This is a genomic window from Curtobacterium sp. ZW137 (genome assembly GCF_003762905.1).
Classification (GTDB): domain Bacteria; phylum Actinomycetota; class Actinomycetes; order Actinomycetales; family Microbacteriaceae; genus Curtobacterium.
Map to the genome: position 1 here is coordinate 56,987 of NZ_RJKS01000003.1, position 701,685 is coordinate 758,671.

694 protein-coding genes, 7 tRNA genes and 4 pseudogenes (1 of these 705 running past the window's edge) are annotated in these 701,685 nt (G+C 70.9%); 329 read left to right on the forward strand and 376 right to left on the reverse strand.

The genetic code is table 11. The annotated features are described in order from the left end of the window. Window positions 1-277, forward strand: partial view of a glutathione peroxidase gene (locus EDF55_RS09800; protein ID WP_123654795.1) — the 3' portion only. It extends 212 nt beyond the left edge of the window; only the last 277 of its 489 coding nucleotides appear in the window; the start codon falls outside the window, past its left edge; it ends in the stop codon at window positions 275-277. 50 nt (window positions 278-327) lie between these two features. Further along, window positions 328-1,272, forward strand: coding sequence for a type I pantothenate kinase (gene coaA / locus EDF55_RS09805; RefSeq protein WP_123654796.1), 945 nt, complete (start codon window positions 328-330; stop codon window positions 1,270-1,272). Between the two features lie 222 nt (window positions 1,273-1,494). On the opposite strand, the gene glmM is transcribed toward coaA, so the two are convergent. The 10 genes from glmM to EDF55_RS09855 all read right to left on the reverse strand — a co-directional run bounded on the left by glmM (window position 1,495) and on the right by EDF55_RS09855 (window position 11,420). After that, on the reverse strand, window positions 1,495-2,868 hold the full coding sequence (gene glmM, locus EDF55_RS09810) for a phosphoglucosamine mutase (protein WP_123654797.1): 1,374 nt from the start codon (window positions 2,866-2,868) through the stop codon (window positions 1,495-1,497). Between the two features lie 22 nt (window positions 2,869-2,890). After that, window positions 2,891-3,376: a 30S ribosomal protein S9 gene (gene rpsI / locus EDF55_RS09815; RefSeq protein WP_123654798.1), complete on the reverse strand. Its 486-nt coding sequence runs from the start codon at window positions 3,374-3,376 to the stop codon at window positions 2,891-2,893. Between the two features lie 38 nt (window positions 3,377-3,414). After that, window positions 3,415-3,861, reverse strand: a complete 447-nt coding sequence (gene rplM, locus EDF55_RS09820; protein WP_071292521.1) for a 50S ribosomal protein L13 — start codon at window positions 3,859-3,861, stop codon at window positions 3,415-3,417. 332 nt (window positions 3,862-4,193) lie between these two features. Continuing rightward, the gene (locus EDF55_RS09825) at window positions 4,194-7,229 is read right to left on the reverse strand and encodes an ExeM/NucH family extracellular endonuclease (protein ID WP_123654799.1); all 3,036 of its coding nucleotides are present in this window, start codon (window positions 7,227-7,229) and stop codon (window positions 4,194-4,196) included. A gap of 95 nt (window positions 7,230-7,324) precedes the next feature. Continuing rightward, window positions 7,325-7,519 (reverse strand): hypothetical protein, encoded by a 195-nt coding sequence (locus EDF55_RS09830; protein ID WP_123654800.1) that lies wholly within the window; start codon window positions 7,517-7,519, stop codon window positions 7,325-7,327. Window positions 7,520-7,575: 56 nt separating this feature from the next. After that, a complete protein-coding gene (locus EDF55_RS09835; RefSeq protein WP_123654801.1) occupies window positions 7,576-8,286 on the reverse strand; it encodes a hypothetical protein in 711 nt (236 codons plus the stop codon). Further along, complete coding sequence (locus EDF55_RS09840; RefSeq protein WP_123654802.1) at window positions 8,283-9,158, reverse strand: ABC transporter ATP-binding protein; 876 nt, start codon at window positions 9,156-9,158, stop codon at window positions 8,283-8,285. The genes EDF55_RS09835 and EDF55_RS09840 overlap by 4 nt, the downstream gene beginning before the upstream one ends. Window positions 9,159-9,219: 61 nt before the next feature. Further along, window positions 9,220-9,648 (reverse strand): hypothetical protein, encoded by a 429-nt coding sequence (locus EDF55_RS09845; protein ID WP_123654803.1) that lies wholly within the window; start codon window positions 9,646-9,648, stop codon window positions 9,220-9,222. A gap of 126 nt (window positions 9,649-9,774) precedes the next feature. After that, window positions 9,775-10,521: an MBL fold metallo-hydrolase gene (locus EDF55_RS09850; protein ID WP_123654804.1), complete on the reverse strand. Its 747-nt coding sequence runs from the start codon at window positions 10,519-10,521 to the stop codon at window positions 9,775-9,777. Further along, window positions 10,518-11,420 (reverse strand): tRNA pseudouridine(38-40) synthase TruA, encoded by a 903-nt coding sequence (locus EDF55_RS09855; protein ID WP_123654805.1) that lies wholly within the window; start codon window positions 11,418-11,420, stop codon window positions 10,518-10,520. Before EDF55_RS09855 ends, EDF55_RS09850 begins: the two co-directional genes overlap by 4 nt. 90 nt (window positions 11,421-11,510) lie before the next feature. On the opposite strand from EDF55_RS09855, the gene EDF55_RS09860 reads away from it, so the two are divergent. Further along, window positions 11,511-12,503, forward strand: coding sequence for an ATP-binding cassette domain-containing protein (locus tag EDF55_RS09860; protein WP_123654806.1), 993 nt, complete (start codon window positions 11,511-11,513; stop codon window positions 12,501-12,503). Further along, entirely contained in the window at window positions 12,500-13,330 is an 831-nt protein-coding gene (locus tag EDF55_RS09865; protein WP_123654807.1) for an ABC transporter permease, read from the forward strand. Before EDF55_RS09860 ends, EDF55_RS09865 begins: the two co-directional genes overlap by 4 nt. A gap of 6 nt (window positions 13,331-13,336) precedes the next feature. Here EDF55_RS09865 and EDF55_RS09870 read toward each other — a convergent pair whose 3' ends face one another. The 8 genes from EDF55_RS09870 to infA all read right to left on the reverse strand — a co-directional run bounded on the left by EDF55_RS09870 (window position 13,337) and on the right by infA (window position 21,040). Next, complete coding sequence (locus EDF55_RS09870) at window positions 13,337-16,552, reverse strand: BTAD domain-containing putative transcriptional regulator (protein WP_123654808.1); 3,216 nt, start codon at window positions 16,550-16,552, stop codon at window positions 13,337-13,339. A 28-nt stretch (window positions 16,553-16,580) separates the two neighbouring features. Then, window positions 16,581-17,699: a hypothetical protein gene (locus tag EDF55_RS09875; RefSeq protein WP_123654809.1), complete on the reverse strand. Its 1,119-nt coding sequence runs from the start codon at window positions 17,697-17,699 to the stop codon at window positions 16,581-16,583. A gap of 124 nt (window positions 17,700-17,823) precedes the next feature. Further along, complete coding sequence (rplQ, locus tag EDF55_RS09880) at window positions 17,824-18,390, reverse strand: 50S ribosomal protein L17 (RefSeq protein ID WP_123654810.1); 567 nt, start codon at window positions 18,388-18,390, stop codon at window positions 17,824-17,826. Window positions 18,391-18,455: 65 nt separating this feature from the next. Beyond that, window positions 18,456-19,451, reverse strand: a complete 996-nt coding sequence (locus EDF55_RS09885) for a DNA-directed RNA polymerase subunit alpha (protein ID WP_056121453.1) — start codon at window positions 19,449-19,451, stop codon at window positions 18,456-18,458. Window positions 19,452-19,679: 228 nt separating this feature from the next. Further along, window positions 19,680-20,078, reverse strand: coding sequence for a 30S ribosomal protein S11 (gene rpsK, locus EDF55_RS09890; RefSeq protein WP_017885507.1), 399 nt, complete (start codon window positions 20,076-20,078; stop codon window positions 19,680-19,682). A gap of 9 nt (window positions 20,079-20,087) precedes the next feature. Beyond that, a complete protein-coding gene (gene rpsM / locus EDF55_RS09895; protein ID WP_071299484.1) occupies window positions 20,088-20,462 on the reverse strand; it encodes a 30S ribosomal protein S13 in 375 nt (124 codons plus the stop codon). A gap of 169 nt (window positions 20,463-20,631) precedes the next feature. Then, complete coding sequence (gene rpmJ, locus EDF55_RS09900) at window positions 20,632-20,748, reverse strand: 50S ribosomal protein L36 (RefSeq protein ID WP_071276701.1); 117 nt, start codon at window positions 20,746-20,748, stop codon at window positions 20,632-20,634. Between the two features lie 70 nt (window positions 20,749-20,818). Beyond that, window positions 20,819-21,040 (reverse strand): translation initiation factor IF-1, encoded by a 222-nt coding sequence (infA, locus tag EDF55_RS09905; RefSeq protein ID WP_017885509.1) that lies wholly within the window; start codon window positions 21,038-21,040, stop codon window positions 20,819-20,821. Window positions 21,041-21,303: 263 nt separating this feature from the next. Between infA and EDF55_RS09910 the strand changes: the two genes are divergently transcribed. Then, complete coding sequence (locus EDF55_RS09910; protein WP_123654811.1) at window positions 21,304-22,578, forward strand: LCP family protein; 1,275 nt, start codon at window positions 21,304-21,306, stop codon at window positions 22,576-22,578. A gap of 120 nt (window positions 22,579-22,698) precedes the next feature. Here EDF55_RS09910 and map read toward each other — a convergent pair whose 3' ends face one another. The 46 genes from map to EDF55_RS10135 all read right to left on the reverse strand — a co-directional run bounded on the left by map (window position 22,699) and on the right by EDF55_RS10135 (window position 58,821). Continuing rightward, entirely contained in the window at window positions 22,699-23,478 is a 780-nt protein-coding gene (gene map / locus EDF55_RS09915) for a type I methionyl aminopeptidase (RefSeq protein ID WP_243698228.1), read from the reverse strand. Window positions 23,479-23,537: 59 nt separating this feature from the next. Then, window positions 23,538-24,128, reverse strand: a complete 591-nt coding sequence (locus EDF55_RS09920) for an adenylate kinase (protein WP_123654813.1) — start codon at window positions 24,126-24,128, stop codon at window positions 23,538-23,540. Continuing rightward, on the reverse strand, window positions 24,125-25,447 hold the full coding sequence (secY, locus tag EDF55_RS09925) for a preprotein translocase subunit SecY (RefSeq protein ID WP_123654814.1): 1,323 nt from the start codon (window positions 25,445-25,447) through the stop codon (window positions 24,125-24,127). The genes EDF55_RS09920 and secY overlap by 4 nt, the downstream gene beginning before the upstream one ends. Window positions 25,448-25,623: 176 nt before the next feature. Then, window positions 25,624-26,088, reverse strand: a complete 465-nt coding sequence (rplO, locus tag EDF55_RS09930) for a 50S ribosomal protein L15 (protein WP_071299488.1) — start codon at window positions 26,086-26,088, stop codon at window positions 25,624-25,626. Next, window positions 26,085-26,270, reverse strand: a complete 186-nt coding sequence (gene rpmD / locus EDF55_RS09935) for a 50S ribosomal protein L30 (RefSeq protein WP_082517835.1) — start codon at window positions 26,268-26,270, stop codon at window positions 26,085-26,087. Before rpmD ends, rplO begins: the two co-directional genes overlap by 4 nt. Then, on the reverse strand, window positions 26,270-27,082 hold the full coding sequence (gene rpsE, locus EDF55_RS09940) for a 30S ribosomal protein S5 (RefSeq protein ID WP_123654815.1): 813 nt from the start codon (window positions 27,080-27,082) through the stop codon (window positions 26,270-26,272). The genes rpmD and rpsE overlap by 1 nt, the downstream gene beginning before the upstream one ends. After that, entirely contained in the window at window positions 27,079-27,450 is a 372-nt protein-coding gene (gene rplR, locus EDF55_RS09945) for a 50S ribosomal protein L18 (protein ID WP_123654816.1), read from the reverse strand. The genes rpsE and rplR overlap by 4 nt, the downstream gene beginning before the upstream one ends. Window positions 27,451-27,452: 2 nt before the next feature. Beyond that, window positions 27,453-27,989: a 50S ribosomal protein L6 gene (gene rplF, locus EDF55_RS09950; RefSeq protein WP_123654817.1), complete on the reverse strand. Its 537-nt coding sequence runs from the start codon at window positions 27,987-27,989 to the stop codon at window positions 27,453-27,455. 6 nt (window positions 27,990-27,995) lie between these two features. Continuing rightward, complete coding sequence (gene rpsH, locus EDF55_RS09955) at window positions 27,996-28,394, reverse strand: 30S ribosomal protein S8 (RefSeq protein ID WP_071276748.1); 399 nt, start codon at window positions 28,392-28,394, stop codon at window positions 27,996-27,998. Window positions 28,395-28,547: 153 nt separating this feature from the next. Further along, window positions 28,548-29,138 (reverse strand): 50S ribosomal protein L5, encoded by a 591-nt coding sequence (rplE, locus tag EDF55_RS09960; RefSeq protein WP_123654818.1) that lies wholly within the window; start codon window positions 29,136-29,138, stop codon window positions 28,548-28,550. After that, window positions 29,138-29,497, reverse strand: a complete 360-nt coding sequence (gene rplX, locus EDF55_RS09965) for a 50S ribosomal protein L24 (protein WP_123654819.1) — start codon at window positions 29,495-29,497, stop codon at window positions 29,138-29,140. The genes rplE and rplX overlap by 1 nt, the downstream gene beginning before the upstream one ends. 3 nt (window positions 29,498-29,500) lie before the next feature. After that, the gene (gene rplN / locus EDF55_RS09970; protein ID WP_017885523.1) at window positions 29,501-29,869 is read right to left on the reverse strand and encodes a 50S ribosomal protein L14; all 369 of its coding nucleotides are present in this window, start codon (window positions 29,867-29,869) and stop codon (window positions 29,501-29,503) included. Window positions 29,870-29,904: 35 nt separating this feature from the next. After that, complete coding sequence (gene rpsQ, locus EDF55_RS09975) at window positions 29,905-30,189, reverse strand: 30S ribosomal protein S17 (RefSeq protein ID WP_071276754.1); 285 nt, start codon at window positions 30,187-30,189, stop codon at window positions 29,905-29,907. Beyond that, a complete protein-coding gene (rpmC, locus tag EDF55_RS09980) occupies window positions 30,189-30,509 on the reverse strand; it encodes a 50S ribosomal protein L29 (RefSeq protein WP_123654820.1) in 321 nt (106 codons plus the stop codon). The genes rpsQ and rpmC overlap by 1 nt, the downstream gene beginning before the upstream one ends. Further along, the gene (rplP, locus tag EDF55_RS09985; protein ID WP_123654821.1) at window positions 30,509-30,928 is read right to left on the reverse strand and encodes a 50S ribosomal protein L16; all 420 of its coding nucleotides are present in this window, start codon (window positions 30,926-30,928) and stop codon (window positions 30,509-30,511) included. The genes rpmC and rplP overlap by 1 nt, the downstream gene beginning before the upstream one ends. A 2-nt stretch (window positions 30,929-30,930) precedes the next feature. Next, a complete protein-coding gene (rpsC, locus tag EDF55_RS09990) occupies window positions 30,931-31,746 on the reverse strand; it encodes a 30S ribosomal protein S3 (RefSeq protein ID WP_123654822.1) in 816 nt (271 codons plus the stop codon). Beyond that, window positions 31,746-32,141 carry a 50S ribosomal protein L22 gene (rplV, locus tag EDF55_RS09995; RefSeq protein ID WP_123654823.1) on the reverse strand — a complete coding sequence of 132 codons (396 nt, stop codon included), beginning with the start codon at window positions 32,139-32,141 and terminating at the stop codon, window positions 31,746-31,748. Before rplV ends, rpsC begins: the two co-directional genes overlap by 1 nt. Window positions 32,142-32,166: 25 nt before the next feature. Continuing rightward, entirely contained in the window at window positions 32,167-32,448 is a 282-nt protein-coding gene (gene rpsS / locus EDF55_RS10000) for a 30S ribosomal protein S19 (protein ID WP_071276761.1), read from the reverse strand. 11 nt (window positions 32,449-32,459) lie between these two features. Further along, window positions 32,460-33,299 (reverse strand): 50S ribosomal protein L2, encoded by an 840-nt coding sequence (rplB, locus tag EDF55_RS10005; protein WP_123654824.1) that lies wholly within the window; start codon window positions 33,297-33,299, stop codon window positions 32,460-32,462. 18 nt (window positions 33,300-33,317) lie between these two features. Further along, the gene (gene rplW, locus EDF55_RS10010; protein ID WP_056121415.1) at window positions 33,318-33,617 is read right to left on the reverse strand and encodes a 50S ribosomal protein L23; all 300 of its coding nucleotides are present in this window, start codon (window positions 33,615-33,617) and stop codon (window positions 33,318-33,320) included. Continuing rightward, on the reverse strand, window positions 33,614-34,273 hold the full coding sequence (gene rplD, locus EDF55_RS10015; protein WP_123654825.1) for a 50S ribosomal protein L4: 660 nt from the start codon (window positions 34,271-34,273) through the stop codon (window positions 33,614-33,616). The genes rplW and rplD overlap by 4 nt, the downstream gene beginning before the upstream one ends. A 2-nt stretch (window positions 34,274-34,275) precedes the next feature. Then, entirely contained in the window at window positions 34,276-34,932 is a 657-nt protein-coding gene (gene rplC, locus EDF55_RS10020; RefSeq protein WP_123654826.1) for a 50S ribosomal protein L3, read from the reverse strand. 13 nt (window positions 34,933-34,945) lie between these two features. Then, on the reverse strand, window positions 34,946-35,254 hold the full coding sequence (gene rpsJ / locus EDF55_RS10025) for a 30S ribosomal protein S10 (protein WP_017885534.1): 309 nt from the start codon (window positions 35,252-35,254) through the stop codon (window positions 34,946-34,948). A gap of 611 nt (window positions 35,255-35,865) precedes the next feature. Then, a complete protein-coding gene (locus tag EDF55_RS10030; RefSeq protein ID WP_123654827.1) occupies window positions 35,866-36,693 on the reverse strand; it encodes a DarT ssDNA thymidine ADP-ribosyltransferase family protein in 828 nt (275 codons plus the stop codon). Between the two features lie 91 nt (window positions 36,694-36,784). Further along, entirely contained in the window at window positions 36,785-37,762 is a 978-nt protein-coding gene (locus EDF55_RS10035; RefSeq protein ID WP_123654828.1) for a DNA topoisomerase IB, read from the reverse strand. A gap of 100 nt (window positions 37,763-37,862) precedes the next feature. Continuing rightward, window positions 37,863-38,171, reverse strand: a complete 309-nt coding sequence (locus EDF55_RS10040; protein ID WP_123654829.1) for a hypothetical protein — start codon at window positions 38,169-38,171, stop codon at window positions 37,863-37,865. A 59-nt stretch (window positions 38,172-38,230) separates the two neighbouring features. Further along, entirely contained in the window at window positions 38,231-38,356 is a 126-nt protein-coding gene (locus EDF55_RS19100; protein WP_260235885.1) for a hypothetical protein, read from the reverse strand. Next, complete coding sequence (locus tag EDF55_RS10045; protein WP_123654830.1) at window positions 38,353-38,550, reverse strand: hypothetical protein; 198 nt, start codon at window positions 38,548-38,550, stop codon at window positions 38,353-38,355. Before EDF55_RS10045 ends, EDF55_RS19100 begins: the two co-directional genes overlap by 4 nt. Window positions 38,551-38,819: 269 nt before the next feature. Then, window positions 38,820-40,007 carry an elongation factor Tu gene (tuf, locus tag EDF55_RS10050; protein WP_123654831.1) on the reverse strand — a complete coding sequence of 396 codons (1,188 nt, stop codon included), beginning with the start codon at window positions 40,005-40,007 and terminating at the stop codon, window positions 38,820-38,822. Window positions 40,008-40,163: 156 nt separating this feature from the next. Next, complete coding sequence (gene fusA, locus EDF55_RS10055; RefSeq protein ID WP_123654832.1) at window positions 40,164-42,281, reverse strand: elongation factor G; 2,118 nt, start codon at window positions 42,279-42,281, stop codon at window positions 40,164-40,166. Between the two features lie 87 nt (window positions 42,282-42,368). Next, window positions 42,369-42,839 (reverse strand): 30S ribosomal protein S7, encoded by a 471-nt coding sequence (gene rpsG / locus EDF55_RS10060; RefSeq protein ID WP_056121395.1) that lies wholly within the window; start codon window positions 42,837-42,839, stop codon window positions 42,369-42,371. Between the two features lie 5 nt (window positions 42,840-42,844). After that, window positions 42,845-43,213 (reverse strand): 30S ribosomal protein S12, encoded by a 369-nt coding sequence (rpsL, locus tag EDF55_RS10065; protein ID WP_058728453.1) that lies wholly within the window; start codon window positions 43,211-43,213, stop codon window positions 42,845-42,847. A gap of 292 nt (window positions 43,214-43,505) precedes the next feature. Continuing rightward, window positions 43,506-44,666, reverse strand: coding sequence for a hypothetical protein (locus tag EDF55_RS10070; protein WP_123654833.1), 1,161 nt, complete (start codon window positions 44,664-44,666; stop codon window positions 43,506-43,508). 49 nt (window positions 44,667-44,715) lie between these two features. Then, the gene (locus EDF55_RS10075; RefSeq protein ID WP_123654834.1) at window positions 44,716-45,162 is read right to left on the reverse strand and encodes a DUF6121 family protein; all 447 of its coding nucleotides are present in this window, start codon (window positions 45,160-45,162) and stop codon (window positions 44,716-44,718) included. A 129-nt stretch (window positions 45,163-45,291) separates the two neighbouring features. Then, a complete protein-coding gene (locus EDF55_RS10080) occupies window positions 45,292-45,690 on the reverse strand; it encodes a hypothetical protein (RefSeq protein ID WP_185017303.1) in 399 nt (132 codons plus the stop codon). Window positions 45,691-46,046: 356 nt separating this feature from the next. Continuing rightward, window positions 46,047-46,787 (reverse strand): hypothetical protein, encoded by a 741-nt coding sequence (locus EDF55_RS10085; protein WP_123654836.1) that lies wholly within the window; start codon window positions 46,785-46,787, stop codon window positions 46,047-46,049. Continuing rightward, window positions 46,784-47,272, reverse strand: a complete 489-nt coding sequence (locus EDF55_RS10090) for a hypothetical protein (protein WP_185017305.1) — start codon at window positions 47,270-47,272, stop codon at window positions 46,784-46,786. The genes EDF55_RS10085 and EDF55_RS10090 overlap by 4 nt, the downstream gene beginning before the upstream one ends. Before the next feature lie 239 nt (window positions 47,273-47,511). Continuing rightward, on the reverse strand, window positions 47,512-48,564 hold the full coding sequence (gene pilM, locus EDF55_RS10095; protein ID WP_260235933.1) for a type IV pilus assembly protein PilM: 1,053 nt from the start codon (window positions 48,562-48,564) through the stop codon (window positions 47,512-47,514). 70 nt (window positions 48,565-48,634) lie between these two features. Continuing rightward, entirely contained in the window at window positions 48,635-49,477 is an 843-nt protein-coding gene (locus tag EDF55_RS10100; protein ID WP_311317150.1) for an A24 family peptidase, read from the reverse strand. Further along, complete coding sequence (locus tag EDF55_RS10105; protein WP_123654840.1) at window positions 49,474-51,402, reverse strand: hypothetical protein; 1,929 nt, start codon at window positions 51,400-51,402, stop codon at window positions 49,474-49,476. The genes EDF55_RS10100 and EDF55_RS10105 overlap by 4 nt, the downstream gene beginning before the upstream one ends. Continuing rightward, on the reverse strand, window positions 51,399-52,106 hold the full coding sequence (locus tag EDF55_RS10110) for a type II secretion system protein J (RefSeq protein ID WP_123654841.1): 708 nt from the start codon (window positions 52,104-52,106) through the stop codon (window positions 51,399-51,401). Before EDF55_RS10110 ends, EDF55_RS10105 begins: the two co-directional genes overlap by 4 nt. Next, window positions 52,103-53,563, reverse strand: coding sequence for a hypothetical protein (locus EDF55_RS10115; RefSeq protein ID WP_123654842.1), 1,461 nt, complete (start codon window positions 53,561-53,563; stop codon window positions 52,103-52,105). Before EDF55_RS10115 ends, EDF55_RS10110 begins: the two co-directional genes overlap by 4 nt. Window positions 53,564-53,648: 85 nt before the next feature. Beyond that, the gene (locus EDF55_RS19180) at window positions 53,649-54,098 is read right to left on the reverse strand and encodes a type II secretion system protein (protein WP_123654843.1); all 450 of its coding nucleotides are present in this window, start codon (window positions 54,096-54,098) and stop codon (window positions 53,649-53,651) included. A gap of 189 nt (window positions 54,099-54,287) precedes the next feature. Next, window positions 54,288-55,511: a type II secretion system F family protein gene (locus EDF55_RS10125; protein WP_123654844.1), complete on the reverse strand. Its 1,224-nt coding sequence runs from the start codon at window positions 55,509-55,511 to the stop codon at window positions 54,288-54,290. Continuing rightward, window positions 55,511-57,133: a type IV pilus twitching motility protein PilT gene (locus EDF55_RS10130; RefSeq protein WP_123654845.1), complete on the reverse strand. Its 1,623-nt coding sequence runs from the start codon at window positions 57,131-57,133 to the stop codon at window positions 55,511-55,513. The genes EDF55_RS10125 and EDF55_RS10130 overlap by 1 nt, the downstream gene beginning before the upstream one ends. A gap of 17 nt (window positions 57,134-57,150) precedes the next feature. Further along, entirely contained in the window at window positions 57,151-58,821 is a 1,671-nt protein-coding gene (locus tag EDF55_RS10135; RefSeq protein WP_123654846.1) for a GspE/PulE family protein, read from the reverse strand. A gap of 233 nt (window positions 58,822-59,054) precedes the next feature. Here EDF55_RS10135 and EDF55_RS10140 point away from each other — a divergent pair, with 233 nt between their 5' ends. Together EDF55_RS10140 and EDF55_RS10145 are read left to right on the forward strand one after the other, a co-directional pair. Next, window positions 59,055-59,453: a VOC family protein gene (locus EDF55_RS10140; RefSeq protein WP_123654847.1), complete on the forward strand. Its 399-nt coding sequence runs from the start codon at window positions 59,055-59,057 to the stop codon at window positions 59,451-59,453. Between the two features lie 134 nt (window positions 59,454-59,587). Then, on the forward strand, window positions 59,588-60,739 hold the full coding sequence (locus tag EDF55_RS10145) for a hypothetical protein (RefSeq protein WP_123654848.1): 1,152 nt from the start codon (window positions 59,588-59,590) through the stop codon (window positions 60,737-60,739). Between the two features lie 72 nt (window positions 60,740-60,811). Here the strand turns inward: EDF55_RS10145 and EDF55_RS10150 are convergent, their stop codons facing one another. From EDF55_RS10150 to EDF55_RS10175, 6 genes are all read right to left on the reverse strand, one after another. Beyond that, window positions 60,812-64,693 carry a DNA-directed RNA polymerase subunit beta' gene (locus EDF55_RS10150; protein WP_123654849.1) on the reverse strand — a complete coding sequence of 1,294 codons (3,882 nt, stop codon included), beginning with the start codon at window positions 64,691-64,693 and terminating at the stop codon, window positions 60,812-60,814. 47 nt (window positions 64,694-64,740) lie between these two features. After that, window positions 64,741-68,229, reverse strand: coding sequence for a DNA-directed RNA polymerase subunit beta (rpoB, locus tag EDF55_RS10155; protein ID WP_123654850.1), 3,489 nt, complete (start codon window positions 68,227-68,229; stop codon window positions 64,741-64,743). A 347-nt stretch (window positions 68,230-68,576) separates the two neighbouring features. Continuing rightward, the gene (locus tag EDF55_RS10160) at window positions 68,577-69,194 is read right to left on the reverse strand and encodes a hypothetical protein (RefSeq protein WP_123654851.1); all 618 of its coding nucleotides are present in this window, start codon (window positions 69,192-69,194) and stop codon (window positions 68,577-68,579) included. A gap of 357 nt (window positions 69,195-69,551) precedes the next feature. Further along, a complete protein-coding gene (locus tag EDF55_RS10165; RefSeq protein WP_123654852.1) occupies window positions 69,552-70,187 on the reverse strand; it encodes a response regulator transcription factor in 636 nt (211 codons plus the stop codon). Then, complete coding sequence (locus EDF55_RS10170) at window positions 70,184-71,455, reverse strand: sensor histidine kinase (RefSeq protein ID WP_123654853.1); 1,272 nt, start codon at window positions 71,453-71,455, stop codon at window positions 70,184-70,186. The genes EDF55_RS10165 and EDF55_RS10170 overlap by 4 nt, the downstream gene beginning before the upstream one ends. After that, window positions 71,452-71,952: a hypothetical protein gene (locus EDF55_RS10175; protein WP_123654854.1), complete on the reverse strand. Its 501-nt coding sequence runs from the start codon at window positions 71,950-71,952 to the stop codon at window positions 71,452-71,454. Before EDF55_RS10175 ends, EDF55_RS10170 begins: the two co-directional genes overlap by 4 nt. Before the next feature lie 132 nt (window positions 71,953-72,084). On the opposite strand from EDF55_RS10175, the gene EDF55_RS10180 reads away from it, so the two are divergent. The 5 genes from EDF55_RS10180 (at window position 72,085) to EDF55_RS10200 (ending at window position 75,903) form a co-directional block, all read left to right on the forward strand. Next, a complete protein-coding gene (locus tag EDF55_RS10180; protein WP_123654855.1) occupies window positions 72,085-72,927 on the forward strand; it encodes a spermidine synthase in 843 nt (280 codons plus the stop codon). Window positions 72,928-73,010: 83 nt separating this feature from the next. After that, window positions 73,011-73,667, forward strand: a complete 657-nt coding sequence (locus EDF55_RS10185; protein WP_123654856.1) for a DUF4064 domain-containing protein — start codon at window positions 73,011-73,013, stop codon at window positions 73,665-73,667. A gap of 96 nt (window positions 73,668-73,763) precedes the next feature. Further along, a complete protein-coding gene (locus EDF55_RS10190; protein ID WP_123654857.1) occupies window positions 73,764-74,633 on the forward strand; it encodes a hypothetical protein in 870 nt (289 codons plus the stop codon). Continuing rightward, on the forward strand, window positions 74,630-75,133 hold the full coding sequence (locus tag EDF55_RS10195; protein WP_123654858.1) for a SprT-like domain-containing protein: 504 nt from the start codon (window positions 74,630-74,632) through the stop codon (window positions 75,131-75,133). The genes EDF55_RS10190 and EDF55_RS10195 overlap by 4 nt, the downstream gene beginning before the upstream one ends. A gap of 74 nt (window positions 75,134-75,207) precedes the next feature. Beyond that, window positions 75,208-75,903, forward strand: a complete 696-nt coding sequence (locus tag EDF55_RS10200) for a CGNR zinc finger domain-containing protein (protein ID WP_123654859.1) — start codon at window positions 75,208-75,210, stop codon at window positions 75,901-75,903. 87 nt (window positions 75,904-75,990) lie between these two features. On the opposite strand, the gene EDF55_RS10205 is transcribed toward EDF55_RS10200, so the two are convergent. Beyond that, window positions 75,991-76,554 (reverse strand): hypothetical protein, encoded by a 564-nt coding sequence (locus tag EDF55_RS10205; RefSeq protein WP_123654860.1) that lies wholly within the window; start codon window positions 76,552-76,554, stop codon window positions 75,991-75,993. Between the two features lie 123 nt (window positions 76,555-76,677). Here EDF55_RS10205 and EDF55_RS10210 point away from each other — a divergent pair, with 123 nt between their 5' ends. Continuing rightward, window positions 76,678-77,934, forward strand: a complete 1,257-nt coding sequence (locus tag EDF55_RS10210; protein ID WP_123654861.1) for an Nramp family divalent metal transporter — start codon at window positions 76,678-76,680, stop codon at window positions 77,932-77,934. A gap of 231 nt (window positions 77,935-78,165) precedes the next feature. On the opposite strand, the gene EDF55_RS10215 is transcribed toward EDF55_RS10210, so the two are convergent. Both EDF55_RS10215 and EDF55_RS10220 read right to left on the reverse strand, forming a co-directional pair. Continuing rightward, window positions 78,166-78,468, reverse strand: coding sequence for a DUF427 domain-containing protein (locus EDF55_RS10215; RefSeq protein ID WP_123654862.1), 303 nt, complete (start codon window positions 78,466-78,468; stop codon window positions 78,166-78,168). Window positions 78,469-78,514: 46 nt separating this feature from the next. Beyond that, complete coding sequence (locus EDF55_RS10220; RefSeq protein WP_123654863.1) at window positions 78,515-79,123, reverse strand: hypothetical protein; 609 nt, start codon at window positions 79,121-79,123, stop codon at window positions 78,515-78,517. A gap of 95 nt (window positions 79,124-79,218) precedes the next feature. On the opposite strand from EDF55_RS10220, the gene EDF55_RS10225 reads away from it, so the two are divergent. Next, complete coding sequence (locus tag EDF55_RS10225) at window positions 79,219-79,851, forward strand: GNAT family N-acetyltransferase (RefSeq protein ID WP_123654864.1); 633 nt, start codon at window positions 79,219-79,221, stop codon at window positions 79,849-79,851. 37 nt (window positions 79,852-79,888) lie between these two features. Here the strand turns inward: EDF55_RS10225 and EDF55_RS10230 are convergent, their stop codons facing one another. Further along, window positions 79,889-80,671, reverse strand: coding sequence for a carbonic anhydrase (locus EDF55_RS10230; RefSeq protein WP_185017307.1), 783 nt, complete (start codon window positions 80,669-80,671; stop codon window positions 79,889-79,891). A gap of 73 nt (window positions 80,672-80,744) precedes the next feature. Between EDF55_RS10230 and EDF55_RS10235 the strand changes: the two genes are divergently transcribed. From EDF55_RS10235 to EDF55_RS10245, 3 genes are all read left to right on the forward strand, one after another. Then, window positions 80,745-81,221: a hypothetical protein gene (locus tag EDF55_RS10235; RefSeq protein WP_123654866.1), complete on the forward strand. Its 477-nt coding sequence runs from the start codon at window positions 80,745-80,747 to the stop codon at window positions 81,219-81,221. 159 nt (window positions 81,222-81,380) lie between these two features. Next, window positions 81,381-81,950: a DUF1684 domain-containing protein gene (locus EDF55_RS10240; protein ID WP_123655419.1), complete on the forward strand. Its 570-nt coding sequence runs from the start codon at window positions 81,381-81,383 to the stop codon at window positions 81,948-81,950. Window positions 81,951-81,960: 10 nt separating this feature from the next. Continuing rightward, window positions 81,961-82,347: a GntR family transcriptional regulator gene (locus tag EDF55_RS10245; RefSeq protein WP_123654867.1), complete on the forward strand. Its 387-nt coding sequence runs from the start codon at window positions 81,961-81,963 to the stop codon at window positions 82,345-82,347. A 43-nt stretch (window positions 82,348-82,390) separates the two neighbouring features. On the opposite strand, the gene EDF55_RS10250 is transcribed toward EDF55_RS10245, so the two are convergent. Then, complete coding sequence (locus EDF55_RS10250) at window positions 82,391-83,257, reverse strand: endo alpha-1,4 polygalactosaminidase (protein ID WP_123654868.1); 867 nt, start codon at window positions 83,255-83,257, stop codon at window positions 82,391-82,393. Window positions 83,258-83,600: 343 nt separating this feature from the next. Here EDF55_RS10250 and EDF55_RS10255 point away from each other — a divergent pair, with 343 nt between their 5' ends. Together EDF55_RS10255 and EDF55_RS10260 are read left to right on the forward strand one after the other, a co-directional pair. Continuing rightward, entirely contained in the window at window positions 83,601-85,193 is a 1,593-nt protein-coding gene (locus EDF55_RS10255; RefSeq protein ID WP_123654869.1) for a DEAD/DEAH box helicase, read from the forward strand. 124 nt (window positions 85,194-85,317) lie between these two features. After that, a complete protein-coding gene (locus EDF55_RS10260) occupies window positions 85,318-85,518 on the forward strand; it encodes a CsbD family protein (RefSeq protein ID WP_123654870.1) in 201 nt (66 codons plus the stop codon). 223 nt (window positions 85,519-85,741) lie between these two features. Here the strand turns inward: EDF55_RS10260 and EDF55_RS10265 are convergent, their stop codons facing one another. Then, entirely contained in the window at window positions 85,742-86,284 is a 543-nt protein-coding gene (locus EDF55_RS10265; RefSeq protein WP_123654871.1) for an NUDIX hydrolase family protein, read from the reverse strand. An 85-nt stretch (window positions 86,285-86,369) separates the two neighbouring features. Here EDF55_RS10265 and EDF55_RS10270 point away from each other — a divergent pair, with 85 nt between their 5' ends. Next, window positions 86,370-86,987, forward strand: coding sequence for an alpha/beta hydrolase (locus tag EDF55_RS10270; protein WP_123654872.1), 618 nt, complete (start codon window positions 86,370-86,372; stop codon window positions 86,985-86,987). An 80-nt stretch (window positions 86,988-87,067) separates the two neighbouring features. Here EDF55_RS10270 and EDF55_RS10275 read toward each other — a convergent pair whose 3' ends face one another. Then, complete coding sequence (locus EDF55_RS10275) at window positions 87,068-87,751, reverse strand: PadR family transcriptional regulator (RefSeq protein WP_123654873.1); 684 nt, start codon at window positions 87,749-87,751, stop codon at window positions 87,068-87,070. Window positions 87,752-87,925: 174 nt separating this feature from the next. Between EDF55_RS10275 and EDF55_RS10280 the strand changes: the two genes are divergently transcribed. Then, on the forward strand, window positions 87,926-92,608 hold the full coding sequence (locus EDF55_RS10280) for an ATP-dependent helicase (RefSeq protein WP_123654874.1): 4,683 nt from the start codon (window positions 87,926-87,928) through the stop codon (window positions 92,606-92,608). Continuing rightward, window positions 92,601-93,380: a DNA-formamidopyrimidine glycosylase family protein gene (locus tag EDF55_RS10285; RefSeq protein ID WP_123654875.1), complete on the forward strand. Its 780-nt coding sequence runs from the start codon at window positions 92,601-92,603 to the stop codon at window positions 93,378-93,380. Before EDF55_RS10280 ends, EDF55_RS10285 begins: the two co-directional genes overlap by 8 nt. A gap of 57 nt (window positions 93,381-93,437) precedes the next feature. Here the strand turns inward: EDF55_RS10285 and EDF55_RS10290 are convergent, their stop codons facing one another. Next, entirely contained in the window at window positions 93,438-94,475 is a 1,038-nt protein-coding gene (locus tag EDF55_RS10290; protein ID WP_123654876.1) for an aldo/keto reductase, read from the reverse strand. 120 nt (window positions 94,476-94,595) lie between these two features. Between EDF55_RS10290 and EDF55_RS10295 the strand changes: the two genes are divergently transcribed. After that, window positions 94,596-95,141 (forward strand): TetR/AcrR family transcriptional regulator, encoded by a 546-nt coding sequence (locus tag EDF55_RS10295; protein WP_123654877.1) that lies wholly within the window; start codon window positions 94,596-94,598, stop codon window positions 95,139-95,141. Here EDF55_RS10295 and EDF55_RS10300 read toward each other — a convergent pair. After that, window positions 95,123-96,067 carry a LysR family transcriptional regulator ArgP gene (locus EDF55_RS10300; protein WP_123654878.1) on the reverse strand — a complete coding sequence of 315 codons (945 nt, stop codon included), beginning with the start codon at window positions 96,065-96,067 and terminating at the stop codon, window positions 95,123-95,125. The genes EDF55_RS10295 and EDF55_RS10300 overlap by 19 nt on opposite strands. A 68-nt stretch (window positions 96,068-96,135) precedes the next feature. On the opposite strand from EDF55_RS10300, the gene EDF55_RS10305 reads away from it, so the two are divergent. After that, window positions 96,136-97,074, forward strand: coding sequence for a LysE family transporter (locus EDF55_RS10305; protein WP_185017309.1), 939 nt, complete (start codon window positions 96,136-96,138; stop codon window positions 97,072-97,074). Between the two features lie 109 nt (window positions 97,075-97,183). On the opposite strand, the gene EDF55_RS10310 is transcribed toward EDF55_RS10305, so the two are convergent. From EDF55_RS10310 to EDF55_RS10330, 5 genes are all read right to left on the reverse strand, one after another. Continuing rightward, entirely contained in the window at window positions 97,184-98,659 is a 1,476-nt protein-coding gene (locus tag EDF55_RS10310) for an APC family permease (protein ID WP_123654880.1), read from the reverse strand. Window positions 98,660-98,789: 130 nt separating this feature from the next. Continuing rightward, entirely contained in the window at window positions 98,790-99,665 is an 876-nt protein-coding gene (locus EDF55_RS10315) for a hypothetical protein (protein WP_123654881.1), read from the reverse strand. A 12-nt stretch (window positions 99,666-99,677) separates the two neighbouring features. Next, window positions 99,678-100,487: an alpha/beta fold hydrolase gene (locus EDF55_RS10320; RefSeq protein ID WP_165931358.1), complete on the reverse strand. Its 810-nt coding sequence runs from the start codon at window positions 100,485-100,487 to the stop codon at window positions 99,678-99,680. Between the two features lie 151 nt (window positions 100,488-100,638). Then, window positions 100,639-101,151 (reverse strand): methylated-DNA--[protein]-cysteine S-methyltransferase, encoded by a 513-nt coding sequence (locus EDF55_RS10325; protein ID WP_123654883.1) that lies wholly within the window; start codon window positions 101,149-101,151, stop codon window positions 100,639-100,641. Then, window positions 101,148-102,698, reverse strand: a complete 1,551-nt coding sequence (locus EDF55_RS10330; RefSeq protein WP_123654884.1) for an AlkA N-terminal domain-containing protein — start codon at window positions 102,696-102,698, stop codon at window positions 101,148-101,150. Before EDF55_RS10330 ends, EDF55_RS10325 begins: the two co-directional genes overlap by 4 nt. 82 nt (window positions 102,699-102,780) lie before the next feature. Between EDF55_RS10330 and EDF55_RS10335 the strand changes: the two genes are divergently transcribed. Then, window positions 102,781-103,344 (forward strand): molybdenum cofactor biosysynthesis protein, encoded by a 564-nt coding sequence (locus EDF55_RS10335; RefSeq protein WP_123654885.1) that lies wholly within the window; start codon window positions 102,781-102,783, stop codon window positions 103,342-103,344. A 3-nt stretch (window positions 103,345-103,347) separates the two neighbouring features. Here EDF55_RS10335 and EDF55_RS10340 read toward each other — a convergent pair whose 3' ends face one another. From EDF55_RS10340 to folE, 5 genes are all read right to left on the reverse strand, one after another. Next, on the reverse strand, window positions 103,348-103,908 hold the full coding sequence (locus tag EDF55_RS10340) for a type 1 glutamine amidotransferase domain-containing protein (protein WP_123654886.1): 561 nt from the start codon (window positions 103,906-103,908) through the stop codon (window positions 103,348-103,350). A 122-nt stretch (window positions 103,909-104,030) separates the two neighbouring features. Then, entirely contained in the window at window positions 104,031-104,684 is a 654-nt protein-coding gene (locus EDF55_RS10345) for an HAD-IA family hydrolase (RefSeq protein ID WP_123654887.1), read from the reverse strand. 143 nt (window positions 104,685-104,827) lie between these two features. After that, window positions 104,828-105,619, reverse strand: a complete 792-nt coding sequence (locus EDF55_RS10350) for a pyrimidine reductase family protein (RefSeq protein WP_123654888.1) — start codon at window positions 105,617-105,619, stop codon at window positions 104,828-104,830. Continuing rightward, window positions 105,616-106,527 (reverse strand): dihydropteroate synthase, encoded by a 912-nt coding sequence (folP, locus tag EDF55_RS10355; protein ID WP_123654889.1) that lies wholly within the window; start codon window positions 106,525-106,527, stop codon window positions 105,616-105,618. Before folP (EDF55_RS10355) ends, EDF55_RS10350 begins: the two co-directional genes overlap by 4 nt. Further along, window positions 106,524-107,105, reverse strand: coding sequence for a GTP cyclohydrolase I (gene folE / locus EDF55_RS10360; protein WP_260235886.1), 582 nt, complete (start codon window positions 107,103-107,105; stop codon window positions 106,524-106,526). Before folE ends, folP (EDF55_RS10355) begins: the two co-directional genes overlap by 4 nt. A 55-nt stretch (window positions 107,106-107,160) precedes the next feature. Between folE and EDF55_RS10365 the strand changes: the two genes are divergently transcribed. After that, on the forward strand, window positions 107,161-108,633 hold the full coding sequence (locus EDF55_RS10365; RefSeq protein ID WP_123654891.1) for an NCS2 family permease: 1,473 nt from the start codon (window positions 107,161-107,163) through the stop codon (window positions 108,631-108,633). Window positions 108,634-108,831: 198 nt separating this feature from the next. Here EDF55_RS10365 and EDF55_RS10370 read toward each other — a convergent pair whose 3' ends face one another. Next, on the reverse strand, window positions 108,832-109,284 hold the full coding sequence (locus EDF55_RS10370) for a hypothetical protein (RefSeq protein ID WP_123654892.1): 453 nt from the start codon (window positions 109,282-109,284) through the stop codon (window positions 108,832-108,834). Window positions 109,285-109,383: 99 nt separating this feature from the next. Between EDF55_RS10370 and EDF55_RS10375 the strand changes: the two genes are divergently transcribed. Beyond that, on the forward strand, window positions 109,384-109,647 hold the full coding sequence (locus EDF55_RS10375; RefSeq protein ID WP_123654893.1) for a hypothetical protein: 264 nt from the start codon (window positions 109,384-109,386) through the stop codon (window positions 109,645-109,647). Window positions 109,648-109,671: 24 nt separating this feature from the next. Here the strand turns inward: EDF55_RS10375 and EDF55_RS10380 are convergent, their stop codons facing one another. Further along, the gene (locus tag EDF55_RS10380) at window positions 109,672-110,961 is read right to left on the reverse strand and encodes an MFS transporter (RefSeq protein WP_123654894.1); all 1,290 of its coding nucleotides are present in this window, start codon (window positions 110,959-110,961) and stop codon (window positions 109,672-109,674) included. Further along, complete coding sequence (locus EDF55_RS10385; protein ID WP_123654895.1) at window positions 110,946-111,518, reverse strand: transcriptional regulator; 573 nt, start codon at window positions 111,516-111,518, stop codon at window positions 110,946-110,948. The genes EDF55_RS10380 and EDF55_RS10385 overlap by 16 nt, the downstream gene beginning before the upstream one ends. 100 nt (window positions 111,519-111,618) lie before the next feature. On the opposite strand from EDF55_RS10385, the gene EDF55_RS10390 reads away from it, so the two are divergent. Continuing rightward, window positions 111,619-112,134: a DUF1697 domain-containing protein gene (locus EDF55_RS10390; protein ID WP_185017312.1), complete on the forward strand. Its 516-nt coding sequence runs from the start codon at window positions 111,619-111,621 to the stop codon at window positions 112,132-112,134. 209 nt (window positions 112,135-112,343) lie between these two features. Here the strand turns inward: EDF55_RS10390 and EDF55_RS10395 are convergent, their stop codons facing one another. Both EDF55_RS10395 and EDF55_RS10400 read right to left on the reverse strand, forming a co-directional pair. Then, a complete protein-coding gene (locus EDF55_RS10395; protein ID WP_123654896.1) occupies window positions 112,344-114,854 on the reverse strand; it encodes a glycoside hydrolase family 65 protein in 2,511 nt (836 codons plus the stop codon). 67 nt (window positions 114,855-114,921) lie between these two features. Further along, window positions 114,922-115,689, reverse strand: coding sequence for an HAD family phosphatase (locus EDF55_RS10400; protein WP_123654897.1), 768 nt, complete (start codon window positions 115,687-115,689; stop codon window positions 114,922-114,924). Between the two features lie 173 nt (window positions 115,690-115,862). Between EDF55_RS10400 and EDF55_RS10405 the strand changes: the two genes are divergently transcribed. Further along, window positions 115,863-117,233, forward strand: coding sequence for an APC family permease (locus tag EDF55_RS10405; RefSeq protein ID WP_123654898.1), 1,371 nt, complete (start codon window positions 115,863-115,865; stop codon window positions 117,231-117,233). Between the two features lie 10 nt (window positions 117,234-117,243). Beyond that, window positions 117,244-117,711 carry an NUDIX domain-containing protein gene (locus tag EDF55_RS10410; RefSeq protein ID WP_123654899.1) on the forward strand — a complete coding sequence of 156 codons (468 nt, stop codon included), beginning with the start codon at window positions 117,244-117,246 and terminating at the stop codon, window positions 117,709-117,711. On the opposite strand, the gene EDF55_RS10415 is transcribed toward EDF55_RS10410, so the two are convergent. From EDF55_RS10415 to hxlB, 4 genes are all read right to left on the reverse strand, one after another. Next, window positions 117,656-118,399 carry an alpha/beta hydrolase gene (locus EDF55_RS10415; RefSeq protein WP_123654900.1) on the reverse strand — a complete coding sequence of 248 codons (744 nt, stop codon included), beginning with the start codon at window positions 118,397-118,399 and terminating at the stop codon, window positions 117,656-117,658. The genes EDF55_RS10410 and EDF55_RS10415 overlap by 56 nt on opposite strands. After that, window positions 118,396-119,472 (reverse strand): bifunctional GNAT family N-acetyltransferase/class I SAM-dependent methyltransferase, encoded by a 1,077-nt coding sequence (locus EDF55_RS10420; protein WP_123654901.1) that lies wholly within the window; start codon window positions 119,470-119,472, stop codon window positions 118,396-118,398. The genes EDF55_RS10415 and EDF55_RS10420 overlap by 4 nt, the downstream gene beginning before the upstream one ends. 124 nt (window positions 119,473-119,596) lie before the next feature. Further along, window positions 119,597-120,235, reverse strand: coding sequence for a 3-hexulose-6-phosphate synthase (gene hxlA, locus EDF55_RS10425; RefSeq protein ID WP_123654902.1), 639 nt, complete (start codon window positions 120,233-120,235; stop codon window positions 119,597-119,599). Window positions 120,236-120,246: 11 nt separating this feature from the next. Beyond that, complete coding sequence (gene hxlB, locus EDF55_RS10430) at window positions 120,247-120,810, reverse strand: 6-phospho-3-hexuloisomerase (RefSeq protein ID WP_123654903.1); 564 nt, start codon at window positions 120,808-120,810, stop codon at window positions 120,247-120,249. 111 nt (window positions 120,811-120,921) lie between these two features. On the opposite strand from hxlB, the gene EDF55_RS10435 reads away from it, so the two are divergent. Next, entirely contained in the window at window positions 120,922-121,788 is an 867-nt protein-coding gene (locus tag EDF55_RS10435) for a LuxR C-terminal-related transcriptional regulator (protein WP_123654904.1), read from the forward strand. Here the strand turns inward: EDF55_RS10435 and EDF55_RS10440 are convergent. The 6 genes from EDF55_RS10440 to kdpF all read right to left on the reverse strand — a co-directional run bounded on the left by EDF55_RS10440 (window position 121,778) and on the right by kdpF (window position 129,727). Further along, window positions 121,778-122,464: a response regulator gene (locus tag EDF55_RS10440; RefSeq protein ID WP_123654905.1), complete on the reverse strand. Its 687-nt coding sequence runs from the start codon at window positions 122,462-122,464 to the stop codon at window positions 121,778-121,780. The genes EDF55_RS10435 and EDF55_RS10440 overlap by 11 nt on opposite strands. A 13-nt stretch (window positions 122,465-122,477) precedes the next feature. Continuing rightward, window positions 122,478-124,970: an ATP-binding protein gene (locus tag EDF55_RS10445; protein ID WP_123654906.1), complete on the reverse strand. Its 2,493-nt coding sequence runs from the start codon at window positions 124,968-124,970 to the stop codon at window positions 122,478-122,480. A 283-nt stretch (window positions 124,971-125,253) separates the two neighbouring features. Further along, window positions 125,254-125,859: a potassium-transporting ATPase subunit KdpC gene (kdpC, locus tag EDF55_RS10450; protein WP_123654907.1), complete on the reverse strand. Its 606-nt coding sequence runs from the start codon at window positions 125,857-125,859 to the stop codon at window positions 125,254-125,256. 3 nt (window positions 125,860-125,862) lie between these two features. Beyond that, window positions 125,863-127,959: a potassium-transporting ATPase subunit KdpB gene (kdpB, locus tag EDF55_RS10455; protein ID WP_123654908.1), complete on the reverse strand. Its 2,097-nt coding sequence runs from the start codon at window positions 127,957-127,959 to the stop codon at window positions 125,863-125,865. Beyond that, a complete protein-coding gene (gene kdpA / locus EDF55_RS10460; protein ID WP_123654909.1) occupies window positions 127,956-129,638 on the reverse strand; it encodes a potassium-transporting ATPase subunit KdpA in 1,683 nt (560 codons plus the stop codon). The genes kdpB and kdpA overlap by 4 nt, the downstream gene beginning before the upstream one ends. After that, a complete protein-coding gene (gene kdpF / locus EDF55_RS10465) occupies window positions 129,638-129,727 on the reverse strand; it encodes a K(+)-transporting ATPase subunit F (protein WP_123654910.1) in 90 nt (29 codons plus the stop codon). The genes kdpA and kdpF overlap by 1 nt, the downstream gene beginning before the upstream one ends. A 322-nt stretch (window positions 129,728-130,049) precedes the next feature. Between kdpF and EDF55_RS10470 the strand changes: the two genes are divergently transcribed. Continuing rightward, complete coding sequence (locus tag EDF55_RS10470; protein ID WP_185017314.1) at window positions 130,050-130,841, forward strand: Abi family protein; 792 nt, start codon at window positions 130,050-130,052, stop codon at window positions 130,839-130,841. Between the two features lie 5 nt (window positions 130,842-130,846). Here EDF55_RS10470 and EDF55_RS10475 read toward each other — a convergent pair whose 3' ends face one another. Continuing rightward, complete coding sequence (locus tag EDF55_RS10475) at window positions 130,847-131,812, reverse strand: YafY family protein (protein ID WP_123654912.1); 966 nt, start codon at window positions 131,810-131,812, stop codon at window positions 130,847-130,849. Window positions 131,813-131,874: 62 nt separating this feature from the next. On the opposite strand from EDF55_RS10475, the gene EDF55_RS10480 reads away from it, so the two are divergent. Next, window positions 131,875-132,300 carry a VOC family protein gene (locus EDF55_RS10480; RefSeq protein WP_123654913.1) on the forward strand — a complete coding sequence of 142 codons (426 nt, stop codon included), beginning with the start codon at window positions 131,875-131,877 and terminating at the stop codon, window positions 132,298-132,300. A gap of 7 nt (window positions 132,301-132,307) precedes the next feature. Here EDF55_RS10480 and EDF55_RS18815 read toward each other — a convergent pair whose 3' ends face one another. Beyond that, window positions 132,308-133,171, reverse strand: a complete 864-nt coding sequence (locus EDF55_RS18815) for a putative RNA methyltransferase (protein WP_185017316.1) — start codon at window positions 133,169-133,171, stop codon at window positions 132,308-132,310. Between the two features lie 35 nt (window positions 133,172-133,206). On the opposite strand from EDF55_RS18815, the gene EDF55_RS10490 reads away from it, so the two are divergent. From EDF55_RS10490 to EDF55_RS10500, 3 genes are all read left to right on the forward strand, one after another. Next, window positions 133,207-133,962, forward strand: a complete 756-nt coding sequence (locus tag EDF55_RS10490) for an SDR family NAD(P)-dependent oxidoreductase (protein WP_123654915.1) — start codon at window positions 133,207-133,209, stop codon at window positions 133,960-133,962. A 50-nt stretch (window positions 133,963-134,012) separates the two neighbouring features. Next, on the forward strand, window positions 134,013-134,615 hold the full coding sequence (locus EDF55_RS10495) for a CG0192-related protein (RefSeq protein WP_123654916.1): 603 nt from the start codon (window positions 134,013-134,015) through the stop codon (window positions 134,613-134,615). A gap of 77 nt (window positions 134,616-134,692) precedes the next feature. Then, window positions 134,693-135,619, forward strand: coding sequence for an aldo/keto reductase family oxidoreductase (locus EDF55_RS10500; RefSeq protein ID WP_123654917.1), 927 nt, complete (start codon window positions 134,693-134,695; stop codon window positions 135,617-135,619). Window positions 135,620-135,662: 43 nt separating this feature from the next. Here the strand turns inward: EDF55_RS10500 and EDF55_RS18820 are convergent, their stop codons facing one another. From EDF55_RS18820 to EDF55_RS10520, 5 genes are all read right to left on the reverse strand, one after another. Then, entirely contained in the window at window positions 135,663-135,815 is a 153-nt protein-coding gene (locus EDF55_RS18820; RefSeq protein WP_165931281.1) for a hypothetical protein, read from the reverse strand. A gap of 122 nt (window positions 135,816-135,937) precedes the next feature. Continuing rightward, window positions 135,938-136,501: a hypothetical protein gene (locus tag EDF55_RS10505; RefSeq protein WP_123654918.1), complete on the reverse strand. Its 564-nt coding sequence runs from the start codon at window positions 136,499-136,501 to the stop codon at window positions 135,938-135,940. Between the two features lie 51 nt (window positions 136,502-136,552). Beyond that, the gene (locus EDF55_RS10510) at window positions 136,553-137,407 is read right to left on the reverse strand and encodes a LamG domain-containing protein (protein WP_260233328.1); all 855 of its coding nucleotides are present in this window, start codon (window positions 137,405-137,407) and stop codon (window positions 136,553-136,555) included. Then, window positions 137,404-138,288, reverse strand: coding sequence for a S26 family signal peptidase (locus EDF55_RS10515; protein ID WP_123654920.1), 885 nt, complete (start codon window positions 138,286-138,288; stop codon window positions 137,404-137,406). The genes EDF55_RS10510 and EDF55_RS10515 overlap by 4 nt, the downstream gene beginning before the upstream one ends. A gap of 125 nt (window positions 138,289-138,413) precedes the next feature. Beyond that, window positions 138,414-139,067 carry a hypothetical protein gene (locus EDF55_RS10520; RefSeq protein ID WP_123654921.1) on the reverse strand — a complete coding sequence of 218 codons (654 nt, stop codon included), beginning with the start codon at window positions 139,065-139,067 and terminating at the stop codon, window positions 138,414-138,416. A 185-nt stretch (window positions 139,068-139,252) separates the two neighbouring features. Between EDF55_RS10520 and EDF55_RS10525 the strand changes: the two genes are divergently transcribed. After that, a complete protein-coding gene (locus EDF55_RS10525; protein ID WP_165931355.1) occupies window positions 139,253-139,723 on the forward strand; it encodes a MarR family winged helix-turn-helix transcriptional regulator in 471 nt (156 codons plus the stop codon). Between the two features lie 3 nt (window positions 139,724-139,726). On the opposite strand, the gene EDF55_RS10530 is transcribed toward EDF55_RS10525, so the two are convergent. The 12 genes from EDF55_RS10530 to EDF55_RS10585 all read right to left on the reverse strand — a co-directional run bounded on the left by EDF55_RS10530 (window position 139,727) and on the right by EDF55_RS10585 (window position 154,308). Further along, entirely contained in the window at window positions 139,727-139,933 is a 207-nt protein-coding gene (locus tag EDF55_RS10530) for a hypothetical protein (RefSeq protein ID WP_123654923.1), read from the reverse strand. Window positions 139,934-139,966: 33 nt separating this feature from the next. Continuing rightward, window positions 139,967-143,089, reverse strand: a complete 3,123-nt coding sequence (locus EDF55_RS10535; protein ID WP_260235887.1) for a GH92 family glycosyl hydrolase — start codon at window positions 143,087-143,089, stop codon at window positions 139,967-139,969. A 177-nt stretch (window positions 143,090-143,266) separates the two neighbouring features. After that, window positions 143,267-144,838 carry a serine/threonine-protein kinase gene (locus EDF55_RS10540; protein ID WP_123654924.1) on the reverse strand — a complete coding sequence of 524 codons (1,572 nt, stop codon included), beginning with the start codon at window positions 144,836-144,838 and terminating at the stop codon, window positions 143,267-143,269. A gap of 442 nt (window positions 144,839-145,280) precedes the next feature. Continuing rightward, window positions 145,281-146,087 (reverse strand): phosphatase PAP2 family protein, encoded by an 807-nt coding sequence (locus EDF55_RS10545; protein WP_123654925.1) that lies wholly within the window; start codon window positions 146,085-146,087, stop codon window positions 145,281-145,283. A gap of 47 nt (window positions 146,088-146,134) precedes the next feature. Beyond that, the gene (locus EDF55_RS10550; RefSeq protein WP_123654926.1) at window positions 146,135-147,820 is read right to left on the reverse strand and encodes a bifunctional 3'-5' exonuclease/DNA polymerase; all 1,686 of its coding nucleotides are present in this window, start codon (window positions 147,818-147,820) and stop codon (window positions 146,135-146,137) included. Between the two features lie 39 nt (window positions 147,821-147,859). Then, window positions 147,860-148,102 (reverse strand): hypothetical protein, encoded by a 243-nt coding sequence (locus EDF55_RS10555; protein WP_123654927.1) that lies wholly within the window; start codon window positions 148,100-148,102, stop codon window positions 147,860-147,862. Between the two features lie 34 nt (window positions 148,103-148,136). Next, window positions 148,137-148,931, reverse strand: coding sequence for a hypothetical protein (locus EDF55_RS10560; protein ID WP_123654928.1), 795 nt, complete (start codon window positions 148,929-148,931; stop codon window positions 148,137-148,139). Between the two features lie 10 nt (window positions 148,932-148,941). Further along, window positions 148,942-149,796, reverse strand: a complete 855-nt coding sequence (locus tag EDF55_RS10565; RefSeq protein WP_260233330.1) for a carbohydrate ABC transporter permease — start codon at window positions 149,794-149,796, stop codon at window positions 148,942-148,944. Next, entirely contained in the window at window positions 149,793-150,779 is a 987-nt protein-coding gene (locus tag EDF55_RS10570) for a carbohydrate ABC transporter permease (RefSeq protein ID WP_123654929.1), read from the reverse strand. Before EDF55_RS10570 ends, EDF55_RS10565 begins: the two co-directional genes overlap by 4 nt. Window positions 150,780-150,804: 25 nt before the next feature. Next, the gene (locus EDF55_RS10575; protein WP_123654930.1) at window positions 150,805-152,124 is read right to left on the reverse strand and encodes a sugar ABC transporter substrate-binding protein; all 1,320 of its coding nucleotides are present in this window, start codon (window positions 152,122-152,124) and stop codon (window positions 150,805-150,807) included. Window positions 152,125-152,147: 23 nt separating this feature from the next. After that, a complete protein-coding gene (locus EDF55_RS10580; protein WP_123654931.1) occupies window positions 152,148-153,353 on the reverse strand; it encodes a Gfo/Idh/MocA family protein in 1,206 nt (401 codons plus the stop codon). Between the two features lie 166 nt (window positions 153,354-153,519). After that, on the reverse strand, window positions 153,520-154,308 hold the full coding sequence (locus tag EDF55_RS10585) for a DeoR/GlpR family DNA-binding transcription regulator (RefSeq protein WP_165931354.1): 789 nt from the start codon (window positions 154,306-154,308) through the stop codon (window positions 153,520-153,522). A gap of 133 nt (window positions 154,309-154,441) precedes the next feature. Between EDF55_RS10585 and EDF55_RS10590 the strand changes: the two genes are divergently transcribed. The 5 genes from EDF55_RS10590 to EDF55_RS10610 are packed head-to-tail and all read left to right on the forward strand — an operon-like array spanning window position 154,442 to window position 159,123. Next, entirely contained in the window at window positions 154,442-155,320 is an 879-nt protein-coding gene (locus EDF55_RS10590) for an SIS domain-containing protein (protein ID WP_123654933.1), read from the forward strand. Then, the gene (locus tag EDF55_RS10595) at window positions 155,320-156,258 is read left to right on the forward strand and encodes an ROK family protein (protein WP_123654934.1); all 939 of its coding nucleotides are present in this window, start codon (window positions 155,320-155,322) and stop codon (window positions 156,256-156,258) included. The genes EDF55_RS10590 and EDF55_RS10595 overlap by 1 nt, the downstream gene beginning before the upstream one ends. After that, complete coding sequence (locus EDF55_RS10600; RefSeq protein WP_123654935.1) at window positions 156,255-157,367, forward strand: N-acetylglucosamine-6-phosphate deacetylase; 1,113 nt, start codon at window positions 156,255-156,257, stop codon at window positions 157,365-157,367. The genes EDF55_RS10595 and EDF55_RS10600 overlap by 4 nt, the downstream gene beginning before the upstream one ends. Continuing rightward, window positions 157,364-158,290, forward strand: a complete 927-nt coding sequence (locus tag EDF55_RS10605) for a 1-phosphofructokinase family hexose kinase (protein ID WP_123654936.1) — start codon at window positions 157,364-157,366, stop codon at window positions 158,288-158,290. The genes EDF55_RS10600 and EDF55_RS10605 overlap by 4 nt, the downstream gene beginning before the upstream one ends. Next, a complete protein-coding gene (locus tag EDF55_RS10610) occupies window positions 158,287-159,123 on the forward strand; it encodes a class II fructose-bisphosphate aldolase (RefSeq protein WP_185017318.1) in 837 nt (278 codons plus the stop codon). Before EDF55_RS10605 ends, EDF55_RS10610 begins: the two co-directional genes overlap by 4 nt. Window positions 159,124-159,189: 66 nt before the next feature. On the opposite strand, the gene EDF55_RS10615 is transcribed toward EDF55_RS10610, so the two are convergent. From EDF55_RS10615 to EDF55_RS10625, 3 genes are all read right to left on the reverse strand, one after another. Further along, window positions 159,190-161,487, reverse strand: coding sequence for a S8 family serine peptidase (locus tag EDF55_RS10615; protein ID WP_123654937.1), 2,298 nt, complete (start codon window positions 161,485-161,487; stop codon window positions 159,190-159,192). Window positions 161,488-161,666: 179 nt separating this feature from the next. Next, entirely contained in the window at window positions 161,667-163,046 is a 1,380-nt protein-coding gene (locus EDF55_RS10620) for an L-serine ammonia-lyase (RefSeq protein WP_123654938.1), read from the reverse strand. 257 nt (window positions 163,047-163,303) lie between these two features. Beyond that, on the reverse strand, window positions 163,304-164,230 hold the full coding sequence (locus EDF55_RS10625) for an NADP-dependent oxidoreductase (RefSeq protein WP_260235888.1): 927 nt from the start codon (window positions 164,228-164,230) through the stop codon (window positions 163,304-163,306). Window positions 164,231-164,312: 82 nt separating this feature from the next. On the opposite strand from EDF55_RS10625, the gene EDF55_RS10630 reads away from it, so the two are divergent. Then, complete coding sequence (locus EDF55_RS10630; RefSeq protein ID WP_123654939.1) at window positions 164,313-165,131, forward strand: shikimate 5-dehydrogenase; 819 nt, start codon at window positions 164,313-164,315, stop codon at window positions 165,129-165,131. Between the two features lie 61 nt (window positions 165,132-165,192). On the opposite strand, the gene EDF55_RS10635 is transcribed toward EDF55_RS10630, so the two are convergent. The 3 genes from EDF55_RS10635 to EDF55_RS10645 are packed head-to-tail and all read right to left on the reverse strand — an operon-like array spanning window position 165,193 to window position 167,817. After that, on the reverse strand, window positions 165,193-165,636 hold the full coding sequence (locus tag EDF55_RS10635) for an SRPBCC family protein (protein WP_123654940.1): 444 nt from the start codon (window positions 165,634-165,636) through the stop codon (window positions 165,193-165,195). 5 nt (window positions 165,637-165,641) lie between these two features. Beyond that, on the reverse strand, window positions 165,642-167,087 hold the full coding sequence (locus EDF55_RS10640) for an NAD(P)/FAD-dependent oxidoreductase (RefSeq protein WP_123654941.1): 1,446 nt from the start codon (window positions 167,085-167,087) through the stop codon (window positions 165,642-165,644). A gap of 52 nt (window positions 167,088-167,139) precedes the next feature. After that, window positions 167,140-167,817, reverse strand: a complete 678-nt coding sequence (locus tag EDF55_RS10645; protein WP_123654942.1) for a hypothetical protein — start codon at window positions 167,815-167,817, stop codon at window positions 167,140-167,142. 103 nt (window positions 167,818-167,920) lie between these two features. Between EDF55_RS10645 and EDF55_RS10650 the strand changes: the two genes are divergently transcribed. Beyond that, complete coding sequence (locus EDF55_RS10650) at window positions 167,921-168,196, forward strand: hypothetical protein (protein WP_123654943.1); 276 nt, start codon at window positions 167,921-167,923, stop codon at window positions 168,194-168,196. Between the two features lie 21 nt (window positions 168,197-168,217). Here EDF55_RS10650 and EDF55_RS10655 read toward each other — a convergent pair whose 3' ends face one another. The 3 genes from EDF55_RS10655 to EDF55_RS10665 are packed head-to-tail and all read right to left on the reverse strand — an operon-like array spanning window position 168,218 to window position 170,810. Beyond that, window positions 168,218-168,745, reverse strand: coding sequence for a GNAT family N-acetyltransferase (locus EDF55_RS10655; protein WP_185017320.1), 528 nt, complete (start codon window positions 168,743-168,745; stop codon window positions 168,218-168,220). A gap of 26 nt (window positions 168,746-168,771) precedes the next feature. Next, complete coding sequence (locus tag EDF55_RS10660; RefSeq protein ID WP_123654945.1) at window positions 168,772-170,049, reverse strand: ABC transporter permease; 1,278 nt, start codon at window positions 170,047-170,049, stop codon at window positions 168,772-168,774. Beyond that, window positions 170,046-170,810, reverse strand: a complete 765-nt coding sequence (locus EDF55_RS10665) for an ABC transporter ATP-binding protein (RefSeq protein WP_123654946.1) — start codon at window positions 170,808-170,810, stop codon at window positions 170,046-170,048. Before EDF55_RS10665 ends, EDF55_RS10660 begins: the two co-directional genes overlap by 4 nt. Window positions 170,811-170,890: 80 nt before the next feature. Between EDF55_RS10665 and EDF55_RS10670 the strand changes: the two genes are divergently transcribed. Further along, window positions 170,891-171,535 (forward strand): TetR/AcrR family transcriptional regulator, encoded by a 645-nt coding sequence (locus EDF55_RS10670; protein ID WP_123654947.1) that lies wholly within the window; start codon window positions 170,891-170,893, stop codon window positions 171,533-171,535. Here the strand turns inward: EDF55_RS10670 and EDF55_RS10675 are convergent. The 8 genes from EDF55_RS10675 to EDF55_RS10710 all read right to left on the reverse strand — a co-directional run bounded on the left by EDF55_RS10675 (window position 171,522) and on the right by EDF55_RS10710 (window position 178,491). Next, window positions 171,522-172,532 carry a glycine betaine ABC transporter substrate-binding protein gene (locus tag EDF55_RS10675; RefSeq protein WP_123654948.1) on the reverse strand — a complete coding sequence of 337 codons (1,011 nt, stop codon included), beginning with the start codon at window positions 172,530-172,532 and terminating at the stop codon, window positions 171,522-171,524. The genes EDF55_RS10670 and EDF55_RS10675 overlap by 14 nt on opposite strands. After that, window positions 172,529-173,296: an ABC transporter permease gene (locus EDF55_RS10680; RefSeq protein ID WP_185017323.1), complete on the reverse strand. Its 768-nt coding sequence runs from the start codon at window positions 173,294-173,296 to the stop codon at window positions 172,529-172,531. Before EDF55_RS10680 ends, EDF55_RS10675 begins: the two co-directional genes overlap by 4 nt. Beyond that, the gene (locus EDF55_RS10685) at window positions 173,289-174,575 is read right to left on the reverse strand and encodes an ABC transporter ATP-binding protein (protein ID WP_123654949.1); all 1,287 of its coding nucleotides are present in this window, start codon (window positions 174,573-174,575) and stop codon (window positions 173,289-173,291) included. Before EDF55_RS10685 ends, EDF55_RS10680 begins: the two co-directional genes overlap by 8 nt. Before the next feature lie 7 nt (window positions 174,576-174,582). After that, the gene (locus tag EDF55_RS10690; RefSeq protein WP_123654950.1) at window positions 174,583-175,233 is read right to left on the reverse strand and encodes an ABC transporter permease; all 651 of its coding nucleotides are present in this window, start codon (window positions 175,231-175,233) and stop codon (window positions 174,583-174,585) included. 208 nt (window positions 175,234-175,441) lie between these two features. After that, window positions 175,442-176,152 carry a DinB family protein gene (locus EDF55_RS10695; protein ID WP_123654951.1) on the reverse strand — a complete coding sequence of 237 codons (711 nt, stop codon included), beginning with the start codon at window positions 176,150-176,152 and terminating at the stop codon, window positions 175,442-175,444. After that, entirely contained in the window at window positions 176,149-176,760 is a 612-nt protein-coding gene (locus tag EDF55_RS10700; RefSeq protein WP_123654952.1) for a hypothetical protein, read from the reverse strand. Before EDF55_RS10700 ends, EDF55_RS10695 begins: the two co-directional genes overlap by 4 nt. A 59-nt stretch (window positions 176,761-176,819) precedes the next feature. After that, entirely contained in the window at window positions 176,820-177,695 is an 876-nt protein-coding gene (locus tag EDF55_RS10705; protein WP_123654953.1) for an aminoglycoside phosphotransferase family protein, read from the reverse strand. 136 nt (window positions 177,696-177,831) lie between these two features. Further along, window positions 177,832-178,491, reverse strand: coding sequence for a ScbR family autoregulator-binding transcription factor (locus EDF55_RS10710; protein WP_123654954.1), 660 nt, complete (start codon window positions 178,489-178,491; stop codon window positions 177,832-177,834). A gap of 94 nt (window positions 178,492-178,585) precedes the next feature. Here EDF55_RS10710 and EDF55_RS10715 point away from each other — a divergent pair, with 94 nt between their 5' ends. After that, window positions 178,586-179,047, forward strand: a complete 462-nt coding sequence (locus EDF55_RS10715) for a hypothetical protein (RefSeq protein WP_123654955.1) — start codon at window positions 178,586-178,588, stop codon at window positions 179,045-179,047. Here the strand turns inward: EDF55_RS10715 and EDF55_RS10720 are convergent. The 3 genes from EDF55_RS10720 to EDF55_RS10730 are packed head-to-tail and all read right to left on the reverse strand — an operon-like array spanning window position 179,001 to window position 182,052. Further along, window positions 179,001-180,182 (reverse strand): GAF domain-containing protein, encoded by a 1,182-nt coding sequence (locus EDF55_RS10720; RefSeq protein ID WP_123654956.1) that lies wholly within the window; start codon window positions 180,180-180,182, stop codon window positions 179,001-179,003. The two genes, EDF55_RS10715 and EDF55_RS10720, sit on opposite strands and share 47 nt — an antisense overlap. Then, on the reverse strand, window positions 180,179-180,931 hold the full coding sequence (locus tag EDF55_RS10725; protein WP_123654957.1) for a ThuA domain-containing protein: 753 nt from the start codon (window positions 180,929-180,931) through the stop codon (window positions 180,179-180,181). The genes EDF55_RS10720 and EDF55_RS10725 overlap by 4 nt, the downstream gene beginning before the upstream one ends. Then, window positions 180,928-182,052 carry a Gfo/Idh/MocA family protein gene (locus EDF55_RS10730; protein ID WP_123654958.1) on the reverse strand — a complete coding sequence of 375 codons (1,125 nt, stop codon included), beginning with the start codon at window positions 182,050-182,052 and terminating at the stop codon, window positions 180,928-180,930. The genes EDF55_RS10725 and EDF55_RS10730 overlap by 4 nt, the downstream gene beginning before the upstream one ends. A 204-nt stretch (window positions 182,053-182,256) precedes the next feature. Between EDF55_RS10730 and EDF55_RS10735 the strand changes: the two genes are divergently transcribed. Next, the gene (locus tag EDF55_RS10735; RefSeq protein WP_123654959.1) at window positions 182,257-182,712 is read left to right on the forward strand and encodes a DUF3817 domain-containing protein; all 456 of its coding nucleotides are present in this window, start codon (window positions 182,257-182,259) and stop codon (window positions 182,710-182,712) included. A gap of 209 nt (window positions 182,713-182,921) precedes the next feature. Here the strand turns inward: EDF55_RS10735 and EDF55_RS10740 are convergent, their stop codons facing one another. Next, window positions 182,922-185,132 carry an NADP-dependent isocitrate dehydrogenase gene (locus EDF55_RS10740; RefSeq protein ID WP_123654960.1) on the reverse strand — a complete coding sequence of 737 codons (2,211 nt, stop codon included), beginning with the start codon at window positions 185,130-185,132 and terminating at the stop codon, window positions 182,922-182,924. Between the two features lie 170 nt (window positions 185,133-185,302). Here EDF55_RS10740 and EDF55_RS10745 point away from each other — a divergent pair, with 170 nt between their 5' ends. Beyond that, window positions 185,303-185,668, forward strand: a complete 366-nt coding sequence (locus EDF55_RS10745; protein WP_123654961.1) for a hypothetical protein — start codon at window positions 185,303-185,305, stop codon at window positions 185,666-185,668. Window positions 185,669-185,696: 28 nt separating this feature from the next. Further along, a complete protein-coding gene (locus EDF55_RS10750) occupies window positions 185,697-187,394 on the forward strand; it encodes a sodium:proton antiporter (RefSeq protein WP_123654962.1) in 1,698 nt (565 codons plus the stop codon). Window positions 187,395-187,412: 18 nt separating this feature from the next. Here EDF55_RS10750 and EDF55_RS10755 read toward each other — a convergent pair whose 3' ends face one another. Beyond that, window positions 187,413-187,907 (reverse strand): hypothetical protein, encoded by a 495-nt coding sequence (locus tag EDF55_RS10755; protein WP_123654963.1) that lies wholly within the window; start codon window positions 187,905-187,907, stop codon window positions 187,413-187,415. Window positions 187,908-187,987: 80 nt separating this feature from the next. On the opposite strand from EDF55_RS10755, the gene EDF55_RS10760 reads away from it, so the two are divergent. The 6 genes from EDF55_RS10760 to EDF55_RS10785 all read left to right on the forward strand — a co-directional run bounded on the left by EDF55_RS10760 (window position 187,988) and on the right by EDF55_RS10785 (window position 193,389). Beyond that, complete coding sequence (locus EDF55_RS10760) at window positions 187,988-188,602, forward strand: TMEM175 family protein (protein ID WP_123654964.1); 615 nt, start codon at window positions 187,988-187,990, stop codon at window positions 188,600-188,602. 103 nt (window positions 188,603-188,705) lie between these two features. Continuing rightward, window positions 188,706-189,605: a M23 family metallopeptidase gene (locus EDF55_RS10765; protein WP_123654965.1), complete on the forward strand. Its 900-nt coding sequence runs from the start codon at window positions 188,706-188,708 to the stop codon at window positions 189,603-189,605. A 57-nt stretch (window positions 189,606-189,662) separates the two neighbouring features. Further along, complete coding sequence (locus EDF55_RS10770) at window positions 189,663-190,916, forward strand: hemolysin family protein (RefSeq protein WP_123654966.1); 1,254 nt, start codon at window positions 189,663-189,665, stop codon at window positions 190,914-190,916. Between the two features lie 102 nt (window positions 190,917-191,018). Then, window positions 191,019-191,924 carry a helix-turn-helix domain-containing protein gene (locus tag EDF55_RS10775; protein WP_185017325.1) on the forward strand — a complete coding sequence of 302 codons (906 nt, stop codon included), beginning with the start codon at window positions 191,019-191,021 and terminating at the stop codon, window positions 191,922-191,924. A 20-nt stretch (window positions 191,925-191,944) separates the two neighbouring features. Continuing rightward, window positions 191,945-192,718, forward strand: coding sequence for a class I SAM-dependent methyltransferase (locus EDF55_RS10780; protein WP_123654967.1), 774 nt, complete (start codon window positions 191,945-191,947; stop codon window positions 192,716-192,718). A 188-nt stretch (window positions 192,719-192,906) separates the two neighbouring features. Then, window positions 192,907-193,389, forward strand: a complete 483-nt coding sequence (locus EDF55_RS10785; RefSeq protein ID WP_123654968.1) for an FBP domain-containing protein — start codon at window positions 192,907-192,909, stop codon at window positions 193,387-193,389. 4 nt (window positions 193,390-193,393) lie between these two features. Here EDF55_RS10785 and EDF55_RS10790 read toward each other — a convergent pair whose 3' ends face one another. Next, a complete protein-coding gene (locus EDF55_RS10790) occupies window positions 193,394-194,380 on the reverse strand; it encodes an aldo/keto reductase (RefSeq protein WP_123654969.1) in 987 nt (328 codons plus the stop codon). 32 nt (window positions 194,381-194,412) lie between these two features. On the opposite strand from EDF55_RS10790, the gene EDF55_RS10795 reads away from it, so the two are divergent. Both EDF55_RS10795 and EDF55_RS10800 read left to right on the forward strand, forming a co-directional pair. Next, window positions 194,413-194,940, forward strand: a complete 528-nt coding sequence (locus EDF55_RS10795; protein ID WP_123654970.1) for a thioesterase family protein — start codon at window positions 194,413-194,415, stop codon at window positions 194,938-194,940. A gap of 9 nt (window positions 194,941-194,949) precedes the next feature. Next, window positions 194,950-196,524: an FAD-binding oxidoreductase gene (locus tag EDF55_RS10800; protein WP_123654971.1), complete on the forward strand. Its 1,575-nt coding sequence runs from the start codon at window positions 194,950-194,952 to the stop codon at window positions 196,522-196,524. A gap of 168 nt (window positions 196,525-196,692) precedes the next feature. Here the strand turns inward: EDF55_RS10800 and EDF55_RS10805 are convergent, their stop codons facing one another. After that, on the reverse strand, window positions 196,693-197,076 hold the full coding sequence (locus EDF55_RS10805) for a hypothetical protein (RefSeq protein ID WP_123654972.1): 384 nt from the start codon (window positions 197,074-197,076) through the stop codon (window positions 196,693-196,695). 75 nt (window positions 197,077-197,151) lie between these two features. Between EDF55_RS10805 and EDF55_RS10810 the strand changes: the two genes are divergently transcribed. Together EDF55_RS10810 and EDF55_RS10815 are read left to right on the forward strand one after the other, a co-directional pair. Beyond that, on the forward strand, window positions 197,152-197,736 hold the full coding sequence (locus tag EDF55_RS10810; RefSeq protein ID WP_123654973.1) for a YdeI family protein: 585 nt from the start codon (window positions 197,152-197,154) through the stop codon (window positions 197,734-197,736). A 34-nt stretch (window positions 197,737-197,770) separates the two neighbouring features. Next, complete coding sequence (locus EDF55_RS10815) at window positions 197,771-198,652, forward strand: aldo/keto reductase (RefSeq protein WP_123654974.1); 882 nt, start codon at window positions 197,771-197,773, stop codon at window positions 198,650-198,652. 47 nt (window positions 198,653-198,699) lie between these two features. Here EDF55_RS10815 and EDF55_RS10820 read toward each other — a convergent pair whose 3' ends face one another. Further along, window positions 198,700-198,900: a hypothetical protein gene (locus EDF55_RS10820; RefSeq protein WP_123654975.1), complete on the reverse strand. Its 201-nt coding sequence runs from the start codon at window positions 198,898-198,900 to the stop codon at window positions 198,700-198,702. A gap of 83 nt (window positions 198,901-198,983) precedes the next feature. Here EDF55_RS10820 and EDF55_RS10825 point away from each other — a divergent pair, with 83 nt between their 5' ends. Beyond that, window positions 198,984-199,529 carry a TetR family transcriptional regulator gene (locus EDF55_RS10825; protein ID WP_123654976.1) on the forward strand — a complete coding sequence of 182 codons (546 nt, stop codon included), beginning with the start codon at window positions 198,984-198,986 and terminating at the stop codon, window positions 199,527-199,529. 43 nt (window positions 199,530-199,572) lie between these two features. On the opposite strand, the gene EDF55_RS10830 is transcribed toward EDF55_RS10825, so the two are convergent. After that, window positions 199,573-200,595: an SDR family NAD(P)-dependent oxidoreductase gene (locus tag EDF55_RS10830; RefSeq protein WP_123654977.1), complete on the reverse strand. Its 1,023-nt coding sequence runs from the start codon at window positions 200,593-200,595 to the stop codon at window positions 199,573-199,575. Window positions 200,596-200,681: 86 nt separating this feature from the next. On the opposite strand from EDF55_RS10830, the gene EDF55_RS10835 reads away from it, so the two are divergent. Further along, window positions 200,682-201,668 carry an aldo/keto reductase gene (locus EDF55_RS10835; protein WP_123654978.1) on the forward strand — a complete coding sequence of 329 codons (987 nt, stop codon included), beginning with the start codon at window positions 200,682-200,684 and terminating at the stop codon, window positions 201,666-201,668. A 4-nt stretch (window positions 201,669-201,672) separates the two neighbouring features. Here the strand turns inward: EDF55_RS10835 and EDF55_RS10840 are convergent, their stop codons facing one another. Next, window positions 201,673-201,978: an EthD family reductase gene (locus tag EDF55_RS10840; protein ID WP_123654979.1), complete on the reverse strand. Its 306-nt coding sequence runs from the start codon at window positions 201,976-201,978 to the stop codon at window positions 201,673-201,675. A gap of 38 nt (window positions 201,979-202,016) precedes the next feature. Further along, complete coding sequence (locus EDF55_RS10845) at window positions 202,017-202,502, reverse strand: DUF4126 family protein (RefSeq protein ID WP_123654980.1); 486 nt, start codon at window positions 202,500-202,502, stop codon at window positions 202,017-202,019. A gap of 70 nt (window positions 202,503-202,572) precedes the next feature. Between EDF55_RS10845 and EDF55_RS10850 the strand changes: the two genes are divergently transcribed. Then, entirely contained in the window at window positions 202,573-203,103 is a 531-nt protein-coding gene (locus EDF55_RS10850; protein ID WP_123654981.1) for a hypothetical protein, read from the forward strand. 174 nt (window positions 203,104-203,277) lie between these two features. Further along, window positions 203,278-204,018, forward strand: a complete 741-nt coding sequence (locus EDF55_RS10855; protein WP_123654982.1) for an alpha/beta fold hydrolase — start codon at window positions 203,278-203,280, stop codon at window positions 204,016-204,018. Window positions 204,019-204,097: 79 nt separating this feature from the next. Here the strand turns inward: EDF55_RS10855 and EDF55_RS10860 are convergent, their stop codons facing one another. Further along, window positions 204,098-204,802 carry an SDR family oxidoreductase gene (locus EDF55_RS10860; protein WP_123654983.1) on the reverse strand — a complete coding sequence of 235 codons (705 nt, stop codon included), beginning with the start codon at window positions 204,800-204,802 and terminating at the stop codon, window positions 204,098-204,100. A gap of 78 nt (window positions 204,803-204,880) precedes the next feature. Here EDF55_RS10860 and EDF55_RS10865 point away from each other — a divergent pair, with 78 nt between their 5' ends. Then, entirely contained in the window at window positions 204,881-205,264 is a 384-nt protein-coding gene (locus EDF55_RS10865; protein WP_260235889.1) for a MerR family transcriptional regulator, read from the forward strand. Here the strand turns inward: EDF55_RS10865 and EDF55_RS10870 are convergent. The 5 genes from EDF55_RS10870 to EDF55_RS10890 all read right to left on the reverse strand — a co-directional run bounded on the left by EDF55_RS10870 (window position 205,221) and on the right by EDF55_RS10890 (window position 209,233). Then, complete coding sequence (locus tag EDF55_RS10870) at window positions 205,221-205,847, reverse strand: hypothetical protein (protein ID WP_123654984.1); 627 nt, start codon at window positions 205,845-205,847, stop codon at window positions 205,221-205,223. The genes EDF55_RS10865 and EDF55_RS10870 overlap by 44 nt on opposite strands. Further along, window positions 205,844-206,632 carry an endonuclease/exonuclease/phosphatase family protein gene (locus tag EDF55_RS10875; protein ID WP_123654985.1) on the reverse strand — a complete coding sequence of 263 codons (789 nt, stop codon included), beginning with the start codon at window positions 206,630-206,632 and terminating at the stop codon, window positions 205,844-205,846. The genes EDF55_RS10870 and EDF55_RS10875 overlap by 4 nt, the downstream gene beginning before the upstream one ends. 50 nt (window positions 206,633-206,682) lie before the next feature. Continuing rightward, complete coding sequence (locus EDF55_RS10880; RefSeq protein WP_123654986.1) at window positions 206,683-207,555, reverse strand: glycosyltransferase; 873 nt, start codon at window positions 207,553-207,555, stop codon at window positions 206,683-206,685. A gap of 39 nt (window positions 207,556-207,594) precedes the next feature. Next, window positions 207,595-207,915 (reverse strand): hypothetical protein, encoded by a 321-nt coding sequence (locus EDF55_RS10885; RefSeq protein ID WP_123654987.1) that lies wholly within the window; start codon window positions 207,913-207,915, stop codon window positions 207,595-207,597. Between the two features lie 67 nt (window positions 207,916-207,982). Beyond that, window positions 207,983-209,233 (reverse strand): FAD-dependent monooxygenase, encoded by a 1,251-nt coding sequence (locus EDF55_RS10890; RefSeq protein ID WP_123654988.1) that lies wholly within the window; start codon window positions 209,231-209,233, stop codon window positions 207,983-207,985. Window positions 209,234-209,390: 157 nt separating this feature from the next. On the opposite strand from EDF55_RS10890, the gene EDF55_RS10895 reads away from it, so the two are divergent. Beyond that, window positions 209,391-209,819 carry a MarR family winged helix-turn-helix transcriptional regulator gene (locus EDF55_RS10895; RefSeq protein WP_123654989.1) on the forward strand — a complete coding sequence of 143 codons (429 nt, stop codon included), beginning with the start codon at window positions 209,391-209,393 and terminating at the stop codon, window positions 209,817-209,819. 55 nt (window positions 209,820-209,874) lie between these two features. Here EDF55_RS10895 and EDF55_RS10900 read toward each other — a convergent pair whose 3' ends face one another. Genes EDF55_RS10900 through EDF55_RS10915 form a run of 4 tightly spaced genes read right to left on the reverse strand, consistent with a single transcriptional unit; the run spans window position 209,875 to window position 213,964 of the window. After that, complete coding sequence (locus tag EDF55_RS10900; protein ID WP_123654990.1) at window positions 209,875-210,645, reverse strand: GntR family transcriptional regulator; 771 nt, start codon at window positions 210,643-210,645, stop codon at window positions 209,875-209,877. A gap of 12 nt (window positions 210,646-210,657) precedes the next feature. Then, entirely contained in the window at window positions 210,658-211,569 is a 912-nt protein-coding gene (locus EDF55_RS10905) for a PfkB family carbohydrate kinase (RefSeq protein ID WP_260235890.1), read from the reverse strand. Then, on the reverse strand, window positions 211,566-212,534 hold the full coding sequence (locus EDF55_RS10910; RefSeq protein WP_185017327.1) for a nucleoside hydrolase: 969 nt from the start codon (window positions 212,532-212,534) through the stop codon (window positions 211,566-211,568). Before EDF55_RS10910 ends, EDF55_RS10905 begins: the two co-directional genes overlap by 4 nt. Continuing rightward, the gene (locus tag EDF55_RS10915) at window positions 212,531-213,964 is read right to left on the reverse strand and encodes an MFS transporter (protein WP_123654992.1); all 1,434 of its coding nucleotides are present in this window, start codon (window positions 213,962-213,964) and stop codon (window positions 212,531-212,533) included. The genes EDF55_RS10910 and EDF55_RS10915 overlap by 4 nt, the downstream gene beginning before the upstream one ends. 215 nt (window positions 213,965-214,179) lie before the next feature. On the opposite strand from EDF55_RS10915, the gene EDF55_RS10920 reads away from it, so the two are divergent. Beyond that, window positions 214,180-214,713, forward strand: coding sequence for a putative immunity protein (locus tag EDF55_RS10920; RefSeq protein WP_123654993.1), 534 nt, complete (start codon window positions 214,180-214,182; stop codon window positions 214,711-214,713). 79 nt (window positions 214,714-214,792) lie between these two features. Here the strand turns inward: EDF55_RS10920 and EDF55_RS10925 are convergent, their stop codons facing one another. Beyond that, window positions 214,793-215,359 (reverse strand): isochorismatase family protein, encoded by a 567-nt coding sequence (locus EDF55_RS10925; RefSeq protein WP_123654994.1) that lies wholly within the window; start codon window positions 215,357-215,359, stop codon window positions 214,793-214,795. A 75-nt stretch (window positions 215,360-215,434) separates the two neighbouring features. On the opposite strand from EDF55_RS10925, the gene EDF55_RS10930 reads away from it, so the two are divergent. Further along, window positions 215,435-215,896: a MarR family winged helix-turn-helix transcriptional regulator gene (locus EDF55_RS10930; protein WP_123654995.1), complete on the forward strand. Its 462-nt coding sequence runs from the start codon at window positions 215,435-215,437 to the stop codon at window positions 215,894-215,896. Window positions 215,897-215,976: 80 nt separating this feature from the next. Here the strand turns inward: EDF55_RS10930 and EDF55_RS10935 are convergent, their stop codons facing one another. After that, the gene (locus tag EDF55_RS10935) at window positions 215,977-216,168 is read right to left on the reverse strand and encodes a hypothetical protein (protein ID WP_123654996.1); all 192 of its coding nucleotides are present in this window, start codon (window positions 216,166-216,168) and stop codon (window positions 215,977-215,979) included. Between the two features lie 214 nt (window positions 216,169-216,382). Further along, entirely contained in the window at window positions 216,383-216,889 is a 507-nt protein-coding gene (locus EDF55_RS10940; protein ID WP_123654997.1) for a hypothetical protein, read from the reverse strand. 204 nt (window positions 216,890-217,093) lie between these two features. On the opposite strand from EDF55_RS10940, the gene EDF55_RS10945 reads away from it, so the two are divergent. Continuing rightward, entirely contained in the window at window positions 217,094-218,440 is a 1,347-nt protein-coding gene (locus EDF55_RS10945; protein WP_123654998.1) for a HEPN domain-containing protein, read from the forward strand. Window positions 218,441-218,721: 281 nt separating this feature from the next. Here the strand turns inward: EDF55_RS10945 and EDF55_RS10955 are convergent. From EDF55_RS10955 to EDF55_RS10970, 4 genes are all read right to left on the reverse strand, one after another. Further along, window positions 218,722-219,884, reverse strand: a protein-coding gene (locus EDF55_RS10955; RefSeq protein ID WP_260235891.1) for an IS3 family transposase whose coding sequence is annotated in 2 segments (ribosomal slippage) — window positions 218,722-219,602 and window positions 219,602-219,884 — 1,164 coding nt in all. Because the reading frame shifts where the segments join, the coding sequence is not laid out codon by codon here. 309 nt (window positions 219,885-220,193) lie between these two features. Continuing rightward, window positions 220,194-220,793, reverse strand: a complete 600-nt coding sequence (locus EDF55_RS10960) for a recombinase family protein (RefSeq protein WP_123654999.1) — start codon at window positions 220,791-220,793, stop codon at window positions 220,194-220,196. A gap of 393 nt (window positions 220,794-221,186) precedes the next feature. Further along, window positions 221,187-221,711, reverse strand: coding sequence for a hypothetical protein (locus EDF55_RS10965; protein ID WP_123655000.1), 525 nt, complete (start codon window positions 221,709-221,711; stop codon window positions 221,187-221,189). A gap of 254 nt (window positions 221,712-221,965) precedes the next feature. Next, a complete protein-coding gene (locus EDF55_RS10970; RefSeq protein ID WP_123655001.1) occupies window positions 221,966-226,369 on the reverse strand; it encodes an RHS repeat-associated core domain-containing protein in 4,404 nt (1,467 codons plus the stop codon). 694 nt (window positions 226,370-227,063) lie between these two features. On the opposite strand from EDF55_RS10970, the gene EDF55_RS10975 reads away from it, so the two are divergent. Then, window positions 227,064-227,558, forward strand: coding sequence for a GNAT family N-acetyltransferase (locus tag EDF55_RS10975; protein WP_221180744.1), 495 nt, complete (start codon window positions 227,064-227,066; stop codon window positions 227,556-227,558). Window positions 227,559-227,601: 43 nt separating this feature from the next. Here the strand turns inward: EDF55_RS10975 and EDF55_RS10980 are convergent, their stop codons facing one another. Further along, window positions 227,602-228,147 carry a TetR/AcrR family transcriptional regulator gene (locus EDF55_RS10980; RefSeq protein WP_123655002.1) on the reverse strand — a complete coding sequence of 182 codons (546 nt, stop codon included), beginning with the start codon at window positions 228,145-228,147 and terminating at the stop codon, window positions 227,602-227,604. A gap of 63 nt (window positions 228,148-228,210) precedes the next feature. Between EDF55_RS10980 and EDF55_RS10985 the strand changes: the two genes are divergently transcribed. Both EDF55_RS10985 and EDF55_RS10990 read left to right on the forward strand, forming a co-directional pair. After that, window positions 228,211-229,176, forward strand: coding sequence for an SDR family NAD(P)-dependent oxidoreductase (locus EDF55_RS10985; protein ID WP_123655003.1), 966 nt, complete (start codon window positions 228,211-228,213; stop codon window positions 229,174-229,176). 83 nt (window positions 229,177-229,259) lie between these two features. After that, a pseudogene (locus EDF55_RS10990) lies at window positions 229,260-230,441 on the forward strand (IS30 family transposase). Window positions 230,442-230,519: 78 nt separating this feature from the next. Here EDF55_RS10990 and EDF55_RS10995 read toward each other — a convergent pair. From EDF55_RS10995 to EDF55_RS11030, 8 genes are all read right to left on the reverse strand, one after another. Further along, window positions 230,520-231,044 (reverse strand): hypothetical protein, encoded by a 525-nt coding sequence (locus tag EDF55_RS10995; RefSeq protein ID WP_123655004.1) that lies wholly within the window; start codon window positions 231,042-231,044, stop codon window positions 230,520-230,522. A 79-nt stretch (window positions 231,045-231,123) separates the two neighbouring features. Beyond that, window positions 231,124-231,408, reverse strand: coding sequence for a hypothetical protein (locus EDF55_RS11000; protein WP_123655005.1), 285 nt, complete (start codon window positions 231,406-231,408; stop codon window positions 231,124-231,126). A 364-nt stretch (window positions 231,409-231,772) separates the two neighbouring features. Then, complete coding sequence (gene dnaB / locus EDF55_RS11005) at window positions 231,773-233,140, reverse strand: replicative DNA helicase (RefSeq protein WP_123655006.1); 1,368 nt, start codon at window positions 233,138-233,140, stop codon at window positions 231,773-231,775. Window positions 233,141-233,801: 661 nt separating this feature from the next. Further along, window positions 233,802-234,254, reverse strand: a complete 453-nt coding sequence (rplI, locus tag EDF55_RS11010) for a 50S ribosomal protein L9 (RefSeq protein WP_123655007.1) — start codon at window positions 234,252-234,254, stop codon at window positions 233,802-233,804. A gap of 14 nt (window positions 234,255-234,268) precedes the next feature. Continuing rightward, window positions 234,269-234,526 (reverse strand): 30S ribosomal protein S18, encoded by a 258-nt coding sequence (rpsR, locus tag EDF55_RS11015; protein WP_071278496.1) that lies wholly within the window; start codon window positions 234,524-234,526, stop codon window positions 234,269-234,271. A gap of 48 nt (window positions 234,527-234,574) precedes the next feature. Then, window positions 234,575-235,144 carry a single-stranded DNA-binding protein gene (locus EDF55_RS11020; protein WP_123655008.1) on the reverse strand — a complete coding sequence of 190 codons (570 nt, stop codon included), beginning with the start codon at window positions 235,142-235,144 and terminating at the stop codon, window positions 234,575-234,577. 3 nt (window positions 235,145-235,147) lie between these two features. After that, the gene (gene rpsF, locus EDF55_RS11025; RefSeq protein WP_123655009.1) at window positions 235,148-235,540 is read right to left on the reverse strand and encodes a 30S ribosomal protein S6; all 393 of its coding nucleotides are present in this window, start codon (window positions 235,538-235,540) and stop codon (window positions 235,148-235,150) included. Window positions 235,541-235,731: 191 nt separating this feature from the next. Continuing rightward, window positions 235,732-237,162 carry a CCA tRNA nucleotidyltransferase gene (locus tag EDF55_RS11030; protein WP_123655430.1) on the reverse strand — a complete coding sequence of 477 codons (1,431 nt, stop codon included), beginning with the start codon at window positions 237,160-237,162 and terminating at the stop codon, window positions 235,732-235,734. Window positions 237,163-237,284: 122 nt separating this feature from the next. On the opposite strand from EDF55_RS11030, the gene EDF55_RS18990 reads away from it, so the two are divergent. The 6 genes from EDF55_RS18990 (at window position 237,285) to EDF55_RS11060 (ending at window position 245,841) form a co-directional block, all read left to right on the forward strand. Continuing rightward, window positions 237,285-241,277 (forward strand): DUF6049 family protein, encoded by a 3,993-nt coding sequence (locus EDF55_RS18990; RefSeq protein ID WP_221180746.1) that lies wholly within the window; start codon window positions 237,285-237,287, stop codon window positions 241,275-241,277. A 93-nt stretch (window positions 241,278-241,370) separates the two neighbouring features. After that, complete coding sequence (gene trxB, locus EDF55_RS11040; protein ID WP_123655010.1) at window positions 241,371-242,357, forward strand: thioredoxin-disulfide reductase; 987 nt, start codon at window positions 241,371-241,373, stop codon at window positions 242,355-242,357. Between the two features lie 59 nt (window positions 242,358-242,416). After that, window positions 242,417-242,743, forward strand: coding sequence for a thioredoxin (gene trxA / locus EDF55_RS11045; protein WP_017887828.1), 327 nt, complete (start codon window positions 242,417-242,419; stop codon window positions 242,741-242,743). Window positions 242,744-242,912: 169 nt separating this feature from the next. Further along, window positions 242,913-244,217, forward strand: a complete 1,305-nt coding sequence (locus EDF55_RS11050) for a PLP-dependent aminotransferase family protein (RefSeq protein ID WP_123655011.1) — start codon at window positions 242,913-242,915, stop codon at window positions 244,215-244,217. A gap of 45 nt (window positions 244,218-244,262) precedes the next feature. Beyond that, window positions 244,263-245,225 carry a D-alanine--D-alanine ligase gene (locus tag EDF55_RS11055; RefSeq protein WP_123655012.1) on the forward strand — a complete coding sequence of 321 codons (963 nt, stop codon included), beginning with the start codon at window positions 244,263-244,265 and terminating at the stop codon, window positions 245,223-245,225. Window positions 245,226-245,286: 61 nt separating this feature from the next. Continuing rightward, window positions 245,287-245,841 carry a YdcF family protein gene (locus EDF55_RS11060; RefSeq protein WP_260233335.1) on the forward strand — a complete coding sequence of 185 codons (555 nt, stop codon included), beginning with the start codon at window positions 245,287-245,289 and terminating at the stop codon, window positions 245,839-245,841. A gap of 198 nt (window positions 245,842-246,039) precedes the next feature. Here EDF55_RS11060 and EDF55_RS19235 read toward each other — a convergent pair whose 3' ends face one another. The 10 genes from EDF55_RS19235 to rpmH all read right to left on the reverse strand — a co-directional run bounded on the left by EDF55_RS19235 (window position 246,040) and on the right by rpmH (window position 251,729). Then, window positions 246,040-246,156, reverse strand: a complete 117-nt coding sequence (locus tag EDF55_RS19235) for a hypothetical protein (protein WP_185017331.1) — start codon at window positions 246,154-246,156, stop codon at window positions 246,040-246,042. A 140-nt stretch (window positions 246,157-246,296) separates the two neighbouring features. Next, window positions 246,297-246,620 (reverse strand): hypothetical protein, encoded by a 324-nt coding sequence (locus EDF55_RS11070; RefSeq protein ID WP_123655014.1) that lies wholly within the window; start codon window positions 246,618-246,620, stop codon window positions 246,297-246,299. Window positions 246,621-246,662: 42 nt separating this feature from the next. Next, window positions 246,663-247,643, reverse strand: coding sequence for a ParB/RepB/Spo0J family partition protein (locus tag EDF55_RS11075; RefSeq protein ID WP_123655015.1), 981 nt, complete (start codon window positions 247,641-247,643; stop codon window positions 246,663-246,665). Beyond that, complete coding sequence (locus tag EDF55_RS11080) at window positions 247,643-248,536, reverse strand: ParA family protein (protein WP_311317151.1); 894 nt, start codon at window positions 248,534-248,536, stop codon at window positions 247,643-247,645. The genes EDF55_RS11075 and EDF55_RS11080 overlap by 1 nt, the downstream gene beginning before the upstream one ends. An 85-nt stretch (window positions 248,537-248,621) precedes the next feature. Next, window positions 248,622-249,299 carry a 16S rRNA (guanine(527)-N(7))-methyltransferase RsmG gene (rsmG, locus tag EDF55_RS11085; protein WP_123655017.1) on the reverse strand — a complete coding sequence of 226 codons (678 nt, stop codon included), beginning with the start codon at window positions 249,297-249,299 and terminating at the stop codon, window positions 248,622-248,624. Further along, window positions 249,296-249,796: a R3H domain-containing nucleic acid-binding protein gene (locus tag EDF55_RS11090; protein WP_123655018.1), complete on the reverse strand. Its 501-nt coding sequence runs from the start codon at window positions 249,794-249,796 to the stop codon at window positions 249,296-249,298. Before EDF55_RS11090 ends, rsmG begins: the two co-directional genes overlap by 4 nt. Next, a complete protein-coding gene (gene yidC, locus EDF55_RS11095) occupies window positions 249,797-250,765 on the reverse strand; it encodes a membrane protein insertase YidC (protein WP_123655019.1) in 969 nt (322 codons plus the stop codon). 8 nt (window positions 250,766-250,773) lie between these two features. Further along, window positions 250,774-251,154 carry a membrane protein insertion efficiency factor YidD gene (yidD, locus tag EDF55_RS11100; RefSeq protein ID WP_123655020.1) on the reverse strand — a complete coding sequence of 127 codons (381 nt, stop codon included), beginning with the start codon at window positions 251,152-251,154 and terminating at the stop codon, window positions 250,774-250,776. Further along, window positions 251,151-251,492, reverse strand: a complete 342-nt coding sequence (gene rnpA / locus EDF55_RS11105; RefSeq protein ID WP_123655021.1) for a ribonuclease P protein component — start codon at window positions 251,490-251,492, stop codon at window positions 251,151-251,153. Before rnpA ends, yidD begins: the two co-directional genes overlap by 4 nt. A gap of 99 nt (window positions 251,493-251,591) precedes the next feature. After that, window positions 251,592-251,729: a 50S ribosomal protein L34 gene (rpmH, locus tag EDF55_RS11110; protein ID WP_071299798.1), complete on the reverse strand. Its 138-nt coding sequence runs from the start codon at window positions 251,727-251,729 to the stop codon at window positions 251,592-251,594. 436 nt (window positions 251,730-252,165) lie between these two features. On the opposite strand from rpmH, the gene dnaA reads away from it, so the two are divergent. The 10 genes from dnaA (at window position 252,166) to EDF55_RS11160 (ending at window position 263,540) form a co-directional block, all read left to right on the forward strand. Next, window positions 252,166-253,620: a chromosomal replication initiator protein DnaA gene (dnaA, locus tag EDF55_RS11115; protein ID WP_123655022.1), complete on the forward strand. Its 1,455-nt coding sequence runs from the start codon at window positions 252,166-252,168 to the stop codon at window positions 253,618-253,620. Window positions 253,621-254,092: 472 nt separating this feature from the next. After that, on the forward strand, window positions 254,093-255,238 hold the full coding sequence (gene dnaN, locus EDF55_RS11120) for a DNA polymerase III subunit beta (protein WP_123655023.1): 1,146 nt from the start codon (window positions 254,093-254,095) through the stop codon (window positions 255,236-255,238). 69 nt (window positions 255,239-255,307) lie between these two features. Next, window positions 255,308-256,195, forward strand: a complete 888-nt coding sequence (gnd, locus tag EDF55_RS11125; RefSeq protein WP_123655024.1) for a phosphogluconate dehydrogenase (NAD(+)-dependent, decarboxylating) — start codon at window positions 255,308-255,310, stop codon at window positions 256,193-256,195. 31 nt (window positions 256,196-256,226) lie between these two features. Next, a complete protein-coding gene (recF, locus tag EDF55_RS11130) occupies window positions 256,227-257,462 on the forward strand; it encodes a DNA replication/repair protein RecF (RefSeq protein WP_123655025.1) in 1,236 nt (411 codons plus the stop codon). Continuing rightward, window positions 257,462-257,962 (forward strand): DUF721 domain-containing protein, encoded by a 501-nt coding sequence (locus tag EDF55_RS11135; protein WP_123655026.1) that lies wholly within the window; start codon window positions 257,462-257,464, stop codon window positions 257,960-257,962. The genes recF and EDF55_RS11135 overlap by 1 nt, the downstream gene beginning before the upstream one ends. 133 nt (window positions 257,963-258,095) lie before the next feature. Further along, window positions 258,096-260,096: a DNA topoisomerase (ATP-hydrolyzing) subunit B gene (gene gyrB / locus EDF55_RS11140; RefSeq protein WP_123655027.1), complete on the forward strand. Its 2,001-nt coding sequence runs from the start codon at window positions 258,096-258,098 to the stop codon at window positions 260,094-260,096. Between the two features lie 131 nt (window positions 260,097-260,227). Next, complete coding sequence (gene gyrA, locus EDF55_RS11145) at window positions 260,228-262,882, forward strand: DNA gyrase subunit A (protein WP_243698188.1); 2,655 nt, start codon at window positions 260,228-260,230, stop codon at window positions 262,880-262,882. Continuing rightward, window positions 262,875-263,282: a DUF3566 domain-containing protein gene (locus tag EDF55_RS11150; protein ID WP_022907014.1), complete on the forward strand. Its 408-nt coding sequence runs from the start codon at window positions 262,875-262,877 to the stop codon at window positions 263,280-263,282. Before gyrA ends, EDF55_RS11150 begins: the two co-directional genes overlap by 8 nt. Window positions 263,283-263,358: 76 nt before the next feature. Then, window positions 263,359-263,435, forward strand: a tRNA-Ile gene (locus tag EDF55_RS11155). 32 nt (window positions 263,436-263,467) lie between these two features. Next, window positions 263,468-263,540, forward strand: a tRNA-Ala gene (locus EDF55_RS11160). 553 nt (window positions 263,541-264,093) lie between these two features. Here the strand turns inward: EDF55_RS11160 and EDF55_RS11165 are convergent. After that, window positions 264,094-264,675, reverse strand: a complete 582-nt coding sequence (locus EDF55_RS11165) for a hypothetical protein (RefSeq protein ID WP_123655028.1) — start codon at window positions 264,673-264,675, stop codon at window positions 264,094-264,096. 117 nt (window positions 264,676-264,792) lie between these two features. Between EDF55_RS11165 and EDF55_RS11170 the strand changes: the two genes are divergently transcribed. Together EDF55_RS11170 and EDF55_RS11175 are read left to right on the forward strand one after the other, a co-directional pair. Beyond that, window positions 264,793-265,332, forward strand: a complete 540-nt coding sequence (locus EDF55_RS11170) for a peptidylprolyl isomerase (protein ID WP_123655029.1) — start codon at window positions 264,793-264,795, stop codon at window positions 265,330-265,332. Between the two features lie 149 nt (window positions 265,333-265,481). After that, the gene (locus EDF55_RS11175) at window positions 265,482-266,192 is read left to right on the forward strand and encodes a rhomboid family intramembrane serine protease (RefSeq protein ID WP_243698187.1); all 711 of its coding nucleotides are present in this window, start codon (window positions 265,482-265,484) and stop codon (window positions 266,190-266,192) included. Window positions 266,193-266,472: 280 nt separating this feature from the next. Here the strand turns inward: EDF55_RS11175 and EDF55_RS11180 are convergent, their stop codons facing one another. Beyond that, entirely contained in the window at window positions 266,473-266,727 is a 255-nt protein-coding gene (locus tag EDF55_RS11180) for a cell division protein CrgA (RefSeq protein ID WP_123655031.1), read from the reverse strand. Between the two features lie 82 nt (window positions 266,728-266,809). On the opposite strand from EDF55_RS11180, the gene EDF55_RS11185 reads away from it, so the two are divergent. Then, window positions 266,810-267,454, forward strand: a complete 645-nt coding sequence (locus tag EDF55_RS11185; RefSeq protein WP_123655032.1) for an aminodeoxychorismate/anthranilate synthase component II — start codon at window positions 266,810-266,812, stop codon at window positions 267,452-267,454. Between the two features lie 123 nt (window positions 267,455-267,577). Here the strand turns inward: EDF55_RS11185 and pknB are convergent, their stop codons facing one another. The 7 genes from pknB to EDF55_RS11220 form a co-directional block, all read right to left on the reverse strand. Next, window positions 267,578-269,401, reverse strand: coding sequence for a Stk1 family PASTA domain-containing Ser/Thr kinase (gene pknB, locus EDF55_RS11190; RefSeq protein WP_260233336.1), 1,824 nt, complete (start codon window positions 269,399-269,401; stop codon window positions 267,578-267,580). Window positions 269,402-269,525: 124 nt separating this feature from the next. After that, window positions 269,526-271,277: a serine/threonine-protein kinase gene (locus tag EDF55_RS11195; RefSeq protein WP_123655033.1), complete on the reverse strand. Its 1,752-nt coding sequence runs from the start codon at window positions 271,275-271,277 to the stop codon at window positions 269,526-269,528. Beyond that, a complete protein-coding gene (locus tag EDF55_RS11200; protein WP_123655034.1) occupies window positions 271,274-272,728 on the reverse strand; it encodes a penicillin-binding protein 2 in 1,455 nt (484 codons plus the stop codon). The genes EDF55_RS11195 and EDF55_RS11200 overlap by 4 nt, the downstream gene beginning before the upstream one ends. Continuing rightward, window positions 272,725-274,173 carry an FtsW/RodA/SpoVE family cell cycle protein gene (locus tag EDF55_RS11205; RefSeq protein ID WP_123655035.1) on the reverse strand — a complete coding sequence of 483 codons (1,449 nt, stop codon included), beginning with the start codon at window positions 274,171-274,173 and terminating at the stop codon, window positions 272,725-272,727. The genes EDF55_RS11200 and EDF55_RS11205 overlap by 4 nt, the downstream gene beginning before the upstream one ends. Further along, window positions 274,170-275,537 (reverse strand): Stp1/IreP family PP2C-type Ser/Thr phosphatase, encoded by a 1,368-nt coding sequence (locus EDF55_RS11210; RefSeq protein WP_123655036.1) that lies wholly within the window; start codon window positions 275,535-275,537, stop codon window positions 274,170-274,172. Before EDF55_RS11210 ends, EDF55_RS11205 begins: the two co-directional genes overlap by 4 nt. Before the next feature lie 6 nt (window positions 275,538-275,543). Then, entirely contained in the window at window positions 275,544-276,098 is a 555-nt protein-coding gene (locus EDF55_RS11215; RefSeq protein WP_123655037.1) for an FHA domain-containing protein, read from the reverse strand. Beyond that, window positions 276,095-276,775 (reverse strand): DUF3662 and FHA domain-containing protein, encoded by a 681-nt coding sequence (locus EDF55_RS11220; RefSeq protein WP_123655038.1) that lies wholly within the window; start codon window positions 276,773-276,775, stop codon window positions 276,095-276,097. Before EDF55_RS11220 ends, EDF55_RS11215 begins: the two co-directional genes overlap by 4 nt. 86 nt (window positions 276,776-276,861) lie before the next feature. On the opposite strand from EDF55_RS11220, the gene EDF55_RS11225 reads away from it, so the two are divergent. Both EDF55_RS11225 and EDF55_RS11230 read left to right on the forward strand, forming a co-directional pair. Further along, window positions 276,862-276,948: transfer RNA gene (locus EDF55_RS11225), tRNA-Leu, on the forward strand. Window positions 276,949-277,129: 181 nt separating this feature from the next. Then, window positions 277,130-278,113 (forward strand): NAD(P)-dependent oxidoreductase, encoded by a 984-nt coding sequence (locus EDF55_RS11230; protein WP_123655039.1) that lies wholly within the window; start codon window positions 277,130-277,132, stop codon window positions 278,111-278,113. A 6-nt stretch (window positions 278,114-278,119) separates the two neighbouring features. Here EDF55_RS11230 and EDF55_RS11235 read toward each other — a convergent pair whose 3' ends face one another. The 3 genes from EDF55_RS11235 to EDF55_RS11245 are packed head-to-tail and all read right to left on the reverse strand — an operon-like array spanning window position 278,120 to window position 281,526. Further along, window positions 278,120-279,310, reverse strand: coding sequence for a Fic family protein (locus EDF55_RS11235; RefSeq protein WP_123655040.1), 1,191 nt, complete (start codon window positions 279,308-279,310; stop codon window positions 278,120-278,122). A 43-nt stretch (window positions 279,311-279,353) separates the two neighbouring features. Further along, window positions 279,354-279,965 carry a TetR family transcriptional regulator C-terminal domain-containing protein gene (locus EDF55_RS11240; protein ID WP_123655041.1) on the reverse strand — a complete coding sequence of 204 codons (612 nt, stop codon included), beginning with the start codon at window positions 279,963-279,965 and terminating at the stop codon, window positions 279,354-279,356. A 46-nt stretch (window positions 279,966-280,011) separates the two neighbouring features. After that, window positions 280,012-281,526, reverse strand: a complete 1,515-nt coding sequence (locus EDF55_RS11245; RefSeq protein WP_123655042.1) for a PucR family transcriptional regulator — start codon at window positions 281,524-281,526, stop codon at window positions 280,012-280,014. A gap of 92 nt (window positions 281,527-281,618) precedes the next feature. Between EDF55_RS11245 and gabT the strand changes: the two genes are divergently transcribed. Genes gabT through EDF55_RS11260 form a run of 3 tightly spaced genes read left to right on the forward strand, consistent with a single transcriptional unit; the run spans window position 281,619 to window position 285,846 of the window. Further along, window positions 281,619-282,974, forward strand: a complete 1,356-nt coding sequence (gabT, locus tag EDF55_RS11250; RefSeq protein ID WP_123655043.1) for a 4-aminobutyrate--2-oxoglutarate transaminase — start codon at window positions 281,619-281,621, stop codon at window positions 282,972-282,974. Window positions 282,975-282,976: 2 nt separating this feature from the next. Further along, a complete protein-coding gene (locus EDF55_RS11255) occupies window positions 282,977-284,482 on the forward strand; it encodes an NAD-dependent succinate-semialdehyde dehydrogenase (protein WP_207909556.1) in 1,506 nt (501 codons plus the stop codon). Beyond that, a complete protein-coding gene (locus EDF55_RS11260; RefSeq protein WP_123655045.1) occupies window positions 284,479-285,846 on the forward strand; it encodes an NAD(P)/FAD-dependent oxidoreductase in 1,368 nt (455 codons plus the stop codon). The genes EDF55_RS11255 and EDF55_RS11260 overlap by 4 nt, the downstream gene beginning before the upstream one ends. A gap of 57 nt (window positions 285,847-285,903) precedes the next feature. Here the strand turns inward: EDF55_RS11260 and EDF55_RS11265 are convergent, their stop codons facing one another. Then, on the reverse strand, window positions 285,904-286,476 hold the full coding sequence (locus EDF55_RS11265) for a TetR/AcrR family transcriptional regulator (RefSeq protein ID WP_123655046.1): 573 nt from the start codon (window positions 286,474-286,476) through the stop codon (window positions 285,904-285,906). Window positions 286,477-286,552: 76 nt separating this feature from the next. On the opposite strand from EDF55_RS11265, the gene EDF55_RS11270 reads away from it, so the two are divergent. After that, entirely contained in the window at window positions 286,553-287,287 is a 735-nt protein-coding gene (locus EDF55_RS11270) for an SDR family NAD(P)-dependent oxidoreductase (RefSeq protein WP_123655047.1), read from the forward strand. Window positions 287,288-287,329: 42 nt separating this feature from the next. Continuing rightward, entirely contained in the window at window positions 287,330-287,488 is a 159-nt protein-coding gene (locus EDF55_RS18825; protein ID WP_165931350.1) for a hypothetical protein, read from the forward strand. A 17-nt stretch (window positions 287,489-287,505) separates the two neighbouring features. Here EDF55_RS18825 and EDF55_RS11275 read toward each other — a convergent pair whose 3' ends face one another. From EDF55_RS11275 to EDF55_RS11305, 7 genes are all read right to left on the reverse strand, one after another. Continuing rightward, window positions 287,506-288,894 carry an NAD-dependent succinate-semialdehyde dehydrogenase gene (locus EDF55_RS11275; protein ID WP_123655048.1) on the reverse strand — a complete coding sequence of 463 codons (1,389 nt, stop codon included), beginning with the start codon at window positions 288,892-288,894 and terminating at the stop codon, window positions 287,506-287,508. After that, window positions 288,891-290,318, reverse strand: coding sequence for an APC family permease (locus EDF55_RS11280; RefSeq protein ID WP_123655049.1), 1,428 nt, complete (start codon window positions 290,316-290,318; stop codon window positions 288,891-288,893). Before EDF55_RS11280 ends, EDF55_RS11275 begins: the two co-directional genes overlap by 4 nt. Before the next feature lie 179 nt (window positions 290,319-290,497). Further along, window positions 290,498-291,742 carry a type II toxin-antitoxin system HipA family toxin gene (locus tag EDF55_RS11285; protein ID WP_123655050.1) on the reverse strand — a complete coding sequence of 415 codons (1,245 nt, stop codon included), beginning with the start codon at window positions 291,740-291,742 and terminating at the stop codon, window positions 290,498-290,500. Further along, on the reverse strand, window positions 291,739-292,056 hold the full coding sequence (locus EDF55_RS11290) for a helix-turn-helix domain-containing protein (protein ID WP_123655051.1): 318 nt from the start codon (window positions 292,054-292,056) through the stop codon (window positions 291,739-291,741). Before EDF55_RS11290 ends, EDF55_RS11285 begins: the two co-directional genes overlap by 4 nt. A 55-nt stretch (window positions 292,057-292,111) precedes the next feature. Beyond that, entirely contained in the window at window positions 292,112-293,131 is a 1,020-nt protein-coding gene (locus EDF55_RS11295; RefSeq protein ID WP_123655052.1) for an agmatine/peptidylarginine deiminase, read from the reverse strand. Next, a complete protein-coding gene (locus EDF55_RS11300) occupies window positions 293,128-294,195 on the reverse strand; it encodes a nitrilase-related carbon-nitrogen hydrolase (protein WP_123655053.1) in 1,068 nt (355 codons plus the stop codon). The genes EDF55_RS11295 and EDF55_RS11300 overlap by 4 nt, the downstream gene beginning before the upstream one ends. Before the next feature lie 26 nt (window positions 294,196-294,221). Beyond that, window positions 294,222-295,091, reverse strand: a complete 870-nt coding sequence (locus EDF55_RS11305) for an aminoglycoside phosphotransferase family protein (RefSeq protein WP_123655054.1) — start codon at window positions 295,089-295,091, stop codon at window positions 294,222-294,224. 256 nt (window positions 295,092-295,347) lie between these two features. Between EDF55_RS11305 and EDF55_RS11310 the strand changes: the two genes are divergently transcribed. After that, entirely contained in the window at window positions 295,348-296,166 is an 819-nt protein-coding gene (locus EDF55_RS11310; protein WP_123655055.1) for an SDR family oxidoreductase, read from the forward strand. A 9-nt stretch (window positions 296,167-296,175) separates the two neighbouring features. On the opposite strand, the gene EDF55_RS11315 is transcribed toward EDF55_RS11310, so the two are convergent. The 5 genes from EDF55_RS11315 to EDF55_RS11335 all read right to left on the reverse strand — a co-directional run bounded on the left by EDF55_RS11315 (window position 296,176) and on the right by EDF55_RS11335 (window position 301,535). After that, window positions 296,176-296,829, reverse strand: a complete 654-nt coding sequence (locus EDF55_RS11315) for a hypothetical protein (RefSeq protein WP_260235892.1) — start codon at window positions 296,827-296,829, stop codon at window positions 296,176-296,178. Further along, on the reverse strand, window positions 296,826-298,145 hold the full coding sequence (locus EDF55_RS11320) for an NAD(P)/FAD-dependent oxidoreductase (protein ID WP_123655056.1): 1,320 nt from the start codon (window positions 298,143-298,145) through the stop codon (window positions 296,826-296,828). The genes EDF55_RS11315 and EDF55_RS11320 overlap by 4 nt, the downstream gene beginning before the upstream one ends. Window positions 298,146-298,246: 101 nt before the next feature. After that, window positions 298,247-299,611 (reverse strand): FAD-binding oxidoreductase, encoded by a 1,365-nt coding sequence (locus EDF55_RS11325; protein ID WP_123655057.1) that lies wholly within the window; start codon window positions 299,609-299,611, stop codon window positions 298,247-298,249. 2 nt (window positions 299,612-299,613) lie between these two features. Continuing rightward, complete coding sequence (locus tag EDF55_RS11330; RefSeq protein WP_123655058.1) at window positions 299,614-301,056, reverse strand: aspartate aminotransferase family protein; 1,443 nt, start codon at window positions 301,054-301,056, stop codon at window positions 299,614-299,616. After that, the gene (locus EDF55_RS11335) at window positions 301,053-301,535 is read right to left on the reverse strand and encodes an Lrp/AsnC family transcriptional regulator (protein ID WP_395867234.1); all 483 of its coding nucleotides are present in this window, start codon (window positions 301,533-301,535) and stop codon (window positions 301,053-301,055) included. Before EDF55_RS11335 ends, EDF55_RS11330 begins: the two co-directional genes overlap by 4 nt. A 113-nt stretch (window positions 301,536-301,648) precedes the next feature. On the opposite strand from EDF55_RS11335, the gene EDF55_RS11340 reads away from it, so the two are divergent. From EDF55_RS11340 to EDF55_RS11365, 6 genes are all read left to right on the forward strand, one after another. Then, the gene (locus EDF55_RS11340; RefSeq protein WP_123655060.1) at window positions 301,649-303,109 is read left to right on the forward strand and encodes a gamma-aminobutyraldehyde dehydrogenase; all 1,461 of its coding nucleotides are present in this window, start codon (window positions 301,649-301,651) and stop codon (window positions 303,107-303,109) included. 24 nt (window positions 303,110-303,133) lie between these two features. Continuing rightward, on the forward strand, window positions 303,134-304,324 hold the full coding sequence (locus EDF55_RS11345; protein ID WP_123655061.1) for an ABC transporter ATP-binding protein: 1,191 nt from the start codon (window positions 303,134-303,136) through the stop codon (window positions 304,322-304,324). Further along, a complete protein-coding gene (locus EDF55_RS11350; RefSeq protein ID WP_123655062.1) occupies window positions 304,321-305,529 on the forward strand; it encodes a PotD/PotF family extracellular solute-binding protein in 1,209 nt (402 codons plus the stop codon). Before EDF55_RS11345 ends, EDF55_RS11350 begins: the two co-directional genes overlap by 4 nt. Next, window positions 305,526-306,437, forward strand: coding sequence for an ABC transporter permease (locus EDF55_RS11355; protein ID WP_123655063.1), 912 nt, complete (start codon window positions 305,526-305,528; stop codon window positions 306,435-306,437). The genes EDF55_RS11350 and EDF55_RS11355 overlap by 4 nt, the downstream gene beginning before the upstream one ends. Then, window positions 306,434-307,300 carry an ABC transporter permease gene (locus EDF55_RS11360; protein ID WP_123655064.1) on the forward strand — a complete coding sequence of 289 codons (867 nt, stop codon included), beginning with the start codon at window positions 306,434-306,436 and terminating at the stop codon, window positions 307,298-307,300. The genes EDF55_RS11355 and EDF55_RS11360 overlap by 4 nt, the downstream gene beginning before the upstream one ends. Before the next feature lie 319 nt (window positions 307,301-307,619). After that, entirely contained in the window at window positions 307,620-308,483 is an 864-nt protein-coding gene (locus EDF55_RS11365) for an NUDIX hydrolase (RefSeq protein ID WP_221180747.1), read from the forward strand. On the opposite strand, the gene EDF55_RS11370 is transcribed toward EDF55_RS11365, so the two are convergent. Together EDF55_RS11370 and EDF55_RS11375 are read right to left on the reverse strand one after the other, a co-directional pair. Then, window positions 308,470-310,059 carry a GMC family oxidoreductase gene (locus tag EDF55_RS11370; RefSeq protein ID WP_221180748.1) on the reverse strand — a complete coding sequence of 530 codons (1,590 nt, stop codon included), beginning with the start codon at window positions 310,057-310,059 and terminating at the stop codon, window positions 308,470-308,472. The genes EDF55_RS11365 and EDF55_RS11370 overlap by 14 nt on opposite strands. Continuing rightward, window positions 310,056-311,405, reverse strand: a complete 1,350-nt coding sequence (locus tag EDF55_RS11375) for an alpha/beta hydrolase (RefSeq protein WP_123655065.1) — start codon at window positions 311,403-311,405, stop codon at window positions 310,056-310,058. Before EDF55_RS11375 ends, EDF55_RS11370 begins: the two co-directional genes overlap by 4 nt. An 89-nt stretch (window positions 311,406-311,494) precedes the next feature. On the opposite strand from EDF55_RS11375, the gene EDF55_RS11380 reads away from it, so the two are divergent. From EDF55_RS11380 to EDF55_RS11425, 10 genes are all read left to right on the forward strand, one after another. Continuing rightward, entirely contained in the window at window positions 311,495-314,044 is a 2,550-nt protein-coding gene (locus EDF55_RS11380; protein ID WP_123655066.1) for a carboxylate--amine ligase/circularly permuted type 2 ATP-grasp protein, read from the forward strand. Continuing rightward, entirely contained in the window at window positions 314,044-315,840 is a 1,797-nt protein-coding gene (locus EDF55_RS11385; protein ID WP_123655067.1) for an N-acetylglutaminylglutamine amidotransferase, read from the forward strand. The genes EDF55_RS11380 and EDF55_RS11385 overlap by 1 nt, the downstream gene beginning before the upstream one ends. Next, a complete protein-coding gene (locus EDF55_RS11390; RefSeq protein ID WP_260235893.1) occupies window positions 315,837-317,735 on the forward strand; it encodes a prolyl oligopeptidase family serine peptidase in 1,899 nt (632 codons plus the stop codon). Before EDF55_RS11385 ends, EDF55_RS11390 begins: the two co-directional genes overlap by 4 nt. 44 nt (window positions 317,736-317,779) lie before the next feature. Then, the gene (locus tag EDF55_RS11395) at window positions 317,780-318,496 is read left to right on the forward strand and encodes a GntR family transcriptional regulator (RefSeq protein WP_123655068.1); all 717 of its coding nucleotides are present in this window, start codon (window positions 317,780-317,782) and stop codon (window positions 318,494-318,496) included. Window positions 318,497-318,704: 208 nt separating this feature from the next. Further along, complete coding sequence (locus EDF55_RS11400) at window positions 318,705-319,724, forward strand: sugar phosphate isomerase/epimerase (protein ID WP_123655069.1); 1,020 nt, start codon at window positions 318,705-318,707, stop codon at window positions 319,722-319,724. Next, complete coding sequence (locus tag EDF55_RS11405; RefSeq protein ID WP_123655070.1) at window positions 319,721-320,674, forward strand: 3-hydroxyacyl-CoA dehydrogenase family protein; 954 nt, start codon at window positions 319,721-319,723, stop codon at window positions 320,672-320,674. The genes EDF55_RS11400 and EDF55_RS11405 overlap by 4 nt, the downstream gene beginning before the upstream one ends. A gap of 16 nt (window positions 320,675-320,690) precedes the next feature. Next, entirely contained in the window at window positions 320,691-321,452 is a 762-nt protein-coding gene (locus EDF55_RS11410; RefSeq protein WP_123655071.1) for an SDR family NAD(P)-dependent oxidoreductase, read from the forward strand. A 105-nt stretch (window positions 321,453-321,557) separates the two neighbouring features. Further along, window positions 321,558-322,946 carry an MFS transporter gene (locus EDF55_RS11415; protein WP_123655072.1) on the forward strand — a complete coding sequence of 463 codons (1,389 nt, stop codon included), beginning with the start codon at window positions 321,558-321,560 and terminating at the stop codon, window positions 322,944-322,946. Further along, window positions 322,943-324,646: a dihydroxyacetone kinase family protein gene (locus tag EDF55_RS11420; protein ID WP_123655073.1), complete on the forward strand. Its 1,704-nt coding sequence runs from the start codon at window positions 322,943-322,945 to the stop codon at window positions 324,644-324,646. Before EDF55_RS11415 ends, EDF55_RS11420 begins: the two co-directional genes overlap by 4 nt. After that, window positions 324,643-325,392, forward strand: coding sequence for a triose-phosphate isomerase family protein (locus EDF55_RS11425; protein WP_123655074.1), 750 nt, complete (start codon window positions 324,643-324,645; stop codon window positions 325,390-325,392). The genes EDF55_RS11420 and EDF55_RS11425 overlap by 4 nt, the downstream gene beginning before the upstream one ends. A gap of 3 nt (window positions 325,393-325,395) precedes the next feature. On the opposite strand, the gene EDF55_RS11430 is transcribed toward EDF55_RS11425, so the two are convergent. The 8 genes from EDF55_RS11430 to EDF55_RS11465 form a co-directional block, all read right to left on the reverse strand. Then, window positions 325,396-326,064: a response regulator transcription factor gene (locus EDF55_RS11430; protein WP_123655075.1), complete on the reverse strand. Its 669-nt coding sequence runs from the start codon at window positions 326,062-326,064 to the stop codon at window positions 325,396-325,398. A 29-nt stretch (window positions 326,065-326,093) separates the two neighbouring features. Further along, on the reverse strand, window positions 326,094-327,254 hold the full coding sequence (locus tag EDF55_RS11435; RefSeq protein ID WP_123655076.1) for a sensor histidine kinase: 1,161 nt from the start codon (window positions 327,252-327,254) through the stop codon (window positions 326,094-326,096). An 11-nt stretch (window positions 327,255-327,265) separates the two neighbouring features. Then, window positions 327,266-328,246, reverse strand: a complete 981-nt coding sequence (locus tag EDF55_RS11440) for a D-alanine--D-alanine ligase (protein ID WP_123655077.1) — start codon at window positions 328,244-328,246, stop codon at window positions 327,266-327,268. Next, the gene (gene alr / locus EDF55_RS11445; protein WP_123655078.1) at window positions 328,239-329,381 is read right to left on the reverse strand and encodes an alanine racemase; all 1,143 of its coding nucleotides are present in this window, start codon (window positions 329,379-329,381) and stop codon (window positions 328,239-328,241) included. The genes EDF55_RS11440 and alr overlap by 8 nt, the downstream gene beginning before the upstream one ends. After that, window positions 329,378-330,007 (reverse strand): M15 family metallopeptidase, encoded by a 630-nt coding sequence (locus EDF55_RS11450; protein WP_123655079.1) that lies wholly within the window; start codon window positions 330,005-330,007, stop codon window positions 329,378-329,380. The genes alr and EDF55_RS11450 overlap by 4 nt, the downstream gene beginning before the upstream one ends. A 109-nt stretch (window positions 330,008-330,116) precedes the next feature. Continuing rightward, entirely contained in the window at window positions 330,117-330,797 is a 681-nt protein-coding gene (locus EDF55_RS11455) for an SDR family NAD(P)-dependent oxidoreductase (protein WP_123655080.1), read from the reverse strand. A 140-nt stretch (window positions 330,798-330,937) separates the two neighbouring features. Continuing rightward, the gene (locus tag EDF55_RS11460) at window positions 330,938-331,597 is read right to left on the reverse strand and encodes a helix-turn-helix domain-containing protein (RefSeq protein ID WP_243698184.1); all 660 of its coding nucleotides are present in this window, start codon (window positions 331,595-331,597) and stop codon (window positions 330,938-330,940) included. Then, window positions 331,594-333,105, reverse strand: a complete 1,512-nt coding sequence (locus tag EDF55_RS11465) for an APC family permease (protein ID WP_123655081.1) — start codon at window positions 333,103-333,105, stop codon at window positions 331,594-331,596. The genes EDF55_RS11460 and EDF55_RS11465 overlap by 4 nt, the downstream gene beginning before the upstream one ends. Window positions 333,106-333,303: 198 nt before the next feature. Here EDF55_RS11465 and EDF55_RS11470 point away from each other — a divergent pair, with 198 nt between their 5' ends. From EDF55_RS11470 to EDF55_RS11495, 6 genes are all read left to right on the forward strand, one after another. Continuing rightward, window positions 333,304-334,800, forward strand: coding sequence for an APC family permease (locus tag EDF55_RS11470; protein WP_123655082.1), 1,497 nt, complete (start codon window positions 333,304-333,306; stop codon window positions 334,798-334,800). Window positions 334,801-334,850: 50 nt separating this feature from the next. Further along, window positions 334,851-336,815: a primary-amine oxidase gene (locus tag EDF55_RS11475; RefSeq protein WP_123655083.1), complete on the forward strand. Its 1,965-nt coding sequence runs from the start codon at window positions 334,851-334,853 to the stop codon at window positions 336,813-336,815. Between the two features lies 1 nt (window position 336,816). Then, window positions 336,817-337,431: a hypothetical protein gene (locus EDF55_RS11480; RefSeq protein WP_123655084.1), complete on the forward strand. Its 615-nt coding sequence runs from the start codon at window positions 336,817-336,819 to the stop codon at window positions 337,429-337,431. Between the two features lie 135 nt (window positions 337,432-337,566). After that, a complete protein-coding gene (locus EDF55_RS11485) occupies window positions 337,567-337,749 on the forward strand; it encodes a hypothetical protein (protein WP_123655085.1) in 183 nt (60 codons plus the stop codon). Between the two features lie 20 nt (window positions 337,750-337,769). Beyond that, window positions 337,770-338,309, forward strand: coding sequence for a MarR family winged helix-turn-helix transcriptional regulator (locus EDF55_RS11490; protein ID WP_123655086.1), 540 nt, complete (start codon window positions 337,770-337,772; stop codon window positions 338,307-338,309). A gap of 25 nt (window positions 338,310-338,334) precedes the next feature. After that, entirely contained in the window at window positions 338,335-338,940 is a 606-nt protein-coding gene (locus tag EDF55_RS11495; protein WP_123655087.1) for a TetR/AcrR family transcriptional regulator, read from the forward strand. 80 nt (window positions 338,941-339,020) lie between these two features. On the opposite strand, the gene EDF55_RS11500 is transcribed toward EDF55_RS11495, so the two are convergent. Further along, window positions 339,021-340,124, reverse strand: a complete 1,104-nt coding sequence (locus tag EDF55_RS11500) for a Gfo/Idh/MocA family protein (RefSeq protein WP_123655088.1) — start codon at window positions 340,122-340,124, stop codon at window positions 339,021-339,023. Continuing rightward, window positions 340,121-340,921 (reverse strand): sugar phosphate isomerase/epimerase, encoded by an 801-nt coding sequence (locus tag EDF55_RS11505; RefSeq protein WP_185017334.1) that lies wholly within the window; start codon window positions 340,919-340,921, stop codon window positions 340,121-340,123. Before EDF55_RS11505 ends, EDF55_RS11500 begins: the two co-directional genes overlap by 4 nt. Window positions 340,922-341,137: 216 nt before the next feature. Here EDF55_RS11505 and EDF55_RS11510 point away from each other — a divergent pair, with 216 nt between their 5' ends. The 4 genes from EDF55_RS11510 (at window position 341,138) to EDF55_RS11525 (ending at window position 345,777) form a co-directional block, all read left to right on the forward strand. Further along, entirely contained in the window at window positions 341,138-342,439 is a 1,302-nt protein-coding gene (locus tag EDF55_RS11510; RefSeq protein WP_123655089.1) for an MFS transporter, read from the forward strand. 14 nt (window positions 342,440-342,453) lie between these two features. Beyond that, window positions 342,454-343,662 (forward strand): MFS transporter, encoded by a 1,209-nt coding sequence (locus tag EDF55_RS11515; RefSeq protein ID WP_123655090.1) that lies wholly within the window; start codon window positions 342,454-342,456, stop codon window positions 343,660-343,662. A gap of 151 nt (window positions 343,663-343,813) precedes the next feature. Then, window positions 343,814-345,130 carry a carboxylesterase family protein gene (locus tag EDF55_RS11520; RefSeq protein WP_123655091.1) on the forward strand — a complete coding sequence of 439 codons (1,317 nt, stop codon included), beginning with the start codon at window positions 343,814-343,816 and terminating at the stop codon, window positions 345,128-345,130. Between the two features lie 59 nt (window positions 345,131-345,189). Next, complete coding sequence (locus EDF55_RS11525) at window positions 345,190-345,777, forward strand: hypothetical protein (protein WP_123655092.1); 588 nt, start codon at window positions 345,190-345,192, stop codon at window positions 345,775-345,777. Between the two features lie 38 nt (window positions 345,778-345,815). Here EDF55_RS11525 and EDF55_RS11530 read toward each other — a convergent pair whose 3' ends face one another. Beyond that, the gene (locus EDF55_RS11530) at window positions 345,816-346,436 is read right to left on the reverse strand and encodes a GNAT family N-acetyltransferase (protein WP_123655093.1); all 621 of its coding nucleotides are present in this window, start codon (window positions 346,434-346,436) and stop codon (window positions 345,816-345,818) included. Window positions 346,437-346,591: 155 nt separating this feature from the next. Here EDF55_RS11530 and EDF55_RS11535 point away from each other — a divergent pair, with 155 nt between their 5' ends. Beyond that, window positions 346,592-347,032 (forward strand): NUDIX hydrolase, encoded by a 441-nt coding sequence (locus EDF55_RS11535; RefSeq protein ID WP_123655094.1) that lies wholly within the window; start codon window positions 346,592-346,594, stop codon window positions 347,030-347,032. A gap of 4 nt (window positions 347,033-347,036) precedes the next feature. Here EDF55_RS11535 and EDF55_RS11540 read toward each other — a convergent pair whose 3' ends face one another. From EDF55_RS11540 to EDF55_RS11550, 3 genes are all read right to left on the reverse strand, one after another. After that, entirely contained in the window at window positions 347,037-347,723 is a 687-nt protein-coding gene (locus tag EDF55_RS11540) for a hypothetical protein (RefSeq protein WP_123655095.1), read from the reverse strand. After that, a complete protein-coding gene (locus EDF55_RS11545; RefSeq protein WP_123655096.1) occupies window positions 347,720-347,911 on the reverse strand; it encodes a hypothetical protein in 192 nt (63 codons plus the stop codon). Before EDF55_RS11545 ends, EDF55_RS11540 begins: the two co-directional genes overlap by 4 nt. 89 nt (window positions 347,912-348,000) lie before the next feature. Continuing rightward, the gene (locus EDF55_RS11550) at window positions 348,001-348,372 is read right to left on the reverse strand and encodes a VOC family protein (protein ID WP_123655097.1); all 372 of its coding nucleotides are present in this window, start codon (window positions 348,370-348,372) and stop codon (window positions 348,001-348,003) included. A 33-nt stretch (window positions 348,373-348,405) separates the two neighbouring features. Between EDF55_RS11550 and EDF55_RS11555 the strand changes: the two genes are divergently transcribed. Together EDF55_RS11555 and EDF55_RS11560 are read left to right on the forward strand one after the other, a co-directional pair. Beyond that, entirely contained in the window at window positions 348,406-349,044 is a 639-nt protein-coding gene (locus EDF55_RS11555) for a nucleoside/nucleotide kinase family protein (protein WP_123655098.1), read from the forward strand. 28 nt (window positions 349,045-349,072) lie between these two features. Beyond that, on the forward strand, window positions 349,073-349,906 hold the full coding sequence (locus EDF55_RS11560; protein ID WP_123655099.1) for an SDR family oxidoreductase: 834 nt from the start codon (window positions 349,073-349,075) through the stop codon (window positions 349,904-349,906). Between the two features lie 176 nt (window positions 349,907-350,082). Here the strand turns inward: EDF55_RS11560 and EDF55_RS11565 are convergent, their stop codons facing one another. The 4 genes from EDF55_RS11565 to EDF55_RS11580 form a co-directional block, all read right to left on the reverse strand. Continuing rightward, window positions 350,083-351,342: a CynX/NimT family MFS transporter gene (locus EDF55_RS11565; RefSeq protein ID WP_185017336.1), complete on the reverse strand. Its 1,260-nt coding sequence runs from the start codon at window positions 351,340-351,342 to the stop codon at window positions 350,083-350,085. Then, window positions 351,339-352,070 (reverse strand): HAD hydrolase-like protein, encoded by a 732-nt coding sequence (locus EDF55_RS11570; RefSeq protein ID WP_123655100.1) that lies wholly within the window; start codon window positions 352,068-352,070, stop codon window positions 351,339-351,341. The genes EDF55_RS11565 and EDF55_RS11570 overlap by 4 nt, the downstream gene beginning before the upstream one ends. Window positions 352,071-352,158: 88 nt before the next feature. Then, on the reverse strand, window positions 352,159-352,854 hold the full coding sequence (nucS, locus tag EDF55_RS11575) for an endonuclease NucS (RefSeq protein WP_123655101.1): 696 nt from the start codon (window positions 352,852-352,854) through the stop codon (window positions 352,159-352,161). Window positions 352,855-352,863: 9 nt separating this feature from the next. Then, window positions 352,864-354,198, reverse strand: coding sequence for an MFS transporter (locus EDF55_RS11580; protein WP_123655102.1), 1,335 nt, complete (start codon window positions 354,196-354,198; stop codon window positions 352,864-352,866). A 54-nt stretch (window positions 354,199-354,252) separates the two neighbouring features. Here EDF55_RS11580 and EDF55_RS11585 point away from each other — a divergent pair, with 54 nt between their 5' ends. After that, window positions 354,253-355,362 carry a substrate-binding domain-containing protein gene (locus EDF55_RS11585; protein ID WP_123655103.1) on the forward strand — a complete coding sequence of 370 codons (1,110 nt, stop codon included), beginning with the start codon at window positions 354,253-354,255 and terminating at the stop codon, window positions 355,360-355,362. Window positions 355,363-355,436: 74 nt separating this feature from the next. On the opposite strand, the gene EDF55_RS11590 is transcribed toward EDF55_RS11585, so the two are convergent. Continuing rightward, window positions 355,437-356,747 carry an MATE family efflux transporter gene (locus tag EDF55_RS11590; RefSeq protein ID WP_123655104.1) on the reverse strand — a complete coding sequence of 437 codons (1,311 nt, stop codon included), beginning with the start codon at window positions 356,745-356,747 and terminating at the stop codon, window positions 355,437-355,439. Window positions 356,748-356,817: 70 nt separating this feature from the next. Continuing rightward, window positions 356,818-358,161, reverse strand: coding sequence for a uracil-xanthine permease family protein (locus EDF55_RS11595; RefSeq protein ID WP_123655105.1), 1,344 nt, complete (start codon window positions 358,159-358,161; stop codon window positions 356,818-356,820). Between the two features lie 91 nt (window positions 358,162-358,252). On the opposite strand from EDF55_RS11595, the gene EDF55_RS11600 reads away from it, so the two are divergent. Together EDF55_RS11600 and EDF55_RS11605 are read left to right on the forward strand one after the other, a co-directional pair. Next, window positions 358,253-360,217 (forward strand): M13 family metallopeptidase, encoded by a 1,965-nt coding sequence (locus EDF55_RS11600; RefSeq protein WP_123655106.1) that lies wholly within the window; start codon window positions 358,253-358,255, stop codon window positions 360,215-360,217. Beyond that, window positions 360,217-361,155: a serine hydrolase gene (locus EDF55_RS11605; RefSeq protein ID WP_123655107.1), complete on the forward strand. Its 939-nt coding sequence runs from the start codon at window positions 360,217-360,219 to the stop codon at window positions 361,153-361,155. Before EDF55_RS11600 ends, EDF55_RS11605 begins: the two co-directional genes overlap by 1 nt. Before the next feature lie 287 nt (window positions 361,156-361,442). Here the strand turns inward: EDF55_RS11605 and EDF55_RS11610 are convergent, their stop codons facing one another. From EDF55_RS11610 to EDF55_RS11660, 11 genes are all read right to left on the reverse strand, one after another. Beyond that, window positions 361,443-361,634, reverse strand: coding sequence for a hypothetical protein (locus EDF55_RS11610; protein WP_123655108.1), 192 nt, complete (start codon window positions 361,632-361,634; stop codon window positions 361,443-361,445). A gap of 31 nt (window positions 361,635-361,665) precedes the next feature. Further along, window positions 361,666-362,088, reverse strand: coding sequence for an MFS transporter permease (locus EDF55_RS11615; protein WP_123655109.1), 423 nt, complete (start codon window positions 362,086-362,088; stop codon window positions 361,666-361,668). Next, on the reverse strand, window positions 362,085-362,573 hold the full coding sequence (locus tag EDF55_RS11620) for an Asp23/Gls24 family envelope stress response protein (RefSeq protein WP_123655110.1): 489 nt from the start codon (window positions 362,571-362,573) through the stop codon (window positions 362,085-362,087). The genes EDF55_RS11615 and EDF55_RS11620 overlap by 4 nt, the downstream gene beginning before the upstream one ends. 76 nt (window positions 362,574-362,649) lie before the next feature. Continuing rightward, entirely contained in the window at window positions 362,650-362,823 is a 174-nt protein-coding gene (locus tag EDF55_RS11625; protein ID WP_123655111.1) for a CsbD family protein, read from the reverse strand. Window positions 362,824-362,915: 92 nt separating this feature from the next. Continuing rightward, the gene (locus tag EDF55_RS11630) at window positions 362,916-363,479 is read right to left on the reverse strand and encodes a hypothetical protein (protein ID WP_123655112.1); all 564 of its coding nucleotides are present in this window, start codon (window positions 363,477-363,479) and stop codon (window positions 362,916-362,918) included. After that, window positions 363,476-364,066, reverse strand: coding sequence for a DUF6286 domain-containing protein (locus tag EDF55_RS11635; protein ID WP_123655113.1), 591 nt, complete (start codon window positions 364,064-364,066; stop codon window positions 363,476-363,478). The genes EDF55_RS11630 and EDF55_RS11635 overlap by 4 nt, the downstream gene beginning before the upstream one ends. Before the next feature lie 8 nt (window positions 364,067-364,074). Further along, on the reverse strand, window positions 364,075-364,389 hold the full coding sequence (locus tag EDF55_RS11640) for a hypothetical protein (protein ID WP_123655114.1): 315 nt from the start codon (window positions 364,387-364,389) through the stop codon (window positions 364,075-364,077). Further along, window positions 364,386-364,577 carry a DUF2273 domain-containing protein gene (locus tag EDF55_RS11645; RefSeq protein WP_123655115.1) on the reverse strand — a complete coding sequence of 64 codons (192 nt, stop codon included), beginning with the start codon at window positions 364,575-364,577 and terminating at the stop codon, window positions 364,386-364,388. Before EDF55_RS11645 ends, EDF55_RS11640 begins: the two co-directional genes overlap by 4 nt. Further along, on the reverse strand, window positions 364,574-365,041 hold the full coding sequence (locus EDF55_RS11650) for an Asp23/Gls24 family envelope stress response protein (protein WP_123655116.1): 468 nt from the start codon (window positions 365,039-365,041) through the stop codon (window positions 364,574-364,576). The genes EDF55_RS11645 and EDF55_RS11650 overlap by 4 nt, the downstream gene beginning before the upstream one ends. A gap of 160 nt (window positions 365,042-365,201) precedes the next feature. Beyond that, window positions 365,202-366,374: an AraC family transcriptional regulator gene (locus tag EDF55_RS11655; protein WP_123655117.1), complete on the reverse strand. Its 1,173-nt coding sequence runs from the start codon at window positions 366,372-366,374 to the stop codon at window positions 365,202-365,204. 31 nt (window positions 366,375-366,405) lie between these two features. After that, complete coding sequence (locus EDF55_RS11660) at window positions 366,406-367,065, reverse strand: DUF4232 domain-containing protein (RefSeq protein WP_123655118.1); 660 nt, start codon at window positions 367,063-367,065, stop codon at window positions 366,406-366,408. Between the two features lie 110 nt (window positions 367,066-367,175). On the opposite strand from EDF55_RS11660, the gene EDF55_RS11665 reads away from it, so the two are divergent. After that, window positions 367,176-367,472, forward strand: a complete 297-nt coding sequence (locus EDF55_RS11665) for a hypothetical protein (protein ID WP_123655119.1) — start codon at window positions 367,176-367,178, stop codon at window positions 367,470-367,472. 46 nt (window positions 367,473-367,518) lie between these two features. Here EDF55_RS11665 and EDF55_RS11670 read toward each other — a convergent pair whose 3' ends face one another. Together EDF55_RS11670 and EDF55_RS11675 are read right to left on the reverse strand one after the other, a co-directional pair. Beyond that, on the reverse strand, window positions 367,519-367,917 hold the full coding sequence (locus EDF55_RS11670; RefSeq protein WP_260233339.1) for an NUDIX domain-containing protein: 399 nt from the start codon (window positions 367,915-367,917) through the stop codon (window positions 367,519-367,521). 20 nt (window positions 367,918-367,937) lie between these two features. Then, window positions 367,938-369,254, reverse strand: a complete 1,317-nt coding sequence (locus tag EDF55_RS11675; RefSeq protein ID WP_123655121.1) for a glutamyl-tRNA reductase — start codon at window positions 369,252-369,254, stop codon at window positions 367,938-367,940. A 7-nt stretch (window positions 369,255-369,261) separates the two neighbouring features. Here EDF55_RS11675 and hemE point away from each other — a divergent pair, with 7 nt between their 5' ends. The 11 genes from hemE to hemL all read left to right on the forward strand — a co-directional run bounded on the left by hemE (window position 369,262) and on the right by hemL (window position 379,080). Then, complete coding sequence (hemE, locus tag EDF55_RS11680; RefSeq protein ID WP_123655440.1) at window positions 369,262-370,431, forward strand: uroporphyrinogen decarboxylase; 1,170 nt, start codon at window positions 369,262-369,264, stop codon at window positions 370,429-370,431. Then, window positions 370,428-371,744, forward strand: coding sequence for an NAD(P)/FAD-dependent oxidoreductase (locus tag EDF55_RS11685; RefSeq protein ID WP_123655122.1), 1,317 nt, complete (start codon window positions 370,428-370,430; stop codon window positions 371,742-371,744). Before hemE ends, EDF55_RS11685 begins: the two co-directional genes overlap by 4 nt. A gap of 96 nt (window positions 371,745-371,840) precedes the next feature. After that, window positions 371,841-372,095: a hypothetical protein gene (locus EDF55_RS11690; protein ID WP_123655123.1), complete on the forward strand. Its 255-nt coding sequence runs from the start codon at window positions 371,841-371,843 to the stop codon at window positions 372,093-372,095. Beyond that, entirely contained in the window at window positions 372,092-372,550 is a 459-nt protein-coding gene (locus tag EDF55_RS11695; RefSeq protein WP_123655124.1) for a phage holin family protein, read from the forward strand. Before EDF55_RS11690 ends, EDF55_RS11695 begins: the two co-directional genes overlap by 4 nt. Window positions 372,551-372,599: 49 nt before the next feature. Beyond that, a complete protein-coding gene (locus tag EDF55_RS11700; protein ID WP_123655125.1) occupies window positions 372,600-372,836 on the forward strand; it encodes a DUF3618 domain-containing protein in 237 nt (78 codons plus the stop codon). 69 nt (window positions 372,837-372,905) lie between these two features. Beyond that, window positions 372,906-373,664, forward strand: coding sequence for a hydrogen peroxide-dependent heme synthase (gene hemQ, locus EDF55_RS11705; protein WP_123655126.1), 759 nt, complete (start codon window positions 372,906-372,908; stop codon window positions 373,662-373,664). After that, window positions 373,661-374,896: a ferrochelatase gene (locus EDF55_RS11710; RefSeq protein ID WP_123655127.1), complete on the forward strand. Its 1,236-nt coding sequence runs from the start codon at window positions 373,661-373,663 to the stop codon at window positions 374,894-374,896. The genes hemQ and EDF55_RS11710 overlap by 4 nt, the downstream gene beginning before the upstream one ends. An 11-nt stretch (window positions 374,897-374,907) precedes the next feature. Further along, on the forward strand, window positions 374,908-375,867 hold the full coding sequence (gene hemC / locus EDF55_RS11715) for a hydroxymethylbilane synthase (RefSeq protein WP_243698181.1): 960 nt from the start codon (window positions 374,908-374,910) through the stop codon (window positions 375,865-375,867). A gap of 35 nt (window positions 375,868-375,902) precedes the next feature. After that, the gene (locus EDF55_RS11720; protein ID WP_260235937.1) at window positions 375,903-376,682 is read left to right on the forward strand and encodes a uroporphyrinogen-III synthase; all 780 of its coding nucleotides are present in this window, start codon (window positions 375,903-375,905) and stop codon (window positions 376,680-376,682) included. Next, a complete protein-coding gene (gene hemB / locus EDF55_RS11725; RefSeq protein ID WP_260235894.1) occupies window positions 376,679-377,734 on the forward strand; it encodes a porphobilinogen synthase in 1,056 nt (351 codons plus the stop codon). The genes EDF55_RS11720 and hemB overlap by 4 nt, the downstream gene beginning before the upstream one ends. Next, window positions 377,731-379,080 (forward strand): glutamate-1-semialdehyde 2,1-aminomutase, encoded by a 1,350-nt coding sequence (hemL, locus tag EDF55_RS11730; protein ID WP_123655130.1) that lies wholly within the window; start codon window positions 377,731-377,733, stop codon window positions 379,078-379,080. The genes hemB and hemL overlap by 4 nt, the downstream gene beginning before the upstream one ends. Window positions 379,081-379,126: 46 nt before the next feature. Here hemL and EDF55_RS11735 read toward each other — a convergent pair whose 3' ends face one another. From EDF55_RS11735 to EDF55_RS11755, 5 genes are all read right to left on the reverse strand, one after another. After that, window positions 379,127-379,912, reverse strand: a complete 786-nt coding sequence (locus EDF55_RS11735) for an ABC transporter ATP-binding protein (protein ID WP_123655131.1) — start codon at window positions 379,910-379,912, stop codon at window positions 379,127-379,129. Then, window positions 379,909-381,264: an FCD domain-containing protein gene (locus EDF55_RS11740; RefSeq protein WP_123655132.1), complete on the reverse strand. Its 1,356-nt coding sequence runs from the start codon at window positions 381,262-381,264 to the stop codon at window positions 379,909-379,911. The genes EDF55_RS11735 and EDF55_RS11740 overlap by 4 nt, the downstream gene beginning before the upstream one ends. 2 nt (window positions 381,265-381,266) lie before the next feature. Next, window positions 381,267-381,935 carry a GntR family transcriptional regulator gene (locus tag EDF55_RS11745; RefSeq protein ID WP_123655133.1) on the reverse strand — a complete coding sequence of 223 codons (669 nt, stop codon included), beginning with the start codon at window positions 381,933-381,935 and terminating at the stop codon, window positions 381,267-381,269. Window positions 381,936-382,023: 88 nt separating this feature from the next. Next, a complete protein-coding gene (locus EDF55_RS11750) occupies window positions 382,024-383,001 on the reverse strand; it encodes an acryloyl-CoA reductase (protein WP_123655134.1) in 978 nt (325 codons plus the stop codon). A gap of 70 nt (window positions 383,002-383,071) precedes the next feature. Then, window positions 383,072-384,100, reverse strand: a complete 1,029-nt coding sequence (locus EDF55_RS11755; RefSeq protein WP_123655135.1) for a 6-phosphofructokinase — start codon at window positions 384,098-384,100, stop codon at window positions 383,072-383,074. 74 nt (window positions 384,101-384,174) lie between these two features. Here EDF55_RS11755 and EDF55_RS11760 point away from each other — a divergent pair, with 74 nt between their 5' ends. Beyond that, the gene (locus EDF55_RS11760) at window positions 384,175-385,125 is read left to right on the forward strand and encodes a DNA-3-methyladenine glycosylase (RefSeq protein WP_123655136.1); all 951 of its coding nucleotides are present in this window, start codon (window positions 384,175-384,177) and stop codon (window positions 385,123-385,125) included. 5 nt (window positions 385,126-385,130) lie between these two features. Here EDF55_RS11760 and EDF55_RS11765 read toward each other — a convergent pair whose 3' ends face one another. After that, a complete protein-coding gene (locus tag EDF55_RS11765) occupies window positions 385,131-385,721 on the reverse strand; it encodes a hypothetical protein (RefSeq protein WP_123655137.1) in 591 nt (196 codons plus the stop codon). 140 nt (window positions 385,722-385,861) lie between these two features. On the opposite strand from EDF55_RS11765, the gene EDF55_RS11770 reads away from it, so the two are divergent. From EDF55_RS11770 to EDF55_RS11780, 3 genes are read left to right on the forward strand one after another with little or no spacing between them, the layout of a single operon-like run. After that, window positions 385,862-386,545, forward strand: a complete 684-nt coding sequence (locus tag EDF55_RS11770) for a YceI family protein (RefSeq protein WP_123655138.1) — start codon at window positions 385,862-385,864, stop codon at window positions 386,543-386,545. Beyond that, window positions 386,542-387,057, forward strand: a complete 516-nt coding sequence (locus tag EDF55_RS11775; RefSeq protein ID WP_123655139.1) for a sigma-70 family RNA polymerase sigma factor — start codon at window positions 386,542-386,544, stop codon at window positions 387,055-387,057. The genes EDF55_RS11770 and EDF55_RS11775 overlap by 4 nt, the downstream gene beginning before the upstream one ends. Next, window positions 387,054-387,788, forward strand: coding sequence for an anti-sigma factor (locus EDF55_RS11780; RefSeq protein ID WP_123655140.1), 735 nt, complete (start codon window positions 387,054-387,056; stop codon window positions 387,786-387,788). Before EDF55_RS11775 ends, EDF55_RS11780 begins: the two co-directional genes overlap by 4 nt. Before the next feature lie 31 nt (window positions 387,789-387,819). Here EDF55_RS11780 and EDF55_RS11785 read toward each other — a convergent pair whose 3' ends face one another. Beyond that, window positions 387,820-389,241 (reverse strand): amidohydrolase family protein, encoded by a 1,422-nt coding sequence (locus EDF55_RS11785; protein WP_123655141.1) that lies wholly within the window; start codon window positions 389,239-389,241, stop codon window positions 387,820-387,822. Between the two features lie 68 nt (window positions 389,242-389,309). Here EDF55_RS11785 and EDF55_RS11790 point away from each other — a divergent pair, with 68 nt between their 5' ends. Together EDF55_RS11790 and EDF55_RS11795 are read left to right on the forward strand one after the other, a co-directional pair. Further along, window positions 389,310-390,068, forward strand: coding sequence for an IclR family transcriptional regulator (locus EDF55_RS11790; RefSeq protein ID WP_221180749.1), 759 nt, complete (start codon window positions 389,310-389,312; stop codon window positions 390,066-390,068). A gap of 65 nt (window positions 390,069-390,133) precedes the next feature. Then, window positions 390,134-391,090, forward strand: coding sequence for an amidohydrolase family protein (locus EDF55_RS11795; RefSeq protein WP_123655142.1), 957 nt, complete (start codon window positions 390,134-390,136; stop codon window positions 391,088-391,090). A gap of 3 nt (window positions 391,091-391,093) precedes the next feature. Here EDF55_RS11795 and EDF55_RS11800 read toward each other — a convergent pair whose 3' ends face one another. Continuing rightward, window positions 391,094-391,561, reverse strand: coding sequence for a MarR family winged helix-turn-helix transcriptional regulator (locus tag EDF55_RS11800; RefSeq protein WP_165931347.1), 468 nt, complete (start codon window positions 391,559-391,561; stop codon window positions 391,094-391,096). 115 nt (window positions 391,562-391,676) lie between these two features. Between EDF55_RS11800 and EDF55_RS11805 the strand changes: the two genes are divergently transcribed. Beyond that, on the forward strand, window positions 391,677-395,234 hold the full coding sequence (locus EDF55_RS11805) for a bifunctional proline dehydrogenase/L-glutamate gamma-semialdehyde dehydrogenase (RefSeq protein WP_123655144.1): 3,558 nt from the start codon (window positions 391,677-391,679) through the stop codon (window positions 395,232-395,234). An 83-nt stretch (window positions 395,235-395,317) separates the two neighbouring features. Here EDF55_RS11805 and EDF55_RS11810 read toward each other — a convergent pair whose 3' ends face one another. From EDF55_RS11810 to EDF55_RS11830, 5 genes are all read right to left on the reverse strand, one after another. After that, on the reverse strand, window positions 395,318-395,959 hold the full coding sequence (locus EDF55_RS11810; protein WP_123655145.1) for a hypothetical protein: 642 nt from the start codon (window positions 395,957-395,959) through the stop codon (window positions 395,318-395,320). Between the two features lie 32 nt (window positions 395,960-395,991). Beyond that, a complete protein-coding gene (locus EDF55_RS11815; RefSeq protein ID WP_123655146.1) occupies window positions 395,992-396,189 on the reverse strand; it encodes a hypothetical protein in 198 nt (65 codons plus the stop codon). Window positions 396,190-396,441: 252 nt separating this feature from the next. Then, complete coding sequence (locus EDF55_RS11820) at window positions 396,442-397,002, reverse strand: dihydrofolate reductase family protein (RefSeq protein WP_123655147.1); 561 nt, start codon at window positions 397,000-397,002, stop codon at window positions 396,442-396,444. A gap of 32 nt (window positions 397,003-397,034) precedes the next feature. After that, window positions 397,035-397,382 carry a hypothetical protein gene (locus tag EDF55_RS11825; protein WP_123655148.1) on the reverse strand — a complete coding sequence of 116 codons (348 nt, stop codon included), beginning with the start codon at window positions 397,380-397,382 and terminating at the stop codon, window positions 397,035-397,037. Next, window positions 397,379-398,374 (reverse strand): SDR family oxidoreductase, encoded by a 996-nt coding sequence (locus EDF55_RS11830; protein WP_123655149.1) that lies wholly within the window; start codon window positions 398,372-398,374, stop codon window positions 397,379-397,381. Before EDF55_RS11830 ends, EDF55_RS11825 begins: the two co-directional genes overlap by 4 nt. A gap of 86 nt (window positions 398,375-398,460) precedes the next feature. On the opposite strand from EDF55_RS11830, the gene EDF55_RS11835 reads away from it, so the two are divergent. Beyond that, window positions 398,461-399,075, forward strand: a complete 615-nt coding sequence (locus EDF55_RS11835) for a hypothetical protein (RefSeq protein ID WP_123655150.1) — start codon at window positions 398,461-398,463, stop codon at window positions 399,073-399,075. Between the two features lie 36 nt (window positions 399,076-399,111). Here the strand turns inward: EDF55_RS11835 and EDF55_RS11840 are convergent, their stop codons facing one another. Genes EDF55_RS11840 through EDF55_RS11850 form a run of 3 tightly spaced genes read right to left on the reverse strand, consistent with a single transcriptional unit; the run spans window position 399,112 to window position 401,110 of the window. Beyond that, window positions 399,112-399,894: a YqjF family protein gene (locus tag EDF55_RS11840; protein WP_123655151.1), complete on the reverse strand. Its 783-nt coding sequence runs from the start codon at window positions 399,892-399,894 to the stop codon at window positions 399,112-399,114. Continuing rightward, window positions 399,891-400,721, reverse strand: coding sequence for a nitroreductase family protein (locus EDF55_RS11845; protein ID WP_123655152.1), 831 nt, complete (start codon window positions 400,719-400,721; stop codon window positions 399,891-399,893). Before EDF55_RS11845 ends, EDF55_RS11840 begins: the two co-directional genes overlap by 4 nt. Before the next feature lie 17 nt (window positions 400,722-400,738). After that, window positions 400,739-401,110 carry a hypothetical protein gene (locus tag EDF55_RS11850; protein WP_123655153.1) on the reverse strand — a complete coding sequence of 124 codons (372 nt, stop codon included), beginning with the start codon at window positions 401,108-401,110 and terminating at the stop codon, window positions 400,739-400,741. A gap of 62 nt (window positions 401,111-401,172) precedes the next feature. Here EDF55_RS11850 and EDF55_RS11855 point away from each other — a divergent pair, with 62 nt between their 5' ends. After that, window positions 401,173-401,958: a CPBP family intramembrane glutamic endopeptidase gene (locus EDF55_RS11855; protein ID WP_123655154.1), complete on the forward strand. Its 786-nt coding sequence runs from the start codon at window positions 401,173-401,175 to the stop codon at window positions 401,956-401,958. On the opposite strand, the gene EDF55_RS11860 is transcribed toward EDF55_RS11855, so the two are convergent. Continuing rightward, window positions 401,929-402,366: an Lrp/AsnC family transcriptional regulator gene (locus tag EDF55_RS11860; RefSeq protein ID WP_123655155.1), complete on the reverse strand. Its 438-nt coding sequence runs from the start codon at window positions 402,364-402,366 to the stop codon at window positions 401,929-401,931. The two genes, EDF55_RS11855 and EDF55_RS11860, sit on opposite strands and share 30 nt — an antisense overlap. A gap of 214 nt (window positions 402,367-402,580) precedes the next feature. On the opposite strand from EDF55_RS11860, the gene ddaH reads away from it, so the two are divergent. After that, window positions 402,581-403,486: a dimethylargininase gene (gene ddaH, locus EDF55_RS11865; RefSeq protein WP_221180750.1), complete on the forward strand. Its 906-nt coding sequence runs from the start codon at window positions 402,581-402,583 to the stop codon at window positions 403,484-403,486. Beyond that, window positions 403,486-404,727 (forward strand): ornithine--oxo-acid transaminase, encoded by a 1,242-nt coding sequence (rocD, locus tag EDF55_RS11870; protein WP_123655156.1) that lies wholly within the window; start codon window positions 403,486-403,488, stop codon window positions 404,725-404,727. The genes ddaH and rocD overlap by 1 nt, the downstream gene beginning before the upstream one ends. Window positions 404,728-404,887: 160 nt before the next feature. Here rocD and EDF55_RS11875 read toward each other — a convergent pair whose 3' ends face one another. Beyond that, complete coding sequence (locus tag EDF55_RS11875) at window positions 404,888-405,886, reverse strand: NAD-dependent epimerase/dehydratase family protein (RefSeq protein ID WP_123655157.1); 999 nt, start codon at window positions 405,884-405,886, stop codon at window positions 404,888-404,890. 79 nt (window positions 405,887-405,965) lie between these two features. Between EDF55_RS11875 and EDF55_RS11880 the strand changes: the two genes are divergently transcribed. Next, window positions 405,966-406,976: an aldo/keto reductase family protein gene (locus tag EDF55_RS11880; RefSeq protein ID WP_123655158.1), complete on the forward strand. Its 1,011-nt coding sequence runs from the start codon at window positions 405,966-405,968 to the stop codon at window positions 406,974-406,976. A gap of 170 nt (window positions 406,977-407,146) precedes the next feature. Here the strand turns inward: EDF55_RS11880 and EDF55_RS11885 are convergent. From EDF55_RS11885 to EDF55_RS11895, 3 genes are all read right to left on the reverse strand, one after another. Next, window positions 407,147-407,219 (reverse strand) — tRNA-Phe (locus EDF55_RS11885). Window position 407,220: 1 nt separating this feature from the next. After that, window positions 407,221-407,297 (reverse strand) — tRNA-Asp (locus EDF55_RS11890). 53 nt (window positions 407,298-407,350) lie between these two features. Next, a tRNA-Glu gene (locus EDF55_RS11895) sits at window positions 407,351-407,423 on the reverse strand. 301 nt (window positions 407,424-407,724) lie between these two features. Between EDF55_RS11895 and EDF55_RS11900 the strand changes: the two genes are divergently transcribed. Next, window positions 407,725-409,029 carry a M23 family metallopeptidase gene (locus tag EDF55_RS11900; protein ID WP_123655159.1) on the forward strand — a complete coding sequence of 435 codons (1,305 nt, stop codon included), beginning with the start codon at window positions 407,725-407,727 and terminating at the stop codon, window positions 409,027-409,029. A gap of 32 nt (window positions 409,030-409,061) precedes the next feature. After that, on the forward strand, window positions 409,062-410,519 hold the full coding sequence (locus EDF55_RS11905; RefSeq protein WP_123655160.1) for an NlpC/P60 family protein: 1,458 nt from the start codon (window positions 409,062-409,064) through the stop codon (window positions 410,517-410,519). Window positions 410,520-410,627: 108 nt separating this feature from the next. Here EDF55_RS11905 and EDF55_RS11910 read toward each other — a convergent pair whose 3' ends face one another. After that, the gene (locus EDF55_RS11910) at window positions 410,628-411,119 is read right to left on the reverse strand and encodes an inorganic diphosphatase (protein WP_070417329.1); all 492 of its coding nucleotides are present in this window, start codon (window positions 411,117-411,119) and stop codon (window positions 410,628-410,630) included. A 64-nt stretch (window positions 411,120-411,183) separates the two neighbouring features. On the opposite strand from EDF55_RS11910, the gene tilS reads away from it, so the two are divergent. From tilS to EDF55_RS11980, 16 genes are all read left to right on the forward strand, one after another. Next, window positions 411,184-412,203: a tRNA lysidine(34) synthetase TilS gene (gene tilS / locus EDF55_RS11915; protein WP_123655161.1), complete on the forward strand. Its 1,020-nt coding sequence runs from the start codon at window positions 411,184-411,186 to the stop codon at window positions 412,201-412,203. A gap of 19 nt (window positions 412,204-412,222) precedes the next feature. Continuing rightward, window positions 412,223-412,774: a hypoxanthine phosphoribosyltransferase gene (gene hpt, locus EDF55_RS11920; RefSeq protein WP_123655162.1), complete on the forward strand. Its 552-nt coding sequence runs from the start codon at window positions 412,223-412,225 to the stop codon at window positions 412,772-412,774. 115 nt (window positions 412,775-412,889) lie between these two features. Further along, window positions 412,890-414,878, forward strand: coding sequence for an ATP-dependent zinc metalloprotease FtsH (gene ftsH / locus EDF55_RS11925; RefSeq protein ID WP_123655163.1), 1,989 nt, complete (start codon window positions 412,890-412,892; stop codon window positions 414,876-414,878). A 6-nt stretch (window positions 414,879-414,884) separates the two neighbouring features. Continuing rightward, window positions 414,885-415,769: a dihydropteroate synthase gene (folP, locus tag EDF55_RS11930; RefSeq protein WP_123655164.1), complete on the forward strand. Its 885-nt coding sequence runs from the start codon at window positions 414,885-414,887 to the stop codon at window positions 415,767-415,769. Next, the gene (gene folB, locus EDF55_RS11935; RefSeq protein WP_123655165.1) at window positions 415,766-416,170 is read left to right on the forward strand and encodes a dihydroneopterin aldolase; all 405 of its coding nucleotides are present in this window, start codon (window positions 415,766-415,768) and stop codon (window positions 416,168-416,170) included. Before folP (EDF55_RS11930) ends, folB begins: the two co-directional genes overlap by 4 nt. After that, complete coding sequence (gene folK / locus EDF55_RS11940) at window positions 416,167-416,751, forward strand: 2-amino-4-hydroxy-6-hydroxymethyldihydropteridine diphosphokinase (RefSeq protein ID WP_123655166.1); 585 nt, start codon at window positions 416,167-416,169, stop codon at window positions 416,749-416,751. The genes folB and folK overlap by 4 nt, the downstream gene beginning before the upstream one ends. Then, window positions 416,748-417,227, forward strand: coding sequence for a DUF3180 domain-containing protein (locus EDF55_RS11945; protein WP_123655167.1), 480 nt, complete (start codon window positions 416,748-416,750; stop codon window positions 417,225-417,227). The genes folK and EDF55_RS11945 overlap by 4 nt, the downstream gene beginning before the upstream one ends. Before the next feature lie 18 nt (window positions 417,228-417,245). Next, window positions 417,246-417,767 (forward strand): PH domain-containing protein, encoded by a 522-nt coding sequence (locus EDF55_RS11950; RefSeq protein ID WP_123655168.1) that lies wholly within the window; start codon window positions 417,246-417,248, stop codon window positions 417,765-417,767. 9 nt (window positions 417,768-417,776) lie between these two features. Then, window positions 417,777-419,537: a PH domain-containing protein gene (locus EDF55_RS11955; protein ID WP_123655169.1), complete on the forward strand. Its 1,761-nt coding sequence runs from the start codon at window positions 417,777-417,779 to the stop codon at window positions 419,535-419,537. Further along, window positions 419,534-420,226: a Rossmann-like and DUF2520 domain-containing protein gene (locus EDF55_RS11960; protein ID WP_185017338.1), complete on the forward strand. Its 693-nt coding sequence runs from the start codon at window positions 419,534-419,536 to the stop codon at window positions 420,224-420,226. The genes EDF55_RS11955 and EDF55_RS11960 overlap by 4 nt, the downstream gene beginning before the upstream one ends. Continuing rightward, a complete protein-coding gene (locus EDF55_RS11965) occupies window positions 420,223-420,657 on the forward strand; it encodes a hypothetical protein (protein ID WP_123655171.1) in 435 nt (144 codons plus the stop codon). The genes EDF55_RS11960 and EDF55_RS11965 overlap by 4 nt, the downstream gene beginning before the upstream one ends. A 233-nt stretch (window positions 420,658-420,890) precedes the next feature. Continuing rightward, on the forward strand, window positions 420,891-422,420 hold the full coding sequence (gene lysS, locus EDF55_RS11970) for a lysine--tRNA ligase (RefSeq protein WP_123655172.1): 1,530 nt from the start codon (window positions 420,891-420,893) through the stop codon (window positions 422,418-422,420). A 28-nt stretch (window positions 422,421-422,448) separates the two neighbouring features. After that, a complete protein-coding gene (locus EDF55_RS11975; protein ID WP_123655173.1) occupies window positions 422,449-422,652 on the forward strand; it encodes a hypothetical protein in 204 nt (67 codons plus the stop codon). A 96-nt stretch (window positions 422,653-422,748) separates the two neighbouring features. Continuing rightward, entirely contained in the window at window positions 422,749-422,922 is a 174-nt protein-coding gene (locus EDF55_RS18830) for a hypothetical protein (protein WP_185017340.1), read from the forward strand. 52 nt (window positions 422,923-422,974) lie between these two features. Continuing rightward, window positions 422,975-423,106: a hypothetical protein gene (locus tag EDF55_RS19110; protein WP_260233343.1), complete on the forward strand. Its 132-nt coding sequence runs from the start codon at window positions 422,975-422,977 to the stop codon at window positions 423,104-423,106. 338 nt (window positions 423,107-423,444) lie between these two features. After that, a complete protein-coding gene (locus EDF55_RS11980) occupies window positions 423,445-424,506 on the forward strand; it encodes a sigma-70 family RNA polymerase sigma factor (protein ID WP_123655174.1) in 1,062 nt (353 codons plus the stop codon). Window positions 424,507-424,643: 137 nt separating this feature from the next. Here EDF55_RS11980 and EDF55_RS11985 read toward each other — a convergent pair whose 3' ends face one another. Next, window positions 424,644-425,576, reverse strand: a complete 933-nt coding sequence (locus tag EDF55_RS11985; RefSeq protein WP_123655175.1) for an NAD(+)/NADH kinase — start codon at window positions 425,574-425,576, stop codon at window positions 424,644-424,646. 71 nt (window positions 425,577-425,647) lie between these two features. On the opposite strand from EDF55_RS11985, the gene EDF55_RS11990 reads away from it, so the two are divergent. The 3 genes from EDF55_RS11990 (at window position 425,648) to EDF55_RS11995 (ending at window position 429,107) form a co-directional block, all read left to right on the forward strand. Next, window positions 425,648-426,127, forward strand: coding sequence for a Clp protease N-terminal domain-containing protein (locus EDF55_RS11990; RefSeq protein ID WP_185017342.1), 480 nt, complete (start codon window positions 425,648-425,650; stop codon window positions 426,125-426,127). A 126-nt stretch (window positions 426,128-426,253) separates the two neighbouring features. Next, the gene (locus tag EDF55_RS18835) at window positions 426,254-426,430 is read left to right on the forward strand and encodes a hypothetical protein (protein WP_185017344.1); all 177 of its coding nucleotides are present in this window, start codon (window positions 426,254-426,256) and stop codon (window positions 426,428-426,430) included. 154 nt (window positions 426,431-426,584) lie between these two features. Next, window positions 426,585-429,107, forward strand: coding sequence for an ATP-dependent Clp protease ATP-binding subunit (locus EDF55_RS11995; protein WP_123655177.1), 2,523 nt, complete (start codon window positions 426,585-426,587; stop codon window positions 429,105-429,107). Between the two features lie 71 nt (window positions 429,108-429,178). On the opposite strand, the gene EDF55_RS12000 is transcribed toward EDF55_RS11995, so the two are convergent. Continuing rightward, window positions 429,179-429,631, reverse strand: a complete 453-nt coding sequence (locus EDF55_RS12000; RefSeq protein ID WP_123655178.1) for an SRPBCC family protein — start codon at window positions 429,629-429,631, stop codon at window positions 429,179-429,181. Between the two features lie 73 nt (window positions 429,632-429,704). On the opposite strand from EDF55_RS12000, the gene EDF55_RS12005 reads away from it, so the two are divergent. Together EDF55_RS12005 and EDF55_RS12010 are read left to right on the forward strand one after the other, a co-directional pair. Continuing rightward, entirely contained in the window at window positions 429,705-430,247 is a 543-nt protein-coding gene (locus EDF55_RS12005; RefSeq protein ID WP_185017346.1) for an amino-acid N-acetyltransferase, read from the forward strand. Window positions 430,248-430,311: 64 nt separating this feature from the next. Continuing rightward, window positions 430,312-431,004 carry a hypothetical protein gene (locus EDF55_RS12010; RefSeq protein ID WP_123655179.1) on the forward strand — a complete coding sequence of 231 codons (693 nt, stop codon included), beginning with the start codon at window positions 430,312-430,314 and terminating at the stop codon, window positions 431,002-431,004. 76 nt (window positions 431,005-431,080) lie between these two features. Here the strand turns inward: EDF55_RS12010 and EDF55_RS12015 are convergent, their stop codons facing one another. After that, the gene (locus EDF55_RS12015) at window positions 431,081-431,518 is read right to left on the reverse strand and encodes a hypothetical protein (protein ID WP_123655180.1); all 438 of its coding nucleotides are present in this window, start codon (window positions 431,516-431,518) and stop codon (window positions 431,081-431,083) included. A gap of 116 nt (window positions 431,519-431,634) precedes the next feature. Next, complete coding sequence (locus EDF55_RS12020) at window positions 431,635-431,841, reverse strand: cold-shock protein (RefSeq protein WP_123655181.1); 207 nt, start codon at window positions 431,839-431,841, stop codon at window positions 431,635-431,637. 276 nt (window positions 431,842-432,117) lie between these two features. Between EDF55_RS12020 and EDF55_RS12025 the strand changes: the two genes are divergently transcribed. Continuing rightward, window positions 432,118-432,507, forward strand: a complete 390-nt coding sequence (locus EDF55_RS12025) for an SseB family protein (protein WP_123655182.1) — start codon at window positions 432,118-432,120, stop codon at window positions 432,505-432,507. A 49-nt stretch (window positions 432,508-432,556) separates the two neighbouring features. Here the strand turns inward: EDF55_RS12025 and radA are convergent, their stop codons facing one another. Both radA and EDF55_RS12035 read right to left on the reverse strand, forming a co-directional pair. Then, window positions 432,557-433,918 (reverse strand): DNA repair protein RadA, encoded by a 1,362-nt coding sequence (gene radA / locus EDF55_RS12030; RefSeq protein WP_123655183.1) that lies wholly within the window; start codon window positions 433,916-433,918, stop codon window positions 432,557-432,559. Window positions 433,919-433,927: 9 nt separating this feature from the next. Beyond that, a complete protein-coding gene (locus EDF55_RS12035) occupies window positions 433,928-434,908 on the reverse strand; it encodes an SGNH/GDSL hydrolase family protein (RefSeq protein ID WP_123655184.1) in 981 nt (326 codons plus the stop codon). A 143-nt stretch (window positions 434,909-435,051) separates the two neighbouring features. Here EDF55_RS12035 and EDF55_RS12040 point away from each other — a divergent pair. From EDF55_RS12040 to EDF55_RS12055, 5 genes and pseudogenes are all read left to right on the forward strand, one after another. Beyond that, window positions 435,052-435,141, forward strand: a tRNA-Ser gene (locus EDF55_RS12040). 534 nt (window positions 435,142-435,675) lie between these two features. Next, window positions 435,676-435,807 (forward strand): annotated as a pseudogene (locus EDF55_RS19115) (translation initiation factor IF-2 N-terminal domain-containing protein); the annotation flags it as partial. Window positions 435,808-435,930: 123 nt separating this feature from the next. After that, a complete protein-coding gene (locus EDF55_RS12045; protein ID WP_260235939.1) occupies window positions 435,931-437,466 on the forward strand; it encodes an ATP-binding protein in 1,536 nt (511 codons plus the stop codon). Further along, window positions 437,466-438,590, forward strand: a complete 1,125-nt coding sequence (locus EDF55_RS12050; protein WP_123655186.1) for a hypothetical protein — start codon at window positions 437,466-437,468, stop codon at window positions 438,588-438,590. The genes EDF55_RS12045 and EDF55_RS12050 overlap by 1 nt, the downstream gene beginning before the upstream one ends. Before the next feature lie 238 nt (window positions 438,591-438,828). Continuing rightward, on the forward strand, window positions 438,829-439,626 hold the full coding sequence (locus EDF55_RS12055) for a hypothetical protein (RefSeq protein WP_123655187.1): 798 nt from the start codon (window positions 438,829-438,831) through the stop codon (window positions 439,624-439,626). Between the two features lie 29 nt (window positions 439,627-439,655). Here the strand turns inward: EDF55_RS12055 and EDF55_RS12060 are convergent, their stop codons facing one another. From EDF55_RS12060 to EDF55_RS12095, 8 genes and pseudogenes are all read right to left on the reverse strand, one after another. Next, the gene (locus tag EDF55_RS12060) at window positions 439,656-440,816 is read right to left on the reverse strand and encodes a hypothetical protein (RefSeq protein WP_148079027.1); all 1,161 of its coding nucleotides are present in this window, start codon (window positions 440,814-440,816) and stop codon (window positions 439,656-439,658) included. A 32-nt stretch (window positions 440,817-440,848) separates the two neighbouring features. Further along, window positions 440,849-441,625: pseudogene (locus EDF55_RS12065) on the reverse strand (serine/threonine-protein kinase); the annotation flags it as partial. A 628-nt stretch (window positions 441,626-442,253) separates the two neighbouring features. Continuing rightward, window positions 442,254-442,946: a TetR/AcrR family transcriptional regulator gene (locus EDF55_RS12070; RefSeq protein WP_123655190.1), complete on the reverse strand. Its 693-nt coding sequence runs from the start codon at window positions 442,944-442,946 to the stop codon at window positions 442,254-442,256. Between the two features lie 23 nt (window positions 442,947-442,969). Then, entirely contained in the window at window positions 442,970-444,679 is a 1,710-nt protein-coding gene (gene atzF, locus EDF55_RS12075) for an allophanate hydrolase (protein ID WP_123655191.1), read from the reverse strand. Beyond that, on the reverse strand, window positions 444,676-448,344 hold the full coding sequence (gene uca / locus EDF55_RS12080) for an urea carboxylase (protein WP_185017348.1): 3,669 nt from the start codon (window positions 448,342-448,344) through the stop codon (window positions 444,676-444,678). The genes atzF and uca overlap by 4 nt, the downstream gene beginning before the upstream one ends. Beyond that, on the reverse strand, window positions 448,341-449,033 hold the full coding sequence (locus EDF55_RS12085) for an urea amidolyase associated protein UAAP2 (RefSeq protein WP_123655192.1): 693 nt from the start codon (window positions 449,031-449,033) through the stop codon (window positions 448,341-448,343). Before EDF55_RS12085 ends, uca begins: the two co-directional genes overlap by 4 nt. Further along, window positions 449,033-449,872 carry an urea amidolyase associated protein UAAP1 gene (locus EDF55_RS12090; protein WP_123655193.1) on the reverse strand — a complete coding sequence of 280 codons (840 nt, stop codon included), beginning with the start codon at window positions 449,870-449,872 and terminating at the stop codon, window positions 449,033-449,035. The genes EDF55_RS12085 and EDF55_RS12090 overlap by 1 nt, the downstream gene beginning before the upstream one ends. A gap of 45 nt (window positions 449,873-449,917) precedes the next feature. Then, window positions 449,918-451,504 (reverse strand): amino acid permease, encoded by a 1,587-nt coding sequence (locus tag EDF55_RS12095; RefSeq protein ID WP_123655194.1) that lies wholly within the window; start codon window positions 451,502-451,504, stop codon window positions 449,918-449,920. Between the two features lie 224 nt (window positions 451,505-451,728). On the opposite strand from EDF55_RS12095, the gene EDF55_RS12100 reads away from it, so the two are divergent. Both EDF55_RS12100 and EDF55_RS12105 read left to right on the forward strand, forming a co-directional pair. Further along, window positions 451,729-452,748 carry a phosphotriesterase gene (locus EDF55_RS12100; RefSeq protein WP_123655195.1) on the forward strand — a complete coding sequence of 340 codons (1,020 nt, stop codon included), beginning with the start codon at window positions 451,729-451,731 and terminating at the stop codon, window positions 452,746-452,748. Between the two features lie 44 nt (window positions 452,749-452,792). Beyond that, window positions 452,793-454,247 carry an aldehyde dehydrogenase gene (locus EDF55_RS12105; protein WP_123655196.1) on the forward strand — a complete coding sequence of 485 codons (1,455 nt, stop codon included), beginning with the start codon at window positions 452,793-452,795 and terminating at the stop codon, window positions 454,245-454,247. Window positions 454,248-454,301: 54 nt separating this feature from the next. Here the strand turns inward: EDF55_RS12105 and EDF55_RS12110 are convergent, their stop codons facing one another. Further along, a complete protein-coding gene (locus EDF55_RS12110) occupies window positions 454,302-455,480 on the reverse strand; it encodes an MFS transporter (protein WP_185017350.1) in 1,179 nt (392 codons plus the stop codon). After that, the gene (locus EDF55_RS12115; RefSeq protein ID WP_185017352.1) at window positions 455,477-455,983 is read right to left on the reverse strand and encodes a RidA family protein; all 507 of its coding nucleotides are present in this window, start codon (window positions 455,981-455,983) and stop codon (window positions 455,477-455,479) included. The genes EDF55_RS12110 and EDF55_RS12115 overlap by 4 nt, the downstream gene beginning before the upstream one ends. A gap of 100 nt (window positions 455,984-456,083) precedes the next feature. Between EDF55_RS12115 and EDF55_RS12120 the strand changes: the two genes are divergently transcribed. From EDF55_RS12120 to EDF55_RS12140, 5 genes are read left to right on the forward strand one after another with little or no spacing between them, the layout of a single operon-like run. Further along, window positions 456,084-457,325 (forward strand): aminotransferase class V-fold PLP-dependent enzyme, encoded by a 1,242-nt coding sequence (locus tag EDF55_RS12120; RefSeq protein ID WP_123655199.1) that lies wholly within the window; start codon window positions 456,084-456,086, stop codon window positions 457,323-457,325. Next, window positions 457,322-458,416 carry an FAD-dependent oxidoreductase gene (locus tag EDF55_RS12125; RefSeq protein WP_123655200.1) on the forward strand — a complete coding sequence of 365 codons (1,095 nt, stop codon included), beginning with the start codon at window positions 457,322-457,324 and terminating at the stop codon, window positions 458,414-458,416. The genes EDF55_RS12120 and EDF55_RS12125 overlap by 4 nt, the downstream gene beginning before the upstream one ends. Continuing rightward, entirely contained in the window at window positions 458,413-459,960 is a 1,548-nt protein-coding gene (locus EDF55_RS12130; protein ID WP_123655201.1) for a gamma-glutamyltransferase, read from the forward strand. The genes EDF55_RS12125 and EDF55_RS12130 overlap by 4 nt, the downstream gene beginning before the upstream one ends. 27 nt (window positions 459,961-459,987) lie before the next feature. Beyond that, window positions 459,988-462,000, forward strand: coding sequence for a primary-amine oxidase (locus EDF55_RS12135; RefSeq protein ID WP_123655202.1), 2,013 nt, complete (start codon window positions 459,988-459,990; stop codon window positions 461,998-462,000). After that, complete coding sequence (locus EDF55_RS12140; protein WP_123655203.1) at window positions 462,000-463,433, forward strand: amidase; 1,434 nt, start codon at window positions 462,000-462,002, stop codon at window positions 463,431-463,433. The genes EDF55_RS12135 and EDF55_RS12140 overlap by 1 nt, the downstream gene beginning before the upstream one ends. An 18-nt stretch (window positions 463,434-463,451) precedes the next feature. On the opposite strand, the gene EDF55_RS12145 is transcribed toward EDF55_RS12140, so the two are convergent. Continuing rightward, window positions 463,452-464,147 carry a GntR family transcriptional regulator gene (locus EDF55_RS12145; RefSeq protein WP_221180751.1) on the reverse strand — a complete coding sequence of 232 codons (696 nt, stop codon included), beginning with the start codon at window positions 464,145-464,147 and terminating at the stop codon, window positions 463,452-463,454. 110 nt (window positions 464,148-464,257) lie between these two features. Between EDF55_RS12145 and EDF55_RS12150 the strand changes: the two genes are divergently transcribed. The 10 genes from EDF55_RS12150 to EDF55_RS12195 all read left to right on the forward strand — a co-directional run bounded on the left by EDF55_RS12150 (window position 464,258) and on the right by EDF55_RS12195 (window position 475,011). Beyond that, the gene (locus EDF55_RS12150) at window positions 464,258-464,755 is read left to right on the forward strand and encodes a hypothetical protein (protein ID WP_123655204.1); all 498 of its coding nucleotides are present in this window, start codon (window positions 464,258-464,260) and stop codon (window positions 464,753-464,755) included. 147 nt (window positions 464,756-464,902) lie between these two features. Beyond that, on the forward strand, window positions 464,903-465,664 hold the full coding sequence (locus tag EDF55_RS12155; protein WP_123655205.1) for an amidohydrolase family protein: 762 nt from the start codon (window positions 464,903-464,905) through the stop codon (window positions 465,662-465,664). Then, on the forward strand, window positions 465,661-466,188 hold the full coding sequence (locus EDF55_RS12160; RefSeq protein ID WP_221180752.1) for a hypothetical protein: 528 nt from the start codon (window positions 465,661-465,663) through the stop codon (window positions 466,186-466,188). Before EDF55_RS12155 ends, EDF55_RS12160 begins: the two co-directional genes overlap by 4 nt. A gap of 111 nt (window positions 466,189-466,299) precedes the next feature. Then, the gene (locus EDF55_RS12165; protein ID WP_123655206.1) at window positions 466,300-466,905 is read left to right on the forward strand and encodes a cysteine hydrolase family protein; all 606 of its coding nucleotides are present in this window, start codon (window positions 466,300-466,302) and stop codon (window positions 466,903-466,905) included. After that, window positions 466,898-468,334, forward strand: coding sequence for an amidohydrolase (locus tag EDF55_RS12170; protein ID WP_123655207.1), 1,437 nt, complete (start codon window positions 466,898-466,900; stop codon window positions 468,332-468,334). Before EDF55_RS12165 ends, EDF55_RS12170 begins: the two co-directional genes overlap by 8 nt. Window positions 468,335-468,442: 108 nt before the next feature. Further along, the gene (locus tag EDF55_RS12175) at window positions 468,443-470,023 is read left to right on the forward strand and encodes an ABC transporter substrate-binding protein (protein ID WP_123655208.1); all 1,581 of its coding nucleotides are present in this window, start codon (window positions 468,443-468,445) and stop codon (window positions 470,021-470,023) included. Window positions 470,024-470,129: 106 nt separating this feature from the next. Beyond that, complete coding sequence (locus tag EDF55_RS12180) at window positions 470,130-471,182, forward strand: ABC transporter permease (RefSeq protein WP_123655209.1); 1,053 nt, start codon at window positions 470,130-470,132, stop codon at window positions 471,180-471,182. Then, a complete protein-coding gene (locus tag EDF55_RS12185) occupies window positions 471,175-472,902 on the forward strand; it encodes a dipeptide/oligopeptide/nickel ABC transporter permease/ATP-binding protein (RefSeq protein ID WP_260235895.1) in 1,728 nt (575 codons plus the stop codon). The genes EDF55_RS12180 and EDF55_RS12185 overlap by 8 nt, the downstream gene beginning before the upstream one ends. After that, window positions 472,899-473,711, forward strand: a complete 813-nt coding sequence (locus EDF55_RS12190; protein WP_260235896.1) for an ABC transporter ATP-binding protein — start codon at window positions 472,899-472,901, stop codon at window positions 473,709-473,711. The genes EDF55_RS12185 and EDF55_RS12190 overlap by 4 nt, the downstream gene beginning before the upstream one ends. A 22-nt stretch (window positions 473,712-473,733) precedes the next feature. Further along, on the forward strand, window positions 473,734-475,011 hold the full coding sequence (locus tag EDF55_RS12195) for an amidohydrolase family protein (RefSeq protein WP_123655210.1): 1,278 nt from the start codon (window positions 473,734-473,736) through the stop codon (window positions 475,009-475,011). Window positions 475,012-475,031: 20 nt separating this feature from the next. Here the strand turns inward: EDF55_RS12195 and EDF55_RS12200 are convergent, their stop codons facing one another. Then, the gene (locus EDF55_RS12200) at window positions 475,032-475,727 is read right to left on the reverse strand and encodes an alpha/beta fold hydrolase (protein ID WP_185017354.1); all 696 of its coding nucleotides are present in this window, start codon (window positions 475,725-475,727) and stop codon (window positions 475,032-475,034) included. Next, entirely contained in the window at window positions 475,724-476,374 is a 651-nt protein-coding gene (locus EDF55_RS12205) for a cyclase family protein (protein WP_123655212.1), read from the reverse strand. The genes EDF55_RS12200 and EDF55_RS12205 overlap by 4 nt, the downstream gene beginning before the upstream one ends. Before the next feature lie 75 nt (window positions 476,375-476,449). Here EDF55_RS12205 and EDF55_RS12210 point away from each other — a divergent pair, with 75 nt between their 5' ends. From EDF55_RS12210 to EDF55_RS12225, 4 genes are all read left to right on the forward strand, one after another. Beyond that, window positions 476,450-477,271, forward strand: a complete 822-nt coding sequence (locus tag EDF55_RS12210; RefSeq protein ID WP_123655213.1) for an N-acyl homoserine lactonase family protein — start codon at window positions 476,450-476,452, stop codon at window positions 477,269-477,271. 49 nt (window positions 477,272-477,320) lie between these two features. After that, on the forward strand, window positions 477,321-477,827 hold the full coding sequence (locus EDF55_RS12215) for an ATP-binding protein (protein WP_123655214.1): 507 nt from the start codon (window positions 477,321-477,323) through the stop codon (window positions 477,825-477,827). A gap of 29 nt (window positions 477,828-477,856) precedes the next feature. Then, window positions 477,857-478,480 (forward strand): hypothetical protein, encoded by a 624-nt coding sequence (locus EDF55_RS12220; RefSeq protein WP_123655215.1) that lies wholly within the window; start codon window positions 477,857-477,859, stop codon window positions 478,478-478,480. Window positions 478,481-478,556: 76 nt separating this feature from the next. Next, window positions 478,557-479,069 carry a hypothetical protein gene (locus EDF55_RS12225; RefSeq protein WP_123655216.1) on the forward strand — a complete coding sequence of 171 codons (513 nt, stop codon included), beginning with the start codon at window positions 478,557-478,559 and terminating at the stop codon, window positions 479,067-479,069. A gap of 8 nt (window positions 479,070-479,077) precedes the next feature. Here EDF55_RS12225 and EDF55_RS12230 read toward each other — a convergent pair whose 3' ends face one another. The 6 genes from EDF55_RS12230 to EDF55_RS12255 form a co-directional block, all read right to left on the reverse strand. Further along, on the reverse strand, window positions 479,078-479,749 hold the full coding sequence (locus EDF55_RS12230; RefSeq protein ID WP_123655217.1) for a bifunctional 2-polyprenyl-6-hydroxyphenol methylase/3-demethylubiquinol 3-O-methyltransferase UbiG: 672 nt from the start codon (window positions 479,747-479,749) through the stop codon (window positions 479,078-479,080). A 231-nt stretch (window positions 479,750-479,980) separates the two neighbouring features. Beyond that, window positions 479,981-481,030, reverse strand: coding sequence for a 2,3-butanediol dehydrogenase (locus EDF55_RS12235; RefSeq protein WP_123655218.1), 1,050 nt, complete (start codon window positions 481,028-481,030; stop codon window positions 479,981-479,983). Window positions 481,031-481,074: 44 nt separating this feature from the next. Next, complete coding sequence (locus EDF55_RS12240; protein WP_123655219.1) at window positions 481,075-481,860, reverse strand: SDR family NAD(P)-dependent oxidoreductase; 786 nt, start codon at window positions 481,858-481,860, stop codon at window positions 481,075-481,077. 80 nt (window positions 481,861-481,940) lie between these two features. After that, window positions 481,941-482,471 (reverse strand): TetR/AcrR family transcriptional regulator, encoded by a 531-nt coding sequence (locus EDF55_RS12245; protein ID WP_185017357.1) that lies wholly within the window; start codon window positions 482,469-482,471, stop codon window positions 481,941-481,943. Between the two features lie 92 nt (window positions 482,472-482,563). Then, window positions 482,564-484,615 carry a family 78 glycoside hydrolase catalytic domain gene (locus EDF55_RS12250; protein ID WP_123655221.1) on the reverse strand — a complete coding sequence of 684 codons (2,052 nt, stop codon included), beginning with the start codon at window positions 484,613-484,615 and terminating at the stop codon, window positions 482,564-482,566. Continuing rightward, the gene (locus EDF55_RS12255) at window positions 484,612-485,991 is read right to left on the reverse strand and encodes an MGH1-like glycoside hydrolase domain-containing protein (RefSeq protein WP_123655222.1); all 1,380 of its coding nucleotides are present in this window, start codon (window positions 485,989-485,991) and stop codon (window positions 484,612-484,614) included. The genes EDF55_RS12250 and EDF55_RS12255 overlap by 4 nt, the downstream gene beginning before the upstream one ends. A gap of 104 nt (window positions 485,992-486,095) precedes the next feature. On the opposite strand from EDF55_RS12255, the gene EDF55_RS12260 reads away from it, so the two are divergent. Genes EDF55_RS12260 through EDF55_RS12285 form a run of 6 tightly spaced genes read left to right on the forward strand, consistent with a single transcriptional unit; the run spans window position 486,096 to window position 493,977 of the window. Beyond that, the gene (locus tag EDF55_RS12260) at window positions 486,096-489,191 is read left to right on the forward strand and encodes a glycoside hydrolase family 38 C-terminal domain-containing protein (RefSeq protein WP_123655223.1); all 3,096 of its coding nucleotides are present in this window, start codon (window positions 486,096-486,098) and stop codon (window positions 489,189-489,191) included. Then, window positions 489,188-490,165 (forward strand): carbohydrate ABC transporter permease, encoded by a 978-nt coding sequence (locus EDF55_RS12265; protein ID WP_221180753.1) that lies wholly within the window; start codon window positions 489,188-489,190, stop codon window positions 490,163-490,165. The genes EDF55_RS12260 and EDF55_RS12265 overlap by 4 nt, the downstream gene beginning before the upstream one ends. Further along, the gene (locus EDF55_RS12270) at window positions 490,162-491,040 is read left to right on the forward strand and encodes a carbohydrate ABC transporter permease (RefSeq protein WP_123655224.1); all 879 of its coding nucleotides are present in this window, start codon (window positions 490,162-490,164) and stop codon (window positions 491,038-491,040) included. Before EDF55_RS12265 ends, EDF55_RS12270 begins: the two co-directional genes overlap by 4 nt. Window positions 491,041-491,099: 59 nt before the next feature. After that, window positions 491,100-492,407, forward strand: a complete 1,308-nt coding sequence (locus EDF55_RS12275) for an ABC transporter substrate-binding protein (RefSeq protein WP_123655225.1) — start codon at window positions 491,100-491,102, stop codon at window positions 492,405-492,407. Continuing rightward, the gene (locus tag EDF55_RS12280; protein ID WP_123655226.1) at window positions 492,404-493,354 is read left to right on the forward strand and encodes a glycoside hydrolase family 130 protein; all 951 of its coding nucleotides are present in this window, start codon (window positions 492,404-492,406) and stop codon (window positions 493,352-493,354) included. The genes EDF55_RS12275 and EDF55_RS12280 overlap by 4 nt, the downstream gene beginning before the upstream one ends. Then, a complete protein-coding gene (locus EDF55_RS12285) occupies window positions 493,351-493,977 on the forward strand; it encodes a GDSL-type esterase/lipase family protein (RefSeq protein WP_123655227.1) in 627 nt (208 codons plus the stop codon). Before EDF55_RS12280 ends, EDF55_RS12285 begins: the two co-directional genes overlap by 4 nt. 76 nt (window positions 493,978-494,053) lie before the next feature. Here the strand turns inward: EDF55_RS12285 and EDF55_RS12290 are convergent, their stop codons facing one another. The 3 genes from EDF55_RS12290 to EDF55_RS12300 all read right to left on the reverse strand — a co-directional run bounded on the left by EDF55_RS12290 (window position 494,054) and on the right by EDF55_RS12300 (window position 496,841). Next, entirely contained in the window at window positions 494,054-495,082 is a 1,029-nt protein-coding gene (locus EDF55_RS12290; protein WP_123655228.1) for a LacI family DNA-binding transcriptional regulator, read from the reverse strand. Between the two features lie 142 nt (window positions 495,083-495,224). Next, the gene (locus EDF55_RS12295; RefSeq protein ID WP_123655229.1) at window positions 495,225-496,085 is read right to left on the reverse strand and encodes an alpha/beta fold hydrolase; all 861 of its coding nucleotides are present in this window, start codon (window positions 496,083-496,085) and stop codon (window positions 495,225-495,227) included. A 153-nt stretch (window positions 496,086-496,238) separates the two neighbouring features. Then, window positions 496,239-496,841, reverse strand: a complete 603-nt coding sequence (locus EDF55_RS12300; protein WP_123655230.1) for a helix-turn-helix transcriptional regulator — start codon at window positions 496,839-496,841, stop codon at window positions 496,239-496,241. Window positions 496,842-496,926: 85 nt separating this feature from the next. Here EDF55_RS12300 and EDF55_RS12305 point away from each other — a divergent pair, with 85 nt between their 5' ends. Then, window positions 496,927-497,562 carry a mismatch-specific DNA-glycosylase gene (locus EDF55_RS12305; protein ID WP_123655231.1) on the forward strand — a complete coding sequence of 212 codons (636 nt, stop codon included), beginning with the start codon at window positions 496,927-496,929 and terminating at the stop codon, window positions 497,560-497,562. Window positions 497,563-497,574: 12 nt separating this feature from the next. On the opposite strand, the gene EDF55_RS12310 is transcribed toward EDF55_RS12305, so the two are convergent. Genes EDF55_RS12310 through EDF55_RS12325 form a run of 4 tightly spaced genes read right to left on the reverse strand, consistent with a single transcriptional unit; the run spans window position 497,575 to window position 501,697 of the window. Continuing rightward, window positions 497,575-498,399, reverse strand: coding sequence for a carbohydrate ABC transporter permease (locus tag EDF55_RS12310; RefSeq protein ID WP_123655232.1), 825 nt, complete (start codon window positions 498,397-498,399; stop codon window positions 497,575-497,577). After that, entirely contained in the window at window positions 498,396-499,352 is a 957-nt protein-coding gene (locus EDF55_RS12315; protein WP_123655233.1) for a carbohydrate ABC transporter permease, read from the reverse strand. The genes EDF55_RS12310 and EDF55_RS12315 overlap by 4 nt, the downstream gene beginning before the upstream one ends. 13 nt (window positions 499,353-499,365) lie before the next feature. Beyond that, window positions 499,366-500,724, reverse strand: a complete 1,359-nt coding sequence (locus tag EDF55_RS12320; protein WP_123655234.1) for an extracellular solute-binding protein — start codon at window positions 500,722-500,724, stop codon at window positions 499,366-499,368. A 34-nt stretch (window positions 500,725-500,758) separates the two neighbouring features. Continuing rightward, on the reverse strand, window positions 500,759-501,697 hold the full coding sequence (locus EDF55_RS12325) for a carbohydrate kinase family protein (RefSeq protein WP_123655235.1): 939 nt from the start codon (window positions 501,695-501,697) through the stop codon (window positions 500,759-500,761). A gap of 199 nt (window positions 501,698-501,896) precedes the next feature. Between EDF55_RS12325 and EDF55_RS12330 the strand changes: the two genes are divergently transcribed. Then, window positions 501,897-502,676, forward strand: coding sequence for a DeoR/GlpR family DNA-binding transcription regulator (locus EDF55_RS12330; RefSeq protein WP_123655236.1), 780 nt, complete (start codon window positions 501,897-501,899; stop codon window positions 502,674-502,676). Beyond that, the gene (locus tag EDF55_RS12335) at window positions 502,673-504,031 is read left to right on the forward strand and encodes a 6-phospho-beta-glucosidase (protein WP_123655237.1); all 1,359 of its coding nucleotides are present in this window, start codon (window positions 502,673-502,675) and stop codon (window positions 504,029-504,031) included. The genes EDF55_RS12330 and EDF55_RS12335 overlap by 4 nt, the downstream gene beginning before the upstream one ends. Before the next feature lie 22 nt (window positions 504,032-504,053). Here EDF55_RS12335 and EDF55_RS12340 read toward each other — a convergent pair whose 3' ends face one another. Together EDF55_RS12340 and EDF55_RS12345 are read right to left on the reverse strand one after the other, a co-directional pair. Next, the gene (locus EDF55_RS12340) at window positions 504,054-505,817 is read right to left on the reverse strand and encodes an amylo-alpha-1,6-glucosidase (protein ID WP_123655238.1); all 1,764 of its coding nucleotides are present in this window, start codon (window positions 505,815-505,817) and stop codon (window positions 504,054-504,056) included. After that, window positions 505,814-507,727, reverse strand: a complete 1,914-nt coding sequence (locus EDF55_RS12345) for a hypothetical protein (RefSeq protein ID WP_185017359.1) — start codon at window positions 507,725-507,727, stop codon at window positions 505,814-505,816. The genes EDF55_RS12340 and EDF55_RS12345 overlap by 4 nt, the downstream gene beginning before the upstream one ends. A 153-nt stretch (window positions 507,728-507,880) precedes the next feature. Here EDF55_RS12345 and EDF55_RS12350 point away from each other — a divergent pair, with 153 nt between their 5' ends. The 5 genes from EDF55_RS12350 (at window position 507,881) to EDF55_RS12370 (ending at window position 513,837) form a co-directional block, all read left to right on the forward strand. Next, window positions 507,881-509,215 (forward strand): sugar ABC transporter substrate-binding protein, encoded by a 1,335-nt coding sequence (locus tag EDF55_RS12350; RefSeq protein WP_123655239.1) that lies wholly within the window; start codon window positions 507,881-507,883, stop codon window positions 509,213-509,215. A 55-nt stretch (window positions 509,216-509,270) separates the two neighbouring features. Next, window positions 509,271-510,230, forward strand: a complete 960-nt coding sequence (locus tag EDF55_RS12355; protein WP_123655240.1) for a carbohydrate ABC transporter permease — start codon at window positions 509,271-509,273, stop codon at window positions 510,228-510,230. Continuing rightward, window positions 510,227-511,096 carry a carbohydrate ABC transporter permease gene (locus tag EDF55_RS12360; protein WP_123655241.1) on the forward strand — a complete coding sequence of 290 codons (870 nt, stop codon included), beginning with the start codon at window positions 510,227-510,229 and terminating at the stop codon, window positions 511,094-511,096. The genes EDF55_RS12355 and EDF55_RS12360 overlap by 4 nt, the downstream gene beginning before the upstream one ends. 41 nt (window positions 511,097-511,137) lie before the next feature. After that, window positions 511,138-512,202: a LacI family DNA-binding transcriptional regulator gene (locus EDF55_RS12365; protein ID WP_123655242.1), complete on the forward strand. Its 1,065-nt coding sequence runs from the start codon at window positions 511,138-511,140 to the stop codon at window positions 512,200-512,202. 183 nt (window positions 512,203-512,385) lie between these two features. Continuing rightward, window positions 512,386-513,837 (forward strand): sugar porter family MFS transporter, encoded by a 1,452-nt coding sequence (locus tag EDF55_RS12370; RefSeq protein ID WP_123655243.1) that lies wholly within the window; start codon window positions 512,386-512,388, stop codon window positions 513,835-513,837. Window positions 513,838-513,925: 88 nt separating this feature from the next. On the opposite strand, the gene EDF55_RS12375 is transcribed toward EDF55_RS12370, so the two are convergent. The 4 genes from EDF55_RS12375 to EDF55_RS12390 all read right to left on the reverse strand — a co-directional run bounded on the left by EDF55_RS12375 (window position 513,926) and on the right by EDF55_RS12390 (window position 517,830). Beyond that, window positions 513,926-514,477 carry a GNAT family N-acetyltransferase gene (locus tag EDF55_RS12375; protein ID WP_123655244.1) on the reverse strand — a complete coding sequence of 184 codons (552 nt, stop codon included), beginning with the start codon at window positions 514,475-514,477 and terminating at the stop codon, window positions 513,926-513,928. 77 nt (window positions 514,478-514,554) lie between these two features. Continuing rightward, window positions 514,555-515,805 (reverse strand): sugar ABC transporter permease, encoded by a 1,251-nt coding sequence (locus tag EDF55_RS12380; protein WP_123655245.1) that lies wholly within the window; start codon window positions 515,803-515,805, stop codon window positions 514,555-514,557. A 53-nt stretch (window positions 515,806-515,858) separates the two neighbouring features. Further along, complete coding sequence (locus EDF55_RS12385) at window positions 515,859-516,623, reverse strand: ATP-binding cassette domain-containing protein (RefSeq protein ID WP_243698218.1); 765 nt, start codon at window positions 516,621-516,623, stop codon at window positions 515,859-515,861. A gap of 97 nt (window positions 516,624-516,720) precedes the next feature. Then, window positions 516,721-517,830: a sugar ABC transporter substrate-binding protein gene (locus EDF55_RS12390; RefSeq protein WP_123655247.1), complete on the reverse strand. Its 1,110-nt coding sequence runs from the start codon at window positions 517,828-517,830 to the stop codon at window positions 516,721-516,723. A gap of 222 nt (window positions 517,831-518,052) precedes the next feature. On the opposite strand from EDF55_RS12390, the gene EDF55_RS12395 reads away from it, so the two are divergent. From EDF55_RS12395 to EDF55_RS12440, 10 genes are all read left to right on the forward strand, one after another. Further along, window positions 518,053-519,531 (forward strand): sugar porter family MFS transporter, encoded by a 1,479-nt coding sequence (locus EDF55_RS12395; protein ID WP_123655248.1) that lies wholly within the window; start codon window positions 518,053-518,055, stop codon window positions 519,529-519,531. A 21-nt stretch (window positions 519,532-519,552) separates the two neighbouring features. Beyond that, complete coding sequence (locus tag EDF55_RS12400; protein WP_185017361.1) at window positions 519,553-520,569, forward strand: LacI family DNA-binding transcriptional regulator; 1,017 nt, start codon at window positions 519,553-519,555, stop codon at window positions 520,567-520,569. 98 nt (window positions 520,570-520,667) lie between these two features. Beyond that, the gene (locus EDF55_RS12405; RefSeq protein WP_260235898.1) at window positions 520,668-521,891 is read left to right on the forward strand and encodes a Gfo/Idh/MocA family protein; all 1,224 of its coding nucleotides are present in this window, start codon (window positions 520,668-520,670) and stop codon (window positions 521,889-521,891) included. Continuing rightward, window positions 521,888-522,790 (forward strand): sugar phosphate isomerase/epimerase, encoded by a 903-nt coding sequence (locus EDF55_RS12410; RefSeq protein WP_123655250.1) that lies wholly within the window; start codon window positions 521,888-521,890, stop codon window positions 522,788-522,790. The genes EDF55_RS12405 and EDF55_RS12410 overlap by 4 nt, the downstream gene beginning before the upstream one ends. Beyond that, the gene (locus EDF55_RS12415) at window positions 522,787-523,845 is read left to right on the forward strand and encodes a Gfo/Idh/MocA family oxidoreductase (protein WP_123655251.1); all 1,059 of its coding nucleotides are present in this window, start codon (window positions 522,787-522,789) and stop codon (window positions 523,843-523,845) included. The genes EDF55_RS12410 and EDF55_RS12415 overlap by 4 nt, the downstream gene beginning before the upstream one ends. 35 nt (window positions 523,846-523,880) lie before the next feature. Beyond that, complete coding sequence (gene iolG / locus EDF55_RS12420) at window positions 523,881-524,891, forward strand: inositol 2-dehydrogenase (protein ID WP_123655252.1); 1,011 nt, start codon at window positions 523,881-523,883, stop codon at window positions 524,889-524,891. Then, the gene (locus EDF55_RS12425) at window positions 524,888-525,796 is read left to right on the forward strand and encodes a sugar phosphate isomerase/epimerase (RefSeq protein ID WP_123655253.1); all 909 of its coding nucleotides are present in this window, start codon (window positions 524,888-524,890) and stop codon (window positions 525,794-525,796) included. Before iolG ends, EDF55_RS12425 begins: the two co-directional genes overlap by 4 nt. Before the next feature lie 49 nt (window positions 525,797-525,845). Continuing rightward, a complete protein-coding gene (iolB, locus tag EDF55_RS12430) occupies window positions 525,846-526,685 on the forward strand; it encodes a 5-deoxy-glucuronate isomerase (RefSeq protein WP_185017363.1) in 840 nt (279 codons plus the stop codon). A 23-nt stretch (window positions 526,686-526,708) separates the two neighbouring features. Continuing rightward, window positions 526,709-528,625 carry a 3D-(3,5/4)-trihydroxycyclohexane-1,2-dione acylhydrolase (decyclizing) gene (iolD, locus tag EDF55_RS12435; protein WP_123655255.1) on the forward strand — a complete coding sequence of 639 codons (1,917 nt, stop codon included), beginning with the start codon at window positions 526,709-526,711 and terminating at the stop codon, window positions 528,623-528,625. After that, window positions 528,622-530,109 carry an NAD-dependent succinate-semialdehyde dehydrogenase gene (locus EDF55_RS12440; RefSeq protein ID WP_123655256.1) on the forward strand — a complete coding sequence of 496 codons (1,488 nt, stop codon included), beginning with the start codon at window positions 528,622-528,624 and terminating at the stop codon, window positions 530,107-530,109. The genes iolD and EDF55_RS12440 overlap by 4 nt, the downstream gene beginning before the upstream one ends. A gap of 34 nt (window positions 530,110-530,143) precedes the next feature. Here the strand turns inward: EDF55_RS12440 and EDF55_RS12445 are convergent, their stop codons facing one another. Next, window positions 530,144-530,911, reverse strand: a complete 768-nt coding sequence (locus tag EDF55_RS12445) for an IclR family transcriptional regulator (RefSeq protein WP_123655257.1) — start codon at window positions 530,909-530,911, stop codon at window positions 530,144-530,146. Next, the gene (locus EDF55_RS12450; RefSeq protein WP_123655258.1) at window positions 530,904-531,719 is read right to left on the reverse strand and encodes an IclR family transcriptional regulator; all 816 of its coding nucleotides are present in this window, start codon (window positions 531,717-531,719) and stop codon (window positions 530,904-530,906) included. Before EDF55_RS12450 ends, EDF55_RS12445 begins: the two co-directional genes overlap by 8 nt. A 106-nt stretch (window positions 531,720-531,825) precedes the next feature. Here EDF55_RS12450 and EDF55_RS12455 point away from each other — a divergent pair, with 106 nt between their 5' ends. From EDF55_RS12455 to EDF55_RS12470, 4 genes are read left to right on the forward strand one after another with little or no spacing between them, the layout of a single operon-like run. Further along, on the forward strand, window positions 531,826-532,716 hold the full coding sequence (locus tag EDF55_RS12455; protein WP_243698176.1) for a transketolase: 891 nt from the start codon (window positions 531,826-531,828) through the stop codon (window positions 532,714-532,716). Further along, window positions 532,713-533,663, forward strand: coding sequence for a transketolase family protein (locus tag EDF55_RS12460; protein WP_123655260.1), 951 nt, complete (start codon window positions 532,713-532,715; stop codon window positions 533,661-533,663). Before EDF55_RS12455 ends, EDF55_RS12460 begins: the two co-directional genes overlap by 4 nt. Further along, window positions 533,660-535,507: a phosphoenolpyruvate carboxykinase (GTP) gene (locus EDF55_RS12465; protein ID WP_123655261.1), complete on the forward strand. Its 1,848-nt coding sequence runs from the start codon at window positions 533,660-533,662 to the stop codon at window positions 535,505-535,507. The genes EDF55_RS12460 and EDF55_RS12465 overlap by 4 nt, the downstream gene beginning before the upstream one ends. After that, on the forward strand, window positions 535,504-536,970 hold the full coding sequence (locus tag EDF55_RS12470; RefSeq protein ID WP_185017365.1) for a glyceraldehyde-3-phosphate dehydrogenase: 1,467 nt from the start codon (window positions 535,504-535,506) through the stop codon (window positions 536,968-536,970). Before EDF55_RS12465 ends, EDF55_RS12470 begins: the two co-directional genes overlap by 4 nt. Before the next feature lie 144 nt (window positions 536,971-537,114). Here EDF55_RS12470 and EDF55_RS12475 read toward each other — a convergent pair whose 3' ends face one another. Both EDF55_RS12475 and EDF55_RS12480 read right to left on the reverse strand, forming a co-directional pair. Further along, on the reverse strand, window positions 537,115-538,368 hold the full coding sequence (locus EDF55_RS12475) for an MFS transporter (protein ID WP_123655262.1): 1,254 nt from the start codon (window positions 538,366-538,368) through the stop codon (window positions 537,115-537,117). Window positions 538,369-538,412: 44 nt separating this feature from the next. Continuing rightward, the gene (locus EDF55_RS12480; protein ID WP_123655263.1) at window positions 538,413-539,735 is read right to left on the reverse strand and encodes an aminotransferase class I/II-fold pyridoxal phosphate-dependent enzyme; all 1,323 of its coding nucleotides are present in this window, start codon (window positions 539,733-539,735) and stop codon (window positions 538,413-538,415) included. Between the two features lie 26 nt (window positions 539,736-539,761). On the opposite strand from EDF55_RS12480, the gene EDF55_RS12485 reads away from it, so the two are divergent. The 9 genes from EDF55_RS12485 to EDF55_RS12525 are packed head-to-tail and all read left to right on the forward strand — an operon-like array spanning window position 539,762 to window position 549,262. After that, window positions 539,762-540,433: an FMN-binding negative transcriptional regulator gene (locus EDF55_RS12485; RefSeq protein WP_185017369.1), complete on the forward strand. Its 672-nt coding sequence runs from the start codon at window positions 539,762-539,764 to the stop codon at window positions 540,431-540,433. Beyond that, window positions 540,433-542,004, forward strand: a complete 1,572-nt coding sequence (locus EDF55_RS12490; protein WP_123655265.1) for an amidohydrolase — start codon at window positions 540,433-540,435, stop codon at window positions 542,002-542,004. Before EDF55_RS12485 ends, EDF55_RS12490 begins: the two co-directional genes overlap by 1 nt. Next, a complete protein-coding gene (locus EDF55_RS12495; protein WP_123655266.1) occupies window positions 542,001-542,975 on the forward strand; it encodes an NAD(P)-dependent oxidoreductase in 975 nt (324 codons plus the stop codon). The genes EDF55_RS12490 and EDF55_RS12495 overlap by 4 nt, the downstream gene beginning before the upstream one ends. Next, window positions 542,972-543,925, forward strand: coding sequence for an ABC transporter permease (locus EDF55_RS12500; RefSeq protein WP_123655267.1), 954 nt, complete (start codon window positions 542,972-542,974; stop codon window positions 543,923-543,925). Before EDF55_RS12495 ends, EDF55_RS12500 begins: the two co-directional genes overlap by 4 nt. After that, the gene (locus EDF55_RS12505; protein ID WP_123655268.1) at window positions 543,922-544,929 is read left to right on the forward strand and encodes an ABC transporter permease; all 1,008 of its coding nucleotides are present in this window, start codon (window positions 543,922-543,924) and stop codon (window positions 544,927-544,929) included. Before EDF55_RS12500 ends, EDF55_RS12505 begins: the two co-directional genes overlap by 4 nt. Beyond that, on the forward strand, window positions 544,926-546,509 hold the full coding sequence (locus EDF55_RS12510) for an ABC transporter substrate-binding protein (RefSeq protein ID WP_123655269.1): 1,584 nt from the start codon (window positions 544,926-544,928) through the stop codon (window positions 546,507-546,509). Before EDF55_RS12505 ends, EDF55_RS12510 begins: the two co-directional genes overlap by 4 nt. Window positions 546,510-546,555: 46 nt before the next feature. After that, window positions 546,556-547,419, forward strand: coding sequence for an ABC transporter ATP-binding protein (locus EDF55_RS12515; protein WP_123655270.1), 864 nt, complete (start codon window positions 546,556-546,558; stop codon window positions 547,417-547,419). Then, on the forward strand, window positions 547,416-548,219 hold the full coding sequence (locus EDF55_RS12520; protein WP_123655271.1) for an ABC transporter ATP-binding protein: 804 nt from the start codon (window positions 547,416-547,418) through the stop codon (window positions 548,217-548,219). Before EDF55_RS12515 ends, EDF55_RS12520 begins: the two co-directional genes overlap by 4 nt. Window positions 548,220-548,227: 8 nt before the next feature. Further along, a complete protein-coding gene (locus EDF55_RS12525) occupies window positions 548,228-549,262 on the forward strand; it encodes a zinc-binding dehydrogenase (protein WP_123655272.1) in 1,035 nt (344 codons plus the stop codon). Here EDF55_RS12525 and EDF55_RS12530 read toward each other — a convergent pair. Then, a complete protein-coding gene (locus EDF55_RS12530) occupies window positions 549,246-549,899 on the reverse strand; it encodes a TetR/AcrR family transcriptional regulator (RefSeq protein WP_185017371.1) in 654 nt (217 codons plus the stop codon). The two genes, EDF55_RS12525 and EDF55_RS12530, sit on opposite strands and share 17 nt — an antisense overlap. Before the next feature lie 89 nt (window positions 549,900-549,988). Here EDF55_RS12530 and EDF55_RS12535 point away from each other — a divergent pair, with 89 nt between their 5' ends. Then, a complete protein-coding gene (locus tag EDF55_RS12535) occupies window positions 549,989-550,336 on the forward strand; it encodes a DoxX family protein (RefSeq protein WP_123655274.1) in 348 nt (115 codons plus the stop codon). 23 nt (window positions 550,337-550,359) lie between these two features. Here EDF55_RS12535 and EDF55_RS12540 read toward each other — a convergent pair whose 3' ends face one another. After that, window positions 550,360-550,926 carry a dihydrofolate reductase family protein gene (locus EDF55_RS12540; protein WP_123655275.1) on the reverse strand — a complete coding sequence of 189 codons (567 nt, stop codon included), beginning with the start codon at window positions 550,924-550,926 and terminating at the stop codon, window positions 550,360-550,362. A gap of 117 nt (window positions 550,927-551,043) precedes the next feature. On the opposite strand from EDF55_RS12540, the gene EDF55_RS12545 reads away from it, so the two are divergent. Beyond that, window positions 551,044-551,400 carry a VOC family protein gene (locus EDF55_RS12545; protein ID WP_123655276.1) on the forward strand — a complete coding sequence of 119 codons (357 nt, stop codon included), beginning with the start codon at window positions 551,044-551,046 and terminating at the stop codon, window positions 551,398-551,400. Between the two features lie 42 nt (window positions 551,401-551,442). Here the strand turns inward: EDF55_RS12545 and EDF55_RS12550 are convergent, their stop codons facing one another. Then, window positions 551,443-552,483 (reverse strand): carboxypeptidase-like regulatory domain-containing protein, encoded by a 1,041-nt coding sequence (locus EDF55_RS12550; protein WP_123655277.1) that lies wholly within the window; start codon window positions 552,481-552,483, stop codon window positions 551,443-551,445. A gap of 103 nt (window positions 552,484-552,586) precedes the next feature. Here EDF55_RS12550 and EDF55_RS12555 point away from each other — a divergent pair, with 103 nt between their 5' ends. From EDF55_RS12555 to EDF55_RS12570, 4 genes are all read left to right on the forward strand, one after another. Further along, window positions 552,587-553,888, forward strand: a complete 1,302-nt coding sequence (locus EDF55_RS12555; RefSeq protein WP_123655278.1) for a sensor histidine kinase — start codon at window positions 552,587-552,589, stop codon at window positions 553,886-553,888. After that, window positions 553,870-554,544: a response regulator transcription factor gene (locus EDF55_RS12560; RefSeq protein WP_123655279.1), complete on the forward strand. Its 675-nt coding sequence runs from the start codon at window positions 553,870-553,872 to the stop codon at window positions 554,542-554,544. The genes EDF55_RS12555 and EDF55_RS12560 overlap by 19 nt, the downstream gene beginning before the upstream one ends. Before the next feature lie 121 nt (window positions 554,545-554,665). Next, window positions 554,666-555,547: an ABC transporter ATP-binding protein gene (locus EDF55_RS12565; RefSeq protein WP_123655280.1), complete on the forward strand. Its 882-nt coding sequence runs from the start codon at window positions 554,666-554,668 to the stop codon at window positions 555,545-555,547. Then, a complete protein-coding gene (locus EDF55_RS12570) occupies window positions 555,544-556,617 on the forward strand; it encodes an ABC transporter permease (protein WP_123655281.1) in 1,074 nt (357 codons plus the stop codon). The genes EDF55_RS12565 and EDF55_RS12570 overlap by 4 nt, the downstream gene beginning before the upstream one ends. Here the strand turns inward: EDF55_RS12570 and EDF55_RS12575 are convergent. From EDF55_RS12575 to EDF55_RS12590, 4 genes are read right to left on the reverse strand one after another with little or no spacing between them, the layout of a single operon-like run. Next, window positions 556,589-557,683: a Gfo/Idh/MocA family protein gene (locus EDF55_RS12575; protein ID WP_123655282.1), complete on the reverse strand. Its 1,095-nt coding sequence runs from the start codon at window positions 557,681-557,683 to the stop codon at window positions 556,589-556,591. The two genes, EDF55_RS12570 and EDF55_RS12575, sit on opposite strands and share 29 nt — an antisense overlap. After that, complete coding sequence (locus tag EDF55_RS12580) at window positions 557,680-558,705, reverse strand: Gfo/Idh/MocA family protein (protein WP_123655283.1); 1,026 nt, start codon at window positions 558,703-558,705, stop codon at window positions 557,680-557,682. The genes EDF55_RS12575 and EDF55_RS12580 overlap by 4 nt, the downstream gene beginning before the upstream one ends. Continuing rightward, complete coding sequence (locus EDF55_RS12585) at window positions 558,705-559,688, reverse strand: ROK family protein (RefSeq protein ID WP_123655284.1); 984 nt, start codon at window positions 559,686-559,688, stop codon at window positions 558,705-558,707. Before EDF55_RS12585 ends, EDF55_RS12580 begins: the two co-directional genes overlap by 1 nt. Beyond that, entirely contained in the window at window positions 559,688-560,914 is a 1,227-nt protein-coding gene (locus EDF55_RS12590) for an ROK family protein (protein ID WP_123655285.1), read from the reverse strand. Before EDF55_RS12590 ends, EDF55_RS12585 begins: the two co-directional genes overlap by 1 nt. 137 nt (window positions 560,915-561,051) lie before the next feature. Between EDF55_RS12590 and EDF55_RS12595 the strand changes: the two genes are divergently transcribed. Genes EDF55_RS12595 through EDF55_RS12605 form a run of 3 tightly spaced genes read left to right on the forward strand, consistent with a single transcriptional unit; the run spans window position 561,052 to window position 564,273 of the window. After that, window positions 561,052-561,969, forward strand: a complete 918-nt coding sequence (locus tag EDF55_RS12595; RefSeq protein ID WP_123655286.1) for a carbohydrate ABC transporter permease — start codon at window positions 561,052-561,054, stop codon at window positions 561,967-561,969. Between the two features lie 9 nt (window positions 561,970-561,978). Next, window positions 561,979-562,908: a carbohydrate ABC transporter permease gene (locus EDF55_RS12600; RefSeq protein WP_123655287.1), complete on the forward strand. Its 930-nt coding sequence runs from the start codon at window positions 561,979-561,981 to the stop codon at window positions 562,906-562,908. 54 nt (window positions 562,909-562,962) lie between these two features. Beyond that, entirely contained in the window at window positions 562,963-564,273 is a 1,311-nt protein-coding gene (locus EDF55_RS12605; RefSeq protein ID WP_123655288.1) for an ABC transporter substrate-binding protein, read from the forward strand. Between the two features lie 119 nt (window positions 564,274-564,392). On the opposite strand, the gene EDF55_RS12610 is transcribed toward EDF55_RS12605, so the two are convergent. After that, a complete protein-coding gene (locus EDF55_RS12610) occupies window positions 564,393-564,719 on the reverse strand; it encodes a DUF952 domain-containing protein (RefSeq protein ID WP_123655289.1) in 327 nt (108 codons plus the stop codon). A gap of 57 nt (window positions 564,720-564,776) precedes the next feature. On the opposite strand from EDF55_RS12610, the gene EDF55_RS12615 reads away from it, so the two are divergent. Continuing rightward, on the forward strand, window positions 564,777-565,316 hold the full coding sequence (locus tag EDF55_RS12615; protein WP_123655290.1) for a TetR/AcrR family transcriptional regulator: 540 nt from the start codon (window positions 564,777-564,779) through the stop codon (window positions 565,314-565,316). 4 nt (window positions 565,317-565,320) lie between these two features. On the opposite strand, the gene EDF55_RS12620 is transcribed toward EDF55_RS12615, so the two are convergent. The 7 genes from EDF55_RS12620 to EDF55_RS12650 form a co-directional block, all read right to left on the reverse strand. Further along, window positions 565,321-566,535 carry a glycosyl transferase gene (locus tag EDF55_RS12620; RefSeq protein ID WP_123655291.1) on the reverse strand — a complete coding sequence of 405 codons (1,215 nt, stop codon included), beginning with the start codon at window positions 566,533-566,535 and terminating at the stop codon, window positions 565,321-565,323. Window positions 566,536-566,545: 10 nt separating this feature from the next. Beyond that, window positions 566,546-567,346, reverse strand: coding sequence for an HAD-IIB family hydrolase (locus tag EDF55_RS12625; protein ID WP_185017373.1), 801 nt, complete (start codon window positions 567,344-567,346; stop codon window positions 566,546-566,548). A gap of 142 nt (window positions 567,347-567,488) precedes the next feature. Then, window positions 567,489-568,916 carry an MATE family efflux transporter gene (locus EDF55_RS12630; RefSeq protein ID WP_123655293.1) on the reverse strand — a complete coding sequence of 476 codons (1,428 nt, stop codon included), beginning with the start codon at window positions 568,914-568,916 and terminating at the stop codon, window positions 567,489-567,491. Between the two features lie 108 nt (window positions 568,917-569,024). Continuing rightward, complete coding sequence (locus EDF55_RS12635) at window positions 569,025-569,468, reverse strand: MarR family winged helix-turn-helix transcriptional regulator (protein ID WP_207909549.1); 444 nt, start codon at window positions 569,466-569,468, stop codon at window positions 569,025-569,027. 105 nt (window positions 569,469-569,573) lie between these two features. Then, complete coding sequence (locus EDF55_RS12640; protein WP_123655294.1) at window positions 569,574-570,320, reverse strand: copper homeostasis protein CutC; 747 nt, start codon at window positions 570,318-570,320, stop codon at window positions 569,574-569,576. Further along, on the reverse strand, window positions 570,317-571,861 hold the full coding sequence (locus EDF55_RS12645) for a M81 family metallopeptidase (RefSeq protein ID WP_123655295.1): 1,545 nt from the start codon (window positions 571,859-571,861) through the stop codon (window positions 570,317-570,319). Before EDF55_RS12645 ends, EDF55_RS12640 begins: the two co-directional genes overlap by 4 nt. Continuing rightward, on the reverse strand, window positions 571,854-573,038 hold the full coding sequence (locus EDF55_RS12650) for an ROK family protein (protein ID WP_123655296.1): 1,185 nt from the start codon (window positions 573,036-573,038) through the stop codon (window positions 571,854-571,856). Before EDF55_RS12650 ends, EDF55_RS12645 begins: the two co-directional genes overlap by 8 nt. A 188-nt stretch (window positions 573,039-573,226) precedes the next feature. Here EDF55_RS12650 and EDF55_RS12655 point away from each other — a divergent pair, with 188 nt between their 5' ends. From EDF55_RS12655 to EDF55_RS12675, 5 genes are all read left to right on the forward strand, one after another. After that, complete coding sequence (locus EDF55_RS12655) at window positions 573,227-575,023, forward strand: peptide ABC transporter substrate-binding protein (RefSeq protein ID WP_123655297.1); 1,797 nt, start codon at window positions 573,227-573,229, stop codon at window positions 575,021-575,023. 86 nt (window positions 575,024-575,109) lie between these two features. Continuing rightward, on the forward strand, window positions 575,110-576,069 hold the full coding sequence (locus EDF55_RS12660) for an ABC transporter permease (protein ID WP_123655298.1): 960 nt from the start codon (window positions 575,110-575,112) through the stop codon (window positions 576,067-576,069). A 55-nt stretch (window positions 576,070-576,124) separates the two neighbouring features. Beyond that, complete coding sequence (locus EDF55_RS12665) at window positions 576,125-577,021, forward strand: ABC transporter permease (protein WP_123655299.1); 897 nt, start codon at window positions 576,125-576,127, stop codon at window positions 577,019-577,021. After that, complete coding sequence (locus EDF55_RS12670; protein ID WP_123655300.1) at window positions 577,018-578,715, forward strand: ABC transporter ATP-binding protein; 1,698 nt, start codon at window positions 577,018-577,020, stop codon at window positions 578,713-578,715. The genes EDF55_RS12665 and EDF55_RS12670 overlap by 4 nt, the downstream gene beginning before the upstream one ends. Then, window positions 578,712-579,635, forward strand: coding sequence for an ROK family protein (locus EDF55_RS12675; protein WP_185017375.1), 924 nt, complete (start codon window positions 578,712-578,714; stop codon window positions 579,633-579,635). Before EDF55_RS12670 ends, EDF55_RS12675 begins: the two co-directional genes overlap by 4 nt. Window positions 579,636-579,822: 187 nt before the next feature. On the opposite strand, the gene EDF55_RS12680 is transcribed toward EDF55_RS12675, so the two are convergent. Then, a complete protein-coding gene (locus EDF55_RS12680) occupies window positions 579,823-581,220 on the reverse strand; it encodes a GAF domain-containing serine/threonine-protein kinase (protein ID WP_123655301.1) in 1,398 nt (465 codons plus the stop codon). A 121-nt stretch (window positions 581,221-581,341) separates the two neighbouring features. Between EDF55_RS12680 and EDF55_RS12685 the strand changes: the two genes are divergently transcribed. Next, complete coding sequence (locus tag EDF55_RS12685) at window positions 581,342-582,229, forward strand: SDR family oxidoreductase (protein ID WP_123655302.1); 888 nt, start codon at window positions 581,342-581,344, stop codon at window positions 582,227-582,229. Window positions 582,230-582,261: 32 nt separating this feature from the next. Here the strand turns inward: EDF55_RS12685 and EDF55_RS12690 are convergent, their stop codons facing one another. Further along, window positions 582,262-583,116, reverse strand: a complete 855-nt coding sequence (locus tag EDF55_RS12690) for a helix-turn-helix transcriptional regulator (RefSeq protein ID WP_123655303.1) — start codon at window positions 583,114-583,116, stop codon at window positions 582,262-582,264. Between the two features lie 101 nt (window positions 583,117-583,217). Between EDF55_RS12690 and EDF55_RS12695 the strand changes: the two genes are divergently transcribed. Beyond that, on the forward strand, window positions 583,218-583,901 hold the full coding sequence (locus EDF55_RS12695) for an SDR family NAD(P)-dependent oxidoreductase (RefSeq protein ID WP_123655304.1): 684 nt from the start codon (window positions 583,218-583,220) through the stop codon (window positions 583,899-583,901). 47 nt (window positions 583,902-583,948) lie between these two features. Here the strand turns inward: EDF55_RS12695 and poxB are convergent, their stop codons facing one another. Further along, entirely contained in the window at window positions 583,949-585,673 is a 1,725-nt protein-coding gene (gene poxB / locus EDF55_RS12700; protein WP_123655305.1) for a ubiquinone-dependent pyruvate dehydrogenase, read from the reverse strand. 100 nt (window positions 585,674-585,773) lie between these two features. On the opposite strand from poxB, the gene EDF55_RS12705 reads away from it, so the two are divergent. After that, window positions 585,774-586,490: a phosphatase PAP2 family protein gene (locus EDF55_RS12705; protein ID WP_123655306.1), complete on the forward strand. Its 717-nt coding sequence runs from the start codon at window positions 585,774-585,776 to the stop codon at window positions 586,488-586,490. Between the two features lie 224 nt (window positions 586,491-586,714). On the opposite strand, the gene EDF55_RS12710 is transcribed toward EDF55_RS12705, so the two are convergent. Beyond that, window positions 586,715-587,965, reverse strand: a complete 1,251-nt coding sequence (locus tag EDF55_RS12710; protein ID WP_123655307.1) for a multidrug effflux MFS transporter — start codon at window positions 587,963-587,965, stop codon at window positions 586,715-586,717. Between the two features lie 47 nt (window positions 587,966-588,012). Here EDF55_RS12710 and EDF55_RS12715 point away from each other — a divergent pair, with 47 nt between their 5' ends. Further along, complete coding sequence (locus tag EDF55_RS12715; RefSeq protein WP_260235909.1) at window positions 588,013-588,450, forward strand: MarR family winged helix-turn-helix transcriptional regulator; 438 nt, start codon at window positions 588,013-588,015, stop codon at window positions 588,448-588,450. On the opposite strand, the gene soxR is transcribed toward EDF55_RS12715, so the two are convergent. Both soxR and EDF55_RS12725 read right to left on the reverse strand, forming a co-directional pair. Further along, a complete protein-coding gene (gene soxR, locus EDF55_RS12720) occupies window positions 588,447-588,932 on the reverse strand; it encodes a redox-sensitive transcriptional activator SoxR (RefSeq protein WP_123655308.1) in 486 nt (161 codons plus the stop codon). The genes EDF55_RS12715 and soxR overlap by 4 nt on opposite strands. 10 nt (window positions 588,933-588,942) lie before the next feature. Beyond that, window positions 588,943-589,407, reverse strand: a complete 465-nt coding sequence (locus tag EDF55_RS12725) for an iron chaperone (protein WP_123655309.1) — start codon at window positions 589,405-589,407, stop codon at window positions 588,943-588,945. A 98-nt stretch (window positions 589,408-589,505) separates the two neighbouring features. On the opposite strand from EDF55_RS12725, the gene mgrA reads away from it, so the two are divergent. Continuing rightward, a complete protein-coding gene (gene mgrA / locus EDF55_RS12730; protein WP_123655310.1) occupies window positions 589,506-590,549 on the forward strand; it encodes an L-glyceraldehyde 3-phosphate reductase in 1,044 nt (347 codons plus the stop codon). Between the two features lie 154 nt (window positions 590,550-590,703). Here mgrA and EDF55_RS12735 read toward each other — a convergent pair whose 3' ends face one another. Beyond that, window positions 590,704-591,735 (reverse strand): aldo/keto reductase, encoded by a 1,032-nt coding sequence (locus tag EDF55_RS12735; protein WP_123655311.1) that lies wholly within the window; start codon window positions 591,733-591,735, stop codon window positions 590,704-590,706. 192 nt (window positions 591,736-591,927) lie between these two features. Between EDF55_RS12735 and EDF55_RS12740 the strand changes: the two genes are divergently transcribed. The 8 genes from EDF55_RS12740 (at window position 591,928) to EDF55_RS12775 (ending at window position 601,562) form a co-directional block, all read left to right on the forward strand. After that, window positions 591,928-593,625, forward strand: a complete 1,698-nt coding sequence (locus EDF55_RS12740; protein WP_260235910.1) for an ABC transporter substrate-binding protein — start codon at window positions 591,928-591,930, stop codon at window positions 593,623-593,625. Further along, a complete protein-coding gene (locus EDF55_RS12745) occupies window positions 593,625-594,563 on the forward strand; it encodes an ABC transporter permease (protein ID WP_123655312.1) in 939 nt (312 codons plus the stop codon). Before EDF55_RS12740 ends, EDF55_RS12745 begins: the two co-directional genes overlap by 1 nt. After that, window positions 594,560-595,468: an ABC transporter permease gene (locus EDF55_RS18995; RefSeq protein ID WP_123655313.1), complete on the forward strand. Its 909-nt coding sequence runs from the start codon at window positions 594,560-594,562 to the stop codon at window positions 595,466-595,468. Before EDF55_RS12745 ends, EDF55_RS18995 begins: the two co-directional genes overlap by 4 nt. Beyond that, window positions 595,465-597,237, forward strand: coding sequence for an ABC transporter ATP-binding protein (locus tag EDF55_RS12755; protein ID WP_260235914.1), 1,773 nt, complete (start codon window positions 595,465-595,467; stop codon window positions 597,235-597,237). Before EDF55_RS18995 ends, EDF55_RS12755 begins: the two co-directional genes overlap by 4 nt. Continuing rightward, window positions 597,234-598,439, forward strand: coding sequence for an acyl-CoA dehydrogenase family protein (locus EDF55_RS12760; protein WP_123655315.1), 1,206 nt, complete (start codon window positions 597,234-597,236; stop codon window positions 598,437-598,439). Before EDF55_RS12755 ends, EDF55_RS12760 begins: the two co-directional genes overlap by 4 nt. Window positions 598,440-598,541: 102 nt before the next feature. After that, a complete protein-coding gene (locus EDF55_RS12765) occupies window positions 598,542-599,720 on the forward strand; it encodes a Fic family protein (protein WP_123655316.1) in 1,179 nt (392 codons plus the stop codon). Window positions 599,721-599,753: 33 nt separating this feature from the next. Beyond that, window positions 599,754-600,176, forward strand: a complete 423-nt coding sequence (locus EDF55_RS12770; protein ID WP_123655317.1) for a GNAT family N-acetyltransferase — start codon at window positions 599,754-599,756, stop codon at window positions 600,174-600,176. A gap of 171 nt (window positions 600,177-600,347) precedes the next feature. After that, a complete protein-coding gene (locus tag EDF55_RS12775; RefSeq protein ID WP_123655318.1) occupies window positions 600,348-601,562 on the forward strand; it encodes an MFS transporter in 1,215 nt (404 codons plus the stop codon). A 151-nt stretch (window positions 601,563-601,713) separates the two neighbouring features. Here EDF55_RS12775 and EDF55_RS18840 read toward each other — a convergent pair whose 3' ends face one another. The 11 genes from EDF55_RS18840 to EDF55_RS12825 all read right to left on the reverse strand — a co-directional run bounded on the left by EDF55_RS18840 (window position 601,714) and on the right by EDF55_RS12825 (window position 612,699). Continuing rightward, window positions 601,714-602,070: a monovalent cation/H(+) antiporter subunit G gene (locus EDF55_RS18840; protein ID WP_185017377.1), complete on the reverse strand. Its 357-nt coding sequence runs from the start codon at window positions 602,068-602,070 to the stop codon at window positions 601,714-601,716. Continuing rightward, window positions 602,067-602,396: a sodium:proton antiporter gene (locus EDF55_RS18845; RefSeq protein ID WP_165931314.1), complete on the reverse strand. Its 330-nt coding sequence runs from the start codon at window positions 602,394-602,396 to the stop codon at window positions 602,067-602,069. The genes EDF55_RS18840 and EDF55_RS18845 overlap by 4 nt, the downstream gene beginning before the upstream one ends. After that, window positions 602,393-602,977, reverse strand: a complete 585-nt coding sequence (locus EDF55_RS12785; RefSeq protein ID WP_165931313.1) for a Na+/H+ antiporter subunit E — start codon at window positions 602,975-602,977, stop codon at window positions 602,393-602,395. The genes EDF55_RS18845 and EDF55_RS12785 overlap by 4 nt, the downstream gene beginning before the upstream one ends. Next, window positions 602,974-604,626: a Na+/H+ antiporter subunit D gene (locus tag EDF55_RS12790; RefSeq protein WP_123655321.1), complete on the reverse strand. Its 1,653-nt coding sequence runs from the start codon at window positions 604,624-604,626 to the stop codon at window positions 602,974-602,976. The genes EDF55_RS12785 and EDF55_RS12790 overlap by 4 nt, the downstream gene beginning before the upstream one ends. After that, window positions 604,623-605,003, reverse strand: coding sequence for a Na(+)/H(+) antiporter subunit C (locus EDF55_RS12795; protein ID WP_123655322.1), 381 nt, complete (start codon window positions 605,001-605,003; stop codon window positions 604,623-604,625). The genes EDF55_RS12790 and EDF55_RS12795 overlap by 4 nt, the downstream gene beginning before the upstream one ends. Further along, the gene (locus EDF55_RS12800; RefSeq protein WP_123655323.1) at window positions 605,000-607,894 is read right to left on the reverse strand and encodes a Na+/H+ antiporter subunit A; all 2,895 of its coding nucleotides are present in this window, start codon (window positions 607,892-607,894) and stop codon (window positions 605,000-605,002) included. The genes EDF55_RS12795 and EDF55_RS12800 overlap by 4 nt, the downstream gene beginning before the upstream one ends. A 153-nt stretch (window positions 607,895-608,047) precedes the next feature. After that, complete coding sequence (locus tag EDF55_RS12805) at window positions 608,048-608,560, reverse strand: hypothetical protein (RefSeq protein ID WP_123655324.1); 513 nt, start codon at window positions 608,558-608,560, stop codon at window positions 608,048-608,050. A gap of 58 nt (window positions 608,561-608,618) precedes the next feature. Further along, entirely contained in the window at window positions 608,619-609,842 is a 1,224-nt protein-coding gene (locus EDF55_RS12810) for an ABC transporter permease (protein WP_123655325.1), read from the reverse strand. Then, window positions 609,839-610,525 (reverse strand): ABC transporter ATP-binding protein, encoded by a 687-nt coding sequence (locus tag EDF55_RS12815; protein WP_123655326.1) that lies wholly within the window; start codon window positions 610,523-610,525, stop codon window positions 609,839-609,841. Before EDF55_RS12815 ends, EDF55_RS12810 begins: the two co-directional genes overlap by 4 nt. Then, window positions 610,522-611,610 (reverse strand): efflux RND transporter periplasmic adaptor subunit, encoded by a 1,089-nt coding sequence (locus tag EDF55_RS12820; RefSeq protein ID WP_123655327.1) that lies wholly within the window; start codon window positions 611,608-611,610, stop codon window positions 610,522-610,524. The genes EDF55_RS12815 and EDF55_RS12820 overlap by 4 nt, the downstream gene beginning before the upstream one ends. A gap of 153 nt (window positions 611,611-611,763) precedes the next feature. Beyond that, the gene (locus EDF55_RS12825; protein WP_123655328.1) at window positions 611,764-612,699 is read right to left on the reverse strand and encodes a zinc-binding alcohol dehydrogenase family protein; all 936 of its coding nucleotides are present in this window, start codon (window positions 612,697-612,699) and stop codon (window positions 611,764-611,766) included. A 72-nt stretch (window positions 612,700-612,771) separates the two neighbouring features. Here EDF55_RS12825 and EDF55_RS12830 point away from each other — a divergent pair, with 72 nt between their 5' ends. Continuing rightward, the gene (locus EDF55_RS12830) at window positions 612,772-613,185 is read left to right on the forward strand and encodes a MarR family winged helix-turn-helix transcriptional regulator (RefSeq protein WP_123655329.1); all 414 of its coding nucleotides are present in this window, start codon (window positions 612,772-612,774) and stop codon (window positions 613,183-613,185) included. 78 nt (window positions 613,186-613,263) lie between these two features. On the opposite strand, the gene EDF55_RS12835 is transcribed toward EDF55_RS12830, so the two are convergent. After that, entirely contained in the window at window positions 613,264-614,013 is a 750-nt protein-coding gene (locus tag EDF55_RS12835; protein WP_123655330.1) for an SDR family NAD(P)-dependent oxidoreductase, read from the reverse strand. 55 nt (window positions 614,014-614,068) lie between these two features. On the opposite strand from EDF55_RS12835, the gene EDF55_RS12840 reads away from it, so the two are divergent. The 10 genes from EDF55_RS12840 to EDF55_RS12885 all read left to right on the forward strand — a co-directional run bounded on the left by EDF55_RS12840 (window position 614,069) and on the right by EDF55_RS12885 (window position 623,560). After that, window positions 614,069-614,815 carry an SDR family oxidoreductase gene (locus tag EDF55_RS12840; protein WP_123655331.1) on the forward strand — a complete coding sequence of 249 codons (747 nt, stop codon included), beginning with the start codon at window positions 614,069-614,071 and terminating at the stop codon, window positions 614,813-614,815. Continuing rightward, window positions 614,812-615,468, forward strand: coding sequence for a FadR/GntR family transcriptional regulator (locus EDF55_RS12845; protein WP_123655332.1), 657 nt, complete (start codon window positions 614,812-614,814; stop codon window positions 615,466-615,468). Before EDF55_RS12840 ends, EDF55_RS12845 begins: the two co-directional genes overlap by 4 nt. Before the next feature lie 74 nt (window positions 615,469-615,542). Further along, the gene (locus EDF55_RS12850) at window positions 615,543-616,208 is read left to right on the forward strand and encodes a response regulator transcription factor (RefSeq protein ID WP_123655333.1); all 666 of its coding nucleotides are present in this window, start codon (window positions 615,543-615,545) and stop codon (window positions 616,206-616,208) included. Continuing rightward, the gene (locus EDF55_RS12855) at window positions 616,205-617,254 is read left to right on the forward strand and encodes a HAMP domain-containing sensor histidine kinase (RefSeq protein ID WP_123655334.1); all 1,050 of its coding nucleotides are present in this window, start codon (window positions 616,205-616,207) and stop codon (window positions 617,252-617,254) included. The genes EDF55_RS12850 and EDF55_RS12855 overlap by 4 nt, the downstream gene beginning before the upstream one ends. 87 nt (window positions 617,255-617,341) lie before the next feature. Further along, the gene (locus tag EDF55_RS12860) at window positions 617,342-618,460 is read left to right on the forward strand and encodes a sorbosone dehydrogenase family protein (RefSeq protein WP_123655335.1); all 1,119 of its coding nucleotides are present in this window, start codon (window positions 617,342-617,344) and stop codon (window positions 618,458-618,460) included. A 21-nt stretch (window positions 618,461-618,481) separates the two neighbouring features. Beyond that, window positions 618,482-619,303 (forward strand): aldo/keto reductase, encoded by an 822-nt coding sequence (locus EDF55_RS12865; protein ID WP_123655336.1) that lies wholly within the window; start codon window positions 618,482-618,484, stop codon window positions 619,301-619,303. A 13-nt stretch (window positions 619,304-619,316) separates the two neighbouring features. Continuing rightward, a complete protein-coding gene (locus EDF55_RS12870) occupies window positions 619,317-620,252 on the forward strand; it encodes an SMP-30/gluconolactonase/LRE family protein (protein ID WP_185017379.1) in 936 nt (311 codons plus the stop codon). Between the two features lie 65 nt (window positions 620,253-620,317). Further along, the gene (locus EDF55_RS12875; protein WP_123655337.1) at window positions 620,318-621,445 is read left to right on the forward strand and encodes a glycosyltransferase; all 1,128 of its coding nucleotides are present in this window, start codon (window positions 620,318-620,320) and stop codon (window positions 621,443-621,445) included. 7 nt (window positions 621,446-621,452) lie between these two features. Next, window positions 621,453-622,604 (forward strand): 23S rRNA (uracil(747)-C(5))-methyltransferase RlmC, encoded by a 1,152-nt coding sequence (gene rlmC, locus EDF55_RS12880; protein WP_123655338.1) that lies wholly within the window; start codon window positions 621,453-621,455, stop codon window positions 622,602-622,604. Window positions 622,605-622,891: 287 nt separating this feature from the next. After that, entirely contained in the window at window positions 622,892-623,560 is a 669-nt protein-coding gene (locus tag EDF55_RS12885) for a transglycosylase family protein (RefSeq protein WP_123655339.1), read from the forward strand. A 74-nt stretch (window positions 623,561-623,634) separates the two neighbouring features. Here EDF55_RS12885 and EDF55_RS12890 read toward each other — a convergent pair whose 3' ends face one another. Beyond that, window positions 623,635-624,636, reverse strand: a complete 1,002-nt coding sequence (locus EDF55_RS12890) for an LCP family protein (RefSeq protein ID WP_123655340.1) — start codon at window positions 624,634-624,636, stop codon at window positions 623,635-623,637. Between the two features lie 77 nt (window positions 624,637-624,713). Next, on the reverse strand, window positions 624,714-625,112 hold the full coding sequence (locus EDF55_RS12895; protein ID WP_123655341.1) for a MarR family winged helix-turn-helix transcriptional regulator: 399 nt from the start codon (window positions 625,110-625,112) through the stop codon (window positions 624,714-624,716). 74 nt (window positions 625,113-625,186) lie between these two features. Here EDF55_RS12895 and EDF55_RS12900 point away from each other — a divergent pair, with 74 nt between their 5' ends. Together EDF55_RS12900 and EDF55_RS12905 are read left to right on the forward strand one after the other, a co-directional pair. Next, window positions 625,187-627,313 carry an efflux RND transporter permease subunit gene (locus EDF55_RS12900; RefSeq protein ID WP_123655342.1) on the forward strand — a complete coding sequence of 709 codons (2,127 nt, stop codon included), beginning with the start codon at window positions 625,187-625,189 and terminating at the stop codon, window positions 627,311-627,313. A 12-nt stretch (window positions 627,314-627,325) separates the two neighbouring features. Further along, window positions 627,326-627,976, forward strand: coding sequence for a GntR family transcriptional regulator (locus tag EDF55_RS12905; protein ID WP_123655343.1), 651 nt, complete (start codon window positions 627,326-627,328; stop codon window positions 627,974-627,976). 64 nt (window positions 627,977-628,040) lie between these two features. Here the strand turns inward: EDF55_RS12905 and EDF55_RS12910 are convergent, their stop codons facing one another. From EDF55_RS12910 to EDF55_RS12920, 3 genes are all read right to left on the reverse strand, one after another. Beyond that, window positions 628,041-628,817 (reverse strand): IclR family transcriptional regulator, encoded by a 777-nt coding sequence (locus EDF55_RS12910; RefSeq protein ID WP_123655344.1) that lies wholly within the window; start codon window positions 628,815-628,817, stop codon window positions 628,041-628,043. A 475-nt stretch (window positions 628,818-629,292) separates the two neighbouring features. After that, the gene (locus EDF55_RS12915; RefSeq protein ID WP_123655345.1) at window positions 629,293-630,762 is read right to left on the reverse strand and encodes a hypothetical protein; all 1,470 of its coding nucleotides are present in this window, start codon (window positions 630,760-630,762) and stop codon (window positions 629,293-629,295) included. Window positions 630,763-630,800: 38 nt separating this feature from the next. Continuing rightward, on the reverse strand, window positions 630,801-633,041 hold the full coding sequence (locus tag EDF55_RS12920) for an FAD-dependent oxidoreductase (RefSeq protein WP_123655346.1): 2,241 nt from the start codon (window positions 633,039-633,041) through the stop codon (window positions 630,801-630,803). 108 nt (window positions 633,042-633,149) lie between these two features. On the opposite strand from EDF55_RS12920, the gene EDF55_RS12925 reads away from it, so the two are divergent. The 3 genes from EDF55_RS12925 to EDF55_RS12935 all read left to right on the forward strand — a co-directional run bounded on the left by EDF55_RS12925 (window position 633,150) and on the right by EDF55_RS12935 (window position 636,922). After that, complete coding sequence (locus EDF55_RS12925) at window positions 633,150-634,505, forward strand: MFS transporter (protein ID WP_123655347.1); 1,356 nt, start codon at window positions 633,150-633,152, stop codon at window positions 634,503-634,505. A 127-nt stretch (window positions 634,506-634,632) separates the two neighbouring features. Continuing rightward, window positions 634,633-636,129 carry an LCP family protein gene (locus EDF55_RS12930; protein WP_123655348.1) on the forward strand — a complete coding sequence of 499 codons (1,497 nt, stop codon included), beginning with the start codon at window positions 634,633-634,635 and terminating at the stop codon, window positions 636,127-636,129. Window positions 636,130-636,139: 10 nt separating this feature from the next. Continuing rightward, window positions 636,140-636,922 (forward strand): endonuclease/exonuclease/phosphatase family protein, encoded by a 783-nt coding sequence (locus EDF55_RS12935; RefSeq protein ID WP_123655349.1) that lies wholly within the window; start codon window positions 636,140-636,142, stop codon window positions 636,920-636,922. Window positions 636,923-636,958: 36 nt separating this feature from the next. Here EDF55_RS12935 and EDF55_RS12940 read toward each other — a convergent pair whose 3' ends face one another. After that, window positions 636,959-637,672: a hypothetical protein gene (locus tag EDF55_RS12940; protein WP_123655350.1), complete on the reverse strand. Its 714-nt coding sequence runs from the start codon at window positions 637,670-637,672 to the stop codon at window positions 636,959-636,961. A gap of 122 nt (window positions 637,673-637,794) precedes the next feature. Between EDF55_RS12940 and EDF55_RS12945 the strand changes: the two genes are divergently transcribed. From EDF55_RS12945 to EDF55_RS12965, 5 genes are all read left to right on the forward strand, one after another. Then, window positions 637,795-638,517, forward strand: a complete 723-nt coding sequence (locus EDF55_RS12945; RefSeq protein ID WP_123655351.1) for a GntR family transcriptional regulator — start codon at window positions 637,795-637,797, stop codon at window positions 638,515-638,517. Next, window positions 638,514-639,512: an ADP-ribosylglycohydrolase family protein gene (locus EDF55_RS12950; RefSeq protein ID WP_123655352.1), complete on the forward strand. Its 999-nt coding sequence runs from the start codon at window positions 638,514-638,516 to the stop codon at window positions 639,510-639,512. The genes EDF55_RS12945 and EDF55_RS12950 overlap by 4 nt, the downstream gene beginning before the upstream one ends. Before the next feature lie 97 nt (window positions 639,513-639,609). Then, window positions 639,610-641,097 carry a cytosine permease gene (locus EDF55_RS12955; protein WP_123655353.1) on the forward strand — a complete coding sequence of 496 codons (1,488 nt, stop codon included), beginning with the start codon at window positions 639,610-639,612 and terminating at the stop codon, window positions 641,095-641,097. Further along, window positions 641,097-642,029, forward strand: a complete 933-nt coding sequence (locus EDF55_RS12960; protein WP_123655354.1) for a PfkB family carbohydrate kinase — start codon at window positions 641,097-641,099, stop codon at window positions 642,027-642,029. The genes EDF55_RS12955 and EDF55_RS12960 overlap by 1 nt, the downstream gene beginning before the upstream one ends. Before the next feature lie 100 nt (window positions 642,030-642,129). Continuing rightward, window positions 642,130-643,041 carry an SDR family oxidoreductase gene (locus EDF55_RS12965; RefSeq protein WP_123655355.1) on the forward strand — a complete coding sequence of 304 codons (912 nt, stop codon included), beginning with the start codon at window positions 642,130-642,132 and terminating at the stop codon, window positions 643,039-643,041. Window positions 643,042-643,074: 33 nt separating this feature from the next. On the opposite strand, the gene EDF55_RS12970 is transcribed toward EDF55_RS12965, so the two are convergent. The 4 genes from EDF55_RS12970 to EDF55_RS12985 are packed head-to-tail and all read right to left on the reverse strand — an operon-like array spanning window position 643,075 to window position 647,348. Next, complete coding sequence (locus tag EDF55_RS12970) at window positions 643,075-645,174, reverse strand: iron ABC transporter permease (protein ID WP_311317152.1); 2,100 nt, start codon at window positions 645,172-645,174, stop codon at window positions 643,075-643,077. A gap of 3 nt (window positions 645,175-645,177) precedes the next feature. Next, window positions 645,178-646,152, reverse strand: coding sequence for an iron-siderophore ABC transporter substrate-binding protein (locus EDF55_RS12975; RefSeq protein ID WP_123655356.1), 975 nt, complete (start codon window positions 646,150-646,152; stop codon window positions 645,178-645,180). Next, a complete protein-coding gene (locus tag EDF55_RS12980; protein WP_123655357.1) occupies window positions 646,149-646,976 on the reverse strand; it encodes an ABC transporter ATP-binding protein in 828 nt (275 codons plus the stop codon). Before EDF55_RS12980 ends, EDF55_RS12975 begins: the two co-directional genes overlap by 4 nt. A 51-nt stretch (window positions 646,977-647,027) precedes the next feature. Then, complete coding sequence (locus EDF55_RS12985) at window positions 647,028-647,348, reverse strand: hypothetical protein (protein ID WP_123655358.1); 321 nt, start codon at window positions 647,346-647,348, stop codon at window positions 647,028-647,030. A gap of 156 nt (window positions 647,349-647,504) precedes the next feature. Here EDF55_RS12985 and EDF55_RS12990 point away from each other — a divergent pair, with 156 nt between their 5' ends. Further along, on the forward strand, window positions 647,505-648,179 hold the full coding sequence (locus tag EDF55_RS12990) for a TetR/AcrR family transcriptional regulator (protein ID WP_123655359.1): 675 nt from the start codon (window positions 647,505-647,507) through the stop codon (window positions 648,177-648,179). A gap of 8 nt (window positions 648,180-648,187) precedes the next feature. Here EDF55_RS12990 and EDF55_RS12995 read toward each other — a convergent pair whose 3' ends face one another. Further along, window positions 648,188-649,705, reverse strand: a complete 1,518-nt coding sequence (locus EDF55_RS12995; RefSeq protein ID WP_123655360.1) for a threonine/serine exporter ThrE family protein — start codon at window positions 649,703-649,705, stop codon at window positions 648,188-648,190. A 70-nt stretch (window positions 649,706-649,775) separates the two neighbouring features. On the opposite strand from EDF55_RS12995, the gene EDF55_RS13000 reads away from it, so the two are divergent. Next, window positions 649,776-650,480 carry a hypothetical protein gene (locus tag EDF55_RS13000; RefSeq protein ID WP_123655361.1) on the forward strand — a complete coding sequence of 235 codons (705 nt, stop codon included), beginning with the start codon at window positions 649,776-649,778 and terminating at the stop codon, window positions 650,478-650,480. Here EDF55_RS13000 and EDF55_RS13005 read toward each other — a convergent pair. Then, window positions 650,458-650,715 carry a hypothetical protein gene (locus tag EDF55_RS13005; protein ID WP_123655362.1) on the reverse strand — a complete coding sequence of 86 codons (258 nt, stop codon included), beginning with the start codon at window positions 650,713-650,715 and terminating at the stop codon, window positions 650,458-650,460. The genes EDF55_RS13000 and EDF55_RS13005 overlap by 23 nt on opposite strands. 100 nt (window positions 650,716-650,815) lie before the next feature. Then, complete coding sequence (locus EDF55_RS13010; RefSeq protein WP_123655363.1) at window positions 650,816-651,256, reverse strand: OsmC family protein; 441 nt, start codon at window positions 651,254-651,256, stop codon at window positions 650,816-650,818. Window positions 651,257-651,376: 120 nt separating this feature from the next. On the opposite strand from EDF55_RS13010, the gene EDF55_RS13015 reads away from it, so the two are divergent. Then, window positions 651,377-651,958: a DUF805 domain-containing protein gene (locus EDF55_RS13015; RefSeq protein WP_123655364.1), complete on the forward strand. Its 582-nt coding sequence runs from the start codon at window positions 651,377-651,379 to the stop codon at window positions 651,956-651,958. A gap of 123 nt (window positions 651,959-652,081) precedes the next feature. Beyond that, window positions 652,082-653,125: an NAD(P)-dependent alcohol dehydrogenase gene (locus EDF55_RS13020; protein ID WP_123655365.1), complete on the forward strand. Its 1,044-nt coding sequence runs from the start codon at window positions 652,082-652,084 to the stop codon at window positions 653,123-653,125. A gap of 2 nt (window positions 653,126-653,127) precedes the next feature. Here the strand turns inward: EDF55_RS13020 and EDF55_RS13025 are convergent, their stop codons facing one another. After that, window positions 653,128-653,919 carry a sulfite exporter TauE/SafE family protein gene (locus EDF55_RS13025; protein ID WP_123655366.1) on the reverse strand — a complete coding sequence of 264 codons (792 nt, stop codon included), beginning with the start codon at window positions 653,917-653,919 and terminating at the stop codon, window positions 653,128-653,130. Between the two features lie 77 nt (window positions 653,920-653,996). Between EDF55_RS13025 and EDF55_RS13030 the strand changes: the two genes are divergently transcribed. Next, on the forward strand, window positions 653,997-654,767 hold the full coding sequence (locus EDF55_RS13030; protein WP_123655367.1) for a helix-turn-helix domain-containing protein: 771 nt from the start codon (window positions 653,997-653,999) through the stop codon (window positions 654,765-654,767). A gap of 6 nt (window positions 654,768-654,773) precedes the next feature. Here EDF55_RS13030 and EDF55_RS13035 read toward each other — a convergent pair whose 3' ends face one another. Genes EDF55_RS13035 through EDF55_RS13060 form a run of 6 tightly spaced genes read right to left on the reverse strand, consistent with a single transcriptional unit; the run spans window position 654,774 to window position 662,475 of the window. Then, window positions 654,774-655,475: a GntR family transcriptional regulator gene (locus tag EDF55_RS13035; RefSeq protein WP_243698172.1), complete on the reverse strand. Its 702-nt coding sequence runs from the start codon at window positions 655,473-655,475 to the stop codon at window positions 654,774-654,776. 31 nt (window positions 655,476-655,506) lie between these two features. Continuing rightward, window positions 655,507-657,123, reverse strand: coding sequence for an ABC transporter ATP-binding protein (locus EDF55_RS13040; RefSeq protein WP_123655368.1), 1,617 nt, complete (start codon window positions 657,121-657,123; stop codon window positions 655,507-655,509). Then, window positions 657,107-658,990, reverse strand: coding sequence for a gamma-glutamyltransferase family protein (locus EDF55_RS13045; RefSeq protein WP_123655369.1), 1,884 nt, complete (start codon window positions 658,988-658,990; stop codon window positions 657,107-657,109). The genes EDF55_RS13040 and EDF55_RS13045 overlap by 17 nt, the downstream gene beginning before the upstream one ends. A gap of 4 nt (window positions 658,991-658,994) precedes the next feature. After that, window positions 658,995-659,870: an ABC transporter permease gene (locus EDF55_RS13050; RefSeq protein WP_123655370.1), complete on the reverse strand. Its 876-nt coding sequence runs from the start codon at window positions 659,868-659,870 to the stop codon at window positions 658,995-658,997. Beyond that, the gene (locus EDF55_RS13055) at window positions 659,867-660,820 is read right to left on the reverse strand and encodes an ABC transporter permease (RefSeq protein ID WP_123655371.1); all 954 of its coding nucleotides are present in this window, start codon (window positions 660,818-660,820) and stop codon (window positions 659,867-659,869) included. The genes EDF55_RS13050 and EDF55_RS13055 overlap by 4 nt, the downstream gene beginning before the upstream one ends. Next, window positions 660,817-662,475 carry an ABC transporter substrate-binding protein gene (locus EDF55_RS13060; RefSeq protein ID WP_123655372.1) on the reverse strand — a complete coding sequence of 553 codons (1,659 nt, stop codon included), beginning with the start codon at window positions 662,473-662,475 and terminating at the stop codon, window positions 660,817-660,819. The genes EDF55_RS13055 and EDF55_RS13060 overlap by 4 nt, the downstream gene beginning before the upstream one ends. Before the next feature lie 268 nt (window positions 662,476-662,743). Here EDF55_RS13060 and EDF55_RS13065 point away from each other — a divergent pair, with 268 nt between their 5' ends. From EDF55_RS13065 to EDF55_RS13090, 6 genes are all read left to right on the forward strand, one after another. Further along, the gene (locus EDF55_RS13065) at window positions 662,744-663,937 is read left to right on the forward strand and encodes a peptidoglycan DD-metalloendopeptidase family protein (RefSeq protein WP_123655373.1); all 1,194 of its coding nucleotides are present in this window, start codon (window positions 662,744-662,746) and stop codon (window positions 663,935-663,937) included. Between the two features lie 324 nt (window positions 663,938-664,261). Beyond that, window positions 664,262-664,981, forward strand: coding sequence for an NYN domain-containing protein (locus EDF55_RS13070; protein ID WP_123655374.1), 720 nt, complete (start codon window positions 664,262-664,264; stop codon window positions 664,979-664,981). 165 nt (window positions 664,982-665,146) lie between these two features. Then, window positions 665,147-666,241 (forward strand): type I restriction endonuclease, encoded by a 1,095-nt coding sequence (locus EDF55_RS13075; protein ID WP_123655375.1) that lies wholly within the window; start codon window positions 665,147-665,149, stop codon window positions 666,239-666,241. 22 nt (window positions 666,242-666,263) lie between these two features. Next, entirely contained in the window at window positions 666,264-667,100 is an 837-nt protein-coding gene (locus tag EDF55_RS13080; RefSeq protein WP_123655376.1) for a sulfite exporter TauE/SafE family protein, read from the forward strand. Further along, window positions 667,097-667,723, forward strand: coding sequence for a DNA alkylation repair protein (locus EDF55_RS13085; RefSeq protein WP_185017381.1), 627 nt, complete (start codon window positions 667,097-667,099; stop codon window positions 667,721-667,723). Before EDF55_RS13080 ends, EDF55_RS13085 begins: the two co-directional genes overlap by 4 nt. 123 nt (window positions 667,724-667,846) lie before the next feature. Further along, window positions 667,847-668,434, forward strand: coding sequence for a hypothetical protein (locus tag EDF55_RS13090; protein WP_123655378.1), 588 nt, complete (start codon window positions 667,847-667,849; stop codon window positions 668,432-668,434). A gap of 30 nt (window positions 668,435-668,464) precedes the next feature. On the opposite strand, the gene EDF55_RS13095 is transcribed toward EDF55_RS13090, so the two are convergent. Continuing rightward, window positions 668,465-668,830 (reverse strand): nuclear transport factor 2 family protein, encoded by a 366-nt coding sequence (locus EDF55_RS13095; RefSeq protein WP_123655379.1) that lies wholly within the window; start codon window positions 668,828-668,830, stop codon window positions 668,465-668,467. Window positions 668,831-668,875: 45 nt separating this feature from the next. On the opposite strand from EDF55_RS13095, the gene EDF55_RS13100 reads away from it, so the two are divergent. The 5 genes from EDF55_RS13100 (at window position 668,876) to EDF55_RS13120 (ending at window position 673,176) form a co-directional block, all read left to right on the forward strand. After that, window positions 668,876-669,763 (forward strand): aminoglycoside phosphotransferase family protein, encoded by an 888-nt coding sequence (locus EDF55_RS13100; protein WP_123655380.1) that lies wholly within the window; start codon window positions 668,876-668,878, stop codon window positions 669,761-669,763. A 64-nt stretch (window positions 669,764-669,827) separates the two neighbouring features. Then, the gene (locus tag EDF55_RS13105; protein ID WP_123655381.1) at window positions 669,828-671,030 is read left to right on the forward strand and encodes a zinc-dependent alcohol dehydrogenase; all 1,203 of its coding nucleotides are present in this window, start codon (window positions 669,828-669,830) and stop codon (window positions 671,028-671,030) included. Further along, entirely contained in the window at window positions 671,027-672,055 is a 1,029-nt protein-coding gene (locus EDF55_RS13110; RefSeq protein WP_123655382.1) for an NAD-dependent epimerase/dehydratase family protein, read from the forward strand. The genes EDF55_RS13105 and EDF55_RS13110 overlap by 4 nt, the downstream gene beginning before the upstream one ends. A gap of 9 nt (window positions 672,056-672,064) precedes the next feature. Continuing rightward, window positions 672,065-672,469 carry a DUF6314 family protein gene (locus EDF55_RS13115; protein ID WP_123655383.1) on the forward strand — a complete coding sequence of 135 codons (405 nt, stop codon included), beginning with the start codon at window positions 672,065-672,067 and terminating at the stop codon, window positions 672,467-672,469. A 29-nt stretch (window positions 672,470-672,498) separates the two neighbouring features. Then, window positions 672,499-673,176 (forward strand): pentapeptide repeat-containing protein, encoded by a 678-nt coding sequence (locus tag EDF55_RS13120; RefSeq protein WP_123655384.1) that lies wholly within the window; start codon window positions 672,499-672,501, stop codon window positions 673,174-673,176. On the opposite strand, the gene EDF55_RS13125 is transcribed toward EDF55_RS13120, so the two are convergent. Continuing rightward, window positions 673,161-674,147 carry an NAD(P)/FAD-dependent oxidoreductase gene (locus tag EDF55_RS13125; protein ID WP_123655385.1) on the reverse strand — a complete coding sequence of 329 codons (987 nt, stop codon included), beginning with the start codon at window positions 674,145-674,147 and terminating at the stop codon, window positions 673,161-673,163. The two genes, EDF55_RS13120 and EDF55_RS13125, sit on opposite strands and share 16 nt — an antisense overlap. 57 nt (window positions 674,148-674,204) lie before the next feature. Between EDF55_RS13125 and EDF55_RS13130 the strand changes: the two genes are divergently transcribed. From EDF55_RS13130 to EDF55_RS13165, 8 genes are all read left to right on the forward strand, one after another. After that, window positions 674,205-674,822: a helix-turn-helix domain-containing protein gene (locus EDF55_RS13130; RefSeq protein ID WP_395870324.1), complete on the forward strand. Its 618-nt coding sequence runs from the start codon at window positions 674,205-674,207 to the stop codon at window positions 674,820-674,822. A gap of 111 nt (window positions 674,823-674,933) precedes the next feature. Then, window positions 674,934-675,716, forward strand: coding sequence for a hypothetical protein (locus tag EDF55_RS13135; RefSeq protein WP_123655387.1), 783 nt, complete (start codon window positions 674,934-674,936; stop codon window positions 675,714-675,716). Beyond that, window positions 675,713-676,156, forward strand: a complete 444-nt coding sequence (locus EDF55_RS13140; protein ID WP_123655388.1) for a phage holin family protein — start codon at window positions 675,713-675,715, stop codon at window positions 676,154-676,156. The genes EDF55_RS13135 and EDF55_RS13140 overlap by 4 nt, the downstream gene beginning before the upstream one ends. Beyond that, the gene (locus EDF55_RS13145; RefSeq protein ID WP_123655389.1) at window positions 676,153-676,725 is read left to right on the forward strand and encodes a DUF3618 domain-containing protein; all 573 of its coding nucleotides are present in this window, start codon (window positions 676,153-676,155) and stop codon (window positions 676,723-676,725) included. Before EDF55_RS13140 ends, EDF55_RS13145 begins: the two co-directional genes overlap by 4 nt. A 139-nt stretch (window positions 676,726-676,864) precedes the next feature. Continuing rightward, a complete protein-coding gene (locus tag EDF55_RS13150) occupies window positions 676,865-677,551 on the forward strand; it encodes an HAD family hydrolase (RefSeq protein WP_123655390.1) in 687 nt (228 codons plus the stop codon). A gap of 70 nt (window positions 677,552-677,621) precedes the next feature. After that, a complete protein-coding gene (locus EDF55_RS13155; protein ID WP_243698171.1) occupies window positions 677,622-678,104 on the forward strand; it encodes a GNAT family N-acetyltransferase in 483 nt (160 codons plus the stop codon). Window positions 678,105-678,160: 56 nt separating this feature from the next. Continuing rightward, the gene (locus EDF55_RS18850; protein WP_165931309.1) at window positions 678,161-678,781 is read left to right on the forward strand and encodes a TetR/AcrR family transcriptional regulator; all 621 of its coding nucleotides are present in this window, start codon (window positions 678,161-678,163) and stop codon (window positions 678,779-678,781) included. Then, window positions 678,778-680,469, forward strand: coding sequence for an MDR family MFS transporter (locus EDF55_RS13165; protein ID WP_123655391.1), 1,692 nt, complete (start codon window positions 678,778-678,780; stop codon window positions 680,467-680,469). The genes EDF55_RS18850 and EDF55_RS13165 overlap by 4 nt, the downstream gene beginning before the upstream one ends. Before the next feature lie 488 nt (window positions 680,470-680,957). Here the strand turns inward: EDF55_RS13165 and EDF55_RS13170 are convergent, their stop codons facing one another. Next, window positions 680,958-681,956 (reverse strand): LacI family DNA-binding transcriptional regulator, encoded by a 999-nt coding sequence (locus EDF55_RS13170; RefSeq protein WP_260235929.1) that lies wholly within the window; start codon window positions 681,954-681,956, stop codon window positions 680,958-680,960. A 163-nt stretch (window positions 681,957-682,119) separates the two neighbouring features. Here EDF55_RS13170 and EDF55_RS13175 point away from each other — a divergent pair, with 163 nt between their 5' ends. The 6 genes from EDF55_RS13175 to EDF55_RS13200 are packed head-to-tail and all read left to right on the forward strand — an operon-like array spanning window position 682,120 to window position 687,732. Beyond that, a complete protein-coding gene (locus EDF55_RS13175) occupies window positions 682,120-683,139 on the forward strand; it encodes a nucleoside hydrolase (RefSeq protein ID WP_123655392.1) in 1,020 nt (339 codons plus the stop codon). 5 nt (window positions 683,140-683,144) lie between these two features. After that, entirely contained in the window at window positions 683,145-684,575 is a 1,431-nt protein-coding gene (locus EDF55_RS13180; RefSeq protein WP_123655393.1) for an MFS transporter, read from the forward strand. Then, on the forward strand, window positions 684,572-685,432 hold the full coding sequence (locus EDF55_RS13185; RefSeq protein WP_123655394.1) for a ribokinase: 861 nt from the start codon (window positions 684,572-684,574) through the stop codon (window positions 685,430-685,432). The genes EDF55_RS13180 and EDF55_RS13185 overlap by 4 nt, the downstream gene beginning before the upstream one ends. A 30-nt stretch (window positions 685,433-685,462) precedes the next feature. Next, window positions 685,463-686,401, forward strand: coding sequence for a Ppx/GppA phosphatase family protein (locus EDF55_RS13190; RefSeq protein WP_123655395.1), 939 nt, complete (start codon window positions 685,463-685,465; stop codon window positions 686,399-686,401). 33 nt (window positions 686,402-686,434) lie between these two features. Then, window positions 686,435-687,133: a DUF998 domain-containing protein gene (locus EDF55_RS13195; RefSeq protein ID WP_123655396.1), complete on the forward strand. Its 699-nt coding sequence runs from the start codon at window positions 686,435-686,437 to the stop codon at window positions 687,131-687,133. Then, window positions 687,130-687,732, forward strand: coding sequence for a TetR/AcrR family transcriptional regulator (locus EDF55_RS13200; protein ID WP_123655397.1), 603 nt, complete (start codon window positions 687,130-687,132; stop codon window positions 687,730-687,732). Before EDF55_RS13195 ends, EDF55_RS13200 begins: the two co-directional genes overlap by 4 nt. 3 nt (window positions 687,733-687,735) lie before the next feature. Here the strand turns inward: EDF55_RS13200 and EDF55_RS13205 are convergent, their stop codons facing one another. Further along, window positions 687,736-688,341 carry an antibiotic biosynthesis monooxygenase gene (locus tag EDF55_RS13205; RefSeq protein WP_123655398.1) on the reverse strand — a complete coding sequence of 202 codons (606 nt, stop codon included), beginning with the start codon at window positions 688,339-688,341 and terminating at the stop codon, window positions 687,736-687,738. Window positions 688,342-688,400: 59 nt separating this feature from the next. Between EDF55_RS13205 and EDF55_RS13210 the strand changes: the two genes are divergently transcribed. Beyond that, a complete protein-coding gene (locus EDF55_RS13210; protein ID WP_123655399.1) occupies window positions 688,401-688,904 on the forward strand; it encodes a DUF6328 family protein in 504 nt (167 codons plus the stop codon). Here the strand turns inward: EDF55_RS13210 and EDF55_RS13215 are convergent. Next, window positions 688,901-689,893 (reverse strand): Ku protein, encoded by a 993-nt coding sequence (locus EDF55_RS13215; protein ID WP_123655400.1) that lies wholly within the window; start codon window positions 689,891-689,893, stop codon window positions 688,901-688,903. The two genes, EDF55_RS13210 and EDF55_RS13215, sit on opposite strands and share 4 nt — an antisense overlap. A 103-nt stretch (window positions 689,894-689,996) precedes the next feature. Here EDF55_RS13215 and EDF55_RS13220 point away from each other — a divergent pair, with 103 nt between their 5' ends. The 7 genes from EDF55_RS13220 (at window position 689,997) to EDF55_RS13245 (ending at window position 696,055) form a co-directional block, all read left to right on the forward strand. Beyond that, window positions 689,997-690,554, forward strand: coding sequence for a hypothetical protein (locus EDF55_RS13220; protein WP_123655401.1), 558 nt, complete (start codon window positions 689,997-689,999; stop codon window positions 690,552-690,554). Window positions 690,555-690,588: 34 nt separating this feature from the next. Beyond that, window positions 690,589-691,479: an SDR family oxidoreductase gene (locus EDF55_RS13225; RefSeq protein WP_123655402.1), complete on the forward strand. Its 891-nt coding sequence runs from the start codon at window positions 690,589-690,591 to the stop codon at window positions 691,477-691,479. Continuing rightward, window positions 691,476-694,040 carry an ATP-dependent DNA ligase gene (locus EDF55_RS13230; RefSeq protein ID WP_123655403.1) on the forward strand — a complete coding sequence of 855 codons (2,565 nt, stop codon included), beginning with the start codon at window positions 691,476-691,478 and terminating at the stop codon, window positions 694,038-694,040. Before EDF55_RS13225 ends, EDF55_RS13230 begins: the two co-directional genes overlap by 4 nt. A gap of 148 nt (window positions 694,041-694,188) precedes the next feature. After that, window positions 694,189-694,344, forward strand: a complete 156-nt coding sequence (locus EDF55_RS18855) for a hypothetical protein (RefSeq protein ID WP_165931305.1) — start codon at window positions 694,189-694,191, stop codon at window positions 694,342-694,344. Between the two features lie 81 nt (window positions 694,345-694,425). Then, the gene (locus EDF55_RS13235; RefSeq protein WP_395870332.1) at window positions 694,426-695,151 is read left to right on the forward strand and encodes an RNA polymerase sigma factor; all 726 of its coding nucleotides are present in this window, start codon (window positions 694,426-694,428) and stop codon (window positions 695,149-695,151) included. Beyond that, a complete protein-coding gene (locus EDF55_RS13240) occupies window positions 695,148-695,729 on the forward strand; it encodes a hypothetical protein (RefSeq protein WP_123655404.1) in 582 nt (193 codons plus the stop codon). The genes EDF55_RS13235 and EDF55_RS13240 overlap by 4 nt, the downstream gene beginning before the upstream one ends. Then, window positions 695,726-696,055, forward strand: a complete 330-nt coding sequence (locus EDF55_RS13245) for a hypothetical protein (protein ID WP_123655405.1) — start codon at window positions 695,726-695,728, stop codon at window positions 696,053-696,055. The genes EDF55_RS13240 and EDF55_RS13245 overlap by 4 nt, the downstream gene beginning before the upstream one ends. On the opposite strand, the gene EDF55_RS13250 is transcribed toward EDF55_RS13245, so the two are convergent. The 6 genes from EDF55_RS13250 to EDF55_RS13275 form a co-directional block, all read right to left on the reverse strand. Beyond that, complete coding sequence (locus EDF55_RS13250; RefSeq protein WP_123655406.1) at window positions 696,056-696,235, reverse strand: hypothetical protein; 180 nt, start codon at window positions 696,233-696,235, stop codon at window positions 696,056-696,058. Between the two features lie 10 nt (window positions 696,236-696,245). Further along, window positions 696,246-697,187, reverse strand: coding sequence for a sugar phosphate isomerase/epimerase (locus EDF55_RS13255; RefSeq protein WP_165931304.1), 942 nt, complete (start codon window positions 697,185-697,187; stop codon window positions 696,246-696,248). A gap of 173 nt (window positions 697,188-697,360) precedes the next feature. Further along, on the reverse strand, window positions 697,361-698,044 hold the full coding sequence (locus tag EDF55_RS13260; protein WP_221180754.1) for a fumarylacetoacetate hydrolase family protein: 684 nt from the start codon (window positions 698,042-698,044) through the stop codon (window positions 697,361-697,363). 26 nt (window positions 698,045-698,070) lie between these two features. Beyond that, window positions 698,071-698,286: a hypothetical protein gene (locus tag EDF55_RS13265; RefSeq protein ID WP_123655409.1), complete on the reverse strand. Its 216-nt coding sequence runs from the start codon at window positions 698,284-698,286 to the stop codon at window positions 698,071-698,073. After that, the gene (locus EDF55_RS13270; RefSeq protein ID WP_123655410.1) at window positions 698,273-698,614 is read right to left on the reverse strand and encodes a hypothetical protein; all 342 of its coding nucleotides are present in this window, start codon (window positions 698,612-698,614) and stop codon (window positions 698,273-698,275) included. The genes EDF55_RS13265 and EDF55_RS13270 overlap by 14 nt, the downstream gene beginning before the upstream one ends. Window positions 698,615-698,725: 111 nt before the next feature. Continuing rightward, on the reverse strand, window positions 698,726-701,188 hold the full coding sequence (locus tag EDF55_RS13275) for a phosphoketolase (RefSeq protein ID WP_123655411.1): 2,463 nt from the start codon (window positions 701,186-701,188) through the stop codon (window positions 698,726-698,728). A gap of 186 nt (window positions 701,189-701,374) precedes the next feature. Between EDF55_RS13275 and EDF55_RS13280 the strand changes: the two are divergent. Then, window positions 701,375-701,685 (forward strand): annotated as a pseudogene (locus EDF55_RS13280) (hypothetical protein); the annotation flags it as partial.

Genomic DNA, 701,685 nt, shown 5'->3' on the forward strand with positions numbered 1-701,685 from the left:
CGGTTCGTCGGAGGCCATCGACGAGTACTGCTCCACCACGTGGGGTGTGACGTTCCCGATGTCCGAGAAGGTGAAGGTGAACGGCGGCGGTGCGCACCCGCTCTACAAGGAGCTGAAGCAGACCCCGGACGCGACCGGCAAGGCCGGCCGGGTGATCTGGAACTTCGAGAAGTTCCTCGTCGCACCGGACGGCACCGTGTCCCGCTTCCGTCCGACGACGAAACCCGACGCACCCGAGGTGATCGCGGCCATCGAGGCGGCCCTGCCGACGACGTGACCGGCGCGCGCGACGCACCACGGGCCTCCCGTCTGGTTACGCTCGATCCCATGCCGATCCCGGAGACCGCCGTCGCGCACCCCACCCCCTTCGTGGAGATCCCGCGCGCGGAGTGGTCGCAGCTCGCCCCCAAGGAGCACCTCTCCCTCACCGAGACGGAGATCGTCCAGCTCCGCGGGCTCGGCGACCGCCTCGACATGCAGGAGGTGCAGGAGGTCTACCTCCCGCTCTCGCGACTCCTGACGCTGTACGCGGCGGGGGCGAAGCACCTGCACGCGGAGACGAGCCGGTTCCTCGGCGACCGAGCCGGACGCACCCCGTTCGTCATCGGTGTCGCGGGCTCCGTCGCCGTCGGCAAGTCCACCGTCGCCCGCCTGCTCCGCGAACTCACGAAGCGCTGGCCGGACACCCCACGTGTGGAACTCGTCACCACCGACGGCTTCCTGTACCCGAACGCCGAGCTCGAGCGCCGCGGGATCATGGACCGCAAGGGCTTCCCCGAGTCGTACGACCGCCGGTCCCTGCTGCGCTTCGTCAGCCAGGTCAAGAGCGGCGCGACCGAGGTGCGTGCGCCGTTCTACTCGCACCTGGTCTACGACATCGTGCCGGACGCCGAGATCGTCGTGCGCCAGCCCGACATCCTCATCGTCGAGGGCCTCAACGTGCTCGCGCCGCCGATGCACGGACGCCTGGCACTGTCCGACCTGTTCGACTTCACGATCTACGTCGACGCGAAGACCCGGGACATCGAGTCCTGGTACGTCGACCGCTTCCTGGCCCTGCAGGAAGAGGCGTTCTCCAGCCCCGACTCGTTCTTCCACCGGTTCGCGTCGCTCTCGCGTGAGGACGCCGTGGCGACCGCGACGCAGGTCTGGCGCGCGATCAACGAGCCGAACCTCGTCGAGAACGTGCTGCCGACCCGTTCCCGGGCGACCCTCGTGCTGAAGAAGGCCGCCGACCACAAGGTGTCGTCGGTCCTGCTCCGCAAGATCTAGCGCGCGCGGCGGACGCGCGGCGCGGCGCCCGCCGTCGCCCGTGGCCGCTGACCGGCGCCCGTGGCCGCGGTGCGGACCGGCGGCGCACAACGAAAACCCGCTCGAACCACGGACGGCCGTGGTGCGAACGGGTTTCGGTTGCTCAAGGACAGACGGCACTGCACGCGGCACGGCAGCGGCACCGCACTCGGCGGCACCACGCGGCGGCACCGCGCCGGCGCGCTACGCCGCGTCGAGCGCCAAGCGCTCCTCGACGACCGCCGCGAGCTCCTCGGCGACCCGCTGCGCGGTCTCCTGCGACGCGGCCTCGACCATCACGCGCACGACGGGCTCGGTGCCCGACGGACGCAGCAGCACGCGGCCGGTGTCGCCGAGCGACTCGGACGCCGCAGCGACGGCGTCCTGCACGCCCTGGTCAGCGAGTCCGTGCCGGTCGACACCGCGGACGTTCAGCAGCACCTGCGGGAACACCGTCATGCACGATGCGAGCTCCTCGAGGGACTTGCCCGTCCGCGCCATCTCGGCGACGAGGTGCAGGCCGGTGAGGATGCCGTCGCCCGTGGTGGCGTACTCCTGGAAGATGATGTGGCCGGACTGCTCGCCGCCGAGCGAGTACCCGCCCTCGTTCATCTTCTCCAGGACGTAGCGGTCGCCCACCCCGGCCTCGATCACGGTGATGCCCGCGTCGGACATCGCACGCTTGAGCCCGAGGTTCGACATCACCGTCGCGACGAGGGTGTCGGACACCAGGTGCCCGCGCTCCTTGAGCGACAGCGCGAGGATCGCCATGATCTGGTCGCCGTCGATCGCGTTGCCCGCGGCGTCGACCGCCAGGCAGCGGTCCGCGTCGCCGTCGTGCGCGATGCCGACGTCGGCGCCGGCTTCGAGCACCGCACGGGCGAGGTTGTCGATGTGCGTAGACCCGACACCGTCGTTGATGTTCCAGCCGTCCGGCTCGGCACCGATCAGGGTGACCTTCGCGCCGGCGTTGACGAACACCTCGGGCGAGACACCGGCGGCGGCACCGTTCGCGCAGTCGAGCACGACGTGGATGCCGTCGAGCCGGTGCGGCAGCGTGCCGAGCAGGTGCACGACGTAGCGGTCCTCAGCGTCGGCGAACCGGGTGATCCGGCCGACGCCGATGCCGGTGGGCGTGGGCGCAGACTGGTCGTGCATCGCGGCTTCGATGCGGTCCTCGACCTCGTCGGGCAGCTTCTTGCCGCCCGTCGCGAAGAACTTGATCCCGTTGTCCGGGGCCGGGTTGTGCGATGCGGAGATCATCACGCCGAAGTCGGCGTCGATGTCCGCGACCAGGAACGCGGCAGCGGGAGTGGGGATGACCCCGGCGTCGAGGACGTCGACGCCGGCGGAGGCGAGCCCGGCCGCGACCGCGGCACCCAGGAACTCACCGGAGACGCGCGGGTCGCGCGCCAGGACCGCGCGGGGGCGCGGTCGGCCGGACGCCCGACGGGCGTCCGCATGGTGTCCGTGCGTGAGCACGGCCGCGCTCGCCTGGGCAAGACCCAGTGCGAGCGCGGCCGTCAACTCGCCGTTGGCGAGGCCACGAACGCCGTCGGTACCGAACAGACGCGGCATTGCATCCTCCGCCGTCAGGCGATCAGCGCTTCGAGAACTGCGACGCCTTGCGGGCCTTCTTGAGACCGGCCTTCTTGCGCTCGATGACGCGAGCGTCACGGGTGAGGAAGCCAGCCTTCTTGAGGATCGCGCGGTTGTTCTCGCGGTCGATCTCGTTCAGCGTGCGCGCGATGGCGAGGCGGAGTGCGCCGGCCTGGCCGGAGGGGCCACCACCCGTGATGCGGGCGGTCACGTCGTAGGAGCCGAGGAGCTCGAGCACCTTGAACGGGTCGTTGATGAGCTGCTGGTGCAGCTTGTTCGGGAAGTAGTCCTCGAGCGAACGGCCGTTCACCACGAAGGTGCCGGAGCCCGGGACGAGGCGCACGCGGGCGATGGCCTCCTTGCGGCGCCCGACGGCACCGCCGGAGACGTTGAGGATCTGACGGGGAGCTGCCTCGGTAGCGGCGGGTGCGCTCTCCGTGGTGAAGCTCTCCGGGGTCTGGTCGAGGGAGTCAGCGATCTGAGCCATGAGTTTTCTCTAGTCCTTGGAAGTCGTCGTGGCCGCTGTTACTGCGAGACCTGGTCGAAGGTGTACGTCTTGGGCTGCTGCGCGGCGTGGGGGTGCTCGGCACCCGCGTACACCTTGAGCTTCTTGAGCTGCTCGCGGCCCAGCGTGTTCTTCGGGAGCATGCCGCGGATCGCCTTCTCGACGGCGCGGGTGGGGTGCTTCTCGAGCATCTCCGGGTAGGAGGTCGCCGTGAGGCCGCCCGGGTAACCCGAGTGGCGGTAGTAGACCTTCTTCGCGAGCTTGGAGCCGGTGAGGGCGACCTTGTCCGCGTTCACGATGATGACGTAGTCACCCATGTCCATGTGCTGGGCGAAGGTGGCCTTGTGCTTACCGCGGAGGAGCGCGGCGACGTGCGAGGCGAGACGGCCGAGGACGACGTCGGTCGCGTCGATGACGATCCAGTCGTGCTGGACGTCTGCCGGCTTCGGTGAGAACGTGCGAGTCACAGGAGTGCTGCTTTCGTGTCGAGGTGAGGAGTCCGTGAATCCCGCTCCGGTGGGGGTTCTGCGAGGCGGATGCCCGGCGAACGTCCCGGTGGAGGGCTCATCTGACTGTCTGGCGCACGTGGCGCGCAGACCAAGGTGAGAGCCTACCGGACGCGACTCACGTCGGTCAAACGCGGGTGCATGGGCGTGTGCTGGGGTCGACTGCGCAGACGTTGCGATGCACGGCCCGCCACGGGCCCTGTCCTGCGCACTCGTCGCGGTCGTGGACGCGACCAGCAGACGGACGGGAGGCCCGGTGCCAGCCGGCACCGAGCCTCCCGTCCGTCATCTGCCTACGCGGCGCGACGACGGCGCACGACGAGCACACCGGCTCCGGCTGCGAGCAGCAGCAGCGCGGCGGCGATGCCGCCACCGAGCTCCGCACCCGTGAAGGCGAGCGCGCCGACCGAGGCCGCACCCGTCGCCGGGTCGATCGTGACCCGCAGGGTCACCGTGCCCGTGGTCGGGCCGGTCACGACGATCGTGTGCGTCCCGGCCGAGACCGACGCGGGGATGGTCAGCCGGCCGGACAGGTCGCCGTCGGCGTCCGCGACCACCGTTCCGAGGAGGACCGGGTCCGAGTGCAGTTCGACACGGGTCCGCTCGTCGGCCGCGAAGCCCGAACCGGTCAGCGTGAAGGTGCCGCCGACGCGCAGGTCGCCCGAGACCGAGAGGCTCGCCGGCGACGTGCCGGGCTCCGACGGATCGGCGCCCGGGTCGGTCGGATCGGTCGGGTCGGTTCCCGGGTCGGTGCCCGGGTCGGTCGGGTCGGTCGGGTCGGTCGGGTCGGTCGAGCCGTCGGCCAGGTCGAAGCCGACCAGGATCGGGTCGTGGTCGCTCGCCCGGTACACGTCGTCCCTGTACAGGTTCGACGCGTTGTAGTTGAAGCGGCTGTACTCCAGGGCCACCGACTCGGTCGAGTTGATGTTCCAGATGTCCACGCCCGTCACGCTCGCCAGTGCGGCCGGGGATGCCAGCACGTGGTCGAGCGAACCGCTCAGCCCGCTGAAGACGTACGACCACTCCGAGGAGTCCAGCGCCGGACCGAGGTCCGTGTAGCCGGCGTCACCGAGGACGACCATCGGGTCCTCCTGGCTGTACGCGTTGAAGTCGCCCAGCATGAACACCTTGTCGGTGCCGTACTGCTGCTGCATCGTCGTCGAGAACGCGGCGAGCGCCGTGGCCTGCCGCACGCGGTCCGCGTTCGAGGCGCCCTGACCGTCGCCCTGGTCGGCGTTCTCGCCGGTGCCGGAGCCCTTCGACTTGAAGTGGTTCGCGATCACCAGGAACTCGTCGTCCGCGCTGCCGCCGACCGGACGGAAGGCGTCGGCGACGGGCTGCCGTGCGTTCGTGAACGCGTCGTCGAGCAGGATCGTCGACGCGCCCGTCGGCGCGACACGGGCCTGCTTGTAGATGAGCGCGAGGCGGATGACGTCCTCACTGGCGGGGACGACCGCGGGGGACTTCACGTACGCCCAGGTGTCCGTGCCGGTCGCGGCGTTCAGGGCACCGACGAGGGTGGCGACCGCGGCGTCCCGGTCCTCGCCGAAGCGGGCCGAGTTCTCGATCTCCTCGAGGGAGACGACGTCGGCGCCGAGGCCGTTGATCGCCGTGACGATCTTCGCCTGCTGGCGCTGGAAGTCCTCTTCCTCCGCGGCACCGCGGGCGTCGCAGCCGGAGTTCACGGTGACGGGGTCGCCCGCGCGGTCGGTGTAGTACGTGCAGCCGGTGAGCTGGTCGCCGGTGGTCGGGAAGTAGTTCAGCACGTTGAACCCGGCGAGCTTGAGGTCACCGCCGACGTCAGCGGGCTCCGCGGTGCGCACGTTCGAGAACGTGGCGGGCAGGTCGGTCGTCGCGGTGGCGCCGGTGATCGGTGCCGTGGGCTGGAAGGCCCAGCCGCCGTTGCGGTAGTCCAGGACCACGGGCTTCGTGAAGGTCGTGGCGGCGCCCACCGTGACCGGGGCGTCGTTCGTCAGCCACGGTACCGGGATGTTGCGGGCCGACTGGTCCGAGCCGTCGTACGGCAGGAAGTTCGTGCTCGCGCCGTCGTCGAGCGTGACCTTGCGGGCGGCGTTGTCCGCTTCGACGGCCTTCGCCGCGGCGCTCCCGGGGCGGGCGACCTCGGTCGGCTGGAGGAGCCGCTTCGTGCCGCTCGCCAGGACGACCTCGCCGTACTGGTTCGTCGTGTAGTTGTCGGCGACCGTGTAGTCGCCCTGCGGTGCGACGAGCATGCTCTCGAGGGACTCGCGCTGCGCATCGGTCGACGGGAACGCGACGGCGGCTGGCTGCGGCGCCGGCACGGCCCCCGCGAGCGTCGTCACGTCGGCGGCGCTCGTGACCGTGAGCTCGGTGAGGCCCTTGTACTCCGAGACCGCGCCGGTCAGCTCGAGGTGGTCACCCTCGTGCACCGAGGCGACGGTGGCGGGCGAGTACACGAAGACCGCGTCCGACGCCGTGTGCGCGGCGAGGTCGAGCGCGCCGCCGGTGCCCGGGGTCTGCACGGTGTAGCCGTTGAACCCACCGGTCGCGTACACCGCGGTGACGACGCCCGTCGTGACGACGTTCTTCCCGGCGTACGGCGAGGTGTCCGTCGTGCCCTGCAGCTGCCCGATGGTGACGGGCTCGGCGGGGCCGGCGGGCTCGGTCGGCTCCGTCGGGGTGGTCTCGATCGGCGTCGCGGTCTCGCCCGCGGCGTTCGTCGGCGTCAGCTCCTGCGTCTTCGTGAAGTCCGCCGCGTTGTCGTCGGTGTCGGTCGAGCCCGCGCGGACGAAGGCGTCCGGCACCGAGTTCGCGGTCCCGGCGACGGCGACGTTCGACTCGAACGTGGTCGCGGTGCCCCAGCCGAGCAGGTCGACGACACCCTCGGTGGTGTCCGTGACCGACCCTGCCGGGAGTGCCACCGCGGCGGTCTGGTCCGCGAGCACCAGCACCCCGCCGCCACCACCGGGGTTGAGGCCGAGCGTCGCGTCGGGCGTCGGCAGGTCGTAGCGGGCGTTCGCGCCGTTGCTGCCGAGCTGCACCAGGTACGTGCCGTGCGCCGGGACCGTGCCGCTCAGCGGCGCTGCCGAGACGTTCGAGCCGGTGGCCGGCGGACGGTACTGCAGGGACCACGTGCCGAGATCGACCGGGGCGTCGGTCGGGTTGCCGATCTCGACGAACTTCTGCGCGGAGAAGGCGCCGGCGCTGCCGCCCTTGACGTAGGCCTCCTGGATGACGAGGCCCGTGCCGGTGGTGTTCGCGCTGGCGGCGGTGACGGAGACGAGTGGTGCTGCGAGGAACGTCGCGGCGACCGTGGCGCACAGCAGAGTGCGTCCGACGTGCTGTTGCATGCTGACCTTCGGTTCGAGAGCGGGAAACCCTCAGACCGTACAGACCTGCAGAGTCGCTCAGGTTGCGGTCAGGTAAACCATTGCACTCGGCAACATCAGTCCTCCGACAGCAACCGCAGTGCCAGCACGCCGACCGTGATGACGTACCAGCCCACGAGGTTGCTCTTCTTCTTCGCGAGGACCAACGACAGCGCGGCCGCGCTCGCTGCGATCGCGAGCGCCACCCACCGCACAGAGGGTGCCTGGCCACTCACACCGATCGCGAACATCGCCACGGTGGCAATGGCCACGAGCGCAGCCTGCAGCGTACGACGAAGCGGCCCCCTCGTCTGGGCTCGATTTTCGCTCACGTCGATACCGCTCTCGTTCGAAACCAACCGACGACCACGGGGATGAGGACCCAGATGAGGCCCGAAGTGGCCGTCGGCACCGCTGGCGCCATCCCGGTCAGTCCGCTCTGCAGCGTGCTGAAGCGGACGTACTCGCTCCAAGGGCCGAGAAGAGTCAGGACGACGTCGAGCACGAGCACGAGCAGCACCACGCTCACGAGACCGAGAGCGAGAGACCGCACCGTTGCACCGATACCAAAGCCGAATGTCGCTGAGGAGAATGCCAGCGCGGCGACCTGGCCGATCGCACCCACGAGCGCGAAGGTCGAGATGCGACCGCCGATGAGGACAGCGGTGACCGTACAGGAGCCCGCAACCACGATCGTGAAGAGCACGAGCGCACCGGTGACGATTCCGCAAGCGGCACCGCGGGCCACATAGAGCCGGCCCCGGGTGTTCCCGCTGAGCACGCCGTCACGCTCTCCGCCCCGTGCCGCATCACCAACACCGATCACGACCCCGACGATCGACGATGTCAGAGCGGCTGGAAGCCCCGCCATCACGATGAGTTCCCCCACCTCGAACGACGGGACCCGCGTCACCGCGGAGACACCGAAAGCCCCGCAAGCGACGACGGTCGCGACGAGAACGCCGTAACCGACCCACGCGCCGACCGTGTCGATCTGCTTGCGCAGCTCAATTTGTACAGCTCGCGAAAAGGGCGTCATCGCCGCACCTCGGATTCGAATTCTGCGGAAGACACAGTGACGTAGAGGTCCTCGAGAGTCCTGGCCGCGGGAGCCGCCCGGAATACTTCAAGGCCGATCGACACGGCTAGCCGGATCACCTCGGGAGGCGGGGCATCCACATTGAGCGTCCGCGCTGTGGTCGTGACGCTGATGCAGCGCTCGGCGAGTGCTCTCGAGAGCACGCCCGGATCGTTCACCTCGATCCTGCAGGCCGTCTTGCCGACTCCATTGACCGGCTCGATCCATGCGATCACCCCCTGACTGACCACGATCGCGGTGTCGATCAGCGCCTCGAGCTCTCCGAGCAGATGACTCGAGACGATCACAGTGGCACCGTCACGCTTCAATGCAGCGATCACACCCCGCATCCACGCGATGCCGTTCGGGTCCAAGCCGTTCATCGGCTCGTCGAGGAGCACCAGGGACGGACTTCCGAGAAGCGCGACCCCGATCGACAACCGCATCTTCATCCCGAGAGACAGTGAACCGACCCGACGGCCGAGGGCAGAATGGAGTCCGACTCGCCGCGCAGCCTCGGGAACGACCGCTTTGTCGACGCCGACGTAGAGACTTCGCAGGGTCAACGTCTCTCTCACAGTGCGCCCCGAGTGCATGGGCACGTCGCTGAAAACCGCCCCAACGGGCTCCCCACGTTGCCATGGCGTCCCGCGCAGCGCGCCGGAGGTCACTGGCGTGAATCCGGCGATGACAGACAACAACGATGACTTGCCAGCGCCGTTCGGGCCGATCAGGCCGTACACGTGGCCAGGCAGCAGTTGCATCGACACCGCCCGCAGTCGCGGTCGTCCTCGTCCCCGCCCTCGAAGCCCGACGTTTGCGAGTTCGATCATCGATCGGCTCCCTTCCCAGGAGTCGGAGCGAGCCGGTCGCAGCCCGCTCCGACCCGTCCGATCAACCGAAGAAGTAGTTCCAGAGCTGGCTGAACAGCTCTTGCACGCTCATCTGACCGAGCGCGGTGATGCCGGCCCGGATCCAGCTGGCAAGCCCGTTCCACCACTTCTTGAACGCGTTCAGGCCGCTCTTCAGCGCACTCTTCATCGCTGGGATGATCGACGAGGCGTTGTTCTTGACCCAGTCGATGATCGGCTTGATCGGGATGCCGTCGGTCGATGCCCCGCCTTGTGCTGGAGCAACCACCCCTCCCGATGGGGAAAGCCGGCCCTTTACCGCCCCCACGTTCACGGACGCTCCCACCACGGTCGCGGTCGAGGTCGTGGTCATGGCAATCGGCTGCGCCGAAGCCGCAGATGCTCCCACCGAGCTGAGCATCGCACCAGCGACGATCGCCCCGATGATCCCTACAGATCTGATCTTGTTCATGCTGTCCCCTATCTCGTGTCGGCACCTTTGCCGCGAGAACAGACTGGCAGAACTGACGTTCAGTATTTCACCGTATGCACAACAGTTTACAGGATGGAAACATAGGGGGATGCTGTTCGGTCCGCATCAGGAACCCACCGGCAGCCACTCCCGCCCGACCCGGTGCACCGCGGGCCCGTGCCCCGGCAGCACGATCTCCGGGATCGGCAGCGCCCGCGCGGACTCGACCGCCACCGCTTGGTCCGCCGTGAAGAACGGCGTGATCATCCGCGGACGCGGCGTCCACGACCCCGGCTGCGTGTCGTGGTGGGACACGACCGCGTCCCCGGTGACGATCGCGTCGGCCGCCGGCAGCAGGTACGCGGTGGAACCGGCGGTGTGCCCGACGGCCGGGAACGGGGTGATCGCCCGCCCCTCGAAGTCCCGCGCGGTGAAGGCCCGCGCGGTCGGCACGGTGGTCGGCCGGAGCGCGTCGGAGCGGATCGCGCGCCCGAGCCAACGGAGCACCCGCGGCGACGCCAGGCGCCCACCGATCTCGGCCGGTGTGACCTGCTGTCGGTCCGGCCCGCGGACGTTCCCCAGCTCGTCGGCGTGTGCCAGCACCTCGACGTGCGGGTACTGCGCCAGGATCCCGGGGATGCCGCCGACGTGGTCGACGTGCCCGTGCGTGACGTACACGCGCCGCAGGTCGTCGAGGTCGTGCCCGGCGTAGCGGACGGTGTCGAGCACCAGGTCGCTGTCGGCCGGGTAGCCGGCGTCGATGAGGGCGACGCCGTCCTCTTCCGCGAGGACGACCCAGTTCGAGACGGGGCCCTCGACGAAGACCACCCCGGGAGCGACGGAGACGACGGACCGGGGTTCGCGGGAAGTCATCCCCCGACGGTATCGGAGCCGCCGTTCGAGGAGCGCCGGGCACGCGTCTGCACGGCCCGCGCGGCGAGCTCCTCGTCCGCCGGGTAGCCGACCTCGGTCAGGGTCAACCCCTTGGCCGGTGCGACCTTGAACGCGCTGGTCCGCTCCCCCGCCACGCGCAACGCTTCGAGACGGTCGGCCCCGAAGCGTCCCTCGCCGACGGCGATGGTCGCCCCCACCATCGCGCGCACCATGGAGTGACAGAAGGCATCGGCCTGGAGGCTCGCCACCAGCACGCCGTCCGGCTCGCGGTCCCAGCGGAACTCCTGGAGCGTCCGGATGGTCGTCGCCCCCTCGCGCGGCTTGCAGAACGCCGCGAAGTCGTGCAGCCCGAGCAGCGTCAGCGCACCGCGCTCCATCGCCGCCGGGTCGAGACGCCCCGGGTACCAGAGCGTGTGCCCCCGACGACGTGGATCGCGGGGGGCGTCGAGGTCCGCGACCCGGTACTGGTACCGCCGCCAGAGCGGGGAGAACCGGGCGTCGAACCCGTCGGGCGCCACTGATGCCCGGGTGACGACGACGTCCCCCTCGGGCCCGGCGAGCCCGTTCAGCCGCTTCACGAGCCCGTCGAGCGGGTCCCGCTGCGCCCCGTCCGCCGGCGTCCGGCGGGGACGGGACAGGGTCGCCCACTGCGCGGCGTCGAGGTCGAGGTGCGCCACCTGCCCGGTCGCGTGCACGCCCGCGTCGGTCCGCCCGGCCACGGTGAGCAGCGGCGGTGCGCCCCACCGGGTGAAGACGGTGGCGAGCGCGGTCTCGAGCGCGCCCTGGACGGTCCGCAGCCCGGGCTGCCTGGCCCACCCGGAGAACGCGGCCCCGTCGTACGCGACGTCCAGCCGGAGCCGCACGGTTCCTTCACTCACGCACCAACGGTACCGATGTCAGCGCCGCGTCAGTGCCGCGTGAGCGCCCCGCGGCACGATCGTCCTCGACATCGACGAAAGGACACGACGATGACCACGACACCACTCGCGGTGGAGGCCACCGGCCTCGTGAAGACCTTCGGGCAGAACCGCGCTGTGGACGGTGTCGACCTCCGTGTCGAGGCCGGCACCGTGTACGGCGTGCTCGGCCCGAACGGGGCCGGCAAGACGACCACGATCAGCATGCTCGCGACGCTCATGAAGCCGGACGCCGGCGAGGCCCGCATCTTCGGCCACGACGTCCGCCGCGAAGCGCAGGAGGTCCGCCGGCTCATCGGCGTCACCGGCCAGTACGCCAGCGTCGACGAGACGCTCAGCGCGACGGAGAACCTGGTGATCTTCTCCCGGCTCCTCGGGCTCTCCCGGGCGGAGTCGAAGCGGAAGTCCGCCGAGCTCCTGGAGCGCTTCGGCCTGACCGAGGCCGCGACCCGCCCCTTGAAGAACTTCTCCGGCGGCATGCGCCGACGCCTCGACCTGGCGGCGAGCCTCATCGCGCAGCCGCCGCTGATCTTCCTCGACGAGCCGACCACGGGCCTCGACCCGCGGACCCGTGCGCAGATGTGGGACACGATCCGGGAGCTCGTCGCGACCGGCTCGACCGTGCTGCTCACGACGCAGTACCTCGACGAGGCCGACCAGCTGGCCGACCGGATCGCCGTCATCGACCACGGCCGTGTGGTCGCGGAAGGCACCGGCGACGAGCTCAAGGCGTCGATCGGCACCGCCTCCCTGCAGCTCCGGCTGCAGGACGCGCTCCGCCTCGACGCGGCGCGCACGCTCGTCCGCCAGACGCTCGGCGTCGACGCGGTCGCGAGCCCGGAGGGCACCCGCCTGACGGCCCCGATGGCGGACCCGGACCGCGTCACCGACCTCCTCGTGTCGTTCCGCGACGCGGGCATCTCCCTCGCCGAGATGAGCGTGCAGAAGCCGACGCTCGACGAGGTCTTCCTCACCATCACGGGCGCCCCGGCCACGACCGACGACGCCGACACCACGCGCGAGCTCGAAGGGAGCAACGCATGACCACCATCGCCCCCACCCCGACCGCTGCGCCCCGCATCACCCCGCGCCCCGGCGTCGGTGGCACCGGACTCGGTGCCACGATCCGGCAGTCCTTCACGATGGCGTACCGCGGCCTGATCAAGGTCCGTCGCACGCCGGAGCAGCTGTTCGACGTCACCCTGATGCCGATCATCTTCACCGTGATGTTCACGTACATCTTCGGTGGCGCGATCTCTGGGAACGTGGCGGCCTACCTGCCGATCATCATCCCGGGCATCCTCGTCCAGACGAACATCACGTCGTCGATCGTCACCGGCGTCCAGCTCCGCGAGGACATGGACAAGGGCGTGTTCGACCGCTTCAAGTCGCTCCCGATCGCCCGGATCGCCCCGCTCGCCGGTGCGCTCCTCGCGGACACCGTCCGGTACGCCATCGCGACGACGATCACGTTCGTGGTCGGCATCATCATGGGACTCCGCCCGGCCGGTGGCGTCGGTTCGGTGGTCCTCGCCGGGCTCCTGGTGATCGTGGTCGCGTGGGCGATCAGCTGGATCTTCGCCTACTTCGGCGTGATCGCCCGGACCGCGTCGAGCGTCTCCGGCATCTCGAACATGGTGCTCTTCCCGCTGACGTTCCTCTCGAACGCCTTCGTCCCCGCTGACACCCTGCCCGACTGGCTGCGCTGGTTCTCCGAGGTCAACCCGATCTCGCACCTGATCACCGCGGTCCGCGAGCTCGTGAACCACGGCCAGGTGGGCGGCGACCTGTGGATCTCGCTCGTCGGTGCCGCCGTCGTGGTCGCGGTGTTCGCACCGCTCACGGTCCGCGCGTACATGCGGAAGGCGTGACGCCGCTCAGCGGCTGAAGCGCAGTTCCTCGAGCAGCAGGCGCGCCTGCGAGACGGCCTCGGCCCGGTCCCATCCGGCCGAGGCCGTTTCGGCGTCGAGGACCGTCCGGTCGCCGAGCACCTCGACCAGGAGCGGACGGATCCGGGCGTGCGCGAGCACCGCGAAGTCCTGCCGTGACCCGAAGCGGCTCGCCAGCCCCCAGCACCGTGCGGCCCGGTCGTGGTCGCCGAGCCGGGCCGCGGCGAGCGCCAGGCCCAGCAGGGCCGTCCCGATGACGGGCAGGTCCAGCCACCAGGGGTGCAGGCGCAGCATCACGAGTGCACCGACGCGCATGCGGCGCGCGATGGCGGACGTGGTGGCCACGGCCGGGAGGCCCGGCTCGGTTCCGTCGGATCGGCCCACCGTCGCCTCGTCCAGCGCCGCGAGCCGCGCGGCGCCCGCCATCAGCGTCCAGTGCGGCGTCTGCTTCCGGCGCGGCAGGACGAAGTCCCAGGCGTCCCCGTAGCGGGCGGCAGCAGCGTCGAGGTCGCCGAGACTCCGGCTGCACTCGGCGTCGATCGCGATCGCGAGGACCCCGATCTGCGCGGCGTCGCCGTCGAACCCGCCGCGGTTCGTGACGGGCTGGTTCCCGAGCTCGGCGGCGATGGAGCGGGCGAGTGTCACGTCCCCGGTCGCTGCGGCGCAGAGCCCGACGGTCCAGCCGATCTCGTACAGGTCGTCCTCGGCGCCGAAGACCTCGAGCCGCTCCCGCGCCAGGGCGGCTGCGGCGAGCGCATCGGTGTACCGGCCGGTCTGTGCGAGGAGCTGCGTCATCGTGACGGCGCCGGACCCCATCGCCCAGGCGTCGTCCACGGTGACCGCGAGGGTCTCGCCGCGCTCGGCGTACCGGAGCGCCAGGACGAACTCGCCGTCGTTCTCGGCGAGCGGCGCGCTGAGCATGTGCGCGAGGCACGCGACACCGTCGTCCGGGTCCTCGCGGTACCGGGCGAGGAGGGCCATCCCCTCCGCCGGCCGTCCGATGGTGAGGAGCAGCGCGGCCTGGGCGTCGAGCACCGGGAACCCGCTCCAGCCCGCACGCGTCACGTGCCGGAGCGTCGAGATGGCACGGACGGCGGTGCGTCGGTCGGAGAACGCCGACGACCCGCCGGTGAGCACGAGCCCGAGGATGGTGGCGGCACGGTCCTCCGCTGCCGGCGGCGCCTGCCGGAGCACGGTGACGACGTCCGCGGCGATCGCGACGACCTCGCCGTGCGCACCGCGGAGCGTCCAGTAGCCGCCGAGGGCCGAGAACACCTGCGCGACGGCGGGACGGTCCTCGGCCTGCAGACCCCAGCGGAGCAGGGTGACGAGGTTGTCGGCTTCGCGACCGACCTCTCTGAAGTACCGTCGCTGCGGCTCCCCGGTCGCGGCGAACATGTTCCGGGCGGCGGAGAAGTCGCGCCCCCACCGGATCATCGCGGCGCGGACCTCGTCCGTCCGGCCGCGTTCGTCGAGCCGGGCCGCGCCGAACTCCCGCACGGTCTCGAGCACGCGGTAGCGCACGGGGTCGCCCTCCCGCTCGACGAGCTGCACCAGGGACTGCTCGACCAGTTCGGCGAGGTCGTCGAGCGCGTCGTCCCGGCGCTCGTCCGCCGCGACGGCCTCCACCGCGTCGACGGCCAGTCCGTCCGGGAAGAGCGCCAGCCGGGTCAGCAGGTCCTGCGCGCCGTCGTCGAGGAGCCGCCAGCTCCACTCGATGACGGCCAGCAGCGTGCGGTGCCGCTCGGGGGCGGTGCGGTCGCCGCCGCGGAGCAGGGCGAACCGGTCGTCGAGCCGGCGTTCGATCTCCTCGGCGCTCATGCCGCGGATCCGGGCGGCGGCGAGCTCGATCGCGAGCGGGGTGCCGTCGAGCCGGGTGCAGATGCGCCGGACGGTGTCCACGGGGAGCACCGCGCCCGGTCGTGCTGCGCGGGCCCGCTCGGTGAACAGGCGGACTGCTGCCCCCTCGGCCTCGACGGGCAGCGGCGCGAGGGGCGCGACGACCTCGCCCGCGATGGCGAGCGGCGCACGCGAGGTCGTCAGGACCCGGAGCGCCGGCAGCACCGCGAGCAGGTCGGCGGTGAACGCGGCGACGTCCGCGACGAGGTGCTCGCAGTTGTCCAGCACCAGGACGGTCGGTTCGTCCCCGAGCGCCCGGACCACGCGGCCACGGAGGTCGGCGACGACGGCGTCCCGGAGCGCCCGGGCGGAGCGGACCTCGGCGATCCCGAGCAGGGCACCGAGTGCTGGGACGATGTCCTCTCCCGCGGCGAGCGGTGCGAGCTCGAGCACCACGACCCCGCGGTCCGCCGGCACCGACGCGGCGACCGCCTGCGCGAGGCGGGTCTTGCCGAGCCCACCCGCACCGAGGATCGTGACCAGCCGTTCCCGCGACAGGAGGTCCGCGACCGTGGTGACGTCGGCCTCCCGTCCGATCAACGCGTTCGGCGATGCCCGGAGGCCGATCCGGCGGACGGCCCCCGAGGCGGACGCGGATCGTCGGAGGAGCTCCGCGTTGAGGCGGACGAGGTCGGCGGAGGGGTCGGCGCCGAGCCCGTCGGTCAGGCGTTCCCGGTGCGCTGCGAACGCGGCGAGCGCTTCCGTGGTCCGGCCGGCCGCAGCGAGTGCGCGCATCGAGCCGGCGACGGCCACCTCGTCGAAGGGGTCCGCGTCCGCCTGCTCGCGCCACAGGTCGACGGCGGCGTCCGCGTCGCCCGAGGCGAGGAGCGCCGAGCCGAGCGCACGTCGGAGTCCGCGTCGTGCCGTCGCTGCCCGTTCGCCGAGCGCGGCGCCGAGGTCACCCTCGACGTCGGCACCCGGGTCGCCGCGCCAGAGCTCGAGCGCGGCGCGGACGTCGTCGTCCGCCGCACCACCCGTCCCGGCGACGCGTTCGGCCGCCGCCAGGTCGACGTCGTCCGGGCCGACCCCGAGCGCGTACCCGGTGCTCGTCGACACGACGAGGCCGTCCGCGGTGCTCCGTCGCAGCCGCGACACCAGGGTCTGCAGTGCGGCCCGTGAGCCCTTCGACTGCGCCTCGCCCCACAGCTCGTCGATGATCGCGTCGGTGGACATGGCGTGCCCGCGGGCCAGGACGAGGGCGGTGACGAACGCCCGTGCCAACGCTCCCGGGACGGGCGTCGGCGTGCCGGTCGGATCCGTGACCAGCACGGGTCCGAGGACGGCGATGCGGGGGTGTCCTGGCACGGGCCGAGTCTACGGGCGGAGGCCTCGTTCAGCGCCGCTGCCGACTGAACGCGGACGGACCGGTCGAGGTGTCGAGGTTCTCGGTCGCCCGGCGCTCCGACTCCACGATGCCGCGGAGCGACACGAGGGCGGCCGCCGTGACCGCGACGTGCGACGGGTTCTCCCGGCTCGCATCGAGTGCCCGTTCGACCTCCTCGATGGCCTCTTCGCCCGCGGTCTCCGGGCACTCGCCGCGGATCATGCAGGCGAGCTGCGTCATCGCCTTCGCCAGGGGCTCGGCGAAGGCCGGATCAGGGCGACCGACGCCCTCGGAGACCGGACCCGAGCGGGCGACGAGCTCGGTGAGGTCGGTCGTGTACCAGGCGACCCGTTCCAGGGCGCGGAAGCGGGCACCGTCCTGCTGGAGCCGCGCCCGTGAGCCCCGGAGTGCCCCGCGCGGGTTGATCTTGCGGCTCTCGTGCGCGATCGAGACCCGTGACCGGACGTCCGCGATCGCCCGGTCGAGACGGTCCTGCTGGCGGTCCCACGCCGGCTCGTCGCGCTTGCCCTCCCGCATGACCGCGGCGAGGCCGTCGAGGTGGTCGGCGAGGACGTCGTTCACCGCGTCGATCCGGTGCTCCGCGTCCCAGAAGTGCAGCGGCGGGAACACCAGGAAGTTCACGAGCAGCCCGACCACCACGCCGACGGCCATCTGCACGAGGTACCCGAGCGAGTAACCCTCGGCGTGCGCACCGCCCACCAGCAGCACGAACAGCGCCGCCGTGGACACCCACGAACTGCCCTCCCCGAGGATCCGGAACCCGCCGACGAGCACACCGACGCCGACCGCGAGGGCCACGGCGAGGATGCCCGGGTCCCCGACCCACATCGTGAACGCGGCGACGCCGATGCCGAGCGCGATGCCGACGAGCGTCTGGATCCCGCTCCGGAGCCCGGCGAACACCGTCGTCTGCATCGCGATGACGGCGCCGAGCGGGGCGTAGTAGGGGTAGTCGGACGCGACCCCGGGGACGTGGCGTGCGACGAACCACGCGAGCGCGGCGGCTCCGGCGGCCTTCGCGGCGTGGAGCAGGCGCGGCTGGGTGCCGGACGTCCGGCTCCATCGCCAGATCCTGGTCCCCACCCCCGCGACGTGTTCGAATCCCATGTGTCCTCCTGGTGTCGGCCCTCACCCGATGGGCCGACGCGTCACCCTACGGTGCGCCCGCTGACCGGACGCCAAACGGCCCCCGCAGCAGCGCTGCGAGGGCCGTTCGTGGTGGTGCGTGTGACTACTTGTCGTCCGACTTCTCGGCGGCGTCTTCCTCGACCTCGGCGGCAGCCTCGGTCTCGGTCTCCGACTCGACGGGAGCCGACTCCTCGGTGGTCTCGGTCTCCTCGACCGGGGCCTCCTCGGTGGTCTCCTCCGCGGCGGGCTCGGCGGCCGGCGCAGCAGCAGCCGGAGCCGAGTTGCGCGTGACGGGGGCCGGGGTGCCGGAAACGGGCTCGAGGACGAGCTCGATCGAGGCGAGCGGCGCGTTGTCACCCTTGCGGAAGCCGAGCTTCGTGATGCGGGTGTAGCCGCCCTGGCGGTCGGCCACCTGCGGCGCGATCTCCGTGAACAGCGTGTGCACGACGGTCTTGTCGCGGAGGGCCGCGATGACCCGACGACGAGCGTGCAGGTCGCCGCGCTTCGCGAACGTGATGAGACGCTCGGCGACCGGGCGGAGGCGCTTGGCCTTCGTCTCGGTGGTCGTGATGCGACCGTGCGTGAAGAGGGCGTTGGCGAGGTTGCTCAGGAGCAGGCGCTCGTGGGCGGGGCCGCCACCGAGGCGGGGGCCCTTGGTGGGCTTCGGCATGTCAGTTCTCCAGTGGTGAAAGAGTGGTGCGCGCCGTGACGACGCGCGTGCGCATCAGCGCGAGGTCAGTTGCTGGACTCGTCCTCGTCGTACCCGCTGTAGAAGTGGGCGCCGTCGAATCCGGGGACGGTGTCCTTGAGGGACAGGCCGAGCTCGGTGAGCTTGTCCTTGACCTCGTCCACCGACTTCTGACCGAAGTTGCGGATGTTCATGAGCTGCGTCTCCGAGAGGGCGACGAGCTCGGACACCGTGTTGATGCCCTCCCGCTTCAGGCAGTTGTAGCTGCGGACCGAGAGATCGAGGTCCTCGATCGGGGTCTGCAGCTCGTTCGAGAGCACTGCGTCGACCGGCGCGGGGCCGATCTCGATGCCCTCGGCCGCCGTGTTGAGCTCACGGGCGAGACCGAACAGCTCGACGAGCGTCCGACCAGCCGACGCGATGGCGTCGCGCGGCGTGATGGCCGGCTTCGACTCGACGTCGACGACCAGACGGTCGAAGTCCGTGCGCTCACCGGCACGCGTCGCCTCGACGCGGTAGGTGACCTTGAGGACCGGCGAGTAGATCGAGTCGATCGGGATCTGACCGGCCTCGCTGAACTCCGAGCGGTTCTGCGTCGCCGAGACGTAGCCGCGGCCACGCTCGATGGTGAGCTCGAGCTCGAAGCGCGCGGTGTCGTTCAGGGTCGCGATGACGAGGTCCGGGTTGTGGATCTCGACGCCGGCCGGCGCGGAGATGTCCGCGGCGGTGACCTGACCGGCACCCTGCTTGCGCAGGTACGCCGTGATGGGCTCGTCGTGCTCGCTGGAGACGACCAGGCTCTTGATGTTGAGGATGATCTCCGTGACGTCTTCCTTGACACCGGGAACGGTGCTGAATTCGTGGAGGACACCGTCGATGCGGATGCTGGTGACAGCCGCGCCGGGGATCGAGGAGAGGAGCGTGCGGCGCAGCGAGTTGCCGAGGGTGTAGCCGAAGCCAGGCTCGAGCGGCTCGATGACGAAGCGCGAGCGGTGCTCGGAGATCGACTCCTCGGTCAGGGTGGGGCGCTGTGCAATGAGCACTGTGGGATTCCTTTCGGCGAAGTGTCCGCTATATGACACTTGGCGGTACGACGGGGCCGACCGGGCCCCGACGGGTCTGTTGAGTTGTGATCACGCGCACCGAGGTGCGCGATCGAACGACCAGGAATGGCCGCCCCCGCTCGCTCCGGTCAGGGAACGCACTGTCCCGTGAGGGAAACGCACTGTTCCGTCAGGGAACGAGCGGGGAACGGCCGGTTGCTCCTCGCGTCAGACGCGACGGCGCTTGGGCGGGCGGCACCCGTTGTGCGCCTGCGGCGTGACGTCGTTGATCGAACCGACCTCGAGGCCAGCGGCCTGGAGGGAGCGGATCGCGGTCTCACGACCCGAACCCGGGCCCTTCACGAACACGTCGACCTTCTTGACGCCGTGCTCCTGCGCCTGACGCGCAGCGGACTCGGCGGCGAGCTGCGCCGCGAACGGCGTCGACTTGCGCGAGCCCTTGAAGCCGACGGCCCCGGAGGACGCCCAGCTGAGGACGGCACCCGACGGGTCGGTGATGCTGACGATCGTGTTGTTGAACGTGCTCTTGATGTGGGCCTGGCCCACGGCGACGTTCTTCTTCTCCTTGCGGCGCGGCTTGCGCGCGGCAGTCTTGGGGGTAGCCATGATGATCTCCTATCGGGCCTTCTTCTTGCCTGCCACGGTGCGCTTCGGGCCCTTGCGGGTACGCGCGTTGGTCTTGGTGCGCTGACCGCGCACCGGGAGACCACGACGGTGACGAAGACCCTCGTAGCTGCCGATCTCGACCTTGCGGCGGATGTCGGCTGCGACCTCGCGGCGGAGATCACCCTCGACCTTGTAGTTGCCCTCGATGTAGTCGCGGAGGGCGACGAGCTGGTCGTCGGTGAGGTCCTTGACGCGGATGTCACCGGAGATACCGGTGTCCGCGAGCGTCTTGACCGCGCGAGTGCGGCCGACGCCGTAGATGTACGTGAGTGCGATCTCCACGCGCTTCTCGCGCGGGATGTCGACGCCTGCTAGACGTGCCATGTGCTGGCTGCTCCTGTTGTCGATGGAGGTGTGGCGCAGTACCGGTGCTCGGGCCTCCGACCCGGGGTGTCCCCCGCTCGCGGACGAGCGGGATCTGGTACTGCGTTGTCGATGTTGAGTTGTGGTTCGTGCTCGAGCCGCCTGCGACGGCCCCGGTCACGCGCTGGGACTAGCCCTGGCGCTGCTTGTGACGCGGGTTGCTCTTGCAGATCACCATGACGCGGCCCTTGCGGCGGATGACACGGCAGTGCTCGCACATGGGCTTGACGCTGGGGTTGACCTTCATTGCTGATTCCTCGTGCTCGCTGGCTTCGTGCTCGGCGGGTTCGCCGAGTCGTTCCTTTCCAGCTCGCGGATCACTTGTAGCGGTAGACGATCCGGCCGCGGGTCAGGTCGTACGGGCTCAGCTCCACGATCACGCGGTCCTCTGGGAGGATGCGGATGTAGTGCTGGCGCATCTTCCCGGAGATGTGCGCGAGGACCTTGTGCCCATTGGTCAGCTCAACGCGGAACATCGCGTTGGGCAGAGCTTCGAGCACCGAGCCTTCGATCTCGATGACGCCGTCTTTCTTGGCCATAGCCTCACTGTCGCTTGGTTGGATTACCGGTGTGATCCCCGAGCCGGTCTGCGGGTCGGGCGCCACGCCCAGAAGGCATGGCACACCAAAGATCGATCTTATGGGATCCGCGCCCGATTGCCAAGTGCGCGCGCCGTGCCCCCTCCTCTGGGGTGTTCCTGAGGGGAGGGCCAGCGTTCCACAGTGGTTCCACGGCGCGCTCCTGGGGCCGCGCAGGACTCCGGCCCTACGGTGACAGTGCAGCCCCCCGAACGGAGACACCTGTGCCCGCCACCCGCAACCAGCGGACGATCGCCCGCCACGGCCGCCTCGCGCGCCGTCGGGGCTGGACCACACTCGTGTCCGTCGTCGCCTCCGCCCTCGCCGTCGTCCTCGTCAGCGGCACCAGCGTCGCCGCCATCGCCGGCGCCCAGCTCGCGACCGCACCGACCAGCGTCCAGCTCAGCACCGACGACCAGAGCACCGCGAAGACCGCCGACATCACGGCGATCAAGGGCGGCGCGAACATCCTGCTCATCGGCAGCGACACCCGCGTCGGCCAGTTCGACTCCGCGGACGACGTCGACGGCGCCCGCAACGACGTGACGATGCTCATCCACATCTCCGCGGACCACCAGCAGCTGACCGCGGTGAGCTTCCCGCGCGACCTGATGGTGCCGATCCCCGCGTGCACGAACCCGGAGACGGGGACCACCTACCCCGCCGCGTCCTCCGCGATGTTCAACACCGCGCTCGGCAACGGCGGCGTCTCGTGCGTCGTCGACACGGTCGAGAACCTCACCGGCCTGAGCATCCCGTACGCCAGCCTCATCACGTTCGACGGGGTCATCGAGATGTCGAACGCCCTCGGCGGCGTCGACGTCTGCGTGGCGAAGGCGATCGACGACACCTACACCGGCCTGCACCTCACCGCGGGCGAGCACACGCTCGAGGGCTCCGACGCCCTCGCGTTCCTCCGCACCCGGCACGGCGTCGGCGACGGCAGCGACCTCGCCCGGATCAGCTCCCAGCAGGTGTTCCTGTCGGCGCTGCTCCGCAAGGTCACCTCCGACGGCACGCTCTCGAACCCGATCACGCTCTACAAGCTCGCCGGAGCGGCGCTCAGCAACATGGTCCTCTCCGACGGGCTCGGCCAGGCGAAGACCCTCGTGGGCCTCGCCGGCATGCTCCGCGGGATGAGCACGTCGAGCATGCTCTTCGTGCAGTACCCGGTCGCGGACGACCCGGCGGACAGCGCCAGGGTGATCGTCGACCAGGACACCGCGCACGCGCTCAACGTCGCGCTCCAGACGGACGAGAAGACCACCCTGAGCGACTCGACCACCGGACGTGCGTCCGAGGAGAGCTCCAGCGGGACGTCGTCGAGCGCCTCACCGTCGGCCACGCCGTCGAGCGCAGCGTCCTCGTCCTCGTCCTCGTCGTCGTCGTCGTCGTCGTCGTCGAGCAGCACGAGCACGCCGAGTGCCTCCGCGACGCCGCTGCCGTCGTCGATCACCGGACAGAGCGCCGCAGAGGAGACCTGCTCCGTCGGCAACTGAGCCGGCGGGGCGGGCCCGCCCCGCGCCTCCCGTCCGATCGGGACGTGACCACCTGCGGACGCGACGGATCGGCTCGCGTCCGCAGTGCGGGACGACGAGCGGGCCGGGAGGCTCGTGGTGCTACGGGATCGGGACGGGCGTCACACCCAGCGGGGTCAGGTGCGCGGCGCCGCCGTCGGCGGCCGTCAGGACCCAGATCCCGTCCGCGTGCACCGCGACGCTGTGCTCCCAGTGCGCAGCATCCGAACCGTCGAGGGTGCGGACGGTCCAGTCGTCGTCGTCGGTCGAGCTGTCGATCGTGCCGGCGGTGACCATCGGCTCGATCGCGACCACGAGGCCCGGACGCACCGCCGGACCCGCGCCACGGATGCGGTAGTTGAAGACCGGGGGCTCCTCGTGCATGGACCGACCGATGCCGTGGCCGGTGAAGTCCTCGACGATGCCCCACTTGCCGGTCTCGTCGATGGCGTCCTCGACCGCGTCGCCGACCTCGTTGAGGTTCTTCGCCTTCGCGAGCGCCACGATGCCGTGCCAGAGCGACCGCTCGGTGGTGTCGCTGAGCCGCTGTCGGGCGGCCGACAGGGAGGCGTCGCCGCCCGGGACCACCGTCGTGAACGCGCTGTCGCCGTTCCAGCCGTCGACCTCCGCACCGGCGTCCACCGAGACGATGTCACCCGGCTGGAGCACCCGGTCCCCCGGGATGCCGTGCACGATCTCGTCGTTCACCGACACGCAGAGCGTGTGCCGGTACCCGGGGACCAGCTGGAAGTTCGGGATCCCGCCGCCGTCACGGATCGTCCGCTCGGCGATCGCGTCGAGCTCCCCCGTGGTGATGCCGGGCCGGATCGCCGCACGGACGGCGTCGAGCGCTGCCGCGGTCAGGAGCCCCGGGCGCACCATGGCGCGGAGCTCGTCCGGGGTCTTGTAGATCGAGGGCTTGCGGAACCGTGCCACGCGGGTCAGACGCCGGCGGTCAGCCCGCGCGACGCGAGCGCTGCCTGGATGCGGTCACCGACCTCGTCGATGGCGCCGAGGCCGTCGACCTCGACCACGAGCCCACGCTGCTGGTAGGCGTCGACGATCGGGGCGGTCTGCTCGGCGTAGACCTGCTGGCGACGACGGATCGTCTCCTCGTTGTCGTCGCTGCGGCCCTGCTGCTCAGCGCGCTTCAGGAGCCGCTCGACGAGCGCGTCCTGGTCGGCCACGAGCCGGATGACCGCATCGATCCCGGCGCCCTGCTCGGTCAGCAGCGCGTCGAGGTACTCGACCTGGCCGACCGTGCGGGGGTAGCCGTCCAGCAGGAAGCCGCTCTCGGCGTCCGGCTCTTCGAGGCGGGACTTCACGAGCTCGTTCGTCAGCGAGTCCGGGACGTAGTCACCCGCGTCCATGATCGCCTTCGCCTGGACCCCGAGCGGCGTGCCTTCCGACACGTTCTTCCGGAAGATGTCCCCGGTGGAGACGGCCGGGATGCCGAAGGACTCGGCGATGCGGCCGGCCTGGGTGCCCTTCCCGGCTCCGGGAGGTCCGACGATGATGAGACGTGCGCTCAACGGAGAAGCCCTTCGTAGTGACGTTGCTGCAGCTGCGAGTCGATCTGCTTCACGGTCTCGAGACCGACACCCACGATGATGAGGATGCTCGCGCCACCGAACGGGAAGTTCTGGTTCGCGCCGAACAGCGCCAGTGCTGCCAGCGGGATGAGCGCGATGAGACCGAGGTAGAGCGAGCCGGGCAACGTCACCCGGGTCAGGACGTAGTCGAGGTACTCGGCGGTGGGACGACCGGCACGGATGCCGGGGATGAACCCGCCGTACTTCTTCATGTTGTCGGCGACCTCTTCGGGGTTGAAGGTGATCGCGACGTAGAAGTAGGTGAACCCGACGATGAGCAGGAAGTACAGGACCATGTAGAACCAGTTGTCACCCGAGGTCAGGTTGTTCTGGATCCAGGTCACCCACGCGGCCGGCTCGGAGCCGTCGGAGGGCTGGTTGAACTGCGCGACCAGGGCCGGCAGGTACAGCAGCGACGAGGCGAAGATGACGGGCACGACGCCGGCCATGTTCACCTTGATCGGGATGTACGTGTTGTTGCCGCCGTAGGTCCGACGGCCGACCATGCGCTTGGCGTACTGCACGGGGATCCGCCGCTGCGACTGCTCGACGAAGACGACGGCCATCATGATGACCAGGCCGACCAGGATGACGAACAGGAAGAGCTCGAACGACTGCGACTGCTCGATCGCCCAGAGCGCGGACGGGAACTGCGCTGCGATGGACGTGAAGATGAGGAGCGACATGCCGTTGCCGATGCCGCGCTCGGTGACGAGCTCGCCCATCCACATGATGAGGCCGGTGCCGGCGGTCAGGGTGACGACCATGAGCATGATCGCGTACCAGCTGTCGTTCGAGATGATCGACGAGCAGGAGGAGCTGGCGTTCGTGCCGAAGAGCTGGCCGGAGCGGGCGACCGTGATCAGCGTCGTGGACTGCAGCACACCGAGCGCGATGGTGAGGTAGCGGGTGTACTGGGTCAGCTTGGCCTGACCGGTCTGACCCTCCTTGTAGAGGGCGTCGAAGTGCGGGATCACGACGCGCAGGAGCTGCACGATGATCGACGACGTGATGTACGGCATGATGCCGAGCGCGAAGACCGAGAGCTTCAGCAGCGCGCCGCCGGAGAACAGGTTGATCAGGTCGTAGAGACCGCCGGAGGACGAAGCGCTCGCGAGGCAGGTCTGCACCGCGGCGTAGTCGACGTACGGTGCCGGGATGTACGACCCGAGGCGGAACAGCGCGATGATCGCGAGGGTGAAGCCGATCTTCTTCCGAAGATCGGGGGTGCGCATGATGCGCGCGACCGCTCTGAACACGAGAACTCCGAACTTCTGGGGACCGGTCTTGCCGATCGTGCCGGGCGGATCCGCCCGTGGCCGGAAGCGCCGACCGCGTGGCCCGGCGTCCGTCGTCGAACCGACGGGGGGATCCGGGCCTCCATCAAGGAAACCGTAACGGCGGCCCGTGCGCAATGCACGGGCCGCCGACGGGACTACTCGGTGACGGTGCCGCCCGCAGCCACGATCTTGTCCTGGGCGGAGCCCGAGACCTTGTCGACCGTGACGGTGAGCTTCACGCTGATGTCACCCTGACCGAGAACCTTGACCTTCTCGTTCTTGCGGACGGCGCCCTTGGCGACCAGGTCCGCAACGGTGACGTCGCCACCGTTCGGGTACAGCTCCGCGAGCTTGTCCAGGTTCACGACCTGGTACTCGACGCGGAACGGGTTCTTGAACCCGCGGAGCTTCGGGGTGCGCATGTGCAGCGGCATCTGCCCACCCTCGAAGCCGACGCGGACCTGGTAACGGGCCTTCGTGCCCTTGGTACCGCGGCCCGCGGTCTTGCCCTTCGAGCCCTCACCGCGACCCACACGGGTGCGGTCCTTCTTCGAGCCAGCGGCCGGACGAAGGTGGTGCACCTTCAGGATCTGGACGCGCTCGTTCTTCTCGTCGCTCATGCGTCGACCTCCTCGACCTTCACGAGGTGCGCCACCGTCGCGATGTAGCCGCGGTTCTGGGAGTTGTCCTCACGCAGGACCGTACGGCCGATGCGCTTGAGACCCAGGCTGCGGAGCGTGTCGCGCTGGTACTGCTTCTCGCTGATGACTGACTTCGTCTGCGTGATCTTCAGCATGGCCATCAGGCACCTGCCTTCTCGCTCGCGGCGGCACGTGCGGCCGCCTCGGCACGGAGCAGGCGGGCCGGCACGACGTGGTCGATGTCGAGGCCACGACGTGCTGCGACGGCGCGGGGCTCCTCGAGCTGCTTGAGGGCCTCGACCGTGGCGTGCACGATGTTGATGGTGTTCGACGAACCGAGCGACTTGCTCAGGACGTCGTGGATGCCGGCGCACTCGAGCACGGCACGGACGGGACCACCGGCGATGACACCGGTACCCGGGCCGGCCGGACGCAGGAGGACGACACCGGCTGCGGCCTCACCCTGCACGGGGTGCGGGATGGTGTTGCCGACGCGCGGGACGCGGAAGAAGTTCTTCTTCGCCTCTTCGACACCCTTGGAGATCGCCGTGGGGACCTCCTTGGCCTTGCCGTAGCCGACACCGACCAGGCCGTTGCCGTCACCGACGACGACGAGCGCGGTGAAGCTGAAGCGACGACCACCCTTGACGACCTTCGAGACGCGGTTGATGGTCACCACGCGCTCGAGGAACTGGCTGTCGCCACCGCGGTTGTTGCGGTCACGGCCCTGCTGACGGTCACGACCGCCACCACGACGGCCACGGTTGTCGGCCGAGTCGCGGTTGTTGGACGCGGAGCCTGCAGCGGTCTCGACCGGACGCTCGGCGACGGGGGCAGCTGCCTCCGCCTCCTTGCCCTTCGGGGTCTCCTCGGCGCTGGTGGCCTCGGTGGTCTCGCTGGTCTCTTCGACGCTGGTCGTCTCCTCGACGGCCGGGGTCTCTTCGGCGTTGCTGTTGTTCGCGATGTCGCTCACAGGTTCAGCCCTCCTTCACGGGCACCATCGGCGATCGCGGCGACGCGACCGGCGTACTTGCTACCACCGCGGTCGAACACGACGGCTTCGACACCGGCGGTCTTCGCACGCTCGGCGAGGAGCTCGCCGACGCGACGCGCCTTGGCGGTCTTGTCGCCGTCGAACGAGCGGAGGTCTGCCTCCATCGTCGATGCGCTGGCGAGGGTGTGACCCTTCGAGTCGTCGATGACCTGCACGAACACGTGACGTGACGAGCGGGTGACGGCGAGACGGGGACGTGCCTCGGTGCCGGTGATCTTCTTGCGGAGACGGTTGTGGCGGCGGGCCTTGGCGGCCGCCTTGCTCTTGCCTCGAGTTCCGATAGCCATGATCACTTACCTGACTTTCCGGCCTTGCGGCGCACGTTCTCGCCGGCGTAGCGGACACCCTTGCCCTTGTAGGGCTCCGGCTTCCGCAGCTTCCGGATGTTGGCCGCGACCTCGCCGACGGCCTGCTTGTCGATGCCGTTGACGGTGACCTTGTTGTTGCCCTCGACGGCGAAGCTGATGCCCGCCGGCGGCTCGATCGTGATCGAGTGGGAGTAGCCGAGCGCGAACTCGAGGTTCGAGCCCTTCGCCTGGACGCGGTAACCGGTACCGACGACCTCGAGGCCCTTGGAGTAGCCCTGGGTGACGCCGATGATCTGGTTCGCGATGAGGGTCCGGGTCAGCCCGTGGAGCGAACGCGAGGTGCGCTCGTCGTCCGGACGGGTGACGAGGACCTGGTTCTCCTCGACGTTGGCCTGGATGGGCTCCGCGACGACGAGCGAGAGCTCGCCCTTCGGGCCCTTGACCGCGACGTTCTGACCGTCGATGGAGACGGTCACGCCCGCGGGGATGTCAATGGGAAGACGTCCGATTCGAGACATGTTCGATCACCAAACGTAGGCGAGGACTTCCCCACCCACGCCCTTCTGCTCGGCTTCGCGGTCGGTCAGGAGACCCGAGGAGGTCGACAGGATCGCCACACCGAGGCCACCGAGGACCTGGGGGATCTCCGTCGACTTCGCGTAGACCCGGAGACCGGGCTTCGACACGCGCTTGATGCCGGCGATCGAGCGCTCGCGCTCGGGGCCGTACTTGAGCTCGATGGTGAGGGTCTTGCCCACGCGGGCGTCCTCCACCTTCCACTCGCTGATGTAGCCCTCGCGCTTGAGGATGTCAGCGATGGTGGTCTTGAGCTTCGAGCTCGGAAGCGAGACGGCGTCGTGGTGCGCCGAGTTCGCGTTCCGCAATCTGGTCAGCATGTCTGCGACCGGATCGGTCATCGTCATGATGTGATTCCGTTTCTCACCTGGTTTCGACACCCGTTCCACGAATGCCGACCTGAGCGATCGAGTGACTCCAGGGCGATTCCCCGGAGTCCGTGTGTTCGTGCGGGCGGGCCGGAGGACTTGCATCCTCCGGCCCGCGTCGCTCGAAGTAGTTTAGACCGTCTGCTCGGCAGAGCGGAACGGGAAGCCCAGCTGCTTGAGCAGGGCACGTCCCTCGTCGTCCGTCTTCGCGGTGGTCACGACGGTGATGTCGAAGCCGCGGACACGGTCGATGCGGTCCTGGTCGATCTCGTGGAACATGCTCTGCTCCGTGAGACCGAACGTGTAGTTGCCGTTGCCGTCGAACTGGCGGTCGGAGAGACCACGGAAGTCGCGGATACGGGGGAGGGCGAGCGAGAGCAGGCGGTCCAGGAACTCCCACGCACGGTCACCGCGGAGGGTGACGTGTGCGCCGATGGCCTGGCCCTCACGCAGCTTGAACTGCGCGATGGACTTGCGGGCCATCGTGACCTGCGGCTTCTGACCCGTGATCGCGGTGAGGTCCTTGATGGCCCCGTCCATGATCTTCGAGTCGCGAGCTGCCTCGCCGACACCGGTGTTCACGACGACCTTCACCAGGCCGGGGACCTGGTTCACGTTGCCGTAGCCGAACTGCTCGGTCAGCGCTGCCTTGATCTCGTTCTTGTACTTCTGCTTGAGGCGCGGCTGAACTTTCTCAGCTGTCGCGGCAGTCGTGTCAGTCATCAGAGCTTCTCACCAGACTTCTTGGCGTAGCGGACGCGGACGGTCTTCTTGACGCCGTCCTTCTCCACCTCTTCGGTGCGGAAGCCGACGCGGGTCGGCTTCTTCGTCTTGGGGTCGACGAGCGCGACGTTCGACACGTGGATCGAAGCCTCGTGCTGCTCGATGCCGCCGGTCTTGGAACCACGCTGCGTCTGGCCGACGCGGACGTGCTTCGTGACGAAGTTCACACCCTCGACGACGACACGGTTCTTGCCCGTGATGACCTCGATGACCTTGCCCTGCTTGCCACGGTCGCCGCCACGCTCCTGCGTCGCGCCCGTGATGACCTGGACCAGGTCACCCTTCTTGATGTTCGCCATGGCTTACAGCACCTCCGGCGCGAGCGAGATGATCTTCATGAACTTCTTGTCACGAAGCTCGCGACCGACCGGACCGAAGATGCGCGTGCCGCGCGGGTCGCCGTCAGCCTTGAGGATCACTGCCGCGTTCTCGTCGAACTTGATGTAGGAGCCGTCCTGACGACGGGTCTCCTTCTTGGTGCGAACGATGACCGCCTTGACGACGTCACCCTTCTTCACGTTGCCGCCGGGGATGGCGTCCTTCACCGTGGCGACGATGACGTCACCGAGTCCGGCGTAGCGACGACCCGAGCCACCGAGAACGCGGATGGTCAAGATCTCCTTGGCACCCGTGTTGTCGGCGACCTTCAGGCGGGATTCCTGCTGAATCACTGCTGTCTCCTATTTCCGCAAGCGGGCCGCGAGGCCTACTTGGCCTTCTCGAGGATCTCGACCAGGCGCCAGCGCTTGGAGGCACTGAGGGGACGGGTCTCGCTGATCACGACGAGGTCGCCGACACCGGCCGAACCGGCCTCGTCGTGCGCCTTCACCTTGGAGGTGCGGCGGATGACCTTGCCGTAGAGGGCGTGCTTCACGCGGTCCTCGACCTCGACGACGATGGTCTTGTCCATCTTGTCGCTGGTCACGTAACCGCGGCGCGTCTTGCGGTAGCCGCGGGTGAGGGCGGCGGAGTCCTTCTCTTCGTTCGCCATCAGTTCTCCTCGGCGGTCTCGGCCTCGGTCGACTCAGCCGGCTTCTCGGCCTTCTTCGTCGACTTCTTGGCCTTGGTTGCGGTCTCGACGGGAGCGGGAGTGGCACGGATGCCGAGCTCGCGCTCGCGGAGGACGGTGTAGATCCGGGCGATGTCGCGCTTGACGGCACGGAGACGACCGTGGCTCTCCAGCTGGCCGGTGGCCGACTGGAAGCGGAGGTTGAAGAGCTCCTCCTTGGCCTTCTTCAGCTCGTCAGCGAGACGCTCGTTCTCGAACGTGTCGAGCTCCGTCGGACGGAGCTCCTTGGAACCGATCGCCATTATGCGTCGCCCTCCTCGCGCTTGATGATGCGTGCCTTGAGGGGCAGCTTGTGAATTGCACGGGTCAACGCCTCACGGGCGATGTCCTCGCTGACGCCGGAGAGCTCGAAGAGCACACGGCCGGGCTTGACGTTCGCGATCCACCACTCGGGCGAACCCTTACCGGAACCCATGCGGGTCTCAGCAGGCTTCTTGGTGAGCGGACGGTCCGGGTAGATGTTGATCCACACCTTGCCGCCACGCTTGATGTGACGTGTCATGGCGATACGAGCGGACTCGATCTGACGGTTGGTCACGTAAGCGGGCGTGAGGGCCTGGATGCCGTAGTCACCGAAGGAGACCTTGGTGCCACCGGTGGCCTGACCCGAGCGCTTCGGGTGGTGCTGCTTGCGGTGCTTGACTCGACGGGGGATAAGCATGGTTACGCCTCAACTCCTGCGCCGGCCGGCGCTTCCTGCGGGGCCTGCTGCTCACGGCCGCCGCGGTCGCCGCGGTCGCCGCCACGACGGTCACCGCGGTCATTGCGGTCGCCACGCGGGCCGCCACGACGCTCCGGGCGCGACGAACGCTGGTTCGCCTGCTCGCGAGCGAGCTCCTTGTTCGTGATGTCGCCCTTGTAGATCCAGACCTTCACACCGATGCGACCGAACGTCGTCCGGGCCTCGTAGAAGCCGTAGTCGATGTTGGCGCGGAGCGTGTGCAGGGGCACGCGGCCCTCGCGGTAGAACTCCGAGCGCGACATCTCGGCGCCGCCGAGACGGCCGGCGACCTGGATGCGGACACCCTTGGCACCGGCGCGCTGTGCACCCTGGAGGCCCTTGCGCATGGCGCGACGGAACGCGACACGAGCGGAGAGCTGCTCCGCGATGCCCTGCGCGACGAGCTGGGCTTCGGTCTCGGGGTTCTTGACCTCGAGGATGTTGAGCTGGATCTGCTTCTTGGTGAGCTTCTCGAGCTCACCGCGGATGCGCTCCGCCTCGGCGCCGCGGCGGCCGATGACGATGCCCGGACGCGCCGTGTGGATGTCCACGCGGACACGGTCACGGGTGCGCTCGAGCTCGATGCGGGCGACGCCGGCACGGTCGAGGGTCTTCTTCAGGTACTGACGCACCTTGATGTCCTCGGCCACGTAGTCGGCGTAACGCTGACCCGGCTTCGTGCTGTCGGTGAACCAGTGCGAGACGTGGTCCGTCGTGATCCCGAGACGGAAGCCGTACGGGTTGACCTTCTGGCCCATTACTTGCTCGCCTTCTTGCTCGTCGCGGCAGCAGCCTCGGCCTCGTCAGGGGTCGCGAGGACCACCGTGATGTGGCTGGTGCGCTTGTTGATCCGGAAGGCGCGGCCCTGGGCACGCGGCTGGAACCGCTTGAGGGTCGTGCCTTCGTCGACGAAGACGCGGCTCACGTAGAGGTCGCGCTCGTCCAGGAAGCTGTTCGTCGAGTCCGCCTTGACACGTGCGTTGGCGATCGCCGAGGCGACCAGCTTGTACACGGGCTCCGAAGCGCCCTGGGGGGCGAACTTCAGGATGGCGAGCGCCTCGTGGGCCTGCTTGCCGCGGATCAGCTCGATGACGCGACGGGCCTTCTGAGGCGTGACGCGGATGTGTCGCACGCGTGCGATCGACTCCACCATTTCGTTCCTCCTCTGCGTCGCCGCCTTAGCGGCGACGGCCCTTCTTGTCGTCCTTCACGTGACCGCGGAAGGTACGGGTCGGCGCGAACTCGCCGAGCTTGTGACCGACCATCGATTCGGTGACGAACACCGGGATGTGCTTGCGTCCGTCGTGCACCGCGATGGTGTGCCCGAGCATGTTCGGGACGATCATCGAGCGGCGCGACCACGTACGGATCACGTTCTTCGTGCTGGCCTCGTTCTGCGTGACGACCTTGCGGAGCAGGTGCTCGTCGACGAAGGGGCCCTTCTTCAGACTGCGTGGCATCTTCTGAACTCCTACTTGCGCTTCTTGCCGGCGTTACGGCGACGGACGATGAGCTTGTCGCTCGGCTTGTTCGGCTTGCGCGTGCGGCCCTCGGACTGGCCCCAGGGGCTGACCGGGTGACGTCCACCGGAGGTCTTGCCCTCACCACCACCGTGCGGGTGGTCGATCGGGTTCATCGCGACACCACGGACGGTCGGGCGGACGCCCTTCCAGCGCATGCGGCCGGCCTTGCCCCAGTTGATGTTCGACTGCTCGGCGTTGCCGACCTCGCCGATCGTGGCGCGGCAGCGGGCGTCGACGTTGCGGACTTCACCCGACGGCAGACGGAGCTGCGCGTAGGGGCCGTCCTTCGCGACGAGACGCACCGAGGAGCCGGCCGAACGCGCGAGCTTGGCGCCGCCACCGGGGCGGAGCTCGATCGCGTGGATGACCGTACCCACGGGGATGTTGCGGAGCGGCAGGTTGTTGCCGGGCTTGATGTCAGCACCGGGGCCCTGCTCGACGACGTCGCCCTGCTTGAGCTTGTTCGGGGCGATGATGTAGCGCTTGGTGCCGTCCACGAAGTGCAGGAGCGCGATGCGCGCCGTGCGGTTCGGGTCGTACTCGATGTGCGCGACCTTGGCGTCCACGCCGTCCTTGTCGTGACGACGGAAGTCGATCACGCGGTACTGGCGCTTGTGGCCACCACCGATGTGGCGGGTGGTGATGCGGCCCGAGCTGTTGCGGCCACCGGTCTTCGGCAGCGGACGAAGCAGGGACTTCTCCGGGGTCGAGCGGGTGATCTCGGCGAAGTCGGCGACCGAGGAGCCACGACGACCCGGGGTCGTCGGCTTGTAGTTACGAATAGCCATGATTTATCCCTCTGGTCCTCAGCCGACAGCCGTGAAGATGTCGATCGAACCGGACTTGAGCGTCACGATGGCACGCTTGGTGTCCTTGCGCTTGCCCAGACCGAACTTGGTGCGGCGGGTCTTGCCCGGACGGTTCAGCGTGTTGATGCCGGCGACCTTGACGTTGAAGATCTTCTCGATCGCGAGCTTGATCTCGGTCTTGTTCGCACGGGGGTCCACGATGAACGTGTACTTGCCCTGGTCGATGAGGCCGTAGCTCTTCTCCGACACGACCGGCGAGATGATGATGTCGCGCGGGTCCTTGTTGAAGCCGCTCATGCGGTGATCTCCTTCGCGGTCTTCGACGCGATGAAGGCGTCGAGGGCGCTCTTGCTGAAGACGATGGCGTCCGACACGAGGACGTCGTAGGCGTTCAGCTGGCCGTACGAGAGCGCGTGGACGTTCGGCAGGTTGCGGATCGACTTGAGCGTGAGCTCGTCGTCCGACTCGAGCACGACGAGCACGTTCTTGACGGGCGCGACCTTCTCGAGGAGCGTGCGGGCGGTCTTGGTCGACGGCACCTCGGCCGCGACGAAGCCCTCCACAGCGGAGATGCGGCCACCGCGGGCGCGGTCCGAGAGCGAGCCGAGCAGAGCCGCGGCGATCATCTTCTTCGGGGTGCGCTGCGAGTAGTCGCGCGGGGTCGGTCCGTGGACGACGCCACCGCCGGTGTGCTCCGGAGCACGGACGGAACCCTGACGGGCGCGGCCGGTGCCCTTCTGCTTGAACGGCTTGCGACCGGCACCGCGGACTTCGCCGCGGTTCTTGGTCTTGTGGGTGCCCTGACGCGAAGCGGCGCGCTGCGCGGTGACGACCTGGTGGATCAGCGGGACGTTGGTCTCGACGTCGAAGAGCTCGGCGGGGAGCTCGACGGTGCCGGACTTGACACCCGATGCGTCGAGGACGTCGATCGTGGTTGCGGTCGTGGTGGCCATGATCACTTACCCTTCACGGCGGTGCGGACGAAGACGGAGCGACCGCGAGCACCGGGGACGGCGCCCTTGACGAGCAGCAGACCCTTCTCGGCGTCGACGGCGTGCACCGTGAGGTTGAGGACGGTGACGCGCTCGCCACCCATGCGACCGGCCATACGCATGCCCTTGAAGACACGCGACGGGGTCGAGGAAGCACCGATCGAGCCGGGCTTGCGGTGGTTGCGGTGCGAACCGTGCGAGGCGGAGACGCCGGCGAAGCCGTGGCGCTTCATGACACCCGCGAAGCCCTTGCCCTTGCTCGTGCCGACGACGTCGACCTTCGCGCCGGCTTCGAACGTGGCGTCCACGGTGAGCTCCTGGCCCAGCGTGTACTCGCCGGCGTCCGACGTGCGGATCTCGGTGAGGGTGCGGCGCGGGGTGACCCCGGCGGCCTCGAAGTGGCCAGCGGCCGGCTTGTTCACCTTGCGCGGGTCGATCTGGCCGGCGGCGATCTGGATCGCCTCGTAGCCGTCACGCTCGACGTTGCGGATCTGGGTGACCACGTTCGGGCCGACCTCGATCACGGTGACGGGGATGAACTTGTTGTTCTCGTCCCACACCTGGGTCATCCCGAGCTTCTTGCCGAGGAGGCCCTTGACGGACTTGGTTGAATTCGCCATCAGTCAGCCCCCCTTACAGCTTGATCTCGATGTTGACGTCGGCCGGGAGGTCGAGACGCATGAGCGAGTCGACGGCCTTCGGCGTCGGGTCGACGATGTCGATGACCCGCTTGTGCGTGCGCTTCTCGAAGTGCTCGCGCGAGTCCTTGTACTTGTGAGGGGAACGGATCACTGCGATCACGTTCTTCTCGGTGGGGAGCGGCACCGGGCCGACCACGGTCGCACCGGCACGGGTCACCGTGTCGACGATCTTCCGGGCCGACGTGTCGATGACCTCGTGGTCGTACGACTTGAGCCGGATGCGGATCTTCTGTCCCGCCATGTGTTCTCTGTCCTCTCTGCGCCGCGCACCCTCGGGCCGCCTGACGCCGCCGGGTTCCGCCCTGTGCGGACCTGGCTGTTTGCGTGAATCACCGGACGCATCCGCTGGGGATGACCGCTGTTCTCCTGTCAACCGCGTGGGCGGGCATGCTGCTGGTGCTCACACCGGCCCACGTGGACGTGTCGCTTCCCACACACGCCGGCGGACCGGCGTGCTCCCTGGGATTCGAGCTGTTCTGCTGCCTGCGGCCCAACCCAGCCCTGCTGAACAAGGGGGTTGTGCACTGCCAGAGCAGTGATCCTTGCGGGCGCGGACGCCCGTGGAATTTCGGAACCGGACAAGTCTCCCATAGGCACAGCATCCGTGCAACCCGGGCGTGTCGCGCTTCACCGGGCGTGTCGGAACGGTGCCACTCCCCCGGTCTGCCGCGGATCCAGCGGCCTGGAGGCCCGGGTCGCGCCCGCCCCGGAACACGCCTCCGGAAGCCGCCCGGGACCACCGCCGGAAGCCGTCCGGAAGCCCGCCGCGGACCGGCCGGACCGCGAAACGGACACAGCACCACGCGATCGCGCGGTGCTGTGTCCGGAAGGTGGTGCGGTGACGACTGCGGGCTAGTCCTCGTCGTCGATCACCGGGGGCACGAACCACGGCGGGAAGACGGCGACGCGGGGAGCGTGACCGCCGTGCTCGGCGAGGATGTCCTTCACCGCGTGCCGGGCCCGGTCGTTCGGCACGCCGATGACCGCGACCGAGGTGAACGGGACGCTCGGGCCGGCGAGCACCTCGAGGCCATGCATCTCCGGGTCGGTCAGGTCGGTGCGGCGCAGCATGTTCGCGGACGCCTCGGGGCCGACGGCGAACCGGACGTCCTCGGCGTCGGCGTCGGTGTCCGACAAGATCACGGAGGCGCCGAACGCCGCCGTCGGGACGACGAGTACGACGTAGTCGGTGCCGCGGGTGTGCCGGGCGGCGTCCGACCAGCGCGTCTCGTCGAGCGCACCGCGGCGGACCTCGTCCCAGCGGGCCCCGTCGGGCGAGAGCGAGAACGGCACGTGCGCGGCGACGCTCGAACCGTCGGGAGCGGTCGCCGCTGCGCGGGACTCGCGGAGGGCCGGCGCGCTGATGTCGTACGACGGGGTGACCCGGTCGGACGCCAGGATCGCCTGGTCCGCGACGATGCCGTCGAAGTTGTCGATGTGGGTGACGTGGTGCGCCCGCAGCGTGCCGAACACCCGCGCGGCGGGCATCTCCGGCTCAGCGGTGCGCAGCGCGGTGGCCCGGGCACGTGCCGGGGAGCCGCCGGGGGTCGACCGGAGGGACGTGCTCACGCGGGTCCGCCGCGGTGCCGGGGTCTTGGGGACGTCCGGCAGCTCGCGCTGGCGCGGCGCGCAGATGTCGCAGAGTTCGGTGGGGAATCCGTGGATGCACTCGTCGGTCACGACTGGTGTGGGTCCTTCCGTGCCGCGTGGGGGTGGAACGGCACAAGGGTAAACGCTACGTCATCACGGCCGTTCTGCGGCACCGTCCAGCTCATTGGCGGTAGAGGAGCGCCCGGACCTCGGCCTCCGCGGCGTGCAGACGGGCCGGGTCGATGGTCTCGCCGTGCTCGTACGCGTCGAGCAGGCGTGGGTCGATGTAGCTCTGCCGGGCGACGGTGGGGGTGTTCCCGAGGACCTCGCTCGCGGCCTTCACCGCGTGCGAGACGGCCTGCTTGCGACGGCTCGCGGCGGACTGCGGGCCGGTCTCGGCGAGGTCGACCGCGGCGGCCACCGTGCCGTGCAGGGTCCGGAAGTCCTTCGCGGTGAACTCCTCACCCGCGCGCTCCTTCACGTAGGCGTTGATGTCCTCGGCGGAGAGCGGCTCCCACTCCGCGCCGCGGGACTCCCGGTACGACAGCAGCCGGGCGTTCGGGCCGCGCCGCTTCATGCCGACGACCACCCGGGCCAGGTCCGCGTCGTGGATCGACGACGACCACTCCTGCCCGCTCTTGCCGGGGAAGTCGAGCTCGATGTCGTCCCCGGACACGTGGGCGTGCGCGCAGAGCAGCGTGGACAGCCCGCGGCTGCCGTGCTCGGACGCGTACCGCTCGGACCCGACGCGCAGCGAGCCCTGGTCGAGCATCCGGAACGCGGCCGCGAGCGACCGGCGCTGGTCCGGCTCCGGTCGACGGAGGTCCTGCGTGACCATCCGACGCGCACCGGGGAGGGACTCGGCGAGGGCGAGCGCCCGGTCGTACTTGATCTTGTCCATCCGGTCACGCCAGGACGGGTGGTACATGTACTGCCGTCGCCCGGCCCCGTCGATCCCGGTCGCCAGGATGTGGCCGTTCTCGTACGGCGAGATCCAGACGTCGTCCCACGCGGGCGGGATGACGAAGTCCTCGAGGCGCTGCCGGACCTCGGGGTCGGTGACGGTGTTGCCGCCGGGGTCGCGGTACGTGAACCCGCGTCCGCTGCGGACCCGGTGGTAGCCACGACCGTTGGTCTTGGATCTGCGGAGACGTGTCACCTCTCCGAGGATGCACGCCCGGCCCTGGGCGCACGCACGTGACGGACGGGAGGCCCGGTACCGGCCGGCACCGGGCCTCCCGTCCGTCAGGTGGTCACCGTCACACGCGTCGGCGACGCAGCAGGAGCAGCACCAGTCCGGCCATCACCGCTGCCAGGGCGAGCAGGCCGCCCAGGCCGAGGCCGACGGCACCGGTGAACGCGAGCTCGCTCGCCGGCTTCGGCGCCGCGTGCACCGGGGCCGGGTCGCTCGCGCGGAGCGGGTCGCCCGCCGTCACCGTGCTGGGGTCGCTCGGGACGACCTGCGCCGTCGAGGACTGCACGGTCGCGACGTTGGTGATCCGGTCCGGTGCGTCCGCGGCCACGGTCGAGCCGGTGGTGCAGGTCGCGCCCCGGTCGTCGACGCTCACGAACGACAGGCCGGGGGCGCTGCGCGTCCGAGGGGCCGTCGTTTCGTCACCGTCACGTCCTAGGTCACCTGCGTGCCGGCGTCGGCTGAGGCCGCGCTCGTCCGGGTCTTCGTGATCGACAGGACGGCCTCGGTGGTGACATCCACCGTCGCGCCGTCAGGTGCCGTGGCACCCTGCGTCGTCACCGGGCGGCGGTCGCGGTGTTCCCGATCGACGATCCCGTGGCCGAAGCCAGCACGTGCACGACGATGCCGATCGTGTTCGGGTCCTCGGCGCCGACTGCGATGCCGTCGGTGCTGACCAGCATGAGGACGCCGTCCTCGTTCGACTCGAGCGTCCAGTGTGCCGTGGTGCCGTCGGTCAGGCCGACGGAGGACACCAGGGGGCAGAGTGTCCTGCGCCCGGACGCTCGGGGTCGTGCCGGCGCGGGCAGTCCGCGTCGCGCTGCGCGAGGTATCGGCCTCGTGCGTCGCGGCGTTGTCCGCCGTCACCGTGTTGGCCCGCGTCCCGGTCAGATCAGTCGGCGTCGCTACCGTGATGGTGAAGGACGTGGTCGACCCCGCCTGCACGTGGGGTCCAGGGCTCGGCACCAACACGAAAGCGGGGCCGGGCCCGAAGGCCCGACCCCGCTCGCGCAGGTAACGGAAGTTACTTGATGATCGTCTCGACGGTGCCGGCGCCGACCGTGCGGCCACCCTCACGGATGGCGAAACGCAGGCCCTCTTCCATGGCGATCGGCTGGATCAGTTCGACCGTCATCGAAACGGTGTCGCCGGGCATGACCATCTCGGTGCCCTCGGGCAGCGTGATGACGCCGGTGACGTCCGTGGTGCGGAAGTAGAACTGCGGGCGGTAGTTCGCGTAGAACGGGTTGTGACGGCCGCCCTCTTCCTTGTTCAGGATGTACGCGTTCGCCTTGAACTCGGTGTGCGGCGTGACCGAACCCGGCTTCACGACGACCTGACCGCGCTCCACGTCCTCACGCTTGAGGCCACGGATGAGCAGACCGGTGTTGTCACCCGCGACTGCCTTGTCGAGCAGCTTGCGGAACATCTCGATGCCCGTGACCGTGGTCTTCTGGGTCGGCTTGATGCCGACGATCTCCACCTCGGAGTTGAGGTCCAGCTCGCCGCGCTCGACGCGACCGGTGACGACGGTGCCACGACCGGTGATCGTGAAGACGTCCTCGATCGGCATGAGGAAGGGCTGGTCCGTGGCACGCACGGGGTCCGGCACGAACTCGTCGACCTGGGCCATGAGGTCCTGGACGGACTTGACCCACTTCTCGTCGCCCTCGAGCGCCTTGAGCGCCGAGACCTGCACGACGGGGGCGTCCTCGTCGAACTCCTGCGAGCCGAGGAGCTCACGGACCTCGAGCTCGACGAGCTCCAGGATCTCCTCGTCGTCCACCATGTCGGACTTGTTCAGTGCGACGACGATGTAGGGCACGCCGACCTGGCGGGCGAGCAGCACGTGCTCACGCGTCTGGGGCATGGGACCGTCGGTGGCGGCGACCACGAGGATCGCGCCGTCCATCTGGGCCGCACCGGTGATCATGTTCTTCACGTAGTCGGCGTGACCAGGAGCGTCGACGTGCGCGTAGTGGCGCTTCTCCGTCTGGTACTCGACGTGCGAGATGTTGATCGTGATGCCGCGCTGGCGCTCTTCGGGGGCGTTGTCGATCTGAGCGAAGTCACGGGCCTCGTTGAGGTCCGGGTACTGGTCGTGCAGAACCTTGGTGATCGCCGCCGTGAGCGTGGTCTTGCCGTGGTCGACGTGACCGATGGTTCCGATGTTGACGTGCGGCTTGGTGCGCTCGAACTTGGCCTTGGCCACTGTGGGTCCTCCTCAGGACTCGGATGCGACACCACCGGGAGCATCCCGATCCGGGGTGCTGCACCGTTGGTCCGCGGTGTGTGTGTCTTTACTTTACTTGGTGGCGAGGGGCCCGTCGCCGGGCTCCCCCGCCTGTGGAGAACACGCTCGGAAGCGTTATTCGCCCTTGGCCTTCGCGACGATCTCCTCGGCGACGTTCGACGGGACCTGGTTGTAGGTCTCGAAGGTCATCGAGTAGACGGCACGACCGGAGGTCTTCGAACGAAGGTCCCCGACGTAGCCGAACATCTCGGACAGCGGCACGCTCGCGCGGACCACCTTGACGCCCGAGGCGTCCTCCATCGCAGCGATGTTGCCACGACGGGAGCTGAGGTCACCGATCACGTCGCCCATGTACTCCTCGGGCGTGCGGACCTCGACGGCCATGATCGGCTCGAGGATGACCGGACCGGCCTTGCGGGCCGCTTCCTTGTACGCGATCGAGCCGGCGATCTTGAACGCCATCTCGGACGAGTCGACGTCGTGCGCCGCGCCGTCCTTGAGGGTCGCCTTCACGCCCACCGTCGGGTACCCGGCCAGGATGCCGACCTGCATGGCGTCCTGGATACCGGCGTCCACCGACGGGATGTACTCACGGGGCACGCGACCACCGGTGACGGCGTTCACGAACTCGTAGACCTTCTCGGAGGTGACCTCCATCGGCTCGAGCGCGATCTGCACCTTCGCGAACTGACCGGAACCACCGGTCTGCTTCTTGTGGGTGTAGTCGTAGCGCTCGACGACCTTGGTCAGGGTCTCGCGGTAGGCCACCTGCGGCTTGCCGACGTTGGCCTCGACCTTGAACTCACGCTTCATGCGGTCGACCAGGATGTCGAGGTGGAGCTCGCCCATGCCCTTGATCGTGGTCTGACCGGTCTCGGCGTTGAGCTCGACGCGGAACGTCGGGTCCTCTTCGGCGAGCTTCTGGATGGCCGTGGAGAGCTTCTCCTGGTCAGCCTTCGTCTTCGGCTCGATCGCGACCTCGATGACGGGCTCCGGGAAGGTCATCGACTCGAGGACGACCTGGTCCTGCGGGTCGCAGAGCGTGTCGCCGGTGGTCGTGTCCTTGAGGCCGATGACCGCGTAGATGTGACCAGCGGTGACGGCGTCGACCGGGTTCTCCTTGTTGGAGTGCATCTGGAAGATCTTGCCGATGCGCTCCTTCTTGCCCTTGGTCGAGTTGATGACCTGTGCACCGGACTCGATGTGGCCGGAGTACACGCGGACGTAGGTGAGGCGACCGAAGAACGGGTGCACCGCGACCTTGAACGCGAGCGCCGAGAAGGGCTCGGAGGCATCCGGCTTGCGGATGATCTCCTTCTCCTCGTCCTTGACGTCGTGACCGATCATCGGCGGGACGTCGAGCGGCGACGGCAGGTAGTCGATGACCGCGTCGAGCATCGGCTGGACACCACGGTTCTTGAACGCAGAACCGCAGAGGACCGGGTAGAGCTCGGAGTTGACGGTGAGCGAACGGATCGCGGCCTTGATCTCGGCGACCGAGAAGTCGGTGTCGCCCTCGAGGTAGCGCTCCATGAGCTCGTCGTTCGCCTCGGCCACGCGCTCGATGAGCTTCTCGCGGTACTCGGCGGCACGGTCGACGAGATCCGCGGGGATCTCCTCGATCTCGTACTTCGCGCCCATCTGGACGTCACCCTTCGCGTCGCCGCGCCAGGTGAGTGCACGCATCTCGACCAGGTCGACGACGCCCTCGAAGGAGGACTCCGCACCGATCGGGAGCTGCAGCACGAGGGGCTCGGCGCCGAGGCGCTTCACGATCGTGTCGACGGTGAAGTAGAAGTCCGCGCCGAGCTTGTCCATCTTGTTGACGAAGCAGATGCGCGGGACGTTGTACTTGTCCGCCTGACGCCACACGGTCTCCGACTGGGGCTCGACGCCCTCTTTCCCGTCGAACACGGCGACCGCACCGTCGAGGACGCGGAGCGAACGCTCCACCTCGACCGTGAAGTCCACGTGACCCGGGGTGTCGATGATGTTGATCTGGTTGTTGTCCCAGAAGCAGGTCGTCGCGGCCGACGTGATCGTGATGCCGCGTTCCTGCTCCTGCGCCATCCAGTCCATCGTGGCTGCGCCGTCGTGGACCTCACCGATCTTGTGCGTGATGCCCGTGTAGAACAGGATGCGCTCGGTCGTCGTGGTCTTGCCAGCATCGATGTGCGCCATGATGCCGATGTTGCGGACCTTGTTCAGGTCGGTGAGCACGTCCTGTGCCACAGGGTTCCTCCGGAAGAGTTGTAGGAGAGATGGCGTCCGTCAGGGCGCCGGGGTTCTTGACCGCCGGCGCCCGGACGATGCCGGTGACTACCAGCGGTAGTGCGCGAAGGCCTTGTTCGACTCGGCCATCTTGTGGGTGTCTTCACGACGCTTGACAGCGGCGCCGAGACCGTTGGACGCGTCCAGGATCTCGTTCATGAGGCGCTCGGTCATGGTCTTCTCGCGACGGGCCTTGGCGTACGAGGTCAGCCAGCGCAGGGCCAGCGTGTTCGCACGGTGCGGCTTGACCTCGACCGGGACCTGGTAGGTCGAGCCACCGACGCGGCGGCTGCGGACCTCGAGGGTCGGTCGGACGTTGTCGAGCGCCTTCTTGAGGGTGACGACGGCATCCTGCTGGTTCTTGGCGGTCACGCCTTCGAGTGCGTCGTAGACGATGCGCTCGGCGAGACCCTTCTTGCCGTCCAGGAGGATCTTGTTGACGAGCTGGCTGACGATCGGGGCGCCGTAGACGGGGTCTGCGACGACCGGGCGCTTGGGGGCCGGTCCCTTACGAGGCATCTAACTCAACCCTTCTTCGCGCCGTAGCGGCTACGCGCCTGCTTACGGTTCTTGACGGCCTGCGTGTCGAGGGCGCCACGGATGATCTTGTACCGCACACCGGGGAGGTCCTTCACACGACCGCCGCGGACGAGCACCATCGAGTGCTCCTGGAGGTTGTGACCCTCACCGGGGATGTAGGCCGTGACCTCGGTGCCGTTCGAGAGCTTGACACGAGCGACCTTGCGCAGTGCCGAGTTCGGCTTCTTCGGGGTGGTGGTGTAGACGCGGGTGCACACACCACGCTGCTGGGGGTTCGCCTTGAGTGCCGGCGCCTTGGTCTTGACGACCTTGGGCGTACGACCCTTGCGAACCAGCTGCTGAATAGTAGGCAACTGTTCTCCTGGTTCTTCGCTCGTGTTCTCTGTCCGACGCGGTCCGTCGGCATCCTCGCCCACGCAGACGGCCGCCGATGAGGGCGGGCCGTGGATTGGGGGCGGACAGTCCGGGCGTGGCCTCAGACCCGCCGGACTTTCAGGCGCGCCCGAGGGCGCACACCCAAGAGAGACTACCCGCGTCACCGTGCGAAATCAATCCCGGCCACCCCGCCCGGTGGGCGGCCCCGCGGGAGGGGTGTCGAGCCTCCAGGCCGGGGTCCGAGACGACCCCCGCCGGGCGTGCCCGGTGTCAGGAACCGGACTCCGTCGAGCCGTTGCCGATCGCCGAGACGAACGTCGCGCCGCTGTCCGAGAAGCCGGTGATGTAGCCGCTCGCGTTCACGTTGATCGGGCCGGCCTTCGCCGTCCCGGTGCCGGACGGGCCGGTGAAGTCCGCCGTGAACGTCGCCGAACCGTACGACGACGTCGAGACCATCCACCCCTTCGAGAGCCAGCCCGACACCTTCACCGTCGGGCGGGAGTCGAGCGTCCACTTCTGGTTCGTGTAGGTGTTCGCCGGGTTCTCGCCGTAGGCGTAGAAGCTGCAGCCGTCCGGCGTGGTCGAGGTGGACGCGATGCAGGCGTCGACCCAGGCATCCACTGCCTTCGTCGCGGCCTGTGCTCCGTCGTCCGTCAGGGTCGTCGTCAGCGAGACCGGCTCCGCGGCCGCACCGAAGCCCGTGACCTGCGCCGTCGTGGCATCTGCGGAGAACCACTTGCCGCCGTCGACCGCGACGTCGTACGTGCCGGGCAGTGCCCGCAGCGAGACCGCACCCGACGAGTTCGTGGTCGTCGATGCGCCGGCGACCTCGACCGCGGTCTTCGCCGGACCCTGGACCGCGACGTCGACCGTCCCGAGCTCCGGCGCCTGCAGGTCCCACTTCGGGAACACGCCCCAGTCCGTGCCGGTCTTGTCGAGCGTGAACGTCGCCGCGACCTGCTTGCCACCCTGCGTCAGGTACGCGCCCACCTTGGCGGTGTCGCCGTCGGTCTGCGTCGCGGTGATGCGGTACGAGGTGAACCGAGACTTCGCATTTGCATACGCAGCCTTGGTCAGGAGCACGTCGTCCTTGGTGTGGTCGATGCCCGCGTCGGTCAGGGCCGCGTTGACCCTGCCTACCTGCAGGTCGTCGAGGAACGCCTCGACCTGGTGCTCCGGCGCGTGGCGACTCGACTCCACCGAGTACCCGACCCCGCCCGCGATGGCCAGCAGTACCACGGCCGCACCGCCCGCGATGACGCCGACGAGCGCACCGCGACGCATCCGCCTGCGGGGACGGAGCGCGGCTGCCGTACTCGCCGGCGCGGGCGCAGGTGCGTCCTGCGTGCCGCTGATGTCCGCGACGCGCGGGACGGATCCCCATCCGTCAGGCAGCGCGATCGACTGCGTACTGGTCAGCCCCGTGTTCATGGATCCCCCGTAGTGTCACTGCCGCGCTGGTCCGCCGGCTTGAGGAATCCTACCGACGACCGCCGTCGCTGCTCCGGCTCGTGCGTCTCGTCTGGTGCCGCGCGAGCGTGATGCCCCCGACGACGCAGAGCAGGCCGATGACGACGGACCCAACCACGAACGGGCCGAGGGCGTAGCCCGCGGGGAACACCAGGAGCTCGGTGACGTCCTGCCTGATGAGCGCGTACCCCACCGACCCGACGCCGAGCATGGCGAGGTAACTCGTCGCAGCTGCAACCAGCCCCGTGACGCCGGGGTTGCCCGCGGGGACGCCGAACGCCGTCGCGAGGAACACCACCACCGCGCCGCCCAAGACCATCGCCGGCCCAAGGTACGGGGTGGCATCGGCCTGGGCGATGATCGCGATGTCCGCAAAGAGCGACTCGAACCCGCTCACGGCGATGACGAGCGCGATGAAGAGGATCGACGTCATCGTCGCCACCAACCACCGGGACATGCCTCGATCGTATCGCCGGTGGCGGTCGCCGTGGCGGCGGGGTCCGTGGTTCCCGCAGTGGACCGCGAGACTGACACAGCACCACGACGATGCGCGGTGCTGTGTCCGGTGCGTGGTTCTCCGACGAGGTCAGCTCCCGTGCTGCTCCTGCTGCGCGCGGTCGTCCCGTTCGTTGCGCTCGGCTCGGCGTTGCTCTTGAGCGGCGCTCACGAGGGCGATCGCTATCGCGGCTGTGATGACCGGGACGCTCTCCGTCATGGGGGCGGCGGGTGCGGTGGTCGCGGTGGTCGTCGGTTCGGCCTCTTCGCCCTCTTCGGCCTGGAGGCTCGGGGCCACCTCCGCCACGTCGGTCGCGTCCGGCTCGTGGTGCCGGACCGCGGGGCCGATCACGGGCAACACCGCGGTCGTGGCCGGCGGCTCCCTCGAGAGCTCGCGGTGCGTCTCGAGACCGGCCTGCTTCGCCGTGCGACGCGCCGTGACCATTCGGACCAGGACGACGATCGCGACGACGGCCCAGATGCCGTTCACTATGGTCGAGGGAATGGCGTGGTGCGCGGCGACATTGACCGCCACAGCGAGCCCGCCGACGAAGTTGAACAGCTGGTAGACCGGGCCGTTCGGGAGCTTCCCCGTAGAGAAGAGAATGTAACCAGCAAGGACGGTTACAGCTCCGAACCATCCGAGGAATTCTACGAATCCAGACAACACGCGCGGCTCCGGGCACGACGAGGAGCGACCGATTCGAGCCGGCCGTTCGAGGGGGGGTTGACGAGCCGCATAACGCGGCATCGGGAGCATCGTACGCACAGCGGAAGCCTCCAAGGAAGAGGCTTCGGCGTGGCGGCTTCTCCCCCAGTTGGCGGGGGTGGTGTGGAGGGGTGGGGTCAGCCGTTCCTGGGGGTTGCCGCCGGGCTGGCGGTCGACGTCGCTGACGCCTCCGCGAGGACGTAGATCGAACCGGACAGCGACCAGGCCTGATTGTCCATCGGGTTACCGTCCTCGGCGTCGCTCGTGGCTGCGATAGCACTGACGAGGAACAGTCGTTCCCCTTTCTGCACGGCCTTCGTGAACGCCAGTGCCTGGTCGTACGACCCCGTGACCGAGACGGTCACGGGGATGAGCGAGAAGTTCGCCCCGGTGATCGACGAGTCCGTGTGCGGTGCCGTCGCGCTGGGCGTCGCCGCTGTGGTCGGCATCCCGGCGGGGCTTGGAGCGCTCGTCGCAGACGCACTCGCGGTGGGTTCCCCTGCCGTCGACGACCCGGCCGCGTCGCTCGGTGGCGCGTACACGACCGCATCGTCGAGCGTGATGGAGGTGATCGTCACACCCACGTTCGTTGCATCGAAGTCGAGGGCCTTGAGGAAGGGCGTCGTGTCCGCGGTCTCGGGGACGGATGAGCGGAGACGCGCGAGGTCTGCCTTCGTCTGGTCGAGCTCGGTGTACGCCTTGGCCAGACGAGTCAGCTCCAGACGATTCGCTGCGTTCGTCGCGTCGATGTCCTGCTGCTGCGTGCTGTTGGCCGACGCCGCCGCGAGTTGCGGCTGAACCCCGAGGAACCAGCCGCCAGCCAGAACGCCGACTGCGACGACGAGGGCGATGATGAGGGAGAGCCTGTTCCGGTTCACTTGTCAGTGTCCTTCGTGTACTTGCCGTCGTAGGCCTTCTCGTCGAGGTCCAGTCCGATGGTCGCGGTGTAGTCCCCGGTGTCCTCCTTGAGCGCGATTGACGAGATCGAGGAATCCACGTATCCCGTGATCCCGGACAGCCGATCGGTCCAGTCCGGCACAGACGGGATGGTCGGGCTGATCACCGTGAACTGGAGGGTCGCGATGCGGGGCTTGTCGAGCGCCACCGTGGACTGCTCGAACGGGTGGGTGGCGTCCGCCGCCGAAATGGTCATACCGGAGATCTGCACACCGGTCGGCAGTGCGCTCGCGACACTCGAAAGAGTGCTGTCCCAGTCGATCTCCGTGCTGCCGGCGACTGCCTGCGCCGAACCGAGCAGGGTCGTGTCGCGCTCCGCGGAACGCACCTCGGCGTACTTCTGCTGCTGCGCGAGCAGGCTCGAAGTCTGGGACTGGGCCGACTGGAGCTGAGTGGCTGAATCCATCTGGTGTACGAATGCTCCGCCGGTGGCCAGGACCACGACAGCCCCGGCGACGACGACCCCGAGCCACGCCCGGCGCGCAATCGCACGCTCCCGACGTTCGACGTGTACTTCGCCCGGGAGGAGATCGACGCGCGGCTCCCGTCCCACGAACGAAGTCGACTGTGCCGATCGACTTCTGACCGCGCGGCCCTTGCGGGGAGCTTCCGGAATCGTCGGTGTGGGGCGCGCCTCGGTGCTGGTCATGCTGCGCTGCTCCCCACTGCGAGCCCGTAAGCGACCGCGATCGTGTCACCGTGTTCCGCGATGTCCTGCTCCTGGATGGATCGTGCAAGCACCGACTCGGCGAAGGCCGAGCCGATCTCAACCGGCAGATGCGTGCAGTCGGACAGTGCCTCACGCAGGCCCACGAGCCGTGCGCCGCCGCCGACGATCACGACCTTCGACACCGGCTCAGACGGGCGCGTGTTCACGAAGTAGCTGATCGTGTTCCGCAAGCTGGCCAGCAACTCGTTGACGGTGTCGTAGGTGACTGCGACGGCGCGGGCGTCGTCCGACGTGGCCGCACCCCGACCGATGCCGAAGTGTCGCTTGATCGCCTCTGCGTCATCGAACGAGATGTCGAGGCGCCCGGCCAGCGTGCGGGTGATGTCGTTGCCGCCAGTCGGGATGATGCGCACGAACTGCGGCACGCCGTTGGTCGCGACGACCACGCTCGTGGTGTCGGCGCCAAGCTGGACGAGTGCGGTCGTCCCTGCCGGTTCCTGGCGCCTCACGAGGACCCGGGTGAGGGCGAAGGGGATGAGATCCACGCCCACGGGGTTGAGGCCAGCGAGCTGCACTGCCTTCACGTTCGCGAGGACCGCGTCTTTGATCGCGGCGATGAGCAGTCCGTTCACGACGGGCCCGGTGACGCTCTCTCCCTCCGACGTCGGGTAGAAGTCGAGGATGGCATCGCCGACCGGCACGGGGAGCATGTCCTGCACCTGGAACGGGAGGCTCTCCCGAATCTGCGCAAGGGGGGCCTGCGGCACGGTGAGGTCTCGAGACAGGACCCGCTGGTTCCCCATCCCCAGCACGACGTTCCGCGAACGGAACTTACCGATGGACCAGAGCTTCTTGATGGCCCCTGCGACCGTGTTCGGCTCGAGTACCTCACCTCGGCTGACCGCAGCGTCAGGGGTCGGGACCTCGGCGAATCGGACGATGGTGGGCCGCGCACGATCCGCGTCAGCGACCTCGACCGCGCGGATCGATGATCCGGCGATGTCGAGGCCGACGATGGTCTTGCTCATTGTGCTGCTTTCGGTCAGGACGGTCGGGAGTCGGTGGGCAGCGTTCGGAGGGTGAAGACGCCAGCGCGGGTCACGCGAGGCCGAGTGAGCCGAGGTACGCGTCCCAGAGCGCGCGCCCGAACAGGATGCCGATCCAAGCTCCCGCGAGCATCGACGGCCCAAACGGGACGCCTCCACGCCACCGCACGCGGCCCGAGATCAGGAGTGCGATCGCGACAGTACCGCCGACGATGAAGGCCCCGAAAGCACCCACTGTGAGGGGTCCCCATCCGAGGTACGCGAGGACGAGGCCGAGTACCAGGGCGAGCTTGACGTCCCCGAGCCCCATACCGTTGGGGACCGCAACGGCCAACACGAGGTAGAAGAATCCGAGGCCGGCGGCTCCGATGAGACCGCGGACGAACGCTGCCCAGTCACCGCTGAGTGCCGATGCCACGAGGAAGAGCACCGCGAGCACTGTGGCCGATGAGTAGGTGATCGCGTTCGGGAGCCTGTGCGTGTCGATGTCGATCAGTGCCAACGCGACGCTGATGGCCATGAGGTACAGCAGGGCGAGGAACACCACAGCGCCGGACGCGCCGCGGCGAGCGTCCGGTCCGGCGAACAGCGAAGCAGAAGTCAGCCCCACCACCACGAACAGCACTCCGGTCGTGAGTTCGACGAGCGGGTACCGCACGGCGATCGGGGCCCCGCAGTCTCGACACTTGCCGCGGAGGAGGATCCAAGAGAGTACCGGCAGGTTGTCGCGCGCCCGGATCGCGTGCCCGCAGCGTGGGCACGCACTTGCTGGACGCACGACGGACAGGCCAGCGGGGATGCGGTACACGACGACGTTGAGGAAGGACCCGATCAACAGTCCGAAAACGCCCACCAGCGGAATGAGCGCGGGCAGCATCTCACGTACCGCGTTCATCGACAGGTCCCGGCAGTGGTCGCGCAGGACCCATCCGCGTTATAAGCCGCCTGCACCTCCACCTGTGTGGTGACGCCGTAGGACGTCGAGACGGGCTGGAGGAATTTCGGTGGCGCCGTCGTGAGGAGGCGCTGGTCGTAGACGTAGTTCTTCGAGAATCCGGTGCCACCAGTCGTGGCGACCGCGCCACGCCAGTTCTGTGCGATCGACCCGATCACCTTCAGGACGCCGAGCTGCGGGCCGATGTCGTAGTTCTGGTTCCAGAAGGTGCCGGCGTTGCTCGCTATCGCGGCGCTGATCGTGATCGAGGCGCCGGAGCTGCGGTTGAGGAGGCCGACCCCGGAGCTGTTGCACCGCGTGTAGTCCACGGTGTACCCACTCCACCACGAGTAGGTGGACGGGTACGACGTGCACTGCGCGGGGTTGTAGATCTCCACGGCGTTCTGGCCGACCAGCCCGAGGACGTCGCTCGAGGCGTCCTTGTAGGTGATGCTGCCCGTCACCCACACCGTGCCCGACGACGCGATCGTCATGGCGCCGGAGAACTGCCCGCTCACGAACACGTCGCCAGCCGAGCAGCTGTAGGCGTCCGACGCGGAGCCGGTCTGGTACGGCGAGCTGTTCGAGTTGCCGGTCCGACCACCGTTGATCCACTCGCTGGCCGCAGGGAAGCCCTGACCGTTGCTGAAGGTCTGGTTGTTCGTGGTGGTAGAAGTGCCGTTGGACTTCACCGTCACCGTGGTCGTGCAGTAGGTGTTGGTGTACTTCGACGGGTAGGTGCCGCTCGCCCAGGTGTTGACGTTGTTCGCCGCCGACGGGATGTCCTGGACGTACATCAGGTTCGACGGCAACGTCGCTATCGTCGCTCCGACCGAACTCTGCAGATCGGTCAGCGACCCACACAGGGACGCAGCCGCTGCCGTGTCGTCGCCAGCCGTCACCGCTCCGCTCGTGGCGTTGACCTTAATCTGTGTCGCCTTCGTCCACGGCGACCACACGGTCATCTTGCCGTTGCCGAGGAATGACACTCGGGTCGGACCCGTGTAGAGGCACCCCGGGCGCGACACCGACGTCGGCAGGTCCGTGCGCGTCTCCTGGGACATGTTGGAGTTGAGCGCTGGCAGCCCGAGGTACGGCACCGCGGTGGCGGCTCCGCCGTTGAACACCCCACTGCACGACCCGCCCGACGGCGACCGCACGGTGGTGTCGTGCTGCTCGACGGTGCCGTTGAAGGTAGTGCTGCAGGCCGCAGTGAAGACGTCGTTCGTCCTGACCGGGCCGTTGAGGACGTCGGAGCCAGCGAATTGCACGGCGTCGCAACGGCCGCTCACACCGCTCTGCCACTGGTACGCCGTCGTGCACGAACTGCCGGTGATCGACGGGTTGGACGACTCGTAGTTCGTGAAGTACAAGTAGTTGATGAAGCCGTCACCCTTGAGGTTGGCCACGAGCGATCGAACGCTGCCGCCGGACTTTCCGGAGACCCGCACTTTGAGAACGCCCTTCGACGAGTAGTTCGAGTTGTCGACCTCGTAGCGGTACCACTCGTCCGTCGAACCGACCACCTGCGCCCAGGTCGAGCCGCTGTTGGCGAAGGCCACGTTCTTCGCGATGTTGCTCGCTGGCGTCCCGGAGAAGTTCGAGCCGCTCGATTTGCTGAACTGCGCGTTGCTGTTGCCGTTGAGCGCGTACCCGTTGTCGTTCGAGATCTTCGCCTGGTAGTCAGCCAGACCCGCGTAGGCGGCAGCCATCGCGTTCTGGAAGTTCCGGTCGGTGGCAGCCTTCACCGCACCGGACGTAGAGACCGCCACCATGGTGGCCACGAGGAGCATCATGACCGTGCCGAAGATCACGACGTTCGCGAGCACCATCCCGCGGTCATCCTGCCGCGCGCGCTCGAGTAACGAGACGATGCGTCGGATCATGGGGTTCCCGTTTCGGTGGTCGTGCCGTACACGACGTTGAAGAGGTAGAGCGTGTTCTGCACGTGCGTGCTGCCGGGCACCCCCGCCGTTGCGGACCCAAGCTCGAGGTTCACACGGACCGCGCGCACCTTCGAGAGCTGCGCAGATGCGAGCGTCCCATCGGCTTGTGTGGTGAGCGCCTTGCCGTCCGCTCCGAGGTAGGTGAACAGCGGGTCCCCATCGCTCGTCGGCGATGCGATCGGGCCCCCGATCACGGCGCTGCGCGTCGGGGTCTGGCTCGTCCCGGGGAAGCTGTAGAAGCCGTTGACTGCCGAACCGTCCCACTGGTCCTGGACCAGGCGGTTCGATCCGTTGAGTGAGTACCGCAACTGCACGGGCTTGTCCGTGCTGTTGCCGTCGAGGTTGATGTACGCGTAGAAGGTGAGTTGCGTCAACCCCGCCTGCGTGACCGCAGAAGCATACGAACCGTCGACCTTCGGGAGGAGGGATGCCGCATGGACGTACCGGGTCATCGAGTTCAGCACGATCGATGCGTTCCGGGCATTGGCGTCCGACGTGGTGTTGGTCGAGCCGGCCCGCACGGTGGCAGCGAAGAACCCCCCGACGGCGACGACGATGATCATCGCCACACTCATCGCGACGAGCATCTCTGTGAGGCTGATGCCGGAGTCGTCACGGTGGAAGCGGCGGAGGACGGGCGTCATGACGTCTGTCCCCGCGGGTCGAGTGTCAGCGTGTTGTCGTAGTTGATGATGATGAGCGCGGTCTTCTGGTTCACGTTCCCAGGTGTGACCGGTTTCACGTTTGATGCGTTCGACACGATTTCGTTCTTCGACGTGGACCCGTAGCTCGTGCCCGAATACACGACCCACGTCCCGAACGGCAGGGCGATCGTTGCGGTGTCACCAGTGGTGACGGGAAACTTCATCGTCATGCCTGCGCTGCAGCCGGGGTCGCCAGCGCCGGGGATCGCCGACGAGATCGCCGTGATGTAGCGCCCTTTGACTCCGCTAATGGTCGCGACACCCATCATGACCGACGCGCTGGCGGGCTGCCCGGGACTGGTCGCCACCGCGGCAGGGCTCGCGCCGATCGCAGCGGACTGACTCGCTGTGGACCATGCCGCCGGATTAGGACTCTGACAGCTCGTGGCGGCGTTCGTGCTGTTCGAGTACGGCCCGGCGTAAACCGTGTAGCCGGAAGTGAAAGGGAACACCGGCAGCGATGGCCGCGACGCGGACGTGACGCGGAGCGACGAGCTCGTGACGTCCCACGGGGTGACGGTGTCCAGCCCCCCGGCAGGGCTCGAGAGCACCGTGCTCATGTTCGTCGGCAGCGTGGCGTTGTAGGTCGATGCGTACTGCAGCGTAAGCGTGCTCGCCGTGTCGTAGACGAACGGGACGGGGGAGCTGGCTCCCGCGGTGACCGTGATCGGGGTCTGGATCGACGGCTGCGACTGGGCGGTGTCGATCCCTCCGGTGGTCGTCGCAGTCACGGTGTAGTCACCGGGGATCACGTTCACGGCGTAGGAACAGCCCTGACTGTCGGTGGGTTGCGGCGCTGTCCCGAGGTTCTTGCCGGTTCCGTCGGCAACGGGGGTGATGGTGATCGCGACACCGGGGTTCGCCGCCCCGGATGCATCAACGGCAGAGATGATGACCGTGCCGTAGCCAGGGTCGGTGACCGCGTCGCTCGGCGCGATCGCGGAGCCCACCGAGGTGGAGCTGGTGCCACCGCGACCGTTGTTCCAGGTCACAGTCTCCACGACACTCTTGTATGCGAGTTTGCCGGTCGAGGTGCCACAAGCGCCGCTCGCGCCGTCACTCTGCACCCACGTGACGGCGCGGTCGATGTTGTACGTGACGCCGCCGAGCGTCTTCGTGTTGGCACTGCCGCTCTTGCTCGCGATGCTGAAGATTCCGCTCGTCGACGCCGCTGCGGTCTGACGGAGCTGGTCGATGTCCTGTGAGGCGAGAGCCACCGCGGTCTCACGCCCGCGGCTGTTCTGCGTCAGCTGCAGCGTGCTCGCGATCCCGTAGGCGATGCCCACGGACATGACCGCGAAGACGATCATGGCGACCATCACCTCGATGACCGTGAAGCCGACCTCCCCCTCTTCGCGCGTGCGGGGACGGAGTACGGCGGTGAGTCGCTGGATCATGGTCACCTCCTGTGGCCGGCTCGGGAGCTGAAAGGGGGCGTCGCGCCGTTGCGCGCGCCGCCCCCTCCCAGTTGGGCTGATCAGGTCAGCAGCCGCCGGTAGCGACGGCGGTCGACTCCGTGATGTGGAACGCGTTGCTCGCTGCGGACGTCTCCTGAATGCAGAAGGTCGTGGCAGTGGCAGTCGGCGCGGTCTTGTAGCCGAGACCAGTGGTGTTGTCGCTCTTCGTCAGGCCGTACTTGCCGAGCTCGGAGGTCGACGCCGAGAAGGTCTGGCCGACGGTCGTGCCGTCCGGGAGCTTGCCGTTCTCAGTCTGGTAGGCGATCACAGCGGTCTTCGCGTTGGCGAGGTCGCTCTTCGCGGCCGAGTCCTTCGCGTTGTTCTGGACGTTGAGGTACACCGGGATCGCGATCGCAGCGAGGATGCCGATGATGATGACGACGACGAGGAGTTCGATGAGCGTGAAGCCCTTCTCCTCTTCGGCCAGGAGACCCTTGCGGCGAGCGTCGAGCTTGCCCATGAGAGCGAAGTACATGGTTGTTTCCATTCAGTAGGAAATGTCAGGTGGAGTTCGGGGCTTTGCTCGCCGCCGGACATCAGGTTATTCGAGACCGATTGGGGGGGGTAATCCCGAGAACGGGGGCCAGTTCGCACCAAGACGCCCCCAGGAGCGGGGGCATCTGTGTACCAAACCACCCCAGCACGAGGGGTAGCGGCGGGCCACTTAGTGGATGAGCGATGTGATCTGGAAGATCGGCAAGTAAAGGGCGACGATCATGCCGCCCACGACGACACCGAGGAAGGCGATGAGAAGCGGCTCGATGAGCGAGGTCAGCGCCTCGGTGGTGGATTCCACTTCCGAATCGTAAAACACCGCAATCTTTTCGAGCATCATTTCGAGCGATCCCGCGTCCTCACCAACGGCGACCATCTGCGTCACCATGCTTGGAAACACCTTTTCTTGGGAAAGTGGCTCCGCAATTGATTGACCATGCCTAACACTTTCCGATACGCGGTCTAGCGCTTTCTGAACCACAAAGTTGTTGGAAACCTCGCCGACGATCTTCAATGCCTGAAGAATGGGAACGCCGGCGCCGATCATGTTCGAGAAGTTGCGGGCGAAGCGGGCGATGACGATCTTCTTCGTCAGCGCACCGAAGACCGGCAGTCGGAGCATGATCGGGTCGCGGAACCCGCGGAACGCATCGGTGTTCTTGTTCGCGCGGTACCAGAGCCAGCCGGCGATGAACGCGACCGCGAGGAGAGGGGCGAGCCACCGCATCGCGTGAGAAAGGTGGACGAGGATCATCGTCGGCAGCGGCAGCTGACCGCCGAGCGACGCGAACATGTTCTGGAAGATCGGCACGATGAAGAGCAGCATGATCACGACGGCCGCAAGCGACATCACGAGGACGACCACCGGGTAGGTCATCGCAGACTTGATGGTGGCGCGGAGCTTGTGCTCCTTCTCGAAGTTCGTGGCGATGGAGTCCATGGCCTGGTCGAGGAAGCCGCCCGTCTCACCCGCGCGGATCATGTTGATCATGATCGGCGGGAAGTCCACCGGGTACTTCGCAACGGCGTCGGAGAAGGACACCCCCTGCTCAACCTCGTCGCGGACCTTCGCCAGGATCGACTTCAGCTTCTTGCTCTCCGTCTGGTCGGCGAGGATCGTCAGCGCGCGGAGCAGAGAGAGTCCGGACGTGAGCATCGTCGAGGCCTGCCGAGCCATGATCGCCAGGTCCTTGAGGCCCACGCCCTTCTCGAACCCGGGGATCTTGATCTCTGCCTGCAGCCCCGTGCCGGCCTTCGCCTCGGAGATTGCGATAGGCGAGACCCCCATCGTGCGCAGGCGCTGGACGACTGCGCCCTCGGACGCGGCGTCGAGCCGCCCCTTGACGAGCTTGCCGCCACCGTCGCGGCCCCGGTAGTCGAACGCGAGTGACATCAGTGGCCTCCGGAGAACTTGTCGCCGAAGTCGATCCCGCTCGCGGCGATGGCCGCTGCGGACGAGTCGGACGGTGATTCGACGCGCTGCACGAGCCGGTCGAACCCTTCGTGGTCGTGGACCTTCTCCAGCGCCGCGGCCCGGGTGACGGTGCCGACGTTGACGAGTTCCGCGAGGTCCTGGTCCATGGTGTGCATGCCCGTGTCACGCCCAGCCTGCATGGCCGAGGTGATCTGGTACGTCTTGCCTTCGCGGATGAGGTTGCCGATCGCCGGCGTGGTCTTCATGATCTCGGTCGAGACGACGCGCCCTGCCCCGTTCGCCTTCGGGACGAGCGTCTGGCAGACGACTCCTTCGAGCGTGGCGGCGAGCTGCGTCCGGATCTGCCCCTGCTGGTGCGGCGGGAAGACGTCGATGACACGGTCGATCGTGCCCGGTGCGCTCTGCGTGTGCAGGGTCGCGAAGACCAGGTGGCCGGTCTCGGCGGCGGTCAGTGCGACGGAGATCGTCTCGAGGTCGCGGAGCTCACCGATGAGGATGACGTCGGGGTCCTGGCGCAGCACGTGCTTCAGGGCCTTCGCGAACGACTGCGTGTCCGCTCCGACCTCGCGCTGGTTGATGATCGCCTTCTTGTGGTCGTGCATGAACTCGATCGGGTCCTCGACCGTGACGATGTGGTCGGCACGGGTTTCGTTCACCAGGTCGATGAGCGCGGCGAGCGTGGTCGACTTGCCGGACCCGGTCGGTCCGGTGACGAGCACGAGTCCGCGCGGCAGCTTCGCGAACTCCCCCACGTGGGCGGGGATGCCGAGCTGCTTGAGCGTCTTGATCTTGGTGGGGATGATGCGGAAGGCCGCACCCCAGTTGCCGCGCTGCTGGTAGTAGTTCACGCGGAAGCGGTACTCCGGCGAGAGCGAGTACGCGAAGTCGAGTTCCTGCTCGTGGTCGAACTGGCCGGCCTGCTCGACGGTCATGAGCGTCTTCAGCGCGGCGATGACCTTGTTCCGCGCCCACGGTCCGCCGGGGACGGCGGGCCGGAGGGAGCCGTCGACGCGGACCGTCGGGGCGGCGTCGGCGGTCAGGTGCAGGTCGGAGCCGCCCTGGTAGACGACCTGGGCGAGCGCCGTCACGAGGTCGGGGTCGGCCACTTCACGCGCGTGCCGCGTGAACCCGATCTCTGGGACACCGGCGCCACCGGCGACGGGAGCAGGAGCGGCGTACGTCGGCACCGTCTGGAGGCTCGTGGTCGGCACCGCGGGCGCGACCGGCAGGTGCTCGGTCACCGCGTCGGCGTACCCGTAGCTGGCAGTGGACGGCGGGACCGCGGCGGGCGGGGTCGCGGGCGCCGCCAGCGGCTGCGCCACCGGCACGGCGACGGGCGCACCGGAGGGTGCCGGCCAGGCGGCGGTGTCGTCGCCGAGGTCGTACACGGGGACGGCGGGAGCGGGCGCGGGCGCTGCGGCGAACGGCGCAGCCCCGGCCGCAGGCACGGTCGGCTGCGCGCCGGTCTCGGCGAGCCGCGCGGCGCGGCGCGACCCGATCTCGTGGCCGGGACGGCCCGGGTGCCACCCGGCCACGGGCTCGTCGCCCGCAGCGGTGATGTCGTACACGGAGTCGGTCATCTCGTGCTCTCCTCGGCCTACGCCACCACGCGCAGGATCTCGTCGACGCTCGTCATGCCGAGCTTCACCTTCTCCCACCCGTCCTGACGGAGGGTGAGCATGCCCTGGTCCTGCGCGACGCGGCTGATCTCGGCGCTCGAGGCACGGGCGACGGCGAGCCGCTCGATCTCCTCGGACACGGTCATCACCTCGTGCAGGGCGATGCGCCCGCGGTACCCGGTGTTCGAGCACACGGCGCAGCCGATCGGGGCGAAGAACTCGGGGATCTCGGCATCGGCGCCGTCGACGAACCCGAGCGCCCGCAGCTGGGACGGCTCGTAGACGGCGGGCGCCTTGCAGCGGTCGCAGAGCTTCCGCGCGAGGCGCTGTGCGACGACGCAGTCCAGTGCGGACCCGACCAGGAACGGCTCGATGTCCATCTCCGTCAGGCGGGTGACCGCGGACGGGGCGTCGTTGGTGTGGAGGGTCGAGAGGACGAGGTGGCCGGTGAGCGACGCTTCGATCGCGATCTGCGCGGTCTCGTGGTCGCGGATCTCGCCGAGGAGCACGACGTCGGGGTCGGAGCGGAGGATGCTGCGGAGCGCCGAGGCGAAGGTCAGTCCGGCCTTCGGGTTCACCTGCACCTGGTTGATGCCGGCCATCCGGTACTCGACCGGGTCCTCGACGGTGATGACGTTGATCTCGGGCCGGGCGACGGCGTTCAGGGTCGTGTAGAGCGTGGTCGACTTGCCCGAGCCGGTCGGTCCGGTGACGAGGATCATGCCGTACGGCTTCGAGTAGGACCGCTGGTAGGCGGCGGCGTTCCGCTCCAGCAGGTTGAGGTCCCTGAGGGTCATCGACGTGTTCGTGTTGTCGAGGATCCGCATGACGACCTTCTCGCCCCACACGGTCGGCAGGGTCGCGACGCGGAGGTCGATCTGGCGGCCGCCGTGGCGCACCGACATGCGGCCGTCCTGCGGCTTCCGTCGCTCCGCGATGTCGATGTCGCTCATGATCTTCAGGCGGCTGATCACGCCGTTCTGGATGTTCTTCGGCGCCGGCGCCATCTCGTGCAGCACGCCGTCGATGCGGTACCGCACCCGGACCTCGTGCTCGCCGGGCTCGATGTGGATGTCGGACGCGTGGTCCTGGATGGCCTGCGAGACGAGCAGGTTCACGAAGCGGACGATCGGGACGTCGTCGAGCGACCCTTCCGAGATGTCCGCCTGCTGCTGCGCCGTCGCCGACGCTTCCTCTTCGAGCGATGAGGTCAGGTCGTTCAGCTCGTCGTCGGCGCGGAGGTAGCGGTCGAGCGCGCTGGCGAGGTCCCGTTCCTCGACCTGGAGGGGCTTGATCGCCCGGCCGGAGGCGGCGCGGGCGTCGTCGATCGCCAGGACGTTCGTCGGGTTCACCATGGCGAGGACGAGGACGTCGCCTTCGAACCCGACGCCGAGCACCCCGTGGCGGCGGCAGAGCGCTGCGGGCAGGATCGACACCGCGGTGCCGTCGACCGGGTAGTCGGTGAGCGGCACGGTCCTGGAGTTGTTCGAGGCCGCACGTGCGGTGATGAACTGCGCCTCGCTGACCACGCCCTGGCTCACCAGGGAGCGGATCGACCGCTCGTCGATCTCCTCGTCGCCGGTGAGCGAGTCGAGGTGCTCGATCGGGAGTGCTCCGTTGAGGATCAGGATCTCGGAGAGCGTCGCCATGGGCTCGGAGCCTCCTGGGTTGAGTGAACGCTGGCGTGGGGTGCGGGCGCTGCGCCGCTCGGGTTCGACGCCTGTCCACGCTATGTCCGGGACCGGCTGGCCCCGCAGTCCCAGAATGAGGGGGCGGAGGCCTCCTGGCGCACCCAGAACGGGGGCTGTGGACAACGGCTTCGGGATGCCTCCTGTGGAGAAAAAGTCTCGACGCGCGGCACGCCGCCGGGACATGATGAGTCATGGAGATCACGAGCGTGACCGTCGGGCTGCCCGTCACCGACCTCGAGGCGTCCTGCCTCTGGTACGGCGCGGTGTTCGAGCGCGTGGACCCCGACCTCGAACCGGCCGAGGGCGTCGCCGAGTACGAGATCGGCGGGATCTGGATCCAGCTCGTCGAGGACCCGGACGCCGAGGAGAACTCTGCCGTCGTCCGCTTCGGCGTCGACGACGTCGCCGCGCAGCACACCCGGATCGCCGCGCTCGGCATCGACGTCGGCCCGGTGGAGCGCGTCGAGGGTGCGATCGACTGGTTCGACGTCCACGACCCCGACGGCAACGTCCTGAGCCTGTACTCCCTGGCGGACGAGACGGGCCACGGATCGGACGGCCGGGACAGCGGTGCCGGCCGCGCGCTCTAGACGCGACCAGACGGCGGACGGGAGGCGCGGTGCGGGCCCGCACCGCGCCTCCCGTCGGTTCTGCGGTGCAGCAACTTCGTGAACGTCACGTTTCGGGTCTGGACGCGGCAGCCGCGCAGTGCCACGCTGTCGGCATGCAGAAGACACGTATTTCAGATGTGGTACAACGGCGGGTCACGGGCGGGTTCATCGTGCTGGCGCTCTCGCTCGGCTCCGTGGCACTCGCCGCGCCCGCGCAGGCCGCGGAGTTCTCCGCTCGGGTCGGAGCCATCGCGCACAACGCCGGCGACGTCGCGGTCACCGGGAACGGCGACCCGGGCGACCTCGTCGAGGTGACGCCGTCCGACGGCGCCCCGGTGCAGACCCGGGTGAAGCCGAACGGCTCCTGGCGGACCGTCGCGCACGTGGACGGTCCCGGCGACCACACGTTCCGCGTCACCGATTCGATCGGCTCACCGGCCCGGACCCTCGCCGCCACGACGCGCGACGTCAGCTACACGGGTCTCGTCGTGGTCCGCGAGAACTGGGAACGGTCCCTCCTGGTGCGCGGATCGGGCTTCGAGCCTCGCGCACACGTCGACCTCACCGTCGACGGTGTCCCACGAGGCACCACGACGGTCGATCGCGACGGCGCCTTCGCCCACCGGATCTCCGGCATGGCGTTCGGCCAGCACACGGTCACCACCAGCGAGCGCTTCGACGGCGCCGAGCAGCTCCGCATCAACTCCTCCGCACTCCTCGAGCCCTTCCCGGTCGTCGACGACGTCCGCGTCGACCCGGCCGGTCACCTCGTGCACCTGTCCGGTCGCGGGCCCGCCGGCACCGACATGCGCTTCGTCGACGAGTCCGGCGCCCCGTGGTCGTTGACGGACGGCACCGACTGGATCACGAACGCCGACGGGACCTGGACGGCTGATGTCGCATACCCGGGCGTCGGCACCCGCTTCATGGGCATCGTCGCCGAGGTGTACGACGACGGCAAGCTGGTCGGTTCCACGACCACCAGTGCGACGATCCCGTTGCCGGTGACGGCCGTGGTCACGAAGTACACCGCCAAGAAGCTGGTGCTCTCCGGCACCGCCGAACCCGGCGCCCGTCTGTCGTTCGTCGACGCCGACGGCACCCCGGTGACCGACGCCGACGGCAACCGCGTCGAACCGCCGGTCCCCGGGACCTCGAAGTGGACCGTCACGCTCGACCCGCGCCGGATGGCCGGCGGCACCGTGACCGCCACCGTCACCGGCGACGAGGGCGTGCACGGCAACGTCACCCTGACCTACCGCTGACGACCACACCCCAGAAACGGGGAAGGGCCCCGCATCCAATGGATGCGGGGCCCTTCCTTCGGATCACTCGGTTCAGTTGTACGTACCCGGCGTGAAGTCGTCCGACGAGAAGCTGTCGAAGTCGACGAAGCTCAGGTCGGCGTCCGAGAACGACGAGTCGTCCGCGAAGATGCGGTTGGGGTACCGCTCTGCCTTCGCTTCTTCCGTCGCGTTCACGTCCACGTCGCGGTACCGGCTGAGGCCCGTCCCGGCGGGGATGAGCTTCCCGATGATGACGTTCTCCTTGAGGCCGACGAGGTGGTCCTGCTTGCCCTCCATGGCCGCCTGCGTGAGCACGCGGGTGGTCTCCTGGAAGGACGCGGCGGACAGCCACGACTCGGTCGCGAGGGACGCCTTGGTGATGCCCATGACCTCCTGGCGAGCGGAAGCGGTCTTGCGACCCTCCTGCAGCGCCGCACGGTTGATCGCGTTGTAGCGCGACCGGTCGACGAGCTCACCGGGCAGCAGGTCCGTGTCGGCGTGGTCGACGACCGTCACCTTGCGGAGCATCTGACGGACGATGACCTCGATGTGCTTGTCGTGGATCGGCACGCCCTGCGAGCCGTACACGTCCTGCACACCGTTGACCAGGTGCTTCTGGACCTCACGGACACCCTTGACGCGAAGGACTTCCTTCGGGTCGACGGTGCCGGCGATGAACTGCTCGCCGAGCTCGACGTGCTGGTTGTCCTCGATGAGGAGGGTCGCACGCTTGAGCACCGGGTAGATGAACGGCTCGTCGCCGTTGTCCGGCGTGAGGATGATGCGACGGCCCTTGTCCGTGTCCTCGATGACGACGCGGCCGGGGGCCTCGGCGATCGGGGACGCGCCCTTGGGGGTACGAGCCTCGAAGAGCTCGGTGACACGGGGCAGACCCTGGGTGATGTCGTCGGCCGAGGCCGAACCACCCGTGTGGAAGGTACGCATCGTCAGCTGGGTACCGGGCTCACCGATGGACTGGGCGGCGATGATGCCGACCGCCTCGCCGATGTCGACGAGGTTGCCCGTGGCGAGCGAACGGCCGTAGCACTTCGCGCAGACACCGACGGCCGACTCGCAGGTCAGGACCGAGCGCACCTTGATGCTCTCGACACCGGCCGCGACCAGCTTGTCGATGAGGACGTCACCGACGTCCTCGCCTGCCTCGGCGACCACCGTGCCCTTCGCGTCCGTCGCCGCGGTGGCGAGGGTGCGCGAGTACACGGTGTTCTCGACGCGGGCGTCGCGGACGAGCTTGCCGTCGGCGTCGACCGTGGCGATCGGCAGTTCGAGACCACGCGTGGTGCCGCAGTCGTCCTCGCGGATGATGACGTCCTGCGACACGTCCACGAGACGACGGGTGAGGTACCCGGAGTCCGCGGTACGGAGCGCGGTGTCGGCAAGACCCTTACGAGCACCGTGGGTGGCGATGAAGTACTCCGCCACGGTCAGGCCCTCGCGGTACGAGTTGATGATCGGGCGGGCGATGATCTCGCCCTTCGGGTTGTTCACCAGACCACGCATACCGGCGATGTTGCGGACCTGCAGCCAGTTACCACGAGCACCCGAGGACACCATGCGGTTGATGGTGTTGTCGATCGGGAAGTTGTCGCGCATCTCCTGCGCGATCTCGTTGGTGGCCTCGGTCCAGATCTTGATCAGGTCGGCGCGACGTTCCGCGTCGGTGATCAGACCCTTGTCGAACTCACCCTGGACCTTGGCGGCCTGGATCTCGTAACCCGCGATGATCTCCTTCTTGCGAGGAGGCGTCACGACGTCGGAGAGCGCCACGGTCACACCGGAGCGCGTGCCCCAGTAGAAGCCCGCGTCCTTGATCCGGTCGAGCGCAGCGGCCGTCTCGGTCTTGGAGTAGCGCTCGGCGAGGTCGTTGACGATCGCGGAGAGGGTGCCCTTGTCGGTGACCCGCTGGACGAACGGGTAGTCCGCCGGCAGGGTCTCGTTGAAGAGCGCGCGACCGAGGGTGGTCTCGAGGAGGATCGACTGACCCACCTCGTAGCCCTCGGGGGCTTCACCCTCGGCGAAGTGGACACCCGACATGCGGATCTTCACCTGCGCGTTGAGGTGCAGCGTGTTCTGGTCCTTCGCCATGATCGCCTCGGCGACCGAGGAGAACGAACGGCCCTCACCGACGGCGCCCTCGCGGACGGTCGTCAGGTGGTGCAGACCGATGATCATGTCCTGTGCGGGCAGGGTCACCGGGCGGCCGTCGGACGGCTTCAGGATGTTGTTCGAGGCGAGCATCAGGATGCGGGCCTCGGCCTGGGCCTCGACCGACAGCGGCAGGTGCACGGCCATCTGGTCACCGTCGAAGTCCGCGTTGAACGCAGCACACACGAGCGGGTGGAGCTGGATGGCCTTGCCCTCGACGAGCTGCGGCTCGAACGCCTGGATGCCCAGACGGTGCAGCGTCGGCGCACGGTTCAGCAGGACGGGGCGCTCGCGGATGATCTCCTCGAGCACGTCCCACACCTGCGGACGCGAACGCTCGACCATGCGCTTGGCCGACTTGATGTTCTGCGCGTGCGACAGGTCGATGAGGCGCTTGATGACGAACGGCTTGAACAGCTCGAGGGCCATCTGCTTGGGCAGACCGCACTGGTGGAGCTTGAGCTGCGGGCCGACGATGATGACCGAACGACCCGAGTAGTCGACGCGCTTGCCGAGCAGGTTCTGGCGGAAACGACCCTGCTTGCCCTTGAGCATGTCGCTCAGGGACTTCAGGGCGCGGTTGCCGGTACCCGTGACGGGGCGACCACGACGACCGTTGTCGAACAGCGCGTCGACCGCTTCCTGCAGCATGCGCTTCTCGTTGTTCACGATGATCTCGGGGGCACCGAGGTCGAGCAGGCGGCGGAGGCGGTTGTTGCGGTTGATCACACGACGGTAGAGGTCGTTGAGGTCCGACGTGGCGAAACGGCCACCGTCGAGCTGCACCATCGGGCGGAGCTCCGGCGGGATGACCGGCACGACGTCGAGCACCATCGCTGCCGGCGAGTTGCCGGTGGCGAGGAAGGAGCTGACGACGCGCAGACGCTTGATCGCACGGATCTTCTTCTGGCCCTTGCCCTCGGCGATCTGCAGACGCAGTGCCTCGGCCTCGGCGGCCAGGTCGAAGGCCTCGAGCCGCAGCTTGATCGCCTCGGCGCCCATGTAGGCGTCGAAGTAGATCCCGAAGCGGTCCTGGAGCTCGTGGAAGACCGCGTCCTCGGGCTTGAGGTCGCCCACCTTGAGGTTGCGGAAGTCCTCCCACACACGCTCGAGACGGGTGATGTCCTCGTCGAAGGACTTGCGGACCTGGGACATCTCCTTCTCGGCGGTGTCCTTGGTGCGGCGCTTGATGTCGGCCTTGGCGCCCTCTTCCTCGAGCGCTGCGAGGTCGTCCTCGAGCTTCTTGAGGCGGTCGGCGATGATCGAGTCGCGCTGGTTCTCGAGGTTCTTGATCTCGAGGCGCATCTCGTTCTCGAGACCCGGCATGTCAGCGTGCCGGCCCTCTTCGTCGATGCTGATGATCATGTACGCGGCGAAGTAGATGACCTTCTCGAGGTCCTTCGGCGCCATGTCCAGCAGGTAGCCCAGGCGCGACGGGACGCCCTTGAAGTACCAGATGTGCGTGACGGGTGCGGCGAGCTCGATGTGGCCCATGCGCTCACGACGGACCGAGGACTTGGTGACCTCGACGCCGCAGCGCTCGCAGACGATGCCCTTGAAGCGGACACGCTTGTACTTGCCGCAGGCGCACTCCCAGTCGCGGGAAGGACCGAAGATCTGTTCGCCGAACAGACCGTCCTTCTCGGGCTTCAGGGTGCGGTAGTTGATGGTCTCCGGCTTCTTGACCTCGCCGTACGACCACTGGCGGATGTCTTCGGCCGTGGCGAGGCCGATCCGCAGTGCGTCAAAGGAAGTTGCTTCGAGCAATGTTCTTCTCTCTTGCTGAATTCGAAACGTTGTCGGGCGGGGCGGGATCAGATGTCGTCGACGGAGGACGACTCGAACCGCGAGGAGATGTTGATGCCGAGCTCTTCAGCGGCACGGAAGACCTCGTCGTCCGTGTCGCGGAGGCTGACCGCCTGGCCGTCGGCCGAGAGGACCTCGACGTTCAGGCAGAGCGACTGCATCTCCTTCATGAGGACCTTGAAGCTCTCCGGGATGCCGGGCTCCTGGATGTTCTCGCCCTTGACGATCGCCTCGTAGACCTTCACGCGGCCGAGGATGTCGTCGGACTTGATCGTCAGGAGCTCCTGGAGGGCGTACGCGGCGCCGTATGCCTCGAGCGCCCACACCTCCATCTCGCCGAAACGCTGTCCACCGAACTGCGCCTTACCACCCAGCGGCTGCTGCGTGATCATCGAGTACGGACCGGTCGAACGGGCGTGGATCTTGTCGTCGACCAGGTGGTGGAGCTTCAGGATGTACATGTAACCGACCGACACGGGCTCCGGGAACGGCTCGCCGGAGCGGCCGTCGAAGAGCTGGGCCTTGCCGGAGGAACCGATCAGGCGCTCGCCGTCACGGTTCGGGAGCGTCGAGTCGAGGAGGCCCTCGATCTCACGCTCGTAGGCGCCGTCGAACACCGGGGTCGCGACCTTGGTGCCGGGCTCCGCGCTGCGGGCGGCCTCGGGGAGAGCCGAAGCCCACTCCTGGATGCCATCGACGTTCCAGCCCTGCTTCGCGAGCCACCCGAGGTGGATCTCGAGGACCTGGCCGAAGTTCATGCGGCCGGGGACGCCGAGCGGGTTCAGCACGATGTCGACCGGGGTGCCGTCCGCAAGGAACGGCATGTCCTCGACCGGCAGGATCGTCGAGATGACGCCCTTGTTGCCGTGACGACCGGCGAGCTTGTCGCCAGCGGTGATCTTGCGCTTCTGGGCGATGTAGACGACCACGCGCTGGTTGACGCCCGAGCCGAGCTCGTCGTCGCCGTCCTGCGCGTCGAACACCTTGACGCCGATGATCGTGCCCTCTTCACCGTGGGGCACCTTCAGCGAGGTGTCGCGGACTTCGCGCGACTTCTCGTTGAAGATGGCGCGGAGGAGGCGCTCTTCGGCGCTCAGCTCGGTCTCGCCCTTCGGCGTGACCTTGCCGACGAGGATGTCGCCGGGGCGGACCTCGGCGCCGATGCGGATGATGCCGCGCTCGTCGAGGTCGGCCAGGAGGTCCGGGCTGACGTTCGGGAGGTCGCGGGTGATCTCTTCCTTGCCGAGCTTGGTGTCGCGGGCGTCGACCTCGTACTCCTCGATGTGGATCGAGGAGAGCGTGTCGTCCTTCACGAGGTTCTGCGACAGGATCATCGCGTCCTCGTAGTTGTAGCCCTCCCACGGCATGAACGCGACGAGGAGGTTCTTGCCGAGCGCGAGCTCGCCGTTCTCCGTCGCGGGGCCGTCGGCGATGACCTCGCCCTGCTCCACACGCTCACCGGCGCTGACGATCACGCGGTGGTTGTAGCTCGTGCCCTGGTTCGAGCGGTCGAACTTGCGGAGGTAGTAGGACTGCGTCCCGCCCTCGTCGAGCTGCAGGGTCACGGCGTCGGCCGAGACCTCGGAGACGACACCGGCCTTCTCGGCGATGACGACGTCGCCGGCGTCGATGGCGGTGTAGCCCTCCATGCCGGTGCCGACGAGCGGCGACTCGGAGCGGAGGAGCGGCACGGCCTGGCGCTGCATGTTCGCACCCATGAGGGCGCGGTTCGCGTCGTCGTGCTCGAGGAACGGGATGAGCGACGTCGCGACCGACACCATCTGGCGCGGGGAGACGTCCATGTAGTCGACCTCGCCGCGGGCGACGAGTTCGACCTCTCCGCCCTTCTTGCGGACGAGCACCTTGTCGTCGGCGAAGTGGAAGTCGGCCGTCAGCGGGGCGTTGGCCTGCGCGACGACGAACTCGTCTTCTTCCGAAGCGGTCAGGTAGTCGATGGTCTTCGTGACCTCGCCGTTGACGACGCGACGGTACGGGGTCTCGATGAAGCCGAACGAGTTGATCCGACCGAAGGACGCGAGCGAACCGATCAGGCCGATGTTCGGGCCTTCCGGGGTCTCGATCGGGCACATGCGGCCGTAGTGCGACGGGTGGACGTCGCGGACCTCGACGCCGGCACGCTCACGGGACAGACCACCCGGGCCGAGGGCCGAGAGACGACGCTTGTGCGTCAGGCCCGCGAGCGGGTTGTTCTGGTCCATGAACTGCGACAGCTGGGACGTCCCGAAGAACTCCTTGATCGCGGCGACGACGGGGCGCACGTTGATCAGGGTCTGCGGCGTGATCGCCTCGATGTCCTGCGTGGTCATGCGCTCGCGGACGACGCGCTCCATGCGGGACAGACCGGTGCGGACCTGGTTCTGGATGAGCTCACCGACGGCACGGATGCGGCGGTTGCCGAAGTGGTCGATGTCGTCCACGTCGAGGCGGAGCTGCACCGGCTCGCCGTCGCGGACGCCGTCGATCGTGGTGCGCTCGGCGTGCAGCGAGACCAGGTACTTGATCGTCGCGACGATGTCCTGCACCGAGAGCACGGAGTCGGACAGCGGCGCGTCGATGCCGAGCTTGCGGTCCAGCTTGTAACGACCCACCTTGGCGAGGTCGTAGCGCTTCGGGTTGAAGTAGAAGTTGTCGAGGAGCGCACGCGCGGCCTCGGCGGCGACCTGCTCGCCCGGACGCAGCTTGCGGTAGATGTCCTTGAGCGCCTCTTCCTTGGTGAGGATGGCGTCCTTCTCGAGGGTCGACTCGATGGAGGCGAAGCCCTGGAACTCGTCGAGGATCTCTTCGCTCGTCAGGCCGAGGGCCTTGAGGAAGACCGTGACCGACTGCTTGCGCTTGCGGTCGATGCGCACGCCCACCTGGTCGCGCTTGTCGATCTCGAACTCGAGCCATGCACCACGCGACGGGATCACGCGAGCGGAGTAGATGTCCTTGTCGGACGTCTTCTCCTGCTGGCGCTCGAAGTACACGCCCGGCGAGCGGACGAGCTGCGAGACGACGACACGCTCGGTGCCGTTGATGATGAACGTGCCGCGCTCGGTCATGAGCGGGAAGTCGCCCATGAAGACCGTCTGCGTCTTGATCTCACCGGTCATGTGGTTCATGAACTCGGCGTTGACGTACAGCGGAGCGGCGTAGGTCTTGCCGCGTTCCTTGCAGTCGTCGATGGAGTACTTCGGGTCCTCGAGCTCCGGGGACGTGAACGAGAGCTGCATCGTCTCGCCGAGGTCCTCGATCGGGGAGATCTCCTCGAAGATCTCCTCGAGACCGGAGTGCAGCGCGAGGTCGGTACGACCCTGCTCCTGCCCCTCGGCCAGTCGGGCCTTCCAGACGTCGTTGCCGACGAGCCAGTCGAAGCTCTCCGTCTGGAGAGCGAGCAGATCAGGAACCGTGAGGGTGTCCGTGATCTTGGCGAACGAGAGTCGCGAGTGGTTGCGACCGTTCTTGGGGTTGGTGGATGCGTTGGGCGCAGCAGCCAAGGGTGTGACCTCCGTAGGCCCCGTCGGGCCGGTACTGACGAGCAGCATGTAGGTGAGTGGATTGACGCTCGGCGCAACCCCGAGACACGCACGCACGCCTGTGTCACGAGGACGAAGGGCATGTGCGATGATCTGAGTGAGCGGCACCCGCCGACATATACGGGTCCGGCTTCACCAGGGCGTCGGAGTCGACCGCAATATGACGACACGCAGCCAGGGAGCGCGAACTGCCATCATAGGCAGCGGCCGCGCATGATGTCCAGTCCTGGCTTGACCAAATTCGTGGACGACGTGTATAAGCACCGTCCGGCCGCCGGTATTCCGCCGTGCGGGCCCCGGCCACCCGCCTAACCGAGGCGTTCGCGGTCGACCCGAGCCGAGCCTCCGGTCCGGTTCTCGAACCCCGCCAGCGCGCGGAACGCGTCCTCCGGACGACGGGTGCGCACGAAGGTGACCCGGCCACGGTCGTCGGTGAGCTCGATCCCGAGCCCCGGGGTCAGCATCAGGGCGCGGACCCCGCGGCCGAGCCGCAGGCCGATGCCGCCGTAGGTGCGCGCGTCGGCCTCGACGAGCCGGACGTCCGTGATCCGGTGACGCGGGATCCGGCGCGGCGGGAGCGGACGGAAGTGCAGGGTGACGTGCGTCGCGGTGACGGTGAAGCCGGACCGGGCGAGCAACAGGAGCAGCCCGACGACCATGCCGAGGACGCCCGGGACGATGAGGGCGACCTCCGGCGCTTCGCCCGGCCAGCCGAGGACCGCGCCGGTGAGTCCGCCGCCTGCGGCGAGGAGCACGCTCCCGACCACGCGCATCCAGGCGGGTGCGTGCTCGCGGTCCGCGTGGAACGGACGGGAGGGACGGGTCGCCACACGGGGTCGGCTCGCGTTCGTGCGCGTGCTGGCGCTGGCGCTGGCGCTGGCGCTGGCGAAACGGTGCGTCGGGATGCTCAGGGTGTCGGCGGACAAGGGTGACTCCTGCGGTTCGGGGCCGTTCGGATTCTGCACTCCGTATTTTACATAACGAACGACATGTGTTCAACGGTCGTTCGCGGTGGGGGCGCGACGACGGCGCGGGCGCGACGGCACGCGGGTGACGGCGGTGGGGGGCGCTCGTCACGGTCGGCCGGTGTGCGGACCCGCGGCGGGGTGGGGTCCCGGCGGGTCGACGCAACCGGCGCGACGACGGGTACCGACGGTACGTGACGTCCCTTGGCATCGACTGGCAGTCCATGTGTACGCATTCATCCGCATCGCCGTGCGGCGTCGGCACCGCTGGGCGCCGCCGTGCGGTCGAGCGCCGCGGTCGGGCGTCGCGGTCGGGCGTCAGCGCAGGACGAGGGCGACGGCCTCTGCGCGGGTTCGGACCCCGAGCTTCTGGAACAGCTGGTTCACGTACGACTTCACGGTCGGCACCGTCAGGAACAGCTCGGCGGCGATCTCCGGGTTCGTCCGGCCGTCCGCGATCCGCTCGAGCACGTCCGCCTCACGCGGGGTGAGCTCGGGGAAGCGGTCGCGCAGGCCCGTCGGTGCAGCGGGCGCCGGTGCCGTGAGCTGCGCGACGAGCCGGGCCCCGATCGCCGCGTCGAAGGTCGACTGCCCGGAGGCCACCGCCCGGATCGCGGTCGCGATCTCCACCCGGCCGGCGTCCTTCGTCAGGTAGCCGCGTGCCCCGGCCCGCAGCGCGGTCGTGATCGACTCGTCGTCGGCGAAGGTCGTCAGCACCAGCACCGCGACCCCCGGGTGCTGCTCGGTGATCCGGGCCGTCGCGGTCGGGCCGTCCACGACGGGCATCCTGAGGTCCATCAGCACCACGTCCGGCGCGTGCTCCGCCACGGCGGCGAGCGCCTCCGCTCCGTCGGCCGCCTCACCGACGACCTCCAGGTCGGGCACCAGCGACAGCACGGTCACCAGGCCGTCCCGGACGATCGCCTGGTCGTCGACGACCAGCACGCGGATCACCGATCACCGTCCACGCCGCGTGCGAGCTGCTCGCCGGCGACGGGCAGGTGCATCGCCACGACGAACTCGTCGTCGGATCGGTCGGCGTCGATCGTCGCGCCGTCCGAGAGTTCCGCGAACCGCTCCCGCATGCCGATGAGGCCGTGCCCGCCGCTGGACAGCGGGTTCGCGAGGACGACGTCCACGGCGTCGCCGTCCCGGATGACCGAGAGGGACACGGGGCAGCCGGGGGCGTGCCTGCGGGCGTTGCTGAGGGCCTCCCGGCTGGCCGCGACGACGGCGGTCCGGTGGGCGTCGTCGAGGTCGGCGAGGGTCAGGTCGCCCTGCGTGAGGACCTGTCCGCCGAAGGAGCGGTGCGCGGCGACGAGGGCGGGCAGGCCGGGTGCGCTTGGTGCGTCGTTCGTCTCGGGTGCGCCGTTCGCGTCGGGTGCTTCGTTCGTGTCGGGCGCATCCGGCCTGGAGGCTCGGGTCGGCTCCGGTGCGTCGGTCCCACCGGCACGGTGGTCGCGGGTGTCGTCGTCGTCGCGCAGGGCGTGGACCGCGCGTCGGGCCTCGGCCAGGCCGTCCGCCGCGAGGGTCCGGGCATCGGCTGCCCGGCGGGTGGCCTCGTCGACACGACCGGCTTCGAGGAGCGCCTCGACCGCGTCGAGCTGCAGCACGAGGCCGCCGAGCGAGTGCGCGAGGACGTCGTGGATGTCCCGGGCAGCGCGGGAGCGGTCGGCGAGGAGCTCCGCACGTGCCTGGTCCCGTTCCGCCTGCCGCGCCTGCGCCTCGGCGAACCGGAACTGCCGGCGGCTGAACCCGACCAGGACACCGAGCACCAGACCGCCGCAGGACGCCAGGACGAACAGGACGGCGGTGCCGGCCGCGGCGGCGGACACCGCGATCTCGACCAGGGCGACGAGCACGGCGACGGTGCCGCTCCACACGGGCAGCCGCGGGCTGGCCTGGAGCACCACGACGCCGACGATCACCGGCGCGAGCATGAGCGCATCGGTCGACACCACGACGGCGGCCCCGGCGACGACCATCACGGCGGCCGCGACGACGGTCGTCCACGGGGTCCGGAGGAACTCCCGGACCGCCCACGCGGCGAGCGCCACCGTCCCGATGACCCAGACCCACGCGGGCAGGTCCATCGCGACGCCGTTCTTCACGAACCAGAACCCGACGGCGACGATGCCGACCGCGCTGAGGCTCCACCCGAGACGCGACCGCGACCGGCCTCCGGAGAGGTCGGTCGGGTCGTCGCCGGACAGCAGGGTCACCGGACCATCATGCCGCTGGCGCGGTTCGGGATGCGCTGGTCGAGGACCAGGGCGCGGGCGGCCCGGTTGATCGCGAGCATCAGCAGCACCGCGCCCGTCGAGGTGAGGAGGTGCGCTCCCATGTGACCGCCGAGCACGTCGAGGCCCACGCGCACGGCGATGAGGACGAACCACAGTCCGGCTCCGAACCACCCCGTGCGGGACTGCAGCGTGCGGCCCTTCTGGTCGGGCGTCGACACGGTGCGGAACGTCGTGATGGATCCCATCGAGAGGCCCACGGCGACCGAGATGAGCGCCTCGATGCCGAGGAAGACGATGTCCGTGGTGGTGATCGTCGCCTTGGTCTGGGCCATCACGACCACGCCGATGATCGCCATGATGAGCGGCGTCCGCCAGATGCGGGCGGGGTCGAGGTACTGCCAGGTCGCCTGGCGGAACGCGAGGAACCCGACGAGGGCGAGCCCGATGACGATGTTCGCGAGGAGCTGGACCGACATGGTGGTGGACCTTCCGTGGTGTCCGGCGGGGCGGTTCCCGGCCGGTGATCCCATCGTGGTTCGGCGGCGTCCGCGGCCCCACCACCCACGGGTGGGGACGTGGGTGGTGATGCGGTGGTGTTCGATGGGGGCATGGCTGACGCGTTCGACGGATTCAAGCTCGGTGCGGGGTTCTCGGTCATCGAGCCGGACCGGCACCGCCCCGGGTCCTTCACGCTCGTCGTCGACGGGACGCCGCAGTCGCACGTCGACCTCGAGGACCCGACGCACCTGGCGTTCGAGTACATCCGGCGGATCGGGCACGCCATCGACCTGCTGCCGCCCGGACCGATCACCGCGGTGCACCTCGGTGCCGGCGCCCTGACGCTCCCCCGCTACGTGGCCGTCACCCGCCCGGGTTCCCGGCAGCAGGTGATCGAGCTCGAGCGGGACCTCGTCGACCAGGTGCGCGATGTCCTCCCCTTCCCCCGCGGGGCGTCCATCCGGGTGCGGTACGGCGACGCGCGAGAAGTCCTGTCGAAGCTCCCGCACGGGCTCCGGGGCACCGTGGACCTGGCGGTCGTCGACGTGTTCGGCGGCTCGCGGATCCCGGCCCACGTCACGAGCGTCGAGTTCTACCGTGAGGTCGCGGCCTTCCTGTCCCCGACCGGAATCGTCGCCGTGAACGTCGCCGACGGCGCCGGGCTCGCCTTCGCGCGCGGACAGGCGTCGACGCTGCAGTCGGTGCTGCCCTCGGTCGCCGCCGTCGCGGACACCGGGATGCTGAAGGGCCGGCGCTTCGGGAACATCGTGCTGCTCGGCTCCCCCACGGACCTGCCCGTGGCGGAGATGCCGCGCCGGTACTCCTCGGACCCGATGCCGGCGAAGGTCGTGCACGGCGCCGAGCTGCGGGCCTTCATCGCGGGGGCGCCGATCGTCACCGACGCCACGGCCGTCGCGTCGCCGGAGCCGAACCGCTCCGTCTTCGGCGCGTAGCCCGGGCACCGTCCGGGTGGCGCTGCCAGGATGGGTGCTGCACGACCGCGCAGGCGCGCGACCGACGAGACGAGGATGCCCTCATGACGAACGACGACCGGAGCAACGACGACCGGACGGCCGACGGCCAGGCACCGAGCTGGGGCGAACCGCAGCAGCCGGCGAACCAGGACGCGCCCCGCTACGGCGAGCGCATCACCCCCGCGTCGGCACCGCAGTACGGCGAACAGGCACCGCAGTACGGGCAGCAGCCCCAGCAGTACGGGCAGCCCCAGCAGTCCTCCGCCGCCGCACAGGCGTCCTCCGCCAGCCCCGCGTGGCAGAGCTACGACGAGCCGAAGGCGAAGAAGAAGACCGTCGGCGTCATCGCGTTCTTCGCCTCCGTCGTCGCACTCATCGTCGGCATCGTCGGCGGCTACCTGCTGGGCACCGCGCTCGGCGCCAGCGGTGCACTGCGCGACGTCATCGACAGCGGCGGCGCCTCGAGCGCCGACCAGCAGCAGCTCCAGGACTCGCTGATGAACGGCTCGAACGCCGGCCAGCTCGCAGCGGGTTCGGTGTTCATGTGGATCGGCACGCTCTTCGGACTGTGGGGCATCGTGCAGGGCATCGTCGCGATCGCCACGAAGCGTGGCCGCGGTTGGGGTGTCTTCGCGCTGATCCTCGGCGTCGTCGCCGCACTCGTCGCGTTCTCCGTCTACATCGGCATCGCTGTCTCCTCCTCCGGTGCGGCGTCCTGACGCAGGCACTCGGAGGCAGTCGGTCCGAGGACGACGTCACGTGATCGGCGTGTGGCACCAGCCGCTCCCGGGTGACCGCGGATACCCTCGACCCTGATGTCCCTCCCGCCCGACGACCGCCAGCACAACGACCGGGACGACCGCGCCCGGGAACCGCGTCACGCGGCTCCCGTCACCGCGGGCGTCAGCCCCGGCAGCACCTTCGCGCCGATCAGCCTGCGTCCCGCCGTCGACGTGCAGGTGATCCAGGACCGCCTCCGCGACCTCGGCCAGAGTCGCAGCACGGACGCGCTCGCCGAGCGGGCCGAGCTCCTGCGCCTGCTCGGACGGCTCGACGAGGCACTGGTCCTGGCGGAAGAGGTCTTCCGCCTGACGATGTTCACGGGTGAACGGGCCGACAAGGTCGCTGCCCGTGTCCGCCGAGCCCACGTCCTGCACGACCTCGGCCGCTACGAACGTGCCGCGACCGAAGCCGCACTGGCACGGGACACGGCGACCACCGAGGAGTGGCCGGAGCTCGAGGGTGCCGCCGCCGAGATCGAGGGCTGGTCCCTGTTCGAGCTCTCCCGGTTCGACGAGGCGCGTGAGGTCCTCGGCCGTTCCTACGAGGCGTTCCGCGCGGCCGGCGCACCTGCCGAACGCACGGACGCGCTCCGCACCGCGGTCGAGGCCGCCATGCGCGCCTCGATCGCCCGGCCGGCCGCCGCTCCCGAGCGTGACCGTGCCGACGGCGCACGGCGTGACGAGGCCCCCGCAGCCGAGGACCGTCCCCGCACCGCCCGCGAAGCCGCGATGCGTCGGGAGACCGACCCGGCCACCCGCGTCGCGGAGCCGGTCAAGGAGATCCCGCCCGTCCGCCGCCGGGTGCTCGGAGCGCCCGACGCGGCCCGCACCGAAGCGGACACCCTGTGGGGCAAGCTGACCGACCGAGCCGACCGGACCCGTCCCACCGACCGCGACCGGTGACCTCGCTCGACCTCGTCCGGTCACGGGCCGACGAACTCATGCGCACACACCTCGGCGCGGGCACGTGGGCGTTCGCCTTCGACCACGCCAAGACGCGCGCCGGGCAGTGCGACTTCGCGAAGCGGCGGATCACGGTGAGCCGGCACCTCGCGGCACGGTTCTCCGACGAGGACGTCGACCAGGTGCTCCTGCACGAGATCGCCCACGCGATGAGCGGTGCACGGGCCGGGCACGGGCCGAAGTGGCGGCGGACCGCGGCGTCGATCGGGTACACCGGCTCGCGGCTGCACGACGGGCCGATCGCCAGCGAGCTCGCACCGTGGGTCGGTGCGTGCCCGGCCGGACACGAGCACTACCGCTACCGCACGCCCACCAGGCCCCTGGCCTGCGCGAAGTGCTCCCGGCGCTTCGACGAGCGGAACCTCATCGCGTGGAGCCGCCGGACCGATCCCGCACCCTCCGGCCGGGGCGCGAAGCCGGGGACCATGGCTGGCGTGTGACCCGTCAGCCCGGCCCGATGCACCCCGTCGGATCCCGGCAGCACGACCCGCGTGTGACCCGTTAGCCTGGCCGGATGCACACGGGGCAGCACATCCGCACGGACTCGGGGTCGTCGTGGTTCTTCGACGCCGGTCGGATCGCCCTCGACTTCGCGCACACCGGCGGCTTCGCCGACGATCCCCACGGTGGGCGTCCGCGCGCGCAGCTCGGTGAGCTCCTGATGACCCCGGCAGACCTCGACGAGTGGCTCAGTGACCACACCGAACCGATCGACCTCGGTGCGACCGCCCGCGAACTGCAGGACGCCCGCGAGCTCCGCGCCGCGATCGGCCGGCTCGCCGTGGCCGCGGCACCGGCGCCCGCGTCGACGGCCGCGGAGCGCACCGCGGTGGCGGCGGGCCTGCGCGCCGGGACCGGCCGCACGCGCCCCGCGCCCGACGACATCGACACCGTCAACCTGTTCGCCGCCCTGCCGGACGTGCCCCCGAGCCTCCCGGGTGGCCGTCGTCGGGCCGGAGCGAACCGTGTGCGGCTCGCACAGGCGCTCTCGAGCGTCGCGCGCGACGCGGTCGCCCTCTTCACCGAAGTCGGGTTCGACGACGTCGAGGCCGACGGCCGCCCGACCCGGCTCAGCCGGTGCTCCGCGCCGGACTGCGGGCTGGTGTTCTACGACTCGTCCCGCGGTGGCACGCGCCGGTGGTGCGCGATGCAGCGGTGCGGGAACCGGGCGAAGGTCCGGGCGCACCGCGCCCGCCGCGCGGCCGCCTGAGCGAAGCGCTACCGCCTCACCGGCGCGCTGCCGGCAGGGGCAGCGCCCGCACCCGAGTCCACCGGAGCCGCACCCGCCCGCCCGCGCCTAGGACGAACGCCAGGTGATCGTCGAGTCACCCTCGGGCGCCTCGTCGACCGGCGCCGCACGCATGTAGCTGACGGCGTCGACGGTGCTGCCGGACGGTGCGAGCAGCACCGCGCAGACGTCCGCGGTCCCGTTCCCGGTGAGCGCCTCGGCGATGGCCTTCCGCTCGAACGGGCACGCATCCTGCAGGACGTCGTTCCGGTCGCTCGCGTCGAGTGACGGCCCCGCCTGCAGCCGGTCGTCCGCCCGGAGCCCCCAGGCGTCGTTCGTCAGGTCGCCGACGGCGTCGGTGTCGAACGTGCCGCTGACCCGCTGCACGGTGAAGTGCGCCAGGTACGCGTCGTCGCCCTTCGAGCTCAGCCCGAACTGGTCCATCGCGTCCGAGGTCACCCGTTCGACCTTCGTCGCCTGGATCGCCAGCTGGCCGTGGAACGCGGAGCCGTTGAGCTTCGTCGTCACCCGGTCGCCCATGTCGTGGCCACCCTGCGCGCACCCGGTGAGCGTCGCGGCGGCGGCGATGGCGAGCACGCCAGCGCCGATCTGTCGTCGTCTCGTCCCCTGCATGGTCGCCACGGTACGGACCCGGGCGCTTCCGAGCACATCGTCGACACAACCTCGCGTCAGCCGGGGACAGATCGCACCGAATTCCTGAATTCGGGACGCCGAATCCTCTGGCATGCTGGTGCCATGACCGACACCGCCACCCCGCGCCTCGCCCCCACCGGCGATGCTCCGCGGAAGCGCGCGGCGAGCCTGACGCTCCTCGGCCCCGCGTTCGTCGCCGCCATCGCGTACGTCGACCCCGGCAACGTGGCCGCGAACCTCACCGCCGGGGCGAAGTACGGCTACCTGCTGCTGTGGGTCCTGGTCGCCGCGAACGCCAGCGCCGTGGTGGTCCAGTACCTCTCCGCCAAGCTCGGGATCGTCACCGGGAAGTCCCTGCCGGAACTGCTCGGCATGCGGATGCGGCGCACACCCCGGCTGCTGTTCTGGGCGCAGGCGGAGGTCGTGGCCGCAGCGACCGACATCGCCGAGGTGATCGGCGGCGCGCTCGCCCTGCACCTGCTGTTCGGGCTGCCCCTCGTCGCGGGCGGGCTCATCACGGGCGTGGTGTCGATGGCGATCCTCGTGCTGCAGAACCGGCGGGGTGCTCGCACGTTCGAGGTCGTCGTCACCGCGATGCTCGCGATCCTGACGATCGGCTTCTGCGCGGGGCTGCTCTTCGCGCAGGTCTCCCCCGGCGAGCTCGTGTCGGGCCTGGTGCCGCGCTTCGAGGGCTCCGAGTCGGTGATGCTCGCGGCGTCGATGCTCGGCGCCACGGTGATGCCGCACGCGGTCTACCTGCACTCGGCGCTCGCACGGGACCGGCACGGAGACACCCCGGCCGGACCGGATCGGCGCCGGGTGCTCGTGATGACGCGGTGGGACGTGGCGCTCGCGCTCATCGTGGCCGGCGGGGTGAACGTCTGCATGCTCGTGCTCGCGGCGGCGACGCTGCCCGGTGTGCCGGGGACGGACTCCATCCCGGGAGCGCAGGCGGCGATCGCGACGCACGTCGGGCCGGTGGTGGGCGTGCTGTTCGCCGTCGGGCTGCTGGCGTCCGGACTGGCCTCCACGTCGGTGGGCTGCATGGCCGGCGCGGAGATCATGCACGGCCTGCTGCACGTGCGGGTGCCGCTGCTCGTGCGGCGCATCGTGACGCTCGTGCCGGCGATCGTGCTGCTCGCGCTGGACGCGGACGCCACGATGCTGCTCGTCGTGAGCCAGGTGGTGCTGAGCTTCGGGATCGCCTTCGCGATCATCCCGCTCGTGACCTACACGTCGCGGCGGAGCGTGATGGGCGCGGACGTCAACGCACTCGGGACCCGGGTGGTGGCGTGGGTGATCGCGACGGTCATCGTCGCGCTGAACGTCGCGCTGGTCGTGCTGACGCTCACGACCTGAGCGTCAGCACGCACCGCGCGCTCGCACGCCCCGCGGCGCGCGCGCAGGTCCCCTCGGCGCGTGCGATGCGATTCGGCGTCGCACAACCGAATCCGGCTCGCACCACGGGAATCCGCGGTTCGAGCCGGTCATGGTTGTGCGACGCCGGCAGGAACCGCACGACGTCACGAACGTCACGAACGCCACGACGCCACGAACGCGCGACGTCACGTGTGGGCGCGAGCGCACCGGCTACTCGACGACGCGGACGCCCTTCCAGAACGCGACGTAGCCGCTGTAGTCCTTGCCGACACGGTCGAACGACGACGGGATCGGCGTGGGGTACGACCACGCGGCATCGGTGAGCGTCTGCCCGTCCGCGGTCACCGTGAAGTACTGGGTGTCGCCCTTCCACGGGCAGTGGTACTGCGTGTCGGTCTCGGTGAAGTACTCGGTGTTCACGCTCGACGGCGGGAAGTACCAGTTGCCCTCGATCTTGATGAGGTCGTCCTCGGATGCCTCTGCGATGACGGTGTCGCCAGCGACTGCCTTCATGGTGCGCTCCTTCGTTGGTGGGCGGTCTGCCCTGCCGGTCGGAACGCTACGCGCGGGCGCTGTGTTCCCCGGGCCGGATCGTGACGAGCTCCGGCCCCACGGCGAGCGCCGCGTTGGCGCGCTCCGGGCCGAGCTCCCGTGCTGCCTCGGACGCGGTGACGAGGTGCTTCACGGCACGCCGGAGCCCGGTGTAGGCGGCGCAGGCGGCAGCTGCCTCGGGCGAGGAGTGGTCGATCCCGACGGCGGACAGCGCGTCGATGACGGCGCCGGCACCGAGCAGGTCCTCGACCGCGAAGTCGGGTGCGTCCGGCACGTCGGCGGACTCGCCTGCGGCTTCGGCCACGTCCTCGCCAGAGTGCGCGTGGTGCGTCCCGGCAGCGATGACCGCGACGACGCACCGGTCGCCACGATCGGCCTGGAGGCTCGTCACCCGTTCCGCGACCGCCGCCGCGTTGGCGAGGTGGCCCGCCACCACCTCCGCGCCCGCGGGGAGTTGCCGGGCGACGGCGCGGTGGTCGGCGGCGTGGTCGCCTCCGGCACCCGCGGGCAGCACGTCGACCCAGACGACGAGGTGCGCTCCGATCGCGACGCGGTGGGCTCCGGCGACGCCCCATCCGAAGCGGACCTGGTACTGCTGCTGGCCTCGTTCACGCACTCCGTCACGATAACCGCTGTGGAGGACCTGTCCCTTTCCACAGGGGGCCCGCTGACCGCCGATCGGCACTCGGACCGCCAGTACGATCGACTCCCATGGAGATCGCCCCCGCACCGACCCTGACCGGTGACCGCGTCACGCTCGAGCCCCTCGGCCACGAGCACGCGGACGACCTCCGGGTGGCGGTCGCGGACGGCGATCTGTGGCGCACCTGGTACTCCTCGATCCCGGCACCGGCGCAGGTCGACGCCGAGATCGACCGCCGTCTCGCGGAACAGGAAGCGGGCCGGATGGTGCCCTTCGCGGTGCGTGACCGGCCGACCGGGCGCGTGGTCGGCTCGACGACGTTCATGGCCATCGACACCGGGAACCGCCGGGTCGAGATCGGATCGACCTTCCTCGCGAAGTCGGCGCAGCGCTCCGGCATCAACACCGAGTCGAAGCTGCTGATGCTCTCGCAGGCGTTCGACGTCTGGCAGTGCATCGCGGTGGAGTTCCGGACGCACTGGCACAACCAGCAGTCGCGCGCGGCGATCGCCGGCCTCGGGGCGAAGCAGGACGGTGTCCTGCGGAGCCACCAGATCGGCCGGGACGGCACCCTCCGCGACACCGTGGTCTTCTCGATCACGGCGGCGGAGTGGCCGACGGTCCGGCTCTCCCTGGCCGAGCGGCTCCGACGTCACGACCGCGCCGAGGGCTCCCGCCGCCGTTCCGCCCGGCACGCCTGACACCGGCACGCCTGACCCCGACACGCCTGATCCCTCGTCAGCGCAGTTCGTGTTCGACCGTCCGGTCGCCGAGCGGCTGCACGGGGCGGGCGTTCTCGACGTGCGCGGCCTCGAGGTCAGCGAGCTGGTCGGCACCGAGCTCGACCGTGTCCTCGAGCACGATCCACTGCACGCCCTCGGTGCAGGGCGGCGTCGTGAGGGACCCGGAGTAGGCGTGGTGGGAGCGCCCCTCGGGCAGCATCGCCCCGATGTCGACGGTGCTCGCGCGGCCGGCGCCGGCGGTCGCTCCGGCGACGTAGCTGTCGTACGCCGCGTTGTGCGCACCCTGCTCGGCGAGGACACCCACCACCGTCAGGGCACCCTTCCCGTCGGCGTGCACGAAGTGGAACTCGGCGTCAGCGGCCTCCCCCCGGACGGTGTGCTCGGACCCGGCGTGGAAGTGCATCTGCACGAGGTGCAGGTCCTCGCCGCCGATCCGCGTCGTCGCGCCGTCGTCCGCCGTGAACTGCACGGTGTGGCCGTTGTCCGCGGTGAGGCCCTTCGCGGGCGCGCCGGCGACGAGGTCGAGCGGGGCACCCTTCGTCGGCGCCGGCAGGTCCACGGGCGACTGCTCGGTGCCGGTGGAGCACACGTCGTACTCGTCGGACAGCGCGCCCCAGTGTTCGGGTGACCCGGCACCGTCGTAGGACCATGCGGTCCCGGCGTCACCATCGTGCGCCGCATCCGCGGTGGGCGTGCCAGCGCACCCGGCGAGGACGAGCAGCACGGCGGGTGCTGCGAGGAGGGGGAATCGGCGGACGCTCAGGCTCGAAGGGGTCATGCTGTGCAGCGTCGCAGGCTTGATATGTGAAATACCTGCGGTCGAACCGCAGGCGAGGGGTAGCGTCCGCCGCATGCACGTCGGTCTCCGTCTCGTCCTCGATGCCCCGGTGGACGCCGTCCGCGACGCCCTGATGGCTCCGGCGGTGATGGTCGGGGTGACGAAGCCGTTCCTGGTGTACCGGTCGCTCGACCCGTCGGGCTTCCCCGACCGCTGGACGCCGGGCGAGCCGCACCCGATCGCGGCGAGCGCCTTCGGCGTGGTCCCGAGCGGGGCCAGTCACGTGGACATCGACCGCTACGAGGTGGACGGCGTCCCCGTGCAGCGCGACAACGGCGGCGGCACGAGCGGCCTCTTCGCCCGGATGGCGATGCGGCACCGGATGGCGGCGACGGAGCTCCCGGACGGCAGGACGCTGCTCGTCGACCGGCTCGACTACCGGATGACACCCGCGGTCCTCGGCGTCGCGCTCTGGCCGGGCATGTGGGTGATCTGGCAGTGGCGGGCGCTCCGGATGCGGCAGCAGTCGCCCACCTGGCCCCCGGCCTGACGGGGTGCGCCGGGCGGGACACGCACGATCGGGGCGAGATGAGCCTCCCGTCCGCCGCGCAGCGGGCGTAGCCTCGACCACGTGAGCCAGACGCGCCCCGAGGAGCCGACGACCGACGACCGTGTGCACCGCACGCTGGCGACCGTGGACTGGCGTCGGATGACGTTCGACCTCTACCGCCGTGTCCGGGCCACCCCCGACCCGGAGACCGCGCACGCGATGTGGCGCGAGACCCGCGACGCGATGTTCGCCGAGCACCCGGCCAGCCCCCTCCTCGACGAGGACGCCGTGGACTTCGAGGAGCTCCCGGTGCCCGCGTACGACCCGGACTGGCGCTTCCGTGCCCGCATCGAACCCGCCGAGGAACAGGTGCTCGACGTCGAGACCGGCACCGACGGCATCGTGCACTTCGACCGGCTCGGGGTCGTCAGCCTGCCGGGCATCGGCACCCTCGACGTGTGGTCGCACGGCGGCTACGCGGGCGGCGTGTTCGTCCCGGTGAAGGACGCCAGCGCCGGGAAGGCCCGCGGGACCTACGGCGGCGGTCGCTACCTGCTCGACACGATCAAGGGCGCGGACCTCGGCGGTGACGACGGGGAGATCGTGCTCGACTTCAACTTCGCGTACAACCCCTCGTGCGCGTACGACCCGGCGTGGGCGTGCCCGCTCGCGCCTCCGGGCAACACCGTGCCGGTGGCGATCCCCGTCGGCGAGCAGTACGACTTCTAGGGCGGACACGATGTCTTCCAAGACCGGCACCGGGACGACGACCGGACTCGTGGCGATCGACGCCGGTGGACGGATCCCGCCCTTCGAACAGGTGCGCTCGCAGATCGCGGCGCAGATCACGGCGGGCTACCTGGTCGACGGGCAGCGGCTGCCGAGCGTGCGCTCGCTCGCCGAGGAACTGGGACTCGCTGCCGGGACGGTCGCGAAGGCGTACACGGTGCTCGAGGAGACCGGGCTGGTGCACACCGCTCGTGGTGCCGGCACCCGTGTCGTGCGACCCGCGGCGGTGCCGGACGCCGTGGCCGACGCGGTCCGCTCCCTCATCGCCGAGGCGAAGGCGGCCGGGCTGTCCCCGGACCAGACCGCGACGGCCCTGCGGGACGCCTGGCCCGCGTAGCGGACCGGGCCGTCGCCGCGTCGCGGAGCGGTCCGGCGCCGTCTCAGCAGTGCTCGAAGACGTACGCCTCGCTCCCGCGGGCGACCAGGTCGCGGTCGCGCAGGATCGTCATCGCCGGTCGGCTGTCCGAGGCGCAGACATCGGACCACGAACCGTCGGAGTCGTCGGAGTACTCGACGTCGATCACCCGCTGCCCGTAGGCCTTCGTGTACGCACCGCACTCGTCGTACGTCATGCACTCCTCGGCCACGACGAAGTCGAAGCCGGTGTCGCGCTTGCCCGCCGATCCGAGCTGCGGGGTGTTCTTCTGCCCGGCCGCGAGCCCGTGCTCGTGCGCGACGTCCACCAGGGACTTCGCCAGCGCCAGGTTGCCCGCTCGCGTCAGCGCCCCGTGCGAGCGCGTCCACGAGTCCAGGTTGTCGAACTCGACCGCGTCGAACCCGCGGTCGCCGCACCGGGCGATCGACCGCGTCAGGACGTGCACGATCGAGGCCCGTGCGCTCGCGCTCGACGTGTCGAGGAGCATCTCGTCCGGCCAGCCCGGGTCCGACACGGGCTTCCCGTTGTCGTTCCGGAGGATCGCGTCCGGGTACCGCTCCTTCCACATGGCCGCGTCCTCGGGCTGTGTCTGGAACCCGTTGACGTAGCAGATCGAGTACCTGCCCGAGGCCGGGTGGGCGGTGCTGTCGCGCTCGACGATCGTCACGCCGTCCGCGGGTCGGTACGCGCCGCCGAGCTGGTAGTCGGGGATGCCCGAGGTCGGCAGGTTCGTGTAGCCGTGGCCGACGTCGCCGTCGGCGTCGCTCCCGGCATCGCTGCCCACGCCGCTGCCGGCGCCCGCTGCGCATCCGGACAGCAGCAGGGCGCCCACGACGAGCACGGAACCGAGGACGAGGGACCGAGCACGCATGCCCGTGATCCTCGCACGGAGTCGGCGCCCTTCCCCGTGGAGGGGTCCAACCGCTATGCTGGACGTACTCGAGGCGCCGATCGCCTCGTGCGTCGTACGGACGCCCCCGAAACCTCCCGGTCGATTTCGACCGATGCGTATCGCGCACCACCCTCCCCCCGGAACCCGTCCGGGTCGGGGAACCGGTGCCAGGCTCTCTGCTGCGGCGACAGTGCCCGCACCGCCGTGCCTGCTCCCGAGCAGGCTCGCCCGCTCCCAGGAGCGGACACCGGCCGCGGACATGCTCCCGCCCGCGCGCTGATCCGAGCGCGCACCACGGCCGGCAACGGCCCGAAAGGTCATGATGACCAACCTCACCGAAGACATCCGCTTCGCAGATCTCGGCGTTCCCGCCCCGATGGTCGACGTCCTCGTCGGCCAGGGCAAGGAGAACGCCTTCCCGATCCAGGCGGACACCCTCCCCGACTCCCTCAAGGGCAAGGACGTGCTCGGCCGCGGCCGCACCGGTTCCGGCAAGACCATCGCGTTCGCGATCCCCCTTGCCGCCCGCCTCGCCGCGAACCCGCGGAAGCGCCGCGCCGGTCGCCCCCGCGCCCTGGTCCTCGCACCGACCCGCGAGCTCGCGACCCAGATCGACGCGACGCTCGCCCCCCTCGCCAAGGCGATGGGCCTCACCACCACGACGATCTTCGGCGGCGTCTCGCAGGGCCGCCAGGTCGACGCGCTCCGCGGTGGCGTCGACGTCGTCGTCGCCTGCCCCGGTCGCCTCGCCGACCTCATGCAGCAGGGCCACGTGCAGCTCGACGCGATCGAGGTCACCGTCCTCGACGAGGCCGACCACATGGCCGACATGGGCTTCCTGCCCGGTGTCACGAAGATCATGCAGGCGACGCCGGAGCAGGGGCAGCGCCTCCTGTTCTCCGCCACGCTCGACAACGGCGTGGACAAGCTCGTCAAGAAGTTCCTGCACAACCCGGTCATGCACTCCGTCGACGACGAGTCCAGCCCCGTCGAGGCGATGACCCACCACGTGTTCGAGGTCGCCGACGCCGACGCGAAGAAGGACCTCGTCCGCACGCTCGCCTCGGGCACCGGTCGCCGCATCCTCTTCATGCGCACGAAGCACCACGCCAAGCGCCTCGCGAAGCAGCTCTCCTCGCAGGGCATCCCCGCGGTCGACCTGCAGGGCAACCTGTCGCAGGGCGCCCGTGAGCGCAACCTCGCGAAGTTCTCCGCCGGTGAGGCCCTGGTCCTCGTCGCGACCGATGTCGCCGCCCGTGGCGTGCACGTCGACAACGTCGAGCTCGTCGTGCACGTCGACCCGCCGACCGAGCACAAGGCGTACCTGCACCGTTCGGGCCGTACCGCCCGTGCCGGTTCGTCGGGTGACGTCGTCACGGTCGTCATGCCGGCCGAGCGTCGCGACGTCGCGCAGATGATGCGCAAGGCCGCGATCAAGGTCACGCCGCAGCAGGTCACGCCGAACTCGGCGCCGGTCGCGCAGCTCGTCGGCGAGATCGCGCCGATCCGCCACGTGGCCGAGGCCCCGGTCCAGCAGCAGCAGCCGCGTCGCCAGCAGTCCGCGTCGTCGTCCTCGTCCGACTCCACGGGCGGCCGCGGCCGTGCGCGTGGTCGCGGCGGCCGATCGGGAGGCTCGGCTCCGGCCGCGCAGTCCGGCTCGGCTCCGAGCGGCTCGGGTGCAGGGCGTCGCGGCGGTCGTACCGCCGAGGCCGGCGCCGCCTCGACCGGTGGGCAGCGCCGTTCCGGCGGCAGCCGTCGCGCTTCGAGCGACGGCGTCCGTGGCGGCTCGGCTCCGGTCTGGTCGTCCGACGGTGGCTACGCCGCCGGCCGCAGCTCCGGTTCGGAGTCCGGTGGCAACCGTCGCGGCGGTGGCGGCTCGCGTCGCGCCTCGCGTCCGGCCGGCTCCGCGCGCTGACCTGCCGCCCGGGCCAACCTTGACGCGCGCTGCGAGCGTGCGAACGTCGGCGGGTACCTTCTGGTGCACCGGAGGACGCGAGAGCGATCACCGGAGACCTGTCCGCAGACGGAAGGAATTGCCTATGGCTGGCATCGATGACATCAAGAACGCTGCCGAGAAGGCAGCCGGCAAGGCCAAGGAAGCTGCCGGGAACGTGACGAACAACGACCGTCTGAAGGCCGAAGGTCAGACCGACCAGGCCAAGGCCTCGGCCAAGCAGGGCGCGACTGACGTCAAGGACGCCGCTCACGGCGTCGCCGACAGCTTCAAGGACAACAAGTAAGACCCAAGTCGGCCGTCCAGGCCGCACTGCGAAGCCCCCGGGTCCCAGAGGGAACCGGGGGCTTCGTCGCGTTCGGGGCGCTGTGGCCGCTCGCGCGCCGTGGTGCCGGCCGGCGCGGCACAACGGAAACCGGCTCGCACCACGGACGATCGTGGTGCGAGCCGGTTTGCGTTGTGCGGGTCCGATTCGCGCCGGGCGGGCGCGGCGGGCGGGGCGGGCGGCGCTAGAGCAGGGCGCCGACGGAGGCGAGTCCGGCGCGCATGAGCGCTCCGCGGCCGCCCTCCATCTCCTCGGAGACGGCGACCGAGGCGGCTTCCATCGGGCTCATCCACGTGAGTTCGAGGGCGTCCTGGCGCGGCTCGCACGTCCCCGTGACCGGGACGACGTACGCCAGGGAGATCGCGTGCTGCCGCTCGTCGGTGTACACGGAGGCGCCGGGCAGCGGGAAGTACTCGGCCACCGTGAAGGGCGCCGGGTTCGAGGGCAGCTGCGGGAACGCCATCGGTCCGAGGTCCTTCTCGAGGTGCCGGAACAGCGCGGTGCGGATCGACTCGCCGAACATCACCCGACCGGAGACGAGCGTTCGGGCGATCGAGCCGCTCGGCGCGACGCGGAGCAGCACACCGACCTCGGTCACGACGCCGAGGCCGTCCGTGCGGACCGGGATCGCCTCGACGTAGCAGATCGGCAGGCGACGGCGGACCATCGCGAGCTCGTCGTCGGACAGCCAGCCGGAGTCGGGGTCAGGGGTGCGCAACGAGGCCATGCACCGTGTCTACCAGCCGCACGGGCGAACGTGGTGGAAGGGCGCGGGGTTGGGGATGGTTGATGCGTCAACTACTGTCGGCTGCATGATCGATGCCGACGTCGTCCGCTGGACCCGCCCCGAGGCCGACCGCGCCGGCACGCCGCTGCTCGTCGCGCTGCATGGGGTGGGGTCGAACGAGCAGGACCTCCTCGGGCTCGCGCCCGCGCTGCCGCCCGCATGGACCGTCGCATCGCTCCGGGCACCGATGCCGTGGGGCGGTGGGTTCAGCTGGTACCCGCTCGGGACGCCGGGGTCCCCCGCGCTCGAGCCGGTTGACACCAGCGTCGCCGGTGTCCTCGACTGGATCGACTCCGTCGGCGCCGATCACCCGCGCATCGGGCTCCTCGGGTTCTCCCAGGGCGGGTCGATGGCGTTGCAGCTGCTGCGGGCACGGCCGTCGGGCTTCGCGTTCGCGGTGTCGCTGTCCGGGTTCGTGGTGCCCGGCGTGACCGACTCGCGTGACGAGGCCGTCGCAGCCGTGCGGCCCCGCGTGTTCCTCGGCCACGGGGACCTCGACCCGGTCATCCCGGGCGAGGCGACCGCGAGGACGGCCGCGTGGGCAGCGGCGAACACCGACGTGACCGACCGCACCTACGAGGGGCTGCCGCACGCGGTGTCGGCGGCCGAGCTGGCGGACGTGGCCGCCTTCATCGGCGACTGACGCCCTGGGCGCGACCGGACGACGGACGGGAGGCACGGTGCCAGCTGGCACCGTGCCTCCCGTCCGTGTGGTGTTGCGCGCTAGTCGGCGAGGATCTGCAGCAGGTCCTTGCGGAGCTGGTCGACCTTGGCGGCTGCAGCCTTGGTCTGCTCCTCCGTCGCACTGGTCCGGTACATGTGCAGGACGCCCATGGTCTTCCGGAGCGACTCGATGAACTCGCGCTGTGCGTCCGGGACGCCCGGCGTGGACTCCCACGCCGCGGCGATCTCGTCCGCCTTGGACTCCGCCTCGGCCTTGCCGGCGTCGGTGAGCTCGAAGAGCGTCTTGCGGCCGTCACCGGTCGAGACGACGAGGTCTTCGTCGACGAGCTGCTGGAGCGTCGGGTAGACCGAGCCGGGGCTCGGCTTCCAGGCACCGCCGGTGCGCTCGGCGATCGTCTTGATGATCGCGTAGCCGTTCTGCGGTCCTTCGGCCAGGAGACCGAGGATCGCGAGGCGGACGTCACCGCGACGGCGACGCTCACGGCCGAAGCCGGGGCCGCCGAAGCCGGGTCCGAATCCCATGCCGGGGCCGAAGCCCCCGCGTCCGCCGAACCCGGGGCCGAAGCCGCCGCGTCCGCCGTGGTCACCGCGGTCGCGGCCGGGGAAGCCGCCGTGGTGCTGCCGCGCGCCGCCGAAGCGGGGACCGCGCGGTCCGAAGCCGCGCTGGTCGCGTCGGCCGTGGTCGTCGTTGCTGGTGTTGTCGTAGTCATCGATGGGGCGCATGATGACTCCTTCCTGAGATGGTGTTCGAAGTTGGCTCGCGATGTCCCGGAGGACTCGAACGAACTGTTCCGTTCGTATCGCGATGGGTTAACGATAGATCGGTAACTATCGGTTTGTCAACCATGTCCTCCGTTGGGCTCGTTGTCGGGGGTCGCGGGCAGGATGGGGCGGACCATGACGGACGTCCTCGAGCGCTTCTCCCCGGCCACCGCCGAGTGGTTCCGCGGCGCCTTCTCCGCTCCCACTGCGGCGCAGTCCGGCGCCTGGGACGCCATCTCGACCGGACGGCACGCGCTCGTGGTCGCACCGACCGGTTCCGGCAAGACGCTGGCCTCGTTCCTCTGGTCCATCGACCGGCTCATCAGCTCGACCGACCACCCACCCGCGAAGCAGCGGACGCGGGTGCTCTACGTCTCGCCGCTGAAGGCGCTCGGCGTCGACGTGGAACGCAACCTCCGGAGTCCGCTCGTCGGCATCACGCAGACCGCGCGCCGCCTGGGCCTCGAACCGCCGGACGTCACGGTCGGCGTCCGGAGTGGTGACACCCCGTCGTCCGACCGGCAGAAGCTGCTGCGGCTGCCGCCGGACATCCTCATCACGACGCCGGAGTCGCTCTACCTGATGCTCACGTCGCGAGCGCGGGAGACCCTCGTGAACGTCGACACCGTCATCATCGACGAGGTCCACGCGGTCGCGTCGACGAAGCGCGGGGCGCACCTCGCCGTGTCGCTCGAACGCCTCGACGACCTGCTCGAGAAGCCCGTGCAGCGCATCGGGCTGTCCGCGACCGTCCGCCCGGCGGAAGAAGTGGCGCGGTTCCTCGGTGGGCGTGCGCCGGTGGAGATCATCGCCCCGCCCGCACAGAAGACGTTCGACCTCCGCGTGGTCGTGCCCGTCGACGACATGTCCGAACTCGGCGCACCCCCGGTCGGGGCCGACGCGTCCGATGCGCCGTCGAACGGGTCGATCTGGCCGCACGTCGAAGAACGCGTGGTCGACCTCATCGAAGAACACCGGTCGACGATCGTGTTCGCGAACTCCCGGCGGTTGGCAGAACGGCTGACCGCCCGGCTCAACGAGATCCACGAGGAACGGGTGACGGCAGCCGCCGACTCGCTCGTCCCCGCCGGGGTGGTGCCGGCCGACGTCGGGCTGCCTTCGGCGCGGCCGCAGTCGCCCGCGCGGGCCTCGGCGCACGCCCCCGCGCCGTCTCGACCCCCCGCGGAGATGATCGGAGCATCGGGACAGACCGCCGGCTCCCTGCCCGTCCTGGCGCGGGCGCACCACGGGTCCGTCTCGAAGGACCAGCGCGCCATCATCGAGGACGACCTGAAGTCCGGACGCCTGCGGTGCGTCGTCGCGACGAGTTCGCTCGAGCTCGGCATCGACATGGGCGAGGTCGACCTCGTCGTCCAGGTCGAGGCACCGCCGTCCGTCGCCAGCGGGTTGCAGCGGGTCGGTCGCGCCGGGCACCAGGTCGGCGAGATCTCCCGCGGGGTGCTCTTCCCGAAGCACCGGGCCGACCTCGTGCACAGCGCCGTCACCGTCGAGCGCATGGTGTCCGGGCAGATCGAGTCGATCTCGGTCCCCGCGAACCCGCTCGACGTCCTCGCCCAGCACACCGTCGCTGCCGGCGCGGTCGACACCCTCGACGTCGAGCACTGGTTCGAGCTCGTCCGGCGGAGCGCGCCGTTCAGCGGGCTGCCCCGCTCGGCGTTCGAGGCAACGCTCGACCTCATCACCGGGCGCTACCCGAGCGACGAGTTCGCCGAGCTCCGCCCGCGTCTGGTGTGGGACCGGGTGCACGGCACCCTGACCGGCCGCCCGGGTGCGCAGCGGCTCGCGGTGACCAGCGGTGGGACCATCCCGGACCGCGGCATGTTCGGCGTGTTCATGGTCGGCGAGCGGGCGTCCCGTGTCGGTGAGCTCGACGAGGAGATGGTCTACGAGTCCCGCGTCGGGGACGTCTTCGCGCTCGGGGCCACCAGTTGGCGCATCGAGGAGATCACCCACGACCGGGTCATCGTCAGCCCGGCGTTCGGGCAGCCGGGCCGGGTGCCGTTCTGGAAGGGCGACGGCATCGGTCGGCCCGCCGAACTCGGCCGCGCCACGGGTGCGTTCATCAGGGAGGTCGAGGGCGCCTCCGACGCCGATGCCCGCGCACGGGTCGCCGCCGGTGGCCTGGACGAACGAGCGGTCACGAACCTGCTGACGTTCCTCCGCGAGCAGCGCGAGACCACCGGACACGTGCCGAACGACACCACGCTCGTCGTCGAGCGGTTCCGCGACGAGCTCGGCGACTGGCGGCTGATCCTGCACTCCCCGTACGGCATGCAGGTGCACGCGCCGTGGGCCCTCGCGGTCGCGGCACGACTGCGGGAACGGCACGGGATCGACGGAGACGCCATGGCCGCGGACGACGGCATCGTGGTGCGGATCCCCGAAACCGACGCCGAACCGCCCGGTGCGGACCTGTTCGTGTTCGAGCGGGACGACCTCGAAGCGCTCGTCACCGACGAGGTCGGCGGCTCCGCGCTGTTCGCCGCACGCTTCCGCGAGTGCGCGGCCCGTGCGCTCCTGCTCCCCCGGCGCGACCCGGGCCGGCGCTCCCCGCTCTGGCAGCAGCGGCAGCGTGCCTCGCAGCTGCTCGAGGTCGCGCAGAAGTACCCGAGCTTCCCGATCGTGCTCGAGACGGTGCGCGAAGTGCTGCAGGACGTGTACGACGTGCCGTCCCTGCTCGGCATCGCGGACGAGATCGCCCGACGGAAGATCCGGCTCGTCGAGACCGAGACCGAGCAGCCGTCCCCCTTCGCCCGGTCGCTGCTCTTCGGGTACGTCGCCGCCTTCATGTACGAGGGCGACTCCCCGCTCGCCGAGCGCCGTGCGGCCGCGCTCTCGCTCGACTCGACGCTCCTCGGGGAGCTGCTCGGCCGGGCCGAACTCCGGGAACTCCTCGACCCCGCCGTCATCGCCTCGACCGAACAGGACCTGCAGCGGCTCTCCCCCGACCGTCGTGCCCGGGACACCGAGGGACTGGTCGACGTGTTCCGGCTGGTCGGTGCGCTCGACCTCGACGAAGCCGTCGACCGCAGCTGGCTGGCTGACGCCACGGATCGCGATGCCGCACGCGACACGGTTCGGACGACGCTCGAGTCACTCGAACGCGACCGCCGGGTGCTGTCCTTCTCGCACGCCGGAGCGACCCGGTGGGCCGTGATCGAGGACGCCGCCCGACTTCGTGACGCCCTCGGGGTGCCGCTGCCGATCGGCGTGCCCACCGCGTTCATCGAGCCCGTCGCCGATCCCCTCGGCGACCTGGTCGGCCGGTACGCCCGGTCACACGGACCCTTCGCCGCGCAGGACGCCGCATCCCGGCTGGGCCTCGGCATCGCCGTCGTGCAGGACACCCTGCGCCGACTCGTCGCCGACCGTCGCCTGGTCGAGGGCGAGTTCCGCCCGGACCGCCAGGGCGCCGAGTGGTGCGACGCCGAGGTGCTCCGGCGCATCCGCACCCGGTCGCTCGCGGCACTCCGCCACGAGGTCGAACCGGTCTCGCCGGACACCCTCGCCCGCTTCCTGCCCGCGTGGCAGCACGTCACCGTGCCCGGCACCCGCGGCGGACTGCGCGGCATCGACGGCGTGCTGCAGGTCATCGACCAGCTCGCCGGTGTCGCACTGCCCGCCAGTGCCTGGGAGACGCTCGTGCTGCCCGCCCGGGTCTCCGACTACGCACCGAACATGCTCGACGAGCTCACCGCCACCGGGGAAGTCCTGTGGTCCGGCGGCGGCACGCTGCCCGGCAACGACGGCTGGGTCCGGCTGCACCTGGCCGACACCGCGCCGACCACCCTCGCGGAACCGGCGGGCGACGAGACCACCGAGCTCCAGCGGGACGTGCTCGGCGCCCTGGCCGGCGGCGGAGCGTACTTCTTCCGGCAGCTCGGCCAAGCCGTGGGCAGCACCGACGACCAGGCACTGACGACCGCGCTGTGGGACCTCGTGTGGGCCGGGCAGATCACCAACGACACCTTCGCACCGCTCCGGTCGATGCTCGGCGGCAAGGCCCGCTCGAGTGCGGCGCCCCGAACCCGCGCGTACCGCGGGCGTCGCCGTCCGACCCTCCCGACGCAGTCCGGTCCACCGAGCGTCGGCGGGCGGTGGTCGCTCCTGCCGCTGGCCGAGGCCGACGCCACGGTGCGGGCCGCCGCGACCGCGGAGCAGCTGCTCGAGCGGTACGGCATCGTCACCCGCGGCGCCGTGCAGGTCGAGGGCGTCCGGGGCGGCTTCGCCGGTGTGTACCGCGTGCTCGCCCGGTTCGAGGAATCCGGTCGTGCGCGCCGCGGGTACTTCATCGAAGGACTCGGAGCGGCGCAGTTCGCGACCTCGCCGACGATCGACCGGCTCCGGACCTACGCGCGGGACCTCGACGACGACGAGCGGGCGAACCCGGACCGCGCGAGAGAGGTCCTGACGCTCGCGGCGACGGACCCGGCGAACCCGTACGGGGCGGCGCTGCCGTGGCCGACGGACGCCGTCGACCCCGACGCACCTCCGGTCGAAGGGGCGAAGTCGCGGGGACACCGGCCCGGTCGCAAGGCCGGGGCGCTCGTCGTGCTCATCGACGGGGAGCTCGGGGTCTACGTCGAACGCGGCGGCAAGTCCGTGCTGACGTTCACCGAGGACCCCGCCGACCTCGCCGCCGCCGCGACCTCGATCGCCGCCACGGTTCGGAGCGGCCTCGGGAAGCTCTCCGTCGAACGGGTGAACGGCGTGTTCGTGCTCGAGTCCCCGTTCGGTGCAGCGCTGCGCGCCGCCGGGTTCACCGCGACGCCGCAGGGGGTGCGGCTGCGTGCCTGAGGGCGACACCGTCTACCGAGCCGCGCACCGGCTGCACACCGCACTGGCCGGCAAGGTCCTCACCCGGAGCGACTTCCGGGTGCCCGCTTTCGCGACGCTCGACCTCGTCGGACGCACCGTCGACGAGGTCGTCCCGCGCGGCAAGCACATCCTGCACCGCATCGGTGACCTCACCGTGCACTCGCACCTCAAGATGGAGGGGCGGTGGGACGTCTACGCCCCGGGTGACCGGTGGCGACGCCCCGCCCACCAGGCCCGCGCGGTCCTCGACGCGTCGGACGTGTCGACGGTCGGTTTCGCCCTCGGGGTCCTCGAGGTCGTCCCGCGCGACGAGGAGTCGGAGATCGTCGGGTACCTCGGTCCGGACCTGCTCGGGCCCGACTGGGATGCTTCCGTGGCCGAGGCGAACCTGACGGCGGACCCCGCGCGGCCGGTCGGGCTCGCGCTGCTCGACCAGCGCGTCCTCGCGGGGCTCGGGAACGTGTACCGGAACGAGCTCTGCTTCCTCCGCGGGGTGCTGCCGACGCGGCCGGTCGGCGAGGTCCAGGACATCCCGCGGATGATCGCCCTCGCCCACCGGCTGATCCTGGCGAACCGGGACCGCAGCGCCCGGGTGACCACGGGCGTCGACCGTCCGGGGTCCCGCTTCTGGGTCTACAACCGGCGGGGGAAGCCCTGCCTGCGGTGCCGGACGCCGATCCGGGCGGGCGAGCTCGGCGACTCCGAGCTCACCCTCCGCGACACGTACTGGTGCCCGCGCTGCCAGTCCTGACCGCCGCGCGCTGGCAGTGTGCGTACGTCAGGCAGGGGCAGGCGGAACGGCGTGCGGTCAGGCGGCGGCGGGGCGCTCGGCAGCCGGACGCCGGCGGAGCTCGGGGCGCAGGACCGCCGGCGGGTTGTACTGCTGGTCGAGGCGGCCGACGTCGGTGCCGGGCGGCACGATCGCGTCGATGCGGTCGAGCACCTCGTCGGAGAGCGCGACCTCGGAGCCGGCGAGCAGGTCGTCGAGCTGCTCCATCGACCGGGTGCCGATCAGCGCACTCGTGACGCCCGGGTGTGCGATCGCGAACGCCATCGCGAGGTGCGTCATCGGGATGCCCGTGTCCTCGGACAGTGCCACGACCTGCTCCACGGCGTCGATGCGGCGCTCGTCGGAGTTGTGCTGGAACATCCGGACGCGAGCGAGGTCACTGTCCTGCCCCTTCCGGAACCGCCCCGTGAGCATGCCGCCGGCGAGTGGGCTCCACACGAGCGTGCCCATGCCGTAGCGCTCAGCGGTCGGCAGGACCTCGCGCTCGATGCCGCGGTTCAGGATCGAGTAGGTCGGCTGCTCCGTGCGGAAGCGCTCGAGCCCTCGGCGCTCCGACGTCCACTGCGCCTCGACCTGCATCGACGCCGGGAAGTCCGAGCTGCCGATCGCGCGGACCTTGCCGCTCCGGACCAGGTCGGTCAGCGCGGAGAGCGTCTCCTCGACGTCGACCGTGTCGTCGGGGCGGTGCGCCTGGTAGAGGTCGATGTGGTCGGTCTGCAGTCGGCGGAGGGAGCCTTCGACCGCCTGCATGATCCATCGCCGGGAGTTGCCCTGCTGGTTCGGGTCGTCGCCCATCGGGCCGTGGAACTTGGTGGCGAGGACGACCTGGTCACGGCGGCCCTTGAGCGCCTTGCCCACGAGTTCCTCCGATCCGCCCTGCGAGTAGCGGTCCGCGGTGTCGATGAGGTTGATGCCCGCGTCGAGCGCACGGTGCACGATGCGGATGGAGTCCTGCTCGTCGCCGTTGCCGATGCGGCCGTCCGTGCCGAGCATCATGGCGCCGAGTGCGAAGGGGCTGACCTGGATCCCGGTGCGGCCGAGGGTGCGGTACTGCATGGTGGTGCCTCCTGTCGATGGCGTCCTGACCGTCGGTGCCGTATCGTGGACCGAACCGGAACGCCCTTCCGGAACTATACGGAAAGCCATTCCGTTTACGCAAGGAGCAAGGGAGAACCCGTGCGCGCCGACGCCCGACGCAACCTCGACGCGCTGACCGACGCCGCCAAGGCCGTGTTCGCGACCGACGGGGTCGACGCCCCCGCGAAGGTCATCGCCGATCGGGCCGGAGTCGGCGTGGGCACGCTCTACCGGCACTTCCCCCAGCGGTCCGACCTGGTCGTCGCAGTGTTCCAGCGCGCGGTCGACGCCTGCGCCGACGCCGCTCCCGAGCTCGCTGCGACCCACGCTCCAGACGAGGCGCTCGCGCTCTGGGTGCAGCGGTTCACCGAGTTCGTCGCGACGAAGCGGGGCCTCGCGTCGGCGCTGCACTCCGGGGACCCCGCCTTCCAGGCGCTGCCGGAGTACTTCCTCGGCAGGCTCGGCGACGCGCTCACCGGGCTCCTCGACACCGCCGCCGCGGCGGGCACCATCCGCCCGGACGTGGACGCCCGTCAGCTGCTGCACGCCGTCGCGGACCTCTGCCACGGCGCACCGACGCCCGAGCAGAGCCAGCTCATGGTCGGGCTCCTGGTCGACGGACTCCGCTACCGCGCGACGGTCTGACCCGCGCGCTGACCGATCGGGTGCAGCCGCTCGTCGGCCGTGGCGCGTACCGCGTCCGTCACCCGTTCCAAGAGCGGCGACGCGAGGTTCCAGCGCTGCCACCACAGCGCCACGTCGGCGCGACGCCCGGGGGTCAGCTCCACGAGCGAACCCTGCTCGAGGGCTCCGAGACACTGCGCCTCCGGCAGCAGCCCCCACCCGAAGCCGAGCGACACCGCCCGCGCGAAGTCCGCCGAAGTCGGGACGAAGTGCCGCGGACCCCGGGGAGCGTGCCCCACGACCCGTCGCAGGAACCCCTGCTGCAGGTCGTCGTCGTGGTCGTAGTCCACGAGCGGCACCCGGTCGAGCCGCTGCAGCATCCGGCGCTCCGTGTCCGCGCCGTCCAGGTAGCGAGCGACGAACGCCGGCGACGCCACCGCGCGGTACCGGTCGATGCCGAGCGGCACCGACGAACAGCCCTGTACCGGCTCCGACTCCGCCGTGACCGCGGCCATCACCGTGCCGGAGCGGAGGAGCTCGGCGGTGCGGTCCTGGTCTTCGCGGTGCAGGTCGAAGACCACCTCGGTGTCCGCGCGCACCAGCGCCAACGCATCGAGGAACCACGTGCCGAGTGAGTCCGCGTTCACCGCAAGCGGGATCGACGGGATGGACGACCGCGCGTCCCCGCCCTCGCCGAGTGCCCGTGCCGTCTCGTCGTCGAGCAGTCGGACCTGACGCGCGTGTCGGAGCACCACCGCCCCGGCGGCCGTCGGCTCGATCGGGACGGTCCGCTGCAGCAGGACCCGTCCGACGAGCTGCTCCATCGCCTTGATCCGCTGGGAGACGGCCGACGGGGTGATCGACAGCGCGCGGGCAGCGGCCTCGAACGTGCCGAGGTCGACCGCCGCGAGGATCGTCTCGAGGTGTTCGCGCTGTAGTCGGAGCATGAACTGAGCTTACGGCGCATCAGGAACGTGAGCTGTACTGCATCCGCGCCGACGCCTACCGTCGTCTCGTGACCGTCATCCTCCCCGTGCTCGCCGGCCTCGGCACCGGACTCGCCCTCATCGTGGCGATCGGTGTGCAGAACACGTACCTGCTCCGGCTCGCGGTGAGCGCACGTCTCCGGGTCGTGGCAGCCGCGGTGGTGGTGTGCGCGGTGTCCGACGCCGTGCTCATCATCGCCGGGGTGCTCGGCGTCGGGGCCGTCGTCGAGCGGTTCCCGGTCGCGCTCGTCGTGGTCCGGCTCGTGGGCGCTGCCTTCCTGCTGACGTACGGGGTGCTCGCGGCGCGGCGGGCATTGCGCCCGTCGGGCGATGCGATCCGGGTGGCAGCCGAGGACGACGGGGTCGCCGTGGGCACCTCGACGGACGGCGGGAACGCGGACGACGACGGGGTCGCGCCCCCGGGCGAACACCGCGCCCCGGTGCACGGGGGCGCGACGTCCGTGGCGGGGCGCGACGCGGCAGTGGACCCGGCCACGGTGGGAGCCGGGCCGGCGGGGCGCGACGCGGCAGTGGACCCGGCCACGGTGGGAGCCGGGCCGGCGCGGCGCGACGCGGCAGTGGACCCGGCCACGGTGGGAGCAGGGCCGGTGCGGACGACGCTCGCCCAGCCTCCAGGCCGAAGCGACCGCACAGGCCGGAGCGGAGTCGCCGCCCCCGCGATGCGCACGGCGGTCCTGACCATGCTCGTCTTCACGTGGGCGAACCCGCACGTGTACCTGGACACGCTCGTGTTCCTCGGGTCCGTCGCCAACCAGCAGGGCGCCGACGACCGCTGGTGGTGGACGCTCGGTGCCGTCGCGGCGAGCTGCCTGTGGTTCGGCGCGCTCGGGTTCGGCGGGCGGCTGCTCCGGCCGCTGTTCGCGAAGCCGCTCACCTGGCGCGTCTTCGACGGCTGCGTCGCCGTGATCATGCTCGCGTTCGGCGTCGCCTTGCTCATCGGCGCCTGACTCCGGCGGCGCTTCTTCGACAACCAAGAGCAGTTCGCACCACGGGATCACGTGGTGCGAACTGCTTTCAATTGTGCGAGGCCAAGACGCACCACGCGGCGGCGGATGCCTACTGCAGCCCGCGCCCCACCCGGCTGTTCCGGCGGCTGTACCCGAAGTAGATCGCGAAGCCGATGACCAGCCAGACGACGAAGCGCAGCCACGTCTCGACCTCGAGGTTCAGCATCAGCCAGAAGCACAGCACGGCGGACAGGATCGGGATCACCGGCGACCACGGCACCCGGAACGACCGCGGCGCGTCCGGCCGGGTCCGACGGAGCACGATGATCCCGATCGACACGAGCACGAACGCGGAGAGCGTCCCGATGTTGATCATGCCCTCGAGCTTGTCCACCGCGGTGAACCCGGCGAGCAGCGCCACGACGATGCCCGCGACGACCTGCACCCGGACGGGCGTCTGCGTCTTCGGGTTCGTCACCGAGAACCAGCGGGGCAGCAAGCCGTCGCGGCTCATCGAGAACACGATGCGGGACAGGCCGAGCAGCAGCACCATCACGACGGTGGTGAGGCCGATGAGCGACCCGATCGCGATGATCCCGGCGGCCCACGGCAGACCCACGAGGTCGAAGGCCGAGGCGAGGGAGGGCGCGTCCTCCTGCGCGAGCTGCTTGTAGGAGACCATGCCGGTGATCACGATGCTGACGCCGACGTAGAGCAGGGTGACGATGCCGAGCCCGATGAAGATGCCGCGCGGCAGCGTCTTCTGCGGGTTCTCGGTCTCCTCCGCGCTGGTCGCGACGACGTCGAAGCCGATGAACGCGAAGAAGACCAGCGATGCGGCGGCGAGCAGACCGAAGACGCCGTACTGCGCGGGCTCGGAGCCGGTGAACCAGGACACGAGTGACTGCGTCCAGACACTGCCCTCTGACCCCTTCGACGGCTGCGCGGCGGGGATGAACGGGGTGAAGTTCGCGGCCTTGACGAAGAAGGCGCCGACCACGATGACGAACACGACGATCGCGACCTTGATGATCGTGATGATCGCGGAGACGCGGGAGGACAGACGGGTCCCGAACGCGAGGAGCGCGGTGAAGATGCCGACGATGAGGACGGGTCCCCACGTGAAGCCGATCGGGCCGAGGGCGATCGTGCTCGGGAGCTTGACGCCGAAGACCTCGAACGCGGTGCTGAGGTAGATGCCCCAGTACTTCGCGATCACGGCACTGGCGGTGAGGGTCTCGAGGATGAGGTCCCAGCCGACGATCCACGCCAGCAGCTCGCCCATCGTGGCGTAGGTGAACGTGTACGCGGAGCCGGCGACCGGGATGGTGGAGGCGAACTCGGCGTAGCACATGATCGCCAGGCCGCACGTGACGGCGGCGAGCAGGAACGAGATGATCACGCCCGGGCCGGCGAAGTTCGCCGCGGCGTTCGCCCCCACCGAGAAGATCCCGGCGCCGACCGCGACCGCGATGCCCATCGCGGCGATGTCGAACGTCTTCAGGGAGCGCTTCAGCGAGCGTCCCTGTTCTTCCGAGTCGGCGAGGGAGGCCTCGATCGACTTCGTGCGGAGCTTCGTTGCCATGGGGTGGTTCCCGTCATCGGCTGGCGTGGGACCCCGGAAGGGTACTGGCGTACCACCCCGGTACGCAAAGCGTCCGCATGGACGGTCCGGTCTGCAGACGGCGGTGCAGAACCGGACGGGAGGCCCGGTGTCAGTCCGCCGCGCGTCGCCAGTCCGCCAGGTAGCGGGCTCCCGCCTCGTCGTGGATGACACCGTCGGGTGCGGTGAGCACCGGGTACGGCGTCGCCGGGACACCGTCCGACGGACGGACGTCCACGTGCGCCACGTCGTGCCCGTTCGCGTGCAGCCAGTCGGCCATCGCGTAGTCGCTCCGGGAGTCGCCCATCGTGCGCCAGGTCAGCGGCAGCTCGCCGTCCTCGGCGAGGAGCTCGAGGGAGCGCTCTGCACCCATGTCCTTGCCGCTGCGGTCGGACTCGACGTCGGTGGAGATGATCGTCGGGTCGATGCGCCACGCGACGGAACCGTCGGCAGCGGGCCGGACGTCGTCGAGCCGGCGGACGCCGAGACCGCGGCGCTGGAGTGCGGCCATCGCCCGCTCGTCGAACTCCGGCTGGCGGGCGAGGTAGGTGGCGTTCGGCACCTCGACGCGCTGCTCGACGGACACCATCGCGCGCTTGGTCTCGTCGAAGAACACCAGGTCGGCGTACTCGGCGCGCACGAGCTCGCGCATCTCGTCGGCGTAGTCGGTGGGGAGCGCGAGGTCCTCGGCGATCGCGATGTCGCTCATGCCGTCCTCGTACTGCGGGCCGATCGAGCACCAGACGGCGCCCTTCTCGCACACGGCGTGCACCCGGCCGCCGGGAGCCAGCCCGCCGGCGAGCAGCGGACGGACGACCTGTTCACGGATGAAGGCGTCGCTCCGGCCCGTGTTGAACACCACGGGGATGCCCTCTGCCGCGAGCGCGACGAGGTCCTCCACGATGCTCTGGATCGCGATGGTGCGGGAGACGGGACTGGCGATCGGGCCGTCGACGTCCAGCAGGAGTCCGAGTCGGGGTGCGCTCACCCGACCATCCTCTCAGTGCCGCGGGGTCCGGAGCGCGCCGAGCAGCCGTGCGAGGGTCGCAGCGTCGGGGATGTGCCCCTGGCCGTCGATCATCACGAGCTCGGAGCCGGGGATCGCCTCGGCGGTGGCCCGCGCGGCGAGCCGGAGCCACCGCGGGCTGGCGGTGCCGGAACCCACGACGACCGGCACCCCGACCGCGGCGAGCACCCGCTCCGGGATCGCGAGCCCGTTGAGCATCCGGACGTCGCGAGCGAGCACGTGCGCGTCGGCGAGCAGGGTGCGCCACAGGCGGGGACGGAGGCGGAACGCGCTCACCTGGCTCATCGGCAGCCCGAGCACCTGGGCCAGGAACGCCCGGACCGCTGCGGCGCGACGGCCGGCGGCGACCTGCTCGTCGAGGGTGTCCGCGAAGACGACGTCGTCGGCGTGCGGGTCGACGCTCGCGCGGTACGGCGGTTCCCACAGCACGGCCGCCTCAGCCGGGAGACCGGCGGCGAGCGCGTGCAGGACCACACCGGCACCGACGCAGACGGCCAGGACGGTGACCGGGCCGTCGACCTGGGCGACGACGGCGTCAAGGTCCTCGACCTCCCGCTCGATCGCCCACGGACCGGTGTCCCCGCTGTCCCCACGGCCGCGACGGTCGTAGGTGACCACACGGTGGTGATCGGCGAGGCCCTGGACCACGGCTTCCACGAACGGCGTGCCACGGTGGCCGAACGCACCACCGACCACGACGACCGCGGGGCCGTTGCCCGCGTCGGACACCGCGATGCGGGTGCCGTCGGCGGAGACGACCGTTCGGTCGGTGGAAGGGTGCATGTGATCCTCAGCGGTGGTTCGACGGCACTGCGTCGGGTCCTCGGGGAGGGGCCGTGCGGGTCGTCCTCCGAGTGTCGCAGCCCGGCGCGCTGCCGTCATCCCCCGCAACCAGGGGCAGACGACCCTGATCGGGGCAGGCGGACGGTGCCGATCAGACCAGCGCGGTCGTACCCACCGACTCCCGCTCGAGCAGGGAACGCTTCACGTCGAGCCCCCACGCGAAGCCGCCGAGCGACCCGTCGGAACGGAGCACGCGGTGGCAGGGCACGAACAGCGCCGGGGCGTTCCGGGCACACACGCTCGCCGCTGCCCGCACGGCGTCCGGCCGGCCCATCGCCGCCGCGAGCTCGGTGTAGGTCAGGGTGGACCCGGCGGGGATCTCCCGCAGCTGCAGCCACCCCGCTTCGAAGAGCTCGGTGCCGACCTGCCGCACGGGGACCTGCATCGCGTGCTCGATCTCCCCCGCGTAGAAGGCGTCGACGGCGTCCGCGGAGGACACGGGCCCCTCCATCACGGTGGACGGTCGGTGGCGCGCCGGTACCCGCGCCAGGATCCGGTCGAACGAGTCCGTCCAGCCGGACGCGAGCACCCGGCCCTGGTCGTCTTCGAGCACGGTGAACGCGCCGTCGGGGGTCTGGAGGGTGGAGATCACTGCATCGGTCATGGGGTGTCCTTCCGGGACGTCGTGGAAGCAGCACGCGCGGCTGCGGTCGCGCGGTCGACGATCGGCCGCCAGCAGTGCATCGTGAGGTAGCTCCGCCAGGGGGCCACCTGCTCCGACCATAGGGAGAGCTCGCGCGCCGAACCGGGCAGTCCGAGTTCCTGTGCACCGTTCCGCACGGCGAGGTCGCTGTGGAGGAACAAGTCCGGATGGTGCCGGACCCGCAGTGCCACGTAGTCCGCGGTCCACGGTCCGATCCCCCGCACGGCGAGGAGTCCGTTCCGGAGCTCGTCGAGGGACTGCCCGCCGTCGACGACGAGCGACCCGTCCGCCAGCGCGGACGCGACGCGGAGGATCGTCTGGATCCGGGCGGACGGCCCCCGGAGCACCGAACCGCCGCGCTCCGCGATGACGGCGGCGGACGGGAACAGGACACCGTCCGGGGCGATCGCCGTCGGCACGGCTGCACCGAGCGCTGCCACCAGCCGGGTCTGCGCCGTCCGGGCCGCGGCCACCGAGACCTGCTGCCCGATGAGCGTGCGGAACACCACCTCGTGCGCGTCCACCGCGCCCGGCAGCCGGATCCCGGGCACCCTCGTGACGGCGGGCACCAGGGTCGGGACCGATCCGAGCACCGTGTCCACCGCGACCGGATCGGCATCGAGGTCGAACAGCGCCCGCACCCGCGCCACGAGCGTCGGCAGGTCACTGAGGTCGGTCACCCGCACGACCAGGTCGATGCCGGTGCCCCGCCCGGCCCCGTCCGGGACCGCGGCCGATGCACTGAACCAACCGGGGCCTCCCGGCAGGTCGAGGAGCCGGCCGTAGGACCGGACCGTGCCGTCGTCGCCCCGCACCACCTGCTCCAGCCCGGCGAGCGCGTGCAGCGCGTGCCAGTCGAGGAGGCCCTGCGCGTCGAACGGCGCGCGGGCCGGCAGGTGCACGTGCAGGCCGCCGTCGAGGGTCGGCTGGATCCGCCGGCGGGCACGGAGCTCCGACGGGGTGACGGCGAAGACCTCGCGCACGGTGTCGTTGAACTGCCGGACGCTCGCGAACCCCGCGGCGAACGCGACGTCCGCGATCGGCAGGTCGGACGACGTCAGCAGCGTCCGTGCGGTCTGCGCCCGGTGCGCACGGCTCAGCGCCTTCGGTCCGGCCCCGAGCTCCTCCGTCATGATCCGACCGAGGTGCCGTTCGGAGTAGCCGACGCGTGCCGCGAGCCCGGGGACGCCTTCCCGCTCGACGACGCCATCGAGGACGAGGCGCATCGCGCGGCCGGCGACGTCTTCGCGGAGGTCCCACTCCGGGCTGCCGGGAGTGGCCTCCGGCAGGCAGCGCTTGCACGCGCGGTACCCGGCCAGGTGTGCGGCGGCGCTCGTCCGGTAGAAGGTCACACCCGTCGACCGGGGCGTGCGCGCCGGGCAGCTCGGGCGGCAGTAGATGCCGGTCGAGTGCACGGCGGTGACGAACTGGCCGTCGAACCGCGCGTCGCGCGACGCCGCGATGCGGTACCGCTCGTCGTGCAGTGCGTCGGTTCCCGTGGTGGTCATGCGGCAAGCCTGGCACGCGCCACCGTCATCGACTGGCGGAAATCGGACGGCGCAGCCGGGAGGCTCCGGTACCGTCGGGCACATGGGTTCCGGTGCCGAGACGGTCGCGTCCAGTGCCCTCGACCACGTCACCCAGGTCGAGGTCGCGACGCTCCTCGTCTCCCGGCGACACCGCTACGAGGGACGGCCCGCCGACGGCGCACTCCCCGCGGACGAGGAGGAACTGCGCGACCGGGTCAGCCTGCGCGCCGGCCTCGGGATCGTCGGCGACCGCTACTTCGCGTCCCGGGCACACGTGCACGCGTCCGTCACCGTGATCGGGCTCGAGGCGCTCGAGGACGTCGGACGGTCGCTCGGCGTCGCGCTGGACCCGGTCGCGACCCGTCGGAACGTGTTCCTGCGGGGCGTCGACGTCGAGGCGCTCCGGGGCGAGCCGTTCTCGCTCGACACCGGCGACGGCCCCGTGCTGTTCCGCGGGTACCGGCCGGCGAACCCCTGCGCCTGGATGGACCACGAGATCGCTCCCGGCGCGTTCCGGGCGATGCGCGGACGGGGCGGGGTGCGGTGCGACCCGGAGTCCGACGGCGTGCTCACCCTCGGCCCCGCGGTGCTCCGCACGGCCCGCCCCGTGCCCGTCGGTGTCTAGCGGCTAGACGCTCGCCGGTGCGAGCGCAGCCTGGATCGCGTCGACGAACGCCGGCAGGTCACCCGGGTTCCGCGACGTGATGATCGTGCTGCCGGTCTCGTCGACCTGGACCTCCTGGTCGACCCACTCGGCGCCCGCGTTCCGGATGTCGGTCTGCAGCGACGGGTAGGACGTGATCGTCCGACCGGTCAGCACGCCGGCCTCCACGAGGGTCCACGGGCCGTGACAGATCGCGGCGACGGGCTTGCCGGCGGCGACGAAGGCCTGCACGAGGTCGACCGCTGCGGTCTCCTGACGGATCGTGTCGGCGTTGATGGTGCCGCCGGGGACGACGAGTGCGTCGAAGTCGCCCGCCTGGACGTTCGCGAGCGTGGTGTCGGGATCGAGGGACTTGCCCGGGTCCTTGTCGCCGACGAGGGTCTGGACCGTGTCGGTCTCCTTCGCCGCGATCGTCACCGAGGCACCGCGCTTCCGAAGTTCTTCCGTCGGGACGATGATCTCGTCCTGCTCGACGCCGTAGTTGGTCGTGATGACGAGGACGTTCTTCCCGTCGAGGGCTGCCATGATCACTCCTTCCACGTGCCGGGGTCTCCGGCCGCACCGACCAGGGTGCTCGGTGGCGCTGGGCGTCGACTCAGCCGCTCGCTGGCGCACCGGGCGTCAGCCGCACAGCGGCGCTCCGGGCGTCAGCCGCGCAGCCGGAATGCCGACCCCTCGGCCGTCACCTCGATGCCGTCGAAGCCCCGCACCCGCGCGAGCCCGACCGTCACGTCCGCGTCGAGCTCCCCCACGACCACGGTCGTCGCACCGGAGGCGATCGCGGACTGCAGGCCGGCGGGGGCGTCCTCGAACGCGACGCAGTCCTCGGCCCGGAGACCGAGGAGCGCCGCGCCCCGGACGTACCCGTCGGGGTGCGGCTTGCCCTGCTCGACGTCCTCCGACGTGACGACCGACTCCGGCACGGTCACCCCGGCGGCGCGCATCCGGTTCAGGGCGAGGTCGCGCGGTGCGCTCGTGACGAGCGCGACGGGGACGCCGGCGTCGACCAGCCGGCCGAGGAACGCGGCGGCGCCGGGGATCTCGATGATGCCGTGGGTGTTCTCGACCTCGTCCGCGACGAGCTCGTCGGCCAGACGACGCTGTTCGGCGTACGGCAGGTCGGGCAGGAAGTGCTGCACGGTGTCGATCGTCTGGCGGCCGTGCGAGAACGCCAGGATCGTCGACGGGGCGATGTCGTGCTGCGCACCGAAGCGGCTCCACGCTCCCTCGACGACCGACGTCGAGTCGACGAGCGTCCCGTCCATGTCGAAGAGGACCCCGGACGCCACGATGTCGATCACGCGCCCGACCCTACCTGTCGGTGGATCCACGCCCGTGTGATCGCGCCCCGCCGCGAACACTGCGCCCGCGCATGTCGGGGCGCGATGTGCGTACGCGGGCGCAAAGCACCCAGAGCGACCGCGACCGCGGCAGATCAGCTGGATCAGGAGCGCCGGAGGTACCGCGTGAGCAGGACGTCGCCCTCGCCGCGGAGCACGTGCGCCAAGCGCATCCGGCGCAGCTCGGGCGAGGCGCCCCGGGCGATGCGCGGCCCCGCGCCGCCTTCGAGCGACGGGTCGACCGTCAGGCACAACTCGTCGACGAGGTCCGCCGCGATCAGCGAGCCGAGGAACGAGGGACCGCCCTCGCAGTGGATCCGCGCGAGCCCCCGGTCCACCAGCGCCGCCCGCACGAGCGCCACGTCCACACGGTCGTCCCCGCACGCGACCACGTCGGCGACCTCGGACAGGGCAGCGCGCCGGTCGGCAGGGGCTACGGACGAGGTCAGCACGAGCGGCCGCACCGGCGCCTCGGTGAAGACGTTCGACGTGGGGTCGAGCGACAGCGACCCGGACACGATGGCGAACACCGGGTGGTCGGGCATCCCGTGCGCCCGGCGCCACGCGACGTCGGACTCCCGCACCCGCATCGGCCCGTACCCCTCGTCGCGCACGGTTCCCGCGGCGACGAGCACCACGTCCGCGACCCGGCGCAGCAGGTCGAACACCCGCAGGTCGTCGGGGCCACCGATGCCGGCCGTGACACCGCCGGCCGATGCGGAGCCGTCGAGGGTGCTCACGAAGTTGACCCGCAACCAGCCGCCGGCCGACGCGGCGGAGTCGACCCGGGCCTCCAGGCCGTCGCCGACCTGCGCCGCACCGAACGGGACCGCACCGTAGAGCGCGATGAGGTCGTCGTCCGTCAGGTCCGCGATCGACGGCGGCAGCACGTTCACGTGTTGTGCCGCGCTTCCACCGGCACACGCCAGCCGAGCGTCGCCTCGACCATGCGCATGGCGTCCACGGACTCCGCGACGTCGTGCATCCGGACGATCCGCGCACCCAGCATCGCGCTCACCGTGGCGACCGCGAGCGAGCCCGCGAGACGAGCACCGCGGGGCCGGCCGAGCGACTCCCCCACGAAGTCCTTGTTCGACACCGCCGCGAGCACGGGGTACCCGAGCGCGACGACCTCGGGAAGTCGGCGGGTGAGCTCGAGCGTGTGCACGGTGTTCTTGTTGAGGTCGTGGCCGGGGTCGACGATGATCCGCGAGTCCGGGATGCCCGCGGCGAGCGCCCGGTCCACGCGCTCACGCAGGAACCCGACCACGGACGCGGTGACGTCGTCGTAGGACGGCGGGACGGGCAGCTGCTGGCGCGGCGGCGCCGTCGAGTGCGTGATGACGATCGTCGCGTCGGAGTCGGCGACGACCGATGCCATCCGCGGGTCGGAGAGCCCCGTCGTGTCGTTGATGACGCTGGCACCGGCGGCGATCGCTGCCGACGCGACCTCCGGGCGGAAGGTGTCGACGCTGATCGTGACGTCGGACTGTCCGGCGAGCTGGGCGACGACGGGGACGACGCGCTCGATCTCCTCGGACGTGGGGAGTTCGGGGCCCGGCGCGAACTTCACGCCGCCGATGTCGACCCAGTCGGCACCGAGTTCGGCGGCACGGACCGCTGCTGCGACGGCGCGGTCGAGCTCGAAGGTCGCGCCGCGGTCGTGGAAGGAGTCCGGGGTGCGGTTGACGATCGCCATCACGGCGATGCGGTGGTCGAAGTCGATCGTGCGGCGGCCGATGGTGCGGACCGGGCTCCGGAGGACGGGAACGACCCATCCGGGCGCGGCCGGCACCGCCGTCATGCGCCGGCGCCGATCAGGGCGATCGCCTCGGCACGCCCCGCCGTGTCGGCGAGCGTCCCGGTGGCGGCGACCGTGACGGTCGACGACGCGGTCTGGCGCTCCCCGCGGGTGGTGACGCACTGATGGCGGGCGTCGAGCACGGCGAGGACGCCCCGTGCCGCCAGGCCCTCCTGCACCGCGGCGACGATCTGCTCGCCGAGCCGTTCCTGCAGCTGCGGGCGGGACGCGAGCGCATCCACCACCCGCGACAGCGTGCCGAGCCCGATGAGCCGCTCGCCCGGTGCGTAGGCCAGGTGGGCGACGCCGGTGAAGGGCAGCAGGTGGTGTTCGCACACCGACCGGAAGCGGATGTCGCGCACGATCACCAGCTCGCCGCGCTCGTCGTCGTCGGTGGGCACGGTGCCGTCCCGGGCGATCGCGACGGCGTCGAGCTCGGTGCCGGAGAAGAACTCCGTGAACGCGTCGACGACCCGCTGCGGGGTGCGGTCGAGCTCCGGGCGGTCAGGGTCCTGCCCGAGTGCTGCGAGGAGCTCCCGCACGGCGGCCTCGGCGCGGGCACGGTCCAGGCGCGGGTTCACGTCCTCCATCCAACACCAGGCCACCGACGTTGCCAGGTTCCTTTAAACTTGGGCGGTGAGCGCCCCGCAGACAACCGAAACGACGCCCCGGAACCGAGTCGCCTCCGGCCTCGACCGCTTCTTCTCGATCACCCAGCGTGGTTCGAGCATCCCCCGCGAAGTCCGTGGTGGTCTCGTCTCCTTCGTGACCATGGCGTACATCGTCATCCTCAACCCGCTCATCCTCGGTGGCTTCAGCGCCGACCAGGCCGCGAAGGACGTCACCGGCGGCTGGCTCGAGAACGCCCAGGTCGCCGCGGCGACGGGACTCGTCGCCGGTCTCATGACGATCGCGATGGGGGTGATCGCGAACCTGCCGTTCGGCATCGCGGCCGGCCTCGGGATCAACTCGTTCCTCGCGGTCAGCGTCGTGCACCAGGTCACCTGGGCGGAGGCGATGGGCCTCGTCGTGATCAACGGTGTGATCATCGTGATCCTCGCGTTGACGGGGATCCGGACGATGATCTTCACCGCGGTGCCAGCGCAGCTGAAGGCCGCGATCACGGTCGGCATCGGCCTGTTCATCGCGTTCATCGGTCTGGTGGACTCCGGGTTCGTCCGCTCCTCGGGTCTCGCGTCGCCGCCGCTGCAGCTCGGCGAGGACGGCTCCGTCGGGGCGCTCCCCACGATCGTGTTCCTCATCGGCCTGGTGATCATCGGCACGCTCATGGCCCGCAAGGTCAAGGGTGCGCTGCTCATCGGCATCATCGCGACGACGGTCATCGCGATCATCCTGCAGGCGATCTTCCACGTGCCGACCTCGGTCGACTCCAAGACCGGGTGGAACCTCAACGCCCCCGGCCTGCCGAGCGCGCTGTTCGCCCTGCCGGACCTGTCGCTCGTCGGCCACTTCGACTTCGGTGCGTTCAGCCGCATCGGCCCGCTCGCCGCGTCGATGCTCGTCTTCACCCTCGTGTTCACGAACTTCTTCGACGCGATGGGCACGATGACCGGCCTGGCGAAGGCCGCCGGGGTCGCGAAGCCCGACGGCACCTTCCCCCGCCTCCGCTCGGCGCTCGTCGTCGAGGGTGCCGGCGCGATCGCCGGTGGTGGCGCATCGGTGTCGTCGAACACCGTCTTCATCGACTCGGCGGCGGGCATCGGCGAGGGCGCCCGGACCGGCATGGCGTCGGTCATCACGGGGCTGCTGTTCCTGGCGTCGATGTTCCTGACGCCGTTGACGCAGGTCGTCCCGCTCGAGGTCGCCGCCGCCGGGCTCGTCGTCGTCGGTGCGCTCATGGTGGCGCAGGTGAAGGACATCGAGTGGAGCGACTTCGGTTCGGCGCTCCCCGCGTTCCTGACGATCGTCGTGATGCCGCTGACGTACTCGATCGCGAACGGCATCGGCGCGGGCTTCATCAGCTGGGTGCTGATCAAGGCGCTGTCGGGCAAGGGTCGTGAGGTCTCGTGGCTGCTCTACGTGGTCGCCGCCGGCTTCCTGCTGTACTTCGCGCGCGGTCCGCTGGAGAGCGTGCTCGGCGTCGGCTGACGCGCGGCGGCGCGCGGCGGCGCGCTGGCGCACTGCGCGCTGCTGCGGCGGCGGCGGTTCACTTCGGCAGCGCACAACAGCAACCGGCTCGCACCACGGACGTCCGTGGTGCGAGCCGGTTCCCGTTGTGCGGGTCCGGTCCGCGCCACGGTGCAGTCGGCAGCCGCGGACGCGGCAGGGCGGACGGGAGGCGCGGTGTCAGTCCGGCAGGTCGGCCGGGGTCGCCTCGTGGTGGCGTCGGCCCCCGGTGCGCCGGTCCTCCTTCATGCCCGCCTCGAGCAGGTGGCGGCGGCCCGCGGCGAGGTCGTCCCGCGCGGTCCGTTCGAGCTCCTTGGCGAGGGCGTAGTAGCCGTCGTCGTAGTCCTCGACGATCTGGAACGTCCACCGCCCCTCGATGACGTTCCGCCCGATCAGCTCGGTGTCGATGCGGTCCGCGAGCTCGGTGTGCCCGGCCTCCCGGAGCTGTTCGACCGCGTCGCCGAGGTTCAGGTCGGCCATCCCGGTGAGCCGGTGGAAGCCGTAGAGCAGGCCACGCGCGTGCTCGATGACCTCGACCGCGGCGGACAGCGTCCCGAGCGCCTCGACGGTGGCGTCGGACACCCCTTCGGGAACCTGGTGCTGCTCGTCGGGGCCCTGTGCGTCGTTCGTCATGCCCCTCGTCTACACGACTGATCCGGGAACCGCTCCCCGGTTGCGACACCCTCGACGCCCGCCTACCATTCGAACACACGTTCGAACGAGGAGGACCCGATGATCGTCGTCGATGCAGCCGTCACGGTCTGGTGGCACCAGGGATCGCCGTCACGCATCGTGTGGCAGGGCCGTCGCTGGTGGGTGTCCGACGTACCCACCCGGCTCACCGTCACCCCCGCTGACCTGCCCACCGCCATCACCCACGCGCCCGAACGGACCGCCGGGTGGCGGTTCCAGGTCACGGCAGAAGACCGCGAGACCCTGGTCGTCGACATCGTCCCGGACGGCGACGGGTGGCGGGTCGCCCGCACCTGGTCGTGAACCCACCGCTCGGGCCGTGCACGTTCAGGCGGACGCGCGGGCCGGATCGGCCGGCGTCGGCGTCGGCGTCGGCGTCGGGCGCTCCATGAGCCGCCACGAACCGCCGAGCAACGGGGCGAGCGTGACCACGGTGTAGATCGCGGCGACGATGCCGAACGTCGCCGACACCCCGAGTCCGTCCGCGGCGACCCCGGCGAGCAGCCCACCGAGCGGGATCCCCGCCCACGACCCCGCGCCGAGCAGGCCGAACACCCGCGCCCGCATGTGCTCCGGGATCCGCTCGAGCTCGACCGCGCCGAGGATGGGGTTCAGCGCTCCGGCGGCGAGCCCGGACACCGCCGCCGCACCGAGCACCCACGGCAGGGCGAGCCCGAGCGCCGGTGCCACGAGCGACGGCCCGCCGGCGAGCACGAAGCACACGACGAACGTGATCCGCCGCGGGACCCGGTGCGCCACGTACCCGAACACCAGCGACCCGAGGAACGCCGCCCCACCGAAGGTCCCGGTCACGAAGCCGAGCGACTGCGCACCGCCGAGCCGTTCGTCCGCGTACAGGGGCAGCAGCGTCGTCGACCGTGCGGCGTCGAGCAGGTTCGTGACGAGCACCAACGCGATGATCAGCCGGAAGAAGGGATCCCGCACGCAGAACCGGAAGCCCTCGGCGATGTCCCGCCAGTACCCGGCTTCCGACACCACGATCGGCTCCGTGTCGCTCGTGTGGGCGCTCGGCACGGCCGGACGCACGAAGAGCGCCGTCAGCAGCGCCGCCCCGCCGAACGCCAGCGCCGTGCATGCGAGCGCCGGCATCGGACCGAGGACCGCGACGAGCACCCCGCCGACCGGTGCCCCGACGAGCACGGACAGCCGGGCCGACGCCTCGAAGTGCCCGACCGCCCGCTCGAGCGAGACACCGGCATCGGTCGCGAGTCCCGGCAGCAGCACCCGCCGTGCGGACTCCCCCGGCATGTCGAACAGCCCGCTGACGAAGACGAGCGCGAGCAGCGCCCAGAACGGCAGCCCGACGGTCCAGGCCAGCACCGGCATCGCGAGCAGCGTCACGCCGCTGATGAGGTCCGAACCGATGCTCGACCGGACGAACCCGATCCGCTCCACCAGCGCCCCGCCGAACGGACCACCGAGGACGATCGGGACCGTGGCCATGAACGCGGCGATCCCGACGTCGGTCGCCGATCCTCCGCGAGCGAGGACCGCGAAGGGCACGCTGACCGTCGTGACGACGTTGCCGATCCGCGAGACGACCTGGACGGCGAGCAGTGCCCGGAGTCGCCCGCGGGGGCTCAGACGCGCGGCCATCGGTACGCCTGCTGGAGCACGACGACCTGCTCGGACCCGTCCCCCTCGACGTGCTCGGCGCCCACGGCCCGCCACTTCTCGGCGAGCTGCCACATCTCGTCGCCGAGCTGTGCGAGCTCGGACACGGTCAGGCGCATCACCCGGTCGGAGCTGCTGCCGGCCGCCACCCACTCGCGCCCGTAGGTCGCCGCCCGGTCGATGTAGGCCTCGAAGTTGGCAGCGTACGTCCGGGCAACGGCACGGTCGAGCGCGCTCACCGCCAGTGCCCGCTCGGGGTCGTCGAGCGCGTCCTCGAGGTGCCACGACGACGACGCGTGCGCCGCCTGCCACCATCGTTCGCGACGGTCCGCCACCGGCACGTCCGCCGGCTCGATGAACCCGGCACCGGCGAGCTTGCCGCAGTGGTAGCTGATCGTGCCGGGTGCTTCGTCGATGAGCTCGCCGAGCATCGCCGCCGTCTGCGGTCCGTTGGCCCGGAGGAGCCCCAGGATCCGCAGCCGAGTCGGGTGTGCGAGCGCCCGCATCTGTGCCGGGTCGTCGATCCGTCCGTCGTCCATGCCGCCACGATAGGTCCACAAGACTCGTTGCGCAACACTTCTTGTGTACGTTCGCACCGGAGGCTCGCCTCGCGTCGGACGGTCGCGGTACGGTCACGGCATGGCCAGGTGGATCGCACTGCTGCGCGGCGTCAACGTCAACGGGATCACGATCAGGTCGGCCGAGCTCCGCGCGCTCTTCGAGGAGCGCGGGTACTCGGACGTCCGCACGGTCCTCGCCTCCGGGAACGTCGTCTTCGACAGCGACGCCACGAGCGCGACGCTCAAGGCCGACGTCGAGCAGGCACTCCGGGACCGCTTCGGGTACGACGCCTGGATCGTGCTGGTCCCGCACGACCGGCTCGCGGCGATCGTCGACGGGTTCCCGTTCGACTCCGCCCCGGACCGGCACGACTACGTCCTGTTCGGCTCCGACGAGGCAGCACTCGACGACCTGCTCGCGGACCTCGAGCTCGACCCGGCGGTCGAGCAGGTCGCCCGCGGCCACGGCGTCGTGTCCTGGTCCTGCCCGAAGGGATCCAGCACCGACACCGTGTTCGCCAAGCGCGCCGGAGCCGCCCGGTTCAAGCGCACGACGACCACCCGCAACGTGAACACGCTCCGGAAGCTGCTGTAGGACCGACGCTGCCGGAGCGCCGGCGCGCCCGCGCGCTGTGCGGTCGCCTCGTCCCCGGGACCGACCCGATGCGCGGCCGCACAACCGAAACCGGCCCGAACCACGGACGTCCGTGGCGCGAGCCGGTTTCCGTTGTGCGGCGCCGATCCGAGCTGCAGCCGCGCAGCCGCGCAGCCGCGCAGCCGCGCGCGCCGCGCAAGCGCCCCGCGCTACGCGGTCGTCTCGTCCACCTCGAGTTCGCGCTCGAGCGAGATCGTCGGGATCGACGCCGTGATGACGGAACCGTCCGCCCGCAGCGTGCCCTGGATGTCGCTCGTCGTCGGCGCGTGCCCGGACATGCGCGGTCCGTGGTGCGGGATCGGCACGACCGTCGGCTCCCCGGATTCGATGTCGTAGGGCTGGTTGTGCACCCAGGCCGTGAACCCGGAGCCGGTCTCGACGGTGAACGTCATCTGCTCCTGCTCGAGGTCGACACGCACCCGCGAACCGCGCACGGTCAGCCGGTACGACAGCCGCTCCCACTCCTTCGGCAGACGCGGGTTGAACGACATCTTGCCGCCGTGGTCGCGCATGCCGCCGAACCCGTTGACGAGCGCACCCCAGATCCCACCGGTCGAGGCGATGTGCACACCGTCGGTGGTGTTGCCGTGCAGGTCGGCCAGGTCGACGTAGAGCGCCGTGTTGAAGTACTGCTCGGCGAGCTCGTGGTACCCGACCTCGGCCGCCATGATCGACTGCACGACCGCGGACAGCGTCGAGTCGCCGGTGGTGAGCGCGTCGTAGTAGTCGAAGTCGCGGCGCTTCTCGGCCGGGGTGAACTCGTGCCCCTGCAGGAAGAGCGCGAGCACGACGTCCGCCTGCTTGAGCACCTGGAAGCGGTAGATCACCAGCGGGTGGTAGTGGAGCAGCAGCGGACGCTTGGACTCCGGCGTGTTCTCGAGGTCCCAGAGCTCCTTGTCCAGGAACTGGGCGTCCTGCGGGTGGATCCCACGGTGCGGGTCGAAGGGGATCTCCATCGACTCCGCCGCACGCTCCCAGTCCACGACCTCGGTCTCGCTGAGACCGGTCCGGCGGACCATCCGGGCGTACTCCTCGGGGTCGTCGACCGCGAGCTCACGCGTGGCGTTGACCGCGAACCACAGGTTCGCGCGCGCCATCACGTTCGTGTACATGTTGTCGTCGACGACCGTCGTGTACTCGTCCGGGCCGGTGACGCCGTCGATGTGGAACTTCTGGTCGCCGTTGGACCGCCAGAAGCCGAGGTCTTCCCACAGGCGGGCGGTCTCGACGAGGATGTCGATCGCCCCGCGCTTCAGGAACTCGGTGTCGCCGGACGCCCGCACGTACTGCATGAGCGCATGCGCGATGTCCGCGTCGATGTGGTACTGCGCGGTTCCGGCGGCGTAGTAGGCGCTCGACTCCTCGCCGTTGATGGTCCGCCAGGGGAACAGCGCGCCGTGCTGGTTCAGCTCACGGGCACGCGCACGTGCCGCGTCGAGCATGTTGTAGCGGAAGCGGAGCGCGTTCCGGGCGACGATCGGCGCCGTGTAGCTCAGGAACGGCAGGACGTAGATCTCCATGTCCCAGAAGTAGTGGCCGCCGTAGCCGGAACCGGTGACGCCCTTCGCCGCGATGCCGTGGCCGTCGGTGCGCGCCGTCGCCTGCGCGAGCATGAAGAGGTTCCAGCGCACCGCCTGCTGGATCTCCGGCTGCCCGGCGACCTCGACGTCGCTGCGCGACCAGTAGTCGTCCATCCACGTGCGCTGCTTGGCGAAGGTCTCCTCGACCGTCTCGGCACGTGCACGGTCCAGCGTGCGGTCGCAGCGGTCCGCGAGCTCTCGCGCCGGCACCCCGCGGGAGGTGTGGTAGACCACGTTCTTGGTCAGCCGGATCGGTCGGCCGGCCTTCGCCTGCACCCGGTAGACGTGCTTGGCGAGGTCGTCCTCGATGGAGGAGGACTCGTCCCACGTGTTGTCGGTCTCGATGCGGTGCTCGACGCCGACGCAGATCGTCATACCCGAGGTCGCCGCCTGGTACCCGAGGAGGGACCGGCTGCCGGAGTTCCGCTTCAGGCGGGGCTCGAGCACACGGTCGGTGAACGTCTCGGCCTTGCGCGGGTCGAACGCGTTCGCCGCCGCGCGCATGCCGGCGTGGTACTCGTCGACGACGTCCTGGCGGTTGAGGATCTGGCTCGACAGCAGGATCGACGCGTCGTGGTCGAGCATCGTCACCTCGTAGTCGATGACGGCGAGGTGCCGGTCGGTGAACGAGACGAGGCGGCGGGAGCGGATGAGCACCCCCTTGCCGGACGGCGTCGACCACTCGGTCTCCCGCAGCAGGTACCCGCCACGGAAGTCGAGTCGCCGGGTGTGCCGCAGGATGTCCGCCTCGGCGAGGACCAGCGGCTCGTCGTCGACGTACAGCCGGATGACCTTGGCGTCGGGCGCGTTGATGATCGTCTGCCCGGTCTTGGCGAACCCGAACGCGTCTTCGGCGTGCCGGATCGGCCAGGTCTCGTGGAAGCCGTTGATGTACGTGCCGTACTGCACGCCGCCGCGACCTTCGTCGAGGTTGCCGCGCAGGCCGAGGTAGCCGTTGCCGACCGCGAAGTTCGTCTCCGCGACGCCCTGCTGGTCGGGCGCGTACTCGGTCTCGACGAGTGCCCACTCGTCGACCGGGTACCGGACGCGGTCGAGGGGGTCCGAGGTGATGGGGTTCATGGGGCTCCGTGGGAAGGGAGAGCGGTCAGGAACGGCCTGGAGGCACGGATCGTGCCCGGCGGGTCGTCTACGTCGTCAGCGTGGCGGGCTGGGGGAGGTCGGGGACGAGGTCGGCGAGGTCCGTCACGACGACGTCCGCCCCGTTCGCGAGGAGGTCGTCGGCACCGGCGCCGCGGTCGACGCCGATCACGAGCCCGAAGGCACCGTTCCGGCCGGCGGCCACGCCACTCGTCGCGTCCTCGACGACGACGCACTCGGCGGCGGTCAGGCCGAAGCGGCTCGCCGCGTCGAGGTAGGTGTCCGGTGCGGGCTTGCCCGCGAGCCCGTCTTCCCGCGCGACGAGGCCGTCGACGATGACCGGGAAGCGTTCCAGGATCCCCGCGGTGCGGAGGACCTGCTTGGCGTTCGCGGAACTCGAGACGACCGCGACCGACAGGCCGGCGTCGGTGGCCGCCGTGAGGAAGCGCAACGAGCCCGGGTAGGCCTCGACGCCGTGCTCGGACAGCTCGGCGGTGAACTCGGCGTTCTTCCGGTTGCCGAGCCCGCACACCGTGTCGTCGTCGGGGCCGTCGTCCGGCGTGCCCTGCGGCAGGTCGATGCCACGCGAGTCGAGCAGCGAGCGGACGCCGTCGTAGCGGGGCTTGCCGTCGATGTACGCGAAGTAGTCCTGCTCCGTGTAGGGAGCGACACCGTGCGCAGCGAGGTACGGCGTGAACAGCCGGCTCCACGCGCGCATGTGGACGTCGGCGGTCGGCGTCAGGACCCCGTCGAGGTCGAAGAGCAGGGCACGGGCATCCGCGAGGCGCGCAGGAGCCCGACGGTCAGACGACGTCATGGACACACCTTCCAGGGAGTGGTGTCGTACGAGTGCTGCGCCCGAGTCTAGGACCGCTCCAGGCAGCGCGTCGCACCCCGACGCACCCCTGTGGAGAGTTCACCGGGAGGTCGGCCCGGCTGTGAGGACGTGCAGTCCACGACCGGTTCGCTCGTCGTGACGAAGGGGACACGATGACCACCGACACCACGGACCGGGCCGCTGACGCGCAGGGGTCCAAGCTCCGGCAGGCGATCACCGGGCCACTGCTCTACCTGTTCATCCTCGGGGACGTGCTGGGCGCGGGGATCTACGCCCTGATGGGCACGCTCTCCGGCGACGTCGGTGGGGCGCTCTGGGCACCGCTCGTGCTCGCGCTGCTGCTCGCGCTGCTGACCGCGGGCTCCTACGCCGAACTCGTCACGAAGTACCCGAAGGCCGGCGGTGCCGCGGTGTTCGCGGAGCGGGCCTACAAGGTGCCGATGGTGTCGTTCCTCGTCGGGTTCTGCATGCTCGCAGCGGGCGTCACGAGTGCGGCCGGCCTGTCGCTCGCGTTCGCCGGCGACTACCTCGGCACCTTCGTCGACCTGCCGCCGGTACCCGCCGCGATCGTCTTCCTCGCGCTCATCGCGTGCCTGAACGCGCGCGGGATCTCGGACTCCCTGAAGAGCAACGTGGTGATGACGATCATCGAGGTGTCCGGCCTGGTGATCGTGATCGTGGCGGTCGCCGTGATGATGGGCGGCGGGGGCGGCGACGTCGCGCGGATCGGCGAGTTCCCGTCCGGGGCGAACCCCGCGCTGGCCACGCTCAGCGCCGCGATCGTGGCGTACTACTCCTTCGTCGGCTTCGAGACCTCGGCGAACGTGGCCGAGGAGGTCCGCGAGCCCCGGAAGGTGTACCCGAGGGCACTCTTCGGCGCGCTCGCCACGGCCGGGGTCGTCTACGTCCTGGTCGGGTTGGCGAGCGCCATCGCCCTGCCTGCGTCGGAGCTCGGCGAGTCGTCCGGGCCGCTGCTCCAGGTGGTGGCGGCGACCGGTGTGCCGATCCCGGACTGGGTGTTCAGCCTGATCGCCCTGGTCGCCGTCGCGAACGGAGCGCTCCTGACGATGATCATGGCGAGCCGCGTGACCTACGGGATGGCCGAGCAGCGTCTGCTCCCGGTGGTGCTCGGCAAGGTGCTGCCGAACCGGAAGACCCCCTGGACCGCGATCGTCGCGACGACCGTCGTCGCGATGCTGCTCACGCTCGTCGGCGACGTCGGCACGCTCGCCGAGACCGTCGTGCTCCTGCTGCTGTTCGTGTTCATCAGCACGAACGTCGCGGTGCTCGTGCTCCGGCGCGACCACGTCGAGCACGACCACTTCCGGGTCTGGACGTTCGTGCCCGTGCTCGGCGTCGCGTCGTGCGTCCTGCTGCTCACCCAGCAGAGCGGTCAGGTCTGGCTCTACGCCGCGATGCTGCTCGCGGTCGGCGTGGTGCTGTACCTGGTCGCCCGGCTCACCGGGGGCCGGCGGAGCGGCGGCAGGCGGACCGACGACCGCCCGGGATCCCCCACGGCGTAGCGTCGTCCTCGTGCCAGAGACGATCCGGATCCGCGCCGTCGCAGTCGCCCTGCGCGGAGCCGACGTGCTGGTCGTCCGCCGTCACCGTGACGACCGTTCGTACGCCGTCCTGCCGGGCGGCGGGGTGGAGGCGGGCGAGACACCGCAGCAGGCGTGCGTCCGGGAACTCCACGAGGAGACCGGCCTGACGGGCGTGCCCGAGCAGCTCCTGCCGGTCGGGGTCGACCGCGACGCTCCGGCCGTGTACTTCCGTGTCCGGGTCGACGACGGCACCCCGGCCATGCCCGCAGACTCCCCGGAGGCGCAGCGGGTGACCGATCGGAACCGCTACGAGCCGGCGTGGGTACCGGTCGCCGACCTCGACCGCATCGGGCTCGTGCCCGACCGCGCCCGGAGGGCCGTCGGGCTCGCGGTCGAGGGGCTCAGCGGAGGCCGGCCGCCCGGATCCCCTCGACCCACCGCTCGACCGCAGCGCTGATCTGCGCGCGGGCGTCCGCCCGGGAGATCGTCGCGGTGCCGTCACCCGGCTGCGCGCCGTAGGCACCGAAGTCGGCGTGGTTCGAGCCCTGGATCTCGGTCATCGTCGCGTCCGCCGGCAGCTCGTGCCGCGCCGCGGCGACCTTCTCCGGCGTGGAGAGCCCGTCGCGCGACCCGGAGACGCTCAGCACGTCCAGGTCCGTCCCGGACAGGTCGTTCGCGCAGTAGCTCCCGAGGAGCAGCAGTCCGGCCACGCCCGGGTCGTCGGCCAGCTGGCACGCGCGGACCCCGCCGAGCGAGTGCCCGCCGACGGCCCAGGTCTGCACGGACGGGGCGTGCGCCTCGAACGTGGACAGGGGGCGGAGGTCGAAGAACGCGAGGTGCAGCGTCGGCTTCGTGATGACGACGGTCGTGCCGCTCGCGACCACCTGCCGGAACGTGGCCATGTAGGCGTACGGGTCGACCTTCGCGCCGGGGATGAACACGACCCCGACACCGTTCGCCGTGCCGGTCGGGGTCATCACGACCGAGTCGCCGGCGTCCCGCACGGCCACCCGGTCGTCCCGCCACACCTGCAGCGCTGCGGACCGGGTGCCTTGCATCACGATGTTCGCCCACACCAGGAACACGATCACGACGACGAGCAGCACCGCCACGATCCAGGCGGTCCAACGCAGTGCTCGGTTCATCGGGTCTCCTCCGGTCGTCGTGCGGTGACGGTCAGCCACCGTTCCTCGGCTCCTGGCGCGGTCGTCTCGCGGACGTCGACGTCGGTCCAGCCGGTCTCGGAGACCACCGACGCGAGCGCGTCGCCGGTCCAGTAGGTGAAGTGCCGGGGCCGGTCGAGCTTCCTGGTGCTCCAGTCCTCGCCGTCGCCGCGCTTCACGGTCGCGGCGAGCACGCCCCCGGGGACGACGGCCACGAACGCACGGCGGAGCACCCCGGGGAGTTCTTCGCGCCGGACGTGCAGCAGCACCGCGTTCGCGAAGACGGCGTCGTAGCCGCTGCCGAACACCCCGGTGCGGACGTCCAGCACCCGGGCGACGTGTCCGTCCTCGCGGAGCCGGTCGACGAAGGACCGGGCTCCGTCGGTCCGGTCCACGCGGAGCCCGGCGGCCTCCAGGGCGAGTGCGTCGCGTCCGGGGCCGGACCCGAGCTCGAGGACGCGTGCCCCCGGCGTGACGAGGCCGAGGAGATCGTCGACGAGCCCGGCTCGGTGCCCGTCGGTCCGGTCCGCGTAGCGATCGGCAGCGCGCTCGTAGGTGTCGAGGGTGCGGTCGGTGGCGAGGTCCCGGCGCATGACGACCTCGTGGCGGCCGGCCGGGAGCAGGTCACCGGGTTCGTCCGCGATCGTGAAGCCGTGGCGTTCGTACGTCCGCCGGGCGACGGTGTTGTCGGGCATCACCGAGAGTTCGAGCTCGGCGGCCCCGACGCGTGCGGCCCAGCGGACGATCGCGTCGATGAGCAGTCCGGCGACGCCGCGTCCGCGGGCAGCCGGGTCGACCCACATCGAGATGAGTTCGGCGCGGTCGCCGTCCCCCGGTGTCCCGCTCGCCATCCCCACCGCGCGGTCGCCGTCGAAGGCGACCAGGTCGAGCGCTCCCGGGATCGAGAGCCGTGTCCGCCAACGTTCCTCGGGCGCGTCGACCCAGTCGTGCAGCCGGGATCCGAACGCGTCGGGTGCATCGGCGAGTGCCGCCAGTCGTACCGGCCGCCACTCCCGCCAGTCGTCGGCGGTCAGGGCACGGAGCTCGATCGTCACGCCCCGACGCTATCCCGTCCGTGCCGGAGATGCGGTCGCGCGCGGTTGCGCCCCGGGACGACCACCGCGCCCCGCTGTGACGGGGCGCGGTGTTCGGAACGGGGCGCGAACCGACCGCCAGCGCTCAGGACGCGACGGTCTCCTGGATCGCCGCGCGGATCTCCGCAGCGGCCGCGCCGACGTCCGACGCGCTGTAGATCGCGCTGCCGGCGACGGCGATCGTCGCCCCGGCCGCCTGGACGTCGGCGACCGTGGCCGCCGAGACGCCACCGGCGACGGAGAACGGCACACCGGAGGCCTTGCCCGCATCGAGGAGGGTGGAGAACGTGAAGCCGTCCTCGGCCTGCTCGTCCAGCCCGGCGTGCATCTCGACGAACTCGGCGCCGAGTGCGATGACCTCACGGGCACGGCCGGCCTTGTCGGCGACCCCGATGAGGTCGACGACGACGCCCTTGCCGTGCTTCTGGGCGGCCTTCACCGCGCCGGCGATCGTGCTGTCCCCGGCGACACCGAGCACGGTGACGAGGTCGGCACCGGCGGCGAACGCGATGTCCGCCTCGAGCTCGCCGGCGTCCATCGTCTTGAGGTCGGCGAAGACGGTCTTGTCCGGGTGGGCTTCCTTGACCGCGGTGATCGCGGAGAGGCCGGCGCTCTTGATGAGCGGCGTGCCGAGCTCGAGGACGTCGACGTGCGGGGCGGCCGCGGCGGCGAGTTCGAGGGCGGCTTCGGTGGTCAGGGTGTCCATGGCGAACTGGAGCTGCATGAGGGTGCCTTTCATTCGAGGTTGGCGTGCCGGGGCCAGAGGTCGTCGGCGGACTGCCCGCCGCGGGCCCACAGGGTGTGGAAGAGTGCGTCGCCGAGCAGCGCGACGGCCTGCTCGAACAGGCTGCCGGCGTACTGCGCGGAGGCGGTGCCGGAGCGGTCGGTCTTCGTGGCCGCGGGGAGCACGATGGTGACCGCCGCGACCGCGGACAGCGGGGAGTCGGACGTGGTGGAGATCGCGACGACGGATGCGCCGACGTCCGTGGCGGTGCGTGCTGCCGCGACGATGCCGGCCGTCGTCCCCGAGCCGCTGGCGACGATCAGGACGTCGCCGGCGCGGATGGCCGGAGTCGTCACCTCGCCGACCACGTGCACGTCGAGCCCGAGGTGCATCAGGCGCATCGCGGTCATCCGGAGCGCGAGTCCGGAACGGCCGGCGCCGTGGACGAAGACGCGGTCGGCACCCTCGACCAGGTCGACCGCGCGGCCCGCATCGTCGTCGTCCACGCTCGCCGCGAGCGACCGGATCTCGTCGACGATCAGGCCGAACGACCGGGAGACCGAGAGTTCCTGCATGACGACGAGCCTGACGGGGACCGCGCCGGCCCGCCGCTACCCGCGACGGCGGGCGCCCCACCCGATCGGGTGGCCCCATCCACTCGGGCGGGGCAGGTAGGTTCGGCTGTCATGGACGGTGCAGCGGAAGACGGTCTGGAGGCCCGGCTCGGCCCCGCCAGTCGGCTCGCGGCCACGGAGCACGCCAGGACCGTGGCGGAGCAGGCCGACCGGCACGCGCTCACGCTCGAGTCCGTGCTCGCGGTGCTCCGCTCCCCGCGCGTCGGCGACGCCGCGGCCCGCGCCGAGGCGGTGGAGATCGCGTCGGCGGCGCTCGTCGAGCTCCGCACCGTGACGGACCGGCAGCGGAGCACCCTCCTCGAACCGGTCACGGGGGCGTTCTCGCGGCTCCGCGCCGACCTGCGCCCGCTCGTCCGGTTCGGGGACCTGGACGTGCAGTTCGTCGAGCCCCCGGCGACCGGGCGGGCACTCCCCGGTGACGTCGCGCACGCCGCCCGCGCGATCGTCCGGACCGCGGTGCTGGCGCTCGTCGACGCCGGCGACGCCCACCGCGTGCGGATCCAGTGGGACTGCGACGGCCGGAACCTCCTCATGCAGCTGCGCGACGACGGCGCCGGGACGCTCGATGCGCACGACGACGCCGTGCGGCCGATCGCCGAGCGGGTGGTCGCACTCGACGGACGCCTCGCGGTCGAGTCGACGCCCGCGTGGGGGTCCGTCCTCGACATCTCGCTGCCCCTGGACCCGGCACCGGGTGCGGTCGACCTGCCCGACGACGCCGACCTGACGCCGCGCGAGCAGGACGTGCTGCGGCTCCTCGCGACCGGTGTCGGCAACCGGGAGATCGCCGACGGGCTCGGCATCACCGTGAACACCGTGAAGTACCACGTGGCGAACCTGCTCCGGAAGCGCGGTGCCCGCACCCGTGCGGAGCTCGCCGCGCTCGGGGCGCTCGGGGCGCGGCCGGTCACGGGCTGAAGCGGTACCCCATCCCGGACTCGGTGACGATGTACCGCGGGGTCGACGGATCCGGTTCGAGCTTCCGGCGCAGCTGCGCGACGTAGAGCCGGAGGTACCCGGAGTCGTTGCCGTGCGACGGCCCCCACACCTCGGTGAGCAGCATCTCCCGCGTCATCAGCCGGTCCGGGTTGGCGACGAGGACCTCGAGCAGCCGCCACTCGGTCGGGGTCAGCCGGATCGCGGGACCCTCGGCCGGCAGGACCTGCTTGGCGACGAGGTCCACGACGAGGTCCCCGAACCGGACGGTCGGCGCGGTGTCCGCTGCTGCGGTGGCAGCGGCCTGTCGCCGCCCGAGCGCCCGGAGCCGCGCGAGCAGCTCGTCCATCTGGAACGGCTTCGTCACGTAGTCGTCCGCGCCGGCGTCCAGCGCGTCGACCTTGTCGGACGAGTCCGTCCGTCCGGAGAGCACCAGCACCGGGACCTGCGACCACGCGCGGATGCCCTCGAGCACACCGATGCCGTCGAGCCGCGGCATCCCGAGGTCGAGCAGCACGATGTCGGGGCGTTCGGTGATGACGGCGTCGATCGCGGCGCGGCCGTCCCGCGCGGTGACGACGTCGTACCCGCGCGCGGAGAGCGTCACCCCGAGGGCGCGGACGAGCTGGGGGTCGTCGTCGGCGATCAGGATCCTCATCGGTTCCGGGTCCTCATCGTGTCTGCACCCCGATGTGTCCGGCGATCGGCAACCGCACCACCATGGTGAGTCCGCCGCCGGGGGTGTCGTCGGCCTCGATGCTGCCACCCATCCCCTCGGTGAAGCCCCGAGCCAGCGCCAGCCCGAGCCCCAGTCCGGTGTCGTTGTCGGTGTCGCCGAGCCGCTGGAACGGCTGGAACACGTCGTTCCGCTGCGCCTCCGGGATCCCGGGCCCGTGGTCGACCACGCGGAGCTCGACCGCCCCGTCGAACGCGCTCGCCGCGACCCGCACACTCGTCCCCGACGGGGTGAACCGCACCGCGTTCGCGAGCAGGTTCACGAGGACGCGCTGGAGCAGCACCGGGTCGGCGAGAACCTGCGGCAGTTCGGCGGGCAGGTCGAGGTCGACGTCGTCCGGCCCGAGCTCCAGCTCGTCGAGCGCCGGCGCGACCACGGTCTCCAGCGGGAGGGCGACGGGGGTCGACGCGACCACCCCCGCCTGCACACGACTGACGTCCAGCAGGTCGCCGAGCAGCACCGCGAGACGGCCGAGGCTCTCGTCGGCGGTCGCGAGCAGGGCCTCCCGGTCGGTGTCGGACAGGGCGATGTCGCTGGCACGGAGGGTCTGCACGGCCGCCGATGCGGCCGCGATCGGCCGTCGGACGTCGTGGCCGACGGCTGCGAGGATCGCGCTCCGCACGCGGTCCGCCGCGGCGATCCGTTCCGCGTCGACCGCGGCGCGGGTCAGGTCGCGGTGCTCGACGGCCGCGTCGATCTGCTGTTCCACGACCCGCAGCAACCGGCGCTGGGTCGGGTCGTCCGCCGCACCGGCGAACTCCAGGACCGCTCCGGACGGGAGGCTCGTGGTGGCGTCCGGCGCCGCACCGAACGCTCCGGACGTGGCCGGCACCAGGTCCCCCTGCCGGACCCGCAGACCGGTGAAGCCGAACGCCTCACGCGTCCGGTCGACCAGCGCCTGCAGGGCGTCGTCACCTCGGAGGACGCTGCCGGCGATCCCGATGAGCAGCCCGGACTCGGCGGCCGCGCGCCGGGCGGCACGCGACCGACGGGCCGAGCGGTCCACGACGAAGCTCACGAGCACCGCACTGATGACGTACATCACGAGGGCGACCAGGTGCCAGGGCTGCTGGACCGTGACCCGGTGCAGCGGCTGCACGAAGAAGAAGTCGAGGCTCAGCCCGGACAGCACGGCCGCGAAGACCGCCGGCCACATCCCGCCGACGAGGGCGACGACGAGGACGAGGAGCTGGTAGGCGAGGACGTCCACCGTGATGGCGTCCGGGGTGTCCCCGATCGAGAGCAGCAGCGTCAGCAGGGGCCCGGCGACGAGCGCGAGGACGAACGCGGCGGTGATCCGGCCACGCGACAGGCTCCCGCCGAGCCGGGGCAGGGCGAACCCGCCGCCTGCTCGCTCGTGGGTGACCACGTGCACGTCGATGTCGCCGGACTCGCGGACGACGGTGTTGCCGATGCCCGGGCCGGTCAGGGCCGCGGCCGCACGGCTCCGACGACTCACGCCGACGACGATCTGCGTCGCGTCGATCGAGCGCGCGAACCGCACCAGGGTGCTCGGGACGTCGTCACCGACCACCTGGTGGTAGGTCCCACCGAGCTGCTCGAGGAGCGCCCGCTGCGCGCCGAGCGCACCCGGGTGCCGCTCGCGGAGGCCGTCGTTCGTCGTGACGTGCACCGCAGCGAGCTCGCCGCCGGACGACCGTGCCGCGATCCGGGCACCGCGGCGGAGGAGCGTCTCCCCCTCCGGCCCACCGGTGAGTGCGACGAGGACACGCTCACGCGCCTCCCACCGGTGCTCGATGCCGTGCTCGGCGCGGTAGCGCTTCAGGGCGTCGTCGACCTCGTCGGCGAGCCAGAGCAGGGCGATCTCGCGGAGCGCGGTGAGGTTGCCGAGGCGGAAGTAGTTCGACAGTGCCGCGTCGATCCGGGCCGCCGGGTACACGAGCCCGTCGGAGAGCCGCTCGCGGAGGGCTTGCGGCGACAGGTCGACCACCTCGATCTGGTCGGCGCCACGGACCACGGCGTCGGGCACGGTCTCGCGCTGGACGGTGCCGGTGATCTCACGGACGACGTCGCCGAGGGACTGCATGTGCTGGATGTTCACCGTCGAGATCACGTCGATCCCCGCGGCGAGCAGCGCCTCCACGTCCTGCCACCGCTTCTCGTGCGGGCCGCCGGGGGCGTTCGTGTGGGCGAGCTCGTCGACCAGGGCGACCTCGGGGTGCCGCGCGAGGACGGCGTCGAGGTCCAGGTCGTCGAGCTCGACCCCGCGGTGCGTCTCGGTGCGGCGGGGCACGGTCTCGAGGCCGTCCACGAGTGCGGCGGTGGCCGCTCTGCCGTGGGTCTCGACGACGGCGACGACCACGTCGCGGCCCTCGTCGCGGAGTCGGCGCCCCTCTTCGAGCATGGTGAAGGTCTTCCCGACGCCGGGTGCGGCACCGAGCAGCACCCGCAGCTTCCCTCGCTTCACGCGCTCATCCTCTCGCTTCTCCGGTGGTCGTGCCGGCGCTCGGGTCGCGCGGCGCCGCTCCGCTCGCGTGGCGCGGCGCCGCCCCCTGCGCTGCCCGCGCCGCCGTGCCCGGTTCCGATCGGCGGCGCACAACCGATTCCCGCTCGAACCACGGTCGTCCGTGGTTCGAGCGGGTTTCGGTTGTGCCGCGCCCAACCGCACCGCGGCCAACCGCACCGCGCCCACCCGCACTGCGGCCAACCGCACCGCGCCCAACCGCACCGCGGCAGGTTGCTCGGCTCCGTCACGCCGACAACGACGCGACGGCCAGGTTCAGCGACAGGACGTTCACCGCCGGAGCGCCGAGGACGCCGAGCTGGCGACCCTCGGTGTGCGACTCGACGAGCGCGCGCACGACGGACGACGACAGCCCGCGCGCCGATGCCACGCGGGACACCTGCTCGAGCGCGTACTCCGGGCTGATGTCGGGGTCGAGACCGGAGCCCGAAGCCGTCACCGCATCCGCGGGCACGTCGGCAGCCGGGACCCCGTCGGCCGCGGCGATCGCGGCCTTCCGGGCCTCGATCGCCTTCGTCAGGTCGGGGTTCGACGGGCCGAGGTTCGACCCCGACGAGGCGTTCGCGTCGTAGCCGTCCTCGCCCGCGGCGGACGGCCGGGACTGGAACCACCGGTCCGCCTGCTCGCCGGCGAAGGACTGCCCGATGAGCGAGGAACCGACGGGCTTGCCGTCCCGGGACACGATCGAGCCGTTCGCCTGGTCGTGGAACGCCGCCTGGCCGACGCCCCAGACTGCGACCGGGTACGCGATGCCGAGCACCACCGTCGCCAGGAGCATGAGCCGGATCGCGACGCCGGTGGAGCGGATGAAGGAACGAGAGCTGGTTGCCATGAGTCAGAACCCCGGGATGAGACCGACCACGAGGTCGATCAGTTTGATGCCGATGAAGGGGACGATCACGCCGCCGAGCCCGTAGACGAGCAGGTTGCGGCCGAGGATCGACGACGCCGACGCTGCGCGGTACCTGACGCCGCGCAGCGAGAGCGGGATGAGCGCCACGATGACGAGCGCGTTGAACACGACGGCCGACAGGATCGCGGACGACGGGCTGTGCAGGCCCATGACGTTGAGCGCGGCGAGGCCGGGGAACGCCAGCTGGAACATCGCCGGGATGATCGCGAAGTACTTCGCGACGTCGTTCGCGATCGAGAACGTGGTGAGTGCCCCGCGGGTGATGAGCAGCTGCTTCCCGATCCGGACGATGTCGATGAGCTTGGTCGGGTCGGAGTCGAGGTCGACCATGTTCCCGGCCTCCTTCGCCGCGGTCGTCCCGGTGTTCATCGCGACGCCGACGTCCGCCTGCGCCAGGGCGGGGGCGTCGTTCGTGCCGTCACCGGTCATCGCGACGAGGTTCCCGCCCTCCTGTTCCCGGCGGATCAGCGCGAGCTTGTCCTCCGGGGTGGCCTCGGCGAGGAAGTCGTCGACGCCGGCCTCCGCGGCGATCGCCTTCGCGGTGCGCGGGTTGTCACCGGTGATCATCACGGTCCGGATGCCCATGCTGCGGAGCTCGTCGAACCGCTCGGACAGGCCGTCCTTGACGACGTCCTTGAGGTGCACGACCCCGAGCAGCGCGACCTCGCCCGACGGGGCACGACGGGCGACGACGAGCGGCGTCCCGCCCTGGTCGGAGATCTCGGCGACCGTGGCGTCGATCGCCGCGATCACACCGGCATCGGGGGTTCCAGCCCAGCTGAGCACTGCGGCTGCGGCGCCCTTCCGGACCGATGACCCGTCGGGCAGGTCCATCCCCGACATCCGCGTCTGCGCGGTGAACGGCACCTCGACGGCACCGTCCGGCGCATCCACGGCGACCTCGGCGTCCGCCGCGAGCACGACGATCGAGCGACCTTCGGGGGTCCCGTCCGCGGCACTCGACAGCGCCGCGGCCGCCATCAGCTCCGGTTCGGAGACCCCGGGCACGGGCACCACACGGGATGCCCGTCGGTTGCCGTACGTGATGGTCCCGGTCTTGTCGAGGAGCAGCGTGGTGATGTCCCCGGCGGCCTCGACCGCACGACCGGACATCGCGAGGACGTTCCGCTGTACGAGGCGGTCCATCCCGGCGATGCCGATCGCCGACAGCAGGGCGCCGATGGTCGTCGGGATGAGGCAGACGAGCAGGGCGATGAGGACGGTGATGCTGACCGTCGCGCCGACCATCCCGGCGATCGGCTGCATCGTGAGGCAGACGATCACGAAGACGATCGACAGCGACGCGAGCAGGATGTTCAGCGCGATCTCGTTCGGCGTCTTCTGCCGTGCGGCGCCCTCGACGAGGCGGATCATCCGGTCGATGAAGGTCTCGCCCGGTGTCGAGGTGATGCGCACGATGATCCGGTCGGACAGCACGCGGGTGCCACCGGTGACCGCACTCCGGTCACCGCCCGACTCGCGGATCACCGGCGCGGACTCACCCGTCACGGCGGACTCGTCGACCGAGGCGATCCCGTCGATCACGTCGCCGTCGCCCGGGATCACCTCACCGGCGACCACGACCACCACGTCGCCCTTTGCGAGGTCGACGGACGCGATGTCCTCGGTCGCGTTCGCCGTGGCGGCCGGGTCGGCTGCGTCGTACCCGAGCACCCGTCGGGCGCTGGTCGTCGACCGGGTCTTCCGGAGCGTGTCCGCCTGGGCCTTGCCGCGGCCCTCGGCGACGGACTCCGCCAGGTTGGCGAAGACGACGGTCAGCCAGAGCCAGACCGCGATCGCGATGGTGAACGCCGAGGCGTCGACGAACGCGGCGGCCGTGGTCAGGGCTGCGCCCACCTCGACCAGGAACATGACCGGGTTCCGCCACATCAGTCGCGGATCGAGTTTCCGCAGTGCGCCCGGGAGGCCCGCCACCAGTTGACGGGGCCCGAAGGCGGACGAGCGGGTGGTCGGCTCCACCGCGGTGCGCGGTTCCGACTCGGAGGTCACGGTGGTCATGACAGTCCTTCTGCGAGGGGACCCAGTGCGAGCACCGGGAAGTAGGTGAGTGCGGTGACGATGACGGCGACACCGGCGAGGAGTCCGACGAAGAGCGGCCGGTGCGTGGGCAGCGTGCCGACGGTCGCGGGGACCCGGTCCTGCGCCGCGAGCGACCCGGCGAGCGCCAGCACGAACGCGATCGGCACGAAGCGGCCGAGCAGCATCGCGATGCCGAGCGCCGTGTTCATCCAGGTCGTGTTCGCGGTGAGGCCGCCGAACGCCGACCCGTTGTTGTTGCCGGCGCTGGTGAACGCGTAGAGCAGTTCGGACAGGCCGTGGTTGCCGGGGTTGAACACCGAGGTGCCGAGGACCTGCTCCCGGACGCCCGGGATCGCCAGGGACAACGCGGTCCCGAGCAGCACGACGGTGGGCGTCACGAGGATGTACAGCGCCGCGAAGGTCATCTCCCGCGCCCGGATCTTCTTGCCGAGGTACTCCGGCGTCCGGCCGACCAGCAGCCCGCCGATGAACACCGTGATCACGGCGAGGACGAGCATGCCGTAGAGACCGGACCCGACGCCGCCGGGGGTGACCTCGCCGAGCATCATGTTCAGGAGCGCCATCATCCCGCCGATCGGCGTGAAGCTGTCGAACATCCCGTTCACCGCACCCGTGGAGGTGGCGGTCGACGTGGTGCCGAACAGGGTGGTGCCGAGGATGCCGAAGCGGACCTCCTTGCCCTCCATCGCGGCACCAGCGGCGTGCGTGGCCGCGCCGCCCCCGGCGAGTTCGGCGATCGACATCGCGGCGAGGGACACGAGGAAGATCGCGCCCATCACGGCGAGGATCGCGTACCCCTGACGACGGTCGCCCACCATCCGGCCGAACGTGCGCGGCAGTGAGAACGGGATCGCGAGCATGAGGAAGACCTCGACGATGTTGGTCCACGCCGACGGGTTCTCGAACGGGTGCGCCGAGTTCGCGTTGAAGTAGCCACCGCCGTTCGTGCCGAGGAGCTTGATCGCCTCCTGCGACGCCACGAACCCGTCCGGGATGTGCTGCGTCCCGCCGGCCAGCGTCGCGACGTCGGTGCCGCTCCCCCACGACTGGACGACGCCGCCCGCGACGAGCACGATGGCGAAGACGAAGGACAGCGGCAGGAGCAGCCGGCCCGTGCCCCGGACGACGTCGACCCAGACGTTGCCGATCGTCGACGAGCGGCGACGGGCGAACCCGCGGACCAGTGCGATGGCCACCGCGAGGCCGACGGCGGCGGAGAGGAAGTTCTGCACCGCGAGGCCGGCGAGCTGCACCGAGTACCCGACCGTGGCCTCGGGCGAGTAGGACTGCCAGTTGGTGTTCGCCACGAAGGACGCCGCCGTGTTGAACGCGAGCGACCATCCGACGTCCGGCAGCCCGAGGTCCCCCGGCAGCACCGTCTGGATGCGCTGCAACAGGAACACCACGACGAGCCCGGCCGCGCTGAACAGCAGCACCCCGCGGAGGTACGCGCCGGACGACTGCTCCGCGTCGGGGTCGACCCCGATCAGCCGGTAGACGATCCGCTCGGCGCGGCCGTGGTGCGACGAGGTGAACACCCGTGCCATCCAGTCACCGAGCGGGCGGTGCACGACGACGAGCAGCAGGACGAGGACCGCGACCTGGGCGATGCCGGCCCAGGTCGCCGCGGCCCCCATCAGAACCGCTCCGGGCGCACGAGCGCCCAGACGAGGTAGACGACCGCGGCGACGCCGAGGACGGCGGCTGCGATGGTGATGCCGAGCACGTGGACTCCTGGAGGTTCTTCGGGTCCGCGGCAGGTGCCGTGGACGGCACCGTTCCTGGTGCCGATCCGATGGTGGATCCGGCACCGGGCCTCCAGGCCGCTCCTAACGCCCTCCTAACGCCGCCTCCCACGACGCATGCGCTCCCCTAACACTTGCCCCTGTCCCGACCCGCTGATATGTTGGCTGCAACGGTTCCCGCCAAGGCTCGACGCTCGCGTCTCCTCAAACGGGCGGGACTGCTCCGTCCTGTGCTGCTTCGGCAGCACAGGACGGATTCCTCCAACCGCTCATGTTGTTTCCTGCGCTGTAGTTGCTGCCGGCTTGCCCGAGATCGAACGAATCGACGATCTCGAAGGCGCCATCATCACGTTCACCAGCTCTCACCTCTCGCCCTGGCGCGTGACCCAGTTCCGCCGGGCGCTGCGGACAGTCGGACTCCCGCACTCCGATGGGGATGTCCACCGTGTCCATGAGTTCGACAGTGCGATCCGGTTTGCCCTGCTCATACGGATCGAGCGGATCGAACTCGCGCTCCGGGGCCAGATGGCATCGACATGTGCAACGAGGTTCGGACCGAGCTGGCACATCGACCCGCGCGCATTCCGACCGGGCGTCGACATCGAGGCGCTTCGTGCGCAGTTCACCGGCGCGCTCGACAGGAGCACAGACCGAGCCGCTCGACAGATCTGGTCGAGACGCGACCTCGATCAGATCTCGTTCGCCATGGTCTCCGAGCACCTGAGCCTCGGCGCGATCTCTCGCATCGCCGGGCTCCTCGATCCGCAGGTCTCCCGTGTTGTGGCGCAGACGTTCCAGCTCCCCGCACCGACGCTCCGCGCCACGCTGCAGCACGTCACGCACGTTCGGAACTGCTGTGCGCACCACACTCGGATCTGGGGCACGCGATTCGGCGTGCCGACGCCGAAGTACCGATCGCCAGCAACGCTGGTCGCACGCCTCGAAGGGGGGCAGCCGAGGTCCCCGTCCCGCTCGCTCGCGCTCATCAGCCACATGGCCGACAGCGTCTGCACCGACCCGGCACGCACGACGGCACTCGAGCTCCTCCTCGCTGATCACCGGGATCTCCTCGTCGGCCTGGGAACGACTCGGTGAGACCGTCACACGACGGCGGCCCGCAAGCGGTCCGCAACCACGGCGCAGGCATCGCGGAGCGCCGCCGGCCCGACGACCTCGAACGACGCGTCGAAGTCGGCGATCCGCGCGGCGAGCGCCGTCCACGACCAGGACCCGATCGTGAGCCGGCAGCGGTCGGCGCCGAGCTCCTCGAGCTCGGTGCCACCGTCGAGGTACGGCGCGATGGTCCGCGCGGCGACCTGCAGCTCGACGGTCCCGGTGCACGGCCACGCGTCCCGGACGTCCGAGCCCTTGAAGCGCGCGGCGACGAACGTGGCGGGGTCACCGCCGGGCACGTCACGCGGCGTGAAGCGGAGACCCGTCGGCGTCCGCGGGTGCATCCGGTCGATGCGGTAGGTCCGCCAGTCCTGCCGTTCGTCCACCCATGCGAGCAGGTACCACCGGCCGTTCCGGGCGACCACCGCGTGCGGCTCGACGCGACGCGGCGGCCGGTCGCCCGGATCGTCGCCGGCCCAGGCGGTGTCGAGGTCGAAGCGGAGCACCTGCCTGGTCCGCACGGCATCACTGACGGCGACGAGCACCTCCGGATCGACGGTCGTCGTCCCCGGCGTCGCGATGACGTCCACCGCGTCGATGCGGTGCCGGAGCCGTGCGGGCATCACCTGCCGGACCGCGGCGAGCGCCCGCGCCGCTGGTTCGGCGATGTCCGCACCCGATGCCGGGGCGACCGCCAACGCGAGGGCGATCGCGACCGCCTGCTCGTCGTCGAAGAGCAGCGGCGGGAGTTCCGCGCCGGCGGAGAGCCGGTAGCCGCCGGCCGGGCCCTTGAGCGCCTCGACCCGGTACCCCAGCTCACGGAGCCGGTCGACGTCGCGGCGGACGGTGCGGGGACTGACATCGAGGCGCTCGGCGAGGACGTCGCCCGGCCAGTCGCGACGGACCTGCAGCAGGGAGAGGAGCGCGAGCATGCGCGAGGACGGTCCGGACACGGATCCAGTATCCGTCGAGAAGCGGACATGATCTGACCGCTACCGTCGCCAGACTCGTTCCCATGACGATCACCACGACTCCCCACCTCAACTTCGACGGCAACGCCCGCGAGGCCCTCGACTTCTACGCGAAGGCCCTCGGCACCGAGCCAGCCACCATGACCTACGGCGCGATGGGCGCCACCGACGACCCCGCGTGGGCGGACCGCATCGTCTGGGGCCAGGTCCAGACGGCGAGCGGCATCCGCGTGATGGCGTTCGACGTGTGGCCCGGACAGCCCTACGACCAGGGCACGAACGCGTCCTACGTCTACCTCAGCGGCACCGACGCCGACGAGATCACGGCCGCGTGGGACGGACTCTCCGACGGGGCAGAGATCCGTCAGCCGTTCGGGCCGGCCGCGTGGTCACCGCTCGCCGGGCAGCTCCGCGACAAGTTCGGCGTGATCTGGGCACTCGACGTCGCCCCGGAGTCCACCGACCACTGACACGGGGTCACCGTGTCGGCACCCACGTCGACACGGTGACGGCGGCGGTCACCGTGGCCGGCGCGAACACCGCGTCGGGAGCGACGTGGTGGTGACTCGGCCCCATGTGCACGACGTCGTGGACGTCCTCGGCGGACAGGTCCATCGTCCACGTCAGGTCCTCCGACGACGACTGCACGAACGACGGCGTCAGGGAGTCGTGGAGCCGCCGCTCCTTCTCCGGGTCGACGCTGATCGTCGCCTCGGCGAGCTCCGCCAGGTGCCCCGCCCGCGGTGTCACGACCGCGAGCACCCCATCCTCGTGCAGCACCCGCGCGTACTCCCGCTGGTTCCGCGGGGCGAAGACGTCGAGGACGACGGCGGCAGCGCCGTCGACGATCGGCAACCGCTCCGTGACGTCACCGACCACGGCCCCGGCCCGGACGTGCACCCGAGCAGCCCGCCGGATGGCGACGGCCGACAGGTCCAACGCGACCCCGAGCCTCCCGGCCGGATCTGACGGGTCGGACGGGTCGGACGGGTCGGACGGATCGGACGGGTCGGACGCATCGAGCGCGTGTGCCAGGTAGGTCCCGGGGCCGGACCCGACGTCCAGGACGACCCCCGGTGCGTCGGCGGACGAGACCACCGCGGCGAGCGCCCGCTCGACCGGCGCGTAGTGCCCACGACCCAGGAACCGGATCCGCGCGTCGACCATCTCCGGGGTGTCCGCGGTCAGCGCGCGCCGCTTCGCCGGGAGGAGCGTCAGGTGCCCCTGCTTGGCCTCGTCGAACCGGTGCCCGTTCGCGCACCCGGCCTGCCCGACGCCGGTGCGACCGAGCGGCTCGCGGCACACGGGGCAGGCGAGCACGGGCAGCAGGTCGTCACGCACGCCGTCCAGCGTACGGGCGTCGGTAGCCTGGCCCGATGTCGCTCCAGCAGCTCTTCGGTCTCGACGGACGCACCGCACTCGTCACCGGCGGCAGTTCCGGCATCGGCCGTGCCATCGCGGGTGCGCTGGCGGACGCGGGAGCACGCGTCGTCATCGCTGCGCGGACCGCCGACACGATCACCGCAGCCGTCGACGAGATCCGCGCCGACGGCGGGTCGGCCGAGGGTGCCGTCGCGGACCTCGCCACCCGCGCCGGAGCCCATGCGCTCGCCGATGCCGTGGGCGACGTCGACGTCCTGGTGAACTCCGCGGGGATCAACCTCCGGCCGCCGATGCCGGACCTCGACGAGGCGACGTGGGACGCGACGATGGCGGTGAACCTCGACGCGCCGTTCGTCCTGGGGCAGCGTCTCGCTCCCGGGATGGCTCGTCGCGGGTACGGCCGTCTCATCGCGATCAGCTCCCAGCAGGCCCACCGTCCGTTCGCGGCCAGCGGCGCGTACGGGGTCTCCAAGGCCGGCCTGGAGGCCCTGGTCCGGTCCCAGGCGGAGGCCTGGTCCGCGCAGGGGGTCACCGCCAACGCCCTGGTCCCGGGGTTCGTGCAGACGCCGCTGAACCGACGGCTCAGCTCCGACCCCGCGACCGTGGAGCGGCTGGCGGCGCGGACCCTGGTCGGGCGGAACGGGCGGACGTCGGACTTCGCTGCTGCGGCGGTGTTCCTCGCCGGCCCGGGCTCGGCCTACGTCACCGGGCAGTCGATCGCGGTCGACGGCGGATTCTCCGTGCACTGACCCCGTGCTCCGCCCCCGCCGGGTCCTCGCCGTGGCGCTAGGTTCGCTGCATGGCACTCATCCACCGCGCCGAACTCCGTCCGTCCAAGGCCGAAGCGCTCGCCGCGTGGTTGCCGTCGCAGCCCTGGAGCGGCGTCGCACCCGGCGCGACCGTGGACGTCGTCGGGCGGTTCCGTTTCGACGACCCCGCGGGCGAGGTCGGTGTCGAGACGATGCTCGTCCGGGTGGGCGACGGCGCGGTGCTGCACGCGCCGCTGACCTACCGCGACGCGCCCCTCGCCGGTGCCACGGCGTTCCTGGTGACCGAGATGGACCACTCCGTCCTCGGCCGGCGCTGGGTCTACGACGCCGCCGGGGACCCGGTGTACGCCGACGTCCTGCGGCGCACGATCGCGACCGGTGGCCACGAGGCCGAGCTCGTCGGAGCGCCGGGCCTCGACGTACCGCCGTCGCACGGCTCGGCGCGGGGCAGTGGTTCCGCCGCGTCCTCCCCCGCCGTCACGACCGTCGCCCCGACGACCGAGGGCGCGCTCACGACCATCGGCGACCTCACGATCCTGCGCGTCGTCGGGACGCCGCTGCCCGCTGGCGAGACCCTGACCGCGACGTGGGCCGACGCCGGTCCGACCGTGCTGGCCGTCCTCCGCGCCTGAGCACCCTCCGCGCCGACCACCCGACGGGTACCGACAGGGCCTCGTTCGACCGCGTCCTGCCTGGCAGGATCGGGGGCGTGAAGACACTGGAGTTGCCACAGACGGACCTCACCGCATCCGACGTCATCGTCGGGCTGATGCGGATCAACGACATGAGCGACGAGGACATCCGTTCGCTCTACACGGCCTCGCGCGACGCGGGCGTGACCATGTTCGACCACGCCGCGATCTACGGCGGCTGGCACGGCTGCGAGGAGCGCTTCGGCGCCGCGGTCACGCTGTCCGCGTCGGAGCGCGCCGACATCCAGCTGCAGACGAAGGTCGGCATCCGCCAGGGGTACTTCGACTTCTCGTACGACCACATCATGTCCTCGGTCGAGGAGTCGCTGACGGCCCTCCGCACCGACTACATCGACGTCCTGCTGCTGCACCGCCCCGACGCACTCGTCGAGCCCGAGGAAGTGGCGAAGGCGTTCGACGAACTGCACGCCGCCGGCAAGGTGCACCACTTCGGCGTCTCGAACCACACCCCCGGGCAGGTCGAGCTGCTGAAGAAGTCGGTCACGCGTCCGCTCGCGTTCAACCAGGTGCAGCTGAGCATCACGCACGCGAACGTCATCACGCAGGGCCTCGCCGCGAACATGGGCGGCCTCGACCAGTCGATCGACCGCGACAACGACATCCTCAACTACTCGCGCCTGCACGACATCACGCCGCAGGCCTGGTCGCCGTTCCAGAAGGGCTTCTTCGACGGCGTCTTCCTCGGCGACCGCGAGCACTACGCCGAACTGAACGACGTGCTCGAGGAGCTGGCGTCGGCGCACGGGGTCACCCCGACGGGCATCGCCGTCGCGTGGATCACCCGGCACCCCGCGCACTTCCAGGTCGTCCTGGGCACGACGAACCCGCAGCGTGTGCGGGACTCGGCCGCCGGCTCGGACGTCGTGCTCACGCGCGAGGAGTGGTACCGCGTCCTGACGGCCGCGGGACACACCGTCCCCTGACCCGCTGCTGGCCGGGCAGGGTCGCTCCGGCGGCCCTGCCCGGTCAGTTCTCGGAGTCCAGCTCGCTGCGGGAGCAGCCGAACGCCTCGATCACCTCGTCCAGTTCGGTTCGTCTGCCATCGTCGGCCGCGAAGCGCAGGGCGACGAGAGCAACGTCGAGTGCGACCATGAGGTCGTTGCCCGTGTCCGTCACCATGCGAGACTCGTTGCCTTTCGGGCCGTGAAATGTCACACTGTCTGGAGTCGCCCCATCGCGGTGGGAGCGGAAGTGGTCCCTGGGAGATCCTGCGGTATAGCGGGGCCCGGGGATTCGCGCTTTCACCGGCGTTCCACGTGCGTGACGAGCTTCGTGCCCACGACGGCCCGGTACCGTTCCACGCATCGTCGGTCGGCGGCGATGATGCCGCACATCGCGTCGGCAGCCCAGAGCAGCGGCTCGGCCGCCCCGGGAATGTGCTCCACGCGGATGCCCGTGAGCAATCGACGCGCGCGAAGCGCGTCCAGGTGCTGACGGTCGAGCCGATCGGCGGGCCCGCGCGATTCCAGGACGACCCGGTCGACACCGACCGTCGTCAGTTCGAGGAGCAGGCGCTCGAACGCGATGCGGCGTCGGCGTTCGCTGCGCGCCAGCAGATCGAGAATGGCAACGACGCCGATGGACGACACGGGTTCGGCCGAGATCTCCTCGACGACGCGATCGCGGTGCCGGGAGTCACTCTCGGTCCAGTGCAGCTTCTTCGCCGACCTGGGCTTGAGCGCGAGCAGGACGTCGCGGAGGCCATCCTGCGCTTCGTCCGGCACGAGCACGGCAGCGAGGATGTACGCGCCGGGATCTCGCGCGTCACCTGGTTCGGATTCGTCGACGTACGCCGTCGGTGTCATTCTGGAACACTACCGGTCACTGATCCTCCCCTGCCGTTGTTGCCCGGCGGGTCAGCGGCTCGAGACGTAGTGGTTCGTGACCTGCGTCTGCGACAGCACGGTGCTGTACACCGCGGCGTAGCGCATCGAGCCGGTGAAGGAGTAGTTGTTCGCCGTGCCCGGCCACCCGGTCGTGGTGTCGTACCCGACCCGCCAGTACCCGGTGGCGTTCTCCGGCAGCGTGTACGCGGTGTTCGACGCGACCAGGACACCGTCGGCGTAGAGCCGCATCCCGGTGGCCGCGGACATCGTCGACACGACGTGGTGCCAGGCGCCGTCGTTGTACGACGCCGGTGAGGTCACGACCTGCACGGCGTTGTTGTACGCGCCGAACACGAGCTGGCCGCTGGTGTTCAGGTAGATCTGCCGGTCGTGCTGGCCGGACACCGCGACCTGGTTGCTGCCGAAGCCGATGAGGAGCCCGCCGGCGACGGTCGTCTTGAACCAGACCTCCTCGCTGAAGGTCGTCGGGTTCTTGACCGCGGTGGGCGTGGAGACGAACGACGTGCTGCCGTTGAGGACGTACGAGCTCCCCGGGTCGCGCGGGCACGCGTTCGGGCTCGGCGTCGCGGCGGTCATCGTGCCCTGGTAGGTGCCGTTCGCACCCTTGCCCGACCAGTCGACGGCGGTCTTCGCGCCCGTCGCCTCGCCGAGCTTGTAGGCGAAGACCGCTCCGGTCAGGTCGTCGTCGATCGCACCCGAGCAGGTGAAGTCCTTCGCGGTGCCAGCGGTGTTGCTGCTGTCGGTGACCTTCGCGCTGAAGGCCGAGCGGGTCGGCGCGAACTGGGCGAGCAGCACGACGGCGACGAGGGCCAGCACGAGGACCAGCGCGACGACCTTGCCGTCGCGGAGCCGGACGCCCCTCACGAGGGCCGCACCGTGTGGACGCGGCCGACCGCGAGGCACAGCACGAGGGGGATCAGGCATGCGGCGATGAGCAGCGCCCACCCGAGCGGGTCGAGGTCGATGTTCGACGTGAGCTGGTACTGGCCGTTCCGGGTGAGCTCGTGGACCACCACGCGGCCGACCTCACCGTCGACCAGGTGGACGCTGTTCCCACCGTGCGCGTCGACCCGCACCGGGAACATGCCGGAGGAGATGATCGTCGCCTCGACGGAGTGCGGGTGCGCGGTGTTCGTGATGGTCGTCACGTTCACGAACGGCTTGAGCACGAACGCCGCGTACGAGACCGTGAGCGCCGATCCGGCGATGCGGAGCGAGCTCCGGGTGACCCGGTCGCTGAAGGGACTCGTCAGCACCCAGATCAGGAGGGTGCCGATGAGCAGCAACGGGGCCGCCCGGAAGAGCCAGCCGAGGTGCGGGACGAGCAGGGCCGGTGCCCCGACGAGGTTCTCCTGCGTCAGCGTCCACGGGTCGGTCGCGCCGTTCACGTCGCCGCGGGTGTGGATCCCACCGTCGGCGTCGATGCTGATGACCCGGTGCGTGTACGTGGTGTCGGGGGCCTCGCTGACCCGGAACGAGACGATGTCGCCCACCTGGAGCGACGACGCCTGGACGGGGAGGTCGAGGACGAGCGTGCCGACCGGAGCCGCCTCGCCCATGGACGGCGTCTCGACGACGAACATCCGGCCACCGCTCGTGAGGAACAGTGCGGCGGCAGCGAGGAGCACCGCTGCGACGACGGCGACCGACCAGGCGAGGGTGACCTCGAACCGGCTGGCGGTCGGGGCGCCGAGGAGCGGGCGGGAGAGGGTGCCGGTCAGCGGGACGGCCGAGGTCTGGCTCATGGTCGTCCCTCCGGTTCGGATCGAGGTCGTGCGGGTGGGGTGGTGCTGGTGCTGGTGTCCCAGCGAGGAGGTGACACCTCGGCCGGCTCGGGCTCGGTCGAGGTGTCACCCGGGGGTGGAGCAGATCAGGCCGTGAAGGTCCAGGTCATCGGGACCGAGGCGGCGAGGCCCTGGTAGGTGTTGCCGGCCGAGGAGTCCAGCGTGACCGCGAAGTTGAACGGGACGCTCACACCGGCAGCCGGAGCGGCGGGCATCGTGAAGGCCGATGCTGCGGCGCCCTTGAAGCTGGCGAGCGTGCCGGAGAACACGGTGGTCGACCCGGAGGTGATGACCAGGTTCATCTTCGCGCAGAGGTCGGTCGCGGTGCCGTTCGCCGAGCCGTTGTTCGACTGGGTGCAGGTCGCACCCGGGGTGAGCGTGAAGGTGCTCGCAGCGGCGGTGCCGGTGTTCTTGATGCTGATCGCCGTGTTGACCGTGTTGCCCGGCGTCATCGTCGTGCTGCCACCGAACTTGTTGATCGTGGCGCAGGTCGCGGAGTTCGTCGAGACGGAGCCGCCGTCGGTGCTGAGGCAGGTCACCGATGCGTTGGCGTTCTGCTCCTGCATGACGAGCGTGCCGCTGGCGGCGGTGTTGCTGCTGTTGGTGATGCTCGCCGCGAACCCGGAGAGGGTGCCGGTGAGGGAGAGGGAGAGCAGGACGGCGGCGAAGATGCCCGCGATGAGCGCAACAGGCGCAAAGCGGAGGCGCTTCACCGGGGAGATGCGGTGCGGGTTCGACACGGGGTACCTCGATGATCAGGAGTGGATGGGGCGCCACCGGGATGGCGTTTCTTGCTTGATCATCAAGATAGCCAGTCATTCACATAACTGGAAGCGCAGCCATTGCCCCAGAGCGGGGGGCAGCCAGCGACCACGCCGGGAGTCCGTGCCATCCTTGCGACGGAACACGACAGGGAGAGGACCCGGTGGCAGGGACAGCAGAGGGTGACGCGGCGGAGCTGCTCGGGGCGCTCGACGCCGTCATCCGCGCGGAGCGGGGCCTCGCCGGGCAGCTCAGTGACCGCGCGGGGATCCACGAGACCGGCCTCCGCGCGCTCGCACAGATCAGCGACACCGGGTACGCGACGGCGACGGAGCTCTCCGGCTACCTCAGCCTGACGTCGGGCGCGGTGACGAACCTGGTCGACCGGCTCGCCGCCGCCGGCCTGGTCGAGCGTCGCCCGAACCCGTCGGACCGCCGGGGGTCCCTGATCCTGCTCAGCCCGGCGGGTGAAGCCGTGATCGCCGACGCGCGGGAGCGGTACGCCACGGTCCTGCGGGCCGTCCACGCCGCCACCGGGGTCGACCTGACCAGCGTGTTGAACGACGTCGCGACCGGGCTCCTCCAGCAGGGTGCTGCGATGGAGTCCGAAGAGGACGCCGCGGGGAACGCCTGAGCGCTACTCCGGGTTGCTCGGCGACGGGCTCGAGATCGGCGTGAGGAACAGCGACGGTGCCGCCGGGTCGGCAGCGGCGCCGCTGACCACCTCGACCTCGATGTCCAGGCCGCGTGCCGGGTCCTGATCGAGTTCGAGGCCGTTCTCGGCCACCTGGTCCTCGGGGATCGCGCGGCCCTGGGAGGGATCGAACGCGCTGCTCATCGACATGGGACGAGCATGCCCGCCGTCGATGAGCAGCGCCTATGAATCACCCCTGTCGGACGCGATGAGTTCGAGCTGCGTGAGCGTCACGGCGGACGTCGGGGTGAAGTCGAACGTGTCACCGCCCCCGGAGATTCGGAACACCCGTGTCTGCCCGGCCCACTCGAACACCGCGTCGGCGACCGTGACCACCGTCGATCCGAGCGCGACCTGCCACGAGTACGCCCCGGGCGCGGCGGCCGTCACCGTGTACAGCGAGGCCGACGCGATCGCGACCGGGAACGAGACCGTCGAGCCCGCGGCGAGCGCCGTCACGGTCCGGCCGGTGTCGTCTGCCAGCGGCGACGCCCCCACGGGGAGCACGTCGGTCGGGGTGTCCCGGTACCCGTGCACGTCCGAGGCCGAGACCGGCCGCGTGTCCGCTGCCCAGCCGGTGGGCGTCTCGGAGAGCTCGATGACGATCGTCGCCGCGCCGGCGACGACCGCGTGCGGGATGCTGATGGAGTTCCAGGGCGACCCGTCGACCGTGACGGAGGCGATGAACCGACCAGCGCCGGCGGTCTCGATGACCGTCACCGATCCTCCCGTCTGACGCAGCACCGCGCGACGGACCGACGGCGGCACGATCACGTAGGAACCACTGGCCGGTGCCAGCGGGTACAGGCCGATCGTCGCGAAGACGTACCAGGCGCTCATCTCGCCGTTGTCCTCGTCACCGGGGTAGCCCTGGCCGAGGTCCGACCCGACGAACAGGCGGTCGACGGATTCGCGGACGATCCGGTGTGCGTCGTCGTGGCGTCCGGTGAACATCGGGAAGAACGGGATGTGGTGCGCGGGCTGGTTCGAGAGCCCGAGCATGCCCATCCGCACGTCGCGGGCCTCGGTCATCTCGTGGATCGGGAAGCCGTAGTGTCCGGCACGGTCGGTCGCGCCGGTCTCCCGGGCGGCGAAGAACCGGTCGATCGCGGCGTCGAACCCGGTCGGCCCGCCGTGCAGGTCGACGATGCCGACGCCGTCGTGCGGCGCGGTGAACATCGTCCCCCAGGCGTTCGTCTCGGTGTAGTCACCGCCCCACTGGTCGGGGTCGTAGCCCTCGCCCTCGCGCCACCGCCCGTCGGGGGTCCGCCCGATGAAGAACCCGCGGCGCCGGTCGAACACGTTCCGGTACTGCAGGGACCGGCGGGCGAACCACTCGGCCTCTGCCGCGTACCGCTCGCGCGCCGCGGTGTCGGTGGTGCGATCAGCCAGGGCGGTGGCCATCACCGAGACGCTCCAGTCGTTGATCGCGGCGTCCAGGGTCCAGGACATCCCCTCGGCGGTGTCGGTGTCGACGTGGCCGCGGAAGGCGCCCGGGAGGCTCCCCTTGCGCCCGACACGCTCGTCCCGCGGCGGGACGGTCGCGTTCTTCACCGCGCTCCGGTACGCCTGCTCCAGGTCGAACCCGTCCACGCCCTTCGACACGAGGTCGCCGAACACGGTGTCGCTCGTGGTGCCCGTCATGCAGTCCTCGGCGCCGGGGGCGCTCCAGCGGGGGGTCCACCCGCCGTCGGAGAAGTGCTGGACGAAGCCCTGCGCGAGCTCGGCAGCGGTGTCCGGGGTGAGCAGTCCGAGGAGCGGCCACGCGGTGCGGTAGGTGTCCCAGAATCCGTTCGTGGTCGTCATCGCCCCGTCGACCGCCTCGGGACCGGGCTCGTCGCGGATCGGCTGCGCGAGGACGTCGCCGTACGGGGAGCGGTAGTGCGGCGTGCCGGTGAGCGCGGTCTCGCCGGCACGGTTCGGGTAGAGGAACAGGCGGTACAGGTCCGAGTAGATCGAGGTCAGCTGGTCCTCGGTCGCACCCTCGACCTCGAGCGTCGCGAGCTCGGCGGTCCAGAGCTCCTCGGCGCGGGCGCGCATGGCGTCGAAGGAGCCGGCGGCGTCGAGGTTCGCCCGGGCGTCCGCGAAGGAGACCGTCGAGATCCCGAGGAGCACGTCCGTGTCCCCCGCGACCGCGAACCACCCGCGGAGTTCCCCGTCCGCGGACGTCGTGTGGTCCTCGGTCACCCCGGGGACCCGCAGGTGCACGAAGTGCGGCGGCGTGCTGGGGCGGTCGTCGAGGTGCGCCTCCACCACCGCGGTGCCGTCCTCGATGCGCACGGTCGCGTCGAGGACCCGGCCGTGGTGGTCGAGGACGACGCTGCGGATGCCGGTGAACCGGAAGCCGAGGGCGAACTCCCCCGCGGTCATCTCCGCCGTGACGCCGTGCTCGAGCGCCACCCGGTAGCGGTGCGGGCCGTCGAGTTCCTCGTCGTGGTCGAACGCCAGCGCCCGGGCCACCCGGTCCGGGTCCGGCGACGCGAGCGGGGACGGCATCACCTGGAACACCCCGCGGTCCCCCATCCACGGCGACGGGATGTGGCTGGTCGCGAAGGCCTGGATCGCGGGCCGGTTGTCACGCGGACGGTTGTGCTCCTGGTACGCGTACGGCCACCGGTTGCTCGCGGCGTCGGTCATCGGCAGGCCGAACACGCCGCCGTGCGGGAGCCCGACGAGGGGCGCGTTGTTGCCGCGGGAGAACCGGGAGGACGCCTGGGTGCCGCGGGTGGTCCGCACGTGGTCCAGCGGGCGGGTCGCTGCGGGCCGCCGGGACGGTGCGATCCGGACGTCGTCGAGCCAGCCGCGGAGGGCCGTCAGGGTGCCCATGTCGTCGGCGGCGGCCGGCGTGGCGGAGCCGAGCCGGGCCTCCAGGCGGTCGACGACCCGACCCGCGAACGGCGCGAGGTCGACCTCACGCCGGTTCCACTGGTCCACCCACTGCTTGCGCGCGGCGTCCTGGGCGGCGGGGGTCAGCGCGTCGCCGTAGTGGTCGGTGGCGGAGTCGCTCAGCCGGGAGCCGTCGGTGAACAGCACGTCGAGGGTGAAGGCCGTGGCGTCCCAGAAGTGGTCGAGGTCCGCGACGTCCGGCTCGGTCCGGCCCGCCGGCAGGGTGCGCTCCGCGAACCAGACCCAGGACAGCCGGTCCCCCGACTCGATCGTCCGTCCCGAGAAGCCGGGAACGCTCGCGTCGACGGTGCCGGTGCCCTCCGGTCGTTCGACGAGGTACCCCTCGAGGGACGTGAAGCCGACATGGTTCCTGGCGGCGACGGCCGTCGTCGGGCCACCGCTCCGTTGCAGTTCTCGCACGCCCCCACCCTATTTGCTCCAACGGATGGACGAAACCCCGTGCTCGTCGGGACGTCGCCGACCGGGCGCTCGATCGAGTGCGCAGCAACGGGCCCCCACTGCTGCACCAGCTGCCGTTCGTGCGCAGTCGATCACCGTCGACGACGACCCGTTCCTCGTCCCGTCCGCCGGGTCGGGTCAGCCCTGGTTGTGACCCGGGGCGTTCTCCGAGTTGCCGGGACCCGTGTCCGCGGAGGTCGTGTCGGCGGAGGTCGAGTCGGCAGCGCCCGTGCCGGACGACGAGGTGTCCGCCGCACCGCTGTCGAGCGGTGTCTGGACCGGCAGCGTCGGCTCGACCGAGGGTTCCGGACCGTTCGACGGCTCCGCGGGCTGGGACGGCGCGGGCTCGACGGTCTGCGAGGGCTGCGGCGCGGTCGTCTGCGACGGCTGGGTGGGCTCGGACGGCTCGTCCTGGGGCTGTGAGGGCTCGTCGCTCGGCTGCTCGTCGACCGGCGCGGACGGCGAGGTCGAGCTCGACTCGGTCGGAGCCGGGGTCCCGCCGCCGTTGCCGAGCGCGAGCACCGCGACGACGATCCCGGCGAGCACGAGCACACCGACGATCACGAGCGTGATCACCAGGCCGCGCCGACGCTTCTTCGCAGGTGGCGCGTCCGACACCGGCGACGCGGCAACCGGGCCACCTCCGCCGCCGGTCGGCTCGCCGGTTCCGCGCTGGGTCCCCAGGATCGTGGTCGCCTGGTCGTCCGATCCGGAGGCCTGACTCGCCGGCATCACGCGGGTCGCGTCGTCATCGGGTCCGCGCACGGGCATCGCGCGCGTCGCCTCGTCGGCCTGCGCCGATCCCGGGGCGCCGAGCACGGCGGTGGCACCTGCGGCCCCGGCGGCCGCAGCCGCCGCGGTGAGCGTGCCGGGGCCTCCTGGCAGGAGCTGCGTCGCGGGCGCACCGTCGTCGTACGCCAGCGCGCGGAGTCGTTCGGCCGCTTCCGTGGCCGACGGCCGCTCGGCGGGGTCGGTCGCCGTCATCACGTGCAGGAGCACGCGCCAGGCCGTCGGCAGTGCCGGGTCGATCTCCGGCGAGCGGGTGAGCCGTGCGGTCGCGGACTCGACCGCGCTGCCGGGGAACGGCATCCGGCCGGTCAGGCACTCGAGGAGCACGAGACCGAGCGAGTACACGTCGGACTTCCCGCTGATGCCCTGCGCGGTGACCTGCTCCGGGGCGAGGTACGCGGCGGTCCCCATCACGGTGCCGGTCCCCGTGACCCGGGCGGCGTCGCGGAGGAGCGCGATCCCGAAGTCCGCGAGCTTCACGTGCGAGCCGTCCGCCTCGAGCAGGACGTTCGCCGGCTTCACGTCGCGGTGCACGATGCCCTGCGCGTGCACGGCGGCGAGGCCGTCCGCGACCTGCGCACCGACCCGAGCCGTGGTCGAGCGGTCGAGCGGTCCTTCACGGAGGCGGGTCGCGAGGTCACTGCCCGGGACGAGTTCCATGACGAGGTACGAGTCACCGTCGGCGTCGTCGAGCGCGGCGTCGTAGAGCGTCACGAGCGCCGGGCTGCGGAGGCCGGCGAGGACCTGGATCTCCGCCTCGGCGCGGGCGCGTTCCCCGTGGTCCACCGCCCCCATGCGGAACACCTTGACCGCCACTTCGCGTCCGAGTTGCTCGTCGACCGCGCGGTACACGGACGCCATGCCCCCGTGTCCGAGCGTTCCCGTGACGCGGTACCTGCCGCCGAAGACCCGTTCTTCCATGCCCGGCAACCTACCGGCACGACCTGACGGCCCCCGCGTGGACGGGGCGGCTCCGGTGTCCCCGGAGCCGCCCGCGGACCTACAGCAGCTGCAGGACCGCGCCCGCGAGGGTCACGATCGCCGTCACGAGCCCGAGGACCTCGAGCACGAGGACGGACGTCCTGCGGTTGCCGCACCGATGCCGGTGTTTCGCCATCGTCGGCCTCCCTTCCCAGGGCAGGAGACCGTGGTCCGAGCTCCCCTTCCGATGGTCCGGAGGGTCGCGTAGACTCGATCACCGTAGGCGGTTCGAGTTACTACGCAACTCAGACCACTGACCTCTTCACGAGGTGAGATCAGCCCCTGGTTGCCACCGGGGGCTTTTCTCGTGCTTCTTCGAGTCCGGCCGGGCTTCGCCTGGAGTCCCGGCCGACGTATCGATCCTTGCCTGGTCCGACCGTCGTCACGAAGGCCTGTGGATATCGCTCGCCCCGTCGCGGCGGAGGGCCGTGAGGTAGAGCCGGTGCGCCGTGATGACGAGGGCCAGCCAGGCGAGGCCGAGCGCCCACGCCGCCAGGACGTCGGTGAGCCAGTGGTGTCCGAGGAACACGCGGGAGAGCCCGACGGAGACGACGAACACGCTCCCGAGCACCACCGTCCACACCCGCGTCGCTCTGCGGGACTGCCGGAGGAGCAGCAGGTACACGATCGTGCCGACGATCACCGTCGCGTTCAGCGTGTGTCCCGACGGGAACGAGGGCGAGCGCTCGTACGGCGGCACCGCGTCTGCGAGCGGCGGTCGAGCGCGCCCGATGAGGTCCTTGCCCGCGACGGTCATCAGGAGCGAACCGGCACTCGCCGCGACGAGCAACACGAGGGGTGTCCAAGCGCGGCGCTGGATCGTGAAGCCGACGAGGAACCCGACGGCGACGATCGGCATCCCGACGGTGCCGGCGACGTTCGTCCACCACGTGACGACCGTGTCGAGTCCTGGCGTCCGCAACGACATGGCGAAGTCGAGGACCGGTCGGTCGAGGACCGCGACGTCGTCGGCCTCGCGCACCGCGTCGTAGACCTCGGAGGCGACCCACGTGCAGACGGCGGCGATCGCGATGCCGATCAGCAGTGTGACGAGGAGCAGCGGCAGCGCGCCGAACCGGTCACCGAGCCGCACCCACGCGGACGCCGACGCCCGGCCAGCTCGGGTCCGCCAGGTGGTCAGGTCGACGTCACCGACGGTGCGGTGGTCGCGGCGTGCTTCGTCGTCCATCCACCCAGCCTGCCCGGCGGCACCCGAACGCGAGCGCGGAGCGGGCTTCAGTCCTTCGCGCTGCCGTAGTCGTCGACGATGCCGACGGACAGCGGGAACGTGACGGGGAAGTCCCCGAAGAGGATGCGGCCGGCATCGGCAGCGGCGGCCTCGACCTGCTCGGCGACCCAGGCGGCGTCGGCCTCCGGGGTGTGCAGGACGATCTCGTCGTGCACGAAGAACACCAGGTGCGCGCCGTCCCGCACGGGGCCCCGGTACCGTGCGGCGAGTCGGGTCCGGAGCGACGCCATCCACGACAGCGCCCACTCAGCCGCGGTGCCCTGCACCACGAAGTTCCGCGTGAACCGCCCCCAGCTCCGGGCGCGCGACTCGACGGAGCGCTGCATGGCCGGGGTGCCCTCGACGGACCAGGCGAGGTTCTTCGCTTCGAACCAGGCCTGCTCGGGGACCGGCGAGGTCCGCCCGAGTCGTGTGGTCACCGGTTCGCCGCGCTCCCCCGCCCGCGCCGCGCGCTCGACGAGGTCCAGCGCCCGCGGGAAGGCCCGGGCCAGCCGCGGGACGAGCCGGCCGCCCTCACCCTGGGTCGCGCCGTACATCGCGCCGAGCATCGCGCCCTTCGCCTGCTGCCGGGTCTCGACGGCGCCGGAGGCGACGACGCCGTCGTACAGGTCGCGTCCGTTGCCGGCGGCGGCCATCGCGAGGTCGCCCGCCATCGCGGCGAGCACCCGCGGTTCGAGCTGTGCGGCATCGGCGACGACGAGCTTCCACCCGTCGTCGGCCACCACGGCGCTCCGGACGGCCTTCGGCAGCTGCATCGCGCCGCCGCCGTTCGCCGCCCACCGCCCGGTGACGACACCGCCGACGGCGTACTCCGGGTGGAACCGCCCGTCCTGCACCCACTCGTCGAGCCACGACCACCCGTTCGCGGTGAGCAGCCGGTAGAGCCGCTTGTACTCGAGCAGCGGTTCGATCGCGGGGTGCTCGAGTCGCTGCAGCTCCCACTTCCGGGTGCTGTCCACCACGAGTCCGGCGCGGCGCAGGGACCGCAGCACGTCGGCGGGCGAGTCCGGGTTCAGGGACGGGTCGTCGAGCCGGTCGCGGAGGACGTCGGCGATCTCCTCGAGTCGTCGGGGGCGTACGCCGTGGGGCACCCGTGGTCCGAGCGTGTCCGCGAGCAGGCGCTCGTGCACGTCGACGCGCCACGGGAGTCCGGCGAAGCGCATCTCGGCGGCGACGAGGGCGCCGGCGGACTCGGCGGCGAGCAGCAGCCGGAGCGCCCCGGGGTCGGTCGACCCGGCCACGGCAGCGAGTTGCGCACGGAGCCCGGCGACCGGTTCGGCGTCGTCGGCCGCCGGTGCCACGTCGAACAGTGCGTCGTCGAAGAGCTGCGCCTGGGTCGCACGCTGGAGGCGCTCCTGCGGTGCCGCGGCGTCCCACGACCCGGGCGGCGACGCCTGCAGGTCGGACCCACGCGCAGCCAGCGCGGAGCGGAGGATCCGGTGGCAGAGGCGCAGGTCGACGCACCGGGCGACTCGGCCGCCGGCGGCGAGCAGCGCCGGGTACCAGCGCGCGGTGTCGTCCCACACCCAGCGCACGCCCGCGGACTCGCGTTCCGCGACGAAGGCCGGGAGGCTCGACTCGCGGAGGTGGACCGGCTCACCGTCCGGGGTCCCCGCGTCGGTCAGCGGGGTCGCGAGGACGCCGCCGTCGACGCGGCTGAGGACGAGGTGCACGCAACGATCATGCCGTGCACCACCGTCCTCGCCGGACGTTCAGCGGTCGCGGCGGCTCGGGTCGGTCCCACCGGGTCGCACGGCAGCGGTGTCGGCGACGTCGATGCGGACGGTGCCGTCGGACTCCTCGTGCACCTCGACGCGGGGGTCCTCGTCGTGGGCGTCCGATCCCGACATCCGTCGGAGCGTGTCGTGCCGGCGCTCGTCGAACGTCATGTCGACGCCGTCGTCGAGGTGGTCGCGGTCCGGACCGTGCGGGTGCTTCGGTGTTGCTTCGCTCATGCCCGCGACGGTACGCGTCGGCGGGTGCACGGGCTCACCCGACCGGTGCCGTCCCGGTGCGCTCGGTCCAGTGCGCTCCGGCGTCCCACCGCGCGCGGACGGCGGCCTGGACGCGACCGCGCGGCGCGGTCGCGCGTGCGGTCGCCAGGTCGGTCCCGAAGACGAACTTCGCGGCGCTGTCGTCGCCCTCCGCCACGTCGTGGGAGCCGGGCGGGAGCAGCGTGAACCGCCGGGCGAAGCGCACGAGGTTCGCGTCGGGGCCGAGGACATCGGCCAGTCCGGGGTCGAGCGTCCACGACCGGCAGTTCCACACCGTCGCGGCGGCCTGCGGTGCGAGGCGGCGGAGGACGTCCGGGGCGGCGGCGAACGCCCGGTCGCAGGCGACCGGGTCGAGCGGCCCGGTCTCCGGGACGTGCACACCCCAGGCCGGCGTGCCGTCCGCCAGGTGCGCGCCGAGTTCGAACTGGAGGCGCCCGACGGCCACCACGCGTCCGGTCGCCACCGCGCAGAACCAGTCCAGGCCCGTGCCCCGGACCCCGTACCGGTCGCGTTTGCGCGCCACGTCCGCGATGCTCGCGTCCGCCTGCTCGGCGGTCAGCCCTCGGCTCCGGAGCCATCGGTGGGTGACGGGCAGGACGGCGGAGACCGCGGCGAACACCAGGTCGTCCCGCTCCCCCGGCGGTGCGTCGGCGACGGTCGCGGCGAGCGCCGCCGCGAGGTCCGTGACGGGCGCGGCGGGGTCCTGGAAGCGACCGATGGCGGCGGTGAGCAGCGCGACGGAGGCGGGTCGGGCCTCCAGGCCGGTCGTGTCCGCCACCGGTCCGCTCACGGTGCGTCCCTCACTTCAGCCCGGACGACGCGAGCCCGTCGATGACCCGGCGCTGCAGGACGATGAACATGATCAGCACCGGGGCCATCGCCATGAGGCTGGCGGCCATCAGCACCGGGTAGTCGATCGTCCGGTCACTCGACAGGGTCGCGAGCCCGGCGGCGAGGGGCATGTCCTCGGCACGGGTGGACACGACGAGCGGCCAGAGCAGCTCGTTCCAGGACCACAGCACGGTCGTGATCGCGAGGACGCTGATCGACGGACGGGCGAGGGGCAGCATGATCCGCCAGAACACCTGGAACGGGTTCGCACCGTCCATGCGCGCCGCCTCTTCGAGCTCCGGCGGCATGTTGAGGAACGCGGTCCGCATCAGGAACGTGCCGAACGCGCTGAACAGCCCCGGAGCGACGATCCCGGCGAGGGTGTCGAGCCACCCGAGTCCCTGCACGATCTGGTACTGAGAGATCAGGTAGACCTGCGACGGGACCAGCAGGATCGACAGCACGATCGCGAGCAGGACCGTCCGGCCACGGAACCGCATCCGGGCGAACGCGTACCCGGCGAGCGTGCAGAGGATGATCTGCGCGATCGTCCGGATGATCGTGACGTACACGGACGTGCCGAGCTGGCTGAGGAACGGCAGGCGCTCGAACACCTCGGTGAAGTTGTGCCACTGCAGCTGCCCCGGCCAGAACACCGGGGTGACGGACTGCACCTGCGCGTTCGTGGACAGCGACATGATGATCTGCCAGAGGAACGGGAACGCCATCGCGAACCCGCCGACGCCGAGGACGACGTGGATCCACCAGTGGCTGCCGCCGCGGCGACCTGGGCGCTTCCCGCTCCGGATCGTGGTGGTGGTCATGACTGCACCCACTTCTTCTGGACCCGGAACTGCACGAGCGTGACGATGCCGATGAGCACGAAGATCACCATGGCGATCGCCGCCGCGAAGCCCTTGTCGTTGTCGATGAACCCGGCGCTGTAGAAGTAGAAGACGAGGGACATCGTCTTCGGGATCACCGGGTTGGTGCTGCCGAGGATCGCGTAGAGCAGGTCGAACAGCTGGAAGCTCGAGATCGTCGTGACGATGACCACGAAGAAGATGCTCGGGGTCAGGAGCGGCACCGTGACGGAGCGGAACTGCCGCCACCGGCTCGCGCCGTCGAGCTCCGCTGCCTCGTAGAGCTCCGGCGGGATGTCCTTGAGACCGGCGCCGAGGATGATCATCGAGAAGCCGAGGGACGACCACAGGCCGACGAGACTGACGGCGACCAGCGCGAAGCCGGGGGTCGAGATCCAGTACGGCCCGTCGATGCCGAACCGCCCGAGGAACCAGTTCACGATGCCGTAGTCGCCGTTGAACATGATCCGCCAGACGAGGGCGATCGCGGCCGGCATCGCGACGTACGGCAGGAAGAACAGCACACGGTAGAACTGCGCGAACCGCAGACCGGGGGTGTTCAGCAGACTGGCGAGCCAGACCGCGATCGGGATCCCCACGAGGACGATCGCCGTGTAGATGACGGTGTTGAGCAGCGACTGGTAGAGCTGCGGGTCCGACAGCAGCCGGCCGTAGTTCGCCAGGCCGGAGAACGTCGCGCCGCCGAAGACGCCCCACGTGGTGAAGGAGTACCAGAAGGTCTGGATGATCGGCCAGATGTAGAACGTGCCGACGCCGATCAGGAGGGGCAGCACGAAGAGCCAGGGCCAGGCGCCGTCGGTGCGGGTCCGGCGGGGGTTCCGGTCGCCCCGCGGGGCGCCCCGCCCGGACGCGCGCTGCGTCCGGGCGGGGGTGGCGGCGACCGGGGTCGCCGCCGTGTCGGGATGCTCGGTGTTGATCGTCATCGGGTCTCTCCGCGACGCCGGGGCGTCACTGCTCCTTGCCGAGGGCGGAGTCCATCTTCTGGGCGAGCTCGGTCGCCACCTGGTCGACGGGGGTGGAGCCGTCGAACGCGCTCGGGAGCAGGTTCGTCTCGAGGGTGTTCCACGCGGCGGTGTTCTTCGACACGGGGAGCGGCTGGGCGTAGTCGACCGCGTCGAGGAAGACCTGCAGGTCCGCGTCGGGCATCGTCTTCGTGAAGGCGTCCTGCGTGCCGGTGTACGCCGGGATCACGGCGCCCATGTCGCCCTGCTGCTGCTGCGCGGTCTTGCCGGCGAGGTAGACCTGGAGCGCCTGTGCGGCGGCCTTGTGCTTCGAGTTGGCGGAGACGACGTTCGAGACGCCGTGGATGACCGTGGCCTGCTGCTTGCCCTTGGGCAGCGGGTAGACGACGACGTCCTTCTCCATGGCGGTGTCCGTCAGCGCGGAGCGGAACCAGCTGCCGCCCTGGTACATCGCGAGCTTGCCCGAGGTGAACCACTGGTCGGCGGTCGTGTCGGTGAGCTGCTTGATCGACGGCGACGCACCCGACTTGATGAGGTCGGTCCAGAACTGCAGGCCCGCTTCGGACGCCTTCGACGCGTACCCGGACTTCGTGCCCGCGGCGTTCACGACCGAGCCACCCGCCTGGAAGATCGTGTCGTAGTACGTGGTCTGGCCGTCCATGCCACCGGCGGCGCCGTACGCACCGTCGGCCTCGAGCTTCTCGGAGAGCTCGGCGCCGGTCTTCTGGAAGTCGGCCCAGGTCCAGTCCTTCGACGGCAGCGCGACCCCGGCCTTCTCGAACAGCGCCTTGTTCACCCAGACGCCGATCGTGTCGAAGTCCTTCGGGACGCCGTACTGGGTGCCGTCGTACGTGTAGAGCTTGTTCAGCGCGGACGAGTAGTTCGCCGGGTCGATGGCGCCCGCCTTGACCTCGCCGGTGATCGGCGCGATCTTGCCGTTGGCCGCGTAGAGCTGGAAGTTCGGGCCGTTCATCCAGAACAGGTCGGGGAGCGTGTCGCTCGAGCCCTGGGTCTGCAGCTTCGTCCAGTAGTTGGCGAACGGCGTCACGTCGACGTTGACCTTGATGTCCGGGTACTCCTCGTTGAAGCCCTTGATGTTCGCCTTGATCGCGGCGACCTGGTTCTCGTCCCAGACGGCGTAGTTCAGCGTCGCCTTGGTGTCCTTCGCGGCCTTGTCGTACGCGCTGCCGGAGCTCGTGGCGCCCGAGGACGTCGAGCAGCCGGCCAGCAGGACGGCCGCGCCGAGGGCGGCGACGGCACCGAGGAGGACGCGACGTGCTCCTCGGGCTGTGGTGTGTGCGGGCATCGGGGGGTCCTTTCGCACGGCCGTCAGCGGCTGACGGTCTGGGTGGGGTGGGTGAAGTGGGTGAGCGTCTCGTCCGGCAGCGCCGGGACGTCGATGGGGACGGAACCGTTCCGCAGCGAGCGGGTGGCCAGGGCGCCGGCGGCGACCGCGGCACGGGCCGCGATCGGCGACAGGGAGGTCGGTTCCCCGAGGGCGACGAGGCGCAGGAACTCGGTCATGGTGAGGAGGTCGGCGTCCGCGTGCCCGGACTCGACGCCGTCGATCGGGTACTCCCGGTCGCCCTGCACGTCCCAGCCCCGCCGGTGGTTCCAGACCTTGACCACGCCGCCGCCGGTGTCGCCGATGTTCTCCAGGCGCCCTTCGGTCCCGATGACGGTGTAGTTCCGCCAGTAGTCCGGCGTGAAGTGGCACTGCTCGTAGCTGGCCTGCACGCCGTTGTCGAGCGTCATCATCACCATCGAGACGTCCTCGACGTCGACGACGGGGTTGAGGCCGGTCTGCTCGAGCGGCGGCCAGTTGTCCAGCGAGAACCAGTCGCCCATCAGCTCGCCGGCGCGGTCACGGCGGTCGGTGACGTCGCCGTAGACCGACAGCGAGCCCATGCCGACGACGCGGCTGGTGTACCCGCCGGCCAGGGCGTGGATGACGTCGAGGTCATGGCTGGCCTTCTGCAGGAGCAGCGAGTTCACCTTCGTGCGGTCGGCGTGCCAGTCCTTGAAGTAGTAGTCGCCGCCGTTGCCGACGAAGTGCCGGCACCAGACGGCCTTGACCTCGCCGATCTCCCCGCGCTCCACGATCTCCCGCATCAGCCGGACGACTGCCGCGTGCCGGAAGTTGTGCCCGACGTACAGCGGGGTGCCGGTCTCGGCCGCGGTGTTCAGGACGGCGTCGGCGTCCTCGACGGTGATCGCGAGGGGCTTCTCGAGGTAGACGGCGATGCCCGCGCGGAGGAGGTCGATCGCGATCTCGGCGTGGGTCCAGTCGGGCGTCGTCACGATCGCGGCGTCCACCGCACCGACGAGGTCACGGTGGTGCTCCACGACCAGCGCGTCGGGGTACTCGGCGTGCCCACGTTCCCGCCCGTCGGCGGTGACGTCCGCGACGGCGGTGACCGACGCCCGCAGGTCGGGGTGTGAGGCGACCGCCTCGGCGACGTGCCGGGCGATGGCGGACCGTTGGCCCATCCCGATCACCGCGACGCGGAGGGGTTCGTTCGTGTCGACGCTCATCTCGCTCCCTTGCGTGATTGTGACGCCCATGATGCCGAATCGATCATGAATGCACAATAGGCGCTCACGGATCGCTCACGGAAGCGAGATGCAAGGGTTTTACACGCCGGTAACGTCCGCGGCGCGCAGACGAGCACCCGGCCGACCGGCGGGAGCCCGGTCCGGCTCAGTCGGCGACGACGAGCTCCACGCCGGCCGAGGCGAGGTCCGCGGCGAAGGCCGGCGGGACGGGCTGGTCCGTGACCAGCACGTCGATGCGGTCCAGCGGGCAGATGCGCGCGAACGTCGAGCGCTCGATCTTCGTCGAGTCCGCGACGACGATGACCCGACGGCCGACGGACGCGAAGTGGCGACTCACCTCGGCCTCTCCCTCGTGCATCGTGGTGGCGCCGTACTGGCCGGTGAGTCCGTCGACACCGAGGACGACGACGTCGAGCGCGAACTCGTCGAGCGTGTCGCGGACCAGCGGCCCCACGAGCTCGTACGACTGGCGGCGTGCGACGCCACCGGTCACCACGATCTTGACGTTCGCCCGCACGGACAGTTCGTACCCGATGTTCAGCGCGTTCGTCACGATGGTGACGCCGTACTCGCCGTCGGCGCGGATGAAGCGCTCGCTCTTGCCGAGCTCGCGCGCCACCTCGGTCGTGGTGGTGCCCCCGTTCAGGCCGACGGTCTCCCCCGGTCCGACGAGCGCGACCGCGGCACGGGCGATGGCGGTCTTCGCCTCGGCCTGCCGGGCGATCTTGTACTGCAGCGGCAGCTCGTACCCGGCCCCGAGCGCGGCGGCCCCGCCGTGGGTGCGGGTGACGAGCCGCTGGTCGGCGAGGGTCGCGAGGTCACGGCGAGCGGTCGCTGGGGAGATCCCGAGCATCTCGCCGATCTCGGAGATCGACACGTTGCCCCGTTCGCTCACGAGTTCGAGCAGGGCGTTGAGCCGCTGTTGCGGAGTCATGGAGGCCATCCTACGGGCGAGCTGTGCGCGGTCGTTGATCGGAAATGACGTTTTGCTCTCGCTTCGCGCACGATCGCTCGCTATGCTTCCGACCACATCGATCATCGGGATCGATCCGGACCGGAAGGCACCCATGACCGACACCTTCGTGAGCGAGGAGCTCGCGTCGCAGCCGGAGACCTGGCGCGCCGCCGCGGCGCTCCTCCCCTCCTTCGTCGACTCCCTCCCCCAGCCCGGCGAACGTGTCGCCGTCGTCGGCTGCGGGACCAGCTGGTTCATCGCGATGAGCTACGCCGTCGCCCGTGAGCAGGCCGGCCTCGGGGTCACGGACGCCTTCGCCGGGTCCGAGTACCCGACCGGGCGCGAGTACGACCGCGTCGTCACGATCAGCCGTTCCGGCACGACGACCGAGATCATCTCGCTCCTGTCCGAACTGCCGACGCAGCGCACCGTCCTGATCACCGCCGTGGCGGACAGCCCCGCGGCAGCCGTTGCCGACGCCGTCGTCGCGCTCCCCTTCGCCGACGAGCGCTCGGTCGTGCAGACCCGATTCGCCACCACCGCGCTCGCGCTCCTCCGCGCGTCCATCGGTGACGACGTCGACGCGCTGGCCGCCCAGGCCGAGACCGCCCTCGCGCTCCCCATCGACGACCTGCTCGGCGCCGAGCAGGTGTCCTTCGTCGGGCGTGGTGCCGCGGTCGGTCTCACCTACGAAGCCGCGCTGAAGACCCGCGAAGCCGCGCAGTTCTGGGCGGAGTCGTACCCGGCGATGGACTACCGGCACGGACCGATCGCGATCGCACAGCCCGGGCGCCTGGTGTGGTCGCTCGGTGCGGCCCCCGAGGGCCTCGCGGACGAGGTCGCGGCCACCGGTGCCCGGTTCGTCCACCACGACCTCGACCCGATCGCCGGGCTCGTCGTGGTGCACCGGTTCGCGGTCGCCCTGGCCGAAGCCCGCGGGCTCGACCCGGACCACCCGCGCTCGCTGACCCGGTCGGTCATCCTCACCTGATGCCCGGCAGCGGGGTCGTGCTCGGGGTCGACGTCGGCGGCACGGGCATCAAGGCCCGACTGACCGACGCCGTCGGCACCGTGCTCGCCGAGCAGCGGGTCCCGACCCCGCGGGACGATCCGGACGCCGAGCGGCTCGCGGCCACCGTTGCACGACTCGTGGTGGCCGCGCTCCGGACGACCGGAGGCGGCGCCGGCCCCGCCGACCAGTCACTCGATGCCGTCGGGGTGGTCGTGCCCGGCGTCGTCGACGAGTCCACCGGCCGATCCGTCCTCTCGGTGAACCTCGGCTGGCAGGACGTCCCCGTCCGCGACCGCCTGCGGGACGCCCTCGCAGCACAGGGCATCGACGTCCCCGTGGCGTTCGGCCACGACGTCCGCGCCGGTGCCCTCGCCGAGACCCGGTCCCCCGCACTCGCCGTCGGGTCCGTCGCCTTCGTGCCCGTCGGCACCGGGCTCGCGAGCGCGCTCGTCGTCGACGGTGCCCTGGTGTCCGGTGGCGGCTGGGCGGGAGAGGTCGGGCAGGTGCGCATCGCACACGGCCCGCACGCCGGGCTCCGGGTCGAGGAGATCGCCTCGGCGAGCGCCGTCGCCCGTCGCTCCGGAACGGACTCCGCGCACGCCGCGATGCTGCGGGTCCGCGACGGCGATCCCACTGCCGGAGCCGTCTGGGCGGAGTGCGTCGACGTCCTCGCCGACACCCTCGCCTGGATCACGGCCGTCGCCGGCTGCCACACGGTCGTCGTCGGCGGTGGGCTCGCCGAGTCGGGCGCGCTGCTGTTCGACCCGCTCCGTGTCGCCGTCGCCGAACGGCTCGTCGGACTGCGGGTGCCCGCCGTCGTGCCGGCCCGCCACGGTGACGCGGCCGGGGCCATCGGCGCCGGCCTCCTCGCACAGGACCTCCTCGCCACGCTCGCGACCGTCGGGGAGCACGCATGACCACGCTCGTCCGTGCTCCGCGCATCGTCACCCCGGACGCCGTGCTCGACGACGGGTGGCTGCTCGTCGGCGACGGGGTCGTCGTGGCACGTGGATCGGGCCGAGCGCCCGAGCACGCGGACGGGCCCTTCCGCGTGCACGAGGTCGCGGGCACCGTCGTCCCCGGCTTCGTCGACCTCCACGCGCACGGCGCACTCGGGCACGACTTCGCGACCTGTTCCGCCGAGGACGCCCGCGCGGTCGCCGCGCACCACGCCGCCCGCGGCACCACGTCCCTCGTCGCCTCGATCGCGACCGGCATCCCCGAGGACACGGTGGCCGCGCTCCGGCGGCTCCGCCCCCTCGTGGCCGACGGCGTCCTCGCCGGCCTCCACCTCGAGGGGCCGTGGCTCTCGCCCGCTCGCCGCGGAGCACACGCGCCGACGCTCCTGCACGCTCCCGGACCGGCCGAAGTCGGCGCGTACCTCGACGCCGCCCAGGGGGCGCTCCGGATCGTGACGCTCGCTCCCGAGCTCCCCGGCGCACCGGACGCGGTCGGGCGGCTGTCCGACGCGGGCGTCATCGTGGCGATCGGCCACACCGACGCCGACGCTGCGACGGTCGAGCGAGCGGTCGACGCCGGTGCCCGGCTCGTCACCCACGTCTTCAACGGCATGCCGCCGCTGCACCACCGGTCGCCCGGCCCGGTCGGCGTCGCGCTGACCGATCCCCGTCTGAGCGTCGAGGCCATCGTCGACGGCCACCACCTCGACCCCGTGACGGTCGACCTCGTGCGGCGGAGCGCGGCGGGCCGGATGGTCCTCGTGTCCGACGCGATGGCGGCCACCGGGTGTCCCGACGGCACCTACCGGATCGCCGGGTCCGACGTCGTGGTCGCGGACGGGGTCGCGATGCTCGCGGACGGGTCGTCGCTCGCCGGCAGCACGGGCGTCGTCGCGGACGGCTTCGCCCGCTTGCTCGACGCCGGTGCTCCGCTCACCGAGGCGGTCGATGCGTCCTCCGCCCACGCCGCCGCCCTGCTCGGCCTCCCGGTCCCCCTGGCGGTCGGCTCACGCGCCGACCTGTTCGTCGTCGGGGTCGGTCCGCTCCTCCCGGAGGTCCTCGCATGATCGTCGTCGTCACCCCGAACCCGGCCGTGGACGTCACCTACCGCGTCGACGAGCAGCGCATCGGCACGACCCAGCGCGTCCGGAGCGTCGAACGGCGCCCGGGCGGCAAGGGGCTCAACGTGGCCCGGGTGCTCGCTGCCGAGGGCGTGGCGACCCACTCGGTCCTCCCCCTCGGCGGAGCCTCGGGCACCTGGATGGCCGATGCCGTCGCGGCCCTCGGGCTGCCGGTGACCGTGGTGTCGGTCCCCGGTGAGACCCGGAGCACGATCACCGTCGTGGACGACCTCGCCCACCCGACGATGTTCGGCGAACCCGGGCCGGACGTGCCCGCCAGGACCTGGCTGCGTGTCGACGAAGCGGTGCGCGCCGCGGTGCACGCCGCGCCGGACGCCGATGCGCTGGTGATCGCGGGGTCGCTCCCCGTCGGCAGCCCGCCCGACGTGGTCGTCCCGTGGATCACCGACGCCCTCGCGGCCGGGGCACTGGTCGTCGCCGACCTCTCCGGACCCGCGCTGCTGGCAGCCGCCGACGCCGGCGCCACCATCTGCAAACCCAACCGCGACGAACTGGCGGAAGCGACCGGCCGCACGGACGAACGTGCCGGCGCGCTCGACCTCCTCCGCCGCGGGGCGGGCACCGTCGTGGTCTCCCGCGGTTCGGCGGGCATCGCAGCACACACCGTCGACGCCGTCGTCGAGGTCCCCGCCGTCCCGGGTGTCACCGGGAACCCCACGGGCGCCGGTGACGCCGCCACCGCCGGCCTCGTCCTCGCCCTGACCCGTGGCGCGGACATCGCCACAGCACTCCGCACCGCTGCCGCGTTCGGCGCCGCCGCGGTCCTGCGCCCGGTGGCCGGCGAGATCGACCACGACGCCGTCCACCGCTTCACCACCGACCTCGAGACGACCCGGAGCCACGCATGATCACCGACCTCGCCCTGACCGGACTGCTCGACTCGGCGCGCACGACCCGGAGCGGTGTCGGCGCGTTCAACGTCGTCCTCCTCGAGCACGCCGAGGCGATCGTGGACGGGGCCGTGCACGCCGGCCTGCCCGTGATCCTGCAGATCAGCGAGAACTGCGTGCGGTACCACGGCGGCCTCGCACCGATCACGGCGGCCACGCAGGCGATCGCCCGCGCCGCCGACGTCGAGGTCCTGGTGCACCTGGACCACATCGAGGACGTCGACCTCGTCGCCGAGGGCATCGCGCTCGGCGTCGACTCGATCATGTACGACGGGTCGCACCTCGACTACGACTCCAACGTCGCTGCGACGCGAACCCTCGCCGAGCGCTGCCACCGGGCCGGGATCGCGATCGAGGCCGAGCTCGGTGAGGTCGGCGGCAAGGACGGCGTCCACGCCCCCGGTGTCCGGACCGACCCGGCCGTCGCGGCGGCGTTCGTCGCGGCGACCGGCGTCGACGCGCTGGCCGTCGCGGTCGGGACCTCGCACGCGATGCAGACCCGTGAAGCCGCAGTGGACCGTGACCTCATCGGACGGCTGCACGCCGCGGTCCCCGTGCCGCTCGTCCTGCACGGGTCCTCCGGGTTGTCCGACGACGAACTGCGGGCCGCGGTGGCCGCCGGGATGACGAAGATCAACATCTCGACGCACCTGAACGGCCTGTTCACGCGGGCGCTCCGGGACGTCCTCGACGAGCGCCCCGACGTCGTGGACCCGCGGAAGTACGTGGCCGCGGGGCGGGACGCGATCGCCGCGGAGACGGCGCGGCTGCTCACACTGCTGGCAGCCTGACGGCGACGCGGTCCCGGCCGCGACGTCCCGGCTGCGACGTCCGGCCCGCGGCAGCGTGCGGGGGCGTCACCCCTTCGTCTTGGAGTGCCACCGCAGCGTCGTCCCCTGGTACAGCGTGACGTCGCCGTTCGTCTGCATCCGGAGCACCATGCCCTTGCCCCCGTACCGGGACGTCCCCGTCGACCACTTCGCCCGCCCGAACGCGTCGTAGAGCACCACGTTGCCGTCGGACTGGACGCGGAGCGAGCTGCCCCGACCGCCGGCGACGGTGAACACCGTCTTCGTCCCGATGACGATCCGGAGCGACCCGTCGTCGAGCACGACGAACCGCCGGTGCGCCGCGGTGTCCCGGATCTCCTGCCCGGGGACCAGGCTCGCTCCGGGGAGGAGCCGGTCGCGGGTCGCGGGCGCCTGCTGCCAGAGGACGGTGGAGCCCCGGACGAGCTGCACCACCCCGAGGTCCGTCACCTGCAGCCGCGGCGCACTGCCGGTCGAGGCCTTCCCGGCACGCCAGACGGTCGCACCCGTGGTGCTGCGGACGGCCAGCGTGCCGTTCGTCCCGACCACGAGCGACGCGCCCTTCGACGCCACGTTCGACGACCACACGGCACGTCCGCCGCCCCACTCGACGAGCTTCCCGTCGGCCTGCAGGTCGAGCCACCACAGCCCGTGCGGTGACCGGATGGACGTGCCGGACGGCACCGCGACCGCGGACCCGGTGATCCCGGTCGCGGTGGCCCCGGCAGCGGCGGCGGACCCGACGACCCGCCCACGGGTGCACCCGGCGGTCGGCAGGAGCGCGCCGAGCACGGACCACCTGGGCGTCCCCAGGCCGGTCGCCCGGTCGTGCCCCTTCGTCGCCGGGTACGTGCCGTTCGTCCCCCCGGTCACGTCGCGGAAGGCCGTGGGGTGTGCGTAGAGGGTCTGGTGGAGGTCTCCGACCCCGGAAGCGCAGCCGCGGGCGCTGAGCGCCGCCGCGAGCTGCCCGGCGACGACGGGTGACGCGAGACTCGTCCCACCGCCGAGCGCGAACCCGCGCGCGGCGCCGAGGTAGATCCCGGGACCGGTCGCGGGATCGGCCACGGACGCGATGTCGGGGACCAGGCGCTTCGTCCCGGAGACGCCGACACCGCTCTGCCATGCCGGGCGTGCGTACGCGGCCGACGTGCCGCCGCCGCTCGCGCCGTACGAGTTGCCCCAGGCCGTCTCGCTCGTCGCCGAGGACGTGGTCCGGAGCGAGGTGCCCCCGACCGCGACGACGGCGGGCGACGACGCCGGGTACGTGACCGACGTCACGACGGTCTTCGGTCCGGTCGGGCACTTCGCTCCGTCGTCACCGGATGCGGCGAAGACGGTCGCCCCGGCGGCGACGATGCGCGCGATCGCGTTGTCGAACGCGGCTCGGACACCGGGCGAGGTCAGCGACTCGCACGACCCCCACGAGACGCTGACGGCCACGATCCCGGCTCGACGGACGTCGTCGGCGATGCGGCTGTAGCTGTCGTAGAGCCCCTGGAACGAGTTCGGCGCGACGTACACGCGCTGGCGGGCGCCCGGTGCGGTCGCCAGCAGTGCCTCCTGGTCGAGTGCGACCTCGGACTCGCCGCCGGAACCGTCTGGTGCGTGCACGTCGGCCCCGTCGACGGAGACCTGGTCGAGCGCGGGGACCTCGCGCCCGACCGCCTTCGCGTAGGCGACGAGGTCGTTCCGGTCCCACCCGGAGAGCTGGACCGTCGCGACCGTCGTCCCCGCGCCGGCGTTCGCAGCACTCGACGAGGCGTACGCACGGGCCAGGTCTGCTGGGGCGTACCCGCCGGGCAGCGCGGCGTGTGCGGCGGCCGGGCGCGTGTCGAGCCCGAGCACGGCGGTGACCGCGCCGCCGAACGACGACGGCAGGACGGGTTCGGCGGACGGGTGCATGCCGTCGCCGCTCCCGAGCAGCCGGATCCCGAACAGCGCCTCGGCACGGGCGGCGGTGCCGGTCGCCTCGAGCTCCCAGGTGTCACGGTCGGTGACGGTGAACCCCGCAGCCGTCAACGCTGCGCGGACCGTCGCGCCGTGCGGTGCCTCGGGGGCGACCGCGGCGACGGCGTCGGCCCGATCCGCGGCGGTGTCGCCGGTGGTCGTGGTGGGCAGCGCTCGGAGCGCGGTCTGGTCCGTGGGCCGGAGCACGATGGTCAGGTCCACGGTCGCGTCGCCGGGCGTCCGTCCGGTGGCCGGGTCGGTCGGCGTCGGGACGGAAGCGAGAACCGCAGCGGTCGGGGACGGCACGGCAGGAGCGGCGGACGCCGGGGCGGTGAGACCGGCGGCGAGGGTCGCGGCGAGCGCGGTCGCCGTCACGAGGGCGAGGGGTCGGTGCAGCATCGGCGTCACTCCATGACTGGTGCGGCACCCGATCCGTGGGCGCCGGTCCACCCGCGTCGGAGTGGACGCGAGCACGGTAACCCGTCAGGGCACCGCGGCGCTCCCCCAGTTGTGAGGCGATGTACCCCGCCGAGTCCCCCTCGCGCGCGGGCAGGCGGACCGCTGGCCGTGGACCCCGGTCAGCAGAGGGGGACGTTCACCGCGAGACCGCCCATCGCGGTCTCCTTGTACTTGGTGGACATGTCGGCGCCGGTCTGCCGCATCGTCTCGACGACCTGGTCGAGCGACACGTGGTGCACCCCGTCTCCACGGAGGGCCATCCGTGCGGCGTTCACGGCCTTGTTCGCCGCGATCGCGTTCCGCTCGATGCACGGGATCTGCACGAGGCCGCCGATCGGGTCGCACGTCAGCCCGAGGTTGTGCTCCATCGCGATCTCGGCCGCGTTCTCGACCTGCTCGGGCGTCCCGCCGAGCAGTTCGGCGAGTCCGGCGGCGGCCATCGACGCCGCGGACCCCACTTCGCCCTGGCAGCCGACCTCGGCGCCGGAGATGGAGGCGCGCTCCTTGTAGATCGAGCCGATCGCGCCGGCGGTGAGCAGGAACCGCACGATCGCGTCGTCGCGGAGCTCAGGGGTGATCGCGGGGACGTAGGTCAGCGCGTAGTACAGGACTGCGGGGATGATCCCGGCGGCACCGTTGGTCGGGGCGGTGACGACCCGGCCGCCGGAGGCGTTCTCCTCGTTGACCGCCATCGCGGTGAGGTTCACCCACTCCATCGCGAAGAGGGGGTCGTGCCCGGGGTCGTCGCGCGTGAGCTGCTCGTACCAGTTCGCGGCACGGCGGCGGACGTCGAGGCCGCCCGGCAGCGTCCCGCCCCGTCGGATGCTCCGGTCGACCGAGGACTCCATCACGGCGTGGATGCCGAGGAGCCCGGAGCGGACCTCGTCGTCGGTGCGGGTCGCGGTCTCGTTCGCCAGGGCGATGCCGCTCACCGGCAGCCCGGACCGCGCGCAGGCGGCGAGGAGCTCGGCGCCGCTCGAGAACGGGTACGGCACGGCGTCGCCGACCGGGATGGCGGCGCTGGCCACGGCGGAGGTGTCCTCGCCGTCGCGGGCGATGAAGCCGCCGCCGACCGAGTAGTAGGTCTCGACGGCGAGCTCGGAGCCGCCGGCGTCGAAGGCGCGCAGCCGCATCGCGTTCGGGTGGCGCGGCAGCATCGTCAGGGGGTGCTGGACGATGTCCCGGAGCCGGAACGGGACGGTCTGCCCACCGGAGAGCCGGAGCGACCCCGTCGCTTCGAGGCCGTCGAGCGATGCGGTCATGGCGTCGGGGTCGACGCGCTCGGGCTGCTCCCCCGTCAGGCCGATCGCGACGGCGCCGAGCGTGCCGTGCCCCTGCCCGGTCGAGGCCAGCGAGCCGTACAGGTCGACGCGGATCGTGGTCAGGGGCAGCCCGGCGACACGGGATGCGAAGTCCGCGGCGGCGCGCATCGGTCCGACGGTGTGGGAACTCGACGGACCCACGCCGATGCTGAAGAGATCGAAGACGGAGACCGGCACGCCGCCACCCTAACCCGTCCGGACGGACGGACGGACGGAGGAGACGAACGAACGGACGAACCGACGAACCGACGAACCGACGAACCGCCGGACCGCCGGACGGACGAACCGCCGGACGGACGAACCGGACCTCAGCGGCGGTTGCCCTCCGAGGGCATCAGGATGAGTGAGTTCATGCGCATCACGCTACGCACGCCGGGCCCTTGGCAGAAGGTGGTCACCCTCCCGATCGAGGGTGGGGAGAACCCCACCGGCGCTCAGGGGACGAGCACGATCTTCCCGCGGGTGTGCCCCTGCTCCAGTTCCTCGTACGCGTCCTGCACGCGCTCGAGCGGGTACGTGCTCGCGACGGGGACCTCGATCGCCCCTTCGGCGACCATCGCGGCGAGCGCCCCGAGGATCTCCGGGTCGGCGGTGTCCGTGCTGCCGGATGCCTTCGCCCCGACCTCGGCCGCTGCCTCGAACGCGATGATCGTCTCGATGCGGTCCGCCGGGATCCCGAGGGCGATCCCGAGGTGCACGTACTCGGCGCCGTGCGTGTCGATGAGCGCGTCGATGCCGTTCGTCGCGAGCTCCTCGATGCGCTGCTGGAGCCCGTCGCCGTAGGCAACGGGGCGTGCACGCTTCGACGCGAGCCACTCGTGGTTCGCCTCGGACGCGACGGCGATCACGTCGACCCCCTCGTTCGTGAGGAGCTGTGTGACGAAGCCGCCAACACCCCCGGCGGCGCCGGAGACCACGACGGTCTCCCCCGGCCTCGGGTCGACGGCGCGCACCGCCGCTGCCGCCGTGGTCGCGACGATGTCGAGGCCGCCGGCGACGGTCCAGTCCAGCAGGCGCGGCTTCTGGACGACCTGCTCGGCGGGGACGGAGACGTACTCCGCCTGGCTCGAGCGCTCCCACGACCAGCCGATGACCTCTTCGCGCTCGTCGACACCGTCGACGCCCTCGCCGACGGCCACGACGATCCCGGCGAAGTCGGTGCCCTGCCCGGACGGCAGGTCACCGCCGAGGGTCCCCTGGCGGATCGCGGACTCCCCCGGGTTGATCCCGGCGGCACGGACGCGGACGAGCACCCGGCCCGGCTCGACCGTGGGGACGGGGACCTCGGCGACGTGGAGGACGCCGCGGTCACCCCACTCGTCGAAGCGGACGGCACGCATGGTCTCAGGAAGGTCAGTCATCACCCCAGACGGTACCCCTGCCAGGACGACGACCGAGTGTGGACCGCTCCAATACGTCGGGATCCCGTGCGAGACTGACCGGATGCCCATCCTCAACAAGGACATGCAGGTGTGCATGTCGCTCGCGGCCCGGCCGAGCAACATCGGCACCCGGTTCCACAACTTCCTCTACGACGAGCTCGGGCTGAACTTCCTCTACAAGGCGTTCACGACAACCGACCTCCCCGGCGCCGTCACCGGGATCCGAGCGCTCGGCATCCGCGGATGCTCGGTGTCGATGCCGTTCAAGGAGGCGATCATCCCGCTCGTCGACACCATCGAGGAGTCGGCCGCCGCGATCCAGTCCGTGAACACCGTCGTGAACGACGACGGTGTGCTCACCGCGTCGAACACCGACTACGAGGCCGTCGCCGCCCTCCTCGCCTCCCACGACGTGGATCCGGCCTCCCGCGTGCTGCTCCGCGGCTCCGGCGGCATGGCGAAGGCGGTCACGGCGGCGTTCCGCGGCGCGGGCTTCGACCACCTCACGGTGCTCGCCCGCAACGAGGACACCGGTCCGGCCCTCGCCGACCAGTACGGCTACGCGTGGGCGCGGTCGGAGCAGGACGCCGGCGACGTCGACCTGCTCGTCAACGTCACGCCGCTCGGCATGGACGGCGACCAGGCGGAGACCCTCGCCTTCGAGCAGGACCGTGTCGACGCGGCCCACACCGTCTTCGACGTCGTCGCGTTCCCCTCGGAGACACCGCTGGTCCGCGCGGGTCGCGCCGCGGACAAGCACGTCATCACGGGTGCCGAGGTGATCGCGCTGCAGGCAGCGCGGCAGTTCGAGCGGTACACGGGCGTCGCCCTCACCGAGGACCAGGTGACGCGCGCGAGCGAGTTCAGCCGCGCTGTGTAGGTGGCAGACAGGCGGACGGGAGGCCCGTGGCGGCGCCGCCACGGGCCTCCCGTCCGGCTCGTCAGGAGTTGCGGGCGCGACCCGTCGCGACCCAGCCGAGCCGGCGCAGCGTCTCGCGGTTCCGGATCCAGATGAGCGGCTGGATGACGAAGCCGGGCACCCAGGACCCCGGTCCGGCGACGGCGTTCTCGACGATCGTGACCTTGCACCCCTTGGCGTGCGGTTCGACGCTCAGCTCGACCCGGGCCTCCCCGATCGGCCACCCCTTCGGCTGGATCACCATGTGGCGCGGCGGGTCCCACTCGAGCGACGTCGTCTCGTCGTTGATGACCAGCGGCCAGACCCCGAACGAGTGGTGCAGGCGTGTGCCGACCTCGGGCCACCCGCGCTCCTCGTTCCGGAGACGGGACGCACCGACCACCCACGTCGTGTAGAGCCAGCCGTCCCCGAACACGTCGAAGACGTCCTCGGGCGTGCAGTGCAGGATCCGGACGTTCTTGGCCATGGTGTTCAGTCCTCCGGTGTGAGATCGACGTCTTCGGGGAGCCCGAAGGTGTGACGCAGGGAGCTCCGTGCGGCGTGCCACCCGGCCATGCCGTGCACGCCCGGGCCGGGTGCGGACGCCTCCGAGCAGAGGTACATCCCACCACCCATCCGCCACGGGTCGCCGGTCAGCAGGGGTCGCTTCACGAGCTGCCAGAAGCTCGCGGCGCCGGCGGCGATGTCCCCGCCGACGTAGTTCGGGTTGTACTCGCCCATCTGGACCGCGGTGCGCGAGCTCGTCGCGAGGACCGTGTCGCGGAACCCCGGGGCGAACCGCTCGATCTGCCGCGTGACGATCTCGGTGTGGTCGACGTCGGATCCCGCGGGGACGTGCGCGTACGCCCAGAAGACGTGCTTGCCCTCCGGGGCGCGACTCGGGTCGACCACGGTCGGTTCGGCGCCGAGGACGTACGGCCGCTCGGCGTGACGTCCGCGTGCGACATCGCCCTCGGCCGCGGCGATCTCCGCACGCGTCCCGCCGATGTGCACGGTGCCGGCCTTCCGGAGCTCGGCGTTCGTCCACGGCACCGGGTCGGACAGCGCGAAGTCGACCTTCGCCGCGGCGTTGCCGAACCGGAACCGCCGCAGCGCACCGCGCTTCGGCGACGGGATCTGCTTCCCGGCGATCCGCAGCATCCCGGGGACGCTCGTGTCGAAGAGCACCGCCTTGGCGGGTGTCAGGTCTGCGAGGGACCGGACCTCGCGTCCGGTCTCGATCGTGCCACCGTGCGCGACGAGGTCTGCGGCGAGCGCGTCGACGATCGCCTGGCTGCCGCCGATCGGCACCGGCCAGCCCCTGGCGTGGGCGTAGACACCGAGCGAGAGGGCTGCTGCGGCCGTCGCGAGTGAGGGCATGTGCTGGATGGAGTGCGCCGCGACCCCGGTGATCATCGCCGGTGCGACGTCCTGCCGGAAGCGGGCGTTCCAGGCACTGCTGCCCTGCTCCAGCGCACGCAGGCCGAACTGCAGGACGGTGAGCGGGTGCCGTGGGACGTGGAGCAGCGCGTCGGTCGCGAAGTCCGCCACCTGGTCGGCGTTCCGCGCGAGCGGGCCCATCAGGTTCCGGAACGCCGGCCCGTCCACGCCCAGCTCGGCAGCCGTGCGGTCGAGGTCCCGGTACGCGATGCCGGCACGCCCACCGTCGAGCGGGTGGCCGTACTGCACCTCGGGGAGCCGCAGTTCGATGCGGTCCTCGAGCCGGAAGCGCCGGAAGAACTCGGACTGCAGCGCCATCGGGTGCACGGCGGAGCACACGTCGTGCAGGAACCCGGGCAGCGTGAGCTCTGCGGTACGGGCCCCGCCGCCGATGGTGTCGTTGCGCTCGACCACCTCGACGGAGAGCCCGGCACGCGCCAACGTCACCGCGGCGGCGAGCCCGTTCGGTCCCGCCCCGACCACCACCGCATCGACCATGCACCGAGCCTACGAGGCGCGCGTGTGCGGACCCCCAGCCGCGGTGCCCGGGTCAGCTGCGGGTGGTGTCGGCGTCGGCGGCGTCCGTGCCGTCGTCGTCGGAGGCGCCGTCCGAGGCATCGTCGGTGTCCTCGATCGCGCTCGGACCGGAGCCGACTGGGTGCTCCGCGCGCAGGGCCGCGAAGTCCTCGTCGAGCATCTGCTGCACGCGGTCGTCCCGGCCGATCTCGTAGCCCTCGGTCGGGCGCTGCGCCCACCCCAGGCGGCCGACGACGGTCGTGCCGATGTCGTCCCACGCGCGGGCCCGCGCGGCGAGGACGATGCCGTCGACGAAGCCCTGGTCGTCACGGCGTCGGTCGAGCATCGTCGCGAGCTGCTCGTACTGGGCTTCGCGCGTGCGGAGCTTGACGTCGTCGCCGCGCCGGTAGTCGTGCTGGTGCTTCGAGCGGCCCTTCTGCTTGATCGCCTTCGACCGGATCTCCCGCATCCGCTGGGCGTCGCCGCGCTGCTCCTCGGCCATCCGGTGCAGTTCTTCGCGCGTCGCCTCGGCTGCGACCGCGTGGTCGAAGAACCCCTGGTCACGCAGGGAGTTCGTGATGATCCGGTTCGCGACGGCGATCACGACGGCCGCCTTCGAGATGAGGAAGCCCTCGTCCACCGCACGCTTGAGCTCGACCTGGCTGATGGGTCGCTCGGTGGAGTCCTTGCCACGCCGTCCGAACAGAGCCATGACGACGACGATACCGGCGGCGGGTGACCATCAGTCCGCAGGGGGACCCGGATCCCCACCGGGAGGGACGACTCGCCACGAGCGGGTCCGTAGCGTCGCAGGCATGGTCACGTACTCCGAATCCCCCAGGACCGGCCTCGGCACCGCGAGTCTCGTGCTCGGCATCTGCTCGCTGCTCGCGGGGTGGACGTTCTTCGCCCCGATCGTCGGGCTCTGCCTCGGGATCGCGTCCCGCGGCCGCGAACCGCTCGCGCGCGGCCGCGCCGGGTGGGGCATCCTGCTCAACGTCATCGCCCTCGCCGTCTGGATCGTGCTCGTCGCGCTGTTCGTCGGGTTCGGCACGTTCGCGGCGTGGCAGCACGCCACCCAGGGCTCCTGACGGCCGACCGGAGCGGTCGGGTCAGAGGACCCGGCCGTAGAGGGCGACGTCGACCCGCGCGGGCCCGAGCGGCAGTGCGCTCCGCAGGGTCCCCTCGTGCGTGAAGCCGAGCCGCTCGGCGAGCCCGCGGCTCCGCTCGTTGCCGACGGCCGTGCGGATCTCGACCCGTCTCGCGCCCCGCGCCCCGGCGACCGAGACGAGGACGGAGGCCGCCCGCCGGACGATGCCCCGTCCCTCCTGGCCGGCATCGATCCAGTAGCCGAGCGACGCCTGCCCGAGGTACGTGTCGAAGGCCAGTGACGCGGCACCGACGACGCGGTCGTCCACGCGGATGACGCACGGCAACGACCGGTCCATCGCGTACTGGGCGAGCATCCGTTCGGTGTGCAGGGACGTGTCCTCGAGCGTCTGCGACCCCCACGCCCACGGTTCGGCGGCACGGAGGCGGTCGAGGTTCGCGAGCACGAGGTCGTGCACCGCCTCGACGGTCGAGAGGTCCCGCAGCGTCAGCGTGCAGCCGTCGCCGAGGTCCCGCCCGAATGCCGTCACCGGTCCGACACTATGCACCTGCGGCGCTACTCGTACCGGAGTGCCTCGATCGGGTTCTGACGCGCTGCCCGTCGGGCGGGCAGCGTGCCCGCGAGGAAGGCGATCACCATCACCACGACGATGATCGTGATCACCGAGGACGGCGCGAACTGCAGGATGTGCAGCCCTGGCAGGTCCTTGAGCACGGTCCCGGCGAGGACGTTGGAGATACCCGTCCCGAGCGCGATCGCCACACCGGCGCCGATCGCACTGCCGAGGAAGCCGATGAACACGGCCTCGAGCGAGAACAGTGTGTAGACCTTGCCGCCGCCCATGCCCATCGCCTTCATCAGGCCGATCTCGCGGGTGCGCTCCTGCACGCTCATCAGGAGCGTGTTGATGATGCCGAACCCGGCCGCGATGAGCGCGATGACGGCGAAGGCGTTGAGCACGCCGACGATGCCGTTGATGACGGTCTGGAACTGCCCGAGCTGGTCCTGGATGGTCTGCCCGGTGTAGCCGTCCTTCGACAGGGCGCTCTTCACCGTGGACGCGGTCGCACCGTCGCTCAGGGTGGCCGAGGCGCTGGCGTACGAGGTGGCGATCGATGCCGGCTTGCCGGTCTCCTGCGCCTGCTGCATCGCGTCCGTCAGCGCGGAGTTCGCACCGGCGCTCCCGCCGAACAGCGACTCGTTCTGCACGCCCACCACGGTCGCGGTGAGGGTGTGCTCGGCGCCCTGGTAGTCGTCCACCGCGAAGGTGAGCTCCTTGCCGACGGCCGCCTTCGCGCTGCCGAGCCCGAGGTTCTTCAGGTAGTTCGTCGGCAGGATCACCTGGTTCGCGTCGGTGCTGTCGTCGAGCTGCTTGCCCGAGGCCAGGTCCGCCTTGAGTTCACCGGCATTGGCGGACAACGCGACGACGTACTTGCCCTCGCTGCCGTACTCGGCGTACTTCGGGCTGAGCGCGACCGCTGGCCGCACCGTGTCGATGCCCGTGACGTCCTTGATCTTGTCGACGTCGGACTGCGAGAGGTACCCGAAGGAGGCCGGCCCGCGGTCGACGCTCTGGGTGGAGGCATCCGGGTCGTACTTCGCGGGGCCGCTGTCCGTCGAGGAACTGTCGACCGTCTTCGTGATCGTCAGCGCCCCGGTGTCGCCGATCGACGCGACCTGGGTGTCGATGTAGTTGCCGACGCCGGTGCCGATGGCGGAGGTGAGAGTGATCGTGAAGGCACCGATGAAGATCGCGATGACCGTCAGCGTGGTGCGGAGCTTGGAGCGGAAGGTGTTGCCGACCGCGGTCTTCAGGAGGTCGAGGAAGTTCATGCGGAGTGCCTTCCGTGCTCGTGGGCACCCGGGGCGGGCGCATCGGCACCGCCGGACCCCCCGGACCCGCCGGATCCGCCGGACCCGCCGACGATGAGACCGTCGCGGACGTTGACGCTGCGGTCGCACCGTGCGGCCAGTTCCTCGTCGTGGGTGACGACGACGAGCGTGATCCCGCGCTCGCGCTGCAGCCCGAAGAGCATGTCCTCGACGACTTCACCGGTGTTCGTGTCGAGGTTGCCGGTGGGCTCGTCGGCGAAGATCACGCTCGGCTCCCCCACGAGCGCTCGCGCGATGACCACGCGCTGCTTCTGCCCGCCGGAGAGGTCGTTCGCGTCGTTCTTGGCCTTGTCCGCCAGCCCCAGGGCGTCGAGCGCGGCCATCCCCCGGCGCTTCCGCTCCGCACCAGAGATGCCCGCGATCTTCAGCGGCAGCACGACGTTGTCGAGCACGGAGGTCTTCGGCGTCAGGAAGAACTGCTGGAACACGAACCCGAAGGTGCTGTTCCGGGTGCGGTTCACCTGCCGGGCGCTGAGCGTCGCCGCGTCGGTGCCGTCCAGGAGGATCTCGCCCGAGGACGGCTTGTCGAGCAGCGCCAGCAGGTGCATGAGCGTCGACTTGCCGGATCCGGACTTGCCGACGATCGCCAGGCTCTCGCCCTGGTGCACCGCGAGCGACACTCCCTTCAGCGCATCGAACCGCGTGGAACCGCGGCCGTAGGTCCTCGTGAGGTCTCTGGCCTCGAGCACGGGAGTGGTCATGCGCCAACCGTACTGTCCGTTGCACGACTGAAAGTTTGCGTTTGCTGCAAACCAGATGACGTCCCGGTTACAGTCGTGCCATGCCCGACAGTGTCACCCCCGGCGAGATGGGTCTCCGCGACCGCAAGCGCATCGAGACCCGCACCCGCATCGCAGCAGCCGCGCGGGCCCTGGTGCTCGAACAGGACATCGACCGCACCACGATCGAGCAGATCGCCGCCCGCGCGGACATCTCGCCCCGGACGTTCTTCAACTACTTCGAGAGCAAGGAGGACGCGGTCCTCGGCCACACCGAGCTCGACCTGTCCCCGGAGACCCTCGGAGCCCACGTGCGCGCCGTCGCCGGGCGACCCGCGGCGCAGGCGGTCGTGGACCTGGCGTTCCTGGTGTTCGGCGACACGTTCGGCGACGAACGACACCGGCACGAGCGCAAGGAGCTCATCGTCCGGTTCCCCCAGCTCATGCGCCGCCAGGTGACCAGGATGACGACCGTCGCGGAGGCGATGACCGGCGCGGTGCGGACCGTCCTCGAGCGCGATCCCGCCTGGGGGCCGGAGGCAGCCACCCCGCAGGCCGCGGAGATGCTCCTCGGCATGGTGATGACCGCACTCCGGAGCGCCGCACGGCACGAGGGCACCGACCCCGAGGAGGTGCGCGTCCAGGTCGTCGCCCTGATGCGCGACACCGCGGCCCGGATCGCCGGAGTCGCCGTCATCCCCGCGTGACGAACCCTTCCTTGACCATCCAGTCGAACGCGACGTCGGCCGGCTCGCGCCCCTCGACGTCCACCTGCCGGTTCAGCTCCTGCAGGACCGCGTCGGTGAGCTTCGGCGAGATCTGGTCGTAGACGTCCTCGAGCTCCGGGTACTCGCTCAGCACGGAGCTGGAGAGCACCGGGGCGACGTTGTAGGCCGGGAAGAACCCCTCGTCGTCCTCGAGCACCTGCAGGCCGAGCGACTTGATGCGACCGTCGGTGGTGAAGACCTCACCGAAGTTGCACGTCCCGCGGTCGGTCGCCGTGTACACGGTGCCGGTGTCCAGGATGTCGACGTTCCCCTTCGGGATCGCGTTCGCACCGGACCCGCCGAGCTGGAGCCCGTACTTCGCGAGCATCGGCTTGAAGCCGTCGGCGCGGGAGTTGAACTCGGACTCGACGCAGAAGGTGCGCTGGTCGGCCGGCAGGTCCGCGATCTGGGACAGCTTCGTGATGCCGCCGAGCCCCTTGACCGCTTCCTTCCGCACGGCGAACGCATACGTGTTGTTCATCGGCGCCGGGTCGAGCCACGTGAGCCCGTTCTCGGCGTCCTCGTCCTTGACCGCCTGCCACTGCTCGGTCTTGTCCGGGATGCCCTCCTTGTGGCCCATGTAGGTCAGCCATGCAGTGCCTGTGTACTCGTACGTCATGTCCGCGTCGTGGCTCGTCATGAGCTGGCGGACGGCGACGCTGCCAGGGACGTTGGTCTCGTCGGTGACCTCGAACCCGGCGGCCTTCGCGGCGAGCACGGCGATCTTCCCGAGCACGAGCTGCTCGGTGAAGTTCTTCGAGGTGACGGTGATGTGCGCGCCGTCGGGCAGGTCGTCGATGCGCTTGATGGTGCCCGGTTCGGCCGCGGGGACGAACGAGGTCGCCGGTTGCAGGCCGCAGCCGGTGAGTGCGAGGGCCGCGGCGCCGGCGACGAGACCGGCGACGATGCGTCGGCGGGTTCGGGTTCGGGTCGTCATCGGAGTCCCTTCGGTCGTGCGACGGTCTCGACGATGCGGCCGATCCAGTCGATGGACAGCGCGAGGAGCGCGATGAGCAGGGCGCCGGAGACCAGCACCTTCGGCAGGAACAGGTTCACGCCCGTGGTGATCAGCAGGCCGAGACCGCCGGCGCCGATGAACGTCGCGAGGGCCGCGGAGCCGACCAGGAGCACCAGCGCGGTGCGGATGCCGGAGAGCATCACCGGGACGGCGAGGGGCAGTTCGACCCTGAGCAGGACCGCGAACGCGCTCATGCCCATGCCACGGCCGGCCTCGACGAGCCGGGAGTCCACGCTCTCGATGCCGATGATCGTGTTCCGCAGCACCGGCAGGATCGCGTAGAGGACCAGCGCGATGACGGCGGCCCAGAACGAGAAGCCCAGCCAGAACGCCAGGAGCACGACGAGGCCCACCGCGGGAGCGGCCTGGCCGAAGTTCGCGACCGCGAGGATGACCCCGCTGGCCCGGCGCAACGGCCCACGGGTCAGGACGATGCCGAGCGGGATGCCGATCACGAGCACGATGAGCGTCGACACGATGGTGAGCAGCACGTGCTGCCAGGTGAGCGCGAGCAGGTCAGCGGGGTTCAGCGTCGAACGCTCGGTCGCGGTGAGGTCGGCGGTGGCCAGCCAGATCGCGAAGGCGCCGAGCACGACCAGGATCGCGACGGGCTGGATGACCAGGGGTTTCCAGGACGCACTGCGCGCCGGGCGCACGCGCGGTTCGGTCACGACGTCAGTCATCGACGACCTCCGAACCACCGGCGGACGAACCACCGGCGCTCGACCCGGCGGACGGTGCCGCGCGGGTCGACGGCATGGTCTCGATCGGGTTCGTGTTCGTCCCGACCGGCGTGTACGCCTGCTCCTCGGCTGCGGCGGCGCGGGACCGGGTGATCGCGTCCATCACGGTCTCGACGGTGATGACCCCGCGGAACGCATCGCGACGCCCGGTGACCAGTGCGGCTCCGGCGCTCGAGACGAGCATGGTGTCGAGCGCGTCGTTCAGGGTCGCACCCTCACCGACGACGGGCAGGTTCGGCTCGATGCCCTCCGGGATCCGGTCGAGGCGTTCGAGCTGCCGGCGCGACGGCCAGCCGATCGGACGCTGCCGGCGGTCGACGACGACGGCGTGCCCGTGGCCGCCGGCCTCGCGCATCCGCTGGAGCACGGCCGCGGCCTGTTCCCCCGGCGAGCAGGTCACCGCGTCGACGACCTCGACGTCGCGGACCCGGTTCAGCGTCAGCTGCTTGAGGCCGGCGCCGGACCCGATGAAGTTCTCCACGAACTCGTTCGCGGGCTCGGCGAGGATCCGCTCCGGGGTGTCGTACTGCACGATGTGCGCACCCTCGGAGAAGATCACGATCCAGTCGCCGAGCTTCACGGCCTCGTCGAAGTCGTGCGTGACGATGACGATCGTCTTGTGCAGTTCCTCCTGGATGCGGAGGAGCTCGTCCTGCAGGCGCTGGCGGGTGATCGGGTCCACGGCGCCGAACGGCTCGTCCATGAGCAGGACGGGCGGGTCCGCGGCGAGCGCGCGGGCGACGCCGACACGCTGCTGCTGGCCGCCGGAGAGCTCACGGGGGAAGCGGTCGCGGTAGGTGTCCGGGTCGAGGGAGACCAGGTCGAGGAGCTCGTCGACGCGGGCGGCGATCTTGTCCTTGGACCAGCCGAGCATCTTCGGCACGATCGCGATGTTCGCGGCGACGGTCATGTGCGGGAAGAGCCCGCCGGCCTGGATGACGTAGCCCATCCGGCGGCGCAGCTCGTCGCCGTCGATCGCGGTGACGTCGTCGTCGCCGACCACGATGCGGCCCTCGGTGGGCTCGATCAGGCGGTTGATCATCTTCAGCGTCGTGGTCTTGCCGCAGCCCGACGGGCCGACGAGCATGACGATCTTGCCGGCCGGGATCTCGAGCGTGATGCCGTCCACGGCGGGCTTCGACGTTCCGGCGTACCGCTTCGTCACGGTGTCGAGCAGGATGCTGCGGCCGGTGACGTCGGCCGAGACGTCGTGGGACATGGGTGCGTCAGTGCTGGACACGGATACCTCGCGAGATGGTCAGACGGCCGAGGCCGAGGAGGAGCAGGTCGAGGACGAGGGCGAGCAGGACGACGCCCACGACCCCCACCACGACGGAGTTGAGCGAGTTGGCGCCGCCGAGTCGCGACAAGCCGGAGAAGATGAAGCCGCCGAGCCCCGGGCCGAGCGCGTACGCGGCGACCGCGGCGACGCCCATCACCATCTGGGCGGACACCCGCACCCCGGTGAGGATGATCGGCCACGCCATCGGCAGTTCGACCTGCCAGAGGGTGCGGAAGCGGCTCATCCCGATGCCCCTGGCCGACTCGACGACGGCGGGGGAGATCTCGGAGAGCCCGACGACCGCGTTCCGGAGGATCGGCAGGGCGGCGAAGAAGGTGACGGTCACGACGGACGGCACGACGCCGAACCCGAGCGGGACGAGCAGCAACCCGATCACGGCGAACGAGGGCAGCGTCAGACCGATGGTCGACACCTCGTTCGCGAGCGACCGGAGCCGCGGGCTGCGGTAGACGAGTGCTGCGAGCACCACCGCGATGACGGTGGCGAGCACGGTGCACTGGACGACCAGTGAGAAGTGCTGCCACGACGCGAACCAGATCTGGCTCCATCGCTCCGTGACGTAGTTGAAGAACACCGGTCGCTGGTTCCCCTCTGGTCGGCATTTCTGCCCACGGTTCGGGGCACGATCGCCGCCAAAGGTACGCAGCGCGTGCGCGATCCGTACAACCGAGATCCGCTCGGGGGCCGCTCACCTGCGCGGACGATCAGACGAAAAAGCCTGATCAGACGCCCACTACGGCTGCATACCTGGGAGAACGGTAACGATGCTGCGCGCGGACGCGCTACAGGCCGGCGCTCCGGAGGCCGGCCTGTTCGGCGATCGACATCAGGTGCTCACGCCACTCGACCCACTCGGCCGGGGTCTTCTCGGCGAGGTTGCCGTCGCCGTCGCCAGCCAGGCCGTCGAGCATCTCGCGGGCGATGTCGGCGTGCCCCGCGTGCCGGGCGGTCTCGTACGCCATGTGCACCAGGATGCGGTGCAGCGTGACGTCGCGGTGCCCCTCCGGCCACCACGGCACGACCCCGCGCGCGTCGAGCGGCAGCGCTGCGATCGTCGCGTCGGCGTGGGCGGCGCTCGCGTGGTGGAACGCGACGATGTCCGCCATCGTCTCGTCGAGGGACGCGTACATGTCGCGGTCGTCGTCGGAGTCGAGCCAGGCCGGTGGATCGGGGAGCGGCCGGTCGAACACCTGGCCGAAGTACTCCGACTGCACGGCGGCCACGTGCTTCACCAGCCCCAGGACGTTCGTCCCCGTCGGCGTCACCGGCCACCGCGCCTGCCGCTCGGCGAGCCCGTCGAGCTTCCCGAGCAGCGCGGCACGGTGCTTCTGCAGGTACCGCTGCAGCGTCGCCTTCACGTCGTCCTCGACGGTGACCGCCGACCCGCCCTCGTCGCTGAGGCGTGCGTTCCCGACCGCGGCGAGCGTCCCGCCGGGCGGGGCCGCCCGCACGATCGGGACGTCGTCGACAGCGGGTCCCGGCACGTCGTTCATGCGTTCGATCGTGCCACCACTCGCGCCCGGATGCGCTCCGACTCGGACACCGCGACCCGTTCGGCCGTGAGCAGCAGGGATGCGACGTCGGTCGACGTCCGCGACGGGGCGTCGTTCCAGCTCGTCAGGTCGCGCACGCGCCCCATCCGGACGTCGGGTGCCGGGCACCAGAGCACGGGTGCGCCCTCTTCCACGGCGAGCGCGTGCCAGACGACGTCGAGTGCGCGCTGCACCGGCTGCGAGTGGACGGCGTGCGGGCCGCCGGCCGCGTAGACCACGGCGCCGACGAGGCACGCGCCGACGAGCGGCCGGCCGGCGACGTCCATCGCGGCCGCGCTGGACGCCTTGCGCATCCGGCCCTTGTCGTCGACGTAGGCGAACCAGGCGTGCTGGATCCAGCCCTGCTCGATGACGCCGCGGGCTCCGGAGAGCAGCCGTTCGAGGTCGGCCAGCTCGTGCAGCTGCGCATCGGCCCGGCGGACCCTGGCGGCGGCCCGGCGCTCGGCGAGGCGGTCGAGGAGCCCTCGGAGACCGGATCGGGTGGACGGGGAGGAGGAGGGTGCGGCGTCGGTGTCGACGTCGTGCTGGACGCGGAACTCGAGGGTCATCAGGCCCCTCCGATCTTCACGTGCACGGATGGTGTGGAGAGACGATAACCCCGTTCCGCTCAGCCGTCGAGGGTGGCGTCGATCCCGCGTCGTGCGACCGTCCGGAACACGCTGTCCTCGCTCGTCGCGAGGGCGGAAGCGATGGACACGGCCCAGCCACGTGCCCTGGTCCAGGTGTCCTCGTCGACCGCGACGAGCGCGCGGAAGGTGCGCCGGGCCTCCCGGTCGAGCGTCAGCCAGGCGGTCGCGAGGTCGACGGCCGGGTCCCCTGCGGTGACGTCGCCGAAGTCGACGACCGCCGACAGGCGGTCTCCGCGCGGCCCGGGCTCGACGAGGACGTTGAACGGGTGCAGGTCGCCGTGCACCCAGACGGGAGGCCCGGCGTGGGCGGGAAGGTGGGCCGCGGTCCGCCAGAGCGCGGCCAGCTCGCCGGCACGGGGCACGTCCGCGGTCCGCAGGCGTTCCAGGACGGCGGCAGACCGGTCCCGCAGCGGGACGGCGCGGAACGGGTTCACCGGTGCGTCCGCCGGGGCGGGCACGTGCAGCAGCCCGAGGAACGCGGCGAGCCCCTCGGCGACCGCGACCCCGGCGGGTCGTCCACCGGCCGGGACACCGGGCAGCCACCGGACGACGCTCCAGGACCACGGGTACCCGAGCGCGGGACGGCCGATCCGGACCGGGTCGGGGACCGGGACGATCGGGGCGACCCGCCGGGCGATCTCGGGGAGCCACCGCTGCTCGTGTTCGACGAGGCGCGCTGCGGCCTCGCGGCGGGGGAGCCGGACGGCCAGTAGGTCCCCGAGCCGGAGGATCACGTTGTCCCACCCGTTCGCCACCACCTCGAGCGGGAGTGCTGCCAGGTCCGGGTGCTGGTCGGTGAGGAGGGCCCGGACGAGCGGCACGTCGACGGCGAACTCGGCAGCGGGGGTGGGCACCGGGACAGGCTAGTCCGACCGTGTGGTCCCGTGAACGGGGGTGGGCGGACGGAACCTACCGCTTGGTATCTTCATAGCGTCGGATGCACGGGTGCCATCGTGGGGGGACCCGTGACCCGCACCGCCGGTCGGAGCCTCAGGGAGCCCCGGCCGGTGCGATGATCCCGACGAGACGCGGGATCTCCGGCCGTACGGCATCGGTGACGATCGCCGCGAGGAGCACCGTCCAGAGGTCCCGCAGCCGTTCGAACAGGTCCGATCGGTCGGCGAGGACGTCCGACACCGTCTGCACCCCCGTGTACGCGGGGATGATCACACGCCCGAGCAGCTCCGGGTCCCAGCGCTCGTCCACCTGGCCCGCGGCGATGCCCTGCCGCATCAGGTCCGCGGTGACCGCCATCCAGTCCGTGTAGGGGTCCGACCGGGCGACCTCGCTCGTGGCCGCTTCGGTGGAGAGCCGGATGCCGGCGCTGACCGCGACCTCGGACACCATCTGCGTCGCGAGGCCCTGGGACATCCACATCATCGCCTCGAGCGGCGAGCTCGCCTTCGCCAGCGCTTCCGCCCCGTACCGCCGGGAGATCGCGTGTTGCTCGGCGATCACGGCGGCGGCGAGGTCGGCCTTCGAGGCGAAGTGGAAGTACAGCGCGCCCTTCGTGACGCCGGCGCGGTCCGCGACGCCGTCCATCGACGCACCGACGTACCCGCGCTCGTCGAACTCCCGTGCAGCGCCCTCGAGCACCGCGGTCCGGGTGAGGACCGCCCGCTGCTGTCGCGCGCGTCCGTCCTGGGCCATCCCGTGATCGTAGCGGCCGCGCCGATGCGGGACGCCCGCGTCCACCGGCCGCGTTCACCGGCGCCCGTCAGGCACCGTGCCCTACCGTTCCGGCATGGACGGATGGCGGAACCCGGGGCGCTGGGCGCGGACAGGACGGTGGCTCCTGCTGCCGATCATCGTGCTCGACTGGTTCACCCTCGTGCCGCAGGGCGCCTTCGTCGCGGCCTTCCTCGTCGCGGTCCTCGGACTCGTCGGCATCGCGGCGGCCCTGGTCGTGCGGATGCTCCGGGCGAGCCGCGGCGCGATGGCGGCACTCGGTGTCGTGATGCTCCTCGGCGGCCTCGCGGTCTTCGCGCTCGACCCGTTCCCCGGGTCCTTCCCGCTGATCGAGGCCTGGTGGCCGGACGCCGTCACGCAGCCACAGCACGTCGGCAGCGCCTACTGGCAGCTCGCGGGCCTCGGCATCGAGCTCTGCGGGTTCGGGCTGCTCGCGACGCTCCTCGTGGTCGCGCTGACCCGGCCGACACTCAGCGGTGGGTCGACTCCGGGGGGCGGCGCAGCACCACGACGGTGACGTCCGCGTCCGGGGCCGTCGGCAGCAGTGCACGGACCCGGTCGGCGAACGATCCGGCTCCGGCGGCACCGTCGTCGGCGGCCATCGTCGCGACGGCGTCGACGTCGGGGAGTCCCTCGAGTGCCAGGGTGCCCGCGGTGAACAGCACGAGCCGGTCACCCGGCGCGAGCGTCAGGGTGCCGTGCGTCCTGGACGTGCCGGTCGGCTGCAGCCCGATCGGCAGGTCGTGGGAGCGGAGCACCGCCGCGGTGCCGTCGGCGCGCACGTGGAGCGCCATGCCGTGACCGGCGTCCACCCACGTCACGATCCCCGTCGCCGGGTCGACGCGGGCGTGGAAGAGCGACCCGACGGCGTCCGCAGCGGTCAGGTCGGCGGCGATCTGGGCCTCCAGGGAGGGGCCGTCGGACCCCAGCGGGACGTCCGTGCGGGCGACGACGGCTGCCCGCATCGTCGACGCGAGGAGCGCCGCGGCCCGGCCGGCGGCCGAGATCGTGCCGATCGTCAGCCGGAGCGTGCCGTCCGCGGCGACCCGCCAGTCGAGGACGTCGCCGGAGTCCTGGCGTGCCGAGGACACCACGTCGAGGTCGTGTCCATCGACGTCCACGGGCTCCGGGGTGAGCCCGTCGAGGACCTTCCGCACCCGGTCACGGTCCATCGCGTGGCCGAGCTCGCGCTCCGCCCAGCGGGCCAGGTCACGGAGCAGCTCGACGTCCTCGGCGGTGAGCTCGCGCGGCCGTGCGTCCATGATGCAGAGCGTGCCGACGGCCGTGCCGTCCGCCATCGTCAGGGGAGCGCCCGCGTAGAAGCGGATGCCCGGTTCGCCGGTGACCGCGGCCAGCGAACTGAAGCGCGGGTCGAGCGTGGCGTCCGGGACGACCAGCGGCTCGTCCTGCAGGACCGTGGTCGAGCAGAACACCTGGCTCGCCGGGGCGCTGCCGCCCTGCTGCCAGCCCTGCGCGGACTGCGCGGTCGCCACGTCGTCGTGCACGAGGTTCAGGAAGCTGATCGGCACCCCGAACGCCTGCTGGGTCATCCGGGTGATGCGGTCGAACCGCTCTTCCGGACCGCTGCCGAGGATGCCGAGGGCCTCGACGACGGCGGTCCGGCGAGCGGACGTCTCTGCTGTAGAGCTCACGCGTCCTGTCTACCCCGAGCGGGGTCCAGGAACCAGTCCCGCGGGTGCTGGTCCGCCGTCAGCGCACGACGCGCCGACGTCGGGGCCGCCCACTCGGCGGCGTTCGCGAGGACCCGGCGGATGTCCGGGTGGTGGTACACCGGGTACTCCTGGTCGCCGGGGGAGAAGTAGAACACCTTCCCGAGGCCCCGGTGGTAGCCGACGCCGGAGCGGAACACCTCGCCACCCTCGAACGTCGAGAGGAAGACCTCTTCGTCGGGCCGCGGGATGTCGAAGTGCTCGCCGTACATCTCCTGGCGGTCGATGACGATCGGGTGCGGGACGCCCTTCGCGATCGGGTGCTCCGGGGCGATCGTCCAGACCAGCTCGCGCTCCCCGTCGTTCCGCCACTTCAGCGAGCACGTCGTGCCCATCAGCCGGGTGAACGGCTTCGAGTAGTGCCCGGAGTGCAGGACCACGAGGCCCATGCCGGACTGCACGGCGGTGACCACGCGGTCGACGACCTCGTCCGCGACCTCGCCGTGGGCGACGTGACCCCACCAGAACAGCACGTCCGTGGCGTCGAGGCGCTCCTGGGTCAGCCCGTGCTCCGGTTCCTGCAGGGTCGCCGTGCTGACGTCGGCATCCGGGTGGTGCTCCCGCAGCGCGTCGGCGACGACGGTGTGGATGCCGTTCGGGTAGTGCCCCAGCACGGTCTCGTCCCCGCGGGACTCGTGCACGTTCTCGTTCCAGACGACGATGTTGGTCACGCCTGCACCTCCATTTCGTGCCCGGCAGCCGCTGACGCGTAGATCGCGTCGACGACACGGCTCCGGTGCAGCGCGAACTCCCCGTGGTGGCCGTCGTGCAGGCCGCTCCGGATGGTCGCGATGAACTCCTCGATGACCCGCTGGTGGTGCCCGGCCGGCACCTGCACCCCGGGTCGCGTGACGGTCGGGACGCCCTGCTCGTCGGAGTACAGCGTCACCGTGCCCTCGGTCGCGTAGTCGCGGACGAACAGCCGTGCGCCGCCGGTCGAGCCGAGGAGCTCGACCTCGATGTCCTCGACGTCCTTCGAGTAGGACGCCCAGCTCGCCTGGAGCTGCAGGCTCGACCCGTCCTCGAACCGGAGGAGCGCGCTCGCGAAGTCCTCGACGTCGAAGGGCCGGCCGGTCGCGGCGGACACCGGCGTGCGGGCGCTGCCGCCACGGCCGGCGCTGCCGAGCTCGTTGTACGCGACCGCGCTCGCCGTGACGACCTTCGGCTCGCCCATCAGGTGCAGCGCGATGTCGAGGACGTGGGACCCGAGGTCGATGAGCGGGCCCCCGCCCGCGGTCTCCTTGTTCGCGAACCAGCTCTGGATGCCGGGGATCCCGGCGCGACGGAGCCAGCTCGCGCGGGCGTGGTAGACGTGGCCGAGCGGGTTCGGGCCGCCGTCGGCGTGCAGGTGGTTCGCGAGGAACTCGACGTCCGCGCGGCGCCGGTGGTTGTAGGCGACCTCGAGGACGCGGTCGTTCCGCACGGCGGCGTCGACCATCTCCTGGGCCTGGTCCCCGGTCGTGGCGAGGGGCTTCTCGCAGAAGACGTGCTTGCCGGACTCGAGCGCGGCCACCGCGATCGGGTGGTGCAGCGCGTTCGGGACGCCGATCGAGACGATGTCGAGGTCGTCCCGCGCCACCAGGTCCTGCCAGTCCGGGTACGTGTTCGGCACGTGCCGGGTCTCGGCGAGTTCGGCGAGCCGCGCGGTCTCCTGTCCTGCGAGCGCCACCACCTCGACCCCCGGCAGTGCCGTGTAGGCATCGAGGTGCGTGGTCCCGGCGAACCCGAGACCCACCACCCCGACGCGGAGCGTGCGTGTTGCATCCGTCGTCGTGTTCGTCGTCGTCGACATGACATCGACGCTACCGGAGGCTCGGGTCGAATCGATACGACCGTCGGCGTGTCACGGGTTCTCCGCCGGTCCGGCGGGGCCAGCGGAATCGCGCGTAGGTGGTCGAGTCGCGCGTCGGCAGCGGAATCGCGCGTAGGTGGTCGAATCGCGCGTAGGCAGCCCGAAGTTCCGACCTCCCATCCCGGGTCCGGGACCATGGAGCACATGACGCCTCGATCCCTGTTCCGCGCCCTGGCGGTCGCCGAACTCGTGACCTGGACGATGCTCCTCGTGGGCATGCTGCTGGAGTACGGCGCCGGCCTGGGGGACCTGCCGGTGCGCATCGGCGGCAGCGTGCACGGCTTCGTGTTCCTGGCGTACCTCGTCGTGACGACGGTCGTCGCGGTGAACCAGCGGTGGTCGTTCCGGACGACGCTCCTCGGCTGGGCGAGTGCGATCGTGCCCTACACGACGCTGCCGTTCGAGATCGGCGTCGCCCGCCGCCGCATGCTCGACGGGCCCTGGCGCCGATCGTCCTCGTCTGGGCGTCCGGGGCCGCTCGACCGCCTGCTCTTCGTCGTGGTCGCGCACCCGTTGGCCGCTGCACTGGTCGGTGTGGTGCTGGTCGTGCTCGTGTTCGTGGTGCTGCTGAGCGTCGGTCCGCCGGTGCCCTCCCGCTGACCGGTCGCGACACCCCGCTCAGGCCCGCCGAGTGGTCGGGATCCGTCGCCGTTCGCACCGGGGAGCGACAGGAAGTGACCGCTCGACGGACGTGAGCGGTGATTCGTGACCGGTGACGAGCGTCACGTGGCGGGGGCGGGCGCGACCACGGACGGACGGGAGGCCCGGTGCCAGCCGGCACCGGGCCTCCCGTCCGTGGGGTGGTGCGCCTACAGCGCGGCCAGCACCGCGTTCAGCGTCGCGGACGGGCGCATGATCGCGCTCGTCTTGGCGTCGTCGGGGCGGTAGTAGCCACCGATGTCGGCCGGGGAGCCCTGGACCGCGACGAGTTCGTCGACGATCGTGGCTTCCTGGGCGTCGAGCTGTCCGGCGATCTCCGCGAACGCCGCTGCGAGCTCGGTGTCCTCGGTCTGCGCCGCGAGCTCTTCGGCCCAGTACTTCGCGAGGAAGAAGTGGCTGCCGCGGTTGTCGATCGTGCCGAGCTTGCGACCGGGGGACTTGTCCTCCTCGAGGAAGGTCCCGGTGGCGCGGTCGAGCGTCTCGCCGAGGATCTTCGCGCGCTGGTTGCCCGTCACGCCTGCGAGGTGCTCGAGGGAGACCGCCAGTGCCAGGAACTCGCCGAGGCTGTCCCAGCGCAGGTAGTTCTGCTGCACGAGCTGCTGCACGTGCTTCGGCGCGGAACCACCGGCACCGGTCTCGAACAGGCCACCGCCACCGAGGAGCGGGACGACCGAGAGCATCTTCGCGGACGTGCCGAGCTCCATGATCGGGAACAGGTCGGTGAGGTAGTCGCGGAGCACGTTGCCCGTGACGGAGATGGTGTCCTCGCCGCGGCGGATGCGCTCGAGCGAGAAGGCCATCGCGTCGACCGGGGACAGCACCTCGATCTGCAGACCGTCGGTGTCGTGCTCGCCGAGGTAACGGTGGACGAGCTCGATGAGCGCAGCGTCGTGCGAGCGGCTCTCGTCGAGCCAGAAGACCGCGGGCGTCTCGGAGGCGCGGGCACGGGTGACGGCGAGCTTCACCCAGTCACGGATGGCGACGTCCTTGGTCTGGCAGGCACGCCAGATGTCGCCCTGGGCGACCTGGTGCTCGATGACGACGTCGCCGGCGGCGTTCGTCACACGGACCGTGCCGTCACCGGGGACCTCGAAGGTCTTGTCGTGGGAGCCGTACTCCTCGGCCTTCTGCGCCATGAGGCCGACGTTCGGCACCGAGCCCATGGTGGACGGGTCGAACGCACCGTTGGCCCGGCAGTCCTCGATGACGGCCTGGTAGATGCCGGCGTAGCTCGAGTCGGGGATCACGGCGATGGTGTCGTGCTCGTCGCCGTCCGGCCCCCACATGTGCCCGGAGGTGCGGATCATCGCCGGCATGGACGCGTCGACGATGACGTCGCTCGGCACGTGCAGGTTCGTGATGCCCTTGTCGGAGTCGACCATCGCGAGCTCGGGGCCCGCAGCGATGCCGTCCGTGAAGGCCTGCTTGATCTCCGCGCCGTTCGGCAGCGCGTCGAGTCCGGTGAGGATCGAGTTGAGGCCGTCGTTCGGGGTCAGCCCGGCAGCGGCGAGGTCGGCGCCGTAGCGGTCGAACACGTCGGGGAAGAAGGCCCGGATGACGTGGCCGAAGATGATCGGGTCGGAGACCTTCATCATCGTGGCCTTGAGGTGGACCGAGAACAGGATCCCCTCGTCCTGGGCGCGCTTGATCTGCGCGCGGAGGAACTGCTCGAGCGGCCCCACGTGCAGGACGGTGCCGTCGATGACCTCTCCCGCGAGGACCGGGATCGACTGCTTGAGCACCTGCTCGCTGCCGTCCGTCCCGACGAACGTGATCGTCAGGGTGTCGTCGGCCGGGGCGACCCAGGTCTTCTCGTTGGAGCGGAAGTCGTCGACGCCCATCGTGACGACGTTCGTCTTCGACTCCGGGCTCCACGCGCCCATGCGGTGCGGGTGCTTGCGGGCGTAGTTCTTCACCGAGAGCGGGGCACGGCGGTCGGAGTTGCCCTCGCGCAGGACCGGGTTCACGGCGCTGCCCTTGACCTTGTCGTAGCGGGCGCGGACGTCGCGCTCGGCGTCGGTGGTCGGCTCGTCCGGGTACTCCGGCAGGTCGTAGCCCTGCGACTGGAGTTCCTTGATGGCGGTCTTGAGCTGCGGGATCGATGCCGAGATGTTCGGCAGCTTGATGATGTTCGCCTCGGGGGTCTTCGCGAGGTCGCCCAGCTCGGCCAGTGCGTCGTCGAGTCGCTGCTCGTCGCTGAGCCGCTCGGGGAAGAGCGCGATGATCCGGCCGGAGAGGGAGATGTCCCGTGTCTCGACGTCGACACCGGCGGTGCCGGCGAACGCCTGGATGACGGGGAGGAAGGAGTGGGTGGCGAGGAACGGCGCCTCGTCCGTGAGCGTGTAGATGATCTTGGCCATGCTGGCGGGTACTCCCTTGTTCGCGCGTCGGTGCTTCCACGCTACTCGTGGTGAGTGATGTCTCGACATCAAGATACATTGCCGAGACGTCTCCCAGTCACCGTCCAGACGCCGCAATGGAGCGTCATAGCGAAGCGTCGTGCAATGGAGGTGTTCGAGAGGAGCACACCATGGCCACCGCACGACAACGCCCCGAGGACCACGGGTGGACCGCCGAGGACCTCCGCTCCGCGTACGCCTCCGACGGCTCCGGCCCGTACCGGTACGCCCCCGACGGCTCCGGCCCGTTCTCGTACGACCCGGACGGCAGCGGCCCGTGGCTGGTCGGGCCCGATCCGGTGCGCGGCATCGCCCGCTTCGCCCCGCGCAACCGCCGCTCCGCGACGCGCCTGCGGCGGATCGGTACCGCGATCGCCGCGGGCGCCCTCGCACTCACGCTGGTCGCCGGCAGTCTGGCGTTCGTGGCCGCCGAGGTCGCACCGCACCACGCGGTGAACGCCGCCGCACTCCACAGCCAGGGGCCCGAAGCGGACTAGATCCGCCGATCGGTGTCACGCTGGGGCGGTGACAGAACTCCTCGTCGTCGGCCTCGTCGCCATCCTGGTCATCGCGGGCGCCGCGGTGCTCGGGCCGCGGATCGGCATCGCCGCGCCCCTGGTGCTCGTCGCGGTCGGCATCGTCGCGAGCCTGGTCCCGTGGATCCCGAACGCCGAGATCGACCCCGAGTGGATCCTCGCCGGGGTCCTCCCACCGCTGCTGTACTCGTCGGCCGTGTCGATGCCGACGATGAACTTCCGACGGGAGTTCGGCGCGATCAGCGGCCTGTCGGTGGTGCTCGTCGTCGCGAGTTCCGTCGTGCTCGGCCTGTTCTTCGCCTGGGCGATCCCGGGCCTCGGGCTCGCGTGGGGGATCGCCCTCGGGGCCATCGTCAGCCCGACCGACGCCGTCGCGACCTCGATCGTGAAGCAGACCTCGGTGTCCCGGCGGGTCATCGCGATCCTCGACGGGGAGTCGCTGCTCAACGACGCCACCGCCCTCGTGCTCCTGCGCACCGCGATCGTCGCCGCCGCGGCGTCGTTCTCGTTCTGGGGTGCGGTGGGCGACTTCGCGTTCGCGGTCGCCGTCGCGGTCGCCATCGGACTCGTCATCGGGTGGCTGAACCTCCGCGTCCGCGCCCGCGTCCCGAACGCGACCGTCAACACGGCGCTGTCGTTCGCGGTGCCGTTCGCCGCGTCGATCCCGGCCGAGGCCCTGCACGCGTCCGGCCTCGTCGCCGCGGTCGTCGCCGGGCTCGTCACCGGGATCCGCGCCCCCAGGGTCCTGCCGCCGAGCCACCGCCTCTCCGACGCGCAGAACTGGGGCACCGTCGAGTTCGTGCTCGAGGGCGCGGTGTTCCTCGTGATGGGGCTCGAGCTCGCGTCGATCGTCACCGACGTGCAGCAGGACCACGCCGGCATCGGCCCCGCGCTCCTCATCGCGGTCGGCGCGCTCGTGCTGACGGTGCTCGTCCGGACTGCCTACGTGGTGCCGCTCCTCTTCGGCCTGTCGAAGAGTGCGAAGCGCGGTGCACGGATGCAGGAGCGACTGCAGGGGTTCCAGAACGCCGACACCCAGTCCACGAGTCAGGCGCTGCAGGACCACCGGTTCGGGAACCGCCCGCCGTCCGAGCGGGACCTCGAGCGCTTCGGCACCCGGGTGCGGCAGACGCTCGCGGACATCCAGTACTTCAGGAACGCGCCGCTCGGGTGGCGCGAGGGCACCGCCGTGGTCTGGGCGGGCATGCGCGGGGCGGTCACGGTCGCCGCCGCGCAGACGCTCCCCGACACCGCCCCGCAGAAGTCGCTGCTCGTCTTCATCGCGTTCGCGGTCGCCGGGCTCTCCCTGCTCGTCCAGGGCGGGACGATCGGCCCGCTGCTCCGCCGGATCAGTCCGCCGACGACCGACAGCACGGCGAAGGACACCGAGGAGCGCCAACGCCTGATGACCGTCATGCGGGACGCTGCGGAATCCGTCAACGCCACCGCCCCGGACGGGTTCACGCCGCGCACGCGCGAAGAACTCGAGGCGACGGACCCGGCGGAAATCCGTGCCTGGTTCGGGCGGGAGAAGGTGCGGCGGCTCCAGGTGCTCGACGCGCAGCGGTCGGCGCTCCTCGACGCCCGCGACGACGGCACGTTCGACGCCGAGGTGCTCGAGTCGGTCCTGCAGAACCTCGACGCCGAGCAGATCGCGCTCGAACTGCGCGGGGGCCCGACCGGCTGACGCGCGCGCCTGCGGTGCTCAGTGGCCGATCGTGATGCGGAACACCCGCACGCCGGCGGTCTGCAGCGCCGCGAGCCCGAGCCGCATCCGCAGGTTCCGGAACGGCCGCTTCAAGCCGGTCGGCGCCGCGGCGGCACCCATCTGGTGCAACACCTCGGTCGTCAGCGTGCGCTCCAGCTTCGGCGCGAGCCGGGTGGCACCGGACACGGTCACGACGATGCGGACCGCGTGCGGCGCGAGGAGCGGGCTGATCGTCTCCGCCGCCTCGTGCGCGCGGTGGAAGGCGGGGTCGTCGCCCGGGCGCCGGATCGCGATGACCGCGAGTTCGGCGTTGCCGGTCTCCGCGGGATCCGGCAGGTCGTCGACGCCGACCACCCGCAGCCGTGCGGCATCGACGCCGGCGCGTACCGCTGCGACGCGGAGCACCGGCAGGAGGTCCTGCGTGCCGGCCAGGACGACCTCGGCGTGCTGGAGGTCGATCGGTTCGTGGCGTTCCCGGGGCGTTCGGGCCATGAGGGGTCCTTCCGCTCGCTGCTCCTCGGACACTACTGATCTGCGGGCCGACACGCCCGCCAGCGCCCTAGGCTGGCGGCATGGCACGGATGCTGCGCACCGACCGGGGTCTCGACCGGCTGGTCAACTTCTCCGACGCGACCGTCGCGATCGCGATCACGCTGCTGCTCCTGCCGCTCGTCGACGTCGCCGACGACATCGAGCACGAGTCGCTCGGCAAGCTCCTGGGGGAGAACGTCGGGACGATCATCGCGTTCTTCGTCAGCTTCGTCGTGATCTCGCGCCTGTGGCTCTCCCACCACCGGCTGTTCGAGGCGACGCAGTCCTACTCGAACATCGTCCTGCGCGTGAACTTCGTCTGGCTGGCGAGCATCGCGTTCCTGCCGTTCTCGTCGAACCTCATCGCCCAGACGACCCACGACCGCGGCGTGAACGCGCTCTACATCGGGACGATCGCGATGGCGAGCCTGAGCATGACCGTGATGCAGTGGACGGTCTGGCGCGATCCGGCGCTCATCCGCGAGGACGGCCGCGCGATGCTCCACCCGGTGGACGGCACCGTGACGTTCATCGCGCTCGTGGTGGCCCTCGTCGGCGCGGTGCTCGTGCCGGGTGGCGGAGCGTACTGGCTGCTGCTGCTCGTCCCGGCCGGTTGGTTGTCGAACTGGCTGGAGCGTCGTCTCCACGACCGGTGACGCCGACCGGTGACACGACCGGTGACCCCGACCGCTGACGCGACAGGTGACGCCGACTGGGGGCTGTACAACCGGACAGGTTCGTGCAGAATGGTCTGCGGCCATGACGACACCACTCGACGCAGACCAGCAGCCCGACTCCCCGGTCGTGCACCACTCGCGTCGTGCTGCCCTCGCGGCGGAGCGGGCGGCGGCGGCAGCAGCAGCAGCAGCGAAGCGTCGGCGGCCCGTGCCGAAGCAGCCCGCGGCGAACAGCCCCGTGCTGACGAACACCGCGCGCACCGCCCGGACCGCGCGCACGTCGCGCACCGCGAAGGCCCCGACCACCACGAAGCAGCGCACCAGCCGCATCACACTCACCAGCGCGATCGCCGCGGTCGCGATGTTCGCCGCGTCCGCGATGCCGGCCCACGCGAGCGCCGGCACCTCGAGCGCCACCTCGACCCTCGCCCCGATCGTCCGCACGCAGGACTTCGCCGTGACCCAGGCGGTCGCCACGGCCACCACGACGCGCGACGGCTTCACGGTCGGCGGCAGCGGCGGCAGCACCCCCGGCGCCGAGGTCACGCTCGGCGGGGAGGTCCGCTCGCCGTTCCCGACCCAGGTCCGGATGAGCTCCGGCTTCGGCTACCGCACGGCCCCCTGCGCCGCGTGCTCGTCGCTGCACCAGGGCCTCGACTTCAACCCGGGCATGGGCGCCCCGATCGGTGCCGTCGCCGCGGGGACCGTGCGGGTCTCGGGGACGTACTTCTCCTACGGCAACGCCGTCGTCATCGACCACGTGGTCGACGGGCGCGAGGTCTCCACGCTGTACGGCCACATGATCCCCGGTTCGTCGCCGCTCAAGGTCGGCGACCGCGTCGAGGCCGGCGAGTTCGTCGGCAACGTCGGTTCCTCGGGTGTGTCCACGGGCGCGCACCTGCACCTCGAGGTGCTGATGGACGGCACGCTGCCGGTCGACCCCCGCGCGTGGATCGAGTCCCACACGGGCCGGTCGCTCTAGACGCTTCCCCAGGCGTTCCGGGCCGGTCACCCAGCGAACCTGTGCAGGATCACAGGTGTGGACACCTGGATCGCCTTCGGACTCGTCGTCGTCTTCGTGCTGGTCGGCGAGGTGTTCGCCGCCGCCGAGATCGCGCTCGTGTCCCTCCGCGAATCCCAGCTCCAGCAGCTCGAGCACCGGGGGAGCCGCGGTGCCCGGGTCGCCGCACTCGGCCGTGACCCGAACCGCTTCCTCTCCGCCGTGCAGATCGGCGTGACCGTCGCCGGCTTCTTCTCCGCCGCGTACGGTGCGTCCTCGATCGCACCGGACGTCGCACCGCTCTTCGTCGGGCTCGGTCTGGCGACCGGCACGGCGGGGACCGTCGCCCTGATCGCGATGACCCTGGTCATCGCCTACCTGTCGCTCGTGTTCGGCGAGCTGGTCCCGAAGCGCCTGGCACTGCAGCGCGCCGAGGGCTTCTCGATGCTCGTCGCGCCGACGCTCGACCGCTTCGCGAGCCTGATGCGCCCGGCGATCTGGGTGCTGTCGCGGAGCACGGACGCGGTCGTCCGGCTGCTCGGCGGGGACCCGGACGCCCGGAGCGAGTCGATGAGCACCGAGGAGCTCCGCGGGCTGGTGTCGGAGCACGACGCGATCGACGAGCAGGGGCGCCGCATCGCCCGCAGCGCGCTCGACGCCCAGGGCCGGATCCTCCGCGAGTCGATGCGCCCCTGGTACGACGTCGCGACCCTCCACGGCCGGCAGAGCATCGCGGAGGCCACCGACGCCGCACTCGACCTCGGCCACACGCGGTACGTCGTGACGGACGGCTCCCGCGACGAGGTCACCGGCTTCGTGCACCTCCGCGACCTGCTCCGGCCCGTCGATCCGGGCGCCGACGTCCGCACCATCAGCCGGCCGATCGTCGCGTTCCCGGAGACGAAGTCCCTGTCGAGCACGATCGCCGAGATGCGGACCGCGGGAACGCAGATCGCGCTGGTCGTCGACGAGTACGGCGGGAGCGCCGGCATGGTCACGCTGGAGGCCCTGCTCGAGGACCTCGTCGGTCCGATCCGCGACGAGTACGACGCCCCGGTCCGCGCGACCGGTGACGTGGACGGTGCCACGGTGCTCGAGGACCTCGTCGCGGACGGCGGGCCGGCACTGCCGGACGGGGACTACGAGACGGTCGGCGGCCTGGTGCAGGTGCACCTGGACCGCGTCCCCGAGGTCGGTGACGTCGTCGAGGTGGGGGACCACCGTCTCGAGGTGACCCGCATGGACGGTCACCGCGTCGCACGCGTCGCCATCAGGGAGACCGCGACCCGATGACGGACGGGAGGCCCGTGGCGACGCCGCCACGAGCCTCCCGTCCGGTGACGGGTTGCGGTGGTACCTGCCTCGGGCCAGGTGCCACGACGTAGCCTGTGGACCATGGGTATCGACGTGCGCAACGAGATCCGCGACTTCCTGTCCTCGCGGCGGGCGCGGATCACCCCCGAGCAGGCCGGCATGCCGTCCTTCGGCGGGGGAGTGCGCCGGGTTCCCGGGCTCCGTCGGCACGAGGTCGCGATGCTGGCCGGCGTCAGCGTCGACTACTACACGCGGCTCGAGCGCGGCACGCTGAAGGGCGTCTCGGACAGCGTGCTCGAGGGCCTCGCCGGAGCGCTGCAGCTCGACACGGACGAGCGCACGCACCTCTGGGACCTCGCCCGCCTGGCGAACTCCGGCGTGAAGATGATGCACAAGACCATGCCGACCCGGATCCGTCCCGGTGTGCAGCGGCTGCTCGACGCGATCACCGGTGCGCCCGCGTGGGTGCGGAACGAGCGCGGCGACGTCCTCGCCGCGAACGAGCTCGGCCGGGCCCTGTACGCACCGATGTTCGCCGGCCCCGGTCGCCCCGTGAACTCCGCACGCTTCACGTTCCTCGACCCCGCTGCGCGCTCGTTCTTCATCGACTGGCCGCAGACCGCCCGGGACTCCGTGGCGATCCTCCGCGCCGCCGCCGTCGCGAACCCCTGCGAGCCCGGCCTCGTGACGCTCGTCGGGGAGCTCTCCACCCGCAGCGAGGAGTTCCGCACGTGGTGGGCCGAGCACGACGTCCGGCTGCACCGCACCGGCAAGAAGCGGATCGCCCACCCCGTCGTCGGCGACCTCGAGCTCGACTACGAGGCACTCGACCTCGTCGCCGACCCCGGACTGACGATGTTCACGTACAGCGCCGAGCCCGGGTCGTCCTCCGAGCGTTCGCTCGCGCTCCTCGGGACGTGGGCCGCGACCGAGCGTGCGGAGCGTGTCGCCGCCCTGCGCGAAGCCGAGTCCGAGTCGGTCGACTGACCCCGCCGTAGGCTGACGGCGTGACGAGGACTGCGGACGGCTCAGCGGGGGACGCGGACTACGGCGCGATCGGCGCCGGGTACGGCCGCTACCGCCGCCCCGAGCCGTCCTTCGGCCGGGCGATCGCGAAGGAACTCGGCGACGCCCGCACGGTGCTCAACGTCGGTGCCGGTGCCGGTTCGTACGAACCCCGTGACCGGGACGTGACCGCCGTCGAGCCCTCGGAGTCGATGCGCGCCCAGCGTCCGCCGGAGCTCGCCCGGGCGATCGACGCCACCGCGGAGGACCTGCCCTTCGAGGACGACACGTTCGACGCCGCGATGACGACGTTCTCCGTGCACCAGTGGCAGGACGTCGAGCGCGGTCTCGCCGAGATGCGTCGGGTCACACGGGGCCCGGTCGTCGTGATGACCTGCGACCCCGAGCGCGTCCAGGACTACTGGCTCGCCGAGTACGCCCCCGACGTGATGGCCACCGAGGCCCGCCGCTACCCCGCGCTCGACCGGATCGCCGCGGCACTGGGCGGCGAGGTCACGACGACCCGGCTGCCCATCCCGTTCACGTGCGTCGACGGATTCTCCGAGGCGTACTACGGCCGGCCCGAGCGGCTGCTCGACCCCGAAGCGCGCCGGGCGAACTCGGCGTGGGCCTTCGTCGACGAGATGAGTGCCGCCCGCTCGGTCGCCGCACTCCGCACGGCGCTGGAGTCCGGCGCGTGGGACGACCGGCACGGTCCCCTGCGGGTGCAGCCCTCCTACGACGGGTCGCTCGTGCTCGTCACGGGTCGCCCTTGACAGACCCTCGTAGGCTGGTGTCGTGAGCAATCGTCCCGAGGAGGTCGTCGGCGCCCCAGCCGGCATCAGGGCCTGACGCCCCCGGCTGTGTCGTCCGACACGGCCGCACTCGTCGACCCATCCTCGGAAGAACCGCCCGGTGCGGCGCCGACCAGCGCCCCGGACGACATCACAGAACGGCTCACCCCATGCTGCCCATCAGCGAGACCACCATCCGCGCGTCCTTCGTCAACGCCTCCCGCAAGGAGACGAGCGACATCACGCTGCCCGCCGACTTCGACACGCTGTCCTTCGAGGACCTGGACTACTTCGGCTGGCGCGACCCGAAGATCGGTCGTCGCGCGTACGTCGTCGTGCCGACGCTCGACGGAGAACTCGTCGGGATCCTCTTCCGGCAGGCCGAGGCATCGCCGCGCTCCCGCGCACAGTGCACCTGGTGCCAGGACGTGAAGCTCCCGAACGACGTGGTGTTCTACAGCGCGAAGCGGTCCGGCAAGGCGGGACGGAACGGCAACACGGTCGGGACGCTCGTCTGCCAGGACTTCCAGTGCTCACGGAACGTCCGGCAGACCCCGCCGCTCGCGTACGAGGGCTTCGACGTGGAGGCGGCCCGCCTCCGGCGCATCGAGGACCTGCAGCTGCGAGCGGCGGGGTTCGCCGCCGACGTCTGAGCCGCTACCGCCCGATCGTCGACATGTCGGGGTAGCGGTCGCCGGTCGGGGCCGGCAGCGCCGACAGCCGCTCCACCTGCTCGGCGGAGAGGGTGAGGTCGGCCGCGCCGACGTTCTCCTCGAGGCGGCTGACGCGCTTCGTCCCGGGGATCGGGACGATGTCGTCGCCCTGGGCGAGGAGCCAGGCGAGCGCGACCTGCGCCGGCGTCCCACCGACCTCGTCCGCGACGTGCTTGACCTCGTCGACGATGCGCATGTTCGTGGCGAAGGCCTCTTCCTGGAACCGGGGGTTCGCCAGGCGGAAGTCGTCGGCGTCGAGGTCGGAGGGCTTCGTGATCGCACCGGTGAGGAACCCGCGGCCGAGCGGCGAATACGGCACCAGCCCGATGCCGAGCTCGCGGAGGGTGTCGAGCACCTCGCCCTCGGGGTCGCGCGTCCAGAGCGAGTACTCGCTCTGGAGCGCCGTGATCGGGTGGACGGCGTGCGCCTTCCGGATCGTCGCGGCACTCGCCTCGGAGAGCCCGATGTGGCGGATCTTGCCCTCCTGGACGAACTGGGCGAGCTGGCCGATGACGTCCTCGATGGGGACATCCGGGTCGACGCGGTGCTGGTAGTAGAGGTCGACGTGATCGGTCCCGAGGCGCTGGAGCGACCCTTCGAGCGCAATCCGCACGGACTCCGGTGACGAACTGATGCCGCGCTGGCTGCTCGGCGTGATCTCGTCGGCGGTGTGGGTGATCAGCCCGAACTTCGTGGCGATCACGACGTCGTCGCGGCGGTCGGCGAGGGCCCGGCGGAGGAGCTCCTCGTTCGTGTACGGCCCGTAGGCCTCTGCGGTGTCGAAGAGGGTGACGCCGAGGTCGATCGCACGGTGGATGGTGCGCACCGACTCGTCGTCGTCGGTGCCGGCGCCCGTGTAGAAGGCGCTCATCCCCATCGTGCCGAGGCCGATCGCTCCCACGTCGAGGTCGTTGAGCTTGCGTGTCTGCATGGTCCCCGGTCTACTCGTGCTGTGATCAGAGCGTGAACCTGTACTTCCGTCTGCTGCTCCTGCGCCTCCGCACGCGCCGCGCCTCGCGCCTGTCGCTCTGGGACGAGGCGCGGACGCCGTTCCGGGTGGTCCCGACGGACCTCGACCCGTTGCGGCACGTGAACAACGGGAAGTACCTCTCGATGCTCGACCTCGGGCGGATGGACCTGATGATCCGCTCCGGTTTCTGGCAGGAGCTGTCGGACCGCGGCTGGTACCCGGTAGTCGCCGCGCAGACGATCACGTACAAGCGGTCGCTGACGCTCGGGCAGCGGTTCGAACTCGTGACGCGGGTGCTCGGCGTGGACGAGCGATCGGCGTACATGGAGCAGACGTTCCTGCGGCGCGGCACCGTTGTGGCGCGGGCGGTCGTCCAGGCGCGCTTCCTCCGGGTCACCGGCGGCACGGTGTCGACCGAGGAGCTCCTCGACGTCTTCGGCGCTGCACCGGCGGACCTCGCACTGCCGGCGTGGGTGCACGACTGGGCCGCAGCCGTCCGGATCAGCTCCGCGACGGGGTAGACAGGTGCGGTGACGGAACCGCGCGAAGGCAGCACGAGCACCCCCAGCACGACCACCACCACGCGACGGGCGCTCATCGCCGGCGGCGTCGGACTCGGCATCGCCGGTGTGCTCGCCGCCTGCTCCGGGCCGTCCCCGACACCGACGCGGTCACCGTCCTCGACGCCCACCCCGTCTCGGACGCCGGGTCCGCCGCCGTCCACGACGACCGGGCCGACGACCTGGTCCGCCCTCGCCGCCGCGACGACGGGCACGCTCCTCCGCTCTGGCTCGCAGGGATGGGACGGTGCACGCGTCCTCCGGAACCCTCGCTACGACGACGCCGATCCGCAGGGGATCCTCCGCGTGGCGAACGCGGACGACGTCGCGGCAGGTCTGGCCTTCGCGCGGAACACGAACACCCCGGTGGCGCTCCGCTCCGGCGGTCACTCGTACACGGGCTGGTCGGCGGGCGGGGCCTCGGGCACGGACGTCCCGCGCTCGCTCGTGATCAGCACGGCGGCGCTCGACGGCATCGAGGTGTCCGGCGACTCGGTCACGATCGGCCCGGGCGCCGAGCTCGGTGACGTCTACGCGGCGCTCGCGAAGGCCGGCCGGGCGTTCGGGGCCGGATCCTGCCCGACCGTCGGCATCGGCGGACTCACGCTCGGCGGCGGTGTCGGCGTGCTCGTCCGCTCGTTCGGTCTGACGTGCGACCAACTCACGGGCGTCACGCTCGTGACGGCGGACGGCGCCGTGCACCGGGTCTCGTCCACGAGCGAACCGGACCTGTTCTGGGCCTGCCGCGGCGGGGGCGGCGGAACCGTGGGTGTCGTGACGTCGATGACGTTCCGGACCCAGCCCGCGCCTCCCGTCCTGCTCGTCACCATCGTCTTCCCCTGGACGGCCGCCGCGCGGGTGGTGCGCGCCTGGCAGGCGTGGGCGCCGAAGGCGGACCCGAAGCTCTGGTCGACCCTGAAGCTGCTCGGCGGTTCCCGGCACAGCACGCCGACCGTGACCATCACCGGGGTCTGGACCGGCGAGAAGTCAGGGGCAGACACCTCCGTCGACGGTTTCATCCAGTCGGTGGGAGTGACGCCGACGACACATACCGCGACTGACATGAGTTACGGGACGGCGATGGCGAAGCTCGGCGGGGGAGCGCAGCGCGTGTCCCAGTCGGCCACGTCCTCGATCGGATCGGCGGCACTGACCGATTCCCAGATCGACCTGCTCGTGCAGCACGCTGCGGCCGCGTCGCAGGTCTCGGGACTGACCGAGGGCGGGGTCGCGCTCGATGCCCTCGGCGGCGTCGTGTCGGACGTGGGGCGGACGGACAGTGCCTTCCCGTGGCGGTCAGCGCTCTGCACGGTGCAGTACACCGCGGCGTTCCGGGACGGAGCCGACCCGGCGCCGTTCGACGCGTACGTCCGGGGCTTCCGCAAGGCGATGACGCCCGCGTGGGGCCCCGGCGCCTACGCGAACTACTGCGACGCGGCGATCACGGACCCGTCCGCGTACTTCGACGTGAACACCTCGCGGCTGCACCGCATCGCGGAGCAGGTCGACCCCGGCGGGGTGTTCGCGCAGCCGCACTGGGTGTGAGCCGCGCCGCGTCCGTCCGCGTCCGCGTCCACGTCCGCGGTGCCGATCGGCTCCGCACAACCGAAACCGGCTCGCACCACGTGTTCCCGTGGTGCGAGCCGGTCTTGGTAGTGCCGCGGTGCGGGCGCCCGAGGGTGCGGGGGCCGCGAGCGCCGCGAGCGCGACGCGTCAGCGGCGGAAGTACGCGTTCGACGCGGGGAGGAACATCAGGATCGTGGCGATGATCACGGCGATGAGGCCGATCGTGCCGACGATGCTGAACGCGCTCACGACGCCGAGGACCTGCAGGATCGCCAGGACCAGCAGCACGATGCGCGCCCAGTTCCGGCCGTCGCGCATCCGGAACACGATGAACAGCTGGACCAGTGCGATCACGATGCCGATGACGCCGCCGATCACGACGGCGGTCGTGCCCATCGAGTCCGTTGCCTGCGAACCCGACGAGAACAGGCTCACGATGCCGCCGATGATGCCGATGAGGACCGTGATGAGCCAGAGGACGAACGAGATGGTGACCGATGTCGGACGGCCAGAAGCAGAAGTGCTGCTCATGATGAGTGTTCCCTTCGTGGCCCCTGTGGGCCGGTTGTGGGAGACGGTAGTCGTGGGAGTCCTACGATGTGCGCCATGGACATCGATCCCTTCGTCGTCGCCGACGCCGCCGCCTGGCGGGACTGGCTCGTCGCGCACGACGACGAGTCCGACGGGGTGTGGCTCGTCCTGGCGAAGAAGGGGACCACGGAACCGACCTCGGTGACCTACGCCGAAGCGCTCGACGAGGCGCTCTGCTCCGGGTGGATCGACGGGCAGAAGCGCTCCCTGGACGCCGCCACCTTCCTGCAGCGGTTCACCCCGCGGCGGAAGGCGTCCCTGTGGTCGGAGCGGAACATCGGCCTCGTCGCGACGCTCGTCGCGGACGGGCGGATGCGCGCCCGCGGCCAGGCAGAGGTGGACCGGGCGAAGGCCGACGGGCGCTGGGACCGGGCGTACGCGGGTGCCGCCGGGGCGACCGTGCCGGAGGACCTCCGGGCGGCGCTCGACGCGGCCCCCGCAGCCGCTGCCCTGTTCGACGAGCTCGACCGTACGAACCGGTACGCCGTGCTGTTCCGGATCACCTCCGCGCCGAGTGCGACCGCGCGGACGAACCGGCTCACCAAGCTCGTCGGGATGCTGGAGGGGGGCGAGACCCCGTACCCGCGACCTGCGCGCTGAGCGGGCTCGTCACCGCACGGCGTACACCGGACTGATGACGACTGGCACTGACACCACCACCCGTCCCGCTGACGCCTCCGGCACCTTCCGCATCGGCGGCGACCTCGAGGTCAACCGACTCGGCTACGGCACGATGCAGCTCACCGGACCCGGCGTGTGGGGTCCGCCGAAGGACCACGACGAGGCCATCCGTGTCCTCAAGCGCGCCGTCGAGCTCGGCGTCGACTTCTTCGACACGGCCGACAGTTACGGCCCGTACGTCGCCGAGGACCTGCTCCACGAGGCGCTGCACCCCTACGGCGACGACATCGTGATCGCGACGAAGGCCGGCCTGACCCGCACCGGCCCGAACGAGTGGCCGCCGGTGGGTCGCCCGGAGTACCTCCGCCAGGAAGCCGAGATGAGCCTCCGCCGCCTCGGGCTCGAGCGCATCGACCTGTTCCAGCTGCACCGCATCGACCCGAAGGTCCCGCTCGAGGACCAGGTCGGGGAGCTGGCGAAGCTCCAGGACGAGGGCAAGATCCGGCACATCGGGCTCTCCGAGGTGTCCGTCGACGAGGTGCAGGCGGCGCAGGAGATCGCCACGATCGTCTCCGTGCAGAACCTCTACAACCTGCAGAAGCGCGATGCCGAGGAGCTCCTCGACTGGTCCACCGACCAGGGCATCGCGTTCATCCCGTGGTTCCCGCTCGCCACCGGTGGGCTGACCGGGGAGGACTCGCCCCTGACCGACCTCGCGAAGCAGCACGACGCGACGCCCGCGCAGCTCGCCCTCGCGTGGTTGCTCAAGCGGTCGCCGGTCGTGCTGCCGATCCCCGGGACGTCGAGCGTCGCGCACCTGGAGGACAACCTCGCGGGTGCGAACGTCACGCTCTCCGACGAGGAGTTCGAGGAGCTGTCCCGGCTCGGGAACTGAGCGACGACGCCGCAGCGCCGGCATCAGCGGCGGCGTCAGCGCCGGCGTCAGCGGCGGCGGCGGAACAGGTCGGCGATCGCCCACGGGCCGGGCGCCAACCGCACCGCTGCCTCCGCGCGCACGCGCTCCTCCCGCTCGCGGTCTCGCGTGAGCTCGTGGATCTCGGTGCTCACCGCCCACCACGTCGCGATGCGCTGCCCGAACGACAGGCGAGTGCGCACGAGGTGCGTGCTCCTGTCGTCGTCCATCCCGCCACCGTAGGAGCGCACGGCGCCGGGAGGGAGGCACCGTCGGTACACCGACCAGCAGGACCCCCGACTACGATTCGAGCGTGACGGACGAGCCTCGGACCAAGCGCGCGGCGATCCTCGCGTCCGCCGGCCGGCTGTTCGTGGCAAACGGGTACGGCGGCACGTCGCTCCGCGACATCGGCCGCGACGCCGGGGCCGACGCCGCACTCGTCATCCACCACTTCGGCTCGAAGGACGGCCTGTTCGTCGCCGCGATGGCCGGTCGGCTGCCGCACTTCCCGCTCACCGAGGGCACGGTCGAGACGATCGGCGAGCGGTTCATCGGGTACCTGCTCGGCACCGAGCCGGAGGTCCGCTCGACCTTCCTGGCGCTCATCCACGCCAGCGACTCGGACGAGGTCGGCTCGGAGCTCCGGCGCCAGCACCTCCGGTCGGTCGTCGACCCGCTCCGTGAACGCATGAGCGGCCCGGACGCGGAGCTCCGCGCATCGCTCGCGGCCGCCACGGTCGGCGGTCTGCTCTACGCCCTGTGGGTGGTCGGCGACGAGACGCTGCTCGCCGCCGACCGGTCGGACCTGGTGCAACGCTACGGCCGCGTGGTGCAGGACCTCGTCACGCCCCGGTAGTCGACGCGGAACGACGCGCACAGCGGAACGACGCGCACCGACCTCACTGGACGGACCAGCCACCGTCCGACGCGAGCACCGCACCGTTGATGTTGACCCCGTCGTCGCTCAGCAGGAAGGTGATCGACGCCGCGAGTTGCTCGGCGGTCGCCAGCGACGGGATCGCCGCCTGGAACGGCCCGAGCCGCGCCGCCCCGACCTCCGACACGTGCGGCGGCATCGGGATCCCGGTCGCGACGCCGCCCGGGGCGACGGCGTTCACGCGGATGCCCTGCTGCGCGTACATGAACGCCGCGCTCTTCGTCAGCCCGACCACGCCGTGCTTGGACACCGTGTAGGCGTTCCCGGACGCGTTGCCGCGGAGCCCGGCCTCGGACGCGACGTTCACGATCGAGCCGGAGCCGGCCGCCAGCATCACGGGCAGCACCGCGCGGGAGAGCTTGAACGCCCCGGTGAGGTTCACCCCGATGACCCGGTCCCACATCGCGTCGCTGGTCTCGTGCAGGGGCGAGAAGTCGTCGTTGATCCCGGCGATGTTGGCGAGCGCGTCGATCCGGCCACCCGCAGCGGCGACGATCGCGTCGACGTCGTCCTGCTGGGTGATGTCACCGGTCACCGTGACGACCTCGCCGTCGAACGAGGTGGCGGACGCTGCCAGCGACGCCAGCCGCTCGGCGGACACGTCCACGGCGACGACGCGGCCCCCTTCCCGGAGGATGCGGGACGCCGTCGCACGACCGATCCCGGACGCGGCGCCGGTCACGACCACCGTCTTGCCGCCGAACCGGCCCGCGGTGACCTGTTCCTTCCACGCGCCGTCGTCGGACGGCTCCGGGATCTCGCCGCCGTTCGCGGCACGGACCAGGTCGTCGACCGCGGACTGCGGCATCTGCCCGTTCGACATCGCGACCATCTGCTGCAGGGGGAGCGTCCGCACCGGCGCGAGCATCTCCTCCCCGACGCCGGCCTGCGCGAGCAGCCCGCGGATGAGGTCACCGCCGACGGGATGGGCGAGCCACGTCCCGATGGTGGATCCGGCGGTGAGGGTGATGTCGTCGTTGCTCATGCCGGTCATTCAACACCGTTGAACGCTCCGGTTCAACAGTGTTGAACCAAGAAGCGGCACAGCGAACGCCGACTACCGTCATCGGCATGCAGCGTCGCACCCTCGGCCGTACCGGCCGTCAGTCCTCCGTCATCGGTCTCGGCACCTGGCAGTTCGGCGGTGACTGGGGTCCCGTCGCCGACGAGGACGCCTTCGCCGTGATGGACGCCTCAGCGGAGTCGGGCGTCACCCTCTTCGACACCGCCGACGTCTATGGCGACGGCCGCAGCGAGACCCTGATCGGCCGGTGGCTCCGCGCGAACCCGGACGCCGACGTCACGGTCCCGACCAAGATGGGCCGCCGCGTCGACCAGGTCCCCGCCAACTACGTCGCGGCGAACTTCCGCGAGTGGGTCGACCGGTCGCGGGCGAACCTGCAGCAGGACACGCTCGACCTCGTCCAGCTGCACTGCCCGCCGACGGCGGTCATCGCGGACGACGCCGTCTACGACGCACTCGACGCACTCGTCGACGACGGATCGGTCGCCGCCTACGGCGTCAGCGTCGAGACCGCGGACCAGGCGCTCTCCGCCATCGCCCGGCCGGGTGTGGCGAGCGTCCAGATCATCCTGAACGCGTTCCGGTTGAAGCCGCTGGACGCGGTCCTCCCCGCCGCCCGGGAGGCAGGGGTCGCCATCCTGGCGCGCGTCCCGTTGGCATCGGGGTTGCTCTCCGGCAAGTACACGACCGACACCGAGTTCGCCCCGCAGGACCACCGTTCCTACAACCGGCACGGCGAGGCGTTCGACCAGGGCGAGACCTTCAGCGGTGTGCCCTTCGAGGACGGCGTCCGCGCCGCCCAGGAGTTCGCGGCGTCACTGCCCGAGGGCGTCTCGGTCCCGCAGGCGGCGCTGGCGTGGGTCGTCGCCCAGGACGGTGTGACCGCGGCGATCCCCGGTGCCCGGAACGCCGAGCAGGCACGCTCGAACGCCGCCGCGGGTTCCCTCGGGCTCGACGCCCTGCCGGGGCTCGACGCCACCGTGCAGGACCTCTACGACCGCTGGTTCCGCGCCACCGTCCACCCCCGGTGGTGACGGGTCACTCCTCGACGTCGGTGAAGAGCCCGGTCACCTTCCCGCCGGCGGCGCCGATGAACGCGGGGAAGAAGGCGGCGCCCTCGGGGGAGGACGTCGCCGCCGAGGCCTCGTCGTAGCCGGCGAAGTACAGGTCGAGGGAGCGGTGCGCCGGGCGCGCGGTGCCGTCCTCCTTCGGCCAGACCTTGCCGGACTCCAGGCGCTGGAGTGCCGGCAGTGCCCGGGCGAGGTCGAGCAGCCCGGGGAGCTGGGCGTCGAACGCCTCGGTGTCGTCGAGGTCGTCCACGATGAGTTCGATCTTGGTCGTCATGCCCTCATCACACACCCGTTCGCCGGAACCCGCACGGCTCAGCGCGTGGTGAGCACCTTCGTCGTCCCCGCGATCACCGCGGCGTCCTCGGCGAGCGCCACCAGCGGGTCGCGCAGGCCCGTGGTCTTGCCGACGGCCTTCCGCGCGAGGTAGCCGGCGTAGCTGCCGACGATCGCCCCGACGGCGCCGAGCACGGCGCCCTCGACACGGCGGTCGCGCTTGCCGGTCGTCCCGATCGCCAGTCCGACGAACGCACCGGACGCGGCACGTCCGATCAGGCCCGCGGCGGCGATCCGGCTCGGCGTCACGGGGAGCTTGTCCCCGATGAGCTCGCCGATCGCTCCCGCCACCAGCAGGCCGCGGCCGAGCGGCGTGCGGAACGCCGGCCAGTCCTGCCAGGCGCCGGAGAGCTCCTTGCGGTCGCGGTTCAGCGCCAGCAGTGCGAGCGGGGTCGCGCTGCGGCCGCCGGACAGGATCCCGAGCAGCAGTGCCTTGGTCCCGGTGTGCTTCGTGTTCTTCGCCATGGGCCCGACGCTACCCACGCCAGCCTGGGACGGGCGGGGGCTCCGAGCGGACTGGTGTAGTCATGGTCCCGTGGGAGTGATCGACGAGGCAGGGCGGCTGCGGCTGCTCGGGAACGCGGTGGCCGGCGCGGCCTTCGCCGTGGTGCTCACCATGCTCGTCCTGTCCTCCTGGACCGCCGCGACCACGAGCGTGCTGGTGTCGGTCGGTGTCCCCGCCGCGGTGCTCGGCGCCGGGATCGGTGTCTTCCTGCTCCTGCGCTCCTGGCGCATCGACGGCGGGTACGAGCGGGCCAGCGCCGTCCAGCGGTGGATCTCCGACGGTCGAGTGCCCTCGGACGTCCCCGTGCAGGTGTGGGTGCCGCTGCTCGTCGCCCAGGCCGAACGGCAGCGCGCCGGCTGGGGGAAGATCGTGCTCGCCGTGTTCTGGACCGCGATGACCTGGTCGATGCGTGACGTGCACGGCACCCTCATCACCGTGCTGCTGTCCGGTCTCTGGGTCGGCCTCGCGCTCTGGGCTGCCGTCGTCGTGATCCCCCGGGCGCGCGTCGCCGCCGCGATCCTCCGCCGCGAAGCCGCGATCCCGGAGCCGACGACCGACTGAGCCGGGTCTGTTGCGCGCGCGGCTGCCGGAGTAGCCTCCGAACGTTCGATGAACCCTCATGACCGCGCGGTCGCCACGTGACGCCCGGCCTCTCCCGTGTCCCGTCGCCCGAGGGGACACGTCCTGCCGCCCAGCGGCGGCGCGCCCTGCGGGGCGGAACGTGAGGAAACACGCATGCCGAAACCGACCATCGTCCTCGTCCACGGCGCCTGGGCCGACGGGTCCAGCTGGGACCTCGTCACGGCTCCACTGCAGGAACAGGGCTACACCGTCCTCGTCCCGCCGAACCTGCTGCACGGCGTCGCGAGTGACGCCGAGTACATCTCGTCCTTCGTCGCGCAGCGCACGAGCGGACCGGTCGTCGTCGTGGGGCACTCCTACGGCGGCTTCGTGATCACGAATGCGACCTTCAGCGAGGACGTGAAGGCGCTCGTCTACGTCGACGCCTTCATCCCGGACGAGGGCGAGTTCGTCTTCCAGCTCCTCGGCGGTTCCGGGTCGGCGCTCGACGTGCCAGACCCGACGACCGTGCTCGACCTGATCGGGTACCCGACCGCTCCGGAGGGGGACCTCGAGGCCTTCCTCAAGCCGGAGACCGTGCACACGGCCTTCGCGCAGGACCTCCCCGAACAGGACCGGCTCCTGATCGCGGCCCGGCAGCGTCCGATCACGCTGAGCGCCAACACCGCGCCGTCCGGGCCGCCGTCGTGGCGGGACCGTCCGAGCTGGGCTGTCGTCGGGACCGAGGACCTGGTGATCCCCCCGGCGGTCCTCCGCTCGATGGCGGAACGCGCGGGGTCGACGATCACCGAGGTCGCCGCCTCGCACGTCTCGATGGTCTCCCACCCGGAGGTCGCGCTGGCGGCGATCCTCGCCGCGGCTGCGGCGTCGGAACCGGCGGGCGAGATGGCCTGACCGGCTCGGCCCGTCCCGGGGTGACCAGCGCCGGACGGGAGGCACGGTGCCGGCTGGCACCGTGCCTCCCGTCCGCTGCTCAGCCGGGCAACTGCGCGTAGAGGGCCGCGGGATCGGCCGCCAGTGATGCCTTCACCATGGCGCTCCAGTCGTCGACGACGACCTCGATCGCGTCGCGCTCGACGCCGTCGAGTGCTGCGCGGGCGGCCTCCGCCGGGTCGATCATCGGCCCCTCGTAGCCGGCCATGATGTCGGTGTCCGCCGCCCCGAGGTGCACGCCCTGGACGAGCACCCCCTTCGGCGCGAGTTCGAGCCGAACGGCGTTGGTCATGTTCCACTCCGCCGCCTTCGCCGCGGCGTAACCACCTGAGCCCGGGTAGGCGAACCACGAGAGCGCGGACAGGACGTTGACGATCGCGCCGCCGCCGTTGCGCTCGAGCACCGGGGCGAACGCCCGGACCATGTCGAGGTTCCCCCAGAAGTGTGTGTCCATCTCACGGCGCACGTTCTCCAGGTCATCCGTCAGCAACGAGGACTGCGTCGCGATCCCGGCGTTGTTCACGAGCAGGGTCACGTCACTCGCGTGCTCCGCGGCCGCCAGGACCGAGGAGTGGTCGGTGATGTCGAGGGGCAGCACCTCGACGCCCGCGATGTCGACGAGCTCGGGACGGCGAGCCGTGGCGTAGACCTTGGCCGCTCCGCGCTCGAGCAGCTGGGTGACGAAGCGGCGTCCGATGCCGCGGTTCGATCCGGTGACGAGTGCGACCGATCCGGCGATGTCCATGGGTTCCTCCCGTCGTCCGGGCGTCTCCCGGAGCGACGGAGGTACGCTAAGACCTCACATGGACGTCAGGGGCAAGTCGTGATCGACGAACGGATGCGCATCGGGGACCTCGCCGCCCGAGCGGGCGTGAGCGTGCGGTCGCTCCGGTACTACGAAGAACAGGGCCTGCTCGCCGCTGACCGCACCGCGTCGGGGCAGCGGACGTACGACGAGGCCGCGGTCGACCGGGTGCGACTGGTGCAGCAGCTCTACGCCGCCGGACTCCCGAGCCGGACGATCGCGCTGCTCATGCCGTGCGTGGACGCCGGGATCGCGACGGCGGAGAGCGCGGCGCTCCTCACCCGCGAACGCGACCGGATCTCGGCCCAGCTCCTCGAGCTCGAAGCCGCTCGGGACCGGCTCGACGAGGTCATCGCGATCAGCGAGCACCCGACCCCGGAGCACTGCCCCGCACTGCGGTGACCCGGCGGTCCGCCGCGCTCCACCGCACCAGGAAGCCGGAGGCGACCGCGCCGGCGGTGTCCGCCGCGAGGTCCCCGATCGTGTCGTCGTACCCGACGTAGATCGACGAGTCGAGGTGGGTGTGGCCGACCCACTCGCACATCTCCCACACGCCCCCGATCGCCAGCCCGGCGGTCCCCGCGAGGACCACCAGCGCGACGAGGGGCAACCGGCCGAGGTCCGGCAGGACACCGACGTCGGCGCCGATCACGACGACGAGGATGCTCAGGGCACCGATGAGCAGGAAGTGGATGAGCTTGTCCCAGCCGAACACCGTCGTGTACCACTCGAGGACGCTGCTCCAGCCGGCGACGAGCGCGAGCAGGCACAGCACGATGTCGAACCCGGGCCGCAGGCCGAGGACCCGGGGGACCACCACCCCGAGCAGCGAGAGCGCCATCACGGCGAACGCCACGGCGCCCCAGCCGATCGCGGCGACCGGGATGCTGATCAGCGTGAGGACACGGAGCGCGTCCGCGACGTACTCGGCGCCACGCGGGCGACGGAGGAAGGTCGGGCCGGCGGTGGTGACGATGCTCGTCACGGGGCCTCCCATCGGATGACGGCGTGCACGGGCAGGTGGTCGGAGGGCCAGACGTCCGCCGGGCGTCGGGTCGAGATCGCGACGCGGTCGACCGCGACGCGCGCATCACGCCCCTCCCGGACCAGGATCCGGTCGAGACGTGCGCCCTGCGGCTTCGGGGTCCGGTAGTTCGCGTACGTCCCGGCGCTCGACGGGCGGTCCTCGTCCGGCACGAGGTCCCAGGTGTCCCGGAGTCCTGCAGCCGTCAGGATCCGCGCCGACGCCGAACCCGCTCCGGCGTTCCAGTCGGCCATCGCCACCGTCGGCAGCCCCACGCCGTGCACGACCTCCCCGAAGAGCCGCGCCGAACGGACCTGCGCGAGCGGCGAGAACGGGTCGACGTGGGTGGCGACGGCGAGGAACCGGACACCGGTCACGCGGTCCTCGAGCTCGGTGAGCACCGCGATGCGCGGGAACGGCGCACCCCAGTCGCGGCTGCCGACGCGCTCCGGGTGCCGGGCGAGTGCGATCGTCCTCGTGTCCCCGACGCGGAGCCGGTCCCGGTCGACGAAGAACCCCACGCCCTCGGCGCCGCCCGACGGTCCGCGGCCGGAGACGGAGGCGTGCCAGCGCGACCCGAGGGCGGTCCGGAGGTGCTGCACCTGCTCGGGCACGGCCTCCTGGACGGCCAGCAGGTGGGGCGCTTCGGACCGGACCAGCGTGGCGATCGCGGGTGCCCGCCGGGGCCAGGCGTCCGGGTGGGCGCGCCGCAGGTGCGGGACCGGGCGTCGGACGTTGAGGGTCATGCAGTGGAGTGCGGGAGGCCCGACGGGGCCGACCACGGGGTCGTCCGACGTCACTGCGGCACCGGGGCCGGGGCCGGGGCCGGCCGATCGGTCGGGTCTGCGCGGTCGGTCCGGTCTGCGCGGTCCGTCCGGTCTGCGCGGTCAATCCGGTCTGCGTGCTCCACGCGCCGCACCACCGGCACCGGACGGGTCCCGATCAGGACCCGGCGCATGATCCGGGCGGGGGAGAACGCCCGCATCCCGGACCGCCACATCGTCCGCAGCGCCTTCTCCGTGCGCACCACCAGCCCGGACGCGTCCCGCACCGGCGCACCCGAGACCGACGCGACCAGACCCGTGTCGAGCACCGTCCGCCACGTCGGGTCGAACTGGATCGACAGGTCGACGTCGTCGTGCACCATCGCGTCGTCGCGGTGCACACGGTGCCGGACCGCGAGCCAGGCGCTCCGGCGCATGAGCATGTTCGAGCCGAAGAGCGGCGGCCTCGCCAGCGCCCCCGTCATCAGGAAGAAGTAGGCACGCATGTACGCGACGTCCCAGAACAGGCCGGCGATCGGACCGAGCCCGCGGAACCTGCCCGGGCCGGTCACCGCGGTGACGAGCGGGTCGTCGAACCAGCGGGTCGCCCTCGCCAGCCAGTCCGGGGGCAGCTCCGAGTCGGAGTCGACGCGGGCGATCACCGCACCCCGTGCCGCGTCGTAGCCGTGACCCGCAGCGGCGCCGATGCCACGACGCGGCTCGTGGAGCACCGTCGCGCCCGCCGCCAGGGCGACCTCGGCGCTGCCGTCCGTGCTGCCGTTGTCCACCACGACGACCTCGTCCGGCTGCCGTGTCTGCGCCGCCAGGGAGGCCAGGCACGCCGCGAGCTGCTCGGCGTCGTCGAGTACCGGGATGACGACGGACACGGTCGGCGGGGACTGCATGACTCCACCCAACCAAGGTGGTGCTGAGGGCCGGACCGCCTACGCGTCCGTCAGGTCGTCACGGGTGTTCGCGTGGATGGGCTCGCGGTGCCCGAACGTGCGCGCAGCGGCGCGGAGACGTTCGACGAATTCGCCGTTCTCCACCTCGAGCTCGTCTTCTTCGGCGTCCTCGATGACGACCTCGCTCGCAGGGCCGATGAGGATCTTCGTCGTGGTCATGGTGCCGTCGTGTGCCACCGCCGGGACCGCGACGGTGTCCGCGCGGTCGCCGCCCGCCAGGGCTGCCGCGTACTCGATGACGGCGTCGGCGACGTCGTCACTGGTGAGGATGATCGAACCGTCGTACTTGATGTGCTTCATCGGAGCTCCATCCGCCGCGCTTGCGCTGCTTGCCACTCCAGTGAAACGGAAGCGCGTGGAGGCACTTTCAGGTGCGGTCCTGCGACTCGAGGTGCGCGTAGTCGGGCAGGTCGATCGCGTCTGCGGGTGGTGTGGAGAACCGCTCTCCGAGGCGACCGACCAGCGGGGTGGCTCCGATCCGCACCGCCGCGCCGAACACGGCGATCCCGAGCCGCGACTTCGGGTTCGCGATGCGCGGCGTCCCGGGCGGCAGCTGCTGGGCCTGGGCGACGTACGGACGCATGATCCGCTCGTAGCCGCGGAACGCATCGCGGTGGTCGACGTGCGCGGCGAGTTCCCCGGCGAGCACGTACGCGCCGGTGAGCGAGAGGCTCGTGCCCATCCCGCTGACCGGCGACGCGCAGTACGCGGCGTCGCCCACCAGCGCCACGCGGCCGTCCCACCAGCGCGGAGCATGCACCTGGCCGATCGACTCGGCGTAGAGGTCGTCGGCGGCGTCGAACCCCGCGAGCACGCGGCGCGCTTCCCACCCGGCGTCCGCGAACGCCTCGTGCAGGTGTCGGCGCTGCGCGTCGAGGTCCCGCCGCTCGGACCCGGCGCGCTCCCGCTTCCGGTCCGTCACGATCGACATCGTCGCGCGGATCGTGCCGTGGGCGTCCGGACGCAGGGTGATCGAGCGTCCACCGGGGGCGTTGTACCAGCGCCACCAGTCGTCGTCGGCGTCCGTCCGGGGGATCGTGCCGAAGGTCGTCTCGAGGCCGAGCGAGCGGATCTCCGGCTCGTCACCGAAGACCAGGCGCCGGGTGCTCGAACCGATGCCGTCCGCGGCGATCACCAGGTCGAAGCGTTCGTCGGGGGCGTGCTCGAAGTGGACGGTCACACCCGCTGGGTCGCCGTTCCCGGCGTCGTGCTGCACGATCCCGGTGATCCGGTCGCCGTAGCGGTACTCGGTGTCCGTCTCCGTGCGGTCCACGAGCAGCTGTGCGAGGTCGCCGCGGAGGATCTCGAGCTCGGCCGTCGCGCCACCGGAGTCGGTCGTGCCGGCGGGGAACTCCGCGATCGTGGCACCACGGGGTCCGATGAAGCGCGTGCCGACCTCGCCGGTCGTCGCCGCCCGGATGTCGTCCTCGATGCCCATCCGGCGCGACACCTCGCGCCCGGCTCCGCGGACGTCGATGTTCTGCCCGCCGGTCCGGAGCGCCGGAGCGCGCTCGACGATCACCGTCGCGAAGCCGTAGCGGTGCAGCCAGTACGCCAGTGCGGGTCCGGCGATGCTCGCTCCGGAGATGAGGACGCGGCCGCGGTTCGTGCTGTGCATGTTGCCTCGGTTCTTGATTATCAACGAGATTGGCAATCTACACGATTAGGATGGGCGGGTGTCGACGCTTCCCCCCGCTGATCGCTCCGATCGCCGTGATCGCCGTGACCGCTCCGATCGCCGTGACCGGGAGTCTGCTCGTCGCGACGGCCGCGAGATGCCCGAGGACGACATCCGCGCCCGGGTCCAACAGGTCGCCGTTCGGCAGCAGCGGTTCGAGCGGCACCTCGCCCGAGCCCTCGACGTGGATGCGATGGGCCTCGAGGCCATGGACCACCTCATCACGAGCGGCCCCGCGACGCCGACCGAGCTCGCCCGACGCCTGGAGATCTCCACCGCGGCGATGACCCTCGTGCTCAACCGGCTCGAGGGCGCCGGGCACGTGCGGCGCGACCGGCACCCGAGCGACGGGCGGAAGCTCGTCGTCACCGCGGCGTCGAGCTCCTCGGACCGCGCGTACGAGCTCGTGCTGCCGATGATCGACGGGATCGAGGAACTCGTCGAGGGGATGGACGCGGCGGAGCGGGCGACGGTGCAGACGTTCCTGGACCGGCTGATCCGGATCTACGACGACGCGACGGACTGACCGCCGTTCTGGGGTGTCGTGCCGTGCTCGTGCTGTCCCCTAGGGTCGTCGCGACTCAGGGTGCGCCGTGCGTCACGGTGATCCGGGCCTCGCGCGGGTTCACCAGGGTCTTCGAGACGTAGAGCGGCCGACCCGCGAAGCGCAGGCTCCGCGTCAGGACGAGCACGGGCTCCTCGGCAGGGACACCGAGCCGGTGCCCGCGGGTCTCGCCCGGTGTGCCGATCGAGACCTCGGTGGTGCCGGGCCCCGGCACGATGCCGGCGTCGAACATCGCCGCGAGCATCGTCTGGTCGGGACGGCTCATCCGGATCAGCTCGCGGACCGGGGCGAACTCCCCGACCAGGGCATCATCGGGCGGCAGGTGCTCCTGCACGAGTCCGACGACCGTGTCGCCCCGACGGACGACGCTCTCGACGAACCAGGAGGGCGACGACTCCGCGATGCCGAGCGACTCCGCGGCGAACAGCCCCGTGCGGTCCTGCACGACCATCTCGGTCCGCTCGACGTCGCCGCCCTCGGGTACGAGCAGGCGCTCCGGGGCCTCGATCCGCTCGAGTCCGGCGACCGGCAGGCGCTCCGCGACGAAGCGTCCGATGCCCCGGCGGGAGCGGATGAAGCCGTCCTCCTCGAGGAAGATCAGCGCCTCGCGCACGACCGTCCGGGACACCCCGAGCAGCTCGACCAGCTCCGCCTCGGACGGCAGGAGGATGCCGGGCTGGATGGCGCCGCTGCGGATCGCGTCGCTGATGCGCATGTACGCGGCGACACGGAGCGGGACTCCTGCGTGCGCGGGGAGCGGGCCCCGGAGGACGTCGGCGGTCGTCATGTGCTCAGCCTGTCAGACCGTGGTCGGTGCGATGGTCGCGGCCCGGGCCGTGTACGACGCGAAGGGTTCCAGGGCGGGCTGGGACGCCTCGTCCGCCACGGCCGCGGCGCCGACGTGCGCGGCGACGGCGAGCGCGTCCTCCGCGGAGAGTCCGGCGGCGAACGCGATCGTGGCCGCCGCGGTGAAGGCGTCCCCGGCGCCCACCGTGTTCCGGACCTCCGCGCGGACCGACGGCACCCGGACCATGCGCCGCCCGTGCTCGAACACCGACGCCCCCGACGACCCTGCCGTGACCACCACGCGGCGGCACCGTGCGAGCTCCGGGAGTGCGGCCCACTCGAGCTCGTTGACGACGAGCAGGTCGGCCCGCTCCAGGGTGGCCGACGCGAGGTGACGGGCGGGCGCCGCGTTGATCGCGACGAAGGCGTCCGAGCGGGCGACGGCGTCCTCCACCACGGCAGGATCGACCTCGAGCTGGCAGAGGAGCACGTCGGTGTCGGGCATCGAGACGGGCACCGCGACCAGGTCGTTCGCGCCCGGGAACACCGCGATCGCGTTCTCGCCGGCACCGTCGACCGTGATCGCCGCGGTGCCCGTCGGTGCGGCCGGGGTCTGCAGGACGAGCTCCGTCCGGACACCGGCCAGCCGGAGCTGCTCGACCGAGAACGCACCGTCCGGATCCGCTCCGACCGCGCCGATCATCGTGACCGCAGCGCCGAGCCGTGCCGCCGCGACGGCCTGGTTCGCGCCCTTGCCGCCGAGGAACGTCCGCCGCTCGGTGGCCAGGACCGTCTCGCCCGGCGCGGGGAGCTCCGGCACGCGCAGCACCGAGTCCACGTTGATGCTGCCGAGGACGGTCAGCGACGGCAGCGCGGTCACGGGCAGTGCGGTCGCGGACAGTGCGGTCACGGGCAGTGCCGTCACGCCGGCACCGCGTCGAGCGCGAGGATCCGGTTCCGGATGACGTCGGCGGCAGCCGCGTCCGCCGCCACCACGACCCGCACCGCCGGGCCCTGCTCGACGGGCACGGTCCGGCCGTGCTCGGCGCCGTCCGTCACGACGTCGAGCGGGGTCTCGCGGACGGTCGGCGCCACCTCGCCCGCGGCGATCGCCGCCGCGAGGGGGTCGTGCAGCGGCGCGCGGCGAACGTGGTCGACCGTCTCGTAGAAGTCGATGTAGCGGTGCAGCATCGTCCCGAGCGCGACGCGCAGCGGATCGCCTGCCGCGATGAAGCGGTCACCGTCGGCGTCGTCGAACCGGTGCTGCCGGGTGACGTCGAGCGGCACCAGGACCAGGTCGAACCCGGCGGTCAGGACCCGGCGTGCGGCCTCGGCGTCGTTGTGGATGTTCGCCTCGGCAGTGGCTGACACGTTTCCGGGCTCCCAGACGGCTCCGCCCATGATCGTGAGCGTGCCGATCAGCTCCGGCAGGCGCGGCTCGAGCTCGAGCGCCACCGCGAGGTTCGTCAGCGGTCCGATCGCGAGCACGTCGAGCTTCCGGGTACCAGCGGCACCAGCACCAGCAGCAGCAGCAGCAGCGTGCGAGCGCGCCAGCCGCACCAGCAGCTCGGCGGCCGGGTCGTCAGCGGCTGCCACACCGGCGGGCAGGTCCACCCCACCGACACCGTTCACGCCGTGCACGTGCGGAGCACCCCCGCCGTACGCGCCGCCGAGCGGGTCGTGCGCACCGACCGCCACCGGCACCGAGCGGCCGACCATGCCGAGCAGCGCCGAGGTGTTCACCGCAGCGGTCGTGGAGTCGATGTTCCCGGAGACCGTGCCGATGCCGACCAGGTCCACGTGCGGGACGTCGAGCAGGTAGGCGAGTGCGAGGGCGTCGTCGACACCGGTGTCGCAGTCGAGGAAGAGCGGGATCGTCGGGGTGGTCATGCGGTTGCGGCTCCTTCGGGGCGGGCTCCGGCTGGCAGAGCGTTCGGGGTGGGACGGAGGACGAGCGCCGCGGCGAACGCGGCGGCGGTGAGGGCGACGGAGATCCAGAGCGCCAGGTGGTACCCCTCGGGCGTGCCAGCGCTGACCGCTGGCCCGACCAGGGCCACACCGGTGCCGGCGCCCAGTCCGAAGCATGCACCGTGGATCCCGGGCAGGGAACCCGGGGCGTCGGCGGGGGCGTTCAGCACCGAGAGGCCGTTCGCGGTCGCCTGGTACAGCCCGAGGTAGAAGACGCCCATCACGATGAGCAGCCCGAAGGCCACCCACTTGTCGAGGGCGAAGAACGCGAGCGCGACGGAGATCAGCAGGATCGCCCCGGTGGCCATGCGCAGCGACAGGACCCAGCCGATGCGCTGCGCGATCCACCCGGCGGCCGGCGCGGTGAGGAGCCCGGCGACGGCCGTCGGGGTGAGGAACAGCAGCCCCGACATCGCCGCGTTCAGGCCGAACCCGGAGCTTCCGTCCTGGCTGAGCACCACGATGGTGAAGTTCGTCGACGCGAACACCCCGGACAGCGTCAGGAACGTGCACATCAGCACGGGCCACGCGGTCCGAGCCCGGAGCGCCGGCACTGCGATCAGCGGCTGGGCGACGCGTCGCTCGACGAGGACGAACGCGACGGCCGCCAGCACCGCCACCGTGAGCCACACCAGCGTGCGCGCGTCACCGATGCCGCGCGACGGCACCTCGCTGACGAACTGGGAGAAGCCCACCAGGAACGCGCCGAGGATCGTCGCGCCGAGCCAGTCCATCCGTCGCGCCGCGCTCCGGCGGACCCGCGGCACGAACGCCAGCACCGACAGCGTCCCGAGCACCGCGACGACGAGGATCACGACGAACACCGCGCGCCACCCGAACGTGTCCGTGATCGCTCCGCCGATGTACCCGTCGAGGCCGCCGAGTCCGCCGTTCACCGCGGTGACGACCCCGACCGAGATGCCGAACTGCTTGGCCGTGAGCTCCTCGGACAGCACCAGGAACGCGATCGTCAGCGCCGCCGACGACGTCCCCTGCAGCACCCGGCCCGTGAGCAGGAGGGGGAGCGACGGTGCCGTCACCGTCAGCAGCGTCCCCACGAGCAGTGCGGCCATCGTCACCAGGAGCGCCCGGCGCCGACCGATCGTGTCCGACCAGCGCGACACCACCATGCCGAGCACCGAACCGGACAGGAAGAAGAGCGACTGCACCTGGGACACGACGCCGGCCGAGGCGTGCAGGTCGATGGCCATCGACGGGATGGCGGGGGTGAGCAGGCTCGCGTTCAGCTGGAACGCGAGCACGGCGACGATGAGCGATCCGACCAGCAGGGGGATGCGAGCGCCGGACAGGCGCTCGCGTTCCGCTTCGGGGCGGGTGGGGGCGACAGTCATGCGAACTCCTTCGTCCGGTTGTCGTACGTACCTGTAATATAGGTCCGTACTCTATGGTCCGGACACCCCGCTGGCAAGTGGGCCGACCCGATGGCCGGTTCCGGCCACGGAGCCGCCACGACCGGACGGGAGGCACGGGTCGGGCCCGCACCGAGCCTCCCGTCCGGTGGGTGGCAGCCCGCGCGCGGTCACGCTGGACGTGGGAAGGTGCAGGCATGCCATCCGCGCAGACCCTCACCGACGACGACCGCAGGGTCGTCGCCGCGTGGGCCGCTGACTGCGCGGAGCGCGTCCTGCCCCTGTTCGAAGCGGAGGCGCCGGACGACGACCGTGCACGGGACGGCATCCGACGCGCACGGTCGTTCGCGAGCGGAGCGCTCGGTGCGGCGGGCGAGATCCGTCGTCGCTTCACTGCGGGGCGTGCATCCGCAGCAGCGACCTCGCCGGCGGGGAAGGCGGCGGCGTGGGCGGCCGGTCAGGCCTCGGCAGTCGCGCACATGGGAGCGCACGCCCTCGGCGCTGCCACCTACGCGGCGAAGGCCGCGGAACTCGCGGACCCCGGTCGTGGCGGCGCTGCTGAGCTCGCCTGGCAGATGGAGCACATGAGCGAACCGGTGCGGGTGGCGCTCCGGCGGTTGCCCCCGCTCGGGGAGGACCCGTCCGGTCCGCTCGGTGCCGGGCTCCTGATGTCGGGGGTGCTCGGGGAGCACATCAGGGCGATCCAGGTGGCGCTCGACGGCGGCGGTTGACCCGCTTCTCGGCCCCTCGTGCTCCGGCTCGCCGCGCCCCGGCCCGCCGTGCCTCGGCCCGCCGCGCCGGGGAGGAGTCTCAGCGCGCGTCGAGCAGAGCGAGCACGTCGTCTGTCGTGCCGAGTTCCCCGATCTTCGGGAGCTGCAGCGAAACGGAAGCTTCGTGCGCCTCGGCGGCATCGGTCATGGCGTCGGTGACGAACGCGACGTCGTACCCGAGCTCATGGGCGGATCGTCCTGTGGACTCGACGCCGGAGGAGGTGGCGACCCCGACCAGGACGATCTGCGTGACGCCGAGGCTGCGGAGTCGGGCGTCGAGATCGGTCGAGCCGAACGCTCCGAGGGTGCGCTTCGTCACGGTGATGTCCGTGGGCTGCTGGTCGAGCTCGTCCAGCAGGCGGGTACCCGCTTCGGGGATCGTCTGCGATCCCGACAGGTTCATCGCCTTGGTGCGTTCCGTGCGGCCCGGCGCGGTAGCTACGACGTTGACCAGCACGACGGGGAGCCGGCGCGCGCGGAAGGCACGTGCGAGAGCAGCAGCGCGGGAGACGACCCCGTCGATCGGGTGCGCCGTCGGTTGGCCGAGGATCCCGGTCTGCAGGTCGATGACCACCAGGGCCGGCGTCGGGTCGAGTTCGATGCTCACGGGCTTCCTCCGAACAACTGTTGACTGAATCAACCATTTGTATCACTAATGATTAGCGGACGGTAGGATCGGCGCATGTCACGTGGCAACGGGAACCGCGCAGAGCCTCCACTTCCCCTTGCGTACCTGCTGAAGCAGGCGCACCTGCGTCTCGCTTCCCTCGCGGATGATGCACTCGCCGCGTCAGGCGTCGACCGGCGCGACTTCGGCGTCCTGCGGGCCCTCGCCGCGACCGGCCCGCTGACCCAGCAGCAACTCGGGAAAGAGGCGGGCGTCGATCCCGCGACCCTGGTGCGGATCATCGACGGGCTCGAGAGCAGAGGTCTCCTGACCCGGCGACCCGACGCCGCTGATCGCCGGCGGAACCTGATCGCGCTGACCGATGCGGGCGCCGAGTCCTGGGACAGTGCTCATGCCGCGTACTCCGAGGCTGAGCAGCGCTTCACTGCGTCCATGTCGAGCGGAGGCGCAGAGCGGTTGCGCCGGGAGCTCACTGTCTTGCTCGGGGTGGGTGTGGACGAAGCCCACTTGTCCTGACGTGAACAGCGTCTCGGTAGCCGATTGTTCAGCGGACCGGCAGGTCTTCAACCTCCGGAGAGGCGCCGCGTGCCGAGTCGCTAGGAGTGGTCTCCGCGCGTCGATGCCCGTGTGCCGGCCGCGATGAACAGCAGCCCGGGGACTATTAGGACTGCCGCGAAGATGATCTTCCCCGCAGCATCCGCGGGGCTGAAGATCATCTCTGCGGTTCCGAACAGGACGAAGAACAGCCCGAAGGCGATGGCGGTCTTCGGCTTCTTTGCTTTAAGCACTGGCGCAGATCCTTGCTCTGGGTTGGGTGGACTTCGCCCTCTGAGTCAACCAGTCCGACCCCCAAGCGGCGGCTGCCGCCTGTGAGACGGTCCGGCGGTGAGCCAGGTGATCAGCTGGCAGCTGCCGTCCCGCAAGGCGGTCGTCTATCGGAACACATGCCGGACGCCCTCCGGCCCTGGCGCACGCAGTCGCTTAGCCGATGCTGCAAGCGAGCTACCTCGCACCCCGTCGCGACCTTGGCTTCTTCCTTGGTTGGGCACCCCGGGCCTTCGATACCGGCTCGTTCGGTGCGGGTGACGGCTCAGTGTCCTTACCGGGCAGGAAGGCGAGGTCGGCGAGCAGGGCGATCGACGCCCCTGCGAGCAGCGTTCCGGTCACCCATACGATTCCAGACTGCAACCCGACCACCGGTTCGTTCCTCGAAACGGCTTGCACGCAGAAGAACACGCTCGGCACGTTCAACATCCCGATGATCCCGCAGAACTGACGAGACGCGTGGTTGTACCCGCTCCATTTAATCCGCTTCCGTGGAAAGTTGGCGAGCACACGCGCCTCGATCACGAGCAGCAGGATTCCGACTGGAAGTACCTGTGCCAACAGCCCCGCGCCGTCCACCGAGATTGATTCCCCCATGCGCGTCACGGTAGCGCAACAGGTGATCGCCTTGGGTGCAGGCCGTTGCCAGCATCGTCCAAGGGCGGAGGTGTCGAGCTTGTTCATGGCATCAGCGCAGTCCGGCTGTTCCGTCGGGCTCGGGGCTCGCCGCGCTCGGGATCATCGTGGTCGCCATCAAAGGCAAGCCCGACGAAGCCGCAGAGGTTCATCCGGTAGCCGATCTGCTGTCGAGACCGGGCTCGCCGCGCTGCTCCCAACCACATCGAGATCCCAGTCCGCAGCTCGGCGGAAGGGCCGTACATTCGGGGGATGACGAGTTCGTTGGATTCGAACACTTTGCCTGTGGGGGAGCGCCGCTTTGGCCGACTGGTTGGTGACATAGCGAGAGTTGGCGGCGGTGATGTCGTCCTGGAACGCACGAACGACGGCATCGTGTTGGAGGTGACATGGTCGTCACCTGATGATGGACCAGTTTCGCGTTGGTTCCGCGCTGAATCAGACGTATTCGACCTCATCGAGGATTCGAATCTCGGGACGCCTGCGACGGTGCGCGGTGTGCCGCGGCTGCTGCAGTTCCGTGACCGGATGGGGTTCGTCACACTCCTCGGCTGCCGTAAAGGCGGTTACAGCACCAGAAGCGGAGGGCCGGGCAGCGGACGTATACGCGTGCAGCACGCTGTCTTTGGCGGCCGCGAGGAGTGCGACTACACCGCCGCAGTCGCGCTCCGAACGACCGTGTCTCACCTCCGCAACTGGATTGGCGCCAGCGCTTGGACTACGTACGAATCGTCCGAAACGGCGTTGGAGTACCGACGGGAGCTGTCGGAGGATGTTGAGCTTGGACAATGGGGCGCCGTCGACATTGTGTTGCGGCCGCAGGCTCGTGTCGCTGAGCGAGAGGAAAGCGACCTCATCGAGCTCCGCACCGACCTCCTGGTTGAGACCCGCGCGCGGACACCAGTCCCATGGGAGCGTCACATTCGCGCACATACCGCACTGCGCGATCTCCTCGTCGTGTCGGGTTGGCACACGGAGGTAGGTTCGATTCACTCTGTGCAGCATCCCGCGGACGTACACGTGTATCGCGACGGCGACGAGCGCATGTTCTGGCGACCGGTGACCTCCTCTCAGGAGAAGACTGCCTTTCGACCCAAGCGTCGACGTCACCTCATTACCTATGAGGATCTCGGACCGGACGGGCTTCGTTGCTGGTTTGGAATCTGGGCTCGACTGCAGCGGGTCATCGATCCGATCGTGAGCAGCATCGATATGCGCAACGTCACCCCTGTCGCGCTGCTGGCGCAAGTGGGACCCGGTGTTGAGGCCTTGGGTTACGAGCTATCCCGGCGTGATGGGCTAAGTCGAAAAACGGCTGGCGGCGTGACTCTGGCGAGCCGTCTGGCCCGGATACTCGCCGATGTCGGCGACGTCCTCCCATTCGACGGGGCGGACTGGGCCCCGCGCCTGGTGCGCGCCTACAACGGGATCAAGCACGCAAACCGTGACATGCCCGACCTCCTGGATGTCCTGAACGCTGAACGGGAATGCGTCCTCGTCGTGCGGGCCTGGTGCGCTCTCCAGCTTGGGGTAGACCGTGCCGTACTTCGGGAGCGGATCCGCGAGGACGCTCAATCGCATCCATGGGTGCTGGACTAGGGCCAAGGTGCTTCAGTAAACGGTCGTTCAACGAACGCCCACGGTCGGAACAGCCCTGCTGCGTCCCTCGACAGCTCTGCTAGCGGATTCCGCTCTGTTCTCGGACGTCTGTGTCCGAGAACAGAGCGTAGCTGGCGGGTCAGCGGGTGGTATGAGTCTGTCGATCGATGCAGCGGTAGACGTTGGCGCGTCCTATGCCGAACAACTCCGCGAGTTCCGCGACCGAGTGTGTGCCTGCTTGATGAACTTGGGACTGCTGCAGGGTTGGTTGACTCGTTTGTTTAGGCCGCGAGTGCGACCTGTGGGTTGATGGTCGTCTCGTACTCGATCGGGGTCAACTTCCCCAGACCACGTTGGCGCCGTTTCCGGTGGTAGGTCGCTTCGATCCAGGTGATGATCGCGAGCCGGAGTTCCTCCCGGGTCGCCCAGCGTCTCCGGTTGAGGACGTTCTTCTGCAGGAGCGCGAAGAACGATTCCATCGCCGCGTTGTCCGCGCACGCGCCGACCCGCCCCATCGATCCGAGCAGCCCGGCGTCCGATAGCGCCCGGACGAACTTCTTCGAACGAAACTGGCTGCCCCGATCCGAATGGACCACCGTCCCTGACGGGCTCCGGCGGGAGATCGCCATCTGCAGAGCCGCGACGGCAAGCGAGGACCGCATCCGGTCACTGATCGAATAGCCGACGATGCGCCGCGAGCACGCGTCCTTGATAGCGCAGAGGTAGAGCTTGCCCTCACCGGTCGGGTGCTCCGTGATGTCCGTCAGCCAAAGCTTGTCGAGGTCTGGTGCCGTGAACGCACGCCGGACCCGGTCGTCGTGCACCGGCGGCCCGGCCTTGCGATTCAGGCCGCGCTTCTTCGCATGCAACGACCAGAGCCGCTGCTGCGAACACAGCCGCCACACCCGCCGTTCCGATGCCCGATGGCCGGCAGCATGAAGGTCATCGGCGATGAACCGGTATCCGAACGTCGGATCGTCGCGGTGCGCATCGATCGCTGCGTTGGTCAGGTGCGCGTCCGCCCAGTCGCGATCGGTCACCGGATCGGCACGCCACCGATAGAAGGCCTGCTTCGAAAAACCCAACACCCGGCAGGCCACCGCGACCGGGATCCGATCGTCGGCGAGTTCGAGGACCAGCGGGTAGATCATTTTGGGAGTTGCGACTGAGCGAAGTACGCGGCCGCCCGGCGGAGGATCTCGTTCTCCTGCTCAAGCAGCCGGATCCGCTTTTGGGCGTCCCGCAGCTCCGCCTGCTCCACCGGCCTCGCCGACGGCACCGCTACAACACTGATGCCGTCGTCGCGGTCCGCGAGCCGCAACCAGCGGGCCAGGCAGGACTCGGACACACCGAAGTCCTTCGCGACCTGCCGCACCGAAGTCTCGCCCTTCCGGGCGACCGCGATCACATCACGGCGGAACTCTTCCGGATACGCCTTCACCATGGCGCACATCCTTCCAGCAGGAGCCAACGCCCCTACCTCTCAGGAGTCAACCAAACCTGCAGCAGTCCCGTACTTGCTCATGACCGCGAACCACTTCCTTAGGCTTCGCCGAACGCGCTCTGCGACGGGCGGGAGATGCAGAGAAAGCTCACCACGCAGGGACGTGCGCTGTCCTCACCCAGTTCAGGCGAACCCCCTCGAAGTCGGATGGGTCTCTTCGCTATCTCAGCCCGGCCAGGAGAGCCCTGTCTACCCGACGCATCACAAACATACGATTCCGTTTGAGCAGCTTCGCTCCGTGTCGTCCTTCTAGCTTCGCTTCGTGTCGCCTTCTTGGAGCAGCCGGATGCGGCGGTACAGGGTTGCGCGGGACATGCCGAGGTCGCGGGCGACCTGGGATGCGGGCTCGCCAGCATCGAGGAGTCGGATCGCGGCGCGGATCTGGCTGTCCGTGAACACTGCACGGCGACCGCCGAGGTCCTGGCCGGCGGTACGGCGTTTGGTGACGGAGTCGCGGACTCGTTCGCGTTTGATCTCGAGTTCCATCTGCGCGAGCGCTGCCATGACGGAGAACACCATCGACCCCATCGGCGTTGCCGTGTCGACGTCGCCACCACCGAGGTTCAGCACACGAAGCCCCGCGTTCCGGGTGCGGAGCTGGGCAGCGAAGCTGAGCATGTCGATCGTGGATCTCCCGAGCCGGTCGAGGGTGGTGACGACCAACGTGTCACCGTCATGCAGCGCGTCAAGCGCACGGTCGAACGCCGGACGCGACGCCCTAGCCCCGGACACACCGTGGTCGATGTAGAGGTCATCTCGGCGGACACCCGCGGCGAGGAGATCCTGTTCTTGCCGGTCGGTGTCCTGCTGCCGCGTCGATACACGCGCGTACCCGATCAGCTTCACCACGACGCGGCATCTGTCTCGCAACCAACCCTCATGACAGCGATCATGACGGACGCTTGCGACACATAGTTGTGAGACTCGCCGTGCTACGGAATCTCGCGGAACTCGCGTGCGCGAGCACTGCGCCGACGAGACGTCTCGCAACCGTAGGGCCGAGAGACGCCATGAGAACAGCCCCCAACCCCGCCAGGCGGCCGTTGGCTTCTCATGCGTATTTACGCTGCCCTGCGGCGCTAGAGAGATCCGAGGGCTACTCGTTCACTCAGAGAATGCGCAAGTAAATAGGAATACGAGAACGACGTCGGCGACCAGGATCGCCATCCCTGACCAATAAGCAGAAGCGCCCGGGCCATGATGCACACTGCGCAAGTCGAGCTACCTCCCGGTCAGTTGACCTCAGCGTGTATTCGCATCGACGTCATCGGACTGGCCCCGATCACGCATCACCCAACCACGTAGAAGCAGAAAACCGATGACGACGACCAGGCCGATCAAATACACGAGGGCCACGGGACTGTCGTCCTCAGGTGCGTAGTTCGACCACCGAACACCAAAGAGTATCTGGAACAACGGGCCTAGCGTAGCCAAAACCCCACCCGGGATGAGGACCAAAAGCCATTCTTTGAGCCAGGCATGATCCCGCTGGCCTACCGTCAGGATCACGCCAGTGATTGCCACAATTGAAAGACCACCCCATAGCCACGAAGACCCAGACATTCTCCAACCATCATGCCGCAACCATGCATCAATCAGAGCGCGGGTACGTTCCCAAGCGTCGTTCTGCACATATCGTCCCGGTACGATCGGCAGCGGCCAACCGATGATGGCGAGGATGCCAGTTATCGCAGCTACTACACCAGCCACCCACCGGATGAACGGGCGATGATCGATCTTTTCAACATCGAATGAGTTGATACTCATGCCAACCACTCATTCAACTGCCCGGGAAATGCGTGTAGGACGTGCTCATTTTGGCTCTTCCGCTATCTGCGCTTAGCCCGCCACGAAACGATCACACCACAGATTACGTAGATGCCAAACAAGCCTGCGAGTGCACCCCATATTGCAACGCCTACGTCGGCGCGATTGGGTGAAAGCAATGTAACTATGCCGAGGACTAGGGCAAAGACGCCAATGATGGTGGGAATTAGCAGATTCCCCTTCATTCTGAACACTCAGAACACCTTCCCAGTCGTTACGTTCGACACGGCACTACCGACCGCATAGCATCCAGCTGTCGCAACTACCCCAACACCTCCAGTGGCGGCGGCTATGCCGAGTTCGCAGGCCGCTCCGGCAAGAGTACCGGTGATCAAGCCGACAGTTTCTGTGGCTGCAGCCTTGCTATTGCCTGTGGCGGCGTAGTAACCGATCTCGGTGAGGTCGCCGACCAAACCGGCTTTACCGAAAGCATCAGTGGCTGAGTCGAAAACATCCCGCCCACGGGGGTCGGACTTGTTGATTGGATCAGCGCCTGCGTAAGCGTATCGGTTGGCGTTGTTGGGGTCGAGGGGTGCGTCGAGGGTGTCGCGTTCGAGCCATCCGCCGGTGGCGTTGGACTGCCAGCGGTAGCCGAACTTGGTGAGCCCGGTGTCGGTGTTGCTGGAGCGGAGTCCGTTCTTGTACCCGTAGGGGTTCTGCTGCCACTGGGCACTCGTCCCGCCCGCGGTCACGTGCTCGGCACCGTACGGGTCGTAGGAGACGGTGTACGCCGTCTTGCCGGTGTCGGCGATGGACGCGGCGGGGTTCCCGATGCCGTCTAGGGCGTACATGCTGGTCGTCCCGTCCGTGGTCCGGAGATCCAACGCCTGCCCGGTGGTCGGGTCGCTGATGACCGCGGCCGTCCCGGTGCCCGCGATGGTGTGGTTCGCGATCACGGAAACACCGTTGCTGTCGGAGGTGCCATACGTGTAGTCGTACTCCGCTCCCCCGTCCGTGGCTTGGTGGAGCAGCTTGAGCATGTCGGCGCCGGCGTACTCGTACGTCGTCTGCACGCCGTCCTTCGTGGACGCGGTGAGCTGCTGGGCGCCATTGTAGGTGTACGTCTCACCCGGTGCGGCGGTCATGTTGCCGACACCGTCGTAGGAGTATCCGGTGGTGGTGATCTGCCCGACCGCGTTGAAGGACAGCTTCTGGTCGGACTTCACCGCACCGGTCGCGGCGTTCGTGGCTTTCGCTTCGGTGCGGTTGCCGGCGGAGTCGTACGTGTACGCCCAGTTCGTCGGGTCCACCCCGCCGGACTGAGTGATGCCCGTGAGCCGGTCGGTGGGGGTGGTGCCGTCGGCTGCGAGGTAGCCGTAGTTCGTTGCCTGCTTGCTGATGTTGTCGTAGGACCACTGCAGCTTGTCCCGGTCGTTCGCCGTCGACGCGGTGCAGGTCGGGGCCGTGGTGGTTGCCATGTAGCAGTAGTCGGTGTCGACCACGGCGGTAGGGTTGCTGCTGTCCGACCAGGCCTGCACCTTGGTGACCTTCCCGGACTTGTCGTAGGTCAGGGTCTGGTGCGCTGCCCACGTCGCGGGTTCAACGCCGGCGGTTGCGGTGCTGGCGGCGCCGAGCCAGGTGTCGGTACGGCGGCCCTGCTTGTCGGTGAGGTAGATCTGCTTCGCCGTGCCCGACCCGGTCGGGTAGGTCGTCGCGGTGAGGACCTCGGTCGGGTCGTACTCGTGGGTGACCGTGCCGGTCTGGTCCGTGACCTGCACGGTGTTCCCGGCGAGGTCGTACCCGTAGGAGACGGTGCCGCCGCCGGCGGTGTTCACCGTGGAGGTGAGCCGGTTCCGCTGGTCGTAGGTGTTCGTGACCGTCCCGGTTGCGGACGTCTGGGTGAGCTGGTTCCCGTCCGCGTCGTACGTGTTCGTCACCGTCGCCGTGCCGTCGTCGAACGCGGTCGTCAGGAGCCGGTCGTCGTTGTCGTACGTGTACGTGGTGACGCCGCCGTCACCGTCGGTGTGGTTCTTCACCCGGCCGAAGTCGTCGTAGGCGTACTTCTGCACCCCGAGGCTGGTGCCGGTGGGCGGGGTGATCGAGCCGAGCTGGTTGTTCGTGTCGTACGCGTAGACCGTCGGGTTGCCGCTGTTGCCCGGGGCGGTTGCGGTCTTCACCGCACCCCACGCGTAGTTGTCGGTGCCCTTCTTGTTGTACGTCAGCGTCGACGTCGCAGCAGGGTCACTGCCGGACTGTGACGACGTCGCGTTGCCGACACCGTCGTAGCCGATGCTGGTCGACGTCTTCGAGCTCGAGGTCACCTTCGACGGCAAGTACGCCGTCGCCGACCCCGAACCGTAGTCAGCAGTCGAGGACGACCCGGTGCCGGAGGTGGACTGGGTCAGCGACTGACTGCTGTTCTTCCCGTACGTGTTGGTCGTGGTCCCCGACCCGGCATCGCCGGCAGCGCCAGTGGTTGCTGTGGTGACACCATTGTTCGCGGAGTTGTAGGTCCTCGATCGCTCCCTACCTGCCGCGTCGACTGCCTTGGTGACCAGGTCGTTGCTGTCGAGCGTGTAGGTGGTGTGCTTCGCGTTGGCCACCGTCGCGGACTGGTCCGACCGCGGGTCGGCGACCTGTGTCGTCGTGTCGTTCGCGTACGAGAACCGCGTGATGGCGGCGCCAGGCGAGCCGGCAGTGGTGTTGCGCTGCTCGACCTTCGTGACCCGGTCCGAGGAGTCGTACGTGAACACGGTCACCCCGCCGGTGGGTGCGGTGATGGAGGTGAGATCCCCGTTCGTGTACGCGAACGTCGTCTTCTTCCCTGTCGCGTCCGTGTAGGTCGTGATGTCCCCGGCAGTGCTCTTGGCCCAGGACACGCTCCGGCTGCTCGAGCCGCTGACCTGCGAGAACGTCTGCGTGCCGTTGGCGTAGGAGGACTTCGCCGTCTTCGCCCCCGTCGCGCCAGCGGTGAAGACGATGGACGTCAACGCGTAACCGTCGGAGGTGTTGAAGCTGGTCTGGTTCCCGTTCCGATCCACGATCGAGGTCGGCTGCCCGGCGAGGTTGAAGTGAGTGACCGAGTTCGTCGTCCACCCCTTCAACGTGTACTCATGCGTCGAACCGCTGTCGACCCGGGTGAGCGTCTGCTGCAGGCCAGCCGGCGTCGTGAACGCCCCAGCGGATCCGGACGGCTTGAACTGCCACGCCGTTCCGGCAGCGTCCGTGTAAATCACCCCCGACGAGTTCGTCGTCAGATCTCCGGCGCCGGCGAGGGCGTACTGCCACCGGTTCGCGTCCATCGTGTTGCTGTTCGCCACGTTGGTTGCACGCGAGTTATACGCAGCACCAATCGTGGTGTTCTGTGTCACGCCCGGAAGGGACAGCGCGGTCGTGGTCACGAGGAGGTTCCCGGTTCCGACATCGACCGACGCGTTGGTCTGGTCCGTGATCGGGAACGGCAGCGTCGTCGCGGACGTCCGCTGTCCGGTCTGGTTCGTCGACGATGGTCCGCCGGGGAGGGAGTTGTAGGTGCCCTGCAAGTCGATGACGTAGTCCGTCTCCGTCGGGCCCATGTTCTTCACGCGGATCTTCCCGTCGGTGCCAACGGGAACGACGGCCGTGTTGGTTCGGATCGACGTGGCGTCGCTGTTGATCACGGACGCAGTGGGCTCGGTTCCGCCGTCGGCCCAGGCCTTCGCGTACGTGCCACGGCTGGAGTTGTTCACTGCGGTGAACGTCAACGCCACCGCGGACAGGCCCGCCGCGACCGAGGGCACCCCGTCGCGAGCTCCAGCGACCTGCACCGTGAACGACGCACCCGACGCGATGCTGCTCCCAGACCGCGTGTCGATCAGCCGACCGGCCTGCGGGGTGAAGCCACCACCAGGGTTCGAGGGCAGGAAGTACCCCTGCACATCAACCAGGATGTCCACCACACCCGCACCGGGTGCGGTGTCGATCGTCAACTGCCCGTTCGTCCCCAACGCCACCTGCGACGCCATCGCCGTGGGCAATGACTGCACCCCGGTGTAGTTCAACACTGCGGAGCTCTTCGCCTGCCCGGTCGGGGTGACGCGCACCCAACCCGCCTTGCCGTCGTTGCTGATCACGACGACCGACGCAGCAACCGCCGCCGCTCCGGCCGGGATCCCCGCCTTGCCCGTCACCTGGAACGTGATCGAGCCGCCACCAGCAACGGTCCCCTGGCGAACGCCGGTGCCATCACGGGTGTCCACCAAGCGAGCCGGCGGCATCGCGACCAGACCGCCGGCACCCACACCGTTCTGCGTGGACGTGTAGTACCCGGTCACTGTGATCGTGACGCTTTGCAACGCCGTCTCCGTCATGATCTGCAACGACCCGTCATCACCCACCGCCAGCAGCGCCGAGTTCGACACCGTGTTCGGGATGCCGGAGTTGTAGACCATCAGCAACGTCGACGGGTCGCCGCTCGACGGACGCCCGAACACCTGCCCCTGCGGGAAGTTCGCTTGATTGCCGACCGTGACCACCACGGTCACCGCGCCGACCCCCGACGACGGCAACCCGTCCACCCCAGCGATCTTGACGCTCTTGTAAGCACCCGCCGTTGTCGCCCCGCTGAACACGGTCGCGTTGTCCTGCACCGGCACGTACTGCCCGCCCGTCCCAGTCACCTCGGCGTGCGCGGGCTGCGGCGGCGAGACCACCGCCAACAGCGACCCCAGTAGCGCGACCAGCGCCACCACGGCGAGCACAACCCAGCGAGAACGAACAGACAACGGCGACGTCACGAACACGCGCAGAACCCCTCAAAACGGCCACGACCAGCTCTGCCGCCCCCATGACGGCACTGTCCAACCATCAAGGACGCTACGGAGCTTCCCTCAGGAGCGCGCCCCCAGATGTGGGGGTCGAAACGACGTCGCCTGAGCCGATAAGGGTTCCTTCTCCTGCCTGCCTATTCCTTAGGGCCGGCGCTTGCGCATGACGGTTTACAGAGAGATTCAGCGGCTATGACTTCCGATGCCGCACCGAGCACCTCCAACGCATGCCGCGAGCTTCGTCTCGCTACGACCCGCTTCCACCCAGACCGCGTCACGAGTCATACTTTGAGCGACTGCATCGTCGCGTCGAATGAACCGGTCCGGAAGCTGGAACCAGGCGCATACCGACGCTTGCGGTCCGGCCGTATAACGCACCTGAAACGAGATTCGTTCCGGACCACCTATGTGCGACGGGGCTGCTCACCGCCACGTATGTCGATTCGTCACAGCGACCTGAGGCAGCGATGCGACCCAGTCAAGGACCGGCTTGTAGGACACCCGGGCTGCTATCGACGAGTGCCGGCGTGATCGCTACGGTCGAGGGGTGGAAGCGCACAGCCCCATCTCGATTGCTATTCGGCCCGCAAAGGTTGTCGACGTAGAAGGCATTGCTGCCGTCCACGCCACCTCATGGCGAGAGACGTACGGGCGGTTCGTCGCGGATCCCGATACTGATCCGTGGTTCGACGTCGATCGGCGCATCGACATGTGGCGGGCGAACCTGGAGCAAGACGCCTTCGTGACCGTCGTCGCCGAGGACGCGTCGGGCATCATCGGATTCGCAGCGACGCAGGAGACACCTGAGCCTGACGCCGTCCGTCCAGAAGAACTCACGATGCTGTACGTGCTCGCGCGCGCTCACGGTGGCGGGGCGGGGCAAGCACTCTTGAACGCAGTGCTCGGCCAGCGCCCGGCATCTCTCTGGGTTGCTGCCGACAATCCTCGCGCGCACTCGTTCTACCGGCGGAACGGATTTGCCGCTGACGGAACCACGTCGAGCTTCGGGCCGATCGAGACCACGGTGCGATTGGTCCGCTGAGGGATCCTTCATTGGGCGTCGGAAGCCGATCGGCAAGAGGCGATCAGGTGAGGAGTTCGACCGCTACGCGAAGGCGTTCGAGGTACTCCTCGCGTGTGGCGACCTGATGGATCAACCCGACCGACACGCTGTTCAGGGTCTGCGCGACCACCACGCCGTTCCCCATCTCGACGCTCACGGCAGCCGTCAGGAGGACGGCGAACCGGGCCGGCGCTGCTCGGGCGGCATCATCGAGTAGATCCGGGTTGTCAGCGATGACGGTCGGCACATCGCGGACCATCGGACCGATGTACCTCCCTGCCCAGCGATCGAACGCGGCCACGAGCCGATCCGGGAACGGCCTCGCGTCGTCCGCGAGGATCTGCTCGACGGCGTCGAGATCTGACGACAGCACGTGCGACACGGCCTCGCGGAACAAGGCTTCCTTGGACTCGAACAGGAAGTACAGGCCCGGTCGCGAGATCCGCGCGGCCCTGGCGATCGCTTGCATCGACGCGCCTCGGTAGCCCACGCGAGCGAACGTCTCGAGCGCGGACTCCAACACCGAGCGTCGGCGGCTGTCTTCGGTTCGAGCAGCGGGAGTAGGCACGCGACAAGCCTACCGGCAACTCTACTTACTAGCCAATTACTGTCTAGTCTGTATAGTGACGACATGGCCTCCCCACTGATCACCACCCAGTTCACCGCGAGCAGCACCGCGGCTGACGTCGTCGAGGGGCTCGACCTCTCCGGGGTCCGTGCTGTCGTCACCGGGGCATCCTCCGGACTCGGAGTCGAGACTGCCCGAGCACTCGCAGGTGCCGGTGCCTCCGTGACGCTCGCAGTGCGAAACCCCGCCGCCGGCGCGAACGTCGCGGCCCTGATCGAGGCGTCGACGATGCGCAGCCCGGCCGTCGCCGGACTCGACCTTGCCGACGTCGGCTCCATCGCGGCCTTCGTCAACGCATGGGACGGGCCGCTGCACCTGTTGGTGAACAACGCTGGAGTCGTCACGGCCGGCCTCGAGCGCACCACGACCGGTCGAGAGCTCCAATTCGCCACAAACCACCTCGGACACCACGCACTCGCATCCGGCTTGCACCGGGCTCTCGCGGCAGGCGCCACGGAACGCGGCGAAGCCCGCGTCGTGGCACTCACCTCCACCGCGCACATGCGCGCTGGCCTCGACTTCGATGATCTCGACTTCGACCGCCGCCCCTACGACCCCCAGATCGCGTACGCGCAGTCAAAGACCGCGAACTCCCTCTTCGCGGTCGAAGCCACCCGAAAGTGGGCAGACGACGGCATCACCGCCAACGCCGTCAACCCCGGCGGAATCGCCACCGGACTGCAACGCAACTTCTCCGAGCAGCAGAAGGCATCCCTCGACGCGGCCCAAGCAGCAGGCCTGTTCACCTACAAGACCGTCAAACAGGGCGCCGCGACGACCATGGTCGCCGCCGTCTCGGATGAGTTCGCCCACACCGGCGGCCACTACCTCGACGACTGCCAGGAGGCATACACCGTGCCCGACGACGCAGCACTCGCGGACCACCCGCACGGCGTGAAGGCCTGGGCACTCGACCCCGCACTCGCGCAGCGACTCTGGACCGTCTCGGACGAGCTCCTCAGCCTCTGAACCTGCCGAACGAGCAGCGTCCCGATAACCGATCTTGGGTTCAGCCGGTCGTTGCAACACCACCGTGAATCGGAGTGCTGCAGATGGGATCCAGGCTGGAACACCGCGCTCGAGAGGCGCGGTTTTGGGAGCTGTTGAGACAGGGCCTCGGACGAACGGCGGCCTGTAATGCTGTCGGCGTGGACCGACGTCAGGGATACCGATGGGTCAAAGCAGCCGGCGGACGGAACCCGTTCGCCCACAAGCCCCGCTCGGACCGGTACCTGAGCCAGGAAGAGCGGCTCCAGATCGCGGACCTTCGTCTCAGCGGCGCGAGCGTGCGTGCGATCGCGAAAGCACTCGGTCGGGCACCATCCACGATCAGCCGAGAGCTGACAAGGAACGCCGCGGCTGGCGGCAGCTACCGGCCGTACTCCGCGGAGTAGCAATGCCGGGCACGAGCTCGGCGCCCGAAGCCGCGGAAGCTGGACCGGGTCGAGCTTGCTCTGCAGGTCGAGCTGCGGTTGGTGCGGAACTGGTCCCCGGAGCAGATCCGTGATGACCTGGCCAGGACGTTCCCTGACCGGCCGGAGATGCACGTGTCGCACGAGACGATCTACCAGTCCCTGTTCGTCCAGGGCCGCGGCCACCTGCGCGCTGACCTCCACAAACATCTCCGCACCGGCCGTGCGATCCGCCGGCACCGTGGTGAGCCGCGGCGGGCGTCGTGGTCGAAGATCCGCGACATGATCCTGATCAGCGAACGCCCCGCCGAAGCCGACGACCGGGCCGCTCCCGGCCATTGGGAAGGCGATCTGATCGTCGGCATCAACGCCAGGAGCGCGATCGGCACTCTCGTCGAGCGCACCACCCGGTACGTGATGCTGCTGCACCTGCCGAACGGGCACAGCGCCGACGCCGTCCGCGACGCGATGATCCCCACCATCCAGACCCTGCCGGACCACCTCCGCCGGTCGTTGACGTGGGACCAGGGCACCGAGCTTGCCCGACACAAGGACATCACCCTCGCCACGGACATCGCGATCTACTTCTGCGACCCCCACAAACCCTGGCAGCGCGGCTCAAACGAGAACACCAACGGCCTCCTCCGCCAGTACTTCCCGAAATCCACCGACCTCAGCATCCACACCCCGGAACGGCTCCTCGAAGTCGCTGCTGAACTCAACGGACGACCCCGCAAAACGCTCGACTACCGCACCCCGGCAAAAGCATTCGAGCAACTACTGTCAGACCCGAAACAACCACCCGTTGCAACGACCCCTTGAAACCGCCATAGGCTTACGAGACGCGTCGGGGCGACAGCTCGCACCTCTCCCTGGGAGGCCGCCCGCTGGCTCACCAAGTCAGTGAGCGAGCGTCCCCTGATCTTTGTCGCGTCGGGCCCTTCGTCTCACTGCCCGACGGAAGGCCATGAGTACGGCGCCGCACACAACCGTCGCAACGATGCCAATCGCCGTGCCGCCGGCCGACCCGCTTCCGTAGTTTGACCAAGGCAGCCCGAGAGCCCATTGCAGTGCAGGGCCCAGCACGAGTAACGCTCCGGCTGGCACGACGACGATGAGCAAGGCGCGGCGGCCGCTCCAAGCAGGATGAAGCAGAACGACCACGGCGGCCGCGGCGACGACGGCGAAAGCACCGTAGATCCACGATGCGCCAGACATCCGCCAGCCGTCGTGTGCGAACCAGTCGTGGACTCCTCGGATGGTCCGTGCCCAAGCATGCTGTCCTCGGCCATGTGTCGACGAGATGACAGGCAACGGCCACCCAATGATCGCGAGAACTCCTGCGATTGCGCTCGCGATTCCGAGCACGACCACACCAAAGCGCGACCCGGTTCTGGGCTCGACGTCGAAGTCGGAGATGCTCACGCCAAGGAGGCTATAGGGGGAGCAGCAGTCGTTCCTACCGGGCGCCGCCCGGTAGAGGATCGGCCATCGGGCATCGCGCTCACTCCTCGTCGGCGCACTCCGCTCGAAGGGCTCGCCTCCCTGCAATCCGCTGAAGAAGTTTCCGTAAGAAGACGAGCTCGATCGCCACCATCACCGCCAGGCCGAACAGGGCGAAAGCGATGCGCGCTGGGCTGAAGCCGCCGCTGAGCACGATCACCGGCAAGCCGACGAGCAACGCGGCCCCCGCAATGACGTTCCACCATGATGCGAGGAGCCCCGCGGGGGCGCGGTTCGTGAGTTCCGGGCGGTCAGTTGGATCGGTTCGATCCCACCAGGACGTCATGCGGGTACGCTACCCCGCCATCCATGAGTTATCAGAAGCCCGACCGCCGGTATAAGACCAGGCGGATGCTCATTCAGGAGCTCCCCGCACCTGCCCGATAGCCGGTCATCCAGTGGACCCCGGGTGCTTACGGGCGGCCCCGGACTCCCCCAGCCCTGCTCCGGGGCGAACCCCCTCTCACATAGGTGGTCCGCGAACTATCTCGATTCACGCACGCCATACGGACACCTCGCGACGCACGAAGACTTAGCCGACCCCTGGTCAACGTGACCCGTCTGTGCTGCCAAACAACGTGTCCATGTCCGTATTTCAGACACGTTGAGTGGCAGTCGGACAAGTTAGCTGGCGGGCGACACAAACACCCCTACTGCGGCATGTCGACGAACCGCGAGAACATCCCGTGGAACGCGACAGTGATGGTGTCCGTCGGCCCGTTGCGGTGCTTCGCCACGATGAGGTCCGCCTCACCCTGACGCGGGTTGTCCTTCTCGTACGCCGACTCGCGGTGCAGCAGGATCACCATGTCGGCGTCCTGCTCGATGGACCCCGACTCACGGAGGTCGGAGATCATCGGCTTCTTGTCCGCACGCTGCTCGGGACCACGGTTCAGCTGCGACAGGGCGATGACGGGGACCTGGAGCTCCTTCGCCATGAGCTTCAGCGCACGCGAGAACTCGGAGACCTCTTGCTGGCGGCTCTCCACCTTCTTGCCGGAGGTCATCAGCTGCAGGTAGTCGATGACCACGAGCTTGAGGTTGTGCTGCTGCTTGAGTCGACGGCACTTCGCGCGGATCTCGACGAGCGTCATGTTGGGGGAGTCGTCGATGAAGAACGGGGCGTCGTTGATCCGCCCGCGGGTCTGCGCGATCGTCGTCCAGTCGCGGGAGTCCACGGTGCCCTTGCGCATGTTCTGCAGCGGGACGCTGGTCTCGGCGGAGAGCAGACGCATCGCGATCTCGGCGCGCCCCATCTCGAGCGAGAAGAAGGCGGCGGTCTGGTTGTGCTTGACGGCTGCGGCGCGGCAGAGGTCGAGCGCCAGCGTGGACTTGCCGAGTGCGGGGCGGGCGGCGACGATGATGAGCTGCCCGGGGTGGAAGCCGTTGGTCAGGCCATCGAGCTGTGCGAACCCGGTCGGCACGCCGGTCATCTGCCCGTCGCGGCCCTTCGCGGCTTCGATCTCGTCGATCGCGGCGGAGATGGCTTCGGTCAGGGGGACGTAGTCCTCGGTCTGGACACCGCCGGCGACGTTGTAGACCTCGGCCTGGGCGCTGTTGACGAGGTCCGTGACCTCACCCTCCGACGCGTAGCCCATCTGCACGATGCGGGTCCCGGCGTCGACGAGCCGCCGGAGGACGGCCTTCTCGGCGACGATCGCGGCGTAGTACCCGGCGTTCGCGGCCGTGGGGACCATGCTCGTGACGCTGTGCAGGTACTCGGCGCCACCGGCACGGGACAGCAGGCCGGTCTTCGTCAGCTCGTCGGTGACGGCGATGACGTCGGTCGGCTCACCGTGGGAGTACAGCGAGAGGATCGCGTCGAAGATGACCTCGTGCTTGGGGATGTAGAAGTCCACGCCACGGGCGGTCTCGATGACGTCGGCGACGGCGTCCTTCGAGAGGAGCATCCCGCCGATCGTCGACTGCTCTGCCAAGAGGTCGTGCGGCGGGGTGCGCTCCATGCCACCGCGCTCCGCGTAGTCCTGCGGCGCCGGGTCCAGATGCGCGATCGACACACTTGCTCCTCTTGTTGGTCGTGCGGACACGAGCTCTCGCCCACACGGCTGTTCTACCCCGAGCGACCGACATCCCCGAGTCGCTGGGCCAAGCTACGGGGGGCAAGTTATCCCCAGCAAACGGGCCTGTGGATAACTCTGTGGACGAATCGCGGAACACGCCGGAAGTTCGTGTGGACAACTGTGGACAGGTGTGTGGAGAACCTTGCCACCGAACACACTTTCGACCACTTGATCTGGGCTTTTCGTTTCCACACTGTGTGTGGACAACTGGGCTTCAAGGTGCAGTTGAAGGTTCCCGACTTGACGTTTCCACTGTGTAAAACGACTTGACAAACGTACCCGCCGGGGACAGGGTTCCCGGCTGGCTCCCAGCCACCCCCGACCACGTGCAGGACGTAACCGGTCAGCCCAGCGCACCCCGAGCCTCCCGGCAGAAAACGGGGGAGAAGTAACCACCCAGCGCACGCGCGCAACCACGCTCCGGAGCCCACGGGGGCGCAGTGTGGGAGCTTCCGGACAGTGAGCCGCCCGGTGTCCGTCGCACGGTGTACGGAAGCTCGCACCGTGCCAGAAGCCCCTGGGTACAGCGAAAGGCGGGCCACCCCCTGAGGGGAGACCCGCCTTCCGACGGAACCGACGCTGTCGGACCGACGCAGCCTTACTTGGCGGCGACGACCTTGAGCGAGATCACTGCGGTGATGTCCTCGCGCAGACGCACGGTGGCCTCGTGGTCACCGACGGTCTTGATGGTCGCGGGGACCTCGACCTTGCGCTTGTCGAGCGAGCCGACGCCCTGGGCCTCGACGGCCGAGGCGACGTCCGCCGGACGGACGGAGCCGAACAGGCGACCGTCCTTGCCGGCCTTGACGGACAGCTGGATGGTGGCGTTCTCGAGCTTCATCTTGAGGTCCTGTGCCTCTTCGATGGTGGCGAGCTCGCGAGCGGCACGGCCGGCGCGGATCGACTCGACCTGCTTCTCGCCGCCCTTGGACCACGCGACAGCGAAGCCCTGGGGGACGAGGTAGTTGCGGGCGTAGCCGTTCTTGACGTCGACGACGTCACCGGCGGAACCGAGGCCGGAGACCTCGTGGGTGAGGATGAGCTTCGACATGGTGATCCTCCTGATCAGCGGCCGGAGCCGGCGTAGGGGAGGAGCGCCATTTCACGGGCGTTCTTCACGGCACGGGCGATGAGGCGCTGCTCCTGGACGGAGACGCCGGTGATGCGACGGGCGCGGATCTTTCCACGCTCCGAGATGAACTTGCGAAGGGTCGCAACGTCCTTGTAGTCGATGACACCGACCTTGATGGACTTCGCGGGAGCGGCGTTCTTGCCGCCCTTGCCGCGAGGCTTGCGGCGGTCGCCGCTGCTCTTTCCAGCCATTGTGTTTTTTCCTTAGAGAAGAAGAAGTTGTGTTCTACCGCGAACGGATCAGAACGGGGTCTCGTCGTCGTAGGTGCCACCGGGGGTCGACCACACGTCGTTCGACTGTGCTCCACCACCCTGCTGCTGGCCACCCTGCGGGGACCACGGCTCGTCGGAACGGCCACCACCAGCAGCGTTGCCGCCGCCGTTGTTGCCACCGAAGTTGCCGCCGCCCGAACCGCCGCCGACCTGTCCACGACCGCCGCCGCCACCCGCTGCACGGGTGACCTGCGCGGTCGCGTACCGGAGCGACGGGCCGATCTCGTCGACCTCGAGCTCGATGCTCGTACGCTGCTGGCCCTCACGGTCCTGGTACGAGCGCTGACGGAGACGACCCTGCGCGATGACGCGCGAGCCCTTCGTCAGCGACCCCGCGACGTGCTCGGCGAACTCGCGCCACACGCTCGCACGGAGGAACAGCGCGTCGCCGTCCTTCCACTCGTTCGCCTGACGGTCGAACGTGCGAGGGGTGGATGCGATGGTGAAGTTCGCCACAGCGAGCCCGTTCTGCGTGTAACGCAGCTCCGGGTCAGCAGTGAGGTTCCCCACCACCGTGATGACGGTTTCGCCGGCCATCGGTTACTCGGCGCTCGCGGTCGCGGCGGCCGGGGCAGCAGCAGCGTTGGCTGCCTTGCGCGCGGCACGGGCCTCGTCGCGCTGCTTCTGGGCGGCGACCTGCGCGATGCCCTCTTCGGCGCGGAGGACCTTGGTGCGGAGCACGGCCTCGGAGAGACCGAGCTGGCGGTCCAGCTCCTTGGCGGCGTCGGACGACGACGTGAAGTTCACGACGGCGTAGAGGCCTTCGTTCTTCTTGGCGATCTCGTAAGCGAGACGACGACGACCCCAGACATCCACGTTGTCGACGGTGCCACCGTCGTTGCGGATCACTGCGAGGAACTTGTCCAGGCTGGGAGCGACGGTGCGCTCGTCGAGCTCGGGGTCGAGGATCGCCATCAGTTCGTACTGGTGCATGCGGAACCCACCTCCTTTGGTCTTGGCGGCTCCGGGCGGTTCCCGGAACAGGAGGGTTGATGCATGTGTGCCGGCACGCAGGTGCGTTCGGCACAACCCGGCAAGCTTAGCCCACGGCCGGGAGGCACGCCACCGGCCTGTGGAGAACCGGCGTCCGCAGGGAGGCCGGGTCCAGTGCCCCGGTCACGGCGTCACGCGTCGCGCGCGGCCCACCACGCCCGCAGGCGCTCCTCGGCGAGGTCCGCCCCGAGCGGCCCCTCGTCCATCCGCGCCTCGAGCAGGAAGCGGTACGCCTCACCCACCGCACGCCCCGGCGGGATGTCGAGGATCCGCATGATGTCGTCACCCGTCAGGTCCGGGCGGATCGAGTCCAGTTCCTCCTGCTTGGAGAGGACGTCGATCCGGTCCTCCAGGTCGTCGTACGCGAACGCGAGCCGGTCGGCCTTCCGCCGGTTCCGCGTCGTGACGTCGGAGCGGGTGAGCTCGTGCAGGCGCTCGAGCTGGGGACCGGCGTCCCGGACGTAGCGGCGGACGGCCGAGTCGGTCCAGGCGCCGTCGGTGTACCCGAAGAAGCGGAGGTGCAGCTCGATCAGGCGGGCGACCGCGGCGATGGTGTCGTTGTCGAAGCGCAGCGCACGAAGCCGCTTCTTCGCGAGCTTGGACCCGACCAGGTCGTGGTGGTGGAAGCTCACCGCACCGCCGGGCTCGAGCTTCCGGGTCGCCGGCTTGCCGATGTCGTGCAGGAGCGCCGCGAGCCGCAGCACCGTGTCCGGGGCCTCGCCGGCGTGCCGCTCGTGCTCGTACCCGATCGCCTGGGTCAGCACGGTGAGCGAGTGCTCGTAGACGTCCTTGTGGTGGTGGTGCTCGTCGATCTCGAGGCACATCGCGGGGAGCTCGGGCAGGAACCGCTCGGCGAGCCCGGTGTCGACGAGGAGACGGAGCCCGGGCACGGGGTCGTCCGTGTTCAGGAGCTTGACGAGCTCGTCACGGACGCGTTCGGCGGAGACGATCTCGATCGAGTCGGCGAGCTCCGTCATCGCTGCCCGGACGTCGTCGGCGACCGTGAACCCGAGCTGCGCCGTGAACCGGGCGGCCCGCAGCATGCGCAGGGGGTCGTCGCGGAAGGAGACGGTCGCGGTCTGCGGCGTGCGGAGTCGTCCGGCCAGCAGGTCCTCGACGCCCCCGTGCACGTCGACGAGTTCTCGCGCGGGCAGCCGCAGTGCCATCGCGTTGACCGTGAAGTCGCGGCGCAGCAGGTCGTCCTCGATGGTGTCGCCGAACGCCACCTCGGGCTTCCGGGTCTCGCCGTCGTAGACGTCACTGCGGTACGTGGTGATCTCGACCTGCTCGCCCTCGATCCGGGCGGCGATCGTGCCGAACTGGCGCCCGATGTCCCAGGTGGCGCTCGCGATCGGCTCGACGATGCCGAGGACCACGTCCGGACGCGCGTCGGTGGTGAAGTCGAGGTCGGTCACCGGGCGACCGAGGAAGGCGTCGCGCACCGGACCGCCGACGAGCGCGAGTTCGTGCCCGGCATCCGCGAAGGCGCGGGCGAGGACGGCGACGGGCGCGGTGGCGGCGAGTGTGTCGAGACGTTCGACGGCCTGGGCAACGGACTGCATGACGGTCTCGATCATCCCAGATCGACGCCGTCGGTTCTCCACGACACCGTGGTCACGCCGGTCTCTCATGGTCCGGCCTCATACACTCGTCCGAGGTCTGCTCCGATCACGGACCCTCCAGCATGCACATTCTCCGCACCTCGCTCGCCGCCGCCGCGTCCGCCCTGGTCGCCCTCGGTCTCGTCGTCACGCCCGCGTCGGTCACCGCCGCGCAGGCCACGACCACCTCCTCCGCGACCACCCGTCTCGCGCACCCCGCCGCGTCCCAGGAAGGCAAGGCGTCGATCGAGATCGTGCCGTCCGGCCGCGGGATCCTGCAGCCGGACCAGGACCTCTCCCTCACGCTGACGGTCACGAACGACACCGACGCGGACCTGCCGGCCGGCAGCGCCGAGCTCGACATCTTCCGGCAGTACGCGGGCACCCGCGACGTCCTCAGCGACTGGCTCGCCGACACCAGCACGACCGGTTACCTCGGTGCCCCGATGGACACTGTGGACGTCCCGGCCGTCCCGGCGCACCGATCGGTCACGCTCGACGACGTCACCATCGTCTCGGGCAACGTGGCACTCGGCGGGTACACCTCCTTCGGTGCCCGACGCATCGCGGCGGACTACACGGCCGGTTCCACCTCCGCCGTGGACCGCTCGGCGATCACCTGGTACCCGGACTACGAGCAGACCCCGGTCGGCGTCTCCGTCGCGATGCCGATCACGATGCCCGCGAACGCCGACGGGGTGATCGGCGCGAAGGACCTCGCCGCCGCCACCTCCGTCGACGGCACCCTGACGCAGCAGCTCGACGCCGCCCAGGACCACAACGTGGCGCTCGGCATCGACCCGCGCATCATCGCCTCCATCCGGATCCTCGGCGAGAACGCGCCGTCCTCGGCGACCGCCTGGCTCGACCGACTGCAGCGGATGCGCAACGAGACCTTCGCGCTCTCCTACGCCGACGCCGACGTCACCGGTCTCCGCCAGGCGGGCGCTTCGGGCATCCTGTCGCCGATCTCCCTCGACCAGTACGTCAAGACGGAGAACTTCCCGGGCGCGACGACGCCGTCGCCCACCGCGACGAACACGCCGAGCGCGACGACCCCGGCAGCGACGCCGGACTCGAACCCGACGACGGACGCCCAGGGCGAGCCGGACGACGCCGTCCAGACGCTCCCCACCACGGCCTCGCTGCTCGACTTCCCGTACTCGATGTCGTCCATCGCGTGGCCTTCGGACGGCACCGTCGCGACCGACGACCTCGGCGCCCTGGCCACTGCCGGCACGAAGTCCACGATCGTCTCCAGCGGCAACACCTCCGCCGGTGCCGCCACGACGGTCACCGCGTCGGAGAAGATCGACGACCACCAGGTCCTCGTCTCCGACCAGGGCATGTCGACCCTGCTCCGCGACGCGGCGGCGGCGTCCACGCAGCGTGCCTGGTCCGGCGCGATGAGCGAGCTCACCGCGACCCTCGCCACGGCGTCCCGGCAGGGCGGGACGACCGGTCCGGTCCTCCTCACCCTCGGCCGTGACTGGCCGACGGACTCGGCGCGGCTCAGCCAGGCGCTCGACGCGTTGGAGAGCACCGCGTGGGTCTCCCCGTCCGATCTCTCCACCGCGGCGGCGGTCACCCCGGGGTCCCTCACGCTGAGCAGCTCCTCGGACAGCAAGGCGCGGCTCGACCAGCTCCGTCGCCTCGTGCAGTCCGAGCGCAACCTCACCGACTTCGCCTCCGCGATCGAGAACCCCGCCGACCTCACCGCACCGGCCCGCCTGACGACCCTCGCCGCGTCCTCGAACGCGTGGCGTGACGACGACGACGGCTTCGTCCATGCGGTCGATGCCCTGGTGGCCAAGTCCGCGAAGACCGTCTCGAGCGTCGGCATCCTCGACGGCAGCAGCATCACCCTGCTCGGCGACCGGTCGTCCCTGCCGATCTCGATCCGGAACCGCTCGGAGTACCCGGTCACGGTGTTCCTGACCGTGCAGCCGTCGAACTCGTTCCTCCGCATCGAGAAGAACGCCGTGAAGGTGACGGTCCAGGCCGACTCCTCCAGCCGCGTGACCTTCCCCGTGCAGTCCGTCGCGAACGGCAAGGTCGAGCTGACGATGTCGCTCACCAGCGCGACGGGCGTCCGGATCGCCGACCCCGCCACCGTCGAGATCAACGTGCAGGCGCAGTGGGAGACCTTCATCACCGCCGCCGCGGCGATCGCCGTCATCGCGATCTTCGGTCTCGGCATCTTCCGCAACGTCCGTCGCCGCATCCGGCGCCGCCGGAACGGCGAGCCGGAGGAAGAGGACGAGGACCCGAACCGCCTCTACGTGGAGACGCCTGCTGCGCAGGAGACCCCGCCGGGAGGCCCGGATCACCTCCCCGGGTCCGCCACCGCTCTCGCCGTGGCCGGGTCCAGTACCTCGCTCGCCCCCGCCCAGGAGCCCACCATCAGCACCACACAGCCCGAACCCGACGTCGACGCCGAGCCGGTCGTCGAACGGAGCCTCGGGCGAGCGAGCGCGATGCTCGCCGCCGGGACCATGCTCTCCCGCGTGCTCGGGTTCGCGAAGACCTTCGTCCTGGCGTTCGCCATCGGCCAGTACCAGAGCCCGTCCGCCGACGCCTTCGCCATCTCGAACCAGCTCCCGAACAACATCTACGCGCTCATCGCCGGCGGGCTCCTGTCGGCCGTGCTCATCCCGCAGATCGTCCGGTCGATGAAGCAGCACACCGACGGTGGGACGGCGTACGTCAACAAGATCGTGACGCTCGGCGGCTCGCTCTTCGTCGTCATCACGATCATCGCGACGTGCTTCGCGCCGTTGCTCGTGCGCATCTACAGCTCGCAGTCGACGACGGGCAAGGGGCTCTCGCCGGAGGCCTTCGACCTCGCGGTGCTCTTCGCGTTCTGGTGCCTCCCGCAGATCCTCTTCTACGCGATGTACTCGCTGCTCGGCGAGGTCCTCAACGCACGGCAGGTGTTCGGTCCCTTCACCTGGGCGCCGCTCATCAACAACGTGATCAGCATCGCCGGGCTCGTGGTCTTCATCGCCCTGTTCGGCGACCGCACCGTGAACTCGGCCGCAGACGACTGGACCCCGGTGAAGATCGCGGTCCTCGCCGGCAGCGCGTCGGTGGGCGTGCTCGCCCAGGCCGCCTTCCTGCCGTTCTTCTGGCGCCGCGCAGGGCTGACGTTCCGTCCCGACTTCCGGTGGCGCGGCGTCGGCCTGAAGTCGACCGGGACGGCCGCGGGGTGGCTCTTCGCGATGATCCTCGTCACCCAGCTGGCGGGCATCGTGCAGTCGCGCGTCGCGTCCCTCGGCAGTGGCAACGCCGGCAACGCGGTGCTGCAGAACGCCTGGCTCCTCTTCATGCTGCCGCACTCGATCATCACGGTGTCGATCGCGACCGCGTACTTCACCCGCATGAGCCACGATGCCGAACGCGGCGACCTGGACGCTGTCCGGCGGAACCTCTCACTGTCCCTGCGCATCGTCGGCCTGTTCACGGTCTTCGCCTCGATCGCACTGATGGTCGTGTCCGTGCCCTTCGGCCGCATGTTCGCCAACACGTTCGACGGTGCGCTCTCGATCGGGGCCGTGCTGCTCGCCTACATGCCCGGCCTGGTGCTGTTCAGCATGCTCTTCATCATCCAGCGCGTCTTCTGGGCGATGCACGACCACCGCACGCCGTTCCTGATGCAGCTCGTGCAGTCGGGCCTGTTCATCATCGGTGCCCTGGCCGTGACGACGCTCCCGAGCCACTCGATCGGCGTCGCGGTCGCCGCGTGCACCACCCTGGCCGGCTCGGCGCAGACGATCGTCGCGCTCGTGATCGTCAAGCGCCGACTGCACGGCATCGACGGCCCGAACGTGACCCGGTCGCACGTGCAGTTCATCATCGCGGCGCTCATCGCCGGGGTCGTCGGGCTCCTCGTGGCGAACTTCTTCGGCGCCTTCTCGGCGGACGGCTTCGCGATGTCCGACTTCACCGGTGCCCTCATCACGGTCGTGCTGTCCGGCGTGGCGATGGTGCTCGTCTACTTCGGGGCCCTCGTCGTCGCGAAGAACGGCGAGATCCGCGGCGCCGTCGACATGCTCAAGGCGCGCCTCGGCCGCTGACCCGCACGTCACCGCACGTTCCCGGGTGCTGCGGAATGGCACGCCGGTAGCATGTGTTGACCCGGTCAGAAGCAACGGAAGGGCACTGAAGGCATGCGCCAGCTCATCATCATCGGTTCCGGCCCGGCCGGGTTCACCGCCGGCATCTACGCCGCGCGGGCCCAGCTCAAGCCGCTCATCGTCGCGTCCAGCGTCGAGACGGGCGGCGAACTCACGAAGACGACCGAGGTCGAGAACTTCCCGGGCTTCGCGGAGGGCATCCAGGGCCCCGACCTCATGATCAAGATGCAGGAGCAGGCCGAGAAGTTCGGTGCTGAAGTCCTGTACGACGACGCGGTCTCCGTGGAGCTCACCGGCGACGTCAAGAAGGTCACGGTCGGCTCCGGCGAGACGTACGAAGCCCTCGCGGTCATCTACGCCACCGGCTCGGCCTACCGCCAGCTCGGCCTCGCCGACGAAGAGCGCCTGTCCGGCCACGGTGTGTCCTGGTGCGCGACCTGCGACGGCTTCTTCTTCCGCCAGAAGAACATCGCCGTCGTCGGCGGTGGCGACTCCGCGATGGAAGAAGCCACGTTCCTCACCCGCTTCGCGGACAAGGTCACGGTCATCCACCGCAAGGACACCCTCCGTGCGTCGAAGATCATGCAGGACCGCGCGATCAACGACCCGAAGATCGAGTTCGCCTGGAACAAGGAAGTGGTCGGGATCACCGGCGCCTCCGCGGTCGAGGGCGTCACGCTCAAGGACACCGTCACCGGCGAGACCTCGGAGCTCGCGCTCGACGGCCTGTTCATCGCGATCGGCAACGACCCGCGCGTGCACCTGGTCCACAAGCAGCTCCAGCTCGCTCCGGAAGGCACCATCGCCGTCGAGGGCCGTACCTCGAAGGCCGTCGGCGTCCCCGGTGTGTTCGTCGCCGGTGACGTGCTCGACCACACCTACCGTCAGGCGATCACCGCTGCCGGCTCGGGTGCGGTCGCCGCACTCGACGCCGAGAAGTTCCTCGCCGACCTCGACGACACCCTGACCAGCGCTGCCGAGGGCGAGACCCCGGCCGGGCCCGTCACCATCTCCGCGTAGGGAATGGTCCGGCGCCCGTCGCCGTTCCACCCACCGAACGACTTCTCGAAGGAGTACACATGTCCAACGCCAAGGCAGTCACCGACGCCACCTTCTCGGACGAGGTCCTGAAGTCCGACAAGACGATCCTCGTCGACTTCTGGGCAGAGTGGTGCGGCCCGTGTCGCGCCGTCTCGCCGATCCTCGACCAGATCGCCGAAGAGCACGCCGGCAAGATCGAGATCGTGAAGCTCAACGTCGACGACAACCCGCAGTCGGCCATGAACTACCAGATCACGTCGATCCCGGCGATGAAGGTCTTCAAGGGCGGCGAGGTCGTCAAGACCGTCATCGGCGCCAAGCCGAAGCCGGCCCTCGAAGCCGACCTCGCGGAGTTCCTCGCGTAGGCACCCGCTGCACCGACTCGAACGCCCCGTCCTCCATTCCATCGGAGGGCGGGGCGTTCGTCCGTCCGGGGACGGGGCCACCGGTTCCGGATCGGCCCTCGTCACCGTGCCCGGGTTTCCGGGACGGATGTCGTACTGTGGCTGGAATGCCGAGTGAACGGAGCCCTCGATGACCAACGGCAACAGTCTCGACCCCTGGTACGACTCCTACGCCCAGCGCACCGCCGGGCTGAGCGCCTCCGAGGTACGAGCGCTGTTCGCCGTCGCGTCGCGGCCCGAGGTGGTCTCGCTCGCCGGCGGCATGCCGTTCGTCTCCGCGCTCCCGCGTGAGCTCGTCACGGGCTCCCTGGACCGTGTGATGGCGGAGGACGCCGCGATGGCCCTGCAGTACGGCGGGGGACAGGGTCTGCGGGCCCTGCGCGAGCACATCGTCGACGTGATGTCCCTCGAGGGCATCCGTGCCAGCGCCGAGGACGTCGTGGTGACCACGGGCTCGCAGCACGCGCTCGACCTCGTCACGCGGCTGTTCATCGACCCGGGCGACGTCGTCCTGGCCGAGTCCCCGTCCTACGTCGGCGCCATCGGCGTGTTCCGGTCGTACCAGGCCGAGACCGTCCACGTGACGACCGACGAGCACGGTCTGGTGCCCGAGGCGCTGCGCGAGACGATCGCGAACCTGCGCGCCGCTGGCAAGCGGATGAAGTTCCTCTACACGATCCCGAACTTCCACAACCCCGCGGGCGTCACGATGAGCCGCGAGCGCCGCATCGAGGTGCTCGACATCTGCCGCTCGAACAACATCCTGGTGCTCGAGGACAACCCGTACGGGCTCCTCTGGTTCGACGAGCCGGCCCCCCAGGCCATCCGTTCCATCGACGACGAGGGTGTCGTGTACCTCGGCTCCTTCTCGAAGACCCTGGCGCCGGGCTTCCGGGTCGGGTGGGCCCTCGCGCCGCACGCCATCCGCGAGAAGCTCGTGCTCGCGAACGAGTCGGCCGTCCTCGCGCCGAACTCGTTCGGTCAGTACGTCGTCAACGCCTACCTCGACGCGGCGGACTGGCGTGGGCAGATCGACACGTTCCGCGGCATCTACGCCGAGCGCCGTGACGCGATGTTCCAGGCGCTGGGGGAGTTCCTGCCCGACCTGACCTGGACGCGGCCGAACGGCGGCTTCTTCGTCTGGCTGACCCTGCCGGAGTCCCTCGACTCGAAGGGCATGCTCCCGCGCGCCGTGAAGGAACTCGTCGCGTACACCCCGGGGACCGCGTTCTACGCGGACGGTCGGGGTGCCCAGCACATCCGCCTCTCGTTCTGTTACCCGACGCCCGAGCAGATCCGTGTCGGCGTCAAGCGCCTCGCGAACGTCGTCAACGACGAACTCGAGCTCATCGAGACGTTCGGTCCGAGCACCCGGCCGAACTCGGTGGTCCGCCAGACCTCCTCGGTCAGCGGACCGCCGCCGAACATCTCCTGATCAGCACTTTTCCTCGTCCCACCGCAGTACCGGAGGTCCCCACGCATGGCCGAGCTCACCCGTCGTCACGTGGTCGTCGTCGCGGGCGGCATCTCGCACGAGCGCGATGTCTCCCTGCGATCAGGGCGTCGGGTCGCCGACTCCCTGACCGGCTACGGCTGGCAGGTCGACCTCCGGGACGCCGACGCGACCCTGCTGCCGGCGCTGCGTGAATCCCGTCCGGACGTCGTGTGGCCCGCCCTGCACGGCGCCTCCGGTGAGGACGGTGCGCTCCGCGGCATCCTGGAGGCCGTCGACATCCCGTTCGTCGGCTCGCGTTCGACGTCGGCCCGGCTGGCATGGGACAAGCCGACGGCATCCGCATTGGTCGCCAGGACGGGGGTGCACACCCCTCGCTCGGTGACCCTCTCGCACGACGTCTTCCGCGAACTCGGGGCCGTCGGTGTCCTCGACAGCATCGCCGCCGAACACCCGGTCCCACTCGCCGTGAAGCCGGCGCGGGGCGGCAGCGCGCAGGGCGTGACCCTCGTCGAGGACACGAACGACCTGCCCCGGGCGATGGTCACCGCGTACACCTACTGCGACGACGTCGTGGTGGAGCAGCTCATCCGCGGGACGGAGGTCGCGGTCGGGATCATCGACACCGGCGACGGCCCGGTCGCGCTCGCTCCGGTCGAGATCGTGCCGCGGAACGGGTTCTACGGCTTCGAAGCGCGCTACAACGCGGGGGAGACGACCTTCTACACACCCGCCCGTCTGTCGGAGGAGCACGCGGCCGCGGCTGCTGCGGCGGCCGTGGCAGCGCACGAGGCGCTCGGACTCCGCCACATCTCCCGCGTGGACCTCATCATCGACGGGGCCGGGACTCCGTGGTTCCTCGAGGCGAACGTCCTCCCGGGCCTCACCGAGACCTCCCTCGTCCCGCAGGCACTGTCGGCATCCGGATTCGACCTCGGATGGACCTACGCCGAGCTCGCCGAGCAAGCCATCCGCGACGACCAAGCTTGATCTGCGCATGACCCCCCGCGGTGTTCCACGTGGAACACTGCGCGCAATCGCAGCGGTCGTTGTGGGAACGGGCTCCGTCCTGCTCTGGGCGGAGCTCGTGCACGCGCGAGCTCGTACCCGGCGGCTCGGCCCGACGCCGCGCGTCCGCTCAGGCCCCGGTGCGGTCGTGGTCCTCGGCTTCGCGAACCGCGGCATGCGGGCGAACGTCGTCAACCGATGGCGCGCGCGAATGGCCGTCCGGAGCGCGGGGACCAGTGACGCCGTGACGATCATCACCAGCGGAGGCCCCGTGCGGGGCGAGGCACCCGAAGCCTCGGTACTCGCGCAGTACCTCCGCGACGAGCTCGGCTGGACGGGGTCCTTGCTCCAGGAGACGGAGAGTCGTTCCACGTGGGACAACGTCCGGAACATCATCCCGATGATCGAGTCTGCGGAGTGGATCGTGTTCGCGTCGAACGGCCTCCACGCGGAGAAGGCCCGCGAGTACCTGCGCCGCCAGCGTCCTGATCTCGCGGACCGACTGGTGATCGGCGGCGAGTACCGCTTCGGCGAGATGATCCTCTTGAAGCCGTTGTTCGCCGTGGTGGGTCTTCGGAAGCTCCGGCACCTGCGCTGATCGTGCCAACGTCAACAGAGGCGATGTTCCACGTGGAACCAGGACCGGGCGAGTCCGTCAGCGCGTCACTACGGGGCGTAGAGACCGCTTCCCTCACGCAGACCCGAGATCGGCATGTTCACGCCGTCAGTCGCAGTACAAGGCCCCTGAGCAACGCCTGAGGGCGATTCATCGCCGCGGGCCGGTCAAGGACGCGCATCAGCGTCGGTCATAGGTCGAGACGACGAGCCCAGCCGACGTCCGGACGACGTCACGAAGGTCGAACGCGGTCTGCTGACCAGGCCCGAACAGCTGCCGACCGGATCCCAGGATCACCGGGTGCTGGATGAGGATGATCGTGTCGATGAGTCCCAGCGGCAGGAGTCACCGAACCAGCACTCCGCTGCCCATGACGACGAGGTTCCCCGGCTCGACGTCCTTGAGCCGACGGAGTTGCGCGGGGACGTCGCCGGAGATCAGCCGCGACCTCGGCCAAGGCAGCTGAGCGGTCGGGTCCCGCGAGACGACGAGTTTCTCGACGGTGTTGAACCGTCCTTGAACGGCCCACCGACGGCGTTCCAGTGCCCGACCACGTCCTCGTACGTCCGGCGGCCGAACAGCCACGAGAACGACGGCCCCATGGCCTGCCCCATGGCTGCGCCCAGAGCCCCGTCCGGCCCGGCATCGCCCAGGTCAGCCCAACCGCCGAGTGCGAAGCCGTCTCGGATGTCTTCGTCGGCCCTTCCCGGCGACTGCATGACCCCGTCGAGACTGACGTGGTTGATGACGACGATGCCCATGGCGCGCTCCTCGTGGATGTTCCACGTGGAACGTACGCCGGTTCAGCCGTTCACGTCCTCCGCGCCGAGCTCACCGAGGATGCGGTTGAGATCGGCCGCATTTGCGAAGTCGATCGTCACACGGCCCTTTCGCGCGCCCACAGCGATTCGCACTCGGGTGTTCAACCGATCGCCGAGCCGCTCGGCGACGTCGGCGAAGTGCGCGTCGCGCTTCGTCGGCTGCGCCGGAGCCCTCTTCGGCGATCCCTGCGCGAGCTGCTGTGCGGCGGCTTCTGACTGGCGGACGGAGAGGTCCTCGTTGACGATCTTCTCTGCGAGGTACTCCATCGCCTCGGCGTCGGGCGCGGCGAGGATCGCCCGAGCGTGGCCGGCGGACAGCACGCCAGCCGCGACTCGGCGCTGCACGGGGGAGGGCAGCCGCAGCAGTCGGATCGTGTTCGTGATCTGCGGACGCGACCGGCCGATGCGCTGACCGAGCTGCTCCTGGGTGATGCCGAAGTCGGCGAGCAACTGCTGGTACGCCGACGCTTCCTCGAGCGGGTTGAGCTGCGCGCGATGCAGGTTCTCCAGGAGCGCGTCCCGGAGCATGGCGTCATCGGGGGTTTCCTTGACGATCGCCGGGATCGTCGCCAGCCCCAGTTCCTTCGTCGCCCGGAGACGGCGCTCGCCCATGATGAGCTCGTACTGCGGCTCAGCACCGGAGGCTCCTTCGATGGGACGAACCACGATGGGCTGCAGGAGACCGATCTCGCGGATCGAGTGCACCAGCTCCTGCAACTCTTCTTCGCGGAATTCCTTGCGGGGCTGCTGCGCGTTCGGGACGATGTCGAGCGGGTTCAGGTTCGCGAGACGAGCTCCGGGAACAGCGACGAGCTCCTCAGCGGTGGCACCATCTGCCATCGGTGCCGACGCCGGGGTCCCTCCGGTGGGGAAGAACACGTCGACGGGACGGTCCTGCTGGTCGGATGCCGTGGGGATGAGGGCGCCGATGCCCCGGCCGAGTCCGGTCCGCTTGGGTGCCATCAGTGCTGTGCTCCTCGTGCTGCGATCTCGGCGGCCGCTTCCAGGTAGGAAAGCGATCCGGTGGAGTTGACGTCGTACGCCACGACGCTCTGCCCGTAGCTCGGCGCCTCACTCACCCGTACCGAGCGGGGGATCATGGCCTTCAGGACCTGGTCACCGAAGTGCTCTCGGACATCCGCTGCCACCTGGTTCGCCAGGTTGGTCCGTCCGTCGTACATGGTCAGGAGGATCGTCGAGACCCGCAGGTTCGGGTTCAGGTGCCGCTCGATGAGTTCGATGTTGCGCAGGAGCTGGCTGAGGCCCTCGAGCGCGTAGTACTCACACTGGATCGGGATCAGGACTTCCTGTGCAGCGACGAACGCGTTGATCGTCAGCAGACCCAGGGACGGCGGGCAGTCGATGAAGACGTAGTGGTACGGCTCGTCGAGCGAGGAGAGGTACTGATCGAGCGCGGTACGGAGGCGCTGCTCACGAGCGACGAGGGAGACCAGCTCGATCTCCGCGCCGGCGAGGTGGATCGTTGCCGGCACGCACCAGAGCGTGTCGGACTCGGGGGACTGCTGCACCGCATCGGCGATCGGAGCTTCATCGACGATCACGTCGTAGATGCTGGCGACCTCTGCTTGGTGATTCACGCCGAGCGCCGTTGAGGCATTGCCCTGCGGGTCGAGGTCGATGACCAGGACGCGGGCTCCACCGCGGGCGAGTGCCGCAGCGAGGTTCACGGTTGTCGTGGTCTTGCCGACGCCGCCCTTCTGGTTCGACACCGTCATGATCCGGGTCTTCGCCGGCAACGGGAACTGCTCCGAAGCGATCGCACGTCGTCGCCGATTGAGGTCGGCAATCTCGCGGGCGAGCGGTGTCGACGCGTCATAGTCGGTCGATGAACTCAACGAGTGCCTCTTCCCCGGTTCGATGTTTCACGTGGAACGCGGGGCGCTGCACACGATCCACGAGTGGTCTCAGCGCCGCGCGGCGTCAGTCAACTGTAGCCCGGAAGACGCGCGTGGTCTCCTCGACCACACCGACGCCCAGCTCGACGACTTCGACGTCAGACAGGCGCTTGCGGAGGATGACCTTGCGCGCTGCGGCCATCTCGTCGTCGACGCGCGCCCCCTTCATCAGGATGAGCTGACCTCCCGACCGCACGAGCGGCACGGTGATCGGGATCAGCTTCGAGAGGGCACTCACCGCGCGAGCCGTGACCTGGTCGAGCACCAGCGAGTCGGCGACGTCCTCGGCACGCCCACGGAGCACCGTGACGTTCGTCAGACCGAGTCGATCGGCTTCCGATGTGAGCCACTCGACCCGTCGCTCCATCGGTTCGATGAGCGTGAACGTGACGTCCGGACGGGCGATCGCCAGCACGAGGCCAGGCAGCCCCGCTCCGGAACCGACGTCACCAACGTGACCATCGGCCTCCAGGAGGGGAGCCAGCAGGGCAGAATTGAGGATGTGTCGCGTCCACAGGCGGGGCAGTTCGAGCGGGCCGATCAGGCCCAGCTCCTCACCGCGGCGCGCGAGCTCGTTCGTGAACGAACGCGCGACCTCGAGCCGGTCGCCGAAGAGCGTCGCAGCGGCAGCCGGCTCCGCTTCGAGCACCGGCGCCTCGGACGGCTCCGACGCGGCAGCCGCGTCGAGAGGAGCGTCCGTCATCGGGTGATGACCGTGTGACGGTCGCGACCCTCGCCCTCGGACTCCGAACGGAAGCCCTTCTCGGCGACCAGGTCGTGCACCAGCTTGCGCTCGTAGGACGACATCGGAGGCAGGGACGCCGTGGGGGAGCCGGCCTCGATCCGCTCGACGGCGGTGTCCACGAGCCGCTGCAGCTCGGACGCCCGGGCGTCCCGCGAACCGCCGACGTCGAGGATGAGCCGGCTGAACTCGCCGGTCTCGGCCTGGACGGCGATACGCGTCAGTTCCTGGAGCGCCGAGACCGTGTCCGGCTTCGCGAGCACCCGCAGTGCGTTGCCCTCGTCGGTCACCGAGAGGTACACGCGGCCCGCGCGCTCCTCGATCTCGATGTCGCCGTCGAGGTCGCAGATGTCGAGGAGTTCCTCGATGTAGTCCGCGGCGATGTCAGCCTCGTCGCGGGCGTCCTCGACCTCGGTGTCGGTGGTCTCCACGGCTGCGGCGGTGTCCTGCTCGGTCACTTACTTCTTCCCGTTCTTCTTCGAGCGCTGCTTGCCGACCGGCTGCGAACGCTGGGTCGTGACACGCACGGCTTCGATCTCCGCCGCACCGGCACCAGCGCCGGCCTCGGCCAGGACGCCCGCGGGGACGCCGCGACGCTGGGCCTTCTTCGCCAGACGGGCTTCGCGGGCAAGTGCCGCCTCGGAGCCGGGCGTCGGCATGCTGCGGATGACGAAGTACTGCTGCGCCATCGTCCAGAGGTTCGACGCGAGCCAGTAGAACATGACGCCGAGGGGGAACGAGAGACCCGAGATCACGAAGATCAGGGGGAGCACGTACAGCATCATCTTCTGCTGGCGGTACATCGGGGAGGCCTTGGTCTCCGGCGACATGTTCTTCGCGACGAGCTGCAGCTGCGTGATGAACTGCGACGCCGTCATCACGACGATCATGAAGCCGGCGATCGCGCGGACTTCCCAGCCGGAGGCGTTCGTGAAGGTCTCGTGCAGCGGGGCACCGAACAGGGCCGCATCGCCGAAGGACTTCGCGAGGTCGTTGGTCAGCAGGCCGATGCCCACCTTGTTGATCTGCGCTTCGTGCAGCACCGAGTACAGCGAGAAGAAGATCGGCATCTGCAGCAGCAGCGGCAGGCAGGAGCTCAGCGGGTTGGTGCCGGTCTCCTTGTAGAGCGCCATGGTCTCGCGGGACATCGCCTCTCGCGAGAACTGGTCCTTCTTGCCCTTGTACTTGTCCTGGATCTTCTTCAGCTGCGGCGCCACCTCGAGCATGCGTCGCTGCGACTTGATCTGCCGCACGAAGATCGGGATGAGCGCCGCGCGGACGACGAACGTCAGGAAGATGATCGACAGCACCCAGGTGATGCCCGCGGAGGGGTCCATCCCGATGCTCTCGAAGATCCAGTGGAAGCCGACGAGGATGGCCGAGACCACCCACTTGAGGGGCCAGAGGATCGTTCCGATGAGGTCCATGAGGACGGTCACGCCTTTCGAGTGCGCTGGGGGAGCAGGACCGGTCGGACGATGCCGGCCGGGGACTGCGACTGCTGCCGTGCCGGGGCGAGCACGAAGCCGAACCGGTTGACGTTGTAGGGGCGACGACGGTCAGGGACGTCGTCGATGCCGCCGGCCGCCCAGGGGTTGCAGCGGCCGATGCGCCAGGCGCCCATCGCGGTCCCGCGCACGACGCCGTACTGCTGGATCGCTTCGAGCGCATAGCGCGAGCACGAGGGGTGGTACCGGCAGACGTTGCCGTAGAGCGGGGAGATCACGGCGCGGTAGGCCCGGAGCACGACGACGCAGGCGTTGCGCGGGAGCAACGCCACGGTCCACAGGACCTGCACCAGGAGCGTCCGGTTCATGCTGCCTTCTCCACACCGCGCGCGAACGATCGCGAGACGTCTTCGAGCAGGGTAGGCCATGTGGCCTGCGCAGCGGCTGGCAGTGCGCGCACCACCACGTCGTACCCGGTGGGGTCCGTCGTCAGCAGCTCGTGGGCGATGCCCTTGAGCCGTCGTCGCACGAGGTTGCGGGTGACCGCGTTGCCGACCGTCTTCGCCACGATGAAGCCGAACCGTGTCGGCTCCGAGGGCCGGGAGACCACCGAGACGACGACGTTCGCCGTGGCGCTCCTGCGGCCACGACGGACGGTCACGCGGTAGTCGTTCCCGAGGACGATCCGGTTCACGCGCGCGAGCACGACGTCACCATGCTGCTCGCAGGCACACCGAAGCGCCGCGCGGCAGGACGGATCCCGCCGGCACGGCGCCGGATGCAGCTCGGATCGAGCGGCTCTTGATCAAGCAGAGAGCTCGGTGCGGCCCTTGGCGCGACGGGCGGCCAGGATCGCACGACCCGCACGCGTCCGCATGCGGAGACGGAAGCCGTGCTTCTTGGCACGGCGACGGTTGTTCGGCTGGAAGGTGCGCTTGCTCATGATCTTCTCCACACGGCTGCTCGACGCGAGCCGTCACGAATACGTTTGGTTGACGCAGGTGGGCGCGACCAAGGGGCCGCAGTCAACTTCTCAACGGTACGTGACGGAGCCGGAGAGGTCAAACCCCGGGCGGGACCGGGGGTTCTCCACATTGGGGACAACTTCCGTTCGGTGGGACCGGCCTCGGTCCTTTACAGTTGGTGGATCGAACCGCCCTCCGGCCCGGTACGACGGGGGAGTACCCCGTTCCAGCGGACCAGGGCGGTCGTGGACAAGACTGTGGACAACCCTGTGGGAAGCCCGCGGCACAACGGCGTCGACGAAGCCACCCGAGCCACGGACGACTCGCCGGGAACGGTGTCGCTGCGCCCGCCCGAGCGCCCGGAACGCCCCTGCCCACACACGGACGACACGAGACCCTGGAGACGAGCGCGACATGACGATGCCGGCCGACCCCGTCGAGGACCTCTGGTCTTCCGTCCTCGGACTCCTCGCGGACGACGACCGCATCACGCCGCAGCTGCACGGCTTCCTGAACCTCGTCGAGCCGAAGGGCGTCCTCGCCGGCACCCTCTACCTCGAGGTGCCGAACGACCTCACCCGCGGGATGCTCGAGCAGCGGATCCGTGTGCCCATCACCGAGGCCGTCTCGCGCATCGGCGACGACTCGGTGGCGAACTTCGCGATCACCGTGAACCCGGACATGGCATCGGAGCCCCGCGTCGAGCCGACGGTCCCCTCCTACGCGGAGCCGGTGCAGCAGGCGGTCGAGCAGAGTGCGGCGCCCCGTCAGTACATCGAGGCACCGTTCGTCCCGAGCCAGATCGACGCTCCGGGCACCAGCGGTCGCCCGGAGTCCCGGCTGAACCCGAAGTACAACTTCGACAACTTCGTCATCGGCGCCTCGAACCGGTTCGCCCACGCAGCTGCGGTCGCCGTGGCGGAAGCGCCGGCGAAGGCGTACAACCCGCTCTTCATCTACGGCGACTCCGGGCTCGGCAAGACCCACCTCCTGCACGCGATCGGCCACTACGCCGAGAGCCTCTACCCGGGGATCCGGGTGCGGTACGTGTCGAGCGAGGAGTTCACGAACGACTTCATCAACTCGATCGCGAACAACCGGTCGAACCAGTTCCAGCAGCGGTACCGCGACATCGACATCCTGCTGATCGACGACATCCAGTTCCTCCAGGGCAAGGACTCGACGCAGGAAGCCTTCTTCCACACGTTCAACACGTTGCACGACCACAACAAGCAGGTCGTCATCACCTCCGACGTCGCGCCGAAGCACCTCACCGGGTTCGAGGACCGGATGCGCAGCCGCTTCGAGTGGGGCCTGATCACCGACGTCCAGGCGCCCGACCTCGAGACGCGCATCGCGATCCTCCGCAAGAAGGCGCAGTCCGACCACCTGCAGGTGCCGGACGACATCCTCGAGTTCATGGCGTCGAAGGTGTCGAGCAACATCCGGGAGCTCGAGGGGACGCTCATCCGCGTCACCGCGTTCGCGAGCCTGAACCGGACGGCCGTGGACATGGCCCTCGTGCAGACGGTCCTCAAGGACCTGATCACGCTCGACGAGGACAACGTCATCGCGCCGACGGACATCATCAACCACACCGCGGAGTACTTCAAGCTCTCGGTCGACGACCTCTACGGCTCGTCCCGGTCGCAGGCGATCGCCACGGCCAGGCAGATCGCGATGTACCTCTGCCGTGAGCTGACGAGCCTCTCCCTGCCGAAGATCGGACAGCTGTTCGGCAACCGCGACCACACCACGGTGATGTACGCGAACAAGAAGATCGCGGAGCTCATGAAGGAGCGACGGTCCATCTACAACCAGGTGACCGAGCTGACGAGCCGCATCAAGCAGGACCGCCGGTACCGCTGAGCGCGTTGCGCTCGCGTCCGCCAGAACAAACGTTCTGACCGCCGGGAGGCTCGACTCACCACCGTGAGATCGGCCCACTTCGGCGCGCGTCCACCATCTGAGACGGTTCCATGCGGCGGAGTTCTCACAGTGTGGAAAGCCTGTGGATAACTGTGGAGGACACGCCGGACGGTTGTACACAGACGGGAGGGCCTCTGTGGAGACTGGGGATGGAAGTGGATAGATGAGTTTCATTCATCCCGAGAGCGCCAACAGGCCGCTCACAAGTCACACGGTTGTAGTTCCCTGTCGCTGAGCGGCATCCCCAGGGTTATCCACAGTGTGCACAGGCGTTAATACTCTTGTTCCTGTTTTTCTCTCTGGATCACTGGGCCAACCTTGTGGACGGCCGAATCACACGAAATCCGGGCTCGGCTCCGCTGTGCCACAATGGGGCGGCCGGACAGTCCAACGATCGACAGGGGTCCCAGCTGTGAAGTTCGAGGTCAACCGGGACGTCTTCTCCGAAGCCGTCTCCTTCGCGGTGAAGCTCCTCCCACAGCGAACGACCCTCCCGATCCTGTCGGGTGTCCTGATCCACGCAGAGGGCGACCGGCTCACCCTCTCCTCGTTCGACTACGAGGTGTCGGCGCAGACGTCGATCTCGGCGCAGATCGACGACGCGGGCACGGTCCTCGTCTCCGGTCGACTGCTGAACGACATCGCGAGCCGCCTGCCGAACGCCCCCGTGACGTTCTCCACGGAAGAGTCACGGATCACCGTCACCTGCGGCTCAGCGCACTTCACGCTGCTGAGCATGCCGGTCGAGGAGTACCCGACCCTCCCGGAGATCGGCGCACAGACCGGTGTCATCCCCGGCGACGCGTTCTCCGAAGCGGTGTCCCAGGTCGCCGTGGCCGCCAGTCGGGACGACGTCACCCCGGTGATCACCGGCGTCCAGCTCGAAGTCGGCGACAACGACCTCTCCCTGATCGCCACGGACCGCTACCGCGTCGCCGTCCGCACCATCGCGTGGGACTCCGGCCGCGTCGGCTCCGACCCGATGCACGCGCTCGTCCCGGCCCGCACCCTGCAGGAAGTGGGCCGCACGTTCGGCTCCGCCTCGACGGTGTCGGTGTCGATCAGCGGCACATCGGACCGCGAGCTCATCGCGTTCCAGGCCGACGACAAGACCGTGACGTCGCTGCTCATCAAGGGCAACTACCCGCCGGTCCGTCGGCTCTTCCCCGAGACCGTCCAAGACCACGCCGTGATCAACACGGCCGAGCTGGTCGAAGCGGTCCGACGGGTCTCCCTCGTCCTGGAGCGCGAAGCGGCGCTCCGGTTCTCCTTCACGGTCGACGGGCTCACGCTCGAAGCGATCGGTTCCGAACAAGCGCAGGCGTCAGAGTCGATCGATGCGTTGCTGACCGGTGAGGAAACGGTGGTCTCGCTGAAGCCCGCCTTCCTCCTGGACGGGTTGAACGCGGTGCACTCCGAGTTCGTCCGGATCTCCTTCACCAAGACGGAGAACCCCAACAAGCCGGGTCCGGTGCTCATCACCGGCCAGTCCTCGCGTGAGGAACCGGCGACGGACGGATACCGGTACCTGCTGCAGCCCAATCTCCTGCTGCGATAGCGCAACAGCCGAACACTGCGCTGACGCGCCACCCCTGCATCAGCGCGACGACGAACAGAAGAGGAAATCATGCACATCGGTCTTGTCGGCCTCGGTCGCATGGGCAACAACATGCGTGCCCGTCTCCGCAACGCAGGCATCGAGGTCACCGGGTACGACGCCAACCCCGCCGTCTCCGATGTCGCCAGCCTCGCCGACCTCGCGGCCGCGCTGCCCGAGGGCCAGAAGCTCGTGTGGGTCATGGTCCCGCACGGCAAGATCACCGACGACGTGATCACGGAGCTCGCCGGCGTCCTCGCCGAGGGTGACCTGGTCATCGACGGCGGCAACTCGAAGTGGCTCGACGACACCACGCACGCCGAGCAGCTCGGTGCGCGCGGCATCCGCTACATGGACGCCGGCGTCTCCGGTGGCGTCTGGGGCAAGGACAACGGCTACGGCCTCATGGTCGGCGGTGACGCCAAGGACGTCGAGTTCGCGATGCCGGTCTTCGACGCGCTCCGCCCCGAGGGCCCGCGCGAAGAGGGCTTCTCGCACGCCGGCCCGATCGGCGCCGGCCACTACGCGAAGATGGTCCACAACGGCATCGAGTACGCGATCATGCAGGCCTACGGTGAGGGCTACGAGCTCCTCGAGGCCAAGGACCTGATCACCGACGTCCCCGCCGTGTTCGCCGGATGGCAGCGCGGCACGGTCGTCCGCTCCTGGCTGCTCGACCTCATGGTGCTGGCCCTCAACGAAGACCCGAAGCTCGACGAGCTCGAGGGCTACGTCGAGGACTCGGGCGAAGGTCGCTGGACCCTCGAAGAGGGCATCGAGCTCGCCGTGCCGATGCCGGCGCTCTCCGCGTCGATCTTCGCGCGCTTCGTCTCGCGTCAGGGCAGCGCGTCCCCGACGATGAAGGCCGTCGCGGCGCTCCGCAACCAGTTCGGCGGCCACGCCGTCAAGAAGTCCTAGGACTTCCCGGGGAAACCCGGCCTCGGCCCGCGTGCACGTCGACCATCTCCAACTGACCGACTTCCGGAACTACCGGGAGGCGGACGTCGACCTCGTACGCGGGCCGAACCTCTTCGTCGGGCGGAACGGCCAGGGCAAGACGAACCTCGTCGAGTCCATCGCCTACCTGTCCACGCTCGGCTCCCACCGCGTCCCCACCGACGCGGCCCTCGTGCGACAGGGCTGCGACGCCGCGATCGTGCGGGCCCGGCTCGCCCACGACGACCGGAGCATCCTCGCCGAGGTGCAGATCAACCGGTCGGGGTCGAACCGGGCGCAGATCAACCGCGCCGCGATCAAGCCGCGCGAGCTCCCGCGGTACTGCACGAGCGTGCTCTTCGCGCCGGAGGACCTGGCGCTGGTCCGCGGCGAACCGGCCGGCCGCCGGCGGATGCTCGACGAGCTCCTCGTCCAGATCGCGCCGCGGATGCAGGGCGTCATCGCGGACTACGACCGCACGCTCCGGCAGCGGAACACCCTGCTGAAGTCCGCGCGGGCAACCGGCGCGAAGTCCGGATCGCTCGCGACGCTCGACGTGTGGGACGAACGACTCGTGGCGTTCGGCTCCGAGATCATCGCCGCGCGCGACCACCTCACCCGCCGACTCGCACCCTTCGTCGCCGAGGCGTACGCGACCGTCGCCGGAGAGCGGCACGAGGCCTCGATCACCGGTGTGCTGAGCGTGCGTGGCGGCGATCCCGAGGACGCCTCGGCGACGGACCCCGTGCTGGGGACACCAAATGAACCGGTTACCGTTCCCGCCGCGGCGGAGGCGTTCCGCGGAGCGCTCGAGCGACGTCGACGCGACGAACTCGATCGCGGGCTGACGCTCGCCGGGCCACACCGGGACGACGTCCTCTTCACCCTGAACGGGTTACCGGCCCGTGGATACGCCAGTCACGGCGAATCCTGGTCCTTCGCCCTGGCGATCCAGCTCGCGTCGGCGTCGATCCTCCGCGCCGAGTCGACCCTGGGCGACCCGATCATCATCCTCGACGACGTGTTCGCCGAACTCGACGAGTCCCGGCGCGAGCGTCTCGGGAACGCCGTGGCGGACTACGAGCAGGTCCTCATCACGGCGGCGGTGTTCGGCGACGTGCCCCCACAGCTGGCGGCCCACACCGTCCGGATCGAGTCCGGGACCATCGTGACGGACGAGGCGGAGCCGACCACGGCCTCCCGTCCGGACGACACCACGGCAGCGGACACGACGGAAGCCGGCGTCTGATGCCCCGCCCGTGGAAGCCCACCGAACCGAGCCGGGTCTACCAGCACCTCAAGGCGGTCTTCGGCGACCCGACGAAGCGCGGCGTCGACGCGCGCCGCCGCCGTGCCAAGGAGATCGACGCGGACACCGTGCCGTACGGGCGCGGCCGGGAACCGAAGGGCCTCGGCGACATCGTCGGTTCCCTCGCCGCCGAACTCGGCTGGACCGAGCCGCTCGCCCGCTCCGAGCTCTTCGTGGACTGGCCGAGCGTCGTCGGTGACGAGCTCGCCAAGCACTCCCAGCCGGTCACCATCGAGGACGGCGCACTGGTCATCCGGTGCGACTCGACGGCGTGGGCGACCCAGCTCCGGCTGATGCGCGCGAGCGTCACGACGACCATCGCGGAACGGCACCCGGAGGCGGGGGTCGAGTCGATCCGGGTTTCCGGCCCGGACGCCCCCACGTGGAAACGCGGTCTCAGGACGGTCCAGGGGCGCGGTCCTCGCGACACTTACGGTTGAGCCGACAAAACCATCCCCTCGTGGCGAAATCGGCCGTCCAGGGGCTGTTTTCGCCCTCGGAAGAGGGCCTCCTGCGATAGACTGGGCGGTGCAGTGCGCGGGTGTTCCGCGCGCAGGCAGGAGCACTCTCGACATGGCATCAGGATCTGAACAGGACCGACAGGACCCCCGCGGCAACCCCGCCGCAGAAGAACCGTCGTACGGCGCAGACCAGATCCAGGTGCTCGAAGGGCTCGAGGCAGTCCGCAAGCGCCCGGGCATGTACATCGGTTCCACCGGCCCCCGCGGTCTCCACCACCTGGTGCAGGAGATCGTCGACAACTCCGTGGACGAAGCCCTCGCCGGCTACTGCGACACCATCGACGTCACCATCCGCGAAGACGGCGGCGTCCGCGTGGTCGACAACGGCCGTGGCATCCCGGTCGGCATCCACGCTGCCGAAGGCGTCTCGACCGTCCAGGTCGTCCTGACCGTCCTGCACGCCGGCGGCAAGTTCGGCGGCGGTGCGTACGCGGTCTCCGGCGGTCTGCACGGCGTGGGTTCCTCCGTCGTGAACGCGCTGAGCTCGGAACTCGACGTCGAGGTCCGCCAGCAGGGCCACGTCTGGCGCCAGAGCTACACCGACGGTGTCCCCGTCGCGCCGCTCTCCCAGGACGAAGCGTCCGACGACCACGGCACCACGATCACCTTCTGGCCGAACGCCGAGATCTTCGAGACCGTCGTCTTCGACTACGAGACCCTCCGCGCCCGCTTCCAGCAGATGGCGTTCCTCAACAAGGGCCTCCGGATCAACCTCCGTGACGAGCGCACCCCCGACGAAGGCGAAGAGTCGCGCCACGACTCCTTCCGCTACGAGCGCGGGCTCGCCGACTACGTCGAGTACATCAACGCGCAGAAGAAGGCCGACCTGGTCCACCCGGACGTCATCGGCTTCGAGGCAGAGGACACCGAGCGCAAGATCGCGCTCGAGGTCGCGATGCAGTGGAACACCTCCTACCAGGAGAGCGTCCACACCTTCGCGAACACGATCAACACGCACGAGGGCGGCACCCACGAAGAAGGGTTCCGCGCCGCGCTCACCACGCTCGTGAACCGCTACGCGCGCGAAGCCAAGATCATCAAGGAGAAGGACGACAACCTCACGGGTGACGACATCCGTGAAGGGCTGACCGCCGTCATCTCCGTCAAGCTCGGCGAACCGCAGTTCGAAGGCCAGACGAAGACCAAGCTCGGCAACACCGAGGCAAAGTCGTTCGTCCAGCGCGTCGTCGGCACCGAGCTCACGCACTGGTTCGAGAGCAATCCGACGCAGGCCCGCGACGTCGTCCGCAAGGCGATCCAGGCATCGCAGGCCCGTCTCGCCGCCCGAAAGGCCCGCGAGACCACCCGGCGCAAGGGGCTGCTCGAGTCGGGCGGCATGCCCGGCAAGCTGAAGGACTGCCAGTCGAAGGACCCGACACTGTCGGAGATCTTCATGGTGGAGGGCGACTCGGCCGGCGGTTCCGCCGTGCAGGGCCGCAACCCGATGACCCAGGCCATCCTGCCCCTCCGCGGCAAGATCCTGAACGTCGAGAAGGCGCGCCTCGACCGTGCCCTCGCCAACCAGGAGATCCAGTCGATGATCACGGCGTTCGGCGCCGGCATCGGTGAGGACTTCGACCCGGACAAGGCCCGGTACCACAAGATCGTGCTGATGGCCGATGCCGACGTCGACGGTCAGCACATCACCACGCTGCTGCTCACGCTGCTCTTCCGCTACATGCGTCCGCTCATCGAGCGCGGGTACGTGTACCTCGCGCAGCCGCCGCTGTACCGCCTGAAGTGGTCCAACTCCGCGCACGAGTACGTCTTCAGCGACCGTGAGCGCGACGCCCTGCTGCAGGCGGGCATCGCCGCCGGCAAGCGCATCCCGAAGGACAACGGGATCCAGCGCTACAAGGGCCTCGGCGAGATGGACTACAAGGAGCTCTGGGACACCACGATGAACCCGGACACCCGCACCCTGCTCCAGGTCACGCTGGAAGACGCGGCGGCCGTCGACAGCGTCTTCGCCACCCTGATGGGTGAAGACGTCGACGCACGTCGCCAGTTCATCCAGCAGAACGCCAAGGACGTCCGGTTCCTGGACATCTGAGGTCCGACATCTGATCACCGGACAGGAGGCGCGGTGCCAGCCGCGTGCCCTCGTCCCGACCACCTGTGGTCGCGCCCACCGCGACGAACGTCACCACGGCCTCCAGGCCGTCAGAAAGGTACTGAAGCCACATGGCTGACGACAACGAGACGAACGACGACCAGCCCGAGATCGTGCACGGCGACAGCGGGGACATCGTCGTCTCCGGTGACCGCATCTCGCAGGTCGACCTGCAGCTCGAGATGCAGCGCTCCTACCTCGACTACGCGATGTCCGTCATCGTCGGTCGCGCGCTGCCCGAGGTCCGCGACGGCCTGAAGCCGGTCCACCGCCGCGTGCTCTACGCGATGTACGACGGCGGCTACCGCCCCGACCGCGCGTTCTCCAAGTGCTCGCGCGTCGTCGGCGACGTCATGGGGCAGTTCCACCCGCACGGTGACAGCGCGATCTACGACGCGCTCGTCCGCCTCGTGCAGCCGTGGTCGCTCCGCTACCCGCTCGCGCTCGGCCAGGGCAACTTCGGTTCCCCCGGCAACGACGGCGCCGCCGCCCCGCGGTACACCGAGACCAAGATGGCGCCGCTCGCCATGGAGATGGTCCGGGACATCGACGAGGAGACCGTCGACTTCCAGGACAACTACGACGGCCGCACGCAGGAACCCGCGATCCTGCCCGCCCGCTTCCCGAACCTGCTGGTCAACGGCTCGGTCGGCATCGCGGTCGGCATGGCGACGAACATCCCGCCGCACAACCTGCGGGAAGTGGCCGCCGGCGCGAAGTGGGCGCTCGAGCACCCGGACGCCACCCGCGAAGAACTCCTCGCCGCGCTCATGCAGCGCATCAAGGGACCGGACTTCCCGACCGGCGCGCAGATCCTCGGCGTCAAGGGCATCCAGGACGCCTACCGCACCGGTCGTGGCTCGATCACGATGCGTGCCGTCGTCAGCGTCGAGGAGATCCAGGGGCGCACCTGCCTCGTCGTCACCGAGCTGCCGTACCAGGTCAACCCGGACAACCTGGCGATCAAGATCGCCGAGCTCGTCAAGGACGGCCGTCTCGCCGGCGTCGCTGACATCCGCGACGAGACCTCCGGTCGCACCGGTCAGCGCCTCGTGATCGTGCTGAAGCGCGACGCGGTCGCCAAGGTCGTGCTGAACAACCTGTACAAGCACACGCAGCTGCAGGAGAACTTCGGCGCGAACATGCTCGCGATCGTCGACGGTGTCCCGCGCACCCTGGCACTCGACGGCTTCATCTCCGCGTGGGTCGACCACCAGATCGACGTCATCGTCCGCCGCACCCAGTACCGGCTGCGCGAGGCCGAGAAGCGCGCACACATCCTGCGCGGCTACCTGGCGGCGCTCGACGCCCTCGACGAGGTCATCGCGCTCATCCGCCGCTCGCCCGACGTCGAAGAAGCCCGCACCGGTCTGATGGACCTGCTGGCCGTCGACGAGATCCAGGCGCGCGCGATCCTCGAGCTCCAGCTCCGTCGTCTGGCCGCCCTCGAGCGACAGAAGATCCACGAGGAAGCGGAAGCCCTCGAGCTCAAGATCGCGGACTTCAACGACATCCTCGCGCGCCCGGAGCGCCAGCGCTCGATCATCGGCGAGGAGCTCGACGAGATCGTCGAGCGCTTCGGTGACGACCGCCGCAGCGAGATCATGTTCGGGTACGACGGCGACATGTCCATCGAGGACCTCATCCCCGAGGAAGAGGTCGTCGTCACCATCACCCGCGGTGGCTACGTCAAGCGCACCCGCAGCGACCAGTACCGCTCGCAGCACCGCGGTGGTCGTGGTGTCCGCGGCGCCCAGCTCCGCGCGGACGACGTCGTGGAGCACTTCTTCGTCACGACGACGCACCACTGGCTGCTGTTCCTCACCGACCAGGGCCGCGTCTACCGGGCGAAGGCGTACGAGCTGCAGGAAGCGGGGCGTGACGCCAAGGGCCAGCACTCCGCGAACCTCCTCGCCATGCAGCCGGACGAGCAGATCCAGCAGGTCCTCGACATCCGTGACTACGAGGCAGCGCAGTACCTCGTGCTCGCCACCGAGCACGGCCTCGTGAAGAAGACCGCGCTCACCGAGTACGACACGAACCGCACCGGCGGCATCATCGCGATCAACCTCCGCGACGGCGACAAGCTCCGCTCCGCGCTGCTCGTCGACGAGTCCGACGACCTGCTGCTCGTCTCGCGCCACGGGATGTCGCTCCGCTTCACCGCGACGAACGACACGCTCCGGCCGATGGGTCGTTCGACCTCCGGCGTGAAGGGCATGTCCTTCCGCGACGGCGACTCGCTGCTCGCAGCGCGGGTCGTCTCGGACGACGGGTTCGTCTGGGTGATGACCGAGGGCGGCTACGCGAAGCGCACCTCCGTCGACCAGTACCGCATCCAGGGACGCGGTGGTCTCGGCATCAAGGTGGCCAAGCTGGCCGCCGACCGAGGCGACCTTGTGGGTGCTCTCATCGTGGGCGAGGACGACGAGGTGCTCGTCGTGCTGCAATCGGGCAAGGTGGTAAGGTCTGCCGTGGCCGAGGTCCCCGCCAAGGGTCGTGACACGATGGGCGTCGTCTTCGCGAGGTTCGCGGAGAACGACCGGATCATCGCGGTGGCCCGGAACACAGAGCGGAACCTGGACGACCAGGACGACGCCGAGATCGAGCCCGCGGGCCCGGTGGAGACGGTCAGCCCTGCCGAAGCGGCCCCGGACTCCACTGATCCCACCGACACCGCGCCTGATGTAGACGAGGCCGGAGAGGACCAGTCAACCAATGAGTAGTGTCGCCGAGAAGCTCCAGAAGAAGGCGAAGCGTCCCGTCGGCACCCGCCAGGTCCGACTGCGGCTCGTGTACGTCGACTTCTGGTCGATGGTGAAGCTGAGCTTCCTCATCGCCCTGGCCGGCAGCATCGTGATCGTGGTCGCCACGGCACTGGTGTGGGTCATCCTGAACCAGACGGGGGTGTTCACCCAGATCGACGCCCTGCTGAAGGACGTCACCGGGCAGAACAACTACTCGATCATGGACCAGTTCTCACTGGGCCAGGTCCTCGGGTTCTCCGTCGTCGTGGGCATCCTCAACGTGGTCGTCGGCACCGTGCTCGGCGCCATCGTGAGTGTCCTCTACAACCTCAGTGTGCGGATCACGGGCGGCCTGCTCGTGGGCTTCACGAACAACTGACACACCCGGGCCGGGTGCGGCCTCCCGCTCGATTTCGTTCCGGCGAGATCGTACGGTAGGCTTTCATCCGGTCTGAGGGGCTATAGCTCAGGCGGTTAGAGCGCTTCGCTGATAACGAAGAGGTCCAAGGTTCAAGTCCTTGTAGCCCCACCACATCTCCCAGACATCCGTACCATGGGTGTCCCGGGGCCTTAGCTCAGTTGGTAGAGCGCCTGCTTTGCAAGCAGGATGTCAGGAGTTCGATTCTCCTAGGCTCCACTCCCTCGGCGCGAGCGGTGCTCCGCTCGTTCCTCGCTTCGCCGCTCTCGGTCGTCGTGCTCGTCTGCGCGCCGCCGCCCCTGCGGCGCGACGTCGTGACCTGCCGCTCGCGGTCATGCTCGTCTGCGCCTCTCACCGCCGTCTTGTCGGCCACGAGGTGCGTGCCGACCGTGGGCGCGGCTTTCGGGGGTGATGCGGCCGGACTGGAGGTCCGGGTCGGGCCCGCACCGTGCCTCCCGTCCAGCTCGTCCCGCGTCCCCCGCTCCCCCGCTCTGCACCGGTGAGATCGCAGTACTCGTCGGGCCGCGGATTCGGAGGCGACACGAAGTGCGATCTCGGCACCGCCGTGCGTGACGCGCCGGTTCCGCCGCCGGCGGCGGCGCCCCTGGCGCGCGCTCGGGCTCGGGCTCGGGCACCGGTGAGATCGCAGTACTCGTCGGACCGCGGGATCGGAGGCGACACGAAGTGCGATCTCGGCACACCGTGCGCTGCGCACCCCGGGGACGACGAAGGGCCCCGGCGTGTGCCGGGGCCCTTCGTACGAACCGGGAGGTCAGGCGGCGGACTTGTCCGCCGAGTCGGCGTCGTCGGCGACCCAGAGGTCGTCGTCGGCGCGGAGCGTCTGGTACGCGGCGTAGGCGGCACCGGCGACGGCGACCACCCCGACCACGATCAGCGCGACACCGCCGAAGCCGATGCCCTTCTTCTTCTGCGCGGCGGCGGGCACGTACTTGACGGCCGCCTTCTTCGCCTTCTTGCCCTTCTTCTGGGCGTCCTTCACGATCTTCTGGACCCGGGGGTCCTTCGCGAGGTCGACCACGCTCAGCACGGAGCCGGCCGTGGACACGAGTCCCGGCACGACCTCGGACTGGAAGCGGTGCGAGGCGTTCTGTGCTGCCGAGGTGGCAGCGTGCACACCCGTGGCGACAGCCGGGCGGATGCCGCTGTCGATCGCGTGCTGGACGCGGGGTGCGATGTCCTTGCGGGCAGCGTCGGCTGCGTTGGAGCGCGCCTCGGAGAGGATCGCGTTCGCGTGCTCGAGGACCTTGCGCTGCTCGCCGAGGAGCGAGGCGGTCTGGCCCTTGAGCTTCTTGATCTGCTTGCGACGCTTGCGCGGCAGTTCGATCGTCGTCATCTGGTACCTCCATCGGAACGGCGTGCGTCCCATCCTGCCACTGCACCACCTGACAGGTCACGGAGTCGCACCTGTGGGTACCGTCTGTACGCAGCGGACGCATGCGAGAATCGGAACATGTCTCTGCACACTGCTGTCGCAACGATCCACACCAACAAGGGCGACATCCGCGTCAACCTGTTCGGCAACCACGCTCCGAAGACCGTCAAGAACTTCGTCGACCTCGCGACGGGTCAGCAGGAGTGGACCCACCCGGGGACCGGCAAGGTCTCGACCGACAAGCTCTACGACGGTGTGGTCTTCCACCGCATCATCAAGGACTTCATGATCCAGGGCGGCGACCCGCTCGGCCAGGGCATCGGTGGCCCGGGCTACCGTTTCGACGACGAGATCTCGCCGGAGCTCACCTTCCAGAACCCGTACATCTTCGCGATGGCCAACGCGGGCATCCAGGGCGGCCGTGGCACCAACGGCTCGCAGTTCTTCATCACGACCGTCGCCACCCCGTGGCTCCAGGGCAAGCACACCATCTTCGGTGAGGTCGCCGACGACGAGTCCCGCAAGGTCGTCGACGCGATCGAGGGCGTGGCCACCGACGGCCGTGACAAGCCGCTCGAGGACGTCGTGATCAACAGCATCGACGTCGAGTCCGTCTGACCTCTGTGAGCGATCAGGCGTACAACCCGGCCAACTACTGCTACCGGCACCCGGACCGGCAGAGCTTCATCCTGTGCCAGCGGTGCGGGCGGACGATCTGCACCGAGTGCCAGACGCCGGCGGCGGTCGGGGTGCACTGCCCTGAGTGCGTGCGTGACCAGCGCATGCAGTTCGCTGCGAACCGCCGTGCGTCCGGGGCCCCGAGCGGGCTCACGGTCGCACGGCGGCGCTTCGCGATGCTCGACCAGAAGGCGACGGTCGTCATCGTCGCCGTCTCGGTGATCATCTGGCTGCTCGACCAGGTGTCGGGACGCTTCTTCACGCAGCTGTTCTTCTACAACGCCGCGTACCTGCCGACGCAGCCGTGGCGGATGGTCACGTCGCTGTTCGTGCACTCGGGGATCTTCCACATCGCCTTCAACATGTGGGCGGTGTGGATCTTCGGCCGGATGCTCGAGAACATGCTCGGGACGTGGCGGTTCCTCGCGCTGTACTTCCTCTCCGGGCTGGCCGGGTCGATGGCGGTGACGCTGATCTCCCCGGGGACCTCGGTCGTCGGGGCCTCCGGTGCGATCTTCGGGCTCTTCGCGGCGTTCTTCGTGCTGCAGCGGAGCCTCGGCGCCAACGCCGTGTCCCTGCTCGTGATCATGGGACTCAACCTCGTGATCGGGTTCCTGCCCGGCACGAACATCGCCTGGCAGGCCCACGTGGGCGGCATCGTCGCGGGCTTCGTGACCGGGTACGTCTTCGCCAAGACGCGGAACGTCCGGCAGCGCGGTCTGCAGATCACGCTGCTCGTCATCGAAGCCGTGGTCATCGTCGCCCTGACCTACGTCGGGTACGCGATCGCGGTGAACTGACGCGGACACACGCTGGACGCTCGAACGCCCCGTCACTCTTCGGAGTGGCGGGGCGTTCGTCGTCCTGTGGAGAACTCACTGAGTTACACGGGTGTGATTATCCCCATTGTGGACTGAGCTGTGGATAACTCCGGGGCGAGGGTGTGGAACGTCGTGTGGAGAACTCTCACTCCTGTGGAAAACGAGTGGAGAGCGTGCAGACGACGCGAGTCCCTGTGGAAAACGACGACGCCCGCCGCACCGTTCGGTGCAGCGGGCGTTCGAGGGGTCGAAGCGGTGGTCAGCGCCACCGGGTGGTCATGAGGAAGCCAACGAACATGATGCCGAAGCCGATGAGGATGTTCCACGAGTTCAGCGAGGGGACCGGAAGGGTGCCCTGCGAGATGTAGAAGACGATCACCCAGGCGAGGCCGATGAGCATGAAGCCGAACATGACCGGCTTGAACCACACGGGGTTGGGCGCATCGCCCGCCGTGTCGACCGAGTCGGCTCGGGTCTTCCGGGCGGGCTTGGTGCGGTCCTTGTCCTTGGCCATGGCCGGTATCCTACCGTGAACATGTGTGTGCACCGGCCCCACGGAGGCTGCACACGACCCCCACGAGTACGGTGAACCGACCATGACCAAGATCCTCGTCGTCGACAACTACGACAGCTTCGTCTACACGCTCAACGGCTACGTCCAGCAGCTCGGCGCGGACACCGACGTCGTCCGCAACGACGCCTTCCCTGAATCCGAGATCGCGGACCGCATCGCCGAGTACGACGGCGTCCTGCTCTCCCCCGGTCCGGGCACCCCCGCGGACGCCGGTGTCTCGATCGCCACGGTCCGTGCCGCGATCCAGGTCGACAAGCCCCTCCTCGGCGTCTGCCTCGGCCACCAGGCCATCGCCGAGGCCCTCGGTGCGACGGTCACGCACGCCGAAGAGCTGATGCACGGCAAGACGTCGCTGGTCGACCACGACGACAGCCCCCTCTTCACCGGGGTCCCCCACCCCTTCACCGCGACGCGGTACCACTCGCTCGCGATCGTCGAGGGCACCGTCCCCGACGAACTCACCGTCACTGCGCGCACCGCCGGCGGCGTCATCATGGGCGTCCAGCACGAAGGTGCCCCCGTGTACGGCGTGCAGTTCCACCCCGAGTCGGTCCTGACCGAGGGCGGCTACCGGATGGTCGGCAACTGGCTCGAGACCGCCGGTCTCGCCGGCGCAGCCGAGCGCGCTGCGGGCCTCGGCCCGCTCATCGCGGCCCGACGGGACTGACGCGCGTGCGGGCCACGGCCCGCGACGTCACCACCTGACGGCCTGGAGGCTCGTGGCGGGCCCGCACCGGGCCTCCCGGCTGGTGCATGGCCGGCCCCGGGGCCCAGCCGTCAGCGGTCGACGTCAGTTGCCGTCGGTGTTGCCGCTGTCCCCGCCGTCGTCGTTCCCGCCACCGTTGCCACCACTGTCGCCGTCGGACGGCGTGGACGTGGCCGGAGCGGTCGGCTGGTTGGACGCGGCGCAGTACGTGAGGGCAACCGTGCTGCCCTGTGCGACGTCACCGGCCGGCTTGTCCTGCTGCGTGACGGTGCCACCGACGCACGAGTAGGAGGGCTGCGGCGTCACCTTGAGCCCGAGCCCGGCCAGGGTCGAGTTCGCCGTGGCGAACGGCTGCTGCGTCACGTCGGGGAGCTGGACCATCCCGTTGGAGACGGTGAGGTTGATCACCGTGCCCTTGGTGTGCGTCGTGCCCGATGCCGGGTCGGAGCTCATGACCGTCCCTTCGGGGACGGACGGTGAGTAGTCGGTGTTGATCGCGCCGATCGTGAACCCAGCGGTTTCCAGGGCCTTCTGCGCGGCGTCCTGCGCCTGGTTCGCGACGTCGGGGACGGCGACCTGCTCCGGACCGAGGGACACCACGACCCGGATGTTCTGGGACCGGGCGACGTTCGTGCCCGACCCGGGTTCCGTCCGGATCACCGAGCCCTTGTCCACCTTGTCCGAGTTCTCGTCGACCCGGACCGCGACGAGGTCGCGCTTCTTGAGCGCGTTCTCGGCGGAGTCGTACGTGGCGCCGACGACGTTCGGGACGCTGACCGACGAGGACACCGGAGCCTGTCCGGGCTGGAGGTTCGCGACCCAGAAGATCACGCCGGCGATCACGGCGATGGTCAGGACGATGCCGACCCAGATCCATGCGACCGGGGGGCGGTTCTGCGTGCGCTGCGGACGGTGTTCCTGCGTGTCGTCGAGTTCTCGGAAGGCGACTTCCGGGTTGGACGTCGTGCGGGGGTTCACGCCGAAGAGCATCGTCGAGGCGTCGTTCGCGCTCTGGTGGAGCTTCTTCGTCGACGCGGGGACCTGTCCGGCCGCGGCCTGTTCGAGGTCACGGCGGAACTCGGCGGCGTTCTGGAAGCGGCGCGTGCGGTCCTTGACGAGGGCGTGCAGCGTGACGGCGTCGAGTGCGGGCGAGACAGCGGGGGTGATCGTCGACGGGGCGACGGGCTGCTCGCTGACGTGCTGGTAGGCGACGGCGACGGGCGAGTCCCCCAGGAACGGCGGACGTGCCGTCAGGAGCTCGAAGAGGACGATGCCGGTCGAGTACAGGTCGGTGCGGGCGTCGACGGTCTCGCCGCGGGCCTGTTCCGGGGAGAAGTAGGACGCGGTGCCGAGGATCGACGTGGTCTGCGCGACGGTGGCCGAGGTGTCGGTGATGGCCCGGGCGATGCCGAAGTCCATGACCTTGACCTGGCCGGTGTGCGTGACCATCACGTTGGCGGGCTTGATGTCGCGGTGCACGACACCGGCGCGGTGCGAGTACTCGAGCGCGGTGAGGATGCCGCTGGTGATGCGGACGGCTTCGTCCGGGTCGACCGGCCCCTCACCGATGATGTCGCTGAGCGGACGCCCCTCGACGTACTCCATGACGATGAAGGGGACCTGCACCTCGGCGCCGGACTGCTCCGTGACGGTTTCTTCGCCGGCGTCGTAGACGCGGACGATCGTCGGGTGCGCCATGCGCGCGGCCGCCTGGGCTTCCTGACGGAAGCGGGTGCGGAAGGCCGGGTCGTTCGCGAGGCTCGGCTTGAGCAGCTTCACCGCGACACGTCGTCCGAGCCGGGTGTCCTGCCCCACGTGCACGGTGGCCATGCCGCCACGACCGATGACGTCACCGATCTCGTAGCGATTTGCGAGGAGCGTGATCCCCGCGGTCACACCTTCTGGCACGTACTCCTCCGAATGTCCGTCGGGGGCAAGTGTACGACAGCGCACCCTGGTGAGACGCTGGCCGCGGGCCGCCCGGACGAACCGTTACCGGAACGGTGTGGACGGCCGCGCGGCCCGGTCGTGACTAGCCGTCCGAGCCCGAGTCGGTGCCGACGGTGGGGTCGGCGGTCGGGGTCGAGGTGGGCTGCTGCGCGTACGTGCCCGAGGCCGTGTCCGAGGACGCGGACTGCAGGTCACCGCAGTTCACGACGTAGCTGAGGCTGACGTCGCCCGGCTGGGCGGCGGTCACCTGGACGGCCGTGCCGCGCGTCGCACCGGAGCTGTTGCCGGACGAGTCGGTGCCGTTCGTGATCGTGTACGTGTACCCGGTCAGCTCGTAGCCGGCGGGGCACTGCGTGTAGGCGCTCCACGAGAACGTGACCTGCCCGCTGTCGGACACCGTGCCGGCCGTGGGCGACGCCGGGGTCTCCAGCGTGGGCTGCGCGGTGTAGGCGCGGAGCACGATCGCGGTGCCGACGGGCAGGCTGCCGGTCGGGCTGATCGACTGCACGGTGCCCTGCTTGTCCGAGCTCGGGGCGGCGTCGCCGTCCGCGATGCTCGTTTGGAACCCGAGCGCATCGAGCTCGGCCTTCGCCTGCTCGGCGTTCTTGCCCACGTAGTCGCTCTGGTTGACCGTGATCCGCGTCGTCTGGGTCGGCGTGGCGGACGGGGTCTGCGAACGGGTCTGCCGGGGCGTCGAGCTCTGGCTCGAGCTCGCCGACGGCTTCGGGTCGTCGTTGTCGTTCGTGAACGCGAAGGCGGCGATCACACCACCGGCGATGAGCACGACGGCCGCCGCGACCACCCACCAGATCCAGGCGCGCTTCTTCTTCGGGGTCTCGTCGTCGTCACCGGACGGCGAACCCGGGGTGCCCGGTCCGCCGACGCCTGCGCCACCGACCGTGCCACCGGCCTGGGTGCCGATGAGGGCCGTTGCGGCGTCGTTGCCCTGTGGCGGGTTGAACGCCACGGTCCCGGCGCCGCCGAGTGCGGGGACGGCCACGGTCGCCGCCGCGACGTCACCACGACGGAGGGCCTGCGCCGCACGGGCCAGGTTCGCCGCGGTGGCCGGTCGGTCGGCGGGCTTCTTCGCGATGCAGGACATCACGAGGGCCGCGACGGGCTCCGGGATGTCGCCCGGGAGTGCCGGCGGCTGCTCGTTGATGTGCGCCATCGCGATCGCGACCTGCGACTCTCCGGTGAACGGACGGCGTCCGGCCAGGCACTCGTACGCGACGATGCCGAGCGAGTAGATGTCCGTCGACGGCGACGCCGGGTGCCCGCTCGCCTGCTCGGGCGAGAGGTACTGCACGGTGCCCATGACCTGGCCGGTCGCGGTGAGCGGGACCTGGTCGGCGATCCGGGCGATGCCGAAGTCGGTGATCTTGACGCGGCCGTCCGGCGTGATCAGCAGGTTGCCCGGCTTGATGTCACGGTGGACCAGGCCGACGGCGTGCGCGGCCTGCAGGGCGTTGGCGGTCTGCGCGACGATGTCGAGGACCTTGTCGACCGGCAGGGTGTGCTCGCGCTCGATCATCGTCGAGAGGGCTTCGCCGGGGACGAGCTCCATCACGAGGTAGGCGCTGCCGTCTTCCTCGCCGTAGTCGAAGACGTTCGCGATGCCCTCGTGGTTGACGAGCGCGGCGTGGCGGGCCTCGGCGCGGAAGCGCTCGAGGAACCCGGGGTCGCCGAGGTACTCGTCCTTGAGGATCTTCAGGGCGACCGTGCGACCGATGACGAGGTCGGTGGCCTGCCACACCTCTCCCATGCCGCCGATGGCGACCCGGGACGAGAGTTGGTACCGCCCACCGAAGGTGAGTCCGCTGGTGGGTCTCATTTGTTCAGCACCGCCTCCATGACTTTCTTCGCGACCGGGGCCGCGACCGTGTTGCCGACACCGGACTGTCCGAGTCCGCCGCCGTTCCCGACGACGACCGCCACCGCGACCTCCGGGTCCTTCGCGGGCGCGAACCCGGTGAACCAGAGCGTGTAGGGATCGCCCGTGCCGTTCTCGGCCGTTCCCGTCTTCCCTGCGACGTCGACCCCGTCGATCTTCGCATTGGTGCCGGTCCCCGCGTTGACGACGCTCTGCATCGCCTCGGTCAGGTCGTCGGCGTCGTCGGACGAGATCGGGTCGCTGTACTGCTTCGGGGAGAAGGACTCCACCGTCTTCAGATCGCTCGTGGTGATCGAGTCGATGAGCGAGGGCTGCATGACCTTGCCACCGTTCGCGATCCCGGCCGAGATCATCGCGATCTGCAGCGGGGAGACGCGGACACTGGCCTGGCCGAACGAGCTCAGCATGAGCTGCGCGGTCGAGTCGACGGCCGGGTACTGGCTCGGGGTGGCCTTCATCGGCACCTCGATCGCATCGCCGAAGCCGTACTTGTCGGCCATCCGCTTGATCGTGTCGTACCCGAGCTTCTGTCCGAGCTCCGCGAACGGGATGTTGCAGGAGTTCTGGATCGCCACGCGGAGCTTGACCTCGTCGCCACCGCCGCAGCTGCCGCCCTCGGCATTGTTGATGTTCGTGCTCGTGCCGGGCAGGCGCAGGGTCGAGGGGTTCGGGAGCGTCGAGTCGAGGTTCCAGTCGCCGCTCTCGAGCGCGGCCGAGGCGACGACGAGCTTGAAGACGGACCCCGGCGTGTACAGGTCACCGCCGATGGCACGGTTCTGCAGCGGCTTCGACGCGTCCGACTCGAGCGCCTTGTACTGCGCGATGACGTCGGTGGTGTCGTGCGAGGTCAGCGAGTTCGGGTCGTAGCCCGGCTTCGACACCATCGCCAGGATCTTGCCCGTCTTCGGCGCGATCGCGACGACGGCGCCGGTGTTCGATCCGAGGGCGTCGTACGCGGCCTGCTGCACGTCGGGGTCGATCGTCAGGTTGACGTTGTCGCCCTGGACGTCCTGGCCGGTCAGGATCGAGTTGAGGTTCTGGAAGAACGAGTCGTCCGAGTTGCCGGACAGCACCGTATTCTCCGAGCTCTCGATGCCCGAGTTGCCCTGGCCGATCGTGAAGTAGCCGGTGACCGCGGAGTACAGGTCACCGTTCGCGTACTTGCGCTGGTACTTGTACTGGTCGTCGACGGCGGTGGACTCGGCGATCGGAGTGCCGTTCACCAGGATGGCACCGCGCTTGTTCGAGTAGCTGTCGAGGATCGTGCGGGAGTTCCGCGGGTCGGCGCGGAGCGCGTCGGCGGAGAAGAACTGGATCGAGGTCGTCGACACGAAGAGCGCGACGAACATGAGCACGACGATCGTGGAGACGCCGCGGAGCTGCCGTTTCATCGACGCTCCTTCCTGGTCCGCCCACGGGCGGCCTTCCGGTCGGCGGCACTCGGGCCACCGCGCTCGGAGAGGACACGCTGTTCCGCGGGGATGGAGTCGGTCAGCCGCAGCAGCATCGCCGCGATGATCCAGTTCGCCACCAGGGAGGAACCACCCGCGGCCATGAACGGGGTCGTCAGGCCGGTCACCGGGATGATCCGGGTGATGCCGCCGACGACGACGAAGACCTGCAGGGCGATCGTGAAGCCGAAGCCGATCCCGAGCAGCTTGCCGAAGTCGTCCTGCGCCATGAAGCCGACCCGGATGCCGCGGGAGACCAGCACGATGAAGAGCGCCAGGATCGCGAAGACGCCGATCAGGCCCAGTTCCTCACCGAGGGACGAGATGATGTAGTCCGCGTTCGCGACCGGGGTGATGTACGGGCGTCCCTGGCCGAGACCGGTGCCGGTGATCCCGCCGTTCGCGAAGCCGAAGAGGCCGTTCACGAGCTGGTAGCTCGCCTGCGTGTCGGCGTAGTACGTGGAGTTCGCGAACGGGTTGAGCCACTGCTCGAAGCGGCCGTGCACGTACTCGAGCGAGCTCGCCGCGACGAGCGCACCGCCGACGAACAGCACGAGCCCGATGAGGACCCAGCTGAGGCGGGCGGTCGCGACGTAGATCATCACGAGGAACAGGCCGAAGTACAGCAGCGCCGTGCCGAGGTCGCGCTGGAACACCAGCACGCTCATCGCGACGCCCCACACGATGAGGATCGGGCCGAGGTCACGGGCGCGCGGGAAGGTCATCCCGAGGAACTTCTTGCCGACGATCGACAGGCTGTCCCTGGCGGTCACGAGGTAGCCGGCGAAGAACAGCGCCATCGTGATCTTCGCGAGCTCACCGGGCTGGAACGAGAACGGGCCGAGCTTGATCCAGACGCGGGCGCCGCCGACGTTCAGGCCGATGCCCGGCAGCATCGGCAGGAGCAGCAGCACGATGGTCAGGAACATGAAGATGTACCGGTAGCGCTGCAGGAACCGGTGGTTCTTCACGAGGATGACGGTCAGGATCGCGAACACCATCGCCAGGAGCGTCCAGACGATCTGCTTCACGCCGATCGCGTCCCAGCCGGACAGGCCGTTGTGGACGTCGATGCGGTAGATCTCCGCGATCCCGATGCCGTTGAGCACCAGGGACACCGGCAGGACGAACGGGTCGGCGTTCTTCGCCACGATCCGCAACACGACGTGCATGACGAGCGCCAGACCGAGGATCGTCGAGCCGACCCAGAGCACCGACGTGTCGAAGATCTCGCCCTTGGTGCCGAGCTGCACGAGGACCATCGCGCCGGCGCAGATGCCGCACGCGATGACGAGCAGGAACAGTTCGAGGTTCCGGGCGCGCGCGGGTTCCCGGAGCTTGATCGTGATCGCCTGGGTGAAGGACTGCTGTGCGGTCGTGGTCATCGGCCACCGCCGGTCGGCGAGGAGGACGGCGTCGGCGTGCCCGAGCGGGTGGACGTGGGCGTCGGTGACGAGGACGCGCCGCCGTCACCGCCCGTGCCGCTCTGGTCCTGGCCGGTCTCGGCCGCCGTCCGGAGCCGGTCGACGATGTCCCGCGCGTCGGAGAGCGAGGCGGCGTTGATCGTCGAGCGCACGTTCTCCCGCGTGTACTCGGGCAGGTCGGACACCTCGATGCCGGAGTCCTCGTACACGTCGGAGAGCTGGATCGGGCCGATCTGCTGCTGGACGCCCTTGTAGATCGCGACCTGACCGCGGTCGGAGCCGACGTAGTAGTGGTCCTGGACGATGCGCCAGCCGAGGAACACCGCACCCACGAGGGCGGCGACCGCGAGCACGAGCGCGATCGTCCAGCTGATCCGGCGGCGCACCCGGCGTCGCCGGTCCTCGGCGATGAGCTCCGCGAAGTACTGGTCGCTCTCCGGCTCGAAGTGCGAGTCCTCGGGAGCGGTGGTGACCTTGAGCGGGTGCAGCAGGATCGTGGGGAGGCGGATCGGCTTGCGACCGGTCGACGCCTCGAAGGTGAGGGGCGCTGCGGCGGAACCGACCGTGGTGGCCGCGTCGTCGTCGTCCTCGGTCGGGGACGCGTCGGTGACGTCCATCGCGACGACCGTCACGTTGTCGGGCGCGCCGTGGTCGAGCGTCTCCTTGACGAGCCGCTGCGTGACCTGGTTCGCGTCCATGTTCGACGCGAGCGCGTGCCGGATGCGTTCTTCGGCCAGGTACGACGACAGACCGTCCGAGCAGAGCAACCAGCGGTCGCCCGGCTTGATGTCCATGATCGCGGTGTCGACCTCCGGTGCCGCGTCGACGTCGCCGAGCACGCGCATCAGCACGGAGCGGCGCGGGTGCACCGCGGCTTCTTCCGGGGTGATGCGGCCGCTGTCCACGAGCCGCTGCACGAAGGTGTGGTCCGAGGTGATCTGCTGCAGCTCGCCGTCGCGGAAGCGGTAGATGCGGGAGTCGCCGATGTGCGCGATCGCGAGCTGGTCGCCGACGCGGATCATCGCGCTGACGGTGGTGCCCATCCCGGTGAGCTCCTGGTGCTCGAACACCGTCTCGGTGATGAGCTGGTTCGCGGCGATGAGGGCGGACTGCAGCGCGAACTCGGCGTCGTGGGCCGACGGGAACTCGCGGTCGACTTCGCGGATGCGACGGATCGCGATCGCCGAGGCGACGTCGCCGCCGGCGTGGCCGCCCATGCCGTCCGCTACCGCGAACAGGTGCGCCCCGGCGTAGCCGGAGTCCTGGTTGTTCGCGCGGATGCGCCCCACGTGGGACACAGCGGCGCTCAGCGTGCGAGCCGTCATCCGGGGTTACCGCCGCAGCTCGAACGTCGTGGTCCCGATCGTGATCGGCGTGCGCTCTGCGACGGTCACGGGGGCGGTCACCTTCTGACCGTTGACGAACGTGCCGTTCGTTGACTCGAGGTCGATGACGACCCATCCCGACTGCTGGAGTTCCAGACGGGCGTGGTGGGTCGAGGTGTAGTCGTCACGGATGACGACGTTGCTCTCGCTGGAGCGGCCGACCGTGATCGGGCCGCGACCGAGCGGCATCTCCATGCCCTCGCGCGCGCCCTCGGTGATCACGAGACGGGTGGCGACGTCGCCGGCGGGCTGCTGCGCCCCCGCGGACGGACTCTGACTGATGATGTCGGTGAAGGCCCCGCCACCGCCTGCGGGTGCACCGGCTGCGGGGATCGTGGGGGTCGTCGGACCCGACGGCGCACCCTTCGGATCGGTGGGGATGGTGCGCACCCGCTGGCCGAACAGGTCGCTCCGGAGTGCGAACACGATCACGAAGACGAACAGCCACAGCACCGCGAGGAACGCGAAGCGCAGGACGAGCAGTGTCAGTCCTGTGGTCATCGCGCACCTCCGTCGTTCTCCGGGATCACCCGGAACACCATACGGGTACGACCGATCTCGATGGTGGAGTCCGGCTCCACGATCGCCTGCTGGAAGCGCTCACCGTTCAGCTTCGAGCCGTTCGTGGACCCCAGGTCGTTGGCCTGTGCGTGCTTGCCGTCCCACACGATCTCGACGTGCTTCCGGCTCGTCCCGGTGTCCGCGACGGTGATGTCGGCGTCCGTTCCACGACCGATCACGGTGCGTCCGCGCTGCAGTCGGTGGCGCTGGGAACCGATGTCGAGCACGGCGACCCATGCGACGTCCCGCTGCACAGTGGTGGAGTCCACCTGCAGGATCCCGGTCGACAGGGTGCCGTCCTGCTGCAGGCGGATCGTGACCGGTCCGGAGAACGAGTAGTTCTGGGCGACGGCGTGCTGCTGCACCATCTGCGTGAGTTCGTCGATGAGGGGTCGACCGACGTCGTTCATGCGCGTGAAGTCCGGTGGCGCCAGGCGCACGGTGAACTCGTTCGGCACCAGGATGCGGTCGCGTGAGACCACGGCCGCCTTCGTGTCGAGTTCTCGTCGGAGCGTGCTCGAGATCTCGACCGGCTGCACGCCGGAGCGGAAGGTCTTCGCGAACGCACCGTTGACGGCGCGCTCCAGCCCCCGCTCGAAGCTGTCCAGTAGGCCCATGGGTCTCCCACGTTCTCGGTCGTTGACCTCTGCATGGTAGTAGGTGGCAGCTGAGGCAGTCTGTGCATGGTAGTGTTTTCGGGCTGGCGCGAGTGGCGGAATTGGTAGACGCGCACGGTTCAGGTCCGTGTGCTGGAAACGGCGTGGGGGTTCAAGTCCCCCCTCGCGCACCAGTGCTTGTGAAACACCAGGCAAGAATGAGAAGGCCCCCGATCGAGAGATCGGGGGCCTTCGTCCTTTCCGGAGCGCGGGTGGTGGTGCGGCCAACAGGCGGACGGGAGGCCCGTGTCGGCCTGGCACCGCGCCTCCAGTCCGCCTCGGATCGCCACATCCGCACCGGCCTACGGTGGCCGCATGAGCAGCAGCAAGCGCGTCGTCGTCATCGGCGGTACCGGACACATCGGCACGTTCCTGGTCCCGCGACTCGTCCGTGCCGGACACGACGTCGTGAACATCAGCCGCGGATCCCGCCGGGCCTACGCCGACGCGCCCGAGTGGGAACGGGTCCGACAAGTCGTCGCCGACCGCGAGCAAGAGGACCGCGAGGGCACCTTCCCGGATCGTGTCGCGGCCCTGGACCCCGACGTCGTGGTCGATCTCGTCTGCTTCACGCTCGAGTCCGCGACGGCACTCGTCGAGCGGCTCCGCGGGAGCGACGTCCACCTGGTCCACTGCGGATCGATCTGGCGTGCGGGACCGAGCGAGGTGCTGCCGATCACCGAGGACACCATGACGGCACCGTTCGGCACCTACGGCATCGAGAAGGACCGCATCGCCCGGATGCTCAAGCAGGAAACCAGCGATGGGGGTGTCGCCACGACGTCACTGCACCCCGGGCACATCAGCGGACCGGGGTGGGCGCCGATCGGTCCGGTCGGCAACCTCGACCCGTCGGTGTGGCGGACGCTGTCGGCCGGCGAGCTGCTCGCGATCCCGGGGCTCGGCGCCGAGACGATGGCGCACGTGCACGCAGACGACGTCGCGCAGGCGTTCGAACTCGCGGTCGAGCACCGGGACGCCGCAGCCGGCGAGGACTTCTCGGTGGTCGCCGCCGACGCACTGAACGTCCGCGGGTACGCGGCGCTCGCGGCGTCGTGGTTCGGGCAGGAGGCCCGGCTGGAGTCCGTGTCGTGGGACCGGTTCCGGGAGACCACCGACCAGGACGCGGCGCAGGCGAGCTGGGAGCACCTGTCCCGCAGCCAGGTGTTCAGCATCGAGAAGGCGCGCCGGCTGCTCGGGTACGAGCCCCGGCACACCGCCGGGGAGACGGTCGAGGAAGCAGTCCGCTGGTTGGTCGAGCACGGCGAGCTCGAGGGCACGCGCCCGCTGAGCCTCTGACGGCGGTCAGGAGCGCGGGTGCTGCCGGCGACCGCTGCGGTCGGCGAAGGCATCGAGCGCGTCGATCACGTCGTCGTTGATCCAGATGCGGTTCCGTTGCTTCGAGTTGCCGAGTCGGAGCACCCCGAGGTCGACGAGCTGCGCGAGAGCGTTCAGCACCGCGGGACGGGTGGCGCCGATCCGCTCGATCGCGAGCCGCGAGTTGAGGACCGGATGTTCGATCGAGAACCGCGCGATCCGCCGGGCGGTGGCGTCGGCGCGGAGTTCCCGCATCGCGAAGTCCCACCGCGACTCGAGTTGGCGGAGATCGTCGGCGAGCACGGAGGCGTTCCGGAGTCCCGCGAGTGATGCCTCGGCCACCACGTCGACGACCTGGGACGCGTCCCCTCGTCGGTAGGCGTCGAGCGCCGCGAAGTAGGCTTCGAGATCGGTCAGGAGCCCGCTGCTGACCGGGACCGTCAGGTGCTGCAGCACGCGACCACGTCGGAGGATCGCCTGGACGAGCGCCCGCCCGGTCCTGCCGTTGCCGTCCGGGAACGGGTGGATGGTCTCGAACTGCGCGTGCGCGATCGCGGCCTGGACGAGTACGGGGACGTCGGTGCGGCGGATGAAGGACACCAGGTCGTCCATGGCGTCCGGCACCCTGGCGTGGTGCGGTGGGACGAACTCCGCGGTGTGGGGGAGTCGCCCGCCGATCCAGACCTGCTCGTCGCGGTACCGGCCGACCATCGACGGCGCGGTGTCGGCGAGGAGCTCGTGGTGCATCGCGATGATCGTGTCGTTGCTGATGTCGTCGGACAGCGCGATCGCGGCTTCCATGGCGCGGACGTTCCGGACGATCTGCGGTGCGTTCCCCTGGACCCGTTCGTCGATCTCGGCTTCCGAGATCGCTCGGGCACCCGCGGTGAGGTGCTCGATCTCGGAACTGGACGCTGACTCGCTGCGGAGGAGCACCGCGGAGAACGGGGCCGGGAAGTGCGCGTACGCCGCGTCGAAGCGGGTGATCGCTCCGGAGGCATCGGTCGCCTCGGCGAGGGACCGTGCGCTGATGGAGAGGTCGAGACCGGCGATCGCGGGCGTGACAGCGGCTCGGTACGGCGTGCTCCGCGTCTCGCGCTGGCCACGGGAGAGCAGGTCCGGGTTGTCGAGTCGGGGCAGCGTGTGCGCTTCCCACTCGACCGCGGTCGTCCCCGCCATCCTGCACCATCCTCGTCCGTTGGTGAAGGTTAGCGCAGATCCTTTACTGAATGCGCGCCGAGGTGAGGCCGACGGCGCCGGCGATCGTGGCGACGACGAGGTCCTCGCGTTCGGCACGTGAGCGGTAGTCGACGAGGGCGTAGCCGTTCGCCGCGTCGACGAGGGCGAACAGCAGCAGTGCGACGCGCTCCGGGTCGTCGGTGCGCATCGAGCCGTCCGCCACGCCGTCCGCCACGACCGAGTGGGCGAGCGCCTGCCAGTCGTCCATCACGGACCGTGCCGCGTCGGCGAGCTCCGGGTTGCCGCGGCCGATGCTCCAGGCGTCCGACCACACCGCGGCGACGTCGTCACGCGCCGGGTCGTTGATCGCGTGCAGCAGCGCGGCGAGCCGGGCGACGGGTGCTGGTTCGACGCCGACGACGGACGCCACCTCGGCGACCTCGGCCGTCGCGATCGACCGGAACGTGTCCGCGACGAGGGACTCCATCGACGGACGGTAGTGCGCGACGAGGGACGGCGCTACCCCGACCGCCGCGGCGACCGCGCGGAGCGTGACCCCGGCGAGGCCGTCGACGCGGGCGAGGGTCACCGCCGCAGCGTCGATCTGCGTCAGGCGTTCCGCGGCGCTGAGACGACGACGGGGCGAGGGGGGCACGGTGTCAGCCTAGGCAGCGGGTCGTGGATCACGCAGCGGGTACGGGTCACGCGGGCAGCGCGACGAACGCCGCCCAGACGTCCGCCCGGGTCGCGAAGAGCCCGAGGTCGCGGTCGAGCAGGCGGCCCGCGTGCTCGATGCGGGCGCGCGCGGTGTGTCGGTGGACGCCGAGGGCCTGCGCGGTGCGGTCGTACTCGCAGTTCTGCTCGAGCCACGTGCGGACGGTGCGGGTGAGGTCGGTTCCCGACGCCGCGTCGTGGTCGGTGAGGGGCGCGAGGAAGGCGCGGGCGATCTCGGACGCGCCGGTGTGGGCGAGGTGCGCCAGGACACCGTCCCGGGCGAGGTCGCCGAACTCCACGATGCCCGCCCGCCCCTCGCGGCTGCGGTCGAGCGCCTGCACCGCCTCGGCCCGTGCGCGCGCGAACGACGTGAAGGTCGCGCCGTCGGACAGGCCGGCGTGCAGTCCGTACTGCTCGGTGAGGCGCTCCACCGGTGTGGTGTCGTTCGCGCTCACGCAGAGGAACAGGGCGTCGTCGACGGCGAAGAAGAGCTGCCCGGGCGTCTCCTGGACCCAGAGTTCGAGCAGGTCCACGACGGAGTCGGTCCGGTCGTCGGCCACGTCGAGCGCGGCGACCCGGATCGGTTCGGCGGGCAGCGGCCCCCAGAGTTCCCGGGACGTCGTCTCGACCACCTCGGAATCGCCGAACGAGAGCATCGTCAGGAGCCCGGTGCGGAGCAGTCCCCGCGCGCGGGCGAGCTCGCGGTTCTGCTGGAGCGCGAGGCCGGCGAGGGCGATGACGGCCGTCACCACCTCGCGCCCGGCCTGGTCGAGCGAGCCGGTGGCGATCGCCAGGACCCCGTCCAGGTGCCCGCCGGCCCCGAGGGTCTGCAGCGTGAAGCCCCCGTGGGCGGTGCTCACCGGCAGGCTCGCCCGCTGTCCGCCGCGGAGCAGCCGCGCTCCCTCGGCCTGCAGCTGGTCGCGTTCGTCCGCCGGGATCCCGTCGGGCGGGAACTCGCGGTCCAGCCGACCCGAGACGTCGAGCAGGCCGACCCAGCACTCGAGCTGCCGCGAGAGCTCGGCCAGGGTGGCACCGAGACCGTCTGGCCGGAGCGCCGCGAGCGAGATGGCGCGCTGTGCGGCGAGGGCCCACCCGCTCCGGGCGTTCGCGTCCCGGGCCACCGTCTCGGCGTTCGCCTGCGCCACGGCGATGAAGGAGGTCTCGTACGGGACCTCGAAGAGCGGGAGGCCGTGCGCGCGACATGCGTCCACGAGCGCGTCCGGGGTGCCGGCCTGGACGACCTCGGTGCCGAAGCCCAGGGCGACGACGCCCTGGTCGGCGAGGCGTGCGACGTACGCGTCGATGCGCTCCGCCGACACCGCCGTGCCCGTGCCGAACTGGGTGCCGGTCGTCAGGAGTGCCTGACCGGCGGCGAGGAACGGCGTTGGGTCCGGCAGGTCGGAGCTGTGCAGCCACGAGATCGGCACGTCGGTCGGTCCGCCACCGAGGAGCCGGAGCCGCAGGTCGCGTCGGGAGAGCAGGGAATCCAGCGTCGCGGGCATGCGGGGAGCTTATCCGCCGTGGCGATCGGAGTACGGTCCGCTGTACACCGCGGACAGCACCTGCACCGACCCGAGGCTCCTACCATCGGCGCATGTCCTCCACCGCGCTCGCAACCACCACCACCGGCGGACCGGGTCTCCCACAGGAGCGCCGCCTGGTCACCGCGATCCCCGGCCCGCGCTCCCAGGAGCTGCTGGCCCGGAAGGCCGCCGCGGTGCCGAACGGCGTCGGCGTCGCCGTGCCGATCGCCGTCGCCGCAGCGGGTGGCGGGGTCGTCGTCGACGCGGACGGGAACTCGCTCATCGACCTCGGTTCCGGGATCGCCGTGACCTCCGTCGGGAACGCCCACCCCGGCGTCGTGGCAGCCGTCACCGCCCAGGTCGCCGCGTTCACCCACACGTGCTTCACCATCGCCGCCTACGACGGCTACGTCGACGTCGCCGAGGCCCTGAACCGCCTGACCCCCGGTGACCACGAGAAGCGCACCGCCCTGTTCAACTCCGGTGCCGAAGCCGTCGAGAACGCGGTGAAGATCGCGCGGAGCCACACCGGGAAGCAGGCCGTCGTGGTGTTCGACCACGCGTACCACGGCCGCACGAACCTGACGCTGGCGCTCACCGCGAAGAACCAGCCGTACAAGAGCGGCTTCGGTCCGTTCGCCCCCGAGGTCTACCGCGTCCCGATGTCGTACCCGTACCGCGACGGACTCACCGGCGCGGAGGCCGCGAAGCGCGCGATCAGCCAGATCGAGAAGCAGGTCGGCGCGGAGAACACCGCGGCGATCCTGCTGGAGCCGATCCAGGGCGAGGGCGGCTTCGTCGTCCCCGCGGACGGCTTCCTGTCCGCCCTCGCCGGATGGGCCGAGGCGAACGACGTGGTGTTCATCGCCGACGAGGTGCAGACCGGGTTCGCCCGCACCGGCGCCATGTTCGCCAGCGACCACGAGGGGGTCGTCCCGGACATCGTGACGACCGCGAAGGGCATCGCCGGCGGGCTCCCGCTGTCCGCGGTGACCGGCCGCGCCGAGATCATGGACTCGCCCCAGGTCGGCGGCATCGGCGGCACCTACGGCGGCAACCCGATCGCGTGCGCCGCGGCGCTGGCCGCCATCGACGCGTTCGAGCACGACGGTCTCGTCGAGCGTGCGCAGGAGATCGAGGGCATCGTCCTCGGCGCGCTCCGAGCCGCACAGGAGCACGACCCGCGAATCGGCGACGTCCGCGGTCGCGGAGCGATGATCGCGATGGAGCTCGTCGATCCGGGGACCGGCGATCCGGACCCCGGGCTGACCGGCCGCGTCGTCCGCTACGCCGCCGAGCACGGCGTCATCGCGCTCACCGCCGGCACGTACGGCAACGTCGTCCGGTTCCTCCCGCCGCTCGCCATCGACGACGCACTGCTCGCCGAGGGCCTGGGAATCGTGCTCGAGGGGCTGGCAGCATCATGACGATGACCGAGACGACCAGCACCGAGCACGACCTCCTCGCCCGCGTCCCCGACGGGCTGTTCATCGACGGGGCGTGGGGCCCCGCGAGCGACGGCGGCACGTTCACGGTCCAGGACCCGTCCACCGGCGCGGTCATCGCGACCGTGGCGAGTGCCACCGCCGAGGACGGCCTCCGCGCACTCGACGCCGCGGACCGTGCCCGTGCGGCGTGGGCAGCCACCCCGCCCCGGAAGCGCGGGGAGCTCCTCCGAGCCGCCTTCGACCTGCTGCAGGAACGCCGCGACGACTTCGCGCTCCTGATGACCCTGGAGATGGGCAAGCCGCTCGCCGAGGCGAACGGCGAGGTCACCTACGGCGGCGAGTTCCTCCGCTGGTTCGCGGAGGAAGCGGTCCGCATCGGTGGGTCCTACGGCACCAACCCCGAGGGCACCGGCCGGACCATCGTCTCGCACAAGCCCGTCGGCCCCGCCTACCTGATCACCCCGTGGAACTTCCCGCTCGCGATGGCGACCCGGAAGATCGCCCCGGCGCTGGCGGCCGGCTGCACCGTGGTCGTGAAGCCCGCCGAGCTCACCCCGCTGACCACGCTGCTGTTCGTGGACCTGCTCCGGGAGGTCGGCGTGCCCGACGGCGTCGTGAACGTCGTCCCGACGACGAACGCCGCGGCCGTCTCCGAGCCGGTGATCGCGGACCCGAGGCTCCGGAAGCTGTCGTTCACCGGCTCCACGCCCGTCGGCCGCACGCTCCTCGCCCAGGCGTCCGCGAACGTGCTCCGCACCAGCATGGAACTCGGCGGCAACGCCCCGTTCCTGGTCTTCGCCGACGCCGACCTCGACGAGGCCGTGGCCGGGGCGCTCGCCGCGAAGTTCCGGAACACCGGGCAGGCGTGCACCGCCGCGAACCGGTTCCTCGTGCACGAGGACGTCGCCGAGGCGTTCGCCGACCGGCTCGTGGCGGAGGTCGAGGCGATGACCGTGGGGCGGGGCACCGAGGAGGGCGTGGCCATCGGCCCGCTCATCGACGACCGCGCCGTGGCGAAGGCCGACCGGCTCGTCACCGACGCGGTCGCCCGTGGTGCCACCGTCCGCACCGGTGGACACGCGGTCGAGGGCCCGGGCACGTTCTACGCGCCGACGGTCGTCACCGACGTGCAGCCGGGCAGCGACATCCTCACCGACGAGATCTTCGGCCCGGTCCTGGCGATCAGCACGTTCACCACCGACGACGAGGCGATCACCCGCGCGAACGACACCGAGTACGGTCTGGTCGCGTACGCGTTCACGGAGGACCCCGCTCGCGGGCAGCGCCTGATGGAGCGCCTGGAGACCGGCATGCTCGGCCTCAACACCGGGGTCGTCTCGAACGCCTCCGCCCCGTTCGGCGGTGTGAAGCAGTCCGGGATGGGCCGCGAGGGCGGCGCGGAGGGCATCTCCGAGTACCTGGAGACCATGTACACGCTCACCCCGGACCCGTTCCGGCAGCGCACCACGACAGGAGACGCACGATGATCGAGAGAGACGTCGTCATCATCGGCGCCGGCGTCACCGGCCTGACCGCCGCGACCCGCCTGGTCGCCGAGGGCAAGACCGTCGCCGTGCTCGAGGCCCGTGACCGCGTCGGCGGCCGCACCTGGACGAACGACATCGAGGGCGTGACGCTCGAGATCGGCGGACAGTGGGTGTCGCCCGACCAGACGGCACTGCTCGAGACCCTCGACGAACTCGGCCTCGAGACGTACGACCGCTACCGCGAGGGGTCCAGCGTCTACATCGACGCCGACGGCACCCGGACCGAGTACACCGGCGACATCTTCCCGCTGCCCGAGGCGACGGCGAACGAGATCGAGCGCCTGGTGTCCGTCGTCGACGAGTACGTCGCCCGGGTGGACCCCGCAGCGCCCTGGGAGTCGCCCGACGCGAAGCGCCTCGACGAGACGAGTTTCCGCGACTGGCTGCACGCCCTGAGCCCGGACCGCGTCGCGACCGACAACGTCGAGCTGTTCATCGCCGGTGCGATGCTCACCAAGCCCGCGCACGCCTTCTCGGCACTGCAGGCGCTGCTCATGGCCGCCTCGGCCGGCAGCTTCACGAACCTGGTCGACGCCGACTTCATCCTCGACAAGCGTGTCGTCGGCGGGATGCAGCAGGTCTCGCTCCGTCTCGCCGAGCGGCTCGGCGACGACGTGCACCTGAACGCTCCCGTCCGGACGCTCCGGTGGACGGACGAGGGCGTCGTCGCGATCGCCGACGGCGGCATCGAGGTGCACGCCCGGCAGGCGCTCGTCGCGGTCCCGCCGCCGCTCTACACGCGGATCTCCTACGACCCGCCGCTGCCCCGACGCCAGCACCAGCTCCACCAGCACCTGTCGATGGGCTTCGTGATCAAGGTGCACGCCGTCTACGACCGGCCGTTCTGGCGGGACGCCGGGCTCTCGGGCACCGCGTTCAGCCCGTACGAGCTCGTGCACGAGGCGTACGACAACACCTCGCACGGCAAGGAGCAGGGCACGCTGGTCGGGTTCATCTCGGACGAGCACGCCGACGCGGTCTTCGCGCTGAGCGCCGAGGAGCGGAAGGCCCGGGTCCTGCAGTCGCTGGTGCACTACTACGGGCCGGAGGCCGCCGACCCCGTCGTGTACTACGAGAGCGACTGGGGCACGGAGGAGTGGACCCGGGGCGCGTACGCGGCGAGCTTCGACCTCGGCGGTCTGGCACGCTACGGGGCGGACCAGCGTGCGGCCGTCGGTCCGATCCGCTTCGCGTCGAGCGACCTGGCCGGTGCCGGCTACCAGCACGTCGACGGTGCGGTCCGGATCGGCCGTGAGGTCGCTTCGGAGATCCTGGCCGCCCTGCCGCAGCCCGCGACGCTCTAGTCGCCACCAGATCCGGACGGGAGGCTCGGTGCCAGCTGGCACCGAGCCTCCCGTCGATCAGACGAGCCGGCCCGCAGCCGACCTGGCGGCCGCCGCCCACGGACGTGTCGCGTCGGCCTGCGCGCTCGCCATCGCGCCGTCGTAGAGCAGGCACAGCTGCAGCGCCGTGCCCGTCGGGTCGTCGTGCCCCGCCTCGGTCAGGAGGCCCTCGAAGAGCTGGCGTACCCAGTCCCGGTGCGCCAGCGTCACCTCGTGCGTGGGGTGACCCTCGCCGTACTCGGCCTCGGCGTTGATGAACGGGCATCCGTGGTACCCCGGCAGGACGAACCACTCGCCGAGCATGTCGAACACCGCGAGCAGGCGATCACGGGCGGTCTCGCCGCGTGACGGCAGCTCTGCCGCAACGTGCTCCTGCCACGCCGTGCTGCGCCCCGTGAGGTAGCCGACGACGAGGTCGTCCTTCGTCCGGAAGTGCGTGTACAGGCTCGCCTTGGAGATGTCCGCCGCCGCGGCGATCTGGTCGACGCCCACCGCGTGGATGCCCTGTTCGTAGAACAGCCGGTCGGCGGTGGCGACCGCACGCTCGTACGCGGGGCGGCGACGGGTTCGGGGTGCGGTCTGCTCGGGCATGGTTTGACAATACCAAACAGATCGGTACAGTTACCAGCATCAAACCGAACCGATCTGTTCAGACAGGACATCCATCATGACCAAGACCGCTCTCATCACCGGCGCCACGAGTGGCATCGGCCGCGCGACCGCCGAGCTCCTCGCCGCCCGAGGACTCCACGTCGTCGTCTCCGGCCGCAACGCCGAACGCGGCGACGCCGTCGTCCAGGGGATCCGTGCCGCCGGTGGTTCGGCCGACTTCGTGGCAGCCGACCTCCGCGACGAGGCGAGCGCGAAGGAGCTCGCCGCACGCGCATCGGAGCTCGGCGGCGGCCACGTCGACGTCCTCGTGAACAGTGCCGGGATCTTCCCGTTCGGTCCCACCGCATCGACCACGACGGAGGGCTTCGACGACGTGTTCGACGTGAACGTCAAGGCGCCGTACTTCCTGGTCGCGGCCCTCGCGCCGGCGATGGCGGGACGCGGTGACGGTTCGATCGTCAACGTGACGACGATGGTCGCCGAGTTCGGTGCGGCCGGCATGGGCATCTACGGCGCGAGCAAGGCGGCGCTGGTGCTGCTGACGAAGTCCTGGGCCGCCGAGTTCGGACCCGCGGGCGTGCGCGTCAACGCTGTGAGCCCCGGCCCGACCCGGACCGAGGGCACCGCCGCGATGGGGGAGAGCCTCGACGCGCTCGCCGCAGCAGGTCCCGCCGGCCGTCCGGGGACGGCGACCGAGGTGGCCGAGGCGATCGTGTTCCTCGCCACGGACGCGGCGTCCTTCGTGCACGGCGCGGTCCTGCCGGTCGACGGCGGGCGCATCGCGGTCTGACGCTGTGCGCGCCTCCACGCCGGTCCGCGTACGGTGCGCGGCATGAGTGACACCACGCCGAACGGATCCAGCGACCCCACCGAGGAGCAGGAGCAGCGCACGGCCGACCTGCCGGACGGCTCGCCGTCCGGGCACGCCACCGAGGACCCGCACGAGGACAGCGACCACGACTCCGGCGGCGAGCCGGCCGACCCGCAGTAGTCCTCGTCCGTCGGCGGTCAGCCGATGCGGATGAGCTTCTTGTTGACGAACTCGTCGGCGCCCAGCGGTCCGAGCTCGCGCCCGAAACCGCTCGCCTTGACCCCACCGAAGGGCAGTTCGGGGCTGTCCGCGCCGACGAGGTTCACGTAGACCATGCCCGCTTCGATGCGGTCCGCGACCCGGAGCGCCTGGTCGGCATCGGTCGTGAACAGGTACGACCCGAGGCCGTACGGGGTGTCGTTCGCGAGCCGGATCGCGTCGTCCTCGTCGGCGACGCGGTAGACGGCCGCCACGGGCCCGAAGAACTCCTCGCGGTACGCGTCGTTGTCGGGGGAGACGTCCGTCAGCACCGTCGGCGTGAAGGCGTTGCCGGATCGCTCTCCACCGGTCACGACCGTGGCGCCCTGCTCCTTCGCGGCCGTCAGCTGCTCCTCGAGTCGGTCGGCCGCGGCCGGTGACGACAGCGGGCCGAGTTCCGCTCCCGGCGTCGTCGGGTCCGTCGGCGCCACCGCTGCCATCGCCTCGGTGAACTTCGACAGGAACCCGTCGTACAGGTGGTCCGCGACGAGGAAGCGCTTCGCGGCGTTGCAGACCTGGCCGTTGCCCTCGAGGCGGGTCGCGACGGCGGACTCGACGACGGCGTCGAGGTCGTCGGTCGAGAGCAGGATGAACGGGTCGGACCCGCCGAGCTCCAGCACCACCTTGGTGAGGTTGCGGCCGGCGATCTCGGCGACCGCCGCACCCGCGCGGGCCGATCCGGTGAGCGAGACGCCCTGGACACGCGGATCGGCGATGACGTCGGCGATCTGGTCGTTCGTGGCGAACACGTTCGTGTACGCGCCCTCGGGGAAGCCCGCGTCGGCGAAGATCCGCTCGATCGCCAGCGCCGATTCCGGGCACTGCGGTGCGTGCTTCAGCAGGACGGTGTTGCCGATGACCAGGTTCGGGCCGGCGAACCGGGCGATCTGGTAGGCCGGGAAGTTCCACGGCATGATGCCGAGCACCACGCCGATGGAGTCCTTGCGGATGAAGGCGCTGCCGTCTGAGCCGGGAGCCAGCGTGATCGGCTCGTCCGCCAGGAAGCCCTCCGCGTGGTCGGCGTAGTAGTCGTAGATGTCGGCGCAGAAGTCGATCTCACCGACGGCCTGGTCGATCGGCTTCGCCATCTCGCGGACGATCGTCGCTGCGAGCTCGTCACGTCGTTCCCGGTAGAGCTCGGCGACGCGGTGCAGCAGCGCGGCGCGGTCGGCCACGGTGCTGGTGCGCTCCCGGTGTGCGCGGTCGGCGGTGTCGATCGCGGCCCGCAGTCCGTCGTCGGTGATCGTCGGGAACGTGGCGAGCGTGGTCCCCGTCGTCGGGTCGGTGACGGCGTAGACGGTGTCGGTGCTGGTGCTCGTGTCGGTCATCGGGGCTCCTGTGCCTGTTCGTCGGTCAGCTGCTTGTTCACGCCGGTCACCGGCTGGTTCTCGTCGAAGCCCTTCGGCTGGACCCGGAAGCCCTTCGTGATCACCAGCAGGTACACGAAGCCGATCGCGGCCCAGACGCCACCGGCGATGAGGGCGTCGGCGTGCAGCTGTGACCAGAGAACACCGGTGAGCAGCATCGCGACACCGGGCAGCACGATGTAGGCGAAGCGGTCCCGGGCCGTGTGCCGTCGTCCCTGCCGGTACGCGAAGTGCACGATGACCGTCGCGTTCACGAACGTGAAGGCGATGAGGGCGCCGAAGTTGATGTACGACGAGATGGTGTCGAGGGAGAAGGTCATCGCGAGCAGCGTGACCGCGCCGACGATGATCACGTTCGGGATGGGCGTCCGGGTACGGGGGCTGACGTAGCCGAACACCCGCTTCGGCAGCACGTTGTTCCGGCCCATCACCAGGAGCATGCGGGCGACGCTCGCGTGCGAGGCGAGACCGGAGGCCAGTGCCGCGACGAACCCGGCAGCCACGAGGACGGCCTGGAACACCGGGCCGCCGACGATCCGGCCGATCTGGGGGAGCGGGTCGTCGGTGAACTCGCCGAACGGGGCGTTCGTCGGGAAGCGGAGCTGCGCGAAGTACGCGGACACCAGGAAGATCAGGCCGCCGATGAGCACGGTCATCAGGATCGCCTTCGGCATGATCCGGATCGACTTCGCCTCTTCCGTGTACATCGTCACCGCGTCGAAGCCGATGAACGAGAAACACACGACCGTGGCACCGGTGAGGAGGGCCGACATCGTCACCCCGTCGTGCACGAACGGCTCCGTGCTGGCGATCGTCCCCGCCCCGGCACCGTGGACGAGCTCGATCACGGTGAACACCACGAACGCGATCATCGCGAGGATCGCCCCGATGAGCAGCACCATGTTGAGGTTCGACGTGCCGCGCATCGACAGGCAGATCACCGTCGTGACGAAGACCGTGTAGACCACGACCGTCACCCAGGCCGGCAACGCGGGGAAGACCTGCTCGAGGTACAGCCGGATGATGAGTGCGTTCACCATCGGCAGCAGGAGGTAGTCCAGCAGCGACGCCCAGCCGACCATGAAGCCGGCGTTCGGGTGGATGGACTCCCGGACGTACGTGTACGCGGAGCCGGCGGCCGGGTAGACGCGGACCATCTTCCCGTAGCTCACCGCCGTCAGGAGCATGATCACCAGTGCGATCAGGTACGCGCTCGGGACCGCGCCGTTCGTCTCGCCGGACACGATCCCGAATGTGTCGAACACCACGGTCGGGGTCATGTAGCCGAGACCGAGGCCGACGATCGCCCAGAGACCGAGGCTCCGCTTCAGGGAGCCGCCGCGGGCGGGTGCCGTCGGTGCGGCGACCGCGATGGGTGATGCCATGGGAGTTCCCTCCTCGGCGCGAACGGGTGTCGCGGGGCCGGGGTCCGTGCGTCGTCGCGTGGACCGGTTGCAGAACCCTACCGACGGGCGAGCGTCGGGCGGAGTGGACGCGGTGTACTTCTGTGGCGGGCCAGGTGTACACCGCGTCAGGTGTCATCGGAGGGTTGTCACCGGAGGATTCAGTTCGCGGCGGCCCTGAGCGTGGCGAGCCCTTCGACGAACGAGTGCTCGAAACGCGTCAGATCTGACGAGCGCACGCCGTTCGCCGCAGCGACGTCGCGCCAACGGTCCAGCGCTCCGACGATGACGGTGAGCTCCGCTCTCGCCTGTGTTGGGGAGAGTCGGCACAACTCGGCGAACGCGATCAGCCCCTCGGCCTGGCTCCGCCCGTGATCCGTCCCGACGATCGTCGTCTGACGAGCAGCCGTGTCGGGATTCGGGTTCAGATCGAAGGCAGGGCTGAGCGCCCACCCGCCGCGATCGCGGAGGAACCCGTGGTTCCGGAGGTGGTCGTCGGTGTTGTTGAGGCCGACGCTGACGGCCGCCCTGCGGAACAGTTCGCGAGCGTCGCTGCTCGGCCGGCTGCTCATCTCGGGTAGCCGCTCGACGATGTCTCCGTAGTCCGAGGTCTGCCCATCCCGTTGCTCGAGCACGGTCATCGCGCTCAGGTAACCGATCCGACGACGCTTCGCGCGGTCGAAGCGCTCGAGCAGCAGGAGGTGGCGTCCGTCGACGCGAGAGAGGTGATGCGGCGCCACCGTGACGCCCGCGGCGCTGGCGAGGTCGAGGGCCGTGGCTTCCCATGCCATGACGTCCCAGGCGTCCGCGTGGTGCGGGAACTTCGCGATGAGCGCCCGACCGTCATCGCCGAGCACGGACGCCTTGGGACGTGCCCCTCCGAGCGACCCGGTCCCGGCGTCCAGCAAGGCCTTCACCGCCATGTAGTCCTCGGTGTCGCCACTGGCAACGTCCGCGGCACGGAGCAGCTCGGGGAGGTGCACCAGCTTCGGAACGTCATGACCGGGGTCGAGGAACGCGCCGCCCGCCTCTGTGCGGAAGCGCAGCGCTCCATGACGTGTGGCGTCACTGACGCGCAGGAGGTAGTCGACGTCATCAAGCGTCCGCGATGCTCGCGATTCCAGTCCAGCCCGCGCACGCTCCTGCTTCTGGATGAGATTGCGCCCCCAGCGATCCGGCGCCGAATCGCTGAAGGCGCCAGGGAGTCCGGGCGTGTACTGCGTGCCGGACGTGAGGCGGAACGCCGGGTCGACTGCGTACGACGTCGGCCGGGCGAGGTAGTCGGTCTCGTACTGGAAGGTCGTCCCCTGCAGCCGACCGCGGCTCCGCTGGAACTGCGCTCGTCCGACGAACACCGTGGTGTCGTCGAGTTCGATGTGCACTTCGACCTCGTCGCGACCCGTCATCGGATCCGCTTCCGGAGGAGCATGTCCGCCCTCGCCCTGCCGAGATCGGTGCGCAGCGGATCCAGCGCCTCGGTGAGGGTGTCGAGGATGCCGAGCGCGCGGGCGACACGGAGCACGATGTGGAAGCCGACGCTCGGATCACCGTGCTCGAGCTTCCGGAGGGTGTCTCGGGTGATGTCGGCGCGGTCCGCGACCTGCTCGGCCGTGAGTCCGAGGATCCTGCGCCAGCCTGCGAAGTCCGCGCCGATGTCCCGAGCGGACCGCGCGACCGCTGTGGGCAGTGCTCGCCCGGTGCTGCTCCTCGGTTCGTCCATGACGACCACAATACGCACTAACGGCATTAAAGACGAGTACCATCGTCATTGTTGGTCAAGAGGACTGGGGCTGCTGCTGGGTGATGCAGTGCAGGCCGCCCCCGCGTGCGAAGACCTCGCGGGCGTCGACCGACCGGATCTCACGGCCCGGGTACACGTCCGCCAGGATGCCCCGTGCGCGGTCGTTGGCCGCTGCCTCGGCGTCGCCGAAGGCACACGCGATGACCGCGCCGTTCACCACGACGTGGTTGACGTAGTTCCAGTCCACCGGGCCGTCGTCGTCGGTCAGCGTCGCCGGCGCCGGGATCTCGACGACGGTCGCGTCGGTGGCGACCTCGATGGCCCGCCGGACCTGCGGCATGACGACGTGGTCGGGGTGCGCGGCGTCCGGCTGCGCGTGCAGCAGGACGGTCGCCTCGTCCGTGAACGTCGCGATCATGTCCACGTGTCCGCGGGTCCCGAGGCCGTCGTAGTCCCGCGTGAGCCCCCGGGGGAGCCAGATCACGTCCGTCGCCCCGATCGTCCGCGCGAGCTCCTCCTCGACGCGGGCGCGGTCGGCATAGGGGTTCCGCCGCGGGTCGAGCTGCACGGTCTCCGTGACCATCACCCGTCCCCCGCCGTCGACGTGGATCGCCCCGCCCTCGTTCACCAGGAGCGACGGGATCCGCTCGACACCGGCGGCCCGTGCGACCGTCGCGGCGATCTCCGCGTCCCGGGTCCACGTCGCCCAGGCGTTGGCGCCCCAGCCGTTGAAGACCCAGTCGACGGCGCCGATCGCTCCGGTCTCGTCGTCCACGACGAAGGTCGGTCCGATGTCGCGCATCCAGAAGTCGTCGAGCGGGGCTTCGAGCACTTCGACGGCGCTCGAGAGCAGCCGCGCAGCGTCCGCACGGGCGACCGGGTCCACCACGATGGTGACCGGCTGGTACTCGCTGATCGTGTTCGCGGTCGCGGCCCATGCCTCGCGTGCCGCCTCGGCGCTCGCCGCGTCGTCACCGAGCGTGTGTCCGGGACGGGGGAACGCCATCCAGGTGCGTTCCTGCGGAGCAGTCTCCGCCGGCATCCGCCAGCTCACGACCGCACCGCCGTCGCCGTGTGGTCGGCGGTCGTCGCGGTGGCGGTCCCGTCCGTGGTCGGCTGGTCCGGTCGGGAGGCCAGGGTCGCCTCGACCGCGCCGTACCCGTCGCGGACGGGGTCGACCGCACCCACCAGTCCGTCGTACAGGTCGGGTCGCCTCGTCAGGTAGAAGGGGAAGAGCCGCAGCCACTCCGTCCGGGCGTCGAGGTCGAGGTCGGCGACCAGGACCACGCTCGCGTCGCGAGGGGCCTCGGCGAGGACCCGACCGAACGGGTCGGAGATGAACGACGAGCCGTAGAAGGTGATGTCGCCCTCGTCGCCCCACCGGTTCGGGACGACCATGAACTGGCCGGCCGTGATCCCGTTCGCCACGATGACGTGCCGCCAGATCGAGGCGGTGTCGAAGTCCGGGAACGTCGGTTCGGAGCCGATCGCCGTGGGGTAGGCGAGGACTTCGGACCCGGCGAGGCCGTAGGAGCGTGCGACCTCGGGGAACCACTCGTCCCAGCACGTCGGCAGTCCGACACGGGCACCGAGACCGGTCGGCTCGTACACCGGGAACGCATCGTCGTCGGCGCCCGGGCGGAAGTAGGTGTCCTCGTAGTACCCGGCGCTGATCGGGATGTGGGTCTTCCGGGTCCGGCCGACGAGCGTGCCGTCCGGGGCGACGAGGATCGCCGTGTTGTAGCCGCGGGGGTCGTCGGGCTGGTCGTCGTCCGCCGGGCGTTCGTAGAGCGAGGCGTGCACGAACAGGCCGTGCTGCCGCGCCTGGTCCCGGGCGAAGGTCATGGTGGGTCCGTCCGCGAGGTCCTCGGCGAGGTCCTTCGGCACGCCGCTCGCGGGGGTGTCGCCCGGGTACCGGAGCAGCGTCAGCTCGGGCAGGAACACCGCGCGGGCGCCGTTCGCCGCCGCTGCCGCGATGCCCTCCGCGAGCTGTCGGCGGTGCGCCTCGGGATCCTCGAGCCAGCGCATCTGCACCAGGGCGACACGGGTCGACCGGCGGGGTTCGCCGGTGTCCTCGTGGAGGGGGGAAGCGACCGGGGGAGCGATGACGACGTCCATGGCGCCATTGTTGACCACGCGATCAACTACCGCAAGGGGTCACCGTGGTCGAACGCTGCGAGGGCATCGGCCAGCATCCGGTGCCCCTGGTCCTCGAACCGCTCGTCGCCGACCGCGTACGCCCACACCGCGGTGCCGACGGCTTCGCGGAGCTGGAGCCAGCGCCAGGCCTCCGGGTCACGTGGGTCGTCACCGTAGCCGTCGAAGAAGGCCCGTTCGAGCGCCGGCTCGTGCTGCCAGTGCAGGACGGCGAGCCGTGTCAGGTCGAGGGCTCTCGGGCGCAGGGCGAAGCGCCCGAAGTCGATCATCCGCAGGCGGCCGTCGTCGACGATCCAGTTCCGGGGATGCCAGTCGCCGTGCGTCGGTACGAGGGTGACCGGGCCGGCGTCGAACGACTCCAGGTGGGCTCGCGCCCGCGCGGCGATGTCGTCCGGGATCCGGTGCTCCGACGCCAGCGCGTCCAGGGCCTTGCGGGACTCGCGGACCAGGAAGTCGTCGGACGGGGCCGCGTGCTGGTCGTGGAACCGGCGGAGGAGCGCGCCGGCCTGGCGGTGCACCTCCGGCGACGTCTCGTCGGGGCTCCCGAGGGCGAGGTGGCCGGGGACCCGGTCCAGCACGAGGACGCGGCGTTCCTCGTCGGCTGCCACGAGTGCCGCGGTGTCGCCGGTGCGCACGAAGGGGGCGGTCCACCGGCGGTGCGCGAGGAGCTCCCTCGGGAAGTGGGTGTTCTCCGGGCCGGCGGCCTTCACCGTGTACTCACCCGCTGTTCCCGCGACGTGCAGGACGACCGTGTCGAGGAGTCCCCACGAGTCGTTCGCCAGCACCCGTGCCCCTGGCACCGAGGCGCGGACGACCTCGACCTGCTCGTCGCTGAGACCTGTGCTCCCCCACCGCATCCCGAAAACCTACTCGCCTGCCCAACCGCGCCGATTGACGGGCCCCTGGTGTGCCGTATCGTTTTCCGCAAGAGCGTCGGGCTTGGACCGACGTGCATACCCCGGGAACCCCTCGCGCTGCGAGGGGTTCCTTGTTTCTGCGAGGCGCCCCGCATCGAAGCCGGAAGTGTCCGAAGGGCGCAGCCGTCACCCGGGCGTCCAGGTCGCACCGACCGGGGCGGCGTTGCCTGGTCGGCGTCAGATCTCAGGAGGACACATGAGCAAGACCTGGTTCATCACCGGCGCATCGAAGGGCTTCGGCCGCGAGTGGGCGGAGGCCGCCCTGGAACGCGGGGACTCCGTCGCCGGCACCGCCCGGAACACCGACGACGTGCAGGCCCTCGTCGAGCAGTACCCGGACACGTTCCTCGGACTCCAGCTCGACGTCACGGACCGTGCCGCCGACTTCGCCGCGGTGCAGCGGGCAGCTGAGCACTTCGGCTCGCTCGACGTCGTCGTCAACAACGCCGGCTACGGCCACTTCGGCATGATCGAGGAGCTCACCGAGGACGAGGTCCGCGGCCAGCTCGAGACGAACCTGTTCGGTGCGCTCTGGGTCACCCAGGCGGCGCTGCCGATCATGCGTGCCCAGGGCTCCGGGCACGTCATCCAGGTGTCGAGCATCGGCGGGATCAGTGCGTTCCCGACGGTCGGCGCCTACCACGCGTCGAAGTGGGCGCTCGAGGGCTTCTCGCAGTCGCTCTCGCAGGAGGTCGCCGGCTTCGGCATCTCGGTGACGCTGGTCGAGCCCGGCGGGTTCTCGACCGACTGGTCCGGCCCGTCGTCGAAGAAGAGCGAGGAGAACCCCGCCTACGCAGTGGTGCGGGAGGCCGCGTCGAAGCGTCCGTCGGCGGCGGACCCCGGCAAGCCCGAGGCCACCCGCTCCGCGATCCTCAAGGTCGTCGACGCCGAGCAGCCCCCGCTCCGGGTGTTCTTCGGCAAGGCGCCGCTCGGCATCGCCGAGAAGGACTACGAATCGCGTCTGGCGACGTGGCGCGAGTGGCAGCCGGTGTCGGAGGAGGCGCACGGCGCCTGACCTCGACGGTCAGGCGATGATGTTGACCGCGCGCGAGATGACCAGCGCCATCAGGATGAACCCGCCGACCGACTGGTAGGCCATGATCATCTTCGCGCGGACGGTCATCGGCATCGTGTCGGTCGGGCTGAACGCCACCATGTTGGTGAGCCCCACGTAGAGGTAGTCCAGGTACACCGGACGCCACGACGCCGTGCGCTCGTCGGTCTCCTGGGGGAACTGGAAGTCCGCCTCGTCCGACTTCCAGAGCCCGGGACGCCGCCGGGCCACGGGGCCGCCGCGGTCGAGCTCCCAGTAGACGAGCCCGAAGGCGATGATGCTGCTGACCCACACCTGCAGCGCGGTCAGGAGCACGGCGCCGCCGTCCGCGTGCCCGTTGAGGAGCACCATGACGGTGCGGATCACGGTGAGCTGGTTCGCGACGGTGAGCATGATCGCGAGGCCGAACGAGAGCCACCGTGACCAGGTCGTCTCGCGCGACAACCGCCGCGGGTTGAACACGATCAGCGGCACGAGGAGCAGGACGCCGAGCAGCGGGACGACCCACGACGGGAAGAACAGCACCTGGCTCGGCAGGAACAGGGCGAGCGCGAGGTTGACCAGGATCGCGGCGGCCACCGGGAAGCGGTGTTCGTGCTGGTGTCTGACCTTCGTCGGGCTCACGCGCCGAGTGTAGATGCCAGTTCCGCCGGCGTGACCTGCCTGCCGAGGATCCGCGACGCCGCACGGAGCCCCGAGTTCAGCGCCCCGTGCACCGTCGCGGGGTCGTCGCCCCACGTGGCCTCGCCGGCGAGCTGCACGCGCCCGGACGGTGTCCCGAGCAGGTCGTGGTCGTCGGTCGACGCGCCGACGTGCAGGTACGAGTACGCGCCGCGTGCGAAGGGGTCGGCGGCCCAGCGGGTGATGCGGAACGCCGTCGGGTCGGGGACGGCATCGCCGAACATGCGGCGGAGCGCGGTGACGCCCTCGGCCACGATCTCGTCGTCCGTCAGGGTCTCGATCCGCCGTGCGCCGGCACCGCCGAGCAGCGCAGCGAGCACGGGCTCCCCGGTCACCCGGGACATGTCGTACCAGGAGTGCCAGTCGACCCCGGCGGACCCCTGCTGCCGGATCACCCACGTGTCCCAGAACTGCTCGGGGAACCGCAGGAACACCTTGTCGTAGACGCCCATGCCGAGTCGGTCGAGCGCTCCGGCGGCCGGACCGGCCAACGGCGGGTCGAACACGACGTCACCGGCCCTGAGCACGCCGAGCGGCACGGTCACGACGACCTCGGCGGCGCAGAACTCCGAACCGTCGGTCGTGGTCACCTTGACCCGCTCGTCGTTCTGGTGGACCACGGCGACGACGGCGTCGGTGCGCACGTCGAGCCCGCCGGCCAATGCCGCGGCGTACTGCCCGTACCCGCCGGGGAAGACGACCTCGTCGCCGGGGACGTGCTCCTCCTCGAGCCCGTGGGCGTCGAGGTCGGTGACGGGGGCGCCGCAGAGGTCCTCGGACCGGTGGGCCATGTACTCCTGCACGCGCAGGGCGCGCGCGCCGGACCAGCCGAGCGACGCCAGCACGGTCGCGACGGCCTCGGCGTACGTGGTCCCCGGGGCGGCGTCCGCCACGATGGACTCCAGCAGCCCGTCGACGGTGTGCAGATCGGCCACGAACGCACCCGGGTCGGCCACCGGCGCTCCGGACGGGTCGTGCCAGGCGATCGGCCGCCCGTCGAACTGGAAGCTGCCGACGGTGAACTCGACGGTGTCGATCCCGAACGCGGACGCCAGGGACCACAGCGGGTTGCCGTCGATGCCGTGGATCCACGAGGCGCCGAGGTCGACGGGCACGCCGAGCGCGGGGTCCGTCCAGGTGCGACCACCGATGCGGTCTCGGGCCTCGAGCACGACGACGTCGCGGCCGGCGAGGGCCAGGGCACGCGCGGCGGCCAGCCCGGCGACGCCGGCTCCGACGACGATCACGTCGACGCCCATCAGCACAGCCCGCCCATCAGCACAGCCCGCCCATCAGCACAGCCCGCCCATCAGTACAGCCCGCCCATCAGCACAGCCCGCCCATCAGTACAGCCCACCCATCAGTGATCTCCGGTCAGTGGCGCCATCAGCCGGGCGGCGAGGCTCGCGCGCCCGGTCAGCCGTTCCTCGCGGTCGGCGAGGTCGGTGGCGACGAGTCCGGCGTTCGCCCCGAGGAACCGCAGCGGCTCCGGCTCCCAGTCGGGGGAGCGGTGCCCCACCCACGGCAGCGCGGTCAGCGGCGTCGAGACGCCCCGCACGAGGTCGGCGAGCGTCCGTCCGGCCAGGTTCGTCGTCGAGAGGCCGTCCCCGACGTACCCGCCGGCCGAGCCGACGGATCCGTCCCAGGTCACCGAGGCGCACCAGTCGCGCGGCACCCCGAGCGGCCCGCCCCAGGTGTGCGTGATCGGAGCGTCCGCCACCACCGGGAAGAGCTCGACGAGCGACCGGCGGAGGTGCTGGAAGACCCGGGGGACCCGGTCGTACCCGGGGGTGATCGAGGACCCCCAGTGGTACCGGGCGCCCCGCCCGCCGAACGCGAGCCGGTCGTCCGCGGTCCGCTGCCCGTAGACGAGCAGGTGCCGGTAGTCGGAGAAGGTCTGTCCGTGTTCGAGGCCGATGCGCTCCCACGCGGACGCCGGCAGCGGCGCGGTCGCGATCATCAGCGAGTACAGCGGCAGGATCCGCCGCTTCGTCTGCTCCAGCGACGCGCCGTACCCCTCGGTGGCGACGACGACCGCGCCGGCCGAGACGGTCCCGCGGGTGGTGACCACACGCCCTGGAGCCCACGACACGGCGGGCGTGTGCTCCGCGATGACGACGCCACGGGCCTCCAGTGCGGCTGCGAGCCCACGGACCAACGCGGCCGGCTGCACCCGCGCGCAGTCCGGGGTCCACGCCACACCGAGGGTGTCCGTCGCGTCACCGCGACGGCCGTCCCGGTACGTCATGTCGTCGCCCCAGTCGGACGACGACGCGACCTCCGCGCGGGCCGCGCGGTCCTGGACCTCGGAACGTGCGTAGAGGACGGTGCCGCCCTTGACGTAGTCGCAGTCGATGTCGGCCTCGGCCGCTGCGCGACCGACCTCGTCGACGGTGTCGCGCATGGCCGCGCGCATGGCGAGCGCGGCCTCGCGGCCGTCGTGCTGCGCGATGGACTCCGCGGACCGCGGGAAGAGCGCCGAGCACCAGCCGCCGTTCCGTCCGGAGGCGCCGAACCCGGCGATCTCGCGTTCGACGACGACGATCTGGAGGCTCGGATCACCCTGGTGCAGGTACCACGCGGTCCAGAGACCGGTGAGTCCGCCGCCGATGATGCAGACGTCCGCCGAGCGGTCGCCGTCGAGGGGCGGCCGGGGCGTCAGGTCGTCGCGGCCGGATGCCACGAGCTGGTCCAGCCAGAACGAGACGCCCCGGTAGCCCGTCACGATCAGATCTTCGAGGACGCCTCGGACAGCACGCTCCGCAGGATCGAGGTGATCTCGCGGAACTCGGGCTGCCCGATGGTGAGCGGCGGTGCGAGCTGCACGACGGGGTCGCCGCGGTCGTCGGCGCGGCAGTACAGCCCCGCGTCGAAGAGCGCCTTGGACAGGAACCCGCGGAGCAGACGCTCGGACTCGTCGTCGTCGAACGTCGTCTTCGTGGCCTTGTCCTTCACGAGCTCGATGCCGTAGAAGTACCCGGCACCGCGGACGTCACCGACGATCGGCAGGTCGAGCAGGGTGTCCAGCTCGGCCTTGAAGAGCGGGGCGTTCTGCTGCACGTTCGCGAGCAGTCCCTCTTCCTCGAAGATGTCGAGGTTCTCCATCGCGACCGCTGCGGAGACCGGGTGCCCGCCGAACGTGTACCCGTGGTAGAAGGTCGTGTCGCCCTTGGAGAACGGCTCGAACAGCTTGTCGCTGATGATCGTGGCGCCGATCGGGGAGTACCCGGAGGTCATCGCCTTGGCGCAGGTGATCATGTCCGGCACGAAGTCGTAGGTGTCGCAGGCGAACATCGTGCCGATGCGACCGAACGCGCAGATGACCTCGTCGGAGACCAGGAGCACGTCGTACTCGTCGCAGATCTCGCGGACCCGCTGGAAGTACCCGGGCGGCGGGGTGAAGCAACCGCCGGAGTTCTGCACCGGCTCGAGGAAGACGGCGGCGACGGTGTCGGGACCCTCGAACTCGATCATCTCGCGGATGCGCTCGGCGGCCCAGTAGCCGAACTCCTCTTCGCTCTGCCCGGCGAAGCCCATCTCGTCGGCGCGGTAGTAGTTCGTGTTCGGCACACGGAGGCCACCGGGCGTCAGCGGCTCGAACATCTGCTTCATCGCGGGGATGCCGGTGATCGCGAGCGCTCCCTGCGGGGTGCCGTGGTACGCCACCGCACGCGAGATCACCTTGTGCTTCATCGGCTTGCCGCGGAGCTTCCAGTAGTACTTCGCGAGCTTGAAGGCGGTCTCGACCGCCTCACCACCACCGGTGGAGAAGAACACCTTGTTGAGGTCGCCGGGCGCCAGGTCGGCCAGGCGGTCGGCGAGCTCGATCGCGGCGGGGTGCGCGTAGGACCAGATCGGGAAGAAGCTCAGCGTCTCGGCCTGCTTCGCCGCCATCTCGGCCAGGCGCTTCCGGCCGTGCCCGGCGGCGACGACGAACAGGCCGGAGAGCCCGTCGATGTAGCCCTTGCCGTGGCTGTCGTAGACGTGGTGGCCCTCGCCGCGCACCATGATCGGCACGTCGGCACCGGCCTGGTTCGCACCGTGCCGGGCGAAGTGCATCCACAGGTGGTCGCGGGACTTCTGCTGCAGGGCTGCGTCGTCCACCGGGGCGAACGGGTCGTAGGAGCCGAGCCGCGTGGGCTGTTCGGTCTTCTGGTCGGAGATGGTCATCGCGTTCCCCAGTCGTAGAGCTGTTTGCGGAGTTGCAGGTAGACGAAGGTCTCGGTGCCGGTCACACCCGGGATGGCCCGGATCGTGCCGTTGAGCAGTTCGATGAGGTCGTCGTCGTCTTCGCAGACGACCTCCACCATGAGGTCGAAGCTGCCGGCGGTCATCACGAGGTAGTCGACCGCCAGGAGCTTCTCGAGTTCGTCGGCGACCTTGCGGGTGTCGCCGCCCACGCGGATGCCGATCATCGCCTGCCGGTGGAACCCGAGCTGCATGGGGTCCGTGACCGCGACGATCTGCATGACGCCGGTCTCGGTGAGCTTCTGCACGCGCTGCCGGACCGCCGCCTCGCTGAGACCGACCGCCTTGCCGATCTCGCCGTACGGACGGCGCCCGTCCGCCTGGAGCTGTTCGATGATGCGCTTGGAGATGTCGTCGATCGGTCCCGGACGTCGTGGTGCTGCCGCCATGCCGGACAGCATGGCAGCGCCGTCGTCGAGAAAGCAAGGGATTCCGTTGTGAACAACGTGTTTCGCGACGATTTCCGTTGTTACAAGTCTTCCGAACCATGGGAAAGCGTGCCAGTATCGCCGCCATGCTGGACAGCACGAACACGGCGACGGCCACGGCGACGCGGGAACTCCGGAACTTCGTCGGAGGCGCGTCCGTCGAGTCACGCTCGGACACCGCGTTCGGCCTGGTCGACCCGACGACCGAGGCCGAGTACGGCCGGTCGCCGATCTCCACCGCGGCGGACGTCGACGACGCCTTCACCGCCGCGAGCACCGCGTTCGAGACCTGGCGCCGCACGACCCCGGGGGAGCGCCAGCTCGCGCTGTTCCGGATCGCGGACGCGATGGAACAGCGTGCGGAGGAGTTCGCGGACCTGGAGTCACTCGACACCGGGAAGCCCCGCGCCACCCTGGTCGAGGACGAGATCCTGCTCTCCGTCGACCAGATCCGCTTCTTCGCCGGAGCCGCCCGGAACCTCGAGGGCCGGAGCGCCGGCGAGTACATGGCCGACCACACGTCGTTCGTCCGGCGCGAGCCGATCGGCGTCGTCGCCCAGGTCACCCCCTGGAACTACCCGCTCAACATGGCGGTGTGGAAGTTCGCCCCGGCGCTCGCCGCGGGGAACACCACCGTCCTGAAGCCGAGCGACACGACGCCCCTGTCCACGCTGCTCCTCGCCGAGGTCGCCGCGGAGTTCCTGCCACCCGGCGTCCTCAACGTCGTCGTGGGGGACCGGACCACCGGCGCCGCGATGATCGACCACCCGACGCCGCAGCTGGTGTCCATCACGGGATCCGTCCGCGCCGGCATGGAGGTCGCCCGCGCCGCCGCCGGTGACCTGAAGCGCACGCACCTGGAACTCGGCGGGAAGGCCCCGGTGATCGTGTTCGACGACGCCGACATCCCCGCCGCGGTCGCCGGCATCGTCGCCGCCGGGTTCTTCAACGCCGGGCAGGACTGCACCGCGGCCACCCGGCTGCTCGTGCAGGACGGCATCCACGACGAGTTCGTGGCGGCGCTCGCCGAGGCGGCCAGGACCGACGCGCAGACCGGCCCGGACGCCTCGACCCCGTACTTCGGCCCGGTCAACAACGTGAACCAGCTCACGCACGTGCAGGACTTCATCGACACGCTCCCCGACCACGCCACGATCGAGCTCGGTGGTGCGCGGCAGGGCGACGTCGGCTACTTCCACCAGGCGACGATCGTGTCCGGGCTCCGGCAGGACGACCGCGCCGTGCAGCAGGAGATCTTCGGCCCGGTGCAGACCGTCCAGCGGTTCAGCACCGAGGCGGAGGCGCTCCGCTGGGCGAACGGTGTCGAGTACGGCCTGGCGAGTTCGGTGTGGACGACCGATCATGCGCGGGCGATGCGCTTCGCCCGCGACCTCGACTTCGGGTGCGTGTGGATCAACACACACATCCCGATCGTCGCCGAGATGCCGCACGGCGGCTTCAAGCACTCCGGCTACGGCAAGGACCTGTCCCAGTACGGGTTCGAGGACTACACCCGCATCAAGCACGTCATGTCCTACATCGGCTGAAGCCGACCACTCCCTGGAGGCACCATGGCAATGACCGGCACGTTCGCCGAATCGGGAGCCGACCTGCGGCTCGAACAGATCACGAAGGCCTTCCCGGGGCACACGGCGGTGGACGCCCTCGACCTCACGGTCCCCGCTGGATCGTTCTTCGCCCTGCTCGGACCGTCCGGCTGCGGCAAGACCACGACCCTGCGGCTCGTCGCGGGACTCGAGGAACCGACGAGCGGCACGATCACGATCGGCGGGAAGGACGTCACCGAGACGAAGCCGTACCAGCGGCCCGTGAACACGGTGTTCCAGAACTACGCGCTGTTCCCGCACATGAGCGTGCTCGACAACGTCGCGTTCGGGCTGAAGCGCCGGCGGATCCCGGACCCGATGACGAAGGCCCACGAGGCGCTCCGCCTCGTCGAGCTCGAGGCCTCGGCCTCCAAGCGGCCTGCCCAGCTCTCCGGCGGCATGCAGCAACGCGTCGCCCTCGCCCGGGCGATCGTGAACCGGCCGGCGCTGCTGCTCCTCGACGAACCGCTCGGCGCGCTCGACCTGAAGCTCCGGCACCAGATGCAGCTCGAGCTGAAGACGATCCAGGCCGAGGTCGGGCTGACGTTCCTGCACGTCACCCACGACCAGGAAGAGGCGATGACGATGGCCGACACGGTCGCCGTCATGAACGGCGGCCGGATCGAGCAGATGGGCAGCCCCCAGGACCTCTACGAACTGCCGAAGACCGCATTCGTCGCGAACTTCCTCGGCCAGTCGAACCTGCTCGAGGGTGACGTCCGTGGAACCGAGGGCGAGCTCATCGTCGTCGCGACCGCCGCGGGCACCATCGCCGTGCCGGCCGCGCGTGCCGTTGCGACCTCCGGCCGCGTGGTCGTCGGGGTGCGCCCCGAGAAGCTCAAGATCCGCACCGCGGAGCCCTCGCACGAGGCCGGACGCAACATCCTCGGCCCGGGACGCGTCGTCGACGTCTCCTTCTCCGGCGTCAGCACGCAGTACCTGGTCGACGTCCCCGGCGCCGGCCGGGTCTCCGTCTTCGCCCAGAACTCGAAGGGCGGGCCGCGGATCGCGACCGGCACCGAGGTCTGGCTCACGTGGGGCGTCGACCACGGATTCGGTCTGGAGGCACCCGACGCGTCCGACGCGAGCGTCACCACCCAGGCCGCGCCGGGCCTCCAGGCCGTGGAGACCGCCACCGCAGGTGCGGTCGCGTGAGCGCCCGACCCGACCTGGTGCGCGGACTGACGTCCGCCCGGGTCAGCCGGCGGGGGTTCCTGGCCGGAGGCGGCGCGGCCGCCGTCGCGGCACTCCTCGCCGGCTGCAGCATCAAGGGCTCCGCCGCCTCGATGGGTCCCCCCGTGGACTGGACCGCCTTCTGGAAGGACGCGAAGGCGACGAAGGAGCTCAACTTCGCGAACTGGCCGCTGTACATCGACTCCGACCACGGCAAGTCCGAGTCGCTCGCGCTCTTCAAGGAGGCGACCGGCATCGCGGTGGACTACCAGGCGGTGATCCAGGACAACGCGACGTTCTACGCCACCGTCTCCCCGATCCTCCGCGCGAAGGGCGCTACCGGGTACGACCTCGTCGTGATGACCAACGGGTACGAGCTCACCGAGATGATCAAGAACGGGTTCGTCTGCGAGCTCGACCACAGCCGGCTGCCGAACTTCGCCGCGAACGCGTCCGACTCGGTGAAGGACCCGAACTACGACCCGGACAACAAGCACTCGGTCGTGTGGCAGACCGGGTTCACCGGTCTGGCGTACAACCCGAAGTACACCGGGCGGAAGATCACCTCGTTCAAGGACCTCCTCGATCCGGCGTTCAAGGGCCGCGTCGGGTTGATGAGCGACAACACCGAGCTCGGCTCACTGGCGCTCCTGGCGCTCGGGATCGCGCCGGAGACGTCGACCGCCGCGGACTGGCGGAAGGCCCAGCAGTGGCTCCGTGAGCTGCGCCCGAGCGTCACCGGGTTCTACGACCAGAGCTACATCAACCGGCTCGAGAACGGCGACACCTGGATCACCCAGGCCTGGTCGGGCGACGTGTTCCAGGCGCAGCAGTCGGGGTTCCCGGACCTGGAGTTCGTCACCCCGGAGGAGGGGCAGATGACCTGGCACGACAACATGCTCATCCCCCGGCAGGCGGCGAACCCGGTGTCGGCGCTGGCCTGGATGGACTTCTACTACACGCCGAAGGTCGCCGGGATCGTCGAGGACTGGGTCAACTACGTCTGCCCCGTCCCCGCCGCCGAGGACTACGTCCGCGACCAGCTCGACGACGCGACGGTGGCGGACAGCCCGCTCGTGTTCCCCGACTCCTCGGTGTTGGAGAAGTCGCACGAGTTCCGCGTGTTCAAGAACTACGACGAGTACTCGGAGTGGAACGGCATCTTCAACGCGGTGGTGCAGTCGTGACCGCCGTCGCCCTGGGTGCCCCGCCCGCTGCACCCGTTCGTCGCGGGCGGCGTCGCAGCACGCCGTTCCTGCTCGCGCTGGTCGGCACCGCGTACCTCTGCGTCTTCTTCGTCATCCCGCTCCTGTCCGGGCTGATCGTCTCGCTCATGTCCGGCAACCCGGACGACGGCTACACGTTCACGTGGAACTGGGGGATCTACTCCTCGCTGTTCGTGAACCCGCAGGTGCCGTACCTCACGTTCCTGCTCCGCTCCCTCTGGTACGGCGCAGCGGCAACGGTCGTGACCATCATCGTCGGTTACCCCGTCGCGTACTTCATCGCGTTCCGGGTGTCCCCGCGGTGGAAGAACCCGCTGCTCATGCTCGTCTTCGTGAGCTTCCTGGTGTCGTTCATCATCCGCACCGACATGTGGGCGTTCGTGCTCGCGTCGCAGGGGCCCGTCGTCACCTTCCTGCAGGGGATCGGGCTCGCCGGCAAGGACTTCCACATCCTCGGCACCGGCGGGGCGGTGATCTTCGGGGACGCGTACAACGACCTGGCGTTCATGGTGCTGCCGATCTACGCCGCGCTCGAACGGATCGACCCGCGCCTCGGTGAGGCCGCGAACGACCTCTACGCCGGCAAGGTCCGGGCGTTCTGGCACACCACGCTGCCGCTGTCCCGCTCCGGCATCTTCGCCGGTGTCCTGCTGGTGTTCATCGACTGCGTCGGCGACCCGGTGAACTCGGCGCTCCTCGGCGGCACGAACACGTACACGATCGGGCAGGCGATCCAGGACGCGTACTCCGGCAACCAGCAGTACAACGTCGCCGCCGCGCTCTCCACCGTGCTCATGGTGGTGCTCGGCATCATCCTGTTCATCTACGCCCGTGTGTCCGGCACCGACGACCTCGAGGACCTCGTATGACCGCCGTCGCACCACCCCGCACCACCGCCCCCGCGTCGCCCGTCTCCGCTCCGGTCGTGCACCGGCACGGCGTGAACCGACGCGGGCCGTGGCTCGCGATCGTGTACTGGGTGGTCATCGCGATCACACTCGTCCCGATCATCTACATGATCGTGTACTCGTTCAACGACGCCCCGACGAACCGGTTGTCGTTCGCCTGGAACGGGTTCACGACGTACTGGTACGCCAACCTCGTGAACGTGTCGGGGCTCGGCGCGGCGTTCGTGACCTCGGTCGTCATCGCGTTCCTCGCCGCCATCGTCTCCGTCGCGATCGGCCTGCCGCTCGCGCTCGCCCTCGAGCGGTACAAGTTCCCCGGCCGTGGCGCCGTGAACGCCGTCGTGTTCGCGGACATCGCCGCACCGTCGATCGTCGTCGGCTCCGCGTCGCTGTCGTTCTTCCTGTCGATCGGGCTGGGGACCGGCTTCCTCACGGTGCTGCTCACGCACGTGGCGTTCGACGTCGCGTACGTCGTCGTGGTGCTGCGGGCGCGGATCGCCGGGACCTCACGCGCGCTCGAGGAAGCGGCCGGCGACCTCGGCGCGACGCCGTTCCAGGCGTTCCGGCTCGTGACGCTGCCGCTCTTGGCGCCGGGCATGCTCGCCGCGGGGCTGCTGGCGCTCGCGATGTCCATCGACGACTACGTGATCACCTCGTTCGTCGCCGGGCCCTCGGTGACCTTCCCGCTCTTCGTGTACGGCGCCGCGAAGGCCGGGATGCCGCCGCAGGTGCTGTGCTTCGGGACGCTGGTGTTCGCGGTGGGGCTGCTCGTCGCGCTGCTGAACGGGGCGCTCAACCGACGGTTGGCGCGGACGCGCGGCTGACCGGTCGCCCCGGAACGTGCCGCACCGATCGAGGTCGGTGCGGCACGTCCTTGTCTCAGTCCTTCCGGACCAGGTCGACCAGGAGCCTGGCGGGCGTGCGATCGGGCCGGAGCTCGATTACACTGGACCCGAGCGTTACGACTCGGGAACGGCTGTTGCCCGTCCCGGCTTTCCACTCGGAGAGCAACCGAAGCCCATCACCGTTCCTGCGGTGGTGGGCTTCACGCTTGCCCCAGGGTCGCCACCCGGCGGTGTCACGACCCACACGGTCAGCCTATGTGGAATGTCACCGGATACCGTGCTCCCGTACGCTCGGTGCATGGACGCCACCGAGGTCGACGAGCGGGACAGCACGTGGGAGAACCACCACCCGCGGTTCCGCGTCTACGTGCAGGAACCCTCTGGCGAGACGTACACCACCGCGACGTACGACCTGACCGGAGCCGACGTCCTGCAGGCGATGGACTGGGCGCAGCGCCAGGCCGCGACTCGTTCGGACGCCGTCTGGGCGCTCGCGCTGGTCGGGCAGGACAGCCGCGGACTCCGTGGCCTCACGTGGCTCGTCGGCATGGACGCGAACGATCCGCCGTCCGACGACCACGAGATCGACCTCCGGTTGCGGATGACCAGCAGGACTGCCAGGCCCGTCGGTGTCCCCTCCCGCGACCAGTGGCGGCCGGAGGGCTCGAGTGCGGCCGTCGTGCACGCGAACCCGTGGTTCACCGTCACGGAGACGGTGGACGCCTCGGAGCGCAGCTGGTTCCGGCTCCGCTCGTCGGACAGCGTGATCGTCGCGGCCATGGTCGACGATCGGATCGTCTTCGTGCACGGCGTGCGGGACACCACCGGTCCCGAGCCGCGCTACGAGTTGCCGTCGGGTGGGATCGAGCCGAGCGACGACTCCGCGGCGGCCGCCGCCGCCCGTGAACTCCTCGAGGAGACCGGCGCTGTCTGCGGTGAACTCACCGAGGTCGGCACCTTCGTGGCCGAACCCGGGGTCTCGGACGTCCGGACACGGGTGTTCGTCGGGACGGTCACCGAGCGCCGCGAGACCGCACTCGAGCCGGGCGAAGACTGGACCACCGTCGAGCTCGAACCCTCAGAGGTCGACGCCGCAGTCTCGGCCGGGGAGGTCACCGACGGCGCGACGCTCGCCGCGCTGCTCTTGCTCAGGAGGCCGTGAGGAGCGCCTCGTCGCGGTCGGCCGCGGCGTCGTCCCGCAGCAGGCGGTCGGCGGTGCGGAGCGAGAGCGCCATGATCGTCAGCGCCGGGTTCGCGATGAGGGAGCTCGGGAACACCGAGTTGTCCACGATCCACAGGTTCGGCACGTCCCACGACCGCCCGGCGGCGTCCACGACCGAGCACGCCGCGTCCGCGCCCATCCGCGCCGTACCGACGGTGTGCGCGGTCCGGTCGAGGACCCGCACGTCACGGCCGCCGGCAGCTTCGACGATCGCGGTCATCGTCCGGATCGCATGCCGTGTGATGGCTTCCTCGTTCGCGCCGGGGGAGAAGGACACCCGCGCCTTCGGTACGCCGTTGCCGTCGAGTTCGTCGCTGAGCACGAGCCGGTTGTCGTCGTACGGCAGGCACTCCGCGTTCATGCCGACGCCCGCCATCGACGGGTAGTCCCGGATCGCCCTGACCAGGGCAGCGCCTCGGAGCCCGCCCCCGCGGACCAGCGATGTGGCGAGGGTGAGGGGCTGCACACCGAGGCTCTGGATGAGGTAGCCGCCCGCGAAGTCGGCGTCGGCGGGACGGACGAAGTCCTCGGTGATGATCGACGACGGGTACCCGCGGTAGGACCGCATCGACGCATCGAACGTCGCCCAGACCTGGGTCCCCCCGTGCGCGGTGAAGTTCCGTCCGACCTGGTCGCTGCTGTTCGCCAGCCCGGTGTGCAGGAGCAGGCGCGGGGTCTCGATGCCACCGGCCGCGAGGACGAGTGCGCGGGTGCGCTGCCGGTGGTCTCGCCCGTCCTGGCGGTAGACGACGGCCTCGACCTCGCCGCGGACGTCGAGTTCGATGCCGTGCACGAACGCCTCGGCGCGGATCTCGGCGCCGAACGCGACGGCGGCGGGCAGGTAGGTGGTGTCCATCGACACCTTCGCGCCGTTGCGGCACCCCTGGTGGCAGGAGCCGCAGGACACGCAGGCCTGGCGGAGGCCGTGGTGCTCCTGCATCCGGTCCTCGGTGGTGAGCCCCACGGGTGCGTCGGTCGCGGTGATGCCGACCTCGGCCGCGCCGCGGATCATCATGTCCGAGGACGCGTTCCGGGGCGGCGGTCCCATCCGGTAGCGGCGGGCCGGGTCCCACGGGTAGTGCGCAGGGCCTGCGACGCCGACGTCGTGCTCGGCCTGTTCGATGTACCGGACGAGCTCGGCGTGGTCGATCGGCCAGTCCTCGCCCTGCCCGGAGTCGGTGCGGAGCCGGATGTCGTGCTCGTTCGGCCGCGGCGTGAACGCTCCCCAGTGCAGGGTGGAGCCACCGACGCCGGTGCCGCTGTTGTTCGGACCGAACGCCGTCGGTGCGGCGCCGCCGCTGATCCGCTCGTCCATCCAGTTGATGTCGCCGGGTGCGGCGACCTCGTCGGGGGTGTGGTCGCCGGGCTCGGTGTTCGGCCCGGCTTCGAGCGCGACGACCCGCAGGCCCTTCCGGGCGAGCGATGCGAGCAGGGGTGCCCCGCCGGCTCCGGTGCCGACGACGACCACGTCGACGACCTCGTCCTCGGCGTACCGGCGCTGGTGTTCGAGTCTCATCGTGTGGCTCCCGCCGGTTCCCATGCTTCGCGCTGTCCCGCTCCGAGGAGCTGGAAGCCCTGCTTGCGGACGCCGTCGCCGCCGTTGGCGAAGCCGTCGTAGTCGATCTCCGACATCGTCGCGGGGTGCGCGACCCACTGCTTGACGAGGTCGACGCTGGCGTCCTCGGCCCAGACGCGGAGCTGCTCGGCGTCGAACGGGCCGCTGGAGGGGGTGTGTCGGCCCGCGGTGACGGCGTCGAGCACGGTGGCGAGGTGGTCGTCGCCCTGCGCTGCCTCCGGTTCGAGGGCGTCGAGACCGGCCCGGTAGGCGTCGACGTCCGCCGGCAGTCCGTCCGGCCGCCAGCCGTCGCCGAGTCCGGCAGCGAGCTGGGCGTCCACGCGGAGGGCGACGTCCACGGGGCGACTGCCCGGCTGCGGCACGACGACCCGCGCGACCGCCCGGAGCGTCGCCAGCTGGGTGTCGGTGAGCGCCAGGGGTGCCGCGTCCGGGTCGTCCGGGAGCGACCGCACGGCCAGGAGTCCGCGCGTCCGAGCGCTGACGCGGGGCGACGCGATCACGCGGGCGGTCGCCGCCGGGACCACGGGTCCACGGTCGACACGGCGGTCCCAGAAGGCGCGGATCCGCTCGGCGACCTCGTCGGGGCGCTCCCACGGCAGCAGGTGTGCGGCACCGGGCACGACGTCGAGCGTTCCGTTGGACCAGTGCGGCAGGTTCAGATCCCGCTGCGCGTCCTCGCCGAGGTCGCCGTCGGCGGCTCCGGCCAGGATCAGCGCCGGGACGGGGTTCGGCCCGAACGCGGCGGACCAGTCCTCGCGGCTGCCGCGGACGAGCCAGTCGGTCCAGGCCCGGGGGTCGGCGCGTTGCACGTCGTGCACGGCCATCGCGTGCGGTTCGGGTGGCAGCTGGGCGTCGGTGTTCGCTGCGACGAAGGTGTCCGCCTCGTCCGGCCCGATCGTGCCGTCCTTCGCCCAGCCGAGCATCGAGCTCCGTCGTTCCTCGTCCATCGGTTCCGGGGAGAGCGGGGACGCGGCGAGGAGGACCACCGCTCGGAGGCCGAACAGGCCGTTGGAACCGTCGATCGTCCGGGATGCGACGACCGACGCGACCTTGCCGCCCATCGAGTGGCCGATGAGCACCCACTCGGTCGCACCGCTCCGGCCGATCGCCCGCTCCACCCGTTCGGCCATCTCCTCGACGGTGGTGCCCGTCGCGGCCGAGCTCCGGCCGAACCCGGGGAGGTCGATGCCGATGAGGTCCAGGGTGCCGGCGAGGCGTGCGCGCAGCGTGGCGAACTCCTCGGAGCTCGACCCGAGGGCGTGGAGGCAGAACGCGGTCGCCGTCATTCCTCCACTTCTACGTGATGCGACACGGTTCTTCACAGCGCGGCGTACCCCGCCGCGCGGACCACAGGTGTCGCGGGTAGGTTCCACACATGAGTGCAGAGCTGACGCTCGGCGCCGAGGAAGAGCTGCACCTCATCGACCTCGAGTCCGGCCGACTTTCCGCGAAGGCCCCCCGCCTTCTCCCCAAACTGCCTGCAGACCGCTTCGGCGCCGAACTGCAGCGCACGACGATCGAGACGAACACCCCGGTGGTGACGACCCTCGACGACCTCCGGCGTGTGATCGTGGACCTCCGCAGCGAACTCGCGACGGCGATCGCCCCGGCGGGCGTGACCATCGCCGCGGCGGGCACGGCGCCGCGGTCGGAGTACGCCGACTTCGAACTGACCTCCGGTGGCCGCTACGGCCGCATGCAGGAGCAGTACCGGATGCTCGTCGACGAACAGCTGATCTGCGGCCTGCAGGTGCACGTCGGTGTGAGCGACCGCGACCTCGCGGTGCAGATCGCCCAGCGCGTCGCGTCGACGCTGCCCGTGCTGTTGGCACTGAGCGCGTCGAGTCCGTTCTGGAACGGCCAGGACACCGGGTACGCGTCGTTCCGCAGCATCATCTGGCAGCGCTGGCCGTCCGCCGGCAGCTTCGGTCGGGTCGAGAGCGCGGCGGAGTACGACAAGGTCCTCGACGACCTCATCGCCTCCGGTGTGATCGCCGACAAGAAGATGGCCTACTTCGACGTCCGACCGTCGTCGCACGCGCCGACGCTCGAACTGCGGGTCTGCGACGCCACGCCGGTCGTCGACGACGCGGTCCTCATCGCCGGGCTGTTCCGCGCCGCGGTGCGGAAGGCCGAGATCGCGGTCGAATCGGGTGCCGAGTGGCACCCCCGCAGCGAGCCCCTGCACCGCGCGGCGATGTGGCAGGCGGCGCGGAGCGGGCTGAGCGGTGACCTCCTCGGCCTCGGACAGCACCCGGAACGGCTCCCGGCGGAGATCGCCGTGCGCCAGCTCGTGTCGCGCCTCCGCCCCGAGCTCGAGGAACTGGGCGACTGGGGGACGGTGAGCGACCTGCTCGAGGACACCCTCGCCCGCGGCAACTCCACCGACCGGCAGCGCACCGCGTACGCCGAGCGCGGTGAGCTCGACGACGTCGTGGCACTCGTGGTCGAGGACACGGCGGGAACCCCGTCCGGGCGGGACGACCACCCGGTGATCGCGATTCCGTCGTACCGGGTCCGTGCCGGTGACGAAGCCGTCGGACCGGGTGCTCGTCCCCGGCCGGCGTTCCGCGACCTCGCGGCCTTCTTCCGCGGGTGGGACCCCGAGACGACGATCGAGCACTGCACCGCGCGTGACGCCTGGACCCGGGAGCACGAGGTGGGCTTCGTCGTCGCCGGTGCGACGCAGGAGTTCGGCTGCGACCTGGTCCCGCGCACGATCAGCGCGTACGAGTGGTCCCAGCTCGAAGCCGGGCTGGGGCAGCGTGCCCGCGCGATCGAGCTGTTCCTCCGTGACGCGTACGGCGAGCGGCGGATCGTCGCGGACGGCGCGATGGACGAGCGCGACTTCGTCGGTGCGAACGGCTGGGACCCGGACGCGTCCCGGCTGCCGAAGGACGCGGTCCGGGCGCCGGTGATGGGGTTCGACCTGGTCCGGAACGAGTTCGGTGGCTGGCGGGTGCTCGAGGACAACGTGCGCTCACCGTCCGGCGTCGCGTTCGGGGTGGCGCTCCGTGAACTCATGGACGACGTGGTCCCGGACGCCCCGCGTCCGGCGGGCCTGCGCGACCCGCACTCCGTCCTCACCCGCGTCCGCGACACCCTCCGCACCAACGCGACCGCGGTCACCGGCCAGGCCGACCCGGTGGTGGCACTGGTCAGCGACGGCCCCGCCGCCGGCGCCTGGTACGAGCACCGCAGGATCGCCGACGGGGCCGGGCTGCGCCTCCTGACCGAGTCGGACCTGGACGTCCGTGACGGACGCGTGATCGAGGTGTCCACCGGCGACGTCGTGGACGCGCTCTACCTGCGCGTCGACCGCGACGCGAGCGCCCTGACCAACGACCGCACCCCGGACCTCGGCGCACGGATCCTCGACGCCGCCGAGGCGGGGCGCGTGTACCTGGCCAACGCGCCCGGCAACGCGCTCGTCGACGACAAGGCGATGTACGTCAACGTGCCGGACCTGATCTGGTACTACCTCGACGAGAAGCCGCTGCTCGAGTCGGTCCCCACGTACCGCACCAGCATCGAGGGCGAACGGCTCTCGGTGCTCGACCGTGTCGGCGAGCTCGTGACGAAACCGGTCGACGGCGAAGGAGGTCGTGACGTCCTGATCGGCCCGAGCGCGAGTGCTCCGGAGGTCGCCGAACGCCGCCGTGAGATCGCGGCGAACCCGGCCGGCTGGGTCGGGCAGGAAGTCGTCCAGCTCTCCTCGCACCCGACGATCGGTCCGGCCGGCCTCGATCCCCGGCACGTGGACCTGCGGGCGTTCGTCTACGTCACCGGCACCGGGCCGGACGACACGCACCTCGCCGACGTCGCGCTCACCCGCGTGGCACCGGAGGGCAGCATGGTCGTGAACTCCTCACGGGGTGGCGGGGCCAAGGACACCTGGATCATCGGCAAGGGAGAGGACCGCTGATGTGTGGACTCGCGGGCGAGATCCGGTTCGACGGGACGTCCCCGGACGTCGGTGCCGTCGCCAGGATGACCGGGTGCCTCGTGCACCGGGGGCCGGACGGTGACGGGCTGTGGGCGCGTGGGCCGGTCGCGCTCGGGCACCGCCGACTGTCCATCGTCGACCTCTCCACCGCCGGCGCGCAGCCGATGGTGGTCACCCGGCTCGGGCTGACCATCGCGTACAACGGCATGGTCTACAACTACCGGCAGCTCCGCGACGAGCTGCACGGCAAGGGCCACCGGTTCGACTCGACCTCCGACACCGAGGTGATCGTCGCCGCGTACGCCGAGTGGGGCACCGCGTTCGTCGAGCACCTCATCGGGATGTTCGCGATCGCGATCTGGGAGCACGCGAGCGGACGGCTCGTGCTGGCCCGCGACCGGCTCGGCATCAAGCCGCTCTACGTGGCGGAAGTCCCCGGTGGGCTCCGGTTCGCGAGCTCGCTGCCGGCGATCCTGGCGGGCAACGGCCCCGGGGGCAGCGTCGACACGTCAGTCGACCCGGTCGCCTTCGCGTCCTACATGAGCTTCCACTCGATCGTCCCGGCGCCCCGCACCATCCTCTCCGGCGTCGGCAAGCTCCCGCCCGCGACCGTCCGGGTCGTCGAACCGGACGGCTCGTCCACCGACACCACCTACTGGGAACCCCGTTTCGAGCGCGACCCGGCGAGGGCCGACTGGACCGACGAGGACTGGCAGCAGGCCTTCATCGACTCGCTCCGCACCGCGGTCGAGCGGCGCATGGTGGCCGATGTTCCCGTCGGGGTGCTGCTCTCCGGCGGCATCGACTCCTCCCTCGTGGTCGCCCTGCTCGCCGAGGCCGGCCAGCAGGACCTCGCCACCTTCAGCATCGGCTTCGAGTCGGCGGGCGGCGAGTCCGGGGACGAGTTCGAGTACTCCGACCTGGTCGCACGGCACTTCGGCACCGACCACCACCGGATCCGGATCCCGTCGTCGCGGCTGCTCGACGGCATCGACGGTGCCGTCGCCGCGATGAGCGAACCGATGGTCAGCCACGACTGCGTCGCGTTCTACCTGCTCTCGCAAGAGGTCTCCCAGCACGTCAAGGTGGTGCAGTCCGGGCAGGGCGCCGACGAGGTGCTCGGTGGGTACGACTGGTACCCACCGCTCGCGGACGTGCCGCGCGACCAGGCCGCAGAGGCGTACCGATCCGTCTTCATGGACCGCAGGTGGTCGTCGCTGCAGCCGATGCTCGGGGAGCGGTGGCGGAGCGACGACGACACCCCGTCGGCCTTCGTGGACCGCGAGTTCGCCCGCCCAGGAGCATCGACGAGCGTCGACGCAGCGCTCCGGAGCGACACGACGATCATGCTCGTGGACGACCCGGTGAAACGGGTCGACAACATGACGATGGCCTGGGGGCTCGAAGCGCGCGTCCCGTTCCTCGACCACGAGTTCGTCGAGCTCGCCGGGACCATCCCGCCGGCGCTGAAGCTCGCGGACGGTGGCAAGGGCGTGATGAAGCGCGCAGCACGCGGGATCGTGCCGGACGCGGTCATAGACCGCACCAAGGGTTACTTCCCGGTGCCGGCGATCCGCCAGCTCGAGGGCCCGTACCTCGAACGCGTCCGCGACGCGCTCATGGCGCCGGCTGCCCGGGAACGCGGGCTGTTCGACCCGGGTACGGTCGAGCGGATGCTCCAGGACCCGAACAGCACACGGACCGAGATCGGCGCGAACGCGCTCTGGCAGCTGGGCCTCATCGAGATGTGGCTGCAGCAGCAGGGGGTGCGGTGAGCGGGGCCGCTCCGGTCCGGCCGGGAGGCCCGGCTCGCGTCGACCCGTCGGGTGCTGCCGAGCAGACGGTCGCCACCACGGCCGCGGTCGACCTGGGCGAGCGGCTCACCGCCGCCTGGGGATCGTGGGGCCCGACCATGACGCGGAACGCGCGCCGGGTGGCGTTCGTCAGCGACCGGCACGGTACCCCCGAGGTGTTCGTGCAGGACGTCGTCGTCGACGGTCCGTTGCCCGAACCGGTGCGGATCTCGCTCTCCGATGATCCGGTCATCCGGGTCACGTGGTCCTCCGACGGCGAGTGGCTGGCCGTCGCGATCGCGACCGACGGCGGCGTCAAGCAGCAGGTCTGGGTCGTCCGGCCGGACGGCACCGACGCCGCGCAGATCGCCGGGTCCCGGTACCAGCACGCCGAACTCGGCCCCTGGAGCCGCAGCGGCCACCGCGTCGTGATCACGCTGCCATCCACCGAGGCCGACCAGCCCGCACGCTCGTACCTCGTCGACCCGGTGTCCGGCGACCGCGACGACCTGGCCGTCGGCGAGCTCATCCACATCCTCGACCTGTCGGTGGAGGAGCGTCTCGTGGTGCTCCGCGACGGCCAGCGCGGGCACGAGTTCGTCGTGGTCGTGGACCGTCTCACCGACGAGAGCCACCCGCTGCTCACCGACCCGCAGTCCGGGTCCGCGGAGATCGCGTTCCTCCGGCCGTCCCCCGCGAGCGAGACGAGCCCACTCGTGGCCTACGTCGCGACCGAAGCGGGCGCACCGCGTCGGCAGCTCATCGCCCAGCCGGTCGGCCCGCACGGATGGCGCGGCGAGCCCCGGCTGATCATGGGCCGCGCGGACGCCGAACTCGAGTTCCTCGACGCCGACGACGCCGGGCGGACGCTGCTCCTCGGCTGGAACGTCGACGGCCGGAGCGAGCTCGACCTCATCAACACGCACTCCGCCTCCCGGACCCCCGTGCCCGGCCTCCCCGGGTACGTCGTCACCGACCCCGTGCTCAGCCGCGACGGCCGGAGCGTCATCCTCACGGTCGAGGGACCGACCCGGCCTCGGGAGCTCTGGCGTCTCGACACGAACGAGCTGACGTGGAGCCGCGTGACCGACGTCCCGGCGCTGCCGTCCGTGGCGCTCGTCGAGCCGACGCTCGAGCGCTTCGCGGCCCGCGACGGGGTCGAGCTGACCGGATGGCTGTACCGGGCGTCCGAGCCCGGCGCGGCGATGATCCACCTGCACGGTGGGCCCGAGTCGCAGGAACGGCCGACGTTCTCGCCCCAGCACCAGGCACTCGCCGCGGCCGGGATCACCGTGTTCGCGCCGAACATCCGCGGGTCCTCCGGCTACGGCACCGAGTTCGTGCACGCCGACGACCTCGGCCTGCGGTGGAACGCGCTCGCCGACGTCGTGGACTGCGCACGGTGGCTCGTGGCGAACGGGTACGCGGACCGTGAACGGGTCGCGGTCGAGGGCCGCTCCTACGGCGGCTACGCAACGCTGGCATCGCTGGCGTTCACGCCCGACGTGTTCGCCGCCGGGGTCGCGGTGTGCGGGATGAGCGACTTCGCGACGTTCTACCGCGACACCGAGCCGTGGATCGCGTCGGCCGCCGCGACGAAGTACGGGCACCCCGTCGACGACGCCGACCTGCTGGCGTCGCTCTCGCCGATGCGGGCCGTTGACGACGTCACCGCGCCGTTGCTCGTCGTGCACGGCGAACTCGACACCAACGTCCCCATCGGTGAGGCGCACCAGGTCGTCGCCGCCCTGCGCGAGCGCTCCCACGACGTGGCGTACCTGGAGCTCGAGGGCGAGGGGCACGAGTACCGCCGCGCTTCCTCGCGCGCCCTGCTCGTGCGCGAGATGGTCGCGTTCCTGGCCGCTCGCCTCGGCTAGCGCCTGCGAGGGTCAGCGTTCGTGGATTCTCTAGGATCGAGGGTGTGACGACCACGGTGCCCGGCTTCCACGCGCAACCCATCACGCAGCGCGGCCTCCGTGACCGCGTCTACGACCGGGTGCTCGACGTCCTGATGGGCCACGACGTCGAACCCGGCATGCGCCTGTCGATCGACGGCCTCGCCCGGACGCTCGGCGTCTCACCGACCCCGGTGCGCGAAGCCCTCGTGCAGCTCGAACGGACCGGACTCGTGGTGCGCGAGGCGAACAAGGGCTACCGCGTCGCACCCCCGCTCGCCGGCGACCAGCTCGAGGCACTCTTCGACGCCCGGCTCATCGTCGAGAGCGGTGCCGTGGAGCTCGCGGCCCGCGGTGACGTCGCCGCACTGCGCGAGCGGCTGAGTGCGGCGCTCGCGGACCAGGCTGCCGTCGCCGAGGAGATCGCGGCGGTGGGCGTCGGTGGCGCGTCCGAGGAGCTGATGGCCCGGTTCTTCCGGAGCGACTGGCAGTTCCACCAGCTGGTCTTCGACGCCGCCAGGAACCCGTTCCTCCTCGAGATGTCGGAGATCATCACGACCCGCGTGCACCGGATGCGCCAGATCGTCGAGGGCGGTGGCGACGACACCGACCGTGCCGTACACGAGCACCGCGCGATCCTGGACGCGCTCGCCGAGGACCCGGCGTCCGCCGTGGCCGCGATGCGGGTGCACATCGATGCGGTCCGGCTGCGGTCCCGCGCCGACGCATCGCACGCGGGCTGACCGGTCCCGCGTGCGCGTCCTGAGGGCACGGACGCCCGTGCCGAGGTTCGGGTCAGCGGCACGGGCGTCCTGATCCTCCGAGCCCGGACTCCTTCGGAGCCCCCGTACGGGGGGTTTGGTCGAGGTGGTTGCGCTCTGCCCCAGAGCATGTATCTTTCCTATAGGAAAGAGGTTCATCGCCGAACCGCGACATGCAAGGGAGCATTCCGTGAACCACGCACAGGACTGGGTCCAGCAGGACTGGGACACCGCGACCTGGACCGCCGAGACGTGGCCGATCGCCGCGTGCCTGCACGGCTTCCCGCCGGTCGGCGCCGACGGCACCGCCGTGCACGACGCCGCTCCGGAGGTCTGGGACGACATCCTCGGCCAGGTCGCCGCCGCGGGCTTCTCGCTCGCCGAACTCGCCGACAGCCACATCCGGCCCGCCGACCTCGAAGCCTCCCGCCGGGACGAGTTCTTCGACATCGCCCGGTCCCACGGGATCGGGATCCCGTCGGTGCACCTGCAGCGCAAGAGCGTCATCCAGCCGGGGCGCGAGGAGGACAACCTCGCGTACGCGCACCGCACGATCGACGCGGCGGCCGAGTGGGGCATGCAGGTGTTCTCGACCGGCCTGCACCAGCCGTTCAACGAGGCCCAGCAGCGTGCGCTCTGGTTCTGGACGGCGCAGGGACCGAAGGACCCGGACGACCCCGAGGTCTGGAACGCCGCGGTCAGCCGCCTCCGTGAACTCGGCGAGCACGCCGCGTCCGTCGGGCTGCCGATGGCGCTCGAGCTCTACGAGGACACCTACCTCGGCACCGCCGACAGCGCCGTCCGACTGGTCGAGGAGATCGGTCTCGACAACGTCGGCCTGAACGCCGACGTCGCGAACCTCATCCGCCTGCACCGTCCGGTGGAGGACTGGAAGGAGCTGTTCGCGAAGACCATGCCGCACACGAACTACCTGCACGTGAAGAACTACACGCGCGACGAGGCCGCCGACGGCAGCTGGGCGACGTCCGTCCCGAGCACCATGGAGACCGGGCTCATCAACTACCGGCAGGTCCTCCGCGACGCCGTGGCGAACGGCTTCCGCGGCATCCTCATGACCGAGCAGTACGGCGGGGACAGCCTCGGCGTCTGCGCCACGAACCAGCAGTACATCCGATCCGTCCTCGCGACCACGAAGCTCGGCGAGACCGCCGCGACCGCCGGGACGACCACCGAAGGAGCAACTCGATGAGCACCCTCGACATCGCCGTCGTCGGATCCGGCTACATGGGCGGCGGGATCGCCCAGGTCCTCGCCCTCGCCGGCCACACCGTCCGCATCGCCGACATCTCCGCGGAGATCGCCGCATCCAACCGAGCACGGCTCATCACCGAGACGGAGCAGTTCGTCGCGGACGGTCTGTTCCCTGCGGACGCCGTGTCCCGCGTCGACGCGCACCTCAGCGCCGCCGAGTCCATCGAGGAAGCGGTCGCCACGGCCGACTTCATCGAGGAAGCGGTCCCCGAGAAGCTCGAGATCAAGCACGACACCCTCCGCCGGATCAGCGCGGCCGCCCGCCCGGACGCGATCATCGGCTCGAACACGTCGACGATCCTGATCCAGTCGCTCGCGGAAGCCGTCACCGGCCCGGAGCGCTTCCTCGGCGTGCACTTCTCCAACCCGGCCCCGTTCATCCCGGGCGTCGAGCTCATCCCGCACCCCACGACGAACGACCACGCGGTCGAGGTCGCCGAGGCCGTCGTCGCCGCCACCGGCAAGCAGTCGGCGCGGGTGAAGGACGCGACCGGGTTCGTGCTGAACCGCCTGCAGTACGCCCTGTTCGAGGAGGCGACGAAGATCGTCGACGAGGGCATCGCGACGCCCGACGACATCGACACGATCGTCCGGACGACCTTCGGGTTCCGCCTGCCGTTCTTCGGCCCGTTCGCGATCGCGGACATGGCCGGACTCGACGTCTACGCGTTCTGCTTCGAGTCGCTGCAGACCCGCTGGCCCGAGCGGTTCGCCACCCCGTCCTCGCTGCAGCAGCACGTCGACGCCGGCGAGCTCGGCACGAAGTCCGGCTCCGGGTACCTCGACGTCCCCGCCGACCGCACGCCCGAGCTCGTCGCCTACCGCAACCGCGCCTACGTCGCGATGCAGAAGCTCCTCGACGAGCTCGGCCCGGCACCGATCCACTGACCAGGAGGGAACGACCATGAGCAACCAGCGCAAGACCGTCGTCCTCACGGGCGCAGCCTCCCCGCGCGGCATCGGCCGCGCCACCGCCCACCACCTCGCCGAGGCCGGCTGGGACATCGGGATCATCGACCTCGACGACGACGCCTCGCAGGCGGTCGCAGCCGAGATCCGCGAGCAGCACGGCGTCCGCGCGGTCGGCGCCGGCGCGAACGTCGCCGACGAGTCCGCCGTCCGAGCGGCCTTCGACACCATCGAGGCCGAGCTCGACCCGATCGTGGCCCTCGTGAACCTGGCCGGGGTCTCCTCGGCGCACGAGTACCTCGACCTGCCGGAGGGCGAGTGGCACCGGGTCCTCTCGATCAACCTCGACGGGGTGCACTTCGCCAGCCTCCGGGCCGCCGAGTCGATGGTCCGGAACGGCTACGGACGGATCGTGAACCTGTCCTCGGTGTCGGCGCAGCGCGGCGGCGGCACGTTCAGCAAGACGCCCTACACCGTCGCCAAGGCCGGTGTGATCGGCCTCACGCGTGGGCTCGCCCGCGAACTCGGGCCGAAGGGCGTGACCGTCAACGCGATCGCCCCCGGGCCGATCGACACCGACATCATGGGCGGCACGCTCACCGAGGAGCGGAAGACCGCGATGGCCGCCGACGGGGTGCTCCCACGCATCGGCACCCCGCGGGACATCGCCGCCGCGATCGCCTACCTGATCAGCGACGACGCCGGGTTCGTCACGGGCCAGACGCTCAACGTCGACGGCGGCCTCTACATGCACTAGGGCCCACCGCCCGCGGAACGTGCGCCGACCCGGCGACGCGATCCGTGCCTCCCGTCCGGATCTCCGGACCCACCGAACTGCACCGTGCTCGCGAAGGAGCGAACCGTGTCCCTCCCCAACGCCCCCGCGCTCGGGTCGACCAACGACCCCGGCCTGAAGTCCGCCATCGGCAAGGCGACGAAGCACCTCATGCCGATGCTCGTCATCCTGTACTTCGTCGCCTTCCTCGACCGCACCAACGTCGGCTTCGCCGAGGAGGCCCTCAGCGTCGACCGCGGGATCTCCGACGCGGCCTTCGCACTCGGTGCCGGCATCTTCTTCATCGGCTACGCGATCTTCGAGATCCCGTCGAACCTGCTCCTCAAGCGGTTCGGTGCGCGGTTCTGGCTCGCCCGCATCGCGATCACGTGGGGCATCGTCGCCGCACTGTTCGCCTTCACGACGAACGACACGATGTTCATCGTGCTGCGGTTCATCCTCGGCGTGACCGAGGCGGGCCTGTTCCCCGGCGTGATCATGTACCTGTCCGAGTGGTTCCCGAACAAGGTCCGCGTGCGGATGTTCGCGATCTTCTACCTGGCGCAGCCGTTCTCGCAGATGATCGGTGCACCGCTCTCCGGCGGGCTCCTCAGCTTCGGCGACAAGGCCACCCCGTTCCACGGCTGGCAGGTGATGTTCGCGGGTGAGGGCATCCTCGCGGTGCTCGCCGGGATCGCGGCGCTGGTGTTCCTGACGAACAGTCCGCAGAAGGCGAAGTGGCTGGAGCCGGGGGAGAAGGACTCGCTGACCGCGGCGATGGCCCGCGAGGACTCCGCGCGGAGCGAGGACGGTCCGCAGGGCATCTGGCGGGCGATGGCGAGCGGCCGCGTCTGGTACTTCACGATCATCTACTTCTGCCTGCAGGTCGCCGTCTACGGGACGACGTTCTACCTGCCGCAGCAGGTCTCGTCGCTCCTCGGGCAAGAGGTGGGCTGGCAGGTCGGGCTCGTCTCCGCGATCCCGTGGCTCGTCGGGCTCGTCGCCTGCTACCTCGTCGGTTCCCGCGCGGACACCGTCGGCCGTCGCCGTCGCTGGGGCACGATGTTCTACATCACCACCGGGCTCTCGATCCTCGGGTCGGCGTGGGCGGGCGCGAACGGCCAGCCGATCCTCGGCATCGTGTTCATCACGCTGGCGGTCGCGAGCTTCCTGGCCGTCGGACCGATCACGTGGGCGTACCCGACCGCGTTCCTGACGGGTGCGGCCGCGGCCGCGGGCATCGGCCTGATCAACTCGCTCGGCAACCTCGGCGGGTTCGTCGCACCGATCATGCGCACCGCGATCAACGAGGTGATCCCCACGGACAGCGGGGCGTTCGGCATCGTCTCGCTCGGCGTGCTGGCGTTCGTGGCCGCGGTGATGATCTTCTGTACCAAGTTCTTCCGGGGGTCGCGTGCCGACGACCTCCTCGACACGAGCCACGTGCGCACGACCGATGCGGAGGCAGGACGATGACCCGACTGTTCAACGACCCGGCGGACTTCGCCGACGAGGCGGCCGACGGGTTCGTCGCCGCGAACCAGGCCTGGGTCCGACGGGTGCACGGCGGTGTCGCCCGTGCCACCGCCAGCCCCGACGGCACCGTCGCCGTGGTGATCGGCGGCGGCTCCGGCCACTACCCCGCGTTCGGCGGCCTGGTCGGACACGGCCTGGCAGCCGGGGCGGCGATGGGGAACCTGTTCGCCAGTCCGTCCGCGCAGCAGGTGGCGGCGGTCGCCCGCGCGAGTGAGCACGGCGGCGGGGTCCTGCTCTCCTACGGCAACTACGCCGGCGACGTCCTCAACTTCGACGCCGCCACCCGCGCCCTGAACGACGAGGGCATCGAGGTCAGGACCGTCCGCGTGACGGACGACGTCACGTCGGCACCGGCGTCCGAGGTGGAGAAGCGTCGCGGCATCGCCGGCGACCTCTGCGTGTTCAAGGTCGCCGGTGCGGCGGCGGAACGCGGCGACTCCCTCGACGAGGTCACCGCCATCGCGAACCGTGCCAACGACCGCACGCGCTCGTTCGGGGTCGCGTTCTCCGGGTGTTCCCTGCCCGGGGCCGACGAACCGCTCTTCACGGTCCCCGAGGGTCGCATGGCGATCGGGATGGGGATCCACGGGGAGCGGGGCATCGACGAGACGGACGTCCCGTCCGCGTCCGGCCTCGCGTCGCTGCTCGTCGAGAAGCTCCTCGGCGAGCTGCCCGACGGTGTCGAGGTCGACGGTGCCAGGGTCGTGCCGATCCTGAACGGGCTCGGGTCGGTGAAGTACGAGGAGCTGTTCGTCGTCTACGCGACGGTCCAGCGGCTGCTCGAGGACGCGGGCGCCGTGATCGTCGAACCGGAGGTCGGCGAGCTCGTCACGTCGTTCGACATGGCCGGGGTCTCCCTGACGCTGTTCTGGCTGGACGAGGAGCTCGAGGAACTCTGGGCAGCGCCCGCCGACACCCCGGCGTACCGGAAGGGCGGTGCCGTGCACCAGGAGCGTCTGCCCGAGGACGTCCTCGCCGCGGACGTCGCCGCACCGGTCGGCCCGGCGTCCGAGGACTCGCGGTCGTTCGCCGCCAGGATCGCGACCGCCCTCACCGCGGTCCGTCAGGTCCTCGACGAGCACGCCGACGAGCTCGGGCACATCGACGCCGTCGCCGGTGACGGCGACCACGGCATCGGCATGCAGCGTGGATCGGCGGCCGCCGACGCTGCGGCAGCCGACGCCGTCGCACGGGGTGCCGGAGCCGGCACCACGCTCGCGATCGCCGCGGACGCCTGGTCCGACAAGGCCGGTGGCACGTCCGGTGCGATCTGGGGCGCCGGCCTGGAGGCCATGGGTCGCGTCATCGGGGACGAGGAACGTCCGGAGCCCGCCACCGTCCAGAGCGCGGTGCACGCCGCGGTCGACGCGGTCCTGGCCTTCGGCGCGGTCGTCGGGGACAAGACCATGGTCGACGCCATCGTGCCCTTCGACGACGTGCTCACCGAACGCATCGCGGCGGGCGACCCGCTCGCCGGGGCCTGGCGGGCCGCGTCCGATGCCGCTCGGGAGGCCGCTGACGGCACCGCCGCACTGCTGCCGAAGATGGGCCGCGCACGGACGCACGCCGAGCACGCCGTCGGCACGCCGGACCCCGGGGCGGTGTCGTTCGCGCTCATCGTCGACGCGGTCGCGCCGTGACCACGATCGGCGTCTCGCTCAAGACCTACTTCGGCCACGCGCAGACGATCGCGTGGGCCGAGGCCGTCGCCGACATCGCTCGTCACCACCCGGCGGTGACGAGCGGTGCGGTCGAGCTGTTCGTGGCCCCGACCTTCCCGTCGCTCGTCCCGGTGCGCGCAGCGCTGATCGGATCAGGGGTGCTGCTCGCTGCCCAGGACGTGGCGGAGGAGGACGCGGGGCCGTTCACCGGTGAGGTCTCCGGTGCCGAGCTGGCCGAGATCGGGGTCGAGATCGTCGAGATCGGTCACGCCGAACGACGGTCCCTGTTCCACGAGGACGACGCAACCGTCGCGCGGAAGGTCGCGGCGGCGTACCGCAACCACCTGCGGCCGCTGGTCTGCGTCGGGGAGGCGACCCGAGCCTCCCGTCAGAGCGCGATCGAAGACGTGACCGGGCAGCTCGACCGGGCCGTCCTGCCGGACGCCGCCGGTCCCGTGATCGTGGCCTACGAGCCGGTCTGGGCCATCGGCGCTCCCGAGCCCGCGCCGGACGACCACATCGTGGGGGTCCTCGCGGGCATCGAGGCGTACCTCCAGGCGCGGCCGGAACTGGCTGGCAGCGTCGCGATCTACGGCGGCAGCGCCGGACCCGGCCTGCTCACGCGGGGACAGGGCCGCATCGGTGGGCTGTTCCTCGGCCGGTTCGCGCACGACCCCGACGCACTCCGGTCCGTCCTCGACGAGGCGGAAGCGCTCACCGGCTGACGGTCATGGGCGGGCCCCGGCGAGCCCGTGGTCGTTCGCGTACACCACGAGCTGCACGCGGTCGCGCAGCCCGAGCTTCCCGAGCACGCTGCTGATCTGGGTCTTCACGGTCGACTCGGTGACGAACTCACGGCCCGCGATCTCGGCGTTCGAGAGCCCTCGCGCGGCCCAGCCGAACACGATCCGCTCCCGCTCGGTCAGCGAGCCGAACTCGGCGGGCTGCGGCCTCGGAGCCCGTTCGACGTCCTGGCCGAAGAGCTGGGCGAGGTCGTTCGGCGCGATCACCGAACTGCCCTCGTGCACCGCACGGACCGCGGCGAACAGGAACGACGGGGTCGCGTCCTTGAGCAGGAACCCGCTCGCACCGAGCCGGATCGCCGTCGCGGCAGCGGGGTCGAGGCCGAACGTCGTGAGGACGATGACGCGGGGGACCGGCTCCGACACCGCGCCGTCGAACAGCCGGCGGACGGTCTCGAGGCCGTCCATCCCGGCCATCCGCATGTCGAGCAGCATGATGTCCGGGCGGAGCTCGGGGATGCGTGCGAGCGCCTCCGCGCCGTCGGAGGCCTCACCGACGACCGTCATGTCGTCCTGTGCGTCGAGGACCACGCGGAGGCCGGCACGGAAGAGCGCCTGGTCGTCGGTGAGCAGGATCCGGATGGGTTCGGTCATCGTTCGGTCATCGTCCGTGTTCGTCTCGGTCATCGTGGGGTTCCGTCGTCCAGGGCGAGGGGGATGCGGGCGCGGGCTGCGAACAGGTCGTCGACGACGGCGGCGTCGAAGGAGCCGTCGAGCGCCGCGAGGCGTGCGCGCATGCCGTCGACACCCCGGCCGGACCCGCTCGTGGTCTCGCCCGACGTCCGCACGACGTTCTCGACCTCGAGCACCAGGTCGCCCGAGCGCCATGTCTCGCGCACCACGACCGGCAGCCCCGGCGCACCGTGGCGCAGGGCGTTCGTCAGCATCTCCTGGAGGACGCGTCGCGCCGCCGTCCCCGTGTCCTTGCCGAGCGGGCGAGGGGTCCCGCGGACGGTGTGGTCGACCTGCACCCCGGCTTCGCGGATGCCCTGCACGATCTCCTCGAGCGAGGCCGGGTCGACGCGGTCCCCGGATCCGTCGATGTGCCCGAGGACCTGTCGGACCTCGACCAGGGAGCTGCGCGCCGTGCTCGCGATGGTCGCGCTGACCTCCCGGATGCGGGCCTCGTCCTGCAAGAACGGCACCGAGTCCGCCTGGGCGATGATCACCGCCAGGGAGTGACCGACGACGTCGTGGACGTCGCGGGCGATGGCTCCGCGGATGCGCTCCGACTCTGCCTCGTCGACGGCGCGGGTCGCGACCGCCTCGGCCTCGACGCGGCGCTCGGACTCGCGGTTCCGCGAGGTCCACGAGCGCACGGCCAGGCCGCCGGCCCACACCGCGAGCAGTGCCGTGACCGGGGCGGCCGCGGCGAGGAGCGCCTGGTCCGGCGGGCCGCTGATGATCAGGGCGAACCGGTACCCGGTGTACGCCAGGTAGACCGTCGCTCCGATCCCGGCGACCAGTGCCAGCACGCCGGAGAGCACCACCTCGGCCTTCGTGCCGACGATGGCCGACGTCCCGACCACGACGAAGAGTGCGATGTCGACGAGAGACGGTCGTTCGTAACCGGTGACCTGGACGAACCCGAGCAGGACGGTCGTGACCATCGCGCCGGACGGTGTGAGTCGACGGAGCGCGATCGCGGCCGCGGCGAGGAGGACCGCGGAGAAGCTGGCGTGTTCGAGCTCGACGTCCACCGGAGCGACGAAGACGAGTGCCGCGACGACGGCCCATGCCACGTCGACGACGATCGACCGCGTGGCGAGGGGTCTGAAGATCACCCACCGCTCCGTCACCACTGGATCATCGCACGGTCCGCGCTCCCGGTGATCGCCGCATCGAGCAGCGCAGCGACGAGTTCGTCGTACCCGAGGCCGACCGCGGCGAACATCCGCGGGACCTGCGACTGCTCGGTGAACCCCGGCGCGGTGTTCACCTCGTTGAGGACGACGCCCGCGGCGGTCACGAAGAAGTCGAACCGGGCGACCCCCGCACACCCGAGCGTCTCGTAGAGGCTCCGCGCTGCCTGCCCGACCGCAGCTTGCGCTTCTGGTTCGAGCCGCGCCGGGACGACGAAGGGTGCGCTGCCGTCGTACTTCTGCTCGCGGTCGAACACGGCTCCGTCGGCGACGGCGATCTCGAGCGTCGCACCGGCACGGAGCACGCCGTCCCGGTCGCGGAAGAGGGCGATGTCGACCTCGCTCCCCGTCACGAACTCCTCGACGAGCACCGCGTCCCCCGCGGCGAACGCACGGTCGAGTGCCGGAGCGAGTTCCCCGGGTGTCCGGACGACGGAGACGCCGTTGCTCGAGCCGCCGGTCGTCGGCTTGACCACGACGGGCAGCGGTTGGTCACCGGGCTGTTCGTCCGGACGGACGAGCGTCCCCGGAGCGGTCCGGACGCCGGCGGCCTCGGCGAGGAGCTTCGTGACCCACTTGTCCATGCCGAGCGCACCGGCACGGACGGGTGAGCCGACGAACGGCGTGCCGAGCATCCGGAGGAGCCCGGCCACGGCACCGTCCTCGCCGTCGACACCGTGCAGCGTCGGGAAGACGACGTCCGCGGCAGTGAGGACCGTGACCGCGTCGGGTGGGGACAGCGCCGGACCGTCCGTGGACCGCCAGCCGCCCGAGCGGTCGATCGTGAGCGCGGACACCTCGTGCCCGAGGCGTCGGAGCGCGCGGGTGATCGCGGCGGCCGACGCGACGGAGACGTCGTGTTCGTCGTTCGCGCCGCCGCCGATGACCGCTGCACGCAAGCGTCGTTCAGACACTGGCTGCCTCTTCCGTGTTCGTGTTCGTCCGGAGGACCCGGGACACCCGACTGCCGATCCGCGTCACGATCTCGTGCTCGATCGTGTCGGCCCACGCCGCCCACTCCGTCACCGTCGGTTCGCCGGCGTCGCCCGGCCCGAAGACGATCGCCTGCTCCCCGGGGCAGAGCACGTCGCCGCCCGTGTCGACCACGACCGAGTCCATCGAGAAGCGCCCCACGAGTGGACGTCGGCGGCCGCGGACGAGCACCGACGCCCGTTCCGAGGCCGCCCGCGGCAGTCCGTCCCCGTAGCCCAGGGGCAGGAGCGCGAGGTTGGTGCGCCGATCGGCGACGTGGTCGAGCCCGTACCCGATGCCGGTTCCGGCGGCGAGCGGGCGGCTGGCGATGACGGTCGTCGTCAGCGACAGTGCCGGGCGGAGTGCCGTGGAGGTGTGTGACGGGTCGATGCCGAACAGTCCCGCGCCGATCCGGTGCAGGTCGTACCCGGCCCCGACCCCGGTGATCGTGGCTGCCGTCGCGGCGAGGTGCCGCACGGACGGGGCAAGCCCGCGGCGACGTGCTGTCCGGACCGCGTTCGCGAAGACCAGGCGCTCTCGCCGGTTCTGCTCGTGCTCCGGCCGGTCGGCCGAGGACATGTGCCCCATCAGACCGACCACCCGGACAGCTCCGGCTCGCTGTGATCCGCTGGCGAGTTCGCAGAGGGACGCCCAGGTGTCGGCAGGTGCGCCGTCCCGCGCCATGCCGACGTCGACGTGCAGGTGCACGCGGGCGCGCTGCCGGACGCGCAGCGCCGCGCGTCCGATCGCGTGCAGCAGCGCAGGGCTCGACACCGCGAGGTCGATGTCCGCAGCGATCGCCGACTCGAAGTCCGCGTCGACGGGGTTCAGCCAGCTCAGCACGGGTGCGTGCACGCCGGCCGCCCGGAGCCGCAGGGCCTCGTCGATGGACGTCACACCGATGGACCGCGCCCCTGCGGCGAGCACCGCGCGGGCGACGTCCCCGTGGCCGAACCCGTCGGCCTTGAGCACCGCCATCACCCGCCCACCCGTGAGCGCGGTGAAGTACGCGGTGTTCGCACGGATGGCATCGTCGTGGACGGTCAGTTCCGTCGTCGCGTGCTGGAGGGCGGTCATCCCGCTGACCCGTCGGGCAGCGTCGCGGGGCAGTCGCCGCCGGGAGTGGTGGCCAGTTCGAAGTGCCACATCTCGTTGGCGTACGTCCGGCAGAGCCCGAACCGCGAGCCGTGCTGGTCCATCCAGCTCATCGCGTCGGTCGGCCCGACGTCGACGGCCTGCCCGCGGACGTGCGAGGACTTCTCCGGCGTGTTCACCCACCGTCGCGCCGCTTCGAGGGACCCGTACTGCTCGATGCCCTGGTCGAGGAGCGCCTGCTGGTAGTGCTTGCTGCGCCACCCCGAGTTGACGAGCACGTCGACGCCGTCCGCCGAGGCCGCGCGGGTCGCCGCTTCGAGCGCGCGGCGGAGGTCCGCGTCGAGCCCCGTGATCGCGGGAGTGTCCTCGAGCTCGGAGATCGGCGCGCTGTCGATGAGCCCGTCGCGGGACGTGACGAGCACGCCGCCGATGGTCTCGCTCGCCGTCACGGTGACCGGGGCGGACGGAGCGTGGTGCGTGGGTCGGTTCGGCGCACCGGTCGCCGGCGCGTCCGCGATCCCGGTCCCGATCGCGCACCCGGCGAGGACGATCGTCGCGGTTGCGAGCAGGCCGGTCGCGATGGTCATCCTGGAGGGCTTGGAGGTCATGAGACCATCGTCCGACATACCGGATGCTGGAACATCGGCCGGAAGACCCAAGGTCTTCCGCCTCCCGGACGAGGTCGGACTCAGTCCACGAGCCGGGCAGCCCCTGACGTCAGATCGTGACGGACCCGAGCACCCGGTGCGCGATGGAGATCGACTCGCCCGACACCGCGGACAGCGGCGAGGACAGGAACGCGATGAGGTCGGCGATCTGCTCGGGGCTGGACTCGCCACCGGACCCGCGCTGGACCTCGGCCACGGGCTCGTCGGTCACGGTGCCCGGGTTCACCACGTTCACCGAGACACCGGTCCCCGCGAACTCGTCGGCGAGGTTCTTCGCGATGACGCTCACCGCCGTGTTGCGGAGGGACGCCGTGATGTTGCCCGAGAAGTAGGCGTTCTGGCCGCTCACCACGACGACCCGGCCGAAGCCGTTGTCGCGCTGCGTCGGGAGCACGGCGTTCGCGACCCGGAGGAACCCGAGCGCCTTGCCGTCGATCGCCGACGCGATCTGGTCCGGGTCGGACTTCTTCGCGGGGTCGAGCGTCCCGGCGCTCGGCGCAGCCGTCACCACGAGGACGTCGATGCGCCCGTGCTGCTCGACCACCGAGGCCACGCCGGCGTCGACCGACCCCTGGTCGGCCGTGTCGATCGAGACCCCGTCGTCGCCGGCGCTCCGGGATGCGACCACCACCGTGGCACCCTCGGCTCGGAGCCGATCGGCGACGGCACTGCCGATGTAGCCCTTCCCTCCGACGACGAGCGCGACACGGTCCTTGAGCTGGAGATCCATGCGTCGACGCTATCCCCGCGTGCGCGCTTCGGCCCGCAGTGCTCCCACGGCCTCGAACAGCGTTCGTTTCGTTCGTTTGACTCACAAGCGTGATGCCACGCCCAGAGCGGCCACGCAGGCGGGTCGGAGACCGCAGCCCCTCACGCCAGCAACGGTTCCAACCGCGCGACCGCCGCCCGCAGGGACGCCAGCGCGGAGCCGGGGGCCTCGATGCGGGAGGACGGCGCGGAGAGCGTCAGCCCCGCGACGAGCTCACCGCGCTCACCGAGGACCGGCAGCGCCAGGCACCCGAACCCCCGCGCGAAGGTCCCCACCTGCACCGCCGACCCACCACCCGCCGCGTGCAGCCGCCCCATCGCGCTCCGCCCCGGGGAGGACCGCAGCGCCGCCTCGTCGAGCAGCGGGAAGTCCGGGTCGACGTCGATGTCGGTGATCCCGGTGGCGTCGTAGCGGGCGAGGTGCACGCCGGCCCGGACGGCGGACCGCACGTCACCGAGTACCGCACGCACGGCACGGGGGAGCGGCGACGCGGCCGGCCCCGGTACGGCGGCGGATCCGACGCCCGCCAGCTCGGCGACCTTGTGTCCGAGTGCGAACCCGCGCAGGTCCGGCAGCCGCACCAGGTACTCGTCCTCGACGAGCAGCGTGATGAGCCGGTACGTGGTCGCCCGGGGCATCCCGAGCACGTCCGAGATCTGCTGTGCGGTGACGCCCGGTCCGGCGTGCGCGACGGCCTCCAGCACCGACAGGGCGTTCTGGATCGCCTTCGGTTGCCGCGCGCGGAGACCGGGTTCGCTCACCGCGCCTCCGACCGTTCCCCGGTGGCCGGTCCGGAGGCTCCCAGCAGGTCCGCCACGACGGGCACGTCGTACACGGCTCGGCTCGCACCCCGCCGCCACGGTCGCCGTCGGGTCGCCACCAGGAACGCGACGACCACCGCTGCCACCACCCCCACGGCGAGGACCACGGCCGGCCACCGGGACGACACCGCCTCGACGCCGAGGTAGGTGACGAGGACGAGCGCGAGCATGGTCCCCGTCGCGACGGACACCACCGCGACCCGGGTGGTCAGTTCCCCGATCCGGCGCAGGAACACGGGCGCCGCGAAGCACGTCATGGCGTACGCGGCGATGTACCCGAGCGCGGCGACGACGAGCTCGGCCTCCATCAGGGACCACGTCGGGATGCCGAGGGCGAGGGCGATCACGGGCAGCACGGTGAGCACGGCGCAGGCGAGGAGCCCGGCGACGAACGGCGTCCGGAAGCGTGGTGACGTCCGGCCGAGGACCCGGGGGAGCACCCCTTCTCGCCCCATCGTGAACAGCACCCGGACGAGCGCCGTCGTCGATGCGATCGCGCACGCCGCGAAGGACGCCGCGATGCCCACGTCGAGCAGCCACCCGATCCACTGCATCCCGTACGCGGTCGCGAGCTCGTTCACGGGGGAGGCACTCGTCCCAAGGTCGGCGCCCATCGCGGCGAACCCGAGCTGCTGCGCCGCCGCACTGACGAGGTACAGCGCGCCCGCGACGAGGACGGTCCAGGAGATCGCCCGGGGGATCGTGGCGAACGGCCGGCGCGCCTCGACCCCGAGGACCGACGCGCTCTCGAAGCCGACGAAGGCGGTGACGGCGAGTGCGGTCCCGACGGCGAAGTCGTCCGGACGGGTGGGGCCGAGCGCGATCGCGGAGACGTCGACGGGGTGCGCACGGAGCACGAGCGCGACGATGAAGACCACGATGACGGCGACGGAGAGCGCCTCGACGAGCAGGGTGAGGCGGGTGGAGCGCCGCACCCCGATCGCGATCACGGCGAACACCGCGGCGCCCATCACCGCGACCACCACCATCGTGACGAGGGCGTTGTCGCCGGCCGCCGGGACGAACCGGGACAGCAGGTAGTCCAGGTAGTAGCCGCTGCCGGTGAGCGAGAACATCGCGATGAAGCCGTAGCCGAGGAGCAGTGCGGCGCCCGCGACGACGCCGGCGACCGGGCCGAGCCCGAGCGACACGTACGTGTAGAGCGACCCGGTGCCGGCGACCCGTCGGACGAACTGGTTCACGGTGCGCCCGACCAGGAACGACAGCGCCATCGCGGCGAGCAGGGACCACGTCGCACCGGATCCCGCGACGCTGGCGACGAGGACCGGGATCGTCGTCGCCGCCGCCGACGGTGCCACCGCGGAGACGGACTGCGCGAGCACGTCGACCGGTCCCACGGCACGGCGGGACAGCCCGTCGACCGGGGAGCGCGTGCCGATGCCGGGCACCCGGGGCGGGTCGGCGATGGCACGGTCGAGCGCGGTCATGCGGCAACCGTACGGGGAGGTCGTTGCCCGGGTGTCTCGCCCGTGTTTCCGGTGCGATTCCGGCAAATGAGACACCGCGACGGCCGGCGTCCCATTCGGGTGCGACGGGGTTTCACGCCGACGGAACAGCGGCGCAACGGCGGCACGGGACCGTTGGAGCACCACCACCCGAGACCCACCGAACCGGAAGGCCCGCCGATGTCCAGCATCACGAAGGACCCCGCGTCACTCGGAGCCGTGCCGGCCCCGCACACCAGGACCATGCGCGGCTCGCTCGGCGTCACCGCGATCGTCTTCATGGTCGTCGCCGCGGCCGCACCCCTCACCGTCGTCGGCGGTGCCGCACCGCTCGGCATGCTGCTCGGCAACGGTGTCGGCTTCCCCGCGCTGTACGCCGCGTCCGCCGTGATCCTGCTGCTGTTCTCGGTCGGCCTGGCGGCGATGACCCGGCACATCCCCCGACCAGGGGCGTTCTTCACGTTCGTCGGGCACGGTCTCGGACGCCCGGCCGGTGCCGGCGCCGCGACCCTGGCGCTCCTGACCTACACGACGATCCAGGTCAGCGTGCACGGGTACATCGGGTACCTCCTCGGCGTGACCGTCTCAGGGCTCGGCGGACCGGACATCCCCTGGTACGTCTGGTCCCTCGTCGTCGTGGCACTCGTCGGACTGCTCGGCTACCGGCACATCGACCTGTCGAGCAAGGTCCTCGGCGTGCTGCTCGTCGCGGAGGTCGGCATCGTGCTGGTCCTCGTCGCGGCGATCGTGGTCCGCGGCGGCGCCGACGGACTCTCACTCGCACCGTTCGAGCCGTCGGCGATCATGTCCGGTTCGCCTGGTGTCGGCCTGATGTTCGCGATCGCCGCGTTCATCGGCTTCGAGGCGACCGCGATCTTCCGCGACGAGGCGAAGGACCCGGAGCGCACCATCCCACGGGCGACCTACACGGCCGTGATCGGCATCGGCGTCTTCTACACGCTCGCCTCGTGGGCGCTCGTGATGGCGTGGGGTCCGAACGGGGTGCTCGCCGAGGCCGCGAAGGACCCGGGTTCCCTCATCCTCACCACGGCCGCTCGGTACATCGGCGGTGCCGGCGAGGCCGTGCTGAACGTGCTGCTGCTGACGAGCATGTTCGCCTGCGTCCTGTCCTTCCACAACGTCATCACCCGGTACCAGCACTCGATGGCGAACGCGTCCCTGCTCCCTGCCCGCCTCGGCGCGGTGCACCGCAAGCACGCGTCGCCGCACACGTCGAGCATCGTGCAGACGATCACCGCAGCGGCCCTCATGGTGCTGTTCGCGGTGCTCGGCCTCGACCCGGTGCTCCAGGTCTTCAGCTGGTTCGCCGGCGTCGCGACCCTGGCCGTCGCGATCCTGATGGCCGCGACGAGCCTCGCCGTGATCGTGTACTTCCGCCGCACCCGCTCCGACACCCGCGTGTGGAACACGATCGTCGCGCCGGTCCTCGGGTTCGTCGGGCTGGTCGCCGCCGCCGCACTCATCTGGGCGAACTTCCCGACGCTCGTCGGCGACGTGGACGCGAAGGGAGCGAGCGTGTTCGGCGTCGTCAGCATCGTCCTCACCGGGCTCGTCGTCCTCGCGGCCGTCGTCGGCGTCGTCCAGGCCGTGGTGCTGCGCCGCACCCGACGTGCGCAGTACGAGGTGATGCTCGACCGCCTGGCGGTCGAGAGCTGACCCCGAGAACCCGACCCGAGCCTCCAGACCGAGCAGAAGGAACCACGCGCATGACCCTCACCGATCCCGTCACCACGACCACCCACCCGCTCGCGAACCTGTCCGCCGACGAGTTCACCGCGATCCGCGACGTCGTCACCGGGCACCCGGACTGGACCGACACCACCCGCTTCGCCTACGTCGGCCTCGAAGAGCCGCACAAGCGCGACGTCCTCGCCTGGCAGGACGGCACCGCCGCGCTGCCGGAGCGCGTCGCCCGCGTGATGCTCCTCGACATGGCGACCGGCCGGTCCACCGACAACCTGGTGTCGCTCACCACGGCGACCCTCACCACGACCGAGGTGCTCGACGGCTCCCGTGGCCAGCTCCCGGTGCTCATCGAGGAGTTCGACGCCGTCGGCGAGATCGCGTCGGCCGACGAGCGGTGGGTGGCCGCGCTCGCGGAACGCGGGCTCACCGTGGACGAGGTGAAGTGCGTCCCGCTCTCGGCCGGGTACTACGACTTCCCGGAGGAGCAGGGGCGCCGCATCCTCCGGGTCCTGGCCTTCAAGCAGGACCACCCCGCCGACCACGTCTGGGCGCACCCGGTCGACGGTCTCTCCGTCTACGTCGACGCCGCGAACCGGACGGTCACCCGCATCGTCGACGCCGGGCACATGCCGGTGCCGCAGACCTCCGGGAACTTCGACGACCCGGCGATGCAGGGCGAGCCGCTCGACCTCAAGCCGATCGTGATCACCCAGCCGGAGGGGCCGTCGTACCGGGTCGACGGGGAGTTCGTCGAGTGGGCGAACTGGCGGTTCCAGGTCGGGTTCGACTCCCGTGAGGGGCTCGTGCTCCGGCAGCTGTCCTGGCAGGACGGCGACACCACCCGTCCGATCGTCTACCGGGCGTCCATCGACGAGATGCTCGTGCCGTACGGCGACCCGTCGCCGGTCCGGTTCTGGCAGAACTACTTCGACACCGGGGAGTACCTGTTCGGGCGCTTCACGAACTCGCTCGAGCTCGGGTGCGACTGTGTCGGCGAGATCCGGTACTTCGACGCCGTGCTCGCCGACGAGCTCGGCAACCCGCAGACCATCCGGAACGGGATCTGCATGCACGAGGAAGACTTCGGCACACTCTGGAAGCACGGGGACATCTACACCGGCTCGCAGGAGGTGCGCCGGTCCCGCCGCCTGGTGATCTCGTTCTTCACGACCGTCGGCAACTACGACTACGGGTTCTACTGGTACCTCTACCTCGACGGCACGATCGAGTGCGAGGCGAAGCTCACGGGCGTCCTCTTCACCTCCTCGTACCCGGGGCGGTCCGCCGACGGGGCCGACTACCCGTACGCCTCCGAGGTCGCTCCCGGCCTCGGCGCCCCGTACCACCAGCACCTGTTCTCGGCGCGGCTCGACATGATGGTCGACGGGCTGTCCAACGCGGTCGACGAGGTCGACGCGGTGCGGGTCCCCGTCGGGCCGGGCAACGAGCACGGGAACGCGTTCACCAAGTCGGTGACCCGACTGGCGTCGGAGTCGTCGTCCGGCCGGCTCGCCGACGCATCCGTCACCCGCACCTGGTTCGTGTCGAACACGGAGCAGCAGAACCACCTCGGTCGTCCCACCGGGTACGTGCTGTACCCGCAGGACGCGCCGGTGCTGCTCGCCGACGACTCGTCCTCGGTCGCGTCCCGAGCCGAGTTCGCCCGGAAGCACCTGTACGTCACGCAGTACGACCCCGCAGAGAAGTACGCAGCAGGGGACTTCGTGCACCAGAACCCTGGTGGCGACGGGCTGGCCCGCTTCGTGCAGGCCGACCGCCCGCTCGACGGAGAGGACATCGTGCTCTGGCACACCTTCGGTCCGACGCACTTCCCCCGTCCCGAGGACTGGCCCGTGATGCCCGTCGACTACGCCAAGTTCACGCTGAAGCCGTACGGGTTCTTCCCGCGGAACCCGGCGCTGAACGTGCCGGCCCCCGGCTCCTCCGGGGCGGCGGACGCGCACTGCTCGCACCACGGCGGCTGAGATGACGGACGTGCTCGGGCTCGCGGCGATCCTGCCCGCGTCCGCCGGGGCGTGCTGCACGGTCGGGGCGTGGCGCCCCGGCCGTGCGGTCGACGTGGTGGCGGCGCTCGTGATGGTCGCGGCGATGGTGGACGGGGTGTTCGGGCCGCGGGTGCTGCCGGGGGTCGTCTGGTTCCTGGTGCTGGCACTGCTGGCGGTGGCGCTCGCCGCGACCTCGCGGTTCCAGCGGGTGGGTCCGGTCGCTTTGGTCGCTGCGGGCGCTGCCGCCGGGAGGCCCGGGTCGGGCCCGGCAGGGCGGCCGACGGGCGCGCACGGCCGCCTCCACGGCGCGCTCGGCCTGCTGGTGATGGGAGCGCTGGGCATCGGCATGACGCACGGCTCCGGAGCATCGGACACGGCCGGGATGGCCGGGGTGGCCGGGATGGCCGGGATGCACCACACCGGGACGGTCGGCGTCGTGTGGCTGCTCGTGGTCGGGGGACTCACCCTCGGGTACCTGCTGCTGACGGCCCACCTCGTGCGCGACGGGCTCCGTCGCCGGACCCGTGTGCTGTCGGTCCTCGAGGCGCTCACGATGGGGATCGCCGTGGCCGTGATGGCCGCCGCGATGGTGTGATGGTCGAACCGTCCGTACAGTTCACTGCGCGAAACGTACAGCCCGTGAATCGTTCATTGCGCGAATCGTTCGTCTTCTGAAAGACTTCCCCCGTCCAGCCCGGACACGAAGGCGATCAGGAAGGTGGACGACGACATGCGCAGCACGTACCACGGGGCCCAGCGGAACCCCGGACTCTTCGGCTCCCACCCGCGCGTCGGGCTCACCGCGCCGCACGTCATCGCGGCGTACGTCAACGCCCGTGTCGAGGACCCGTCGCTCCTGTCGCAGCAGACCGAGCCGTCCTACGCGGACTTCTTCACCGTCCCGCAGGCCTGACAACCGGAGTTCATGACCACATGCCGTTGACCGTCGTCCGCCGCGAGCACGTCCACCTCTACGCCCAGGAGCCCCGCTCGACCGCCGCGAAGAGCGCCGTCGATGCCCTGCTCCGCCTGCAGCACGCCGAGGAACGGCAGATCGAGCACGCCCGCATCGAGAGCGGCCTGTCGAAGAACGAGTTCCTCACCGTCCGCTACATGCTCCAGGCACACCGCGACGGGCGCGCGATGGGGCCGAAGGACCTCGCCGTGATGCTCACGGTGTCCAACGCCTCCGTCACCAAGATCGTCGACAGCCTCGTCGCGAAGGGCGACCTGGTCCGCACGGCGCACCCCTCCGACCGCCGAGCACAGGTGCTCGAGCCGACGGAGCAGGCTGCGGCGAAGATCGACGCGTCCTACGGGCCGTTCCACGAGATCGTGGTCGAGGTGCTCGACCGTCTGCCGGCCGCCGACAACGACGTCGTCGCGAGGGCCCTCGGTGAGATCGTCGAGGCACTCGGCCGAGCCGTTCCCGAGCCCGCCGACGAGTACACGGTGGAGCACACCACCGCCTGAAACCTTCCAGCGGTAAGTTGTCTGCATGACCGCCGCCGAGGACGCCGAGACCGCGCCCCGGCGCGGGTACCGCAAGGGCGCCGAACGGCGGGTGCAGATCCTCGACGAGATGATCCGCATGGTCGCGGAGCAGGGGGTCGACGCGTCCTCGTTGCGCTCCGTCGCCGAGGCACTCGGCATCACGCACGCCGCGCTCCGGCACTACTTCCCGTCCCGTGACGAACTCCTGCTCGCCGTCTACCGCGAGCACGAGGTCCGCGAGCAGGGCGCTCCCGACCGGCTGGAGTCCGCGATCGGGGACATGCGGGAGAGCGCCGGGCGGAACCGGGACGTCCCGGGACTCGTGCAGCTCTACACGACCCTGTCCGCCGACGCCGTCGGGGAAGGACACCCGTCCACGCGGGAGTTCATGCGCGAGCGGTTCGCCCGGCTCCGCAGCGAACTCGCCGACCTCATCCGGCGCGACCAGGAGGCCGGGCGCATCCGAGCCGACCTCGACCCGACGGACCTGGCGTCCCTGAGCATCGCGGCGTCCGACGGCCTGCAGGTGCAGTGGCTGCTCGACCCGGACGAGGTGGACGGCGAGCGGGTGCTGAGCCTGCTCGAGCACATCGTCCCGCCGGCCGGCTGACCGGCGGGAACGCCGGAACGGCCGGCTCCCGGGGGAGTCGGCCGTCCTGGTCGTGCGTGGTGCTGCGTGGTGCTGCGCTGCTACGCGGTGAGGACCGCAGCCGCGGGGTCGAAGTCCTCGGGGAGCGGCGGGATGTCGGCGACGGTCGACGTGATGTCGACGGCCGCACCGTTCGCCGCGGCGTCGCGGATGCCGAGCAGCACGTCGAGGACGTGCAGCGCGGTCGCACCGGAGGCGCGCTCCGGGCGGTCCTCCGCGATCGCACGCGCGAGCTCGACGACACCAGTGCCACGGCCCCAGGTGGAACCGACGGCGCTGATGGTCTCCGGCTCGTCCTGCCCGTAGCGCCAGAGGGTGGAGTCGCCCTCGAACGTGTTCGGGTCCGGCAGCGAGATCGTGCCGAGCGTGCCGTTGATCTCGACGAAGCCCATGCGCGGGAGCGCGTGCTGGAACGAGAACGTCGACTGGGCGGACTGCCCGCCGGCGAACTCGATGAGCGCGGCGTGGTGCGTCGGGACCTCGACCGGGAACGTCTCGCCGGCACGGTCACCGGACGCGATGGTCCGGCGGTCGAGCGACTTCGACGACACGGCCTGCACGCGGGTGGCAGAACCGAGGGCGTGCACGAGCGTGGTCACGTAGTACGGGCCCATGTCGAACAGCGGACCGGCACCGGTCGCGAACAGGAAGTCCGGGTTCGGGTGCCACGCCTCCGGCCCCGGGACGTGGAACATCGTCGTCGCGGTGAGCGGCTCGCCGATGTCGCCGCGGGCGATGGCCCGGAGCGCCGTCTGGATGCCGGCACCGAGCACGGTGTCCGGCGCCGTCGCGACGCGGAGGCCCTTCGCCTTCGCGGACTCGAGCACCGCCGCAGCGGAGTCGTGGTCGGTCGCGATCGGCTTCTCGCTCCACACGTGCTTGCCGGCGTCGACGATCTGCTGGTCGACCTCGGCGTGCGCCGCCGGGATCGTCAGGTTGATGACGATCTGCACGTCGTCACGGGCGAGGAGTTCCTCGACCGTCCCCGACGCGGCGACGCCGTACGTGGACGCCTGCGCGGCGGCACGGTCGAGCAGGACGTCGGCGACGAAGCGGACCTCGACGTCGGCGAACTTCGTCAGGTTCTCCAGGTACTGCGTGGAGATGTTGCCGGCACCGATGATGCCGATCCCGACACGACTCACTTGTCGTTGGCCTTCAGCCAGGTGAGGGACTCGGAGATGCCCTCGAAGACGTCACCCTTGTACGCGTCGAACTCGACCACGCGGATGGCGTTCGGCGCGGCGGCGAGGATCGCCGGCACGTCGACGTCGCCCTGGCCGGCGGGCGTCTGGTTCTCGAACGCACGCTGCAGTGCCTCGGGGACGATGAGGGCGCTCTCCGAGGAGGGCAGGGCGGTGCGGATGTCACCGTCGACCTTGCCGTCCTTCACGTGGATCGCGACGACGCGGTCGCCGAGCCCCTTCAGCACGGCCGGGGCGTCGGCGCCACCGACGGTCGCCCAGAAGGTGTCGAGCTCGAGCACCGTCTCCGGGCTGATCTGCGACACGAAGTGGTCGTAGACCGTGCGGCCGTCGACCTTGTTCGTGAACTCCCACTGGTGGTTGTGGTAGCCGAACTGCAGGCCGCGGGCGGCTGCTTCGGCGGTGAGGACGTTGACGCGCTCGGCGATCTTCGCGACGTCGTCGGCGGTCTGCCAGCGGTCGGTCGGGATGAACGGGTCGATGACGGTGCGGATGCCGAGGCGCTCGGCGGCGTCCCAGATCGGAGCCGTGTCCTCGGCGTCGATGACGGCCACGTGACCGGACGGGGCCTTCAGGCCGGTCGCGGCGAAGGCACGCTCGAGGTCGGTGGCGCGCTCGACGAACGCGTAGGGCTCGACGTTCTCGTAGCCGATCTCGCGGACGCGGGCGATGGCGGCGTCGAGGTCTTCGGCGATGGCGTCGCGCAGCGAGTACAGCTGCACAGAGGTGGTGGGCATTGCAGAGGCTCCTTCGATCCTGGCTGGGGTGGTGCCACCCGCCGGGACGCGATGCTCCGCGGCGAGATCGATGACGACGCTACACGGAAAACCATCCGGTGTGTAGTTTTTGCTGCGCCGTGTTTCGTCCGGGGTCCCGTGTCCTGACCTGTCGATGTATGCTCGCCTCTGTCAAAACCTTGCTCAGCAAGGTTTTCATCGACTCAAGGAGGCGTCATGAGCACACCCGAACCCGCGGAGACCCCGGTCCTGCTGCACCCGGAAGAGGGCATCACCCAGCCGGTCAGCACGATGAAGGTCGGGCTCGGCTACCAGATCGCGCTGTTCCTCGGACAGTTCGGCCTGTTCGTGGCGCTCATGGCCCCGGTCTACGTCAGCATGCAGCTGAAGGCCGAGGCGCTCGTCGGTTCGGATGCCGCCAACGTCATCGGCTCGGTCCTGCCGATCGGTGCGTTCGGCGCGCTCATCATGAACCCGCTCGCCGGTGCGCTCTCCGACCGGACCCGCACCCGCTGGGGTCGTCGTCGCCCGTGGATGCTCACCGGGGTCGTCGTGTTCGCGATCGCGCTCGCGTGGATCGCCTTCGCCCCGGACACCACCCAGCTCACCCTCGGGTGGCTGCTCGCCCAGCTCTCGGCGAACACGGTCCTCGCGACCCTGACCGCGAGCTTCGCGGACAACGTGCCCCAGTTCCAGCGCGGGAAGTCCTCCAGCATCATCGCGCTCGCGCAGAACATCGCCGTCCTCGCCGGCACCTACCTGTCGGTGTTCTTCGTCGCGAACCTGCCGGTGCTGTTCATCGCCCCCGGCATCCTGGCGATCATCCTCGTCGTGGTCTACGCCGTCGTCGCCCGGGACGACCTGCCGACGTACAAGCTCAAGAAGTTCACGTTCCTCAACCTGATCTCGTCGTTCTGGACGAACCCGATCAAGAACCCGGACTTCGCGTTCGCCTGGTGGTCGCGCTTCCTGATCATCTTCGCGACGTTCATGTTCACGACGTACCGCCTGCTCTACATGAAGGAGCACATCGGGATCACGAGCGACAAGGAGGCCACAGCGGCCGTCGCGTTCGGTGTGCTGCTCTACACGATCGCCCTGCTCGTCAGCGCCGCACTCTCCGGGTGGGCGTCCGACCGACTCGGGCGTCGCAAGGTCTTCGTCGGCGGATCCACCGCGCTGTTCGCCGTCGGGCTCGTGGTCCTCGCCCACGCCGACACCGTGCACGGGTTCTACGTCGCCGAGGTCGTCATGGGCTTCGCGTACGGCATCTACTCGGCCATCGACACCGCGCTCGTGGTCGACGTGCTGCCGAACGCCGACCGTCCGGGCAAGGACCTCGGGGTGATCAACATCGCGAACGCACTCCCGCAGTCGCTCGCCCCGGCCGCGTCGCTGTTCTTCCTGAAGTTCGGGACCAGCGGATCGCCGGACAACTACGAGCTGATGTGCTGGGCCGCCGGGATCGTCGCGATCATCGGTGCCCTCGTCGTGATCCCCATCAAGCGCGTGCGCTGATACGTTCTGGCGTCATGACGAACCCGACGGTCGACGTCGACCAACGGCACCTCGCCCGGTGGCGGAACGCGATCATCGTCGCGTTCGCCCTCGGCGGCATCAGCCTCGCTGCATGGGGCCCCCGCCTGCCCGAGCTCCGCGCCGAGCTCGGCGTCGACACCGGCACCATCGGCCTGATGCTCGGTGGCGTCACGATCGGTTCGATCGGTGGTCTGCTGTCCGCCGCCCCGCTGCTCCGGCGGTTCGGCGGCCGGAACGCCCTGACCGCGGTCGTGGTCCTCGTGCCGGTCGCCATCGCCGTCCTCGGCATCGCGGCGGCGCTGCACTCCGTGCCGCTGGCCGCGGTGGCCTTCGTCGTCGCCGGTGCCGGGATCGGCTCGCTCGACGTGATGGCGAACATCGAGGGCACGGCCATCGAGGTGCTCGCCGGACGCACGACCCTCCCGTTGATGCACGCCGCATGGTCGGGAGGCGCGGCGCTCGGTGCCGGCATCGCCGCACTCTGCGCGGCGCTCGGCATCACCGCGTCGACCCAGTTGGTGGTGGAGGCTGCGGTGCTGCTCGTGGTCGGCGTGCTCGCCATGCGCGCGATCCCGGACGGCACCCGTGCCGAGGAGCACGACGACACGATGACGGCCGGGCAGCGCATCCGCGCCTGGGCGAAGGGGTGGGCAGACGTCCGACTGCTGATGATCGGGCTCGTGATGCTCGGCGTCGAACTCGGCGAGGGGTCCGCGAACAACTGGCTCGCGCTCGCCACCACGGACGGGCACGGGCAGTCCGCGACCATCGGCGCGCTGTTCTTCACCGTGTTCGCGGTGTCCGAGGCGGCGACCCGTGTCTTCGCCGGCCCCGTCGTCGACCGGCTCGGACGGGTGAGCACGATCCGCTGGACCACGGCGCTCGGCATCGTCGGCGCCGTCCTGTTCATCGTCGGCGGCTCGTGGTGGCTCACCCTGATCGGCGTCGTGCTCTGGGCGGTCGGCGTCTCGATGGGCTTCCCGCTCGGGATGTCCGCGGCGGCGCAGAGCGGGCCGAACCCGGCCGCGCGGGTGAGCGTCGTGGCGTCGATCGGGTACTTCGCGAACTTCGCGGGGCCGCCGGTCATCGGTGCCATCGCCGAGCGCGTCGGCGCCCTGAGCGCGTTGTGGCTCGTCGCGGTGCTGTTCATCGCGGCCTTCGCCGCGTCCGGTTCGCTCCGGCCGGTGGAGCGCCGCGACTGACCACGGCGGCGGTCCCGCGCGGCCACCCGCGCCAGCTGACGCACCGGCCCGGCGTGGCCACCCGCGCCAGCTGACGCACCGGCCCGGCGTGGCCACCCACGCGGGCCGGCGCGCCGGGCCGGCACCGAGCCTCCCGGGCTAGCGTGGCCGGGTGAGCGACGACGGAACCAGGACCTTCGACAGCCCAGCCGGACGCATCCGCGGATCGCTGGACGGCGACGTCGTCCGCGTGCTCGGCGTCCCCTACGCGCAGGCCGACCGCTTCCGCCCGCCGCAGCCAATGCCCGTCTTCGACGACGTGTTCCACGCCGACTTCCCCGCGCCGGTCGCCCCGCAGCCCGCCGCGACCGTCGTCGACCAGCTGCTCCACGTCATCGAGGCCGAGGTCGACGAACGCTGCCAGGCGCTCTCGATCACGATCCCGGCCGACATCGGCGCGGACGAACGCCTCCCCGTCATGGTCTGGGTGCACGGCGGCTCGTACGTCATCGGCGGCGGCGACCTGCCGATCAACGACCCGTACGACCTGGTCCGCGAGCAGCGCGTGATCGTCGTCACCGTGACGTACCGGCTCGGCGTGCTCGGGTTCCTCGGCGACGGGGAGCGGATCCCGGCGAACCTCGGGCTGCTCGACCTCGTCGCGTCGCTCCGCTGGGTGCGGGAGAACATCGCGGCGTTCGGCGGCGACCCCGACCTCGTGACGCTCTTCGGCCAGTCCGCCGGCGGTGACGCCGTCGCGCACCTGATGATCAGCGACGGCGCCGAGGGGCTCTTCCGCCGCGCGATCGTGCAGAGCGCGCCCCTCGGGCTCTCGCGGAACCGCGCGCGGATGAACCGGGCGATGGTCGACGCCGTCGGCGTGGTCACCGAGGAGACCCCGCTCGAGGACCTGCTCGACCGTCAGGCGCTCGGCACGAAGGTCGCCGCCCCGTACGGGCTCCGTGGCGGGATGCCGTTCGGGACGCAGTACGGGTACGCGCCGCTCCCCGCCGAGCGCGACCTCGCCGATGCCTGGCGCCGAGTCGCCCCGGAGATCGACGTCCTCATCGGGTCCGCGTCCGACGAGGCCGGCATGTACGTGCCGGTCGTCCCCGTGCTGAAGCGCATCGTGCGGCACCGGGTCCCGCGTGCGCTGGTGCGGTGGTGGCTGGTCCGGCCGCTGACGGCGGTGATCTACGGCCGCGATGCCCGGGCGTTCGCGGCACGGCACCGCGCGGGCGGTGGGAACGCGACCGTCTACCGACTGCTCCGCGGCGCGACCGTCCGTCCGACGGGTGCCGTGCACATGAGCGACCTCCCGCTCCTGCTGGGCCGGAAGGCCGCGTGGGCGGGCAGCCGGTTCGTGCCAGAACGGGACTGGGCGGAGGTGGAGCGCCGCGGACCCGGCGTCCGGGCGATCTGGGCCGAGTTCGCCAGGACCGGACGGGTCACGGCGCCCGACGACGAGACGCTGGTCTTCGAGCACTGAGCGGAGTCCCCAGAACGGGCGGTCGCGGCACACCCCCGCCGCACCGGACAATCGACGTCATGCCCGCGTCCGACCACGACCTCCGCGCCAGCATCGTCGCCGCCGGCATCGCCGCGTACCGCGAGGCCGACTTCCACGACGTCGGGCCGACCGACGTCGCACGGCTGTCCGGCATCGCCGAGGAGGAGTTCCGTCGCGTCTTCCCGCTCTGGGACCTGTTCGTCGTGGCCGTCGTCGACCGCTGGAACAACGGCACCCGTCGGGCGCTCTGGGCACTCGCCGAGGAGCACGGTGCGGTCGCGTACGTCCGCGCGCGCCTGGAGTCCGGCATCGAGGAACCGGCACTCGTCCGGCTCCGCATGGCCGTCATGAGCGCCGCGTCGAGCCCGTCGCATGCTGCCGCCGGCTGGTTCCGCGGCCAGTACACACGGTCGTTCGAGGACCTCACCCTGGCCCTGGCCCGGGACGTCGTCGCCGGCCGTGAACCCCGGGGACTGTCCCCGCGGCACGGTGCGGAGCAGCTCTTCGCGCTCTACGAGGGACTCCAGCTGCAGTCGATGCTCCGGGACGACGTCGACCTGCTGCCCGGGTTCGACCGTGCCGTCGCGCGGATGCGGGTCGGCTGGGGTGCCGGCGCGACGGTCTGAAGATCTGACGGTCGGAGGCCGCGGTGTGACGCCGCGGTCTACAGGTCCAGCCGCATCACGTACCGCCGTGCCGTCGGGTGCGTGAGCTCCCGGAACCCGGCGGCCACGAACGCCGACCGTGGACCCACGAAGAGCTCGCCCCAGACGTCCTCCTTCCCCGGTGCGAACTGCATCGGGTAGCCCTCGACCGCGCGCGCCCCGTTCCGCCGCGCGTGCTCGACGGCGCCGACGACCAGCGCGTGGCTGAGGCCCTGGCGCCGGAACCCCTTCCGGACCACGAAGCAGGGGATCGCCCACACGCTCTCGTCGGTGCGGTCCTCGTCCCGTCCCGCCCACGCCACGCGGGTCCTGCGCAGCCGGACGAACGCCGGCCGTGGCTCGACGGCCGCCCACCCGACCGGTTCGCCGTCCCGGTAGGCGACGACCCCCGTGGTGTCGCGGGCGTCGGGGTCGTCGCACCCGACCTCGGCCCGGAACCGCCGGGTGCGCTCGTCGTTCGGCATGTCGGTGAACTCGCGGTCGAACGTCTTCAGCCACTGGCAGTGGCACGTCGCCGGGTCGCCGCGCTCGCCGAACACGAGGTCGAGGTCGTCCCACGGCACCTCGTTCGCGGGACGGAACGTGACCGCTCCGTCCCGGGTCGTGACCGTCGTCGTCATCGCACGCCGTCCCTCCCCGAGCGCCGCGGTGCCGCGATCCCTGCGGCTGGCACGCTCGGATGGGGCTCACGATAGCGCTCCGGGTTCGGTCGGGACGGCCTGGAGGCTCGGCGCGGCATGCGAGCGCCGGCTCCCGTTGCTGGGATGGTCGGGACATGGAGTACACCGAGTACGACACCAGGGTCGCTGCGTACGGCGTGGTCACGCACGAGGGGCGGGTGCTGCTCGCGATGCAGCGGTTCCCGGAGGCGGGGACGTGGGCGCTGCCCGGCGGCGGCGTCGAGTACGACGAGAGCGTCGAGCAGGCCGTCGTCCGCGAGTTCATGGAGGAGACCGGCTACGAGGTCGCTGTCGATGGGCTCCTCGGCGTCCGCCACCACCTCGTCCCCGCGGAGCGACGGATGCACGAGAACGGTCGCCCGATGAAGGCGCTGCAGGTCGTGTTCCGCGTGACGGTCACCGGTGGGGAGCTCCGCGACGAGGCGGACGGTTCCACGGAGCGGGCCGACTGGATCCCGATCGCCGACCTCCCGCACCACCGGCACGGCCTGGTCGTCCCGATCGCCCTCGGTTGGGCGGGCGCCCTCACCCCCTGACCGTTCAGGCGCTGACGCGCTCCCGCCCCGGTCCCTCCACGAGCCACCCCATGCTGCGCAGTTGGGCGGCGGCCTCCTCCGGATTCTCCCGCGCGACGAGTCCCGCCTGCGTCGAGACCCACCGGGCTTGGCCGTCGGCGATCGCGGAGCGCCACCCGGGCAGTGAGTCCACTCCGCACTCCTCGATGAGGAACACCAGGAACTCTTCGATGGACGGCCGGAACCGGCTGCCGCCGACCGGGTAGTGCAGTGTCGACAGCCGAGATGGGTCTCGCTGACGTCGGCCGGCCGCGGACGCCGTTGCGAGCATCGTGGTGAAGGCGCCGCGCTCCGAGTGGACGTGCCAGTGCGCAACCGGGGCACCCGACTTCGTGCGCTCGTACTCGAACCGTGCAAGGGGCTCGCGATCCGGTCGCATCAACAGCCGGAACTGCGACGTCTCGGTCCGGAATCGAGCGCTGGCGGGTTCGCTCGAGAGTGCGAACCGCACGTCGAGATCAGCGACGACCGCTCCGCCCACGCGCAGGGGGATCGTCGAGGGATCCCCGTCGTCACGCTGTGTACGCACGAGGAGCACGTTGTCCGAACGGCGTTCGAAGAACCGCACGCCGTGTTCCGGCAGCACGCCGTCGATCAGCTGCTGCAGATCGCGCACGAACCCGAAGGCCGTCGCGGCCTTGACGGTTCTCACGGTGCGTCGCTGAGCACGAAGTCGATGGCGTCGAGTTCGGCCTCGGCCTGCCACTCGTCGCCCTGGAGTTCCCGCAGTTCCATCACGGGCCCGAATCCCCTGTCGTCCAGGCCCCAGTACTGCAGGATCAGGGAGCGACGCGCGCGGAGCGCTTCTGCTCTCATCGGGTCGATCTTCGGCATGCGCATGGTCTGCTCCTTCTTCGTCGGTGCGGAGAAGGTAGATCGCCGCCGCTCCCGGGCGCCAGCTTTCGGGATGCGACATTTCGCGGGGCGGGCTACTCCGCGATGACGCTGAAGACGTTGCCCGAGGGGTCGGTGAACCACGCGATGAGCGGGCCGCCCTTGCGGTTGATGCCCTTCTCGTCGGTCATGCCCTCGTAGTGCAGGAAGCTGACGCCCTTGGCGGCGAGCTCGTCCACGGCCGCGTCGACGTCGGGCACCGGGAAGTTCAGGATCGTGAAGGACGCCGGCTCGTGCGCCGGGCCCTTCGGGTACGCCAGGACCCAGCGGCCGTCGCCGAGCTGGATCGAGAGCATGCCGTGGTCCTCGGTCACCTCGAGCCCGAGGACGTCCGTGTAGAACGCCTTCGCCTCGGCCGGGTCCCGCACGGAGAACCCGCTGAACGCCTTCGTCGCATCGATGCTCATGCCGACAGTGAACACCTCTGGGAGGATGAGGGCGTGCGCGCGGAGGGAACTGTCGACGAAGCCGTCGAGCGAGCGATCGAGCTGGCGTCGTCGCCGTCCCGCGTGGTGCTCGGCATCGCCGGGGCACCGGGAGCCGGCAAGTCGACCCTGGCTCGGCGTGTGGTCGCGGCCGTCGACGAGCGGTTCGGCGCCGGGACGGCCGTGCAGGTGCCGATGGACGGCTTCCACCTGGCGAACGCCGCACTCGACGCGCTCGGCCGGCACGACCGCAAGGGTGCGATCGACACCTTCGACGCCGACGGGTACGTGGCGCTCGTCCGGCGACTCGTCGCAGCGCAGGAACCCGTCGTCTGGGCACCCGACTTCGACCGCCGCGTCGACGAACCCGTCGCCGGCAGCATCACCGTCCCGCGCGACACCCGGCTCGTCGTCTCCGAGGGCAACTACCTGCTCGACGACGCCGCTCCCTGGAGTGCGCTCCCGGAGCTGTTCACCGAGACGTGGTTCTGCGCGGTGGACGACCGGGTCCGCGTCGACCGTCTGGTCGGGCGCCACATGCGGCACGGACGCGACCACGAGGCGGCCCGCAGCTGGGCGGTCGAGGTCGACGGTGTGAACGCCGCACGCGTCGCTGCCACGGTGACCCGAGCCTCCTGGACCGTCCGGACCTGACCACCAGCGCACCATCGAGAGGACCAGCATGACCATCGCCATCACCGGTGCGACCGGCAACATCGGCGGCGCCGTCGCCCGCTCGCTCGCCGCCGACGGGGTCCCGTTGCGGATGATCGTCCGGGACGCGTCGCGGGCGCCGGAGCTGCCCGGCACCGAGGTCCGGACGGCGACCTTCGCCGACACGGACGCGGCCCGTGCGGCGCTCGACGGCGTGGACACGCTGCTCATGGTCTCCGCGGCCGAGGCCCAGGACCGCCTGCAGCAGCACCGCGCCTTCGTCGCGGCCGCCGCGACCGCCGGTGTCCGGCACGTCGTGTACACCTCCTTCGCCGGTGCAGCGCCGGATGCGACCTTCACGCTCGGCCGCGACCACTGGGCCACCGAATCGGCGATCCGTGCGACCGGGATGGCGCACACGTTCCTGCGGGACAGCTTCTACCTGGACTTCGTCGAGGACCTCGTCGGCGAGGACGGCGTGATCCGCGGGCCGGCGGGCGACGGGGCGATGGCAGCGGTCGCGCGCGCGGACGTCGCCCGGGTGGCGGCGACGGTGCTCGCGAACCCGGCGGGGCACCTCGACCGGACGTACGACCTGACCGGCCCCGTGGCGATCACGCTCGAGCAGGCGGCTGCGATCGTGAGCGCCGAGCGTGGGAGGACCGTGACCTACCACCCGGAGACGGTGGAGGAGGCGTACGCCTCGCGGGCGAAGTGGAACCCGGAGCCGTGGCAGGCCGACGCGTGGGTGAGCACCTACACGGCGATCGCCGAGGGTGCCCTTGCGCGGGTCTCCGGCGACGTCGAGCGGGTCACCGGCCGTCCGCCGATGACCCTGCAGGACGTGCTCCGCGCGGGCTGACCGCTCGGTCGCTGCGCGTTCGTTCCCATCTCGCCTGCGGTGGGAAGAGGAAACGCGCGTGGTGGGTCGGAAGAAACGACCCCCTACGCGCGAAACGACCCCCTCCGCGCGAAACGACCCCCCTCCGCGCGGGCCCTCCGCGCGCGGCCGGCCTCGCGGGCGGCCGACCGCTCGGGTCAGGGGACCCGGCGCGCGGCCAGGGTCCCGATGACCCCGAGCACCAGGACCGCCACGAGCACGACGAGCAGCGGTGCCGTCCAGTCCCCGGTCGCACCGTGCAGCGCACCGGCGACGAGGGGCCCGGCCGACCCGATCAGGTACCCGCCGCCCTGCACGAACGCGGACATCCGGCGGGCGTCGTCGTCGTTCGAGACGAGCCGCACGATGATGATGAAGATCACCGTGATGCCGCCGCCCTGCGCCGCACCGCCGAGGATCGACCACAGCAGCCAGAGCTGGGGCGCGAAGAGCAGCCCGAGCGGCATGGCGAGCCAGAGGAACGCGACGAGGGACAGGATCGCGCGCGGACGCCAGCGTGCGGCGAGCACCGGGACGCCCAGCGCACCGACGACCGCGAGGATCTGGAACACCGACGAGCTCGCACCGGAGGACGCCTTCGAGAAACCGATGTCGTCGTGCAGCAGCGTCGGGATCCAGGCGGTGAGCGCGTAGTAGGAGAACGCCTGCCCGCCGAAGGCCAGCGTCAGTCCGATGGTCACCCAGCGCGTCGGGCGGCGGGACGGCGCGGACCCGGCGGAGGCGGTGTCGGGCAGCCGGATCGCCCCGGTGCCGAGCACCTGGTCGATCGGCCCCGTCACGGGCAGCGGTTCCACGGGAGCGCCGGCCACCGGTCGGAGCCACGCAGCTCGGGGCCCGACGGCGTACGACCACGCGAGTCCGGCGACGACGGCGAGCACACCCCACACCGCGATCGCGGCGGGCCACCCCCAGACGCTGGCGATCGGCGCGGTCCCGAGCGAGGTCGTCATCGACCCGACGTTGAGCGCCGACGTGTACACGCCGGTGACGATGCCGACGCGTTCGGGTGAGGTGTCCCGCCGGATGACGACCGGGATCACGACGTTGCCGATGGTGATGCCGATGCCGATCACCGCGGTGCCGATGAGCAGCGCCGCGGCGCTCGGGAGCGACCGGACGACCGTGCCGGCGAGCACGATCAGGAGCGAGAGCGACAGTGCTCGCTCCGGCGTGGCCTTCGCGATCACCCAGCTGGCGAGCGGCGTCGCGAGGGCGAAGCAGAGCACGGGGATCGTCGTCAGCAGGCCGGCGACCGTGGTGGTGAGACCGAGGTCGAGGCGGATGTCCCCGATCACCGGGGCCGGCGCCACGATCGGCCCGCGCAGGTTCAGCGCGACGAGGACGATCGCGACGGGCAGGACCCAGCCCGCGCGGCGGACCACTGTTCCGGTGCTCACGAACGAGCGGAGGCGTCGGCAGCGTCGGCGGCGTCGGACGCGTCGGACGCGGGGAGCGACGAGTCCGACGACCCCGGCAGCAGGATCGGCAGCAGGTCGAGCGGCGTCGCAGCCTGCGCGATGGTGCCCTCGGCCTCGGCGGGGGAGCCGTAGCCCCACTCCGCGAAGACCACGGGGACGCCGTGCACCGCGGCGCCCTCGACGTCGTGCAGGCGGTCGCCGACGAGCACCGGCCGCGAGATGTCGAACCCGCGGGCGTCGAGCCGCTTCAGCGCTTCCTCGACGACGTCGGCCTTCGATGACCGCACCTCGTCGTCGCTGGCCCCCGTGATGATGTCGATGTCCCCGGTCAGTCCGTAGTGGTCGAGGATGTACGTCGCCGGGGTCTCCGGCTTGCTCGTCGCGGTCGAGATCGGCAGGCCGGCCTCGTGCAGGGTGCGGAGCACGACGTCGATCCCCGCGAACATCGTCGAGTCCAGGGCCCCGTGCGAGAAGTAGTGCTCGCGGTACACGGCGAGCGTGCGGTCCGCCAGCGCCTCGTCCATGCCCATCGCGATGCGGAACGTGTCGAGGATCGGCGGGCCCACGAACGACATCAGCGTCGCGCGGTCGGGAACGGGGACGCCGACCTTGCGGAACGTGTACGTCAGGCTCTCCAGGATGCCCGGCGCCGAGTCGCTGATGGTTCCGTCGAGGTCGAAGAGGATGGCGCTGAACGGGCTTGTCATGACGTACCCACCCTAACCGGGGGACCGGAACCGGCCCACCCGTGCGTCGTGCCGTGCGGGGCGGCGTCGACCCGGGCCTCCCGTCCGGTCAGAACAGGCGGGTGTGCCCGCCCTCGATGCCCCGCATCGCGTCGTAGTCCAGGACCAGCACGCGGATGCCGCGGTCCTCGGCCAGCGTGCGCGCCTGCGGTGCGACCGTCTGCGCAGCCAGCACTCCCTGCACCGGACGCAGCAGCGGGTCCCGGTTCATCAGCTCGAGGTACCGGGTGAGCTGCTCGACCGCGTCGATGTTCGCGTTGCGCTTCATCTCCACCGCGACGCTCGCCCCCGCGTCGTCGCGCGCCAGGATGTCGACCGGTCCGATGGCGGTCATGTACTCGCGGCGGACCAGGGTGTGGCCGTCCCCGAGCAGTTCGATCTGCTCGGACAGGAGCTGCTGCAGGTGAGCCTCGACCCCGTCCTTCACCAGGCCCGGGTCGACGCCGAGGTCGTGGCTCTCGTCGGCGATCACCTCGTAGATGGAGACGACGAGCTTGTCCTGCGTCTTCTTCTGCGTGACGGTCCAGACCTGCTCGATGCCGTTCTCGGCCTGCTCTTCGGAGGGGTCGCCGATCTCGATCGAGCACGGCGGGCTCATCCAGTTCAGCGGCTTGTAGCTGCCGCCGTCCGAGTGGACGAGCAGCGAGCCGTCGGCCTTGAGCATGAGGAGCCGAGTCGCGAGGGGCAGGTGGGCCGACAGGCGACCGGCGTAGTCGACGGAGCAGCGGGCGATGACGAGACGCACCCCGGAAGCCTAACCGGCGTCTGGTCGCGTTCCGGACGTCGCGTCCGCCTTCGTCGCGTTCTCTGCCTGGAGGCTCGGCTCGGCCCCGCTCGGTCCGTCGCCCCCGCCCCGGGCCGGGTCCACCGCACCGGCGGTCGCGCCCGGCGTCCGCTCGCGCGCCGCCCCCGATGCCAGCCCGGCGGCGATGATGAACACGAACACGATGAGCAGCCCGTTGAGCAGCCCGAAGTGCTCGCCCACCAGCCCGATGATCGGCGGCCCGGCGAGGAACGCGACGTACCCGATGGTCGCCACGGCGCTGACCCGGGCGGCGGCCGTGCGGGGGTCGTCGGCCGCGGCGGACATGCCCATCGGGAAGCCGAGGCTCGCGCCGAGGCCCCAGAGCACCACGCCGACGATCGCGAGCGGCACGTTCGGGACGAAGATCAGCATGCCGAGGCCGACGACGGCGACCGCAGCGCTCGTGCGGAGCACCGGGACCCGGCCGAAGCGGTCGATGAGGGGGCTGCCGGCGATCCGGCCGACGGTCATCGCGGCGAGGAACACGGTGAGCACGGCGGAGCCGCCGTCGTTGGCGAGCCCGTGCCCGTCGATCATGGCGAGGGGGAGCCAGTCGTTGGCGGAGCCCTCGGCCAGGGCCATGCCGAGGACGATCACGCCGATGAGCAGGGTCGACGGCTGCTTCCAGATCGCCCAGCGGGAGACCGGCAGCGTGACGGGGCTGGTGTCGGTCGGCTCGGGGTCGGACACCCGCTCGTCGCCGAACCAGCGGACGACGGTGACCAGCGCGATGCTCGTGACGATCCCGAGCACGATGAAGTGCAGGGCGACGGGGACCTCGTAGCGCTCGGCCAGGGCGCCGAGGCCGGCGCCGGCCAGGGTCCCGACGCTGAACGCGGCATGGAACAGCGGCATGATCGTCCGGCCGCCGAGCCGCTCGGCCGTGGCCCCGGTGACGTTCATCGACACGTCGCAGAGGCCGTTGCCGAACCCGAACGCGATGAGGCTGATCCAGATGGCGGCGAAGCCCCAGCCGAGGCTGACGGAGATCCCGGCCATGACGAGGCCGAGCGCGAGGCACACGGCGGCGATCTGCACCCCGCGCTTGGCACCGAGACGGCCGACGATGTGACCCGCGAAGGTGAGACCGGCGATGGACCCGACGGACATCCCGACGACGAGCAGACCCATCTCCAGGGTGCTCGCGCCGAGTTCGTCGCGCACGCTCGGGATGCGCCCGAGCCAGGTGGCGATGTCGAGCCCGGAGAGCGTGAACACGACGAACACCGCGTTGCGCCAGGCGCGGGTGCTCGGTGCGGTCCAGGTGGGGGACGCCGTCGTCATGGTTCTTTCCGATCGAATCGATTCGAGTGAGGTTCTCGGATACGCTAACCGGCGATGGACGACACGGCAACAGACAGCGGCGAGTCGGGCTCGGCCCGGACGGCACGGCCGACCCTCGTCGCCGTCGCGCGCGCGGCCGGGGTCGCACCATCCACCGCGTCACTCGCCTTCAGCGGCAGCGGCCCCGTCTCCGAGGAGACCAGGGCACGCGTGCTCGCCGCGGCGGCGTCGCTCGGCTACGACGGCCCGGACCCGCGTGCACGGTCGCTCCGCCGCGGTCGCTCCGGCGTGATCGGCGTCGTGATGGACGAGCGACTCAGTGACGCCTTCCGTGACCCGGTCAACGTCCTGACGCTCGACGGCATCGCCGAGGTCGCGGGGGAAGCGGGGGCCTCCCTGCTCCTCGTCCGCAGCCCGCTCGACGACGAACGGGGTGCCGGACCCCTCGTGGACGCGCCGATGGACGCGGTGGTGCTCGTCGGCTGCAACGTGCGGGTCGACCCGGCCGTCGCCGTGCTCCGGCGTCGCGGGATCCCGGTCGTCGCGATCGAGGCCGACGACATCGAGGGCGCCGTCCCCATCCAGCTCGACAACCGCGAGGGCTCGCGACGCGCCTCGGCGTTCCTCCGCGACCTCGGGCACGAGTCCGTCACGGTCGTCACCCTGCCGCTCGACGCCAAGCGGCAGCGCGGGCCGATCTCCGCCGAGCGGTTCGCCGCGGGCACGGCGTTCACGACGATGGAGCGGCTCCGCGGGGTGCGCGGCGTCTTCCCGGACGCCGTCGCGATCGAGGCCGGGGGCAGCTCGGTGGAGGAAGGCCGCGCCGCCGGTGCCGCGTTGTTCGGACCGGGGGGCAGCCGTCCCACCGCGGTCGTGGCGCAGAGCGACCTGCTCGCGGTCGGGGTGATCTCCGCCGCGCTCGAGGCCGGGCTCCGCGTGCCGGAGGACGTCAGCGTCGTCGGCTTCGACGGCATCCAGGTCGACGACAGCCTGTTCCACCGCTCCCCGATCCGGCAGCTGACCACGCTCGTGCAGCCGTTCGTGCAGAAGGGCCAGGCGGCGGCACGTGCTGCGCTCGCCATGCTCGAGGGTGCCGCACCCACGCCGGCGTCCTTCCGCTCCGAGCTCCGCATCGGCGACACGACGGCGCCGCCGCGCGCGTAGCGCCGCCGCCGCGCTGCCCGCGCCGCCGCGGCACCCGCGCACCGTGCGCCCGCGCCGCGCCGCCCACCCGACGCTCAGCGCGCCATCGCCACCGCGATCCACCCCGGCCGGTGCGCCCGCACGCCGAGCGTCACCGCGCGCACCCCGATGTACCCGAACGAGAACACCGCCCAGAGCGCCGCGAGCCCGTCCCCGAACGCCCAGAGCAGCGGCAGGTACACGACGAGGTTCACCCCGCCGGCGATCGCCAGGTACCGGGCGTCACCCGCGCCGATGAGCACCCCGTCGAGCACGAACACGTACCCGGCGATCGGCATCCCCGCCGCGATGAGCACGAGCACGACCGGCAGCGACGACCGCACCGCCGCGGAGCCTCCGAACACCGGGCCGAGCACTCCGCTGACCGCGAGCGTCAGCGCCCCGAGCAGCACCCCGCCCGCGATGCCGAGCACCACGAGCCGCGTCGTGACGAGCCGCACCCGGTCGGCGTCCCCGGCCCCGAGGGCGTGCCCGACGAGCGCCTGCCCCGCGATCGCGAGTGCGTCCAGGGCGAAGGCGAGCGTGCCGAACACCGTCAGCCCGACCTGGGTGGTCGCGAGCCCGGTCGTGCCGAGCCCCGCTGCGACCGCGATCGTCGCGAGCATCGCCACGCGGAGCGACGCCGTCCGGAGGAACAGCCACGCCCCCGACCGCAGCGCACGGACCACGCCCGATGCGCCCGGCCGGAGCGGAGCGCCCACGGTCCGCGCAGCCCGCACCGCGATGACGACGTACACGGCGGCCATCGCCCACTGCACGATGACGGTGCCCGCGGCGGAGCCCTCGACGCCCCACCCGAGGCCGTAGATCAGGAGTGCGTTGAGCAGTCCGTTCGCGATGAAGCCGACCGTGGCGACGACGAGCGGCGTCCTCGTGTCCTGCAGTCCACGGAGGAGGCCGGTGGACGCCGTCACGACGAGGATCCCGGGCAGGCCGATGAGCGAGACGAGCAGGTAGGCGGTCGCGGCACTCGACACCGGGGCGGCTGCGCCGAAGAGCGACACGAGCGGCCCGGCGAGCGGCCAGCCGATCAGCGCGAGCACGACCCCGAGTCCCAGGGCCAGCCACATCCCGTCGATGCCGGCGTGCACCGCGCCGCGCCGGTCGCCGCCGCCCAGCGCCCGTGCGACGGCCGGGGTCGTCGAGTAGGCCAGGAACACGAGCAGCCCGGTCACGGTCTGCAGCACGGCGGCGGCGAGCCCGACCGCCGCGAGCGACGTCGCGCCGAGGTGCCCGACCAGCGCCGTGTCCGTCATCAGGAACAGCGGTTCGACGACGAGGGCGCCGAGCGCCGGGAGTGCCAGCCGGACGATGTCGCGGTCGACGGCGCGGCGGGACGAGGCCATCACGACATCATGCCGGACGGGAGGCCCGGGTCGGGCCCGACCCGGGCCTCCCGTCCGTCGCCTGGTGGCGTCAGCCGCGGTCGGCGCGCGGTTCCGCAGGGACGCCGCCGGTGGCGGCGTGTGCGGACTCGGACACGTCGGGCGTGGCCGGGTCGGTGCCGCGGGCCCGACCGATGAGGTCCATCAGGTGGTAGACGACGATCGCCGCGACGGTCCCGACGATGATGCCGCCGAAGCTCGCCTGGCCGAACGAGAACGTGAAGTCCGCGATGCCGATGATGAGCGCGATGCCCGCCGTCAGCTGGTTCTTCGGCTTGGAGAAGTCGACGCGGTTCTCCACCCAGATGCGGATGCCGATGACGCCGATCAGGCCGTACAGCGCGGTGGTTGCACCGCCGAGGACGCCGGCGGGCACGGAGGAGATGACCGCACCGATCTTCGGGGAGAGCCCGAGCAGGACGGCGACGATCGCGGCCACCCAGTACGCGGCGGTGGAGAACACCCGGGTCGCCGCCATCACGCCGATGTTCTCGCCGTAGGTCGTCGTCGCGGAGCCGCCACCGACACCAGCCAGCACGGTGGAGATGCCGTCGGCGAAGAGCGCCCGACCGGTCAGCGGCGTGAGGTCGCGGCCGGTGAGCTGTCCGACGCCCTTCACGTGGCCGACGTTCTCGGCGATGAGCGCGAGGACGACCGGCACGAACGCCAGGTAGATCGCGAGCTGCGACGGGTCGAAGGCCGGCGCGGTGAACTCCGGCAGCCCGACCCAGGCGGCAGCGCCGACGGCGGAGAAGTCCACCTGCCCGCCGATGAGCGCCGCGACGTACCCGATGACCACGCCGATGACGATGGAGAGCCGCCCGATCAGCCCCTTGAAGAGCACCGTCACGAGGATGATCGCGAGCAGGGTGATCAGCGCGACGACGGGGGCCTTCGTGAAGTTGTCGCGCGCCGCGGGGGCGAGGTTGAACCCGATCAACGCGACGATCGCGCCGGAGACGATCGGCGGCATCAGCCGGTCGATCCAGCCGGCGCCGGCGAGGTGCACGACCAGGCCGATCACGGCGAGGAGCGCACCGACGACGATGATGCCGGAGAGCGCGAGGGGGATGCCGCCGATCTTCGTCGCGGCACCGATGGGGGCGATGAAGGCGAACGAGGACCCGAGGTAGCTCGGCAGGCGGTTCCCGGTGATGAGCAGGAACAGGATCGTCCCGATGCCGCTGAAGAGCAGGGTCGTGGACGGCGGGAAGCCGGTGAGCAGCGGGACGAGGAACGTCGCGCCGAACATCGCGACGACGTGCTGGACGCCGAGCCCGATCGTGCGGCCCCAGGTGAGGCGTTCGTCCGGTGCCACGATCGTCGTCGCCGAGACGGTCGCGCCGTCTCCGTGCAGCTTCCACGGGAGTCCCATGCGACGACCGTACCGGCACCCGCACCCCCGTGACGGCGCCGGTCCGGGTCCCGGGGTGGACGCCAGGGGGTCGGTGACTATCGTGGAGCGCATGACCGACGTCGCAGGCACCACCGGAATCCAGACCGACGAACTCGATGCCACGGTGCAGCCGAAGGACGACCTCTACCGGCACGTGAACGGGCAGTGGATCCAGGCGACGCCGATCCCCGACGACAAGGCGCGCTACGGGTCCTTCACGGTCCTCGCGGAAGCGGCAGAGGTCGCCGTCCGGGACATCATCGAGCGCTCGCAGCAGGCCGCTCCCGGCACCGAGGAGCGCAAGGTCGGCGACCTGTTCTCCTCGTTCACCGACGAGACCGCGCTCGAGTCGCTCGGCACCGCGCCGATCGAGCCGCTCCTCGCCGAGATCGCCGCGATCGAGACCAAGGACGAGGTCGTCCGGATGGTCGGTCGGTTCGAGCGCCTCGGCCTGCCGAGCTTCATCCAGCTCTTCGTCGACAACGACCCGGGCGACCCGGAGTCCTACGTGGTGTTCCTCGAGCAGTCCGGGCTCGGTCTGCCCGACGAGTCCTACTACCGCGAAGAGCGCTTCGCCGACATCCGTGACAAGTACCGCGAGTTCGTCGGCGCGATGTTCCCCCTCGCCGGCTACGACGAGAGCGCAGACCGCACCGAGCACGTCATCCGGCTCGAGACCGAACTCGCCGGCAAGCACTGGGACAACGTCGCCACGCGCGACAGCCAGAAGACGTACAACAAGCTGCCGTGGGCCGAGGTCGCCGCACTGGCGCCCGGGATCGACCTGCAGCTGTGGTGGGAGTCGATCGGTGCCCCGGTCGGCGCGTTCGAGACCGTCGTGGTGCGCGAGCCCTCGTTCCTCACCGGCCTGGCCGAGCTCCTCCGCGACGAGAACGTCAGCACCTGGAAGGACTGGCTCGCCTGGCAGGTCATCCGCGGGTCGGCGCCGTACCTGACGAGCGCGTTCTCGGCGACGAGCTTCTCGTTCTACGGCACCGCACTCACCGGGGCGCCCAAGCAGCGCGAGCGCTGGAAGCGCGGCGTCTCCCTGGTCGAGGGCGCCATGGGCGAAGCGGTCGGCCGGATCTACGTCCAGGAGCACTTCGACGAGACCTCGAAGGTGACGATGGACGACCTCGTCGCGAACCTCGTCGAGGCGTACCGGCAGAGCATCACCGCGCTCGACTGGATGACCGACGAGACCCGGGCCCGCGCGCTCGACAAGCTCGACAAGTTCACGCCGAAGATCGGGTACCCGGTCAAGTGGCGCGACTACTCCGCGCTGCCGGTCGCCGCCGACGACCTGCTCGGCAACGTGCGCGCCGTCGCGGCCTTCCAGGTCGACCGCGAGCTCGGCAAGATCGGGAAGCCGATCGACCGCGACGAGTGGTTCATGACCCCGCAGACGATCAACGCCTACTACAACCCGGGCTTCAACGAGATCGTGTTCCCGGCCGCCATCCTGCAGTTCCCGTTCTTCGACGCCGCCCGCGACGCCGCCGCGAACTACGGCGCGATCGGTGCCGTCATCGGCCACGAGATCGGCCACGGCTTCGACGACCAGGGCTCGCAGTACGACGGAGACGGCCGCCTCGAGAACTGGTGGACGGAAGCCGACCGCCTGGCGTTCGAGGAGCGCACGAAGGCCCTCATCGCCCAGTACGACGCGCTCGTCCCGACCGAGGTCCCGGACGGCCACGTCAACGGTGCCCTGACGATCGGCGAGAACATCGGCGACCTCGGTGGCCTGTCCATCGCGTGGAAGGCGTACCTGCTCTCGCTCGACGGCCAGGAGCCCCCGGTGATCGACGGCCTGACCGGTGCCGAGCGGTTCTTCCTCAGCTGGGCGCAGGCCTGGCGGATGGCGATCCGGCCGGAGGAAGCGGCACGACTGCTGCAGATCGACCCGCACTCGCCCACCGAGTTCCGCTGCAACCAGGTCGTCAAGAACATCGACGTGTTCTACGACACCTTCGGCGTGACCGAGCAGGACGCGATGTACCTCGACCCCGCCGAGCGCGTCTCGATCTGGTGATGGTGGAGCCCGACGCGGCACCGTCCTCGCGGCGGCGACGCCACGACGGTCGTGCCGCGGCGGGCAACCGTGCGCGGGGCCGTCACCGCGGTGGCGGCGAGGACCGCTTCCAGGCGACGGTCGAGGCGCTCGGCGCGCTCGCGTTCGACGGCGCGGGCGTGAGCGCCTCGGTCATCGACACCTCCAGCGGCAAGGCGCTGCTGGCGATCGACGACCGGCTCGTGCAGCCCGTCGCCGGACTCGGTCGGGTGCTGCTGCTCATCGAGGTCGCCGCTCGGCTCGAGGACGGCCGGCTCCACGGCGACCGGCTCCAGCGGATGGCACGGGACACCGCGACCGGCCCCGGCCTCTGGCAGTTCCTGCAGGAGCCGACGATGCAGGTGTCCGACCTGGCCACCCTGGTCGGCGCGACCGCGGACGCGTGGGCGACGAACGCCCTCCTCTCGACCGTCGGCATCGACGCGGTCCGGGAACGGGCCGAGTCGCTCGGCGTCGAGCGGTCGGCGTTCATCGACCGGGTCCGGGACCGCCGGGGGCCCGACGACGCCCCGGACGTCGCGGTCGCGGCCACCGGTGAGCTCAGCTGGGTGATGCGGGGCCTGGCCCTCGGCGAGGTCGTCGACGAGGGCGTGTCGAACCGTGTGCTCGGATGGCTCTCGCTCGCCGGGGACCTGACCCTGGTGGCCGGGTCGTTCGGGCTCGACCCGTTCGCGCACCGGGCGCTCGACCACGGGTTGCAGTCGGTCGCGGTGACCGGTTCGGGTCCGGGTGTGCGTGCCGAGGCGGGCGTGCTGCGTGGTCCGGGCTCGTCGGTGAGCTACGCCGTGACGGTGACGTTCGACGACGACACGCTCGACCGACGGCTCGCGGTCGTCGAGGCGATGCGGACGATGGGCACCGAGGTCCTCGACGCGGTGCACGTCGTCGTGACCCGCTGACCCCGTCGGTCGCGCGGGCCTGGACCCGGCCGTGCACGCGCCGGAGCCGACGTCGTGCGGCGGGGCGAGCCTCCCGGCCGTGCATGCGTGCGCAACGAGCGACGACACCGCTGTCGTACGACGACAACGGTGTCGCAGACACGCCCGCGCAATGGTTGCAGACGCTGGTTGACGACGAAGTCGTCGTCGTACGACAGCGACCCTGTCGTTCCGAGTCGGGCCGAGGCCGCGCGCCAGCCGCCCCCAGCCGAGGGCGGCAGCGAGCCGCCGGCCATCGCCCAGCCGCCTCAGCGGTGCTTCTTCGCGGCCTTCGCGATCTTCTTGCCGAGCTTCTTCCGCGACTTGCGGGCGTGCGGGTCGTTCCACATCTTCCGGGCGGTCTCGCCCTTCGACTGCTTGATCACGGGACGGTTGGCCCGGGACCCGAACCAGAACGCGACGAGCACGATTGCTCCGATGACGATGATGCGGTTGCGCATGGTGTTCCTTTCGGTGTCGGATCGCGGCCGGTCAGCCGGTGATCCGTCGTACGAGGTCGGTGATGATGGGCCCGACGTCCCCGGCCCGGTCTGCCGACCCGATGGCGACGGTGACGAGCGGGTAGGCCGTGACCACGAGGGTGACGACGACCGCGAGGACGACCGGCACCCACGACGCCACCGTACGTCGCCGGGTCACGGCGAGGATCAGCAACGCGAGCACCACGATCCCGCCGAGGACGGTCACGAGCGTGACGCGGACGACCGGGAACGGCACGAGTCCGGCGGTGGTGGCCGTCACACCGGCGAGGAAGCCGACGAGCGGCAGGAACACGCCCACGAAGACGAGGACGATGACGAGCACGCCGACGACCGTCGCGATCCAGACACCGCGTGCTCGGGGTGGGCGTTCACGGGCGAACCGACGGCCGCGGCGCCCCGACCAGACGGTCACGACGCCGACTCGGTCGCGGCGTCCGCGGTCGCGGAACCGGCGAGCACGGGATCCGCGGTCGCGGGAGCCGACGGCGCGTCGTCGAACGGCCCGTGCACGTCGGTGACGTGCACGTCGACGCGGACCGGCAGCGCGGCGAGCTGGCCGACGGCGTGGGCGACCTGCGCGCGGACCTCGTCCGCGACGGCGCTGACGCGCTCCGGGTAGGTGACGACGAGCGACACCCGGACCTCGAGGATCCCGTCGGTGTCGTCGACCTGCACGCCGACGGTGGTCGCGGAACGGCCGAGGCGGGACCGCAACTGGTCGGCTGCCCGTTCGACGACCCCGCCGAGGTGGTGCACCCCGTCGACGCCGAGCGCGGTCGTCGCCGCGGTGCGGGCCGCGACGTCGAGCGGGCTCGCGTCCTCGGGCAGCGGTGCGGTCAGGGACGCCGGCAGCGTCACCTCGGTGACCGACGTGCGTGCGTGTGTCTCGTCGTGCATGGTCTCCTCCTCGGTCCGGACAGGCGACGACGGGGCACCCGGATGCGGCTGCCCCGTCGTCGTCACTGCGGTCGCGCTAGTTCTTGAAGACGTCCTTGACGTCCTCGCCGGTCTGCTTCACGCTCGCCGAGGCCTGGTCCTTCTTGCCCTCAGCGACCTTGGAGTCGTCGTTGGTGGCGTTGCCGAGGGCTTCCTTCGCCTTGCCGGCGATGTCCTGTGCGGCGTTCTTGATCTTGTCGTCGAGACCCATGAGGGTTCCTTTCTTCGGTGGGCAGGCGCCCGTTGCGGTGGTGTGGGTGGAGGTGACGGCCGGGAGGCCCGTCGTGCGTCCGGCGGTCGGCCTCAGTGGACGCGACTCGCCTTCGCGAGCACCGAACGGGTCCCCCCGGTCAGGTGCACGAGCACGGGGACGGGGCGTCCGAGCGTGCGGTCGAGGACCGCCAGTGCGCGGTCGACGGCGTCGAGCACGGCGACGGCGTCGCCCCCGCGCCGGACGGCGACCCGGATCCGGGCGGCACGCTGCCGACGGACCTGGAACACGTCGACCTTGGCGCCGACGACGTCACGGACGTCGCTGAGCTCGTGGTCCACGACGTCCCGGACGAGCGCGACGTTGATGGTGACGGCGTCGTCGCCGGAGCGTTCCCGGACGGCGACGGACGTGCCGCCACCGCCGCGGGTGAAGACCCAGACGAGCGCCAGCACGATGACGACGGCGCAGGCGACGGCGACGATCCAGAGGGAGGTCGCGGGGACGTCGAGGCTGCGGGGCAGCTCGAGGTACGGGCGGACGGCGTCACGGACGGCCGGGAGGACGCCGGCGCCGATGGTCAGACCGACCAGGACGGCGATGATCCCGAGCACGAACAGGATGATGCGGTTGAGCGTGCGGTTGCTCCTGGTCATGACAGCGTCCCCTGTTCTGCGACACGGACGCGCACCCGACGGCCGAAGCGCTCGTCGAGCCGGTTGAGTCGCTCCTCGACGGCGGCGCGGACGGCGCTCTCGTCGACGGGCATGCCGGAGACCGGGACCACGCGGACGTCGGTCCGGTTGCCGCGGGAGCTGGCGGTGGCGTTGCCCTCGGGCACGCCGGCCACGGAGCCCGCGGCGTTGGCGGCCGTCGCGGCGATGATGCGGGTGTCGATCACGACGGCACCGCGATCGTGCGGCACCGGCGACCGGTGCTGACGGCCGGGCTTCACGGCCAGGACGACGAGCACCACGCCGAGGACGACGAGGACGACTGCGATCACCTCGGCGATCGTGACGAACGCCGCGTCCGGGCGGAGGGCCGCGTCGACGGCGGTCTGGGGGTCGGCGAGGAGCGGGGCCGCGCCGACGGCACGCAGGACCGACTCGGTGCCGATCCAGGCGGCCACCAGGGCGAGCACGACGAGCGCGACGGACACGGCGGTCGATCGCGAGCGGTGCACGCTCCGTCGCCGGATGCGTCGCTCGACGGCGTTCCCGCCGACGGTGTTGCTGCTCATGACGTCTCCTACCGGACCCGGTTCGTGCGTTCCCGCACGATCCCGGTCAGTTCGATGTGGGCGCTGCCGACCCGACGGCCGGTCAGTTCGCTGACGCGGTCGCGGACCTCGGCGGCGGTGGCGGTCGCGCGGCCGACGAGGTCGTCGGCCGCGGCGATCGGGCCGGTGATGTCGAGCGCGAGGGAGCCCCGGTGGTCGCCGAGGGCGACGCGGACCTGCTTGACGGGTGCTCCGAGGTGCTCGGCGGCGACGGCGCGGGCGCAGGAGGTCAGGGCCCGCGCCGAGATCTCGACGCGGCCCGGGACGTCCGGGCCGCCGCTCACCGGGAGCTCCGGCGCCCGGTCAGCACGTCGGTCAGGGCTCCGCGGTCGATGCGGCCGGACACGAGCGCTGCCACGAGGGCACCGACCGCGGCGAACACGACGACGAGGACGAAGCCCCAGAAGCCGAACTGGAGTGCGACGACTGCGAGGACGGCGCCGATCAGGGCGCCGGAGAGGGTGGTGCTCATGCGACTCGCGACTCCTTCTTGTCGTCATCGTCGTCGTCGCCCGGGATGAAGACGTCCTGGACGGTCACGTTGACCTCGGTGACGTCCATGCCGACGATCTGCTCGAGCGCGCGGCTCACCGAGGCGCGGACGCTGTCGGCGACCTGCTGGAGCGGGACCGGGTACTCGGCGACGATGACGATGTCGGCGGCGATCTGCGTCTCGCCGACCTCGACCTTGACGCCCTGGGCGAGGTCGCGCTGGCCGATGGCGTCACGGAGAGCGCCGATGGCACGGGCTGCGCCGCCGCCGAGGGAGTGCACGCCGTTGACCTCGCGGGCGGCGATGCCGGCGACCTTCGAGACGACGGTGTCGTCGATGACGGTCTTGCCGGTGGTGGTGGCGCTGCTGGACGCCGAGGAGGCGATCGTCGCGCGGGACGTGGTCGCCGCTGCGGTGCTGGGGGTGGACGTGGTGTCGGCCATGGTGGCTCCTTCCGAGATGCCCGCCGGGTGTTCCCAGCGGTTGCTGTTCACGGATGAGACGGGCTGGGGTCGACAGAAGTCACACGTCGGCACCACGTCCCAGGGAGCTGCCAGACAAGGCCGGTTCGGGGACGGTTCTGTCCCCCGAAGTGCGGACAGCTCAGTCGTCGACGCCGTTTCCGGCCGTCGGAGTGCGTTCCGTGCCGACCCGGACCGCGCGGACACGGGCCATCGGCGTGGTGCCGCACTCGTCGCGGAAGACCTGCTGGAGGCGACGCGGACGGACGCCGGCCGCGGCGGCGATCTGCTCGACGGTCAGCGGCTCGGCGGCGTGCGACTCGATGAACGCCGTCGCGCGCTGGACGACCCCCGTCGCCGACTGGGCGGCACGCAGTGTCGTCCCCGGGCTCTCGTCGAACCGCTCGCGGTAGGTCGCGGTGAACCGGCCGGCGTTCGTGAACCCCCACGCCCGGGCGACGTCGCCCGCGGCGTCCTCCGTCCGGCCCCGCAGGAGTTCCCGACGGACCTCGTCGAGTCGGTGGTCGCGGAGGAACCGGCTCGGGGTGGTGCCGAGCGTCCGGACGAAGACCTCCTGCAGCCCGCGCTCGCCGAGGCCCGCGGCGTCCGCGATCGCGCGCACCGCGGGACGCTCGCGCGCGTGCTCCTCGATGAACCGGATCGCGTCCCGCAGCCGGTTCGCGACCGGCACGTCGTCCCCGACGTCGCGGAGCGGGAAGGTGTCGAGGACCACCACGGCCAGCCGCCGGTTCAGCGCGGTCCGCATCGCGCCCTGCACGCGGTCATCGAGGAGCGCGGGGCTGAGCTCCCGGATCAGTCGGCGGAGCGGCTCCCGGCGGGCGATCACCTCGTCCTGCTGCGCGAACAGCAGCGGGCCGTCAGGTTGCCGGAACCCGAGCTCGCGCCCGACCCTCCGGAGGAAGCGGTCGGCGACGTGCACCCCGTTGTAGACGGTCTCCTCGGACTCGAACCGGTAGGCCTCGGACGCGGACGCGATGTACGGCGCTCCCGGCAAGACCACCCGGCTCCGGTCGGCGAAGTGCATCTCGAGGTGCCCCTGGGCGAGCCAGAACACGACGTGGTCGCCGCGCGGGCCGATCACCCCGCCGCGTCGGCCACCGGTCGCGCGCATCGTGCGCAGCGTGAGGTCGTCGTCACCGACGACCGTGTACTCGTACCGGGCCTCGGGTGCCGCAGCGGTCTCGGAGGCGAAGTCCGACCCGCCGTACTCTGCCGTGAAGATCGCCGCGTAGTCGGTGCCGTCGTGATCGGTGAACCGCTGCCTGCGGAATCCGGTCGACGACGACGAGGTCACCTCGCCATCATGGCACCCGGGCGTCCCGCTGTCAGGAGGTCGCCTGGCCCTCGGGGACGAGCGCCTGGACGGACAGCAGCGCTGCGTCGGGGTTCTTGCACGCGGTGCTGCCGGCGTCCTCCACGAAGAGTGACTGCTTCGACCCGGGCGGGTAGATGCGGAACCCGTCGGGCGTCTGCGGCTGACACGTCGCGGTGTCGAAGGCGGCTGCACTGACGATCCGCAGCTGCGCGACCGCGGTCTGGCCGGCGGCGAGCGTCACCGTGGGGTGCGGGCCGCTCTGGTCCTCCGTGGCCGCTGCGCCGATCTGTGTGCCGGTCCCGCCACCGACGAAGGAGACGCCGGGCCACCCCTGCAACGTGCAGGTCGCGGATCCGGTGTTCCGCAGCGCGAGGTGCACGTACGTGCTGCCGGCCGCGCCGCCGCTGCCCGCTTCGAGCGAGCCGGCGAGGTCCGCCGCGGCGCACCGCGTCGGTGTCGCGGAACCGGAACCGGAACCGGAGGTGGGGGGTGCCGTCGCGGACGCGGTGGGAGCGTCGGCCGCCGGGGTCGTGGAGGGTGATGCGGTCACGGTCCGCGTCGCGGTGGCGGTCGGTGTGGCGTCGCCGCCGGAGGAACACCCGGCCAGGGCCCCCGCCACCAGGATTACGACGCCTGCGGACACGATCATCGGTCGACTGCTGCGGTGCATGCCGACAGGCAACCACTTCCATGTGCGAACTGGTTCGGGCGCCACTCAGGGACCACGAGCACACTCGCGCACAACGGCATCGGTGCCGTTCCAGGACCCGGAGGACGGACATGGCAGGCAAGCACGAGCAGTTCCGAGGCGACGCGGACCGGGCGGACGGCGTCGAGCCGGCAGCCGGGGCGTTCGTCGACAGCGACATCCCCGGCGAGGACAGCCCGCACACGGACGAGCCGGTCGGCGAGTTCGTCCAGAGCGACATCCCGGGCGAGGACGTCCCCACCGAGACGGACACCGACGGCGAGTACGTCGAGTCGGACATCCCGGGCGAGAACGAACCGCGTCCCTCCGGCGAGGTCGGCCACTACGTCGACTCGGGCTCCGGCACCGACGACACCGAGAACGGCTGACGACACCGGGAACGGCCCGCGACAGCGGGAACGGCCAGCGCCGTCGCTAGTCGATGAGCTCCGCCTGCACCAGCAGGCGGAGCGTCTCCACGCCCGCGGGCGGGCAGCGATCGGCATCCGCCGCGGTGACCCACTCGACCTCGTCGACCTCGGCCGAGGCGACCGGGACCGCTGCGTCGAGTGCTCCGCCGGGCCGGGCGAGGAAGAGCGTCATGGCGACGACGGTCCCGGGCGCCTGGCCGTGCGCGGGTTCCGTCACGACGGCGAACTCGTCGACGTCGTCGGGTGTGAGCCGCAAGCCGGTCTCCTCGAACGCCTCGCGCACCACCGCATCCACCGCGGTCTCGCCGGGTTCCGTCTTGCCGCCGGGCAGGTAGAGCACGTCGCGCTGCCGCGCTCGCACCATCAGGACGCGTCGGTCGCGCACCAGCAGCAGCGCGGACACGTCCAGGACGGGCGGGAGGCTCAGCTCGCGTCCGCCTCGTCGTCGTTCCGCGGGCAGACGGCGCGTTCCGCCAGGGGGACGACCGGGGCCGGCACGTCCAGTTCCGCCTCGGGCTCGGGGCGGACGCCGAACAGGGCGTCGAGGGCGCCGACGAACTCCTCGCCGCGTCCGGCGCGGCCGAGCTCACGCGCACGGACCGACGGCCGGTGCAGCAGGACGCCGACCAGGTGCCGGAGTGCCCGTTCCGTCTGCTCTGCGGACTCCGGTGTGACGTCGCCGCGCCGGGTCGAGCGCTCGATCTCGGCGTCGAGGATGTCGAACACGTGCTTCCGGAAGGCCACGAGCGCCGGCGTCGTGGACTGCTCGAGCGCCTGCGCACGGAACCGGGACACCGCGTCGTCGACCATCGCACGGGCCTCGGACTCGGCGTTCAGCTCGGACACCGGGGCGTGGATGCTGATGGTCTCGAGGTCGAGCAGCTCGACGCCCTGCACCGCCGCGGCTTCTGCCGCGACGTTCCGCGGGAGCCCGAGGTCGATGACGATCCGGCGGACGCCGTCGTCGAGGTCGGCCGCACCGATGACCGGGACCTCGCTCGAGGTGCAGGTGATCACGACGTCGCTCGAGAGGATCGCCTGGTGCAGGTCGTGCGCGGCGACGAGGTCGTGCTTGGCGGCGAACCACGGTGCGCGGCCGGACGGCGAGTACACCTGGATGCGCTGGGCGCCACGGTCGCGGAGGGCGGCGATGGTGGTGGCGGCGTAGCTGCCGGTGCCGACGAGGAGCACGTTCGTCCGGGCCCAGTCGGTCACCCGGGACGACGCGAGTTCGAGGCCGAGTCGCACGAGCGAGCGGCCCGCCGCACCGATGCGGGTGCGGGTCTTGACGCCGCGGGACGTGTGCGCCGCTTCCTGGAAGAGCCGCTCGAGGTCGGAGGTGGTCGTGCCGTTGGCGCGGGCGTCCTCGAGCGAGCGACGGACCTGTCCGGAGATCTCGGTCTCGCCGATGACGACGGACTCGAGGCCGCTGGAGACGGCGAAGAGGTGCTGGACCACGTCCTTGCCGTCGAGCACGGAGACGGAGTCGAGGACGTCCGTGCCGACGAGCCCGCTCGCGGCGGCGACGGCGTCGACCGTGGCGGCGACGGCGGAGTCGCTGTCGTCGCCGGCGATGTCGAGGTAGGCCTCGAAGCGGTTGCAGGTCGCGAGGACCACGGCGCCGTCGAGGACGTCCGAGTCGGTGACCAGTCGGGAGGCGGCCGCGGGGGCGCCGATGCTCAGTCGCTCCAGGAGGTCGAAGCTGGCGTTGCGATGCGACGCCGTGAGACAGATGAGCACGTACTCCATGGTACCGCGCAGTTCACGATGCCGCTGCTGCGAGAATCAACGGGTGACCGATGCACCCATCTCCGCCCTCCCGTCCTCGCACCCGCTGGCCGACGGGCGCACCGCCGGATCCGCGCTGGTCCGGGCCCTCCGGGGTGACCGACCGGAGACCCTGCCGGTGTGGTTCATGCGCCAGGCGGGCCGTTCGCTGCCCGAGTACCGGGAGCTCCGGGTGGGCACGGCCATGCTCGACGCCTGCCTCGACCCGGCGATGGCGTCGGAGATCACGCTGCAGCCGGTGCGCCGGCACGGGGTCGACGCGGGCATCTTCTTCAGCGACATCGTCGTGCCGATCAAGCTCGCCGGCGTGGACGTCGAGATCGTCCCCGGTCGTGGTCCGGTGCTCGGCTCGCCGATCCGCACGTCCGCCGACGTCGACGCGCTGCAGGACCTCGACCCGGCGTCGCTCGCCCCGATCTCCGAAGCCGTGTCCCGCACCGTGGCCGAACTCGGCTCGACACCGCTGATCGGCTTCGCCGGCGCACCGTTCACGCTCGCCGCGTACCTGGTGGAGGGCGGTCCGTCGAAGGACCACATCCGTGCCCGCACGCTCATGCACAGCGACCCCGAGACGTGGTCCCGGCTGCTCGGCTGGGCGGCCGAGGTGTCCGGCACGTTCCTCCGCGCCCAGGTGCTCGCCGGGGCGTCGGCAGCGCAGCTCTTCGACTCCTGGGTCGGTTCGCTGTCCCGTGCGGACTACGTCGAGCACGTCGCCCCGCACTCCGCGCAGGCGCTGTCCCACGTCGCCGACCTCGGTGTCCCGCGCATCCACTTCGGCGTCGGCAGCGGTGAGGTCCTCCGGGACATGACCACCCTCGGCGACGACACCGCCGGACCCCGGGTCGACGCGGTCGGCGTGGACTGGCGCCTGCCGCTCGACCAGGCCGTCGAGCGCGTCGGCACCGGTGTCACCGTGCAGGGCAACATCGACCCGGCGATGCTCGCCGCCCCGTGGGAGGTCCTCGAGGCGCACGTCCGCGACGTCGTCCGCCGCGGTGGCGCCGCACGGGCGCACGTGGTGAACCTCGGGCACGGTGTGCCGCCGGAGACCGACCCGACCGTGCTCACCCGGGTCGTCGAGCTCGTCCACGGACTCGGCAGCGGCGCGGGCGACGGAGTTGCCGCGTGAGGGACGCGGTCGTCGTCGGGGGCGGCGTCGCCGGGCTCCTCGCCGCGCGGGACCTCGCGAAGGCGGGCGTGCACGTGGTGCTCGTCGAGGCCTCCGGCACGCTCGGCGGGATGATCCGCCGGCACACGGTCGCGGGGATCGACCTCGACATGGCCGCCGAGTCGTTCGCGACCAGGACCGACGCGGTCGCCTCGCTCGCGATCGAGCTCGGTCTCGGGAACGAGCTCGTCGACCCCGACCCGCGCGGCGCCTGGCTGATGACCCGTGACGGCCGCACGGCACCGATGCCGGCGACCGGGCTGCTCGGCATCCCCGGCGTCCCGATGGCGGCCGACGTGCTCGCCGTCGTCGGACAGGCCGGCGGGCTGCGGGCGCAGATGGACTCCCTGCTGCCCTCGCTCGTGGGGTCGCGCGCCGCGAGCCTCGGCGAGCTGGTCCGGAAGCGGATGGGCGCCAAGGTCCTCGACGACCTCGTGGTCCCCGTCGTCGCCGGCGTGCACTCCACCCACCCGGACGACCTCGACCCCGACCGGGTGGCCCCTGGCCTCCGTGAGGCACTGCTCCGGGACGGCTCCCTCGCGCGGGCCGTCGTGACCCTGCGCGAGCGTGCGACCGCCGGCTCCGCGGTCCGGGGGATCCGCGGCGGCATCGTCCGGATCGTCGACGAGCTGATCGCGGACCTCGAGACCTACCGGGTCGACGTCCGGCTGCACACCAGGGCACTGCGGATCGAACGGGCCGCGGTCGAGGTCGCCGGCCCCGACGGCGAGGTCGAGCGGCTCGTCGCGGACCACGTCGTCGCCACCGTCCCCGACCCGGAGCGCGCGGCATCGCCGTCGCGAACCGGGATCGAGCTCGTGACACTCGTCGTGGAGCAGCCCGAGCTCGACGCCGCCCCGCGCGGGTCCGGGATCCTCGTGCACCCGGACGCCACCGGTGTCCGCGCGAAGGCCCTGACACACGCGACCGCGAAGTGGCCGTGGCTGGCCCAAGCGGCGGACGGTCGCCACGTCCTGCGGCTCAGCTACCGGGCGGACCAGGCCGACGGGGCGGACCCGGGCACGAGCCTCCCGGTCGACCCGCGTGACGAGACGGGCGCCCGTGCGACGGCGGACGCGACCGCCCTGCTCGGCGTCCACGTCACACCGGAGCAGGTCGTCGGAGCCGCGCGCGTCCGGTGGTCGGGGCCGGACACCGAGCCCGCCGGCCTGGCCGAGGGCGTGATCGGGACAGGCGAGGCGTCAACAGGACGGGGCCTGGCCGGGATCGTCGGGACGACGCGATCCGCCGTCCGGGACCTCCTCGCTTCCTGAGCGGACCGCCGACCCCCCGAGGGCTACTGTTGGTGGAACGCCGAGACATTCCGCTCGGCGCATGACCACCGCACACACTGACCAATCGGAGGAACCATGCGAGGCAGGCTCCTGTTCGTCGCCGGCGCAGCACTCGGGTACGTCCTGGGATCGCGAGCCGGACGGGCGCGGTACGAACAGATCAAGACCGTCAGCGGCAAGATCTGGAACAGCAACGGCGTCCAGAAGGGCGTCCACAACGTCGAGGAGTTCGTCGCGGACAAGACTCCCGACGTCGCCGAGTTCGTCGGCGAGCAGACCAAGAAGGTCGTGCGCAAGGTCGGCCAGAAGAAGGACGCCCAAGCCTCATGACCGACACCCGTGACCGGAAATCGCGATCGCTGTTCGGTCTCGTCGGGGACGTCCCGCAGCTGGTCAAGAACCTCGTCAAGGGTGAGATCGCGCTCCTCAAGGCCGAGCTGGTCGGCAAGGCCAAGGTCTTCGCCATCGCCGCCGCCCTGCTCGTCGTGGCGCTCGTCATCGTGCTCTACGCGATCGGCGTGCTCCTGACCGCGGCCGTGATGGGCCTCGCGACGATCATGCCGGCGTGGCTCGCCGCGCTCGTGCTCGCGTTCGTGATGCTCGTCGTCGCGGGGATCCTCGGGTTCGTCGGCTGGAAGCGGTTCAAGAAGGGGCTGCCGATCACGCCGAAGCGCACGATCGACAGCGTCAAGAACGACATCAACGCGGTCAAGGGCATGGGCAAGAAGCCCACGCCCGAGACCCAGCACGCGTCCCGCAACCCGGACGTCGGCGGCCGGTTCTGACGTCGACGCACCCGCGACGTACACCCCTGCACCACCCCACGGAGGACCAGTGACCGACCCGCACCCGCACGACGAGCTCGCCGACCAGGTCGCAGCGACCCGCGCGCAGCTCTTCGACACCCTCGACGCGATCGAGGACAAGCTCAACGTCCCGAAGCAGATCGGCATCGCCGCGTCGAAGGTGAAGCGGGGCGTCGTCGAGAAGCGTCCCCCGTACCTGGCCGGGCTCGCAGCGGGCGTGGCGGTGGTCGGGGGTATCGTCGTGACGGTGCTCCGACGGCGGTAGATCCGATCGGGGGTCCACTGCGGTCCAGGGGCGCGACCGTTCCTTGCAACCGATAGGACAATGGACCACATGAGTTCCACCGTGCCCGCTCCGCACAACGGCTCCGGGCCGCACGACAGCGCTTCCCCCCACGAGACCTCCCCGGACTCCGGTGTCGACCCGAACCTCCTCACGGCGTACGCGCTGTGGGCGGTGTTCCGTCGGCCCCTCGGCCCGATCCACCGACCCGGTGACGACGCCGTCACGGAACTCGACGCGGTGATCGCGTCGGCCGCGGAGCGCGGTGTCACCATCCGTGGCTTCTACGACGTGTCCGGTTTCCGCGCGGACGCCGACGTCATGATCTGGCTGCACGGTGACGACGCGCAGGCGATCCAGGCGGTGCTGCGGGAGATCCGCCGGACCGGCCTGTTCCAGGACGCCGAACCGGTGTGGCACGCGATGGCGATGCACCGCGAAGCCGAGTTCAACAAGCGCCACACGCCCGCGTTCCTCCGCGGCAAGGACCCCGAGGCCTGGATCACGGTGTACCCGTTCGTCCGGTCCTACGAGTGGTACCTCCTGCCGGAGGAGGAGCGCTCGAAGATGCTCCGCGACCACGGCATCCAGGGCGCGAAGTACCGCCGCGTGCTGACGAACACCATCGCGTCCTTCGCGCTCGGCGACTACGAGTGGATCCTGCCGCTCGAGAGCCCGGACCTGGTGGACCTCGTCGACCTGATGCGGGACCTCCGCTACACCGAGGCGCGCATGCACGTGCGCGAAGAGGTGCCCTTCTTCACGGGTCGTCGGGTGACGACCGCCGAACTCCCGGAGGTGCTGTCGTGACCGACACCAGCAACATCACGAACGGTCAGCTCGTCATCGGAGCGACCCCGGCCGCGGCCACGGGTCCCGAGCACGTCGAGACGCCGGTCGCGTACGACGCGATCCTGCTCGCCGGCTTCGGCGGCCCCGAGGGCCAGGACGACGTCATCCCGTTCCTCCGCAACGTCACGCGCGGCCGGGGGATCCCGGACGAGCGGCTCGAAGAGGTGGCACACCACTACCGGCACTTCGGTGGTGTCAGCCCCATCAACGACCAGAACCGTGCGCTGAAGGCCGCGCTCGAGACCGAGCTCCGCGCGCGCGGACTCGACCTCCCCGTGCTCTGGGGCAACCGGAACTGGGACCCGTACCTCGAGGACGTCGTGAAGGAAGCCGGTGAGCGGGGCTACGGCAACCTCATCGCGATCGCGACGAGCGCGTACTCGTCGTTCTCCAGCTGCCGCCAGTACCGCGAGGACTTCGCCCGCGTGCTCGACTCCACCGGGCTCATCGACACGGTGAAGATCGACAAGGTCCGGCAGTTCTTCGACCACCCGGGCTTCGTCCGGCCGTTCGTGGACGGTGTCCGTGACGGACTCGCGAAGGCCATCGCCGAGAACCAGGACCTCGACGTGGCGACCGAGGTCACGGTGCTGTTCTCCACGCACTCGATCCCCTCGTCCGACGCCGCAAAGTCCGGCCCGGACTTCCGTGGGTTCGGCCCCGACGGCGCGTACGCCGCGCAGCACGAGGCTGTCGCGCAGGTCGTCCTCGACCAGGCGTGGGCGGAGCTGCTCGAGCAGCCGGAGCACGCGGGCCTGCAGGGCACGTCGAAGCCCGCGTGGAAGCTCGTCTACCAGTCGCGTTCCGGCCCGCCGAGCATGCCGTGGCTCGAGCCCGACATTAACGACTACATGAACGAGGAGCTCAAGGGCGGCCCGACCCGCGCCGTGCTCATCGTCCCGCTCGGCTTCGTGAGCGACCACATGGAGGTCATGTGGGACCTCGACGAAGAAGCCACGGAGACCGCCCAGGAGCTCGGCTTCTGGTCGATCCGCACGCAGACGCCCGGCGTCGACCCGGCGTACGTCGCCGGCCTCGTCGACCTGGTGCTCGAGCGCGTCAACGGAACGCCCACCGCGGAGCGTCCGCACGAGACGGACCTCGGCCCCTGGTACGACGTCTGCCGTCCGGGCTGCTGCGAGAACGAGCGCGCCGGGTTCAAGCCCGCCGCGGCCGGTCTGGCGCCGTGAGCGCCGCTGCCGTGACCGACACCACGACACCCATCCGCCTGGGCACGCGCGCCAGCCGGCTGGCGGTCGCGCAGTCCCAGGACGTCGCCGACCGGATCGCGAAGGCGTCCGGCCGGCCGGTCGAGCTGGTCACCGTGACGAGCGAGGGCGACACGAACCGTGCCTCCCTGGCGTCGCTCGGCGGCACGGGCGTCTTCGCGTCCGCGCTGCGCGAGGCCCTCGTCGCGGGTGAGGTCGACGTGCTCGTGCACTCGCTGAAGGACCTGCCGACCGCGCCGTACCCCGGCTTGACGATCGCCGCGGTGCCGAAGCGCGCCGACGCCCGCGACGTCCTCGTCGCCCGGAACGCCGGCACGATCGAGACCCTCCCCGAGGGCGCGAAGGTCGGCACCGGTTCCCCCCGCCGTGTCGCGCAGCTCAAGGCGAAGCGTCCGGATCTCGACGTCGTGGACATCCGCGGCAACATCGACACCCGGCTCGGCCGCGTCGAGGACGACCTCGACGCCGTGGTGCTCGCGGCCGCCGGTCTCGGGCGGATCGAACGCCTCGACGCCGCGACCGAGCTCCTCGACCTCGGCTTCTGGCCGAGCGCTCCGGGGCAGGGTGCGCTCGCGATCGAGATCCGATCGGACGAGCACGACCGCACCCTCCTCGCCGCCCTGAAGAAGATCGACCACGCCGCGACCCGTCTCACGGTGACGTCGGAGCGCGAGGTCCTGGCGAAGCTCGAAGCCGGGTGCTCAGCGCCCATCGGTGCGACGGCCATCGTCGACGCCGACATGCTCCTCGTCTCCGCCACGGTCTACCGCCCGGACGGCTCCGAGTACCGCACCGCGTCGCACGCCGCGGTCCTCGACGGCTCCGCGCAGGACCGCCTCGCCGAGGCACTCGAGGTCGGTGGCCGCGTCGCCGCGGAACTGCTCGAGAACGGCGCGGGCGACCTCGCCGACCTCGCGGACTCCGTGAAGTAGGCCCCGTCACGGACACGCACCGGCCCGTCGTCGTCATCCCCCGCGGTGGCGACTGGGGGGAGCGTGTCGCCGCGGCCGCACGGGAACGCGGACTGGAGCCGAGGATCGTGCCGCTGATCGCGACGCAGCCCCCGGCCAATCCGGTCCCGCTCGACCGTGCGGTCGCGCGGTTGGTCGCCGCCACCCCGGACGGGAGGCCCCGCTCGCGTCCCGACGTCGGCGCAGCCGGGCGCACGGCCGGGTACACGTGGTTGGTGGTGACGAGTGCGACCGCCGTCACGGTGGTCGCCGGACGCGTGGCGAGCCTCCCGTCCGCTCTTCGGGTCGCTGTGGTCGGTGAGCCGACCGCACGTGCCGCGCGTGCTGCGGGCTGGGCTGTCGACCTGGTCCCCGACCAGGCGTCGGCGGCAGCGCTCGTCGACGCCATGCCGGACACCGACGGCACCGTCCTGTTCCCCCGCGCGGACATCGCGGCGCCGACACTGGCGACCGGCCTCCGTGCCCGGGGCATCGACGTGGACGACGTGGTCGCGTACCGTACGGTCGGGACCGGTGACGAGCCGGTCTCCCTCGACACGGTGCCCGCCGCGGTGCTCGTGACGAGCGGCAGCGTCGCCCGGGAGATCGCCCGTCGGATGACCCCGCTCGACCCCGGCACCCTCGTGGCGTGCATCGGCCCCGGCACCGCGTCGGAGGCCCGTGCCGCGGGCCTGGACGTGCACGTCGTCGCCCCGTCCCGCTCCGCAGAGGCACTCCTCGACGCCGTCGTCGACACCCTGAACCGAACCGCCCCCGAACAGGAAGGCACCCCGTGACCGGCCGCTTCCCCCAGGTCCGCCCCCGCCGACTCCGAGCCACCCCCGCGATGCGACGGCTGGTGGCCGAGACCCGGCTGCACCCCGCCGAGCTCGTGCTGCCGATGTTCATCCGCGAGGGTGCGACCGAGGCCGTCCCGATCTCGAGCATGCCGGGCGTCGAGCAGCACTCGCTCGACTCGTTCCGTCGCGCGCTCGTGTCCGCGGCCGAAGCGGGGGTCGGCGGCGTGAACCTCTTCGGCGTCCCCGAGACGAAGGACGCGACCGGATCCGGCGCCACCGACCCGGACGGCATCCTCAACGTCGCGATCCGCGTCGCGAAGGAGGAGGTCGGCGACGCCCTCGTCGTGCAGTCCGACCTGTGCCTCGACGAGTTCACCGACCACGGGCACTGCGGGGTGCTCGCCGCCGACGGCTCCGTCGACAACGACGCGACGCTGCTGCGCTACCGGGACATGGCCGTCGCGCAGGCCGAGGCGGGCGCCGAGCTCGTGTGCATGAGCGGGATGATGGACGGCCAGATCGCCGCCGCCCGTGATGCGCTCGACACGGCCGGTCACTCCGGCACGGCACTGCTCGCCTACGCGGCGAAGTACGCCTCCGCGTTCTACGGCCCCTTCCGTGAAGCCGTCTCCTCCTCGCTCGTCGGGGACCGCCGGACCTACCAGATCGACGCAGCGAACGGACGCCAGGGCCTCCGCGAGGTCGCGCTCGACGTGGACGAGGGCGCGGACATCGTGATGGTGAAGCCGGCGATGAGCTACCTCGACGTCCTCGCCGAGACCGCCGCCACGTCGCCCGTTCCGGTCTGGGCCTACCAGATCTCCGGCGAGTACGCGATGATCACCGCGGCCGCGCAGAACGGGTGGATCGACCGGGACGCCGCCGCGATGGAGTCGCTCGTCGGCATCAAGCGCGCCGGGGCCGACGCGATCCTGACCTACTTCGCGACCGAGATCGCGCGGAAGCTCAACGACGAGGCCGGACTCCGGACCTCCGGCAGCACGGCGGGCGTCGCCGGCATCGCCTCGACCGGGAAGGCCCCCGAATGACCACCGCAGCATCGACCACGACGAACGGCCAGCTCTTCAGCCGGGCCAAGAACAGCATCCCGGGCGGCGTGAACTCGCCGGTCCGCGCCTACGGCTCGGTCGGCGGGACCCCGCGCTTCCTGGTGTCCGCGAAGGGCGCGTACGTCACCGACGCCGAGGGTCGTGAGTACGTGGACATGGTCGCGTCGTGGGGTCCCGCGATCCTCGGGCACGCGCACCCGGCGACGGTGCAGGCCGTGCAGGACGCCGCCGCCCGTGGACTGTCGTTCGGGGCGTCCACCCCGGGCGAGACCGAGCTCGCCGAACTCGTGAAGCAGCGGGTCTCGGTCGACGGCGACGGTCCGATCGAGAAGATCCGGATGGTGTCGACCGGCACCGAGGCGACGATGACGGCGATCCGCCTGGCCCGCGGGTACACCGGCCGGGACCTCCTCGTGAAGTTCGCCGGGCACTACCACGGGCACTCCGACTCGCTCCTGGCCGAGGCCGGGTCGGGCGTCGCGACGCTGGCGATGCCGGGCAGTGCGGGCATCACGGCCGAGACCGCCGCGCAGACCCTCGTCCTGCCGTACAACGACCTCGACGCGGTCCGCCGCGCCTTCGACGAGCACTCGGAGCGCATCGCCGGCGTCATCGTCGAGGCGGCCGCGGCGAACATGGGCGTCCTGGCGCCGGACCGCGGGTTCAACCGGGCGCTCGCGCAGATCGTCCAGTCGCACGGCGCGCTGCTCATCGTGGACGAGGTCCTCACCGGGTTCCGCGTCGGGTCCGCCGGGTGGTGGGGGCTCGAGGCGTCGAAGGTCGTCCCGGACGGCGCCGGGTGGAAGCCCGACCTCATCACGTTCGGCAAGGTCATCGGCGGCGGCATGCCCCTCGCGGCACTCGGTGGTCGGCGCGAGGTGATGGACTTCCTGGCGCCGCTCGGCCCCGTGTACCAGGCGGGCACCCTCTCCGGGAACCCGCTCGCGGTCGCTGCCGGGATCGCCACGCTCCGCGCCGCGACGCCCGCCGTGTACGAGTCGCTCAACCGGACCGCGTCCGTGATCTCCACGGCGACGAGCGAGGCGCTGTCGGCCGAGGGCGTGGCGCACACCGTGCAGCGCGCCGGGAACCTGTTCTCGTTCGCGTTCACCGAGCGGGCCCCGAAGAACTACGACGACGTCCGCGCGCAGGACACCTGGCGGTACGCGCCGTTCTTCCACACCATGCTCGACGCCGGGGTCACGCTGCCGCCGAGCGTCTTCGAGGCGTGGTTCGTCACCGCCGCCCACGACGACCGTGCCGTGGACCGGGTGCTCGGCGCGCTGCCGGCCGCCGCGAAGGCCGCAGCGGCCGCCACCGCGTAGCGGCCACCGCCCGGCCACCACCGCGTTGCCGCTGGCCGGTACGCCGCTACGCCGCCCGGCGTGCGTGCCAGCGGCCCTCGTTCCGCGCGATGGCGAGCGGGAAGTCGAAGGCGTGCGAGACCGCGGACGACGTGATGACCTCGTCCGCGGTGCCCTGCGCGACCGCGGCGCCGTCACGGAGCAGCATCGCGTGCGACGTCGACGCGGGCAGGTCCTCGAGGTGGTGGGTGACCATCACACTGCCGAGATCGGGGTGACGGTGCCGCAGGGCGTCGACGGTCTCGAGGAGGTGCTCCCGCGCCGCGACGTCGAGCCCGGTCGCCGGCTCGTCGAGGAGCAGCAGCTGCGGCTCCGACATCAGCGCCCGGGCGATGAGGGCACGTCCACGCTCGCCCTGGGACAGCACCGGCCACCGGGAGTCCCGGCGGGCGGCGAGCCCGACGGCGGCGATGTGCTCCTCGGCCCGGGCGACCTCGGCCGCGGTCGGTTCCCACCGCATCATCAGGTCCGTCGTCCCAGTGAGCCCGGTCAGCACCGTCTCGAGCACGGTCAGCGGGGAGAGCATCCGGTGGCGCGGGTCGACGTGCCCGATGTGCTCCCGGAGTTCCCGCACGTCGACGCGGCCGAGCCGGCGCCCGAGGACCTCGACGGTGCCGGCGGTCGGGTGCCCGGTGGCACCGAGCACGGCGAGCAGCGTCGACTTGCCCGCACCGTTCGGGCCGAGGAGCGCCCAGTGCTCCCCGCGGCGGACGGTCAGGTCGATGTCGTGCAGCAGGTCACGGCCGGACCGGGTCACACGGACGCCGGAGGCCTGGATGAGGACGTCGTTCACGACTCCATGCTGCCGTACCGCGTGCGGACGTCGTCGACGTGGGCGTCGAAGTGGGCGGCGAGCGCGTGGCAGGCGTCCGAGGCGATGTCGGGGTCGCGGGACGTCACGGCCTCCTCGAGGAGCTGGAGGAAGTCCTCGACCGCCCACTGCCGGAAGGGCGGCGGCTCGGGGAGGATGTAGGCCAGCCGGGCGATGACCACGGTCGTGGTCTGGCGCATCGCCCGGTTCGGGCTGCGGAGGGCGAAGAAGCGGTTCAGCTCGAGCAGCGTGGTCGTGTACGCGTAGTCGCGCACGCGGGCCTCGCGGCGGGCTCGGGCGATCAGCGCGGTGAGCTCGTCGACGTCGCCGTCGGTGAGCACCGGGATGCTGCTCCTCGCGCACATCTCCTGCAGCCCGAGCAGCAGGCTGATCGTCTCGGCCCAGTCGTCGACGGTCGGCGTGCTGACGAGCACGCTGCCCTCGCGGTCCGGACCGGCCTCGACGAGGCCCATCACCTCGAGGCGGCGGATCATCGGCAGCAGGCGCTGCAGGGGCACCCGGAACCGTGCGGTGAGCGCTCGCAGCGGGTACTCCTGGCCACGGACGAGGGACTCGTCGCGGATCGACCCCAGCAGCTCGAACCAGTCGGCGTCCGGGCGCCAGTCCGCCCAGTACAGGTCGTCGGAGGCGTGCCCGGCCGTCTGGCGGAGGTCGGTGCCGAGCACTGCGGCGCTCGACGTCAGGTAACGCTCCCACAGCCGGGCGAACACGTGCGCCGCACGCTCGGCACTGCCGGTGTCGCGGAGCCGGAGGGCCTGCAGCGACGACGCGAGCCACGCCTCGTCGTCGGGGTCCTGCCACGGCGGCCGGGTGGCGAGCCCGTAGCGCATCTGCTGCATCGTGCGGACGAGGAGCCGGGCGGTGAAGTCCTCCGGCGTGCGCTCCGCCCAGAAGTCGATCGTGGCGAGCACCGTCGTGTCGAGTTCGTCGCCGCGTTCCGCCGCGGCGCGACGTGCCGCCGCGACGAGCTCCTCGTACCGCCTGACGTCGTCGTTCGTGGCGACGGGCACGAGCGCGCGCATCGACACCTCGACGAGGCCGACGAGCAGCCGGGTCCCCTCGGCCCAGGCGACGGGGTCCAGCCGGGTGAACCGGACGACGTCCCCCGGTGTCACGTGTGCGAGTCCGATGTCGGCGAGCCGCTGCAGGGCACCGCCGAGGACGGCCGGACGCACGTCGAACCGCTCGCACAGCGCCAGGACGTCGTACGGGGTGTCGTCCCGGAGCGTCCCGTCCCGGACGCCCGCGAGCACCAGCGCGAACGCGTCGTCGAACACGGGACGTCGGTCCCGGTTCGACGACGTGTCGGCCATCGTCAGCCGCGCGCGGCGCGGACCGTCTCGATGTGCTGCTCGAAGTTGCGGGTCAGGGCACGGCCGGCCTCGGCCGCCGTCTCGCCGTCGCGGTCGGAGAGCGCCTCGCGGAGGATCGAGAAGAACGCCTCGGACTCGTACTGCTCGAACGGCGGGGTCGGGTTCAGCGTGAACCGGACGCGTTCCAGGGCACCGGTCGCGGCGACCTGCACGAGCGGGTTGCCGGAGTGCGCGATGGCGAACTCGATGATGTCGGTGAGCGCGCCGCTGAACCCGTAGTCGCGGACCTTGCGGAGGCCGTCGGCACGGTCGAGGAGCTTCTCGAGCTGCTGGGCGTCGGCATCGCTGTACTCGGGGACGCCCCAGCGCAGGCTGAGCTCGAAGAACCCGGTCATCGCGCGGGTGGCGGTGACCCAGTCGTCGATCGTCGGGGTCGCGACGCGGGTGTACCGGTTCGCCTCCATCTCGACGAGACCGATGTCGACGAGCTTCGCGATCGCCTCACGGATCGGGGTGCGACTGACACCGAGCCACTGCACGAGCTCGTCGTCGTTGAGGCGCTCGCCGTGCTGGAGCGTGCCGTCGCGGAGTGCTGCGAGCATCTTGTCGTAGACCACGTCGCGCAGGAGCTTCCGCGGCGAGTTCTCGACGGTGGACTTGGGTACCGGCATCCGGGGCTCCTCACGAGTCGTGCGTTTGGTACTCCAAACCTAGCGTGTCAATATGCAAGCGCTTGTGAAACAACAGTATTGTGGAACGTCAGCGCGAGGTGTCGACGATCGTCCGGCCGTGCACCCGCCCCGCGACGATCTCCGGCCCGAGGGTGACCGCCTCCTCGAGACCGACGGTCCGGGTGATCGGCGCGAGCAGGGCCGGGTCGAGCTCGGCGGCGAGCACCTCCCACGCCTCCCGACGCAGCGCCGCCGGAGCGTCCACGGAGTTGATGCCGAGCAGCGACACCCCGCGGAGGATGAACGGCAGCACGGTCGTGTGCAGCTGCACGTCCTGCGCGAGACCGCACGCGGTGACCGCGCCGCCCCAGCGCGTCGAGGCGAGCAGGTTCGCCAGGGTCGCCCCGCCGACACTGTCGACCGCGCCGGCCAGGGTCGCCTTCTGCATCGGCTTGCCCCGCTCCGCCAGGGTCGCCCGGTCCACGACGTCGGACGCGCCGAGTGCCCGGAGCGCCTCGCCGTTCGCCGGACGACCGGTGGACGCGGTCACCCGGTACCCGCGTCCGGCGAGCAGCGGGATCGCGACGGACCCCACCCCGCCGGAGGACCCGGTCACCAGGACCGTGCCGTCCCCGGGAGCCACGAACCGGGCGAGCGCGAGGACACTCAGCGCGGCGGTGAACCCCGCGGTCCCGATCGCCGCGGCGAAGTCCTCGTGCACCGACTCGGGCAACACGACGAGGGACGCCGACGGCACGACCGCCTGGGTCGCCCACCCGCCGTGCCGCGTCTCGCCGGCACCGGCACCGTTCAGGACGACCCGGTCGCCGATCGCGACGTCGTGCACGCCCGGTCCGAGCGCCGCGACGGTGCCGACGACGTCGATGCCGGGGACCAGCGGGTCGACCCGCGCGACACCGGGGTCACCGGCAAGCGCGAGGCCGTCCTTGTAGTTCAGGCTCGAGTAGGCGACGTCGACCAGCGCCTCGCCCTCACCGGGATCCGGGACGTCGACGTCGGAGAGGGCGGGGGCGGTGGTGCTGGACACGAGGACGGCGCGGGTCATGTGCCGGACGCTACCCCGAGCCTCCGGACCGGGTCAGACGCGACCGGGCCGGTGACGGCGACGAGCGCGCTCAGCCGAACAGGATCGCGGCCTCGTCGAACCGCGACTGCGGCACCGTCTTCAGCTCACCGAGCGCGTCCGCGAACGACACGTGCACGATCTCGGTCCCGCGGAGCGCGACCATCCGGCCCCACCGTTCCTCGACCACGGAGTCGATCGCGGCCAGGCCCAGCCGCGTCGAGAGCACCCGGTCGTACGCCGTCGGCGTGCCACCGCGCTGGATGTGTCCCAGCGTGGTCGCCCGCGTCTCGATGCCCGTCATCTCCTCGATGAGCGGAGCGAGGCGCTCGCCGATCCCGCCGAGCCGCGGACGGCCGAACGCGTCGAGTCCGCGCTCCGAGTGCGCGTTGTCCTCGTGGTCGGGGACGAAGCCCTCGGCCACGACGACCAGGGGTGCGCGTCCGCGGTCGTAGGCGGACTGCACCCACGCGGCGATCTGCTCCATGCTCGTCTTCTGCTCCGGGATGAGGATCGCGTGCGCGCCGGCGGCCATGCCGGACTGCAGGGCGATCCAGCCGACGTGCCGGCCCATCACCTCCGCGACCATGCAGCGGGAGTGCGACTCACCGGTGGTCCGGAGGCGGTCCATCGCCTCGGTCGCGATCTCGACGGCGGTGTCGAATCCGAACGTGTAGTCGGTGGCGCCGAGGTCGTTGTCCACGGTCTTCGGGACGCCGACGATCTTCAGTCCGGCATCGGTCAGCCGTTTCGCCGCCGCGAGGGTCCCCTCACCGCCGATCGCGATGATCGCGTCGATGCCGTGTCGCTCGAGGACGCGCTGGATGTTCTCCACGCCGCCCTTCTCGCCCTCGAACGGGTTGGTGCGGCTCGTGCCGAGGATCGTGCCGCCCTGTTTCGCGATGCCCTGGATGTCCTTGCGACCCAGGGGCACGATGTCGCCCTCGACGACGCCGCGCCAGCCGTCACGGAACCCGACGAACTCGTACCCGTGGATCGCGATGCCCTTGAGGACCGCAGCCCGGATGACCGCGTTGAGTCCGGGGCAGTCGCCGCCGGAGGTGAGGATGCCGATGCGCATGGGATGACTTCCGTTGTCGGGTGGTGGGTCGGGTCCCATCTTGGCCGACGGTGGTGTCGCTTACCATCCCTCTCATGCACCAGGTCCGTCTCGAGCCGCCGCCGACCGGTGGCGCACGTCTCGACACGGCCTACCGCCCTGGAGGCCCGGTGCACGTGGCCGCGACGCTGCGGCCCCTGCAGCGCGGCTCCGGCGACCCGGCCTTCCGGGTGGTCGGGTCCGACGTGTGGCTCGCGCTCCGGACGCCCCAGGGGCCGGCGTCGGTCGTGGTCCGGCCCGCCGGGGACACGATCGCGATCTCCGCGTGGGGTGACGGCGCAGCGTGGGCGATCGAGCACGGACCGGACCTGGTCGGCCGCGGCGACGACTGGTCCGACCTCGACGTCTCTGCACACGCGTTCCTGGCGGACGCCCGGCACCGGCAGCCCGGGCTCCGGCTGTGCCGGACGAACACCGTCGTCGCGATGCTCGTGCCGGCGATCATGGAGCAGAAGGTCACCTCACGGCAGGCGTGGGGCGCGTGGCGGTACCTCCTCCGTCGCTTCGGGACACCGGCCCCCGGTCCGGCGCCGGTCGGCATGATCGTGCCGCCGTCCGCCGACGAGTGGGCGCGGATCCCGAGCTGGGAGTGGCACCGGGCCGGCATCGAACCGGGGCGCTCCGCCACGGTGATGCGGGCCGTGAAGGTCGCGCCGGCGCTCGAGCGGACCCTCGCACTCGGTCGCGGTGGAACCGTCGTCGCCGCCCGGCTGCAGTCGATCCCCGGCATCGGGGTGTGGACCGCCGCCGAGACGACGCAGCGGTCCCACGGCGACCCGGACTCGCCGAGCGTCGGGGACTTCCACGTGCCGGCGCTCGTCGGGTGGGCGCTGACCGGCGGCCCGGTGGACGACGACGGCATGCTCGAGCTCCTCGAGCCCTTCCGCGGGCACCGGCACCGGGTCGTCCGGCTGATCGGCGGCAGCGGTTTCCGGAAGCCCGCGTTCGGTCCCCGCATGACGATCCAGGACCACCGCCGCCACTGACGCGGCTACCGCTGTTCGGAGCCGTCCGGGTTCACCACGTACCAGACCCCGCCGACGCCCTGCCCGGTGACGTCGCCCGGCTTCGTGTCCTCGGCGTACGTGTAGAGCGGGCGGCCGTCGACCGTGACCTGCAGCTTCCCGTCCGCGCCGGTGATCGTCCCGACCGCGCCCGTGACGCCGGTCACGGCGGGCTTCGCCGAGTCGGACTCGATCGGCGGCCAGGCCGCTGCGCACCCGCCCGTGCAGGTGCTCTTGCCCGAGCCCTTGACGTCCTGGTCGTAGAAGTACGCGGTCATGCCCTTCCCGTCGACGACGATCGTCCCGAGCGAGGTGGCGGCCGTGGCGATGCCGTCGTCGGCCCCGTGACCGCCGGTGTCGCCGCCCTTGTCGTCCGTGCCGTACGCCCCGCCGGCTGACGAGGACGGGGACGACGACGACGAGGACGACGACGACGATGACGGCGCAGTGGACGCCGACGTCGGGCCGGCGTCTCCGGACGACGCCGAGGACCCGGCGGAGCACCCTGCGAGCGCCAGCGCGGCGAACGCGACGCCGACTGCCAGCAGGCCGGTACGGGTGGAACGTGTGGTGCGCATGGGGTGACCCCTGTCCTGCGGAGCCGCGCCGGGCCTCCCGGCATGGACGGATCCACTCATCGGTGACACGGCGGGACGGGCCGGATCGTTCGATCTCGCTCCGGATCGAACGATCCGCCGGTCTGTCTCGTTGACCGGGTATGCGGAGACGAACGAAGGTCCTCATCGGCATCGCCTCGGGCGTCGTCGTCCTCGGTGCCGCCGGTGTCATCGGCGGCCCCGTCCTCTACGCGAACGTGGTGAACGGCGCGGCCGACGCCGCACCGACCCTCGCCCCGACCGGCGGGGCCACCCTGGACCCCGCCCAGGCGGACGGCGACTGGACGTCGTCCGCCGACTCCTTCGCCGGGTACCGGGTGCACGAGGTGCTCCGGGGCCAGGATGTGACCGTGACCGGTCGGACGAAGGACGTCGAAGCGCGTGCCACCGTGGCCGGCGGATCGCTCACCGGGGCGACCGTGACGGTGCGGGTGGCATCGATCTCGACGCCCGAGTCGGCCCGCGACGAGTACTTCCGGTCCGAGGCGCTGCAGACCGACCGGTTCCCGACCGCGACGTTCCGCGTGACCGACCCGGTCGACGTGCGCGCGGCGCTCGCCGGGACGGACCGCGACGTCACCCTCCGCGGCGACCTGACCATGCACGGGGTCACGAAGGCGGTTTCCGCGGACGCCCAGCTCGGCGTGGACGGTTCCGGGCACGTCGAGGTCGCCGGGTCGGTCCCGGTCACCTTCGCGGACTACGGCGTCACGGCACCCGACCTCGGCTTCGTCACGGTCGACGGACACGGCGCCGTCGAGTTCTCGCTCGAGCTGGAACGGTGACCGTGGCAGCGCGACCGGCGGACGAACTGCTCGCGGCCCTGCACGCCGAACACGGGGACGCACTCTTCCGGTACGTGCGGCACCTCACCCCGGACCGTGCGCTCGCCGAGGACGTCGTGCAGGAGACCCTGGTGCGCGCGTGGCAGCGCCCGGCCGTGCTCGAGCGCGACTCGGACGGCGCTCGCGCGTGGCTCTTCACGGTCGCCAGGAACCTGGTCGTGGACGATGCCCGATCGGCACGGCACCGCCGCGAGTTCGGGTCCGACGACCCCGTCGACGAACCGCAGCCGGACCGGACCGACGCAGTCCTCGACGGCATCCTCGTGGCCGACGCACTCGCCGCGCTGTCGCCGGAACACCGCCGGGTCGTCGTCGACGCCTACTGGCTCGGCCACACCGTCCCGGAGATCGCCCGACGCCACGGCATCCCCGAGGGCACCGCGAAGTCCCGTCTGCACTACGGACTCCGCGCACTCCGACTCGCACTGCAGGAACGAGGGGTGACCCGATGACCGACGACCGCTACCGGGACTGGGACGCCGCGTACGTGCTCGGGTCGCTGCCGAACGACGAGCGACTGGAGTACGAGCGGCACCTCGAGACGTGCGCCGCGTGCCGCGCCGCCGTCGCGGAGCTCGCGGGCGTGCCCGGACTCCTCGGCCGGCTGCCGGCCGAGGACGCGGTCGCGATCGCGGACCCGGACGGGAGGCCCGACCCGGCTCCCGAACGCACGCTCGCCTCGGTCGCGCACCGTGTCCAGGGCCGTCGGCGGCGTCGACGGGCGCTGGTCGCGGTCACCGCGGGGCTCGCCGTCGTCGCCGCGGTCCTCGGCGGGGTCGCGGTCGGTGGCGCACGGGTCGAGCCCGCGGCACCGACGGCATCGGCGCTCGCCGGCGGTGCGTCTCCGGCTCCTGCCGGAGGTGCATCGGAGCGCTACGCGATGACCTCGGGTTCAGCGACCGGGCTCCGCGTGGACCTCGACGTCACCGGGAAGGCGTGGGGGACCCGGTTCGACTGGGGCTGCACGTACGGCGGCCGCGACTGGGGGAGCGACAGCGCGGTGATGTACGACCTGGTCGTGGTGCGGAAGGACGGCACCGACGAGACCGTGGCGTCCTGGACGGCTTCGGGGCGCGAGGCTGCGGGGCTGGCGGCGGCGACGGACGTGCCGCTGCACTCGATCGCGTCGGTCGAGGTGCGCCTGCACGACGACCCGCGCGCGCTGGCGTCGGTGGCGCTCTGACGGCGCCGGGTGGCCACCGGTCGATCGGTGGCTACCGGAGCGACCGCGCGGCCGCGATCCGGTCCTTCACGGCGTCGAGCTCGGCGCGCGGACGCCACCGGCCGGCGCGGACGACCCCGACGACGTCGTGCAGGGCGTCGACGCTCGCGAGCGGATCGGCGCCGAGCACCACGAGGTCGGCCTGCTTGCCCTCGGCGACGGACCCCTGACGGTCGGTGGTCCCGAGGAAGCGTGCGGGGCCCAGTGTGGTCGACCGGAGGACGGTGAGGGGTGCGAGCCCGGCGGCTGCCATCTCGTCGAACTCCTGGTGCAGGGCGTGGCCCGCGACGACCCATCCGGCGCCGCACGCGTCCGTGCCGGCGAGGAGTGGCACCCCGGCCTCCTCGAACAGCTTCGTGAGCCGGAGCTGGAGGGCGTAGTTCCGCCGGTACGTGGCGCGTGCACCGGCGTCGACCTTCGCGAACCGCGCGTTCGACCCGCGCCAGGTCCTCAGCGTGCCTGCGTCAACGTACCGCAGCGCCGGGTCCTCGGTGTGCACCGGGTCGTCGGCGAGCTGCTGCGTGCGGACCCGGATGAGGGTCGGGCACTGCCAGGTCTCGTGCGCCACGAACTCGGCGGCCACGTCGAGCGCACGCTGCTCGTCGAACGTGGCGTCGGCGCGGGCCAGGACGTCGACGTCCGTCGCGGTGTTGGCCGTCACGGGGTTCACGACGAGTCGGCGGATCACCTTCGCCATCACGCGGGCCATGCCGGGCAGGCGGAGCTTCGGCACCCGGATCGACTTCGCGCCCGCGGCCGCCTCGGCGAGGATCGCGGACTCGTCCGTCGACGTCGCCGCGGTGATCCCGACGCCGGGGCCGAGGTGCTCGATGCACCGCATGCCGCGCCGGGACGCCTCGCGGACGTCGATGCCGTTCGGCAGGTGACCGGCGACGGGGATGCCGACGCGGGCGGCCTCGTCGAGGACGGCGAGCAGCACCGCCGGGGTCACCGACGCGACCTTCAGGAAGTCGGCGCCGAGGGCGTGCTGCTCCCGCACGGTCGCGACGGCGGCCTCGACGGTCCCGGCGTTCACCGGGGTGAGCAGGTCGCCGGGCATCGCGACCAGGGCCGGTCCGTCGGCGGGCAGGCCGAGGTCGCCCGTGGCGCGGGCGGCCAGCAGCGCCGGTGAACCGCTCATCTGCCGGAACCCCGTGATGCCGTACGCGCCCATGAGCTCGAGCGCGTCGGATGCGCCCGGGAGCCCGAGCGGATGGGCGTGCATGTCGACGTACCCGGGGACGACGAAGTGGCCGGCAGCGTCGACGACCTCGGCGTCGCCCGGTGGTGTCGTACCGGTCGGGGTGATCGTCGCGATGTGGCCGTCGACCACGAGGACGTCGACCCCGGGCACGAGGGCCCCGGCCTCGACGTCGACGACGGTGGTGGCGCGGAGCAGGAGCGGTGTCGGCATGGCCAGCACGCTACGGAGCCGGCACTGCGCCGGGACGAGGAGTTCCACTGGGTGGAAGGATGGCGTCCGTGACGGGCGCAGGGAGCCGGACCGGGATGGTGGAGCGGGCCTTCGCGGTGCTCGGGGCGTTCGACGACCGGCACCGGGTCCTCACCCTCACTGAGCTCGGCCGCCGGTCCGGACTGCCGGTGAACACGACGCTGCGCATCGTGCGCGACCTGGTCGGCACCGGAGCCCTGGAGCGCCGCGCGGACGGGACGTACGTGGTCGGGCTCCGGCTCTTCGAGATCGCGGCGCTCGCCCCGCGGAGCCAGGGCCTCCGTGCCCTCGCGATGCCCTCCCTCGAGGACCTGCACGCGGTCACCGAGGAGCACGTGCTCCTCACCGTGCGCGAGGACGACGAAGCCGTCCTCGTCGAACGGCTCTCCGCCCGGGGCGCCGGACGCGTGCGGTACCGGGTCGGCGGCCGGATGCCCCTGGACCGGACCGGTGGCGGGCTGGTGCTGCTCGCCCACGCTCCCACGGGCCTCCAGGACGCGGTGATCGCGACCACGGACGGATCCGGACTGCTCGGGCCGGGCAGTGACCTCCGTCGTCAACTGGCGGCGATCCGGCGGGAACACGTGCTCGTCGCTGCGGAGCAGACCGCGACCGACGGCGCGCTGCCGATGGGCACGGTCGCCGCCCCGGTCGTGGGACCCGGTGACGTCGTCGTGGCGGCCGTCTCCGTCGTGCTGCCGGCGGACCCCGCCGCTGCGAGGGCTCTCGTCCCCGCCGTCCGCACCACGGTCAGGGCGATCTCCCGCGCGCTCGTCGCCCGCCGCTGACCTCCGGCTTCCACCCAGTGGAAGCCGCCCGATCCGGCACGGCCGACGGTCGTAGCGTCCAGCACATGCCAGCAACACTCACCGACGTCCACGCCCACTTCCTGACCGACGATTACGTCGCCGCGGCCCGCGCCGCGGGCATCGAGCACCCGGACGGCATGCCCGGGTGGCCAGGGTTCGACCTCGACGACCAGGTCGCAGCCATGGACCGCCGCGGCATCGAGCGCGCGGTCCTGTCGGTCTCCTCACCCGGGGTGCACCTCGTCGCGGGCGACGACGCGGGTGCGCTCGCACTGGCCGAGCACGTCAACGACGCCGCGACGGGGATGGTGCGCACGCACCCGGAGCGTCTCGCGTTCCTGGCCGCGGTGCCGCTGCCGGACGTCGACGCCGCGGTCCGTGAGCTCCGTCGCGCGATGGACGCCGGTGCCCTGGGCGCGATCGTGGAGTCGAACGCACACGGCCGGTACCTCGGTGACCCGGCGTTCGAACCCCTCTGGGCGGAGCTCGACCGCCGTCGCGGGATCCTCTTCGTCCACCCCACGTCGCCGCCCGCCTGGGAGCAGACCTCGCTCGGGCTGCCGCGGCCGATGCTCGAGTTCATGGTCGACTCGACCCGGACGGTCATCGACCTGCTCGTCGCGGGGGTCGTCGCACGCCACCCGGGCATGCGCGTCGTCGTCCCGCACTCGGGCGCGACCCTGGGCGTCCTCGCCGACCGTGTCTCGGCGTTCCTGCCGATGCTCGTCGGAGCGGACGTCGGTGCTGCCTGGGACGCCCAGCTCCAGGAGCTGTGGTTCGACACCGCCGGCACACCGTTCCCGCGGGCGATCCCGGCCCTGACCGGCCTCGTCGGCACCGACCGCGTCCTCTACGGCAGCGACTCGTGCTGGACGCCCCCGGCCGGCGTCGACGTGCAGCTCGCCGCGATCGACGGGGCGCCAGCGCCCGAGGGTGCGACGTCGTGGCGGGCGCTGACCGCGGCGAACGCCGAGCGGCTCCTCGCCGGCCCTGCCGCCTGACGGTCAGTCGTGGACGGGCTCGCCCGGGCCGATCGCGGCCTGCAGCCGGGCGCTGACCGAGCGGAGCGTGCCCGCGTCGTCGGCCACCGGTTCCCAGAACAGGTGCTCGAGCGCAGCGGTGTGCGCGCGGATGCCGGCGAGCACCGCACGGCGACCGTCCGGGGTCATCACCACCCAGCTCCCACGGCCGTCGGTCGGGCAGTCCGCCCGTTCGACGAGCCCGCGCGAGACCATGCGCGTGACCTGGTGGCTGACACGGGACTTCTCCCAGCCGATGCCCGCCGCGACGTCACGGACCCGCAGCCGGTGGTCGGGCTCGCGGTGCAGCCCGATCAGGATCTCGAACTCCGGGATCGAGATGCCGGCGCCCTGCTGCACGGCGTGGTCGAGCGCCCGGTCGAGGCGCCGCCAGACGTCGTGGTACGCGTCCCACGTGGCCCAGTCATGGCCTGCCCCACCCTGCTTCGACATCCCACCAGCGTATCCATCGGGGACACACTCGGCCGGGTGCTGACACATTGCTGACTCTTGGGCGGCGCCCGGCGTGCTCCGAGGTCAGGTCGGTGGCGCGGCATACGATCGGACCATGCCGAGCGCCCGCATCCAGGACTGCACCGACGACGCCGTCGCCCTCGTGCGACGGTGGCTGGCGGCGTCCGCGGACGTCAAGCCCGACGCCGGCGCGGCCCGGCTCGCCGGGGTCCTCCGCGACGAGCAGGGCCTCGACTTCACGCTCGGGTTCGTGGACCGGGTCATCCGGCCCGAAGACCCCAGGGTCGCGGCGCGCAACCTCGAGAAGGTCAGCCAGGACGTCCCCGACGCCCTGGCCTGGTACCTCCGGGGAGCGGTGTCCTTCGGCGGCGGGTTCGCCACGATGGCGCCGTGGGCCGTCATCCCCACCGCACGCCGGATCCTCCGCCGGATGACCGGACACCTGGTGATCGACGCCAGCCCGTCGAAGCTCGGTCCGGCGCTCGCGAAGGTCGGCGGCGACGGCACACGGCTCAACGTGAACCTGCTCGGCGAAGCGGTGCTCGGCAGCGGGGAGAGCGACCGCCGACTCAAGGGCACCATGGACCTCCTCGCCCGGGACGACGTCGACTACGTCTCGATCAAGGTCAGCGCCGTCGTGCCGCAGATGTCGATGTGGGCCTTCGACCAGACCGTCGAGCGCGTCGTCGACCGGCTCGTCCCGCTCTACCGACTCGCAGCGTCGAGCCCGACACCGAAGTTCATCAACCTCGACATGGAGGAGTACCGCGACCTCGACGTCACGCTCGCGGTGTTCCAGGAGCTGCTGGGCCGTGACGAGTTCCTCGGCCTGCACGCCGGCATCGTGCTGCAGGCGTACCTGCCCGACGCCGCAGGGGCGCTCGAGTCCCTGACGTCGTGGGCCACCGCACGCCGGGCCCGGGGCGGTGCGCCGGTGAAGGTGCGACTCGTGAAGGGCGCGAACCTCGCCATGGAGCGCGTCGAGTCGATCGTCCACGACTGGCCGCTCGCCACGTGGGGCAGCAAGCGCGAGACCGACACCGCCTACCTCCGGATGCTCGACGCCGCGCTGACGCCGGAGCGCACCGACGCCGTGCGGATCGGGGTCGCGGGGCACAACCTCTTCGACCTCGCGACCGCGTGGGTGCTCGCCCAGCGCCGCGGGGTCACCGACGCCGTCGACGTCGAGATGCTCCTCGGGATGGCCGCGACCCACGCCGACGCCGTGCGTGCCGACGTCGGGCAGATCCTGCTCTACACACCCGTCGTGCAGCCGGACGAGTTCGACTCCGCGATCGCCTACCTGGCCCGCCGCTTGCAGGAGAACGCCAGCCCGGAGAACTTCATGTCGGCCGCGTTCGACATCGACCACGACGAGTCCGCCTTCGAGCGCGAACACCAGCGGTGGCTCGCATCCGTCGCGGCACTCGGCGACCCGGTGCGCCCGACGAACCGCACGCAGGACCGCCGACTGTCCCCTGGTGACCCGATCCCGCGCGACGCCTTCCGGAACGCGCCGGACACCGACCCCGCGATCCCCGCGAACCGCGAGTGGGCCGCCGACGTCCTCCGCCGGGTTCCCCGCTCGCAGCTCGGCGCGCAGACGATCCGCGGTGCGCGGGTCCTCGACCGCACCAAGCTCGAACGGATCGTCCGCAGCACCGCCCAGGCCGGCGTGAACTGGGGCCGCCAGGACCCGGTCGACCGCGCCGAGCTCCTCGAACTGATCGGCCACGAGCTCGAGACCCGACGCGCCGACCTCGTCGAGGTGATGGCCGCCGAGACGGGCAAGACCATCACGGAAGCCGACGCCGAGGTGAGCGAGGCGATCGACTCCGCCCACTACTACGCGGACCGGGCCAGGCACCTCGCGGACATCACCGGTGCCACCTACGTCCCGCCGCGCCTGACCGTGGTCGTGCCGCCGTGGAACTTCCCGGTCGCGATCCCGGCCGGCGGGGTGCTGGCCGCGCTCGCCGCCGGCAGTGGCGTGCTGTTGAAGCCCGCACCGGAAGCCAAGCGCTGCGGTGCCGTGCTGGCGGACATCCTCTGGGACGCCGGGGTCCCGCACTCGCTGCTGCAGCTCATCGACCTCGAAGAAGACGTGCTCGGCCGCCAGCTCATCGCGCACCCCGCCGTCGACCGGATCATCCTCACCGGGGCGGCGGAGACCGCCCGGTCGTTCACGTGGTGGCGTGCCGGACTGCCGTTGACCGCCGAGACCAGCGGCAAGAACGCCATCGTGGTGACACCGTCGGCCGACATCGACCTCGCCGTGCAGGACATCGTGCAGTCCGCGTTCGGGCACGCCGGGCAGAAGTGCTCCGCCGCGTCGCTCGTGGTCCTCGTCGGTTCCGTGGCGGAGAGCGAGCGCTTCCGCCGGCAACTCGTCGATGCGACCCGCACCCTGCGCGTGGCGTGGCCGGACGACCCCACGGCGCAGATGGGTCCGCTCATCGCCGAGCCCACGGGCAAGCTCCGCAAGGGCCTCACCGAGCTCGGGCCGGGGGAGTCCTGGCTCGTGCAGCCCGTCCCGCTCGACGACTCCGGACGGCTCTGGTCGCCGGGCATCCGCGACGGCGTCCGCCCGGGCAGCGACTTCCACCAGACCGAGTACTTCGGTCCGGTGCTCGGCATCATGCACGCGGAGACCCTCGACGACGCCATCGCGATCCAGAACGGCACCGACTTCGGCCTGACCGCCGGCATCCACTCCCTCGACGTGGACGAGGTCGCGGACTGGCTCCACCAGGTCCAGGCCGGCAACCTCTACGTCAACCGCGGCATCACCGGGGCGATCGTCGGGCGGCAGCCGTTCGGCGGGTGGAAGCGCTCCTCGGTGGGCACCGGCACGAAGGCCGGCGGCCCGATGTACGTCGCGACCCTCGGCCGCTGGGAGCCGACACCGCGCAAGGTGCACAAGAGCATCCAGCTGCACGGGCTGTCCCCGCGGGTCACCGCCGTGATCGAAGCGGCACGCAGCGGACTCACGTTCGAGGAGTTCGACCAGGTCCGCGCCGGCGCCACGAGCGACGTGCAGGCCCGCGAGACCCAGTACGGCGTCTCGCACGACCCGTCCGCGCTCGTCGTGCAGCGGAACGTGCTGCGCTACCGTCCGCAGTCGGTCATCGTGCGCCAGGCCGAGGGAGCACCGAGCGGTGACCTCGTGCGCTCGCTCGTCGCCGCGACCGCGGCACGGGCGCACGTCCTGCTGAGCACGGCACGTCCGTTGCCCGGGCCCCTCACCCAGCTCTTCGCGTCGAGCCGTTCCCCGCTCGACGTCGTCGACCACGTCGTGGAGTCCGACGAGGAGTTCCACCGTCGCGCCGCGTCGGGTGCGGTGTTCCAGGACGACTGGTCGAACCCGTCCGACGAACCGCAGGACGCGATCGAGGTCGTGCTCTCCCAGGGCCAGGAGCGTCCGAAGCACACGGCGTTCGGCGGTCCCGGCGCCCGCATCCGGCTGATCGGCGGTGACCACCTCGCGCTCGAGGAAGCGCTGGGTGCCAGCGTCGACGTCGCGGTGTTCGCCGCGCCCGTGGTCGAAGGCGGCCTCATCGAGATGCTGCCGTTCATCCGCGAGCAGTCGGTGTCGATCACGGCCCACCGCTTCGGGGACCTCGACGCCGACTTCACGGACCTGCGCGTCTGAGCCGCCGATGCACGACGGTTTCGTCGCGCGGTCCGGGCTCACCCCGGCCGAACTGGAGGCCCTGCGCACGTTCCGGACGCCGCTCACCTGACCCGGTCGGCGGCACGGCGCAGCACCGCGACCAGGCCGGCCGGGTCGGGCCGGTAGCCGGGATCGACCTCCGCACGCCACCGGCCGTACAGCTCGTACGCGCGGAGCGCCACGGTCGGGTCGAGCGCGCCCGCGGTGAGCGCGGCCACGTCCGCGGCGCGGTCGTCGTACGGCGTCGGGAGGCGGTGGTGGACGGTCCCCGCTGCCAGGTCCGCCCGCACCATCGACTGGACCAGGGCCTCCCGTCCGATGCCCAGGACCAGGTGGAGGCCGATGAGCAGGTTCCCGCGGCCGAGCCGGGTCGCGGCGAGCACCGCGTCGAACCGGACGTCGACATCGGAAGGTGGTTCGGGGAGGAGTACCGACGGTCCGTCGACCGTCAGGTCCACCCGGCGCCCGTCCCGCGTGACGAGTCGGAGCTGTTGCCCGGACTCGGTGCTGGATCCCTGCCATGCCCAGAGCGGCGCGCCGAGCACCCGCTCGACGTCGAGCGGTTCGTGCGTGACGACCCGCACGTCGAGGTCGCTCCACGGGTCGAGGGCGTCAGCGCCCGTGACCGACCCGTACGGCTCCACGGCGCCGGTCGGCAGCGCGGTCCGCAGCTGCGCGAGGGTCTCGTGCCGCCAGTCGCCCATGCCCTCAGCCTGCCATCCGCGTGGGCGGGAGGTCAGTCCTCGGCGTCGCCCTCGTCCTCGGGCTCCACGCCCGTCTCGTCCATGCGGTCGCGGAGGTGGTCCGCCATCGACGCCGCGCCCTCGTCGCCGTGGTCGTGGTTCACCTGTTCGATGAGGCCGGACAGCTTGTCGTGGTTCGTCGCGTCGGTGGCGCCGTCCATGACGGGCTCGGTCTGCTCGTTGTCGCTCATGTTCCGGACGCTACGCGGCCGTCCCGGGGGAGCCGCGCACGTCGTACCCCGAAATGGGGGGAAAGAACTGTCTGTCCCCCTTTGTGCGGACCCGCTAGGCTCCATGACAACGAGCCACACCCGATCGGTGGAACCCCTGACCACCGCAGGCTCGCACAGGGCATCGACGCTCCGGCCCTCGAGCGTCCCCTGCGCTCGGGCCGGAGCGCGGTGGCCCGATCCACACGCGCTGACGTGCTCTCGATCCGGCGCTCAGGCGTTCCGGTCGATCGCGTCGACCGCGTCGCCCGCCCGGTAGTGCAGCTCCACGGCGCCGCCGCGGAACGGGGTCGTCCCGACGAGCTCGAACACCGACGTCGGCGCAGCGACGGGGAGGAGCGGTGCCCCCATTCCGAGCGCGAGCGGCATCACCGTGACGCGGAGCTCGTCGAGGAGACCGGCTTCCTGGTACTGCGCCGCGAGCAGCCCGCCGCCCATCACCCAGACCCCGCGCGCCCCGGCGGAACGCTCGATCACGGCCTGGTGGTCGGTGACCGGGCCGGACACGAACCGGACGTCCGCACCGACCGGAGCGGTGAGGGCTCGCGAGGTGAACACCCACGTCGGCAGGTCCGGGTAGGGCCAGGTGCCCTCGTGCGTGGTCAACCACGCGAAGGTGCTCGACCCCATCACGATCGCCCCGACCCCGGCGAAGAAGTGGTCGTGGTGCTCCTGGAACGGCTCGAACCCGAACTGCAGCAGCCAGTCGAGGTCGTCACCGGGCGCAGCGACGAAGCCGTCCAACGAGGACGCGACGGAGTAGGTCGTGGTCATGCCCGGACGGTACCGAGCCCCACCGACACGCCTCAGCGCTTGCGGCCCGTCCCGACGAGCGTGACCTCGGCGACCGCCAGCGCGGTCGCGATCCAGAACTGACTCGTCGCCACCCGGCGCCACTGCCCGCCGACGAGCATCAGCGGCAGCATCGTCACCGCGTGGGTGGCATCGACCGCCGCGCCGAGGGTGTGTGCGTCGCCGGACCGCGCGCGGAGGAGCAGCGCCGCCTGCGCGAGCTGCCGGACGCCGAGCACGCGGTAGAACACCGCGGTCCGCGGAGCAGCGCCGGCCCGGACCAGGTGCAGTCCGCCGAGGACGAGCCGAGCCGCCTCGACGGCCGATGCGCGCTGCCGCCGACGATCCCGTGCGCGGCTCATCGTCGACGCCCCGCGGCCAGCACCGCTGCGCCGGCGACGCCGAGCGCCGCGCCGATCAGGCCGTTGCCGAGACGCCGGTGCTCCACCCACCACGTCTGCGGCGACCACGCGTGTGCACTGTCGTCGAACACGCCGTGCGCGCCGTGGTCGCCCTCGACCGGCTCGTCGAGGTTCGACGGCAGCATCTGGCCGTCCTTCGACGCGGTCTGCTGCCCGGACACCAGCGTCTTCGCCGCGTACCAGTCCGCGAACCGTCCGCTGATCCGGTTGCCGAGGATCGTGTACACCGTCGACTCGCCGACCCAGGTGCGGCGGCGCGGGCGCTCGGCGGTGGCGGCGATCGCCCGGGCACCGACCTCGGGCTGGTAGATCGGCGCGACGGGCTGCGGGTGGTGCGGGAGCTGCGACTTGACCCAGTTGAACTGGATCGTGTTGAGCGCCGGCATGTCCACGCGGGACACCTGCACGCTGCTGCCCTGCTCGATGAGCTCCGACACGACCGACTCGGTGAACCCGACGATGGCGTGCTTCGCTCCGCAGTAGGCGGCCTGCAGCGGGATCCCACGGAAGCCGAGTGCCGACCCGACCTGGATCACCTGGCCGCGGTCGCGGGGAACCATCCGGCTGAGCGCGGCGCGGGTCCCGTTCACGAAGCCGAGGTACGTGACCCGCAGTGCGCGTTCGAAGTCCTCCGGCTCGGTGTCCAGGAACCGGCCGAACACCCCGACCATCACGCCGTTCACCCACAGGTCGATCGGACCGAGCTCGGCCTCGATCCGGTCGGCGGCGTCCTCGACGGCCTGCCGGTCGGAGACGTCCGCGGCGACCGCCAGTCCCCGGCGCCCCGCTGCTTCGACCTCGGCTGCTGCCGCGTCGGCGCCCTCCTGCCCGCGCGCGATCACGGCGACGTCCCACCCGCGGGCCGCGAGTTCGCGCACCGTCGCCCGTCCGAGTCCCGCTGATCCGCCGGTCACCACTGCCACACGTGTCATGTGCCCCTTGTACCGGCGACGGCGTACAGACATCTCAGCCGCTGTCCCCCGATGCGCGTCCGTCGTCGCACGAGCACACTGGCCTCGTGGAGCCGACCGACGAGACACGAGACACCGAGACGCCGCCGGGGTGGGTGCTCCGTACTCCGACCCGGGCGAGCGAGGTCTGGTTGCTCCCGCTCCTCGCCGCGGTCCTCGCGGCGGGGCTGATCGTCGGTGGCGTGGTGCTCGGCGACGCGGTGGCTGCCATCACGGGGATCACCGTGGGAACGTGCATCGCCGTCGGAGCGGTCGCGCTGGCGGTGGCGGGCCACACGGCGTACACCGAGCAGAGCCGGGCAGCCTCGTGGCGACTGCACGTGGTCAACGTGGTCGTCGGATCCGGCTCGCTGCTGGTCGTCGCGCTCGGCAGCCTGGTGAGCGGCGTCCTCTTCGGGGTCGTGGCCGGCAGCCTGGTGACCGCCGTCCGGGTCGTCCACACTGCCAGGACGGTGTCGTGGATCGACCGCGTCGCACTCGGGGTGGTGTCGTCGGCGCTCGCTGTCGGCGCTGCGGTCTTGGTGGTCCTCGGTCTCACGGTCACCGGCATCCCGTCGCACCGGGTCGCGGTGTGGGTGGGCGCCGGGTGGCCGGTCGCGGTCGTCGCGGCGGTGGTCGCCGTCGTCCAGTTCCGGGCGGCGGCGCGCACACCGCGTGACTGAGACGCCCGACGACGGCCGGGGCGCCAGCCCTCGCCGTCAGCGGCCCGCGCCGAACCGCGTCGTCACGCCCGGCGAGTACAACACCGAGTCCGGCGGCAGCTCCGTCAGCGCGAACGGCAGCCCGGCAGCACCCACGAGGTCGTCCCGCAACGACACCACCGACGCCCGGTGCAGCGCCCAGGTGTCGTGCTCGTTCGGCCAGAACCGTGTCGCCCCGGCACGGTGCACGTGCATGCCCCACCGCGCCGTGAGGAACGTCTCGAGCGCCGTCGGCTCCGTGATCGCCGGCCCGACGCGCACGTCGAGCACCGACCGCAGGTGCGTCCCGTGCCGCCGCATCGCGTAGCCCACACGGCCGTCGCGCTTCCGCACGGCGGCGTCCGCCCACCGGTACGGCAGCCCGGTCGCGACGCGCGCTCCGAGGGTCGGCAGGAGCTTCCCGGCGTCGAGCGAGAGGAACACGACCCCGCGCTGCCCCTGCTCGTCCACCGTGTAGACGCGGACGTTCACCTCGACGAAGTCGCCGATGCGTCCGGTCCGGCCGAGTGGTCCGAGCGGCGGGAACCGGGTGTCCTCGAAGCGGAAGGCGATGAGGCCGACCCACGTGGTCACGCCGTCGTCGGTGCCGTCGACGGCCATCGTGTCGGGGCGGGTCCCGGCGGGCAGGAGCGGGGCGACGGCCGACACGTCCACCCGCCAGTGCAGGAAGACGACGTCCAGCCAGTCCTGGGAGATCCAGGGACGGCCGGGCAGTCCGGGGGCGACGGATGCAACGGCCGGGAGGCTCGGTGCGGCTCCGGTGGGACGGCCGCCGGTCATGCGATGGTCGCGTCGTCGATGTGGGTCGCCACGGGCGATTCGTCCCACCCCTGCTGCGGGGTGTCGCAGGTCCCGCGGAACACGTACTGCGACGGGCGCTTCCGCTCGCTCGACGTCCAGTCGATCGCCGGACGTCGACGCTCGGGCGGCAGGTACCCGATCCGGTACACGGCCATCAGCTCGAGCTCCGGCGGCACCCGGAGCAGCCCCTCGATCTCGTCCCACGCACCGGGGGTCTCCATCGGGAAGGACACGAACTGGATGCCGAGGCCGAGCTCGGTGGTCGCGAGCCAGATGTTCTCCATCGCGGCGCCCATGCTGAACACGGAGTAGAAGCCGGAGAGCTCTTCCTTCCGGTACTCGTGCCGGTCGAGCATCACCCCGAGCAGCAGCGGCGACCCGGCGACGAGCTTCCGGTTCTCCTCGCCGAGCGTCTGCGGGACCCGCAGCGTGTTCATCAGCATCTGCCCGCGCTTGGTGAACACCTGCTTCGTGAACGGCTTCAACGGCCCGGGCAGCTTGTCGAAGAGCATGCCGTCGCGGCGCTCGTCCATCTCCGCCTGGCTGAACCGGAAGTACGGCTTGTAGCGCTGGAAGAACGTGCCCTCGGCCATCGTGCGGGTCATCGATCGCCCGCTGATCTCCGCGACGCGCTCGATCGTCGGTCGCTCCTCGACCAGGACGAAGCGCCACGGCTGGCTGTTCAGCTGCGAGGGTGCCCGGCCGGCGAGTTCGACGAGGAGCCGTTGGTGCTCCTCGGACACGGGATCGGGCAGGAACGCCCCGTTCGTCGTCCGCCGGCGTCGGATGGCCTCGAAGAGCTCCACTGCTGTCCTCCCACGGGTCAGCGCCGGAACAGCAGCGCCCCGAGGTAGGACGGCGCGGCGGCGACCGCGACTCTCCAGTGTGCTCCGGTCCGCGGGTTCGTGCGCGGAGCCATCGCCAGCGGCACGAGTGCCGGCAGCAGGAACAGCGCCGACCTCGACCTGGTCCAGAGCGGGGTCGTGGCGGCGGCCCCGGTGAGCGTCGCCGTCACGACGAACAGTCCGTGGTGGACGACCCGCAGCTTCTTCGTGCGGATGAGCCGGACGGCCACGGCCGTGCCCCAGAGGCAGTTCGCGACGTAGGCGGCGGACGCAGCGGTGACCATCCGGCGGGCAGTCGGCGATCCGACGGGAGGCATGGCGAGCCTCCCGGCTGTCTCCTTGCGTCCCATGGACGCGAACCTACGCGCCGGTGGTTCCGGCAGACTGCAACGAACGACTCGAAGGGGATCGCATGCGCGTCACACCGAAGGTCTGGATCGGCATCGCCGCCCTGATCGGGTACATCGTCCTGGTGGTCGTGATCCAGGCGGCGAGCGGCATCGACTACACGTCGTGGGGAGACTCGGCGCACGACCTGTTCTTCGGTGCGGACGTGTCGCTGATCGTCGCCGCGGTCGCGGTGGCGGTCACCGTGTCCCTGCTGGGCTGGTGGGGGCCGGTTCTCCGTGAACGACACCGCAGCCCGCACCGCTGGACGTTGCTCGCGCCGATCCTGATGGCGGTGATCGCCGTCGTGGGCCTCGCGTTCGCGGACTGGGGTGCCGTCGGCGGGGCGTTCCTCGCTGCGGCCCTCGTCCTGCTCCTGGTCGGGTTCACCGAGGAGGTCGTGGCACGGGGGATCCTCCTGGTGGCGCTGCGGTCGCGGCTGTCCGAGGTGTGGGTGTGGCTGATCACGTCGGTGCTGTTCGGTGTGATGCACATGAGCAACGTGTTCCTGGGGCAGGCGGTCGGCCCGACGCTCGTGCAGGTCGTCTTCGCGTTCTCGGCCGGGTCGGTCTTCTACGTCCTGCGACGGACGACCGGGTCCCTGATCCCGGCGATGGTGCTGCACGCCGTGTGGGACTTCACGCAGTTCGTCGGCGGGGTCGGCGAGCGTTCGGCGGTCGCCGACTTCGCGCAGGGCGTGTACGTCGGGGTGGCTCTGCTCGGCGTCGTGTGCGCGGTGGTCGTCGCGCTGGGCGCCGATGAGCGTTCCGGGTTCCGGACCTCAGGCAGACTCGCGGGACACCAGGCGTGACAGCACGATCGCGCTGCGGGTGTGGTCGACCTGGGGTGCCAGCCTGACCCGGTCGAGTGCTTCCTCGAGCGCGGGGAGGTCCTTGGAGCGCATGTGCACCACCGCGTCGGCGCTACCGGTCACCGTTCCGGCGTCCACGACCTCGGGCACGGAGTCGAGCAGCGCGCGGAGTTCGTCGGGGGAGACGGTGCCGCGGCAGTAGAGCTCGACCCAGGCCTCGGTGCCCCGGTCCTCGACAGCGGGGTCGACCTTGATCGTGAAGCCCCGGATGACACCGTCGGCGACGAGACGGTCGACCCGTCGCTTGACGGCGGAGGCGGAGAGTCCGACGACGGATCCGATGTCGCCGTAGCCGGCGCGTGCGTTGTCCCGGAGCTGATCCAGGATGCGGTGGTCGAGCGAATCCATTGGGACCCATCGTACGCGGGCTTCTTGCGAGGACGTCGGGTCCAACGCACGAAATGTGCGCGCTTCCCTGCTGCGGTGAGCGCGGCGGAATCCATAGACTGGCCACGGCGTCGACCTGGTCCGCCGTGGAACACGGTGAGTGAGCCTGCATCTCACCGAGATCGCTCCAGGTGGTTCCTGGCAGGCTCGGGCCCGAAGTCCCAGGAGGACTCCCGTGTCGACCCAAGCCACGTCGAACCCCGCAGCCGCCACCACGACGACTCCCACTCGCACCGCCACCAAGCGCACGATCCTGATGTGCAAGCCGGACTTCTACACGGTGAGCTACCGGATCAACCCCTGGATGCACCCCGAGGACCCCACGGACACCGCGAAGGCAGTCGCCCAGTGGCAGGAACTCCACGACGTCTACCAGGGGCTCGGGTTCGAGATCCACCTGATCGACCCGATCCAGGGCCTGCCGGACATGGTCTACGCGGCGAACGGCGGCTTCGTGCTCGACGGTGTCGCGTACGGCGCGAAGTTCCAGTACCCGGAGCGCCAGCCCGAGGGCCCCGCGTACATGGACTGGTTCCGCGGCGCAGGCCTGCAGGTCGCCGAGCCCGTCGAGACGAACGAGGGCGAGGGCGACTTCCTGCTCGTCGGCGACGTCATCCTCGCCGGCACCGGCTTCCGCTCCGACAGCACCTCGCACGAGGAGATCGCGAAGGTCTACGGCCGCGACGTCATCACGCTGAAGCTGATCAACCCGAGCTTCTACCACCTGGACACCGCGATCGCCGTGCTCGACCCGGAGCCCGACGCGGACGGCCGCAGCAACATCGCGTACCTCGAGAGCGCCTTCGACGAGCCGTCGCTCGCGATCCTCCGCGAGCGCTTCCCCGAGGCGATCATCGCGACCGAAGAGGACGCGGCCATCCTCGGCCTGAACTCCTACTCCGACGGGTACAACGTCGTCATCGCCGCGCGCGCGACCACCTTCGCGGAGCAGCTCCGCGCGAAGGGCTACAACCCGATCGGCGTCGACCTCTCCGAGCTCCTGCTCGGTGGCGGCGGCGTGAAGTGCTGCACGCTCGACCTGCACCCGGTCGGCACCGGCAACTCCGCGGCGCGGTCCTGATGACCACCGCGACCGGCGCGGGCACCGGGCTCGGTGCGGCGACCGCCGCAGCGCTCGCCGTCGAGGACCGCTCGCTGGCGCACAACTACAGCCCGCTGCCCGTCGTCATCGCCTCGGGTGACGGCGCGTGGGTGACGGACGTCGACGGCAAGCGGTACCTGGACGGCCTCGCGGCGTACTCCGCCGTGAACTTCGGCCACGGCAACGCCCGGCTGGTCGCTGCTGCGAAGGCACAGCTCGACCGGGTGACCCTGACGAGCCGCGCGTTCGTGAACGACCAGCTCGGCCCGTTCGCGTCGAGCCTGGCGGAGCTCACCGGCACCGAGATGGTGCTGCCGATGAACACCGGCGCGGAAGCGGTCGAGTCCGCGATCAAGGTGTCGCGGGCGTGGGGCTACCGGGTGAAGGGCGTCCCCGCCGACCGGGCCACGATCATCGTGGCGAGCGGGAACTTCCACGGCCGGACGACGACGATCATCTCGTTCTCCGACGACCCGGACGCCAAGGACGACTTCGGCCCGTACACGCCGGGCTTCCGCACGGTGCCGTACGGCGACGCGGACGCGCTCCGTGCCGCGATGGACGACACCGTCGTCGCGGTGCTGCTCGAGCCCATCCAGGGGGAGGGCGGCGTCGTGATCCCGCCGGCGTCCTACCTGCCGGCGGTGCGGGAGATCTGCGACGAGTTCGGTGCGCTGTTCGTCGCCGACGAGATCCAGTCCGGGCTCGGACGCACCGGCCACACCCTCGCGGTGTCGCGGGTCGGCGTCCGCCCCGACCTGATCACGCTCGGCAAGGCGCTCGGCGGTGGCATCGTCCCGGTGTCGGCCGTCGTCGGTTCCGCCGCGGTGCTCGGTGTCCTCCGTCCGGGCGAGCACGGTTCCACGTTCGGCGGCAACCCGCTCGCCGCGGCCGTCGGCGCCGAGGTCGTGACGATGCTCGGCGAGGGCACGTTCCAGCAGCGTGCACTCGACGGCGAACCGCTGCTGCGCGGGCTGCTCGAGGACCTGGTCGGCAAGGGCGTCGTCGCGCACCGGGTCGCCGGGCTCTGGGCGGGCATCGACATCGACCCGGCCATCGGGACCGGCAAGGAGATCGCGAAGGGACTCGCCGAGCGCGGGGTCCTCGTGAAGGACACCCACGGGTCGACGATCCGCTTCGCCCCGCCCCTCGTCGTCACGGACGACGAGATCGCCATGGCGATCGGGGCCCTCGGCGCGGTCCTCCGCGACCGGAGCTGATTCGCCGGACCGGCACCGGGCCTCCAGGCCGTCCGGTGTTGGGTGTCGGGTGGACCCGCACAACCAAAACCGGCTCGCACCACGTGATCACGTGGTGCGAGCCGGTTTGCGTTGTGCGTCGACGGGTCGAACCGCAGGCCCCGCGCCCCGCACCCGCGCGTCAGACCGCCCAGCGCTCCGCGAGCTGGTCCATCAGCGCATCGAGCCGCTCGTCGACGACCTGCTCCTCCGGGTGCGCCTCGAACCACGCGATGACCTCGCGGACGCCCTGCCGGTACGGCGTGCGCGGGTGGTACCAGGGCACGAGCGACCGGATCTTGCTGTTGTCGAAGACGGAGCTGTTCGCCTTGTCGCCGAGCAGCGCTGCACCCCAGTCCGCGTCCACGGCGTTGATCGCGTCGGCGGGGACGTGCACGATGCGCAGGTCCTCGACCCCGGCCGCGGCGGCGATCTCGTGCGCGATGGCGTTCCACGTGGGCGCTTCGTCGCTCGTGATGGTGAACGCCTCCCCGATCGCCGAAGCGTTGTCGAGCAGGCCGGTGAACCCGACCGCGAAGTCGCGGCTGTGGGTGAGCGTCCAGAGGCTCGTCCCGTCGCCGGTGATGATGACGGGCTTCCCGGCGCGCATCCGCGCGATCGCCGTCCACCCACCCGTCAGGGGCAGCTTGGTCTCGTCGTAGGTGTGCGACGGGCGGACGATCGTCACCGGGAAGTCCTGCTCCCGGTACGCCTGCATGAGGAGGTCCTCGCACGCGATCTTGTCCCGCGAGTACTGCCAGAAGGGGTTCTTCAGCGGGGTCGACTCCGTGATCGGCAGGTGGGTCGGCGGGGTCTGGTACGCCGAGGCCGAGCTGATGAACACGTACTGGTTCGTCCGGCCGGCGAAGAAGTCGATGTCCGCCTGCACCTGGTCGGGCGTGAAGGCCACCCAGTTCACCACCGTGTCGAAGTGGCGGTCGCCGAGTGCGTCCGCCAGGGCGCTGCGGTCGGACACGTCCGCCTGGAGGCGCGTCACACCCTCCGGGATCGGCCTGCCCCCGGTGGTCCCGCGGTTCAGGACCGTGACCTCCAGTCCCTGCCGGGTCGCCTCGGTGACACAGGCGGCGCTGATCACGCCGCTCCCGCCGATGAACAGGACGCTCGCTCCGTTGCTCGTCATTCCTCCACGTAACCACGTTCCGGCGGGGCTAGCGTCCATGGAGACGCCGCACCGATGCGGCACGGGAGGAACACCGCACATGGAGTACCGCTACCTCGGGAACTCGGGCCTCAAGGTCTCCGAGATCACCTACGGCAACTGGCTGACCCACGCGTCCCAGGTCGAGAACGACGCCGCGATCGCCTGCGTCCGGGCAGCCCTCGACGTCGGCATCTCGACGTTCGACACCGCCGACGTGTACGCGAACACCGGCGCCGAGACCGTCCTCGGCGAAGCGCTCAAGGGTGAACGGCGCCAGTCGCTGGAGATCGCGACGAAGGTCTTCGGACCCACCGGTCCGAAGGGCCACAACGACACCGGGCTGTCCCGGAAGCACATCCTCGAGTCCATCGACGGGTCGCTCGGGCGGCTGCAGACCGACTACGTCGACCTGTACCAGGCGCACCGCTTCGACCACGAGACCCCGCTCGAAGAGACCATGCAGGCCTTCGCCGACGTCGTCCGCGCGGGCAAGGTCCTGTACGTCGGCGTCTCGGAGTGGACCGCCGAGCAGCTCCGTGCCGGCGCCGCGCTGGCGAAGGACCTCGGCTTCCAGCTCATCTCGAACCAGCCGCAGTACTCCGCGCTGTGGCGGGTCATCGAGGAAGAGGTCGTCCCCACCTCGAAGGAACTCGGCATCTCCCAGATCGTCTGGTCGCCGATCGCCCAGGGTGTGCTCACCGGGAAGTACAAGCCCGGTCAGCCGCTGCCCGAGGGTTCGCGTGCCACCGACGACAAGGGCGGCGCGGACATGATCAAGCGGTTCATGCGCGACGAGGTGCTGTCCGCCGTGCAGGAGCTCGAGCCGATCGCGAAGGAGCTGGACCTCTCGATGGCGCAGCTCGCCGTGGCGTGGGTGCTGCAGAACGAGAACGTGGCGTCCGCGATCATCGGCGCATCGCGGCCGGAGCAGGTGCACGACAACGCCGGCGCTGCCGGCGTGACGATCCCTGCGGAGCTGCTCTCACGCATCGACGACGCGCTCGGGGGCGTCGTCGAGCGGGACCCGGCGAAGACGAACGACAGCAGCCCGAAGACCCGCGAGGCCTGACGGCCGCGGCGCCCGGCGCACGGGCTGGAGTTCGCACAACCGAAACCGCTTCGCACCACGGACGTCGGCGGTGCCAGGTGGTTTCGGTTGTGCGAACGCGAACCGCACCACCGGTGCGCCCGCCGCAGAAACGGCGAAGGCCCCTCACTCGCGTGAGGGGCCTTTCACCGTGGCTGGACACGGCATCGATCCGTGGACCTTTCGATTTTCAGTCGAACGCTCTACCAACTGAGCTATCCAGCCGTGGCGACCCTGACGGGACTTGAACCCGCGACCTCCGCCGTGACAGGGCGGCACGCTAACCAACTGCGCTACAGGGCCATATTGACTTGCATCCGGTGTTGCTCTGTTCCTGCTTGCTGTCTCACGAGGAGTGACCCCAACGGGATTCGAACCCGTGCTGCCGCCGTGAAAGGGCGGTGTCCTAGGCCACTAAACGATGGGGCCGCAAGCAGTACATCGCTGCACCGGAGGTCAAGCATACGGAAGCCCTGCGCGGATGACAAATCGGCGTGCCCGCACCGGCTCCGCCCGGCGTGTCGCAGGTCCGGGAACACGGCGCGCGGGCTTCACTCACGGTGGAGGAGTCCCTCCGATTCTGCGCCGTCGGTGTTCGAGTGCGAGCATCGTCGTCGGTCCGTGTCCCTCGTGCGAGGGGCTGCCCCGGTCCGGCACCTGTTGTTACTGTTGCGTCTGTTAACAGTGTTACGTGCGTGAGCCTTGCCGCGCTGTTACGAAATCGAGATGTATGTCGACCTCACCATCGCAGTCCCTCAGCCCCCGCCGCCGCGTGATCGCCGCCGCGGTGGCTGTCGTGCTCACTGCAGGGGCCATCGCCGCGTTCGCGCCCGCTGAGCAGGCATCGGCGGCGAGCTACCCGAGCTGGAGCGACGTGCAGGCCGCGAAGGCGTCCGAGTCCGCCCAGCAGGACAAGGTCACCGAGATCAAGAGCCTCATCTCGGACCTGACGACCGAGGCCGCGGCGAAGCAGAAGTCCGCCGCCGCAGCGGGAACGGCGTACCAGACGGCGCAGACGAACTTCGACGAGGCGACGCTCAAGCAGCAGAAGCTGCAGGAGCAGGCCGACGCGGCCGAGAAGACCGCGGCGCAGTCCGAGGAGCAGGCCGGCCAGCTCGCCGCCCAGCTCGGTCGTGCGAGCTCGAACGACGTCACGACGGACCTCCTCACGCACCCGACGAACTCCGGTGACCTGCTGTACGAGCTCGGCGCGATGTCGAAGCTCACGGAGCAGGCCGACGGCATCTACTCACAGGCGACGCAGGACCGGGGGACGGCGCAGGCCCTCGCGGACAAGTCGGCCGTCGCGAAGAAGGCCCTCGGCGCCCTCGCGGACGCCGCGCAGCAGAAGATGCAAGCCGCGCAGTCGGCTGCCGAGGCCGCGCAGACCGCGGTGGACGCCCAGAACGACAACCAGGCGCGACTCGAGGCGCAGCTGACCCTGCTCACCTCGAACGCGACGAACGTCGAGGCGAAGTACAACAAGGGCGTGGCGGTGGAGAAGGCGCGCCAGGCGGCCCTCGCCAAGGCCCGTGCAGCCGCCGCCGCGAAGGCCGCTGCTGCCGCTGCCCCGAGCGGCGGTTCCGGCGCCGGCTCCAACGGCTCCGGTGGCGGCACCCCGAACTCCTCCGGCTGGGTCCGCCCGAGCGCCGGCTACCAGACCAGCCCCTACGGCTACCGCGTCGACCCGTACACGGGAGCTCATGCCCTGCACGCTGGTGTGGACCTGGCGCCGGCTTGCTACTCGCCGATCTACGCGGCCCACTCCGGCACCGTCACCTTCGCAGGCAACGGCGGCGGCTACGGCAACGAGGTCGTGCTCGACAACGGCGGCGGCATCTCCACCGCCTACGGGCACATCGTCGACGGCGGGATCATGGTCGCCGCCGGCCAGCACGTCTCCGCCGGGCAGCAGATCGCCCAGGTCGGTTCGACCGGGTGGTCCACCGGGTGCCACCTCCACTTCGAGACCCGGGTGAACGGCGCAGCCGTCGACCCGGTCCCCTTCATGGCAGCGCGGGGGATCTCGGTATGACCGTGTGCGCGCCCGAGAGGCCCTGACACCACATGAAGAAGCCTGCGCGTTCCCTCGCCTGCGGCATCGCCACCGTCTCGTTGCTCGGCATCGGGCTCTCGGTGGGGATCGCGGGACCGGCAGGGGCGACCCCCGCTGCGGCCCCGTCGTGGGCTGACGTGCAGGCGGCGAAGGCCGACCAGGCGGAGAAGCAGCAGACGGTCGACGAGCTCGCCTCGCGGCTGTCCTCGCTGCAGGACGACGCCGACGCGGCCGGCATCGTGGTGCAGCAGGCGGGCCAGACGTACGCGCTGGCAGCGTCGAAGCAGCAGGAGGCGCAGTCGACGCTCGACGACCTGACCGCGCAGGCCAAGCGTGCGAAGACCGCGGCCGACGAGTCGGCAGGGCAGGTCGCGGCGCTCGTGGTCGAGCTCTCCCGCACCGGCGGCGGGGACCTGTCGACGAGCATGCTCGTGGACTCCGCCGACGCGAAGGACCTGCTGTACCAGGTCGGCACGATGTCGCACCTGTCCGAGCGCTCGGCGACGGTGCTGGCGCAGGCGAAGGCCGACCAGAAGACGGTCGACTCGCTCGCGGCGCAGAAGAGCCAGGCGGCGAAGGCCCTGACGAAGGCGACCGACGCCACGAAGACCGCCCTCGACTCGGCGAACGACACCGCGGCCGCCGCGAACGGCAAGCTCGCGGCCGGGCAGGAGCAGCAGGACGAGGTGCTCGAGCAGCTCGCCTACCTCAAGGGCACGACCGTCGCGACGGAGAGCGCGTACTACACGGAGCAGCGCGCGAAGCAGGCCGAGGCCGAACTCGCGGCGCAGGCCACGACCGACGACGGTGGGGCGAGCAGCGGCGGGGCGACCACCGGCAGCACGACGACCACCACGACGAAGCCGTCGACCAGCGGCGGCGGCACGACGACCACGACCAAGCCGTCGACCACGACGACGAAGCCGTCCACGACGACCACGAAGCCGTCCACCACGTCCCCCACGACGTCGAAGCCCGCCACGACGACGCCCGTCGCCCCGGCGAAGCCGAGCACGCCCGTCACGACCACGCCCTCGAAGCCGGTCACCACGACCCCGACAGCACCGAGCACCCCGTCCAAGGCCGCCGGCGCCATCGCGTACGCCCGTGCCCAGCTCGGCAAGGCGTACGTCCTCGGCGGCGCGGGCCCGAACACGTGGGACTGCTCCGGTCTGGTGATGATGGCCTACAACTCGCAGGGCATCGCGACCGGTGGGCACAACGTCGTGTGGCAGTACAACTACTTCAAGTCGATCGGCCGGCTCGTGCCGCTCTCGCAGCGTCAGGCGGGTGACATCCTCTTCTACTCGTCGAACGGAACCGCTTCAGGTGGTTACCACGACTCGATCTACACCGGCGGCGGGATGATGGTCGAGGCTGCTCGACCGGGTGTCGGCGTCGTCGAGCGGGCCGTCTGGACCCCGAGTCAGCTGCTGCCCTACGTGGCGCGCCCCTCCGGCTCCCTGTAGCGGGAACGCGGAACGGCCCGGCCCCACCAGGGGACCGGGCCGTTCGGCGTCAGCGCGGAAGCAGCGGAAGCCGCGGACGCGGCAGACGCAGCGGAAGCGGCGGCAGCGTCAGTGACCGGCGGGCACGTACGCGGCCTGGCCGGCCGTGACGATCGCCTCGGCCTCGGCGGCGTCGCCCCAGCCCTCGGCCTTGACCCACTTGTTCGGCTCGAGGTCCTTGTAGCGCTCGAAGAAGTGCGCGATCTCGGCCTTCGTCTGCTCGTCGACGTCGGAGATGTCCTGGATGTGCGCCCAGCGCGGGTCCTTCGCGGGGACCACGAGGACCTTCGCGTCGTTGCCGGCCTCGTCGCTCATCTTGAAGACGCCGACCGGGCGGACCTTGACGCCGACGCCCGGGAAGGTCGGGTACTCGAGCAGCAGGAGCGCGTCCACGGGGTCACCGTCGTCCGCGAGGGTCTTCTCGAAGAACCCGTAGTCGGTCGGGTACACGAACGACGTGAACAGCACGCGGTCGAGGTACACGCGACCGGTCTCGTGGTCCACCTCGTACTTGTTGCGGCTGCCCTTGGGGATCTCGACGACGACGTCGTACGCGGCCATGGTTGCACTCCTGGTTTGTCGATGGGTCTGTCGGTGGTTCCGAAAGCGCGGCTAACGTTACCGGGTGAACTCTCCGCGTCCCCGGCTGGATCCCGCGGTCGCCGACGTGCGTCGTGCGGTCCGTGACCTCCTGGCCCGTGCCCGCGACGACCAGGTCGTCGCCGACGGCGACCTCGTCCTCGTCGCACTCAGCGGCGGACCGGACTCGCTCGCGCTCGCGGCCGCCACCGCGTTCGAGGCACCGAAGCAGGGGCTCCGAGCCGGTGCTGTGGTCGTCGACCACGCACTCCAGGCGGGATCCGAGGCGGTCGCGACCCGAGCCTCCAGACAGGCATCCGAACTGGGTCTCGACCCGGTGACCGTCCGACGCGTCGTCGTCGGCTCCGACGGCGGTCCGGAAGGCGCCGCCCGGGAGGCCCGGCACGCGTCCATCGCGGACGTCGCGTCCGCCACCGGGTCGCCCCTCGTGCTCCTCGGGCACACCCTGGACGACCAGGCCGAGACGGTGCTCCTCGGCCTGCTGCGCGGCAGCGGGCCGGACAGCCTGTCCGGCATGCAGCCGCTCGCGCGGCGCGAGGGCGGACCGGCGTACGGCCGACCGCTCCTGGCGGTGCGGCGGCACACCACCCGCCAGGCCTGCGCCGCAGCGGGGCTGGCGCCGTGGCACGACCCGCAGAACGAGGACCCGGCGTTCGCCCGGGTCCGGGTGCGCACCACGCTCATGCCGGTGCTCGAGCAGGAGCTCGGCGCCGGGGTGCAGGAGGCGTTGGCACGCACGGCCGACCAGCTGCGTGAGGACTCCGCGGCGCTCGACCACTTCGCGGAGGAGATGGCCGAGGACCTCGCCGAGCACTCGGAAGCCGGGATCTCGCTGTCCGTGCGCGAGCTGCACGCGAACCCGCCGGCGCTCCGGCAGCGACTCGTGCGCCTCGCCGTGGAGAGCGAGTTCGGCGTGACGCTGTCCCGCGTCCAGACGCTCGAGGTCTGCCGGCTCGTCACCGACTGGGGCGGACAGGGGCCGATCGACCTACCCGGTGTCCGGGCGTCCCGCGACGGTGACCGACTGTCCTTCGCTGCCGCGTAGGGCCGGTTAGGCTGGACCGGTGGAACTCTCCGACGTGCAGGACGACCTCTCCGAAGTGCTCTTCACCCCCGAGCAGATCGACGACAAGATCGCCGAACTCGCTGCGGCGGTCGATCGCGACTACGCCGACAAGGACCCGCTGCTCGTCGGCGTCCTCAAGGGCGCGGTCATGGTCATGGCGGACTTCTCCCGCCACCTGACGCTGCAGGCGAAGATGGACTGGATGGCGGTGTCGTCGTACGGCTCCGGCACGAAGTCCTCCGGCGTGGTGCGGATCCTCAAGGACCTCGACACCGACCTGCACGGACGCGACGTCATCATCGTCGAGGACATCATCGACTCCGGCCTGACGCTGTCGTGGCTCAAGCAGAACCTCGAGTCCCGCGGTGCCGCGAGCGTCGAGATCGTCGCGCTGCTCCGCAAGCCCGAGGCCGCCAAGGTCGAGGTCGACGTGAAGTACGTCGGCTACGACATCCCGGACGAGTTCGTGGTCGGCTTCGGTCTGGACTACGACGAGCGCTACCGCAACCTGCGCGGCATCGGCGTCCTCGCGCCGCACATCTACTCCTAGTCGAACGGGGAGTTCGCCCGCAGAGGACACCCATTCTCGCCACAGAATCGCGGCCGTATGCTGATCAGCACGCAACTTCGGCAGAGAAAGGTGTCGGGCGCTCTGCCCGGATCACATGGACTTCAAGCGCATCCTCCGCGGGCCGTACATCTACGTGCTCATTGCGATCGTGGGGATCTGGATCGGGTGGGCCTTCATCAGCCAGTCCGGCACACAGCAGATCGACACGCAGAAGGGCCTCGAGCAGCTCTCTGACGGCAAGGTCTCCTCCGCGGTGGTGAACTCCACCGAGCAGCGCGTGGACCTCACCCTCAAGGACGGCGGCACCACCGAGCAGTTCTACTACTCGACCCCCCGTGGCGCCGAGGTGGTCGAGGCGATCGCCAAGGCCGACCTGCCGAAGGGCTACAACGACACCGTCCAGCAGTCGAACTGGTTCGTCTCGCTGATCCTGACGCTCCTGCCGTTCCTGCTCATCCTCGGCCTGTTCTGGTTCCTCCTCTCGAGTGCCCAGGGCGGCGGCTCGAAGGTGATGCAGTTCGGCAAGTCCAAGGCGAAGATGAACAACAAGGAGAACCCGCAGGTCTCCTTCGCGGACGTCGCCGGTGCGGACGAGGCGATCGAAGAGCTCCACGAGATCAAGGAGTTCCTCAAGGAGCCGGCCAAGTTCCAGGCCGTCGGCGCCAAGATCCCGAAGGGCGTGCTGCTGTACGGCCCTCCCGGAACCGGCAAGACCCTGCTCGCGCGCGCCGTCGCCGGCGAAGCGGGCGTCCCCTTCTACTCGATCTCCGGTTCGGACTTCGTCGAGATGTTCGTCGGTGTCGGTGCGAGCCGCGTCCGTGACCTCTTCGAGCAGGCCAAGGCGAACTCGCCGGCCATCGTCTTCATCGACGAGATCGACGCCGTCGGTCGTCACCGCGGTGCCGGCATCGGCGGTGGCAACGACGAGCGCGAGCAGACGCTGAACCAGCTCCTCGTCGAGATGGACGGCTTCGACGGCAAGACGAACGTCATCCTGATCGCCGCGACGAACCGTCCCGACGTGCTCGACCCCGCCCTGCTCCGTCCGGGCCGCTTCGACCGTCAGATCGGTGTCGACGCCCCTGGTCTCGCCGGCCGCAAGCAGATCCTCGAGGTGCACGCGAAGGGCAAGCCGCTCGCCGCGAGCGTCGACCTCGAGCTCCTCGCCCGCAAGACCCCGGGCTTCACGGGCGCCGACCTGGCGAACGTCCTGAACGAGGCGGCGCTCCTCACCGCCCGTTCGAACGCGCAGCTGATCGACAACCGTGCCCTCGACGAGGCCGTCGACCGCGTGATGGCGGGCCCGCAGCGCCGGACCCGGATCATGTCCGACCAGGAACGCCTCATCACGGCGTACCACGAGGGCGGTCACGCTCTCGCGGCAGCGGCGATGCGGCACACCGACCCGGTCACGAAGATCACGATCCTGCCGCGCGGCCGTGCCCTCGGCTACACGATGGTGCTCCCGCTCGAGGACAAGTACTCGGTCACGCGCAACGAGCTGCTCGACCAGCTCGCCTACGCCATGGGCGGCCGCGTCGCCGAGGAGATCGTCTTCCACGACCCGACCACGGGTGCGTCGAACGACATCGAGAAGGCCACCGGCACCGCCCGCAAGATGGTCACCGAGTACGGCATGAGCCGTGCGGTGGGGTCCGTCAAGCTCGGCGCCGGTTCCACGGAGCCCTTCGTCGGTCGTGACATGAGCGGCGGCACCGGGCGCGACTACTCGGAGAACATCGCCGAGACGGTCGACGCCGAGACCCGTGCCCTGCTCGAAGCCGCGCACGACGAGGCCTACCAGGTGCTCAACGACAACCGCGACATCCTCGACCGTCTGGCCGGCGAGCTCCTCGAGAAGGAGACCCTCGACGCCCCGGAGCTCGTGGAGATCTTCAAGGACGTCCGCAAGCTGCCCGAGCGCCCGCAGTGGCTCTCGAGCGACAAGCGCCCGGTGAGCAACCTCCCCGCGATCGACGTCCCGGGCAAGGCGGCGAACACCGCGTCCGAGTCGAACGACCGCGAGGCGTCGAAGACCCCGCGCCACCGTCCGTTCGGCAACCCGGGTATCGCCCCCGCGTAGGCCGGGATGACCGACCTCCCGACGAGACGGGACCGCCGCCTCGCCGCGACCGGCCGTCGCCGTGACCCGGGTGCGCTCCAGCGCGAGCGCACCCGGGTCATGGGCATCCTCAACGTCACCCCGGACTCGTTCTCGGACGGTGGCCTGCACGATGCGTACGACACCGCGCTCGCCCACGCCCGTGACCTGGTGGCCTCCGGCGCGGACATCGTCGACGTCGGTGGCGAGTCCACCCGGCCCGGTGCCGAGCGGGTCCCGCTCCAGGTGGAACAAGACCGCGTGCTGCCGGTCGTCCGGGAGCTCGTGGCCGAGGGCATCGCCGTGAGCGTCGACACCATGAACGCGTCCACTGCGGAGCGTGCGGTGGAGCTCGGCGCGGCGATCGTCAACGACGTCTCCGGCGGCCTGGCCGACCCGGACATGGCCCGCGTGGTCGCCTCCACCGGCACCGGCTTCGTGGTGATGCACTGGCGCGGCCACAGCGACCGGATGTACCGCGACGCCGTGTACGAGCACGCGGTGGAGGAGGTCCGGCGCGAGGTGGAGATGCGCGTCGCCGAGCTCATCGTGCTCGGGGTCCGTCAGGAGCAGGTGGTCATCGACCCGGGGCTCGGCTTCGCGAAGCAGGGCGTACAGAACTGGGAGATCCTCGCCGGGTACGAGCGCTTCGCGTCGATCGGGCTCCCCGTGCTCGTCGCCGCATCGCGGAAGCGCTTCCTCGAGGGCATCGGCAGCCCCGCGGGAGCCCCGCCGAAGGACCGCGACCTGGCCACGGCGGCCATCAGCCTGTTGTCAGCAGAGCGCGGCGCCTGGGGCGTCCGCGTGCACGACCCGGCGCCGACCCGCGCCGTGCTCGACGTCTGGGAAGCCTGGAGGGCAGCTCGATCGTGAACGACACCATCCGCCTCGTCGGGGTCCGTGCCCGCGGTCACCACGGCGTCTTCGACCACGAGCGCGCCGACGGCCAGGACTTCGTCGTCGACGTCGCCGTCGAGGTCGACGCCCGCGCGGCCTCCGGTCCGGACGACCTCGAGCAGACCGTCCACTACGGGGTGCTCGCCGAGCAGGTCGTCGCCGAGATCGAACGCGATCCGGTGGACCTCATCGAGACCCTCGCCGAGCGGATCGCCGCCGCGGTGCTGACCCACCGGGCGGCGCTGGCGACCGAGGTCACCGTGCACAAGCCGCAGGCCCCGATCACGGTGCCGTTCACGGACGTCTCGATCACCATCCGCCGAGCGCGTGCCGCGGACGAGCCCGCGCGACCCGCGGACGAGCAGGAGCCGGCGTGACCCGCGCCGTCGTCGCCCTCGGCGCGAACCTCGGCGACCGGGGCAGCACGCTCCGGGCCGCCGCGGCCGCCGTCGCCGCGATCCCCGGTGTCACCGCCGTCGGGTCCAGCCACGAGGTCGAGTCCGTCGCCCTCACACTGGACGGCCTCGACACGTCGAAGCCCCGGTACCGGAACGCCGTCGTGGTCCTCGACACGGTGCTCGCACCACAGGAACTCCTCGACGCCCTGCACGTCGTGGAGGACACCCACGGCCGCACCCGGGAGGTCCGCTGGGGCGACCGGACGCTCGACCTCGACGTGATCACCTACGGGGACGAGCGCATCGACACCGAGACGCTCACCGTGCCGCACCCCCGGGCGCACGAGCGGGCCTTCGTCCTCGCGCCCTGGCTGGACGCCGACCCCGACGCGGTGCTGCCGGGTGCCGGACCGGTCGCCGACCTGCTGGCCGCACTCGGCGACGACACCGACCGCGTCGACGAGCCGCGCCTCCTCGACGACCCGACCCGAGCCTCCCGTCCGGACGTGACGGAAGCCGAGACCGACCCGACCACCGCCGGAACGGAACACGCCCCGTGAAGACCACCCGCGCCTCCACACTCGTCAGCCTCGCCCTCGTGGCGGGCATCGCCGGCTTCGCCCTGAACGCGGCACTGGCCTCGCGCCAGGCGCCCGCGCTCATCCTGGTCACCCCGCTCGGCTTCACGCTGGCGTTCATCGGCATCGTCCTCATCGCCCTGGCGCTGCCGGTCCGCCGGCACGTTCGCGGCGGGGCCGACCGCCGGGTCGACCCGATCTACGCGACCCGCGTGGTGGTGCTCGCGAAGGCCTCGAGCATCTGCGGCGTCCTCTTCGGCGCGTTCGCCCTCGGGCTCCTCGTGTACCTCCTGACCCGCTCGGTGGTCCCTTCGCTAGGCTCGACCCTGCCGAGTGCCGTGGCGGTCGGCGGTGGGATCGTGCTGACCGTGTGCGCCCTCGTCGCCGAGCGCATGTGCATCGCTCCGCCGGACGACGACGACCGCGACGACCCGCGGAACGGCACCACGGTGAACTGACACAGCAGGAGGGCCCCGATGCCGCGCGAACGACTCGACGAGCCCGGCCTGGGGCTGACCGGCATCGCGTGGACCAGGGTGTCCGCGAAGCTGGTCTGGACCGAACTCATCACGACGGTGCTCGCCGGTGCGGTGGTGACGGTCGGCTGCGTGCTGATCGGCCTCGCGACCGGGGGCGTCGGCGAGACGACCGGCCTGGTCTGGACCCTGATCGCCACCGTCGTCGGGATCATCACGCTGATCACCGCGATCCTCACGCCGCGACGGGTCCGTGCGATCGGGTACGCCCTCCGCGACGACGACTTCGTGCTCCGGCGCGGGCTGATGTGGCAGCGCTTCACCGCCGTCCCCTACGGGCGCCTGCAGCTCGTCGACATCAACCGGGGCCCGCTCGACCGGGCGCTCGGGATGAGCGAGCTGAAGTTCGTGACCGCCGCCGCGTCGACGAACGTCCGCATCCCCGGGATCCCCGCCGAGCACGCCGACGAGCTCCGCGACCGGCTCGTCGAGCTCGCCGAGACCCGCCGCGCCGGGCTCTAGGCGGTCACCGTGACGTTCCGACCCGGCCCTCCGCCGCCGGCACCGCCCCGCAGCGGCAACGCTGCCGCCGCCGCACCCCTGACCGACGGCGAGTGGCACCGCCTGCACCCGCTGACGCCGCTGCTCCGCGGTGGGATCTTCCTCATCGTGGTGCTCGGCATCGTGCTGAACAACCTCCGCGACACCCTCTTCGACATGATCATCCCGGGCGGCGGTGGCCCCTCGGAAGAAGGCGACCCGGTCCGGTACGTGTACGAGCACGGCGCCGTCGGCTGGGTGCTGCTCGGCATCGCCGGGTTCCTCATCGTGCTGATCGGCCTGTTCTACCTGTCCTGGCGGATGCACGAGTTCCGGGTCACCGGCGAGATCGTCGAGGTCCGCTCGGGCGTCCTCTTCCGGAACCACCGGAAGGCGCGGCTCGACCGGATCCAGGGCATCAACATCACCCGACCGCTCGTCCCGAGGATCTTCGGGACCGCCCGGCTCGAGATCGCACAGGCCGGCAACGACGCGAACGTGCAGCTCGCCTACCTCGGTGCGAGGGCCGCCGACGACCTCCGGCAGCGGATCCTGGTGCTCGCCTCCGGCGCACAGGAGGACGAGACGGAAGCGGGCGAGCGCCAGAGCAACGGCCGCGTCCAGGACCGGGTGAACGAGTTCCTCTCGCCCGAGCTCGACCCGTCCGCCGTGCACGCGACACGCATCGTCAAGGTGAAGCCCGGCCGGCTGATCGCGTCGATGGTGCTCTCCGGCACGACGGTGTTCATCCTGCTCGCCGTCGTCGCGATCATCGTGAGCATCGCGATCACCGGCCAGTACTTCCTGCTCGTGTCGCTGTTCCCGGCCGTCATCGGCGCCGGCGGGTACTACGTCCGGAAGTTCTCGAAGTCGCTGCAGTACACGATCGCGGACACCCGGGACGGCATCCGGATCGGCTTCGGGCTCGTCTCGACCACGAACGAGACGCTGCCGCCCGGGCGCATCCACGCCGTCAGCGTCGCGCAGCCGCTGATGTGGCGGCCGTTCGGCTGGTGGGACATCCGCATCAACCGGGCCACCAACGCCGGCAACGGGGCGTCGAACAACCAGCAGGTGTCCTCGATCGTGCTGCCCGTCGGTGACGCCGCCGACGTCCGGCAGGTCCTCGAGATCATCCTGCCCTCACTCGTCGGCAGCGCCGTCGTCGGACCGTCCGCCTCGAAGGACCTCCTCCGCGAAGGCTCGGCCGAGGCCGTCAGCGTCGTCGACGACAGCCTCACCACGTCGGGCGACCAGGGCGGGTTCCGCTACTCGCCCCGCCGCGGTCGCTGGCTCCGGCCGCTCTCCGCGCGCCGCAACGGCTACCGCTTCGTCCAGGGGGCGGTGCTGCTCCGGCTCGGTGCGGTCTGGCGGTCGCTCGTGGTCGTGCCGCTGCCCCGCGTGCAGAGCGTGAAGGTGTCCCAGGGGCCGGTGGAGCGGCTGCTCCGACTCGCGTCGGTGCACGTGCAGACCGTGCAGGGCCCGGTCACCGCGTCCGTCGGTGCGCTCGACGCGCGGGACGCGCAAGAGCTGTGGTCGGAGACCGCGCACCGCGCGATCGAGGCCGCCGCGACCGACACGTCCCACCGGTGGCGGTCCGCCTCGGGTGTTGGACACGACGGCCTGGAGGCTCGGGTTGCCCTGGACGCGCCCCCTGCGGTTCCGCAGGCGGCGGCTCCAGGGCATGTCGCGCCGCCCGTCGTTCCTCCCGTCGGGTGGTCCGACGTGCCACCCACCGGAGCGGTCCGATGAGGGCCGGGCGACTCGGGGTCGGCGTCGTCGGCGCCGGACGCGTCGGACCGGTGCTCGGTGCCGCGCTCGCGAACGCGGAGCACGCCGTCGTCGGGATCACCGCCGTGTCGGAGTCGAGCGTGGACCGTGCCGAGGCGCTGCTCCCCGGCGTGCCCGTGCTCGAGACGCCGGACCTCGTCGAGCGGAGCGAACTCGTGCTGCTCGCCGTGCCGGACGACCAGCTCGCGGGCCTCGTGCAGGGGCTCGCGGACGCCGGGATCTGGCAGCCGGGCCAGCTCGTGGTGCACACGAGCCCTGACCACGGCGTCGGGGTCCTCGCCCCCGCGATGGCCGCCGGCGCGATCCCGCTCGCGATCCACCCCGCGATGGCGTTCACCGGCACGAGCGTCGACCTCGCCCGCCTGCGGGACGCGTACTGCGCCGTGACCGCACCGGCGCCCGTGCTGCCGATCGCGCAGGCGCTCGTCGTGGAGATGGGGGCGGAGCCGTTCGTCGTCGCCGAGGCCGACCGGCCGGCGTACGCCGACGCCGTCCGCGCTGCCGTGAGCTTCTCGACCGCGATCGTGGACCAGTCCGCCGGCACCCTCTCCGGGATCGGCGTGGAGCACCCCGGGCGGGTGCTCGGCGCCCTGGTGCGGTCCGCCGTCGACAACGCGCTCGCCGCGGCCGACGGGCAGTCCACGCTGTGACGGAGTCGGGCTTCCGGATCACCACCGCCCAGGCGAAGGTCGGGTACGTCGTGGGGGCCACCGTCGTCGAGGTCCTCCTCGCCCTGCTCCTGTGGGCGATCGGCCTGCCGGACGCGGCCGTGCCCTTCCTCTCTGCAATCGGACTCGTGGCGATGGTCGTCGTCGGCGTCCGGCTCTTCCGCGGCGAGGACGAGCCCGTCGAGCCGCCTCGGGCGTGGTGGCGGATGACCGCAAGGCCGTTCGCGGGGTTCCTGCTCGCGGCGTACTTCGTCGCGGACGCCCTGTTCGCCCGGGCGTCCACCATCGGAGCGTTCGACGTGCTCGGGACGGTGGTGATGCTGCTCGTGGCGGCCGCCTACGTCGGGTCGTCGGTGACGCTGCTCCTGCTGCGTGCACAGGGGCGGCCCCCTGCCGGGGCCTTCGAGGCCTGAGTGCTCGCGTTCCGTCGGTTCCGGGGCCCGATCGGCTTCATCGGTCCGCTGAGGGGTCGCGACTCCCCGCGCGCATCCCGCCCACCGGTCGGACATCGTCGCTCGGCACCGGTCCCGCGGCCGATTCGTGGCCGGTCGGCGAGTCTCGGTCGGGTGTCGCCGGGATTCCGGGGGAGTGCACGCGGACGGGTAGCATCGGTGCGATCCCCCACGACCCTCGGAGCCGCACCCGCATGACCGACGAGACCGCCGCCACCACCGACACCGCGATCGCCGACGCCGCCGCACTGGCCGAGCAGGAGACGAACGAGCAGCGTCAGGTCCGGCTCGACAAGCGCTCGCGGCTCCTCGAAGCCGGGATCGAGGCCTACCCGGCCGAGCTCCCGATCACCACCACGATCCCCGCGGTCCGGGCGCAGTACGCGCACCTGGAGACCGGTGAGGAGACCGACGACGTCGTGGGCATCGCCGGGCGCATCGTGTTCTCCCGCAACACCGGCAAGCTCTGCTTCGCGTCCCTGCAGTCCGGCGACGGTTCCCGTATCCAGGCGATGGTGTCCCTCGCCGAGGTGGGCGAGGACTCGCTCGCGCGCTGGAAGGAGTTCGTCGACCTCGGCGACCACGTGTTCGTGCACGGCCGCGTGATCTCCTCGCGTCGGGGTGAGCTGTCGATCATGGTCGACGAGTGGGCGATCGCGGCGAAGGCGATCCTGCCGCTGCCGAACCTGCACAACGAACTCAACGAGGAGACCCGGGTCCGTCAGCGGTACCTGGACCTCATCGTCCGCGACCAGGCGCGGGAGACCGTCCGTGCCCGAGCCGCCGTGATGGCGTCGCTCCGCCAGACGTTCACCGGCCACGAGTACCTCGAGGTCGAGACCCCGATGCTGCAGACCCAGCACGGTGGCGCCTCGGCCCGGCCCTTCGTCACGCACTCGAACGCGTTCGACACCGAGCTGTTCCTGCGCATCGCGCCCGAGCTCTTCCTGAAGCGCGCCGTCGTCGGTGGCATCGACCGCGTCTTCGAGATCAACCGCAACTTCCGGAACGAAGGCGCCGACTCGTCGCACTCGCCCGAGTTCGCGATGGTCGAGGCCTACCAGGCGTACGGCAACTACGAGCAGATGGCCGACCTCACGCAGGAGCTCGTGCAGAACGCCACGCGTGCCGTGACCGGCGGGCCGCTCGAGGTCCCGCTGCCCGACGGCACCACGTACGACCTCGGTGGCGAGTGGCCGCGCATCGACATGTACGGCTCGCTCTCCGAAGCGGCAGGCCGCGAGATCACGCCGTCCACGCCGCTGTCCGAGCTGCAGGAGCTCGCCGCGGCCGAAGGGGTCGAGGTCGCGCACGCCACGCACGGCAAGTACGTCGAGGAGCTCTGGGAGCACTTCGTCATCGACTCGCTCGACCGCCCGACCTTCGTGATGAACTTCCCGGTCGACACCTCCCCGCTGACCCGCGAGCACCGCACCCGCCCGGGCATCGTCGAGAAGTGGGACCTCTACGTCCGTGGCTTCGAGCTGGCGACGGCGTACTCCGAACTCGTCGACCCGGTCGTGCAGCGGGAGCGCTTCGTCGAGCAGGCGAAGCTCGCCGCCGGCGGTGACCCCGAGGCGATGCGCGTCGACGAAGAGTTCCTGCGTGCGCTGGAGCACGCGATGCCCCCGTCGGGCGGCATGGGCATGGGTGTCGACCGGCTGCTGATGGCCATCACGGGCCTCGGAATCCGCGAGACGATCCTGTTCCCGCTCGTCAAGTAGGCCCAGTCGCCGGGGTTAGGATGCTCGGGTGCCGCATGGAGTCGTGACCGGGATCATCTTCGCCCTGACGCCGACCATCGTCGTCGGCCTCGTCTTCTGGTTCGTCATGCGCGCGATCATGCGCGCCGACCGGACCGAGCGCGCCGCCTACGCCAAGGTCGAGGCCGAGGAGCGTGCACGCTTCGAGCGTGAGCACGGCGCGAGCGCGCCGGCACCCGCCTCGGCGGAGTAGCTCCACCCGCTGTTCCGCGCTCCACCCGCTGTTCCGCACTCACCCGCTGTTGCGCGCTTCACCCGCTGTTCACCGGGCGGTGCGATCGTGCGCGCCATGCACCCGACGACACCCGCGCCGGAGGACCCGGCGACCCCGCTATCGGACGATCCGACGGACATCGATGCAGCCGATGCGTTCGGGCACGCCGCGCTGAGCGACCCCGCTCGCGACGACGGGCGATGGGCCGACGTCGTCGGCGCTGACGACTTCGACGACATCGACGTCTGAGCGTCGCCGCCCGTTCACGCGGTCGTTGCCGGCCGCTGTGAGCATCGTCCCCATGTCCATCACCCAGATGCTCCGTGCCCGCAGCCTCGTCGGCGACATCGAGAGCGAGTACGACGAGTACGACCGCGACGCCGACCATGAGGCGTCGAAGCGCCGCGCCGGATGGCTCGAGCCGTCCTGGTGACCCCCGCTCGCTCGGTCAACGGGGTACGGAGGCCGGATCTCGCCGATCCGGTCCGACGTACCCCTTTTGCCTGTCCGGCAAGCGCTGCACCCCGGGGTACATCGTCCGAAACGCGCCAGAAACACCGATGCAATCCCGGAAACACAACGACATCCCCTTGATCTCGGGGCGGCAGGGGGACCACACTGTTCCCACGCTGTACCCCGTGGGGGGCAGTCGCAATGACGAAGCACGGAGAACCCTGGGAATCATTCGGTTCCGTTTGTGGGGTACACCCCTCGCCCGCTTCACTAGTGACACCCCACGAGGCCATCACCGTCGAATGCAGGGAGAGTCACATGACGATCGCAACGGCAGCACCGAGCACCAGTTCGCGCCGGACGAAGAAGGCAACCGCCAAGACCGACAGCGCCAAGGTCGAGAGCACCACGCTCGACACCGCAGCAGCAGAGGTCGAAGCGGACGAGCAGCTCGCCGGCGTCCGCGGCGCATCGGTCGACCAGGTCGGCGACTACCTCCGCCACATCGGGCGTCTCTCGCTCCTCACCGCTGAGGAAGAAGCAGACATCGCCCGCCGGATCGAGGTGGGTCTGTTCGCCGGCGAGAAGCTCGCCACCGAGCAGGGACTCCCGAAGGCCCTGCAGCGCGAGCTCAAGTGGCTGGTCCGTGACGGTGAGCGCGCCAAGGAGCGCATGATCACCTCGAACCTGCGTCTCGTGGTGAGCATCGCCAAGCGCTACTCGCAGCGCGGTCTCCCCTTCATGGACGTCATCCAGGAAGGCAACCTCGGCCTCGTCCGCGCGGTCGAGAAGTTCGACTTCACGCAGGGCTACAAGTTCTCGACGTACGCCACCTGGTGGATCCGTCAGGCGATCTCGCGCGGTCTCGCCGACAAGGCCCGCACGATCCGCATCCCGGTGCACACCGTGGAGCTCATCAACAAGATCTCGCGCACCGAGCGTGACCTCACCGTCGACCTCGGCCGTGCGCCGATGCCGGAAGAAGTCGCGGCAGAACTGAGCATGTCGGTCGAAGAACTCGTCGACCTCAAGGGCCGCTCGCACGAGCCGGTGTCGATCCACACCGTGGTCGGCGACTCGGACGACAGCGAACTCGGCGACTTCATCGAGGACGAGGACGCCGCGTCCCCGAACGAACTCACCGAGACGACGCTCCTGCACCGCGACATCCGTTCGATCGTCGCCGAGCTCCCGAGCGACGAAGCCAACGTGATCCGCATGCGCTACGGCCTCGACGACGACAAGCCGATGACGCTCGACGAGATCTCGAAGATCGTGCACACGACCCGTCAGGCAGTCAGCCGTGTCGAGTCGCGTGCGAAGCTGCGCCTGTTCGCCAAGGCGGTCTCGCAGGACATGCAGCTCTACCTGACCGAGTAGGTCAGCAGCACTTCGGCCGACGCTTCACCGCGTCGGCTCGGGGAGCCGGGTCGTTCTGTGGGAAGGCGATCCGGTGGGGTGATGGGACGGCCCGTCCGAGCACTGCTCGGACGGGCCACACTCATGTCAGCAGGGTGTCAGTCCTCGACCTCGCGCCGCAGCTTCTGCCGCAGGTCGCTCGGGATGAGCTCGACGAGCTGGTCCGGGCGCACCGGCAGGTCGAGCAAGCTGAGCTTCACGCGGCCCGTCCGCCCGTGCCGCTCGGCGTCGAGGCGCACCACGCTGCCGGCGTCCTTCCGCAGGCGCATGTCGATCTGTGCACCGGTCGCGACCTCGCCGACGACGAGCCCGTCGACCTCGAGCGCCGCGCTCCTGGTGCCCTCCGCGATCTCGAACCGGTAGCGCTCACGCGCGGCGAGCACGACGGAGCGGTCGATGCCCGCCATCGGCGCGACCGGGGTCACCACGGAGCCGGAGAGCGCGGGGGAGAGCACCGGGCCACCGGCGGCGTAGTTGTACGCGGTGGACCCAGCGGGCGTCGCGGCGACGATGGCGTCCGCGCGGTAGTAGCCGTACCCGAGCCCGCCGACGCTGAGGTCCGCCGAGACCTGGCCGGCTCCGGGGCGGCGCACGATCGTGAGGTCGTTGAAGGCGAGGTAGTCGGTGCGGGCACCGCTCCAGGACAGCCGGGCCTCGAGCGCGTGGTGCGGCTCGAGCTGGTAGTCGCCGGCGGACAGACGGTCCAGCGCGGCTTCGAGCTCCGGCGGTTCGATCTCGACCAGGAAGCCCACGTTGCCGTAGTTCACGCCGAGGACCGGGACCGGGCGCTTCGCGACGAGGCGCATGGCTCCGAGCATGGTGCCGTCGCCGCCGAGCGCGACCACGAGGTCGACCGTCCCGGTGAACTCGTCGTCCTCGACCACGTCGATCACCCCGCCGATCCGGGCGGCGTCGATGCGGCGGGCGATCAGGCGTCCGCGACCGGAGGCGTTCCAGCGCTGCAGGGTCGTGACGGACTCCTGGACGTTCTTGGTCGGGTGGACGACGAGGCCGACGACGGGCTGATCCATGCGCCGGATGCTACCGGGCGGACCTGGTCCGGGGTCTTTCCATCGCGGCCGCTATGCGATATTCTGTATACATGAACACCGCGACGCTCTCCATCTCCGTGCCCGTCCTCCGGCACGGCCGCGAGATCGTCCTCCTCGCCGAACACGAGTCCCGCGAATCGGGCTTCGGGTTCGTCGACGCCGAGCACCTGCTCGTGGCCGCCACCGTGCTGTGCTCCGGCATCCCGCGCTTCCGCGACGTCCTCGACCACCACGGCGTCACGCCCGAACGGCTCCGCGACGCGATCCGGGTGTTCGTCGGAGCAGGGACCGCGCCGTACCCGTCCGAAGCCGGAACGATCACCTGCACCCCGGCGGGCGCCCGGATCCTCGCCCGTGCCGCGCAGGTCGCCGGCGCGAACGAGCGCGTCCGTCCGCACCACGTGCTCCTCGCCGTGCTCGACGGTGTCGACGACCCGTTCATGGGTGCGGCGCACGACGTCCTCGAGCGGCTCGGCGTCGACCCCCGTCGCTTCCGCCGTGCCCTGCTCCGGGCTGCGCGCCGCGCCTGACGACCGGCCGCGCTCGCGGACTGATATGTTGCACTCTCCTTTCCGTTGGAGGTTGCTGTGGCCCGGACCCAGACGCTGGTCGGTCTCGCGAGAGCCCTGAGTTGCGCGTCCGTCGCGCTCGCTGCCGTGACGATCTTGGCTGTCAGCGCCGACGGTCGCCCGATCCTGACCGGGGCGCTCGCGCTGGCACTGGTGGCCACCGCCGGCACCCTGCACCGGTCCAGCCGTCTCGCGCCGGCGCTGTTCCTGGTCGACGTCCTGCTGCTCCTGATCGCAGTCGCACTGCACCTGATCACGCGGTGACGAGCCGATCGGCGCACCCAGCGCCCCGAGGTCACGCCCACGGCGAACAGGGGCAGACCAGGGGGTGAGCGCTGGTTACTCTCGATGTACGTGACCGGACTCACACGAGACCGGTGCAGCTGTCGGCCCGGTACGAAGGGCCAAGGGAGAGCACATGTTCGAGAGATTCACCGACCGAGCCCGTCGTGTTGTCGTCCTCGCTCAAGAAGAAGCGAAGATGCTCAACCACAACTACATCGGCACCGAGCACATCCTCCTCGGCCTCATCCACGAGGGCGAGGGCGTCGCCGCCAAGGCGCTGGAGTCGCTGGGCATCTCGCTCGACGCCGTCCGCGAGCAGGTCCAGGACATCATCGGGCAGGGCCAGCAGCAGCCGACCGGGCACATCCCGTTCACGCCGCGCGCCAAGAAGGTCCTCGAGCTGTCCCTGCGCGAAGCGCTCCAGCTCGGCCACAACTACATCGGGACCGAGCACATCCTGCTCGGCCTCATCCGCGAGGGCGAGGGTGTCGCAGCCCAGGTCCTCGTGAAGCTCGGCGCCGACCTCAACCGGGTCCGCCAGCAGGTCATCCAGCTCCTGTCCGGCTACCAGGGCAAGGAAGCGGTCGCCGTCGGCGGCGAGCAGCAGCAGAACGCGCAGCAGGGTTCGCAGGTCCTCGACCAGTTCGGTCGGAACCTCACCCAGGCCGCGCGCGACGGCAAGCTCGACCCGGTGATCGGGCGCGAGAAGGAGATGGAGCGGGTCATGCAGATCCTCTCCCGCCGCTCCAAGAACAACCCCGTCCTGATCGGTGAGCCCGGCGTCGGCAAGACCGCCGTCGTCGAGGGTCTCGCCCAGGCGATCGTCAAGGGCGATGTCCCCGAGACGCTGAAGGACAAGCAGCTCTACTCGCTCGACCTCGGGTCGCTCATCGCCGGGTCCCGCTACCGCGGTGACTTCGAGGAGCGCCTCAAGAAGGTCACGAAGGAGATCCGCACCCGCGGCGACATCATCGTCTTCATCGACGAGATCCACACGCTGGTCGGTGCCGGTGCAGCGGAAGGTGCGATCGACGCCGCGTCGATCCTCAAGCCGCTCCTGGCCCGTGGTGAGCTCCAGACCATCGGTGCCACCACGCTCGACGAGTACCGCAAGCACTTCGAGAAGGACGCCGCACTCGAGCGTCGCTTCCAGCCGGTGCAGGTCAACGAGCCGTCGCTGCCGCACGCGATCAACATCCTCAAGGGCCTCCGCGACAAGTACGAGGCGTTCCACAAGGTGTCCATCACCGACGGTGCGATCGTCGCCGCGGCGAACCTGGCGGACCGCTACGTGCAGGACCGCTTCCTGCCCGACAAGGCCATCGACCTGATCGACGAGGCCGGCGCTCGCCTGCGTCTGTCGATCCTGTCGGCGCCGCCGGAGCTCCGCGAGTTCGACGAGAAGATCTCGACGGTCCGCGGGTCGAAGGAAGCCGCCATCGAGGAGCAGGACTTCGAGAAGGCCGCGAGCCTGCGCGACGAGGAGAAGAAGCTCCTCGGCGAGCGTCTCCGCCTCGAGAAGCAGTGGCGTGCGGGTGACGTCGCCGCGTCCGGCACCGTCGACGAGGGCATCATCGCCGAGGTCCTGGCCCAGGCCACGGGCATCCCGGTGTTCAAGCTCACGGAAGAGGAGACCTCGCGTCTCGTCTTCATGGAGAAGGCCCTGCACCAGCGCGTCATCGGTCAGGAAGAGGCCATCTCGGCGCTCTCCAAGACCATCCGCCGCACCCGTGCCGGTCTGAAGGACCCGAACCGTCCCTCCGGCTCGTTCATCTTCGCCGGCCCCACGGGTGTCGGCAAGACGGAGCTCGCCAAGGCACTCGCGGAGTTCCTCTTCGACGACGAGGGTGCATTGATCTCCCTCGACATGTCGGAGTTCGGTGAGAAGCACACTGTCTCGCGCCTGTTCGGTGCCCCTCCCGGGTTCGTCGGGTTCGAAGAGGGCGGCCAGCTCACCGAGAAGGTGCGCCGCAAGCCGTTCTCCGTGGTCCTGTTCGACGAGATCGAGAAGGCCCACCCGGACATCTTCAACTCGCTGCTGCAGGTCCTCGAAGAGGGTCGTCTGACCGATGGTCAGGGCCGCGTGGTCGACTTCAAGAACACCGTCATCATCATGACCACGAACCTCGGTTCGCAGGGCATCGCCGGTGGCCCGGTGGGCTTCCAGGTCGAGGGTGACTCGGGCGTCGGCTACGACCGCATGCGTGCGAAGGTGAACGAGGAGCTCAAGAAGCACTTCAAGCCGGAGTTCCTGAACCGCGTCGACGACACGATCGTGTTCCCGCAGCTGTCGCAGCCCGAGCTGCTGCAGATCGTGGACCTGTTCGTGAAGCGTCTGTCGGACCGCATGCTCGACCGCGACATGACCGTCGAGCTCACGCTCCCGGCGAAGGAGCAGCTCATCAAGGTCGGGTTCGACCCGGCCCTGGGTGCTCGCCCGCTCCGCCGCGCGATGCAGCACGAGGTCGAGGACCAGCTCTCCGAGCACATCCTGCAGGGTGAGCTCACCGCGGGTGACCACGTCAAGGTGGACTTCACCGACGGCAAGTTCCAGTTCGAGACCGGGCGTCAGCCGGGCCGCGAAGAGGTCCTCGCCGGAGCCGCTGCCGTGGAGTCCGCAACGGACGCCACCCCGCAGGGCGAGATCGAGTCCTAGAGTCCCCACCAGACAGACGGGAGGCCCGGTGCCAGCTGGCACCGGGCCTCCCGTCTGTGTTCTGTCGGGTCTCAGGCCTGGACGTCGCCGCGCCAGCCGGCGTCCGTGGGTGCCGCCTCGACGCGCTCCTTGTAGTTCTGCAGGTCCTTCTTGATGGCGTGTCCGCCGACACCGACGGCGGCGCCGAGCTTCTCGAGGAAGCCGGAGGGCTCCCAGTCGATCTGCGCGGTGACGCGGGTCTCGCTGTCGGACAGCTTGTGGAACGTGACGACGCCCGCGTGGTCGGTTTCGCCGTCCTTGACGGTCCAGGCCACACGCTCGTCGGGGTGCTGCTCCGTGATGACCGCACGGAACTTGCGCTCCTGGCCGGCCACCTTCACGGTCCAGTCGGTGGTGGTGTCGTCGACCTGGTCGATCTTCTCCACCTCGTCGAGGAAGTGGGGGAACTCCTCGAAGCGGGTCCACTGCCCGTAGGCAGCGCTGACGGGGACGTTGACGTCGATGGTCTCGATGATCTGGGGCATGTCCCGGACGGTAGGCGGGTGCGCCTGGGCGCGACCCGGAACGCTGTCCCCCGACCGCACTATGGTGGGGGAGATGACTGAGCACGGGAAGCACGCGTTCCACGAACGGGACGACCACGGCATCCTGGTGCGACCTGCGCTGGCGTCGGACGTGCCGCACATCCAGCGACTCATCGCCCCCTACGTCGACCGGCGGATCCTGCTCGGCAAGGAGAACGTCGCGCTCTACGGCTCGATCCAGCAGTTCCGGATCGCCGAGGGGCCGGACGGTGTCCCGATCGGGTGCGGTGCCCTCGCCGTGTTCTGGGACGACATCGCCGAGGTGCGAACGCTCGCCCTCGACGCGGACTGGATCCACAAGCGCGTCGGACACCGGATGCTCGAGGCGCTCGAACACGACGCGCGAGAGCTCGGCGTCGCGCGGATCTTCTGCCTGACGTTCGAGGTCGAGTTCTTCGCGAAGCACGGGTACCTCGAGATCGGCGAGCAGGTCGTCGAACCGTCCGTCTACGCGGAGCTCGTGCGGTCGTCGGACGAAGGTGTGGCGGAGTTCCTCGACCTCGCCCGGGTCAAGCCGAACACGCTCGGCAACACCCGCATGCTGAAGATCCTCTGACGCTTTCACACCCGGCTCGGCGGGGTTCCCTCGTGGCGCGCCCGGCGTTGTCTACCCTGTGCGCATGTCGTCGTTCCGTCACCCCGTCGGCCCGCAGAAGCCGGGCGTCTACTGGCGCCGTCGCGCGACCGTGGCCGGAGTGATCCTGCTCATCGTGATCGTCGTCGTGCTCATCGTGGTGGGGCGTGGGAACGGGGCACCGGCGGCGGAGTCCTCGCCGTCCGCGTCCCCGTCCGCGTCGTCGTCGGTTCGGTCGTCGCCGTCGGCCTCCGCTTCCTCGGCACCGTCTTCTGGGTCGGCCTCTGCGTCGCCGTCCGCTTCGGCTTCGTCGTCTTCTTCGTCTTCCGCATCCGGTTCGACCTGCTCCAAGAACCAGATCACGCTGAAGCCCGTCCTCGACAAGAGCGCCTACGGCCCCACCGAGGACCCGAAGATCGCGATGTCGATCGAGAACACCGGGTCGGGCTCCTGCCACATGGACCTCGGGTCGTCGCAGCAGGTGCTCACGATCAGCTCCGGTGAGGAGCAGTACTGGTCGTCGAAGGACTGCCAGACCGGCGGGACGAACCAGGACGTCACGATCAAGGCCGGGCAGACCCTGACCACGCCGGCGATCGCGTGGGACCGCACCCGGTCGTCGACGTCCACGTGTGACTCCTCACGGCCGTCGGTGACCGGTGGGGGCGCGAGCTACCACCTGCAGGTCGCGGTGGGGAACATCTCGTCGAAGGAGTCGGCGCAGTTCATCCTGAACTGACGTCGGCGGCTCGGCGGCTCGGTGGCTCGGCGGTTCGCCCGGCGGCTCGGTGGCTCGGCCGGCGCGGTTCGGGCGGTCAGTCGAAGTCGGGGGTCGTCGCGGCGCAGCGGACGGGTGCACCGGCGCGGCCGTGCTCCTCGGCGATGACCTTCTTGCCGTCGAGCAGGATGCGACAGCTGGCCGTGCGCTCCGCCGGGGGAGTGGCGCGGACCGACGCGGGATCGTCGGTGAGGACGATCGACTCGTGCGTCCAGGTCTGTGCCGCTGACTTCGTGTCGCTCGTCGTCACCGCGGATCGCTCGTGCGTCTCCGGGGCGGCACCCCGTCGCTCGGCGCCCTCGAAGCGGACGTCATGGAGTGTGACGGACTCGGGAGCATCGACGCTCACCTCGTACGTCACCGACCAGGCGTCGCCGACCTGCTGGTGGACCTGCGCGCACCCAGTCAGTCCGACGACGGTCAGTGCGAGTGCTGCTGCTGCGGCGGTGGTCGATGCGATGCGTGAATTGGTCATACAAACACAATCGCGGCCGGCCGATCGATCCTCGTCATGACGAGGTATCGATCGAGTCCGACCGCGGTCGTGTTCGGGGTCAGCCGACCGGATGACGGTCAGCGTTCCCCTGGGGTTCAGCCGATGACGGAGATGTTCTCCGCCTGCGGGCCCTTACGGCCCTCAGTGATCTCGAACTCCACCTTCTGGTTCTCCTCGAGGCCGCGGTAACCGCTGCCCGAGATCGCCGAGAAGTGGGCGAAGACGTCGGCGCTGCCGTCGTCCGGGGCGATGAACCCGAAGCCCTTTTCGTTGTTGAACCACTTGACGGTTCCAGTTGCCATGATGGCGTTTCCTTAACTGTTCTTGCTTTCCATCGCGGTATGACACGCAGACGGAGCCTCGACGTATGTCGACGAGGGTGATGCGCCACGCGGGCAGGTGCCGGCGGGACGGGTTCGGGGTCAGGCCCGTGGGCCAGTGACCCGTGAGCCCGGATGAGGGAGTGAAACCACCTCGCCCGGACGTTGGGCGCCGCAGAAGCGGTTCCACCAACCTATCGTGTCCGGACCCGAAGAACCAGACAAGTCGCCCGGATCGCAAGATTTCTGGTGAACTTGATGGCGATGGCAGACAAGGAACAGCGCTTCCGGAGCGAACAGCTCGAGGAAGCCCTCGCGAAGCAGGACGTGGCGGCGGTGGCATACGCGCTGCGGAACGACATCGTGATCGTGCCCAGACTCGTCACCGGCAAGAAGGACATGCAGGTGCGGGTCTTCGGCCGTGAAGGGTCCGAGAAGCGCATCCTGCTGCTGTTCTCGTCCGCGGACGCCTACACGGCGATGGTGCCGGACGAGAAGATCCGGCAGGTCATGGTCTACGACGCGGCGCGGCTCGAGGAGTTCCTCGCCGCGCACCTCGACTCCCTCGAGGGCGTGTTCTTCGACATCGCCGGGCCGCACACCATGCAGTCCGAACCGGCCGACCTGCTGGCCGCATTGCGCGCCTGACGTCCGGTCCCGCGCGTGTCGGGGGTGGTGCCTGGCGCGTTGCCCGGCGTCAGAAGGCGGCGTCGAGTTCGCGTTCCCGGACGGACTTCGTCAGGGAGAACGCGACGCGGAGTGCTTCACGGAGGTGTTCAGCGTCCGCCCCGAGCACGGTCGTGAACCCGAGCCGACGCGCTTCGCTCGCGCGCTGCTTCGCGCCGGTGGCCTGCCGGATCTCCCCGGCGAGGCTGATCTCCCCGATGGCTGCGAGCGTGTGCGGGTAGGGACGATTCCGCGCGGCACTGGCGAGTGCCAGCACGATCGCGAGGTCGGCGCCGGGCTCGGTGAGTTTCATGCCGCCGACAGTGGAGACGTAGACGTCTGCGTCGGAGAGCTTGATGCCCGCGCGGCGTTCGAGGACCGCGAGGAGCATCGCGACTCTTGACGAATCGACGCCGTTCACCACGCGGCGCGGCTGCGGTGCGGAACTCGGGACGACGAGTGCCTGGACTTCGACCGGGAGCGCCCGACGGCCTTCCATCGTGACCGTGATGCACGTCCCCGACACCGGCGTGCCGTTCCGCGACATGAACAGGCCACTGGGGTCCGGGACTTCGTGGATGCCGTCGCCGGCCATGTCGAAGCAGCCGACTTCGTCCGTGGGTCCGAAGCGGTTCTTCAGGGCGCGGACGAACCGGAGTGCGGTCTGGCGGTCGCCCTCGAAGTGACACACGACGTCGACCAGGTGCTCGAGCAACCGTGGGCCGGCGATCGAGCCGTCCTTCGTGACGTGCCCGACGATGAGCACGGGCAGGGCGAGGTCCTTCGCGGCACGGATGAGGGTCGATGCGACTTCACGGACCTGCGACGTGCCGCCCGCGATGCCGTCGATGCTGGCGGAGGAGATCGTCTGCACGGAGTCGGCGATGAGCAGGTCCGGCTGCACCTGGTCGATCTGGCCGAGGATCACGCCGAGGTCGACCTCACTCGCGAGGTAGAGGTCGTCGTGCATCGCCCCGGTGCGCTCGGCCCGCAGACGGACCTGGTCCACCGACTCCTCAGCGCTGACGTAGAGGACACGCTTGCCCATGGAGGCGGCGCGCGAAGCGACTTCGAGCAGGAGCGTGGACTTGCCGACGCCGGGCTCGCCGCTCAGGAGGACCGCGGCACCCGGGACGATCCCGCCGCCGAGCACCCGGTCGAACTCGCCGATGCCGGTCTGCCAGCGTGGAACCGCACCACCGCGCGCCTGCGTGATGGGCTGCGCGATGCGGGTCCCCGTGACGGCGACCGCACTGGTGCCCCGTGCGCTGGCCGTGACGGCAGAGGCGTCTTCGACGGTGCCCCACGCCTGGCACTCGCCGCAGCGACCGACCCACTTGATCGTGGTCCAGCCGCACTCGGAGCAGCGGTAGGAGGACTGGGGGCGGGCCATGGGACGAGGTTAGGCCGCGCCGCCGACATCACCGGCATCGCCGGAGGTGTCGTCGTTTTCGGTGGCGCCGGGCACGGTGATCGACCCGGTCATGCGCTGCCGGAGCCGGTCGACCCGGCCGGGACGGTGTGCGTGCTCGAGTTCCTCGGCGCCGAGCGTGTCCTGTTCGGCACGCGCGTTCGCCACGGCACCGGCGTCGCGCCCGAGGTCCTCGGCTTCTCGCGCCGACAGGTAGTGCCGGATCGCGGCGACGGTGTCCACCCGGGCGTCGATCGCCGGTTCGAACGCGCTCGCCCAGATCTCGTACCCGCGGTCGTTCGGGTGGAACAGGTCACCGTAGGTGTTGAAGAACGTCCGCCGCAGCCCCACTCGGCGCGTGATCGCGTGGAGCGGCGCCACCGTCAGTCCGAGCTCGTCCGCGACGCGGTGCACGATCTCGTTCGCGACGGCGACCTTGCGCTCGCGGTCGGGGACGAACATGCACGGCAGCTCCGCGACGATCGCGTGCGACGGGACCGCGCCGTAGATCGCGCGGAGGTTCCGCTCGAACTTGTCGGGGTGGAAGTCCGCGATGTCGTTCGCGCCGATCGAGACCGTGCAGACGTCGGGAGTGAAGCTCCGCAGCTTCGGGAGTTGGTCCTTCTTCGCGCCCCACGTCGTCGCACCGGAGACGCTGAGGTTCACGACGCGCACCGTCTCGCGCGACCGGTGCTTGATCCGGCGGGCGAGCAGGCCGACGTACCCGCGCGACGGGACCGTCGCGCCGACACCCTGCGCCGCGGAGTCGCCGATCGCCAGGTACGTGATCTCACCCTCGTGGTGGAGTCGTTCGCGCCACCAGTCGGCGTGCGACGGGAGCATGTCGACGACGCGTTGCGCTGCCGCACGCTGGCCCTTGACGCCGGCCCGGGCGCCGAGGGCGGCGCCGCCGGCGACGACCAGGCCGCCGCCGATCGAGGAGAGCAGGGCGATGAGGGTTCGGGACTTCATGCGGTGGACGGTACGCCCGCTGGATCAGTCGGATCAGAGCGGACCCTGTGGCTGTGGGAAGAGCCCTGGACGCGGCCGCCTGTGGGCGCCGAGCCGTCCTGGGGTGTCGCGAGGGGCCTCCCGGATCGTGTAAACTGTCTCCCGGTACCGTGTCCGAGCGGCCGAAGGATCATGTCTCGAAAACATGTGTGGGGGCAACTCCACCGTGGGTTCAAATCCCACCGGTACCGCCACAGAAAACCCCCGTTCACGCGGGGGTTTTCCTCTTTTGAAGAGCGTTTTTGATGCATCACTGGTGCACCCTCCTGAGCGCACTACCCGCAACGCGGCTGCCTCCTCCTTGGCAGCGTGGTCAGCCAGAGTGCGTCCAACCCGCTGTTCCAGGCACACTCGCCCGTTCCTCGAGTGTGCGCGGCGAAGCGCTAACCTTCACATCGGCCTCCGTCGTGGGCCAGCGGGAACCTCATCACCGCATCGTGCCCTCGGGGATCTAGATCAGCGCACAGAAGTGTGGCAGAGGCTCGGGTAAGACCGTAGAACCGCAGACGAACAGCCAGCCGGGACTGTAGCGCTGGGGTGTGCCCCAGTGCGGCGGCGATGCAGCTGGCGCGCATCGACGGGAAGATCACTCGCAAAGGCGTCGTGCGCAGTGATCGCTGCGGAACGCTGCGGTCAACACCTAAGCTAGATCCAACTAACATCATGCGCTTCACTGCGGATACGCAGGACGAGCATCACGACTTGGGGGAAGCTTGAACAAACTGCGTGTGCACGAAGTGGCGCAACGAGCTAACGTGTCTTCTCGCGACGTAATTGAGTGGTTGAAGGCTCAAGGAGAATTTGTCAAGGGGCCATCAAGCGGACTTGAGCCACCCGTCGCACGGAAAGCGCTTCGCGCATTCGGTGTGGAGGATTTTGAGCAGCCGGCGAAACAATCACGAAGCAGCGCACAGTCTACTAGCAAGACGCACGCGGTTCAGACAACTCCTTCGTCGCGAGAAGTCGGGTGGCGAGCCGGCTCTGTGAAGCAGCCGATCCATCCTGATTTGCTGACAAAAATGGACGAACTGGGAAGGCGATTTCCAGAATTCGAAAAACACCGCGCCGCCTTGCGAGAACTCGGCTCGCAGATCGTATTCGCACGTCCTTCCAAAAACCCGAAATTTGCGGATTGTGCTGTTGCGCTGGTGCGGTTTAGTGGTGCAATTGAGGCAGGCTTTGGGCTCACGAGGGAACTCCTGATATTCTACGCGCCCCACCATGATTTACAGGTACGCACGTACGAGGCCGCTCTAGCGGAGATCCAAACGATGGATCGGAAGATAACCCCCGACATCATATTTGTGAGTGCCCCGGACCCCCGCCTCCGGACGAAGCTGGATGACTGGTCATCCTCCACTCCGTCGCTTCGAGCAATCCCTTTGTCTCAGGACATGGACCCTAACGCCATGGCGTTCATTGGCCTGATTCGTGACTACGTATACAGTCGCGACTTGTTCTACGAGACCACTCCGGTACGGGGTGCTCGTTTCTTCGGCCGAAGGACTTTGCTCCAGTCGCTACGCGACGACGTACTAAGCCAACGAGTCTCCGGTGTTTTCGGCTTGCGCAAAGCTGGCAAGACGAGCGTGCTATTTGAGCTCGCCGACCAGATGCGTCAAGAAAAAGTTATTCCCATCCTTTTGGACCTCGAGGCGTTCCCGTCCCCACCGGAGGATCCGACCTCGGAGATCCTTGCGGACCTGAGACGGCGATGCCTAGAGGAGCTGCGCGACCGAAAACTTCGTACCAAAGAGCTTGCTGAACTGTCGACCTCACCGTCGATCGTTGAATTCAAGACGGCACTTCAAGCCCTGCTGCGCAGACTTGCCCCTGACGGTATTCAGCTGCTCATAATGCTCGACGAGATTGAGTACCTCACTCCCGCAGATAAGGTCGACATTGCCGAAGGGGACATGCCTCGAATCGCCCAATTGCTGGCATCATTGCGGAGTTTGGTTCAAGAGGCATCGAACTTCACCTTCATGCTCGCTGGCCTGACCAGTGCGATCATTGAGAGTGGGCGTTTGTATGGCAGGCCGAATCCGCTTTTCTCCTGGGCGAAAGCCTATTACGTCGGACCTTTCGCTCGCGATGAGGCTGATGACCTCGCGCTCGCAACTGGCGCGAAAATGGGTATTGAGATCGAAGAGAAGGCGCTCGAAGCACTATTCGAAGCGTCCGGTGGCCACGCATTTCTCTATCGCAACTTTGCGTCGGAGGTCGTCGGTGCCCTTCCTACTGAAGTTTTCAGGAGAATAATCACGCGCCCACTGGTACTTTCCCGTTTGATGGACTGGAAGGCTCAGGTCGGGGGACATATCTCGGAAATGGTTCAGCATGTCACGCGGTATTATTCGACCGAATCGGTGCTACTCGATGTTCTTCGCGAGTACCCGGATGAGTTCCTTCAGCTGGCGGAGGATGAGCCGCAAGCGTTAAGGCACCTGCTCGATCTTGGCCTGGTGCGTAAGGTGGAGCATCACTATGAACTCAACTCCTTGCTGGATCTTGTCTGATGGCCAGGGAAGACTATAAGACCGAGTGGGTGAATGGCGTTCTGCAGCAGGCCCGGCAGTTTGGGCTCATCTTCGTGCAGCTCGGGGCGACGCAGGCTCCGCTAGTGAGTCTTGTTTGTGAACAAGAGCATTGTTTCAGCGTGGAAGAATACGTCTCGTTGCGGGCCGGAGCTCGAGGTGCCACGCCGACGTTCGTCCTCGGCCTGCGACCCGAGAAACTGGGGGAGGATCCAAAATCGCCCACTCTCGGGTTGTTGAGAGAGCGCGTCATGGACGACATGGCTGCTGGCGGTCGGGTCGTATTGGTTTCAGCTGCTCCCCGCGTGGCCTATCCTCCGGTGCCGGGAAGCTCACTCCTTGAAGACGCCAAGTTCGTTGCGGGTCCTCTCGCTCCGATTCCGGTGGACGCAAACGCGGTTCCGGAAGCTGTGTTACCGGTGTGCCGCGAGAATGAATCGCCTCTGCAGGAAGTGCTAGAAGCTTCATTGCGTGAACTGGGGCTCGAAGTTTGTGCGTCGTTGGATCATGCTTTATTCGAGGCTGCGCTCGACCCTGCCGATTTGTTTAGTACATTGACTTCTCGCGAGGTCGAAGCCCTTCGAGGGGCGTCTCTCGTTCGAACGAGTACTTCCGGGCCCGAATGGACAATGCCGCTTCGGATAAGCGAATTGAGGGATGCGCTCAGCGAGGTCTTGTCGGATCAGACCGAGACGCAGGAAGCGTTGGGCGCGGTCTTTGCTAGTTTATGGAGCATCGAGAGGTCTGTAAGGCGCGCACTTCGGATTCGAGCCATCGAGCTTTGGGGGGCGAGGTGGAGGCGGCAAGTGCTAGCGGGGGACCTCAAGGAGAAAGTTGAAGGAAGGGCGAAGACGTCAGCCTATGCGGTGGCGTCAAGCATCTCACAAATTCGTGATCCTCTTGAGTGGTTGACCATGGGCGAACTGCTGGAGACTCGTGCAAGAAGTCAGATTGGCGATCTTGGACTCGAAGAGCCGCTTTGGAAGACGCTTGCGAACGAGGTGTTGCCTGTGCGAAACCAGATCTCGCACATGCGACTGCTGCGCCCAACTGACCTGGGCACAGTGCTGAAATGGGCAAAGGTTGTGCAGGTCAAGCTGAGGTGAAGCGCGGTCGAGCGGACTGACCTGAGGTAGATTAGCGGACCATTTTGCTCGACGAGCGCGGACGCCGCAGTGCGACGGAACTGTGAACCTTGGCTCGTGCGGTCAGGTTTGGGGACGAAGTCCGGTGATCACCGAGGATGGTCCGGGTACGTGACGTGGGTACCACCTATGGTGGGACCATGCCCGAGATGCAGTCTGTTCAGGCGGCGCCAAGTCGTCGCCGACGATGCGGCACACGATGACCGGGGCCGTCACCACGTCGTCGAAGACGCCAGCCATGGGGGGCAGATTCCGGTACGAGACGGACCTCGTAGACGCGCTCGCACCTGTTGTGGCGCACTCCGTCTTTCGGCGGGGAGATCCCGACGTCGTCACGTTCCGGGAAGTCCCCGCAGTGCGGGGGGTGCCGGATCTGGTGATGATCCGATTCGACCCGGTCGTGCTCGCGGCCCGCGCCGAACACGCGGTCAAGCCCTTGAGCGGTGATCGTGAGGTGCGAATCGTGCAGCTTCTCCGACGAGCGGGCAGCCTTGATCGCGGCGGCATCGCTCGAGCAACGGGGCTGCCACTGGAGTACCTCCGGCGCTCAGCACTGCCGATGCTGGAGCAGCTCGGGTGGCTACAGATGCACGCCGGAGACGTCATGCTTCGCCCGGGCACAGCGCCAGTGGGCCGACGCGTCGTCACCGTCGAGGCGAAGCTGCGCGACTGGTTCCGTGCATTCAACCAGGCCCGCGACCAGTTCCACTCCGCCGACGCGGCATACATCGCACTCGATGAACGCGCCGGCGGCCCGCTGCAGGACCAGGTGGACGCCATCGCTCAGCGTGGCGTCGGCGTGATCCTGGTCAACGCCGACACGAACCGGCACCGCGTCATCGCGCGCCCACATCGAGTGCTCGACCGCCGGATGACCTCGGTTGGTCGTGAGCTGCTTTCCGAGCGAAGCCACGCTCTCTGGTCACGCGGAGAACGCTCTGGGCAGGTGTCACCCGTGTTCGGCTGGTATCCGCCGACCAGCACACATCACAACTGACCTGCAGGAACCACGCTGAGCGTGGTTGGTCAGCGGACCGTCTGCCAGACCGGGAGGTGGGTTGGGCTGTTGGCCCCGGCCGGCTTATCGACCTGTGCCAGTGCGTTCACCCATCCCTGCCCGCGATCGATCGCACGGTGCGCGAAAGCGGCACGGCCCGCAGGCTGCATCTTGGCCTGCAAGTTCCCGACCGCGTTGAGGTAATGCAAGCCAGCGACCGGTTTGGAGTGCCCGTCCGTGGCGATCTCATCGAGGAACCTGGTCCGGAAATCGCGGTGGCCGGGGAGGGCTCGGAGACGGTCGAAGACGGCGGCGTCCATCGTGTGCAGCAGGAACCGGTCGAAGATCCGCGGGATCTCCTTCGGGGGTGTCTGCCCGGGCCGGCGACCCATTCGCCGTGCTCGCGCAAAGGTCTGATCGGCAGCTGAAGCACCGGTCGAGAACCCTGCAGCGCCGAACGCACCCATTAGCCACCCAGTGAGGGACGCGTTGGCGAGGAACAGCTTCTTATCTTCGAGCGCAGCAGTCTCGGTGAGGAGGCGGTACCCGCGGAGGATGTCCGGGTCAGCGAGCTGGCCATAAGAGTTCGCCGATTCTGGCCACCAGAACCGTAGGTACCAGTGCTGCTCGTTCGACTCCACGATCTCGCGAAGCAGCAGGTTTCGTAGCTCCCGGTTGATCAGCCACTCCTTGTCCATCGTCAGGTTGACGAACATGGGACTGTCTTCCACGACTGCTCGGCTCGCGCGCACGATCAGCATCGCCTGGTCCAGCGCGGCCGCGGCGTTGATCGTCCCGACCCACCCGGTGGCCGAGAGTGCCACGGTGGCGCCCACCCGGTACTGGGCCTGGATGACGCTGCGGATCCACGCCGCGTCCACGGTGGTGGGGAGTGTGTTGTAGAACGTGAAGGTGGGATCGCGCCGCGCAGGCTCGATCGTTGCCATCCCTTCCCAAGTGGAGAGCGGGTGGCGGAACAGGACGGGGTCAGCGATCCGCAGCGGGACGGTGCCGACCGAGGAGAAGTACTTGTCGATCGCGGCCTCGGTGTTGCCCCACATCTTCATCGCAGTCCCGACGCCGAGCTTCTTGCCGTGATCGGTCATCAGCGCGTCAAACACCTCCGGAAGCCGATGCATGTGCTGTGCGCTGCGCTGAGTGATGAAGGTGGGCGCCTTCCCACGGAGCATGCGGTTCAGGGAAGCGGTGGTGGATTGGTCAGTCACTTGGCGGCCTTTCGCAGGTCCTTTAGAGCACGCTTCGCGGTGCCGCGCTCGAACGCGTCCTCGCTGAGCAGTCGGAGAACGACGTCGCGGAGCGCATCGGGGATGTGCGCAGGAAGCGCTCGAGGAGGTCCAGTAATTTCTTCTGCAACCTCGTCTTCCGACTTCCCACTGAGGGAGGTGATGTACGGGTGCTGACCGGTCAGGACGGTGAAGAGGATCACGCCGCAGGCCCACAGGTCCGAGCTCTTCCGGGCGCGTTCGCCGCGCAGCTGCTCCGGCGCCATGAACAGCAACGACCCAACTCGTTGCGGGTAGCGCGTCATCGTTATCTCCGTGGCGGCTTTCGAAAGTCCCAGGTCGATCAGGACCGGGCTGTCCCAGCTGCCGTTGCGCAGCATGATGTTCTCGGGCTTCAGATCCCGGTGCACCCGCTCTGCAGCGTGCAGCAGCGTAACCGCGTGCAGCAGCTCGATGGCGAACGTGAGGGCGTCCACGTGCCCAGGAACACCGTCCGCGGCCAGGTTGTCCTGCACGCTGCCACCGGGCAGGTACTCGCAAAGCAACGCGGTGTAGTCGGTACCAGCGATGGAGATTGTGCGAACCTCGTGCAACCCCATGATCCGGCGGCTCGAGATGTCCGTCAGGCCCGCGATCTCACGCTCCACCAACCCGGGGTGGAAGTTGTGGGGCTGCAAGAACTTCACGGCCACCGACCGTGGCTCACCGTCTATGAGGACACCGTCAACGCGCCATGTCTCCCCAAATGTTCCAGCGCCGAGGAACGTCGATGTTGTTCCCCCCCACCGCGGTTGCGGCGTCTGCCGGCGTCAATGTCGGCTGGTTCACGTATTGCCCCTGTCTGATCACTCAGCCTTCATATTGATGCATCGTCAACAACAGCGTCTATGCCACGAACGGGGGACGTCAGTCAGTAGCCGGAAGTGCCCGGTAGCCGGTCCTCCGGCGCACGGGCCGTCGCGGTCGCACGCAGCTCTCACCATCTGTCTCACAATGGTGGTCCGCAGACAGTCGCGATGGGGGGCGCTATTCGGACGTCCATCCGGGGGCGGGTGCTTCGCCTCAGCGCTTCTCTCGGGAGCGGGCGTCCCCCAGCAGCGCCGTGGTGCAATTTGGTGCACCACCACCTGGCCGGGGCCGGCTTTGACTGGCCCGGCCCGTCGGCAACTTCCCCATGAATCCGGCGATCGGAGACGCGTCCGTGCAGATACGAACACGGAGCGATGGGTTCAGATCCCACCGGAGCCGCGAAGCGGGTCAGTCGGAGTTCTGATCCCCGGCTTGCGGACCTGAGCCAAACACGGACCCCGCCTCAGGGCGCGCCGAAGCGCCCAGGACGTCCGCCTGGCGTCCCCGGGCGCGCCGAACGGAAGCGGTCGGCAGTCAGACCGCCGCCGCAGCCAGCAGCGCCTCCGCCTCCCGCCGCGCCGCCACGACGGCAGCAGCGCCGAGCCCGCACGCCCGCAGGCACGCCCCCGTGATCGCCTCCCGGTCCTGCTCGTCCACCTCCCCGGTGCGGCGCAACTGGATGACGGTCTCGGCGAGCTGGATGAGGATCCCACCCAAGAGCGCAGGCGGCACCGCACCCCGGACGTCCTCGGTCGCAGCCCGGGTACCGAGCCGCCCGTACGTGTCCTGCAGCTCCTGCCGGTCGGCGCGGAACCCCTGGTACCGGTCGCCCTGCACCTCGGGGAGCAGGTAGAGCGTTCCGATGTTGTGGGGCGTGCGGGCGAGCGTGTCGATGTCGATGAGCACGAGTGCGGCGAGGGCCCCCGCGGCGGAGACGGAGCCGGGGACGCGCTCCTCGAGGCCGCGCACCACGTCCAGGCTCGGGCGGACGGACGTCGTGAGGAGCTCGACGAGCACCTCGTCCTTGCCCGCGAAGTGGTAGTACAGCGAGGCCTGCCGGATGCCGACGCGCTCAGCGATCGCCCGGGTCGAGGTCGCGCTGAAGCCGTTCTCGACGAACAGGGCCGCGGCCGCGTCGAGGATCTGGTCGCGGGGGCTCAGCCCGGACGCGGTGTCCGGGACGACCCGCGGTCTACCGAGTCGGGCGGGCCGGTCGTCGGAGGACATGGTCCCATCCTCGCAGCCGGCGGTCACACCCGCTCCCGGGCGGCGTGCTCCCGGTACGTCCGCCAGCCGCCGTGGTGCGTGATGTCCTCGGCGCCCTCGACGGCGTGGGCCTCCACCGTGAACCCGGTGACTTCCGATCCGTCGTCGAGTGTCACGGTGCCGATCGCCATCGGGGCGGGGAGCGCCGCGACGAACGTGCCGAAACCGGCGGCCGGCAGCCGCCAGACCTCCCCCGCGATCCCGCCGCCCGGCGCCCCCGTGCCGGGCGTGACCGCGACGGCCCGGACCAGCCCCGGCTTGGGCGGCACCGTGTCGAGTGCGTACAGCCGGTAATCGGAGGCGGTGCGGGCCTCCTGGACGAACGTGCCGCCTGCGGCGACGAGCTGACCGTTCAACGGCTGGTCACGCAGGTGCGCGCCGACGACGAGCAGGTCGACCGTCGGCGCGGCGAACGCCGCGGCCAACGCCGCCAGGCGGCGGTCGCTGAACGCGGGTCCGGTGAGCATGACCCCGAACGGCAGCCCGTCGACGAAGCCGGCGGGCACCGCGAGCGACGCCATGTCGAGCAGGTTCGCGAAGTTCGTGTACCGCCCCATCCGGCTGTTCGCCCCGACCGGGTCTGCGGCGACCTCGGCGAGGGTCGGGTGCCAGGTCGTGGTCGGGGTGAGGAGCGCGGTCGTGCCGTCGAGCACCGCCCGGCCCGCGGCGCCCAGGGCGTCCAGGCGCTCCTGGTCGGCGAAGAGCTCCACGGCGGTGGGTGTCGCGCCGCCGAGCACGATCCCGGCGACGGTCGGGTCGAGGTCCTCGCCGATCAGGTCGCGGTGCGCCTCGATGTGGGCACCGACCGCGGCGTAGCGCTCGGCCACGAACGCACCCTCGTACAGGAGCGCGGCGGCGTCGAGCAGCGGCGCGATGTCGACCTCGACGACCTCGTGCCCGAGCGCACGGAACCGCTCGACGGCCCGGTCGAACGCCGACGCCCAGCCCGGGGCGAGGCCGTCGAGCTGGGACGGCAGCGGCACGGCGATGCGCGGCACCGTCGGCAGGGCCACGAGGGCGGTGTCCGTCCGGGCGAGCGGGTCGAGACCGTCGGGCCCGGACATCAGCTCGGTGGCCGTCCGGGCCAGGTCGAGGGACCGGGCGAAGACGGTGACGCAGTCCTGCGAGCGGCAGGCCGGGACGACGCCGGTGTTCGGCACGAGACCCTTGGTGGGCTTCACGCCGACCAGGTGGTTCAGCGCGGCGGGGACCCGTCCGGAGCCCGCGGTGTCGGTCCCGAGTGCGAAGTCGACGACCCCGAGGGCGACGGCGGTCGCACTGCCGCTCGAGGAGCCCCCGGAGATCCGGGTCGGGTCCCAGGCGTTCCGGACGGCGCCGAAGGGGGAGCGGGTGCCGACCAGGCCGGTGGCGAACTGGTCGAGGTTGGTCTTGCCGACCACGACCGCGCCCGCGGCCCGGAGCCGAGCGACGGCGGTGGCGTCGGCCGTCGGCGTGTACGCGTACGACCGGGCGGCCGCGGTGGTGGGCAGCCCGCCGACGTCGATGTTGTCCTTCACGGCGAAGAGCATCCCGGCGAGGGGCAGCGTGCCGTCCACGGACTCGGCCTCCGCCAGGACGGCAGCGCGGTCGCGCAGGGTGATCCAGACCTCGGGACGGTCGACGGCATCGATCCGGTCGAAGGCGGCGTGGACGCGGTCGGCGACCGCGCCGCCGGCCCCGGTGACGGCGCTCACGCGGGTACCCCGATCGCTGCCAGGACCTGGCCGGGGGCGACCTGGTCGCCCGGCTTGATGTAGACCTCCAACACGTGTCCTTCCACGGGTGCGTGCACCATCGACTCCATCTTCATCGCCTCCACGGCCAGCAGCCGCTGTCCTTCGTCCACGCGGTCGCCCGGTCGGACGTCCACCTGCCACACGGTCGAGGTGAACGGTGCGGTCACCGCGGTCGCGCCGGCGGGCAGGACCACCTCGTCGGGCAGCACCACGGCCGGTTCGTCGCGGACGTCGAACTCGCCCGAGGCCCGCCACCGTTCCTTCTCCTCGTCGAACGCCCGGGCCTGCTGCGCCCGGAAGTCCGCGATCGAGGTGGCGTTGTCGCTGAGGAACCGGTTGTACGACGCGATCGAGAACTCGCCGTCGACGGTCTCGAACGATCCCCGCCCGGCGTCGGTCTCGGCGCGCAGCTCGAGGAGCTCCTCCGCCCCGACCGGGTACCACTCGATGCGGTCGAAGAACCGGAGCGCCCACGGGTCCTCCTGGAACAACCCGCCGCGGCGGAACCGGTTCCAGATCTGCACCGTGCGGCCGACGAACTGGTAGCCGCCCGGCCCCTCCATGCCGTAGATGCAGAGGTACGCGCCACCGATGCCGACGGAGTTCTCGGCGGTCCAGGTGCGGGCCGGGTTGTACTTCGTCGTGACCAGGCGGTGCCGGGGGTCGAGTGGGGTCGCGACCGGTGCGCCGAGGTACACGTCACCCAGGCCGAGCACCAGGTAGCTGGCGTCGAACACCGTGCGGAAGACGTCGTCGACGCTGTCGAGCCCGTTGATCCGCCGGATGAACTCGATGTTCCACGGGGTCCACGGAGCGTCGTTCCGGACACCCGCCATGTACCGCTCGATCGCGAGCCGGGTGGCCGGGTCGTCCCAGGACAGCGGCAGCTTGACGGTGCGCGACGGCACGACGAGCTGGTCGGTCGGTGGGATCTCGTCCTCGAGCTCGCGGAGCAGTCCGGCCATCGTGCTCGCCTTCAGCACCGAGGCGTCGGTGTGCACCTGCAGCGAGCGGATGCCGGGGGTGATGTCGAGGATCCCCGCCGGCGCCTCCTCCTGCAGCTTCGTCATGAGGGCGTGCACGCGCATCCGCAGTGCGATGTCGAGGGTCATGTCGCCGTACTCGACCAGGACGTTGTCGTCGCCGTCACGTCGGTACGCGACGCCCGGTCGGGCGTCGGTCGCGTCCAGTCGCGCGATCAGCCCGTCGTCGCCGTCGCCTCCGGTACGGGGGACGGTCCTGGAGGCCCGGCTCGCCTCGAGCGCGGCGGCGTCGGCTTCGCGGACGGGGACGAACCGGACGGTGTCGCCCGGTCGGAGCTGGCCCAGCTTCCACAGGTCGCCGCTGGCGACCACCGCCGGACAGACGAAGCCGCCGAGCGAGGGCCCGTCCGGTCCGAGGATGATCGGGGTGTCGCCGGTGAAGTCGATCGCTCCGACCGCGTACGGGGTGTCGTGGATGTTCGAGGGGTGCAGTCCCGCCTCGCCGCCGTCGGTCCGCGCCCAGCCCGGCCGGGGGCCGATGAGCCGGATCCCGGTGCGCGCGGAGTTGTGGTGCACGGCGTAGTCGGTGGCGTAGAAGACGTCGAGGTCGGCGCGGGTGAAGAAGTCCGGCGCCGCGTGCGGCCCCTCGGTGACGGCGATCTCCCACGCGTCGGTGAGCGCGGTGCGTCGTTCGGCGGGGGTCGGGCCGCCGACCAGGCCGAGCCGGGCACCGGCGGGGAAGGCGGGGTGCGGCGCGTCCGAGTCGGGTGAGCCCGGTCGCAGGACGTCGCCGGCGAGCAGGGCCCGACCGGCGTGGCCGCCGAAGCCGCCGAGCGTGAACGTCGCGGCGGAGCCGAGGTACGTCGGGACGTCGAAGCCACCGCGGACGGCCAGGTAACTGCGGAGCCCGGGGCCGGGGGCGGCGCCGACCGCGAGGGTCTGTCCGGCGCCGACCTCGACCGGTTCCCAGAGCGCGACGGGCTCCCCGTCGAGGGCGACGGGCACCGGAGCGCCGGTGAGGGCGACGACGCCGGCGGCCGAGAAGCGCAGGGTCGGCCCCGTCGCCGTGATCTCCAGCGCCGGGGCGCCGTCGGGGTTGCCCACCGCGCGGTTGGCCTCGGCGAACGAGGCGGCGTCGAAGGGGCCGCTCGGCGGGACGCCGACCTGCCAGTACCCGACCCGGCCGGGCAGGTCCTGGATCATCGTCATGGTGCCGGGGACGACGACGTCGATCCGCGGGTCCGGGTCCGCCGTCTCGTCGAGCGTCGAGGTGGAGTGCGTCGCGGTCCGGAGCTCGAGGTCGTCGGTCAGGGAGCGGAGCAGCCCGGCGTTCGTGACGATGCCGTCGACGCGGGTGTCCGCGAGGGCGTCCCGGAGCAGGTCGAGGGCGTCGTCGCGGGTCTCCCCGGTGGCGATGACCTTCGCGAGCATCGGGTCGTAGAAGGCGGAGACCTCGGAGCCGGTCTCGACCCAGCCGTCGACGCGGACGCCGTCGCGCTCGGGGAACACCGCCCGGGTGACGAGACCGCTGGAGGGGAGCGACCCCTTCGCCGGGTCCTCGGCGTAGACCCGGGCCTCGACGGCGTGCCCGGTCGGGGTCCAGCTGCGCGTGAAGACGTCGGGTTCGATGCCGGCGGCGCCGTCGCGGGCCAGGCGGAGCATGAGCTCGACGAGGTCGACGCCGAAGACCTCCTCGGTCACCGGGTGCTCGACCTGCAGCCGGGTGTTCACCTCGAGGAAGGACGCCTCTTCGCGGACCGGGTCGTAGACGAACTCGACGGTGCCGGCGCTGCGGTACCCGACGCTCTCGGCGAGCCGACGGGCGGACGCGTGCAGGTCCTCCCGGACCCGTCGGGGGAGTGCCGGGGCCGGAGCTTCCTCGATCACCTTCTGGTTGCGGCGCTGGAGCGAGCAGTCGCGGTCGCCGATCACGGCGACGCGGCCCTCACCGTCGCCGAAGAGCTGGACCTCGACGTGCCGCGCCGGCCGGACGAGCCGTTCGAGGAAGATGCCGGCGGACCCGAACGCGGCGGAGGCGGTGCGCTCGACGCTCGCGTAGGCCTGTCGGACCTCGTCGAGGGTCGCGCACGCCTGCATGCCGATCCCGCCACCGCCCCCGGTGGCCTTGAGCATGAACGGCAGGCCGATGCGCTCCGCCTGGGCGACGGCTTCGTCGACGTCGGCGAGGAGACCGGTCCCCGCGAGCATCGGCACCCCGGCCGCCGCGGCGAGCTCGCGGGCGGTGTGCTTCGCGCCGAACTGCACGATCTGGTCGGCCGTCGGTCCGACGAACCGGATGCCGGCGTCCTCGCACGCACGGGCGAACGCGGTGTTCTCGGACAGGAAGCCGTACCCGGGGTGCACGAGCCCGGCGCCGGTGTCCTTCGCGGCGCGCACCACGGCGTCGATGTCCAGGTACGAGTCGCGTGCGGGCGCCGGACCGAGCCGGACGGCGACGTCGGCCTCGCGGACGTGCGGTGCTGCGCGGTCGGCGTCCGAGAAGACGGCGACGGTGCGCATGCCGAGCGCCTTGGCGGAGCGGATCACGCGGCGGGCGATCTCGCCGCGGTTCGCGACGAGGACGGTGTTCGTGCTGAGTTCCACGGTGGCGGTCCCGGTGGGGTCGGGCGCGGCGGTCACGGCTGGACCACGATCATGCGCAGCGGGGTGCAGGAGAAGTCGTTGCACGGGTTGTTCATCTGCGGGCAGTTCGACACGATCACCAGGACGTCCCGCTCGGCGCGGACGGCGACCCGCTTGCCCGGGGCGCTCATGCCGTCGACGATGCCGAGTGCGCCGTCGGCCTCGACCGGCACGTTCATGAACCAGTTGAGGTTCGACACGATGTCCCGGACGCCGAGTCCGTGCCGCCCGGCCTCGGCGAGGAAGTTCTCGCGGCAGCCGTGCTGGTACTGGGTGTGGTGACCGTAGCGGAGCGTGTTCGACTCCTTCGAGCACGCGCCGCCGATGGTGTCCTGGCGGTCGATCTCGTTCGCGACGACGGTCATCAGCGGACGACCCTCGTTCGACATGAGGACGGTGCCGGTGCGGACGTAGGCGTTGCCCTGGGCTGCCAGGGTGTCCGGCACGCTGTAGCGCTCGTCGGGGTCGTGCGCGTCGTAGACCAGGCAGTCGGCGCTCTGGTTGCCGCCGACGTCCACGATCGTGAGCACCTCGCCGGCCCGGACGACGGCGGACCACGGCGCGAGCGGGGCGACCCGGTCGTCGCGGACCACGGCCCCGGGCACGAGGGACTCGCTCCAGTCGAGCGGGACGTCGGGGCCGTGGACGGCGCCGACGGGGACGGTGGACGTGAGCGTGTCGGTCATCAGCAGCCTCGTGCTTCCGCGTGGTCGATCGAGTTCAGGTAGGCGCGGGTGAGCTCCGGCGACGCGGTGAAGCGGTCGTCGGCGGCCGTCGTCGGGGCACCGCGCCAGGCGTGCACGCGCAGGGGACCGACCGCGTACTCGGGGCGGGGGTCGATCGGGTGGGCGACGTTCGCGACGAGGACGAGCAGCGGCAGCTCGGCGACCAGGGTGACGTGGTGACCGGGGCCGGCCGACCCGGTGAACTCCATCGCGCCGTCCGGGTCGATGCGCACGCCCTGGAAGAACGAGACGCTCGGCGGCAGGTCCTGCTTCGTGAGCCCGTGCTTCGCCGCGGCCTTCGCGAAGAGCGATCGTCCGCTCGGCGTCGGACCCTCGGGTGCCGCTCCGCCGTACTTGCGCTCGTTCCACGCGTCGGTGGATGTGCCGCAGAACGCGTCGTGGTGGCCGGACGTGTCCTCGACCACCGTCGCGAGTGCCCGGCCGTCGCCGCTGAGCAGGGGCGAACCCTGCCCGAGGTACGCCTGCCACGGGATCTTCTGGGTGTCCGCGACGTTGAGGCGCTCCCACGGTTCGAGGGCGTTGAACAGCAGCAGGTGGGCGCAGGCAGCACCCGTGGGGTCGTCGAACCGGATCCGGGACCCCCGGGCGAGCACCTTGTGGGTGTACCCGCCCGGGGCGACCGTCTCGGCCCAGACCAGGTCGGCCGTGTCCACGCCATCGGGGGCGAACGGGGACGACGACGCGGGGACGTACGGCATCCAGTCGGACGTGGCACCGCCCTGGGCGCGGGCGTCCGAGCGTGAGGCGGTCACGCTGTCGGTCTGGTGCAGGTCACGCACGGTGGTTCCTTCCGGTGGTGCTGGCGTTCGAGGACGACGACGGGGTCAGGCCTCGACGGGGGTGGGGGCGGTGTGCGGCACCTCGGCGAGGGTGATCGGACCGTGCGCACGGTGCCGCCACGACGACCACGCCCAGCCGACGAGCAGCACGGTGCCGATGAACAGCAGCGCGCTGTACTGCAGCCACCACGAGTGGCCGGTCAGGTCGTAGATCTCCGGACGGGGCCAGATCAGGTTGACGGCCATGCCGATCTGGAACGCGACGGCGAGGGCGTTCAGCGGGATGCCCCAGCGGCCGAGGGTGAAGAGCGGCTTGCCGTCTTCGTCCACACCGCCCGGCAGGCCCGTCCGACGGAGCCGGATCCGCTGGACGAGCAGCGGGCCCGTCACCCCGAGGTAGGCCAGGTAGAGCATCGCGATGCACAGGCTGGACAGCGCGGTGAAGATCGCGGACTGGCCGATGTTCACGGCGAGTGCCAGGCCGGCGCCGACCCCAACGACGATCGAGGCCGCGATCGGGGTGCCCGTCCGGGGCGAGACGCGGGCGAGGGTGCGGTGGAAGGGCAACGCCTTCTCGCGGGCCATCGAGTAGACCATGCGCGCCCCCGCGGTCTGCACGGCCAGCGTGCAGGCGAAGACGGCGACCGCGACGGTGCAGAGCAGCAGGCGCCCGGCGACGTCGCCGAGTGCGGACGTGATCACCCAGGCGAGTCCCTGTGTCGCGAGCTTGCCGTCGGTCAGGCTCGGGGCGGCGACGAGGGCGCCGATGATGAGCAGCCCGCCGCCGAGGCCGGAGACCGTGAGCGCGCGGACGATCGTCTTCGGGGTGGTCCGCCTCGGGTTGTGCGTCTCCTCGGCGAGCTCGCCCGCGGAGTCGAAGCCGACCATCACGTACGCGGCCATCAGGGACGACGCCAGGAACGCCCAGACGTAGGGCTCGGTGCTCGTCGAGCCCTCGGTCGAGAACACCACAGCGGCCGAACGGTGCGGCAGGAGGAACAGGGCGGCGATCAGGACGACGACGCCGACGATCTCCACGAGGACGCCGAAGCTGGTCACCCGGGCCATGAACCGGACGCTGACGATGTTGACGATCGTCGTCACGGCGAGCATCACCAGTCCGAGGATTACCGCGTTGGCGGCGCCCGTCGGCGAGGCGACCGAGGGATCCGCACCGGGACCGCCGACGAGCTGGAAGCCCGCCCAGATCGTCGGCAGGACCGCCTGGACGGCGATCGCCGCGACGGCGACGGTGAGGATCTGCCCGATGATCATCGTCCAGCCGGTGAACCAGCCGAACCGGGGACCGGCGAGACGGCTCGACCACTGAAAGACCGCGCCGGAGATCGGCCAGCGGGCCGCGAGCTGGGCGAAGTTCAACGCGACCAGCAGCTGACCGCCGAACACCAGCGGCCACGCCCAGAAGAAGGCGGCGCCGCCGAGTCCGAACCCGAGCCCGAAGAGCTGGAAGACCGTGGTGAGGATGGAGACGAAGGAGAAGCCGGCAGCGAAGGACGAGAACGAGCCGACCCCGCGGTGGAGTTCCTGCTCGTAGCCGAGACGGGCGAGGCCCTGGGAGTCGACGCTGGACGTGGCGCGCGGTGCGTGGAGCGGTGCTTCGGGAGAGCGCATGGCTACAGACCTTTCGCGGAGTACCTGTCGTGTGACAGGTAGTGCGACCAGTGTCGTGCGGGGCTGTGTCGCCGTCGTTGCCCGGCTGTTTCGGGCACGTGTCGGAAGTCGCCCGCGTGTAAACGTTCGGGGTCGGCCGGAACGATCGACGACACCCGTGGACAAGAGGGATCCAAACCGATGTAGATTGGATCCGTCAAGTCCGCCACGGTGAAAGGTACGTCGTGATCCAGACCGTCCTCGGTCCCGTCGAGTCGTCCGGGACCGGCCCGGTGTCGATGCACGAGCACCTGCTCACCGACGCCAGCGCACTGCAGCGACCGGGCGTCGAGGCGCTCGAACCGAGCCTGGCCGTCACGGCGGACCTCGCAGCGGCCCTGCGGTGGAGTCAGCTCGCGCTCGCCGACAACCTGCGACTCGACGACCTCGACCTGCTCGCCGACGAACTGCGCATCGCCGGGGTCGCCGGGCTCGGGCTCGCGGTCGACCTCAGCTCGCTCGGCTTCGGGCCGGACCACGCCCGGCTGCCCGCGCTCGCGCTGGCGAGCGGCGTCGACGTCGTCGCGGGCTACGGCGCCTACCTGCCGCGCCTGCTGCCGGAGTGGTACACCGAGCTCGACACCGACGGGCGACAGCAGCTCTTCGAACGCGCGCTGACCGAGGCGGTCCCCGGGACGCACTACCGTGCCGGCATCCTCGGCCTGATGGGCACCACGTCCGCGTTCGCCACCGCCGACGGGGACGAGGAGCGCCGGAGCCTGACGGCCGCGGCCCGGGCCGCCGTCACCACCGGCGCCGCCGTCGTCGTCCGGCTGGCGGCCGACGCCCGGAACGGCCTCGAGGTGCTCGCGCACGTCGTCGCCGAGGGGGTGGACCCGAGCCGCGTCGTCTTCTCGACCGTCGACGAGTTCCTCGACCTGCCGTACCTGCGGGACCTCGGGCAGGCCGGCGCCGTCCTCGAGCTCTGCTTCGGCAACGAGGGCTCGCACGTCGGCCGGATCCGGAACGCCAGCGACCCGCAGCGCCTCGACGCCTTCCTCGCCCTGCGCGACTCCGCGCCGGAGACCCGGTGGGTGTTCGGTCACGCGACCTGGACGAAGGGGCAGCTCCGTCGGCACGGCGGGCACGGCCTCGACCACCTGACCGCCCGCGTCGTGCCGGGGCTCCGGGCACTCGGCGTGCCGGACGACGTCCTCACCCGCATCACGGTGGACGAGCCCGCACGGCTGCTCGACCGCCCCTGACCCCGACCACCAGCGCACCGCACCACGTCCCCGGAGGAACCACCATGAGAGACACGCTCGCACCCCTGGCCCCGCTCGAGCCGTTCCTCGTCGACGGCACGTGGACCGCGCCGGACGGTGCCGAACTGCTCGACGTCCTCGACCCGGCGACCGAGGTCCTGCTCACCCGGGTGCCGCAGGCCGGGCCGGTCGAGATCGACGCCGCCGTCGCCGCCGCGCGCCGGGCGCACGAGGACCGCCGGTGGAGCGGGATGAGCCCGCACGACCGGAGCCGGATCCTGGGCCGCGTCGCCGACCTCATCGAGGAGCGGCTCGAGGAGCTCGCCGTGCTCGAGACCCGCGACAACGGCAAGCCGATCGAGCGGTCCCGCGCGGACACGGCGACCTCGGCCCGCGTGTTCCGCTACTACGCGGGCGCCCCGTCCCGCCTGACCGGCACCGTGGTCCCCGTCGACGGCGGCCAGCACCACGTGTACACGACCCTCGAACCCGTCGGGGTCGCGGCGCTCATCCTGCCCTGGAACTTCCCGATCATGACCGGGGCGTTCAAGCTCGCCCCCGCGCTCGCCGCAGGCTGCACCGTCGTGGTGAAGCCGGCCGAGCAGACGCCGCTCACGATGCTCCGCGTCGCGGCGATCTGCGAGGAGGCCGGTGTCCCCGCCGGGGTCGTCAACGTCCTGACCGGTGACGGTCGGGTCGGCGCCGCGCTCACCGCGCACCCGGGCGTCGACAAGGTGTCGTTCACCGGCAGCACGGAGGTCGGCCGCAAGGTGATGACCGCCGCGAGCGCCGACTTCAAGCGCCTGACGCTCGAGCTCGGCGGCAAGAGCCCGAACATCGTCTTCGAGGACGCCGACCTGGACGCGGTCGTGGTCACCGCGATGCGGGCGTCGTTCGGCCACTCCGGCCAGATGTGCACCGCTGGGAGCCGGCTGCTCGTCCAGCGGTCGGTGCTCGACGAGGTCACCGAGCGTCTCGTCGCGGCCGTCCGGAAGGTCCCGGTCGGCGACGGTCTCGACGGCGGGATCACCGTCGGACCGCTCGTGTCCGAGGAGCAGCGGCAGCAGGTCCTCGGGTACATCGAGCAGGGCAAGGCCGAGGGAGCCACGGTCGCGGTCGGCGGCGGCGTCCCCGAGCGCCCCGGCTACTACGTCGAGCCGACGCTCTTCACCGGTGTCTCGAACACGATGACCATCGCGCGCGAGGAGATCTTCGGACCCGTCGTCGGGGTCATCCCGTTCGACGACGAGGACGAGGCGATCGCCATCGCGAACGACCAGACCTACGGACTCGCGGCGGGCGTCTGGACCCGTGACCTCGCCCGGGCGCACCGGATGGGGCAGCGGCTGCACGCGGGGACGGTGTGGGTGAACACCTACAACCTGTTCGACCCGGCGCTGTCCTTCGGCGGTGTCGGCGAGTCCGGTCTCGGCCGGGACCTCGGCGAGGAGGCGCTGCGGGCGTTCTGCGAGTCGAAGAGCGTCGTCATCGCGCTCTGAGACCACGACCGCGGCACGACCGTGGGCGCGACCGCGACCACGACCGCGAACCGGTCAGCGGCCGCGGTCGTGCCGGCCCAGCGCCGGGACTGCCGCGAGCTGCAGCGCGGCGAGCACGACGAGGGCCCAGCCGGACCCGACCGCCGACACCAGGACCCCGCCCACGAGCGAGCCGACGGCGTAGCCCGCGCTCGTCACGGCCGAGAACACGCCGACCCCGGTCGCGCGGCTCCGGTCGTCGAGCGTGCGGGTGCTGAGGATCGTCAGCGTCGGGAACAGCGGCGAGTACCCGGCACCGACGAGCACGGCCCCGGCGGCCGCCGTCGGGAAGTCGTGCGCGACGGCGAGGACGACGAGCCCGGCGGCGAGGACCACCAGCGCGCCCCGAGCCGTGCGGACCGGCCCGACCCGGTCCGGCAACCCGCCGAGGAGCAGCCGCACCCCGACGACGCTCGCCGCGAAGACCGTGAAGACGTTCGCCGCGCCGGTCAGCCCCTGCGCGCCGACCCCCTGCCCGACGAGGTGCTGGATGAGGAACGCGATCATGAAGCCCTCGGCTGCCCAGGCGACCAGGCCCGCGGCACCGGGGCGCACGACCGCACGGAGCACCGGTGCGATGCCGGTCCCCGTGGGACGGGCCGGGCTGCGGTATGCCGGCGCGGATCCGTCTCGGGCGAGCAGCGCCACGGCGAGCCCGGCGAGCTGGATGCCGATCGCGACGATCCACACGGAGCGGTGCCCGGCGGACTGGTACAGGTTCTCGCCAACCACCGGCCCCAGGGCGAGTCCGATCCAGACGGCGAGCCCGAACAGGCCGAGGGCGCGGCTCCGCTGGGTCACGGGGACCTCGGCGACGACCCAGGCGGTCAGGGCCGTGGCGGTCGCGGCGTTGCCGGCGCCGAAGACGAGACGGCTGACCGCGAGCGTCGGGATGCTCAGCGCGACGAGCACGATCCCGAGCCCGACCGCCGCCAGCAGTCCGGCGCCGAGGAGCACGCGACGTGGTCCGAGCCGGTCGCTCAGGACCCCGGCCACCGGCATCGCACCGATCGCGACGAACCCCGCGAGCGAGACGAGCAGTCCCCCGAGCGCCGGGTCGGCGCCGAGCTGGTCCGTCGCCAGGCGCGGCACGACCGGCGTGCTCGCGCCGTTCACGACGTAGCCGGCGGTCGACGCCAGCACGAGGAGCCAGAACGCCGCTCCCCGGACGCCGGACTCGGCGAGCGGTCTCACTCCCCGGCTCGGCGCGGGCGGCACTCCAGGCTGAGCCAGAGCTCGAAGCAGGCGCTCCGCGACAGGGCCGTCGCGCCGATGGAGGCCCGGCCCATCCGGCCGACGTCCGGACCGAAGACGTCGAAGAGCAGGTCGCTCGCCGCGTTCGACACCTGGTTGAGCTGTTCGAAGCCGGGCGGGCAGAGCACGAAGCACAGTCCACGGGACAGCGCGGCGACCTCGTCCAGCGACCCGAGGGCGTACCGGATCATGCCGAGCGCGTTCACCGCCGTGTACCTGGCGGCCTCCTGCGCCTGCTCGAGGGTGACGTCGACTCCGACGGCCCCGGGGTGCAGCATCGTGCCGTCGCGCGACTCCGGCGTCATGCCGCTCAGCTCCAGCAGGTCGCCGGTGCGGTGGAACGCGCGGAGCGAACTGCCGTAGCGGCCGCCGTAGGGCGGGTTCGCGTAGTCCGGGATGACGAGTCCGAGTTCCAGCGCGCGGGCTTCAGCGGAGTGCTCCATGCGACCAGAGTATCCGGCGGTGGCGGTAATGGATACAACCTGTTTATGATGGGATCCATTCAGCGTCCGGGGGTGACGCGCACGAGGGAGGACCCGCGACATGACGATCGGTCTGGAGGACGGCACGCGCGCCGACCCGGCAACGACGGTGATCGACGTGGCCGCCGAGCGGTCACGCACGGCCGGCACCGCGGGACGCCACTACTTCAACGCGGCCGGCGCCGGTCTGGTCAGCGACGGCGTCCTGGAGGCCGTGGTCACCCACCTGCGTCGGGAACAGCGGGTGGGTGGGTACGAAGCAGCCAACGAGGTCGCCGACGACGTCGCCGCGGTGTACACGTCGGCCGCTGCGCTGCTCGGTGCCGAGGCGGACGAGATCGCGCTGTTCGACAGCGCGACGAGCGGGCTCCGCGGCGTCTTCGACGCGCTCCGGCTCGGCGCCGGCGACACCGTGGTCGCGCCACGGTCGAGCTACGTGAGCCAGGCGCTCCGCCTGCTCGCCATGCAGCGGCACGACGACGTCCGGCTCGTGGTCGTGCCGAGCGACGGCAGCGGTGCGATGGACCTCGATGCGCTCGACCGGGCCGTCGCCGGCGCCACCGGCCGGGTCGTGGTGAGCGCCGTGCACGTGCCGACCTCGTCCGGGCTCGTCGAGCCGGTCGCCGAGATCGCCGCCGTCGCCCGTCGCCACGGCGCCCTCTCGGTCGTCGACGCCACGCAGTCCGTGGGACAGATCGACATCGACGTCCGGGCCGTCGACTGCGACGCCCTGGTCACGACCGGCCGGAAGTTCCTGCGCGGCCCGCGCGGGACGGGCATGGCCTACCTGCGCCGCGGCACGCTCGAGGGCATCGGTGCGTGGGCACCGGATGTCCGAGGCGCGGTCTGGACCGGCGAAGATGAGTGGACGATGGACGGCACCGCGCGACAGCTCGAGACCTGGGAGTGCTCCGTCGCCGCGCGGCTCGGCCTCGGGGTGGCGCTGCGCGAAGCGCTCGACCGCGGTCCGGCGGCGACCGAGGCGCACCTCGTCGGCCTCGGCTCCCGCCTCCGGGACGCCCTCGACGGCCTCGACGGCGTGACCGTCGCCGACCCGGCAGCGTCCCCCTCCGCGATCATCACCTTCACGGTCGACGGTGTCGCGTCGAAGGAGGTCTCCGCACGGCTCCGACAGCGCCGCATCGACTCCATCTCGGTGCCCGCGAGCCACGCGCAGTGGGACCTCGGCGCCCGCGGACTGCCCAGCGTCGTCCGGGTGTCGCCGCACGTGTACAACGACGACGAGGACGTCCGGGTCCTGCTCGACGGCATCGCCGACGTCGTGGCCGAGGCCCGGGCATGACCGAGGTGCACGACGTCGTCGTCCTCGGGCTCGGGATCCACGGTTCCGCCGCGACCTACGAACTCGCCCGCCGCGGCCTCGACGTCGTCGCCGTCGAGCGGTTCACCCCCGGACACACGCGGGGCTCGTCGCACGGTGCGACCCGGATGATCCGCCGCGCCTACCCGAGCCCGGTCTGGAACGACCTGGTCGACCGCGCGTACCGCGGGTGGGACCGGTGGGGGACCGTAGCCGGCGCACCCTTCCTGCACCCGACCGGCGGACTGTACGCCCACCGTGGCGAGCCGACGATGCAGGGCGGGGCGAGCCTCCCGGCCGATCGTGACACCTGGCGGACGCACGCGCCGTCGCTGCGTCCCCCCGAGGAGTACGGCGCGGTCCACGACCCCGACGCCGGCGTCCTCAACGCCGCACGGGCGCTCGCCTTCGCGCAGTCGGCCGCCGCTGCGGCCGGTGCCGAGCTGCGCTTCGGTGAGACCGTCCTCGACCGGCAGGTCGACGACGGCGTCGTCACCGTCCGGACCGACCGCGGCAGCATCCGCGCCCGCCACCTGGTCCTGGCCGGCGGCGCCTGGGCGTCGCAGCTCGTGCCGGGGGCCGCCGCGTTCTTCGAGGTCTGGCGCATCGTCACCCTCACCGTCCCCACCGGCCAGGCGATCGCGCAGCCGCCGGCACTCGGCTGCTTCTCCGTCGACCTGCCCGAGGGTCTGGTGTTCGGACTGCCCGAGGCCGCCGGGTCCGGCGCCAAGATCGGGATCGACGCCGGCCCGGTCTGGGACCCCGACGTGCCCGTCGCACCGCCCACCGAGGCCGAGACGGCCCACCTGGCCGGGCTGTTCGAGCGCTTCGTCCCGGGGATCGACACGGCGGGCGGCGAGGCCGTCGCCTGCCTGTACACGATGACCCCCGACAAGCGGTTCGTCGTCGGCGCGCTGGCGGACGAGCCCGAGGTCATCGTGGCCGCCGCGTGCTCCGGACACGGGTTCAAGTTCGGCCCGGCGATCGGCGAGGCCGTCGCCGACCTGGTGCAGGGCGTCACGCGTCCGGACCTCGACTTCCTCAGCCCAGCACGGATGGTGACCACCGCATGACCGAGTCCACCGCACCCGCGTCCCGCCGGGTCGCCGTCGCCGCACCGCACCCCGCCGCGCTCGACGCCGCGGCCGAGGCGGTCGCAGCCGGCGGTGACGCGATCGACGCCGCACTCGCCGCCGCCGCCGCGCTGACCGTCGTCTACCCGCACCAGTGCAGCATCGGCGGCGACCTCGTGGCCCTCGTCCGCCGCCCCGGACACGCCGTGACCGCCGTGGTCTCCGCCGGTGCCGCCCCGAGCGCGATCGACGTCGCCGCGCTCGCGCAGCAGGAGCGGATGCCGCGGCAGGGTGCGCAGACCGTCACGGTGCCCGGAGTCGTCGCCGGCTGGCGGGCGATCGACGCGCTCGGCGGTCGGCTCGGTCTCCGTCCGGCGCTGCTCCGAGCAGCCGGGCTCGCGGCCGACGGGGCGCCCGTCTCCGCCGGTCTCGCCCGTGCGATCGCCGTCCGCGAGGACGAGATCCGCGCCGACGCCGGCATGACCGACGTCTTCGGCGACGGCGCCGGTGGCCTGCTCGGTGCGGGTGACCGCCTCGTGCAGCCCGCGCTCGCCGCGACGCTCACCGAACTGGCGGCCGACCCCGGGGCGATGTACCGCGGGCGGATCGCCGGGTCGATCACGGCGCGGCTGCGGGAACTCGGTGGCGCGCACACCGAGGCCGACTTCGCCGCGCACGAGGCCGAGCTCGCCGAGCCGGAGCAGGCCGACGTCGGCGGGGTCCGCTGGTGGGCGGCGCCACCGCCCACGCAGGGCGTCGTGCTGCTCGGCATCCTGCCGGAGGCGCTCGCCGACGATGCCGACTCCGCAGACCGCACCGCCGAGCTCGTCGACGCTGTGCACCGCGCGGCGCTCGTCCGTCAGGCCGAGCTCGGCGACCCCCGCGGCGGTCCGATCGACGTCGCCGCGATGACCGACCCGCGCGACACCGGCCGGACGGGGGCGCTGCCGCGGGCCGGACGCGCGCTCGGGGACACGGTCGCGGTCACCGCGGCCGACACCGACGGCACCGTGGTCACCCTCATCCAGAGCGTCTACCAGCTGTTCGGGTCCGGCATCCTCGACCCGGGCACCGGCGTCGTCCTGCACAACCGCGGTTCGGCCTTCAGCACGGACCCCGCCCACCCCGGGCACGTCGGTCCCGGACTGCGCCCGCCGCACACGCTGCTGCCGGTCATCGCCGAGACGGACGGTCTGGTCGTCGGCCTCGGGTGCCAGGGCGGCAGCGCCCAACCGTGGATCCTCGCGCAGGTCGCCCGTGACCTGGTCGACGGCGACAGCAACCCCGTGGCCGTGCTCGGCCGCCCGCGGTTCGTGGTCGGCGCGCGCGACCTCGGGCACGAGGAGATGACCCTCGTCGCCGAACCCGGGACCGACGAGGCGATCGCAGCGGCCACCGCGCTCGGCCTGCCCGTCGCACGGACCGACGGCCCGGTCGACGAGGCCGGGCACGTGCAGACCGTCCGACTGCACGCCGACGGCCACCTCGACGCGGCGAGCGACCCCCGCGCGGACGGTCGCGCCGTCGTCCTCCACGCCAACTGACCCCCGATCCACCCGAGAAGGAAGCCCATGAGCAGCACCGCCCACGTCCTCGATCCGCTCACCTCCGCCGAGATCGCCTCCTTCGTCGCCGCGGTCCGCGGTTCCGGTCGGATCGGTGCACGACCGCGCTTCTGGGGGATCGCCCTCGACGAGGAGAAGGCGCGGGGGACCGTGGCCGGCGGCGCCCGCCCGGTCCGCATGGTCGTGATGGACCCGGACGCCCACGCCGCATGGGAGGTGCGCGGCTGGACGGCCGGTCCGGACTCGCCGGCGATCGTCGAGCTGTGGACCGACGTGGACCACCGCCGCCCCGGCGTCTCGAGTGACGAGGCGCGGCTCATCGCCCAGGCCGCCCGGAAGTCGCCGTTGATCATCGAGGCCCTGGCGAAGCGCGGCATCACCGACACCTCGCTGGTCTGGGTCGACCCGGAGTCGATCACGGGCTTCGTGCCCGAGGACCTCGCCGACCGCCGCCTGAGCTGGGGCACGGTCTGGTACCGCGAGTTCCCCGAGGACAACGGCTACGCCAGGCCGGTCGCGGGGCTCGTCCCGATCCTCGACCTGGACACGCTCGAGGTGATCCGCATCGAGGACCACGGGGTCGTCCCGATGGCCACCGAGACCGGGGTCTACACCTCGGGCACCTGGGGTCCCGACCGCGAGGTCTCGGCGCTCGACATCGTGCAGCCGAACGGCCCCGGCTTCGCGATCGACGGGCACCTGGTCACGTGGCAGAACTGGAGCTTCCGCGTCGGGTTCTCCCACCGCGAGGGGCTCGTCCTGCACGACCTGACCTACCGCGACGGTGACGTCGAGCGCCCCGTGCTGCACCGTGCGGCGGTCAACGAGATGTACGTGCCCTACCTGGACAGCGACCCGACCGCCTACCGCAAGAACTTCTTCGACTGGGGCGAGTACGGCGCCGGGCCGCTCACCGCGAGCCTCGAGCTGGGCTGCGACTGCCTCGGCGAGATCCGGTACTTCGACGTCGACTTCCTGGACGGGCACGGCGAGCCCCAGACCATCGTGAACGGCATCTGCCTGCACGAGGAGGACGACTCGATCCTCTGGAAGCACGTGAACACCCGCACCGGCAGCGCCGAGGTCCGCCGCAGCCGCCGCCTGGTGATCTCGAGCTTCGCCACGGTCGCGAACTACGACTACGGCTTCTACTGGACGCTGTCCCAGGACGGTTCGATCGAGCTCGAGGTGAAGCTCACCGGGATCATGTCGGTGTCCGGCATCGCCGACGGCGAGACCCCGCGGTACGGCCGCATGGTCGCGCCGAACGTGCAGGCCCCGACGCACCAGCACTACTTCGCGGTGCGGCTCGACACCGCCGTCGACGGGCCGTTGAACCGGCTGGTCGAGGTCCACGCGGAGCCGGAGCCCGACGAGGCGCTGAACCCCTACGGCAACGCCTGCATCGCGGTCGAGACGCCCATCGCGACCGAGGCCGACGGTGCCCGGACGTCCGACCCTGCACGGGCGCTGCACTGGCGCATCGAGAGCGAGTCGGCGCAGAACCGCTTCGGCGAGAGCACCGCGTACCGCCTCGCCGTCCAGAACACCGCGCAGCTGCACGTGCGGCCCGGCAGCATCGTGGAGCGCAAGGCGCCGTTCGTCGCGAAGCACCTGTGGGCGAGCGCGTTCGACCCCGAGGAGCGGTTCATCGCGGGGGAGTACCCGAACCAGGGCGAGCTCGGCGACGACGGCGTGCACGTCTGGCAGCGGGCGGGCCGGTCGCTGGAGAACGAGCGGCTCGTGCTCTGGCCGGTCCTCGGCGTGCACCACTTCCCGCGGCCGGAGCAGTGGCCGATCATGCCCGTCGACCGCATCGGCTTCCGGCTCGAGCCGGACGGCTTCTTCGACCGGAACCCCTCGCTCGACGTGCCGCCGTCCGCGACCGACCACTGCGCACCGGGCGCCGGCCACGAGCACGCGGGCCACGACCACGCGGGCCACGACCACGACATCCACGCCGCGCACGACGGGCACGTCCACGCCGAGCAGCAGCACGACCACGAGGGCGGCCGCTGATGACCGGGACCGAGCACACGCCCGAGCACCTCGCCGACTGGTCCGCCGTCCGACTGGCCGACGCCGTCGCGGCCCGCGAGGTGTCGGCGGTCGAGGTGATGCGCGCCCACCTGGAGCGGATCGAGGAACGCAACCCGCGCCTGCGGGCCGTCGTCTCACAGCAACCCGACTCGGTCTCGCTCGCCGCCGCGGAAGCCGCGGACCGCCGCACCGCCGAGGCCCGCGCCGCCGGTGACCCCCTGCCGCTCCTGCACGGCCTGCCCACCGCGGTGAAGGACCTGATGGACGTCGCCGGGCTGCCGACCACGAACGGGTCCGCGGCCTTCGCCGAAGCGCGTCCGGCAGCGCACGACAGCGTCCTCGCGACCCTCCTGCGCGACGCCGGCGCGATCATCATCGGCAAGACAAACACCCCGGAGATGGGGCAGGGCGTCCTGACGTTCAACCCGGTGTTCGGCACGACCGTGAACCCCTGGGACACGTCCCGGCACGCCGGGGGGTCGAGCGGCGGCGCCGCGGCGGCCCTGGCCGGACGGATGCTGCCGATCGCCGACGGTTCGGACAGCGGCGGGAGCCTGCGCTACCCGGCCGCGTTCTGCAACGTCGTCGGCGTCCGACCGAGCCCCGGCCGCGTGCCGAGCGGCCGGACCGGCAACGCCTGGACGCCGCACGGGGTCACCGGACCGATGGCGCGCGACTCCGCGGACGCCGCGCGCTTCATGGACGCCCTCGCCGTCGAGCAGTCGGTCTGGCCGATGTCGGCGATGACGCGGTACCCGGTGCGGCCGGTCCAGGTCGACGGGCTCCGGGTCGCGTGGAGCGACGACGCCGGCGGCCTGCCGATCGACCCGTCGGTCCGAGCCGTGCACCGTGCGTTCGCCGAGCAGCTCGCGGGCCTCGGCGCGGTGGTCGAGGCGGCCGAGCCCGACTTCGCCGGTGCGGACGAGGCCTGGGAGACCATCGAGACGTTCGAGTTCTTCCTCGGTGGTCGGCACGCCGTCGACGCCGGAGCGACCGGGTTCCGGCCGGACTACGTCCGCAACGTCGAGCAGGGCCGCGCCACCACCGCGACGCAGCTCGCCGACGCCTACGAACGGCGGACGCGCATGTACCGGGACACGGCCGCGGTCCTCGACCGGTACGACGTGCTGGTCCTGCCGGCCACGCCGGTCGTCGCACCGCCCGCCGAGGTCGAGTGGGTCGAGGAGGTCGACGGACACCGCTTCGAACGCTACTTCACGTGGCAGATGCTCGCGAACCGGCTCACGCTGACCGCGCACCCGGTCGTGGTGACCTCCGCCGGGTTCACAGCAGAGGGACTGCCCGTCGGGGTGCAGGTCGTCGGGCGCCACGGCCGCGAGGCGCAGCTGCTCGCGGCGACGCGCGCGATCGAGGAGGCCGCCGGCTGGATCCGGCGGGCACCGGCGCTGTAGCCGGGGCGGGCGGCCGGCTCAGCCCGTGAAGACCGTGGACGAGCGGCGCTCGTACCAGTGCGCCAGGTGCTCGCCGGCGCGCAGGACGTGGTCGCGCATGAGTCCGGCCGCACGCTCGTGGTCACCGCTGACGAACGCCTCGATGAGCTCCTCGTGCTCGCGGAAGTTCTCCTCGCGGTGCCGGGAGTTCTCGCGGAGCACGAGCGCCGAGACGTTGCGCGGGAAGGCGTCGTTGATCTCGACGAGCATGCGGGTCAGCCGGATGTTCCCCGACGCCTGGTAGATCAGCCCGTGGAACTGGTCGTTGTCGACGCCCTCGCGCTGCTTCGGCTGCTCGCCGTCGGCCGCCGCGAGCGAGCGCTCGTACATCGCCTGGTTCACCGATCGCAGCTGGGTGATGGTGGCGTCGTCGAGGCGGTCGACGGCGCGGCGGGCGGCGAGCGACTCGAGTTCGGCCCGGACCTCGTAGGCCTCGCGGACCTCCCACGGCACCGGCACGCGCACCACGGCGCCGCGGTTCGGCACGACCTCGATGAGCCCGCCGGTCTGCAGCTGCCGCAGGGCCTCGCGGACGGGCGTGCGGCTGATCCCGAACTGCGCCGCCAGGTCGGCCTGGCGCAGCGGTGCGCCGATCGGGATCTCGCCGGACATGATCTTCGCGCGGATCCGGGCGGCGAGGTCGTCGACGAGTGCGTTGCCGTCGGTGGTGGTCACGAAAGTGGTCTCCTCGGTGCGTCATCGCAGCGAGCCCCCGCTGCGGATCCAATCTTGCCAGGTGTTGGATCCCGTTGCCGGATCCGACCCGCCCATGATTGGATCCAATCATGGGCTTCTTGATCGTCGTGACCCTCGGTGGGTCGCTCGTCGCGCTCGTCCTGGGTGTCGCGGGGGCTCGGCGCGTCGGGCGGACGGCGCTCCTGGGCGAGGTCGTGATGCTCGCCGCCATGGCGGACGTCCACCTGCCGGCCATGGGCTTCGTGCCCGCACCGTTCTGGGCGGTCCTGCTCGGCGGCTGTGCGATGGTGACCGCGCTGGTCGACCGCGTCCGCCGTCCGCGCCGTCCGCAGGGGGGCCACCTGCACGCGCTCGGCATGCTGCTCGGCGCGGTGTTCGTGGTGCTCGGTGCGGCGCACGCCGGTGACTCCGCGGGGCACCACCACGGCGCTGCGCTGCTGCTGCCGGTCGCCGTCGCGGTGGCCGTGCACGTCGGTGCCGTGGCGTGGAGCGTCGGGCGGCGCCGCGTCGCACGGACGGAGTCGGTGCGACGGATCGCGGCACTCGTCGGGCTGCTCGCGATGGGCGCGATGGCGGCCGTCCACTGAACCACCTGCGGTCGTGACCAGCGTCGACGAGGCAACCCGGGCCTCCCGGCCGGACCATCCGCTACCAAATTGGATCCAATTCTGGCAGTATCGGATGACATGTGGGGAGCACCGTCCCCGCGAGCAGCCGACGAGGAGACGCCCAGGATGATCATCGACGCCTACAACACCACGCAGGACCGCCGTGGCCGGAGCGACTACCTCAGCGGTGTCCGGCCGGGCGAGGAGCCGCCCGCGTACACGCCGTTCGACGCGAACCGGATCCTGGACCGCATGGACGCGGCCGGCGTCGACCGCGCGATGGTGTGCTCGCTCGCGCAGGGGATCGAGAACGACTTCCTGATGGACCTGGTCGCCGCCCACCCGGACCGGCTGTTCGGCTTCGGACAGGTGATGCCGCAGTGGGAGAACGCGACCGACGAGATCCGCCGGTTCGCCGACGGTGGACTGGTCGGACTGAAGCTGCACCCGAGCCTGCACGGGTACCACGTGGCGGACCACGGCCTGCTCGACCCGCTGTTCGAGGTGTGCGCCGAGCTCGGCCTGCCCGTGCTCATCAACGCCCTCGACGACGCGTTCTGCGCACCGTTCGCGATCGAGGAGATCGCCAAGGGCTTCCCGACGGTGCCGACGATCATCGCCCACATGGGTGCGGTGTGGAACGTGCCGGAGGCGATCATCGTCGCGGAGCGGAACCCGCACGTCTACCTCGAGACCTCGGCGACGCTCATGTCCGACGTCAAGCGCGCCTACGCCCGCCTCGGGGCCGAGAAGATCCTGCTCGGGTCCGAGTGGCCCGGCAGCGACTTCGACCTGGAGCGCATGAAGATCGCGAAGGCGATCCCGGACGAGGCCGACCGGGCGCTCGTCGAGGGCGGCAACATGGCACGGATCCTGGGCTGGTCGTGAGCGACCGGGGTGCGCCGGTGTCGTCGGAGCGTCCGGTCCTGGACGGGCCGCCGACGTCGTCGGAGCGTCCGGTCTTGGACGGGCCGCCGACCGGGATGGACACGGCCGACCGCGAGCTGCTCGACATCGCCACCGACGTGCTCGAGCGTCGGTACCGCGCGGGCGTGCACGAGGTCGCGGCGGCGCTCCGCCTGGCGGACGGCACCGTCGTCACCGGCCTGCACGTCGAGGCGTCGGCCGGTCGGGCGTCGGTGTGCGCCGAGTCAGCGGCGCTGAGCGCCGCGGTCGTCGCCGGCGCCGCGGTCGAGTCCGTCGTCGGTGTCCTGCGCCGACCGAGCGGGACGCTGCACCTCATCGAGCCGTGCGGCGTCTGCGCCGAGCTGCTCGGCGACCACGCCCCGGACGCGCACGTGTGGGTGGCGGTCGGCGACGGGTTCGGCCCGGTCGGCGTCGCCGAACTGCTGCCGTTCCGGCGGCGCCGAGCGGCACGAGCGGCGTCCCACTCCGCGACACCTGAGGTTTAACGCCGCGGAAACACCCCCGACCCGTGCGGTGTCCGAAGCCGTCACAGAATGACGGCGACGGCGCGCACCGGTCCCCACCCGAGTGCCCCCCGTCGTGGAAGGAACCACCGCATGCTCGCCGTCTCCGGCAACCCCGTCCTGATCGTCGTCGACATCCAGGGCGGCGCCGCCTCGACGATGCCCACCCCGGGTATCCCCGTCATGAGCGGTCGCGCCGAACGCGCACCCCGCGTCCGCGACCTCATCGAGCACTGCCGGTCCGCGGGCGTGCCGGTCGTCTTCATCCAGGAGGTCCACAAGGCGAACCTCGTCGACATCGGTCGGGAGCTCGACGGCGCCGAGGGGCCGCACTGCATCGAGGGCGAGGAGCAGACCGAGCTCGCCTCGTGGATCGACCCCCGACCGGAGGAGTTCGTCATCCGCAAGCGCCGGTACTCGGCGTTCTTCGGGACGGAGCTCGAGATCGTGCTCAAGGCCCACCGCGCCGGCACGGTGCTGCTCGTCGGCGGGCTCACCGACGTGTGCATCCACTACACCGCCGCCGACGCGCACCAGCACGACTACGCGGTGCGGGTGCTCACCGACTGCGTCGCCGGGTCGAGCGAGCGTGCGCACGACGCGGCGCTCGAGGCGATCGCGTACCTGCAGCGCGACGCGCTCGTGACCGCGGCCGACGTGCGCTCGTGGCTCGACGAGCGGGAGCCGGCGCGTGCCTGAGCCGACCAGCACGTCGGAGCGTGGGCCGGCCCGGATCGTCCTCGGCCGGATCCGCACGATGGACCCCGCGGCGCCGACGGCCGACGCCATGCTCGTCGTGGGTGACCGGATCGTCGCGGTGGGCACGGAGGACGCGGTGCGGGCCGCCGCGCACGACTCCGCGGCTGCGCGTGACTCCGCGGCCGCGCGTGACTCCGCGGTCGCCGTGCACGAGGAGCGCGTCGAGGGCACGGTGCTGCCCGGCTTCACCGACGCGCACGCCCACGCGCAGCGCGCCGGCCTCAAGGCGCTGCAACTGCTCGACGCGGACGCGGGCGCCGACGCGTTCTCGGCCGTGATGCTCGCCGACGGCGATGCCGACCCGGACGCCCCGGACTGGCTCGGTGACACCCCGCCGACGCTCGACGACCGGCTCGCCGCGATCCGCCGGGTGCAACCGCTCCTGCACGCCATGGGCTTCACCGGGGTCGTCGACCCGGCGGTCACGCTCCCCGAGCTCGCCGGGTACCGCGAGGCGCACCGGCGGGGTCTGCTCACCATGCGCGTGGTCGCGATGCCGTACCCGGAGCTCGGCACGGATGCCGTGCCCGACATCGACGCCGCGCTGGCCGTCCTCGAGTCGATCGACGGCGTCACGGGTGACGGCGACGACCTGCTGCGCCTCGGGCCGATCAAGGTCTACTACGACGGCGAGGGCATGAAGGGTCAGGCCCTGCTCGAGCGGCCGTGGGCCGGCGACGACCACGGCGTGCAGCGCATCTCCGCCGACGACTTCGCGCGGCTCGCCGCCGCCTGCGTCGGAGCCGGCTGGGGCCTCGGCGTCCACGCGGTCGGCAGCCGAGCGGTCGCAGAGGTCCTCGACGGCTTCGAGGCCGCCGAGCGGCAGACCGGCCGGGCCGTCGCACCCCTGCGGTGCCAGCTCATCCACGCCTACCTCGAACCGAGCCCGGCGAGCGCAGCCCGAGCGGCCCGCCTCGGCGTCGTCGCGTCGCTGCAGCCCACGATCGCCTGGAAGAACGCGGCCGGCCTGCGCCGACGGCTGGGCGACCGGGTGGACGAGGTGAACCCGATGCGCACCTGGCTCGACGCCGGAGCCGTCGTCGCGATGGGCTCGGACGCGCCGTACTTCCCGTTCGACCCGCGCGAGGTGGTCCCGGTCGCGTCCGCGCGTCGGATGCGCGACGTCGACGGACCGCTCGGCCCGGGGCAGGCGATCTCGGTGATCGACGCGGTGGCGGCCTACACCCGCGGGGCGGCACACGCGGCCTTCGCCGAGGACCGGCGCGGGGTGTTGCGAGCCGGTGCCCTGGCCGACTGGGTGCTCGTCGACGTCGACCCGGGCGACTGCACCCCCGACGAGTTCGCCCGCGCCCGCGTGCGACGGACGGTGGTGGGCGGCCGGACGGTCTTCACCGCGGTCCAGATGTAATCCACACGAAACATAGTTGGATGCGGATTGTCCTAGATTGGATCCAAGTTGGACCCGCTCGGGACTGACTCCCTGGCATCACCCCGAATCCCATTGGAGGACAGCACCATGGTGAGGAAGCGCATCCTCGTCGGCGTCGCGGTCGCGACCGCCGTCGGCCTCTCCCTGAGCGCGTGCAGCACGTCCGGCTCTGCCGACGGCGGCAGCGGCGGCTCGACGACCAGCACGATCAACGCCGAGCTCTGGTACGCCCCGGCGACGTTCGACCCCGCGAAGGCCTCGGCCAGCTCGGACGTCGAGGTCGCCCGACTCGGCTTCGACACCCTGCTCCGGCAGGGCGAGGGCGACGACGGCGGGTACATCGGCGGCCTCGCGACCAAGTGGGACGCGGAGTCGGCCTCGAAGTACGAGTTCACCATCCGGGACGGGGCGACCTGCTCCGACGGCACCGAGATCACGCCGACCGTGGTGGCCAAGTCCTTCGAGTACCTCGTGGGGCTCGACGACTCGGGTGCCCAGACCTGGAAGAACCAGGCGTTCGGCTCGGGTGACCCCACCTTCACGCCCGACGACTCCGCCGGCACCCTCACGATCTCCCTCAGCTCGCCGTACTCGCAGCTGCTCGGCGGTCTGACCCGGCCCGGCACCGGCGTCATCTGCCCGGCCGGCATCGCCGACCCGAAGGGACTCGCCGCCGGCACCGTGAAGGGCGCCTGGTCCGGTCCGTACACCCTGACCAAGTCGGCCGCGGGCAAGAGCGTGCAGTACTCCCTGCGCTCGGACTACGACGCCTGGCCGGACTGGAAGACCGTCACCGGCAAGCCCGCGAAGACGATCAACATGACCGTGCAGGGCGACTCGAACACGAGCGCGAACCTGCTGCAGTCCGGTGGCGTCGACGTCGCCCGCTTCTACGACTCGAACGCCGAGCGCTTCACCGGCGACGGCTACTCGACCGTGAAGTTCGCCAGCTCGGCCTACAACCTCGTCTTCAACGAGGCCGAGGGGTCCGGCTCGGTGTTCGCGGGCAACCAGCCACTGCGTGCGGCGGTCGCCCAGGCGATCGACACCAAGGGCTTCAACAACGCCGGACTCGACGGGCTCGGGGTCGCACAGACCACCGTGAACGCCGCCAGCTACCGGTGCGCCGTCGACGGCTCGTCGCTCGTGCAGTCGTACGACGCGAAGGCGGCGGCGAAGGAGCTCAAGGGCAAGACCATCCGCCTGCTCATCATGTCGAACTGGGACCCCGCGGCGGACTTCCTCGCGGAGTCGCTGCGGAACGCCGGAGCCACCGTGAAGGTCTCCGCGCCGGACCCCGCCGACTGGACGACCCAGATGCGCACGAAGCCGGACACCTGGGACGTCGCGGTCGCGGCCGAGGACGCCCAGGTCGGCCTGATCAACCTCTCGATCGCCCGGTACCTCGGCCCGACCTACCCCGAGGGCGGCACGAACGTGTCCTCGAGCGACAACCCCGAGGGCCTGAAGGCCTACCAGGCCGCGATGGCGACGACCGACGAGGACGAGCAGTGCGCGGACTTCGCCACGGCGCAGAAGTCGATCCTGGAGCGGGTCGACATGACCCCGCTCATCACGGACACGCACCGCTACGTCGCCCGCAAGGGCTTCGAGACGCACGTCTTCTCCGGCTACTGGGACCCGTCCGCCATGCGGATCGTCTCGTGACCGTCTGACGCGCTCACCCAGCACCGCCCAGCACCATCCAGCACCGCCCAGCACCACCCAGCACCACCCCACCACCGCCCGGACCGGAGCACCTGGAGGACCCGCGATGAGCACCACCACCGTCGACCATCCCCCTGTGCCCGGTCCGGGCGCCTCGGACGCCCCCGTCGCAGCGGCTCCCCGAGCCGCGAGCCTCGGGGGCGCCTGGCGCCGGTTCCTGCTCCGTCGCGCCGGCGGCCTCGTCGTCAACCTCGCGCTGCTCGTCCTCGTGACCTTCCTGATCGTGCAGCTCATCCCCGGCGACCCGGCCACGGCCATCGCGGGCGACACAGCGTCGCTCGCACAGGTCGAGCTCGTCCGGCACCAGCTCGGCCTCGACCAGCCGCTCCCCGTCCAGCTCTGGCACTACGTCGCAGGCGTCGTCCAGGGCGACTTCGGGGACTCGTACAAGTACCGCGCACCGGCCATGGACATCGTCATGACCGCCGTGCCGTACACGCTCACCATCACGATCGTCGCCGTCCTGCTCCTGCTCGTCCTCGGACTGGCGCTCGGGATGACCGTCGGCGTCCTGACCCGCGGCGACCGCCACCGGTGGCTCGACGTGACGTTCACCGCCGTCACCGGCCTCATCTCCTCGATCCCGACGTACGTCCTCGCCACCGGGTTCGTCGTCGTCTTCGCGGTCCTGCTGCACGTGCTGCCGCCCGCGTACTCGCCGGCCTACGACTTCGGGGCCGCCGCCGTGCTGCCGATCGCCTCGCTGACCGTCGGCGGCACGTGTTCCGTCGCCCGCATCGTCCGCCGGGAGACCGCGGTCATCCTCGAGCAGGACTACATGCGCACCGCACGCGGCTGGCGACTGCCGGCGCTGTCGATCTACGCGAAGCACATGCTGCCGAACCTGCTCACCACCGCGCTGACGCTCTCCGGCATCATCCTGACCGCCCTGCTCGGCTCCGCGCTGATCACCGAGGCGGTGTTCGCCTGGCCCGGCCTCGGCGGCGTGATCGTCCAGGCGATCGCGGTCGACAAGGACTACCCGGTGATCCGCGCCGCCGTCTTCGTGATCGGCCTGATCTCCCTCGTGATCACCCTGGTCATCGACATCATCCTGGGTCTCATCGACCCGCGCACCCTCGGAGAGAAGCGTGGCTGACACCATCACCGCCGTCCGCGCCGCCACCGTCGACCGGCCCGCGCGGCCCCGGGCGTTCGCGTGGAACGCCGGCCTCGTCGTCGGACTCGCGATGTTCGGCCTGATCCTCGTCGTCGCCGTCGTCGCACCGTTCGTCCTCGGTTCCCAGGCGACCGGGATCGGCGGCACCGCCGGACTCGGGTCGACCGCCGAGCACCCGCTCGGCACCGACACCCTCGGCCGGGACATGCTCGCCCGCACGCTCGTGGCCACCCGCGCGACGGTGCTCATGGCGCTCGCCGCCACGGCACTGTCGGCCGTCGTCGGCATCGCGCTCGGCATCGGCGTGTGGCTCGCCCCGCGGCGGCTCCGCGAGTTCGGGCTCCGCGCGATCGAGTTCGCCGTCAGCTACCCGACGATGCTCGTCGCGATCATCGTCGCCGCGATCCTCGGTCAGGGCATGGTCCAGGTGGTGGTGGCCATCGCGGTCGCCAACATCGCCGGCTTCGCCCGACTGACCGCGAACCTCGCCGCGAAGATCTCCACCAGCGAGTACGTGACGACGGCGCGGCTGATGGGCGTCCCGGCGCACCGCGTGGCGGTCCGGCACGTGCTGCCGAACATGGCCGAACCGACCCTCATCCTCATCGCCGGCGCGTTCTCCGGCGCGCTCGTCGAGATCTCCGGGCTGTCGTTCATCGGCCTCGGCGCGCAGACCCCCGCGTTCGACTGGGGCACCCTGCTCAACGACGGCCTCGACCGCATCGTGGTCAACCCCGTGGTCATCGTCGGGCCGGCGGTCGCCCTGACCTTCGCGTCGCTCGCCGCCCTGCTCGTCGGGGACGGGCTCGCCGCCGCGGCGAACCCCCGGTCGAACACGACCCGCGCCCGGACCACCCGGGCGGCCGGGGCGCCGACGCTCGCGGTCGAGGAGGACGCGGTGCTCGTCGCCGACGGCATCTCCGTGCGGCACGGCGCGAGCGGACGCCCGCTGGTGGACGACGTCTCGTTCACCATCCGTCGCGGCGAGGTGCTCGGGATCGTGGGCGAGTCCGGTTCCGGCAAGTCGCTCACCGCCTCCGTCGTCGCCAAGCTCCTCGGCGAGGGGCTCGAGGCGTCCGCCCGACGGCTCGAGCTCGGCGGGGTGGACCTGCTCGGCCGGGTGCCCGACCGCGTGCTCGCCTCGCGGATCGGCCTGGTCTACCAGGACCCCGGCACCGCCCTGAACCCGGCGATGGTGCTCGGCATCCAGCTGTCCGACGTGCTGCGGATGCGCCTGCGCCACAGCCGGCGCGACGCGCTGCGCCTGCTCACCCAGGGGTTCCGGGCGGTCAAGCTCACCGACCCCGAAGGACGCCTGCGGCAGTACCCGCACCAGCTGTCCGGCGGGATGAAGCAGCGCGCGATGATCGCGTCCGCGATGAGCACGAAGCCGGACCTGCTCATCGCCGACGAGCCGACCACCGCGCTCGACGTGACGGTCCAGCGCGAGGTCCTCACCGTGCTGAAGCGCATGAACGAGGAGTCCGGGACCGCCGTGCTCTTCATCTCGCACGACCTCGGGGTCGTCCGCGCGCTGTGCGACCGGGTGCTCGTGATGCGGAACGGTGCGATCGTCGAGCGCATCGACGACGTCGCCGGCCTGTCGCCGGAGACCGTCGACCACCCCTACACGAAGCAACTGCTCGCGGCCACGCCGGTCGTGACGGTCCCCTCGGAGCAGACGGAGGCGCACGCGTGACCGACACCACCACGACCCGCCGACCGGCCGCGACCGACGTCGACCCGATGATCGACGTCCGCGCGCTCGACGTCGCGTTCGGGTCGACGACCGTCCTGCACGGCGTGGACCTGCGTCTCGAGCGCGGCCGCACCGTGGGCATCGTCGGCGAGTCCGGCTCCGGCAAGTCCACGCTCGCCAAGGTCCTGGTGGGCACGGTGAAGCCGGCCGCCGGCAGCGTGACGGTCGACGGCGTCGACCTCGGCTCGGCACACCGGTCCGCGCTGCACGCCGCCCGGCGCCGCATCCAGATGATCCCGCAGGACCCGTACTCGTCGCTCTCCCCGCGGCGCACCGTGGCGCAGACCCTGGCCGAGGCGATCGACCCGATCCGTCCGCGTGTGGCCACCCACGAGGACCTGATCAGCGGCTGGCTCGAACGCGTCGGGCTCTCCCCGGACATGATGCACCGCTACCCGCACGAGTTCTCCGGCGGGCAGCGGCAACGGATCGCGATCGCCCGCGGGCTCGTCATCGACCCGCACCTAGTGATCGCCGACGAGATCACCTCGGCGCTCGACGTGTCGGTGCAGGCTCAGATCCTCGAACTGCTCGCGGGCATCAAGGAGTCCCTCGGCCTGACGATGGTGTTCATCTCGCACAACCTCGCCGTCGTGCAGCGCGTCAGCGACGAGGTCGTGGTGCTGTACCAGGGCGAGGTGGTCGAGTCCGGTCCCGTTGAGCAGATCTACGCCGACCCGCAGCACTGGTACACGCGACGGCTGCTCGACGCGGACCCCGGCTCCGCCCGCTTCAGCCTGACCGGCTGACCGATCACGGAAGGTCGCGACAGTGGCGGCACGACTCCCGACGACCCCGCACGCCCCCGGCGTGCTCCGACTGGTCGGCGCGACCCTCGTCGACGGCACCGGCGCACCGCCGCGCGCCGATGCCGAGGTCGAGCTGCACGATGGCATCGTCACGTACGCCGGCCCACGACGCGCCCCGGCACCAGGCGTCCCGGTCGCCGACCTCACCGGCACCTGGCTGCTGCCCGGCTTCATCGACACGCACGTGCACCTCAGCATGGTGCCGACCACCCCGGAGGAACAGCGGGCACGGTTCCCCGAGGAGGACGTGCTCGAGGTCGCCGGGATGCTCCGCTCCACGCTGCACGCCGGCGTCACCACCGCACGGGACCTCGACGGCCTGACGCCCGGGTACCGGAACGCCGTCGCCCGCGGCACGGTGGTCGGCCCGCGCCTGCACCTGGCGATCGCGATGCTCTCGCCCACCGGCGGGCACGCCGACCCCGTCCGGCCGAACGGCTCGCTCCCGGCGTGGGCGGTGCGCTCGGGGATGCCCGAGCCCGGCGTCGTCGACACCGACGAGGACGTCGTCCGCACCGTCCGCACCCTGCTCCGCACGGGCGCCGACGCGATCAAGGTCTCGACCTCCGGCGGGGTCGGGTCGCCCACGGACGACCCGGACGACGTCGGGATCACCGAGGAACAGGTCCGCCTGGTCGTCCGCCTCGTCGGCGAACGCGGTGGGCGCCCCGTCACCGCGCACGCCCTGACCGACGCAGCCGCACGAGCGGCCGTGCTCGGTGGCGCGTCGAGCATCGAGCACGGGTACGACCTCAGCGACGACACCATCGCCCTCATGGTCGAGCGCGGGACCGCGCTCGTCCCCACGCTCAGCACGCTGCTCCGCGAGCTCGACCCGGCCACCGCCTCCGAAGCGCGTCTGCGCCACCGCGCCGCCCTGCACGAGCGCGGACTCGACAGCGTCCGCCGCGCCGTCGCCGCCGGGGTCCCCGTGGCACTCGGCACGGACGCCGGCGTGCATCCGCACGGCCGCAACCTGGCGGAGCTCGCACGACTGGTGCAGGTCGGTCTGTCACCGCTCGCCGCCGTCACGGCCGGCACCCTCCAAGGGGCGCGGCTCCTCGGACTGGAGGACCGGCTCGGCTCCGTCGAGCCCGGCAAGGTCGGCGACCTGGTCGTCTCGGGCGTCGACCCGCTGGTCGACATCGGCGCGCTCGCCGACGCTGCCAGCGTGCGCGCGGTCCTGCAGTCCGGACGCGTGGTCAAGGACCTCGACGGCCTGGTGACCACGGCCTCCTGACCGTGGTCACCGCCGGTCGCTCAGGCGACCGCGGCGATCGCGCGCTCGATGACCGCGACGACCCGTTCCGGGGCGGCGTGGGCCACCGCGTGGCTGGTGTCGACCTCCTCGGCGTCGGCGCCCATGCGTGCGACGAAGTCGCGCTGGATCTCCGGCAGCAGGTGGCGGTCGCTCTGCGCGACCAGGTACCAGCTCGGCCGCGTCGCCCACGCGGGCTCGCCCGTCGGCTGCTGGAACGCGGCGTCCGCGGTCACGCGGCGCTCGTACCGCGCGGCGCGCAGGACGTCCTCCGGGACGTCCCACGCGAGCGCGGCCCGGGACTCCTCGTCGTCGCGGGTGATCCACTCGCCGTCCGGGCCGCGGTGCGTGTACCGCGAGACGAGGGCGGGTTCGCGGCGTTCGACGATCGCGGCGACGGACTCGCCGGCGTCCGGGGCGAAGGCCGCGACGTAGACCAGGCCGACGACGCGTTCGTGCGTGCCGGCGTTCGTGATGACCGCGCCGCCGTACGAGTGCCCGACGAGCAGCACCGGACCGTCGACCGCGTCCACCAGTGCGCGCACCGACGCCTCGTCGTCCCGCAGCGACGTCATGGGGTTGTCGGCGAGCGTGTAGGCGATCCCCCGGGCCCGCAGGAGGGGCGCGACGGAGGACCAGGCCGACGGCGACCCACCGGCGCCGTGGACCAGGACGACGTACACCGCCGGGGCGCTCACAGGTCGACCGCCGCGACGAGGGGGAGCAGGACGGTCGGGGCGGGCGCGGCCTCGCGTCCGGCGAACGGCACCGGCTGGCACACCATCAGGTAGTCGCCCGGTTCGACGGCGGACAGGTCGGCGTTCTCCAGGATCACGACTCCAGCACCGCAGAGCGCGACGTGCGTGGGCCACGCCTCGGTGTGGGCGGGGGCCTCCATCGTCATGTAGTCGATGCCCGCGAACCGCACCCCGTGCTCGACGAGCCACGCGGCACCGCTCGGTCCGAGGCCGACCCACGTGTCGGAGCGCACGTTCCGCGTCAGCGCGTCGGTCGAGTTCCGGGTGCGGAAGAGCACGCGCTCGGCACCGGCGGCTCCGGCGTCGGCCAGGTCCTCGGCCGTGATCTCCTCGGCGACGTGGCGGAGGTCGAGGACGCGGACCGGACCGACCACGCTGTCCAGCGCGATCTCGTCGACCGTCGCCGCTCCGGGGACGAAGTGCGACGGGGCGTCGACGTGCGTGCCGGTGTGGGCGCCGATCAACCACCGGGAGACGTCCGAGGGGTACCCGCCCGCGATCTCCTCGACCATCTCGAAGGTCGGCCGACGGCCCCAGTGCAGCATCTCGGTGTGGATCGGGATGTTGATGTCGATCGCGTCGGTCATGGGTCCCTCCGGGAACTGCGGCACAATGGATTCGGTTTCTAACAAATTGTATCCAATACGAGTCGAGGAGCAAGCATGGTCCGATCGATCCGCGACCTGGTGCCGGACGAGCTCGCGCTCGTGGGTCACCCGCGTCGGCTCGTCCCGCTCGTCCTCGGGTGGGAGCCCATCCCCGAGTCGATCTCCCTGCGCGGGGGCGACCCGGCCCGGTTCCTCCTCGAACCGGTGACGGCCGTCGCCGTGGTGTTCGACGAGGGCTGGGTGCTCGTCGACGGCGGGTTCGACCTGGACCGTGTCCGGGACCCCGAGCAGCGTGCGGCGCACTACGACCACGAGAGCTACACCGCCGTCGTGCCACCGGGTGACGCCCTGGCCGAGGGCGTCGCCGCTGCTGGGCTCGGATGGGACGCGCTCGCGGCGTGCGTGATCTCGCACGTGCACCTCGACCACACCGGTGGCCTCCGCCTCGTCGATCCGGGGACGCCCGTCGTGCTGCAGCGCCGCGAGTGGACGTGGTTGCGGAGCGGGATCGGGCGGCGGGAGACCGTCGTGGTCGACGACGTGCTCGCCGCCGACGTCCGCGTGCTGCTGCTCGACGGGGACACGGACCTCGCGCCGGGGCTCAGCGTGCTCGACACCCGCGGGCACACCCCGGGTCACCAGTCGGTCCGGGTCGACCTGCCGGACCGTTCGGTGGTGCTGGCGTGCGACGCGGCCGACCTCGAACGGAACCTGACCGAGCGGACGCCGTGCGGGTGGGTCGGCGTCGGCGGCGACGAACCCGACGCCCAGCGGTCCGTCGACCGGCTGGCCGATCTGGCGGGGCTGCCCGGCGTCGAGGTCTGGCCGGGTCACGATCCTGCGTGGGGGCCGTGGGTCCGCGGCTCGTCGAGCTGACCCGGAGCCGTACTTGCCGCCTCGGCCCGCGCCGTGGGAGTTTGGCCGGATGGACGCTGCTGCCGGACGGGTGCCGACCCTGACCCTGTTCTGTGGCCTGCCGGGATCGGGGAAGTCCACGCTGGCCCGTCGCCTCGAAGCGGCAGGCGTGGGCGTGCGGCTGGCGACCGACGAGTGGCAAGCGGCCGTCGGCATCCCGCACGCCGACGGTGCGTTCCACGAGCACCTCCAAGCGCTGCTCTACCGGCATGCGCTCGTCCTCCTGCGAGCAGGCGTCGACGTGATCCTCGAAGACGGTCTCTGGATGGCGCACGAACGGGCATCGAAGTTCGCGGACGCCCGCTCGACCGGGGCGAGGATCAGCCTGCACGTCTTCGACACCGATCTCGACACGCTCTGGGCCAGGATCGAGCAGCGCAACACCGCGGCTGTCTCCGACACCGCCCCCATCAGCGAGGCCGAGCTCCGCGCCGCATGGGACGTGTTCGAACCAGTCCGAGATGACGAACTCGCCGCAGTTGACGAGTACAGCCGACACCGAGGTGGCCTGGACTGATCAGTCGTGCGCCGTCGTACGCTCGACGCGTGAGCGATCCGAGAGAACCTCTCCTCCGTGAGGAACACGGCGCCGGGAACTGGGCTGCTGCCACGCAGCTCGCCAGGGTGCTGGTCGAACGAGGACCGATCGTCGTCGGCGCGTCGGTCCAGGCCGGCCTGGCCGGGCTGAGCATCCTCTTCTTCGCCCTCGGCACGTCCCTGGCGGCACTCGAGCCGTCGCCGTGGCAGGCGATCGTCAGCGGTGCCGGGTGCACCGTCGCTCTGCTCGGCTGGCTGTGGGCACGTCGGCACGACGGCTTGGAACCGCTCCTCGCCAGCGGCGAGCAAACTCCCGCGGCACTTCTCGATCGCGATCAACGGCGGGCCCTCCGCTCGCAGATGCGCGGGAGGACCGCGCCCACTCCGCAGTCGGTGGAACTCGTCGACCTCCTGACTCGTCGACAGCGAGCATCGGCGAGGAACACCTGGCCGACGCTCATCGGGTTCGGAGTCGCCCTCGTCGGCGCAAACCTCACATCCGGGATCCTCCTGCTCGGCTTCCTCGGGGTCGGCGTCTTCATCGCGGTCGTCAGCTGGATCGGGCGACGTCAGTGGAACCGAGTGCGTGCAGCGATCTCGCGAGTTCCTCGCGATCGACGCGAGGACGGCTGAGACTGTCTGACGCCGACGGGTCCCGATGCGCACCACCGTCTCGGGAGCTCGGGCGACGACGGAAGGATCCCCGACCATGCGACCACTGATCCTCTCTGGAGGCCCGGCTGTCGGGAAGACGACCTGCGCTCGGGCTCTCGCGGTCACCCAGGAGCGAGCCGCGTACCTCGACGGCGACGACATCCGTCAGCTCGTCGTCAGTGGAGCCGCGACGCCGTGGTCTGGTCCGGAAGGTCAGGCGCAACACGAGCTGGCTGCCCGCAACACGGCGGCACTTGCGCGGAACCTGCTGGCGGACGGGTTCACCGTCACCGCATCCGATGTGGTGACCGCGGAGGTCCTGCCCGTGTACCGCGCGCAGCTGCCGGAGTGCTTCATCGTGCACCTGGCGATCGGCCTCGACGAAGCTCGCGCACGAGCGACCACCCGCCCGGTGTACATCACGGACGAGGAGTTCGAGCTGCTGCACCGGATCACCGCCACTCCTCCCGCGGTGGACCTGGTCATCGACGTCTCGGGCATGACCGTGGAAGAGCAGGTCGACCGGATACGTGACGCCTGGGCGGGAGCCACGCCCGGCGTCCGGTAGCGAATCCGCTACCGGACAGGCGGAGCTGCCCACACCGCTCGATATCGCCAGAACAGTGAGCGCCGCATCCTGAACCCTGGAAGCACTCGACTCGCGACCGCGTGGATCTCTTCGAACGTGAGCGACGGCATCGTCGTCGGCGCCGTCATGTTCTCCGGCGGCACCACCGCGCGGTGAGGGTGGAGGACCACGCCGATGACGGCATTCAAGAGAACCGAGGCGAGTGAGCAGGGAAGGTCTTTCGGGGTCTCTCGGGCGAGGCCGACGATGACGAGTCTTCCGCCTGGCCGTACCAACGAGCGTGCCGCTTCGAGGGCCGGCGCAAGCGGAAGATGGTGGAGCGACGCCACGAAGGTCACCAGGTCATAGCACGGGTCTTCCTGGACTGTGAGGTCGAAGGGTTCTTCTCGAACGGTGACGTTCCGGAGGCCGTTCACGTTCACACGAGCGAGCGCCGCGGACCGGGCGTCTGGTTCGAGGCCGACGACTGCTCCCCCACACCGCGCGAGTCGCCTGATGAGCGAGCCGGTTCCGCACCCAACGTCGAGAACCGTGGCCGCTCTACCCACCCGCCGTGCATGCCAGAGCACGAACGGCGCGTACGCGTCGTTGTGGGACCAGGGATGCCCATCGCTGAACCGCCCCAACTTCGAAAGCAGCCGCATCCCCGTCGTGTTCATGGGCGCAGCGTATCCGCGACCGAGACCGACGAGCCCGGCGGCTCGTCACGCTGACCCCGAGCCGACCCGAGCACTTCGGCGCGAGCTTTCGACGGGCGCTACTTGCTGAAGAGCCAGCGCGACAGCAACGACACCTCCGAGCGAGCACTGTTCGACGCGTTCGTCGTCACGCGCGGATCCGATCAGTGACGCTCGCTTCGTGTCCGCCTGCAAGAGCCTCCGGTCGACTGGTCACGCCACCACGAGCGCCTTCATCCCCTTCCCCGCCCGCAGCGCCTGGATCGTCTCCTCCACCCGGTCGAGCGGCACGTCGTCCACCCACCCCGTGGTGTCGTACCGGCCCTCGGCCATCGCGGCGATCACCGCGTCGAAGTCCTCCTGCAGGTAGGCCAGGGTGCCGGTGATCGAGGCCTCCGGCATCACGAGCGCGGTGGGGTCGAAGTCCATCGCCCGCTCGTGGATCGCGACGACGACCGCGGTGCCGTGCGGTGCGAGCTGCTCCAGACCCGAGGCGAGCGCGGGGCCGACCCCGGCGGCGTCGAACACCGCGTCGACGCCGTCCCCGTCGGTGACCCGGGCGACGACCGCGGACAGGTCCTCGGACATCGGGTCGATCACGTGCTCGGCGCCGACGCCCTGGATGGCCCGACGCCGGACCTCGCTCGGCTCGGACACGACGACGGTCTCGACGCCGCGGGCGCGGAGCGCGAACCAGACGCCGATGCCGATCGGTCCGGCTCCGACGACCAGGGCGCGCTGGCCGGCCCCGATGCCGCTCCTGGTGACGGCGTGCCACGCGACGGCCATCGGTTCGACGAGCGCACCGAGCCGCAGGTCGACGTTCTCGGGGAGCACGTGGAGCTTCGACGCCGGCACGGTGGTGAACTCGCTCATCCCGCCGCCGTGCGCGGTGATGCCGTGGAACCCGATGGTCCGGCATGCGTTCGGTGCGCCGCGGCGGCACGCGGCACAGGTGCCGCAGGCGTAGATGGGCCAGACGGCGACGCGGTCGCCGACCGACACCTCGGTGACGTCCGGGCCGAGCTCGACGACGGTGCCGGAGAACTCGTGACCGAGGATCTGCGGCAGGGTCGAGCCGGTGACGGGGTGCGGGTGCTCGAGGTCGATCCCGGCCGAACCGGGAGCGAAGTAGATGTGCAGGTCCGACCCGCAGATGCCGGCGTAGGCGTTGCGGATCTTCACCTCGCCGGGGCCCGGCGTGGGTTCGTCGACCTCTTCGATCCGGAGGTCTTCCTGGGCGTGGAACACGGCTGCGCGCATGGTGCTGGTGCCTTTCGGGGCGTGGGCGGTCAGGTCGGGGCCGGTCAGTACAGGGCCGGCTGGGCGGTCCACGCGGTGAGTCCGCCGTCGACGGGCAGGGTCACGCCGCTGACGTAGGCGGCGTCGGGCGAGGCGAGGAAGAGGATCGCTGCGGCGATCTCGTCGGGCTCGCCGACCCGGCCGAGGGGGATCCGCTCGGCGTAGGTGTCGCGGACGACGGCGTTGGCGTCGAGGATCGGGCGGAGCAGCGGGGTGGCGACCGGGCCCGGCGCGACGGCGTTGACGCGGACGCCCCGGTGGCCGTAGTCGACGGCCATGCTGCGGGTGAGGTTGATCACGGCGCCCTTCGCGGCGTTGTACGCGGCCATGGCGCTGTCGCCGCCCATGCCGGAGATCGACGCGGTGTTCACGATCGACCCCTTCGAGGCGACGAGGTGGGGGAGCGCCGCGCGGGCGACGTGGAACACGCCGTCGAGGTCGACGCCCAGCACGAAGCGCCACGTGGCGTCGTCGACGTCGGCGACGGCACCGGCGGCACCGACGCCGGCGTTCGCGACCAGGAGGTCGAGCTTCCCGTGGGCCTCGACGACCTCGGCGATGGTGCGGTTCACGGCATCGGCGTCGGTGACGTCGAGCACACGGGTGTCGAGACGGTCTCCGGCGTCCTGGTGCTCGCCGCGGAACGACGCGATGGTGGCCTCGGCGACGTCGACGGCCACGACGGTCGCGCCTTCGGCCAGGAGGCGGGTGGTCACGGACGCGCCGATGCCGGACACGCCTCCGGTGACGAGGGCGACGGTGCCGTCGAAACGGCCTGGGGTGATCTGCATGGTGGGTTCCCTTCGGTGCTCCTCGATGAGCACCTCACCACCGTACGCCTTTGTCTTGCAGGTGTCAGATAGTCACCGCATCAGGCGAACCAGAACTCCGGCGACGCCGCGATGATCACGGCGACCCCGCGGTCGACGTCGAGTGGCTCGGTGTGGATCCACCGCTCGACGGCGCCGACGGTGCCCGCGGCCGCGTACGAGGCGACGACGTCGAGGGCGTCCTCGTCCGCCGCGTCGACGCCGGCCGGCACGCTCTGCGGGTGCTGGTCGAGGTGCGTGCGGAGCGTCGCGTGGATCGTCCGCTCGAGGTTCGCCCGGAGCGGGGCGAGCAACTGCGGACCCATCGCGTTCCGGTACACGTCGACGTGGTCGGCGACGTGCTGCAGGAGCGACCGCTCGGCTGCCCGGAACGCCTCGAGCCCGGACAGCGGATCGTGCCGTCCGATCGCCTCGGCGAGTTCCTCGCCGAGGGTGACCGCGACGAGCTCGACGGGGGACGGGGCGTGCCGGTAGAAGGTGTCGCGGGTGATGCCCGCCGCGCGGCACACCTCGGAGACCGAGATGGACTGCAGCGGCGCAGCCGCTGCCAGGGTGAGCGCTGCGTCGCGCAACGCGCGCTGTGATCGTGCGTACCGCGGATCCACTCCAGCAGCCTAGGGCGGACGGGAGGCTCGTGGCGGCGCCGCCACGAGCCTCCCGTCCGTCACGGCGCGACCTGGGTGCGGACCGCACCCCACGGGGTGTGCAGGACCGCGTGGACGCGCGCGTCGTCGAGGACGGGGGTGAAGCGCGACGAGGCCTCGGTGCGGGCGAACGGGTCGACCCCGAGGGCGAGCATCGGGAGGAGGACGATCGGCCCTGCCGACCAGGGGTGGCAGACGCTCTGGTCGTCGACGGTGGCGTCGGGCGACCAATGCTCCCACCACGTCCCGGCGCCGGCGTCCATCATCCCGCCCCAGTGCTCGTCGAGCCGGCGCCGTGCGGCGGTGGGTTCGCCCAGCACGATGAGTGCGCGGCACAGGGAGAAGACGAAGTACCCGGTGGTGGGTTCGAATCCGTCGAAGACGGTCGGGTCGACGAGTTGCCGTGCGACGTCGGGATCCACTGCGCACGCGAGGATCGCGGCCGCGTGGGGATGGCGGACGACGTCCGGTCTCGCCGCGAGCACCTCGTCGAAGCGAGCGGCGTGCCGTGCAGCAGCCGGACCGTCGCCCGCGCGGGCGGCCAGGTCGCGCGCAGCGAGCAGCGCGGCCGCGTACTGCGCGTCGAGGGCAGCCTGCAATGCCTGGGCGGTGAACGGGTACCAGTCGATGAAGGGCCACCATCCGGGGCCGTCGGCGTCGAACCCGGTCGCGCCCCACCGCGCGTCCGCCCACGACATCGTCCGGTCGAGCGCGTCGCGGAGCTCCGCGAGGAGGTCGTCGTCGTCGGCGAGCCTGACGTGCTCGTCGACCTGACACACCCACTGCAGGGCGAAGTCGGGGATGCGGTGGCGTGTGCCGCTCGGGGTGAGCGCGGCGATCATGCCGTCGGGGTCCTGTGCGGCGGCGAACTGACGAACCGACCGTCGGGACGTGTCGGCGACGCCGGTCGTGGTGATGTCGAACACTGCCTGGAGCCGGGCGTCGGCGACGTAGTGCCCACCCTCGCGGAGGGGGCAGTCCTCGTAGAGGTCCTGCCGACCGACGGCGACCGTGGCGGCACTGATCGCGTGCATGCGGGCGTACCGCTCCGACCCCGTCCGGAACTCCGGGTCGGGGCGGTCGGCGGTCACCGCCGCGAACGTGACGTGCACCGTCGCGGACCCGGGCGACCGCACGACGATCGCGAGGTCCCGGAACGTCCTGCGGTTCCAGAACCGGTGGACGGTCCGGCCCGCCGGGACCACGACCGTGTCGACCGCCGCGATGCCCTGCCGGGTCGCGGTCGGCCAGCCGGATTCGTCGACGGTCTCGCCGAACGCGACGTCGACGGTCGCCGGAGCAGCGGCCTCGACGGTGAGGGTCAGGAAGCCGACGAGCTGATGGGGGAGTCGATGGAGGACGTAGCGCGGAGCACCGTCGTCGCCGACCGTCCCTGCTTCACGGATCGGTCCTGCGGCGACGATGGCGGCCGCACGGGTCGGGGCGGCGAGTGCACGCCGCGCCCACTCGTCGGCCGGGATGTGCCCGCGCTCCGTCCGGTACCGGTCCACATCCACGGCGCGCTCGACGACCGTGCGGTCGTACGGCGTCGGGATCTGTTCGTCGGGGTACTCCACGGCACCGGACCAGCCCGCGGCTGCGTCGTCGAGGGTCCGGTCGGACCACTCGGTGAACCCGGCCGACCAGACCGTCTGCGGGGCGTCCTGTCGCCAGCCGCCCGGCACCGAGGTCTCCCAACCTCGGTCCGTGCCGAGGGAGTGCTCTGTGCCGGTCGCATCGACCAGGGCACCTTCGACGAGGAGCCCGCCGACCGCGTGGGGCTGGTGGTGCGTGCCGATCCCGAGCAGGTGCACGCCGATCACGAGCGTCACGGAGACGCCGTCGCCGAGTGCGTCGGAGAGGTCGACGGTCACCGCATCGGCTCCGGGGGCGGAGCTCTGGAGGTCCTGGTGCGTGACGAACCGGCCGTCGACCCAGACCCGGAACGACCCTCTGGCCGCCACGCGGATCGACCCGGAGACCAGGGGTGCGTCCGCGGTCACGGTGCGGCGGAGGAGCAGGAGCTGGTTCGGGGTCTCCCGGTGGAAGGCGTCCCAGATCCAGCGGCTCACGAGCCCACCACGACGTGGACCCGCCGGTGCCCGACTGCGTCGCCGGGGACGTGCGTCGCCACGGTGGTCACGTCGACGCCGTCGACCGTCACCGACGACTCCTCGCCGGCCACGACCGTGAGGTCCAGCACCGCGGTGCCGACGGTGATGCCGCGTGCCGTGACGATCTCCCCGGCGGCCGGGCGGAGCGGTTCGAAGCGGACGCCGTCGATGCCCGCGCGGACGCCGAGGACGCCGAGGTGCACGAGCCGCAGGTACGACGTCGCCGACCAGGTCTGGTTCGGCTCGCTGTCCCACAGGAAGCCGCACTGCCAGCCTCCGGACGGCGCACCGGTGACGGCGTCGTACACCTCGTCGAACCGACCGTCGCTGGCCTCGACGAGGGCACGGAGGTCCTCGAGCGTGCGGTCGACCCCCGCGACGTCGTGGATCGACGCGGACGCGAACCCGACCAGGCCCATCACCATCGGCCAGCAGATCGCGTTGTGTCGGCCCGGGTGGCCGTCGGAGTACCGGTCGTCGAAGTGCGGGGCGACGTTCACCGCCCCTGCCGGACCGCGACCCACCGACTCGAGCGTCGCGGCCCTGGTGGTCTCGGATGCGACGTCGAAGAGGACGGCGAGCGCCAGGCCGGCTGCCTCCCGATGCTCGTCGAGCGTGCCGGCGAGCGGGCCGACGCCGTGGCGGAAGTACCCGAAGGACGTGCCGTCCCCGAGGTGCTCGCGGATCGCCGAGGTCAGCCGGTCGGCGGCCGACGCGGAGTCGCCGGGGTCCTCGCCGAGATCGCGCGCGGTGGCGTCGAGGGCGCGGTACGCGGCGACGTAGAGCACGTTGGTGGACAGGGTCATGACCTCGTGCGCATCGGGGTAGTCGAGCACGAACGAGGACGGCTCCTCGGAGGTCGCCGGTGGCGTCGGCAGGCCGGAGATGCCGTCCTGCATGAGGGCGGGACCGGCGTACAGGCCCCAGCGCGGCCGGAACCGGTCGCGGTGCAGGATCTCGAGCGACGCCCGCCCGACCTCGAGGACGGTCCGGAGGAGTTCGCGATCACCGGTGGACAGTGCGAGGTCGCGTGCTGCGATCACCCAGACGATCTGGTCCCACCACTGGTCGTCCTGGGCGATGACCCGGCGTCCGTCGGCGAGCTGGTCACACACCCGGAGCAGCGTCGAGCGGGCGACGTCCGGCCGCAGCAGCGCGGCGGCGCCCCAGGTGTTGAGCGCCGCGTCCCGGGTCCACGGGTCGGTGTAGCCGTCACCGGCACGGATGTACGCGCCGCGCTCGTCGTGGACGGTGTTCCGGTCGAGGGTGCGGACGGCGGTGTCGTACATCGGCCCGAACCAGGCCCTCGTCGTCGAGGCCACTGCGATTTCCATGCCTCGATAGTGACAACGTTGACATCAAGAGTCAACGTTGACACACTGCTCGGCACGGACGCGACGATGCGTCCACTCGACGAAGCAGAGACAGCACTGAGCCCATGCACACTGATCCCCAGCGCGTCATCGACCGCGCGACACGCATCCTCCGCGAGCGGATCCGCCCGGCGGCCGAGGTCGTCACCACCCCCCTCGACATCACCATCCGGGCGCTGCCGGGCGAACCGGAGCCGTTCGGTGACGCGACCGCTGCGGCGGACGCGTTCCGGCCGGCCGCGATCGGTGAACCCTGGGGTCCGGCCTGGACCACGAGCTGGTTGCACCTGACGGGCACGGTCCCCGCCGACTGGGCCACGGCGATCGCCGCGGCCGACCGCGACGCCGACCGACTCGGTGCGGCCGGCCCGACCCTGGTCGCCCTGATCGACATCGGGTTCGAGCCGGACTCCGGCCCCGGCTTCCAGTGCGAGGGGCTCGTCCACCGCGCTGACGGCACCATCGTCAAGGGCATCCACCCGCGGTCCCAGTGGGTCCCCCTGGCCCTCGACGACACCACCGTCGACCTGTGGGTCGAGGCCGCCGCGAACCCCGACATCGCCGCTGCGCAGTTCCGACCCACCCACCTCGGCGACGGGATCACCCCGGACGGCCCACCCCTGTACCGCCTGGTCCGTGCGGACGTCGCGGTGCTCGACCCGGAGACCCAGGCGCTCGAGGTCGACCTCGAGGTCCTGCTCGGCTGGGCAGAGGAACTCCCCGCCGACCGACCGCGACGTGTCCGGCTCCTCCGCGCGCTCGACCTGGCGTGCGACGCGCTGGACCTCGACGACGTGCGCGGCACCGCGGCCCTCGCGCGGGCGGTGCTCGCCCCGGAACTCGCGCGTCGTGCCGATGCCAGCGCGCACCGGCTCGCGGCGATCGGCCACGCGCACATCGACTCCGCCTGGCTGTGGCCGACGCGCGAGACGATCCGCAAGTGCACGCGCACCTTCTCGAACGTGCTCGACCTGATGGACCGCTACCCCGAGTTCCGGTTCGCCTGCTCGCAGCCGCAGCAGTACGCGTGGATCGAGCAGACCCACCCGGAGCTGTTCACCCGCATCACGGCAGCCGTTGCCCGAGGCCAGTGGATCCCGGCGGGCGGCATGTGGGTCGAATCCGACACGAACCTCCCCGGTGGGGAAGCGCTCGTGCGGCAGATGGTCCACGGCAAGCGGTACTTCGCCGACAAGTTCGGGTACGAGCCGCATGAGGTCTGGCTGCCGGACTCGTTCGGCTACACCGCCGCGCTCCCGCAGATCGCGGCGCTCGCCGGGTACCGGTGGTTCCTGACCCAGAAGCTGTCGTGGGGCAACCCGAAGGACAAGTTCCCGCACCACACCTTCCGGTGGCAGGGCATCGACGGGACGACGCTGTTCAGCCACATGCCCCCGGTCGACAGCTACCTCTCCGAACTCACGCCCCGCGAGCTGCAGCACGCGTCGTCGAACTTCCGCGACCACGGGGACGCCACCACGTCGATGGTGCCGTTCGGGCACGGCGACGGCGGTGGCGGTCCGACGATCGTGATGATGGAACGAGCCCGACGGCAGGCCGACCTCGAGGGCGCCCCGGTGGTCGAGCACGCCACCCCGGAGTCGTTCTTCACCGCCGCCGAACGGGAGTACCCGAACGCACCGACGTGGGTGGGGGAGCTGTACCTCGAGGGGCACCGCGGGACCTACACGTCACAGGCCGCGATGAAGCAGGGCAACCGTCGCAGTGAGCACCTGCTCCGCGAGGCAGAGCTGTGGTGTGCGACGGCGACGGTGCGGCACGGCGTCCCCTACCCCTACGAGACGCTCGACCGGCTGTGGAAGACGGTGCTCCTGCACCAGTTCCACGACATCCTGCCGGGGTCGTCGATCGGGTGGGTGCACCGCCAGGCCGCTGCGTCGTACGCGGCCGTCCGCGACGAACTCGAGGCGGTCATCGCCTCCGCGCTCGACGTCCTGGCCGGCCAAGGGGACGTCGCACTCGCGTTCAACGCGACCCCGACGGTGGCGGACGGTGTGCCTGCACTCGGTGCCGGGCCCGCCGGAGCCGACCCCGGCCTCCCGTTCGTCGACGTCCGCCAGGACGGTGGTTCCACCGTCATCGACAACGGCGCACTCCGCGTCGTCGTCGACCGGACGGGAGGCGCGGTGAGCGTCCGCGACGTCGCCCGCGCCCGTGAGCTGGTCGCCCCCGGCGGCCGCATCGGCGACCTGGTCCTGCACCAGGACCTGCCGAACGCCTTCGACGCGTGGGACGTGGACGAGCACTACCTCGCCACCGGCCGTGTCATCGACGAGGTCGACGACCTGCGGGTCGAGCGTGCCGAGGACGGCTCGGCGACCGTCGTCGTCGAGCGCACCTTCGGCCGGTCCAGGGCGACGCAGCGGATGACGCTCCGGCCCGGCGCCGGCGAGATCGACTTCGTCACCGAGGTCGACTGGCACGAGGCGGAGCGCTTCCTGAAGGTCGCGTTCCCGCTCGACGTCCGGACCGACGTGTCCACGTCGGAGATCCAGTTCGGGCACATCCAGCGCCCGACGCACCAGAACACCACTTGGGACGCCGCCAAGTTCGAGATCGCCGCACACCGCTGGGTGCACGTCGGCGAACCCGGGTTCGGGGTCGCCGTGGCGAACGACTCGACGTACGGACACGACGTCCGTCGCCGGGACGGGGTCGACGGTGGCCTGCCCGGGACGGAGGTGCGCCTCTCGCTCCTGCGCGCACCGCGGTACCCGGATCCCGAGGCGGACCAGGGCGTCCACCGCTTCGCCTACCGCCTGGTCAGCGATGCGTCCATCGCGGATGCCGTCGACGCGGGGTACCGGGTGAACCTGCCGACCCGGCGGCACGCGGGAGCGGCTCCGGTCGCTCCGCTCGTGACGGTCTCCGAGCGCGGCGTGGTCGTCGAGAGCGTGAAGCTCGCCGAGGACCACTCCGGCGACCTCGTCGTCCGGATGTACGAGTCGCTCGGCGAACGGTCGACCGCCACCGTGACGTGGGACCTCGACAGCGCCGGCGCATCGGTCGTCGACCTGCTCGAACGCGAGCTCGAGGCACGTCCCGATGCGCGCGAGTCGACACCGGTCGAGTTCCGACCGTTCCAGATCGTGACGCTCCGGATCCACCGGAGCACCGGACTCGAGGAGGAGATCGGATGACACGCACCACCATCGAGACGATGCCGGCACCGGCCGCGCAGTCGCTCATGCCCCCACGGGTGAGACCCGTCCGCCGGACCGGGCGGCGCCGCAGCGACGTCCTCGCCGGCTACCTGTTCATCGCCCCCGCCATCATCGGACTGCTGCTGTTCGTCGGCTACCCGATGGTCACGTCCCTGTACCACTCCTTCACGCAGTGGAACGGGCTCACCCCGGCGAAGTGGATCGGCTTCGACAACTACGTCGAGATGTTCACGGCCGACCCGAAGTTCTGGCCGTCGGTGGGGGTCACCCTGCTCTGGGTCGTCATCTCGGTGCCCGTCACCATCGCGGCCGGCCTCGGGCTCGCCGTGCTCGTGGACCGGTCGCTCAAGGGGGTGAAGCTGTTCCGGACGATCTTCTACCTGCCGGTGGTGCTCCCCGCCGTCGCCGTCCTGACCCTGTGGAAGTACATCTACGACCCGACGTACGGACTCGCGAACGAGGTCCTCCGTGCGCTGCACCTGCCGACGAGCATGTGGCTCGGCGACGCGCACGTGGCACTCGCCTCCGTGCTCATCGTCGGGGTCTGGGGCGTCGGCGGGACGATGATCATCTTCCTCGCCGGACTGCAGGCCGTCCCGGTCGAACTGACCGAGGCCGCGAAGGTCGACGGTGCGGGTCCGATCCGACGGTTCCTGCAGATCACGCTGCCGATGATCGGACCGATCCTGCTGCTCCAGCTCGTCCTGCAGCTCAACGGCGCGTTCCAGACCTTCACCCAGATCGCGATCCTGACCAAGGGCGGCCCCGGCACGTCGACGAACCTGCTGATGTACAAGATCTACACCGACGGCTTCGCCAACTTCATCGCGTCCCCCAACCTCGGGTACGCGACCGCGGAGGTCTGGGTGCTCTTCCTCATCGTGATGATCGTCACGCTCGGCATGCTCCGCCTCACCCGCGGACGCTTCTCGGCAGGGAGCGAAGCATGACCGCCGTCGTCCCGCGCACGCGACGGATGCCGCTCGCGCAGCGCGTTCCCCTGCTGCTCTCCCGCATCGCGTGGTACCTGCTCTGCGCACTCCTCGCGGTGTCGATGCTGCTCCCGCTGGTGTGGATGCTGAGCATCGCGCTGAAGTCGAACGGCGACATCAACCAGATCCCGCCGTCGTTCTTCCCGAAGGAGTTCGACTGGTCGAACTTCGTCACCGGGCCGAACATGATCGACTTCTACCGGTTGCTGCTCAACACGGCGATCGTCACGGTGCTCTCCACCGCCGGCGCGGTCGTCAGCTCGATGGTGGTCGGCTACGGCATCTCCCGCATCGACTTCCCGGGCCGCAAGCTCTGGTTCGCGCTGATCTCCGGCAGCCTGTTCGTGCCGGGCATCGTCGGGCTCATCCCGCTGCAGCACCTCTACATCTCGCTCGGACTGATCGACACCTGGGTGCCGCTCGTCCTGCCGGCGTTCTTCGGCAGCCCGATCTTCGTGTTCCTGGCGCGGCAGTACTACCAGTCGATCCCGCGCTACCTCGACGAGTCGGCGCTGATCGACGGCGCCGGGCACTGGACGATCTTCACGAAGATCATGCTGCCGATCACGAAGCCGGTGTCAATCACCATCGCGATCATGTCCTTCCAGCTCGCGTGGAACGACTACCTCAACCCCCTCGTGTACCTGCAGACCGGGTCGAAGTTCACGCTCTCGCTCGGCATGGCGTCCTTCCTCGGCGACACCGCGGGCTCTCAGTACAACTACTACATGGCGACGAACCTGCTGTTCATGCTGCCGCCGCTCGCCCTGTTCTTCCTCGCCCAGCGCTACTTCATGGAGGGCATCGGCTCCCTCGGGACGATCTCGAAGTGAGCCGCGCCCGCACCCCCGAACCACCCACCGATCCGCACCACCACTCAAAGGAGAGTGCCATGCACCGCACCCGACTGACCGCCGCGATCGCGGCGGTCGCCCTGACCGGCCTGGCCCTGGCCGGCTGCAGCTCCACCTCGAACGCCGCGGGATCCGCCGCGGGCACGAAGGTCACGTACATGACCTGGGAGTCGACGACCACGAACACGGCCTTCGACGCGACGATGAAGAAGTTCCAGAAGTCGTCGGGGATCACCGTGCAACGCGAGGCCGCCCCGAACTCCGACTACCCGCAGAAGCTCGCCAGCCTCATCCTCTCCAAGAAGGCCCCGGACTTCTTCTGGTGCACCACCGCGGAGGCGCAGAACCTGGCCGACGAAGGGCTCCTCTACGACTGGTCCGACAAGCTCGACTCCGGTGACGGGCTCAAGGCCTCCGGGTTCGCGCCCGGGTCCCTCGCCATGTGGAAGACGCAGGACGGCAAGGTCGCCGGCATCCCGACCCTCGCCAACACCTTCGGCTTCTTCTACAACGCGGACACGTTCAAGGACGCCGGACTCGACGCGCCGAAGGCCGGGTGGACCTGGGACGACATGTTCTCCGACATCGCGGCCCTGAAGAAGCAGGACCCGTCGACGACGCCGCTGGTGAACCAATGGCCGCTGCTGACGAGCCCCCAGGGCGCATCGGCGTACTCCGTCTCGAACGGCGGCAAGCCGATCGTCGACGACTTCGTGCACGCGACGAAGGTGCGCGCGGACAAGACGCTCACCGAGGGCGTGCAGAAGTTCACCGACGCCATCGCGGCCGGGCAGATGACCAACCCCGACTACGACTCGACCAACGCGATGGCCGCGTTCTCGAACGGCAAGGTCCCGCTGATGTTCGGCGGGCAGTGGCTGCAGAACTTCATCGCCCCGAACCACCCGAAGATGGCGTGGGGCTTCGCGCCCTGGCCCGCCGGGACGGTGTCGAACGTGCAGCCGATCGAGGCGAACGGCGTCTGCTCGCCGTCCACGATCAAGGACCCGGACGCGGTGTGGAAGACCATCTCCTACCTCGACACCACGGGCTTCAACGAGGCCATGAAGGCGCAACCGGTCGCCCCGATCGCGTACACCGCCGGCAGCAAGGGCTACTACGCCTCCCTCGAGGCCGGTGACGACGCATCGAAGAGCATCGCGGCGACGGCGGAGTACGAGCTCGGGACGAAGGACAAGTTCATCACCCAGTTCCTCGACCCGTGGTCGACGAAGGCGGCGGACGTCGTCACGACGTCGTGGAACCCGGCGCTCGAGGGGAAGAAGAGCGTGAAGTCGGGTGTCGACGGCACGGTCTCCGGCATCGAGGGGCTCATCAAGAAGTGAGCACCCCGCCGCCGATCGACTTCCCGTTCGGCCCGTTCGTCCCGGCGGAGCACAATCCCGTGCTCCGCCCGGGGCGGCACCACTGGGAGTCCACCAACGTCTACAACCCCGCCGCGATCGTCGTCGACGACCGCATCGCCCTGCTCTACCGGGCGCACGCCGACGACATCGTCTCGTCCGTCGGCCTGGCATGGAGCCACGACGGGTACGCGTTCGACACCGAACCGGATCCCGTGATCGTCCCCGAGCACGACTACGAGCGGTACGGGTGCGAAGACCCGCGCGTCGTCCGCGTCGACGACACGTACTACTGCACGTACACCGGGTGGGACCGTCACACCGCCCGGCTCTGCCTGGCCACGTCGACGGACCTGCGGACCTGGCACAAGCACGGCCCGATCGTGCCCGGCATCAACACCTTCGCCGGCGTCCGCGAGACACCGGGCCCCGACTGGAGCAAGGGCGGCGTCATCCTCCCCGAACCGATCGACGGACGGTGGCTGATGTGGTTCGGCGAGGGCAACGTGCACGTCGCCACCTCCGACGACCTGCTCCACTGGGACGCGGACCCGACGCCGGTCCTCCGACCGGAACCCGGGACGTTCGCGGGCGACCTCGTCGAGACCGGCCCGCAACCGGTCCGGACCCGCACCGGCCACGTGCTGCTCATGCACAACAGCGCGATCGTCCGGGCGGTCGACGACGTCACGTACGCCTGCGGCCAGGTGCTGATCGACCCACACCGGCCGGACCGCGTCGTCGCGAAGACCACCGAGCCGTGGCTCTCACCCACGACCGAGGAGGACCGGCACGGGCTCGTCGACGACGTCACGTTCGTCGAGGGGCTCGTGTTCCACCGCGGCACCTGGTTCGCCTACTACGGCCAGAGCGACACCACCATCGGTGTCGCCACCTTCACACCCACCGACCGAGAGGACGACGCATGACCATCACCCTCCGACCGAGCAGCACGGTGATGTTCACCGGCGACTCGATCACCGACTGCCAGCACCTCGAGATCGAGCAGCCGCTCGGGTGGGGGTACCCGCTGCGTGTCGCCGGGGAATGGGGCCTCCAGCACCCGGACCGTCCGGTCACCTGGCACAACACCGGGATCGCCGGCAACAAGGTGATGGACCTCGAACCCCGGTGGCAGCGTGACGTCCTCGACGTCCGGCCCGACCTGGTGTCGCTGCTCATCGGGGCGAACGACGTCGGCTGGAAGGACTACGCCGAGGACGGGTACGAGATCCCCGCGGTGGACTTCGGAGCGGGGATCCGACGGCTCCTCACGCCGCTCGCGGAACGAGACGTGCAGCTCGTCCTCATCGAACCGTTCCTGCTGCCGGTGAACGACGCGCAGCGCGTCCAGCGCGAGGACCTCGACCCCAAGATCCAGGTGGTCCGGGAGATCGCTCGGGAGTACGGGGCCCACCTCCTCGCAGCCGACGGGATGTTCGCACAGCTCGCGGCGACCACCGGGCCGGAGTACTGGGCTGCGGACGGGGTCCACCCGACGCCCGCCGGGCACGCGGCGTTGGCAGCAGCATGGCTGGGACTCGTCGACTGACACGACGCCCCACCGGACGGGAGGCGCGGGTCGGGCCCGACCCGTGCCTCCCGTCCGCCGTGCTGCCGGTCTGCGGTCAGCCGCGTCCGCGGACGACCAGCCGCGCCGGGACGACGGCGCGCTGCGCGGGCTGTGCGCGGTCCGCGAGACGCTCGAACAGCAGCTGTGCGCCGACCCGGCCGACCTCGTACGGGTTGCTGTCGATCACGCTCACCCCGAAGCGGGGCGCGAGCGGGAAGTCGTCGAAGCTGAGCAGGTCGATCGGCTGCCGTTCGTACGCGTCGGACAGCAGCAGCCCGGTGCAGAGCCGGTTGTTGTCGGTGAACACGGCCGTCGGGGCGTCCGGCGCGGTGAGCATCGCGTCCGCCGCGGTGGTCGCCTCGGCGTCCGTCACCAGGCCGTCGCGGACGATCTGCATGTCGAGCGGGATGCCGGCGCTCTCCAACGCTCGTTGGTACCCCCGCCACCGTTCGAGCGCGCCGCTGCCGGACCGCGGGTGCCCGAGGTACCCGATCCGCCGGTGTCCGCGGTCGAGCAGCATCCGGACCCCTTCGAACGTGGTCTGCTCGTTGGTGGTGGTGACCGCGTCGAGGAGGCCGCCGAGTGCGGGTGGCGGGGAGTCCACGAACACGATCGCGGCACCGTACGAGGCCTCTTCCGCGAGGTAGCCCAGGTCGGCGCCGATCGGCGCAACGATCAGCCCGGCAACGCGGTGCGCGAAGAACTGACGGATCACGCGGTGCTCGAGCTCGCCGTCGTTCTGCGCGTCACCGGAGAGCACGAGATGCCCGTGCTGCGCCGCGACGGAGTGGATGCCGCGCAGCATCGGCGCGAAGAAGGGGTTCGTGAAGTCACCGAGGGTCACGCCGACCGTCGCCATGGACCGGTCCTTGCGACGCAGACCCGCCGCGATGTCGTTCACCTGGAACCCCAGGCGGTCTGCTTCGGCGAGGATGCGGACCCGGGTCGCTTCCTTCACCGGACCGTCGCCCCGGACGGCGCGGGAGACGGTCTTGATGCTCACACCCGTCGCCTCGGCGATGTCCTGCAGACGCGGCCGGCGCCGAGGGGCGCGGGGACCCGCCGGAGGCTCACCGTTGCTCATGTCCCGATGGTAGTGCCAACGATGACATGCCTCCCGGCCCCCGGGAGGCCGGGGTCAGCGGCCCGCGAGGAACACCGCGGGCCCCCAGCGACGCTGAGGGCCCGCGGCGTCCGTGGGGCGTGGCGATGCGATCAGCCCCGCCTCAATGGACGGTCGACGCCGCCCGCTCGATGACCGCCGTCACCGCGCCCGGCTGCGAGATCATCGACAGGTGCGACGCCCGCACGGGAACGATCGTGCTGCCCGCCCGGTGCGCCATCCGGTACTGGGTCGCCGGCGGGATCACCTTGTCCTGCGTGCCGATGACGTCCCAGCTCCGGATCGACTTCCACGCCGGGGGACCCGACGGCTCGGCCAGCGCCCCGAGCAGCGGCGGCAGCTGCCCCGCGGCGAGGACGTTCCGTGTGGCCGCGGGCACGTCCTGCGCGAAGGACGTCGCGAAGGTCGAGGACTTCAGGTACACCTGGTACTCCGCCTGGCTCGTCGCTCCCGGTGGGGCGACGATGTCGAACAGGGTGGCGGGGTCGGCGGTGAGTGCGGAGCCGGACCCGGCGAGCAGGTCGTTGATGGTCTCGCCCTGGTCGGGCAGGAACGCGTCGATGTAGACGAGCGCCTTGACGTCGGGGTCGGAGGCGGCAGCGTTCGTGATGACCGCGCCGCCGTACGAGTGGCCGACGAGCACGACCGGGCCGCTGGTGCGCTGGGCGAGGTACGCGCTGAGGGCTGCGGCGTCCGGCGCGATGCCGCGGAGGTCGTTCGGCGGCACCAGGACCGGGTACCCGGCGCGCTGGAGTGCTGCGGTGACGGGCGCGAAGCTGGCGGAGTCCGCCCACGCGCCGTGCACGAGGACGACGGTGGGTTTCGGCGACGGCGACGGTGTGTGGTGCCCGTGTCCGTCGGCGGAGGCGGCCTGGAGTGGGAACGCGATCGCCCCGGCGGCGAGGGCGAGGGCGGCGACGGTCGCGGCGAGCGTGCGACGTCGACGGCGGGTGGTGTCCGGCATGGTGGTTCCTTCCGATACGTCAGGTCCACGGGGTCCGGCTGGGCTCCATGACGCGGCGACAGCGGGAGCGCGCTCCTCGTCGGGGAACGAGGCAGAGCGCGGCAGAACGATGGTGCGAACGTGTCGTGCCGAGGCCGCGTCGTCACACTACGGTCAGCGTTCCTTCGCGATCTTGATCGGATCCGCACAGATAGTTGTCGGTTCCCGCACCGAGCCGCCGGGTTCCTGCCCGCAGCGCTTGCGGTAGTCGCGGGGGCTCATCCCGTAGGCACGGTGGAACGCCCGGGTGAAGTTCGCGTGGTCCGGGAACCCCCACCGGTGTGCGATCTCCGAGACGGTGACGTGTCGCTCGTGGACGCGGCGGAGCTCCTCTGCGGCGCCGGCGAGTCGTCTCCCGCGCACCCGGTCGGCCAGGCTGATGCCGGCTCGCTGCAGGATCAGGTACGCGTACCGCTCGGAGATGCCGTGCACCCGCGCGACCTCCGCGATCGTCAGGTCCCGGTCGACGACGTGGACCTGGACGTACTCGAGCATCCGGGACCAGAGCGGGGTGGGGGACGGCGGAGCTGCACCGGGGGTCGCGGTGAGGAGCGCGCGGAGGAGCCGGAGCGTCGACTCCTCGAGGGCGGCGCGGTCGGCCTCCGGCAGGTGGACGGCGGTCGTGGCGAGGTCGCCGAGGTAGCGCGAGACGACGAGCGCCTCCGGGGTCGCGGCCGCGGTGCGGTCGGGACGGACGAGGTCGAACGGCAGTGTCATGACGCCTCCTCACGGTGGGCACATGCTCCCACCGGAGGCGCGATCCCACCAGGCCCGGCGCCCTGGGCGTTCCTACACTGGTGCGATGCCGATGACCCGCGCCGAGCTGGAGGCGTTCCGCGGCGTCCCGCTGCCGGACGAGATCGGACCTGGCGTCCGGCTGTTGTTCGTCGGGGTCAACCCGGGCCTCCGGAGCGCCGCGGTCGGGGCGGCCTTCGCGAACCGTGGCAACCGGTTCTGGAAGGCCCTGCACGCTGCGGGGATCACCGGCCAGGTGTTCGACACGAGTGCCGGGTTCGCCGCGGCGGACCGTGACGAGCTGTACGGCCGGGGTGTGGGGCTCACGACGCTGGTGCCGGGTGCGACTGCTCGTGCCGACGAGCTCTCCGACGACCAGCTCCGTGCGGGTCGCGCCGAGCTCGTCACGAAGGTGACCGCCGTGCGGCCGGCTGTCGTCGCGATGCTCGGCATCACCGCGTTCCGGCTCGCATTCGACCGACCGCGCGCGGTCCCGGGCGAGCAGCCAGAGCCGATCGGACCCGCGCGGCTCTGGGTGGTGCCGAACCCGTCCGGCCTGAACGCCCATGCGACGGTGGAGTCGTTGGGTGGGGCGTACCGCGCGGCTGCTGCCGCTGCGGGGGTGCCGCTCCTGACACCCGAGGGGCCGCCGCGACCGCCGTCAGGACGACCGCCGCGACCGCCGTCAGGACGACGGCCGTGATCGGGCCGGCCCTCAGCGGTCCGCGAACCCGCCGAGCATCCCCGAGATGAACCGCTTCTGCAGGAAGAAGTACAGGACCACGATCGGCAGCGCGACGATCACCCCCGCGGCGGACAGCAGCGAGTAGTCCGTCAGGTGGGCACCCTTGAAGAACGCCAGGCCGAGGGGTGCGGTGCGGTGGTCCTCGCTGGTGATGAGCACGAGCGGCAGCAGGAACTCGTTCCACGTCCACATCGTGATGAGCAGCGCCATCGTCATGATCGGGGCGATGGCGGCGGGCACGATCACCTGCCAGAGGAGTCGCACGTCGCGCGCACCGTCGAGTCGGGCGGCCTCGATGACCTCGCCGGGGAAGGACCGGAACTGGCTGCGCATCCAGAAGATGCCGAAGGCCAGGGACTGTGCGGTCTGCGGCAGGATCAGGCTCGTGTAGGTGTCGGTCAGGCCGACCGATCGCAGGTTGAAGTACAGCGGGATGATGAACGCCTCGGCGGGGAGCATCAGGCCGGCGAGCATCACGAAGAAGATCACGTTCGAGCCGAAGAAATCGAGCCGACCGAACGCGAAGCCGGCGAAGACGGCGAGCACGGTCGTGAGCACGACGACCGACACCGTGACCAGGACGCTCGAGAGCATGTACGACGCGAAGTGCCCCTGGTTCCACGCGGCGCCGAAGTTCCCGAGGTCGATGGTGGTCGGGACGCTGAAGCCGCCGGAGTTCTGCGCGGACGGGGTCACCGAGGACAGCAGCACCCCGATCAGCGGGATGATCGCGAACAGGGCGAACAGCGTCAGGATGACGTAGTTGACGGTCTTCTCGCGGACGGAGATCCTCATGCGACGTCCTTCGGCTGCAGGCGGTTGATGAGGGCCGTGACGATCATGATCACGATGGTGAGGGACACCGCGACGGCGGCGGCCGAACCGACCTGCCCGGTCTGGAACGCCCGGTTGTAGGCCTCGAACGCGGGGACCGACGTCGAGTTGCCGGGCCCGCCGCTGGTCGTCACGTAGACCAGGTCGAAGGTCTTCAGCGCCGACACCACGGTCAGGGTGAGCGCCGCGGCGATCTGCCCGCGGAGCGAGGGGAGCGTGATCGAGAAGAACTCCCGCACCGCGCCGGCACCGTCGATGCGCGCGGCCTCGAACAGGCTCGGGTGGATGTTGCCCACGCCGGAGAGGAACAGGACCAGGCACAGGCCGACGTTCAGCCAGGTGCCGACGAAGCCGATCGCGGGCAGCGCGGTGTCGTACCCGCCGAGCCAGACCTGCGCGAGGTGCCCGAGTCCGACCAGCCGCAGCCCGTCGTTGAGGAGGCCGTCTGCCGAGTAGATCGAGACCCAGATCGTGGCGACGACGACCGACGCGATGACCTGGGGGAGGAACAGCACCGTGCGGAAGAACGACATCCCTGGGAGGCCGTTGGCCCGCGAGATGAGCGCCGTCAGGAAGAGCGCCACGACCACGGGCACCGCGGCGTAGAACACCATGAGCACGAGTGCGTGCCCGAACGACGCCCGCAGCTGCGCGTCCGCGAACACGTCGACGTAGTTGGAGAACCCGGCCCACGTCGCCGCGGACAGGCCGTCCCAGTCGTAGAACGAGTACTGGATGCTCTGCAGGAACGGCACCCCGAGGAACACGGCGAACACGACGAACGCCGGGAGGACGTAGAGGTACGGGACGAGACTGCGGCGGCGCTTCCGGGCACCGCCCGCCGTCGTGCCGGCCCGCCCACGGCGGGTGCTGCGGTCGGCAGCACCCGCCGTGGTTCCGGTGAACTGGGTCACTGGGGCGCCCTCGCTACTTCTTCACGAAGCCGGAGTAGTCGTCCTGGAGCGTCTTCGTGTACTGCTCCGGGGTCGCCTTGCCCGCGACCAGGTCCTGCATCGCCGCCGTGATCGTGTCGTAGAAGGTCGGCGTCGCGTAGTCCAGGTACGGGGTGATGCTGTTGGCGCTGGAGATCGTCTTGTAGTTGCTCGTGATGTCGCCGGCGATCGTGCCCGACGCGGGGGTGTCGTCGTCCGGCACGACGGTCGGCAGGTTGCCCTTGTCGACGAGCGTCTCCGCGGCCTTCGCGTTCGTCACGAAGTCGACGTACGCGGCGGCTGCGTTCGCGTTCTTCGTCTTCGAGGTGATGGCCCATGCCAGGCCCTCGCCGCCCATCGTGACGGGGGAGTCCGCGCCGGCCGGGGTCAGTGCGGTGAAGCCGATGTCCTTGGCGCTCGCCGCGGCCTCGAGGGTGGCCTGGTACCAGGTGCCCGTGATGAGGAACGCCGACTGGCCCTTGCCGAACGAGGCGACGGCGTCGTCCCGCGAGACGCCGTTCGCGCCGTCGGTGACGTAGCCCTTGTCGACCCAGTTCGTGATGGTCTGCGCGGCCTTGACCTCCTCGTCACCGGTCCAGCTGCCGGACTTGCCGGCGACCAGGTCGTTCACGGCGTCGTGGCCGGCGAGTGCGGAGAGCACCAGGCCGTACAGGTGGATGCCCGGGCTCTTCTCGACGTCGCCGTAGCTCAGCGGGAGCGACCCGGCCGACTTGACCTTCGCCATGTCCGCGGTCAGCTCGGCGACGGTGGTGGGCGGCGCGTCGATCCCGGCCTTCTGGAGGACCTCCTTGTTGTAGTAGAGGCCCACGAGCTCGCCGGTCTGCGAGACGCCGTAGAGCTTGTCGCCCTGCCAGGTCGACCCGTCGGAGGAGAAGGAGTTGAGCTTGAGCAGGCTCGACGGGTAGTAGTCGTCCCAGCCGTAGAGCTTGGAGTAGTCGTTCACGGGGCGCAGGAAGCCGGCCTTCACGAAGGCACCCATGTCCGGGTAGCCCTGGTTCGCCTGCACGACGTCCGGCGGGTTGTCACCGGAGAGCGCGAGCTTCAGCGTGGTCTTGAGGTCGGCGAAGGACCGGGACACCCGCTTGATCGTGATGTTCGGGTGCGCCTTCTCGAACTCGTCGTTGAGCACCTGCTGCGCGTCGTTGATGCCGGTGTCGGTGTTCTGGTCCCAGACGGTCAGGGTCGTCTTGCCCGAACCGACGTCCTTCGACACCGGCCCGAGGCTCTGCGACGCGGCGGGGGCAGCCGAGCCGCCCGGGGTGCACGCGGTCAGCCCGAGTGCCAGGGCGGCGGCGACGCCGATGACCATCGTCGCCTTGCTGGAGTGCTTCATGGTGGTCCAGTCCTTCGAGTGGGTGGAGGGGGAGTCAGGAGGTCAGGGCAGCCGCGTCGAGGAACGACCAGTCGCCGGGGGCGGCCGTGCGGCGGAGGAAGGCGCGGAGCTGGTCGGGGTGCGGTGCGCTCGCGGCGCCACCGAGACCGGTCACGGCGTACGCGGCACTGGCGGCGGCGAAGCGCAGCCGCGTCGCCAGGTCCCAGCCGTGGTGGCCGCCGGCCATGAAGGACGCGACGAACACGTCGCCGGCGCCGGTCGGGTCGACGACGTCGACGGGGATGGTCTCGGCCGTGACGACGACCCCGTGCGCCGAGTCGACCGCGATCACGCCCGACCCGCCGCAGGTGACGACGGCCAGCGGGACCCGCTCGGCGAGGGCCTTCGCGGCGTCGAGTGCCGAGTCGGTGCGCGTGTACCGCATCGCCTCGACGTCGTTGGGAACGAAGACGTCGATCTCGGCGAGCCGGTCGAGCACCCCGCCGGACCACTCGCCGGTGTGGTCCCATCCGACGCCGCCGACCACGGTCGTGCCGGTGGCGCGGAGCTCCGCGACCCATCCGGGCAAGGGGTGGGCGATGCCGACGTGGGTGGACGCGACCGCGCCGAGGTCGTCGGGGACGCTCAGCGCGTCGAGGTGCTCCTCGTAGGTGATGAAGCTCCGGTCGTCCGGCCCCGTGAGTGCGACGGACACCGAGCTCTGGTGCCCCGGGACGACCTCGAGCAGGCTCGTGTCGAGCAGCGGTTCGGCGGTGAGCGTCGCGTACACGTGCGCTCCGAGTACGTCGTCGCCGAGCCGGCTGAGCAGCATGGTGGGGGCGCCGGCGCGGGCGGCCGCCACGGCGCGGTTCGCGACACCGCCGGGGGTGACGGTGAACGCGTCCGCGTAGACCTCGGTGCCCTGCTCCGGCGCGGTGACGCCGGCGAAGACCAGGTCGCAGAACACGTCCCCTGCGAACAGCAGTGCGGTCACGGCTTCTCCTCATCGTTGCGGATCGTCCCGTCGCAGGTGTGCGCAATCCCGGGGCGGTACCGCTGGTGATGCTCAAGCCTGCGTGCTTGGTGTTGCGAGGACGTTACTCGATTGCGCCAGATTTGTTAAGTCTGCGCAGAACGCAAACTGCACTGCACGAGTTTGCGTGAGAGTGCGCGAGTTCGGATACAGTGGCGCCATGATCCTGCGAGAGCGGCAGAACCGCATCATCAAGGCGCTGCGCGTCGAGGGCGCCGCCTCGGTCCAGGAGCTCGCCGACGCCCTGTCCGTGAGCGCGGCGACGATCCGGCGCGACCTCGAGATGCTCGACCGCAACGGCGAGCTCGTCCGCACCTGGGGCGGCGCCGTGCTCGCGCCCGGCCAGACCGCGCAGGACGGTGACGACGGCGAGCCGATCGAGACCCCGTTCGAACAGGCCGGCGACCTCGACCTCAAGCGCCGGATGGCGGTGGCCGCTGCCGCGATGGTGCAGGACGGCCAGGTCGTCATCCTCGACATCGGGACCACCACGCCGCAGATCGCCGAGCTGCTCCGCGGCCGCGACATCACGGTCATCACGACGAACCTCGCCGTGTTCGACGTCCTCCGCGACGACGAGGCCGTCCGCCTGGTCCTGCTCGGTGGCGTCGTCCGGCGCAACTACCGGACGCTCGTCGGCTCCCTCGCCGAAGCGGCCCTCGAGCACGTCAGCGCCGACCTGCTCTTCCTGTCGTGCACGGGTGTCCGCGCCAACGGGCACGTCGTGGACAACATGGCGGTCGAGGCCCCGATCAAGCAGTCGATGATCGCCGCCGCCGAGCGGGTCGTCCTGCTCGCGTCCGAAGCGAAGTTCCCCGGGACCGGGGCCCTCCGGCTCTGCTCCCTCACCGATGTCGACACGCTGATCACCACGACCGGCGCCCCCGACGAAACACTCGCACACAGCCGGAACGCCGGCGGAGAGGTCATCACCACATGAAGCTCTGCATCCTCGGAGGCGGCGGGTTCCGCACGCCGTACGTGTACCAGGCACTGCTCCGCGACACCGGCTCGCCCCGCGTGGAAGAGGTCGCGCTCTACGACGTGGACGAGGCCCGGCTGCACGCGATGGTCGCGATCCTGACCGAGCTCGCCGCCGAGTTCCCGGACGCTCCCGTCCTGAAGCCCACCACCGACCTGCACCGTGCGGTCGAGGGAAGCGACTACGTGTTCGCCGCCCTGCGTGTCGGCGGGCTCGAAGGACGCCGTTGCGACGAGCACGTCGCGCTCGACCTCAACGTCCTCGGGCAGGAGACCACCGGTCCCGGCGGGTTGGCCTACGCCATCCGCACCGTGCCCGTCATGGTCGAGGCCGCGAAGGTCATCCGCGACCTCGCCCCGAACGCGTACGTGATGAACTTCACGAACCCCGCCGGCATCATCACCGAGGCGATGCAGACCGTCCTCGGCGACCGCGTGCTCGGCATCTGCGACACCCCGTCCGGCCTCGGTCGCCGGGTGGCCGGCATGCTCGGGCTCGACCACACCCGCGTCCAGATGGACTACGTCGGCCTGAACCACCTCGGCTGGATGCGCCGCGTGATGTACGACGGCCGCGACGTCCTGCCGGAGCTGATGGCCGACGACGAGCGCCTCGGGGCGATGGAAGAGGGACACGTCTTCGGCCTGGACTGGATCCGTTCGCTCGGCTCGATCCCGAACGAGTACCTCTTCTACTACTACTTCAACCGCGATGCCGTGCGCTCGATCATCGGCTCCGGCAAGACCCGCGGGGACTTCCTGGCAGAGAGCCAGTCCGCGTTCTACGACCGGGCCAGTGCTGCCGGCAACGGTGTCGCCGACCTCTGGCGGGAGACCGTCGCCCGCCGCAGTGCGTCCTACATGGCCGAGGCCAAGGGCGGCACGCAGGACGAACCGCTCGACCCGAAGGAACGCGAGACCGACCCGTCGCACCAGGGCTACGCGGGCGTCGCGCTCGGCGTGATGGCAGCGATCAGCCGCAACGAGCGTCAGACGATGATCCTCAACGTCCGGAACAACGGCACCATCGCCGGGCTCCCGCGCGACGCGGTGGTCGAGGTGCCGACCATGGTCGACGCGAACGGCGTGCACCCGATGACGACCGACCAGCCGGACCTGCACCAGATCGGCCTGATGAGCCAGGTCAAGGCCGTCGAACGGCACACCATCGCCGCCGCGCTCACCGGCTCGAAGGACGAGGCCCTCAAGGCGTTCGCCCTGCACCCCCTGGTCGACAGCGTCACCGTCGCGCGGGACCTGGTGCGCGGGTACATCGACGCGATCCCGGAGGTGGCTGCGGTCCTGACGAAGTAGCGAGGCGAGGGGCGAGCGTGCTCTACACGGGGTGCGCCGCCGCGCGCTCGGAGACCATCGTCAAGAACACGGACGCGGTCCAGGTCATGCTGCGGTCCCGGAGCCCCGCGCCGGTCACGGCGTCGAAGTTCTCCGCCATCCCTGCCGCGGCGCAGGTGTCGACGAACCGGTCCCTGATGTCCGCGGCCAGGTCGGCGTACCCGGCCCGAGCGAGCCCGTCGACGAGCAGCATCGTCGACGGCGCCCAGATCGGGCCCCGCCAGTAGCCGTCGGCCTCGTACAGGGGGCTCCACAGCGGCTCGGTCGCCAGACCGTTGCGGGTCAGGTACCCACCGTTGAACAGTCGTTCCACTGATGCCGCGCGTTGCTCTGCCGGCAGGAGTTCGCCGAGCACGAGCGGCATCAGGGTGATCAGACTGTCGGCGTCGATCACGGCCCCGGTGCGGGTGTCCCGTGCCACGAACCTGCCGTCCACCCAGAACCGTTCGCACAGCATGCGGATCGTCGCGTCAGCCCGCGTGCGCCACGCGGTCGCCTCCGTGCGGCGGCCGAGGGCGTCCGCCATGCGACCGAGCGTGCGCATCTGCAGTGCCAGGTACGCGAGCAGATCGGGGCTCTGCACGGGGACGCCGACGCCGAAGGTCGTCGCGTTGTCCCAGCCGGAGTCGTTGCCGTGGTTGTACGAGGGCACGCCGTCGTCACTGTAGACGCGGTGCGCGAACCACCAGTCCGTCCATCGGCCCAGGGGGGTGTAGAGCGCCGCGACGGCATCGGCCGTCAGGCCGCCGCGGTCCATGAGGTGCCCGATCGACCAGCCGTGGATCGGCGGCTTGACGAAGTTCCGTTCGACGCCGGCGTCGTTGACGTAGTCGGGCAGGCAGCCGTGCTCGTCCTGGTGGTCGAAGACCGCGAACAGCTGGTCGGCGGCGGCGTCCGGGTTCCGCCACAGCGCCATGGCGTTGAAGCAGTGGTCCCAGCTCCACACGTTCGTCATGCGGTTCTTCGACATGAGCATCGATTCGCGGCGGAGGAGTCCGCCGGCCGGGACGATCGCAGCCCACGTCACGAAGGTCGCGAGCCGGACCGCGTCGTCCAGCCGTGGGTCACCGCGCTGGTCGCCGCCGTGCAGGCGCCACCAGGCGTCGAAGTCCGCCTGGGCGGCGGCAGCTACGTCGGCGACGGGCGCTGGTCGGTCGTCCCGGACGGCGCTGCCGTACTCGTCGATGACGATGACTGCCGATCCCGTGGCGAACCCGTCGGTGTCACCGGGCGTGACCCGCAAGCGGGCTTCCGAGTTGCGGATGCCGTCCCAGCGGGCGTCGAACCGTGCGGTTCCGCCGGTGACGCGCAGCCGGTAGTTCCGGTTGGCGCCGCTGTCGACGAAGCGCCAGACGCCGTCCCGTTCCGGCAGCACGGCGTCGTACTGCGAAGCCGCTCGGAAGTCGAGGGTCACCGAGCCGCCGGTGACGCGCAGGTAGGCGCGGCCGGGACCGTCCAGGACCACCTCGACGGCGGTGCCGTCGTGCCGGAGGACCAGTCGGCCGGCGGTCGTCTCGGACATGGCGTCGGCGCCACCGTCGAGGAGCAGTCGGAGGATCTCGCGGTGCCGGGCGTCGCCGCGGACGGTGCGGAGGTACACGCCGTGCTCGTGCTGGTCCGGTGCGCGGAGGCTCGGATCAGCGACCCTGGACACCGCGAAGTAGGACCCACGGCGACTGAACGGAGTCGTTGCCAGATCGACGGCGAGTTCGCGGGGGACCGCCGTGCTCACGATGTCGACGCTCATGCGGGAGTGCCGGTCGTGGTGACGCGGTGCACCGTCTGGCCCGGACCGAGCACCACGGTCTCGGTCACGTCGCCCTGCCGGTCGGTGGAGGTGCGCGAACCGAGAGCCGAGAGGTCGAGCTCGAACGTCCGCTCACGGTCGGCCTCGTTGGTGAGCGTGAACCAGCCGTCGCGGACCAGGTACGACAGCTGGTAAGCGGCCTGACCGAGTCGGACCCGTCCGATGTCGACGAGCCGCGGGGCGACACGCAAGTCCGCCGTGAGGCTCGGGCGCACCCCCAGGTACTCCGTGACCAGGACCCACGCGAACACGTTCGGGTACTCGTAGTAGTGCGCTGCGCCGTGCCAGTCCGACCCGTCCACGTAGTAGACGTGGTCCATGTCGTAGCGCTCGCCCATCACCCAGTCGTCGGCGGCGCCCGCAGCGGCCACCCGGTGGAGCTGGTCCCGGAGGACGTCGCCCTCACGACGCCACGACCAGAACGCCGCGTCCCAGGACCAGTACCGGCCGGCAGCGCACAGGTCGTACGGCCCGCCGTCACCGATCTCGGCATCGGTGTACTCGGCGATCCTCGACGACAGGAAGGTCGGGAAGCGCTGGAACTCGTCGCGTTCGGCGTCGACGAGGGCGATGACGTCCTCGACCTGATCGTCATCGGCGACACCGAAGACGGCGGGCAGCACGTTCGCGAGCAGGTGGACGTGGTCGTGGGGGACCCCCGAACGGTCGACCCAGTCGACGAAGCGGCGTGCCGAGGGGTCCCAGTGGCCGAGGGGGAGCGGCGCTCGGACCGCGGCATCGAGCCGCGTGGCGAGCGCTCGGTACCCCGCGGCGCGCTCGTGCCGGGCATCGGCAGCGGACTCCGCGATCAACTCCTCGAGCTCCGCGAGCAGACGGAGGGAGTTCGCCGCCAGCACCGCCGCCATGGTCTCTCGGCCGTCCTTGATCACCTGGTCCTCGTAGTAGACGTCCGACCAGAGCCGACCGCGCGCGTCGACGCAGGACTCGACGAGGGACGTCGCGCCCTCGAGGTCCGCGATCACCGAGCGCAGCCAGTCGAGGTCGTTGCTCCGCGCGACGAGGTTCCAGACGGACTCGACGACCTCGACGTTCCCGGTCACCAGGAACATCACGGCGTTCGCCGAGCCGTCGAGGCTGCCTCTGCGGACGTGGTACTCGCGATCGCCGTCCGGCTGCACGGCGCACGGGTCGCGCCAGAGCCCCTCGGGGTCCTCGCGCATCATCCGGAGCTGGAGCTCGATCATCCGTCGGACGATGTCCTGGTCGGTGGCGCTGCCCCACGCCAACCGCCCCTTGATCTGGAACTCGTGGTCGACGTCCGGGTAGGTGCCAACGTACTTGTCGGCCAGCGTGCTGATCACGTAGCCGCTCGGGTCGGGGTAGCCGGCAGCGGTCGTCCGCTCGACCACGCACGGCAGGATCGTCCCCCAGTAGAACCCGGCCCAGGCGTCGGCGAGGTCGGCGCCACCCGGGAGCTCCAGGGCGAAGGCACCCCCGTCGACGTCCGCGTGGGGGCGGGGCCGGTGCGCGGTGACGGAGACGCTCGACGCATCGACGACCACGGTCACGCCGTCGGCGTGCACGGTCGCTGTGACCGGGCCGCCCGCCACGTGCCACGCGGTCGCGGTGCCGGACCGTCCGACGTCGGGGTCCTCCGGCAGTACCCAGCACGCGGCGGTGGCGGTCGCCTGACCGACTCCGTCCGCCGTCAGGGGCAGGACGTGGCGTTCGCCGTCGTGGACGCCGTCGACCAGGAACACCGGGCCGGGTGGGAACCGCAGCGTGATCCGGTCGTGGGCGCCGGTGGCGCTCAGCGTCCACCGGTCGTCACTGACTGGTTCGGCCGAGGCGCCGGCGTCGAGCAGGGAAATCGGGTCGGGCGAGGACATCGTTGTCGTGGGTTCCTTCGAGCGGAGCTGGCGGGGGCGACGTTGCGATCCAATTATGCAAACTTGTAACCAAGTCTTGCAAGAGCGTGGCAAACGTGGTCATCATGAGTGCCGACACCCCGTCTGGGGACCACTCGATCGAGGAGGATCGAAATGACCGCATCGTCGCGTCACCGCTGGCGCACCCGGGTCGGTGCCCTCACCGCAGCGGGCGCCGTGCTCGCCGGACTGCTCACCGGCTGTTCGACGTCGTCGTCCGGCGACACCGGCTCGAAGACACTGACCGCATGGGCCTGGGGCTCACCGGCCGTCGGCATGCAGGCCGCCGGCAAGGCCTTCGAGAAGACGCACCCCGGCGTCACCGTGAAGGTGCAGGACGTCGGCAACCCCGCCATCTGGGACAAGATCACCACCGGCATGGCGGCCGGTGGAACCGGGCTGCCCGACGTCATGGACATCGGCGGTGACTACATGGGCAACTACCTCGAGACGTTCCCCGACGGCTTCGCGAACCTCAGTGACATGGGAGCGGATTCGTTGTCGAAGGACTTCCCGAGCGGGCTGTGGGACGGCGGCCAGGACACGAAGGGGCAGCAGTTCGGCGTGCCCTTCGAGGTGAACACCAACCTCGTGTTCTACCGCAAGGACCTCTTCGAGAAGGCCGGCGTCGACGTCGACTCGGTGACGACCTGGGACCAGATGCTCGATGCGGGCAAGAAGATCAAGCAGGCCACCGGGGCGAACCTCTTCGCGATCGACAAGGCGGCATCGCAGGCGGACGCCGCGAACTTCTGGCAGATGCTCGCGCGCCTGCAGAAGACCTTCTTCTTCGACAAGAAGGGCGACATCACGCTGAACGACACCGGGAGCGTCAAGGCCCTCCAGTTCCTCCAGGAAGCCAACGACGCCGGGCTGGTCACCGACATCCCGCAGAGCCAGGGCACCACCTCGCAGATGAAGGGCCAGTCACCGGTCGCGATCATGCCCGGCGCGTCCTGGATGGTCGGCAGCTTCGCATCGACCGCGCCCGAGATGCAGGGCAAGTGGGGCGTCCGCACCTCGCCGGCGATGGAGCCGGGTGGCCTCACGGCCGCATCGGCCGGCGGCACGTACCTGACGGTCGCGAAGGCCAGCAAGAACCAGGCGCTCGCGTACGAGTTCGTCAAGTACGCGATGGCCACGAAGGACGGCCAGCAGATCGTGACCGAGAAGGCCGGGCTGTTCCCGAGCTTCGAGCCGATGTGGGACGAAGCCTCCTTCAAGAAGGACGACCCGTACTTCGGCGTCAACACGAACGACCTGGTCACGGGTGCACTCAGCCAGAAGACGCCGCCGGACTACTACACGAAGGACTACGCCAAGGCCCTCAAGGTCTACGACGACGCGCAGACGCAGGTGCTGGTGCAGGGCAAGGACCCGAGGAAGGCCCTCGATGCAGCCGCTGACCTGCTCAAGTCCCAGACCGGCCGGAAGATCTCCGGCGACTGACCAACCGTGGCGGGTGTCGCGATCCGTGACACCCGCCACCTCGAGACGAGAAGCGATGTCGACCACCACACACTCCGGTTCCCGGACGACGCCCCCTGGTCCCCCTGTCCAGAGTCCGACACCCCCGGCACGACGTCCTCGCCGACGATCGGGAGCGGCGCTCCGTGCGACGCTCGTGCCCTACGTGTTCCTGCTCCCGGTGATCGTCCTGTTCGCCGGCTTCAAGGTCTACCCGGTGCTCTCGGCCCTCTGGCTGAGCCTGACCCAGAACGTCGGCGGGCTCACGACCTTCGTCGGCGGGCAGAACTACGCCAGGATCGCGGGTGACCCGCTCTTCTGGACCGCGCTCCGCAACACCGTCGAGATCCTGCTGTTCCAGGTCCCGATGATGCTGGTGCTCGCGATCCTCCTGGCGGTCGCGTTCAACTCGAAGCTCCTGAAGGCGCGCGCGTTCTTCCGCGTCGCGTACTTCGTCCCGATCGTGATGGGGCTCGTGGCCTACGGGATCCTGTTCTCGGCGCTGTTGTCGCAGAACGGCTTCATCAACTACCTGCTGTCGCTCGTCGGGATCCACTCGGTGCCATGGCTGGCCGACCCGTTCTGGGCGAAGGTCTCGATCGTGCTGGCGATGACCTGGCACTACACCGGGCAGAACGCCGTGATGTACCTCGCGCAGCTGCAGTCGATCCCCGAGGAACTGTACGAGGCAGCGCAGATGGACGGCGCGAACCGTCGCCAGCAGTTCTGGCACGTGACGCTGCCGGGGCTCCGGCCGGCGATCCTGTTGACGGTCGTCCTCTCCACGATCGGGACGCTGCAGCTCTTCGACGAGCCGTTCGTGCTCACCGGCGGTGGCCCGGACAACGCGACGCTGACCATCGGCATGTACCTGTACCAGAACGCCTTCCGGAACTTCGACTTCGGGTACGCGTCCGCGATCGGGTACGTCCTCGCGATCATCGTCGCCGCCATCTCCGTGATCCAGATGCTCGTCCTCAGGAGGCGTTCCGCATGACCGTCCAGATCCCCGTCGTCCGCCGAGGCCGCGCGCGTCGCCCAGGCGACTCGACTCCGCTCAGTGCGTTGCTGACCACGGTCATCGCCCTCGGCGCGGTCGTGATGCTCGCGCCGTTCGCGTGGCTCATCGTCGCCGCGACCCACAACACCAGTGAGATCTTCTCCACACCGCCGGCGCTGCTGCCCGGGTCACGGTTCTGGACGAACCTCACCGGCCTGTTCACGAACCTCGAGCTCGGCGCGGCGTTCAAGAACTCGATGATCGTCTCGCTCGTCTACACGGTGTTCGGCATCGTGGTCTGCAGCACTGCCGGGTACGCCTTCGCGAAGTTCCGCTTCCGCGGCCGCGACGCCATGTTCACCGTGATCGTCGCGTCGCTGGCGCTGCCGGGGCAGGTCACGCTGGTCCCGTTGTTCCAGATCATGGTGCAGCTCGGCTGGCTCAACTCGTACCAGGCGCTCATCCTGCCGAACCTCGCGCTGCCGTTCGGCATCTTCCTGATGCGCCAGACGATGCAGTCCGTGCCCGACGAACTCATCCAGGCAGCGCGGGTCGACGGCGCCGGTGAGTTCCGCACCTTCTTCCAGATCGTGCTCCCCACGATGCGCCCAGCGCTCGCCGCGTTGGCGATCTTCCTGTTCCTCGGGCAGTGGAACGACTTCGTCTACCCACTCATCGTGCAGCGGACCCCCGATGCCTACACGCTGCCGGTGGCCCTCGCGACCCTCCACGGCGTGCAGGCGACGGACTACGGTCAACTCCTGACGGGAACCCTCGTCTCCGCCCTGCCCGTCCTGGTCCTGTTCCTGTTCCTGCAGCGGTACTTCGTCGCCGGACTGCTCGCCGGGTCGGTCAAGCAGTGACCGGTGGTCGCCGTGCACTAGTTTCGACGGAGAGGTGAGAGATGGAGCCCGCGAACGACTTCGAAGCGCCGAAGCGCCGACGTGGTGGAGCGCGCACCCCGGCTGGCTCGACCAGCCTCGCCCAGGTCGCCCAGGTGGCTTCGGTCAGTGAGGCGACCGTCAGCCGGGTCCTGAACCGGAAGTACGGCGTCTCGGCTTCCACCAGGCAGGCTGTCGAAGACGCACTCAAGCAGGTCGGCTACGAGCGTCCGCTCGACGACCGGCTCGTGCTGATGCTCACGCCGAACCTCAAGAACCCGATCTTCGCCCAGCAGGCCGAGCGAGTCGAGAACGAACTCAGCCCGTACGGCCTGAAGTCGATCATCTGCCCCGTCTACCCGGGCACCCCGCAGGAGCGTGACTACGTCGAGTCCCTGGTGGACGCCGGCGTCGCGGCGATCGTCTTCCTCTCCTCGAGCAACACCCTCCGGGACGCCGACCACCGCGTCCTGCAGCTCATCGAGTCCCGGGGCATCCCGTACGTCAGCATCAACGGCGGCTTCCCCGACGTCGACTCGCCCGTGGTGTCGACCGACGACTGGCGGGCGGCCGAGCTCGCCGTCGGTCACCTGCACGACCTCGGCCACCGTCGGGTCGGTCTCGCGGCCGGACCCGTCGGCAACGTCCCCGCCGACCGTCGTGTCGAAGGGTTCCTGCAGGCGCTCGGCCGTCGCGGTGTCGCGGAACCCGAGGCCTTCGTCGTCCGGCAGCACTTCAACATCGAAGGCGGGCAACAGGCGGCGTCGGCGCTGCTCGCCCACGGCGTGACCGGGATCGTCGCGTCGAGCGACGAGATGGCGCTCGGCGCGTACCGCGCGGTCGACCGGGCCGGGCTCCGCGTGCCGCACGACGTCTCGGTGGTCGGCTACGACGACTCACCGATGCTCGACTTCACCGCCCCGCCGCTGACGACTGTGCGGCAACCGGTCGAGCGGATCGCCGAGAACGTCGGCCGACTGGTCACCTCGCTCATCGGGCACCGGGAAGTCAGCAGCGACGAGATCCTGGTCGAGCCGGAGCTCCGGCTCCGCGGGTCGACCGGGCCGGTCCGTCCAGCCGACGTCTGAGACCCGCCGCCGCGGACGGCGCGAACCGACGTCGGCTTTTCCCCTCGTCTCGACGACCCGTCCGGCGCATGGGAAACCTGAGGGTCTGGTAACGATCGTTGCGAACGCATGCGTACGCTCGTGACGGATCAGACCCGAGGGCATCACCGTCGATGTGCCACCACCGCACATCGAAGGACGACAATGCCCCTGCCAGCCCGCACCCCGCGGACCCGCACCCCCGAGGACCGCAGCGCCTACGAGCCCGGCATCGAGACGACGCACATCCCGGTGCTGCCGCCGGACGCCCGCGCCCGGAAGCGCTTCGTCCGCGTCGTCGCCGCCGTCGCGGCCGTCGGCGGTGCGCTCTTCGGCTACGACACCGGCGTGATCTCCGGCGCGTTGCTCTACGTGTCCTCGGACTTCGACCTCGGCGTCTTCGAGGAGGGCATGGTCACGAGCGTGCTGCTCATCGGCGCCGCGGTGGGCGCACTGGCGGGCGGACGGGTCGCGGACCGCGTCGGCCGCCGGCTCGCCCTGGTGCTCGCCGGCGTGGTCTTCATCGTCGCGACGATCGGGTGCGCCTTCGCCCCGGACTACGCCGTCCTGCTGGTCAGTCGCGTGGTGCTGGGCCTGGCGGTCGGGGTGTCCTCGATCATCGTCCCGCTCTACATCGCCGAGATGGCGCCGTCGGACATCCGCGGACGCCTGGTCTCGCTCAACTCGCTGATGATCGTCACCGGGCAGCTGCTGGCGTACCTGGTGAACGCGTGGCTCGCGCAGTACGGCGCGTGGCGCTGGATGCTCGGGCTCGCGGCGGTCCCGGCCGTGGTCCTCGTCGTCGGCATGGTCCTGCTGCCCGACACCCCGACGTGGTACCGGATGCGGGACCGTGCGGGTGACGCACTGCAGGTCCTCCGCCGCACCTACCCCGAGCGTGAGGCGCACCGGGAACTCCGCACCATCCGCCAGGCGCAGGAGTCGCAGTCGTCCGAGAGCCAGGGGTGGAGCGGGTTCCGGCAGCCGTGGATCCGGCGCTCCGTGCTCATCGCCGTCGGGGTCGCGATCCTGCAGCAGGCGACGGGCGTCAACACCGTGATCTACTTCGCACCGACCCTGCTGGTGGACACCGGGCTGCCGTCGTCGACCGCCGTGGTCGCGACGATCGCGATCGGTGTCATCAGCGTCGTCGCGACGCTCGTCGGGTTGCGCCTGGTCGACCGGGTGCCGCGCAAGAAGCTGCTCATCGGCGGCTCCCTGGGTGGGGTCGTGTCCCTCGTCGCGCTCGGTGCCACCTTCCCGCTCACGGAGCGCGGTCCCGGCTTCAGCTACCTGACGCTCGGCGTGATGGTGCTGTTCCTGGCGTTCCAGCAGTCCGCGGTCGCGACGACGACGTGGCTGATCATCTCCGAGCTGGTGCCGTCAGCGGTGCGCGGCATCGGCATGGGCGTCGCCGGGGTGTTCCTGTGGCTCGCGAACTGGGCGGTGTCGCTGGCGTTCCTGCCGGTGGTCCACGCGATCGGCGGGTCCTGGACGTTCATCGCCTTCGCGGTCATCGGAGTGGCCGGCGTCGTGTTCGTGTGGCGCGCGGTCCCGGAGACCGGCGGCAAGTCGTTGACGGACATCGAGCACGAGATGCAGGACGCGACGGCCTAGGACGTCGGCCGGCGGCTCGCGACGTCACCAGCAGACCGGCCGGGAGGCTCGTGGCGGGGCCGCCACGAGCCTCCCGGCCGTCATCCGGTCACCGCCCACCCGTGGAGACCCACGCGCCGAGCGGTGCGTCCGGAACGTCCTCGTCGCTGTGTGCGGTGTCGCAGAGGACGAGGCCGCGGGCCTCGTAGTTCGGGCGGGCCGCCGGTCCGTCGAGGTCGCACGTGTGCACCCAGACGCGCACCGCGTCGGGGAGCGACCAGGCGGTCGCGATCGCGTGTTCGAGGAGCGGGCCGCCGAGCCCGCGTCCGAGGCCGGGCGCGGCCAGGCCGAAGTAGCGGATCTCGACGTGGACGCCGTCGTCGTGCGGGACGGGCTGGAGCTGGACGTAGCCGAGGGGGACGCCGTCGGCGCTCGGGAGCAGGAACACCGTGCCGGGGACCGCGAGTTCCTCCGCCCACTGCTCCCGGGTCCAGTCGAGCCGATCGGTCCAGCGCCAGGCGCCGCCGACGTACCCGTAGAGGAACCGGGCGTACTCGGGGTCGACCGCACTCGTCCGGTCGAGCCGCACCGGAGCCGGGACGGGCCGGGGCGGAGCGGTCGGAGGTGTGTGCGACTCGAGGGTCCAGGTGACGACGTCCATGCGTCCGATCCTGCCGCACCGAACGGGACGGGCCCCTCGGCTGCTGCCGAGGGGCCCGTTCCGTGTCGTGCTTCGGGTCAGGCGGCACCGTGACTCGCCCGGGAGCGACGCGAGAGCGAGTCGATGATGACCGCGAGGAGCAGGACGGCTCCGGTGACGATGTACCGGGTGTAGTCCTCGAAGTTCAGCAGGTTCAGGCCGTTCGCGATGGACTGGATGACGATCACGCCGAGCAGTGCCGACCAGATGTTGCCGCGGCCGCCGAAGAGGCTGGTGCCGCCGATCACAGCCGCAGCGATCGCGTTGAGGTTGACGTCACCGCCGCCCGAGCTGAGGGTCGCGGCGGACAGGTGGGCGGACGCGAGGAGCCCACCGATGACGGCGAACACCGAGCAGAGCATGAACACCGAGATGTACACGAGCCGCACCTTGATGCCGGACCGGCGAGCGGCCTCGACGTTGCCACCCACGGCGTAGATCGACCGGCCCCACTTCGTGCGCTTCACGAGGTAGTTCATGATGACCACGAGCAGGACGAAGAACACGAAGGACGTCCCGGTGCCGCGGTCGGTCGAGAGGTACCAGCCGATCGCGGAGAGCCCGACGAGGAGCAGCACCGCCTTGGTGATCACGAGCGACTTGGCGCCCGTCGACAGGCCGGCACGGCTCCGCCGGGCATCGCGACGGAGGTCGGCGAACAACGTGCCGCCCGCGGCGAGCACCGCGAGTGTGTAGACGAGCCACGGCGGCAGGTAGGAGAAGAGCGCGAACTGCACGATGAACGACTCGGTCGGCAGGTTGATCGAGCCGTTCTGGCCGAGGACCAGCAGCTGCACGCCGAGGAACGCGAGCAGCCCCGCGAGCGTGATGACGAAGCTCGGGACGCCGAACCGCGTGTACAGCAGGCCGTACAGCAGGCCGATGAGTGCACCGACGCCGAGCGCGACGGCGATCACCGCGATCAGCGGCCAGTGCAGCTGCGTGAGTCCGACTCCGAGGATCGCCGCGGCGAGGCCGCTGACGGAACCGACGGAGAGGTCGATCTCGCCGAGGAGCAGGACGAGGACGATGCCGATCGAGATGGTGCCGGCCGCCGCACACTGCACGGCGAGGTCGACGAGGTTCGTCGCGTAGAGGAAGCTCCCCCCGGGTGTCAGGATCCCGAACGCCACCCAGATGACGACGAGTCCGACGACGACGGGTAGACTGCCGAGGTCGCCTGCGCGGACCCGACGGGTGAAGCTGGTGACGGCACCGCGGATGCCTTCTTCGCGGAGGAGCCGCTCGTCCTGGAGGTCCGCTGCAGCGCGGGAGGTCGGCGTGCTCATGGTGACGGGGTCAGGAGAGGTGCCTCGTGGCCGCTTGCTCTGGCGGGTGCTGCTCATTGGTCGGTCTCTCGTTCGGATTGCGCGGCGGCGCGACGGGTGACTGCGTTGTCTGTGGCACCGGTGATCGCGGCGATGATGTCCTCGTAGCTCACGTCGGCGACGGCGAAGTCGCCGTTGTTGCGGCCGAGGCGGAGCACGACGACGCGATCCGCGACTGCGCGGACGTCGGCGAGGTTGTGGCTGATGAGCACCACACCGTGCCCTCGGTCACGGAGACGTTCGACGAGGTTCAGGACCTCGGCGGTCTGCGCGACGCCGAGGGCGGCGGTCGGTTCGTCGAGGATGACGACCTTCGGGTCCCCGATGAGTGATCGGGCGATCGCGACGGTCTGTCGCTGCCCTCCCGAGAGCGATGCGATCGGGATGCGCACCGACGGGATCCGCGCCGACAGCTGTCGGAGCAGCTCCCACGACTTCGCCTCCATCGCCTCCTCGTCGAGGACGAAGGTCGAGATCTCGCGCCCCAGGAAGAGGTTGGAGACGACGTCGAGGTTGTCGGCGAGTGCGAGGTCCTGGAAGACCGTCGCGATGCCGAGCGACTGCGCAGCGGCCGGGGAGCCGATCTGCACGTGTTCGCCTTCGAACGTGATCGTGCCTTCGTCCGGGGTGTAAACGCCGGCGAGGATCTTGACGAAGGTGCTCTTGCCGGCGCCGTTGTCCCCGACGATGGCGACGACCTCACCGGCGTGCACGTTGAAGTCGATGCCCGAGAGGGCCTGGACGGCGCCGAAGCGCTTGCTGATGCCCTGGAGGGACATCACCAGGTCCTTCTGGACGGTGACGGGGGTGGGTTCCGCGATGGTCACGAGGACTCCTTGCATTCAGGGGAGGGGGAGTGACCCCCCTCCCGGCGGATCACTTGATGCCGTACTTCGTGCAAGCGGCGGCCAGCTGCGCGGTGCAGATGTCCTTCGCGGTGAAGAGTCCGTCCTTCACGACGGTGTCCTTGATGTTGTCGGCGGTGACGGCCACCGGTGTGAGGATCACCGACGGGACGCTCTTGCCGCTGGCGGTCTTCACGGTGCTCGTCGTCGAGGCCTTCTTGCCGGCGGCCAGTTCGAGGGCGAGGTCCGCCGCTCCCTGCGCTTCGGGCTTGAACGCCTTGTACACGGTCATGTACTGCTTGCCGGCGAGGATCCGCTGGAGCCCGGCGAGCGTCGCGTCCTGGCCGGTGATCGGCGGCAGGTCAGTGGCGCCGGCCGCCTGCATCGCCGAGATGACGCCGCCAGCGGTGTCGTCGTTCGCGGCGTAGATGCCCTTGATGTTCGTGACGCCGACCTTCGAGATCTGACCAGCGGCCCAGGCCTGTGCCTTCGCCGGGTCCCATCCGGGGGTGTCGTACTCGCCGAGCACGTCGAAGCTCGTCTTCGACAGCACGGACTGCGCGCCCGCCTTGAACTGCGACGCGTTGTTGTCCGTCGGTGAGCCGTTGACCTCGAGGACGCCGGCGTCGTCGGCGATGCCGAGGTCCTTCATGCGGTCGACGAGGGCCGTGGCCTGCAGCTCGCCCACCTTGTTGTTGTCGAAGGAGATGTAGGCGCTGAGGTCACCCGAGTTGATGAGCCGGTCGTAGGACACGACCGGGACGTTCTTCGACTTCGCGAGGCTGACGATCGAGGCGGCCGCTTCGCCGTCGAAGGCGTCGAGGACCAGCACCTTCACGCCCTGCGTGAGCATCGCCTGCGCCTGCTGCTGCTGCTTCGACGCGTCGCCCCCGGCGTTCTGGTAGAGGACCGAGCAGTCCGGGCACTTCTTCTTGATGCGCGCAGTGAAGAGCGGGCGGTCGGCACTCGCGAAGCGCGCGGTGACCGAGTCCGGCAGCAAGAGGCCGATCTTGGCGTTCGAGGCGGATCCACCACCGCCGGACGACGCTGCCTGGGAACCGTTCGAGCACGCGGAGAGCGATCCCGCGAGGAGCGCGATCGACGCAACCGCGATCGCTGCTCGAGTGACGACTTTCTTCATTGAAGGCCTCCATCTGCCACCTCCGTTGGTGGCGATAGTTCGTCGAGTTACTACTCAACGAACAAGTTGTCCGGCAAACGATACGATACGGGTGACCCTGCCGCAAGGTCTTCTTTCATGGAGTACGCACCTTCCGTTTTGTGGACACTTAGTCCGGTGTGTGAGAACCTGGGAGGAAGGCATGCCCGGGGACACTGGGCTCGACACGACGAAGGAGTCTTGATGTCTGGACAAGGACAACCGCGCGGAACACTCGAACTCCCACCGTTGACCACCGGCCCGCACCGCAAGCGGATCGGTCTCATCTCGGTCGTGGCCTGCCTCGGCGGCCTGCTCTTCGGCTACGACACCGGCGTCAGCAACGGCGCCGAGATCTCGATCCAGTCGCAGCTGGGCCTCGACGACATCGGCCTCGGCGTCGTCATCTCCTCCCTCGTCTTCGCAGCAGCGGTCGGCGGGCTCGTCGGCGGGCCGGTGTCCGACCGCATCGGCCGTCGGTCGACCATCATCGCGATGGCGGTCTTCTTCTTCTGCGGCACGCTCCTGGCCGTGTTCTCCCCGAACTTCGAGGTGCTGCTCGCCGGACGCATCACGGTCGGACTCGCGGTCGGTGCCGCGTCGATCGTCGTCCCCGTGTACCTGGCGGAGCTCGCTCCGCTCGAGATCCGCGGCATGATCACCGGCCGCAACGAGCTCGCGATCGTGAGCGGGCAGCTCGCCGCGTTCGTCATCAACGCGGTCATCGGGATCGTCCTCGGCGACGAGGGCGGCGTCTGGCGCGTGATGTTCTTCATCTGCTCGATCCCGGCAGCCGCGCTGTTCATCGGCATGCTCAGGATGCCGGAGTCCCCGCGCTGGCTGGTCGAGCACGGCCACGACGAGCGCGCCCTGGCGGTCCTGAAGACGGTCCGCAACGAGGACCGCGCCGCCGTCGAGCTCGAGGAGATCCGCAAGATCACGTCCGAAGAGCCGAGCGAGACCCGGCTGAACGGGCTCAAGGCGCTGCTCTCCAGCCGCTGGCTCATCCGCATCGTCCTGATCGGCTGCGGCGTCGCCATCGCGCAGCAGGTCACCGGGATCAACTCGATCATGTACTACGGCCAGCGCATCCTGATCCAGTCCGGCTTCGGGGCGAACGCCGCCCTGATCGCGAACATCGCCCCCGGGATCCTGGCGGTCGTCGGTGGGATCATCGCGCTCCGCAACATGGACCGCGTCGACCGGCGGAAGACCTTCATCCTCGGCCTGTCGCTCACCACCACCTGCCACATCCTGATCGGCGTCTCGTCGCTGGTGATCCCGGACGGCAACCCGATCCGGCCGTACGTGCTGCTGTTCCTCATCTGCGCGTTCGTGCTCTCGATGCAGTCCTGCCTGAACATCGCCGTGTGGGTCTGGCTCGCCGAGATCTTCCCGCTCAACATGCGCGGACTCGGGACCGGCATCGCGGCCTTCGCCGGCTGGCTGATGAACGGCGTGCTCGCGCTCTACGTGCCGTCGCTCATCGAGGGCATCGGCATCACCGGCACGTTCTTCCTCTTCGCCGTCATCGGTGGCATCGCGCTCGTCTTCATCGTCACCCAGGTGCCGGAGACCCGCGGCTGGTCGCTGGAGAAGCTCGAGGAAGAGGTGACGACCGGCGCGATCTACATCGACACGATCAAGGGCAAGGCGAAGCGGGCCGGTCGCGACGAGCGGTGACCGTGCTGCAAGATGTGGTCCATGGCTGACGACGGGTCCACGGCGACGGCACGGCGCGCGACCATGCGTGACGTGGCCGAGCGGGCGGCGGTCTCCAAGTCGCTGGTCTCGCTCGCGTTCAGTTCGCCGGAGTCGGTCAGCCAGGAGCGGCTCCGGCGGATCCTGGACGCGGCCGACGCGCTCGGGTTCCGCCCGAACCGCGTCGCCCGCTCGCTGAACGGAGCGCGGGACGACTTCGTCGGGATCCTCGTCGCGGACTCCCGGAACCCGGTGTTCGCCGAGGTGGTGGACGCCGCGAGGCTCTCGCTGTCGGCGGGTGGCCGGCTCGGGCTGATGACCAGCGCGGTGCTCCCCGGCGCGGGTGCCCACCTGGACCTCGAGGCGGTCGCGATGCTCGGCGACCTGCAGCCCTCCGGGCTCATCGTGGTGGGATCGGTGCCGAGCATGGACCTCGTGGTGGAGGCGATGGGGTCCGCCCGGATCGTCATCGCCAGTGCCCGACCGGACCGGCTCGCCGGCGCCGCGACCGTGCGCGGGGACGACGAGGTCGGTGTCCGGCTCGTCGTGGACCACCTCGCCGGGCTGGGGCACCACCGGATCGGGCACGTCGGGGGCGCCGGCGGTCGGGTGGCCTCGGGCCGCGCCGATGCGTTCGTCGCCGCGATGCGGGAGCGCGGCCTCGACGCCGGACTCGTCGCGGAGAGCGACTTCTCCGAGGCGGCGGGCTTCCGGGCTGCGCAGGCGCTGCTCGACCTCGACGAGCCGCCGACCGCGATCACCGCGGTCAACGACCTCGCCGCGATCGGTGTGACGGCCGCGCTCCGGCAGCGGGGCCTGACGGACTCGGTCGCCGTCACCGGGTACGACAACACGTACCTCGCTGCGCTCGGGGCGGTCGGACTGACGTCGGTGGACCCGGACAACGCCACGATCGGCCACCGCGCGGCCGAGCTCCTGCTCTCCGAGGAGAACCCGGGCGAGGTGCTCGTCGCACCCACCCTGCGGATCCGGGCGACGTCCGTGCCCGCGCGCCGCTGACCGCACCGCACGCGGTTGACATCGTCGGATCGACGGTCGTACATTGAACCGGTCCAAGATTTTGGACCGGTTCAAACCAGGAAGCAAAGGAGCCCCCTGTGGCAGAGAACAGCGCGCCCCGCACCGTCGGTGTCGGACTCATCAGCGTCGGGTGGATGGGGCGACTGCACTCGCGCTCCTACGCCCTCCTCCCGCTCCTCTACCCGGAGCTCGGCATCCGCCCCCGCCTCGTCGCAGCAGCCGACGTCGCCGCCGCCGGCCGTGACTACGCCGCGGACGTCCTCGGCTACGAGAAGGTCGTCTCCGACTACCGCGAGGTCTTGAACGACCCCGAGGTCGAGGTCGTCTCGATCTGCGCCCCCAACTCCCTGCACGCCGAGATCGGCATCGCGGCCGCCGAGGCCGGCAAGCCGTTCTGGATCGAGAAGCCCGTCGGTCGTGGCGCCGCCGAGACCGAATCCGTGGCCGCGGCCGCCGACGCCGCGGGTGTCGCCACCACGATCGGCTTCAACTACCGGCACGTCCCCGCCGTGCAGCACGCCCGCCAGCTCGTCCTCGACGGTTCGCTCGGCCGGATCACGAACGTCCGTGGCCGGTTCTTCGGCGGGTTCTCCTCGAACCCCGAGGACCCGCTGACCTGGCGCTTCGTCCGCGCGACCTCGGGCAGCGGTGTCCTCGGCGACCTGATGGGCCACCTCGTCGACCTCATGCACTACGTCCTCGGTCCGATCGGCTCGATCTCCGCCGCGACCGGCACCTACCTCACCGAGCGTCCCGGTCTCCCGGGGACGCCCGACGCCGGCAAGCTGCTCCCCGTCGAGAACGAGGACTACGCCACGATGCTCGTCCGCTTCGACGAGTCCGCGGTCGGCGCCGGTGCGATCGGCAACCTCGAGGCGTCGCGCATCGCCGTCGGTCCGCGCTCCGAGTACGCGTTCGAGGTCTTCGGCACCGAGGGCTCGGTCCGCTGGGACTTCGAGCGGCTCAACGAGCTCGAGGTCGCCCTCGCGCGCACCGGCCAGCACGTGGGCTACACCCGCGCGTTCGCGGACGGGTACTTCCCCGACTACTCCCGCTTCCAGCCGAGCTCCGGCACGAGCATGGGCTACGACGACCTCAAGGTCATCGAGGCCGCGAAGTTCCTCACCGCCGCCACCGGGGGCGAGGCCACCGGGTCCAACATCCACGACGCCGTCGCATCGGCCCGCGTGCTGAGCGCCGCCGAGGAGTCGGCGGAGTCCGGCCAGTGGGTCGACCTGCCCGTCGAACCGGGCGCGACCGCCAACGTCCGCACGAACACCACCGAAGGGGCACGCGCATGAGTCTCCGCATCGCCACCGCACCGATCTCCTGGGGTGTCAGCGAGGTGGACGGCTGGGGCTACCAGCTGCCCCCGGAACGCGTCCTCGCCGAGATGACCTCCCTCGGGTTCGAGGCCACCGAGCTCGGCGCGCAGGGCTTCCTGCCCCCGGCGCCCGAGGACAAGGCCGCCCGCCTGGCCGAGTTCGGGATGACCGCGATCGGCAGCTTCGTGCCCGTCATCGCACACCAGCCCGGCATCGACCCGCTGCCCCGCATCGAGCAGGAGCTCGCGGACTACGCGGCATCCGGCGCGACCGTCCTCGTGGTCTGCGCGGACAGCGAGCAGACCGGGTACGACGCCCAGCGGGAGCCGCTCACCGACGAACAGTGGGCGACGCTCTTCGCCAACCTCGACCGCATCACCGAGGCCGCCGCGGCCGTCGGCGTCACCGCGACCCTGCACCCGCACGTCGGCACGGTCGTGGAGACGAAGGACGACGTCGACGCCGTCCTCGCCGGCTCCACCATCCCGTTCTGCTTCGACACCGGGCACCTGTTCCTCGGCGGCACGGACCCGGTCCGCTTCGCCGCGGAGCACACCGACCGCATCGCGTACATGCACCTCAAGGACGTGTCGCTCGAGGGCATGCGCCGGGTCGCGGACGGCGAGATCAGCTACTTCGACGCGATCAAGGCCGACATCCTCTACCGGCCGGTCGGACAGGGCGACGTCGACATCCGCGCGATCTTGACGAGCATGGTGCAGGCCGGGTTCGACGGCTGGATCGTGCTCGAGCAGGACAAGGTCGTGCTCGAGGAGCCGGCCGCCGGCACCGGCCCGATCGAGGACGCCCGTGCGAGCGTCGAGTACGTCCGCGCGCTGGTCGCCGAGCTCGAGGCCGCCGAGGTCGCACGGTGAGGGTCGGCGTCGCGGGACTCGGTCGCATCGGCGCGATGCACGCGCGGAACCTCGCGCGGACGCCCGGCGTCGACGAGGTCGTGCTCATCGGCCGCGACGCCGGACGGACGGAGTCGGTCCGGGCGCGGCTGGCGGCGCAGCGGGACGCCGAGCAGACCACGGAGTCCGGGGCGCCCGGGTCGGACGTCTGGGCGCCGGTGTCGACCACGGTCGACCCGCTCGCCGACGTCCTGCCCTCGCTCGACGGGATCCTCGTCGCCTCGGCCACGGACACGCACGCCGAGCTCGCCCGGGTCGTCGCGGACTCGCACACCCCGCTGCTCATCGAGAAGCCGCTCGCCCTCGGCGTCGACGAGCTGACCGAGCTCTCCCGGGACCTCGACGCGACGGGCACACCGATCATGGTCGCGTTCCACCGTCGCTACGACCCGGGCTACCAGCGGCTCCGGCAGCACGTCCTCGACGGTGACGTCGGCACGCTCCGGCTCGTGCAGGCGACGGAGAACGACCACTACGCGCTGCCCGTCGACTACATCCCGCAGTCGCACGGCATGTGGCTCGACCTGCTCGTCCACGACTTCGACATCATCCCGTGGACGGTCGGCGACCCCGTCGTCGAGGTCTCGATGATCGGCTCCGTGCTCGACGAGCCCGTCTACGGCGACCACCAGGACACCGACACCGCGATGGTGACGCTCCGCTTCGCCTCGGGCGCGGTCGGCAGCATCGGCGCGCTCCGCCGCAGCGACGCGGGCCAGGACGTCCGGCTCGAGGTCACCGGCTCGAAGGGCGCGTACGGTGCCGGCTACGGTCCACGCACCCCGATCACCTCCACCGAACCGGGCGGCAGCGCACCGTCGAACCCCTACGACACGTTCGGCGACCGCTTCGTCCCGGCGTTCGAGGAGGAGATCGCCCACTTCGTCCGGATGATCCGCGGAGAATCGGAGAGCCTGACGCCCCCCGCCGCCGGACTCGTCGCCACCGCGCTCGCCGAGGCGGCCGCGGAGTCGTTCCACACCGGACGCCCCGTCCGGCCCCGCACCACCGCGTAGACCACGCGGCACAACCCACCACCCTGGAGATTGCAATGACGCAACAGACCCGGATCGGCCTCTTCGGCACCGGTCGCATCGGACAGGTCCACGCCATGAGCGTGGCCGCCATCGACGACGCGGAGCTCGCGTGGGTCTGTGACCCGTTCGTGGAGGGCGCCGAGCGCACCGCCGCCGAGTACGGCGGCAAGGTGAGCACGGACCCGGCCGAGGTGTTCGCCTCGGGCGAGGTCGACGCGGTGATCATCGCCGCACCGACCGCGACCCACGTCGACCTGATCGACGCCGCCATCGACGCCGGTGTGCCGGTGCTCTGCGAGAAGCCGATCGACCTCGACCTGGCCCGGGTGGACCGCCTCCGCGCGAAGGCCGCCGCCGCGACGATCCCGATCGTCCTCGGCTTCAACCGCCGCTTCGACCGGCACTTCACCGAGCTGCAGCGTCGCGTCAGCGCGGGGGAGATTGGCACGCTCGAGCAGGTCCTCATCACGAGCCGCGACCCCGCCGAGCCGCCGGCGGCGTACCTCGGCGCATCCGGCGGCATCTTCCGGGACATGACGATCCACGACCTCGACATGGCGCGGTTCTTCGTGCCGGACATCGTCGAGGTGACGGCCCGCGGCGCGAACACCTTCAGTGCGACGGCCCGCGAGCTCGGTGACTTCGACTCCGCCGTGGTGACCCTCCGTGGGGCGGACGACGAGCTCGTGGTCATCACGAACTCGCGGCACGCGTCCTACGGGTACGACCAGCGCTTCGAGGTCTTCGGCTCCGAGGGGCTGCTGCAGGTCGGCAACCAGACGGACACCCTCGTGCGCCGGTGGAGCGCCGACGCGGTCGAGTCCCTGGAGCCGTACCAGAACTTCTTCCTGCAGCGCTACGCGGAGGCGTACCGGCTCGAGGTCGTCGAGTTCCTCAAGGCCGTGCGCGGCGAGCCCTCGCGGAGCCCCGGGTTCGAGGACGGCCGTGCCGCCCTCGTGCTCGCGGACGCCGCGGACCGCTCCGCACGCACCGGCCAGTCCGTCGCGGTCGACCTGTCACGATGAGCCCGATAAACCGCGACCTCGTCGCCACCTGCTGGACGACCGCGGGCACGGGACTGCCCGACGGGCCCTCGGAGCGGAGCTCGTTCTCCGCCCGGGAGCGCGTCAGTGCGGCCGCGGACGCCGGCTACGTCGGGCTCGGGTTCGTCGTCGACGACCTCGAGGTGGTCCGCGACACGATCGGCTTCGACGCGCTCCGCGAGCACGCGGACCGCGTCGGCATCCGGCACCTCGAGGTCGAGCTCGTCAAGGACTGGTGGCGGGACCCTGCGGAGACCCCGTGGCGCACCCGCTGGGACCTGCTCCGTGACGCCGCCCGCGCCTTCGGGAGTCCGATGGTGAAGATCGGGCCGCCGCCCGCGCCCACGGTGGACTCGCTCGACCCGTACGTCGGGCCGTTCCGGGCGCTGGCCGACGAGGCGGCGGAGATCGGCACGCGGCTGGCACTCGAACCGCTCCCGTTCGCCGGGATCTCCTCGATGCCCCAGGGGTCCGAGCTCGTCCGCGCCGTCGACCACCCGCACGCCGGACTCGTCGTCGACTCGTGGCACGTGTTCCGCGCCGACACCTCGCTCGAGGAGCTCCGGCGCACCCTGGACCCGGCCACCGTGGTCGGCGTCGAGGTGAACGACGCCGACGCCGAACCGCAGGCCGGTCGCACGCTGTTCGAGGACACCCGGGACAACCGTCGCTACCTCGGCGAGGGCGCCCAGGACGTCGTGGGGTTCCTCCGCACGATGGCGGAGCTCGGCTGGGACGGTCCGTGGGGCGTGGAGATGCTCTCCGTCGAGCACCGTGCCAAGAGCCTCCCGGACGCGTTGGACGCGGCCCGGGACACGACGCTCCGCTGCCTCCAGCTCGCGGAAGCGGATTTCCCTACAGCGGACGTTTCGTCCATTCAGCGATAAAAGCGCTATGCTCATTCAGTCCGACGCAACGACGCAGAGAGGATCAGACATGGTCGACCCGCAGGTGCTCAAGCACGGCGCATGGGACGTCATCACCCCGGAGATCGCAGGATGGGAGTTCGTCACCTTCCAGGTGAAGACCTTCGGAGACGGCGAGACGGTCGAACTGCCGGCCGACGGCAACGAGCGGGCGTTCGTGAACCTGCACGGCGACCTCGTCCTCACCGTCGGCGGTGACGAGTACCGCATCGGCGGTCGCGACACGGTCTTCGACGGGCTCGGACACACGCTCTACGTCCCGCGGGACACCGCCGTGACGATCACCGCCACCCCCGGTGCCGAGCTCGCGATCGCGACGGCCCCGGCCACCGAGCAGCACGAGGTCGTCCTCGTCACGCCGGACGACGTCGGATCCGCCACGCGCGGCGGCGGCACCGCCACGCGCCAGGTCTCGACGCCGATGTCGCCCGCGTTCCCCGCGGACCGGCTGCACATCGTCGAGGTGTGGACCCCCGGCGGCAACTGGTCCAGCTTCCCGCCGCACAAGCACGAGCACGACATCGACGGCGAAGCGCAGCTCGAGGAGGTCTACTACTACCGCCTCCGCGACCCGGAGAACGGGTGGGCGCTGCAGCGGGTGTACAGCCCCGAGCGCGACTTCGACCTCGACGTCCCCGTGCGCGACGGCGACATCTGCCTCATCCCCTGGGGGTACCACACCACCGTCGCGGCCCACGACCAGGACCTCTACTACCTCAACGTGCTCGCCGGGCCCGCGCCGGAGCGCACCCTGCAGGCCGCCGAGGACCCCGCGCTCGCACCCGCCCGTGCCAAGTGGGACACCCTCGGCACGGACCCCCGTGTCCCGTTCGTCCCCGTCCGCCCCTGACCCACCACAGAAGGAAGTTCGCAATGGCGCAACACCCTCAGCCGACCCGCCGCCTCACGGTGGGCCAGGCGATCGTCGAGTTCATGCAGGCCCAGCACGTCGAACGTGACGGGGTCACCAGTCCGTTCTTCGGCGGCGCGTTCGGCATCTTCGGCCACGGCAACGTCGCCGGGCTCGGACAGGCGCTCCTGCAGTACCAGGACGTGTTCCCGTACTACCAGGGCCGCAACGAGCAGGGCATGGTCCACATCGCCACCGGCTACGCGAAGATGAAGAACCGCCTCGGCGCGCTCGCCGTCTCCACGTCCATCGGCCCCGGCGCGACCAACATGGTCACGGGTGCCGGCACCGCGACGGTGAACCACATCCCGGTGCTGCTCTTCCCGTCCGACGCGTTCGCGACCCGGTCGACCGGTGCCGTCCTGCAGCAGCAGGAGCACCCGTACGCGATGGACGTCACCGCGAACGACTCCTTCCGCGCGGTCTCGCGCTACTTCGACCGGATCAACCGGCCGGAGCAGCTCGCCTCGGCACTGCTCGAGGCGATGCGCGTCCTCACCAGCCCCGCCGACACCGGCGCGGTCACCATCGCGGTGCCGCAGGACGTCCAGGCCGAAGCGTTCGACTTCCCGGAGGCACTGTTCTCCGACCGCGTCTGGCACGTCGCCCGCAACCGTCCGGACCGCGCGGCGATCCAGCGCGCAGCCGAGCTGATCAAGGGCGCGAAGAACGCCGTCATCATCGCCGGTGGCGGTGTCGTGTACTCGGACGCGACCGACGAGCTCGTCCGCTTCGCCGAGTCGACCGGCATCGGGGTCGGCGTGACGCAGGCCGGCAAGGCGGGCATGCCCTGGGAGCACCGGCTCGCACTCGGCGCGCTCGGCTCGTCCGGCTCGGCGTACGCGAACTCCATCGCGAACGAGGCCGACGTGGTCATCGGCATCGGCACCCGCTACACCGACTTCACGACGGCCTCGAACACCATGTTCCAGAACCCCGACGTGGCGTTCGTGAACATCAACGTCGCCGAGGTCGACGCGTTCAAGGAGTCCGGCATCCCCCTCGTCGGCGACGCCCGCGAGACCCTCGCCGAGCTCCGCGCCGCACTCGAGGGCTTCACGCTCGACGCCGACGTCGTCGCGTCGAACGAGCAGGCCGCCAGTGACTGGCGTGCCGAGGTCGACCGCATCATCGAGGTGCAGGACAGCCCGACGCTGTCCCAGGCCGAGATGCTCGGACTGCTCAACACCTCCGCCGAGGCCGACGACGTCGTCATCAACGCCGCCGGGTCGATGCCGGGTGACCTGCACCGCCTCTGGCGTCCGGGCAGCCCCAAGGGCTACGACATCGAGTACGGCAACTCGTGCATGGGCTACGAGGTCGCGGGCGGTGTCGGCGCACAGCTCGCCGCACCGGACCGCCGCGTCCACGTGCTCGTCGGCGACGGGTCGTACCTGATGATGTCGCAGGAGATCATGACCGCGGTGCAGGAGCACCTCCGCATGACGATCGTCATCGTCGACAACTACGGGTACGGCTCCATCGCCGCGCTGTCGGAGACGCTCGGCTCGCAGACCTTCGGCACCCGCTTCAACGAGCGTGGCGAAGCGCTCCGTCACGACGGCCGCCGCCTCGAGGTCGACTTCGTCGCCAACGCGGCGAGCTACGGCGCCGAGGTGTTCTCCGCCGACACCGCCGACACCTTCCGCACGGCACTCGACGACGCCCGTGCGTACGACGGCACCAGCGTCGTCTACGTCCGCGTCGACGCCCAGGGTCGCTTCGGCGGCTCCGGCGCCTGGTGGGACGTCCCCGTGGCCGAGGTCTCGACCCTCGACAGCACGAAGGACGCCCGCGCCACCTACGACGAGAAGAAGCGGGACCAGCGGCTCTACCTGACGCAGTCCGCCCCGCGCGTGCGAGAACTGGAGCACTCATGACCGACGCGACCGACGTCCTGGACTCGACCACGGACCCGGCGGCCATCGTCGCCGGGGTCCCCACGGGCCTCCTGATCGGCGGGGTGGAACGCCCCGCCTCGGACGGCGCGACCTTCGACGTCCACAACCCCGTCGACGGCAGCGTGATCGCGACCGTCTCGAGCGGCACCCGGAACGACGCGCAGGCGGCGGTCGACGCCGCCGCCGACGCGGCGGCCGACTGGGCGGCGACCCCGCCCCGGAAGCGCTCCGAGATCCTGTCCCGCGCCTACGACCTGATGATCGAGCGCGCCGACTGGTTCGCCCGGCTCATCACGGCGGAGAACGGCAAGGTGTTCGCGGACGCCCGCGGCGAGGTCGTCTACGCCGCCGAGTTCCTCCGCTGGTACGCCGAAGAAGCGGTCCGGATCCCCGGGTCGCTGCAGACGGCGCCCGGCGGCGCGAACAAGATCCTCGTCGAGCACCGTCCGATCGGCATCGCGATCCTCGTGACGCCGTGGAACTTCCCCGCGGCGATGGCCACCAGGAAGATCGGGCCGGCGCTCGCCGCCGGCTGCACCACCGTCCTCAAGCCGGCGAGCGACACCCCGCTCACCGCCCTCGCGATCGGGAAGCTCTTCGAGGAGGCGGGCCTGCCCGCCGGTGTGCTCAACGTGCTGCCGAGCCGGTCCTCCGGCACGGTCGTCGAGCAGATGGTGCGCGACCCGCGTGCCCGGAAGCTCTCCTTCACCGGCTCAACGGAGGTCGGCGTCAAGCTGATGAAGCTCGCGGCGGACTCCGTCGTGAACACGTCGATGGAGCTCGGCGGCAACGCCCCGTTCGTGGTGTTCGACGACGCGGACCTCGACGCCGCGATCACCGGCGCGATGATCGCGAAGATGCGCAACGGCGGCGAGGCCTGCACGGCCGCGAACCGCTTCTACGTGCAGGAGGGCGTCGCCGCGGAGTTCTCCTCCCGGCTGGCCGAGGCGATGGGCGCACTCCGGACCGGAGACGGCCTGGACCCCGACGTCCAGCTCGGCCCGATGGTGAACGAGGGGGCCCGCGACGACATCGCACGGCTCGTCGACGGCGCGAAGGAGGACGGGGCGACGGTGCTCACCGGCGGTGCGTCCCCGGACGGGCCCGGGTGGTTCTACCCCGCGACCGTGCTGAGCGACGTCCCCGAGCACGCCCGCATCCTCAAGGAGGAGATCTTCGGGCCGGTCGCGCCCGTCGTGACCTTCCACACCGAGGACGACGCCGTCCGGCTCGCCAACGGCACCCCGTTCGGGTTGGTCTCCTACGTCTACACGCAGGACCTCGCTCGGGGTCTGCGCGTCAGCGGGCGGATCGAGTCCGGCATGGTCGGGCTGAACCGCGGCCTGGTGTCCGACCCGGCCGCACCGTTCGGCGGGATGAAGGAGTCCGGCATCGGCCGCGAGGGCGGCGCCGAGGGACTCCTGGAGTACATGGAGTCGCAGTACATCGCGGTGAGCTGGTAGGAGCACCAGCCGGCCCGCTCCGGGCCGGCGGCGTTCAGAGCGGGGTCGTCAGTTCGCTGGCGGCCCCGCGCTGCAGTTCCGCCACCGCACCCTGCGCCGCCGCGATGAACTCGTCGGTGCGTTCCCGGACGTCCACCGACCGACCCGCGATCGACAGGCACCCGAGCAGTTCGCCGCCGGTGCCGAGCACGGGGAACGCGAGCGCCCCGATCCCGATGGTGGCGTCGTCGAGCGACAGGGTGTAGCCCTTGGACCGGGTCGTCGTCACGTCGTGGCGGAGAGCGTCGGCGTCGACGATCGTCTGGCTGGTCAGCGGCCGACGGTCCGGTCCGTCCGTCAGGTACTCCTCGACGTCGCGGGCGTAGGCGAGCACGAGCCGGCCGGCGCCACCGGCGTAGAGCGGGAGCGACCGCCCCGGCGCCAGGGTCAGCACGCCGATCCCACGGCCGGGGGCCCAGTCGATGCAGACCGCTTCGTCACCCCGCGGCACCGTCAGGAACACGGTCTGCTCGGTGGCTTCGGCGAGGGCGTCGAGGACCTGCCGTGCCGCGGACCACTCGGTCATCGCGTCGCGGGCCGCGTCGGCCAGGTGCAGCCACTTCACGCTGAGGCGCGCGCGGTTCTCGTCCGTGGTGGTCGCCATGCCGACGGCCTTGAGCCCGTCGATGAAGCGGTAGACGCTCGGGCGGGGGAGCCCGGTGGCCTCGGCGAGTTCGGCGGGGGAGAGGTCGCCGCGTTCGGCCAGGGCCTCGACGACGGCCATCGAGTTGGCGAGGACCCGCATCGGCTTGCGCTCAGCCACGACGCACCGCCTCCCCGGCGGGGGCGAGGACGCCCGCCGCGGAGAAGCCCAGGTCGGCGCTGATCTCCGCCGCCGTGGCCATCACCAGCGCCCCGAGCTCGGACTCCCGCTCCACGAGCCGTTCACGCAGCCCGCTGATCGAGACGGCGGCGACGAGCTCCCCGCGGTGGTTGAAGACCGGGCTGCCGAACGCGGCGATCCCGATCGTGACGTCCTGGTCGGACCGGGCGTACCCGCGGTCGCGCGTGGCCTGGATCTGCGCACCGAGGTCGTCGGCCGACGGCACCGGGTACGGCAGTCCCTCGGCGGCGAGCAGCTCGTCGACGACCGCGTGCTGCTCCCCGGCGGGCAGGAACGCCAGCAGGGCCATCGGCGCTCCGCCGACGTGCAGGGGCAGCGAGTCGCCGACCTGCATCGCCACCGAGCGGACGTCGTGCCCCTCGATGCGTTCGACGCACACGGCGCGGGTCCCGCGGCGGTAGCAGAGGAGGGCAGCGACCCCGGCGGTCGAGCGGAGGGCGCGCATCCGGGGCAGCGCGAGGCCGCGGACGTCGAGGGAGTCCTCGAGCACCCCGCCGATCTCCATGCACGCGAGGCCGAGCCGGTAGGTGCCGCGGGCGGGTGCAGCGTCGACCCAGCCCATCGCGGTGAGGCTCTGCAGCAGCCGGTACGTCGAGCTCGTCGGTTCGCCGACGGCGTCCGCGAGCGCGCTCACCGTCAACGCGGTCGTCTCGGCGAGTGCGTCGATGATCGCACCGGCCTTGCTGAGGATCTCGATCCCGCCGTCGTCGGCGGCGCCGTCTGCCATGCCGTCATCCTCCCATGCAACCGTCGTCCAACTAATCTCACTCAGTAGACATGTCGTTCACGGAGTGATAGTTTGTGATCCACCACCGCAGAACGAAGGAGTCGCCGTGACACGCAACGACGCGAGAGACGTCGAACACCTGGAGACCGTTGCCCGTGAAGGGCGGTGGCGCGTCCTCGAGACCGTCGCGTCCAGCGGAGCCGGGCACATCGGCGGACCCATGTCCGCGATGGACCTGATGGTCGCCCTCTACTTCCACCAGCTCCGGATCGACCCCGAGCAGCCGCACGACCCGGACCGCGACCGGTTCATCCTGTCGAAGGGCCACTCGGCGATCGGGCTGTACTCGGTCCTGGCGCTCCGTGGGTACTTCCCCGTCGAGGAGCTCAGCACGTTCGACCACGGCGACTCCCGCCTGCAGGGTCACCCCGACATGAAGCTCACGCCGGGCGTCGACTCGTCCACCGGCTCGCTCGGGCAGGGCCTCTCGGCCGGCTCCGGCATGGCGATCGCCGCCAAGATGCAGGGCAAGGACTTCCACACCTGGGTCGTGCTCGGCGACGGCGAGATCGAAGAGGGCATGGTCTGGGAGACCGTCATCCACGCTCCCCGGTACGGCCTCGACAACCTCACCGCGATCATCGACCTGAACGGCCTGCAGCAGTACGGCTGGCCGTCCGGCGACCACGACCGCTACGACCGCAGCGAGCCGATGGGGCACGTCAACCTGCCCGCGGTGTTCCGCGGGTTCGGCTGGAACGTGATCGAGATCAACGGCCACGACTACGAGGAGATCCTCGACGCCTACGGCGAGGTCGACGCGGCCCGCGGCACGAGCGGCAAGCCGACCGCGATCATCGCCCACACGGTGAAGGGCAACGGCGTCTCCTTCACCCGCGCCACGTTCAAGTGGCACAACGGCGTCCCCACCGAGGAACAGCTCGCCACCGCCCGTGCGGAGCTCCTCATCGACCAGAAGACGGAGGCCCTGGCATGAAGGCACAGCGCGCAGTGTGGGGCGACACCCTCACCGAACTCGCCGAGACCGACGACCGCATCGTCGTCGTCGACGGCGACCTGGCCACCTCGACGATGGCCGTCACCTTCGCCAACGCCCACCCGGAGCGATTCGTCCAGGCCGGCATCGCCGAGCAGAACATGGTCGGCATCGCGTTCGGCATGTCGACGCTCGGGTACCGCCCGTGGCTGTCGTCGTTCGGCGTGTTCCTGACCAACCGCGCCCTCGACCAGGTGCGCATGCTCGTCTCGCAGACCAAGGCGCCGGTCCGGCTCGCCGCGGCGTACACCGGCCTGCTCAACGGCGCGAGCGGCAAGACCCACCAGGACATCGAGGACCTCTCCGTGATGCGAGCGCTGCCGAACATGACGGTGCTCGCCCCCGCGGACGAGACCGAGGCGGCGGCGATCATCCGCTGGGCAGCGGACCACGACGGTCCCGTCTACCTGCGGCTGGCCCGTGACGCCGTGGCCGACGTCTTCGACGACGGCTACGAGTTCCGCGTCGGTGCCCCGGTGCTGCTCCGCGACGGTGGCAGCGACGCTGACGTGACGGTCGTCTCGACCGGCGTGCAGACGTCCCGCACCGTCGAGGCGGTCACCGCGGTGGAGGCCTCCGGCGCGACCGTCACGCACGTGCACCTGCCGACGATCAAGCCCCTCGACGAGGAAGCGCTCTGGGCGATCCTCGACGGGGCGCGGACCGTCGTCACGGTCGAGGAACACTCTGTCGTCGGCGGGCTCGGTGACGTGGTCGCCGCCGTCCTCGCCGGTCACGCCAGCGGCGCACGCCTGCACAAGGTCGGCCTCGCCGACTCGTGGGCCGAGTCCGGCCCGAACGACTTCCTGCTCGACAAGTACGGGCTGTCCGTCGAGAAGGTCACCGCCCGCATCCGTGACGTGCTGGGGGAGCGTGTCGGCGTATGAGCATCGTCCGTCCGACCACGTCCGCACCGTCCGGCATCCACCCCCGACCCGGCCTGGAGGCACTGCGCACCTGGGTGGCGGATGTCGCGTCCCTGACGGAACCGGATCAGGTCGTCTGGTGCGACGGCAGTGACGCCGAGAACCGCAGACTGCTCGGCGAGATGGTCACCGCCGGCTCCGTCATCGCGCTGGACGACGGGCTCCGCCCCGGCAGCTACCTCGCCAGGAGCGACCCGGCGGACGTCGCCCGCGTCGAGGACCGCACGTTCATCTGCTCCGAGAGCGAGGCGGACGCCGGCCCGACGAACAACTGGCGGGCGCCGGACGCGATGCGCGCCGAGCTCACGGACCGCTTCCGCGGCGCGATGCGCGGGCGCACGATGTACGTCGTCCCGTTCTCGATGGGCCCGGTCGGCGGCGCGATCTCGCAGGTCGGCGTCCAGATCACGGACTCGCCGTACGTGGTGGTCTCGACCAGGATCATGACCAGGATGGGCGACGACGCGCTCGCGCAGATCGGCCCGGACAGCGTCTGGGTGCCGGCGCTGCACACCGTCGGCATGCCGCTCGTCACCGACGACGGCTCCCGGGTCGACGACGTCCCGTGGCCGTCCAACCCGACGAAGGTCATCGCGCACTTCCCGGAGAGTCGGGAGATCTGGTCGTACGGCTCCGGGTACGGCGGCAACGCACTGCTGGCGAAGAAGTGCTTCGCGCTCCGGATCGCCTCGACCATGGCGCGCGAGGACGGCTGGCTCGCCGAGCACATGCTGCTCATCCGCGTCACGACGCCGGCGGGCAAGGTCCTGCACGTCGCTGCGGCGTTCCCGTCCGCCTGCGGCAAGACGAACTTCGCGATGATGACGCCGACCGTGCCCGGCTGGAAGGTCGAGACGATCGGCGACGACATCGCCTGGCTGCGGCCCGGTGCCGACGGCCGTCTGTGGGCGATCAACCCGGAGGCCGGCTTCTTCGGCGTCGCCCCCGGCACCGGCCCGGACACGAACCCGGCCGCGATGACGACCATCCGCTCGAACACGATCTTCACGAACGTCGCCATGACGCTCGACGGCGACGTCTGGTGGGAGGGCGCCTCGGAGACGGCCCCGAGCCACCTCATCGACTGGCGCGGACAGGCGTGGGAGCCGGGCAGCAGCACCCCGGCCGCGCACCCGAACGCCCGCTTCACCGTCGCCGCCGACCAGTGCCCGACGATCTCCGACGACTGGGACAGCCCGGACGGGGTCCCCATCGACGCGGTCGTCTTCGGTGGCCGTCGCGCGACGAACGTGCCGCTGGTGGCCGAGGCCGAGGACTGGGAGCACGGCGTGTTCTTCGGTTCGACGATCTCGAGCGAGCAGACCGCCGCCGCCGAAGGGCCCGTGGGGGAACTCCGGCTCGACCCGTTCGCGATGCAGCCCTTCTGTGGCTACAACATGGCCGACCACTGGGCGCACTGGCTCGAGATCGGCGACCAGCTGGGTTCCAAGGCGCCGCGGGTCTTCCGGGTGAACTGGTTCCGCAAGTCATCGGACGGCAAGTACCTGTGGCCCGGGTTCGGCGACAACGTCCGCGTGCTCGAGTGGATCGCCGCACGACTCGACGGGGACGCCGACGTCGACTGGAGCCCGATCGGCGGGCTCCCCGCCGTCGGTGAACTCGACCTCGCCGGCCTCGACCTGGACGGCTTCGCGCTCGACGAGCTCTTCGCGGTCGACCCGGCCGCGTGGTCCGCCGAGGCCGAGCAGCTCCGCGCGCACTTCGACCGCTTCGGCGACCGGGTCCCGGCCCGGCTGCGTGCCCGGCTCGACCAGCTGTGCCGTCGTCTCGAGGAGGCGGCGTGACCGCCACGCAGGACGCATCGGACCTGTGGGACGACTGGAACGCGCAGCTCGAGCTCGCCGAGGAGATGATCCCGATCATCGGGCGGCTGCACCGGCGGGACGGCGTCGTCGCCGGCATCCACGGTCGCCGGCTGGTGAACCGCTCGGCGATCGAGATCGTCAAGGCGCACCGGTTCGCCCGGCACGTCGACGGTGCACCGTTGCCGCTGGCGGAGTCGCTCGCGATCCTGCGGACGATCGACGCGACCGGCAGCGGTCCGGCGTCCCTCGACCTCGGCGCGCTCGCCGCACGGGTGCGTTCTGCGTCCGACGCGGACGCGGCCGCGACGATCGCCGCACAGCTCCGGTCCGCGGACGGCAGCGGGCCGCTGCCGACGACGGACGTGGTGCTCTACGGGTTCGGCCGCATCGGACGCCTGCTCGCCCGGATCCTGATCTCCCACCAGTCCCGCGCGACCGGGCTGCGGCTCCGGGCGATCGTGGTGCGTGAAGCGACCGGCGCCGACGACCTCGTCAAGCGTGCGAGCCTGCTGCGGCGCGACTCCGTGCACGGTCCCTTCGACGGCACGATCTCCGTCGACGAGGACGCCCAGACCATCATCGCGAACGGCACCAGCATCGCCGTGATCCGGGCGTCCGACCCGAGCGAGATCGACTACACGGCGTACGGGATCGACGACGCGATCATCGTCGACAACACCGGCCGGTGGCGCACCGACGACGAGCTCCGGCGGCACCTGGTGGCGCCCGGCGCAGCACGCGTGCTCCTCACCGCACCCGGCAAGGGCAACGTCCCGAACGTCGTCCAGGGCATCAACGGCGCCGACGCCGAGGACGCTGACGTCGTCGCGGCGGCCTCGTGCACGACGAACGCCGTCGCCCCGGTGCTCGCCGCGCTCGACGCCGAGTACGGCGTGGTCCGCGGGCACATCGAGACGGTGCACTCGTTCACGAACGACCAGAACCTGACCGACAACTTCCACAAGGCGGATCGTCGCGGTCGTGCGGCACCGCTCAACATGGTGATCACCGAGACCGGTGCCGCCCGTGCCGTGGCGAAGGCCGTCCCTGCGCTCGACGGCAAGCTCACCGCGAGCGCCATCCGCGTGCCGACGCCCGACGTGTCGCTCGCGATCCTGAACCTGCGCCTCGGGCGTCCGACCGACCGGGACGGCGTCAACGCGTTCCTCCGGAGCGTGTCGCTCGGCTCGGCGCTGCGGTCCCAGGTCGACTACGTGGAGTCGCCCGAGTTCGTCTCCTCCGACGTCCTCGGGTCGCGCTTCGCGGGTGTCGTCGACGGGCTCGCGACCCAGGCGAACGGCGACGACGTCGTGCTCTACGTCTGGTACGACAACGAGTTCGGCTACTCGTACCAGGTCGTGCGCGTGCTGGAGACGATGAGCCGGGCGCACCCGGCCCCCGTCCCCGAACGCGGACCACGAGAACTCGCGATCACGACCTGATCGCGACGAGCGCGCCCCTCTGCGGAGTCTCCTGTGGTGGGGGAAGGGCGTGCTCCGAGGGAGGGGACCGCGCCGCGCCCCCGCAGTCCGTCCCCTCCCTCGACACCTACTCCTTGGGCGGGCGCCTGCCCAGCGGGGCCGAGCTCAGGCGCCGGTGCTGCCGACCGTCGCGACGGGACCGGTCGGCGCGGCGGCGGCGAGGTCGGCAGCCGGCGCGTCCGGCGCCACCGGGATCCCGTTCGCACGCCGCAGACCGAGCCCGACGATCACCGCCGCACCGATCACGGCGATCCCACCCGCGAACCAGAAGTCCGCGGCGAGACCGAACGACGTCACCGCGACGCCGCCGAGGACCGAACCCGCGGCGATGGCCAGCTGGATGGTCGTGACGAACAGGGCGAGCCCGGTCTCCGAACCGCCCGGAGACGCCGTGGACATCCACGTCTGCATCCCGAGCGGCAGCGCACCCCAGACCAGTCCCCACACGACGAGCAGCGCGAACACGCCGACGACCGAGTGCGCCAGGAGCGGCAGGGCGATGACCGCGGCGGCGAGGACGACCTTCGACACCCCGATGGTGCCGAGCACGCTCTTGCCGAGCGTGAACCCGGCGGCGAAGTTGCCGACGATGCCCGCGACACCGAACACCAGGAGCGCCAGGGTCACCGTCTCCGGTCCGACCCGCACGAGGTCCTGCAGGTACGGCGCGACGTAGGTGTACGCCGCGAACTGCGCCGCGAAGACGAAGGCGGCGGCGATGAGCCCGACCCGTGCCCGCGGGACCCGGAGCAGTGCGCCGAGGGTGCTGAAGCGCACCCGCTGCACCGCGGGGATGCTCGGCAGCATCACGAGCTGGAGGACCAGGGCCACGAGGCCGAGCGCTCCGCCGATCACGAACCCGAGGCGCCAGCTGGCCAGCGCGGAGACGAACGCGCCGAGCGGGAGGCTGACGACGGTGGCGACCGAGACGCCCGCGGTGATGAACGAGGTCGCACGGATCACCGACGGGGCCGCCACGAGCCTCCCGGCGATCCCCGCCCCGATGGCCCAGAAGCCGCCGATCCCGACACCCAGCAGCATCCGCGCGCCGAGCAGGACCGCGAAGGACGGCGCGACGGCCGCCAGGCCGTCGGCGACGACGAGCAGGACCGTCAGGGCGACGAGCACGACGCGACGGTCGAGGCGCGACGTGGCGACCGTGACCACCGGTGCTGCGACGGCTCCGACCAGACCGGTCGCGACGACCATCAGCCCGGCGGTCCCGACGGGGACGTCGAGGTCGGTGGCGATCGCGGGGAGGAGCCCGATGGGCAGGAACTCCGAGAGCACCAGGACGAAGGACCCGAGTGCGACGGAGAGGACGCTGAGCCACCCGCGGCGCTCTGCTGACGTTGTCATGGAGGCGTCAAAGCCGCCGCGGCCCGTTCCATTCCCCGGTGACGTCACTCGTCGCGTCGGCGTGTCCCTCCGTCCACCGCCTCGCTGATGTCGGCCGCCAGGTGCACGGCGTCCACCGGGTCGAGCCGAGCCGTCGTGACACGGATGAACGGTGGTGTCCCGAGTCGGAACCCCTCGCCCGGACGGACCGCCCACCCCTTCGTCATGAGGTGTGCCGTGACGGCCGCTTCCTCGTGGACCGGGACGAGCACGTTCAGCCCGCTCGCGCCGTGCGCCGCGATGCCGTACGCCGCGAGCGCGGCGACGAGCGCGCTCCGGCGCTGCCGGTAGACCTCGGTGGCGTGGCGCACTGCGTCGAGCGACCGCTCGTCGCTGAGTGCGGCGGCCACGATGCGTTGGGTGAAGTGGCTCACCCACCCGGGGCCGAGCAGCATCCGTCCCTGCACCCGGTCGGCGGTGTCCCGGTCGGACGCGGTCACGGCGAGCCGCAGGTCCGGGCCGAGGGCCTTGCTCATGGAGCGGATCACGGCCCATCTCCGGCGGTCCGTCGTGACCGTCGCCGCCGGGGTGTCCGTGATCGGCGCGGCGTGGTCGTCCTCGATCACCATCAGATCCGGGTGCTGGGCCACGACGGCTCGGAGCGCGGCGGCCCGCGCCTCGGACATCACCGACCCGCGGGGGTTCTGCGCCCGTGGGGTCAGCACGAGCGCGCTGCAGTGACGCGACGCGAGCACGGCGGCGAGGGCGCCCGGGTCGAGTCCCTCGTCGTCGACCGGCACGGGTGCCACCTCGAGCTGCAGCACCCGCAGCAGGGACAGCGACGACACCCACTGCGGGTCCTCGACGACCACGGTCTCACCGGGCCGGACGGTCGCGGCGAGGATGCGCTCCATCGCGTCGAGTGCCCCGTTGGTCGCGGTGAGCGGTCCGACGATCCCGTCCGCGGCGAACTGGGTCCGCATCACCCGGGCGAGCGCGGGGTGCACGGACTCGGAGTCGTAGAGCGCCGGTTCGTAGAGGTCAGGGGAGAGCAGGGCGCCGATGTCCGGCAGCAGCAGCGGGTCCGGGGATGCGGTGGAGAGGTCGCGCACGCCGGAGGGCACGCCGGGGCCGCCGACGGGGCGGGGGAGCGCCGGCAGCTGAGCGACACGACTGCGACGACCGTGGGTCGACGCGATCACGCCTCGCTCGCGGAGCATCCGGAACGCCAGTGCGGCGGTGCCCGGACTGAGCCCGGATGTTTCCGACACATGTCGTACTGAGGGGAGATCCGCCCCCGGCGTTAACTCCCCGTTACGGATCGCCGCTGAGATTGCTTCCACGAGATCACGTGAGGAAACTGACTTTCGTAAGTCATCCACTAACACAGTTACGAACTGTACTAGGACACATTGTGTGGGTCAATCCTCTCTTCGAATCCGACGCCCTCGACGGCGTCGGTGCGCTCATCGCGGCGAACTCGCTGGCGACGATCGTCGCCGCGTCGCCCCTCCGTGCGGCTCACCTGCCCCTCCTGCTGGAGACGGGTGGTGACACGGCGGGCCCCGGCCACGGCACGACCGCCGTGCTGACCGGACACGTGCCGCGAGCCGATCCGCTCGCCCAGGCCGTCCTGGCCGGCGAACGACTGCTCTGCGTGTTCCACGGCCCGCGCGCCTACGTCAGCGCCGGCTGGTACGGCGGTCCGGGTCTGCCGACCTACAACTTCACCGTCGCGCACCTGAGCGGCCGGTCCGAGCTCCTGGGCACCGACGACCTCCGGGAGCACCTCGTCGAGCTCATCCGTACCGAGGAGTCCCGGAAGGCCCCGGTGGACGCCGGCCCCTGGACGATCGACGCCACCGCCGACGCCCGCATCGACCAGCTCCTGCCGGCCGTGATCGGGTTCCGCGTGGTGGTGGACGACGCCCGGGCGAAGGCGAAGCTCGGACAGAACCGCACCACCGAGGACCGCCGCAGCACGATCGAGCACCTCGCCGAGTCGCCCGTCGCCGAGCACCGCGCGATCGCCACCGCCATGCACGCCTCGGAAGCCGCCCCCGAACCCCGGAAGGCCGGACACTGATGCGACTCGACCTGCTCATCACGAACGCCTCGATCCGCACGCTCGACCCCGCACGTCCGACCGCGACGACGATCGGGATCTGGCAGGGCCGGATCGTCGGGCTCGACGAGGACGTCGCCGGCCTCGACGCCGCGGAGATCGTCGACCTGCACGGTGCCACGGTGCTGCCCGGCTTCATCGACGCGCACACGCACCTCCAGCTCGTCGGGCAGTCCCTGCAGGCCGTCGACATCGGCGGGATCACCGAGGTCGACCGCGCGCTCGAGGCCATCGCGGCCCGTGCCGCCGAGGTCCCCGAGGACGGCTGGGTCACGATCAGCGGGTACGACCAGCGCGTGCTCGGCCGGGACCTCACCGCACTCGAGCTCGACCGTGCCGTCGGTCCCCGCCGCGCATGGGCCAGGCACGTGTCCAGCCACTCCTCGGTCGTCTCGACCGCGGTCCTCGACCGGATCGACGACCTGGCGCTCCGCGCCCACCCGGACGTCGCGGTCGGTCTGCTCGAGGAGGGGCACCAGGACGTCGTCCGCGGACAGCGCCTCCCGTACGCGATCGATGACGTCGTGGAGGCCGTGGCGCTCGCCGCCGACCAGGCCCGCGCCGAGGGCGTCACGATGTGCATCGAAGCAGGCGCCGGTGGCTGGATCGGCAGCCTCAACCCGCTCGACCTCGAGGCGTTCCGCCGGCTGCAGGAACAGGGCCGGCTGCCGCTCCGCATGCAGATCATGCCGAGCAAGGACGCCCTGCACGCGGTCCGCGGCGGTGACGGCTTCACCCGAGGGCTCTCGCTCGGCCTGCGCACCGGGATGGGCGCCGACATGCTCGGCATCGGCCCGCTCAAGTTCGTCCTGGACGGCGGCATGATGGTCCGCACCGCGCACCTGTCCGAGCCGTACGAGGGCAGCGACGACCCCGGAGCGCTCACCGAGGACGCCGACGTGCTCATGGCGGACATGGCCGACGCGGTCGCCGGCGGCTGGCAGCTGGCCGTCCACGCGATCGGCGATGCGGCACTGGACGTCGCACTCGACGGGTTCGAGCGTGCGTTCGCCGCCACACCCCACCATCGTGGCCGCCACCGCATCGAGCACGGCGGCCTGATCCGCGACGACCAGGTCCCTCGCCTCGCCGCGCTCGGCATCGCCGTCGCCGGCCAGGCGTGCTTCCTCTGGGACTCCGGCGACGACTTCGCCGGCCAGGTCGGCGAGCACCGCGTGCCGTGGCTCTACCGCGGACGCTCACTCCTCGACGCGGGCGTCCCGCTGATCGGCAGCACCGACCGTCCGCTGCCGGGAACGCCGCTGCGCGCGATCCAGACCGCCGTCGAGCGCCGGTCGTCGACCGGTCGACCGCTCGCCCCGCACGAGGGACTCACGGTCGCCGAGGCGGTCGCGACGGTCACCACGACGGCCGCGTGGGCCGCCGGGATGGAGGACCGGCTCGGCATCCTGGCGCCCGGGTTCCTGGCCGACCTCGTCCTGCTCGAAGCCGACCCGTTCCTCGTGGAGACGTCCGAGATCGCCGACATCCCGGTGCTGGGCACCGTCGTCGACGGACGGTTCACCTCGTGATCACCGTGTCCGTCCCGCCCGCCATCGACAGCATCGCCCTGGAGGCCCGGATCGCCTCCCGCGCCGACGTCCGGCTGGTCCCGTGGGCACTCCAGGGCCCCCCGAGCGTCCCGGCGCGGGAGCTCGACGCCGTCGTCCTGCCGTTCCACACCACGAGCGCGACGCCGAACCCCGGCTACGTCGGACCGACCGAACTCGCTGCGCTCGCCACGGCCGAGTCCGTGCGGCTCGTCCAGCTGCTCTCCATCGGGGCCGAGGGCGTCGCGGCGCACCTGCCGCCCGCCGCGGCGCTGTGCAACGCGGTCGGCGTCATGGAACGGCAGACCGCCGAACTCGCCGTGACACTCGTGCTCGCCTCGCAGCGCGACCTCGCCGGATTCGTCCGACGCGCCTCGACGGGCACGGATCGCTGGGACAACCGCCGGACGCCCGGCCTCGCCGGCGCCCGGGTGCTCCTCGTCGGCCACGGCGGCATCGGCTCCCTGGTGGAGCGGATGCTCGAGCCGTTCGGCGTCGCCGTCACGCGGGTGGCGGGCAGCGAGCGCACACTGCCCGACGGTCGGGCCGTGCACGGACCGGACGCGCTCCCGGCGCTCGCCGCGGATGCGGACGTCGTCGTGGTGACGCTGCCGCTGACCACCCGGACGCGTGGACTCATCGGCGCCGAGGTCCTGGCCGCCATGCCGGACCGGGCGCTGCTCGTGAACGTCGGCCGGGGTCCGGTCGTCGACACCGCGGCGCTCCTCGTCGAACTCCGGGCCGGTCGGCTCCGCGCGGCGCTCGACGTCACCGACCCCGAGCCGCTGCCGGACGACCACGAGCTGTGGGCGCTCGACGACGTGATCGTCACGCCGCACGTCGGCGGCAACACCGAACTCATGCCGCGCCTGCTGCTCGACCTCGTCGCAGACCAGCTCGTCCGGCTCGACCGCGGACTCCCGCTCGAGAACACCGTGGAGGAACCCCGATGACCAGATACGTCCTCGGACGGGTGCTGTCGGCGGCCATCGTGCTGGCGCTCCTGTCGATCATCGTCTTCGCGATGGTCCGCCTGATCCCGGGCGACCCCGCCGCGGCGCTCGTCGACCCGGCGAACCCGGACCCGGAGGCGATCGCGCAGATCCGCCAGCAGCTCGGCCTCGACCGGCCGTGGTGGGTGCAGTACTTCACCTGGATCGGCGGCCTGCTGACCGGTGACCTGGGGGAGTCGCTCACGAAGCCCTACAGCGTCGCCGAGATGGTCGGCACCCGCCTGCCGGTGAGCATCGAGCTCGCCGTCCTCGCGACCGTGTTCGGCGTCCTCATCGGCATCCCGGCCGGGGTGCTCTCGGCCCGACGCACGAACGGCGTCGCCGACCAGAGCGTCCGCGGATTCTCCTTCGCCTTCCTCGCGACCCCGCCCTTCGCCCTCGGCACCGTGCTCATCCTGGTGAACTCGCTCACCCTGAAGCTCAAGCTCATCGGGTACGTGCCCTTCGCCCAGGACCCGGCCGGGAACCTCGGCGTGATGGTGCTCCCGTCGCTCCTGCTCGGTCTCGTGATGGCGGCGATCATCGCCAGGTACATGCGCGGCACGCTGCTCGGCACGTTCTCGCAGGACTTCATCCGCACTGCACGGGCGAAGGGCGCGTCGCCTTCCCGGGTGATCAACCGCCACGCTCTCCGCAACGCCCTCGTGCCGGTGACGACGATCGTCGGCATCGAGCTCGCGGGGCTCGTCGGGGGGACGGTCGTCACCGAGACGGTCTTCTCGCTCCCCGGCATCGGCACCGTCCTGGTCGACGCGATCCGGTCCTCCGACTACCCGGTGATCCAGGCCTGCGTCCTGCTCCTCGGCCTGGTCTACGTCGTCATCAACTTCGTCGTCGACCTCCTCTACCCGCTGATCGATCCCCGAGTGAGGGTGGTGGCGACCGCATGACCGTCCAGACCGAGACCACCGTCGTGGGGACGGGCCGTGCGCCGGCCGTCGCCACCGTCCCCCGGGCCGCCCGGCCGCGACGGAACCCGTCGCCCGCACTCGTCACCGGCCTGGTGATCCTCGTCGGCGTCGTCGTCTGGGGCACCTGGATGTCGATCGCACCGCCGTTCGACCCGCTCGCCAGCGTCGCGGGTTCGCTCCTCGACCCGAGCGCTGCGCACCTCCTCGGCACCGACAACGTCGGGCGCGACAGCATGGTGCGCCTGGCGATCGCCGGCCGGTCCTCCCTGCTCATCTCCGGCGGTGCGGCACTCCTCGCCGCGGTCGTCGGGACGATCCTCGGAGTGGTCGCCGGCTACACCGGCGGCATCACCGACACGATCATCATGCGGGCCGTCGACGCGGTCCTCTCGATCCCGGCGATCCTCGTGGCCCTCGTGGTCGGCGTCGTCATCGGGAGCGGCCCGCTGCCACTTGTCATCGCGCTCGGGTTCGTGTTCGCGCCGACGTTCGCCCGGGTGATGCGTGCCCCGGTCCTCGCCCTGCGCGAGCGCGACTTCGTGCTCGCCGCCCAGATCAACGGCGTGGGACCCGTCCGGATCGCCGTGACGCACCTCCTGCCGAACGCGCTCACGCCGCTCGTCATCCAGTTCGCCTCCGTCGCCTCGAACGTCGTGCTCCTCGAAGCGGCGTTGAGCTACCTCGGCCAGGGCGTCCAGGCGCCCCAGCCCTCCGCCGGCCGCATGATCAGCGAGTTCACCCGCTTCATGCAGACGCAGCCGCTCCTCATCGTGCTGCCGGCCGTCCTCATCGTCCTGCTCTCCGCCGGCTGGAACCTCCTCGCCGACGGTGTGCAGGCCACCCTCGCTCCTCGTCGCGACGCCGGCCTGCCCGGCTCGCGCCGCGGACCGCGCTTCGCGGTCCGCTCCCAGGGCGACCACCGCACCGACGCACCCACTCCCGACCCCGCAACCCCGAGCCTCCAGAAGGAAACCGACGCATGAAACGCACCAGGACCACGGCCGCGGTCATCGCCGCGATCGGCCTCGTCACCGCACTGACCGCCTGCAGCAGCGGGTCGACCGCGGGTGACACCGCCTCCGGCGGAACGCCCGTCAGTGGGGGGACGCTGAACTACGCGATCGACGCCCAGCCGACCGCCGGCGGCGTCGATCCGATGGTCGCGACCGCGCTCGCGGCGCAGACGATCATGGACCAGTCGTACGAGACGCTCCTCACCAAGAACGACGACGGCGACATCGAGCCCGGCCTCGCGACGAAGTACGACGAGGTCGACGACACCACCTACGACCTGACGCTCCGCAAGGGCGTCAAGTTCTCCGACGGCTCCGACTTCACCGCCGAGGACGTCGTCTACACGTTCGAGACCTACCAGAAGTCCACGACGAGCAAGCGGGCCTACCTGTCCAAGCTCACGTCGGTGACGGCGAAGGGCGACCACGAGGTCGAGTTCACGCTCTCCGCCGCGGACAGCACCTTCCTCAACGGCCTGTCGAACCGCGAGACCTTCATGGTCGTCAGCTCCGACGGGTACGCCGACGCCTCGGCGGACGACCGCGAGAAGCAGACCTACGGCACCGGCCCGTTCGCGGTGACCGACTGGAAGGACGGCGTCTCGATCACGCTGACGAAGAACAAGTACTACTGGGGATCGAAGAAGCCCTACCTCGACGAGATCGTCTTCCAGATCATCCCCGACGACAGCACCCGCCTCGCCGCCGTCCAGCAGGGCAGTGTGCAGGCGGCGTGGTTCTCGGACGGCACCGTCGCAGACCAGGCTGTCAGCGCCGGCTGGACCCAGGGCAAGACCTACGACACCCAGGGGCTGCCGATCTTCATCAACCCGGAGTCCGGTCCGCTCTCCGACGTCCGAGTCCGCCGCGCGGTCTCGCTGGCACTCGACCGCGACGCCCTCGTCGACACCGCGATGTTCGGCAACGGCAAGGTCTCGTACGTGACGCCCGCAGGGGACCCGTCCTCGCCCGAGGTCACGAAGGACACCCCGTACTACACGCAGAACATCAAGAAGGCGAAGGCGCTCCTGAAGGAGGCCGGCCAGACCAGCCCGACCATCGAGCTGTCCTACTTCGGTGACGCAGCGGCCTCGCAGCACCCGATCTACGAGCTCATGCAGCAGCAGCTCGCCAAGGCGGGCATCACGCTGAAGCTCGAGTCGAAGTCCACCTCGGAGCTCGCACCGATCTTCACCGCTGGCCAGTCCTTCACCGACATGGTGTCGCTGCCGTGGTCGTTCCGTGCGGACCCGACGTTCTACTTCGACCCGTTCCTCTCCGAGGCTGGCGCGGAGAACCACTGGGACGGCAACGCCGACGCGGACAAGGCGAAGGAACTCCTCGCGGCGGCCAAGTCGGAGACCGACCCGGACGCGAAGGCGAAGCTCATCCAGCAGCTCGACGACGATGTCGCGAGCCAGGTGCTCGTCCTCGTGCCGATGTCCGTCCCGCAGCACTTCGAGGTGTGGGACTCGGCGAAGCTCCAGGGCTACACGACCGACCCGTACGGCTCGCGCGTGGCGCTCAAGGACGCCTGGCTCGAGCAGTAGCGCCACCGCTCAACCGATCGACGACGACCCCTTCTGAGAGGCACCGATGAAAACGACGACCCGGGAACCGCGCGGCGACGCCCTGCGGATCGAACGGATGGACATCGCGTACGGCGACGCCGAACCCGTTGTCCGGGACGTCGACCTGCGGGTCGGCTCGGGGGAGATCGTCGGCGTGATCGGCGAGTCCGGGAGCGGGAAGTCGAGCGTGGCCCTCGCCTCGCTCGGCTTGCTCCCGGACTCGGCCTCGATCCTCGTTGACCGGATGGAGGTCGCCGGCCAGGACGTCACCGGCCTCGACGAACTCGCGTGGTGCGACCTCCGGGGCCGGTCCGCCGGCATGGTGTTCCAGGAGCCGATGACCGCGCTCAACCCCTGCGTCCGGGTCGGCGCCCAGATCGCCGAAGTGCTCCGCATCCACGGCCTGGCTGACGCGGCCGCGGCTCGGGAGCGCGCACTCGAACTCCTCCGGCTCGTGCGGATGCCGGACCCCGAGCGCCGGCTCCGCTCCTACCCGCACCAGCTGTCCGGCGGGCAGCGGCAGCGAGTCGTCATCGCGATCGCGATGGCCGCGTCGCCCGCGCTGCTCGTCGCAGACGAGGCGACGACCGCACTCGACGTCACCGTGCAGGCGCAGATCCTGGAGCTCCTCCGCGCGCTCCGGGACGACACCGGCGTCGGGGTGCTGTTCATCAGCCACGACCTCGGGGTGATCGGGCAGCTCTGCGACCGCATCGCCGTGATGTACCGCGGCCGGGTCGTCGAGACCGGACCGGCGGCCGAGGTCCTCGGTGCCCCGTCGCACCCGTACACGAAGGCGCTGCTCGGCAGCATCCCGACCCGGGCCACCCCTGCCCGTTCCCCGCTGGCGGTCATCGACCGAGCAGCGCTCGAGGAGGCGATCGCATGAGCGACCCGAACCCGTCCGTCACCACGACACCGACCGTGCAGGTCGCCGCCCGCGGCCTCGTGCAGGAGTTCGGCCACGGTGGCCACCGCTTCCGAGCCCTCGACGGCGTCGACCTCGAGATCCGGCGGGGCGAGACGCTCGGGCTCGTCGGCGAGTCCGGCTGTGGCAAGAGCACCCTCGCCCGGGCGCTCATGCTGATGCGCCGCCCGACCGGGGGGAGCGTCGAGTTCGACGGCGAGGACGTCACCCGTGCCTCCGGCGCGGACCTCCGTCGGCACCGTCGTCGGATCCGGATGGTGTTCCAGGACCCGAACGACTCGCTCGACCCCAGGTTCACCGTTGCGCAGAGCCTCGTCGAGCCCCTCCGTGCGGCGGGTGTGCTCCGGTCGACGTGGGCGGAACGTCTCCGCACCGCGATGACCGACGTCGGCCTGGACGAGTCCGCGCTCGACCGGCAACCGCACGAGTTCTCCGGAGGGCAGCGGCAGCGGATCGCGATCGCACGTGCCATCGTCGTCGAGCCCGAGTTCGTCGTCCTCGACGAGCCGACCTCGGCGCTCGACGTCTCGGTGCAGGCGCAGGTGCTCAACCTCCTGGTGGACCTGCAGGAGCGCACCGGCATGACGTACCTGTTCATCTCGCACAACCTCGCGGTGGTCCACCACGTGGCCCACCGGATCGCGGTCATGCAGCAGGGCCGGGTCGTTGAACTCGGGACCGGTTCCCAGGTGATGGACGACCCACAGCACCCCTACACGGCGACCCTGCTGGACGCCGTGCCCGAGCTCTACCGCGTCTGAGGGGCATCGTGCTCGCCGCCGTCTTCACCGCCCCGCGCGACATCGTCGCCGAGGCCGTTCCCGACCCCACCCTGCTCGCCCCGACCGACGCGATCGTCCGGGTCGAGGTCACCTGCGTCTGCGGGTCCGACCTCTGGTACTACCGCGGCGAGAGTCCGCGCGCGCCCGGACAGCGGAACGGCCATGAGTTCGTCGGCGAGGTCGTCGAGGTCGGGCCCGACGTCACCGGGCTCCGTGCGGGGGACTTCGTCATCGCCCCCTTCCGGTGGAACGACGGTACGTGCGGTCCCTGCATCGACGGGTTCCCGTCTGCCTGCCGGTCCGGCGGGATCTGGGGGCAACCCGGGGCCGACGGTGCGCAGGGCGAGTACGTCCGCGTCCCGTTCGCCGCGGCGACACTGGTCCGGGTCGACCGTCCCGCACCCGAGATGCTCCCGCACCTGCTGACCCTGTCCGACGTGCTCGCCACCGGGCACCACGCCGCCGTCTCCGCCGCGGTCCGTCCGGGCAGCACCGTCGCGGTGATCGGCGACGGCGCCGTCGGGCTCTGCGGGGTGGCCGCCGCCCGTCGCCTCGGCGCGGAACGCGTCATCGCCCTCAGTCGTGCGGAGCACCGGCAGGAGCTCGCCCGGCGGCTCGGCGCCACGGACGTCGTCGCCGAGCGGGGCGACGCTGCCGTCGAGGCGGTCGCGGAACTCACCGCCGGTCGCGGTGTCGACTCGGTGCTCGAGTGCGTCGGCACCGGGCAGGCGATGACCACCGCGTTCGGCATCGCACGCCCCGGCGGCCAGATCGGGTTCGTCGGTGTCCCGCACGGCAGCGCGGTCGACATCGGCCGGATGTACGCCACGAACGTCGGGCTCCGCGGTGGGCTCGCACCCGTCCGCGCGTACATCGACGAACTCCTGCCCGACGTGCTCGACGGCACCCTCACGCCGGGCATCGTCTTCGACAGCACGTTCGCCCTGGCCGACATCGCCGAGGCCTACCGGGCGTCCGACGAGCGCGAGACCGTGAAGGCACTGATCACCGTCGGCGCATGACCGCCCGCCAGATCTGGTTCGGGCGGAGCGGCGGCCCGCCGAGCGGCTCCCGATCCGCGCCCGGCGCACGGAAGCCGTCGAGCATCAGGTCGACCCAGCGGCGGTGCAGCTCCGGCGCGACGTCGCCGAACGTCTCGATCGTGCGGGCCATCGAGAGCTGCACCACGGCGACGTCCTCGAGCGCGGCATCGGCCCGGACCGCGCCGGCGTCCTGCGCTCGGCGGAAGAGCGACTCCAGCCCCGCCTGGATCTCGGCGCGCAGGGCGAGCAGCGTCGGGGCGCCGGTGAACCGCGTCGTCATGAGCTCGCTGAAGCCCTCGCGCCGGGCCTCGATGTCGGCGGTCCGCCGGATGAAGGTCGCGAAGCCCGCCCACGGGTCGTCCTCCGAGCGCGCGAGGCACTCCCGCATCAGGTCGAGGACCTCTTGCAGGGGTGCCTGCAGGACGGCTTCCCAGAGGGCGGCGCGCTCCGGGAAGTGCCGGTAGAGCGTGGCGTTGCCGACTCCGGCAGCAGCGGCGATCGGTTCCAGCGGGGCGTCGAGGCCGCGTTCGGCGAAGGCGGTGCACGCCGAGTCGACGATGGCGGCCCGGTTCCGGAGCACGTCCCGCCGCGGTGCCCGTGGTGTCGTCTCGCTCACGATCGGAGTGTACGACCGCGATCCGGGAATACGGGGAGTGCTGTCCGGATTGAAGCGGAGACAACTGTCCGTTTCATCTGGAGTCCCCCGTGCACATCGCAGCCGTCATCCTGTCCCTCGTCCTCGCCGTCGCCATGCTCGGATCCGGGGTGATGAAGCTCGTCGGGGCCGCCCAGATGCGCGCGAACATGGCCACGGTCAACGTGACCCCCGGCCAGATGCGCGTGCTCGGGGTGCTCGAGGTCCTCGCCACCATCGGGCTCGTCGTCGGCCTGTGGGTCCCGGCGCTCGGGATCGCCGCCGCGATCGGTGCGGTCATCTACTTCGCCGGTGCGATCGTCGCCCACCTGCGTGCGCACGACAAGGGCCTGCAGGGCGCAGCCGTCCTGCTCGCCGTGTCGGTCGCGACCCTGGTGGTGCTGCTGCTCGCGCTCTGATCCCACCCTGCGGTGGCCGTCCGTCAGCGCCGCACGCGGTAGCGGAGCGCCACCGCACCGGTGGCGAAGGTCCGCGTGTCGAGCAGCTCGAGGTCGACCTGGCGTTGCGTCGGCGGGAAGTACGGGATCCCGCCGCCGACCAGCACCGGGGAGACGCGGACGCGGTACTCGTCGATCAGCCCGAGCTCGGCGGCCGCTGCCGCGAGGGTCGCGCCGCCGATCGCGATGTCGCCGTCGCCCGGCTCCGCACGCAGCCGTTCGATCTCCTCCGCGAGGCCGACCGTCGCCAGCCGGGTGTTGCTCGCGTCGACGCTCGACAGCGTCCTCGAGAACACCACCTTCGGCAACGCGTTCCAGAGGTCCGCCCACTCGCGCTCGGCGTCGTCCCACGACGCCGCCTGCTCCGGGTCCTCCCAGTAGACCATCGTCTCGTGCAGCCGCCGTCCGAGCAGGTGCACGTCGATCCCGCGGATCTCGTCGATCGAGGCGCGGAACTCCTCCGCGTCCGGCGCACCCCAGTCGAACCCACCGTCCGGCCCCACGATGTAGCCGTCGAGCGTCATCCCCATCGAGTACGTGACCAGCTTCATGGGGCGGAACCTACGCCCGCGATGCGCTCCGCGCACCTTCCTGGACCCGCACGCACCGCCGCGTGCCTACCGTCCCGCTCGTACCACGGACGAGCACCACCGACGAGAGGAAGCACCATGGCAACAGGAGTCGCAGCAGTCTGGGTCCCGGTCACCGACATGGGACGCGCCGTCGCGTTCTACCGGGACACGCTCGGGCTGGAGGTCACGAGCGAGTCCGACGACTGGAGCGAGATCGACGCGAACGGCCTGCGCATCGGGCTGAACGGCCGCGAGTCGGCCGGCCCCGCGCAGGACGGCGGCGCGGTCGTGTCGTTCCAGCCGGACGGCAGCATCGAGGACGAGGTCGCCGGACTCAAGGAACGCGGTGCGGACATCCAGGGCGAGATCAGCGAGCACCCCTGGGGGAAGATCATCCCCTTCAAGGACAGCGAGGGCAACGACCTGCAGCTGTACGCACCGCCGGCGAGCTGACGCACGGGCCGACCGGGCTGCGCGGGCAGCAGGGGCCGCGCATCAGCGCGTGCTCCAGAAGTTGATCGTGCGGCTCTGGTCGGCGGACATCACCACCGTGTGCGACGAGGCGCGATCTGCCACCGGCCGGCTGCCCTCGCCGCCGTACCAGTACGACACGTCCTTCCGCTGGCTCGGCGACCAGCCGACGACCTCGACCTTGTAGCGACCGGCACTCAGCACGACACCGAACAGGCCACCACGGCCCGGCGTCCAGTACGTCATCGTGGTGTCGAAGGTGCTGCCGATGGACTCCCCGTAGACGTGCACCCGGGCGTTCGTGAAGTCGGTGTCGAGCTGCGGGTTGACGATCGCAGCGAGGGAGACGCCCTGGGTCGCGCTGCCGTCGATCCCGTCCACGACGGTCTCGGTCCGCCCGACCGCCTGGTGCGCGACCCGGACGTAGGTCCGCTCGGCGGTGCTGCCCGGGTCGCGGTGGAAGCCCCACGACAGGCTGCGGAGCGCCGGCCACGAGTCGAGTGTCTCGTCGTGCGCGTTCACCTGCACGCTGTAGTCGTCGCTCGGCAGCCCGTGCACCCAGTAGTGCCCGTCGGGTGCGGTCACGGTGCGCTTGACCGTGCCGGTGTTCCAGCCGCGGACGACGACGGCTGCGCCGGACAGGTCCGCGCCGTAGGGGTTGTGTGCGGTGCCGCCGATGGACGCACCGCGTCGGACGACCAGGACCACCGCGTCGTGACTGCCGGGCGCGACGACGACCCCGGTGCGCTCGGCCGGGATGACGTCGTCGAAGCCGTACGAGCCCTCGCGCTCACCGTGGAGCGTCCAGGTGCCCGCCGGCACGTCCTCGAACGTCAGCCGTCCGCGCTGGTCGCTCGTCGCCGAGGCCTCGGTCGAGCCGTCGGCAGCGCGGAGGTCGACGGCGACGCCCTCCATCGCGAGCGGTTGCTTGTCCGGGTCGGTGAGCATCACGGTGAGCGCTCCGTCCGCCGGTGCGGCCGTCGCTGCGGTGGCCGGCGCGACGAGCACCCCGATCAGTGTCATCGCGGTCGTGATCCCGACCGTCGTCCATCGTCGTGCGGTCATGGCAGGGCCCCTGATCCCTCGCGGGGTCACCCCTGGCCCCGGTAGGTGGAGCGTAGTCGTGCGCCCCCGCGCGTGCTCGCCCCCACCCGCTACCGTTGGCGGCATGGTGACGGCGGGGGAGACGCAGGACGACTGGTCGCGGCTGCCGGTCGGGCGCCGCGAGTACCGGCAGGACGCCCTGCTCGCCGCGGCGCTGGCCCTCGGGATGGCGGTGTCGACGATCCTCTACGGGTCCACGGGCTTCTACGACGAGCTCGCCCCGTGGTGGGTCTCCGTGCTCCTCGTGCTGGCGAACACGGCACCGCTCGCGCTCCGCCGCCGGTTCCCGATGACCGTCGCCGTGGTGGTCGCCCTGACGTTCGCGGCGATGCAGGTCCTGCACGTGCCGGAGCTCTTCTTCAACAACTTCACGCTCTTCATCGCGCTGTACACGGTGGGGGCGTGGTGCTCGGACCGGCTGCGTGCCGAGATCGTCCGGTGGGTCGTCATCGCCGGCATGTTCGTGTGGCTGTTCCTCGCGATCTCGTTCAGCTGGTCGGTGCCGAGCGCGCTGCCGAACGACGGGGACGGCCTGGTGTCGCCCGTCATCGCGAACTCGCTGATGTCGATCATCATCAACCTGGTCTACTTCGGTGCCGCCTGGTACTCCGGCAACCGGGCATGGGCCTCCGCGGTGGCGAAGCACGCGCTGGCCGAGCGCACCGCCGAACTCGCGGTCGAACGGGAACGGAACGCGGTGCAGGCCGTCGCGCTCGAGCGGGTCCGCATCGCCCGCGAACTCCACGACGTCGTCGCCCACCACGTGTCGCTGATGGGCGTGCAGGCCGGGGCGGCGCGGCGGGTGCTCGAGCGCGACCCGGCCCAGGCGGCCACCTCCCTCGGCGTCGTCGAGGACAGCGCCAGGACCGCGGTCGAGGAACTCCGGAAGATGCTCGGCACGCTGCGCGAGGACGACCGCGACGTCGACGGCAGCACGGTCGACGCCCCGAGTACCGAGGGGCTCGCGCGGATCGCCGAGCTCGCCACCGCCGCGACCGCTGCGGGTCGCCGGGCCGAGTACACCGTCGTCGGGGACGAACGCCCGGTCCCGCCGACCGTCGCGACCGTCGCGTTCCGCATCGCGCAAGAGGCCGTGACCAACGTCCTGAAGCACGCCGGTCCGGACGCGCGCGCCGACCTGCGACTGCGGTACCTGCCGGACGCGGTGGAGGTCGAGGTGACCGACACCGGGATCGGGAGTCGAGCCTCCCGTCCGCCGTCCGGAGACGGGACCGACCGGAGCCGCGGTGGCGGACTCGGCCACGTCGGGATGCGCGAACGCGTGGCTGCCGTCGGTGGCCGCATCGAGATCGGGCCCCGCGCCCGGGGAGGGTACCTGGTGCGCGCATGGCTGCCGACCCCGTGACCATCCGCGTGGTCCTCGCCGACGACCAGGACCTGGTCCGCGCCGGCTTCCGGGTCATCCTGGAGTCGGAGCCGGGCATCCGCGTGGTGGCCGAGGCCGCCGACGGCCTCGCAGCGGTCCGCGCGGTCGAGGAGCACCGTCCGGACGTGGTCTGCCTCGACGTGCAGATGCCGGGCGTCGACGGGCTCGAGGCTGCACGACGCATCACCGCGCTCGACGACCCGCCGCCGGTCCTCGTCCTCACGACGTTCGACAACGACGACACGCTCTTCGCGGCGCTCGATGCGGGCGCGAGCGGGTTCCTCCTGAAGAACGCATCCCCGGAGAAGCTGGTCGACGCGGTGCTCACGGTCGCCGCCGGTGACGCGCTGCTCGCGCCGGACGTGACCCGTCGCGTGATCAGCCGTGCGACCGGGTCCCAGCCGGCGGTGGTCGTCGACGACGGGCCGATCGCGGGGCTCACCGAACGCGAGACCGAGGTGCTGCGGCTGCTCGGTCGCGGGCGCAGCAACGGGGAGATCGCGCGGCAGCTGTTCGTCGGCGAGGCCACGGTGAAGACCCACGTGTCGAACGTGCTGCAGAAGCTGGGGCTCCGGGACCGCGTGCAGGCGGTGGTCTGGGCGTACGAGCACGGGGTGGTCCGGTCCGGCGAGTAGCCCGCGTCTCCGCCTCGGGACGGAGGCCCGGTGCCCGTCCGGCGCGGGAGGTCCCCGCCGCGGTTCCTCCGTAGCGTCGGTGGTGCGGTGGGAGAGCCCACCGCCGAGAGGGGAAGACCTGATGCTCAGCATCGACGGGGTGACGAAGCACTTCGGCGACCGGCGGGTGCTCGACGACGTCGCCTTCACGGTCGGCCGCGGCCGGCTCACCGGGTTCGTCGGCGGCAACGGCGCCGGCAAGACCACGACCATGCGGATCATGCTCGGCGTGCTCGACGCCGACAGCGGCACGGTCTCCATCGACGGCCAGGCCATCGGCCCCGCCGACCGCCGCCGCTTCGGGTACATGCCCGAGGAACGCGGTCTCTACCCGAAGATGCCCGTCGCCGAGCAGGTCACGTACCTGGCGCGCCTGCACGGCGTCGACCGTCGGGCCGCGGCGGCGCGGACCGCCGAGCTGCTGGAACGCCTCGAGCTCGGTGCGCACGCCGACGACCCGGTGGAGAAGCTCTCGCTCGGCAACCAGCAGCGCGTGCAGGTCGCCGCGGCGCTCGCCCACCGCCCCGAGGTGCTCGTGCTCGACGAACCGTTCTCCGGCCTCGACCCGATGGCGGTCGACACCGTGCTCGGCGTCCTCCGCGAAGCCGCCGCCGACGGGGTCCCGGTGCTGTTCTCCAGCCACCAGCTCGACGTGGTCGAGCGGCTCTGCGACGACGTCGTGGTGATCGCCGACGGCCGCATCCGTGCCGCCGGACCCCAGGACGAACTGCGCCGTGCGGCGGGTCCCGCGGCGTGGGAGCTGCTGGTCGACGGGGACGTGGCGTGGCTCCGCGACGAGCCGGGCGTGCACGTCCGGGAGTTCGACGGCGGGTACGCCGTGTTCGAGGCGTCCGGGTCCGTGGCCCAGCGCGTGCTGCAGCGGGCGGTCACCACGGGGACGGTGGGGTCGTTCGGCCCGCGGGTCCCGCGACTCAGCGAGGTCTTCCGGGAGGTCGTCCGATGAGCTCCACCACCCAGGCGGTCCGCCTCGTCACCGTCCGCGAGATCCAGGCGCGGCTCCGCAGCAAGGCCTTCGTGGTCTCGGCGCTGATCCTGCTCCTGATGGTCGTCGCGTCGATCGTCATCGGCGGCATCGTCGGCAAGTCCGCCGCCGGGAGCACCACCCCGGTCGCCGTCGTGAGCGGCGTCACCCTGCCGTCGACCGGCGGTCTCGACGTGACCGAGGTCGACGACCGTGCGGCCGCCGAGCAGCTCGTCCGGAGCGGGGACGTCGACGCGGCGATCGTGCCGGAGTCCGGTCCGCTCGGGTTCGGCGTCGTCGGGCTCGACAGCGCACCGACGGACGTCGTCCAGGCGCTCAGCGTCTCGCCGAGCGTCGAGCTCCTCGACCCGAACGCGATCGCCCCCGGGCTCGTCTCGCTCATCGGGATCGCGTTCGGCATCGTCTACTTCGCCGCGGCGGTGACGTTCGGGCAGTCCATCGCGCAGAGCGTCGTCGAGGAGAAGTCCACCAGGGTCGTCGAGATCCTGATGGCGGCGATCCCGGCGCGGGCGCTCCTGGCGGGCAAGGTGCTCGGCAGCAGCATCATGGCGCTCGGGCAGGTGGTGGCGATCGCGGTCGCGGCCGCCGTGACGCTCGCCGTGACCGGTCAGGACAACCTGTTCACGCTGCTCGGGCCGAGCATGCTCTGGTTCGTGGTGTTCTTCGCGATCGGGTTCGTGCTCGTGGCGTCGCTGTTCGCGGCCTCGGCGGCGCTGGTCTCCCGGCAGGAGGACGTCGGCAGCGTGACCACCCCGGTGATGATGCTGCTGATGATCCCGTACTTCCTGATCATCTTCGCCGCGGACAACCCCACGGTCCTCGGGATCATGTCCTACGTGCCGTTCAGTGCCCCGATCGGGATGCCGATGCGGATCTTCCTCGGGACGGCCGAGTGGTGGGAGCCGATCGTGTCCCTGCTCGTCGTGATCGCCTCGGCCGCCCTCGTCGTGGTCGTCGGTGCCCGCGTCTACGAGAACGCGCTGCTCCGCACCGGCGGCCGGGTCAAGCTGGCTGACGCGATGCGGCGCTGACCGGCTCGGTCGGTGCCTGGGCCGTCCCGGCCGCGACCACGTCGGCGGGGACGGTCACGGTCCGTCCGGTCCGCACCGACTCCTGTGCCGCCAGCACGATCGACAGCGTCCGCAGCCCCACCCGCACGTCGGGCTGGGGCTGCACGCCCGTCCGGACCGCGTCGATGAACGTGCCGAGCATCGCCTGGTCGAAGTCGGCGCCGTAGCGGGACTCGATCGGCAGCCCGGTCTCCGCCGCGATCCCGTGCGCGGCCGCCCCGAAGAAGTCGAGCGACACCGTGCCACCCGTCCCCGCGACGTCGAGCGTGAGCCCGCCCCACACCGGCGACGTGTCCGGCTTGCTCCACGAGCAGTCGATCGCGGCCACCACGCCGTTGTCGTACGTGATGGTGACGAGCCCGGCGGTCTCGGCCCGGGCACGTGTCGCGTGCAGGGTGCGGTTCGCGATCGCCGTGACGGTGACGGGAGCCGCCCCCATCAACCCCTCGAGCATGTCCGCGATGTGCACGACGTGGTCGACGATCGCGCCACCGCCGCTCAGCGCCGGGTCGGTGAACCAGTCGCGGGTCAGGGGCAGCATGCCGTTGTTCGCGCCGCGGACCGAGAACAGCTGCCCGAGCGCGCCGGAGTCGTGCGCGGCGCGGAGCTTGCCGAACGCCGAGGCGAAGCGGACCGGGAACGCGACCATGAGCATCACCCCGGCCGCCTCGACCGCGTCCCGCATGGCGATGCCGTCCTCCCACGTCGTGGCGAGCGGCTTCTCGCAGAGGACGTGCGCGCCGGCCGCTGCCGCCAGCTCGACGAGCTCACGGTGGCGGGCGTTCTCACTGGTGACCACGACGGCGTCGGGCTGCCATGCGAGGAGGTCCTGGTACGACTCCGCGTAGTCGACGCCGAGCGCGACGGCGAGGTCGCGGCCGCGCAGCTCGACGACGGAGTCGCCGGTGCTGACACCGTCCGGGTCCGAGCCGCGCACCTCCACGCCGGGCATCGCGGCGAGGGCGGCGAGGTAGCCGATCGCGTGGGTGTGGGCGAACGACATCACGGCGACGCGGAGGGCGCTCATGCGGACACCTCCGCAGCGACCTCGAGCCGCACCGGTTGCCCGGTCTCCAGGGACGCCAGCGCCGCGTTCGCGATCCGCACCGCCTCGACCCCGTCCGCCGCGCTCACCCGGGGGGCGTCCCCGCCGGCGAACGCCCCGAGGAACTCCTGCAGCTCCAGCCCGTACGGGTCGTCCGCCGGGTCGACCTGCGGCAGGAAGCCGTCGACCGCCTCCGGCGACGCGAGGTCCGCGACGTAGTCCTGCTCGTCACGTGAGCGGTGCGACAGGCTGCCGCCGGTCCCCGTCACCGAGTACTCGGTCGAGAACGCCAGGTGCTGCGGCCCCCAGATCCCGGCGACGTGGCTGATCGCCCCGGAAGCGTGGGTGAGGAGGACGTGCGCCGCCTCGACGGGCTCCGCGTCCGTGCCGGTGCGCACGCCGACGGCCGACACGGTCGTCACCTCGCCGGCGACCCAGCGTGCGATGTCCAGGTCGTGGATCATCTGGTCCATCACGATGCCGCCGGAGAGCGCACGGTCGGCGAACCAGGGGGTGCGGGTCGGGAAGGCGCCGGACCGCACGAACCGCAGGACGGCCAGATCGCCCAGGAGGCCACTGGTCACGGCCTCCTTGAGGCGCACGTACGCGGGGAAGAAGCGGACGACGTGGGCCGGGTAGAGCTGTCGGCCCGCGTCCCGCGCACGGTCCAGCAGGTCCGCGGCGTCGGCGTCGGTGCGCGCGAGCGGCTTCTCGGACACCACGTCCTTGCCCGCGGCGAGTGCGGCGCGCACCACCTCGGCGTGCGCGAACGTCGGCGTCACGACGTCCACCACGTCGACGACGTCGAGCAGCGCCCCGAGCGAGTCCACGACCGTGATCGAGGAGCCGTCCGCTTCCGCTTCCGCAGCGAACGCCGCGGCCAGCTCGGGGGCGCCGTCCTGGGCGTACACGGTGACCGGGCCGAGGCGGAGCAGACCGGGCATGTGCGCGTACGCGATGCCGCCGGCGCCGACGAGGCCGATCCGGGGAGGGGTGTCGGACATCAGGACTCCTTCACGGGGTGCGGTTGGACGGGGGTGCCGACGAGCAGCGCGGCGCCGGCGAGTCCGGCACCCGCCCCGACGAGCGACTGCTCGATGCTGGGGACCGGTCGCCAGCCGAGTCGTTCGGCGACGCCGGTGCGAAGCGGGGCGAGGAGGCGTTCGCCGGCCTCGCCGAGTCCGCCGCCGATGACGACGGCGCTCGGGTCGAGCACGGCGGTGAGCATCACGACCCCGGTGGCGAGGGCGTCGATCGCCTCGGCCCAGACCCGCGTCGCGACGGGGTCCGTGCCGACGAGCTCCACGACCTCGCGGGTGCTGGCCGCGAGGGCGCCGCCCGCCTCTCGGTAGCGGCGGAACACGTTGCCCGCGGAGGCGTACACCTCGACGCAGCCGCGCTGGCCGCACGTGCACAGCTCGCCGCCCGGGACGACCGGGACGTGCCCGAACTCGCCGGCACCGCCGGTGGCGCCGTGCACGATCGTGCCGCCGGTGAAGATCGTCGCCGCGATGCCCGTGCCGATCGGGATGAACACGAACTCGTCCACGGACTTGTCCGCCGCGCTCCTGGCGGCCTGTTCGGCGCGGGCGGCCGCGCGGGCGTCGTGCTCGAGCGCGACGGGCACGCCGAACCGGTCGGCGAGGAGCTCGGCGACGGGCAGGTCGACCCACCCGAGGTTCACCGCGAGCACGACACGGCCGGCTGCGGCGTCGACGAGCCCCGGGGAGCAGAGCCCGATGCCGGTGACGGCGCGGCCGGTGCGATCGGCGCTCGCCGCCAGGCGGTCGACGAGTCCGACGACGGCGGCGAGCGCGGGGCCCCCGGCGTCGGCGGTGGCCCCGGGGCCGCTCGTCGACGCGGCCGCGTCGGACGGTGCCCGGACCGGGAACGTCGGCACGGTCGCCCGGTCGAGCACGGTGCCGTCGGCGTCGAAGAGCGCGCCCTTCACGGTGGTCCCGCCGATGTCGACGGCGACGACGGCCATCAGCCGACCTCGGCCAGGACGCCCCTGCGGGCGAGCTCGTCGATCCGTGCGGGTGCCAGGACCTCGTCGAGGGCCAGGACGACCCCGCCCCGGATCCCGGCGTCCCGCGGCGCACGGCTGGCCCGGACCTCGAGGTCGTCGGCGACGAGCGGCAGGCACATGCGGTACAGCTCGCTGCGGATGGCCGCGACGAGCGGGGGCGAGGCGGACATCGCGCCGGCCAGCACGACCTCTCGCGGGTTGAAGAAGTTGGCGATCCCGGCCAGGACGCGGCCGATCAGCTCCCCGGCGGCGCGGAGCTCCTCGACGACCGCGGCGTCGCCCTGCGCCCCGAGCCGGAGCAGGTCCCCGGTGGTGCCGACGTCGTGCCCTGCGGCCCGCAGCCGTGTGGCGATCGCGCCGCCGGACGCCACCGACTCCAGGCAGTTCGGGACGCCGCACGTGCAGCCGATCGCGGAGACGCCGTCGACGGACGTGTGCGAGACCTCACCGGCAGCGCCGCCGACGCCACGGTGCAGGCGACCGCCGGCGATCACCCCACCGCCGATCCGGGTGCCGAGCTTCACGGCGACGAGCTGCGAGCACTCCGGGGGCAGGGTGTCGGAGCGCTCGGCGAGGGCGATCAGGTTCGCGTCGTTCTCGACCAGGACGGGTGCGTCCGTGTGCTCCTGGAACAGGGCACCGAGGGCGGCGTCGTGCCAGGACGGCTCGAACGCCGGCGTGACGATCCGGCCGCTCGGGTACGCGACCGGTGCCGGGACCCCGATCGCCGCGCCGCGGAAGTCCGCCATCGGCAGGTCGGCGTCCTCGGCGAGCTGCACGAAGCGTCGCCAGAGTTCGGCGACCGCGGCAGCCGGTCCGTCGGCGCGGGGGAGCGGTTCGGAGACGCCGGTGTCGTCCGTGTCGGTGATCGTGCGCCCCGCGAGGTCGCTCAGCACGATGCGGGCGTGGTTCGCGCCGAGGTCGGCGGCCGCGACGAACCCGGCGGCCCCGTCCAGCTCGAGTCGGCGCGCTCGACGACCACCGCGGGAGCCCTCGGCGCCGACCTCGTGGACGAGGCCGAGCTCGACGAGCGTGTCGACGCGCAGCCCGACGGTGGACGGCGCGAGCCCGGTGGAGCGGGCGATGGTCGATCGTGACGCGGTGTCGCCCGTCCGGATCAGCCGGAGGACGTCGCCGACCGACCCGTGGACGTGCTCGACGTCCTGGTAGAGGCGGTGGTTCATGGCGTCATGCTAACCCGCAGTTGCGTCGATGTTCGAACGAAGTAATGCAGAAATCGAGTGTTTACTTTTCGTCATCGACGGGCAACGTGTCGGAAACACGCCCTTCCTAGCGTTCATCGCAGAACGAAGGAGGCACGATGCCGAGTGCTGTCGCAGCACCACCCAGGTCGTCACTGGAGCGCAAGGAAGGTCGAGCGGGCTACGCCCTGATCGCCCCGACGAGCATCCTGCTGGCGCTGTTCTACCTGTACCCACTCGTCCAGACGGTCGGGTACTCGTTCACGAACTGGAACCCGGCGACCGGCGTCGCGGGCAGCTTCGTCGGCCTCGACAACTTCGCCGGCCTGCTGCAGGACGACGAGTTCCTGCAGGCCGCCGGCAACACCGCGCTCTACGTGGTGATCGTCGTCCCGGTCACGATGGTCCTCGGCCTGTTCTTCGCCGCACTCCTCGCCCAGCCGTTCCGCGGACGCGGGGTCTACCGCGCACTGCTCTTCGTGCCCTACATCGCCCCGATCGTCGGTAGTGCCCTCATCTTCAGCTTCATCCTGTCGCCGCTCGGCGGCCTGGTGAACGGCGTCATCACCGCGCTCGGCGGTCCGCCCATCGGCTTCCTCAACTCCGAACCGTGGGCGCTCGTCAGTGTCATGGTGTTCTCGGTCTGGCAGGGCGTCGGCTACGCGATGATCATCTACTCCGCCGCGCTCACGAACATCCCGGCCAGCTACCACGAGGCCGCGACGCTCGACGGCGCCGGCCCGGTCCGCCGCTTCTTCACGATCTCGCTGCCCCTGGTGGCGCCGACGACCGGCTTCCTCGCGGTGACCGGCGTGATCAGCGCGCTGCAGGTCTTCACCCAGGTCTACGTCCTCACGCAGGGCGGCCCGCTCGGGTCGACCGAGACGATCCTCTACTACATCTACCAACAGGGCTTCGTCTTCTTCCACGGTGGCTCCGCGAGCGCGGCGGCCGTGGTCCTGCTCCTCGTCGGCATCATCGTCGCCGTCATCCAGCTGCGGTTCATCAACCGCCGCGACCCCATCGAGCTGACCTAGGAGGCCGACGTGACCCAGATCGAAGCCGACGCCCCCACCGGCAACGTGCCCAGAGCCTCCCGTCCGGTTCCGACCGGGGCGACCCGACCACCGCTGCGCCGCCGGCCGCTGCGTGCGCGCTGGCGGAAGACCAGTCCGGCGGTCCTCCGCCACCTCATCCTGATCGTCGCGGTCGTGGTGTTCTTCGGCCCGTTCCTCTGGATGGTGCTGACGAGCTTCAAGTCCTCGGCCGAAGCGCTCTCGTTCCCGCCGACGTTCTTCCCGCGGGAATGGCGGTTCGACAACTACACGCAGGTGTTCGAGGTCGCGCCGTTCGGGATCTACTACCTCAACTCCACCATCGTCGCGGTGCTCACCACGGCCGGACAGATCGTCACGAGCCTCGCCGCCGGGTTCGCGTTCTCCCGGTTGCACTTCCCCGGCAAGAACATCGTGTTCGTGATCCTGCTCGCCGCGCTCCTGGTGCCGTTCGAGGTGGTGTTCACCCCGCTCATCAGCCTGCTGTCCTCGCTCGGCTGGCTGGACAGCTACCAGGGGTTGATCGTGCCGAACATCCCCTCGATCCTCGGGGTGTTCCTGTTCCGGCAGTTCTTCACGTCGTTCCCCGCCGAGATCGAGGACGCCAGCCGGGTGGACGGCGCCGGGGTCTGGCGGCGGATGTGGTCCGTCGTGGCCCCGATGGCGACGCCGATGATCGGGTCCTTCGCGGTCCTGTCGTTCGTCTACAACTGGAACAACTTCTTCTTCCAGTTCCTCGTCGCCTCGAAGACCGAGTTCTTCACCGTCTCCGTCGGCTTGACGCAGCTGCAGTCCGCGAACGCCGCGGAGAGCTTCAACCTGCTGATGGCCGGCTCCACCCTGGCGATCCTGCCGGTGTTCATCGTGTTCCTGGTCTTCCAGAAGCAGATCGTGTCGGCGATGGCCGGCGGTCTGCGCTGAAGCGCACCACACCCTGCACCACACCCCTCCCCAGCGGTCCGGAAAGGACATCCCATGCGTTCACGAATGCTCGGCGTGGCAGCACTCGCCATCGGCGCCGCCGTCACCCTGTCGGCCTGCGCCGGCGGTTCGGTCACCGGCAACAGCGGCGACTCCGACGGCAAGACCCAGATCACCGTGTGGCACAACTACACCGGCGACCAGGCGAAGGAGGCCAAGAAGCTCATCGAGGAGTACAACGACTCGCAAGACAAGGTCGAGGTCACCGCGCAGTACGCCGCGCAGAGCGACCAGTTCGACGCGAAGCTCATCAACGCGCTGAAGAACGACACCGGTCCGAACATGGTCCTCGGCGACAGCACGCCGCAGAAGATCGGCCAGGTCGTCGAGACGGGCAAGGTCGTGCCGCTGGAGAAGTACCTCTCCGCCAGTGACTCCAAGATCACCACCGACAGCTTCACCGAGGGCATGCTCGCCACCGGCAAGTTCGAGGGCAAGACCTACACGCTCCCGACGGACATCGGCGACTACGCCGTCGTCTACAACAAGGACATGTTCAAGGCCGCCGGCATCACCGACACCCCGACCACCTGGGCCGAGCTGCAGGACGACGCGAAGAAGCTCACGAAGGGCACCACGCAGTACGGGATGTACCTGCCGATCGGCACCGGTGAGTGGCCCGTGTTCACGTACCAGTCGATGCTCTGGAGCGCCGGCGGCGAGTTCATGAACGAGGACAACACCAAGGTCGAGTTCAACAGCGACGCCGGTGTGACCGCGCTGAAGGCCTGGACCGACATGCTCGAGGACGGCTCGGCGTACCCGCAGTCGCTGATGACGTCGACGTCGAACGGCGGCACGCCCGCCATGACGGCGAAGAAGGCCGCGATGGCGATCACCGGCGCGTACGACCTCGGCACCCTCGACGAGGCGCTCGGCAAGGACAGCGTCGGCGTCTTCCCGCTCCCCGGCATCAAGGAGAACGCGGCGAACCTCGGCACGAACAACTCGTACCTGCTCGAGGGCTCGACGGCCCAGAAGGACGCCTCGTGGGACTTCATGCAGTGGTGGCTGAGCCCGAAGACCGAGGCGAAGTGGGACATCGCGACCGGCCTGCTCCCCGCGAACACGGCGACGAACGACGACGCCACGTGGAAGAAGCACCTCGCGGACAACCCGCGCCTGCAGGCGTTCGCGGACGAGCTCGCCTACGCGAAGTCCCGGCCGTCGATCGTCGCCTACGGCGAGGTCAGTGAGGCGCTCTCGAAGGAGCTCGAGAAGGCGATGCTCCTGAAGGAGGACCCGGCGGACGCCCTCGCGACCGCGGAGAAGAAGGCGCAGGCGGTCCTGGACGCGGCCGACTGAGCCGGTCCGGTCACGCAGATGGTGACCGGACGGCGGACGGGAGGCTCGGTGCCAGCTGGCACCGGGCCTCCGTTCCGTCGCTGGTCACGTTCCGTCTCCTGCGCACGCCGCGTCTCCTCTCACGTCGCGGCGATCGCGGTCTCGCACAGCACCACCTCGTCGGTCATCGGGATCGGTCCGCCGATCCGCGGGACGCCGTCCACCCACGTCACCTCGACCCCGGCGCCGCGGAGCCCGGGAACGCTGAGGTCGATGCGCAGCAGGGGGAGGCGCAGGCCGCCGAAGACCGCGGCCAGCACGCTGTCGATGCGACCCGGCGTCGTGGCGTGGACGAAGCCGGTCTCGTCGAGGTGCACGCCCCGGGTCGCGACCTCGTACTCGCCGAAGCCGCGGCTCATCTCCCAGTCGTCCGCGATCGCGATGTGACAGATGACGGTGTCGTCCAACGGTGCTCCTCGTGTCGTGAATGAAACGGCACCGTATCATTCGCTACGCTGGGTTGCATGACCACGAAGCGCGGACGGCCGACCGCTCCCGAGCGGGCCGAGCGACTCGGACGCGTGCTGGCGGCGGCGACGACCTCCTTCGTCGAGGTCGGGTACCACGCGACGACGCTCGACGCCGTGGCCGAGGCGGCCGGGGTCACGAAGCGGACCGTCTACGCGTACGTCGGGGACAAGCCGGCGCTGCTGCACGAGGTCGTCCGACACCAGCACGCGTACCAGGACGTCCCGGCGCCGGACCCCCGTGCAGCCGGGGTGGCCGTGTGCCGCGCGCTCTTCGGCGACCGGGCGATCGGGTTGCAGCGTGCGGTCCTCGCCGTGGCGTTCGAGCAGCCGGAGATCGCCGCCGACTTCTACGCGACGGGGCCCGAGGCGGCGCAGCGGTGGCTCGCCGGACACCTCGACGGCGACGTCGTGCGGGCCGAGCGGCTCTTCACGCTCCTGCTCGGCGAGCCGCACCGCCGCCGGTTGCTCGGGCTCGAACCGGCGCCGACCGAGGAGTGGATCGACCGCCACGTCGCGGCCGTGCTCACCGGGTGACGCCTCAGTCGTGCTGGTCGGCCTCCACCGCCGCGCTCAGCCGCTCCAGCACGTCGGGGACGGCCGAGCGGACGCGGCTCCAGCTCGGGATGAACGGCTTGTCGTTCGGGCGGGCGGTGAAGGCCGTGCCGGCGTCGAGGACCGCCTGCGTGAAGAGCTCGACCGCGGCCTCCTCCGCGTGCTGGTCGAACCCGAGGCCGTTCATCTCCGCCTCGTGCCGGTATATCTCCACGATGTCGAGCGCGTTCCGGTAGTACGTCGCCTTGAGCACCCGGAACGAGTCGGACGTCAGCGGGACGCCCATGGTCGCGAGCTTCCGGAGCAGCGACTGCACGATGTCGTTCCCCATCCGCGCGAGCCCACCGCTGCCGTCCGCCTCGGCGAGGGGCTGGTGCTTGTGGTCGTACGCGTCCGCGATCTCCACCTGGCACACCTGGCGGGTGGCGTAGTCGCGGTACACCTCGGACAGCATCCCGATCTCCAGGCCCCAGTCGCCGGGGATCTTCAGGCCGTTGAGGACGTGCGCGCGCATCGCGAACTCGCCGGAGAGCGGGTAGCGGAAGCTGCTGAGGTACTCCAGGTACTCGGACTCCCCGTAGACCTGGCGGAGCGAGCGGAGCAGCGGGCCGACCAGCAGCCGCCCGACGCGTCCGTTGATCCGGCCATCGGCGACCCGGGCGTAGTAGCCCTTCGAGAACTCGTAGTCGAACGCCGGGTTCGCCAGCGGGTACAGCATCCGGGCGAGCATGCCGCGCTCGTAGGTGGTGATGTCGCTGTCGTGCAGGGCGATGCACTCGGCGCGCTCGGACGCCAGCGCGTAGCCCGTGCAGTACCAGACGTTCCGGCCCTTGCCGGGTTCGCCGGGCGCCAGACCCTCCCGCTCGAGCTCGGCGTCGAGCTCCCGGAGTCGCGGCCCGTCGTTCCAGAGGATCCGGTGCCGCTGCGGAAGTCGCGCGAAGAACTCCCGCGCGTGCTCGAACTGCGCGCGGTCGGCCCGGTCCAGCCCGATCACGATCTCGCTGAGCCAGTCCGCATCGGCGAGCTCGTCGACGATGCGGTGCAGCGCCGGGCGCTCGAGCTCCGAGTACAGGGCGGGCAGGATCAGGCTCATCGGTCGCTTCTCCGCGAAGCGCCGGAGGTCGTCCTCAATGCTCGCAGCGCTGCGACGGCTGAGGTCGTGGAACGTCGTGATGACGCCGTTCTGGTGGAAGTCGCTCATCGGTCGCTCCTCATCGGTCGTTCCCCAGGAAGTGGGTGAGGCCCTCGGTCCACCCCTGCGGGGCCGGGGACGTGGTGCGGTGCACGCGCTCGGGTCGGTCGTCGGCGAGCGGTCCGGGTGCTGGACCGTGCCCGCGGACGACGACGGCGAGGTCGACGGCGTCGAGGAGCGCGGTGTCGTTCGGCCCGTCGCCGAGTCCGATGGTGCGCGGGGTGTTCCCGGTCCGGCGCTCGTGGTCGGCGACGAGTGTCCGGACGGCGGCGCCCTTGTCGCATCCTGCGGGCAGGACGTGCCAGAACCGGCCGCCACGCACCAGGTCGAGCCCGGCTGCCGTGAGGCCTGCGCGGAACTCGCCCGCCCGGTCGTCGTCCTCGGATCGCCAGAGCAGGACCTCGGACGCCTCGCGCCGCCGGGCGTCTGCTGCGGCCTGCACGTCGAGGCCCGTCCACGTCGCGACGATCTCGTCGGTGACGGTCGAGAACGTCTCGCAGTGCAGGTCGAGCGCGCCTCGGAGGTCGTCGAGCGCTGCCAGGAGCCGCTCGAGTCCGCCGTCCGCCGGCCCCGTGAGGGCGCGGCCGTCGTGGCCCACGACGACGGCGCCGTTCTCCGCGACGAAGGGCGAACCGACCAGCCCGGTCCGCTCCTGCAGCGCCGTGATCTCGGCAACGGTCTTGCTGCTGCAGAACACCACCGGCACGCCGTCCGCCCGGAGCCGGTCGAGCAGCGGCAGGGCCGCGTCGAACGAGTAGTCGTGGTGGTCGAGGAGCGTGCCGTCGAGGTCGGTGACGACCATCAGGTCGGGTGGTGGCATCGGTCTCCGCTCGCGGCTGGCTGGGCTGCGGGCGGCGACGCCCCGCACCAGACTGCCACGTGCTGGTGACGGAGAGGTGAACGGACGGGAGGCTCGGTGCCAGCCGGCACCGAGCCTCCCGTCCGTCATCGGGTGCGTCCGGTCAGGCGGCCGCTTCTTCCAGGACGGCTTCCGCCCGCTCTGCGCTGCCCTCGGCCAGACCGCGGTCGATCCGACCGCGCGATGCCAGCCAGATGACGACACCGGCGAGGAAGACCAGGATCTCGGTGATGGTCAGGGCCCAGATGATGCCGGCGAGGCCGAACCACAGGTTCCCGAGCAGGACGATCGGGATGAAGAGGATGCCCTGCGCCATGGACATCGCGATCGCCGGGGTGGCGAGTCCCGCCGCCTGGAACAGCGACGTGAAGAGGCCGGTGAAGCCGTTCACGATGGTGGCGACGAGCTGGGCGACCAGGATCGTCAGGCCGATCGCGAGCACCGAGTGGTCCGAGGAGAAGATCGTGAAGACCTGCTCGCGGAAGACGAACACGGTGCCCGAGAAGATCAGCACGATCGCGCCGACGGTGAGTGCCGATGCCTTCAGCGCCGAGTTGAGGCGGGCTCGGTCGCCCTTGCCGTAGGCGTAGGCCAGGAGCGGCAGCACACCGATCGTGACGCCCATCACCAGGAACTCCGGCACCTGGGCGATGCGGACCGCGACGCCCATCGCGGCGAGCGGGTCGTCGCCGTACTGCGCGGCCAGGTTGTTGAGCACGAGGGTGGTCACGATGAGGAACCCGGCCTGCAGCAGCTCGCTGACGCCGATGCCGAACACCGGCTTGAGGACGGCGGGACGGAGCGTGAACCAGCGGAGCGACAGGGAGACGTTCTCGCTGTGCTTGCCGAGCCACAGCACCCAGTAGACGATGCTGACCGCGTTGGCGAGGCCGACCGCGAGCGCGGCTCCGGCGACGCCCCAGTGCAGCACCAGGATGAAGAGCACGTCGAAGACCAGGTTCCCGATCGTCGACAGGATGAGGCCGATCATGGCCTGGCGGGCAGCGCCCTCGGCGCGGACCATCTGCTCCAGGCAGAACGCGGCGGCGAGGACGGGGACGAAGGCGAGCATCACGCTGACGTAGGCACTCGTGGCGGGGACGGCTGCGGCGTCAGCGCCGAGCACGCCGACGAGGGGCTGCAGGAGCAGGAGCCCGATGCCGCCGAGCACGATGCCGGTGATCACGGAGCCCCACACCGCGAACGACGCGACGTGCTTGATCTCGCCGGCCTTGGCGGGGTCCTTCTCGGACGCGCCGAGCAGGCGGGACATCAGCGCGCTGCCGCCGACGCCGAACACGCCGCCGATCGCCATGATGAGGCCGAGGAGCGGGGTCCCGAAGGTGATCGCGGCGAGGAGCGAGGTGTCGTGCTGCGAGCCGATGAAGCCCGCGTTGATGACGTTGTAGAGGGCGCTGACGACCATCGCAGCGGCCATCGGGACGCAGAGGTGGACGAGGGCCCTGGCGATCGGGGCGGCGGAGAGGTACCAGCGGTTCTTCTGTGCGGCGGTGAGGGCTTCGGTGGTCATGGTGTGCTCCTTCCCTCCCGGTTCCGGGCAGGGTCGAGCGCGCGCCGACGGACGCCGGCGCGGCGATGGTTTGTATGGGAGTGGGGGGGCGCCCGGGTGGGCGGTGGTCTACCGGGTGGGCTCGTCGAGCTCCGCGGTGACCTTCAGCAGCAGGGTGCGGAGGGTGTCGCGTTCGTCCGTGGTGAGCGGCGCGAGGAGGGTGTCGTCGAGGGCGAGCATCGCGTCGGTGAACCCGGCGATCAGTTCGATGCCGGCGGGTGTGGCGTGGACGAGCTTCGTGCGGCCGTTGGCTGCGTCCGCTCGGCGTTCGATCAGGCCGCGCTTCTCGAGCCCCTGCAGGAGGCTCGAGACGCTCGCGGCGCTGGTCCGGGTCATCTCGGCGATGTCGCGCTGGATGGCGCCCGGGTTCTGCTGCAGGTAGCCGAGCACGAAGCTCTGCTCGTGCGTGAGGTCGCGGTCGCGCACCCACTCATCGGCGGCCTTGCGCTGCGCCCACCCGATCCAGCGCATGAGCTGGAGTGGGGAGTCGAAGTGCGGTGCTTGCTGCGTCATGATCAGAACTCTAAGTGTTCGAGCTCTAACTGTCAACCTTCGAACTGACCGCGGCGGGCGCAGGCGACGCGGGCGCCCGGGGCGGGCGCGGCGTGCGGCGGCGGGCTACGCCTCGTCGAGGGCGGCGCGCGCAGCGCGGACGACGTCCGCGTCGGTCACGAAGTGCGCGGAGCCGTCGTCGGCACCGCCCATCGGGACGCCCGCGTGCGCGCTGTCCGGCGCCGGACGCTTCGCGGAGAGGTGGACGGCGGCTGCTCCCGTGGCGACGAGCGCCGGGACGTCAGCGGGGATGACCCCGGCGCCCGCCATCACCTGCACCGGCCCGGCGGCCGACACCATCCGGGCGATCGTCGCGGCTCCGGCGAGGGCGGTGGGCTGGCCGCCCGAGGTCAGCACGCGCGTGAACCCGAGGTCGGCGAGCGTCGCGGCAGCCGCGACCGGGTCGGCGGCGTGGTCGATCGCCCGGTGCAGGGTGACCTCGACGGAGTCGCGGACGGAGCGTGCGGCGTCCACGAAGCGACGGAGCACGTCGTCGTCGAGGGTGTGGTCCGGGCGCAGTGCCCCGACCACGACGCCGGCGGCCCCGGATCGGAGCACGGCGCGGAGTTCGCGCTCCATGAGCTCGATCTCGGCGGCGTCGTAGACGAACCCGCCCGGCCGGCTGCGGATGAGCGCGTGCGCGGGGATGCCCGTCTCGTGGGTGGCCTCGACGAGGGCCTGCGACGGGGTGAGCCCACCGAGTTCCAGTCCGACGCAGAGCTCGACCCGGTCGGCGCCCCCGTCCCGCGCGACGACCGCACCGCCTGGCGAGGTGACGGCGATCTCGAGCGAGACGGATGGGGCAGTGCTCACGCGATGGCTCCGAGTGGTTCGTTCGAGGACGGGATGATCCGGGCGCGCAGGTCGGGCGCGGTCGGGAAGACCCGATCGTACGGGAACATCGGTCGCACGATCCTGTGGTGCCCGAGCCGCTCGAGGTCCTGGTCGACGCCACCGGGGGTGAGCGCGAGCATCCAGTCGGCGGACATGTCGAACAGCTCCGGTTCGAGGTACCCGATCTTCACGATCACGATGTCGGCCTGGCGCGGCGCGAGGTCGAGGTCGGTGAAGTCGTGCTCGTGGTGGTACGGCTTCCGGAGCTTCGTGAGGATCGCGAAGACGCTGCCGACCTGCAGCACGACCTCGGTCTCGGCGTCGCGGTCGCCGTGCTTGATCGCGTGCACCCGCCCGGTCATGGTGATCGGTCCGGCGTGCACGGCATCGACCGTCGCGCCGGCGGTCACGGTGACGGTCGCACCGACACCCGCGGAGACCGCGGTGGCCACGGCGGCGGCGCCGGGGACGCTCGCGTAGATCACGACGGGGCCGTCGGCGGACTGGAACGCCGGGTGCGCGAGCACCTGCGTGAGCCCCCATGTCATGTCGCCGGAGCCGCCGGCGGTCGGGTTGTCGCCCGAGTCGGAGATGAAGTACGGCCGTGCGGCACCGGGGGCGAGTGCGGCGGCGAGGCACTCGTCGAACGAGCCGGTCGGCGCCACGAAGACGAAGTCCTCGCGGACGTCCCAGAACGCCCGCGCCAGTCGTTCGGCACCGGCGGCGACGGCGTCCCGGTCCCATCCGGTGACGACCGTGACGGCGCGGTCGCGGGGCTGGTCGGCCCAGGCGTACCCGACCCAGATCGCGGCGTCGAGCACGCCGTCGGTCGCCTCGACCTCGGGGACCTGGGCGTACAGCGACGCGGCGGGCTCGATGCGCGTGGAGGTCTGCTCGCCGGGCAGCAGCACCGGGATCGGGATCCACGCCTTCACCGGGCGCTGGGCCCCGACGGGCCGGGTGGTGAGCACGTCGACCAGGTTCCGGACGGCGCGTTCCTTCGTCTCCATGGCGTCCTCGTGCGGGGCCATCCGGTAGCAGGTGACGAGGTCGACCTGGTGCGCGAGCTCCTGCGTGACGTTGCCGTGCAGGTCCATCGACGCGGACACGATGACGTCGGGGCCGATCACCGCGCGGATGCGTCCGAGCAGGTCCGCTTCGGCGTCGTCCAGCCCCTCGACGACCATCGCCCCGTGGATGTCGTACCAGAGGCCGTCCACGGACGTGGTCGACACGATCGAGGCCAGCCGCGCGACGATCTCGTCCGCGAGTGCCTCGTAGGAGTCCCGCGCGACGATCCCGCCGGGCAGCGCGTGCCCGATCAGTGCGCCGTGGAAGTCCGCGTCCAGCGACGCCAGGAACGGGTACCGCGCGACGACCTCGTCCCCGCGGTCCGGGTGGAAGGCCGGCGCGAGGGTCCTGGTCGGGGTGAACGTCGAGGTCTCGATGGCGAGCCCGGCGATCGCGATGACCGGGCGGCGGGCGGGTGCGGTGGGCGAGGTGGGGACGGTGTCAGACACGGACGCTCCTGTTCCTGGTGGTCGACTGGGGGATGGGCGTGGACAGCTCCTGCAACGAGGCCGCGAGGCCCCGCTGCAGGGCGAACTGCCCGGCGCCGACGAGACCCGCGTCCGCGCCGAGCGATGCGCGCTCGATGGCGAGGTGCTCGGTCACGAGCGGGTGGCAGCTCTGGTAGAGCTGGCCCCGCACGGCCGCGACGAACGGGTCGAGGGTGGAGAGGATGCCGCCGAGGTAGACGGCATCGGGGTTGAAGAAGTTCACGTTGGCGGCGAGCACCTCGCCGAGGTACCGCCCGGCCAGCCGCACCGCGCGGGTCGCCTCCGGGTCGGCGTCCGAGGCGAGCCGGACGACGTCCGCGGTCGAGGACACCGGGACACCCGCGCTGGAGAGGATCCGCACGAGGGCGGCACCGGACGCCACGGTCTCCAGGCACCCGGTGTTGCCGCACGAGCAGGGGGTGTCCCCGGCCGCGTCGATGCGCACGTGCGTGATGTCCCCGGCGGCGCCGGTCGACCCGCGGTAGAGCCGGCCGTCGATGATGATCCCGGCGCCGATCGCCGATCCGGCCTTGATGGTGATCGCCTGCCGCCTGGCCGGGTCCTGCACCGTCTGCTCGCCCGCTGCCATGCAGTTCGCGTCGTTGTCCACCGCCGCCGGCACACCGAAGCGCTCGGTCAACCAGGCGACGACGGGGAACCCGTTCCACCCGGGCATCCGGCTCGGCAGGTCGACGACCCCCGCCTCGACGTCGACGGGGCCGGGCAGGCTCAGCCCGACGCCGCGGAGTCCGTCACGTCCACGGCCGTCGATCAGCGAGTCGAACAGCGCTGCCAGGCGCGTCAGGCCGGCGGTCGGACCGTCGGAGAGCGCGAACGGGACGTTCGCGACCGACTCGAGCGAGCCTCCCGGCAGGACGATGCCGACGCGCGCGTGCCCGCCGCCGACGTCCGCGGCGACCGCGTACTCGTCCACCCCGCCGATCCGCAGCACCTTGCGGGGCCGGCCACCGGTCGAGGCGTCGGTGCCCTCCTCGGCGAGGATGCCGTGCTCGAGCAACTGCCCGACGACGTGCGAGACGGTCGACGGCGCGGCACCGAGCAGCTGGGCGATCTCGGTCCGGCTCGACGCCTGACCGGATGCGATGAGCTCCAGCACCCGGGAACTGAGGTCCGGCACGACTTTCTCCAATCGAGGCGGAAGCACGGGCGAATTGCCGTTCGACCGCGACTCTAACGGGCAGACAGAGCGGTGAACCCTTTCCACCGAACCGCAGAAACGAAGTATTTACACGAGAACGTTTGTTTTTCCAACGACTTTGGTCGTTGACTGTGCGCATCCCGACATCCCTCGTACAAGGAGTCCGCATGACCAAGCCCCGTCGCTGGGCCCTCCTCACCGGAGCGGCGCTCGCGGTCAGCGCGCTGCTCGCCGGCTGTTCCGGGGGCGGTTCCGCCACCACGAACGCGAAGTCCGACGAGATCAACTACGCGCTGCCGGCCAACTTCACGCCGAACTGGATCCTCCCGATCGGCACCGCAGCGCACCTCAACACGAACAACGGCTCCATCGCGCAGTCGCTGTACGAACCCCTCGTCGCCTACGACGGCTCGACCGGCAAGATCGCGTGGAACAAGGCGGGTTCCGTCGCCACGGCCGCGGACTTCGCCAGCGACGGCAAGAGCGTCACGATGACGCTCGGCGACCGGCACTGGTCCGACGGCAAGGCCATCACGAGCCGCGACGTCGAGTTCTGGTTCAACCTGATCAAGGCGAACAAGGCCCAGTGGGGCTCGTACTCCGAGGGCAAGGCGCCGGACAACTGGACCTCGTTCAAGGCCGTCGACGACACGCACTTCACGATCACGTTCGACAAGGCGTACAACTCCGACTGGATGCTCGCGAACCAGCTGAGCCACATCATCCCGCTGCCGCAGCACGCCTGGGACAAGACCAGCGCGGACGCGAAGGTGACCGACGCGGACGAGACCACCGCCGGTGCGAAGGCCGTCTGGAAGTACCTCAACACCGCCGCGGGGAAGATCTCCGACTACGCCAGTGACGACCTCTGGAAGACCATCTCCGGGCCGTACGGCGTGACCTCGTTCACCACCGCCGGCAAGGTGCAGCTCACCGCGAACAAGCAGTACGACGGCGGCGAGAAGCCCTCCATCACGACGGTGAACCTGCTGCCGTACACGACGACCGACGCCGAGACGAACGCCGTCCGCTCCGGCGCGGTGGACTACGGCTACATCAACGCCACCGACCTCGACCAGAAGGACTCCTTCACGTCGAAGGGCTACGACGTGGAGCCGTGGACCGGCTGGGCGATCACGTACATGCCGTACAACTTCAACAACCCCACGATGGGCGCCGTCTTCAAGCAGCTGTACGCCCGCCAGGCGGTGCAGATGTCGGTCGACCAGAAGAGCCTGTCGAAGGTCGTCTTCAACGGCACGGCCACCTCGACCTACGGGCCGATCCCGCAGGCGCAGGCGTCCGACTACGTGTCCGACACGCAGAAGGACAACCCGTACCCGTTCAGCACCGCGAAGGCCAAGGCCCTGCTCACCAGCCACGGCTGGACCGAGAAGAGCGGCACGATGGTCTGCACCGACGCCGGGTCCGGCGCCAGCCAGTGCGGCGAGGGCGTCGCGGCCGGCACGAAGTTCACGATGTCCGTCCTGTCGCAGTCCGGCTCGACCGTGACCGACAACATGATGAGCGCCATCCAGTCCTCGCTCCAGAAGACCGGGATCGGCTTCACGATCAAGACGGCTCCGGTGTCGAGCGTCCTGTCGCAGACCCCGACCTGCACGAGCGACGAAGCCAGCTGCGACTGGGACCTGTCCTTCTTCGGCACCGCGGGCAGCTGGTACTTCCCGGCCTACCCGACCGGTGAGTCGCTCTTCCAGACCGGCGGCTCGGCGAACTTCGGCAGCTACTCGAACAAGCAGGTCGACGCGCTCATCGACGCGACGACCACCTCGACCGACTCCGCCGCCGTGCAGCAGTACAGCGCCGCCGTCGCCAAGGACCTGCCGGTCATCTGGCTGCCGAGCCCGGACTACCAGGTCTCCGTCGTCAAGCAGGGTCTGACCGGGTTCGACCAGGACTCGCTCGCGAACTTCCACCCGGCCCAGTGGAAGTGGAGCAAGTGACCACCTGACGGGAGGCTCGGTGCGGGTCCGACCCGCACCGAGCCTCCCGTCCTGCTCGCGGCAACCAACCGACCAACGGAAGCAGCATGACCACTGCCCTCTACCTCACCCGGCGGGTGCTCCAGGCGCTCGCGGTGATCCTCATCGTCACGATCGTCGTGTTCTGCCTGCTGCACGCGCTGCCCGGCGGACCCGCGCGCGGCGTCCTCGGCGTCTCCGCGACGCCGGCGCAGATCGCGGCCTTCAACCAGTCGCAGGGGCTCGACCAGCCGCTGCCCGTGCAGTACTTCCGGTTCCTCGGACGGCTGCTGACCGGCGACCTCGGCACCTCGTACACACTCAACGAGCCGGTCTCGCAGCTCATCCGCGAGCGCCTGCCGAAGACCCTCGTCCTCACCGGGCTCTCCGCCGTCCTCGGGCTGGTCATCGCGATCCCGATCGGCATGTGGCAGGCGGCCCGCCGGAACGGCGCCGTCGACTACACCGTCACCGCGCTCGCCTTCGTCTTCTACTCGACGCCGGCGTTCTTCCTCGGGCTCATCCTGATCGTGGTGTTCAGCCAGCAGCTGCCGTGGCTGCCGTCGCAGGCACCGAGCGGCAACACCCTCGCCGAGGTCTTCCAGGACCCCGCCGGACTCGTCCTGCCCGTGCTCACCGGAGCGCTCGCGATGATCGCCGTGTTCAGCCGGTACATGCGGGCCTCGACGCTGGAGAACCTGCAGGAGGACTACGTCCGCACGGCCCGGGCCGGAGGGGCGTCGACGATGACGATCCTCCGCCGCCACGTGTTCCGGAACTCCCTGACGCCGGTCGTGGCGATGCTCGGCTACTACCTGCCCGTGCTGTTCGGCGGCGCGCTGGTGACCGAGCAGCTCTTCAACTACCCCGGAATGGGCCTGCTGTTCTGGAACGCGGCGCAGTCCTCGGACTACCCGACGCTCCTCGGCTGCGTGCTCGTCATCTCGATCGCGACCGTGATCGGCACGCTGCTCGCCGACGTCGCGCAGTCCTTGATCGACCCCCGAGTGAAGGCGGACCGCGCATGACCGGCGCAGCTCACATCGACACGTACCGACACCGCACAGTGAAGGCAGGTCGCGCATGACCACCGTGCAGATCGCACCGGAAGCCCCCGGCGGGACCGTCTCCGTCGCGTCCACCGGGTGGCGGCTCGCCGCCCGACGGTTCTCGCACAACACCCTCGCCGTCATCGGCCTCGCCGTCATCGTCGTGATCGTGCTGTTCTGCTTCGTCGGCCCGTTCCTGTACCCGACCGACCAGACCCACACGCAGCTGTCGCAGGCGAACCTCGGCCCGGGCGCCACGCACTGGCTCGGCACCGACGCCGTCGGCCACGACGTCCTCGGCCGCCTGATGTACGGCGGCAAGGTCTCGCTCATGGTCGGCATCGCCGCCGGTGTCCTCGCCACCGTCGTCGGGACGCTCTGGGGGTCCGTCGCCGGGTACGTCGGCGGCTGGGTCGACGCCGTGATGATGCGCATCGTGGACGCGGGCATCGCGATCCCCGCGCTGTTCATCCTGCTCGTGATCTCGGCGATCACCACGCCGGGTGTCGCCGGGCTCATCGTGATCCTCGGCCTGGTGTCCTGGCTCGTGCCGTCCCGCCTGATCCGGGCCGAGACGCTGACGCTGAAGAACCGCGACTACGTGCTGACGCTCCGCGCGATCGGCGGCTCGCACGCCCGCGCCATCGGCAAGCACCTGCTGCCGAACTCGGTCTCGACGATCGTCGTCGCGGCGACGTTCCAGGTCGCCGACGCGATCCTCCTCGTCGCGTACGTCTCCTACCTCGGCCTCGGCGTGCAGGCGCCGGCGACGGACTGGGGCGGCATGCTCTCGGCGGGACTCACCGCCGCGTACTCGGGGCGGTGGTGGCTGATCGTGCCGCCGGGTCTCGCCGTGATCCTGGTCGTCTGCGCGTTCAACGCGGTGGGCGACGGGCTCCGGGACGCTTTCGACGTGAGGGGCCGGGGATGACCGACACCATTCTGCAGACCACGGACCTCGGGGTCTCGTTCAGCACCGAGTCCGGCACGGTCGACGCGGTCCACGGCGTCTCCCTGTCGGTCGCGCCGGGCGAGACGCTCGCGCTCGTCGGGGAGTCCGGCTCGGGCAAGTCCACCGTCGCGCTCGCCGCGATGGGGCTGCTCTCCGGCAACGCGACGGCGACCGGCAGTGCGGTCGTCGCCGGCCACGAGGTGATCGGTGCAGCAGAGCCCGCCCTCCGCGGACTCCGAGGCAGCACCGTCTCGATGGTGTTCCAGGAGCCCGCGACCGCGCTCGACCCGCTCACCCGGGTGGGTGCGCAGATCGCCGAGGTGATCCGGAACCACCGCTCCGTCTCGGCAGCGGACGCTGCTGAGGAAGCCGTCGATCTGCTGCGGAAGGTCGGGATCCCCGACCCTGCCTCGCGCGCGAAGAACTTCCCGTTCCAGCTGTCCGGCGGACAGCGACAGCGCGTCGTGATCGCGATGGCGATCGCGAACTCGCCGAAGCTGCTCATCGCGGACGAGCCGACGACGGCGCTCGACGTCACGGTGCAGGCCGAGATCCTCGAGCTGCTCCGCGCACTCGCGGTGGACAGCGGGACCGGCGTCCTGCTCGTCACCCACAACATGGGTGTCGTCGCGGACTTCGCCGACCGCGTGGCCGTGATGCTCCAGGGGGCGATCGTGGAGACCGGCAGCGTCGAGGACGTCCTGCTGCGTCCGCAGCACGAGTACACGAAGCGGCTGCTCGCGGCGGTGCCCCGCCTGGACACGCCCGAGTCCGTCGCCGCTCGCGACCGATCGGCGGCTCCGGACACATCGGTGACCGGTGCGACCGACGGGAGGCCCGGCTCGGCTCCGGTGGTCGACCTGCGGGACGTCTCGGTGACGTTCGGGCTCGGGGCGCGCGCGGTGCACGCCCTGAGCGGCATCGACGTCGCGGTCCACGCGGGGGAGACCGTCGGCCTGGTCGGTGAGTCCGGCTCCGGCAAGTCCACGGCAGCGCGGGTGGCGCTCGGGCTGATCCGGCCGACCGCCGGCTCGGTGCACCTCTTCGGGCAGGACCTCCGCCGGGCCCGCGGACGGGACGCGCGGGCGCTGCGCTCCGGGATCGGCGTCGTCCTGCAGGACCCCGTCGCGTCGCTCGACGCCCGGATGTCCGTGGGGGAGTGCATCGCAGAACCGCTCGCCGTGCACCGCCGCGGGATGTCCACCAGCGATCGGCGCAGGCGTGTCGACGAGGTGCTCGACGCCGTGCGGCTGCCCCGGGCGCTCGCGAACCGGGCGCCCCGGGAACTCTCCGGCGGCCAGCGGCAGCGCGTGAGCCTGGCTCGGGCGCTCGTGCTCGACCCCCGGCTGCTCGTTGCCGACGAACCGACCTCGGCGCTCGACGTCAGCGTGCAGGAGGCCGTGCTCGAGGTCCTCACCGAGCTCCAGGGCGAGCTCGGCTTCGCCTGCCTGTTCGTGTCGCACGACCTCGCCGTCGTGCAGCACTTCGCCGAGCGGGTCGTCGTGATGCGCCGCGGCGTCATCGAGGAGCAGGGGACCACCGGGACGACGCTCCTGCACCCGACGACGGACTACACGCGGCGCCTGCTCGCCGCGGTGCCCGTCCCGGACCCGGTGCTGCAGCGGCAGCGCCGCACCGAACGGCTCGCGACCCTCGCGGCGGTGTCCTCGTGACGCGTGTGCTGGCCGGCATCGACGTCGGCGGCACGAACACGAAGGTGGTGCTCGCGACCCCGGCGCTCGAGGTGATCGACCGCCGCGACCTGCCGACGCCGGCGCACGCGGGCGGGGCGGCGATCGTGGCGGCGGCCCTCGGCGCGGTGAGCGACCTGCTCGACACGCACCGGGCCTCCTTGGCGGGTGTCGGGGTGGGCGCTGCCGGCGTCGTGGACGCGACCACGGGGACCGTCCTCGTCACGGGGAACTCGTTCACCGGCTGGGCTGGTTACGGCGTGACCGACGCGGTGTCGGCGGCACTCGGTGTGCCCGCGACGCTCGACAACGACGTGAACGCGTTCCTGCTCGGGGAGGTCGCTGCCGGTGCCGTCACCGGCGCGCGGGACGTGCTCGGGATGACACTCGGGACCGGTGTCGGCGGAGCGATCCTGCTCGACGGCACCCTCTTCGCCGGACCCCACGGCGCCGCGGGGGAGATCGGCCACGTGCCCGGGTTCGGCGACGCGCTCTGCACCTGCGGGCAGTACGGGCACCTCGAGACCATCGCCGCCGCACCGGGCATCGCGTCGCGGTACGCGGCACGGACCGGGCACCGCCTCGCCGCGCACGAGGTCGCGGACGCCGCCAGGAACGGCGACGTCGACGCGGCAGCGGTGTTCACGGACGCCGGGTGGGGCATCGCTCGGGGCATCCTGCTGACGGCGGGCATCCTCGACGTGACGACCGTCGTCATCGGCGGCGGGGTGGCGCGGTCGTGGGACCTGCTCGGGCCGGCGATCACCGCCGCGATCGCCGCCGAACCGCCGGTGAGCGGTGCGACGATCCGCGTGGAGCCCTCGACGCTCGGGTCGGACGCGGTCGCGCTCGGCGCTGCCGCGCAGGTGCGGGCGCTCGTCCGCGATCCCGAGCTCGCGTAGCGCGCGCTGCTGGCGCCGCCCCGCTCGCGGTGCTCGCGCTACCCGCGCTACCCGCGCTACCCGCGTGCGTCCGCGGTGCGGATCGGCGCAGCACAACCGAAACCGATTCGAACCACGGACATCCGCGGTTCGGATCGATTTCGGTAGTGCGACGGTCGCGCTGCCGGAGGCCGAGCGCTGAGCGGGCTCAGTGCTCCGGCGTCCCCAGGGGCAGCGCGTCGCTCGTGGAGCGGAGCGACTCCTGCCGCAACTCCAGCTGGGTCACGGCCAGCGCGGCGAGGTCCCGGAGGTTCGCGATGTCCGCGTCGTCGGTGTCCCGCGCACGGGTGTCGAGCACCGCGAGGGTGCCGATCGCGACCCCGTCGTGGCGGACCAGCGGCACGCTGACGTAGAACCGGATCCCGAGCGGGCCGGTGACGAGCGGGCTCTCGCGCATCTCCGGGTGCGCCGAGCCGTCGGGGATCACGACCGGCACCGGGACGGGCGCGAACCCGTTGCGGAAGCTGATGTTGCGCGCGGACTCGTCGATGCCCTCGGCGATGTACGACTGCGACCACTCGCGGTCCTCGTCGAGCACCTCGACCAGCGCGATCGGGGCGTCGAACAGCCGTGCCGCCATGGCGGTGGTCCGCTGGAGCGCCTCCTCCGGCAGGACGTCGAGGGTCGCGGGGCGCACCGCTGCCGGCTGCGCCGTGCTGGGCGGGACGGGGACCGGCTGTGCGCCCTGGTCGTCGCCGGCGGTGTCGGCGATGACGACGTCCCGGAGCAACGACACCAGCGCTCCGCCGGTCGGACGAGCCGCGGGGTCGCGTGCGGTCATCGCACGGAGGACGTCCTGCCAGTGCGGCGGGAGCGGCTCGGGGACGACCGGGTCCCGGGACAGCCGGGCGACCGCGGACTCGACGAGGGACCCGGGGAACTCGCGGCGCCGGGTGAAGCACTGCAGCAGCACCAGGCCGAGCGAGTACACGTCGCTCGCGGGACCCACCTCGCCGCCGGATGCCTGCTCCGGGCTGAGGTAGGCGGCCGTGCCCGTCGTCACGCCGTCCGCCGTCAGGCGCTCGACGCCCTGGGCGAGGGCGATGCCGAAGTCGGTCAGACGTGCCCGGGCGCGATCGGCGGCGTTGCCGTAGTCGACGAGCAGGATGTTCGACGGCTTGACGTCACGGTGCACGACGCCGCGGTCGTGGATGTAGTGCATCGCCTCGGCCATGTCGTACCCGATCTCGGCGATGTGCCGTGATGCGAGCGGGCCGAGCGCGAGCCGCTCCTCGAGGTCCTGGCCGTGCACGAGCGCCATCACGATGAAGCGCTGCTGCGCGCCGTGCTGGTCCGTGACGACGCCGGCGTCGAGCAGGCTGACGAGGTTGTGGTGGTCGAGCGATGCCAGGACGCCCTGTTCCGCTTCCTGGCGCGCGATGTCGACCAGCCCGGGGTGGAAGACCTTCACGGCCACCGGGCGATCAAGGGTGTCGTCGTGGGCGGCGTACACGATCGACATGCCGCCCCGCCCGATGACCGACGTCAAGCGGTACCGTCCAGCGAGGAGCGCCTGCTGCGCTTCCTGACCCTCCATCGGTGCCATGCATCCCTTGTCTCGGTACCGCCGAACTGATGTTGCATCTTCGCACTCTCCGGCGCTCGGCAGCGACGGGCTGCGTGGAGCGGCTGAACGCGGTCTGCGGGAGCGTGAGGATGCTGGAGCCATGAGCCAGTACGACAAGCGCGACCCGAACACCCTCTACCCCGCACCGCCGTACCCGAAGCAGGAGCAGTCACTGCCGGGTGCCGCGTGGAAGATGGACCCGAAGCCCGACCACGGCGAGGACAGCTACGTCGGCCTCGGCCGGCTCAAGGGCTACCGCGGGATCGTCACCGGCGCCGACTCGGGCATCGGACGTGCCGCCGCGATCGCGCTCTCGCGTGAAGGCGCCGACCTCGTCCTCTCCTACCTCCCCGACGAGCAGGAGGACGCCGAGCAGGTGCGCGACCTGCTCGAGGGCGAGGGACGCCGTGCGGTGCTGTTCCCGGGCGACATCTCGGACGAGCAGTACTGCGGCGACCTCGTGCAGAAGGCCGTCGACGAGTTCGGCGGGCTCGACACCCTCGTCATGGTCGCCGGTCGGATGGACAGCAACGACGACATCCTGACCCTCGACACGTCCATGTTCGACTCCACGTTCAAGACGAACATCTACTCGCTGTTCTGGCTGACGAAGGCCGCGGTCCCGCACCTCGAGCCGGGCTCGACGATCGTCACCACGGGGTCGATCCAGGCGTCGACGCCGTCCCCGGACAAGATCGACTACGCCGTTTCGAAGGGCGCGATCAAGCTCTTCACCGAGGCCGTCGCGCAGCAGCTCGCGCCGAAGGGCATCCGCGTCAACTCGGTCGCGCCAGGGCCGGTGTGGACGCCGCTCCAGCCGGGCTCGGACGACGCCGAGACGGTGTCGCACTTCGGTGAGCAGTCGCCGTTCGGGCGCCCGGGCCAGCCGGCGGAGCTCGGTGCCGCGTACGTGCACCTCGTCAGCCCCGAGTCGAGCTACCAGTCGGGTTCGACGATCACGATCGCCGGCGGCACCCCCGCGTTCTGACGACGGCGCGCGCTCGCCCGCCGTCCGCGCGGCTAGCGCTCCCGGGCGAGCGACTGCGTCCCGAGCACGATCGCCAGGGCGAGCCGCTCGGCGTCGACCGTCCCCGGCTCCGCCGTGTACGCCAGGATGCAGAGGTCCTCGGGTGCGACGACGAGCGAGTCGCAGTCGAGCGTGATCCGCCCGACCGCCGGGTGGTCGATCACCTTCCGCCGCGACGGCGCGGTCGGCGCCCCGGAGCCCGACGCCCAGAGCTCCACGAACCGCGGACTCGCCTGGCGCAGGTCCCGCATGAGCCGTTGCAGCTGCCGGTCCAGCGGGTACCGGGCCACCGTCATGCGGAGTGCCGCGACCAGCGACTCCTCGAACGCCGCCTGCTCCGCGTCGGTGTGCACCGCACGGCTCCCCGGCCCGACGAGGTGTCGCCAGGCCGTGTTCCGCTCGTGCCCCGTGTACGCCGAGATCGACCCCATCAGGGCGTCGTGCGGCGCGTTCGCCACGAGGAGGTTCCCGGCGGAGTCGAGCACGGCGACCGGGGTGTCCGCCAGGCGGTCGAGCAGCCGCTGCACGCTCGGCGGGATGCGCGTGGGGACGACGTCCGCGCCGGGGGCCGCGTGCCCGGCGAGCCGGTAGAGCAGCTCGCGCTCGGCATCGGCGACCCGCAGTGCGCGGACGAGTGCCTCGACGACCTGGGCGGACGGCGACGTCGCACGCCCCTGCTCGAGCCGGGTCAGGTAGTCGGCCGAGATGCCCGCCAGCCCGGCGAGTTCCTCGCGCCGCAGCCCGACCGCCCGCCGCCGCGGCCCGACGGCGACGCCCACGGCGTCGGGAGCGACGTGGTCGCGGAGCCGCCGCAGCGTGCTCCCGAAGTCCGAGACCGATTCCGTCATGTGGCCAGTCTGCGCGTCCGCGACGAGCGGGTCCTGGCCCCGGCAGTCCTACGACAACGGGACGACTCCCTGCGCCGGCCGGGGCGACGGACGCTGGACCCATGACAACGACACTCGTGACCGGAGCCACCCGTGGCCTCGGCAAGGAAACCGCCCGCCAGCTCGCCGCAGCGGGGCACACCGTCTGGATCGGCGCCCGGAACGCCGAGCAGGGAGCCGCGGTCGCCGCGGAGATCGGTGCCCGCTCCGTCCAGCTCGACGTCACCGACGACGACTCGGTCGCCGCGGCCTTCGCACGGATCGACGCCGACGGGGGCCTCGACGTCCTCGTGAACAACGCCGGGATCGCGATGTGGGGACTGAACGGGCCCGATGCGCTCGCCGTGTTCGACACGAACGCCGTGGGCATCGTCCGCACGACCGAGGCCGCGCTCCCGATCCTCCGCCGCTCCACCAACCCCCTCGTGGTGAACATCTCGAGCGCGCTCGGTTCCTTCACCGCGGTGCACGACCCGGAGAGCGCCGCGTCGACCGTGCAGGCCGCGGTGTACGGCGCGAGCAAGTCCGCCGTGACGATGCTCACCGTCCAGTACGCCCGGATGGCGCCCGAGGTGCACTTCGTCGCGCTCGAGCCCGGCTACACCGCGACGGAGCTCGGCGGCGTGCCGAACCCGCACGGGCGCCCCGTCGAGGTCAGCGCGGCGACCGTGGTGGCCGCCGCCAGCGCGGGCCCGGAGGGCCCGACCGGTGTCCTGCTCGAGGACGGCCAGCCCCTCGGCTGGTGACCGCGGTCCGGGTCGCGACCAAGGCCTCCCGTCCGGACGTGGTTCCGTCAGATGAACTGACGGAAGTTGGTCGACGCCAGGTCGAGCAGCTCGTCGCCGCGTCCGCTCAGCACGGTGCGGATCGCGTAGAGGGTGAAGCCCTTTGCCTGCTCGAGGGTCACCGCCGGCGGCATGGAGAGCTCCTGTCGGTCGGACTTCACCGACACCAGGGCGGGCCCGTCGTGGGCGAGTGCAGCGGCCATCGCGTCCTCGAACTCGGCGGACTCGTCGACGCGGAAGCCCTTGATGCCGATCGCCTCGGCGACGGCGGCGAAGTCCGGGTTCTGCAGTTCGGTGCCGTAGTTCACGAAGCCGGCGGCCTTCATCTCCAGCTCGACGAAGTTCAGCGACGAGTTGTCGAACACGACGATCTTCACGGGCAACTTGTTCTGCACGATCGTGATGAGCTCGCCGAGGAGCATCGTCAGCCCACCGTCGCCCGCCATCGCGATCACCTGCCGGTCGGGGAACGCGGCCTGCGCGCCGATCGCCTGCGGGACCGCGTTCGCCATCGTGCCGTGCACGAACGAGCCGATCAGCCGGCGCTTGCCGTTCATCGTCAGGTACCGCGACGCCCACACGACGGGGGAGCCGACGTCCGGGATGAACACGGCATCGTCGGCGGCGAGGCGGTCGAGCACCCGCGCGACGTACTGCGGGTGCAGTGCCTTGTGCTTGCCGGCGGGCACCGCCAGGTCGTCGAGCTTCTCGCGGGTCTTCGCGTAGTGCTTCCGCGCGTCCTGCAGGTGCCGGGTCGGCTTCGAGCCGTGCAGCAGCGGGATGAGGGCGAGCGCGGTGTCCTTCACGGTGCCGACCAGGCCGATGTCGACCGGGTGTCGGCGGCCGAGCTGGGACCCCCGGATGTCCACCTGCACGTGCTTCGCCTTCGCGGGGAAGAACTGCTGGTAGGGGAAGTCGGTGCCGAGCATCAGCACGACGTCGGCGTCCTCCATCGCGCGGTAGCCGGACGCGAACCCGAGGAGGCCGGTCATGCCGACGTCGTACGGGTTGTCCCACTCGATGTGCTCCTTGCCGCGGAGGGCGTGCACGATCGGGGCCTGCAGGCGTTCGGCGAGGGCGACGACCTCGTCGTGGGCCCCAGCGACCCCCGCGCCCGCGAGGATGGTGACCCGGTCCGCGCCGTTCAGGAGCTCGGCGGTGCGCTGGAGCTCCGCCTCGCTCGGGATGATGCGGGGCGTGGTGCGCTCGATCGTCGTGACACGGTCGTTCTTCGCCTCGGCGAGCAGCACGTCGCCCGGGATCACGAGCACGGCGACACCGCGCTTCTCGATCGCCTCGCGCATCGCGATCTCGAGCAGGCGCGGCATCTGCGTCGGGTCGGCGACGTACTCGACGTACACGGAGCACTCGCGGAAGATCTCCTGCGGGTGGGTCTCCTGGAAGTAGCCGGAGCCGATCTCCGCGGTGGGGATGTGCGCTGCGATGGCGAGCACGGGCACACGGGACCGGTTCGCGTCGTAGAGGCCGTTGACCAGGTGCAGGTTCCCCGGGCCGCAGCTGCCGGCACAGACCGCGAGGTCCCCGGTGAGCTCGGCCTCGGCGGAGGCGGCGAACGCGGCCGCTTCCTCGTGGCGGACGTGCTCCCACCGGATCGTGCCGTCCTTCCGGAGCGCGTCGGTGAACCCGTTGAGGGAGTCGCCCGGCAGGCCGTAGATGCGCTGGACGTCGTTCTTGCGGAGGGTGGCGACGATGTTCTCGGCAACGGTTGGCATGCTCCCTGTGTAGTCCTCCGGCCACGCCCCTTGCCGCCCGCTGTGTGCTTTCTGATCGTCTTGGCACGTGCTCGCGAGGGCAGGGTGCGACGATGGTCGGATGATCGACGACGCGCCGCCGCTCCGCCCACGACGGCGAGAGCCCGACGCGAACGGCATCCTCGTCCGCTCGCCCTACCCGCTGACCACCGTGGCGATCGGCATCGGCGCCGTCGTGCTCATCACGGTCATCGGGTTCTTCCTGGGCACCGTGGACATCGGACTCTCCCGCGCGCTCAACGCCCTGCACACCGGGTTCATCGGCGCGGTCACGAACGGGGTCTACCACGCGATCAGCCCGGCGCCGGCGCTGGTCGTCACCGTCGTCGTGACCGGTGTGATCTGGGCCGTGCAGCGGAACATCCGGCCAGCGGCGGCGTTCGCGGGGGTGGTCGCGATCACGTGGGTGCCGTCCGCGATCGTCAAGGAGATCGTGCACCGTGCCCGGCCGGACGTCGCCGTGCTGCCGCACCCGTACCCGGTGCAGCCCGACCCGGGCTACCCGAGCGGGCACACCGTCTTCATGGTCGCCTTCACCATCGCGCTGTGCTGGGTCCTGCGGGACACCCGGTGGCACCGGCTCGCGGTGGTGCTCGGGACGATCGCGGTCGTCGTCGTGTGGTTCTCGGTGACGATCGACGCGGTGCACTACCCGACGGACGCGCTCGCCTCGGTGGCGTGGGCGCTGGCCGTGGCCCCGGCCGCCCGGGTGGTGTGGGCGGACTGGCTGATGCCGCGGTTGCCGCTGTTGCGTCCTGCGAAACCCGTCAGCCGCTGACACCTCCGCGCGGACGGGCTTTCGGGCGAGGTCACCCACCGCGCGAAGTCACCCACAGCGGCCGCGATGGAAAGTGGAATCGCGCGTGAGCGGTCGGAACTTCCGACTGCCGACGCGCGATTCGACTTCCTGCGCGGGGACCGACCGCCTGCGCGCGGAACGACTTCCTACGCGCGATTCGACTTCCTGCGCGGGGAACGACTTCCTACGCGGGGAAGGACTTCCTACGCGCGGGCCGGTGCGCGCCGTCCTCGGGCCGCCAGCAGCGCGACCACCGCGATGACCGCGGACGCGACCATCACGATGGCCAGGGGTGCCGCCGTGGCGGACCCGCCGATGCTCACCAGCGGGGACACGAGCGCGGCGAGCCCGAACTGCAGGGCGCCGAGCACGGCCGAGGCGCTGCCGGCAGCCGAGGGCACGGCCCCGAGCGCCAGCGCTGTCGCGTTCCCGAGCACCAGGCCGAGGCTGCCCACCGCGGTGAAGAGCGGCACGGCGAGGAAGAACACCGGCGCGGACGTGACGACGAGCACGGCGAAGGCCACCGTCGACGCCAGCACGAGCACGATGCCGAGCGACAGCACCCCGACGACGGAGCGCTTCTCGGTGAGCTTGGCGGACAGGATGCTCACGCCCATCAGTGCGAGCGCGTTGATGCCGAACGCGATGCCGTAGGCCACGGTGCCGAAGCCGATCATCTCCTGGTACAGGAACGGAGACGCCGAGATGTACGCCATCATCACCGCGAACGCGAAGCCGAACACCGCCGTGTAGCCGAGGAAGGTGCGGGAGCGGAGGGCGCGGAGCGGCGACCCGGTGGCCTGCCGCTCGACGCGGAGCTGGTCGCGGCGAGCACGGAGGTGGGTCTCGCGGATCACGGCGAGCACCGCCACGAGCATCACGATCGACAGTCCGAGCACGATCGTGAGCAGGCCGCGCCAGCCGATCGGACCGGTGAGCAGACCGCCGAGCAGCGGGGCGACGACGGGTGCGACGCCGCCGACGATCATCATCAGCGAGAACGCGCGGGCCGCGGGCTTGCCGGTCGCCAGGTCGGAGATCACGGCGCGACCGATCACCATGCCGGCCGCACCACCGAGGCCCTGCAGCAGGCGCGCGACGATGAGCACGCCGACGTTCGGCGCGAGCACGGCCGCGGCGCTCGCGAGCACGCAGACCACCGCGCCGGCGATCAGCGGCGGCACGCGGCCGAACCGGTCGGACAGCGGGCCGAACACGAGCTGGCCCGCGGTGACGCCGACGAGGAACGCGGTGAGCGTCAGCTGGACGGTCGTGGCCGATGCCTGCAGCTCGGTCGTCATCTCCGGGAACGCCGGCAGGTACAGGTCGGTGGCGAACGGCGCCACCGCACTGAGGAGGCCGAGCACCAGGAGCAGGGCGGTGGTGATGCCCTGCGATCGGGTGGTCGGAGGTGTCGCGATGTGCGCGCGGATGGAACCGGTGTTCGTCGTCATGGTTATGAAATCATAACCCATGCTCGAGCGGCGGTACAGTGCTGCCCATGGACCCCGCGGTGACCGACGACGTGCTCGCCGAACTCGCCGACGCCGTGCTCCGGATCTCGCGGGAGGTCGACCCGCACGGCACGACCGCGCTCGACATCGTGCCGCTCACCGGCACCGAGGCGCTCGTGATGCGCTGGGTCGACATGCACCCGGGCACGTCGCCGAGCGCCACGGCGGAGGCGACCGCACTGCACCGGAGCAACCTCAGCGTGGCGCTCAGGTCGCTCGTGGCGAAGGGCATGGTCGACCGTCGGCCCGACCCGGCCGACGCCCGGCTCGTCCAGCTCTTCTCGACCGAGCGCGCCCAGGTGAGCATCGCGATCCTGCACGCGCACTGGGCCCGGAAGCTGCGCGACGCCCTGGGGGCCGACACCGCCGGGGTGCAGGCGGCGCTCACGCTCCTCACCCGCATCGACGACGGGCTGCGGGGCTAGTCGGCCGCCGGGGCGTCGTCCTCGATCGGCAGGAGCCGCCGGGCGCCGTGCCCCTCGGCGCCGAGCGCGTCGCCCGGGTTCATCACGAGGCAGGCGTTCAGGGACACGCACCCGCACCCGATGCACTGCGTCATCTCCTGCTGCAGCCGCTCGAGTTCGAGCTGGCGTGCCCGGAGCCGCGCGCGCCACCGTTCGTTGAGCCGGTTCCAGTCCCGCAGCGACGGCATCCGGTCCTCCGGCAGCGCCGCGAACTGCTCCGCGACCTCGCTCAGCGGGATGCCGAGCCGCTTGGCGACCTGGATGATCGCGATGCGCCGTTCCATGTGCCGCGGGTAGAGCCGCGTCCCACCGTCGGTCCGCTCCGGGTGGATCAGGCCCTTGCGCTCGTAGAAGTGCAGCGCGCTGGCCGCTACCCCGGTGCGTGCGACGACCTCGCCGATCGTCAGGAGATCGGTCGGTCGCGGGTGCGGGATCTCGACCATGGTGGAGATCCTACGAGCGCGAACCGACCGCCCGCCGGACCAGCTCGGACACCGTCGCCTCGTCCGCCGCCGAGAACTCGGGCGTGACCGCCCACGACGTCGGCCAGAACGTCCCGTCGTCCAGCTGCGCCGGGTCCTGGAACCCGAGGGTGGCGTAGCGCGCCTTGAACTTGGCGGCGTCCTGGAAGAAGAACACCACCTTGCCGTCCGCCGCGTACGCCGGCATGCCGTACCAGAGCCGCGGCGCGAGCTCCGGTGCCGCCTGGAGCGCGATGCGGTGGATCCGCTCCGCCAACCCGCGGTCCGGCTCGGGCATCGCCGCGATCTTGTCCACGACCGCCTGCGCCTCCGCTGCGGCCTTCTCCGCCTTCGTCCCGCTGCGCGAGCGCGCTGTGCGCCGTTCCGCCGCGGCTTCCTGCATCGCAGCGCGTTCCTCGTCCGTGAACGTGCCCTCGGTCTTCGTCGTCCGTGCCATGGTCGTTCCCTCCTGGTCGGTCCCAGTGTGCAGCCGCGGCCACGCCGGCGCTTCTCGGTATCTGCTCGGATCCGGGGGCGAGGTGCCAGGCTCGGACCATGACCTACATCGCCAGCGACGACCGCTACGACTCGATGACGTACCGCCGCACCGGCCGCTCCGGCCTCGACCTGCCGCTGCTCTCCCTGGGGTACTGGCACAACTTCGGCGACGACGTGCCCTTCGAGTCGCAGCGGGCCGTCAGCCGCCGGGCGTTCGACCTCGGCATCACCCACCACGACCTCGCGAACAACTACGGCCCGCCCTACGGTGCCGCCGAGGTCAACTTCGGCCGTCTGATGCGGGAGGACTTCGCCCCGTACCGCGACGAGATGATCGTCTCCACGAAGGCCGGGTGGGACATGTGGCCGGGTCCGTACGGGCAGGGCGGCGGCTCGCGGAAGTACGTGCTCGCCTCGCTCGACCAGTCCCTGCGCCGGACCGGCCTGGACTACGTCGACGTCTTCTACTCGCACCGCCTCGACGCGTCGACCCCGCTCGAGGAGACGATGGGCGCGCTGCACACCGCGGTTCAGCAGGGCAAGGCGCTCTACGTCGGCATCTCCTCGTACGACGCCGAACGCAGCCGGCAGGCGGTGGAGATCCTCCGCGACCTCGGCACCCCGCTCCTCATCCACCAGCCCTCGTACTCGATGCTGAACCGCTGGATCGAGACCGAGGGGCTCCTCGACGCCGCCGGCGAGCTCGGGTTCGGCGTGATCGGCTTCACCGCGCTCGCGCAGGGGCTGCTCACCGGGAAGTACCTCGACGGTGTCCCGGCCGACTCCCGCGCCGCGGCGGGGAAGTCCCTCGACGCCTCGAGCATCACGCCCGAGGTGGTCGAGCACCTGCGCGCACTCAACGCCGTGGCCGAGGCGCGCGGACAGTCGATGGCGCAGCTCGCCCTCTCGTGGGCGCTCCGCGACGAGCGGGTGACGTCGCTCGTGATCGGTGCGTCACGGGTGTCGCAGCTCGAGGACAACGTGCAGGCCCTGGCGAACCTGTCCTTCACCGACGAGGAGCTCCGCGTCATCGACGAGCACTCCGTCGGCATCACGGACGTCGACCTCTGGGCAGGTGCGCGCGCCGGCGAGGTCTCCTGACCGGCGCACGTTCCTTCCCATCGCGAGTGCACTGGGAAGTCGAATCGCGCGTAGGGGGTCGGAAGATACGACCTCCTACGCGCGAAACAACCCCCTACGCGCGAAAGGACCCCCTACGCGCGAAAGGACCCCCGCCGCGCGGCGACGGACCCCCCTACGCGCGCGCCGCGACCCGCCCGCGCAGGCGCTCCCGCGTCAGCGCGGGCAGCGTCGACCCGGTGTCCCGCTCGAGCACGTGGGTCCCCGGCGGCACGATCGCGTCCACCGCGTCGAGCAGCTCGTCGTCGAGGACGACCTCCGCCGCCTGCGCGTAGGCGTCCACGTGCGAGACCGTCCGGGGCCCGACCACCACCGACGCGACGTCCGGGTGCGTCAACGCGAACCCGACGGAGAGCTCGAGCAGCGTCAGCCCGGCGTCGTCCGCGAGCCGTCCCAGCCGGTCGGTGGTCTCGAGCTTCCGCCGGTTCCGCGGCGACCCGATGTCGTACACGTCCGGCTGCTGCACGGCGTGCGGCGACCGCGGCTGCACGGTCCCCGCGCGGTAGGCGCCCGCGAGCCACCCACCGGCCAGCGGCGACCCGGCGAGCACGCCGAGCCCGAACCGCCGGGCGACGGGGAACACGGTGCGCTCGGCCGTCCGGGTGAGGATCGAGTAGGGCACGTGCGTCGCGGTGGCGCTCTTCGCCCCTGATCGGAGCCACTGCGCCTCCACGAGTTCCTCCGCGGGGAAGCCCGGGATCCCGAACGAGCGGATCTTGCCCTGCGCGACCAGGTCCGCGAGCGCGTCGAGCGTCTCGTCGAGCGAGGTCGCCGGGTCCGGCCGCGCGGGCTGGTACAGGTCGATGACGTCGGTGCCGAGCCGCTGCAGGCTCCGCTCCACCGCGCGGAACATCCACCGCCGCCCCGCACCGCGGTGGGCGGGGTCGTCGTCGACCGGGTCGCCGAAGCGCACCGACACGAAGACCTCGTCCCGCCGGCCCGCGAGCGCCGCCCCCACGGCGGCCTCCGCGAGCCCGGAGCCGTGCGCGTCGGACACGTCCACCGCGGTCACGCCCCGGGCGAACGACTCGTGCACCAGGTACTCGGCCTCGTCCACGTCCCGCGCGGCGACGCCCGCGATCGCCCGCGTCCCGAGCGTCAGCGCGCTCACCGGCGCACCCGTCCGCCCCATCGTCCGCTGCTCCATGGGCGCCACGATATGGGCGCGCGTGCCGCCCGGGGACGCTGGTGACGAACCATGACGAACCACACGTCGGGACCCGTCGGACGTGACGCCGGATGACGGGTGTGCCCCGGCACGCGACGCCGTGTGACGGTCCGTTGCGACGGAAGACGGGAGGCTCGACCCACCCCGGTCGCGCTGCCTACGGTCCTCGACATGACCCGATCCGACACCGCCCGGCCGATGGTCCGACGGCGCCGTCTCCGCCGCCGCGTGACCGCGGCGCTCGCCGCAGCCGCCGCGACCGCGGTGCTCCTCGCCGGCTGCTCCGCCGGCTCGACCGCGGCGACCTCCGACACCGGCCCCGTCCGCGGCGGCACCCTCGTCTACGCCACGGATCGGGAGCCGACCTGCCTCGACCCGCACAACTCCGGGGACATGCCGCAGACGTACATCGCACGCCAGTACCTGGACTCGCTCGTGTCGTTGCAGGAGGACGGCAGCGTGGAGCCGTGGCTCGCCACGGGGTGGACGATCTCGGACGACGGCACGCAGTACGACTTCACGCTGAAGCAGGGCGTGGAGTTCACCGACGGCACCCCGTTCGACGCCCAGGCGGTGGTGGACAACTTCACGCAGATCCTCGACCCGGCGACGCAGTCGTCGACCGACCTGCTGTACCTGACCGGGTACTTCGACAAGGCCACCGCGATCAGTGACCACGTCGTCCGGATCACCCTGAAGCGCCCCTACTCGCCGCTCCTGGCCGCCCTGTCGCAGGCGTTCTTCGGCATGGAGTCCCCGAAGGCCATGGCCCGTGGGCTCGCGGCGAACTGCGAGTCCCCGGTCGGCACGGGGCCGTTCGAGGTGGCCGGGTGGAACCACGAGCGCGACGTCGAGCTCGTCCGGAACGACTCGTACAACAGCGCCCCGGCTGACGCGAAGCACCAGGGGCCCGCGTACCTGGACGGCATCACGTGGAAGTTCCTCAAGGACAACACGACACGGTACGGCGCGCTGAGCTCGGGCGAGGCGGACGTCATCTTCAACGTGCCGCCGGAGAGCGAGGGGCTGGCGAAGGCGGACCCGTCGATCGAGCTGCAGTCGTTCGTGCACTCGGGCTCGCCGTTCAGCCTCGACCTCAACACGCAGAGCACCGTGTTCAGCGACATCCGGGTGCGGCAGGCGTTCGTGCACGCCTCCGATGCGAAAGAGGCCGTCGAGAGCGCCTACAACGGGGTGTTCCCCTACGAGGGCAACGCCGTCTCCTCGGGCACGCCGCACTACGACGCCGCGTACCACGAGCCGTTCCCGTACGACCCGGCAGCGGCGAAGCAGCTCCTCGACGAGGCCGGCTGGACCGGACGCGACGCGGACGGCTACCGGACGAAGGACGGCGAGACCCTGACGGTGAAGCTGCCCTACAACGCGGACTCCGCGGAGACCCCGCCGGCGGACGTCACGATCCTGCAGGACATCCAGGCGATGGAGAAGCGCGTCGGGATCAAGGTCGTGCTGCAGGCGCTCGACTCGTCCTCGATGAACGCGGTGTGGGGCAACCCGAAGGCGTACGACCTGCTCGGGAACTACTGGAACAGCCCGACCCCGCACGTGATGTACATCAAGTACTCGAAGGCGACCTACGACGTCGACAACGGCCAGAACTCGGCGTTCGCGTACGACGACGAACTCGACCGGCTGCTCATCGCGGGCACCGCGACGACCGACCCGGCAAAGCAGGCGACCGCGTACGCGAAGGCCCAGCAGATCCTGACGTCGAAGGCCTGGAGCCTGCCGCTCTACCCGATCCAGACCCGCCTCGGCATCGCCGACCGCGTCAGCGGCGTGTGGATCGAACCCAGCGAGGGCGAACCCGTCCTCTCCGACGCCTACCTGATCGACGGAGGCAAGTGATGGTCATCCGAGTCACCAGACGCATCGTCGAGGCGGTGGTCCTGCTCCTCGCCGTGGGCACGATCGTGTTCTTCCTCGAGCACGCGGTCCCCGGCGACCCCGCGGTCGCGATCCTCGGCGGCGCCGCAGCGCACCCGACGAAGGAGGCGGTCGCCGCGGTCACCGCGCAGTACGGCTTCGACCGGCCGCTCCTGGCGCAGTACGGCGACTTCCTCGCGGGGCTGTTCCGGCTCGACTTCGGTGAGTCGTACACGCTGAAGCAGTCCGTCACGAGCGTCATCGCCGGGCAGATCGGCCCGACACTCGCCCTCACCGTGACCGCGCTCGTCCTGGCCTGGGTGCTCTCGATCGTCTCGACCCTGCTCACCGCGGGGCGGCCGGGCATCGTCGGCCGCATCGGCTCGGTGGTCGAGACGGTCGCAGCCGGGCTGCCGCAGTTCTGGCTCGGGCTCGTGCTGCTCCTGGTGTTCGCGGTGCAGCTGCACTGGTTCCCGGTGATCGGCTCGGGCCCGCTCGGCATCGTGTTGCCGGCACTCACCCTCGCGATCCCGCTCGCCGGGTTCCTCGGCCAGGTGACCCGCGACGAGTTCGAGGACAAGCAGCAGCAGCCGTTCGTCCTCTCCGCCCGGAGCCGCGGGCTGTCCGAGAACGCGATCCGCGGGAAGTACGTGCTCCGGCACGCGGCGCTCCCCGGCGTCACGCTGTCCGGCTGGGGTCTCGGCTCGCTGGTCTCCGGTGCCGTCATCGCCGAGGTCGTCTTCGCCAGACAGGGCATCGGCCAGGTGCTCGTCGCCGCCGTCAGCGCGCAGGACCTGCCGCTCGTCATCGGCATCACGTTCGTCGTCGCACTCGTCTACGTCGTCGCGAACATCCTCACCGACATCGCGTACGTCGTGGTCGACCCACGACTGCGCCGCACGATCGGAGCCGCAGCATGACCACCGCGACCATCGCACCCAGCGAACCCCGTGCCCTGCAGCCCGACCCGACACCCGCCGAAGCCGGTGTGCGGAAGGTGCGCCGAGCCTCCCACCCGTTGCGACGCGTGTCGTTCTGGGTGGCGGCCGCCTTCATCGCGCTCGTCGCGGTGGCGGCCCTCTGGCCGTCCCTGCTGGCGCCGCAGGACCCACTCGCCATCGACCTCGGCAAGAGCTTCGACGCTCCCAGCGCGCAGCACGTCTTCGGGACCGACCAGTCCGGCCGCGACGTCTACTCGCGCGTCGTGCACGGCGCCGGCCAGTCCGTCCTGATCGGCGTCGGAGCCACCGCGCTCGGGCTCGCCGGAGCCGTCCTGCTCGGGGTCCTCGGCGGGCTCGGCGGCCGTGCCGTCGACGCCGTCGTGACCCGCGTGATCGAGGTCCTCTACGCGTTCCCGGGCATCCTGCTCGCGCTCATCCTGATCGCCGTGTTCGGCTCGAGCGCGGGGACGCAGATCCTCGCCGTCGGCATCGCGACCGTCCCCGGGTACGCCCGGATGGTCCGCGGGCAGGTGCTCGCCGTGCGGAACGCCGGGTACGTGCAGTCGGAGCGCGCGCTCGGCCACTCTTCGGCGCACGTCCTGTTCCACACCCTGCTGCCGAACGCCTTCCGCCCGCTCACCGTCCTGGTCACGCTCGGGATCGGCCAGGCGATCGTCTGGGCGTCGGCCCTCGGCTTCCTCGGCATGGGCGTCCAGCCGCCCGCTCCGGAGTGGGGCGCGATGCTCAACGCCGGCCGCAACTACCTGCAGCAGGCGTGGTGGCTCGACTTCTGGCCGGGCGTCGTGATCGTGCTCCTCGCGTTGTCGCTGACCGCCGTCGGTCGCGCCGTGCAGACCCTGACCCAGCCTGGAGGCCCCCGGTGACCGCTCCTGACCTGCTCACGTCCGCCACGTCCTCCGTCCCGTCGGGTGGTGCCGCTCGTCCGACCGGTCCCCTCGTCGAGGTCCGGGACCTCTCCGTCGCCTTCGGCGACCGCACCGTCGTGCGGGACGTCTCGTTCACGCTCGACCCCGGCCGCTGCGTCGCGATCGTCGGCGAGTCCGGCTCCGGCAAGAGCGTCACCGCCAGGTCGCTGCTCGGGTTGAACGGCCCGTCGTCGTCGACCACCGCCGGGGCGCTCTCGCTCGGCGGCCGCGACCTCCGCGACCTGTCCGACCGTGCGTGGCGCGGGGTCCGCGGCAAGGACGTCGGCTACGTCCTGCAGGACGCCCTCGTCTCGCTCGACCCGCTCCGGAGGGTCGGCGCATCCGTCGCCGACGCACTCCGCGCGCACGGGGTGGGTCCGCGCTCCGCCCGTGAGCAGCAGGTGCTCTCGCTGCTGGGCCGCGTGGGGATCCCCTCGCCGTCGCTGCGTGCACGGCAGCTGCCGTCCGAGCTCTCCGGCGGGCTGCGGCAGCGTGCGCTCATCGCCGCCGCGATCGCCCTCGACCCCGCGGTGCTCATCGCCGACGAGCCGACGACCGCACTCGACACCACCGTGCAGGCGCAGATCCTCGCGCTCCTCGACGAGCTCCGTGCCGGCGGGACCGGTCTCGTGCTGATCAGCCACGACCTCGGCGTCGTCGAGCAGCTCGCGGACGAGGTCGTCGTGATGCAGCACGGCGTCGTCGTCGAGCAGGGGCCCGTCGCCGCCGTCCTCGGCGACCCGCAGCACGCGTACACGAAGCGCCTGCTCGCCGCGATCCCCTCCGCCCACGCACCCGGAGCGCGGCTGTCGGACGCACCGCCGGCGACGCTCGCGCCGCGTCCGGCGTCGCGCCCGGTGCCGGTCGCCGGCTCCGTGGTGCTGTCCGTCTCGCACGTCAGCAAGCGGTACCGGGGGCCCGACGGGGTAGTCCGCACCGTCGTGGACGACGTGTCGTTCGAACTCCGGGCCGGCGAGACGCTCGGCATCGTGGGGGAGTCCGGGTCCGGCAAGTCCACGACCGCGGCGATCGCCCTCGCGCTGACCCCGCCGTCCTCGGGGCAGGTGCTGTTCGAGGGTCGGCCGTGGTCAGCGCTGCCGGAACGTGCCCGCCGGGCCGACCGTCCCCGGATCGCGACCGTGTCGCAGGACCCGCTCTCCTCGTTCGACCCCCGGCGCACCGTCGGCGAGCTCGTGCGCTCGGCCCTCGTCGGGGCGCGGTCCGCCCGCGGGGCCGGCGCTCCCGGTTCGTCGGACGCGGCACGGGTCGACTCGCTCCTGCAGGGCGTGGGACTCGACCCGTCGCTCGCCGGGCGACACCCGCTCACCCTGTCCGGCGGCCAGCGGCAGCGCGTCGCGATCGCCCGGGCACTCGCCACCGATCCCGACGTGCTCGTCCTCGACGAGGCCGTCAGCGCGCTCGACGTCTCCGTGCAGGCGCAGGTCCTGGACCTGCTCGCCGACATCCGGCAGGAGTACGGCACCGCCGCGCTCTTCATCTCCCACGACCTCGGTGTGATCCACCACGTCAGCGACCGCGTGCTCGTCCTGCGCGACGGTCGGGTCGTCGAGGAGGGGCCGGCCGACCAGGTCTTCCGCTCCCCGCGCGACCCGTACACGCAGGGGCTGCTCGACGCGGTCCCCGGCGTCAGCGTCCACCGGAACCCCCAGTCTGCGCAGTCTCCCCAGTCTCCCCAGTCTCCCCAGTCTCCCCAGGAGGAATCATGACGATCACCGCCCCCGTGATCCGGACGTCGCTGCTCGAGCAGTTCGCCCCCGTGTTCGACCGCATCGCCGACGGGGCCGTCGACCGTGAGCAGACCCGGACCCTGCCGCACGAGCAGGTCCGCTGGCTCGCCGACGCCGGGTTCACCGCGGTCACCGTCCCCGTCGCCGCGGGCGGCAGCGGAGCCTCGGCCAGCGACTTGTTCGCACTGCTCGTCCGGCTCGCCGAGGCCGACTCGAACATCCCGCAGCTGCTCCGCGCGCACTTCTCCTTCGTCGAGGAGCTGCTGCTCGACCCCGGGGTCGTCCGGCGTGACGAGTGGTTCACCCGCATCGCCGCCGGCGAGGTCTTCGGCAACGCCAGCCACGAACGGAGCAGTGCCGGCGTCGGGTCGCTCGCGACGCACCTCGTCCCGGACGGCGACGGCTGGCGGCTGCACGGCGAGAAGCACTACAGCACCGGCACGATCTTCGCCGACTGGACGACCGTCACCGCGCAGACCCCGGACGGCCACACGGTCGGCGTCACCGTGCGGGTGGACGACCCCGGCGTCGAGGTGCGCGACGACTGGAACGGCTTCGGCCAGCGCCTCACCGGCAGCGGCACCACCCGGTTCGACGGCGTCCGGGTCGAGCTCTGGCAGCTCCGACCCGAACGCGGCGAGCGGCGCACCGTGCTGCCGGCGTTCCTGCAGACGGTGCTGCTGGCGTCGCTCGCGGGGGTCGCCGCGGCGGCGGCCCGGGACGCCGCCGCGTTCGTGCGCTCCCGGACCCGGCACTACCAGCACGGGGTCGGGGCCACCGCCGCGTCGGACCCGCTCGTGCAGTCCGTCGTGGGTCGCATCGCCGCCGACGCGGTCGCCGCCGAGGCGCTCGTCCTCAGCGCCGCCGCCGCGATCGACGAGGCGCACGACGCGATCGTCTCGGACGCCCTCGACGCCGGAGCCCACATCGACGCGGCGGAACTCCGGACGATCGCACTGCAGTCCTCGGTGGTCGAGCTGGCGCTCCGCGCGACGACGACCCTGTTCGAGGTGGGCGGTGCCAGCGCGACCGACCGGGACCGCTCGCTCGACCGGCACTGGCGGAACGCCAGGACCCTGTCGTCGCACAACCCGGTCGTGTTCCAGCAGCGGGTGATCGGCGACCACCTGGTGAACGGCGCACCCCTGACGTACTTCTGGGCCACGGGCGAGGCCCGCTGACCGCTGCGTCCGGTCGCGCAAGTGTCACTCGGCACACCACGCAGTTACACTTAGGTCCTCAAGTGTCACAACGCACACCCTGTGCGCACGGATCGGAGTGCGATGCCCTGGCCCCCGATCGACTCCGAAGAACTCTGGTTCGAGTCGAAGTACGCTGGGTTCGGTGTCGCCGCAAGCCGCCGGAGCACGCTCGGCCACCCGTACCGAGCGGCCGTGCCACCACGGATCGCCGAACTGGATCCGGCTGTCTCGTCCGCGACCGCGGCACTGGTCGACGACGCGGTCGAAGCGCTCATCCGTTTCGACGCGCAACTCGGTGGTGAGATCGCACCGTTCGCCTCGCTCCTGCTCCGGTCGGAAGCCGCCGCGTCGTCGCAGATCGAGAACCTCACGGCGAGCGCGCGGGCGATCTACACGGCGGAGCTCGGCGACGACTCACGGCAGAACGCTGCGCAGATCGTCGCGAACACTCGTGCCATGCAGAGCGCGCTCGATCTCGCAGCGGACCTCACGCCGGCGTCGGTGCTCGCGATGCACGGTGTGCTCCTCGACGGCGATCCGCACCACGACGCCGGCGCCTGGCGTGGCGAGGCCGTCTGGATCGGCCGCAGCGCGGACAGCCCCGCGGGTGCGGAGTTCGTCGCGCCGGCATCAGGAAGAGTCCCCGACCTCGTCGACGACGTGATGGTGTTCGCCCGCCGGACGGACCTGCCGCGCCTGGTGCAGATCGCGGTCGCGCACGCCCAGTTCGAGACCATCCACCCGTTCACGGACGGCAACGGCCGAACGGGTCGTGCGCTCATGCAGGCGATGTTCCGCGGCACCGGGCTCACACGGAACGTGACGATCCCCGTCTCGGCGGGTCTGCTCACGGACACCGCCGGGTACCACGCTGCTCTCGACGCGTACCGGACAGGCGACATCGAGCCGATCGTGGTCGCGACGGCGGAAGCGTCGTTCCGCGCGGTCAACAACGCCAGCGTGCTCGTCGACGACGTCCATGCCGTGCAGGCGCAGTGGCGGGAGAGCGTCACCGCGCGATCCGACTCGAGTGTCTGGCGGGTGCTCGAGGTGGTGGCACGACAGCCGGTCCTCACTGCATCGTCGTTGTCCGCGCAGCTCGGCGGCTCGCTGAACGTGTACCGAGCGCTCGACGCGTTGACCGCTGCCGGCGTCCTCGTGTCGAAGTCGGAGCACAAGCTCCGGACCACGGTGTGGCGCAGCGATGACGTCCTCCGGGCGCTCGACGCGTTCGCTCGACGGTCTGGCCGGCGGGGCTGACGCCGCCGTCGCCGGACCCGCGAGACTGGTGCTGTGGACTTCTCCCTCGGTGACGACCGTCCGGACCTCGACGAGCTCGTCGCGCTGTACGCAGCGGTCGGCTGGACCGCCTACACCGACGACCCCGGACGGCTCCACGCCGCGGTGCTCGGGTCGCACCTCGTGCTGACGGCGCGCAGCGAGGGCGGGGAGCTGGTCGGCCTGGTCCGCACGGTCTCCGACGGGTGCACGATCGCGTACGTGCAGGACCTGCTCGTCGCGCCGTCCGCCCAGCGGGCCGGCGTCGGGGCCGCGTTGCTCGGCGCGGTGCTCGAGCGGGTGGCCGACATCCGGCAGGTCGTGCTGCTCACCGACGCCGAGCCGGGGCAGCGCGCCTTCTACGAGTCCTGCGGCTTCACCGAGGCCCACGACGTCGCGCCGTCCGGCCTGCGGTCGTTCGTCCGCTTCGCCGCCTGATCCCAGCCGGCGCGACGCGGGGCACTCGTCTCGCGGGCCGCCGGTGCCCGATCGGCCGCTGGTACCCTCGGAGGACGCAGTGTGTATCTACCGGCCGCCGCACCTCGGCGGACAGCGGCGGCACCCGATGGGTCCGCGGAACGAACGTGGGCCGAGAAGGCACACCACGACATGCTCCAGGCGCGCTCCTCTGACGCTTCCCTGATCGCCCACGCCGGGCGCTCCTACTTCCCGATCGCGTTCATCGCGCGGCTCCCCTTCGCGATGATGGTCGTCGGGGTCCTGACGCTCGTCGTCGCATCGCGCGACTCCGTCGCCCTCGGCGGCATCAACTCCGCGTTCGTCGGCATCGGGTCGGCGATCTTCGGCCCGATGGTCGGCGCCGCGGCGGACCGCCTCGGCCAGCGGAAGGTGCTCGTCCCCGTCGGCATCGCGAACGGCGTCCTGCTCGGCGTCTTCCCCCTCGTCGTGCAGAGCACCGCGCCGGACCTCGCCGTCCTCGCGATGTCGTTCTGCATCGGGGCCTCGGCGCCGCAGGTCGCACCGATGTCCCGCACCCGGCTCGTGGCGATCATCCGGCAGCGGATGGCGAAGGACCGCCACGAGAAGGTGCTCAGCGGCACCATGGCGTACGAGTCCGCGGCGGACGAGACGGTGTTCATCATCGGGCCGTTCCTGGTGGGGCTGCTCGCGAGTGCGATCGCCCCGTGGGTGGCCGTCGCCGGTGCCGCTGCCCTGACCTTCGTCTTCGTGACGGCCTTCGCGCTGCACCCGACGGGCAGGCTCGCGGTCGGGCAGCAGGCGGAGGTGGTCCAGGCCCTGGCCCGCCAGCTCCTGCGTCCGCGCCTCGTCGTGGTGGTCGTCGGGATCCTCGGCATCGGGTTCTTCTTCGGCTCGACCCTGACCTCGCTGACGGCGTTCATGGGCACGCACGGCGAGTCCTCGCAGGCGGGGCTCCTCTACGGGCTGATGGGCATCGGCTCGGCCGGCCTGGCGCTCGGATCGGCGGCGTTCCCGCGGTCGTTCGGCGTCGGCTGGCGCTGGCTCGTCTTCGGCGTCGTGCTCCTCGGTGGCGCGATCGCGTTCGCGTCGGCCGACTCCGTCGTCGCGGTCGGCATCGTCCTGGCGGTCATGGGCATCGGCATCGGGCCGACCCTCGTCGCGCAGTACAGCCTCGGGTCCGACCGCTCCCCGGTGGGTCGTTCGGCCACGACGATGACGATCCTCGGTTCCGCCGTGATCGTCGGGCAGTCGCTCACCTCGGCCGTCGTCGGCGAGGTCGCCGAGCGCTCCGGCACGCAGGCGGCGATGCTCTTCCCGGCGATCTCCGCGGCGATCGTGGTCGTGGCCGCCGTCGTGAACCTGCTCCTGTCCCGCCGGAGCTGACCGGGCGCCACTCGGCGCGCGAGACGCCCCCGAGTCCGCGAGACGCCTCCGAGTCCACGAAACGCCCCCGCAGGGGGCGGCGTCTCGGGAGCCCAGCGGCGTCTCGGCGGCTGAGCGGCGTCTCGGACGCCGGCGCAGCAGCGCGGGGCGCCTAGGACTCGGTGTCGTCGACGAGCAGGTCCTCGTGGCGGTAGTCGCCCGAGCGGACACCGGCGCGGGCGATCATGTGCGTCGACACCGGCACCAGGAACAGCTGGAACACCATGATCGGCAGGACCACCCAGAGCGCGGTCCACGTCCACACCGCGACCACGATCGCCGCGAGCCCGAACGCCAGGCCGAGCACCTGCGGCTTCGCCATCGCGTGCAGCCGGACGAGCGGGTCGGGGAACCGGACGATGCCGACGCCGGCGCCGAGGGACAGCACGGACCCGACGAGCAGCAGCCCGAGCGCGATCCACGCCCGGACGCCGGCCGCGTCGATGAAGGACTGCAGGATCTCGGTCACCGCTCGCTCCGTTCCGGGGTCGTCACGTCGGTCCCGTCGTCGGAGGGGTCCGACGACGGCGTGACCGCGCGTGCGACGGCGATGGTGGCGAAGACGCTCGTCGCGGCGATCACGACCAGGACGGGCACCGCGGTGAGGTCCCGTCGGATCACCATCGCGGCGGCGATCACCACGAGCACGGTGGTCAGGACCATGTCGGATCCGATCATCCGGTCGAGGATCGTCGGTCCGCGGACGATGCGGAACACGGCCAGCGCGAGCGTCGCACCGAGCAGGGCGAGCACCAGCGCGATGCCGATCCCCATGACGACGACGGCGGCGCTCACCGGGTCACCTCGGGCAGCGGCTCGGACAGCTCCGAGACGTCCTGCTTCGACCCGAGCGCCTTGATCACGAGCGTCTCGATCCCGAGCGCCTCACGCTTCGCGGCTTCCACCTGGCGCTCCTGTTCGGTGTCGAGGACGTGCAGGAGCAGCCGCCGTCGTCGGAGGTCGACGTCCGCGACGTAGGAGCCGGGCACGAGCGACACCGCGAGCGTCGCCAGGGTGAACGTCATCTCCGAGGTGGTGTGCATCTGCACGAGCACGATCGAGCTGCGCCGGACGCCCCGGGGACGGAACGCCACCCAGGCGACCCGGAACGACGCCGCGATGACGAGTCCGGACCAGATGATCAGGAACCAGACCGTGTGCACGACGGAGAACCGTGCCGACAGCGGGACCGGCGGCAGCGGCAGCGCCTGGGTCACGAGCAGCGCGACGACGATGCCGCAGAGCAGGGTGAGCGGGGTCCAGGATCCCCAGAGCAGTGCCCACAGGACCGTCAGTCCGGCGACGAGCGGCACGTCGTACCGCCACGCGACGGCGATCCGTCGGGCGTTCGTGATGCGTCGGGTGTCGTTCGTCACGGGCGCTCCCCGAGGACGGCCTGCACGTACTGCACCGGGGACTCGAGCGACTCCGCTGCGCGGGTCGCGTAGCCGTAGAGCGGTCCGGAGACGACGGTGAGGGCGACGGATCCGAGCACCGCGATGGTGGTGACGCCGACCAGCATGCGGGGCAGGCGGGTGTGCTCCGGACTGGAGGCCGTGCTCACCGCCGCCGGTTCCGTGACGGTCACCGAGCCTCCCGTCAGCACCGTGCCGTCGGTCTCGGAGACCGTGACGGGTGCCGGCTCCGGAGCACGGAGGTGCTCGTGCGGCTCGGCGACCGAGGCGTGCGGCGCCGCCGCCTCGGCTGCGGGCTTCGGCCGCCAGAAGGCGGCGTCCCAGACGCGCATCAGCGCGTAGAGGGTCAGGAGCGAGGTGACGACCCCGGCGCCGATGGTGACGTAGGCCATCGGGCTGCCGTCGAGCGCCGCCGCGCGGAAGAGCCCGAGCTTGCCGATGAAGCCGGAGAAGGGCGGGATGCCGCCGAGGTTGAACGCCGGGACCAGGTAGAGCGCCGCGAGGAGCGGAGCGGCCTTCAGCAGCCCACCGAGCGACCGGGTCGAGGTGGTGCCGCCGACGCGCTCCATCAGCCCCGACACCAGGAACAGCGTGGTCTGCACGACGATGTGGTGCACCGTGTAGAAGACCGCGGCGGCGGTGCCGGCGACGGAGCCGAGCCCGATGCCCATCACCATGAACCCGATGTGGCTGATCAGCGTGAAGGAGAGCAGCCGTTTGACGTCGGTCTGCGACACCGCCCCGAGCACGCCGACGACCATCGTCAGCGTCGCGACGACGAGCAGGACGGTGTTGAGCTGCGGCTGCGGGAAGATGATCGTCTCGAGGCGGATGATCGCGTAGATGCCGACCTTCGTCAGCAGGCCCGCGAAGACCGCGGTGACCGGTGCGGGCGCGGTCGGGTACGAGTCCGGCAGCCAGAACGCCAGCGGGAACACCGCGGCCTTGATGCCGAACCCGATGAGCAGCATCGTGTGGAGCAGCAGCTGCACGTGCTCGGGCAGCGCCGCCATCCGCTCGCTGATCTGGGCGATGTTGACGGTGCCGGTCGCGCCGTAGACGAGCCCGATCGCGGAGAGGAAGATCGCCGACGCGATGAGGCTCGTCACGATGTACGTCGTGCCCGCCCGGACACGCTGCTCGCTGCCGCCGAGGGTGATCAGCACGTAGCTCGCCACGAGCAGCATCTCGAACGCCACGTAGAGGTTGAACAGGTCACCCGCGATGAACGAGTCGAGCACGCCGGCCGCGAGGACCAGGTAGGTCGGGTAGAAGATCGTCACCGGGGCTTCGCCGTCGTCCGCCGCCAGACCCTGGCCGATGGAGAACAGCAGCACGATGAGCAGCACGCTCGCGGACACGGTCAGCAGCAGTGCGCTCAGCCGGTCGACCACGAGCGAGATGCCGTACGGGGCGTCCCAGCCGCCGACCTGGACCACGATCGTGCCGTGCTGGTCGACGAGCACCATCAGCGTCGCGGCGACCGCCAGGGCGATGACGAGCACGCCGACCGTGATCGCGCGCTGGAGCTTCTGGTGCCGGAGCAGCCCGAGCGCGACAGCGGCCCCGAGGAGCGGCACGAGGACGAGGAGCGGGACGAGGGAGGTCATCGGGACTCCTCTTCTGCGTCGGCGGCGGATCGCTCACGGCGGATGGCGACGTCGGCCTCGTCCACCTCGACCTCGTCGGCGCGGGACAGCGTCCACGAGCGGTGGATGAGGGCGAGGAGGAAGGCGCTCACGGCGAAGGTGATCACGATCGCGGTGAGGGCGAAGGCCTGCGGGAGCGGGTCGGTGATGCCCTTCGAGGACTTCCCGATGGGCGGGTCGCCGGCCGCGCCGGACATCACGAGCAGCAGCAGGTTGAGCGCGTTGCCGAGGAGCAGGAACCCGAGGAGCATCCGGGTCAGGGAGCGTTCGAGCAGCAGGTACACGCCGGCGGCGAAGAGGACGGCCATCGCGATGACGAGGACGAGCGTGATGGTCATGCGGTGACGCCTTCCTGCTCCGGGTTGCCCTCGATCGTGTCGTTCGTGGGGACGCGGGAGTCCTCGAGGCGCTGCCGGTCCACCTCGGCGCCGAGGCTGCGCAGCACGTCGAGCACCAGGCCGACGACCACCAGGTACACGCCGATGTCGAAGAACGTGGCGGTGACGAACTCCACGTGCCCGAGCACCGGGACGGTCGCCTCGAAGAACTCGGAGTACAGGGCTTCCCGGCCGAAGAACAGCGGCACGATCGCCGTGACGGCCGCCGTCGCGACGCCGAGCCCGAGCAGGCGTCCGGCGCGCACCGGGGCGGCCGCGCCGAGCTCGGCCGGACCGCCGGCGAGGTACCGGGCGGCGAGGGCGATGCCCGCGACGAGACCGCCGGCGAACCCGCCGCCCGCAGCGTTGTGGCCGGCGAAGAGCAGGTAGACCGACAGCACGATGAGCCCGTGGAACAGCAGGCGCACGACGACGTCGAGGAGTGCTGAGCGGCCAGTCGGCAGCGCGGCGCTGGTCGGCAGCCAGGCGCGGGGTTCGCCGTCCGGGCGGTGCTTGTCGTTCGTGACGTCGTTCGCCAGGTCGCGGAGGCGGGGGAGGGTGTCCTCCCGGGAGTTCACGAAGATGAGGCTGGCGACCCCGGTGGCGGCGGCGACGACCACGGTGAGCTCGCCGAGGGTGTCCCAGCCGCGGAGGTCGACGAGCGCCACGTTGACGACGTTCAGCCCGTGCCCGAAGGAGCTCGTCAGCGCGGGGATGTCCGGCCAGATCGGCTCGGCGGTCCGGGCCGAGGCCGCGACGATGACGACGATCGCCAATGTGACGCCGGCGAGGGCGGCGAACAGGGCTCGGAGCAGCCGGAAGCGCGACGGGTTCGCCGTCGCGATGCGCGGGGGCAGGCGTCGGAGGACGAGGACGAACGCGATGAGCGTCACGGTCTCGACGACGAGCTGGGTGAGCGCGAGGTCGACGGCGCCGTGCAGGACGAACAGCACGGACATGCCGTAGCCGGTGACCCCGACCAGGACGGCGGCGGCGAACCGGGTCTTGGCGGTGGTGACGGCGATCGCGGCGACCGACATCACGAGCACGACGGGGATCTGTCCCCACGAGTCGGCGAACCGGATCGAGAACTGCCACGGACCACCGAGCACCAGGTTGGCGAGCGCCCCGGCGACGAACACCGAGAGGATCACCGTCAGGTAGTAGGGGAGCGAACCGCGCTGCAGGCCGGCGGTGATGGCCGTGGCGCCGCGGTCGAGCCCGCGCATCACGTGCCGGTACGTGTTCGCGGCGCTCGGGAACCCGGCGAGGCGGTGCTGGAGCGCCTCGACCCGGGAGCGGGCGGCGAACAGGGCCAGTCCGCCGAGGAGCGTGATCGCGGAGATGCCGAGCGCCGGCTCGAGTCCGTGCCACAGCGCCAGGTGCGGCACCGCTTCCGCTCCGGACATCGACGCCGCGGTGGCTGCTGGTTCGATGCCGTGGGCGACGACCGGGGTGAACAGCCCGAGCGCGAGCCCGGCCAGGCCGAGGATCGAGGGCACGACGCCGAGGCCGTGCAGGGCGTGCGGTTCGGTGGGCTCGACACCGGGCTTCGTGCCGAACGCGCCCCAGAGGAAGCGCAGCGAGTAGGCGACGGTGAGGATCGACCCGACCGTGATGCCGACGAGCGCGAACCACGCCCAGCCCGACCCCGGGCCGTGCAGCGCCTCGATGAAGCCCGTCAGCACGGCTTCCTTCGCGACGAAGCCGATCGTCGGCGGGATGCCGGCCATCGACACGAGCGCCAGCACGGCAACGGTCGTGAGCCACGGCATCTTCCGGCCGAGCCCGCTCAGGGCGCCGAGGTCACGGGTCCCGGTGACGTGGTCGATGGTGCCGACGACGAGGAACAGCGTCGACTTGAAGGTCGCGTGCGCCACGAGGAGCGCGACCCCGCCGAGCGCGATCGCCGGCGTGCCCCATCCGGCGGCGAGCACGAGGAAGCCGAGCTGGGCGACGGTGCCGTACGCGAGCAGCAGCTTGAGGTCGGTCTGCCGGAGTGCCCGGTACCCGCCGATCACCATGCCGAGCACCCCCAGCACCGTGATGGTCTCGCGCCAGCCCTCGAGCAGTGCGAACGCGGGGGCGAGCCGGGCGACGAGGTAGATGCCGGCCTTCACCATCGCCGCGGCGTGCAGGTACGCGCTCACCGGGGTCGGGGCCGCCATCGCCGCGGGCAGCCAGAAGTGGAACGGGACGATGGCGGACTTCGTCAGCGCACCGGCGAGGATCAGCACCACCGAGACGGTGACGATCGTGCCGGTCGGTGCCTCCGCGATGATGGCCGAGAGCCGGGTCGTGCCCGCGGTCACGGAGAGCATCACGAGGCCGGCCAGCATCGCGAGCCCGCCGGCGGTGGTGACGACGAGCGCCTGCATCGCGGCCGCCCGGCTCGCCCGCTTCGCGGCGTCGTGCCCGATCAGCAGGTACGAGAAGACCGTCGTCGCTTCCCAGAGGACGAAGAGCACGATGACGTCGTCGGCGATCACCAGGCCGTACATCGACCCGGCGAAGGCGGTCAGGACCCCGGCGAAGCGGCCGAGCCCCGGCTCGTCGGGGCCGAAGTAGGACGCGCAGTAGACGAGCACGAGCGCGCCGACGACCGACACCACGAGGGCGAGCACCCAGGACAGGGCGTCGACGCGGAAGGCGATCGACAGGTCGAGCTGCGGGATCCACGTGAACGACTCGGAGACGCCCCCGTGCAGCGCCCGGTCGGTCTGCGCGAGCGTGAGGACCGCGGCGGCAGCGGGTGCGAGCGCCGCGACGTAGAAGACGCGACGGCCGAGCAACGGCGTGAGTGCGGGGACGACGAGGGCGACGACGGCGAACGCGACGAGGACGGTGACCATGGGGCGCCTCCTCGGGGTCGGGCGTGCAAGTCCGGCTCTGGGTGGCTCACAGGCTACCGAGAGCCGGATGGGGAGAACCTGAACGACCGGACAGCATGCTGTCGCGGTGGCAGGCTCTCCCCATCACTGTGCTCCCGATCGGGAGTCGTCGTGTCAGTCCTTCTTCCGATCGATGCCGTTCTCGCGGAGCGTGTCGTCGAACACGTCCGAGCTCTTCTCCGAGCACTTGTTGAACTCGTCGTCCGTGATGCCCTCCGGCATCTGCGAGCCAGGGACGTCGCTGGGCGGCACGGTGTAGCCGAGGGAGCGGAAGCACTTGTCGAGCGCAGCGCCCATCGCGGCGGACGCCGCCTTCACCGCCGGGTCGTTCTCGTCGAGCACGCCGGGCATCTCGCCCGCGTCCTCCGAGCACTTCGTCCAGGCGTCCTTCGCCGCCTGGGGCGCACCCGGCTGCTGCAGGCTCTCGTCGTCCGGGTCGAAACCCGCGTCCGAGAAGCACTTGTCGACGTCGGCGAACCACTTGGAGCGCTGCTGGTCGTCGGTGCCGCTCGACGCCGACGACTGCTCGGTCGGGGCGGGCCCGGCCGCAGAGCAGCCGGTGAGTGCCACGGCGGTGAGCAGCAGCCCGGCTGCCGTGGCGATGGTGGAGGTCCGGATGGAGCGCATGGTGGTTCCTTCGATCTGTGTACGGGGTCGTTGGGTGGTTTGTCCGCGTGGTTGCGGGTCAGGACGCGAGCGCCACCGTCGGGGGTGTCCGAGCGGCGCGCATCGCGGGGTAGGTGCCGGCGAGTGCACCGATCGCGAGGGTGGCGGCGAGGCCGATCGCGAACGCGCTCCACGGGACGACGAACGCCCACCCGTTGGCCGCCGCGACGGCCGCGACGACGCCCGAGCCGATCCCGACGCCGAGCACACCGCCGGCGAACGAGAGCAGCAGCGCCTCGACGACGAACTGCGTCCGGACGTGCCGTCGTGTCGCACCGAGCGCGCGGCGCAGTCCGATCTCCCGGCGCCGTTCGAGCACCGCGATGACCATCGTGTTCGCGACGCCGATCCCGCCGACGAGCAGCGCGACGCCGCTCAGGCCGACGAGCATCCCGGAGAACGCACTGTCCGCGGCGTCGCGGGCGGCGAGCGCGTCGGACGGGCGGGAGATGGCCACGTCGCCGGGGGAACCGGGCAGCAGGGTGCCGGCGACCTGGTCCCGGAGTGCTGCGACGGTCTCGTCGGTCGATCGTTCGAACAGGATCGTGGGTCGTCCGTCCCACCCGATCGTCCGCGCGGTCGTCCGGTCCACGAAGGCGCTCGTGTCGAGGTCCGGCGCCAGCGGGAGCGGGCCGAGCACACCGATGACCGTCACCGGGGTGTCCCCGGCCAGGACCTGTGCACCGGGCCCCGTGATGCCGAGGCGTTCCGCGGCGAGCGAGCCGAGCACGACCGTGCCGAGCCCGTCGGACGCGCGGTCGTGCCATCGTCCGGCGGCGACCGAGGCGTTCAGGAGCGGGGCGAGTGCGTCGTCAGCGGTGCCGACGGTCAGCGCTCCCGTCTCGGCGCGGTCGATCAACGCGCTGCGGTAGAGCTTCGTGTGCAGGTCCGCGTACCCGGCGGCGCGTTCGACACCGGGGAGACGGTCGATCCGCGCCGCCGAGTCCTCCGGCAGCTGGACGGCCGTCCTCGCCTGCGCGTCGGGGACGGCGCGCAGCAGGTTCGTGCCCAGTCGGTCGAGTTCGGCGTCGAGGGCGGCGCGGCTCGAGGTCGAGATGCCGACGACGGCGATCATGGCGGCGATGCCGATGGCGATCCCCAGCGCGGAGAGCACCAGGCGGCCAGGGCGTGCACGCAGACCGGCGACGCCGAGCAGGACCGAGTCGGATCGGCGGAGCCGCGACGGCGTGAGTCCGGCGGCGGTCGCGGAGAGCCGACGTGCCACGGCGGACCGGCGGCTCATGCTGCGCTCCGCTCATCGGCGACGACGGCGCCGTCGCGGATCGCGATGCGTCTCGGGAGCTGTGCGGCGAGCGCGGTGTCGTGCGTGATCACGACGATCGCCGTCCCGTCGGCGTTCAGCTCGTGGAGGAGGTCGACGATCGACGCGCCGGAGCGCTGGTCGAGGTTCCCGGTGGGTTCGTCGGCGAGGACGAGCGGCGGGGAGGCGACCAGGGCGCGGGCGATGGCGACGCGTTGCCGCTCACCGCCGGACATCTGGTTCGGCCTGTGGGTCGTCCGGTTCCCGAGGCCGACACGTTCGAGCATCTCCCGCGCGCGTTCGTGACGCTCGTGGCGCGGGGTGCCCGAGTAGAGCAGGCCGTCGGCCACGTTGCCGAGCGCGGAGACGCCCTCGGCCAGGTGGAACTGCTGGAAGACGAACCCGATGCTCCCGGAACGGAGCGCCGAGAGCGCACCGTCGTCCAGGCGCGCGATGTCGTGCCCGGCGATCTCGACCAGCCCCTCGTCGGCCCGGTCGAGCGTGCCGACGACGTTGAGCAGGCTCGACTTGCCCGAGCCGGACGGCCCGACGATCGCGACGAGCTCGCCCTCGTCGACCCGGAGCGACACGTCGTCGATCGCGGTGACGGGTGGGGACCCGTAGTGCTTCCGCACGTGCTCCAGCCGGATGATCGCGGCGGTCATCGGGGGACCACCACGCGTTCGCCGGCGCGCAGGCCCTTCGTGACGGCGACCGAACCGGCCGCACTCTCCCCGAGTTCGACGGTCTTCGTGCGGACGGTGGTGCCGGTCAGCACCTGGACGCCGTACGTGTCGTGCCCCGTCGCCAGGACGGCCTCGACCGGGACGACGAGGGCATCGCGGATCCCGGGGGTGGCGATGTCCACCCGGACGTCCACGTCGGAGGCGTCACCGGCAGCGGCGTCGTCGTCGAGCGCCAGGGTGATCGGCACCCGCGGCGTACCGGTCTCGTCCTCCTCGGGCTGCTCGGGCTGGCCGACGCTCCGGATCTTCGCGGGGACCGCCTTGCCGTCGGGCAGCGTCACGGTGGCCGTGCCGTTGTCGTGCACGGACGACCGCTGTTCCGGGGTGATCGTCGCGGCGACCGCGCGGGTGCCGGTGGCGAGTGTCGCGACCTCGTCACCCGCGGCGATCGTCGCCCCGGCGGTGAGCGTGGTGGAACCGACACGGAGGTCCTCCGGCATGAAGAGCACGTCCCCGAGCGCGATCGTCCCGCTCTGCGGGGCCCCGAGCGACTTCTGCCAGCGCTCGACGGCGGCACCGGTCACCGCGGTGAACTCCTCGTCGACGAAGCCCGGGTCGAACCCGGCGTCGCGGAGCGCCTGTTCGAGCTGCCGCACGTCCGGACCCTTCGCCATCCCGGCCGCGAAGGGACGCCAGGACGGCAGCGCCCCGCGGAACACGGTGACCGGGCGGTCGTCGATGCGGAGCAGGGTCGCCCCGGGGGTGAGCACCGTCCCGGGGACGGGCGGCGCGGTGACCGTCCCTCCGCGCTGTGCAGTGACCGGGCCGCGGGAGTCGTAGCCGAGGGTGCCCCGCGAGGTGACCGTGCGGTCGACGCTCTTCCGCTCGACGACGGCGGTGGTGGGCTTCGGCCCGGTCGCGGCGTCGGCATCGCCGCCGGGTGTGACGGCCAGGACCGCTCCGGCGCCGGCGAGCCCGAGTGTCACCGCGACGGCGGTGCAGATGATCATGGTGCGGCCGCGTCGGTGTGCTCGTGCCGGACCGGTGGGCGTGTGCTCGTCCATCGGTGTCGTCTCCTCCCGGACGGCGAGGTGCCGTTCCGAGAGGACAGTCAACGGTGGAGGGCGTTGCGTCCGTGTGTGGTGTCGCTGGACCCCGGATCCGTGCGGTGCCGGACCGGCCGCTCAGCGCACCAGCGCCGGTGCCGGACCAGGCCCTCAGAGCACCAGTGCCGTGCGGCCGTCGCCTGCGGCCGACCAGGCCGCCTCGACGTCGCGCATCGGCACGGCGGCCGCGTCCACGGCGATCGTGCCGTCCGTGATCGCCGCCACGATGCCGGGGAGCTCCGCGACGAACGCGCCCGTGCCGACGGAACCCTGCCCGCTCCCGACGATGGTCAGGCCGGACGCACGGAGCGCGGCGGACGGGATCGGGGCCTCCGGACCGGCGGTGGAGCCGATCGCGATCCAGTCGAGCCGGATCCCGCGCTCCCGCCGTGCCGTGACGATGGCCGCCATCGCCGCCGCCGCGGGTGCGCCCCAGACGTAGTCGATGACGACGTCGACGTCGGACGCCGCTGTGGCGAGGCCGTCGACGTCGTCGAGCGGCACGACGACGTCCGCGCCGATGGCCGGCAGCGCTGCGAGACGGTCTGCGTTCCGGCCGCTCGCCACGACGTGCGAGGCTCCGAGGTGCTTCGCGACCTGGACCGCCGCACGACCCGAGGCGCCGGTGGCGCCGAGCACCAGGACGCGGGCACCGTCCGGGAAGTCGATCCGGCGGCGGAGCGCGACCCAGGAGGACATCACCGGGTTGACGCCGGCCGCGATGGACACCGGGTCCGCGCCGTCCGGCAGGACGACGCTGGCACGGGGGTCGACGGCGACGCGCTCGGCCATCGAGCCGCGCGTGTCGGACTGCACGGCGAAGTACCGGAGCGTGCCGTCCGGGAACCGGCCGACGCCGTCGACGCCGGGCACGAGGGGCAGTGCGCCCTCGCTCGTGTAGTGGGAGCCGGACGCCTGCGAGCGGACGCGGGGGTGCAGGCCGGCGGCGACGACCTCGACGAGGACCTCGTCGGGGGTCGGGGTCGGCTCGGGGAACTCCGCCCAGGTCGGAGCGGTGTCGAAGCGGGTGACGACGGATGCGTGCATGATGTGCTCCTTTGGTTCGTGTTACGAATCAAAGTAGTTCGCATCACGAACATCGTCAAGTAGGCTGCGTGCATGGACACCAGCGAGCAGGACCGCCTCGTCGACGCCCTCGGGCACGCGGCGTTCACGACGATGGGCGCGCTGACCGACCTGGCGGCGGACGCCGGCCTGTCGCTGACGCAGCTCCGGGTGCTCGCGATCCTGCGGGACCGGCGGCTCCGCATCGGGGACCTGGCGGAGTACCTCGGCCTCGAGAAGTCGACGATGACCGGGCTCGTGGCCAGGGCGTCGCAGAAGGGCCTGCTCGCGCGGGAACCGAACCCGGACGACGCCCGCGCGGTGGACGTGGTGCTCACCGACCGTGGGCACGAGGTCGCGCTCGCGCTGGAGTCGGCGATGCGCGACGCCCTCCTGCCCCTCACCGAGCGGCTCCCCCCGGCCGACCGCCGACGACTCCGCGAGCTCCTGGAGCGGATGCTGCGCTGATCAGCGCCAGCGCCAGCGCCAGCGCCAGCGCAGCGGCCGCGCCGGCGCGGGCGCCGGCGCCGTCGGCCCCGCGAGCCGCTACCGACCGTGCGCCCGCGACGGGATCTGCGTGGCGAGCTTGCCGCCGGACACGTCGAGCAGCGTCCCCGTGATGTACGACGACGCGTCACTCGCCAGGAACACCAGCAGGTCGGCGACGTCGTCCGGGGTCTCCCACCGCCGGAGTGACAGCGTGTCGAGGAGCCGGTCCTGCGCCTCGGCGGGCATCGTCGCGAAGCCGTTCATCGCCGTCGGCACCATCCCCGGCGCGTACGCGTTCACCGTGATGTCCCACGGCCCGAGCTCCGAGGCCAGCACCCGGGTGAGCGCCACGACCGCGGCCTTCGACGCGGCGTACGCGGCGCTCCCGACGCTCGGCACGATCGCCGCGAAGGACGCCGCGTTGATGATCCGGCCACGGCCGGCCCGCTGCATGACCGGTGCGACGGCCTGGCTCATCAGGAAGGTCCCGCCGAGGTTCACGTCCATGCACCGCTGCCACGCGTCCCACTGCAGGTCGGCGACGAGGCCGTCGACGTTGATGCCGGCGTTGTTCACCAGGACGTCGATGGTCCCGTGTCGTTCGACGACGACGTCCACCGCCGCGCGCACCGACGCCGGGTCGGCGACGTTGCAGACGACGTGGTCGGGGGAGTCCGGTCCATCGAAGGCGAGGTCGAGGGCGATGACCCGTGCTCCTTCGGCGCGGAACCGGGTGGCGAGCACGCTGCCGATCCCGCGGCCGGCTCCGGTGACGACGACCACGCGGTCGCTGAGGTCGAGGTGCATCGTCGCTCCCTTCGACCGGCGGACGTCGCCGGCCTCAATAGGCATACTAATCAGCATGACGAACGATGCGGAACAGGCCGAGCCGGCACAGCGGGTCCTCTGGATCACCGGCGGCGGCAGCGGCATGGGTGCAGCAGCGGCGCGCACCGCGGCGGGGAGCGGCTGGACGGTGGTCCTCAGCGGGCGCCGCGCCGACCGGCTCGAGGCGGTGGCCGCCGACGTTCGCTCCGCCGGCGGGACCGCGGACGTCCTGCCGCTCGACGCGGCCGACCCGGACGCCGTCCCCGCCGCGGCCGCGGCGATCGCGGACCGGTACGGGCGCCTCGACGGGCTGGTCCTCGCCGCCGGCCTGAACGCACCGCGACGCCGGTGGGACGACCAGTCGATGCCGGACTTCCGCGCGATCGTGGACACCAACCTCACCGCCGTCGTCGCCGTCGTCGACGCGGCACTCCCCGCGCTCCGGGCGTCCGGCGGCGTCGTGGTCGTCGTCTCCTCGTACGCCGGGTGGTCGTTCCAGTCCGGCGCTGGGGTGGCGTACTCGGCATCGAAGACGGCACTCGGCTCGGTCGTCCGGAGCCTCAACCAGCAGGAGGCGGCGCACGGGATCCGCGCGACGCACCTCTGCCCCGGCGACGTCGCGACGGACTTCCTCGACCAGCGCCCCGAGGTCCCCGACGCGGCAGCGCGTGCCGTGATGCTCACCCCGGAGGACATCGGCCGCACCATCGGCTTCGTGCTCGACGCCCCCGCGCACGTCCGCGTCGACGAACTCGTGATCAGCCCGGTCGCACAGCGGTGACGAGCACCTTCGACCGGGTGCTCGACGAGCTCGGGTCGGCGATCGTCTCCGGAACACTGCCGACCGGACACGTCGACAGCATCGACGGTTTCGTCGTCCGCACGGGTGCGAGTCGGAGCATCGTCCGCGAGGCGACGCGGGTCCTCGTCGGGCTCGGTCTCCTCAGTGCGGGCCGTCGCGTCGGCCTCCGGGTCCGCCCGCGGGAGGACTGGGACGTGATCGACCCGCGCGTGGTCGGCTGGCGCCTCGCCGGGTCCGAGCGCGACGCGGTGCTCGCGGAACTCCGCGCACTCCGGCGCGCGGTCGAGCCGGAAGCGGCAGCCGCGGCAGCGGACCGTGTCGCGTCCGGCGCGGTCCCACCGGACGGCCTGGAGGCACTGGTCGCCGCCGCAGGCCGACTCGCGGCCGACGGCGCGGACGCCGCCACGCGCCTCCAGTCCGACCGAGCGGTGCACCGTCGCCTGCTGGACCTGTCCGGGAACGCGGTCTTCGCCCGGCTGGCGCAGGTCGTCGAGCGCGCGCTCGACGAGCGCGAGCACATCGGACCGGACCCGCACGACATGGCGCTGCACGTCGCGTTGGCCGACGCCGTGGCGCGCGGGGATGCTCCGGGGGCGGCGGCGGCGATGCGGGAGATCGTCGACCGCACCTGAACCGGAGGACCGCTTGCGCCGCCCACGGCCGGACCGTTAACATTTCACATGTTGTCCAATCCGGGGGAGTCCGCATGCGCATCCTGATCGCCGAGGACGAGACGTTCCTCGCGGACGCCGTCGCCGCGGGCTTCCGAAGCCACGGCTGGGCCGTCGACGTGGCCGGCGACGGCGACCGGGCCCTCGAGCTCGCACTCGTCCACGACTACGACGTGCTCGTCCTGGACCGTGACCTCCCCGGCACACACGGTGACGACGTCTGCCGGGACGTCGTCGCCGCCGGACGGGGATGCCGGATCGTGATGCTCACCGCTGCCGCCCGGCTCGACGACCGCGTCGAGGGGTTCGAGCTCGGTGCCGACGACTACCTCCCGAAGCCCTTCGCGTTCGCCGAGCTCGTCGTCCGCGTGCGGGCGCTCGGGCGACGGAGCGCCGCCGCTGCACCGCTCGTGCTCCGCGCGGCCGACATCGAACTCGACCCGGCGCGCGGCACGGTCGTCCGGGCCGGGGACCCGGTCCACCTCACCCGGAAGCAGTTCGGGGTCCTCGAGCTCCTGCTCGGCGCCCGCGGACAGCTGGTCAGCGCCGAGGTGATGCTCGAGAAGGTCTGGGACGAGCACGCCGACCCCTTCACGACCGCTCCGCGGGTCACCGTCTCCACGTTGCGACGGGCGCTCGGTGCGCCGGATCCGATCACGACCGTCCCCGGAGTGGGGTACCGGATCGACGTCGACGCGTGAGCACCAGGACGCGGCTGACGCTGACCGCCTGCACGGTCTTCACCCTCGCCGCGCTCGCCGCGTTCGCCGGGCTCGTGTTCGTCATCCAGGACTTCCCCGCCTACGCCGTGGACCGGGGCGAGTTCCCGCGGCGGAGCGAGGTGATCCGGATGGTGGTGACCGGCGCGGCCGTGGCGATCGCGTTCTTCGCCGTCGTCGGGGCGGTGTTCGCGTGGGTGCTCGCCGGAACGCTGCTCCGGCCGCTCGACCGCATCGCACGTGCCGCCCTCAGCGCCGCGGACGGCGACCTCTCCCAGCGTGTGGGCCTCCGTCGATCGGACGAGTTCGGCCGGCTCGCCGCGACGTTCGACCTGATGCTCGACCGGCTGCAGGACGCCGTGGCGGTCCATGAGCGCTTCGCGGCGAACGCCGCGCACGAGCTCCGGACACCGCTCGCGGTGATCCGGACCGTGACCGAGGTGGCGCAGGCATCCCCGGAGCACCGTGACGTCGACGAGGTGCTCCGCCGGATCGCCGTCACCAACCGCCGTGCGACCGAGACCTGCGAGGCACTCCTCGAGCTCTCGGACGCGAACCGGGTGTCGATGCGGCGTCGCCCGGAGGCGCTCGGGCCGGTCGTGGCGGACGCGCTCGAGGAAGTGCTGCCGGCGCTGGAGCAGGCGGGCGTGCAGGTCGGCGTGGACATCGGCCCCGGCGACGTCGTGCTCGAGTGCGACCGACGGCTCCTCCGGCAGGCGCTCCGGAACCTGCTCGACAACGTCGCGCGACACGGTGCTCCCGGAACGGCGACGATGACCGTCCTCGCCGATGCCTCCGACGTCCTGATCCGCTGCGAGAACCCCGGCGAGACGCTCGATCCCGAGCGTGTCGGGCGACTGGCGGAGCCGTTCCTCCGGGGTGGGGGCCGTGGGCGGTCCGGGGCGGAACGCGGGCACGGGCTCGGGCTGGCGCTGGTCGCACGCGTCGCGGCGGTCCACGGTGGCGCGCTCGACCTGCGGCCGCCTCCCGGGGGCGGCCTCGTCGTCGAGATCCGCTTGCCGCGCTGAGCCGCGGTGTCACCGGGGCCGGCGCGTCGGACCGGCGGGCGCGTCGTGTCCGGCTGGCCCGCGGGGTGCGCGCGTACGGTGCGCGCCATGCGTACCCGAACCGCATCGCCGCTCGTCGTCCTCACGCTCGTCGCCCTCACGCTCTCCGGCTGCACCGCCGGCTCGGACGCCGACGACGAGCCCACGCGCCGGGCCGCGACCGCCCCGCCGACGCCGACCGACCTGGCCGACGGCGAGGTGGTCCCCACCGGCGCCGTGACGGACGTCGCGACCGGACTCGACGCGCCCTGGTCGGTGGTGCTGACCGACGACGGCACCCCGCTCGTGAGCCTCCGGGACTCCGGTGACGTCCTCGAGCTCGGCGACGACGGCACCCCGCGGACGGTCGGGTCGATCGACGGCATCTCGCACGGCGGGGAGGGCGGGCTCCTCGGCCTCGCGCTGCACGACGACGCGCTCTACGTGTACTCGACCGCCGACGACGGCAACCGTGTCCAGCGCTACCCGCTCACCGGCAGCGCCGGGTCCTTCGCGCTCGGCGACCCGACGACGGTCATCGACGAGCTGCCCGCGAACACCTTCCACGACGGCGGCCGGATCGCGTTCGGGCCGGACGACATGCTCTACGTCACCGTGGGGGACGCCGGGAACCGGTCCGAGGCGCAGGACCGGTCCTCGCTCGCCGGCAAGATCCTCCGCCTGACCCCGACGGGCGACGTCCCCGACGACAACCCCTTCGACGGGTCGCCGGTCTGGTCGTACGGGCACCGCAACGTGCAGGGACTCGGGTGGGCGTCCGACGGCACGATGTTCGCGTCCGAGTTCGGTGAGGACACCTGGGACGAGCTCAACGTCATCGAACCGGGGAAGGACTACGGGTGGCCCGAGGTGGAGGGCGCCGGCGGCACGAGCCAGGGGTTCGTCGACCCGGTGCGGCAGTGGTCGACCGACGCCGCGAGCCCGTCGGGCCTCGCCGTCGTCGACGACACCGTGTTCATCGCGAACCTCCGCGGTGAGGTGCTCCGGTCGGTGCCCGCCGCCGACCCGTCCGACTCGCGCGAGTGGTTCTCCGGGGAGTACGGGCGGCTCCGCACCGTGCTCGCGGGACCAGACGGCACCCTCTGGTTCGTCACGAACAACACCGACGGCCGCGGCACCCCCGGCGCCGGCGACGACCGGATCCTGTCCGTCGGTCTCACCGGGTGAGGCGCGCGTACTGTCCGGTCCATGCCTGCTCTCACAGACACCTTCGTCCTGTCCAACGGACTCCACATCCCCCAGATCGGCTTCGGCACCTGGCAGATCCCGCCGGGGTCCGAGGCGTACGACGCCACCCGGGCCGCACTCGACGCCGGCTACCGGCACATCGACACGGCGGCGGCCTACGGCAACGAAGCCAGCGTCGGCGAGGCGGTCCGCGACAGCGGTGTGCCGCGTGACGAGGTGTTCATCACCACGAAGCTCCCCGCCGAGATCAAGACGGCGTCCGGCGCGCGCGAGGCCTTCGCGGCGTCCACCGCGGCCCTCGACCTCGGGGTCGTCGACCTCTACCTGATCCACGCACCGTGGCCGTGGAGCGACATGGGCAGCGACCACCGCGACGGCAACGTCGAGGTCTGGAAGGTCTTCGAGGAGCTGTACGACGCCGGCAAGACCCGGTCCATCGGGGTCTCGAACTTCGTCGTCGCCGATCTCGAGCACCTCCTCGCGAACACCGACGTCGTGCCGCACGCCGACCAGATCCGCTGGTTCATCGGCAACACCCAGGACGACACGACGGCGTTCTGCGCGGAGCAGGACATCCTCGTCGAGGGCTACTCGCCGCTCGCCACCGGTGGACTCCTGTCGAACGCGGCCATCGGCGAGATCGCGGCGAAGTACGACAAGACCGTGGCGCAGGTCGCGATCCGGTACCTGCTCGAGAAGGACGTGCTCCCGCTGCCGAAGTCGACGACCCCGTCGCGGATCGCCGAGAACGCCGACGTCGACTTCGTGCTCGCGCCCGAGGACGTCGCGACGCTCGACGGCCTGCAGGACACGACCGACTGAGCGGCGGGCGCGCATGACGTCGATCACCGACCTCGTCCCGGACCCGTCCGCGCTCGAGCGCATCGCGACCGGCAGCACCTGGGCGGAGGGGCCGTGCTGGATCCCCGCCACCCGGACGCTCCGCTGGTCCGACATCCCCGGCGACCGGATCCTGCAGTGGGACGCCTCCTCGGGTGCCACCACGACGTACGCCGACGGGGTGGAGTTCACCAACGGCCGGACCCTCGACGCCGACGGGTCCGTCGTGCAGTGCTCGCACGGGAACCGTCGCGTCGAGCGGGACCGGGACGGCGTCGTCACGGTCATCGCGGACGGGTGGAACGGGGTGCGGCTGAACTCTCCGAACGACGTCCTGGTCGCGCGGGACGGCAGCGTGTGGTTCACCGATCCGGCCTACGGCATCACGCAGCCGCGCGAGGGGCACCCCGGTGTGCGGGAGTACGGCGACCACTGGGTGTTCCGCTGCGGCCCGGACGGCTCCGACCTGCGCCCCGTGGTGCTCGATGCCGACGAGCCGAACGGGTTGGCGTTCGACCCGACCGGGCGGGTGCTCTACGTCGCGAGTTCGTCGTCGGAGCGGCCGGTGATCCGGGCGTACGACGTGTCCGTGGACGGTGCCGGTGGCGGCGGCGCGCGCGGTGACGGGGACGTCGGCGCGCTCGGTGACGGTGGCCTCGCGGCCGCGGTCCGGGTGAAGAACGGGCGGGTCTTCGCGACGCTCGAACCGGGCGAGGGGGCACCAGACGGCATCCGGGTGGACCTCGACGGCAACGTCTGGTCGTCCTCGCACGACGGGGTCGTCGTGTTCACCCCCGACGGTCGGCGGATCGGCGAGGTCCGCGTGCCGGAGGTCGTCGCGAACCTCTGCTTCGGTGACGACGACGGCACGACGCTGTTCATCGCCGCGACGACGTCGATCTACCGGATCCGGACAACCGCCCGGATCTGACGGCCCTTCCGTTCATGGTATGTGCAATGTAAAATACATGTACACCTACCACGAGCGGAGACGTCATGCCCCATGTCGCGATCATCGGAACCCGGGGCTACCCCTCGTACTACGGCGGCTTCGAGACGGCCGTGCGCTACATCGCGCCCCACCTCGCAGAGTCGGGGTGGGGCGTCACCGTGTACGGCCGCCCCGGGCAGGAACGGACGGACGACCCGGCGCTCGATCCCCGGGTCGTCCGGCGGACCACCCGGGGGACCGAGTCGAAGGCGCTGAGCACCCTGTCGTTCGGGCTCACCGCGGTGCTCGACACCATCCGCCGCCGCCCGGACGTCGCGCTCGTCATGAACTGCGCGAACGGCTTCTGGCTCCCCCTGCTGGCACTCGCCGGCATCCCCACCGTCGTGAACGTCGACGGCATCGAGTGGGAGCGCGCGAAGTGGGGGCGCCTCGCCCGCTTCGTCTTCAAGGCCGGAGCCCGGATGACCGCTCGGTTCGCGGACCGGCTCGTGTTCGACGCCGACGCGATCGGCGCCTACTGGCGCCGTGAGTTCGACCGGACCGGCGTGATGATCCCCTACGGCGGGACCGAGAGCCGCGCCCTGCCCCTGCACGAGGACGACACCGACCTCACCGGGCGGCCCTTCGCCCTGGTGGTCGCCCGGTTCGTCCCGGAGAACACCGTGGCGGAGTTCCTCGAGGCCGCCGAGCGCATCGCCCGGCACCACCCCGTCGTCATCGTCGGGTCCAGCGGGTACGGCGGCGGCCTGGACGACGCGGCCCGATCGCTCGCCGCGCGGAACCGCGACGTCCGGTGGCTCGGGCACGTGGCGGACGACGCGCGGCTCTTCGCGCTCTGGCAGCACGCCGGCGCGTACTTCCACGGCCACAGCGTCGGCGGCACGAACCCGGCGCTCGTCCAGGCGATGCACTGCGGCGCGCCGACGGTCGCCAGGGACACCGTCTACAACCGCGAGGTCCTCGGGGACGACGGCGCCGTCTTCGTCGAACCGCAGCCGGACGCCATCGCGGACGCGGTCCTCGCGGTGCTCGACGACCCCGAAGAGCAGCAGCTGCGCGGTGCCGCCGTGCTCCGCCGGGCGCGGACCGCGTACACGTGGGACGGCGTGTGCGACGGGTACGAGCAGGCGCTCGCGGGGGTCATCGTGCGGGAGCGCGCTGCCGTATCCTGACTCGGCCATGCAGTGCGACTACTTCGACCGCGGGGTGTGCCGCTCGTGCACGCTCATGGGGCAGCCGTACGCCGATCAGGTCCTCGACAAGGAACTCCGCACGCGCGAGCTCCTGCACGACGCGGTCGAGGCTGCCGGGGGACCGGGTTCCGTCGAGTTCCTCCCGGCGATCACCAGCCCCGAGTCCGGCTACCGCAACCGGGCGAAGATGGTCGTCGGCGGATCGGTCGAGCACCCCACGATCGGGATCATCGACCACCGCCAGCGTGGGGTCGACATCCGGCACTGCGGCATCTGCACGCCCGGCATCCGCGCGGCGCTGCCGGTCCTGGCGGACTTCGTCTCGTCGGCCGGCCTCATCCCGTACGACGTCGCGACCCGCCGGGGCGAACTGAAGTTCGTGCTCGTGACGGAGTCTCCCGACGGCGCGCTCATGGTCCGCTTCGTGCTCCGGTCCGAGGGGCAGCTGGCCCGGCTCCGATCGCGCCTCGGCGACCTGCTGCTCGCCCTGCCGGAGCTCGTGGTCGTCACCGCGAACCTGCTGCCGGAGCACAAGGCCGTCACCGAGGGCGACCGGGAGATCGTGCTCACCGAGCAGGAAACGCTGCCGATGCGGCTCGGGAAGGTGACGATGCACCTCCGCCCGCAGAGCTTCTTCCAGACGAACACGCACGTCGCCACGCAGCTCTACGCGCAGGCCGCGGACTGGATCGACGAGGTGGCCCCGGCTTCGATGTGGGACCTGTACTGCGGCGTCGGTGGATTCGCGCTCCACGCCGCCCGACCCGGCCGCGCCGTCACCGGCATCGAGACCAGCGTCGAGGCGATCCGCTCCGCGAAGCAGTCCGCGCGTGAGGCGGGGCTCGTCGACGTCCGGTTCGCCGCCGACGACGCGACCGAGCACGCGCTGCGCTCCCGTCCGGACCAGACGCCGGAGCTCGTCGTGGTGAACCCGCCCCGGCGCGGGATCGGGGCGACGCTCGCCGACTGGCTCGAGGCGTCCGACGTCCAGCACGTCGTCTACTCCAGCTGCAACCCGGTGACCCTCGCGAAGGACCTCGCCCGGATGCCGTCGCTCCGACTCCGCCGCGCGCGGGTGCTCGACATGTTCCCGCAGACCGGGCACCTCGAGGCCGTCACGCTGCTCTCCCGGGTCTGATCCGGAGCCCTGCGGCCGCGGTTGCCAGGGGATTCGGATGTTCGCGTACCCGGGTACGCCCGATCGCCATGTGCATGGCGATCGTCCCGTACAGGTTTCCTCGCGGGGTACATAGCACCGATGGGTAGAACCCTTGGTCTCAGTTTGATAACGACGCGGAGTTTCCTATGGTGGCCGACCGTGACGCCGGCGCGAACCACTGCCCCCGGCGACACCTCAACAGACCGCGATCGGTCGGGGTGGGCAGTGGTCCGCCGAACGGCGTGCGACCCCGCTGGAGCAACGACATGAAGAAGACCACCCGTACCCGCGCCCTCCTCGGCGGACTCGCCTTCGCCGGCATCGCCGCGGCCGGTGTGGGGCTCTCGGCCCCCGCGAACGCCGCGTCCGGCTCGACGTGGGACGCCCTCGCCCAGTGCGAGTCCGGCGGCAACTGGGCCATCAACACCGGCAACGGCTACTACGGCGGCCTGCAGTTCACGCAGAGCACCTGGACCGCCAACGGTGGTTCCGGCAGCCCGGCGAACGCCAGCCGTGCGACCCAGATCGCCGTCGCTGAGCACGTCCTCGCCTCCCAGGGCTGGGGTGCATGGCCCGCGTGCTCCGCGAAGCTCGGGCTGAGCGGCACCACCGGCGCCGCACCGGCAGCCATCCCGCAGCAGCAGGCCGCACCGGCTCCGGCCGCTCCGGCCCCCGCGCAGCAGGCGGCGCCGAAGGCCACGACGCCGACGACGACCGCCGCACCGGCAGCCCCGGCTGCTCCGGCCGCGCCGTCGAAGCCCGCCGCGGTGAAGACCAGCGGCAAGACGTACACGGTGGCGTCGGGTGACACGCTCGACACCATCGCGACGAAGCTGAAGGTCGACGGCGGCTGGAACAAGCTGTGGGCCGCCAACACCTCGATCGACGACGCGAACCTGATCTACGCGGGTCAGACGCTGCAGCTCCCGGCCTGACCTCCGGCAGACCGATCACCGACGAAGCGCCCCGGGCTCTCCCTCCGAGAGTCGGGGCGCTTCGTCGTGCAGCGCTACTGCGGGTTCTCCTGCAGCCAGCGGCCGAGGTCGTCCGATCGCAGCGCCGAGCTGAGCGCCTGGACGGCGACGGCGTTCACCGCGACGTACGACTGACCGTCGGGTGAGGTCCCGCCGCCCGCAGTCGGCATCGTGAAGGTCTGCAGGTCCGCCGGCCGGACGCCGCGCAGTGACCATCCGAGGCCGGCGATCGTGCGGAAGTCCAGCCCGGGGTCGACGGCGAGGTACCCGCTCGTCGCGGCGACGAAGTCCTGGATGCGTCCGGGATCCGTCATGGTGCCCTTCGAGAGCACCCCGTCGACGATCCCGCGCATGAACGCCTGCTGGTTCCGGACCCGGGTGTGGTCGGCGTCGGCGAAGGCGTACCGCTCCCGCACGAACGCCAGTGCCGCGTCGCCGTCGAGGCGGTTCGCCCCGACGGTGAAGTGGTGGCCACGTGCGGTGAAGTCCTGGGCGGACTGCACGGTCACGCCGCCGAGGGCGTCCGTCACGGCGCCGAAGCCGCGCATGTCGATCTCGGCGACGTGGTCGATGCGGACGTCGAGGAGCTGTTCGACCGTCTGCACCGTGAGCGGGATGCCGCCCCATGAGTACGCCGCGTTGATCTTCGCGTTGCCGTGGCCGGGGACGTCGACCCACGAGTCGCGCATGATCGACATCAGGTACACGGCCTTCCGGTCGGCCGGGACGTGGGCGAGCATCAGCGTGTCCGATCGCCCGCCGGCTGCGGTGTCGCCCTGCTGCGCGAGTCCCTTCCGGGAGTCGGAGCCGATGAGCAGGATGTTCTCTGCACCGTCGGTGGTGGCCGGTCGTGTCCCGGTCGCGAACGGCTCGGCGATGGTGTCGGACTCGCGGTCGTAGCTCCGCGCGAGTCCGCCGACGAAGACGCTCGCGACGACGGCGATCACCGCCGCGATGCCGACGAGCGAGCCGAGCGTCGCGACGAGGGCGACGAGGAACGGGCGGCGACGGCGCGGGGTGGCGCGACGACCGGGCATGGTGACTCCTGGGTTCCGGCCGGCCGTGGCACCGACTTCCCAAGGTTACAACATGTGGTATTTCACCCGCAATGGGATCAGGAGGTACCCAGGATCCGTCCGAGCGCCGACCGGAGCGCCGGGTCGTCGGGCAGCACCTCACGCTCGATGTGCTTCGCGGTGTCCCAGGCGGCTCGCCCGCGGTCGGTTACGGTGACCACGCGCCGGCGACGGTCATCCGGGTGCGGACCGCGCTCGACGAGCCCGTCGCGCTCCATCCGCTCGAGCGTGCGTGACATGGTCTGCGGCTGGACGCGGGCGGTCCGGGCGAGGGTGTCGGCGCCGGTCGGCCCGGTGCGGATGAGGATGTCGATCGCGATGAGTGCCGCGTGGGGGAGTCCGATCGCGCGGAGTCGTTCGTCCCAGTCCCGCTCCACCGAGCGGGCTGCCGCGGCGAGCAGTCGCCCGAGGGGCCACTCGGCGGGGTCGTCGTCCATGTCTGGATTCTAGGGTCGCTCCGCATGTGCGACGGAATGATCAGCATGCTGATCATTCGAGTACGCTCAACCTCGTGCCCCGCTTCCTCCGCATCGTGATCCCCGCCGTCGTCATCGTCGCCTGGCTCGTCATCGCCTCGATCGGCGGACCGTTCTTCGGCAAGATCTCCGAGGTCTCCACGAACGACCAGACCTCGTTCCTCCCCGCGTCGGCCGATGCGACCAAGGTGCAGGAGCGCTCGGCGGCGTTCCGCGACGACACCGGCGCTCCCGCGGTCATCGTCCTCGAACGCTCCGGTGGCTTCGCGGCGTCCGACACAGCGGCCGCCCGCGCGCTCGTCGAACGGCTCGGTGACCGTTCCGACGTCGACTCGGTGAGCCCCGCGATCCCGAGCGAGGACGGGGACGCGGTCGAGATCGTGGCGACGCTGACGAGCGCGGCGGACACCGGCGACGCCGTGGCGGCGATCCGAGCGGACGTCGACGACGCGCTCACGTCCGGGATGCGCGGCTACGTCACCGGTCCGGCCGGGTTCACGGCCGACCTCACCGAGGCGTTCGCGGGCATCGACGGCATCCTGCTCGGGGTCGCCCTCGCCGCGGTCCTCGTCATCCTGGTCATCGTCTACCGGTCGCCACTGCTGCCGTTCCTGGTGCTCGGGACGGCCACCTTCGCACTGACCGCGTCGATCCTCGTCGTGTGGGCGCTGGCGAAGGCCGGCATCGTCACCGTGAACGGGCAGGTGCAGGGCATCCTCTCGATCCTGGTCATCGGTGCCGCGACCGACTACGCGCTGCTCTACGTCTCCCGGTACCGCGAGGCGCTCCGCGACCACCGCACCGGCTGGGACGCGACGAAGGCCGCACTCCGCGGGAGCCTCGAGCCGATCCTGGCGTCGGGCGGCACCGTCATCGTCGGCGTGCTCTGCCTGCTGCTCTCCGACCTCAATTCGAACAAGGCCCTCGGCCCGGTGGCGGCGATCGGCATCGCGTTCAGCCTGCTGGCGGCACTGACGCTCCTGCCCGCGCTGCTGCTCGTGTTCCGTCGCGCCGCGTTCTGGCCGCTCCGTCCGCTCCACGGCAGCGCGCACCCGGTGGTCACCGGCCCCGACGCCCGGGGACTCTGGGCACGCGTCGGACGGCTCGTGTCCCGCCGCTCGCGGGTCGTGTGGATCGTGTGCACCGTCGGGCTGCTCGCCATGGGCACCGGGCTCATCGGGCTCAAGGCGGACGGCGTCCCGCAGAGCGACCTGGTGATCGGGCAGTCGCAGGCGCGCGACGGTCAGGACGTGCTGGCCGACCACTTCCCCGCAGGCTCCGGCAGCCCGGCGCAGGTGATCGGCGACGCCGACCGCATCGACGACCTGGCATCGGCGATCACCGGCGTGGACGGCGTCGACGGTGTGGTGGCGGTGTCGAAGGACGCACCCGCGGGCACGGTGCCGGTCAGCGGGAGCGGCGGCGCGAGCGGGAGCGGCGGCGCCGGCCCCACCGTGGTCGACGGGCAGGTCCTGCTCCAGGCGACCCTGAGCTCCGCCGCCGACTCGGACGCTGCCGAGACGACCGTGCGCGCACTCCGCACCGCCGTCGAGCGCGTCGATCCCGGCGCGATCGTCGGCGGGGTCACCGCGACGGCGATCGACACGAACGACACCGGCATCCGGGACCGCTCGCTGATCATCCCGGTGGTGCTCGTCGTCATCCTGCTCATCCTGATGCTCCTGCTGCGGAGCATCGTCGCACCGCTCGTCCTCATCAGCAGCGTGATCGTCTCGTTCGCCGCGGCGCTCGGCGTCGGCGCGCTGGTGTTCGACCACGTGTTCCACTTCCCCGGCGCGGACCCGTCCGTCCCGCTGTACTCGTTCGTGTTCCTGGTGGCGCTCGGGGTGGACTACAACATCTTCCTCATGACCCGGGTGCGTGAGGAGGCCCTGCGGCACGGCCCGCGCGAGGGCGTGCTCCGCGGACTCGGCGTCACCGGTGGCGTGATCACCTCAGCCGGGGTGGTGCTCGCCGCGACGTTCGCGGCCCTCGGCGTGATCCCGATCCTGTTCCTCGTGCAGATCGCGTTCGTCGTCGCGTTCGGCGTCCTGCTCGACACGATCGTGGTCCGTTCGCTGCTCGTCCCGGCCCTGGCGTACGACCTCGGCGCACGCGCCTGGTGGCCGTCGCGCCTCTCGCGTCGCTCCGCCGACATGTGACACGCTGTGCACATGCCAGTTCCCTCGACGCAGCCTGCTGCCGAGCGCAAGCTCCTCCGTGACACCGTGCAGGACAAGATCCGCGACGCGATCATGGACGGCACGCTGGAGCCCGGCGAGCGGCTCAACGACGACGACCTGATCTCCTGGCTCGGCGTCTCCCGCACCCCGATCCGCGAAGCCCTGGCCGAACTCGCCCGCGCCGGCCTGATCGAGATGGCCCCGAACCGCTACACGCGGGTCGCGGCACCGACTGCTGACGAACTGCTCGACGCGTACCGCACGCTCGGCGTGATCTACGGCGGGGTCGTCCGCCTGGCGGTGCCGCGCTTCACCGACGCGGAGCGCAAGAAGATCGTGAAGATGCTCGACGACGTCGTCGCCCGCGTCGGCAAGGACGAACAGGCGAAGGTCGCCCACGACGGCGCGGACATCTACTCGCTCTGGGCCGGGGCCTGCGGCAACCCGTCCCTCGAGCAGCTCTGCCGGTCGACCACCGACGGCCTGGCCTTCAAGCTCCGTGTGCCGGAACTCGCCGAGCTGGTGCCCGCCGACGTCATCCTCCCCGAGCTCCAGAAGCTCAAGGACGCCGTCCTCGCGAAGGACCCGATCGCCGCCGAGCTCGCGATGGAAGCGGTGCACCTGCTGCCGACCCGCGGCTGACCCGCCGCCCGCGGCTGACCCGCCGCCCGCGGCTGACCCGCGGCCCGCGGCTGACTCGCGGTGGTCAGTGCGCGACGGCGGAGATCATCCCCAACCCGACGCTGATCCGGTCGGCGACCTCGATGAGGTCCTCGGCGAGCGAGTCCATGTCGCGGTCGCGGAGCTGGGTCACCCGTCCGGAGATCGACAGCGCCGCTGCGATCCGTCCTGACGCGTTCCGGATGGGCGCGGCGATGCAGAACCGTCCGAGTGCGAGTTCCTGGTTCTCCACACACCACCCCCGCGACGCCGAGGCCGCCAGGTCAGCGGTCAGGGCGTCGTGCGTGGTGATGGTGTGGTCCGTGTAGCGGGAGAGTTCCCCGAGCAGCGCTTCCCGCTCCGCCTGGTTCATGTCGAGCATCAGGGCCTTGCCGAGCGCGGACGCGTGCAGCGGCTGCCGCATCCCGATCATCGTGTGCGACTTCGGCGCGAGCGACCCCTCGAAGTGGCAGAGGTAGATCGCCCACGCGTCGTCGAGCACGCCGACGTTCGCGGTCAGCCCGATGCGGTGCGCGAGTTCCTGCGCGGCGGCGCGGGACTCACGGTGCACGGGATTGTGGTTGAGGCCCTGGCTCGCGAGCTCGAGGACCGCCCGCCCGACCGAGTACCCCTGCGTCTCCGGGTCGCGCCGGACGAACTCGAGCGACTCCAGCGTCGCGAGGAGCCGCCCGGTCGTCGAGGTCCCGAGCCCGATCGCGCGGGCGATGTCCGACGCGCGGACGCTCCCGCTCTCGGAGGTGCCGAGCGCGCCGAGGACCGCCACGGCGCGCTCGATGCTCTGGTTCGGAGGGGTGGTGGCCATGTGCCCATTCTGCTGGTCGAGCGGGCACCCCGCGCCGACTGCGACGCGGGGTGCCCTGGTTCTCAGCCCTTGCGCCACAGGTCGACGAGGAGCCTGGCGAGGTTCACGAGCAAGCTCGCGACCCCCAACCACAGCACCTGACGCCTGGGCTTGGAGTCGTTGTCCTGGGACATCGATCCACCTCCTGGTGTCTGCGCCGGCGGACACGAGAAGCGCAGGCCAAGGGGTGTGCATCGTCCATCTGGGCGGTACACTGGTCCGAGCTTGTGAGCTTGGGACCCTGTGTGTCCCTTGGCTTTCCGCTCGGAGAGCCGACCGAAGCCCATCACCGTTGTCGCGGTGATGGGCTTCAACTCTGCCCGGGCCGCGCTCCGGCGGTGACGCGGACCCGGCGTCAGCGTAGGTGCTGGCCGCAGCCGGAACCGCGTATTCCACATGTGGTCAGGCGACGGTCACGCCCGACGCGAATGCGCGGTCAGGCAACGGTCACGCCGGACACGAACGCGTTCGTCCGCACCTGCGCCGCCGTCAGCGGCACACCGCCGAGCACCACGCCCGAGAACGACACGTCCGACACCCCGTGCGCGGCGTCCCACCCGGACAGCGTCACCGGGTCCGCGCTCACGCTCGTGAAGTCCCGGATCGTGATGCCCGTGATGCGCCCGCGCTCGTCGCGGTACCCGGTGTCGTTCGAGTACGGCCCCTTGAGCACCTGCAACACGATCGCCTGCTTCCCGACCGGCTGCGACTCCACGTGGTAGCCGTCGACCGTGACGTCGGAGAGCGTCGCCCAGTCCTGCACGTCGAGCTTCAGTGCCACCTCCTTCGCGCGGAGCACGTACGACCGTGTGATGGACACGTCGGTGAACACCTCGGTCTCCATCGACGACCCGAAGCGCACCGGGTTCCCGCCGGTGACGTTCCAGAAGGTGGTGTCGTCGGCGTGCAGCCCGCGGGTCTCGGGCTCGCCGTTGGTGGCGGCATCGAGGGCGTGCCAGCCGAACCCGTCGTCGCCGCTCATCACGAAGTCGTGGCTGACGGTCATGTCCTGCACGCCGTCGGTGTCGATGCCGTCGTTGTTGATGAGCGTGCCCATCAGGTTCATCCACGAGACGTCGATGCCGGACGAGCGGATGTAGAGCGTCTGCCACCACTGGGCGTTGCGGACGCCGATGCCCTCCACGGTGATGTCCGAGCTGTCGTGGAAGCGGATCGCCATCGTCTTGTCGGTGCGGGAGGTGTCGTCGCCGGCGTCCAGGATCCCGCGTCCGCGGACCGTGACCCCGGTCACCCCGTCGCCGTCGATGCGGCCGCGCACGAGTGCGCCCGGCGCCAGGTAGACGGTCTGCCCCGACGTCGGTCGGATCACGCCGGCGTCGTGCTCGCCGGGCCCGTAGTACAGCACGTTCGGGTCGGCGGCGGACGGTACGTCCGTCTCCGACGGCGTGACGTAGAGGAACAGCGCGCGGACGCCTGGTGTCTCGATGACGAGCGGGTGCGCGTCGCGGATCGTGAACGTCACGGTATCGCCGGAGCGGGTGGTGGCGATCGCGAGGGTCCTGGGCGTGACGACCGGGGTCGCGGACGCGGCGAGCCCCGGCATGGTGACGCGCACCGTGGCGGTGCCGGTTCCCTTCGCGAACATCGCGACGTCGTGCGAGGTGCCGCTGACGGACTCCGCCTTGACGGGGACCGCCGTGCCGTTGGCCGACACGGTGTGCGCGGTCGCTGTCGGTGCGGCCGGGTTGCCGGGGTTCGCCTGGATCGCGGCGGTGCCGACGGTCGTGGCGGCGACCGCCCGTGGGGCGGAGTCCGCGGCGACCGCCCGTGGGCCGGGCGCGGCGTCGGCGGCGTGCGCCGGGCCTCCCGTCCAGGTCGACACGGACGCGACCGTGACGGACGCGACCGCGATCGCGGTGAGCAGGGTGGTGGCGCGCAGGCGCATGGCGATCTCCCTTGATCGTCGGATGGGTGGTGCGGTGGTCAGTAGACCTTCACGGCGCTCGCCGTGACGAAGGGCGACCCGTTCGTCGCGGTCACGACGATGCGGAGCGAGGACGTGCGGACCGGGTCGACGTCGTGCACCCGGTGCCGGTGGCGGTTCCCCGCGACGGTCGCGAGGGGCTGCCAAGCACCGTCCACGCACGCCTCGACCCGGTAGTCGCGGGCGAGGTCCGGGACGGCGTCCCAGTGCGTGCGGTGGTGGTGCAGGTTGATGAGGTCCGCGTCGACGTCGTCGTTCCAGACGATGCGGACCTGGTGGACGTCGACGGGCTCCGCCCAGTCGAGCGTCAGTGTCGCGGCGTCGTGTGCGTGGCTCGACCACATGTGCGGCCCACCGTGGGGACGCTGGATGCCGTCCACCACCCGGGAGGCTCGCCACGCGTCCGTCTCGCCGGTCACGGTGAACGCGAAACTGGTTCCGCGGAGGGCCCGTGCCTCCCAGTCCGTGACGGGTTGGTCGTCCTCCTCCGGGATGTGGTCGTCGAAGGGCGCGTCGTCGGCGGAGCGGGCGCGGAGCGCGAGGACGCCGTACGGGTGGCCGTCGGTCCGGAGCAGGCGGACGCCGGGTGCGGTGCGGACGACGACGACCGCGTTGCACGGCTCCGCCGGGTGGAAGTCGAGGTCGACGACCGCTTCGCCGGACCCGGCCGGAACGCGCGTGGTGTGGGTGGAGACGTGCTCGATCGGGGCGTAGTTCTGCGGCTTGCCCGTGGTCCAGAGCTCGACCCGCAGGTCGGTCGCGGAGTCGGCGTCGGTGCGGATGGCGATCGTGCCGAGCGACGGGTCCGCGGGCAGGACGATCGCGGCGTCGCGGTCGAGCGCGAAGGGCTCCTCGGTCTGCCACGGCGTCGTGTCGATCGTCGTCAACTCGGAACTCGCGCTGATCCGGGCACGGCGTGCCAGGTCCGCGGCGTCGACGGCGCGGACGCCGATGAGCGGGGCGTCCTCGCGGAGGAGCGTCTGCTGCAGCATCGCGATGTGGTCGGACCCGAGCTGGCGTGGCGTCATGCCGTGCCGGGCGACGAGGTGCGCCGCAGTGCCGGCCGCCTGGCCCTGGGTGGCGCAGGTCGCCATCACGCGGGTGGAGCCGAAGGCGATGTGCGACGCCGAGATGTTCCGTCCGGCGACGAGCAGGTTCGCGACGTTCGCCGAGTAGAGGGAGCGGAACGGGATGTCGTACGTGCCGTCCGTGTAGCGCTGCTGGGCGCCGGCGGTCTCGGCGTAGACGCCCTCGACCGGGTGCAGGTCGATCGACCAGCCGCCGAACGCGACGGTGTCCGGGAAGGACCGCTGCGTGAGCAGGTCCTGCTGGGTGAGGGTGTGGTCGCCCACGAACCGGCGGTACTCGCGCTTGCCCGGGATCGCGCCGACCCAGTCGAGCGTCAGGGTGTCGGCGTCGAACCGGCCGGAGTTCTTGATGTGGTCCCAGATGCCGTAGACGACGCCCCAGAGTTCGTCGCGGATGTGCTCGTTGTCGGTGACGGTGTCGAGCTCGCCGCCCCACTCGATCCACCAGTAGTTGCAGCCGTTGTCGCCGGTGCCGATCGCCCGGTTCGCGAGGATCGGCGTCTGCGACACGTCGATGGCGATCGACGGTGCGACGAACTTCTCGGGCCTGCCGGTGTCGTGCGTGGAGAAGAAGATCGAGCTGCCGAGCAGTTCGTCGTCGGCGTGCTCGGGTGCCCAGTCCTCGCCGTGCTCGTCCCGGCCCTCGCGGCCGATGCGGTACTCGGCGCCCGCGAGTGCGCCCACGAGTCCGTCGCCCGTGCAGTCGAGGAACACCGGCGCGGTGAACGTCGTCTCGATCTCGGAGCCCATCGTCCAGCCCGTGACGCTGGTGATCGTCGTCGGTCCGCCGTCGTCGGAGGTCCGGACGGTGCGCACGTCCGTGTTGAGGTGGAGGTGCACGTTCGGCTCGGCGCGAACGAGGTCGAGCACCACCTGGTCCCAGTAGACGGCGTTCCCCTGCGGGTTCCGGTACTGGTTCTCGAGGAACAGCTCGCCCATGATCCCGGTCTCGCGGGCGAACCGCTGGGTGCCGTGGGCGGTCGCGCCGACGACCCACACGCGGATCTCGCTCGAGGAGTTGCCGCCGAGGACCGGGCGGTTGGTGACGAGGGCGACGCTCGAGCCGAGGCGGGCGGCGGCGACGGCGGCGCTCACACCGGCGAGGCCGCCGCCGACGACCACGACGTCGTGGTGCTGGTTCCGGGACTGCATGGCAGCGACGGTATCACTTGCTGGCGCTTCTTTCCCACTGTGTGGCAAGGTGTGCCCGACGAGTGCTATCGTCAACGAACTCTCGACAACGAAGTGTGAGGTCACCCCATGAGCGACGGAACCCGAACGCGCACGAGCGCCGACGCCGCCACCACCACCCCGGACGTCCGGGCCGCGCTGGGCGACGACGCCCGCCGCCAGAGCATGCGGAAGGTGATCGTCGCGGCCGGTGTCGGTCACTTCGTCGAGTGGTTCGACTTCGGCCTCTACGGCACGCTGGCCACGGTCATCTCGCTCCACTTCTTCAAGCAGGGCGACCCGCAGGTGGCGCTCCTGTCCGCGTTCGCGGTGTTCGGTGCCGGCTTCGTGATGCGACCGCTCGGCGGGTTGTTCTGGGGGTCCCTCGGTGACCGGGTCGGCCGGAAGACCACCCTCGCGACGGTGATCCTCATCACGAGCGGGGCCACCGCCGTGATGGGCATCCTGCCGACGTACCAGGTGGTCGGACTCTGGGCGCCGGTCCTGCTCGTCCTCGTGCGACTCGTCCAGGGCTTCGCCGCCGGCGGTGAGGGAGCCGGCGCGACCACGCTGCTCGCCGAGTACGCCCCGTCGAACCGGCGCGGCTTCGTCACGAGCTTCATCGACGTCTTCGGGTTCGTCGCCTTCATCGTCGGTGGCGGCCTGGTCTTCCTCTTCACGGCGGTCGCCGGCGGGGACGCCCTCCAGTCGTGGGGCTGGCGGGTGCTGTTCCTCATCGCGATCCCGCTCGGACTCGTCGGGCTGTACCTCCGCACCAAGCTCGAGGACACCCCGGAGTTCCGCGCGCTCAAGGCCAAGGGCGAGGTCGCGGCGAACCCGCTGCGCCGCTCGATCCGGACGTCGTGGCGAGCGCTGCTCTTCTGCGTCGGCTTCGTCGTGATCAAGGCCGTCGGGCACTGGATCCTGCAGACCTTCATGCCGTCCTACCTGCAGGCGGACCTCGGCTACTCGCCCATGGTGTCCTACGGCGCGGTGGTGCTCGGCTTCATCGTGATCGCCGCCCTCGTGCCGTTCTTCGGCCTGCTGTCCGACAAGATCGGCCGGAAGCCGGTCATGCTCGCCGGCTGTGCCGGGTTCGTCGTGCTGACCTACCCGACCCTGATGCTCATGAACGCCGGGAACTTCTGGGCGGCCGCCGGGGCGATGATGCTCCTCGGGCTGTTCATGGCCGCGTTCGACGGTGCCGTGAGTGCTGCGATGGCCGAGCTGTTCCCGACCAACATCCGGTACGGGTCGATGGGCATCGCGTACAACATCAGCGTCGCGGTCTTCGGTGGGATCACGCCGTACTTCGCCACGTGGCTGATCGCCTCGACGGGCAACAACTTCGCCCCGGCCTTCTACGTGATGGCCGCCGCCGCGATCAGCGGCATCGCGGTCCTGCGTGCCCGCGAGACCAACAAGGAGACGCTGCGGCAGGAATGAGACGCGGCCAGGAGACGGACGGGAGGCACGGTGCCGGCTGGCACCGTGCCTCCCGTCCGGGGGGTGTTGGCGACATTTCGCAGGAGGATTCCATACTCCACGCACGGTCTCCGGTTATCGTGCTCAGGTGAGTTCGCAACCGGAAGAGACGACCCTGCGCCGCCGTCGTGGCTCCGTGCCGCCCCGGCACGGCCGCCAGAAGCGCGGGTTCGGCGTGGTGTTCCCCGCCGTCGCCGGTGTGCTCACCATGGCCCTGCTGCTCAGCGGCGGGTACGCGGCGTACGCCTACAACCGCCTGGCGTCGAGCGTCACCAAGGTCGACGCGATCGGCGGATCGACGAGCACCAAGGACGACGTCGACGGCAAGGCGATGAACATCCTGCTCGTCGGTGACGACCACCGTCCCGAGAACGCGACGCCCGAGCAGATGGCCGAGCTCAGCACCACCTCGGACGGCGGATCGACCAACACCGACACCATGATCGTGCTGCACATCGCAGCCGACGGGCGCAGCGCGACGATGATCTCGTTCCCGCGCGACTCCTACGTGGACATCCCCGGCGTCGGCAAGGGCAAGCTCAACAGCGCGTTCTACTACGGCACCCTCAACAACGGCGGCGCCGCGGGCGGTGCCCAGATGCTCATCAAGACGATCGAGGGGCTCAGCGGGCTGTCGATCGACCACTACGTGCGGGTGTCCCTGCTCGGCTTCTACGAGATCGTGAAGCAGCTCGGCCCGGTCGAGGTCTGCCTGAAGGAGCCCGCGAAGGACAAGTACTCCGGCGTCGACCTGCCCGCCGGCAACTCGAAGCTCACCGCGAAGCAGGCACTCTCCTTCGTGCGTCAGCGCCACGGCCTGCCGAACGGCGACCTGGACCGCTCGGTGCGCCAGCAGTACTTCCTCTCGCAGGAAGCGCGGAAGATCCTCTCCGCCGGCACGCTCCTCAACCCGGTGAAGACGACGAACATCATCGACGCGATCGGTGACTCCGTCGAGACCGACCAGGGCCTCGACCTGCTGTCCCTCGCGTCCCAGCTCCGGAACCTGCGGCCGTCGGCGATCCAGTCCGCGACGATCCCGATCCTCGGCACCCCGACGATCGACGTCGGCGGCTCCGCGCTCTCCATCGTCGAGGTGGACACGGTCGGCATGCCCGCGTTCGTGCAGGGCCTCATCGGCCAGTCGGACGCCTACACGAAGGCGACGGCCGCGGCCGCGTCGGGTGTCAGTGTCACGGTCGTGAACGGCAGCGGGATCACGGGCGCGGCCGGGGCGGCGACCACGGTCCTCGCCGGCCGCGGGTTCCAGGTCGGGACCCCGGGCTCCTCGGACACCACGATCGCGACGATGGTGCAGTACCCGGCGGGCATGGAGGCGCAGGCGAAGGCCCTCGTCGCCGCCGTCCCCGGCGCGCTGCCCGTGCAGACGTCGTCCGTGCAGGGTGTGACGCTCGTGCTCGGGAAGAACGGCAAGACCGCCGTGGCCGCGGAGCCAGCAGCACCGTCCTCGTCGTCCGCCGCGTCCGAGCCCTCGTCGAAGCCGTCGTCGAAGGCCGCGTCCGAACCGAGTGCGACGTCGACCGACGTGCACAACTACGGGCAAGCGGACTCCTGCATCTACTAGGTTCGAGGGTGTGAGCAACGCAGCGCGTCCGATCACCCTGATGACCTACAACGTCAAGAACCCGGATCCGGCGCACGACTGGCCGGCGCGTCTGCCGGTCCTGCTCGACATCGTCCGACGGAACGACCCCGACGTGCTCTGCGTGCAGGAGGCCTTCGACCACCAGATGGACGAGATCCGCGCGGGCCTGCCCGGGTACGCCGACGTCGGCCAGGGACGCGAAGGCGGCACGGCGGGGGAGCACGCGGCGGTCTTCTTCCGGACCGAGCGGCTCCGACCGATGGACACGGGCTCGTTCTGGCTGTCCGACACCCCGGACGAGCCGGCGTCGAACACCTGGGGCAGCCTGTTCCCGCGGATCGCGAACCACGTGGAGTTCCTCGATGCCGACGGGCCGGCGTTCACGCTCCTGACGACCCACCTCGACCACGAGCCGACCGAGCACGGGGACGAGGTCCGGGGCCGGAGCGCCGCGCTCATCGTCGAGCGACTCGCCGGGATCGACGGCCCGGTCGTCGTGGCCGGGGACTGCAACGAGCCCGCCGGTGCGGGAGCGGCGTCGCGGGTCTTCGCGGACGGTGGCTACACGGATGCGTGGACGGTGGCGGGGGACCCGGCGGACCGGACGGCGACGTTCAACGACTGGCTGCCGCCCGTGGACTCCGGCGAGCGGATCGACTGGGTGCTGACGAAGGGCGTCGCCGGCGTCGACCGGGTGCGCATCGACCACGACGGGCCGGAGACGTGGTTCGCGAGCGACCACTTCCCGGTGGTCGCCACGATCCGGATGTGAGTGTGTGCGGCGCGCGCCGAGGGTGTCGCGCCGGCGTCAGCAGCCGTGCACGGCGTTGACGGGCATCGGCGAACCGATGACCGTCACGGTGGTGCCGTCGGTCAGTGCGGAGACGCCGTTGGTGCCGGCTCCGTCGGAGTCGGACGGCCAGCCCTCGGCGAGGAGGAGCTGCCACGCCTGGGAGTCGCCGGAGCCGAGCGACTCACGGTCGGCATGTGCGGCGTCGTCGATGCGGTGCGCGATGTCGTCCCCGACCTGGACGTCGTCCGGGCCGGTCAGCTCGACGACGCCGCCGGTGCGGGAGCGGACGTCGTCGCGGAGGACCCGGACCTCGAGCGAGTTGCCGAGGCTGGACGGGGTGGAGAGCGCGGCCACACGGATGGCGCCGCCCCACGTGTAGGTCGTGCCGGCGGGGAAGCACCGGCCGCCGTCGCCCTCGGCCGTCTGGGTGCGGGACGGGGTGCCGAACAGGCGGTTGAGCAACGACACGGTCGTGCGGGAGTCGCGCATCGAGGCGACCGCGACGGTCCGTTCGCCACGGCGGAGGACGATCGACTCGGCGCCGAGCTCGACGGCGTCGACGCGCTTGAGCTTGGCGTTCGAGACGTGCGTGGGGGTGGCGACCGGGGTGATCTCGGCTGCTGCGGCCCGGTCGACGGTGGCGGGACCGTTGGACAGGTCGGCGGCCGTCGCACCCGCCAGGAGGGCGAGCGTCGCGGCGCCGAGCGCGAGCATGGTCCGTGCAGTCACCGTTCGACCGTAGGGCCATGACCACGCCTGGACGACGGGTGTTACCGAATCGGGGCCGGGCCGTCACCGGACCGTGACATTGCGCTCGACTGGACAGGTCTTATACATGTACCATCGCTGCCATGCCCGTCTCATCGAAGCGACGTCTCGTCGCCGAAGCCCTCCGCGACGCGATCGCGACGGGTCGGTACGTTTCCGGGGAACGCCTCCCCGGCGAGCACGAGCTCGCCGAACGGTTCGCCGTCAGTCGTGGGACGGTGCGTGCGGCACTGGCCGACCTCGCCGACGACGAGTACATCGCCACCCACGGCGGCATCGGCTCGGTCGTGACCTTCGACGGCGCAGCGCTCGACCCCCGAGCCGGCTGGGCGCGCTCGATCGCCGGCAGCGGCGCCGAGGTCGTCGCGCGCACCCTCCGGATCGAACGGGTCACGGACGCCGAGCTCGCCGGCGTCGTCGGCGCGGACCCGGAGCTCGTCGCGGTCGACCGGGTGCGCTCGGTCGTGGACGGCCCGCACGTGTCCTACGAGCGCAGCATCGTCCCGCGGATCGGCCGGCTCGACCGCGCGGTCGAGGACGGCCTGGTGGACGGTTCCCTCAGCGCCACGATCGAGGCGGCCGGGCTCGTCCCGGTCCGTGCCGAGCAGTGGATCGACGTCCGGCCGCTCGACGACGCCGAGGCCGCGGTGCTCGACCGCACCCCGGGCACCCCGTTCCTGCACAGCCGCCGGGTGTCCCGGACCGCGAGCGGGGCGTTCGTCGAGGCGGTCGACAGTCTCCTCGACCCCGAGCGCTTCCGCATCCACATGCGGTTCCAGAGCACCACCGGACAGGACGCACGATGACCGCGCAGCACGACCACGCCCTCGCCGCCTTCCGGGGGCTCGCCATCGGGGACGCCCTCGGCATGCCGACGCAGTCGATGTCCCTCCGCGAGATCCGCGAGGACCACGGGCGCATCGCCGGGTTCGTCGACGCGGGCCCCCACCAGCGGATCGCGCACGGCATGCCCGCCGCGAGCATCACCGACGACACCGAGCAGGCCGTCCTCGTCGCACGGCTCCTGGTCGAGGGGGAAGGACGGCTCGACCCGACCCGCTTCGCCGAGGCGCTCATCGACTGGGAGCGCGGGATGGCGGCGAAGGGGTCGCTCGACCTCCTCGGCCCGAGCACGAAGACCGCGGTGCAGCGCATCCTGGACGGCGTCCCCGCGTCCGAGGCCGGGTCGACCGGCACGACGAACGGTGCCGCGATGCGGATCACCCCGGTCGGCATCAGCACGCGTGCCGACGACCTCGACGCCCTCGTCGACGCCGTGCAGGACGCGTCCCGGGTCACCCACGACACCGGGCTCGGCATCGGCGGTGCCGCGGCGATCGCGGCTGCCGTGAGCGCCGGCGTCGACGGCGCGACCCGCGACGAGGCACTCGACGTCGCCGTGGCCGCCGCCCGCATCGGGGAACACCGAGGGCACTGGATCGCCGGCGCCTCGATCGCCGACAAGACCGCATGGGCGCGCGGGTACCTGCCGACCGTGCCGGCAGCCGACCGCATCGACGTGATCGACGGCGTCATCGGCACCAGCGTCGCCAGCCAGGAGTCGGTGGTGGCAGCGCTCGCCCTCGTCTCGCTCGGCCTCGACCCGTGGGAGACGCTCTGCACCGCCGCGAGCACCGGCGGCGACACCGACACGATCGCCGCGATGGCCGGTGCGGTACTCGGCGCCGTGCACGGGCCGTCCGCGTGGCCCGACGGGGCCGCCGAACGGGTCGAACGCGTGAACGACATCCGGTTCGCGGACGTCGTCGCCCCCCTCCTCGCACTGCGCGGCACGCACTAGCCACGCCCCCACAGCCCCGGTCGGTGGCATCCCCCACGAGCCACCGCCCGGTCCCCCCCCCCCCCCCCGAAGCCCTTCCGACGACGTAAGAGGAACCATGACCGACCGTCCCGCCTCCGGCACCCTGACCAGCATCGAGCAACGCGGGATCGAACCCGTGCCCGCCGCCGAGCGCACCGGCAGCTCCGGCGCGCTGTTCTGGGTGTGGTTCGCAGCGAACATCTCGATCCTCGGGCTGCCCCTCGGCGCGACCCTGGTGGCGTTCCAGCACCTCAACATCTGGCAGGCGCTCGTCGTCGCGGTGGTCGGTGCGGCCGGGTCGTTCGCGCTCGTCGGGGTGATCTCGATCGCGGGTCGTCGTGGTGGTGCTCCCGGCCTGACGCTGAGCCGCGCGGTGTTCGGCGTCCGCGGCAACATCGGCCCGACGTTCGTCTCGCTGCTGTCCCGACTGGGCTGGGAGACCGTGAACACCACGACGGCGGCGTTCGTGCTGCTGTCCCTGTTCACCATCCTCTTCGGGACGGACGGCGACGCGAAGCACGAGCCGCTCCTGACGGTCGTCGCGATCCTGGTGTTCGTGATCGCCACGGTGCTCATCTCGGGGCTCGGTCACGCCTTCATCGTCGCCGTACAGAAGTGGGCGACGTGGGTCTTCGGCGCGCTCAACGTGTTCGTCGCCGTGTTCCTGGTCCTCCGCGTCGACTGGCACGTCGTCGGCAGCGCTCCCGCCGGCCCCTTCGCCGCGATGGCCATCGGCATCGGCACGATCGCCGCCGGGACCGGGATCGGCTGGGCGACCGCCGGTGCCGACATCGCCCGCTACACGAAGACCAGCGTGCGGGCGTCGAAGCTCGTCGCCGCAAGTGCCGCCGGCGCGGGCATCCCGCTCGTGCTCCTGGTCGGCCTCGGAGCGCTCGTCTCCGCCGGCGACCCGACCCTCGCGCAGGCCGGTGACCCGGTCGCCGCGATCCGTGACCTGCTGCCGAGCTGGATGGCGATCCCGTACCTGATCGCCGCGTTCGGCGGCCTGCTGCTCTCCAACCACCTCTCCGTGTACTCCGCCAGCCTCACCACGCTGACCCTCGGCATCAAGGTGCCCCGGGTGTGGGCGGTCACGGTCGACGTGGTCGTGACGTTCCTCGGCGCCATGTACTTCATGCTCGTGGCCGACGGCTTCTACGCGCCGTTCATCACGTTCATCTCCGTCCTCGCCGTGCCGATCACCGCCTGGCTCGGCGTCTTCATCGCCGACATCGTGCGGCGCACCTGGTACGACCCGGTCGCGCTCCTCGACCTGCGCGCCGGCGGTCGCTACTGGTACTCCGGCGGCATCGCCTGGCGCGCGGTCATCGCCTGGGCCGTCGCGATCGTGGTCGGGTTCCTGTTCACGAGCGTGCAGGTCGGGGACGCCGACCCGGTGTTCGTCGGCTCGTTCTCGCACACCTGGATCGGCGCGAACGGCCTCGGCTGGATCGTCACGTTCATCGTCGCCGCAGCGGTCTACGTCCTGACCGGCGGGCCGAAGGGCACGCTCCACGAGCCGGCTGACGAGTCCGCGCCGATGCCGGTCGCGGAGCGCGCCTGATGCCGCGGCTCGTCTCCGTCGGCAACGTCATCGTCGACATCGTGATGCGCATCGGGGAGCTGCCGGAGCCCGGGGGCGACGTGCTCGCATCGGCGTCGGACATCACCGCGGGCGGCGGGCTCAACACGATGGTCGCGGCCCGGCGCGACGGCCTCGAGGTCGTGTTCGCCGGCCAGTACGGCACCGGCCCGTTCGGCGACGTCGTGCGACGAGCCCTGGCGGACGCGGACGTCGAGGTGCTGCAGCCCGGGATCGACGACGTCGACAGCGGCTACTGCGTGGCGCTCGTCGACGCCTCCACCGAGCGCACCTTCGTCACGTCCGTCGGCGCCGAGGGACGGCTCGGCCCGGCCGAGCTCGCCCGCATCGACCTCCGCGAGGACGACACCGTCTTCGTCTCCGGCTACGGGCTCGCCCACCCGGTCAACGGTGCCGCGATCGCCGCGTGGATCGGGACGGTCCCGGCATCGGTGCGGGTCGTGTTCGACCCGTCGCCCCTGGTCGCGACGCTGGATCCGTCCGTGGTCGCGCCCGTGACGGCGCGTGCGGACGTCGTCTCCACGAACGCCCGGGAGGCCCGGCTCATGTCCCCGACGTCGGCCGACCTCCGGCAGGCGGTCGCCGCCGTGGCCGCGGGTGCGCGGGGCACGGCGCTGGTCCGTGACGGCGGGGCCGGGTGCTGGGTCGCGGACCCGTCGCTGTCCGACGGCCCGGTCCTGGTTCCGGGCTTCGCCGTCGCGGCCGTCGACACGAACGGTGCCGGGGACGCGCACGGCGGTGTGCTCGTCGCGGCGCTCACCCGGGGCGCGGGCCTCGTCGACGCGGTCCGCCGGGCGAACGCCGCCGCTGCGATCGCGGTGTCCCGTCTCGGTCCCGCGACGGCGCCCACGCGGGCCGAGACGGACGCGTTCCTGGCCGCCCACCCGGCGTAGACCGGCTCGTCGGACCGGTACCGAGCCTCCCGTCCGGGCTGTGTGCAGGGGGACAGTCTCCTGAACGCAACCGGGGGACGCCCTGCGTACCGTCGAGGGCATGACGGACCAGCAGATCGACCAGTACACGATGCAGGACCCGACGAAGCTCTACGCCGACAAGCAGCCCGAGGAGCAGTACCTCGAGGGTGCCGGGACGGACGCGGAGATGGCGCAGAACGTGCCGGCCGACCACGGCGAGGACACCTACCGCGGCTCCGGCCGACTCGCGGGCCGCAAGGCACTCGTCACCGGCGGCGACTCCGGCATCGGGGCCGCCGTGGCGATCGCCTACGCCCGCGAGGGTGCCGACGTCGCCATCGGCTACCTGCCCGAGGAGCAGGAGGACGCCGACCGGATCGTCTCCCTGATCGAGGCGGCCGGACGCAAGGCCGTCGCGATCCCCGGAGACATCACCTCGCTCGAGTTCTGCGAGGAGCTCGTCGCGACCGCCGTCCGCGAGCTCGGCGGGCTCGACATCCTCGTGAACAACGCCGGCAAGCAGCAGAACGTCTCCTCGATCGTGGACATCTCCGACGAGGAGTTCGACGAGACCTTCAAGACGAACGCCTACGCGACGTTCCGGATCACCAAGGCCGCGGTGCCGCACCTGCAGCCGGGCTCGACGATCATCAACACGACCTCGATCCAGGCGTACGCGCCGTCGCCGCACCTGGTGCACTACGCGGCCACGAAGGCGACCGTGAACAACCTGGCGAAGGGGCTCGCGGCCCAGCTCGCGCCGAAGGGCATCCGCGTCAACGCGGTCGCGCCCGGGCCGATCTGGACGCCGCTGCAGCCGGCCGGTGGTCAGCCGCCGGAGGCGCTGCCGTCCGCCGGGGAGCAGACCTACCTCGGCCGCTGGGGCCAGCCCGCGGAGCTCGCGCCGGCGTACGTGTTCCTCGCCAGTGGCGAGTCGTCGTACGTCGTCGGCGAGACGCTGCACGTCGACGGCGGCATGCCGACGCCGTAGCGCGCCGCGCGCCGGGGCCGCTGTGTGCGGTACTCAGCGCGCGGTACGCGGCGTGCGGACCAACAGCCAGATGAAGTACGGCGTGCCGATCGCGGCCGTCAGGATGCCGGCGCCGAGCTGGGCGGGCGCGATGACCGTGCGGCCGACGACGTCGCCGGCGCACACGAGCACCGCGCCGAGCATCACGGCGACCGGGACCACGGCCGCGTGCTTCCGGCCGACGAGCGCCCGTGCCGCGTGCGGTGCGACGAGCCCGACGAATCCGATCGTCCCGACGGCGGCGATCGCCGTCGCGGTGAGCACCACCGACACGGCGAGGAAGCCGAGGCGGGCACGGGACAGCCGGACGCCGAGGAGTCGCGGGGTGTCCTCGTCCAGGGACACCAGGTCGAGCTCCCGACGGCGGGCGATGACCGCGACGAGCGCCAGCACGAGGACGACCGCCACCGGCACGCAGTCCGACCACGTGCGACCGTAGGTCGAACCGGACAGCCAGGTCAGCGCCTTCGTCGCGTTGAACGGGTCCGTGAGCACGATGACCAGGCTGATCATCGCGGTGAGGCCGGACGAGACGCCGATCCCGACGAGCACCAGCCGGTCCTGCCGGAACCCGCCGCGTGCGGACAGGCCGAAGACGATCGCCGCCGCCAGGGTCGCACCGAGGAACGCACCGCCGGCCATCGTCCAGGAGCCCACCACCGGCAGCGCGGTCACCATCACGACCGCACCGAGTCCCGCTCCGCTCGAGACACCGAGGACTCCGGGATCGGCGAGGGGGTTCCGGGTGACGGCCTGCACGATCGTGCCGGCGAGTGCGAGCGCCGCGCCGGCGAGGAGCGCGGCGAGGACCCGCGGCACCCGGGTGTCCAGGATGAACGAGATCGCCTGGTTCGCCCGGCCGGTCAGCCAGTTCGTCACGTCGCCGAGCAGCAGCTTCGCGTCCCCGAGGAGCACGGACGCGATCACCACCCCGACGAGCACCGCGGCCAGGGACAGCGTCACGACGAGCACCGTCCAGCGGCCGGGGACCCGGGACCCCTCGAGCTGACCCGTCTGGCCCGAGTCGCGGGTGCGGATCGCCATCACGACGAGGAACACCGCGCCGACGACGCTCGTCACGATCCCGGTGGGGACGGCCGTGGCGGTGTCTCCGGTGACGAACGCGCGGAGCAGCACGTCCGACGCCAGCACGATGCCCGCGCCGACGAGCCCCGCGACCGGGAACGCCGCCCACGAGCGGTGCATGGTCGGGAAGCGGCGGGCGAGGGGACGGACGAGCGCCGGTGCGCAGAGGCCGACGAAGCCGATCGGGCCGGCGATCGTGACGGCAGCGGCGGAGAGCAGGACCGCGAGGACGATCGCGACGACCCGGGTGCCGCGGACCGGGACACCGAGTCCCCGCGCCGCGTCGTCGCCGAGCGCCAGGGCGTCGACCCGTCGGGACACGAGGACGAAGCCTCCGACGCCGACCACCAGGAACGGCAGCATCTGCGCGACACCGGCGAACCCGTTCTGCGCGATGCCACCCTGGCTCCACGCGTACATGCCCTGCGTCTGCTGGGGGAACAGCAGGATGAGGGCGTTCGTGACCGCACCGAGCCCGAGCGCGAGCGCAGAGCCCGCCAGCACCAGGCGCACGGTCCCGTTGCCCAGCCCGGACAGCGCGAGGACGAGCGCAGCCGCCCCGAGTCCGCCGGCGAAGGCGATGCCGGACTGCGCGAGGACGCCGAAGCCCACACCGGAGACGGTGGCGACCCCGAGCGCGAGGTAGGCGCCGGCGTTCACGGCGAGGGTGTCCGGCGCCGCGAGGACGTTCCGGGTGACGGCCTGCATCGCCGCGCCCGCGATCCCGAGCGACGCACCGACGAGGAGACCCGCGACCATGCGCGGCAGCCGGGACGCGATGACGACCGACGCGTCGGTGCCGTCCGCCTGCCCGGTGATCGCCTTCCAGACCGCGGCGGCCCCGACGTGGGCCGTTCCCTGCGTGACGTCGATCGCGGCGAGGAGGAGGACCACGACGACACCGGCGAGGAGCACGCCGAGGCCGAGGGAGACGCGCCGCCCACGGCCGGCGGGCGGACCGACGTCGGAACGCCGGTCGGCCCGCTCTGGTGCCAGGGTGTCGATCACCCGTTACTTCGTGATCGCGGCGACGGTGGCGTCGATGTACGCCTCCATAGAACCGGGGCCGCCGAACATCCAGATGCCGTCGGTGAGGCGGTGCACGTTGCCGGCCTCGACGAAGGGCAGCGACTTCCAGACGTCGTTCGACGCGAGCGAGTCGGCGAACACGTCGTTGCCGTCGGCCTTGTTCGCGATGTAGAGGAACTGCGTGTCGGCGCCGAGCTTCGTCAGGCCCTCGACGTCGGTCGACCCGAGGCCGTACGCGGCGTCACTGTCGACGTCCCAGGCGTTCTCGAGCCCGAGTCGCTCGTTCACGGTCCCGAGTGCCGAGGTCGACGTGTACGGACGGATCGTGACCTGGTTCGAGAGCTCGTACCCGTCGGCCATCGCGACCGTCGTGCCGGCCTTGCCCGCGTCGGCGAGCTCCTTCTTGCCCGCGGCGAGCTTGTCCTCGAACCCGGACCAGACGGTCTTCGCCTCGGCGGCGGTCCCCGTCGCCTTCGCGATCATGTCGAGCGTGTCATGCATGGTGCCGAGCTGGTCCTTGCCGTCCGCGGAGGCGACGACGATCGTCGGGGCGATCTTCCGGAGCTGCTTGACGACCGACGCCTTGAGGTCGTTCGTCGCGACGATGAGGTCCGGCGCGAGGGCGGCGATGGTGTCGGTGCTCGGCTCACCGCGCGTGCCGATGTCCTTCGGGTCGCCGGTGAGCGGGACGGCGGAGTCGTAGTTCCCGTAGCCCTTGACGTCCGCGACGCCGACGGGGGCGACACCGAGGGTCTCGAGGTCCTCGACCACGTTCCACTCCGTGCCGACGACCTTCTCCGCGGGGCCGTCGAGCGTCACCTTCGTGCCGGTGGCGTCGGTGATGGTGATCTTCGAGCCCGAGGACGACGCGTCGGACGCCGACTGGGTCGACCCGCAAGCGGTCAGGGCGATCAGGGCGGTGGCCGCGATCGCGGTGGCGGAGAGGAGACGCTTCATGAGCTGCTGTGGAGCCTTTCGGTGCGGGTGTGGTGCCGGCCGACGGCGCGGGTGCGCAGCCGTCCGGTCGAGGGGTCGTGGTCGACGTCGATGCGGATGCCGTAGACGGCGGAGAGCCCCGCGGACGTGAACACCTCGGACGGGGTGCCGTCGGCGACGACCACACCCGCTTCGAGGAGCACGACGCGGTCCGCCACGGCGGCGGCCTGGTCGAGGTCGTGGAGGACGACACCGACGGCGATGCCGCGCTCGTCGGCGAGGTCGCGGATCAGGTCGAGCAGCTCCACCTGGTAGCGGAGGTCGAGGTACGTGGTCGGTTCGTCGAGGAGCAGCACGCCGGTCTGCTGCGCCAGGCAGCTCGCCAGCCAGACGCGCTGCAGCTGTCCACCGGAGAGCTGGTCGACGTGGCGGTCGGCGAGGTCGCTGAGCCCGGTGACGTCGAGGGCGTGCTCGACGACCGCGGCGCCGTCTGGGTCGGTGCCGCCGAACCGGGACCGGTACGGGTGCCGGCCGAACGCCACCACGTCGCGGATGCGCAGGCCGCCGGGGGTCGGTCGGCCCTGGGTGAGGAGCGCGACCTGCTTCGCGAACGCCTTGGGGGAGAGGGCGAGCCCGTCGACGGTGTCGTCGTCGGTGCGCAGCGCCACCGAACCGGACCGCGCGGGCTGGAGCCGGGCGATCGTCCGGAGCAGCGTCGACTTGCCGGAGCCGTTCGGGCCGACGAGCGCGGTCACACGGCCGGCGACGAGCTCGAGGGACGCGCCGTGCACGACGGCTTCGCCCTGGTACGCCACCGTGACTGCACGGGCATCGAGATCGACCACTCGGTAAGGGTAGCCTCACCTACCCTGCATTACGCAACACGTGCGGCAGATCTACCCGACGGAACAGCTCCGGGCCAGACGCTCGAGGAGCTCCCGCGCGGACAGCGCAGCAGCCAGTTCGACCTCGACGGGGTTGATGCCGAACGCGCGCTCGAGCTGCCGGCGCCGTGCCTGGTCGGCGATCGGGACCTCCGGCCGCTGCGGCAACACCGCGATCGCCTGGGCCGCGGCGTCGAACGCGCCCGGCGGTCGACCGAGTTGCTCCCACATCGTCCGGACGTCGTGCGCGACCTGGTCGGGGTCACCGCCGAACTCGAAGCCGGCGGACGCCATGGTCGCCAGTCCCTGCGCAGTGGGGTCGTTCGGGGTCATCGCCGCATCGTCACACACCATGCCGGGAACACGCCAGGAAGACCGGCCCCGGGCCCGTGTCCCCCATCATGCCGACACCCGGACCGGGGATTCTGTTCCGCCCCTCGACACGTTTGGATGAACCTGCGGACAGGACGTGCGCAGACGGAGGGCAGGATGCTCGAGGACACCAGCGCGGACACCGCGGCAGCAGCGGCAGCAGCCGCGACCCTGCACCTGCGGATCACGATCGTCGGCGCGACCGTCGACCTGCTCCACGACGTGCCCTTCCACGAGGCCCGGCCCGAGGCCGTCGCCGAACGCCTCGACATCACCGTCCACGAGCTCCGCCAGCACTTCCCGTCGTGGGACGGCCTCGTGCTCGCCGCGCTCGACCGCTGGAACGGCGGACGGATGGACGAGGTCACGCGGGTCGTCGGCAACGGCAGCACCGTGCAGCTGCTCCGCGCGATCGTCGCCTCGAACGCCGAGGACCCGGCGCTGATGCGGCTCCTGGTGGCGCTGCTCTCGGTCTCGGGAAACCCCGCGCACCCGATGTCCTCGTACCTCCGGTCCCGCTACCAGCTCTTCTTCTCCCAGATCAAGCGCGGGCTCGAGCACGACATCGCCGTCGGGCGGGCACCCCACACGATGGAGCCCCGCCGCGGTGCCGAACAGCTCATCGCGCTGTACGAGGGGTTGCAGCTCCAGGCACTGCTGCGCGCGGACCTCGACCTCGTGCCGGCGTTCGACCGTGCGGTCGCGCGGCTCGAGCGCGGCTGGATGGAGCGGTACGAGCCGCAGGCCGCTCGTCGCCTGTCCACGTGGTCCGACGACGGCTGGGACATCTAGCCACGCGCTCAGGGTGTGCGGGGGAGCCGCGGCACCGTCCCGTTGCCCGGGTCGTACCCGGTGTCGCGGATCACCCGGATCGCCGTCGTGTCGTTGTGGACCGAGTGCACCACCACCCGGCGCGACCGGCGGAGCGCGCGTCGGGCACCCGGCGTCGCGAAGAGCCCGCCGAGCACGAGCCCCGCGCCGATCGCGAGTGCCACCGACACCGCGGCGACGAAGTCGAGCGCCGCACTCGACGTGCCGGACATGAAGTTCAGCAGCGCGTTCGACACGGCGACACCGGGGAGCAGTGCCCCGCAGAACGCCGGCACCGCGATCGCAGCGACGGCGGTCCGCATCCGCACGGCCGCGTAGGTCGAGAGCACGCCGAGCAGGACCGCGGCGACGAACGTCGCACCGAGCAGCGGGAACCCGAGCTGCCGCAGCCCCCAGAGTGCTGCCCCCGCGGCGACCGAGAACACCACCGCGACGGGGATGACCCGGGCGCTCGCCTGTTGCACGAAGCAGTTCGCCCCCGCCGACACCACCGTCAGCGAGAGCGACGCCCAGAGCGGCAGCGTCTGCGTGACGATGCCGGACGGGTCCACCTCGAGGTGGAGCCACTTCGTCAGCGCGATGCCGGCCGGTACCCCGACGACGATCGCGGCGATGATCAGCCCGATGTAGAAGGCGCGCGCGACGGCCATCGCCCGGAACCCCGAGATCGCGTCCTGCGCCCACGTCACGAGTGACGGGTGCGGGAGCAGCAGCACGACGAGGGCGGCGACCATCGTGGCCGCGCCGCCCGGGTGCAGGACCCCGACGCCGATCGCCAGGGTGCCGAGCGCCGACGCCACGGCGCCCTGTGCCCCGGAGACGAAGAACTGCGGGTAGCCGCGGCCGGTCAGCCATCGCCCGGAGACGATGATGCCGAGCATCAGCACGAACGCACCGACACCGGCACGCCATCCACCGCCGGCCTGCATCGCGATCGACGTCCCGAGGATCGACAACCCGACGTCGGCCGTCCAGGTGGGCCAGCGGGAGGGCATCCGCAGCACCGCCACGAGCGCGCTCACCGCCGAGGTCATGTCGCGTTCGTCGTGGATGACGTCGTCGACGATCTGGTTCGCCCACGCCAGCCGGTTCAGGTCCGAGCCGTCGGAACGCACCGTGCGCATCTTGACGAGCATCGGGGCATCCGACGGCGCGTACTGGATCGTCACGGAGCTCCCCGTGAAGTCGAGTTCCAGCGGAGCCAGGTTCCACTTCGTGGCCACGGCGACCAGGGCGATCTCGACGCTGCGGGTGTCCGCGCCCGATGCGAGCATCACCTCGGCCAGGTCGAGGCAGAAGTCGACGATCTGCGCGGCGGTGTACTGCGCCGCCGTCTGCCGGTCCGGTTCGACGTGCTCGTAGATCGTGCCGCGGAGGCGTGCGCGGATGTCCCGGAGGTCGTGCTGCGCGACGCTGCGGGCACGTGCGCGGTGTGGGGGACGAGGAGGGCGGCCCGTCCGGGGAGCAGGGTGGAGCGGGTCGGCCATCAGCCCATTGTGCCTGCCGCCTCCAGCCGAGTCCGGATGCGCGCTGAACGCGTCGCCTAGCCTGGTGCGCATGCCGCTGTCGTCTCCTGATCCGGACCTCGCCGTCGTCGGCGACCTGCCTGCGGGCGCGACGCACGTCGATGCCGACCGTCTCCTCCGAGACGCCGGCTGGACGCGCTGCGGGACGGGCGACTGGGCGTGGGCGCTCCGCTCGCCTGACGGCCGTTCCGTCGCCAGGATCAGCCCGTTCGACCCGGCCGCGCCGTACTCCGCAGCGCTCTACCGGTCGGCCGCGACCACCGGTCAGGTCCCGCTCCTGCTGGGGCACCGCGTGCTCGAGGGTGGCGGTGACCTCATGCTGATGGAGCACCTCGAACCGGTTCGGGAGGCTGAGGCTGCCGCGTTCCACCGGTCGATCGCGGCGCGGATGCCCGACGTCGCGGCGCTCGCCGCGCACATCGCGGCCGTGCACGCGCGCGGTGCGGTCGAGCAGCCGTGGTGGGGGCCGCTCGACGACAACCCGGCGAACGTCATGCGGGGCCGCGACGGCCGGCTGGTCGTCACCGACCTGTTCTACGCCGACGGCCCGGACCTCTACCGGACCGTGCTCGACGACCCCGACCGGGTCGTCCGGGCGTACCCCGAACACCTGCGCCGCTTCATGACCGAGCTCCCGCTGGCGAGTTCCGGCAGTTGGGCCGAGGGTGAGGCCGAGCGGATGCGTGCGGCGCTCGCTGCCGCCGACGCCCGACTCAGCGGGACCGACGGACGCTGAGGCGCCCCGCCGCGAACGCGGCGACGACCGCCCCGAGGACGGCGACGGCGACGCCCGTCCAGAAGTGCCAGTTCGTCGATCCCGCGACGAAGGCGTAGTCCGACAGTGGGGCGTACGCGAACCACCCGAAGGACGCCGGTGGTGCGGTCGCGGCGACGACCACGCCGACCACCAGGGCCAGCAGGCCGAGCCACAGGGTCGCGTGCGTCCAGGCGCGGCGCGGTCGGACCGTCATGGGTGTCAGCGTACCGAGTAGTGGACGGGGGCACCGAATGACGGACGGGAGGCGCGGTGCCAGCTGGCACCGCGCCTCCCGTCCGATCTGGTGGTGACGTCTACTGCTCGAAGGTCGCGTCGAGCGTGATCTCGACCCCGGTGAGTGCCTTGCTGACCGGGCAGGTCGCCTTGGCGTCCTCGGCGGCCTTGAGGAAGGTCGCCTCGTCGATGCCGGAGACCTCGCCGTGCACGGTGAGGGCGATGCCGGTGAGCTTGAACCCGCCGGCGCTGTCCGGGCCGAGCGAGACGTCGGCCTTGACGTCGAGGGCCTCGACGGTGCCGCCGGCCTCACCGAGGACCGCGGAGAACTGCATCGCGTAGCAGGCGGAGTGGGCTGCGGCGATGAGCTCCTCGGGGCTGGTGGTGCCACCGGCGTCCTCGGCGGCGCGCTTCGGGAAGGAGACGTCGTACGTGCCGACCTTCGAGCTGGAGAGTTCGACCTGGCCAGAGCCGTCGTTCAGGCCGCCGTTCCAAGCAGTGCGTGCGGTGCGCGTGGGCATGGCCGCTCCTTTCGTGTGGGGGTTCGGCCACGGGGTGGGCCGACGTGTCCGAGTCAATCGGAGAACGCACGTTCTCGCAACCGGCTCTCGGCGAAGACGCAGTCTCGGTAGGGTCGGGGCATGGGGGAAGCAACGACGTTCCGTGCCCGCGTGCGCACGCCCGGCGCGGTCCGCGACGCCGGGCCGGTCATCGCCCTGGTCCGGTTCTGGACGCAGGGCTGGCGGTTCCACGGGCGGGCGAGCCGCTCCGAGTTCTTCTGGCCGATGGCGGTCGAGCTGCTCGTCGTCGCGGTGTTCGTGGGGCTCCCGGTCTGGATGGGGACTCCGTGGCGGTGGGACGCCTACGCCGACCCCTTCGGGATCGTGCCCTCGCCGTCCGTGCACTTCTCGTTGTTCGGCGACCCGGCGCGCGGCGGCGAGTTCGGCTACGGCGAGGGGTCCCGCGTCGCGCCGAACCCGTGGGACGTCGTCGTGCTGCTCGGGCTCGCGGTCACCGCGGTCCCGCGGTGGTCGCTGCTCGTGCGGCGCCTGCACGACCGCGACCACACCGGGCTCTGGGTCCTGCTGCTGGTCCTCACCGGGCCGCTCGGGTGGCTCGTCGTGTCGGGCATGGTCTGTAGCCGCCCCCGAGCTCGCGGCGCCCGCTTCGACCGGACCCTGTGGGACGCCTACAAGCCGACCGCACGCCTTCCGGCCGGATAGGCAACAGGTGTAGTCTTGATTTCCGGATCGAGACGATCCGATCGCGACGCCGCGCGCCCCACCACGACGCCCCGACAGGTCGTTCAGACCCCGTCAACACCCGTCAACGGAGGAGAGGCAGCCATGCGCGCCGTCGTGTTCGAGCAGTACCAGACGTTCCCGTCCCTGCGGGACGTCCCCAAGCCCACGCCCGGCCCGGGGGAGGTGCTCCTCAAGGTCGCCGGCGCCGGCGCGTGCCACTCGGACGTCGCCGTCTACCGCGAGTTCCAGGCCGGCCAGCCCGGCGCGCAGGACCCGTCCTTCACGCTCGGGCACGAGAACTCCGGCTGGGTCGAGGCCGTCGGCGACGGGGTCACCGGCTTCACCGAGGGCGACGCCTACCTGGTCTACGGGCCGGTCGGCTGCGGCCACTGCAGCTATTGCTCGAAGGGGCAGGACACCTACTGCGAGAACGCCGCGACGAACCCGTACATGGGCATCGGTCTCGGCCGTGACGGCGGCATGGCGGAGTACGTCACGGTCCCCGCGCGCAACCTCGTGCCGCTCGGCGACGCCGACCCGATCGCGGCCGCGCCCCTCAGCGACGCCGCGCTCACGCCGTACCACGCGATCAAGAACTCGCTGCCGAACCTGGCGGGTGGCGGCAAGTACGCCCTCGTCGTCGGGCTCGGCGGGCTCGGCCAGATCGCCGTCCAGATCCTCACCGCCCTCACCGGTGCGACCGTCATCGCGACGGACATGAAGCCCGAGGCGATGGCTCGCGCCGCCGAGCGCGGTGCGATCACGGTGCCCGGCGGGCCGGACCAGGTCGCGGCGATCCGGGAGATCACCGGCGGCAAGGGCGTCGACGCGGCGTTCGACTTCGTGGGGGCGACGCCGACCATCACGACCGCGCAGGCGTCGATGGCCGTCGGCGGGCGTTTCACGGTGGTCGGCATCGCGGGCGGCACGACGGAGTGGAACTTCTTCTCGACGCCGTACGAGTCGACGATCACGAACACGTACTGGGGCACGATCGCGGACCTGCACGAGGTCGTCGCGATGTACCGCGCGGGGCAGATCGTCCCGGACATCGAGCGCTACTCGCTCGACGACGCGCTCGAGGCGTACCGCAAGCTCGAGGCCGGGGAGCTCTCCGGTCGCGCGGTGGTCGTCCCCTCCGCCTGACCTCACCCCACGGCGACCGCGACGCCCGCCGCACCCAGGAGCAGCACGTACCCCCACGCGTGCACTGCCTCCGGGATGCGCGGCGGGCGTCGCCGCAGCGCCACGATCACCGGCATCGCGCCGAGCAGGAGCGCCGCGGCGGCGGGCACGTCGACGGCCCCGACGAGCCCGGGGGACGCCGGGACGGCTCCGTGCACGAGCATCGTGACGAGGACCGCCGGCGCGGCGATCGCCAGGGTCAGCGGGTTCGCCAGGGCGGTCGCCACCGACATGGTCCCCCCGGCCCGCCGCGGCATCGGGACGGTCATCACGCTGCCGCCGACCCCGAGGAAGGCCGCGACCACACCGACCGGGAGGCCCAGCACCGTCCGCACGCCGGCGCCACCCGGCCTGCTCCCGGGCCCCAGGGCGTCGGGTCGGAGGAAGCCCGGTCGGACGAGCAGGTCCACGATCGTCGCGCCGACGTAGGCGACGAAGCCCCAGCGGAGCAGCCCGTCCGGAGCGAACCGCGCCGCCGCCGCTCCGAGCGCTCCGCCGAGCACGAGCAGCACGAAGAGCCCGGTCCGGCCGCGGAGCCGTGCGAGCACGTCCCGGCGCGTGGAGGCCGTCGCGACCGCGGCGTTGACGAGCATCACGAGCGCGGAGGTCGCCGTCGCGACGCGGACCGCGTCCCCGCCCATCGCCGCGTCCGCGACCGTGATGACGGGCACCGTCACGAACCCGCCGCCGAAGCCGAACAGCACGGTGGTGAGACCGACGAGCAGGCCGATGAGCGTGAGCACGAGGAACGTCATGGGTCCAGTCCACCGGTCGTGGGCCACGGCGAGCAATCGATGTTCGGTCCGAGACCTTCGAGCGGTAGCCTCGGTGCGTGCGCAACGTCCGGGTCGAGGAGCACGACCACCTGCCCCGCGACGTGCTGCCCATCGGGACCGAGTACCCGCCCGACTTCCTGCTCGCTCGGCACGCACACCGGCGGGCGCAGGTCCTCTACGGGGCGAGCGGCGTGATGCTCGTCGAGACGGACGAGGGCTCGTGGACCGTGCCGACCGACCGGGCGGTGCTCATCCCGCCCGGCGTCGAGCACGAGGTCCGGATGCTCGACGTCACCACGTGGAGCCTCTACGTCGAGCCGGATGCGGTGCCGTGGTGGCCGACCTCCTGCACGGTGGTCGAGGTCGGTCCGCTCCTCCGGGAACTCCTCCGCGCCGCGTTCGACCTGCCGCTCGAGTACGACCCCCACGGCCGGGACGGCGCCGTGCTGCGGCTCGCCCTGCAGGAACTGCAGCGTGTCGCGCCGCTCCCGCTGACCGTGGCGTTGCCGACGGCGGGCGCCCTCCGCGACCTCTGCCGCGCGTACCTGGCGGACCCGGACGTGCACGTGACGAACGCGGACTGGGCGCGCAGCGCCGCGGTCAGCGAACGCACCCTCGACCGGCGGTTCCGCGCGGCCCTGGGCGTGGGACCCGCGGCGTGGCGCACGCGCGCCCGACTGCTGGCGAGCCTCCCGGCGCTCCGCGACGCGACCGTGACGGAGGTCGCGAGCGGACTCGGGTACGCCTCACCCGCAGCGTTCACGGCGGCGTTCACGAAGGCCTTCGGATCGCCGCCGTCCCGGTTCCGCCGCGCAGCTCAGGCCTGAGCCGTCTCAGACCGCCGGGCCGTTCACGCGCAGTTCCGCGGCACGGTCGGGGGAGGACCGCGCGACGTAGCCGATCCGGCTCTCGCGGACGTGCCAGCCCATCTGCTCCGCCGCGGCCTCGGCGTCCCCGGCGTCGATCGCCCCGAGGATCCGCCGGTGCTCCGGCCACAGGCGCTTCCCGCGCGAGGACGTGTCCATCGCGTAGAGCCACTCGATCTTCCGGGAGAGCTGCCGGAGCAGGGTCGCGAGCGTCGCGCTGCCGGACAGCTCCGCGACGAGGAAGTGGAAGCGGTCGTTGAGGCCGACCAGGAGCGCGAGTTCGCCGCGGTCGACGGCGCCGTCCCCGGCGTCGAGCACCTCGCCGAGTTCCCGACGGACCCGCCACCAGTCCTCCGGCGGGGCATCGCCGTCGAACAGGGTGCGGGCGCGTGCGGCGGCGCGGCGGGCGGTGGCGATCTCGAGCGCTTCCCGGACGGCGAAGAGGTCGTCCGCCTCGTCGAACGGGATCGCCGCGATCCGGGATCCGGCGTTCGGCCGCGACACGACGAAGCCCTCGCCCTCGAGGCCTCGGAGCGCCTCGCGCACGGGCACCCGGGAGACGCCGTAGCGCTCCGCCAGGAACGCCTCGGTCACCCGGGTGCCGGGCGTCAGTTCGCCCGCTACGATGTCGCGGCGGATCGCGTCGAGGACTCCGGCACCGTTCAGCACGTGCACCAGCGTCTCACGGGCGGGCCTTCGCTCACGCGGTCTGCTCCGCGAGCGCCCGCCCGGGGATCGCGTCGAGCAGGTCGCGCGTGTACTGCTCCTGCGGTGCTTCGAAGACCTCGGCCACCGAACCCCGCTCGACGACCTTGCCCCGGCGCATCACCACGACGTCGTCCGCGATCCGGCGGACCACCCCGAGGTCGTGGGTGATGAACAGGTAGCTCAGCCCGAGCCGGTCCTGCAGGTCGTCGAGCAGGGCGAGGATCTGCTCCTGCACGAGGACGTCGAGTGCGGACACCGCCTCGTCGAGGATGAGCACCTCGGGTTCGAGTGCGAGCGCCCGGGCGATCGCGACGCGCTGTCGCTGGCCGCCGGAGAGCTCGTTCGGGCGGAGCTGCGCGGCCGAGCGGGGCAGCGCGACCTGGTCGAGCAGCGTCGCCACCCGCTCGGTGCGTGCCGCGCGGTCGCCGATGCCGAACACCCGGAGCGGCTCGTCGATGATCCGCTCGATCGTCGACGTCGGGTCGAGCGAGCCGTAGGGGTCCTGGAACACCGGCTGCACCCGTCGGCGGATGGCCCGCCGCTCGGCCCCGCGTGCGGTCCCGATCGACGCCCCGTCCACCAGCGCGGTGCCGGAGGTCGGTGCCTCGAGTCCGAGCAGGATGCGCGCGACCGTCGTCTTGCCGGACCCGGACTCCCCGACCACCGCGGTCGTGGTGCCGCGTCGGACCGAGAACGAGACGCCGTCGGACGCCCGCAGGGTCCCCGCCCCACGGCCCCGGAGCCGGTACTCCTTCACGAGGTCGGTCACGACGAGGACCGGCTCCCCGGGGTCGGTCGGCTCCGGGGGGAGGCCGGAGAGCGCGGGCGCGGCGGCGATGAGGCGCTTCGTGTACTCGTGCTGCGGGTCCCGGAGGATCGTCTCCGGGGAACCCTGCTCGACGATCTCGCCGTCGAGCATCACGATCACCCGGTCGGTCCGGTCCGCGGCGACCCCGAGGTCGTGCGTCACGAACAGCAGCGTGGTGCCGTGCTGGTCGACGAGCGTCTGCAGGTGGTCGAGGATCTGCCGCTGCACCGTCACGTCGAGCGCGCTGGTCGGCTCGTCCGCGATGAGGAGCTCCGGCTGACGGGCGAGGGCGATCGCGATGAGGATGCGCTGCCGCATCCCGCCGGAGAACTCGTGCGGGTACTGGTCCGCCCGGCGCTCCGCCTCCGGGATGCCGGCCTCGGTCATCAGCGCGACGACTCGCTGCCGGATCGCCGCGCGACCGCGGACCCCGCCGGCGCGGAGCGTGTCGGCGATCTGCGCGCCGACCCGCATCGCCGGGTTGAGGTTCGTCGACGGGTCCTGCGGCACGAGCCCGATCCGGCCACCACGCACCCGGCGCATCGCGGTCTCGTCGGCGTTCGCGACGTCGAGGTCGCCGAGGCGGATCGACCCGCCGGTGATCGCGCCGGCGCCGGGGAGCAGGCGGAGCACCGCGGCGATGAGCGTCGACTTGCCGGAGCCGGACTGCCCGACGATCGCGACGCGCTCACCGCGCCGGACGTCGAGGTCGACACCGTGCAGGACCTCCCGGCCGCCGAAGGCGACGCGGAGGTCGCGGACGGACAGCAGCGGGGTCGTGGGGTCAGCGTCCAGTGGCATGGCCCTGTGCTCCTCTCGGGTTGGCGGCGGCACCGAGCACGCCGGTGGCGGGGTCGCGGGTCACGCACGACAGGCGTCCGAGCGCCCAGTCGCCCGCACGGGTGACGACGTGGCCGAGCTCCTCCAGCCCGGCGATCACGTCGTCGCCGAGCCGGTCCTCGACGACGACGCCGCCGGGGGTCCAGGTGCGGGGCCAGAACGACCCCGGGAACGACGTGGTGTGCAGCGCGGGTGCGTCGATCGCCTGCTGCGGGGAGTACCCGCCGACGATCGTGCGGAGCAGGAACAGCAGCTGCCACTGGTCCTGCTGGTCGCCGCCCGGGGACCCGAGTGCCATGACGGGCTCGCCGTCGCGCAGCACGAGCGTCGGGGTGAGCGTGGTGCGCGGGCGCTCACCGGGGCGGAGCGTCGACGCGGTGCCCTCCTCGAGCCACGTCATCTGCATGCGGGTGCCGAGGCAGAAGCCGAGCTCGGGGATGGTCGGCGAGGACTGCAGCCAGCCACCGGACGGTGTCGCGCTGACGATGTTGCCCCAGCGGTCGACGACGTCGATGTGGCAGGTGTCGCCGCGGGTCTCGCCGGTCTCCATCACGATCGGCTCGCCGCGGTCCTCGGTCAGGGGATCGTCCTCCGCGGGGACGGCGACGGCGTCGCCGCGGGCACCGGGCACGGTGGGTTCGCCGACGCCGGCGACGGGTTCACCCCGGGGCGTGTACGTCTCGCGGAGCGGCGGGAGCTCGCCGGGCGCGACGGACACCGACCCCGGTCGGAGGTCGTGCGAGGCGCGCTCGCCGATCAGCGCACGACGGGCGTCCGCGTAGGCGTCGGAGAGCAGCTCGTCCATCGGGACGTCGCCGTCGCCGTAGTACACCTCGCGGTCGGCGAGCGCGAGCTTCTGCGCCTCGACGATCGTGTGCGCTCCCGCGACGGTGGACGGGTCGAGCAGGGCGTCGTCGAGCGGCTCGAGCAGCCGCAGGGTCTGCAGCAGTGCCGGCCCCTGGCCCCACGGCCCGGTCTTCGCGATCGTGCGACCGCGGAACTCGGCGGTCGTCGCCGGCTCGTACGACGCCCGGAACGCGGCCATGTCCTCGGCACGGATGACGCCGGCGTGGTCGGTGCCCGACGCGTGGCGGTGCGGGGACCGGACGAAGCGGTCGATCGCCTCGGCGACGAACCCCTCGGCCCACGCATCGCGAGCCGCGTCGATCCGCGCCACCCGGTCGGGCCGACCGGAGCCGGCGTCGACGAGGCGGTCGAGCACTGATGCCCACGTCTCGTTCCGGATGACGTCGCCCGGGGCCGGCACCGAGCCTCCCGGCAGCCACCGGTCCGCGGAGGACGGCCAGTGGTCCTGGAAGAGTCCCCGCACCGTCGCGATCGTCGCGACCACGCGCGGTGCGACGGGGTGGCCGTCGCGGGCGTACCCGATGCCGAAGGACAGCACGTCGCCGAGTTCCCACGTGCCGTGGTCGCGGAGCAGGAGGAGCCACGCGTCGACCGCTCCGGGGACGGCGGCGGCGAGCGCCCCGGCACCGGGGACCAGGTCGAGGCCCTCCGCGCGGAAGTGCGACGGTGTCGCTCCCGCCGGTGCCGGGCCCTGGCCCGTCAGGACCGTCGGGACCTGCTCTTCGGCGGTGGCGAACACCGCGGTCATGTCCCCGCCGGGGCCGTTCAGGTGCGGTTCGACGACGTGCAGGACGAAGGCGCCCGCGACGGCGGCGTCGAACGCGTTCCCGCCGCGCTCCAGGACGGCCTGGGCGGTGGACGTGGCGAGCCAGTGGGTCGACGCGGCCATCCCGAAGGTGCCCGCGAGGTCGGGGCGGGTCGTGTCGGCACTCGGGGTGACGAACGCGGGGTTGGTGCTCATGCGGTTACTTCCGGTCGGATGCGGTCGGGTCGAGGGCGTCGCGGAGCGCGTCCCCGAAGAGGTTGAAGCCGAGGCAGATCACGGCGATGGCGATGCCCGGGACGACCGCGGCCCACGGCGCCTGGCCGAGGTACTGCTGCGCGTCCGAGAGCATGATGCCGAGGCTCGGCGTCGGCGGCTGGATGCCGAGGCCGAGGAACGACAGCAGCGCCTCGCCGATCACCGCGACGGGCATGATCACCGTCGCCTGCACGATGATCGCGGAGACGCAGTTCGGCAGGACGTGCTGCGCGATGATCCGGGCACCACCGGCGTCGAGGGTCCTGGCACTGGTCACGAAGTCCGCACTCGTGATCCGCAGGGTCTCACCGCGGACGATGCGGATCATCGCGGGGACGTGCGAGACCCCGATCGCGATCACCGCGTTGGACAGGCTCGGACCGCTGATCGCGGCGAGCCCGACGGCGATGATGAGGAACGGGAACGCCAGGGCGACGTCGGTCAACCGCGAGATGATCGCGTCCAGCCACTTCCAGTACCCGGCGAGCAGGCCGAGCGGGGTGCCGACCACGACGGCGACGAGCACCGAGAGCGCACCGACCACGAGCGAGACCTGCACGCCGTAGAGGGTGCGGGAGAGGATGTCGCGGCCGAGGTCGTCGGTACCCAGACCGAACCCGACCGTGAACGGCACCTGGAACGGCAGGTCGAAGTGCGTCTCCGTGGGGTCGTGCGGCGCGACGAGCGGTGCTGTGAGCGCGGCGAGCACCACGATCGCGAGCATGATGCCGCCGGTCAGGCCGAGCCGGTTCGCCCGGACCTGCTTCCAGACGCGGCCACGGCTCGAGCCGAGGTCGAAGTTCGTCGTCACGGCGGTCATCGGGAGCCTCCCACGCGGATCTTCGGGTTGATGACCGAGTACAGGACGTCCACGGCCAGGTTGATCACGACGTACCCGACGGTGATGACGAGCACGACGGCCTGGATCACCGGGTAGTCGCGGGTGAACACCGAGTCGAGCGTCAGCTTGCCGAACCCGGGCAGGGCGAAGATCCGCTCGGTGACGACCGCTCCGGAGATGAGCCCGCCGAGCTGCAGGCCGACGATCGTGACGACGACGATCATCGAGTTCCGCAGGCCGTACCGGAACAGCACCCGACCGCGGCCGAGGCCCTTCGCACGGGCCGTGCGGACGAAGTCCGTCTTCATCGTCTCGATCATCGACGCCCGGGTCTGCCGCATGATCACGGCCGCCAGGGACGTCCCGAGGATCAGCGCGGGCAGGGTCAGGTGGTAGAGCGCGCTCAGCGGGTTCGTCGTCATCGACACGTACCCGGAGGCCGGGAACCAGCCGAGGCCGGCCGCGAGCCAGACGATCGCGAGGATGCCGAGCCAGAAGTTCGGCACGCTGAGGCCGACGAGCGCCGCGGCGTTCGCCATCCACTCGGGCCAGCGCCCGCGGTACCGCTCGGCGATCGTGCCGAGGGCGACGCCGACGAGCACCGCGACGACGATCGCGTAGAGCGCGAGCCACAGCGTGACGGGCAGCGTCGAGCCGATGAGCTCCGTCACCGGGGTGCCGGTACGGGTCGAGCGGCCGAAGTCGCCGTGGAGCGCGTTGACCACGAACCGCCAGTACTGCACGAGGATCGAGTCGTCGAGGCCGAGCTGCTCGCGGACCGCGGCCAGACGGGCGGGGCTCGCCTCCTCGCCGGCCAGGGCCAGGGCCGGGTCGCCCGGCAGCTGTCGGACCCCGACGAACACGACGATCGATGCGAGCACCAGGGTGATCGCCGACTGCCAGATGCGGGTCGTGACGTAGCGGATCACTTGCTCGCGCCTTCCACGAATGCGGCCTGGCTGAGCCGGACCACGCCGTCCGCGTACGTCGAGACGCCCGCGATGTCGTCCCGGACGCCGGTGATGCTCCGGGTCCGGTAGAGGTAGATGATCGGGTCGTCGCGCTGCACGATGGTCGTCATCTGCCCGTACAGGTCGGCGCGCTCCTGTTCGTCCGTGGACTGGGAAGCCCGGGTGATCAGGTCGTCCACCTCCGGGTTGCTGTAGCCGGCGTAGTTGTTGCCGCCGCCCGTGCTCAGGAACCCGCCGATGTTGCCGTGCGGGTCGACGCGTCCGGACCAGCCGAGCTGGAGCGCCTGGAAGTCACCGCGCGTCTGGTCGTCGAGGAGCGTCGTGTACTCCACCGGGGTGATCGTGATCGCGAACCCACCCGCCCGGGCCTGCGACTGCAGGGCCTGCGCGAACCGGACCGTGTCGGGGGTGTTCGTCACCTCCATCTCGATCGGGAACGGCTGCTGCACGCCCGCCTTCGCGAGGATCCGCTTCGCCTGCTCCGGGTCGTAGGCAGGGCAGGCCTTGCTGGCGTCGCTCGCAAAGACGCTGGTGTTCGGCACCGGGGAGCAGGCGACGTCGGCCCAGCCGTGGAAGACGCTCTGCACGAGTTCGGCGCGGTTGATCGACATCGACAGCGCCCGACGGACGTCGGCACGCTCGGCGAGCGGCGTGTCGATCTGCTTCGGGTCGGTGCCGACGCCGTCCTGGTTGCCGATGTTCACGGTGATGCCCTGGTACCCGAGCGACCCGGTGCGCAGGACGGTCAGGTCCTTCCGCTTCCGCAGGTCGTCGACGTCCTGCGTGGAGATCGTGTCCGCCACCTGCACGTCGCCCGACTTCAGGTTCGCGGCCCGGATGCTCGCGTCGGTGATGATCCGGTACGTGATCGTGTCGAAGTGCGCGGACGAGGGGTCGTAGTACTCCGGGTCGCGCTCGACCTGGATCGAGGTCTGCGGGACGCGCTTCACGAACTTGTACGGGCCGACGCACACCGGCGCGTCCCCGAACTCGTCGCCCTCATCCGCGAGGGCCCCCGGCGACATCACCATGCCCGCGCGGTCGGCCAGGGCGGCGGTGATCGGGGCGAACGGCGTCGCGTACCGGAGCCGGACGGTGTGGTCGTCGACCGCGCTGACGTCCGTCACCGGGCCCATCTCGCTCTTCCGGCTGGAGTCGGCCTTGGTCAGGTTCCGCTCGAGGGTGGTGACCACGGCGGCTGCGTCGAACGGGGTGCCGTCGGCGAAGCGGACGCCGGTGCGGACCGGGAACGTCACGGTCTTCCCGCCGTCGGTCACGGTCGGCAGCGACGTCGCGAGCATCGGCACGATCGTGCCCGCCGCGTCGATGTCGTAGAGCTTCTGGCACATCGTCTCCATGACGTACCGGGTGTACAGCGACGAGGACGTCGTGGGGTCGAGGCGGTCCGGCTCGGCCGAGAGCGCCATCACGAGGTCGCCGCCCTCCTGGACCTGCTGGTCGCCGATGGCGGTGGTGGTGACGGTGCCCGCGGTGGTGCCGCCGGCCTTCGAGCGTTGGACGGGGACGCACGCCGTGAGCGCGAGCGTCGCTGCGATGACGACGGCCGGCAGCGCGATGAGGGTGCGGCGGCGTCGGGGGCTGATCGGGGACATGGGGATCCTGATGCTGGTGGGGCTGTGGCGTTCCTTGTGGGATCGCGCTCAGGAGCGGGGTTGATTGCATACAATCATGGATCCGCGATCTCGTTTGTATACATTTTGTTTCGAGTGTGTGACGCGTCCTGCACATCGGGCAGCCCGTGACCAGCCCCCACGACTGGGGCTGTGTCGATCCGACACCCCTCGGTGACCATCGTTCGGCGGCCTGCACCGGGCAGTCCGCACGCGGCTCGTCAGGGAGAGCCGCCGACACAGGGGAACCATGCGCATCACCACGACCACGACCAGGACCAGGCTGGCCGCCGTCATCACCGCAGCGGTGATCGCCGTGACCGGCAGCATCGCCATCGCCGCACCGGCCGGAGCAGCCACCACTGCGCCGGCCCGGGCATCGACCGTCGTCTCGACGAGCGTCCCCGCAGGGACCAAGCTGCTGCCCGGCGACGTCATGACGTCGTCGAACGGCCAGTTCCGGCTCGTCATGCAGGGCGACGGCAACCTCGTCGAGTACGGGATCGGGAACGCCGTCCTCTGGGCGTCGAACACCGCGAAGTACCCCGGGGCCGTCGCTGTCGTCGGGACCGACGGCGTCTTCTCGATCCGCTCCGGCTCGAAGACCGTCGCGAAGTGGGGCACCTCCGGCCACGTCGGCTACGACTTCGGCGTGCTGCCCGACGGGTCCCTCCGGATGCGCGACTCCGTGAAGCGGACCATCTGGCAGCTCCAGAACTTCCAGGACCGCGTCACCGCCGGCAACGTCATCAAGCCCGGCACGGTGCTGCGCTCCGACGCAAGCTCCGCCCGGAAGTTCACGATGCAGGCCGACGGCAACCTGGTGCAGTACCTGAACGGCAAGGCCGCGTGGGCATCGCGCACCAACGGGCACCCGGGATCGTGGGCGTCCGTGCAGACCGACGGCAGCCTGGTCGTCTACGGACCCGACAACCGTGCGCTCTGGTCGTCGAAGACCACCACCGCCGGACGTGGTCAGCTCCTCGTGCAGGTCGACTCGAACGTCGTCCTCTACGGCAGCAAGGACACCCGGGTCTGGTCGACCCGCCCCGTCAGCGGCCTGCTCTGGCCCGTCGCGTCCACCCGGATCACCGGGAAGTTCGGCGACGACCGCGGTGCCGGACACACCCCGCGCTACCACCAGGGCGCCGACGCGGGCGTCGTCACCGGCACCGCCGTGTACGGCTCGGGGAGCGGCACGGTCACCGAGACCGTCGCGAACAACGCGACGTTCGGCAACTACGTCGTCGTGAAGTACGGGCTGACGACGGTCCTCACCGCGCACCTCAGCAAGATCGAGGTGAAGAAGGGCCAGGTGGTGTCGTCGAAGACCGAGATCGCGAAGTCGGGCAACACCGGCCAGTCCACCGGCCCCCACGTGCACGTCGAGACGCGCATCAACGGCACGCTCAAGGACCCCTTGACGCAGCTGCACTTCCGCTGACGCCGCGGTGCGCGTGCGCGGTGCGCTCGCGGTGCGCGCGCGTCGCCCGCTTCCGCTGAGATCGCACTGTTCGTCGCCTCCTGAGACAGCAGGCGACAGAGCCTGCGATCTCAGCGTCGGGTTCTCGGCACGTCTCGCGCGCTCGACGTGACCAACCACCGGCCGGGAGGCTCGTGGCGGCCCGGCACCGCGCCTCCCGTCCGGGCCGTGGTGCGGCCCGGGTGCGCGGTACGGTCCGGATCCGTGGTGCGGTCCGGGTGCGAGCGCGACCACGTGGATACGACATGTTTGGCACCCTGGGCCGCAATCGGACAGTGTCAACCGATGCGCACCTTCGACCGCATCGCTCCGAGGCCGACCGCGGCGGTCTACGTCGACGGCTTCAACCTCTTCCGCCGCGCGCTCCAGGGCCGCGACGACCTCAAGTGGCTCGATCTCGAACTGCTCTGCGAACGGCTCTTGCCGACGTTCGACGTGGGGCAGATCCGCTACTTCACTGCGCGTGTTCGTCATGTCGAGGGCAATGACCCACGTTCGCCTCAGAACCAGGAGGCGTACCTCCGCGCGCTCGGAACGCTGCCGTCGGTGTCCCTGCACTTCGGGACCTTCCGATCCGACAAGCGATGGATGGCAGTGTCGCCGCTCGACATCGGCGAGGACGGATCACCGAGGCAGATCCGTGTGCGGAAGATCGAGGAGAAGGGGACGGATGTCAGCCTCGCCTCGCACATGGTCTGCGACGCGATGGAGCACCTGGTCGATGCGTACTTCCTGCTGTCGAACGACTCGGACTTCGCCGAGGCGCTCCGCCTCGTGCGCAGTCGAGCGAGGCGGCGGGTCGGGCTGATCGTCCCGACCAGTGGACGCGCGGCGCGCACCCTGATGGACATCCACCCCGACGAGGTCCGAGTCCTCCGAGAGGGATTGCTCCACGACAGTCAGTTCCCCGACCGTGTCCTCGATGAGCTCGGGGCCTTCTCGCGACCCCGCGGATGGCAAAGTGCAAGGGCCCCTCTCGATGGAGAAGGGCCCCGCGCCGGTTAGCCGTTGCTGGCACCCCGGGTTGCACTGCAACGCTAACCATCCCGATGAAGGCGCGCAACTGGTACTCCGTATGCAACCGTTCGGAACGGCCCACGAACTGGGGGGTGTCGAGGCGTTCGGTGCTGACGGGCGTTCAACTACGGTCGCAGTGATCAAGGGAGAACAGTGGAGTTCGAAGAGCGACTCGCCGCGCTGGCGACGAAGGTGCACAACCAGCGGGACGCGATCCAGACCGAAGAAGCGACGAAGAACGCGTTCGTGATGCCGTTCATCTCGACGATCCTCGGCTACGACGTGTTCAATCCGCTCGAGGTGGTGCCGGAGTTCACGGCCGACGTCGGCGTGAAGCGCGGCGAGAAGGTCGACTACGCGATCATGCGTGACGGCGAAGTGCAGATCCTCATCGAGTGCAAGAAGTCGACTGAGCCACTGAAGATCGAGCACGCCTCGCAGCTGTTCCGCTACTTCTCGGTCACGAACGCGCGGATCGCCGTGTTGACGAACGGCGAGGTCTACAACTTCTACACGGACCTCGACGCTCCGAACAAGATGGACGACCGCCCGTTCCTCGTGCTGGACCTCGCGGACATCGACGAGACCCTCCTGCCGGAACTCCGCAAGCTCACCAAGGACGTCTTCGACCTGGACTCGGTGATCAGCGCTGCAGAAGAGCTGAAGTACGTCGGCGCGATCAAGCGTGCGATCGCGGCGCAGTTCCGCGAGCCGGAAGAAGACTTCGTGCGGCTCTTCACCACCCGGGTGTATGACGGTCGGTTCACGCAGGACGCGAAGGTGCAGTTCACCGCCCTGGTCGCGAAGGCCTCGAAGCAGTACCTCAACGAGCAGGTCAACGACCGCCTCAAGACGGCCCTCGGAGCGTCGTACTCGGCACCGGTGAGCGTCGAGGCCTCCGAAGAAGCAGTCTCCAGCGAGTCCGTGGTCCAAGACGACATCGACCGGGACACCGAGATCGAGACGACGCTCGAGGAGCTCGAGGGATACCAGATCGTCAAGGCGATCGCGTGCAGCGAGGTCAAGCCGGACCGGATCGCGCACCGCGACCAGAAGTCCTACTTCGCGGTCCTGCTCGACGACAACAACCGGAAGCCGATCGCGCGGCTCTGGTTCAACGGAAAGAAGCAGAAGTACCTTGGCCTCTTCGACGAGAACAAGGTCGAGACAAAGCATCCCATCGACGCACTCGACGACATCTACCTGCACGCGGACGCTATCCGGACCGCGGTAGCGCAGTTCGCCTGACCCCGGCCGTACCCTGGACGGGATGAACTCCCGCGCCGCCCGACTCCTCGTGCTCGTGGCGATCGGCATTGCCGCTGGGGTCCTCTCCGGCCTGTTCGGGGTCGGCGGTGGCGTCATCGTGGTCCCGGCCCTGATGGCCTTCCTGCACGTGGACCAGCGCAGCGCCTCTGCGAGCTCCCTCGTGGCGATCGCGCCCGCGGCCGTCGTCGGCGCGATCACCTACGCGGTGCGGGGCGAGGTGCACTGGCTCGCGGCGCTGACACTGGCGGTCGGCAGTGTCGTCGGCGCCCCGATCGGTGCCCGCATGCTCCGCGCGATCTCGCTGCGGGTCTTGCCGTGGATCTTCGTCGGGTTCATCGTCGTCGTGCTGGTCTCCCTGTTCGCGAACACCCCCTCGCGTGAGGGGACGGTGCACTTCGGCCTGGTCGAGGCGCTCGTCCTGCTCGGCATCGGTCTGCTGTCCGGGGTGCTCTCCGGCCTGGTGGGCGTCGGCGGCGGGGTCGTGATCGTGCCCGGCATGGAACTCGCGCTCGGCGCGGGCGACCTGCTCGCGAAGGGCACCTCGCTGCTCACGATGGTCCCGACGACGGTGTCGGGGACCGTGGCGAACCTGCGGAAGGGCGCGGTGGACCTGCGCGTGGGCCTCACCGTCGGGATCACCGCGGCGGTCTGCTCCCCGGCCGGCGCGCTCCTCGCGCGGGCGGTCGATCCCCAGGTCGCGACGTGGTTGTTCGCCGGGTTCCTGGTGGTGGTCGCCGTGATCGTCGTGCGGCGGGGCCTCCGGACCGCGCGGGCAGCGGCGACGCCCGGCCCCGGCGGGCTCGAGGGTGCCGCCGAGGACCCGACGGGCACCCGGTGAGGGTGACGACCGCCGAGGACGTGCTCGCCGCGTTCGCCCGCACGCCCGGCGACGTCGCGGCGGCGCGACGCGTGGCCCGGGGGTTCGCGGACCTCGACGAGGGGGAGCGGTCCGCGCTGCTCTGGAGCGAGGACCCCGGCGCCCGGCTCCTGGCCGTCGTGCTCCTCGTCCAGGCGATGCGGCGTCGCCCGGACCCCGAGCTGACCGAGGAGTACCTCGGCGCTGCGCGGGCGGAGCGCATCGACCGTGCCGACCTGGTGGACATCGCCGCGGAGGAACTCGTCGGCGCACCGATGGTCGGCGGCTCGACCGGGCCGCTGTTCGCCCTCGCGAAGTCCGACGTCGCGTGGGTGCGGCGGATCGCGGTGGTGGCGACGCTCGCGTTCGTGAAGCAGGGCGACGCCGACGTGCCGCTCGCCGTCGTGGGGCGACTGGTGCGTGAGCGCGGTGAGACCATGCAGTCCGCGCTCGGGTGGGTCCTCCGCGAGGTCGGGAAGCGCGCCTCGGAGCCGGCGCTCGTCGCGTTCCTGGAGCGCCAGGGGCGGTTCCTGACGAAGGACGCCCTGGCGACGGCGACCGAACACCTGCCGACCGCGGAACGCGACCGCCTGCGCCAACGATGACGCGCTAAAGAGCGATCTTTGCTCGCATTCGCGTGTTGCTTCTCGCTCGGACGGAACGATCTGTACCTTCATCCGGTGACTCCTGTTCCGACTCCTCCGACCCAGAGCACTCACGACGGCCTCGTGGACGCGGTCAACCACGTCTCGGACGTCCGTTCGTTCGACTGGCTCGTCCTCTCGGTCGCTGTGCTGTCGCTCCTTGCAACGATCGGTATTGCGGCTGTCGTGAACATGACGTCCGCCCGCCAGCGGAGGCAGGAACGGGAGCTCGAAACTGAACGGCAGCGTCAGCAGCGACGAATCGACGCACTGCGGATGGTCATCGAGCGACTCGACCGTTTTGACGGCGGCGGCATCGACACGAAGTCGCCGGATGCCAAGACCGACTTCTTCGTCGAGACGGAAACCGAGCGGAACCTCCTCTCCTCCGCGCTGGATTCAAACGGAGACGAGCCTTTGCTTCGACTCCTTCTCGCCGAGTTCAGCTATCAGGCGTCACAACGCATCGGAGGTTCGAACTCTGCCCCGATGCCCGTGCTGATAAAGCAGCTACAGGCCGACCTGAGCCGTGATGTGCTCACCTATTCGGCGAGTGCCGAGTACCGCGGAGCGCTCGCGACGTACGTCGACGAACATCCCCGAATCGATGTTCTGGCGTGGCTCGATTCGTGGAATTCCGTGCGTGCGGGACGGGCTGTGGAGGTCAAGTGAGCTGAGCCAGGGCCGTCTGCGCCAGACGCGCTAGGACTGCTGCGCCTCCGCGAGGATCGTCGTCAGGCGCGCGATCACCCCGTCCCGCACCTCGATGACGTCGACGCCGCGGACCTGCGGGTCACCGACCGGGCCGAAGCCCCAGGCGAGTGCGCCGTGGGATGCGGAGACGTAGCGGCGCCCCTCTTCGACGAACTGGAAGGCACCCGGTGCGCCGTCGAGGAGGGCAGCGGCCTTGGTCTCGAGCGCGTCCCAGCCGGTCACGGTCTCGTCGGGGTCCACGAACGCCACGTCCGGGGCGAAGGTGCGTTCGATCGCCGCCCGCCGGGACTCGGGATCCCGGTTCCCGAACACGTCGTGGAGGTTCGCGGTCAGCAGCTCGGAGGTCGTCGCCATGCCCGGAGCCTAGACGGCCGGGCCGCGGACCGGGACGATGGGCGCATGCCGCACACCGAGGTGCCCGTCATCGACGCCGCGCTCGTCGAGCGCCTCGTCGCCGAGCAGTTCCCCACCTGGGCCGGGCTCCCCGTCGAGGAGGCGGTCCCGCAGGGCTGGGACAACCGCACCTTCCGGCTCGGGGACACGCTGTCGGTGCGGCTCCCGAGCGCCGCGGGCTACGTCCCCGCGGTGGAGAAGGAGCAGCGGGTCCTGCCGTACCTCGCGCCCCGGCTCGGCATCCCGGTGCCCGAACCCGTCGGCATCGGACGGCCGGGCAGCGGCTACCCGTTCCCGTGGTCGGTGCGCCGGTGGTTGCCGGGCCGGGTCGCGGCCGGAGCGGACCCCGACCTGACGGCGCTCGCCGAGGACGTCGGCGCGGTCCTCCGGCAGCTCCGGACGGTCCCGCCGGCGGACGGTCCCGTCGCGGGAGCGCACTCGTTCCACCGTGGCGCACACCCGTCGGTCTACGGCGACGAGGTCGAGCGGGCACTCGCGGCGCTCGGGGACACGGTCGACCAGGCTGCGTGCCGGAGTGTCTGGGCAGCGGCGTGCGCGAGCAGGTGGGACCGACCGGGCGTCTGGTTCCACGGCGACGTCGCCCCGACGAACCTGCTGGTGGACGGGGCCGGGCGGCTCTCCGCGCTCATCGACTTCGGCACGTGCGGTGTCGGCGACCCGGCGTGCGACCTGGTGCTCGCGTGGACGTTCCTCGACCGGCCGGCCCGGCGGGTCTTCCGCGACGCCGTCGGTCTCGACGACGGCACCTGGGCGCGCGGACGCGGCTGGGCCCTCTGGAAGTCGCTCATCATGCTGGCCGGCAGCGCCGGTCCCGGTGACCGCGCTGGTCACGAGGCGGTCCTGGCCGCGGCCCTCGACGACCCGGCGCTGTGAAGCCGCCACGACGCGAGCGCGTAGACGGGAAGGCACACACACCGCGACGAGAGGAGCGCCCACCGTGCGCGCACTGACCTGGCAGGGCACCGAGAAGGTGTCCGTCGAGACCGTCCCCGATCCCACGATCCAGGAGCCGACCGATGCGGTCGTCCGGATCACCTCGACCGCGATCTGCGGCTCCGACCTCCACCTGTACCGGGTCCTCGGCCCGTACATCGACAAGGGCGACGTCCTCGGCCACGAGCCGATGGGCGTGGTCGAGGCGGTCGGCAGCGCGGTCACCAACCTCAAGGTGGGCGACCGTGTCGTCGTCCCCTTCAACATCTCCTGCGGTCACTGCTGGATGTGCCAGCACGGCCTGCAGTCCCAGTGCGAGACCACCCAGGTGACGGAGTACGGCAGCGGCGCCGCGCTCTTCGGCTACACGAAGATGTACGGCCAGGTCCCCGGCGGCCAGGCCGAGTACCTCCGCGTGCCGCACGCCGACTACGGCCCCATCGTGATCCCGGACGACGGCACCCCGGACGACCGGTGGCTGTTCCTCAGTGACATCCTCCCGACGGCGTGGCAGGGCGTGCAGTACGCCGGCGTGCCCGAGGGCGGGACCCTCGCGGTGCTCGGCCTCGGCCCGGTCGGACAGTTCGCCGCCCGCATCGGCAAGCACCTCGGCTACCGGGTGCTCGCCGTCGAGCCCGAGGCGGTGCGCCGTGACCTCGCCGCGAAGTACGGCGTCGAGACCTTCGACCTCGACAAGGACGTCGTCGCGCAGCTCGTCGACCTCACCGACGGTCGCGGACCGGACGGCGTCGTCGACGCGGTCGGCATGGAGGCGCACGGCAACGCGGTCGCCGGGTTCGCCCAGCGTGCCGCGGGCCTGCTGCCCGACAAGCTGGCGCAGAAGGCGATCGAGACCGCCGGCGTGGACCGGCTCGCAGCCGTGCACACCGCGATCGACCTCGTCCGCCGCGGCGGCACCGTCTCGCTGAGCGGTGTCTACGGCGGGATGGCCGACCCGATGCCGATGATGACGCTGTTCGACAAGCAGATCACCATCCGTGAGGGGCAGTGCAACGTGAAGCGCTGGATCGACGACATCATGCCGCTCGTCTCCGACCCGTCGGACCCGCTCGGCACGCTCGACCTGACGAGCCACCGGGTCTCGCTCGAGGACGCGCCGCACATGTACGAGGTCTTCCAGAAGAAGGAGGACGACTGCGTGAAGGTCGTGCTCGACCCGGCGATGGCCGCGTCGGCCGCCGCATGACCCGGGTCGTCGTCGTCGGTGCGACCGGCAACGTCGGGACGGCCGTGCTCCGCCGGCTCGCCGCGGAGCAGGACCTGCAGGTCGTCGGGGTCGCCCGGCGTCTGCCCGACGTGCACACCGCGCCGTACGGCGACGCGGTGTGGCACGCAGTCGACGTCGGCGCGCCCGATGCGGTGTCGCAGCTCGCCGCGGTGTTCCGTGGTGCCGACGCGGTGATCCACCTGGCGTGGGCGCTCCAGCCCACGCACGACATCCCCGCGCAGCACCGGACGAACGTGGTCGGGACGGCGAACGTCCTGGCCGCGGTCGCCGCTGCCGAGGTGCCGCAGGTCGTCGTCGCCTCGTCCGTCGGCGCGTACCGGGGCGTCGACGTCGACGGCAAGCGGGACCGCAAGGACGAGTCCTGGCCGGCAGACGGCATCCCGACGGCGACGTACGCGATCCACAAGGCGGCGAACGAGCGGGCGATGGACGCCTTCGCGCGGGAGCACCCGGAGGTCGTCGTGACGCGGCTGCGTCCCGGGCTCATCTTCCAGCGTGCGGCCGCGGCGGAGATCCGTGGACTGTTCCTCGGGAAGCTCATCCCGATGCGCGCCGTCCGGTGGATCCAGTGGGCGGTCCTGCCGTTGCCGTACGCGTTCGTGTTCCAGGCGGTGCACGCCGACGACGTCGCGGACGCCTACTGGCGGGTGGTCGACCAGCGTGCGGGTGGCGCGTTCAACATCGCCGCCTCGCCGGTGCTCACCCCGCCGCGCATCGCCGCCGTCCTCGGCATGCGCGGCGCGGTCCGGGTACCGTTCCGGCTGATCCGCGGCATCGTGACGCTGACGTGGCGGCTCCGGATCCAGCCGACCGACGCCGGCTGGGTGGACATCGCGGCGTCCGTCCCGGTGATGTCGACCGAGCGTGCGCGCACGGAACTCGGTTGGGAGGCCCGGCACCGTTCCACGGACGCGCTCGGTGAGCTGGTGGCCGGGTTCGCGGACGGCACGAGCGTCCCGGGGTCGGGTCCCCTGCACGGGTAGCCTGGCCCGGTGCTGCCTCCGGACCTGCTCGGCGACTGGGCACTGGACCGCGCCGTGCTCGACCGCCGCGCGGGGACGACCGGTCGCGTGACCGGGAGGACACTGCTCCGAGCGGTGGACGACTCGACGGTGTCGTGGACGGAGACCGGCACGATGGCGTTCGACGGCCGCTCGACACCGGTCTCCCGGGAGCTCCTGGTGCGCCGCACCGGGGACGACCGCTGGACCGTCCACTTCGCCGACGGCAGGCCGTTCCACGACTGGGTGTGGGGCACCACCGTGGTGCACGACTGCGCGCCGGACGAGTACACGGGCGTGCTCGCGGGGGACGTCGACCGGTGGACCGTCCGGTGGGAGGCGCGCGGTCCCGCGAAGGACTACCGCCTCGACAGCGTGCTCACCCCGGCGCGCTGAACGTCGGCCGCACCCGACAGACTGGGTGCATGGCACGCACCTCCGGCAAGTCCTCCGGCACCGACGCTCCTCGGATCACCCTCACCGAACCCGGTGACCTCACCGACTGGGCGCCCGGCCCCGGCGACGTGCTCACCGGGGACCGCATCGACGGGCGCCGGATCGCGTCGCTCGACATCGCGGGGGAGCGGCTGCCCGACCTCGAGATCGAGGAGTGCGTCGTCGAGGAACTCCACGCCGACGGGGCGGACCTCCGGGGCGTGCGGGTCCACGACACCGTGATCGAAGCGCTCGACGCCCCGGTGCTCCGCGCGTCGAGCAGCTCCTGGCGTGAAGTCCGGATCGGCGGCGGACGGGTCGGCTCCGCGGAGCTGTACGACTCCGGGCTGAACGGCGTCGAGTTCGTCGGGATGAAGCTCGGGTTCGTGAACCTCCGCGGTGCGACCGTCACCGACGTGGTGTTCCGCGACTGCGTCATCGACGAGCTCGACATCGCCGACGCCCGGCTGCTGCGGGTGTCGTTCGAGGGCACCCGGATCCGTGCGGCCGAGGGCTCGAACACCCGCATCGACCACGTGGACCTGCGCGGCGCCGACCTCGACCGGGTCGAACGACTCGAGGGTTTCCGCGGCGCGACGATCGCGGCGGACCAGCTCTACACGCTCGCCCCGTTGCTCGCCGCGCAGGCCGGCTACCGCGTGGAGTAGGCAGACACCCCGGACCGCGCGAGCGCGGCGGCGAGGTCGGCCTGCACCAGGTCGCCGTGGACCGCGGCGCCCGCCTGGGTGCCGGCAGCGGCCGACGCGATGACCGTCGCCATCGGGGACGCCACGTTCCCCGCGGCCCAGACCCCGCGCACGGAGGTCTGCCCCGTCGGGTCCACCGTGACGGCGCCGGCCACCCGGAAGTCGCCCATCCGGAAGTCCTCGGCGACGAGTCCGATCCCCTCGAGGCCGTCGACCCGTGCCTCGGCGGTGCTCGCAGCAGCCAGGGCGTCGAGGTCCACGACGGCGCCGTCGCCGAGCGCCACGCCCGTCAGCACGCCGTCCGTCGACAGCACCCGGGCCACCGCGCCGTCGATCACCTTGATGCCCCGGGCGTCGAAACCAGCACGGGCGGTGTCGTCGACGAGCCCGGGCTCGGTCGCGAACACCGTCACGTGCTCGCTCAGCGCCCGCCACAGCAACGCCTGGTGCGCCCCGAACGGCGTCGTCACGAGCACCCCGATGCGGCGGTCGCGGATCTCCCACCCGTGGCAGAACGGGCAGTGCACGACGCCGCGGCCCCACTGCTCCGCGAGCCCCGGCACGTCCGGCAGGACGTCTACGGCGCCGGAGGCGACGACGACCCGACGGGCGTGCACCTGCTCGCCGGAGTCGAGGGTGGCCGTGAAGCCGACCGGGTCGCCGTCGGGGACGGGCGTGGCGGACGTGGCCACGAGCCTCCCGGCCATGACGTCGACGCCGTACCGCGCGACCTCGTCCCGACCGGTCCTGGTGAGGTCCCGGGGAGGCGTCGCCTCCTGCCCGAGGTAGTTGTGGACGCCCGCCGCCGGGGCGTTGCGGGGTTCGCCCGCGTCCACCACCAGCACGGATCGGCGGGACCGGCCGAGGATGAGGGCTGCTGAGAGGCCGGCGGCTCCGCCGCCGATGACGATCACGTCGTAGGTGTCACGCATGCCGACATCGTGCGGTGTGGGCGCGCATCCGGCAACGATCCTTGCCGGTATGGCAACATGACCGGCATGGACCACGGACGGGAGGCCCGCCCCACCCCGCGCACGACGGCCGAGGTCGTCGACGGGGTCGGGCCGCGACTGCGCACCCTGCGGCAGCGACGTGACGTCACGCTCGCGGCCCTCGCGACGGAGACGGGCATCTCGGTGTCGACGCTCTCGCGGCTCGAGTCGGGACAGCGGAAGCCGACCCTCGAGCTCCTGCTGCCGCTGGCGCGGGCGTACCAGGTGCCGCTCGACGACCTCGTCGGAGCGCCGCGGACCGGCGACCCGCGGGTGCACCTGCAGCCCGAGGTGCACGGCGGCCGCGTGGTGGTGCCCCTCACCCGGCGGACCGGGGGTGTGCGGTCGTTCAAGCAGCTGTTCCCGCCGAACTCGCCCGGCGGCGAACCCGACCTGCGGACGCACGAGGGGTACGAGTGGCTCTACGTGCTGTCCGGGCGGCTCCGGCTGCTCCTCGGGGAACGCGACCTCGACCTCGGGCCCGGCGAGGTCGTGGAGTTCGACACCCACACGCCGCACTGGATCGGCAACGTCACCGACGAGGTCACCGAGGTGCTCTGCCTGTACGGGCCGCAGGGGGAGCGGGCACACGTGCGGGCGCGGCCCGTGCGCTGAGCCCGGTGCGCTCCGAGGCCATCCTGGGCCGCTGACCATCGAGCAGCGCGCATGGTCGGTCGGTACCGCCGCGGGTGCAGCGCCCGCGGTCATCGATCCGGAAGGCCCACCATGACGACGACCCCGCCCGGGAACGACTCCGGGACCCCGATCCACGACCGGACGGCCGCTGCGGACGGCCATGAGATCCGTCCCGGCGTGACCGTGCCCTCCTGGGCGAACACGACACCGCTCGACCGAGGCCGCGACGCGGACCTCGCCGCAGACCCCGTCGACGACCTGACCGTCGACGAGGCGTTCGACCCCGTCCCCGCGAACGAGCAGTTGCCCGCGACGCCGAGTGCTGCCGGCAGCGGCGGCGACGGCAGCGGGAAGGCCGATGCGGCCAAGGGTGCAGCCCAGGACGTCGCCGGTGACGCGAAGGCCAAGGCGTCCGACGTCGCCGGCACCGCCAAGGAACAGGCGTCCAAGGTCGCCTCCGAAGCGACCGACCACGCCAAGCAGCTCTACGGCCAGGCATCCGAGAACCTCAAGCAGCAGGCAGCCGAACAGCAGCAGCGTGCCGCGGGCGGACTGCGCAGCATCAGCGACCAGCTCGGCCGCATGGCGGAGAACGACGACGAGCAGGGCGTTGCGTCGAAGGTCGTCCGTGACCTCTCCGGCCGTGCGAACTCGGTCGCCGGGTTCCTCGAGAACCGTGACCCGGGTTCGCTCCTCGACGAGGTGAAGTCCTTCGCGGCGAAGCGCCCGGGCACGTTCATCGCGCTCGCCGCGGGCGCCGGGATCCTCGCCGGACGGCTCACCAAGGCGCTCGCGACCGAGGTCAAGCACGAGAAGGAAGCCGACATCACCGGCGACGGCACCACCGGGACCGGGACCGGGAGCGGCGTATGAGCCACACCGTCCCCGGCGCGACACCGACGGGCCAACCGAGCCCCGAGGAACGCGCCGCGAGCACCCCGCTCGGCGAACTCCTGACCGACGTCTCTCGCGACATCTCCAGCCTGTTCCGGCAGGAGGTCGCGCTGGCGAAGGCCGAGATCACCGAGTCCGCGAAGAAGGCGGGCAAGGGCGCCGGCATGTTCGGCGGTGCGGGCCTGACCGCGCTGTTCGCCCTGCTGTTCCTGTCGATCGCCGCCTGGTGGGGTCTCGGCTACCTCATCGGCAACGCGTGGTCGGCAGTCGTGATCGCGGTGGTCTACGCGATCGTCGCCGGCATCCTCGCGCTGCTGGGACGCAAGCAGATGCAGCAGATCAAGGGTGTTCCCCAGACCGTGGAGACGGCCAAGGAGATCCCCGACGCACTGAAGCCCAACACCGGGAGGAACGCATGAGCACGCCAGACGAGATCCGCAGAGAGATCGAACAGACACGAGGGACCCTGGGTTCCGACGTCGACGCACTCGCCGACAAGGTCAGCCCGTCCTCGATCGCCCACCGCCAGACCGAGAAGGTGAAGAGCCGGTTCCAGGGCGTCCGCGACTCCGTGATGGGCGCGGCGGACTCGGCACGGTCGAGTGCCTCGGGGTCCGCCTCGGGTGCGACCGACCAGGCGAAGGACGTCGCCCAGCGTGGCGTCGAGAAGGCCAAGGGTAACCCGCTCGCCGTCGGGCTGATCGCGTTCGGCGCCGGGTGGCTCGCATCGTCGCTCATCCCGACCTCGTCCAAGGAGGAGGAGCTGGCCGGTGAGCTCAAGGACCGCGCAGCACCCCTCGTCGACGAGGTCAAGGAGCAGGCGAAGGACGTCGGTTCCCAGCTCGGTGACGTCGCGAAGGAGCACGCGCAGGACCTCAAGGGGACCGCGCAGGACGCGGCCCAGACCGTCAAGGACGAGGCGCAGGGCGCCGCGTCCGACGTGGAGGACCACGCGCAGCAGTCCGCGGACGACGTCCGCGGGGCCTGAGGCCGGAGCACGGCACGGACGGGAGGCACGGTGCCAGCTGGCGCCGTGCCTCCCGTCCGTCGCCTGGTCGCGGCTCCGTCGTCTGGTCGCGTCGCGCTCGCTGGACCGGTCCCGAGCACGTCGGGAGTTCGCTGGACGGATGGCAGACGCTCCCACGACCGCAGTCCTGTTCGACATCGACGGCACGCTCGTCGACTCCAACTACGCCCACGTCGACGCCTGGTGGCGCGCGTTCCGGGCGATCGGGGCCTCAGTGGACGCCTGGCGCATCCACCGGGCGATCGGGATGGACTCCTCGCGGCTCCTCGAGGAGCTGCTGCCGGATGCCTCCGACGACGAGCGCGACACCGCGAAGCAGCACCACACGGCGTACTACGCCGAGCACATGCCGTTCCTGCGCCCGCTGCCGGGTGCCCGTGACCTGCTCGAGGCCGTCGCGTCCCGTGGGCACGCGGTGGTGCTCGCGACGAGCGCCCCGGCGTCCGAGCTCGAACGGCTCCGCGAGGTGCTCGACGTCGAGCAGTGGATCACCGCGGTGACGAGTTCCGAGGACGTGGACGAGGCCAAGCCGGCCCCCGGGATCATGCAGGTCGCGCTGGACAAGGTCGGGGTCGAGCCGTCCCGTGCGGTGATGGTGGGTGACGCGATGTGGGACGTGGAGGCCTCCTCGAAGGTCGGGATCCCGTGCGTCTCGGTGATGACCGGCGGGATCGGCGGCGACGAGCTGCGGGAGGCGGGCGCCGCTGCGGTGTACGACGACGCGGCGGCGTTGCTCGCGGGACTCGACGACTCGCCGATCGGCGCACTCGACCAACCGGCTCCGTGAGCGTTCGCGGCCTCCACGGGAACCGGTGGGGTTCGCTCGCTCCTGCTCGGTCGTGGGAGGATCGTCGATCGTGATCACGATCGAACGCGTCAGCTGGGACGACCCTCGCGGAGTCGTCCTCCGTGCCCGCATGGACGAGGAGATGCACGAGCGGTACGGCTCCTCGGCCGGTGACGAGGACCCGGCCGTCACCGAAGAACGGAACCGCGCGCTCGCGGTCGATCCCTCCACGGTCATCACCTCGCTGCTCGCGATCGACGAGTCCGGCGAGGCCGTCGGCCACATCGCCGTCCGCCGTCTCCGCGACGAGGTCGAGCTGAAGCGCCTCATCGTGCTGTCCTCCGCCCGCGGGAAGGGTGCGGCGACCGCGCTGCTCGACGAGTGCGAGCGGGTCGGCCGTGAGCAGGGGGCCGCGCGGCTCATCCTGCAGACCGGGGACAAGCAGCCGGACGCGGTCGCGCTCTACGAGAAGACCGGTTGGCGTGCGATCCCGGTCTACGAGCCGTACGCGGCGACGATGCCCTGGTCGTTCTGCTTCGACAAGGCCCTGTAGCTGGGAACTCTCCACGAGGAATTGCACTCTGGTGACCGGAGTGCAATTCTTGCTCGGTGAGTACCGCTGAACGCACCCGCGCGCTGCGTCGCCGCATGATCGTCGAAGCACGTCGGTCGACCGTGGCCGACGGTCTGCACGGGTTCACGATCGAGCAGCTCTGCGAGACCGTCGGAGTCTCCCGTCGCACGTTCTTCAACCACTTCGCCTCGAAGGAAGACGCCGTCCTCGGCATCGAACTCAACGCGAACGTCGACATGCTGCTGGCCTACGCCCGCGGCGAAGTGGTCCCGGCGACCCTCGACCCGCTCACGTCCGTCGTCGCGCTCGCCGTCGAACAGGTGCGCACCGTCGGACTCGACCGCGCGGACGAAGCCCTCGTCCGCCGGGTCTTCGAGCGTGAGCCGGCGCTGGTCGCCCGGTTCCTCTCGGCGACCGACGTGCAGCTCGCCAAGGTCGCGGAAGCGGTGCGGGAACGCTTCGGCTGGACCGTCCCCGACGATCCGCGCGCCCGGCTCGTGACCGAGTCCGCCGCGGGGCTGCTCCGCGTGACCGCCGCCGACTACTTCGACGACGACTACGACGAGTCGACGGGCGCGCCGTTCGACGAACTGCTCACCACGAACCTCCGCCTCATGAGGGCGGCCATCACCACCGGACAGGACGACACCCCATGAGCACCTCAGCGCCGCGGACCGCCAAGCGCGCACGCCCGGGCAGCGACGGACCACTGCTGCTGACCCAGCGCCGCATCTGGATCATCTTCTCCGCCCTCATCGCCGGGATGCTGCTCTCCAGCCTCGACCAGACCATCGTGTCGACCGCGATGCCGACCATCGTCGGCGACCTCGGTGGCGTCGCGCACCAGGCGTGGATCACGACCGGGTACCTGCTGGCATCCACGATCGTGATGCCCATCTACGGCAAGTTCGGTGACGTCATCGGCCGCCGCAACCTGTTCCTCGTGGCGATCGCGCTCTTCACGCTGGCGTCGCTCGGCTGCGCGATGTCGACCGGCTTCTGGCAGTTCGTGGTGTTCCGCGCGCTGCAGGGCCTCGGCGGTGGCGGTCTGATGATCCTGTCCCAGGCGATCATCGCGGACATCGTCCCCGCGTCCGAGCGCGGCAAGTACCTCGGCCCGCTCGGCGCGATCTTCGGCCTCTCCGCCGTCGGTGGCCCGCTCCTCGGCGGGTTCTTCGTCGACCACATGACCTGGCACTGGGCGTTCTGGATCAACATCCCGGTGGGGATCGCGGCGTTCGCCGTCGCCTGGTTCGCGCTGACCCTGCCGAGCAAGAAGGCGACCAAGCGCATCGACGTCCTCGGGGTCGCGCTGCTGTCCGCGACGACCGCGTGCCTGGTGTTCTTCACCGAGTTCGGCGGCAACAGCGACCACGGCTGGGGTGCGCTCGAGACCTGGGCGTGGGGCGCCGGGTTCATCGTCGCCGCAGCGCTGTTCGTCCTGACCGAAGCGCGGGCCCAGGACCCGATCATCCCGCTGTCGTTCTTCCGGAACCGCACGTTCGTCACCGCCACGGCGATCGGCTTCGTGCTCGGGCTCGGCATGTTCGCCGCGATCGGCTTCGTCCCGACGTTCCTGCAGATGGCGTCGGGCACCTCGGCCGCCGTCTCCGGGCTCCTGATGCTGCCGATGATGGTCGGCCTGATGGGCACCTCGATCCTCTCCGGCACGCTCATCACGAAGACGGGCCGGTACCGGGCGTTCCCGATCATCGGCACGATCGTCGTCGGCCTGGCGATGCTCGGGATGACGACGCTCGCCGCAGCCACCCCGATCTGGCTGATCTGCGTGTACCTGTTCGTGTTCGGCGCCGGCCTCGGTCTGATCATGCAGGTCGTGGTCCTCGTGGCGCAGAACGCCGTGGCGCCGGAGCACGTCGGCACGGCGACCTCGACGAACAACTACTTCCGCGAGGTCGGCGCCTCCCTCGGCGTCGCCGTCTTCGGTGCGATCTTCACCTCGCGCTTGACCGAGTCCCTGACCGACGTCTTCACGAGCGCCGGCGGCAGTGCGTCGCAGGCGGCGAGTGCGAGCGCGAGCATCGACCCGACGCAGCTCGCGAAGCTGCCCGAGGCGGTGCAGGACGGCATCGTGAACGCCTACGCCGACTCGCTGTCCCCGGTGTTCTGGTACCTGCTGCCGTTCATCGCGGTGGCGCTCGTGCTCGCGCTGTTCATCCCGCAGATGAAGCTCGCGGACGTGGCCGGCATGGTCGCCCGCGGCGAGGCGGTCGGTGGTGCCGAGGCGGACGAGCTCGAGCGTGCCCAGCGCGGCGCGGAGCGTCCGACGGAGTCGGTCGGCTCCGGCACGGGGTCGGTCCCGACGGCCCGGCACGACGAGTAGTCGTCACCATCCACGGACGGGAGGCCCGGTGCCAGCTGGCACCGGGCCTCCCGTCCGTCTGCGGGTCGCGCGCCCGCGCCCGCGGCTCGCTCGCGCTCGCGCCCGCGGCTCGCTCGCGCCTGCGCCCGCAGCTCGCTCGCGCTCGGTGCGTCCGCACCTTCCGACACCGCAGAGGTCGTTCGACTTGCGCCCTGTCGGAACTCCCGGACGCATCCTCTGCGTGTGCATCTTTCGACACCGCAGAGTCGTTCGAGTGGCGTCGCGTCGGAACTTGCCGACACATCCCCTTCGGTCGATGCGTCGGCACCTTCCGACACCGCAGTGGTCGATCGACTCCTGCCGTGTCGGAAGTTGCGGACGCATCCTCTGCGTGTGCATCTTTCGACACCGCAGAGGTCGTTCGACTTGTGCGGTGTCGGAACTCGCGTGCGGACGGAGCTGCGGGAGCGCACGCGCACGCGCACGGTGCGCGCGCCCGGCGCAGCGCGTCAGGCGCCGGTACTCGCGCGGGGGATGAGCCGCGTGGGGAGCGCCGGCGACGGCGCCGAGGTGCCGTCGAGCGTCGCGAGCAGCCGGAGCGCTGCGGCCCGGCCGAGGTCGGCGCCGGGGAGTGCCACGCTCGTCAGCGCCGGCGCGGTGACCGACGAGGACGGCAGGTCGTCGAACCCTGCGACGGCGAGGCTCCCCGGAACCGCGACGCCCCGGGCCCCCGCGACTCGGAGCACCCCGTACGCCAGGGTGTCCGCCGCGGCGACCACGGCCGTGACGCCCTCGGCGAGCCAGTCGTCGACCACCCCGTCGACGGCGGCGGCAGCGGCGTCGATCGTCAGGTCGGCCTGGGCGCGCGTCCGGGACACCGTGATGCCGGCGGCGGTGCAGGCGTCCTCGAACAGGGACCGGCGGACGGCGAACGTCGTCGCCCGTGACGTCCCGTCGAGGTACGCGACGCGCCGGTGTCCGGCGGCGGCGAGGTGTGCGACGAGCGCCGACACCCCGGACGAGAGGTCGTAGTTGACGGCGTCGGCGCCTCCCGGGGCGTCGAGCAGCACGACGGGGACGCTCGCGGACATCGACTCACCCGCGGCGGGGGCGTCGACGAGGATCCCGGCGGGCCGGAGCCGCTCGAAGCGCCGGACGTCCGCGTCGACCGGCTGCGCGCCGCGCTCGGTGACGGAGAGCACGAGCTGGAAGCGGTCCCCGACGGTGTCCCGGACGCCGCGGATGACCTCGGCGAAGAACGGGTTCGACAGGTCCGGCGCGATGAGGACGACCAGGTCGCCACTGCCGCGCGCGAGGGAGCTGGCGGCGTGGTCGACGACGTAGCCGAGCTCCTCGACCGCGTCGCGGACCCGTGTGGCGATCGGGATCGACACACGGCCGCGGTCCTTGCCGTTCACGACGAGCGAGACGGTCGCGATGCTCGTCCCGGCGCGCTCGGCGACCATCGCCGCGGTGACACGACGGCTGTTCCGGGGAGGGGGTGCCACGCGTCGATGCTACCGAGCGGACCCGCAGGACTTGACGTCAAGCGTTTGATGATGTGTGATGTCAAACGCTTGACGCGGCGTGCATGGCGCGTCAGGCCACCGACACCACCGGCGAGCCCGACACCACGGCGACGACCGGAATCCCCAGCGAAGTGGAGCACCAGTGCCCGAGAAGATCATCCTCGACTGCGACCCCGGTCACGACGACGCCGTCGCGATCCTCCTGGCCCACGGCAACCCGGACATCGAGCTCCTCGCCGTGACGACCGTCGTCGGCAACCAGACCCTGCCGAAGGTCACCCGGAACGCCCTCGCCGTGGCCCGCATCGCCGGCATCACCGGTGTCCCGTTCGCCGCCGGCGCCGACCGGCCGCTGCTCCGCGAGATCGAGGTCGCCGAGGGCATCCACGGCGAGAGCGGCCTCGACGGACCGATGCTGCCCGAGCCGTCGTTCCAGCTCGACGAGCGGCACGCGGTCGACCTCATCATCGAGACCGTGATGGCGCACGAGCCCGGCACGGTCACGCTCGTGCCGACCGGCGGGCTGACGAACATCGCGCTCGCGGCCCGCAAGGAGCCCCGCATCGTCGAGCGCGTCAAGCAGGTCGTGCTCATGGGCGGCGGTGTGCACGTCGGCAACTGGAGCCCGGTCGCCGAGTTCAACATCGTGATCGACCCCGAGGCCGCCTCGATCGTCTTCGACGCCGGCTGGGACGTCGTCATGGTCGGCCTCGACCTGACGCACCAGGCCCTCGCCACCCCCGAGGTCGCGGCGCGCATCGCGGCCGTCGGCACCGGCCCGGCAGCGTTCGTCGGCGAGCTGCTGGACTTCTTCGGCCAGACCTACAAGGACGCGCAGGGCTTCGACGCCCCGCCGGTCCACGACCCCTGCGCCGTCGCGTACGTCATCGACCCGACGGTCGTCCGTGCCGTGAAGGTCCCGATCCACGTCGAGACCCAGGGCACGCTGACCCTCGGCATGACCGTCGCCGACTTCCGTGCCCCCGCCCCGGATGACTGCCGCACGAGCGCCGCGATGGAGCTCGACCACGGCCGCTTCTGGGACCTCGTCGTCGACGCCCTCGAGCGCATCGGCGAGACCCCCGACACCGGCTGGACGCCCCGCGCAGCCGCCACCGCCGTCGAAGCCGGCACCACCGTCACCACCACCGAGAAGGCCTGACGCACATGACCACCTCATCGACGAAGAAGTCGATCGGCGCACTCACCGCCGCGCTCCTCGCAGCCTGCATCGCGTTCCAGCTGAACGCGAGCATGCTCAGCCCCGCCCTGGTCACCATGGCGAGGGAGCTCCACACCGACGACGCGACGATCGGGCTCTCGCAGACCCTGTACTTCACGCTCGCCGCGCTGTTCTCGCTGTTCCTGCCGCGCCTGTCCGACATCGTCGGCCGCAAGCGCGTCCTGGTGGGCATGCTCGCCGTGATGCTCGTCGGCAGCATCGTCGCGGCGCTCGCGGTGAACGTCCCGATGCTCTTCACCGGCCGCATCATCCAGGGTGTCACCGGTCCGGTCGTCCCGATCTGCCTCCTCGTGCTCCGCAACGAGATCGCCGACCCGAAGCGCTACGGCGCCGCGCTCGGTCTGCTCACCGCGGTCAACGGCGGCATCGCCGGGATCGACTCGCTCGCCGGTGGGTGGATCGCCACGAACTTCGGCTTCCGCGGCATCTTCTGGGTGATCGCCGTCGTCACGGTCATCGCGCTCGCGATGGTGGCCGTCTGGGGCGTCGAGTCGAAGCCGTCGGCCGGCACCCGGATGGACTGGATCGGGGTGGTGCCGCTCGTCGTCTCGGTCGGCGCACTCCTCACCGCCTTCAACGAGGCGGGGAAGCTCGGCGCCGCCAACCCGCTCGTCGTCATCGGCGGGATCGTCGTCGCGCTGGCCGCGTTCGCCGTGTTCTGGGCGGTGGAGTCCCGCGTCAAGGAGCCGCTCGTCGAGACCCGGTTCCTGAAGCGCCGGGCGACGTGGGCGCTCCTCGCGACGACCTTCCTCACGATGACCGGTGTCTTCGCCGTCGTGAACGGCCTCGTCACGTCGCTCGCGCAGAACCCGGACGCCGGCTTCGGGATGGAGGCCGACCTCGCCTCCCTGGTGTTCCTCACGCCGTACGCGTTGGTCGGGTGGATCGTCGGCCCGTTCGCCGGTCGCCTCGCCCCGACGATCGGCTACCGCGCGATCCTGCGTGTCGGCCTGATCGGCAGCATCGTCGCGACGCTGCTGATGGCGTTCGTCGGCGTGCACTCCCTGCCGGTCCTCGTCGTCGCGACCGTCCTGATCGGCATCACCTACGCGGGCATCGCGAACATCATCCTGAACGGCCTCGGCATCGTCCTGTCCCCGGACTCGAACCCGGGCTTCCTGCCCGGCCTGAACGCGGGTGCGTTCAACCTCGGCGCCGGCGTCAGCTTCGCCGTGCTGCCGGCCCTGCAGATCGCCCTCGGCGTCGGCGGGTCAGCGGGGACCGCCGGCTACTCCGGTGGGATGCTGCTCGGTGCCGTGATCACGATCGCCGCCCTGGCGACGTCGTTCCTGATCCCCCGTCCGGAGAGCGCCGAGACCACGTCCGTCGCCCCGCAGAAGGAGACCGTCCGTTGACCGACACCATCGTGATCGTCGGGTCGCTGAACGCGGACCTGGTGGTCCGCACCGACCGCTTCCCGAAGCCCGGTGAGACCCTGCACGGGTCCGACCTCGCCACCCTGCCCGGGGGCAAGTCCGCCAACCAGGCGGTGGCCGCCGGGAGGCTCGGGGGCACGGTGCGCATGATCGGCGCGGTCGGCGACGACGGGAACGGTGCGCTGCTCCGCGACTCCGTCGCGGCCGCGGGTGCGGACACCACGCACGTCGCCGTCCGGGAGGGCGTGGCCACCGGCACCGCCGTCATCACCGTGGACGCGCACGGGGAGAACACCATCGTGATCTCCGGCGGCGCGAACGCCACGCTGACGCCGGACGACGTCCCTGCCGACGCCTTCACGGGCGCCGCGGTGCTCGGGCTCTGCCTCGAGGTCTCGATCGACGTGGTCCTCGCCGCCGCCCGTGCCGCGCACGACGCCGGGGTCACGGTCCTGACGAACCTGTCCCCGTTCGGCGACGTGCCCCGCGAGCTCCTCGACCTCACCGACGTGCTGCTGGTGAACGAGCACGAGGCCGCCGAGCTCGGCGACCACGGCGTCGCCCGCTCGATCGTCACCCGGGGTGGCGACGGCAGCATCGTGCACGACGGCGACGCCGAGCCCGTCGAGGTCCCGGCGATCCCGGTCGAGGCCGTCGACACCACGGGCTGCGGCGACGCGTTCATGGGTGCCGTGGCGCTCCGGCTCGCCGCCGGCGACTCCCTCGTCGACGCGGCGCGGTTCGCCGCCGGGGTCGGGGCGTACGCCGCGACCGGGGCCGGGGCGCAGGCGTCGTACCCGACCACCGACCAGCTCGAGGCGTTCCTGCGGGCGTAGGAACAGCCTCCCGGCTTGTATCTTGCAGACATGCGCGTGGGAGTCCTCGACATCGGGTCCAACACCGGCCACCTCCTGGTGGTCGACGCCCACGGCGGCGCCGCGCCGCTGCCGGCGTCGTCGTACAAGCAGCCGCTCCGCCTCGCCGAGCACCTCGACGAGCGCGGGGCGGTCACGCAGTTCGGCATCGACGCGCTGACCGACTTCGTGTCGGAGTCGGTGCGCGTCGCCGAGGAGCGCGGCTGCGAGGACATGCTCGGGTTCGCGACGTCGGCCGTCCGTGACGCCGTGAACTCCGAAGCGGTCCTCGCCCACGTCGAGGACCGCACCGGGGTCGAGCTCGCCGTGCTCTCCGGCTCGGACGAGGCCCGGCTGACGTTCCTGGCCGTGCGCCGCTGGTTCGGCTGGTCCGCCGGCCGGCTCGCGGTGTTCGACATCGGCGGCGGCTCGCTCGAGATCGCCGGCGGTGCGGACGAGGCGCCCGACGTGGCGTGGTCGATGCCGATCGGGGCGGCCCGGCTCGCGCGGTCGTTCTTCGCGTCCGGCACCCCGACCGCGGACGACGTCCGTCGGATCCGGCACGAGATCCGTGTCGAGATCGCCCGCGACGCCGGCAAGCTCCTGCGCTCCGGGGCGCCCGACCGGGCCGTGGCGACCTCGAAGACGTTCCGGTCGATCGCGCGGATCTGCGGAGCCGCGCCGTCGGGTGCCGGGCCGCTCGTGCCGCGGTCGCTCGACGGGGTCGTCCTCCGACAGCAGCTGCCGGCGCTGCTCGCGATGTCGGTCGAGGAGCTCGCGACGCTCCCCGGTGTCTCCGAGAGCCGCGCCCACCAGATCGTGCCGGGAGCGCTCGTCGCGGAGGCGTGCCTGGACATCTTCGACCTGCCGTCGTTGGAGATCTGCCCGTGGGCGCTGCGCGAGGGCGTGATCCTGGAGCGGCTCGACCAGCTCTCCGTGCTCGGCGCTTGACCATTCTGGTCATTCTGTGACCACAATGGTCACATGCATCGTTCGCTCGGTCCCCGCCTGTCCGTCGTGCCCGCCGTCCTCTGGCTGCTCGCCGGCATCGGGTGGCTGATCGGGGAAGCGGTCACCGCCTCGGCGTTCCCGGCGTACAGCTACGCCACGAACTACATCTCCGACCTCGGGGTCCCCGACGTGGGCATCTTCCAGGGCCGGACGATCGACTCGCCGCTGAGCGCCGTCATGAACACCGTGTTCATCGGGCACGGTGTGCTCTTCGCGTTGGCCGGGCTGCTCGTCGCCCGGGCCGTCGCGTCGACGTCGCGGAGCGCCTCGCGGGCCGTCGCCGTCCTGGTGGTCGCGCACTTCGTCGGCATCACCCTCGTCGGACTGTTCCACGGCAGCCAGGCCAGCGTGGACGACGGCGCGATCGTCCTGCACGTGCTCGGGGCCGCCGTCGCGATCACCAGCGGCAACGTCGTGGCGATCGTCGCCGGGGCGTCGTCCCGGGCGGTGGACGCGCCGCGGGGCTACCGGGTCGCCAGCATCGTGCTCGGCGTCGTCGGCCTCGTGTCGTTGGTGATGCTCCTCGTGGACTCGGGTTCGACGGCGATCACACTCCTGCCGGACGGCGTGTGGGAGCGTGCTTCCGTGTACACGATCATCGCGTGGGAGCTCCTCTCTGGCGGGCTGCTGCTCACCGGGGTCCTCCGTCGCCGGGCAGCGGCCCGCGCATGACCGGCCCCCGCAGCCGTGGCCGGCAGACCAGCGCGGAGATCGAGCACGACCTCCTCGACATCGCCGCCGGGCTCATCGCACGCCGTGGGATCAAGGACACCGCGGTGCAGGCGGTCGCGGACCAGGCGGGCTACTCCAAGGCCGCGGTCCTCGCCCGGTTCACCAGCAAGGACGCGCTCGTCGGAGCCGCGGTCCGACGGTGCATCGAGCAGACCGAGGCGATCCGCGACGCGGTCGCCCGCAGTGCGGTCGGCCCGGAACGGGATGCCGCTGCCCTGGCGGCCGTCACCGACCTCGCACTCGCGCGGCCCGGGTGGGCGGAGTTCGCGCTCGCCGGACTCGCCCTCCGCCGGGGCGACGACGTCAGCGAACGCCTCGAGCCGATGGCGGCCGCCCTGCTCGGGATGTTCGGCATCGACATGGCGGACCCCGCGGCCGTGACGCTCGACCGCAGAGCCCGGGTGACGGGCGCGTTCGGTGCGCTCATCGTGCTCTCGCTCACCTACGAGAACGACGCCTCGGCCGCCGAGGCGCGCCCGGTCCTGCTCGACGTCGGGTGGAGCGCCCTCGGGCACACCGGGTCGTACCCGGGGCGCTGACGGCTACCGCTGTCTGGGTGGGGCGAGCAGCCACGGGCGGATCAGACGCGTCACGAAGGGCAGCACCCAGAACGTCATGATCGGCGTGAGGATCAGCGTCGTGATGAGGACGCGCGGCAGCGCCGAGAGGCCCGCGAACGACGGCACGAGCAGCCCGACGACGATCGTGAACACGAGGTTCACCGGGAAGAAGCCGAGCCAGATGCTCACCGCCTGCTTCCACCGCGGCGGGGCGCTCGACGCCGGGGTGTCCTCGGGGACGTCGAACCAGCCCTCGATCCCGGTGCGCTTCTCGACACGGGACTCCACCACGAGGTCCCTGCCGAGGTCGAGCCACCGCAGCCGGTCGTCGGAGTTCTCCCACGTGGCGAGGGAGTCGTGGTCGGCGAACCGGTAGAGCATGTGCCACTCGCGGGACTGTGCACGGGAGCGGACCCATCCGGAGCCGAGGAAGCCGGGGTAGCGGTTCGCGAGGTTCACCCCGGACTGCACCCACCGGGTGACCTCGGGGATGCGCTCGGGTTCGACGAGACGGGTGATGGACACGGTGACGGGCGGGCCTGCGGTCTCGGGTGACGACTGCAGGCTCCCTGGCTCTTGTGGAGTCATGGGACCAGTCTCGCCGAACCGTGTTTCACGCTCGTGACGCGCTGGGTAGGTTCGGGGGCATGAGCACGGGCGGCACGGGATCGGACACGGAGCGGGGGCGGCACGAGACCCCGACGGAGCGCTGGGACCGGAACTGGGTCGACATCCAGCAGGAGCTCCGCATCGTGCAGACCGGGACGCAGATCCTCGCCGGGTTCCTGCTCACGCTGCCGTTCCAGCAGCGCTTCACGTCGTTGACAGACCGGCAGGAGACGATCTACCTGGTCCTCGTCGTCCTGGCGGTCGTGGTCACCGTCGTCGCACTCTCCGCCGTGGCCACCCACCGCCTGGTGTTCCGGCAGCGGCAGAAGCACGACCTGGTGCGCGCCGGGAACATCATCCTCATCGTCACGCTGATCGCCAGTGCACTGCTGTTCTCCGGCACCGTGCTGTTCGTGTTCGACGTGGTGCTCGGGCGCATCGGCGGCATCGTCGGCGGCGCGGCGGTGTTCATCGGGACCGGCGTGCTCTGGACCTCGCTGCCGTTCGCCCTGCGGCGGACCGCCAGGGACGAGACCGACTAGCTCGCCTTCTTCTTCGCCGTGGTGGACTTCGCCGCGGGCTTCTTCGCCGACGCCTTCTTCGCAGCTGCTGCCTGCTTCGCCGGCTCCTTCTTCGCAGCTGGTGCCTTCTTCGTGGCCGGCGCCCGCTTCGTGTCGGAACCCGATGCTCCGGACCCGGACCCGGACGACCGCGAGCTCGACGACGAACGCGACCCCGAGCCTCCCGTCCGCTTCTTGTCCACGGACGCACGCAAGGCGGCCATCAGGTCGATCACGTCGCCGCCCTCGTCGTCGGACTCCGGCTGCTCCCCGAACGTCTTCTCGGTGTCGATGTCGTCACCCGACTCGAGCTTGGCGTCGATGAGCTGCTGCAGCTCGACCTGGTACTCGTCGGTGTAGCGGTCCGGATCGAAGTCCGTGGACATGCTCTCGACGAGGGACGACGACATCTTCAGCTCGTTCGCACTCACCTTCACCGACGTGTCGAGGGCCTTGAAGTCGGCGGCCCTGACCTCGTCGCCCCAGAGCAGCCCCTGCAGGAGCAGGACGTCGTCGTGCACGCGGAGCACACCGAGCCGGGTCTTCTGCCGCAGCGTGAACTGCACGATCGCGAGACGGTCCGTCTCCTCGAGCGTCTTCCGGAGCAGGACGTAGGCCTTGGGCGAGCGGGAGTCCGGCTCCAGGTAGTACGTCTTCTCGAACATCATCGGGTCGACCTGGTCGACCGGCACGAACTCGAGCACCTCGATCTCGTGGGACTGCTCCTGCGGGAGCTTCTTGAAGTCGTCGGCGGTGAGGACCACCGTCTTCTCGCCGTCGTCGTACGCGCGCTCGATGTCGGCGTACTCGACCTCGTGCCCGAGCTCGCAGACGCGCTTGTAGCGGATACGTGCCTTGTCCTCGTCGTGGACCTGGTGCATCGAGACGTCGTGCGTCTCCGTGGCGGCGTAGACCTTGATCGGCACGTTGACCAGCCCGAACGCGATGGAGCCCTTCCAGATCGACCTCATGGGCACATGATGCCCGTGTCCAGCCGGTCGCGTGCGGATCTCCGGGCGATCCGGAGGCTGCGGAGAGCGGACGCCGTCCGTGCCGAGCGGTACCGTCGGGCACATGGCGGGGCACCGGGGAGACGTCGATCGGGGTGCCCTGTGGCGGCTCGCACTCGCCGCGGTGTCCGTACCGGCGGTGTGGCTGGCGGTCGGGCTCCTCTACGGTGCGGTCGGCCGCGACCCGTCTGCCGGGTTCCTGATCGGCGGCGCCGTCGTCCTCCTCGTGCTCGCCCCGGTCGGGACGTGGTGGGGCTGGCAGCGCCGCGGCGGACGGCTCGCGGTGGTCGAGACCCGGCAGTGGATCAGGAGCGGTACCGTCCCGGACGACGTCCCCGATGCTGTCTGGCGGCCGCGTGTGGCCCAGCGGCAGGACGACTTGACGATGGGACTCGTCGCCGCGGCGCTGGGCGTGGTGATCGTGGCGCTGAGCGTGGGCTCGGCCGTCACGGGGTCGCCGACGGCGTGGATCAGTGCGGCGATCTGGACCGGGCTCGCGACGCAGCAGGCCGTGACGTGGGCGCGGTGGCGTCGGCCGGTCGCCGCACTGCTGGCACGCCCCTCCTTCCCTGTCCACAGCGACGTTCCGAGGGGTGTTCCTCCACAGGAGTCGTCGAACTGAACCGCCGCGCGGCCTCCGCGAGCACGATGGGCGCATGAGCCAGCTCGACAAGGACGACCCGCGGACGAAGTACGCGCGCCCGCCGTTCCCCGCGCAGACGCAGCAGGGGTCCGGGCGTGCCAGCGAGATGGACCCGCCGCCGGACCACGGCGAGACGAGCTACCTCGGCACCGGTCGGATGCCGGGCTACCGGGTGCTCGTGACGGGTGCGGACTCCGGGATCGGCCGAGCGGCGGCGATCGCGATGGCGAAGGAAGGCGCGGACGTCGCGCTGAACGCCCTGCCCGAGGAGATCGACGACCTGACCGAGGTCCGGGACCTCATCGCCGACCTCGGACGGAACGCCGTGATGCTGCCCGGCGACCTCACCGACGAGGACTTCTGCACCGAACTCGTCCGCACCGCCGTCAGTGAGCTCGGCGGGCTCGACGCGCTCGTGCTCGTCGCCGGCGCGCAGCAGGTGCACGACGACGTCACCGAGCAGTCGACGGCGGACTTCGACCGCACGATGAAGACCAACGTCTACGCGATGTTCTGGCTGGTCCGTGCGGCCGTGCCGCACATGGCCCCGGGGAGCGCGATCGTCACCACGAGCTCGGTGTCCGCGTACGAACCGCAGGCCCGGATGATCGACTACGCGGCCACGAAGGCGGCGATCATCACCTACACGAACGGCCTCGCACGGCAGCTCGCGGTGAAGGGGATCCGGGCCAACACGGTCGTGCCGGGGCCGGTGTGGACGCCGCTGCAGCCGATCAGCTACCCCGGGGACGAGATCGCGGCGTACGGCCAGGCCACCCCGTTCGGCCGACCGGCGCAGCCCGTGGAACTCGGCAGCGCCTACGTCTACCTCGCCGGGCCCGAGTCGTCGTACACGTCCGGCACGACGCTGACGGTGGCGGGAGCGACCGGGGTGGCGCTGTGAGCCCGGCGCGGGCGAGCACCGTCGCGCGCAGGACGACGGTCCTGGTGGGGGACCGGCGGCTCGCGCTGACGAACCTCGACAAGGTGCTCTACCCGGAGACCGGCACGACGAAGGGGCGCGTGATCGAGTACTACGAGCGCGTCGCACCGTGGATGATCCCGCACGTCAAGGGCCGACCGGTGACCCGGAAGCGGTGGGCGAACGGCGTCGACGGCAAGGTCTTCTTCGAGAAGAACCTGCCCGACTCCGCGCCGGACTGGGTCCGTCACCACACGATCCAGCACTCCGAGCACGACAACGAGTACCCGATCGTGGACGACCTGCCGACGCTCGTGTGGATGGCGCAGCAGGCTGCGCTCGAACTCCACGTGCCGCAGTGGCGGTTCGGCCCGCGGGGTGCGCAGCAGAACCCGGACCGGCTGGTGCTCGACCTCGACCCCGGGGAAGGCGTGGGTCTCGCCGAGTGCGTGGAGGTGGCGGTCGCGGCGCGCGAAGTCCTGCAGGGCATGGGGCTCGACCCGTACCCGGTGACGTCGGGCTCGAAGGGCATCCACCTGTACGCGGCGCTCGACGGCCGCTCCGCGACGAAGCACGTTTCCGAGGTCGCTCACGAACTCGCGAAGGCACTCGAGCAGGACATGCCGGACCTGGCGCTGTCGTCGATGAGCCGCGCCGAGCGGAAGGGCAAGGTGTTCGTCGACTGGTCGCAGAACAACGGGAACAAGACCACGATCGCGCCGTACTCGCTCCGCGGGCGTTCGCACCCGACCGTCGCGGCACCGCGCACGTGGAAGGAACTCACCGAGAAGGGGCTGGCCCAGCTGACATTGGACGAGGTCCTCGAGCGGGTGGAGGACCGCGGCGACTTCCTGCACCCGGTGGCGGCCGCGTCGTTGGCCGTCGGCAGGGCCGACGAGGGGCACTGGGACAGCGACCGGACCCAGCAGGCGAACGACGCGGAACGGCAGGACCGAGCCGGAGGCCCGGCGAACGACCGCCTGTCGACCTACCGTGCGAAGCGGGATGCGTCCAAGACCCCCGAACCGGTCCCGCAGGACGCGCCGACGGTCCGGAAGGACGGCACCCCGACCTTCGTCATCCAGGAGCACCACGCCACCCGGGACCACTACGACTTCCGCCTCGAGCACGACGGCGTGCTCGTCAGCTGGGCGCTGCCGAAGGGGGAGCCGACGGACCCGGGGAAGAACCACCTCGCCGTCATGACCGAGGACCACCCGCTCGAGTACGGCGGCTTCGAGGGCACCATCCCGAAGGACGAGTACGGCGGCGGGACCGTCACCATCTGGGACGACGGCACGTACGAGCTCGAGAAGTGGCGCGAGGGCGAAGAGGTCATCGTCACGCTGCACGGACGGACGAACGGCAACCGCCGCCTCGCGATCCTGCACACGCGCGGTCGTGGTCGCGGGCGGGACGGCGACGAGAAGAACTGGCTCATCCACCTGACGAAGGAGCAGCCGGACCCCACGGCCGACGCGTCAGGGGGGACGCCCGCTCCCCGCGCTCCCCGCACCGCCGGTCACTCGGCCGGGCGCGACGACGACGGTCGCGAGCGGATCGCCGGAGCTGCGAGTTCCTCCACCGACCCCGTCGAGCGCCGCACCATGCAGGCGACCCTCGCGAAGGGCGAGCCGACGCTGGACACCGGAGCGTGGGCGTTCGAGATGAAGTGGGACGGTGTCCGTGCGCTCGCCACGGTCCGGGGCGGCTCGGTGTCGCTCCGGAGCCGGAACGGCAACGACCTGACGGCGCAGTACCCCGAACTCCAGGAACTCGGCGAGCGAGCCGGCGTCGACGGGGTCTTCGACGGTGAGATCGTCGCGCTCGACGACCGCGGACGACCGAGCTTCCAGCTGTTGCAGAACCGGATGGGACTGACCAAGAAGCGGGAGGTCGACGCCGCGCGTGAACGCACCCCGGTGCGGTTGCTGCTCTTCGACGTGCTCGAAGCGGACGGGCACGACCTGACCCGGCTCGCGTACGACAACCGTCGGGAAGCCCTCGAGACCGTCGTCGAGCCCGGCGGGGCGATCGACGTGCCGAAGGCGTACGAGGGCGACCTCGACCGAGCCATGGCGGACTCCGAGGCCGAGGGGCTCGAGGGTGTCGTGGCGAAGAAGCGCTCCTCCCGCTACGCCGAGGGCCGGCGCTCCGAGGCCTGGCTGAAGCTCAAGCACCACGCCACGCAGGAGGTCGTGGTCGCCGGGTGGAAGCCCGGGAGCGGTCGGCGTGCGGGCGGCGTCGGATCCCTGCTCCTCGGGATCCCCGGCGACGACGGTCTGCAGTACGTCGGCAAGGTCGGGACCGGCTTCCGTGACCGTGACCTCGACGAGATCGCGAGCGTCCTCGGGCCGCTGGAGCGGAAGACGTCACCCCTCGTCGACGTCCCGAGACCGGACGCCCGTGACGCCCACTGGGTCACGCCCGAACGCGTCGGTGAGGTCGAGTTCGCGGAGTGGACCGCTGACGGACGGCTCCGGCAGCCGTCGTGGCGGGGCTGGCGCCTCGACAAGTCGGCGGAGGACGTCGTCCGAGAGTGAGCGCGCACTCGTCGCATGCATCCGCATGAGGTCCGCTGGAGGCGAACTTCCGTCCCCCGTCCGGCTTCCCGGCGGGGGACGAATTCGTGACGATCACTGAGGAAAACCCGCGTGACTGTTACGTTCCTCGGGACGAAAGGGCGTGGCGATGAGCGCGAGCAACTACCTGCCACCGTTCACTCCGGAGGAGCGCGTCGCGATCTCGGGGGACCAGGCGACTCGGAAGCCGATCGACCCGGGTGCGGTGATCACGGACTCCGAGGTGACGTACGCGGACTTCCTCGGCGACGAGGTCGACGACTGATCCGCACCATCAGCGCTGACGCTGACGCTGACGCTGACGCTGACGCTGGTCGTGGGGACGGCCCGCGCACCGGATCAGGGAGTGCACGGGCCGCCGCCGAAGCGCCGTGGCCGGTCGTTCAGGGATGACCGACCACGGCGCGCTCAGGTCACCCGCGCGTGCAGCGCGGATGATGGGCACGTACACAAAGACGTCCTGAGCAGACGATTCGTCACGCAGGAACCCGAAACCGATCCGGAAGGCCGACTCCTGACCGAGGACCAGCCGCTCTCGTCGCTGTCCGACGGCTCGCTCGTCGAGCGCTCGGCTGACGGCGACACCGCAGCGTTCGGCGTGCTCATCCGCCGGTACGGTCCGCTCATGCGCGCCTACGCCGCTCGGATCCTCGGGCACGGCGACGGGGAGGCCGACGACGCCGTGCAGGAGGCATCACTCCAGGCGTGGCAGCGCATCGACCGCGTCGAGGACCCGGACCGTGTGCGCTCCTGGCTGTTCCGGATCGCTGCGAACAAGGCGCTCGACCGGCTCCGTCGGCGGCACCCGCACCTCGACCTCGAAGCCGTCCCGGAGGCGAGTGACGAGCGACCGGTGGACGAGGTCGTGATCGCGCGGCTCCAGGTGGACGAACTCGCCCGGATCGCGCAGAACCTGCCCGATGCGCAGCGTGCAGTCTGGGTGATGCGCGAGGTCGGCGGCGCGTCCTACGCCGAGATCGCGGAGGAGACCGGGATGTCGACGGCGGCCGTGCGTGGTGCACTCGCGCGGGCGAGGCGGACGGTGCTGACGCAGATGGAGGGGTGGCGATGAACGACGACGACGTCGACGACCGCTACGGTGCCTTCACGCTGGACGAGCTCTCCGACTACCTCGACTCCGGCCAGGACCCGGTGCGCGACGACATCGAGCGCGACCCCGATGCGGCCCGGGCGCTCGGCCGGCTCCGAGCGCTGCGCGAGGCGTCGAGTGACCTCCTCGCGGCGGACGTCCGCGCGGCTCAGGGTGCTGACGAGGCCTGGATCTCGGGGGTCCTCGCGACCATCCGGACGACCGCGCACGCGGGGCGGGACATCCCGGTCCCCGACGACGACCCCGACTCCACGCTCGTCGTGACCGAGGGGGCACTCCGCGGGCTCGTCCGCGCGCTCGGCGACACGGTGCCGGGTGTGCTCGTGCGACGCACCCGGTTCACCGGCGACGTCGGGACCGCTGGTGCGCCGATCGACGTCGAGGTCACGATCGCGGTGACGGCTGACGCGCCGCTCCGCGCACGCGCCGACACGCTCCGGACGATGGTCGCGGCGGCGCTGGCCGACCACGCGCCGTTCCCGGTGCGTTCCCTGACGGTCCGCGTGGCGGACGTCCTGACCCCGAGGAGACCGTCGTGAGACCCGACACGCGGGCACTGTCACGGATGGCCACCGAAGCGGCCCTCGCCGTCCCGGGCGTCCGGTCGGTGATCCCGCCGGGCCCGAGTCTCGCCGTGCTGGTGCGCGATGTCCGCTCGGTGCTGGACCTGCCGCGGGACGGCGGCGCCGTGCTCGTCGAGGACCGGGCCGACCAGGTGCGTGTCCGCGCCGTGGTGACGGTGGATGCCGGCCGTCCGGCGATCGCGAGCGTCCGCGCGGTCCGCGACGCGATCGTGTCGAGCCTCGCCGACGAGGTCGGTCAGCGGCGGACGGACGTCACGGTCCGGGTCGTCGAGATCACCTGATCAGGCGGCGGGTGCTGGTCCGTCCGCGGGTTCGGCGTCGTCCGCGACGGGGAGGTCCTCGTCGATGAGTTCGTCCTCGGACGGCTCGACGACCTCGGCCGCAGCCGCCTTCGCCTCGTCGATCGTGTCCTGCGACTCCCGCAGCAGTCGGTCGTCTCCGGTGGGTGCCTGCTCACTCATGGCGACGACGTTACGCGGGCGCGCCTGAGCCGGTTTCCCGCCGTGGGCGGTGCAGCGGTTCGAAGTCGACCGCCGAGGTCGGGGCCGGCGACGTCGGCATCGCGGGTGCCGCCGGAGCGCCGAACGCGTCGGCGGCGTCGAGCACCGCACGGGTGGCGGCAGCGGCGGTGCGGAGTGCGTCCGCGATGGGGAGTGCACGGTGCGCCGGGGTCCGGACCTCCACGCCCCATGGTTCGTCGTAGCCCAGCTCACGGACGATGCGGATGAAGCCGGGGATGTCCCACGCGCCGGCGCCCGGCAGGTACCGGCCGTCCCGGGACTCGTCGGCGAGCGTCATCCCGCTCGGTGTGGACAGCAGGCCGTCACTGAGTTCGACGGCCGCGAGGGTCGAGGGCATCACACCCTGACGGATCGAGGCGAGCGTGGAGCCGCCGCGAAGCGCGTGCATGGCGTCGAGGAGCAGCCCGCCGGCCCCGGCTGCGGTGATGAACCGCGATGCCCGTTCGACGGTGGGCAGGTTCGACCACGGTTCGGGTTCGAGCACGAGCTGCGCGCCGACGCCGTCGGCCTGGCGGGCGAGCACGCCCCAGTCGTCGAGCATCGCGGTGGGGGAGACGCCGGGCAGCGTGACGTCCGCCCGTGCGACGACCTGCCAGGCGCGCAGTGAGGCGGCGGCTTCGAGCAGCACACCGCGGTCGGCGTCCTCACCGGTGGTGCGGCTCGTGCAGGTCCACCAGTTGCCGAGGGTCCCGAGCTGCACCCACACGATGCCGGCGTCGTCGAGCATCCGGCGGAGTCGGGCGAAGCCGATCGTGGCGCGGACCTCGTGCAGGTCGTCGAGTGCGAGGGAGATCCCCGCGAACCCGGCGTCACCGACGGCGCGGACGCGCTCGTCGATGGGTTCGTCGCCGTCCCATGTCCAGGACGTGGCGAGCAAGTCGTGTTCCAGCACGTCGCACCTCGAATCCGGCGGCGCTGCGGCGGTCGTCCCCGACCCGTCGTCCCCGCCCAGTGATCACGACGCCGGGTTCCCGCGCGGCGTCAGGCTCAGTGGTACTCTCCGCGGCTCGGAGTTGTCCCAGCGGTTCGAAACACCCGCGTCATCTGGCCACCTGACTCGCCGGGTCAGGCGACGCGCGTGACGACCCGTCCGACGCCCACGATCTCGCCCTCGAGCAGTGCGCCGCGCTCGATGCGGCCGACTCCCTCCGGCGTCCCGGTCATCACGAGGTCCCCTGGTTCGAGCCGGACGAACCGCGAGAGGGTCGCGATGACCTCGGCAACGGACCAGATCTGCTCGGCGAGGTCGCCCGTCTGAGCGATCTCCCCGTCGATGCGGAGCTCGACCGTGCCGGCCGTGGGGTCGACGCCGGCAGCGGGCACCAGCGTGCCGATCGGGGCGGAGGCGTCGAAGCCCTTCGCCATGTCCCACGGGCGACCGAGCCGCTTGGCCTCGGCCTGCAGGTCACGTCGGGTGAGGTCGAGCCCGACGGCGTAGCCCCACACGTGCTCGAGGGCGTGTGCGGGGTCGATGTCCGATCCGGCCGTGCCGATCGCCACGACCAGCTCGACTTCGTGCTCCAGACGCTCGGTCTCCGTCGGGTACGGGGTGTCCGCGTCGTCCGCGACGATCGCGTCGGCCGGCTTCGTGAAGAAGAACGGCGGCTCGCGGTCCGGGTCGTGGCCCATCTCACGCGCGTGCGCCGCGTAGTTCCGTCCGACGCAGAACACGCGGCGGACGGGGAACCGCCCGCCGGTGGACGTCGGGAGCGTCGGGACGGACGGGGCCGGGATCACGAGGTCGGACACTGCTCCAGCGTGCCACGCCGTGCCGGTCAGTCGGCGAACGACGCTTCGTACCGGAGCTTCCGCGCTCGTGCGCGCTCCTGCCGCTCCCGCCATTCCATGCGGGCTTGGCGCAGCTCTTCCTCGGCGTTCTGCGCACGCATCATCGGTCCGTAGTGATGGTGTGCCAGCAGCTTCGGGGTCGTGAGCTCGAGGACGTCGAGGTGTCGTTTGAAGTCCTTGTCGCTCTCGTCAGAGATCATCATCGTCTTCCTCTCCTGGACGTGGCTCGCGTGTGCGCTCGCGCTGCTCGAGTTCACGGAGGACCCACCAGTCGTCCTCGGTGACCCACTCGCGCGTGACCAGCGCGTGGACCATCAGCGCCGCCGACTCGCGGCCGGACGGTTCCGACGAGCAAGCGCGTTCGGCAACCCAGGACCAACGCTGCCACCACAGGTCGCGATGGGCCAAGGAACCGGTATTTCGCCGTGCGGCACGCCCTTCGAGCACCGTCACCACCGTCGCTGCGACCGCACCGCAGGCACTCACCACCGAGACGAGCGCACCCGTCCACCCGATCCATGCACCGTCCATGTGGGCCATCGTGGGGCCCTGGACCGGGCCGTGGGTGGACCGTGCGCCGATCTGTGGACGGCGAGCCGAGCCTCCAGGCTGTGGAGCGACCGTCGATGACGGAAGCGGGCCTCAGCGACCCGGCGCCGCGCCCTCCGTCTCGCCCTCGCCCGGGTCTCCCCCGGTCCCGCCCGAGGCGGGCTCATCCTGCGGCCACCCGGAGAACTCCCTTCCGTCGACGGAGGGGTGGTCCTCTCCGTTCGTGTAGGCGTAGGCACGGGCGGCGTCACGCGCCTCGGAGAGCTTCGCGAGCAGCGAGGCGAACCGGTCGGACCCGTCGGCCACCCGGGTCAGGGCGTCGTGTGCGAGTGCGAAGCGGTCCATCTCGTTGCGGATGAGCATGTCGAACGGCGACGTGGTGGTGCCCTGCTCGAGGAACCCGTGCACGTGCAGGTCGTCGTGTCCGTGGCGACGGTAGGTGAGCTGGTGCACGAGCGACGGGTACCCGTGGAACGCGAAGACGGCAGGGGTACCGGGCAGGAAGAGCTCGTCGTAGCGCTCGTCGGACACCGGGTGCGAGTGCTTCCGGGTGTCGCCGAGCGCCAGCAGGTCGACGACGTTCACGACCCGCACGCCGACGTCGGGGGCGTGCTTCCGGATGATGTCCGCTGCGGCGACGGTCTCGACGGTCGGGACGTCACCGGCGCTGACGAGCACCACGTCGGCACGGCCGACCGACTCCTCGGTGCCCGCCCAGTCCCACACGCCGAGACCCGCGGACGCGTGCGCGACGGCGTCCTCCAGCGAGAGGAAGACCGGCTCCGGGTGCTTGCCGGCGACGATCACCTCGATGCGGTTCGTGGTCTCGAGGGCGTGCTCGGCGACGGCGAGCAGGGTGTTCGCGTCGGCGGGCAGCTTGATGCGGACGAAGTCCTGCTGCTTCGACGCGACGACGTCCAGGAACCCGGGGTCCTGGTGGGAGAAACCGTTGTGGTCCTGCCGCCACACGTGCGAGGAGAGCAGGATCGTCAGGTTCGAGACGGGGGCGCGCCAGTCGATGTCCGCGGACGACTCCAGCCACTTGGCGTACTGGCCGACCATCGAGTCGATGATGTGCGCGAACGCCTCGTACGTGTTGAGGACACCGTGTCGGCCGGAGAGCACGTAGCCCTCGAGCATCCCTTCGAGCAGGTGCTCGGACAGGATCTCGATCACGCGTCCGGTCGGGGCGATGTGCTCGTCGTCGGCACTGTTCGCCGCCCGCCAGACCCGGTTCGTCACGTCGAAGACCGCGTCGAGCTTGTTCGACACGGTCTCGTCCGGCCCGAACAGGCGGAAGGACGAGGGGTTCTGCGCGGTGAGTGCCGCCATCCACGGGCCGAGCGTGCCGGTGGCCGACGCGGGCGTCCCGGCCTCGACCGCGTACGACGACAGCCCCGGCCGGTCGAGCGCCGTCCGGATCCGACCGCCGTTCGCGTGCGGGGTGGCGCTCATCCGCTTGTCGCCGACCGGCCGGATGCCCTCGAGGATGCCGACGCCCTCGCCGTCCTCGTCGAACAGCTCCGCCGGACGGTACGACTCCATCCACGCCTGCAGCTGCGCGCGGTGCTCGTCGTTCTCGCGCACCGCCGGCAGCGGGACCTGATGCGCGCGGAAGGTGCCCTCGACGCGCTCGCCGTCGACCTCCTTCGGGCCGGTCCAGCCCTTCGGGGTGCGCAGGATGATCATCGGCCAGCGCGGACGCAGGTCCGACGCGCCGGCCATCTCGCTGGCCGCTGCGCGCGCCGCCTGGCCGCGTGCGGCCGCCTGGATGTCGTCGATCGTCGCCAGCGCCCGGCGGAGTGCGCCGTCGAAGAGCGCGTGCACGGCGAAGGGGTCGTCGTCGACGCGTGCGGAGTCCACGACGATCGGTTCGTACCCGAGACCGCGGAAGTACGCGGTCAGGTCCTCGCCGGGGATGCGCGCGAGCACGGTCGGGTTGGCGATCTTCCACCCGTTGAGGTTGAGGATCGGCAGCACGGCGCCGTCGGCGACGGGGTCGATGAAGGTGTGCGCCTGCCAGGAGCCGGACAGCGGGCCGGTCTCCGCTTCGCCGTCGCCCACCACACATGTGACGACGAGATCGGGGTTGTCGAGCGCCGCTCCGTACGCGTGCGCGAGGGAGTAGCCGAGTTCGCCGCCCTCGTTGATCGAGCCGGGGGTCTCGGGTGCCGCGTGCGACGGGATGCCGCCGGGGAAGGAGAACTGCCGGAAGAACCGCTGCAGCGTCGTGCCGGGGTAGAGCTCCTGCCAGGTGCCGTCGAGCCACGCGTTCGCGTTCATCGCCGGGCCGCCGTGGCCGGGCCCGCAGACGTAGAGCATGTCGCGGTCGGAGGAACTGATCAGCGCGTTGCAGTGCGCGTAGATCAAGTTGAGTGCGGGGGAGGTGCCCCAGTGTCCGAGCAGCCGGGGCTTGACGTCCTCCGGCTCGATCGGGCGGGACAGCAGCGGGTTCTCCATCAGGTAGATCTGCCCGACGGTCAGGTAGTTCGCCGCGCGCCACCACGCGTCGATCGCGCGGATCCGGTCGGTCGTCGCCAGGTGCTCAGGAGCCATGACCCCACGCTACGGATCCGGGCACCGGAAGGAATCCAGAAACTCGTCCAATCCGTTCCGGGCGGGGTGCCGAATCATCTGCACAGGGCAAATGCCCAGGGCGCTCTCCGGTCGAACACGGCCGGTGCTCGGTGTACGCACAGGTGCGTGCCGGAGAAGCCTCACCACAGCAAAGGATCAGTTCCCATGCGCAAGTTCACCAAGACCACGGTCTCCCTCGCCGCTGCCGGCGCGATCATCCTCGGCGGCGCCGGGTTCGGCGTCTCGGCCGCGCAGGCCTCGACCCCGACCATCCACACGGTCGCGTCGTCGTCCTCGAAGATCCCGGCCCCGGTCGCATCGGTGCCCGAGGTCCTCGGCGGCAACACCTCCGTCGCCCTCGACTCCGGCTTCACCGACGCGCTCACCGCGCTGAAGCTCACCCCCGGCGTGTCCGGCTCCGCCAAGCTCGCCGACGGCGCCGTGTCCTTCCCGATCACCGCCGGCTCGGTCACGTA

Bases quoted from the DNA above. Each gene is read 5' to 3' on its own strand.
- coaA (WP_123654796.1), top strand. From the start codon at position 328: ATGCCGATCCCGGAGACCGCCGTCGCGCACCCCACCCCCTTCGTGGAG.
- glmM (WP_123654797.1), bottom strand. From the start codon at position 2,868: ATGCCGCGTCTGTTCGGTACCGACGGCGTTCGTGGCCTCGCCAACGGC.
- rpsI (WP_123654798.1), bottom strand. From the start codon at position 3,376: ATGGCTCAGATCGCTGACTCCCTCGACCAGACCCCGGAGAGCTTCACC.
- EDF55_RS09825 (WP_123654799.1), bottom strand. From the start codon at position 7,229: ATGCAACAGCACGTCGGACGCACTCTGCTGTGCGCCACGGTCGCCGCG.
- EDF55_RS09835 (WP_123654801.1), bottom strand. From the start codon at position 8,286: ATGACGCCCTTTTCGCGAGCTGTACAAATTGAGCTGCGCAAGCAGATC.
- EDF55_RS09840 (WP_123654802.1), bottom strand. From the start codon at position 9,158: ATGATCGAACTCGCAAACGTCGGGCTTCGAGGGCGGGGACGAGGACGA.
- EDF55_RS09845 (WP_123654803.1), bottom strand. From the start codon at position 9,648: ATGAACAAGATCAGATCTGTAGGGATCATCGGGGCGATCGTCGCTGGT.
- EDF55_RS09850 (WP_123654804.1), bottom strand. From the start codon at position 10,521: ATGACTTCCCGCGAACCCCGGTCCGTCGTCTCCGTCGCTCCCGGGGTG.
- EDF55_RS09860 (WP_123654806.1), top strand. From the start codon at position 11,511: ATGACCACGACACCACTCGCGGTGGAGGCCACCGGCCTCGTGAAGACC.
- EDF55_RS09865 (WP_123654807.1), top strand. From the start codon at position 12,500: ATGACCACCATCGCCCCCACCCCGACCGCTGCGCCCCGCATCACCCCG.
- EDF55_RS09875 (WP_123654809.1), bottom strand. From the start codon at position 17,699: ATGGGATTCGAACACGTCGCGGGGGTGGGGACCAGGATCTGGCGATGG.
- rplQ (WP_123654810.1), bottom strand. From the start codon at position 18,390: ATGCCGAAGCCCACCAAGGGCCCCCGCCTCGGTGGCGGCCCCGCCCAC.
- rpsK (WP_017885507.1), bottom strand. From the start codon at position 20,078: ATGGCTACCCCCAAGACTGCCGCGCGCAAGCCGCGCCGCAAGGAGAAG.
- rpsM (WP_071299484.1), bottom strand. From the start codon at position 20,462: ATGGCACGTCTAGCAGGCGTCGACATCCCGCGCGAGAAGCGCGTGGAG.
- rpmJ (WP_071276701.1), bottom strand. From the start codon at position 20,748: ATGAAGGTCAACCCCAGCGTCAAGCCCATGTGCGAGCACTGCCGTGTC.
- infA (WP_017885509.1), bottom strand. From the start codon at position 21,040: ATGGCCAAGAAAGACGGCGTCATCGAGATCGAAGGCTCGGTGCTCGAA.
- map (WP_243698228.1), bottom strand. From the start codon at position 23,478: ATGGTGCGCCCGGGGCTCCTGACCGCGGCAGCGCTCGACGCCGTCCGT.
- rplO (WP_071299488.1), bottom strand. From the start codon at position 26,088: ATGAGCGACGAGAAGAACGAGCGCGTCCAGATCCTGAAGGTGCACCAC.
- rpmD (WP_082517835.1), bottom strand. From the start codon at position 26,270: ATGGCCATGCTGAAGATCACGCAGACGAAGTCAGTCATCAGCGAGAAG.
- rplR (WP_123654816.1), bottom strand. From the start codon at position 27,450: ATGGCTATCGGAACTCGAGGCAAGAGCAAGGCGGCCGCCAAGGCCCGC.
- rplF (WP_123654817.1), bottom strand. From the start codon at position 27,989: ATGTCTCGAATCGGACGTCTTCCCATTGACATCCCCGCGGGCGTGACC.
- rpsH (WP_071276748.1), bottom strand. From the start codon at position 28,394: ATGACGATGACCGATCCGGTCGCAGACATGCTGACCAGATTGCGGAAC.
- rplE (WP_123654818.1), bottom strand. From the start codon at position 29,138: ATGACTGACACGACTGCCGCGACAGCTGAGAAAGTTCAGCCGCGCCTC.
- rplX (WP_123654819.1), bottom strand. From the start codon at position 29,497: ATGGCGAACATCAAGAAGGGTGACCTGGTCCAGGTCATCACGGGCGCG.
- rpsQ (WP_071276754.1), bottom strand. From the start codon at position 30,189: ATGGCGAACGAAGAGAAGGACTCCGCCGCCCTCACCCGCGGCTACCGC.
- rpmC (WP_123654820.1), bottom strand. From the start codon at position 30,509: ATGGCGATCGGTTCCAAGGAGCTCCGTCCGACGGAGCTCGACACGTTC.
- rplP (WP_123654821.1), bottom strand. From the start codon at position 30,928: ATGCTTATCCCCCGTCGAGTCAAGCACCGCAAGCAGCACCACCCGAAG.
- rpsC (WP_123654822.1), bottom strand. From the start codon at position 31,746: ATGGGCCAGAAGGTCAACCCGTACGGCTTCCGTCTCGGGATCACGACG.
- rplV (WP_123654823.1), bottom strand. From the start codon at position 32,141: ATGGTGGAGTCGATCGCACGCGTGCGACACATCCGCGTCACGCCTCAG.
- rpsS (WP_071276761.1), bottom strand. From the start codon at position 32,448: ATGCCACGCAGTCTGAAGAAGGGCCCCTTCGTCGACGAGCACCTGCTC.
- rplB (WP_123654824.1), bottom strand. From the start codon at position 33,299: ATGGCTATTCGTAACTACAAGCCGACGACCCCGGGTCGTCGTGGCTCC.
- rplW (WP_056121415.1), bottom strand. From the start codon at position 33,617: ATGAGCGGCTTCAACAAGGACCCGCGCGACATCATCATCTCGCCGGTC.
- rplD (WP_123654825.1), bottom strand. From the start codon at position 34,273: ATGGCCACCACGACCGCAACCACGATCGACGTCCTCGACGCATCGGGT.
- rplC (WP_123654826.1), bottom strand. From the start codon at position 34,932: ATGGCGAATTCAACCAAGTCCGTCAAGGGCCTCCTCGGCAAGAAGCTC.
- rpsJ (WP_017885534.1), bottom strand. From the start codon at position 35,254: ATGGCGGGACAGAAGATCCGCATCCGGCTCAAGTCGTACGACCACGAG.
- rpsG (WP_056121395.1), bottom strand. From the start codon at position 42,839: ATGCCTCGTAAGGGACCGGCCCCCAAGCGCCCGGTCGTCGCAGACCCC.
- EDF55_RS10070 (WP_123654833.1), bottom strand. From the start codon at position 44,666: ATGAACACGGGGCTGACCAGTACGCAGTCGATCGCGCTGCCTGACGGA.
- EDF55_RS10075 (WP_123654834.1), bottom strand. From the start codon at position 45,162: ATGTCCCGGTGGTTGGTGGCGACGATGACGTCGATCCTCTTCATCGCG.
- EDF55_RS10090 (WP_185017305.1), bottom strand. From the start codon at position 47,272: ATGGATTCAGCCACTCAGCTCCAGTCGGCCCAGTCCCAGACTTCGAGC.
- pilM (WP_260235933.1), bottom strand. From the start codon at position 48,564: ATGAGCAAGACCATCGTCGGCCTCGACATCGCCGGATCATCGATCCGC.
- EDF55_RS10100 (WP_311317150.1), bottom strand. From the start codon at position 49,477: ATGAACGCGGTACGTGAGATGCTGCCCGCGCTCATTCCGCTGGTGGGC.
- EDF55_RS10105 (WP_123654840.1), bottom strand. From the start codon at position 51,402: ATGATCCGACGCATCGTCTCGTTACTCGAGCGCGCGCGGCAGGATGAC.
- EDF55_RS10110 (WP_123654841.1), bottom strand. From the start codon at position 52,106: ATGACGCCCGTCCTCCGCCGCTTCCACCGTGACGACTCCGGCATCAGC.
- EDF55_RS10115 (WP_123654842.1), bottom strand. From the start codon at position 53,563: ATGATCCAGCGACTCACCGCCGTACTCCGTCCCCGCACGCGCGAAGAG.
- EDF55_RS19180 (WP_123654843.1), bottom strand. From the start codon at position 54,098: ATGTACTTCGCTCTCATGGGCAAGCTCGACGCTCGCCGCAAGGGTCTC.
- EDF55_RS10125 (WP_123654844.1), bottom strand. From the start codon at position 55,511: ATGTCACTCGCGTTCGACTACCGGGGCCGCGACGGTGGCGGCAAGCTC.
- EDF55_RS10130 (WP_123654845.1), bottom strand. From the start codon at position 57,133: ATGACCGACTCCGTGTACGACATCACCGCTGCGGGCGACGAGCCCGTG.
- EDF55_RS10135 (WP_123654846.1), bottom strand. From the start codon at position 58,821: ATGGCGACGCTCTCCGAGATCCTGATCCTCAACGGAGCACTCCCGATC.
- EDF55_RS10140 (WP_123654847.1), top strand. From the start codon at position 59,055: ATGGAGATCACGAGCGTGACCGTCGGGCTGCCCGTCACCGACCTCGAG.
- EDF55_RS10145 (WP_123654848.1), top strand. From the start codon at position 59,588: ATGCAGAAGACACGTATTTCAGATGTGGTACAACGGCGGGTCACGGGC.
- EDF55_RS10175 (WP_123654854.1), bottom strand. From the start codon at position 71,952: ATGTCGGTCCAGCTCCTCGCGAACATCGTCATCGGGCTCGCCCTCGTC.
- EDF55_RS10180 (WP_123654855.1), top strand. From the start codon at position 72,085: ATGGCTGACGCGTTCGACGGATTCAAGCTCGGTGCGGGGTTCTCGGTC.
- EDF55_RS10185 (WP_123654856.1), top strand. From the start codon at position 73,011: ATGACGAACGACGACCGGAGCAACGACGACCGGACGGCCGACGGCCAG.
- EDF55_RS10190 (WP_123654857.1), top strand. From the start codon at position 73,764: ATGTCCCTCCCGCCCGACGACCGCCAGCACAACGACCGGGACGACCGC.
- EDF55_RS10200 (WP_123654859.1), top strand. From the start codon at position 75,208: ATGCACACGGGGCAGCACATCCGCACGGACTCGGGGTCGTCGTGGTTC.
- EDF55_RS10205 (WP_123654860.1), bottom strand. From the start codon at position 76,554: ATGCAGGGGACGAGACGACGACAGATCGGCGCTGGCGTGCTCGCCATC.
- EDF55_RS10210 (WP_123654861.1), top strand. From the start codon at position 76,678: ATGACCGACACCGCCACCCCGCGCCTCGCCCCCACCGGCGATGCTCCG.
- EDF55_RS10215 (WP_123654862.1), bottom strand. From the start codon at position 78,468: ATGAAGGCAGTCGCTGGCGACACCGTCATCGCAGAGGCATCCGAGGAC.
- EDF55_RS10225 (WP_123654864.1), top strand. From the start codon at position 79,219: ATGGAGATCGCCCCCGCACCGACCCTGACCGGTGACCGCGTCACGCTC.
- EDF55_RS10230 (WP_185017307.1), bottom strand. From the start codon at position 80,671: ATGACCCCTTCGAGCCTGAGCGTCCGCCGATTCCCCCTCCTCGCAGCA.
- EDF55_RS10235 (WP_123654866.1), top strand. From the start codon at position 80,745: ATGCACGTCGGTCTCCGTCTCGTCCTCGATGCCCCGGTGGACGCCGTC.
- EDF55_RS10240 (WP_123655419.1), top strand. From the start codon at position 81,381: ATGACGTTCGACCTCTACCGCCGTGTCCGGGCCACCCCCGACCCGGAG.
- EDF55_RS10245 (WP_123654867.1), top strand. From the start codon at position 81,961: ATGTCTTCCAAGACCGGCACCGGGACGACGACCGGACTCGTGGCGATC.
- EDF55_RS10250 (WP_123654868.1), bottom strand. From the start codon at position 83,257: ATGCGTGCTCGGTCCCTCGTCCTCGGTTCCGTGCTCGTCGTGGGCGCC.
- EDF55_RS10255 (WP_123654869.1), top strand. From the start codon at position 83,601: ATGACCAACCTCACCGAAGACATCCGCTTCGCAGATCTCGGCGTTCCC.
- EDF55_RS10260 (WP_123654870.1), top strand. From the start codon at position 85,318: ATGGCTGGCATCGATGACATCAAGAACGCTGCCGAGAAGGCAGCCGGC.
- EDF55_RS10265 (WP_123654871.1), bottom strand. From the start codon at position 86,284: ATGGCCTCGTTGCGCACCCCTGACCCCGACTCCGGCTGGCTGTCCGAC.
- EDF55_RS10270 (WP_123654872.1), top strand. From the start codon at position 86,370: ATGATCGATGCCGACGTCGTCCGCTGGACCCGCCCCGAGGCCGACCGC.
- EDF55_RS10275 (WP_123654873.1), bottom strand. From the start codon at position 87,751: ATGCGCCCCATCGATGACTACGACAACACCAGCAACGACGACCACGGC.
- EDF55_RS10280 (WP_123654874.1), top strand. From the start codon at position 87,926: ATGACGGACGTCCTCGAGCGCTTCTCCCCGGCCACCGCCGAGTGGTTC.
- EDF55_RS10290 (WP_123654876.1), bottom strand. From the start codon at position 94,475: ATGCAGTACCGCACCCTCGGCCGCACCGGGATCCAGGTCAGCCCCTTC.
- EDF55_RS10300 (WP_123654878.1), bottom strand. From the start codon at position 96,067: ATGCTCCGACTACAGCGCGAACACCTCGAGACGATCCTCGCGGCGGTC.
- EDF55_RS10310 (WP_123654880.1), bottom strand. From the start codon at position 98,659: ATGGCAACGAAGCTCCGCACGAAGTCGATCGAGGCCTCCCTCGCCGAC.
- EDF55_RS10320 (WP_165931358.1), bottom strand. From the start codon at position 100,487: ATGCACCCTTCCACCGACCGAACGGTCGTCTCCGCCGACGGCACCCGC.
- EDF55_RS10325 (WP_123654883.1), bottom strand. From the start codon at position 101,151: ATGACCGATGCAGTGATCTCCACCCTCCAGACCCCCGACGGCGCGTTC.
- EDF55_RS10330 (WP_123654884.1), bottom strand. From the start codon at position 102,698: ATGACCACCACGGGAACCGACGCACTGCACGACGAGCGGTACCGCATC.
- EDF55_RS10335 (WP_123654885.1), top strand. From the start codon at position 102,781: ATGGGTTCCGGTGCCGAGACGGTCGCGTCCAGTGCCCTCGACCACGTC.
- EDF55_RS10340 (WP_123654886.1), bottom strand. From the start codon at position 103,908: ATGGCAGCCCTCGACGGGAAGAACGTCCTCGTCATCACGACCAACTAC.
- folP (WP_123654889.1), bottom strand. From the start codon at position 106,527: ATGACGGCGGTGCCGGCCGCGCCCGGATGGGTCGTTCCCGTCCTCCGG.
- EDF55_RS10370 (WP_123654892.1), bottom strand. From the start codon at position 109,284: ATGACGAACGACGCACAGGGCCCCGACGAGCAGCACCAGGTTCCCGAA.
- EDF55_RS10375 (WP_123654893.1), top strand. From the start codon at position 109,384: ATGATCGTCGTCGATGCAGCCGTCACGGTCTGGTGGCACCAGGGATCG.
- EDF55_RS10380 (WP_123654894.1), bottom strand. From the start codon at position 110,961: ATGGCCGCGCGTCTGAGCCCCCGCGGGCGACTCCGGGCACTGCTCGCC.
- EDF55_RS10385 (WP_123654895.1), bottom strand. From the start codon at position 111,518: ATGGACGACGGACGGATCGACGACCCGGCACAGATGCGGGCGCTCGCA.
- EDF55_RS10390 (WP_185017312.1), top strand. From the start codon at position 111,619: ATGGCCAGGTGGATCGCACTGCTGCGCGGCGTCAACGTCAACGGGATC.
- EDF55_RS10395 (WP_123654896.1), bottom strand. From the start codon at position 114,854: ATGAACCCCATCACCTCGGACCCCCTCGACCGCGTCCGGTACCCGGTC.
- EDF55_RS10400 (WP_123654897.1), bottom strand. From the start codon at position 115,689: ATGACGTCGTCTGACCGTCGGGCTCCTGCGCGCCTCGCGGATGCCCGT.
- EDF55_RS10405 (WP_123654898.1), top strand. From the start codon at position 115,863: ATGACCACCGACACCACGGACCGGGCCGCTGACGCGCAGGGGTCCAAG.
- EDF55_RS10415 (WP_123654900.1), bottom strand. From the start codon at position 118,399: ATGAACCGAGCACTGCGTTGGACCGCCTGGATCGTGGCGGTGCTGCTC.
- hxlA (WP_123654902.1), bottom strand. From the start codon at position 120,235: ATGCAGCTCCAGTTCGCCATGGACACCCTGACCACCGAAGCCGCCCTC.
- hxlB (WP_123654903.1), bottom strand. From the start codon at position 120,810: ATGCAGGAACTCTCGGTCTCCCGGTCGTTCGGCCTGATCGTCGACGAG.
- EDF55_RS10435 (WP_123654904.1), top strand. From the start codon at position 120,922: ATGGACGGTGCAGCGGAAGACGGTCTGGAGGCCCGGCTCGGCCCCGCC.
- EDF55_RS10440 (WP_123654905.1), bottom strand. From the start codon at position 122,464: ATGAGGATCCTGATCGCCGACGACGACCCCCAGCTCGTCCGCGCCCTC.
- kdpC (WP_123654907.1), bottom strand. From the start codon at position 125,859: ATGGCAACCAGCTCTCGTTCCTTCATCCGCTCCACCGGCGTCGCGATC.
- kdpB (WP_123654908.1), bottom strand. From the start codon at position 127,959: ATGACCACCGTGACCTCCGAGTCGGAACCGCGCACCGCGGTGGAGCCG.
- kdpA (WP_123654909.1), bottom strand. From the start codon at position 129,638: ATGGGGGCCGCGGCGACCTGGGCCGGCATCGCCCAGGTCGCGGTCCTC.
- EDF55_RS10480 (WP_123654913.1), top strand. From the start codon at position 131,875: ATGACGATCACCACGACTCCCCACCTCAACTTCGACGGCAACGCCCGC.
- EDF55_RS10490 (WP_123654915.1), top strand. From the start codon at position 133,207: ATGTCGCTCCAGCAGCTCTTCGGTCTCGACGGACGCACCGCACTCGTC.
- EDF55_RS10495 (WP_123654916.1), top strand. From the start codon at position 134,013: ATGGCACTCATCCACCGCGCCGAACTCCGTCCGTCCAAGGCCGAAGCG.
- EDF55_RS18820 (WP_165931281.1), bottom strand. From the start codon at position 135,815: ATGGTGACGGACACGGGCAACGACCTCATGGTCGCACTCGACGTTGCT.
- EDF55_RS10505 (WP_123654918.1), bottom strand. From the start codon at position 136,501: ATGACACCGACGGCGTACGTCGACGAATCCGAACCAGGTGACGCGCGA.
- EDF55_RS10515 (WP_123654920.1), bottom strand. From the start codon at position 138,288: ATGAGCCAGACCTCGGCCGTCCCGCTGACCGGCACCCTCTCCCGCCCG.
- EDF55_RS10530 (WP_123654923.1), bottom strand. From the start codon at position 139,933: ATGTCGATGAGCAGCGCGTTCGATCCCTCCCAGGGCCGCGCGATCCCC.
- EDF55_RS10540 (WP_123654924.1), bottom strand. From the start codon at position 144,838: ATGGAAGAACGGGTCTTCGGCGGCAGGTACCGCGTCACGGGAACGCTC.
- EDF55_RS10545 (WP_123654925.1), bottom strand. From the start codon at position 146,087: ATGGACGACGAAGCACGCCGCGACCACCGCACCGTCGGTGACGTCGAC.
- EDF55_RS10555 (WP_123654927.1), bottom strand. From the start codon at position 148,102: ATGAGCGAAGCAACACCGAAGCACCCGCACGGTCCGGACCGCGACCAC.
- EDF55_RS10565 (WP_260233330.1), bottom strand. From the start codon at position 149,796: ATGACCACCACCACGATCCGGAGCGGGAAGCGCCCAGGTCGCCGCGGC.
- EDF55_RS10570 (WP_123654929.1), bottom strand. From the start codon at position 150,779: ATGACGATCAACACCGAGCATCCCGACACGGCGGCGACCCCGGTCGCC.
- EDF55_RS10575 (WP_123654930.1), bottom strand. From the start codon at position 152,124: ATGCCCGCACACACCACAGCCCGAGGAGCACGTCGCGTCCTCCTCGGT.
- EDF55_RS10580 (WP_123654931.1), bottom strand. From the start codon at position 153,353: ATGAGCGTCGACACGAACGAACCCCTCCGCGTCGCGGTGATCGGGATG.
- EDF55_RS10585 (WP_165931354.1), bottom strand. From the start codon at position 154,308: ATGACTCCGCAACAGCGGCTCAACGCCCTGCTCGAACTCGTGAGCGAA.
- EDF55_RS10590 (WP_123654933.1), top strand. From the start codon at position 154,442: ATGACCGACACCTTCGTGAGCGAGGAGCTCGCGTCGCAGCCGGAGACC.
- EDF55_RS10595 (WP_123654934.1), top strand. From the start codon at position 155,320: ATGCCCGGCAGCGGGGTCGTGCTCGGGGTCGACGTCGGCGGCACGGGC.
- EDF55_RS10600 (WP_123654935.1), top strand. From the start codon at position 156,255: ATGACCACGCTCGTCCGTGCTCCGCGCATCGTCACCCCGGACGCCGTG.
- EDF55_RS10605 (WP_123654936.1), top strand. From the start codon at position 157,364: ATGATCGTCGTCGTCACCCCGAACCCGGCCGTGGACGTCACCTACCGC.
- EDF55_RS10610 (WP_185017318.1), top strand. From the start codon at position 158,287: ATGATCACCGACCTCGCCCTGACCGGACTGCTCGACTCGGCGCGCACG.
- EDF55_RS10615 (WP_123654937.1), bottom strand. From the start codon at position 161,487: ATGCTGCACCGACCCCTCGCCCTCGTGACGGCGACCGCGCTCGCCGCG.
- EDF55_RS10625 (WP_260235888.1), bottom strand. From the start codon at position 164,230: ATGACTGACCTTCCTGAGACCATGCGTGCCGTCCGCTTCGACGAGTGG.
- EDF55_RS10630 (WP_123654939.1), top strand. From the start codon at position 164,313: ATGCCCATCCTCAACAAGGACATGCAGGTGTGCATGTCGCTCGCGGCC.
- EDF55_RS10635 (WP_123654940.1), bottom strand. From the start codon at position 165,636: ATGGCCAAGAACGTCCGGATCCTGCACTGCACGCCCGAGGACGTCTTC.
- EDF55_RS10640 (WP_123654941.1), bottom strand. From the start codon at position 167,087: ATGGTCGATGCGGTGGTGGTCGGGGCGGGACCGAACGGGCTCGCCGCC.
- EDF55_RS10645 (WP_123654942.1), bottom strand. From the start codon at position 167,817: ATGGCTCTGTTCGGACGGCGTGGCAAGGACTCCACCGAGCGACCCATC.
- EDF55_RS10650 (WP_123654943.1), top strand. From the start codon at position 167,921: ATGGTCACGTACTCCGAATCCCCCAGGACCGGCCTCGGCACCGCGAGT.
- EDF55_RS10660 (WP_123654945.1), bottom strand. From the start codon at position 170,049: ATGAACTTCCTCGACCTCCTGAAGACCGCGGTCGGCAACACCTTCCGC.
- EDF55_RS10665 (WP_123654946.1), bottom strand. From the start codon at position 170,810: ATGACCACTCCCGTGCTCGAGGCCAGAGACCTCACGAGGACCTACGGC.
- EDF55_RS10670 (WP_123654947.1), top strand. From the start codon at position 170,891: ATGCCCGACAGTGTCACCCCCGGCGAGATGGGTCTCCGCGACCGCAAG.
- EDF55_RS10675 (WP_123654948.1), bottom strand. From the start codon at position 172,532: ATGACGACCCGAACCCGAACCCGCCGACGCATCGTCGCCGGTCTCGTC.
- EDF55_RS10680 (WP_185017323.1), bottom strand. From the start codon at position 173,296: ATGACTGACGTCGTGACCGAACCGCGCGTGCGCCCGGCGCGCAGTGCG.
- EDF55_RS10685 (WP_123654949.1), bottom strand. From the start codon at position 174,575: ATGTCCCACGACGTCTCGGCCGACGTCACCGGCCGCAGCATCCTGCTC.
- EDF55_RS10695 (WP_123654951.1), bottom strand. From the start codon at position 176,152: ATGAACGACGTGCCGGGACCCGCTGTCGACGACGTCCCGATCGTGCGG.
- EDF55_RS10700 (WP_123654952.1), bottom strand. From the start codon at position 176,760: ATGACCCTCGAGTTCCGCGTCCAGCACGACGTCGACACCGACGCCGCA.
- EDF55_RS10710 (WP_123654954.1), bottom strand. From the start codon at position 178,491: ATGGCCCAGGACGGACGCGCGCGACAGCAGCGGGCGGTCCTCACCCGG.
- EDF55_RS10715 (WP_123654955.1), top strand. From the start codon at position 178,586: ATGGACGGATGGCGGAACCCGGGGCGCTGGGCGCGGACAGGACGGTGG.
- EDF55_RS10730 (WP_123654958.1), bottom strand. From the start codon at position 182,052: ATGTCGACGACGACGAACACGACGACGGATGCAACACGCACGCTCCGC.
- EDF55_RS10735 (WP_123654959.1), top strand. From the start codon at position 182,257: ATGACGCCTCGATCCCTGTTCCGCGCCCTGGCGGTCGCCGAACTCGTG.
- EDF55_RS10740 (WP_123654960.1), bottom strand. From the start codon at position 185,132: ATGGCCAAGATCATCTACACGCTCACGGACGAGGCGCCGTTCCTCGCC.
- EDF55_RS10745 (WP_123654961.1), top strand. From the start codon at position 185,303: ATGGCCACCGCACGACAACGCCCCGAGGACCACGGGTGGACCGCCGAG.
- EDF55_RS10755 (WP_123654963.1), bottom strand. From the start codon at position 187,907: ATGGCCCGAACGCCCCGGGAACGCCACGAACCGATCGACCTCCAGCAC.
- EDF55_RS10760 (WP_123654964.1), top strand. From the start codon at position 187,988: ATGGCACGGATGCTGCGCACCGACCGGGGTCTCGACCGGCTGGTCAAC.
- EDF55_RS10765 (WP_123654965.1), top strand. From the start codon at position 188,706: ATGACGACACCACTCGACGCAGACCAGCAGCCCGACTCCCCGGTCGTG.
- EDF55_RS10775 (WP_185017325.1), top strand. From the start codon at position 191,019: ATGGGTATCGACGTGCGCAACGAGATCCGCGACTTCCTGTCCTCGCGG.
- EDF55_RS10785 (WP_123654968.1), top strand. From the start codon at position 192,907: ATGCTGCCCATCAGCGAGACCACCATCCGCGCGTCCTTCGTCAACGCC.
- EDF55_RS10790 (WP_123654969.1), bottom strand. From the start codon at position 194,380: ATGCAGACACGCAAGCTCAACGACCTCGACGTGGGAGCGATCGGCCTC.
- EDF55_RS10805 (WP_123654972.1), bottom strand. From the start codon at position 197,076: ATGAGCAGCACTTCTGCTTCTGGCCGTCCGACATCGGTCACCATCTCG.
- EDF55_RS10810 (WP_123654973.1), top strand. From the start codon at position 197,152: ATGGACATCGATCCCTTCGTCGTCGCCGACGCCGCCGCCTGGCGGGAC.
- EDF55_RS10815 (WP_123654974.1), top strand. From the start codon at position 197,771: ATGACGACTGGCACTGACACCACCACCCGTCCCGCTGACGCCTCCGGC.
- EDF55_RS10820 (WP_123654975.1), bottom strand. From the start codon at position 198,900: ATGGACGACGACAGGAGCACGCACCTCGTGCGCACTCGCCTGTCGTTC.
- EDF55_RS10830 (WP_123654977.1), bottom strand. From the start codon at position 200,595: ATGAGCAACGACGACATCACCCTCACCGCCGGATCCACCATCGGGACG.
- EDF55_RS10835 (WP_123654978.1), top strand. From the start codon at position 200,682: ATGCAGCGTCGCACCCTCGGCCGTACCGGCCGTCAGTCCTCCGTCATC.
- EDF55_RS10840 (WP_123654979.1), bottom strand. From the start codon at position 201,978: ATGACGACCAAGATCGAACTCATCGTGGACGACCTCGACGACACCGAG.
- EDF55_RS10845 (WP_123654980.1), bottom strand. From the start codon at position 202,502: ATGGCGAAGAACACGAAGCACACCGGGACCAAGGCACTGCTGCTCGGG.
- EDF55_RS10855 (WP_123654982.1), top strand. From the start codon at position 203,278: ATGCCGAAACCGACCATCGTCCTCGTCCACGGCGCCTGGGCCGACGGG.
- EDF55_RS10860 (WP_123654983.1), bottom strand. From the start codon at position 204,802: ATGGACATCGCCGGATCGGTCGCACTCGTCACCGGATCGAACCGCGGC.
- EDF55_RS10875 (WP_123654985.1), bottom strand. From the start codon at position 206,632: ATGACCCTCAACGTCCGACGCCCGGTCCCGCACCTGCGGCGCGCCCAC.
- EDF55_RS10880 (WP_123654986.1), bottom strand. From the start codon at position 207,555: ATGCAGTCCCCGCCGACCGTGTCCGTCGTCATCCCGGTACTCGACGAC.
- EDF55_RS10885 (WP_123654987.1), bottom strand. From the start codon at position 207,915: ATGAAGCACATCAAGTACGACGGTTCGATCATCCTCACCAGTGACGAC.
- EDF55_RS10890 (WP_123654988.1), bottom strand. From the start codon at position 209,233: ATGCACAGCACGAACCGCGGCCGCGTCCTCATCTCCGGAGCGAGCATC.
- EDF55_RS10895 (WP_123654989.1), top strand. From the start codon at position 209,391: ATGCCCGAGGACGACATCCGCGCCCGGGTCCAACAGGTCGCCGTTCGG.
- EDF55_RS10900 (WP_123654990.1), bottom strand. From the start codon at position 210,645: ATGACGACCGCCGACGTCCTCCGGGGCCCGCTCCCCGCGCACGCAGGA.
- EDF55_RS10910 (WP_185017327.1), bottom strand. From the start codon at position 212,534: ATGACCACCCCGACGATCCCGCTCTTCCTCGACTGCGACACCGGTGTC.
- EDF55_RS10915 (WP_123654992.1), bottom strand. From the start codon at position 213,964: ATGACTGTCGCCCCCACCCGCCCCGAAGCGGAACGCGAGCGCCTGTCC.
- EDF55_RS10920 (WP_123654993.1), top strand. From the start codon at position 214,180: ATGCCATCCGCGCAGACCCTCACCGACGACGACCGCAGGGTCGTCGCC.
- EDF55_RS10930 (WP_123654995.1), top strand. From the start codon at position 215,435: ATGTCACGTGGCAACGGGAACCGCGCAGAGCCTCCACTTCCCCTTGCG.
- EDF55_RS10940 (WP_123654997.1), bottom strand. From the start codon at position 216,889: ATGAACAAGCTCGACACCTCCGCCCTTGGACGATGCTGGCAACGGCCT.
- EDF55_RS10945 (WP_123654998.1), top strand. From the start codon at position 217,094: ATGACGAGTTCGTTGGATTCGAACACTTTGCCTGTGGGGGAGCGCCGC.
- EDF55_RS10965 (WP_123655000.1), bottom strand. From the start codon at position 221,711: ATGAGTATCAACTCATTCGATGTTGAAAAGATCGATCATCGCCCGTTC.
- EDF55_RS10985 (WP_123655003.1), top strand. From the start codon at position 228,211: ATGGCCTCCCCACTGATCACCACCCAGTTCACCGCGAGCAGCACCGCG.
- EDF55_RS11000 (WP_123655005.1), bottom strand. From the start codon at position 231,408: ATGACGTCCTGGTGGGATCGAACCGATCCAACTGACCGCCCGGAACTC.
- rplI (WP_123655007.1), bottom strand. From the start codon at position 234,254: ATGTCGAAGCTCATCCTCACCCACGAGGTCTCCGGCCTCGGTTCCGCC.
- rpsR (WP_071278496.1), bottom strand. From the start codon at position 234,526: ATGGCTGGAAAGAGCAGCGGCGACCGCCGCAAGCCTCGCGGCAAGGGC.
- EDF55_RS11020 (WP_123655008.1), bottom strand. From the start codon at position 235,144: ATGGCCGGCGAAACCGTCATCACGGTGGTGGGGAACCTCACTGCTGAC.
- rpsF (WP_123655009.1), bottom strand. From the start codon at position 235,540: ATGCACCAGTACGAACTGATGGCGATCCTCGACCCCGAGCTCGACGAG.
- EDF55_RS11030 (WP_123655430.1), bottom strand. From the start codon at position 237,162: ATGCAGTCCGTTGCCCAGGCCGTCGAACGTCTCGACACACTCGCCGCC.
- EDF55_RS18990 (WP_221180746.1), top strand. From the start codon at position 237,285: ATGCACATTCTCCGCACCTCGCTCGCCGCCGCCGCGTCCGCCCTGGTC.
- trxB (WP_123655010.1), top strand. From the start codon at position 241,371: ATGCGCCAGCTCATCATCATCGGTTCCGGCCCGGCCGGGTTCACCGCC.
- trxA (WP_017887828.1), top strand. From the start codon at position 242,417: ATGTCCAACGCCAAGGCAGTCACCGACGCCACCTTCTCGGACGAGGTC.
- EDF55_RS11050 (WP_123655011.1), top strand. From the start codon at position 242,913: ATGACCAACGGCAACAGTCTCGACCCCTGGTACGACTCCTACGCCCAG.
- EDF55_RS11055 (WP_123655012.1), top strand. From the start codon at position 244,263: ATGGCCGAGCTCACCCGTCGTCACGTGGTCGTCGTCGCGGGCGGCATC.
- EDF55_RS11070 (WP_123655014.1), bottom strand. From the start codon at position 246,620: ATGGGCATCGTCGTCATCAACCACGTCAGTCTCGACGGGGTCATGCAG.
- EDF55_RS11075 (WP_123655015.1), bottom strand. From the start codon at position 247,643: ATGGCACCCAAGCGGACCGGACTCGGCCGGGGCATCGGCGCCCTCATC.
- rsmG (WP_123655017.1), bottom strand. From the start codon at position 249,299: ATGACGGACGCTCCTCTCGACGCGGCTGCCGCGTCGGAGCCGTCCGAG.
- yidC (WP_123655019.1), bottom strand. From the start codon at position 250,765: ATGGACCTCATCGGAACGATCCTCTGGCCCCTCAAGTGGGTGGTCTCG.
- yidD (WP_123655020.1), bottom strand. From the start codon at position 251,154: ATGAACCGGACGCTCCTGGTGCAGGTCCTGTGGACCGTGGCGTTGCTC.
- rpmH (WP_071299798.1), bottom strand. From the start codon at position 251,729: ATGAGCAAGCGCACCTTCCAGCCGAACAACCGTCGCCGTGCCAAGAAG.
- dnaA (WP_123655022.1), top strand. From the start codon at position 252,166: ATGACGATGCCGGCCGACCCCGTCGAGGACCTCTGGTCTTCCGTCCTC.
- gnd (WP_123655024.1), top strand. From the start codon at position 255,308: ATGCACATCGGTCTTGTCGGCCTCGGTCGCATGGGCAACAACATGCGT.
- EDF55_RS11135 (WP_123655026.1), top strand. From the start codon at position 257,462: ATGCCCCGCCCGTGGAAGCCCACCGAACCGAGCCGGGTCTACCAGCAC.
- gyrB (WP_123655027.1), top strand. From the start codon at position 258,096: ATGGCATCAGGATCTGAACAGGACCGACAGGACCCCCGCGGCAACCCC.
- gyrA (WP_243698188.1), top strand. From the start codon at position 260,228: ATGGCTGACGACAACGAGACGAACGACGACCAGCCCGAGATCGTGCAC.
- EDF55_RS11150 (WP_022907014.1), top strand. From the start codon at position 262,875: ATGAGTAGTGTCGCCGAGAAGCTCCAGAAGAAGGCGAAGCGTCCCGTC.
- EDF55_RS11165 (WP_123655028.1), bottom strand. From the start codon at position 264,675: ATGACGACGATCGAACTGCCGCGCAAGCGTCGCAAGCAGATCAAGAAG.
- EDF55_RS11170 (WP_123655029.1), top strand. From the start codon at position 264,793: ATGTCTCTGCACACTGCTGTCGCAACGATCCACACCAACAAGGGCGAC.
- EDF55_RS11180 (WP_123655031.1), bottom strand. From the start codon at position 266,727: ATGGCCAAGGACAAGGACCGCACCAAGCCCGCCCGGAAGACCCGAGCC.
- EDF55_RS11185 (WP_123655032.1), top strand. From the start codon at position 266,810: ATGACCAAGATCCTCGTCGTCGACAACTACGACAGCTTCGTCTACACG.
- EDF55_RS11195 (WP_123655033.1), bottom strand. From the start codon at position 271,277: ATGAGACCCACCAGCGGACTCACCTTCGGTGGGCGGTACCAACTCTCG.
- EDF55_RS11200 (WP_123655034.1), bottom strand. From the start codon at position 272,728: ATGAAACGGCAGCTCCGCGGCGTCTCCACGATCGTCGTGCTCATGTTC.
- EDF55_RS11205 (WP_123655035.1), bottom strand. From the start codon at position 274,173: ATGACCACGACCGCACAGCAGTCCTTCACCCAGGCGATCACGATCAAG.
- EDF55_RS11210 (WP_123655036.1), bottom strand. From the start codon at position 275,537: ATGACGGCTCGCACGCTGAGCGCCGCTGTGTCCCACGTGGGGCGCATC.
- EDF55_RS11215 (WP_123655037.1), bottom strand. From the start codon at position 276,098: ATGACCACAGGACTGACACTGCTCGTCCTGCGCTTCGCGTTCCTCGCG.
- EDF55_RS11220 (WP_123655038.1), bottom strand. From the start codon at position 276,775: ATGGGCCTACTGGACAGCTTCGAGCGGGGGCTGGAGCGCGCCGTCAAC.
- EDF55_RS11230 (WP_123655039.1), top strand. From the start codon at position 277,130: ATGAGCAGCAGCAAGCGCGTCGTCGTCATCGGCGGTACCGGACACATC.
- EDF55_RS11235 (WP_123655040.1), bottom strand. From the start codon at position 279,310: ATGGCGGGGACGACCGCGGTCGAGTGGGAAGCGCACACGCTGCCCCGA.
- EDF55_RS11245 (WP_123655042.1), bottom strand. From the start codon at position 281,526: ATGCCCGCGACGCTGGATTCCCTGCTCTCCCGACGCGACCTGCGGCTC.
- gabT (WP_123655043.1), top strand. From the start codon at position 281,619: ATGTCCTCCACCGCGCTCGCAACCACCACCACCGGCGGACCGGGTCTC.
- EDF55_RS11255 (WP_207909556.1), top strand. From the start codon at position 282,977: ATGACCGAGACGACCAGCACCGAGCACGACCTCCTCGCCCGCGTCCCC.
- EDF55_RS11260 (WP_123655045.1), top strand. From the start codon at position 284,479: ATGATCGAGAGAGACGTCGTCATCATCGGCGCCGGCGTCACCGGCCTG.
- EDF55_RS11265 (WP_123655046.1), bottom strand. From the start codon at position 286,476: ATGCCCGAGCAGACCGCACCCCGAACCCGTCGCCGCCCCGCGTACGAG.
- EDF55_RS11270 (WP_123655047.1), top strand. From the start codon at position 286,553: ATGACCAAGACCGCTCTCATCACCGGCGCCACGAGTGGCATCGGCCGC.
- EDF55_RS18825 (WP_165931350.1), top strand. From the start codon at position 287,330: ATGAGTGACACCACGCCGAACGGATCCAGCGACCCCACCGAGGAGCAG.
- EDF55_RS11275 (WP_123655048.1), bottom strand. From the start codon at position 288,894: ATGACCGACACGAGCACCAGCACCGACACCGTCTACGCCGTCACCGAC.
- EDF55_RS11280 (WP_123655049.1), bottom strand. From the start codon at position 290,318: ATGGCATCACCCATCGCGGTCGCCGCACCGACGGCACCCGCCCGCGGC.
- EDF55_RS11285 (WP_123655050.1), bottom strand. From the start codon at position 291,742: ATGACGGGTCGCGACGAGGTCGAAGTGCACATCGAACTCGACGACACC.
- EDF55_RS11290 (WP_123655051.1), bottom strand. From the start codon at position 292,056: ATGGACGAACCGAGGAGCAGCACCGGGCGAGCACTGCCCACAGCGGTC.
- EDF55_RS11300 (WP_123655053.1), bottom strand. From the start codon at position 294,195: ATGGACGTCGTCATCGCTCCCCCGGTCGCTTCCCCCCTCCACGAGGAC.
- EDF55_RS11305 (WP_123655054.1), bottom strand. From the start codon at position 295,091: ATGCGGTGGGGGAGCACAGGTCTCAGCGACGAGCAGGTCGAGGTCGTC.
- EDF55_RS11310 (WP_123655055.1), top strand. From the start codon at position 295,348: ATGAGCAAGACCTGGTTCATCACCGGCGCATCGAAGGGCTTCGGCCGC.
- EDF55_RS11320 (WP_123655056.1), bottom strand. From the start codon at position 298,145: ATGGGCGTCGACGTGATCGTCGTCGGAGCCGGCGTCGCCGGGCTGGCC.
- EDF55_RS11330 (WP_123655058.1), bottom strand. From the start codon at position 301,056: ATGACCATCTCCGACCAGAAGACCGAACAGCCCACGCGGCTCGGCTCC.
- EDF55_RS11335 (WP_395867234.1), bottom strand. From the start codon at position 301,535: ATGCTGTCCGGCATGGCGGCAGCACCACGACGTCCGGGACCGATCGAC.
- EDF55_RS11340 (WP_123655060.1), top strand. From the start codon at position 301,649: ATGCTGGACAGCACGAACACGGCGACGGCCACGGCGACGCGGGAACTC.
- EDF55_RS11345 (WP_123655061.1), top strand. From the start codon at position 303,134: ATGGCAATGACCGGCACGTTCGCCGAATCGGGAGCCGACCTGCGGCTC.
- EDF55_RS11360 (WP_123655064.1), top strand. From the start codon at position 306,434: ATGACCGCCGTCGCACCACCCCGCACCACCGCCCCCGCGTCGCCCGTC.
- EDF55_RS11365 (WP_221180747.1), top strand. From the start codon at position 307,620: ATGGACGCCACCGAGGTCGACGAGCGGGACAGCACGTGGGAGAACCAC.
- EDF55_RS11370 (WP_221180748.1), bottom strand. From the start codon at position 310,059: ATGAGACTCGAACACCAGCGCCGGTACGCCGAGGACGAGGTCGTCGAC.
- EDF55_RS11375 (WP_123655065.1), bottom strand. From the start codon at position 311,405: ATGACGGCGACCGCGTTCTGCCTCCACGCCCTCGGGTCGAGCTCCGAG.
- EDF55_RS11380 (WP_123655066.1), top strand. From the start codon at position 311,495: ATGAGTGCAGAGCTGACGCTCGGCGCCGAGGAAGAGCTGCACCTCATC.
- EDF55_RS11385 (WP_123655067.1), top strand. From the start codon at position 314,044: ATGTGTGGACTCGCGGGCGAGATCCGGTTCGACGGGACGTCCCCGGAC.
- EDF55_RS11405 (WP_123655070.1), top strand. From the start codon at position 319,721: ATGAGCACCCTCGACATCGCCGTCGTCGGATCCGGCTACATGGGCGGC.
- EDF55_RS11410 (WP_123655071.1), top strand. From the start codon at position 320,691: ATGAGCAACCAGCGCAAGACCGTCGTCCTCACGGGCGCAGCCTCCCCG.
- EDF55_RS11420 (WP_123655073.1), top strand. From the start codon at position 322,943: ATGACCCGACTGTTCAACGACCCGGCGGACTTCGCCGACGAGGCGGCC.
- EDF55_RS11430 (WP_123655075.1), bottom strand. From the start codon at position 326,064: ATGACCGAACCCATCCGGATCCTGCTCACCGACGACCAGGCGCTCTTC.
- alr (WP_123655078.1), bottom strand. From the start codon at position 329,381: ATGACCGCCCTCCAGCACGCGACGACGGAACTGACCGTCCACGACGAT.
- EDF55_RS11450 (WP_123655079.1), bottom strand. From the start codon at position 330,007: ATGACCTCCAAGCCCTCCAGGATGACCATCGCGACCGGCCTGCTCGCA.
- EDF55_RS11455 (WP_123655080.1), bottom strand. From the start codon at position 330,797: ATGGATCTCCAGCTCAAGGACCGTGTCGCGCTCGTCGTCGGAGGGAAG.
- EDF55_RS11465 (WP_123655081.1), bottom strand. From the start codon at position 333,105: ATGACCGCGCTCGACCGTGCCATCGCCGACCCGCCCCGGGTGCCCGGC.
- EDF55_RS11470 (WP_123655082.1), top strand. From the start codon at position 333,304: ATGTCCAGCATCACGAAGGACCCCGCGTCACTCGGAGCCGTGCCGGCC.
- EDF55_RS11475 (WP_123655083.1), top strand. From the start codon at position 334,851: ATGACCCTCACCGATCCCGTCACCACGACCACCCACCCGCTCGCGAAC.
- EDF55_RS11480 (WP_123655084.1), top strand. From the start codon at position 336,817: ATGACGGACGTGCTCGGGCTCGCGGCGATCCTGCCCGCGTCCGCCGGG.
- EDF55_RS11485 (WP_123655085.1), top strand. From the start codon at position 337,567: ATGCGCAGCACGTACCACGGGGCCCAGCGGAACCCCGGACTCTTCGGC.
- EDF55_RS11490 (WP_123655086.1), top strand. From the start codon at position 337,770: ATGCCGTTGACCGTCGTCCGCCGCGAGCACGTCCACCTCTACGCCCAG.
- EDF55_RS11495 (WP_123655087.1), top strand. From the start codon at position 338,335: ATGACCGCCGCCGAGGACGCCGAGACCGCGCCCCGGCGCGGGTACCGC.
- EDF55_RS11505 (WP_185017334.1), bottom strand. From the start codon at position 340,921: ATGCCCACCACCTCTGTGCAGCTGTACTCGCTGCGCGACGCCATCGCC.
- EDF55_RS11510 (WP_123655089.1), top strand. From the start codon at position 341,138: ATGAGCACACCCGAACCCGCGGAGACCCCGGTCCTGCTGCACCCGGAA.
- EDF55_RS11515 (WP_123655090.1), top strand. From the start codon at position 342,454: ATGACGAACCCGACGGTCGACGTCGACCAACGGCACCTCGCCCGGTGG.
- EDF55_RS11525 (WP_123655092.1), top strand. From the start codon at position 345,190: ATGCCCGCGTCCGACCACGACCTCCGCGCCAGCATCGTCGCCGCCGGC.
- EDF55_RS11530 (WP_123655093.1), bottom strand. From the start codon at position 346,436: ATGACGACGACGGTCACGACCCGGGACGGAGCGGTCACGTTCCGTCCC.
- EDF55_RS11535 (WP_123655094.1), top strand. From the start codon at position 346,592: ATGGAGTACACCGAGTACGACACCAGGGTCGCTGCGTACGGCGTGGTC.
- EDF55_RS11545 (WP_123655096.1), bottom strand. From the start codon at position 347,911: ATGCGCATGCCGAAGATCGACCCGATGAGAGCAGAAGCGCTCCGCGCG.
- EDF55_RS11550 (WP_123655097.1), bottom strand. From the start codon at position 348,372: ATGAGCATCGATGCGACGAAGGCGTTCAGCGGGTTCTCCGTGCGGGAC.
- EDF55_RS11560 (WP_123655099.1), top strand. From the start codon at position 349,073: ATGACCATCGCCATCACCGGTGCGACCGGCAACATCGGCGGCGCCGTC.
- EDF55_RS11570 (WP_123655100.1), bottom strand. From the start codon at position 352,070: ATGACAAGCCCGTTCAGCGCCATCCTCTTCGACCTCGACGGAACCATC.
- EDF55_RS11580 (WP_123655102.1), bottom strand. From the start codon at position 354,198: ATGACGACGGCGTCCCCCACCTGGACCGCACCGAGCACCCGCGCCTGG.
- EDF55_RS11585 (WP_123655103.1), top strand. From the start codon at position 354,253: ATGGACGACACGGCAACAGACAGCGGCGAGTCGGGCTCGGCCCGGACG.
- EDF55_RS11590 (WP_123655104.1), bottom strand. From the start codon at position 356,747: ATGGCCTCGTCCCGCCGCGCCGTCGACCGCGACATCGTCCGGCTGGCA.
- EDF55_RS11595 (WP_123655105.1), bottom strand. From the start codon at position 358,161: ATGGGACTCCCGTGGAAGCTGCACGGAGACGGCGCGACCGTCTCGGCG.
- EDF55_RS11600 (WP_123655106.1), top strand. From the start codon at position 358,253: ATGACCGACGTCGCAGGCACCACCGGAATCCAGACCGACGAACTCGAT.
- EDF55_RS11605 (WP_123655107.1), top strand. From the start codon at position 360,217: ATGGTGGAGCCCGACGCGGCACCGTCCTCGCGGCGGCGACGCCACGAC.
- EDF55_RS11610 (WP_123655108.1), bottom strand. From the start codon at position 361,634: ATGCGCAACCGCATCATCGTCATCGGAGCAATCGTGCTCGTCGCGTTC.
- EDF55_RS11620 (WP_123655110.1), bottom strand. From the start codon at position 362,573: ATGCACGACGAGACACACGCACGCACGTCGGTCACCGAGGTGACGCTG.
- EDF55_RS11625 (WP_123655111.1), bottom strand. From the start codon at position 362,823: ATGGGTCTCGACGACAAGATCAAGAACGCCGCACAGGACATCGCCGGC.
- EDF55_RS11630 (WP_123655112.1), bottom strand. From the start codon at position 363,479: ATGACCAGGAGCAACCGCACGCTCAACCGCATCATCCTGTTCGTGCTC.
- EDF55_RS11635 (WP_123655113.1), bottom strand. From the start codon at position 364,066: ATGAGCAGCAACACCGTCGGCGGGAACGCCGTCGAGCGACGCATCCGG.
- EDF55_RS11645 (WP_123655115.1), bottom strand. From the start codon at position 364,577: ATGAGCACCACCCTCTCCGGCGCCCTGATCGGCGCCGTCCTCGCAGTC.
- EDF55_RS11650 (WP_123655116.1), bottom strand. From the start codon at position 365,041: ATGGCCGACACCACGTCCACCCCCAGCACCGCAGCGGCGACCACGTCC.
- EDF55_RS11660 (WP_123655118.1), bottom strand. From the start codon at position 367,065: ATGCACCGCAGCAGTCGACCGATGATCGTGTCCGCAGGCGTCGTAATC.
- EDF55_RS11665 (WP_123655119.1), top strand. From the start codon at position 367,176: ATGGCAGGCAAGCACGAGCAGTTCCGAGGCGACGCGGACCGGGCGGAC.
- hemE (WP_123655440.1), top strand. From the start codon at position 369,262: ATGGTACCGCGCAGTTCACGATGCCGCTGCTGCGAGAATCAACGGGTG.
- EDF55_RS11690 (WP_123655123.1), top strand. From the start codon at position 371,841: ATGCGAGGCAGGCTCCTGTTCGTCGCCGGCGCAGCACTCGGGTACGTC.
- EDF55_RS11695 (WP_123655124.1), top strand. From the start codon at position 372,092: ATGACCGACACCCGTGACCGGAAATCGCGATCGCTGTTCGGTCTCGTC.
- hemQ (WP_123655126.1), top strand. From the start codon at position 372,906: ATGAGTTCCACCGTGCCCGCTCCGCACAACGGCTCCGGGCCGCACGAC.
- hemL (WP_123655130.1), top strand. From the start codon at position 377,731: ATGACCACCGCAGCATCGACCACGACGAACGGCCAGCTCTTCAGCCGG.
- EDF55_RS11740 (WP_123655132.1), bottom strand. From the start codon at position 381,264: ATGGCCGACACGTCGTCGAACCGGGACCGACGTCCCGTGTTCGACGAC.
- EDF55_RS11745 (WP_123655133.1), bottom strand. From the start codon at position 381,935: ATGCCGGTACCCAAGTCCACCGTCGAGAACTCGCCGCGGAAGCTCCTG.
- EDF55_RS11750 (WP_123655134.1), bottom strand. From the start codon at position 383,001: ATGACCCGCGCCGTCCTCGTGTCCAGCACCACCGCCCCCGCCCTCTCC.
- EDF55_RS11755 (WP_123655135.1), bottom strand. From the start codon at position 384,100: ATGCGCATCGGCATCCTCACCTCCGGCGGCGACTGCCCCGGACTCAAC.
- EDF55_RS11760 (WP_123655136.1), top strand. From the start codon at position 384,175: ATGCACCAGGTCCGTCTCGAGCCGCCGCCGACCGGTGGCGCACGTCTC.
- EDF55_RS11765 (WP_123655137.1), bottom strand. From the start codon at position 385,721: ATGCGCACCACACGTTCCACCCGTACCGGCCTGCTGGCAGTCGGCGTC.
- EDF55_RS11770 (WP_123655138.1), top strand. From the start codon at position 385,862: ATGCGGAGACGAACGAAGGTCCTCATCGGCATCGCCTCGGGCGTCGTC.
- EDF55_RS11780 (WP_123655140.1), top strand. From the start codon at position 387,054: ATGACCGACGACCGCTACCGGGACTGGGACGCCGCGTACGTGCTCGGG.
- EDF55_RS11785 (WP_123655141.1), bottom strand. From the start codon at position 389,241: ATGCCGACACCGCTCCTGCTCCGCGCCACCACCGTCGTCGACGTCGAG.
- EDF55_RS11795 (WP_123655142.1), top strand. From the start codon at position 390,134: ATGCCAGCAACACTCACCGACGTCCACGCCCACTTCCTGACCGACGAT.
- EDF55_RS11800 (WP_165931347.1), bottom strand. From the start codon at position 391,561: ATGTCGAAGCAGGGTGGGGCAGGCCATGACTGGGCCACGTGGGACGCG.
- EDF55_RS11805 (WP_123655144.1), top strand. From the start codon at position 391,677: ATGCCGAGCGCCCGCATCCAGGACTGCACCGACGACGCCGTCGCCCTC.
- EDF55_RS11810 (WP_123655145.1), bottom strand. From the start codon at position 395,959: ATGGGCGACTGGCGGCACGAGACCCTCGCGCAGCTGCGGACCGCGCTG.
- EDF55_RS11815 (WP_123655146.1), bottom strand. From the start codon at position 396,189: ATGAGCGACAACGAGCAGACCGAGCCCGTCATGGACGGCGCCACCGAC.
- EDF55_RS11820 (WP_123655147.1), bottom strand. From the start codon at position 397,002: ATGACCACGACCTACTCCGTCGCGTCCTCGTTGGACGGCTTCGTCGCT.
- EDF55_RS11825 (WP_123655148.1), bottom strand. From the start codon at position 397,382: ATGAGCCGCGCACGGGATCGTCGGCGGCAGCGCGCATCGGCCGTCGAG.
- EDF55_RS11830 (WP_123655149.1), bottom strand. From the start codon at position 398,374: ATGACACGTGTGGCAGTGGTGACCGGCGGATCAGCGGGACTCGGACGG.
- EDF55_RS11840 (WP_123655151.1), bottom strand. From the start codon at position 399,894: ATGACCGGCGGCCGTCCCACCGGAGCCGCACCGAGCCTCCCGGCCGTT.
- EDF55_RS11850 (WP_123655153.1), bottom strand. From the start codon at position 401,110: ATGGGACGCAAGGAGACAGCCGGGAGGCTCGCCATGCCTCCCGTCGGA.
- EDF55_RS11855 (WP_123655154.1), top strand. From the start codon at position 401,173: ATGCGCGTCACACCGAAGGTCTGGATCGGCATCGCCGCCCTGATCGGG.
- EDF55_RS11860 (WP_123655155.1), bottom strand. From the start codon at position 402,366: ATGGATTCGCTCGACCACCGCATCCTGGATCAGCTCCGGGACAACGCA.
- rocD (WP_123655156.1), top strand. From the start codon at position 403,486: ATGACCACCGCGACCGGCGCGGGCACCGGGCTCGGTGCGGCGACCGCC.
- EDF55_RS11875 (WP_123655157.1), bottom strand. From the start codon at position 405,886: ATGACGAGCAACGGAGCGAGCGTCCTGTTCATCGGCGGGAGCGGCGTG.
- EDF55_RS11880 (WP_123655158.1), top strand. From the start codon at position 405,966: ATGGAGTACCGCTACCTCGGGAACTCGGGCCTCAAGGTCTCCGAGATC.
- EDF55_RS11900 (WP_123655159.1), top strand. From the start codon at position 407,725: ATGTCGACCTCACCATCGCAGTCCCTCAGCCCCCGCCGCCGCGTGATC.
- EDF55_RS11905 (WP_123655160.1), top strand. From the start codon at position 409,062: ATGAAGAAGCCTGCGCGTTCCCTCGCCTGCGGCATCGCCACCGTCTCG.
- EDF55_RS11910 (WP_070417329.1), bottom strand. From the start codon at position 411,119: ATGGCCGCGTACGACGTCGTCGTCGAGATCCCCAAGGGCAGCCGCAAC.
- ftsH (WP_123655163.1), top strand. From the start codon at position 412,890: ATGGACTTCAAGCGCATCCTCCGCGGGCCGTACATCTACGTGCTCATT.
- folP (WP_123655164.1), top strand. From the start codon at position 414,885: ATGACCGACCTCCCGACGAGACGGGACCGCCGCCTCGCCGCGACCGGC.
- EDF55_RS11950 (WP_123655168.1), top strand. From the start codon at position 417,246: ATGCCGCGCGAACGACTCGACGAGCCCGGCCTGGGGCTGACCGGCATC.
- EDF55_RS11960 (WP_185017338.1), top strand. From the start codon at position 419,534: ATGAGGGCCGGGCGACTCGGGGTCGGCGTCGTCGGCGCCGGACGCGTC.
- lysS (WP_123655172.1), top strand. From the start codon at position 420,891: ATGACCGACGAGACCGCCGCCACCACCGACACCGCGATCGCCGACGCC.
- EDF55_RS18830 (WP_185017340.1), top strand. From the start codon at position 422,749: ATGCACCCGACGACACCCGCGCCGGAGGACCCGGCGACCCCGCTATCG.
- EDF55_RS19110 (WP_260233343.1), top strand. From the start codon at position 422,975: ATGTCCATCACCCAGATGCTCCGTGCCCGCAGCCTCGTCGGCGACATC.
- EDF55_RS11980 (WP_123655174.1), top strand. From the start codon at position 423,445: ATGACGATCGCAACGGCAGCACCGAGCACCAGTTCGCGCCGGACGAAG.
- EDF55_RS11985 (WP_123655175.1), bottom strand. From the start codon at position 425,576: ATGGATCAGCCCGTCGTCGGCCTCGTCGTCCACCCGACCAAGAACGTC.
- EDF55_RS11990 (WP_185017342.1), top strand. From the start codon at position 425,648: ATGAACACCGCGACGCTCTCCATCTCCGTGCCCGTCCTCCGGCACGGC.
- EDF55_RS11995 (WP_123655177.1), top strand. From the start codon at position 426,585: ATGTTCGAGAGATTCACCGACCGAGCCCGTCGTGTTGTCGTCCTCGCT.
- EDF55_RS12000 (WP_123655178.1), bottom strand. From the start codon at position 429,631: ATGCCCCAGATCATCGAGACCATCGACGTCAACGTCCCCGTCAGCGCT.
- EDF55_RS12005 (WP_185017346.1), top strand. From the start codon at position 429,705: ATGACTGAGCACGGGAAGCACGCGTTCCACGAACGGGACGACCACGGC.
- EDF55_RS12010 (WP_123655179.1), top strand. From the start codon at position 430,312: ATGTCGTCGTTCCGTCACCCCGTCGGCCCGCAGAAGCCGGGCGTCTAC.
- EDF55_RS12015 (WP_123655180.1), bottom strand. From the start codon at position 431,518: ATGACCAATTCACGCATCGCATCGACCACCGCCGCAGCAGCAGCACTC.
- EDF55_RS12020 (WP_123655181.1), bottom strand. From the start codon at position 431,841: ATGGCAACTGGAACCGTCAAGTGGTTCAACAACGAAAAGGGCTTCGGG.
- EDF55_RS12025 (WP_123655182.1), top strand. From the start codon at position 432,118: ATGGCGATGGCAGACAAGGAACAGCGCTTCCGGAGCGAACAGCTCGAG.
- radA (WP_123655183.1), bottom strand. From the start codon at position 433,918: ATGGCCCGCCCCCAGTCCTCCTACCGCTGCTCCGAGTGCGGCTGGACC.
- EDF55_RS12035 (WP_123655184.1), bottom strand. From the start codon at position 434,908: ATGAAGTCCCGAACCCTCATCGCCCTGCTCTCCTCGATCGGCGGCGGC.
- EDF55_RS12050 (WP_123655186.1), top strand. From the start codon at position 437,466: ATGGCCAGGGAAGACTATAAGACCGAGTGGGTGAATGGCGTTCTGCAG.
- EDF55_RS12055 (WP_123655187.1), top strand. From the start codon at position 438,829: ATGACCGGGGCCGTCACCACGTCGTCGAAGACGCCAGCCATGGGGGGC.
- EDF55_RS12060 (WP_148079027.1), bottom strand. From the start codon at position 440,816: ATGCTCCGTGGGAAGGCGCCCACCTTCATCACTCAGCGCAGCGCACAG.
- EDF55_RS12070 (WP_123655190.1), bottom strand. From the start codon at position 442,946: ATGTCCTCCGACGACCGGCCCGCCCGACTCGGTAGACCGCGGGTCGTC.
- EDF55_RS12085 (WP_123655192.1), bottom strand. From the start codon at position 449,033: ATGACCGACACGCTCACGTCCACCGTCCCCGTCGGCGCCGTCCACGGC.
- EDF55_RS12095 (WP_123655194.1), bottom strand. From the start codon at position 451,504: ATGCGCTCTCCCGAAGCACCGCTCCACGCACCGCGCGCCACGTCCAGC.
- EDF55_RS12105 (WP_123655196.1), top strand. From the start codon at position 452,793: ATGAGAGACACGCTCGCACCCCTGGCCCCGCTCGAGCCGTTCCTCGTC.
- EDF55_RS12115 (WP_185017352.1), bottom strand. From the start codon at position 455,983: ATGGAGCACTCCGCTGAAGCCCGCGCGCTGGAACTCGGACTCGTCATC.
- EDF55_RS12120 (WP_123655199.1), top strand. From the start codon at position 456,084: ATGACGATCGGTCTGGAGGACGGCACGCGCGCCGACCCGGCAACGACG.
- EDF55_RS12125 (WP_123655200.1), top strand. From the start codon at position 457,322: ATGACCGAGGTGCACGACGTCGTCGTCCTCGGGCTCGGGATCCACGGT.
- EDF55_RS12130 (WP_123655201.1), top strand. From the start codon at position 458,413: ATGACCGAGTCCACCGCACCCGCGTCCCGCCGGGTCGCCGTCGCCGCA.
- EDF55_RS12135 (WP_123655202.1), top strand. From the start codon at position 459,988: ATGAGCAGCACCGCCCACGTCCTCGATCCGCTCACCTCCGCCGAGATC.
- EDF55_RS12140 (WP_123655203.1), top strand. From the start codon at position 462,000: ATGACCGGGACCGAGCACACGCCCGAGCACCTCGCCGACTGGTCCGCC.
- EDF55_RS12150 (WP_123655204.1), top strand. From the start codon at position 464,258: ATGGGCTTCTTGATCGTCGTGACCCTCGGTGGGTCGCTCGTCGCGCTC.
- EDF55_RS12155 (WP_123655205.1), top strand. From the start codon at position 464,903: ATGATCATCGACGCCTACAACACCACGCAGGACCGCCGTGGCCGGAGC.
- EDF55_RS12165 (WP_123655206.1), top strand. From the start codon at position 466,300: ATGCTCGCCGTCTCCGGCAACCCCGTCCTGATCGTCGTCGACATCCAG.
- EDF55_RS12175 (WP_123655208.1), top strand. From the start codon at position 468,443: ATGGTGAGGAAGCGCATCCTCGTCGGCGTCGCGGTCGCGACCGCCGTC.
- EDF55_RS12180 (WP_123655209.1), top strand. From the start codon at position 470,130: ATGAGCACCACCACCGTCGACCATCCCCCTGTGCCCGGTCCGGGCGCC.
- EDF55_RS12205 (WP_123655212.1), bottom strand. From the start codon at position 476,374: ATGACCGACGCGATCGACATCAACATCCCGATCCACACCGAGATGCTG.
- EDF55_RS12210 (WP_123655213.1), top strand. From the start codon at position 476,450: ATGGTCCGATCGATCCGCGACCTGGTGCCGGACGAGCTCGCGCTCGTG.
- EDF55_RS12215 (WP_123655214.1), top strand. From the start codon at position 477,321: ATGGACGCTGCTGCCGGACGGGTGCCGACCCTGACCCTGTTCTGTGGC.
- EDF55_RS12225 (WP_123655216.1), top strand. From the start codon at position 478,557: ATGCGACCACTGATCCTCTCTGGAGGCCCGGCTGTCGGGAAGACGACC.
- EDF55_RS12230 (WP_123655217.1), bottom strand. From the start codon at position 479,749: ATGAACACGACGGGGATGCGGCTGCTTTCGAAGTTGGGGCGGTTCAGC.
- EDF55_RS12235 (WP_123655218.1), bottom strand. From the start codon at position 481,030: ATGCGCGCAGCCGTGTTCCACGCCCAGGAAGACCTCCGGATCGAAGAG.
- EDF55_RS12240 (WP_123655219.1), bottom strand. From the start codon at position 481,860: ATGCAGATCACCCCAGGCCGTTTCGACGGCACCGTCGCCCTCGTCACC.
- EDF55_RS12255 (WP_123655222.1), bottom strand. From the start codon at position 485,991: ATGGAAATCGCAGTGGCCTCGACGACGAGGGCCTGGTTCGGGCCGATG.
- EDF55_RS12260 (WP_123655223.1), top strand. From the start codon at position 486,096: ATGCACACTGATCCCCAGCGCGTCATCGACCGCGCGACACGCATCCTC.
- EDF55_RS12265 (WP_221180753.1), top strand. From the start codon at position 489,188: ATGACACGCACCACCATCGAGACGATGCCGGCACCGGCCGCGCAGTCG.
- EDF55_RS12270 (WP_123655224.1), top strand. From the start codon at position 490,162: ATGACCGCCGTCGTCCCGCGCACGCGACGGATGCCGCTCGCGCAGCGC.
- EDF55_RS12275 (WP_123655225.1), top strand. From the start codon at position 491,100: ATGCACCGCACCCGACTGACCGCCGCGATCGCGGCGGTCGCCCTGACC.
- EDF55_RS12285 (WP_123655227.1), top strand. From the start codon at position 493,351: ATGACCATCACCCTCCGACCGAGCAGCACGGTGATGTTCACCGGCGAC.
- EDF55_RS12290 (WP_123655228.1), bottom strand. From the start codon at position 495,082: ATGAGCAACGGTGAGCCTCCGGCGGGTCCCCGCGCCCCTCGGCGCCGG.
- EDF55_RS12295 (WP_123655229.1), bottom strand. From the start codon at position 496,085: ATGCCGGACACCACCCGCCGTCGACGTCGCACGCTCGCCGCGACCGTC.
- EDF55_RS12300 (WP_123655230.1), bottom strand. From the start codon at position 496,841: ATGACACTGCCGTTCGACCTCGTCCGTCCCGACCGCACCGCGGCCGCG.
- EDF55_RS12305 (WP_123655231.1), top strand. From the start codon at position 496,927: ATGCCGATGACCCGCGCCGAGCTGGAGGCGTTCCGCGGCGTCCCGCTG.
- EDF55_RS12310 (WP_123655232.1), bottom strand. From the start codon at position 498,399: ATGAGGATCTCCGTCCGCGAGAAGACCGTCAACTACGTCATCCTGACG.
- EDF55_RS12320 (WP_123655234.1), bottom strand. From the start codon at position 500,724: ATGAAGCACTCCAGCAAGGCGACGATGGTCATCGGCGTCGCCGCCGCC.
- EDF55_RS12330 (WP_123655236.1), top strand. From the start codon at position 501,897: ATGATCCTGCGAGAGCGGCAGAACCGCATCATCAAGGCGCTGCGCGTC.
- EDF55_RS12335 (WP_123655237.1), top strand. From the start codon at position 502,673: ATGAAGCTCTGCATCCTCGGAGGCGGCGGGTTCCGCACGCCGTACGTG.
- EDF55_RS12340 (WP_123655238.1), bottom strand. From the start codon at position 505,817: ATGAGCGTCGACATCGTGAGCACGGCGGTCCCCCGCGAACTCGCCGTC.
- EDF55_RS12345 (WP_185017359.1), bottom strand. From the start codon at position 507,727: ATGTCCTCGCCCGACCCGATTTCCCTGCTCGACGCCGGCGCCTCGGCC.
- EDF55_RS12350 (WP_123655239.1), top strand. From the start codon at position 507,881: ATGACCGCATCGTCGCGTCACCGCTGGCGCACCCGGGTCGGTGCCCTC.
- EDF55_RS12355 (WP_123655240.1), top strand. From the start codon at position 509,271: ATGTCGACCACCACACACTCCGGTTCCCGGACGACGCCCCCTGGTCCC.
- EDF55_RS12360 (WP_123655241.1), top strand. From the start codon at position 510,227: ATGACCGTCCAGATCCCCGTCGTCCGCCGAGGCCGCGCGCGTCGCCCA.
- EDF55_RS12365 (WP_123655242.1), top strand. From the start codon at position 511,138: ATGGAGCCCGCGAACGACTTCGAAGCGCCGAAGCGCCGACGTGGTGGA.
- EDF55_RS12370 (WP_123655243.1), top strand. From the start codon at position 512,386: ATGCCCCTGCCAGCCCGCACCCCGCGGACCCGCACCCCCGAGGACCGC.
- EDF55_RS12375 (WP_123655244.1), bottom strand. From the start codon at position 514,477: ATGGACGTCGTCACCTGGACCCTCGAGTCGCACACACCTCCGACCGCT.
- EDF55_RS12380 (WP_123655245.1), bottom strand. From the start codon at position 515,805: ATGAGCACGCCGACCTCCCGCGCTGCAGCGGACCTCCAGGACGAGCGG.
- EDF55_RS12385 (WP_243698218.1), bottom strand. From the start codon at position 516,623: ATGTCCCTCCAGGGCATCAGCAAGCGCTTCGGCGCCGTCCAGGCCCTC.
- EDF55_RS12390 (WP_123655247.1), bottom strand. From the start codon at position 517,830: ATGAAGAAAGTCGTCACTCGAGCAGCGATCGCGGTTGCGTCGATCGCG.
- EDF55_RS12395 (WP_123655248.1), top strand. From the start codon at position 518,053: ATGTCTGGACAAGGACAACCGCGCGGAACACTCGAACTCCCACCGTTG.
- EDF55_RS12400 (WP_185017361.1), top strand. From the start codon at position 519,553: ATGGCTGACGACGGGTCCACGGCGACGGCACGGCGCGCGACCATGCGT.
- EDF55_RS12410 (WP_123655250.1), top strand. From the start codon at position 521,888: ATGAGTCTCCGCATCGCCACCGCACCGATCTCCTGGGGTGTCAGCGAG.
- iolG (WP_123655252.1), top strand. From the start codon at position 523,881: ATGACGCAACAGACCCGGATCGGCCTCTTCGGCACCGGTCGCATCGGA.
- EDF55_RS12425 (WP_123655253.1), top strand. From the start codon at position 524,888: ATGAGCCCGATAAACCGCGACCTCGTCGCCACCTGCTGGACGACCGCG.
- iolB (WP_185017363.1), top strand. From the start codon at position 525,846: ATGGTCGACCCGCAGGTGCTCAAGCACGGCGCATGGGACGTCATCACC.
- iolD (WP_123655255.1), top strand. From the start codon at position 526,709: ATGGCGCAACACCCTCAGCCGACCCGCCGCCTCACGGTGGGCCAGGCG.
- EDF55_RS12440 (WP_123655256.1), top strand. From the start codon at position 528,622: ATGACCGACGCGACCGACGTCCTGGACTCGACCACGGACCCGGCGGCC.
- EDF55_RS12450 (WP_123655258.1), bottom strand. From the start codon at position 531,719: ATGGCAGACGGCGCCGCCGACGACGGCGGGATCGAGATCCTCAGCAAG.
- EDF55_RS12460 (WP_123655260.1), top strand. From the start codon at position 532,713: ATGAAGGCACAGCGCGCAGTGTGGGGCGACACCCTCACCGAACTCGCC.
- EDF55_RS12465 (WP_123655261.1), top strand. From the start codon at position 533,660: ATGAGCATCGTCCGTCCGACCACGTCCGCACCGTCCGGCATCCACCCC.
- EDF55_RS12475 (WP_123655262.1), bottom strand. From the start codon at position 538,368: ATGACAACGTCAGCAGAGCGCCGCGGGTGGCTCAGCGTCCTCTCCGTC.
- EDF55_RS12490 (WP_123655265.1), top strand. From the start codon at position 540,433: ATGCGACTCGACCTGCTCATCACGAACGCCTCGATCCGCACGCTCGAC.
- EDF55_RS12500 (WP_123655267.1), top strand. From the start codon at position 542,972: ATGACCAGATACGTCCTCGGACGGGTGCTGTCGGCGGCCATCGTGCTG.
- EDF55_RS12505 (WP_123655268.1), top strand. From the start codon at position 543,922: ATGACCGTCCAGACCGAGACCACCGTCGTGGGGACGGGCCGTGCGCCG.
- EDF55_RS12510 (WP_123655269.1), top strand. From the start codon at position 544,926: ATGAAACGCACCAGGACCACGGCCGCGGTCATCGCCGCGATCGGCCTC.
- EDF55_RS12515 (WP_123655270.1), top strand. From the start codon at position 546,556: ATGAAAACGACGACCCGGGAACCGCGCGGCGACGCCCTGCGGATCGAA.
- EDF55_RS12520 (WP_123655271.1), top strand. From the start codon at position 547,416: ATGAGCGACCCGAACCCGTCCGTCACCACGACACCGACCGTGCAGGTC.
- EDF55_RS12540 (WP_123655275.1), bottom strand. From the start codon at position 550,926: ATGAAGCTGGTCACGTACTCGATGGGGATGACGCTCGACGGCTACATC.
- EDF55_RS12545 (WP_123655276.1), top strand. From the start codon at position 551,044: ATGGCAACAGGAGTCGCAGCAGTCTGGGTCCCGGTCACCGACATGGGA.
- EDF55_RS12550 (WP_123655277.1), bottom strand. From the start codon at position 552,483: ATGACCGCACGACGATGGACGACGGTCGGGATCACGACCGCGATGACA.
- EDF55_RS12555 (WP_123655278.1), top strand. From the start codon at position 552,587: ATGGTGACGGCGGGGGAGACGCAGGACGACTGGTCGCGGCTGCCGGTC.
- EDF55_RS12560 (WP_123655279.1), top strand. From the start codon at position 553,870: ATGGCTGCCGACCCCGTGACCATCCGCGTGGTCCTCGCCGACGACCAG.
- EDF55_RS12565 (WP_123655280.1), top strand. From the start codon at position 554,666: ATGCTCAGCATCGACGGGGTGACGAAGCACTTCGGCGACCGGCGGGTG.
- EDF55_RS12570 (WP_123655281.1), top strand. From the start codon at position 555,544: ATGAGCTCCACCACCCAGGCGGTCCGCCTCGTCACCGTCCGCGAGATC.
- EDF55_RS12575 (WP_123655282.1), bottom strand. From the start codon at position 557,683: ATGAGCGCCCTCCGCGTCGCCGTGATGTCGTTCGCCCACACCCACGCG.
- EDF55_RS12580 (WP_123655283.1), bottom strand. From the start codon at position 558,705: ATGTCCGACACCCCTCCCCGGATCGGCCTCGTCGGCGCCGGCGGCATC.
- EDF55_RS12585 (WP_123655284.1), bottom strand. From the start codon at position 559,688: ATGGCCGTCGTCGCCGTCGACATCGGCGGGACCACCGTGAAGGGCGCG.
- EDF55_RS12590 (WP_123655285.1), bottom strand. From the start codon at position 560,914: ATGAACCACCGCCTCTACCAGGACGTCGAGCACGTCCACGGGTCGGTC.
- EDF55_RS12595 (WP_123655286.1), top strand. From the start codon at position 561,052: ATGCCGAGTGCTGTCGCAGCACCACCCAGGTCGTCACTGGAGCGCAAG.
- EDF55_RS12605 (WP_123655288.1), top strand. From the start codon at position 562,963: ATGCGTTCACGAATGCTCGGCGTGGCAGCACTCGCCATCGGCGCCGCC.
- EDF55_RS12615 (WP_123655290.1), top strand. From the start codon at position 564,777: ATGACCACGAAGCGCGGACGGCCGACCGCTCCCGAGCGGGCCGAGCGA.
- EDF55_RS12620 (WP_123655291.1), bottom strand. From the start codon at position 566,535: ATGAGCGACTTCCACCAGAACGGCGTCATCACGACGTTCCACGACCTC.
- EDF55_RS12625 (WP_185017373.1), bottom strand. From the start codon at position 567,346: ATGCCACCACCCGACCTGATGGTCGTCACCGACCTCGACGGCACGCTC.
- EDF55_RS12630 (WP_123655293.1), bottom strand. From the start codon at position 568,916: ATGACCACCGAAGCCCTCACCGCCGCACAGAAGAACCGCTGGTACCTC.
- EDF55_RS12635 (WP_207909549.1), bottom strand. From the start codon at position 569,468: ATGACGCAGCAAGCACCGCACTTCGACTCCCCACTCCAGCTCATGCGC.
- EDF55_RS12655 (WP_123655297.1), top strand. From the start codon at position 573,227: ATGACCAAGCCCCGTCGCTGGGCCCTCCTCACCGGAGCGGCGCTCGCG.
- EDF55_RS12660 (WP_123655298.1), top strand. From the start codon at position 575,110: ATGACCACTGCCCTCTACCTCACCCGGCGGGTGCTCCAGGCGCTCGCG.
- EDF55_RS12665 (WP_123655299.1), top strand. From the start codon at position 576,125: ATGACCACCGTGCAGATCGCACCGGAAGCCCCCGGCGGGACCGTCTCC.
- EDF55_RS12670 (WP_123655300.1), top strand. From the start codon at position 577,018: ATGACCGACACCATTCTGCAGACCACGGACCTCGGGGTCTCGTTCAGC.
- EDF55_RS12680 (WP_123655301.1), bottom strand. From the start codon at position 581,220: ATGGCACCGATGGAGGGTCAGGAAGCGCAGCAGGCGCTCCTCGCTGGA.
- EDF55_RS12685 (WP_123655302.1), top strand. From the start codon at position 581,342: ATGAGCCAGTACGACAAGCGCGACCCGAACACCCTCTACCCCGCACCG.
- EDF55_RS12690 (WP_123655303.1), bottom strand. From the start codon at position 583,116: ATGACGGAATCGGTCTCGGACTTCGGGAGCACGCTGCGGCGGCTCCGC.
- EDF55_RS12695 (WP_123655304.1), top strand. From the start codon at position 583,218: ATGACAACGACACTCGTGACCGGAGCCACCCGTGGCCTCGGCAAGGAA.
- poxB (WP_123655305.1), bottom strand. From the start codon at position 585,673: ATGCCAACCGTTGCCGAGAACATCGTCGCCACCCTCCGCAAGAACGAC.
- EDF55_RS12705 (WP_123655306.1), top strand. From the start codon at position 585,774: ATGATCGACGACGCGCCGCCGCTCCGCCCACGACGGCGAGAGCCCGAC.
- EDF55_RS12710 (WP_123655307.1), bottom strand. From the start codon at position 587,965: ATGACGACGAACACCGGTTCCATCCGCGCGCACATCGCGACACCTCCG.
- EDF55_RS12715 (WP_260235909.1), top strand. From the start codon at position 588,013: ATGGACCCCGCGGTGACCGACGACGTGCTCGCCGAACTCGCCGACGCC.
- soxR (WP_123655308.1), bottom strand. From the start codon at position 588,932: ATGGTCGAGATCCCGCACCCGCGACCGACCGATCTCCTGACGATCGGC.
- EDF55_RS12725 (WP_123655309.1), bottom strand. From the start codon at position 589,407: ATGGCACGGACGACGAAGACCGAGGGCACGTTCACGGACGAGGAACGC.
- mgrA (WP_123655310.1), top strand. From the start codon at position 589,506: ATGACCTACATCGCCAGCGACGACCGCTACGACTCGATGACGTACCGC.
- EDF55_RS12735 (WP_123655311.1), bottom strand. From the start codon at position 591,735: ATGGAGCAGCGGACGATGGGGCGGACGGGTGCGCCGGTGAGCGCGCTG.
- EDF55_RS12740 (WP_260235910.1), top strand. From the start codon at position 591,928: ATGACCCGATCCGACACCGCCCGGCCGATGGTCCGACGGCGCCGTCTC.
- EDF55_RS12745 (WP_123655312.1), top strand. From the start codon at position 593,625: ATGGTCATCCGAGTCACCAGACGCATCGTCGAGGCGGTGGTCCTGCTC.
- EDF55_RS18995 (WP_123655313.1), top strand. From the start codon at position 594,560: ATGACCACCGCGACCATCGCACCCAGCGAACCCCGTGCCCTGCAGCCC.
- EDF55_RS12760 (WP_123655315.1), top strand. From the start codon at position 597,234: ATGACGATCACCGCCCCCGTGATCCGGACGTCGCTGCTCGAGCAGTTC.
- EDF55_RS12765 (WP_123655316.1), top strand. From the start codon at position 598,542: ATGCCCTGGCCCCCGATCGACTCCGAAGAACTCTGGTTCGAGTCGAAG.
- EDF55_RS12775 (WP_123655318.1), top strand. From the start codon at position 600,348: ATGCTCCAGGCGCGCTCCTCTGACGCTTCCCTGATCGCCCACGCCGGG.
- EDF55_RS12790 (WP_123655321.1), bottom strand. From the start codon at position 604,626: ATGACCTCCCTCGTCCCGCTCCTCGTCCTCGTGCCGCTCCTCGGGGCC.
- EDF55_RS12795 (WP_123655322.1), bottom strand. From the start codon at position 605,003: ATGACCATCACGCTCGTCCTCGTCATCGCGATGGCCGTCCTCTTCGCC.
- EDF55_RS12800 (WP_123655323.1), bottom strand. From the start codon at position 607,894: ATGGTCACCGTCCTCGTCGCGTTCGCCGTCGTCGCCCTCGTCGTCCCC.
- EDF55_RS12805 (WP_123655324.1), bottom strand. From the start codon at position 608,560: ATGCGCTCCATCCGGACCTCCACCATCGCCACGGCAGCCGGGCTGCTG.
- EDF55_RS12810 (WP_123655325.1), bottom strand. From the start codon at position 609,842: ATGAGCCGCCGGTCCGCCGTGGCACGTCGGCTCTCCGCGACCGCCGCC.
- EDF55_RS12815 (WP_123655326.1), bottom strand. From the start codon at position 610,525: ATGACCGCCGCGATCATCCGGCTGGAGCACGTGCGGAAGCACTACGGG.
- EDF55_RS12820 (WP_123655327.1), bottom strand. From the start codon at position 611,610: ATGGACGAGCACACGCCCACCGGTCCGGCACGAGCACACCGACGCGGC.
- EDF55_RS12825 (WP_123655328.1), bottom strand. From the start codon at position 612,699: ATGCACGCATCCGTCGTCACCCGCTTCGACACCGCTCCGACCTGGGCG.
- EDF55_RS12830 (WP_123655329.1), top strand. From the start codon at position 612,772: ATGGACACCAGCGAGCAGGACCGCCTCGTCGACGCCCTCGGGCACGCG.
- EDF55_RS12835 (WP_123655330.1), bottom strand. From the start codon at position 614,013: ATGCACCTCGACCTCAGCGACCGCGTGGTCGTCGTCACCGGAGCCGGC.
- EDF55_RS12840 (WP_123655331.1), top strand. From the start codon at position 614,069: ATGACGAACGATGCGGAACAGGCCGAGCCGGCACAGCGGGTCCTCTGG.
- EDF55_RS12850 (WP_123655333.1), top strand. From the start codon at position 615,543: ATGCGCATCCTGATCGCCGAGGACGAGACGTTCCTCGCGGACGCCGTC.
- EDF55_RS12860 (WP_123655335.1), top strand. From the start codon at position 617,342: ATGCGTACCCGAACCGCATCGCCGCTCGTCGTCCTCACGCTCGTCGCC.
- EDF55_RS12865 (WP_123655336.1), top strand. From the start codon at position 618,482: ATGCCTGCTCTCACAGACACCTTCGTCCTGTCCAACGGACTCCACATC.
- EDF55_RS12870 (WP_185017379.1), top strand. From the start codon at position 619,317: ATGACGTCGATCACCGACCTCGTCCCGGACCCGTCCGCGCTCGAGCGC.
- EDF55_RS12875 (WP_123655337.1), top strand. From the start codon at position 620,318: ATGCCCCATGTCGCGATCATCGGAACCCGGGGCTACCCCTCGTACTAC.
- rlmC (WP_123655338.1), top strand. From the start codon at position 621,453: ATGCAGTGCGACTACTTCGACCGCGGGGTGTGCCGCTCGTGCACGCTC.
- EDF55_RS12885 (WP_123655339.1), top strand. From the start codon at position 622,892: ATGAAGAAGACCACCCGTACCCGCGCCCTCCTCGGCGGACTCGCCTTC.
- EDF55_RS12890 (WP_123655340.1), bottom strand. From the start codon at position 624,636: ATGCCCGGTCGTCGCGCCACCCCGCGCCGTCGCCGCCCGTTCCTCGTC.
- EDF55_RS12895 (WP_123655341.1), bottom strand. From the start codon at position 625,112: ATGGACGACGACCCCGCCGAGTGGCCCCTCGGGCGACTGCTCGCCGCG.
- EDF55_RS12905 (WP_123655343.1), top strand. From the start codon at position 627,326: ATGCCAGTTCCCTCGACGCAGCCTGCTGCCGAGCGCAAGCTCCTCCGT.
- EDF55_RS12910 (WP_123655344.1), bottom strand. From the start codon at position 628,817: ATGGCCACCACCCCTCCGAACCAGAGCATCGAGCGCGCCGTGGCGGTC.
- EDF55_RS12915 (WP_123655345.1), bottom strand. From the start codon at position 630,762: ATGCGCCTGCGCGCCACCACCCTGCTCACCGCGATCGCGGTCGCGTCC.
- EDF55_RS12920 (WP_123655346.1), bottom strand. From the start codon at position 633,041: ATGCAGTCCCGGAACCAGCACCACGACGTCGTGGTCGTCGGCGGCGGC.
- EDF55_RS12925 (WP_123655347.1), top strand. From the start codon at position 633,150: ATGAGCGACGGAACCCGAACGCGCACGAGCGCCGACGCCGCCACCACC.
- EDF55_RS12945 (WP_123655351.1), top strand. From the start codon at position 637,795: ATGCCCGTCTCATCGAAGCGACGTCTCGTCGCCGAAGCCCTCCGCGAC.
- EDF55_RS12950 (WP_123655352.1), top strand. From the start codon at position 638,514: ATGACCGCGCAGCACGACCACGCCCTCGCCGCCTTCCGGGGGCTCGCC.
- EDF55_RS12955 (WP_123655353.1), top strand. From the start codon at position 639,610: ATGACCGACCGTCCCGCCTCCGGCACCCTGACCAGCATCGAGCAACGC.
- EDF55_RS12960 (WP_123655354.1), top strand. From the start codon at position 641,097: ATGCCGCGGCTCGTCTCCGTCGGCAACGTCATCGTCGACATCGTGATG.
- EDF55_RS12965 (WP_123655355.1), top strand. From the start codon at position 642,130: ATGACGGACCAGCAGATCGACCAGTACACGATGCAGGACCCGACGAAG.
- EDF55_RS12975 (WP_123655356.1), bottom strand. From the start codon at position 646,152: ATGAAGCGTCTCCTCTCCGCCACCGCGATCGCGGCCACCGCCCTGATC.
- EDF55_RS12985 (WP_123655358.1), bottom strand. From the start codon at position 647,348: ATGACCCCGAACGACCCCACTGCGCAGGGACTGGCGACCATGGCGTCC.
- EDF55_RS12990 (WP_123655359.1), top strand. From the start codon at position 647,505: ATGCTCGAGGACACCAGCGCGGACACCGCGGCAGCAGCGGCAGCAGCC.
- EDF55_RS12995 (WP_123655360.1), bottom strand. From the start codon at position 649,705: ATGGCCGACCCGCTCCACCCTGCTCCCCGGACGGGCCGCCCTCCTCGT.
- EDF55_RS13000 (WP_123655361.1), top strand. From the start codon at position 649,776: ATGCCGCTGTCGTCTCCTGATCCGGACCTCGCCGTCGTCGGCGACCTG.
- EDF55_RS13005 (WP_123655362.1), bottom strand. From the start codon at position 650,715: ATGACGGTCCGACCGCGCCGCGCCTGGACGCACGCGACCCTGTGGCTC.
- EDF55_RS13010 (WP_123655363.1), bottom strand. From the start codon at position 651,256: ATGCCCACGCGCACCGCACGCACTGCTTGGAACGGCGGCCTGAACGAC.
- EDF55_RS13015 (WP_123655364.1), top strand. From the start codon at position 651,377: ATGGGGGAAGCAACGACGTTCCGTGCCCGCGTGCGCACGCCCGGCGCG.
- EDF55_RS13020 (WP_123655365.1), top strand. From the start codon at position 652,082: ATGCGCGCCGTCGTGTTCGAGCAGTACCAGACGTTCCCGTCCCTGCGG.
- EDF55_RS13025 (WP_123655366.1), bottom strand. From the start codon at position 653,919: ATGACGTTCCTCGTGCTCACGCTCATCGGCCTGCTCGTCGGTCTCACC.
- EDF55_RS13040 (WP_123655368.1), bottom strand. From the start codon at position 657,123: ATGCCACTGGACGCTGACCCCACGACCCCGCTGCTGTCCGTCCGCGAC.
- EDF55_RS13045 (WP_123655369.1), bottom strand. From the start codon at position 658,990: ATGAGCACCAACCCCGCGTTCGTCACCCCGAGTGCCGACACGACCCGC.
- EDF55_RS13050 (WP_123655370.1), bottom strand. From the start codon at position 659,870: ATGACCGCCGTGACGACGAACTTCGACCTCGGCTCGAGCCGTGGCCGC.
- EDF55_RS13060 (WP_123655372.1), bottom strand. From the start codon at position 662,475: ATGTCCCCGATCAGCCCCCGACGCCGCCGCACCCTCATCGCGCTGCCG.
- EDF55_RS13065 (WP_123655373.1), top strand. From the start codon at position 662,744: ATGCGCATCACCACGACCACGACCAGGACCAGGCTGGCCGCCGTCATC.
- EDF55_RS13070 (WP_123655374.1), top strand. From the start codon at position 664,262: ATGCGCACCTTCGACCGCATCGCTCCGAGGCCGACCGCGGCGGTCTAC.
- EDF55_RS13080 (WP_123655376.1), top strand. From the start codon at position 666,264: ATGAACTCCCGCGCCGCCCGACTCCTCGTGCTCGTGGCGATCGGCATT.
- EDF55_RS13095 (WP_123655379.1), bottom strand. From the start codon at position 668,830: ATGGCGACGACCTCCGAGCTGCTGACCGCGAACCTCCACGACGTGTTC.
- EDF55_RS13100 (WP_123655380.1), top strand. From the start codon at position 668,876: ATGCCGCACACCGAGGTGCCCGTCATCGACGCCGCGCTCGTCGAGCGC.
- EDF55_RS13110 (WP_123655382.1), top strand. From the start codon at position 671,027: ATGACCCGGGTCGTCGTCGTCGGTGCGACCGGCAACGTCGGGACGGCC.
- EDF55_RS13120 (WP_123655384.1), top strand. From the start codon at position 672,499: ATGGCACGCACCTCCGGCAAGTCCTCCGGCACCGACGCTCCTCGGATC.
- EDF55_RS13125 (WP_123655385.1), bottom strand. From the start codon at position 674,147: ATGCGTGACACCTACGACGTGATCGTCATCGGCGGCGGAGCCGCCGGC.
- EDF55_RS13130 (WP_395870324.1), top strand. From the start codon at position 674,205: ATGACCGGCATGGACCACGGACGGGAGGCCCGCCCCACCCCGCGCACG.
- EDF55_RS13135 (WP_123655387.1), top strand. From the start codon at position 674,934: ATGACGACGACCCCGCCCGGGAACGACTCCGGGACCCCGATCCACGAC.
- EDF55_RS13140 (WP_123655388.1), top strand. From the start codon at position 675,713: ATGAGCCACACCGTCCCCGGCGCGACACCGACGGGCCAACCGAGCCCC.
- EDF55_RS13145 (WP_123655389.1), top strand. From the start codon at position 676,153: ATGAGCACGCCAGACGAGATCCGCAGAGAGATCGAACAGACACGAGGG.
- EDF55_RS13150 (WP_123655390.1), top strand. From the start codon at position 676,865: ATGGCAGACGCTCCCACGACCGCAGTCCTGTTCGACATCGACGGCACG.
- EDF55_RS13165 (WP_123655391.1), top strand. From the start codon at position 678,778: ATGAGCACCTCAGCGCCGCGGACCGCCAAGCGCGCACGCCCGGGCAGC.
- EDF55_RS13180 (WP_123655393.1), top strand. From the start codon at position 683,145: ATGACCACCTCATCGACGAAGAAGTCGATCGGCGCACTCACCGCCGCG.
- EDF55_RS13190 (WP_123655395.1), top strand. From the start codon at position 685,463: ATGCGCGTGGGAGTCCTCGACATCGGGTCCAACACCGGCCACCTCCTG.
- EDF55_RS13195 (WP_123655396.1), top strand. From the start codon at position 686,435: ATGCATCGTTCGCTCGGTCCCCGCCTGTCCGTCGTGCCCGCCGTCCTC.
- EDF55_RS13200 (WP_123655397.1), top strand. From the start codon at position 687,130: ATGACCGGCCCCCGCAGCCGTGGCCGGCAGACCAGCGCGGAGATCGAG.
- EDF55_RS13205 (WP_123655398.1), bottom strand. From the start codon at position 688,341: ATGACTCCACAAGAGCCAGGGAGCCTGCAGTCGTCACCCGAGACCGCA.
- EDF55_RS13210 (WP_123655399.1), top strand. From the start codon at position 688,401: ATGAGCACGGGCGGCACGGGATCGGACACGGAGCGGGGGCGGCACGAG.
- EDF55_RS13215 (WP_123655400.1), bottom strand. From the start codon at position 689,893: ATGAGGTCGATCTGGAAGGGCTCCATCGCGTTCGGGCTGGTCAACGTG.
- EDF55_RS13220 (WP_123655401.1), top strand. From the start codon at position 689,997: ATGGCGGGGCACCGGGGAGACGTCGATCGGGGTGCCCTGTGGCGGCTC.
- EDF55_RS13225 (WP_123655402.1), top strand. From the start codon at position 690,589: ATGAGCCAGCTCGACAAGGACGACCCGCGGACGAAGTACGCGCGCCCG.
- EDF55_RS18855 (WP_165931305.1), top strand. From the start codon at position 694,189: ATGAGCGCGAGCAACTACCTGCCACCGTTCACTCCGGAGGAGCGCGTC.
- EDF55_RS13240 (WP_123655404.1), top strand. From the start codon at position 695,148: ATGAACGACGACGACGTCGACGACCGCTACGGTGCCTTCACGCTGGAC.
- EDF55_RS13250 (WP_123655406.1), bottom strand. From the start codon at position 696,235: ATGAGTGAGCAGGCACCCACCGGAGACGACCGACTGCTGCGGGAGTCG.
- EDF55_RS13265 (WP_123655409.1), bottom strand. From the start codon at position 698,286: ATGATGATCTCTGACGAGAGCGACAAGGACTTCAAACGACACCTCGAC.
- EDF55_RS13270 (WP_123655410.1), bottom strand. From the start codon at position 698,614: ATGGACGGTGCATGGATCGGGTGGACGGGTGCGCTCGTCTCGGTGGTG.
- EDF55_RS13275 (WP_123655411.1), bottom strand. From the start codon at position 701,188: ATGGCTCCTGAGCACCTGGCGACGACCGACCGGATCCGCGCGATCGAC.